This is a genomic window from Chitinophaga chungangae (genome assembly GCF_017742215.1).
GTDB lineage: Bacteria > Bacteroidota > Bacteroidia > Chitinophagales > Chitinophagaceae > Chitinophaga > Chitinophaga chungangae.
Window position 1 is genome coordinate 57,672 of sequence record NZ_JAGHKP010000004.1, and the last position, 859,768, is coordinate 917,439.

Consider the following 859,768-nt stretch of genomic DNA (forward strand, 5'->3'; position numbering starts at 1 on the left):
CGAGGATCACTTACCTGATCGACTTCCGCGCCAGCGCTACCATGATCAGTACGCTCACCGGTTACAACGACCCCCGCATGCCGGATTATTTTTCGCCTTCCGTAACGGGCAACCAGTTTACCGGTCTCCGCAACGGCCTGCCCGCCGCCGAGCGCGGCAGTCAACTGGCCAACGTTACTTCTTTCGTCGGCACAAAATGGTTATCGCCGGACAGGAAAGGCACGCTCACGCCCAACCGCGTGCTGTGCGCCGCGGAAATGGCGTTCCTTCGTGCGGAAGGCGCGCTGCGGGGCTGGAATATGGGCGGTACCGCGAAAGACCTGTACAACCAGGGCATCGCATTGTCGTTGTCGGAACGCGTGGCGGCAAACCCTACGCAGATCTCCGCTTACCAAAACAGCACGGCCACACCGGCGGCGCTGCCGGATAAATGGAACAGTCCCAAAGTAAGCGACCTCCCCGTGCTGTACGACGAAGCGGGCGGTTTCGAAAAACAGCTGGAGCAGATCATCACCCAGAAATGGATCGCGCTGTATCCTGACGGCTGGGAGGCATGGGCGGAACGCCGGCGCACCGGTTACCCGAGAGGCTACGCCATTATCGCCAGCGAAAGCCCGGACGTTTCCAGAACGGAACTGGTGCGGCGCGTAACCTACGCTCCCGTGGAAATATCCACCAACAGGGCGGCTTACGACGAAGCGGTGGGCATGCTCGGCGGGCCGGATGAAAATTATACGCGGCTGTGGTGGGACAAAAAACCGCTGGCCGATTACCCCGTTCCAACGGATTGACCGACGGCAGGGCAGCAATACGATTGCCGTCCTGTTTTTTTGCAATGATGCGGCGGATGCTTTATCTTGTCTGTCCATTGCAGAAAATATCTAATCATATGTATAAAAAATTTCTTGTATTGGGCATGAGCTGCCTGGTGATGATGGGCACGGCGAATGCCGCAGTAAACCCTGTTGCAGATATGACGACAAACGCCGCTCGACCCGCAGAGCCCAAGGACCTGATCGGCCGTTGGGACATTACCGTTGATGAGAACGGGAAACCCGCTCCTTCCTGGCTGGAAGTAAAATTATCCGGCTACCGCACGCTGGTAGGTTATTTTGTGGGCACTTCCGGCAGCGCGCGCCCCGTGGCCAAAGTGAATTTCGACAACGGGAAATTCAGCTTCACCATTCCCCCGCAATGGGAAAACGGCGACCAGGATTTTGTGATCGAAGGCGAAGTGACCGGCGAAGGCATCCAGGGCACCATCACTACCAGCGAGGGTAAAAAGTTCAACTATAAAGGCGTAAAAGCACCTTACCTCAAAAGAACGGCCGCGCCTGTTTGGGGCAAACCCATCAACCTGTTCAATGGCAAAGACCTTACAGGTTGGAAGATAGCGCCGAAAAACCAGTGGGAAGTGAAGAACGGCATCCTGACCAGCGCAAAATCAGGCGTGAACCTCGTGTCTGAAGAAAAATTCACCGACTTCAAACTGCACGTGGAATTCAAATACCACAAAGGCAGCAACAGCGGCGTTTACCTGAGAGGCCGTTATGAAGTGCAGATCGAAGACAGCCCGAAAGACGCGCATCCCAACAGCGTACTGTTCAGCGGCATCTATGGTTTCCTCGCGCCGAGCGAGATCAACGCGTTGGGCCCTGACCAGTGGCAAAGCTACGACATCACGCTGATCGGCCGTATGGTGACGGTGGTGGTGAACGGCAAAACCGTGATCAGCAACCAGGAGATCCCCGGCATTACCGGCGGCGCGCTGGACAGCAACGAAGCCGAGCCCGGCCCGATCTACATCCAGGGCGACCACGGGCCGATCGAGTTCAGGAAGATCGTGCTTACCCCTGCGAAATAAATTTGCAGGAAAAAATATATGCGAAACAGGACAGCCATTGCGCTGTCCTGTTTTGTTTTGATCACTTCACGGCAATCGCGGCGGAGTTGTCGCAGGAAGGCCCCATTATTGTCACTTTTGACGCCCCTGCAATACCTCGTTGCGATATACATTTGTTAAGCACACACAAACGTACCGTCATGAAACACGTCACCATCCTGGTGCCTCACGGGGCCGTGATGGGCAGCATCGAGCTGCCGCGGCAGGTATTTGCGGAAGTGAACGCTTACCTGGAAACGCTGGGTAAGCCGCCGCTTTTCAGGATACAGATGGCCGGCCTTACCGCGCAGGTGCCGGTGAACGGCGGCCGGTACCTGGTAAATACAGATGTGCTGCTGAAAGATATCCAACACACCGACCTCATCATTATTCCCGCGCTGGAAGCGGAAATGGACAAACATCTTGCGGACAACAGCGAGCTGGCGATCTGGATGGTGAAACAATACCGGAACGGCGCGGAGCTGGCCAGTCTTTGCGTGGGCGCTTTCCTGCTGGCGTCTACCGGCCTGCTTGCGGGGCGCAGGGTTACCACACACTGGCGCGCGACGAACGTGTTCAAAAAAATGTTCCCGGAGATCGAGCTGGTCGAAGACAGGATCATTACCGACGAACGCGGCATTTATTCCAGCGGCGGCGGCTTGTCTTTCGTAAACCTGCTGCTGTACCTCGTCGAAAAATTCGGCGGCCGCGACCTCATTATTTTCTGTTCGAAATTTTTCCAGATAGACATCGACCGGCGGACGCAATCGCCGTTTATGATCTTCAACGGCCAAAAAGACCATGAAGACGAGCCTGTTCGCCGCGCGCAGGAGTTTATCGAACAGAACGTTCACCAACGCATCACCGTCGACCAGCTGGCGGGCATGCTGGCTTTGGGGAAACGGAACCTGGAAAGGCGCTTCAAAAAAGCAACCTCCAATACCGTCGGCGAATACACGCAAAGAGTAAAGATCGAGGCGGCGAAGATCAGCCTCGTATCCAGCAGGCACAACGTGAACGAAGTGATGTACAGCGTGGGATATACCAGCACCAAAGCTTTCAGAACGACCTTCAAACGGATCACCGGGCTTTCGCCCGCGCAATACCGCGCCAAATACAACTGGGACCAGCTGGCGGAGCAGATCAGGGAAAAAAGTTAAGCGTTGCGGCCATGCCATGATTTATGTATCTTGACAGGCAGAACATTAACATCCCGTCATGAAAAATTTCCGGAAAAAGGCATTCCGTTTACTGGCATTGTTTTTTATCCTGCAAATGCAGGCAACGCTGGCCGCTTCGGTGGATACCGTCAATACCTACAGCCAGGCCATGAAAAAGAATATCAAAGCCGTGGTGATCAAACCCGCGGGTTACGACGGCAGCAAAGCGCTGCCGGTAGTGTACCTGCTGCATGGGTATGGCGGCAATTACGCGGACTGGGTGACCAAAGTAAAAGCCGTGCAGCAGCAGGCAGACCAGCTCAACATGCTGATCGTTTGCCCTGATGGCGGGGTGGGCAGCTGGTACTGGGACAGTCCGGCCGATGCTTCCTTTCAATATGAAACCTATGTGTCCAAAGAACTGGTGAGCTGGGTAGACGAACATTACAAAACCATCCGCGACCGGAAAGGCCGTGCCATTACGGGGCTCAGCATGGGCGGGCATGGCGCGCTGTACCTCGCCATCCGCCACCAGGACGTGTACGGCGCGGCGGGCAGCATGAGCGGCGGGGTAGACATCAGGCCGTTCCCCAACAACTGGGATATGGCGAAACGCCTCGGCGCTTACGCGAAAGAGCCTGCGCGCTGGGAATCGCATACCGTTATCAACCAGCTTCACCTGCTCACGCCCAACAGTCTTGCTTTGATGATCGACTGCGGTTACGACGATTTCTTCTACAAAGTAAATATCAACCTGCACGAGCAGCTGCAATACCGCAACATCCCGCACGATTTTGTGACGCGGCCGGGCGCACACAACTGGAATTACTGGAGCAATTCCGTGTTGTACCAGCTGCTGTTCATGCACGAATTCTTCAGCCGCTGATACTGGTAAGAATGGGAGAATCCGCGGGCAGCGGGCCTTTCGGGAAAAGGGGAGGCTGCGCCATGAACCGCGGGTTTTTCCCCTGGTGCGGCTGCGCGGCGTGCAGCAGGAAAGGATGACAGAGGTATACGTCACCGGCGTTGCCTGTTGCAAGCGCAATGGCGGCGCCTTCCGTGGCGGCTTCTGCAGCTTTCGCCAGTTCCATGAACGTTAATCCTTCTTCGCCATACGGCATCAGCAATTTCCCGACGGTTTTGTGAGAGCCCACCCTGATGCGGGTCGGCGCGTCCAGCTCCGTGACGTCGGAAAAAAGGAACAACATCAGCAAAGCCCTTCCCTTGGATGCGGCGTTGGAACGCCAGCTGAAAAAATCGCCGGGGTCTTCGCCGGGAAAACTTACGTCGATATGCCAGCCGGTATCACCGGGCTCTTCATTGGAAGGGAAACGGACGGGAAAAGTGCCCAGGCTTTGCCGTGGCGCCCAGTTGCCTTTCCCTACCAGCAGATCGTAAGCCTGCTGTAGTTTCGGGGTGTTGGCCGCTTCTTTGAACTCCGGCTCGAAACGTTCGCCGATACGCACAACGGGCTGCGACCACGAAGCTGGATCGTGTTTATCGAGCCCGGCGGCCTGCCAGAGAATATCCTGCGCGCGCAATGCCAGTTCGCGTGGAAATGCCTGTTCGATCTTGACGAAGCCGTTGCGGGTAAATTCCTGGAGCATGGTTTGAAGGTTTGGGTGAAAGAAGAAAAAATACACAAAATGCCTGACATTTGTCGTTAATACCCCCATTCCGCTGACAGGTTTATGCGGAACTTTATCTGAAAAAAATGGAGCTGAACAACAAAGTAGCCGTGGTATACGGCGGTGGCGGCGCATTGGGCGGCGCGGCGGCGGAAGCCTTTGCTGCGGCGGGCGCACGTGTATATCTCGCGGGCCGCACACCTTCAAAACTGGACGCAGTGGCCGGACGCATCCGCCAATCGGGCGGCTTTGCGGAAACCGCCGTGGTAGACGCGCTCGATGCAAAGGCGGTAGACGCGCATCTTGCGGAAATCGTCGCCCGCGAAGGCCGGCTGGATATTTCCTTCAACGCGGTGGGCGTGTACCATGTGCAGGGCGTTCCGATGGCGGAGCTGACGCCCGAAGAGTTCGAATGGCCGGTGCTGACGTATGCGCGCACGAATTTCATCACCGCTACCGCCGCCGCGAGAGTGATGGCGCCGCGCCGTTCAGGCGTGCTATTTTCCCTCACCACGCCCGGTTCGCAACTGTACACGGCGCTGGCGAGCGGCTTCGGCGTGTCTAACGCCACGGTGGAGAACCTGAGCCTGAAATTGGCCGGGGAGCTTGCCCCGCAAGGCATCCGCGTGATCTGCCTGCGGCCGGACGCCATCCCGGAAACCCTGCAAAAAGGCTCGCACGCCAGGGAAGTGTTCGGTTTGCGCGCCAGCCAGGCGGGAAAAAAGCTGGAAGAACTGTTTGAAGAAAAACCGCCCCTCGGCAGAAATTCTTCGTTGAGCGATGTAGGCAACGCCGCCGTATTTTACGCTTCGGAAAAGGCAGGCGCCATCACGGGCGTGGTGGTGAACCTTACCTGCGGCGGCGTACCGGGTTGAGCGGTTTGCGAAAACCGGCCGCGGGTGTTATATTGAGTGAAAATTCCTCCTATGAAGTTTGTATGCATTTGGATGCTGCTTTTGTTTCCCGTTTTTGTTTTTGCCCAATTACCCTCAAAGCCGGGCACCATGCTTTGGAAAATTACCGCGCCTAACGGCAACGTGTCTTTCATGATGGGTACCAATCACAGCTACGGCGGTACTTTTATCGATACGCTGCCCAAAGTGATGGCGGCCATCCACGCGGCGGAATACGTAGTGCTGGAAAGCCTGCCCGATCAACAGCAAAACGAAATGCCTTCGTTCACCGGTAAAACGCCCTTTTCAAAATTGTTCTCGCCGGCAGATTACCGGATGATGGATTCCGTACTGGCCGCTTATGGCATGGACCCGCTGCATGAGCTCGACAGCGTGCATTTCCCGCCGCACCTGCTGGCCGCGCATCTCGTGGGCAGACTGATGGGCGAAAAAGACGACCGCATGAAAGCGGAAGACGAATCCGTGGATTCCCACGTGCTGCATCTGGCGCAGCAGCACCATACTTCGCTGATCGGGCTGGACAGCGGGTTTACCGTGCGCGAAGGCATCCTGCAGTTCGGGCTTACCGAGCAGGAATGGGCGGACAATATCACGAAACTCTTCAGGGAAAAGATCTCCGGCAATGAAAGAACAGAACTGGACGAAGGAAGTTACGGCGCGCTGCAGCATGATTATCAATTCAACATACACCCACCATTCGGGCCCGGCAGCGATCACCATCACCTGTTGGTAGAAAGAAACGCGCACTGGATGAAATCGCTTCCAAAGATCCTGCGGGAAAAAAGGAGCTTCGTTGCGGTGGGTATCTCGCATCTTTCCTATAAAAACGGCCTACTGATGGAACTGAAAAAGCAGGGGTTCAAAGTAGAGCCGGTGAACGTCGTTCCCAAAGAAAAATTCAAACCCGATCTCCAGGTAACAAAACAATAATCCGGTTCTATAACGGCAATCCATACACGTTTGTAATATCTTTCAAACTCATTTGTGGTAAGGGTTTTCAGCGAACAAAAGTTGATTTGTTGCTGTTGGTTCATGCGTCATCCAAACTCATAAAATTGCCGGCCAACATGTTTTGTCCTGCCAAAATGATCGTTCGTCCTTAAATCGATTCTTTTGGTAGCAGGAACGTTCATTGAGTGCGCCAGCTTCATATTTTTGGTGTATGTACGAATCCTTACCGTTATCCGTTCACCTGCGGGGCGCCTGTTGGCCGCCGTTTGTCACAATCGAGTATGCGGGATGTTACGTGATGTTGCTGGCCACTGCTTATTACGGCTGGCGGTTCTTCAGCGTGCGGAAAGAACGGAAACGGAAGAAGGCGCAGCAGGAAATGCGGGAAGAAAAACGCAGTGCCGATGTTTCTTTCCTTCGCGCGCAGCTCAACCCGCATTTCATTTTTAATTCGCTCAATTTTATTTACTGCACGGTGGAGCCATACTCCATCAAAGCGGCGGACGCCGTGGTGAAACTGTCTGAGCTGATGCAGTACACCCTCCGCGAAAGCGGGGACGGGTGTATTTGCCTGGAGGAAGAGGTGAAATACATCCGCAACTATATCCATCTTATTTCCCTCCGGTACGAACCGGATTATTATGTGCTGTTCGAGGTGATGGGCGATGTGAAGTCCGTGCGCATACCCACCATGCTGCTGATCCCTTTCGTGGAAAACGCGGTGAAACACGGCATTGTGTACAACCGGGCGAACCCTGTGAAAATATGGCTCGACGTTACCGGTTCCGTGCTTACGTTCAATACGGTCAATCTTACCAGCAACCAGCTCAAGCCCTGGCATAGCGGCGTTGGCATAGGAAATGTGCGCAGGCGGCTGGATTTGCTATACCCCAAAAGGTATTCCCTGCGCATCGAAGAATGCGGCCAGATCTTTACTGTCGTTTTAATCATATTTCTATAAAAAGCAATTATGAGAGTACCCCCAACCATGCAACCCGCCCCGATTTCCTGTATTATCGTAGACGATGAGGCCTTTGCCGGGAATACGATCGCGCGGATGATCAACAAGATCCCGTTTCTTGATCTGAAAGGAACTTTTACCAGTCCGCTGGAAGCGCTTGCGCTGGTGAATTCCGGCGGCGTGGAGCTCGTGTTCCTCGATATTCATATGGCGGAGCTGAGCGGACTGGAATTTATGAACATTACAAGGTCCCGCTGCAGGATCATCATTATCAGCGGTTATCCCGATTATGCTTTGCAGGGTTACGAATATGAAGTGATCGATTACCTGATGAAGCCGGTTACGTTCGAAAAATTGCTGACCGCCGCAGACAAGGCGGTGCGGCTGCTGAGGGGAAAAAACGCGGAGGTGTTTTCGCCGGTGATCTACCTGCGTTCGGACAATAAGATCGTGGGGGTAATACTTTCAAAAATATTGTACGTGGAAGCGCGGCGCAATAAATTGTTCGTGCACCTGGAAGACGGGCTGGTTACGACCTATACCACGCTGCAATCAATAGAGAAACGGCTGCCGGGGGAATTTTTCGTAAAGGTGCACCGTTCGTTTATCGTGTCGCTCACGCGGATCAGCACGGCGGATTCCGATAACGTTTATATCGGCAACGCGAAGATCCCCATCGGGCAGACCTTCCGGGGCGGATTTTTTGAAAGATTGCAGGGCAAGCCGCGGGTGTGATCGTAACTCACTCATATTGATTGATTTATTTTCAGAAATTTTATTTTACTTTGTTAAAAGTTGTAAAATTTCCATTTGTAGTATTCCGTGCCCGGTTGTCCAGCCGGGCTTTTTTATGCCCGGAATGTCGTAAATTCATAAGGAATTAACCCCAGGCCTCATGCAACAAACGCAAACCCCGGCTGCCGCTCCCGCCGGCAAATCCTCTTCGTTTTTTCCGCAGCAAGGGAAAGGGAATTTTTTCACGCCTGCGCCGCCCATGATACAACGCGCTACAGCAGATTGTAACGACGATGAAAGGCTGACGGTGGATAGTGCCGTATCCGAAGCGTTCAGCATGATCACCCGGGCCATCAGTATCATGGATACCGTTCCGCTGCCGCCGGGCGTGAACGATGCGCTGTTCCTCTCTTTCAGGGATACCAGCGGGCCCACGCGCAACAATGTGCGCCGCCGGCTCGACATCGTACGCAACAATATCCGCACCGCCACCTACCAGTGCGTCAGCTCGGGAGAAGATGGCTTCGGCCGCTGCACCAGCAGAAGCGGGAAAACCCGCGCCGCATATACGCTGCACGAAGGAGAAGGCGCCAATACGGTGTATGTCGACAATATCATGATCTGTTTTCCCGCATTTACCACCAAATCGTTGGCGGAACGGGCGGGCACCATTATTCATGAAGTAGCACATTATTATCTCGGGGTAGACGATACGGGTTATTTCCACGACAACTGCGTGGAATCGGTACGCCCCGTGGCGGCGACAGACGAAGCGCATGAAGATTCGGGAACGGAAGGCGATGCGCCGGCCACGCGGCTGTTCAACGCAGACAGTTACTCCTGTTTCGTACATTTCCTCACCGCGATGCCGCCCGCCGATATGGCCAGCCGGGCGGCAGGTTACCGCGGCGAAAACCTCAGCATCGGCGCGCCGGACGGCACCACGATCTACACGCAAACCACTTTCCAGGAAGATCCTATTTTTAACATCGAAGGCATACCCGATATGGAAGGCAACCAGTATCACGCCAGCGGCATGCGTTTCAAATGGGTGCTGCATGCGGGTGGTACTAATTTCAGGATGATGTCGCGCAACGACGCGGCCGCCTCGCACCTCTTCGACCGCGATAATACACAGGCTTTCGTAAGTAATACCGTACGCGGCATCCTGGAAGACAGAGGGGTTACTTCCGGCGAAGTGGTATGCACCGTAATGCTGCCGCCGCAGAATATCGCCGGCAATACCGGCCAGGTTACGATCGAACGGCGGCTGCCGGTGACCATCGCCCGCGGCATGGACCCCTTCAATGCGCCGATCTAGCTGTGGAATTACCTCCCCGCCATACAACCGACCTCCGGCGCAAAGCCCGCTGCTGTTGCTGTTTTCGCATTCCGGCACAGATTATGATCCCTGGAGGGAAAAGGATGTTATGAAGAACGCAATGTTTTTTCTCTTCGCGATACTGGCGGTTACCCTGAGCAGCTGTGAACTGGTGGAAGGTATTTTTAAAGCCGGGGAATGGACCGGGCTGCTGCTGGTGGCAGTGGTGCTGGGCCTCATCATATGGCTGATCTCACGCGGGAGGAAAGGTTAGCCCTGCTGCGAGATCTCCTTGAACGAACGGCCGAACTCCTGGCCGTAACTTTCCTTGTATTCTTTCGCGAATTTCTGGTAAGCTTCCTGGGCTATGCCGTGCCTGCCAAGAAGGATAAGGCTGCGGCAGCGGTAAGCGAGCGCTTCTTCGTTCAGCGCGTCGAACAGGAAGATGGCGTGCGTGAGGCGCAGCACCAGTTCCGCTTCTGCATGAAGGTCTGCCGTGGAAATATATTGCAGGAACAGGTCGATCACCTGCCCTGAGATGTCTGATTTGATATCGTCCAGCCATTCGTATTGCACCGTTTTGAGGAAAGCGCCGCGGTTCACCACGGCCAGCAGCTCCTGGATAAACGGCCGCGACGCGGCATTTTTCTGCGCGCAAAGCTGCGCGAAATACGCATAATCCACTTTCACGGAATGGTTCAGCACTTCCAGTTTCCATTTCCCCGATTCTTTCCCCATATGCCACTCGCCAGCCTTTTCGAGAATCGCTTTCAGCTTCACGATGTTCACCGAATAATTGTTCCGCGCGTCTTTTTGCGGTTTGTCGTTCCACAGGATGTCGAACAGCTGTTCAGACGAAATGCCTTTGCCGTCTTTGTAAGTATGTATCAGCACGAGCAGGAATAATTCCTTCAGCAGCGGCGTAAATAATTTCGTAATGTCGTTCCCTTCCCTGTCGAATGCTTCGAACTGCCCGAACAGGAATACCGCCGAACGTTCCGGTTCTTCCTGCACTGGCTCCGGCAGGGGTACTGGCGCCTGCCCGCCGGTTGGGGGAACCTGGGCCGCTTTGCCGCGGCGTTTGCGGCGCACCAGCAGCATCGCGATGAGCAATAAGCCGGGCAAAACCGCCCACCATGCGCCGAAACCCTTTTTTAGCGCAGCTGCGGCAGGCACGAGCGCGTTGGGCGGGAAGTCCAGCGTGTAAACCCTTATCTGGCAAGTATTTTCCTTCGCATTGTACAAAGTAACCGCTACCAGTTTTTTGCTGACGGGACAATAATACAGATCTGCGAAGGAACGGATATCATAAAACGAATACGGGATGGAATCGCCCATCAGCTGGTATTCCGGCGCGGAAAGCGAGCCTTTGATCAGCTGCAGCGAAGAATTGAATTTGTCCGTCGGGTAAATGAGCGTGTAAAAATCGCGCGAGGCCGTGTCTATCACCAGGCTGTTCGCAAAACAGAACTGCCGTGCGGGCTCGGGGAACTTCCATACGGTGCGGAACGTACGGTCGCGCACGCTGTAAGCGTTCAGTTCGTAATTGTATTTCGGGTTTACGGACTGGTCGCCGGTGTTGCTGCCGTAACCACCGAGGATGAACGCCGTGTCTCCCCCCGCATTAAGGCCCAGCGCGGCGAGGTAACGGGGCATGAAATGTTCGCCTTTCACAGGCACCGTTTCCCAGGTTTGCGTCGGGAAGTGATACCGCTGGACGAGATTTTTATACCGCAGCTGGCCGTAACCGCCCAGTATATATAAAGAGGTATCGAGCTGGCTGACGAATTTGTTGGCCTGCCAGTACTCGGTAAGCTCGGTATAAGTGAACTGGTCGTTCCAGCGCCTGGCCGCGGTATCGTAGCGGCGCACTTTTTTTTCGTCGATCAGCACGTTGTAGATCTGCCGGCGCACGGGATCGTAAATGGACTGGTTGCCGTCCGGCAGCAGGGTATGGCCGGAAGAAAGCGCATCGCCGCGCACCTGCATATCCCTGAAGGTAAGCCTGAACGTGGAATCGGCGGTAATAATATATAATACTTCCTTTTGCTGGTCGAACGCGATACTAGGCGTGCCCGCCGTTTCGATGGTGTGGGTGTGCGCCCAGTTCTGGTGTTTGGGTTTGAGCCAGACGGGATTGCGCACCGCCGCCGTGTCTTTCCCTTCAGTATCGTCCGCCGAGGCGCCCTGGCTTTCGGAGAGCGGGAAAAAATGTTCCAGCCCGCCGTTCTGCACGATGCGCACGTCTTTGATGTTCATCGGCGGCAGGTCCAGCGTTTGGTGGCCTTCGAAATTGGTGGCGCCGAAATAGATATGCGCACAGGTATTTTCCCGGATGGCGAGCTTGCCCCGGCAAACGGGATTGTTTTTATTGTAAAACACGGCCTCGCCGGCTTTCGGGTCGAAACTGATGCGGATATTATTCCAGCCGCGGTACAACTGAAGGGTATCGATCCGGAACTCCCCCGTCACTTTTTCGCCGATCACGCAGTGGAATACACCGAGCCGCTGGTTATATACAAGGTCTATATTCTGATGGTCTGTGGTGATCACCCGCACGATATACCCGAAATAGGTCTCCATATTCGGTCTGAACTCCAGGTCGAAACTCAGGTCGGTTTGTTCGCGCAGGCATACGGGCCCCCCGGGGGTCAGGTGAAGGGATGTCCTTTTTTCCGGCACCACCTCATGACTGGAAAACCCAAGTCCGTGCGATTGACCAAATATAATATGACTGTAAACAAGGGTCCAGCAGATAAAAAATAGATGTTTCCCCATCGGAGGCCTAAAATGCTTTTGATAATAATAACCGGTCCTTTTGGATGATCAGTTCCGTACTTTCATTCGTGAAATGCGATTTTTAAGATAAGCATATTTTGGAAAGTTTCGGCACAAATTTCTACAATTCTTTCTTCGTGCATATTGATAATCAATCAATTTATCAATAATTAAAAATTAATTCGGCTATTAACGCTTTCATTAATCGATTTATTAATGCCTGCCGGGTTACTTGCATCCATATTCTCGAACCAATTCTCGAATACCACGTTTCAACCAGATTCTGCATTCCTTTTCTACTCCATGAAAAAAATCGTTATGAAGAAAATCTATCACTTTTTGGTGCTGTGTTGCCTGCTCCCGCTGTTCGCGGCAGCCCAGCAGAAAACCATTACGGGAAAGGTTACCGATGAGCGGGACGGCGCAGACCTCCCCGGGGTAACCGTCTTCACCGTAGACGCAGCCGGCAAAAGAACAGGCGTAACCACCAACACCAAAGGCGAATATTCGCTGAATGTGCCCGCCGGAGCAACCACCATCACATTTACCTATGTGGGCATGACCACCGCCGTTGAACAGATCAATGGCAGAAGTACAATAAACGTACGATTGACACCTGCAGATGAGCAGCTGTCTGGCGTGGTGGTGGTAGGTTACGGCACGAAGCGCAAAGAAACGCTCACCGGCGCCGTAAGCAATATCACCAACAAGGAGATCCAGACGGTGGCCAACATCAGCATCGCGCAAAAACTCCAGGGTAAAGTGGCCGGCCTGCAGATCAGGCAGCTCGGCGGCGAGCCCGGCACGTTCGACAACAGCATCAACATCAGGGGCTTCGGCACGCCGCTGTTCGTAATCGACGGTATCGTGCGGGACGGGGCCGGCGAATTCCAACGCCTCAATGCAGACGACATCGAAAGCATTTCCTTCCTGAAAGACGCCACCGCCGCGATCTACGGTCTGCGCGCAGCCAATGGCGTAGTGATCGTGACCACCAAAAAAGGCACTAAAGGAAAAACGTCTTTCAGCTACAACGGCATGGTCGGTTTCCAGAAACCGACGGACGTGCCGAGAATGGCGACCGCCAGCGAGTGGATGCAAATGCGGAACGATGCGGACGTATTGGGAGGAAAAGGCACGCCATTCCTCACCAAAGACGAGCTCCAGAAATGGATCGACGGCGCGCCGGGATATGGCAGCACCGACTGGTACAGCGAAACCATGAAAAAACAGGCCATGCAGCAACAGCATAACCTGTCTGCCACCGGCGGCAACGACAAGACCCAGTACTTCGTGAGCTTCGCTTATGCAAACGAAGAAGGTTTGCTCAAGACCAACGATATGGGCTACGACCGTTTTAACCTGCGCACCAACCTCACCACCGAGCTGCACAAGAACCTGAAGCTCGAAGTGCTGATCGGCGGACGCTGGGACAAAAGGGAAACGCCGGGCGAGAACTTCTTCAACATCTTCAAAGGCACCCGCGTAACGCTGCCTACCGAAACGGTGTATGCCAACAACAATCCTTTATATCCCTTCAACGTAAGCCCTTCCACGCAGAACCCGGTAGTGCTGTCTGACAGGGATATCACCGGTTACAACGAATCCGTTACGAAAAATATCCAATCCACCGTCGCGCTGAACTACACCGTGCCTTTCGTACAGGGTCTGAGCCTTCGCGGCGTGGCCGGTTACGATCTGAACGTGTATACCAATAAAGACGTGCAGAAACCTTACAAACTCTATAATTATGTGAACGGGGAATATGTGGCCGCTCCGCAACGCGTAGGCGCCGCAACGATCTCCAACAACTACAGCAATGGCGCCCGCCTTACCATGCAGGGGCAGGTCAATTACCAGCGCCAGTTTGCAAACGTGCACAATGTGTCTGCCACGCTCGTTATGGAAACGCAACAATGGTGGGGGCGTGATGCCTGGCTAAGGAGGACCTACGATTTTTATACCATGGACCAGATCGACAGGGCCAGCAATGCCAAAATGGAAAACTCCGGTAATGAGAACCGCACGGCTATGATCGGGTATCTTGGCCGGTTCAGTTACGATTATAAATCCAAATACCTGTTGGAGTTCGCATTCAGGGAAGACGGCAACTATGCTTATCATCCGTCTAACCGATGGGACTTCTACCCGGTGGTGTCCGCAGGCTGGAGAATATCCGAAGAACCTTTCATGAAAGAACGCGTACCGGTGATCTCCAACCTGAAATTCGACGCCTCTTACGGTATTCTCGGTCAGGATGCGGCCGCGCCCTTCCAGTACATCGTCGGTTACAACCTCTCCGGCGGCGGACAATACGAGTTTGCCAACGGCGCCCTCACCACCGGCGCGGCTTCACCCAACATCGTGAACGAACAGCTGACCTGGACCCGTTCCAAAACGCTGAACATCGGCATGGACCTGGGATTGTGGAAAAATAAACTGACGCTTGAAGCAGACGTTTACCGCCGCGATATGGAAGGTTTGCCCGCCTACCGCAACCTGACGCTGCCCAATACCTTCGGCGCTTCCCTGCCGCAGGAAAACCTGAACTCCGCGCGGATCAAAGGGATTGAGCTAACCGTCGGCCACAACAACAACATCGGCGATTTCCATTACGGCATTTCCGGCAACTTCAACTTCTTCCGCAGCATGAACCTGTACGTGGAAAGAAGCAAAGACCTGAACAGCTGGGAACGCTGGAGGAACGCGAACGATTACCGCAACAACGACTGGGTATGGTCTTTCATCGGCGACGGCCAGTTCCAGAATATGGACGAAGTATACACGCATGCGCTGCAGAACGGCGACCAGGGCAACCGCCGCGAACTGCCCGGCGACTACCGCATTCTGGATGCCAACAACGACGGTGTGATCAACGACCTGGATATGGTGGCGCAGAACTTCGGCGCCAATGGCAACAACAACGACCTGAACCCCGCCGGCAAAGCGCCACGCATCAACTACGGCCTGAGCCTGAACGCATCCTGGAAAGGATTTGACCTGAACATGCTGTTCCAGGGCGCCGCCATGTATACCGTGAGGTTCCAGGAAGTGTATGCGGAAGTGATGGCCTTCAGGGGCAATACGCCAGCTTATTTCTTCGACCGCTGGCATAAAGCCGACCCTTATGATCCAAACAGCGAATGGATCGCCGGCAAATGGCCCGCTTCCCGCTTCAACTTCGATGTGGGCAGGATGTATACCGAAACCGATACCTGGAGGAAAGACGCTTCTTATCTCAGGCTGAAGAGCGCGGAACTGGGCTACACCATTGCGCCGGGATTGTACAACCGTTCCGGCATCAGCAAGATCCGCGTGTATGCGAACGGTTTTAATCTCTTTACCATTGCAGACAGCTTTGTGAAACCCTTCGACCCGGAAAGGCTGGAAGGCTTGTTCAACGCAGGTTTCAACTATCCGCTGATGCGCGCTTTCAACTTTGGTGTTAACGTTAATTTCTAAGAAAATGAAAAAGTTATTCGTAATATTCTTAACAGGCATGCTGTTCAGCTGCCAGGGTATCCTGGACATAAAGCCTACCGACAAGATCCCGGCGGAAGTGCTGTTCGGCGATCCGGAAGGCGTGAAGATCTACATGGCGAACCTGTATTACCAGCTGCCGATCGAAGACTTCGCCTATTTCAGGGCCGGATTTAACCAGAACGGAGGAGACCCCAACAACGGCGGCTTCAGCGCGGCCATGCTGACGGAAGAAGCCATGCACACCGAGTTCGGCGACTTCTTCGGCGACGGCGATTTTCAATGGTGGGACCAGGGTTATAAACTCATCAGGGACGTGAACCTGCTGATAGACGCGATCCCCGCGCTGGACATTCTGGAAGAGGAAAAAAGTGCGCTGACCGGCGAGAGCAATTTCATCAAAGCGTTTGCATATTTTGCGCTGGCCAAACGTTACGGCGGCGTACCGCTGATCAAGGCCACGCAGAAATACGAAGGCAGCGCCGAACCTTTGAAAGTGCCGCGCAGCACGGAAAAAGAAACCTGGGACTATGTGCTCGAACTGTGCGATGTGGCCGCTACCAACCTCGGAACGGCCAAAGGCCGCAGGGCGAACAAATACACCGCGCTGGCGCTCAAATCCCGCGCCGCGCTGCACGCCGCTTCTCTCGCGAAATTCGGCTCCCGCGCCACGGTGAGCGGCGATGCCGTAACGCAGAAACTCGTAGGCCTTGAAGCATCCGCCGCGGCAGGGTATTACGCAGCCTGCATCCAGGCGAGCCAGGCGATCATTACCGATGGCGCGTATTCCCTGTTCCGGCCCAATCCCGCCACCCCGGCGGAAGCTGCGGAAAACTACCGCCTGTTGTTCCAGAACCCGAACGACGCACCGGATGAAGTAATTCTCATCAAAGGATATAATCTTCCCGGCGCCAACCTCGGTCATAACTACGACATCTGGTACCAGCCCGCGCAGGTGGCCAACGGATGGCCCCACCCCGGGAGGATGAACCCCACGCTGGAAATGGTGGACCTGTATGAAAGTTATGCCGCGCCGGGCCAGAGCGCTCCCGTTGTAACTACTGTAGACGGCAATGTAACGGATTACGGCGGCTACGATCCTTCGAAAAACTACCTCCGGTTCGATACGCCGAACGAGATCTTCAAAGACAAAGACGCCCGCCTGTGGGGTACGGCCATTCTGCCCGGCACCACCTGGAAAGGCACCAATATCGTGATCCAGGCGGGATATGTAAAGCCCGACGGTCAGGCGGTGATCCGCATCAAAGACCAGATCACCGTAGGCGCCAATACCTACTACACTTATGGCGCGCCGAGCACCACGATGTATTCAGGCTTTGACACTTACGGCGGAAACAACACCCGTACCGGTTTCTCTTTCAAAAAATTCATGAATCAAAACAGCCCGATCGTTCCCGGGTGGAACCAAAGCACGACGGACTGGGCGGAATTCAGGTACGCGGAAGTGCTGCTGAACTTTGCCGAAGCAGTTGTGGAAAGCGGCACCGGCGATGCAACCGCCGCCGCCAAAGCGCTGAACGACATCCGCCGCCGCGCGGGCCATACGGTGAACATCCCGCTCACGGCAGACAATGTGCAGCGTGAAAGAAGAGTGGAGCTGGCGTTCGAAAACAAACGGTTCTGGGACCTCATCCGCAGAAGGGAATATCATACCGTGTTCAACAACCGGGTGATGCACACCCTGCTGCCGCTGCAGGACCTCCGCGCGCTGCCCGCCACCAAATACATTTTCGTACGGGTGCAGGTGCCGAATTCCAATCCGCGCACATTCGAGCTCAAAGCCTATTACCGCTCCATTCCCGGCATCGGCGCCAATGGCCTTGTACAGAACCCGCAGTATTAAGATTCAAAAAAGAACAGTATGAAACGTTTACAATATTTATTCCTTCTTCTTGCAGCGATCCTTTTCGGCGCATGTGAAAAAGACAACTTCGACGGGCCTACCGCGGGCCTTTCCGGGAGACTGATCGACGCCGATACGAAAGAACTTCTTCAGCAGGACATCGTCCGCGGTTCCACCATCGAGATCGTGGAACATGGTTACGATCCCGTGCGCCCGCAATACCTCATCGTTAAAAACGACGGCACGTACGAAAACAGCATGCTTTTCGAAAACATGTACACCGTTCGCCCCGTGCGCGGCAACTTCGTCACGCCCGAGCCGATCGACATCAGGATCTCCGGCAAAACCGTGCAGGATTTCAACGTAACGCCTTACCTGCGCATCCAGGACCTGAATATCAGCAAACAGGGCAACCTGGTGGTGGCCACTTTCCGCCTGCAGCAGAACGTGATCGGCAACGTGCAGAAGATCGGCATTTACGTGGATAAAGACCCGCGCGTGGGCGAACCGATGCGCCTGGGCCAGAAAGAGCAAACGCTCAACGCCGCGGCGGACCCTAACACCGTGTACCGCCTGGAATATAATCCCGATGAGTTCAAAGCGCAGATGCCGCTCGGAAAATCATATTATTTCCGCGTAGGCGCGCTGATGTCGCTCACCGAAGCCAAACCCAATTACGCACCGACCGTTAAACTGGATATCTGATCATGAAAAAAGTTTGTTTGATCCTGGCGGCAGTAGTGCTGGCAGCGGGCATCAGCTGCTCCAAAAAAAGCACCGGCGGCAACCCGCCGCCCACGCCCGATCCGCCTGAAGTGCCGGAAGCCGTCTACGACGAAACCGGTTGCCTGTACACAAGCTACAAAGGCCTGGTGATGGCCGGTTACCAGGGATGGTTCGCCGCAGAAGGCGACGCTTCCGAAAGAGGCTGGTACCATTACCGCAACGGCAACTGCGGCGGGTTTATGCCCGGCTGCGCCGCGGTGGACTTCTGGCCGGACATGACGGAATACACGAAAAAATATCCTTCGCCCTTTTCTTTTGCCGATGGCGGCAACGCGCCGCTGTACAGTCCGTACGACGAAGAAACCGTCGATCTCCATTTCAAATGGATGAAAGATTACGGCATAGACGGCGTGTTCATGCAGCGTTTTGTAGTGGAGATCAAAAATGAGAACGCAAAAGGCAAACGTCATTTTAACAAAGTGCTCGAAAACGCGCTGAAAGCTGCTAAAAAATATTCCCGCGCCATCTGCGTGATGTACGACCTCAGCGGTTGTACATCCGCCGATGTGGCGTACCTGGAGCAGGACTGGGAAGAACTGCAGCGCACTTTCTCCCTCTTCGACAACAAAACCAATCCCACCTACCTGCGGCACAACAAAAAACCGCTGGTCGTGATCTGGGGCGTTGGTTTTAACGACAACCGCAAATACACGATCGCAGACGCCGATCAGCTGGTGACCAGGCTGAAAGGCCCCAGCAAAAAAGTGTCCGTAATGCTCGGCGTGCCGTATTACTGGCGCACGATGCGCAACGACACGGAAAATTCCCCCGCGCTGCATGCCCTCATCAAAAAAAGCGACATCATTATGCCATGGGCCGTGGGCCGTTATGGAAACGACAACTACGCCAACGTAGCGGGCGCCGAGCTGGCGGGCGACATCCAATGGTGCAACAACAACAAGGTGGATTATGTGCCGCTGGCTTTCCCCGGCTTCAGCTGGGGCAACCTGCGCAACGATCCTTCGTTGTACAATTCCATCCCGCGCATGAAAGGGGAATTCCTCTGGAAGCAGGTGGCCGGCGCGAAAATGTCCGGCGCCAAATCGCTTTACCTCGCCATGTTCGACGAGATAGACGAAGGCACCGCGCTGTTTAAATGCGCCCGTCAGAACGAAGTGCCGCTCAACGGCAATGGGGGAAGGCAGTTCGTCGGCATAGAAAACGATCTTCCCAGCGACCATTACCTCTGGCTCTCGGGCCAGGCCGCCAAATGGTTTCACGGCGAAAGCGGCTACAGCGCAACGCTTCCTGTCCGGTAAGTTTTAAAATCATCAGCATGAAAAAAGGAATCATCGCATTATTGTTACTGATCAGCGTACAGGTTTCCGGACAGCGCAAACACAGTAAACAAACCAGCTATCCCGCTTACAACGGCCTCATCATGGCCGGTTACCAGGGCTGGTTCAGGGCGGAAGGAGACGGCACCAACGCGCGGCGTTTCGCTTACGGCAACGAAGAACGAAGCGGCATCGACTTGTGGCCGGACGTTTCCGAATACGCCAAAACCTACGCCACGCCCTGGAAACTGGCGAACGGGGAAAATGCAAGGTTCTTCAGTTCCTACGACAAAAGCACCGTAGACCTGCATTTCAAATGGATGGAAGAATACAACGTCGACGGCGTTTTTATGCAGCGTTTTTTCAGCAATGCGCGCGGCAGGGATTCCGTTTCGTCCGTGATCCTCAAAAACGCTTTCGCCGCCGCTTCCAGGCATAACCGCGCCATCGCGGTGATGTACGACCTTTCCGGCCTGCGTGCCAGCGGGGAAGACTGTTCCGCCCTGATCGAAGACTGGAAATACCTGGTAGACCAGCTGAAAGTGACGGACCAGCCCGGCAAAAAAACGTACCTGCACCACAACGGCAAACCGGTAGTGGCTATCTGGGGCGTGGGTTTCCCGGACAGGCCGTACAATATCAGGAACATCGGGCTGGAAAGGCTGATCGATTTTCTGAAGAACGACCCCGTGTACGGCGGATGCGCCGTGATGCTGGGTGTGCCAACGGCCTGGCGTACGCTCAACGCAGACTGTCTTAACGATCCGTATCTGCATACGCTCATCCGTCAGTCGGATATTGTGCTGCCATGGGCCGTGCAGCGTTATTCGCCTTTGCTGCACAACGATATGGACCGGTTCCGGGACAATACGGTGGATGATATCAACTGGTGCAGGGAAAACAACGTGGCATACGTGCCCTGCGTATATCCCGGTTTCAGCTGGCATAACCTGAGCCGTTATGAATTCCCCGACGACGTGAAGCCCGTAGGCTCCATTCCCCGCCAGGGCGGCCGGTTCTACTGGCAGATGCTTTCCACCGCGCTCAACGCCGGCGCCAGCATGCTGTACGTAGCGATGTTCGACGAAGTGAACGAAGCCACCGCTATCTTTAAAGGCAGCGACAATCCGCCGGTGAGCAAAGTGACTTCTTTTATCGACATGGACGGCAAGCCATCCGATCATTATCTCTGGCTTACGGGCCAGGCGGCTCGGATGTTGCGGCATGAAATTCCGTTGACGTTCAAAATGCCCGAAAGAAAATAATAATTCCGGCGCGCCCCGGGCGGGGTGGCCTTGATCGTTTCATTACCCGCAAACAGGCCAGGAGCAAGAGGTTCCGGGCCTGTTTCTGTTTGTGGACGAATAGTGTAAATTAGCATGGTACAAACCTTTCGATTATGGCAGCTAACGAAACCCTGCTTCTCCGTGTACGGGAAAATTTTGCCGCTACGCCGCATATGGTGGAGGAAAAGAAAATGTTCGGCGGCATCTGTTTTATGGTGAACGACAAAATGTGCGTCGGTGTAAAGTCCGACGGGCTGATGGTGCGTTTCGACCCGGAAGAAACGGATGCACTGGTGGAAATGGAAGGAACGGAGATCATGGTGATGGGCAGCCGCGAAATGAAAGGATACATGTATGTGGCGGAAGAAGTGTTGCGCACGAAAAAGCAGCTTGATTTCTGGCTGAACAAAGCGCTGGCGTTTAACAAACACGCGAAATCATCGAAAAAGAAACAATGAAACGTTTAATTATCCCTATGATCCTGTGCCTGGCGGCGTGCCAGCAAACAAAAACCGCTTCCCCGAACGATTCCATACAAGCCCCGGTACCGGATTCGCTGATCTTTACGCCACCCGTAGCGCAGGCGGAGAATATATTTTCGGACACCGTTTTTACGACCGGTGATTTTAACGGGGATGGAACTATCGATACTGCTTATTCAACGCTGTACGAACAGGCGGCAGGTGAGGACTGGCAGGCCCGATACAGGGTCCGTTTTTTCTCCCGCGCCCTGCCCGACATGCCGGACATATTCGGGAGAACACGACTCGTAAACGAGGGCGACCTGGATGGCGACGGGCGCGATGAGCTTTCTACTTTCAATGAGCCTTTGCATGGATGCATTTATAACCTCAACGTTTGGTCGTTCATAAATGGTTCCTGGGAACCATTCGCCGGCCCCCTGCTGGTGCCCACATCCTGCGATGCCGTATCAGATAAAGACCTGGAGGCACGTATCTGGAAGGAGAATGATACGGTATTTATCTGGGAAATGGATTTGAACGACGAAAATTCTGTGCTGATCAAAAAGCCGCTCGGCTTTACCAGCGACGGAAGGCTCCCCGGCATGGCGGCGCCCACGGCGCTTCGTGAAGCCCATTCACAGAAATAAGGTACAGTTTTTGTTCTTCCCGGCCTGTAAATGATACCTTGGCTGGCAAAATCGGGCCTTTATGGCTATGCGGACGCAGGGGGGAAGCTCGTCATTCCCCCGCAGTACACCCATGCCATGCCCTTCCGCGGCGAATTTGCCGTGATGGCGCAGGAAGGGGGCTTTGGCGTTATCAACGCGGAGGGCGCGCCAGTTGTAGGCCCGGAGCATCCTTTCATCCACCTCACATTTCCCCGGCCCTTTTCCCTGGCTTTTATTAAAAAAGAATACAATGCCTGGTGGCGGTTACCGCGCTGGAAAGTGCTTCCCGGCCTCAACCTGCTGGGCACCCGCCGCGGAGGCCGGCTGCTGGAAACCAAAGTGCCGCGCGCCCGCTGGGAAGTGCTGGCGCTCCCGGGCATGGAAAAACTCCAGCAATTTTATTCTGCAGACGAGCGCAGTACCCGCAACGGCCAAATGCCGGAAGGCGTGCGCCTGCTCACTTCCGGGGAGCACCTGCTGCTGCGCCAGGAACTTTACAACGCAGGCGGCGAACGCTGCTCCGGCGGTATTTTCGGGCAGCTGACCGACGGTACTTTCCTGCAATACCGCAAAGGCTGGTACCGCCGTGTGAACCAGGCAGGCAACCCCCTCGACGCCGTCCGTTATTACAAAAAAGATCATCTCCTGTTCGGCGGAAAAACCATCCCGCAGCAGGAAGCGCCATACCAGCGCATCGCCGCGCCGGTGTTCCAGTCCACCAACGGCGAAGTGTTCCTTTTCCCGGATTTTTCCAAACCTTTCCCGCCGTCCATCGAGCCATACCCGCAGGTGGGCGAAGTGCAGTACGTAGCCCTGATCGGCGCGCTGCAGGACACGGAGCATTTCTTCGTGCTGGCCACCACCGGCAAAAGCGAAGAAAGAAGGCTGCTGGTGCTGAACAAAAACGGCCAGTGGAACAAACTGGTGGAGCCGCGCCCCGGTTTCGACCTGATGCTGCGCAACGGCGCCCTGCTTTTCTCCCAGGGAAATACGAAAGGAGTGATGGACGCGGGGCTGGAATTTCACCTCTTCCCCCTGCAATACCCCGAAGCCCTCAGCGAAACGCTGTACGCCGGGAAAGACAACAGGAGCGGCAAATACGGCGTTTTTGACATCATGGAGCAGGACTGGAAAATAACGCCGGCCTACAGTTACATCGGCCCCTGCCTGGCTCCCGGCATCGTGCCCTATTGCGCGGATAACCTGTATGGCCTGCTGGAACTGGATACCGGCCGGCACATCACCCCGCCGCTGTACGACAGCATCGGTAAAAACGGCGAAGTGGCCCAGAAAAATCAGCGTTTTTATATCGATATTTATACCGGCCTGGAATACCGGGACTAAATTTTTCTTTATCCCATGCAGCTTTCGAAAACACTCAGGCGTACCGGCCGGACGTTGCTGATCTTCTTCCTGGCTTTGAACGCGTTCGCCTGTTTTCACGCCTATAAATTCACCCATTTCACCACAGACGACGTACAACGTACCAACCCTGGCAGGCTCGGCGTGCTGGGTAAACTGAAAGTGGTAGTGGCCGGTGTGGACAATCCCCGCCCGGTGAACCGCCGCACGCCCGGCCGCAGCTACCAGACGGTCCGCCTCCAGAGCCGCGTGCCGCTGGAAGCCTGGATGATCCGCGTACCGGGCGCAAAAGGCACGGTGGCGCTGTTTCACGGCTATGGCGCCGCCAAATCGCGCATGCTGGAACGGGCGGAAGTGCTGCTCGGGCAGGGATACAACACTTTGCTGGTGGATTTTACAGGCTCCGGCGGTTCCGGCGGCAATTCCACCACCATCGGCTACAAAGAAGCGCGCGACGTAAAAGCCGCCTGGGATTACCTGGCCGGCCACGGCGAACAAAATATTTACCTGCTGGGCACTTCACTGGGCGCGGCCGCCGTTTTGAAAGCCCTGAAAGATTATTCCATCCAACCGAAAGGCATTATTCTCGAAGCGCCTTTCAGCACCCTGTACGAGGCCACCTGCGCGAGGTTCAGAGCCGTAAACGCGCCCGCGTTCCCGATGGCGGGCCTGGTCGTGTTCTGGGGAGGCGTTATCAACGGGTTCTGGGGCTTCGGCCATAAACCGGTGGAAGACGCCAAATACGCCCGGGTACCGGTTTTGCTCATTTACGGGGAAAAAGACGGAAGAGTGGCGCGGAAGGAGATAGACGACATTTACCATAACCTGCCTGGCCCCAAAAAGCTCGTCACTTTCCCGGAGGCAGGCCACGTTAATTACCTTTCTCAATACAGCCGCGAATGGACGGCCGCGGTCGCGGAATTTATAAAGGCACAATAAAAGCCAGTGCTTCCGGCGCTGGCTTTTGAACAAATGTCTCAAGTCTAATTTGGGGAACGGATTCTGTCAGATCATAGTTTGTCTTAGCTAAATTGAAGAACCAATAGCAAGTTCTTCGTTTTCAGTTAAATATGTAACATTACCAGTTAATCGGAGTCGGGGGCCTTCCGGCCGTTTTCCAAAGCGCCCGGCTTTCAGCCTTGCCTCGCACCTTGTATGCCAAATATGATTATTCTTCCGGAATCAACGTTGTATGAACCGGGGGCTAAAATTGTACGAACTGAAAAAAGTCAGTGGGGAGAGGGAATTTGAATTACCGGTGTTTTTCCCGGAATTCCTCGGGGGTGAGCCCGTGTTTCCCGCGGATCAGGCGCACCAGGTGAGAGGCGTCCGTCAGGTTGGCGTGGGCGGCGATTTCCCATATCAGCTCATTGGTATTCAATAACCTGTACTCGGCTTCCTCCAGCCGCACATGGGTAATGTACTGGCGCACGTTTTTACCGTACACTTCCTTGAACTGTTTGTTCAGCGCGTCTTTATGGGTGCCGGCCTTTCGGGCGATAAACGCGGTGTCGATGTCTTCGGTGAGATTGCATTGTATGAAATCGCAGGCGTCCAGCACCGTTTTGGGAACTTCGTGCCGGTCCATCAGCAGGTTAAAATAGTGCGCGGTGAGCAGCATCACCTGTCCGTGCAGGTACGGCTCGAACATGGCGGGGGCCTGCCGGTACGAGCCCATGGCCTGTATAATGTCGCGGGCGGTGTTGCCCAGCGGGATGAGATTTTTCTGTTCGCCTTCCTGTTCTCCCCTCAACTGCTTTTCCACCAATGGTTTGTATGCTTCGTATTTGTTCCCGAAATATTGCATGAAAGAAGGCGAGAACGAGATATAGACGGCCGTGTAATGCGCCGGGGCGAATTCGGCCCGGTTAAACGCCATTGGCGGCACGTAATAAAACGCGAATTTTTTTTCTGGCAGCATCAGTTTTTCGGCGGAGCCCTGCAGCTCGCAGGGAATGTTGCCGTTGATGCCGGTATACAGCGCCAGCAACGGGTCCCTGGTGATGGGATAAAGGAATGTATGCTCTTTGATATCGAAATTCAGCCAGCCCACGATCCAGTCGTCTGTACGCAGCTCCTGCTTGAAGAACGCGCCGAAAGGCCCTTCCGTGGTATGTACAACGGTTCCGGGTATACGATATTTGCTGTAAGGTTCGGGTAATTTGTCAGAAATGGTAACGCGCTGCTTCATGAGGTCGGGCACCTCGAAATTCATAATAGCGGGACGGTCCACTGCATGCATAGGATACTGGATTTGGCTGAAAAACTGGTAATGTAATATTACGGTATTTTCCGCAACAAAATCCTTATTTTCCTTCCCTGTTCAGCGCCACCTGATACGCCCCGGTAGTAAACTTTCTTAAAAATTACAACCCCGGTTGAATATTTTTGTTTCTATTGAAAAACAGGTCATTATGTTGTCAACTTTGGCGGCTCATATCCGGAGGTTTGTGACATTGTCTGATGAAGAGGAACAGATCCTGGCCGAATATATCGAAATCCGCGACGTGAAAAAGAAAGACTTCCTGTTGAAGGAAGGGCAGGTATGCCAGGGGAATTATTTTGTGATCAAAGGTTTATGCCGTGCTTATTTTGAAACGGAGCGCGATGGCGACCAGACCTCTCATTTCGCGATCGAAACCTGGTGGATCACCGATTATATCAGCCTCGAATCGCATAAACCATCGGGCTTCAACATCCAGGCGGTGGAAAACACCACGTACGCCGTGCTGTACCGCGATACGCAGGATAAACTGTTCGCGGCCGTTCCGCAACTGGAAAGATATTTCCGCATTATTCTCCAAAGAACGGTGGCAGCTGCGCACATGCGCGTGAAATACCTCTTTACGAAATCGGCGGAAGAACGCATCGATCATTTTACCGCGTTGTTCCCGGAATTCGTGCAGCGGGTGCCGCAATACATGATGGCGTCGTACCTGGGCTTCAGCCCGGAATTTTTCAGCAAGATACGCGCACGGAAAAAGGCCTGACATTTCTTGAACCAGTTCAAGATTTTGAGGGGCGTCTCCGCCGGACATTTGTGTTGTAAAAAAACGAAACACGATGTCTGAAAGGATCAAAATTTGGAACGCCGCCCCCGCCGGGTACAAAGCGATGGGCGCATTGGAAGCTTACCTGCCCACCACGCGCATCAGCCCCCTGCATCACGAACTGATCCGCATACGCGCGTCGCAGATCAACGGTTGCGCTTATTGCGTAGACAAACATTCGAAAGATGCCCGCAAACACGGGGAAACCGAACAGCGCCTCTATGCGATAGCCGTTTGGCGCGAAACGCCGTTCTTTACCGAAGAAGAAAGAACGATACTGGCCATCACCGAAGAAGTAACGCTCATACATCAGCGTGTATCAGATGAAACGTACGCCAAAGCCGCGGAATTGTTCGACGAGGAATACCTGGCGCAGGTGATCATGGCCGCCATCATCATCAACGCCTGGAACAGGATCGGGGTGTATACGCACATGCAGCCGGCGAAAGAATAATGTTTGATAGGATATTAACCGATTCAACGGCCGATCAACTCCGTCTCTCGTGCGTCTGCTCTGCGGCTCTCCTGGCTGTTTCCCGGTTTTTTGCAGGTTATTCCCCGGCTGTTCCGGGGCAAAATACCATCATGATGACCGGCACGGCGCGCCGGACAAAGGGCTCGGAAGTTGGCGAAAATTGCCTTATCTTTCTGTAAACCCTTTTTTATGGACCAGCGTATCATCCACCTCTTCGACGAGTATACACATAAGCCGCTCACCCGCGACGTATTCCTCAAACGCCTCGTACAGCTTACCGGTACCATGGCCGCGGCCATGACCATTCTCCCGCTTCTCGAATCCAATTATGCGTATGGCGCCATGCCGCCGCTGGAGCCGGGTTTGAAGGAAGAAGAAGTAACCTGGCCGGGGGATAACGTTACCATGAAAGGTTATCTCGTGCGGCCGGAAGAAGACCGCAAACGCGGCGGCGTTGTAGCGATCCACGAAAACCGCGGGCTTACCCCGCATATCAAAGACGTGACGCGCCGCGCGGCAAAAGCGGGATACATCGCCCTGGGCGTAGACGCATTGTCTGTTTTCGGCGGCACGCCCGCCAACGAAGACGAAGGGCGCACGCTCATCGGTAAGCTGGACAAAACACAGAACCTTCAGAATTATCTCAAAGGGCTCGTTTACCTGCGCAGCCGGCCAGACAGTAACGGCAAAACCGGATGCGTTGGTTTTTGCTGGGGCGGCTCCATGGCCAACCAGCTGGCGGTGAACGATCCGCAGTTAAATGCGGCCGTAGCCTTTTATGGCGGCCAGCCCGATGCGGCGGACGTTCCGAAGATCAAAGCGCAGGTGCAGCTGCATTACGCCGGGCTCGACGAGCGCATCAACGCGGGCATTCCGGCGTACGAAGCCGCGCTGAAAGCCGCGGGCGTGAAATACCAGCTGTTCATGTATGAAGGCCAACAGCATGCTTTTCATAACGATTCGTCTGCCGCGCGTTACAACGCGGAAGCGGCAAAACTGGCCTGGAGCAGAACGCTGGAGTTGTTTAAAGAAACCCTGGGATAAAAAATATCGTGAACACACAAAATACCGGCGGCTGGGGAAACTCAGCTGTTTTTTTATGCCCGGGAATAAAGATCAGGCAAGCGCCCACTTTTTCCGGTACCATTCCCGCGTAAGCAGCACAATAGGCAAACCCACGCAGGCCATGTGAATGAGCCAGCCAATAACAGCGCCGGAAAGGCTGAACTGCGACGGCGGTACGGACGTGAGCGGAACGATCACGAGGTTCATCATCACCCATACAAAAAGCCCGTACAGGCAGCCGGTGAGCCATTTGTTGCCCTGCAGCAGTTTCGTTCGCGGATATACGAAAAAGAACAACGCGCTCCAGCCCAGCGCAACGAGAAAATGGAGAAACACGCCGAGCCAGATGGCCGAACTTTCCCGGAAAGCCTGCATGCCCATAACAGAAGTGGAAATGTACTGGAAAACCCTTTCGGGAGAAACGCCGTTCCTGGCGTAAGCGCCGATAACCGCCGCGGCGCCATCCAGCAGCCAAACGGTACATCCAATCATCAGTACGGCACGCAGCGGATGCGCCGTACGCTCTTGTATTGATACCATAAGAAGTAATTGTTGGACAAAAAGATTTAGATTTTGGTCGATGACCGGATGACCTATACAATTTAACCCTTTCCCCCTGATTAGAAACCGCACTTTTATAAATGCTTAATAATTAATTTTCATCAATGTGTATATTTCACTATTCCAATAGACTATTTCGAAAATAAACATTTTCTTGAAAAATTAATTTTTCGGTGGTAATTTCAGGATATGAAAGCGCAAAATCTCATCCAGGATACACATACCGCTGCGGCCATGATGCATCCGCTGCGCATGCGCATACTCGAACAGCTTCGCGAGCCGAATTCTGCGGCCGGTCTTTCCCGCCTGCTGAACATGCCGCGTCAGCAGCTCAATTACCACCTCCGCGAGCTGGAGAAAAACGAACTGATAGAACTGGTGGAAGAACGGAAAAAAGGCAACTGCACCGAACGGATCGTGCGCGCTACGTCCCGCTCGTACATGGTGCTGCTTAATTCCGGCGGCGTGGAGGCGGATGAGATCGGCGATAAATTTTCTTCTTCCTACCTTCTTCACACGGCCGGCCGCATGATGCAGGATGTAGCCGCCATGCAGTCCGGCGCGCACAGGGCCAAAAAGAAACTCGCCACTTTTACCCTGGAAACCGAAGTGCGGTTTGCGGACCCTTCGCAGCTGCAGGCTTTTACCGACGAAATGGCACAAACCATCGCGAGGCTTGCGATGAAATATCATCAGCCGGGCAACGCGCACGCAAGGCCTTACCAGTTCCGCCTTTTTGCCCATCCTTCCAAAAAACAGGACCATGAAAAAAGAAACGAAAGCTGACCGGTCGGTCGACATCACCCGCAGCATCCATTCCCCTGTAAAAGCCGTATGGAAAGCCCTTACGGATGCCAAAGAGCTGGAACGCTGGTTCCCGCTGAAAGCAAACGTTACCGGCGGCGAAATACAGCTGTCGTGGGGAGACGATGTGAACTGGCACATGGAAATAGAAGAAGTGAAGGAAGAAGAATACCTGCGGCTGGGTTACGGCGAATCGCATCACCGCATCTTGTCCGCAGTGCCGCGGCGGCTGGCGGTGGAATTTTTCCTGCAGGGCGAAGAGGATGTTACCACGCTGCGCATCGTGCACAACGGCTTTGGCGGAGACGAAAGCTGGGACGAAATGTACGACGGCGTGCGCCGCGGCTGGGGAACGGAATCGCTGGCGCTGAAACATTACCTGGAAAATCACGCCGGCAAAGACAGGATCGTAGCGTTTGCAAGCATTTCGTCCGCCGGACCTTTTGAGCAACTATGGAACAAACTGTTCGGCAACCGCCTGAAAACCGCCGGCGACCATTATACGATCGATACGCCTGTGGGAGAAACGTACGAAGGCAGGCTGTTGTTTTACAACCCGCCGCAAGACCTGCTGGGCACGATGGAAAATTTTCATGATGCGCTGTTCCGCCTTTCCATCGAAAGGTTTTCGCCCGGCGGGGATATATTTATCTGGATATGGATCGCCGCCTACGGCGTAGCGGAAGAAAAGATGAAGGAGTTGGAAAAACAATGGCAGGAAAAACTCAACGCGATATACCATGTATAGCATCGACCATATCCAGTACATTCGCGGGCATATCGGCGCCGTGTACGAAGCGCTGACCACCGAAAAAGGCCTTGGCGCCGTGTGGACCGAAAAGCTCGTCGTAAAACCGGAGGCCGGTTTTGTCAACGAATTTGATTTCAACGACAACTACGATACAAAATTCAAAAACATAGCATTGGCGAAACCCACGCACATTCTCTGGGAATGTGTGCAGTCCGATCCCGAGTGGGTTGGCACCACTGTATCGTTCGACCTGGAACAGCGGAAAGATATGGTGGCTGTTACGCTGCGCCACATGGGCTGGCGGGAGTTGACGGAATTTTTCCGTTTCTGCAACTACAACTGGGGCCAATTTCTTTACAGCCTGAAATCATATCTTGAAACCGGCAAGGGGCAGCCTTACCAGCAGCGTCAGTTCTGATAGCGGCGTATCACCCGCATGATCTTATCAAACAGCTCCGTGTTTTCGTACACGCCCCTGAAATCCATGGAGTGCGGCCCGTACGCGAACACGGGCACCATAATGGCCGTATGGTCTGATGTGCTGAAAGCCCCGTCTACATACCCTTTTTTGATATCCCCGTCCAGCAGGCTGAGGCCGCCGGTTTCGTGGTCGGCGGTTACGATCACGAGCGTTTCGCCGTTGCTGTCCGCAAACCGGAGGGCTTCGCCGATCAGCCGGTCGAAGTCGAGCATTTCCATGGTGAGGTAAGGCACGGAGTTGGCGTGGCCGCCGTAGTCGATCTGCGCGCCTTCTTCCATCAGGAAAAATCCTTTTTTATTGCCCGCCAAAGCGCTGGTGGCTTTGCGGAACGAGCGCAGGAGAAAATCGCCGCGGCCTTTCTGCATGCTGAGGCCCGCGCTGTCTGCCAGCACGATAAATTTTCCGCCGCGAATGGTGTCGAGCGCGGAGAGACTGGTGGAAAAGCGGTAGCCTTTCTGCTGCAGCTGTTCGCGAAGCGGCAGAAAATGTTTGCCGCCCGCGCCGATGAGGATGCTCACGGGGCTTTGCAGGAAATCTTTCGCGATGGCGGCGTAGTTGCTTCTTTCCCTGTTATGCCCGTAAAACGCGCCGGGCGTGGCGTCTGTGATGTTTCCCGAGCTGATGAGCGCGCTTTGCATGCCGAGGGGCGCAATGAGGTCGGGAATGCTTTGTAATGGCGCATCCACCGGGTCTACGCCTACGGAACGGTTATGCGTTTTTTTACCGGAGGCCATGGCGGTGCCGCCTGCGGCGGAATCGGTAATGTAGTTGCTGAAAGACGCGGTTTTGGAAAAACCGATGTTCAGCAGCCTGAACAGGTTCAGCGCGCCGAAGTTGCCGGTGTATCCCGCGTAGATCTGCGCCAGCCCCATGCCGTCGCCGATAAGCAGGATCACGTTTTTTACCTTCGATTGTTTGTCGTTGTTTTTATAGCTGGGCATATACACCGCATGCGGCGCGGCGCCCTGGTACTGGGCCTGCACGCGGGTGCGGAGATAATCGGCCAGTGCGTCTACCTTATCGGTATTGATATAATCCACGCCGAGATTGATCATGGTTTTCCAGGCGTTCACTTCGTCCGGCGTGGCCCAGAAGCGGAACTTTTTAGACATGCCATGCACTTTGTTCAGCACGGCTTGTACTTTCTGCATGTCTTCCTGCACCAGGTAACCTTTGCCGTTCCATTGGGTGTAGCTGCGGAAGTTGTCGCTGAACAGCGGGATGCGTTCCAGCTGTTCGGCGGTATAATTTTGATGGGGCAGCCCGTCGAACAGGATCCATGCGGGATAATTTTTCCAGAGGGAAGCGTCGGGGCGGCTGCCGCTGATCACGATCTGCACTTTGGGGTTGGAAGTGATCTCCGGGTATTTTTCAAGTTGCTGGATAAGCGCCTGCATAGTGGGCACGCCGCTGGTTTTGAAATCGATCAGCAGTTGCACGCCCTGTTTCATTTCGCCGAACACGCCTTTTTTTTCGCGGATCTTTCGCAGCAGCGGCTCCAGGTAAAGGGAGCGGAGCGTTTTGCCGCTGTCTATTTCCGAAGCGGTATGCGCCACGTACAGCTCGCCGTTGCGCTCGAACACGTCGGCCTCGATGGAGCCGAAGTTGCGGGCGAACGCGGCCTCGAAAGGCGCGGCCTGGAGATAATCGTTGTGGGAATGCGCGTTGGCGCTGGTATACTGTGCCTGTGCGGGAACGGCGAAGCAGCAGAGCAGCAGGAGGTTTCGCAGTAAAGTGTTCATATGGGCTAAAATAGCGAACTCCGGCAATAATGGGTTGTATAACGCGGATATATTTTCGTTAACAAACAAGCGGTGTTGAGGAATGTGCCGTTAACAAAAAAAAGCATGCCGGGCGGTGAGGCCCGGCATGCGGAAATTATTTTGCAGAGGTTGCGGTTGGGTTACATTGCTGCAAGTTGCACTTTTTGTTGCAGCTCGATCACGCTGTCGCGGAAACTGTTGTCGGTGTCCATGAGGTCTTTCACGGTCTGGCAGGAGTGGATCACGGTAGTGTGGTCTCTTCCGCCGAAATGTTCGCCGATGGTCTTGAGCGAGTTTTTGGTGAAGCTTTTGGCCAGGTACATGGTGATCTGGCGGGCCTGCACGATCTCGCGTTTGCGAGTTTTCTGCAACAATTTGTCGTAGGCCACGTCAAAATATTCGCAGACCATTTTCTGGATGCTTTCGATGGTGATCTCTTTGGAGGAGGTTTTTACGAAAGACTTCAGTACGCGTTTCGCCAGTTCGAGGTCAATTTCTTTCCTGTTGAGGGACGATTGCGCCAGCAGGGAAATAAGCGCGCCTTCCAGTTCGCGTACGTTGCTCTGGATGTTATAGGCTACGTATTTCACGACTTCTTTGGGCATTTCGAGGCCGTCGTTGCGCATCTTCATTTCAAGGATCTCCATGCGCGTTTCGAAGTCGGGCAAACCAACATCGGCGCTGAGGCCCCAGCGGAAGCGGCTCAGGAGCCTTTCCTGCACGCCGTCCAGGTCTTTGGGCGGTTTGTCTGACGTAAGGATCAGCTGTTTGCCGCTTTGGTGCAAATGGTTGAAGATGGCGAAAAACGCGTCCTGCGATTTTTCGGCGCGGGCGAAGAACTGTATATCGTCTACGATCAGCACGTCTATCAGCTGGTAGAAGTGAATGAAATCGTTGATGATATTATTTTTCGAATGATCGATGAACTGGTTGATGAACTTTTCGGCGCTGACGTACAGCACGGCCTTGTTAGGGGCCTGCCTTTTCACTTCATTGCCGATGGCCTGCGCCAGGTGCGTTTTGCCGAGGCCTACGCCGCCGTAGATCACGAGCGGATTGAAGGAGGTGCCGCCGGGTTTGTCGGACACGGTTTTGCCCGCCCTGCGCGCCACGCGGTTGCAATCGCCTTCAATAAAGGATTCAAAGGTGTAATTGTGATTCAGCTGTGAATCGATCTGCACGCGTTTGATGCCCGGGATCACAAACGGGTTCTTCACCGGGTTTTGTATCGTTAACGGGAAATCAACTTCACTATCCTTCTGAGGTTTGGTGAACTGCGTTGGCATATTCACGGTTTTAGGGTGCTGATGTGGAGTGCCATTCTCGACTACGATCCGGTATTCCAGTCTTGCTTCTTTACCTAATTCCCGCTTGATGGTTTTCCCTAACAGGCCCACATAATGTTCTTCAAGATATTCGTAGAAAAACTGGCTCGGTACCTGGATGGTTAAAACATTGTTCTCAAGCTTGACGGGTTTTATCGGTTCAAACCATGTTTTAAATGGCTGCCATTCCACAATATCCCTGATTATATTCAGACACCTTTCCCAAACTTGTTCGCAAGTTTTATTCATTTAATAAAAAATAATTAAGTCGTGTTATTAATTTGGGTGTTCTCGAATACAAATTCTTCAATGCGGGCAGTTGAAGAACTTTTTTGACAGGACGACGAATATCTGTAGAAAATGTTGAAAAAAAAAATTTATCTGGCCTTGTTTTATTTCCAACAATTACAGAATGTTCTCACCCTGTTTATTCAAGTTTTATCGGCTAAAACACCCGTTTAGCCTGCAATTTCGTTACAACGAAAAGTGTTAAACCGTACAAGCATGATTAACAGGTAATTTGTAAAAGTGTTTACTCGTTTACATAAAATTACCGGCATAACTGGTAAAATACCATTGCCTGATTCGCCTATCATTTCGTAAACCCGGGGGATACTCAGTGGGCTCTTGTGTGATTCACTTTTTTAGGTAACTGCTTTCTCGTTATTCTCAAATTCCATGCAAATTTATGATATGGTTTGAAATAATTGCGAATAACTTGTGCAAAAGTAATTAAGCGGCACTGTACTGAAAAACTTATCTTTGGCGGAATTGAAATTTTAAATTTGTTTTTATGAGTTTTGAAATTACCGGAAAGCTGGTAGTGAAGTACAATACGGTTCAGCGCAGCGAATCATTCAAGACCCGTGAGTTCGTGATCGAGAAGTCTGATGATATCAACGGCCGTGTGATCACCAACTATATCAAATTCCAGTCTGTGCAGGACCGTACCAGCATTGTGGACCGTCACAATGAAGGGGAAATGGTTAAAGTTTATTTTAATATAAAAGGCACGCGTTGGGAAAAAGATGGTAAAGTGAACTATATCACCAACCTCGATGCATGGCGCATGGAAAGCATGATGCAGGCCCAGCCCGGCGCAGACCGCATGCCCGACTACAACACCTCGCAGGAAGCCCCCTTCTCCCAGGGCGGCGGCAATAGCAACAGCAACAGCGGGGACGATCTGCCCTTCTAGTCACTGGTCAATCTTATTATACCGCAAAGGCCCCGCGAGGGGCCTTTTGCCATTTATGCCTATCTTCGCGGCAGTTTTAGGATAAATACCTAACCGCGCATGATACAACAGATCTCTCTTAAACTGCTCCCGCAGGAAGCCGGCCACCACAAGGCCGTTGTAAAACACGCCGCCGCTTCCCTCGGCGTGAAACCCGCAGACGTTACCGGGTTTAATCTTATCAAACGTTCCATAGACGCGCGATCGCGGCAGGCATATTTTGTGCTCACGCTGGAAGTGTTTGTCAATGAGCCTTTCCGCCAACGCGTTTCGCCCGCCTTCCGCTACGACCCCGTTACACCCGGAGCGGAAAAGGTGATCGTGATAGGAGCCGGGCCCGCAGGGCTTTTCGCCGCATTGCGACTGATAGAGCTCGGCCTGAAGCCCATCGTGCTCGAAAGAGGGAAAGACGTGCGCGCACGCCGCCGCGACCTCGCCGCCCTCAATAAAACCGGCATCGTAAACCCCGAATCCAATTACTGCTTCGGCGAAGGCGGCGCCGGCACCTACTCAGACGGCAAACTTTACACCCGCTCCAACAAAAGAGGAAATATCAACCGCATCCTCCACATCTTTCAGCAATTCGGGGCAGACGAAAATATTCTCACCGACGCGCATCCCCACATCGGCACCAACAAACTCCCGCACATCATCACCGCCATGCGCGAACAGGTGATCCAAAGCGGGGGAGAGGTGATCTTCGAACAAAAGGTCACGGATTTTCTTGTGCGCGACGGCCAGGTCACCGGCGTAACCACCGCCGGGGGAGACAGGTGGGACGCCAAACATGTCATTCTCGCCACCGGTCATTCCGCCCGCGACATCTTTCAGCTCCTGCATGATAAACATATTCTGATAGAAGCAAAACCTTTCGCGCTCGGCGTGCGCATCGAACACCCGCAGTCGCTGATAGACAGCGCCCAGTACCATTGCAGCCTGCGCGGCGATTACCTGCCGCCCGCCAGCTACAGTCTCGTGGAACAGGTGGAAGGCCGCGGCGTGTTCTCCTTCTGCATGTGCCCCGGCGGCATCATCGCGCCCGCAGCCACTTCGCCCGGCGAGCTGGTGGTGAACGGCTGGAGCCCTTCCAAACGCAATAACCCTTACGCTAATTCGGGCATGGTGGTAACGGTGGACGAAAGCGACTTCGCTCCCTTCGCCGCCGAAGGCAGTCTCGCCGCGATGTATTTCCAGCAGTCGGTTGAAAAAGACGCCTACAACGCAGGCGGCGGCGGCTTTGTAGCGCCCGCGCAACGTATGACGGATTTCGTGAAAGGACGGTCTTCCTCCACGCTGCCCGACTGCTCCTACATTCCCGGCCTCAACAGCGTGAACCTCCGCGAAGTATTGCCTGCCGCCGTACATACCCGTCTCGGCGAAGCATTTAAAGTCTTCGGTAAAAAGATGCGCGGCTATTACACGGAAGACGCGGTGCTGGTAGCCACCGAATCGCGCACCTCTTCGCCCGTGCGCATCCCCCGGGAAGACGCCACGCTCATGCATCCCCAGGTGAAAGGACTGTACCCCTGCGGCGAAGGCGCCGGTTATGCCGGCGGCATCGTATCCGCCGCGATGGACGGGGAACGCGTAGCGGAAGCTATCGCGGGCGTTCGTATATAGCAACGGGCTGTTTGTGTATTATTAAGAAAATTCCATATGAATTCCTTGGCCCCGTTGGGGAGAACCTGTAATTTAACATCGTCAATCAATGTTATGAACGTACTGGACCTGCAACATCTCAAGAAGCATTATGCCACCCACAAAGCCGTGGACGATATCAGTTTCTCCATTCCCAAAGGCAGCATATTCGGTCTGCTCGGCCCGAACGGTGCGGGAAAAACCACGCTGCTGCGCATGATCACAGGCATCTTTTACCCCGATGCGGGCGAGATATTTTTTGACGGAAAAAAGTTCGACCCGAGGGAAGACGTGCAATACATCGGCTATATGCCCGAAGAGCGCGGTTTGTATAAAAAAATGAAAGTAGGCGAGCAGGTGCTTTACCTCGCACAGCTGAAAGGCCTCGGCAGGAAAGACGCGCAAAACAAGATCGATTACTGGTTCAATAAATTCGACATCACCACCTGGGCCAATAAAAAGATCGAAGAGCTGAGCAAAGGCATGCAGCAAAAAGTGCAGTTCATCTCCACCGTCATGCACCATCCTAAACTGCTGATACTGGACGAGCCCTTCTCCGGCCTCGACCCGATCAATTCCAAACTGATACAGGACGAGATCTTCGAAATGGCGAAAAACGGCACCACCATTATATTTTCCACCCACCGTATGGAGCAGGTGGAAGAGATCTGCGACCACATCGTGCTGGTGAACAAAGGCCGCAAAATACTCGACGGGCCGGTGAAACAGATCAAGCAGGACTTCAAGCAGCACCTGTTCTACATCAGCCTCGAACAGCAGCCCAATCCCGCGCAGATGGCCACCCATCATTTCTCCATCGTTCAGAACCACGACAAGGCCTATACCGTCAAGCTGAACGAGTTCAGCCAGACGAACGATATTTTATCCCACTTCATTCACCATGGCATCCAGGTGAATTATTTCAGGGAAATACTCCCCACCATCAACGAAGTTTTCATCTCGCAGGTGAGAATGACGGACATGGCGAATTAAAAAGTGCCTTGAGATATTACACGCATACAAACAGCAACTAATTCATGCAACCATGAGCAAGATCTGGATCATTATCAAAAGGGAATACCTGACCCGCGTAAAGAAAAAATCCTTTATCCTCACCACGCTGCTGCTGCCGCTGTTCTTCGTGGCCATGATGGTAGTGCCCGCCCTGGTGATGAGCAGCGGGGATAGCGGGAAAGTGGCCGTGGTAGACGAAAGCGGGCTGTTCGAAGGCAAATTGTCCGACGAAGGGGACGTACATTATAAATTCGTGCAGGCGGATATCGATACATTCAAAAACTCTTATCTCAGCCAGGGTTATACCGGTTTGCTGCACATTCCCAAAATGGACGTGACCAGGCCTCCAAGCATTATCTATTACAGCCGGGGACAAATGGGCATCTCGCTCAAATCTTCCATGGAGAAAAAAGTGGAGAATATTATTGAAGATAAACGCATGGAACTGGCCGGCATCGATAAATCGAAACTGGAAGACATCCGCGTGGATATCGACATCGTGAACCTCGCCGGCAAAGAAGGCCGCAAGGGCAGCGCCCTACAGGCTTACGCCATCGGCTGGGGCTCCGGTTTCCTGATCTACATTATCCTGCTCGTGTTCGGCATGATGGTGATGCGCGGGGTGATGGAAGAAAAAATGAACCGCATCGCGGAAGTGGTGATCTCCAGCGTAAAACCTTTCCAGCTGATGATGGGCAAAATTATCGGCATCGCCTGTGTGGGCCTTACGCAATTCCTGATATGGATCGTGCTGATCGTGGGACTGTACTGGATCACGGTATTAATGATCGGCCCCGAAATGCTGAGCAACAATGCCATGGCAAACTCACCCAGCATGGCCGCGAACAGCGATGCCACCAAACAGGCGGTGGCTGAAATGGTAAGATCGGTAGGCAGCGTCAACTGGCCGTTCATTATTTTCTGTTTCGTGTTCTATTTCCTGGGCGGGTACCTGTTTTATGCGGCGCTGTTTGCGGCAGTGGGCAGTTTGGTGAACGAAGACCCCAACGATGCGCAGTCGCTGACCTTTCCGATCACCCTGCCGGTGATCATTTCCATCATCATCATGATGTCTGCAGTCGCCAAGCCTAACAGCGCGGTGGCGGTGTGGGGAAGCATCATCCCGTTTTCCTCGCCGATCGTGATGATGGCGCGCATACCCTATGGCGTGCCGGGCACCGTGCCGTACTGGCAGCTGGGCCTGTCGATGGTCTTGCTGATCGCCGGTTTTATCGGCACCACCTGGGTGGCGGCGAAAATTTACCGCACGGGCATTTTGCTCTACGGCAAAAAAGTAACGCTGAAAGAAGTGGGGAAATGGCTGGTGAGAAAAAGTTGATGTTTTGAAAGAAGAATACCAGGAAACCTGCAATGGCTATGGCCGTTGCAGGTTTTTTCTTTGGAAGGGAAAATGTTTATAAAGTCCCGAGCCTTTTGGCGATGGCGGTAAATTCTTCCCAGATATCCCGCAGCACGTCTGCCGCGGGCTTTATGCCGCTGATAAGCGCGCTCACCTGCCCGATCTCCAGTTCGCCTTCCGCAAGGTCTCCTTCGAACATGCCGCGTTTGGAACGGCCGCGGCCCAAAAGAACATTCAGCTCTTCCCGGCTGGCGCCTTCCTGTTCGGCCTTCTGCACTGCTTCAAAAAATGCGTTGCGCAGCAGGCGCACGGGCGTAAGCTGTTTCAACGATAACATGGTATCGCCTTCGCCGGCTTTTATGACCGCTTCTTTAAACGAGGGATGAGACGATGCTTCGGGCGTCGCCACAAAACGACTGCCCACCTGCACGCCCGAGGCGCCCAGCGCAAAAGCCGCTGCCATGGCCCTTCCCGAACCGATGCCGCCGGCCGCTATCACGGGTATCTTCACCGCGTCCGCCACCGCGGGTACCAGTACCATCGTGGTGGTCTCTTCGCGGCCGTTGTGCCCGCCCGCTTCAAAACCTTCCGCCACAACCGCGTCTACGCCCGCTTCCTGGCTTTTTACCGCGAACTTCGAACTGGATACGACATGCACGACGGTAACACCTTTTTCTTTGAGCACGGGCGTCCAGGTTTTGGGATTGCCCGCGGAAGTGAACACTACTTTCACGCCTTCGGAAAGAATGATGTCGATATGTTTTTCTATATCGGGGTAAAGCAAGGGCACGTTCACGCCGAAAGTTCGGTTGGTAGCCTCTTTGCACTTGCGGATGTGCTCACGCAGCTGGTCCGGGTACATACTGCCCGAGCCGATGAGGCCCAGCCCGCCCGCATTGGCGACGGCACTGGCCAGCCGCCAGCCACTGGCCCATATCATGCCGGCCTGCACGATGGGATAGTCGGTGTTGAATAATGCCGTAATGGGATTGCTGAATGCCGCCATGTGTTGCGTGATTGGTTACAGGGAGGCAATTTAACGATAAAACGGTTAGCCCAGGTCTATCTCCGTGTTATCGCCGATGTTGAGGCTTTGGCTGAGCCCGCGGATGTTGGCGTCGCTGCCGATGAGGGATGATTTTAATACCACTTCGTAGAGGTTGCTGAACGAGCCGATGATGGAATCTTTGACGATGGAATAACTGATCACCGTGTTGTCGCCGATGGCCACATTGGGCCCGATGATGCTGTTTTTGATGTTGCAGCCTTCGCCGATGCTCACGGGCGGGATGATGATCGTGTTTTCGTAGGGCAGCACCGGGTTGGTGGCCAGTTTATATTTTTTGAGAAGGATGGCGTTGGTCTCCAGCAGGGTTTCCTTGCGGCCGCAGTCGAACCAGTTGTTCACTTTAAACGCATCGAACCGCACGCCATGACGGATCATGCATTCCAGCGCGTCGGTGAGCTGGAACTCGTCGTGCGAGCGCACCTGCTGTTTGATATTATCTTCCAGGCATTGGTACAGCTGTTCGGTTTCCCTGATCTTGTACATGCCCACCAGCGCCAGGTTCGACTTCGGTATCTGCGGTTTTTCCACCACCCGCGTGATCGTGCTCTGATCGTTGATCTCGGCCACGCCGAAATTCCGCGGATCGTCTACCTTCTTCACGCCCAGCACCGAATGTGCCGAGGCGATCACTTCCCTGAAATCCGTTTCCACGATGGTGTCGCCCAATACGATCAGGATCTCGTCGCCGGCCACTACCTCGCGCGTCAGCAAAATGGCGTGGCCCGTGCCTTCGCGCGAATTCTGCTGCACAAAGTGCATGGTAAGGTCAGGATATTTTTTTTCAACGTAATGCTGGATCTTTTCGCCAAGATAACCCACCACGAACACGAACTCGCGGATGCCGGCCTCTACCAGCTGGTCCACGATAATGCTCAGGATCGTTCTGCCCGCCAGTGGAATCAAAGCTTTAGGTTGTGTATATGTATGGGGGCGCAGTTTGGTGCCCGCGCCTGCCACTGGTATTATTGCCTTCATGTAACGGTTTTGGAGTATAAGGTTCACTGCTTGCGATAAACCGGGACTCACTGCTTAATCGCGGGCAAATTACTGAAACAATCCTTAAAAATGAATTAGGATTTAACATTACCCGATAAGTATTAGGAATAATGACCATATCACCAAAACGCACTTTTCATCAATTCCAAGTTTATAATTACCCGGAAGAAGATTAATTTTGCGTCTTAAATTTTCCTTCACCATGCAAAGAGACCAGCAGATATTCGATATCATTGGCCAGGAACTGGAAAGACAGCGTCATGGCATTGAACTGATAGCTTCGGAGAACTTTACAAGCCTCCAGGTTATGCAGGCCATGGGCAATGTAATGACCAACAAATACGCAGAGGGTTACCCCGGCCGCCGTTATTATGGCGGTTGCGAGGTGGTGGACCTGAGCGAGCAGCTGGCGATCGACCGCGCGAAACAGATCTTCGGCGCCGAATACGCCAACGTTCAGCCTCACTCCGGCGCACAGGCCAACGCAGCGGTGCTGCTGGCGATCCTGAACCCCGGCGACAAGATCCTCGGCCTGGACCTCAGCATGGGCGGCCACCTTACGCACGGCTCCCCGGTTAACTTCTCCGGGAAGCTCTACCAGCCGTTCTTTTACGGCGTAAATAAAGAAACCGGCCTGGTTGAATACGACAAAATGGAGCAGGTTGCGCTCCAGGAAAAGCCGAAAGTGATCATTTGCGGCGCTTCCGCTTACAGCCGCGACTGGGATTACAAACGTATCCGTGAAATTGCGGACAAGATCGGCGCTTTCGTAATGGCAGATATTGCCCACCCCGCCGGCCTCATCGCCAAAGGGCTGCTTAATTCCCCCTTCGCGCATTGCCATTTCGTGACCACCACCACGCACAAAACGCTCCGCGGCCCCCGCGGCGGTATGATCCTGATGGGCAAGGATTTTGAGAACCCATTCGGTCTCAAAACCCCCAAAGGCGAGATCCGCATGATGAGCAACCTGATCGATATGGCCGTGTTCCCCGGCATCCAGGGCGGCCCGCTCGAACATGTGATCGCCGCCAAAGCGGTATCTTTCTTCGAGATCCTCACCGACGACTACGATGTATACGCCCGCCAGGTGATCCGCAACGCACAGGCCATGGCCCGCGCGTACGTGGAGAAAGGTTACCAGATCATTTCCGGCGGTACAGACAATCACCTGATGCTGATCGACCTGCGCAACAAAAACATCTCCGGTAAAAAAGCCGAACAGATCCTCGTAAAAGCAGACATCACCGTGAATAAAAACATGGTGCCGTACGACGATAAATCGCCCTTCATCACTTCCGGCATCCGCGTAGGCGTTCCTGCCATCACCACCCGCGGCCTGAAAGAAGAGCATATGCCGCAGATCGTTGACTGGATGGACAAGCTGATCATGGACGCAGACAACGAAGACCTGATCGCGAAAGTGCGTGGCGAGGTGAACGAGTTTATGAAACAATTCCCGCTCTACCCTGAGCTGAAATAAAAGTGTAAGAGGTTAGTAAAGAAAGAGGCCGTCTCAGTTGAGGCGGCCTCTTATTTTTTGCGAACTGCAGACAATAAAATAATATTTTATTTGGAAAGCGTGATCGCGGTGGATTGCTGGTTCCTGAACACGGTGGCTTTCAGCCGGCCGCGCCAGGCGTTGGGCTGATAAATGCCCAGGAAATCTTTGATGTTGTTCACTTTTTCGCCGTCGAGCTGCAGCAGCACGTCTCCCGTGCGGAAGCCCATTTTTTCCGCTTCGCTGCCCGCGGGCACGGTTACGAAATACGCGCCTTTTTCGTCTGGGAGGCCCGTGGCGGAACGTTCTCCCAATCCTTCGATATTCTTTACCGTAGCGCCTTTCCAGCTGATGCTGGCCTGCGGCCCCGATTGCTGTGAAAACAAGGCGGGCGGCAACGGAACTGGCGCGGCTTTATCCCGCAGGCTTTGAATGCGTGTGCCGAACCCGTTCATCGGGAAATTGACGAAACCTGCTTTCAGCGCGCCACTGCCGGGTTTTACCCCGTAGTCGCCGTTTTTGAAATCGATGAATTGCGGGTCGCCGGAGAGCGAATGTGCATCTGTACCGTTGACCTGCGCGGCTTTTAATGCGGCCTCGTCGGGGAAGAAGTTGGAATCCACTTTCTCGCCCCATTTTTTTACCTGTATCGGTTTGTAGGAAGCGGTCACGATGTTGTGCCGGAAAATATCGCCGCTGTTGAGGAACCACACATGCGGATGGAAAGAGTTGTTGAGCAAGATGTTGTTCTCCACGGTGCGGAAAAATCCTTCGCGCAGCTTGAGGCCGCCGTTGAGGCAAACGTTGTTGTAAATATGATAGTTGCCGGAACCATCGTCCAGGTCAATATCCCAGCCGTGATCGCAGCGGAAGCGGTTGTTGCGGATCACGGTGGTTTCCACCGCGTCCAGCAATACGATGTTGATGTTGGCGGTGGTGGCGCTGTCCATCGTACGACGGTTGGGATGCCAGAAACGGTCGCGGCCCCATGAGTTGAATGCGCCATGGTCGCCGGTTTCGAGCACGGTGTTGTACACTTCGTTATGTTCCAGCAAATGCCCGCCCCAGGTGCCTTCGCTGATGTTGATGCCCGCCCGCGGCAGGTCGTGGATCGTATTGTAAGCCACCCTGATTTGCGAGGACATGGAGATCTGCACGCCGGCGGATTGTTTTTCGGTTTCGCCGGTATATTGAATGAGATTGTCTGCTGCCGCACAGTCTTTTGGGTAATCGTTGTTTTTCGGGCCTTTGGTAAAATCCATTTCCGCGTACGGCACAAAGTGGTTGTATTCAAAAGCGGGGGAACGCACGGCTTCGGGATTGCCCACGAACGCGATGCCGCTGGCGCCCGCTTTGTAAATATGACAGCCGCTGATGTCTACGCGCCGGTTGTAATTATTGACGAACACGGCGTTACCGCCTGTTTCATTAAAAAAACAATGGGAGATGTCGCAATCCTCCGCGCCTTCCACCAGCACGGCGCCGCCGCGGTAGATCGTCCAGTCGCTGCGGAGCAGCGGCTCTTTTGTGAGCATGAACGTACGCACGGTGCCCGTGAACTGCAGGTCGCGCAGCGTGACATTTTTCACGGGCTTCGTTTCGGTTCCTTTGATAACGATCAGTTCGGACAGTGAGGCGTATTCTATATGGGAAGGCGGTACCTGCCCGGCCTGCGGTTTATAATACAGCATGTGTTTTTCCGCATCGAAGAACCATTCCCGCGGCGCATCCAGTTCTTCCCGGATATTTTCCACGAAACGGTGCTGCGCGTGCAGGCCCATCTGCCGGTTGTTTTGCCAGCCGCCTTCCAGCACCGCGTTGCCGGCGGAATCCACGCCGGTGATAATATAATGATAACCGCCCCATTCCGCGCGGTGCAGCGCATGCACGATGCCGCCCCGCGGATGTTTCCAGGTTTTGATCCTTTCCGGAGAAAGCGCATCGGCGGAAGTGCCGTGATAAAAACGCGCGGTGCTGTCGTAGTTGGGATAACGCGCGAGTACCTGCGTTTCCCCGTTCATGTACAACCTGTCCATCTGCCGGACCGCAGCGGGAACCGAAGCGGCGTAAATGCCGTCAGCTCCCGCCTTCCATTTCACCTCCAACGGCCTGGCCCCGCTGATCACCGCTTTCTGGCCGGCAAGGGCGGTGATAGTAAGCGAGCCGTCTTCCGGCGTAAGCACCAGTGTTTGTTCCGGATGATAAGTGCCGTTTTGCAGGATGACCGTAACGGGCTGGTCCGCCCGTTGTGCCCTGAGCTGCCGCCAGCGTTGTTGCGCGGCCTGCAAAGTAGCCATGGGCTTTTCTTTGGTGCCGGGATAATTGTCGTTGCCCGCCGGGGAAAGATAGATCTGCCTGGTTTGCGTGCGCCCCGGCGCGTGCAGCGCCAGTAACATACAACCGGTGAGTAGCCATTTTAGCATATATGCATCCGTTAGTAATCACTAAGTTAACGCCATATTTCCGGGCGGATTAATAGCATTTGATCAAATACTTGCAGAAAAATTTGGAGAATAAAGAAATTGCCGTACATTTACAGTGTACTAGTTAAGTAGTGCACTAGTTAATTTCTAACTATCAGCATATGGTATCCCTTCAACACCTTTATTTCGCCTACAACAAAGCCGTTCCCATTCTCGAGGATGTGAACCTTTCGCTCAGGCCCGGCCGCATTTACGGCCTGCTCGGCAAAAACGGCGCGGGCAAAAGCAGCCTGATGTACAACATCTGCGGCCTCCTGTTCCCCGCTTCGGGCAGCGTCAGCGTGCTGGGGCATACGCCCGCCCTTCGCCGCCCCGCCTTCCTGCAACAGGTATGCCTGCTGCCCGAAGATTTCGAAATGCCGCCTATGCGCATCAGCGAATATCTTCGCATGTACGCGCCTTTTTATCCGCATTTCAGCCATGAAGCGTTCGAAAATTATATGAAAGTATTTGGAATGCCCGCCCAACAATCTTTACAGGCCCTCAGCCACGGCGAGCAGAAAAAGGTGCTCATCAGTTTCACGCTGGCCACCAACGCCAAACTGATCCTGATGGACGAGCCTACCAACGGGCTGGACATTCCTTCCAAACGCCAGTTCCGCAAAGTGATCGCCGGCGGCTTGCAGGAAGACCAGTGTATCGTGATCAGCACGCACCAGGTAAAAGACCTCGACAGCCTGATCGATGAGGTGCTGATATTGGAAGACCGGCGCATCATTCTGCAGGAAAGCGTTTCGGGCATCACGGAGAAACTCAGCTTCCGGCAGGTAATGAGCCTCGAGGAAACGGAAATGCCCGTTTACAGCGAAGGCTCGCTGAAAGGGTATGCCGTGGTGGCCGTGAACCGCAAGGCGGAACAAAGCCGCATGGACATGGAAATGTTCTTCAACGCGGTAATGACTGAAAAAGAAAAGATCCTTTCCCTGTTTCAACGATAAATCCTTTGCCATGCATTTCTCCTTCCACCGTTTTATCCTGTTATTAAGAATGCAGTTTGCCGTCAACCGCCGCATGTATCTGCTGGGCGCCGCGGCAATTGCCGGGCTGCTGCTCGTGTACATGCTCTTCCGCGCAGCCAACGCTACCTTCGGCTTCGAGTTCGACATACAGGAAGAAAACTTCGAGCTTTCACTTTGTTTCCTTTCCCTCGTGTTCGGCACAATGATCTTCCGGCAGTTCGGTGCTAAAACCCGCAGGGTGCAGGCGCTGATGCTCCCTGTGTCCGCTCTCGAAAGATTCGCCGTGGCTTTCCTGATGGTGTTCATTGTATTCCCTGCCACTTATTCGGGCATTTATGTTTTGTGTTGCGCGGTCACTAACCTGGCGGACGCGCATTTGTTCGGACATCCCAACCAGCTGTACGTTTTTAACGGCGATAGCGAAGTGATGACGCTGAAGATCCTTTACCTGATACTGCCGGTGGTGCTGCTCAGCGCGATCTGGTTCAGAAAGCTCACCTTTGTAAAAACCGTTGTGATGCTGTGTTTGCCGGTGCTCGTATTTTCATTTTTCAACAGCGCGCTTGGGAAATTGGTGGTAAATAGCGGCTCTCCGGCCAATTCCGGCGGCGCCAAATATGTTTTCTGGAACGCGATGCCTTTTGAATCTTTTGCCGTGGCGACCACCGGTCGGCCGGGAATGGAAACGGTGTACAACGTGTTCCTCCCTGCCGGCCAGCAATGGATATTCACGCTGTTTGCGGCTCTGATCCCCCTTTTATTTCTTTACCTGGCTTATCTCAAATTGCGCGAACAGGAGCTGTAACGCATCAATCCCTTTTTATGGAATTTAATCAAACACAAGCCATATATCTCCAGATCGCGGATTACGTGTGCGACCAGGTGCAACTCCAGCACTGGCCGCCCGAAGGCAAGGTGCCTTCCGTGCGCGAACTGGCCGTAACGCTGGAAGTAAACCCGAACACGGTGATGCGCTCGTACGAACATCTCCAGCAGCAGGGCGTGATCTACACGCGCCGTGGGCTCGGTTATTTCGTATGCGAAGACGCGGTGAAAAAGATTCTCTCCGTGCGCCGCGAACAGTTTTTGCAGGAAGAGCTGCCGCTGTTCTTCCGGAAAATGTACCTGCTGGGCATAGAGCTGGATGAGCTCAAGGCCCGTTATGAAAAGTTCAAACAGCGCCAATTGAAGGCGCAATAAACCCGACAAGCCATGAAAAAGAAAAGTAACAAGATATTTTTCGCCTTTTTGATACTGCTGCCTTTGATGATGGTAGTGTTTAACCTGTTGCTGCAGGTGCAGTACGCACAGGGAAATCTTCACAAAAGAGAAAAGAAGCCGTTGCAGAATATCGAACGGCCGCTGAAACCCTTCAGCCACCTGGTGTTCAATGGCAAGGCTGTCAACCGTTTCAGCGATAATCCTTTCGTGCACGAGATCAAACGTTTTGAACTGGAAGTAGGGCCGCAGTTCACGCCGCACCTCTCGCTCAATGCCACGATCGATCGGTTCGTGAAAGAACGGTACAGCAACGATACGCTGTACCTGACCTATGAAGTGGACAGGCTTCGCAACCGGGATGACCTGCTGTCGTACGACAAACGGCAACTGAAATTGTACGCCCCGTCGCTGACCTCGCTGACCGTTCGAAAAACCATGCTGGAAGCGCCTTCCATCGTGCAAAGCATTCCGCTGAAGGTACTGGCGGACGATGCGCGTAGCGTTACTTTCACCAAAATGGAACTGCCGGCGTTATCGGTTTCCAATTACGGGAGTTATGTAAACTTTTCGCGGTACATGAAAGTGGATTCGCTGTGGTATGAATCGGTGGGGCCTTCCGCGTTTTATTTTAACGTGCCGCACCGGTTCGGGAAGATCGTGCAGGGAAGGATGGATTCGGTGGCGAACGTGAACATCGCCGGGCGGCCGGAAGATATGCAGGCCTATTTAAACAGGCAATAAAAAAGTCTCACAAATACAAGAGAATGAAAACGGTCCCGGCTTTTTACCGGGACCGCTCTGTTATTTGAATTGCGTGGCGAGATAAGCCATCGTGCCAGCGCCAATTTCAAGGCATTGTTCGTCTACGTCGAAGCGGGGCGTATGCACGCCGGCGGTAATGCCTTTGGCTTCGTTGCGGATGCCCAGCCTGAAGAAGCAGGCGGGGATCACTTGCGAATAGAAGGAAAAATCTTCCGCGCCCATCCGCATTTCCGTATCGCCTACAAGGCCGGGGCCCATATATTCTTCGGCGAGGCGGCGCGCCGTGGCGGTTACTGTTTCGTTGTTATAAAGCGTGGGGTAACCCACGAGAATATCGATGTCGATCTCCGCGCCCATGGCGTGCACCAGTTCCGTGGCCTGTTTGCGGATGAGGTCGTGCGCTTTGAAACGCCATGTTTCGTCCATCGCCCTGAAAGTGCCCATCAGCTTCACTTCGCTGGGGATCACGTTTGTGGTGAAACCGCCGTTGAAAGCGCAGATGGAAAGCACGGAAGGGGAGAACGGGTCGTTGTTGCGGCTGATGATCTGCTGCAGGCTTACCACGAGGTTAGACGCGATCAGGATGGTATCGGCCGTAAGATGCGGCGCGGCGGCGTGGCCGCCTTTGCTTTTTACGGTGATGTAGATCTCGTCTGCGCTGGCCATGTACTTGCCCGCATGGAAACCGAGCTTACCCGCTTCCAGCCCGGGATGTACGTGCAGGCCGAGAATGGCCTGCGGTACGGGGTTTTCGAGCGCGCCGTCCTGGATCATGAGGCTGGCGCCGCCGGGATGTTTTTCTTCGCCCGGCTGGAACAATATTTTTACGGTGCCTTCAAATCCGTCGCGCACCTGCTGGAGTATTCTTGCCGCGCCGAGGGCCACGGTGGTATGCACGTCGTGGCCGCAGGCATGCATTACGCCAGGATGCTGTGATTTGTAAGGAACATCGTTGGCTTCTTCGATGGGGAGGGCATCCATATCGCCGCGGAGGGCGATCACTTTTTTGGACGGGTTTTTTCCTTCAATAACCGCCACAATGCCCGTACCCGCTACGCCTGAGCGGAAAGGTATGCCGTATTCGCCGAGCTTTTGCTGGATGAATTTAGCGGTTTCAAATTCCTTGAAAGAAAGTTCCGGGTGGGAATGGAGATGTCTTCTGCAGGAAATAAGGTCAGGTGCGTATTCACTGGCCAGGGACTTGATCCGGTTCTTCATTCTAGTTCTTTTTCCGGTGACACGTTGATGGTGGTAGGCACCACAAATACGCCGCCGCTAAACATGTTAGACAGTTTGTTGCGCAGGTCGGTGGCTTCGTCTCTTGTTTTGAAATCGCCGATGCGCACTTTAAAATAAGGGGCTTCGAAATCCACATAACTGCGGTAATCAGGATAGGCCTGCATTACCTTGGCCTTTGCGTCCAGCGCTTCGTTGCGTTTGTTGGTGGTAAGTACCTGTACGCGGAAGCCGGGCTGGTTGCGGATCGCAAGGGCGTTGATGTAGATCTGTTTCCTGATCAGGATGTCTATCCGGCCGTCTTTCAGCACTTTAATGTTCCCGTCCTGGGGAGCACTGTCCTGCGCGCGCAGCGTGGCGGCGGAGAACAAAAAAAGCAGGAGGCAGCCTGTTCTTAACATCATATAATAAATCGTTTGATTGCAGAATTTGAAGGCGGTTCCCCATTATTGCATGGCCGCCGCCTGTTTCATGATCTCTATGCTGGCGCTTGCTCCTATCCTCGTTGCCCCGGCATCGATCAATTCCTTGGCAAAAGCAAATGTACGAATCCCCCCGGAAGCCTTTATCTGAATATTGCCGGGGAGGTGTTTCCGCATCAGGGCCACCGCTTCCGCGGAAGCTCCTTTTTCGGCGTAGCCGGTGGAGGTTTTTACGAAATCCACCCCGTAGCGGCCGTACAGTTCGCAGCATTTAATGATTTCTTCCTCCAATAATATGCCACTTTCGATAATCACTTTGATAACCCGCTGTTTATTACGCACAATGGGCATAATGGTCGCAATCTCCTTTTCCAGGTAACCCCAGTCGCCGCCGCGGATGGCGATGAGATTGGCTACCATGTCCAGCTCGTCTGCCTCGTCGATAATCGCCAGCACGCTTTCGGCCACCTTGGCCTCGATGGCGGAATACCCGAAGGGGAAGCCCGTTACGGTGGCCACTTTGGTGCCGGTGCCGCCGGTGAAGGTCTTGGCCAGCTTTACAAAGGGAGGGGGCACGCAAACGGCCGCAAAATCGTATTCCACCGCCTGCATACAGAGGGTTTTGATGTCCTCTACGGTGGTAACGGGTTTTAAGATGGTATGGTCTATGTAGCGGTTGATTTTCATGGCAGACGGTTTAGCCTGAAAGGATAACGGAGTTACGCAGGCTGCCCCGGTAACTCCGTTAGAATGAATTGGTGTGAATATTTTCTTATTGGTCTTTACCGTGACAGTTCTTGAATTTTTTGCCGCTTCCGCAAGGGCAGGGATCGTTTCTGCCTACTTTCGGGCCAACGCGCACGGGCTCGGGTTTGTGTTCTTCAGCCGTAGCGGGGCCGTATTCTTCCCTGCGGGGAGCTGCCGCGCCGCCGTTCTCGTCAAATTCCTGGTGCGTGGCGCGCATGCGGCTCATATCGGTCTTTTCCTCGCGGCCTTCGGTGATCTCGGTGCTTTCGCCCTGCTGGCCGGGGATGCCGCATTTGCAGAGGAACGATACGATTTCCTTGCTGGTATCCGCGCTCATTTGTTTGAACAGTTCAAACGCTTCGAATTTGTAGATCAGCAGCGGGTCTTTCTGTTCGTACACGGCGCTTTGCACGGATTGTTTCAGGTCGTCCATCGCGCGGAGGTGCTCCTTCCAGGCTTCGTCTATCAAAGCCAGGGTGATGCTGCGCTCCAGCGCGGCCACGGTTTCTTTTCCGCCCGTTTCCACCACTTTTTTCAGCGGCGCCAGCACATTGATGCCTTTTTTGCCGTCTGTGAAAGGAATGGATATGTTTTCGATATGATGGCCCTGCTCTTCGTAGATCTTTTTGATCACGGGGAAAGTGCCGGCCGTCATCTCGCCTGTTCTGCGGTGATAATTGTGAACGGCTTCCGCATAGAGTTTTTCAGCCAGCTCCTGCACGTTGGATTTCTGCAGCTCTTCTGCGGTGATGGAAGTATCCACGGCGAAGTTCATGATCGCTTCGAGCTTGAACGCTTCGTGGTCGCCGGATTCGCGGTGAACGGCCACGAGCGATTCGGCTACTTCGTAGAATGAATTGTCTATGTCGATGGCGAGGCGTTCGCCAAACAGGGCGTGATTACGTTTGGAGTAGATCACGGTGCGCTGTTTGTTCATCACGTCGTCGTATTCCAGCAGGCGTTTACGGATGCCGAAGTTATTTTCTTCCACTTTTTTCTGCGCCCGTTCGATGGAGCGGGTGATCATGCTGTGCTGGATCACTTCGCCTTCTTTGTAACCCATGCGGTCCATGAGGGAAGCGATGCGTTCGGAGCCGAACATACGCATCAGGTCGTCTTCCAGCGACACGAAGAACTGTGAAGTACCGGGGTCGCCCTGGCGGCCGGCGCGGCCGCGCAACTGGCGGTCTACACGGCGGCTTTCGTGGCGTTCGGTGCCGATAATGGCAAGACCGCCGGCTTCTTTCACGCCGGGGCCGAGCTTGATGTCCGTACCGCGGCCGGCCATGTTGGTGGCGATGGTCACGGCGCCGGGCAGGCCGGCTTCGGCAACGATCTGCGCTTCACGGGCGTGCTGTTTCGCGTTCAGTACGTTGTGTGTTACTTTTTCGAAGGTCAGCATTTTGCCCAGCAGCTCGGATACCTCTACGGAAGTGGTACCCACCAGCACGGGGCGGCCCGCGGCTTGCAGGCTCTTGATCTCTTCGATCACCGCCTTGTATTTGTCGCGTTTGGTTTTGTATACGAGGTCTTCGGCATCTTTACGCACGATCGGCAGGTTGGTCGGGATGGTCACCACGTCCAGTTTGTAGATCTCCCAGAACTCGCCCGCTTCCGTGGTAGCGGTACCGGTCATACCGGCGAGTTTGTGGTACATCCTGAAATAGTTCTGCAAAGTAATGGTGGCGAAAGTTTGCGTGGCCGCTTCCACTTTCACGTTTTCTTTTGCTTCGATCGCCTGGTGCAGACCGTCGGAATAACGGCGGCCTTCGAGGATACGGCCCGTCTGTTCGTCCACGATCTTCACTTTGCCGTCCATTACTACGTACTCCACGTCTTTATCGAAAAGCGTGTAAGCTTTGAGCAGCTGTTGCACGGAGTGGATGCGCTCGGATTTGATGGCAAAGTCCTGCAGCAGCTGGTCTTTGCGTTGCAGCCTTTCTTCCGCGCTGAGGTCGAGCTTTTCCAGCTCGGCTATTTCGGAACCTACGTCGGGCATGAGGAAGAAGTTGGGGTCTTCGCCGGCGCCGGTGATGAGGGCGATGCCTTTTTCGGTAAGGTCTACGCTGTTGTTTTTTTCTTCGATGTGGAAATACAGGCCGTCGTCTACTTTATGCATTTCGCGCTGTTGGTCGGCGATGTAATAGTTCTCCGCTTTTTGCTGGAGCACTTTCATGCCGGGCTCGCTGAGGTATTTAATGAGGGCGCTGTTTTTGGGAAGACCGCGGTATGCGCGCATCAGGGCGAGGCCGCCGGTTTTCGGGTCGTCTTTCCCTTCCGCGATGAGTTTTTTGGCTTCCTGGAGGCTGGCGTTCACCACTTTCCGCTGCTCTTCCACCAGCCGCTGGATGCGGGGTTTCAGGGCGTGGAATTCCTGCTCGTCGCCGCGCGGGATGGGACCGGAAATAATGAGCGGGGTACGCGCATCGTCGATCAATACGCTGTCCACCTCATCCACCATGGCGAAGTGGTGTTTGCGCTGCACCATTTCTTCGGGGCTGTGCACCATATTGTCGCGCAGGTAATCGAAACCGAATTCGTTATTGGTACCGTAGGTAATGTCTGCTTTGTAGGCTTCGCGGCGTTCGAAGGAGTTGGGCTGGTGTTTGTCGATGCAATCCACCGTAATGCCGAGGAACTCGAACAGGGGGCCGTTCCATTCGCTGTCGCGGCGGGCGAGGTAATCGTTTACCGTAACGATATGCACGCCTTCGCCGGCCAGTGCGTTCAGGTAAGCGGGCAGGGTGGACACGAGGGTTTTACCTTCACCCGTCGCCATTTCGGAGATCTTCCCCTGGTGCAGGGCCGTACCGCCGATCAGCTGCACGTCGTAATGCACCATGTTCCAGGTTACTTCGGTGCCGCCCGCGATCCAGGTATTTTTCCAGGTCACTTTGTCACCTTCGATGGACACATAATCGCGTTTTACGGCCAGCTGGCGGTCAAGGTCGGTGGCTTTGGCAGTGATACTGCTGTTCTCTTTCAGTCTTCTCGATGTTTCCTTCACCACGGCGAATGCTTCGGGAAGGATCACCTGCAATATTTCTTCGATCTTTTTATCGCGGTCTTTGACCAGTTTGTCGATCTCGTGGTAAGTGAGGTCTTTGGCGTTTACGTCTTCCTGCGCTTCAGCATTTGCTTTTTTATCGGCAATTTCCTTGTCTATATCGGCCAGATGGGCTTTTATACGGGCCCGGAAGTCCTGCGTTTTGCTGCGCAGCTCGTCGATGGTAAGGGATGACAGTTTTTCGAACTCCTCGTTAATCTGCTTCACAACGGGGAGGATGAGCTTGATGTCGCGCTCTGATTTATTTCCTCCGAAAAGCTTTGTTAAAAAACCTAGCATGTTAAAATTTTCGATTTCAAAAGATAAAATACCTTGTAGCGGGTGAAATATAGTCAAATATTACGCCCGGCCGCAAGGTTGTGCCAAGGTGGCAGGAAATTCCTTCCCTGTTTTCCGAGGCTCGTAAAATTAGGGATTTTTAAGGGGATCAGCCAGTTAAATGCGGGAATTACCTAAATCCGCCCCGGTTTTGAAGGAAATAAAATGCAGGTCTGCCAGCCGGCCTCCCATGAAAAATAATTGTCTTATCAACACGAATTGTATATTGTGGTTTTTACGGGCCGGCATCTTTTGGCGGGTGCGGTGGGTAAAAAGCCGTTCATCAAAAAAATTAGGGTGAAAATGCAGGACAGAAGCGGACCGGTAAAATATTCAGTAATCCGGCGGCTGTTCATCAAGAAAAGATGAAAATATGTCAATACTTTTTATAAATTTAAAGGTTTTAAATACGCTATTGAATTTTTTATAAAATCACGTCTATGAAGCAGATACAGCCAAAAAAACTTTTTTACACCAGCTGTCTTTCATTAATTGTCACCGCCATGACCTTCGCCATCCGCGCAAGGATCATGTCGTTATGGGGAACCGATTTCACGCTCAGCAACGAGCAGGTCGGCATTATTGCCGGCACTGCCTTCTGGGGCTTTACACTTGCCCAGATCATCGGCGGCCCGCTCGTGGACGTTGTGGGCATGAAGAAGATATTGTATGTCGCCTTCTTCGGCCATATTGCCGGGGTGGTGCTTACCATCTTCTCCCTGAGCTTCTGGCCGCTGTTCCTCGGCACCCTGCTGATCGGCATCGCCAACGGCAGTGTTGAAGCGGCCTGCAACCCGCTGGTAGCCACCATTTATTCCGGTGAAAAGACCAAGATGCTGAACCGTTTTCACATGTGGTTCCCCGGTGGGAACGTGATCGGCGGCCTGGTAGCCTATTTTATGATAGACCAGCTGGCACTGAGCTGGCAATGGCTCATGGGCATCCTCCTGGTTCCCATCGCGCTGTACGGCTACTTTTTTTCCTCCGCTAAATTCCCCGAAACAGAAAGGGTAAGTTCCGGCGTTTCCTACGGCGATATGCTGAAGGCCTGCGTAGGCCCGCTGTTCATATTTATGGTGCTTTGCATGTTCCTCACCGCCGCCACCGAGCTGGGCACCAGCCAATGGATCGATACGCTGCTGAAACAGGTAGGCGTTTCCGCTATCCTGGTGTTCGTGTTCATCAACGGCATTATGGCCATCGGCCGCCTCTTTGCTGGCCCCGTGGTGCATAGGCTGAACCCCGCCGGCATGCTGCTGTTCTCCGCCATCTTCGCTGCTATCGGCCTGTACTGGCTGAGCAACGCATCCGGTTATGTTACTTTCGCGGCTGCATTTGTATTTGCTATCGGCGTATGTTATTTCTGGCCTACCATGCTGGGTTTTGTATCCGAATATATTCCCAAGACCGGCGCCATCGGCCTCAACATCATGGGCGGCGCAGGCATGCTGAGCGTGGCCGTGATCCTGCCTTTCATGGGCAACTGGTACGACAATAACAAAGCAAAGGCTCTCCAGGCCGGTGCCGATGCCGCTACTGCGGAGCTGCAGGCAGGCAGGGACACGCTCACCACCGTGATGATCATGCCCATCATCCTTATCGTGGCCTTCGCGATCCTTTTCTTCGTGTACAGGAACAAAAGCAAGGTGAACCTGCACGCAGAAACACAAACCGCATAATCAAGTAATCATATCGAAATCAAATTATAGTATGGACAGGAAACTTAGAATGGGAATGATCGGAGGCGGAAAAGACGCCTTCATTGGGGCCATCCACCGCATCGCCGCCAATATGGACGGCCTGATCGAACTGAAAGCCGGGGCGCTGAGCATCAACCCCGAAATAGCGCAGGATTCCGGCCGCTCGCTGTTCCTGGAGAGCGACCGCATTTATACCGACTTCAAAACCATGCTGGAAAATGAAGCCAAAATGCCTGCGGACAAAAGACTGGACTTCATCACCATCGTGACGCCGAACTTCGCGCATTTCGAGCCGGCTATGATGGCGCTGGACAAAGGTTTCCACGTAGTGATCGAAAAACCGATCACCTTTACGCTGGACGAAGCCAAACAACTGAAAGCAAAAGTGGAGCAGACCGGTCTTACCCTGCTGCTTACACATACATACACCGGTTACCCGATGGTGAAACAGGCCCGCCAGATGGTGAAAAACGGCGTGCTCGGCAAGATCCGCAAGGTTTGGGTGGAATACCCGCAGGGCTGGCTCAGCAAGCTCAGCGAGCGCGAAGGCAACGCCCAGGCGGCCTGGCGCACAGACCCCAAACGTTCCGGTAAAAGCGGCTGTATGGGAGACATCGGCACACACGCCGCCAATCTCGCCGAATACATCACCGGCCAGCAGATCGATAAACTTTGTGCAGACCTGAACGTAATGGTGGAAGGCCGCATGCTCGACGACGACGGCGCCGTGCTGCTGCGTTTCAACCAGGGCGCCGCAGGCGTGCTGATGGCGTCGCAGGTAGCGGCGGGTGAGGAAAACGCGCTGAAGATCCGCGTGTACGGCGAAAAAGGCGGTTTGGAATGGGCGCAGCAGGAGCCTAATACCCTGCTGGTGAAATGGCTGGACAAACCCACGGAAATTCTCCGCGCGGGCGGCGGAAACCCGCACCTGAGCAGCTATGCCACGCACAACTGCCGCACGCCGGGCGGTCACCCCGAAGGTTACCTCGAAGCGTTCGGCAACCTGTACCGCAATTTCGCGCTCACGCTTACCGCTAAAATAGACGGGGCACAGCCCGCGCCCGAAGCGCTCGACTTCCCGTCTGTAGACGACGGCATCCGCGGCATGGCATTTATCGATATGGTGGTGAAATCTTCCGCCAGTACCGAAAAATGGACGAAATTCGAAATTTAACAAGCCGTTTTCTCTGAATTAACGGATATTGGATTTTTAACCGGATAAGGAAGAGAGCAAAAATCAAAGTGTACAAATGAAATCGCAGATTCCATTTGGCCTTTTAAAAATCAAAGTGTACAAATGAAAACGATAAAGGGGCCCGGTATTTTCTTGGCGCAGTTCCTCGACGATAAAGCGCCTTTCAACAGCCTGGAGAGCATATGCAAATGGGCCAAAGACCTTGGCTTCGTGGGCGTGCAAATCCCCACCTGGGACGCGCGCGTGATAGACCTGAAAAAAGCGGCCGAAAGCAAAACCTACGCGGATGAGATCAAAGGCATCGTGAATGATGCGGGGCTGGAGATCACCGAGCTGAGCACGCACCTGCAGGGCCAGCTGGTAGCGGTGAATTCCGCCTTCGGCGAACTGTTCGACGGCTTTGCTCCCAAAGAATTGCGCGGCAATAACAAAGCCCGCACCGAATGGGCCGTGCAGCAGCTGATGTACGCCGCCAAAGCCAGTCGCAACCTGGGGCTGAACGCGCACGCCACTTTCAGCGGCGCGCTGATGTGGCATACCTTTTACGCCTGGCCGCAACGCCCGGCGGGATTGGTGGAAGCCGGTTTCAAAGAACTGGCCGCCCGCTGGCTGCCCATCCTCAATGAAATGGACGCCAACGGCGTAGACCTTTGTTACGAGATCCATCCCGGCGAAGACCTGCACGACGGCGCCAGCTACGAACGTTTCCTGGAAGCTGCCGGAAATCATGCGCGGGCCTGCCTGCTGTATGATCCCAGTCATTTTGTATTGCAGTGCCTTGATTACCTTGCGTATATCGACATCTATCACGAAAGGATCAAAATGTTCCATGTGAAAGATGCGGAATTTAATCCCACCGGCCGTTCCGGCGTATACGGCGGTTACCAGGGCTGGGTGGAAAGGCCCGGCAGGTTCCGCTCGCTGGGCGACGGACAGGTGGATTTTAAAGCCGTGTTCAGCAAACTGACGCAATACGATTATGCAGGATGGGCTGTGCTGGAATGGGAGTGTGCGCTGAAGCACCCGGAAGACGGTGCAAGGGAAGGCGCGCCTTTCATTAAAGACCACATCATCCGCGTAACCGAAAAAGCATTCGACGATTTTGCGGGAACGGGGGCAGACGATAACCTGAACAAACGTATCCTCGGAATTTAGCGCCGCGGATATCGGGCGACCAATAGGCTAAAACGATTTTTCTCAATTATAAAAACTCGGTAAACGATGAAAAAAACAATGTGGATGCCGGTATGCATGAGCGCGGTACTCCTTATGGCTGCATGCGGCGGCGGTGGTGAAAAGAAAGAAGAGGGAAGTTCATCTTCAACGGAAACAACAACGCCCGCACCGGCGGCCGATAACTCGATGGTACAAGACGTAACCGGTAAAGGTAAAGAACTGATGGCCGCACAGGATTGCGCGACCTGTCATAAAGAAACCGAAAAAGTGATCGGCCCTTCTTTCAAGGAAGTAGCGGCTAAATATCCTAACACGCCTGAGAACGTTTCCACGCTGGCAGACAAGATCATCAAAGGCGGTTCCGGCAACTGGGGCGAAGTGCCCATGGCGCCGCACGCAGCGATCTCAAAATCCGACGCGGAAGAAATGGTGAAATACATTCTCACCGTGAAATAAAAATTCATCCTTTAAACAACCTTTTTTTATGAAACGTTTACTCGCTTCCACGTTGCTGCTGGGCCTGCTTGCCGGCTCAACGGTTACATACGCGCAGGGCCCTTCCCTGACCGCGAAAGAGAAAAAAGCAGGCTGGAAACTCCTGTTCGACGGTAAAACCACCGCCGGCTGGCGCGGTTACCTCAAGCAGGACGTGCCCGGCGCATGGAAAGTGCAGGACGGCGCGCTGTACCTGGACACCGATGCCAAAAAAGGCGGTGCTTCCGGTGGCGACCTCATCACCGAAGGCGAATACGAAAACTACGAACTGGAACTGCAATGGAAGATCGGCGAAGGCGGCAACAGCGGCATCATTTTCGGTGTTCACGAAGACCCGAAATTCAAAGCCACTTACGCTACCGGTCCTGAAATGCAGGTGCTCGACGATGCCAAACACCCCGACGGCAAGATCAAAAAACACAACTCCGGCGACCTGTACGACCTGATCGCGGCTTCCGCCAACTACTCCAAACCCGTAGGAGAGTGGAACACCGCCAAGATCATCAAAAAAGACGGCAAGCTCACCCTCATCTTCAACGGCCACAAAACCGCTGAAACGACCATGGGCACCGCGGAATGGGCTTCGCTGGTAGGCAGCAGCAAATTCAAGACCTGGGAAGGCTTCGGCAAATATCCCAAAGGCCATATTGCGCTGCAGGACCACGGCGATAAAGTGTGGTACCGGAATATCAAGATCAGAGAACTGTAATTGACCTATGCGCAGCAAAAAATACCTCCTGTTCCTGCTGGTGATACTGGTGGCGGGCTCCTCCTTTAAAAAGGCAAAACCCAGGCTGCTGGTTTTCAGCAAAACCGCGGGTTTCCGCCACGATTGTATCCCGGTGGCCAAACTGGCCATGATACAACTGGGCGCAGATAACGGGTTCGACGTGGACACCACCGAAGACGCATCGGTCTTCAACACGAAGAACCTCAAACGTTACAAAGCCGTGATGTTCCTCAACACCACCGGCAACGTGCTGGACGACGCACAGCAAAGCGCCATGGAATCGTACATCAAAAAAGGCGGCGGTTACATCGGCGTGCATGCGGCAACGGATACGGAGTACGACTGGCCCTGGTACAACCAGCTGGTAGGCGCTTATTTTCTCAGTCACCCCAACCAGCAAACCGCCACGTTGCAGGTCGTGAACAGGGAACACCCTGCCACGAAACACCTGGATGCAAGCTGGGTGAGGAGAGACGAGTGGTACAATTTTAAAAGCATCGTACCCGGTCTGAACGTACTGATCAAAATAGATGAAAGTTCCTACCAGGGCGGGAAAAACGGGAACGATCACCCGATGAGCTGGTACCGGGAATTCGACGGCGGCCGCACGTTTTACACGGAACTGGGCCATACCAAAGAATCCTACAGGGAAGAAGCCTTCCTGAAACATGTGCTCGGAGGGATTGAATATGTAACCGGTTTGAAAAGATGACCGCAGGGACAAACAACATATTATCACGTAGAGACGCAGGCAACTGCGTCTCTACGCACTTTTATACCACCACGTTTACATTACAAACAAGATGTACTCAATGAGAAATTCTTTATTACTGCTGATCCTGGCTGTGACTGCCCTTGGTATTACGAGCTGCTCCAAAACCCGGCCCGGCAAGCCGAAGGTGCTGGTGTTCTCCAAAACCGAAGGATTCCGTCATGCCTCTATACCTGCCGGCATTAAAGCGATCCAGCAATTGGGCGCCGAAAACGGTTTTGAAGTGGACACGACTGAAAACGCCGCGCGTTTTACGGAAGATTCCCTGTCGCAATATTCCGCCATCATCTTCCTGAACACTACCGGCGATGTGCTCGACAATCGCCAGGAAGCCGACTTTGAACGTTACATCCAGGCGGGCGGCGGTTACGTGGGCATCCACTCCGCCACCGATACCGAATACGGCTGGCCCTGGTACGGCAAGCTCGCGGGCGCTTATTTCAACGACCATCCCGCCGGCACCGCTAAGGCAAAATTGACCGTAACGGACAAAAATCACCCGTCTACCGCCGAAATCCCCGACAACTGGGAGCATACGGACGAATGGTATAATTTCAAAAATGTGAACACCGATACCAAAGTGCTGATGAAAGTAGACGAGAAATCGTACAAAGGCGGCACGATGGGAGACGATCACAGGATCAGCTGGTACCATGAGTACGACGGCGGTCGCGCCTGGTATACCGAACTGGGTCACACCGAAGAATCTTACACAGAACCTACGTACCTCAAACATATTCTCGGCGGCATTCAATACGCCATCGGCAAAAACCGTGTGCTGGATTATGCCAACGCAAAAACGCAGCGCGTGCCCGACGAAGACCGCTTCACCAAACAAATGCTCACCAGCGGCGAGTTCTTCGAGCCTACGGAAATGGCCATCCTGCCTAATCTCGACATCCTGGTGGCGCAGCGCCGCGGCGAAATACTGCTTTACAGCGAAGCCCGCAAAAACCTTACGCAGGTGGGTTTCCTGAACGTGTATCACAAGACAGACATCAAAGGCGTGAACGCGGAAGAAGGCCTGCTGGGCCTTGCCGCCGATCCGAACTTCGCGAAGAACAATTACATCTACCTGTTTTATTCGCCCGCGGATACTTCCGTGAACAGGCTGAGCCGTTTTACGTTCAAAGACAATAAAGTGATCCCTGAAAGCGAAAAGATCATTCTCCAGTTCTATTCCCAGCGCCAGATCTGCTGCCATACCGGCGGTTCCATCGCATTCGGCGGAGACGGGCTGCTGTACCTTTCCACCGGCGACAACACCACGCCCTTCGACGAGCCTAACCAGCCCTACACCAGCAAAGGTTATGGCCCTACGGACGACCGCCCGGGGCACCTGCAGTACGACGGCCGCAGAACTTCCTCCAACACCAACGACCTGCGCGGAAAAATTATCCGCATTCGTGTGAAAGAAGACGCGACGTACGAAATTCCTGAAGGCAACCTTTTCAAACAGACCGATAAAACAAGAGCGGAGATCTATGCCATGGGCACCCGCAACCCTTACCGCATTTCGGTGGACCGTAAAACCAATTACGTGTATTGGGGCGAAGTAGGCCCGGATGCATCCAACAACGATTCGCTGCGCGGCCCGCGCGGTTACGACGAAGTGAACCAGGCGAAAAAAGCAGGTTACTTCGGTTACCCGCTGTTCATCGCCAACAACCAGCCTTACCGCGCTTTCGATTATGAAACCGGCGTGTCTGGCCCGGCTTACGATCCCGCCAAACCCGTCAATAATTCCCGCAACAATACCGGTCTTACCGAGCTTCCCCCGGCACAGTCCGCATTTATCTGGTACCCGTACGCCAAGTCTGAAGAATTCCCGCTCGTGGGCGCCGGCGGCCGCAATGCCGAAGCGGGCCCGGTGTATTACAGCGAGTTTTACCCGAAAGAGACCCGTTTCCCGGAATATTACAACGGCAAACTGTTCATCTACGACTGGATACGCGGCTGGATCATGGCCGTGACCATGGATAAGGACGGCAATTACCAGAAAATGGAACGTTTCATGCCATCCACCAAATTCAATGCCCCGATCGATATGGAAATGGGGCCGGACGGAAGGTTGTATGTGCTGGAATACGGCAACGGATGGTTCAGCAAAAACGCCGATGCCGGTCTTTCGCGCATCGATTATAACGGCGGCAACCGCGCGCCGAAAGCCACGCTGAAAGTAGACAAACTCACCGGCGGCCTTCCCTTCAAAGTGAAGCTGGAGGCTGAAGGAGCGGTAGATCCCGATGGCGACCAGATCACTTACGTATGGAACTTCGGCAACGGCAACAAGCTGGAAACCAAAGAGCCGCATGCGGAATACACCTTCTCCACCGCGGGCGAATACCCTGTATTCGTAGATGTGACCGACGATAAAGGCGCCACTTCACGCACAAAAATGATCAACGTTTACGCCGGTAACGAAACGCCGGAAGTGAAGATCGATATCCTGGGCAACCAGCAATTCTACTTCCCCGGCAAACCGGTGCGTTACGAAGTGAACGTGACGGACAAGGAAGACGGCAGCACCGGCGCCGGCACGCTGGACGCAGCCAATCTCTACATCAAGGGCGTGTATATGGAAGGAAGGGATAAAGCCGCCATGAGCCAGGGCCACCAGGTAATTTCCGGGGCGATCGCGGGCAAGAACATCATGGAAACCTCCGATTGTAAGACCTGCCATAAACCGAACGAAAAATCCATCGGCCCGAGCTTTATGCAGGTAGCCGGGAAATACAAAGCCGACCCGAAATCGCCTGAATATCTCGCGGAGAAGATCATCAAAGGCGGCGGCGGCGTTTGGGGCGAAACTGCGATGAGCGCCCATCCGAACATTTCCAATTCCGAAGCCAAACAGATCGTGGAATACATCTTCTCCCTCGCCGGCGGCGAAAAACAGGAACCGAGCCTGCCCGCCACCGGAACGGTAGACCCGACGATGGGCCAGGAGCTGAAAGACAGGGGCGTGCTGTACCTGATGGCTTCCTACACCGATAAAGGCGGAAAAGGCATCCGCCCGATCACGGGCACGGCCAGTGCCGAGCTGCGCAACCCGCGGTTCCAGGCGGGCAGTTACGCGAAGGCGGACGCTGCGGCCACGGTAGAGATCAACGGCAAAAAACTGCTGATCCCCACGGCGAATTCATGGGCTTCTTACCGTGAAATGGACCTGACGGACGTAACCGGGCTGGAACTGAGTTATTTCGTGCAGGAAGTGCCGCAGTACGGTTATACCGTTTCCGTTCACCTCGACGGTCAGGCCGGCCAGCAACTGGGAAGCGCCAGCATTGGCGCGGGCGCCGCGGCGGGCAAGCCGAATACGGCCACGATCTCTTTCCCGGCGGTGAACGACGGGAAAAAACATACGCTGTACCTGGTATTCAAAGCGGCGGACCCGGCTGAGAAACTGCCGGTAGGCCTGGATGTGGTGCGGCTTTTGGCCAAATAACACCCGTTAGTACGATATTTTCCTGGAAGGAAGGGCCGGATGGTCCTTCCTTCCTTTTTTGGGAAATATAAACGATAATAGTGATACGCTGATTGTACCCCGGGGGAGCAGACAAGGTGTGGTTATCATATCATTGGCAGAATGGAATTCTATTCAGGAAACATTACGCCTTTTAAAGTCTGATGAGAACCGGGCTCGGTTAACTGAAGCGCTTAAACGCGCTGATGACGGTATCAAGGAAGATCATGAATTAATTGACTGAAAGAAATGAATTTATCCTGGGGCCCTCGGGGTGGGAGGATGAATAAATCAAAAGGCCGCCTTTACCGGCAGCCTTTTGAATTTGAATAAGTTATGACCGAAACGATCAGCCGATCTTCATCATCTTTTTACGCATCTTTTTCGCGCGTTTCTGGCTGATATACACAAAGTTCACCAGCAGCACGACGATAATGATAAAAAGGCCGAAAAACTCCCTGGTATCTTCGATCCAGGGGGTGGAAGCTTTCATGGCGCCGGCGATATTCTCGGCATGATGCTCGGTGGCCCAGCTAAGCACCCCGTCTTTCGCGAAAAAAAGAGATACGGCATACCCCAGGCAGGCCACGATGCCAAAAAGGTACCATCCTTTGTAATAATTGCCGGCGGCAGCAAGTCCGCAGAAAACGGCCCCGTAAAGATAGATCGGCATCCAGATGTAAGGGTCCGGATCGTTCCACTGGAGCGCGGCAAATAACACAAACAGCACGGCAAAAACTACGTTGAATATTTTCATGTCATTAATATGAAATAATGTTGGCTAAATTGATTAAACTTACGGAAAATCCGGCATACATAGTGCCGGAATCGTTCCCGAAAAAAAAAGTGGCCAAGATGTTTGTGGTTGTTAAATAAATGTTATAATTTTAGAACATAAGGAACAACAAAATTGTTTTAAACCATTGCATGAATAAAAAATCTACGCTGACTCGTCAACCCGAATAAATTTTTTTGTCTTTATAAATTCCACTTTGAATCAGGCACTTTATTCCAGAAAAGTGCCGCTTGAAAAGACAGCCAGCTTGATTACCACTTCTTGCAAAATCGTTTTTCCAAAGGGAATGTTAAAATTTTGACACTTTGGGGTGAGCGCCGAACGATTTTTAATCCTTATATTGCACAAAGAAAGCTGCCTGATAAACGGCACGGCTTTTGAAATATTAACCCTGAAAACGACATTGGGGACCGCATCCCCTGAAGAATATCCTGGTTACTAATCAGGTTTTAGAATGGCGGAAGGAGAGGCACTAGTTGCCTCTCTTTTATTTTTAACCCGCCCCTGAAACCCGCGTCCCGCAGCCCCCGGAAAAAAATATCCCTTCCCCGCGATGCCTGAAATTCATTATTTTAGCCCCATGGGATACGCATTTAACAGGGAATCGGTTTCGGGAACGTTATACCAGGTGCTCCTTAGCAATATTTCAGAAAAAGGCCAACATTGGATTTCAGATAAACTCCGCACATGGCAGGCCCAGCGCGCTATGCAAGCCTTCAATCTTGCTTTTACCGCCGCCCCCCGCTTTCTCGGCAGAGATGCCGTTAACGTAACCGGCGAACAGGCCGCGGTATTACTGCCTTTCCGGCTGGAAGAGTATACCGCAGACCGGCTTTTCAGGGTATGGTGGCTCATGCAGCTGCAGGAAGACGATCAGAAAATTTACGTTCAGTCGATAGAGAACCTCTTCCATGCCGCGGAAATGAACGAACTGGTGGCGCTGTACGGCGCCCTGCCGCTGCTGGCTTTTCCCGAAGCCTGGAAAATGCGCACTGCCGAAGGCATCCGCTCCAACATCGGCGTGGTACTGGAAGCCATTATGCTCCACAATCCGTATCCGGCGCAGTATTTAGACGAACCGGCGTGGAACCAGCTCGTTATGAAAGCGTTTTTCACGGAAAAACCCGTGCAGCATATCGTAGGGATCGACGAACGTGCAAACGCTTCACTGGCAAGGATTCTCACAGACTTCGCGCACGAGCGCTGGGCCGCGGGAAGAACCGTGCACCCGCTCATCTGGCGCATGGTGGCGCCGTTCATCCATGAAGGCAATTTTGAAGACATCAAAAGGATCTGGTTCTCCGAGCAGCACGCCGAACGGGAAGCAGCCGCGCTCGCCTGCGCCGCGTCTGCCTGGCAGCCCGCCAAAGACCTGCTCGCCACCCGGCCTGACCTGCAATCGGACATTGCCGCCGGAACGCTTACCTGGAGCACCGTTGCCAGTCGTGTAAATGGCTAATTGATGTTATTGGCCGGTGCGCCCTTTATTCTTAATTTAAACCCAATTGTAATTTATATTCATATGTGTTGTAGTGCTCAGCTGACGGAAAAGGACCTTGTACCCCAATCGCATAACCCGGCTTACCTGGAGGCCATCAAAGGGATGCGTTTTTTTGACCCGCATGTACACATGACTTCGCGGACCACAGACGATTATCAGGCCATGGCAGACGCCGGGGTGGCCGCCATTATCGAACCGGCCTTCTGGCTCGGGCAGCCGCGCACCGGCGTGGATACTTTCCGGGATTATTACAGCAGCCTCGTGGGCTGGGAGCGTTTCCGCTCTTCTCAATTCGGCATTAAACATTATTGCACCATCGGCCTCAATTCCAAAGAAGCGAACAATGAAGCGCTCAGCGAACAGGTGATGGAAATCCTCCCGCTTTTCATTTACAAAGAAGGCGTGGTAGGCGTAGGCGAGATCGGCTTCGACGACCAGACCGCATTGGAAGAAAAATATTACCGCGCGCAGCTGCTGCTCGCAAAGGAAGCAGGGCTGCCCGTGCAGATCCACACGCCGCACCGCGATAAAAAACAAGGCACCCAGCGGAGTATGGACATCGCCATCGAAATGGGGCTCGACCCGCATATGGTGATCGTGGACCACAACAACGAAGAGACCGTGAAAGAAGTGCTGGACCGCGGTTTCTGGGCCGCCTTCACCATCTATCCCTTTACCAAGATGGGAAATGAAAGAATGGTCGAAGTGGTGAAACAATACGGTACGGAACGTATCATGGTGAACTCCGCGGCAGACTGGGGCATCAGTGATCCGCTCGCAGTGCCAAAAACCGCCGCGCTGATGTTGGAACGCGGCATTTCAAAGCCCGATGTGGAGCTTGTTACATATCGCAACGCCATCACCGCATTCGCGCAAAGCGGCCAGCTCAACGAAAAGGATTTCGAACAACCCGCCGAAATAGACCAGAGCCTGAAATACAACGGCAGCACGGTTTTGCGCGGCGGCCAGCAACCCAGGCCCAATAAACAATCCACGATCATACGGTAACATTTTTTTCCATTGCTTTATTGTATTGAAAACCTGACTAACACGTGAACTATATCTTCAGCAAACTGACCGGCTACCTGCGACTGATGCGCCCCGCCAATATACTGACGGCCATAACCGACATCATGGCGGGCATTGCCATTGCGGGTTTTCTCGCGCACGGGCTCGCCGACGTTCAGGCTGTATTACAGGTAATTTGTCTTGCCATCGCCACCATCGGCCTTTACGGCGGCGGCGTGGTGTTCAACGATATTTTCGACGCAGCGCTCGACCGCGTGGAGCGGCCCGAGCGCCCCATTCCTTCCGGCATCATTTCCAAAACGGAAGCGGTGGTGTTGGGCGTATATCTTTTGCTGCTGGGCGTGCTGGCGGCTTTTACCGTGGGAGAAATTTCCGGTTTTATCGCCATCGCCATCGCCATCGCGGCATTGGTGTACGACAAATGGGGGAAACATCACAAGCTGCTGGGGCCTTTCAACATGGGGCTTTGCCGTGGGCTCAACTTGCTGCTCGGCATCAGCATCCTGCCCGAATCGCTGCCCCAATACGGATGGCTGGCGCTTGTTCCCATCCTGTACATCGCTTCCATCACCATGATCTCCCGCGATGAAGTGCATGGCGGAAAAAAACAGACGCTGATGCTGGCCGCGGGCGGTTACGGCATCGTATGCGCGCTGATCTTCTGGCAGGGTTATATGAAAGGGGAAACGCTGAAAGTAAGTTTTTACCTCGCGGTGCTATTATACCTGATCCTCACCCCGCTGATCAAAGCCATGAAAGCGCCCACAGGGCCAAATATCGGCAAGGCGGTAAAAGGCGGCATCATCGGGTTGATAGCGATGAACGCCGCATGGGTGGCCGCTTTCGCGGTTACGCCCTATCCGCTCGCGGTGCTGGCTTTTCTGCCCCTGTCTATCCTTCTTTCGAAGGCCTTTTCCGTTACCTGAGCCACTTATCCCTTTGTTTTTAAGGAAGATGCGCACATGGTTGCCATACCAACTATTTATGCCCGGAATGCATCGCCCCCGCTGTAAAAAATCACAGCCGGTAATGCTCTTTTTTGTACATTTATCCTCTTAAAAATTCCCCGGGAACCGGGCAGGAGACTAGCTATGTCGTACATTCAAAATTCTTTCAGCGTACAGTTCGAATACAAGGTTTTCTTTACGGAACATTTATTTGACCCAGCCAATCCCGAATTTGCGGGTTTCCTGGATTCGCGCGCTGAAAAAGGCATCCGGAAAAAATTGCTTTTTATCGTAGACGATGGGGTGACCAAAGAGCATCAAACATTGCAGGAGCAGATCACCGCTTATTGCGGCAACCTGGAGGGCTACGAACTGGTGCAGGATATTATCGTGGTGCCCGGAGGAGAGGCTTCCAAAAACGATCTGCAATTATTTTACTGGCTTGTAAATGAGATAGACCAGCACGCCATCGACCGTCATTCTTACGTGGTCGGCATCGGCGGCGGCTCCGTGCTGGACCTCGTGGGATATGTGGCGGCGGTGAGCCACCGCGGCATCAAACACATCCGCATACCCACCACCGTACTGTCGCAGAACGATTCCGGCGTGGGCGTGAAAAACGGCATCAATTACCACGGCAAAAAGAATTTCCTCGGCACTTTCGCGCCGCCCGCGGCCGTGTTCAACGACGCGCATTTTCTCACCACGCTCGACGAGCGCGACTGGCGCTCCGGCATGATAGAAGCGGTGAAAGTGGCGCTGATCAAAGACGCCGCATTCTTCGAATGGATGGAGCAACATGCCGCCGAACTTTCCGCTGGCGAACCGAAAAGTTTGCAATACCTTATCCGCCGTTGCGCCGAACTGCATATGCAGCATATCGGCGGCGCAGGCGACCCGTTCGAAAGCGGCTCGTCGCGCCCGCTGGACTTCGGCCACTGGAGCGCGCATAAGCTGGAACAGCTCACCGATTTCGAGCTGCGCCACGGCGAGGCAGTGTCTATCGGCATCGCGCTGGACAGCGTGTATGCATGGCTCAACGGCATGCTAGACGAAGGCTCGCTGGAAAGGATCATCCAGCTGCTGAAGAACCTGCGTTTGCCGCTGTACCATCCGCTGCTCGACATCGAGGAAGACGGCTCTTCACCCATCATGGCGGGCCTCGAGGAATTCCGCGAGCACCTGGGCGGAAGGCTCACCATCGCGTTGCTGGAAGGCATCGGCAAGGGAAAAGAAGTGCATTCCATCGATCCGGCAACGCTGCGCAAAGCCGTGGTGATGCTGCGCGATAAATGGTAATACGGAAATTTTTATCGGATCAGACCAGCTAAGACTACGCATATGCATACGCCATCCGGCCACCTGACTTATTGCACCAACATTCACGCAGGCGAAAGCTGGGGGGAACATTTCGCCCAGCTTCAACAGTTCATCCCGGCAGTAAAAGCGCAGGTAAGCCCGGGCAAGCCCTTCGGTATCGGCCTGCGGCTGAGCAACCTCGCCAGCCTCGAACTTTCAAAAGAAGAGCCGCTGAACGCCTTCCGCGAATGGCTGCGGAAAAATGACTGTTACGTATACACGATGAACGGTTTCCCGTACGGCGGTTTTCACCACGAACGCGTAAAAGACCAGGTGCATACGCCGGATTGGGCCACGGCGGAACGTGTAGCCTACACCATCCGCCTGTTCCGCATCCTGGCGGCATTGCTGCCGGAAGGCATGGAAGGCGGCGTGAGCACTTCCCCGCTGTCTTACCGCCTGTGGCACCGCTGCGGCGAAGAGCACAAATCCATCATGGAAAGCGCCACGCTCAACATGCTGCTGGTAGTGGAACAATTAATAAAAATACGCCGCAGCGGAGGCCCGCTGCTTCACCTCGACGTGGAGCCGGAACCGGACGGCATGCTTGAAAATTCCAAAGAGTATATCGACTGGTATTTCCAGCACCTGCTTCCCGCGGGCGTGATCATGTTCACCGACAAATTCGGCATGACGGAAGAAGAAGCCATGCTCGCGATCAAAAATCACGTGCAGCTGTGTTACGACGTATGCCACTTCGCCGTGAGTTACGAAGACCCGAAAGTAGTACTGGAACGGTTGTATTTCTTTGGCCTGAAAGTTGGGAAGATACAGATAAGCGCCGCGCTGAAAGGACTTTTCCCGAAAGAAGGAAGAGAGCCCGTGATCAACGCGTTCGCCGCTTTTAACGAAAACATCTACCTGCACCAGGTGATCGCGCGAATGAGCAACGATCAGAAAGTGCACTACCCCGATATGCCCGCGGCGCTGGACGATGCAGGGCGGGCGGACCTCGAGGAATGGCGCGCGCATTTCCACGTGCCGGTATTCGTACAGGATTTTGGCGTGCTCACATCCACCCGCGACGATATCAGCCGCGTATTGGCTTTGCAGGCCGCCAAACCCTTCACGCAGCACCTGGAAGTGGAAACCTACACCTGGGAAGTGCTTCCCCCCGGGTTAAAACAGGAAATGAGCGGATCGATCGCCAGGGAGATGAAATGGGTGTTGCAACAGTTGGAATTATCCTGACAGGGCCCTAGCTTTGGACCGGAATTGTAACGCGAAGAAGAAAGATACACTATGAAAAAAACTGTGGTAATAGATGTGGTAGGTTTGTCTGCCGCCTTGATCGGGGAACACACGCCTTTCCTGGCAGCTTACGCAAAAAAACACCATTCATCCGCCATTGCGCCGATGTTACCCGCAGTGACCACCGCTGTTCAATCCACCTATGTTACCGGCCAATGGCCCAGCGAGCACGGGATCGTGGGCAACGGGTGGTACGACCGCACAGACAGTGAGATCAAATTCTGGAAACAATCCAACAAGCTCGTATACGGCGAAAAGGTCTGGGAACGCGCGCGGCAGCTGCATCCCGGTTTTACCTGCTCGAAAATGTTCTGGTGGTACAATATGTATTCCAGTGCAGACTTCTCCGTTACTCCCCGCCCGCAGTATTTGTCAGACGGGCGCAAGATGCCCGACTGTTACTCGCACCCGGACACACTGCGGGACCGCCTGCAGCAGGAGCTGGGCACTTTCCCGCTGTTCCAGTTCTGGGGCCCGGGCGCCAATATCAAAAGCACGCAATGGATTGCCGACGCGTCTATCCTTACCGACAAATGGCACGATCCCAACCTTACGCTCATCTATCTCCCGCATCTCGATTATTGTTTGCAGAAATTTGGTCACGACTATACGAAAATTGCCCCCGAGCTGCAGGCGATCGATAAGGTCGTGCAGCAGCTGGTGGAATATTACGAACAACAGCAAAGCGAGATCATCATTCTTTCCGAATACGGCATCACCAACGTCAGCAAACCCATTCACATCAACAGGCTGCTCCGCGAAAAAGGGCTGATCAACGTGCGGGTGGAAAGAGGGCTTGAACTGCTGGACGCCGGCGCTTCGCGGGCTTTTGCAGTGGCCGATCACCAGGTGGCGCATATCTACATCAACGATCCCTGCTGCCAGAAACAGGTGCGCGGGCTCCTGGAAAATATCCCGGGCGTGCAGCTGGTGCTGGACCGTGAAGGCAAACACAAACATTACCTGCACCACGAACGCAGCGGCGATTTTGTGCTGGTGGCGGATGCGGACAGCTGGTTCACTTATTATTACTGGGAAGACGATGCAAAAGCGCCCGATTTTGCGCGCATTGTGGATATCCACCGCAAACCGGGTTACGACCCCGTGGAAATGTTCCTGGACCCGGCCGACCCTTTCGTGAAAATGAAAGTGATCGGCAAAGTGCTGAAAAAGAAATTAGGTTTCCGTTACCTGATGGACGTGATCCCGCTGGATGCCACGCTGATCAAAGGCTCGCACGGGCGCATCGCCGAAGACCCGAAAGACCACCCGGTACTGATCACCACGCAGCCTGTAAAAGCCAATGTACAGGCGGTGGACGTGCATGATATTATTTTGCGGCATGCGGGGTTGATGGAATAATCTTCCTGATAAAAGTTCCGGTTCACCTTAATCGGCTCAAAAAATGCCGGAAAATGAGCCGATTAGCTCCCGTAATCGGCTCACGGTTCTTCGTTTATGTCCCGCTCATCTATTTTACCCCGATAATTTCCCATTCATTCATTACATTTATTGCAACCGATTGCTGTTAAAAGGGACAAGGGTTTCAGGCCCGTCCGCCACGTTATACAGATACGGTTAGCAGAAGCACCATCAATTTATTATTCTTATGAAAAGGAGAGACTTTCTGAAGACCGGCGCCATGGCCGGCGTTGGGGCGGGCATTACCGTCCTCAACTTCCCCGTTTTCGGTAAAAACGCCCCGAGCAACAAACTCGTGATCGGGATGATGGGGGTAAACTCACGCGGCAACTGGCTGGCCAAAGTGGCGTCCAAACTGCCGAACGCGGAAGTGGGATTTATTTGCGATGTGGACGACAAAGCCGCTGAAAAGGGCCTCAAAGCCGTCAGCCAGCAGGCGCGCAAGCCCGAAGTGCTGAAAGACGTGCGGAAGATGCTGGAACGCAAAGACCTTGACGCCGTAATGATCGCCGCGCCGGACCACTGGCATGCGCCCGCGGCCATTATGGCCTGCGCCGCCGGCAAACACGTGTACGTTGAAAAACCCGTGGGGCACAACCCGCGCGAAGGCGAAATGGTGGTGGAAGCTGCGGCCAAATACAAACGTACCGTGCAAATGGGCAACCAGCGCCGTTCCTGGCCGAATATGCGCCAGGCGTACAAGGAAATTCATGAAGACGGCATTCTCGGCCGCGTATTCTTCGCCCGCGGCTGGTATGTAAACGACCGCAAGCCGATCGGCGTCGGCAAAAAAGTGCCCGTGCCTTCCAACCTCGACTGGAACCTCTGGCAGGGCCCCGCGCCCCGCCGCGATTATATCGACAACGTAGTGCACTACGACTGGCACTGGCGCTGGGTTTGGGGGACCGGCGAAGCCTGCAACAACGGCACCCACGAAGTGGATTGCATGCGCTGGTTCCTCGGCGTGGATTATCCCACCTCCGTAACCTCCGCCGGCGGCCGTTTCGCCTATTCCGGCGACGATTGGGAAACGCCCGATACGCAAACCATCACATTCAACTTCGAAGGCAACCGCGCCATTGTTTGGGAAGGCCGCAGCTCGCACCCCTACAGGCTGGAAGGCTCGGGCCGCGGGTTTACCATTTTTGGTGAAAAAGGCTCCCTTTACTGCGACGGCGGCGACAGCTATAAGATCCTCGACCTTAAAGGCGCCGTGGTGAAAGAAGTGAAGGAAACAAAAAACGACAACCGCGACGCCACCAACGTGGTAAGCCCGGCCGGCGAATTCCTCGACGCCGTGCATATCAGCAACTGGATGGAAGCCATCCGCGGTAACGCAAAACTGAACTACGGCATCCTGGAAGGCAGCAAAAGCGTGCTGCTGTGCCACCTGGGCAACATTTCCCAGCGCACGGGCTCAGTGATCGCCACCGATCCTAAAAACGGGCATATTCTGCATAACAAGGAAGCAGCGCAGCTTTGGAGCCGTACCTACGAAAAGGGATGGGAACCCAAAGTATAAGAAAAAGGGCCGCGAACGACGCGGCCCTTTCTTTTTGTAATTGTATTATTTAATTATTAAATTGGCTCCTGCGGTTTTTACCGGTCAACCAAAAGCTGAATATTTGCCCCGCGGAAATCACCACACCGCACTACGGCAACCATTTAAAATGTAGGATCAGCATGTCTTCCAGGGAGTATGAAGAAATATTATTAGTGGACGCATTAAGGGAGAACGACGTTACGGCGTTCGACGCCCTGTACCGCCTGTATTTTCCTTCCGTATATGCCAACATCCTCCGCCTCGTGCGGGAACCTTCCGCTGCGCAGGACATTGTGCAGGAGGTATTTCTCCGTCTCTGGGAAAAAAGGCACACCCTGAAAGCCGGCTCCACCGCGGGCAACTGGCTGTTCGTGGTAAGCTACAACCGTTCCGTGAACCATCTTCGCACCGCGCTGCGCCAGCGTTTGCAGATGGAAGGTTTCGCCGGCCAGGCCGATATATGGGCCGCGAACGAATGCGATCAGATGGAACTGCAGCTGGAAATGCTCGAAAAAGCCATCGAACAGCTGCCGCCGCAGCGAAAAAAAGCGTTCCTGCTTTGTAAAATGGAAGGGAAAACCTACGCCGAAGCAGCATCAGAACTGCAGATCTCCCACAATACCGTAAAAGAACATATCTCCAAGGCCAGCCGTTTTATTCATGAATACGTGCGCCTGCAGCCCGAATGGCAAACCCTCGCCATAGGCCTGCCGCTTACCCTCGTTTATTTTTCCTGAAAAATTTTTCTTCCCCCGACCCCCCTTTTTATTTCCACCGGTGTATTTATTTCAAAAGGTACCTGATCTTGACGCAACCTGAACAATATCTCGAAGCGCTGCTCGCCAAAAAAGAATGGACGGACGAAGAATGCCGCTGGCTGCTGCATTACCTGGAACACACGCCCGCAGCTGAGTTGAAGGCTATGTTGCTGGAAGCGTTCCTGGAAAGGAACATTCCCGTGCCGGATGCCGCAGTACAGGAAAACATTCTTGCCCGCATTCATGCGCAGATGCAGCCTTTTCAGGAAACTAAAGTGGTGCCGATGCGCCGTTCCCGTAAATGGCTGGTGGCCGCGGCCATCGCGGGCGGCGTTGTGATCGCCGGCGGTGTGCTCCGCTTCAGCCTGCAACAGCGCGGCAACAACACACAGCCTTCCCTGGCCGTTGCGCTGCAGCATGGCGATATTGCGCCGGGCGGCAACAAAGCGCGGCTTGTGCTGGGCAACGGCAAATCCGTAGTGCTCGACCAGGCGGCAGACGGCGCCATCGCCAGCGAAGAAAATATCCGCAAACAGAACGAATCGCTGATCTACAAGGAGCCCGAAGCGCAGTTGCCGCAAATGTCCTACAACACACTCATCACGCCGCGGGGCGGTCAGTACCGCGTGCAGCTTTCAGACGGCACGAAAGTATGGCTGAACGCAGCCAGCAGCCTCGAATACCCTGTCGCCTTCAACGGCAGCGAAAGAGAAGTAAAACTGTCCGGCGAAGCGTATTTCGAAGTGGCCGCCGATGCTTTCAAGCCTTTTTATGTTACCATGAACGGTATGAAAGTGCAGGTACTGGGCACTGCTTTCAACATCAAAGCTTATGCAGACGAAAAGGAATTTACCACTACGCTCACATCGGGTGCCGTGCGGGTGATATCTTCCGGCAAACAGGTGACGCTGAAACCCGGCCAGCAGTCTACGTTTACGCCATCGTCTCTCGCGCTTTCGATGTCTGACGGCGATCCGGAAGGAGCCGTTGCCTGGAAAAACGGCATCATCAATTTCCGCAACGACGAGCTGAGCGCCGTGATGCGCGAACTGAGCCGCTGGTACGACGTTGATGTGGTGTACGACAACACCATGACCGGCAACATTCATGTTACGGGCGCCATGCACAAACAGGAAAACCTGTCGCAGGCGTTGAAAATACTGGAGCTGACGGCCAATGTACATTTTACGGTGGAAAGAAGGACCATAAAAGTCAGTCAATAAACAACCATTCATGACATCATCTGAACCGGCAGGGCCCTGCCTGTAAAGCCGGCCTATTTCCTAACTGAATTAACTGAACTTAAAAAAATACACATGTCGAACTACAGAATCAAGGTGCTGAAACACCTGCTGATTGTACTGCTGGCCGGGCTGCAATTCACGGCCCAGGCCAGGGTGCAGGATGTGCCGCTGAACGTGTCGGTAAACAACGCGAAGCTGGAAACGGTGTTTAAGATCATCCGCCAGCAAAGCGATTACCTGTTCATTTTCCGTGACGAGAACATGGCACGCGTGAAAAGCAGCATTACGCTGCAGATGCGCAACGCCACCATACAGGAAGTGATGGACCGCTGCCTGCAGGGCCTTCCGCTCACCTACCGCATTGTAGACAAAACGGTGATCCTGATGAAGCCGGAAGAAAAAGAAGAACAGCCGCAGGTAAAAAACATCAGCGTTTCCGGCGTAGTGCTCGACAACGAAAACCGCGAAGGCCTGCCCGGCGTGTCCGTTTCGGTGAAAGGCGCGTCCGGCGGAACGGTTACCGACGGCAACGGCCGCTTCCAGCTGGCCAATGTGCCCGAGCACGGCACGCTGGTATTTTCCTACATCGGCTTCACCACGCAATCCGTAGAAATAAAAGACGGCAAAAGCCTCACCGTTCTCCTGCAGCGCGAAAGCCGCTCCATGCAACAAGTGGTAGTGGTAGGTTACGGCACGCAAAAGAAAACGGAGCTTACCGGTTCCATCAGCACGTTTAAACCGGACGATCTGAATGCACGCCCGGTGCTGGGTCCTGATCAAATGTTGCAGGGCCGCATGCCAGGCGTGAACATTTCTTCCTCCTCGGGCATGCCCGGCGGTGCGCTGCGCGTGAGCGTGCGTGGTACGGGCTCGCTGAGCGCCAACAACGAACCGCTGTATGTGATAGACGGCGTGCCTATCATCCCGTACAACGCGGCCATTTTCAACTTCGGCGGCGAAATGAACCCGCTGGCGCAGCTGAACCCTGCAGACATCGCGTCGATCGAAGTGTTGAAAGACGCGTCTTCCGCCGCCATCTACGGCTCCCGCGCCACCAACGGCGTGGTGATCATCACCACCAAAAGCGGCCGCAAAGGAACCGGTCAGCTGAACGTAAATGCATGGACCGGTTTCAGCGAAGTGCCCAATCTCAGCAAAGTAAAAATGGCGGATTCAAAATTGTACCTGGAAGTGGCGAACGAAGCGATCGACAACTACAACCGGCAATATAATTACGAACCGGGCAACAGCAAATTTATTCCCGGCGTGGAGAACCCGTATCCCGGCCTGCCGGAGACCGACTGGATGAAACTAGTGCTGCGTAAAGGATGGTCGCAGAACCTGGACATTTCCGCGTCCGGCGGCAACGACAAAACGACGTATTACATTTCCGGCGGCGTGCTCAACCAGCAAGGCACCGTGATCTACAACGACCTGAAAAAATATACCGGCCGCATCAACCTCGTAAGCGAACCGCTGAAATGGCTGAAAACCGGTGTGAACCTGAGTTTCAGCTATTCAGACAACAACCGCGTGCCCGGCTCCAACCTCGGCTCTTCCGTGATGAGCAGGAGCCTGCCGCACCGCCCTTTCGACCGGCCGTATAAACCGGACGGAAGTTATTATGTGGGCGGCACGCCGGACCTCGTGTATCACAATCCCATCCAGATATTAAAAGAAGAAGTGGCCTCGCTGAAAAGTTACCGCATGCTGGGCAACGCTTTCGCGGAGATCCGTTTTTCGCCTTCTTTCACCTATAAATCTTCTTTCGGCACCGACCTCGGCCTTACGCACGATTACGTGTATTACAACCAGGCGCATCCTTACGGCACCGGCAACGGCAGGCTGATAGACGACCGCAGGTGGCTGACGAATATTCTCGTGGAAAACACGCTTACTTACACACACCAGTTCGGTGATGTAAAGCTCGACCTGCTGGGCGGTCATTCCTTTCAACGTGTAATGACCTCCACCAGCGGCATTGATGGCAACGGTTTCCCCGCGCCTTCGTTCGACGTGCTGCAGGCGGCTTCCGTGATCACCAGCGCCAACACCAACCTTTACGGCAACGCGATGGAATCTTATTTCGGCCGTGCCAACGTGGCATGGAAAGAAAGATATCTGCTGGGCGCTTCCATCCGTACAGACGGCTCTTCCCGCTTTTCCCCCGAGAACCGCTACGGGTATTTCCCGTCAGTGTCCGCCGGATGGCAGGTTTCCAAAGAACCGTTCTGGACGTTTACCGGCGCAGACCTGAAAGTGCGCGCCAGCTACGGCTCTACGGGCAACCAGGAAGGCGTGAGCAATTATGCGTACCAGTCGCTCACCGGCGGCGGTTACAACTACGACGGTAAAAGCGGCATCTCCATCACCGGTTTTGGCAACAACGATCTTACCTGGGAAAAAGCGAACCAGTTCGATGCGGGCATCGACCTGTCGCTGATGAAAAACCGCGTGAACCTTACGGTGGATTACTTCCTGAAAAACACGACCAACCTGTTGTACAATATGCCGATCCACGCCACATCCGGTTTTACCAGTCTTACCAGCAACATCGGCTCTATGCGAAACAAAGGCCTGGAAGTAGCTTTGGGAACGGATTTTCAATTCGGTGAACTGCAATGGCGCTCGGATTTTAATATTTCGTTTATCCGTAACCGTATTACTTCTCTCATTGGCAACAACGACGTGCTGTCTATCGGTTCCAACCGCGCATTGCAGGTGGGGTACGACATCGGCAGCATCTGGGTGTATAAAATGGTTGGCATTTTCCAGGACGACAAAGACGTGCCCGATCCCCTGAAAGCCATTGGCGTAAGGGCGGGAGATGTGCATTACGAAGATGTGGACGGCGACGGCAACATCGATATCAACGACCGCCAGATCGTGGGCAGCTCCAACCCCGATTATTTCGGCGGCTGGAACAACACGTTCCGCTTGCGCAATTTCGACCTCACAGTTTTCTTCAACTATTCGGTAGGCCAGGATGTGTATGCGACTTCGCGGATCACCGTAGAAAGGCTGGGGCAGAACGCCGTGAACAACATCGCCAGGGTAGCGGAAGACCGCTGGACGGGCCCGGGCACGAGCAACACTACACCACGCGCGATTTACAACCTTGCTTACAACCTGTACAATTCATCCCGCTGGATGGAAGACGGTTCGTTCCTGAGACTGCGCACGGTCTCTTTGGGGTACGAGCTGCCGCGCTCGCTGCTGCAACGCGCGCACATCAAGCGTTTACGCGTATATGCACAGGCGGATAACCTCTGGCTCTGGACGAAATACTCAGGTCTCGATCCGGAAGTATCTTCCAACCTCGATCCCCGTTTTATCGGGGAAGACAACCTTGTGTTGCCGCAGCCGCGCACTATCAACGTCGGCATAAACCTTAATTTCTAAACCGATGCAAACTATTGTTATGAAACGAACAGTGATGCCCTTCATACTCGTTGCATGTTGCCTGCTGGCATCGTGCAGTAAAATGCTGGACGTGAAATCGCATTCCGCGGTGGCCACCAACACCTTGTCGGAAGCCGACGTGGAAGCTTTCCTCACCGGTATTTACAACCGCATACAAAACGCGCCCGGCGCGGAATCCTATATTTCCTTCGACATTACGGGCGGCAACCTCATCAACGCGGGAGCCACTACGGACGGAGGTTTGAATACCTTCATCACCAACGTGCTGCGCCCGGAGAACGGTTTGATGTCCGCCGCATGGAACGGTTATTATTCCGCGCTTTTCCAGGTGAACAATTTGCTGGAAACGCTGGAAGGCATGCCCGACACGGAAAGGAAAAGCGAGATCGCCGGTATTGCGCATTTTTTCCGCGGTTATCTTTATTACAACCTGGTAACCCGCTGGGGCGGCGTGCCGGTGCTGCGGAAAAACACCACGGCGAGGGTAACGCGCAACACTGAAGCAGAAACCTGGGCGCTTATCGAAGAAGACCTGGCGGATGCGATCGAACATGCGCCTGCTTATACGTCCGGTCAATATTACCAGGTATCCAACATGGCCGCAAAAGCGCTGATGGCGCGGGTGAAACTGGCACAGGGGAAAAAACAGGAAGCCGGTCAGCTGGCGGAAGAAGTCATCAACAGCGGTTTGTTTTCGCTGGATGCATTTGAAAAAATATTCCGTGCCACGCAGAACACCGAAGAAATATTTTCATTCAAAAACCTCACCATCGAATCTTCCATCCGCGTGAGCACGCTGTTTTACACGTATGCGCATACGGTGAAAGGCAGTTATGTGTACAGGCCCACGCAGGAAGTGATGGATATGTTCACGGCGGGCGACAAACGCACGGCGATGTCTGTCGAAACGTTCCAGGGCCTTCGCGTGATCAACAAATACCCGAGCGGCCAGAGCGGAACAGACCCGCTGATCGTAGTGCGCCTTGGCGAGATGTATCTCATCAGCGCGGAAGCGAGGGGGCTGGCGGACGGGCTGAACAGGCTGAACGAGCTGCGCGCGTTCCGCGGGCTGGGTGCGATACAGCCTGCTTCTGACGACGATTACCTGGACGCGGTGCTGCTGGAAAGAAGGAAAGAACTGCTCGGCGAAGGTTTCCGTTGGTACGACCTGGTGCGCCTCAACCGTGCGGAATCCGATCTCGGCCTTGCCGCGCGTGAAAAAAAATACCCGCTGCCGATGAACGAGCTCGCGCTTAACGGCCTGCTGGAACAAAATGATGAATATTAAAACCGTATAAAGAAATTTTTATGTTGGAAAGATTAAAACTCATTCCCATACTGTTATTGCTCGCTGCCGCAAGCGTAAGCTGCGAGAAAGACAGCGTGGCCCAGGCCCCGGTGGTGACTATCGAAAGCCCGCTCACCCAAAGGATTGCCGACAGCGCGGGCGTAATAGCGCAGGTGTTTAACGACACCCTGTTTGAAGTAACGCCCGGCATTATGGAAACCGACATTCATTACCTGAGCACCGAAGGATATTCCATGCACGTGTTCATCCTTGAAATAGACACGAAACATCCCGGCCTGAAATTAAAAGCCGGCACGCCTTACAACGCCAGCGCCTACGCGATGCAAACCGTGCCCGACATGGCGAAGTATCTCGAGAACGGCAATACGAAAGTGATGGCCGCGGTGAATGCGGACTTCTTCAACACATCCACGGGCGAACCGCGCGGCATTTTTGTGAAAGACGGCAAGGTGATCAAAACCACCTGGGCCAACACACGCAGCGCGACTTTCATGGGCATCATGAAAAACGGGGAGATCGTGATCGGCGACCGTGCCGAATTCGCGGAAAAACAAAACGACCTCCAGGAAGCGCTCGGTGGCGGGCCCATGCTGGTGCGGGATAACCAGATACTCACGCAAACCGATCTCACCGTGGAGCCGCGTACCGGCATCGGCATGAACGCGCAGGGGAAGATGTATTTCATCGTGGTAGACGGCCGTAGTTTTTATTATTCCAACGGGATCACCATCACCAAATTGGGGCAGATGCTGAAAGCCTGCGGTTCCACCATCGCGATCAACGTAGACGGCGGCGGCTCCAGCACGTTTATGATCAAACATCCGCTGGCAGACGTATGGCAGGTGCGCAACCGCCCCAGCGACGGCACCAACAGGGCCGTGGGTAACGCGTGGATGATACTGGCCAATTAATTTCACCGTAACAGAACAAGACCATGAAACACATCATAACGGGATGTTTGCTGCTGGCGCTGTTTTTCAGCACCGGCTGCAACAAAGACGAAGATAAACAGCAGCCTGCCGGGCCGGTGGTAACCGCCATCTGGCCAAGTTCCGGCACTGCGGGCATTATCGTAACGCTAAAAGGAAAAAATTTCAGTTATGTGCGCGCGGAAAATAAAGTGCAGTTCAACGGGGCAGACGCGGTTGTGATAGAAGCCGCTTCCAACCAGCTGCAGGTGGTTAGCCCGGCCAGCGGCGCAACCGGGCCGGTAACGGTGGAAGTGGGGAACAATAAAACCCAGGGGCCGGTGTACGCGTATGTACCCGCCATGGAAGAATATATCGTGGAAACGTTTTCCGGAAGCACGGCAGGTTCGGTGGACGGGCCCGTTGCCACCGCGCTGTTCCGCAACCCGGAAGGCGTTGCGATAGACGCAAATGGAAGGCTGATCGTGACGGACAGGGGCAACAACCGCATCAGGATGATCGCCGGCGGAAATACGTCTGCCATTGCAGGCAACACCGCGGCAGGGTATACCGATGCCACGGGAGCGGCCGCGCAGTTCAAATTACCCTGGAAAGCGGCCGCGGACGCTGCAGGGAATATTTATGTGGCGGACCGTGATAATCACGCCATCCGCAAGATCACGCCGGCAGGTGAGGTAAGCACGCTCGCGGGCGGAAACGGCGCGGGATATGCTGATGGCGCGGGCGCCGCCGCGAAATTCAACCAGCCGCTGGACGTGGCCGTAGATGCGGCGGGGAATGTGTATGTGGCAGACAATCTCAACCACCGCATCCGTAAAGTAACGCCGGATGGTACCGTTACAACCCTTGCAGGCAGCTCAGCCGGGTTCGCCAATGGCACGGGCGCTGCCGCACAGTTCAAAAATCCCAGTGGGCTGGACATTGATAAAGATGGGAATATCCTGGTGGCGGACAGGCTCAACCACCGCATCCGCAAGGTAACGCCCGCCGGTGAAGTAACTGTCATTGCCGGCGACGGCAACACCGGCTACCGCGACGGCGATGCCGCGGGCGCGCGTTTTGCCGATCCGTACGGCATTTCAGGCGACAAAAACGGCAACATTTTTATCGCGGATCTGAATAATAATAAAATCCGCAAAGTAGATGCTGAGGGAATAGTAAGCACGATAGCCGGTACTGCTAAAGGATATGCGGACGGCGCGGGAGCGGCGGCGCAGTTCAACGGCCCGACCGACGTGTGTGTGGACGCAGACGGGGTTATCTACGTGGCGGACCTGACGAACCATTGCATCAGGAAGATCAGTTTGATGAAATAAAAAAAATCTCCGTATATCTGAACGTACGCAAATGGGGGCTTCGGCCCCTTTTGCTTTTCCGGGAAGTTTATTTCCGGAGTTGTTCCTGTATTTTTTTCGGCAGTTTATTTCTCACCAGTACATAGGATTCTTCCACCAGTTTCGCCAGTTCGTCCTTTTTAAGCGCGGAAGGTTTGCGCACGGCTACCCACATGTGTTTGGCCATGTACGGCGCGGGAATGATAAAAAAAGACATCCCGAAGAATCGGGATGTCGATTGAAAAACAGTGAACAATGAAATAGTCGCTGACTACTTCAAAATCTTTATTTTGATGCTGCGGAAACTCACGAAGTTACCATGGTCCTGCAGCAGGATATGTCCTTTTGGAGCGAGGCCGAAATCGGGGATCTTCGCGTATTTGCTGCGCGCAACGAGCGCTTTGTAAATATTGTCGCCGCGTACGTAGCTCACCACTTTATGCCCGTTCATCCAGTGTTCCACGCGGTTGTCTGGATACACCACCACGCGGCCGTGGTTCCACTCGCCAACCTTTTTGTGGGAAGCGTAGAGTTTGTAGGAGGGGATGAGGTCGTAGAGCGAACCTACTTTACGGTTGCCGGCGGCGCCCAGTTTGGCGTCCGGGTGTTTTTCATCGTCCAGCACCTGGTATTCCAGCCCGATGGCGGAGCCTTTGTTGCCTTCCGATTCCGTTACGAAATATTTCACGCCGCTGTTCGCGCCTTCGGTGAGTTTAAAATCAAACTCGAGGTCGAACGCGGAAAACTCTTCATCGGTCACGATGTCGCCGCCGTTGGTGCTTTCACCGCCGTTGGAGGGCTCTACGTTGAGGGTGCCGTCGGTGATATTCCAGCCTTTTTCGGGGAAAGTTTGTTTGTAAGCGCCGCGCCAGCCTTTGGTGGTGGAGCCGTCCCACAGGAGGCGGATGCCCTGGCGTTTTTCCTGTTCAGACAGGGTATTTGGGATATTATTTACCACATACACCGTGTCGTAGGGGGAATATTGGGAGGGCGCGGGATTTTCGATGATGCGGATGTTTCTCCAGCGGATGTTTTTACCGTTATCTTCCTGCTTTTTGCCAATGCCGTGCACCTGCAGGGCGATGAAGCCTTTGGGCAGTTCCGCGTCCACCACGTGTGCGGCGGCGATACCGTTAATATAGGTACGGATCTCGGAGCCGCGGCATTCGATGCGGTATTTGTTCCAGTCGTGGGCTTTGTAAGCGTTCTGCGCGCCGGGATTGAGGTCCAGCGGGTAAAGCCAGCCGCGGCGGCCTTCCTCGTAAATGCCACCGCTCCAGCGGCGGGGAGAGGGGTCTACTTCCATCTGGTAGCCGAATACACGGCCATTCTGGTATTCGGGTTTGCTTTGGCTGCGGAACTGGATGCCGGAGTTGAAGTCTTTGTCGAGCTTATATTCCACTTCAAAAATGAAATCGCCGTATTCTTTTTCGGTGGCCAGGAAGGAATTGGGCTCGCCCAATACGGTGGTGCCAACGATCTCTCCGTTCTTTGCCGCATAAATGGCTTTGCCGTTGAGTTGTTTCCAGCCTTTAAGGTCTTTGCCGTTGAAAAGGTTCTGCCACTTGCCCTGGGCGGAGGCGGCGGTGAGCCACAACAGCCCGCATCCGAGAAGGAAATACTTTTTCATGGAAATAAATTTGTATCAGTAAAGCCGCCGTTTGCAATCCGGGTGATGCGCGCCTGCTGCTTCCGGTTTTTGTTTTTTAGTTGACATATATTTTGGTAGGCGCCTTCCCGGCAGGCGCCGCACTAAGCCGTTATGCACCAGCAAGATGGCTGTAGGGGCTTCCAAGATAGAAAAATATCGCCAATATTTGCAAACGATTGCAAAAAGAATGTTAAGCGGGGTGGAAGGAGCTGTGAAGGGGAATGGTTACGGCTGTTCAGGCCGGGAAACTGACCAGAATCAGGAGAAAATATCGGGGCGGGTATTCCGGAATATCACTCCTTTACTTACCTTTGCAGCCAAAAATAAGGGGGCTGAACTCCTCTTATGTAAACCTTTTAATATATATGTCTGGACAGCTTAAAGAAGTTCGTAACCGTATTAAATCCATCCAGTCTACCCAGCAGATCACGAAAGCCATGAAAATGGTGAGTGCCGCGAAGCTGCGCCGTGCCCAGGATGCCATTTTGCAGATGCGCCCGTATGCCGAGAAGCTGCAGGAAATGCTGCAGAACATCGTGAGCAACAGCGAAGGCGATTTCGACATGGCGCTGGCTGCCAACCGCCAGGTGGAAAAGGTGCTGATCGTAGCGATCACTTCCGATCGCGGGTTGTGCGGTGCTTATAACTCCAACATTATCAAGCTGGCAAAACAGACCATCCGCGAAAAATACGCTGAACAGTTCGCCAAAGGCCACGTGGAGATCCTCCCTATCGGTAAAAAAGCCTGGGAGCATTTCACCAAAAACGGCTATAAAGTGAACGAAAGTTACTGGAGCCTGTTCACCCACCTCACCTTCGAGAACGTGAAAGCAGCTGCTTCCGTAGCCCTGGAAGGTTTCACCAAAGGCGAGTACGACGCGGTGGAGATCATCTACAGCGAGTTCAAAAACGCTGCCACCCAGCGTTTCAAAGCGGAGCAATTCCTGCCCATCGCAAAAGTGGAAAACCAGGGCGGCAAAACCCAGAAGGCAGACTTCATCTTCGAACCGGAAAAATCCACCCTGGTGGCCGAACTGATGCCGAAGATCCTCAATACCCAGTTCTTCAAAGCCGTGCTGGACGCGCACGCTTCCGAACATGGCGCGCGCATGACCGCTATGGACAAAGCGACAGACAATGCCGGCGAACTGCTGCGCAACCTGAAGATCGAATACAACCGCGCCCGCCAGGCGGCGATCACCACGGAACTGACCGAGATCGTGAGCGGCGCCGCGGCCCTGATGGGTTGATCTTATTCACAAATAATCAACAGCACATTTTTTATATTTCTGAAAGAATGTCAAAGGTCTTATTTTCGGCCTTTGACATTTTTTTTCAGACAAACCAGCGTCCATGGAAATTTCCCAGCTCATTCCGCATGTAGAAGCACTGATCTTTGCCGCAGACCGGCCCCTGCCGGTAGCCGACATCCTCGAGCTGCTCAACAACGCCCTGGCCTTCCTGGAAGACCGGGCCACACAGGAACAGGTGGAAGCCGCCATTGAAGCCATCCAGGAGAAATATAATTCCGAATTCTACGCGTTCAGCGTGCGTGAAAGCGGCGGAGGGTACCAGTTCCTGACCAAAAAGGATTATTACCAGACCGTCGCCCAGCTGAATGGCGAAAAATTCCTGAAACGCCTGTCTACCGCCGCGCTCGAAACGCTGGCGATCATCGCTTACAAACAGCCCATTTCCAAGGGGGAAATCGAACATATCCGCGGCGTCAGCACCGATTATTCCATCACCAAACTGCTGGAAAAAGAACTGATCGTGATCTCCGGCCGCAGCGAGGATTTGCCCGGGAAACCGCTGCTGTACTCCACTTCCAAGGCTTTTATGGATTATTTCGGCATCAATTCGCCGGCAGACCTGCCGAAATTGAAGGAAGTGTTCGAGGAAGATTTTGTGCCGCCCACGCAGCTTACGCTGGACAGCAATACGGAGGAACTGCGGGTAGACGATGAGCAGGCCGGCGAAGAAGGCCACCTGGTTATTTCAGAAACCGGGGAGCTCACCGAAACTACCACGATCATGATGGACGAGGAACCGACGGAAGAACATACCGCTGAAAACGCGTACGAAGCGCAGGCCGATACAGAGAAAGAGGTGGAAGGCGAAGCCGCTGCAGGCGAACCGGAAAGCGGTGAAGATATGGATGCCCCCGAAGCTGCTGTGGGTGAGGTTTCGGAGGGGATTGAGGGGGAAGATGAAGAAGGAACAACCGAAGTAGAAGAGGAAGAAACAACTGAACCGGAAGAGGAAACTTCAGAACCCGAAGCATCTGCAGAAATCGAAAAAGAGAACGAAGAAGAAGAGGATGTGGAGAGTGAGGATGATGGCGATGATGATGAGGGCGATGAAGATGAAGAAAACGAAGACGATGATGAGGAGAGTGAAGATGAAGAAGAAGATGATGGTGAGGAGGAGGAAGAAGAGGACAGCGAAGATGATGAAGACGACGACGAGGAAGAAGATGATGAGGAGGGAGATGAAGAAAATGACGACGAGGATGAAGAGGACGACGAAAACAAAAAATAACATTTTGATAAAAAAGCCGGGAACCAAAGCCCGGCTTTTTTCTTGCGGCAACCTATGTCAATCCTTCATCAATTACGATAATTCATATTCATTTTCAAACGCTCTTTTTCCGTAAATTCCATATCATAAAATCTTGCGAAAATGATCACACAAAAAGCCGACGGTACCGCCGGGATAACGTTTGAAACCCTGCAGCACCTCCGTGAAGAAGACTATCGCAGCATGCTGCAAACACTCGCCGCCGCCGCCCAGGGAGAAGAGGAAGACGAAGCGGATGAAGACGAGGACGAAGAGGACGAATTGCTCGAATTTGAAGAAGATGCATACGACGATGACGACATCGAAAAAGAAGACGATTTAGAAGAAGAGATCGAGGGTGCGGACGACCGGCTCAACGACGACGAAGACGACGGGGGATGAATAGATCTATTCATCCAGCCGTTTAGCCGTTCCTCCCCTGTCGCCCTTGTGGATCTTCATTGAAACCCCTTTCCCCGTTGCATCTGTGATAAAACAAGTTTCAAAGTCCGTGTCTTCTTTCAAAAAGAAGCACGAGGGGCTTGTTGCGCACAGTGTTGAACGCGGGCCATTCTCGGGATAGGCCGCCAGTTCGCCGTTTTCCAGCACGATATGGATCTTGAGATCCTTTTCCTCCAGCAGGTACGTACCGGTATATTTGCGCAGGAGGGCCGTGTCCAGCTGTATCGTCGTTCTGACTACAGGCACCTGGTAAGGTTTGTTGTACAGGATGGCGAAGAGCTTATTCGTGATACCGTCTAATGAAAAAGTTTCGGAATTACTGAGCAGGATAACGCAGGCATCGTCTTCCTGCACACGCACGAAATTGCTCCTGAAGCCCCAGATACCGCCGCTGTGGCCGTTGGTGGGTTTGCCCTGCAGGCTGTCGTTCATCCAACCATAGCCGTATTTGTCTTTCTTAGGCATGCTTATTTCCTGCCATCCTGCGGGGCTTACAATAGCATATTTTGTCAGTCCTTCATGCCAGCGGAAAAGATCGCCGGCCGTTGTGTAAATAGAGCCCGCGGCAAAAGAAACGGAAGAATCCACGATGGGCGTCTTTACCGTCCAGGCGCCGGTTGAATCGGCGGCGTAACCTGTCGCTTTATGCTGATCTTCCAGGCGCGCGAAATCGAAACCGCTGTGATGCATGCCCAGCGGGCGGAATACGTAGTGCCGCATCGCTTCGTCGTATCGTTTGCCCGTCACTTTTTGAATAATGTAGCCAAGCAGCATATAACCGGAGTTGCTGTAATTCCAGCCCGTACCCGGTGCGAAATCCCGCGGCTCGTTGCGGAAAAGCGCCAGCATTTCCTGTTCCGTGGCGGGTTTGGCGGCTTTTTGCAGCATAAAGTCCCTGTTCATCGTGTAGTTGAAGATACCCGAAGTATGCGAAAGCAGCTGGGCAATGGTAATGCTGTCTCCACCGGGATAGTCGGGGTAATATTTACTGAGCTTGTCTTCCAGCGAAAGTTTTTTCAATTCCGCCAGTTTCATTACCAGTGTGCCGGTAAAGGTTTTGGTGACGGAAGCAGCCTGGTAGATGCTGTTGATGTCGTTGGGAATATGTTTTTCAATATTCCGCCAGCCGTAACCTTTCTGCAAAATGATCTTTCCATGAAGCGCTACGAGCGCGGTGCCGTTGAAATTGTTCTGCGCGGCATAGGCCTGCAGCAAAGTGTCTGCCTTCGCCTGTTTCAGGAGTAGGTCCGCCTCGGATGCGGACTGGCAGCGGCCGGTAAGGAACGGGAGGGTGACGAGAACGGCGAAAAGGGTTTGTTTAAGCATAGATGGGGGGCTTTTTCAACAAGGTCTTCAAAATTAAAATTCCCGCATCTCAAAATGTGACGAACAACGTCGAATCTGGTTTGAATTGCCCGGAATCTTGTATGCCACATGTTGGCGCAAGTCTTGTGCGCAGGCACTGTGGGTGAGTTGACTTGTGCCTGGCCGCGGCACCGCAGGCGCATAGCTGGTATCGCCGGCAAACTGAAAGTGCAGGTAAATCCACGCGCGGGGAGAAGAAGATGTGATCATAACCCGTCGGGTGAACGGCTACGTCAGGTTTTCGATCACGCTGGCGAAAATGCCGCTCAGCACTTTGTCCGCCTTGCCCGCCACTGCAATGATCTCCGCGATGGACACCGGTTCCAGGTGATCGGGATCGCATTCGTCTGTTACGACGGACACGGCGGCGCAGGGCAATCCTGCCTGGTTGGCCACGATCACTTCCGGCACGGTGCTCATGCCTACGAGATCGGCGCCGATCATGCGCAGGAAGCGGTATTCGGCGCGCGTTTCAAGATTAGGGCCCATCACCGCCGCGTACACGCCTTCGTGCAGCGGCTTGTTATGCTGTATGGCGGCGGCTTTCAGCTTTTCGCCGAGCGTGGGGCTGTAGGGCCGGCTCATATCGGGGAACCTCGGGCCGAATGCAGGATCGTGCGGGCCGCGGAGCGGGTTTTCGGGTTGCAGGTTGATGTGGTCGTTCAGCAAAACAAGATCGCCCTTTTTGTAAGCCGTATTCATGCTGCCCGCCGCGTTGCTGAGCAGCAAATGTTGTACGCCGAAGGCCTTCATGATGCGGATGGGAAAGGTGATCTGCTGCATGGTGTAGCCTTCGTAATAATGAAAGCGGCCCTGCATGGCGATCACGGGCGTTTTGCCGATGAAGCCGTATATCAGTTGGCCTTTATGCGTTTCCACGGTAGATTCCGGGAAGTGCGGGATATTGCCGTAAGGAATGCTTTTTTTGATGTCGATAAGACGGACCAGTTCGCCGAGGCCGGTGCCGAGCACGATGCCTGCGACGGAATTCTCAAAGCCCTGCTGGCGCAGGTATGCGGTGGTTTCTGAAAGCTGTGGCTGTAAAGTCATGCTGCAAATAAAAGAAATAAAAAAGGAAAGAGCGCGCTCTTTCCTTTTTCGTTTATCCTTTGATCTCTTTGATCTTTATATTTTTCCAGCGCACCTTGATGCCGCCGCCGGAGTGGATCTGCAGCGCGATCTGGCCGCCTTTTGCGCCGATCTTTTCGTCGTCGAGCGTGATCATTTCCACGCCGTTGAGATAGGTGGTCACGTTATTGCCTTTTACGACAACCCTCATGGTGTTCCATTCGCCCATTTTCAGGTTTTTATCTTTTTCGGCTGCGGGTTTGATCAGCCAGCCGCGGCCGTAAGATTCATAAATGCCGCCGGTGTTGCTGCCCGGGGGCGCTACTTCCGCCTGCCAGCCTGCAATTTTGGTGCCTTCCAGGGAAGAGTGGAAAAACACGCCGCTGTTGCCGTTGGCTTCCTGTTTAAAATCGACGGTGAGCTCGAAATCTTTGAAGGTCTTGTCTGTAGCGAGATAGCCGTATTCTTTATCGGGCCCGCTTTCACAGATCAGTTCGCCTTTTTCTACATACCATTTTTCGGTCCCGTGGACTTTCCATCCGTCGAGGTTCTTACCATTAAAGAGTTTTTGCTGCTTTTGTGCGAAGGCGGTGCTGATGGAGAGCATCCCGAACACGGCCAGCGTAAGCCATCTTTTTTTCATCTTACCGTAGTTTTGTGGAGAGGAAAGATAGGGAAAAATGCCGGCAAAAAAGAAACGCCGCAGCACGGATGTACTGAGGCGTTTAGTATGTTGGAATGAAAATTATCTTGCCACGTTCACAGCCCTGCGCTCGCGGATCACGGTTACCTTGATCTGGCCGGGGTATTGCATGTCGTTCTGGATCTTGTTGGCGATCTCGAAGCTGAGGCGGTCCGCATCGTTGTCGGTCACCTTTTCACTTTCCACGATCACGCGCAGTTCGCGGCCCGCCTGGATGGCGTAAGCTTTTTCGACGCCGTCGTAGCCCATGGCGAGGTTTTCGAGGTCTTTGATCCGCTGCAGGTAGCTCTGCATGATCTCGCGGCGGGCGCCGGGGCGGGCGCCGCTGATGGCGTCGCAGGCCTGCACGATGGGGGAGATCACGTAGGTCATTTCCATTTCGTCGTGGTGCGCGCCGATGGCGTTCACAATGGCGGCATGTTCGCCGTATTTTTCAGCCAGTTTCGCGCCGAGAAGGGCGTGGCTCAGTTCAGATTCTTCGTCGGGCACTTTACCAATATCGTGCAACAGGCCGGCGCGTTTGGCGAGTTTGGGGTTGAGGCCCAGCTCGGCGGCCATTACGGCACAAAGGTTAGCGGTTTCTTTGGAGTGCATCAGCAGGTTCTGGCCGTAGGAAGAACGGAAGCGCATTTTACCGACCATGCGCACCAGTTCTTTGTGCAGGCCGTGAATGCCCATTTCTATCACCGTGCGTTCGCCGATCTCCATTACCTGTTCTTCCAGCTGGCGTTTGGTTTTCTCCACTACTTCCTCGATACGGGCGGGGTGGATACGACCGTCCTGCACAAGGCGCTGGAGGCTGAGGCGCGCGATCTCGCGGCGCAGCGGGTCGAAGGAAGACAGTACGATGGCCTCGGGGGTATCGTCTACGATCAGGTCCACGCCGGTAGCGGCTTCGATGGCGCGGATGTTACGGCCTTCGCGGCCGATGATCTGGCCTTTGATCTCGTCGCTTTCCAGGTTGAACACGGTAATGGCGTTCTCGATGGTCTGCTCGGCGGCGGTGCGCTGGATAGACTGGATGATGATCTTTTTGGCTTCTTTATTGGCTTTGGTCTTGGCTTCTTCGATGATTTCCTGGATGTGGCCGAGGGCTTGTGTGCGGGCCTCTTCCTTCAGGCTTTCGATCAGCTGGTGGCGCGCTTCTTCCGCAGTGAGGGCGGCTACTTTTTCAAGACGGCGGATGTGCTCTTCCTGGTGTTTTTCCAGTTCGGAACGTTTGATGTTCACGAGCTCTATCTGGCGGGCGAGGTTTTCCTTGATGGCTTCATTTTCGGTAACCTGCTTCTGGATGTTGTCGTTTTTCTGGTTGAGGGATTGTTCTTTCTGTTTGATGCGGTTCTCGGATTCCGTGATCTTCTGGTTGCGCTGCATCACCTCTTTTTCGTATTCAGACTTCAGTTGCAGGTATTTTTCCTTGGCTTCCAGCAGTTTGTCCTTTTTCAGGTTTTCCGCGCTGAGCTGCCCTTCGGAAATGATCCTTTTGGCCTGTTCTTCTGCTTCCTGGATTTTTATTTTGGTGTTTTTAGCGAATATTATTTTTCCGAGTATTATTCCTACCGCGAGCGCTACCGCGCCCGCGACTATAACCATGATGGATTCAGTCATATCTCAATATTTAATAGTATTTATAATTACGTCCCTGGCCCGTTTCACGCGAAAGGGCTAGAGCCGACCCGCGAAAATAACAAAAAAATAGCAGCAAAGCACAGGGACCTTGTGATAATGAATAATTTATGGATGCTAAACGTTGCAGGGGAGGGCTATTTAAGCTGCTCATCCAGCAGATTGTCAAGGTGTTGCAGTTTTTCACGAAGGAAAGGAGCTACCCCTGCCTGGGCCTTTCCGCCGCTCGTGGCGGGATGTGTGGCGTACATGATCAGCGCCATGGCGATATAGTCCTGGATGTCTTTCCCGGCATAGGCGGCCTTAAACTCGATGATCTTTTCGTTCACTTCTTTCATCACTCTCCGTACATCCTCCTCTTCTTCAGCCCGGATCTTGATCCGGTAGGTGCGGTCGGCTACGACGATATTAACGGGTATTAGCGGTTCCATTGTATTTGCTCGGTTGTTGGTGTTGTTACAAATGTAACAAAAGCGGGCAGACCCGGAAGTGGAAAAATAATTGCGGGGTTTTTGCACAAATATGGGATTATTATGTTTATAATTGACAAAAATGTACGATTTCGTAAATCTTGATTCTGGTAATCTCATTATGAGAATAAACCAATCATGGCTGGAAAAATTTCACGAAGGCACGTGCACAAATGTCAATTAAAAACTTATCTTTGTTATGAACTCAAAGCCAGACAAGGCCAGGGCAGGCGCCGGCAAAAAGGCCACAAGCGCCCGCAGGCCTGTAACAGACGGGCACGAAATGCTGGTGTCTTATGAATCGATCGTAAAAATGCAAAGGGTGTTGTATACGAAGAAGATCGAAGTAGTAAAAGCAGGCATTTCCAAAGAACAGCTTACCCGTCTCAAAGAAATCTTTGAACTCGATTACGATACGCTGAGCTCCCTGCTCATAGTAACCAACCGCTCCCTTCACCTCAAAAAAGGGAAAGATATCCTGAGCAGGAACGTCAGCGACCGTATTATCGCCATTGCCGACGTGTTCAGCCTCGGGTACAACGTTTTCAACAGCAGGGAACTGTTCCACCGCTGGCTGCGCCAACCCTCCCGCGACCTGGGCGGCGTGCAGCCGCTTTCGCTCCTCGATACCATTACCGGTATGGAAGAAGTGAAGCAGCAATTGCTGCGGATGGAAAATCATTCATAGAAATCACTTGTATGAAATTATACAGACTGGTCAAAGAAGACCGTTGCGGCAACCTCGGCGCAAGCGGACTGGCAGACCGTTGGAATTTCGCAACGGACCCCTGCCTGCACGTCAAGGACCATCCCGCCATGTGCCTCGTGGAAAGCGACCTGGTCACGGGCCTGTTCACCGTGCCCGACGGGTACATGATAGAAGAGCTGGATGTGCCGGACAGTATTGCCTATATCGGTGAAGAACGCCTCCCCGACGGGTGGGACGCATTTCCCTTCGGGTTCGAGACCCGCGAATTCGGGTCCGCATTGCTGCAAAAAGCGGAAACGCTGGTGCTCGCCTTTCCATCACCTGAAATGGCCCACCAATGGAATTACCTGGTCAACCTGCGGCATCACAAGGTGAATGAAATTAAAATCATCAGGCATTATCCCCCCAACCGCAGGAACCAGCCCCTTTCCAAAATGTAAACGGCTTTCCCCGGCCGGGAAAAACGGCCCGTATGTGCGGGATCGGAATAAAAAACGGATTTGAAATGGACCGGGCTGTCAGGAGTTCAGCAGCGCAATACAACGGTCTATCTCCCGGATATAATCATTGATCTTGCCCCTGACCTCTTTGCGGAACGCGTCTTCCTCTTCGGAAAGACCGTTGCCCTGCTGCGTCATCGTGGCAATTTTCGCCAGTTTCAGTTTTTCATCCAAAGCTTCGATGGTCTGCTGCTGCTGCGTCAGCTCGTCCTGCTGCTGCTGCACCTGCTCACGGAGCAATACATTGTCCGCCTGCGACTGCTGTAATTTTTTAAACAGCTGCTGCAGCTTGTCTTCGATGCTTTGTATGTACTGTTCGATCTCCATTTATTTGCGGATTTCCGCCTGTAATTGTGATTCGAAGGCTTTTACCAGTTTGTTCATCAGGGCATCCGTTTCCTGGTCTGTCAGCGTTTTCTGCTTGTCCTGGAAGGTGAAGCTCACGGCGTAAGACTTTTTGCCCGCGCCCAGTTTCTCGCTTTCAAAAACGTCGAACAGGTTGATATGTTGCAGGAGGGATGTTTTAACGGAACGCGCCGCCGCTTCCACCGCAGCGAAAGTTACGGATTTGTCCAGTACCAGCGCCAGGTCCCTGCGCACCGCCGGGAAGCGGGGGATCTCTTCGTAGAAGGAATCTTTGGTCTGCAGCTGTTTCAGGATCTCTTCCCAATAAAAATCCGCATACCAAACCGGTTGTTTGATGTCGAATTCCTTCAGTTTCTGCGGCGTTACGCCGCCGGCTACCGCTACGGTTTTCCCGTTCACGGCGATCTCGAAGGCGGGCTGCAGCCCGTGGATGTTGGAGGCGGTCATCTGCGCGGCGGGCAGCGCCAGCTGCTGCAGGATGTTGCCGGTAAAACTTTTCAGGTCGTAAAAATCCACCGGCTGGCTTTTGTGCATCCAGTTTTCGGGGAGTTTCTGCCCGGTGAGGTAAAGGCTCAGATGCGCCGTTTCCGGGTATTGGCCTACTTCTTCCTTGCGGTAAGTTTTACCGAACTCGAAGAACAGGAGATCTTCGTTGCGGCGGTTCAGGTTATAGGCGATGCGCTCCAGGCCGGTTTCCAGCATGGAAGGGCGCATCACGTCCAGGTCGGAAGTGAGGCTGTTGAGCATCGTCACCATGGAGTCCTGGTCGAGATGTTTGTAATACTGGCTGTTGGTGATGGAGTTGGTGAAGATCTCGGAAAAGCCGTTGGAGGCGAGGTAATCCGCGATCTTTTCTTTCACGCGTTCTTTGTCCGGCTGCGCCTGGCGGCTGGGCACCATCCGCACGAAATCGGGGATGGGGATATTGTCCAGCCCGTCGATGCGCATGATCTCTTCCACGATATCCGCCGGGATGTTGATGTCCGGCTTATGCAGCGGCGCGGTTACACGCAGTTCCTTTTCATTGTCGGAATGAACGGTGAAACCGAGGCTGCAAAGGATGTTCTTCACTTTTTCGGGCGCATAATGGTGGCCGCTGAGGGTATCGATATAAGCGTAAGTGATGTCGATATGTTTTTGCGGCGCGGGCGTCGGGTAGTTGTCTGTTACCTCTGAAGCGGGTGCGCCGTGCGCCAGTTCGTTGATCAGCGCTACGGCTCTTTCGAGGGCGAAAGGCGCCAGGCTGATGTCGAGCCCTTTTTCGAAACGCACGGCGGCGTCTGTACGCAGGCCGTGGCGCATGGAGGTTTTACGGATGCCGGTGGCGCTGAAGAAGGCGCTTTCCAGGAAAATATTGGTGGTTTCGTTCTTCACGCCGGAATGGAGACCGCCGAACACGCCGGCGATACACATCGGGTTGTTCTCACCGTCGCAGATCATCAGGTCGCCTTCGTCCAGCTTGCGTTCCTTGCCGTCGAGGGAAAGGAACGGGGTGCCGGTGGGCAGGTTCTGGATCACGACTTTGCCGCCTTTTATCTGGTCTGCATCAAAAGCATGCAGCGGCTGGCCGGTTTCGTGAAGCACATAATTAGTGATGTCTACGATATTGTTAATGGGCCTTATGCCGATGGCCTGCAGGCGGTGCTGCATCCAGGCGGGGGACTGGCCTACTTTTACGCCGGTGATGCTCTGGCCGCAATAACGGGGGCAGGCTTCGGTGTTTTTCACTTCAACGCCTATGTTCAAAGGCTGCGAAGCTTTGGTGGCGGCATGAATGCCGGGCTTGCGCACGCTGTAAACGGCCGTGTTTTCCTGGTTGTTGAGAAAGGCGCAAACGTCGCGGGCCACGCCCATGTGGCTCATGGCGTCCATATGATTGGGAGTGAGACCGATCTCGAATACATGGTCCTGCGCGGGCTGGAACAGCTCGCGGGCCGTGGTGCCGGGTTTCAGGGACGGGTCCAGTACCAGGATGCCGTCGTGGCCGGTGCCAAGGCCTATTTCATCTTCGGCGCAGATCATGCCGAAGCTTTCTTCGCCGCGGATCTTGGCTTTTTTCATGGTGAGGGGTTCGCCGCCGGTGGGATAAATGGTGACGCCGATGGGCGCTACCACTACTTTCTGGCCGGCCGCCACGTTGGGCGCTCCGCATACGATAGACAGCGGTTCGCCGCCGCCGATGTTCACCTTCGTTAAACGGAGCTTGTCTGCATTGGGGTGCTGTTCCACGCTCAATACTTCACCGATCACCAATCCTTCCAGGCTGCCTTTCACGCTTTCAAACCGCTCGAGGCTTTCCACTTCAAGGCCGATGGCCGTTAAGATCACAGAAAGTTCCTCCGGCGTCGGTTTTACCGGTAAATAGTCACATAGCCAGTTGTACGAAATAGTCATTGTAAGCTCCTTGTATTATCCTGCCCGATACGTTAGTATCGATTTAAATTTGTGAAAATCAATTATTTGAATCACTTTTGCACGCTTCGTACAGTCGTGATTGTGCCGCGTAAAGTTAACAACTTCTGCTGTACGGCAACGGGGAATTTTCCCAAACAAAATGTGGAAAATCTTTTTGCACAAAAAATGTGAATAATCGGAACTTTGCTATGGATTTTGTGCCGATTTGGTGGATAACCCGGTGCAAAACAGTGGATAACCCGGTTTAGCATGTGCCCGGACCGGTGGATTGCCGACGAATAAATATAGTTCCGGGGGAAGAAGGTTTTATCGGAAAAATGCCGTTACCTTAGTTTCCCTGGCTTCAAAAAATTTACAATTTGTTAAAGACAGTTGAAGTGCCAAGATTCCCGAAATGTTGTAAATGTATGAGCAAAAGCCATCCAGTAACCATTTTCTTAACTTTCTTAACGCCTAGCATATAAATGGATCTCAATCTCAAGAAAGACCGCAATACCCGCCGTAAACCCGGGGTAGACATCTCCACCATGGTTTACGGGAAAATCCCTCCTCAGGCGAAAGAATTGGAAGAAGCGGTGCTGGGCGCCCTGATGCTGGAAAAAGGGGCCTTCGACGTGGTGATCGAGATCCTTAAATCCGAATGTTTTTACGTAGACGCGCACCAGAAGATCTTCGCGGCCATGCAGCGCCTGGCCGCAAAGTCGATGCCGGTGGACATCCTTACCGTGGTGGAAGAGCTGAAAAGCTCCGCTGAGCTGGAAGTAGTGGGCGGCCCCTTCGCGGTTACCCGTCTTACCAATATGGTCGTGTCTTCCGCCAACATCGAAGCGCATGCGCGCATCGTGCTGCAGAAATTCATCCAGCGCGAGCTCATCCGCATTTCCGGGGAAATTATCAGCGAAGCGTATGAAGACACCGCCGACGTGTTCGACCTGCTCGACACCGCGGAATCCAAACTCTTCGAAGTAACCAACAACCACCTCCGTAAAAACTACGATTCCATCGACCGCGTGCTGGTAAATACCATCAAACGCATCGAAGACCTCCGCAACAAAGGCGACGATATCACCGGGGTGCCCTCCGGCTTCCCGTCTCTCGATAAGATCACTTACGGCTGGCAGCCTTCCGACCTGATCATCCTGGCCGCCCGTCCCGCCGTGGGTAAAACCGCCTTCGCGCTTAACCTCGCGAGGAACGCGGCCCTTCACCCGAAATTCCCGAAAGGCGCGGCGGTGTTCAGCCTCGAGATGTCCAGCGGGCAGATCGTTCAGCGTATCCTTTCCGCCGAATCGGAAATTCACCTGGAAAAGATCACCAGGGGTAAACTCGAAGAGCATGAAATGCGCAAACTCATGACTCACGGCATCGAACGCCTGGCCAAAGCGCCCATTTTCATCGACGACACCCCCGGCCTCAATATCTTCGAACTGCGCGCCAAATGCCGCAGGCTGGTACACAACCACGGCGTGGGCATCATCATCATCGACTACCTGCAGCTGATGAGCGGCGCGGCAGACGGGCGCAATACCAACCGCGAGCAGGAGATCAGCAAGATCTCCCGCGACCTGAAAGGCCTCGCAAAAGAGCTGCACGTGCCGGTACTGGCGCTTTCGCAGCTGAGCCGCGACGTGGAGAAACGTAAAGACGGCAACAAAATGCCCCAGCTGAGCGACCTTCGAGAATCCGGCGCGATCGAGCAGGATGCGGACATGGTAATGTTCATTTACCGCCCTGAATACTACGACATCACCACCAACGAGCACGGCGAATCCAATAAAGGGGAAACGCACGTACGTATCGCCAAACACCGTAACGGTCAGCTTGATACCGTGAAACTCCGCGCGGTGCTGCAGTTCCAGCGTTTTGAAGACGATGGTTTCGTAGACGGCCCGCCCGCGCCCCCAGGTGGCGGCGGCAATTCCTTCGCCGGCATGAAAGGCCACCCCGGCAGCGGCGGTTACGATGAAGCGAAGATCTTCATCCAGAAAGGATCGAAGATGAACGATATGGATTTTGAAGACGATGCATTCGGGGATGCTCCCTTCTAAAGGAACATCTTTACAGATACTAAAAAGCCGGTGCGTTCTGAAAAGAAACCGGCTTTTTTAATGTTCATACACCATGAAACAACTATACGGCAAATACAAACAACACTACACCCATAATTTCCATCTCGCTTATCCCGTGGTGATCTCGCAGCTGGGCCACACCCTTGTGGGCCTCAGCGACAGCATCATCATCGGGCATACGGGCAAAGTGCCGCTGGCGGCGGTTTCGCTGGGCGTCAGCCTGTTCTCGATTTTTATGGTAACGGGCATCGGCATGTCTTACGGCCTCACGCCGCTTATCGCGCAGGAAAACGGCCGCGGTAACCGCGGTTATTGCGGGCATTTGCTGGCGCACAGTTTTATTATCAACATGATCACCGGCATTGTGCTCACAGGCGGCATCCTGCTGGTGGGGCATAATTTGGAACGCATGAAACAGCCGGCGGACGTGGCCGCGCAGGCGAAAATATTTTTGCAGTACCTGGCGGCGTCGTACATCCCGCTGATGGTGTTCCTTACCTTCAAACAATTCGCGGAAGGGCTGGGCTTTACGCGCCAGGCGATGAACATCAGCATTCTCGGCAACATCCTCAACATCCTGCTCGGCATCGTGCTGGTGTACGGGCTGCTGGGAATGCCGCGCATGGGCATTGCGGGCGTGGGCATCGCCACCTTCACCGACCGTTTGCTGATGGGCATCACGATGGCCTGGTACGTGCTCACGAGCCCGCGTTTCAAAGAATACCTGGCTACTTTCCATTTCCGGGAAATCACCGGCGCCACGCTGAAAAAAATTTCCGGCCTGGGCCTGCCCGTGGCGCTGCAGTACATTTTTGAAGTAAGCGCTTTCAGCGGCGCGGTGATCATGGCCGGGTGGATCGGCTCGGCACAGCAGGCGGCGCACCAGATCGCGATCAGCCTCGCGTCTATGACCTACATGATGGCCAGCGGCATTTCCGCCGCGGCGGGCATCCGGAGCGGGAACAACCTGGGGGCGGGCAATTACCGCGAACTGCGGCTTTCCGCCATCGCAAGTTATCATATGGTGCTGGTGCTGATGGGCATTGCGGCACTGGTATTCGTGCTGGGCAGCCGCGTATTGCCGGGACTGTACATCAACGATCCCGCGGTGATCCACATCGCATCGGGACTGCTGCTGATCGCCGCATTTTTCCAGTTGTTCGACGGCACCCAGGTAGTGGGCCTCGGCGTGTTGCGCGGCCTCGGCGATGTGAAAGTGCCCACGATGATCACGATGCTGGCTTACTGGGTGCTGGGGCTGCCCGTGGGTTACCTGCTGGGCTTTACGTTCGGCTTTGGCGTGTACGGCATCTGGTGGGGGCTTTCGTTGGGATTGCTCATCGCTTCGGTATTATTGTTTTTCCGTTTCCAGTCCATTACCCGCGGATTGGAACAGACGGCCGGAAAAGTATAATTTTACAGGATGGAGTTACCCGTTTTTTACGCAAAGGAACTGATACCGGGCGTTTCGTCTTACACGATGGACGAGCCCACGTCTAAATACTGCATCCAGGTGCTGCGGCGGCAGAAGGGTGATAAAGTGTTGCTGGCGGACGGTAAAGGGAACCGTTACGAAGCGGAGATCACAGACGATCACCGTAAAAAATGCGTAACAGAGATCCGCAACGTCGAAGAAATGCCGCGGCCCGAACCGCGTATTCGTATCGCCATCGCCTTTACCAAAAACGCCGCGCGGATGGAATGGTTTCTCGAAAAAGCCGTGGAGATCGGCGTGCAGCGTATCATTCCGCTGGTAACGCTGCGTACGGAAAAGGAAAAACTGAAGGCGGAAAGATTGGAAAACATTCTTGTTTCGGCCATGCTGCAGTCGCGGCAATGGCACCTGCCCGAACTGGCGGAGCCTACGCCGCTGGAATCGCTGATGAGCGCTACGGAACAACGTTTCATCGCGCATTGTCTTCCCGGGGATAAAAAACATTTATTGAACGCCATGCAGCCGGCAAAGGATTCGCTGTTGCTGATCGGACCGGAAGGCGACTTCGCGCAGCAGGAAGTGGAACTGGCGCTGCAGTACGGTTTTGTGCCCGTGAGCCTCGGCAATACGCGCCTGCGCACAGAAACCGCCGGCATGGTAGGCTGCGCGCTGATGGCGGCGGCCAATGCATCGAAATAAAAAAGGGCTGCGTTTCCGCAACCCTTTTTCGAGTTATTTTAAGTCTTTCTCTTTCGGGTCTACCGGGCCTCTGAGCTGCACCGGTTCCGATTTTTTGCGCATCCGCATATTCAGTAACTCTACCGCGAAGGAGAACGCCATGGCGAAATACACGTAGTTCTTCAGGTGCAGGCTGTGCGCGGCTTCCGCGTTCCATCCCTCGATGATCAGGATGCCGCCTACCATGATGAGGAACGACAGCGCCAGCATTTTCAGCGTGGGGTGTTTGTGAATGAAATTGCTGATGCGCGGCGCGAAGGTGAACATGATGAACATGGCGATGATCACCGCCACGATCATGATCTCCACGTGTTTGGCGAGCCCTACGGCCGTAATGATGCTGTCGAAGGAAAATACCATGTCGATGATGATGATCTGCCCCACCACGTTGAGCAATGTAGCGCCGCCTTTGCCGCCGAGCTTGGGCGTTCCTTCCTCTTCGCCTTCCAGTTTATGGTGAATTTCGAGCGTCGTTTTGATGAGCAGGAACAAACCGCCGGCCAGCATGATAAGGTCGCGCAGGGAAATGCCCTTGCCGAAAATGTAAAACAGCGGGTGCACCGCTTTTACGATGTAGCCGATGCACAGCAGCAGGATAATACGCACGGCGATGCCTGTGAACATCCAGATGCGCCGCGCTTGCAGCCTTTTTTCCTCGGGCAGGCGGTTCATAACAATGGATACGAAAATAACGTTGTCGATGCCGAGCACGACCTCCATAACGGTAAGGGTCAGCAAGCTGATAAGAGAATCTAAGGTCAGTAATTCTTCCATGATTTATGATTGTGATGATAATCCCTGGCAGATCTTTTTGACGATGGCAGGCCCTTCGTAGATGAAGCCGGTGTACACCTGCACGAGGGAAGCGCCGGCGTCGAGTTTTTCCTGCGCATCGGCCGCGGTGAAAATGCCGCCTACGGCGATGATGGGTATTTTTCCGCCGGAGCCCTGGTGAATGTAACGGATCACTTCGGTGGCGCGTTGTTTTACGGGAAGCCCGCTCAGTCCGCCCGCACCGATCTTTTCCAGCTGGCCTGCCGCAGTGGCGAGCCCGTCGCGGCTGATGGTGGTGTTGGTGGCTACAATGCCCGCCAGCTGCGTATCCTGAACGATCTCGATAATGTCGTCCAGCTGTTCGTTGGTAAGGTCGGGCGCTATTTTGAGCAGGATGGGTTTGGGATTGCTCTTTTGCGAGTTGAGGGTTTGCAGGTGATGCAGCAGCTGTTTGAGCGGCTCTTTTTCCTGCAGTGCGCGGAGGCCGGGCGTGTTGGGAGAACTTACGTTCACCACGAAATAGTCCACCCCGTCGAACAGCGCGTGGAAACATTTTTCGTAATCGCCGATCGCGTCTTCATTGGGTGTCAGTTTGTTCTTCCCGATATTGCCGCCCACGATGATATTGGAGCGGCGTTTCTGCAGTCTTTTAGCGGCCGCGCGTACGCCTTCGTTGTTGAAGCCCATGCGGTTGACGAGCGCCTGGTCTTCCGGCAGGCGAAACAGCCTCGGCTGCTCGTTGCCCGGTTGCGGCAGCGGGGTAACGGTGCCGATCTCCACGAAACCGAAGCCGAGATGCGCCAGTTCGTCAATATACCGCGCGTCTTTGTCGAAACCTGCGGCCAGGCCAACGGGATTGGCGAAAGTAAGTCCCCATAACTTGCGTTCCAGCCCGTTGTTTTTAGGCTGGCAGAAAGCGTCGAGCACATTTTTGCCGAAAGGAAGGGCGTTCACGACCTTTAACCCCCGCATTACCGTATGGTGGATGCTTTCAGGAGGGAACTGAAAGAGTATTTTCTTTATAAAACCGTACATGTACGCGCAAAGATATAAAATTGCCATTCACCATTCCCTATTTGGTTTATCAGCCGTAGCCGCCTAATTTTGCCCCGGTTATTTAATATGTTGGACCTCCAGGCATTTGAACGGCTCTTCCGGGAGCATCACGCGCATTGCCTTGCCTTCGCCATTCATTACACGGGAGACCCGTACGAAGCGGAAGAAGTAGTGCAGCTTGTTTTCTCCCAGCTTTGGGAGAAGCGGGAAAGCATTTTGATCAACGGCTCTGAAAGGTCTTATCTTTTTACCGCCATCCGCAACACGGCCATCAGCCAGTGGCGCAAGCAGAACGTGCGCTCGGAGAAGGAATATTCCTTCGGGCAGATGCAGGACGCCGCCGTGCATATGTCGGTTCAGGCGCGGGAACTGGAGCAGAAGCTGCATTTCGCCCTGGAAAAGTTGCCGGACCGCTGCCGCGAAGTGTTCCTGCTCAGCCGAAAGGAACAGCTGAAATACGCCGAGATCGCGACCGTGATGAATATTTCCGTTAAAACTGTTGAAAATCAAATGGGTAAGGCGCTCAAAATTCTCCATAAGGAGCTGAAGGAGTACCTGAACCTGTTTTTTTTATAAAGAATAGGGGGAAAACGCTTTCAGCGGCGTCTTTTCCCCGAAACGATAACTTTACAACTGTTCATGAACAATTTGCAACCAGATGAGGCTTTGTATTCCCTCCTGTGCAAATACCTGCTGAACGAGGCGGACCAAGCCTCGAGGCAATGGGTGGATGCATGGAGGAAAGAAACGCCGGCCAACGAAGAAGTGCTTGCCGCCATCCGCCGGATGCTGGAAGTGCCGCTTCCTGCCGCGGCGTACCCCGGCCTCAGTACGGACGCAAGCTGGCAAAGGCTGAAAGCCTCGATCGGCGCGCATGAACAGCCTGTGGAAGAAACCATCGTAACGCCCATGCGGCGTAATTATCTTTGGCTGAAGATCGCCGCCGTGCTGGTGCTGGCCCTCGGCCTTACCTGGGTGTTGATGCCGGGGAAACAGCCGCAGCCGCAGGTTTTCGCCAACGCACAGCACGCCGCCCTGCCCGATGGCAGCAAAGTGCGGCTGTTCGACGGCGCTAAAATGAAACTGGAAAGCGGTTTCGGTAAAAAGGAACGCCGCGTGGCATTCACCGGCAAAGGCGAGTTCGATGTAAGCCCCGATCCCGATGCGCCGTTCGTCATTTTGCTCGGCCGCACCGAAATAAAAGTGCTCGGCACCCGTTTTACCGTCAACTATTCCGCCGGTAAACTCGTGGTGCATGTCAGCAGCGGCAAGATACAGGTAAACGACCCGGACGGCAACAAAAGCGTGGTGCTCACACAAGGCATGCTGCTGCGCCGCAACGAAACGCAGGAGCCGTTTACCGTGGCCGAACATATCCCGGACCTGGAAAAGAAACAGCTCGTTTTCAGGGACGTGCCGCTGAAGAATGTGATACTGTCCATCGAAACAATGTACGATGTGCGGATAGACGTGCAGGACGCCGCGCTGCTGCGCAAAGGCATCACGTCCAATTTTGAGAATGAGACCATCGACAATGTGATGGCGTCCGTTGCGTTTATCACGAATACTACGGTAGAGAAAACCGGGGAGCGGCAGTTTACCCTGCGGCCATAATTTAACCTATATTGTAACAGTTAATTTGTTTAGAATGATGAGGAAAGTTCTGCTGGGACTGCTTTTAACCTGGCTGCCTCTCCAGGTTTTTGCATGGAACTGGCGAACGCGGATCTCCCTTTCGCTGCACGACCAACCCCTCTCCGCCATTTGCGAAAAGATCGAAAAAGATTACGGCATCCATTTTTCCTACAGCTCCGATATCGTGAAAATGAGCCGCCGCATGAGCATCGATGTGGATGAAATGCCGCTCCGCCGCGTGATGGAACTGCTTTGTTCCGAAAACGGCATCGAGTTCAGGCGTATCGGCGACCAGCTGGTGCTTACGGCCAGCAAGTCCGTCACCCGCACCATCAGCGGTTATGTGGAAGATGCGGTGACCGGCGAAAAACTCATCGGCGCCACCGTGTATTCGCCCACGCGCCGCGTAGGCACCACCACCAACCAGTTCGGGTTTTACAGTCTTACCACCGCGCGCGACACACTCAGCCTGAGCGTTTCCTACACCGGTTATGTGCCCGCGCAGATCCCGCTGAAAGATAAAGAGAACCGCCAGCTGCATATCCGGCTCGGCCCGTCGAACACGCTGCAGGAAGTGGAAGTAACGGAAACGCTGCCACGCCTGCAGGAACAGACGCAGATGAGCAAAGTGAATCTATCCGTATCGCAGGTGAAAAAAATGCCGCGTATGCTCGGCGAGGCAGACGTACTGCGCACCATCCAGACCATGCCAGGCGTCAGCGGCGGCATGGAAGGCACCAGCGGCATACACGTGCGCGGCGGGAGCCCCGATCAGAACCTTATTTTGCTGGACGGCACGCCGGTATACAACACCACGCACCTGCTCGGTATTTTTTCCGTGTTCAATCCCGATATCATCAAAAACGTAGACCTCTACAAAGGCGCATTCCCGGCGCGTTACGGCGGAAGGCTTTCTTCCGTGGTGGACATTTCGATGAAAGACGGAGACATGTATAAATACCACGGCGAAGTAGCCATCGGGCTGATCGCGTCGCGCATGATGGTGGAAGGGCCGGTCTTCAAAGGCAAAACCTCTTTTATCCTCACCGCGCGCCGCACGTATGCAGACCTCATTCTTTCCGACCTCACGAAACGCGAGTTGAAGCTCGGCGAGAACGGCGATTTTTTCGCATATTTCTACGACGCCAATATCAAGGTCAATCACATCTTTTCACCCAAAGACCGGCTGTATCTCAGCGCCTACGGCGGGGAAGACAATATGCGGCTCAACCGCGACATGCAGTTCGACAGCATCAACGGCGCCGCCAAAAAATATCACGAACAGATGCAATACCGCCTCGGATGGGGAAACCAGGCCTATTCGCTGCGATGGAACCATATTTTCAACCCAAGGCTTTTTTCCAACGTAACGGTCAATTATTCGCAATTCCATTTTATTACCGATTACACCTACAAACATCTCGCGCTGGATACGCCCGCCATCCGCGAATCAGACAACATGTCCGGCAAATATTTGTCCAGGGTGCAGAACGCCGCCGCAAAAATGGATTTTGATTACAAACCCAATCCGCGCCATGCCGTGAAATTCGGCGGGCAGGCCATCTGGCACATCTTCGAACCGGGCGTTACAAAATTCAACAGCGTGTCTGACGATCAGCAGCTCACAGACACGTCGTACAACAACATGATCTCGAAAGGGGTGGAAATGTCGCTGTACGCGGAAGACGACTGGAAGATCCGGGATTCCGTGCATTTGAATCTCGGCGTGCATACGTCGGGGTTCCTGGTGAACGGGCGTTTTTATCTTTCGGTACAACCCAGGCTGGGCTTCCGTTACATCCTGCCGAGAAGATGGGCGCTGAAACTTTCTTTTTCGAAGATGACGCAATACATCCACCTGCTCACCAACAACGCGACCTTCCTGCCAACGGACCTCTGGGTAGCCGCAACGGACAAAGTGCCGCCGATGTATTCCACGCAGGTGGCCCTCGGTCTTGCCAAAACCACCAACGACGGCAAATATGAATTTTCCGCCGAAGGATATTACAAATCCATGCAGAACGTGATCGAATATGTGGAAAACCTGGACAACTTCAATTCCGCCACCAGCAGCTGGGAAAGCCAAGTGATCCACGGCCGCGGCTGGAGTTACGGCGCGGAACTGTTCCTGCAGAAAAAACAGGGCAACTTCCGCGGATGGCTCGGGTATACGCTGGCATGGTCGCAGCGCTCGTTCCCGAACGTCAACAACGGCCGCATCTTTCCTTACAAATACGACCGCCGGCATGAAGTGGAGGTAGTGCTCACGCAACGTTTGGGCAAACGCTGGGAATTGTCCGGGCAATGGCAGTATTCCACCGGCATGCCGCTAACGTTGCCCACAGGCAGTTACGAGCAGATCACCGATCCTTCGCCGCACCTGCCGCCCACCACGGGCAATCCTTCGCAGGTAGACCTCGTGCAGGACCGCAATACGCTGCGCATGCAGGAAGTGCACCGGCTGGACATCGGGGCCACGCACACCAAAACGAGAGGCGCGCTCACGTTCATTTTGAACATCAGCCTGTACAACGTATACAACCAGAAGAACCCATTCTTTTATTATTATAAACGCAATGAGAACACACAAAAGCGGGAGCTGACGATGACGAGCATTTTACCCGTCCTGCCCAGTGTTTCTTATGCAATCCGGTTTTAATTATGAAAACGACCAGGTGGTACGGCATTATTTTTTGCCTGATCTTTTCGGCCTGTGAAAGGACCGTGGAGCTGGACATTCCTTATGAAGGAGACAAGCTGGTGGTGAATGGTTTTATTCAGCCAGACAGCGTGGTGTACCTCCGCGTTACGCGCTCGCAACCGCCCGGCGGCAGCGAGTTTCCCGAGGTGCGCAGTGCGCGGGTGGAGCTGAAGGCGGGCGCGGAAATACTTCCGTTGCAGTGGCAGGTGATCGGCGGGAAAGGATATTTTGTGTCCGCGAAACCCGCGAAACCCGGTGTGGAATACAATATCAGCGTATCCGCCGCGGGGCTGGACACGGTTACCGCGAGAGACACGCTGCCCCGGAAGCCTTTGCTCGCGGAGCCTTTCGCGCAGGCGGGCGGCAACCGCGTGAAGTTCGTGATGAAAGATATTCCGGGAGCGGACTATTATCGTTTCAGGCTGTTCAAAGGCGCAAAGAACGGGAACGGCGAAACTACGCCGGTGGAACGCAGGCTGTACCGCTTCGATCCGTCGTACAATAACAGTTTTACGGACATGCTTACGGAAAATTATCTCGAATCCACCCTCATTGCAGACGACCGTTTCGACGGGCGGGAGCTCACCATCGTGATGCAAACGAAAGACGTGAACATCAAAGACGACATCCTGCTGCTGGAAGTAACAGGGCTGACCAGCAACAGCTGGCTGTATCTTAAAACTTTGGAGGTGCAGACACTCAACGAAGGCAATATACTGATAGACCCGAGCAAGGTGTATACCAATGTGGTAAAGGGTTACGGCATATTAGGCGGGGTAAATGCGGCGCGTTTGGAGGTGACCGTCAAATAAGGACCAAATTCCGTAAATTTGATTAACACCAAAAAGGATTAGCCATGCAAGACGCATATATAGTAGCAGGATTCAGAACGGCGGTTACGAAATCCAAAAGAGGCGGTTTCCGTTTTTACCGGCCGGATGATCTGGCGGTAGACGTGATCACCGGTTTAATGAAATCCGTTCCGCAGCTGGACCCGAAAAGAGTGGACGACCTGATAGTGGGGAACGCCGTTCCCGAAGCGGAACAGGGCCTCCAGATCGGCAGGATGATCTCCGTGAGGGCTTTGGGCATTGAAGTGCCGGGCGTGACCGTGAACCGCTACTGCGCTTCCGGCCTGGAAACCATCGCCATTGCCACGGCCAAGATCAGGACCGGGCAGGCGGAATGCATTATTGCGGGCGGAACGGAAAGCATGAGCCTGGTGCCTACCGCAGGCTGGAAAACAGTGCCCGCCTACAGCGTGGCCACCACTAACCCGGATTATTACCTCAGCATGGGCCTCACCGCCGAAGCGGTAGCCAAAGAGTTCAACGTCAGCCGTGAAGAGCAGGACGAGTTCTCCCTCAAATCGCATCACAAAGCCATCAACGCCATCAAGAACGGGTATTTTAAGCCCGGCATATTGCCTATTTCCGTTGAAGACGTATATCTCAACGAAAAAGGGAAAAAACAGACGCGCACTTTCACCGTGGATACAGACGAAGGTCCCCGCGCCGACACTTCCATCGAAGCGCTGGCGAAGCTGAAGCCCGTGTTTGCCGCGGGCGGCTCCGTAACGGCAGGCAATTCTTCCCAAACCAGCGACGGGGCGGCTTTCGTGGTGGTAATGGGTGAAAAGATGGTGAACGAGCTGGGCCTCAAACCCCTTGCCCGGCTGATCGCCTGCACTTCCGCGGGCGTGCATCCGCGCATCATGGGCATCGGGCCGGTGGCCGCCATTCCCAAGGTATTGGCGCAGGCCGGTAAAACCCTGCAGGACATCGACCTGGTGGAGCTGAACGAAGCTTTTGCATCGCAGTCCATCGCCGTGATCCGCGAGCTGGGCCTCAATCCGGACATCGTGAACATCAACGGCGGGGCGATCGCTCTCGGCCACCCGCTGGGCTGCACCGGCGCGAAGCTCACCATCCAGCTGATGCACGAAATGCAGCGCCTGAAAAAGAAATACGGCATCGTTTCCGCCTGCGTAGGCGGCGGGCAGGGTATTGCGGGAATTATCGAAAACCTGGCGTAAGAACGCATATCCTCCGGAGGATCAATACGAAAGCCTGGCGCAGTATTCCTGTACCAGGCTTTTTTGCTGACAGGCCGGCGCGCGGTTCACCTGTCAAAAATATTTAAGATGTTATTTCATATAAAATAATATGATTGAATTAAAGTTTTTGCTAATTTGCTTTCCGGAAAACCGCTATTGCCTGACTATGCCTAGACATGATCGCTATGAAAATGAATGAATCTGTATAACTGACAAAGACAGGCGGCAACAGCAAAAACCATTTCTTTTTCTTTGAATCGTCTAATAACCGTATCCAAGATGGACCGTAGAGACTTCTTAACACTAGCCCCTTCCCGCAAAAAAACGGTGAAAGTCAAAGCTTCCAGGACCTTTTCAGGACTTAGTCCTTATACAGGCGAATGGGGCAGAGCGCAGGTGGTGCATTTGCTGAAACGATGCATGTTTGGCGCGGCGCCCGCTGACGTAAAACATTTCGAGGCCATGACGCTCGATCAGGCCGTGGATGCTTTATTGCAGCCGAACGCCAACACGCCCGCCCCGCCGGTGAACAACTACGGCGCCGATTCAACCGGCGTTGCGCCCGGTGCGCCTTGGGTACTGGCCCCTGAAGGAGACGAAGACCTCAACGACGAACGCCGGGGTTCCTATAAAGCATGGTGGACCGGCGTGATGCTCAACCAGGAAAGGACCATGCACGAAAAACTCGTGCTTTTCTGGCATAATCACTTCGCTACCGAAACGCAAACCATCGGCGATGCGCGTTTTATGTACAAACACAACGCGATGCTGCGCAGCCATGCCCTCGGCAATTTCAAAACGCTCGCCAAAGAAGTGACGCTCGACCCGGGCATGCTGGTGTATCTCAACGGTTATCTCAACGAAAAAACAGCGGCCGACGAAAACTACGCGCGCGAGCTGCTCGAACTGTTCACCTGCGGCAAAGGCCCCGATTCCCTTTACCAGGAAGAAGACGTAAGGGCCGCCGCGCATGTGCTCACCGGTTACAAAGTAGACAAGGTGAACATCTCTTCTTACTTCGACGCTACCAAACACGACATTACCAATAAACAATTCTCCTCCTGGTTCTCCAACAAAGTGATCACCGGGAAAACGGGGGAAATGGGCACCACCGAGCTGGACGATATGCTGGGCATCATTTTCCAGCAGCATGAAGTGGCCAAGTTCATCTGCCGCAAGTTTTACCAATTCTTCATCTACTATGAAATAGACACGAACGCCGAAGAAAACGTGATCACGCCGCTGGCGGACATTTTCCGCAACAATAACTACGAGATCAGGCCGCTGCTCAACGCGCTGCTCAAAAGCGAGCACTTTTACGACCCGCTGAACATGAGCTGCCTGATAAAAAGCCCGGTGGACTTCACGGTGGGCCTTTGCAGGGAGTTCGGCGTACAGTTCGCGCCCGCCGCGAATTATGCACAGGCATACCCGCAATGGCGCGCATTGCAGACCGCGGCGGCCTCGCAGCAGCAGAACATCGGCGATCCCCCGGGCGTATCCGGGTGGGACGCATATTATCTCGCCCCGCAGTTCCATGAGCTGTGGATCAATACCGATACTTTGCCCAAACGCACGGCGATGGCCGACAGGCTGATCACCACCGGGTATTCTTCCGGCGGCGCCACTTTGCAGATCGATCCGCTGGTGTTCACCGAACAAATGCCCGATCCTTCCGATCCCGTGGCGCTGATCAACGACGCGCTCAGCATCCTGTACCGCATGGGCATTTCAGACGCGATGAAAACCTACCTGAAAAACAACATCCTGCTGAAAGGGCAGCAACAGGATTATTACTGGACGACGGCATGGAACGCATACAAAGCCGCCCCGGCAGACGCGATGGCACGCGGGCTGGTGGTGAGCATGCTCAAAGACCTTTACCACTCCATCATGAACCTGTCTGAATACCACTTAGCCTGATCAATGTTGAAAACCTATTTATGAAACCGAGCGGAACCGTGAGGTTCCATCCGGCCCTTAAAAAATATGCACGGATGAAAAGAAGAGATTTCCTCAAATATACCGCGCCGGCCGCCATACTGCCGTCTTTCATCAACGGCTTCGCCGTGAAGGCTTTCGGCGCGTCACCTTTGCTTGCCGCTTTGGAATCCACTGCCACAGACAACGATCATGTGCTGGTAATGATCCAGCTGAACGGCGGCAACGACGGCCTCAACATGGTGATCCCGCTGGACCAGTACGACAAATACCAGGCCGCGCGCACCAACATCGCTATCCCTACCGGCAACGTGCTGAAGCTCTCCGGGCAGACGAAAACCGGTCTTCACCCGGCCATGACCGGCCTGCGCGACATGTACGACGAAGGCCACGTGAGCATCGTTCACAGCGTAGGTTATCCTTCGCCGAACTTCTCGCACTTCCGCGCCACAGACATCTGGCTGACGGGCTCAGACGCCAACACGGTGCTGGAAACGGGCTGGGGCGGCCGTTATCTCGATACCGAATATCCCGGTTACCCGGACGCTTATCCGAACCCTGAAATGCCCGACCCGCTGGCGATCCAGATCGGTTCCATCGTATCGCCCGCATTTGTGGGCAACGGCGGCAACATGGGCATGGCGGTAACCAGCGCAACCGATTTTTACGACCTCATCGAAGGGCGCGAACAGGATGTGCCGAATACCCGCGCGGGCAAAGAACTGAAATACATCCGCCTCATCCAAAAACAGACGAACCGATTTGCGGATTCGATAAAAGAAGCGGCTTCCAAAGTAACCAACCAGCGCACTTACCCTGCCAACAACTATCTCGGCGAACAGCTGAAGATCGTTGCCAGGCTGGTGGGCGGCGGCCTCAAAACCAGGCTGTACATGGTGAGCATCGGCGGTTTCGATACGCATGCCAGCCAGGTGAACAGCGGCGATACCACTACCGGCGCGCACGCCAACCTGCTGAAAAATATTTCCGAAGCCGTAAGAACGTTCACCGAAGACCTGCGCGATATGAAAAAATCGCAGCGCGTGGTAGGCATGACCTTCTCCGAGTTCGGCCGCCGCATCAAGTCCAACGGCAGCATGGGCACGGACCACGGCGCTTCCGCCCCGATGATCATCTTCGGCGATTACGTGAACCAGCAGGTGCTGGGCAATACGCCCACCATGCCCGACGCTGCTTCCGCGATCGACAACATTCCCATGCAATACGATTTCCGTTCCGTATATGCGTCGCTGTTAGAACAGTGGTTTTGCGTAAAGCCGGCCGACCTTAACAAGATCATGCTGAACAACTACCAGAGCCTGCCGCTCATCAACGGCCTGGCCTGCAGCGTGGTAACTGGCGTGCCCAATGTGAACGACGACGATGTGCTGGTGACCAACTATCCCAATCCTTTCCAGCGGAAAACCGTCATCTCCTACAAATCCCGCGGCGGGCATACCATGGTGCAGGTGTTCGACACCATGGGCCGACTGATGGCTACCCTGGCAGACAGGGTGCATGTGGCGGGCAATTACACCATCGATTATGAAACCGAATTGCCGGCCGGCGTGTATTACGTTCGCCTGCAGAACGGCGCTGTGCAGCAGGTGCGTACCATGCTGAAAGTACGTTAACGCTTCGTTACCGCTGGTGTATTCTTTCATGCAACAGCGTTGCATTCGTCCTCTTTTTCTTATCTTTGCCGGTATATCCGGTAAAGTGAAGAAGCTGATCCATTCCATAGGAGCGATTATTCTGCTGGGCGTGTTTTGTTTATACATTACGCCAAGGGATTATGTGCACCATTTTACCGGGCATGAGGATACGGTGGACCAGCCCGTTTCCGCGTCCTGCAGCGCTCCCGACGGCCCCGGTTTTTCTCAGGAGCACCGCCACTGCGAATGGCTGAACTGGGTGGTAGACGCTTATCTTCCCGCACACGAAGTGCATCTTCCCGCTACCGCGATCTCCTATGCAGACCCCGTTCAGGGCTTGCCTGCTTATATTTTTTCTTCCCCTGCCTACTTCTTTTCGCTGCGTGCGCCTCCGCATGCCTGTTAGCGGACCCTCCCTTTTTTCAGTTATTATTTTACGGCGGTAGCGGAACTACTGCCGGAGACGCTTTGATTTATACAAGATGAGAAGGATACTCGCGCTTGTGGGCGTGCTGCTGTTACTGGCAGGCACGGCCGGCGCACAATGTACCATCCGCCTGGGCGGAACGGTAACGGACAGTCAGACAAAACAAGCGCTTGCCGGCGCTACGATCATCGTAAAAGAAACCGGTCTTTCCGTAAAAAGCGCAGACAACGGAACGTACGCCATAGACGGGCTTTGCCCCGGCTTTTACACCCTGCGCATCAGCCACATCGGCTGTTTGCCGCTGGAAATAAGCTGGCAGGTAAGCGGAGACGAACGGCGGAACATTACGTTGCCGCATAGCGTAACACAGCTGCAGGAAGTGGCCGTAACCGGCCATGCCGCCAAAGAAGTGACCACCGCCCAGGTGGAATCGCTCAGCGGTCATGCCCTGGACCAAACGCGCGGTCTTACCCTCGGGGAAGCGCTGAAAAAAGTAAACGGCGTTACTTCCATGACCACGGGGCCCAACATTTCCAAACCCGTGATCAACGGGCTGCACAGCAACCGCGTGCTGATCCTCAACAACGGCATCCGGCAGGAAGGCCAGCAGTGGGGCTCGGAGCATGCGCCGGAAGTAGATCCTTTCCTCGCCAGTAAAATGGTCGTAATAAAAGGCGCCAATGCCTTGCGTTACGGCGGCGACGCTATCGGCGGCGTGGTACTGGTAGAGCCGAAGGCTTTGCCTGTGCAACCCGGCCTTGCGGGAGAGATCAACATGGCGGGATTTTCCAACAACCGCCTCGGCGCGCTTTCCGCGATCGTGGAACAACAGGTGCCCGCGGTGCCCGGTCTCAGCTGGCGATTGCAGGGAACCGTGCGAAAAGGCGGCAACACCCGCACGCCCGGTTACTGGCTGGACAATACCGGCGTGGAAGAATTTAATTTCTCCGCCGCCGCCGGCTGGAAAAAACCGAAGTACGGCGTGGAGTTGTTCTACAGCCAGTTCAATACCAATCTCGGCGTGTTCGAAGGCTCGCATATCGGCAACCGTACCGACCTGGAGCAGCTGATCGCCCAGCAGCGGCCTTTGCCCGAATACACGGAAGGATTCAGCTACGATATCGAAAGGCCATACCAGCATGTGGAGCACGAGCTGTTTAAAGTGAAAGGTTATGTGAACACCGGGAATGCCGGAAAGCTCAATCTCACTTTCGCGCGGCAGTTCAACTACCGCGATGAGCTCGACCGCAACTCCGCATTGTCCGTGAACCAGATGAACCTCAACCTCACCACCTGGACGGGCGACCTGGTTTGGGACCACAACAGCTGGAAAGGTTTGCGTGGCACGGTGGGCGTGAGTTACATGTACCAGGAGAACAGCTACAAACGGAGGCTGTTCATCCCCAACTACGAAAGCCTGCAATACGGTGCGTTCTGGACGGAGAAATGGGAAAGCAGCGATTCGAAATGGCTGCTCGAAGGCGGCGTGCGCTACGACAACAAGGAATATTTCAACCTGGGCGATAACACGGGAGACATCAATTATCCCGAACAAAGTTATTCCAGCTTTTCAGGTTCCATAGGCGGGCAATACCGCATCACCGATCATTTTCACGTATCGCTGAACGCCGCGCGCGCATGGCGCCCCGCAGCGGTGAACGAACTGTACGCTTCCGGCCTTCACCATGGCGCTGCGGTGATCGAACAGGGCGATGCGTTCCTGAAAGGGGAAACCGCTTCCAAATTCAACGCAGCTTTTCATTACGACCTGTCAGACAAGCTGGAGGCGGATGTGAACTTCTATTACAATCACATCCGGAACTTTATTTACCTGCAACCGACAGACAGCATCGTGGTAACGATCCGCGGCGCGTTTCCGTTCACCTACTACCGCCAGTCAGACGTAAACATGAAAGGCATGGACGCACAGCTTCGCTGGCAGTTCCTTCCCAAATGGCAGCTCACCACGAAAGCCTCTATCCTGCGGGCTTACAACGAATCGGAGCAGGACTGGCTCATCAGCATGCCGGCAGACCGCTTCGAACACGAACTGAGCTTTTTCCCCGGCAACACCGCCCGGATGAAGGACAATTATATTTCCATAAACCTGAGCAACGTGTTGAAACAAACACGGATACCCGCCAACCTGGAGAACAAAAACGATCCCCGCGGGCAGGACCTGATGGCGCCGCCAAACGCTTACAACCTGGTAGGGCTGGAAGCCGGAAGCACGCTGCGGCTCGGCAAACAGCCGCTGTCTGTCATTCTCGGCGCCACCAACATTTTTAACACGCGTTACCGCGATTACCTGAACTTCTTCCGCTACTTCGCGGACGAGCCGGGCACCAACGTTTACCTTAAACTTAAACTGCCGCTGCAATTCGGCAAAAAAGCATCCTAAAAGAACAAGACCATGAAGAAATATTTTGCATTAAGCGCAGCTGCCGCTACACTGTTTTTTGCCGCCTGCAAAAAAGAAAAGAACGATACGCCGACCGAGAACGAAAACGAAGAGGTCACCACCGTAAAACTCACTTTTACGAATGCGGCCGTACCGGCGGAAAAAGTAACCGCCAGCTGGAAAGATCTTGATGGTTCCGGCGGTACCGCGCCCGTGATCGACAAGATCAACCTGAAAGCCAACACCACTTACACGCTCACCACCGAAGTGCTCGACGAAACAAAAAATCCGCCCGATAATGTGACGGAAGAAATTGAAGAAGAATCGGACGAGCACCGTTTGTTCCACCTGTTTTTCGTAAATGCCAACGCGCCGGTAACGGATTCTGTGGCTACTGCCGCTACCGTTATCCCGCTGGATAAGGATGCGAACAATCTGCCGGTAGGCCTGGAAGTTTCCGTGGCTACAAAAAATGCTTTCACCGGTTTCCTCCGCATGGTGGTAAGGCATCAGCCCGGTACGAAGAACGGCACTTACGGCCCCGGCAGTACGGATGCAAGCGCGGAATTTCCGATCGAGATCAAATAACGGGAACGGTATATGCAAAGTAGAGAGAGCGCAATTGTTGCGCTCTCTTTTTTTAAACGGTCACGCCGTTTCTTTTCAGGATCAATGATTGTCTACCGCTAACCCTTGCTGATCGCCCACTACCAATAACTTGAACGGTCTGCCGCCAATGCTCACGCTGCCGTTTTCTTTCAGACTGGAAACATTGAACATTTTCACCGCACCCGTTGCAGGATCGGTTACGTACACCACCTTTTGCGACACGGCAAAGGATGGAATGGCTTCGGCCGCTGCGCCGTCGCGGATGGCGGCGGTTACTTTTCCTTCCGTTTTCAGTTGCGCCGTTACCGCGTCAAACACTTTCAGCTGACCGCTTTTCAGCAGCACGTACAAATATTTTCCCTGCGTGTCCAACACATATTGCAGGATATCCTGCTGATCGTTTTTCAGCACCGGCGTGATCTGCGAATTCGCCGGATCGATCTTGTACAGGCCCAGCGCGGCAGTGTACCCGAAAAAATGCGGCAGGCCTTTGCGGCCGAGGATAGTGCCGAACCAGTTCGCTCCGAAATCCGCCGGGTATTGCACCAGCGATTGCGCGCCATTTTGATTCACGATCAAAATACCGTCCTGGCTGCCGAAAGCCGCCAGCTTGCCGTTGCCGGCGTCGCCATGTATGCCTTTGGTAACGATCGTGGCTTCGTGCAGCGTGGCGCCGTAACGGTCGATGATCTTTACTTTTTCGGGAAGCGTGCCGCTGGCGGAACCGTCTTTCTGCGTTACGGCGATGGTATGATCGTCGTAGATCACCATCGCGCCGTGATGCGGATCGGCAACGGGCAATACCCTGCCTTCGCCGCTTTCCAGGTCGCTGTCTTTAAAAATGCTCAGGCTGCCCGCACCATCGTTGAAGATAGTGTTAAGCCCTTCGTGCGCAAAAAAGTGAGTGGGGCCGGGCTGTGTAAACTGCACAGGCGACATTTCCGGCGGATGCACATGCAAATGCCCGCCATGCGCTTCGATGCCGGTGTTGAAAAATTCCACCACGTTCGCCGCGCGGCTGATGATGGCGGCGAATTGCCCGGTGCTGGTGGCGTACAGCGTGGGCTGCGCGGACTGTACGGGATAAACCGTCGTTTTCTTCGAAACAGGCTCCAGTACGGTGATCTGCGCCTTATCCGCATCGGAGATCACCAGCCGCAGGTATTCCGCTTCGGGCTTTTCAGGCTCCGCGGGATGGTCGTTTTTCTTACATGCCGCCAGCAGTACCATCGCCAGCGTCGCAATCGTCAGGATTCTTTTCATAAAGGTGTTTTAAAAATGTGCAACAAAGTTGCAAATCTAAATAAATGCATCTAGGTTGCAAATAATAAAACCGGTTTTTTTAGCCGCTGGCAGGGAGGTTCAGGCATGGTATGCAGTCAATAAGGCTTACCAAATCAAATTCGCGGATACCGCTTGCCGTTTATATGATAAAGGGATTGGACGGAAAAGCGGGCTGCTGCCGTTCGTATAAAAAAGCAACAAAAGAGTGGGCGGGATAAGATATATTTGTTAGTTGATGAACTGTTAACCGGGGAGCCGGTTTCGAACATATTAAAACGCACTAAAGATGATCTGACATACTGCTCAGATTTTGGATGAAAAGCAAAAAGGGCCGTTTTTACGGCCCTTCCTGAAAAATATCTTTAGCGACTTTTAATGTGAATGCCCTGCCGGGTGCGGACGGGAGTGTTCACCATGCTTATGATCTGCATCCGGCAGGCCAGCCGTGTCTTCGTCGTAGTACACGAAGAAATAGAGGTATACCACGCGGGAGATCCGCATCAGCCACGGCTGCGCTACCAAAAGAATGATTCCGTTGAATCCCAGCCACCAGAGTATGCTGTCGTCCCAGAAAGACATGCCGAAGATCGCCCAGTACAAGATCAGGGTGAATACGGACAAAGCCACCCCCAGCGCATAGCTGACGTAACCGGTACCGAACCAGAAACCGGTTTCCAGTTCGTATTTCTGATCGCACACGGGGCAATGCTCGTGCATGTCCAGTATCTTTGAAAGCCGCCAGTGGAAAGGGTTTTTGCTACGGAACATATCGCCTCTCCGGCAATGCGGGCATTTCATTTTCAGGATGCTCAGGAAAAAATTCGGTCTTTTTTTCTTCATGATTTTGCAAAGGTACGATTTCCCCCGGGCCGGTCAATGACGTTATCATGGCATGCCGGAAATAAAAACGGGGCCGCCGCGGCAGCCCCGTTCCGGGTATTGAATGTGTTGTTATGCGATCGGTTGCGCGCTTTCGGTGGTTTTTCTTTCCCCGATCTGCTGGCGCCACATGGCGTAATACAGCCCTTTTTCGTCGAGCAGCGAATAATGCGAGCCCGTTTCCACGATGCGACCTTTTTCGAGCACGTAAATGCGGTCTGCGTGCATGATGGTGCTCAGCCTGTGAGCGATCATCACGGTGATGTGCTCTTTGCTGGCGGTTACCTGCCGCACGGTTTGCGTGATCTCTTCTTCGGTGATGGAATCGAGCGCGGATGTGGCTTCGTCGAACACCAGCAGGCGCGGCTGGCGCAGCAGTGCGCGGGCGATGGACAGGCGTTGTTTTTCGCCGCCGGAGATCTTGATGCCGCCTTCGCCGATCACGGTGTCGAGGCCTTTTTCCGCCCTTGCCAGCAGGCTGTAGGCAGACGCGCGGTTCAACGCAGTCATCATGTCCGCTTCCGTTGCCTTCGGGTTCACAAAAGCGAGATTTTCGCGGATGGTGCCGGAAAACAGCTGCGTGTCCTGCGTTACGAAACCGATCTGGTGGCGCAGCTCTTCGATGTCGATGGCGGAAGAGCTGAGGCCGTTGTACAGGATATCCCCTTCGCCGGGTTTGTACAATCCCACCAAAAGTTTCACCAGCGTGGTTTTGCCGCTGCCGGAAGGGCCTACGAAGGCAATAGTTTCCCCGGTTTTGATAGAGAAGTTAATATCCTCCAGCGCTTTGCCCATGGCAGTGAGATGTCTGAAACCTACGTGGCTGAAGGTCAGTTCCTGGATGGTGGACAACCGGGGAGGATTGGCCGGGGTTTCTTCCACCGGTGTTTGCAGGATGCGCTCGAAGTTGCTGAGCGATACCTGCGCTTCGCGGTAGGCGAGGATGATGTTGCCCAGTTCCTGTAACGGCCCGAACAGGAAAAAGGAATACAGCTGCAGGGCGACCAGCTGTCCTACCGAAGCAATGTTTCCATATACCAGCCACAACAGCAGGAACAGGATGCTGGAGCGCAGCAGGTTCACAAATGTGCCCTGTACGAACGCGATGCTTCGCACGCTGCGTACTTTCTTCAGTTCCAGCAGCAGTATTTTCATCGTATTGGTATTGAGGCGCCGGATCTCCTGGTTGGTAAGGCCGAGGCTCTTCACCAGTTCGATATTCCTGAGAGATTCCGTGGTAGCGCCCGCCAGTACGGTCGTTTCTTTCACAATGCTTTTCTGGATGGTTTTGATCTTTTTGCTCAGTACGTTCATGAGCCAGCCGAGAATGGCGCTGCCGCCGAAATACACGAACACGAGGCTCCAGTGAACCCGGAAAGCGAAGATCATCACGAACACCACGCCGATGAGGGACGTGAACAGGATGTTGATGAATGCGGAAATGAACTTTTCACTATCCAGGCGCACCTTTTGCAGGATCGCCAGGGTTTCGCCGGAGCGTTGATCTTCAAATTCCTGGTAAGGCAAACGCATGGAATGGCGCAGCCCGTCCGTATACATCTGTGCGCCCAATTTTTGCGTAATGGCGCTTACGAAATAATCCTGGAACGCTTTGGCGATACGGCTTACCATAGCCACGCCGATGGAAGCCAGCAGGAGCAGCACCACGCCTATGAGGTACTGGTTTTCGCTGCGGAACAGGACGGGTTCTTTTCTGGGATTGGTAAAAGAAGCGGGGTGATCGGCGAACCTGTCCACGATCATCCCGAAGATCATCGGGTCCAGCAGCGAAAACACCTGGTTGACGGTGGCCAGCAGCAATGCCAGCGCGATGAGCCATTTATAGTTCTTGAGGTATTGGATCAGCAATTTCATGGGGCAAAGTTAGTGGAAAAAGGGGCTGTAACGGTGTTGGAACATCAATTTTAAACTGGACTTATCACGGTATTTACCCTAAAAATTGCGTAATTTAATAGAACGAGCCGGAAGCTAATCCACCAGCATGTTCTGAGCCTGAAAACTGATACTATTCCCCGAACGGCATACGTTACCCGACCCGGCGCCCGTCATCACCGCAAAAACTCCTGCCGTATGAAAATGTATGATGAAAAACACATTAAAAATGTCGTGCTCATTGGCGCTGCCAAGAGCGGCAAAACAACGCTGGCCGAGGACATGCTGTTCGAGGCCGGCATTATCAGTAAGCGCGGTTCCGTGGAAGAACGGAACACGGTGTCTGACTATCACGAGGTGGAGCACGAACGGGGCAATTCCGTTTACGCCACCAGCCTGCACACGGAATGGCGGGATTACAAGATCAACATTGTAGATACCCCGGGGCTGGAAGATTTCGCCGGCGAAGTGGTTTCGTCCATCCGCGTATGCGACACCGCGGTATTGCTGCTGCACGCCTATAACGGCGTGGAGGTAGGTACGGAGCTGATCTGGGATTATGTAGACCGTTACAACAAACCCACTATTCTCGCCATCAATCATCTCGATCACGAAAACGCCAATTACAACCTGGTGCTGGACCAGGCCAGGAATTTTTTAGGCAATGCCGTAACCGTAATGCAGTACCCGGTGAACCAAGGACCGGGTTTCAACGCTATGATCGACCTGTTGAAAATGACCATGTACCGTTTCCCCGCGGGCGGCGGCAAACCCGAAAAACTCCCCATACCGGAGGAGGAGCGTGAGCAGGCTGACAACCTGCACAACATTCTCGTGGAAAAGGCCGCTGAAAACGACGACGCGCTGATGGAACTGTTCTTTGAAAAAGGCAGTCTCGACGAAGACGAGCTGCGCCAGGGCATCCAGATCGGGATGATGAAACACCAGGTGTTCCCCGTTTTTTGCCTTTGTGCCAAAAACAATATGGGCAGCGGCCGCCTGATGGGTTTTATCGACAACGTGGCGCCTTCCGCCGTGGAAATGCCGCCCGAACTGTCTGAAGACGGCAAGGAAGTGGCCTGCGACCCGGCTGGCCCTACCTGTCTTTTCGTTTTCAAAACCCTGCTGGAACCGCATATCGGCAAGCTGTCCTTTTTTAAAGTGCTGAGCGGCGAAGTAAAAGCCGGCCAGGAGCTTTACAACGAAAAAGGCAACACGACCGAACGGCTCAACCAGCTGTTCATCACAGACGGAAAAAACCGGCACCCGGTGGACCGCCTGCGCTCCGGCGACATCGGCTGTACCCTCAAACTGAAAAATACCTTCACCAATCATACGCTCAACGAAAAGAATTTCACGGCGCAGATCGAGCCGATCCATTTCCCGCCGCCCAAAGTGCGGGTAGCGATCGTTGCCAAAAACAAAGGCGACGACGAAAAGCTCGGCGAAGTGCTCGCGGAAATTCATACCGAAGACCCCACGCTGGAGATCGAATACAACCGCGAGTTGAAACAGGTGATCCTCCATGGCCAGGGCGACTTGCACCTCGCCGTCACCAAATGGCGCCTGGAAAATATCTACAATATGCAGGTGGAATACCTGTCCGCCCGCATTCCGTACCGCGAAACCATCCAGAAACCGGCGATGGCGAGTTACCGCCACAAAAAACAATCCGGCGGCGCGGGACAGTTCGGCGAGGTATACATCAAAATAGAGCCCTGGTACGAAGGCATGCCTCCCAGCAAAGAATGGCCGGTGCGCGAAACCGAAGAGATCGCGCTGAACTGGGGCGGCAAGCTGGTGTTTAACAACTGCATCGTAGGCGGCGCGATAGACGCGCGTTTCCTGCCATCTATCCTCAAAGGCGTGATGGAAAAAATGCAGGAAGGCCCGCTCACCGGGTCGTATGTGCGCGACGTGCGCGTGAGCGTGTACGACGGCAAAATGCACCCGGTAGACAGCAACGATATTTCCTTCAAAATAGCCGGCATGATGGCTTTCCGCGAAGCCTTCCACCAGGCGGCGCCGCAGCTGCTGGAGCCGGTGTTCGACCTCGAAGCCACCGCGCCGGACGTAATGATGGGCGATATCATGAGCGAGCTGCAAACGCATCGCAGCGTGATCACGGGGATGGACAGCGGCAATGTCAGCCAGGTGATCAAAGCGCGTACGCCGCAGGCCGAACTGGACAAACTCTACGCCGCGCTCCGCAACGTGACCCAGGGCAAAGCCAAAGTAAAAGCCGTATTCGCCGAATACGCGCCCGTTCCGGCCGACGTGCAGAAAAAACTCAGCGAAGATTACAAGAAGGTGGAGCAGCAGAACGGGGCGCATTAAACTAAACGCAAAACTCAATAATGCCTCCCCCAACTATCCCTGTCCAGCGTGCGGTATTGAATAGCTTCCGCGATGTGGTGCGGGGTGATGTGCTCTGAGCCTTCCAGGTCCGCGATCGTGCGGCTCACTTTGATGATCCGTTCGTATGCGCGCGCGGAAAGCTGCAGCTTTTTCATCGCCTGCGATAACAGTTCCCTTGCGTTGGGCGGCAGCCGGCAATAATGATGAAGTTGTTTGGCGGTCATCTGCGCGTTGCAATAGATATGCGCCGTAGGGCGGGCTTTGCCGTCGGGGGAGCGCGGCTGATTATCTGTGTCGAAAAACCTCGCCAGTTGCCTGCCGCGCGCCAGCATCACCCTTTCGCGGATGTTGTCGCTGGTTTCGGATCTTACCGTGCTTGCCAGCGAAGCAGGGCTCACCGGCGTTACTTCTATATGCAGATCGATCCGGTCCAGCAGCGGGCCGGAAACGCGGTTTAGATATTTCTGCACCATGCCCGGCGGACAGCTACATGGTTTGTCTGGATGATTAAAATAGCCACAGGGGCACGGGTTCATAGCAGCCACGAGCATAAACGACGCGGGAAATTCGGCAGAACTTCGTGTGCGCGAGATCGTTATTTTTCGTTCTTCCATGGGCTGGCGCAGCACTTCCAGCACGGAACGTTTGTATTCGGGCAGCTCGTCGAGGAACAGCACGCCGTTTTGCGCGAGGGAGATCTCCCCGGGCTGCGGAACAGGCCCGCCCCCAGCCATCGCCACGTCACTGATGGTATGATGCGGGGAGCGGAACGGCCTCGCGGAAATAATGCCCGCATCTTCCGCCAGCTTGCCCGCAACGGAATGTATCCGCGTCGTTTCCAGCGCTTCCTGCAGGCTCAGTGGCGGCAATATCGTCGGCACCCTTTGCGCGATCATCGTTTTCCCTGATCCCGGCGGCCCGATCAGGATAATGTTGTGCCCGCCCGCCGCGGCGATCTCCATCGCCCGTTTCACCGTTCCCTGCCCGCTTATCTCCGAAAAATCAACCTCCGCGGAAACGCTGGCTGCATATGGTTTCGCCGCCTCGCATTCTTTTTCTTCCCCTTTCAAGAACGCCAGCACCTCGTTGATATGCTGCATCGAAAATACTTCCAGCCCCTCCACGATCGCCGCCTCCCGCGCGTTTTGCGCCGGGAGGATGATGCCGCGGTAACCTTCCTTCTTCGCCTGCATCGCCATCGGCAGAATGCCGCGGATAGGCCGCAAAGCCCCGTCCAGCGAAAGCTCGCCCATGATGACGTAATGCTCCGGGTTGCGGGTGAATATTACCTGTTTCGACGCAGCCACAATGCCCAGCGCGATCGGCAGGTCGTACGCCGAGCCCGCCTTGCGGATGCCCGCAGGCGCCATGTTCACCACCGTTCGCAGGCGCGGCATTTTATATCCGATGTTCTTGATCACCGTTTCGATGCGGAATTCGCTTTCCTTGACGGCATTATCCGGCAGGCCCACCAGGCAAAAACGCGTACCCTGGCCAACGTTCACTTCAATGGTAATGGTAATGGCTTCCACGCCGTGTATGGCGCTGCCGAAGATCTTGACGAGCATGGGACAAACAATGGTTGTTACTTTCCGAAGATAAGGATTTTCTTATTTCATGTTCGCCAGCAGTTCAATAACTTTTTCTTTCTTCAAAATAAGGTACCCGATCTTTTCCTTAGCGATGCCGTCTCTCAGGTCATATGTGAAATGCAGGTTGTCGTCGATCACTTCGCTCTGGAAATATTTGAAAATGATCTGGTCTTCACCCTGCAGCTCTTCCGCGATCTCGTACAGGTGGGTGGACAAAATGTACAAACACTGGTGATTGTTCAGCAAACCGCGGATCACGGCCAGGGAACAGTTCTTCGCGTCTTCCACGTTCGTGCCTTTAAACATTTCGTCGATCAGTATCAGCCAATTTTTGCCGTCGCTGATCTTGATGATCGTGTTTTTGATGCGCTGCACTTCGTTGTAGAAATAACTTTCGCCTTTAAAGATGTTGTCTTTTACATCGATGTTGGACAAAATACCGTGGAAAAAACTCAACTTCATCTGCTGCGCCGGCACGCCCATGCCCAGGTGCGACAGGAACACCGCGATGCCCACCGCCCTGATGAACGTGGTTTTGCCCGCCATGTTGGCCCCCGTCAGGAAAATAAAATGACGGTGCGGGTCCATCGCCACATCGTACGCCACCGGCTGCGGCAATATCATGTGGTACAATTGTTTGATCTCGATGAACGGTTTGCCGGGATCGGTGAATTCGGGGAAGTTGAGCTTAAAATGACGGATGGCCATGGCCATGCTGTGATACGCGTCCAGCCGGGTATACAGCTCGGTCAGTTCCCAGAGCACTTTTTTATGTTTGCGGCGGATGAGTTTGTCGTAACGGAGGATCTGCACAAAATTCAGCGACCCGTTCTCATGCATGGCGATGATGTCGTGAAACTCGCGCTGGTTGATGAGAATGCGCGCCCTTTCGAGCAGGATGCGCAGGTTCGCCGGCGCTTCCGCGGCGGGGAAGGTATCGGTGAGGAATTTAAAACCGTTGATGAGATTAAGCAGCTGGTCGAACGAAAATTTGATGAACCCGAAATCCGGTGCGTAGATCGTTTTGGTGATCAGCGCGTTCACGTACAGCAGCGGCCCTTCGGAAGTGGAGATAGGTTCTATCTCGGCGTTCAGGTAATTTTCCACCACCACGATGGTGCCGTTGGAGATCATCGGCGGCCAGGTGTCTTCGCGTTCGAGCATGTATTGCAGCATCTGCTGGCGCTGGCGTATCGCCTCGATATCTTTCAGCGGGTTGCTGAACAAGGTGCGCAGGTAATCCCTTCCGCCCGACGTAGTGGTGAAATCCAGCTTATGGAACAGGGAATATTCGTCTTCGCGGTTAAAGATCGACAGGTCGAGGTAGGTTGTTTTGTCCAGCTCCATGCGCAGAATTTTTAGTGAATTTACAGTGAATCAGTTTAACGTGGTAGATGCAGGGCACGGATTTTTCCATAAATAACAAAGCCGGGAACAGTCGTTCCCGGCCTGTAAAAACTCATTCACAACGGTTTATGCATTGAATAACAACCGTTGTCCCAGCTGGGTTTCGTTGAACGTACCGTTTTCGTAAGCAAGATGGCCGTTCACGAAGGTATGGGTTACCGCGGCGGGGAAAGTATGCCCTTCGAAGGGGCTCCAGCCGCAGTGGTAGTGGATGTTGGATTTATCGACCGTAGTGGAGGCGTTGAGGTCCGCGATCACGCAATCCGCAAAATAACCTTCGCGCAGGTAACCTCTTTCGCGGATGCGGAAGCAGTCTGCGGGGGCATGGCTCATTTTCTGCACCATTTTTTCGATGGAGAAACGCCCGGCCTTCACCTGCTCGAGCATCATGAGCAGGCTGTGCTGCACCAGCGGAACGCCGGAGGGCGCCTGCAGGTAAGCCTGCTGTTTTTCGTCCCAGGTGTGGGGCGCGTGATCGGTGGCGATGATGTCCAGCTTGTCGTCCAGGAGGCCCTGCCATAGCGCTTCGCGGTGATGCGGCGCTTTGATGGCGGGATTGCATTTGATGAGGTTGCCGTATTTCGTATAGTCGTTGGCGGTGAACCACAGGTGATGCACGCACACTTCCGCGGTGATCCTTTTTTCGCTGAGGGGCAGCAGGTTGCCGAACAGCTGCAGTTCCTTTTCGGTGGAAATATGCAGGATGTGCAGGCGGGAATTGTGTTTCATGGCGAATTGCACCGCTACCAGCGACGATTCGAAGCAGGCTTCTTCGTTGCGGATCAGCGGGTGGTCTGCCGCGGAAAGCGCATCGCCTTTTTCCTGTTTGTATTTTTCCATATTGGCGCGGATGATCTTTTCATCCTCGCAATGCGTGGCGATCAGCAGTTCGGTTTCGGAGAAGATCTTTTCGAGGGTGAGGTAATTGTCTACCAGCATATTGCCGGTGGAAGAGCCCATGAAGATCTTCACGCCGGCCACGCGGTCTTTTTTCGCATTGGTCTTCAGCACTTCTTCCGCATTATCGTTGGCCACGCCCATAAAAAAGGAGTAGTTCGCCAGCGAGGTGCGCGCGCCGATGTCGTATTTATCTTCCAGTCTTTCCTGCGTAACGGCTTCGGGTTTGGTGTTGGGCATTTCCATGAAGCTGGTGGTGCCGCCGGCCACGGCAGCGCGCGCTTCGGAACGGATGGTGGCTTTGTGGGTAAGCCCCGGCTCGCGGAAATGCACCTGGTCGTCTATCACGCCGGGCAGCAGGTATTTGCCTTCCCCGCTGATCTCTTTCCCGGTTTCGCCGATCTGCGGCGCGATCTTTTCAATACGGCCGTTGCGCAGCAGTACGTCCTGCACGCTGGTAACGCCTTCGTTTACGACGGATATATTTTTGATGATGACATTTTGCATGCCGCAAAGGTAAAACTTTTACCCTTGCAGATGGATCGAAAACACGATCATGCGGGAATTGAGCTCGCCGAGCACGTTGGAGTAACGGAGGTTCGGATCGCGCACGTGCACGTCGTTCAGGCCGTTGCTGACCTTGAACTCGGGGGTGAAGATGAAGGAGGGGAAATAAAATTCGAAACCGGCGCCGATCTCGTAACCATAGGTGGTTTTGTTGATCTTCACGAGGTCTTCGGCCAGGCGCACGCTTTTGTTGGAAGCGAGGTCATGGTCGAGCTTCATGCCGGCGATGGTGTATACGCGCATGTTGCCGATACGGTCCGATTTGAATTTGATCTGCAGCGGGAAACTCACCACGATAGATTCCACTTTCTTTTCGGTGGAACGGTCCGGGTAATTTTCGCGGTAATAAAGGTTTTTATTCGCGAAAAACAGCTGCGGGTTAAAACGCAGGTCGAAGCGGTTGCTGATGCGGAGATTGGCAAGCAGGCCGAGGTTGAACCCGACGGTTTTGAGGGGCTCGGCCACCATGATGGAATCCTGGTGGAGGAAGAGGTCTGAATGGGTGAGCCGGAAATACGACTGGTTTGCGGCGAGGGTGATGCCGAAATAGTAGGGTTTGCGGTCGTGTTCCTCCATGTTTATTTGCGCTTGGGCAGATATGGTGCTCAACAGGAGTAATAAAGCCCCCGTTAGCGGGTAGCGCAATAAATTGAACATATTCCGAAGGTTAGCGTTTTGCATGTAACAGCCTGGAAGCCAACTTTGTGTAAAATGTCGCACATTGCCTGGCCCTGCGGGAACGCTTTAACGGAATCGGGCAGGTAGGTGTAAGCTGCCTGGTTCCGGGCGATCCATTTCCCGATCATGGGCGTAATGTAGCGAAAATAAAAGTTATACAATTGTTTAACAGGCGTTTTGGTGGGATTGGAAAACTCCAGTATCACCGCTTTGCCGCCTGGTTTGAGCACCCTGCACATTTCCGCCAGCCCTTTTTCGAGGTGCTCGAAATTCCGGACGCCGAAGGCGGCCGTTATGGCATCAAACGTTGCATCGGGGAAACTTATTGTTTCGCTGTCGCCCTGCTGGAGGGTGATCACGTCGCTGAGGCCGGCTTTGGCGACCTTTTCGCGGCCCAGGGCCAGCATTCCTTCGGAAATGTCGATGCCGGTGATCTTTTCGGGCTGCAGCATGCGATGCGCCATGATGGCCACATCGCCGGTGCCGGTGGCTACGTCGAGGAGGGTTTTGGGTTGAAGGGGGCGCAACAGCTTCAGGGCCTTTTTACGCCATTGAACGTCTATGCCCAGGCTCATGAAATGGTTCAGGAAGTCGTACCTGCCTGCAATATCATCGAACATGTGGGCGATCTGCTCCTTCTTGCTTAATTTTGACCCTTCAAAAGGAACCACTTTCTGTACATCTTTGCTCGCCATAGTGGGGCAAAGGTAACTGAAGGGCCGCAAAATGGAAAAATTATGGTGATCAAATCTGCCGAATACCTTATCAGCAACGTGGACTGGCAAAAGTGCCCCCAGCCGGATATGCCTGAATACGCCTTCATCGGGCGGTCCAACGTGGGCAAAAGCAGCCTGATCAATATGCTGGTGAACCAGCATGGCCTGGCGAAAACCTCGGGCACGCCTGGCAAAACGCAGCTGATCAATCACTTCCTGATCAATAAAAGCTGGTACATCGTGGACTTGCCGGGGTATGGGTTTGCGAAGGTGTCTCAAAGCCAGCGCCGCAGCTGGGAGCAGATGATCGAAAATTACCTGAGAAAGCGGCCCAACCTGGTGAATGTGTTTGTGCTGATAGACAGCCGGCTTACGCCCCAGAAGATAGATATCGAATTCATCAACCAGCTCGGGGAGTGGAATGTGCCCTTCCAGCTGGTGTTCACCAAGGCAGACAAAAATACGCAGCTGGAAACCAGCCGCAATGTAAAGGCATTTCTCAACAAACTCCGTGAAACCTGGCAATTCCTGCCAGCCAATTACGTAACGTCCACCGTTAAAAAGACGGGCCGCGACAAGATCCTGGAGTTCATCGATGAAATGAACGGGCGTTTTCAGCGCATCGCCTAGTTCACGATCTTGTTCGCGCAGGAGCTGCTGGCAAAGGCCTCAGGCTTCGCTTTGAACGCAAACCCCATCCCGAGGATGTAACCCATCGCTTCCCTGAGCGCCAGGTTGCTTTTGAACTGGGGATTGGTGTTGATGTCCGCATGCACTTCCATGTCCACGTCGTATTCGGTGAACAGGTCGCACAGCTCGTAAGCGATCTCGATGCTTTTGGCTACTTCCACCAGCATTCTTTCTTTGATGGAATAAACGTCGCGGGTCTTTTCGTTGTGAATGAACATAAAACCGCCGTGGCCTTCGCGCAGGAACACGATAACGGTGGCAAACTCGGTTTCAAGCCCTTTCACCTGGGAATCGGTGCCGATACAGACCTTTAAACGGTGGCCAAGGCCGGTTTCCCGGACGATGGCATGCCGCACCTCCTCCATGATGGGCAAGTGAATAGGTTCGCCGTTGAATCTTCTCCATTTCATGGGTTGTAAGTTTTGAACGGTAAAGCGTATACGAATGCCAGTCTGATGGGTCTTTGGCCGTGGGCTAACACGATGCATGAAGTATTAACCGAATATACGACTTTTTACTGCAGTGAATGTTACTGCAATATGAAAGGGGGGAGGAATGGGGAAATTGTGTGGATTAGTACTGGCCGGTGCTCAGCAGCACGAGGGTACAGGCCGGCTGCGCCTTGATGCCGTTGGCTTCCGCCAGCTGGATGAGCTCTGGGTTTTCCGTGCCCGGGTTAAAAATGATCCGTTTGGGTTTCAGGCTGAGGATGTAATCGTAGTATTGCTGCTGCCGCAAAGGGTTAAGGTATAACGTGACCGTATCAACGCCTTCCGTTTGCGGATGTTCTTCCATAATGGGCGTATCGCCGATGGCGCCCGTCCGCTGGCCGATGGCGATCACCGGGTGACCATGCGCCCGCAGCCTGGTAACGGCCAGGTAGCTGTAGCGGTCGGGATGCGGCGAAGCGCCGATAACAACGGTCAGTTTAGGTGTGTTTGCCATGATCTGAAAGAATGTTTCCATGTTAAAGGGCGCAAAAGTTGTACCACTGCCGGAATCATGACATTGTTGCATTTCCCCGGGCGCAGGTGGCATATTGGCCGCTTTATCAGAACAAATGATACGCTTTCCGGGGCAAACGCCCCACGATCTGTTGAAACGCTTCCTGCAAATGCGGGTATTTAAAAGTAAACCCCGCCTGCGTGATACGCGTGGGCAATACCCACCTGCTTTTGAGCAGCAGCTCGGTTTCCGTGCCGATCAGCGCCGCGCCTATCTTCAGCATCCATTCTTCCGCCGGCAGACCGAAATAATGCCCGCAGGTTTTGCGCAGCGTGGCCATAAATTCGTTGTTGGTAACAGGATTGGGCGCAACGCAGTTATACGTGCCTTCACATTCCGTATGCGTGTACAGCCACTCCATCATCCGCGCAACGTCTTCGATGTGCACCCAGCTGTAACGCTGCCTGCCGCTGCCCTGGCGGCCACCCAGCCCGAATTTCAGGAGGTTGAGGTAAGGCGTCATCACCCCGCCGGCGCCCAGCGTTACCGCGATGCGGAGAAATACTTTGCGCGTGCGCGGAAGATCGGTTTCGGAAAAGGTCTTTTCCCACAACTTGCATACCTGCACGGAAAAATCGTTTTCGATCTCGCCGGTGAATTCGTCCATCGGCCGGTCTTCCGCATGCCGGTAAATGGTGGCGGAGCCTGCGTTGATCCAGAGCGCGGGCGGGTTTTGCAGGCTTTTAACGGCCTCGCCGAGAATGCGGGTGCTGTCTGTGCGACTGGCGAATATTTCGGCTTTATTGGCTTTGTTATAACGACAATTCACGCTTTTGCCGGCGAGATTGATGAGCAGGTCCGCATCTTCCAGCGTGGCGACCCAGGGGCCGGTGGTGCGGCCGTCCCACTTTACATGGGTCACATTGGGATGCGTGCTGTTTTGCGGGTGGCGGCTGAGGATCACGATGCGGTTGTACTCCCCGAAATATTCCACGAGGCCGTTGCCGATAAAACCGGTGCCGCCGGCGATCACGATCTTTTTGTTTTTCATTGTCAGGGATGTTTTTGAACTTTCAATAAAAAATGAAACATTTAGGTATAGGGATAAGAAGGACGGTCCGGGAAGCGCGGGCTTAGCGGATGACCTTCAGCAGGGTGCTGTAAAACCAGTGTTCTTCCGACTTGATGAAGGCGTTGAGCGCGGCATCGGTCTGGTGGGCGAACTTCTGAATGTTTTGCATGGTTTCGCGGAAAGCCTTTACGTGTTTATCTTTCTGGTCGCCTTCCACTTTATTGAGCTGAACGAGCACTTTAAGGATGGGGTCCAGCTCGCGTTTCTTCCTTTCGCGGGCGATGGCGGTGCCTGCTTTCCAGATATCTTTTTCCGCGATAAAAAATTCCTTTCTTTCGCCAGGCACGAGTACTTTTTCGACGATGCCCCAGTTCATCAGCTCGCGTACGTTCATGTTGGCATTGCCGCGGGAGATGTCCAGCGCTTCCATGATCTCTTCGGCGCTCATAGGGTCGGGCGCGATCAGGAGCAGGGCGTGGATCTGGGCCATGGTGCGGTTAACGCCCCATTGCGCGCCCAGCAAGCCCCATGCCTGTATGAATTGTGCTTTGGCTTCTGGCAATTTCATACCTCAAAGCTATAGAATGTTTTTGAACTTTCAAAACTTATTGAAAATTATTTATAGTGACGGAAAGGAGTTGGCGGTTATCGGAGGTTCAGCCCTCCGACTGCAACCCGATGCGGTTGCCTTCGGTGTCTGTAAAAACAGCCTGGTAACCCATTTCGTTTTCGGGGGAAACGGGCGTTTTGTCGTGTACAATGCGGCCGCCCGCGCCGGGCACGCGTTCCAGCACTTCGCTGAGGTCTGCCCCGCAATAAAAATATACCGTGCAGCCACGCTGGCTGGGCACTGCGTCCGGCCCTTCCACGATAGCTCCGCTTACGCCTTCGTAGCCGTTCTCGTTAGGGAACAATCCCATGCGGTTACCACGCACGCGGGTTTCCAGCAGTTCGAAATTGAATACAGTGTTGTAAAATTTTCTGGCCCGTTCAAAATTGCTGACAGGTATTTCAAACCATTTGAGGGCATTTTTGGGAACCTGCATTGCGTATCATTTGGGGGAATGAATATGAATTTAATAAAATATGGGGATATTATTAGATTTTTTTCAAACGCAAAACAGCCGTAGCCGTTAGAATTGATATTATTTTGACAAGCCCCTTCTCCTCGTTATTCACCTTTCATGCATGGATAATATAATATTGATTTGGGGAAACGTTTTCACATAAAAAAGCCGCCCCGGGAAGGAGCGGCTTTCGGAATATCTCGGGAATGTTTTTATACGAACATCGTCACCGGGTTTTCCAGGAAACCTTTCAGGGTTACCAGGAAACGTGAGCCCACAGCGCCGTCTACCGTACGGTGGTCGCAGCTCATGGTCACTTTCATCACGTTGGTGGCTTTGAACTGGCCGTTTTCCACCATCACGGTTTCCTTGATGGCGCCTACCGCGAGGATGGCGGAATCGGGAGGGTTGATGATGGCGGTGAACTGCTCGATGCCCATCATGCCGAGGTTAGACACGGTGAAGGTGTTGCCGGAATAATCCTGCGGCTGCAGTTTTTTGTTCTTCGCTTTATCGTTCAGCACTTTGGTTTCGGCCGCGATCTGGGAGAAGCTCTTCTGGTCCGCAAAACGGATCACGGGAACGATCAGCCCTTCGTCTACCGCCACGGCAGAGCCGATGTGGATGTGATGATTGTGACGGATGGTGTCTCCCAGCCAGCTGCTGTTCACGTCAGGGTGCTGGCGCAGCGCCATGGCGCAGGCTTTGATCACCATGTCGTTGAAAGAAACTTTAACGGGGGAAACTTTATTGATGGCTTCGCGGGCTTCCATGGCCTTGTCCATGTTGATTTCCATGGTAAGGTAGAAGTGCGGCGCCTGGAATTTGCTTTCTCCGAGACGGCGTGCGATGGCTTTGCGCATCTGCGATACGGGAGTATCGGTGTGGCTTTCCTGTCCTGCGGGGGCGAACGCGGCCACCTGGGGAGCGGGTTTGCCTGCAGCGGGCGCCGCGGCAGGAGCGGCTTTGGAAGGCACGAAGCTGTCCACGTCTTTTTTCACGATACGGCCGCCGTCGCCGGAGCCGGGTACCTGGCTGATATCGATGCCTTTTTCTTCCGCCAGTTTTTTAGCGAGGGGAGAGGCTTTCACCCTTCCGTCGCCGTTGGCGGCAGGAACTGCGGCTTCCGCTGCCGGGGCGGCGGATGCTGCGGGCGCAGCTGCGGAGGTTTCAGCGGGGGCGGCAGCTTTGGGGGCCGCGCCGCCGGATTGCTCGGCTGCGAGTATGGCGTCTACGTTTGTTCCTTTTTTACCTACGATGGCGATAATGCCGTTCACCTTGGCCACTTCGCCTTCGGGAACGCCGATGTGCAGCAGCGTACCGTCTGCATAACCGATCACTTCCATGGTGGCTTTGTCGGTTTCCACTTCGGCCAGCACGTCGTCAGATTTCACGGTGTCGCCTACTTTTTTATTCCAGGCCACGATCTTGCCTTCGGTCATGGTGTCGCTCAGCAGCGGCATACGGATCACGGTCGCGTCTTTCAGCGCTGCGTCCAGCGCGCCTTTGTCTGCCTGGGGAGCTGCGGCGGGAGCGGCTTCTGCTTTTGCTTCCGCTTTGGGGGCAGGGGCGGCGGCATCTGCTTTCGGAGCGGCGGCTTTGGCGCCTCCGTTCCCTTCCAGCAATCCTTTGTAATCCTCGCCGGGCTTGCCTACAATGGCAATGATCTCATTCACCTTCGCCGCTTTTCCTTTCTCCACGCCAATATATAACAACGTACCGTCCACATAACCCATTACTTCCATGGTGGCCTTATCGGTTTCCACTTCGGCAATAATGTCGTCGGACTTTACGGTATCGCCTACCTTCTTATGCCATTCCGCAATCACCCCTTCCGTCATCGTATCGCTTAAAAGGGGCATTCTGATAACTTCTGCCATAGTATTTCTTCGAAATTTTGCCCAAACCTACATGTTTTTGCGCAAAAACGCAACGCATGCGGGGGGCCGGTGTTTAAAAAATAACCATTCCCGTGCCGGGTAACGGTTTAAAAATCAAGTTCCATGTTCAACCGGTCTTTCAATTCTTTCACGAGCGGGTACTTTTCGACCATCCGCGTGAACTGCTCCCGGCTGGAGAGCGGCGCGGGGCCGGAATCCGCCGTTTGCTGCTGGCTTTCGTCCAGCTGGAGGGTAAGAATGAGGGCGTTGTTGCGGAATTTTTGCTTGAAGAATTCGGATATTTCGAGCTTTTCTTCTTCCATAAACCGGTACTGCACGATGTTCCGGCTCACGATGCAGATCTCTTCGGGCCCCAGCATGGCGGTTTGGGCCAGCTGGAGGTTGCTTACGACGGTCATTTTGTTGGCCTGCCTGAACCGGTCGATAAATTCGTCCCAGTACACGGCGATGGCCCCGGCGGTGAGCGGTATGCTGTTGTTCACCGTGGCGGTGACCTGCTGTTGTTTGGCTGCCATGGCCTCTTTCATTGCGGCGAGGCCGGTCAGTTTGGGCCTGGCGGCGCCGTTGCCCGTTGAAGCTGCCGGTGAGGCGGGCTGTGCGGGGGCGGTATAGTTTTGTACCGGCGTGCCCTGCTGCGAAGGCGCGGGGGGCGCGGTTCTTGTTTCGGGGGAAGGAGTGACCGGCGCTTTTTGCTGCGGGGCGCCTTTTTCCACTTCGATGGTCAGCTTCGGTTCCTGCGGCGCGATGGTTTTGCTGGTGGCGGGTTTGCCATAGATCGGCTGCGGAAGCGGGGCTCTCAGGCGCTGGGGGGCTCCTTCAGGGACCAGGTTTTTTTTTACCACTTCGCCCGTCTGATCGTTGCTTACGAGGGTTACCGCCTGCTGCAGGTAACACAGCCTGATAAGGGCCATTTCCACATGCAGCCTTTTGTTGCGGGCCATCCGGTAGCCGATCTCGGTTTCGTTGAGCAGGTGCAGGGCCGTAACGAGGTAAGCGGAGCTGACGCGGCCGCTCATCTGTTTGTAACGGTCTTTCAGGTTGGCGCTTACTTCCATGAGGTGCAGCACTTTTTCGTCCTTACACACCAGCAGGTTCCGCAGGAACTCCGCCCATCCGCCGAGGAAGTTGTCTCCCTCGAAACCTTTCTGCAAAATTTCGTCGAAGATCAGCAGCGATCCCGCAATATCCTGCGTGAGCACGGATTCCATGACGCGGAAAAAATAATCGTAGTCGAGGATGTTGAGATGCTCGAGCGTATTCTGGTAAGTAAGTTTGCCGCCGGTGAAGCTCACGATCTTGTCCAGCGTGCTGAGGGAATCCCTCATGCAGCCGTCCGTTTTCTGGGCGATCAGGTGAAGGGCGTCGCCTTCGGCGGTCATATGTTCTTTGGTAACGATCTCCTGGAGATGGTCTACCGTATCCTGTATGGTAATGCGTTTGAAGTCGAAGATCTGGCACCGGCTGAGGATGGTGGGCAGGATCTTGTGTTTTTCCGTGGTGGCGAGAATGAAGATCGCGTAGGAGGGCGGTTCTTCCAGCGTTTTCAGAAAAGCGTTGAAGGCCGAGGAGCTGAGCATGTGCACCTCATCGATGATATAGATCTTGTATTTGCCAGCCTGGGGAGCGAAGCGCACCTGGTCTACCAGCGTGCGGATATCGTCTACCGAGTTGTTGGAAGCCGCGTCCAGCTCGTGGATGTTAAAGGAGCTGCCTTCGTTGAAGGTGCGGCAGGAACTGCACTCGTTGCAGGCTTCGCCATCGGGCTGGAGGTTCTCGCAGTTGATGGTTTTCGCCAGGATGCGCGCGCAGGTGGTTTTGCCCACGCCGCGCGGGCCGCAGAACAGGAAGGCATGGGCCAGCTGGTTGTTGCGGATGGCATTTTTGAGTGTGGTGGTGATATGGGCTTGCCCTACTACCGTGGAGAAATTCTGCGGACGGTATTTACGGGCGGATACTATAAAATTTTCCATGATGGGAGACGCTCCTTTCCAAAAGCCGAAAGTAACGCAAAAATCAAAAAGTAAAAAACGAAAAAGCTGCAATCGGCCACCATGGCTGATGTAGCTATTTCAGGATGGGATGGCGCTTAAATTCCTGTGTACGGTCGAACAGGTAACGGAAAGTGATCAGCTCGCGGGTGTGAAAAGTGCCGAGGCTTTCGGCCACATTCATCATTTTAGGGTTGAAGTCGCCGATCCACTGCATTTCGTATTCGTCGTACAAATGCTGCGCCTGTATCACTTTCGCCCCGCCTTCCACGATAAGGTACGCGTCTACGCCCTTGCCCTGGAACTCAGGCACCACGCCGAACACGATGCCGGTGAACTTGCGGCAGGCGCCGGTCATTTTCAGCCACAGGAACTGCAGCTTCTGCAACAGCCCGAATTTGCCGCCCATGTGTTTGAAATACTGGTTCAGCTCAGGCAGGTTCACCCACAGCGCGATGGGCTCGTCGTTATGATAAGCGAACCACACGATCCTTTCGTCCAGCACGGGTTTCATTTTTTTGAACAGCATCAGGGCCTGTTCTTTGGAGATTTCTTTTAAACCGCCATGCTGCGCCCAGGCTTTATTGTACACGGTGGTAAAGTCCTGCGCGTATTTCTCGAGCTCTTTTTTCCGGATGTGCCGGGCTGAAAAGGCGGGATCTTTGGCGATGGCGGCATGCCGTTCGTAGAATTTGTCCTGGATGCGGTTTTTCACGTCCAGCCCGAAGCAGACCTGGGTGAAAAAAGGCCGGAAGCCGTAATTCTCGAATAATCCGCGGTAATAGGGCGGATTGTAGTTCATGCCGAAAGGCGGGTTCACGAAACCTTTCACCTGCAGGCCCCACCAGCGGTCGCGGTCGCCGAAGTTGATCGGGCCATCCATCGCGCCCATGCCTCTTTCGGTGAGCCATTGTTTGGCCGTATCGAAAAGCAGGTTCGCGGCCTGCTGGTCGTTCACGCAGTCGAAAAAACCGACGCCGCCCACGGGCTGCTCGTCGCCAATGGTCTTATATTTTTTGTTGACGAACGCGGCGATGCGGCCGGCCAGGTTTCCTTTCTCATCCTTCATCACCCACCTCACGCATTCGCCGAAACGGAACGTTTTGTTTTTTTCCGGATCGAAAACCTCTTGTATATCCTTGTCCAGCGGCTGGTTCCAGCCTTCGTAACCTTTGTTGAGCGAAACGTGTACGTCCAGGAATTCCCGGGCCGTGCGGGCGTCTTTAACCACAAATAATTTCATCTGGGAAATTTGGGCAAAAATAAAAGTAATTGTGAGACCGTTATCAGGGAAATGCAATTTGTTGGCACTGAATGCCGAACAAGCCTGTCCCTTTTAAATCGTCGTTTATAATGAAAATCCGTCATTCCGTCACAATTAACGTTTCGTTTAGTATTCCCCGTATATTTTTATGGAATAAAGGAACCCGTGCGTCTTGATGATTCCATGCAGCGCTGAATCCGTGCGGCCGATAACAGTAGTAGCTATTTCACCCTTGTAAATACCACACACTATTAACCTATGTTTAAGAAAAAATGGTGGCTCATTGCCGTGTTACTCCTCGTTTGTACGATCACCGCTTACCTGGTTTTCGGTAAAAAGGCCGCTGGCCCCAGCGCCGTGGCCAAAGTGAAAAAGGAAAACTTCCGCGACGTGGTGGTCAGCCCCGGCGAACTGATGGCCGAAAATACCGTCTACATCCAGGCCCCGCCCCTCCAAACCCACCAGATCTACGAAGAGATCAAGATCCAGGACATGGTTACGGAAGGCATTACCGTGAAGGAAGGCGATTACATCGCCACCCTCGACCCTGCCGTGGTGAACAAAAAGATCGGCGACGTGCAGCTGGAACTGGACCGTTCCATCACCACCCTTTCGCAAACTTCTTTGGATACTACTTTGCAGATGCGCGAATCGCGGGACAATATGACGAACCTCAAATTCCAGATGGAACAGAAAAAGCTCGCGCTGGAACTGAGCAAATTCGAACCGCCCGCCACCATCCGCCAGGCCGAGCTCGATCTCGAAAAAGCGGAGCGCGACCTGAAGCAGCTCGGCGAAAAATACAAGATCCAGCAACGGCAGGCCACCGCCAAAATGGAACAGGCCGCCCGTGAGGTGAAACGCAGGCAGGAACAGCTTTCCGCGCTGGAAGACCTCCGCAGCAAATTCCGCATCACCGCCCCTAAAAAAGGGCTGCTGGTATACATCCCCGATTACGCCACCGGCGGCAAAAAGAAAGCCGGCTCCGCCATCCGTTCGTGGGACCCGCGCATCTGCATGCTGCCGGACCTGAGCACGATGCTCAGCAAAACCTACATCAACGAGGTAGACATCAGCAAGATCAAAAAAGAACAGAAAGTAGCCATGGGCCTCGATGCATTCCCGGAAGTGAAACTCACCGGCATCGTCACTTCCGTGGCCAACATCGGCGAAAACCGCCCCGGTTCCAACGCCAAGGTGTTTGAAGTGCTCATCAAGCTGGACAAAGTGGATTCCATTCTCAAACCGGGCATGACCACCTCCAACAACATCCTTATCAACCAGATCCCCGACAAGCTCACCATTCCGCTGGAATCCGTGTTCAGCGAGAAATCGAAGAGCTTTGTATACATGCGCAGGGGCAATTCCATCGAAAAACGCGAAGTGAAGCTGGGCAAAAGCAACGACGAAGTGGTGATCGTTGAAAAAGGGCTGGAAGCGGGCGATGAAGTGTACATGTCCGAGCCTGAATCCGCCAAGAACCATACGCTCGTCGTTTTAAAATAACCTCATAAAACCATCCTTATGCTAAAATTATGGGGTGCCCGTAACATGAACAATCTCGGCATCGCGGTGGATTCGCTCGTGGCCAACCGGCTGCGGTCGTTCCTGACCGCCCTTGGCATCATCTTCGGCGTGGGCGCGGTGATCGCCATGCTTGCCATCGGCAAGGGCGCGAAAGAAGAGATCATGAACCAGATGAAACTGGTGGGCGTCAACAATATCGTGATCAAACCCGTGGCGGAAGAGAAAAAAGACGAAGAAGAAAAGGAGCCCGCGGAGGGTGGCGCGCAGGAAAAAGACAAAAAGAAATTCTCGAAAGGTCTCAGCCTGGAAGACGCGCACAGCATCATCCGCATGGTGCCCACGGTGGAGTCCATCAGTCCTGAAATGATCCTCGACCAGGACGTGATCTACAACGGCAAAAGCAAAAAACTGAAAATGGTGGGCGTGGAGCCTTCTTTTTTCGAATTGAACAATATCGGCATCGCCGAAGGCAAGATGTTCAACCACGAACAGCTGACTATCGGTGAAGGCGTATGCATTATCGGCGCGGGCGTGAAAAGAAAATTCTTTTTGTCGGAAGACCCGATGGGCAAAACCATCAAATGTGGCCAGCAGTGGCTGAAAGTAGTGGGCGTAACGGACGAAAAGCTGATCAGCTCCGCCACGAAAGAAAACCTCGGCATCCGCGACTACAACATGGACGTGTATGTGCCGATCCAAACCACGCTCACGCGTTACCGCAATCCCGCCATCCGCATCCGTGAAACGCGGGGCTGGGACGAAGAAGGCCCGCAGAACGTACCCAACGTGCCGGTGCACCAGCTGGACCAGCTGATCGTAAAAGTGCGGCAGCCCGAGCAGCTCACCGAATCGGCGGGCATCATCAGCCGGATGCTCAAACGACGGCATTCGGACGTGATGGACTTTGAAGTGACGATCCCGGAGCAGATGCTGCAGCAGCAACAGAAAACAAAAGACGTATTTAATATCGTACTGAGCGCCATCGCGGGCATATCGCTGCTGGTGGGCGGCATCGGCATCATGAACATCATGCTGGCGAGCGTGCTGGAGCGCACCAAGGAGATCGGCATCAGGATGGCGTTGGGCGCGCAGAAAAAAGACATCGTGATGCAGTTCCTTTTTGAAGCCGTGCTGATCAGCCTCAGCGGCGGTTTTATCGGCATCGTGCTCGGCGTGGCCGGGGCGTATACGGTAGACAAGGTGGCAGACATCCGTACGATCATCTCCGCGATCTCCATTCTTTTATCCTTTGTGCTGGCTTCTTCCGTCGGCCTCATCTTCGGCATCTCTCCCGCGCGCAAGGCGGCAAACCAGAACCCAATCGAATGTTTACGACATGCTTAAATTCAGGATTACAATAGCCTGCCTGCTGGGCGGCACAGGACTTTCGCAGGCGCAGGAGCAGCAGTTGGTGCTGCAGGACGTGGTGGGGCTGGCGCAACGCAATTCTCCCAGCTACTACCGCGCGCAAAGCCGCGCGCTCAACTCGCTGTACGCGTACCGTTATTTCAGGGCGGGGCAGCTGCCGCAGCTGGTGCTGGGGCTGAACAACAGCAGCAGTCCTTTCGGCGAAACCGTGGAAGTGCTGCAGCCAGACGGCAAGGTGGAATACGTTCGCCGCTCCACCTCCAACACGGCGGTGAACCTCGGTCTGCGCCAGAACGTGCCATGGACGGGCGGTACCTTCTCCGTACAGTCTAACCTCAACCGCTTCGACGAGTTCACCGGCACTACCAAAACCAATTATCTCGCCACACCGTTCTCCATCAACTACAACCAGCCCAGTATCATGTACAATCCATTTTACTGGGAGCGCAAAATAGCGCCCATCGCGTACGACGAAAGCAAACGCCAGTACGTCGAAGACCTGGAGATCGTTGCGCTAGACGGCACGTCGCTGTTCTTCGACGCGCTTTCCGCCCAAACCCAGGAGCGCATTTACCAGCAGAACGTAGCCAACCAGGACACGCTGTTCAAAATATCCAAAGGCCGCTTCGACCTGGGCAAGATCGCGGAGAACGAGCTGCTGCAGATCGAACTGAGCCTGCTCAACGCCCGCAATACGCTTGAACAGGCCACTTTGCAGAAAGAAATGGCGTACCAGGAACTAAAACGGTTCCTGAACATGCCCAAGGATGCGGACATCCGGCTGAAAGCACCGGCTACCGTGCCGCTGTTCAACGTACCGCTGGACAAGGCCGTGGCCGAGGCGGGCAGCAACCGGCAATCCGTGCTCGAGTTCAGGCGCAGGCGGCTGGAAGCCAACGAGGCCGTGGCCGAAGCCCGCGCTTACAGCGGTTACGAATTCAACCTGCGGGCGCAGCTGGGGCAGACCAACAACGGGCAAACGCTGGGCAGGGTGTATTCCGGCGGGGAGATCCAGCAGAACTTTTCCATCGGCGTGGGCATCCCGATCATGGACTGGGGCCGCGCCCGTTACCGCGTGCGCCAGGCCAAGGCCAACCGCGACCTGATCGAAATAGACGTGCAGCAGGCCGAACGCCAGTTCGAGCAGGAAGTGTACCTGCAGACCCAGCAGTTCAACATCCAGAAAAACCTGCTGGCCAGCGCCACCAAAGCCGATACCATCGCGCGGCTGCGGTACGAGATCACCAAGCAGCGGTACCTGATCGGGAAGATCAGCATCACCGACCTCAACCTCGCGCAAAGCGAAAAAGACCAGGCCGCGCAGAACTACGTGTACGCCCTCCGCAACTTCTGGAGAGCTTACTACACCGTGCGCCGGCTGACGTTGTACGATTTCGAGAAAGACGAGAAGATCCGTTACGAATTCCAGGAAAAATAAGATCCGTATAAAGGCAAGCAGAGAACGGGCGCCGGGTTTCGAAAGAAATCCGGCATTATTTTTTCTGTAACAGCCGCATGAGTCAAAGATGGATCATTCCAATCGTCCTGCTTTCCCTTATTGCAATCCTCGCCGTGAAATCGTGCGCCGACCAGAAAAAGGCCAAAGACCTGCTGCGGGTGAACGAGCAGCTGATCAGGGAAAACCGGGAATTGAAGAACAGTCTTACCCTTAGCAACCGCACCGCCGAGCAGATCGCGGGGCGGAAAGACATGCAGGCGCAGGCACAGGCTACGTTCGTAGACCGCCGCGAATATTTCCGCAAGAACTGGAAACAATACATTTCGCTGAATACGGGGGATTACAAGACCGGCTTCCTGGGCGGCATCCGCAACCTGCAGATCACATTGCGAAACCAGACGGAATACCCGCTGGACAATGCCGTGGTGATGGTGGAATACCTGCGGGGCAACGGCAGCGTGTTCAAAAGCGAGCCGTACACCATTCACAACATACCCGCCAAAGGCGTGCAGACGGTGCAGGCGTCTAACAGCCGCAAAGGCACCAAGGTCAATATCCGCCTGATGAGCGTGACCAGCCAGGCGATGAATTTTTGCTGGAGCCACGACAAAAAAGCGCTTCCCGGCGACCCCGACCCCTGGGCCTGCGTAGCCGCGGCAAAGCCGCTTCCGCAATAAGATTCCACTTCCTCATAATTAAAATACCGGGCCTTCTTCCGAAAGCCCGGTATTTTTTATGTCGGGGCGTTTCCGCTTATCCTCTTTTCGATTTCAGGTCTACCCTGCCCAGTTCGGAGCCGTCGTCTTTGATCATCACCAGGTTCAGGTCTTTTTCAGTGGCCTTTACTTTGATGATGGTGCGGTTGCCGTCTTTCGGGCCGCCGCCGATCACGATCGGGTAGGAGTGCTGCCCGGCCACCGGTTGGTGAATGCCCGGGCGGTGGGTATGCCCGGCGATGAAAAGGTCCACCTTCGCCTGTTCGAAAACAGGCGCGAAAAGTTTGCGGCATTCCATGGTGCCGTGCCAGTCCCCGGAATAATAATGTGGGATATGCATCATCACCACGCGGAATTTCGCTTTTTTGAACGCGGGGGACTGCACGATCTGCTTCAGGTCTTCGGCCTGCTGGCGGCGGTATTCGTCGAAATCCACGATGCCGGCGTATACGGGGTGCGTGTCTTCTTTGTCTTCCCCGGTATCGAGCACGGTGAAATGCACGGGACCCCACTGTTTGGTGAAAATGTACGGCCCGTCGAAATAACTGGCCAGTTCGCGGCGGTATTTACCACGGGTTTCGTGGTTGCCGCGGGTGAACAGGAAAGGTTTTTCGGAGGCGAAGGTTTTGCCCAGCGGTGTAAGCAGGTGGTCGAGGATCTGCTGCTCGTCTTCCTGGTAGTCGAACATATCGCCGTTGAGGAACACAAAGTCGTATGGGTCTTTGTTCAATGCCATCAGATGCGGGAAGCTGAGCGCGCCGCGGTCATGTATGTCGTTGAAAACCAGCCAGCTTACTTCCTTCGGGTTTTTAGCGGGCGTGGTGAAGGTAAAGGTGCCCGAACTGATGGTTTCGCCGTAAGTGAGCTTGTAGGGCCTGAACTCGGTGATTTCTTTGGAAAAGACCTTGTAATGGTACGTGGTGCCGGGCTTCAGGTTGCCGAGGCGGATGCGGTGCAGCCTGTCGTACGAATCCACGATACCGCCCTGCACATTGTGGACGGTTTTGCCGAGGGCCGCGGTTTCGCCGTACTCCACCCAGCTGTAGGTGGGCCTGTTGCTCATCCACATCACGGTCATGCCCGTGGGCTCGGGGCTCTGAAGATAGGGCGGGCAAAGGAAGGTGTGTTCTCCTTCGGTAAAGGCCTTTTCGACGGCGAGCGCTTCTTCTTCGGTGGCGGCGGCTGCGAGGCGGGCTGCCGGCGTAAGGCCGATGGCGCCCAGGATGCCCGCTTTGGTGAGATTGCCGAGGAATCCCCGGCGATCTAATGATGGCTTATCTTGTTGCATATGATAAAGAGTATTGAACTATAAAAATAACAGGCGGCTTTTAGAAATCATATCTTATTGCTAAATCTTAATATATTTGTAACCTTGCCGGGCAAAAACTGACGAAAATCACCCCAAATCAAATTCCCGGAATTTTGGGTTTTCTGGCTTCAATTGTTACCTTTGCGCGAAATTTTGCATCAGCACATTTACTTGCATTCTATAAACTTCTAAGAAATATGCCTAACACAGGTAAGATCAAACAAATCATCGGTCCCGTTGTGGACGTGCATTTTGAAGGAAAATTGCCGGAAATTTACAACTCACTCTATCTGACCCGTGAGAACGGCCAGAAAGTGGTGCTGGAAGTACAGCAGCACCTCGGGGAAGACAGCGTTCGTACAGTAGCAATGGATTCTACCGACGGCCTGGTGCGCGGTATGGAAGTTGTGGATAACGAAGCTCCGATCAAAATGCCTACCGGTGATGCCATCAAAGGCCGTTTGTTCAACGTGGTAGGTGAAGCGATTGACGGTCTGGGCCAGCTGGACACGACCAATGGCGCTCCCATCCACCGTCAGCCCCCCCGTTTTGAAGACCTCGCCACCGATACCGAAGTGCTGTTCACCGGTATCAAGGTGATCGACCTGATCGAGCCTTATGCAAAAGGCGGTAAGATCGGTCTGTTCGGCGGTGCGGGCGTAGGTAAAACCGTACTGATCCAGGAACTGATCAACAATATCGCAAAAGGCCACGCCGGTCTGTCCGTATTCGCGGGCGTAGGCGAGCGTACCCGTGAAGGGAACGACCTGATGCGCGAAATGATCGAAGCGAACATCGTTCGTTACGGCGACAAATTCAAAGAATCTATGGAACACGGCGGCTGGGACCTCTCCTCCGTGGATAAAGAAGAGCTGAAAAACTCACAGGCCACCTTCGTGTTCGGCCAGATGAACGAGCCTCCCGGCGCGCGCGCCCGTGTGGCCCTTTCCGGTCTTACCATGGCCGAATACTTCCGTGATGGCGACGGCACCGCAGGCAGCGGCCGCGACATCCTCTTCTTCGTAGATAACATCTTCCGTTTCACCCAGGCCGGTTCCGAAGTATCCGCGCTGCTCGGCCGTATGCCTTCAGCGGTAGGTTACCAGCCCACCCTGGCTACTGAAATGGGCCTGATGCAGGAGCGTATCACCTCCACCAAAAACGGTTCCATCACCTCCGTACAGGCGGTGTACGTACCGGCGGATGACCTGACCGACCCCGCTCCTGCCACTACCTTCTCCCACCTGGACGCTACCACGGTATTGTCCCGTAAAATCGCCGACAAGGGTATCTATCCCGCGGTGGACCCCCTGGATTCCACCAGCCGCATCCTTAGCCCGGCCGTTGTGGGCGAATCTCACTACAACACCGCACAGCGCGTGAAAATGATCCTCCAGCGCTACAAAGAGCTGCAGGACATTATCGCGATCCTCGGTATGGACGAGCTGAGCGACGACGATAAACTCACCGTATCACGCGCCCGCCGCGTGGAACGTTTCCTCAGCCAGCCCTTCCATGTGGCGGAGCAGTTCACCGGTCTGAAAGGCGTACTGGTGCCCATCGAAGAAACCATCCGCGGTTTTAACATGATCATGGACGGTGAGGTAGACGAGTACCCTGAAGCGGCCTTCAACCTCGTAGGTACCATCGACGATGCGATCGAGAAAGGCAAGAAGCTCCTGGCTTCCGCTAAATAAGGCTTCTTCTAAACAAAACCGATTAACATGTTATTGGAAATATTAACACCGGAAAGAAAGCTGTACACAGGCGAAGTATACGGCATCCAGCTGCCGGGCACAGACGGTTCCTTTGAAGTACTGGACCGCCACGCCCCGCTGATCGCCGCCCTGGGTAAAGGCAAAATGAAGGTGCTGAAAGATAAGACGCATACGGAGCAGTTCACCATCGAAGGGGGCTTCGTAGAAGTGCTGAATAACAAGGCGACGGTGCTGGTAGAAGGCGCAACGGCCCTGTAATTCTCACGAAAGGCATACATCATGAAGGCCGGGCATTACGCCCGGCCTTTTGTATTACAAGTTTGCGGAAATATCAGTTCAGTGAAGGGTCTATCGGGAAATTGGCCATCATCGCGAAGTTGTTGCCCATATTCTGCAGGCTTTGTTTCCAGATCTCCTGCTCGTCTCCCGAAAACAGCAGCGGCGGGTTGATGCGGCTCAGTATCCAGCTTTTTTCCGTCAGTTCCCCTTCCAGCTGCCCGCTGCTCCAGCCGGAATAACCGATGAAGAATTTGATCTTCGCCAGGTCCAGCTCGCCCCTGTTCAACAATTCCACGACTGTGGCGAAATCGCCACCCCAAAAAATACCCGGGAACACTTCAAAGCCGCCTTCTATCAGCTCAGGCACCTGGTGAATAAAATGGATCGTGTCCATCTGAACGGGGCCGCCAAAATAAACGGGGATGTTGGGGGTAACCACTGCGGGGATCAGTTCGTCGAGCCGCTGATCGAACTGCCGGTTTACGACGAAGCCGAAGCTGCCTTCGTCCTGATGTTCGCACAGCAGCACAACGGTGCGGGCGAAATTCGGGTCTTTCAGAAAAGGGTCCGCAATCAGCAATATTCCAGGCGCAAGTGTTTCCATGACTTACCTTTTTTCCTTAAGCTCTTGATCAAATTTAACCAACAAATGCCAAACGGGGCGTTTATTTTTTCGGTAATATGCGCACAATCAGAAAGATGGGAAATAAAAAAAGGGACCTAGAAAGATCCCTTACCATTTTATCAACCAAAATCTAAATCGCTTATGGAACGAATCCACGTCGATGTATGTAGAAAGTTTATTCGCTTTTTTGTATCTGTTATCAAGTAGCAAATTTGGTACCAGATAACAATGCAAAGATAAGGGGCTTGCCTATAATAACAGCATAATTTCTGCGTTAAAATTACGTTAAAGTGATGTTTTTTAACATATATCTCTACAGATACGGCTTTTCACGGTTTAATTTTGTATCATAGTTGCTATAGCAAACAGTTCCCCGCCGTGGGAAATTCGCTATATTTAGCGTTTTATAGATCCGTAACATGCTGCCGTTAAAGAAGATATTTCCTGTCATTATCGCCCTGATCACCTTGTCCCTGCTCGGGATCATTTACATCCAGTACAGCTGGATCATCAATGCCGCCCATATCAAGAAGGAAGAAAAGGAACAAAAGATGGTGGACGCCGTTGAAGCTGTCCGCAACGAACTGATCAGCCGCTCGCTGGCGCCCATCGCGCGTATCAAGATCGACCGTTTTAAGCAGGAGGGCGCATCGAACCGGCTTACGCTGGAGCCCGTTACAGACGGCATCATCAAACCTTTTATCCCCGTCAGCGCCCAGTTTGAAGGCGCGGAAGTAATGGGGATGCTGAAAAAGGCGATGAAAGACCGCAAGCTCGACACCGTTTTCGAATTCGGCATCGTGAGCAATGCGCAGATCCAAATGTATTCACCCGCTTTCATCGAGCGGCTCAACAAACGCGAGACGGATTCCGCGCTGTACCAGGAGATCATCGTGCCGCTGGCGGAAAGCATCAATGCGAATTCTTTTGAAGTGTTGCATGTGTTTGTGCCGCAAAGCAGTCTTACCGTATTCAAATCCCTTGGCTGGATGATCTTTGGCGGCATCCTGTTCACCGCCATTATCGTAACGGCTTTTGCCCTCACGATACGAACGATGCTGGGGCAGAAAAAACTCTCGGAGATCAAAAGCGATTTCATCAACAACATGACGCACGAGCTGAAAACGCCGCTGGCCACGATCTCGCTGGCCATCGATGCCATCGGCAACGAACGCGTGATGGACAATAAAGACAAGATCCGGTACTTCTCAGGCATCATCAAGGAGGAAAATAAACGCATGAACAAACAGGTGGAATCGATCCTCAATTCCGCATTGATGGAAAAAGAGGAACTGACGCTCAACCTGCAGCCGATAGACGTGCACCAGCTCATTCACAGCACCGTGGAGAACCTGCAGCTGCAGCTGGAAGGGAAGAACGGTACGGTAGACCTGCAGCTGAACGCCATCCAGCCGATCATCAAAGCGGACGAGGTGCATTTTTCCAACCTCATTTTCAACCTGCTCGACAACGCGATCAAATATTCCAGGGAAAACCTCGAAGTGCGTATCACAACAACGAATACACGGAAATATCTCGTGATCTCCATTTCCGACAACGGCATTGGCATGAGCCGGGACACGGTGTCGCGCATCTTTGAAAAGTTCTACCGCGCGCATACCGGCAACGTGCACAACGTAAAAGGTTTCGGGCTGGGGCTGAGTTATGTGAAAGCCATCGTGGACGCGCACAAGGGCCGTATCAGGGTGGAAAGTATTTTGGGGAAGGGAAGCCGCTTCACGCTTGAGTTTCCCCAGGAGTAGGCTATCTTTGTACCAGTAATCGAAAGAAGGATGTTGACAGAAAAAGAACTGGCAAGATATCGGCACCCCATTGCGGTGCCAGGGATGGGAGTAGGGCTGCAGGAAAAACTAAAGCAAAGCCGCATACTCGTGATCGGCGCGGGCGGCCTCGGCAGCCCGGTGATACAGTATCTCAGCGCGGCGGGCGTAGGGGTGATCGGTATTGCGGATTACGGGGTAATACTCGAGGAAGACCTTCACCGCCAGCCGCTCTACAACATGCAGGACGTGCGCAAACACAAAGCCAAGATGGCCGCCAGCCGGCTGTTTTCGCTCAATCCCTGGAACAAACATTACCCTTTTCTCATACAGGTGCGGCCAGACAATGTGCAACAGGTGTTCAGCGGTTTCGACCTGGTCGTGGACTGCTCCCAGCACCGTGCCACGCACCTGGTGGTGAACGACGGCTGCATTTTGCTGGACAAACCTTTTGTGACCGGCGAAGTACATAACTGGACGGCCTGGTGGGGCGGGTTCAACATGAAATCCGACAACAGCCCGCTGCGGGCTTCCTACCGCTGCAACGAATACCTGCTGGACGAGTTCCGCAATTTCGACGCGGGGGCCATGGGCGCCACGCACGGCGCTACCGCGCTGCTGATGGTGAACGAGATCATCAAATACCTGGCGGACGTGCCGGGCCTCGCGGGCAAGCTGCATACGTTCAATTATCTTCACCAGCAATTCACCGTCGCCGATCTTGTTTCCGATGCGGAGAAGATTGCCGCGGTAAAGGCCACGGGCCTGCTTACGCCGGAGGAATACGGCCTGCAGCTGGTGCCCGACGTGGAAGACTAAGCCAACAAACGCTCCTCATATGCCAATGCCGGACCTCCGGAAAAATTTAAAAAAGATCGCGCTGTGGGCCATCGGCATTTACCTGGTCGCCGGGCTGGCGCTGTATTTCGTGCAGGACAAACTGATCTTTCACCCGGAGGTGCTGCCCGCCAATTACCAGTACAAGTTCGACGTTCCCTTCCAGGAGCTGCTGATACCCGTCAATAAAAAAGTGAAGCTGAGCGCGGTGCTGTTCAAGGCGGAGCGTCCGCGCGGCATGGTTCTGTACTTTCATGGCAATTCGCATAACATCAACCGTTACGCGCAATACATGCCGGAGTTCACCCGCAACGGCTACGATGTGCTGATCATGGATTACCGCGAGTTCGGCAAAAGCACCGGCCGGTTAACGGAAGCCGTGCTGTATGAAGACGCGATGCTGATGTATAAAGTGGCCCGCACGCGGTTTGCGCCCTGGCAGATCGTGATCTACGGCCGTTCGCTGGGCACGGGCATTGCCGCGCAACTGGCTGCGGTGCGCGATTGCAGGCGATTGATACTCGAAGCGCCGTATTACAGCCTGCAGGACGTAGCCGAATCCGCCATTCCCATTTACCCGCACAGCCTGCTGCTGCAGTATAAACTGCCCACCAACGAATACCTGCCCAAGGTAACCGCGCCGGTAGCGGCGTTTCACGGCACGAAAGACCAAACGGTGCCGTACGCTTCGGGGAAAAAGCTGTCTGAAGAATGTTTCAAACCGGGAGATACCTTATTTACCCTCAAAGGCGCGGGGCACAATAACCTGCACGAATACCCGCTGTTCCAGACGAAGCTCGATTCACTGCTGAAATTGTAGCCGCTCATGTCTGCCTGTATGTTTCCCGCGGCGCGTTATTTCAGCTCGCGCAGGCTGACGCCTTTTGCCGTCACCTTCAGTTCGTGCGGTACGCCCATTTTGAGCGCATAATTTGCTTCCTGGTGGCCGACAGGGAAGTTGTAGCACACCGGGTAACCGTACTCCTGCACCATGTTCCGGATGATCTCGTATTCCGTTTGCCCGAAAGGCGTTTCCGTTTCCCGTTCTTCCGTAAACGAGCCTACCACCAGCCCCGCCAGTTTGCCGAGCCAGCCGGCGCGTTTGAGGTTGTACATCATACGGTCGATGTTGTAGCGGTATTCGCCGACATCTTCCAGCACCAATATTTTCCCTTTGGTATCGGGCTGCGACACGGAGCCGGACAGGTTGGCCAGCAGCGTGAGATTGCCGCCCACCAGCTGGCCGGAAGCTTTGCCGGTGCGGTTCATCTCGTGCGGGTGCGTTTCGTACCTGCTGCGTTTGCCCCGCAGGGCTTCGCGGAGGCTGCCTACGTAAATATTGTCTTTCGTGGGCGCCGCAATGCCGCTGCACATCAGGGAGTGGATGGACGCAATGTTGTACCGCTGCTGCAGATGGGCGTGAAGGGTAGTGATGTCGCTGTAACCGCAGAGCCACTTCGGTTTTTTGCGGAAACGGCTGAAATTAAGCCTGTCCAGGATAGACACCATGCCGTACCCGCCGCGGCCGAACACGATGGCTTTGATCTCCGGGTCGTCCATCATATCCTGCAGCTCTTCCAGCCGCAGCTCGTCCGGCGCCGAAAAATTATGGAAACTGGTGCCTACGGTAATGCCGAGATGCACCCGGTAACCCCAGGATCTGATCACTTCAGCCGCATATTCTGCGGCGGGAAGCTCCATTTTACTGCTGGGGCAGGTGATGCCTATGAGATCGCCTTTTTTAAGATAGGGCGGAATTTTTACCATTCTGAAGTCTTTAGTTTACCTTTGCTGATTAAATGAGGAAGAAGGAATCCCGTTCCCCCATTCTACGGCCAAAGTAGTCGTTATTGGGTTAACTGCAAATCCATTTCCCTATTTTTCCGGATAATTTTACATTTTTTTCAACAGAGGAAGTATTCAATGAAACAATTTAACAGGTACCTCGTTACGGCAGCGCTGCCCTATGCCAACGGCCCGGTGCATATCGGCCACCTCGCCGGTTGTTACCTGCCGTCCGACATTTACGTCAGGTATCTCAGGGCCAGGAAAGCGGACGTAAAATTCGTTTGCGGGACGGACGAGCACGGCGTGCCCATCACCATCAAGGCCATGCAGGAAAACGTGACCCCGCAGGACATTGTGGACAAATACCACGCGATCATCAAAGATTCCTTTGCCTCCATGGGCATCTCTTTCGATATATTTTCCCGTACTTCCCGCCAGGTGCATCACGAAACGGCCGCGGAATTTTTTAAGAACATGTACGACAAGGGCCTTTTCGAAGAGAAGGAATCCGAACAATATTTCGACGAGATCAAACAGGTATTCCTGGCAGACCGTTACATTATCGGCACCTGTCCCAACTGCGGCAACGACAAGGCTTACGGCGACCAGTGCGAGCGCTGCGGCAGTTCCCTCAGCCCCGACGACCTGATCAATCCCCGTTCAGCCCTCAGCGAGGCCGTGCCGGTGAAGAAAAAGACCAAACACTGGTACATGCCGCTCCAAAATTATGAGCCATGGCTGAAACAATACGTCATCGAAGACCATAAAGAATGGAAAGCTAACGTGTACGGCCAATGCAAAAGCTGGCTGGACAACGGGCTGCAGCCCCGCGCCATGACGCGCGACAGCAACTGGGGCATTAAAGTGCCGCTGCCCGATGCAGAAGGCAAAGTGCTGTACGTTTGGTTCGACGCGCCGATCGGCTACATTTCCGCCACCAAGGAGCTGACCGGGAACTGGGCCGATTACTGGTGCAAGGAAGATACCCGCCTGATCCATTTCATCGGGAAAGACAACATCGTGTTCCACTGCATCATTTTCCCGGCCATGCTGAAGGCGCACGGCGGCTTTATTGTGCCGGACAATGTGCCCGCCAACGAGTTCCTCAACATCGAAGGCGAAAAAGTAAGCACTTCCCGCAACTGGGCGGTGTGGGTGCACGATTACGTGAAAGATTTCCCGGACCAGCAGGACGTGCTGCGGTACGTGCTTTGCGCCACCGCACCAGAAACGAAAGACAACGATTTTACCTGGAAAGATTTCCAGGACCGCAATAACAACGAACTCGTAGCGAACCTCGGCAACTTCGTGAACCGCACGATGGTGCTGATGCACAAGCTCTGCGGCGGCAAAGTGCCGCCCATGCACGCCGAAGTGAAAAATGCGGCGGACGACGCGATCTTCACCATGCTGCAGGACGCGAAGATGAAAATTTCCGAATCGCTGGAAACTTTCCGCTTCCGCGACGCGCTCAACGAAGTGATGAACGTGGCCCGCGAAGGCAACCGCTACCTCCAGGAAAAACAACCCTGGATACTCGCCAAAACGCCCGAACTGCAGGCGCAGAACCAGCAGCTGATCGACAACTGCCTGCACGTATGCCTGCAGCTCACGGCCAATCTCGCGGTGTTCATCAACCCCTTCCTGCCGTTTACCGCGCAGAAGATCTGCCATATGCTGAAAGTGGTGGACCGTATGCTGGAATGGGAGAACGCAGGCAGCATGAAACTGGTAAGCGTTGGCTACACGCTGCGCGCGCCGGAACTGCTGTTCAAAAAGATCGAGGACGAGCAGGTGAAGGCGCAGGTGGATAAACTGCACGCCGGGCTGAAGCAGTCCGCCGCAGCACAAACTGCCGCACCCGCTGCGGAGCCCGTGAAAGAAGCCGCTCCCGCGAAAGCGGAGATCCAGTACGACGATTTCGCGAAACTGGAACTCAAAGTGGGCACCATTACGCACGCGGAAAAAGTGGCGAAGGCGGACAAACTGCTGAAACTCACGATAGACCTGGGCACGGAGCAACGTACCGTTGTATCCGGCATTGCGCTGCATTACGCGCCCGAATCGATCATCGGCAAACAGGTTACGCTGGTGGCCAATCTCGCGCCGCGTAAAATGAAAGGCATTGAAAGCCAGGGCATGATACTGATGGCCGAAGACAAAGACGGCAAACTCGTGTTCGTAAATCCCGACCAGGCCGTGGCGCCCGGCAGCGGGGTGAGCTGATCATGAAAACATAAGATGAAAAGCCCCGGCATGCGCCGGGGCTTTTTTCGTTACGCTGCGCCGTTCAACCAAGAAAAATGCTAAATTCATTATTCTAAAGCGGAAATATTATGCAAAGAAGGATCAACAAAGTAGCAGTGCTGGGTTCCGGCGTAATGGGCTCAAGGATCGCCTGCCATTTCGCAGGCGTTGGCGTGAAGGTGTTATTGCTGGACATTGTGCCCAAAGAACCCAATGACGCGGAAAAGGCCAAAGGATTAACGACGGAGCATCCCGCAGTGCGGAACAGGATCGTGAACGAGGCCCTGCAGGCCGCGATCAAATCCAATCCCTCGCCGCTTTATTTCAAAGAGGCCGCCAAACATATCAAAACCGGCAATTTCACCGACGATATGAAATCCATCGCAGACTGCGATTGGGTGATAGAAGTGGTGGTGGAAAACCTCGACATCAAGAAAAAAGTTTTCGAACAGGTGGAGCAGTTCCGCAAACCCGGCACGCTCATCACTTCCAATACTTCCGGCATTCCCATTCACCTGATGGCGGAAGGCCGCAGCGAAGATTTTCAAAAACATTTCCTCGGCACGCACTTCTTCAACCCGCCGCGTTACCTGCGGCTGCTGGAGATCATTCCCACCCCGCATACCGATCCCGCGGTAACGGACTTCCTGATGCATTACGGCGATCTTTATCTCGGTAAAACCACCGTGCTCTGCAAAGACACGCCGGCCTTTATCGCCAACCGCGTGGGCGTGTTTTCCATCATGGCCATTTTCCACATCATGCAGGAAATGAAACTGGGCATCGACGAAGTGGACGCGCTCACCGGCCCTGTGATCGGCCGCCCGAAATCGGCCACCTTCCGCACCGCGGACGTGGTAGGCATCGACACGCTCGTGAAAGTGGCGAAAGGCGTGGCGGATAATTGCCCGGACGACGAAGCGCGCGATATCATGCAGATACCGCCGTTCCTGCAGAAAGTAGTGGAGAACAACTGGCTGGGCGACAAAACCGGGCAGGGTTTTTATAAAAAGACCAAAGGCGCGGGCGGAAAGGAAATCCTCACCCTCGACCTCAATACGATGGAATACGGGCCGAAGGTGAAAGCGAAATTCGCCGGCATCGAAGCGGCCAAACCCGTTGAAGACCTCAAACAACGGATCAAAATGCTGGCGGCTTCCCCCGACAAGGCGGGCCAGTTCTACCAGGCATTCCATGCCAGGCTGTTTTCGTATATCTCTCACCGTATCCCCGAGATCGCAGACGACCTGTACAAAGTGGACGATGCCATGAAAGCGGGTTTCGGCTGGGAGATCGGCGCGTTCGAGACTTGGGATCTATTGGGTGTGGAAGCCGGCATCAAAACCATCACCGATAAAGGACTTACCGTTGCCGGTTGGGTAAAAGACATGCTGGCGGCGGGCGTGAAGCAGTTTTACAAGATCGAGAACGGCAAAAAATATTATTACGATCTCGCCACTAAGGCATACAAACCTGTGCCGGGCGAAGACGCGTTCATTATCCTCGAGAACCATTCCAATAGCATTGTCTGGAAAAACAGCGCCTGCAACCTGTACGATTTGGGCGACGGCATTGTGTCGCTGGAATGGAAAACAAAAATGAACACCATCGGCGGCGAGGTGCTGGAAGGCGTGCATAAAGCGATAGACCGCGCGGAGAAAGATTTCCGCGGCCTCATTCTCGCCAACGACGCGGCGAATTTCTCCGCCGGCGCAAACGTGGGCATGATCTTTATGCTGGCGGCGGAGCAGGAGTACGACGAGCTGGACATGGCGGTGCGCCTGTTCCAGAAAACGACCATGCGCCTGCGGTATTCTTCCATTCCCGTAGTGGTGGCCCCGCATGGGCTGACGCTGGGCGGCGGCTGTGAAATGAGCCTGCATGCAGACCATGTGCAGGCGGCGGCGGAAACGTATATCGGGCTGGTGGAACTGGGCGTGGGGCTGATCCCCGGCGGCGGGGGCACCAAGGAGCTGACGCTGCGCGCATCCGATCTTTACAAAGAAGGGCAGATCGAAAACCCGGTTTTGCAGGAAAAATACCTGACCATCGCGCAGGCGAAAGTGGCCACATCAGCGCATGAAGCGTTTGAGCTGGGCCTGCTGCGTGAAGGCGTCGACGCGATCAGCCTCAACCAGAGCCGCGTGATCGCGGATGCGAAAGAAAAGGCTATCGAGCTGGCGAACGCGGGGTATGTGAAACCCATTGAACGGACAGACATTCGCGTGCTGGGGCGTTCCGCGCTCGGCGCGATCCTCACCGGCATCAACGCCACGCATTTCGGCAACTACATCTCCGAGCACGATGCGAAGATCGCGCGGAAGTTGGGATACGTGATGTGCGGCGGCGACCTTTCAGAACCAACGCTGGTAAGCGAACAATACCTGCTCGACCTCGAAAGGGAAGCCTTTTTGAGCCTGAGCGGCGAAAGAAAAACCCTGGAAAGGCTGCAAAGCGTGCTGAAAACAGGAAAACCCGTGCGTAATTAGTCATATATTGCAAAAAACCTAACATAACCGACTTTGGAACACAAACAAATCCTGTCCCTTCACAAGGTGTCCAAGCGCTACGGCCCCATACAGGCGCTTAAATCCGTATCCTTCAACGTACCCGAAGGCAGCGTGTTTGGCGTGCTGGGCCCCAACGGCAGCGGAAAGACCACTCTTCTCGGCATTATCATGGACGTGCTGAAACCCAACGCGGGAACGTATAAATGGTTCGGCCTGGAACCGCATGCGGACCTCCGCAAGCGCATCGGCACATTGCTGGAGACGCCCAACTTCTACCATTATTATTCCGCCGTCCGTAATCTCCAGATCAACGCCGCCATCAAGGGCCGCGGGCACGACGATATCGAGCGCGTATTGAAGATCACCGAGCTTTGGGAAAGGAAAGATTCCAAATTCAGCACTTTTTCACTGGGCATGAAACAACGCCTGGCCATTGCCAACGCGCTGCTGGGCCGGCCGGAAGTGCTGCTGCTGGACGAACCGACCAACGGCCTCGACCCCGCCGGCATCGCCGAGATCAGGGAATTGATCCGCAACCTCGGCCAAGAAGGTACCACGGTGATCATGGCCAGTCATTTGCTGGACGAAGTGGAGAAAGTCTGCACGCATGTCGCTATTCTCAAAAAAGGCGATCTCGTTGCGGCGGGGCATGTGGACGAAGTGCTGGCGAACGAGGATATGCTGGAAGTGAGCGCCGCCAACCTGGAACTGCTGGAAACCGTACTGAACGCCATGCCGGGGCTGAAAAGCCTGCGCAGGCACAACGGCGGCATACAGGTGATATTTGAGAACGGGCAAACGGCCGAACAGCTGAACCGTTCCTGCTTCGAAAAAGGCATCACGCTGAATTACCTGGCCGTAAAACGGAAGAGCCTCGAAGCGAGGTTCATCGAGCTCACCAATTGATCCCCTTTAACCTGCACCAACACATGATACAACTTCTTAAAATAGAATGGCTCAAAGTAAAGGCCTACCGTACTTTCTGGATATTGTCCGGTTTGTTCCTGATAACCGTGCCGCTGCTTACCTGGGCGTTTGAAAGCATCCTGAACTCCTCCAACGAAATGGTCGCGCGGTTCCTGAATGCGTTTACGTTTCCCAGGGTCTGGGATACCACCGCCTGGTTCGGGAGCCTGGCAACGCCCGTTATGGGCATTATGCTGATGATCTTCCTCACCAATGAAAATAATTTCCGCACTATCCGCCAGAACATCATCGACGGGTGGAGCAGGAACCAGTACGTAAACGCCAAATTCGGCGTGCTGATCACCGCGTCGCTTTTTATCACGCTGGTAATTTCCGTTACGGCGATCGTTTTTGGTTTGAAGAATGGCGGCGGGGATGTGACGGACGGGAGCATCTTTATCTGGTATACTTTCACGCAAAGCCTCACCTACCTGTCCATGGCCTTTTTTCTCGGCGTATACATGAAAAGGGCCGGCATCGCGATCGGTATCTACATCATGTACGTGTACGTGGGAGAGTTTGCCATTGCGGGTTTGCTTGATTTTAAAGTGAAATACCACCTCGGCGGTTTTTTACCGCTGGAATGTACAGACAGGCTGGTGCCGGGCGTATTCGACAGGCTGCGCGACCTGATCAACAAGGGCGGTTCAGGTCCCTCGAAGACCCAGTATACGTTGATCGCGTGGTTTTATATCGCGGTGTTCACCTACTTCTCCTGGTACAAAATGAAAAAATCCGATCTATAAATAACAGGGATTTGTAAATCCTGGCATGTAAATTTGTTGACAAAAGCACAATCGTGAAGAAGGAAAACCTGATACTGGTGACGAACGACGACGGCATTACCGCCCCGGGCATCCGCAATCTCATCGAAGCCGTAAGGCCGTTGGGAAAAGTAGTGGTGGTAGCGCCAGACAGCCCGCAATCCGGTAAAGGGCACGCCATTACGCTCGGCTCGCCGCTGCGGCTGAACCAGGTGGACATTTTCGACGGCATCGAAGCATGGACCTGCTCCGGCACGCCGGTAGACTGTGTGAAACTGGCGCGGGACAAAATACTCGGCGGCCGGCCTGACATCTGTGTGAGCGGCATCAATCACGGCGCCAACCATTCCATCAACATTATTTACTCCGGCACCATGTCTGCCGCCATGGAAGCGGCGATAGAAGGCATTCCCTCCGTCGGTTTTTCTTTTCTCAATTTCGATTACGACGCGGATTTCAGCATTCCGCGGCAGGTGGCCCGCGAAGTCACGCAAAAAATGCTCGAAACAACCTTGCCGCCGCATTCGTTGTTCAACGTGAACATCCCCGACCTGCCAGCGGCAGAATACAAAGGCATCAGGCTGGCACGGCAGGCCAATGCGAAATGGAAAGAAGAGTTCGACGAAAGGAGAGACCCTAACGGCAAAAAATATTACTGGCTCACCGGCGAGTTCTCGAACCAGGATTTCGGGAGCGACACCGATGTGTGGGCGCTGGAAAACGGCTATACATCCCTGGTGCCTGTTCAGTTCGACCTTACAGACTACCGTTTGAAGGAAAAACTGCAAAACGAATGGCAGTTCCAATAATCCTATGATCATGTTGAAACAAGACAAATTATCACTCGGCGTACTGGTGGGTTTTCTCACCCCGATAGCGGCCTTCCTGCTGTATTGGCTGCTGGCCGTGTACCTGAGCAAACACATCAACCTGGCGGACTTTCTCATTTACCTCAAAAACGCCCGCCAGCAGATACCCAAAGTGATCAGCATCTGCCTGCTCGCCAACGGCATCGTCTTTTACTTTTACACCCGCGCCCGCCTGGACATTACGGCCAAAGGCATTTTGCTGATCACATTGTTGTACGCAATCGTTATCTTGCTGCTTAAAATTATCTGATCAGCAACAGCGAAATCGTTTAGGGATGAAGTATTATCTAATTGCCGGGGAAGCCTCCGGCGACCTGCATGGAAGCAATCTCATCAAACAGCTTAAACTGCAGGACCCGCAGGCAGACGTCCGCTGCTGGGGCGGCGACCTGATGGAACAGGCCGGCGCCACCGTGGTGAAACACTACCGCGAGCTCGCCTTCATGGGCTTCGTGGAAGTAGTGATGAACCTGCGCACCATCTTCAAAAACCTGGATTTCTGCAAAAAAGATATCGAAGCCTGGAAACCCGATGTGCTTGTACTGATCGACTATCCCGGGTTTAACCTCCGCATCGCCGAATGGGCCAAACAGCAGGGCCTGAAAGTGATCTATTACATCAGCCCGCAGGTATGGGCCTGGAAAGAAGGCCGGGTGAAAAAGATCCGTGAGACGGTGGACAAAATGCTCGTTATCCTTCCTTTTGAAAAGGATTTTTATAAAAAATGGGACTTTGAAGTGGAATATGTCGGCCATCCGCTGATCGAAGCGGTCAAAGCCGCCAGGGAAGCACCCGCCCCACCGCCGTTCTCAGACAAGCCCATCATCGCCCTGCTGCCGGGCAGCCGCAAGCAGGAAGTGGAAAAAAAACTGCCGGTGATGCTTTCCGTAGCCAAATATTTCCCGGAATACCAGTTCGTCATGGCGCAGGCCCCAAGCCTGGAAGACAGCTTCATCAACCATTTCACGGCGGCCTACCCGAACGTGTCCGTCGTAAAGGGAAAAACCTACCCGCTGCTGCTGCAGGCCACCGCCGCGCTCGTCACTTCCGGCACCGCCACCCTCGAAACCGCGTTGTTCGGCGTGCCCGAAGTAGTGTGTTATAAAGGAAGCCCCGTGTCTTATTTCTTCGCCAAACGCCTCATCAAGGTGAAATACATTTCCCTGGTGAATCTCATCATGGATAAACCCGTCGTAAAAGAGCTGATCCAGCACGACCTCACGGAAGAAAATCTCCTCAAGGAACTGACCTTAATTTTAAAGGATACCGCCCGCCACCAGCAGATGAAAGCCGATTACGCCACGTTGTGGACGCTGCTGGGCGACGGCACCGCTTCGCGCAAAGCAGCGGAAGCGATCGTTTCGACGGTGAAATAAAAACTATTGCATCAAATGCCTGATCAGTCTGATCAGGAGAATGATAATGGCCACGAGGAACACGATGATGGAGATCCGGTTCATGCCGTGCATCAGCTTCGTATTGGTGTTCAGCGGCTCGGACTTGTCGCGTTTTTTAATGAACAGGTATTGCAGTATTTGGCGCCAGATGCTTTTCATAACCCAAATATCCGCAATTTTCGATTTTGCCAATAACTGTTATTTTTATCCCGCATAAACAGTGAACATGAGATTATTACTATTGGGGCTTTTATTGACAATTGCCTTCCTGCCCGCTTTCGCGCAACAACCGTTGCGGGCGGCCATAGACAGCGCGTGGGAATTCAGGAGAACAGATGAGAACGTCTGGCGGAAAGCCACCGTGCCGGGCACCGTGCACACAGACCTGCTGGCCCACCAGCTTATCCCCGACCCTTTTGCCGGCGCCAACGAAAAAGGCCTGCAATGGATCGATAAAAAAGACTGGGAATACCGCACTTCCATGCTGGTCCCACCCGCAACATTTGACCAGTACGACGAGCTGGCGCTGGACTTTTCAGGGCTCGATACCTACGCGGACGTATATCTGAACGATCAGCTGATCTTACAAACAGGGAATATGTTCGTGGGCAGACAGGTGCCGGTGAAATCCGCGCTCAAGCCCGGCCTCAATCACCTCCGTATTTATTTTCACAGTCCGATCGCGCACGACATGCCGAAGTTCATGAAAGACCGGCTGGTATATCCCGCGGGCAACGATGCGGACGACATCCCGCTGAGCGTATACGCGCGCAAAGCGCCCTATCATTACGGCTGGGACTGGGGCCCGCGTTACGTGACCAGCGGCATCTGGCGGCCGGTGTATTTTGTGGCCTGGAACAAAGCGCAGCTGAAAGACGTATGGATCAAACAACAAACGCTGACCGACGCTGCCGCGCAAATGGAAGCGCGGCTGAAGCTGGACGTAAAACAAGCGGGCGTTTATAAATTCGTTGTGCAGGGCGCGGATAAGTCTTTCAACACCAAAACCATTACGGCAACACTGTCTGCCGGCGCAAACGAAACCGCCATCTCCTTCACTATCCCCAAACCCAAACGCTGGTGGCCAAACGGGCTGGGCACGCAACACCTTTATCCTGTCACCGTTTCGGTAGTGTATGGGAAGGATACCGTGCAGCAGATGCGGCGCAAAATAGGATTGAGAACGGTGGAAGTGGTGAATGAAAAAGATGACATGGGCACCAGCTTTTATGTGAAAGTGAACGGTCACCCCGTATTTATGAAAGGCGCGAACTACATTCCTTCAGACAACTTCCTGCCGCGCACCAGCCGCGGCAAATACAGGAAAATGTTTGAAGACATGCAGGCATCGCACTTCAACATGATACGCGTTTGGGGCGGCGGCATTTATGAAAACGACCAGTTCTACGAACTTGCGGACGAAAAAGGCATCCTCGTCTGGCAGGATTTTATGTTCGCCTGCACGTTGTATCCTTCCGATAAAGATTTCCTTGAACAGGTGAAGGAGGAAACGGCATACAACATCACGCGCCTGCGCAATCATCCTTCGCTGGCGTTGTGGTGCGGCAATAACGAAATTGCCGTGGCGATCAAAAACTGGGGCTGGAAAGAAGGTTACGCCTACACCGATGAACAATGGCAGCAAATGCTGAAAGGATACGACACGCTGTTTCTGGATATTCTCAAAAACGAAGTACAGCGGCACGATCCGGGGAGGTTTTATTTCCCGTCGTCCCCCATCAGCAACTGGGGCAAAGCCGAAGACTTCCGCCACGGCGACAATCACTACTGGGGCGTATGGCACGGCATGGAATGGTTTGAAGCGCTGAACACGCACGTGCCGCGTTTCATGAGCGAATACGGCTTTCAGTCGTTCCCAGAGCTGAACACCGTGCGCACGTATGCAGACAGTTCGCAGTGGAACATCAATTCCTTCGTGATGCAGGCGCACCAGAAAAGTTTTACCCGCGGCAACGCAGCCATCAAAACCTACATGGACCATTATTACCGGGAACCGCGCAATTTTCCCGCATTTCTTTACCTCAGCCAGGTGCTGCAGGCCGAAGGCATGAAAGTGGGCATGGAAGCGCACCGCAGGAACATGCCGTTTTGCATGGGCACGCTGTACTGGCAGTTCAACGACTGCTGGCCCGGCGCATCCTGGAGCGGCATCGATTATTTCGGAAGGTGGAAGGCGCTGCAATATTTTGTGAAGGAAGCCTACAAGCCCATACTGGTCAGCAATACGATGGAGAACGGGGAGCTGAAGACCTTTGTGATAAACGACCTGCTGAGCGATGAAAAACTGGAGCTGGTCACGCAGCTGATAGACACGGAAGGGAAAGTACTGCACGAAAACACGCTTCCCCTCACCGCAAAAGCCAATACCAGCAAAGTGGTACTCAGCATCCGGAAAGAAACGCTGCTGAACGGCACGGCGCCGGAAAAGGTAATTTTGTACACCAAACTGGTAAAGAACAACCAGCCGGTGTCGGAGAATGTATTTTATTTTGTCGCGCCCCGGGACCTGCAGCTGCCCGAGCCGGTGATTACCACGCATGTGATGGAAACGGAGGGGAAAATTTCCGTGCGTGTGAGCACGGACAAACTTGCCAAAAACGTGTGCCTCCTGCTGGAAGACGATAACGGCGTATCGGCGTTCTCAGATAATTATTTCGACCTGCTGCCCGGCGTTTCCCGGACGCTGACGCTGGACACCAGACTGTCCGCGCAGGAAGTGAACAAACAATTACGCATCCTGCATATCGCGAATGCGTGCAAATAAAACAGTGAACCAAATGAAGAAAATTATTTTATCCGCATTCATGCTGGCCGCTTTTGGCGCACAGGCGCAGCACGAGCCCTACGTGAAAGAAACCGACCCGCTTGTATTGCAGAAGCTGGACGAATGGCAGGACTGGAAGTTCGGCCTGATGATGCACTGGGGCACCTATTCCCAGTGGGGCGTAGTGGAATCGTGGAGCATTTGCCCGGAAGATGAAGGGTGGACGCAGCGCAAACCCGCCGGCATACCCTATTACGAATACGTGCGGAAATACGAAGCTTTGGCGAACACCTTCAACCCCGTGAACTTCGACCCCGCCAAATGGGCCGCGGCTGCAAAAAAAGCCGGCATGAAATACATGGTGTTCACCACCAAACACCACGACGGCTTCAACATGTTCGACACCAAACAGTCCGACTACAAAATAACCGCGCCCAACGTGCCTTTCAGCAAAGACCCGCGGGCGGACGTGACCAAAGAGACCTTCAACGCCTTCCGCAAAGAAGGTATTCATATCGGTGCCTATTTCTCCAAACCGGATTGGCATGCGGAATCTTACTGGTGGAGCTATTTTCCGCCGAAAGACCGCAACCCCAGCTACGAGATCGCCAAATATCCCGAGCGCTGGAAATCGTTCCAGAACTTCACTTACAAACAGATCGAAGAGTTGATGACGGGTTATGGAAAGGTGGACATTCTTTGGCTGGACGGCGGCTGGGTGCGCCCGCTGAGCATGCAAACCGCGGAATCGCGCAGCTGGAGCAAAACGCCCCCGCAGGACCAGGACATCAACATGCCCGCCATCACGGCTATGGCCCGGAAAAACCAGCCCGGCCTGATCGTGGTGGACAGAAGCGTGCACGGCCCTTTCGAAAATTACCGCACGCCCGAGCAGCAGATCCCGGACAAACCGCTGGATTACCCCTGGGAAACCTGCATGACCATGGGCGGCTCCTGGAGTTACGTGGCGGACGACCGTTACAAATCGGTGAACAGGCTGGTGCATAACCTGGTAGACATCGTGGCGAAAGGCGGCAACTACCTGCTCAACATCGGCCCCGGGCCGGACGGCGCCTGGCACGACGAAGCGTATCGCAAGCTGGACAGCATTGGCGCATGGATGAACGTAAACGGCGAAGCCATCTACGGCACGCGTTACATTGCGCCGTATAAAAACGGCAACGTTTGTTTCACGCAGAAAAAAGACGGCAGCGCCGTGTATGCCATCTACCTGATGGAAACAGGAGCGCAGCTGCCGGAAGTGATCCGTTTCGCCGGCATTTCGCCTAAAAAGGGCGCTAAAATGGAATTGCTGGGCTACAAAGGGAAGCTGAAGTGGAAACAGGACGGCGACGCCATCGCGGTAACGGTGCCTGCTGCGGCCCGCAAACGCGGCTGGACAGACGCTGTTGCGATCAGGATACAGTAAATCTTACGTAGCATAAATACAAAGGCCGTCCCGGGTGTTTCGGGACGGCCTTTTAGTTTTTTTCAGATTGGCGGTTATTTCCCCGCGTCTCTCACCCATTGCCCGAAGTTGATGGACACGCCCATGGTGAGCGACACCGGCTGGAAGTATTCGTTCACTTCGTAGCCGCTGTAGGTTTCGTCGTTCATCGGTACGGAGAACATCAGCTGGCCGAACCATTTCACGTAGCGGTAACCCGCTTTGATGGTGAACGCCGGTTCGAAGAAGGGCCTTACTTTTTCGCTGATCTGCATGAAGTTGAGGCGGCGATTCTCGTCGCTTTCAAACACGTTCACGCCCATGCTCTGGTTGTAAAATTTCACGAGCGAAAAGCGGGAGGTGAAAGAAGCTTCCACCACTTTGTGCGAAAAACCGATGGCGGGCTGCACGAAGAACTTGTTGAATTGCGTGCGCAGCGTGTAATTGCCGGCCGGGGTGCCGGGCTCGGCGGAGTTAAAATTGCCGTCGAGGGTTTTGAAAGCGCCGTTGCCGTAACCCGCGTACACGTCGAAGATCATGCGTTTGCGGGCGTCCAGCGGTTTGAAGAAACCTACTGCGCCTTCGATAATGCCGCCGCGGGTGTTTTTGTCGATGAAAAGGTCGTCGTTATCGGTGTCGTTGTCGTCGTCAAAAAAGATACCGCGAGACACATACTGACCGTTCACCATTACGGCGATGTTGTCGGTAATGGCATAGGCGGCCTGCCAGTTGGAAAGGGAAAGGTTCGCTTTGAACTCGTTCTTTTCCTTTAACAGCGGGGCGTTCACCTGGTTGGGAACGTAGATGTCGCGGCTGCAGGAGGCAAGGCCCAGCACAGCCAGCACCGGTAATAAAATGCGGATGATCTGTTTCATAAAGTTGTTGTAGGTTTTTTATTAGAACTAACGCTGAGACGATTCCCGTGGAATAAGCTCTACTTCAAATACGTAATTTTTGGTGACTTTGATCTTTTCCTCTTTGTTGATCAGCTGCACCAGCGTTTCCACCGCCTTTTCGCCCATGCGGTACCCGCTTTGTTCGATGGTGGTGAGGGAAGGGCTGATAATGCGGCTGGAGAGATCGTTGGAGTATCCCACCACTTTCACCTGTTCGGGTACTTTAATGCCTTTGCGGCGCGCTTCCTGGATAAAAGCCACGGCGGAACTGTCGTTGGCGGCAAAAAGGCCGTCCGGCAGCTCGTCCAGCGCAAAGATCTGCCGGGCGGCTTCGGCGCCGGCGTCGAGGGTGAGGTTGTGTACGTAAATAAGGGATTCGTCGAAAGGGACCTTGTATTTGGCTAATGCCGCTTTGTAGCCTGCGAGGCGCTGCTGGTACAGGTTGCAGGTAAGCTGGCCGGAGAAATGCGCGATGCGTTTGCAGCCTTGTTTGATAAGGTGCTCGGTGGCGAGGAACCCGCCTTTGAAATCGTCTCCCGTAATGCTGTAGCCCGGGAAATCGATGGGCACGCGGTCGTAAAATACGAGCGGTATGTTGTTGCGGATAAAGGGCGAAAAATGGTCGAAGTTGGTGGTGAACATAGATGAAACCGCCAGCAGCCCGTCTACCCTGAGCGAAAAGAAGGTATGCACCAACTCTTTTTCCATGGCCACCGTTTCGTCTGACTGCCCGATCACGATACTGAAACCGTATTTGTGGGCTTCGTGCTGGATGCCGCTGATGGCGGTGCTTTGAAAGTACATGCTGGTTCTCGGCACGATCAGCCCGAGGATATTGGAACGTTTTTTACGCAGGCTCGACGCGATCCAGTTCGGCACATAGCCCATTTCGGCGGCAGTGTCCTGCACCTTTAAACGGGTTTCCTCGTTGATCAGGGGATTGTTCTGCAATGCGCGGCTAACGGTGGATGCGCTGAGCCCCAATGCCTGTGCTATGTCGTAGATCGTTATCTTGTTGGTGTTAGGACGTTCTTTCACGTTGAGGCATGTAGATTTAGGGCGATATTAAGAAAATTTATTGATAGGTGTATTTTTGCACCCCATGAAGCATCACATAAAACGGACTTACAGGATAGCCAGGTATGTAATATATCGTGAAACGCTGGTCGATAAAAAGGATATAGCCTGGTCTTTCCTGGGCGCTTTGCTAGGGGTAGGGCTCATCGGCGCGCTGAACCAGTTTTACCTTCCCGCCCGGGACAATCTCTTCGTGCTGGGCTCTTTCGGCGCATCGGCGGTACTCATTTACGGGCATACCCAAAGCCCGCTGGCCCAGCCCCGCAACGTGATCGGCGGGCACATCCTGAGCGCCGTTACCGGGGTTACGGCCTGTATGCTGATGCCTTCCCCCGAGTGGGAATGGCTGGCCGGCGCCCTGGCGGTGGCTTTTTCCATTGTGGTGATGCAGGTGACCAAAACGGTGCACCCGCCCGGCGGCGCCACGGCTTTGCTGGCGGTGGCGGGCAGCGAGAAGATCAGGGCGCTGGGGTACCTGTACGTGCTGAGCCCGGTGGCCTCCGGCGTTTTTATGCTGATACTGGTGGCTTTTATCGTCAATAACATTCCCGGCAACCGCAGTTATCCCGCCCATGGAAGGTGGTGGTAATACTGCGCAGATAGTATGCATAGCCAGTCCATAATATTGCCCTGTACTTTTATTTTAGTATAGGGTAAATAACAGGCCCGCCCGATACCGGGCGGGCCTTCTTTTTGCCGTAAACAAAAACCGCCCCGGAACGTGCCGGGGCGGTTTTTTGTTATGCCGTATGGTTGACGGTGTGTATTAAGATTTGGGCTCGAGCGCACTGCTGATGCGGTCTGCCAGGTCCTGCAGGTGATAGCGGGTCATCGCGTCTCCGGAACCTGCAGCAGCGCTGCGGGCTTCAGAACGGATGGAACTGAGCTGCGCGCGGGCAAGGCTGGATGCGTCGCTGCGGGTCGGGTTGGGGAACATGGCTGCAAACTGCGGGGGAACGCCGGTTGTATTGGGCTTCTCGAGCAGGTTGGCAAGCGCGTTCACGTAAGCCTTCTGCAGGTTCCTCCTGTAAATATCGATCGGCTTGCGGGCGGCCAGTTCCGAGAACACGCCTTTTTTCAGGTCGCTCAGGTACTCAGACGCTTTGTAGGCGCCGGGCTCCAGGGTTTCCGCGTTGAGCATCTTGTTGAGGGTGGAAGTGCTCAGCAGGCGGCCGAGGATGGCTTCCTGGCGGCTGAGGATCAGCGAGGGCGCATCGGCCTTCACTCTCGTCAGGATGTCTTTATTGATCAGCCAGTCAGGCGTGGTGAACAGCTGCGCCTGGAGAAAGCTCACGGCTTCTTTTTGTTTTGTTTTCGGTACGATCTCGTAGATGGCGCCGGATTGCTCAACGGTTTTAGGCGTTTCGTAAATGCCGCCCACGTTTTTGGCCACGTGGCCCATGTAGCGGGTATACTGGCCCAGCACTTCATTGTACAGTTCGCCCAGGTTGGCGTAACCTTCGTTTTCGGTGCGGGTCCAGGCCATGAGGTTAGGCATGATGCGCTGAAGGTTCTTCAGGCCATAGCCGCTCGCTTTCATGGCATCGTCTCCGAGGTCTTCGTTCTGGCTGCGCGGATCGTCCGGGTTGGTTTCGGTGCCGAACCAGTACTTTTTATCCTGCAGTTTATTTACTACCCATTTGTTGAGGGTGCTTTTTTCGGAGTTTTCGTCTGTGCCGGGAATGGCCTTGTAACCCCATTCGATCGCCCATTTATCGTAATGGTTGATGCGGGGATAAAGATCAGCGCCGGAAATGCCGTCTCCCGGCTGCGCTACGTAGTTAAAACGGGCGTAGTCCATGATGGAAGCGGCATGGCCGTTCTCTTTAACCCAGTTCTTATCGCGCAGCTTCTCCACCGGGTAAGTGGAGCTGGAGCCGAAGTTGTGGCGCAGGCCGAGGGTGTGGCCCACTTCGTGGGAAGACACGAAACGGATCAGCTCGCCCATCAGCTCGTCGTCGAAGCTCATTTTGCGCGCGCGCTCGTCGTTAGGCGAAGCCTGGATGAAATACCAGTTGCGCAGCAGGCGCATTACGTTGTGATACCAGTTGATGTGGCTTTCGAGGATCTCGCCGGAGCGGGGATCGTGCACGTGCGGGCCGGAGGCGTTGGGCACTTCGGAAGGTTTGTACACGATGGCGGAATAACGCGCGTCTTCCAGGCTCCAGGTGGAATCTTCCTGTTTGGTGGGCGCCATTTTAGCATAGATGGCGTTTTTGAAACCGGCCTGTTCGAAAGCGCCCTGCCAGTCGTTCACACCCTGGATGAGGTATTTGCGCCATTTGGCCGGGGTAGCGGGATCGATATAAAATACGATGGGTTTTTTGGGTTCCACGAGGTCGCCTTTTTTCCATTTCTCCACGTCTTCGGGTTTGGGCTCCAGGCGCCAGCGGGTGATCATGGTGAGCCTTTTAACGCCCTGGGGGTCTGCATCGAAGTCGGTAACGCTGGTGGCGAAGAAACCCACGCGCGGATCGAAGTAACGCGGCTGCATGGGCACTTCGGGCAGCAGAACGAGGGAGCTGTTCAGCTCCAGGGTGGCAAAGCCGCCGCCAACGGGAGGCATGCCGGGGGCGGGAGAGGAGCCGCTTTTGGTGTAGGTCTTAACGGTCTGGATCTCCACGTTGCCCGGGTAGGAGCGCACGTCCTGGATATAGGATTTATCCGCCTGGGGAGCGCCCAGCTTGATAGAGCCTTTCAGGCCGGAATCGAAGAACAGGATGTCGTTATCGCCGTTGATATAATCGGTAAGGTCCAGCACTACGCCGTTGTTGTCTTTCGAAAAAGCTTTGATGTCGAAGGAAGCAACGATGGGCTGGATGTTGGAATTAAGCACGGACAAATACATGGGCTGCGTGGAATCTTTGGAACGCTCCGAAAAGGAAATGTTCTTGAGGAAAACACGGTTGTTGGGCCCTTTGTCGAAGCGGATCACGTTTTCGTTGATCTGGTCGCCGCCGAAGCCGAACATGCCTACACGGAGGCCTGCGGGGGCTTTGGACATGCGGCTCACCACGAGGACGTCTCTCCCGAGCAGGTTGTCCGGGATCTCTACGAAGAACTTATCGTCCTGTTTGTAGATGTTGAACATCCCTGAATCGGCTTTGGCACTGGCGTTGATCACTTCCGCGAACTTTTTGGGAGCGGGCTTCGGGGGGCCGGGAGGCCGGCCGGCAGGTTTGGTGGTGTCTTTGGCTGGTGCGGTTGCTGCAGGCGTGGATTTGTCGTTTTTTTTCTTTCTCTGTGCCCCGGCGGTATAGGGGGAGAACATGACGGCAGCGCAGATCAGGCCTGTCACCGCCGCAGTCAGTTTGCTCTGTGAATGCATTGGTTTGTTGGTGGTTTTATTGATTTGTAAAGGAATTAATATGGACAAAGAAAGGGATAAGTGTTAAATTAACAGATAAAAATCCATAAATGTGCGAAACAAGGGTAGGAACGGAAAGAAAAAGCCGTAAATTGCCGGAAACGGATGTGAGAACATAAATTGCCATGCCAACGACTGAAACTCCACGCTAGTGAAGGTAGCCCGCGGTTAAACAATGAATTAAATTTTTGTTGGAACATTTGAAAATTTTCTTAAATTGTGCGTCCAACTTTGAAAAAAAATCAATCGATTTCCCTTAACAGTGAGGGCGGAGTTGTGAGAGGACGGTACGGTTTATATTATTTGTTTTACGTATTTAAGTGTTTGCTCAATAAATGTGAAAGGTGGAAATGCTCTATTCACGGGGCTTTGTGCGGTATGGTTAAATTTCTTGGGTGACACTTGTTTTTTTGAGTAAGGCTTATAACTTTGCGAATCACTGGTTATAAGCCGGTTATCTTTGTGGGTTTGAGAAAAATGCGATCTAAATCTTAATTACTAACAAACAAACAGTTTAATTTTTAACACTAAAATTCAATCAACATGGCTGAGACTAAAACAACTGTGACTGCAGCTGCTGCCAAAACATCCTCTCATCAGGCCAAGAAGTCTTCTAACTTATTTGCGATCCTGGCTGTGCCCATTTGTATTGCTATCGGGTACATCTTTTACATTTTCATTTTGGGCAACCCGGCGAACTTCCAGGGCGGCAATCCTGAGAACCACCCGGTTGAAGCAGGTATCGGCAAATGGTTTGGTACTGTACACAAAGGCGGCGCGATCGTGCCTATCCTGATCTCAACCCTGTTGATCTGCCTTACTTTCGTGATCGAGCGCTTCCTGTACCTGGCTAAAGCCAAAGGTAAATTCAGCGGTTCCGAACTGGTGCGCAAAGTGCAGTATCACCTGGCTAACAAAAACGTTGACGCAGCCCTGGCTGAGTGTGACAAACAGAAAGGCTCCGTAGGCAACGTGCTGAAAGCCGGCCTGAAAAAGTACAAGGAAATGATCGGCAACACCGAGCTGGACACCGAGCAGAAGATCCTGACCATCAAAAACGAGATCGAAGAAACCACCGCGCTGGAACTGCCGATGATGGAAAAGAACCTGGTGTTCCTGTCCACCATCGCTTCCGTAGCCACCCTGCTGGGCCTGTTCGGTACGGTACTCGGGATGATCAAGGCGTTCTCCGCGATGTCTTCCAGCGGCGCTCCCGATTCTGCAGCACTGGCGCTTGGTATCTCTGAGGCCTTGATTAACACGGCTTTAGGTATCGGTACTTCCGCTATCGCGATCATCATGTACAACTACTTCACTACCAATATCGACAGCATCACTTACGCTATCGACGAATCTGGCTTTACTTTGACACAGTCTTTCGCAGCCAACCACAAATAATTCGTAAATTATAGTGTGGAATCTGCGGAGAATTGAATCTAATTAAGTGAACCAAAAAAAGGAGTAAGATGCCAAAGGTAAAAATGCCCAGGAAAAGCACCCTCATCGACATGACTGCGATGTGCGACGTTGCGTTCCTGCTGCTGACCTTCTTCATGCTGGCAACCAAGTTCAAACCGGACGAACCGGTGGCTGTGGTTACTCCGTCTTCTATCAACACGCAGTTGCTGCCGGATTCCCATGTGATCCTGCTGACGGTGGATAAAGACGGAAGGGTTTTCTTCAGCATGGACGACCAGCCGAAAAGACAACAACTCATCGAGGACCTGAATACCAACTTCAAGCTGAACCTTACCCCTACCGAGATCCGGAATTTCAAGGTGGGCTCCAGCATTGGTACGGATTTCAAGAACCTCGGGAAAGTTCTTTCCATGACCGCGGACCAGCGTAAGAATTCCAAGATCGAAACCGGTATACCGATGGACTCGACCAACAACGAGCTCGCGATCTGGATCGAATACGCCCGTGCCGTACAGGGAAATAACAACAAGCTGAAATATTGCATCAAAGCAGACAATGAAACGCCTTACCCGGTGATCAAACGGGTGCTGGATACCTTCAAAGAGAAGAAGATCCAGAAGCTGAACCTGGTGACCAACCTGGAAGCCAAGCCGGCGGGCTCCGCTGCTGCGATCTATGAAGCCGAGCATCAGAACGATCCTGCGGCCGAATAAGAGTAAACAACATTAACAGACCAAAAAAAAATTGCTACCATGGCTGAAATGGATACCAGTAGTAAGGGCGGTGGCGGTAAACACGGTGGAACGAAAGGCAAAAAACTTTCTACCCGTGTAGACATGACTCCGATGGTGGATCTCGGGTTTCTGCTGATCACCTTCTTCATGTTGACCACCACCATGTCTAAGCCCAAGACCATGGATCTGATCATGCCGAAGGATACTGAGAAGCAGGAAGAGCAGAACAAGGTGAAGGAAAGCACCGCTCTCACGATCCTCCTTGGCAAGAAGAACCAGGTTTACTACTACGAGGGATTGGCGCAAGACCCCAATGCCTCCAGCAACCCGGACTTCTTTAAAGCAACTTCGTTTGCCAATACCGGCGGCATCCGCGACGTGATCATCAAGAAGCGCGATGAAGTAGCCAGGCTGCGGAACTTTAAAGGCGAGCCCGAAGACGTAGTGGTGATCATCAAAGCAGATGACGGCGCCACTTACCAGAACTTTGTAGATTTATTGGATGAAATGGCAATCAACCGTATCCAGCGTTATGCAACAGTGGATATCAGCGACCAGGACAAGCAATGGATCAAATCTACTGAAGCCACCAACGGCATCCAGTAAGATTATGGAAAAACTAATTTTTTTGCATCCATCAATAAACATGTAACAATGGATTCAGCTAAAATCCTTAAGTCCGACTTTCTTGACATCCTGTTTGAAGACAGGAACAAGAACTACGGCGCTTATGAACTTCGCAAGAAGTACGACAGGCGCGTGCGGAACTCTATTCTGGGTACAGCTGCATTGGCCTTGCTGATCGTCGGAAGCTATTTCATTTATCTCAATCTGAAAGGCAGCGACGCAGATAAGAACACCAAACCTGTAATCGAGGATATTAAACTGGAGGACGTGAAGTTACCGGACGACCCGAAAACTCCGCCGCCCCCTCCGCCTCCGCCCGCACCACCGCCGCCCGTGAAGCCTTCCGTGCAGTTCACGCCGCCGGTGATCAAAAAAGATGAAGAAGTAAAAGCCGAGGAAGAGCTGGTGAAACTCGACGAGATCAAGGATAAAGCCGTATCCACCAAAACAGTGGAAGGCGATCCTAACGGTATCGACCCGGGCCTGATCAACGATTCCAAAGGTACCGGCGTTGTAGACGCTCCGCCGCCTCCCCCGAAAGAAGAGATCTTCACGTTCGTGGAGCAACCTCCGACCTTCCCGGGTGGTGATGAAGCCCTCAACAAGTTCCTGAGCAATAACATCCGTTATCCGCATCTGGCAACTGAAAACGGTATCTCCGGTACAGTGTTCGTATCCTTCGTTGTTGATTCTGAAGGCAACATCAAAGACGTAAAAACTGTAGGCGCACCCAAAGGCGGCGGTCTTGAAGACGAAGCCATCCGCGTGGTGAAAAAAATGCCCAAATGGAAACCGGGCAGACAGAACGGACGCCAGGTATCTGTGCAGTTCAACCTGCCGATCCGCTTTACCCTTCAGGAGTAGTATTTAGTCTCAAGCTAGTATGAAATATAAGTTCCCCCGGCTTTCCTGCCGGGGGAATTTTTTTTGGTTAATTTTGGCCCATGATAGGAAAGTTAGGCGGTCATGACGATACCATTGTTGCCATTGCCACAGCACCCGGGGTGGGCGCCATTGCCGTGATACGGCTTAGCGGCGCCGCGGCCGTTTCGATCACGGATACGCTTTTCCCCTCCAAAGACCTTACCGCGCAGCCTACGCACACTTTGCATTTCGGCGGCCTGCATTTCCAGGGCCGGGTGATAGACGAAGTGGTGGTGAGCCTTTACCGCGCCCCGCGGTCTTATACGGGCGAAGAGGTGGTGGAGATCTCCTGTCATGGTTCGCCCTATATCCAGCAGCAGATCGTAGAAGCCTGCATCGCATCGGGCGCGCGCCTGGCAAAACCCGGCGAGTTCACCCAGCGCGCCTTTCTCAACGGCAAGCTCGACCTCACACAGGCCGAATCCGTTGCCGACCTGATCGCCAGCAATACAGCCGCCAGTCATCAAACTGCCCTGCAGCAAATGCGCGGCGGTTTTTCCCGTGAACTGCAGGCGCTGCGCGAGCAGCTTATCAAATTTTCCGCCCTCATCGAACTGGAGCTGGATTTCAGCCAGGAAGACGTGGAGTTCGCCGACCGTACCGCTTTGTACGCCCTGGTGAACGAGGCGCTACTGGAGGTGGAGAAACTGGTTACTTCCTTCAAAGTCGGCAACGTCATCAAAAACGGCGTAAACACCGCTATCATCGGCCGCCCCAACGCCGGGAAGTCTACCCTCCTCAACACCCTTCTGAACGAAAACAGGGCCATCGTCAGCGACATCGCCGGCACCACGCGCGACACGATCGAGGAAGTGCTCAACATCGGCGGTATTCTTTTCCGCCTGATAGACACCGCGGGCATCCGCGAAAGCACCGATACCATCGAAAGCATCGGCGTGCAGAAGTCGCTCGAAAAAATGCGCGAAGCCGGCATCGTGATCTATCTTTTCGATGTGGCCGAGCTCACGGTAGACGATCTGCTCGCACAGGTACATGCTTTTGATAACGAAGGAATTTCTTACCTGCTGGTCGGTAACAAAACCGACGTGCTAGGCGCCGAAGAAACCCGCGCAAAGTTCGCGCTTATCCCCAACATCATTTTTATTTCCGCCCGCGACCACGCGCAGATCGGAATGCTTAAAGACCAGCTGATGCACCAGGTAATGGGCGGCGCCGTCAACACCGAAAACACGATCATCACCAACGTTCGCCATTATTCCGCGCTGCAGGAAGTGCTCACTTCTTTACGCGACGTAAAAGGCGGCATGGACGCGGGTTTGCCGGGAGATTTGCTGGCGCTTGATATTCGCAGGTGTTTGCATTACCTGGCGGATATCGCCGGCGAGGTGACAAATGAGGATAGGTTGGATTATATTTTTTCGAAGTTTTGTATCGGGAAGTAGCGGCTTGTTTTTAATTGCTTTAAATTTTCTTTGTTTATCTAACGTAATGTATACCAGTAGGGCAATCCAGCGGATTGCCCTTTTTTGTTCCTGTTTTATTTTGCTCGTGTTTTGAAAAGGCTTAGTATTGTTTTGAGATGAAACAGTACAAAACATGATGGGGAGATAAGGAGAAATTGTCAGTATCAGGCAGTAATTGGCGGTTATTGACACTTCGCGTCTTTCAGGGTCAGTTTTGGGCATTTCGAACACTTAACTTTTTGTCCATGAGCAGCAACCAACGGATCAAGAAAGTCTGCGAGCATTGCAACGAGATCTTCATCGCACAGAAAGCGACGACGAAGTATTGTTCGTTGATCTGCGCGCAACGGAATTACAAGTTGCGGGAGAAGCGGGAGCGGTTGAAGAAGGCGGAGGCCCCGGCAGTTGTAGACAGTTTGCCGCCGGTTGAAAAAGTCGGCGCGGTGAAGGCCGAAGCTCCGGCGGGTATGGGCGATCTGATCACCATCCAGCAACTGGCCCAGGTCACGAACCTCAGTGAGCGGACGCTCTTCCGGCTGATCAAAGACCCGGAGTTCCCGAAGATCAGGATCGGGCGGAACCTCCTGTTTCACCGGGAAACGGTTATTCAATTCATCGTTCGTAAATACAGTACGGTATGAGAGGAAAACTGAGATCGACGGAACTGAAGAGCGGGCGGCTCAGCCTGTATATCGATTACTTTCCGGCCGTGTGGAACCCGCAGAAGAAAGCGTATACGCGACGCGAGAAGCTGGGCCTGTACCTGTACAAGAACCCGGTGACTTCCTTGCAGAAAAAGGAGAACAGTCTTTGCATGGAGATCGCGGAAAAGATCTATCTCAAACGGATGAACGCGCTGATGCTGGAGGCTAACGGGCTTTTCAACCAGGACGCGCTGGAGGCGGACTTCTACACGTATGCCCTCAATTTCATCCGTGCGAAACAGCGCGAGAAGGTAGACACCATGCATTACGAAACGGCGATCAAATACCTGAAGAAATTTGTGGGCGATCACTTCCGTTTCCGGCACCTCGACGAAGAATTTCTCAAGAAGTTCAAAGCCTTTCTCCTTTTAACGACTTCGCTGAAATCGGAGAAGGTCAAGCTCAATCAGAACTCCGCTGCGTCGTACTATGATAAATTCGCGCTGATCGTGCAGACGGCGTTTCGTGATAAGTATTTGCAGGAAGATTACACGCTACGGGTGCCACGTATCAGCAACGTCGATTCGCCGCGCGAGATCATCGACGACGAGGAATTGCAACTCCTGCTGGATAACCCCTGCGAGGACGAGCTCGTTTATCGTTCGTCGCTGTTCGCGTTGATGACAGGTTTTCGGTTCAGTGCGCTGCGGATTCTCAAATGGGGCGACCTCCATTATTCCAATGGGCAAGAAGCCTGGTACTTCCATATCATCGATCCCAAGCCGGAGCGGTCGTTCAAACATTACGTCAGCCAGCAGGCCGTCGATCTGTTGGGGCCGCGCGGGGAGAAGGAGGCGCTCGTCTTTCCCGACCTGAACTATAGCCGCACCCGCACGAAGCTGAAGGAGTGGTTCTCGAGCGTGGGGATGAAGGACAAGGCCAAGTTTCACAACTGGCGGCATAAGTACGCCACCAGCCTGATCGAGAAGGGCGAGGATATTTACGTCGTAAGCAAGATGCTCAACCATAAGCACGTCAAGACCACGCAGATCTACGCGCAGGTGCCCGACTCCAACCGGGTGAAGGCGGCGATGAAGCTCAACTATAACCTTAAACCGAAACCGAATGATGACGGAGGAATTGGAACAGCGGATTGAAAACATGGAGGCGGACATCCAGCAGATGAAGTCCATGCTGGCCGAACTGGTGGAAGTGGCGCGCGGTACGGGACAGCCTCCGCAGGAGGAACATATCATGTCGGCCCGAGAGGTTGCGGATTTCCTCCGGATCGATGTGAGCCTCGTGTATAGCAAATGTTCCCGCGGAGAGCTGCCGTACTCCAAGCTGGGGAAGCATTACAAGTTCCGTAAGTCCGACATCTTGCAATGCATGAAGCAGTACGACAAGGGGAGCGGCATTTCCGTTGATGATTACGTGACCCGCTACCTCCAGGACAACCAGCTCCGCGGTTAACCCGATGGCCGTTTGCCCCTGACGGCCGATTTTCGTATATTCATACATCATATCCCCCGAAAAACCTTACACCATGACCCACCTCGATGATGTAAAGGATGTGCCGTTCTATGTGCGTATGAAGGAAACCAATGCGTTTATCAGGGACGTGCCTTACGATGACCAGAAGAAGCAGGCTTTCACGATCGGCCGTGATTTCGATAAGTTGGCGAAGTTCGCTTTGCACAATCACTATTGTCTTTCCTTTCTCAAATGCCCTTATAAATTCCACCTCGAAACCTTCCTGTTGCATTTTCATTGGTTCAACCGGTATTTGTATTTCAATCTCCAGGATTCGATTTGGATCATCCAGATATTCCCGGCGTTGGAAAAGTTGCAGACCTATCAGCTCCATTTCCTCGAGCAGGAGTTAAAGGAGTTTCCCCACGCCTATCAATACGACCTGAAATCCGCCGACTATTATCAGCAATGGGCATTGCTGAAGAAAACCAACTTCCTGAAATGCGACGATTTCCGAAAGATCATGGAGATCGACGGGGCGCAACGGGCGAGAATGCTTGCCCATGTCCAAACCCTTTTGTCCGACCGTGGAACCATGCCGGAACCCATTATTCCAGAACCCAAGCCCGCGAAGCGGCAACGGGAAGCCAGCCAATATACCTACTTGAAGTTGTCCGACGACCTGACCGCCAGCCAGCAAAACGAAGTGATCCGGGGGCTTTATGAATTATTTACACCGCATTTCCGGGAAGCAAAGGAGTTTGAGGATTTCCGGAAAGCCTTCCGGGAAGATGGGTCGCCGGTGATAGAACTGCTACGGAACGAGCTGGCGGATCAGCAATATTATTGGGTCATTTTCCGGGAACTCAAGCAGAAAGGGTTGGCGGTTTCATGGGAAGTTATCGACCGGATGGTGCATATTTATGATAGTGCAGGAAAGAAACTTGCTGGTTTTTCCCGGATCAATACCTCCATCGAGCGGCAGAAAGAGCGGAAAGCCCGCAGAGCGGTGGAGCCTGTTATCAATCTGATAGACAGTTATTTAGCGAAAAGGAAGGGCAAGTGAATCACGTCCAGTTTCAAATCATTTGCTGGTTTTTCTGTTCGTTGCTGCTATTTGCCTTATTCCAGCGCGCCCCGGGTGCAATTTGCCCATGAAACAAAAAAATGGATTATGAGTCAATTGCATTTTGTGGGATTGAGCCTGGACGAGGCCCGGCTTTTCATCGAGTCCATCGTGATCGCATGTTTGAAGAACTGTTTCCCCGCCCCGAAAGTCTCGGAAACGCCGTTGTCCATTCGCGATGCGTGCAAGTTCCTGGGCGTGTCCAAACCGACGCTTAGGAAGTATGTGGAAGCTGCGGTCGTCCGCCGGCATGACCTCGGGCCACGGAAGAAAGTCTTCTACCGGTCGGAACTGGAGGAAGATATCAAGCGGCTGCGTTCCCACGGCAGCGAATCCCCTTTACTTGAATCAGAAAAACAACGGTTATGAGTGTGAACATTGAAGACGTGAAGAAGATCGACCTGGTGGAGTTCCTCGCTTCGCTTGGATTTACGCCAGAGCGGAAGAACGAGCGGGAAGCCTGGTATCTGTCGCCGTTGCGGTCGGAGAAGACGGCCTCCTTAAAAGTGGACCGGCAGAAGAATTTGTGGTATGATTTCGGGGAAGCCGTTGGCGGGACGATCATCGATTTCGGGATGGCATATTATAAATGCGATATCCCCACCTTTCTTTCCAAATTCGACCACGAACTTTCTTTTCATGGGCAGCTCGGCCAGCACCATGCCACCCCGGCGCAGGCTTCCCATGAAGAACCAAAGATCCACATCCGGGCCGAGAGGCCGATCACGGCCCCGGCGTTGATCGATTACCTCGACCGTCGCCGGATTCCGCTGGAACTGGCGAACAGGTATTGCCGGGAAGTTGTCTACCGGTTGGGTAAAAAGGACTATTACGCTATCGGGTTCAAGAATGACAAAGGCGGCTTCGAGTTGCGGAACGCCCTGATCAAGTTGAGCAATTCCCCGAAGGGGATCACGCTCTTCCAGGAGGGTTCGCGGGAACTGAGGGTATTTGAAGGTTGTTTCGACTTCCTTTCTTTCAAGGTATTGGAGGAACAATTCGGGCTTTCGCCTTCCAGTTGTCTTATCCTGAACTCCGTTGCATTTCTCCGGGAGAGCCTGCCGGTCATCCGGCAATACCCATCCGTGACGCTGTACCTCGATCACGATCCCGCAGGTCGACGGGCAACGGAACAGGTGATCCAGGATCATTCGGCCGCGCGGGATGGGAGTGACTTTTACAAAGGTGCGAAGGATCTGAACGAATGGTTCGTCTCGGTCTATCCCAAACTTTCGGATGCGCAACAACTGGCCCGGGAACTCCAGCGGAAGTTTCCCGGTGACGACAACTCCAACCAGCTCCGGAATCCCGGCCGGAGAATCCGCTGATCTATTCTCTTATCTTAAAAATCTATTGAAATGGCAGAACTGCGTAAGAAGCTGCTGTCGCTCGCAAGCGGCAGGCAGGTGCGATTGTATGGCAGTAGTATCGCGATTTCCAAAGGACTGGAGATCGGGGAAGGCTGCGCCCCGAATATTTTTTCCTTCTCCGGGACTGAAGGGCCCAACGATCCCGACGGGAAAGTGATAAACGTTCACAACCTTTCCGCCAACGATCTGGAGGAGATCGCGGATTATAACATCCAGTTGTGGATGAACCTGAAGGCCAATCTGCGCCGCCATGGCGTCGCGAATCCAAAGGTTTTCAACCACGATGCCATCCGGTAGGGACGGTGGGCTGTTTTGGCCTCATCGGGGCGGATATTGGAATTGCAAGCGGTGTTTTCGGATGCCGAAAACCGCTTGCCCCTTGCTCCCGTTGGTCGCAAGGGGGGATTTTTGAATCGAAAAATTGTGCAGAATGGGCGATAGTGAAAAAGGCGGACGGCCGCGATTACCGGTGAAAAAAGAAAAAAGGGTCAGCATCCGGCTCACCGATGCGGAGTTTTACATTTTGATGCGAAGATCCCGGGAAGCAGGTATGAACCTCGCGCAGTTTATCCGGGACGCTGCGATAAAAGCAAAGATAATCGCACGGCCGCAGCTAAAAGACCACACCTTTTTCCGGGAAGTGATCGGCATTTCGACGAACCTGAACCAGGTTGCCAAAGCCGTCAATCGGCAGGGAATCCTTCCGCTGTACACCAAGCTGTCGGAAATTATCACCTTCTTCGACGGGCAAATAAAACGGCTGCGGGATGATCAGTAAGGTAATCAGCAGCGCCAGTTTCCGGCGGATCTGCCAGTACGTGTTGGGGAAAGACGGGGCGTATGTCCTGGCCGCTGATGGAATCCGCGACCATTGCCCGCGATTGATGGCGGACGATTTCGAGGCACAGGCCGAGCTTCGCCGGACGATTTCCCGGCCCTGCTTTCATGCCGTCCTTAGTTTTCCCCCGGGCGAAAAGGTGACGGATGAATTGATGGAAGAGCTGGCCGGGAAGTACCTGGAAAAGATCGGGATGGTCGATACCCAATTCGCTGTCATCTGCCACACCGACACCGAACATCCGCATGTCCACATCATCGCCAACCGTGTGAACTTCCAGGGCAAGGCGATTTCCGACAGCATGATCGGCAGGCGGGCGAAAGCTGCCGCCCAGGAACTGACCCGGGATTTCGGGTTACGGCCAGCAGAAAAAAAAGATATCTCCCGTATACAGATCAAGGCCATGAGTGAGCCGGAGCAGATCCGGTACCGGATTTATTCCGCCATCACCAGCAGCCTGAAGGGGTGCCCCGACCTCGATGAATTGACGCGGCGGCTGAAGGTGAGAGGTGTTGAGACAGTGGTCAAGTTCCGCAGCGGGACGCGCGAGCCGCAGGGGATCAGTTTTAAGGTCAGGGATTTCTGTTTTAAGGGGAGTGCTGTTGACCGGAGGTTTTCCCTCGCCAACCTCCAAAGGGCTATGGCATCGAAGCAGCGTATTTCTCAGGATTCCGGAAATAGCCCCCGGCTGATTCCCCTTCAGCAATCTTCCTCCGGGTTTTCTTTTGTTAAGGAAGTGCCTATGAAGGAGGTGGCGTCGGTCATGACAGGCATACTGGAGGAGTTGTTCAAACCGGAATATGTCAATAATCAAATCCCGTATGAACTGTTGCAGGAGGCCAGGAAGAAAAAGAGACGTAGTGGTTTAAGTCGTTAAAACAATAAGTCATGGATGAGGTATTTGTAAATATTATGTCGAAGGATCTGCATGAGATCCGCGAGGATATGGGACGACAGTCGGGAGTGCTTGCGGATATCAAAGCAGCTTTGATAAAGGTGGATGCCCTGGACCGTACCGCCAATTCGTTGTTGAAAAGCCTGGAAACTTCGTCCCGTGATGTGGGGCAGTTATCGCAGGACATTAGAGGAGTGCGGGGACTTGTGGCGCAGCTCCGGCATGATTTGGCGAAGCCGTTGCAGCAAGAGCATCACCACCATTTTCCCAAAATCTTGTGGGCGACTGTTGCTTTGTTGATCGGATTTTCATTAGCGGTGGGCGGTTGGTTTCAATCTTCTCGAGCGGGGAAGGAGTATAGGGATGCAGATACGAAAATCCGGATGTTACAATTGATGACAGGGGAGTTTGACGGTAAAGCATTGAGGAAAGTCGACAGCCTGGTGCGACTGGATCCTGCCGGGTTGCGGGATAGCATCGTGCAGGTGGAGCAGGCCCGTGAAGCATATTGGCGGACGCTGGAAGAAGCCCATCGATTAAAGCGCAAGGGTTTTGGCCGGTGATCAAACGCATGGGGAAACCATCGTTACCGTGAGTTCTTTAAAATCGGGATTTCGGGGATTGATCAGGAAAATGGTTTGGTCACGCCAATAATTGGACATAAAGGATGCAACGAGGCTAATCCCTCCCTCAAGAAATTGGTGGGCAGACTCCCCTAATTCCAAATCAGAGATAGAGGCGGTAGCGGGTCGCAATCGGCATCGCTTTTCAATAATCCGGCAGTCGTCGGGGAGATTGTATTCTACCACCCGCATTGAGGCTGGCAGAACGTGACATTCCCGGTAGATATGGCTTTCGAGAATGGCTGCGGCCACAGAATCGAAAGCCGAGAAATAGGGTCCGGCCTTGGATAGCATGAATCCAGCTTCCGGCTGGTCCCGGAGACGGTAGGCGATATTGTGGTGAGCCAGGCGGTAGAGTTTCATGTTGCAGCGGTTTAGTATTGACCAAGGCGCATCCGGTGCATGAGGTCACGGACTTTGAGCAATCCCGGATGCGTCTTTATCAGGTCGAAGGGGCGGCGGTTGTTGAGGGACTCGCTGGGGCTGGAGAGCCAGCCCTTCAATTGCTTGGGGTCGTTAAAGACATCCAGCCCGTAGCAGTAAAGCTCCAGTAGCGAAGCGATTTTATCGCTGATCAACCGGCTAAAGGGTTCGTTGTCCTTTCGCAAATGAAGGACGCGGTCTGTAACGCCTAACAGATCCGCAAGCGTATCATAGTCAATGCTTAGTGCCTCTTTTATACAGACAAGGTGCTTTTTTGTCAATCGCGTCCTGACTACTTTCTCCCTTTCGATGAAGGAAAGGTTACGGTAAAAGGGTATAAAATCTGCCGGGTATTCCGGGATGTAGTTTTCATTGAGTTTTGGTCTCCCGCGGCCACGGCGGGCAGACTGATCGGGTTTGTGTTCCATGAGCGTTTATTTTGCGATTTTCCGGCGGAGTTCGTCGGCCAGTTCCCAGCCGATGCCTTTAATGGTTTCTACTTCTATCTGGCTAAAGCTGGCGGCGTTCTTCTGTTTCTTGTGGAAAGTCGCCTTCCGCCAAGCCAGTTCTTTGCAGACCCGTTTCCGGAACTTGTCCTCCAGGTCTTTGAAATGCTGCGATACCGCTTTCAGTTCGTTTGTCTTTCTGTTCATAGCGATTTGGATTAATGAACGATGGATCTAATTTCAGATGGAATTGGCCTTAAAAATGACAGTTATCGGGATCTCCCAATTATTTTTCATCTCCTGGAATAGAAGCTCGCTGCCGTTGAACTGGAGACGGGAGATCGGAAGGGCGGGCGAGAACAGATCCCGACTGCCGGTGATGTAGATGGTGATGTGGGAGATTCCCAGTGGGAGGAGCAGCCTGGCTAACTCCTCTACCTTTTCCTTGATGTAGGTGGATTTCTGCATAAGGCCGGTTTTTTTATGGGTGGGGTACCGGCATAAAAAAAGCGCGGTACTCAACCTGCCGCCCAGACCCGCGAGGATTGGAACACGGACAAGAAGAGCCCGCGCACGAACGCGGGCAAGCCTTCCTCTCGTGTTCCTTCTTTCGCGGGTCTGGAACGAGAATACGGGCTATGCGCTTAATATCTTAAAGCTGCAAAGCTAATATTTTCCCCAGGCATTTTTTGAGGATGCCATTTAGGGTAATTGTAACTCGAATATACGAATTATTTCCATTCCCTAGTCTATAGACGTGTAAATTTATTCTTTGGGTGCCGTTGATTCGCCCCAAATCCTTTTACACATGGAATTGGCACCAATTGAACAATATGTAATCGATGCGGTTAGGGAGCGGAGAAAGAAACTGGGGATATCGCAAGAGCAACTTGCGCATTTGCTAGGTTATAGCGAAGGCTTTATTGCCAATATTGAAACAACCAAAAGAAGTTCAAAATATAACCTAAGGCACATAAACGAGATTGCAAAAGTTCTAAAGTGTTCACCAAGGGACTTTTTGCCTAAGGATGCATTCTAGTTTGACATTGCGGTATTATTTTTTTGACTTTAGATAAATTCCTTATATTCATAGGAAATATTTACCCCTATCTTTATTAGTTAACCACCTAAGTTACCTCAATAGTACTTCATTTATTAAATAGATAAGATTGAATCCAATTTTGCTTGATAGATAAAGCAACATTAAAATATTAAACAAATTCTACGACAAATGAGAATCCTGCTCGACACTAATATTATTATACATAGGGAGGCGTCAAGAGTAATAAACCAAGATATCGGAATACTGTTTTATTGGATTGACAGGCTGAAGTATTCAAAAATTATTCATCCGGTAACTGTTGAAGAACTAAGAAAACATCAGAATTCAAGTGTTGTTGAAACTATGTCAATTAAACTTGATAATTATACATTGATTAAGAATGTTGCTCCTCAAAATGAGTTGGTTGCACAGATAAGCAGCAAAATTGACGTTAATGCCAATGACAGGAACGATACGATGATTTTAAATGAACTATACAGTGATAGAGTTGATTTGTTGATTTCAGAAGATAAAAAAATTCACACAAAGGCTGGTTTGTTGGGAGTGTCTGAAAGAGTGTTTAATATCGATGGATTTCTTGAAAAGGTAAACGCAGAAAATCCAAGTTTAGTAGATTATAAGGTGTTAGCGGTTAAGAAAGTCGACTTTGCGCACGTTCAGTTAAGTGATCCTTTTTTCGATAGCTTTAGAGAAGATTATGTAGGATTTGACAGATGGTTTAATAAAAAGGCTGATGAGGTGGCTTATGTATGTTATACGGAAAATTCACTTGCAGCTTTTTTATATATTAAGGTAGAAGGAACTGATGAAAACTATTCAGATATATCACCGGGATTTACAAGGAAAAAGCGACTGAAAATTGGTACATTCAAGGTAACTGGAAACGGATTTAAAATTGGAGAAAGATTTCTTAAGATCATTTTTGATAATGCGCTTTTATATAAAGTCGACGAGATATATGTTACTATTTTTGATAAGCGGCCCGAACAAGTTAGACTAATAAATTTACTTGAAGACTGGGGGTTTGTATTACATGGGAAAAAAGTAACCAGCAATGGTGAAGAGAAAGTATTAGTTAAAAACTTCGAAAAGACACAGCCGATCGATTGTAAATATCCCAAAAAGACCTTTCCCTTTATCTCTGAGAAAAGCAGAATATTCTTAGTTCCAATTTACCCGCAGTATCACACGGAACTTTTTCCCGATTCTATTCTAAGGACGGAATCCCCATTAAATTTCACGGAGAACGAACCTCATCGGAACGCACTTAGCAAAGTGTATGTTTCCAGGTCAATTGAAAGAGATTTACAAGCGGGTGACATTATAGTTTTTTACAGAACCGGAGGTATTTATAAAAGTGTAGTAAGCACCTATGGAATAGTAGAATCATTAATAGACAAAATACCTGATGAACGAACTTTTATTGAGTTGTGTAGAAAACGAAGCGTTTATACAGAGGAAGAATTGTCCGGCCAATGGAATTACAGCAAATACAATAGACCTTTTATTGTGAATTTCATATATGCCTATTCATTTCGAAAACGTCCGACTCTAGCCTGGTTAATAGAGAATGGAATTATTAGTGATGTGGGGAATGCTCCTAGAGGATTTAGGGAAATATCAAGAGATGATTTTTTGAAAATTGCAAATTATTCTATAGGTAAATGAAAAGCATAGCAATCTGGAGCACACCACTCCCTAATACCACTAAGTCAGTTGAGAACCTAGAATTGCATTTCAACCTATGGAAAATTCCAAATGGGGAATCGGGTCCAAGCAAATTTATTGATATTGGGATCAAAGTCGAGTCTGAAAGAAATATCGATTCGTTGAATCTTTATTTTCCAAAGAGGATTGAAAAAGACGATTTTGAGGATATAGTTTCTAAGTTTATTGACAAGCCAGATTTGGTTAGCGCAATATTTAACGAAGACTATGATGTTGTATCGAATGCGAGCACAAAGTTTTATGAGATACGAAAGGCTAAGGAAACCGTTTTTTACATTTATAGGACTAGCGACACTGATTTGCAATTTACAAATTGCTATGGAGGAACAATTGTGTCATTTAAAATCCCACCAAGAAGAGAAAAGATCTATTTCCGGTTTAGAATTAAAGGCGAGTTTGTTAACTCGTTATCTTCTGTCAGCCGTCCAACAAATGCCATATTTCAAAGTGCCTTTTCTATAATTGAAATGATCGACTTCAGAGTGAACGAGATTAGAGATCTGAATCTCGATCTCCTTGAAAAGATAAGAAGTGACGGTGAAGTTAGAATTTCAAAACTTCATTTTTTCTTCATATGTTCAAATAAGGAGGAAGTCGTAGGTAACCACTTGCCTTATGGAAATTGTAGGAATTTGGAAAATTACAGATGGGATAATTATGTAGATTTGAGGGAAAATAGGGGAAATGTATATTTAGCCTATCATTGGAAAGAAACTAATAAGGAGAATGTAGCAGTTTTGATAAAAACCAGGTACGAAAAGAATAATTGGTCTACAATTTTTAAGTATCTTTTAATTGGAGCTGCAATTGCTCTTTTAATTGAACTGGTTAGTAATTATGTTTATGATATAATCAAAGAAAACTTGAGATGAAAGTTGTATTATCGATAAAACCAGAGTTTGCAGAAAAAATATTCAACGGAACGAAAAAATACGAGTTCCGAAAGAGCATTTTTAAAAATCAAGAAATAAAAACAGTAATTGTCTATGCATCATCCCCGGTTCAACGTGTAATAGGTGAGTTTGAAATTGATGAGATTATAAACTGTGGTCTAGATGATTTGTGGAATACTACCCATCAGTTTTCAGGAATTAGTAAGCAATTTTTTGATAAGTATTTTGCGCAAAAAGAGCAAGGCTACGCAATTAAGATAAAAAAAGTAAAGAGATATAAACATCCAAAGTGCCTTAAGTCAGAATTTAATCTTCTGCCGCCCCAATCATTTGCGTATTGTTAAAATTTTTCTTGAATGATATGCTTGTTTTGCAACTCCAAAAAAGACTTCAATACGGTAGAGCATATTATACCCGAATCATTAGGTAACAAGGAGCTAGTACTGAAGGGTGAAGTTTGTGATAAATGTCAAAAACACCTAAGCAAAATAGAGAGATATGTATTGTCGAATACTCCTATGGGTTTTTGGCGTACAATACTTGGGATAAAAACTAAGAAGGGGAAGTTTGCATCAGTTGATTTTAATAAGAGCACGGAAGATAGAGGTATATTGCCTGATGCACATAAGCACCACGATAATATCAGTTTTATTGCAAGGGATTATGATTTAACTGAGCTAATTGTTCATAATTCCAGTCAGGATCAGTTTGAAGGCGGAATGCCAACCCAAGTTAAATATGTAATAACACCCAAGGTAGTATTTGAGATTGGAAGGTTCTTAGGTAAAATCGGACTGGAATTACTATGCCTAGAGAATAGCCAAAATGCACGGAAATCGGAATTTGATCAAATTCGCAGATATATAAGAAGCGGCCTTGCACGGGATATTTGGCCAATTTTTTACCAAGCAAATGGGGACATTTCGGATCTTGTAAAGTATAAATATCAAGCTGGATGTGTGACTGAGGAAGTCTTTTGCTATGACTATTCTATTTTTGAATCAGATGGATATGTAGTATTTAATTTTACAGTGGGTATTGATAATTGGGCTATTTGTTTAAATGAAATGTTCCCTGATCCTCGTATTATTCAGAAGTTAGAAGAGCGCGGTGTCAAAGTCCTTTGGTATTCTAGAACAAGTTGGGAGAAATCTAAAAGCAAGGCATAGCCTACTTGTCGGGTATACATCAGTGGATTAAATATAATCCCTTGGTTTTGAACTAATCCTTCATGAAATTAATAGGAAATTTTAATCATGAGCCAACATGATAGCATATTAAAGTTACTTACTGAGTTTGATGATAACCAGCTAAGACCAATAAAAGATGATTTGGAAATTGCCAGAATGATCAGAGGCGCATTGCCGGAAGATGAAGATTTTGAGCCATTAGTTTTGGCGGAGTTATATGCATTTTCGTTATTGGAGGATAATGAATATGGCAAGGCTAATTGGCAGACGTATTTCGGTCCAGCATTGAGAAATTCAGGCGGCGGTGAGGTATTCGAGGCAATTCCTTTAACTAAAATTAGCAAAGAGCTTTTGGATTATTGGGAAAGCAGAATAAATCAATGTTCTAATCCCATTCTTAAGAGTAGGTATGCGGGTTTGGTATGGGAGTTTTCCAAAAAAATAAGAAATACGAAACCGGATTTTGATAAGGTTGGATTAGTTTATGTCAATAGTTTACTTCAAGCTGGCCAAGCAGGTCGTTACGTATTTTCACAAACCGTTTTCAAGAAGCTATCACGAGCGCTTACTTTAGCGTTAAGTTTTAGGAATAAGGCGTTAACAGGCGAAGCAATCGAGAAAATTAGGAAATATGCAAAGGAACATGAGGATAGTAAGAAGCCTGGTATCTGGCGGCACAATTATGACTTAATTGTTAAAGACAAACTTAAGGAAATTGATGAGTCAATTATCGCGGAAATTGTAGATGATTTGGAAGGGAAATTTTCCTTAGGTCTTACCCCGAAACCTAATGGTCGGCCAGAGTTAAATAGTGCTCATGTCGCCTTGGATAGGCTTTTGGATTATTACAAGAAAATAAATGATAAAGAGAGTATTAAACGACTACTAGGATTGTTAGCTACAGCGTACGAAGCTGAAGTATTATCAATTCAACCAGTTCAAGCTATTCATCTTTTAGGAAGATTAAATGAATATTATAAAACACACAATTTATTCACAGAAGCCATAGAAGTATACAAACGAATACAAGCGCTAAGTCCTGCTGTACTTGAGGCTATGGTTCCGATAGCTACGGAGTTTAAAGTATCCAAAGATACTATTGACGATTTTGTCGCAAAATGCATGTTAGGCGATGCTCCTGAAGTTCTGTCGCGCCTAGCTACTGCATTTATTCCTTCAAAGGATTCAAAACTTTCGGTGTTTGGTGGGGAGGGCATTTCGGCACTATTAACTAAAAGCCTGCATGATGGCTCAGGCAGGACAGTTGCCAAAGTGGGGCCTAAGAATGTAGATATTAATGGCAATGAAGTCATGGGTATATCTACAAATATGTCATATGGGTCCGTGTTACTTCATTTTTGTATAACGGCAGGGAAAACACAATCCTTACTTACGGTAGGAAATATTATGGAATATTTAAAATGTTCCTGTTTAATAGCCCCTGACCGATATGGGTTGATTGAAGCTGGCATTTCGGCTTATCTAAAAGGTGACTTTGTGGTCTCCTTACATATATTAATACCACAATTTGAAGCTGCCTGTTTGAAATTGGTTGAATTGAATGGTGGAAGCATCTGGCGAGAAGGTAAGAATGGCGGAGACAATGTTAGAGTTTTAGATGATATTTTGCGGGATGAACTAATTGTTGATTCTTTTGGAGAAGACGAATCTTTTTATTTAAGGGTCTTATTTACGGATCAGCGGGGATGGAACCTTCGGAATAAGGTCTGCCATGGCATGATGAAAACGAATGGTTTTGATTACCGCAAAGCAGATCGTGTTTTTGTTGCGTTTTTGCTTCTAGGACTTATCAAATTCCAGGAATTTGAGCCTTCGCTGAGTGAAAATTAGACCGTATGGAAATTACGTTTATTGAATTTAATAAAATTGAAACTAATTGATAAATAGCGGGTTGCACGTTCCTTAATTGCTTGTTAATGTATATCGGAAGAGGTATCGACGGAAATAGGTAACTTAGAGAAGTGAGTAAAGCAACAAACATATCGTTAATTTTTCCAAAGCATCTCTTTTGGGATGTAAAGATAGAGCAGTTAGAACCAGAAAGAGATCAGGATCTAATTATCCCGCGCGCTTTGTACATGACGAACGAAAAGTCCTTCGAAGACGATATTTCCAGGTTGGAGATGTTTTATTCAAGCGACGAAATCGTCCGGAACCTCAAATCCACCAAAGAGAGAATCAGCAACCGCGTTTGTGAGATGGTGGCCCACCGTTACCATATTCCCCCCTTTCACCGATATTCCCATCGATAAGAATGTCCCACAATCAAATTGAAAAGGCTGTATCATTAGAACTTCTCGAGGCTATACGGGAAATCCAGGCGTTACCCTCTTTTGCTGATTTTGCGTTAGCAGGAGGTACTAACTTGGCGATCCGTTATAATCACAGGAGGTCAATTGATATCGATTTATTCTCGACCAGGATGGTAGGGCTTGCCGGTTTGGAGAGCATGAAGCAGGACTTGGAGCGGCGTTTCGGAAAAGGACTTTTATTTTGTGAGATTTTAGACCCCGAAAACGGCGAGCAATTTTGCTTTCTGCGGGCTCTTATTTCAAAAGGTGAAACGAAGATTAAGGTCGAAGCTATACAGAATATCCAGATCGTGGATCCGGTCGAGGAAAGGGATGGCGTCCGGATGCTGTCCGTGAAGGATATCGCACTATTGAAATTGATGAGCGCCAGTAACCGTAAAGCTAAAAAGGATATCTATGACCTGGACCTCCTCACGTCCGAGATGAGTCTGGAGGAATTGTTAGGATCATTGCGGGAAAAGTTGGAAAAGTATAGCGGAAGCGAGTATGAAGGACTGTTCGATCTTGATGACAGGAAGAGCCCTGTCGACGACCTTAACCTTCTATTGGAGTTCGATGATAATAACTATTCAGCACGACCCAATCGCCCGAACCACTCCAATGACAGTATTGACATATTGCCGCACAGCAAAGGCTGGATTTCCGCACGATCTTCATGGAAATCCAAAGTCAAGGAAGTGATGCGTAAGAGAGGTATAAATCCTCCACCTGCAAAACCCATAAATTAAACTAGTGGTTCCGGTCTTTCTTAAGCCCGGACAACATATCTGCATATCCATTCGCCCGTCAAGCAGAGCGCCGATTTCTCTGACGATTTCTTACTTAAAGATTTCTAAGTCAAACCTGACCTCCCAAAGCTCGAACTCCGTCACTTAGGTTAATTCACTATTTTTAGCCCTAATTTCCCTTGCCGGATAGGTGTTTTCGAGAGATGTTTTACGGTTTTGGGCGGTAAAAATCTTCCGAAAAGGTCAATTTCCGAAGATTGTATGAAGCGTCCGAAAAGCATGGGTTAAGCAACGGCTAAGCCTATACTTCCATTGTATATCAATCAATTATGCATTCTGTATTGGGAAATAAGGGAAATTTTTCAACATCAAAAAAATGGGCGATATTTCTAATCCTCTTTTCTTCTAAAGTCCGTGATGGTCTTTCCATCATAACGATACACGCCACCAGCAGAACCAAACCAAATACTCCCATCGTTAGCTTCCAAAAGTCCCAAAAAAGCTGGCGGTCCTGACATAATTTCGGTTACAGTTGGCTTTTTACCGTACAAGGACTTTGCATCATAACGGGAAAGTGACCAGACCTGCCCAATGCGAGGAGGTTCATCTGCACCGGTGGTCAAGATGTTTCCTGTTTTATCTTCGATTATAGCGTAAGCACCCTTCTGCGATACCTTGGTAAAGGTACTGCCGTCATAGCGCCAAAGGCCATCAACGTCACCGAACCAAATGTTTCCTTTTTTATCTTCGATTATCGACCAAACGTTTTTAAACGCTTTACCATCTTTGTTTCTTAATATGGTAAATGTTTTTCCGTCATAAAAACAAGCCTCGCCCCTTGTGCCAAACCATAATTTCCCGGTTTTGTCTTCCATGATAGTAGTAAGATCATTATTGGAAAGTCCTTCTTTAGTTGTAAAATTCCGAAAAGACTTCCTATCGTAACGGCTTACTCCACCCCCGGTGCCGAACCAGATATTACCGGCTTTATCTTCATAAATTTTCATAACCCGATTATTGGCAAGTCCCTCCCTGGTTGTAAAATGTTGAAAGGATTTCCTATTGTAATAATAAATGCCTGAATCAGTAGTAGCGAACCAAAGGTTTCCGTGTCGATCCTCCAGAACATCCCAGAATCTGTGCGAACCAATTTTACTAACAACGCATATACGTGTACGTATCTCATAATTTATCTGCTTAGCAACCGTCTTTGCGGGGGACACGTTGAAAAATTAATTTACCATCCCGTTCTACATATTCGCCCGTTATTATTGGGTATGAATACTTGGGCGCGTGCGATACGGTATGGCTTCTTAGGATTATTTTGTCGTTAACTTTCAGGCTATGCAATTGCTCAAGTTGAGACTTTTCCGGCTCAAATCTTACAATATAATCATCACCATTGATCCTGGCCATTACACCGAAACCTAATCTTGATCCCGGCGGAAGGGAAAGAGAGGTTACAACAGCCTCCATATTGGTATAATCATTAATGTTCTTCCTTATTTTGGCGGCACCGGCAAACACTTTTTTGCCGGCGGGAGAAGCTACCCATTTTTTGTACTTTATACCTTCAGGGGTAGCTTCCCATTTTTTCAGTTCGGCATTCCTTTCAGCAGCGGAGAGGGGTTTTGGGGTTGGCCTTTTAGAAGCTTCATTTTTAATTTCGCGATTGGCAAATACTAGTCCGCTTACCACCAGCGGTAAGATCAGCGCATAAATAATTTTTTTCATAATTTTTGTTGGTTTAAATGATATAAGATCCATAAAAGACATTCTTTGTTTGTTGCAACAAAAATACATTGATATACTTCAGCCTGAGGAACTTGATTGTAAATAGAAATGTAACCTTTGTAAATAAATCGTAAAACGGACTGTTTTGTAGCCAAAATCTACTTTCCGGGAGTGAAGGATATCAATAACCTGAGTAATGAGGAACGCCGGTTGCTTGTTAAAAACTAACCCCGGCAATTTTCGCATTCCTATTCGTCGGTTGATAACAAAGATTACAACCCCGCTTTCGCTTTGTCATATCTGCAATATCCTTACCTTTGTAGCTCATGACACGCTTATCTCCATATTATCTCCTTTCGATCATTGCCGCTTAACGCAGGCCGCAATGCATTTTTGCCTTTATACACTGCGCTTACCTGCGTCAGGAAGTCTTTAATGATACTATTGTAACCGCTTTGTCGTGCCTGCCCGCACGTATAGGCAAGAACTGTTTATATTATGACGACACTACAGTCGTACGGATGGAACGAGCATTTTATGCGTCATTTCCAAATAAACCCATTTCCCAACCTCGAAGCTGCAAGAGTGCTGTCGATTCAGGGATTCATACATCTGCTGATCACAGAAACGGGGCACATGGATGCTCAACTCGCAGGTACGCTCATCAACAGCCGGGAATCCGAAACCTGTCCCAAAGTAGGAGATTGGGTGCTGGTAAAACGTTATGAGGAAGAAGGGATGATCATTGATACTTTGCCGCGTTTGAACGAACTCAGCCGTAAAGCACCAGGCTCTCAAAGCGCCAGGCAGGTACTGGCCGCCAACATCGATGGGGTGTTTATTGTACAGGGACTTGATCGTGATTTCAACCTTATGCGCCTGCAACGCTACCTGCACCAAATTGTGCAATGCAATATTCAACCTGTCGTTCTGCTGAATAAGAAAGACCTGGTGCCCGATCCTGAGACCTACCGGCAACAAGTGCTGGACTTGGGATACAGCTGTCCCGTGGTGCTGACCAGTGCGCTGTACCCGATGCTGCAAAGCGAATGGACCAGCCAATACCTGCAGCCGCAGCAAACCTATATTTTGCTGGGCTCATCCGGGGCAGGTAAAAGTACATTGCTCAACAACCTGCTGGGGTATCAACTGCAGAAAGAAGGAACTACGAGTGCCGCCAATAACAAGGGAAAACATACTACCACAGCGAGGCATCTTGTTTTGTTGCCCAATGGAAGCATGATCATTGATGCGCCTGGTATGCGCGAGTTCGGCATTACTGTTGAGGCCGGAAAGGAAAGCGCAAATCACCCTTTGATAGAGGAATTGGCGCCACAATGCCGGTTTGGCGACTGCACCCACCAGCACGAGCCGGGGTGCGCCGTCATTGCAGCATTCAACAATGGCTCATTGCCGGAGCTCGTTTATCGCAGTTACCTGAAACTATTGCGTGAGCAATATCATTTCCAGGCAAGTGAATCTGATAAGCGACGGGATGAACGGCGGTTTACCAAAATGGCGAAGCAGATATTCAAACACCGTAAAAACAGGAAGTATTGATACCTCAGCGGTAATATCCCCCTGGGCCGGAAAACAAAAGAGGGTGTTTCCTCTTTGAGACACCCTCTTTGTTGTTTAGGTAAGGTTGCCTTCTGATGTATCTTAATCACAAGGCAGCATCGGCTTTTTCAAAAGCTGAGTTTAAGAAACGCCTATGGGTGTCCCTGCGCCACGCAGCAAACGCCATAATAGTTATTGTAAATATGCCCCTTCATGGACATTAAGATTGACGGGGTTGGGATAGATGTGGCCCTGTCTGATAAAAACAAGCAGCATTTCGAAGAAAAAAAACGGATCGGCAAGGCCGCGGCCGGGCTGGTGGAAGATGGAGATACCATTATTCCTGATTCAGGTTCCACTACCATCGAGATCGCCCGCAATCTTGGCAACGAGCATAACCTCATGGTGATCATCAATGTCCTGAATGTCGCCAGCCAGATGGCCGATCATCAGCAGGCTAACGTTAACATGCCCGGCGGTTTTCTCCGGAAAAATTTGCTGAGCCTCGTCCGGGGCGCAGCGGAAGAAAATTTTAAAAATTATTTCGGCGATAAACTGTTTCTCGCCGCCGAGGATACGCCGTATGGGCGTTCACGATGGTGCCTTGTGCAATTGTAGCGCTATGCCTCGTTCGCTGGAAAATCGAATGGAACCCTGGGGGCGGTGGTGGCCGGCAGCATCGTGGGGTTTTCCGGCGCGGGCGGTCAGCTGATGCTGTTCCAGGCCCTCCGCGACGGCCCCGCATATCTTGTTTTTCCCATCGTTTCGCTGTACCCCGTGGTAACGGTGGCATTGGCGGTGCTTTTCCTGAAAGAAATCACCAACCGCCGCCGTTGCGGGACTTTTCCTGGCGGTATTCGTCATTTACCTGCTGGCGGAGTAATGTGGAAATCTGAATGATACAAATACAAAACATGAAACGCTTCGTCCCAATCTCCCCATTCAAAACGGCGACGGACTGGTTGCCGTCCAGCCTCCGTCTATCACAAGGCTTTGGCCGGTAATATGCCTCGCCTTATCCGATACAAGGAACAGGACCGCATCGGCGATATCCCCGACTGTTGCAGGCCTGCCCATTGGCGTTATTTGCGACCATACCGATGCGTAATTCGGATCGCTTTCCGTTCTTTCGGTGAGGGTGGCGCCTGGGGCCACCGTATTGACGGTGATGCCGTATTGAGATATTTCAACTACCAGGTTTTTGGCCAGCATTTCCAATGCGGCCTTCGTCATCGAATACGCGGCAAGATCCTTGTGCGCCTGGTGACCTGTTACAGATGACGTGAAAAGTAAAGCGCCCCCGGTGCCCTGCTGCCTGATCTGCCGAGATGCCGCCTGGGCAAGAAAAAAAGTACCCGCAATATTCAGATGAAGCACGCGGTAAAGCGAATCTGCCGGATATGAAAGGAAATCGCCGAACAAAGTGATACCGGCGTTGGCAATAACGATATCAAGATGACCGGTTTCGGCCACGGATTGCTGAACGAGCTTGTTGACGAAGCTTATATCACCGCAATCTCCCGGTACGGAAATACAGTTTCCATATTCCGTCCTTATCTTATCCGCCGCCTTTTGGGAAAGGTCTTTGTCAATGTCGTTCAGCAATACGGTTGCGCCGTGTTTCGCAAGTTGCCGGCAGATCTCAAATCCAATTCCCTGGCCTGCCCCTGTTACGATCGCTGTTTTATTCCGGAAATCCATCGTGGTTGAAACGTTTGTTGATGAAAAGATATTAATGAGAATCTCTTGAAACATCGCTGCCGGAGCCGCCTTTCAGGAAATCGAAATCGGCTCCCTTGTCGGCCTGTTCAACGTGATCGACATATAACCGTGCATAACCCCTGGTGAAAGGATTCCTGAACGCAGCGCGGTTCACTTTCCGGCGGTCAAGCTCCGCCTCGCCCACCAGGAGGTTTAATACTCTTTTTTCGACATCCAGCTCGATCATGTCCCCGTTTTCAATCAGCGAAAAAGTTCCGTTCTCAGCTGCTTCGGGCGATACATGGAGCACTACCGTTCCGAACCCGGTCCCGCTCATCCTTCCGTCCGATATCCGGACCATATCTGTTATTCCCCTGGCCAGGAGTTTGGTTGGAAGCCCCATGTTCCCAACTTCAGGCATCCCGGGATAACCTTTCGGGCCAGCGTTTTTGAGCACCAGCACACTGTTTTCATCAGCTTCCAGCAGCGGATCATTGATCCTGGCCTTGTAGTCTTCGATATTCTCAAACACAACGGCCTTTCCTGTATGTTTCATCAAATGAGGGCTGGCGGCCGATGGTTTGATCACGCTTCCGTTTTCACAAAGATTTCCTTTTAATACAACGATGCCGGACCGTTTATTTACAGGTTGGTCAACAGGCGCGATAACATCGTTATTCCAGCTTTTTGTTTTTTGGATATTTTCCGAGAGCTTTTTGCCATTTGCGGTCAGGCAATCGGTATGCAGGTGGTTTTCTATTTGTTTCATCACTGCAGGCAATCCCCCGGCATAGTAGAAATCCTCCATGAAATATTTTCCCGATGGCTGAATGTTGGCTATGAGCGGGATATTCCTGGAAAATATGTCCATATCTTCCAGCGTTAACGGTACGCCTATTCTGCCGGCGATAGCGAGCAGGTGAATGACAAAATTGGTAGACCCGCCGATAGCCGCATTTACACGGATGGCATTTTCGAAAGCGTACCGGGTCAATAAGTCCGATAACTTCAGATCTTCTCTTACCATTTCCACAATCCTTTTGCCGGACAGTTGCGCAAGTACTTTCCTGTTTGCATCCACGGCGGGAATGGCGGCATTTCCCGGAAGTGATAATCCAAGCGCTTCCACCATGCAGGCCATCGACGAAGCGGTGCCCATTACGGCACAATGCCCGCGGCTTCTGCACATTCCGGCTTCGGCCATGTTCAATTCTTCTTCGCTCATGATCCCCGAGCGAACGTCTTCGGAGAAACGCCAAAGATCGCTTGTTCCAATATCCTGGTTCCTGAATTTGCCGGTCAGCATGGCGCCGCCAGATACCACGATCGTTGGAATATCCACGCTGCATGCGCCCATCACAAGAGAGGGCGTCGTTTTGTCACAGCCGCACATCAATACAACGCCATCCAGCGGATTGGCGCGGATCGATTCTTCCACATCCATGCTCGCCAGGTTGCGGTATAACATCGCCGTGGGTTTAATAAGAGTTTCGCCGAGCGACATCACCGGGAACTCAAGCGGCAGTCCTCCCGCCTCAATAACGCCCCTTTTGACGGCTTCAGCCAGCTCTTTGAAATGAGCATTGCAGGGTGTCAGTTCAGACCAGGTGTTGCATATGCCGATAACCGGTTTCCCCCTGAACTCATAATCAGGGATTCCCTGGTTTTTCATCCATGCGCGGTAGATAAAACCATCCTTGCCTTTTTTCCCAAACCAGTTTTGACTTCGCAGATCTTTTTTCATAATGCTTTTGCAGGATCGATAAATTTTTTTTCTTACTGAAGATAGTTTGCTGAAATGTAACAATGGCACTTTCAGCTTCATATAAATTTTCTTTACTCCTTCCCAAGCATGGGAAACAACCGCCGGATCTCTTCTTCCGAAGGTTGCGTACCATATTCACACAACTCAAAAGCTTCTGCATACTTCGCTGATTCGGCCTGGCGGGCCCCGTACCATTTTACGAGGCCGGCTCTTACCGTGGAATCCATAGACGGAAACCTTGTGTTTTTTATCCAGTTTTTACGCTCCTGTTTATCTTTCGGTATTTCACCCTTGTAGCCGGACACCCAGGGCAGCCACTCGTAAAACTGGGATTCATGCGCGTCCAGCGCATCGATCTTTTTATCGATGACCTGTGTAATATCCACGCATACGTCGGGCTGAAACGGAGTGGGTTTGGTAAAACGATCCTGGAAATACAAAAACACGGGGTTTTTGGTGAGGGGTGGAACGTCTGCCGCGATATTGGGTACCATCACCATAAAAGCCGCATCCTGCACTAAGATGCCTGCATAACGGTGATCCGGGTGATAATCCACCGGCCGGTGCGAGATCACCACATCCGCCTTCCAGGTGCGGATCTGCCGGATGAGCTCAAGCCGGACTTCCAGCGTGGGCATCAATTCACCGTCGTGGGTATTCAGAACTTCGTACGTGATGCCAAGCCGTTTAGCCGCCTCTGCTGCTTCCGCCTTCCGTCTTTTCGCCAATGCGCCTCCTCCCTGTTCCATATGACCTGCATCGCCGTTGGTCACTGAAATGAATTTGACCTGGTGGCCGGCCCGGGCAAACAGCGCAGCCGTTCCTCCGCTTCTGATATCGCAATCATCGGGATGAGCCCCGATCATAACAATACGCAAAGGCGGTTGCTGTGCCTTGGCAAAATAAGAACAGCAGCTTAACAGGATTGCAGAAAACAGGTGTTTCATACGATTCAGATTTTCATGTTTATGTATCAGGATAAAAAAAGCAACGCGCCGTCACGGAAAAAGATTTGTTTTATGAAGACGGTCAAATCCACGTAGCATTGGTGAATGCCGGCATACTGGCGTGTAAAAAGTAAAATACTATTTTTTTAGGGTTATTTGCATCGGCCAATAACGCTAAAACATTCAGAGAAAAAAAATTTGGATGTTATTTTTTAATATTCTACTTTCATTATCGAAGCGAAAGCTCCTTTTTTTATATCCACGTGCTTAAACGATTAAGCGTTATGAAAGAACCGGACCTGTAAAAGGGCGGGAAGGAGAACATTTGCGCAGCGCAAAGCCAACAGAACATTCCACGGGGCGATTTACCACGTATGAAAGGACAGGAAGAAAATGCCCGCTCCGCATTCACCAAATACGAACCATTGGTACTATATGTTGAAGTCAAATAAGAACCGCCGCCATTTTCTGAAGAATTTTGCATTAGGCTGCATTGGCGCCACCGCGCTTCCCGCCGTTACTGCCGCAAAAGGCACGGAAGCGGGGGATAATACAGCTGCCGGCAATGCCCCGGGCGGCCGTGATTTTAACGGGAGTTACAAAGGAAAATATATTAACCGCGTGGCTTTTCCCATCGGCGGCATTGGTGCGGGCATGTTCTGTATTGAAGGTACCGGCGCTATTTCCCACATGTCTGTCCGCCACAATCCCGAGATGTTTTTTGAACCGGCCATGTTTGCGGCCATCAGCATAAAAGGAATGCCGGACGGCGCAAGAGTGCTGGAGCAACAGGTTCCCGGATGGAAGAAGTTCGGGCAGCGCGATGCGGGCCTGGGCGGTACGGGCGGCGCTACATGGGGACTGCCGAGGTTTGAGGAAGCGGAGTTCAAAGCACGTTTCCCTTTTGCGGAGATCTCGCTCAAAGACCCGGCCGTGCCGCTGGCCGTGAGCATAAAAGGATGGAGCCCGTTTGTGCCGGCGGACGAAGATAATTCCAGCCTGCCCGTGGGCGCGTTGGAGTACGAGTTCACCAACACCGGCAAATCCGCGCAGGAATTTGTGTTCTCCTACAACGCCCGCAACTTCATGCGGCAGGGAGACGCAGGGAATCATATCGGCGAACGGCAGAACGGATTTATTTTATCGCAGGATGCCCTTGCCGACGCCCCTGAAAAACAAGGCCACTTTGCGATCTTCACTACAGACGATGCAGCGGTAACGGACCATTGCTGGTTCAGGGGCGGTTGGTTCGATCCTTTGTCCATGACGTGGAATACCATTAAAGCAGCGGAAATAAAAAACAACCCGCCTGTTGAAAAAGATGCGCCGGGCGCGTCGCTTTTTGTGCCGTTCCGGCTCGGGCCGAAGGAGAAAAAAACAATTCGCTTGATGATGGCCTGGTATGTGCCCGATTCAAAGCTGCGCATCGGTGATGATGCCAGCGGCGATCGTCCCGGGCAGCCGCGGTTTCACCGCCCCTGGTACAGCAGCCGGTTTAAAAACATCGGCGAAGTGGCGGATTATTGGAAAAACAATTACGATGATCTTCACCAAAAAACATCGCTCTTTACCGAAGCGTTCTATAAAAGCACTTTGCCCCCGGAAGTGACAGAAGCGGTCGCCGCCAATCTTACCATCCTCAAATCCGCTACCGTAATGCGCCAGTTCGACGGCCGCTTCTGGTGCTGGGAGGGCTGCGGCGACAACTGGGGCAGTTGCCACGGTTCCTGCACGCATGTATGGAATTACGCGCAGGCGGTGCCCCACCTGTTTCCCGCATTGGAAAGAAGCCTTCGCAATACAGAGTTCCGGGAAAACCAGAATGCGGACGGGCACCAGGGTTTCCGCGCGAATATTCCCATTTCCCCGCTGGTGCACAACTTTCATGCGGCGGCAGACGGGCAGCTGGGCGGTATCATGAAAGTATACCGGGAATGGCGCATCAGCGGCGACAACGACTGGCTGAAAAACATTTTCCCCGCCGTTAAAACCAGCATGGACTATTGTATCCGTACCTGGGACCCGCGCCGGACAGGCGTGGTGGAAGAACCGCATCATAACACGTACGACATCGAGTTCTGGGGGCCAACCGGAATGTGTACCAGCTTCTATCTCGGCGCGCTGAAAGCTTTCTCGCTCATGGGCAAACATCTCGGCATCGATGTAAAAGACTACGAAGCCCTGTACGATAACGGGAAAAAATTCCTCGAAACAACGCTCTTCAACGGCGAATACTTCATTCAAAAAATACAATGGACGGGATTGAACGCTCCCGATCCGGCAAAAGCGCAATCGTTCCACACCCACTATTCAGAAGAAGCCCAACGCCTGCTCAAAGCGGAAGGCCCCAAGTACCAGTATGGCGAAGGTTGTTTGTCCGACGGGATACTCGGTTCCTGGATCGCCCGCGTTTGCGGCATGGACGAACCGGTGGACGCCGCCAAAACAAAAAGCCACTTGCTCGCGGTGCACAAATACAATCTTAAAAAAGACCTGGGCGCGCATGCCAACCCGCAACGCCCCACCTTCGCGCTGGGCAATGAAGGCGGGCTCCTGCTCTGCTCATGGCCGAAAGGCGGGATGCTGTCGCTGCCGTTTGTTTACAGCAACGAAGTGTGGACGGGCATTGAATACCAGGTCGCTTCCCACCTGATGTTCATGGGCGAAGTGGAAAAAGGCCTCGAGATCGTGCGCGCCTGCCGCGGCCGCTACGACGGCTCCGTGCGCAACCCGTTCAACGAATACGAATGCGGCCACTGGTACGCCAGGGCCATGAGCAGTTACGGGATGCTGCAGGGCCTCACCGGCGTGCGTTACGACGCGGTGGACGGTACGCTTTTTATTGATTCCAAAGTAGGGGACTTCACCAGTTTTATTTCCACGGAAAAAGGTTTTGGCACCGTCAGCCTGCGCAACGGCAAACCTTCGCTGCAGGTGGCATACGGCGCCATCCCGGTAAAACGGGTTAACGTATCAGGTAAAATAACGCAACCAGGATAATCAGCCAGGATCAACACACAACAGCCAAAACAAAATTTTTTGCACATAATGCTTAAACGTTTAAGCTTTTTGCCTATGAATTCATTTATTCCTTTCACCAATTTTAAAACCAATATCATGTTCAAACGATGCTTACCAAAAACAGGAAAATTCCGGTGGGTTTTCTTCCTGTTGCTGTACTGTTTGGTAGCTGCCGGATCGATGGCGCAGGCGGACAATAACAGGAACGGCGCACAGGCACGCCAGTCGGGAATCAAGATCGTGGGAGTAATATCAAGCCAGCGGGGAGAACGCCTTCCCGGCGTTACCGTGAATGAAACCGGCACCAACAATTTCGCATTGTCCGGCGAAACCGGGGAATACGCCATCTTTGTGCTGAACCGGAATGCACGGCTTACCTTCCATTTCATGGGATATAAATCCGTTACCGTCCCCGTCGGGCAAAAAGATATACTGGACGCCATATTGCAGGATAGCGTTACGGCCATGAATGAAGTGATCGTGGTCGGTTTCGGCACACAGAAAAAAGCTTCCGTGGTGGGAGCCATCAGCACGGTAAAACCCGCCCAGCTGCAGTTAACGCCCAACAGGTCGATCAGCAACAACCTCGCGGGCATGGTGCCCGGTATTATCGCTGTACAGCGCAGCGGCGACCCATGGTCCAACAACTCCGATTTCTGGATCCGCGGCATCAGCACGTTTGGCGGCAACTCCAGGCCGCTGGTGTTGGTAGATGGTGTGGAACGCAGCCTGAACGATATAGACCCGGAAGAAATTGAATCTTTTTCCGTATTAAAAGATGCGGCCGCAAGCGCCGTGTATGGCGTGCGCGGCGCCAACGGGGTGATCATGATCAACACCAAACGCGGTAAAATGGGGCCGCCGCAGGTCAGCTTCCGTTTCGAAAGGGCCACCACCTCCCTCACGCAGGTGCCGGAATACATCGGCGCGGTGAAGTACCTGGAACTGATGAACGAGATCTACGCCGACGCAGGCAGGCCGCCTTTTAAGCCGGACGATATCCTGCAGAAATACCGCGATCAGTCGGACCCCGAACTATACCCCGATATCAACTGGTGGAAAGTGGTGGCGAAAGACCATGCCAGTAACATGCGGGCCAACCTGAACCTGAACGGGGGCAATAATTTTTTACGGTACGCGCTGGAGCTGGGCTACTTCAACGAAGACGGCCTCATTCGCAGAGATCCCGAGCAGGCATGGAATTCCGGGTTGAAGGTGGACCGCTACAACGTACGTTCCAACGTTGACCTGAACGTAACACCCACCACGGTGTTGCGCGTGAACCTGGGCGGTTACCTGCAAACCCGCAACGGGCCTCCCGGCGATGCCAACGAAACCAATTTCGGCATCTTTTACCAGGCTTCGCGTATTCCTCCCTTTGTGCATCCGCCCCAATACGAAAACGGGGCGCTGCCTCGTGTGGACTTCCGCGAAAACCCCTGGGCCTGGGCCACGCAAAGAGGGTATGAGCGCTGGAACATCTACCAGCTGCAATCCACTACCGCTATCGAACAAGACCTGAAAGGGATCACGCCCGGGTTGAAAGCCAAACTGACCTTCGCTTTCGATAAATTTTCCGGGAACTCGGTGAGAAGAAGCAAAGACCCGGATTATTACAAACCCGCCGCCGGAAGGAACGCCGATGGCAGCCTGGCGCTGGAAATACAAAGCCATGGCCAGCAGTATCTCGGTTTTGAAAGGAACAGCCAGTGGGGCGACCAGGCGGTTTACCTGGAAGGAATGGTGTCTTACGCCAAAGTGCTGAACGAAAAACATGATATCAACACCATGTTCCTGTACAACCAGCGGAATTACGACCGGGGAGATAACCTGCCGTACCGCAACCAGGGTATTGCGGGGCGGTTTTCTTATACCTATGGCAGCCGTTATATCGCCGAGTTTAATTTCGGTTACAACGGGTCCGAGAATTTTGAGCGGGGAAAACGGTTCGGGTTCTTCCCCGCTGCAGCTCTCGGCTGGATCGTGTCGCAGGAAAAATTCATGATGCCGCTCAGGGACGTGATCTCCAACCTGAAGTTCAGGGGTTCCTGGGGTAAAGCGGGCAACAGTGTTTTAGGACAGAACATCGGGGACAGGAGATTTGCCTACATTTCTACCATCGCCGATTTTAGTTATTACCGCTGGGGGGTAGATAATGATATTTACCGCCTGGGAAGGGCGGAAGGAGATGTGGGCGTACCGGGCTTGACCTGGGAAACGGTGACCAAACGCGACCTGGGGATGGAGCTCGGGCTTTTTAAAGGCGCCATCAATTTGAATGTGGACTTCTTCTGGGAGAATCGTGAAGACATCTTCATGCAACGGAACAATATTCCGGGGTCCGCGGGTTTCAACAGGCCCGTGTGGGCGAATTTTGGAAAGGTGGAGAACAAGGGTGTTGAGCTGTCGCTGAACGTGGAGAAGAATTTTTCAAAAGACTGGTCGGTAACTGCGATGGGAAACTATACCTACGCACATAACAAAAGAACGGAGATCGACGAACCGCTGGCTGTTTTAGGCACTCACCGCTCAGCAACCGGCACGCCGGTAGGTCAGCTCTTCGGCTTGATATCCCAGGGCCTGTTCACCGATGGTGATTTTGACGCCAACGGCCAGTTAAAACCGGGAATTCCAAGCCAGTCATTCAGCCAGGTGTTAAGACCGGGCGACATCCGGTACCGCGACATGAATGGGGACAACGTGATCAACGACCTGGACAGAACGGCCATCGGCGGCACCCGTATGCCGGAGGTCATTTACGGATTTGGAGCCACCATCCGCTATAAGCTCGTAGACGTTGGGTTCTTTTTCCAGGGAGCCGGTAAAACCTGGCAGGTGCTGAGCGGGGAAAACTGGATGCCCGGAACGGCGCTCGGCGCCACCGGCAATATTTACAGCAACATCGACGACCGCTGGACGCCGAAAGTGCCCAGGCAGGACGTGTTCTGGCCCCGGCTTACCTACGGCGTGAACGCCAATAACGAACAGGCTTCCACCTGGTGGCTGAAAGATATGAGCTTCCTGCGGCTGAAGAACGTGGAAGTGGGCGTTACGCTCCCGGAACAATGGAGCAGGCGCGCGTCCATCAGCAACTTCAGGATTTTCGCAAGGGCTGCCAATATCCTCACGCTGTCTGATTTCAAACTATGGGACCCGGAACTGGAAACGACCGACGGGCTGAAATACCCGCTCACGAAATCCGTTTCATTCGGCGTGAATGTAAATTTCAAATGACGCCTTCGGCACAGCGAAAGTTCTCAATTAAATCTTCAGTAATGAAAACGAACAAAATATTCATAATGATAACGGTCCTGCTGCTGGTAACAACAGCCGGCTGTAAAAAATTCCTCGATAAAATGCCGGACGACCAGCTGACGATGGACGCGATCTTTAACGACAAGATCCGTACGGAAGACTGGCTGGCAGGCGTGTATTCCGGTATACCCAGCCCCATCTGGGGTTATTTTAAGGACCAGGGATTTAATATCATGGGCGATGATATGACCATCCCTGCAGAGTGGGCGCCCTTTGGCTGGAGAAACGTGTACGCCTATACGGTGGGCGACTGGAACCCCGGCTCGGCATGGAACCCGTACTATTGGGTGGAGCTGCCCAAACGCATCCGTTCCGCGCTCATTTTTCAGCAGCAGGTGAAGCCGCTTCCGGGAGTGAGCGACGCAGACGTGGAGAACATGAAAGCCCAGTGCCGCTTCCTGATCGCTTATTATTATGCTTTGATGATCGAACTGTATGGCCCTATCCCGTTCAGGCCGGGCATTATAGAAAGCGTGGATGCGCCGGCTTCGGAACTGATGACCACCCAGTCGCCTTACGATGAGGTAGTGGATTGGATCGATAAGGAACTGAAAGAAGTAGCGGGAAAACTGCCGGCGGAATATGCGCCCGCTATTTACGGAAGCGCGCACGACTGGGGAAAAGCAACGTCGATCATGTGTCTCGCCATCAGGGCGAGGGTGCTGCTTTTTGCCGCAAGCCCGTTGTTCAACGGCAACGCAGATCTGAAAGACTGGAAAAATAAAAACGGCGACAACATGTTTAACCCCGCATACGACCCCAATAAGTGGAAACGCGCGGCGGATGCATGCAAAGAACTGGTGGACGCCGCCGAAGCCGCGGGCTACCGGTTGTATACGGAGAATAATACCGATGGGACCGTAGATCCGTTCATGTCGTATTACAACATGTCGCTGAAAAAATTTTCCGAAGGCAACAGGGAAATTATTTTCGGAAGGCCGGACAATCCTGATATCAACGGCTGGGAAGCGCATCACCTGCCTATCGGGATAGGCGGCAATGGCGGCCTCGGCGTTACCCAGGAACTGGTTGACGCATTTTATATGAAAAACGGCCTGCCTATTACAGATGCGGCTTCGGGGTATACGGAAAAAGGTTTTGCAGCGGATATGGAAAAAAGAAATACAAGATGGCCGGGCGGCGGCCCGGAAGTAGGGACCGTTACGCTGCCGGGCACTTTTAACATGTATTGCAACCGCGAGCCTCGCTTTTACGTATCGGTGATTTTTGACGGGGCATGGCTGGGCGTAGACAGGCGCAAAGCGGAGTTTGTGCAGGGCGGAAGGGATACCCGTTTTTCGTTTGACGCGCCGCAGAACGGTTATAATGTACGGAAAAGGATCAACCTCGACGTATTCCCCAGGGAAGGAAGGTTCAATTATCAGCCCGGGATCATCTACCGCTTGGCGGAGGCTTATCTCAGTTACGCCGAAGCATTGAACGAATCGGCGCCGGGCGATCCCGATATCCTGAAATACCTCAATAAGGTCCGGGAAAGAGCCGGCATTCCTCCTGTTGCGGCGGGAAAACCGCAGGACGAAATGCGCAGGATCATCAGAACGGAACGGAGGATCGAATTTAATTGTGAAGGCATCCGCTTCCACGACATCCGCCGTTGGAAAGCAGGAGAAGAGTTTTTGAACAGGGGGCTTTACGGCATGAATTTCAGCGGGAACGAAAGAAGCGACGATCCCGCTAATCCCAATGCGTTTTTTAAACGCACGTTTTACAAAAACAAAATATTCACAAAGAAAATGTATCTATGGCCGGTGCCGCAGGCGCAGATGGACATCAATCCCAACCTGGTACAGGCCCCGGGGTATTAATGCATCCCGGCAGGAAAAAATAATACAAACGGGAAACTATGGATAACAACAAAAGCGCACGGATAATTACATCCGTGCGCAGGTATTTTCTGACGGCGGCTATGCTGGCAGGCATGCAGCTGGCCGCCGCCGGGCAGGCAAACGACTGGGTCCGCCGGGACAGTACGGTGTGGGGCATCCGCAACGGCATGGTGGTAGGCTTGTGGCCCGCCGCCATCGAAAACCTGAAACAGGGCGCCAATGGCGGCCCGCGGGGGCTGTTCAGGATCGGGTACGAGTATATGGGCATCGTGTACCATATCAACTACATCGCGGTGGAACCGGTGGTGAACGGGCGGATCGAGTTCAGCGAAATTTCGCCTTCCGCTTCAGACGGGAAGTGGGGGAAACTGATGTGGGTCAGCGACACTTTCAATACAGCCGACGCGGTGGGGATGTACGTGCAGATCGAAAAGTTCGCCAACGGCGCGCATCCTTACCTGAAGCTGAGCATTTCCAGGAACAGGCCGGAGGAATTGTGCATCGAGGTGTTCCATCATCCTGACAGCGCGCCGATGGAACGGTGCGGCATTACCGCCACCATGGGCAATTATTCCCGGCTCAGGAAATTGTACCTCAAAGATTCCGTGGTTAATTCGCGGGTATTGTATGCGGGGTACAACGGCATCGGTTTTATTGAAAAAGCGCCATACTCCGCCGGTAACATAAGGGTCGATCAACACGGCGACTTCATCGTGGCCGCCACGCCCGACGAATCGTTCGCCGAACTGGCAGCATGGCCGCAGCAGCCGGCATATTGGATGCGGTGGAACTGGCGGTACCGGCCCTTTTATATGCTCACGCAATATTGGCGGAAAGAAAAGAACGGGGCGGACGTTACGCTCCAGGTGCGGGTGAATGGCCGCGCGAAGTATTGGAACGGCGGCGGGAAAGATCCAAAAAACTACATCGATATACCGGGCGGCCCTTCGTTCGAAAATTTCGAGCTGCGCGAAAAGTATGTACCCGGCCAGCGTTTTTATTTCGGCCTTACCCGTAAAACGGCGGAAGAACTGCTTTCTCTTTAATGAGAAGGCAGTTCTTTTACCTGCGCCGGCAGTGAATGCCGCCAGGCGTAATACAATACGACCGCAAAACAAACCAGCGGTACCACATAGGCCAGCTGCACATTGTAATAATAAGCGGTAGCGCCCAATCCCAGCGGCACCAGCGCGCCGCCCACGATAGACATCACGAGGAATGCCGACGCCGTTTTCGTTTCGTTGCCCAGGTCTTTGATCGCCATCGAAAAAATGGTGGGGAACATGATGGACATAAAAAACTCTACCGCCAGCAGGAAATAAACGCCCACTATGCCGCCCTGCAATACGCAGTATGCCAGCAGCAATACACTGGCGCCGCTATAGATCATCAGCAATATGCGGGGAGATATTTTCCGCATCAGCAGGGTGCCCGCGTAGCGGCCCAGCATAAAACAAAGCAGCAGCATGCCCAGGAAAGTGGTGGCTTCCGTTTCAGGCATGCCGGCGCTGAACCCCGCATACCGGATAAAAAAACTGGAAATGCATACCTGCGCTCCTACGTAAGCAAACTGCGCAATTACGCCCCAGCGGAAATGTACGTGGCGGAATACGCGCAGGTTCAGGCTGAGGTTGCTGCCATGTTCTTCCTGCACTTTTGGAAAATGGACGAGGCGGAAAATGAGCGCCACCACCAGCAACGTGCCTGCAATCACGAGGTAAGGCGCCTGCACGGACCTCGCTTCGTCCAGCAGGTAATTATTCAGCGCTTCGGGGCTCATGGCGTTTAATTGGTCTGCGCTGTATTCTTTGCCGGACAGGATCACCTTGCTCAGGAAAAACGCCGCCACAAAAGCGCCCAGCCCATTAAAAGCCTGCGCGAAGTTGAGGCGCGGCACGGAAGTTTCTTTCGGCCCGATCACGGTAATGTAAGGATTGGCGGCCGTTTCGAGAAAGGTCATGCCAGCCGCCACCAGGAACAGCGCGAACAGGAACAGGCCGAAAGACCGCAGTTCCGCTGCGGGAAAAAACAGCACGGCGCCGGCAGCCGCTATCAGCAGCCCGGTGATGATCCCGGTTTTGTAACTCCATTTCCGCATCACCCATGCCGCGGGCAGCGCAAAAAAGAAATAACTCACCCAATACGCGGAATCGATGAAAGCGGACTGAAAATCGTTCAGCTGGCAGGCTTTCCGCAGGTGGGGGATCAGCACGGGTATCAGGTTGCCGGTGAGCGCCCATAAAAAGAACAGGCTCACCACCAGCACGAAAGTCAGCTTCATAGCGCTGCTGCGTGGCGCCAGCGTGTCGTTTTTCATTTCAAGTGTGGAATTCATAACGGCGTTTTAATGCATGGTCTGTACTTCGTTGATCAGCGTGCCGATATGGTCGATGCTGATCTCTACGCGGTCGTTGTCCTGCAGCGTGAAACTGTTCTCAGGCACGAGGCAGGTGCCGGTCATCAGGTAACAGCCGTCTGGAAATGCACATCCCCTGAAAAGATAGTCCACCAATTCCTGGTGGCTGCGCTTCATCTGGCTGATGGTCACACTGTCTGCATACTGCTGCGTTTCGCCGCGGTAGATGGCCATGCGGATGAGCGTATCGGGCGGTATGGGCGTATCCGTTACCAGCAGGCAGGGCCCCAGCCCCGCGCATTTTTCATATACTTTCGCCTGCGGCAGGTAAAGCGGGTTTTCACCTTCAATGCTGCGTGAGCTCATATCGTTACCTACGGTATATCCTTCAATGGTGCCATGGCTGCTCACAAAAAGCGTCAGTTCGGGCTCGGGCACGTCCCACGATGAATCTTCGCGGATGTACACGGTTTGTTTGTGGCCGGATACCCGGCCCGGTGTGGCCTTGAAAAAAAGCTCGGGCCTTTCCGCAACGTATACTTTATCGTAAAATGTAGCGCCCCCGGCATCTTCTGATTCTTCCATCCGGGCGGTGCGGCTGCGGAAGTAGGTAACGCCCGCCGCCCATACTTCCTGCGAAGCGATCGGCGCTTCCAGGCTGCCCGCGATGATCTTTTCCGCGGCGGTTTTGTCCATAGGTGTTTTGCCGGCCAGGTCTGTTAAAATCAATTGATAGAGCCCTTTCCTGTTTACGAAACTGTTCCAGTCAGCAGGAAATGAATAGTACTGTTCCTGGTGAAAGACAAGAAGCAGGCCCGGTGTTTTATAAATGCGGATGGTATTCATGGAAGATCATTTTATTTGGAGGAATTGTTGAACGTCATTGATGGGCAATTGCCACAGTTGCGTTGCGAGCGTTTGCAGGGCTTCCCGGCTGCCTTCGAAATGCATGGTCACCTGCCGGTAGGTGAGCGAATCCCCGGGTTTTAGCGCCCGCGCGTCCGACGAAGATTCTACTTCATAAAACGGCCCCATCTGCGAACCGTCTGCCAGCGGCCCGTCGTTGTAACAGTTTACCGCATCGCCTTTATAAGGTTCTTTCTGCAATTCCCATTTGGAGTTCACATAACGGCCATCGGGCACGACGTCGTAGAAAAGTACGGTGAGGGTGTTGTTGTCCAGGTCTATGCTGCCCGCGCCGGATTTGGCCACCAGCGGCGAGAGGCCCAGTTTTCCGCGTGCCTTGCCGTCTGCGCGGAACAATAACAGGCTGTCTTTTACCAGCAGGTTTTGTGAAGGGATCTTTCCGAAATAGTCGTCGGTAATAAATTTCCGCGCTTGGGGAATGTTTTTGAACGGCGCTATCACAGCGGTTTGTGGAGAGGGTTTGAACATGCCGAGCAACCAGATGCTGAGCAGGCCGCTTTCTTCCCGCCATGCGCTGTCGCCGGTATTGGTGAGTACATTTTCCGTTTCATACGCTACGCTTTTGATTCCTTCCGGCAATGCGGCGTTGATGCGGGATGCAATAGCGTCATTGTTCAGCAGGCGGATGGTGCGCGTAATGCCGAGCCGGAATGTGGCGCCTGAATAATTTTGCACGCTGCCCGCATACTGATAAGTGACTTCTCCCGCGGATCGGGATTGTACCTTGTAATGTGCAGTGTCAATCAATCCCGGCGTTTGCCAGTTGTCGAAATCGAAAGGTTTGCCTGGAGGAAAGAAGACGGAATATTGCCCGCCTTCGGGGCCGAGCCAGAACCTTTCTTCACCGCCAAATGCATTGATATGAGGGCCGAGTTTGCCCGAAGCGACGAGCCCGTAATTGATCCAGCCAAAGCTCTTACCGGCGTGGCCGCCGGCGGTGCTCGTCATTACACGCGCCTGGTAATCGCCGGTTACGACTACGCGGCTGCTGTCCTGGCTGCTTTGCAACACCACCACATTCTGCAGGTGTTTTTGCAGGAAAACCACGTCTTCGCCGAAATTGCCCGGCGGCGTATCTTTTTTTTCCGCCGTTTCGTTACAAGCGATGGCGCCTGCCAGGAGGCAGCCTGCAAGGATGTTCAATTTCATAACTAAGGAATTAATCTGGTATAAATTGTTTGCTGTTTTAAAGGGATACGCCTCTTTTCCAGGGGATAAAATCATCCTGCTCCAGCACCTGCGCTTTGACGGTATACGCGCCGCTTGCCGTGTCGATCACCATTTCCATGATGCGGGCGGCCACTTCACCGATCGATTCTTCGCCGCTGATGATGCTGCCGGTATCCAGGTCGATGATATCGTTCATTTTATTGGCGAGTTTGGTATTGGTGGAAAGTTTGAGCACGGGTGTTACGGGATTGCCGGTAGGTGTGCCGAGCCCGGTGGTGAAAAGCACGATGTTGGCGCCCGCGCCTACTTCGGCGGTGGTGGATTCTACATCGCTGCCGGGCGTGCATAGCAGCGTGAGGCCGGGTTGTGTTACGCGGCCGGGATAATCGATCACGTCCGTTACTGGTGACGAGCCGCCTTTTTTTGCGGCGCCCGCGGATTTGATGGCGTCTGTAATGAGCCCGTCGCGGATGTTGCCCGCGGAAGGATTGGAATCGAACCCCGAGCCGACGGCTTCGGCGCGGGCCGCGTATTCACGCATCAACTGCGTATAACGGTCGGCCAGCATTGTATTCACGCAGCGGTCGCTCAGTTCCTGCTCCACCCCGCAAAGCTCGGGGAATTCGGAAAGGATAACGGACCCGCCGAGTGCGGTTATTATATCCGCTACGCGGCCCACGGCGGGATTGGCGGATATGCCGGAGAAACCGTCTGACCCGCCGCATTCCATGCCGATGATCAGTTTGCTCAGCGGTGCGGGCGACCGCTGTTGTTCGTTGGCTTTAGCGAGACCATCGAAGGTGCGGCGCAGCGCCTGTTCCATCAGGTCTTTTTCAGTACCGATCTGTTGTTGTTCAAGACAGATCACGGGCCTGTCGAAGCCGGGCACTCTTTTTTCTATTTCTTCCCGCAGCATAGCCAGTTGAGCATTCTGGCAACCGAGGCTGAGCACGGTGGCGCCCGCCACGTTGGGATGGGTGATGTACCCGGCCAGCAAGCCGCAGAGCGTGCGTGCGTCCTCTTTTGTACCGCCGCAGCCCAGGGTGTGGCTCAGGAGTTTTATGCCGTCGATGTTGGTAAAAGTGCGCGTCTTCAGCGGCGGCGCCTGTTGCCCGCCGGCGGTTTCGCGCAGCAGCCCGCGCAGCATCGCTTCGTAATCGTTGGGTTTTGCGTAGCCCAGTTCTTTTACCAGCACATTGTGCAACGTTTGTACGTTGCGGTTTTCGCAGAACACCATGGGCACGATCACCCAGTAATTACCGGTGCCCACGCGCCCGTCCTGCCGGTGATAACCCATAAACGTCCGGTTTTCCCATCGTGAAACATCGGGCCGCTCCCATCCCGTATGCCGCTCTTCCTTCACGGTAAAGCTGCCGGAAGCATGGCGTATATTTTTTGTGGTTACCAGTTCGCCCGGCGGCAAGTCTTCGTTGGCAAGCCCCACCAGCACGCCGTACATGATAACGGGACCGTTTTTGGGAATGAATTCGCTGGTCAGTTTATGTTTCGCCGGTACGTCGCGGATGGCGGTGATACCGGCCACCGTAATGCCTGCGGGCAGGTCTTGCAGGGCCGCCCGCACATTGTCTTTAGGATGTATCTGAAGGATCTGTTGGCTCATATGCATGGAGTTGGAATGGTTATTTCAATGCCCGGTCCAGGTGCACATACCCGCCATCTACATGTACCAGCTGGCCGGTGGTGTGGCTGGATTTGGACGACAGCAGGAAAGCGGCTGTCTGCGCGATCTCCCGGGGCGTCGTCATTCGTTTTTCCAGCGGTATGCCGGCGAGTATGCCGGCCAGTTTGTTTTCTTTATCTTCAAAGGTATTGATCCAGCTTTCATAATGCGGCGTCCAGGCCTCGGCCACCACGATGGCGTTCACACGGACGCTAAAAGGCAGCAGCTCCACCGCCCATTCGCGGGTAAGGGCATTGCGCCCGCCGTTCGCTGCCGCGTATGCGGAAGTATTGCCTTGCCCGGTTTCCGCGGTTTTGGAACTGATGTTGACGATGGCGCCTTTGCTCTTTTTCAGGAAGGGCACCGCGTGGTGCGCAATAAGGTAGTAGTGCACGAGGTTCCGGTGCAGCGAGCGCATGAACGCTTCGTACCCGCCGCTTTCCAATCCCACGCCATCGTTGATGCCGGCATTATTGACCAGCCCGTCTATTCTTCCAAACCGGGCCGTAATGGCCTTCACCGCATCGCTGCAGGCTTCGGGCTCCGTAAGCTCGGCGGTTACCTGCCACCCTTTGCCGCCGCTTTGTTCGATATGGGCCAGGTGCCGGAGGTTGTCGCTTTCGCTTCTGTCGATAAGAACGGGGATGGCGCCCTCTTCGGCCAATACCGCCGAAATAGCTGCCCCGATTCCTTTGGCGCCTCCGGTCACGATGATGATCTTGTCTTTTAAACCCAGGTCCATATGTTTATTGTGTTTGAAGATATAGCGATGAACAGAATGTGTTATGGCAGCGCGTCTTTCGAGAACTTTCCGTTTAGCAGCCGCATGATTTTCATCGGGTTGTTGTTTTGCAGTTCAGGAGGAAGCAGGTATGCGGGAAAATCCTGGTAACATACCGGCCTGCAGAAGCGATAAATGGCCGCGGTGCCCACCGAAGTGCCGGCCGCGGGAGTAGTGGCCGGCCATGGGCCGCCGTGTACCATGGCATGATTAACGGCTACGCCCGTGGGGAAGCCGTTGATCACGATCCTGCCGGCTTTTTCGCGGAGAATGTCCACCAATTCCGCGTGCTGCCGGAGATCTTCTTCCGTGCCGTGGATGGTGGCCGTGAGCTGCCCTTCCAGCGCCGCGGCGAGGCGGTACAGTTCTTCCGTGCTTTCCGCCCGGATGTGCATGGACGACGGGCCGAACACTTCATTGCACAACGCCGGGTCTGCGAGCGCCTGTTGCACGTTTACCTGCAAAAGCGCCGGGGCGGCCTGCTGGCTGTGCGCCTGCGCCTTGCCCAATACCCGTGCGCCGGCCTGCTGCAGTTGCGCCAGGCCTTTGTTGTAGGCCTCCAGTATGCCCTGCGTGAGCATGCAGCCCGCGGGCAGCGATACGATGTTCTTTTGCAGCGTTTCCAAAAAAACGTCGCTTCCGGCCTGCGTTACGAACAGCCCCGGATTGGTGCAGAATTGTCCGGTGCCCATCGTGAGCGATTGCAGGAATTGACCGGCCAGCGTTTCCCCTTTTTCCTTTAAAATGCCCGGCAGGAAAAACACGGGATTGACGCTGCCCATTTCCGCAAATACGGGAATCGGCGAAGGTCTTCGTGTAGCCGTGTCGTATAGTGCCTTACCGCCCCTGAAAGAACCGGTAAAAGCGATGGCGGAAAGTAACGGATGAACGGCCAGCTGCTGGCCTGTTGCGATGGTTGCGCCGTGCAGCAGGGAAAACACCCCGTCCGGCATGCCGGTCTTTTCTGCGGCCGCGCGGATGGCGCCCGCCACGATATGCGAAGTATGCGGGTGTGCGGGGTGCGCCTTGCATACAACGGGGCAACCTGCCGCCAGTGCCGCGGCGGTGTCGCCGCCGGCCACGGAGAACGCAAGGGGAAAGTTGCTGGCGCCGAAAACGCCGATAACGCCCAACGGCAGCTGTAGCTGGCGTACGTCCGGCGGACCGTTGTCTATCCGTGCATTTACCCAGGAACCTTCCGTGATAAGCTCCGCAAAAAGCCGCAGCTGCCCGGTGGTGCGGTCGCGCTCGCCCTGGAGGCGTGCGATTGGCAGCCCGCTTTCAGCGGAAGCCGTATTGATCAGCCCGTCGCCGGCCGCAATAATTTCATCTGCAATAGCGTGCAGGAAAGCGGCGCGTTGCGCGGCGGCTGCTTTTTTATAAATGCTGAACGCGGCTGCCGCCAGCGTTACCGCACGGTCGATTTCTTCGATCGTCGCTTCCCGGAATGACTGCGGGAGCCATTCCTGTGTTAGCGGATTAAACGCCTGGAAGGTTTGTTTTCCTTCGGCGCTGCTGGAATACCCTATGAGTTGAGATCCTGGCTCGTGCATGATTCGTTTTTTTGGTTGACCGGTACCATTAACCTGTTACCGTTTGGAAGTTAGTTGACCTCCAGGTCGTTTTTGGACGGGAGTTGCGGGAACGGGGCATGCGGCTCGCGCTGGTACCAGAATACCACGCTGCTGATGTCTGACTGTTGCGGCAGGTAACGCCCGCCGCTGCGCCAGCCAAGGTCCTGGATGGTGATCTTCAGTTCCTTCTCGAAACGTACAGGGTCCATGATATGCCAGCGGTAAAGACCAAAACGCTGCTGGGATTTGTATAATCCGTCCGGGCGTATCACCTGGTGAAGACCGGTGTACGGCGTGGAGAATTCCTGGTATTTGCCTTTGGTGTCGAAGTTATAGGAGCCGCAGAAGTAGTCTTCCGTACCGGTACCGCAGATAGTGGGGAATTTATTATCGCCGTCCATAAAGAACTTGATCTCGCCTTCGCCCCACCAGCCGTTGTTGTTCACGCCCCAGGCCATGTAGGTGCCCACGTATTGGCCTTTTCCTTTGATGCCGTCTACCATGGTAAATTCCGAACCTTTTACGGGATTGTTGCGGCGGAACTGGGCGTGGAAATATGCCGCGTCGTCGGGAACCTCGGTGAGGGTATAATCTACCTGGTAATAGAGGGTCATTCTTTCCGTATTGATATTTTCCATGGTAATGCGGCATTTTTTCCGGAAAGGCATCACCCAGTAGCAGTTGAAGGCGCTGCCGGGGTTTACGGTTACGGCCAGGGAATTCATTTGCGCATATTCGCCCCAGGCCATGCCGAAGAAGTCGCCGACGGGCACTTCCACGGAAGGTGTCGTTTCATCGTCCCAGTAAAAGCGCAGGATGCTGTAACGCCAGTTGCCGGTGGGCGTCATCCAGATGTGCTGGATCGCGCCGGAGCCGTCGATTTCCGCGAGGGTAAAGGTTTTTCCCGGTTCGATGTGGACGTAAGGGTTTACTTTCCAGCCCTGGCCGAGGTCTCTTGCGGCGTTTTTGGCGTTGCCCTGTTCGAGCGTGGCCATGCCGCCTTTGCCGGGTTCGCCGGTGAAATTTTCAGGGCTGATGGACCGGGTTTTGGCGTTGGACAGGAGGAACAGGTTGCCCATGTTCATGTCCAGGCCGTTGAAGTTTTTCTGGGCGAGCGCGGCCCCGCTGATACAGGCGGCCAGTGAGATCAGGAGCAGTTTTTTCATACGTTGATTATTTAAGGTATAAAGTTTGCTTTATCGTTTAAGCACTGATGTTTGCAATGTTTGCTGCTGTACGTGGTCTTTTAATTCCTTTCTGTTGTGATGATGAACGTGGCGATGCCCGCGCTTTCAGCGGCGGCGGCTGGACTGCCTGATCACCAGTTCCGAGTTGATGCAAATGTTCTCCGGTGTTTTTTCCCCGTTCCTGATATGTTCCAGCAACACACGCACGGCTGCATTTCCCATTTCCTGTATGGGCTGGCGGATGAAGGTGATGGGGGAATAAAAGAGGTCGAACGCTTCGCTTTCGTCAAAACTTACCACGGCCAGTTCTTCCGGCACCTTTATGCCCAGTTCGTTGATATATTTTAATCCTTCAATGGCGAGACTGTTGGTGGCGAAAAAAACGGCGTCCGCCGGTTTGCGGCCCCGCAGCAGTTGGTCGATCGCCTGCCTTGTTTCTTCCCTGATATGGGAGTACCGCGCCAGCTTCATCATGCTGTTCTGCCCGTTGTCCGCCAGCGCCTCGGTATAACCGCGCTTGCGTTCATTAATGTGGTACAGCGCCGTTTTATACGCGATCATGCCGATGCGCTGATGCCCCGTTTTAACCAGGTGGCTGATGGCGTTATACGAAGCCTGGAAATTATTGATGCCGATCTGGCTCACGGGAAGCTGCGGAAAATACCGGTCGATCAGCACAAACGGTACCTGTTGTTTCCTGAGTTGTTTGATCTGCTGCTCCGATCCCTCGGTAGGGATGAGGATGAGCCCGTCCACCTGGCGGTTCAGCAGCACGTTGATAAGGTCGCTGGACTTGTCCAGGTTTTCATCGGAGCTGCCGAAGATCACCGTATAATTGTTCCGTTTGGCTTCATCTTCAATAGTTCGGGCGATATTGCCGAAAAAAGGGTTGGAAATATCCGCCACGATCAGCCCGATGGTGTCAGACCGCCCGCTCTTCAGGCTGCGCGCAATATGATTGGGCTGATAATTCAGCTTCTGCGCGATTTTCCGGATCTTTTTCGCCATTTCCTGGCCGACCCTCGCTTTCTCTTCCTTGTTGGTGAGCACATAAGAAACAAGCGCAGTAGACACCCCGGCCTCCTGGGCTATATCTTTCAGCGAGGTCTTTTTCTTCATAAGAATAAAAATATGCTTAAACGTTTAAGTAAACAAGTTTTACCGGGAAAAAATTTTCGGGAGGCGGGTGGAAGGAGGGAAATGGGGCAAAAAAATGGCCGCCGGAAAACAAGCTCAGTTCCGGCAGCCAGGTCGTTTATTTAAATCATTTTTTATACTGCTACTGCGAAATCCAGGCCAGGTTAAACTTATGGAAATAAATGCTGCGATGGCTGTTGTCGCTGTCGGATGTGTTTTCATTAAATTCGATGAGCGCGCCGATCATGTTATCCGGCGTTTTTACCAGGCTGCTGTAACCTCCCAGCTTTGCATTTCCTGTACCGTTTTGCGGAATGGCTTTGCTGACCGGCCAGGTAACGCCCTCGTCCGTGGATATTCTTATCCGCATCGCCGTCCTGGTGGTTTGGCTGGCCGAATTCAGGAAAAGGATCCTGCTGGGAGAATCGGTGTACCTTAAAATGGAGCCTTCACAATGCGGGTCCGGCAAGGCGGTGACTTTTTCAAAAGTATCCCAGCTGGTGCCGATGCCGCCGACGGATTTGTAGCGGTAAAGCTCAGTAGAGCCCACGCCGCGATCGTTCCTCATCAGTACGCCGGTCAGCCGTTCTACGATAGTGCCTTCGGATGTGCCGCCCGGCATGGCGTTGTATTGCCACGTGCTTCCATTGTCGTCGCTGTAGATATTCCGGTTGATGGCCGGGATGATCAGCCGGCCGGCAGTGCTCCCAAACCTTTTCTGGATGCCGATTCCCGGGCCAACCGCATCCCATACCATATTGGCGGGCTTAACTGCGGCGGTAACATTAACCGGCTCTGACCATTCATTTCCATCCTGCTCGAAAGTGCTGTAACAAACAAAGGTTTTCCGCTGACCCGGCTGGGTGATCTTCGTCGTTCCGTTTTCGCCGGTCTGGCTCAAGCCTGCGTCGTTGTAGGACATGAACAGCCAGATCTTTCCATCGCTTTGATTAACGACCGCGGTAGGATTGCCCCAGGTGCCCGCGCTGCTCTTTACCAGTATCTCCGGTCCCCAGCCAGTGCCGTCGGTCGTCGATCTCCTGCAGATCAGGTTGATGTTCCCGTAATCCCGGTTGTTGTTTACCCGGCCTTCGCAAAACGCGATCAAAGTGCCTTTTTTTGTCCTGATGATCGATGGGATACGATATGAGTGATAAACGCCGCTGCCTCCGTCGAATAATTTTATCGGATCATTAAAGGCAAGTATTGAAAAATCGCCTTCAGCCGATAATTTGGATGCAAGCCGCTCCTTCGGCGCAGACGCAACGTTCTCCGGTGCGCTCGTTTTTTTACAGGCGGCTGCGGTTAATAAAACAAATGAGAAGATCAGTGCAAGTTTATTGCACGAAAAAGTTTTCGTTCTGGAGAAATTGTTTTTTGTCATATCGGTTAGGGTTTTGTGATTAACTACTTTTGCATTGTCCTCACCGTTTTCAAAGCCGTTTCTTTCAGAAATGCTGCAAATTCATCCGGAACCGATTCCGGTTTGAACGTTAGTTGCGTTGGGTCGCCCTCAAACAAACGGCCATACCAAACAAGCCCTGCCAGGTAACATCCCGCTTCATTTGCATGATTGGGGTCAAACTTCAATTTTTTGCCCGCTACCCAGCTGTATCCTGCATTTATGGAGTTTTTTTCCGACGGCAGGGTTGGGTAGACGGGGTTGGCATAATCAAATGCGGTATCTTTTTTAAATCCCCACTTTTTGTCGGTCGCAACCTGGTAAAATGCATCGCCCGAAGGGATGACAGGCAGATTGCCAAGGCTCTTTGCCAGGTGGTGATAAGCTGCTCTTGATTTTTTCCACATTTCTTTATTATTCTTCGCTCTCTTTTCTCCGTCTATCTTTCCCCAATTCACCGCATCTGCGCGGTATGCCCATGTTTGATGAACAAATACCCGGGCATTGGGCTGGTAACTTTTCACCAGGTCATAAAGATTTTTGGCAAAAGGCTGGTAGGTCGCTTCATCGCCAGACAACAGGGAATATTGCTGCATCGTTACGACATCCCATTTTTGCGAGGATAACAGCTGTCTTAATGATTTGCCTTTGTAAGCTTTGCCTCTGGCGGTGTCTGCGTTATTTACCAAAACCGAATCCCAATGTCTTTTTAAAGAGCAGCCTCCCATTTCGGCCCTTCCCAAAACAAGGTCCACATTTACTTCTTCGGCTATTTGCGGCAGGTAACGCGAAGCGTTCTGGGAGAAACTATTGCCGATCATCAATATTCTTAACGTCTTGCGGGCATGTTGGGCGTTCAATTGCAAACACATCGTCAATATCAGTATTACGATAAGTTTTGTTTTGATTAATATTTTCATTGCCGGTTAGTTTACAAGATCAAAAAAGCCTATTTCAGTTAATTCGGCCTTAAAAGCCTGTGTATCTTGGGCGGAAAGTGGTTCGAGCGGCAGCCTGCAATCCCCCAGCTCCATTCCTTTGATCTGCATGATCGCCCGCTGCGCTGGTATGGGCGGGTATTTCACTAAACAGCGCACCATATTCACCGAATGAAGCTGCCATTTTGCGGCTTGCTCCCGCTTGCCTTCGTTGTAGAGTTTGATCACCTGGTGATAGATGGGCGCGGCAAAAGTATAAGTGCTGCCGATTGCGCCTTTAGCGCCCACAGCCAGCGCGGAAAGCAGCATTTCATCGTAACCGAACAGAATATCGAATTTGCCGTTCTTGTAATTCAGGCAGGCCTGGTATTCGTGCAGGGTGGATGCGGTGTATTTAATCCCGGCCAGCGTCGGGATTGCTTCTTCAGCCTGGGTTAAAAAACTGACCATATCCAGCGCAACGCCGGTAAGCGTGGGGATGTTGTAATAATAAAACGGCGTATTGGGCGCCGCGGATGCGATCTTCGCCATGCACTTGACCAAACTGCTCACCGTAGTGGGCTTAAAATAAAATGCCGCAACGGATGAAATCGCATCCGCGCCTATTTGTTCGGCATGCGCGGCGAGCTTGCGGCACTCCGAAATCGAACTGTGCCCTACATGTACCAATACCAATATCCGTTTTTGCGCTGCTTTTACATAGGCCTCCGCAATGGCCATTCGTTCCTCCGTCTTTAAGTTCGGGCCCTCTCCGTTGGTGCCGCAGATAAATACGCCGGCAAGCCCGTCGGCTATCATTTTGTCAACAATAGCGGGGATGATATCGAGGTTTATTCTGCCATCTTCATGGTAAGCTGCAAATGTCGCTGCAATCAGTCCTGTAATTTTATTCATTTCGATAAAGTTGTTGTAGATGTATATTATTTTTTCACAGTGATGGGCGCTGGTTTGCGGACCGCCGGAGGTACAGGCAGGTCTTTCCCGGAAAGCAGGAAGAGTTTGCCCCTCGGTACGGCGGATTTGCCGAGATGGCCGCCATCGCCGCCGGTGAATATGTCCAGGTAACCGTCGCCGTTCCAGTCAGACAGCGCGATGCCGCCGTTGTGGAAAGAGAGCAGGTTCAGGAATTTCACGGGTTTTTCGAATTGCATGGGTTTGCCTGATGCCCTGTAATAGTAGATCCCGCCGCGTTTCCGGTCGAAGGCATAATAGATAAGCAGGTCGGGCTTGCCGTCCAGGTCCCAATCGGTCATTGTAAACGAACTGCGGCCATGACCGATATCGAGAATACGGGTTTTAACCTGGAGCGGTTTTCCATCATACCCAAGGAACGTTTGCGGCTGGCCCAGTTCATCCGTTCCATTGCCCGGCCAGAGTTTGAGGATATTTTGGTCGTCCAGCGCAATCAGGTCGGGATGCCCGTCCGCAGTAAGGTCAAGGATCGCGGGTTGTACGCGCTGACCGGCTGCCAGCGGTTGCTTTTCCACTTTAAACGCTACCGGCTTTTCAAAACGAAGCTCTCCTTTGATCATCCGTCCTTTCAGGAACAATTGCCTTAACCCCATGGAGCCCGTCAACATATCGCGGATACCGTCTCCGTCCCAATCCGCAAGCCTGGGGAGCACGCGTTCCATATACCATTCCATCGGCCCCCATACCGAGCCGCGCCCGTAGTCGATACTGTAATATTCAAGCTGGCTGCCGTCTGTGAATTTCAAAGGCGCGGGCACTTCCCAAACCGGGTTTGCATTGTCGCCTTTATTGATGACCACTTTTGGCGCGGCCGGCTCGGAACCGACCACCAGGTCCGTGTCGCCGTCTCCATCCCAATCGATCGGTTCTATCGTTCCAATACCCTGCGGCATCACCGGCGTATTTTTATCGCTGGCCATCATTAATGGTTCCTGCTCCGCCCAGCCGCCATTCTTTGGCGTAAACCGGAGTATATTATCCACACAACCGAAATACGTGCTTGCAAACAGCTCCCGGCGGCCGTCTCCGTCCAGATCCGCAAACCGCGGATGGATCGCCATGATACTAAGGATGGGTTTTTTATGTTCGTTGTTAATCAGCCCGGCATTGGTGAACCGGGGCTGTGTTTTTGTTCCGGTATTCCTGAAATACATCAGGCCGGGTTTATGCTGGCCAACCACCAGGTCCGTCAATCCGTCCTTATCCATATCAAATGCAATGGGATAAGGAAAACCAAATGGTGAAACCGGGGAGCCGTCAGCCTCGACAACAAGCGGTTTGCCAAAGATGAGACTGTCTGGCGTAGACCTGTTGTACATGATGTAAAGACGGCTGGCAAATGGGTTCCACGATTCCTGCGGATTGTTATAACCGGCGGCGAACTTCAATGAAGGCTGGGCCAGCCGCGGATGTGAACTGCCGACAATAAGATCTTCCTTACCGTCGCCGTCCAGGTCGGCGACATCTATTGTGGGGCTTATCCAGCAATCCAGGAAATCCTGTACTGGTTTGCCGTTCGTGTTAAATGCCTGCATCACCGTCCAGGTTGTTTTGCCGTGCCCGCGTACAGGGATGAACATATGAAGGGCGAGCTGTTTTTTGCCGGAATCGCTCACCTGGTTATGGCGTTCGAAAGCTATGAAGGCCGGGAGGTTTTGCTGAGCCTTTACACCGGAATGCCTGATCAGCGAAAAGAACCGGCCCATGCGTGCGTCCTTCAGCACAACCTGGTTATGTACGAACACATTATTAAACCGCGGTTTCTTTTTGCCGCCAATATTTTCTATCAGTTTGACGGCGCCGCCGCTGGTGGTCATCATGTCGTTGTCGCCATCGCCATCCCAATCCATAAAAAGAAAATCGGACGCGCCTATTACCGATGCCGCCAAAGGAACATCTTTGTCGTGCCCGAACACAAACGGCCGGGGAACTGCTTTCTGGGCCTGCAGATCAAGAACAAAAACAGTCAGTGCAATTGTGAAAAAAAGTTTCATATCGACGATCATTATTCTACGGTAACCAATACTTCCCTAACTACTTCTTTTTGCGTGTCCCGGTCGGCATTGAGCGCGATAAAGGTCGCTTTATAGGTGCCGGGAGCGGAATACAGCCAGGAGAAAGTTTCCGGCGCGCCGCCCGAAATGGATTTCACATTCACTGCGTTCTTTTTATTGCCGAAAGTTTGAAACACCTCGAATCCGCGGCTGACCACCCAGTCGTCTTCAGGCTCCGTGTTGATGGCATTTGCCGTATGGACCAGCCTGTGGGAAGTGGCGGTTCCTGTGTTGATCGTCCATTTATTGTCCGCGCCCTGGAATTCGACCACCTGGAAATATCCTTTTTCGATGCTCGAGGTGATTTCAAAATCAACATTTCCGGGAACCTTATTGGTGAGGAACATCCTGCCCATATTCCAATACCGTTGGGCAGTGCCGGCGGCGTTTTCCGAAACGTACCTGAAAGCCAGGTACATCGGTTTGCCCTTCACTTTCAGATCGTCCAGGTTAATTTCCCCGGACACTACGTCGGCGTTAGACGCGGTATTGGCGGGCATTACCGCCCTGTTGGTGATGTCGGTCCAATTGGCAGCCTTTACGCCTTGTTCCGTGTATTCCCCGTTAAAATCAGTGGAGATCAGTACGGAGATATTCCTGGGCAATGTGGCGCCGGCCCGCGTCTGGCTGTTAAATTGCAGGGTCAGCGTGCCTTCGTCTGACGAGAAAAAATCGCGTTTATCGTATTCACTTCCGGGCTCACCGGAATAGAAAGTAATGTTGTCGGGGTTTCCCGATAGGTTAAACCGAACGCTGTCGCCTGGTTTGTATTTTATGTTTGATACGGAAACCTCAAAATCATCTGGCGCCTGTATCTCTTTTTCTGAGCAGGCTGCAAAAAATAAACATGAAGCGGATAATACAATTATTGTTTTTTTCATAACGGCATCGTTAAATTTCATCAATGAAAATTCCATCAGTAACCGGGATTCTGTTTAGCCTGATCGTTATACAACAGTTCCTTTTGCGGGATGGCCAGCGTATAATCCTTGTCTGAAATATTGTTTGCGGGATTGGTGTAGTGGGTCACGGTTACGTTGGAAGGCGCAAACGGCGTTTTGGCCGCGGGTACTACCGGTGTTCCATCGGGCTTCAGGTCGCTGCTGCCGGCTATCACTTCAATGCCCATTTGTTTGATGGTCGTTTGCAGGATTCCCCAGCGTTTAAGATCCTGTTTCCGTAAAAATTCACCGTTCAGTTCCATCAGGCGCTCGTCCTGGATGGCTTTTAAGAAAGCTTCTTTTCCGGCGGTTTGTTCAGCGCTCAGCGCACCGTCGCCATTCAGGATCACCCTTGCGGATGCGCCGCCGCCGGCAATGGTTACGGTGGTATTGGCAGGGTATCCTTTGCCCGGGTTCGTCACCCTGATGCCGGTAATGCTCCCTCCTGAAACGATCGCCAACGCGGTGGCTCCCGTGCCGCCTTCGCCGGTGATGGTCACCGCGGGCGCGGTGGTGTATCCCGCTCCCGGGGAGGTTACTTCTATCCCGGTGATTATTTTTCGCCCGGTAAGGTTTCCGTAGGCCCTGCCCCTTACCTGGTTAACCAGTCCGATGGCTTCGGGCGTCGGGAAGCCGTTCAGTTCGTTTTCCGCTTCGGCCAGCATCAGCAATACGTCTGCATAACGTACGATAGGGTAGTTGGTCGGGCTTTGCGTTGCAACGCGGGGCTCGTTTTCTTCGCTGCGCCTCCATTTACCGGGATAACGCGTGTAATACAGGTTATATGCGACGGCATTCTGCGCGGGCGGCGTTGTTGCGTCCCCGCCGGAATATTTAAAAGGCGCAACGCACCAGTCCCGCCGCTGGTCCGGCGATGCGTCGGACGGTGCATTGGCGGCGGTGGTAAAAGCAAAAGATTCGTAAGTGCGATAGAGGCGCGGGTACACAAAAAGCCTGCCGTCGTTTTTGCCGGCGGCGTCGCTGGACGTTGGTATGCCAACGCGCACCTGGCCGGGAGAACTTTGCTCCGGCGTGCCGGTATTTACATTAAATCCAACTTCCCAGATACTTTCTTTATAAGCGGCGTCGTATTGATCTTTACATTGCATTTTGAATATCTGCGTGTAATCCGGGTTCAGTTTATGCAATCCGGAATTGACAACTTCCCTGGCCCATTTTGCGGCATCCGCATATCGCCTGGTATCGTTTACCGGCTCTCCGGCGGCGTACAGGCATACTCTTGCCAGCACTGCCTGAACGGCAGTTTGCGTCACTCTTTCCGTATAATCGAACGCCGTTGCTTTTTGATCGTTGAGTAAACCTTCGGCAGCGGTCATTTCGTCGATCACCCAATCGTACACTGCTTTTGAAGGGGTAAAAGCCATATTGGTTTCTCCCGGGGACAGGGTCGGCTTGAGCCTCAAAGGCACATCTCCATACCATTGCGTAAGCATGAAGTAATAATAGGCCCTTAAAAATCTGGCTTCTCCTTCAATATGTCTTTTTTCCGATTCTTCGATCTTTGCGGGCGTATTCAAATGCACTAATACTACATTCGCACGGTCGATTCCGGTATATAGCGTAGACCATACGCTCGCCACCTGTGCATCGGCGGCAGTGGCGTTGTACCAGGGTATCTTCGGAACATTGCCGGAAGTGGCATACACCAGTTCGTCGGTGGTGGCCGTTATGAGGTGCTGGTAATTGTCGCCGTACAGCGCGTTGTTTTTAAGTGAGCTGTATGCCCCTGTCAGTGCGGCTTTTAAGTTTTCCTTGCTGGAGAAAAATTCGTCCGGGCTTATGAAATCCGTTGGTTCCGTTTCCAGGAGTTTTTTGCAGGATTGGAGCGGGGAGATTGCTGCAACGGCAGCTATTGTGAGAATGAGGAATCTTTTTTTCATATCAGTATGCTTTTGTACGCCATTAAAGGGAGATGTTTATACCAAAAACAATCGTTTGAGCGATGGGATACGCGGAGAAATCAAGACCAGGCGACAAGCCGAACCCTTTTGTGGAAACCTCGGGATCGGGGCCGGAATAGCTGGTCCAGGTATATAAATTTTGCGCGGCCACATAAACCCTGGCGGATTCCATTCCTTTGATAAAGTTTTTTCTGAAGTTGTATCCCAGCGATATGGTCTTTAGCCGGAGGAAAGAAGCGTCCTCGATATAGCGGCTGGATAAAACGCCGGAGATACCGCTGGACCCGCTCCTGGGAATAGAAGTGGCCTGGTTTTCAGGCGTCCAGCGGTTTACGTAGGTGGCTTTCACGTTCCTGCCCAGGATAGCCCCGTTTAATCCTTCCATGAAAATATTATTCGCATTCAGCACTTCATTTCCATAAGACCATTGAAAAAACACGTTCAGGTCGAAATTCTTATAGGTGAAATTGTTATTGAACCCACCGGTATGTTTGGGATAGGGAGTTCCGATGAGGGTTTGATCGGCATCGTCCACAATGCCGTCGTTGTTCAGGTCTTTGTACTTGGCGTCTCCGGGCTGTCTTGCATTCGTGCCCAAAAGGCCGGCGGTTGCGGGCAGCTCGTTTTTTAATTCATACCCCCCGGGTATTTTGTTAAAATCATCGTACTGGTACACGCCATCGTACACAAAACCGTAATAATGCACCATCTGGTTGCCTACGCGGCTAATCCAGGCAGGGCTCGGAAAATTGGTGGAAAAATCGGGGATGGAAGTCATCCTCAGATCTTCACCCGCACTTAATGCGACCAATTTGTTTTGATTAAAGGAGATGTTGATGTTGGAATTCCAGTTAAAGTTTTTGGTCGTGATGTTTTTGGAGTTCAAGGTCAATTCAAATCCCCTGTTCTGTGTTTTGCCGATGTTTACGGTGGCGGAGCCATAACCCGTGCTGGAAGCGATCTGGGAATTCAGCAGCAGGTCATAGGTATGTTTATGGTAATAGTCCATTTCCAGCTCGAGCCTGTTCTTTAAAAAGCCCAGTTCTATGCCGGCGTCGAACTGTCTTGTACTTTCCCATTTCAGTTTTTCATTTCCTAAACGGCCCTGGTAATAGGCAGGCGAAGAGGAAGGCCCGAACGGATAATAAGTTCCCAGGATAATATTCGACAGGTAACCGAAGTCAGACACCCGGTTGTTGCCGGTTACGCCAAAGCTGGTCCTTAATTTGGCATTGGATATAAAGGAGATGTTTTTCATGAACGGCTCGTCGCTCAGCCTCCATGCAACGGCGCCGGAAGGGAAATAACCCCATTTGCTATCTGCAGGAAATTTTGACGAACCGTCTGCCCGGAATGTTGCGGTAAACAGATATTTCTGAAACAGGTTATAGTTGACCCTGCCGGTATAAGAAACCAGTCCCCAGGTAGTGCTGGAAGATTCTTTATCAAATATAACGCCTTCATCCAGGCCGTTTATGCCCAGCGCTTCGTTCGGCACCAGGTTGGCTTTATAACCAAACCGGTTTTCTTTCCTGCTTTGAACGGAGAAAACGCCAACCGCGGTCAGCTGGTGATTTTTGTTGAATTTTTTGGTATAGGTCAAACTGTTTTCGTTCGACAGGTTAGAGACTTCCTCCTGCCACAAACCTCCGTTAACGCCGTTCGTTCTGCCAACACCGGTTAGCGGGCTGCCGCTGCGCGTATTTGAATTGTTGAACAGCTCCGACCTGGTTGCGGAGAGGTCTGCGCTTCCTGTAAACCGCAGCTTGAGGCTTTGGGTCAGGTCATATTCCAGGTAACCGTTTATCGTGATGTTCCTGATCTTATCGACATCATATTCATTTTGCGCGGATTTCAGCGGGTTAAACAGGAAGGTTTCCGCCGCGGGGTCTACACCTTCATCTTCCAGGTCTGTTTCGCGGCCTGAGATCGGGCGGTAGGTCCAGAGGTTATAAAATAAATTCTGCACGTTGGAATTGCCCGATCCTACTGCTTTTGAGGTTTGTTCTCTCGGTTTTATCCCGCGCACTTTTGAATCCGCAAAGTTTACATTGAGGCCGACCTTAAATTTCCGGCCCACCAGCTGATCGATGTTAAACCGGCCCTGCAAACGGTCGAAGCCGCTGCGCATCACCACGCCGTCCTGGTTCAGGTAAGATAACGACAACGCGTATTTCGTTTTTGGGGTGCCGCCGCTTACTCCTGCGCTGTGGTTTTGAAAAGAGCCGGTGCCTACGATCCTGTCAAACCAATCGATGCCTTTTACATCTCTGAAATCTTCTATCGTCAGGTCGGGCGTAGCGGGATCGCTGTCTTTGAAATATAACGCCGCCGCTCTTTGGGGATCGATCTCCTGTTGCAGTTTAATAAAATCATAGGGGCCTAATACGTCGAGGTTGGCCCTGCTCACGTTGGAATAACCGGCGCTGCCGCTGTAAGTTACACGGGCGTCTCCGGTTTTACCTTTTTTAGTGGTGATCATCACCACGCCGTTGGCGCCCCTGGCGCCATATATGGCGGTGGCCGATGCGTCTTTCAGGATATCGATGGATTCGATCTCCGCGATATTCAATGAATTGCTGTTAAAATCTTCCATCGGAAAACCGTCAATAACATAAAGCGGGGCGTTGCTGCCAGTTAACGAGTTATTGCCGCGGATGACGATGTTGAGGCCTTCTCCCGGCTGCCCGTCGATCGACGACACCTGCACGCCCGCAACACGACCTGCCAGGGCTTGCTGAAAAGATGCGACCGGCGCTTTGCTCAGGTCAGACAGGTTCACCGACGCTACTGAACCTGTCAGATCCTTTTTCGCAACGGAGCCATAACCCACGATCACTACCTCGTTCATCGACGAAGATTCACGGTCCAGCGCCACATCGATCTTTGTGCGCCCGTTAACTTTGACCTCCGTGGTTTTGTACCCGATGTAGGAAATCACCAGTATTGCATCGGGAGAGGAAATAATGATCTGGAAATTGCCGCTGGTGTCGGACCTGACGGCGTTCCCTTTTCCTTTTTCGAGAATGCTGGCATAGGGGAGCTTTTCCGAATTTTCAGAGGTACTTATACTGCCGGTAACGGTGATTTTTTTTTGCTGTGCAAACAGGTTGTCTTCGAAGGGGAATAGCACAAGAAGCCCTGTAAGCAAAATAGCAATGCTTAATTTCATATACGGTGGAGTTTAAATTGGTATTGGTTGAGTTATGCTATAATTCTATTTGCCCATTATGTACTACATATAGGACAAATAGAATTATATTTTTCCTATTTTCCTAATTTTTTGGGAAAAATTTCCGGCATAGGGGGGCGGCGCGCGAGCTAACGAGGGTTCGATCATCTTCAACCGGCATTATTTTAACCGGCTAAAATGTGCTTTACTATCATTCTTATCTGTTTGATTACTATTATGTACTACAAATATTTGGAATGCTATTATATCTTTAAGCAGGGGGAGGAATAGTGCAGGCAAAACAGACAGACCGCCAATCCGCATCACATGAACAGGACCATACTGGCTTTTTTTATTTGTATACACCTTGCAGTACCGGCGGGCGCGCAGAAAACAAAGCCGCAGCCCGGGAAGGGATACAATATCGTATTGTTTATCGCAGACGATCTAGGCGTGAACGACATCACGCCTTATGGAAACAAGATCGTGCATACGCCGAACCTGGAAAAGTTTTCAAAAGAATCCCTGCTGTTTAAAAAGGCTTTTGCAGGCTCACCCACCTGCGGCCCCTCGCGCAGCACCATTTTTACAGGCCTCATGCCGATACGCCATGGCGGTCATGGTAATCACAGCGGGGTATCACCGGGAACAAGATCGCTGGTGCAATACCTGCAGCCTCTAGGTTATCGCGTGGCGATAGCCGGTAAATTGCATGTAGGGCCGGAAGAAATTTTTCCTTTCGAACATGTATCCAAAACAAATGTGCCTGAGCCGGGGCACGAGAAAAAACCTGGGCTGAATTATGATTTAAATATGGGGCCGGTTGATCAGTGGCTGCGCAGGCAGCAAAAGGATACGCCTTTTATGCTCATCGTTGCGGATCATAGTCCGCATGTGGTATGGCCTGAAAAATATACTTACGATCCGGATAAGGTGGACATTCCCGGGAAACATATCGACACAAAAGAAACGCGGGTTGCCCGTGCCCGTTATTATACCGACATCTCCAAAATGGATAATAACCTGGGCCGGCTGTTGAGCAGTTTGGAAAAGAATGGTCTTGCCGAAAACACCATCGTTATTTTTACCGCCGATCAGGGGCCGCAATGGCCTTTTGCAAAATGGAACCTTTATGACGACGGCATAGCAACGCCGTTGATGGTCCGCTGGCCGGGAACGATAAAAGGCGGCGGGCAAACTTCGGCGCTGGTGTCGCTGGCCGACCTTACGCCTACTATTGTGGAGGCTGCGGGTGGCGAAGCGCCCCGGGATATAGACGGTCAAAGTTTTTTACCGGTGCTTACTGGCGCAAAAGACACACACAGCGAATATGTATTTGCCACCCATACAGGCGATAAGATGATGAACCGCGCGCCGGCGCGCATGCTGCGTACCGAACGGTATAAATACATTCTGAACCTGGCGCCGGAAATATTATACACGACCCATATCGATCTCGCGAAAGATCATGACGGCGGCCGTGAGTACTGGGATTCGTGGCGCGCGAAATCGTTTGCCGGTCCACATGCCGCGGCTGTTTTGTGGCGTTATCATAACAGGCCGGAAGAAGAATTGTATGATCTTGAAACCGATCCGCAGGAGTTACATAATCTCGCCGCCGATCCCGGGTATGCTGAACTTATAGCGCGTTACAGGATAAAAATGGCTGAGTGGAGAACACAGCAGCATGATTCCTTTACCGGGCCGGAAGAAATAAAGGAGACGCCCCAAAAAGGGAAGAAGCCGGTCGCTCCTTATGTGTTCCTGGATTAGCGGGAGAGCAACACGGGAAAATACCTGAAACCGGGTATTGTTTACATGCATGATTTTGCAGATTTTCAACGTGTACGTACATTCGCCTGTAACCAGGCGTTATAATACACACTAAAATTACCGACTATATGCAACGCAGGAAATTTCTCCAATCTTCGCTTGCGGCCGCCGCAGGCATAACGATGCCCGTTAACGCTGCACTCGCCGGCGATAAACAGCCCCCGCAGAAAGAGGTGTACGAATGGCGTGAATATGAAATGCGCTTTGGTACGGACCATGCGCAACTGGAAAATTATTTTAAAACGGCGCTGATCCCCGCACTCAATAAATATGGCGTAAAAACGGTAGGCGCCTTTAAAGAATGGAGACCGTCGGAACCGGCTAAGTTTTATTTGCTGGTGCCTTATTCTTCCCTGGGGGACTATCTTTCCGTAAATATGAAAGTAAAGGCGGACGCGGATTATATTAAAAATAGCGCGGCATATAACGGCATACCGGCCGACAAAGCTATATATCACCGCTTTTCCTCTTCTCTCATGACCGCGTTTGACGGCTGGCCCGCAATGACCGTTCCGCAAAGCACCCCACGGGTATTTGAATTAAGAACGTATGAGGGGTATAGTGAAGATGCGGTAAGGAGAAAAATAAAAATGTTCCATGACGGGGAGTTCCCCATTTTCACCAGGGCGAAATTAAACCCCGTATTCTTCGGTGAAGTGATCGCCGGAGACAGGCAACCCCGACTCACCTACCTGCTCGCATGCGACAGCATGGAAGAACGCGATAAAGGATGGGCTGCTTTCGTAGCCGACCCCGCATGGAAAAAACTGATCGCAGACCCCCAATATGCCAACACTATCTCCACCATCAGGAACGCCTTTTTGATCCCAACAACATATTCGCAGGTGTAACAGGTGTTTTTTATTTATTGACTATTAACCACTTACATTCATTTTTTCATTTTAACAAAAGAACCTCCCTATATTTGTAGTACATAATAGCAAAGTTACCTGGCAAGATGAATGAAGAACTTATAAATGATCTGAGCAAAAATCTGGGGCGAGTAAAGGCCAATACCATGGCCGACGATGTGGAAATGAAGCTCCGGCAGTACCTGAAAAAAATGTCTCTCAAACCCGGAGACCCGCTGCCAAAAGAGACAGATCTCGCTGAAGCGCTGGGTGTTAGCCGCAACGTGGTAAGGGAAGCATTGAGCAGGCTCCGTATGCTGGGGATGATCGAGACCCGCAAACGCAAAGGCGCCGTGCTCGCCAGCCCCGACATTCTCCTGGCCTTCGAGCGCGTGCTCGACCCGCTGCTGATAGACGACCTTACTCTCCGCGATATATTCGAACTGCGCCTCGTGCTCGAAATGGGCCTCGCCGACCTGTTGTACGCCCGTATGAAAGACGAAGACATCGACGAGCTCGAAAAGATCGCCAACAACGAGATCAATAAAGACAAATCCTTCCTCGTAAAAAATGAGATCGCTTTTCACGGGAAATTGTACGAAATGACCGGCAACGGCACCCTGAAAAGATTCCAGATCATGCTGCTTCCCATATTCGCCTACGTTATCACCCGGGTAGATAAACCCTACAGCGGTAAGGTCGATCATCGCAGACTGGTAGACATTCTCCGCAACGGAACAAAAGAAGATTTTAAAATAGGCATGTACGAACACCTCAAACCTCACTTCGACCGCCTTTAATTATTTCCCTACCCATCTTTACCCGGCCGCCCGTTGACCCGACAGGCTTACTTCGCCGTATTTCCGTGCATCCCCCCAATTTTTTTCCTGCGTTTGCCGCGGGCAATATTTTTTTTCGCCCAAAAATTAGGAAAACTTAAAAATTCTCGCTTAATTTGTCAATATGTAGTACATATTGTACATATAGTTTTCCAGGATCTCATTTCAATCAATCCACGGTTATGAGTTTAAGCATGTATTTCCTGCTTACGGGATTTTTATTGCCATCCTTTTTTAACAAAGATACCTTACCGGTGCTGGATCTATCCCCGGATACCGCCCGGCAGGTGATGGTGGCGCAGGGTACGAAAGATATTTATAACGGGCAGCCCACCACCGCTTTAATGCCGGACGGGAAAACCATTTACTGCGTATGGACCTACGGTCATGGCGGCAAATGCGGCCCTCTTAAAAAAAGCAGCGACGGCGGCCGTACCTGGAATAACCAGCCGGTGCCTTCCAACTGGATCACCGCTGCGAATTGTCCTGCCATTTACCTGCTGCCCGATCCTTCAGGCAAACAACGCCTGATCGTATTCGCCGGAAGCGGCCCTGATAAAAACATGCAGCAGGCCCTATTCGACGGCGAAAACTGGAGCACCATGAAAGGCAATGGCCTCGGGCCCGTCGGCATGCCGTTCTGCACGATCGTTCCTATTGACGGCGGTAAACGGTTGCTGGGCATGACCAACAGGAGAAGGCCCGGCGAAACGGTCGAAAAAAAATCATGCATCCTCGTACAAAGTATTTCCAACGATGGCGGGCTTACCTGGGAACCGTTGCGCACCATCCTGGACACTGCCGGCCTGAAACCCTGCGAGCCGGAGATCGTGAGGTCCCCTTCCGGGAAACAACTGCTGTGCCTGATAAGGGAGAACGTAAAAAAAGTATCGCTCTGCATGGTCAGCAACGACGAAGGCGCAACATGGTCCGCGCCGAAACCGTTGCCCGAGCCGCTGTGGGGCGACCGGCACAAGGCGAAGTATACGGCAGACGGAAGGCTGGTGATCGTTTTCAGGGACACCGGCCCGAACAGCGCCACTAAAAACGCATACATGGCCTGGGTGGGCACTTACGACGATATCGTCAACGGAAAGCCAGGGCAGTACCGTATAAAATTATTGCACAGCTATAAAACCTGGGATTGCGGGTATAGCGGCATCGAGTTGCTGCCAGACCAGACGTTGGTAGCAACTACCTATATCAAATACCGGCCCGGGGAAAACAAAAATTCGGTGGTCAGCACACGGTTCAACCTCCGGGAAACAGACATGATGATGATGACCGCCAGGTCGCAACAGTAAAAACTTCACGACATGAAAAAGAGCATCTTCTCCACGTTACTCGCTTTATGCGTACTGCATGCGCTCACCATCCGCGCGCAGGTAAAAACACAGACCGTTACCGGCACCGTCTCCGCCGTAAACGGTGAAAAACTTCCGGGCGCAAGCCTCATGGAAAAAGGAACCGGCAATGCCGGCAAATCGGATTCGGCGGGAAATTTCAGGATCAACGTCAGCAGTCTCAACAGCACGCTGATTGTGTCTTTCGTCGGCTACAAAACAATGGAGGTAAACCTTGCGGGCCGGTCGAAAGTAGACGTCCTCATGGAGATCTCCTCTTCTTCCGTGCAGGAAGTAGTGGTAGTGGGATATGGCACGCAGCAGCGCAAAGACATTACCGGCTCCATCGCTTCCATTTCCTCGGCCACCATCAAAAATCAGCCCGCAGCCAGCGTCGATCAGCTGATACAGGGCAGAGCGGCTGGCGTTGATGTATCGCAAGCCTCCGGCGCGCCGGGAGGCAGGCTCAATATCAGGATCAGGGGCGCCAGCTCGCTGAACGCGGGCAACGAACCGCTTTTTGTGATCGACGATGTGCCGGTATACAACAACAGCAAAGATCCCTCGGGTACTTCTTACGGAACTTTTACGCCCACCAACGCGCTGGCTTCCCTCAACCCGAACGATATCGAATCCATACAGGTGCTGAAAGACGCTTCCGCCACGGCCATCTACGGCTCCAGGGGCTCTAACGGCGTTATTATCATCACCACCAAAAGAGGAACGGGCAATAAAATGACCGTGGATTATAACGGATATTACGGCGTGCAGACCGTTGCCAATAAACTGGACCTGATGAACGGCCAGCAGCACGCGGAATACCTGAACGACTGGGCGCAGTCGCGGAACCTGCCCGCGCCGTTTGCCGACCCCGCCGCCATCGGTAAAGGCACCGACTGGCAGGACGAGCTGTTCAGGCCTGCCGCTATCCAGAACCACCAGGTTTCATTGTCGAGCGCAAAAAACAACCTGAAATATTTTGTGTCCGCCAACTATTTCAACCAGGACGGTATCGTGATCAACTCCAACCTGAAACGTTATTCCTTCAGGGTAAACGCCGATGCCAGGCTGAGCGAAAAGATCCGGTTTTCGCAATCCCTGTCTTATTCCCGCACGGTCAACCGATCGGTGCCCACCAGCGGCGCGGGAAGCGGCAACATCCGTTCCGTCGGCGAAAAGATCTATGCCACTTCGCCCACCGTTCCCGTGTTTGACGAAAACGGCGATTATGTAGATTACTGGTACAACGCCGCAAAAGCGGAAAGCCCGGTGGCTTCGTTGCTTACCATCCAGAACAAACTGCAGGGCGATAACCTGCTCGGCAATGTGTCGCTGGAATACAAACCGCTGGAAAATCTCACCTTCAAATCCTTGCTGGGCATCAATCTCGTAAACCGCAACAACCAGGAATATTATCCCAGGGCCACCACCTACATCGGCGGATTGCTCGGCGGGCTGGGCATGATCGGCGAAAGGAAAGTGACCAATGTGCTGAATGAAAATACCGTGCGATACACGAAGATCTTCAAAGAAAAACATAACGTGGAACTGCTCGGCGGCTTCACCTGGCAGAGGGAACAAGATTTCAGCGCCACCGCAGAACCTTCCGGTTTTGCGGACGACCGGCTGGGCGTAAACTCGATCGGGAGCGCCACCGGTTCCAAGATCCTCAATTCCTCGCTCACCGAATGGAGCATGGCTTCTTTCCTGGGAAGGGCCAATTACCAGTTCGATGATAAATATTTGCTGACAGTGTCTTTCAGGGCAGACGGCTCTTCAAAATTCGGCGCGGCGAACAAATGGGGATATTTCCCCTCAATGGCCGTGGGATACCGTTTGTCTGAAGAAACATTTATGAAGGACCTGAAATTCCTTTCGGACCTGAAGATCAGGGGTAGCTACGGCCTTACGGGCAACCAGGAGATCGGCAGCTATCAATCTCTCGCCACGCTCACAACTTCCAATTCCTATATTTTCGACAACAAGCTCGTTTCCGCCGCACGCCATACGAGACTGGCCAACGGCGAATTAAAATGGGAAAAAACAGCGCAGTGGGACGTTGGCTTGGACCTCGCGTTTTTTGACAACCGCCTTCGGCTCACCGCGGATTATTATAAAAAAGATACCCGCGACCTGTTGTTCACCATCGATATTCCCGGGTATTCCGGCTACAGCAGCGCGTTGTACAATACGGGCGGAGTGGAGAACAAAGGTTTCGAGCTGAACCTTGGCGGCGACATTTTCACCGGCGATTTCACCTGGACGGCCGATGTGAATTTCGCGCGCAACAAATCGAAGATCACTTCGCTGGGCCGCGCCACGTCTACCACTTTGTTCGTGGGTTACCCTCCGGGAAATTATCTCGGGTATGTGTATGAAGGCGTATTCCACAACCAGGCCGAGATCGACGCGCAAACCGCGCAAACGAACGTTAAACCGGGAGACGCGAGATATAAGGACGTGAACCAGGACGGTTTCCTGAATGCGGACGACAGGATCGTGATGGGCAATTCCATCCCGGAATTTATTTACGGGCTCAACAGCTCTTTCGGGTATAAGAATTTCTCCCTCACCGTGTTCCTCCAGGGCGCTGCGGGCGCAGACCGCGTGGAAAATACCGGTCTTACCGATCCTTCCGATTCAGGGAATAAATCCGTGAGGCTGCTTAACCGCTGGTCCCCGAAAAACCCGGACAGCAACATTCCCAGGGCGGGCTACAGCAATGTGCTCACTTCGACGTACCAGCTGATGGACGCGTCTTACCTGAAAGTTCGCAACGTTCAGCTGAGTTATGCGATCCCTTCTTCGCTGCTGCCTGGGCTGGCGGGATCGAGCGTGTACGTGTCCGGGCAAAATCTCCTCACAAGCACGGATTATATCGGTTATGATCCCGATGGCGGCGGGGATTATCCTACCGCTACCACGATCATGTTCGGCGTAAACCTGAAGTTCTAAACAAAAACGAATTGAATCATGAAACATATTTTTCTTTTTGTGCTGGCCGGTGTGCTGTTTTCATCCTGCAGCAAATTTCTGGAAGAAGAGCCCAAGAGTTTCCTGGCGCCTGAAAATTATTACAAAACAGCGAACGATGCATTCATCGCGCTAACCGGCGCTTACGACGCGCTGGGCAGCAACAGCGAAACATTCATCGCCAGGAGGCTGCAATACATTACCTGGTTTGCGTCGGACGAAGCGCTTTCGCCCACGCTCACCGCGCAGAAACCGCTGGACGAATTCAGTTATGTGGCGGATAATGAGGATGTTTCCCGTGTCTGGAACAACATGTACGCCGCCATCAACGCGACAAATATCGTTCTCAACCGCGTGCCCGCCATCGAGATGGACGAGACGCTGAAAACGCAATATCTCGCCGAGGCGAAGTTTCTGCGGGCGCTCGATTATTTTTACGGCGTGAGGTTGTGGGGTGATCTGCCGCTGGTGACTATCGAAGTAACCGCGCTCAGCCAGGTGGATATCGCAAGATCACCCGTGGCGGATGTGTACGACCTGATCATTTCCGATCTCGAATATGCATCGGAGCACCTTGCGCCCGTTAACCAGAACGGCAGGGCCAGGAAAGGCGCTGCGAAAGCTTTGCTGGCAAAAGTTTATCTTACGAGAGCGTCGTCGGTTGCCGCACAGGCCGGCGACTATCAGAAATGCGCGGACCTTTGCAGCGAGGTGCTCGCCATGCCGCAGCATGTGCTGCTGGCCGATTACGAAAAAGCGATCGGTTCGGAGGATGAGTTCAACCAGGAATCTTTATTCGAATGGCAGGGCGACCGTGCACTGATCTCTTCGGGCGAACATAGCATATTTGGATCTTTTTCCTTGCCGAGAGGAATGCTCGTGATCCCCGGACAGACTGCTTCCGATGGAGGCGGCATTGCTGCCGAAGTACAGTTTTTCAACAAATACCCGGATGACGATTACCGTAAAGAATGTACGTTTTATACATCCGGGCCTGACAAGAACGGGAACACGGTTACCTGGCAGCAGCTCGCAGTGCCTTATCCCAGTCCCGCGAAAAAATATATCAATAAAAACGGCGCCACCCGCGATATCTCCTCTTTCTCCGGGAACTTTACCGTGCTGAGGCTGGCAGATGTGTACCTGATGCGGGCTGAAGCGCTGAATGAAGTTTCAGGCCCAACAACCGAAGCTTACGCCATGATCAACGCGATCAGGAAAAGAGCGAGGAACAGGGACGGCGTGAATCCTTCGGCTACGCCTGCAGACCTGGGAGGTTTGTCAAAAGAAACTTTCCGCGACGCCGTACTGAATGAAAGAGCTATTGAGCTTGGGTTTGAAGGCCACCGATGGTTCGACCTGGTAAGAACGAAACGCCTCGTGCAAACGATCAAGGCCGTTCATCCTGAATACCCCGTTACAGACAAGCACCTGCTTTTCCCGATACCGGCAAATGAAATTCAACTCAATTCAAAGATCAAACAGAACCCGGAATGGTAAATATCAAAAGGATCATCACGGCAGCGCTGCTATTGTGCGCGGTATTCGCAAAAGGGCAGGACGCTCCGCAGCGTACGGTGCTGTGGCAGGCGAACGAGGATACTATCCTCGCGCATTTCGTGTATGGGCTGGCCGTTACCGATAAAGGGACCATCCTGGCACTGGCGGAAGCGCGCATCTCCGCCAAAGACGATGGCGCTCATCACATCGCGTTAAGGCGCAGTACAGACGGAGGGAACACCTTTTCACCGTCGAAGCTGCTCCTCATCAGCACCAACGGCCAATGCTGGGGGAATCCGACGATCGTGCAGGACCGTAAAACGAAAGAACTGTTTCTTTTTTATGCGCTGAATCATCATAACGACAGTTCGCAGGTTTTTTTCATGACAAGTAAAGATGATGGATTAACCTGGTCCGGTGCAACGGAGATTACCCGTCTTTTCGACGGAAGCCCGCATGGATGGACGTTTCATCTTCCCGGCCCCGGCCACGGCATTCAGCTGAAAAACAACCGGCTGATGGTGCAGGTATGGCACAGGAGATCCATTTCCTTCGTTGCCGCGGAAAGAAAATACGGCGTGAATTGCATTTACAGCGACGATCACGGCAAAACCTGGAAACTTGGCGGCGATACGCCCGTAGGAGAATTTAACGAATCGCAGATCGTGGAAAAAAAGAATGGCGATGTGCTGATGGTTGCGCGAACGATCACTTCGCAGGGCGGCTCGTTCCAGGCCAGGGCAATCAGTAAGGATAAAGGCGCCAGCTGGTCGTCTCCCATCGAATACGACAAAGGGCTTACCGGCACCGTCTGCGATATCGGCCTCACGCGTTATTCGCTCAAACCCAACATCCTGCTTGTTTCGCAGCCGGCTTATCCCAATAAAAGGAGAGACCTGACCATCCGTTTAAGCCGGGATGAAGGAAAAACCTGGCCGGTGAGCAAGCTGCTCCAGGAAGGTAGCGCCACTTATTCGGACCTGGCCGTGCTGCCGGATAAAAGTATCATTTGTTTATACGGTCACGGCGGGGGGACACATATGCCCGATACCGTTTCACTCGTGCGGTTCAGCTTACAATGGCTGATGGATAATTCAAAATAATATGCGGAGACATCTGGAAAAATATATTCTATTACTGTGTGTGGCCTCAATGATGATCATTCCGACAATGGCAGCGGCGCAGGGATTATCATGGGACAAGTCCGGCGACCTGCCGGTGAAGGAAGGGCTTAGCCATGCCCTTGCAGGCGTCAGCAATGGCGCGCTGATCGTTGCCGGCGGAAATAATTTTAGCGGCCCTATTGCAGCTGGCGGGCAAAAGATCGTGTACGACCGGATCTATGTAACAAAAGATCATCACACGAAAGAATGGATAGAAGCGGGGCGTTTGCCCGTGCCCGTAACAAATGCCGGCGTAGTGAGCCTCAACGGGGGGGTGCTGGTGTTGGGCGGAACCGATGGCAAAACAAGATCGGATAAAGTTTTTTTAATAAGCTGGGACCCTGCGTCGGAGAAGATTAGTATCGATACGGCGTTTCCGCGTCTTCCCAGGCCATTGTCTTCCCCTTCCGCCGCGAAGATCGGTCATCACATTTACGTTGCAGGAGGGCAGGATGAAAATGACCGTCCGCAGCAGGTTTTCTGGAAGCTGGACCTTTCGCCTGAAGGCGGCGGGCAATGGCAGCCGCTGGACGTTTGGCCCGGCGCTGCAAGATTCGGCGCGGCGATGACGGCCCAGGGCAACGGGGAATACGACTGCCTGTATTTCTTCGGCGGCAAAGGCGCAGCTGGTTATTTGAAAGACGCATTTTCCTACGATCCGCGCCGCAACAAATGGAAACCCATCGCAGCGTTGCCGAGAGCGGCATTTTATAGTCCGGTTGTTCCGCTGGGCCAAACGCATGCGCTGCTGTTCAGCGGGTCAGACGGGCATGATGCGGAGAAAGCGGTTGAGCTGGGCGATAATTATCATATGACGAAAGAAGTGCTGGCTTATCATACCATTACCAATACCTGGACGGTATTCAGCAATATGCCCGCAGGCGTGGCCGGCGCGGCCGTGGTGAACTGGAACAACAAACTGCTGGTGGTGGGGGGGGAACTGCGTCCCGGCGTGCGCACCAGCCAGGTACAGGCGGCCACGCTGCAAACCACTCAGCAAAAAAGCAAATTCGGCTGGATAGATTACACCACCCTGGTGCTTTACCTGGCCGGGCTTGGCCTGATGAGCTTTTATTTTTCGAAGAAAAAGCAGGCTTCCGGCGACTACCTGCTGGGAAGCAAAAATATTCCTTACTGGGCTGCGGGCATCAGCATCATGGCCACACAGGTAAGCGCCATCGGGTTTATGAGCATACCTGCGAAGGCGTACGCCGTTAACTGGGCCTACTTCGCCGGCGTATTCACCTGGTTTGTCGCGGTGCCGATCGTAACGCGAGCATATATTCCTTTTATCAGAAAGCTCAATGTAGCCAGTGCTTATCAATATCTCGAAGAACGTTTTAATTCCGGCGCGCGTCTTTTCGCCGCATCGGTGTTCGTACTGTTTCAGCTGGCGCGCATGGGGCTAGTGCTGTACCTGCCGGCGCTGGCGCTTTCAGCGGTTACGCCGCTGGATACCGTTACCTGCATTCTGATCATGGGTGTGCTGAGCACCGTATATACGGTGGTTGGCGGCATAGAAGCGGTGATCTGGATCGAAGTGGCGCAGGCCGTGCTGCTGTTCGGCGGCGCGCTTGTGTGTATCGTATTGGCTGTTGCCGGTTTGAAGGGCGGGATAGGCGACTTTTTTACACAGGGCATTGCGGACCACAAATTCAGCCTGGGAGCGTTGAACTGGGATTTTACCTCTTCATCGCTGCTGGTGATCCTGGTCGGGAATATATTTATCCGTTTGGGCAACCTCACCAGCGACCAGGCGGTGGTGCAGCGGTATATGACCACGCCAAGCCTGCAGCAGGCGCGAAGAAGCGTGTGGGCGGACGTAGCGGTTTCCGTGCCATGGGCGATCGTGATATATGGCCTGGGAACGGCGCTGTATGTTTATTACAAACAGAACCCCAGCCAGCTTAATCCTGCCATCGCTTCAGACGGCATTCTCCCGATGTTCATCGCGCAGCGCGCGCCGGTTGGGCTCAGCGGGCTTATCATCGCGGCCATCTTCGCGGCGTCTATGTCTACGCTCGAAGGTTCCATTCACAGCGTCGCCACCATTTTTACGACGGATTTCTACGGGAGGTATAAAAAAGATATCACGCAAAAACATACCGGCAGGGTCGCAAAGATCGCTACCGTGGTACTGGGAGTTTTTGCTACAGGTCTTTCATTGATACTGGTGTTTATGGATGTCAATTCTATCCTGGATGTATTCCAGGAGATCACCGGTCTTTTTATCGGGGCTTCAGCGGCGTTGTTCATGCTGGGCATTTTCACGCGGAGAGCGAATGCCACCGGCGCATTGATCGGGGCGGTGAGCAGCGGGCTGATCCTTTATCTGGTGAAAACAATGACCCCGCTCAGCTTCTGGCTGTACAGCGCTATCGGTTTCCTGAGCTGCTGCATCATCGGTTATCTCGCCAGCTGCCTCTTCCCCGGGAAAAAGGGGCTGCAGGGACTAACCTGGTATTCCATCAACGATCATCTAAAAGAAAAAGAAAAATAAATATATGCAACAAGTTATTGCACTGGACACGGGTTTAAGCAAATACCAGCCATTAGGGAAGATCATATGTTATGATGATTTCGACAAAGGGCTCAACGGCTGGATGGACCTGCATCCCAATTATGTAGGGAAAGATTTTAACACGCTCCGGTACAGCCATGTGGATAAAACGCAATGGGGCCCGCTGATGCTCAGCAGCGCGAGTTTCAGGCTGGCGGGAACGCATGGTTCGATGAACGGGACCTATTCCCTGAAATTGTCCACGCGGCCTGCAGCAAACCCCTACACGGAAGCGCCCGCTCCAGGCAGTCTTTCACACGGCATCAAACGCCTCACCACGCATCTCCCCAGGGGATTGCGCCAGTACGAAATGTGGTATGCCTACACGCCCGAACAGGACCGCCAGGGACTGAGCGAACAGGCCATGCGCGCATTCGGCGTTTTCTTCGACGTGCAGGACGATGAATACCGCTACTTTATCGGGGCGCGGTACCTGAACGCGGTAAACGGTGAAATGGTGCGCCGCTGGCAGATCTTCAAAGCGAAAGAGGTGACCGATACGGAATGGGCGTATGGCGTGGAAGACGACTGGTGCAAAATGGGCATCGACGCCATGTGGTACGGCAACCGCTACCCGGACGGCTCCACCGACGGTTTTGAATTCATCCCCGACGGTTACCAGGACCTCTGCTACAACGAAAGCGACGACAAGATCAACTGGAGTTATCTCAGGCTGCTGATAGACACAAAAAAAAGAGAGTACGTAGAACTGCAGTCCGGCGACAGGATATTTGACCTCAGGGGAATGAAACCTACGCTCACCGCGCCTTATGCGAGAATAAAAGGTTTGTTTAACCCAAGCATGTGGGTGGAGAACGATACGGACAGGCGCGTGTTTTTTTATGCGGATTCCGTGGTTATTTCCGCTGAATAATTTTTAATAAGAGACCGATAGTTGATATGAGACATTTTCAAGCATCTGCGGTAGAACGCAGAAAACATTTTACAGGCACTGTCAGTTCGCATCCCATGGAAGCAGGATGGGCGGGGGAAGCGATATTTTTCCTGATAGTGGAAGAACTGACAGGCAAAAACGCTTCGGTGAACGCCTATGTGGAAATTTCACCGGATGGCATTAACTGGATTCCGGAAGGCGCCGTTTTCCCGGTGATAGACAAACCCGGTTATTATTTCTGCAAGGTTTCCCATTTCGGCAACTGGCTGCGGATAAACGGCGTGATAACAGACGGCGCTGAAATAAAAGCCTCCGTTCATTTACACCTTAAATCATAACGCATGCGGAAAGCCGGAATATTATTTTTTATAACCGCGTTAGTGCCGCTGTGGAGCTTTTCGCCCGGGCACAAATGGATCAGGTTGTTCGATGGCGCCTCCACAGCGCACTGGCGCGGATATAAGAAAAACTATCTCCCCGGAGAATGGAAGGTCGAAGACGGAACGCTGACGCTTACGAAAAAAGGAGGCGGGTACATCGTGACCAAAGAGGAGTATGAGAATTTCGATCTGCGGCTGGACTGGAAGATTTCGGAAGGCGGGAACAGCGGCGTGCTTTTTCATGTCTCCGAAGATTCTTTGTACAAATACGTTTTCGAAACCGGCCCGGAGGTACAGATACTGGACGACGAACGGCACCCTGACGCCAAAAAAGGAGCGGAAGGAACGCACAAAGCCGGGGCGAACTACGACCTGATGGCGCCGCTCGCCAATGCGGTAAAACCCGCGGGCGAATGGAACCGTTTCAGGTTAAAAGTAAAAAACGGCCACGTGCAGCACTGGCTGAACGGCAAAAAAGTGCAGGACTACCGGATCGGCAGCGACAGCTGGCAAAAACTGGTAGACAAAAGCAAATTCGCCGTTATGCGGCAATATGGAAAATTCCGGTCGGGGCACATTTCCCTGCAGGACCATGGCGATAGGGTCTGGTTCAGGAATATCAGGATACGGAGATTGTAATGATTCATAACAATGGAATTAATGATGACTGGAAGATGTTCCGGTTTCCCGGAACATTCACTTACAATGGGCTGCTTCTTAATGCAGCCCATTTTTGTTCCCGGTATATTCCTTTTTTACGGATGGAATTTCTACAATGGCAGACCGGTCAGGATTACCATCGTGTTGTCGGGGAGCGAGACGACGGCTTCTGGCACAAATTATGCGCATCAAACCCCGTTAACGACCGTAGCATATGGAAAATCGCATCCCCATCTCCATTCTCGACAACGACTTCTACAAATTCACCATGCAGCAGGGCGTGATACGCCTGTTTCCATACGCAAAGGCCCGTTACCGGTTCATCAACCGGGGCCGCCATTCCTTTCCGCCGGGTTTTGCGGAAAAGCTGCGCGGTGCGGTGGGTGAAATGCGGTTGTTGGCGCTGACGCGCGGCGAAAAACAATATTTACGCATCGCCTGTCCCTACCTGGACCCGCTCTACCTCGATTTTCTCGAAGGTTACCGTTACGATCCCAATGAGGTGGTTATTACGCAACATGGCGGCCAGCTGGAAGTACATGTGGAAGGCCCATGGTACCGCACCATTTTATGGGAAGTGCCGCTGATGTTCCTCATCTGCGAATTGTATTACCGGCAAGGCCAGCCGGCGCGGATCAGCGACGAAGAGGTGATGGCGCGCACTGCCGCGAAAGCCGGGAGCTTCAGCGAACTGGGCGTAACCGTGGCGGAATTCGGTACCCGGCGCAGGTTTTCCTACGAAGTGCACCGCCTCGTGTTGCAGGCGCTCCGTGCCAATGGCGGCGCGGCTTTCGTGGGCACCAGCAACGTACACCTGGCGATGGAATACGGTACAAAACCTATCGGCACGCATGCGCATGAATGGTTTATGTTCCATGCCGCCCGTTACGGCTTTAAAATGGCCAACGCGATGGGGCTGGAACATTGGGTGCAGGTGTATCGCGGCGATCTCGGCATCGCCCTGGCGGATACTTACACAACAGACGTTTTTCTCCGCCAGTTCGATAAAATGTTCTCCAAGCTGTTCGACGGCGTGCGCCACGACAGCGGCGATCCCGTCGTGTTTGCGCAAAAAGTGATCGAACATTACAAAAGCATGGGCATCGACCCGCTTTCCAAAACGATCATTTTTTCAGATGCGCTGAATTATGATAAAGTAGCGCGGATAACGGAGTATTGCAGGGGCAGGATCAACATGTCGTTCGGCATCGGCACCAATCTCACCAACGACGCCGGCCCGCCGGCGCTGAACATCGTCATAAAAATGACGGAAGCCTCCGCCCAGGGAGAAGCCTGGGCGCCGGTCGTAAAATTGTCCGACGAACACGGCAAATATACCGGCGACGAACAAACGATCTCATTGGCAAAATCGAGCCTGGGCATTACCGATAACCCTTAAAAGTTTGAAAGATGACAGCAGATCAATTACCATGGTGGCAAACCGGGATCATCTACCAGGTGTACCCGCGATCGTTCCAGGACAGCAACGGCGACGGCATTGGTGATCTCAAAGGCGTGCTTCAGCGGCTGGATTATCTCCGGTGGCTGGGCATCGACGCCATCTGGCTTTCCCCCATTTTCCCTTCTCCCATGGCCGATTTTGGGTACGATGTCAGCGATTACGTTAACATACACCCGCTTTTCGGCGACCTGGAAGATTTTGAGGAATTGCTGCACGAAGTGCACGCCCGCGGCATGAAACTCCTGCTCGATCTGGTGCCCAACCATACCTCCAGCCTGCATCCCTGGTTCGTGGAATCCCGTTCCTCAAAAAACAATCCCAAACGCGACTGGTACATCTGGAAAGACGCCGGGCCTGAAGGCTACCCGCCCAACAACTGGCTGAGCGTGTTCGGCGGCAGCGCCTGGGAATGGGACGAACAAACGCAGCAATATTATTATCACGCATTCCTGAAAGAACAACCCGACCTTAACTGGCGGAACCCCGAAGTGCAGGAAGCGATGTTCGATGTGATGCGCTTCTGGCTGAATAAAGGCGTGGACGGCTTCAGGGTGGACGTGCTCTGGTTCATTTTTAAAGATGAACAATTAAGGGACAATCCGCCCAACCCGGATTATACGCAGCATATGCCTGCATACGACCAGCTGTTGCCGGTGTATTCCACAGACCGGCCGGAGGTGCAAGGCATTACCCGCCGCATGCGCGGCGTACTGGAAGAATACACGGGCGACCGCGTGCTGATCGCCGAAGTGTATCTCCCTATCAGGGAGCTGATGATGTATTACGGTGTAGACAACAAAGGCGCGCACCTGCCTTTTAATTTCCTGTTGCTTTCGCTGCCCTGGGACGCCCTGCAGATCGCCGCCGCCATCGACCATTACGAAGGCGCGCTGCCTTTGCAAAGCTGGCCCAACTGGGTGCTCAGCAACCACGACCGGCCGCGTATCGCCAGCCGTGCCGGTGCGGAGCAGGCGGGCGTTGCAGCCATGCTGCTGCTTACCTTGCGCGGCACGCCCACCGTTTATTACGGCGATGAGATCGGTATGCGCGATGTGGCGATTCCTTTCGAAGAGATACAGGACCCGCAGGGGCTCAATATGCCCGATAAAAATATGAGCCGCGACCCGGCGCGCACGCCCATGCAATGGGACGACGGCCCAAACGCGGGTTTCACCGGCGGGCGGCCATGGTTAAGGGTAGACGGCGATTATCCGCGCAGGAACGTGCAGCTGCAGAAAAAATATCCATGGTCGATGCTGAACCTTTACCGGCGCCTGATCGCACTGCGCAGGCAGGAACCGGCGCTGCACCGGGGGCATTACAAAACGGTTTATGCGGATACGCAGTTGCTGGCGTATACCAGGCATTCCGAAGGCAGCGACGTTTTCCTGGTGGTGCTGAACCTTACGCACAGGCCGGCGTATTTCAAACCGCAGGATTTTACGTTCGGCGGAACGGTGGAAATAGCCGTGTCGCGGGAAAGAGAAGGCAATAAAGTGTCCGGCATTATCAGCCTGAACGGCGACGAAGGATTGCTGGTCAGGCTTGATAAATGACCGGCGTATCAGGCAACGTCCGCGCAAAGTTTATACCTGCCCGGGCTGTAACCAAACTGTTTTTTGAATTCCGTGCAAAAACTGCTCACGTTATTGTACCCGATAAAAAAAGCGGCTTCCCCTACGGTGAAAGTTTTCTCCTGTAAAAGCATCCGTGCCTTTTGCAAACGGAGCCGGTGCACGTGGCCGAAAATGGTTGTTTGAAATAATTGTTTGTAACCTTTCTTTAATTTGAATTCATTCAACCCGAACTGGTAGGTGAGGTCTTTCAGGCTGAATGTTTCGAGATAGGCGTTTTCGATGTAATGTTTTACCGCGTGAAGTTTTTCGCGGTCCGCAGGCGTCCATTCATCTCCTTTTCGCCCGGCCGCCAGCTGTGCCTGTTCCATCTGCAGCACAAATAATTCCATCATCTTGCTTTCCAGGAAAAGATACCGGGTGCTGCCTGTAAACGGGCATTGCGTGATAGTCCCGATCACTTCCGCTATGCGCCCGCCGGACTGCAGCGCGCAATGGCTTGCCAGGAAAGTTTCTCCCCGTTGCACCGCATTCGCCAACTGCCCGATGCTGCGGTTTTCGTCGCTTTCAAACAATTCATGCAGAAAAGAAAGGTCATAGGTAATGGTCAGTGCATGAAAGCGCGGCGAACTGATAGTGTGTGTGCCGCCGAATTGGGAATTGTATTGAAGATTGTGATGATGTTTGTTGAATAACAAAGGCGCGGAAATATTATGGAACTGCGATTCGGCGCCGCCGTCGAGCAGAAATACCGATTCCGCCGTTTCTTTCGGTTCGTCGGAGAGCTGAAATGGCTGGCCGGAGTGAAGAGACAGCTCCGTGAGCTGCATGCCCGGCGTGGAAACCGACCGGATGGAGCCCGAAGCCAGGCCCGGTTCTTCGAAACAAAAATGCAGATCGGTATACCGTTCCGAAGCAAACAGCACTTTTTGTTCCGTTTTCCCGAAAATATCGTTCCAGTTAGCAAGATTGATTTTATCCATTTTTCAAAATTTATAATCCGTTTGCCTGAACAACCGGCGGGGGCTTTCGATGCAACTTTGCATAAAACTGGAATTTTTATGGAATCAATTCAAAGCAATGCGGTATGGACTGCGGAAAAAGCCGTACCAACCGTTAAAAAAAGAAAATGGTCTTTCCGGCTTTCGCTCGCCTTTTACCCGGTAGGTATTTTCAGGATCTGGCGCAGTAAAACCCGGGTATGGCTGAAGCTGGCGTACACCTTACTGGGCTTCCCGGTGTTCGTATTAACGGCCGGTTACCTGGCTATTGTATTTTTTGCCGCCTTTCTTCCCCCGCTGGACCGTACGGTCGGGCCTCGTACGGACAGGCGGATCGTGAACAGCGAAGGGAATTACGCGGCTACCTTCGTAAAGACCGGCGTGGAAACCGGCGGCGCTTATGAGCTGGTGGAAGTGGAGCTGGAGCCGTATGGGGGAAACGACTGGCATTATCACGCCAACTTCGAGGAATCGTTTACGGTGGTGGAAGGAGCGGTGCGTATCGGGCAGGATGGAAAGGAAATATTATTGAAAAAAGGCGCCTCGGCCTCGGCCGCCAAAAAGGAGCTTCATTATTTCAAAAACGCGAACGGTGAAAAATCCGTGCTTTTGGTGAAAATCACCCCTGCCGCCGGTCTTGAAAAAACGCTGCGGGTCGGTTATGGCCTGATCAACGACGGCAAGCTGCACAACGATATGACAGAGAATCCCTGGCACATGGTATTATTGCTGGCCTATTCCGAATCGTACCTGCCCGCCATGCCGCGTTGGTTCCAGGAGCCGCTGATTGGGGCGCTGGCAAAGATCGCGCAGTGGAGAGGGGAAGACAAAGCGCTTTACCAATATTTTAAATGACAGCCGGGGTGTTTAATCCCACAACGTTCCGTCCAGCCCCAGGATAGTTCCCATCCACAACCCGACGATATACACGATCACGCTCAGGATCACGACCAGTGCTTTTCTCCGGCCGCCCGCGCCAAACAGGTTCTGAATGAAATAAGAACATACGCCGCCCGCTGCGCCGGCCAGCGGCACTACGATCATAGGCCGTACTTTCCAGAAAGCGCCCCATTCCGGTCTGCCTTCAACGGGGAACAGGAAAATCGTGATCAGCACCAGCGCAATACCCGCGCCGATCAGCACGCGTTTGAGCAGGGATGGCCTGGGAAGGGAGGGACTGTTTTGATTTGACATCTTGGATCAGTTTAAAAGTGAAATGACTGCTTTGTAATACAAAGTTAATGAAAAGTACTTTGTAATTCAAAGTAAAAGAAAGGAAAAATTTTACGAGGCGGCAGTGCGTCTTTTGGGTGTGGAAGAGGGGTGTCCAAAAAAAATGAAACCAGGCGTTATTTCACCCACAGTTGAATATAATGCGCTATTGCCAGCGGCGCTGCGGTCAGTAGTTCCACCACAACCGCCACCAGCGGCAACAGTAAATAACTCCAGACCGGGAACCGCGATGCCCGCGGTTCTTTTGCCAGGAGCGTTTTAATGGCGGAAATAACTTCTTCCTTTTGCCCCCACAGCACCAGGAAGGTAAGGAACAGGTAAACAGGGATTCTGATGGTGAACGGCGTATTTAGCCCCATGAAAGTGATATCCCACATCAATATATTGATCCAGATCGGGATAGAGGCGAATGCGCCGATCAGCCGGGTGCGCGTCCAGAGCAGCAATACCGCGACGATGATCTGCGAAATGCCGATGAAAAGATTAAACGGCTCGTGTCCCGCCATATACCACGAAAGTCTGAACAGATCTATGTTTTTTAAAGGAAGCTCCATCGTTTCCGGCGTTACGTGGAACTGATCGCCTCTTAGTTTCGCATATCCGTAGCGCAGTAAAGTCCAGGCCAGCAGGCATCTTACGCCTAACAACACATATGAAAACAGGCGCTCGCGGGAGATTTTAACATCTTTCATCCTGTAAAGGGAAATAAAATTCAGGGGAAGATTTGTGTTTGCAGTTTAATTCTATTTTAAATGAAGGGCATACTTTTCATGATCATTTTGCCGCGACAGCCTTTTTTTTAATGTGTTCCTAGCTCTTTCATCGCCGGGGTTGAGCCCCAACGTATTCCTGTACAGGGCCATCGCTTCTTCTTTCAAACCCGGTACATCAATGTTTCCGCATAATTTCTGCCGGCATTGGGGCTTTTGGGGAAAAGCAGCGTGGTAAGCCCTACCAGGCTGCCGCCGTGGCATGCCACGAACTGGCCCGCGAAGTTTATCTCATTCACTTCCCAGCTAAGCGTGTAGGTCTTTTTCCCTTCGGTGAAAAAACGTTCGCCATTCGGAGCCTTACGGGCTGGTACATCGTTTTTACAAGCGCTGGCGGCAGCAGTTCCCGCTGCTGAGCGCTTTGCCGAACAGGAACATGTCCTGCAGTAGTGATAACGTTAGTGTCGCCATAATACCGCCCAGCGGGTAATCCATGCAGGAAAGAATTTCCGACGGATGCGCCGCGATGTAGCCTTTTTCGTACTGGTCCGCTTCGGTAATGTTTTCAATCCAGAATGAGGTTAATAAAACAAGGATACGACGATAGCGGAAAGGGGGCGTATAAATGTTGTGGATCAAGGATGGGGTGTGACGGATGGTCCGTTTAACAATTTAATCATGTATTATGTGAAAATACCATAACGATATAATAAAATAATATCAGAATGTGCTAAAATAATTGAAGATCTTTAGCGTATATTTCAATCGTTTGCATTTTTTAAGGGACTGAATAACCAAGATCATTAGATGAGATTACCCTTCCACGAGGGAGTTCATGTGGATTGAAAGGAACCACCATGGCCACGTTTAACAAGCTCTGTGTATGATGTAGAATCCTGGCAAATTTTCCCCTATCGTTTCATCATTAATTTTTGATGTAAAAAATGCACCTTGGATGCAAACGTTTGCAATTTTTGGGTCTGGCGGCGTGTTCCGGCCGGAGATGAGCTTATTTGTGAATACTATTTAACCTTAGTTATGAAAACATCTGCCAAAATCCCGCCTGTCCGTAGCGGAAGCACAGTCATCACAAAAACGATCCCTGACAACCTGCTGAAAGCAATGCGACGGCTATAGCTCCGTCTGCCGGCTGTTTCCGGCTGCTTCTGCAATGTTGTCAACCTTTTATGCTGAGAAAATTCAGATTCCATGTTATACTCAACTCGCCTTGCGGGCACAGCCCTGCTATTCCTATTCATGCAATCGCCCGCTGCCGGAGCCGTGCCGGTTCGTGCAGGGGCGCCGTCCAGCCCCGACGGGTGGACCTTTTCGCCGCCTTATTCAGCGGCCCTTCCCATCGCGCCATTCCAGGCCGAACGGAAAGTTACCGGCGTCGTTACCGACGATACCGGAACGCCCATCCCCGGGGTGAACATACAGATCAAGGGCACGACCAAAGGCGTGCAAACCACCCCTGACGGAAGGTTCACCATCGCCGTGCCGGACGACAACACGATTCTTGTCTTTTCATTCATCGGCATGGTTACACGGGAGATCGCCGTTGGTAAACAGGTGGCGCTCAAAATCGCGCTCACCCCGAGCAGTACCACGCTCAACGAAGTAGTAGCGGTCGGCTACGGCTCGCAGAAAAAAGAAAGCGTGGTGGGCGCCATTTCCCAGGTCTCCAATAAAGAGCTCAAAAGAACCGGTAACGTACCCGACTTACGGGAAGCATTGGTCGGGCAAGTGCCCGGCCTGGTAGGCCTTACCTCCTCCGGCGAACCGGGCGGTATATTGACCGGCGAAAGCGCCACCAACCTGTTCATTCGCGGACAAACCACCTGGAACGGTGCACAGCCGCTGGTGCTGGTAGATGGCATCAAACGTAACATGAACGACATCGACGTGAACGACGTGGCCAGCATCTCCGTACTGAAAGACGCCTCCGCCACCGCCGTATTCGGTGTGGAAGGCGCCAACGGCGTGATCCTGATCACCACCAAACGCGGCAAGGCCGGCAAAACCTCGCTGAACTTCAACTACGTCGGCACCGCGAAAATGTTGTCCAAACAACCCGCCACGCTCGATTCCTACGCAGCCCTCGTGGCCCGCAACGAGATCATCGAACGCGAAGGCGTATTGAACGAATCTTCCTGGAACGATTACATGCCTTACAACATCGTTCAGCGTTACCAGAAACCGCAGACCGCGGAATATCAGCAGATCTACGCGAATGTTGACTGGCAGGACGCGCTGTACGACGACGTGGGTTTTTCCCACAAAGCCACCCTCAGCGCCAGCGGCGGCAGCAAAACGATCCAGTACTTCGGTTCCCTTACCTATCTGCACGAAGGGGACATGTTCAAATTCTACGACAACGGCAAAGGGTATGAGCCCAATTACAACTTCGACCGTTTTAATTTCAGAAGCAACATAGACATTAACCTTACTAAAACGACGGTATTCCGTCTCGGCCTTTCCGGCTTCTACAGCCTCAAAAACACCAACTTCAACAACGAAGGCAGCACCGGCCGCGGCGACGCATGGATGTGGCGCGCCACTTACGGCCTCGCACCGGACCTTTTCCTGCCCATGTATCCCAACGGCCGCTGGGGCGCCAACCAGGAAGGAGGCAACAATACGCTCAACCCGGCCGCGGTAGTATACAATCTCGGTATCCGCGAAACGCGCGCCACACAGCTGCTGTCTGATTTCGTGATAGAGCAGAACCTGGACTTCATCACCAAAGGCCTGTCCGCAAGGGCGTTGCTGTCGTCAGACAACAACATCCGCTCGGAAGGCGGTATTTACGATATACAAAACTCCGTGCGCCCGGCAGAAGCCAGAACGAACGTGGCTTTCCAGCAGATTTATCCTTTATTGTACGAAGGCCCGGACCAGGACCCTTCCGAATATACCGTGATGCTGCCGGTGAACGACGAGGAATACGACTGGGTATTGCAGCCCTGGACGATCAGGCAGGAAGACATCATTGCCGCCAACTGGGCCAGTTACATTCCCATCGACCGCCGCCTTACTTACCAGGGGCAATTGAACTACACACGCAAGTTCGGCGCGCACGACGTAACGGCCATGGGCCTTTTCAAACGTGAAGAGTACGCGCGGGGAAGCATGTTCAAAAACTATCGTGAAGACTGGGCTTTCCGCGCCACTTATAATTACAAACTCCGGTATTTCGTGGAAGGCAACGGCGCATACAATGGTTCCGAACAATTCGGCCCCGGCTACCGTTTTCACTTCTTCCCCTCCGTGGCGGTCGGCTGGTACATTTCCAACGAAAAATTCTTCAAGGTTAAATGGATCGATAAACTGAAACTGCGCGCCAACACAGGTACGATCGGTAACGACGATGTGGGCGGCGGCCGCTGGCTGTACGCTTCCGCTTATGCAACCGGCGGCAGGGCGCGCCTTACGGAAAAAACAGACGGGCAAAGCCCGTATAATTTCTACAGGACATCCGTGGTGGGCAACCCGGACATTCACTGGGAAACCGCGCAAAAAACCAACTATGGCCTCGAGCTGGATATGTTCCGTCAACTCATTTCCATCAACTTCGATTATTATACGCAGGACAGAACGGACATTCTCCTGGGAGGAACTTCACGCAGCGTGCCGCCTTTCTTTGGCATGACGCCGCCCAGCGCCAATCTCGGCAGGGTGAAGTCCAACGGTTTCGAAGTGGAAGTGCGCATCAACAAAGAACTGAACAAAGACCTGTTGTTATGGTCCAACGTATCGGTGACGCATAACAGGAACACCGTTATTTTCAGAGACGACCCGCCGCTGCAATACGATTACCTGAAAGCCGCGGGTTACCCGATCGGTCAGCAGCGCAGCCTCGTGAAATCCAAGATCTACCAGAACTGGGACGACGTGTATGCCAGCGTGCCAACGGAAAATAACGACATGCAGAAACTTCCGGGTTATTACGACCTCATGGACATGAATGCGGACGGCATCATCAAAAACAGCGACGACGTGGTGCCCGTGGGATATTCCGAAGTGCCGCAAAACACCGCCGTGGTAACGCTCGGCACCAACTGGAAAGACTTCAGCTTCCTGGTGTCTTTCTACGGCGTGAACAATGCCAGCAGGGTGATCAACTTCCCGAACTTCCAGAACTACACGAATATTCTGTACGGCGACGGCAATTACTGGTCGAAAGACAATCCCAACTCCGGCGTATTCCTGCCGCGTTGGAGAACGCAGGCGGAGAACATCGGCGATTATTATCTCTACGATGCCTCTTACATCCGCCTCAGAACCGTGGAATTCGCATACGATTTCAACAGCCGGTACTCCTGGATCAAACAGGTAGGTATCAATTCCATGCGGCTTTACCTCAACGGCAACAACCTGTTCTTCTGGTCTAAGCTCCCGGACGACAGGCAGGGCAGCTACTCCGGCGGCAATGCTACGGAAGGCGCTTATCCCACCGTGAAAAGGATCAACCTGGGTATTGAACTTTCCTTCTAAAAAAATGAACCATGAAGCATATTAAATTCTATATCGTTTTTTTCATCGCGGTGCTGTGCTCCAGCTCCTGCGAGAAGTACCTGGACAGGGCGCCGGAAGCTGATATCAGCGAAAGGGAAGTGTTCGGCAACTTCATCAGCTTCCAGGGGTTTGTGGAAGAGATGTACAACTGCATTATGGACCCCAACAAAGGCGGAGCCTGGAACGTGTACCTGTTTGCGGACGAAACGCTCAACAACTCTCCCTATAATTTCGACAACGGCAACTACTGGGGCGCCGAAGGGCTCTTTTACGGCCAGAATGTGAATACCACGGACAATAATCCCCGTTCCAAAAGAATATGGGAATATGCCTGGTACGCCATTGCAAAAGCCAATACCGCTATCGCCAGGATAGACCAGGATGGCCTGTTCCAGGGCACTGAAGAGGAAAAGAAGATCCTCAAGGGCCAGGCGCTTTTTTTCAGGGGATGGTTTTATTTCCAGATCGCGCAATACTGGGGCGGCATGCCTTATATCACGAGAGAGCTGAGCCCTACGGAAAGCCTGATCACCGAAGAATTCAACCGGCTTAATTTCCAGGAAACGGCGAAGAAGATGGCGGAAGATTTTCGTGCCGCCGCGGACCTGCTTCCCGCCAACTGGGACAACATTCCCGCCGGTGAAGCCACTTCCGGCCAGAACGCCACCAGGATCAATAAATACCATGCTTTGGGCTACCTGGGCAAGGCGCTGCTGTTTGCCGGCAGCCCGATGATCAACGAAGAAGCCACCGGCAGCAATTCCTTCGATCCCGCACTGTGCCAGCAGGCCGCGGAAGCGTTCGGCGAACTGCTTACGCTGGCGGACCAGACGGGCGATTACAAAATGCAGACCTGGAGCACCTGGACGGATAATTTCTGGCGCTGGAACAACGAACGCCCCGGCGGCACGGAAGTGATCATGGCGCCCACGATCTACGACAGGTCGCGCGTAAGATGGTCTACCCTCGGCGCCACCATGCCTTCGTCTTTCGGTCTGAATGCGGGCTCTTCCGCGGATGTGCCCACGCATAATTTCATAAAGAACTATGCCATGGCGAACGGTCTTCCCATTACGGACCCCGCTTCCGGGTACGATCCCAACGATCCCTGGACGGGCCGCGAGCCGCGGTTTTATAAAGACATCGTGGTGGACGGCGACAAAATATTCAGCTGCTCCTGCTCGGACGCAACGGCCCAGCTGTTCAACGGCGGCCGTCACCGTTCGCAGATACAGCCGCCCAGCGTAACGGGTTATTACGCCAAAAGATATTCCCCGATGGACGCGAGCTTCACCGTATCCAAAGCCAACGGCCTCCAGGCTTATGTGCCTTACCTGCGCCTGGCAGACATTTACCTGATGTATGCGGAAGCGGTGCTGTACGCGCAGAACGGGGGCACGCCGCAGGCCACTTCCGGCAATTACAGCCTCACGGCCGAAGGTGCAATGAATATTGTGCGCAACAGGGCGCAACTGCCCAATCTCGACGCGAAATTTACCGCCAACAAACAAGCGTTTTTCGAAGAGATCGTGCGGGAACGCGCCGTGGAACTGGCTTTTGAAGGCGCGCGTTTCCAGGACCTCCGCCGCTGGAACCGCAACGGCGACCCGCGTTACCTGGATAAAACCGCCATCGACTTCGATCGCGGCCCCGACGGCAAGCCTGTCAACCTCCACGAGAGACTGATCATCAGAAGAGTAGCGCTGAAGAAACACAACTGGCTGCCCTTACAGGTCAAATTCATCAACCTTTATCAAGGTTTCCCGCAAAACCCGGGATGGTAAATTTTCAGCATCAGATCAAAAAAATTGACAAATGAAATTCAGACATTCCATCATATTCACCTGCCTGAGCCTAATACTGCTCTGCATCCGCCCCGGCGCATCGGCGCAGGAAAAGGCGGTCAAGTCCCGGTTCACGCTTTTGGACGAAGCGGGGAAACCTGTAAAAAATGCGGACGTGTACAGCGGCAGCGCTTATGCGAAAAGCAATACGGAAGGGGTTTTCTCCATCGCCATAGACCCGGGCTCCAACCTGGTGGTGATCGCAAAGGGATTCCGCACGGCTTCCATCCCGTCTGCCGACATTTCGGAACAGCCCCGCATCACGCTTCATAAAGCGGATGTGATGTATGAAGAAGAAGGCAGAACGAACGTTGCTTTTATGAAAGCATACCAGGGAGACATCGTGGGCTCCGTTACCAAACTCGATGTGGGTGAGATCCAGAAATACGATCATACCATCCGCCTGATAGACGTGATCGCCGGCCGCTCGCTCGGCATGATCGGCAACGACCGCATCAGGGGCCTCGGCCGCGGCATCACCGTGGAGGATATTACGGGCTCCGGTACCGGCAGGACCGTATTTGTAGTAGACGGCCTTCCCCGCGACATCGACAATATGCGGCTGACCGAAGTGGAAAGCATCACCATCCTCAAAGATGTGAACAGCGCCATCCTGTACGGTTCAGACGCTGTGAACGGCGTTGTGCTCATCACCACCAAACGAGGCGAAGCCTTCAAAAAAAGATCCGATTTCAGCGTCAACTACGGCATTTCCGTGCCGAGGGCGCTGCCGAAATACCTGAACTCCGCGGACTACATGACCTATTTCAACCAGGCCCGCGCCAACGACGGTTTAAGCCCGCAGTTCACCGAAGAGACCATCGAAAATTTCAGGACCGGTAACAAATACCGTTACCCGGACGTGGATTATTATTCCGACGCTTACCTGCGTTCTTTCAAAAACTATTACGACCTGAACGGTGAATTTTCAGGCGGCAACAATGTGGCGCAATATTATGCGAACCTTGGGTGGAACACCGGCGGCAGCCTGCTGAACTTCGGCGAAGGCGCATCCGGCAGGAACAACCGGTTCAACGTGCGCGGCAACGTAGACCTGAAAGTGAACGACTGGATCAAAACCGCGGTAGACGTGGCCGGCGTATTCATTAACGACAAAGGCCCGCGCGGCAACTATTGGTCAGACGCCGCTTCCATCAGGCCGCATGAATATTCGCCGCTGCTGCCCATCGACCTGATCGATCCGAACAACGCATTGCTGGCGGGCCGCAAAAACGATGTGGACGACAAATACCTGCTCGGCGGCGCATCCAACCGGCTTACCACGCCCTTCGGCAACGGTTTTTCCGGCGGCTCCAACGAACGCGTATCCCGCAACTTCTCCTTCAACAACCGCGTAAATGTGAAGCTGGACAAAGTTACGCCGGGCCTGTCTTTCCACACCAACGTAAGCTTCGATTATTTCGTGACCTACGACCAGACGGTTGCCAACGAATATTCCGTGTACGAACCGGTGTGGAGCCCGACGGCAGACAGCATCGTGGACATTAAACAATACGGGAAAGATTCCAGGCCCGGCACGCAGGCTGTGGGCAACTCTTCTTTCCGCAGGAGGTTCGGCGCATACGGCATGCTCGGTTACGACAGGACCTTCAACGAACGTCATCACTTCACCGGATCGCTGCTCGGTTTCCTGGGCAATTACAAGGTGGAAGGCGACTTCCAGGGCGTAAAACTCGCACATGCCGGCTTCCGGCTCGGATATGCCTACGATAAACGTTTCCTGGTGGATTTCAGCAGCGCTTACGTGAGCTCCGTGAAACTGGCGGAAGGTAACCGCGGGCAGTTCTCTCCCTCCCTGGGCGTAGCCTGGGTGCTCAGCGAAGAAGATTTTCTTTCTTCCGCCAAAAACATCGACTATCTGAAACTGCGCGCATCTGCGGGTATCCTTAATTCAGATTTCCTGATCGACAACTTCTACCTGTACGACAACAGGTACGCGAACTCCGGCAGCTACAACTGGTACGAAGGAGGCAGAAGCCGCAACGGCATCGCTTCCAGCTGGGGCAGCAATCCCAATCTCGGTTATGCCCGTCGTAAAGAAGTGACGCTCGGCGTGGAAGGTCTTTTCTTCAACAAAGTGCTGGGCGTGACCGCGAACGTTTTCTACGACGTTTACGACAACCTTATCACCAAACCTACCACGCGTTACCCCAGTTTTTACACGGATTTCGTGCCGTATGAAAACTTCGGGGCGAACATGTACAAAGGCGTGGAGCTGGGCGTGGACGTTACGAAGAACTTCGGTAACTGGACCGTATTCGCAGGCGTGAATGTGTTGTATAACGTTTCCGAAGTGCGGAAGATGGACGAGGTATACAACAACGATTACCAATACAGGAAAGGCCATCCCACCGATGCGCGTTTCGGGCTGGAAGCGCTCGGGTTGTTCCAGGACGAAGCGGACATTGCCGCCAGCCCCGCACAAGCTTTCGGCGCGGTGCGGCCGGGAGATATCAAATACAAAGACCAGAACGGCGACAACATCGTGGACGAAAACGACGAAGTATATCTCAGCCGTTACCAGCAGCCCATTTCCGGCGGCCTGCAGATAAAGGTTTCTTACAAGAACCTTACGCTGTTCGCGCTGGGCGAGGCCAGTTACGGCGCGGAGGAATTTGTCAACAACAACTACTATTGGGTAGACGGGAATGACAAATATTCCGAATTGGTGCGCGGCGCGTGGACGCCTGAAACCAAAGCTACCGCCACGTTTCCCAGGCTCAGTTCACAAACCAACAGCAACAACCACCGCCAGTCTACCTTCTGGAAATACAAAAACGAATACTTCCAGATCCGCAGGGTGCAGCTGAGCTACGATATGCCTTCTTCCGTGAGCAAACTGCTGCTGATGAGGGCCCTTAACGTTTTCGTGGACGCCAGCAACCTTTATCAGTTCAGCCCCAGCAGGCAGATCCGCGAGCTGAACATCGGCGGTGAGCCCAGCTACCGCGTGTATTCCATTGGCCTGAACGCCAGCTTTTAATGACCGAAAAAAGAATGTTATGAAAATATTCAAAATACCGCTGTTCGTACTTGCCGCAAGCCTGTTGTGCTCCTGCGAAAAGCTCTTCAACCCGAACAACGATAACCACAGCACGCTGGACAGGGTGTATGTCGATCCCGCTTATGCGGAAGGGCTGCTCATCAAAGCGTATACCTACATCCCCACGAACGATTACCCGTACAACGAAATTGCGACCGACGACGCCGCCACCAACGATAAGTTCAGCGCGCATCTCCGGATGGCCACCGGCGGCTGGAGCGCTCTTTCAAACCCGGAAAGCCTTTGGGATAACGCCAACCGGGCGATCATGTACGCCAACCAGTTCCTGGACGTGGTGGAGATCGTTCCCTGGAAATACACCGATCCCCAGCTGAACGCCCTGTACATCCGCCGTCTGAAAGGCGAGGCGCTGGCATTGCGCGGCATGTTCAAATATTATCTCCTTCGAAACCACGGCGGTTATGGTTCAAACGGCGAACTGCTGGGTTTCCCGATCTATAACGAGTTCCTTGCTACCCCGGAACAATTCGCAACCCCGCGAAGCAGTTTTGCGGAAAGCCTGAAAAGCACGTACGACGACCTGGACAGCGCGCTGGCGCTGCTGTCTCCCGATTACGGGAACATCGGCAGCCCGATAGACCTGCCGCCCGGGTTCACCGATATCACAGACATCGACAAATACAACACCGTATTCGGCGAAGTTACCCAGCAGCGCATCAGCGGGCGCATCACCCTCGCAATAAAAGCGCGCACGGCGTTGCTGGCCGCCAGCCCCGCGTTCAATTCCGGCAACGACCCGCTGCTGTGGGAAAATGCCGCGAAACTGACCGCCGATGTGCTGGCCCAGATCGGCGGGATAGATGGTCTCGATCCTAAAGGAAATATATTTTATCTCAAGGCACAGGTAGACAATGCAAACCTTACCGCTGGCGATAAAATGGATATTCCCGAAATGCTCTGGCGCCGGCCGGTCTACACGAACCGCGTAAGAGAGCAGGATAATTTCCCGCCCACTTTGTTTGGAAGAGGAGAGATCAATCCCTCGCAGAACCTGGTAGACGCTTTCCCGATGAAAAACGGCTATCCCATTACCGAGGCGGCATCAGGTTTTGATGCGGCTAATCCTTACACCGGCAGGGACCCGCGGCTGGCTTTATACATCGTGTATAACGGCAGCAAAATGCGGAATACCACCATCAATACCGGCGTTGGCGCCGGAAACGACGGGCTGGACGCCTTGCCGAGCTCTACCCGTACGGGTTATTATCTTAAAAAGCTGTTGCGTGAAGACGTGAATGTCAATCCTGTTTCTACGTCTGACCAAAAACATTTTAACACGCATATCCGTTACACGGAACTTTTCCTGAATTACGCCGAAGCCGCCAACGAAGCCTGGGGCCCGGATGGTACGGGATCGCAGACGTATTCCGCAAGAAACGTAATAGCCGCCATCCGGAAACGCGCCGGCATTACGCAGCCGGACGATTACCTGCAGTCCGTATCCGGGAAAGACGCCATGCGCCAGCTGATACACAACGAAAGAAGGCTGGAGCTTTGTTTTGAAGGTTTCCGTTTCTGGGACCTTCGCCGCTGGAACGTAAGCCTCAACGAGCCGCTGAAAGGCGTGAAGATCGTCAATGGGACTTATGAGTATTTCACTGTTGAAGAGCGTGCGTATAACAACAGCTACATGCACTACGGGCCCCTTCCCGACCGTGAGATTTCCAAATTTAATCTCATCCAGAACAAGGGCTGGTAGTAACCATTCTAATATCTCTAAAGCTAGAAGCATGAAAAAGATTCTGATGATATTTGCGATTCTTGCATTGGGGCTGCACGCCTGCAAGAACTTTGAGATCACCCACCCGGACTTCAAGTATACTTCCGGTTTCTTTCCCTACCAGTTTCCCGTAAGAACCCTTGTTCTGGGAGATTATATCTTCGATAATACGAACGATAACAATCACCGGTTCGTGATATCCGCGCATCTCGGCGGCCTGTATGAGAACGATAAGGACAGGACGTTCGACATCGAGGTGGACAACCGGCTGGCGGACCGCCTGCTTTTCACCGCCAACGGCGATACCGTGCGCGCGTTGCCCGTGAAGTATTATACGCTCGGCTCCAGCAAGATCGTAATTCCTAAAGGCGAAATGCACGCAGGCGTTGTGGTGCAGCTGACGGACGAATTTTTTGAAGACCCGCAGGCCATTGCGCTGAACTATGTGGTGCCGATCAAACTGAAAGGCTCCAATGATGTGGATTCGATCCTGACGGGACAGTCCGACAATCCTGCCGCGGACCCGCGCCAGCCTGCCCAGTGGGCGGTTGCGCCGAAAGATTTCGCGATGTTCGGCATAAAGTTCATCAACGAATTTCACGCGTCTTACTTCCATTACGGGCACAGCGAAGTGAAGGATGCGTCGAACACCGTGCTGGAAGACACCGTTTATGAAAACAGATTTCTAACCAGCAACCCTATTACAAGGCTTGCCACTACAGGCCGGCAGCAGGTATCCACCACCATTTTTCTCCGGTCTTCGGTAATGACCGGCGATGTGACCATGCTGCTGAGCTTTAATGGCAACAATTGCACGATATCTGCGCCCACTGGCGCGGGGTATACCATTACCGGCACCGGGGAGTTTAAAAAAGAAGCCTATGAATGGGGCGGTAAACCGCGGAACGGCATTGTGCTGAACTATACCGTATCACGCGGCGGACAAACATATACGGCCAGCGATGTACTGGTAGTGCGCGACAGGGAAGTGGTGATGGAAACCTACCAGCCGGTGGCCTATTGATTTTTTTTTTTGAATGTAACGCTTAGAACTAAGAGGGACTGCCTGTCAAGGTAGTTCCTTTTTTATGCGGTATGCAAACTCCGGCTGGCGGGCCGTGCGGTTCAAATTCCTTATCTTGTTATTGCTTTCAACAAGACGGCGTTTATGCAAAGACGGGATTTCCTTAAAAATTCACTGGTAACGGCAACGGGCATGTTGATCTGGCCGGCGTTGAGCCGTGGGAACAATACGGAAGAAGAGCCGGACGCGTCAATTTTTTTGCGCCCGCCGGCGCGTTACCGCCCACAGGTGCTTTGGATGTGGCTGAATGGTCATGTAACGGAAGAAGGCATCCGCAAAGACCTGGAAACGATGCTGCAGATGGGGCTTGGCGGCGCATTGTTGTTTAATGTCGAAGCCGCGGTGCCGCGAGGGCCGGTGGATATGGGCAGTGACGCATGGCGCGGCATGTTAATATACACCCTGCGGGAAGCGCAACGATTACAGCTCGGCATCACTTTGCATAATTCAGCCGGGTTTTCCGGTACGGGCGGCGCATTTGTGAAGCCTGAACAAAACATGCAGCAATTGGTGTGGCGTACGCTGCCCGCAGTGCAGGGCAAAGACCGTTATCTCATCCCGCAGCCTTTCACCAAACTCGGTTTTTACCGCGACATTGCCGTACTGGCTTTTCCCGAGGCGCCTGTTCCGCCGCTGCTGAAATTATGGCTGAACGGGAAAGAAGAAAACGCGGAACATTTTATCGATCAAAATCCCGAAACCGCCCTGCGCTTGGAAAAAACTGGCAACATCGTTTTTGAATTTGCAGCGGAAGGAATATTCCAGTCCGTGACCATCTGGCGCAAGCCCGAGCTGCGGCCCGATGTGTACGACGGCCCGCCTGACAGCCCGCCCATTCTACAGCTGGAAAGCTCCAACGACGGGCGGCAATATTCCGTGGTTTGTGATATCGTGATGCCGCAATTGCGGAAAATGAACGCGCCCGGGGCGGCGGTTTTCCCGGCGGTGAAAGCAAAATTTTTCCGGCTGCGCACCAACATCGGCACCTGGCTGGCCGGCGTGCGATGGCACGCGCATGCGGGTGTGCACAACTGGCCGGGTAAAGCCAATTTTTACCAACATGTGCCGGAAGGCACGCCGGTGGTGAATGCGGACGAAGGGATCGATAAAGACCAGGTACTGGATCTCACTAACTTACTGCAACCCGACGGTTCGCTGCAATGGAATCCGCCGGCCGGTCACTGGACGATACTGCGCATCGGGCACACACCCACCGGTCAGCTGGGCGCATCGCAACCCGATGCCGCGGCGGGGCCCGAACTGGACAAATTGAGCCGTCAGGCGGTAGACGATTGGTTCCGGCATATGGACGAATACCTGTTCAACGATCTGCGACCGTATACATCGCTGCGCGGCCTGGAGATCGACAGCTGGGAAGTAGGCGTGCAAAACTGGACACAGCACATGCCCGGTGATTTTTTTGAACAAAACCGCTACGACATCACGCAATGGTTGCCCGCCCTGACGGGTCGTATCATAAACAACGCGGCGGATACCAACGCGTTCCTGTTCGATTTCAGGCGCACGCAGGCCACATTGGTGGCGACGGAATATTATGGCGGCTTTAAAGCGCATTGCGCGGCCAAAGGCTGGCATTTGTGGGGAGAGCCCTATGGAGACGGGATGTTCGACAGCCTGCAGGTCTCCCAGGCGCTGGACCTTCCCATGGGCGAGTTCTGGGCGAGGTATGTTCCCGGCACCATGAACACGATCAGCGTGGCGCTTTCGGCAGGCCATGCCGCGGGCAAACGCGTGATCGGCGCGGAAGCGTTTACGGGCTGGCCGGAAACTTCCCGCTGGACTGAATATCCTTACGCGCTTAAAGTGCAGGGCGATCATATGTATTCGCTCGGCATCAACCAGCTGATGTTTCATGTAATGGTGCATCAGCCTTACCTGCACGGCGTTCCGGGCTTCTGTATGGGGCCTTACGGCTCGCATTTCGACCGTACGAACACCTGGGCCGCTCTTGCCGGTGGATGGACGGAGTATCTCACCCGTGCGCAATACCTTTTACAACAGGGACATTATATCGCCGATTTTGTTTTTTTTAAAGGAGAAGAGCCATCCGCTTCCATTCCCGACATCGATCACGTATCGCCGACAAATCCCACCGGGTATGGCGCCGACGTGATCGGGCCGGACGCGCTGTTCCGCGATATCCGCATCGACGGGCGCAAAATCGTTTTTCCCGGTGGCATGACGTACAGGGTGATGGTGGTGATCCAATTGAAGGAAATTTCATTGCCGGTGTTGCAAAAACTGAAAACGCTCGTGGAAGAAGGCATGCTGCTGGCGTTGAACGGCAAGCCGGAAGCCGCGCCGGGCCTGGGTGGAGACGCTTCCGCACTGCAGGCGCTAACGGATGAAATGTGGGGAGACCTGGACGGTATTACGGTCAAAGAACGCCGGTTGGGCAAAGGGACTATCTTCAGGGGGAAATTATTGGCCGATATTATACAACTGCCGCCGGACTTCAGCTACACCGCTACCCGCCGCGATGCCGCGATCCGTTTTACGCATCGCCGTACTTCCAACACAGATATTTATTTCGTCAGCAACCGCCTGCGCCGCCACGAACATGTGACCGCCGAATTTCGGGTGAAAGGAATGTTACCCGAGCTGTGGAATGCGGAAGATGGCAGCGTTACGGAAGCGGCCATGTATGAGCCCACGGAAAACGGCATCCGTATGCCGCTGGCGTTTACACCGGCCGGCTCCTGGATGGTGGTATTCCGCAAACCCTTGCCAGGTAAAGGAATTGAAACATTGACGAAAAACGGTGAGTTACTTGTTTCCACGCAACCTGCCATTATGCCGCCCGCCACGCAATGGGCGCAGCTGCGGCAAACATTTTCGATGGAAGTATGGATCAAACCGGATACTTACGCCATGCCCGGTAAAGGGTATGTGGTGTATCCCGCGGAAGGCGAAGACATTGCCGGGAAAGGTTTTGCCACCGCCGGTATTGCCGCAGGGCAAAATGTGGTCCGCCTCTGCGAACGCACAAAAGGCGCCGCTTATTTTTCGAAAGACGTAGTGGCTTTGCATCAACCCGTCTCCGGCTGGACGCATGTAGTGGCCGTGTACAACGAAGGCGCGCCATCGTTATACATCAACGGCAAACTCGCCGGCGGCGCTGCGGCCGGTGAGCATACCGTGATCCCCGGTATTGGCACCAAACCCACCGGCGAACTGCATTCCAGCGCATTCGAAGGAAATGCCACCGAACCGAAACTCTACCGCGAAGCGCTCAGTCCGCAGGAAGTAGCGGCATTGTACGCCGCAAAATTGCCTGCGCCCGAATTACCCGAAGGCCTTTCATTGCAACGGCAGGGCAATACGATCAAAGCGCTGGCGTGGCAGAATGGAATTTATCAATTAGACGAGCATCAAATAAAAGTGGATCAATGCGCCGTGCAAACCGTGAAAGGCGCATGGCAGCTTCATTTCGAGCCGGATCGCGGCGCGCCGCCTGTGATCAGTCTTCCCCAGCTCCTTTCTCTCCGTTTGCACAACGATTTCAACGTGCGGCATTTTTCCGGCGTAGTGACGTATAGAAAACGCATCACCGTTACGCCCGCATCGCTGCAAAAAAACAAACGTATCTTCCTCGACCTCGGCAGGGTGGAAGTAATAGCCCGGGTGAATGTAAACGGCAAAGATGCGGGCCTGCTCTGGAAAGAACCTTACCGCCTCGATATTACACAATTCGCCCGGCCCGGGGAAAACAACATCAGCATACAAGTCGCTACGCTCTGGCCGAACCGCCAAATCGGAGATGAACAACTGCCGCCGGAAAATTCATTTACGACCACGAATTACGTCGCCGCATTGCCGGAATGGTTTGTTCGGAACGAACGCAAACCGGGCCGGCGCATCACTTTCGCCACCTGGAATAATTATAAACCGGAAGACCCGTTACTGGAAGCGGGATTGCTGGGGCCGGTAAGATTGATCACGGCCTGGGAGCAGCATTTCGTTCAACATTGACCCCGAACCCCAAACCATAACATTGTCCATTTTTATAGTGGTTTTATCCATTTCATAAAACAACTTCCCACAATACATTTATGTTCATTAAACGCAGACTGAGAGTGCCTGCGAGGACTGCCGTAGTGTATAGATAAGCTTTTCACGTTCGCATTATTTACCCGTTTTATAATTCCACTATCTCCCCCGGGGAATCGGTACAAATGTTCCACAGCTTCATAATTCATTAATACCTCACTGTTAAATTTCAACCAATGATCCTTTTTTTGCATGGCAGCAACTCTGCGACCGGTTTTTGTAAACGCATCACCGGGCTGTTCCTGTCATTCCTCCTCGCTGTGTCCGCCAGCGCTGCCGCGGCGGACCCTGTTACCGTCAAGGGTAAAGTTACCGACGAAGAAGGTTTGCCGCTGCCAGGCGTTACCGTGGTGGCAAAAGGCACCTCCGCCGGCACGGTTACCAATGTGGATGGCATATACCAGCTGAAAGTGCCCGAGGGCGCAACGATGCTGGTCTTCAAATTTCTCGGCATGCAGGAACAGGAGATCAGCATCGGCAAAAGAACAGTGATCGACGTGGTGATGTCGTCCGCCGCGCAGAACCTGGAAACCGCTATCGTAGTCGGTTACGGCACCCAGAAAAAAGCAAACTTAACGGGCGCCGTCTCTACCATCAGTTCCAAAGCGCTCGAAGCAAGGCCCGTTTCGAACGTGGCGCAGGCCTTGCAGGGCGTGTCTCCCGGGCTGAACATCTCGCAGAGCGGGGCGTTGGCGGGCAGCATGGAAAACCGGCCCTCGATCAATATCCGCGGCGTGGGCACCATCGGCCAGGGCTCCAGCGCGGCGCCACTCATCCTCATCGACGGGATGGAAGGGGACATTAACGCCGTGAGCCCGCAGGACATCGATAACATTTCGGTGCTGAAAGACGCGGCTGCTTCTTCCATCTACGGTTCCCGCGCGCCTTTCGGCGTGATCCTCATCACCACCAAACAGGGAAAAGCGGGCAAAACGATCGTCAACGCCAGCTACAACTACCGCTCCAGCCGTCCCGTGCTGCTTCCTAAAATGCTCGATTCGTACACCTTCGCCACATATTTCAACGACGCGAACGTGAACTCCGGGCGGGGCGTGTATTTCACGCCGGAACGCATGCAGCGCATCCGCGATTTTATGGACGGGAAGATCACCACCACTATCATCCCAAGGCCCGGCCAGCCGAACCTTTGGGCAGACGGCTATTATGAAGGCAACGATAACATAGACTGGTACAAAGCCATCTACAAGCCGCATTCGCCCGCAAACGAATACTCACTGAGCGCAAGCGGCGGAAAAGAAAACATCACTTATTTTCTTTCGGGCAATTACCTCGACCAGACCGGGTTTATGCGTTTCGGCGGAGACGAGTTCAAACGGTACAACCTCACGGCGAGGATCAACGCGAAATTGTCTGAATGGGCGTCCCTCACGTTTATCCAGCGTTTCAGCCGCGAAGAATTCGAGCGGCCCAGCACCATGACCAACGCGCTGAACCAGCTGATCGGCACGCAGGGCTGGCCGATGCTGCCGTTGTACGACAACAACGGCTTCCTCTACGATTCACCTTCACCCGCACTTGGCCTGCAGGAAGGCGGGCGCGGCGCCAAACAATATGACGCAAATTCGCAGCAATTGAAACTGACCATCGAGCCGCTGGCCGGCTGGAAGATTTTTGCTGATCTGAACTATAGCGTCAATAACGATTTTTATCACTGGGACATCCAGCAGCTGTTCAATCACGATGTGGCCGGCAAACCTTACGTGTACAAAAATGCAGCGCATGTACACGAAGAAGCGGGACGCACCAATTACCTGAACACGAACATTTACACGGAATACACGCGGCAATTCGGCGCGCATAATTTTAAGGTGCTGGCCGGCATGCAAACGGAAGTGACCAAAACAAGATGGTTCACCGCGCAGCGCGAAGGCCTTATTGTACCGTCGCTGCCCGTGCTGGACCTGACTTCCGGCAACGATGCGTCGGGCAAGCCCGTGCCGCCGATTGCGGGCGGCAACAACCAGAAATGGGCCACGCAGGGTTATTTCGCGCGTTTGAATTATGATTACAAAGGGAAATATCTGCTCGAAGCGAACCTGCGCTATGACGGCTCTTCCCGCTTCCGGTCAGACATGCGCTGGTTCTATTCTCCCTCTGTGTCCGCCGGCTGGAACCTCGACAAAGAACCGTTCTGGCAACCGCTGGAAAAGTATGTGCCGTTCTTCAAAATAAGAGGCTCAGTGGGTGAGCTGGGCAATCAGAATACAACAGACTGGTACCCGACCTACGTAACAATGCCCACGGGCAATTCCAACGGCATCTGGCTGGTGAACGGCGCCAAACCGAACACCGCTTCCGCACCGGGGCTCATCAGCTCCAATCTTTCCTGGGAAAGGATACGGACGTGGAACGTGGGCGTAGACGCGGGTTTCTTCAACAACAGGCTGGGCGTTACGGTGGAATATTACACCCGCCGCACGCTGAACATGATCGGCCCCGCGCCCGAATTGCCTGTGATCCTCGGCACGGACGTTCCGCGCGCGAACAATACGGACCTTACCACCAAAGGCTGGGAGCTGGAAGTGAACTGGAAAGACCAGTTCAGCAACGGCCTGGGTTATAACGTGCGTGTTTCGCTCTACGATTCCCGTACGGAGATCACCCGTTACCCCAATCCCACCGGCAGCCTGAGCACTTACATCGCCAGTCATATGATGGGCGAGATATGGGGATACCAAACGGTTGGCATCGCGAAAACGCAGCAGGAAATGGATGATCACCTGAAAAGCCTGCCCAACGGCGGACAGGATGCGCTCGGCAACAACTGGAAAGCCGGCGATCTGATGTTTGCCGATCTGAACGGCGATGGCAGGATTTCCAACGGCGCCAATACCATCACCGATCATGGAGACCTGGTGCTGATCGGCAACAACTCGCCACGTTACCTGTTTGGCGCGGAAGTAGGCGCGAACTGGAAGAACGTTGATTTCAGGGCGTTTTTCCAGGGCGTGCTGAAACGCGATTTTTTCCAGAACAGTTATTATTTCTGGGGCGTGTCTTCCAGCATTTACGGCTCCGTTGGGTTGAAAGAACACGCGGACTATTTCCGCGACGATCCTGATCATCCGCTGGGACAGAACCTCGACGCGTATTATCCCCGCCCGCTGATCAGCAACAAAAACCAGGTAGCGCAAACGCGGTACATGCAGAATGCGGCTTACCTGCGGTTGAAAAACCTCCAGGTGGGTTATACGCTGCCTTCCGCGATCACGCGAAGGATCGGCATTCAGAAAATACGGGCATATGTTTCCGGCGAAAATTTATTCACCATCACAAAAATGTCCACCATGTTCGATCCCGAAACGGTGGACGGCGGTTATGGTGGGAACGTGTACCCCTTGTTTAAAGTGTACGCCGCCGGACTGAATGTAACTTTTTGAACCTTGTCTCAAACCTGAAAAAGATGAAAACACGCAATATACTGATGGCAGCCGGACTGGTGACGCTGCTGAACGCCTGTAACAAAGACCTTCTCGAAATTCCGCCGCTGTCGAAAGTGACACCGGAGAACTATCTCACCGAAGAATCGCAGCTGGCGGCTTACGCCATCAAACAATACGAAGGCCTGCCGATATTCGGTTATTTCGATGGCGACGCGCATACAGACGTAGCCGCAAGAAGGGTGTACGACGCCAAATACACGCCGGGGCAATGGCGGGTGGCGCAAACCGGCGGCGCCTGGTCTTTTACCAGCATTTTCCAGTGCAACTATTTCCTCGAAACGGTATTGCCACGCCTTGCTGCCGGGAAAATCACGGGCAGCGAAGCCGGCATCAAACACTATATCGGCGAAATATATTACCTGAGAGCCTGGGCTTATTTTGATAAACTGCAGGGCCTGGGTGATTTTCCCATTATCAAAACCACGCTCACGGACGATAAAAAACTGTTGACCGAAGCCAGCAAACGTATGCCGCAGAACGAAGTAGCCCGTTTTATTTTATCCGACCTGGATTCCGCGATCCTGCTGATGGGCAACACCGCGCCCAGCGGCGGGAAAAACCGTTTGTCGAAGTTGTGCGCGCAGCTGCTGAAATCGAGAGTGGCATTGTATGAAGGCACCTTCCTGAAATATTTCAAAGGTACCGCCTATGTGCCGAACGGCCCGGAATGGCCCGGCAAAACAAAGGATTACAACGCTTCTTACCAGTTCCCTTCCGGCAGTATCGACGGAGAGATCGATTTTTTCCTGACCGAAGCGATGAACGCCGCGAAAGCAGTGGCGGACGCGGTGCCGCTCGTGAACAACACAATGGCCGCGCGGGCGGAAACTTCCAACGAAGATTTTGCCGTGGCCAGCGAAGCCAATCCGTATTGCAGGATGTTCAGCTCCACCGATCTTTCCGGCTTCAGCGAAGTGCTGCTGTGGCGCGACTACGATCTCGGGCTGGGCGTGAGCAACGGCATTCCCAATACCATACAGGCCGCGCACGGATGGGGCCTTACGCGCGGGTATGTGGATCGTTTCCTGATGGCGAACGGTTTGCCCATCTACGCGCCCGGTTCCGGTTACGCGGGCGACGATTCCATTCAATTGGTACGCGAAAACCGCGACGGCCGGCTTTGGCTGTTCCTCGCGCAGCCCGGCCAGATCAATATCCTGAAACCTTCGCCGCTGGGCACGCACGCTACGCCGGTAGTAACTTACCCGGACATTCTCAATCTCATCGGCAACCACGATAACGTGACCGGCTATATGAGCCGTAAAGGAAATGTGTACGACGGCGCACAGCTGGGCAACGGTCGTGGTGATGTAGGAAGCATTTCGCTTCGCGGAACGGAAGCGTATTTTAATTACATGGAAGCCAGTTACGAAAAAACAGGAACGGTAGACGGAACCGCAAAAACATATTGGGAAGCTATCCGGAAACGCGCGGGCGTGGATATCGATTTCCTGAAAACCATTGCGGCAACGGACCTTTCCAAAGAAGCGGCCAACGACTGGGGCGTATATTCCGCCGGCGTGATGGTAGATAAAACATTGTACAACATCCGCCGCGAACGCAGCTGCGAGCTGATGGGCGAAGGGCTCCGTTACATGGACCTCCGCCGCTGGCGCGCGCTGGACCGGATGAGCGCCGAGCCTTATCATGTGGAAGGTTTCAAATTATGGGGGCCGATCAAGAACTGGTATAAAGCGTCGACGCTCACGTATAGCATCGGCGACCGGAGCACAGTGTCCGATCCGGCATTGAGCCCGTACCTGCGCATCTACCAGAAAACGCCGACAGTGCTGGCATTTACTGGCTACAGGTGGACGATGGCGCATTACTTCAGCCCCATCGCGATGCAACATTTCCTGATCACTTCAGACAACAACGACGTAACCACTTCTCCCATCTATCAAAACCCCGGATGGCCGGTGGAAGCCAACAAACCGGCGCTGGGTTTCTAAAAGTTTCACGATTGATTATATAAACAGGGGCGCATACATCGTATGCGGCCCTGTTTTGTTTTGGATGGAGAATGTCATAAGAGCGAAGACATATTGTCATGCCGCATATATAAAAATATTATTAAAATTTTTCAGCCTGTTGCGGATTGCCTGTTTTATTACGATCTTTGCGGCGCCTGTGGCCTCTTTTCGGGTAGCGGGCAAAGCTGTGAAAGAGGAAACCTTTGTTTTTTGTTCCTATTTTAATAAACTTCGTATTACTTTTGAAGTGAGATGATCAGGTCGATATTTACAATTTTCCTTTCTATATTTTTTCTGCTGCTGGGGAGATATGCTTTTACCTTTCATAACCGCGCCTGCCATATGCCGGCGAGCACGTACGGGAGAACCGCTTCAACCGTCTGCCTTACCCAGGACAAACCCGGCCGGATCAGCAAACCTTTAACGCATAACCAAAAAGGGGATCACAAAGCAAAGGCCGTTGAAATAGAGGAGGAGGAAAACGAGCTGTCACTTTTCAGCAAACACCTGGAATCATATCATTTCTGGCGTTCTTTTTTCGACGATCAATCCGACGCTTCCGGCGACCCGGACGACCCCCTTCCTTTCTGCGAACATTTTTCTTTTTATTCTTCCTACAAATTTATCATTCACCTGGTAATCAGGATTTGATATGTTAGCCCGTACCAGGCGATTTTCGTTCGCCTGAAACTCCCTTCCACCCGACATTTGCGCAACCTGCCCAGCCTTAGGGGCCGGGGCATTTCATGCCCGGGAAGGAATATAGCGCTCAAAGAACCGCATTAAGAACACATCAAATACTATGAAAAGGATTTTCATGCTCATGGGCTTGTGGGCCGTACTATGCCATACAAGCTGCAAACCAAAAGAAGAAAACAAGGAAGAAGCCGCCAAACTGGTGGTGACCAGCCCGCTGAAAATGGATACGACCATCACCCGGGAATACGTTTGCCAGATCCGCTCCATCCGCAACATCGAATTGCGGGCACAGGAAAAAGGGTACCTGCAGGACATTTTCGTGGACGAAGGCCAGGAAGTGAAAGCCGGGCAGCTGCTGTTCCGCATCATGCCGAAACTGTACGAGGCCGAAGCGCTCAGAGCTGAAGCCGAAGCGGAAGCCGCTGAGATCGAAGTGCAGAACACGCAGGCGCTGGCAGACCGCAACGTGGTTTCCAAAAACGAACTGGCCCTCGCAAAGGCCAAATTGAAAAAAGCAAAGGCCGAACTGGCGCTGGCACAGGCCCATCTTGCGTTTACGGAGATCAGGGCGCCGTTCGACGGCATCATGGACCAGCTGCACCTGAAAAAAGGAAGCCTCGTGGAAGAAGGCGACCTGCTCACCAGCCTGTCAGACAACAGCCGCATGTGGGTATACTTCAACGTATCTGAACCGGAATACCTCACCTATGCCTCCAACGCAAAACCGAAAGAAAAGCTGAAAGTGGACCTGTTGCTGGCCAACAAGGAAATTTTCAAACACGCGGGCGTGGTGGAAACCATCGAAGGGGAATTTAACAACGAAACCGGCAATATCGCCTTCAGGGCCACTTTCCCGAACGGGGAAGGATTGCTGCGCCATGGCGAAACCGGTAACGTGCTCATCAAACAGCCGCTGAAAAACGCGCTGATCATCCCGCAGAAAGCTACGCTCGAGATACTCGACAAAAAATATGTGTACGTGGTGAACAAAGACAACGTGGTGCAGTTGCGCCCCATCACCATCGAGGCCGAAATGCCCGACCTGTACGTGCTGAAGGAAGGCGTGAACGAAAATGAGAAGATCCTGCTGGAAGGCCTGCGCAAGGTAAAAAACAACGACAAGATCGCATTCGATTATGAAGAACCGAAGGCGTTGATCGATCATTTGATGTTGCCGTCAGAATAATGTAAGAATCAAAAAAATAACAGGATGTTTAATATATTCATGAAAAGGCCGGTGTTTGCGATAGTGATATCTTTCTTCATTATCTTCATGGGCATACTGGCCATTAACACCCTTCCCACCTCACAATTCCCGTCTATTGCGCCGCCAAGGGTGATCGTGAGCGTGGCGTACCCGGGAGCCAGCGCCGATGTGCTGGTGCAGTCCGTTCTTATCCCGATGGAAAAAGCGGTGAACGGCGTGCCGGGTATGAAGTACATGACCTCCGACGCCACCAGCGCCGGTGAGGCCAATATACAGGTCGTGTTCGACCTGGGCACAGACCCGAACCAGGCGGTGGTAAACGTAAAGAACCGTATTGAGCAGGTGACCAGCAGGCTGCCGCCGCTCGTTCAGCGCGAAGGGCTCGTGGTGAACATTTTGCAGCCGAACATGCTGATGTACGTGAACGTATACAGCAAAGATCCAAAGGCCAACGAAAATTTCCTGTACAACTATGCTAACATCAACATATTGCAGGAACTGAGAAGGGTGAAAGGGATCGGCAGCGCGCAGATCCTCGGCAGCCGCCAGTACGCGATGCGCATCTGGCTGAAGCCGGACAGGATGCGCGCATACAACGTTTCAACCGAAGAAGTAATGGAAGCGCTGGGCTCCCAGAGCATCATCGGCTCGCCGGGCAGGCTCGGCCGGAGCGACGGCAAACGCTCCGAAGCGCTCGAATATGTATTGACCTACCCGGGCCGATACAACAAACCCGAACAGTATAAAGACGTGATCATCCGCGCCAGCTCCGAGGGTGAGATCCTTTACCTGAAAGACGTGGCGGATGTGGAATTCGGCAGCGAGTTCTACGACATCTATTCCAACCTGAACGGCCACCCTTCCGCCGCTATCGTGCTGAAACAAACATACGGCAGTAACGCCAGCGACGTGATCAAGGCCATCAAAGCCAAACTGGACGAGATCAAAAAAAGCTCTTTCCCGCCGGGAATGGACTATGAGATCAGCTACGACGTTTCCAACTTCCTGAACGCTTCCATCGAAAAGGTAATTCACACCCTGGCGGAAGCTTTTGTGCTGGTAGCCATCGTGGTGTTCCTGTTCCTCGGCGACTGGCGGTCTACGCTTATTCCCACGCTGGCGGTGCCCGTATCGCTCGTGGGCGCGTTTTTCTTCATGCAGCTTTTCGGGCTTACGATCAACCTCATCACACTGTTCGCGCTCGTATTGGCGATCGGTATCGTGGTGGATAACGCGATCGTGGTGATCGAGGCGGTGCACGCAAAAATGGAAGAGGAGGACCTTTCGCCGTACCAGGCCACCATCAAGGTAATTCATGAGATCAGCGGGGCGATCATCGCGATCACGTTCGTCATGACGGCCGTGTTTATCCCGGTGGCGTTCATGTCCGGCCCTGTCGGGATCTTTTACCGGCAGTTCTCCATCACCATGGCCACGGCGATCGTGCTTTCCGGCGTGGTGGCGCTTACGCTTACGCCGGTGCTTTGCGCCATGATCCTGAAAAACAATCATGGCAAACCGCGCAAAAAATCACCCATCGATAAATTCATCGACGCCTTCAACCGTGGTTTCGAAAAAGTGACCGGCAGATACACCGGCCTGCTGAGACTGATCGTGAACAGGCGGCTGGTTACCTTCGCGATATTGCTGGCGTTCGGTTTCGGCATATTGGGCATTTCCCGCAACCTGCCTTCCGGTTTTATCCCGAACGAAGACCAGGGCATGATCTACGCCATCATTCAAACGCCGCCCGGCTCCACCCTGGAAAGAACGAACGATCTCGCGCGCAAGCTGCAGGATATCGCCGAACATGTGGAAGGCATCCGTTCCGTTTCCGCACTGGCGGGGTATGAAGTGCTCACTGAAGGCCGCGGGTCCAACGCCGGCACCTGCCTGATCAACCTCGAAGACTGGTCGGACCGTAAACATTCGGTGACGGAGATCATCGAAGAGCTGGAAGAAAAATCGAAGGAAATTCCCGGTGCAACGATCGAATTCTTTGGCCCACCTGCCGTACCGGGCTACGGCGCGGCGGGCGGTTTCGCATTGCGCCTGCTGGATAAAACGAACAGCGACGATTACCGCGACCTCGAAAAAGTGAACGACGAATTTATGGCGGCGCTCGAAAAACGCAAAGAACTGAAAGGTTTGTTCACCTTCTTCAGCGCCAACTACCCGCAGTACGAACTGCAGATCGACAATAAAGCCGCGATGCAGAAAGGCGTTTCCATCGGCAAGGCCATGGACAACCTGTCTATCCTCATCGGCAGTACCTACGAGCTGGGCTTCATCCGCTTCGGTACTTCCCTTAAGGTGTACGTGCAGGCTTCCCCCGAATACAGGGCGCTGCCGGACGATCTCATGAAACTTTACGTGAAAAACGACCGCGATGAAATGGTGCCTTATTCCGCATTCATGTCGATCAAAAAATCGCACGGCCTCAATGAGATCACGCGCTATAACATGTACACGTCTTCCGCCATCAGGGGCGAGCCCGCCGCGGGTTACAGCTCCGGCGAAGCGGTGGACGTGATCCGGGAAGTAGCGGCCAAAACCTTGCCGCGCGGCTACGATATAGACTGGGAAGGGCTTTCGAAAGACGAATCCGAACGCGGGAATGAAGCCTTGTACATTTTCCTCATCGTGTTGGGTTTTGTGTACCTGATCCTTGCCGCGCAGTATGAAAGTTTCATTTTGCCGCTGGCCGTGCTGTTTTCGTTGCCCGCAGGGGTTTTCGGAGCGTTTTTACTGGTGAAGGTGATGGGCCTGGCCAACGATATTTACGCACAGGTGGGCCTGGTGATGCTCGTGGGGCTGCTGGGTAAAAATGCCGTGCTGATCGTGGAGTTTGCCGTGCAGAAACACCGCGCGGGCGCTACGGTGCTGGAAGCGGCCATCGAAAGCGCGAAGGTGCGTTTCCGCCCGATCCTGATGACTTCCCTCGCATTCATCGCCGGCCTGATACCGCTGGTATTCGCCACAGGTCCGGGCGCCATCGGCAACCGTACCATCGGCGCGGCTTCCGCGGGCGGCATGCTGATCGGTACAGTGTTCGGGGTGATCATCATCCCCGGCCTGTATTACATCTTCGCCAAAATAGCGGAGAAACGCAAGCTGATCCGGCACGAAGAGGAGAATCCATTAACTGAAGAAATCGAACACAATGTTTAAACGAAGCATATACAAATACGCAGCGCTTGGCTGTGTTTGCCTGACGTACGCCGCCTGCAAAATTCCCGAACTGACGGGGAAAACGACCGAGAACAGAAACGTTCCGGCAGCGTACGCCGCATCGCAGGACACGGCCAACATCGCGAAGATCAAATGGAAGGAATATTTCACCGATCCCTACCTTGCCGCGCTGATCGATACGGCGCTGAAAAATAACCAGGAGCTGAACATCACGCTGCAGGAAATAGAGATCACTCGCAACGAGATCCGCGTCCGGAAAGGGGAATACCTGCCGTTTGTGGGCGTAAAAGCCGGCGCCGGCGTGGATAAACCGGGGAGGTACACCAGCCAGGGCGCGGGCGACGCCACCACCGAGATCAAACCCGGTAAAGAAATGCCCGATCCGCTGCCGGACTTCCTGGTGGCGGCTTACGCAACCTGGGAGGTGGATATCTGGCACAAATTGCGCAACGCCAAAAAGGTGGCCATTGCCAAATATTTGTCTACCGTGGAAGGGAAAAATTTCGTGATCACCAACCTGGTGGCCGAGATCGCCAATTCTTATTACGAATTGCTGGCGCTGGACAGTCAGCTCGATATCGTCAAAAAGAACATCGCCATCCAGAACAACGCGCTGGAGATCGTAAAACTGCAGAAAGAAGCCACGCGCGTAACCGAGCTGGCCGTGCGGAAATTCGAAGCGGAAGTGCTGAAAACAAAAAGCCTGCAGTTCGACATCCAACAGCAGATCACCGAAACGGAAAACAGGATCAATTTCCTGCTGGGACGCTACCCTGCGCCCATTGCGCGGAACGACCAGGCTTTCAACACAGAGGTGTCTGATCTCGTGAGCGCCGGCATTCCTTCGCAGCTGCTGGAAAACCGCCCGGACATTAAAAAAGCCGAGCAGGAGCTGGCCGCGGCCAAACTGGACGTGAAGGTCGCTAAAGCGCGGTTCTATCCGTCGCTGGGCATTTCCGCGTCGGTAGGTTACCAGGCGTTTAACCCTTCGTACCTGCTGAAAACGCCGGAATCGCTGCTGTATTCGCTTTCCGGCGACCTGGTCGCCCCGTTGGTGAACAGGAACGCGATCAAAGCGGATTATTACAATGCCAACGCCCGGCAGATACAGGCGGTATACAACTACGAACGCAGCATATTAAACGCGTATTTCGAAGTGGCCAACCAGCTGTCCAAACTCGGTAACCTGAAAAAGAGCTACGACCTGAAAGCGAAACAGGTGGAAACGCTCACACAATCCATCACGATCTCGAACGATCTTTTCACTTCGGCGCGCGCCGATTATATGGAAGTGCTGCTCACGCAGCGCGACGCGCTGGAATCGAAGTTCGAGCTGATCGAAACGCAGAAGCGGCAAATGAATGCCAGGGTGAATATTTACCAGGCGTTGGGCGGCGGATGGAATTAAGAATTGTTTGCTGATACGTCGCAGAATAGAGGGATACAAAGTCATCAACGGCCGTTACAGGCTGTTGGTGACTTTCCCGTTTATGGCGTTTATTCCTGTCCACGGTAATTTTTCGGGGCCTGTCCGTACATGTCTTTAAAATATTTATTGAAAAGATTGTAATTGGAAATGCCCACTTCGGCCATCACTTCGGAAATTCTCATCGAGCCTTTTGCCAGCAGCTGCGCCGCCCGTTTCATCCTGATCTGCCTGATCAGTTCTGACGCGGTTTTGCCGATGATATCGTGCAGCCTCCGGTGAAGATGCATCCTGCTCATGGTTACCTGCTGACTGAGCGCTTCCACGCTGAAGCCGGGATCGGAAATATTTTTTTCTATGATGCCGATCACCTGTTTTAATAATTCCGCATCGGCGTCGGGTATTTCCATTTCCGCGGGCGTGGCGATGTTTTGTTTGTAAAGATTGGCCATCAGCCGCTGGTCGGATTGGAGGATGTTGTGGATCTTGAGCAGCAGCAGGCGATAATCGCAGGGTTTGCCGATAAAATCGTCTGCGCCCGCTTCCAGGGCCTGTTGCAATGCTTCGTTGCCGTTGCGAACGCTATGCACGATCACGGGAATGTGACTGGTGCCGGCATGGCTTTTCAGCTGCCTGCAAAGTGAGATGCCGTCCATCCGGGGCATCATCAGGTCTGTCAGGATCACGTCCGGCTGGTATTTGATAGCGTATTCCAGCCCGGTTTGCCCGTCCCGCGCTTCATACACCTGGAATTGTTCGCTCACATGCTCGCGGATGTAAGCCAGCTGTTCTTCATTGTCTTCAATGATCAGGAAACTGCGCCGGTTCTTTTCTTTTTTGACGGGAACGGTTTGCTGTTGCACCTTTTCAGGTTTGTAGATCTCGCCCGGCGGAAAACTATGCAGTCCTACCGGGAAAGAAATTTTAAATGTGGCGCCCGCATTTTCGATAGACGATACCTCGATGTTTCCGTGGTGCAGCTCGATCAGCTTTTTCGACAACGCCAGCCCGATGCCGCTGCCGAAACTGCTCTGTTTTTTTCCCTGGTAGAACATGTCGAATATCTGCCCGATCTCTTCCGGGTCGATGCCGGTGCCTGTATCGCGGAAAGTGATGTGCGCTTCGGGAGACAGGCCTTCCGCGCCCGTCACCGTCAGGGTCACTTCCACTTCACCATTTTCCGGCGTGTATTTGAAGGCGTTCGCCAGCAGGTTGAAGATCACTTTTTCGATCTTGTCTTTATCGTACCACGCGGCATAGCTCATCCGGTCGAATTGAAAGCTGTAACGGATCTTTTTCTGTTCGGCCGTCCAGTTGAAAGCGTTTTTCACATTCGCCACGGTTTGCACGATATCTCCCTGCGTGATGAACATGCTGTTGCTTTCAGACGAGATCTTCCGCAGGTCCAGCACCTGGTTGATGAGCGTGCAAAGCCGCTGGGTATTGCTGCTGACCAGTTCCAGCCTGAACCGGCAGAAATGATCGTAATCGCCGGCCCTGTCCAGCAATTCGCGCACCGGGCCGGAGATCAGGTTTAGCGGCGTTCTCAGCTCGTGGGTAATGTTGGTGAAAAAATTCAGCTTCAGTTCGTTCAGTTCCGTCACTTTTTCCTTTTCAAGTTTTTCCTGGTACACCCGCTCTTTGAGCATGTGTTTGGTTTTATAATGCCGCAGGATAAAGAGCACCAGCGCCGCAAGCAGCAGCAGGTAAATGCTTTTCGCCCACCAGGTGGCCCAGGGCGCGGGCTCTATCACGAATGTGATCCGTTTGTATTGCCCGTTCCAGCGCCCGTCGTTGTTAGATGCAGTGATGAGGAACTGGTAGGTTCCGGCGGGCATGTTGGAATACGCCGCAAAACGCTGTCCTGCGTTGGCAACGATCCAGTTTTCATCGTAACCCTGCAGCCGGTATTTGAACCGGTTGTTTTCCGGTAACGCGTAGTGCAGGGAGGCGAATGTGAGCAGGAAATTGTTTTCCCGGTACGACAGTACGATCCGGTCGGTGTTGTTGATGTCTTTTTCGAGAATAACGCGGTCGTTGATCTTTTCGCCGGCCTGTACGTTTTGGTTAAATATTTTGAGGCCGGTAAGCGCCAGTTGGGTAGGGAAAGGATTGTCCTGTATATCTTCCGGTTTAAAATAATTCAGCCCATTGATGCCGCCCACGTACATCAGCCCGTCCGCATTTCGGTAAACGGCTTCGGTGAGGGTATTGCTTTGCAGGCCGTCTTTGTGGGAATATCTTTTTACTTCGTTGCGCTGCGGGTTGAACCTGAGCAATCCCTGGCTGTTGCTCAGCCAGAGGTTCTGCCGGTCGTCTTTCAGGATGCCGAGTATCTTGCGGTCCTGGAGCGTCGGGTGCCGGATGTGGCTGATGTCGCCGATATTCCCGTCTGTACTGAGACGTACCTTATCAAGCCCTGCATCGGTACCCAGCCACATAATGTCGGAGCTGTCGCGAAAAATGCTCCAGATATAATTGCTGGTGAGGCCGTTGCCGGCTTTCTGCTGGATGGCGCTCACTTCGTAATGGCCTTCGCTGTCGTAACTGACCCTGTTTAGGCCGCTGCCGATGGTGCTTACCCACATCAGGGGAAATACGGGGTCGGCATATACCAGGAAAGTGTATTTGGAGCTGAGCCCTTCGGCCGTGTTTACATTGGAAATGCGGCCGGTGGTGATATTGTAAATGTAAATGCCTTCCCAGGTGGTGAGCCAGAGACGGCCGAACCGATCTTGCGCAATGCCGTGTATGTTGAGTTTCGGGAGTTGCAGCTTGGGTGGGCCGTTTTTGCCGATGCGGAACAGCCCGGCAGAAGTGCCTGCCCATTTGTCGCCGCTACGATCTGTAAAAATGGACGACACCCATTCCCGCCCCACTACGGATTCGTAGTTGTGCAGCGTTTTGGTGGGAAGATGGTAGCTGAACAGGCCTTCGTTGGACGTGCCCACCCAAATGTTCTGCCCGTCGTCGCAAACCGCGGTTACAAATTTTCCCTTGTAGCCCAGCTCGCCGATATGATCGCTCATAAGCGGGTAAAAAGGGAAGAATTTTTTGATGGTGAGATTGGCGTAATTCACGCCCTTCTGGAAAGTGCCCGCCCAAAGCACATTTGAGCGGTCTATTAAAATGGTGCTGATGGTATTTTCCGCGATGTTGCAGAAAGGCTGCGGCGTAACGTATTTTTTCTTCAGTTCGGGCGCGCCTGAGCTATTTATCTTCAACTGGTACAAACCACGGGTGCGGTGCGCCACCCAAAGGTCTCCGTACAGGTCTTCCTGGATAGCCGTGACCTCGCCGGGCGCTTTCTGCGGAAAAAGCGTATACAATTCCCGCCTGATTTGAACGTACGGGTACCCCGAACCTTCCAGCGTGATCCGGGAAAGCTGGTCGTTTTCCCCCAGCCAGATATTTCCCTGCCGGTCTTCGTACAGGGTGCTCACCGCCGCAGTATCCACTTCCCGGATCGGCACAAGCGAAGCCGTTTTGCCCTGCTGGCTGAAATAGAGCCCTTTGCCCGTGGCGATCCACATATTGCCGGCTTTGTCGCACAAAATAGTATTGATGGTTTGTTTGGGTAGCTGTTTCACCAGCGTCCGGAAGTCAGGGCTTAAAATGGTGATCCCGTCCGGTGTGCCGATCCAGAGAATACCCTGCCGGTCGTTGCACACGGTTTTGATATCATGTTCCCACGGATGCTGGCCGCTGAGGGAAAAATGGGAGAACCGGTCGTGCACCGGGTCGTAAATGTTCAGTTCCCCGCTTTGCGTACCTATAATAATATGTCCGTTCACATCTTCGTAGAGGCTGCGCACCCGGTTATCGCTCAGGCTGTTCTTATTGGCCGATTCATGCCGCCGGGTGGTCACCGAAAATCCGTCGTACCGGTTCAGCCCATCCCAGGTCCCGATCCAGATGAACCCCTTTTTATCCTGCAAAATGCAGGTCACGGAGTTTTGCGACAGACCGTTGTTGACGGAGAGATAATTAAAGAATATGTTCTGCCCTGTATCCGGAACGGCCCATCCCCGAGCGACGGTTTGGCAGAACACCAGCAACGCGAAAATCAAGCCCTGTTTTTTCATGCGAGTGGAATAAAAATGATGCCCCTTGCCGCTAATATACTCCAAAACCATTGCTCCCGGCGGGTTTTGTTACAAAATAGCAGGTTTTATGTTACATCCCTGCCAACCCCGGAATGGATACTTTGATAATATTGTCTGGCTTTATTTACCCGTCAAGATGTCGCGGGTTTTTATCAACCACGAAAAACAGTGAACAAAAAGATGAACTTCAAAACCACGTTATTATTACTGGGTTGTTGGTTCGCCGGCAGCCGGGTTGCCGCTGCTCCTTCGCAGGGCGGTCCGGCTAATGCCAGCCGGTTTTCCACCGCAGGTTTTTACAGCATCCCCGGAAGCCCCCGTAAAGTGTTCAATTTTAATCCCGGATGGCGGTTTTTAAAAGGAAACCCCAAAGGAGCGGAAGCCCCGGGCTTCAACGACGATGCCTGGCAAGTGGTGAACCTGCCGCACGGGCTGGAAACTTTGGGGGAAAATGCCAGCGGCATGCGCAATTACCAGGGGCCGGCGTGGTACCGGAAGTCTTTCGTAACGCCCGCTGGCGCGGCAAAACAGCGCACGGTGCTGTATTTCGAGGCCGTGATGGGCAAATCGGCGTTGTGGGTCAACGGGCAAAAGGTCGCCGAACATTTCGGCGGGTACCTCCCTTTTTCCGCGGATATCAGTTCATATTTAAACCCTGAGGGCCAGCCTAACCTGGCAGCCCTTTTCGCCGATAATTCAGACGATCCCTCGTACCCTCCCGGCAAACCGCAGGACGCGCTCGACTTTACTTATCTCGGCGGCGTTTACCGCGACGTATTCCTTATCCAGGCTTCTCCCGTGCACATTACGTTCACTACCGAAAGCAAAACCATCGCCGGCGGCGGGGTATACGTGGCGGTGAAGGACGTGAACGGCAACAACGCCCGCCTCGACGTAAAAACCGAAGTGATCAATGAAAGCAATGCGGCCGTAACCCTCACGCTGCGCAGCACGCTGGAAGATGCGGGCGGGAAGGCCCTGCTCCGGGAAGAAAAAAAGATCAGCCTGCCCGCCGGCGCCAGCCGGCAACTGCTGCAGGAAATGAATCCCCGCGGCATCCGCCCCTGGCATCCGGACGATCCGTACCTGCATTTTATAAGGACGGAAGTGATCGTGAACGGAAAGGTGACAGACAGCTACCGCACGCGGTTCGGGATCAGGTTGTTTGAAATGCGCGGCGACGAAGGATTTTTTGTCAATAAAAAGTATATCGGTTATAAATTATCCGGTGTAAACCGGCACCAGGATTATGTTTTTGTAGGCAACGCGCTGGTCAACTCCGGCCAGTGGCGCGACGCGAAGCTGCTGCGCGAAGGCGGCGTCAATATCGTGCGTGGAGCGCATTACCCGATGGACCCCGCGTTCATGGACGCCTGCGATGAGTTGGGCCTGCTGGTGGCCGTTGCTACGCCCGGCTGGCAGTTCTTCAACACAAAAGATCCCTTGTTTGAAAAACGGATCGGCGAAGACGTGCGGAACATGGCGCGCCGCGACCGCAACTATGCTTCCGTGCTGCTCTGGGAAACGGCGCTGAACGAAACAGACGATCAGACCATTTCCATGATGAAGGAACAGCACCGCATCACGCACGAGGAAATGCCTTATCCTGGCATATTTACCGTTTCTGATGTAGACAAGGCCAAGCTGGCCGGTTTCGATTTTTATTACCACGGCGCGATGCATGAAGAAAAATGTTCCTTCACACGCGAATACGGCGATGGCGGCGAAGTGGAGAATTTTTATTCGCAGAACGCGATGACGCGGGTAAAACGCGAATGGGGAGAGCATGCTATGCTGAACCAGGCCACGATCAGGGCAAACGGACTTGACGATATTTACAGCACGCCGCCCAAGCGAATCGGTGCGGCCATCTGGTGCGGCATCGACCATCAGCGGGGATATCACCCCGACCCTTTCTGGGGCGGCCTGCTGGACGTATACCGCATGCCGCGATATTCATATTATCTCTTCAAAAGTCAATACAGTCCAGGTTTTCAGCTGAAAGGGATTTCCACCGGGCCGATGGTGTACATCACCCACGAGCTCACGCAGGTGTCTGACAAAGACGTGATCATTTACAGCAACTGCGAGGAAGTGCGACTAACATGGCTCGGGAAATTGATCGGTACGCTGAAGCCGGACAGCAGCCTGCGCCGCATGCCGCATGCCCCTTTCGTTTTCAGGAACGTGTTCGATTATCATGATATTTCCTCGCGCTGGCGCAACAAAAGCGATAAGGTGGAAATGATCGCAGAAGGCATTATCGGCGGGAAAGTAGTTTGCCGCGAAGTAAAAAAATATGCGGAACGGACCACGGGCATCAAATTGACGGTGGATTCGCTGGATATGGGACTGGTGGCGGACGGCGCTGATTTTGTACCGGTGCGCGCCACGATCGTGGACAATAAAGGCATTCCGAAAGTGCTGGCGGCGGAAGAAGTGCATTTTGAAATTTCCGGCAACGGAAGCCTGATCGGCGGGATAATGAAAACACAATTCGGCACGGCTACGGTGCTCGTAAAAACAGGCGTTCGCCCCGGGCAGATTAAAATAAAAGCTTCCGCGGCCGGTTTGAAAAGCGACGAGATCACGCTTGTCAGCACCGCTTCGCCACTGCCGCTGCTGTATTCGGAAAATACGTCCTTGCAGCCGGTACTGCCGGTTCCATCGATGAAAGAAGATCAACTGACCAACGCTGATGTAGAAAAACTCAAAGAAGAAAACGCGCGGCTCCGCCAGCAGGTGACCAGCAAAGAACAGGAAATCATGGAAATGCGCAGCAGGATCAGGTAATAAGCAGTTTTATCACTAACAATTCCACTATGAAAAAATTACTGGTCATTTTTCTTTTGCTACCCCTGGCAACGAACGCACAGTTTACCATCCGGCAGCTGGACAGCCTGATCAGGGGCGCGCTGGCGGCGCATCAGGCTACGGTGTTGATACCGCCGGGGGAATACCGCGGCACAACGCCCGGTGCGAGTTTTATCTGGATACAAAATGCGTCCGGCCTGCATATCGTGGCGAACGGCGTGAAAATGGTATGTGAAAAAAGAGTTCGGGCGCTGGAGTTTTCCAATTGTTCGAATATCACGTTGGAAGGGCTTACCATCGACTACGATCCGCTGACCTATACGCAGGGCGACATCGTTGCGATGGGCAGTAATTATGTAGACGTGAAAATTCATCAGGGTTACCCGGTAGAAGCCTGGTCGCGGCTTGACGTGATCGATCCCGCCACGCGTTACCGCAAGCGCGGTAGTATTTTTGCGTGGAGCACAACGGCGCAGCTGCTGGGCGGCGATACGGTGCGCGTAACCAATACAGATAACCCGAATTTCACAACAGTTGCGCAAGTTGGGGACATGGCCACCATGTCTGCCGGTGCGGCTTCGGGCGGCGCTGCACATACGCTCGTGCTCTCCAATTGCCAGGGCGGTATGGTGCTGAGGAATGTGACCGTTAATGCCGGGCCGGGTTTCGGGATATTCGAAGCCGGCGGCGAGGGCGGTACAGTGCTCGACGGTTGCAGCGTTTCGCCCGGGCCAAAACCGGCCGGGGCCATGCAGGAACGGCTGCTTTGCGTTTCGTGGGACGCCATCCAGCACAAGCTGACCCGAAGGGGGCCGGTGGTGGAAAACTGCACGGTGGAATCCGCGGGCGACGACAGCTGGAGCGTTACCTGGGACGGCGATTATGTGATCAGCTCCGGCGGCGGTACTAATATTACTGTTGCGCCTGATAACTTGCAGGTAGGCGATTCGCTGCGCAGCTCGCTTTCTTCGGACGTGGTGTACATCACCGCGAAATCGGGCGGCATGCTGACGCTGAATAAAAATTGTCCCTGGGCAACGGGCGCGCATCTTTATTCGCCAAGCCGTCGCTGTGAAAATTTTATTCTCCGCGACAATTATTTCCACAGCACGGGAAGAGTATTAGTAAAAGCAGGTCACGGGCTGATCGAGAACAATGTTTTCGACAATACGCATAGCGGCGTTACCGTGCATTCCGAGCAGGGCGGCAATCACGTGAGCGGAATGGGCGCGCTGGTGATCCGCAACAACGACATCATCGGCACGGGCCATTTTATGAACGCCTGGTGGAGCGTGCAGGCCGGCGCAGTCTGCATCGTGAACGCAGCAGACACGATCTCGCCTTCCGGCACTTACGACAGCATCCGTATCGAGAACAACCGCTTCACCGATATTTCCGGCGTCAATATTGTGGTCACTTCCGCGAGCAATGTGCTGATCAAAGAAAATGATTTTTACAGTACGGGCATTACTACGCCTCAGCCTACCGGCGGGCAGTTCGGCATACCGCAGCAAACCGTCGTGTATCTCAAACATTCAGACAACGTAACGCTGGACAGCAACCGCGTTCACCGTTCCGGCCTCGATTCGCTGCTGGTTGTTTCCCGCGTTACCCATCTGCAAAAACTCCGTAAAGGCATTTTTGACGTCACCGGCCAACAATTCGATAACATTACGCCTTACTGCTGCGGTAACGATGGCGGCAAAGCGTTCGATGGCAACCTGTCTTCCTTTGTAGACGCTGCTTCCGCGAACGGCGCTTACACCGGCATGTATTACCCGCAGCCAATCACGCTGGACAGCATCCGCTTTTTCCCGCGCGGCGGTTTCGAATACCGCATGAACGGGGGTCAGTTTCAAGGCTCGAACGACGATATCAATTACACCGCCATTTACACCCTTCCCGCCGCGCCTCCCGCGGGCTGGTCGGCGGTGGCAGCGAACGGAAGTTACCAATACCTGCGGTATCTCAGTCCTAACGGCGGTTATTGCAATGTTGCGGAGATCGTATTTGTGAAAACGGATAACAACGGCCGGAAACCGGCGCCGGCCGGGCGTAAGCAGCTTCGCCGGGAAACGGAAGCCATCCGGGCGTTTCCCAACCCCGCGGGTAAAACCATATACCTCACCGGGCTGAACAGCAAAAACGGCCGGTGCATGGTTACGCTGGCGGGCCTCAACGGGAGAGTGATCTTCAACCGGCAGCTGAGCACCACCACCGAAACCGCCATTCATCCGCTCGACCTTTCCAGCGTGCCGGGCGGCGTGTACGTGTTGAAGGTCAATATGCCGGGCACAACCAAAAGCATCAAGTTAGTCAGGTTATAATATTCCACAGCCAAAATCCATTAGTTATGAGAAAAGCAGGAACTGGCCTTTTATGGGCCAAGACAATCATGTTCATCTTGCTGTCCCTTGCCACGGAGTTTGCAACGGCAGCCCCTGCCCCGATACAGCAGGCCAGAGACACCCTGATCTCAGGGACGGTCACAGACAAAAGCGACGATACGCCGGTACCGGGCGTGTCCGTAAAAGTACCTAACAGCAACACAGGCGTTACTACCAACGAAAAGGGCCGTTACGAGCTAAGGGTTCCGCGTAGTACCAGCGCGCTTATTTTTTCCAGCATCGGCTATAAAACGCAGGAAGTGGCCGTGCTCAACGGGCAAACACACATCAATATTTCCCTCGAGCGCGATGTGGCGTCCATTAACGAAGTTCAGGTAGTGGCGTTCGGCGTGCAGAAAAAAGAAAGTGTTGTGGGCGCCATCTCCACCGTGAAAGTAAAAGACCTTAAAACCGCCGCACCGCGTTCGCTTGCGAATGCATTGGCGGGAAAGGTCGCGGGTATCATTGCCGTGCAGCGCAGCGGCGAGCCGGGAAGGGACGACGCACAGTTCTGGATCAGGGGCATCAGCACATTTGGCGCGGGATCGCAGCCGCTTGTGCTGGTAGACGGCGTGGAAAGACCCTTGAACAACGTTGAGCCGGAGGATATCGAAAGCTTTTCCGTGCTCAAAGACGCTTCCGCCACATCCGTATACGGCATCCGCGGCGCAAATGGCGTGATCCTCGTTACCACCCGCAGGGGCAGCGTAGCGAAAGCGGCCATCAATTTCAAATATGAAAAGGGCGTTCAAAGCGCTACTTCCAGGCCGAAATATGTAGATGCGCCAACGTACCTCGAATTGCTCAACGAAGCCAACGTGGCCACCAACCCAAATTACGTGACGCCCTACACGCCGGAGGTGATCGAAAAATACCGTTCGGGAGAAGACCCGGTGCTGTACCCCAACGTGGACTGGATGAAATTGATGATGAAGGATTTTTCCAACAGCCAGCGCGCCACGCTGAATGTAAGCGGCGGCACAGAAAAAGCGAAATATTATGTAGCGGGAAGTTATTATGAGGAATCCGGCGCATGGGCGACGGACGCGCTTAAAAAATACGATTCGCAAACCAAGCTGAAACGATTCAACTTCCGCTCCAATACCGATCTCGACCTGCGGAAAGACCTCCAGCTGAGCCTTGGACTGGGTGGGTTTCTCACGCTCAGCAATTATCCCGGCGACGGCAATACCGATGCGGTATGGTATCACATGGGCCTGGCTACGCCGGCCAAATACCAGCCCACGATCCCCGACCCCGTTTATCCCGGCAAAAAAATCTATCTCAACAGCGGCGGCGGCGGTAATATCAATCCCTTGCAATACCTGGAAGACAGGGGTTTTACGAATGCCTGGAATAACACGCTGCAAACAGACCTTTCACTCAAATACGACGCTTCGGCGATCACCAAAGGATTAAAAGGCGGGATCAAATTTGCGTACGACGCATATTCCCACAACCAGATACAACGTACCAGGGGCGGCGATCAATGGGTGATCGTGCCGCCGGGCCGCGATGCGGACGGTAACCTGGTGTTGCAGAAAACTTACAGCGGAACTACCAATCTCGGTTATACGAAATCAGCCGGCGGTAACCGCCGCATTTATTTCCAGGGCGATATCAACTACGACCGCCAATTCGGCGATCACCGCGTGGGCGCGCTGCTGCTGTACAACCAGCAAGACTATCAGAATGCCGATGCCGGCAACGCCATCGATGCGATCCCGTTCCGGTTTATGGGATTGGTAAGCAGGCTGACATACAACTACCGTTCACGGTATTATGCCGAGCTGAACGCGGGTTACAATGGCTCTGAAAACTTCGCCGAAGGCCACCGTTTTGGTTTGTTTCCTTCCGTTGCGCTGGGGTGGATGGCTTCGGAAGAGCAGTTTTTCAAAGACATCGTCGATCAGCGGCTGATCAGTTACCTGAAATTCCGCGCTTCATACGGCATTAAAGGCAACGACCAGATCGGCGGCCGCAGGTTTGCCTATCTCACCACCGTGGGCACCGGTTATGGCGCATACGTGATGGGGTATGACGTGAACACCAACTGGGGCAGTGTGGGCGAAGACCAATGGGGCTCCAATCTCACGTGGGAGAAAGAAAAAGAGAAGAACATCGGGTTGGAAGTTCGTTTCCTGAACGGGTTTTATCTTCAGCTCGATTATTTTACGCGGCATCGTACCGGGATTTTCCAGCAGCGCAATTCCCTGCCGTCCATCATTGGCCTGAAGAACAATCCATGGGGCAATATCGGCGAGTTTAAGAACGCCGGCATGGAAGCCACACTGGAATACAGCCGCCGCATAGGCGAGGTAAACATTTCACTCCGCGGCAACTACACGTTCGCCCGCAACAACCTGCTCAACAACGACGCGCCCGATGAATTATTTACTTACCAGAATGCCAAAGGGAAAAGGTTGAACCAGCCTTTTGGCCTGATCGCGGAAGGTTTGTTCACTTCTGAAGACGATATCAAAAGCTCCCCGGAACAAACGTTCGGAAGGGTACGCGCCGGCGATATCAAATATAAAGACGTGAACGGCGACGGCGTGGTGAACACTTACGACCGCGTAGCCATCGGCAATCCCGCCACGCCCGAGATCGTGTATGGTTTCGGTACGTCCGTCAACTGGAGAGGGTTCGACATTTCCGTGTTTTTCCAGGGCGCGGGCAATATGGACTTTATGCTCGGGGGCGACGGGTTTTTCCCGTACCGGAGGGGAGAGGAGCAAGGCAACGTGACCTGGTATGCTACCGACCGCTGGACGCAGGAGAACAAAAACCAGGACGCATTGTTCCCGCGCCTGAGCGCCGGCGACAATCCCAATAATTACCAGGCTTCCACTTGGTGGCAGCGCAAGGCGGATTACCTGCGCCTGAAAACGGCCGAAATGGGTTACACCCTGCCAAAGGCGCTGCTGCAGCGGCTGAAGATCTCCACTTGCAGGTTTTACGTATCGGGCCTTAACCTTTACACCTTCAGCAGCTTCCGTTTCTGGGACCCCGAGCTAGGCAGTGGCAATGGCGGCGCTTACCCGATACAGCGGATCATCAACGGCGGTGTGAACATCAATTTCTAACTAAAAAAAGCAAGTCATGCGAATCAGAAATATATGCATTGCTGTAGGGATGTTCTCTTTAACTTCTTGCAGCAAATACCTCGACAAACAGCCTGACGATATGCTCACGATGAACGATGTATGGGCATCGCGGCCGCAGTCGCAGGCATACCTCAGCAGTATCTATTCATTCATTCCCGATGAAGCGAAAATGCAGAATAATTACAACCTGATGGGCATTTGCGACGAAGGCGATTTTATCTGGGACGCTGCCTGGGCAGGCCAGATGAACATCGGCAACTGGAACGTGAGCAGCGGGTATTACGACAAATGGAAGCCCTTTTACCAGGGCATCCGTTCCGCTTCCGTTTTTATCAACAACATCGATAAAAACGACGATCCCACATTGAGCGCGGACATACGGGACAGCTGGAAACAGGAGGCGCGGGCGCTGCGCGCGATCTATTATTTTTATCTCATCCGTCAATACGGGCCGGTAGTGATCCTGCCGGAACAATCCATCGACGTGAACGCCACCAACGAAGAACTGCAGATCCCGCGCAATTCTTTCGATGAATGTATCAGCTATGTGGTAAACGAGCTGGACGCGGTACTGCAAAGCGGCAAACTTCCGGAAACATTCGTGAACGACAAAGACAAAGGCCGCATCGATCAGCGGACGGTGATGGGCTTTAAGTCGAGAGCGTTGCTGTTGGCCGCCAGCCCGCTCTGGAACGGCAATTCCGAATACTCCGGTTTTAGAAATGCGGATGGGAAGGCGCTGGTAAACACTACATACGACGCCAACAAATGGAAACTCGCGGCGGATGCCGCCAAAGCACTCATCGACCGGATGCCGCTGGGGCTTTACAAAAAGGTGCCTGCAGGTTCCAACGCCTTCGACCCGTTCGTGTCTGTGCGCGACGTGCTGCTCGACCGCTGGAACCAGGAAGTGATCTATTGCCGCCCGCAAATGGCGTCCAGCAACGCTGCTGACGGATGGGAAAGGCATTGCGCGCCCCGGTTCGTGAACGGCTGGAACGGCGTGGGCATTTCCCAGCAGATGATTGACGCATATTTTATGGCCAATGGCAAAAAGATCAATGAAGCGGGATCTGGGTACAGCGAAAATGGTTTTTCCACCACCGCCGGCAAATACACGAAAGCCGGCACTTTCAACATGTATGCAGACCGGGAGCCGCGTTTTTACGCATCCGTTATTTACAACGGCGCCGATTGGATCTACAAGGAAGACGGCAAGCCCGTGCAAACCGTGCAGCTTTATTTTACAGGCAATTGTGGCAAACAGGGCTCGCACGATCATTCCGCCACCGGTTACCTCGTTTGTAAAAACATCAGCCCCAATTCCAACCTCATAGAATGGACGGGCACGCTGCGCTCGCTCGTGATGATGCGCCTCGCGGAAATTTACCTCAACTACGCCGAAGCGCTGAACGAATATGGCAGCGACCAGGCAAGCCGTGACGAAGCCGCGCATTACATCGATCTGATCAGGGAACGCGCCGGTCTTCCCGCTCTCGATGCCGATAAAAAAGTCAGCAGGGAAACGCTGCGCACGGCAATCCGGGACGAGCGCCGCGTGGAACTGGCATTTGAGAACTTCCGGGCCTGGGATACCCGCCGCTGGAAGATCGCGGAGCAAACAGACGGCGCACCGCTGATGGGCATGAATACAGACGCAGGCAAAAGCCTGACGGACCTGGCTTTTTATCAGCGCACCATCAAAGAAAGACGGGTGTTCAAAAAAAGTTATTACCTGTGGCCCATCCCGCAAAGCGAGATCGTGCGCAACAGGGCCTGTATGCAGAACCCAGGCTGGTGATTTTACCGGAATCCTAAAAAAATAAGATCATGAAAAACGTATTCCTTTTAATACTAGCTACCGGTTTGCAGGCGCTGGTTTCCTGCAGCGTAGACACGCTCAAAGACATCAGGGCGCTGGAACCGAAGGTAAGCCTTGTGCAAACCGGCGCGGGCACAGTAAGCCTCAAGCCGGAAGACATGGTGGTAGACAAAACGAACCTGCTCGTAAGAAGAACGCTTGGTGTCAGCTATGCGGGATTTGATCCAAACGAAACGTTCACTGTCACCGTACAACTTGAATTTAACGACCTGCCCGAAGGTTACGAGCCTTTTGCCGCGGGAGAATGTTTTATCAGCGGGGCGGCAGACGGGAAACCGTTGAATGGTGAAATTGCTGTTCCCGCCGGCGCCGGCAATGCGCCGTTTTATGTCAATATTACCAAAGCGGCGATAGATGCACATTCCGGCAAAAAACTCGCCGCGAAGCTGAAACTTACCGGTGTAAGTAAATACCGGCAGAACGATATGGCGGATTCGGTTTTCCTGCTGATGGATGTCAACGATTTCGGATCGGTTAAAACGGACATTACCGCCGTATATTTCAAAAATTCCAATTTCGCACCGGTAGCGGGCGCCACTGCGCGGTTCGTGAACCTGGCGGACTGGACGGCCAATGTCGCTGTAACAAGCTCCCGGCCTACCGGCGCGGGTTTCGACGCCAATGTCGGCAAATTCGGCATCGAACGCTGGAGCCTGGGAGACAAATCCATCATCAACGGGAAGATCTTTCAGTCGTTCAGCCTGCCCAAAGGCAATTACCAGATAGACGTAGCCATGGCGACCGTAATCCCGGACCGCGACACTTACCTGGTGGTGGCCGCGGGCGCCGACCTGCCCGACGATACGCAGATTGGCAGCGCGATCGCCAGCAAACTGATCACGGCAGAGTTCAATAAAGCTGTATTGTCCATGACTTTCGCCAATCCGGCAGACCAGCAGGTATCCGCAGGTTTCCTGCTCAATTTCGATCAGGGAGTGCAGAAGGTGTTGCAGGCTTCGAATATCCGGATGTATAAAATCGAAACTTTGTTTGATTGATAATGTTCAAGGAACCCTGTTCCTGAAAACACAAAGCGCCGGCAAAAGCCGGCGCTTTTTTTGATATAAGGCGAAAAATACTCCCTTTCCAATAGCGGTACCTTCCCCCTGAAGTGTCTATTCCCAAACGACACTTTTCAAACATGCAATTACCACGTTTATTTTTAGCGGCCATGTTATGCGGCATTCCCTTCGTGGCGGCGGCGCAATCCAAAGATCTCGTAGCTTATGCCAATACCCTGCAGGGCACTAATTCGGAATTCGCGCTCAGCCATGGTAACACGCATCCCTCCACCGCATTGCCTTTCGGTATGCACGCCTGGTCTGCCCAAACCGGCAAAAACGGAGACGGCTGGAAATATCAATACAAAGCCAGCACTATCCGCGGTTTCCAGCAGGTGCATCAATGCAGCCCCTGGGTGGGCGATTACGCGGTTTTCAGCCTGATGCCGGTTACCGGCGAGCTGAAAGTGAACGAGGACCAGCGGGCGGCGGAATTTAGTCATGCAGACGAAATAGCGCGGCCGGATTATTACAAAGTGACCTTCAAAAACAAGATCACCACCGAAATAACGCCTACCGAAAGAGGGGCGCACCTGCGTTTTTCTTTTCCCGCCAAAAGCCCCGCATGGCTTGTGCTCGACGGGTACAACGCGCTGAGCGGCGTGAAAATTTTCCCGGCTGAAAGGAAGATCACCGGGTTCGTGACCAACGGGCGTTTTATACCGAAGGGTTTCAGGAATTATTTTGTAATGATGTTCGACCAGCCGTTTGAAGTAAGCGGTACCTGGGAAAATGTCAATAACGAAATGTCGGAAGGCAAGCTGGAAGCCGAAGGCAAAGGCGCGGGCGCGTTTATCCGGTTCCGCGGCGGGGCGAAAGTGCAGGTGAAAGTGGCCTCGTCTTACATCAGCGCGGAACAGGCTGAAGTTACGCTGCAACGCGAGCTGGGCGGGTTTTCAAAGTTTGAGCAGACCAAAATGGCCGCGAACAAAACCTGGAACACGCTTTTTAACCGCGTACTGGTAGAAGGCGGTTCCGAAAAAGACAAAGCGACCTTTTATTCCTGCCTGTTCAGGGCCAATCTTTTTTCCCACCAGTTTTTTGAATACAACAGCAAAGGCGAGCCGTATTATTATAGTCCGTACGACGGCAAGGTACACGACGGTTATATGTATACGGACAATGGTTTCTGGGATACTTTCCGCGCGCAGTTCCCGCTCAATACCATCGTGCATCCCACAATGCAGGGCCGTTACATGCAGGCGCTGCTCGACGCGCAGCGGCAGTGCGGCTGGTTCCCGGCCTGGTCGTTTCCCGGCGAAACCGGGGGCATGCTCGGCAATCATGCTATTTCCCTTTTAACGGACGCATGGGTGAAAGGCATCCGCACGTTCGACCCCAAACAGGCGCTGGACGCATATTTCCACGAAGCCATGAACAAAGGCCCCTGGGGCGGCGCCAACGGCCGCGCGGGCTGGAAAGAATATTACCAGCTCGGTTACGTGAGTTTCCCCGAATCGCACGGCAGCACTTCGCAAACGCTCGAATATGCGTACGACGATTTCTGCGGTTACCAGCTGGCGAAAATGACCGGCAATGATTTTTACCAGTACGTTTTCGGCCGCAGTATGTACAACTATAAAAACCAGTACGACAGCGTTACCGGTTTTATGCGCGGCCGCAAACTGAGCGGCGAATGGCTGGAGAATTTCGATCCTTACGAGTGGGGCGGGCCTTACACGGAAGGCAATGCATGGCATTGGCAATGGTCCGTGTTCCACGACACGCAGGGGTTGATCAACCTGATGGGCGGCGACGCACGGTTCATCGAAAAGCTCGATTCCGTGTTCAGCGCGCCCAATAAAGTGAACGTCGGGTATTACAAACAGATGATCCACGAAATGACAGAAATGGTGAATGCGGAAATGGGCCAGTACGCGCACGGCAATCAGCCCGTTCAGCACATGATCTACCTCTACAACTACGCCGGCCAGCCCTGGAAAACACAGGCGCACGCGAGAAATGTGATGGCGAAATTGTACGATGCAACGGAAAACGGTTACCCGGGAGATGAAGACCAGGGGCAGATGTCGTCGTGGTACGTGATGAGCGCTTTGGGTTTTTACAGCGTTTGCCCGGGCACAGACCAGTACGTGATCGGCAGCCCGGTATTCCCGAAAGCGACGCTGACGATGGAAAACGGCAAAAAATTCGTGGTGGAAGCGCGCAACAACAGCGCGGAAAACGTATACATCCAGTCGGCCACGCTCAATGGCCGCCCCTGGCCGCATAACTGGCTGCGCCACGCCGATATCGTGAATGGCGGCACGCTGCTGCTGGAAATGGGCAATAAACCCGCTACCGGCAGGGGGATCGCGGAGGAAAACAAACCTTTTTCGCTCAGCAGGCCATGACCCTGGCGGAAGGCGATTATTTCGGGCTGACACTAAGAAATTAATACTGAAACGTTTAAATTAGCTGTCAGTTCGAAGTTCCGCCATGCGAAAAGACTTTTCCACGTATACCGATGAAGAGGTGTTCCTGCTGGTAAAGCAGGGGCAGAAAGAGGCGTTTGAGGAGATCTACAAACGCTTCTGGCAGGAATTGCTGGACGCCGCATACCGGCGCGTGAAAGTGCAGGAAACGGCGATGGAACTGGTGCAAAGCCTGCTGGTGAACCTTTACCTGAAAAGGGAAACCATTCATCTCAACAATTCGCTTCGCAGCTACCTGCATATTTCTTTAAAAAATAAAGTGCTGAACACGGTGCGTTCCGACCTGGTGCGCAACAATTACCAGCAGCATGTGCTGAAAAACGGCGAGCCTTATCAGCCGGATGCCGTGAACAGCCTGCAGCTGAAGGAATTGCAGCAGCAGATAGACGAATCCTGCGCCAGCATGCCGGAAAAATGCAGGGAAGTATTTTACCTGAGCAGGCGGGAGCATTTGTCGTACCAGCATATCGCCGAACAGCTGGGCATTTCCGTGAGCACCGTCGAAAAACATATGGTGAAGGCGCTGAAGATCCTGCGTGCGCGCCTGAAGGAATACAACTTCACCGTATTATGGTTCCTCGCCACGCTCGCGTTTTCAAACTTATTTTAAAACGCAGTGGCGGTACGGCGCTTTTCAGGTGTCTAATTGTTAGAGAGACTATTACGATGAACAAAACGCGGTTACAAGAACTTTTGAATAAATACCTGGAAGGCGCCGCCTCGGCGGCCGAGATCCGGGAGGTAGACGATTGGTACCGGTCTTTCGACGATCACGCGGGCCTTACGCAGCAGCTGAGCGCCGAACAGCTGGCAGGGCTGGAACAATTGCTTTTCCTGCGCATCAGCCGGGAAATAGAAAAAGCGGAACCGCCGGCCAGGGTGATCGGAACGTCTTTCCGTTACTGGTGGGCAGCCGCCAGCGTGGCGGTATTGCTGGCCGCGGGCGGCGTTTATTTCGCCCGCACCCGCGCGGTACCGCCGGATGTGGCGATGGTTACGCTCACCGAACAAACTAGCCGCAGCAGCATCAAAAAGATCGCGCTGCCAGACGGTACTACGGTATGGCTGAACTTCGGCAGTAAAATAAAGTACGCCGCGAAAGAAGGCCGCGAAGTATGGCTGGAAGGCGAAGGATATTTCGAAGTGGCGCCGCGCCAGGGCAAAACGTTCCTGGTGCATGCCGGAACGCTCGACGTGAACGTGCTCGGCACCAGTTTTAATATCGATGCCTACACGCCCGGCGAAACGGTAACGGTGACCGTGGCCAGCGGCAAAGTGGCCGTAGGAAGCGGGGAATCCGCCCGCGCCACGCTCGCCGCCAACCAGCAGGCCGTTTACCTGGCAGCCGCCGGCAAAATAGAAACAAACAATATCAGCGCCGCCGATTTCAGCGCCTGGAGGCAGGGGCAGCTCGTATTCAAAAAAGCGATGTTCAGCACCATCGCGCAAAAGCTGGAACGCCGCTACAACGTGCGCATCCGCTTTTCCGGCGAGCATATCGCCCATGCGCTGCTCACCGCCCGGTTCGACGGGAACGTGCCGCTGAAAGACGTACTGGAGATGTTGTGCGATATTTACGGATTTAATTACAGGCAGGAACCGGGGAAAAACGAATACCTGGTATACGACGGACAACCAAAATGATAAAAACCGGATCGATTATCCGTGTAGAGTGATAATTTCAAGTTATGAACGAGATAAGATCGGAGCGCCTGCACATCAGGCCCGGGTGGATCGTCTGCCTGGCGCTGGCTTTGTGCTGCCTGTGCATCCGGCGGGTCTCAGCGCAGCAGCCCGGCGAAGAACTCCGGCGCACGATGGTCAGCATCCAGGTGGTGAACCAGACGTTCGACAAAGTGTTCGAGCAGATAGAGGCAAACACCCGCTTCAAATTCGTTTACAATCCTTCGGAAATAACAGGCAGCGGTAAAGTAACGATCTCCCGGAAGAACATTTCCGTGGAACAAGTGCTGAAATTGCTGCCGCCCGCGCTGGAATACGAACTGAGGGGACGGAACATCCTCATCACCCGGCGCGAAACGCCACCGCCCGACCCGGCCGCCGCACAAATGCTGAGAGGCCGCGTGACGGACACCAAAGCCAATCCCCTGGCGGGCGTGAGCGTTACGGTGAAAGGCTCGCAAATCCGCGTGGCATCGAACCAGGCCGGTGCGTTCAGCATCCGCGCAGGCCCGGGAGACACGCTGCACCTGAGCCTGATCGGCTATTGCGAGCAGGACGTGCCGGTGGAACAGGCCACCCTGCTGTACATCACGCTGCTGCCGAAACATTCCGCGCTCAAAGAGGTAGTAGTGATCGGCTACGGCACTTCCAGCAAGGAAAATCTCACCACCGCCGTCGGTACCGTAAAAGGGGAAGAGCTGAACGAACGCGCCTCCGCCATGAACATGATGCAGGGGCTTGCAGGGAAAGTGGCCGGCGTAAGCGTGATGATGAACTCAGGTAAACCAGGGGGCAACCCCATCGTAAAGATCAGGGGCACCGGCTCCATCAATGCATACAACGGGCCGCTCTACGTGATAGACGGAATTGTGGGGGCCGACCCGATGATCATCGATCCAAATATAGTTGCCGCGGTAGACGTGCTGAAAGATGCCGCTGCCTCGGCAATTTACGGTTCAAGGGGTTCCAACGGCGTGATCGTGATCACCACCAAAAAGGGCACCAAAAACACTTCCGGCATCTCGTTCCGTAATACGCTCAGCTTCGGCACCCTTGCGCGCAAAGTGGAGCTGATGGATGCAAGCCAGGCGCTGGAAATGTTCAAACGCGAATACGAATACCTGCCCGGCCGCACTGCGCCGCACCTCGATCCGGCAAGGCAGTTTCTCCGGAAAGACGAACTGTTCAACACAGACGGTACGCCGAAGTATAACACCGACTGGCAGGAAGAAGCCAGCCGCGTGGCCGTTTCGCACGAACATTCGCTGGCGCTCTCCGCCGGGAAAGAAGGCATTTCAGCGCTGGTGAACCTTTCGTACAACGATCAGCAGGGCATCCTGATCAACAGCTACTCGCGGCAGGTGAACGGTTTTATCAATATCGGCTGGGACGTGAAAAAATGGCTGCATGTGCAGGCAGTGATCAACAGCGGCGCGTTCAAACAAAATAATGTAGACATCAATACTTTCGGGCTGAACGCCGTGCGCCAGATCTACGAGTTCCTCCCGTTTTTTCCGGTGCGTTATGCAGACGGCTCTTATTCCCGCAAAGGCGATTATCCCGGCGCGGAGGATTCAGAAAACCCGGTGAGGCTGATGCGGGAAGTGAAGTCGGTTGCCGGCCGCACCTACACCATGGGCAACCTGCTCACCACCATCCGCTTCAGCGACAAACTGCATCTTACAGCGGGGCTCAGCGGGCAGACCGGCGCCAATTACAACCTGTATTATTCCGGGCGCGACATCCGCGGTTATTCAGACACGCAGCAAGGCGTGGCAACGCGCGGGCACGGCAATTCCGGCTCCTGGACCTCTGAAGATTACCTGACCTGGAACGACCAGTTCGGCAAACATAAGCTCACCGCGGTGGCCGGCGCCAGCTGGTATTATTTCGCGAACATGAATACCGAAGCGGGCAGCGAAGGTTTTTTCGATGATTTTTTTTCATACAACAGCCTGCAAACCGGCCTGGTGCCGCAACGGCCGCAGTCCGGCACGAGCAACACCGCCATGAACTCGTACTACATGCGGTTCAATTATGATTTCGACAGCCGCTACCTGTTCGGTTTTTCATTCCGGGCAGACGGTTCTTCGAGGTTCGGCGCAAACAACATGTACGGCTATTTTCCGAGCTTCTCCGCCGCATGGCGCCTGTCTTCGGAGCCTTTTATGCAGGACGTTCACAGCATTACCGACCTGAAACTGCGCGCCAGTTACGGAATCGTGGGCAATGCGAATATCGGCGATTATGTAACGCAGGACAGGATACGCAGCGGGCAGGTGGTGTTCGACGGTCAGCTCGAGCCTTCCGCCACGCTGGAAGCGCTGGGCAACAGGGACCTGAAATGGGAAAAGGCGCACCAGCTGAATTTCGGGATCGACGCGTCGCTGTTCGACGGCAGGGTGCAATTCACCGGCGACGTGTATAACCGCGTCACAAAAGACCTGCTGTATTACAAGCTGCTGCCGGCCACCACCGGTTACGAAGGAGTGTACGACAACATCGGTTCTATCCGTAACCGGGGAATTGAATTGTCGCTGGTAACCAGCAACATCCGCCGCGGGCACTTTTCATGGAATACTTCACTGATCTATTCCATGAACCGCTCCCGTGTGCTGGAGCTGAACGGCGACATCATGTATCCCTGGGGAGGCCGCATCATGGAAGGCCGCCCGCTGAACGAATTTTACGGTTACCTGCGGCTCGGCACCTGGGGAACGGAAGAAGCGGCAGAAGCCGCGGCCTTCGGCAAAAAGCCGGGAGACCTGAAATACGCGGACCTGAACAATAACAAAGTGAAAGATGCAGACGACCGGACGGTGCTGGGAAACGGGATGCCCGATTTTGAAACGAACATGGCGAATACGGTAACGTACCGTGATTTTTCCGTAGCCATAGACCTGCAGGCCATTTACGGGCACAGCCTTGCCAACTTCACCCGGCTCATCATGGAAAACGCCGCACCGGCCACGAACAGTTATGCAAGAACGCTGAACGCCTGGACGCCGCAGCGGCAAAATGTAATGAACGCCGCGCTGCGCTTGCCCGGAGACGGGTTCGACAGCGAGATGGACAGCTACAATATCGAAAAAGGAACGTTCCTGCGCGTGCGCAACATTTCCTTTGGTTACCGCGTTCGTGAAAGCTGGCTGAAACGATATCATGTGAAATCGGCCATGTTCAGCGTCAACCTGGAAAACTATTTCCTGTTCACGAAATACAAAGGCTACGATCCTGAAGCATCTTCGTTCGACGGCGACTTTAACCAGGGCGTGGACCTTTACCAGTATCCCAAGGCAAAAACGCTGGCATTCAGTTTAAACGTTACATTCTAATGGATTGTTTATGAAACCGGACAAGATAAAAGTGATGATGTTATTGCTGCTGGCGGCTTTCAGCTCCTGCAACAAATTCCTGGAAGAGGAGCCTTCCGGTTCGCTCAACCTGTCTCACTACTACAAAACGCCCGAACAGGTGGCCGCCGCCGTGAACGGCACTTACGAGGGGCTGGGCACGCCTTTCGTGGTGAACATCGGTGTGTCGGTGAGCCCGGTATACTCGCTCGAATACATCACCGGCTATAGCCGCAGGCCAAGGCCTTCGGGGTTTGAAGACGACCAGTTCCTTCGCCTGGACCGGCTGGACGATGCGAACTCGCGGTTGCAGGGCTGGTGGAATTCCACTTATTATCCCGTGGAAAACTGCAATAGCGTGATCGAACATGTGAGCGTGACGACGTTGGTAGATGAAGTGACGAAACAGCGATACCTCGGCCAGGCGTACTTTCTGCGCGCATGGTATTATTTCCAGGCGGTGCGGCTTTTTGGCGACGTGCCCCTGAAACTGACCACCACCAAGGACTTGAATGATGTGAAGATCCGCCGGTCGCCAAAAGAAGCGGTGTACGAACAGATCGTGAAAGACCTTACCGCCGCGGAAAACTGCGGCCTGCCCTGGACCGATCCCAGCGGGCGCGTGAGCCTCGGCGCGGTGAAATCGCTGCTCGCGAAAGTGTACATCACGATGGCCGGGTATCCTTTGCAGAAGGGCGTTCCGTATTATCAGAAGGCGTACGGCAAAGCACTGGAAGTGATCGGCAGTCACCAGTTCTCTTTGTTCGAACAATACAGCGACCTGCGCAACGCCGCAGTGCAAAATACCAGGGAGCACATTTTTATGCTGCAGCGCCATCCTACCGTGGCGGTGAGCAACATTCACGGCGCGTACCAACCGTACCCGGACCAGCCGATTTCCATACAACCCGCGTACGGCGGGGCGATGGCGCCAACGCAGGCATTTTACGATTCATATGCCAACAACGACGGGCGTAAACAGGAACAGGCTTTTTTTTACACGAAATACCCGCGGTACGGCAACCCGGCTGAAACGATCTTTTTTCCTTCGCCCTGCATTTTTAAGTTCTGGGACGCGGAAGCCGAAAGATCCGGCCGCTCAGGGGCCAACTTTCCGCTTATACGCTACGCCGATGTGCTGCTGCTGTGCGCCGAAGCAAAAAGTTATATCGACGGCGGCCAGACTTCAGACGCAACGGCCATCGACGCCTATTACGCGGTACGCCACCGCGCGTTCCCGTCGGAAGCGAAACCGGTTGTTTTGTCGACTGACGATATTTTGAAAGAACGATACTGGGAACTTTGTTTTGAATTTCAAACCTGGTACGACATGCTGCGAACGCGTAAAGCTTTTGATGTGGAGCACGGTGTTATGACCGGCCTGACAGGCTACAAAGCGCCCAATCACCTGAGAGCGTTCCAGGATAGCGACCTTCAATTTCCATTACCACTAGCTGAAGTTCAGAAGAACCCGGACTTGGCGCTTTAACAATAACATGAAACTAAAACGTTTTTGCCTGGCGGTGCTGCTCACCGCTGCGGCACAGGAATCTTTTGCCCAGGAGCATTACTTTATCGACGGCTATCACGGCGGCGTGTACGGGCATTACCCCGTATGGTACACGCAGTTTATGACCAGCCAGCTGCAGGCCCATCCGAACTGGAAGATCAATCTGGAAATAGAGCCGGAAACCTGGGATGCGGTGAAAATAAGAGAACCGGAAGCGTATGCCGCTTTCAAAAAACTGTTCGCCGACCAGTCGGACGCTGGCCGCATCGAATACGTGAGCCCGGCATACGGCCAGAGTTATTTGTACACCGGCTCCGGCGAAAGCATGATCCGGCAGTTCAGCTACGGGATGCAAAAAGTGAAGGAACATTTCCCCGAAGCAGTATTCACCACTTATTCCAGCGAAGAGCCGTGTTTTACGAGCGCGCTGCCGCAGGTGTTGCTTTCTTTCGGGTACAAATACGCCTCGCTGAAAAATCCCAACACCTGCTGGGGCGGCTACACCCGCGCGTTCGGCGGGGAGATCGTGCAGTGGCAGGGGCCGGATGGAAGCAGGTTGCCCACTGTTCCGCGTTACGCTTCGGAAGCGTTGTTAGCCAATTCAACCTGGCAAACCACCGCCTGGAACAACGGCCGCGAATACATTCAGTCCGCAATGGCGATGGGTATCAAAAATCCCGTCGGTATGTGCCTGCAGGACGCGGGCTGGCGCAACGGCCCCTGGCTGAAACAAAAAGCGAAGTATGAAACCTGGCGAAATTATATCGGGCATATTGCGGACAAACAAAACGCGCAGGTCTGGAAACTGAGCCAGGAAGATATTAACGTAAGCCTTGTGTGGGGCGCGCAGGTATTGCAGCGCATTGCGCAGCAGGTGAGAAGCGCGGAAAACAAACTGGCCATTGCTGAAAAATACGCGGCCATCAGCGCGCTGCACGACCATGCAGCCTGGCCGCAACGTATGCTCGATACGGCCTGGAAATCTTTACTGCTGGCCCAGCACCACGATTGCTGGATCGTTCCCTACAACGGCCGGAAAGGCGATACCTGGATAGATAAAGTGCAACGCTGGACGGATAGGTCGTTGGCGGTAAGCGACAGCATCCTGCAAGGAAATAATGCTGAAGAAAAATATTTCCGCATCGTCAATACCGCCGCGTTTCCCCGTGAAGAATGGGTGACCGTTAAAAGCGACGGCGGCACGGGGAAATGGGAAGATAGCAAAGGCAATCCAGTAGCGGCTTTCCGGCTTACGGACAGCACCATGATGTTGCACGCCCGCGTGCCCGCGATGGGCTTCAGCGTGTACCGCCGTACGGAAGGCATTACAAAAGATCTTGAGAAGAAACCCTTATGGCGTATGCAAAACGGGAAGTACCTGCTCGAAACAGACCTGTATAAAATAGAAATAGACCCTTCCCGAGGCGGCGCGATCACCAGCCTGGTAGCGAAAAAGCTGAAGCAGCGGCAAATGGTAGACGTGAAGAAGGGCGTCTTCAACGAACTGAAAGGTTTTTTTTATGATGAAGCGGCATGGCGTTCCAGCACGGATACGGCGGCTACCGTACGCATCACGGAAGACAACAAGGCCCGTGTTACCGCGGAGATCAAAGGTTTTATCGCGGGGCATCCTTTTACCCAACTGGTCACGCTAACGAACGGCGAACGCAGGATAGACATGCAGGTGAAGATCGACTGGAAAAATAATCCCGGCATCGGGGCGTATTCGCAGGCGGAAGGTTACCGCGCGGAAACTTACCGTAAAGCATTTTACAACGACAGTTTTAAGCTGAAAGTAATGTTCCCCGTCAACCTTCCACAACAACGCATCAGCAAAGACGCACCGTACGACGTAACGGAAAGCCGGCTGGAAAATACTTTCTTCAACAGCTGGGACAGCATCAAAAATAATGTCGTGCTGCATTGGGTGGATGTTACGGATGGAAACGCCGGTTTTGCCGTATTCACCGACCACACCACCAGTTATGTACACGGAAAAGGCCACCCGCTGGGCTTTACGCTGCAATACGTTGGAAGAGCGCTGTGGGGGCGGAATTACAGCGTTGAAGGCCCCACGGAAGTAAGATACGCTATCGTTCCGCATGGCGGCGAATGGGACAAGGGAAAGATCAGTCTCGAAGAAACGCGTTGGTGCGAACCGCTGACAGTTGCGCCCTCTTCGAACAGCGGTGATTTTTCCCTGCTGACGGTAAAAGATGACCGGTGGCAGGTGCCTGCCATCATGGTAGATGGAAACGACCTGCTCATCAGGCTGTACAACGCCGCAGGCGATGCGAAGGAACAGGAGATCGTCTTCAGCGGCAAAGCCGGCAGCGCCCTTCTCGAGCGGCTCGACGGCCAGGTGATAAAACCGCTGGCAACCCGGCAGGCATCGGGAAAAACGGCCATCCGTTTGTCCATGCCGCGTTTTGGCATCCGCACCATCCGTTTGAAAAATGTAATACAGCAACCATAAAAAACAATTAACAACACGATATGAAAAGATTATTGTATTCCATCGGGCTGGGCCTCGGCACGCTTTGCGCACAGGCCCAGGTAAAGCCTTTCCAGCAGAACGACCGCGTTATTTTCGTCGGCAACAGCATTACGGAAGCCGGCGCCTATGTGTCTTACGTTTACCTTTATTACATGACGCATTTCCCCGGCAAAAGGCTGGTGATCATGAACGGCGGCATCGGCGGCGATAAAGCGTCTGACATTTACCGCCGGCTGGATTATGACATTCTCGCCAAAAAACCGAATGTGCTGATCCTGACCTTTGGCATGAACGATACGGGTTATTTCGAATTTAACAACAGCGATTCGGATAAAACCGCCGCCGAGCGCATCGAAGCTTCGCGGAAAAACTATGTGATGATCGAAGACCGGTTGAAAAAACTGCCGGATATACAGAAGGTCCTGATGTCTTCCCCGCCCTACGACGAAACCGCGAAGATCGGCGGCGCCGTGTTCCGCGGTAAACACAAAGCCATGCTGGAAGTCGTGAAATTCCAGGAAGCGGCCGCGAAACAAAACGGCTGGCCTTTTGCCGATCTTTTCCGCCCCATGACGGCACTGAACGCACAACTGCAGCAGAAAGATTCCGCGTTCACCTTGATCGGCCCGGACAGGGTGCATCCCGGCAACGCCGGCCATCTTGTAATGGCTTCGCTGTTCCTGAAAAACCAGGGGCTGAGCGGCGTGCCGGTTGCGGACGTACGCATCGACGCGGCGGGAGGAAAAGTAAAACAGGAGGTGAATTGCAGCATCAGCAATTTTTCCGCTTCCACCGGGAAAGTAAGCTACAATTACCTCGCGGCCTCACTGCCTTTCCCGATCGACACGGTGGCGCGCACCTGGGGCAACGACCAAAAACAGGCCGATGCGCTGAAATGGATACCGTTTACGGATGAATTTAACCGCGAGATGCTGGAAGTAGACGGTCTGCAGCCGGGCGATTACAATTTGCTGATCGACGGTCATGCCGTGGGCGAATGGTCTGCCGGTGCGTTCAGCAAAGGCATCAATCTCGCCACGGTGCCCGAAACGCCGCAGTACAAACAAGCTACGTCCATCATGCAGCTCAACATCCGCCGCGCCGAAGTGGAAGCGCGCCTGCGCAGGTATTTCTGGGTGCAGGGCAACTTTTTCGATAAAAGGAACCTGCGCCAGCAAGACAATGCCGCCGCGCTGGACAGCATCCGCAAATACGCGAAAAACGACGGCATGCTGCGGTACCACGAAGAAAACTACGAAACGGCCATGTACAAGGAACTGCGCGCCGCCTGGCAGCAGGAGATCGACACGATCATCGACCTGATCTACAAACTGAACAAACCCGTTTCGCACAAAATCGAGATCGTTAAAATCTAACAAACGTGAAAACCACTGCAACGATATTTTTTCTTGCCGCTTTTTCCCTGTCTGCCACGGCGCAAAGCCCGGCGGATTATGTGAACCCGTTTATCGGCGCCAGCACCAGCGAAGGCGCGGCCGGGATCTACCACGGTCTTGGTAAAACCTTTCCCGGCGCCGCCACGCCATTCGGCATGGTGCAGCTCAGCCCCAACACGATCACCGGCGGCGACAACGGCTCCGGTTACAGCTACGAGCACACCACCATCGAAGGTTTTGCATTTACGCAAATGAGCGGCATCGGCTGGTATGGCGACCTCGGGAATTTTCTTGTAATGCCTGTTACAGGCCCATTGCAGACTTCTGCGGGCCGCCGGCAGCATCCCGGAGAAGGTTACCGTTCCGCTTATTCGAAAGAAGAGGAAAAAGCCTCTGCGGGTTATTACACCGTGAAACTGACGGAACACAACATCAAAGCGGAAATGACCGCCGCGCCGCACAGCGGTATCATGCGGTTTACATTTCCGGCGCACGCGCAGTCGCGCATACAGATCGACCTGGCGCGCAGGGTGGGCGGCACGTCTACCTGGCAGGAAGTGAAAGTGATAGATGACCGTACCATCGCGGGTTTCATGCGATGCACGCCCGATGGCGGCGGCTGGGGCAACGGCGACGGGAAGGCAAATTACACGGTATATTTTTACGCGCAGTTCAGCAAGCCGCTGAAGGATTACGGCGTTTGGAGCGCGGACATTCCCGATGGCTGGACGCGCAAACGCGAAGACATCGAAAGCGAACGCTACCGGCAGCAGATCGCTAAAGCAGCTGTGCTGCCAGGTGTGAAAGAGAAGTCCGGCAAACACCTGGGCTTTTACACGGAGTTCGCTACCACCGAAGGGGAAGCAGTTTTGATGAAAGCGGGTATTTCCTTCGTCAACATCGAAGGCGCCAAAGCCAACCTGGAAGCGGAGATCAACGACTGGAACTTCGACCGGGTGCGGCAACAGGCCACGGCGTTGTGGAACCAGGCATTGGGAAAGATGGCCGTTTCAGGTGGTACCGATGAAGAGAACCGCGTGTTTTACACGGCGTTGTACCACACCATGCTCGATCCGCGCACTTTCTCCGACGTGGATGGCAAATACATCGGCGGCGACGGAAAGACGCATGCAACGGGCAGTTTCAGCAAACGAACGATTTTCAGCGGTTGGGACGTGTTCCGCAGCCAGATGCCGTTGCAAACGATCATCAATCCCCGTGTGGTGAATGATATGATCAATTCGCTGGTAACGCTGGCGGATGAAAGCGGCAAACAATACCTCGAGCGCTGGGAATTTCTGAACGCCTACAGCGGCTGTATGATCGGCAACCCCGCCGTTTCCGTGATAACTGACGCGTGGATGAAAGGCATCCGGAAATTTGATGAGCAGAAAGCTTACGCCTACGCCAAAAATTCCGTGGAGAAATTCGGTAACGGCACCAAAGGTTACTCCACCGGCGGCCTGAGCGTGTCGCTGACGCTGGAGTACGCTTATTTCGACTGGTGCCTGGGCAAGCTGGCCGGGGCTTTGGGGAAAAAGGAGGATGAAAGGACTTACCTGGCGCGCGGCGGCAATTACCGCAACGTGTTCGATAAAAACAAAGCCTGGTTCCGCCCCCGCAACGACGACGGCAGCTGGCAGCCCTGGCCGGAAGAAGGCCGCATGAAACAGGGCTACGGCACCATCGAAAGCAGTCCTTACCAGCAAGGCTGGTTCGTTCCGCAGGATGTTCCCGGCATGGTGGCGCTGATGGGCGGGAAGAAAAAAGTGCTTGCCGACCTGACCGCCTTCTTTGACGAAGTGCCCGAAAACATGATGTGGAACGATTATTACAATCATGCCAACGAGCCCGTGCATCATGTGCCTTTCCTGTTCAACCGCCTGGGCGCGCCCTGGCTCACCCAATATTGGACGCGCGAAATATGCAGGCGTGCTTACCGCAATTCCGTGGAAGGGCTGGTGGGAAATGAAGACGTGGGACAGATGTCTGCCTGGTACGTGCTCGCTGCCAGCGGCCTGCACCCCGTTTGCCCCGGCAGTACGCGTTACGAGATCACCAGCCCGGTGTTCGACAGCGTCACTATAGCGCTGGACGCGAAATATGCCACCGGCAAGCAGTTCACGATCGGCACCCGCAACAATTCCCCCTCCAACCGCTACATCCGGAAAGCCTGGCTGAACGGCAAACCCTACCCGCATTGTTATCTTGACCATGCCGACATTATGGCCGGGGGAACGCTGCTGCTGGAAATGGGGGATACGCCGAACAGGGAATGGGGCGCCCGGTAAAAAATTTGTCCCGGGAATGGCGGTACCGCTTTCCATGGGTGTCATTATGGGTAGGGACAAATAGTAACTGATCGAATAAATACCGCGTTATGGGCTGAGCCGCCGTAAAAATCTTTATGGCGGCACGGCCCGATAGCAATTTTATCACCAAAAGCTGAACGCTTCCACGTATTAACGTTATGACAATGAAATTCACGTTCGCTGCTCCTGCATGCCTGTGCCTGGGAATGTTCATCCTGACTTCCTGCGGGAAAAAGAATTTCCTGGACCAGACGGAAACCACCAACCTGAACGAGCAGACGGTATTCTCGGATAGCGCCCGTACGGTGGCTTTCCTGACCAACATTTACCTGGATATCGGTTTTGCCGAAAGCGCCACCCGCTTCGGCAACGGCGGTCTCGACGCGGCCTGCGACGAGGCGGAGCCGCAGAAATCCGCTACGGTCACCACTTCTATCCAGTTCGCGACCGGAACGGTCAATCCTTCCATTATCAGCGGCGACGCCTGGAACACGCCTTACACGAACATCCGCAAGGTGAACCAGCTGCTCAAACATCTGCCCGGCGCGCCCATTCCCACGCACATCCGCAACGCTATGGCGGGGGAAGCGCGTTTCCTGCGTGCCTGGTATTACGCCATTTTGCTGAAACACTACGGCGGAGTGCCGCTGATCGGCGATTCGGTATACGATGTGCAGGACAAAATTCCGGCAACACGTAATACTTATAAGGAATGCGTGGACTACATCGTGTCTGAATGCGACGCGGTAGCCGGATCGCTGCCGCTCGTGCGCATCCGTGAAGATTATGGCCGCGCCAGCGGCGGGGCCGCACTGGCGTTAAAGGCCAGGGTATTGCTGTTTGCCGCCAGCCCGCTTTTCAACGGCGGCGGCATCGAACAGGGAAATGAAACGGCAGCCTACCCGACGGCAGACCCCGAGCGCTGGAAACTGGCGGCGGATGCGGCTCTGGCCGTGATGAACACCGCCGCGTATTCGCTCAACGAAGACAATGCCACTTCCCCCGGCTATGGTTTTTATAAATTGTTCACCCTCCGCGTGAACCCGGAATACATCCTGGCGAAAATGCAGGGCGGCAACCGCGAGCTGGAAAGCGCCTGGCAGCCGCCGTCGCGCAACGGCGCGAAGGGCGGTTTCCCTTACCAGGATTTTGTGGACGCTTTCGGCATGGCCAACGGTAAAGCCATCACCGACCCGGCCTCTGGTTATGATGCGAACAATCCCTACAACGGCCGCGATCCCCGGCTGGCGTATTCCGTGATCCGCGACCAGATGCCGCTGATCCAGAACACCGGCCTGAAAGAACCGGTGAACATCTACCTCGGGCCGGACGGTAAAGGCGTAAGCCAGGACGCGGTACATTCCGGCACGCCCACCGGTTATTACACCAATAAAATGCTAGACGAAAACATCGCCGCGAATTTTATTCACGGCAGCAACCGCTGTTTCCCGCTGATGCGTTTTGCGGAAGTGCTCCTCAATTTCGCCGAAGCATCCAACGAATACGCCGGTGTTTCCCAGGAAGTATACGATGCCGTGGAACTGGTGCGCAAACGCGCAGGCCTGGTCCCCTTCGAGCTTCCCGACGGTCTTACCAAAGAGCAGATGCGTGAGGCCATTCGCGCGGAACGCAGGGTGGAGCTGGCTTTCGAAGGTCACCGCTTCTGGGATGTGAGAAGGTGGAAGATCGCGGAGCAAACCGAGAACAAACAAATGAACGGCATGGAGATCACCCGCAACGGCAGCGCCGTAACGTACAGGATCTTCCCCGTGCGCAAGCATAATTTCCGGAAAGCGATGTACCTGTGGGCCATCCCGCAGGGAGAAACCGCGAAATCGCCTGAGTTAAAACAAAATCCTTCCTGGTAAAATCAACAGCATGAAATCCGCACTCACCATATGTTTGCTGATAGCGCTCGCCGTAGCCGTCAATTCCTGCAAACGCAAAGACATACTCGTGCCCGAACAGCCGAAAGACATTTCCGGCGAATGGCGCGTGACCAAAGCCATGCGTAACGGCATAGACATCACTTCCCTGGCCGATTTTACGAAGTTCAGGATACGTTTCAACGCCGATAAACAATACACCATCGAAAATCCGCTGCCCTTTATCGTCAGCAAAAACGGCAGCTATTCGATGGACGATCCGAAATATCCTTTCCGCATCACCTTCAACCAAACGGGCGGAACGGCCGTCAGCTCCGGCTTCACATACCCGGTCGTAAACGGCAAACGCAACATGAACTTCGCGTTCAGCCCGGGCTGTGCCTCCAATACTTATTTGTACACGCTTGAAAGAGTGAATCCCTAATCCAACACAAAAGCAAGACATGAAAAGATATTTATACGGCATATGCCTGTTGCTGCTTCTGCTGGCGGGCTGCGTGTTCCTCGAAGGCGTAGACGAACCTACGAACGCCAAAGCTGGCCAGGAAATGACCATCGTGATGCGCAACCGCATCGACGTGGCGGACGGCGGGCGCAGCAATGTGCGGCTGATCATCGGTTTCCTGGCGCCAAAAAGCTGGGCCGCCGCCGCCAATTCCAACATCACTTTCACCACCGGCAGTTATGGAAATGGCAAAATGGTGCCGGTGCCTTCTTCCGTAATTGCCAGTAACAATAAAAACTGGCCCGAAGCTTTGAAGGAACGTTTCGGCATGGGCGGCAATTTCAGGACGGACGAGCTGGAATGGGTCGTGTTCTGGACGGAACAGGATTACGACGTGCCGCAGGGCGTAAAAGAAAATATCACCGTAACCATCAAAACGATGACGGGGCCGGAAAACGTGCAGTTCAAAACCGGTTATTTCCTCGGCACCAGCAGCGAAGGCCTCAGCGACGTATTCGGTTCCAACAACGTGTACAAAAGCCTGTTCAAAAGCTGCTTCAGCGTTACGGAAGGGCAGGGCGACCTGATCGATTTCTGCAACCCCGCGATTGCCGCGGTAACGCCGGGAATGGCTACAGACAACGATTTTCTCACCATTAGCTTCGACCCGGACGTGGTGCCGACACCGCTGGACGGCGTGGGCCGCATTTATTTCTGCGCCAAGGGTTACACCACAGACGGGCAGGTGCTGGATGTATGCGCGCAAACAGACGCTACGCAGCTGAAAAAATATACGGGCAACAAATCCGCGATCACATTCTGGCCGCGCGCATATTTTAACATGCAGGAAGGGCAGACGCTGGAGAAGATCGAATACTTGTTTACAGATGCCAGCGGCGCCGTGAAGGTGGGGTTCAACAATACGGCGAATCCCTTCGTGTATACATTCAAATGCCAATAATCACCATCGTTCCCATAAAACTGATACAATGGCTCACAGCTACTTCAAACAATATATTTCAGCCCTTGCCTGTTTTATGCTCGCGTTTTGCGGGAGCGTGCAGGCGCAGCAGGCCGGTACGGTTTCCGGTCAGCTGGCAGACAATTACGGCCAGCCGGTGGCAGGGGCGGCTATTTTCGTGAAAGGCGCTGCGGACAGCACCAGCAGCGACGCTGCGGGAAGGTTCACCGTGCGCGCGGCCGTCAACAATACGCTCATCATTCAATCCCCCGGGTATTACACGCTCGAGCATAAAATACGCGATACAAAAACGGTGAACCTGCGACTGGAGGAACTTTTTATTCCGTCCCCCCAACGCATTCCCGTACTCTACGGCGAAGCTTCACCCAAAAGCATGGTAGGCTCCGTGGCCACGGTGTACACCAACCAGATCTCCACCACGCCCGCCACGCTGTACGCTTACGCATTGCCCGGCCGCCTGGCGGGGCTTTACACGCAGCAAACGAGCGGTTTCCGCAATCCCGCTACCGGCGATAATTTTGATATCGACATTTTCATCGGAAATATCCCGCGGCCGGGCGCCATGGAACCGAGCGACAATACCGAGATCGGAATGTCGCTGCGCGGGCAAACGCCGGTAACGATCGTAGACGGCGTGCAGCGCGACGTATTTTCCATCGATCCTGAAAATATCGAATCCATTTCCGTGCTGAAAGACGGTTTGTCCACGCTCCTGCTTGGCCAGCGCAGCTCCCGCGGCATTTTGCTGGTAACCACCAAACGCGCGCGCGCCGGGAAACCCCGCGTGTCGTTCACCGCGCAAACCGGCGTGCAGCAATCGCTCAGCCTGCCGAAACCTTTACCGGCCTGGCAATACGCTTACCTGCTGAACGAAGCCTTGCAGAACGACGGAAAAGAGCCGCTTTTCAAAGAAGCCGACTTCCTCGCATTCCGCGATAAAACCAGTCCGTATACGCACCCTGACGTAAACTGGTACGACGCTATTCTCCGCGACAACGCGCCGCTGTCCCGCTACAACCTCAACGTAAACGGCGGCGGCAATGTGGCCCGTTATTCCGTATCGCTGAACTATACTGACCAACAGGGCATTTTCAGGACCGACCCCGGCGCGAGTTACAATACCAATGCGGGTTTGAAAAGATACCTTATCAATACGGACGTGAGCATCGACGTAACGGAAGACCTGAACATCGGCATGCAGATCTTTGGCCGCCTGCAGGAAGGCACACAGCCTGGCGGCGGCACCGGCAACATCCTCAGCACGCTGCTGGCAACGCCGAACAGCGCTTATCCGATCCATAACCTCAACGGCAGCTGGGGCGGCACCAACAACCTGACCTCCAACCTGCTGTCTCAAACGATCAACAGCGGCTATATTCAGGACAACAGCAAAGACGTAATGGCGAACATAGACCTCCGTTACGATCTCGGCGACTGGATCAAAGGCTTGTCCGTAAAAGGGAAGGGCAATCTTTCCATCCAGTCCGCCAACGCGATAGACCGCAGCAAACAGGAACTGGTATATCGCATGGGCGTAACGCAGGGCGATACGGTGTACAGCAAATACGGCAATGCCATCGCGCAGCGCAACAATTTTATGTCTGTATTCAACGCGCAATATTTCTTCGGGCAGGTGTCTGTGAATTACGAAAGGCAATTCGGCCGCCATGGCCTGAGCGCCGCGGTACTGGCAGACAGCCGACAGACCACTTTTAACTACGACCTTCCCGGCAAAGCGACCAATCTTTCCGGCAAAGCATCTTACAACTACGCCAATAAATATTTCGTGGAAGGCGCGATCAACCGGAGCGGCTACAACCGTTACATGCCGGGCCGCCAGTACGGCACATTCTTCGGCGCCGGGCTGGGTTGGGACCTTGCACAGGAAGGATTCCTGTCAGGCAGCGCCGGCTGGCTGGACCAGTTGAAGCTGCGCGGAACGTACGCGCACACTGGCAACGGCATCGATAATTCCGGGTATTACATCTGGAGGCAGGGATTCAGCGAAAACAACGGCGTTGGCGGCGGGATTTATTCGCAGGGCACCGTTCGTTCCCCGGCCTCGGGTTTCCGGGAGGATGGCCTTGCCAACGTGAACATTTCCTGGGAAACCGCGAAGAAACTGGATGTGGGGATCGACATTTCGCTTTTCAACAACCAGTTGCAGATCACCGGTGATTATTACCGCGACCGTTACGAAAACCTGTTGCAGATCAGGGGGAAAAGCATCGCATTGTCCGGCGCGGCTTACCCGCCCGAAAACATCGGCATCAACCAGTACCAGGGGGGCGAACTGACCATTACTTACCAGGGGCGCGTGAACAGTTTTAATTATTTCATCACCGCCAACGGCAATATCGAGCAGAGCAAAGCCATTTATATGGACGAGCAGCGCCGCGAATATGAATGGAACAAAAGAACGGGGCAACCGGTGAACATACGTTTCGGTTATATCGCCGACGGGTTTTTCCAGTCTGCCGAAGAAGCCGCTGGAAGCGCTACCATTGCGGGTTACAAGCCGCTTCCGGGAGACATTCGCTACAAAGATCTCAATGGCGACGGCGACATCAACCAGTTCGACGAAGCGCCCATCGGCACATTTAAGCCGCGTATTTATTACGGCGTTTCGTTCGGTTTTTCGTGGAAAGGCGTAGAAGTCAGCGCATTGTTGCAGGGCGTAGCCAACCGTTTGAATTACGTGGATAATTTCCAGACGGAAGGAGGATTCCAGTTCCTGAACTTTACCTATGGCCAGGCGTACGAACAGATCACCGGCCGCTGGACGCCTGAAACCGCTGCCACGGCTACATATCCGCGCCTTACCGCAGATGCGAACAACAACTACAACAAAGTGTCTTCCTCTTTCTGGATGCGCGACGGCAGTTATTTCAGGCTGAAAAACCTGAGCGTTGGCTACAACCTGCCCTACAACTGGACGCGCCGCGTGAAAGTAGGCAGCATCAAGATATTCGCCAACGCGCAGAACCTGTTCACGCACGCCGCGTACGATTTTGTAGACCCGGAAGTGGGGGTGGGCGCGTATCCCATACAGCGCGTGCTGAACACCGGCATCAATGTTAAATTCTAGTCAGCCATCTAAATAAAGCAACATGAAGCAATTCCGCATAATGATATTCCTGGCCGGCTGCCTCGCCGCCCTGGCTGCCTGCAGAAAAGATTACGAAAAGATACCGCTTGAAAAAGTGACGATCGAATATGTGTTCGATAAAGACGATTCGCTCGGTACTTATGCGAACAAATTCCTGAACAGCATTTACTCCAAACTGCCCGGCGGTTACAACCGCGTGGGCGGCGACCTGCTCGACGCGGCGTCTGACGATGCGGTTTCCGGCCTGGCGGGCACTTCCAGCGTATTGCAGCTGGCTACCGGCGCATACACGCCTTACACGGCCATTGCAGACGAATCGCCCTGGAACAATGCTTACGCCGCGATCCGTTCCGCCAGCATTTTTGTTTCGAACATCGACGTGTCTCCGGTGAAGGAAAAGCTGCCCAACGGCAAGTCTATCCGTTTTGCATGGAAGGCTGAAGCGAGATTCATCAGGGCGCTGTTTTATTTTGAATTGTTGAAACGTTATGGCGGCATACCGCTGATGGGCGACCAGGTACGCGAGCTGGGAGACGATGTGCAGGTGCCGCGCAGCTCATTCGCGGAATGCGTGAATTATATCGTAAACGAATGCGAAGCCATTAAAGACAGCCTGCGGCCCAATCCCATCGCGGCGCCGGAGCTGAACAGCCACCGCGCCACACGCGGCGCGGCGCAGGCATTGAAGGCGCGTGTTTTATTATATGCGGCCAGTCCGTTGTTTAACGGGCAGAACATTGCGGCCGACAATCCGCTGACGGGTTATGCGGGTTATGACCGCGAACGCTGGAAATTAGCGTCCGACGCGGCGCGCGAGCTGATCGAAGAAGGGAAGTTTGCCTTGATGCCGAATGCCAAAGACGTATTTATTACCCAGAATAACAGTGAAGTACTCTTTTTCCGCCAGGAAGGGAACACGACCGCCATCGAAAGCACCAATGGCCCCGTTGGTTTCGCCATCGTGGCGCGCGGGCGCACCAATCCCACGCAGGAGCTGGTAGACGCATTCCCCATGAACAACGGTTTGCCCATCACCGATCCCGCTTCCGGCTACAACTCCAACGAACCTTACGCCAACCGCGACCCGCGCCTGGCCATGAACATTCTCTACAACGGCGCGCGCTGGCTGGGCACCGAGCTGCAAACCTTCGAAGGCGGCCAGAACAGGCCCGGCGGCGCAGAGCCAGGCACCAAAACTTCGTATTACATGCGCAAGTTCATGGGCAATTTCGAAAATGCATCGCAGTACGCTAATACCAGCCACGATTGGATCATTTTGCGTTACACGGAAGTGCTGCTCAATTTCGCGGAAGCCGAGAACGAATACAACGGCGCAACCGATGAAGTATACCAGGTGCTGAAAGACCTGCGCGCACGCGCGGGCATCGCGGCGGGGGCAGACGGCATGTACGGTCTCCGCGACGGCATGACGCCCGAACAGATGCGCGAAACGATACGCAATGAAAGAAGGATAGAACTGGCGTTTGAAGAACACCGTTTCTGGGACATCCGCCGCTGGAAGATCGCGCAGCAGGTGTACGGAAAGGCGTTGCACGGCATGAGCATCATCAAGGAAGGGCCGGCGTTCAACTACAGCGTGGTGGAAGTGTTCAAACCCGCGTTCACCGCGCCGAAAATGTATCTCTATCCTATTCCATACGACGAAGTGGTGAAGAACGATAATATGCGCCAGAACCCGGGCTGGTGAACCTTATTCCTTTCATGAAATTTAACTGAAGAAGATGAAAAATATTATACTGTTCTTCCTGCTGATCGGCGCTGTTCCCTTCACCGCAGCGGCTCAGCAGAAAACCATCAGCGGTACCGTAAAAGACCAGAACGGCGTTTTGCCGGGGGCGGCGGTAGCGGAAAAAGGCGTGCCCACCAACGGTTCCATCGCCGACCCGGACGGCCGGTTCAAACTCACGCTGAAAGGCACTTCCCACACCGTGATCGTAAAACTGATCGGGTTTGCTACGCAGGAAATAGACGTGTCAGGCATTACCACGCTCGACGTGGTGCTGCAGCCTTCTTCCCAGGGCCTGGACGAAGTGGTGATCGTGGGTTTCAACAAAGCCCAGCGTATCACCAACACCGGCGCGGTGAGCGCCATTTCCGGCGCCGAGATCCGGAACGTGCCCACCGCCAACGTGCAGAATGCGCTGATGGGTAAACTCCCCGGCTTCGTGTCGCAGCAGCGCTCCGGCCAGCCCGGCAGAGATGCTTCGGACTTTTTCATCCGCGGCGTCAGCTCGCTGAATACGGACGGCAATAAACCGCTCATTATCGTAGACGACATCGAATATTCCTACGACCAGCTGCAGCAGATCAACGTGAACGAGATCGAAAGCATTTCCATCCTGAAAGACGCCTCCACCACCGCGATCTACGGCATCAAAGGCGCCAACGGCGTATTGGTGGTGGCTACCCGCCGCGGCAAAAGCGGCCGCCCGCAGGTGAACCTGCGCGTGGAATCCGGTCAGCAGTCGCCCGTGCGCACGCCCAAATTCCTGGATTCGTACAACACCGCGCTGCTCGTGAACGAAGCGTACAAAAACGACGGCCTGCCGCTGAAATTCACCGATCAGGACCTCGAGCTGTTCCGCAATGGCAACGATCCTTACGGTCATCCCAACATCAACTGGTACGACGCCGTTTTCAAAAAACATGCTTACCAGGCCAACACCAACGTAGACATTTCCGGCGGCACCGAAGCGGTGAAATATTTTGTTTCCGGCGGTTTCCTTACGCAGAACGGCCTGGTGAAGGACTTCTCAGACCCGAGGAACGAAGTGAACACGAACTATTTTTTCCGCAGGTACAACTTCCGTTCGAACCTGGACATGCGCGCCACCAAAACGCTCACCCTCCGCCTCGACCTCACCACGCGTTTCGGCGACATCAACCAGCCGCGTTCGGCCAACGTGGTGTCTGAAGTGTACAACTTCGAAAAGATCCATCCTTATTCCGCGCCGATGATGAACCCTAACGGTTCTTACGCTTTCGCCGCGGATACGAAAGACGCATTGCCTACGCTCAACGCGCGCCTGGCGAACGGCGGTTACAGCCGCAGCAAAAGAACGGACTTCAACGTGCTGTTCGGCGCCACCCAGCAACTGGATTTCCTCACCAAAGGCCTGTCTCTCACCGGCCGCGTGGCTTACGCCGGCATAGAACAATATTCAAGGAACCTTTTCCGCGAAGCGGAACCGCCTTCTTTTTATTACAACCCGGCAGACGGCTCGTATACGCTCGACCCGCGCGGCAATTACCGGCTGCTGAAATACCGTGTAACCGGCAACACCGATCTTTACAGCCGCAACGTGAACGTACAGGCTTTCCTCAACTACGACCGCGCTTTCGGCGATCATACCTTTAACGCGCTGGCCTTGTACAACCGCCAGAGCTCTTCTTTCAAATCCGATATCCCGGCCAACTTCAGGGGTTTTTCCTTTAAAGTGGGCTACAATTACAAACAGAAATACCTGATCGATTTTAACGGCGCGTACAACGGTTCAGACCGCTTCCAGGCGAAAAAACGAAACGGCTTTTTCCCCGCGGTGGGCATTGGCTGGAGTATTTCGCAGGAACCGTTCTTCAAGGACAACGTTTCTTTCGTGAGCCTGCTGAAACTCCGCGGCTCGTACGGCGTGGTAGGTTCAGACGTTACTTCCGGCAACCGTTACCTGTTCCGCCAGGAATATATCAACGGCGGGGATTATTCTTTCGGGGAAAACCATGGCAACGCCGGCTCGATCTACGAAGGCGAACTGGGCAACCTGGACGTGACCTGGGAAAAAGCCAAAAAAGCCGACGTGGGCATCGACGTGAACCTGTTCAAGGATAAACTGTCCTTTACCATCGATTATTTTCATGATATACGGTACGACCAGCTGGTGCGGAAAGGTTCCGTGCCGAATATAATCGGCGTGGGTTTCAGTCCTACCAACGTAGCGAAAACCAGCAACACCGGATTCGACGGGCAGGTGAATTACCGCGGCAGCGTGCGCAACGTGAACTTCAATACCAGCCTGGTGTTCCAATACTTCAAAAACAAGGTGTTGTTTAAAGACGAAGCGTCGCCTGCGTATCCGTGGCTGGCGCAGACCGGCCTGCCGATCGATCAGCCTTTCGGATATACCCATATCGGTTTTTACACGCCCGAAGACATCGAGAAGATACAGGCCAACGCGCACGACAAACCGGCTACGCCGCTCACGGAATATCCTATCCAGGCGGGCGACCTCAAATACAAAGACATCAACGGCGACGGCGTGATCGACAACAACGACCAGGGCCCCATCGGCAAGCCCAATCTTGCCAGCACGGTGCTGGGCCTTACGCTTGGCGCGAATTACAAAGGTTTCAGCGTCAACCTGCTGTTCCAGGGCTCTTTCGGGTACAGCTTCAGCGTGGTGGGCACCGGGATCGAAACGTTCCAGAGCCAGTTCCAGCCCATCCACCAGGAAAGGTGGACGCCTGAGAACGCCGCCCATGCACAGTTCCCGCGCCTGACGAGCAACCCTACCACAGTGAACAGCGCGCGTACCTACATGTCCGATTTCTGGCTGATCGATGCGCGGTATGTGCGGTTAAAAACCATCGACCTCGGGTACCAGATGCCGAGCCGCTGGCTGCCGAAACGCATTAACAACGCCAGGCTTTACCTGAGCGCATATAACCTTTTCACCTGGACCAACTACGACAAATACCAGCAGGACCCCGAAGTGGCGAGCAACACCGCGGGCGACGCCTATATCAACCAGAAAGTCGTGAACGTGGGTATCCAGATCGGTTTTAAATAATAACAACATGAACAAAATGATATTCCTGCTGATAGCCGGAGGTATATTGACCTCCTGCATGAAAAGCCCGCTGGACGGATACCTCAGCCAGGAGCGCGCCGTTATTTCCTTCCGGCTGCCGGAGCACCAGGTAGGCGAAGCGGAGATCGTGAACGGCCCGGATTCCGCCACCATCACCGTATGGGTGGAAAATGAGCCCGACCTCAGCGCGGTAAGCCCGTTGGTGACCGTTTCCAAAGGGGCGGAAGTGTTGCCGGCGAAAGGGGTGAAAGTGAATTTCGCGGCCAACGGGAACCGTTATGCATACAGGGTTACCTCCGAATCCGGCGCGGTAAAATACTGGTACGTGCGCATCCTCAGCAAAAACGACCAGCCTGCCGGTCCGCGCCTCGAACTGCTGCAAAGCAACGGCCGGTGGGATTCCCGCGTGAACGTTTACAGCGATCTCGATTATAACGAATACCTCACGCGTTACCAGAACTGGAACGGCGGCGACGGCTGTTATTCCGTGCTGTTGCCGGACGGGCGCATTATCTGGTCGTTCCAGGACAGCTTTTTCGGTTCCGTGAGCGCAGACCGCAACCGCACCAACAACGTGATGCGCCGCAACGCCGCGCATCTTCAGCTGGATACGTCGCTGCAAAGTTTTGTACAGCTTAATCCCGGCCGCGGCGTGGAAAGCCAGACCTGGATCAAATATGGCGATGCGGCTGAAGACCAGGACTGGTACTGGCCCGGCGCCGGGCAGGTGCACGATGGTAAATTCCAGATGTTGCTGAGCCATGTGAAAAAAACGGGGAACGGGATGTGGGACTTTCTGCATGTGAGCACAGACCTCGCGATCTTCGACCTGCCGTCTATGCAGCTCAACCGGATCGTGAAAGACAAGGACCTGACTGCCAACTACAGCGCCGGCAGCATGAAAGCGCCGGATGGTTATACTTACATGTACGCCACTGAAGGCGGTTTTCTAACATCCTTCATGTACGTGGCGCGTGTGGCGGGCGATATGAGCGGAAAATGGGAATATTACGACGGGAACGGCTGGAGCGAAACGCCGGTGAAATACAACGTGTGCAGCGACATTTCGCAGCCAAACGTGTTTTACGACAACGGCAAATATTACCTCGTATCGCAGCAGATCATTTTCGGGCTGGATATTTACATCTTCGAATCGACGACGCCCGTTGGGCCATGGACGAACAAACGGACCTTGTACCGCGTTCCTGAAAAATACACCGGAGATATGTTCACCTACAACGCTTTTGTGCATCATGCGCTGAGCAGGGAAGGGGAACTGGTGATCTCCTACAACATCAACACCCACGATTTCTCCACCAACTTTAACAAACCCGGCAGTGCGGACCGTTACAGGCCGTATTTCGTTCGCGTATTTAATTGGAAATAATCAAAAGCATGTTTAAAAAAGGAAAGGGATTGTTGTGCCTGCTGATGGCGGCTGGCCTGGTGGCGGGCGCCCAGGAAAAGAGGGTCAGTTTAAATAGTGATAAAATAAAATGGAAAATCAAGGCGGTGTCCGAAGTGTCCATGGAGGCCAATCTACATACTGTGGCTTACAACGACGAAGGCTGGGTGAAGGCAGTTGTGCCGGGAACGGTATTCGGTTCTTTCGTGGAAGCGGGGCTCGAAAAAGATCCCAACTTCGCTGATAATATTTACAAAACAGACAAAACAAAATACGACCGCGATTTCTGGTACCGTGCGGTGTTTACGCCCGCGGCAGGAAAAAGCGGGGAAAAACGCTGGCTGAATTTTGAAGGCGTGAACCGCAAAGCAGAAGTATTCCTGAACGGCCGGCGCCTCGGTTCGCTCGATGGTTTTATGGACCGCGGCAAGTTCGATGTGACCGGTATTTTGCAGGCCGGCAAACCGAATGTGCTGGCGCTGCTTGTAGGCTGGCCGGGCACGCCCATCGTGAATTATTCCAGCCCGACGTATATTTCCAGCGCCAGCTGGGACTGGATGCCGTATGTGCCGGGGCTGAACATGGGCATTACAGACGATGTATCCCTCAGCGCATCCGGGTCTGTGAACATCACCGATCCCTGGGTGCGCACGGCATTGCCGGACAATTCCCGCGCCAAACTCGACATCAGCATGGAACTGGATAACCATTCCGCTGAAGTGCAGGAGGGCATTGTGTCTGGCATGGTACAGCCGGGCGATATCCGTTTTTCGAAAAAGGTGAAAATACAGGCGGGGCAGACCGAGCATGTTTCGTTTCACCCCGAAATTGAAAACCCGGAATTATGGTGGCCCAATGGCTACGGCGATCAGCCGCTTTACACCTGCGAGCTGAAATTTACGATGGGCGAAAATGTATCCGACAGTAAAAAGATCGATTTCGGCGTAAGGCAATACAGTTATGATACGCTGGGCGGCGTGCTGCACATTCACATCAACGGCAAACGAATTTTTATCAAGGGCGGAAACTGGGGAATGTCTGAATACATGCTGCGCTGCCGCGGAAACGAATACGACACGAAACTGAAGCTGCACAAGGAAATGAACTTCAATATGGTCCGTAACTGGATCGGCAGCACTACCGACGAAGAATTTTACGCCGCCTGCGATAAATACGGCATCCTGGTGTGGGACGATTTCTGGCTTAATTCGCATCCCAACCTGCCGCGCGATGTATTTGCATTCAACAAAAACGCGGTGGAAAAGATCAAACGGCTCCGCAATCACCCCAGTATTGCCGTGTGGTGCGGCGATAATGAAGGATATCCTTTGCCACCGCTGAACGGCTGGCTGAAAGAGAATGTGGCCGTTTTCGACGGGGGCGACCGCCTGTACCAGGCCAACTCGCATTCCGACGGTCTCACCGGCAGCGGTCCATGGACGAATTTTATGCCCGCCTGGTATTTCACGAAATATCCCGGAGGTTTTGGCGGAACGCCCGGCTGGGGCCTGCGCACAGAGATCGGAACGGCCGTGTTCACGTCCTTCGAAAGTTTCAAAAAATTTATGCCCGATACCAGCTGGTGGCCGCGCAATAAAATGTGGGACCTGCATTTCTTCGGTCCTTCCGCCGCCAACGCCGGCCCGGACCGGTACGACGATGCGGTCAATAAAAGTTACGGCAAAGCCACCGGCATCGAAGATTACTGCCGGAAAGCGCAGCTGCTGAACATCGAGACGAACAAGGCCATGTACGAGGGCTGGCTGCATCATATGTGGAGCGATGCGTCCGGCATTATGACCTGGATGAGCCAGAGCGCTTACCCGAGCCTCGTTTGGCAGACCTACGATTATTATTACGATCTCACCGGCGCATACTGGGGCGTAAAAAAGGCCTGCGAGCCGCTGCACATCCAATGGAGCGCCGCCGATAATTCCGTAAAGGTGATCAACACTACTTTGCAGAACCGGCAAGGGCTGCAGGCCGAAGCGATCGTATACGGCCTGGATGGCTCGCCGGCGAAACCGTTCGGCAGAACAGCTTCGGTAAACGCGCCGTCCAATGCGGCCACGCATTGTTTCGACCTGAATTTTAATATCGGCAATCTTGCATTCAAAAAACAGGCGACGGTTTCTTCGTCTTCCCCGGAAAGCGGCGCCGCTTCGGCGGTGGCGGACGGCAGCACGGGCTCGCGCTGGAGCAGCGGTTATTCAGATAACGAATGGGTGTACGTAGACCTGGGCGCGAGCCAGGAGATCAGCAGCGTGACCCTGCAATGGGAATCCGCTTATGCGAGCGCGTACAACCTGCAGGTGTCAGACGATGCGCGGAAATGGAAAGACGTATACGTTACCGACACGGCGAAAGGCGGACTGGAAACCATTTCCTTCAAACCCGTAAAAGCCCGCTACGTGCGCATGCTGGGCCGCAAGCGCGGTACGGAATGGGGTTATTCGCTGTACGAATTCGAAGTGTTTGGGAAAAGGAAAAAAGGTTTGCCGGACGTGCAGTTCATCCGCTTGTTGCTGAAGGACGCACAGGGTAAGCTGCAGTCGGAGAACTTTTATTGGAGAAGCGCCCGCACGGCGGATTACACGGCGCTCGAAAAAATGCCCGCTGCACGATTGAAAGTAACTTCGCACCTGGAAAACAAAGGTGACAGCAGTTATCTCACCGCTACGGTCACCAACCCGTCGAAAAACCCGGCATTCGCCGTACATGTGCAGCTGGTGAGGGCCGATAACGGGGAGCGCGTGCTGCCCGCCGTGATGAACGACAACTATTTCACCTTGTTCAAAGGGGAAAGCAGGAATGTGGAGATCGTTTTCGAACAAAAACTACTCAAAGACGGGAAATATAAATTATTGGTAACGCCTTTTAACCGGTGAAAACCCTGTATCTTTACCGAAAGGCCCGCGATAGCGGGCTTTTTTTGTACGTTCACGCGCCCGGAAATACGAGGCCATTCCCATTGTTTTTCCACCTCCCGCGGATATTATTTCTTCGCAAAATGAATGCGTGCGAAACGGATGAAATGTCGCCAGTCGAATTCTGTCATGTCGTGCACGCCTTCCCGGTTATGATAACCGAGGATGGAATTTTCCACTGCCTGGTTCACCGGCGGCGGTGCGGCGGGAAGCGCCGAGCGCAGCCCGTATAAAGCAAAAACTTTTTCAGCGTTCTTTAATGACAGGAAGGTGCCGGTGGGATCGGCCCAAAGGTCTTTCGTGGCGTTGGTAGCGTACACAGGCCGCGGCGCGATCAGCGCGATCAGCATATGTTGATCTACCGGCAGATCATTTTCCCGGTCGTTGTATTTTTTGTAGTTGTCGCTGAACCAATGCGGGAAACTGGTGTTGATCCTTTTGATGCGCTCGCCGAATTGCCGGCGTGCCAGCGCGGCGCCGGTGTTGCCGGAGCAGTTGGTTACGCAGATGGCGAAACGCTGGTCCTGCGCCGCCGCCCAAAGCGATGTTTTTCCCCCGCGGGAATGCCCCACCAGCACGACTTTTTTGGTATCCACGAGTTTTTCCTTCATAAAATAATCCATCACCCGCGAAGCGCCCCATGCCCATGCCCCGATGGCCTTCATGCCGTTAGGCGCGCGTAGTTGTTCGGGATAGAGGCGCAGCAAGCCGCTTGCATAAGCGGAAGCATCGTCCGGCGCAAGATCGCTGACGTGGAACGCCGCAATGGCGTAACCGCTGTCCGTCACCATTTCGGCGGGCCAGAACGGGCTTTTGGTTTTCCTATCCGCGTCCGTATTGTTTTTGCCGCGGTTATTGATCAGCAGGAAAACCGGTACCGGTCGTGAAGCCTTGCCAGGCACAAAAAGCGTGAGATGGATGGAAACGGATTGCCCGCCGCGGTACACGTCGATGCGTGTTTCTTTCAACAAGGCTTTCCCGCCCATGGCCCGCGCGTCTTCCCGCGTTGTGATAAAACGGATGCTGTCGAAATCACGCGGCATCTGCCCGTAAATATTGTCTTCGAATAACCGGAGCACTTCCGGCCTGCGCGCGTTTTCCCAGGTGCGTGCGTCTTTCACCGCCTGTCCCGAAAGGGTCAGCAAAGGGTCGGGGAGCGTGTAGGCGGGCACTTTCGATTCATCGTATTGTTGTGCGAAAACAAATGTTGCGTTGCAGAATAACAGGGCAACGAAGAAAAGTCGTTTCATACGGGAATTATTTACGCTAAAATACTCATTGAGCGTTTACGCCGCCACAAAATTCTGCCAGCCCGTCGGTCACCGACTGTTGATCGTCGCCCAGGAAATATGCCTGTTTCAGATCGCCGCATATCAGGGTGAGTTCCTGCTCCGGGATTTTTGTGTCCTTTTTGGTGGCCAGCACACGCACGCCATGTGTGCTTCCCAGCTGGCGACTGCCGGAAAACTGGCATTTCCTGATCTTCGCGTATGCGCGGTTCGTCATCGCTTTATAAAAATATGGCTCGATGGAAAGTGCTTTGTCGAAATCGGCAATGGCCTCGTCAAATTGCAAATTGTTCAGTTTTATCGTGCCCCTGTTAAAGTATGCTTCGGCATAGGTGCTGTCTGTCTCGATCGCTTTTGTGCAGTATTTGAGCGCAGTTTTGGTGTCGCCTTCGCGGTATTTCGCCTGCGATTTTTTCAATGCATCGTGGATTTTGTCCAGCCTTTTGTCCGGCGAAGTTTTTCCTTTTTTGGTGACTTCCACCGCGAGCACTTTGCCGCTGGAATAATAGATGGTCGTTTCGCCGTCGATCTGCCCGTTTTTAAATGTGCTTCTTTGTTTGATCTGCCCGTTCGGAAAGTATATTTCCCATACGCCTTCTTCTTTGCCGTTAACGAATTCACCTTTTTGTTTCAGCGCGCCGTTCCGGTAATATTCCTGTTCCAGCCCGTGTTCCCGGCCATTGCTGTAGGAGCGTTCCATTAAAACCTTACCATTCTGGAAATACATTTTGCGCGTGCCCTCGGCCTTGCCGTCTTTAAATGTGCCTTCTTGGAACTTTTTGCCGCTGTAATAATAATTGATGACGGGGCCGGTGTACGGGGCGTCGCGGAAGTACCAGAGGCTGTCCGTTTTTTTCATCTGGTAGGTGGAAGGGATTTTCCGGATCTCTTCAGGGCGGCTGCGGTATGCTTTGGTGAAGAGGTAAGCCGCAGCGTCGAAGTTTTCAAAGCCCAGGAGTTTCAGCGTATCCTTGTTTTTGATGATGGTAACGTCCGCAATATCGTCCTGGAGAATTTCATTGCCCGGCTCCGGGTCGTGCACAACAGTGACCGAATCGACGATATATGCTACTTTCTGCTCCTGTTGCGCGTACGAAAATCGTACGGTCAGCAGCAACGTGAGGGTCAAAATCACGGTATATTTCATAAATGCAGGGATTTGGCAGGACTAATATAGTATTTCCGTCCGTTATGGGGTTAAAATAAAGCCTAATCCTGCCGAACCTGCGGACAGGCGAATTTTTTTGCTGAAATAACCCGTTACATGTAAATTACCGACTATTATGTGCGAGCACGAACGGAAATATTGCCCCCGCTGCAACGGCGGTTTCGAATGCAAGGTCGGTTCTATCCTGCTCTGCCAGTGTTCTGCAGTGGAGCTGAGCCAGGAAGACCATGATTATATTTCAGCGCGTTATGCGGACTGCCTTTGCGCCAACTGCCTCCGGGAAATGAAGGCGGAACGGCATCAACGCTTGTTCGAAGACAAACTCCACAAAATATCCTCCCTTTATTTCCAAAAACCGGGCGCGGCGAAGAAACCTTAAAAACGGGTGCTTATTTTTTGAATACCGGCAAAGGATTCAGCGGGTGTTTCAAAAAATTGCGGAATGTTTGCCGGAGGAGAAACCAGTGAAATCCGCGGTTGGGGAATTTTTCCCGGATGGCTTTCAGCTGCGACCGTTGGATACCGAATGACGTTAACCCCAGCGAAACGTCCGTCCAGTCCGCCTCCCGGAAGGTTTCCACCGTTTTTTCGAAAGGCCCTGTATACCGGCTGGTTTTGTGATGCCAGGAAATCATCAGCGAAATTTCCTCCAAAAGCGCTTCCTGTCCGGTTTCGGTGAAATAGGCCCGTAATTGTGCGATGGAAGGCGCGAGATAATCGAAGGTATGGTCCGTCCAGATGCCGATATCGTGAAATACCGCGGCGATGGCGTAGGTCGGGACGTTTGCATTGTCGTCCAGCAGCAGGCAGTTCGCTAAAACGCGGTAGACGTGGTTCCTGTATTTTTCGTAATCGCCGCCAAGGGCCGGTTGAAATCTTTGCAGCAATGTTTCTACGTTGGGGTCGGGGAACTGCATGGGGTAAAATTTTGGTCGTGTAAATGTAGCAAGAACCGGGTTTCCCGGGAAAACGGAAGCCGGTAATTTTGTATAAAAATACGACCATGGAATATTATCACAAAACAATGGCCTCGCCCGTAGGGAAACTGACGCTGATCGCGGGCGGAAAAGGCCTGGCGGCCGTACTCTGGGAGCACGACGATCCCCGGCGCGTGAAAGTGCCCGCTGGCGCGGAAATGTCGGAACACCCGGTATTGCTGGCGGCCGAGCGCGAGCTGAATGAATATTTTTCCGGCAGGCGCAGTTCGTTTTCCATCGGCCTCGATCTTACCGGAACCGGTTTTCAGAAGCAGATCTGGGAAGCCCTGCTCACCATTCCTTTCGGCGAAACGAGAACGTACGGCCAGATCGCCCGGCAGATCGGCAAACCGGCCGCCGTGCGCGCAGTGGGCGGCGCGGTGAATAAAAACCCTGTGTCCATCATCGCGCCCTGCCACCGTGTGATCGGCGCTTCGGGCCAACTGACAGGCTTTGCCGGCGGATTGGAAAACAAGGCTGCACTGCTGCGGCTCGAAAGCGCGGAAACGACGGGAACGTTTTTTTGAAAACACGCAACCGGCATTACCCGGAAAGGATCGTTATCTTTGAGAAAACCCGGTGATCAGTGTTGCAAACCTTTTCAGCAGAGAATTTTCACGCCATTTGCGACGAGCTGGCGGTGAAAGACGCCGAACTGGCGTTTATCGTCAAAACCTACGGTTACCCGCCGATGTGGACAAGACCGAACACTTTCGAATCGATGATACACATCATCCTGGAGCAGCAGGTGTCGCTGGCTTCCGCGCTGGCGGCGCTTAACAAGCTGCGGGAAAGGATCGTTGAAGTAACGCCGGAAAAATTGCTGGAACTGACGGACGAAGAAATGAAAGCGTGTTATTTCAGCCGCCAGAAAACATCGTACGCACGGGCGCTGGCCGCCGCCATTCAAACGGGGCAGTTCAGCCCCGCTGCCATGGCGACGCTTCCCGACCACGAAGCGCGCGAAAAACTCATGGCATTAAAAGGTTTCGGCAACTGGACGGTAGACATTTACCTGATGTTCGTTTTCCAGCGCGCGGACATTTTCCCCGCCGGAGACCTGGCCGCAGTCAACGCGCTGAAACAGGTCAAACAACTTCCCAAAGACATTTCAAAAGAAAAGCTGCTCGGCATCACCGCCGCCTGGCAGCCCTTTCGCACGGTCGCCACCATGCTGTTGTGGCACTATTATCTTTCCCTGAGAGCAAAACCCGTGAAGAAGAAAACGGCGGTGGTGTAAGTTGCCGTTTTTCAAAAAATCCCTATCTTTGCAACTCACATAAAACGTCCTCCAGTGAAAATTACTAAGTAATTATTCAGTCTCCTTTTTGAATAACGGGCCTTCAAAGGCTCACCAGGCAAGCCTTTGCCGGGATAAACTTAGTGAATATGTGATTTTTTCCTTTTGATCCATTCGGATGCTGATCTTTTCGGGCGATGCGCCCCGGTTATATTTTTTTATTGACTGTTTAAACTACCCGCTTGTATGAGTATTATCCTGCACGATATTACCTACTATCATAACGACCGTACACTCCTGTTCGAACATCTCAACTGCTCCATCGAGAGCGGGCGTCATGTAAACCTCATCGGCAACAACGGTGCGGGAAAATCCACGCTGCTGCAGATCATGGCCGGCAGGCTGGCGCCTTCCGAAGGCTCGGTGACGGCATCTTCCCGGCCATACTACGTGCCGCAGCAACTGGGCTGGCTGCAGCAGCAAACCGTCGCGGAAGCATTGTATGCCGATGCAAAAATGAAGGCGCTGCAGGCCATTCTTCGCGGTGAAACGAACGAAATATTTTTTGAAACGCTGGCGGATGAATGGGATATTGAAGAAAAAGTATTGAAGGCGCTGGCAGACTGGCAACTGGAGCACGTATTGCCTACGCAACCGATGCGGCTGCTCAGCGGCGGCGAACAAACGCGTGTAATGCTTGCCGGTATGGAGCTGAACGCACCGCCCATCGTGTTGCTGGACGAGCCCACCAATCACCTCGACATGCGGGGCAGGCAGCAGTTGTACCGCTTTATCGAAAAATACAAAGGCACGCTGGTGGTGGTAAGCCACGACCGGGCCCTGTTGCAGCTGAACGATACAACGCTGGCGCTGGCGAACGGAAAGCTGGAACTGTACGGGGGCAATTATGAATTTTATAAAGCGCGCCGCGAAGAACAATTGAATGCTTTGCAGCAAGACGTTCATCACCGCGAAAAAGAATTAAAACTCGCCAAAAAACAGGCGCAGTTGTCCAAAGAACGCAAGCAGCGCCAGGAAGGCCGCGACCGCGATAAAGGGCAGGGCGGCATCCCGAAGATCTTTGCCAACACCATGCGCAACAGCGCCGAATTAAGCGGCGCGAAATCGCAGGCCGTGCACGCGGAAAAAGTGGGCGGCATTTCGAAGGAATTGCAGCAGCAGCGCGAAATATTGGGAAAAGAACAACTGTTGCAGCTGCGGTTCCCGGATTCTTTGCTGCACCGCGGGAAAAAACTGGTGCACGCCGTGGGCGTGAATTTCGCCTATGGCAAAAAAGATCTTTGGCCGGAACCGCTCGATTTCCAGATCAACAGTGGCGACCGCGTGACCATACGTGGCGCGAACGGGGTGGGGAAAACCACACTGCTGAAACTCATCATGGGTATTTTACTCCCCACAAAGGGAATCCTGGAACGGGCGCCCTGCCAGATCATTTACCTCGATCAGCAGTACAGTTTTATCGATCCGGAAAAAACGGTGGTGGAACAGCTGGAACGATTTAACCGCCAGCACCTGGAACCTTCCGCGTTAAAAACGCTGCTGATCCAATACCAGCTGGGAGTTGAGTTATGGGACAAGAAATGCGCGCAGCTTAGCGGCGGGGAAAAGATGAAACTGACCATCTGCTGCCTGTATGTATCCAACACGCATCCGGATGTGATCGTGCTGGACGAGCCCGGCAATAACCTGGACATCAGCAGCCTGGAAGTGTTCACTCATGCGCTGAAAACCTACAAGGGCGCATTGCTGCTGGTTTCGCACGACGCAACCCTGGCGGAAGAACTGGAAATGAAAACCTTTATCGAGCTTTAATAAACGAGGGAATTTGCTGCTGTATGTCGTGATGATCGATGTACGGATTATAGGTAAGTCTCTGCTGTTGAACGCCGGTAGCGATGAGATACAGGAACTGCGGATCGAAATCGTCCTGGTGGTTAAGCGGCCTTAACCCGTTGTCGTGATCACGGCCGAAACATACCCGCGTGCCCTCGATGTCTACTGTAATGCGGTAAAAAATACCTTCCTGGTCGATCGTTACCGGGAGGCGCCATACTTTGCCATTATAGGAAATGCTGATAGGGTACTGTTCGGTTATCATAGACGTATTAGTTTGAAAGTTAAAAGATACACCAGTGTAGTTATCATCAACATCCGGGCCAATGCCGGGAAGGTTTTTCTAATGAGCCAGGACAACAAAGGTACGGTAATCGGCGCTCTTCGCACGCAGTTTTAACAGCCGTAGTACGGCTGTTAAACGGATGTGGTCTTTTTGTTTTTTTTTGAATATTTAATGGCTTGGCGGGTGTGTTTTTGGGGCGGCATTACAAACAACCATGGATAATCCGGGCCGGATAGGTATTATGAAACGGGGATGGCGCCGGCAAATTTCGTTAAGGTAACGAGGTTTTCCGGCGCATTTTTTTTGTTCCATGTAGAATGGATGGCCATTGCCGCGCCGATAGCGGAAGCCTGTGCAACGTCTGCCCCATACACTTTTTTATCCGGGAATGCGGCGGCGAGCAGGTGCATGTAAAGCTCGTTTTTGCTGAAACCGCCATCTACAAATATATTTTCCACTTCTCCGCCCTGCAATACCAACTCCGCCGAATGACGCTGCTGCGCCATAATGTCGATCATCAGCTGGTGATAAGCTTCTTCCGCGCTGGCGAATGCAGACAATTCACGTTTTGCAAAAACACCGGCATCGGGGTATTTCAAATGCAGCTGCCTGACGAGCGCGGCGTCGAAACGCATATGATGGAAATCGTTTTCGTTCTTTGAAAAATGCGCGGCAATACGCGTTACCTGCAATTCATGCTCACGGCCGGCAAACAGCCGCGAAGCTTTTACAGGTTTGCCGTGAAAAGAAAGATAACAAAGACAGTCCTGCTGCAGCTCATCGTCTGTAAGCGGCGAATGATTGAACGGGTTGAGGCTGATGCACCAGGTGCCGGTGGAGATCAGCAGGAATGGCTCTTTGAATTGAACGAGATAGGGGATGAGGGCGGCCGAGCTGTCGTGCAGGCCCGTGCCGGTTGGATAGTTCCCCCCGAACACTTTATCAGACGGCTGCAACGGCGCCAGTTTGCCGCGTACGCCTTCTTTTTCCGTCCATTCGTGGTATTGCTGCCGCCTGAAATCCCAGAGGTTCGTGTGGCAGCCGATACTGGTGAGCTCCGAGCAGGCGGTGTTGGTAAGCAAAAAGCTCATGTATTGTGGCAGGTGCAGCGCGTATTGCAGTTTTTTGTACAGCACGGGCTGTTCGTATTTCAGGCGGTACAATTGCATGCCAGAATTGAGACTGCCCAGTATGGGAGAGGCGGATACGCGGGGGAACACGGTTTCGCCGCCGTATTGTTCATAAAATTGTTGCCGCAGCGACGGGGGATAAGGTTTCAGGTAATTGTACAACGGCGTGAGCGGGCGGCCGGTTTCGTCGATAAACACCATGCTGGCGCCATAGGTGGAAAAGTTCACCGCGCGCACGTCGAATTGTTCCCGCCCGGGCAGCGCGGCCACCGCGTCCAGCACGAAGCGGCGCAGCTGCTGAAGGTCTTCGCAGGCGTCGCCGTCTTCGTCGGTCGTTTCTTCCAGCCGCACGCTCTCTTCGAACACAATACGGTATTGTTCGTCGAAAAGGAACAGTTTTTTGTTCGTTTTCCCGATGTCGAAGATGGCTATGACGGGTATTTTTTCCATTCGGTCGTTTTAGCGCACAAAGGCCATGGCCACGCCGCCGTCTACGTTCAAAACGTTACCCGTGGCCTTGTTGAGCAATCCGCCTACGAATACGAAGCAGGCGTTGGCGATGTCTTCCGGCACAATGATCTCATTGAGCAAAGTACGGCTGGCATAATACGCCGGCAATTCCTCCACCTTTACGCCATACGCTTTCGCGCGGCCTTCGGCCCATGCGCCGGCCCATATTTTACTGTCGGAGATCACTGCGTCCGGGTTGACGGTATTTACGCGGATATGGTCTTTTCCCAGTTCTGCCGCATTGAGGCGGCTGAGATGCAGCTGCGCGGCCTTTGCGGAGCCGTAAGCCGCGTTGTTCGGCCCTGAAACAAGGGCGTTTTTGCTGACGATATTCAATACGTCGCCGCCAAAACCCTGTTTGCGCATAATGCCCGCGCCTTCGCGGGTAACGAGGAACTGGCCTTTCACCAGCACGTCGTACAACAGGTTCCAGTCGGCTTCGGTATGTTCTTCGAGCGGTTTGGAGATGGAAAGACCGGCGCAGTTCACCACGATGTCTACCCCGCCAAATTCAAGAATGGCGGCATTAAATACTCTTCTCACGGAACTTTCCGAGGTTACGTCCAGCACTTTTGCCGCGAACACGTCTTTACCGAAATCTTTTTTGAATGCTTCTTTCGCGGTGGCCAGGCGTTCTTCATCGTTATCGTTGATCACCACTACAGCGCCTTCCGCGGCGAACTTCATGGCAATGGCTTTCCCGATGCCGCCCGCGCTGCCCGTTACCAGGGCCACGCGGCCGCTGAGGGCTTTGGGTTTTGGCATGCGCTGCAATTTCGCTTCTTCCAGCAGCCAGTATTCGATGTTGAACGCTTCCTGCCGCGGCAGCGAGGTGTACGACGACACTGCTTCCGCTCCTTTCATCACGTTGATCGCATTGATATAAAATTCGCTCGCCACCCGCGCGGTCTGTTTGTCTTTCGCAAAAGTGAACATCCCGATGCCTGGGTACAGCACCACCACGGGATTTGCGTCGCGCATGGCCGGGCTGTTCGGGTGACGGCAGCTTTTGTAATATTCCGAATACATTTTCCGGTAATCCTCGAACTGCGGGGCCAACGACGCTTTTATTTTTGCCGTATCGCTAAGGTCTGCGTCCGGCGCCAGTTCCAGCACCAGCGGGCTTATTTTTGTGCGCAAAAAGTGATCGGGGCAGCTGGTGCCCATCGGGGCCAGCCGGTCGATATCTTTTGAATTGATGAACTCGAGCACGCGCGGATCGTCTGTGAAATGGCCCACCATACGCACCTGCGAAGAACAATACCCGCGCAGCAGTGGCGCCAGCGCAACGGCTTGCTCATGGCGTTTTTCCTGCGGAAGCGATTTTATTTTTTCACCGCCGAACACCGGTCTTTTTTTACCGGTGTTCTCCGCAAGGTATTGCGCGCAGCGCTCCACCACTTCGAGCGTGTTGATATAACTTTCATATGCGGTATCGCCCCAGGTGAAAAGTCCGTGCGAGCCGAGCATGATGCCGCGGATGCCCGGGTTTTCGTCGAGGCATTGTCTGAGCTTTAATCCCAGGTCGAAGCCGGGGCGCTGCCAGTCTACCCAGCCGATCGTTCCTTCGAACAATTCCTGTGTGATCTTTTTCCCGTCTTTCGCCGCCGCAATGGCGATGGCAGCGTCCGGATGCAGGTGATCGATGTGCGCGAAGGGAAGAAAACCGTGCAGCGGCGTATCGATGCTGGGCGCTTTGGAGCTGAGGTCGAATATGCAATGATTGAACAGTTCTACCATTTCATCTTCATGTTCCACGCCGCGGTATACTTTCTGAAGACTGCGCAGGCGGTCTACATACAACGCCGCCAGCCCGCTTTTTTTCAGCGTGCCCAGGTCTCCGCCGGAGCCCTTCACCCACATCACTTCGGTGGGCTCGCCGGTGAGCGGGTCTTTGGCCTGAACCTTGCAGGAGGTGTTGCCGCCGCCGTAGTTGGTAAGCCGGAGGTCCGCCCCCAGCAAATTACTACGGTAAATGAGCAACGCCACTTCGTCGCCGGCCATGGCTGCGGCCTTTTTTTCATCCCATAAGTAACTGACATGCCTGAATTGGATAGTTCTATCTATAGACATAAGATCGCATTTTAGGTTTGTTGTGGCAGATCCGTGGATTGCCGGGGAACATGATTCATGACGTGGAATGTCATGTTGCTAAAGTAAAACTTGTGAATTTTTGAACTGTCATGCACTGTCATGCCCTTCCGCAACTTTACAATTATTTTCTTACTTTGAGGCCGTCGAAAACGCAAGCGTATGAAGCAACACCCGGTTTTTAAATATCTTTTCATCGACGATTTTTCCGCCACGCCCAAATATTACCAGCTGGCCAACGCGATCATCCAGACGATCGCAGACGGTAAGCTGCAGCAGGATGATATTCTCCCTTCCATCAACGAAGTGAGCTATGTTTTCGAGATCTCGAGAGATACGGCGGAGAAAGCCTACAAACATCTCAAAAGCATCGGCGTGCTCGGCTCCGTGCCCGGTAAAGGGTATTACGTGCAGAACGCTCACCCGCGCCAGCCCTATAAGATACTGCTATTATTTAATAAACTGAGCGAACATAAAAAGATCATTTACGATTCTTTTGCGGACAGGCTGGGGGAACATGCCAATATCGACTTCTATATATACAACAGCGATTTCAGCCTGTTCAAAAAACTGCTTTCCCAGAAAGTGAACGACTACACCCACGTGGTGATCCTCCCGCATTTCCGCGAGCGCTGGGAGCATGTGGACGAGGTGATCAATACCATTCCGAAAGAGAAGCTCATTTTGCTGGACAAAAAGCTGAAAGGCGTTACCGGCGAATATGGGGCGGTGTACGAGAATTTCCGGGAAGACATTTACGGCGCGCTGGAGCAGGCGAAAGACCGGCTGCAGCAATACCAGCAGCTGAAACTCATTTATCCTGAAAACACCTATTACCCCGAAGAGATACAGGAAGGTTTCGTGCAATTCTGCCAGAATTACGCGTTCCCGTTCCACCTGGTGCCCGATATTCTCGACGACGAAATGCAAAAAGGCGACGTATATATCAATATCCGGGAAAACGACCTGGTGACGCTGATGGAAAAGATCATGGCCGGCGGATGGCAGGTGGGCAGCGACATTGGCGTGATCTCCTACAACGAAACGCCGCTTAAAAAACTCATACTCAACGGCATCACCACTATCTCCACCGATTTCAGGGCGATGGGCGAGGTGGCGGCTGAACTGATCCTCGATCATTCGCGCGCGCAGGTGGAAGTGCCGTTTAATATCAACCTGAGGCCTTCCCTGTAGCGGAAAGCCGCATTATTTACGTATACCCCGTTACGTTAGACAAACACAATGCCCGGGCAGGACAGTACAGGACGGTACAGGACACAACAGGACAGGAATGTATAACCATTCGTCTAAATTGTGTCTGATACCAGATTTCGCTTTTTGCCACACTAATTCCACATTGTTATGTCTAAATCCACGATCCGTCACCGGTGTAAAAACCCGCGTTTTGCACTTGCAGGAATTTTCCTGTCAATGCTGCTATGCGCTTCATTTCCCGCCTCTTCTCAAAATAAGGCCGGCATCAGCGGCCACTTAACAGACGCCGCCACAGGTTCACCATTGCCCAGTGTAACAGTCGGCATCAAAGGGACCAATTCAGGCACTTTTACAGACGCAAGCGGCAAGTATACCATACAGGCCGCACCCACAGATTCCCTCGTTTTCAGCATGATAGGGTTCGTTTCGCAGACCGTGCTGGTAGGAGACAGAAAAGTAGTGAACATTCAGCTCGAAAGCAGCAACAAAGTATTGACGCAGGTGGTAGTAGTGGGGTATGGTACCCAGCAGAAAAAAGACGTGACCGGTTCGGTGGGGATCGTTTCCATGAAAAATATCAAAGATATGCCGGTAGCCGGTGTAGACCAGGCCCTTGCGGGCCAGGTAGCCGGTATACAGGTGAATACGTCTAACGGCATACCGGGCGGCGGCCCGCAGGTGCAGGTAAGAGGCATCGGCGCGGTGGGCGCCGGCAGCCAGCCGCTGTATGTGGTAGACGGATTTCCGCTGGCCTCTTCATCCAGTGAAGTAACTAACCCAATGAACGCCATCAACCCCGCCGACATCGAATCGATGGCCATTCTCAAAGACGCCTCCGCCACCGCCATTTACGGCTCCCGCGGCGCGAACGGCGTTGTGCTCATCACCACCAAACGGGGCGCCAGTGGCGCACCCGTCGTATCTGTTTCCGCCAACACCGGCTGGCAAAAGATACCGCAAAAAGGCCGCCCGGACCTGATGAACGGGCAGGAATTCGCACAGTTCTGGAAAGAGCTTACCGAAGACAAGATCCGTTTTGAACAGGGCCGTGAGCCCGTGGAATCAGACATCCCGGAGAAATACCGCAATCCTTCGCTGATCGGCGAAGGCACCAACTGGTTCGACGAAGTGACCCGCACCGCGCCCATGACGGAGATCAACGCCAGCGTAAGCGGCGGCAGCGAAAAAACGCGGGCCTACGCGTCCGTTGGGTATTTCAACCAGGACGGCGTTATGATCAACACCGGTTACCGCCGTTATTCCGTGCGCGCCAACGTGGAAACGAACATCAGCAAAAAATTCAAGATCGGGGTGAACGTAGCGCCCACCTTCTCGCAGAAAAAAGGCTCCATCCGCGGTGAAGGCCGCGACGAAGTGTTCGGCATCGCCAGCCCGATAGAGCCGGTGTACAACGCAGACGGTTCTTACAACGCCTTTATTCAAAGCCCCGGCACTTTCGGTCTGCCCAACCCGGTGATGCTGATGAACGAAACGGTGAACAATTTGCGTGAAATGCGGCTGCTGATGAACGGTTACGCGGAATACGAGATCATTCCCAACCTGAAATTCAAAAGCACGATCAACATCGATTACCAAAACCTCGCGGCGGAATATTTCCGCCCGTCTACCCTCGGCGGCGTGAACACCGCACCGCCCAGCATTCCCAGCGCCAACTCGGTGAAAGCGGACAATCTCAACTGGCTGAACGAAAACACGCTCACTTACACGCTGAACCGCAACAATCACAGTTTCACCGGCCTGCTCGGTTACACCGTACAGCAGCAGAAAGAAAATTTTTCATTGTTCAACGGCACCAATTTCCCGGACGACGACATCAAAACCCTCAACGCCGCCGCCACCCTTACCGGCGGAACGGATAAAACGGAATGGGTGCTGCTGTCCTACCTCGCGCGCGTGAACTACGCATACAAAGACAAATACCTCCTTACCGCCACGATCCGTACAGACGGTTCTTCCCGCTTCGGCGCGAACAACCGCTGGGGCACCTTTCCCTCACTGGCTTTGGGCTGGAGGATTTCGCAGGAAAACTTCATGCAGGCCGTTCCCGCCATCAGCGACCTGAAGATCAGGGCTTCGTACGGCTTCACCGGCAACTTCAACATCGGGAACTATTCTTACATGAGCAATATTGGCACGGCAGACTACGTGCTGGGCGGCGCTCTTGCAGGCGGCCGCGTGATGAACTCCTTCGGCAACCCCAACCTCGGCTGGGAAAAAATGAGGGAGCTTAATATCGGTATCGATTTCGGTTTGTGGAAAGACAGGCTGTACGTTACCGCAGACTTTTATAAACGCAATACGGAAGACCTGTTGCTGCAGGTGGAAATACCGCAGTCTTCCGGCTTCGGCACCGTTACCGAAAACAGCGGCGACCTGGAGAACAGGGGGCTTGAGCTCGGCATCAACTCGCTCAACATCAAAACCCAGCGTTTCGCCTGGAGCACCAATTTCAACATCGCCTTCAACCGCAACAAGGTGCTGAAGCTTGGCCGCAACAACGACCCGATCTATTCCGGCAACAGCAGCGAGGGCAATCCCACCAACTTCACGATGGTAGGCAAACCGCTGGCGATGCTGTTCGGGTATGTGTTCGACGGCATTTACCAGAACCAGGGCGAAGTAGACAAAGGCCCTGCGTTTCCCGGCGCGATACCCGGCAATATCCGTTTCAAGGACATTAATGGCGACGGGCAGATCACGCCGCGGCAGGATTTCGACATCATCGGCAATCCGTATCCCGATTTCACCTGGGGCCTCACCAATATGTTCACCTACGGCAAGTTCGACCTGCGGGTGCTGGTGGTGGGGTCTATGGGGGCAGACAGGCTGCATGCCACCAACGACTACAACGGCAACATCGACGGGGTGTTTAACGTGAGAAGGGAAGTAAAAGACCGCTGGCGCTCCGAATCGCAGCCCGGCAACGGGCGCATCCCCACCACCAACGGTTCCGGCCGCGGCAGGGTGATGTTCCGCGACGTAAGCTCGCTGACGGTGGAAAAAAATGATTACGCGTGGGTGAAAAACATCACGCTGGGTTATTCCATCCCGAAAAAAGGGTTCATTTCCAGCGCGCGCATTTACGCGAGCGTGCAGAACGCCATTTTGTTCACCAAATACAGCGGCAACCCGGAAGTAAGCAATTATATCGGTAAAGGCGGCAGCGGCGCGCTGGTGCCCGGCATCGATTATTCCAACTACCCGGTGCCGAGGGTATTTATCATCGGAACGAATTTGTCATTTTAACCATGTTTAAAATCCTGCACAAAATGAAAACTAAGCTATATCTTATATGCCTGATGGCCTTGTCTGCCAATGGCTGCAATTACATGCTGGACGTAAAGCCCAATTCTTTCTCCAGCGGCGAAAATTATTACCAGACGGAGCAACAGGTGCTGCGGGCGGTGAACGGGGCGTATGGGGTGCTGCAAAACCTTTATACGAGCGACTTCTGGGCGATGACGGAAATGGTGGCGGACAATACCAATTACCAGTACGACGCCAGCGACCGCGGTGCGCAGCAGCGGGAAGAGATCGACGAGTTCCTGATCACTTCCAGCAATAACTATGTAAACACGATCTGGGCGCAGATCTACCGGAATATTCACCAGTGCAACGTGATCACTTCCCGGATAGACGGCGTCCAGTTCTCCAGTGAAGAAACTAAAAAACGTTATGCGGGAGAAGCTAAATTCCTGCGCGCTTTGTATTATTTTCACCTTGTGCGCCTTTTCGGGCCGGTGCCGCTGATCGTGAAAGAGCCAGACAGCCCGGAGAACGCGTTCGCCCGCAAAAGGGCCTCAGTGGACGAGGTGTACGCCCAGATCATCGCCGATGCGAAAGACGCGGCGGAAAGCCTGCCTCCCTCGTACACCGGGGCAGACGTTGGCCGGGCCACCAAAGGCGCCGCGCTCACGCTGCTGGGCGAAGTGTACCTTACGCGGAAAGATTATACCGCGGCTGCTGGTGCGCTGGAACAGGTGACCAAACTGGGTTACGGGCTGCTGGACAATTACGGGGACAATTTTAACCCCGCCCGGAAAAACAATGAAGAATCGGTTTTTTCCGTTCAGTACAATTCAGGGCTTGAAACTGAGAGCAGTAATTATATTTTTGTATTCGGGCCACGTAATGGAAAAAAGGACCTCACAGGGTTCAACGGGTTGCTTGGAGGGAACAATATCCCGACGCCCGGAATTTACAACGCTTACGAAACGGGCGACAAGCGGAGGGATGAATCTGTGTATCTGTATGATAGTCCGACCAATGCGCCTTTTGAGGAAGCCGGGGCGTTTGGCGGGAAACTTCCGTTGATCAAAAAATTCTATCATCCACCATATGCGCTGGACGGGCGCGCGAACGAAAACTGGCCGGTATACCGCTATTCGCATGTATTGCTCATGCTGGCCGAAGCATTGAACGAAGCCGGCGGCGGTGATCCGTACCAATATATCAACCCGGTACGCGAACGCGCAGGGCTCGACCCGCTCGGCGGGCTTGGACAAGCCGCCCTCAGAGACGCCATTCAGCACGAACAGCGGGTGGAACTGGCCTTCGAGGACCATCGCTGGTACCAGCTGCTGCGCACCGGGAAAGCAGTGGAAGTGATGACGCAGCACGGAAAGGAAGAAAAACAACGGTTGACGCGACTGAGCGCCGCATCGTACAACATAGCCGCTTATAAATTGCTCTTTCCCATTCCCGACAGGGAGAAACGCCTGAACGGGCTGGAGCAGAACCAGGGATGGGACTGATCGTCTACTATACTTAAAAGAAACATTTTTTATGCATGTAAAGACCAAACTCTTTATTCTTTTCGCAGCCGTGATGTCGGCCGCCGCCTGTAACAACAACCAGACGGCCGAAAGGAAACTGACGGGCAACCCGAAGATCGACAAGCTGAAGCTGCCCGACAATTTCAACGTAGATCATCTCTACAGTCCCGGCGACAACAAAGAAGGCTCCTGGGTGGCCATGACCTTCGATCCTAAAGGCCGCATGATCGTGTCTGACCAGTTCGGTTTTCTCTACCGGCTGCAATTGCCCGCGATCGGAGACACCACCACGAAGATCCAGATCGAAAAACTGAAGATCGGCGCGGACACTTCATCGAAAGTAACGATGGGTTACGCACAGGGCCTGCTCTATGCGTTTAACAGTCTTTACGTGATGGTAAACCACAACAAAGACGACAAATTCGATAAAGGCAGCGGGCTTTACCGCCTGCAGGACAAAGACGGCGACGACAATTTCGAGACCATCACCCTGCTGCGCGAACTGGAAGGCGAAGGCGAGCACGGGCCGCACAGCATCGTGTTTGCGCCGGACAAGCAATCGTTGTACGTGATCGCGGGCAACTTCACCCGCCAGCCCGAAACGAGCACCTTCCGCATCCGCACGATGGACAGCACAGACAACCTGCTGCCCATGATCAAAGACCCGAACGGTCACGACCAGATTTCGCATGCGCGCGGCGGATGGATCGCGCACATCGATTCCACCGGCAGCAGCTGGGACATTGTGGCTTCCGGTTTCCGCAATCCTTTCGACATGGCGTTCAACGACGCCGGCGAGCTGTTCACCTACGATTCCGATATGGAGTGGGACTTCGGCATGCCCTGGTACCGCCCCACGCGTATCTGTCATGTTACGAGCGGCGCGGAATTCGGCTGGAGGCACGGTACGGGAAAATGGAACCCGTCTTTCCCCGACAACCTGCCCGCGATCCTCAACATCGGCCAGGGATCGCCTACCAACGTGGTATACGGCGGCACTGCGCACTTCCCCGACAAATACAAAAAAGCGGTGTTTGCGTTCGACTGGAGCTTCGGCATCATTTACGCCGTGCACCTCGAGCCTAAAGGCGCTTCGTATTCCGCCAAAGCGGAAGAATTCCTTTCCGGCGCGCCGCTTCCGCTTACAGACGGCGTGATCGGTCCCGATGGCGCGATGTACTTCCTCACCGGCGGCCGCAGGCTTGAATCGGACCTTTACAGGATCTATTACAAAGACAATACGGAAAATGCCGCTCCGCTCGCGGCCGTTGAGCCTACCGAGCTGCAGCAGCAGCGCCGCAAGCTGGAAGCGTTTCACGGCGGCCCGAAAGCCGGCGCTGTGGAAGCCGCATGGCCTTTCCTGAAACATGAAGACCGGTTTCTCCGTTTCGCGGCGCGCATCGCCATCGAAAATCAACCGGTAGCGGAATGGCAGGCAAAAGCGTTGCAGGAAAAAGATCCTGAAACCGCTATCCTGCTGGGCGTTGCGCTCGCGCGGCAGGGAAAAGCGGACGTGAAGAACGCGCTCATCACCCACCTCACCAGCCTCAATTACGATAAGCTCAGCGAAAGCCAGCAATCAGACCTGCTGCGCGCCATCGAGCTTACCATCACCCGCCTCGGCGAGCCGGATGCGGCGCAGAGGACCGCGCTGATCGCTTATCTCGATCCGCATTATCCCGCTAAAACCAATAACCTCAACCGCGGCCTGAGCAAACTGCTCGTACACCTCGACGCGCCGAAAAGCGTTGAAAAAACAATGGCCCTGCTGGAAAGCGCAAAAGACGATCCGGAAGAACAAAAAACCGCTACCGCTTCGCAAGACCTCATCATGCGCAACCCGCAGTACGGCATGGACATTGCGAACATGCTCGCAAAAATGCCGCCCATCCAGCAAACCTATTACGCCACCGTGCTGAGCCAGGCCAAAGACGGCTGGACGCCCGCGCTGCAGGAACAATATTTTAAGTGGTATTACACCGCGTTCGGTTTCAAAGGCGGCCACAGCTTCCTCGGTTTCATCGATGCGGCGCGCCGCAATGCGCTGGCGCTGGTGCCCAAAGACCAGTTTGAAAAATTCAACATCATGTCCGGCGATTCGCTGGCCCGCAGCGGCGGCGCAGACGTGGCGAAAGTGCAGCCCAAAGGCCCCGGCAGAAGATGGAAAGTGAATGATGCCACGCTCGTGATAGACAGCGGCCTTCACAACCGCAACTTCGAACAGGGTAAAGCCATGTTTACTGCCACGCTTTGCAGCTCCTGCCACACCGTGAAAGGAGAAGGCGGCGTTGCCGGGCCGGATCTCACGCAGCTGGGCACGCGTTTCTCCAACAGGGACATTCTCGAAGCCATCATCGAGCCGAGCAAAACCATCTCCGACCAGTACGCCGCTACCGTGTTTACTTTGAAAGACGGCAGCACGATCACCGGCAGGCTGGTGAACCAGGACGATAACAAATATTACGTTTCGCAAAACCCGTTCTCACCGAAAGACCTGAGAGAGGTTGAAAAGAAAAATGTGAGCGCCACGAATAATTCCACTGTGTCCGTAATGCTGCCCGGCCTCATCAACAGGCTGAGCCCCGAGGAGCTGCGCGACCTGATGGCATATATCAAGTCCGGCGGCAACGAAAAAGATTCGATGTTCGTCAGCGACGGAAAGCTGGGTAAAAAATAAACATGCAACACAACTGGCAACATAAAATATCACATCACGCGCAGCTTGGCGGCATCGAAACGGCCGTGCTGGACAATGGCCCCGGCAGGGGCAGCCGTGTGGCCTGGGTGAACACCGGCGCCGGGCTGCGCTTTAAAGTGCTGATAGATCGCGCCATGGACATTGCAGAGGCATTTCACGACCGGCACAGCCTGGCCTGGCTAAGCTGTACCGGTCACCCCCTGCCCGCGCCCGCCCCCACCGGCGGGCTTTCGTGGCTTCATACCTTTGGCGGCGGGCTGCTCACTACCTGCGGCCTTTCGCACATAGGCGGGCCGGAAACCGACGGGTTCGGCGACAGGGGATTGCACGGCGCGATCAGCAATACGGCCGCCGAACTCGTTTCAGTGATCCAGCCCGACCTTGCCGCGGGGCGCGCCGATATGCAGCTCACCGGCATCGTGCGGGAAACGCGCGTGCTGGGCGTGCATCTTGAAATGAAAAGAACGATCAACGCGCGTATAGGCGTGCCAGTTATAAAAATTTCGGACGAGATCACCAACCGCGGCAACACGCCCGCGCCGCACATGCTGATGTACCACATGAATTTCGGCTGGCCGCTGGCCGACGAAGGCTCGCGGCTGCTGTGGGAAGGCGAATGGACGGCGAGAGACGAAGCCAGCAAATCGATCTTCCGGGAGGGCGGGGATTTTAAGACTTGTCCCGCGCCGATGGCCGAACATGCGGGCGCCGGCGAAGCGGCGGCCGTTATCGACATCAAAGCGGCGGAAGACGGCTGGTGTATCGCCGGCTTGCACAACCCGCAGCTGGAACTGGCTACGGTGGTGCGTTTCAAAAAATCGCAGCTGCCCTGGTTCACCAACTGGCAGCACTGGGGCCACGGCGAATATGTGACCGGCCTGGAGCCTTGCACGCATCCGCCCATCGGGCAGGCGGCGGCAAGGGAAAACGGCACGCTGATCTTTTTACAGCCGGGGGAAAGCCGCCGGTACGACCTGGAAATTGAAGTGCTGGAAGGCCGCGATGAAATCAAAAAAATATTCCACGATGAATAAACAAACTAACACGATCGAAATGGCAACAACTAGCTTAGCCGCCCGCGCCCTGGAGCAGGGCAAAGGCATCCTGCGCCTCGCGCCCACCTGGGTGCCGCGCTCGTTCTGCGTGCCCGGCCGCAGGATCAAACTGCACCCGGACGATTATTACGTGCTCGGCGGGCAGCGCGGCGGTATCGACGAACGCTGGCTGTCTTCCACCACGCCCGCCAAAAACGGCCCGCTCACCGGCGAACATGAAGGCTTAAGCAAAATCGTTTTTGACGAGGGCGGCAAAGAAGTGCAATTCCTGCTTAAAGACGCGGTGGACGAACTGAAGGGCGAGCTGATCGGCAAACGTTTGTGGGACCAGTACGGTTCCTGGCCGATGTATTCCAAGTTCTTCGACAATCTCGGCCCCCTGCCGCACCATATTCATCACAACGACGAAAAAGCCGCGCTCATCGGGCAGCTGGGCAAACCGGAAGCTTATTATTTCCCGCCGCAGCTTAATAACCACGGCGGCGATTTTCCATACACTTTCATGGGCATCGCGCCGGGCACTACCCGCGAGCAGATCGGCGAGTGCCTGCGCAACTTCACCAAAGGCGACAACAAGATCACCGATCTTTCGCAGGCATTCCTGCTGAGGCCCGGCACCGGTTGGGACGTGCCTCCCGGCCTGCTGCACGCGCCCGGCAGCCTTTGCACCTACGAGCCGCAAAAAGCCTCCGACGTGTTCGCCATGTACCAGTCGCTGGTGAATAATGCCGTAATACCGGAAGAGCTCCTCTGGAACGGCACGCCCAAAGAAAACATCGGCGACTACGAAGCGCTGCTCGATGTGATCGACTGGGACCTGAACGTAGACCCGAACCTTTATCACAACCGTTTTATGGCGCCCATTCCGGCAGCTAATGGAGACGGTTATACGGAAAACTGGATCTGTTACAAATCCGCCGCGTTCAGCGCCAAAGAACTGACCATCGAACCTGGCGCCACCGTGGTGATCAAAGACAGCGCAGCCTACGGCCTGATAATGATGCAGGGGCACGGAAAAATGGGCGTGTGGGACATCGAAACGCCCGCGCTCATCCGTTACGGGCAGCTTACCCACGACGAATATTTCGTGAGCGAAAAAGCCGCGAAGGAAGGGGTGACCATCGTGAACCGTTCTTCTACCGATCCCATCGTGATGCTGAAACATTTCGGGCCTGAAAATCCCGATCTGAAGCTGTAACCGTATCAATCTCACGTTTTAAACATCATTGTTATGCAACAAAATAATTTTCCGAAACTGCACAATGCCACCTGGCCGGGCATTGTGGGCAAGGGAGAAGGGTCCGAACCAGTGATTGCTTTTGATGAAATGCTGAAAATGACCGCCGCCGCGGAAGTGGACGGCGTGAAATTCGACGGGGTGGATATTGGCCTGTTCAACCCTCACTTCGACGTAAACAGCAACGACGACGGCATCAAAAAACTGGCAGATAAAGTGGCCGCCCACGGTCTTGAAATAGGCAGTCTTGTTGCGCCGATATGGCCGCCGGACGGCGGTTCCGCCATGGGCAGCGCAGACGACCGGAAACGTTTCGTGGAGCAGGTGCGCAAGTCGTGCCACATTGCGAAAAAATTGCGTGAGATCGGCGTCCGCCCGCACGGCGTGGTGCGCATCGATTCCGCCACATCGCCCGAGGAATGGGCGAAAGACCCGGCGGGCAATACGAAGCTCATTGCGCAGACATTCCGCGAAGCCTGCGACGTAGCGGCCGATTACGGAGAAAAGCTGGCGGCGGAAGGAGAGATCTGCTGGGGCGGCATGCACAGCTGGAAAACTATGATCGACACGCTGGAAGCGACCGGACGGCCGAACATCGGTTTCCAGGCGGACATGGCGCATACGCTGCTGTACCTGATGGGCTACAACGCGCCCGAGCACCGCATTCTGCCGGCTGATTTCGATTGGAGCGACCGGGCAGCGCTGCAGGAAGGATTAAAAAAACTCACCGCCGCCCTCCGCCCCTGGACGATCGATTTCCATGTGGCGCAGAACGACGGTACGGTGCACGGCACTGGCTCGCACGACAAAACCGGCCGCCACTGTCTTGCCAATGATCCCAACGGCAAACTGGATATCGCGTCCGATGCGGGTTTCTGGCTGCGCGACGAAAAAGGCGAACTGACCAAAGCGTTCCGGCACATCTGCTGGGATGGCTGCATGTTCCCCAACGAAAAAATGACGCAGCAGGCCACCTGGAACAACATCCTGGCCGCGATGATCAAGGTGCGCAACCAGCACGGATGGCACGAAGCATGAACATCATAAATCATTACACAACATGACGCAGGAAAAAAAACTGAACATAGGACTGATCGGCTGCGGCTTTATGGGCCGCACGCATTCCAACGGCTACCAGCGCATCCGCAACTTTTTCCCTGAGCTGCAATACAAGCCCGTGCTGCATACCGTATGCGCGCGCAACGGTGAAAAGGCCAAAGCCTTCGCGGAGCAATGGGGCTACGCCAATTATGTGACAGACTGGAAAAAGATCATCGAAGACGATAACATCGACGCGGTGGACATCTGCACGCCAAACGACAGCCATGCAGAGATCGCCATCGCCGCCGCGGCAAAAGGAAAAATGGTGCTTTGTGAAAAACCGCTGGCGCGCACGCTGGAAGAATCTTACAAAATGGTGGAAGCCGTTGAAAAAGCGGGCGTCGCCAATACGGTGTGGTACAACTACCGCCGTCTTCCCGCGGTAACGCTGGCCAAACAGATCATCGATTCCGGCAAGCTGGGCCACATTTTCCATTTCAGGGCCAACTTTTTGCAGGACTGGACCATCAACGCGCAATTGCCACAGGGCGGCGCGGGCCTCTGGCGCATGGATGCGGCGGTGGCAGGGTCGGGCGTTACCGGCGACCTGCTTTCGCACTGCATAGACACGGCGATCTGGCTCAACGGCAGCATCAACAACGTAACGGCCATGACCGAAACTTTCGTGAAAGAAAGAATGCACCAGCTTACCGGCAAAGTGGAGGAAGTGAAGATCGACGACGCCTGTGCGTTCCTTTGCCGTTTCGCCAACGGTTCGCTGGGCCTGTTCGAATCCACCCGCTACGCGCGCGGCCACAAAGCGCTGTACACATTCGAGATCAACGGCGAAAATGCGTCTATCCGCTGGGACCTGCACGATCTCAACCGCCTGGAATATTTCGACAACAGGGACGAATCCAACCTGCGCGGCTGGCGCTCCATTCATGTTACCGACGGGGAGCAGCCGTACATGGACAAATGGTGGGTGCCCGGTTTGGGCATCGGTTACGAACATTCGTTCGTGCACCAGGTGGCAGACTTTTTGCGCAGCCTCGAAACGGGCGGGCCCTGTTCTCCCACTTTCAGAGAGGCATATGAAACACAGGCGGTATGCGAAGCGGTGCTTGATTCCGCTGCAACCGGCGCCTGGAAAGACGTACCCAAAGCATAAACAATTTTAAATTCCGCATATGCTGAAACAATCAGTGCTCGGCCTTTGTATTGCCTCGGTGGTTCTGCTGAACGCAGGATGCGCCAACGGTCAGTCAAAAGGCGCCAAAAGTATCTTCGACGGCAAAACCCTCAACGGATGGGAAGGCGATACCAATTACTGGCGCGTGGAGAACGGGAATCTTGTGGGCGAGATCACGCCGGATAAAACCTTGAAATCAAACAGCTTCATCGTGTGGCAGGGCGGCCAGCCCGGAGACTTTGAGCTGACGCTGGAGTTTAAGATCACCAAAAGCGGCAACAGCGGCATCAATTACCGCAGCGCGAAATTCGACGGCGTGCCTAATGCACTTACCGGCTACCAGGCAGACATCGACGGCGCCAACCGCTACACCGGCCAGAACTACGAAGAACGCGGCCGCACCACGCTCGCTTACCGCGGGCAGAAAGTGACCATTCCCGCAACGGACAAAACCCTGCAGGAAGGCGGCAAAGGCAATGCCTGGACGCTGGCCGAAGTAACCGGCTCGCTCGGCAGCAGCGATTCGCTGAAAACGGTGATCAAACAGGAAGACTGGAACACCTGCCGCATCGTTGCCAAAGGCAACCGCCTGCAACATTACATCAACGGCGTGCTGATGAGCGACGTGACCGACAACGACAAAGTGTACGGCCGCGCGAAAGGCCTGCTGGGCATGCAGGTGCATGTAGGCCCGCCGATGAAGGTGGAATACCGGAAAATAATGATGAGAGAATTGTAGCCGCTATCTTTATGTTGTTCCATCTTTTTAATTTCAAAGCATGAAAGCACTCGTTCTACAGGAGCCCGGGCAATTCAGCTGGGCCGAAAAGCCGCATCCGGGGCAGCCGCCGGAAGATTATGCTTTGTTGCGCATCAAACACGTATCCGTTTGCGGCACGGACCTGCACGCTTACAAAGGCCGTCAGCCTTTTTTTACTTACCCGCGCATTCTCGGGCATGAAGTGGCCGCTGAAGTAGTGGCTGCCGGTGCAAACGTAACGCACCTGCAGCCGGGCGACCTCGTGTCTATCGAGCCGTACCGCAACCCGGTGGCCGATCAGGCGGTAAGAAGGGGCAAGACCAACTGCGGTAGCCAGGTGACGGTATTAGGTGTGCATGAAGATGGCGCGATGCAGGAATTTATCCTGTACCCTGCGGCCAACCTGCATGTGGTGAACGGCATGCATCCGGACCAGGTGGCGTTGATAGAGCCCTTCGCGATCGGTTGCCACGCGGTGGAACGCGCAGAGATACAAGACGACGATACGGTGCTGGTGATCGGCGCCGGGCCGATAGGAATGGCTGTGATAGCGCTTGCGCGGCTGAAAGGCGTAAAGATCGCCGCGCTGGATATCAATGAGAACAGGTTGCAATTTGCGAAAAAGCTGTTTCCCGAGATAACGACCGTGTTGCTGAAAGATACGGTGGTGGAGGATTTGCGGGCCGCATTCGACGGCGAGCTGCCCATCGTTGTGTTCGACGCAACGGGCAGCAAAACTTCCATGGAGCGGAGTTTCGAGTTCACGGCCGCGGGCGGCACGATCGTTTTTGTGGGGCTGTTTGTGGGTGATGTCGTTTTCCCCGATCCTGTTTTTCACCGGAAAGAAATTACGCTGAAAGCCAGCCGTTCCGCCAGGGCCGTGGATTTCAGGAAAGTGATACAACTTTTCAAAGCTGGGCTGATCAACACGGAAGGATATATTTCCCACCGGATAAAATTTGAAAACCTTGCCGAGGAATTTACGGCCCTTTATGTGCCGGAAGCCAATGTGATCAAGGCGATCATTGATTTTTGACCAGAACGGAAAAAAATTACACAGCCGCAACGACATTTCGTTGCGGCTGTGTTTTTATAAAGCTTCGCACACTTCGTCTTCCGCGATCATCGCAGGGTAGTCGATATAACCTTCGTTGCCTCCCTGGTAGAAAGTAGCCGGATCGCCTTCGGAGAGCGGGGCGTTGCGGCGGAAACGTTCCACCAGGTCGGGGTTGGCAATGAAAGGCCTGCCGAATGCCACGAGGTCAGCCAGACCTGTCTGTATAGCAGATTCCGCTGTTTGAGGCGTGTATCCGCCTGCGAGGATGAGCAGGTTGCTGAAACGTTTGCGCACGTCCCGGATATGATTATTGGGAATGGGCGCATTGCCGTTGGCAGACTGGTCGGAAAGGTGAATGTACAGGATGCCGAGCCGTTCCAGTTCATCGGTAATATATTGATGCGTGGCGGTTTCTTCGGGATAAGCGTGCAGGTCGCTGAGCGTGGCGAAAGGGGAGAGGCGGATGCCCGTGCGCCCAGCGCCGATGGCAGCGGTTACGCCTTCCATGATCTCCAGCAGGAAGCAGCAGCGTTTGGCGATACTGCCGCCGTACGCGTCGTTACGGCGGTTGGTGTGCGGGTTCAGGAACTGGTCTGGCAGGAAGCCGTGCGCGCCATGGATCTCCACACCGTCGAAGCCCGCTTCCATCGCATTTACCGCGCCCCGGATATGTTGATCGATCGCTGCTTGTATACCGGATAGGCTCAGTGTTTCCGGTTCGGGCATAGGCAGGTAGATGTCTCCGGGTGTGCGCATGGTTCCATCGGCTCTCACCGCGGAGGGCGCCACCAGCGGGATGCCGCCTTCATGATTCAGCGGATGCCCGATACGCCCGGCATGTAGCAGCTGGACAAAAATTTTCCCGTTCCGCGCATGCACTTCATCGGTTACTTTTTTCCACGCTTCGATTTGCGCTGTATTATAAATTCCGGGCGTGTGCAAATACCCGATACCGTTGGCCGTTACGGCCGTATTTTCCGAAACGATCAGTCCCGCCCCGGCCCGCTGACCATAATAAACGGCCACGGACGGCCCGGGGATATTGTTTACCGACCTGCGCCTGCTCATGGGAGCCATCACCACCCTGTTGCGGAGCGCCAGCCCGGATTTACCGAAAGGAGAAAGCAATTTTTCTGTCAAACGCATAATTGGTTGTTTTATGAGGTAAAATTACCGGGAAGGGCGTTGGCGGAACAGTGACAAAGCGGGGTTTGTTTTGTAAATTTGGAGGTTATGGAGCAGAAAGCCTTACACCGGCCGTTTGAATTGTACGTGTCGGACATGGCGTGCTGGAACGAGCGCCCACTGACCTATCATTTTTTCGAGATCGTGCAGATACTGGAAGGGGAAGGCATGCGCATCGTCAACAGCAACCGCTTCCCTTATAAAAAGAATTGCATTTTCCTGTTCACCCCGCTCGATTGCCGTGGCTTCGATATCAGCAAGCCCACCCGTTTCTGCTCTATCCGTTTTTCGGAGATGTTCCTGGGGCAATGCAAAACCCCGCAAGACCGCGAACGCATCCGGCAATGGCTGAAACAGCTGGAACATATTTTTTATCATCATAACCGTTTCCAGGAACTGCTGGTGAAACACGATGGCGACTGCCGGATGATTTCCACGCTGATGCACAACATGGTGGACGAATACAGCCGGAAAGGCGCGTATCACGAGGAGAACCTGCAGCATTTTGTCACGCTCATCCTGAATATTCTCTCGCGTAATGTAACCAGTGCGGGGCCCCTTACAGCAGGCCCGGAGAGCGAGCCGCTCATCAACCGTATGTTGTTGCACATCCGGCAGCACATCGGCGATCCGGAAAAGTTGCGGATCGATTTCCTGGCATCGGAATTCAACCTTTCCGCCAATTACGTCGGTGAATATTTCAGGAAGTTCACCGGCGAAAGCCCCCAACAATACATCACACAATACAGGTTACAGCTCGTGCAGCAGCGGCTGGCCTTCAGTTCGCTCACTATAGGCCAGATCGCGGGCGAATTGGGGTTTGCGGATGAAAGTCACCTGAGCAGGCAGTTCAGGAAACACAACGGTGTAAGCCCCGCAGAGTACCGGAAAAATGCACGGGCGGAATAAAGTTGGCAAAAAAACCGCCGGCCAGAATTTTTCAGATTTTAATATTAGTTTAGCCCCCCAAAGATGGTTTGGATTGCCGACTGAAGCAACATATGACGAAACAGCGCTCGTTATGCAACTGCGCGACGGGTCACAGGATGCATTCCGGCAGTTGTTTTTACTTTTTATCAAACCCCTGGCTTATTTCGCCGCGGAACTTACCGGGAATGCCCACGAAGGGGAAGACATTGCCAGCAATGCCTTCCAGAAGCTGTGGGAGCGCCGCGGGGGTTTTTCCTCCATTGCCGGCGTTAAAGGTTTCCTGTATACGGCGGCCCGCAACGAAGCGCTGAACGTGATCCGCCACCGCAAAGTGATGGACAGGGCGCAGCAGGAGATGCTCCACCGCCTCGAACACGAGCCGCAATGGGCTGAAGCCAGGATGGTAAACGCTGAACTGTTACGGCTTATTTACGCCGAGATCGATAACCTGCCGGACAACCACCGGCAGATGGTCCTGATGAGCTTCGTCGAGGAGCTGTCTACGGAAGAGATCGCTTCCCGCCTGAATATTTCCACGGCACATGTAAGAACTTACAAAGCACGGGCAATGACCCGTCTGCGCAGCGCGCTGCTGAAAAAGGGCCTGCTGGAGGCGGTTTTTTTGCTTTGGTTGATGGACCGTTAAATTTTTTTTCTTTTTGCTGTTACGTTTTTGTTCACTCCGTGTTCTATTGCTGCATGGATTTTAAGGATTTCAACAACGGGGATATTGTTTCCATTCTTTTCCGGCTGGCGGCCGAAGAAGAATTGACCGCGGAGGAGCGCGCAAAGCTGGACGCATGGCTGAACGCATCTGCTTACAACAGGCTGGTGCTGGAAGAAGCGCAATCGCCGGCCCTTCTCAGGGAACGGCTGCGCTCGCTGGAAAACACCGACGGTCAGGCGCTTTTTGAAAAAACTTTCCCGGAAATGGCCGCTCCCGTTGTTCGCCGTATGCCGCTTTACCGCCGCTGGTGGGCCGCGGCTTCCGTGCTGCTACTCCTTTTTGCCGGCGGATATTTCCTGCTCAAGCCCGGCCATTCATCCACCCCCGACATCGCCGTTGCCCCGCCACCCGTGGATATCATGCCCGGTAAAAAAGGCGCCGTGCTTACGCTGGCCGATGGCCGCGAAGTGGTGCTGGACAGCCTGGGCAACGGCATAATAGCTAACCAGAACGGCACGCAGGCCGTGCTGGACAATGGAAAGCTGGCATACAACGACGCGGGCGAAAGCTCCGGCGAAATACAATATAATAAAACCACCACGCCGCGCGGCCGCCAGTTCCGGCTGCAATTGCCCGACGGCACGCTGGTTTGGCTCAATGCAGAAAGCTCTATCCGCTACCCGACCGCGTTTGAAGGCAGCGACCGGAAAGTGGAGATCACCGGCGAAGCGTATTTCGAAGTGGCGAAAAATGTACAAAAACCTTTTCTCGTTAGCATAAACAATCAAACAGAAGTAGAGGTACTAGGCACACATTTTAATGTGAACGCCTATCCTAACGAAAACAGCCGCAATACCACGCTGTTCGAAGGCGCCGTGCGCGTGTACGGGAAAAACGGCCCGGCAGTGCTGAAACCCGGCCAGCAGGCACAGGTAACCGCTACCGGGGATCTGGCCGTGGTGAACGGTACGGACCTCGACAAGGCGATCGCATGGAAGAACGGCGTCTTTAATTTCCGCGGCAGCACTCTCGAAGAGGTAATGCGGCAGCTGGCAAGATGGTACGATATAGAAATAATATATGAGGGGAAAGTTCCTTCACGCAGGTTCAATGGCGAAATAGGCATGGACCTTTCGCTGGCCCAGGTGTTGAAAGGACTTTCGGTTATGCAGGTGAACTTTAGGATTGAAGAGGGCAAACGGCTTGTTGTGATGCCCTGAAGACATGAGTAACGACGTAATAATAATTCAACCAAAATGAAGATGAGCATTCAGCCAAAAAACAAATTCAGTCTAAACCTGGAGTAAACAATCATCAAAAAACGGCGATCGGCATAAAAAAACCACCACGGTTCGGACCCGTGGCGGCCTTGCGTTCCCGGTTGCCGCGTAAAAATTCAAAGAGAACAGTCAATTCTTAATTGTCAACCAGAAGTAACAAAGCTATGCAAAAAAATGCTTTTTGTTACAGGGAGGCTATTGCCCCGTATTCACGGAAAAATAGCCGCACCTGTGCCTTTTTCAAACCGTTGGTAACGGGGGGAAGCCCGGGGAACGAAGCCCGCAGGGCAGCGTATAAAAAATTATTGTCGGCGATGAAACTAACTACGATGCTTTTATTCGTGGCCGCACTGCAGGTAACGGCCAAAACGGCGGCACAAACCGTGTCTTACAAAGCCCGCGCTGTTTCGCTGGAAAAGATCTTTTCGGCGGTAAAGGAGCAGACCGGTTACTTGTTTTTCTACGATCCGGCTATGCTGCGCGATTGCAAAGCGGTGGACGTATCGGCGGAAAACCAGCCGTTGGAAAGTTTTATCAAAAAGGTGCTGACGGATCAGCCTTTAACATACACCATCGAAAATAAAACCATCTTTATTTCCAGGAAACCCGTTCCGGCTGTGCCAGCGACGGAACGGCCTTTTTACGTTCCGATCCTGGTTACGGGCCGGGTGATGAATCTTGGCGGCGAACCGCTCGGCGGCGCCACCATCACCGTGAAAAGCACGCGCAAAGGCTCCAATGCAGACGCAAACGGCATTTTTACCATCCTGGGCGTTGAAGCGGCGGATACGCTTATTTTTTCCTACGTCGGTTATAAAACACAATCTATACCGGTCCAGAACCGCACTTTCATCGACGCGAAAATGCAGGAAGCCACCAGCAGCCTCGACGAAGTGGTGATACAGGCTTACGGCCGCACTACCCAGCGTTTCACCACCGGCAACATCGCCCGCATCTCTTCCAAAGAGATCAGCAAACAACCCGTGCTGGACCCGATACTGGCCCTGCAGGGGCGCGTGGCCGGATTGCTGATTGCCCCGCAATCGGGCTACCAGGGCGGCCCGGTGAAGGTGGAGATCAGGGGAAGGAACGCCATCAACCGGGATTTCGCTTCGGACCCGCTGTACATTCTCGATGGCGTGCCCATGACCGTGCTGGACATCAACGGTACCGCCAAAAACGCATACACCACCGGCGCATTTTCGCGCGGGCTCGATAATCTCGACATGTCGAGAACCGGCGGCCAGAATCCGCTGTTCGGCCTCAACCCTTCAGACATCGAATCGTTCGAGGTGCTGAAAGACGCCGATGCGACGGCGATCTACGGCAGCCGAGGCGCCAACGGCGTGATCCTGATCACCACCAAAAGAGGACAGGCCGGCAAAAGCAGGCTGACCGCCGATATCTCCACCGGCGTGAACGTCGTGACCCGCTTCTGGGAACTGATGGATACCAAAGAATATCTCGCCATGCGCCGCGAAGCGTTCAAAAACGACGGCATTACGCCTACGCCCTCCAACGCGCCCGATCTGCTGGTGTGGGACACCACGCGGTATACCGACTGGCAGCGGGAAGCCTACGGCCATACCGGCAAATGGATCAACACACAGGTGGCATTATCCGGCGGCAACACGCAAACCACCTACCGCATCAGCGCGGGATACAACCGCAGCAGCGACATCACGGCGATCAGCGGCGGCAACTCGCGCGTATCGGCCTCCGCGGCGCTCACCACGCGCAGCCTCAACCAACGCTTCAATCTTACTTTCTCCAATAACTTTTCTTATACGGAACAAACGCAGATCTCCATCGTATCGATGTCTACCCTCGCGCCCAATGCGCCCGCGCTGTACGACGAGGCGGGGAACATCAATTTTAAGGAATACAGGGGCTCCGGCACCAAGAACCCGGTGGAGGGCCAGTATAATCCCTATAACTCAAAAATGCGTTCCCTCAACAGCAGCCTTGCGCTGAGCTATGCTTTCAAAGGCGGGCTGTCTGCAAAGCTCAACCTCGGGTATAACCAGGGCATCAACGATCAGAGCTCGTTCCAGTTTATCGCTTCACAAGACCCGAACCCGCCGGCGCCTGCAAAGAAACCGACCGGCTCCGCCTCGTTCGGCATCAGCCAAAGTAACAATCTCAACGTGGAACCGATGCTGGAATATAACAGGTCTATTGGCAAAGGCTCGCTGGACCTGCTGCTGGGCGGCACTTACCAGGCAAACGTTTCGAAAGGCAATACCGTAAGGGGCACCAACTACACAAGCGATCTGTTTATCCGGACCATCTCCGCCGCTCCCAATCTCACTTCCTTCGACCTGTACGGAGAATACAAATACGCCGGCGCATTCGCCCGCATCGGTTATAACTACGACAGCCGCTACATTATCAACCTCAACGGCAGGAGAGACGGCAGCAGCCGTTTCGGTGAAGATAACCGCTTTGGCAATTTCGGTTCCATTGGCGTAGCCTGGATCGCCAGCGAGGAAAAATGGATCGCCCGCGCGCTGCCGTCTTTTGTGTCGTTCCTGAAACTGCGCGGCAGCTTCGGTGTTACAGGCAGCGACGGGGTGGGCGATTACAGTTATCTTTCGCAGTTCGGCAACAACAGCCCGCAACTGCTTCCCTACAATGGCGTCACGCCGCTGATGCCGCAGATCCTCGAAAACCCGGACTTCCACTGGCAGCAGAACAAAAAACTGGAAGGCGCGGTGGACTTCGCACTGTTCGACGACCGGTATAATTTTGAAGTGGCCTACTATCGCAACCGCTGCAACAACCAGCTGGTGGCTTTTCCCATCCCGGGTTTCGCAGGTTTTAACAGTGTGGTGCTCAACTCGCCCGCAAACGTGCAGAACAGCGGCTGGGAATTTCTGATGAATGCCAACATCCTGAAAGGAAAAAAATGGCAATGGTCCGCCAACTTCAACCTCGGGGCCAACCGCAATACGCTGCTGAGTTACCCGCTGTTTGAAGAATCGCCCTACTACAGCACGCTCAAGATCGGCCACTCCCTCGACGACCGCTACATTTACCACCTCGAAGGCGTGGACCCGGTTACAGGGCTGTACATATTTACCGATATCAATAAAGACGGCATCGTGAAATCCAACGGCAGCGTGCCGAGGGGAACGGCGGACGACGATATGTATTACCGCATCAATACCACGCCGAAGTTTTCCGGCGGCATGGGACATAATATTTCTTACGGCAATTTTCAACTTTCCCTATTCTTCGCATTCGCGAAGCAGCTGGGCAGAAGCGCAGTGAACGCAACCCAGGCGGGCACCATGCAGAATATTTCCAAATACCAGTTCGATAACACCTGGCATACGGCAGGGCAGGAAGCGCTGTTCGCCAAATTCAGCACCAACCCGCTGTCTGACGCCCTGAAGTATACCGATGCCAGCGGCCAGTTCGTAGACGCGAGTTTTTTCCGCCTGCGCACGCTTGCATTGTCTTACGCGGTGCCCGTGATGCGCCTGCGTAAACTGAAAGTGAGCAGTCTTGCGATCAATGCCAATGCGCAGAACATTTTCGTGCTCACGAAATATAAAGGCCTCGACCCGGAAGTGCAGAGTTATATGGGCATGCCGCCGGCCAGGACCATTACGATGGGCGTATCCGTTTCATTTTAATCTTTAAGATGCATCATTATGAACCGCAATAAAAAAATATTCAAATACCCGTCTTACTGTGTGGCTTTTTTGCTGTTGGTGAGCACGGGCGTGGCGACCGGCTGCAAGAAGCTGATCGAGATCAGCGACCCCCGCAGTACCATTCAGCGTGAAGAAGCGTTCAGCTCCAACGAACTGGCCAATTCGGTGTTGGCGGGTATTTACTCGAGCATGATGACCAACAGCGGGCAAATGATCTTCAGCAACGGGGCGATGTCGATATACCCGGGCATGTCTGCCGACGAGTTTATAAACTATGGCGGCGTGCAGTCGGTGGAAGAATACCAGTTCGTTACCAGCAAGCTGCTGAAGGAAAACCTGGTGCCGGACCAGTATTTCTGGTCGCCGATGTATAAGATCATTTTCAGCGCCAACTCGGCCATCGAAGGCATGGCGGCTTCCACTTCGCCGAAGCTGGACGGCGCCACCAAAGCGGTGCTTACGGGAGAAGCGAAATTTATCCGCGCGTTCTGTTATTTTTATCTCGTGAACCTGTACGGCGATGTGCCCCTGGCACTCACGACCAATTTCAACGATAACATCAAAAAAGCGCGTTCGCCGGAAGCGGATGTATACAAACAAATAATAGCCGATCTGAAAGATGCGCAGGCCCTGCTGGCAGACGATTATTCGATGGGCGGCGGGGAACGCATCAGGCCGAATAAATGGGCCGCCACCGCTTTGCTGGCGCGTGTTTACCTGTACATGAAAGATTGGGCGAATGCAGAGGCCGCCGCTTCGGAAGTGATCGGCAACACGCAGTTCCGGTTAACCGGCGCCCTGGGCGACGTGTTCCTGAAAAACAGCACGGAAGCCATCTGGCAATTGCAGCAAAATCCCGCCAAACAGCCCTACAACGGCACCTGGGACGGGTCGCATCTTACGGCATATTTTTACTGGACAGACCTTACGCCCGATCTGCAGGCCGCTTACCGCGACTCCGCTTTGTTTACCACCCTCGCGCCTTATTTTATCTCGCATTATTATTTCACCAAAAACCAGGCGAACGCCTTCGAAGCGAACGACCAGCGGAAAAACATATGGGCCGGTTATTCGCAAACGCCCGTGAAGAGCGAATGGAACGGCGATACGGTGTTTTATTCGAAAAAATATACCATTGCCATCGGCAGCGCTTCTCAACCCATTACCCAATACTACATGGTGCTGCGGCTGGGGGAACAATACCTCATCAGGGCGGAAGCCAGGGCGCAAACCGGCACCAATCTTAGCGGCGCGGCCGCCGACCTCGACGCGCTGCGGCTCAGGGCGGGCCTGGAAAAAACGGCCGCCGCCTCGCAGGACGCATTGCTGAAAGCCGTTGCGCACGAACGGCAGGTGGAATTGTTCGCCGAATGGGGCCACCGGTGGTTCGATCTGAAACGGACAGGCAAAGCCACGGAAACGCTGGGCGCAATGCCCGCAAAACAACCCTGGAGCGCCAGCCAGCTGCTATACCCGATCGCTCCGCAGGAAATTCTGAAAGATCCTCACCTGGTGCAAAACCCGGGCTACTTCTAACAATACGAAGCGGGGCTGCCTGTCCGGATCACCGGGCAGGCGGTTTCCCGTTTTCCGGATTATGTATATCGCAAACAATGCATCATGAAAAACAAATGGACCATGCTGCTCTGCGCGGTTGCTTTATGCAGCTGCTCGGAGACCGCCAAGCTGCCGCCCAGGAAAAAAATGCCTGAGCTGAACAGTCTTTCCGTTCCCGAAGGGGAGTGGAACCTGAGATCAAAAAAAGATAACGCCTTTCCTTTCGCCACTTCAGACGTTGACCTCATGCAGAACGGAACCGTCCGCACTTATCTGCGCGTATCGCTGCCGGCCGCGGGAGACGATTCCGCCGCCATTCAGCTCGTAAACCTTTACCGCCCGCTGGCCGCTTCGCTGCTTTCGCAATGGGGCAGCGTGGGGAGAGACGGTTTGCTGATCGACCTGCGCAGCGGCCCGGGGGCTTACAGCCAACGTGCGGATTACCTGGTTGAAAAACAATACAGCTATTCCATCCCCGTGGTGTTCCTCTGGGACCAGGCCGCATCCGGCCGCGCCGCCACGCTGATGGACCTGCTCGGCAACCTGCCCGTGAACAGCCGGCGTATTGCCGGCCCGGACGCCGCTGGCTTCAATGCCAGCCGGCAGAACTGCTTTCAGGCTGTTTCACCCGTTATCGGTTTAAATTAATTACTGACCAACTACCACACATTTTATGTATCATACCAGGCTTCTAAAAAAACTTCTCTTTTTTATATTCCTCTTTGCCGCATCTTCTTCCGCCTTCGGCCAGACGAAGCTGCCCGTGAAGCTGCCGATCAGGCTGCCGGTGGCAGACACGACAAAGAAGGATTCCGTGAAACTGCCGGTTCCGTTTACACCGCCCGGCGCAATTAAAAAATATGAGGATGTGGTGAATAAAAACTTCACCACCCAAACGGGTCTTTTCACCGTACATCAGTACCGGGACACCGTATATTTTGAGATCCCGGGATCGTTGCTCGGCCGCGATATTATGGTGATCAACCGTTTGTCTAAAGGTCCCGGCGGGTATGGCATGCACGCGGGGGAAGAGCTGGATCAAAAAACGATCCGGTTCGAAAAAGGCCCCGATTCCAGCGTCCGCGTGCGGTATACGCTGGTGATCAACGAGGCGGATTCGACCAGCAGCATTTACAAAGCGGTGATCTCTTCTTCGCTCGACCCGCTCGTGACCTCGTTCCCGATCAAGGCCTATTCGAAAGATTCTTCCGGTTTCGTGATCGACGCGTCGAAATTCCTCAAGGAAAAAAATTTCGTGAACAACATCAGCGCCTCCACCGAACTGGGCAGGGGTGTTACCGTACAGTCGATGAAAGACGTGTACATCGAATCCATCCACGCCTACCCGATCAACGTGGAGATCACCATCAGCAAAAACTTCGATTCCCGCAAGGAGCCGGGCACGCCCGTAACCGTCGAATCGCACACCTCGTTCATCGCGCTGCCCGAAGTGCCCATGCAGCGCCGTTATTTCGATCCGCGCGTGGGATATTTCGCGGATTACCTGTATGCTTACGGCGACGAACAGCAGAAGTCCGAAAAACGCGATTTTATTCTCCGCTGGAGGCTGGAGCCGAAAAAAGAGGATATCGGCAAATGGAAAAGAGGCGTACTGGTGGAGCCCGCCAAACCTATCGTGATCTATATCGACCCGGCTACGCCGAAACAATGGCGCCCTTACCTGATCCAGGGCATCAACGACTGGCAGAAAGCGTTCGAACAGGCGGGTTTCAAAAATGCGATCTTCGGGAAAGAATGGCCGGAGAACGACAGCACCATGCAGATCGACGATGCGCGTTATTCCATGCTCAACTATTTCCCTTCGGAGGTGATGAACGCCTATGGCCCGAACGTGCACGACCCGCGCAGCGGGGAGATCATCCAGACGCACATCGGCTGGTATCACAACGTGATGTCGCTGCTGCACAACTGGTACATGGTGCAGGCCGCCGCTACCGACCCCGCGGCACGCAAACCGAAATTCGACGATGGGCTGATGGGCGAACTGATCCGTTTTGTATCCAGCCACGAAGTAGGCCACACGCTGGGCCTGCGCCACAACTTCGGCAGCAGCAGCCGTACGCCGGTAGACAGCCTGCGCAGCCGCAAATACCTCGACGCGCACGGGCATACCGCGAGCATCATGGACTATGCGCGTTTTAACTACGTTGCGCAACCGGAAGACAACATCCCGCAGAAAAATCTTTTCCCGCATATCGGCGAATACGACCGCTGGGCCATTGAATGGGGCTATAAATATTCCGGTGCGGCGAACGCCGGCGAAGATCACAGGATCATGAGCAAACGCGTGTCTGAACGCCTGGCGCAAAACCCGCGCCTGTGGTTCGGCGACGGCGAAACGGTTAAAACGGACCCGCGCAACCAGACCGAAGATCTCGGCGATGACGCGGTGAAAGCAAGTACATATGGCATCAAAAACCTGCGGCGCATCGTGCCTAATTTGTATAAATGGACGCTGGAAGACGGCGGCGTGCAGCAGAACCTGCCCGATATGTACAAAGCGGTGAGAGATCAATATGTACGGTATCTCAACCATGTGTTGAAAAACATCGGCGGCGCTTACCGCACCGTGAAGGCAGACGATGAGCCCGGCGACCGGTTCAGCCCCGTGCCGAAAGACCTGCAGGAACGCGCCATCGCGTTCTTCGACCAGGAAGTGTTTACCACGCCCACCTGGCTGCTGGACCCTTCCGTAACGAACAAAACCACCGAACCGGCAGATCCCAATTTCGTGCAGGACATCCAGGTAAGGCTGCTGAATTCCCTGCTGGATATTACGCTGCTGAATAAACTGATGGCTAACACCGAGCAGTACGGGGACAATACGCTGAAGGTGGAAGATTACGTGAACAACATCCACGCGCGCATCTGGAAACCGCTGTCCGCCGATTCCATCCGGCTGGACCGTTACCAGCGCAACCTGCAGAAAGCATACGTTGGCGCGCTGCTGGAAATACTGCTGAACAAAGACCCGGGCATTACCGAAAACGACGCTTATTCCATTCTCTGGGCCGATCTTGCCCGCCTGAAAAAGGAATTGCAGCAGTCTTCTTCCAAAGCCGGCAACACGCTTACAAAATACCACTTCGACGATCTGCAGTTCAGGATACAGAATACCACTACGGTAAAACAGGGTAATTGATAAGGTTATAAAGTTGATAAATTATGGAGAAAGTAATTGAGCAAACCGCGAGACTGTTCCTTATTTCAGCTTTGCGTTATTTTGTGATCGCGGGCGTGTTTTTCGCGCTGTTCTACCGGCTTTTCAAAGGCCGTTTCGGAAAAAACAAGATACAGCCGCGCGAGGCAACCGGGAAGGATTTTGCGCGGGAGATACTGCACTCCATGTCGTCGATGCTGGTGATGACCGTTATTGCCGTGCTGATCCTCTTCACGCCTTTCAGGCAATACACGCTGGTGTATGGCTCTCTTACGGCGACGGATGCATGGTACCTTCCGTTGAGCGTGGCGCTCAGCCTCGTGATACACGATACCTATTTTTACTGGATGCACCGTACGCTGCATCATCCCGTGCTTTTCAGGGCCGCGCACCTGCTGCATCACAAATCGACGAACCCTTCTCCATGGGCGTCTTATTCCTTTCATTTCTTTGAAGCCATCACGGAAGGCGCGGTACTGGTGCTGCTGGTGATGGTCATGCCCATGCATCCCATCGCTATCGGGCTGTTCGTAGTACTGGGGCTGGTGATCAACGTGTATGGGCATCTCGGGTACGAGATCACGCCGCGTTGGCTGCGGGATACTTTTTTATTTGAGATCGTGAACACTTCCGTATACCACAATCTCCATCACCGAAAGTTCAAGGGCAATTACGGCCTGTATTTCCGCGTGTGGGACCGGCTGATGGGCACGGAGCATCCCGATTATGTGGCGGAGTACGACCGCCTGCAGGAACGCCGTTTCGGGGCGGCCAAAACGCCGGCACGGTCCGCCAACACGGCCGTGAAAACCGTTGCCGTGCTGCTGCCGGTGATGTGGTGTTTGCTCACTTAGCAGGGACGGATTGAGGAGATGTGGCGCACGAACAATGGGAAATAAAAAAACAGGGCAGTCAACGCGAAGCCCTGTTTTTTTTTCAACCTTTACGGCAGCTTTTTGGGAGCGTTCAGCTCGATATTTTTGGCATTTTTCCCGCGCAGCCGGATGTTCAGCATTTCCACGATCAGTGAGAAACCGAGGCAGGAGTATATGATGCTCTTGCTGATTTCCTGGTGGAAGCCGCTGGCGATCAGCACCACGCCGATCACGATCAGGAAGGTGAGGGCGAGCATCTGCAGCGTGGGCTGTTTGTTGATGATCTTCGTTACCGGGCCGGCGAACAGCATCATGATGATGATGGACACGATCACGGCGATGATCATCACCAGCACATTGTCTACCAGACCTACGGCGGTAAGGATGGAATCAAAGGAGAACACGGCGTCTACCAGCACGATCTGGAACAGCACCGCGCCAAGGCTGTGCGCGGCGCTTGTTTTTTTGTGCTCTTCCGGCCCGCCGGACTGCAGCTTGTGATGTATCTCCAGCGTGCTTTTCACGATGAGGAACAAGCCGCCCGCCAGCAGGATGATGTCTTTCCAGCTCAGCGGGATCACCACGCCGTTCAGCCATTTAAAATTCACGACGGGGTCTTTCAGCCCGATGATCCAGTTGATGCACAGCAACAGCCCTACCCTGAACACCATGGCCAGGGTAAGACCGATGTTGCGGGCTTTGCGCTGCTGGTTTTCGGGCAGTTTGCCCGCAACGATGGAAATAAAAATGATATTGTCTATCCCCAGCACCACTTCGAGGAAACAGAGCGTGAGCAGGCTGATCCAGACGGATGCGTCGGTAAAATCAGGAATAATGAATTCCATTATCTGAGAGTTTTGTTTTAATCGAAATCAAAAAAGTCGCCTAAAAATCCTTTCTTTTTCCGGGGATGTTTGTGGCGGTCGTCATAATAATCGCGGCGGTCGTCGTCGTGCCGGCGGGGCTCGTCGCCGCCGCGCCTTTCGTCGTATTCCAGCAGTTTGTCCAGCTCTCCTTTGTCCAGCCAGATGCCGCGGCAGTTCGGGCAATAATCGATCTCAACGTTGTTACGCTGCGTCATCAGCAGCGTTTCATTGCAATTCGGGCATTTCATCGGTCAAATCCGTTTTAAAATTTACGAAAAATAAAAATGCGCCGCCCTGTTCAGATAAAGAACATGCAGCGAATGGATTAGGTTGAAAAAGAAGGGAAAATTAAAACAGGTTGAACCGGTGGAGGAACTCGTAATAAGCCGGCCGCGCCCAGCAGGTGAGCTGTGGGTAATCCGCGCCGGTGTTATGAACCGCGGCTGTCTGGCCGTCAACTGAAGAAACCTGGTGAAAAACGCGTTTGTTCCGCGCCGGCGTTTCGATGCCGGGGGGAACTTTACACGCTTCGGGGCTTTCATTCTCATGTTGCAGCGATTCGTGCGGGTATTGCAGGCAAATATCGCCCGGCACGATGTACGACACGCTGGAAACCAGGCTCAGCAAGGCCAGGAGAAGAACCGGCAGCCTGTTTTTGAAAATGATATCTGAAGCGTGTTTAAGCAATTGAGAAATTTTGTTGTGGCTAATGTAGAAAAAATTATGCCGGCCTGGTATTATTCCATGAACAATTTATTCATCTCCCCATACGGCTTCGAATCCGCCGCGTAGGTAAAAGTGCCGCTCCGCGCGATCTCTTCGGCTGCCCTGAAAAATGCGCCGTAAGCGGCTCTCACCAGCGAAGAGCCCACGCTCACGCGTTTTACGCCCATTTCGCCGAGCATTTCCAGCGAAAACCCCACGCCGCCTGCCATGGAAAGCCCCATGATCACGTTCACGGGCCGCGGCGCCACGGCTTTTACGACGGCTTCTATCTCTTCGCGGGTTTTGAGGCCGGGCGCGAACAGTACATCGGCGCCCGCATCCGCAAAGGCTTCCAGCCGTTTGATGGTGTCTTTCAGGTCCTGCCGGCCGTAGATCAGATTTTCCGCCCGCGCGGTAAGCGTAAACGGGTAAGGAAGACTGCGAGCAGCCTGTGCGGCGGCTTTTACGCGCTCCACGGCATGTTCGAAGGAATAGATCGGGTCAGCCGGCCGGCCGGTCGCATCTTCGATGGAACCGCCCGCGAGCCCCGCTTTTGCCGCCAGCAGGATGGTTTCAGCGCAAACCTCCGGATCGTCGCCATAGCCGTTTTCGAGGTCGGCAGACACGGGGAGGTTTGTGGCGGCGATGATGTTTTGCACGTTCAGCAGCGTTTCTTCCCGCGTAATGGACGCATGCCCGTCCGGCTTGCCCAGCGAATACGCCAGGCCCGCACTGGTGGTGGCCAGCGCTTTAAAACCGAGTGTTTCCAGCATTTTGGCCGAACCGGCGTCCCAGGGATTGGGAACGACAAAAATACCGGCTTCGCGGTGAAATGATTGAAAGGCTTCAGCCCTTGCCTGGTAATGGTTTCCGTGTTGATGGCTCATAATAAGGAATTGATGGGCGGTATTCAAATGTAACCGTTTCTTATTAATTTAAGCGAATGCCACGTTATATTCTCATGCTCTTATTGCTGGTTGCCTGCAACCGAGCGCCCGAAAACGCCTATGACCAATGGCCGGTTTACAACGGTTCCAAAGCCGGGCTGAAATATTCGGCCCTTCAACAAATAGATACTTCCAATGTAAGCCGGTTACGCGTTGCGTGGGAATACCATGCCGGAGACGCCGATTCCGCCGGGCATTCGCAGATCCAATGCAACCCTGTAATGGTCAATGGCGTGCTGTACGTCGTATCGCCGCAATTAAAGCTGATCGCGCTCGACGCCGCTACCGGGCAAAAAAAGTGGCTGTTCGATCCCTGGGAAGGCGTGAAGAAAAAAAATATCAACAGCCTGCGCGGGGTTACGTATTGGGAAGATGAAAAAGAACAACGCATTTTTTATACCGCCGGCCCGCACCTTTATGCGGTGAATGCGTTGGATGGCAGCCTGGTAAAAGGTTTTGGAGACAGCGGCCGCATCAGCCTTCACAACGGCCTCGGCGAAAATGCAAAAGATCTTTACGTAGTCACCACTTCACCGGGCATCATTTACAAAAACCAGCTGATCATCGGCTCCCGCGTGTCTGAAGGCGCAGACGCCGCGCCGGGACATATCCGCAGCTACGACGTGCGCAGCGGCAAACTCCGCTGGACCTTCCACACCATCCCGCAGCCGGGCGAACCGGGTTACGAAGACTGGAACAACCGGGAAGCCTACAAACATCTCGGCGGGGCCAATGCCTGGTCGGGTTTTAGTCTCGACGAAGAAAAAGGGATTTTGTATGCGCCGCTCGGCTCCGTGTCGTTCGATTTTTACGGCGGCATGCGCAAAGGCGCCAACCTGTACGGCAATTCACTGCTGGCGCTGGACGCCGCCACGGGCAAACGCATCTGGCATTTCCAAAGCGTGCACCACGACGTATGGGACCGCGACCTGCCCGCGCCGCCGGTGCTGGTAACGGTAACGCACGAGGGCAAAAAGAAAGAAGCCGTAGCGCAGGTCACCAAAACGGGTTTTGTATTCCTGCTGGACAGAACAACCGGTCAACCGCTTTTCCCTGTAGAAGAGCGCCCTGTGCCCGCGCAGAGCACGCTGAAGGGCGAACAGCTATGGCCCACGCAGCCTTACCCGGCCCTGCCCGCGCCGTTCGTACGGCAGTCGCTCACCGAAGCAGATCTTAATTACCTGCTGCCCGATTCGTCGCTGGCGGAAGTGAAACGGCGCTGGTTATCGTTCAAACATTCGCATATGTTCGAGCCGCCATCGAAAGAAGGCACCGTCATCTTCCCCGGTTTCGACGGAGGCGCGGAATGGGGCGGCCCCGCGGTAGACCCTGAAACGGGAATATTATACGTCAACGCCAGCGAAATGCCCTGGGTGCTGCAGGTGATAGACGCTCCCGCGGCAACGTCGCGAAAAGAAACGAACCTGCAGGCGGGCAAACGGATCTACCGCGCGCATTGCATGAGCTGCCACGGCGCGGAACGGGAAGGCGGCGGCGCTTATCCCGCGTTGCGCAATGTGCATGAGCGTTTCGATACGGAGCAGTTTTTACAGCTGCTCAGTACCGGCAGGCGCATGATGCCTGCCTTCAACGGCCTGCAGCCCGAAGAGAAAAACGCGCTGGCGACGTTTGTGCTCGATCTCGAAAAACAACAACCGCTTTCATACAAAGGCCCGCAACAACAGCCGGATAGCTTCCGCAGCCTGCCGTATACCATGACCGGCTACAACAAATTCCTGAGCAAAGAAGGCCTTCCGGCCAACAGTCCGCCCTGGGGCACATTGACCGCCATCGATCTGAACACCGGGAAATTCGTTTGGAAAGATACGCTGGGAGAAGATCCCGCATTCAAAGGCAGGGGCGTTAAAACGGGTACGGAAAACTATGGCGCGCCGGTGGTAACGGCGGGCGGACTGCTCTTCATCGCCGCCACGAAAGACGCGAAGATCCGCGCGTTCAACAAACGCAACGGCCAGCTGTTGTGGGAAGCGGCTTTGCCGGCATCGGGATTCGCTACGCCAGCGGTGTACCGCGCAAACGGGAAACAATATGTCGTGATCGCCTGCGGCGGCGGCAAACTCAATACGCCATCGGGAGACAGTTATGTGGCGTTTGCATTGCCCTGAGATATTTCCGTTCAAAAAGTACCAGGGTTACTTAAAGGTTTATAATAGAATATTGCCGGAAAGCCCGGTCGAACGATCGTTGAAGGATAGATATAGGATCGTCGAAAGAGAGAAGAAGGAGAGAAAATGGGCAAATAGCATCAGGGTGGGGAATGATTACACATTTTTTGCTTCGGCGGCTTCATCACAAGTAAGTTTGAGGTTCGAATAGTAGCAGCATTGACCAGGATATCAGGTTAGGTAAATGACAAATATTTACATTTTATTTGTTATTTTTGGGAAATGGCGACGAATTCTGCAGATAAAAAGCGGGTTGTAATTGTTCACTGGAAAAATAGTGAAAAGCAACCTTTTGAAGTCTTTTCAAACCTGAAAAACTTTTGCCTGAGTTACCCGGAATACAATTACAATACGTTGAATAATTATTTGAGCAAGGAAAAGGTGCCTTTCGATAACAAAGAAGTACGTGTGGAAAGAAAGAACGTTATTACCCGACCGAAAGAGATTATTTCTTCCGGGGAGACTGACCGTATGATTGCTCCCGTTGTCCGCAGAGTTGCTATGAAAGAAGCGGATGACGCTGTCAACGATTTAGAATACTGGCTTAAGCAGCCGCCGGCCAAACGGCTCCAGGCTGTGACCTTTATCATGAGCCAATTCCTCAGAAAAGGCGCCCGAATGGATAAAACGATTGTAAACAGAAAAAAATCGGCTCATGATCCTGGCGAAAGATTTTGAAGATTTTTTAAGGCTGCTCAATAAACACCAGGTTGATTTTATGGTGGTAGGCGGCTATGCGCTTGCTTTTCACGGGAAACCCCGTAATACCGGCGACCTGGATATATGGATCAACGTTTCGCAGGAAAATGCGGAGCGAATACTGCACGTAGTTAATGAATTCGGGCTTGCAACGCTTGGGTTTAAGAAAAAGGATTTTTTACAGCAGGGTTTTATCCATCAAATTGGATATCCTCCATTGCGAATTGATATTCTGAACAGCATAGATGGCGTGGACTTCCCGGAAGCTGCAGGGAACCGGCAGCTGATTAAGATGGATGACGGACTTGTGATACCTTTTATTGGATTGCAGGACCTCGTTAAAAACAAACAGGCTTCTGGCCGGGCCCAGGACCTTGCCGATATCAAAGAGATAAAGAAGATTTTGCCGAAAAAGCAGCCCGGCAAAGGGAAACGGTCAGGGCGATAACAATACGCCATGTTTCAGCATGTTATCCAACCTCCCATTTATAACCCATGCCATGCACGGTTTTGAGATAGTTGCCCGCGCCCGCGTCATGCAGTTTTTTCTTGACGTTTTTAATATGCGTGTATACAAAACCATGGCTCTCCAGCATACCGGCAATATCGCCGGAAAGATACTCCGCCAGCGCGCCTTTAGACACCACACGGTTGCTGTTGCCGATCAGGTACGATAACAATTCGAATTCCTTTTTGGTAAAGTCCAGCGGGAAAGAATGCACCGCTACCGTTTTACGCATCAGGTCTAACTCCACTTCGTTCTGCCGGATCACATTATGATTTTTGAACTGCCGCCTGCGGATCACGGAAAATATCCGCGCTTCGAGCTCCGGAAGATGAAAAGGTTTGCCAAGATAATCGTCTGCCCCGGCATGCAGCGCGCTTATCTTTTTTTCGTGCTCTTCTTCCGCGGCGATCACGATCAGCCCGTCCTGCCGGTTCTTTTCCTTCAGCAGTTCCATCAGCAGCAAACCTTTGCCGCCGTCGATGGAGGGGTTGAGTAAAATGCAATCGTATTCATGCCCAAGCACTTTATTCTCCGCCTGCTGATAACTGATGGCATGCTCGCAGCTGTAATGCGCTTTGACCAGGTAGGTTGATATGCTCTCTACGAGCGTCAGCTCGTCTTCCACGATCAGGATCTTCATCTTCTGAAAAACATTTGTAATCCCAATACGCACGTCTTCTTTAAAAGGATGCTTCATCTTCAAAAAAAAAACAAAATTGACGCGCGACCGGCGGGGTTTATTGATTAATTATTTGAAAATGAATTATTTATAAAAACGTTAGGGTGCCTGACGATTTGGTTGTACGTTTGTAACTTATTGATATTCATATTATTATGTTGAATAGGTTTTATATTCCGGTTATCGTAAACGTGCCGGTGCCTTGCTGCGCTAAGTTTGCAATATAAAATCAGAACAATGAAGCACAATTTACTTACTTATGTGATGATTGCGGCAGGCGTTGCCACTTTTGTTGCCTGCAGCGACAACGACGACGCCCCGGACTTTTCCGTGAAACCCTACACTGTTCCCACCACTTACAGCTTCGGCAACGCATCTTATACTGCTTCCACGCAAAGAGTGAAAATGACCGTTGAGCTGGACGGCTATCTTAAACTGGCAAACGCCGGCGCCGCCGTAGTAGCGCTGGACCAGGCGAAAGTGAACAACATGTGGCTGAACACCGGCAACCCCTTTGCCGACGCAAGCCTCAACACTTCCGGCAAAACCCTCAAAGAAGCGACTTCCGACGCAGACCTGATCAAAGCTTATGCAGACAGCGTGCTGAAATACAACACCGGTGCGGCTGCGGCTCCCGGTACCGGCGGTTTTATCCCGCGCGGCGCGAACAAGATCATCGTAGGGCCACGTGGCATGGAATACGGGCAGTCTTTTGTGAAAGGTATCATGGGCAGCCTTTATTTTAAGGAAGCGGTGCGCATTCTCTCGAGCGTAAAATCCATGACCGCGAAAGATACGACGGCCGCGCAAAAACTCTGGGACGAAGCATTCGGTTATCTCGGCGTGCCCGCTGACTACGACAGCTCAAAAACATACCCGAACACCGATCCCAACCGGCCTTTGCTGTGGGGCGGTTATCTCGCCGAGCGCGGCAAAGCCATCCAGGCCGGCGGTACCATCTTCAGTGCATTCCTGAAAGGCCGCGCAGCCATCGGAGGTTACGATATCAAAGTGCGCGACGAACAGGCGGATATCATTCTCGCCAAATGGGAACAACTGGCCGCAGCCGCAGCGCTTAACTACGTGACCGCGCCTACCGCATCTTCCGCGATCGGCAATTTCGGCACGCAGCTGCACGCGCTCTCCGAAGGGCAAGGCTTCATCTCCGCGCTGAAATACAGGGCGGCGAACAGCAAACTCTCCGCCGCCAATTACGCCGCGCTGAGCGCCATTATCTCGAAAGATTTTTATGTACTGCTGAACCAGCCCGGGTTTACGGACCTGGTTGCCGCACAGAACATACTCAAAACAACTTACGGGCTTTAATAAAATTGTCCATATCATTCATTGCGTAAACCTGGCGTACCCGCACCAGGTTTTGCGCATTCCGGACACTGATAAAACGAACTTATGAAGAAGATCTCCCTGGTTGCCATTGCGGCATTTTTATCCGCCACCGTGTTTTTCGCCTGCAGCAAATCCGGCGGGAGCGACGGGCCGGAAACCGCGCAGGGCTTTGATAAAACCGCGATGCTGACGGCTTATGCGGACAACCTGATCATTCCCGGTTATACCGCGATGCAGCAGCAGCTGGTCGGCCTGAAAGCCGCGTCCGACGCGTTTCTTGCGGCGCCTTCGGGGGCAACACAGGCCACGCTCAAACAGGCCTACACCGCCGCGCACCTGCAATACGAACGCGTGGCCGCATTCCAGTTCGGCCCCGCGGAAACCGCGCTGCTGGATATTTTTGTCAATTTCTCCGGCGGGCTGGATTATAACTTTAATACCTCAGGCGAGCTGACCGGTTTTTCCGTGGACAGTGTTACGATTGAAAAGAACATTACAAACGGCGGTTATAATTTCCAGGACATGACGCGCGTATCGTTTTATTCGCAGGGTTTCCCCGCGCTGGATTACCTCTATTTCGGCCCGAACGCCATCGACAAGCTTAATGCCAGCCCGGTGAAACGCAAACAATACATCAACGATGTGCTGGCGCGTCTCAAATCGCTGGCAGACAAAGTAGCGGGCGACTGGCAGGCTTACCGCGCGGGTTTTATAAACAATACGAAAACAGACGTGGGCAGCCCGATCGGCAGTATGGTGAACCAGTTCGCCTATCAGCTCGACCTGCTGAAAGGCCCGCGCATCGGCTGGCCGTTTGGCAAACAGTCGAACGGCATGGTGTTCGCCAGCAAAACGGAAGCTTATTTTGCGGGCATTTCCGGCGTATTGGCCGTGGAAAATGTCAGCAGCCTGAAAAAAGTTTACACCAATAACGGCAGCGGCAAAGGTTTGTCTGACTACCTGGTTGCGCTCGGCAAAACCCAGCTGAACACAGATGTGATCGCGCAGTTCGATCTGGTGACCGCCAAACTGGGCGCTGTGCAAGACCCGCTGTCTGCCGCGCTGACCAGTAACCCGGCGGCTGTGGAAGCGGCTTACAAGGAAATCCAGAAGCTGCTGACGCTGCTGAAAACGGACGTGGCATCCGCCGCCGGCGTGCAGATAACTTACATGGACAATGACGGGGATTAACGCGAACCGTTTTACCCGGCCAGCGTCCATCGCGCCGCTGATCACTTTCAGGATCGCTTTCGGCCTGCTGATGTTCGCCAGCCTGCTGCGTTTTTGGTGGCGTGGCTGGGTGACGGATATATACGTGCTGCCGCAATTCCATTTTACCTACCAGGGTTTCGAATGGGTGCGGCCTTTAGGGAATACGGGCATGCATGCGCTGTTCGCCGTTGTACTGCTGGCTGCACTGTTTATAACCATCGGTTTTTTGTACAGGATCTCGGCAATCGTGTTTTTTCTCGGCTTCACTTACATCGAACTGATAGACGTTACCACTTATCTTAATCATTATTATTTTATCAGTCTTGTCGCTTTCCTGATGATCTGGCTGCCCGCTAACCGCCGTTATGCGGTGGATACGCTGCTGCGGCCCGGAAACCGGCGGACGGAAGTTCCGGCCTGGTGCATACAAGTGTTGATCTTCCAGATATCGGCGGTGTATGTGTTCGCCGGGCTGGCGAAGCTGAATGCGGACTGGTTGCTGGACGCGCAACCGATGCGCACCTGGCTGCCCGCCAAAACGCATCTGCCGCTGGCAGGGCCCTTTATGTACAAGCCCTGGGTGGCGTATCTTTTTTCCTGGTTTGGCGCGGTGTACGATCTGTTCATCGTTTTTTTCCTGTTGAACAAACGTACACGGGTATACGCTTATGGCGTAGTGTTGATATTTCATATCGCTACTGCGGTATTTTTCCCCGGTATCGGCATGTTCCCGTACGTGATGATGACCGCCAGCCTGATATTTTTCTCCGGCGAATTTCACGAACGGCTGCTGGGATTTCTTCGCGGTTTTTCAATGAAACCCGAACAAAACAGCGTATATCGATATTCAAAACAAAAAATCTTCCTCGCCGTGCTCGGTGTGTACGTAGCGATACAAATATTGCTGCCGCTGCGTTTCCTGCTGTACCCGGGGCATTTGTTCTGGACGGAAGAAGGTTACCGTTTTTCCTGGCGCGTGATGCTCATGGAAAAAGCCGGCAATGCTTATTTCACGGTGAAAGACCAAACAAGCCGTGCGTTTTTCGTGGTGAACAACGCGGAATTCCTTACGCCTCTGCAGGAGAAAATGATGAGCACACAACCGGACCTGATCCTGAAATACGCGCATCATCTTGCCGAAATATACCGCCAGCGCGGTATGCAGCATCCCGAAGTATACGGCGAAATATACGTGACGCTGAACGGCCGCCGTTCCCGGCTGTTCGTCGATTCTACGGTGAACCTGGCGGCGCAGCCGCTGGGATGGGAACATTATCAATGGGTTCTACCTTATCAAAAATAGCACAGACTTACATGAAACAATTAAGCGGTTGGATGATCCTGATGTTTTTGCAGATAACGGCGTACGCGCAGTACAGCATCAGTGGTACGGTGCGGCACGGCAATGAAGGTATTCAGCATGCATCCGTTACGCTGGAGCCTTCCACGCAACGGAAGCTCAGCAACGACAACGGTTTTTTCCGCTTCGGCAATCTCGCCGCAGGCACATACATCATTACGGTCACCTCTGAAGGGTTTAAAACATACCGGCAGGAAGTGACCGTTTCCAATAAGAACATTGCCCTGGATATCAGCCTGCTGAAACAGGATATTCAATTGGACACGCTGCGCGTTACCGGCGGCGCCAATTACGCCGTAGCAGGGAAATTGAAAGACGTGGAAGGCACTTCCATTTACGCCGGCAAAAAAACGGAAGTGATATTATTGCGCAACGTAAACGCCAACCTGGCCACCAACAACACCCGCCAGATCTACGCGCGCGTGCCCGGCCTCAACATCTGGGAGTATGACCGCGGCGGTTTGCAGCTTGGCATCGGCGGCCGTGGCCTCAGTCCCAGCCGTTCGTCGAATTTTAACATCCGGCAAAACGGGTACGACATCAGCGCCGATGCGCTCGGTTACCCCGAAAGTTATTACACGCCTTCAGCCGAAGCGCTGGACAGGATCGAGATCATCCGTGGCGCGGCCAGCCTGCAATACGGGCCGCAGTTTGGCGGGCTGGTGAATTTTGTGATGAAGGAAGGGCCGAAAGATAAACCTTTCGAATTTACCACGCGGCAAACGCTCGGCAGTTTCGGGCTGTTCAATTCCTTCAACAGCATCGGCGGCACCACGGCGAAAAATAAACTGAACTACTACGCCTTTTATCAATTCAAACGGGGCGACAACTGGCGGCCGAACAGTCATTACGACCAGCACAACGCCTACGTTCACCTTGCCGGTAACCTTACGCCAAAACTGAAGATCACCGGGGAATACACTTTTATGTCGTACCTAGCGCAGCAGCCAGGCGGGCTTACCGACGAACAGTTCAAAGAAGATCCTTCCGTATCGGTACGGGCGCGCAACTGGTTCAGGGTGAACTGGAACCTGGCGAGCGTTGTCCTCGATTATTCTTTCAGCGAACAAACCAAACTCAACTGGAGAACATACACGCTGCAGGGCGGCCGCGATGCACTGGGCATCCTGTCTTACATCAACCGGCCGGACGTGGGCGGCCCGCGCGATTTTATGACGGACGATTATTCCAACTACGCCTCCGAGCTCAGGCTGATACATCGTTACCGGCTGCTGAAAGAAAATAAAAGCACTTTCCTTGCGGGGGTGCGGGCATACAAAGGTCTTACCGACCGCAGGCAGGGCAATGCCAGCGATAAAAGCGACGCGGATTTTACCTTCCCCGGCCCTGAGCCGGACAAATCCTTTTATAAATTCCCCGGCTATAACTTTGCCGCCTTCGCGGAAAACATCTTTCAAATCAATCGGCATTGGACGGTCACGCCGGGCATCCGTTTCGAGCACATCAATACAAAGGCGGAAGGATATTATTACAAACAGAACATTTTTATCCCGAACGAAAAGATCAACGAAACCAAAGAAAACCCGCGTTCCTTTACCTTGCTGGGCATCGGCACCGCCTGGAAATTCCCGAACGGCATCGAGCTGTATGCCAATATTTCGCAGAATTACCGGTCCATCAATTTTAACGATATCAGGATCTTGAACGCGAACGCGAGGGTAGACCCCAACCTGAAAGATGAGACAGGATACAATATCGACGCGGGTTTTCGCGGAAATTACCGCGGCTGGCTGTATGTGGACGCAAGCGTTTTTTATCTCAAATACAACGACCGCATCGGCTCCATCTTCACGCGGGACACGAGTTTTATGACCTTCCGTTACCGCACCAATGTGTCAGACAGCCGCAACCTCGGCATGGAACTGCTGCTGGAAGGCGATCTGATCAAGGCGCTGGCAGGTCATTATTCAAGATACCGCCTCGATCTTTATACCAATCTTTCGCTGATCGATGCGCGGTACGTCAATACGCAGAACACCGCGATTGCGGACAAACTGGTGGAAAACGTTCCGCCCGTGCTGTTCCGGACCGGCCTTTCATTCGGCACCCCAAAGTTTAACCTCACTTACCAGTTCGCGTACCAGGCCAAACAATATTCCGACGCGACCAACGCCGAAACCACGCCCACGGCGGTAGACGGCGCCATTCCCGCTTTCAGCGTAATGGACCTGAGCCTCAGCTACAACTGGCGGCAATTCACGGTGTACACCGGCGTGAACAACCTGGCCGATAAGCGGTACTTTACGCGGCGGGCGGATGGTTATCCCGGCCCGGGCATCCTGCCGTCTGACGCGCGCAACTGGTACGTGACCCTGCAATTCAAGCTGTAAAAGCGTTACAGCATAGCGCGGTTCTCTTCTTCGCTCCGGTCGCTTTGCCTGGTTTTATGGGTAGAGCGGCCGAAGCTGTAAGTGATATTCACTGCGAGTTTCCGGTTGCCGAACCAGTGATTCAGTTCGTTGTTGAGAATTTGTTTTTCGCGGAAGATGTAATAGGAACGGTATGTATCGAAAATGTCGAAGACATTTATTTTCGTGTTCAGTTTCCCGTTCAGCCAGCTTCGTTGCAAACCCAGGTCTACCTTTCCATACGGCCTGATCCGGTACAGCCCGTTGCCGCTGCGCGACTTGTAAACATAAGAAATGTCGAAGGTAAACGCACGCGGGAGCGAAAACACCTGGCTGCCCCACAAGGAATAGTCCGTGATCGGGATCGTGTAGGTTACGCCATGATAGGGCGTTGGCTCCTTTTTATAACTGCCCCTGACATTGTAATTCATTCTCCACCATTTGGCGACCTGCACGGGAAAATTGATTTCCGCCGCTGCGAAATCGTTATAGGAAAGATTCCTGCCGAGATACTGCAAGATGTTCGTCGTGCTGTCGTATTCCGGGTAACGCGTTAACGGATCGTTTTCACGACCGGCCTGCACAGTGATATTGAAGGTATTGATGGCGAAGGAGAGGCTGAGCATCGTGGTCGTGGAAGCTTTCAGGAACGGGTTGCCGATAAAGTAGTTGAGCGGGCTGAAATATACGCGGAACGGGTTGAGCTGCGCGAAATTCGGCCGCGTGATCCTGCGGCTGAAAGAAAGATTGAGCTGCCGTGAAGGTTGGAAGACGTACGTAAGGCTCAGGGAAGGCAGCCAGGTGAGATAATTGCGTTCGGTGACCGATTTTTCCGTATAGGCGTTCGCAATGCTTCTTGTGTTTTCCGCGCGAAGGCTCAGATTGTATTGCAGCTTTTTGAAACTGCCTTCATACCCCGCGTATGCGGCGGCGATGTATTCATCGTACCGGAAATGATTGCTGCGCGCGCTGTCCGGCACAAAATCTCCCGCAACGGCCAGCGTATCGTAACGGATGTCGTTTTGGGTGGTGGTGAACGCGAATTTTACGCCGGCAGTAAGTTTCCCTTTGCCGGTGTTCCGCATGAAATCGAGCTGCGCGGTGCGGATGAGGATGTCGTTTTTCAACACGGTTTTCCAGTATTCTTCCAGCCGGCCCGTAACCAGGTCTTTGTTTTGAATGTCCTCGCTTTGACGGTTCACGATCTTCACCACTGAACTGACCAGTTCCAGCTGCGTTTTACCGAAACGGCCGGAATAGTTGAGATTGCCTGCGTAATTATGTTGTTTGGGCGCGGAGAGGTTTACGCTGGAAGTATTGAAGACCAGTTTTTCCGCGGCTGCATCTGTCGTGTACAGCGTGTTCAGCAGCAATACGTCCCGGTTGAGGTGATAGGTTCTGAAAAGGGCTTCCACGCGGTGGTTTTCATGAATCTTGTAATCGGCGCCCAGCTGAAGGTTTACGTTGTTGTTGCCCATTTTCCAGCCGGTGCGGGTGGTCATTATGTTCGTATTGGCCAGGTGCTGCAGCGCGCCGTAGCGGCGGATGGTATTGCCCCCGGTGTAACCCGCGCGGGCGGTGTAGGCCACTTTTTTTGTTTTGTACGCAAGAGAAAACTGGTTTTCGCTCAGGGCATACCTGTTCTGCTGCAAACCGGCGGTGGCCGTTCCCTGCCAGCCGAGTGCCTGGTCGCGTTTCAGCCGGATATCGATAATGCCTTTATGTTCGCCGTCGTAACGCGCGGAAGGGTTGCTGATCACTTCAATGGAGGAGATCACGGCGGGCGTGAGGCTGGCAAGATAATTTTGCAGTTCTTCCGGGCTCATGGGCGAAGGTTTGCCGTCGATGAACACTGCGGGGGCCACACGCCCGGCCATCAGGATGGCGCCGTCCGCGCCCACTTCCAGGCCGGGGAGTTTTTTGAAGATGTCGAGCGCATTAGCGCTGGCATTAAAAAGCCGGTTCCCGGAAATGTTGACGGTGAGTTTGTCGCCCTGCCGCTGCAAAGCCGCCCTTTCCCCCGTTACCGTCACCTCGTTGAGCAATGCGGGGTCTGCCATGAGCGCAATTTCACCGGGAGGGGCGAGATCGCCCGGGTTTTTGTACAGCTTTTGATAACCCATTGCCATCAGCAGCAATACATACCGGCCGGCGGGTACGTTTTCAAATGAAAACCGGCCGGCGGAATCGCTGATCTGTCCTTTTACCAGTCCCGAATCGGGGAGGGACAGCAAACTGACGGAAACAAAGCCGATGCCCTGCCCGGTTTTTCCATCAGTAATTTTTCCTTTGATCTGTGCCGTGGCCGGAAGGCAAAGCAGCGCCGCTAGGCAAAAAAATATACTCCGTATCATCATGCTGCAAACCTACACAGGGGGCCAATGCATGGCGTCCGGCTTTGGCGATCCAGGCGTACGGAATTATAAAACCGGACTTAACCGGCTTGATTTTCAAGGGTTTCTTTGTAGAGCGCGGGCGTGGTGTCTTTGATCTTCCTGAACGCGGCATAAAAGGTGGATTTGGAATTGTAGCCCACTTCGTAGCCGATGGCCTCGAAAGTAAGCGCGCCGTTGGAAGAGATCAGCTTGCAGGCTTCGTTGATCCTGTATTCGTTGATGTAGGTGGAGAAACTTTTGCCAAGGTTGTCGTTCAGCAACTGGGAAAGCTGGTGCTGGGAAATATTGATCTTCTGCGCAAGGTCGTTCAGTTTCAGGTTCGGGTCTTTGTAAAGGGTTTTGTCCTGCAGGGCCTCATCCAGTTTCTCCAGCCAGCGTTTCGCATCGTTCTCCGCGATCTTTTTCTTTTCGGCTTTTGCGGCCGTTTCGAATTTCACGCTGCCGAGGGTGAGGATGATGCCCGCAAACAGCAGGATGGTGAAGGATAACGGCCCGCTGATATAAATGGCGCAATAGATCTGCAGGAACGACAGCAGGTACATCAGGAAAATAAACAAGTTGCCCGCGAACAGGATATTGAGGAAACGGTTCCGGGAAGAAGCGCTCCACAGCATAATACCCGTTGCGATGAGATATCCCAGCCATACGGCGTAGATGACATGTACGAACCCGTGGTTCCATATCCCGGGGTAAACATGATAAGGCCATATGATCCCGGAGATCGCAAAAGGTACGAGAAGCAAAACCCAGCTTCGTTTCCAGGCGATGGGAAGTTTCGTTACCTTATTCAATACGGCCTTTGTATAATAATATAACGCCGGGCCTATCAGGAAACAGCCGGTGAGGCCCAGCTGAAGAATGACCCGGGGCAGGGCGGGATTGAAATGAAGGAATACGGACTTGGACACACGAATGCTCAGCGCCAGCAAAAGCACGCCCAGCAGCATTAGCGGCAGCGTCCGTTTTTTGCGGTTGAGCAAAAGGTACAGCCCCAGTACGATGCCGTTCAACGCACCGATGGCGCCAAGCAGAAACAATATTTGCTGGCCGAAATTCATACTTCCTCAAATTAAAGAATTTAACGGTACGCCGGACTTCCATCACGCATTGGCCATTCAAAAATAACGTTTGCGGTATCGCTGTGCCGTACCGTTCCGTATTAAAATGGAGTTCCCGGGCGGAGAAATACCACCCGGATGTCCGCTTTTGAGAAAAAGTGTCCGGTTTTAAAAATTGTTTCCGGCGCGAAACCAGTCAGCCCTGTTGCGGTTTTCGCCGCTTTTTGCCGGCTTCCCCGCCCGGAATTGCTGAAAAATCCGCTGAAATCCTTTGCAGCATTACTTTCGGGGTGAAAATGCCCCCGTGTCCGATCTGTACAAAACCGGACACTTTTTTTATTTCATCTTGCCGCTCATCCGCTGATAACTATTCGTTTTACCGTTTTTACGACCGCTTATACCTTTGAATTGTCAAACGAAACAAACCAAAAAAACACTTAAAACTTACTAATATGAAAACGATCACCTTCATCCTCGCCATCGCCATGATCTCCGTAAGCGCAATGGCCAACAACAAAAAATACAATGTAGCCACCGCGCTCACCGGGAAAAAAGCCGCCGTTTCCATTGCAGAAAATAAAGTGACCAGCCATTACGACCGCCAGGGCAACCTGCTGGCTACTTCCCGCTATATTTCCGACGCGGAGCTGCCGCTATACGCCATCACCAAACTGATGAAACATTGCCCGGACGAGCAGATCAAACTGGTACGCGAATTTGAAGCCATCGGTGAAAAAACATACATCGTTACGCTCGAAAACGCTACCGGCTATAAAGTAGTGAAAGTAACCGCCGCCGACCTGGAGATACTGGAACAGCTGACAAAAAATTAGACCTAACATAAGCATAACGAAAGAAAACGGCGTATCAGTCCTGATACGCCGTTCTTATTTTCGTTTTCCCGTAACCGTTATTTCTTCGAAACCAGCGGGAAAATAGGCGATTCCACATGGGCTTCCCGCATGCGTTGCGCCATTTGTTTCACCACCGCCGGGTTTTCCGCGGCCACGTTATGCGTTTCTTTTGGGTCTTTGCTGAGGTCGTACAGTTCAATTGGACCGTTGGGGTCCGCTTTTAGCTTCTGCCGCACTGCTTTCCATTTTCCGGCGCGAACGGCCTGGCGGCCGCCGTCTTCATGAAATTCCCAGTAGAGATAATCGTGTTGTTTTTGTTTTCCTTTTCCCAGCAGCGTGGGCAGGAATGAAATACCGTCCGTATACCTCGCCTCCGGCGCCTGCGCTACCTGCGTGAGCGTAGGCATCACATCCCAGAAAGCGCCGACGAAAGCAGACGTGGAGCCGGGTTTCACCGTTCCTTTCCATTGAACGATAAAAGAAGTTCTTACGCCGCCTTCGTACAGGTCGCGCTTGATGCCGCGCAGCCCGGCGGAGCTGTTGAAGAACGCGGGATCGGCGCCGCCTTCGCGGTGTGGGCCGTTGTCGCTGGAAAAAATAACGATCGTGTTTTCGAGCAGGCCGTATTTTTCAAGCCGTTGCATTACTTCACCCACATGCGCATCCATCCGGGAAACCATGCCGGCGAAAGTGGCGCGCGGTTTTTCAACCGACTGGTAGCCGCCTACGCTGGCGTTGGGGCCGTAATCCTGGCCTTTATGCGGTTTTTCTTCGAACGCGCTTTCGTACATTTTATAGAACCGGTCGTTGGGCCCGGCCAGTTCGGCGTGCGGCAGCACGGTGGGGATGAAGAGGAAGAAAGGTTTGTTTTTGTTTTCGTCGATGAAGGCCAGTGCCTGTTGCTGGATAAGCTCGGGGGCGTAGGTGACTTTATGGGCGAGATCGTTGCCGTCCAGCTTTACTTCCTGGTCGTTGTTCCAGAGATGCGTGGGATAATAACGATGGCTTTGGCGCTGGCAGTTGTAGCCGAAGAATTTATCGAACCCTTTGCGGTCCGGCGCGCCGGAAGTGCCTACCATTCCAAGGCCCCATTTGCCGAACGCGCCGGTAGTGTAACCGGCTTCTTTCAGCAGCTGGGCGAGGGTTTGCACGGAATCAGCCAGGGGCTCCTGGCCTTCGGGCTGTATTTCCTTATTGCCGCGGATGTAAGTATGGCCGGTGTGCTGCCCCGTCATCAGCGAAGAACGCGAAGGCGCGCACACCGAAGTGCCGCAGTAAAAAGATGTGAACCGCATGCCCCTTGCAGCAAGCCGGTCGATATTGGGCGTTTTGATCTTTTCCTGTCCGTAGCAGCCAAGGTCGCCAAGACCGAGATCGTCTGCCAGGATAAATACGATGTTCGGCTTCTTTTGCGCCATGCAGAAGGATGAGAGCAGCAGCATCCCCGCGAGTAACCAATGCTTTTTCATAGTTTAAAAATATAAAAAAGGCCGGCTTATCCGAAGGAAAGCCAGCCTTGTTAGAAATCCGTTTATTTCCAGTCCGGGTTCTGTTGGAGATTTGTGTTCAGCACCGTTTGGTTGGAAGGGATCGGGTAGAGGTAATAGTACTCGGGGAAGGGCCCCGGGGGCACGCCTTCATACGCGATGTAACCTTCCGATGCGTTGTTTTCGATGGGTATGGGGCTGTTGGCGGGAACGTCCGTACCTTTTTTGATCCATCGGCCCAGTTTTCGTTTTACGGCATATTCCATCTTTTTCCAGCGGCGAAGGTCGTCGAACCGGAAACCTTCGCCCATCAGTTCCACGGCACGCTCGCGGCGTATCTCCCAGAGCACGGGCGTTACGCCTGCATCGCGGGTGGGGTCCGCAGGAATGCTGCCGAGGTTCAGCGGGGTTACGCCGCCTCTTTCGCGCAGTTGATTGATGGTCTGGTCGGCCACCGCCTGGTTAAATTCGCCCAGTTCGTATTTCGCTTCGGCGTAATTCACCATCACTTCCGCCATCCTGAACACCGGCGCATCGTTTACATCCACGTTCTGGATCATCTGGATCTTGTTGCTGAACTTGTAAAAGCGGTAACCGGTGTAGGTTACGTTGAAAGGCTGGCCCTGGTTGTAATCCACGAAATGCGGTTCTTCGCGCACTACCAGTCCCTGCCAGTTGAGCGTGGGCAAGGTTTTTTGTTTGGCGGTGGAAATGTTCGCCATGATGTCGATATACTCCTGGTCTGCCGCATTGCCGGTAAGCGTATATGCCGGGCTCGGATGGTTCACCACCACTTTGAAAGGCGGCGGCACGGTGAAGTACAGGCGTTTGTCGCGGTGGCGAAATTCAGCGTAGGGATTTTTATCGCCGGCGAACAGCGGACTGGTGAAGCGGGTTTGACCGTCGGTGAGGAGATACAGGTCTGCCGCCGCTTTTGTAAGGTCCCAGCGGCCGGAGGAGTTGCGGCCGCGGCTTGCCAGAATATGCGTTACCTGGTTCATGTCGTATTGTTTGTACAACAAAATGCCCGGAATGCCGGCCAGCGATTCGCTGTTGAACTCATCGTCGTAATCCGGGTGCAGCTTGGGAAAAGCGGTGATCAGCCTGGATGCCGCATCGGCGCTGGCGCGCAGGAACGGCTGCGGGTCGCCGAGATTGTGATATTTGCGCCAGGTGCCTTCCATCAGGCCGAAGCGGGCTATAAACGCGCGGATCACGTTGGCGTTGATGGTGTTGGCGCCGTCTCCCGCCGGTTTTATGTGCGTTTCGGCCCATTGCAGCTGGTCGAGCAACGTTTGCGTTACTTCGGCGCGCGGCGTGCGGGAACCGTAAAGGATGTCCTGGTCTGCGTCTGTAAGCGGACGGTCCACCCAGATCACATCGCCATATTTATTCACCAGGTTCCAGTAGTTATACGCCCTGAAAAAATATCCCACGCTTTTCCAATGGTCTTTTTCCACGTCGGTAATGGGCGATTTGTCGATATTGGCGAGCATGATATTGACCGCGCGGATGTTCGCGTAAGGTTGCTGATAATCCGTGCTGGCCGCGGGAATGGTGATGCGTTGCCATATCCAGTCGGACACTGCGTTGGGGTTGGCGTTCAGGAAAAGGTCGCCGTTGAATTCCGAATTGGGAACGGCTTCGTTGTAGCCCGGGAACGCTTCATAAAACTGCCAGCAGTAGGTTTTGATGTTGTCGTAGCTGGTAAAAGTAGTGGCTTCCGTAAGCTGGTCTTTCGGCTGAAGATCGAGAAATTCTTTCTGGCTGCAGCTTTGCAACAGCATCATACCTGCAAAGCACGCGGCGATATATTTTGTAAGTTTCATTTTGCTGCGGTTTTGAATTAAAAGGATACGTTCAGGCCAAAACTGTATTTCTTCAGGAACGGATAGATGCCGCCTTCGCCGTAGTTCGTGGCGTCGGATTCCATGCCCTTCGGCAGGTCCGTGAAGGTGAAGATGTTCTCGCCGCTTGCGAAGATCCTTGCATTGGTGATCAGTACGCGGTTCAGCCATTTTTTCGGAACGGAATACCCGATGGTCACGTTTTTCACGCGCAGGTACGCCCCGTTGGAAAGGTATTTGCTTTGCACCAGCCTGCTGTATTCGGTATTCCCGCCGCCGTCTGCATACACGCGCGGGTAAAACGCATTGGAATTATCCGCGGTCCAGTAATCGAGGTTGTGTTTGTACATCGTGCCGAAGCGGTTCTGGTAAGGCCAGTACAGCTGGTTGCTGAGCCAGAGGTCTCTTTTGCCGACGCCCTGCAGGAAAAACGACAGGTCGAAATTTTTCCAGGATGCATTGCCGAACACGCCGAACTGGTAACGGCGCCGGTCGTTGCCGATGATCGTGCGGTCGCCGGGATCGGAGAGCGTGTTATTGCCGGAAAAGATCACGCCGTCCCCGTTAAGGTCTTTGTATTTCACGTCGCCGGGGTTGGGCGGAATGCCTTTGTAAAAAGGAATGCCGCTTTTCAGCGTACCGCCCAACAGGTTCTGGTTGAGCGAGCCGTCCGCAAAATCGTTCACGTTGAAATATCCATCCGTTACATAACCCCAGATATCGCCGATTTCCTGGCCCACGTAATATTGGTTCAAAAGCCCGCCGGGATTGGAATAACGGGTGATGTAGGTACGGTTGTCCGATAAATTGAAGCCGATGCCGTAATCGAAATCGCCCGCCTTGTTTTTATAGCTCACTTCCAGCTCCCAACCTTTTGTTTCGAGGTCGGCAGCGTTCTGCAAAGGCGCGCTGGCACCCAGTACCTGCGGCAGTTCGGAGCCCGGGGCGAGCATATTGAGCGTTTTGCGGTTGAAGATATCGAAGTTGACCTGCAGTTTGTTTTTGAAAAGACCCACATCAATACCGGCGTTCATCGTGCGAACAGTTTCCCAGGTAAAGCTGGTGCTTACCAGCGCGGGCGGGCTCAGCGTAACGTAACGGATATTGGTGCCGGGGTTGATCCACGAAGCATTGTACGGGTTCATGCCCGGGATGTAAGGATAAAAACCGTTGATGCTGATGTTGCCGATCGTGCGGTTGTTGATCACCTGGTTGCCGATCTCGCCGTACGAGCCCCTGAGCTTGAGCAGCGGCACCAGGTCTTTCAGGCCCTGCATGAACGGTTCTTCACTGATATTCCAGCCAGCGGACACGGACGGGAAAAAACCGAAACGGTTGCCCGGCGGAAAACGCGAAGAGCCGTCGAAACGCCCGTTCAGTTCCAGCAAGTATTTGCCTTTGTAGTCGTAGTTGATCCTGCCGAAATAACCGGAGATCGCATACTCTTCGAATCCGTCCGTTGCGCCGAGCGTGCCGGTGCTGGTGGAAATGGAAGGCACGTCTTCGCTGAGGATGTCCAGCCGGGTAACGGCGAACGAATCGCGTTTGCTGATCTCCTGGTTGGTGCCTGCGAGGAATTTCAGGTGATGGTCGCCGAAATCTTTCAGGTAGCTGGCGTATACGTTCAGCGCGTGGTACTGCAGCTGGCCGTTGCCGCGGGCATATTGTGAATTGTTGTTCTGGAATTGCCGGTCGTAGGTCATGGCGTTGAAATACTCGTTTTTCCCCAACACGGCCATTACGTTGCCGTTGTTGCGGTTGAATGTGTATTCGCCGGTAATCCTGAGATTTTTTACCGGTTCGTATTCCAGTTTGCCGAAAACGCGGATGTTGTCGCGGTATTCCTTGTTGGCCGGTTCCTGTTCCACTACATTGTTAGGCGTGTTGTAGGGCAGCGTTACGCCGTTAATAGTGGTGGAGCCGGGATCTACGTATGAAGGATAAGTGATGGCGTTGTAGAACAGCCCGCCGAGCACAGAAGGGGTATAACGCATTTCGTTTTTGTAGAACAGGTTCACGGAAGCGTTCAGGTTTTTCGCCAGTTCGGTGCCGAGGTATGCGTTGAAGTTGTAGCGGTTGTAACGATCTTTGTTGGTCACCATAATGCCGTCTTCCCCGGTGTAGCCGCCGGAAACGCGGTAAGTGGTTTTATCGGAGCCGCCGGCGAAGGAAAAGTTGTGCATCTGTTCGAAGCCGCCGCTGAAAAGCCGGTCGTACATGTCGTGCTCCGCCAGCGGGTAACGCAGGCCGTTTACGGTGGTAAGACCATCGGGATATTTACCGGGGTTTTGTTTGTATTCGTCGAGCAGGCCGAGCCAGGTGTCTACGTTCTGGCCGGACCAGTAGGTAACGGAACCGAAGTCTTTCAGCGCCGTGATAAATTCCTGCATGCCGGCTTTTTCGGGCAATGAAATAGGGTTGCTCCAGGTGAAGTTGTTGGAATAATTGAAGCGGATAGGCTGGTTCTTTTTACCCTTTTTGGTGGTGATGAGGATCACGCCGAAAGCGGCGCGCGCGCCGTAGATCGATGCGGCGGCGGCGTCTTTCAGCACGGAAATGTTTTCGATGTCGCGCGGGTTCACATCATCGATGTTCATCGGCACGTTGTCTACCAGTATCAGCGGAGAACCGCCGTTAATGCTGGTAAAGCCGCGGATGTTCACTTCCGTGGCGGCGCCGGGCTGACCGGTGCCGTAAGTGATCTGCAGGCCGGGAACGGCGCCCTGCAAAGCCTGCGCGGTGCCGCTGATGGGGCGGTTGCCCAATACTTCATCCATGTTCACGGAGCTGACCGCGCCGGTGAGGTTCGCTTTTTTCTGCTGGCCATAACCCACCACCACTATTTCGTTCAGCGCCGCATTGTCTTCTTTCAGCACTACGTTCAGCACATTGCCGCTTACTTTCACTTCCTGCGAAATAAAGCCGAGGGAACGGAAGATGAGCGTGGCGGTATCGCTTTTCAGGCGGATGGTGTACCGGCCGTCCGCACCGGCGGCAGTGCCGTTGCCGGTGCCTTTTTCGATGACGGCGGCTCCGGGCACAGGTTCGCCCGCTTCATTGGTAACGGAGCCCTGCACGGTGATCTCTTTTATGACAGGCTTGGGCAGACCGAAGATGGGTTTGGGTTTCAGGCTTACGAGTATAACGCCTTCCTCTATTTTGTAATTAAGCGGCTGATTGTAAAACACCTGCGCCAGCGCCTGCTCCGGCGTCGCGTTTTTCAGCGCGATGGTAACGGGCAGCGCTTTTTCGAGTATTTCGGTGCTGTACAGCATTTTGAACCCGGTCTGTTTTTTGATGGCCGCCAGCACGGATCTCAGCGGAGCGTTCTCCACCTGGATGGTGACCTGCTGCGAATGCGCGGCGTGAGCCGCCTGCAGAAAAACGGCCGTCAGCAAAACGATAGTCAGTTTCATAACAAGGAGCAGTTTCTTTAGACTGTGGTTGCGGGAATGCCCCGTTTTTCCGGGGCAAAAGAATCCCCGCCGATGAATCTTCAAATTCATACATTTGTCGTGTTAGGTGATTAAATAAATGTGTTCAGAACGTGTAATAATTACCTGGCTCAGCCGGCTGCGTTGGCGCGTAGCCGGTTACCTTTTTTTGATTTTGGCCGCCTGTTTTTATCTTTACATAGGCAATGCTTTTTTTTATCTCACACTGATCGTCTGTCCTTCCAGTTTTAGTGGTACGCCCCCGGTTTCGCTCAGCATCCTGATGGCTTGCGACAGTTTCACGTTGCGCGGGATGGAGCCGTTGTAGCTGATGTCCGGCACACGGCTGAAATCCGCTTCCACATTGTACCAGCGGCATAATTGCCGGAGCACTTCTTTCATAGACGTTTCGTTGAAAATGAAATAACCGTTTTTCCAGGCCACCGCTTCTTCCGTGTCCACGTTCACGGTCCGCATCCGGCCGGACTGTACGTTCAGCCTGCATTGCTCGCCGGGCGCCAGTAATTGTTTCGCCACGGCGGTAGCCACTTCCACTTTCCCTTCCAGCAGCGTGGTGCGCACGCCGGCTTCACCGGGATACGCCTGTACGTTGAAATGCGTGCCCAGCACGGTCACTTTTTGCGCGGCGCTGGATACGATGAAAGGCTGACGTGCGTTTTTCGCCACTTCGAAATACCCTTCCCCGCTCAGTTCCACCAGGCGTTCTTTTCCGGTAAATGCGGTAGGAAAGCGGAGAGACGATTCCGCATTGAGCCATACTTTACTGCCGTCCGGCAACAGCAGGCGGAATTGGCCGCCGCGCGGAACGGAGAGCATGTTATAGGAAACCGCCGTTCCCGGGGCGGTTGCCGCCGCGGTGTCTGATTCGTAAATGATCTCGCCGCCGGCCGTTTTGGTGATGCGCATGCCGCCCTGGAGGGCGAGCTGACCGGCTTTTGCGTCTTCCAGCGCTATTTTGCTGCCGTCTGCAAGAGTGAGATATGCTTTGTTGCCCGCGGGCGCCGCATCCTGAACGATGGCGTGCTGCACAACAGGCTGTTTTGATGGTTTTTTGGAAATGAATAACCAGGTACCGGTGCCGGCCAGGATGGCGGCCACAGCAGCGGCGCGCAGCCAGAAGCCCAACGGGCGCACTTTGGTTTTCCGGTCGATGGCGGAATGGATCTTTCCCAGCAGGGCGGCTTCGTCCGGGTAGGGGGGCTCGGCGGCGTCCAGCCGCTGTAGCCCGTTATACCAGGCGTTATAGCGGATAATATCCGCTTCGGAAGCAGTGCCATCGTGGATCCTGGCTGCCAGGTCTATTAAATCCTTTTTTTGCATAACGGGCCTTGTACCTGTATAGGCACCTGGAAAAGGATCATCCCCCAAAGGCGCAGAAAAAAAATTTGTCAGAGGAAGATATTGAAGGCGGAGAGGCTGCCGAGTTTCACGCGCAGCTTGCGCAGGGCGATAGTGAGCTGGTTTTCCACCGTTTTTTCGGAAACGCCCAGTTTTTCGGCGATCTCTTTATTGGAAAGGTATTCGAAGCGGCTCAGGTAAAACACCTGCCGGCAGCGTTCCGGCAAGTCGAGGGTGAATTGGCCGATAATGGCCTGCAGTTCCTTAAGCTCCACCGGCGAAACGGTTTCTTCTGCCACCTGCGTTCTTTCCACCTGTTCGAAAAAAGCGGCGTGTACCCGGCTGCGGCGGATGTAATTGGCGGCTTTATACCGGACGGCCATGAGGAGATAAGCCTTCAGCACGCTCACCTGCAGCCTGCCCCGGTGCTCCCAGAGCCATACGAACACGTCCTGCAGCAGGTCCATGCAGGCGGCTTCGTCCTTCAGCACCACGAAGGCGCTGCAGTACATCGCCCGCCAGTGCCGGTGGTAAATTTCGTCGAACGCGCCACGGCTGCCTGTGTTCAGGTGATGTAAAAGTTCACTGTCCGTATAAATGGATAAATCGCTCATCTGCAAACCCCATGTCTGCTGTAAAGTATTCAATTCGGGCTGAAAAATGAAATTCCGGGGCGGGGATAACACTATTTTCACCGGCAAGGCGCCATATCGGGTAAAAAAACGGCCTGCAAAAAAGAAAAAGGGCCGGTTGAAAAATCAACCCGCCCCTCGTTCACTAAAAAAGCACAGCTCACAATCACTGAGGATACCCCGTATTCTGGGGCTTCAGATTCTGATTCAGGTCTATCTCAAATTGAGGTACAGGGAACAAGACGTGGAAATCTTTTATGTTAACCGTTCCTTTTGCAGACAAAGTGGTCACCAGCGTGCCGGTTCTCACCAGGTCGAACCAGCGCTGCCCTTCAAACGCAAGCTCGAAGCGGCGTTCCTGCCAGATGGCCTTGCGCAGCTGGTCTTGCGAAAGACCGCTCAGCGCGGGAAGATTGGCGCGGCCGCGGATACTGTTCACCGCCAGGTAAGCCGGGTTGCCGTCTGTGGGCGCATTCACTTCGTTGTACGCTTCCGCGAAAATGAGCACTACTTCGGCATAACGCATCAACGGCCAGTTGTTGTCTGACTGGTTCTCCGTTTTTGCGTCCGCATCGATCCATTTGTTGCAATAATATTTGTTGTCGGTGCCTTTGGAAAACCATACGGTTTTGCGGAGGTCCGCATCGTCGAAGGCATCGTACAGCTCTTGCGTGGGCTGGAAAGAACCGAAACCGCGGCCGCCCACGGAGTTGTTTTCCTGCGCGAAGAACGCGATCAGGTTGCCGCCCTGGCCGCCGGGGCCGCTCACGAACTGCACGTCGAAAATGTTCTCTTTGCCGAACTCGTTTTTGATGTCGAAAATGTCCGTAAGATTGGTCCAGAGACCGTAACCAGCGCCGGGGGCCATTACTTCGGCGGCTTTGTCCGCAGCCAGCTGGTATTGTTTGGTGGTGAGGTAAACGCTGGCCAGGAAAGCCTTTGCGGCGCCTTTGGTAGCCCTGCCCTGGTCTGCGCCGGTGTAGGAAGGAGGCAATACCGCTTCGGCGTCTTTCAGATCGGCGACGATCTGCGCGTAGATCCCCGTTGCGGGAGAACGTTTGGGATAGGTGAGTTTGTCCAGGGAAGCCAGCGCAGTGTTCACCAGCGGCAGGTCGCCGAAAAGGCGCACGAGATGATAATAATAAAATGCGCGGAGGAACTTCCCTTCAGCCACCAGCCTGTCTCTCAACGCAGCGTCCATATCGATGTCGGGCACTTTGTCTATCACGAAGTTCGCATAGGAAATGCCCTGGTAAAACGTCGTCCAGGTTTCGCGGAGAATGCCGTTCTGCGGTGTATGCACGTAGTTGTCCAGCTGCACGCGGTCGTTGTTGTTGGGCAGCGGGAACATGTTGTCTGTCGTGATCTCGCCGAGGATGGCGAAGTTGCGCGTTACGAAACCGTTGTTGCGCAGCGGCGCGTAAGCCGCGGTTACGGCTGCGATGGCGTCGCTTCTTGTCTGGTAAAAATTTTCAGGGGAAATAAAAGCCTGCGGGCTTTCTTCCAGTTTGCCGCAGGAAGTGATGCCGATCGCCGCTAGTCCGAGTATATAGAAGATTCGTTTCATTGTTTCTTTTTTAAAGGATTCATTCAATTATAAACTGATATTAAGGCCCACCAGGAAAATTTTGGTAGCGGGATAGCTGCCGTAATCGGTGCCCTGGCTCAGGTTGTCCTGCCCGAAGCGGCTTACTTCAGGGTCGAAGCCGGAGTAGTCGGTGAAAGTGAGCAGGTTCTGGGCGCTTACATACAGTTTCGCGTTCTGGATGCCGGCGCGTTTCAGCCAGCTGGCGGGGAAATTGTAAGCCAGCTGTATGTTGCGCAGGCGGATGTAGGAACCGTCTTCTACCTGGCGGCTGGTAACCTGGTAAGGCTGGCCGTTCGCACTGGCGCGGGGAATGTTCTGGCTGGGGTGCGTGAGCGTCCAGCGGTCGAGCACGGCGGTGCTTTGATTGCTTACGCCGGTCATGGATTCCTGTTCGAAGCGGTTCAGGTTGAAGATGCTGTTGCCTTGCACGCCCTGGAAAAATACGGCCATGTCGAATCCTTTGTAGGAGAAGTTGTTGGTGAAACCGAAAGTATAATCAGGCTGCGCATGACCAAGGATCACGCGGTCGGCGGGCGTAATGGCGCCGTCGCCGGTCTGGTCCACATACCTGCGCTCGCCCACTTTGGCGTTTTTCTGCGCGCTTTTCGCGATCTCTTCGGTGCTTTGGAAAATGCCGTCGGTAACAAGACCGAAGAACACGCCGATGGGCTGGCCCACGCGGAGAATGCCGGAGTTGCCGAGCTGCAGGTGACCGCTGGCCTGGCCCGAAGGCACGTCGCCGGTCACTGCGCCGAGGTCGAGTATTTCGTTGCGGTTGTAGGCAACGTTGAAGTTGGTGGTCCACTGGAACTCGCCGTCGACGTTCACCGTGTTGAGGGAAAACTCCAGCCCTTCGTTCATCACCTTGCCGATGTTCTGCAACGACGTGGAATAACCGGAAGTGATCGGCAGCGCTACGTTGTAGAGCAGGTCTTTGGTCTTTTTCTTATACCAGTCCGCCGTTACCTGGATGCGGTTGTTGAACAGGCCGAGGTCTACGCCGAAATCCAGCTGCGCGGTGGTTTCCCATTTCAGTTTCGGGTTGCCGATGCGGTTTGGCGCATAACCAACGGACAAAACGTTGCCGAAGCTGTAGCTCTGCGTGCCGAGCGCGCCGAGAGACTGGTACTGGCCGATCTCCTGGTTGCCGGTGAGGCCGTAGCTGGCGCGTACTTTCAGGTCGCTGATGTTTTTAACGGAACGGAGGAAATTTTCGTTGGACAAACGCCAGGCCACGGAACCGCTCGGGAAAAACGCGCTTTTGTTGCCGGCGCCGAAGCGGGACGATCCGTCGATACGGCCGGTGAGGGTGAGCAAGTATTTTTCACGGAGGTCGTAATTGATCCTCCCGATGTAGGAACGCAAGGTCCAGTCGGTTTTGTTGGAAGCGCCGGTGTTGGTCTGCTGCGCGGTACCGAGATTGTTGTATGCGAGAATGTCGTTCGCGAAATTCTGCGCGTTGGCGCGCACGTCTTCAAAATTAGCGGCCTGGTAAGTGTAACCCGCCAGCACGTTCAGTTTGTGGATACTGTTGATCGTGGTGCGGTAGTTGAGCGTGTTTTCGTTCAGCCATTCGCCGTACTGTGAGGAGTAAATGGAAGCCCTGCCGTTGGCGGCAAGACCGGCGTACACCGTTCTGGGGATATAAAAATTGTTTTTGTTATAGTTGAGGTTGGCGCCGAAAAGCGTTTTGAAATACAACCCTTCCATGATCTTGTATTCGCCGGAAACGTTGCCGAGCATGCGGGTGAGGGTGGTATTGTCTTTTGTTTCCATGGCCATGGAAACCGGGTTGCTGATAATGATGCCGCCGGGGCGGTTGTTCAGCGTATAGGAGCCGTCTGCCGCGTAAATGGGCACGGTGGGGGAGAAGTTCAATGCGCCGTAAACCACGCCTGCGCCGCCTCCGCCGTCGCCGTCGGTATTCACGGAGCGGGCTTTGCTGCGGGTAACGGTGAAGCTGCTGCTGAGTTTCAACCTGCTGCTCACTTCCTGGTCGAGGTTCATGCGTACGGAACCGCGGCCGTAGCCGGAATTGATGATCACGCCTTCCTGCCCGAAATAGTTGCCGGAGATGGCGTACTGGGTTTTTTCGGAACCGCCGGAGAACGTAAGCTGGTAATTCTGCATGGGCGCGTCGCGGAAAATGGCGTCCTGCCAGTCGGTGCCTTTGCCCAGGGCCGAGATCTGCGCGTCGGTGAAGGCGGGCGCTTTGGGAATGTATCCCGGAACGTTCTGGTTGTCCCGGTTCACGGTAGCGATGCCTTCGTTGACGAGGGTGGCCAGCTGGGTAGCGTCGAGCATGTCGATCTTTTTACGCACCCTTTGAACGCCGTAATAACTTTCGAACTGTATGTTGTTGCGGCCTGCGCGGCCTCTTTTCGTGGTAATAATGATAACGCCGTTGGCGCCGCGTGAACCGTAGATGGCGGTGGCAGACGCATCTTTGAGGATTTCCATGCTTTCAATGTCGTTCGGGTTGATGGCGGGCCCTGCTTCGTTGTAAAGCGGATAGCCGTCTACCACGTACAGCGGTTCGTTGCCGCCCTGGATGGAGTTGCCGCCGCGGATGCGGATGCTCACCCCGCCGCCGGGCGCATTGCTGCTCTGGCTTACCTTTACGCCGGCTGCGCGGCCTGCGAGCGCCTGGGAAAGCGAAGCGACCGGCGTGGCCTTGATCTCTCCGGAGGACACGGACGAAATGGAACCGGTAATATCGCTTTTACGAACGGAACCATAACCCACCACCACTACCTGGTCGAGCGAACGCTCCGAAACACCGAGCGTTACGTCTACGGCGCTTCTTCCTTCCACCGCCACTTCGCGGGTAGTAAAACCGATAAAGGAAAAAATAAGGGTGGCGCTGCCGCTCCCCGCGTTAATAGTGTATTTTCCACCCTCTTGCGTGGTGGTGCCGGTATTGGCGCCTTTCACCCGGATCACCACCCCGGGCAGGGCCTCTCCTTTTTCATCTTTGACGGTACCTGAAACGGGAAAACTCTGGGCATAAGCATGCCGCGGGACCAAATGGGCTGCTAATAGGAGAAATGCAATCATCAACAGCCTGACCCGCTGCTTTGTAATGTTTTTACTCATGGATTTAGTGTTAGCTTTTTTAGCGTTTGAAATTTTTCGTGGACCAATTTTCTGATTGATAGTCTGTGGAATTGTAATGAATAGACGAGGCAGGTTACTGTGGCTTTAACCGGCGGAATAAAAATAGGGGCTGGTTTTGGCAAACGTTTGCATTCGCCCCTCTACACGAACCCTACAAACAGAAAATAATTGGGGCGCTGCGGATCTAAGGCACTACAATGCCCCTACAACAGCAGGTTAACTAATTGTAAATGAATTGATTAGTTGTTTATGGCCTGTTTGCCGAGTTGGGTCAGGAAGTCTGTCAGGTTGGTGTCTGGCGACAGCTGGAGTTTCTTGCGGAGGCGGTAACGGGCAATCTCCACCGCCTTTAAAGTGATGTTCAGCAGCTGCGCGATCTCCTTCGATGAGAGGTTCATCCGGAGGTAAGCGCATAATTTCAGGTCGTTAGGCGTAAGGTCGGGGTATGCCTGTTTGAGGTGATCAAAGAAATCGAAATTGACGTTGTTGAAATGAATGGCGAACTGGTCCCAGTCTTCGTTGCTTTTTTCCACCTCGCGGATCAGCTTCAGCAAATTCCGGAAAGCGGGGGTGCTTTCGCCCTCGGTGTCTTTTTTGATCAGCGAGGAAATGATCTCCCGGATCTTGGTGAGCACTTCGCCCCGCTGTACCAGGTTGATGGTCATGGTGAGCAGCTCCCGGTCCTTAAAACCGATGTCTGTCTCCAGTTTTTCATTCCTGAGCTTGATAATTTCCTTCTCGTTCCTGTCCAGCTCCAGCTGATGCAGGTAATTCAGGTGCGTCTGTTCTTTCCGGTGTTTCTGCCGCTGCCACCGCATGGCGAGCCACACCAGTGCGCCCAGCAGGCAAACATACAGGCCGTAGGTCCAGTAACTGTTGTACCAGGCGCGCATCACCGCGAACCGGTACTGCACCGCGGGCGATTCGTTACCCAGGTTGTTGCGGGCCTTTACGGCAAAGGTGTATTCGCCCGGGGGCAGGTTGGTATAATCTTTTTCGCTTTTTGCGCTCCAGCCGCTCCATGCCCGGTCGAAACCTTCCAGCTGGTAGCTGAACTCGATGTTGCGCTGCTGGTCGAACCGGGTGGAGGAATATTCGAAATGGAGAGAATTGAGGCTGCTGCTGAGCCGGAGATGATCGTCATTCGCCGCATAACCGCCAAACAGCACGCTGTCTTCCTCCGTAGCCTTCACCTGGCCCAGGTACACTTCGGGCGGGTTATGCTGCTGACCGTATTTTTTATAGTTCACATGAATGATCCCCTTGTTGCCGGCGATAAAAATATTTTCGCCGTTCCACGAATAAATGGATTCGTACCCGCCCAGCGCCATGCCGTTCAGCTCGGGGAAATACACGATGCCGTGGTTTTTCCCTTCGGAAGGTTTGTGAAAGTCCACCACGCCCACTTTTTTGTTGGTGATGAACCAGATGTTGCCCTCGCGGTCTTCGTGGAGGTACTGTATGCTCAGGTTTTTAAATATGGGCGACAAGGTTTTCGATGGTTCGAAGCGGTTCGAAGCGGGATTAAATTCGAAGACGCCGGCCTGCGTGGTGGCCACCATCCTGTTTTTGACGCGGTAGATATAATTGCCGTTGTTGGAAGGAAGGCCGTCTTTTTCCGTGAACAGCCGGCTGCCGGTAATGCGGGTATAATCCGCCGAAACGCCGATGCGGTAAATGCCGCGGTTTGGATGCGCCGCCCATACGAGGCCGGGGGTATTGTCCAGCGCCAGGAAACGCAGCGATTCGTTGATGCCGTCCAGCTGGCCAAGATCGGCGATGGCGCCGCCTTCCGCTTTGAAATGCCGCAGCCCGGTGTACGTGCCCACGAGAATATGCGCCGCCGGGAATACCTGCGTGGTGGGCCTGAACAGCCAGGAGCCAGCGCCGCCGTAAAGCCGCACGGCCGCATTGCCGTTCACCACCAGGCAGCCGTCCTCATGCCCGATCAGCAGGCGGTCGTTCACTTCCTCCAGGTTCCACACCTGCCCGGATGTGTTGCTTACTTCGGTGAACGAGCTGCGGGAATGACTGAGGTCCTGCTCCGAGAGGTCCACCGGTGATACATACAAACCGTTGGAGGTGCCCACGTATAATTTATTATCGAAGATGCGCGTGGCATAACCCGTTACCTGTTTGGTTTTGTCCGGGTAAATATATTTGATCGGGCTGTTGATCGCCAGTTGGTCGATGCCATCGTCCAGCCCCGCCCAGAGATTTTTATTGCGGTCCAGCAGCAGGCTGCGCACGTTGTTTTTCTGCAGCCCTTCGCGGTAGGAATAATTCTGCACCAGTTTCCCGTTTTTATCGACGATAAAAATGCCCGCGGAATTGGTGCCCAGTGCGTACCAGTTTTCGTTCACTTTGGCGGAACAATAGAGGCGGTCTTTGGTGAGAATATTGTCGATACCGGTTTGTTTGGGTATCAGGGTGTTTCCGTAGAGGAGGAAAAGCCCCTTTTTGAGCGTGGTCACCAGCAGGGTGTCTTTATTATATTCCATCATGCCGGTAACGGAAGTTTCCGCGAAAACGGGATGTTCGCAGGCGGGTTTCCAGGCGCCGTTATCGTATACTACCAGTCCTTTTCCATGTTCCTGCGCGTACAGGAGGTTGCCGCCGCGGCCCATGTAGGCCCATTTTTTTTCGGGCAGATAGGTTTTGATGGCGCCGTCTTTATATTGGAAGATCTTGTTTTTGGATTGAAAAAATACCTCGTCGTTGTACAGCGCGATGTTCCAGATGTCGGAGAAATTTTTGTCCGCCGCGGCCAGCAGTTGCGTGAGGGAATGATATTGCAGCCTGCCCTGGCCGTCTGCCGCGAAATACCCCATCTGGTCCTGCCCGCCGATATAAATTTTCCCAGCCGCGCCCACTTTCACGGAGCGTACGATGGATTGCTGCGGCAGGAGGTAACGCCGCCAGAATTTGCCGTCGAACGTGAGCAGGCCTTCGCTGTTGCCGAAGTACAACAATCCTTTGTTATCCTGGTCTATGGCGGAGTTCTGAACGCCGGCCCCGTATTCGTAGCTATGGTAATTGGTGATCTGCGGCAAAGCGGTTTGCCCCTGCCCCTGCGTGCAAAAATATTGGAGAAGTAATGAAACAATGATGGTGGCTGTCTTCTTCACGTTGGATCAAATTTAATAACCCCCACATCAATTTCCAGCAATTATTTTTGCCGCAAATGCGCGTACAATATACGCTTATCGCTATTCTTCCTCGTATTTCATCCGCAGCTTTTCTTCTTCCAGGTCCAGCAGCGTGAGGTATTTGCGCACCATTTCTTCGTTTACGCCCTGCTGTTTGTTGATGAAATGCAATGAATCGCGCTGATGGGAAAGCAATTGTTTGTACACGTCCCGGTAATGCGCCTGGTCTTCGTCCGTATCGCCCGGTTCCAGCTGGTCGTTCTCGAAACGGTTCCGCAGGTTCTGCAAAGATTTGCTGGCGCCGAGCGCTTCCGCATGATGTTCGTCCAGGTAACGGATGCTGATGCCGGACAGTTGCAGGCGGAGGTCTTTTTCCTGTTCTTCCGGCGTTTTTTCATAATCGGGGTCTTCCATTTTCACCCACCTGATCAGCGGCGGCAATGTAAGGCCCTGCACCACGAGGGTGAGCAGTATCACGGTGAAGGTGATAAAAAGTATGAGGTTGCGCTGCGGGAAAGGCAGTCCGCTGCTTTTGAGCGTAAGGGGAATAGAAAGCGCCGCCGCAAGCGACACCACGCCGCGCATGCCCGCCCAGCCGAACAGCAGCGGGCCTTTCCAGCCGGGCCGGCTGTCTGCCGTGGTAATAAAACGGCTGATAAAAACCGTGAAAACCGAAGCGCCCATGGTGCTGAGCAGTCTTGCAAAAATCAGCACCACGGTGATCAGCACGCCGTACCAGATGGCGTTGCCAAGACTTACATCGCCAAGGCCGTTCACGATCACCGGCAGCTCGAGGCCGATAAGCATAAATACGATTCCGTTCAGCACAAACCCGATGGTGGACCATACATTGCTGCCCCTGACCCTGCTGGCGGTGCTGAGAATGAGATGACTGCGCGCCGAAAGGTACAGTCCGCCGCTCACCACGGCCAGCACGCCGGAGAAGTGGAACGATTCCGCCGCGATGTACATCACATAAGGCGCGGTGAAAGTGAGCACGATGTCCATATTCGGCGTGGTGGGCAGCCAACGGTGAATGGCGTAGTAGACCATGCCGATCGCGATGCCGGTGACAATGCCCATTACGATCACGATCATGAAACTGATGGCTGCGTCGTGGAATACGAACTTCCCGGTGTCTACCGCCGCCAGCGCAAAGCGGAACACGATCAGGCTCGCCGCGTCGTTCAGCAGGCTTTCGCCTTCCACGATGGCGGAAAGGCGTTTGGGCGCTTTTACGGATTTCAGTACGGAAGTGGCGGACACTGCGTCCGGCGGGCTTACAATGCCGCCGAGCAAAAAGCCCAGCGCCAGCGTAAAGCCGGGTATCAGCGAGTTAGACACGAGGGCTACCACGAACGAGGTGACGATCACGATCAGGAAAGCAAAACTGGAGATCACCCTCCGCCAGCGCCACAGGTCTTTCCACGAGGTGTACCACGCTGCCTCGTAAAGCAATGGCGGCAAAAAGATCACGAAGATCAGTTCAGGGTTGATATTCACCGCCGGTATGCCGGGAACGGCGCAAAGCGCCAGCCCGCCCAGCACCAGCACGATGGGGTAGGCTACTTTCAGTTTTTGCGCCAGCATTACCAGGAACAGGATGATAATGATAAGGGCGAGGTATTGCGAAAAATTCTCTAGCATATGTTTCGTACAGGCTTACAGGTTTTGCGGTTTGAATAACTCCGGGAAAGATAAGTGTTTGCCCGAAACCATAAAAATGCCTTCTCCCCGGTAATGCAGGGTTTTGGGGTATTTCGGGTAAGTGGCTGTTTGCGCGGCCGTTACCTCTAGGATAAAAAAATTGTATTTGTCCAGCATCCGGCGGTCTGCCACGCGGCATTCGATATTGGCGTAACATTCCTTTATCAGCGGGGCTTTCACGGTTTTAGCGGCTTCCGCGGTGAGCCCGAACTTTTTGAACTTGTCGGTTTTTGCGCCGGTGGTATTGCCGATTCCGATCACGGTTTCCACCATATCGGCGGTGGGAATGTTGATCACGCATTCGCCGCTTTGCCGGATCATTTCAAAACTGTGATTGGCCGCGGTGATCATGCAGCCGATAAGGGAGGGGGAAAACTCCATCACCGTATGCCAGCCCATGGTCATGATATTGTTCCTGCCTTTGTGAAAGGAGCTGACCAGCACGATGGGGCCGGGCTCGAGGTATTTGCGGATTTTCTCCACCGGCAGCATGGATTTTTTGTAGGTTCTTTTCATGTGCTTGCGGGTTTTTAAACGACGGGTTATCACGAAAATACGGCATTTCAAAAACCGGATGGCAAAATGCCCGTTTCCGGCCCGGATATGTTTCCAATTCATACGCCCTTTCCCTCAATTCATACACTCCGCCCATCGCAAACCCGCGGTTTTTAATACATTTATAGTATGCGCCTCAAGAGATACAGCCGGAAAGAACCGCTCGTGTTCGTCTGGGTCATGGCCCCTTACGTCGTGATCATGAACATGGTGATCTACGGCGCCTGCATCTGGCGCTCCCTGGCCGCTTTTGCCAGTACCTTCTTCAGCAGCGTCCTGTATTTCCTCGTCATTTACCTCGTGTTCGGCATGGTGGCCGTGCTGATCCGCACCCGCATCCCCGCCGGCAGCGACCTGTTCAGGCGTATTTCGGTAATGCTGCCCGTTTTTTATATCATGAACATCGGCAGCGTTGCCGGGCTGTTTGAACTTTCATCCCGCCTCTCTTTCGTGGTGTGCGACATCAAACCGCACATGTACTGGTGGGCCGTTCTTTTCGGCTGCATCCTCAGCACCGCCATCACTTTCATTAACGAAGGGATGGCTAACTGGGAACAATGGAAAGATTCGCTGGCGGAAACGGAAAAGCTCAGGAACGCCTACCAGCGCAGTAAATTGCTGGGACTGAAAGGACAGATCAACCCGCATTTCCTCTTCAATTGTTTCAACACGCTCTCCGGCCTCATCGGCGAAAACGAAGCCGAAGCCGAACGTTTCCTCGATGAAATGAGCCGCGTGCACCGTTACCTTCTCCGCAACGACGACGAACTGCTGGTGCCGCTGGCCGAAGAACTGAAGTTCGCCCGCTCTTACCTTCATCTCACCGAACAGCGCTTCGGCTCTGCCATCGCGGCTTCCGTTAATATCGACCCGGAGCTGCACGGCTGCGGCATACCGCCGCTCAGCATGCAGGTGATCCTGGAAAATATCATCTATACCAACGCCATCAGCAAAAAAAATCCGCTGATGATCCTCATAGAAGCCGTTTCGGCGCAGGAGATCGCGATCACGCACTCCGTGTTCGAAAAAACGGTGGTGCAGCATATGCAGGTGGAAGAAGGGCTGGATAACCTGCTGAACAAATACAAGCTGCTCAACGCGCCGCCCGTAATGATCCGCGAAGACGGGGAGCACCGCACCATCGTTCTTCCATTGTTTGACGGAACAAATCTCCCCGCATGAAACTGCCAGTGGTAAATAAGATCCACCTGTGGAGCTTTATTCTCTCCATGCCGTTTATCAGCCTGGCGCTGAATTACGTCATGTATGGCAACAGGGTGTATACAGACTGGCGGATCTGGGCGGAATCCGTTCCGCTGATCTATCTCATCGGGTTGTTTTCCTGGTTCGGGCACGAACTGTATCACAATTTCACCGTGCGCACTTTCCCCGGCATCGACCAGACCAAACGGCGCGTGCTGATGAAATGCGCGGTGAACCTGCTGGTTATGACGCCTTCCGTGCTCCTGATCCTTTTCACCTATCATTATTTCCACATCCTTGGTTACAGCCTTAAGCCAGACGATCTTACCTACGGTTATCTCGTGGGCCTGGCCGTGAACATCGTGTTCGAAACGCTTTGGGAAGTAGTGTACATCATCGAAAAATACAAGGAAACGGCGCGCGAAATGGAACTGCTCGAAGAAATGCACCTGCAGCAGGAATTCGAGAACCTGAAAATGAAAGTGAACCCGCATTTCCTGTTCAATTGTTTTAATACGTTGTCGTCGCTTATTTCGGAAGATAAAGAGCAGGCCGAGACCTTTCTCGACGAACTGAGCAAAGTGTACCGTTACCTGCTGCGCAACAACGAAAATGGTATGAGCACGGTGGAAAAGGAGGTGAATTTTATCCAGAGTTATTACCAGTTGCTGAAAACCCGCCATGGCGAAGGGTTTAGCATGGACGTGCAGATCGATCCCGTGTACATGCAGTACGAGCTGCCCGCGCTGAGCCTGCAGCTGCTGGTGGAAAACGCGGTGAAACATAACGTGGTGAGCCGGCAGAAACCGATCGCGGTAAGCATCGTTTCCACCGGCAGCGCTTACCTGGAAATACAGAACAACCTGGCGAAAAAGAAGCAGGCCGCGGAATCCACCGGCATCGGCCTGCAAAATATACGTGATAAATACAGGCTGTTGCGGCGGCACGACATGGAAGTGCGCGAAGAAGAAGGCCGGTTCGTGGTAAAACTGCCCCTGATCGCCGGCCACAGCGGATCTTAAAAGTTTTGAGTATGAATATTTTTATCGTGGAAGACGAAGAGCTGGCAGTGAAAAAACTGCAGAAAACATTGCTGGCGGTAGATGCCTCCTGTAAAGTGGTAGGCACGGCGGACAGTATCGCCGGCGCGGTGGAATGGCTGCAATCCAACCCGCAGCCGGACCTGATTTTGATGGACATAGAACTGGCAGACGGCCAGAGCTTCGAGATCTTCCAGCTCACGGACGTGAAAAGCCCGGTCGTGTTCACCACCAGCTACGACGAATATGCGTTGAAAGCCTTCAAGGTGAACAGTATCGATTACCTGCTGAAACCCGTGCAGAAAGACGAGCTGCAGGCCGCGCTGCACAAATACCGCGAGATCAGGAACCGGTACAGCACCAGTCCCGCTTTTGGCGATCACCGGAATGTAGACAGCCTGCTGAAGGAATTGCAGGACAAACTGCAGCCGCCCGCCTACCGGAAACGTTTTCTGGTGAAACACGGGCGCAAGCTGATCTCGGTGGAAGTGGGCGATATCGCGTATTATTTCTGCGACGGCCGTCTCAACTTCTTCAAAACCTTCGACAACCAGAAATACGTGATCGACTATACGATGGATGAGCTGGATGCTATGCTCGACCCCGAGCAGTTCTTCCGCATCAGCCGGTCTTTTTTCGTGTCTATCCGCAGCATCGACAAGATCGACGATTATTTCGGCAACCGCCTGATACTGGGACTCAAGCCCACGGAGAGCAAGGAAGCGCTCGTAAGCCGCGAGCGCGTTACGGAGTTCAAAAAGTGGATGGGGAAATGACCGGGCGATCAGAAGTGATCGTGGATGTTTTCGTCCGTCAGGATCTTTCTTTCCACCAACGACTTATGGTATACCGAATGTTTTTCGTATTTGCGGGTGATGAAATACGAAATGGCCGATACGATCATGAGCGGGATGAAAAGTTTATACCCGCCTGAAATTTCCGCCAGCAAAAAGATCGCCGTCAGCGGCGCATGCATCACGCCCGCCACCACTCCGGCCATCGCCGCGATGATGAAATTCGGCGTATTCAGCTGGTAAAAGCCCGAAAGATTGACGAGATAGGCGAACAGGAAACCGGTAAGGCCACCCGTGATCATAGACGGCGCAAAGATACCGCCGTTGCCGCCCGCGCTGATGGTGAGGCAGGAACAAATGACCTTGAACACCAGCATCAGCACCGTCATCAGGACAATAGCCCAAGCCTGCGCGCTGTAGCCCTGCAGGAAAGAATGCGCGGTAACGGAAGTATAACGGCCTTCGAGCAGGCTCGTGATCACGGAATATCCTTCGCCATACAGCCCCGGCAGCAGGAAAATCAACAGGCACAACGGGATGCCCGCCACCAGCCAGGTTTTCCAGTTCATGCGTTTTTTTTCGAAATACCCTTCTATAAAATCCACGGAACGCGTGATGTAAACGGAGATCATTCCGCAGCAGATGCCCAGCAGGATGTAAAAGGGAATGGCCTCGATGCTCCAGCTTTCGCTGGCGGTGAAAATAAATTTACCGGGATAAAGTACCTGCGATACTACGGTGGCCGTAGCGGTGGAGATCAGTAAAGGAATAAAGAAAGGAATGCTGAAATCGAGCAGGAAAATTTCCAGTACAAAAATGATCCCGGCGAAAGGGCTGTTGAATACCGCGGCCAGTCCGCTGGCGGTGCCGCAGGCCAGCAAAAGCACCGTGTCTTTGGGCGAAAGCCGCAGGTCGTGCCCGGTATTGGAGCCAATAGCCGCGCCCGTAGCCACGATGGGCGCTTCCAGCCCAACGCTGCCGCCAAACGCTACGGTGATGGCGCTGGTAATAATATGGCCGTAGGTGTGCCGCTTTTCGATGCGGCCTTTATTGGATACGATGTTGTGAATGATGAAACCCACGCCGCGGTTGAGCCGGTTGCGGAAAAAACGGGTGAGCAGCAGGAGGGAAAGACCGGTGCCGATCAGGGGCAGCACGGCGGAAAGCCAGTTGCTGCTCATGAAGTTGTTCATCGCTTCCACGCGATGTTCGAAAAATTGTACGGTCAGTTTCAGCAAAACCGCTGCCAGCGCCGCTACAACACCTACAACAAAACTGAGGATAATGAGAAAATTCCTGTGAGAGGTAAACCTGGTCCTGTAATTCCCGAATCTTATCAGCAACCTGTAGTACTTGTTTCCGGCTCCTTCCATGGGCCGAAAATAAGCAAAACGGAATAAATGGTGTTTTGCAGGACGTTGTTAAAAGATCACTGGTAAGTCCGGAACGTTATTTTTTCGACGATCACACCGAGTTTTTTAAGCGAAGCGTCGTTAGAGCTGAATTTCTTTTCGCCGGTGAATTTGTCGTACAGTTTGGGATCGCCGCTGTTTACCGCGCGGAACAGGATAACAACGCCTTTTTTGTCCATGGCGCCGCCTTCCCAGCTGTCTACCGTTCCGCCGTGGGTCCATTCAAAGCCGTTTACCCTGAAACCTCTGCCGTTCACTTTGTTTACTTTGTCGATCGGGTCGCCGGGTTTGATGCCGAAGGGAGAGCGCCATTTGCTTTCTTCTTTGCTGAAAGTGACGGCTTTGGTGGAATCTTTATAAAAGATCACTTCCATTTCGTTTTCCGTATCGGGGTACACCACCCAGGCTTTTCCCGCGTCGTTGCCTTCAAAGTCAACGGCATCGCGGAGCGCTACGTTTTCTTTGCCGTAAAATTCCAGCAGCTGGTCGGGCTTCATCATGGCGAACACGTTGCGGACGTCCCAGTTACGGGTATCCACGGGCATGCCGGCAGCGGTGTTGATGGTTTCTTTGGCGGGGCTGGCGGCAGAAGTGGAGCCTTCGGGCGTTACGCCGGTGGCGTTTGCGGGCGGCGCGCCCTGGAGCACGGCGCCTGCGGCCGCGGCCTGGTTCTGGTTATCGGGCGGGGCCACCATCACGGAAATTTGTTTCGGGATGGCACCGATGCGGTACAGCTCGGCCTTTTCTTCCACGAGGGCCTTGCTTTCGTCTTTGTTGTTATTGACAATATAGGTAGCCAGCGGGAATACGTTGCCGGAATTGACGTTCATCGCGCGGAGGTTGGCAATGAGTGTCTGGCGGTTGCAGTCGCTGTACTGGTATAAAAATTTGAGCGCGGCGTCGAGCGCGGCGGGGTCCTTTTTCAGGTCCTGCATGGTTTTGTCCACTTCCAGCCCGCCGGAGCCCGATCTGCTCATCTGTTCGGTCACGAATACCAGCGCGGGATCGTTGAGTTTCAGGAACTGGGCGGCCATTTTGGTGGAAATGTCCTCAACGGCTGATTCCGAAAGTTTCTGGGCGCTGGCGGCTACCGGCAGGAGCAAAACGAGCAAATAAAGGATCCGTTTCATGGAGGGCGAATTTATACGATGTACGGGTATAACGAACATCATTATCACTAAATTATGCAATATTCACAATTTGCCGCGCAAATAGCCTGCCAATGAATTTTTCCGCATTGCGTAAATATTATTACCGATCTGATTAGGCGGAGCCGGCCGCGGGGAATAATTTCGGCCCACAAAACTATTGTTATGCTTTACAGATCATTATGGATGATAACCTTTTTTACCCTGATATGCGCCCAGGTGTTCGCCCACGCTCTCTGGATCGAAACGAACCCGACCGGTAAAAAAGGCCAGCCGCAGGAAGTGCGCGTTTTCTGGGGAGAATTTGCCGATAAAGATATTTCCCCGCTGGACAAATGGTTCTCAGACACCAAATCATACACCCTCACCCTCATTACCCCCGACAAAAAGGAGATCCCGCTGACCTCCGCGCCGGGCAAAGACCATTACAAAGCGTTTTTTACCCCTGAAACCGAAGGCGTATACACCGTGGTGATGAAACATATCGTAAAAGACGTTTACCATGGCAGCCGCCTGGACTACCATTCCAGCGCAGCCGTGCTGGTGGGCAAAGGCGAAGCCACGCCCGCAACGAATAAAAACGACGTGAGCGTGTTCGTAGCGCCCAAAGCCCTGCATAAAGTGAACGAAGCCATCAGCCTTCGGGCCCTGATGGACCTGAAACCCGCCGCAGACCAGGAAGTGAAAGTATTTGCGCCCAATGGCTGGGGTAAAGAGCTGTGGACGGACAGCACCGGCAGCGTGAGCTTTACGCCCCTCTGGCCCGGAAGGTACATGGTGGAAGTAGCCGGCGACCAGGAAAAGAAAGGCGAGCACAACGGCACGGCTTTCGAAAAAGTGTGGAGATGCGCCACTTACTGCATTGAAGTAAAATAAGATCGCATATCATTTTAAATAAAAAGAAGGATGTACCAGGCGTACATCCTTCTTTTTTATGGAAGAAAGAAAATGAGCGGTTATTATTTCCGCAGCAGCGCGGTAGCGCACCAAAGCAGCGGCGCCTGGCCGTGCAGGTCGCCGGTGAGGCGCTTGCGGTCCAGGTAATACTGATGGTCGTTTTTCATATTGGTGCCTTCGCAAACGTCGCGGATGTCGGAATTTTCGTCCAGGTAAGTGATGAGCGTCAGCCAGGCTTTGCGTGCGGCGGGACCGTAAGTTTTGGCGTCGAGCCAGCCGTTTTTGACGCCGGTGATCATGGCGAAGGCGAACATGCCGGTGCAGGAAGTTTCTTTCCAGGAACGCGGATCGTCGATCAGCTGATGCCACATGCCGTCTTCCGCCTGGTATTTCAGCAAGGAGGCCATCATGGTCTGGTAAGCTTTCAGGATGCGCGGTCGGTTGGGATTGTCTTTCGGCACGGAACGCAGCAGCTCGCTCATTCCGGCGGCCATCCAGCCGTTGCCGCGGCCCCAGAAAAAGGGGGCGTCGGGGGCGTGGTAGAAAAGGCCGTTCGGTTTCTGGAGACTGTCCAGGTAAAGGATCATTTCATTGGCCGCTTTGTCGATATACGAGCGGTCGCCCGTGGCGCGGTAGGCCTGGCTTTGCACGGCGGTGATCATGAACATATCGTCTATCCAGAGACGGGTTTGCCAGGTATAACCTTTGCCGTAAAAAACGTGCGATTCGGGTTTCACGCGTTTGCCTTCCGGCGGCCCCCATTGTTTATCGGCGATTTGTTTGCCGAGGGTGAGGTAACGCACGTCTTTGGTCTGCAGGTAAAGTTCCAGCGGCACGGAGCCGAAAACGGCGTAATCCACGTGGTCCGGCACGGGTATCAGGGTGTCCCTGGCGCCGAAAAGCGGTTCGAAGCGCTGGATGAGCTGCTGTTTGAGCGCGTCGTTCTTCGTTTCTTTGGCAAAAGTGAGGGCGCCGTACCAGGTGCAGGTTTCAGGGTAAGTGATCACCTTCGGGGGCACGGGCCTGCCGAAATTGGTATGTGGCGTGGCCACGAAATGTTCGGCCACTTTTTTGCCGATCTCTTCGGGCGTGGCGCCTTTCGGGAAATTTTTCAGGTCGGACTGAGCCTGGGCGGCGGCGGAAAACATCACGAGGGATGCGGCCAGCCATGAGGTGAGGTGCTTTGTTTTCATAACGTGAATTGAACTGCCCTCAATTTATGCAAACGTTTGCATTTATACAAATTGCCTTGCGTAAAACTACGTGTTTTAAGAAATCAGCGGTTTCACTGATGTTTTTCACCCAAGCGGGTGCTAATTTTACTCCTGCTAGTCTGATTACTACTGTTTGTTTTTCCCCAACCCCTTTCAGAAGTACATCCTCCCCGGATGTACTTTTTTCTTTCTGCAGGCGGTCGATTTTATAAATTATGCCTATTTTGTCTTTATACTATAACTATTCCTATGAAAATAATCCTGCTCATTATCATCATTCCTATCGTTGCTATTATTTGTTTTTATATCGGCGCGATGTTACATTCTTTTTTGATTAAAGCATCCGGGAAAAACGAAGAAGAAATTTTTCCCTGGTTGAAGTACCGCATATTGTTTTATGTCTATTGTACCATACTTGGATTTTTGGCGCTTAAACTTATTTTCTTTTTTATAGGCAAATTTCCCCAGTCCGACTATTTAGAACCTTTCTGACAGATATGTGCTCATTAAGCCGGGTGGCAGTAATTAGCGCAGAATTAAATGTAATTTTTCTAAATTGTATGCTCAAATAATTACAGCATGCGAAGTGTCAAAAATTGGTTGCTGATCGTCTTCTGCCTCGTTGCCGGCTTTTCCGCTTCCGCCCAGGTTTTTAAAAAGGGCGACAGGGTTGCTTTCGTGGGCAACAGCATTACGCACAACGGCGATTTCTGGCACAATGTTTCCCTCTGGTACGCCACGCGTTACCCGCAACTGGGCGTTACGTTCTTCAACTGCGGCATTTCCGGGGACGTTACCAAAGGCATCCTGGACCGTATGGACGAAGACATTCTCGTGCATCAGCCCACCTGGGCCGTGATCATGATCGGCATGAACGACGTGAACCGCCCGCTGTACGACAAAAAACGCGTGAACGAGCCCGGCATCAAAGAACAGCAGCAACAGGCGCTGGCGACCTATAAAAAGAAACTGGACAGCATTATCCGCGTGTTCCAATCCAAAAACATCAAGGTGATCCTGCAGACGCCTTCCATTTACGACCAGACCTCGAAAATGGCGACCAATAATCTTTACGGCGTGAATGATGCGCTGAAGACCTGCGCGGGCTACGTCCGCGAGTTCGCCGCAAAATATAAAGTGCCCGTAGTCGATTACTGGACCTCGCTGAGCGCCTTCAACGCCGAAGTGCAGCGCACCGATTCCAACGCCACCGTGATCGGTAAAGACCGCGTGCATCCCGGCGCGGTAGGGCATTTGCTGATGGGGTGGGAGTTCCTCAAAACCTTCAAATCTTCGCCCATCGTGGCTACCGTCGTGGCAGACAGGGACGTGAAAAGCAGCCAGGCCAAATGCCAGCAGGCCAAAATCGCCGGTCTTGTGCGCGACGGCAATACCGTCACTTTCACCGCCACGGAACAGGCATTGCCTTTCCCGCTCCGCGACGAGCAGGCGTTTGCGTTGGAGCTGGCGCCGTTCACGGAAAATTTCAACCGCGAGCTGCTGCGTTTTAATTTCCTGAAACCCGGCAACTACGTGCTTTCAATAGACGATGTGGAGATCGGGCAATATTTTTCCGGGGAACTGGAAAGAGGCGTCAATCTCGCGCTGATCACGAAAACGCCGCAATACGAGCAGGCGAAAAAAGTGCAGGCCCTGCTGCAGAACAGCTGGAAGCTCGAAGCCCAGCTGCGGCAGATCCGCCGGGTGGAATACCGTTACATGAATACGCTGCCGGGCCGGGAAAACCTGGCGGTGGTGAAACATTATTACGATACCGCCATGGCGAAACGGCCCGATACGGATTATATGAAAAAAACGTTTGCCGAATACCTGGAACAGAAGCCGAAAGAAGCCGAAATACGCCGGCAGTGGGCGTCTTCGCTGGATTCCCTGCCTGTGTTGCTGAAGCCGGCGGCGCATAAGTATGTGCTGAAAAAAATATAACGATGGACTTTCATGCCGTTTTTGAAGTATTATCCGGTATCAACAACATTGCCTGGGAAATTTATTCCTTGTTTCTGCTGGTGTGTGCTTTCGCCGCGGTTGTTATGCTGGTGTTTTCTTTAATCAACAAAAACGCCCGGAGCAGGAAAATGGAATTCCTGTATATCAGTAACCGGGTCTTATTATCGGGTTATATAGCGTATGGGCTCATCTTTATTTTACATATAGGGTTCCTGATCGTTTATATCAGGAGCCTGCGCGCGGGGGAATTTGTAGGTGGGGAGTACAGCCTGAGCGGCGATTGGCGTCGGGTACTTCCATTACTGGTCTGCCTGCAATTGCCGTTTCTTTTTTTATGGCGAAGCCTGAGAACTAAAACCTGGCTAACCATTTTTGTGGCCGCCTCGGCATTGATAGCGCTGTATTATGAACGTATCGTGGTTTTCCTGACGGGTTTCCTCCGGGATTATGTGCCTTCCAGCTGGTCGTATTACCACGACCGGTCCAATACCTGGTGGTTTATATTGGCGGGGCTGCCTGCATATTTCGCCATCATCTATGTATTGGCGGGTGAACGGGCCCGGAAGCGCGGGGATACTTTCTGATTATTTTCTTGCATCGTTCACCTCGATCCAATACCCGTCAGGGTCTTGCAGATAGATCTGTTTCACCCCGTCTACGCGCAGCGTGATCTTCTCTTTTTCTCCCGCCCAGTTGATGAAGGTCATGCCCGCTTTTTTAAGCCGCACGATAAAATCTTCCACGGAATCCACGCTGAAACAGATATGCGAGTTGCGGTCGCCGGCATGCGGCCCTTTCGCGCCTTCGATGAGGTGCAGGTGGCTGAGCGGCCCAACGGAGAACCAGGTGTGTTTGCCGTCGTGGAAAGGCTCGGGGATCGTGTCCAGCCCGAGAAAGTCGCGGTAAAATTCGGTGGCTTTTTCGAGGTTCTGCACGTACAATGCCAGGTGGTTGAGGTACGGGCGCGCTTTCTGCTGCGCCGATGCGGCGGATACGGCTGTAATAAAAAGACAGAGGAACAGTAATTTTTTCATAACCCGTACAAGATACTCATTTCCTGTTTCGGGAGGTAAAAATAAGCGGAAAGGCTACCGGCGCTGGTATGCGGGGGCTTTCCGGGGCATGTCCAGCGGGAGGATCAGCAATACGGACATTACGGAAGAAAGCCCGATCAGCGAGCCGCCCCAGCCGAGCAGCATGGACGCGTTTCCGCCTTCGCGGCGCAGGTCGCCGGCTTCGTCTGCCAGGGCGAGCAGGAAATAAAAGCTGGCGGCGAGCATCAGTCCGCCCACGGTCATCCGCGCGGCGGGATGCCGGAAAAACAGGAGGCCGGAGAAAAGCAGCAGAAGGGTGAGGCCCAGGAAATTGATCATATCAGTATTCCATACCATACAAATGGAACAGATAATGAAGTAAGAACAGGGGAGGTAATGTTTGAGGATAACGCCTTTTTTCATGGGTTTGGGGATTAATACTGTAATTTATGCAGTTGTTTCAACTTTTCCTATCACATTTTTGTGCCTATTTTTGCGGGGTTGAAGGCTCAATCGACTAATTATGAGTACACCCGTTCATATTGCAGGCATTTCCGGCAGTCTTAGAAAAGGATCTTATAACACGGCGCTGCTGCACGCGGCGCTGGAAAACCTCCCTCCCGGCCTTACGGCCGAAGTCGCAAATTTCGATGATATTCCTATATACAACGCGGACCTGGATACGGGCGACCGCCCGCCGGCGGTACATCGTTTCCGCGAACAGCTGGCCGGGGCGAAGGCCATCCTGATCGTTTCCCCCGAGTACAACTATTCCATTCCCGGCGGTCTTAAAAACGCGATCGACTGGGCGAGCCGCGGGCCGGACGCGCCTTTGCTGCACAAGCCGGTGGCCCTGATGGGCGCTACCCCGGGCATGTGGGGCACGGTGAGGATGCAGCTGGCATTTAAACAGGTGTTCCAGTTCCTGGACATGAAACAGGTAGCCAAACCCGAAGTGCTGGTGGCCCAGGCCGCCACGAAATTCGACGGGCAGCTGCGCCTGACGGACGAAAAAACAAAAGAGCTGGTGTATCGCGCGCTGGAAGCCCTGCGCGACCTTACCCTGCAATTGCACAAATAAATGGCTAATTTCGCCGCTTATACTCTACACAGACAATAATCAATATGGCAAACAGCTTATACGAATTCGGAATGATCGGCCTGGGCGTAATGGGGCGTAACCTCCTGCTCAACATGGCGGATCATGGATTTGCCGTGATCGGCTTCGATAAGGACACTGAAAAGGCTAAAGCGCTGGAGTCGTCCGCCACCGCCGCTACCCGCGTAAAAGGGGTAGTGGCGCTGGAAGAAATGATCAGCCAGCTTCAGCGCCCCCGCAGGGTGATGATGCTGGTGCCCGCCGGTAAACCGGTAGACGATGTGTTGGAATCCCTTAAACCCTTGCTGGAACCGGGAGATATCGTGATAGACGGGGGCAACTCCCACTTTACGGACACGCTCCGCCGCGTGGAATATATGAAAGCCGCGGGTTTTCATTTCATGGGCGTAGGCGTTTCGGGCGGGGAACAGGGCGCCCGCACCGGCCCGAGCATTATGCCCGGCGGCGACCAGGAAGCCTATCCGCATGTGAAACCCATGCTGGAAGCCATTTCCGCCAAGGTAGACGGGGAGCCCTGCGTGGCTTACCTCGGCAAAGGCGCGGCAGGCCATTATGTGAAAATGGTGCATAACGGCATAGAATACGCCATCATGCAGCTCATCAGCGAAAGCTACCGCCTGCTGCAAAGCGCGGGGCTCAACAACGATCAGCTGCACGAAGTTTATAAAGAATGGAACGCCGGCGACATGCAGTCGTTCCTGCTCGAGATCACCGCGGATATTTTCCTGCAGGTGGACGACAAATCCGGCCAGCGCCTGATAGATGTTATCCTCGACAAAGCAGGTTCCAAAGGCACCGGTAAATGGACTTCCCAGGAAGCCATGGACCTGGCCGTGCCCGCCACGATCATCGACACAGCCGTGTCTATGCGTACCGTTTCGGCTTACAAAGACGAACGCGTGCAGGCGGCCAAAGTATACGCGGAACCGAAGATCCCCGTATCGGCAGATACCCGGCTTTTTATCTCCCAGGTGAAAGACGCGCTGCAGTTCGCCACCATCATGTGTTACGCACAGGGCATGGCCATGCTGCACACCGCTTCCGAAGCGCACGATATGCAGATTCCCCTGCCCGACGCCGTAAAAGTATGGCGCGGCGGCTGCATCATCCGCTCCGCGCTGCTGGGCACCTTCTATAAAGCGCTCAAAAACGCGCCGGAACTGCCCAACCTGCTGCTGAACAAAGCGGTGGCCGATATTGTAAAAGAAAAAGAACAAAACATGCGCGCCGTGATCGTTCAGGCCGCACAGGCCGGTCTGCCCGCGGCAGGCTTTATGGCGGCGCTTTCGTACTTCGACGCATACCGCAACGAAAAGCTCCCCACCAACCTGGTGCAGGCGCAACGCGATTATTTCGGGGCACATACATACCAGCGGATAGACATGCCGGGCAGTTTTCATACCACCTGGCTCCACCATTAATCAATTTTATTTTTTTTATGCAACATCATAAACGCCCGCCTGCTTCCATCCTCTTCATTTTCGGCGGCAGCGGCGACCTGAACTACCGGAAGCTCACACCCGCCCTCTACAATCTTTTCCTGGACGAGTGGATGCCCGACCGTTTCGCCATCGTAGGCATCGGCCGCACCGAATATTCTTCCGAAAAATACCGCGCGCACCTGCAGGAAGGCATCGAGAAGTTCTCCCGCCGCAAAGCGGATGAAAACGGCCACTACCAGGCCTTCTTCGAACATGTGAACTATCTCCAGCTGGACGCGGGCGACATCGCCTCCTACCAGCGCATCGCCGAATACGTGCAGCAGAAAGAAACCGAATGGGGCGTTCATCCCAACGTGATCTTTTACCTCGCCGTAGCGCCGCAACTGGTGCCGTCCATCGCGCAGGAACTGGGCACGCTCAACCTTTGCAAAGACAAACATGCCACGCGCATCGTGATCGAAAAACCTTTCGGGCACGACCTCGAAAGCGCGCATGAGCTGAACGCGCTGCTCACCGGCCTGTTCGCGGAAGAACAGATCTTCCGTATCGACCATTACCTCGGGAAAGAAACCGTGCAGAACATCCTGGCGCTGCGTTTCGCCAACGCCCTGTTCGAACCGGTGTGGAACCGCCATTATATCGATCATATCCAGATCACCGCCGCCGAAAGCGTTGGCCTGGAAGGGCGCGGCGGGTATTACGAACATTCCGGCGCGCTGAGGGACATGGTGCAGAACCACATCCTGCAATTGCTTTGCATGGTGGCCATGGAAGCGCCCGTATCCTTCGACGCCAACGAGATCCGCAATAAAAAAGTGGATGTGCTCAACGCCATCCGCCCCATCCGCCGCGAAGACGTGCACGAATACGCCGTGCGCGGCCAGTATGGTTCAGGCTGGATGAAAGGCAAACAGGTGACCGGCTACCGCGAAGAAAAAGGCGTGAGCACGCAATCCAATACCGATACATACGCGGCGGTGAAATTTTTTATCGACAACTGGCGCTGGCAGGGCGTGCCGTTTTACGTGCGCACCGGCAAACTGATGCACCAGAAAAGCACGCATGTAACCATCCAGTTCAAGGAAGCGCCTACTTACGCTTTCCCGTCTGAAGCCGCTGAATCCTGGCGCAGCAACCGCCTTACCATCAGCATTCAGCCGGAAATGGACATCCGCATCCGTTTCCAGGCGAAACGCCCGGGGCAAACGATGACGCTGGACCCGGTGAACATGACCTTTAATTACGAAGGTTCCGACGATCATACGCCCGAAGCATACGAAACCCTGCTGCTCGACGTGATGGAGGGAGACGCCACGCTGTTTATGCGCGCGGACCAGGTGGAATCCGCCTGGAAAGTGATCATGCCCATCCTCGAAACATGGGAAGCCCGCATCCCGCAAGACTTTCCGAACTACGTTCCGGATTCCTGGGGCCCCGAAGACGCCGATGCGCTCATCGCCCGCGACGGTCACAGCTGGATCAATCTTCCACCGGAAAAAAAATAGCGCTTTATGGAATTACATGTCGCAAAAGATATACAACAGCTGAGCGAGAACCTGGCTGCTTTTATCAGCCAGTACATCCAGGAAGTGCTGCAGAAACAGGAACGTTTCACTTTCGCCCTTTCCGGCGGCAACACGCCCAAGGCGCTGTACGCCCTGCTGGCAAAAGAGCCGTATGTGAACATGATCGAATGGAACAGGGTACATTTTTTCTGGGGCGACGAAAGGGCCGTTCCTTTCGAAGACGCACGTAACAACGCCCGCATGGCCTACGACGTGCTGCTCGACCAGGTGGGCGCGCTGCCAGAGAACATCCACGTGATGCGCACGGACATTGAGCCGGAAGCATCCGCGGCCGAATACGAAAAAACGCTGCACCGGTATTTTAAAGGGAAAGAAAATACCTTCGACCTCGTGCTGCTGGGCATGGGCGACGACGGCCACACCCTCAGTCTTTTTCCCGGCCTGCCCATCGTGCATGAGAAAAAAGCGTGGGTGAAAGCGTTTTGGCTCGAAGCGCAGGATATGTACCGCATCACCCTCACCGCGCCCGTTACCAATCTTGCGGCCCGCGTGGTGTTCATGGCCACCGGCTCCGGAAAGGCGCTCACGCTGAAAGCCGTGATAGACGGCGCGCCCGATCCCGACCGTTATCCTTCGCAGCTCATCCGCCCGGAAAATGGCGAGCTGCATTGGTTCATAGACGAAGCGGCGGCGGAAGCATTACAGGTATAAACACATTCCGGATATTGCAAATGATGACCGGGGGAAGGACATTAGGCTGGTTCGCCTAATCTCTTTAACTTCAGTCATCATTTGTAATTTATTGGAGATTGAAAGTACTGATCCTCTTCGCCCACCCGGCATTTGAGCGCTCCCGCGTTCATAGCAGGCTGATAAACGCCGCGAAACAGCAGCCCGGCGTTACCCTGCGCGACCTCTACGAAGTGTACCCCGACTTTGACGTACATCCGGACACGGAACAGCAGATCCTGCAAAAACACGACGTTATCATTTTTCAGCACCCGCTTTACTGGTACAGCGGCCCGGCATTGCTCAAACAATGGATGGACCTTGTGCTGGAGCACGGCTGGGCGTACGGAAAGGAAGGCGTTGCGCTGAAAGGGAAATACATGCTGCAGGTGATCTCCACCGGCGGCAACGAGCATGCGTACAGTCCTGAAGGGCATCACGGCCACCCCGTGAAACAGTTCATGCTGCCTTTCGAACAGTCCGCCAAACTCTGCAACATGGAATACCTTTCGCCGTTCGTGGTGCATGGCACCAACCAGCTCACCGAGCTGCAGCTGGACGAATACGCCGAACGGTATGCTACGCTGCTGCAAACGTTACAGGCAGACCGGCTGGACCTTCAGAAGGCACGGCAAATATCTGAGCTGAACAATCTCATTGCTTTACCACCCATCATTTCCAAATAAACCGGCTATGACGAACGAATCCTTTTTTTACCAGGCGCTGGTGTATCTCGCCACCATGGTGGTGTTTGTGCCGCTCGCCAAAAAACTGAACCTCGGTTCCGTGCTGGGCTACCTCCTCGGCGGCATCATCATCGGGCCGGCGCTGCTGGGGCTGATCGGTCATGGCGGGGAAGACCTGATGCATTTCGCCGAGTTCGGCGTGGTGATGATGTTGTTCCTGATCGGGTTGGAACTGGAGCCGTCGCTGTTATGGAAGCTGCGCGCGCCGATACTCGGGCTGGGCGGGCTGCAAGTGGCCGTTACTTCGGCGGCGGTCACGGGTATCGCGATGCTTGCGGGTTTGCCGTGGAACGAAGCTTTGGTGATCGGGATGATCCTTTCATTATCGTCTACCGCCATCGTGCTGCAAATGCTGGGCGAAAAAGGGCTGATGGGCTCCGCGGCGGGGCAAAGCTCGTTTTCCGTGCTGTTGTTCCAAGACATCGCGGTGATACCGATGCTGGCCATTTTCCCGCTGCTGGCGCCGGCCGGCGCGGTAATATCGGGGCAGGAGGAAAGTGCTTCGCTCATCGCCGGCCAGCCCGCATGGGTCAGAACGCTGATCGTGCTGGGCGCGGTAACGAGCCTGGTGATCGGCGGTCGGTACGTGGTGAAACCGATCCTGCATATTGTGGCGCGTACGGGGCTGAGAGAGCTTTTCACCGCTTCAGCCCTGCTGCTGGTAGTGGCCATCGCCGTGCTGATGACGCTGGTGGGTTTAAGTCCCGCTTTGGGCGCGTTTCTCGGCGGCGTGGTGTTGGCAAACAGCGAGTACCGTCATGAGCTGGAAAGCGACATAGAACCGTTTAAAGGGCTGTTGCTGGGGTTGTTCTTCATAGGCGTGGGCGCAACGATCGATTTTCAGCTGATCGTGGAGCATCCGCTGCTGGTAACGGGGCTGGTGTTGGGAATTATGGTTTTGAAATTCGGGGTATTGCTCGGGCTTGGAAAAATATTCAAACTAAGCCGGGAACAGAACCTGCTTTTTGCCTTCGCTTTGCCGCAGGTAGGCGAGTTCGCTTTTGTACTGTTTTCGTTCGCCGGCGGCGCCGCGCTGCTGGAAAAAGAGACTGTGAACGCTATGATGGCCGTGGTGGCCATTACCATGGCATTGACGCCGCTGCTGATGCTGCTGTTCGAGAAAGTAATACAGCCGCGTTTCGGCTGCGCCGCCGGACAGGGCGGGCGGGAGCCCGACCAGATCGACGAACACGAGCGCAACCCCGTGATCATCGCAGGTTTCGATCATTTCGGCACCATCGTGGGCCGTTTCCTGCGCGCCAGCGGCGTAAAAGCCACGGTGCTCGACCTGGATTCGGACAGGGTAGACCTGCTGCGCAAAATGGGCCTGAAAGTATATTACGGCGACGCTTCGCGCGCAGACCTCCTGAAATCCGCCGGGGCAGCGCAGGCCCGCATCATCGTGATCGCCATGGCCACGCCGGAGAAAAACCGCGAAGTGGTGGCCGCCGTCAAAAAACATTACCCGCACCTGCAAATGCTCGTAAGGGCCACGGATAACAACGATGCGTTCGAACTGATGAACGACGGCGTGCTGCGCATTTACCGCGAAACCGTGGACACCTCGCTGCGCCTGGCTTCCGACGTGCTGGAGCTGCTCGGCCGCAGGGCCTATCAAAGCCAGCGCGCCGCGCGCATGTTCCGCCGCTTCGACGAACGTTCGCTCAAAGGCCTTTCCGCTTACCGCGACGATAAACAATACGTAAATGTGGTACGGGAGCGGATCGAGGAACTGCAAAAAATGATACAGGCGGATGCCTATACGAATATGATGCTGCGCGATGCAGGCTGGGACCGCGACAACGCTGAAGAAAGGAACTAAAAAAATATTGCCGGGAGCGGCCCGGCAATATCAAAAAAATCACATCAGCGCAATGCTTAATGCTGGGAAAATTCTTCCGGCGGCCGGTTCTTCCCTTCTTCTTCCAGCTGCGCCAGCTTCTTTTTGCCGTATGCCAGTCTCGTGATCAGCACATACAGCACCGGAACGGAGAAAATGGCGAGCAACGTGGCGGCCAGCATCCCGCCTACTACGGTAAACCCGATATTCACCCGCGAAGCCGCACCGGCCCCGTGCGCAAATACCAGCGGCAGCACGCCCAGGATGAACGCGAACGACGTCATCAGGATAGGCCTGAAACGCAGTGCTACCGCTTCCAGCGTGGCTTGTATCAAAGGCATGCCCTTGTCCACCCGTTCTTTGCAGAACTCCACGATCAGGATCGCGTTTTTGGCGGAGAGGCCGATCAGTGTAATAAGACCGATCTGGGAATACACGCTGTTTGCCTGACCGGTAAGCCACAACGCCAGGATAGACCCGAAGAGGGCGACCGGAACGGCCAGCAGTACGGAAAATGGGACAGACCAACTTTCGTACAGGGCGGTAAGTAAAAGGAATACGAATAATATGGAGAGCATAAAGATCAGCATGCTCTTATTGCCCGCCTCGATTTCCTGCCGGGAAATATTGCTCCAATCGTAACTGAAGTTAGCCGGCAGCACTTTGGCAGACACTTCTTCCATGGCCTTGATGGCGTCGCCGCTGCTGTAGCCGGGTTTGCTGGTGCCGCTGATCTCCACCGAACGGTAAAGGTTGAAGTGATTGATCACCGGCGCGCCTGCGCCCAGCTTGTATTTGATCAGGCTGCTGAGCGGCACCATATCGCCGTTCAGGTTGCGCACGTAATAAGATTGCAGTTGGTTGATGTTTGTCCGGTAAGCAGTATCGGCCTGCAGCACCACGCGGAAGCTGCGCCCGAAGCGCGTGAAATCGTTCACGTACAAACCGCCGAGGAAGGTCTGCAATGCGCTGAACACATCGTTTACCGCCACGCCGAGCTGCTTGCAGCGGTCGCGGTCTACTTCCACGTTGTATTCGGGGGTGGTGGAACTGAAGAACGCATATGCCTGGGCTATTTCAGGCCGCTGGTTGGCCGCCATCAATACTTCCCGCAGCACGCGGTTGAATTCCGCGATGTCGTTGCCGGAACGTTGTTCCAGCACGTAAGAAAAACCGGAAGAGGTGCCCATCCCGCGAAGGGTGGGAGAGGGCAGCGCCAGTACCGTGGCTTCGGTGATCTGCGAAAGTTTGCCCTGTATGCGGCCGATTACGGTGCTCATATTTTGCCCGGTCTCGTACCTTTCGTCCCAGGGCTTGAGGTTCACAAACCAGGTGGCGGAGTTGGGTTTGTTGGCCCCCGCCACGAAGTTGATGCCCGCAACGCCCATGTAGTGGGCTACGGCCGGGTCTTCGGACAATATTTTGTTCACTCTTTCGGCTACTTCGCGCGTTCGCACGGAAGCCGCCGCATCGGGCAGTTCGAGGGCGAGGAACATCGCGCCCATGTCTTCCTGCGGCACAAAGGTGGTAGGCACTTTTTTGAAAAGGAAGAAGGCCGCGCCGAAAAGGATGCCAAGCAATACCAGGACGAAAGCAGTCTGTTTGATCGCCCTGCGCACGCCATGGGTGTATCTTTCGGTGAAACGGCCGAACCATTTGTTGAACCGGTAATGCAGCGCGTTGAGCCCCCTTGATTTTTCATTCAGCTGCGAAGGCCGCAGCATGATGGCGCAGAGTGCAGGCGTGAGCGTTAGTGCGAGGAAGGCGGATAATATCACGGAAAACGCGATGGTGAGCGCGAATTGCTGGTACAGCTTTCCGCTCACGCCCGGGATGAAGGCCACGGGCACGAACACCGCGGCGAGTATCAGGCCGATGGCGATCACCGGCGCCTGCACTTCGTGCATCGCGCGGTAGGTGGCTTCCAGCGGCGTCATGCCGTTCACGTCGATGTGATGCTGCACCGCTTCCACGACGACGATGGCATCGTCTACCACGATCCCGATCGCCAGCACGAAACCGAACAGCGTAAGGGTATTGATGGAAAAACCGAGCAGCGTGAAAAAGATAAAAGTGCCGATGAGCGAAACGGGAATTACCAATACCGGCACCAGCGTAGCCCTCCAGCTTTGCAGGAAGATGTACACCACCAGCACCACGAGCGCCAGCGCTTCCAGGAAAGTCTGCACCACTTCGTTGATGGATATCTTCACGAATGAAACCGTTTCAAAGGGGATCAGCCAGTTCACGTCCGGCGGGAAGGTTTTGGCGAGCTCGGTCATTCTTTTTTCCACGCGTTCCGCCACGTCCAGTGCGTTGGCGCCGGGGGAAAGGTAGATGGCCATCCCGGTGCCCGGCTTGCCGTCTGCCCGCACGTCTATGGCGTAGCTGAACGAGCCGAGCTGTTGGCGGGAAACGTCTTTCAACCGCACGAGCGAACCGGTTTGCGGGTTGGTGGCCACGATGATGTCGCCGAACTCGTCCGCGGTAAGCAGGCGGCCTTTTACTTTTACGGTGTATTCGAACGCCTGGTTCCTGTTGGCGGGCGGCGCGCCGATAATACCGGCCGGCGCCTGCGTATTTTGTTCCTGGATGGCCCTCGCCACGTCTGTAGTGGAAATGTTGAGGTTAGCCATCTTATCGGGATCGAGCCAGATGCGCATGCTGTAATCGTTGGCAAAGGCGGTTACGTCGCCGATGCCGTTGATGCGCGCGATCTCGGGTTTGAGATAGATGTTGAGATAGTTTTCCAGGAAAGATTTATCGTGCGTGCCGTTCGGGCTGTTCAGCGCCAGCACCATCAGCATGTCGTTGGAGCGTTTTTTGGTGGTTACGCCCACCCTGCGCACATCGTCCGGAACGGAAGGCAGCGCGAGGCTCACGCGGTTCTGCACGTCCAGCGTGGAGATGTCCGGGTTCGTGCCGATCTCGAACGTTACCGTGATGCTCATGGAGCCGTCGTTAGCGCTTACAGACTGGAGATACATGGCGCCGGGCGTACCGTTCACCTGGTTTTCGATGGGCGTGGTCACGGTTTCTTCCACAGTGGTGGAGTTGGCCCCGATATAATTCGCCGTTACCGATACCGTGGGCGGCGCAATGTCCGGCAGCTGCGCCACCGGCAGGTTCACCATGCAAATGAGCCCTACGATCACCAGGATGATGGCGATCACGATCGTGGTATTTTTCCTTTCTATGAACGTTTTCGAGATCATGTGCCTTTATTTTACAGTCACGGTGTCGCCCGGTTTTATTTTCTGAATGCCGTCCACCACTATCCGCTGGCCCGCCTGCAGGCCTTTGTTGATGATCATCAGGCTGTCTACGATCGGTCCTTTTTCGATGGGCACGGACTGCACCACGTTGTGATTATCCACGGTATACGCTTTCACTTCGCCCAGCAGCTCTACAATGGCTTTGGACGGAATGGCGATCTGGTTATCCGTATGATAGCGTATCTGTACAATCGCCGTCATGCCCGATTTGAGCGTTTCTTCCTTGTTGGGGAAAGAAAGGCGCACGCGCAGCGTGCCTGTTTTGGGATCGACGATATTGTTGATGAGCAGCACCTTGCCTTCCTGCGGGTATACGCCGCCGTTGGGGAATGCAATAAAATATTTGACGCCGCCCGGGTCTTTTTTCATATTGCCCACAAATTCCGCGTAGCGGCTTTGCGGGATGTCGATGTCCGCATAGATCGGGTCTTCGTTCACCAGCGTATTGATGGTAGTGGAGCCGGCGGTGACCAGGTCGCCGATGCGGAGCATCGCGATGCCGATCTTGCCATTCATCGGGGCGCGGAGCACGGCATGACTGATATCGGTGCCGGTTCTTGCGCGCGAGGCTTTTGCCGCTGCGAGAATGGCTTCGGCTGTTTTAACGGCGGTGAGCGACTGGTCTACGGTCTGGCGGCTGATCGCGTCCTGTTTCAGCAGGTTGGCGTACCGTTCGTAGTCTTGTTTTTTTTGCGCCAGGTCTGCCTCGGCCTGCAGCACGGAAGCGTTGGCCTGGTCGTAGCTGGCCTGGCTGCGGCTTTTGTCCACTTCGTACAACACCTGTCCTTTTTTGACGGTACTGCCGTCTTTGGCGTGTATGGCCTCGAGGTAGCCGGTAACGTCTGACCGTATGTCTACGATCATGTTGCCGATGAGGGTGGCCGGGAAACTTTCGGTAACGACGTGCGAAGCAGATTTTACTTCATATACGGTTACCGCCGGGCGAGGCATAGGGCCGCCGGCGGGTTGCTGTTTTCCTTTGCAGGCGGCTGCCAGCAAGGGTATCAGCATTAAATACGTAATGCGGGTGCGTTGCATAACCATTGGTTTATTCCGTTTTGATCTTGCCCATCGCCTGGTCCAGCTTCACTTTGCTTACCAGGGCATTGATCAGTGCGGTGATATATTCGTTCTGCGCCTGTTTGAGGTTATTGTCTGCGGAGATAACGTCGAGGCTGGTGGAAACGCCCTGTTCGTATTTCAGCACTACACGGTCGTACACGCCCTGCGTCAGCTCGATATTTTTCTGCTGGGTGATATAAGACGCGTAATTGTTCCGGTATTGCGTCCATGCGTCGCGCACTTGCAGTTGGATCTGCTGGTTGAGATAATCCAGGTCGTTTTGCGACTGCTGCAGGGTGATGGCGTATTGTTTCGCCTGGTAAATGCGTTCCGTGCCCGCGAAAATGGGCCAGGAGAGCCGCAGCCCGAGGGCGGATGCGCCGAAACCGGTTTTGTAAAGCTCCGAAAATTCCCCGCCGAACCAGTTGTAGCCATAGTTCACAAAAGCGTTCAGCGTGGGCAGGAACTCGAGTTTTTTGCTTTTGAGGTTGAGCCGGTTCAGCTCTACCTGCACGCGCTGCATGGCGTATTCGGGGCGGTCTGCCACGGAATAGTTCAGGCTGTCCGGCAAAGGCCCGCCGGTAAAGTTCTGCACGTTTTCCTCGATTTCGAGCTGCGCGCTGAGCGGCATGCCCATGCTGTATTTCAGCACGTCGTAGGCGTAGTTCCGGGTGCGCTCGAGGTTGGCGCGCTCGTTTTCCACGCTGTTGAAGCTGGCCTGGATGCGGTCTACGTCTATCCTTTCGGCGACGCCTTCGGTATAACGGGCTTTGGTGTCTTTGAGCGTTTTGCCGAACTGCGCCAGGTTGGCGTCTACGATGCGGATGCTTTCGATAGCGACGAGCACGTCGAAATAAGCGACGCTCACCTGTACGCGGGTGTCGATGGCGGTGCGCTGGAGGTCGCGCACGGAAAGCTCGTCATATACTTTGGCGGCGCGCAGGCCGAGGAAATAATCGCTGTTGAAAAGCGTTTGCGTGGCTTCGCCGGTGAGGGACGAAGAGAACTTGGTGCCGAACTGCACGGGTATCTTTTGCGTGGGATCGTTCACAAAATCCGGTATCAGCGAGGTTTGCAGCTTGAGGTTATCGGTAAAGTTGCCGGTAACGCTTACATGGGGCAGCAGGCGGCCTCTCATTTCGCGGATCCGCTCCCGGCTGGACTGCCGGCTGAGGCGTGCGTTCACCACGTCGTTCTGGTGGGCGGAGGCATATTGGATGCATTCATCGAGGGTGAAAACATACGGCCCGGTACTGTCCTGTTGGGCGAACAGGGCCTTTACGGCCAGCAGGAGCACGACAGTCAGCAAGGTTTTGCGCATGGTTATGGAGGGTAGCCAGCATCTCATACGGATAGAAAATTCAGATTTAAAAGCCGGTAACACTAGTAAAGAACAACCCTAAGTTAAAAAGGTTCAACGAGTTATTCTGCTGTTTATGGAAAATATTTTCCGGGGCATCTTCCTTTTAAACTGACTGCTATGGAAACAACCAAATTCTTCAAACCAGATTTTCTCGACATTCTTTTTAACGACCGGAACAAAGATTACGGCGCTTACGACCTTCGCCGCCGGTACGATAAACGTGTACGCAATGCCGTTATAGGCATGGGCTGCATCGTGTTGCTGATCATTGGCGGGTATAGTTTGAGCACGCGGCTGAAAGCGGGTGAAGTAACCGATAGGCCCCGTATTGAAGTAAAACCGATCGCGCCGATCGACGTGGAGCTGGAAAAACCACCGGTAACCCCGCCTCCTCCCGCGCGTGTAGAGCCGCCCGCCGCCAGTTTGCCGATGGTTAAACATCCTACGTTCGTGGTCACGGAAGACGACAATGTGCGGCCGGAAGACGAAGTGCCGAAGAACGACCAGCTGCAGGACGTTTCGATCGGGCTGAAAAATGCGGAGGGCGTGGCAGACGGTGTGGACAATGGCGCGCCTGTTGGCCCTACCGGCTCCGGGGTGGTGGAAGCGCCAAAGGCGGAGCCCAAGAACGAGGGGCCGCAGGTTTTCGTGGAGATCATGCCTGAATTTCCCGGTGGTGAAAAGGCTTTGGCCGCTTTCCTGAACAGGAACATCCGTTACCCGGCCGCAGCTTCTGAAATCGGCGTGGAAGGCACGGTGTTCGTGAAGTTCGTGGTGGGGGCAGACGGGGAGATCAGCAATGTAGAGCTGGTGGGGGCGAAAAAAGGAGCCGGGCTGGATGAAGAAGCGTTAAGGGTGGTCAGGAAAATGCCGGACTGGAAGCCCGGGAGGCAGAACGGGAGGAATGTGGCGGTGTATTTTAATTTGCCGATAAGGTTTGTGTTGGAGGGGGAGTAGGGTACAATTTTGTGAAGGAGAGTAAATAAAATATTGTTGCATTTTTCAGTTAAGTCAGATTAATGTGGATCTCTGTGTCGATAGTTCACATTAATTTTTATTTTTCTGATTTTTCTTTTTTTGATATACAATTGATTTTCAATTAATTTTTAAGAAAATATTGTTTGAGTCTTCTCATGCTTCACCCTTTTTTGCCCATTTAGTGTCTTAATAAGACTGATGGGGAAATTTTTGTAAACAGTAGAACTATTATTTGCAGAGGCTATTTCGAGAATGTCTTTCTGCATCTGTCAATCTCAGGCTTACAAATTTCAGCTTTGCTGCAGTTATCTTTTGGGTTTCTACGAGGCAAACAAAATGATAAACTTGAAAATCATGTGTAATGTCAAAAAAAGTCAATAGTTCATTTTTTTTGTGCTTAATAATAGCTTTTGGAGGTGTAGGGCCCGTTTTGGGCCAGAGTGATGGCAACAGTCAGATTTCTGACAGTCAAAATAAAAATTCCAGTGTTACTAGTGTGCGCACTTCATCTGCGGTCGGCGGCAGTACTGGAGAGAACGCGAATATAAAAACGGTGTCTGCAGCGGACAGCATATGGAATCGTTTGTTGGAGATAGAACGTAATCTAGAGAACGATATCATTACGGTTGAGACCGAAAAGAACCTTGAAGTTGAAGCTCGTGAATATTTGAAGATTGGCCTGTTATTCTGGAAAAACTATCCCGATGATCAGCGAAAATACCAATGGGCCACTTCGCGTCTTTTAAATACTTTGAAATTTTGGCAAGATGCTGAAAAAGGAGCGGAGGCGTCATTAAAATCCGAATATTATTCTTCCCCGGTTGACCGGGATCTGTTAAACCGGTGGGGCAAAAATCAGCTAATCTTACAAGCGGAAATAAAGAAAACCCCTACTTTGTCCGCAAAACGAAAGATCGATTATTTTACCAAAGACCTCAGGCAGGAACTAACTGCTTCGAAGAATGATGAGTACCGTGGCAATACGGAAGATTTCCTGGAGAGGGTCGTATGGAAGTTGGATAATTGCCTTTCCGTTATCGGAAGTGGAAACCCTAAAAACGCGTTACTCATTCTGGGTATGTTGTTTCTCGGAACAGACAATTACAATTTGTCGTTCCAGGACTTAAGATATCTTCTGAACCGGTATGAGAATCATCCGAATCCGCAAATGAGGGCCTGGGTTGAGCAAAAGTTGAGGCTGTTGGACCTTGATAACATACCATTGCGATTCTCCGGAACATCTATGGACGGTCAGGAAATTAACCTTGAGAGATTGAAGGGAAAAGTAGTGTTACTTGACTTCTGGAATATCTATTGTTCAGTTTGCATCGAACGGATGCCTGCGGTAAAAGCCGCTTATGATAAGCTCAGAAAAAGTGGGTTTGAAGTAATTTCGATGTACGCGGGGCCGGATTCCGACACAGCGAAGATCAAGGAGATTGAGGAGCGTGTGGGGACTGACTGGCCGGTGGTAATTCTTGGAAACGCGAGCGAGGGAGGCCAGGGTATTCCTGTATGGAACGACATGCGCAACCGATATGGCTTTCAATTTGTACCGCAATTGCTTCTGCTGGACAAGAACGGGAAACTTGCGAGGCTGAACGGTTCACTGATGGATCGGGATATTACGACGGAGATTGAGCGGGTACTGAAAAAATGAAGATTAAATAATTATTAGAACGATAATGGATTGGACGTTTTTTGTACGCCTCGTGGCAGCATGCCTGTTTTTGTCGGTATCGAATAATGCGACATCACAGGTTTTAAACCGGTACAGTATTAGTTTTCAACTGGAAGATATAAAGGATGGCACCTCGGTATACCTTCTGGATAAAAACGGTCAACGTAAGACGGAAGGTAAATTTGTAAATAACAAATGCATCTTGCAGAGCACTGATTCGCTCCCTGGAACCCCTGTATTGATTAAACTTGAAACGCTTCCGGATACAAAATACTTCGTCTTAGGAAAAGATGAGCATGTTCAGGTAACCGGCCGTTTGGCAGACTGGCCCTGGGTTTCTGTTTCAGGAGGGCCACTGCAGAATGAATATAACGATTACCAGGCCACGATCCAGGCGCCATTTACGGCTGAATTGAAGCGTTATGAAGCTGTGATGATAAAGGTAACAGGTACTAAAAAAAGGCAGGAATGGGTAAGAAAGGCAAATCAGCTTAACGGGAAGGACTCTCTGGACGCGGTTTTTGCCAAACATGCCTATGAGATGGCCGACCTCCTTTATCGAAAAAATACCCTTGGCTGGATTTTGTTAAACCCTCAATCTTATTACACTCCCCTTTTAATCCTGAAATGGTGCCCAAAGGAGGCCTGGAAAAACGCATATCAAATATTATCGCCGGAAGTCAAAGTAGGTTTTTACGGGGAAAGATTGAGAATGGGGGTTGAAAACAAACTGGATCCTTCTCTCCATTTTGCATTATAACAAAAAGGGATGTTTTCCCTGGAATTTTTCACTATAACTGGTATTTAAATCAAACTTATGACGTTGAAACGTTTTTTACTGCTTATAGCAGCTTTTTTTATACATCACTCCACATTCTCACAGAACGGATTAAAAGTAAAGATATTCGGGGATTTCGAGAACCTGCCGGACGGTAGAAGGTTTTATCTGACAAATGTTACCAGGGACAATACTGAAGACACGTTGCAAATAGTAAAGTCTTCCTCCGGGAAAATCGAGTTCAATATTAACAGCTTAACATTCGGAGAATATGTCTTTGTTCGCGCTGAGATTGATTCGGCAGATACGAAGCGAACCTGGATATTATTGATCATAGACACCTCCGAAATCAAGCTTTCAGGTGACTTTGGAAAGTGGCCGGAGGCGATCAGAAACACCTCGGTAGCGACTGCCGTTTACCAGGGTTTTTTCGATCAGTATGAGGCTTATACTAACGCATTGCCTAAATCGATCGTGGACAATTCCTTTGATACGGCAGTGGATAGAAGAAACAAAGACAGCCAGAAAATATTTACGAAAAATTACATAAATGAACATATTAATTCTTCTGCTGCGGCATTTTTGATATACGGTAGAAAAAATTTAAACGCCGAAGAAAAAGCTGAAATGTATAAAAAATTACAACCTAATGTTCGGGATAGCAAAGGAGGACTTATGCTCAAACAGCAGATTGCGTATCAAAAAATAAGAGAAACTTACAAAGCAGGTGTAAAAATACCTGATTATGTTGTGGAATTGCCCGATGGAAAAAAACGCGCAGTTTGGGATATGGTCGGTGAAGCAAAATATACCCTGATTGATTTTTGGGCATATTGGTGCGGACCCTGCAGGAAGGAAATGCCAGGACTTAAAGAGGTATACTCCGATTTTACCAATAAAGGATTCAATATTATCGGTATTTCTATCGATCCAAACCGTTCGCAATGGAAAAAAGCTTTATCAGAAATCGATACCCCATGGGATCATGCTATCGATACCGAGAATACCTCTAAGGAACTGTTTTCGCTGGAATTCATACCGGGTTATGTTTTGCTTAACCAAAAAGCTGAGATCGTCGCAATGGATATTATTGGTCAAAAGATAGTGGACAGTTCCCTTCTTGGAGAAGTTTACGATGATATTAAACTAACAGGTGAGGGTTTACACAAAGTACTCGGCAAATTATTGAATGACAAAAAATAGTTTGATTTTTACCAATATCAATGAAAAAGGTCGGGCATTGCCCGACCTTTTTCATTGATATTGGTGGTTCACGACGTAAAAGTTCATAAAATCTAATTTAGAGTTGTCAGGAGAGGGGAAGCTTCATTATAAAATGCGTTTTGATCACCGTTCTTGTGAAAGAAATGCATCTAGCTAAAAGATTTGATCTCAGAAATCGGGTTTGCAGATAACCTCCGTAACCACGTATCGTTTTGGACCGCCATCACCAAGTTCCAGTAAAGTAGATAGGGTGTAGTTTGGATCTTGCGGATCGCCTTCCCGCACCATAACACAGCAGAATTTTCGATCTGAAGGAGGGCACAACATAGTGCCAGGACTGGAACTAGCGATCGATGCATTAGTCAAATATATTTTACCTTGGCTAATGATTGCGGTTTCCGCAACTGAGCAGTAGGTAAAATCCTCAGTTAAAATAGATGAACTGACGCCGTTTGTTACTATAATTGCGGTGAAACAACGGTCTGTTGACTCTTTGCTGGCTTCGAATGCATAGGTAACGCTAACAGCCAGAAGGGCAACGATCAGAGCAAAGCTCAGTTTTAAAGATTTCATTTTATCTCGTTTTAATGTTAACTAATAGAGTTTTTACCCGTTCCCAGCAACGGTTGTTCCTTTGCCGCATTAGAGTAAAACCAGAAAACGGCAAAAACAAGATGCTGGCCGGATGTACAGATGTATAAACGGCCAATAACTATGGGAAGAAGAGTGTTTTAAGTGTTCAGCTATCCTACACTGCCGGCCGGCAGAAAACATCGGTAACTGTGTACCGCTTAGAACCATCTCTCAAGTTCAATAAGGCAGACAACAGGAAATTCGGATCCTGGGGGGTAGCTTCGACAAGGTTGACACAGCAGAAGGACACGTTAGAAGGAACGTAATATACTTCGTTTTCGAGGGAATTCGGAAGAGAAGCGTTAATCAAATATATTTTGCCCTGATCATGAACCACGCTTTCTGCAGTCTGGCAATTTGCAACACCAATGCTCAGAGTAGTGGGAGCAATTCCGTTTGTAACGGTGACAATAGTAAAGCAACGGGTAGTGGTCATGCTGCCGGCTTTTGAAACATAGGTGAGGCCGGTGGTTAGTACAGCAATGATCAAGGCGAGGCTCAATTTTAAAGTTTTCATTTATTTAATTTGAAGGTAACTAAAAAATGAGGTGCTGCCCGGCTGAAAAAGGCTGGTACGGTATAGGAGGAAAAGTAGCAAGAGTTAACCCGCTGCGGGGTTAACTCTTGCCATATTTGACTTACTTTTTCATTGTGTCAATAATTTGACTTACGGCTGCGGTTTGCAGAAAACGTCGCTAACTACATAGCGTTTTGCGGAACCATCGCCCAGGTCCAGTAAAGCGGACAGTTGGAAGTTCGGATCCTGAGGATCGCCTTCAACCAGGTCAACGCAGCAGAACCTCTGATCAGAAGGAGGACACAGATTCTCGCCGTCGATAGAATTAGCTACAGAAGCGGCAGTCAGATATATTTTACCTTGGGTGATGATTGCAGTTTCTGCGGCTGCGCAAGTGTTGATGTCCACAGTCAAGGAGGAGGGAGAAACACCGTTAGTTACGGTGATAGCAGTGAAGCAACGGGTAGTAAGTCTGCTACCAGCTTTGGAAGCATAGGTAACGCCAACAGCCAGAACGGCAATGATCAGAGCGAAGCTCAATTTCAAAGTTTTCATTTTGTCTTTTTTAAATGTTAACTAATAATGGTTTTACCTGTTTTTTCAAGACCGGTTAACTTGTTATTGCGCAATATTTTGATAAGTGGGTAATTAAGGCTTTCCCATTTTCAGGTACTTTCGCTGCAGGAAAAACCCAATAAGGGAAATAATCGTTAGGAAAATGTTCAGTGCCAGGTGTTGCGACCAGTTTAGCCAGCCAACTATGCCACCGCAGCTGCAAGGGAGATGTGGCATGGTCACCATGAGATAAGCGACATACCAGGTGAAGAATACCATCAAGAGAAAGGAGCCGAACAGACCCACCACGCGAGTTCTTTTAATAATTAAAAGAATGGATAGCAGGATTTCCAGGCTTGGACCAACGATGGCAGCAAGGTTGGCATTTTTGTAGAATACGGGTGATTGCCGCATCTGAATCTGCAAACCGCCGAAATCCATTAGCTTACTGACGGAGGTATGAAGCCATACGATTAGAAGAATGGCAACGATGGCTTCTACTGTCCATTTCCGGAGTTTCATGGGGCGTTGCGGGAGGGTATGGATGGGAATAGCTTTTTCTCTCATGATTACCTGTGGGTTTATGGTGAAAATATTTGCCTTAAACAGTTGATTGATGTAATTATATATATACCATAAATTGCTTGATACGAACTTTGTTGGGATACGGGTTTTTCTGACTCTGATTCTCAACGTGTCTTTTAAAGATTTATCCAAAACTAGGAGTTGTCACTGCAGAAAGATTTCAGGGTCAAAAAAAAGTTAAAAAAAAAAGACAACCAATGAGGCGGTTGTCTTTTTGTTAGAGATGTTAATGAGTTTATTTTTCCCAGCCGCTATTCTGCGAAATTCCGCCCTGTTCAATAACGTCGTCCGGTATAGGAAAAGAATATTTATAGCTGTTGGGCTCAAGCGTGTATGTTTGACCAAGGACCTGTCTTGTAATGGTTTGTGCAAAACGGGGATCTTTATTCAGGCGTTTCAAATCCATCCAACGCACCCCCCTGAAGTTTAATTCCTTTTTCCGCTCTGTAAGAACAAGTTGAAGTGCTTCCAATTCTGTGTCGGCTTGCAGATCGATATAGGGGACGGATTTGCTCCACCGAGACTTAAGCAGAGTGTTGAGTACTTGCATGGCTTCCGGTATTTTGTTTAACCGTGCATAACACTCTGCCTGGATCAGGTATGCTTCATCTGTTGCGAACCCGTTAAATAAGTTGGTCGTAATGGCTTCATAATTCCCTTTAAATGAAATAGCTCCAGTCGTAAGGGTCGATCTGTAAAAGACCGTTTTTCTGAGATCACCCGGTTGGTATTGGTCGAGATATGTTCTTTCAACAAGCGCGGAGGTTACTGCTCCATCAACAAAGTTACTATGAAGTAAGACCTCTGTATTATACCTGCCGATAGTGGTCCTGATTGAAGGTATTTTGCTGAAGTCGAGCAGAGTTGAGTTTTGTGCAAGAACGAGGTTGATGTTTCTGAGAGTTTCCTCATAGCTATCCATATAGAGATGGACCCGGGCTAAAAGAAATGCCGTTGATGCCTTGGATGGTCTTGTTAAGATGCTTACTTGTTGGGGAAGCAGCTTGTACGCTTCGTTTAGATCAAGCAATATTCTTTCGAAGGTTTTTTCGAGTGTGCTTCTTTCATTGGGTGTGGTTAGATCTGAAGTTTGCCTGAGCACTACTCCTGGAGAAGTAGCTGCGGTCGTTTTGTCGTAGGCCGCCGCATACGTTGTAGCCAATTCAAAAAATACCCGTGCCCTATTAAAAAGCGCCTGTCCTTTGATGTTTTTCCATTCTATTGCTACCGAAGGATTGCTTGTGTCGATTTTTTCCAGGCCTTCGAGAATAACATTGTCTGTGAGGACTTTTGCATAGGAGCGATTCCAGGTTGAAACTTTATCATGCCGCACAGTTTTAGACCAGATATATGCATCTGTACTGGCTCCTTTGGGGAAAATCTCGTATCGTGCATCTTGCAGGTAATGCAGGTCGCTAGCAATTTCTCCCAACACGGGATATTGTTGGAACGTAAGCAAATTGTCCAAGAGGTTTTGGAAATCCGCCAATTTATCCGGCACAGTTGTCTGCTTGTCTGCTTTTTCATCGAACCATTCTTTGGAGCAGCCGGAGAGAAAGGCAGAAAGTAGCACCAAAATGAGGGATGTGGAAAGCTTGGAATATGACCTGAAATATGTCATGATGAATTATTTTTAAAGTATTCGCGAATGGAATTGTCAGAAACTAACGGTTAACCCTGCTGCTACGCTCTTGGGAGGCGGAAGAAGATATCCTGTCAACTCGGGGTCGAGGTTGTATTTATTGGCACGCCATATAATGCCGAGATTGTTCGCGACAGCATATATGGAAATGCTCTTTAATACTGATAGTTTTTTGGTGATATTCTGCCCCAAATCGTAGCTAAGACGGATATCTTGCAACCTGATGTGATCTCCTTTTTCAACCAGTACATCAGAAAGACTGTAGAAATTATCTCTTGCCTGGTCTGGTGTTGCCGGTAGAGATGGAACGGTGGTCGAATTCTCGTCACCCGGTTTCTGCCAGCGGAGAGCATAGTCACCATGTCCCGAAAAATTGGCGTATATGTTATAGTAATTGACAGAAGTGCGGGTAAAGACGTAATTGAACTTAAAGGTAATGTTACACGACAGCGAAACGTTCTTGTAACTGAATGTATTGATCAGCGAACCGAATACGCGGGGAGTTGTGCTGCCCAGGTAAGAAAGTTCCTCTGTTTTGAATTCCTCAATAAAGCTAGTATAGCTTCTCTTTTCGCCATTTACATTTGCGGTAGGATCGCCGGTTTCGGGGTCAAGACCCCCAAATGGGAATGCAAATATTTTTGCGATGGGTTTGCCGATTATTGGGGCATCGTATCCTGTTAAATAGGAAGCGGGCGTAATACCGCTTTGATCATAATGTGTAATTTTGTCAGTATTATAGCTCAGATTAAAGTTGGAAGTCCATTGGAGATCCTTCTTAACATTAACAGTATTTAATATAAGGTCAATGCCGCTACCTTTCATATTTGCGTAATTACCGGTATAGAAGGTCACTCCCGTTGTTGCGTCGATAGGAATCGCCCCGATCAGATTAATGCCCTTTTTCTTATAATATTCGAGAGAGCCTTGTACCCTGTTCGAGAGTAGCCGGAAGTCTATCCCGACGTTAAAAGTGCCGATTTTTTCCCAGGTTAAGCCAGGGTTCGGCGGGGTAGATATTACCGCAGACGGCAGGTTGTGATAGGCATTGTCGGGAGCGTGTATCCTGGCCGTTGGCAACGATGTCGCTTTATTATTGAGATTCCCGTTATACCCGTATGTAATTCGCAGGTTAAGATACGATGCCCAGGATACCCTGTAGAAATTTTCGTCGGAGATCATCCATGAGATCCCGGTAGACCAGAGTGGTATCATTCTTTGATTGCTTTTGGCTCCAAGGAAGTTACTTTTGTCTATCCTGCCGCTTGCGGTAATTGTATACCTGTCGTTAAAAGTATATGCCGCATTTCCAAGGAAGCTTTCAAACCGATTGAGGAAGCCTCTTTCGACGTCGCTAAGTGGGATTTTGCTTGAACCACGATAGCCGGAAGGCCTGAGTGTGAAAATGGTATTGTAATCCATGTTGGTCGTTGAAATGCCTGTGGCAGGATCATACCCGTACTGGGTTCGCGAAGAACTGGAAGTCGCGGATTCACTGGATTCGTAAGCAAGAATAGCATTTACCCTGCTCCTTTCCCAACCTTTGTTGATATTTAACTGCGTCCGGATATTCCAGAATCTACCTTCTGTGTTGTTTGTATTGTAGATTGCGCCAAGCGGCACCGGGTATATGGTTGCCCCTGTGGCGTCCTGGTATACGAAGTTGTTGATGAGGTTGCGGGTTCCATACATATCGAGGTTGGCAAGATCGCTTGTAATGCCTATTCTCTTCTCGTATTGACCTCTTACTTCTGCACTCATCCAGTCAATAAATGAAAACCTGAGATGCCCGCCCAGGCGCGTGCTGTATTGCTTGCTGGAGGCATTTTTGTTTCTTAGTTCCTCCAACGGCCTGTAATACCAGTCGAGTAATCCCGGAGCGCTCACTGTGTCGAGATATGCATCGCGCAAAGTTCCGATTGTCGGCACAGGCAAAGGTTTTCCACTCTCGTCCGCAAACCGTACATAAGGCGGGGTGAGGGATGTATTCCCAGTAGGCATGAAGCCGGAATAATCCAGGCCATTAGATTTACCGTTTGCCTGGGTATACACGATATAAGCTCCAATCTCTGTTTTATCAATAGGTTTGAAGGTGTTGTCGAACCGGAGGGTATAACGGCCGGCGTCGTTACGCTTGATATTTCCCCGGTTTTTGTCGTATCCGAAGGATAAATAGTAGTTATTCTTAAGAGAGCCCCCGCTGACATTGACATTGTATTGCTGATTTATTTCTGTTTGGAGCAGGTATTTGTTAAGATCATCGCGTACATCATGCGCCGAAAGCGCGTTGAGTTGGGCGTCGAGTTCCACCTGGGATATCTCCCCTCTTCGGTGTGCAAGCAATAGTTCCACAACAGCGGTGGTGGGTGCAAAATAGCCGATGGATGGATAGATATCGTCAAACGCATTAAATTCTCCTGCTTCGAACCTTTTTTTTTCAAGCTCAATCTCATCTTTTGAAGACATAAGATTTAGGTAAGAAAGATCCGGTTTTTCGATAAAGTTTACGTTAGTGTTAAACCGGACTGTTGGCTTTTGATTATATGATCCTTTTTTGGTTTTAATAACGATAACACCGTTACCAGCGCGGGCTCCCCAGATGGAAGCAGATGCTGCGTCGCGAAGGACCGTTATGGACTCAATGTCGTTGGGATTAAGATTATTAAGCACTATTGCGCCTTCAAATGTTGTTTCGTCGTAGGGAAAGCCGTCCACTACAACAAGCGGTTTCATATTTGCATTAATTGTACTGAACCCGCGTATACTGATATTGGTCTTAATGCCTTTCTCTGGTTTTAGGCTGCTGGTAACATTTATTAGCCTATCTAGGATATTTGTTGAAACGGTTCGGTTTAATATTTGATTATCAAGCTGAACGAACGAACCCGTGGCTCTTTCTTTCGGGATGTCCTGATAACCCGTGGAAAATACTTCAACTGACGCGATCTCAGTAATCGCGGAATCCAGCGGAACTCTTATTTCTGTTCTTCCGTTAATCTTAACCTGTTTAGTTTCAAATCCGACAGACGATATCACAAGTGTTGCGTTTGCGGGAACTCCCAAAAATGTAAATCTTCCTCTTGCATCGGCGCCCTGACCGCGTGGTAAACCTTTTAAGGTCACAGTTGCTCCTGAAAGAGGATTTCCTTTTACATCCATCACAACACCCGAAACATTGATTTTAGGGACGCTGTCTGCTGCTATCTCAATCACTCCTTTCTCCGGCACCGCCCCCCCCTTACTCAACACTACTCCCCTATCCTTCACCCGCCAGCTCACATTCTTCCCTTTCAGCAACACGCCCATCACTTCCGTGAGCGAAGCTTTGGTAACGTTCACGCTGGCGGGAACGGAACCGTCTATAATGGAGCGGCCGTAGTAGAAAGTAAGCCCGGTCTGCTTTTCAATAAGTTTAAAGATGTTTTCAATTGGTTGGTTGACTACATGCAGCGTGATACTGGAAGTATCGTCGAGAATAGAAGAAGAGGCTGCCTGTGTTTTCAGGGTGAGCACAAGCAGGAATAGAAATGCCCGCTTCGCCCACGTCTGGCAAAGGTAGTGTTGTTTCATGATCAAATTTTAACTGGTAATGCTAGTCCTTATTCTTAATGTCTATTGTATGCCTGGAGCGTATACACATGACTGTTAGAAACGAATGAATCGGTTGACAGATTTTTTTAGATTTTTTATGACTGATAAAATCAATTTGCTTTCATACCGCTGCAGCCGGAGATGGGATCAACGGCTGCGCTACATATGTCAGAAGAGGAAAAACGAGAGGCCGATCAAAAGGCGTAACAGGTGCCGCATTTCTCGGAACGCATTCCGGGCCAGCGACAGCTGCGTTTTTATCGTATCCTTCGTAAGCCCCAGCTTTGATGCCGCTTCCTTGTACGATAAATTTTCATAGTAGTACATCTGTACCACTCTGCGCCGCTTAAATGGTAACTTGGACAGCAGGTACTGGATCTTGAAATCAAGGTCCTTCTGTTCGTCGATCGATACCGCATCCGGTGATGCGCCAATGTTCAGCAGGTCCGTTCCGCTGTTGTATTCGGTTTTAACGATATCGCTCCTGTCCGACCGGATGTACACCAGGCACCTGTTCCGGACAGACTGGTAAAGATACCCGCGGATATCTTCGATATTCCCCCATAGGTTAGGCGATGCGCACAGTTTCGTAAATACGTCCTGAACAGCGTCCTTCGCGTTTTCCTCGTTGTGCAGAAAACTGTGCGCATAATTGCACAGCGGCTTATGATAAGCCTTGAACACCGAGGTGAATACTTCCATGTCTCCTGCCTGCAGGCAGGACAGTACATACGAATTGTCCATTCCGTAGCAAAGTTGAGGTAAAGGTGAACAAATAAGGGAAGATGGGAATTTCGGCTTAAGTATAACTTGAAGAAGTATTCTCAAAACATACAAAAGTTGCGATTGAATTTGTTTCCGGTTCGCAATTCAAAAATGCAAAATAAAATAATAACAAAGGTTAACCGAATGTTAACTCAACAAGAAAGCATCTGAGAAGGATTTTTGCTTGTAGTATTGTAACTGTATTAGGTTTGACTGTTGTTTTCTTTGGTTAATTATCAGGAATTTTACCCATTCGTTTCACCCTTTTTTAACAAATTTGTGTCCACCGTTTTTTTACAAATTTCCCCCCGAAATCACCGTTTGTTAACAAGAAATAATGACTAACATGTTTGTATCTTTGTACTGCGATCATACCGCAGTTGCAACATTTCACATAACCTGTTACTTTTATGGACATGTTAAGCAAAGATGATCACAGGCTGGTAGCAGCCTGGAAAAACGGGAATCAACAGGCTTTCAACGAGTTGTTCGGGAAATATTACCGGCCGCTCTGCAATTACGCTTACAGCTTTTTGCACGATCAGGATGCCGCTAAAGATATCGTACAGCAGATCTTTACCGGTATGCTCGCCGGTAAACTCCACCTCCGCCTCGACGCTACCATCAAATCGTACCTCTACGCCGCCGTGCACAACCGCTGCCTCCGTGAGCTCGAAAATCAGAAAAGACGGAAATTCCATCTCGAACGTTACGCGCAAACCAGCCAGCATACTGATAACCAGCCAGATAACGAAGACAATTTCCACAATCTCCGTAAACACATCTCCGAACTGCCCAGGCAACGCCGCGTAGCCCTCGAACTTTTTTACCTCGAAGGACATAAACAAATGGAAGTGGCCCGGAAAATGGGCATCGCCTTGTCCAGCGTAAAAACACACCTGCATCTCGCCCTTGCCACCCTCAGGGAAAAAATGCACAATTCACGTATTTACTGATTTTTCACCCTTTAAGGGATAGTTTTGCATCTTATAGTATGATGAAAGATAACTTGCGTTTATACGAGCTCCTGCTCAAACAGCATTATTACGGCGATCTCACACCGGAAGAAAGAGAGGAATTAAAGGCCTTCGAAGCCCTTAACCCACGCTTCTATGAATACCAGGCGCAAATTCAGCAGGTGCCCATCGAAGAAGCCCGTTCGTTTTCCGGGAATATCGACAGCGATGCCGCTCTTGAAGACGTGATCGCCCGGGCCAACCGCCTCCGCCGGAAAACCCGCGTCCGCAAAATGCTCGCCGGCACCGCCGCCGTGGCCGCCGCCGTTATGCTCGTTATTTTTCTCCGCCCGCAACAGGAAGTATCCGTTTACCAGGCCGCTCATACACCCAATCATTCCGGCGCTACCCTTACCCTCGCCAGCGGTGAGCTGATCGCCATGAACGACACCGGGCGCCAGGCCATCGTTGCAGGAGTTACCACTCTCAATAATAATAACCGCTCGCTCACATTCGCCGAAGGCGCCCCCGAAGCCGGCAACGGCCTCAATACGCTCACCGTGCCGGCCAAACTCGATTTCCAGATCGAACTGCCGGACGGTACGAAAGTATGGCTCAACAGCACCACCCGATTCCGCTTCCCCTTTCGCTTCAACGGCGATACCCGCGAAGTGTTCATCGACCAGGGCGAAGCCTATTTCCAGGTAGCGCAGAACGCCAACAAACCTTTTACCGTACACACGCCTTCCGGCCCCGTTAAAGTGCTTGGCACCGAGTTTAATGTAAACGCTTATACGGAAGGAAAAGTAATTACCTCCCTCGTGTCAGGCAAAGTCGCCGTTTCCAGCGGCGCCCGCACTATCGAGCTCGCGCCCGGCAACGAAGCCGTGGCAAAAGAAGGAGAGCTGATGAAGAACAAAGACTTCGACATGACCAATACCCTCAGCTGGCGCGAAGGCATTCATTATTTCAACAATGCCACCATCTCCGAAGTGGGCATAATGCTCAAACGCTGGTTCGACGTGGAGCTTGTGATCGACAACCCGCACGCTGCTGCCGTGGAGATTCGCGGTAAATTGTTCCGCGGTCAGCCCCTCAATAATTTCATCACCCAGATCAACGACACAAAACTCGTTACCTTCTACTGGCAGAACAACGAGCTTCACTGCCGGTAACCAGCGTATAGCGCTTATCGGATTTCCTTGCAATACACCGCCTCAACCTTATATTTTTTAAAACCTTCCCCAAGATCAAGGAAAGGAGAGCAGTTATACTCCGGATCAGCCGGTGATGTTTCACTTACCGTCAGGCAGCAAAAAAAATCACCCCCGCCACAGACATCTCCACCCGGAATAGAGTTCGCAAGCGATGCCGACGCAACGGTCGGATGGCTGGCGGCCAGTTCCGTCGCTTCGCTGCAAAGCGCAGGCGGATTGGCGTTCCCGTCCAGGATCACATAACTGCCCATGCAGTTAAATAAACCCACTTCCGTGAAACACCTGGTGATCACTCTTTTGCCAAAAATGCCGGCATGTGTGGTGAGCGCGGCGCTCATCGCGAGAATGGCAACGAAAAAAGCAAAGTTGAATTTGAACGTTTTCATGTGGAATGTTTTAAAAATGAATGAAAATAGGCGCTGAAATTAACCGCCCCCGCCGCAGCCGCACAGCAGCAAAGATTTGCCTCCGAAGCCGCCCGCCACGACTTGATTTCACCCGTAAATCCCCTATATTTAACCCATGCGTTACCCAGCCAAAACCATTATCGCCGCTTCCGCCGCCCTGCTGCTTACAGCGGCCATGGCGTTCAAAAGACCCGGCCCGCCGGCCCCCAAACCCGTCGTAATTGCCTACGTTGGCGGATTTCGCGGCCTCATCGCCGATCCCGACGCGATAGAGGTGGAAAAACTCACGCACATCAACTACGCTTTTGTAGACGTGAAAAACGGCCAGGCATGGCTGACCAACGAAAAGACCGATACCGTCAACTTCCGCAGGCTCAACGCGCTCAAAACGCGCAACCCGGCGCTGAAAATCCTCATCTCCATCGGCGGCTGGGCCTGGAGCGAAAATTTCTCAGACGCCGTGCTCACCCCCGAAAACCGCGCCCTTTTCGCCCATACCTCCGTGGACATTATCCGGAAATACAGGCTGGACGGGGTGGACATCGATTGGGAATACCCCGGCGTGCCCGGCGAAGAAGGCAATGTGTACCGCCCGGAAGACAAACAGCACTACACGCTCATGTTCCAGGCCATCCGCGCTTCGCTGGATTCCCTCGAAAAAGAGACCGGCGGCAAATACCTGCTCACCACGGCCGTGGGCGGCGGTAAATATTTCATCGAGCACACGGAGATGGACAAAGCCCAGCAATACCTGGACTTTGTGAACATTATGAGCTACGATTACAAAACCAACGGCACCGGCATCGCCGGTCACCATACTAACCTGTACGGCTCTACGAAGGACAGTACGGAAGCCTCTGCGGACCGCTCCGTGCAATATTTCCTGCGGGCCGGCGTGCCTGCCCATAAGATCGTTATGGGCTGCGCGTTCTACGGCCGCGGCTGGCAATTGCCTGACGGTCATAAGCGCGGCCTGAACCAGCAGGCCGTGAAAGGCGCGCGTGGCGGGGGATACACCCGGCTCAAAGACAGCCTGATGACGCAGGGTTACAAACGCCACTGGGACAAACGCGCCAAAGCGCCTTATCTCTGGAATCGCGATCAGCACATTTTCATCACTTACGACGACGAACGCTCCGTGCGCGAAAAATGCCGCTACGTCAAAAAACACGGCCTCGCCGGCGTGATGTTCTGGGAATATTCCAGCGACCCGAAAGGGTACCTGCTCGGCAGCATTCATAAAACTTTCAACAAATAATTACGCTTGTCCGGTCCGGAAGCCGGCCTGCTCAATGCCGGCCTTCCACATTGACTTGCCGTAATTAAATCCTGATTATATGCATCAACGATTCACGTTTATTTTTTTGTTGTTATCTTTTTCCGCGTTCGCGCAAACAGCACCCTTCCCGCAAAAAGGGCTGAAACTGAAGTGGGAGGTAAAGGAAAACGGTTTTATGGGAGAAGCCAAAACGCATTCCGTCTTCACCCTTACCAACACTGCCAAAAAGGCTTTCCCGGCCTCGGGGTGGACGATCTATTTCAATTTTATCCGCGTCGTAAGCCCGCTGCGTACCGAAACTTCGCCGGCGATCGTGCCCGGCCATATCAACGGGCATTTGTACACGTTGAAGCCCACGGCGGATTTTAAAGGGCTTGCACCGGGAGATTCCATCCTGATCAACGTGGAATCGGGCGCATGGGTGACCAACTTCACCGACGCGCCTGACGGGCCGTACATCGTGTGGAACGACGCTCCCGCCAAAGGTTACAGCATCGATTTCACGGTGGTGCCTTCCACGGAAGACAAACAGCTGCGCCGCCAGGCGAACGAAAGCCGGGTGCGCACTTCCCTGGAAGACATCTACAAACGCAACAGCATTACCCGCGACATCCCGGAAGACCAGCTGCCGCGCGTGTTTCCTACGCCTGAGAACATCCGCAGCACCGCCGGCGTTTTTTCGCTGGACGCAAAGGACGTGATCGCTTACCAGCCGGAACTGAAACAGGAAGCGTTATTCCTGGCAGACATCCTCAAAAACGCACTGGGTAAAACCGTGCAAATCGCGGAAGGGGAAAACGGGTCCATCGTGCTGAATAAAAACGATAAAAATCCTACAGGAGAACATACGCTGACCGTAACGGCGGATAAAGTGACGCTGTCCGGAAACAAGGCGGAAGACGTGTTCTACGCGATCCAGAGTTTCCGCCAGCTGCTCGGTACGCCCAAAAACGGCGCGATCGAAATCACGGGCATCGAAGTGAAAGACAGGCCCCGCTTCAGTTACCGCTCATTCCTGGTAGACGTGTCGCGCAATTTCCAGGCGAAAGCGGAAATTCTCCGCATCCTGGACGTGATCGCGTTGTATAAACTGAACGTGCTGCATCTGCATATGAGCGACGACGAAGGCTGGCGCATCGAAATACCCGGCCTGCCCGAGCTTACCGAAGTAGGCGGCCGGCGCGGCCATACCGTAGACGAGCTGGACATGCTGCAGCCATCCTACGGTTCCGGGCCGGACGTGAACAATACCACCGGCACCGGCTGGTACACCAAAGCCGATTACCTCGAAATATTGCGTTACGCCAAAGCGCGGCACATCAAGGTGATCCCCGAGGTAGAGATCCCCGGTCATGCACGTGCCGCCATCAAAGCCATGGACGCGCGTTACGCGAAATTCATGAAAGCCGGTAACACGCAGGCCGCCAACGAGTTCCGCCTCAGCGACCCGGACGATAAAAGCCAGTACCGCTCCGTGCAGGAATGGAAAGACAACGTGGTGAACGTGGCACTGCCATCCACTTACCGCTTCATCGAAAAAGTGACCGACGAACTGGTGGCGATGCACAGGGAAGCCGGCGCCCCGCTGGACGTGATCCACATGGGCGGCGACGAAACGCCTGCCGGCGTATGGGAAGGTTCGCCCGCATGCCAGCGGCTGATCGCATCGGACGAAAAACTGCGCACGGCAGACGACCTGTGGCCATACTTTTACGACCGGGTGGCGCAGATCGTGAACAAACGCGGCCTTCAGCTGTACGGCTGGGAAGAAGCGGGCATGCGCAGGACCAAACGCGACGGCCGCAACGTGATGATCGTGAACCCGGATTTCGGGGCGCGCAATTTTATGGTCGACGTGTGGAACAACGTGATGGGCGGCGGTATGGAAGACCTGTCTTACCGGCTGGCCAACGGCGGTTACAAAGTGGTGCTTTCCGGCGTGGCGAACTATTATTTCGATATGGCCTATCTCCGCGATTACAACGAGCCCGGTTTTTACTGGGGCGGGTATGTAGACATCGATAAACCCTTCTATTTCATTCCTTTCGACCTGTATAAAAATTCCAAAGAAGATGGCGCGGGCAACCCGCTGCCTGCTTCCACCTTTGTGGGGAAAGACCGGCTAACCGAATACGGCGCGGGGAATATTGTGGGTATCCAGTCCGCTTTATGGGGGGAAACGCTGAAAAGCGCCGCCGCGCTGGAGTACCTGATGCTGCCCAAATTGCTGGGTATGGCGGAGCGCGCCTGGGCGAAAGACCCGGAATGGACGAAAAATGAAGCCGCTTACAACGAAGCGTGGAGCATTTTCGCCAATGTGGCCGGGAAAAAGGAGCTGCCGCGGCTGGCGAAGCTGAACGGCGGCTACAATTACCGCATCCCGACTGCCGGCGTGAGCCTGGCGGACGGAAAAGTTTTGGCGAACGTACAACTTCCGGGGCTGGTGATCCGTTATACAGTCAATGGAAAGGAGCCGGACGCTAAAAGCGCCGTATATTCGGCCCCGGTAGCGGAAAAAGGAACGCTCCGCTTCAGGGTTTTCGATCAGCAGGGCCGGGGTGGGAGAACCGTGACAGTACAGCACTGATACCCGTTTTAATCATCCATAGAAAAAGGGAAGGGTACTAAACGGCGACGTTTGGCCTTCCCTTTCTTTTTGGGACCCGCTTTAATTGGTTAAAAATTTGTATTGTTGCTGAGATCAAAAGAAATGTTGAAGGGGCTAGTACAAATACTATTCATCACCCTAAGCTGTTACCTGACACTGTGTTGCCTGCCACAGACGGCCCGTGCGCAAAAAAAGACCGATACGATACCCGCGCAGGGCAAAAAGTGGTTTTCGAAGCTGAATACCTATGTAGACTCGCTGAAGAGCCGTCGTTACCGGGACTCCGTTCTGTTCAAGATCTCCCGTCACAACGATCCTCCGCCGTCGACGGACGACAGTAGTATGACCAGGAGCGAACAGGGCTTTTTGCCGTATAGCGGCAAAGCGATCCGCCGTATCCATTACCGCAAAGTAGCCACTTTCGGCCCCCGCAATATCAACGATACCACCTTTTCCACCAGCATGCGGCTCATCCACATCGCCAACCGCCTGCATTTCGATTCACAGGAATGGGTGATACGGCAGAACCTCTTTTTCCGCGAAAAAGACACCATCAACGCCTACGAGCTCGCCGACAACGAACGTTACCTGCGTAACCGCCCCTTCATCCAGGACGCCCGCATTCATGCCATACAAACCGCCTGGCCCGATTCGGTGGACATTCTCGTGGTGACCAAAGACGTATTCGAATACGGCGTAGACCTCCGCAAGCTCACCACCAGTTCCGTGGCCGCCAAGGTAAGCAACAACAACCTTTTCGGCGCAGGGCAGGGCGCGCAGGTCGGTTTTCGCTGGGATAAGGATTATTCCCGGCCATGGGGCACCGAGGCGCAATACACGAAATACAACCTGCTGGGCAGTTTTACAGACGTAACCGTGGGATATTCGGAGCTAAACCCCGGCATGCCGCTGGATACCGGCGTGTACGAAGGCTCCTATTACCTCCGGATAGACCGGCCGCTGTACCGCACTTCCGCCAAAGTGGCCGGGGGCCTCACGCTCGCTAAAAATTATTCCGTCAATATCTGGAAATACCCCGACAGCCTTTACCGCGATTACATGTACAAGATCTTCGACGGATGGATGGGGTACAACTTCCGCAACCGTTTCGGCGCCGACGGGCATTTCGACAACAAATTCAACATGGCGCTGCTTTTCCGCTATTCCAACATCGCGTTCGACAAACGGCCCGACCAGGAAAAATATATCGACGACCCCATTTACAACAACCGCCACTATTACCTCGGGCAGTTCAAGCTGTTCAAGCAGGACTTCTTCAAAGCGCATCATTTCTTCGGTTTCGGCCGTACGGAAGATATTCCGTATGGTTACAATGCCAGCCTTTCCATGGGCTGGGAAAACTGGTTGGGCCGCAAACGGTTTTATACGGGGCTGGAAGGGCAGAAATTCTGGCATACGCGCCTGAACGGCCTGCTGAGCCTCAGCGCGGGTATCGGCAGTTTCTGGCAGGCCGGTGTGTCTGAGGATATGGTGATCCACGCCAACGCCAGCTATTACAGCAAACTTGTAAAAGTAGGAGAAAAAGGAGGGCTGCGCCAGTTCCTCGTGCTGGACTATCTCGGTAACCCGAACAACTATTTCTACCGCCCGCTGAACATTAACATGGAACAGGGCATATGGGGCTTCAAACGCTCTACCATCAATGGTTTTCACCGGCTGGTAGCGCGTTCTGAAACAGTGTATTACAGTCCCTGGAAACTCTACGGCTTCAAGTTCAATTTCTTCGGCTCCATCGAAGCGGCACAGCTGTCTCACGAAAAAAGCTACATGCTGCAAAACCCCGTGTACAGCGGTTTTGGCCTGGGCGTTCGTATCAGGAACGAAAACCTTTCGCTGAATACCCTCAAAGCCGCGGCGTATTATTATCCACGCACGCCAGACCGTGTGCCGGGCCTTTATTTCGAGCTCACCACGGTTACAGACCTCCGTTTCGACATTTACGGCCTCAAGGCGCCGTCTTTCCTCAGTTTTTGGTAAAACATCCCGTGCCGTGTATATGCCTCAGCTAGCGGTAAAAGCCGTCAGGTTTTGTTACGGGTATGATTTCTGGGCATCGTTTATTATTTTGATGCGCCTAAATCTCATTAATTCCATGCTACGATATTTATTCACATCGCTTTTATTGTGCTGCGGCTTTGTTGCCGGCGCGCAGCTTCGTCTTCCCGCCATACTATCCAGCAATATGGTGCTGCAGCAAAACGATTCCGTAACGCTCTGGGGCTGGGCTTCGCCCGGTGAAAGGGTGAGGGTGACCACTTCGTGGAACGGCCGTACCGATTCAACGGTAACCACGCGGGACGCGCGGTGGCAGCTGAAAATAAAAACGCCCGTCGCAGGAGGCCCCTACGACATTACGCTGCGGGGCAATACCACGCTGAAACTGCAGAACGTGCTGATCGGCGAAGTGTGGGTGTGCAGCGGGCAAAGCAACATGGAATGGTCCGGCAATCACGGGCTGAAAGACATCAAAGCGGAGCTGCCCGTTTGCGCCGATGCCAACATCCGTTTTTTTCATGTGCCGAAAACCACTTCCGAATACCCGCAGGACGATGCCAAAGCCGTGTGGGCCGCCTGCGATTCGAATAACCTGAAGAGTTTCAGCGCCGTGGCCTATTTCTTCGGCAAAAACCTGAAAAAAGACCTCAACGTGCCCATCGGCCTCATCAATACCAGCTGGGGCGGCACGCCGGCCGAAGTGTGGACGCCCGCGCAGGAAGTGCGCGAACAGCCCGCGCTGGCGGAAGCCTCCGCCAAACTCACGCCCGCCAACGGCTGGCCTTTTATGCCTGGCTTCACTTACAACGCCATGATCGCGCCGTTCACGAAATACAGCATTGCCGGGGCCATCTGGTACCAGGGCGAAAGCAACGCCGGCACCGCGTCTACCTACGACCAGCTGATGAGAACGATGATCGGTTCCTGGAGAAAAGCCTGGGGCCGGGAGTTTCCGTTCTATTTTGTGCAGATAGCGCCGTACAATTACGGAAAGGAAACCGTGAAAGGCGCACTGCTGCGTGAAGCGCAAACCGCCACCATGGGCCTGCCGCATACCGGTATGGCCGTGATCACAGACCTGGTGGACGATACCAGCAACATTCACCCGCAAAACAAACACGATGTAGGCCTTCGCCTGGCAAACTGGGCGTTGGGAGACCATTACGGCAAAACCGGCATTACTTACAGGAACCCCGTGTATGAGAAAATGGAGCACCGGAAAAACAAGATCGTGGTGTACTTCAAAAATGCGGACAACGGCCTGACCGTAAAAGGCGGCAAAGCCACGCAGTTCTTCATCGCCGGGGCCGATAAAAAATTCTGGCCGGCAGACGTGAAGATCGAGGGCAATACGGCCATTGTATCCGCCAAAGCGGTAAAACAACCGGAAGCGGTACGTTTTTCTTTCACCAATACGGGAATCGGCAATGTATTCAGCAAAGAAGGCTTGCCAGTGGCGCCTTTCCGAACAGACAGCTGGGAAGAAAAATAACATACTGCCGTTCATACTGAACAAAGCACTTTTAACCGGCGTTGATAAGAAAGTCAACGCCGGTTTTTTATGAGAACGATCCTCGCCATCGGCCTGCTGATGTCTGTCCACGCCCGCGCTCAGCAGCCCCAACAACAATTCCTCCGCAGCCTGCTGCAAAAAATGACGCTGGAAGAAAAGATCGGGCAGCTGAACCTGCTTACCAGCGATATGGATGTTACAGGCCCGTTCATGAAAGAAAATTACAAACAAGACATCCTCAGCGGCGCATGCGGCGCCATCTTCAACGCATATACCCCGCAGTACACCCGCATGCTGCAGGACATGGCGCTGAAAACCCGCCTGAAGATCCCGCTGCTGTTCGGGTACGACGTGATACATGGCCACAAGACGATTTTCCCCATCCCGCTCGGTGAAGCCTGCACCTGGGACCTCGGGCAGATGGAACGCAGCGCGCGGATCGCGGCGGAAGAAGCCAGCGCGGACGGTTTGCACTGGACCTATTCGCCGATGGTAGACATTGCCCGCGACCCGCGCTGGGGAAGGGTTGCGGAGGGAACCGGGGAAGACACCTGGCTGGGCGTGCAGATCGCAAAAGCGAAAGTGCGCGGCTACCAGGGCAACGACCTCGCCGCGCGCAACACCGTGCTCGCCTGCGTGAAACATTTTGCGTTGTACGGCGCCATCGAAGCGGGAAGGGATTACAATACCGTGGATATGAGCCGCCGGCAGATGTACCAGTTTTATCTTCCTCCCTACAAAGCCGCCGTGGATGCAGGCGTTGCAACGGTCATGACTTCCTTTAACGAAATAGACGGCATTCCCGCCACGGGCAATAAATGGCTGCTGACGGAACTGCTGAGAAAAGAATGGGGCTTCAAAGGTTTTGTGGTAACGGATTATACGTCCATCAACGAAATGATCAACCACGGCATCGTAAAGAACGAGTACGAAGCTGGGGAGCTGGCGCTGAAAGCCGGGGTGGACATGGATATGCAGGGCAGTGTGTACGCTACGCAATTAAAAAAGCTGGTGGCGGATAAAAAGATCAGCATCCAAACGATCGACCAGGCCGTGTACCGCATACTGGAAGCGAAATACAAGCTCGGGCTGTTCAAAGACCCGTACCGTTTTGCCGATTCGGCGCATGCGCGGGAAGTGATCATGAGCCCGGAAAAATTAAAAGCCGCACGGGAGATCGCGCAGCGCTCGATCGTGTTATTAAAAAACGAAGGCGGGCTGCTGCCGCTCAAGCCGCAGGGAAACATCGCGCTGATAGGCCCGCTGGGCGATTCGCAGAAAGACATGATCGGCAACTGGTCTGCCGCGGGGGATTTCAAAAAAGCGGTTACGTTGCTGCAGGGCCTGAAAGCAAGGAATCTCAACGTTACATATGCGCAGGGCGCGAACGTTACGGATGACAGCGTATTGCTGGTCAAACTGGGCATTCCCGGCGGCAACGCGGCTGCCCTGCAGCAGGAAGCGGTGGCGCTGGCACAGCGTTCCGACCTCGTGATACTGGCCCTCGGCGAAAGCCAGGGCATGAGCGGTGAGGCGGCCAGCCGGTCGGATATCGGTATTCCCGCCAGCCAGAAACGCCTGATGGAAGCGGTGCTGGCCACGGGCAAACCCCTTGTGCTGGTGCTTATGAACGGCCGGCCGCTGACGCTGGAATGGGAAGATCAACACGTGCCCGCTATTCTCGAAACATGGTTCCTCGGTACGGAAGCAGGCAATGCCATTGCAGACGTGCTTTTCGGCGATTACAACCCTTCCGGCAAGCTCACCATGACTTTCCCCCGCAACACGGGCCAGATACCGATCTACTACAACCACAAAAATACCGGCCGCCCGCTGGACCCGAAGAACAAATACACTTCCAAATACCTCGACGTAAGCAACGAGCCGCTCTATCCTTTCGGCTACGGTCTCAGCTATACGAAATTTGTGTACGGAGATGTGCGCATCAGTAAAAATACGATCCGTGCGAACGACAAACTGCAGGTGACCGTAACCGTTACGAACCAAGGGAATTACGACGGCGAAGAAGTAGTGCAGCTTTATATCAGGGACGTAACGGCCAGTGTGAACCGGCCGCTGAAAGAACTGAAAGGTTTTCAGAAAATATTCCTCAAAAAAGGCGCTAAACAGGACGTGACCTTCACCATCACCACCGACGATCTCAAATTCTACGACCGCGACATGCAATACACCTGGGAACCGGGGGAATTCAGGGTGATGGTGGGCCCCAACAGCCGCGATGTAAAAGAAGTCGCATTTGAGGCCGCCAAATAAACATTCATCAATACAACAACTTCCGCAACAGGTCCGGCTGCACGATCCTGATGCGCGTGCCCTGCATTTCGATCAGTTTTTCGGATTTAAAATCGCTCAGCGTACGGATCAGCGATTCCGTGGCAGTGCCCACAAACCGCGCAATATCATCCCGTGAAAGCTCGATCAATGCATCGGGCTGCTGTTCCAGGTGCAGTTTGTCGTGGATGGCGAGCAGGCCGTTGGCCACGCGTTTGCGCAGCGAATCGTACGCCAGCTGCAGCAGCCGGTCTTCTTTTTCTTTCACTTCCATCGCAATGCGTTTGATGAAAGTGCGCGCCACGCTGATGTCGTTGAGCAATTGCTCCAGGAACACTTCCTTGGGGATCTGCACCAGCTCGGTATTGTCGAGCGCTTCCGCGTTTTCGTCGTAAGGATGGTCTTCCAGCAGCGACACATACCCGAAATAATCGCCCGCCCCGAAAAGGTTGGTGATATATTCTTTCCCGTCGTCGTTCATACGGTAAGCTTTCACTTTTCCGCTCTTTACGTAATACAGGAACTGCGGATGTTTGCCTTCGCGGTAAACCGGTTGTTTTTTGGAGAACTGCAGCACATCGTAAGCATCCAGGTTGAGGTTGAGAAGGCCGGAGGCCTGCCAGTCCTGCAACAAGCTGCCGATGGACTGTGTGCGCGCCGCCGCGAATTTTTCCGCGAGGAACTGTTGTTTTTTCAGCCGCGTTTCAACGGCGGTAAGCAGCTCCACGTCTTCGAACGGTTTGGTGATGTAGTCGTCCGCGCCCATTTCCATGCCTTTCCTGAAATCGCTGCGGTCCGTTTTGGCGGTCACGAAAATAAAAGGGATATGCTCGGTTTCGGGATACTTGCGAAGCATGTGCAATACGCCGTAACCGTCCAGCTCGGGCATCATGATGTCGCACACGATCAGGTCGGGCCGCTGTTCGCGCGCCATTTCAACCGCCTGTTTGCCGTTTTCCGCTTCCAGTGCGTTGTATCCGGCCAGCGTGAGTATTTCCGCAACGTTCTCGCGGATGCCGGGATGGTCGTCTACTACCAGGATAGTGGCTGTCATATGGTCTGTTGATTTGGAAAGTTGATAATGATCTTCGTGCCTTTGTTTAATTCGCTTTCAACGCTGATGTGCCCGTGAAGCATGTCCACATACCGTTTCACGATGTGCAGCCCGAGCCCCGTGCCCTGTATGTTGGTCACGTTGCGGCCGCGGAAAAAACTGCTGAAAAGGTACGCTTTGTCTTCTTCCGGGATGCCCATGCCGTGGTCCTGCACAATGGCGTGTATCTGCCCGTTTTCTTCCCACAGCTTCCAGTGAATGGCCGTTCCCGCGGGGGAAAACTTGGACGCGTTGGTGAGCAGGTTCACAAAAATATGTTTCAGCAATCTTTTATCGGATACCACATTGAGGTCTGCCTGTACGTCTGCATCCAGTACCTGCCCGGGTTTGAGCAGGCCCTGCACTTCTTCGGCGGTTTCGTGGGAAAAGTTGTACATCGAAATATTTTCCGGGTGCACATGTATCTTTCCTTCTTCGATGCGGCCGAGCGAAAGGAAGTCTTCCAGCAATTCGTTCAGGTGTATCACGGAATCGCGGATCTTTTGCACGTGTTTTTCGCGGCGCGGCTGATCGTCTGACGAAGGGTATTTGCCGATCAGCGCGGCGCTGGAAAGAATAGCGCTCAGCGGTGTTCTGAACTCGTGGGAGGCCATGGATACGAAGCGGGATTTGATCTCGCTCAGTTCCTTTTCTTTTTCGAGGGCTTCTTTCAGTTCGGCCTGCGAGGAAGCAAGATGCGAAAGGGCCAGCTCGAGATTGGCGGTCCTTTTCTCCACTTCCTTTTCCAGCGCCTGGTTCAGCTCCTGCATGGTGCGGTACAGCCGTTTGAGGAACAATACCAGCAGGGTGGAGCTGATCACGAGGATGAGCGAAAAGAAGTGCTCGATGAATACTTCCGAAAGGTTGGGGTTTTTATGCGGCAGGCACGCGATCACCACCACCAGTATGGTGCAGGCGATGCCCATAAAACGGGTAGGCGCGTCTTTTTTGATGAAAATGGTCAGCAGGATGGCCGTGATGAGGCCGCCGTCGAAAAAGTTGTAATCGGGCCGCCACACCAGCAGGCATGCTGTAACCAGCATGATGAAGATGGAAATTACGAGCGTTTGCCGCTGGCCGAAGTGAAACATGTCGTGTTTTTGCGTTAAAGGCAAAGATAACACATGAGGCCTTACTTGTAGGCAGACATGACGAAAGTCACTATTACGGCCGGGTCTTTCAGGCTATGGGGATGGTGTTTTACGCCCGGTTTGCGGATCACCTGTATTTTCCCGCCCGCCGCCAGCACCTTTTTCTCGAACAGGTCGGTGTTTTCACCGATGGGCACAGCTTCGTCCGCATCGCCGCAGATGTGCAGCATCGGGTAGCCGCCTTTCACGATCTCGGTCACCAGGTCCAGCGGATTGCCTTTAAAAGCGCGGGCTTCTTCCTCGGACGTATAACCGAAATCCTTTTTAAATGTTTCCCAAACCTCCGCGCTTCCCGGGCCTTTGCCTTCGCCCAGCGGCCAGCTCCGGATGTCCAGCACGGGCGCGTCCGCATATACGCAGGCTACGCGCTCGGGGTAACGCACGGCCCAGCGGTAGGCGTAAAAACCGCCGCGGCTCATGCCGAACATGGCTGCTTTCCGGTGAAAACCCGCCTTTTGCAATTGTTGGTAAAACCGGTCCCAGATGCCGAGCGCCGTGTCGTTGGCGAACATTTCCGCCACATCGCAATACGCCACATGGTAACCGCGGGCAAGCAGCGCGCTGTCCGACTGCGGTTCATGCCCCCAGAACCTTGTGCGCCACACCCATGGCTTTCCTTCCGCGGTTGGGCCGTTAGGCACTACCACACAGGCTTTGCGGCCTTCAAAACGGCCTTCGTAACACCTGAAACCATGAAAATCGGTCACCGAATCGAGGAAAGGCAGCGGGCTTTTTGTGTCCTGCGCGTGCAGGGTGCCGGCGGCAAAAAGGAAAAGGAACAGCAGCGTGTGTTTCATTACAGTAAAGTACAATAATTCCTTTCTTTTTGAAAACACGGTCAAAGGCCCCGCGCGGCGCTGGTTTGGTCTGCGTAGACCATCCAGTCGAAAAGACCGTTCAGCTTCAGCCGTTTGGTGATGAACTGCTGCGTGGCGGCAATGGAGCCGATCATGCGCAATTTTCCTTTCAGCGGCAGGTGATGGGTGGAGAAACACAGCAGCGGCAATCCTGTCTGATGCAGCCGTAATTCAATGCTGCCGGGTACGGGTGCAACAAGTGGATGGTCTGACCGCATCACGTTGTCTTTTTCCGACCTCGCGCGATACAGGCCGCTGCCGGTGGTAAAACCAAGATTTTGATAACGGTCTCCGTAATATTTTTTCAGATGCCCGCCGAGCGTTTGATATTTTTTCATGGCGCCGTGCCATTTGCCGACGTGCCCGTTATGCGCCCACAGCATGATCTTTTCCCCCGGGTGCATCGTTGCGATCCGCTCCACATTTACCGCCATCATGGAATCGCGGATATTGATGGCCCGCAGCCAGTTTTCGGTAGCAGTGAACTGGCGCAGCCCCGCGTGCACGTTATGCAGGTACCAAACGGCCTGTTCCCATTCCTTTTCAGGGATATTGGCCGGTTTTGCGGGCATATTGGCTACGATGCTGTCGGCGATTGTTCGTGTTTCGAAGTAAGCCTGCCAGGCGGTATCATTTTCCGGCGCGGTATATCCCGTCAGCGGAAGAAAACCGTCAAAGCCGTACCGGTCGGTGGTTTCGCGGATGCCTCTCACGAATGCGTCCAGCTGCTGGCAGTCGAAGCCCGCGAAGGTAAGCCGGTTGCCGTGTGCTGCGTTGTAGCCGCGCATCCACTCGATGAGGCCGAGCAGTTCCTGTACCTGGAATACGTCGTGAAATTCTTTTTGCAGGATGGCTTTAGGATCGCCTTCGCCGGTGGTGATGTATTGTTGTATGAGCGCCGCGCCGTAACCGCCGTCTTCGATCGCAAACACGGTATAACCCATTTCCTCCACGAGAAAACGGAAAAGGCGGTGTTTGAAATCAAAGAATTCGTGCGTGCCGTGCGTGCCTTCGCCCGCACCGAGAATGTGTACGTTGGCAAGACCGGCTTTCAAAGGCGCCAGGTCTTCGAAAGTATCGCCAGGCGTGGTGGTGGTTAAAGGGATGAAGTGACGTGAAACACGGGCTGGTTTTGCGTTTGAAGCGGAAGCCGCCGGTGCGCCGGAAAGGCCGGTAACAGCATGAACAGGCGCAGTTTGTTGCGCGATGGATGTGGAAAATAACAGGCAAAGCAATGCCGTCAACGGCAGGAAGTGTCGTTTCATGAGTAGTGGTTTAAATAAGAAAAAATGGTCAGATGCCGCGCAGCTCGCGGAAAAGGATCGATTGGCGGCGGGACAGGGGGATGTGCGTGCCGTCGGCCAGTTGCAGTTCCAGCAGGGAATTGTCCAGTACGCTGACCTGCTCCACGTGATCGAGATTGACGATGTGTTTACGGCTGGCGCGGAAAAAGTGTTTCGGATCGAGGCGCGGCTCGAGCGACTGAAGGCTGCGTGCCAGCAGGGGCGCATGTTTGCCGAAGTACAGCCGGATATAATTGCCTGCCGCTTCCAGCAGGCGCACGTCCGATAAAGGAACGAACCAGCAGCGCTCGCCGTCTTTTACGAATATTTTTTCACTGGTGTTCAGGTAGGCGGATGGAGAAGCGGTAACTGTGGCGGTTTCCAGCCGGTCAAGACTTTCAGCCAACCGTTTTTCCGTAACCGGTTTCAACAAATAATCCAGCGCGTTCACTTCGAAAGCCCTGATGGCGTAAGCATCGTACGCCGTGGTGAAGATCACGTGGGGAACGGTTTCCAGCTGTTCCAGCAACGCAAACCCATTGGCTTCCGGCATTTCCACGTCTAGGAAGATCACCTGCGGGCGCAGCTTTTCGAGCAGCTCCAGCGCTTCGGCCACGTTCGCCGCTTCGCCGGTCACTTTTACCTGCGGGAATTTTTCCAGCACGGCGCGAAGATCTTTCCGCGCCAGTCTTTCATCGTCTACGATCATTGCTTCAATCATGCGGCGGGAAATTTTACGGTCGCGCAAACGGTTTGCCGCGCGGTATTGTGAATGGTGAAATTTGCTTTGTTGCCGTATAGCAGCGTCAGCCTTTTGATGGTGCCTTGTATACCAAATCCTGTTTGGGTAACGGTTTCCGCCACCTGCCCGGTGTTTTCCACGCGCAGCACCAGCATCCTGTCTTCCAGCGCCGCGCTGATGCTGATGTCGCCGCCCGCGGAGAGTTTTGAAATGCCGTGTTTGATGGCGTTTTCCACCAGCGTTTGCAGCAGCATCGGCGGCATGGTCTGCTGGTGGATCTGCGGGTCGATCGTATAATGCACGCGCAGCCGTTCTTCGAACCGGATCTTTTCGATGGCGAGATAATGCTGCACTACCTCCAGTTCCTTCCCGAAAGGGATGAGCTGCTGATGTTCCGAAAGCATGGCGCTGCGCAGCACTTCGGCCAGCTCGCCCACGGCCTGCTGCGCCCGTTCCGGGTTTTCAGCGATCAGGCTGCGGATGCTGCTGAGCGCGTTGAACAAAAAATGCGGGTTGAGCTTCGTTTTGAGATTGTCCAGCTCCGCCTGTTTAAGCCGGTTCGCATTTTCCAGCTCGATGCGCCGGAAACGGCCCTGCAGCAAACTGAAATACACGATCACCCAGCCCCACACCACCAGGTGCCAGATGCACCACATGGCGAGAAAAATGCCGCCCAGGACAATGTTCGCCGCTACGCCGTGAAACTGATTTTCGTCCATCGACTTGTAAATGGATGAAAAAAAACTGCTCCATCCGCCTTCCTCGATGATCGTAAGGCCGGTAATGAGCAGCTGTATCAATAATGCCGTAAGGCTTACCGCTCCCCATACTTTCAGGAACACCGCGCCCAGCCGGTACCGTTCAACCTGTTGTTTGCGCAGGTACAGGTACAGCAGGTGGGTGGAAAAAATGCCGATGAGAAAGGCGCTGTAAAAATCCTTGTCGCCAAACACGTCCAGCCGCCAGGCGAAACCTTCGCCCGCCCGGATGTTGTGCCAGAGGTAGGTGAAAAAGCTCCAGCCTCCTAATTGGCATGCCCAGTATCTGTACCTGATCTTCATGGCAACAAATCTATAAGTTCGGCCCGAACAAAAGCGCGGAAATTGAATGAACGGAAGAAAGAGGCGGCGGGTGGAAGATTCGGGGGGAAGAAAAAAGGGCTGCCCTTTAGAAGACAGCCCTTTGCTTGTATCGTTCTCAGCTTATTGTATGGTGTATTTCGCGCCTTTCACCGTCTCAAACTCCACGATGCGTGTTTCGTTCGCCGGTTTGGCCACCACTGCGCCCTTCCCGCCGGCAACGGATTTCCCCGCAGGTAGCAGCACGCGGCAAACGCCGCCTTTCTGCGAAAGAATAGCCGCTTGCGTGATCTTGCCTTTGTCCCAGTTCATATCCACCACGAAAGCGCCGCGCGCATGCAATCCTTTCACCGTTCCTTTCTGCCATCCCGCGTCGCCCGGCAACGCGGGCAACAGCCTGATCACGGAGGTGTCGCCATGGCTTTGCAGCAGCATTTCGGCGATACCAGCCGTGCCGCCAAAGTTGCCGTCTATCTGGAATGGCGGGTGGGCGCAGAACAGGTTGGGGTAAGAACCGCCGCCACGGGGATTTTGAGGCGGTACGGGGCGCAGCAGTTTATGGATCAGCGTAAGGGCATGATCGCCGTCGCCGAGGCGCGCCCAAAAGTTTATTTTCCATGCCAATGACCAGCCGGTACCGTCGTCGCCGCGCTGGCGCAGGGTTTCGCGGATGGCGGCGCTCAGTTCGGGCGTGCTCCAGGGCGTGATCTCGTCGTAAGGGTGAAGGCCGTAGGCGTGGGAAACGTGACGGTGTTTCGGTTCGCCGTCTTTCCAGTCGTGCAGCCACTCGTTCAGGTCGCCGTTTTCGCCGATGCGGTTAGGCGCCAGCCTGCCGCGAACGGCCGCCAGTTCCCGGCTCCATTCCGCGTCCGCATCCAGGATGCGCGCCGCTTCGATGCAGGCGCCGAACAGCTCGCGGCAGATCTGCATGTCGATGGTTGGCCCCAGCGCAGTGCTGGCGCGCGTGCCGTCCGGCATAATAAAGCTGTGCTCGGGCGAATTGGAAGGCGCCGTCACCAGCCAGCCATGCTCCGGCTCTTCGATCAGGATCGCTTTCAGGAACTCGGCGGAGCCTTTCAGAACGGGGTAATACTCGCGCAGGAACGCCGTGTCGCGCGTAAAACGGAAATGTTCCCACAAATGCTCGCAGAGCCATGCGCCGCCGGTGAGCGTGGAGCCCCAGTCCGCCCCTTCGCCGGGAGACGTGAAACCCCATGGGTTGGTGATAACATGGGCTACCCAGCCGGGCGCGTTGTAGTACGCCTTTGCGGTGCGGGAGCCGGGTGTTACGAGGTTGCGGATGTAATGGTGCAATGGCTCTGAAAGGTCCTGCAGGCCGGTAATGGGCGCCAGCCAGTAGTTCATTTGCAGGTTGATGTTGATGTGGTAGTCGCCGTTCCAGGGCGTTTGATATTCCGGCGCCCAAAGCCCCTGCAGGTTGGCCGGCAGGTTGCCTGGTCTGGAAGAGCCGATGAGCAGGTAACGGCCGAAATTGTAATACAGCACGGGCAGCTGCGGGTCCGGCTCGCCGGCATAATAACGTGCCAGGCGCCCCGGCGTGGAAGCCGTATCTGTGCCCGGAGCGGTGGCGCTGAGGCGGAAACGCGAACGGTTGAACAGCGGCTGGTAACCGTTCTGCTGCGATGCGTACAGCTGCGCGTAAGTGCGGCCGGATAAACGTTTCACCGTTTGCAGCACGCGGGGCAGCGGGTCTTCCAGACGCTGCGTATAGTCGTTCATGTTATAATCGGTGGCGGCGCTGAAAAGCAGCAGGCATTCGTCCGCATTGTCAACAGTGATCACGCCGTCGCCGGTGGTTTGTTTGCCGCCGGTGGTCTTTATTTGCAGCACGCCCGCGAATTTTAACCCGGGCTGATCGCCGTTTGGAAGCTGACCGGTCATTTCCAGCAGGCCGTTATTTGCCCGAACGGTGGCATGTTCTTTCCGGCTGAGCGCGGCGGTGAAGGAAATGCCGCCTTTGCGGCTGCTCCTGATCCTGATTGCCAGGATATTATCGGGAATGCTGATGATTGTTTCCTGGGTGTAGGTGGAGCCATTTCTTTGCCAAACGGCGCGCGCCACGGCGTTTTCGAGGTTGAGGGTGCGGAGGTAGCCGGTCCAGGGACTGGTAGTGTCTTTCCATTGCAGCGTAAGATCGCCGAGCGTCTGGAATGCGCCGAAAGGCACGTTGGCCCCGCTGCCATGACCGGAGCCCTGGCCTTTGCAGATAAAATATTGTTGCAGCAGCTGCTGGGCTTCCTTGTTTTTTCCCGCCAGAAGGCTTTCACGGATGCGTGGCAAGATGCGGTAAGCAGTATCGTTGTCTGCATCCTGCACGCCGCCAGACCAAACGCTGATCTCATTGAGCATGATCCTGTCCCTTACGGGGTGGCCGGTAACCAGGGCGCCGATTTTCCCGTTGCCGAGCGGCAGGGCTTCCTGGTAATGGGCGGCGGGCTCGTTAAAACGCAAAGTGGCGTCTGGCCGCTGGGCGGACGCGGTGAGGCCGGCGGCCAATATTGCCGCCGTTAGTAGCACGTGGTTCATGTTTCTCAATTTAACGGCAATTCATCAGAATCGAAAGAGCAAGTGAAAGCAGGCCCTGAAAAAGCGAAAATCGCATTAGCGAGGCGGTTGGTTTACTATCAGGCCGCTTGTGAATGAAATGTTACGCATTAACCCTTATATTCGGGGATGCGCCAGTTGATCCCTTTCGTTCAATGCTTCCTTTTCTCTTTTATCAAACCCGCCATGCACCGGTTTATCCCGGTCGCGTGTATTGTATATTTTTCCGCCTGCGCACCCAAAATGGAAATGCGCGATGTGGCGGCTTATGAAATCGTGACAGGTTACCGATTGAACACGCCCTGCGGCCAGGCTGCGCTTAATGGCAGGCTGCCGGGGCCATTACCCGGGGATTTTTATCTGTACGTGTTGCAGGACAGTCTGCAGATCGCCGAATGTATCGATCCCACGGGCAATTCCGCGGAGAGTACTTTTCCCATACGGTCCGGGAACGATTTTGTGCTGGCGGCGGTGATAGAAGACGGAAGGAAGGAATGGTATTTTTCGCTGGAAGATTTTTCCGTGGAAGACAGTTTGCTGCATATCCGGGTTACCCCGCATCATGCGTCGGACACGGTGCAGGGCAGGCCCTGGTTCCAGATGGCGGACAATTACATCTGGCAGGTGAACGGCCGGGGAGTGAAACTGATGAAGCTGTACATCAACGAGCATGAATACGCGTTCGTGCGCGGCCCGAAGTGGAGCGCGGCGCCGGTAAAATGGCGCCTGCGGCGGGAGGGAAAAGAAACAGGAAAATTGTACAGGTAACTGGAAAGGAACCTGTCTTGTTTTATACTCAGCAGTATAAAATGGTGAAAGCAGTGATGCTTTTGGGGCCAGCAACGACGGATGTGCGGGAATAAAAATATTTTCCGGTTGGGATAAAATAAAAAAGCTATTCTGCTGCCTGTATACTGCGTAACGGGCAACAAAATAGCTTACTGCTGAAGATAGCGGAGTTAATTGTTTGTTAAACGGCGGACGCGAGTGCCCGGCGCCCGGTCAGGCGAAGCTTTCCAGGAGGCGTGACGTTGCGTTTCAGGTAGCGGCAGCGGTGGTTAAACCGGCGAGCAACCTGGTGAATTTGATATTAAATCCGCCTTTTTCTCCGTAATAATAGCTTTCCTTATACCTGTCGTATTCGATAGGCGCTCCAAGATCTTTCATGAGCTTCAGGAACTCATAAAGCGTGCGTTCGGAGATCCGCAGGCGTTTCGCTAATTGCGCGGGCTTGCCGGTGCCTTTGATGCGGATAAGGTAGTCGATTGTCTGTAGTCTTTCAAAATAACGCTTTGGCATTGGATCAACTGGGGGTTTAGCTAAATTGGAAAATAGATGTGTCAGTCTGTGTCCGGAAAATTAACTGCTGTGTCTTGCTGATAATGTAACGGTAATTGACATACGCTGTATTTATATTTGGTTAACGCTGACGTTGTGAATGTAATTCCCTGAACTTCTAAGTTAACATTCCATACTGCATTATTTTTTCAGTCCGGAACTTTGTTAAAAAGGCAACCATTTCGGTATATGGTTGCCTTTTTGATGGTTAACTTGGAGCAAAAATCTAGGTTCAATATTACAGTGTGATCACGCTTATTGATGTTAATGGCATGTTAAAGAAGTGTCATATTTTGATCGGTCATTAACAAACCGAATGGGTAGCCAAAGGGTAGCCCAAACGGGGGATTGACAAGTTTTGCGCCGCCCACGCGCTTTGCTTCCGGCGAAAGGTCAACGTTCATCCGCACACGTGGGCGGAAATGTCATAAACCATTGCAGCACAACATTTCATCATCATAAAAAACCGCCGCCCCGGGATCGGGCAGGCGGTCGGATTACTCAGGCTAAACTGGATTATTAGATTTGCAGGTGCACTGCTATCGGGATTTCCGGGGTTAGAATATCGGTGCAATGATACCTGCAAAGAAATATCTTTTATGTTAATCAGTTGTTAATAATAATGACTTTAACAAATCGCTGGGCAGCCACCCAACAGCCTCCGGAGGCGAATTAACAAACGCGTTTTTTACGCTTTATCATTTCCGCGGCCATTAAATCCAATGCATGGAACGCGTTAAAATCAGATCACCAATCGCGCAAATAATATTCACGCCAGCAGCATGCTTTCCTTATTTTGGCATACACAACCACGTTGCAAGAGCCTTTTATGTATACCGGCGAAGAATTAGACATGTGCCTGCGCCAGATCGCGGGAGCCGGCTGCCAGCCGTCGTACCGCCGCCTGTTCCACTGGTTCTGCAAACCGCTGAAACAATTCGCACTTATGATCGTCAGATCATCCAAACAGGCCGAAGAAATCGCCGCGGACCTGCCGGTCAATATCTGGAAAAACCGCCACCCGCTTTTTTTCATCGACAACATCCGCGTTTATCGAATAACCCGGAACTCCTGCAAACACAGGGCTGGGAAGACGGAACCTTCGATCCGTTACCATAACGATCCATTTTGAGAAGGCGCCGCCAGCCGGCGCCCTTATCCTTTTTTCGAATGCATCTATCGCCGTCTTTCTTTCATTGCCTGTTATACCTGAACGTCTACATAAAAACAGTAATTTAGAAACATGATGATCCAAAAAAAGCTGGCAATCCTCGCAGGATGCATGCTGACAGCCGCTTCGGGCTTCGCCCAGCAGGACTGGCTGGTGAACAACACGGGCTACAAGGCGGCCATACAGGAAAACGGTAAAACCGTGACGATCTCCAACGGCCTGCTGAGCCGCAGCTTCGTGCTGGAGCCGAACCTGGCCTGTACAGACTTCCGGAACCTGAGCAGCGGCGAGCAGATGTTACGCGCGGTAAAACCTGAAGCACGCATCACACTCAACGGCAAAACCTACAACGTGGGCGGGCTGCATGGTCAAATCCAGCAGGCGTACCTGCTGCCGGCCTGGCTGCCGCAGATGAAAACCGACGCGGCGGATTTCCAGTACGCCGGTCATTCCGAAGCGCCCATTTCGGCTTATGTGCATTGGAAACCGAAACGCTGGGCGCTCAATAAACAGCAGCCTTCCGGCAGGATGATCACCTTTAAATACACCTCCGGCCTGCCTGAGTTAAAAGGCGTGCAGGTGGACATACATTACGAACTGTACGACGGCATCCCGCTGGTGTGCAAGTGGCTGAGCATCAAAAACGGCGCCGGCGCGGCTTTGCAGGTGAACCAGGTGGTGAACGAAATGCTGGCTACGCCGGAAGAAGAATCCGCCGTGGTGGGCGAAGTAAATCAAATGGCAACGCCGCACAGCATTTACATCGAAAGCAATTACGCTTTCAACAACGCCATGAAAGCCAATCTCAGCGATCAGACGACGCACTGGAAGGCAGACAGCACTTACCGTTCGCAGGTGAATTACAACTACACGACGCCCTGCCTGCTGGAAGTATATCCTGCCCGGGGTGTGAATATCAGCCTGGCCGCGGGAGAAAATTATAATTCCATCCGCACCTACGAGTTGCTGCTGGACAGCTACGACCGCGACAGGAACGGCCTCGCCCAGCGCGCCATGTACCGCACCATTGCGCCCTGGACCACGGAGAACCCCATCTTCATGCACCTGATCAGCACCGAACCCGCACGTGTTCGTGAAGTGATAGACCAATGCGCCGCTACCGGTTACGAAGGCGTGATCCTCAGTTTTGGCAGCAGGCTGAACATGGAAGACACGAGCGCGGCGAACATCCGGAAATTTAAGGAACTGACGGATTATGCGCATTCGAAAAACGTGATGCTGGGCGGTTATTCGCTGTTCAGCAGCCGGCGCATCAGCGATGAGGACGATGTGATAGACCCGAAGACCGGCAAGCCCGGCGGAGCGATGTTCGGCGGCCATGCGCCTTGTCTTGGCAGCAAATGGGGCATCGCGTATGTACAGAAGATCAAATATTTTATCAGCCGGACGGGCTTTGACATATTCGAGAACGACGGGCCTTATCCCGGCGATCTTTGCGCATCCACCACGCATCCCGGCCACAAAGGCCTCGACGATTCGCAATGGACGCAGATGGAGCAGCAGAAAAAATTCTACCGCGAGCTGAATGAAATGGGCGTGTACATCAATGCGCCGGACTGGTACTTCCTCGACGGCACGCACAAGATCGGGCTGGGTTACCGCGAAGTGAACTTCTCGCTGCCGCGCGAACAGCAGATGATCCTGAACCGCCAGAACATCTACGACGGCACCTGGGAAAAAACGCCCGCCATGGGCTGGGGTTTTGTGCCGCTCACGCAATACCACGGCGGCGGCGCGGAAGCCACGCTGGAACCGCTGAAAGATCACCTGCATGCATACGAGAACCTGATGATGCAATATTACGGCGCGGGCGTACAGGCGTGTTACCGCGGCCCGAGGCTGTACGATACAGACATCACCAAAGCCCTCGTGCACCGCGTGATCAGCTGGTATAAAAAATACCGGAACATCCTCAATGCAGACATCATTCACCTCCGCCGCGCAGACGGCCGCGACTGGGACGGCATCCTTCACACCGATGCGAAAGGAAAACAAAAAGGACTTGCGATGCTCTACAACCCGCTCACGGCACCGGTTACACGGGAAATAACCCTGCCGCTGTATTACACGGGCCTTACCAAAACCGCCGCCATCCGCGAAAAAGAAGGCGCGCCGAAATCGTACACGCTCAACCGTCAATACGAAGCGCGCGTGAAAGTAACGATCCCGGCGCAGGGTTATACCTGGCTGGTGGTGGAATAACGGGCACGGTGCGCCCGGAGGGCGATTCAAAAAACAACAGCTACGGTCAAAATCCTACCAGCGCCAACCGCGTGCGGTACTTAACTTGTACGTGGTTAAAACTTATATGATGAAACGAAACACCCTTTTGCTGCTACTCTGTATGCTGCTGGCCCTCGATACCTTTTCGCAGGGGAAAAAACTGTTCCCCGAAACCCCGGAGCAGAAAGAAAAACGCCTCGCATGGTGGACGCACGACCGCTTCGGCATGTTCATCCACTGGGGCCTGTACGCTTTGCCCGCCCGTCACGAATGGGTGAAGAACAGGGAACAGCTCAACGATTCCGCGTACCAGAAATATTTCGAGTATTTCAACCCGGACCTGTACGACCCGAAAGTATGGGCCAAACAGGCTAAAGCCGCGGGCATGAAATACGCGGTGATCACCACCAAACATCACGAAGGTTTTTGCCTCTTCGATTCCAAATTCACCGATTATAAAGCCACCAATACGCCGATCAAAAAAGACCTGATCAAAGAATGGGTGGAAGCGTTCCGCGCCGAAGGCATCAAGATCGGGTTTTATTATTCGCTGATAGACTGGCATCATCCCGATTTTACGGTGGACCGCAGTCATCCCCAGCGCGCAAAGACCGACGGGGAATACGCAGCGCTGAACAAAGGAAGGGACATGTCCAAATACCGCACTTACCTGCACAACCAGGTGCGCGAGCTGCTGACCAATTACGGCAAGATCGACATCCTGTGGCTGGACTTTTCGTATCCCGGCAAAAACGGCAAGGGCCATGAAGACTGGGATTCGGAGAAACTCATCAAAATGGTGCGCCAGCTGCAGCCCGGCATTATCGTAAACGACCGGCTCGACCTGAAAGAATATGAAGACGGCGGCGATTTCGTTACGCCCGAACAATACAAAGTGGCGGCATGGCCGACCGAGAACGGCAAACGCGTGCCCTGGGAAACCTGCCAGACCTTCTCCGGCTCCTGGGGGTATTACCGCGACGAAACCTCCTGGAAAGACGTGAAACAATTGCTGGTGCTGCTGATCGAATCCGTGAGCAAAGGCGGCAACGTGCTGCTGAACGTAGGCCCTACCGCCCGCGGCAAATTCGACGCACGTGCGCAAAGCGCGCTGAAAGGCATGGGAGAGTGGATGGAATTCAACAGCCGCGCGATCTACGGCTGCACGCAGGCGCCCGATAAATACGCCCGACCGGAGAACTCGCTGCTCACTTACAATCCCGAAACGAAAAGATTGTACGTTCACCTGCTCGACTACCCGCTGCAAAACTTCACCCTGCCCGGCTACAAAGGCAAGATCAAGTATGCGCAGTTCCTGCACGACGGTTCCGAGATCCGCTTCAGCGCACCGTCCGGCTACGGTTACCGTACCAACGGTCTTGGGGAAAACGACCTGAACCTCAGCCTGCCCGTGATAAAACCCGGCGTGGAAATACCGGTAATAGAACTTATACTGGCAGATTAATAAATTTGTATTTTGTGAGACGGGCCGTCTCGGAAGTAAACGACGCCTTTACTTTCCGGAGACGGCCTTCCTCATTAAATGATGCATATGATCAAAAAAATCATGGCCTTCAGCCTGCTGGCAATCGCCGCTGCGGCCATCTGCAGCTTTATTCCGCCCAAAGCGCCCAAACCCAATGTGGTTATCATTTTTATGGACGATATGGGATATGGCGATCCCGTTTGTTTCGGCGGCGGTCCTTACAAGACGCCCAACCTCGACCGGATGGCCGCGAACGGGATGCGGTTCACCAGCTTTTACGCGGCGCAGGCCGTGTGCTCGGCTTCCCGCGCGGGATTGCTCACCGGCTGTTATCCCAACCGCATCGGCATTGCCGGCGCATTGAGCCCTACGTCCAAGATCGCGCTGAACAACGAAGAAGAGACCATCGCGGAAATATTAAAAGCGCAGGGTTATGTTACCGGCATGGCCGGCAAATGGCATCTTGGCGCCAAACGCCCGTTCCTGCCGCAGCAGAACGGCTTCGATTCTTATCTCGGTTTGCCTTATTCCAACGATATGTGGCCCGTGCATTACGATGGCGTGCCTTATGCGGATACGGCCAAAAACAATAGGAAAAACTACCCGCCGCTGCCTTTGATCGACGGCAGCGATACCAAACGCATCATCCGCACGCTGGAAGACCAGGCTGAACTGACCGGTTTGTATACCGAGCGCGCGTGCAGCTTTATCCGTGAGAACAAAAACAAGCCGTTTTTCCTGTATCTCGCGCACAGCATGCCGCACGTGCCCATCGCAGTGGCGAAGAAATTCAGGGGAACGAGCGGCGCCGGGCTTTTCGGCGACCTGATGCAGGAGTTGGACGCGAGCATCGGCCAGGTGCTGAAAACGCTGGAAGAAAACGGCCTGAGCAAAAACACGCTTGTGATCTTCACCAGCGACAACGGCCCATGGCTCAACTTCGGCAATCATGCCGGCAACACCGCGGGCCTGCGCGAAGGCAAAGGCACCAGTTATGAGGGCGGCCAGCGTGTGCCCTGCATCATGCAGTGGCCGGGGCATATTCCCGCCGGAACGGTGACCAGCAAAGTTGCTTCCACTATCGACGTGCTGCCTACCGTGGCGGCTATTTGCGGGGCAAACCTGCCGAAGAAGAAGATCGACGGGATCAGTATTTTGTCGTTGCTGAAAGGGGAAAAAGATGCCAATCCGCGCGACCACTTCGTATATTATTACGGTCATAACCAGCTGGAAGCGATACGCAAAGGGAATTACAAACTGGTGTTCCCCCACAAGGCCCGCACTTACAAACAGAACCTGCCCGGCTACGATGGTTTCCCCGGCGCCCAGCCCAATATCGAGGCGCCGATGGCCTTGTTCGACCTGCGCCTCGACCCGGGGGAAACGCTGGACGTGCAGGCAAAATTCCCGGAGGTAGTGAAAGACCTGCAGGCACTTGCAGACACCTACCGCAAAACACTCGGCGATGCGCTGACCGATACAAAAGGAACGGAAAACCGGGAACCGGGAAGCGTGAATTAAATTGTGCCGTTGGAGAAGCCGCATCCATTGCGGCCTAACAATTCCGTAATATTAGAGCATTTCCTTTGCAGGATGAAGCCTATCGCCCGCATCTTGCTCCTGTTGCCCGTGCTGCGCGGCAATGCGCAGCACGAAGGCCCGGTGATTTTATCGGCCGGCACGCGGAGAGAATGAAGAAATAAAGGTTATCTGAGAAAATGCCGCTTCTTTGAGGAGCGGCATTTTCATTTTGTCGATTGTAAAAGACAAGAACATTCATTTTTTGTCGTTTTGAAACGACATTTTGTTCAATTGTGGGCATCCATTTTAACATTGTTTTAACACTTCTTGCAATGGCATGACATTTACCGGACTGTTAATTGCGGTAAAACATCCAATTACGAATCAAAATCTGAACGCCTGCCCGTTTTCTTCCGACAGATTGAACATTAGTTTCCCCGTGCTTGTAATTCTTGAGTAACCCGGGCCTGTCTTGTTTTTCCCTAAACCCCATCAATCCATATTGAAGCGCTTAAACAAATTACTATGAAACCAGGCTTACTATTGTATTCCATTTTCTTATGGTTATTCCTGCAACCGCTTGCCACACTTGCCCATGGCTCCGGCGGGTTTGTGCAGGCCATTGCCGTGAAAGGCACCGTCAGGGGTACGGACGGCGCGCCGATTCCGGGCGTTACCATCCAGGTAAAAGGCACCAGCACCGGCACTGTTTCGCAGCCGGACGGCACTTATACCATCAACGTGCCGGACGCCAACGCCACGCTGCAGTTTTCGTACATCGGTTATACGCCGCAGGAAATACCGCTTGCGGGGCGCACTACCCTGGATGTGGTGATGTCGTCTTCCACCTCCGAACTTGAACAGGTTGTGGTTGTTGGTTATGGCACCCGCCGCAAAAGAGACGTAACCGGCGCCGTGGGAAGCGTGCGCGGTGAAGAGATCGCCAAACAACCGGTGAACACGGCCACGCAAGGCGTGCAAGGCAAACTGGCCGGGGTGCAGATCATCAGTTCCGGCCAGCCGGGATCGCAGCCGCAGGTGCGTGTGCGCGGTACCGGCAGTATGCTCGCCGGCGCTGAACCGTTGTATGTAGTTGACGGTATTCTTACCAACGACATCCGCAACATCAATACCGCCGATATTGTCAGCATGGACGTGCTGAAAGACGCATCGGCGGCAGCCATTTACGGCGTGCGCGCGGCCAACGGCGTGATCATCATCACCACCAAACGCGGGCAGGCGGGCAAGATGGAAGTGAGCTACAACATGAACATCGGCTGGCGGCAGGCTGCGAACGTCGTGAAAATGGCGAACACACAGCAATATACCGGTTACCTCGCCGACGCGGGGCCGCAGGTGACGATCCCCGATTTTGGCGCGGATTCCGACTGGTACGACGCGGTGCTGCGCAAAGGATTGCAGCAGGTGCACAACATTTCCCTTTCCGGCGGCAGCGAAAAATTTCTTTATTATTTTAATGCCGGTTACCTGACGGACGAAGGCATTGTGAAAGATAACCGCTACGACCGTTTCACCATCCGTTCCAACAACGAATGGAACATCGTGGAAGACAAACTGAAATTCGTCGCGCAGCTGTCGTACATGCACAATAAAACCGACTATGTACAGCTGGACGACATCTACAACAACACTTACCGCGCGGCGCCCGTAGTGCCGATCAAGCGGGACGGGAAATATGGCAACACGTCCGCATTCCAGAACGTAGGCAACCCCATTCTCTCGCTCGATAAATCGTTCGACCGCATGAACGAAAACCGTTTGCAGGGAACCACCTATCTCGAATATTCGCCCTGGAAATGGCTCAAACTGCGCTCAAGCATCGGCGTGAACCAGGGATTCCAGAACAGGCGGCAGTATTACGACAAATACTTCAACGACGAAACTACTTTCCTTGTAGCAGGCGGCAATCAACAAAGACCGGAAAGCCAGCTGACCGTTGTGAAAGAAGAAGGCACCGAATGGCTCTGGGAAAATACCGCCACTTACCAGCAGCGTTTCGACAAACACGACCTCACCGTACTGGCCGGCTACACCGCGCAGAAATACGAAGGCGATTACCTGCAGGGCGTTCGCCGCAACGTGCCGAACAGCCCGGATCTGTGGTATCTCATCTCCGGCGACCCAAACACGGCTACCAACACTTCCGACGGCGACAAATACGCGCGCACGTCGATACTCGCGAGAGTGAACTACAGTTACGACGATAAATACCTGCTTTCCGCGTCTTTCCGTAACGACGCATCCTCTCGTTTCCCTTCGGATAACCGTAACGGTTATTTCCCCGCGGTGGGCCTGGGCTGGGTGATCTCACAGGAAGATTTCATGCAAGACCAAAAACTGTTCACCTTCCTGAAACTCCGCGCCAGCTGGGGGCGCATCGGTAACGACAATATCGCGTCCAATCTTTACATACTTACGGCCAATTCGGGCCTGCTGTATTTCTTCAACGGCACCGCCACGCTCGGCACCAACCTGGCGGATATCAAAGACCGCAATCTGAAATGGGAAACTACGCAGGAATACGACTTTGGGCTGGAGTTCAGCATGATGGACAGCAGGCTGACCGGTGAAGTGAACTATTACAACAAAGAAACCATCGACGCGCTGGTGACGGTGCGCATCCCCGGCCTGCTCGGCGACCCGGACAATGAATACACCACCAACGCGGGCTCTTTCGTGAACAGGGGCTGGGAATTTACGCTGGGATGGAAAGACAGGATCTCCGACGATCTCGATTACACCATCGGCGGCAATCTCACCCTCAATCGCAATGAAGTGACGGGCCTCAACCAGGGCCAGCCGCTGTTCCGGGGCGGCGTAGGCCAGCAGGGCAACATCACGAAAACGGACAACGGCCAGCCCATCGGCAGTTTCTTCGTGCTGGATGCGGACGGCGTATTCCAAAGCCAGGCCGAGATCGATGCATATGTAGACAAAGACGGCGACAAGATCCAGCCAGGTGCAGTGCCCGGCGACCTCAAATACAAAGACATCAACGGAGACGGCGTGATCAATCTCGACGACCGCGTGTATGCGGGAAGTTATCAACCTAAGCTCTATTACGGCATCAACGCAGGACTGAATTACAAAGGCATGGACTTCAGCGTGGACTTTTACGGCAACGCGGGGAATAAAATCTACAACGGTAAAAAAGCCTTCCGCTATGAAGTGACGGATAATATTGAAGCAAGTTATGCGGACAAACGCTGGAGGGCTGACCGTCCGTCTGCCACAGACCCGAGAACGTTGCCCGGCGGCATTCCCGCGTCGGATTATTTTATCGAATCGGGCAGTTTTTTCAGGATGAACAACATCACGGTCGGTTATACATTGCCGAAGGCTTTACTGGAGAGCATTAAAATAGAGCGGCTGCGTGTGTACCTTACCTCGCAGAACCTTTTCACGGCCAAAAAATTCACGGGTTTTTCACCGGAACTGGTGGCGGGGCAGGCGAGAAGAGACGGGTTCCTTTCCACTCAAAACAGCACCAGCCCGCTGGAAGCCGGGATAGAGCTTAATCCATACCCGACCACAAAAACCTTCGCGATAGGATTGAACGTAACATTTTAAATGCAGCATCATGAAAAAACTGATCTATATATCCTCGACAATGTTGGCCATGCTGCTGAATGCCGGCTGTGGCAAAAATTTCCTCGACATTCCGCCGCAGGGCAGGGTGACCGAAGAAGAGATACGCACCAATCCCAACGCCGCGGTCGATCTTGCCAACGGCGTGTACAACGTAATGTGGCTGGGCGGTTTCGGGCCTGACGTGCACGGCCTTCAGTTCATCAACATCACCAGCATCGTGAGCGACGATGCAGACAAAGGCAGCACGCCGCAGGATTACGGCCCTTCGCTGGAGATCGATAATTTTACTTACGGCCCTTCCAATCCCATCGTGGCGAATTTCTGGACAGGATATTACCAGGCCATCGCGCGGGCCAACCAGGCGCTGGACAAACTTCCCCTGAGCCCGCTGCCGGAAGCGGATAAAAACAGGCTGATCGGCGAAGTGCGTTTTCTCCGCGGGTATTTTTATTTCAACCTCGTGCGCACTTACGGCGGCGTGCCGAAGCTGGACCGGGTGCCCACGCCCGACGAAGCCAATTCCGACGCTTTCCAGACGCGCGCTTCAGCGGCGGATATTTATGCGCTCATCATCAGCGATCTGCAGTTCGCGGCAGACAACCTGCCGCTGAAAGGCGCCACGCCCGTGGGCCGCATCACCAAAGGCGCTGCGCAGACGATGCTGGGGAAAGTGTACATGTACCAGAAGAACTGGCAGAAAACATTTGAATTAAGCCAGGCCGTGATCAATTCGGGGCTGTATGATACGCTCTCCGCTTACGCCGATATCTGGCGCGCAAAAGGAGCCAATTCCATCGAATCCATTTTTGAAGTGCAAACGGGCACCAATGCCGCCTGCAACGCCGCGATCGAATTGTATGCGAACAGCCAGGGCATCCGCGCGAGAAAAGGCTGGTCAGACTTCGGTTTCGGTTTCAATAACCCCACCGCCGACCTGGTAGCCGCTTACGAGCCGGGCGACAAACGGCGGGAAGCGACCATCATCACCATCCGGCCGAACGGCACCATGTTGTGGGACGGCTTCCGTGTGCCCAGCCGCGATTCCGTGGAAAACGACCGTTACAATTACAAAGCCTATCACAGCCGTACGCAGGAGCCGTATTGCGGCAGCGCCGACCGTACGCCGAAAAACCTGCGGGTGCTGCGTTACGGGGAATTATTATTGCAATACGCCGAAGCTGCTAACGAGCTGGGCAATACGGGCGAGGCCCTGGCGAAACTGAACATCGTGCGGAGGCGCGCCGGGCTGCCGCCGGCCGTTTCAGGCGGGCAGGCCGATCTGCGGCAAAAAATATGGAAAGAAAGAAGAGTGGAACTGGCCATGGAGCACGACCGCTTCTGGGACCTGGTGCGCACAGGCCGCGCGGGCATAGTAATGCGCGCGCACGGGAAAAATTTCGTCGATAATAAAAATGAACTGTTCCCGATCCCGCAGGACCAGATATTGCTGAGCAACAACCGGCTTACACAGAACCCGGGATATAATTAAGGTTGAAATGAAAATCGTAATTTGAAACAAGAACCTGTTATATGATACGAGGCCTGATCTGCATTATTTGCTGCATGATATGGATACTGCCGGCAACGGCGCAGAAAAAAAAGATCCCCCGGCCACAGCTGGGGGACTCTGCTTTGCTGACGCTGGTACAGCAGCGCACTTTCGGTTATTTCTGGAAGTTCGCGCATCCCGTGTCTGGCCTCGCGCCGGAGCGTACTGCCACGCCGGAAGTGGTGACCGTAGGCGGTTCGGGGTTTGGGGTGATGGCGATACTCGTGGGCATCGAGCGCAAGTTTATCACGCGCGAGCAGGGGCTGGACCGTTTGCTGAAGATCGTCAACTTTCTCTACAAAGCCGATCACTATCACGGCATCTGGCCGCACTGGATGAACGGCGCCACGGGCAAAACCATTCCTTTCAGCCGGAGAGACGACGGGGGCGATGTGGTGGAATCCGCTTTTATGTGGCAGGGCCTGTTGTGCGTGCGGCAATATTTCACCGGCGATACGCCGAAAGAACAGGAACTCCGTAACAAGATCGGTTGGATGTGGGGTGAAACGGAATGGAACTGGTATACGCAGGGCGGTCAGGATGTGCTGTACTGGCACTGGAGCCCGAACAGCGGCTGGGCCATGAACCACCAGATACGCGGCTGGAACGAATGCCTGATCGCGTATGTGCTCGCTGCTTCATCATCCAACTATCCCATTTCCGCGAAAGCATATCATAACGGCTGGGCCGTGAGCAATTATTTCGCGACAGACCGCGAATATTATGGCATCAAACTGCCGCTGGGCTTCCCTTACGGCGGGCCGCTGTTTTTTGCGCATTATTCTTTCCTCGGTCTCGACCCGCGCGGGCTGAAAGATCAATACGCCGATTATTGGGAACAAAATAAAAACCACACGCTTATCAACCGCCAGTACTGCATCGAGAACCCGAAAAAATTCAAAGGCTACGGGGCGGACTGCTGGGGCCTTACCGCCAGCGACAACCACGAATTCTACAACGCGCATTCTCCCACTAACGACCTCGGTGTGATCACGCCAACGGCTGCACTGTCTTCGTTTCCCTACACCCCGGAATATTCCATGCAGGCGCTGAAGTATTTTTATAATCAGGTGGGAGACCGGCTCTGGGGCGAATACGGATTTTACGATGCCTTCAACGAAACCGTCAATTGGTTTGACTATCAGTATCTCGCCATCGACCAGGGGCCCATTGTGGTGATGATCGAAAACTACCGGAGCGGCCTGCTGTGGCGGCTTTTCATGAGCAATCCCGAGATAAAGGCTGGCCTGCGAAAGCTGGGTTTCACCAGTCCGGCCATTTAGCCGTTTTCCCAAAATGCGAAATCAATACTAACAAAAGTGAAAATAATGTTTCGTAATTTGCAACCGATTGCATAATTTCGGTATTATATTCAGGGCGTATTCAGGCCGTAACCGGCTGGATTAATGCAAACGTTTGCTGAATACGGGGAAAAAGCACCATCAGGACTTAATACTTTAATTATATATGCCGCAAGGTCGGCACCGCGTTATGAAGATCAGTCACCACTTTCATTACACCAATCATGCTTAGCTGTTTTCACAGGTGGTACGGCGTTTTGTTGCCGTGCCCCTGTGAGCGGCGGCTGTATGAGATTTGATCAGATCGCGCTACAGTTATCATCAATGCCAATTGTTTAAACTACAGACAGGATGAAAGGATTGATCGCAGGGATCATATTATTTACGGTACCGTTCCACACACAGGCGCAGCAGGGCGATCCCCTGCTGAAGCTCTGGTACCGCCAGCCGGCCGCTAACTGGAACGAGGCGCTGCCGGTAGGCAACGGCCGCATCGGCGCCATGGTTTTCGGTTCCGTACAGGAAGAAAAGTTGCAGCTCAACGAAGCGTTTCTCTGGAGCGGCAGCCCTGGCGACGGCAACAATCCCGGCGCGCGCACCACGTTGCCGCTCGTAAGGGAAGCTTTGTGGAAAGGAGAATATATGAAGGCGGATTCGCTGAGCAGGCTCATGCTGGGCCCGTATAGCGCGCGTTATCTCACGCTGGGCAACCTGCTGATAAAAAACGAAACGCCCGCGGCGGATGTAAAAAATTACGAACGCTTGCTGGACCTGAATAAAGCCGTTGTTACCGTGAAATACACCGCCGGCGGTGTGGAATATACCCGCGAAACCTTCGTGAGTTATCCCGCCCAGCTGATGGTGGTGCGCTGGCGGAGCAGCAAACCGGGCGCGCTGAATTTCCGCGCATCGTTCGACAACCCGATGCCGGTGAAAGTCGGCGGCAAAACCGACACGCATCTCGTGCTCACCGGTCAATGCCCGAGCTACGTGCCGCACCGCCCGTATGAAAAAAGAACGTTTGAATACGATCCGCAGAACGGCATCAAATACGAAGTGCATTTACAGGCGCGCCTGAAAGGCGGCTCCAGCAAAACGGACGATAAAGGGCTGACGGTAAAAGGCGCTACGGAAGCGGTGTTGCTCCTTTCCATCGGCACCAGTTACAACGGCCCGTTCAATAACCCCGTTTCGGAGGGGAAAGACCAGTCTGCCGAAGCCCTGAAACCCTTAACGCAAGCGGCTTCAGCAAGCTATGATCAATTGCTGGCGAAACACCTCGGCGATTACACGGCACTGTTCAGCCGCGTAAAGCTCGACCTGGGAAAAGATACTTCCGCCGTAAAACCGACGGACGTAAGATTAAAAGAATACACGCTGGCGGGCGGCAACCGCGATCCGCAGCTCACCACGCTGTTATACCAGTACGGCCGTTACCTCATGATCGCCGGCTCTCGCAAAGGCGGCCCGGCCATGAACCTGCAGGGCATCTGGAACGACAAGATGCAGCCGCCATGGGGCTCGAACTATACGGTGAACATCAACACCCAGATGAATTACTGGCCGGTTGAAAACGCCAATCTCAGCGAATGCGCCACGCCTTTGTTCGATTTTATCGCGCAGCTGGCGAAGAACGGTGAAAAGACCGCGCAGGTGAATTACGGGCTGAAAGGCTGGACGGTGCACCACAATACCGACATCTGGGCGATCACTTCTCCCAGCGGCGGTTTTGACTGGAAAGACCCGAAAGGCGACCCGCGTTGGGGCATTTGGCCCATGGCCGGCGCCTGGTTCTGCCGTCATCTCTGGGAACATTACACTTACACGGGGAATGAAAAATTCCTCGCCGATACGGCTTATCCGCTCATGAAAGGTGCGGCGGAATTTATGATGGGATGGCTGATCAAAAATCCTGAAGGCAAATGGGTGACCAACCCCTCCACCTCGCCTGAAAACAACTTTTTGATCAACGGTGAAAGAAAAGGCTCGGTAAGCATCGCTTCAACGATGGACCTGTCCATCATCCACGACCTGCTGAACCGCACGGTAGTGGCCGCGCAGATATTGCATAAAGACACGGCGATGGTGCGCCAGATGCGTTTCCTGCTGAAGAACATGTATCCTTTCCACAGCGGCCGTTTAGGCCAGTTGCAGGAGTGGTACCTGGATTGGGATGATCCGAAGGACAAACACCGCCACCTGAGCCATTTGTACGGCGTCTTCCCCGGCAATGCGATCACGCCGCGCCGGCAGCCTGAACTGGCAGCCGCGGCCAAACAAAGCCTGCTGCTGAGAGGCGACGGCGGAACGGGATGGTCGAAAGCATGGAAGATCAACTGGTGGGCGAGGCTCGAAGACGGCGATCACGCTTATACGATGCTCAACAAACAGCTCTTCCTGGCAACGCTCGATTCCATCAGCGTGGGCGACAACAGCGGAGGCTCTTACGCGAACCTCTTCGATGCGCACCCGCCTTTCCAGATAGATGGCAACTTCGGCGTAGTGTCCGGCATCACGGAAATGTTCGTGCAAAACCACGACGGCGTGATCCACCTGCTGCCTGCATTGCCTTCCGCATGGCCCGACGGTAGCGTGAAAGGGCTGAAGATCAAAGGCGGCATGGAAGTGGACATCAGCTGGAAAAATGGCAAACTGCAGCAGGCAGTGATCCGTTCATCCGTCAACCAGGGACAACAAACCATCCGCACCGCGCAAAAGGTGAACATCAAACCGGCAGGCGGCGCGGCAGCAGATAAAAAAACAATTAAAGACTACGGTTTCGCCGTGAATAAAGTGATCGGCGACGCAGGCAAATTGCCCGCGTTGAACCTGAAACCGGTAACGGACCAGGAGATCGCGATCAAACCGGGCGTTACAACCATTACCGCGCAATGAAAGCAACAACGTTTATAACAGCTGCGCTGCTGGGCGCATCGGCGACAGGTTTTGCACAGTTCAAAGGAGACGACGACGGCATCCTGATGCAAAAGGCCGCAAGCCGCGACAGCATTGCGATCGCGGAAGCGGTAGACGGCTGGTGGACGGCTTCCATGAAAAACCACGATGCGCGGATCGCATGGTGGCGCGAAGCGAAATTCGGGTGTTTTATTCATTGGGGCGTTTATTCCGTTCCCGGCGGAGAGTGGAAAGGAAAAAAAGTGGGTGGGTACGCGGAGCACCTGATGCGGAAGGAAAAAATACCGAGAGAAGAATATGCGCGGCAGCTCATCCAAACGTTCAATCCCGTTGATTTTAACGCGGATGAATGGGTGAGGTTGATAAAGGACGCTGGCATGAAGTATCTCATCATCACCGCCAAACATCACGATGGCGTGGCGATGTACCCTTCCGCTATCGGCAATTACACGATCGGGCAATCGGCGTTCAAAAGGGACCCGATGCAGGAACTTTCCGCCGCCTGCAAAAAATACGGCATCCGTTTCGGTTTTTATTATTCCCATGCGTTCGACTGGGAACACCCGGACGCACCGGGCAACGACTGGGATTATCAGAATCCCGGCGGCGATAAAAACCTTTATGGCGGCACGAACTGGTACGATCATCACCCGGAATTGCTGCCAAAAGCGGTGAAATACGTGGATGAAAAATCGATCCCGCAGATCAAAGAGCTGCTGCTGAAGTATCACCCGGACATCATCTGGTTCGACACGCCGCACAAGCTGCCTTTATCTGAAAACATCCGCATCCTCAAAGCCATCCGCGAAACCGATCAGAACGTGGTCGTGAACGGCAGGCTGGCAAGGAGCTCCGCGGTTTCTTTCGGCGATTATAAAAACACGGCGGATAGACCGGCGGAATTTTATCCCGTGGAAGGCGACTGGGAAGCGATTCCCACAACCAACGAATCTTACGGGTACTCCCGTTACGATAACAGCCACAAACCGGCGCCGTTCTTCATCCGGCTGATCGCCAAAGCCACTGCGCGCGGCGGCAACCTGCTGATGAACATCGGCCCGATGGGCAACGGCGTGATAGACCCGAGAGACACGGTGATACTGCACAGCGTCGGCCAATGGCTGAAAACCAACGGCCCGAGCGTATACGGCGCCACCGCATCGCCTTTGCCGCTGCAGTATTGGGGAGAAGTGACGAAAAAAGGGAACAAACTTTACCTGCACGTGTTCAACTGGCCCGCCAACGGCAAACTGGTGCTGGGCGGAATGCAGGGAAAAATAAAAGGCGCGTCGCTGCTGGCTTCTGGTCAAACGTTGCGCTTCAAAAACAACAACAGCGACTGGACCTTCAACGTCCCCGCCAAAGCGCCTGATACCGTAAACACGGTGATTGTGCTGGAAACGAAAGGGGAAATAAAAGGTGACGAAGCGCGTCTGCTGGGTTCCAAAGAAAAAAATATCCTTCGCGCCTTCGATGCGAAGCTGCACGGCAAAGGCCTGGGATATGGCGACGGCAAAGCGGGAAAAGATTATGTGCAGAACTGGAAAAACCAGGACCAGTGGCTGAGCTGGAAGATCAGGCTGAACGAGCCCGCGGTATTGCAGGTAAGCCTGAAGTACGTAAATGAAAACACAGTAAAAGGCAACACGTTCGTACTGACCGCCGGCAACCGGAAGATCGAAGGGAATATCGGCGAAAACGAAACCTACGGCACGTTTGAGCTGCCCGCCGGTACGTACGACCTGGAACTGAAGCCGGGCAACATCAAAGGCGAACTGATGAAATTGCAGGAAGTGATCCTGAAGGGAAAATAAACGTACGCAACAACACGAAACGAACCAGATGAAAAAATATTTGATCATAACGCTCTGCACACTTTTTGCGAACATCGCGTTCGCAAACGGCGGCGACGAATGGCTGAAACAAGCCGTGATCGCCAGGCGGGCGGACATTGTAGCCAAAGCGCAATGGGCCATGCGGCAGCCGCCGGTAACGGTTACCGCGTCCAGCAGCCCGCGCAGCGCAGGAGGCATCCACGATTTTTATTCCGAAGGTGATTACTGGTGGCCTAATCCGGCCAGTCCTGACAGTCCATACATCCAGAAAGACGGTCAGACCAACCCGGACAATTTTGTTGCGCACCGCCAGGCGATGATCCGCTTCAGCAGGATCGTAGGCGCACTGGCGGCGGCTTATGTTGCGGAAGGAAAAAAAGAATACCTCGAGCACGCGCGTAAACACATCCTTGCCTGGTTCGTAAATGCGGACACACGGATGAACCCGAACCTGCAATATGCACAGGCCATCAAAGGCAGGGCCACGGGCCGTGGCATCGGCATCATCGACACGGTGCATTTCATCGAGATCGCGCAGGCCTTGCGCATCATGGAAAAAGCAGGCGTGCTGAAAGATGCGGACCTCGCCGCCGTGAAAAACTGGTTCGCGGAATATCTCCGTTTTATGACGGAACATCCTTACGGCAAAGATGAAATGAACGCGAAGAACAACCACGGCACCTGCTGGGTAATGCAGGTAGCGGCATTCGCTTCGTTCCTCCGGGACAAAAAATGGACGGACTTCTGCATCAGCCGTTACAAGGAAGTGCTGCTGCCCAACCAGATGGCCGATGACGGCAGCTTTCCGCTCGAACTGCGCAGAACGAAACCCTACGGTTATGCATTGTTCAACCTCGATGCCATGGCCACGGTTTGCCAGATACTCAGCACCCCGGAGAACGATCTCTGGAAATACACCGCCAGCGAAGGAAAAACCATCGGCAAAGGCATCGCTTACATGTATCCTTACGTGGCGGACAAAGGCAAATGGCCCTTCGCGAAAGACGTGATGTACTGGGAACAGTGGCCGGTAGCCCATCCGTTCCTGCTGTTTGGCGCCGCGGCTTTTAACAACGAAAATTATTTCAGGTTGTGGCAGAAACTGGAGCACGACCCGCAGGTCGAAGAAGTGTTGCGCAACCTCCCGGTGAGAAACCCGGAAATATGGATGGTTAAACTCTGAGTTCAACCAAAAAAGATATCATAAACGTACTAAAGAGTACTGTAGACGTGGAATATGATAACGCCGGTCTCGTCTGAGCCGGCATCTTTTTTTCGTAAACCGCCCACCACCAGTAATCTTCATCCATCCATTCTGCCCTGAGCAGCAGTCCTGCCCAGCGCGCGCTGCAATCGTCAGACAGATCGCCTTCCCATACGATCGGTTCTTTTGTTTGTTTTATTCTTTCGTCTGACATCATCTGCCGTTATAATTTCTTCAGCAACTCCTGCGCTTTCGCATAATTCTCCGCGTCTCCGGGAATTTTCTCCAACCACTCCCTGCATTTTTCTTCATTTTTTTCTTTGAGGTAACTGAGCGCCACGTAAAACGCGCCTTCGTATTTGAACACGGATTCGCCGTTGTAGATCGCTTCGAGATCGGGCCGGGCGAGGGCGGGCTGTTTGTTTTCGAGATAGGAAAGACCGCGGTAATATTTTGCGTAGGCATTGTCCGGCTGCTGCGCCAGCACTTTGTCCAGCGTAACGACGGCCTGTGCGTAATGATGGTGGTTGAACTGACGCGCCGCCTCGGCCAGCAGCGTATCTGCGCCGGTGCTGCGTTCGGCGGGGGAGATCATTTCCTGTGCGCCGTATTGCTGGTAAAGGTCTTTTTCCCAGGGGCTGAGGTACAATATGAGCGCCACCGCTGCCGCGAGCGAAGCAATGGCCACCAGCGAACGGTTGAAACGCACCACTTTGGCGGGTTGTTTCGTGATCACGGGACGTAATGAATGCAGCGTTTTTTTCAGCTCGTCGCGCTGCGCGTCCGGCTGAAGGGAATGCCGCAGCGTTTCCTGCACGTCGCGCCAGGTCTGCAGCGTTTGCAGCAGTTCCGGCTCTTTTTCGAGGCGGCTTTCAAAAGCGGTTTTGGTATCGGCGTCCATTTCGCCGGACAAATACCGCTCTATTAATTCATGATCCTGTTCGTTCATGTCAGTCCCCATTTTGAAACGTTTTCTTTAATCGCGCTGATGAGCGAGGCCATACATTCCGACTTCTTTTTGCGAAGATAGCCGTACGTAACGCCCAGTTTGGAAGCGATCTCTTCCTGCGGTTTGTCAGTCAGCGACCAGCGGATGATCTCCTGGCAGCGTTCGCCCATTTTTTCGAGCATGGCTTTAAAGAGACGCGCTTTTTCGTTGTCCGCCCAGGTTTTTTCCGCATCGTGGAAGCTGTCTTCTCCCAGGTTAAATTGTTCGTCGAGCTCTTTTGTTACCCCCTGGCGACCTTTTTTCTTTAATTCGTTGAGCCATTTGCGCTTGCAGACCAGCAACAGGAATGGTTCGAAAGGGCAGGTGAGCACCAGGTTCTTGTAACGGGCCTGGTTGTAAATATCCACGAGCGATTCCTGGAAGATGTCCGCGGCATCGTCTGCCGTGCCGCTGTTTTGCGTCACATACTGCTTTACCCGGGGGCCGAACCTCCGGTAGATCTCCTCCACCGCCTGCACGTCGTTGTGCAGCAGGGCGTGGATAAAGTGTTGGTCTGCATGAGGGGTTTGGGTGGACATATACTTTTAAAGATATTAAAAATCCCGGGGTAACAAATCACCGTTCCCGTTGATCTCATCCTATAAAGCTCCTGACCTGTTAACGCCAGATACACTACAAAGGCCTCCCGTACCGCACGGGAGCGCCTTTTGTTGTTGACGGAAAAACGGTATATTGACGGAATTGAATCTGTCGGGCCCGGGAGCGGCATACCCTAAATACCTCTATATGAACAAATATACCGGCGCAGCCACCGTATTCCTCGTTATGGCCCTTTCGGCCGCCGCACAGCAGAAACCTGTGCCAGACACCATTCCCGCCGGGATCGACATAACGCTGGAAAACAATAAAGCTTCCCTCAGCGCAGTGCTGCGGCCCTTGCGGCAGATCGCCGGCGCACCCGAAGCGTTCTATACGTATTTCTGGGAATTCGGCGACGGCACGTTTTCCTTTGCCCCGCAGCCCGTGCACCAGTTTAAAGACACGGGCGATTACGAGATCCGTTTGTACGCCACCAATAATTACGACGACGGCAAAGCGCCCAAAGGCAAGCCGCGTAAAATAAAAGTGAAAAAAACGATGTACGCCGCAACCGGCAATCCCACCGGGTTTTTCCAGGGCTCAGACATGCTGGCCATGAAAGCCAACCGCATGCCCAAACCCGGCGAAGAAATGGTGACGGTGATCGGGTACCGGCATCCCGGGGGCGCGGGCAGCGTGAGCGGGTCGTTGCTGATGTTTTACAATGAAAAACAATTTTCGCAGAAGAACTTCGTGGTGGCCGATGCGCGCGCCTATCACGGAGAACGGCGATCCGTGATGGATTCGGTGCTGGCTTTTGCGCCTACGGAAGAACTGTACCTGCCGCTGGCCGGGCCTTCCGCGGGCATTGCGGGGAATGCCGAAAGAACGGCTACCGTAGCGGCTTTGCTGGATGAAAAAAAATCGATGTTCCGCGAGCAGCATGTTTGGAGAGTGGAAAACCTGCGGGCGGGGGAAGAAAAATATTTATTCCTTTCCCTGGAAACCACGCCGCAAATGATCAAAGACACGAACGCGGTGGTGACCATCAGCACGCTTTTTGTGCCGGACGATCCGCTCATGCCGGTGAGCCAGTACAATCTCGAAATGCAGATCGTGGCTTCCCACGACCCCAACCGCATGCAGCTGAAAAACCGGCGGATGAATTACCGTTTTGTGCGTAAATCGAAAGAGCTGAGCTACAAAGTACAATTCCAGAACACCGGGAGAGGCCCTGCCAGCAAGGTATCTATCGGGGTAGCCGTGCCCGGCATGCTCAACGGGCAAACGCTCGAGATTACCGGTTTTTCCCCGAAATGCATCCTGTGCGATTCCGCATACGAACGGCAAAGCTGCCTGGATACGGTGGTGCGGAAAGACAGCATTTTTTTCATCTTCAACAATATTTACCTCAAAGGCCTGCGGCAGGAAGGCGTGGAAGACGAAGATTCCACTAAAGGTTTCGTCAAATACCGCATCCGTTTCAGCAAGGAACTAAAAAAACTGCCCTTCAGCAGCCAGGCCTCCATCGTGTTCGACCGCAACGCGCCGGTGATCACGAACCGTTCCAAAGGCCGCTGGATGCCGGGTATTTCCCCGGGCATCATCATGGGCTACGGCATCGGTTCGGGGAAAAATAAAATGCCTTTCGGCCTGCCCGCCGGCTCGCTTGGGTTCAGCATTTCCACGTATGCGCCTTACCGCGTGTATTTGCAGGCGGAAGCCTATCTCGGCCTGCAGGAAAAAAACGAAACGCTCGTATCCTTCTCGCGCGACCAGCGGGACACGTCCATCGGCGACCGCAAGTTTATCGTGCAGGGCCGCGAGAATTTCGAGATCGTCAGCAGAACCACCATGGACGTGGTGCCGCTGCATGTTCGGTATAATGTTACGTCGTGGCTGGGCGCGGGCGCAGGCGCGATGTTAAGCGTGGTGGTGGGAGAGAAGCGGCAGGACAAGAAAGTGGTGACGGCGATGGAGTTGTCTGCCACCGGCACCGCCACAGTGGAAAAATTCGAAAGGCTGGCAGGTGCGGTAAAGGAAAGTTTCGCGGCGGCAGACGGCGCGCTGTTCGCCGATCTGAACCTGGGCATGGTGCGCGCCGGGCCGTCGTTGGGCGTGCGGGTGCTGCAATACCTGAAAGATCCGCAGCAGCGGGTGTTTTTTTATGGTATCTGGCGGTTTTAGGCGCTGATCTAAAAATTATGCAAGGGCCTCCCTCGTTTGGGGGAGGCCCTTGCTGCATTATAATATATTAATTATATTATTTATATTTGAAAGTGAATTTTTTTAACCCAAAACCCTATCCATGAAAACGAAAATCATGCTGGCGGCCGCTGTCCTGGCCGCGTTTGTTTCCTGTCAGAAAAATGCGGAACAGCTTCCTGGCGAAAAACAACCCGTTAAAATGAAAGAGATCACACTCAGCCTCAAGGGGCTCGACGTTTCCGAAACGCCGCTGGGCCGGAAGGCGCCGGGTGATGAAACCTACCAGCGTTTACTGCGCGACAGTACGGTCTATATGGTAAGGGTCGGTTTCTGGAGCAGCGGTACTTCCACTTCTTACGGAGGCGCTTTTACCAATCCCAATAACATCAGGATTGCAATTCCGGAAACCGGCAACGTGACGCTCATCGCTTATGCTTTGAAAAGAGGCTCGGGCGGAGGATTGCATTACAGCTGGGTTGCCGGCATGCCTTATTTCGACACGCCTCCCATTTTCGATACGCTGCAAAACAGGATGGAGATTGCACCGATTTGGTGGCAGCATTACAGCGATTCGCTGAGCAATTACAAGATTACCAAACTGCAGGATACGCTGAGTTATACGCAGTATGAATACCCGGAGATAGACGCCTATGTTGCGGATACCTTTTTCTCCGTATCGCCGGTTGTTTCGCAGCTGGTACTGGAACTAAAACGGGCGTCTTTTGGCGTTGAATTTTCTTCCCCGAATTTTACCGCGGGACAGCTGAAAGTTTCTTTTGCCGGCATTATGGAGCCCAAAGTGCTGACGCCCGCAAGCATCGGAGGCAGGCGCTTTCTTCACACCAGCCAGTATTATAGGGAGGAAGGTTGGTGGCATCCCCTTGTTCCCGTAAAAGTTGTCTGGGAACCCGGCGATGGCAGCCAGGTAATTATTGGGGAGAAACATATCGATTTCAAAAGGAATACGCTGACGAAAATAAATGTAACCTTACCCGATCCCGTTCTCGGTATCGTGCCGGTATTAACGGACACGGCATGGGGAGGTAATGAAGCGGTTGATTTCTGATAAACAGTCCGGCCGGAACATGCCCCGGCCGGACTAAATATAACGCAGGTACGTTATCTTTAATACCGAATGTTCCGCCTGCGATATATCGTCCTTTTCCTGTGCTGCATCCGCGCCGCGGAATGTTTCGGCCATCCGCCGGACACGATGCGCCTTCCTTCTGCGATTGCCGGCGAAGCCGCCGCCCTGCAACAAAAAAACAATCTCGCCGACTGGCTGTATCTGCAAATGGATTACGCGGCGGAGCTTCCCGCTGAACGGCTTCCACTTCTCACCGGTCTCGGCAAACGCGCGTGGCGCCTTCCGCAGAACGAAACCGAGCACGCCGCCTGGCTGGACATGCTTACCTACCAGGGATATTACCAGATGTTCACCGGCAATATCCTTCCATCCATCGCCGCATACGAAAACGCTTACCGTTATTATAATGAACATCATATAACGGAAGCGGATATACTGGAATATATCCTCAAACCGCTGGGCAATAATTACACGCGCCTCGGCGATTACGAGCGCGCCGGTTTTATTCAGGAACAGGGCCTTGCGATCGCGCGTAAACAAAAAGACCCGAGGCAGATCGCCGCGGCGTACAGCAACCTGGCCGTTACCTGCCTGATGCAGGAACATCTCGACCTCGCGCGCGACCATGCGCGGAGCGGTTTGCAGTCTGCGCCGGAAGGCAGCAGCATAGCGGGTTTGCTGCATTCTACGCTCGCGGAGATCTATATCAGAAAAGAAATGCCCGACAGCGCGGAGATACATGCCACGGCAGGTCTGCAAATTTTACAACGGCCAGAAGCTCTGCGCACCGAAAACGGGGGATACTGGCTGGCGTCTGTATTACAGGCGAACGGCGATGTGGCGTCGTTGAAAAAACAATACCGCGAAGCGGAAAAATGGAACGGCCGTTCCCTGGTTGTGCTAAACAAATATTACCCCCACGCGCGCAACCGCGAAAAAGCGAGAGTGCTGGTGAAACTCGGGAAAGCAGCGCTGCTGCAAAATACACATCCCAACGCAGCGCTGTTACAGCCTTTCGACCATGCGCTGGCATACATGCTGCCCGGGCACGTTTCCGGCTGGCCTGCTAAAAACCTTCTCTATGGCGACTTTACGATCGCCGATGCCATCGAAGGCCGCGCGGATGCGCTGGCGCAGGCGGGCCGCCTGCGGGAAGCGCTGGAAGGTTACCTGCTTATTTTCGACATTGAAGCCACGCTGAGAAGGGAGTTTTTCAGCCGCGCCACCCGGCTGCTGCATCAGCGCCAAAGCCATACACTGGCCGAAAAGGCGATGAACGCCGCTTATCTTTTGTGGGAACGAAGTCAGCAAAAAGAATTTGCGCAGGCCATGCTGCTCATCATGGAACGGAGCAAGGCACAGGTGCTGTTGCAAGAACAGGTTTTTAACATGCAGCAGGGGCGCCTGGGCATGAAAGATCCTTTGCTCGACGAACAGCAGCGTTTGCAGCAGGCGCTGGCGTATTACGATCGCGAAGCAGCGGTGTCCGGCAAAAAAAATCCGGCGCGCGATGCGCTGGCGTATAATCTTTCGCAGTTGCAGGTGCAGACCCGGAAAAAATACCCGGGATATTTCGAGCCGGTACAGCAGGCTTCGCTGCATCCCGAAAAAGATATCCCCGAAGGGCTTACGGTGAAAAGCCTTTTTTCCGGTGAAGAGCACCTGTACGTGATGGACATCACGAATGCGGGCATTCAGTCCGTACGGCGGCTGGAAGATGGTAAAGGGAAACAGCGTTTCCTGCAAAAGTTCGTCACTACTTATTTTCACAATGGCCCGGCCGCAATGCAGAACGCGCCCGCGGCATATTACGATGACGCCTATACGATATTTCAATGGATGTGGGACGGGAAAATAGCATCGCGTTACCTGTTGATCCCCGACGGCTGGTTCGGTTTTTTGCCGTTCGATGCGCTGGTGACGGACAGCGTTTACAAACGCAACACCGCGCAGTGGCCCTTCCTGCTGAAACAGTCGGTTACCAGCCTGGCGTATTCGCTGCAAACCTACCGCAGGCAATCGGCCGTTGCGGACGGGAAACATGCGCAGCTGACCGGATTTTTTATTTCCGCCGCCGGTTTGCCCGCGGTGGAAGAAGAGTACAAAGCCGTGCATAAAAACGCGGCTGGTATTTATTTTAAGGACGGGGAAGCCACGCTCGCCGCTTTCCGCGGGCAGCTAGGCAACGGGGGGATTTTGCATCTCAGCACCCACGCGTCGCTCGAAGGCGACCAGCAATTGCCCGCCATTCAATTGGCGGACGGGCCTTTTTATTTGTTTGAATTGTATGCCCGGAAGTTCCGTCCCGGCCTGATCGTGCTAAGCGCGTGCAGAACGGGGCAGGGCATGATGGCGGAAGGGGAAGGCATCATCAGTCTCGCCCGTGAATTTACATCGTCCGGCGCCACCGGCATCGTGGCCGGCCTCTGGAACCTGCACGACGCCACCGCCGCCAATCTCACCGGCGATTTTTACGACCAGCTGCACAACGCGGCAGACCCGGCGATGGCGCTTCATCATGCCAAACAGCAATGGCTGAACGACAAGAAAGCCGGGCAGCAACTGAAACTGCCATACTACTGGGCGGCCATGACCTATATCGGTCATCCGCAAACCACAGTGCCCGAAAAACCTGCAGGGAGTAAAATGTGGTATTGGATTGCTGCTGCAGCGGCGCTATTGGTCGCCGCTGTTGTGCTCTTGCGGCGCGGAAGAAGATGATTTCGCGTCCGTTGCGCTGGGGAAAATACCTTCCACCAGCCTGAAAAGGATCTCACGGAGCTGTTCCGCATCCTGTTCGCCGATAATATTCGTATAAAATGCGGTGATCTCCTGTACCGCGCCCGATACGTCGATCACGAGCTGCTTGCCTTTGTCGCTGAGGAAAATGACGGTGGCGCGGTTGTCTGTCTCGTGTTTACGGGTATAAATAAACCCCATGGCCTCCAGGTTTTTTACCACCTTGCTCATGGCCTGTTTCGTAATGCGGGCCTTTTTAGCCAGCTCGTTATTAATGGTGCCCTGGGGTGAAATATTCACCAGCAACACCATATCTCCTATTTTAAAGTCTTTATAACCAGTTTGTTGTAAATATTCGGTAATGCGCGCGTCAAAGTCCTTTTTGACGATGCTGATCAGTTTCACGAGCAGCCGGGGCCTGCGGGCCACGATCTCTTCCAGCTTTTTGTCTAATTCAGTTGTAGTCATATCTATACGCTGTTTTGGTACAGTGTATCCTAAAATACCCCTTTTTGTCACTTTAAAGTTAATATTTTTTTCTGAATAGTCAACCTATTTGTCTATTTGGTAAACTTGGTTTACTTTTGCGTCGGTATTTTGAAAAATACCCCTTTTATAAAACACACATTACAATGGAAACAGCAAATGCGAACCCCCGTAGGGGTAAATTAGTCGTGCGCCTTATCTTCATCGGCATTCTCGTAGCCGGGGCCATTTTCGGGGTGAAACAATGGTTGTATGCCCGCCACCACGAAACGACAGACAACGCACAGGTAGAAGGCCATGCCGCTCCCGTTATAGCCAGGGTAGCCGGTTATGTAAAAAGCCTCAATGTTCAGGATTATGGTAACGTAAAAAAAGGCGATTCGCTGCTGGTGATCGACGATGAGGAATACCGCATCGCGTTGCAGCAGGCTGAAGCCGATTATCAGCAGGCAGTGGCCGACCTGGCAACCGCGCGGGCCAGCCAGGCGAACGCTTCCGCTTCCATCAGGGTCGCAGATGCGAATGCGCAGGTAGCTTTGGTAAGGAAACAAAAATCCGAAGCAGACCTTCGCCGCGACCAGGCGCTGTTTAACGACCAGGCCATCACCAACCGCCAGCTGGACGATACCAAAGCCGCCAACCTCACCAACGACAAACAATACCAGGCCGCCCAGGACAACATCGCCCTCGCCCGTTCTTCCGTACAGGTAGCCGCCGCGAAGATCGCGCAGGCGGAAGCGGTGGTAGCCAGCCGCAAGGCAGCCGTGGAACAAATGAAGCTCAAGCTCGGCTATACCAACATCACCGCGAACATCACCGGCCGTATCGGTAAAAAGAACATCGAGCCGGGACAGTTTGTGCAAGCGGGTCAAAGCCTCTTCACCATCGTGGACGAAAACGGTTTTTACATCATCGCGAACTTTAAAGAAACCCAGCTGGCTCATATAAAAGTAGGCCAGGAAGCGGAAATTGAAGTGGACGGTTACGACGGCCTGAAACTGACAGGCCATGTTGCCGCCATCTCCCGCGCCACCGGCGCTAAATTCTCCCTGCTGCCCCCGGATAATGCGACGGGCAACTTCGTGAAGATCGTTCAGCGCGTGCCGGTAAAGATCCTGATTAATAATGCAGACCAATATCTCGACAAGCTGCGTGCTGGCCTGAGCGTAGAAGTGGCCTTAAAATACTAACGTATGTCCCTTCCGTCACTTTCACCCAAACCGAAAGGATTTGCCAAGTGGATCATTGTAGCCACGGTGATTTCGGCTACCATGCTGGAACTGATAGACACCACGATCGTAAACGTGGCGCTGTCGGACATCAGCGGGAACCTCGGGGCTACCATCGAAGACGCATCCTGGGTCGTTACGGCTTATGCGATCGCCAACGTGATCGTGATCCCGATGACCGGATTCCTCGCATCTTATTTCGGCAGGAAAAATTACTACCTGGCATCCATTCTCATATTTACATTTTCCTCTTACATGTGCGGCAATGCCGGAGGGCTCTGGGAGCTGGTCATGTGGAGGTTCATCCAGGGCGTTGGCGGTGGTGCGTTATTGTCCACCTCCCAGTCCATACTTTTCGATACGTTCGAGATTTCGGAAAGACCGACCGCATCCGCCATCTTTGGCCTGGGCGTCATCATCGGCCCCACTATCGGCCCTACGCTCGGTGGTGTGATCGTCGATAACGCGCACTGGAGCCTGATCTTCGACATCAACATCCCGGTCGGCATTATCGCCGCTTTCCTGGTATATAATTATATCGAAAAACAACCGCACGAATACAACATCAACCGAAAGGCCATCAAGATCGATTACATCGGCATCCTGTTGCTGATCGTGTGGGTGGGCAGCCTGCAGTACATTCTCGAAAGAGGGCAAACGGAAGACTGGTTTGCCGCGAAACACATCGTGGTGTTGACGATTGCTGCGGTGGCAGCTTTTGTATTGTTCATCTGGTGGGAATTAAAAACGGATTCGCCGGCGGTGAACCTGGGCGTGCTCAGGAACCGGACGCTGGCCATCACTACTTTGCTCACATTTATCATGGGGATGGGCATGTATTGTTCGATGTTCGTATACCCCGTGTGGATGCAGCGCGTAATGGGCTTTACGCCTACGCTGACGGGCGAATCGCTTTTCCCCGGCGCCATTGTGGCGGCCATCATGATGCCTATCGTGGGCAAGCAGATCCAGCGGGGCGTGCCGCCGAAATACCTGATCACGGCCGGTTTCTTTTTCTTCGCCATCTTCTGTTTCTGGATGTCCGGCGCGAGCGCGGAAGCGGGCGTGATGTTCTTTTTCTTCCCGCTGCTGTTGCGCGGTTTCGGCGCGGCCATGCTGAGCGTGCCGCTGACCAACCAGGCCGTTTCGGGCCTCACGCCGCAGCAGATGCCGCAGGGTATCGCCATCAATAACATGCTTCGCCAGTTGGGCGGTTCGTTCGGCATTGCGTTCATGAACACGTACGTAGCCAGGCAATACAGCATGCACCGCCTCCAGATGGTGAATTACGTGACCCCGGAAAATCCCGTGGCCATGGAACGGATCGAGCAGCTGAGCGGGGGACTGGTCGCCAAAGGCGTGAACGCCCTGCAGGCGCACGGCGTGGCGATGAATATCATGGACGGCATCGTGACCAAACAGGCATATGTGCTCACTTACCTGGACGCATTCCGCATCGTGGGCATCTTTTTCATATGCGTGCTGCCGTTGATGCTGTTCGTAAAGAAACGTAACGTAGGCGCCGCCGCCATGAAAGAAGCGGTTGACCATGCGCACTAATTCATAAAATAATGACCAAAGATGAAAAAGTTATTCTTCATAATACTGACCATTGCCACCGTAAAAGCTTCCGCGCAACAGGCGCCGGACGATCTGAAGGCGCTGGTCAAACATTCATTCGATCACTTCTCCGAACTGAAGGCGATGGAAACGCAGGCAAAGATCGCCGCGGATAAAACCACGCTGGCCAAAGCCAACCGCCTGCCCGAAGTGAATGGCGTAGCCAGTTACATGCATGCCTATCCCGTTCCGAAGATCGCATTGCCCGGCAGCGACTTCCTGTTTCAGCCCGTACCGTCGGAAAACGTGAACGCGGGCGTGGAAGCGCGCCAGTTGCTGCTGGACTTCGGTAAATCAGGCAGCCAGATCAAACAAAGCCAGGCGGAAGCCAGCCTGCTGAACATGCAGACCGCCGAAACCCGCGAAAAACTGGCCTACCAGGTAGCGGGCGTGTATCTCGCTATTTCTTTCCTGCAAGACAATATCGCCGTGCAAGACGCGAACATCAAGTTGCTGGAAGACACCGAAACGATGGTGGAAAACAAACTCAAACACGGCGACGCGATCGACCTCGACCTGCTGAACACCCGCGTGAAACTGGAAACGTACCGCAACCGGAAAGTGGATTACCAGAACTCGCTGCAAAAACAGCTGGCGACGCTGGAATACCTTACCGGCGAGCCTTTGAAAGATTCCATCCACAGCGCTTTCACCTGGCCCACGCCTTCGCTCGAGGCAAGTTTTGAAGGCAACTCCGCCGTAAAAACCGCTCTCGAAAAAGAAAAAGTAGCGGAAACCGGTGTGGAACTGGCGAAAAGTCAATACAAACCTTCTTTGTTCGCACAGGCCGGCACCGGTTATAAAAACGGTTTCCTGCCGGATGTGACCACGCCGAAATTCAATTACAACGCCGGCGTAAGCCTTTCCGTTCCCATATTCCACGGCAAAAAACTGCGCACGCAGGAACATATGGCCGCTACCGAAGTGGAAGTGGCCAAATGGAACACGCAGGGCATCAAAGACAATATCCGGAAAGAAGTCGCGCAGCAACAGGCAGACATTGCGGCCAGCCGCGAAAGGCTGGAAACAGCCGAAACGCTGCTGCAGCAGGCCAACAGGGCGCTTACGCTCGCGCAGAGCCGTTACAGGAACGGCGTGATCACTTACCTCGACCTGCAAAACGCGCAAACTTCCCTGCTCGAAGCGGAGATCTCCAAGATCCAATACCAGTACCAGCTTTCCGTAAGCAGCCTGGCATTGTTACAATTGAACGGAAATGAATTCTGGAAATAATGATAAAGACAATTACGGACGGAATGTCCGTAGTTTTGTTTTCGTAGTGTGTGTTTAAAAAAAGCCCGGTCCTTCGTGGACCGGGCTTACTTTTTTATGCGAAGCGCGTTGTTATCATGATTTTCCCGCGATGCCCATTTCGAGGCCTCTCAGCTCCGCAAGGCCTCTCAGCCTGCCGATGGCGCTGTAGCCGGGATTGGTCTTTTTGCTAAGGTCGTCCAGCATCTGGTGGCCGTGATCGGGGCGCATCGGGATAGATACGTTCCTTCTTTTCATTACCGCCAGGATATTTTTCACCACGCCGTACATGTCTACATCGCCTTCGAGATGATTGGCTTCGTAGAAGTTGCCGAGCGCGTCGCGTTTGGTGGCGCGCAGGTGAATGAAATGGATATGATCGCCGAGGCGGTCTACCATGCCGGGCAGGTCGTTGTCTTCACGCACGCCGTAAGAGCCGGTGCAGAAACAAAGGCCGTTGGCGGCGGAAGGCGCGGTGGCGAGCAGTTCTTTCGCGTCCTGCTCGGTGCTTACCACGCGGGGAAGGCCGAGGATGGGGAACGGGGGATCGTCTGGGTGAATGGCAAGTTTGATGCCCACTTCTTCAGCCACGGGCACGATCTGCTGGAGGAAATAGAACAGGTGCAGTTTGAGTTTGATCGCGTCTACGTCTTTGTATTTGTCGAGTGCGCCCTGGAACTGCTCCAGCGTAAAACTTTCTTCGGAACCGGGAAGGCCCGCGATGATGTTGCGTTGCAGCAATGCTTTTTCGTCGTCGGACATGCTGTCGAACTGTTCTTTCGCGCGGGAGATCTCTTCCTGCGAATAATCGTTTTCAGCGCCGGGGCGTTGCAGCATAAACAAGTCGAAGGCCATGAACTGCGCCTTGTCGAAACGAAGGGCTTTGGAGCCGTCTTCCACGGTATAGGCGAGGTCTGTACGCGTCCAGTCCAGCACGGGCATGAAGTTGTACGTCACTATATTAATGCCGCAGGCCGCGAGGTTGCGGAGGCTTTGCTGGTAATTTTTGATGTATTCCTTGAACCGGCCGGTTTGTGTTTTGATATCTTCATGCACCGGCACGCTTTCTACCACGGACCATTTCAGCCCTGCGGCCTCGATTTCCTGTTTGCGCTGGAGGATCTCTTCTTTGCTCCATACAACGCCGTTCGGAACGTGGTGCAATGCAGTAACGATCCCTGTGGCGCCGGCCTGCCGGATGTCTGAAAGGCTTACGGGGTCTTTGGGCCCGAACCACCGCCAGGTCTGTTCCATTCTCAACATACGCTGATTGTTTTTTTAAAGTTTCCCAAAAATAGAATCAAAAAGGAGATATGCAAATAATCGGCAAGAAAATCAGGGTTTTTGCAGCAATAGCACCATCACGTCCATCACATTGGTGCCGGTATGCCCGGTTTTGACATGCGTACCCGTTTTATCGAAAAAATGCCAGCTGTCGTTCTGCTCCAGGAATGGCCGCGGGTCGGGCGCGCCGGCCAGCGCGGCTGCATTGATCACGGCGCCGGCCGCGTCTGTAGGGCCGTCTATGCCGTCTGTGCCGGCTGAGAGGAAAGTGATGTGCGGCGCGTTTTGCAGCAGCAGGCCGGTTGCCAGCGCAAGTTCCTGGTTGCGGCCGCCGAGGCCGTTGCCGGTCACTTTTACGGTGGTTTCGCCGCCGGCCAGCAGGCAGGCGGGATAAGGGCCTTCGTATTGCAGGGCCAGTTCCGCCAGCGATACGGCCAGTTCCCTGGCTTCGCCGGTGGCGGCGCCGGTGAGCACGCGGGTGTGGTAACCCATCGCCTCTGCCTTTTCCGCCGCGGCTTCCAGCGCGATCCGGTTGCTGGCTGCGATTACATGGCGGGCGTGTAGCAGTTCGCCCGGCTTGGCCGTTTCGGGCGTAATGCCGGCGATGCCGTTCTGGATATGTTGAAGTATGCCTTCGGGAAGACTGGCTGCAAGGCCATATTTTTCCAGTACGATCCATGCTTCCGTGAAAGTGGAAGGATCGGGCACCGTAGGGCCGGAGCCGATCACGGCGGGGTCGTCGCCGGGCACGTCTGACAGGATGATGGTGAACACATCGGCAGGTTGCAGCGCCCGGGCCAGCTGGCCGCCTTTGATCGTGGAAAGGTGTTTTCGCACCGTGTTCATCTCTTTGATATCCGCGCCGCATTTCAGCAACGCATTGAATAATTCCTGCAGTTCCTCCATGGTGGCGCCTTCCGGCACATCGGCCAGCAGGGAGGAAGCGCCTCCCGACAAAAGGAATATCACCAGGTCGCCGGGCTGCATGGCAGACGAGAGGTTCAGCATGGCCGTGCCCGCGATCACGCTGTTGAGATCGGGAACGGGGTGCGCCGCGGTAATGACTGTGGTTTTTTCCAGCGTGTAGCCGGGAAGGTGATTGGTGACCACCAGCCCCTGTGCGATGCTGCCGCCCAGCACCTGTTCGGCCTCATACGCCATGGAAGCGGCGGCTTTGCCCGCTCCCAGCAGGAATACCCGCGAAGCGCCGGCAGTGTCTATGCCCGCCAGCGCCTTGCGCATGAATTGCTGCGGCTGTACCGCGGCCACGGCATGTTCGAAGATAACAACGGCCTGTTGCAGAACGTTTTCCATCAATGGTCCGCTTTTCTGGCCTGCCTTTTATCCTGCTTGCGGTCCATCTTCGCTTCCAGCGACGCCTTTTTCGTCATTTCCCAATCGTTCCATTTTTTGTACTGGGCCGAAGTAAGCACGGATTTGAAACGGTTGTTGCGCTCGGCGTCCAGTTGCTGGTACACCTGCATGCGCTGGCGCGAAGTAAGCGTGGTATTCTGGCGGGCGGCGTCGCGCCGTTTGGTGATGTCTTCGTTGATATCGTAGATCTTTTTATGCTGGTCTTTGCTCAGGTTCAGTTCCCGGTACAGCTTGTCGCTCAGCTTGTCCGCCTTGCCGGCCGCATTCCAGCGTTCTTTTTTGGTCTTCATGCTGTCTTGCGCGTAAGCCGTGCCGATGGCGAAAATGAACAGCAAAAGAAGGCTCCATGTCTTATTTTTCATAGCTATGAATTCTCAGTTTTTTCTGCAAGTATTATACCGCTCGTAAAATTTATACTAAAATAGTACGATATGCGGTCAATCATTTGTTAAATTTAGCACTTGTAGCTGTATTGTCACCGTATGCCGGAAAACCAAAGTCTAAACCTGTACCGGCGGGCGTATTATCAGCCTTCATCTAAATTCTAAAAGCAAACCAATGAAATCAAATCCGTTACCTGCCGGCACTCCGTTACCGGTACAAGGGAAGAAGCATCGCCGCTTCCTGGCAGCGCGTTTACGGTACTTTTCCGTGACCGCCTTCGCAGGATGCCTGCTGGCAGGCTTTACGGCCAGCGCCCAGCAAACCTGGCCGGTAAACGGCGTTGCGGGCCCCCGTGAATCCTGCTATGCATTCACCCATGCCACCATTGTTAAAGACGCACAAAACACATTAAAAGACGCCACCCTCGTGATCCGCGACGGAAAGATCACCGCGGTGGGCGCCGGCGCCGCCATTCCCAAAGATGCGGTGGTGATCGATTGTAAAGGGAAATTCATCTATCCCTCTTTTGTTGACATTTACAGCGATTACGGCATGCCGGCCATCGCGCCCCGCACCTTCTCCGGCCGCGGCGGCGGCGCAGCCCCGCAGATGTTGTCCAACACCAAAGGCCCCTACGGCTGGAACCAGTCCATCAAAAGCGAAGTGAACGCCGTGCAGGTGTTCTCCGCGGAAGAATCGAAAGCCAAAACCCTGCGCGAGCAAGGCTTTGGCATAGTGCTCAGTCATCAGCACGACGGTATCGCGCGCGGTACGGGTGTGCTCGTGAGCCTGGCCTCCGAACGCGAGAACATGACCATTCTCCGCGAAAAGGCCTCCGCGCATTATTCTTTTGATAAAGGCACTTCCACCCAGGATTATCCCAGCTCGCTGATGGGCGCCATCGCGCTGCTGCGCCAGCAATACCTCGACGCGCAGTGGTATAAAGGCAACCCCGCCAAAGAAGGCGTGAACCTCAGCCTGCAGTCGTGGAACGACAACCAGGGCCTGCTACAGGTCTTTGATGCGGCCGATAAATGGAACGCGCTGCGCGCAGACAAGATCGGCGATGAATTTGGTGTACAGTACGTGATCAAGGCGGGCGGCAACGAATACCAGCGTATCCCCGAAATGGCCGCCACCAAAGCCACCTTTATTCTCCCGCTGAACTACCCGCAGGCGATGGACGTGGAAGATCCCAACGACGCCCGTTTTGTTGCGCTCGCGGATATGAAACATTGGGAACTGGCGCCCACCGAAGCCGGCGCTTTCGAAAAGGCGAATATTCCTTTCTGTTTGACCACGGCGGACCTGAAAGACGCTAAAACTTTCCTCGCCAACCTGCGTAAAGCCATAGAATACGGTCTTTCCGAACAAAAAGCCCTCGAAGCGCTCACCAAAACGCCCGCCACGCTGCTGAAAGCCTACGACCGCATCGGGAGCCTGGAAGCAGGCAAACTCGCCAACTTCCTCATCACTTCCGGCCCCGTATTTCAGGACAACACCGTGTTTTTCCAGAACTGGGTGCAGGGAAATCAATATGTGCTGAAGAGCGAAGGCTGGCAGGACCTGCGCGGCACCTACAACATCACGCTCACTTATCCCTCCGGAAGCGCCACCTACCCGGTAACCATCAAAGGCACGCCCTCGTCGCTGAGCCTGGTGAATAAAGACACCATTCCCGGTAAGATCGAAGTGGATGGCCAGCTGGTGAAGATCGTGATCAATAACAAAAAAGATAATTCCCAGCAGGTGCGCCTTAGCGGCGTTATCGGCCAGCAGCCCGGGGTGGTGAACACCTGGAGCGGGTCGGGCACCGACGATAAAGGCCAGGCAGTTTCATGGGAAGCCAAATTCGTTTCGGCCCTGCCTTCCAAAGAAGACACGGTGAAGAAAAAAAGCGCGCCGCAGCTCGGGAAAGTTTATTTCCCCTTCTCCGGCTACGGTTACGAAACCCTCCCCGCGCAGCAGGACGTGCTGATCCGCAACGCCACCGTGTGGACGAACGAAAAAGAAGGCAAACTTGAAAATACCGACGTGCTCGTGCGCAACGGCAAGATCGCGCAGGTAGGCAAAAATCTCTCCGCAGGCAGCGCCCGCGTGATAGACGGTACCGGCAAACATCTCACCGCGGGCATCCTCGACGAGCACTCGCATATCGCCATCAGCCGCGGCGTAAACGAAGGAACGCAATCCGTGACCTCCGAAGTGCGCATCGCTGATGTGGTGAACCCGGACGATGTGAACATCTACCGCCAGCTGAGCGGTGGCGTTACTTCCTCCCATTTGCTGCACGGCTCCGCTAATACCATTGGCGGACAAAGCCAGCTGATAAAATTGCGCTGGGGCGCCAATGCTGAAGACCTGAAGTTCAAAAACTGGGACGGTTTCATCAAATTCGCGCTCGGCGAGAACGTAAAACAGTCCAACTGGGGCGACCGCCAGCGCGTACGTTTCCCGCAGACCCGCATGGGCGTTGAACAGGTACTGGCAGACGCTTTTACCCGCGCCAAAGACTATCAGAAAGCCGGCCCTAACAAACGCCGCGACCTCGAGCTGGACGCGCTGGTGGAGATCCTCAACAATAAACGTTTTATCACCTGTCACTCCTACGTACAGAGCGAAATCAACATGCTGCTGAAAACCGGCGACAAATACGGGTTTAAAGTGAACACCTTCACCCACATCCTTGAAGGATATAAAGTGGCCGATAAAATGAAAGCGCATGGCGCAGGCGCATCCACCTTTGCAGACTGGTGGGCGTACAAGATGGAAGTGATAGACGCGATCCCGCAGAACGCCACCATCATGCAGCGTGTAGGCCTTACCGTAGCGATCAATTCAGACGATGCCGAAATGGCCCGCCGCCTGAACCAGGAAGCGGCCAAAAGCGTGAAATATGGCGGCATGGGAGAAGAGGACGCCCTGAAAATGGTGACGCTCAATCCCGCTATATTGCTGCATGTGGCAGACCGCATCGGCAGCATCAAAGCCGGTAAAGACGCGGACCTCGTGCTGTGGAGCGATCACCCGCTGAGCATCTACGCCAAAGCGGAAAAAACGATGGTAGACGGTATCGTGTATTTCGACCGGGAAAAAGACCTCGAACTGCGCAAACGCATATCCGAAGAGCGCAACCGCCTGATCGGCAAAATGCTCGGCGAGAAAAAGAAAGGCGCGCCGGTGGGCAGGCCCGTGCCGAGCCGTGAGGAGATCTATCATTGCGAAGACCTCCAGGCAGGCCACCAGCATCATATCCTGGACGATGCTTACCAGCAATAATCATCCGAAAATCGAAACAACATGAAAAAGACATTCATTTATATACTGGGCCTTTCCCTTAGCTGCACCGTCCTTCGCGCGCAGGAAACGGTGTACCCCGCCAAACCGCAGCAGGGGCTGGTGTTCCTGAAAAACGCCACCATTCACGTGGGCAACGGCCAGGTGATCCAGAACGGCACGATCGGCTTCAATAACGGGAAGATCACCGCGGTGGGCGCCAATGTGGCCATTCCCGCAGACGATGTAAAAGTGTTCGACGTGAACGGCCAACACATTTACCCGGGCCTGATCGCACCGGAAAGCAACCTCGGCCTCACAGAAGTAGAGGCGGTGCGCGCCACCAACGATTACGAAGAAGTAGGGGAGATCAATCCTTCGGTGCGATCCATCGTTTCTTACAATACCGATTCCAAGGTCATCGCCACGCTGCGCACCAACGGCATTCTGCTGGCGCAGGTAACCCCGCAGGGCGGCTTGCTGAGCGGCAGTTCTTCCGTTGTGCAGCTCGACGCCTGGAACTGGGAAGACGCGGCATATAAAACCGACAACGGCATTCATTTCTTCATGCCGCGCCTGATGCCCCGCGCCAATCCTTTCGGCAGCAGCGGAACCGGCCCCGCAACCGACGCTGTGAAGGCAGCTATGGAAAAGGTAGCCAGCGTAAAATCCTTCCTCCGCGAAGCGCAGGCTTACAACGCCGGCGAAAAACACGACGAAACGAATTTGAAATACGAAGCCGTGAAAGGCCTTTTTAACAGGTCGCAGAAATTATACATCCATGCTAATCTTGTGAAAGAGCTGATCGTAGCCGCGGATTTTGCGAAGGAATTTGATATCGATGTGGTGATCGTTGGCGGAACGGATGCCTGGATGATCACCGATGTGCTGAAACAATACGGCATCCCCGTGATTCTCGAGCAGCCGCACAATCTGCCCGTAATGCAGGACGATGACGTGGACCAGCCCTATAAAACGCCCGCCCAGCTTCAGAAAGCCGGCATACTGTTCTGCATCAGCAACGAAGGTTTCTGGCAGCAGCGTAATCTTCCTTTCAACGCGGGCACCGCCGCCGCTTACGGCATGACGAAAGAAGAAGCGCTCAGCGCCGTCACGCTCAACGCTGCAAAGATCCTCGGCATCGGCGATAAAACCGGTTCGCTCGAAGTAGGTAAAGACGCCAACATCGTAGTCAGCACCGGCGATATCCTCGACATGAAATCCAGCGTGATCACCCGCGCCTATATCCAGGGCCGCGAAATAAGCCTGGAAGACAAACACAAACAATTGTACGAAAGGTATAAGTATAAGTACGATCTGAAATAGGATTTTTTATTTTGATAGGAGGCGCGTCACGATTTATTGTGACGCGTTTTTTTTGTGTGTAAAAAACGTTGTTGCTTTTGTTGAATCGTTAAATTGCGCGACAGAAAAACCAGAACGTACGTTGAAACCGTGCCGCCTGCGTTCCAGGGAAAAGTATATAAGCTGAATAAGATACTTGAGAATATGGTTTTTCTAGAAAGATGATATGGCTTAAACTAAATGATATGCCGTTAAGGAATGAAAAGCAAACGCATGGGAATATACTGCTTGTTGAACCGTATCCTTTTACTGTCACGCAGATTAAAGATGTACCGCCCGCGTTTCAGAAAAAAGTTGACGAAATAAACAAGATATTTGAGAAGGCGGTTTTTCTTGAGAAGCCGACAAAAAGACCATAAATCATAGAGATTACCTTTAAATAGCTAATGCTGAGAAATTGACATTTCCGGCATTGTTTTTTAATGACTGAAAATAAATCACAATGATCCCATTTCCCTCCTGACATACCCTTGTCACCTCCCCATCTCAAATTTGTATCAAAACAAACGATATGCAAATGAGGATCACCACCACCCGGCTTTTCGGGCTCGCCGAGATCACCCCGGAAGAAGTGCGCCGGAGGCTGGGAGAACCGGGGTTTATCGCCATAGACAATAATACATGCGCCTCCTTCCGCCGCCATCACCTTCCCGGAGCCCGCCATCTCGATCCAGGGGATTATTCCGCACAGGACCTCAGCCCCAACAAAAACGATACGCTGGTTTTTTACTGTTACGACCCCCTCTGCGGCGCCGGGCCTTTTGCGGCCAAACGGGCCAGGAACATGGGTTTTGAGAATGTGTTCGTAATGAGCGCCGGTTTAACCGCCTGGCTGAAAAGAGGTTATCCCGTGGAAACTGACATAAAAAACGGCGCGGCAGCAGGCTGAACCGCCCGCGCCGCGCCGTTTATAGGAATATCCGTTTACACGAACTTGATGAGGTAGTAATTTTTCTTCCCTTTCTGGAAAAGGATGTTTTTGCCGTTAAGCAGCGATGCTTCCGTGATCTTCAGGTCTGCCGCGGCGATCTTCTGCCCGTTCATGCTCATGCCCCCGCCCTGGATCAGCTTGCGCGCCTCTCCTTTGCTGGGGAATATCCCCGCTTCGGCCAGGAAAGAAACCACGTCTTTTTCCCCGGAAAGCGATGCGGCGGGCATTTCCTTCAGGTCTACCCCGGTGAGCGTTTGCAGCAGCTGTTCTTCGGTCATGTCTTTTAATGCGTCCATGGCGCCGCCTTTGCTGAAGAGGCTTTCGGTGGTTTTGAGCGCCGCTTCGTATTCCACTTCGCCATGAATGAAGGTGGTCACTTCTTTCGCCAGGCGCCGCTGCAGCACACGTTTGGAAGCGTCCTGCCGGTGTTCGGCAATGAGGGCGTTGATCGCCGGTTCGTCGATGAAGGTGAAAATGCGGATGTAGTTTTCCGCATCGTCGTCATCCGCGTTCAGCCAGAACTGGTAGAACTGGTAAGGCGTGGTTTTGGCGGGATCGAGCCATACGTTGCCGCTTTCGGATTTCCCGAACTTGGTACCGTCTTTTTTCTTGATCAGCGGACAGGTGAAAGCATACGCTTCGCCACCGCCCATGCGGCGCACCAGCTCGATGCCGGTCACGATGTTGCCCCACTGGTCCGAGCCGCCCATCTGCAATTTGCAGTTCTTGTTATTGTAAAGATGATAAAAATCGTACCCCTGGATCATCTGGTAGGAAAATTCGGTGAAAGACATGCCGCTTTCGCCTTCCAGCCGCTTTTTCACGGAATCTTTGGCCATCATGTAATTCACGGTGATGTGTTTTCCTACGTCGCGGATGAAGTTGAGGAAAGAAATGCCTTTGAACCAATCGTAATTATTCACCATTTCGGCGTAGTTGGGCTTTGCGGGATCGAAGTCCAGGAAACGCTCCAGCTGCGCTTTGATGCATTGCTGGTTGTGCAGCAGGGTAGTCTCATCCAGCATTTTTCTTTCTTCCGCTTTGAACGACGGGTCGCCCACCATGCCGGTAGCGCCGCCCACGAGCGCGAGGGGTTTGTGCCCGGCCCGCTGCAGGTGCACCAGCAGCATGATCGGCACGAGGCTGCCCACGTGCAGGGAATCCGCCGTGGGGTCGAAGCCGATGTAGGCGGTGGTCATTTCCTTTTGCAGCTGCTCTTCCGTGCCAGGCTTGATGTCCTGTATCATACCGCGCCAGCGCAATTCAGATATAAGATTCATGGAACGATGAAAAATTTTTGCAAACCTACGGATTCAATCACGAAATATGGCATTGTTGAAGATGAATATTGATTTGATCTAATGTGTGAATTTGACCGGAATGCCGTAAATTACGATGTCAATAACCCCTCAAATCATCTGCCATGTTACGTTTCTGGATCACCTCGCTGTTTTTATGCGCCGCCTTCGGGGCTTCCGCGCAGGATTGCAAAAGTTATTATTACATGCTCAGCCACTCCGAAGTGGAAATGTCGATCCTGGACGGGAACGGCGAACCCGTGGGCAAACAGCTGATTAAGGTCGGCGATGTGAAAAATGAAGGCGGGGAAATGGTATCTTCCTTCACCTCCACGCTCACGATGAAAAACGGGAAAACGATGGGGCAGGGCCAGGGCACGTTCAAATGCGGCGGCTCCGGCATATCGGTAGACCTCAAAATGATGATGCCTTCCGGGCCGATGGCCGGCCAGCAGGCCAGCCTGAAAGGCTCCGACGGATTTCTCGTATACCCGTCCAGGTTAAGCGTGGGCCAAACCCTGCAGGATGCTTCCTTTACGATGGACACGGAAACCAACGGCATGAAAATGACCATGAAGTACAAGGTAACGGGCCGCACCGTTGCCGGGAAAGAAAAGGTGACCACGGATGCCGGCAGCTGGGAATGTTACCGTATCACTTACACGGGAAATTTTACGATGATCATGATGGGGAACGAAATTCCCATGAATTTCACCGGCACGGAGTGGTTTGCGCCTGGTTTCGGCGTGGTGAAATCCGAAAATACCGGTAAAAACGGCGAAAAAATAGGCGGAATGCTTATTACCAAACTCACAAAATAACCTATACCCGCGGTTTCCAGGGAATTTCGGGCACTTGCAGCAAATGGCCGGCATACCGGGCCAGTACGAAAAGGTAGTCGCTCAGGCGGTTGAGGTATTGCAGCACCAGCGGCTCCACCTGCATATCCTGCTCCTGCATTTCCACGCAAAGCCTTTCGGCCCGGCGGCATACGCAGCGGGCGACATGACAGTTGCTCACGGCCGGGTGCCCGCCGGGGATGATGAAATGTTTCATTTCGGGCAGCACCTCGTTCATGGCGTCTATTTTGTCTTCCAGCAGCTTTACGTCTTCCGCGTGCAGGTCGGGAATGCTCATTTTTACATTTTTTTCGGGGTCGGTGGCCAGGGAGGCGCCTACGGTGAACAGCCTGTCCTGGATCTCGCCGATGAGAGCTTTCACGCCATCGTCCGTCATATGGTCGTTTACGAGGCCCAGCCAGGAATTCAGCTCGTCTACCGTGCCGTAGGTCTCGATCCGGAGGTGGCTTTTGGATACCTTGGTACCGCCGATGAGTGAGGTTTTGCCTTTGTCCCCGGTTTTGGTGTATATCTTGAAGGCCATGATCTGCTTTTTTACGAAGGTAATCAAAAGAAAAAAGGCAGCCGTTGTTGCGGGCTGCCTTCCGGGAATATCGTTGTATCGCTTAGTGGGCGAGGGATTTGACGGGATTCATCTTGTCTGATTCCACTACGCCGTCTCGCAGGCGGATAATGCGGCGGGCGTGATCGGCGATGTCTTCCTCGTGCGTTACCAGCACTACGGTGTTGCCGGATGCATGGATGCGGCCGAAGATCTCCATGATCTCTACGGACGTTTTGGTGTCCAGGTTACCGGTGGGCTCGTCCGCCAGGATCAGCGAGGGGTCGTTGACCAGGGCGCGGGCGATGGCCACGCGCTGGCACTGGCCACCGGAAAGCTCGTTAGGTTTGTGTTTGTAACGGTCGCCCAGGCCTACTTTTTCAAGCATCAGCCGGGCTTTTTCTTCCCGTTCCTTTTTACTGATACCGGCGTAGATCAGCGGTACGGCCACATTTTCGAGGGCGGAAAGCCTGGGCATGAGGTTGAACTGCTGGAAGACGAAGCCGATCTCCTGGTTGCGGATGCGGGCCAGTTCATTGTCTTCCATCACGCTTACATCGTGGCCGCTGAGGATATATTTGCCGCTGGTAGGCGTGTCGAGCGCCCCGAGAATGTTCATGAGGGTGCTTTTCCCGGAACCGGAGGGGCCCATCAGGGCTACGTACTCGTTTTTCAGGATGTCGAGCGTAACGCCTTTCAGCACCGGCAGTTCGTTTTTGCCGATAAAATAGCTTTTACGGATGTCTTCGAGGTGGATAACAGACTGGGCCATATTATTTCTTGATTACTTTAGGGACGCTGAAGTATTCTTCCGTATGCGCCGGCGCGTTTTGCAGCCCTTCTTCCCTGCTGATGGGGTGTTTCACCTCGTCTTTGCGGAACACGTTGGCATCGCGGGTCATGTGCAGCATCGGTTTCACGTTCGTGGTATCCAGCTCGCCGAGCTTTTCTACAAAGGTGATCATCCTTTGAAGGTCGTGCCGGATCTCTTCCTGCTCTGCGGCATTGATGTCCAGCCGCGACAAGGTGGCCAGCTGGCGGATCAGTGCGTCGTTCACTTCCATGGGTTTAAATTAACGGTTTAAAGCTAATAAATTGTATTCATATAATCGATAAATGTGATCGATAGGCAAAAATAGGGATAAAAGGCGGGCATTCTGCTACCGGAAAACATAGCACGATGTTAAAATTTATTAAATTGCGCCCCGATATGGTAAAGGAAAAAGAAATCGTTGTCAGCGGCATCCGCTCCACGGGCATTTTGCATTTAGGGAACTATTTTGGCGCCATCCGGAACTACATCCGGATGCAGGAAGAGTTTAACTGCTATTTTTTCGTGGCGGACTGGCATGCCCTTACCACTCACCCGGACCCTAAAGAGCTGCGCGGCAACGTGTACCGCGTGCTGGCGGAAAATATCGCTTCCGGCCTCGATCCCGAAAAAGTGACCCTGTACGTGCAGAGCGACATCCCCGAGATCGCCGAACTGTACCTGCTGCTCAATATGATGGCGTATAAGGGCGAACTGGAAAGAGTTCCCACTTTCAAGGACAAGGTGCGTCAGAATCCGAACAACGTGAACGCAGGACTATTAACTTATCCTGTGCTGATGACGGCGGATATCTTAGTACAGCGCGCCGTGAAAGTGCCTGTAGGCAAGGACCAGGAGCAGCATCTCGAAATGAGCCGGAATTTTGCGCAGCGTTTTAACGAACGTTACGGGTATCTTTTCCCCGAACCTTTCCCCTTCAACTACGGCGACGATCTCGTACGGATCATGAGCCTGGACGGGAATGGGAAAATGAGCAAAAGCGAGAACGAAAATTCGACGCTGTACCTCAACGATACAGACGATGCGATCCGCAACAAGATCAAAAGAGCATTAACAGACAGCGGCCCGCAGCAGGAAAATTCGGAAAAACCCGATTATATCAATAACCTGTTCACCCTCATGAAACTGGTATCCACCCCCGATACCGTACAATTCTTCGAAGAAGCTTTTAACAAATGCAATATCCGTTACGGGGATATGAAGAAACAACTGGGAGAAGACATGGTGGCGTTTATCGCCCCCATCCGTGAAAAGGCGGCAGCCATCCAGCAGGACCATGCGTACCTTCACCGCATTATGCGCGAAGGGGCGGATAAAGCCCGCGAATCTGCTTCCAAAACGCTCTCGGAAGCCCGCAAATTAATGGGCATAAATTTCTATTGATTTTTTAACTTGTTGTATTCATATCCCCCATGCATGGCAAAAAATAAGATCAAGCACATAGCCATAGCCGGCAATATCGGCGCCGGAAAAACCACGCTTACTGAAATGCTCGCCAAACATTACCGTTGGGTGCCGCAGTTCGAAGACGTAGAACATAACCCGTACCTGAGCGATTTCTATGACGATATGCCGCGCTGGTCGTTTAACCTGCAGATCTATTTCCTGCACAGCCGCCTCAAACAGCTGGTGGATATCCAGAACGGGAAAGACACGGTGATACAGGACCGCACCATTTACGAAGACGCGCATATTTTCGCGCCGAACCTGTATGAAATGGGGCTGATGACGAAGCGCGATTTCGATAATTATTTTAATTTCTTCGAAACGCTGAAAAGCATGGTGAAGCCGCCAGACCTGCTGATCTACCTGCAGGCGTCCGTACCCACGCTGGTGGCGCAGATCCAGAAGCGGGGAAGGGAATACGAGGAAAATATCCGGCTGGACTACCTGAAACGGCTCAACGAATTTTATAACGCCTGGATCGAAAAATATAAAGACGGCCCTTTGCTGATCATCGACGTGGACAAAAATAAATTCCCGGACAGGGAAGAAGATCTCGGGGAAATTATCTCCCGTGTAGATTCAGAACTGTACGGCTTATTCTAGGATTTTAAACGAATTGTATCTCCGGGAATCTCTGGTTTCCGGAGATATTTTTTTTGTCGCTGTTTCTCCCGCCCCCTACATTTGCCCTATTGTTTGTTTAACCAGTTTTTATGATAGTCATTGTTTGTCAGCTCTGCCTGCAATTGTTATTGATGCAGGTTCCCCGCATCCCGGCGAACGGGAGTTTTTCGGAAGTATTCAATGTTTTTCAGAACCCGGCGCGGCTGGCGTCGGTAAAACATGTTGCGGCAGGCGTGTATGCCGAACGGCGTTTTATGCTGCGGGAGATCGGCGTGCATGCGCTGGCGTTGGGCATGCCGGTGGCCGGCGGCGTGGCGGGTTTGAAATTATGGCAGATGGGGTACCGGTTATACCGCGAGCACCTCGCGGGGCTGAGTTATGCGCTGCCGTTGGAGAAACGGCTGAAAGTCGCAGTGGGATTGAATTACAGGGATGGCGGTTTGGGCGGCGAAGCGGGTGTGGACTGGCAGCTTACGCCGCAGTTTAACATGGGGCTGCATCTGTATCACCCGGGGGCGAACGATGCGGCGGGCATGGTGACGCTGGGTTACCAGGCGTCTGACCAGGTGCGGATGGAAGCGGCCTTGCGGAAGGAAGTGCTGATGCCATTGTCGGTGCGCGTAACATGTGCGTACCGGCCCGTGAAATACCTGGTGCTGCTGGGCGGCTGGGCGACGCAGCCTGTGTTCCAGTTCGCGGGCGTGGGGTATGGCGGCAGGAACTGGCGGATCGGCATGACGGGAAGTTTTCATTCCACACTGGGCATTACGCCCGGCATTTCGTTGGTATGGGAAAAAGAATGATGTTCGTTGTCGCGCTGTTTTTTTGTACCGTAAAGGCGTTGGCGCAGGAAGAGGAACTTCCGATGGAAATGCGGCAGGAGCAGGGGGCGGGAAGGGAAATGGAAAGAACGGGCGAAGAGCAGATGCCCGCGCAGGAAAATGACGAGCAGTACCAGGAACTGGCGGGTTATGCGCGCAGGAAACTCAACCTGAATACGGCGGACGCCGCGGCGCTGCATGGGCTGGGATTGATGGACGCATTGCAGGTGAACGCGCTGCTGCAATACCGCGAAACGCTGGGCGCGCTGGTGTCGATCTACGAATTGCAGGCGGTGCCGGGCTTTGAATTGCCGCTGATCCGTTTATTGTTGCCGTATGTGCAGGCGGGCAGCGGGCTGGAGCCGTATTATACGCTGAAGGATTATGTCCGTCGCGGGAAACACCAGCTGGAACTGCGTTACGGCCGTACGCTCGAAGCGGCGGAAGGTTACCGTCGCGGGAAGGACGAAGCGGTACGGTACCTTGGCAGCGCGGATAAAATATTATTGCGATACCGTTACCGGTTTGGGAAATATGCCAGTTGGGGATTGGTGATGGAAAAGGATGCGGGGGAAACCTGGATGCGGAAGGGAGCGCCATGGCTGGGCGATCACCTGGGATTCCATTTGTTTTTGCAGCGGATGGGAAAAGTGAAGGCGCTGGCGTTGGGAGATTTTACGGTAAACATAGGGCAGGGACTGATCCAGTGGCAGGGATTTTCATTCGGAAAAAGCGCCGCGGTGATGCAGGTAAAGCGGGAGAGCGAGGTGTTGCGGCCGTATGCCGCTGCGGGGGAATTTTATTTTTATCGCGGTGCGGGCGTTACCGTTGAAAAAAGAAATATCGGGGTGACGGGCTTTATGTCCATACGCCGCCTCGACGGGCGGTTGCATCTTCGGGAAGACACGCCAGGCGCGGAAATACCTGGAGATATGGGCGGGGAGGTGTATGAAGAAGGCACACTTTCAAGTGCGGGGTATCACAGAACCCCATCGGAGATGACATTGCGGGCGAATATGCTGCAATACACGGCAGGCGCCGTAGCGAAATGGAAAGCCAGGCGCGGGCATCTCGCGTTTAATGCGATCGCGCAGCAATATGCGCATCCTTTAAAGAAGGGGGAGGAACTGTACCGGTTATACGCTTTGGAAGGAAAGCGGGTGTTGAATGCCAGTGCGGATCATTCCTTCAGCTGGCGGAATGTACATTGGTTTGGTGAAACCGCGGTAGACGGAAGCGGCCATCCTGCGCTGCTGCAGGGTTTCCTGGCGGCTTTGGGCACACGGGCGGATGTTGTGTTGCTGTACCGGTACGAGCACAAAGCATACCGCAGCATGTACGGTAATTCGTTCGGTGAGAGCAGTGCAGTGGGGAATGAAAACGGGATGTATGCGGGATTGCAGCTGAAGTGGGGCTCGAAGTGGCTGCTGGCGGCGTATGCCGACGTATTTCAAGCGCCCTGGCTGAAATACAGGGTGAGCGCGCCTTCCGGAGGAACGGACGCCCTGCTGTTCCTGCAATGGTTGCCGGATAAAAAGTCTTCGCTCAATATTACATACCGTTACGCCAGTTCGCCGGTAGATGTGAAAGTGCCGCCGCTGAAGCAACGCATCGTAATGAACGAGCAGAAACATCTTGTCAGTATGAGGGCCACGTTGCCGGTGAACGACCGTATAACCTGGCAGGGACGGATGCAGGCTGCATTCGGCAATGGCGCGGAAAGTTTTATGTTATACCAGCAGGTGCAGGCAAGACTGGGCAAATGGAGACTGGGCGGCGGTTATAGCTGGTTCGACACGGCGGAAACGGAAGGATTGTATCTCGCTTCGATGGGGTTCCCAGGGGATCAGTCGCTGGCGCGGTTTTCCGGGCGGGGGTATAACGGGCACGCGCAAGTGCAATACCGGGTATCTGAAGGGTTGTCGTTGTGGTGCCGCTGGCAGCAGGCGGTATATCCCGGCAGCGGGAGCATTGGCAGCGGGCTGGAAGAGATCGAGGGGGAGCGGAAAACGGGAGTGTTGTTGCAGGTTCAATTTAGTTGGTGAAGCGTTAGCGGCATTGGCGTGTCCGGGAGCGGGAGTGTTGGCAGCTTAAAGCATCTTATTCCGAGGGTGAAATTTTTTTTGTCTTTTTTTGAGCACATATATCGTTGTTTTTCAATGGTTTACAAACTTATCAAGCAGGCGTTTTAACAAAAGTTTAACCCGGTTTGATGCTGAAGTGAAATAAATTACTAACTTACGGCTATCATCCAAAATGATTATATAACATCCAAGATCGAGTAGTGAAACTTACCATCAATCCTAACAATGCTAAATTAGAGTAGTAGTAACTGAGTAGCTGAGAAAAAAGGTCAATTTCTAAATCGAACTAAAACTAATCTAAATCTAAATCGACGTTTGAACTGGTCAGCCATTTCATATCCATAGTATCATTTCAATCAACAAAATACAAACGGTAAAAGACTGCCATTCTTTACCTGCTCATCATTCCAATCCGGGAACCTGCATTTATATTTAAAAGATGAAAATTTTTTAGAGCGGGAAAACTATTGCATTAACAGGCCTTTTCTATAAAACCTGTGTAAGAAAAAACAAGTAAACCGTTAAAACAATATTCTAACACCAGCAAAATCAAAACTGCAACTATGACGTAAATCGAACAGATCATTTATCCGCCTATTTAATTAACAAGTTTCTCATCCAAAATCTGAATCTTTTTTATGAAACAAGCTTTACTGTTCATCACCATGATGATGGTGAGCGTCAGCCTGGCATTTGCCCAGCAGCGCCAGGTGACGGGCAAGGTAGTGGGAGACGACGGTGCTCCCATTGCCTTCGCCACCGTCCAGATCAAAGGCACTACATCCGGAACCACTGCCGACCAGGAAGGTAACTTCTCTATCTCCGTATCCGGTACCAACGTTATCCTCATCGTTCGCAGCGTTGGTTACCTCGCAAAAGAAATCCCGTTAGGAAGCCTTACTTCCGTTTCCGTGTCTCTCGCACAGGATGCAAAAAGCCTCGAAGAAGTAGTGGTGACCGCGCTCGGCATGAACCGCCAGAAAAAATCACTCGGGTACGCCGTACAGGAAATCAAATCCGATAAGATCACACAGACCAAACAAGCCGACCTCAATACCGCGATCGCCGGTAAAGTAGCTGGGGTGCAGCTTCGCGGCGGGTCCGGCGCCAAATTCGGTACCATGCAGATACGCCTCCGCGGGGTAAATAACCTCACCGGCGGCAACCCCATTTACGTGGTAGACGGTGTGATCACTCCTAATACCGCCATCAATCCGGACGATGTTGCTTCGCTCACCGTGCTGAAAGGCCCTGCCGCTACAGCACTTTACGGCCAGCGAGCATCCGAAGGCGCAGTGGTGATCACCACCAAAAAAACAAGCGGCAGCGGTATCGGTCTTACCGTAAACCACACCACCACTTTCGAGAACGTATATGTATTGCCCGATTATCAAAACGAATACGGCGGCGGCAGCTCGCAAAACTGGAGCACCTTTAACTATGTGGCCGGCACGCACGATCCCGCGCTCGCCAAACTGGACGGTGCCAAATATTACAACTACGCCGTGGACGAAAGCTGGGGCCCCCGTATGGACGGTACCATGCACGCTCCCTGGTACGCCTGGGACGAAACCGTGAGTGCTTCCGACTTCGGTGTTCAGAAACCATTTGTTGCGCAGCCGAATAACGTGCGCGACTTTTTTAATACCGGCATCGCCAACAATACCACCGTGGCTTTCGCAAAAAGCAACGACGTAATGAGCAACCGCATCTCCTTTACCAACCTCTCCCGCACGGGCGTTATCCCTAATTCCAAACAACAAAAGAACTGGCTCGCCTATTATGGCAGCCTGAACATGACGGAAAGGCTTACCCTCACCACGAATATCAACTATGTGTACGAACACCTGTTCAACGTTCCGCGTGAAGGTTACAGCACTCAAACGACCGGCTCTTTCAACCAATGGTTTCACCGTAACCTCGAAATAGACAAACTCAAACAATATTACAAAAGGGAAGATGGCAGTTTCCGCAGCTGGAATATCACCAGTCCTACCAACACAACTCCCAAATACTGGGACAACCCATACACCGAAGCCAACGAAAACATACGCCAGGACAACATCCAGACAGTATACGGCCAGGCAACGCTCGGTTATAATTTTATGAACGGGCTCAAAGCCAGCGTGATCGGCCGCGGTACTTTCCGCAACTATAACGGAGACAACCGCGTGGCTTCCTATACGCTGAACCCGCCGTCTTTCTCCACCTACGAAGACAAACTGACGGAAGTTTCATACCTCGGTAATCTAGAATATGAAAAAACGTTCGGCGATTTTTCTACGCGCGCAGGCGTATGGGGCGAGCTGAACACGCGCAGCCGTTACTACGTAACATCTGCTACTGCAGGCGGTTTCATTTTGCCCGACGTGTATAACGTGAGCAACTCCCTCAACGAAAAATCAACCTCTAACTACATCGAGAAAAGAAAGGTGAACTCAGTGTTCGGTTACGCCGGCGTGGGTTATAAAGACATGTTGTTCGTGGATGCAACGATCCGTAACGACATTTCGTCCACCCTTCCTTCTTTCAACAACTCATACGTGTACGGCAGCCTGAGTACCTCTTTCGTGTTCACCGAGGTGCTCAATACCCGCGACTGGCTGAGCTTTGGTAAAGTGCGTGCGTCCGTTGCCCGCCTGGGTACGGATACCGATCCCTATACCATCCAGGAAACGTTCGCCCTGGGCACCAACTTCCCCAAGGGCGGGGAATCATATTCCCGCATGAGCGTGCCGAACACAAGGCCCAACGACAGCCTCCGCCCCGCGCTTTCTACCAGCTACGAGATCGGTACAGAGCTGCAGTTTGCGAACAACCGCGCAAGACTTGACGTGAACTACTTCTACCGGAGAAATGTGGACCAGATCGTAGACGTGACGGTGCCCAGCTCTTCCGGTTATAGCGCACGCAAGATCAACGCCGGTGAAATGATCAACAAAGGCTGGGAATTTACCATCGGCGCCACCCCGCTGAAAATGAAAGATTTCAGCTGGGATATCGACGTGAACTTTGCATTCATGAAAAACACCGTAGTGTCTATCGCGCCGGATGTGGAAAATCTCCAGGTTGCGCTTGACGGTTCCTCGCTTTCGTTCGGTTTCGTGGGGTCGCCCCGCGTTTCGCTCAACGCCAAAAAAGGTTCTTCCTACGGCCTTATTATGGGTGGCGGCTTCCAGCGCGACGAAGCTACCGGTAAAATGCTGGTAGACGACGACGGGTATCCTTTGCTGAACAACAGCGTTGAGCTCGGGTATGTAACGCCGGACTGGACGGGCGGCGTGGCTTCCGGCGTTTATTACAAAAACTTCTCGCTCAACTTCTCCCTGGACTTCCAGAAAGGCGGCAAGTTCACCTCCATTTCCAAAATGTTTATGTCCGGCTCCGGCCTTGCCGCCGAAACAGTCGGTCTCAACGATAAAGGTAATCCCAAACGCGACCCTGTTGACGATGGCGGCGGTATAAAGCTGGACGCGATCACCGCCAGCACCGGCAAACCCAACGAAAAATACGCGGACACCAAAGACCTCTACGAATCTTACCTGTTCTCGCTTTGGGAAAACTGGACCTACGATGCCTCTTACGTAAAGCTGCGTGAGCTGGCCATCGGTTATTCGCTGCCCGCGAACATGCTGACCAATACGCCGTTCAAAGGCGTGAACGTAGCGGTGATCGGTCAGAATCTCTGGCTGATACACAGCGCCACCAAAGGCATTGATCCTTCCGAGCTGGAATCTTCCTGGCTTGAAGGCGGCCAGTTGCCTGGTACACGTTCCATCGGCTTTAATGTAAAAGTTACTTTCTAAACACAAAACCGTAGAAGATATGAAACTCATCAGGTTAAAACATATAACGGCTGCGGTGATGCTGGGAATAATGCTGGCAGGCACCGTATCCTGTAAAAAGGATTTCGGGGATCTCAACGAGAACCCTAACCAGGCTGCCCAGCCAGATACCAAATTCCTGTTCGGCAGCGCCGTGATCGGCATCGGCGGCATCAACAATGCGGCAGGCGGCGTTCTTTACGTACAGCATTTGTCCGAATTCATCTACAACAACGAATCCCGCTATTTCAACCGGGAATACAGCTATAATGCGATCTATTCAGGCCCGCTGATGGACCTTACGCGCATCATCGAAATGAATACCGACCCGGCGACCAAAGGCACCAAAGCCGTGCTGGACAATAGCCCGAACGATAACCAGATCGGGCACGCCCGCGTGCTGAAAGGTTTCCTCATGCTCACCATGACAGACCGCTGGGGCGACATTCCTTATTTCGATGCGCTCAAAGGCTCCGCCAACACCAAACCTACCTTCACCCCGCAAAAGGACATTTACCTGGACCTGCTGAAGGAATTTAAGGAAGCGTCTGCGCAGATCACTGAATCCATGCCCAACGATCCGCTGTTCGACGGAGACTTCGAAAAATGGCAACGCTGGTCCAATACCCTCCGCGCCATTGCGGCATTGCGTCTTTCCGGCACATCGGAAGCCGCAGCGGGCAAAACCGCATTTGCGGAAGCAGTGGCCGCCGGCCTGATGGAAACGAATGCGGATGATGCGGCATTCCCGTATCAGGCCATACAGGCTTTCGAGAGCCCCTGGTATACCAACTACCGCAGCCGCTACGATTACGGCATGAGTAAAACGCTGATCGACAAACTGAAGCTGATGGCCGATCCGCGTATTTCCATCTTCGCCCGTTCCCCGGCAAATGCCGCCGGTACGTACGAAGGCGTGCCTTACGGCGTCAATCACCAATATACCGCCGGCGATTACAGCCTGATCGGTACCAGGCCGGCTGCGCAGGACTTCCCCGCGTTGCTCACCACCTACGGACAAACCTGTTTCATGATGGCGGAAGCCGCGCTCATCGGCTGGATTCCCGGCGGCGACGCAACGATGATAGCATGGTACAACGATGGTATTGAGGCCTCCATGCAGAAATGGCACCAGCTTGCGAATAAAACCATTTCGGAGGTAGACATCGCTGCTTACCAGACTGGCCTGAACGTCATACTCACCCCCGTACAGACCGCTGCCGTGAAACTGGAGCGCATTCAGACGCAGAAATGGGTGAACTTCTTCCTGGGCAACGGTTACGAAGCCTGGGCGGAATGGCGAAGGACCGGTTATCCCGTGCTGGTGCCCGCCCCCGACGCGGTGAACGTTGGCGGTCAGATTCCCCGCAGACAGTGCTACATCGGCACCGAGCGCGACCTGAACAAAGCCAATTACGAAGCCGCGCTGGCCAAACAAGGGCCGGATGAGCTGTCTACCCCTGTTTGGTGGGATAAGTAATTATCTATGAACACCCCCGTGTTATAATTCCGGGCACAAAGCCTGCTGAAAAGCAGGTGGGAGGCCCGGAATTATAGGAAAACTGGCGATTATAAAAAAAGAGGTGCTTGAAATGGCACCTCTTTTTTTATTTTTGTATCTCGTTAAACCACATATAATGGAAAATCAAAATGAGCAACAGCAGCTGAATATAGAGCTGAGTGAAGAAATTGCAGACGGAACGTATGCTAATCTGGCCATTATCACGCATTCCCCTTCGGAGTTTGTGGTTGATTTTATTAATGTGATGCCCGGTTTGCCGAAAGCAAAGGTCAAATCCCGCATCATTCTCACTCCCCAGCATGCCAAACGCCTGATGAAGGCCCTGGTGGACAATGTGAAGAAATACGAATCCGCACACGGCACTATCCAGGACCAGGAGCCGGTTTCCATTCCCATGAACTTCGGAGGGCCTACCGCACAGGCATAACTATAAATGGAGCAAATTTTTCCTTACGAGCATCTCCACGCTTTTACACGGGATGTATTCCTGAAGATCGGCTGTACGCCTGAACATGCACAACTGGCCGCTACCGTATTGCTTTCCGCGGACCTTCGCGGCATCGATTCCCATGGGGTCGCCCGTTTGTCGGGTTATATCCGTTTGTGGGAAGCCGGCCGCATCAATCCGCTGCCCGATATCAGGATCGTTCACGAAACGCCCAGCACCGCCGTGGTAGACGGAGACGGTGGTCTGGGCCTGGTGGTGGCGCCTTTCGCCATGCAGGTGGCTATCGGTAAAGCCAAAGTGGCTGGTACAGGCTGGGTGAGCGTCCGTCATTCCAATCACTTCGGTATTGCGGGGTATCATGCCATGATGGCCCTTGAGCAGGACATGATCGGCATGGCTATGACCAACGCCAGCCCGCTGGTGGCGCCTACTTTCGCCACGGAACGCATGCTTGGCACCAATCCCATCGCGGTAGCCATCCCGGCGGCCACGCAACCCGCGTTTGTGGCGGATTTCGCTACCACCACCGCCGCCAACGGAAAGCTGGAAATATTGCAGCGCAAAGAACAGGAAGCCCCGCTGGGCTGGATCCAGGATAAGAACGGTGTGCCCAGCACGAACCCGAACGAGCTCAAAAGCGGCGGCGCTTTGCTGCCCCTGGGCGGGGATCGTGAGCATGGCAGTCATAAAGGTTATTGCCTGGGCGCTATAGTTGATATATTTTCGGCCGTGCTTTCAGGCGCCAATTACGGCCCCTGGGCGCCGCCTTTCGTGAGTTTCCTGCCGCTGCCGGCCGATCCCGTAGGGAAAGGGCTGGGACATTTTTTCGGCGCGATGAGGGTGGACGCATTCCGCCCCGCGGAAGAATTTAAAGCGCATATGGACACCTGGATCAATCGTTTCAGAAATGCGGCTACCGCTGAAGGGCATGAAAAAGTGCTGATCCCCGGCGATCCGGAAAGAGAAATGCAGGCAGAGCGCCTGGAAGCCGGTGTTCCGCTGTTAGGCCCTGTAGTAAAGGACCTTGGCGAAATAGCAATGAAATTTAAAATCGATTTTTAAGTAACATATACCGTAATAAATGAAAGTCTTAAAATTTGGCGGAACCTCCGTTGGCAAACCGGAACGTATGCATGCCGTAGCGAAGTTGATTACCGAAGACACGGATGCCAAGATCGTGGTACTGTCGGCCCTTTCCGGCACCACCAACGCCCTGGTCGAGATCGGCCAGTCTTGTTCCGAAGGGAAAAAAGCGCAGGCCAAACAGCAGATAGACAAGCTGGAAAGCCACTACCGCACATTTGTGCAGGAACTGGTGAAAACCGAGGCCGGCCGGAAGAATGCCGGGGCGATTGTAGACGAACATTTTGAATTTCTCAACATCATCCTGAAGATATCTTTCAACGAAGCGCTGAATAAAGACATCCTGGCGCAGGGCGAACTGCTCTCCACCAAACTGTTCTGCGCTTACCTCGAAGAGGCAGGTGTTAACGCAGTGCTGGTTTCAGCGCTGGACTTCATGAGCATCGACGAATTTGAGGAGCCCGAGATTCCCCGCATGAAAGTACGGCTGAGCGCGCTGATCGACCAGAACAAAGGGAAGACGCTTTTTATCACCCAGGGCTACATCTGCCGCAACGCACGCGGTGAGATCGACAACCTGAAACGCGGCGGGAGCGACTATTCCGCGTCTCTCATCGGCGCGGCCATACAGGCTTCCGAAGTGCAGATCTGGACGGATATCGACGGCATGCACAACAACGATCCGCGCGTCGTGAAAAAAACGTTCCCGATCGACCAGCTGAGTTTCGACGAAGCGGCGGAGCTGGCTTACTTCGGTGCGAAGATCCTGCACCCGGCGTCTATCTGGCCCGCGCAGCATTTTAACATCCCGGTGAAGCTGCTGAATACGATGCAGCCTGAAGCAAAAGGCACTATCATCACCGAAATGCCCAACGGCAACGGTGCGAAGGCAATTGCCGCGAAAGACGGCATCATCGCGATCAAGATCAAATCTAGCCGTATGCTGCTGGCTTACGGCTTCCTGCGTAAAATATTCGAGGTGTTCGAAAAATACCGCACCCCGATCGATATGATCACAACGTCTGAAGTGGCCGTGTCTCTCACGATCGACGACCAGCGCAACCTGGACCAGATCCTGAAAGAGCTGCAGCCGTTCGGTACCGTTGAGCTGGACCATCACCAGGCCATCGTTTCCATCGTAGGCAACGAAGTGGCGGCAACGCCTTCGATCCTGAAAAAATTGTTCGAATCACTAAATGAAGTGCCTCTGCGCATGATCTCTTACGGCGGCAGCAGGCATAACATTTCCATCCTGGTGGGCGGGCAGTTCAAGGAAAAAACGCTGCAACTCCTGAACAAAGGGTTGTTTAACCTGGATTAACAGGAATAAATTTTTGAAGCAAAAGGCTGAAGCATTTGCTTCAGCCTTTTTTGTAACCGTTCAGGCCGGGAGCAGGAGCATTCTCTCCGGTTTTAATACGGCGCCGGGGACATACAAACGATGGATGATATCTTCCGAAATTCAACTTGATGCATACGCAAATCGATCCTGATCCCACTGGTCTGTTACACTTTCAATTTCGAATCAGGAGAGAATGTGCATACAACAGCAATTCCAACTGCAACCATGCAGTGAATAAGCTGAATCTTATATTCTCAAGCCGGTGCTTCAAGGAAACAAGCGGCATAATTCCATCTCAAAAACATCAAGCCGGCGCAGGCCGGATCAGGAGCCCGCACCGACCTGATGTGAGCGCTTACCTCACGGCGGCCAGGCTCAGGGAACCCTTTATGGTACCGGTTTCCTTCACCTTGTCTTCAAAGAACCCGATCTTTCGCATCCGGAACACATCCAGGGAATATACCCCGAATTCTTCGATCACTTTTCCTTCCAGGATGTAAAAACCGCTTTTCATAAACGGATATTTACGAAGACTGTCAGGGAAATGAACGGTGTCCATCCAGTTGCCCTCTTTGTCGAGGAAGGTGCCGAAGCACATGGGCTCTTTTTTGGACGTGTACACATGTTTGAGGGTTACAAGATACCCGAGCGCCGTCACCGTTTCCCCGAGATGCTGTTCAAAACTGTCTCCCAAAATATAATGCTGCTGGTCGTGTTGCAGCACGTCAAAAGGAGAGCACAGCGGGAAACCGAGCAGTTCGATCTCGTCGAACGCGTCTTCGTGCCGGTGATAGGCGAGGTGAGGCAATTCCCAGTGCTTCGAAGGCTCGCGGAAAAGGCTGGGCTTCAGTTCTTCAGGAGGATCATTTTTCAGCAGCACAGAACTTTTCCAGAGCAGTTCTTTTTTGGTATGCCCGCTAAAGTTGAACGCGCCGGTACGGATCAATATTTCCAGCTGTTCAGGCTTGGGCGATGTTCGTTCCATGAAATTTTCGATGCTGGCAAACGGGCCATGGCCGGCCCTTTCCGCCAATACTTTTTCTATCCATGCCTGCTCCAGTTTTTCAACATGAATAAAACCCGTGTACACATTATTGCCGCTGATGGACGTGTAATATTGGCTGTTGTTGACGCAGGGCGGGGAAATATGCGCGCCGGTTTTCGCCAGTTCACGGAAATACAGCTCGCGGTTGTAGAACCCGCCAAAGTTATTGATCACGGCTACCATAAATTCCCGCGGGAAATATGTCTTCAGGTAAAGGCTCTGGTAACTCTCCACGGCAAAGCTCGCCGAATGCGCTTTCGAAAAGGAAAAGTTGGCGAAACTGGCGATCTGCCGCCATACTTCTTCGCTGACCGCCCGCGGCCTGCCGAGTTTTTCACTGTTCTCGAAGAACAACCGTTGTATTTTTTCGAAATCCTGCTGCCCGCGGTATTTTCCTGCCATGGCCCTTCTCAGGGTATCGGCGTCCGCCAGGTCGAGGTCGGCGTAGTGATGCGCGACTTTGATCACATCTTCCTGGTACACCATTACGCCGTAGGTTTCCCCCAGCAATTGTTTCATTACCGGGTGCAGGTATTCCACTTTCTCCGGCGCGTGAAAATTAAGCACGTATTGCCGCATCATGCCGGCCTGCGCCACGCCCGGCCGGATAATGGAACTGGCCGCCACCAGCGTGATGTAATCGTCGCAGCGCAATTTTTTGAGCAGCTGCCGCATGGCAGGCGATTCGATATAAAAACAACCGATCGTATTCACGGTGCGCAGCGCTTCGCGCACCTTTTCATCTTCCATAAAGGATTTTGCGTCGTGTATGTCTACATCGATCCCCTGGTTGGCCCTGATCAGGTCGATGCAATCACGGATATGCCCGAGGCCGCGCTGGCTGAGGATGTCGAACTTATGCAGGCCGATGGCTTCGGCCAGGTGCATGTCCAGCTGCGCCGTATGAAAACCTTTCGGCGGCAGATGCGTGGCGCAATATTGATGAATGGGCGCTTCGCTGATAAGAATGCCGCCCGCGTGAATGCTGAGGTGATTGGGAAAGCGGTCCAGCATGCGCCCGTAGCGGATAATGCGCTGGTGCACGCTGTCTTCCCCGAGCTTCACCTCGTAAGGGTTCTCCAATATCTTGTCCATTTCCTGTTTGGGCAAACCATACACCTTGCCCAATTCGCGCACGATGGCGTTCACCTGGAAAGTGGCTACGGTGCCCAGCAGGGCGGTATGTTCGGGCGTGTATTGCGAAAAAATATACCGTGTGATCTCATCCCGGTCCTTCCACGAAAAATCGATGTCGAAATCGGGCGGGGAACTGCGGTGCGGGTTCAGGAAACGTTCGAAATAGAGATCCAACGCAATGGGATCGACATTCGTGATCTGCAGGCAATACGCAACGATGGAATTGGCGCCGCTTCCCCGGCCCACGTGGAAAAAACCTCGGTGCCGCGCATAACGGACGATATCCCAGGTAATGAGAAAATACGCGTTGAAGTCGTGCAGGTCGATGATCGCGAGCTCTTTTTCGATCCGTGTTTTCGCCGCGTCGTTGTGTAGTCCGTAACGATGTTCCATACCTTCGTAGGCCAGCTCGCGCAGCTTTTGTTTATCGCCTTCGCGGCTGTGCGTGAAACGCCTTTTGTTCAGATGCTGCCCCGGCGTAAAAACGATCTCGCATTGCTCCATTACCCGCAGCGTGTTCTGCACGATATGCGGCAGTTCTTTGAACATTTCCAGCAGCTGGTGAGGGCTCACAAAACACTCGTCGGTACCGGCCACCTGTTCCGGCGGCAACTGGCTGATGAGCAGGTTGTTGTCTACCGCTCGCAATACGCGGTGCAGCCGTTGCGATTCTTCGTTCTGAAAGGTAAGCGGCTGCAGGATCACGAATTTTCCCGCATGTTTTCTCGTGTCCGTCCTGAACAGTTTGTTCATTTCCTTCGGCCGTATGCCGATCAGTTCGTGCGGCGCGAGGGCTTCATGTGGACGGGCGCCCCAGGCATAGATTACGAAGGTATGAGGGAGCCGGGGCGCCACGTCCGGGAAGGGGGTTTCTGTCTGTAAATGTTGTGAAAGGAACCGGTTGATGGACAACCAGCCTTCCATGTCCCTGGCCAGCAAAACGTACTTAAAACCGGCGCCGTTGCGGCATTCCAGCCCCAGTATCGGTTTAATGCCCTGCTGCTGGCATTCCTGCACGAACATCCACGCGTCGGTAGTTGCGTTGATATTCGTGAGCGCCAGCGAAGTGATGCCGAAATCCTTCGCCAGCTGCACCAGCTCGCCGGTACGGATCGTGCCGTACCGCAGGCTGAACCATGTTTTGCAGTTCAGGTACATGAGTTAATATTTTGGATAACGTTTTTTCATGATCAGCGTTTCTTTCTGATAAGGCTGCACCTGTGCTTCGAACCGGCCCCCGTTGCTGCTGCCGCGCATCAGGTATTGCCAGCCGAACTGGCTTTTGATGCTGTCGATAGCCTGGTAAAGCGAGATCATATCTTCCGTATCATCGAACAGGCTAATCTGGTAATTGCCTGATACGAGATGACTGAAACGCACGCCTATCAGACGTATCAGCAGGCGGCGGTCGTACAGCCGGTGAAACAGCTCCTTCACTTTTTCCAGCAGGATATGATCGCTGGACGTGTAAGGAATGCTGAGCTGTTTGGTGACCGTTTCAAAATCCGAATACCGGATCTTCACCGTTACGCAGCCCGTAAGCCGGTTTTGAGAGCGCAGTTCGAAACCGATCTTCTCCGTCATGCGCACCAGTTCGCTGTGGATAAATCCCAGGTCGATCGTGTCCGTCGGGAAAGTGCTTTCCGTGGAGATCGACTTCTGTTCGTGATAAGGCACCACCGGCGATTCGTCGATACCGTTGGCCTTGTTCCACAAAACAATCCCGTTTTTCCCAAGCCAGGCTTCCAGCAGTCCCACCGGGATCTCGCTCAGCGTGCGCACCGTTTCCACGCCGCGCCGCCGCAGCTGCGCAGCCGTCTCTTTCCCCACCATCGGTATCTTTTCCACCGGCATCGGCGCAAGAAAACCTTTTTCCTGCCCGAAAGGAATGGACAGCTGACCGTTGGGCTTTGCTTCGTTCGTAGCCACTTTCGACACCATTTTGTTCGACGCCAGGCCCAGCGAGATCGGCAGGTCCGTTTTTTTCATGATCAGCTGCCGCAATTCGCTCGTCCATTTCAGCGACCCGAAGTATTTGTCCATGCCTGTCAGGTCCAGGTAAAATTCGTCGATCGACGATTTTTCATATAAAGGCGCCGACCCGGCGATAATGTCCGTCACTTCCCGCGAAAAATGACTGTACTCCTCGAAATCCCCGCCGCGAACGATGGCATGCGGACAAAGACGGAGCGCCATTTTCATCGGCATGGCCGAATGAATGCCGAAAACACGCGCTTCATAACTGCAGGCGGCTACCACCGCACGGTCGCTTTTTCCACCCACGAGCAACGGTTTGCCTTTCAGGCTGCGGTCCTTCAGGCATTCCACGGAAACAAAAAAACAATCCAGGTCGAAATGCGCAATCGTGCGCTGTCCATCGAGCAGCATGATCAGTGTCTTTATTCAAATTTACTAAAAAAATTAGCAAAACTAAGGTTGTTAGTAAAAAGATTTTAAACTTATTTGGCATGATGGCTGTAGTTATATATGGAACCAATCACCCAAACTGCCATGAAACATCCGGATTATTTTAAGGAGGCGCTGTTGCTGGCGTTATTGTTCGGGCCGATGATCTACCTGGGCATTATCTGGCCTAACCTGCCAGCCACTATCCCCACTAATTTCAACCTCAACGGCATGCCGGACGGGGTGGTGGAAAAGCGGGAATTCCTCCTGCTGATGATCTTCCTTTTTTTCACCAACGCACTGCTTTACGCGCTTTTCCGGTACATACCGAAGGTAGACGACGGGCAGGAGCCTCCACAGGATGTGGCGGAACATATCCGGGGGTATTATGGCATCCGTTTCAGGATACATATCTATCTCGCCGTGTTCACCGCTATCGTGATCTACCTGGTGAGCGCCGGCCGCGAAATATTCCTTGAAAAGTGGGTTTTTGCCGGGGTAGGACTGCTGGTTGCAGCCGTAGGTCTTTACCTGCGCAATCTCAAGCCGAATAATTACGTGGGCGTGCGCACGCCATGGACGCTGAAAAGCGACGATATCTGGGTGGAAGTGCATCACATGGCCAGCCGTTTATGGCTGTTCGGCGGGCTCGGCATTATTGTGGCGGGGATTTTCCTGCCCATTATCAGCGGGGTTTTCCTCTTTATTTTCGCCGCGGGGGCATTGGCGGCGCTGCCTTACATTTATTCTTACCGGTTATTTTATAAGACCCATGGCTGATGCAGGTTAACGGCAAGCATGCCTGCAGATAAAAAAAGTAAGAACGGGACAAAAAACGTTCTTACTTTTTTTTACAGGCTGCCATACCCGGATAGCGCGATCAGTTGCCGCACATCGCGGATGATGATCTTTCTCCCCGCCGTATCCAGTATGCCCGCCGTTTTAAATTCTTTCAAAAACCGCACGACGTTTTCCGTGCCGCTCCCGACCATATTGGCAAGATCGCTGCGGGACACGTTGATCTCCACCAGGCCCTCGCCCCCGGACTTAAATTTTTCCCGCAGCACGATCAGTGCGATGGCCAGGCGCTCCCTGACGGATTTTTGCGCGAATACCGAAATGCTGTTCACCAGCACCGTAAATTCATGGCTCAGCGACCGGAGTAGCATCCGGGAAAGTTTGGCCGAACCGTCCAGCACCTGCAAAAAATCTTCCTTCGGTATCAGCCCCGCAATGCTTTCTTCCAGCGCCGCGGCGGAATCGGGGTAACGCTCGCTGGAAAGTATGGCATGATAGCCCAGCAATTCTCCAGGGTTGGCCACATAAATGATCTGCTCTTTTCCTTTACCGTTCATATGATATTTCTTCACTTTGCCCTGCATCACCACGTAAAGCCCCTGCGGAACGGTGCCCTGGCGGAACAGCACTTCCCCCTTTTTCAACGGCAGCTCGGTCATGTTGGCGTATAGAAAGGCGCGCTCTTCCTGGGGAAGATTGTTTAAGATCGATTGGGTGGAAAAATTCCATTTGTCGATGGGGAACAGGCCGTTGATACTCATATCAGGTTGTGTTTCGTAGCAGAAAATTGATAATTATCAATTTTGAGGTTGATAATTGACTGGACGAATGACCAGTATGTAAAGGTAGCTTTGCGGCATGAAAATATCAACCATATCCCGCCCGCGGATACATTTCACCACGGAACACGCGTGGATCGATTTTAACGGTACGGTCGGGTTCGTGGGTGTTTCCGCATTCGGGCTTTGCGGGGTGGAAAAGATCGACGGCATCCGCTGGCGGCGGCCTGCGGGCATGGTGGAGGCCGGCGCGCTGGTGGCCGAAGTGCTGGCCGGCGAACGGGTGATACCTGTGCACGCGCCGGTAAAAGGCCGGTTCCTGGGAAAGAACCCGAAACTGGGAGAATGCTGCAGCGTTGTGACCGAAAGCCCGGAAGACAGGGGATGGCTTTTCCTGCTGGCGCCTTCCGTATTCGGAAGGAAAGAAGAAATGTTGCTCAAACCTGAAGATTACCGCAAATTCATCCGCGGCAAAAATTCATGAACCCTTAATCGGAACGTTCCGTAATGCATACAGCCTGTTTTAGAAACGACGCCAGCTTCGACTGGTTATATCCCGAAAACATACAAAAGCTTTCCCGCCGGCACTGGACGCCATTGAGCGTCGCCAAAAAAGCCGCGCATTTCCTCGCCGATGCGCCCGGGAAAAAAATACTCGATGTGGGCAGCGGCGTGGGGAAGTTTTGCATCATCGGCGCCAATTTTTTCCCGGACTGCCATTTCTGCGGCGTTGAGCAGCGGCGTGAACTGTACGATCACGCCCATGCGGCGAAAACGATGGCGGGCGTGAACAACGCGGACTTTATCCACGGAAATTTCACGCAGATAGAAATGGGGGAGTACGATAATTTTTATTTCTATAATTCCTTCTTCGAAAACATCGACCAGGATGGAAGGATAGACGACCGGCTGGAATATTCCGTTAGTCTGTATATCTACTATTCGCGATACCTGTTCAAAGGGCTGAACGCCCGCCCGCCTGGTACCCGCCTGGTCACGTTTCATAGCCTGGAAGAGGAAGTGCCGCCGGATTACAAGCTGGTAGACGCTTCGCCGGACATGTTGCTGAAGATGTGGATCAAATGGTGAAAACAAGCTGAATGGTATGTTCGTTCCCGCGCTTTTCCGTTCGTTAAAACATTACTCCCGCGCGCAGTTCGGCAAAGATCTGCTGGCCGGCGTGATCGTGGGGATCGTGGCCTTTCCCCTGGCGATCGCATTTGCCATCGCCTGCGGCGTATCTCCCGAGAAAGGCATTTACACCGCCGTGGTAGCGGGTTTCATTATCTCCGCTTTTGGAGGCAGCAATGTGCAGATCGGCGGGCCCACCGGCGCGTTCATCATCCTCGTATACGGCATTGTGCAGTCGCAGGGGTTGCCGGGGCTGATGGCGGCCACTTTCATCGCCGGCATCCTGCTGATGGCGCTGGGTTTTTCGCGGCTGGGCGGCATGATCAAATACATTCCCCATTCCCTTATAACAGGTTTTACGAGCGGCATCGCCGTGATCATTTTTTCCTCGCAGGTGAAGGATCTGCTCGGGCTGCGCATGGGTGCGGTACCGGTGGATTTTGTTGAAAAGTGGCGGGAATATTTTCTGCATATTTCCGGTGTTAACGGGTATGCATTGGCGGTTGCGCTGTTTACCGTCCTGGTGGTGGTCTTTCTCCCGCGTTTTACGCGGCGCGTTCCGGGGCCGCTGGCGGCCATACTGGTGGCCACGCTGGCCGTGCGGTACTTTCAGCTGCCGGTGGAAACGATCGGCAGCCGGTACGGCGGCATCGCGGTGGCGCTGCCTGCGCTTTCGTGGCCCGCGGCGGACTGGAATACCATCAAAAGCGCCATGCAGCCGGGTATCGCGATCGCTTTGCTGGGCGGTATAGAATCGTTGTTATCCGCTGTTGTGGCGGATGGAATGACGGGTGGAAAACACAACAGCAATATGGAGCTGGTGGCGCAGGGCGGCGCCAATATCGCGTCTGCGCTTACCGGCGGCATACCGGCCACCGGCGCGATCGCGCGTACGGCCGTGAACGTGAGGAGCGGGGGGCGTACGCCCGTGGCTGGCGTCACGCATGCGGCCGTGCTGCTCGTAATGTTGCTGGTGGTGGGCGAATGGGCCACGCTGATACCGATGAGCTGTCTCGCAGGCATATTGGCCGTAGTAGCTTATAACATGGCTGAAATGAAAGCCTTCAGGAATATCGTGCGCAGCGGCGGCGGAGACCTTGCGGTGCTGCTGGTCACGTTTTTTCTCACGGTCATTTTTGATATCACCGTCGCCATTGAAGGAGGCATGGTGCTGGCGGCTTTTATGTTCATCCGTAAAATGGCGCGGAGCAGTTATGTGAAAAATATGCAGCCGGAAGGGGATGGCGATGCGGGCGGACCGTTGCCTGTAGCGCCGCAACTGCCGCAGGGCGTGGAGGTGTTCGAGCTGAACGGGCCGTTATTTTTCGGGGCTGCTTACAAGTTCAGGGATGCGATTGCTTTGGCGGGCCGCACGCCGAAGGTGTTGATCCTGAAAATGCGGAATGTGCCGGTGATAGATGCTACCGGGCTGCAGGTGGTAAACGATCTGCTGCGGACCTGCGGCCGCAATCATACCCGTTTGATTGTGGCGGGGCTTCAGCCGGGCGTGCGGGAGGAGTTCAGGAAAAGCAGGCTGTTGTTCCGGATCGGAAAAAGATATGTGGCGGCAGATCTGCAGGCGGCTATCCGTATTGCATCGGAAATAAATAAAGAAAAGGAGCATAACGGCTGAACCAGCCGGTTATGCTCCTTCGGAATATCGTTATGCCTCAAAAGGCGTTGTGGCCGATCAGAAAGAAGGGAACAGCGCCCTGCCTACTGCTTCGCGGCCCGGCCAGGGAATGGCGGCGAGGATAAGCACAAGAGCAAGCAGGAAAAAGATCAATGCAGTTTTATGTTTTTTGCCGTCGTCAGACAATTTTTTGATCTTGCTGCGGCCGATATGCACCAGCGCGATGGCGATAAGGGCAGTAACGGCGTGATCTACGGGGAAGTACCGGAGGCCGGTATTGCCCATGGCGGCGCCGGGATCGGCCATAAAGGCTTTGATCAGCGGGCTGACGAAGAAAAGGATAAGCCCCAGCAGGAACTGGATATCGAGGAAGATCATAAAAAAGAGGCCGGCTTTGGTATCGGCGGAAGTATAGGGTTTTCTGCCGCTAACGCCCATGAGGGCACGAAGTACGGCCCATATCCCGAACAGGAGTATCAGCCATCTGACGATGGAGTGGATACCTAAGATAGTTTCATGCATAGTTAATTGAGTTTGTCCGCACAAAAATAAGCGGATATGCGAAGAATAATTTGGTAAATATAAAAAATAATTGCTAATTTTGTTAGCATTGTTGTACTAAATTATTTAGGGATGTCTACTGTTTGCCGTAACCTGAAATATCTGCGCAAGCAAAAGGGCTGGACGCAGCAGGAATTTGCCGACCGTTTGAATATCAAGCGGTCCTTGCTGGGCGCATACGAAGAAGAACGCGCCGAGCCGCGCACCGAGGTATTGGAGCAGGTCAGCGACATGTTCCGTGTATCGATCGACGATCTGCTTCGCCGCGATCTTAGTTCCCAGAAGGAGAGTTTCCTGGAGCGCCGCCGTCAGCAGAAGCTGGGCAGCAACGCCCGTCAGAACGTGGTGTTTGTTCCGGTGAAAGCCGCGGCCGGTTATCTTGCCGGTTTTAACGACGAGGAATTTATCGAAGAGCTGAACACATTCACGCTTCCGATGCTGGGAGCGGGCAGTTACCGCGCTTTCGAGATCGCGGGGGATTCGATGTTGCCGACGCCTTCAGGTTCCGTTGTGGTTTGTCATAAGGTAGACGGTTGGGAAGATATCCGGAATAACGAAGCGTATATCGTGGTAACCAACCGCGAAGGCATCGTATATAAACGCGTGGTGAAAAGCAACCGCTCCAAAACCAAAGTAACGCTGGTGTCCGACAATCCGCAATACGATCCGTATGCCGTAAATATGGACGAAGTGCTGGAGATCTGGCAGGCCGACGCCGTGATCCAGAAAATGGGCCAGCAGCACCGCATGAGCGTAAACCACCTGGCCGGCATGGTGAATCAGTTGCAGGAGCAGGTGAGCATGTTGAAGAAGCAGATGAAGAATTAGGAGATTGTGATTGCAGTGAATTGATGTTGAAGAAGCGGTGAAGAATTGGAAGGTTGTGGTTTTTGTAGCGACAGGAAGACTGACGAGATCGTGTTCCGGTTGCTACTGCGTTTCAGATTTTTAAAAATGCCGTACGCCTAAAAGGCTGATGAATATCCCGTAAAGATTTTGGCATGGAAGAATGCATCTCATGTCATATGCAAGGGAACTTCATCCTTGTTCGTACCCCATGTTAACCATTAGGAACCGTCTCAAGATGCTTGTTGAGGCGGTTTCTTTTTTGGAAAGGGGGATGGATGGACCTTTATCCTCATGACGAATGATTTGGAATCATTATTCGCATGCTGATTTATTGAATGTTTTTAACCTATTGTTGAAGTGGTTCTTTTTTTTTGATTAAAGTGAACACGTTGATGAAATGTCCTGGCATCATATTCAATCTGCTGCATTGAATCATTAAATTTGTTAAGCTTGATTGAATCGATTTCTTTTTAAAGGCCGGAGCATCAAACCCTGAAGATCTTCCGCTCCGCAATCACAAACACCGTCGATGAAGCCTCCGGCTCTACCGAATACATCCCCGTAAATGCGCTGAACGCCGGTAATACCGCCCCTTCGCCGCCGAAATAAAAACACGGCAGCCGCAGTTTCTGACGGCCGAATCCCACCATCCAGACGCCTGGGTGAATATGACCCGAAAAAACATACTGCCCGTTCAACGGTTGCGGCTGATCTTTCAGATCATGCACGAAATAAATATCGCCAAGCTGCAAAAAAGGCTGGGAAACGATCTCCAGCTGCTCATATATCTCCGGCGCCATGATGTCGTGGTTGCCGGTGATCAACTCGAAACGGATATGCGGGAACTGGCGCCGCCAAATTTTGAAATATTGTACCTCGTTGTTAGCCTCGCTGTGAAACATATCTCCCACCACAATCACCCGCAAAGGATCGTATTTTGTGATCAGCTGCTGCAAACGGTACAGATCGTCCTGCACAATATTCGCCGGCACCGCAATGCCCGCCTTGCGGAAATGCGCGCTTTTCCCCACATGCAGGTCCGCTATCACCAGCGCCCGCTCTTCCTCCCAATATGCCGCCCTCCCGGCAGACAGGCGCCAATGCTGACCCCTGAATAAATGTAAAACGTCTTCCAATTATGTTATGCGATTAAAAATTAAAACTCACTGCCACAGGATCATTTTTTTGATACGGTCCTCCAGCTTTTCACTGGTCATTTCTTCCCGCAAACTATCCACCTTGATCGGGAAACAAAACGGCGTCAGCCGCTGCGGGAAAGTGATCACGATCCTGTCTTTGCTGATGCGCGCCAGCGTTTCGCGGAGGCGCGCCTCTTCCATCTGGTAAAAGAACGCCTCATTAAACGATTGCCGCACCAATATATTTTGCGCGTCGTAATCTTCGAATACTTTGAACAAAAGACTGGCGGACGACTGCAAATGCCGGTTGGCCTTATGTTGCCCCGGAAATCCCTGGAACACCAGCCCCGCGATCACCGCGATGTCGCGGAACTTGCGGCGCGCCATCTCGGTGGCGTTCACGCTGCTTTGCAGGTCGATGTTCAGGTTGTCCAGCGAAAACAATTCCTGCGCGTTCGTGTCGTCTACCGGTATCGGCTGGTCAGACAGCAACTCGAAACCATAATCGTTCATCGCGATGGAAAAGGTAATGGGGTGCTGCTGACTGATGCGCCAGGCAAGGAGCATCGCCATCACTTCATGCACCAGCCTGCCTTCGAAAGGATATACAAAAAGATGGTAACCGTCTTTTGTTTCGATCTGTTCCATCAGCAGCTCGTCTTCCCGCGGGATGTGCGACAGAAGCTGCTGCAGGTCGAAAAGCGGTTGCAATATCGTCACTTCTTCCTCTTTCGCCGTGCCCGCCATCGCTTCGTGGAACTTTCGCCGCAGCATCATGCCGAGATTCGCGGAAAGCGGCATCCTGCCGCCGTTCCAGCTGGGTACGATGCTTTTTTTCGATTTGCTTTTGCGCACCAGCACGGTCATATCTTTGATCATGACGAACTCAAGGTTCTGCCCGCTGAGCCTGAAACTGTCGCCGGGCGAGAGGCGCGAGATAAAATATTCTTCGATCAGGCCGATGAAGCCGCCGGTCATGTACCGCACCTTGAGCATGGCGTCGCTCACGATGGTGCCGATGTGCAGGCGGTGCCGCATGGCCTGCTGGCGGCTGACGCAGTGATAGGTGTCGCCTACCAGGTGCAGTTTGCGGAACTCGTCGTAACTCTGCAGCGCATCGCCGCCGGTGGTAAGAAAGGCAAGCACCCATTGCCATTCTTCAGTCGTCATGTCGCGGTAACAGAAAGTGCCCTGTACTTCGGCCCAGATCTCTTTGGCATTAAACCCGTCGGACACCCCGAGCGTCATCAGGTATTGCAGCAGCACGTCGTACGCCAATACCACCGGCATGCGGCTTTCGATAAGGTTTTGTTTCATCGCGTCTTTCAGGGCGGCGGCTTCCACCAGTTCCAGCGAATGCGTGGGCAGGAACCAGATGTTGCTCACCGCGTCCGGCCGGTGGCCGCTGCGGCCGGCGCGCTGCAGGAAACGGGCCACGCCTTTGGGACTGCCCACCTGAATCACCGTGTCCACCGGCCTGAAATCCACGCCCAGGTCGAGGCTGGACGTGCATACCACGAGTTTCAGCGTGCCGGTGTGCAGCGCTTCTTCCACCCAGATGCGCAATTCCGCGTCGATGGAGCCGTGATGCAGCGCCATGGCGCCCGCCAGCTCGGGGCATTCTTTCAGGATCTGGTGGTACCAGATCTCGGATTGGCCGCGGGTGTTGGTGAACAGGAGCGTGGTATTGCTTTGTTGGATCACGGGCAGCACCTTGTGCCGGAGTTTCAGTCCCATATGTCCCGCCCATGGGTATTTTTCGATCTCGTCCGGTAAAATGCAATGTACCTCGATGGCTTTTTTTACTTCCGCCTTTACGATCACGTGCGCGGGAGAAGGTTTGCCCATCAGCACTTCCAGCGCTTCGTGAAGGTTGCCGATGGTGGCGGAAATGCCCCATACCTGCAACCCGGGCCTGAGCCCGCGCAGGCGGCTGAGGCCAAGCTCCACCATCACGCCGCGTTTGCTGCCCAGCAGTTCGTGCCACTCGTCTACCACCACCGTGTTGAGCGTGGCGAAACGTTTGGCGTATTCTTTCTGCGCCATGAGGATGTGGATGGATTCGGGGGTGATGATGAGCACTTCCGGCATCTGTTTTTTCTGCTGCTCGCGTACGCTGGTAGCGGTATCGCCGCTGCGGATGCCTACTTTCCAGGGCACTTTCAGCTCGTGCAGGGCTTCTTCCATGGCGCGGCCGATGTCTTTGGCGAGCGCGCGCAGCGGGGTGACCCACAGCAATTGCAGGCCATTGACGCTTTTAGAGCGGTAATCCGGGTTTTCGTTGATCCAGCGGATCACTGTGCCCAGGAATAAGGAGAAGGTCTTGCCGAAGCCCGTAGGGGCATTTACCAGGCCGGAGCGGCCATGGAGATAATGTTCCCATGCTTCTTCCTGGAAAACGAACGGCTTCAGTTCCTTTGCCGCCAGCCACTGTTCTATCGCCTGCCAGCCGGGTGTGTTTTTCATCTTGCATGAAATTAGGAAAAATTCGGGCAAGGACTACCTTTGCCGTATGCGCGATTTCTTTCGTTTACACGCAAACGGTACGACCGTTAAAAAGGAACTGCTGGCGGGACTGACCACTTTTTCCACTATGGCTTACATCCTGGCGGTGAACCCCATGATCCTCTCCAAAACGGGCATGGATTTTAACGCCCTGATCACGGCCACGGCGCTTTCCGCGGCCATCGGCACGCTGGTGATGGGGCTGTACGCCCGTCTCCCGATCGGGCTGGCGCCGGGAATGGGGCTGAACGCGTTTTTCGCCTACACCATCGTGCTGGGCATGGGGTATAGCTGGCAGTTCGCGCTCACGGCCGTTTTCCTGGAGGGTATCATTTTTATTTTCCTTTCGTTGTTCCACATCCGCGAAGCGATCATCAACAGCATCCCCGAAAATCTGAAACACGCCATTTCGGTGGGCATCGGGCTATTGATCGCGCTGATCGGCATGGCTAACGCGGGCATTATCGAAACGGGCATGCGGCATGTGGGCGAAGGGCGGCTGGACGGGGTGATCCTCAGGATCGGGAACATCGCCAGCGCAGGGCCGCTCATTGCGCTGATCGGGCTGATCGTGAGCGCAGTGCTGATGTACCGGAAAGTGAACGCCGCTTTGTTGCTGGGCATTCTTATCGCCACCGTGGCCGGCATTCCGCTGGGCATCACGCACTGGCCGGCCGGCGGCTTGCCGGTGAGCCTTCCGCCGGATATTTCGCCGATCGCGTTTCAGCTGGAATTTGAAAAAGTTTTTTCGCTGGATATGGTCGTGATCCTTTTTACGTTGCTGATGGTCAATCTTTTTGACACGGTGGGCACGCTGATCGGGCTTTGCAATAAAGCCGGCCTGCTCGATGCCCAAGGCCGCATCCCGCGCGCCAAACAGGCATTATTCGCCGATGCGGTAGGCACTACGGCCGGGGCCTTGCTGGGCACCAGCGTGGTAACGGCTTACGTGGAAAGCGCCAGCGGCATTGCTTCCGGTGGCAGAACGGGGCTTACGGCCGTAACCGTTGCGGCGATGTTTTTGCTGGCATTGTTCTTCGCGCCATTGTTCGCCATGATCCCCGCCGCCGCTACAGCCCCGGCGCTGATCATCGTAGGCATGCTGATGATGGGCGCGGTGGTGAAAATAAATTTCGAAGACGTAACGGAAGCGATCCCCGCATTCCTCGCCATCGTAATGATGCCGTACACTTACAGCATCGCGGAAGGGATCGTGTTCGGCATGCTGAGCTACGTATTACTGAAAGTATTCACGGGCAGGCATAAGGAGATCAGCCCGGTGATGTACGTGCTCGCGGTGTTGTTCGTGATGAGTTTTTTATTGCAGTAGATCAGGTGAAGAGCAGCCTTACGCCTACCAGCAGCAAAGCCCCCGCCAGCGCGAGTATGATGCCTTTGGGTTTTACTTTGCTGGAAAGGCCCGCCCCCAGCTGTGCGCCCAGGATCACGCCGGTGCCGATGGCCAGCGCCGTTTGCCAACCCTCCCAGAAACTGCCCTGTACCATATGCACGATAGTGCCGGCCAGCGACATGATCGCGAGGATTAAATGCGACGTGGCCGTGGCGATATGAATGGGAAAATTAAGCAGGCTGATCAACGCCGGCACATGAATGATGCCGCCGCCGATGCCCAGCAGGCTGCTGATAAAGCCCACCAGGAAACTGATGGCGATGCCGTACCAGATGTTGAATTTGTAATGATGTTCCTCCCCGCTTTTTTCGATCAGGTCCCTTTCCACGCATTTGCCTTTGTTGCTGCGGGTGGCGTAACCGCCCTGTTTGGGTTTCAGGATGAGGAACACGGCGATAACGATCAGCAGCACACCGAGAATGATATTAAAAGTATGACGGGATATCCAGGAAGTGGCCATGGCGCCGAATACTGCGCCCGGCAGCGTGGCTACGGCAAATACGAAGGCCGATTTGTAGTCGATGCGTTTTTTGCGCGCGTAGGCAATGGAACCGGAGCTGGCGTTGAGGCATACCACCGCCAGCGAAATGCTGGTGAGCACGTCGGGCGACATGTCCGGGTAAATGAGCAGCAGCAGCGGCATGAGAATAAATCCCCCGCCGGCGCCGATCAGCGTGCCGAAAGTACCGATGAGAAATCCAAGACCGACTAACAACAATAAAGCATGTAATTCCATGTTTCCTTGCAACAATTTTCACGTGTAATAGTATGCATCCGGCATGCGGCACGGCGGAAAGCCTCATCATAGCAATGGCTGGTACAATTGCGTTTTTTTAATGTTGGTTGCGTATGATTGGTTCTTTCATTCCCCGTGTTTTTTAATGGCACAAAGGATGTTTTGGCGGCCGGTTTTTGACGCCGGCAAAGTAAAGGTAGGAGAGTTTCCCGACACTAATTCTGTAGACTAATGGGGTAATACAGGCCCCTGTATTAGCTATGCTGCCGCAGCAATTCCTTCAGGTCGTCGAGGGTGTTGATCTCCGCCACCGGCTTGTCTTTCCGCCAGCGGTGTATTCTCGGGAACCGCAGCGCGATGCCGGATTTGTGCCGGTTGGACGCGGCGATGCCTTCAAACGCGATCTCGAACACCAGTTCGGGCTTCACCGTGCGTACCGGGCCGAACTTTTCCACGGCGTTTCGTTTCACCCAGTTGTCTACCTCGGCGATCTCTTTGTCCGTAAGTCCGGAATAAGCTTTGGCGAAAGGCACCAGCTGATCGCCGTTGCGCACGGCGAAGGTGTAATCGGTGTATAAGTTAGAGCGGCGGCCATGGCCTTTCTGGGCGTATACCATCACCGCGTCTACCGTGAAGGGGTCTATTTTCCATTTCCACCAGTCGCCACGGCGGCGGCCTACCTGGTAAGCGGAGCTTAATTTTTTGAGCATCACGCCTTCGCTGCCATTGTCCCGCGAACGTTCGCGGATGGCGGCCAGCTCTTCCCAGCTGGCGTAGGCAATGGGCGGGGATATTCTCAGCGCGGGCTGATCTACATTTTCGACCAGCTGTTCCAGTATGGCGCGGCGCTCGCTGAGCGGCCGCAAGCGGAGGTCTTCGCCGTTCCATTCCATGAGGTCGTAGCTGAGGAAGGCCACCGGCGCTTCCTGCAATTGTTTTTTCGTGAGGTTTTTACGGCCGATGCGCGTTTGCAGCGACTGAAAAGGTAAAGGCCGCTGCTGTTGCTGGTCGTATGCAAGTATCTCGCCGTCGATGGCCGTGCCGTCTGGCAGGAAAGGCAGCAGGGCGGTGAGCTCGGGGAATTTGTCGGTGATCAGTTCCTCGCCTCTCGACCAGATAAACAGCTGGCCGTTGCGGCGGATGATCTGCCCGCGAATGCCGTCCCATTTCCATTCCGCCTGCCATTCGCGCGGCTCGCCCAGTTCTCCGGTTTTATTTTCCAGCGCATATGCAAGAAAAAACGGGTAAGGTTTGGAATCGTCCGGGTTGCTGGCCGCGTCGCTGAGCAGCTGCGGCAGCGTGATCTGCTGCGGGTCCCAATTGCCGCTGATCATGTGAGACACCACGGCGGGCTCCAGCTGGTAGGTTCTGGATAAAGCGTTCACGATCGTGCTTTGCGATACGCCAATGCGGAAGCCGCCGGTGATCAGCTTGTTAAAAACAAATCTTTCGTTGGGCTGCATCTGGTCCCACGCATTGCGGATGAATGCCGCTTTCTCGGCCTCGGGCGCCTTTTCCAGCCGGAGCAGCACGTCCAGCCAGTAATGCAGCGGCTGCGGCAGCGCTTTTGTTTCGGGCGGCGGCAACAGCAGCGCGATAGTTTCGGCAAGGTCGCCTACGGTGTGGTAACATTCTGAAAAAAGCCATTCCGGCAGCGCGGTCACTTCCATGCACCATTGCCGCAGCTGCGTGGAATTGACCACCCGCTTGGGCCTCCGGCCGGAGAACAGGGCCAGCACCCAGGGTTTGTCCCGCTCGTCTGCCGAAGCGAAATAACTGCTCAGCGCCTCCAGCTTTTCGTTGGTTTTGGTGCTGCCTGCCAGGGTGGATATGAGCTGTGAGAAATGATGCATGTTAAACCGTTGTTTCTTCTTCCGTGCCGTACGCGGTTTTTATTTCCTCAGCCGGTATGCCGTTTTCCTGCAGGTAACGCGCCAGCACGCTGCTGAAACCATGGGTAACGAATACTTTTTCCGCGCCCGTTTCTTTGACGGTGCCCAGCAATCCTTTCCAGTCGGCATGGTCTGATATGGCAAAACCCGCGTCTGCATTAAGGCGGCGGGCGTTGCCGCGCACCTGCATCCAGCCGCTGCAAACGCCGAGCGAATATGGCGCAAAACGGCGCATCCAGGTGCTGTCTGCCGTGGAAGGCGGGGCTATCACGATGCTGTTCTTAAAATGTTCTTTCGGTGTTTCCTGCGTGATCAGCTCCACGGGCGGCAGGTTCCAGCCGGCTTTTAACAATGTTTCGTGCGCGTTGTAAATAGCGCCGTGCACTAAAAAACGTTTGCCGGTATGCTGCAGGTTGTACATCAGGCGTTGCGCCTTGCCCAGGCTGTATCCCAGCAGGATGCTGTTTTTCCCGGCCGCTTCATTTTCCTTCACCCAGTTTTCCATGTCCCCGAACAAAGCCGCCTGCGGCCGCCAGTGATAGATCGGGAGGCCGAAGGTGCTTTCGGTGATGAACACATGGCAGCGCACCGGCTCGAACTCTCCGGAAAGACCGTCATTTTCTGTTTTATAATCGCCGCTGGCCACCCACGATTGCCCGCCTACGGTCACTTTCACCTGCGCGGAACCGATCATGTGCCCGGCTGGATGGAAGGATATGGTAACGCCGTTGATCTGCACCGTTTCTCCCCAGCCCGCGCCTTGTACCGCAATATCCTGCCCCAGCCGCAGCTGCAGCAGCGGAACGGAATCTTTCGAACAGAGATATTTTTGGTTACCCAAACGCGCATGATCGGCGTGGGCGTGGGTGATCACGGCGCGTTCCACCGGTTTCCAGGGGTCGATGTAAAAATCGCCTGCGGGGCAATAAATGCCGCTGTCTGTAAAGGTGAGTACGGGCTGCATGGATCACCGAATTTAACGAAAAAAGGGGATGGCCGTAACCGGCTATCCCCCTTCTTTCCAGCTGTTTGTTCTTACAATGCCGAATTCATCCTGAAATCGGCGCTGTCGCCTTTCTGGATGATATAAATATTCTTGTTCTCGAAATAATCGGGTGTTTCTTCGCCGTCTTTCAAATAAACCGGCTGGAAGTTGAACGTGGTGAACACGCGGTTGCCCGGCTTGTTCATGTCTTTGTTGAAATACAGGCCGTCCTGGCTGAGCAGGTTCACGAAATACCAGGTAAGCTCAAAACCTTTGAACGCCATGTCCGACGGGCGGGCTTTGTAAATTTTCCGGAACTGGTCGGTCACGTATTTGCTGTACACGTCCGTTTTGTCGTTGTAATACGGCGAGGAATAATACATGGTGATGCCGGCGAACTCGGGCTCTTTGAATTTCATGATGTCCCAGGTGGGCATGCCGAACACGTGCATCGGGTAAGTCGCTTTTTGCGGGGCGAGCTTTCGCAGGATGGATTTGGCGCCCACTTCGTCCAGCGCGGTGATGATGAGGATGTTCGGCCGGTCCGTGAGCAGCAGCTGGCTCAGCTGGCCTTCGGTGGTGGCGTCGCTCCATACCAGTTCGCGCACGCGCGCTTTTTTGTCGTAGTTCAGCCTGTCGTAAGCCGCTTTGATATTGGCGGCGATGCCTGCTTCGAAATTGGTGTTCCTGCGGAGGATAACGATGTTTTTATTTGCGAAACCTTTCTGCGCGTAATCGTGCATGGCTTCCACGTGACTGCGGAGCGTGCTGTTGGATATGAGCAGAAAAGGGTTTTCGGTTACGCCGCCATCGTTGGGATAGGTGGCGGACACGAAGTTGATCTCTTTTTGTTTCGCGAAATCGCTGAGCAGCCTGAATTCGGGCGTGCCGACGGCGCCGATGATGAGGTCCGCATTGTCGATCTGGCGGTTGCGCAGTACGGCGGCCACGTCGTTGTTTTTGGCTTTGTTGTCAAACACCTGCACGGTGAGCTTCACGCCATGGCTTTTCAGCGAATCCAGCGCCAGCTGCACGCCTTCATAAAATTCCAGGCCGGGCATCACATAACGCGGCATGGTGCGGCCGGGAATATCGGTGGAAGTGGCAAACACGGAATCCAGGAAAAACGGCGCAAAAACGGCTACGGTGTAATTGTCGCGTTTCACTTCCTTCGCAAAGGCCGGTACGTTGAAGGGCGCGGCTTTAGGCTCGGGCTTTTTTACTTCCGGTTCTTTTTCGGCCGGTTTCGGTTTGCTCAGCTCTGGTGGAGGGCCGTCTGTTTTGGTGACCGTAGGCCTGAAAATGCTACAGGCCTGCATCATTAATATGACCGCAACGGTCATGGCAAGACTGCCGGATGTTCTCGATAGGTTCATATGGTGCCAAAATTGCAAAAATCATTCCACAGGAAAAAGAAATTACGAACTACAAATGAAAAATTTAACTCATTCGTAGTTCGTAATCACCGTTTTATACGAATATTATATTATTATTCCCACTCGATGGTAGCCGGCGGTTTGGAACTGATGTCGTACACCACGCGGTTGATGCCTTTTACTTTATTGATGATGTCGTTGGAAACTTTTGCAAGGAATTCGTAGGGAAGGTGCGCCCAATCTGCCGTCATACCGTCCGTGGATGTTACGGCGCGGAGGGCGACGGTGAACTCGTAGGTCCTTTCGTCTCCCATCACGCCCACGCTCTGCACGGGCAGCAGGATGGTGCCGGCCTGCCAGACCTGGTTGTAAAGGCCTGATTCCTTCAGGTTGTCTATCCACACGGCGTCTGCTTCCTGCAGCATGGTCACTTTTTCGGGGGTGATGTCGCCGAGGATGCGGATGGCCAGGCCGGGGCCGGGGAAGGGATGACGGGCGAGGAAAATGTCGCTGATGCCGATTTCTTTGCCCACGCGGCGCACTTCGTCTTTAAAAAGGAAGCGCAGCGGCTCTACCAGGCCCATCTTCATCTTTTCCGGAAGGCCGCCCACGTTGTGGTGGCTTTTGATGGTGGCCGACGGGCCGTTTACGGACACGGATTCGATCACGTCCGGGTAAATGGTGCCCTGGCCGAGGAAGGCGATATCTTTCAGTTCGGCGGATTCCTGCTGGAATACCTCGATAAAGAGGCGGCCGATGATCTTGCGTTTTTCTTCTGGGTCTTTCACGCCGCTCAGCTGACCGTAAAAAAGGTCTTTGGCATTCACGCCTTTTACGTTGAGGCCCATATGTTTATAAGAATCCAGCACGGTTTCGAACTCGTTCTTGCGCAGCAGGCCGTTGTCTACGAACACGCAATAGAGGTTGCCGCCGATGGCTTTGTGGATCAGCTCCGCCGCTACGGTGGAATCCACGCCGCCGCTGAGGGCCATCACCACTTTTTTGTCGCCTACCTGGGCTTTGATGCGGGAGACGGTTTCCTGCACGAATGCCGCGGGCGTCCATTCCTGGTGGATGCCGCAGATATGTACGAGGAAGTTGCGGAGGATCTGTTTGCCTTCGAGGGAGTGCGTCACTTCCGCGTGGAACTGGATACCGAGCAGCGGGTGTTTCGAGAGGGTATGGCTTTTGAAAGCCGCCACGGGTATGTTTTCCGTATGTGCGATGGGCAGGAAGGCTTCCGGCAGGCGGGTAATCGTGTCCGCATGGCTCATCCATACCTGGCTGGTGAGGGAAATGTCGTAAAAGAGCGGCTCTTCCTTGTCGTTATGCTCGAGGGAAGCGCGGCCATACTCGCGGTGGGCGCTTTTCGCCACGTCGCCGCCGAACACTTTGGCCATCAGCTGCGCGCCGTAACAAACGCCGAGAACGGGAACGCGGTCGCCCATGGCTTTTATGTCCACCACGGGGGCCTGGGGATCGTTCACTGAAAAAGGAGAACCGGAGAGGATGATACCTTTAATACTGTCTTCCCATTGGATGGGCTTGGTACATGGCTGTATTTCACAATAAACGTTCAGTTCCCGTATGCAGCGTGCGATCAGCTGGGTGTATTGGGAGCCGAAATCGAGGATCAATATCTTTTCTGTCATGGTGGTGCAAAGATAAAGGAATTTCGGACTTTGGTTTTTGCTTTCGGCAGATATCCCGCAAATTGGCGGCAGCGTATGGTTTGCGGATTTCTTTGTATTTTCCGGGCCGAAACCTTACCCAAATTGACCTAATTATGAAAACGCAATTAAAATATTTGTTACCTCTCATCGCGTTCGTATCCTTCCTGGCCGCCTGCGACGGCGTTAGCGGAAGCGGCAATCTCACAAAAGAAACCCGTGAAGTGGGCCCGTTCACCCAGCTGGAAGTATCCGGCTCCATAGACGTGTTCGTTTCCCAGGGCAACAGCAGCACCGTAACGCTGGAAGGCGAAGACAATATATTGCCCGAAGTGGAGCTGATAGAGGAAGGCGACAAACTGGAGATCCGTTTTAAAAGACATATGAACATCCGCGCCCACCGCGACGTGAAGGTGTACCTTTCCGCTAAAACATTGGGCGGAGTGGAAGTGTCCGGTTCGGGAGACATCGAACTGACCGGCATTTATAACTTCCCCACGCCGGTGCATATCGGTCTTTCCGGCAGCGGCGACCTGAAAGGCGGCGTGTTCAACGCGCCCGAAGTATCGATAGACCTTGCGGGCAGCGGAGACATCGAGCTGAAAGGCGAAACCCGGGACGTGAGCATCAGCCTGGCCGGCAGCGGCGATTGCGATGCATCCGCTTTGCTGGCCGAAAACGCCGATGTGAACATCGCGGGCAGCGGGAATGTGAACGTGCATGCCAGCGTTGCGCTGAAAACCAATATTATCGGAAGCGGTAATGTATATTATAAGGGAGATCCGAATGTTACAAGCAGCAAGATCGGTTCTGGCGTAGTGAAGAAGAAGGATTAACAAATTCCGGAACTTTCGTATGTTTACAGTTTTTATTGGAATATCCGATACCTGAATATGAGTCAACTACCGAAGATATTAGTGGTATATTTTACCCAGACGGGCCAGCTTAGGAGGATTATAGATCATGTAACGGCCCCGTTGAAGGGCAAAGCAGAGATAGTATTCGAGGAACTGGTGCCGGTTCAGCCCTTTCCTTTTCCCTGGTCGAAGCAGGAATTTTTCGACGCCATGCCCGAAACCGTTCTGGCAAGGCCGCGGCATATTATGCCGCTGAAAGTAGACACTAATGCGGAGTTCGACCTGGTGCTGCTGGCGTACCAGCCATGGTTCCTGAGCCCTTCGCAGCCGGTGGCCGCATTTTTGCAGAGCGAAGAAGGGAGAAGACTGCTGAAAGGCAAACCGGTAGTTACTTTGCTGGGCTGCCGCAATATGTGGATCAACGCCCAGGAAAAGGTGAAACGTTACCTGCAGCAGGCCGGGGCCAACCTGGTGGGGCATATCGCTTTGGCAGACAAAAATCCCAACCTGGTATCGCTCATTACGATCCTGCGCTGGGCCACCAAAGGGAAAAAAGACGCTTTTTTCATCTTCCCGCCGGCAGGTGTGCAGGAAAAAGAGATAACCGGGTCCGTGAAATTCGGCGAGCCGATCCGGGAAGCGCTGGAGCGGAAGGAATATGACACGCTGCATACACAATTACTGGCTTTGGACAGCGTTGAAATAAACCCGGGGCTGATCGTGCTGGAAATGAGAGGGGTAAAGCCTTTCCGCTTCTGGGCCAACTATATCGCCAAAAAAGGCGGCCCCGGCGAAAGCGTCCGGCAGGGCCGCGTAAGCATGTACCGGATGATATTGCTGCTGGCCATCCCGGTACTGACGCCGTTCACCCTGGTGGCTTCGTGGCTGAAACTGCTGCTGGGGCGCAAACAATTGAACAGAGACGTTACCTATTATAAAGGAATACAACTTCGCGAAGGATGATGAGCGCGAAAACTGCGTAGATTTGTATTTGTTACGGGAATGAATATCGACAGCACAGACGTTATTTTACTGCTATCTGCCCGTCCATATCATTTGATTATCCATGCAAAATTCTATATTTACGGCCGCTTAAACTTTTTGAAAAACGCAAGTGTTGCACCCAATAGATAAACTATAACTGACTAATGAAAGAAGTATATATTACGAGGCTCTCCAAGTTTTTGCCGAACGAGCCGGTAGGGAATGATGAAATGGAAAGCATCCTCGGAATGGTAGACGGCAAGCCATCCAGGGCCAGAACCATGATCCTGGGTAATAACAAGATCACGACCCGTTACTATGCACTGGACAAAGAAGGTAAAAGCACGCATACCAACGCTGAAATGACGGCCATCGCCGTAGATCAGCTGTTCGACGAAAAATTTCCCATCAAACGTATGGAGCTGCTGGCCTGCGGCACCACTTCGCCCGACCAGTTATTGCCCAACCATGCCGCCATGGTGCACGGCATCCTGAAATGCCAGCCCGTGGAGCTGATAGCCGCCACTGGCGCCTGTGCGGCCGGCATGCAGGCGTTCAAATACGCTTACATGTCTGTTAAATGCGGCAACACCAGCAACGCGGTAAGCACCGGCTCCGAAAAATTCTCCGCCTGGATGCTCTCCCGGAAATTCGAGCCGGAAACCGAAAACCTGAAATCCCTCGCGGAAAATCCCATCATCGCATTCGAAAAAGACTTCCTCCGCTGGATGCTGTCCGACGGGGCAAGCGCCGCCCTGTTCGAAGACAAACCGAACCCGGACGGCCTCAGCCTGCGCGTGGACTGGGTGGAAATAGCCTCTTACGCCAATAATCTCGAAACCTGCATGTATGCCGGCGCGGTAAAAAACGCGGACGGCTCTACGAAAGGCTGGACCGACATGACGCCCGACGAATGGGGCGCCAACAGCGTGTTCTCCTTCAAGCAGGATACCCGCCTGCTGGGCAAAAACATCGTGCCTTCCGGCGCGCAGATGTGGAAAGACATGGTGGAGAAATACAATATCGACATCGACAAACTCACTTACTTCCTGCCGCACCTTTCATCCGAGTACTTCCGTTTCAGGATAGACGAGGAGATAGCCAGGCTGGGCGTGCACATACCGCAGGAGAAATGGTTCACCAACCTTACCCGCGTGGGCAACGTTGGCACCGCTTCCCCTTACTTCATGCTCGAAGAGCTGCTGAACCAGGGCAAACTGAAAAAAGGGGACACGATCGTGATGATGGTGCCCGAAAGCGCCCGTTTCACCTACGCTTACGCGCATATCACCGTCGTGTAACCAACACGCGCACACGTAATTTTCCATGCAGCAGAGGCCGTTCAAACCGGTTCCTGCTGCATTTCAATAATAAGTCCTTTCTAAAACTGCAAAACATGAAAAAAGAGGAAGTTCCGCAGGATGGAGACAACCTGCATCATGGTACGTTCAAACAGTTGTTCTATGCAGTGGATAACTCCGGCGACTATACGACCGCGCCCAGCGTAGGCTGGGAGCCCGAAAACGTAGCGCTGGACCAGGCCTGGGAAGAAGTGGAGCGCAGAGTGGCTGAAACCCGCGTGAAAGTCGAAGCCGGCGAAGCCAGCCCCATCGCTTATTATATGGAAAGAACGCTGCTCGACCTGCCGCTGCTGGCCGTGAAAGCCGGCAAATTCCAATGGCAGGTGAAAAGACATATGAAACCCGAAGTTTTTAAAAAACTCGGCGGGAGCACGATAGCACGGTATGCGGAGATCTTCGGCATCGCCGCGGAAGTGCTGCAAAAGGGAGAATTGCTGCCATTCCAGCGGCCCCAATAAACAAAGACAATGACACAATTCAGTCACACACAAACCGCCCATTGCGAAAGCGGCGTTATTTCCAACATGTTCCGCCATTACGGTTTGCAGATCAGCGAGCCTATGGCCTTCGGCATCGGCGCGGGCATCTTTTTCGGCCACCTTCCCTTCGTAAAAGTGAACGGCGTGCCGGGCACCACTTACCGCATCTGGCCGGGCGCCATCTTTTCACGCGTGTGCAAACGCCTGGGCGTGAAAATGGAATCGCATCAGTTCGGCAGTCCTGACAAAGCCATGCAGGCGCTCGACGATGTGATCGCAAAGGGTATTCCCGTGGGCATGCAGAGCAGTGTGTATTATCTTCCTTATTTTCCCGCTTCCTACCGTTTCCATTTCAACGCGCACAACCTTGTGGTGTACGGCAAACAGAACGGCGATTATCTCGTTAGCGACCCGATCATGGACACGGTGACCGTCATCGACCATGAAAACCTCGTACAGGCGCGCTTCGCCAAAGGTTTCCCCGCGCCGAAAGGCAAAATGTATTACCCGGTAAGCGTGCCCAAACAGGTCGATTTCCGCGAACCAATCAAAGAAGGCATCAAACAGGCCTGTTATTATATGCTGAAGATCCCCATGCCGATGTTCGGCGTGAAGGGCATCCGTTTTCTCGCCAAAAGAGTAAAGAACTATCCCGCGAAAGTAGGCGACCGCCGCGCGGGGCTTTACCTGGGCAACATCATCCGCATGCAGGAAGAGATCGGCACCGGCGGGGCGGGCTTCCGCTTCATGTACGCCGCCTTTTTGCAGGAAGCGGGCACCCTGCTGAATAATGAGGAATTGAAATCGGTGGGAAAGGAACTGACCGCCGTAGGCGACCTCTGGCGCAACTTCGCGTTTTCCGCGGGCAGGGTATGCAAGGCGCGCTCGGCAGACAATACCTCGTATGGCGACCTTGGCGACATGCTGCTGAAGATCGCCGATGCGGAAGAAAAAGTGTTCCGCCGTTTATCCAAAGTAAAAATCTGACGCAGGATATGAACAGCATAGCCGTGAATGATCTGCACAAAACCTACGCAGGCGCGCTGACGCCCAGCCTGCAGGGATTGTCGTTCTCATTTGCGGAAGGAAAGATCGCGGGGCTGCTGGGGCCGAACGGCGCGGGCAAAACCACGACCATCTCCATCATCTGCGGGTTGGTGAAAGCCAGCGCCGGCACCGTAAAAGTGTTCGGCCTCAACCAGGAAAGCGGCAGCAGGGAACAGATCAAACGCGTGCTGGGCATCGTTCCGCAGCAGATCGCATTGTTCCCGCAGCTGACGGCGCTGGAAAACCTCGTGTATTTCGGCAATCTGTACGGTTTTAAGGGCAAGGCCCTGAAAGATAAAGTGATGGCGCACCTGGAAGCCTTCGGGCTGGAAAATGCCGCCAGTAAAGAAATAGGCAAGTTCTCCGGCGGCATGAAACGGCGCACCAACATCATCGCCGCCATTTTGCACGAACCGAAACTGCTGGTGCTCGACGAGCCTACCGCGGGCGTAGATGTGCAAAGCCGCAGCATGATACTGCAATTCCTGCGCGATTACAACGCCAAAGGCAACAGCGTGCTGTACACTTCGCACCTGCTGGAAGAAGCCCAGCAGATCTGTGAAGACGTGGCCATTATGGACGAAGGCAAACTGGTGGTGCAGGGTAGTCCCGCCGCGCTGGTAAACGCTTTGCCGGACTGCCGCAATCTCGAAGACGTGTTCCTCCATTATACCGGTCATGCCCTGCGGGATTAAAAACAAAAGATGTTAAGGCTCATTGCAACGATACGAAAGGAATGGTTACTGCTGAGGCGCGATAAAGCCGGGCTGGCGCTGCTGTTTGCCATGCCGCTCGTGCTCATCACCGTGATGGCCCTGATACAGGACGCGCCTTTTAAGGATTACCAGGAAGTGAAGTTCGACATCCTGACCGTAGACAACGACCAGGGCCGCCTGGGGCGTTACATCCGCGAAGGGCTGGGCGCCAGCGGGCAGTTCAACGTCATCGATTCCATCGGCAACGAACCGCTTACCGAAACAAGAGCGCAACAACTGATCGCGGAAGGCGAATACAAGATCAGCATCACCATTCCCAAAGGCGCAACCGCGGAGATCGTGAGCAACGCCAACAAGATCGTGAACGATATTTCCAAACGCATGGGCCTGGCTTCGCAGCTGCCGGTAAAGGCCGTGGTGGCGGATTCGCTCGCCGTGCAGCTGTATTTCGACCCCGCCTCCAAAAAAGCGTTCAAAAGCGCGATACAACAGGCATTGGATAATTTCCTGACGCAGGTGCAAACGGACCTGCTGCTGGAAAGGATCCAAATGCAGCTGCGAAGCAGGGACAGCGCCGCCGCGCAGGACACTTTCCCCGCCATCAGGCTGAAAGCCGTGGGGCTGAAGGAAACCGGCGTGGGAGAAGGAAAACAGATAGATGTGATCTCCAATTCCGTACAGCACAACGTGCCGGCCTGGAGCATTTTCGCAATGTTCTTCATCGTAATACCCATCGCGGGCAATATGATCCGCGAGCGGGAAGACGGCAGCCTCGTGCGCATGAAACTGATCCCCGGCAATTACGGCTCCATCCTTTCGGGGAAGCTGCTGTTTTTTGTGGGCATCTGCGTGGTACAGTTTTATTTGATGATGCTGGTGGGCATTTACGTGCTGCCGCTGCTGGGCCTGCCGAGGCTGCAGCTGGGGGTGAACCATGCCGCGGGATTGCTCACCGCCGCCAGCATCGGCGTAACGGCCACGGCGTACGGCATCCTGATCGGTACGCTTTTCAAAACGCCGAACCAGGCGCTAAATTTCGGGGCCATTTCCATCGTGATATTGAGCGCCATCGGCGGCATCTGGATACCGCTGGAAGTAATGCCGGACACGATGCAGCGCATCGGCCGGATGAGCCCGCTCAGCTGGGGGCTGGACGCCATCAACGACATTTACCTGCGCAACGGCAACATCCGTTACGTGCTGCCGGACGTATTGCGGCTGCTGGGATGCGGCGCCGCGATGCTGACGATTGCCGCAGTGGTGGAGCAGCGCAGGGCCGGGTAGAACAAAACATTTTCTAAACAACCTTAAAACAGTTATTTTTACTCTCTTGGATGCGTCCCCGGGCGTAAAACCTACAACAACTATGGAAGCGTTAAAATTGAAACTGAAACAGCAGATCATCGAAGCCCTTAACCTGCAGGACACAAAGCCCGAGGATATCGACGACAATGCGCCGCTGTTTGGCGAAGGGCTGGGCCTCGACAGCATCGATTCACTGGAACTGATGGTGCTGCTGGAAAGGAATTACCAGATCAAAGTGGAAGACCCGCGCGAAGGCCGCAAGATCCTTCAGAGCGTGCAGACCATGGCCGAATTTATTAAAAGCAAACAAGTGGCGTAAGCTGTAAAGAAGAATGTGATGGCTGAACGAGTGTTTATAACCGGTATAGGTATGATCTCCGCTATTGGCAACAACGTGGAGGAAAATTTCCGCAGCCTGCGCGCGCAACAAAGCGGGTTGGGCTTTACCCGGTATATCGACACCATTCACAAAAACATACTGCCCGTCGGGGAAGTGAAACTCAGCACAGACGAGTTGGGCGCGCTCGCCGGTAAGCCCGGTTCCCCCGAATTTACCCGTACCACCCTGCTGGGCCTGCTGGCTATACAGGAAGCCCTGCAATCCGCCGGCATCGCCGATCCCCGTGAAATGCCCGCAGCATTTATCAATGCCTCCACCGTCGGCGGCATGTGCGATACGGAAAAAGTGTATTTCGATATTCTCGACCCGCAGCAGGAAGGCACTTTCCTGCAATACATCGATACGCTCGATTGTGCGGACTGCACCCAGCGCATAGCGGACGAAACGGGCCTCCGCGAATACGTGACCACCATCAGCACGGCCTGTTCCTCTTCCGCCAACGCCCTCATGTACGGCGCCCGGCTGATCCAACAGGGGTTGGTGCAGCGCGCCGTATGCGGCGGCACGGAAGCGCTTACGCGGTTTACCATCAACGGTTTTAATTCCCTCAAGAATACGGACAAACAATTCTGCCGCCCTTTCGACCAGCAGCGCAACGGCCTGAACCTCGGCGAAGGCGCAGCGTACCTCGTGCTGGAAAGCGAATCGCTCGTGAATTCCCGCAAAGCAAGAGTGATGGCGGAGCTTACAGGCTGGTGCAATACCAACGAAGCGTTTCATCCCACGGCGCCTTCCCCCGAAGGAGACGGCGCTTTCGAAGCGATGCGCAAAGCGCTGGCCATGAGCGGCAAAACTACGGCCGATGTACAATACGTGAACGTGCATGGCACCGCCACGCTTAACAACGACGCGTCTGAAGGCAAAGCATTGGAACGGCTGTTTGGTGCCAAAGTGCCGAAATTCAGTTCCACCAAACCTTTCACCGGTCATACCCTGGCGGCGGCAGGCGCCATAGAAGCGATCTATTCCGTGCTGGCGATCAACCGGCAGATGATATTCCCGAATCTTAATTTTTCAGAAAAAATGGAAGAGCTGGGCATTACGCCTGAAACCAAACTGCTGGAAGAGTATCCCGTGCGCAACGTGATCTCCAATTCCTTCGGTTTTGGCGGCAATAATGCTTCGCTGGTGTTCAGCAGATATGAAGGCTAAATGTTACATAAAAGGTTATGCCGCCATCTCCCCGCAGGAGAGCTTTTCTGGCGGATTTGCACCGCACCTGCTTACGCTGGAGGGCAAAAACATGATGCATGTAAAAGAGCCGGACTACAGCGGTTTTATCCCGCCCAACAGCCTGCGGCGTATGAGCCGTGTGCTGAAAATGGGACTGACGGCCGCATTGCAATGCCTGCGTAACAGTAACGCTAAAATCCCCGGCGCCATTATTACCGGTACCGGCCGCGGCAGTTTGCAGGACACGGAGAAATTCCTGCACAACATCCGCGAATATTCCGAAACCGCGCTGAACCCCACGCCCTTTATTCAATCGACCTACAACTCCGTGAACGGCCTGATCGCCCTGCAGCAGCAATGCACCGAATACAACAACACTTTTGTGCACCGCGGTTTTTCGTTCGAGCACGCTGTGCTGGACAGTATGATGCAGCTGGCGGAAGGCAATGCCACGGAAGTGCTCGCCGGCGCTTTCGATGAAATAACCGATGAACATTTTTATATCAAAAGCCGCATCGGTTACTGGAAAAAGGAGCTGACACAACCGGCTGAGCTGCTGGAATCCGCTACCGGCGGATCTATCGCCGGGGAAGGCGCCGCGTTTTTCCTGTTTACTTCGCAGCCCTCGGATATTTGCCTGGAAGGTATTAAAATGTTGTATAAACCTTCGGAAGAAGAAGTGCAGCAGGCTTTGCAGAATTTCCTTTCCTCCCACGACCTCGCCGGCGAAGAGATCGACCTGCTGGTTTCAGGCCGCAATGGCGACGCGCGTTACGCACAGTTTTACGACAACGTGGAACGGCAGATCCCCGACGCCAAAGTTTTCTACTTCAAGCCTTATTGCGGCGAATACGACACGGCCGGCGCTTTCGGTCTGTGGGCGGCCATTAAGGAGATGGAACAATGGCCCGCGAACAACGCGGTGATCTATAATAACTTTTATGGGGAGCAGCATACGTTTATGTTGCTGCGGAAGGTTGTGTAAGAAATTTCGTAATTTTATATAAAATCAGGTATATGGATATTCTTATTGATTTTGATGGAATTAACGATTCTTCAAAGAAAGAGTGGTTGCTGCGTACGCTGAAATTAATGGGAATCGGTTTTCAAACGATCGACCGGCCTCAAACGGTGGAAGAATACAACCAGGAATTAGAAGAAGGTGAAGCAGAAATTCTGCGGGGAAATTACATAACCAATGAGCAATTAAGGAAAGAAGTAGCTAAATGGTAACTGTTTGGACCCCAAAAGCATCCGTTGAATTAAACAAAGCCTTCAAATATATAAACCAGGATTCTCCTGCAAACGCCCGGAAGGTTATTTCAACCATTTTGGATATTGCGGATAAAATAGCTTTACAGCCGGAAATGTTCCCTGTTGATAAATACAAAAAGAATAACGACGGCACCTGGCGGGCATTTGAAAAATATCGTTATAGGATTTCATATCACATAACGAAAGACGTGATTCATATTATCCGGATGCGTCATACCAGCCAATCACCTCTTCATTACTAACCAGATTGGAATTGTGCAAAATTAAGCCCAGGAGTAACCGATAATGCGCCCAACTCAATTCGGTACGCACTGCGTTCCAAATGCCTCTCATATATTTCTCGTGTCGAATCTGGTGTCGAACTCAAGAGTAAGTTGCCTTGCAACAGTTAGTGCAATTTCTCCATTTGTTCCCCATTCCTCCGCATCATCCAATCCCCCAGGAAACCCACGGCTATGGCGGGAAAAAGCAACAATGAACCGCATGAAACAAAAAGTATCAGCAGGCAGAAACCGATCACCTGCTTTTTTGTCGGCTCGTACAGCCGGTTTGGTGTCGATCCGTTTTTTGAGAGTAGCCGCATGATCATGATCGCGTGCAGCAATATCACAATGAAAGTAATTGTTATCATCATAGGTATAGGATATCATTTTCATTTTATCACCCTAAACACCGGGTACCGCATAAACCCCGGTTCGTTCCAGGGAGAATTGCGGTAGACGAAATTCAGCTGGGCAGATGCGCTTTTAACCATAGTGGTGTCTTTCGCGCGTTGTTCTTCCAATAATCTGCGCTGTTCGGGATGTTCTTCCAGGTATTCCGCCGCTGTGTCTTCGAACACGTAAGTGGAATATCCTTCTTTCTGGCCGAGAATGGCGTCAAAAAAGTTCCAGGCGAAAAAGGAATCGCCGCCCGTTGGTTCCAGCGTTTCCACGAGGTAACGGTTGGCGGTTTGGTTCATCGGGATGTAATAATCGCCTTTCAGGAATTTGAGGGTTTGTTTGCTGCTGCTCACTTTCACGCCGTTGTGCAGGTAATGTTTTTCGTACGGGCGCTGCGGCGTTTTGTAATCTTCTATGCGGTACGCTTCCACGGTAACGGTCGTGTCTTGCGTGAAGCGGCGCATTTGCACCTTATTGTTCTGCAGCAGCCCGATCACGGCCCACCATCCCTGCGGGATGATGTAGGCCTCCGGTTTGCTCACGAAATCGCCGGGCAGGAAAGTGTTGAATATTTTGATCTGTTTTTCATAAGGCTTTGAGCGGTCGTAATACAGTCTTGGCAGGCCGGAAACCTCGCTGGTCTTGTATCCCGCGGTGAAACCCCTAAAGGTGTACAGTTCGTGCCGGTTCATGTCGGGCGACCAGCTGAGCGGGAATTTGTCCTGCGTTTTTACGGCGGTTTTTGTTTGTTCTCTCAGCTGGCGGATCTTCGCGCTGTTGTCGCCGGTGAAGCGGATGAAACATTCCATCAGGGCGTAAGTGGCTTCTACGCGCTGTTTGTAAGGTTTCAGCATATGCGTTTCGGGCACGAAGCCGAAGGTATGGAACAGCGTGGTGTAGCCGCTGGAATAACGGGGACCGTCGGAGTACGCCACCCAGCCGCTGTCTGGCGTAGGACCGAAATGATTGACGTAGGGGAGGAGGTCGTAGCCTTTTTCTTTCATGAGCCGGTACAGTTCCGGTTCGAAAGTATCGTGCAGGAAAGCGCCCATCGGGCCGCCCATTTTGCCGTGCTGGGTGGTGAGCAGCGTCATCACATGCTGGTAGTCGGCCCCGTTGCTCACATGGTTGTCGATGAACACGTCCGGGTCGGTAAGGTGATAGATCTGCTGGAAAGCGCGGGCATTGCGCGAATCGGCTTTGATAAAATCGCGGTTGAGGTCCAGGTTCTGGCCGTTGCCGCGGGAGCCGAACTCAGCAGGGCCGTTCTGGTCTACCCGGTAAAACGCGCTCCGGTTCAGCGAGCCGCCGATATTGTACAGCGGGATGGCAGCGAGCACCACGTTGGGGGGAAGTTTCTTTTTACCCTGGAGAATGTCGCGGTACAGCATCATGGTGGCGTCTACGCCGTCCGGTTCGCCGGGATGGATGCCGTTATTGATGAGGATCACGCGTTTATCTTTCTTTTTGAGGCTGGCGAAATTAAAATCCCTGTCCTGGGAAAGGATGACGAGATGAAGGGGATATCCTGCGTCCGTTTGCCCGATTTCGAGCATTTTCAGCTGCGGGAACCGTTTGGCGAGCAATTCCCAGTAAGCGATGCATTCCTGGTAAGTAACGGTCTCTTTTGCGCCGGTACGTTCGTATTTGGTGGTAAGGTCCTGGGCGGAAAGGGAAAAAGTGGCACAAAGCAGGAGCAGGATCACGGGAAGGGCTCTCGTCATTTTGGTTTAAATTGTTGTAAATCAATAAGTTTTATATGCTGGTCAGCGGTTCAGGGTATAAATGTAAGGATTTGGGGCGGGCGTTGCAAGGGAGTGGTCTGTCCGCATATTGTTCTCATTTTGCCGGCCTTTACGGGCCTTTTACCGGCCTAGCCCGGCATCTGGCTGGGCTGTGCCCCGGCTTGTATAGGCCTAGTATCCGTATCTTGCTGGCCGTTAGACGGCCTGTGTTGGCCTCTTACCGGCCTTGTTCCGGCCTGTATTCCCTATCTTGACGGCCTGTATCGGCCTTGAATCGGCCTTGCGCCTCTCTTATCTTACCGGTATTGCTTTAGTAGGGCTTTAGTATGGTAAAAGCGTTCATACCGTAATGGAACGGTAGCGGAACAGTACCGGAAAGCGAAAAGTGACGGGAAATAAAAAAAGCCCTTCCTTTTGCAAGGAAGAGCCGAAAGATATTAAGAACCAGCTGATTAAGCGAGGGTGTTCACCTTTTTGGCGAGCTTGCTCTTCAGGTTGGCTGCTTTGTTTTTGTGGATAACGTTACGTTTAGCCAGTTTGTCGATCATGGAGATCACTTCAGGTAAATTCTCGGAAGCTGCCGCTTTATCGGTCAGTTTCTTCAGGTCCCGTATGGCATTACGGGTGGTTTTACCGTAGTAGCGGTTACGCTCATTACGCTTTCTGCTCTGACGTACGTCTTTTTTCGTTGCTTTATGGTTTGCCATTGTATAAATTTCAAGTTTCGGACGGCAAAGGTAAGTTTTATCTTTTTATAAACAAAAATAAAAAGCAGGTATTTCGGCGCCGGGTGAAATTTCAGGAGGCTCAAAGATAACAATTTATACGCATATCTGCCATGGGGAAACCGGCGGTTAAATCATAAAACAGCTATGCTAAATGCCTGAAAATCCCAAATCTTTATCGATATTTGCAATCCCGATTAACTCAAAATGAGTTATAAAAGCGCAGATTGAGTTATAAGGACAAGAGAATCAAAGATTTTAGCGATCCCTGGGCATTATTTTATTGTTATAGGGAGAGAGAATCAAAGACCAAGCTTAAATTCGTTGTAAATGAAGGACTTTTCGTTTGTCACCAACTCGCACCCGGCGTATATTGAATCGTTGTACCAGCAATACCGCGCAGATGCCTCCTCCGTGGATCCTGAATGGATCAAATTTTTTGAAGGTTTCGATTTTGCGGTAAGCAATGTAAACGGTAAAACGGGAGCTGCGGCTTCCGGCGCCACTTCCGCATTACCGGTGAGCAGCGATCAGCTGGTGAAGGAACTGGGCGTGTTCCGCCTTATCCAGGCGTACCGCAAAAAAGGGCACCTTATCGCCAAAACCAACCCGATCCGCGAACGTAAAGACCGTCAGCCCAATCTCGACCTGAAATTCTTCGGCCTGGCAGACGCGGACCTCAAAACGGAATTTCACGCCGGCCAGGTGATCGGCCTCGGCAAAGCACCCCTCGAAAAGATCGTAAAGCACCTGCAGGACGTATACGCGTCTAAAGTAGGGCTTGAATTTACCTATATCAACGACGCGGCGAAGATCGAATGGCTCCAGAAAGAAATGGAGACCAGCATCCGCCAGCCGCTCAATGTGGAGCAGAAAAAACGCATCCTGACCAAACTGAACCAGGGCGTGATGTTCGAAAAATTCCTCCACACCAAATACATCGGCCAGAAACGTTTCTCCCTCGAAGGCGGCGAAACCACCATTCCCGCGCTGGACGCCATGATCAACACCGCCGCCGAATACGGCGTGCAGGAAGCCGTGATCGGCATGGCGCACCGCGGCCGCCTCAACATACTGGCAAATATTCTCGGTAAAACATACGAACAGATATTCTCCGAGTTCGAAGGCACCGCCATCCCCGATACTACCATGGGCAGCGGCGACGTGAAATATCACCTCGGTTTCCGCGCCAGCATTCAAACGCCGGCCGGTAAAGAAGTGAATGTGCAGCTCACGCCCAACCCTTCGCACCTGGAAGTGGTAGACCCCGTGGTAGTGGGCTTCTCCCGCTCCAAGGCAGACGTAATTTATAACAGCGACTACGACAAGATCCTCCCCATCCTCATCCATGGCGACGCCGCCATTGCAGGCCAGGGCGTGGTGTACGAAGTGGCGCAAATGAGCAAGCTCCGGGGTTATTACACCGGCGGCACCATGCACTTCGTGATCAATAACCAGATCGGGTTTACCACCGACTTTGAAGACGCGCGCTCCGCAGACTACTGCACCAGCGTGGCTTCCATCGTTCAGGCGCCGGTATTCCACGTGAATGGAGACGATGTGGAAGCGACCGTAAAAGTGGCCGAGATCGCCACCCGTTACCGCCAGGAATTCAATTCGGATATTTATATCGACATGGTGTGTTACCGCAAGCACGGGCACAACGAAGGAGACGATCCGAAGTTTACCCAGCCCAAGCTCTACTCCGCCATCGATAAACATCCCAACCCGCGCGAGATCTACTCGCAGCAGCTGATCGCCAACGGCGATGTGGACGCCGCGCTGGCCACCGAAATGGAAAAGGTCTTCTGGGCCGACCTCCAGGCACGGCTCGACGATGTGAAACAGCACCCGCTGCCATACAAATACCAGCAGCCCGACCTTTGGTGGAAAGAACTGCGTAAAAGCACGCCGGAAGATTTCGGCACTTCACCCGCCACGGCTATTTCAAAAGAAAGCCTCGACCAGCTGTTCGCCGCCATCATGGCGATTCCCGAAGGCTTCAAACCGCTGCGTAAAGTGGAGAAGCTGCTGCAGGACAAACAAAAACTGTTCGCCGAACAGGGCCTGCTGGACTGGTCTTCGGGCGAACTGCTCGCTTACGCCAGCATCCTCAAAGAAGGCCGCGACGTGCGCCTCAGCGGGCAGGACGTAAAGAGGGGAACCTTCTCTCACCGCCACGCCGCATTGCGCAACGAAGAGACCGACGAGGAATACAGCCGTCTGAGCAATCTCGGCGGCGACCAGGGTAAATTCAGGATCTACAATTCCCTGCTCAGCGAATTTGCCGTGCTGGGTTTTGAATACGGTTATTCCATCGCCAACCCTTACGCGCTCACCATTTGGGAAGCGCAGTTCGGCGATTTCATGAACGGCGGGCAAACGCTCATCGACCAGTTCATCACTTCCGCCGAAACCAAATGGCAGAAGCAGAGCGGCCTGGTGATGCTGCTGCCGCACGGTTACGAAGGCCAGGGCCCCGAGCACTCCAGTGCCCGCCTGGAAAGGTTCCTGCAGCAGTGTGCGGAGCACAATATTTTTGTGACCAACTGCACCACCGCCGCAAGTTTCTTCCATGCGCTGCGCCGCCAGCTGGCATTGCCTTTCCGCAAACCGATGATCAACTTCTCGCCCAAAGCCAACCTGCGCCATGTACGCAGCTACAGCCCCGCGGCCGATTTCACCGAAGGCGGTTTCCGGGAAGTGCTGGACGATCCGTTCATCACCGATGCGTCGCGCGTGAAAAAAATATTGCTGTGCAGCGGTAAAATGTATTTCGACCTGAGCGAAAAACAGATCAAGGAAGACCGCAAAGACGTGGCCATCATAAGGCTCGAGCAGCTGTACCCGCTGCCGGTAGCGCAGCTGGAAGCCATCCAGCAGAAATACAAAGGCGCCACCTGGTTCTGGGTGCAGGAAGAGCCGCTCAACATGGGCGCCGCCGGTTTCCTGCAGATGAACCTCAAACAGTTCAACTACGGCGTGATCAGCCGCAACCCCAGCGCATCCACCGCTACCGGTTACGCCAAAGTGCACGCGCAGGAACAACAGGAAATCATAGACACGGCTTTTAATATCTAATTTTTAACTATTTACTTTTCAACGGGAGGGTAATACTCATGATAATCGAAATTAAAGTTCCTACGGTAGGAGAATCAGTCACCGAAGTCACCATTTCAAAATGGCTGAAAAAAGACGGGGATTTTGTGCAGCAGGATGAAGTGATCGGTGAAATAGAATCGGAAAAAGCGACATTGGACCTGCCTGCGGAAAAGGCCGGGGTGCTGAAGCTGACAGTTAAGGAAGGCGATACGGTTAAGATCGGCGATGTGGTAGGTACCATCGATACGGACGCCGCCGCCCCGGCAGGCGCCGCGCCCGCAGCTCCCGCACCCGCGAAACCGGAAGCAGCCCCCGCTCCCCAGCCGGAAGCCGCTCCGGCAGCGCCCGCTGTGAACAAAGGCACCATCGATATCAAAGTTCCGACCGTTGGTGAATCCATCACGGAAGTAACCCTCGTTAAATGGCTCAAAAAAGACGGCGAATATGTAGAGCGCGATGAAGTGCTGGCCGAAATGGAATCCGAAAAAGCTTCTTTTGAGCTGCCCGCTGAAGAAGCCGGCGTGCTTAAAACCATCGCAAAAGACGGCGACACGATCCAGATCGGGGAGGTAGCCGGCAAAATAGATACCGCCGCGCCCCGCCCCGCAGGCAAGGCCGCCCCGGCCCAGCAGGCCGCGGCTCCCGCCCCTAAAGCTGCTCCGCAGGCGCAGCAGGCCCCCGTTACTTCCATTCCGAACGATGTGAAAGCAACGCCCGTTGCCGCAGCCGTGATCGCCGATAAAAAAGTAGATCCGGCTTCCATTAAAGGCTCCGGCGCACATGGCAAGATCATGAAAGACGATGTGCTGGCCGCGCTCGAAAATCCCGGCGTTGCCATCGGCCACGACCTGTTCAGCCGCAACGAGCGCCGCGAGAAAATGAGCAATCTCCGCAAAACCGTCAGCCGCAGGCTGGTGGAAGCCAAAAATACAACGGCCATGCTCACCACGTTCAACGAGGTGGACATGACCAACATCATGGCGATCCGCGCCAAATACAAAGAGACCTTCAAAACCGCGCACGGCGTGAATCTCGGCTTCATGAGCTTCTTCACCAAAGCCGTATGTTTCGCATTGCAGGAATTCCCCGCAGTAAACGCTTACATCGACGGGGAAGAACTGGTGTACCACGACTTCTGCGACATTTCCATCGCCGTATCCGCTCCCAAAGGGCTGGTAGTGCCGGTGATCCGCAACGCGGAAAGCCTGGGCATGGCGGACATCGAGAAAAAAGTTGTGGAACTGGCCACCAAAGCGAGAGACAGCAAACTGACGATGGAAGAAATGACCGGCGGTACCTTCACCATCACCAACGGCGGTGTGTTCGGCTCGCTGATGAGCACGCCGATCATCAACATCCCGCAGTCTGCGATCCTCGGCATGCACAAGATACAGGACAGGCCAATGGCCGTCAACGGCCAGGTGGTGATCCGCCCCATGATGTACGTAGCCCTCAGCTACGATCACCGCATCATCGACGGCCGCGAATCCGTAAGTTTCCTGGTGCGCGTGAAAGACATGCTGGAAAACCCCGAGCAGCTGCTGTTCGGCAAAGACCCGGTGAAAGCGCTCCTCAAAGTATAAGCTACCCGTAACGTATATCACAAAAGGCCGTTCCGCTTACACCGGGAACGGCCTTTTGTATTTACATGAGTTTTCCGTCAGGGCTGGCGTGTGAAAACGATCGATTCCCCGCCGTCGCTGGCGACCAGGTCGCCGTTCACCAGTTTGAGGCGGCCACGTTCCTCCAACAGCACAAAATCCCCTTTCGTGGTGTAATGCATCCGCATGGTGCCATTGTTCGTAATCGCATATAACCGGCCGTCTTTCGCTTCGATAGTCACCATCACGTTACGGAACTTGAACTTACCGACGTATTGCTGCAATGCATCTGCCGGCAGGGCTGCGGAAGTAACCGTATCCGGCCTGTAAAAATCTTTTTCCCAGCCGTAAGTAATGGCTATGCTGCGTGTTACTTCATCGATGATGTTGAAGTTATCTGAATTGACCATTACGACAAAACCGTTGCCGTTTTCAAGACTGCCGTAATATACACATCTGAAGCCTTCATTGCCGCCGTTGTGGTTGAAGTACCGTTGCCCGTTGACGATAAACACGCCCAGCGCGGCATTTTTATTGAGATAAGGCGTCAGCCTTGTTTTGGTCATGGCCTGGTTGAGCACTTTGGACGATTTTCCCTGCAAGGCCAGCTGGGTTTCGACGATGTATTTCGACAGGTCGGTAGGGTTCGTCCAGAGGCCGGCGGCGGCCATTTCGGGATAGATGTGGTATTTTCCTTTGATGGGCGTGCCATCGACCCGGTAACCCGTAGCGAGCAGCGGAATTTTATTCGCTGGCGCGGGCTGCGTGTAGAAGCTGCCCGTCATGCCCAGCGGGCCCAGCACTTCTTTTTGCATGTATTGGTCGTAAGGTATCCCCGTTACCGTCGTTTCGATCAGCTGCGTAACGGTGGTGCCGCCGCCGGAGTATTGCATCTTCACGCCGGGCGCGAACAGCGGTTTTACCTCGCGTGTATTGGCCGGCCTTTCGCCACGTAATATCTGTTCCACCGTGGGGAGGGTATCGCCCGGCTCATATCCGGGAAACCCGTGCACGCTCAGCCCCGCGGTATGGCTCAGCAGGTTGGCGATGGTGATCTTCCCCGAATCGGCGGAAGGATGCCAGGTTTTGAGATAAGTATTAATGTCCTCGTTGAGGCTCAGTTTGCCGTCCTGCACCAGTTTCAGAATGCCCACGGCATTCAGCGATTTGCTGATAGACGCGGCCTGGAAAAGGGTTTGCGGGGTAACGGGCACTTTCGATTCTTTGTCTGCATAACCATACCCCTTCGCCCATTCCAATTTATAATCTTTGATAACGCCGATAGTAATGCCGGGCACTTTATGGGCTTTCAGCCGTTCTTCGATGTTCCACCGCACGGGCGGCTCGTTTTCGATGCTCACCCAGCCGGTGAGATTGTTTTCCACCTTGGTGATATTTTCGGCGGGGGATTGGGCGCCCGCGGCAAAAGGCAGGAGCAGCAGAAGGATCAGGGAACGCATAAGGTTTTGGGTTTTAGGTATCATAATTTACGAAATAAGTATGGAAATAGCGGATAATACGGCGGTTGTGACCAATCTCCGTTTTCCCGGGATAAAACGCGCATATCCAGTTAAAAGACGACCGGAAGAAGAAAAGGATGCTTAGCAGATGGGAAATTTTTATACCGGGTGGACAGGCGGGAAAATATCCGTGACCGCCGCGAGAACCCTTGGGACCGGCGCGAGAACCGCCGGGACAGAAACATTAACATTAAAGCCGCTGCCTTTTACATAGTGTTCTTGTTATATGCCCGGTCAGCGGCCCTATAGGAAACGCTTCACAAAAGCGTTTCCTATCTTTGCCCCCATGACGCGCTGGGAAAATTACATGAACGCCGCTGAAGAGATCGTTGCAGCATACGACGGCAGCCTGCCTTTACATCATTTCCTGAAGAATTTCTTCAAAGCCCGCCCGCACATGGGCAGCCGCGACCGCAGGCGGGTGCAGCAGCTGGTGTACCAGTATTACCGGCTGGGTAAATGGCAGCCGCAGCTGGACGTGCGGGAACGCATGCTGCTGGGTACCTTCCTTTGTGAAACGTCTCCCGATGCGCTGTTAGGTTTTTTCAAACCGGAATGGAACGAACGTATAACCGGTACCGTTATCGACAAGCTTGTTTTTCTCAATCTGCGCTGGGATGCGGCTTCGGCGTTTCCTTTTGTATCACATCTTTCTGAGGGCATCGACCCGGAAGCTTTCACTTTATCGTACCTGCAACAGCCGCGGCTGTTCATCCGCGCGAGGCCCGGCAAAAAGGCCGCCATCCTGCGTTTGCTGGAAGATGCGGGCGTGGCGCACGAAACGACAGGCGATGCGATCGCGCTGGCCAACGGCATCAAAATAGAGGAGCTGCTGCCGGATAAAAGGGCTTACGAGGTGCAGGATTTATCGTCGCAGGAAACCGGCCATCGTTTCCGTCCGCAGCCGAAAGAGCGCTGGTGGGACTGTTGTGCGGCCAGCGGCGGGAAATCCATCCTCCTGCACGATCAACAGCCTTCCATCGGGCTTACCGTAAGCGATGTACGGGCCAGCATTCTTGAAAATCTCCACAAACGTTTCGCCGAAGCCGGCATCAAACAATACGATGCCCGCGTGCTGGATCTGACCAAACCCGTAACGGGTTTCCGGCCATTCAAAGGCATCATTCTCGATGCGCCCTGCAGCGGTTCCGGCACCTGGGGGCGTTCGCCGGAGCATCTTTTTTATTTTACGGAAGACAGGATTACGGAATACGCGGCATTGCAAAAAAAGATCGCGAAACACGTAACGCCGCTGCTGGAGCCGGGCGGCAGGCTCGTATACATCACCTGTTCCGTTTTTAAGGAAGAAAACGAAGATGCCGTAACGTTTTTACAGAACGAATGCGGGCTGGAGATTGAAGAAAGCGGAGTGATAAAGGGATATGATAGGGAGGCGGATACGATGTTTGTGGCAGTGGGAAGAAATCTCACCTAAACCTCTTGCCCAACGTGCACCAACGATTCTGAGTTAATGCAATACCGCAATCCACTCGGCGCAGGCCCGTCCGGGAAAACGTGGCCCAGGTGGGCGTCGCAGGTGTTGCACATTACTTCGATGCGTACCATGCCGAAGGATTCGTCTTTTTCGTATTGAATGGCATTTTCTTTGACGGGCTGCGTAAAGCTTGGCCAGCCTGTATTTGAATCGAATTTGATAGAGGAATCGAAGAGCTCGGTGCCGCAGCACACGCAATTGTATTTCCCCGGTTCGTAGCGGCTGCACAGTTCTCCGCTGAAACGCGCTTCAGTGCCTTTCCTGCGCGTGATCCGGTATTGTTCAGGCGTGAGCAGGGCTTTCCATTCCCCGTCGGTTTTCTCCACTCTTTTGTCCGGCACGGGGTTGCCTTTGGTGGCGAAATTCAAAACGTCGTTCCAGTTCAGCATCTTCAATAGTTTTATAATGGAAAATTAGTTATTTTTTGGGGAATGAAATATGAATATAACACTGAACGACTGGTTGTTTCAGCTTTGCGATACTGAATCCCCCGATACCTCAATTGCCGCCTATCATTTCGGTCTGTTCGAAACTGCGCATGGCTATGAAATTTACCTGATCGGTTCCAAAGAATTCGATGAGGAAGATAGCGACTGGGCTTGCAATGTGGACTTTGAGCCAGTAAACAAATATTTTCCTCTTACACAGGAAGAATATAGAAATGTAGGCTGGGAAAAGATTTTGGAAAGGATCATTTCAGAACTTTCCGCATTTGTGAGAACGGAAAAATTCGCCACTTCATTTTTTTCAAAAGCAGAGGCGGTATCAACAGGTTTTGATGATGGAGATTTAGTAAGGATAGTGTAAAATAAAAGAAGGAAGCCATTGCTTCCCTCTTACCTTTTATTTAAAAACAAATTCATCTCCTGATAATCCCCCCTGCCAGCACATCGTCTCCTTCATAAAACACGGCGGACTGGCCCGGCGCAATGCCTTTCACCTGGTCGTAAAAATGCACTTTCACGATGCCGTCTTCCTGGTTGTAAACGTTGGCCAGCGTACCTTTGTCTTTATACCGGATCTTCACCACCGATTCCATGCCTTCGGGCAGGTGATCGTATTTCACAAAGTTAAGGCCGCCTACTTTCATTTCGCTGCGGTTCAGCTCGTTTTCGGCACCCAGCACAACCGTATTGGTTTCCGGGATGATTTCGGTCACGAATACGGGCCTTCCAAGGGCAATATCAAGCCCTTTGCGCTGGCCGATGGTATAAAACGGGTAACCTTTGTGTTTGCCTACGATGGTTCCGTCTGCCAGTACGAAATTCCCGCCGTTCACTCTTTCTTCCAGCCCGTCTACTTTCCGTTTCAGGAAACCGCGGTAGTCGTTGTCCGGCACGAAACAGATCTCGTAGCTCTCGGCTTTTTTCGCCAGTTCCGGGTAACCGAAATCGAAGGCCATCTGCCGGATCTCCGTTTTGCGGTAGCCGCCGAGGGGCAGCAGGGTGCGTTTCACCACGTCCTGGTCGAGGCCCCAGAGCACGTAACTCTGGTCTTTGGTTTCATCCACCCCTTTGCTGATCACGCCGCGGCCGTTTTCCACACGAAGGCGGGCATAGTGGCCGGTGGCGATAAATTCACAGTCCATCGCGTCTGCCCGTTTCATCAGTGCGCGCCATTTGATATGGGTGTTGCACAACACGCACGGGTTGGGCGTGCGGCCCGCGATATATTCGTCCACGAAATTATTGATGACAAAATCACCGAATTCGTCCCTTATGTCGAGTATAAAGTGAGGAAAACCATGGTGTACGGCCGCTGCGCGGGCGTCGTTGAAAGAATCCAGGTTACAGCAGCCGGTCTCCTTTTTGGAGGTGCCGGCGGAGGCGTAATCCCAGGTCTTCATGGTGATGCCCACCACTTCGTATCCCTGCTCGTGCAGCATCAGGGCCGTGACCGTACTGTCAATGCCCCCGCTCATGGCTACCAGCACTTTTCCATGCTTGCTCATCAGATTATCAATTAAGACCGCAAAATTACTGAAATCCGGGCAAAAAGGGGGGAAGTTGCCGATAGATACTGCCAATGGGCCTATAGCCCGGAGAGGAACGGCTATAGAAAATTCAAAACAGACAGGATTTACAACGATTGATTTACGCCTTTTGCGTAAAATCTTTAGCATTTTATCAAAAAATTGGAATGCTAATTATATATTTATTGCAAATTAGCTAAGTTATTTAATAAAATATCCATGCATGCTTCCGAGATTGAATAAGCAACACGTTATGAACAACCCCCAATGGGGCATTACACCTGACTATCTGCAATTTCCTGAAAAAGTACTGCAATTCGGTACCGGCGTGCTGCTGCGCGGACTGGTAGATTTCCTGGTAGACAAGGCGAACAAACAGAACATTTTCGAAGGCCGCATCGTGGTGGTGAAGTCCACCGGCGGCGACGCCGGCGCTTTCGATACGCAGGACGGACTTTTTACCACGCACATCAAAGGGATCGCCCAGGGGCAGCCTGTTGATCAGCACCTGGTGAACGCTTCTATTAGCCGTGTTTTGCAATCGAATGCAGAATGGGAAGCGATCCTTGAAGCAGCATCGCAGCCCAGTCTTGAAATTATCGTGTCCAACACCACCGAAGTTGGCATCCAGTACGTGGAAGAAGATGTGATGGCCGGAGTGCCCGCATCTTTCCCCGGAAAACTCCTCGCCGTGCTGCACGAACGTTACCGCAGGAAACTGCCGGGCTTCGTCATCATTCCCACCGAACTGATCGTAGACAACGGCCGGGTGCTGAAAGAGATCGTGATCAAACTCGCGGAATACAATAAAATGCCGGAAGGTTTTATCCAGTGGATCGGGCAGGGCAACCGCTTCTGCAGCTCGCTGGTAGACCGCATCGTGCCCGGCAGGCCGAAAAATATCGCCGACAGCTGGCAGAAAGCGGGGTATGAAGACGAACTGTGGATCGAATCCGAGCCTTTCCTGCTCTGGGCCATCGAGGGAGACGCTGGCGTTGCCCAGAAGCTGTCTTTCCACCAGGCAGACGAACGCATGCTGATCGCGCCCAGCATTACGCCTTACCGCGAACAAAAACTCCGGCTGCTCAACGGCAGCCATACCGCCGCCGTAACCCTCGGTTACCTCTCCGGCCTTAATACCGTGTACGAATGTATGCAAGACGCTTATATGCGCCGTTTCTTCGAAACCGTGGTGCTGGAAGAGATCCTTCCCACCCTCGAAAACCTGGGCCCCCAGGCGGCGGTTTTTGCAAAAGACGTGCTCGACCGTTTCGCCAACCCTTACATCGAACATAAACTCATCAGCATTACCTTCCAGCAAAGCTCCAAGATGAACGCGCGCAATGTGCAGACCCTGCTGCGTTACCGCGAAGCGAAAGGGCTGCTGCCGGAAAAAATGCTGCTCGGCTTCGCCAGCACTTTGCTGTTCCTCAAACCGGCAAAAGAAACGAACGGCAAATACCAGGGTCAGCGCGGGGATGCATTCTACGACATCACCGACGATAACGCGGCCGTTTTCGCGGCCCACTGGAAACCGGTCGAAAAAGCGGGCTACCCCGAAGTGTCGGCCATGGTGAAAGAGATCTGTGCAGACACGCGGCTGTGGCAAACCGACCTCAACACCCTGCCCGGCTTTGCCGACACCGTTACCGATCACCTCATGGGGATGATGCAGAACGGCGTGAAAGAGTACATCACCCACCATTCCAAGGTCCTTTAAGCCACACGTTCATGAAAACATTTCTGTCAGAAGACTTTATACTGCAAACCGACACAGCGAGAAAATTATATTTCGACTACGCGAAAGACATGCCGGTGATCGATTACCACAACCATCTTCCGCCGGACGAAATTGCGTCTAACCGCAGCTTCTCCACCATCACGGAAGCCTGGCTCAAGGGCGACCACTACAAATGGCGGGCGATGCGCGCCAATGGCGTGAATGAAGATCTCATCACCGGCAATGCGGACGATTTCACCAAGTTCAAAGTATGGGCGGAAACCGTGCCTTACACCATGCGCAACCCGCTGTACCACTGGACGCACATGGAACTGCTCAATCCTTTCGGCGTGAAGGACGTGCTGAACGCCAACAGTGCGGCGAAGATCTACGAAACCTGCAATGCGCAGCTGCCGAAGCTCACCACGCAAACGCTGCTGAAACATTTTAATGTGGACGCATTGTGCACTACAGACGATCCGGCCGAGCCGCTCGACCATCACATCGCTATCCGCAAGCAGGGCTTTTCCATCAAAGTATTGCCCACTTTCCGGCCAGACAAGGCCATGGCGGTGGAAGACGCCGCCTCGTTCAAAGCCTACATGCACAAGCTCGGCGCGGCGGCAGACATCGAGATAAAAAATTACCGGTCGCTGCTGGAAGCGCTGAAAAAACGCCACGATTATTTCCATGAAAACGGCGGCCGTTTGTCCGACCACGGGCTGAACTATTTCGTATACGCCGAATTTACCGACGCCGCGCTGGAACAGGCTTTCCAGGACGTAATGGCCGGCAAGAAACTTTCAGACGATACCGTGGTGATGTTCAAAGCCGCCACGCTGCATCATATCTGCACCTGGAACCACGAAAAAGGCTGGGCGCAGCAGTTTCACGCAGGCGCCATCCGCAACAACAATTCCCGCCTGCTGAAACGCCTTGGTGCAGACGCGGGGGTGGATTCCATTGGCGACTGGCCCATGGCCGAAGCCATGAGCCGTTTCTTCGACCGGCTGGACCGGGACGGGCAGCTCGCCAAAACCATCGTATATAACCTGAACCCTGCATATAACGAAGTGTACGCCACCATGGCGGGCAACTTCCAGGACGGCAGCGTGGCCGGCAAAATGCAGTTCGGCTCCGGCTGGTGGTTCCTCGATCAGAAAGACGGGATGGAAAAACAAATGAACGCATTGAGCAACATGGGCCTGCTCAGCCGCTTCGTGGGCATGCTCACCGATTCGCGCAGCTTCCTCTCTTTCCCGAGGCATGAGTATTTCAGGAGAATATTGTGTAATTTGATCGGTAATGATGTGGAGAACGGCGAATTGCCGAACGATGTGCCATGGTTAGGCAAAATGGTACAGGATATTTGTTTTAACAACGCCAAAGCGTATTTTAATTTCTGATGCAACCGGTATCTGTAATCACTTTTGGAGAAATATTATTAAGGCTTAGTCCCGACTGGCCGAAACAACGCGCGGCGCTGTTCGTGGGAGGGGCGGAAGCCAATGTGGCCGCGGCTTTGGCCACATGGGGCAATAAAGTAGCATATATCAGCAAAACGCCGGAGAACGGTCTCAGCAAACAAGTGCTCGCACAGCTGCAGGCCATTGGCGTGCAAACGGACAGGATGCTTTGGGGCGGCGACCGCATCGGCGCGTATTACCTCGCGCAGGGCTCGGACCTGAAACATGCGGAAGTAGTGTACGACCGCAAATATTCCAGCTTCTCGGAGATCAAACCGGGAACGGTGGACTGGGATTCGCTGCTGGGCGACGCGCAATGGTTCCACTGGAGCGCCATTTCGCCGGCGCTGAATCCCGATGCGGCGGTTATTTGCAGGGAAGTGCTGGAAGCGGCCACCCGCAAAGGCATGACCATTTCGACGGACCTCAACTACCGCAGCAAACTGTGGCAGTACGGCCGCACTCCGCTGGAAGTGATGCCGGAGCTCACGAAGTATTGCCATGTGATCATGGGCAACATCTGGGCGGCGAACATGATGCTGGGCACGCCGCTCAACCAGGAATTGATCAAAGCCGAAACAAAAGAAGCATACCTGGAAGCGGCGAAAGCATCCGCCGCGGCCATTATCGCAGAATATCCGAAATGCGACAGGGTGGCTTTCACCTTCCGTTTTTCGGCCGCGCCCACGCATAATTTGTATTACGCCGTGTATTATACCGGCGGCGAATTGTACGTGAGCAGGCAATACGAGACCAACGAAGTGGTAGACCGGGTAGGCAGCGGAGACAGCTTTATGGCAGGCCTCATTCACGCCAACCTCAACGGGCTCGACCATCAGGACACGATTTCCTACGCCGCCGCGGCGGCATATTCCAAGCTGTTCCGCACCGGCGATTTTAATCTGACGGAGAAAGAATCGATCACACAATTGATGTAAGCATAATGAGACCAAACGCAGATACGATCATACAGGCATTTGAAGCCACGAAGGTAGTGCCGGTTTTTTATCATGAAGACCCCGCGGTATGCGTGGAAGTGATGAAAGCCTGCTACGAAGGCGGCATCCGTGTATTTGAATTTACCAACCGGGGAGAGCATGCCCGTCATAACTTCGCCGTGCTGCGCGATATAAAAACCGCTTCCATGCCCGATATGTACCTGGGCATCGGCACCATTAAAAACGCGGCGGACGCGAAAGCGTATACCGACATGGGCGCGGACTTTATCGTATGCCCGGTGGTAGATCCCGAAACTGCGGCGTATTGCAAAGAGCAGGGCATTCTCTGGGTGCCGGGCTGCATGACGCCCACGGAAATTTCCGTGGCGGAAAAAAACGAAGCGCAACTGGTAAAATTATTCCCCGGCAGCTCACTGGGCCCGGGTTTTGTAAAAGCGATCAAACCTTTGTTCCCCTCGCTCCGCTTTATGCCAACCGGGGGAGTGGAACCCGAGAAAGACAACCTGGACCAGTGGTTCGGCGCCGGCGTGGTATGCGTGGGCATGGGGTCTAACCTCATTTCAAAAAGCGCTATTGATCAGCAGGACTGGAAAGGATTAAGCGCTAAAATCAAGCAAACGTTTGCATTACTCGGAAATGCGAAGTAAATTGAGATTTCATTTTTTATTCCTAAATACCCGTTATGAGCCAAATAGAAATTAAGGACCCTGCCGCGTCGGGCATGCAGCAGGTTACAGAGAAAGTGAGCAAGTACCGGTGGCGCATCCTGGCTATGTTATTCGTGGCAACCACCATTAACTATGTAGACAGAAGCATCATCGGCGTGCTGGGGCCCACCTTGCAGAATCACGTGTTTCACTGGACCAATACAGAGTACAGCAATATCAACTTTTCTTTTATGATCGCTTACGCCCTGGGCATGCTGCTGATGGGCGGGCTGGTAGACCGCCTGGGCACCAAGTTCGGGTATGCCATATCCATCGGTATCTGGAGCGTTTTCAGCCTGGCGCACGCGCTTGTTACCAAAAGCATGGGCTGGATCGGCTTTGCCGTGGCTCGTTTTGGCCTGGGCATCGGCGAATCGGGCAACTTCCCGTCCTGTATCAAAACGGTGGCGGAATGGTTTCCCAAAAAAGAACGCGCTTTTGCGACCGGCATATTTAACGCCGGTACGAACATCGGGGCCATTCTCGCACCGTTGATCGTGCCGCTGGTGGTAATGAACGATGGTACGAACTGGCAGTTCGCCTTCTGTGTCACCTTCGTGTTCAGTGCAGTATGGCTGGTGATCTGGCTCACCACTTACAAAAAACCGGAAGTTCATCCCAAAGTAAGCAAAGCGGAACTGGATTATATCCTCAGCGATACCGTGGTGGAAAACAACCAGCGTTTGCCCTGGAAAAGAGTGTTCGGCCTGAAAGAAACATGGGCGTTCGCCATCGCAAAAACCACAGACGCCGTTTGGTGGTTCTACCTCTTCTGGGGCGGCTTTTTCCTGCACGCGCAATTCGGGCTGGAACTGAAAGGCCTTGCATTGCCGATGATGACCATCTACCTGATCTCCGATATCGGCAGCATCGTAGGCGGCTGGCTCTCTTCCAAATTCATCAAAATGGGCTGGACCATCAATAAATCACGTAAAACCACGTTGCTGCTTTGCGCGATCCTGATCATGCCGGTTGCTTTCGCTACGCAGACAGACAACCAGTGGGTAGCGGTATTGCTGATCGGTTTGGCGGCCGGCGGCCACCAGGCATGGTCTGCCAATATTTTCACCATCGTGTCTGACGTATTCCCGAAAAAAGCGACCGCTTCCGTGGTAGGCATCGGTGGCATGGTAGGCGCGCTGGCCAGTGCGGGAGCCAACCTCAGCCTCGGCAGGGTGTTGGACAGCAGCGGAAAATCCGGTTACTTCTTCGCATTCCTCATCGCGGGATGTTTGTACCTGGTGGCCCTGCTGGCGATCCACCTGATCATGCCGAAAATGAGAGCGAGAGACGAGAACCTGCGTTACGTGGAAACGAACTAGAAAATCTTTCACAGGACATAAAAAAGGGCCGGTCTTATGATCCGGCCCTTTTTGTTTTCGGATGGGCACAAAAAAACGGCGTGCTGTTGATGCACGCCGCTGTTGTATTCTGCTAAACCGTTTGAAAACTTTAAAGGCTCACGCCGCGTTTCCAGGGAATAAAATCGTCCTGGTGCAGATCTTCCGCCTTGGTGCGCACTTCGCCGCTCGCAACTTTCACCACGTAATCGAGCACGTCTTCACCCATTTGTTCGATGGATTTCTGACCGCTGATGATGCTGCCGGTATCGATGTCGATAATATCGGGCATACGCTGGGCGAGGCGTGTGTTGGTAGAGAGTTTTATCACCGGCGCGATGGGGTTGCCTGTGGGCGTGCCCAGGCCGGTAGTGAACAGCACCACGGAAGCGCCGGAGCCCACCTCAGCGGAAGTGGATTCCACGTCGTTGCCCGGCGTGCAAAGCAGGTTCAGCCCGGGTTTGGTCGCATATTCGGTATAATCCAGCACGTCCGTTACCGGTGAGGTGCCGCCTTTTTTGGCAGCGCCCGCCGATTTGATCGCGTCTGTGATCAGCCCGTCTTTGATGTTGCCGGGGGACGGGTTCATATGAAAACCGGAGCCCACCATCTGCGCCTGGCTTTCGTATGCACGCATGATGGAAATGAACTTGTCTGCCGTCGTATCGTTCTCGCAACGGTTGATCAGTTCCTGTTCCACGCCGCACAACTCGGGAAACTCGGAAAGAATGGTAGTGCCGCCGAGCGCTACCAGCAGATCGGAAGTATGACCGATGGCGGGATTGGCGGAGATGCCGGAGAACCCGTCTGACCCGCCGCATTCCAGCCCGATCACGATCTTGGAAAGAGGAGCGGGCCTGCGTTCCGTTTTATTGGCTTCCACCAATGCGAGGAATGTGTCTTTAATCGCCGTGGAAAGCATGTTGAACTCCGATCCGCTGGTTTGCTGTTCGTATACGAGTACGGGTTTGGTGAAGTTCGGGTTGAGTTTTTTCAGCGCGCTCTGCAGGATAGACACCTGCGCGTGCTGGCAGCCGAGGCTCAGCACGGTAGCGCCCGCCACGTTGGGATGATGGATGTATCCGGCGAGCAATGCGCAGAGCGCATCGGAATCCTGCCGGGTGCCCCCGCATCCGCCTTCGTGGATCAGGAATTTCACGCCGTCGATGTTCGGGAACACCGGGTTGCGTTTGGCGGCTTTGGCCGCTTCTTCCGGCCGGTAGTTTTTAATGCCTTCCAGGTTGCCGCTTTTATACAGGTTCACCAGGTCGCTCACCTGTTCGTTGTATACTTCGGTAGGCGCGAAACCCAGCCCCTTCTCAAAAGCTGTCTTGATCACGTTCACATTCCTGTTCTCGCAAAATACCATCGGTATCACGAGCCAGTAATTGCGGGTGCCCACCTGCCCGTCTTCCCGGTGAAAACCGTTGAACGTGGTGTTCTGCCAGCGGCTTACGTCTGGCTTATGCCAGTTGATGCTGTCGTCTTTGGCATGGAAGGTGTCCGCATCGTGCTGGAGGTTCTTGACCGTAATGGCCTCACCCTCCCGGATATCTGTAACGGCCTTGCCCACCAGTACGCCGTACATGAGTACGGGATCGCCCGCTGTAAGCGGTTTGAGCGGAAATTTATGTTTAGCGGGAATGTTCTGTTTTAACTGAATTGTTGAGCCATTAAACTGAATATTCTGCCCTGCCGGTAAATCCTGTAAAGCCACCAGCACATTGTCTTTCGGATGAATCTGAAGATACGTGTTCATGATTTGCAAAATAGCGCATTTGCCGAAGCCGCGTTAATACTAAAATCTGTTTTTGTGATTGGATATTAACCCGCACAAAGGTACAAAAGTGCCGGGGTAAAACAGCCTGTCAGTGCGACCGGAGACATAGAACAGACTGTTTTATGGCAATTGAATGCAAACGTTTGCATTTCTCGTCATTTCGTGCTATCTTTCCGGGGTTATCAACCAGAATTTGATAATATTTGCAACCTTACGGAACATTTTAAAATCCACTTTTTGATGAACACGTCTGTTGAAACTAGATACGCCAGCAGTCCCCGGGAAGCGAAAGCCTGGGACACTGCGCAAACAAGGGAAGCACTACTTATCACCCCGCTTTTTATCGAAGACCAGGTAAAACTGGTATACAGCCACTACGACCGCTTTATTACCGGCGGCGTAATGCCCGTAAAACAATCCGTGAAACTGGAAACCGTAGACCCTCTCAAGGCAAACTATTTCCTTGAGCGTCGCGAGCTCGGCATCATCAATACCGGCGGGGCCGGGAAGGTGAGCGTGGACGGCGAGGTGTTCGACCTCGGCTTCAAAGAAGCGCTGTACATCGGCAAAGGCAAACAGGAAGTGATCTTTTCCAGCAACAACGGCGCCGAACCGGCCCGTTTTTACCTGAACTCCACGCCCGCGCACATGACCTATCCCACACGCCGCATCACCCGCGCGGAAGCGGATATCGTAACGCTGGGCGCGCAGGAAACTTCCAACCACCGCACCATTAATAAACTGCTGGTGAATTCGGTGCTGCCTACCTGCCAGCTGCAGATGGGCATGACGGAACTGAAACCCGGCAATACCTGGAACACCATGCCCGCGCATACGCACGACCGCCGCATGGAAGTGTATTTTTATTTCGAAGTGCCGCAGGGGCAGTCTGTATGCCACTTCTGGGGCGAGCCGCAGGAAACGCGCCACATCTGGATGCAGAACAACGAAGCGGTGATCTCCCCGCCATGGTCTATCCACTCCGGCGCAGGCACCAGCAACTACACGTTTATCTGGGGCATGGCCGGCGAAAACCTGGACTATGGAGATATGGACCATTGCGCCATTCCCGACCTGAAATAGACCGCATTTTTGCCGTACTACCGGCAATGCATATACGTTATAACTGATACTCAAGATCCATGAAGAAATTCACTCAATGGTGCGTATGCTCCTGCGTCGCACTGGGACTGGCTTTTCCCGCCGCAGCCCAGCAACGCCTTCTTCCTGATTCGATCATGGCGTCCATGAAAAAGGTCGCCGGCTGGCAATTCCGCTACCTCGAAAAAGAAGGCTGGCAGCACGCCAAAACCGACTGGACCAATGGTGCGCTGTATGCCGGCGTGTATGCGTTCGCAGAATATGCGAACGACCAACAGTACTTTCAACGGCTGATCGATATTTCCGCTGAAAACAACTGGGATGCGGGCCGCCGCCGGTTTTTCGCAGACGATTATTGTGTGGGGCAAACCTATTCGCAGCTTTACGGCGTTTATGGCGAAGATTACATGATCAGCCGCTGGCGCAGGCTGGCGGACAGCATCGTGGCGCAACCGCATACCGAAAGCTTGGAATGGGTGAACAATATCCACAGCCGCGAATGGGCCTGGTGCGATGCGCTGTTCATGGGCCCGCCCGCACTGGCGTACCTTTCCACCGTTACCGGCGAGCCGAAATATTTGCAGACCGCCATCAAACTCTGGTGGAAAACTTCAGACTTTCTTTACAGCAAAGAAAATTCACTCTACTTCCGGGACGGCCGTTATTTCAATCAAAAAGAAAAGAACGGTCAGCCCGTATTCTGGAGCCGCGGCAATGGCTGGGTGATGGGCGGCCTCGTGCGCATGCTCAACAACATTCAGCCGGGAGACCCTGCCCGCGCGGCTTTCGAGCGGCAGTTCAAAGAAATGGCCGCCAAAGTAGCTTCATTGCAGAATGCGGACGGCACCTGGCACGCGGCTTTGCTGGACCAGGAGAGTTATCCCGCCAAAGAAACCAGCGGCACAGGCTTTTTCCTGTACGCCATCGCCTGGGGCGTGAACAATGGTTTGCTGCCGAAAGAAACCTATCGCCCCGTGCTGGTGAAAGGCTGGGCGGCTTTACAATCTTCCGTGCAGCCCAATGGCAAGCTCGGTTTTGTGCAGATGATCGCCGCCGCGCCGGGAAAAGCCACGGCAGACGATACCGAAGTATACGGCGTGGGCGCTTACCTGCTGGCCGGTACCGAGCTGCTGAAAATGAGCGTCAAAGAGCAGGTATGGCCCGTGACCATCGAACTGTATAACCCCGCCGGCGCGCCTTCCGGGCTGACCGAGATGGATTACAAAACGCTGGCCGACAGTTGGAAACCTTTGCGCAGGGGGCCTTTCAAAATCACCAATGCCATCACCGGCGAAGAATACGCTTACCAGCTTATTTACGAAGGGCAGAAAGAGCCCGTGAAAATACTGGTAGACGCGCCGCTGGCGCCAGGGGCCAAAGTGATGGCCACCCTCGAAGAAGGACTGCCCGCGCCGGTCGTGAAAAAAACGTACGGCCGCTATGTGCCTGAAAGAAAAGACGACTTTGCCTGGGAAAACGACCGCGTAGCCTTCAGAATGTATGGCCGCGCGTTGGAAGCCACTCCCAAGGAAATGGCATATGGCGTTGACTTCTGGAACAAACGCACGGGCAATCTCGTGATCGACAAATGGTACAAACGCACCAATTATCATAAAGACGACGGCGACGGCCTCGATTATTATCATGTGGGCCTGATGCTCGGCGCCGGCGGCATTGCGCCGTACGTGGGCGACAGCATCTGGCATTCCCGCAACTACACCGCCCAGCGCATTATCGACAGCGGCGCGCTGCGCACTACTTTCGAGTTGGGATACGAGCCCTGGAACGTGAACGGGAAACAGGTGAACGTTACCAAGACCGTTTCCATCGACGCGCATGCGCAGCTCAGCAAAATGGTGATCCGGTATACAGACGAGCTGCCCGTGGCCATCGGCATCAGCAAACGCAAGGAAGCGGGCACCATCCTGCTGGAAGAAGGGAAAGGCGTGATGGGTTACTGGGAGCCGCAGCATGGGGAAGACGGCATAACCGGCATCGGTTGCGTGGTATTGAGCCCGGTAAAGGAGATGAAAGTGGAGAAAGGCCACATCCTGACCGTGTCCGCAACGGATAAGAACAAAACCGTAACTTACTACACAGGGGGAGCCTGGAACAAAGCCGGCATCATCACCGGCGCGGACCAGTGGTTCACCTACCTGCGCCAGCAGGCCGAACGGCTCCGGAAACCTGTAAGGGTTAAAATTTCCAAGTAAAAAAATAATCCGCATCATGAGCGTACTCGATCTATTCAGCCTGAAAGGCAAAACCGCCCTGGTAACGGGGTGTAAAAGAGGCATCGGCAAAGCCATGGCAGTGGCGCTGGCAGAGGCGGGGGCAGACGTTATCGGCGTTTCGGCGTCGCTGGAGCTGACCGGCAGCGAGGTGGAAAAAGCGGTGCTGGCCACCGGCCGCAGGTTCAAAGCCTACCAATGCGATTTTGGGAAGCGCGAAGCATTGCATACTTTTATTGGAACGGTCCGAAAGGATTTTCCGGTGATAGACATTCTCGTGAACAATGCGGGCACCATTATGCGCAAGCCTGCCGCGGAACACCCCGACGAATACTGGGACGAAGTGATCGCCATTAACCAGACCGCCCAGTTCATACTTACCCGCGAGATCGGGAAAGGCATGCTGGAGCGCGGAAGCGGCAAGGTGATCTTTACGGCTTCGCTGCTCACTTTCCAGGGCGGCATCAACGTGCCGGGTTACGCAGCCAGCAAAGGCGCGGTAGGCCAGCTTACCAAAGCATTCGCCAACGAATGGGCATCCAAAGGCGTAAACGTGAATGCCATCGCGCCGGGTTATATTTCCACGGATAACACAGCAGCCCTCCGTGCCGACGAGAAGCGCAGCCAGAGCATACTGGAACGCATCCCCGCCGCGCGCTGGGGCGAGCCGGAAGACTTTACAGGACCGGTCGTATTTCTGGCCTCTGACGCATCCAGCTACATGCACGGCACCGTAATGACGGTAGACGGCGGCTGGATGGGCAGGTAAATAATTAACCAATATGTCCGTACGTTCCGAGAAAACGATCGTAGATATCGCCGAAGAGCTGAACCTCTCCGTGTCTACGGTATCCCGTGCCCTGAATGACCACCCTAACATCAGCGCCAAAACAAAAGACAGGGTGAAAAAGATGGCGCGGAAGCTGGGCTACCGCCCCAACGCCATGGCCGCCGGTCTTCGCAACAACAAAAGCAAGACCATCGGCCTCATCGTGCCGCGCATCTCCATGTTCTACCCCGCCACCATCAGCACTATCATCCAGAACAAACTGATGGAATACGGGTACAACCTCATCATCTGCCAGAGCAACGATTCCCTCGAGCAGGAGATCGCCCTGGCCAACACCCTGTACTCGGCGCGCGTAGACGGGCTGGCGGTTTCAGCCACGCTGTACACCACCGATTTTTCCCACTTCGACATATTCAAACAGCAAAACATCCCGCTCGTCTTTTTCGACCGCGTGCCCACCAAGGATTACAACGTGAAAGTGATCAAAGGCGACGATTTCCTGGGAGGTTTCCTGGCCACCGAGCACCTGATCGAACAGGGCTGCAAAGACATCGTTCACATCTCCGGCCCGCTTACCTGCAACCTGTACAAGGAAAGGCTGGCAGGGTACAAGGAAGCATTGCAGAAATACAAGCAGCCTTTCAAAAAGCCGCGCGTGTTTTTCCATGAGCTCACCCGCGAGAACGCATGGGCCACGGCCGAGAAGATCTTTTCCCAGAAACCCGCGCCCGACGGGATTTTCGCCACCAACGACACCACCGCCATCACCCTGCTGGAATACTGCCGCAAAAACGGCATCAGCGTGCCGGAAGATTGCAAGATCGTGGGTTATTCCAACGACCCCCGCACGGAGATCGTAACGCCCTCCATCACGTCTGTAGACCAGTACCCCGCCACCATGGGCGAAAGGGTGGTAGCCGCACTGATGGACCTTATACAGGCCAAACACCCGCCCGCCTACCGGCATTCGCAGGAAATTGTGCCGATACAGTTAGTAGCAAGGGAAAGTTCCGCGGGAACTTCCAAAAAGAAAAAATGATCCACATTATGAAGAAGATTGTCTTTTTATTACTCGCCTTCGGGGCTTTCCACGCCCAGGCGCAAACGAAATTATCGGTAAAAAAAATGAAGGCGCTGGCAGACGAAAGCCTTCAGTTCTCTGCAAAACAGTACAAACACATGATGCAGAACCTGCCGGATTCCCTTTTTCCCCGCTCCACCAATAAAGACGGCAGCCTCATGACCGCGAAGTTCAACTGGTGGACGGCGGGGTTCTACCCCGGCAGCTGCTGGTACCTGTACGAAGCCACCAAAGACCCGGCCTTTAAACAGGAAGCGCTCAAACGCCAGCAATACCTGCTGCCCGACCAGTACCGCACCAATACGCACGACCTCGGCTTTTTGATGTACTGCAGCTTTGGTAACGAGCTCCGGCTGGAAGGCACGCCCGCGGCCAAAGACATACTGATGACCAGCTCGCGCTCCCTCATCAAACGTTACAAGCCCACCATCGGCGCCATCCGCAGCTGGGACCACTCCGGCTGGAAGTGCCCCGTGATCATCGACAACATGATGAACCTCGAAATGCTTTGCTGGGCCACTAAAAACAGCGGCGACAGCACCTTCTGGAACATCGCGGTGAACCACGCGAACACGACCATGAAAAATCACTTCCGCGACGATTACAGCTCTTACCACGTGATCGATTACGATACCATCACCGGGCAGGTGATCGCCAAAAAGACCCACCAGGGCCATTCTGACGCTTCCGCATGGAGCCGCGGCCAGGCTTGGGGACTGTATGGCTACACCATGATGTACCGCGAGACCAAAGACAAAAAATACCTGGACCAGGCGCGCCACATCGCCGATTATATGCTCAACCACCCGCATATGCCCAAAGACCTCGTGCCATATTACGATTACGATGCGCCCGAGATCCCCAACGCCATCCGCGACGCGTCCGCTGCGGCCGTAATGGCCAGCGCGCTGCTGGAGCTGAGCAGGTACACCAATAAAACCGAAAGCAAACGTTACTGGAATGCCGGCGCGGACGCATTAGCGAGCCTCGCAAGCCCGGCATACCGCGCGAAAGAAGGGGAGAACAACAACTTCATCCTCATGCACAGCACCGGTTCCATGCCCGGCAATTCCGAAATAGACGTGCCGCTGTCTTACGCCGATTATTATTTCCTCGAAGGAATGCTGCGTTACAAACAATGGGCCGGCAAATAATTTTAATAAGATTTTAATATTACCGATTTGACCTTAATTGACAAGGAATGCAGCCACCGCGCTGCATTCCTTGTTCTGTATTCACCCGCTCTCCCGGTTTTTTTTGTTATTTTAGCCACAATCGATAACTAAACGAAGGGAGTATGATTCATTTACCAAATCTTATTATGGACCTTGCCCTCATCCTGGGGGCGGCGGCAGTTACAACGTTGATCTTTAAAAAACTGAAGCAGCCATTGGTGCTGGGCTATCTCATAGCCGGCATCCTGGTAGGCCCATACTTCGATTTGTTCCCTACCGTACAGGAAAAAGACAACATCCAGATCTGGTCGGAAATAGGGGTGATCTTCCTTTTATTCAGCCTCGGCCTCGAGTTCAGCTTCAAAAAGCTGATGAAAGTTGGCGGATCGGCCTCCGTCACGGCTTTTGTGGAAGTGGTGGTGATGCTGGGCTTCGGTTTTGTAACGGGTAAGCTGCTGGGATGGAGCACGATGGACAGTATTTTCCTCGGCGGCGTTCTCTCCATTTCCTCCACGACCATCATTATCAGGGCTTTCGAAGAGCTGGGCGTGAAGGGCCAGAAATTCGCCGGGCTTGTGTTCGGCATCCTGGTGGTGGAAGACCTGATCGCGATCGTGCTGCTGGTGCTGCTGTCCACGCTAGCCGTCAGCCAGCAGTTCGCCGGCACGGAAATGCTGATCTCTGTGGTGAAACTCGTGTTTTTCCTGATCCTCTGGTTTATAGGCGGCATATTTTTTATACCCACATTGCTGAAGAAAACAAAAAAGCTGATGAGCGAAGAGACGCTGCTGGTCACGGCCATCGCGCTGTGCCTGCTGATGGTGGTGCTGGCGACGCAGGTGGGTTTTTCCGCGGCATTGGGCGCTTTTATCATGGGCTCCATCCTGGCTGAAACCACGCAGGCGGAGAAGATCGAGCACCTCGTTAAATCCGTGAAAGACCTGTTCGGCGCTATATTTTTCGTGTCCGTCGGTATGCTGATAGACCCGAAAATGCTGCAGCTGTACCTTGGGCCGGTGATCCTCATCACGGTGATCACACTGTTGGGCAAAACGCTGAGCACCACGCTGGGCGCGGTTTTATCCGGCCAGCCGCTAAAATCTTCCGTGCAGGCCGGTATGAGCCTTGCGCAGATCGGTGAGTTCTCGTTTATCATCGCCACGCTCGGGCTTACGCTGAAAGTAACCAGCGATTTCCTGTATCCCATTGCAGTGGCCGTTTCGGCAGTCACCACCTTTACCACCCCGTACATGATCAAAGTGGCGGAACCGTTTTACAACTGGCTGGACAAGCGCCTCCCCGAAAAATGGAAAGCCTCGCTGGCCCGCTACAGCAGCGGCGCACAGACCATCTCCCAGGCCTCGGACTGGCAGGTGGTGCTCAAAGGGTACCTGACCAACACCGTGGTTTGTGCCGTGATCCTGCTCGCCATCGGGCTGCTGTCTTCCATTTACATCCTTCCCAAAGCCAACGAGCTGGTGGGCGTAAGATCGGGCAAGATCGTGACCGCGGTGGTCACTTTCCTGGCCATGGCCCCGTTCCTCTGGGCGCTGGCGGTGCGGCAGGTGCAAGGCAAAGCCTATTCGAACCTGCGGTCGCAGAACAAATACAAAGGCCCGCTGGCGCTGCTGCGTATCGCGCGCATCACGCTGTCCGTATTCCTGATCGGTTTCATGGTAGGCCGGTTCTTCTCCTTCGGCGTGGCTTTTACCGTTACCCTGCTCATCGTAGCCATACTGATCATATTCTCTAAACGCATACAGGTGTTTTACGACCGCCTCGAAGCGCGTTTTTTCTCCAACTTCAACGCCCGCGAAGCGGCCGCCGAAGCGCAAAAGAAAAAAGAGCCCGTGCTCGCTCCCTGGGATGCGCACCTGGCCTCGTTTAACGTACATGCCGATTGGGAAGGCGTGGGCCGCACCCTCGAAGAGCTGGGCCTGCGCGAGAAATACGGCGTCAATATCGCCCTGATCGAAAGAGGCGAACGGCTGATCCCCATTCCGCCCAAATCCGAACGGCTATACCCCGGGGACCGCTTGCAGGTGATCGGTACAGACGAACAGATCACCGCTTTCCGCAACTATATCGAATACCACGTGCCCTCGCTGACCCAGGCCCGCTCCGAAGTGGAGCTGCGCCGCTACGACGTACAGCCCGGCAGCCAGGTGTTTGGCAAAACCATCCGCCAGAGCGGCATCCGCGAGCTTGCGCACAGCATGGTGGTGGGCATCGAGCGCGGAGACCAGCGTATTCTCAACCCCGTGTCTGACATGCTGCTCGAAGATGGCGACGTGGTATGGGTAGTGGGCAATCCCCGCAGAACGGCCGCCCTGTTCAGGACCAAAGGCGAAACGCCGAAAAAGCCCGCGTAAGAAAATCATGTAAATCTTTCCCCTAATTGTATAACGGCCGTGGGGCCGCTACGGGCGACCTTTGTATCATCAAAAAAGAACCAGAAGATGCTTACAAAGGAACAACCGGTCAAACAGAATTTCCCCGTCACAGGCATGAGCTGCGCTGCCTGCGCGGGCTCAGTGGAGAGCATGCTCAAAGCGCAGCCGGGTATTTTGTCTGTAGCCGTGAACTTCGCCAACAGCTCCGCGCTCGTGGAATACCTGCCGGCTGCCGCCGATTTCGGCGGATGGAAAAAAGCGATTCAGTCCGTCGGGTACGACCTGCTGACCGATAACGCCGCGGCCGGTCTTGAAGACCATCAGCGCGCGCATTACCGCTCGCTGAAACAAAGAACGGTATGGGCCGTGCTTTTTTCCATCCCGCTGGTGATCATCGGCATGTTCTGGATGGACCTGCCGTACGCCAACTACATCATGTGGGCGCTGGCTACGCCGGTAGTGCTCGTGCTGGGCCGCCAGTTTTTCATCAACGCATGGAAACAGGCGCGTTTCGGCAAGGCGAACATGGACACGCTGGTGGCTCTCAGCACCGGCATTGCGTACAGCTTCAGCATATTCAATACTTTAAATCCCGGTTTCTGGCACCAGCGCGGCCTGCACGCACACGTGTACTTCGAGGCCGCGGCCGTGGTGATCGCCTTTATCCTGCTCGGCAAGCTGCTCGAAGAAAGGGCCAAAGCCTCCACTTCCTCGGCCATCAAAAAACTCATGGGCCTGCAGCCGAATACGGTCACGCGCATCCGCGAAAATGGGACCGAAGAACCGGTGCCCCTGGCAGACGTGCAGGTGAACGACGTGCTGCTGGTAAAACCAGGCGAACAGGTGCCGGTAGACGGCGTGGTGGTGCAGGGAAAATCGTATGTGGACGAAAGCATGATCACAGGTGAGCCCGTGGCCGTAGCCAAAGAAACCGGCACGGAGGTGTTTGCGGGAACGCTTAACCAGAAAGGCAGTTTCCGGTTCAGGGCGAAACAGGTAGGCGGCGATACGTTGCTGGCGCAGATCATCCGCAAAGTGCAGGAAGCGCAGGGCTCCAAAGCGCCGGTGCAGAAGCTGGTAGACAAAGTGGCCGGCATTTTCGTGCCCGTGGTGATCGGCATCGCGTTGCTCGCTTTTGCCGCGTGGATAACCTGGGGCGGACAGAACGGTCTTACCCAGGGCCTGCTCGCGCTGGTGACTGTACTGGTGATCGCCTGTCCCTGCGCATTGGGTCTTGCCACGCCTACCGCCATCATGGTGGGGATGGGCAAGGGCGCGGAAAACGGCATCCTCATCAAAGACGCGGAAAGTCTCGAAAAAGCCTATCGCATCCAGGCGCTCATTCTCGATAAGACCGGCACCATCACCGAAGGCAAACCAGCCGTAACCGGCGAATCGTGGGTTTCCGAGCAGGACCGCCTGCAATATACCGGCGTGCTGTACGCCCTCGAAAAAGAATCCGAGCACCCGCTGGCCGACGCGGTGGTGAAACATTTCCAGGGAATTTCCCCGGCTGCGCTGCAGCATTTCGAAAGCATTACCGGCCGCGGCGTACAGGGCCGTTCTGGCGATAAGATTTTTTACGCCGGCAACCGGCAGCTGCTGGACGAGCACAACATTACCATACCGGCCACATTGCTCAAACAGGCAGACGCCTGGCTGAACAATGCGCACACCGTGATCTGGTTCGCCAACGAAAAACAGGCGCTGGCCGCGATCGCAGTAGCGGATAAGGTAAAAGCCGGCTCCGCCGCCGCAGTAAAACGTTTACAGGAAATGGGCATCGAAGTGTACATGCTCACCGGAGACAATCCGCAAACCGCAACGGCCGTGGCGAAAGAAACAGGCATCCGGCAGGTGAAGGCCGGGCTGCTGCCTGCTGATAAAGCGGACTTCATCAAAGAATTGCAGGAGCGGGGCAAAACCGTCGCGATGGTGGGAGACGGTATCAACGACAGTCATGCGCTGGCGCAGGCAGACGTGAGCATTGCCATGGGCAAAGGTACAGACATCGCGATGGACGTGGCGATGATGACGCTCATTTCTTCCGACCTGCAGCAGATACCCAAAGCCATCCGGCTGTCCCGCAAAACGGTACGCCTCATTCGCCAGAACCTTTTCTGGGCCTTTATTTACAACGTGATCGGCATACCCGTGGCGGCCGGCCTGCTGATACCCCTCACCGGCTTCGCGCTGGACCCGATGCTGGCGGGAGCGGCCATGGCGCTGAGCTCCGTGTCGGTAGTGAGCAACAGTCTTCGTTTAAAACTTTCAAAAATTTAATTGACATAAAACAGGAAACATGAAAACGTTAAAATTCAAGACCAACATCAATTGCAGCGGATGCGTCAGATCGGTAAGCCCTCACCTGGACAATGAAAAGGAGATCGCGCACTGGGAAGTGAACATCGCCGATCCCGATAAGATACTGACCGTTTCCACCAGCACGCTTTCGGCGGAAGAAGTGGAGAAAGCCGTGAAAAAAGCGGGCTTTAAAGCAGAGGCATTATAAACGGGAATATATGTGAATACAACGGTTGCGGCTGAAAGGCCGTGACCGTTTTTTTTGTGACCGGGTTGTGCAAAGTTGAAAAAACAGCATCATTTATATTGCATAACTTTAAAGCATGAGCCGGATCGTTGCCGCGTTTATCCTTATCCTTTGCGGTTCCTGTAAGCAGGTGCACGACTGGAAAACCAGGCGGCAGGTTGCGTTATGGGAAAAAAGGATCGCCGGGGAAAATTCCCGATACATTATACTGAACGGGCTGGTCGGGTTTATTTACCGGCCGGAAGAAGTTGAATGGAAGGTCGCCGACGATGAACGCTGCAAAACGGCGCTTTCGCTGGCGGATGTGTTGCTGGCGGAAAAATACCTGCGTGAGCAAATCCCGGCGGTCGATACATTCCGTACGTACCCCTTGCCCCCGGTACATCAAAAATTGGCCGGGTACCGCCGCCAGTATGTGGGGTATGTAAATATCGGGGGAGAAAGGATCGTTTGGGTGAATGCGCTTTGGGGAGCGGGCCCGCTGGACAAAGGCGTGCTGATGACGCACGACGGGGGCAATCATTTCTGGCAGGTGAAAGTGAACCTGACCACGAAAAAAATATATGATCTCAGTATAAATGGCGAAGCATAAATGAACCGTTTTCGTGCGTTTCAGGTTCATGCAGACCAGCAAAGATGAAATAACGTGTACGCGTGACATAACAGTCCGGCGCCGATAACCTTTCTTCGTACCTTTGACGCAAATACAGGCGTATGAAAGTCATCTATAAAAAACTCGGAAGGGAAAAAGCCTACGGGATGTCTGACTACGGCATCAATACCATTGTGATAGACAGCAGGCTGCATGGCCGCAAGCACCTCGAAGTGAGCCTGCATGAATCGCTGCATGTGTATTTTCCTGAAAAAAGCGAAACGTTTGTAAAGAACACCGCCCGGAAACTGGCCAACATTCTTTGGCGGATGAATTACCGGCGGGTAGACAATTCGCTGGGCATTTAGTGTATGCGGCAGCGTGGGGGCTCCGCCGGCAAAGCCGGTGCGGGTATGCTTTGACGTACAAGAATCTCGGCCCCGCGCCTGAATTACCGGTTTTTTGCTGTAAATTCCGTTTTTGAAGAAAAAATCAACCTCGATCGAGCCGCACCCGGCCAACCTAAAATTGTAGCGAATATCATGAAAGATATGAAAGGCCAGGAAATGAAGCGATTATCCCTTAAAGACGTAGCAAAAATGGCGGGAGTAGCCCCTTCCACCGTATCATTCGTGTTGAATGGAAAAGCGCGCCAGATGCGTATCAGCGACGAACTGGCGGAAAAAGTGATGGCGGTGGTCAATAAAACGGGTTATCAGCCGCATTCCGTGGCCGTCAACCTGAGAACGGGGCAGTCTAAAACCCTCGGGCTTATCGTGGAGAGCATCTCCGGCAGTTTTTTTGCGGCATTGGCAAGAGTGATCGAAACCGAAGCGGACCGTTTCGGGTATAATATCGTGTATTGCAGTACGGAAAACAATGCCCAGAAGGGCAGCGACCTGATCCGGATGCTCAGCCGGCAGCAGGTAGACGGTTACCTGATCACCCCGGCGGCGGGCATGGAAAAGGACATACAGCAGCTGCTGGCGCACAAGCGGCCGGTAGTGCTGATGGACAGCTATTTTCCCGAGCTGGCGGTGCCGTATGTGCTGATCGACAACATGGGCGGGGTGAAACAGGGGATGGAGCATTTGCTGGACAAAGGGTATAAAAAGATCGGTTTTGTGACCGTGGATATGGAACTGGTGCAAGTGCAGGACAGGCTGGAGGGGTACAAAGAAACGCTCCGCAACAACCGTATTGCCGTAAAAAACAAGCAGATATTAAAAATAGCGTATAACAGCCCGCGCGAGGAATCGATCCGGAGCATGCAACAGTTCATACGGGAGAACAAGGGGATGGACGCGATCTTTTTTTCGACCAACTACCTGGGGATACTGGGCCTTGAAAGCATTGCGGGCCTGGGCATGAAGATCCCGGACGATATCGCGATGATCTGTTTTGACGATCATGATATTTTCCGTTTGTACCCTCCGGGCATCACGGTGGTGCAGCAGCCGATAGAGGAGATCGCGAAAACGGCGATGGGGCTGCTGATGAGCCAGCTGGACAAAGGGCAGCGCGCGACGAAGAAAACGCAGGTGCAGGTGCCGGGAAAATTTGTGAAACGCGGGTCGGTGTAAGGTAAACGTATATGGTCCCCGCTGAAGTCCTGTCGAACAACATTATGGGTTTATAATGATTCAAAACGGTCAACAAAACCTGAGCACACCTTTCCGCTATACAACTTTAACAGAAAGAAGATCTGTCCGCGATAAAAGCAGTGGATATCCGAATAAAAATGTGCTTTGAGCATTGACGGCAGTTTTTTACAATCGACTGAAGTGCTTACTGCTGCTATGTTTCAGCATTCGCTCAAATATTTTTTCCTTAAAAAAGTGTTAATTTCGGTGAAATAATTATACATTTATGCTGTGCCGTCATTCCCGGGAGTGTAAGCAAAAGCCCTTCGGGCCTTTTTTTAAACATCAATGCTAAATCGATTTTGCATTTAGCATGCGGGAAATGAAGCCACGGCTGGGTTTTCGTACGATCAAGTATAACTAACCTGACTTGTTGAAACAGCAACAACGCTCTGCAGGCAGTGGCTGCAACCACGGCCCCGGAGCATCGTCATTATGCGGAGAAGGCCGGCATGCCCAATAATGCCGGGGAAGAAGAGGAAGGAAACGTTATCGGAATATATTTAGCCAACTCGGATGTCAATTGAAAAACTACAGGAACATGCCGGCGAAAGCCGGGATGTTGCCGTTAAACAGTGAAACGAACAATGAAAAGGTCGCTGAAAACGCTTCCAGGTACGCAAACTGAAAAACCGCCAGGGGCGCGGTAAACGCTCCTAAACAGACACACATTGTGAGAAAAACCGGAAGCCGCAATACGCTTTCAACGTGAAACAAAACTAACATCGAAACCAAACTGGATCGAGTGACGGATTCCACAACTATGATCCGCTTTTTGAAATCTCAATAACTAACAATGAAAAGGTAGCAATCCGGCAGCCAAAAACTGCCTAACCCAATCCGCCATTATTTAAACCCTTTGCTAAATCGATTTTGCCCGGTGCGGTCAGCGCCGGGGCGAGACTTTTTTGCATCGACGTAACAGCTCTTTATAAGGGCGACAGGGGTTTCTATGTCATTACTTTTTAAACCAAACCAATTTCAACTGCAATGAAAATGAGATCCACGTTTTCCATGCGCACGAGTTGGCTGAGCTTCCTGATGCTGCTCACCACCTCCCTCACCTATGCACAATCCATCACCATCAAAGGAAAGGTGACGGACGCAAAGGACAATACACCGCTGCCCGGCGTAACCGTTAGAGTAGTAGGCACCACCACCGGTACTTCCACCGTAACGGACGGTTCTTACACCATCAGCGTGCCCAACGCCGGCGCTCAACTCGAATTTTCCTACATCGGTTACGAAACGCTTACCCTGGCCACCGGCGGCAACACTACGCTGAACGTTCAGCTGAAAATATCTTCCAAAACACTGGAAGACGTGGTAGTGGTAGGTTACGGCACGCTCAAAAGAAAAGAGATCACCAACGCCGTGAGCTCCATCAAAGCCGAAGATTTTAATGCCGGCGGCGCGCGTTCGCCCATGGACCTCGTACAGGGCAAAGTGCCCGGCCTCAGCATCACCCGCGTGAACGGCAACAACCCCAACGCTTCCGCCAGCGTACAGATGCGCGGCATCGCCACCCTCAGCGGCGCGGTAGCCCCGCTCATCGTGATAGACGGCGTGCCCGGCGGTAACCTGGACCTGTTGCAGCAGGAAGACATCGCCTCCATCGACGTGCTCCGCGACGGCTCCGCCGCAGCCATCTACGGCACCCGCGGTACCGGCGGCGTAATTCTCATCACCACCCAAAAAGGCAGAAGCGGCGACCCGCAATACAACTTCGCTTCTTACGTGCAGACGGACGCGGTGGCAAAAAGGCCCGAAGTGCTCAGCGCGGACGAATACCGCAAACTTTCTCCCGCCAACGATCTGGGCGGCAACACCGATATTTACGACGAACTGATCAATAAGCAGAACGTCAGCCAGTATTACACGCTCAACGCTTCCGGCGGTACAGACAAATCCAATTACCGCGGCGCCGTGTTCTTCAACCGCGCCGAAGGCATCGCCAAACGCAACAACCGCACGCAATACGGCGGCCGCCTGAATTTCAACCAAACCGGTTTGCAGGGCAAACTCACCATGCAGGCCAATCTCGTTGCCAATTTCAATAAAGCCGACCTGCTGGGCGGCAGCTCCGGCGACTTCGAACAGGCCGTACAACGCAATCCCACTGCGCCCATCAGGAATACAGACGGCAGCTTTATCGAAACCTCCGCGTTCAACAACTACAACCCGGTTGCGCGCCTCGAACAGGAAATCAGCGAAAGGGACCAGCAGACCATCCAGGGAGACGGCAAGCTGAGCCTCGAAGTGCTCAAAGGCCTTCGCGTGTCCGCTTTCGGCGCCATTGTAAAAAATACCTGGAACGACCGCCAGTACCGCCTGCGCGAATCCAATTCCTCCAAACAGAGCTACGAAGGCGGCGGTTATGCTTACAAAGCCAACCGCATGGAGCTGGACCAGACCTTCGAAACCACCGTCGATTATAACACCACCATCAACGACGATCATACGATCTCAGCAGTGGGCGGTTACAGCTATTTCTACAACACGGTGGAGCAGTTCAGCGCCAACAACTCCGGCTTCCTGACCGACGCGTTCCAGGACTGGAACCTCGGCAACGGCCTTTGGCGCACGCTGGGCCGCGCGGGCATGAGCAGCAACAAAGTAGATTATAAACTGGTGGCGTTTTTTGCGAGGGCGAACTACGCGTTCAGGCAGAAATATTTCGCGCAGCTGATCATCCGCCGCGAAGGCTCTTCCAAATTCGGCGAGAACAACAAATGGGCGAACTTTCCCGCCGCCTCTCTCGGCTGGGCCATCAGTGAAGAAGATTTCATGAAAGGCAACCGCAGCGTCAACCAGCTGAAACTGCGCGTGGGTTACGGCGTAACCGGCAACTCCGGTTTCACCAGCTATAACTCGCTCGTATTGCTCGGCACCGGCGGCGCTTACCTGCAGAACGGCAACTGGTACGAAACCTTCGGCCCCTCCCGCAACCCGAACCCGGACCTGCGCTGGGAAAAGAAAGGCGAATGGAACGTAGGCCTCGACTTCGGCCTGTTCAGCAACCGCATCTCCGGTTCGTTCGACGTATACCAACGCGATACCAAAGACCTGCTGGGCACCTTCGACACGCAGCTGCCGCCCTTCGTGACCAGCAGCATCTACACCAATGTGGGCAGCATCCGCAACAGGGGCTTCGAGATCGTGCTGAGCGGCGTGGTAGTGCAGAAAAAAGATTTCAACTATACGACGGACATTACGTTTAACCGCCAGCAGAACACCGTGCTGAGCCTATCCAACGAACTGTACCGTATCGACAAGCTCACCTACGGAGACCTGCCTTCGCCCGGCAATCTCGGCCCCGCCATCCGCGTGGTGGAAGGCGGCCCGATGGGCAACTTCTACGGCAAACGTTTTGCAGGTTTCGATAACGACGGCAACTGGCTGTTCTACAAAAAAGACGGTTCCAAAGTGCGCGCGGGAGACATCAACGAAAACGATCTCGGCGTGATCGGCAACGGCGTGCCCAAGATGATGTTCAGCTGGAACAACAACCTGCGTTACAAACGCTGGGACCTGACCCTTTTCTGGAGAGGCAAGCTCGGGTACGACATCCTCAACCTGAAGGAAATGTATTTCGGCAACCAGACCTGGATACCCAACAACGTGCTGAAATCCGCCATCACCAAACATGCCGCGCTGAAAGAGCCTGCGCAGTATTCCGATTATTACCTGGAGCCGGGCGGTTTCGTGAAACTGGATAACCTGTCGCTGGGCTACAACTTTAAATTCCGCGGCAACTACGTGCGCAACCTCCGCGTGTATGCGGCCGGCCGCAACCTGGTGACCATCACCGATTACAGCGGCCTGGACCCCGAGCTGGAAGACAACGGCGCCACCACCGGCATCGACGGCCGCGGTTTTTATCCCAGAACACGTTCTTATACCCTCGGCCTTACGCTCGGGTTCTAAAAATTCCTAAAAATGAAGATCATGCAAAAGAAACATATCATATGGGGTTTGGCGGGTTTGCTCACGGGAGCGGCCTCCTGCACCAACCTGGAAGAAAAAGTGTACAGCGAAATACCGGCGGAAAACTTTTACAATAACCGCACGGAAGTAATGGCCGCCGTGCTCAGGCCTTTCACCCACGCCAACGCATGGGCCGCGCCCACGGGGCAGGTAGGCTACTGGCGCGTAAGCGAGCTGAGCGCGGACCAGCTGGCATGGCCCACGAAAGGCCGCCACGGTTTCGATAACGGCGACTGGATACGCCTGCACCGCCATACCTGGATCGCCAACGACAACAACACCTGGAACCCCTGGAGGCTCATGTACTGGGGCCTCGGGTTCTGCAACAATACCATTAAAGACCTTTCAGCCATTGATTTTACGACCATCGGCATGACCAACGAGGAGAAAACCGCCATCATCGCTGAAACCAAAGTGCTGCGCGCATGGCACTACCTGAAGCTGATGGACCTTTACGGCAACATTCCCATCGTTACCGAAGTAGGCATCCCTACGAGCCCCCCGAACGCACCCCGCGCAGAAGTGTGGGCATTCATCGAAAAGGAGCTGAAGGAGAACGTGGACCTGCTGCCCAAGCTGGAGCCCAGCCTGGTAGGCCGTGTAACCCGTGCCGGCGGTTATGCGATGCTGGCGGAACTTTATCTCAACGCGCAGGTATGGACCGGCACGCCCAAATGGGACGAATGCGTGGCAGCCTGCAACAAGATCCTCGACGGCTCCTGCGGCAGCCTGAACGGCGCCGCTCCGAGGCTGGAAACGGACATCATGAAACCATTCGCCACCAACAACAACCTGAGCCCCGAAAACCTGTTCCAGATCACATACGACTATACGGTGGGCAAATTCCGCTTCGGCTGGGAAGGCGATCTCTGGCATTATGTACAGGGACAGGCTTATAATTCCGGCTTCAGGGGCAACAACGGCATCGTGGTAATACCGACTGCTTACGACGGCTTTGAACAGAAAGATCTGCGGCGCACGAACTGGATGCTGCTGGGCGAACTGAAAAAAGATCCGGCGGTAAGAACCAGCGTTGCGGATTCTTTAGTGCTGGGTACTGAAGAATATAACGGGAAACCTCTTATCTTCGTGAAAGAGATCCGTAAAAATTCCCAGGGCCAAACCGGCCCGGGTACCATGATGGACGGTGAAGAGAACAGCGGGGCGCGATTCGCCAAATACCTGCCCGGTCCGCAAACAAACACCGAGCAGTACTGGAATAACGACTTTGTGCTGTACCGGCTGGCGGAGATCTACTATAACAAGGCGGAAGCCCTGATGCGGAAGAACGGGGGAACGGCTACCCAGGAAGCGGTAGACCTGGTGAACGCGGTAAGAAAAAGAGCGTTTTCTGCAACTGATTGGGTTACAGCGGTTTACACAATTCCTGAATTAACTTTGGACGAATTTTTGGCAGAACGGGGCCGCGAATTTATTTTTGAGGGGAAAAGACGTACAGATTTAATTAGGTTTGGTAAATTTACGTCCGCAACCTGGTGGGACCATACCCCCTCCGGAACCAAATACAACGTGTTCCCGATTCCTTACCAGCAAATGGTGCTGAACAAGAATCTGAAACAGAACGAGGGTTACGACCAATAACCCTATATGAACAAGTGCTTATCATACAAACAATAAAGAGTAGCATCTAACGGCTGGCCCATTCCTGGGCCGGCCCCTCTTTTTTAACAAAATCGATTTTGCAACATGAAAAGAATAGGATGGTGCATACTTGCCCTTTATGCCGGCTTACAGTCCAATGCGCAAACAGTTTCCAAAGTATCCGATCCCGTGGAATGGGTGAACCCCCTTATGGGCACCGATTCCAAAGTAAGCCTGTCTAACGGTAACACCTATCCCGCCGTAGCAGTGCCCTGGGCTATGAACTTCTGGATGCCGCAAACCAATACCATCGGTAACGGCTGGGCATATCAATACAGCGCGGATAAGATCCGCGGTTTCAAACAAACGCATCAGCCTTCGCCCTGGATCAACGACTATGGCCAGTTCGCCATCATGCCCGTTACCGGCAAGCTGAAATTCACACAGGATGCCCGCGCCAGCTGGTTTTCCCACAAAGCCGAAACCGCCAAGCCTTATTATTACAGTGTATACCTCGCCGATGCGGACGTGACCACCGAGATCACCCCCACCGAAAGGGCGGCCCAGTTCCGTTTTACCTTTCCGGCTACAGACAGCGCTTTTGTAGTGGTAGATGCTTTCGATAAAGGCTCCTATATCAGGATCATCCCGAAAGAAAATAAGATCATCGGCTACACCACCCGCAACAGCGGCGGCGTTCCCGAGAACTTTAAAAATTATTTCATCATCCAGTTCGACAAACCGTTCACCCTGGCGCACGCCTGGAGCGGCAACCAGCTCGCGAAAGACACGCTCGAATACAAAGCGGACCACGTAGGCGCCATAGTCGGGTTTAAAACGTTCAAAGGCGAAAAGGTGAACCTGAAAGTGGCTTCTTCTTTCATCAGCCCCGAACAGGCCGCGCTCAACCTGCAGCGCGAAGTGGGCGGCGACAGTTTCGACGCTACCAAACAAAAAGCCAAACAAAGCTGGAACAAAGAGCTGGGAAGGATCCTGGTGGAAGGCGGCACCTCAGACCAGGTGCGCACCTTCTACTCCTGCCTTTACCGCGTGCTGCTGTTCCCCCGCAAGTTTTACGAATACGACGCCGGCAACAGGATCGTGCATTACAGTCCCTACAACGGCCAGGTGCTGCCCGGCTACATGTTTACGGACAACGGTTTCTGGGATACTTTCCGCGCCGTGTTCCCCTTCTTCACCCTCATGTACCCCGAGCTGAACAGCCACATCATGGAAGGGCTCGCGAATACTTACAAAGAAAGCGGCTGGCTGCCCGAATGGGCCAGTCCCGGCCACCGCGATTGTATGATCGGCTCCAACTCCGCTTCGCTGATAGCGGATTCTTATCTCAAAGGCATTCGCGGGTACGATATCGAAGCGCTGTACGAAGGCATTTTGAAAAACAGCGAGAACGAAGGCCCGCTCAGCTCCGTGGGCCGCAAAGGCGTGAAGTACTACAACGAGCTGGGTTATGTGCCCTACGACGTGAAGGTGAACGAAAACGCCGCGCGCACGCTGGAATATGCTTACGACGATTTTACGATCTATAAACTGGCCATCGCGCTGAAACGCCCGCAGGCCGAGATAGACCGCTTCGCCAAACGCAGCCAGAACTACCGCAACATTTTCGACCCGGAAACAAAACTGATGCGCGGCAAAAAACAGGACGGCAAATTCATGGCGCCGTTCAACCCCTTCAAATGGGGCGACGCCTTTACCGAAGGCAACAGCTGGCACTACACCTGGTCTGTTTTCCACGACATACAGGGCCTCGCCGGCCTGATGGGCGGCCGCGAACAGTTCGCCAAAATGCTGGATTCCGTGTTCAACATGGCGCCTGTGTACGACGAAAGCTACTATGGCGGCGTGATCCACGAGATCCGTGAAATGCAGATCGCCAACATGGGCCAGTACGCGCACGGCAACCAGCCTATCCAGCACATGATCTATCTTTACAACTATGCCGGCCAGCCCTGGAAAGCCCAGTACTGGGTGCGCCAGGTAATGGACAGGCTTTACCATTCCGGCGCCGACGGTTATTGCGGCGACGAAGATAATGGACAGACCTCCGCGTGGTACGTATTTTCAGCGATGGGATTTTATCCCGTATGCCCCGGTACCGACCAGTACGTGCTGGGCGCCCCGCTGTTCCCGAAAACAACGGTGACGCTCGAAAACGGGAAACGTTTTGTGATAGAAGCGCCGGGCAACAGCAAAACCAATGTGTACACCCAAAGCGTCACACTTAACGGGAAGGCGCATACGAAAAATTGGATCGGTCATGCTGAGATCCAGAACGGGGGAGTGATGAAAGTTGTGATGGGAGCAACGCCGGAGAAAACGAGGGGTACAAGGGAAGATGCTTTTCCGTATTCGTATTCAACATCTAAAAAATAATCAAAGATCCTGGAATAGTAGCTCTAATTGCTATTTCATTGTTCACTGTAGACATTACATCCCGACTCTTCGGGATGTTTTTGTTTTATATCACTTCGCTGGTTTGCGGCTCATGTAGAAGGTGATCTTGCCGCCGTTCATGATGTCTTCGTGCTGAATGAAGGGCCTGTTCAATGTTTTCCCGTTCAGCACCACTTTTTTTACATACACGTTCTGCTCGCTTTGGTCAATGGTTTCCAGGGAAAAGGTTTTCCCGTTCTCCAGCCGGATGCTGGCCGACCGTACAGCCGGGCTGCCGAGCGCATATTCGGTGGAGCCGGGGCAAACAGGGTAGAAGCCGAGCGTGCTGAAAAGATACCAGGCGCTCATCTGCCCGCAGTCGTCATTGCCGCCGAGCCCGTCTGCCGTGGGTTTGTACATTTTCGGAAGGATCATGCGGATGCGTTCCTGCGTTTTCCACGGCGCGTCCGTCCAGTTGTAAAGGTATGCGGCATGATGCGCGGGCTCGTTGCCGTGTACGTAGTTGCCGATGATGCCTTCGCGGGTGATGTCTTCCGTTTCTGCGAAAAACGCATCGGGCAGGTGCATGGTGAAGAGGGAATCGAGATGGCCGGTGAACTGTTTTTTCCCGCCCATCATGGCGATCATGTCCGCGGGGTATTGCGGCACGTAGAGGCTGTAGTTCCACGCGTTCCCTTCGATGTAACCCTGGCCGTGCGTGCTGAGCACGTCGAATTCTTTGCGGAACTGCCCGTCGCTGAGGCGCGGGCGCATGAAACCGGTTGTTGGGTCGAACACGTTGCGGTAATTGAGCGAACGTTTGATGAACTCGTTGTAAAGGTCTTCGCGGCCGAGCTTTTTCGCCACCTGCGCGATGCACCAGTCGTCGTACGCGTACTCCAGAGTTTTTGAAACGGAAGAACCGTTTTTGTCTTCCGGTACATAACCCAGCTGCATGTACCATTCCAGGCCGTCGTACGGTTTGTAGCGCGCGGTGTTGGCGCAGGCTTCCAGCGCCTGCATGGCGTCGTACCCTTTGACGTTGCCTTTCATGATGGCGTCTGCGATCACGGACACGCTGTGATAACCGATCATGCACCAGTTCTCGTTGCCCTGGTGGCTCCACACGGGCAGCATTTTATGCACGCTCTGGTTGTAATGTTCGAGCATGGACCGTACCATGTCTGCATTGCGCTGCGGCTGCAGGATGTTGAACAGCGGGTGCAGGGCGCGGTAGGTGTCCCACAGTGAAAAAGTGCTGTAATTGGTAAACCCTTCGGCGCGGCGGTTCAGCTGGTCGAGGCCGCGGTAAGCGCCGTCTGCGTCCATGTAAGTGGTGGGGCTGAGATAGGTGTGATACAACGCGGTGTAAAAATTGATCAGATCGTCTGGCCGGATGGTTTGTACCGCCACCTTCGACAATTCTTTGTTCCACGCGTCCTGGCTCTGTCGTTTCACGGCGTCGAAATCCCAGCCGGGAATTTCAGCGGCAAGGTTGTTCTGCGCGCCTTCGGTGCTCACGGGCGACAGCGCGAACTTCACCTTCACCTGTTCGCCCGCTTTTGTATCAAAATCAAACCACGCCCTGATCTGCCGGCCGGCCATTTCGGGGAAGTTCTCGGACTGGTTGAACTTGCGCCAGAAACCTTTGTACACGTCGTTGGCGTAATTGCGGTGACCGTATTTTTTGATAGGCTTCGAAAAGGTCATGGCGAAATAAAGCGTGCGGGTGCGCGCCCAACCGTTGGTTTGGCGGTAACCGGTAACGAGCGTATCGTTTTCGACGCGCACGAAGGTCCACACGTTTTTATTGCCGTAATTGTAAATGCCGGCTACCAGGTCGAGAATGATGTGCGCATCGCCCGCGGCGGGAAAAGTGTACTGGTGAAAACCCACGCGGTTGGTAGCGGTAAGCTCCGCGGTAATGTTGTGATCGTCCAGCTTTACTTTGTAATACCCTGCTTCGGCGGTTTCGTTGGCATGCGAAAAGCGGGAGCGGTAGCCGTTTTCGGGATGGTCTGCCGTACCGGGATTGAGCTGCAGCGGCCCGGTGGTAGGCATGATGAGAAAATCGCCGAGGTCGGAATGGCCGGTGCCGCTGAAATGCGTGTGGCTGAAACCGGTGATGGTATTGTCTGTATACTGGTATCCCGCGCAATATTTGTATACGTCAGGATTGTATTTGCCGTCCAGTTCATAAGGAATGGTATCGGTGTCCGGGCTAAGCTGCACCATGCCGAAAGGCACGGTGGCGCCGGGATAGGTGTGCCCCATTTTTTCGGTGCCGATAATGGGCCTGACGTACTGCACGGGTTGTTGCGCATACAGCAGGGCGGGGCACCACAATAACAGGGTGAAGGAGATTTTTCTCATGCGTGGGAATAGGTTTTGATCTTTTCAAAGATAAATCGTTTTAGCTTAGGAAGGTAGCGGATTTGAGCGGTGCGTAAATAAAAAAATAACAAGAGGCCGGAAGGGTTTTGGACAGGATTCATGAGGGAGATTGAACCGGCCCCTTGTTTTTGCGTTATGAGTAAATGCGCATGCCGATAGTTGCAAAAATCGCCGATGCGTTGTGCTGCCAAAAAAGCAAAAAATGATGGTGATCTGCAATGGACCTTCCGTAAAAAAATCGTTTATTGTATGCCGGGAGAAGCGGAGGAAGATCACTGCTTTCCCTGGAGGATCTTGCTGACGATGGCAGCCACCGGGCGCTCCCTGGAAAGATCGGGCACGATAATGCGGGTGACCGCGTTCCTCACCAATGGGTTGCCTCTTTCGTACAGGCGCCCCGTTACCTGGAGGCATTTTTCGAGCAGCGCGTAATTTTTGTTGCGCAGCTGGCGGATAAGGTAAGTGTCCAGGCACTGCACCGTTTCGTAAATATGGAATATCGCGGGGAACTGGTGCAGGTTTTTTTAGTTCCGGGAGCGCGTCTTCGATCAAAGCAGGCACTTCGTATTGGTTTATCATCTTTTTTAATATATTTTTAAAAAATCCAGGCAAGGATGAGCGCGGTCAGTGTAACGGTTACCATGCCGATAACGAGGTTTGTGAAGTAAGGCGGGCGTTTCATATGTTTGCGTTTTAAAAGGGACATGCCAAAGGGCATTTCATGTGGGGAAAGTCTTGTTAAAACCATAAAACCCTTAACAGGCGGGCTTAAGGCTGAAAACAGGCAAAGGGCGGGCAGGAGCGGCACCGTGCAGTTTTGGAAATGCGCCTGCGGAAACTGAAATTATTCAGATTTAACGGGAAATATTTATTTTCAGATACACCCTACCGGGTTTGAAAATCCATCTTTAATATAACACCCTTGTAAGTTTATGGAAGCAGATCTCGAAAATATCAGGCAGTTATACCTGCAAAAGTTGGCGGGAGGGCTCTCTGAAAAGGAGGAAGCCGAGCTGGAAGCCGCTATGGCGGAACCGGCCGTGCGCAAAATGTGCAAGGAGCTGGAAGAATTGTACCAGAGCCCTGAGATGCTGAACCTCCTGAAGGAGCGGCCTACGAGCAGGCGCTGGGACGAGCTGGCGGAACTGGCGATGAACAGCCAGTATTCGCGGCGCAAAACCAGGACCATGGTATGGTGGGCGGCGGCCGCGGGTGTTGCCATGCTGATAGGGCTGGCCGGGTACCTCCGGTTCGACGCCGTTCAGCAACAATCCATTAACTATTCGGCGGGGCGCGGCATCAAAGACCGTCCGCAGGACGTGCGGCTCCGGCTTGCAGGGGGCAAAACGATCAGCCTGGCAGACAATGGCAGCCGCCGGATGGGCGATGTAGAACTGAATTACGAGAAAAAGACCCTTCAGTTCGAAGATAAATACCATAGCAGCGGGCAAATGAACACGCTGGAAGTGCCTTCGAAGCTCGATTACCGGGTACGGCTCAGCGACGGCACGGAAGTATGGCTTAACTCATTGTCTTCCATCCGTTTCCCGTTCTCCTTTACGGGCAGTACGCGCGAAGTGGAAGTAGAAGGCGAGGCTTATTTCAACGTGGCCGCCGATGCGGAAAAGCCGTTTATAGTGCATACGCCGGAAGGCAAGGTGCAGGTGCTCGGCACCACGTTCAACGTGAACACATATGAGCGCGGGCATATGATCACTTCGCTGGTAGAAGGCGCGGTAAAAACCACCAACGGCGGGCAGGACCTAGTGCTGCGCCCGGGCCAGGAAGCGGTTTGGGACGAAGGGCGCAGCCCGCGGGTGCAGGCGTTCGACGCTTCCGAGAAGCTGGCCTGGATGGAAGGGAAGATCTATTTCAAAGGGGCGGACTTCGGCACGATCGCTACGGCGCTCGACCGCTGGTACGACCTGGAATTGCGGGTGGAACGGCCGGAGCTGAACAGTTTGCGTTTTCACGTTCAGCTCGACAAAAACAAACCTGTGCAGGATTTTATAGAGATACTGAAGGTATCAAAAGATTTCCAATACAGGGTAGAGGGTCATATTTTACACATATTCTAAAAATATATTCATTCCTTGTAACAATCATTTTGTTCTATGGACAACACTAATCTCACCAACCGGCTGCAATATATTTTTCTGTCGGATAACCTGAGCTGGGAGGATTTTGCTTTCAGGGCGGGTGAAAATGGGTCGAACCTGCGGGAGGAACTGATGGACCTCCTGGAGGAATCCAGTGAATTATTGTCCCGGATTGGTTATCATATTGAAATCGTAAAGAACACAGATCGAATCCGTTGAGTAGTAAAATGTAAACCCTTTTTCCCAAGTTAACCGTTAAAAGCCGCAGGCCCGGGAATTTTTTACCAGCCCCCTGGCTATTAACCGAAGATTAACATCTTCACTTTTTTCTTACTGTACAATTTTCACTATCTTCAGTGAACGCATTCTTTGTCTTATTTTTACGTTTAAATTACCAGTTCCAAACAACGCTCCTTTCCCTTAGGGTAAGGAGTTTTGTCAATGTCCAATTTTAAAATTTCGCGTTTTACCCAAGATATAATGCGCTATGCATGAAGATAGTACAACACCAAACGGTAACGGACGGAGCCTGGAAACGCTGCATCAGCTGTTCGACCAGTATCGCCGTGCGTTGATCGTTGAAGCCCAGTTAATCCTGCACGACATTTACGAAGCGGAAGATGTTGTTCAGGATACGTTTATTGTCTTATGGGAAAAGGATCACCTTATGAATGTGCCGCCGGAGAAGCACAAATCGTATATTTTTTGTGCGGTAAGGAATAATTGCCTGAGCCTCCAGCGTAAATTGCAGACTATTGAGAAGAAAAAAGCCCACTATCTTGAAACTGCGCCGCAGTACGACATGAGTGACCAGGGTGAAGCCTGGGAGGTACGCGCCCGGATCAACGAAGCGGTGCAGGAATTGCCCGAGCAACGCAGGCTGGCTTTTATCAAAGCGCATTTTCACCAGAAAACCTACCGCGAAGTAGGGGCCGAAATGGGCCTGAAGATGGAAACCGTTCGCAGCCATGTCAAAATAGCCCTGAAAAACCTCCGTGGAATGCTCAAACATCTGAAGTGATCATCATCTAATTGAAAATAATGTAGCTTAAGCCAAAAAGATCAGAATCCTCCCAGCAGGATTTTGTTTTATTTTATGTAGTTTAATCCCTTAATGTATACGTTTAGATCAGAGAATAACATGAGCCGGTACTTATGTCCCGGAGAACGGCTGCCCGAGGGGGGCGTAACGGATCAACCAATTATTTGTGCCTTTAAATACGATGTGTAAATTCGCTGCTTTCCTGGGGAAACTGGTGATGGGTATCATGCTGATATGCATCAGTGCCGCCGTGCAGGCACAGGTAAAAGGCGACGGCACCTGCAACATCTCCGGAACCTACCGCATCGAGGATCTTTTTGACGAAGTACGCAAACAAACCGGCGTAAATATCAATTTTGAAGTATCTGTGCTCGACCCGGACATTAAAGTCACCGTCAATTTTAAAAAAGCCACGCCCGAAGAGATCGTTGAAAAGATCACCAAAGACTATGGCCTCGACTGGATCTATCTCAAAGGCCAGATCGTGATCAAAAAAGGCCCTGGCACCGGCGCCGTTCCCAAAAAAGAAGAAGAGACCATTTCCGTTTCGGGGTTCGTGACAGACACCCTCGGCAATCCGCTGCCCGGCAGCACCGTGATCGTAAAAGGCACCACAAGAGGCGCTACCACCGGCGAAAACGGCCGTTACGTGCTCGACAATATCCCGCCGCGCTCCACGCTGGTGGTGCTTTCAATCGGTTACCTCAGCCGGCAGTACCGGCTGGACAACGAGACGAAGATCAACTTCCAGATGGAGCCGAACGTGTCGCAGATCGCGGCCGTGGAAGTAACTTCCGTGGCCACGGGCTACCAGATGCTGCCGAAATCCCGCACCACCGGTTCCTTTGTGCTGATAGACAGCGCGTTGCTGAACAGGAACCCGAGCTCGAATATTCTTGATAGGTTGGAAGGGGTGACGAGTGGGTTGTTGACGTTGCGGGCGCAGACGATGAATATGTACTTCATTCAAAAAATGCCGACGATCAATTATATGGGCATGGCACTCAGGGGCATCAGTACTTTATCGCCGAACCAGGTTAACTCGAATCCCTTGCTGATCCTGGACAATTTCCCCTATGAAGGAGATATCAGGAATATAAATCCCAACGATATTGAATCGATCACCGTTTTGAAAGATGCCGCCGCGGCCAGCATATGGGGTGCGCGAAGCGGTAACGGCGTGATCGTGCTGACAAGCAAAAGAGGGAAGTACAACCAGAAAATGAAGATCGATTACAACATGAACTTCACCATTGGTTCGAAGCCCAACCTCTACTATGATCCGAATTACATGAATGCCTCGGATTATATCGAGGTGGAACAATTCCTGTTTAACAAAGGATATTTCAACTCCGATTTGACGAACCGGAGCAGCCGGCCTGCCGTATCGCCCGCTGTGGAAATACTCGCAAAACTGAGAGCAGGCGACATAGATACGGCCCAGGCCGAAGCCGCATTAGACGAACTGAGAGGTAACGACCTGCGCGACCAGATCTATAAATACTCCTACCAGCGGATGGTGAACCAGCAATATTCCATCGGCGTAAGAGGCGGGAACAAAGATTTTGCATACTATCTTTCGTTGGGGCACGACCGCAATAAAGACAACCTTGTAAATAACGGCCGCAACCGCACGACGTTGATATCCACCAATTCGTTCAAACCGGTTAAGAAGATGGAGGTGCGGACGTATTTGAATTTTAGCCAGAGTAATACGGCTATGGGGAATGATGTGAGGTATGGGGAGTTGATTGTTGGAACGCCAAGATATAGCGGCGTGTTTCCGTATTCCAGGCTGACGGATGGTAACGGGAAAGCACTTCCATTAGTGAAGGATTACAGGGTTTCTTACTTGGACAGTGTAGAAAATCTTGGATTTCTGGATTGGAGATATAGGCCTCTTGATGAAGTCGGAAATAAAATTGAGAATGTTGCTGTTCAGAATTTAGTTTTAAAAGTGTCTGCTAAATACGACTTTTCTAAATCATTTTTTGCTCAGATGCACTATCAAAATGAAAAGCAGATCATTTATTCAAAGCGATATTGGAGTGAATCGACGTATTATACAAGAAATCTTATTAATAAACTTTCGAGCTATAACCGAACAACGCAGGAATTTATCTACAATCTGCCTCGAGGAGGAGTAATGGAAGTTGGCGACTATGACTGGAGAACGAACAGCCTTAGAGGGGATATAAACTTTTTACATACTTATGGAGATCATCGTTTGGGAGCGATATTAGGAGCTGAGGCGCGAGAACTAAAAGCCCAGGGGGCGGTCAGAAAATCGGTAGGATATACTAATGAGAATGGCCCGCCGGCTTCTGGAATAAATGCAAATACGCCATATTCTTTAAATCCTTCAGGATTATCAACAATTGAGTCCCTGGTAGGACTTAGCGGAAGCAACCCAGGCATTTTGAACAGGGTTATTTCATACTATACGAATATTGAATATAGTTTTAAAGGAAAATATGATTTGAACCTCAGTGCAAGGCGTGATGGGACGAATTTATTCGGAGTTAGGGTGAATGATAAGATATCACCCTTTTGGTCAGCGGGTCTTGGCTGGGACATTCATGAAGAGGATTTTTTTAAAGCGAATTGGATTAATAACCTCAGGCTAAGAGCTTCTTTTGGAGAAAATGGTAATATTTATAATGGAACTGCTTATTTGATCGGAAGGCAATTTGCTGATCCACTTACCGGAGCTGATGCATATGCAATTAACGATCCAGCGAATGAACGGCTTCAATGGGAACGCGTGCGGATATTAAACCTTGGGTTGGATGTTTCTTATAAAAGTAGAATAAATGGTACTGTCGAATATTTTGTAAAAAAGGGAGTTGACCTTATACAGAGTGTGCCATTGGCGCCTCAACTAGGCTTTGGCTTTGCGAATATTAATTCTGCTGGTACTCTTACAAAGGGATTTGATGTAATTGTTTCCGCTCGAATAATCGAAAAGCCTTTTACTTGGAATTCTACGTTGTTATATAGCACGTTAAGGGATAAAGTCACTAGTATTGAACTACCTTCGAATACAAGTACTTCATTAATGTTAAAGGACCCATATCAAGTCTTGCTAAACGTGAAAGGGAAGCCTTTAAAAGGAATATTAAGTTACCGATGGGCAGGCTTGAATCCGGAAAATGGGAATCCTATGGGGTTTGTGAATGGTGAAAAAAGTAGTGATTATAGCGCAATATTGGCAAATACTAATCCTGATAGCCTTGTATTTCACGGTTCTGGAATGCCTACAGTGTTCGGTTCCTTTAGAAATGATCTATCATTCAAAGGAATTTCTCTTTCGTGGAACCTGATTTTTAAGCTAGGCTATTATTTTAGAAGAACTTCGACAAACCTTAATTATGCGGGAATACTAAATCAAGGTATGCACGAAGACTATGCAGATCGCTGGAAGCAGCCTGGTGATGAAGTGCATACTTCCATTCCATCTATGGTATATCCTTACGATGATCTAAGAAATACATTTTATCAGTTATCGGAGGTATTGGTGGAGCGGGGAGATCATATAAGGCTGCAGGATATTCGGGTTGCATATAGCATTTCCAAATCAACGAAACGTAATTTTCCAGTAGATTTTGCTGAATTTTATACAAGCCTTAATAATGTGGGTATCATTTGGCGGGCGAATAAACACAAGCTGGATCCGGATTTGTCTAATCAAAGGAGTTCTCTTAGTATTCCCATTCCTTTTTCGGTTAATTTTGGATTAATAGTAAAATTGTGACAGTGAGTAAGCTAAAACTATTCTTCTTCACGGGAGTTATTTGTTGTCTGGCTATTATCGGCTGTAAGAAGCAGAATGAATGGTTGGACATTCAAAAAGATCCTAATGATAAAACATTAAAAGTTTTAAAGGATTTTCAAGCTGTGCTTGACAATAGTACGATCTTGAATTTTAATTATCCAACTATCGGTCAATTAGGTGCTGATCATTATTTTCTTAGTGATCAGTATTTTAATCTTTCGCTTCCAACGGATCGGAATGCGTATGTTTGGAACTCGGATGTGTTTGAAGGACGAATATCGGCTGATTATAACGATAGCTACACTAAGATCGCATATGCAAATATTGTATTGGATGGGCTGAGGAAAATACAAGTTGGAATTAATGAGCAATCAGAATTTAACGATATAAGAGGGCAAGCCTTGTTTTTTAGATCATTTATATATTTTGAGCTTGCTAGTATTTTTTGTAAGCAATATGTGAATCAAACAGCAAATAGTGATCTAGGGCTATGTTTAAAATTGACCTCTAATATTTACGAAATAGAGCAAAGATCAAGTATAGAATCCACATTTAATCTGATAGTTAACGATTTAGAAGAAGCTGCTTTAGCGTTGCCGATAGTCGCCAAATATAAAACACGACCTTCAAAATTGGCGGCTTACGCCTTACTAGCAAGGGTTTACCTAAATATGGGTAATTATGTAAAGGCAAGAGAAGCATGTGATTCGGTTCTCAGGAATAATGTAGAGCTATTGAATTTCAACGAGGTGCCTTCTTTAACGCTGGAGTATAGGTTTCCAAATTTCAAGGCGGGAAATAAAGAGGTATTATTTCATAGTGAGGGCATAGGATATACAGCTGTCGTGCCGGATTATAATTTCAACTATGGTTATGTTGATACTATGTTATATGAATCTTACGATGAATATGATTTGAGACGAAAATATTTTTTTGAATCACAAACATCGTCAACTCAGGTTAAATATAGAGGCACCTATACCGGCACAGGGTTTAATTTTTGTGGTCTAGCTATAAATGAAGTATATATTACGAGAGCTGAATGTAATGCGAGGTTGAATAATATTCAGGCTTCTCTTAATGATTTAAATCTTCTCTTAGTGAATAGGTATGAGCGAGGCCGATTTGTAAACTATCAGGCAGACAACAAAGATACTCTTTTGAGTAAAATTTTGCTGGAGCGGAAAAAGGAACTTTCTTTTACGGGTCAAATAAGATGGCAAGATCTAAGACGACTTAATATCGATCCTAGATTTGCCACTTATATAACTCGAATTATTGCTGGACAAACGATCACATTGCCACCCAACGACCGCAAATACGTTTATCCTATTCCTCAGGACGAGATTGATAGGACTGGCATAGTTCAAAATGAGCGATAGTAGCTGTTATGAAAGACGAATTGTTTATTGGTTATATGTGCTGATAATTGTGACCTCTGTAATCCACACTTCATCTTCTGGGAAATATGTTTCTCCACTTGATATCCTGCACAAATATGGATAGTTTGACCCGCCGGAGCAATTGAGGGTAGGAGGAGTTGCGCTTATTGTAGCAGTTAAAGAGCCTTTGGGTACACCTGGTACTATCCAATAAAGATTAGTTGCCCGTTTCGAAGTCCCATAAGCCCCTACAACACCGGTGAGCAAACATACGGCCAGTACAGCCAGTTTAATCTTTTTCATGATTAATCGATTTAATTAAAAATTAGAGCGTGATGAATTGTTGAATTTTTAAGGAGAGTATTGTTCTGGATCTATCCTTTCAAAAAAGGAGCAAAGATAAGCTCATATGTCGATAATGGAAAACGTAAAAGGAAGCCGTTCTGTGTTCCGGCTTCCAATCTGTGTGTAGATTATGACAGTTGAATTCGTTCGTATGAAGAAGTTATATGTCTCCGTTGCCTGTGCAGCACTATCCCCACTACACTGATCGCCACAAAAAACAAATTGAAATATAAATGCTGCATCCAGCTAAAGTTTGCGATTACGCCGCCGCAGGAACATGGCACATGATCGAAAAAGTTCAGCTTGATCAGCGCGATATAACCCGTGAACACCAGCATCAATACCAGCGAGCTGTACAGGCCAATCAGCATCGTCCTTTTAAAGATCAGCATCGCGGCGATAATAAACTGAAGCGCCGGAAGGCCCCATACCAGGTAAATCGAAAAACGATCATCAAAAGGCTGGTCGTTCATCTGGACAAGGAACATCTTGTAATCCATCAGTTTAATGGTAGCCGCATACACGAAAAGAGAAAATAAAAGGAGGACGATAATCTCCGAAGTCCATTTGCGGAGCATAGAATACGATATTTAAAGTTGGACAAATAAAAATTGGAGCGATGTATACGAATGAATGAAAGGAGCGTGTAGATAATGTGTTTTCTCAGGAACATGCAAATGATAAAAATCCTCTCGACCTCTTTGCGTAAATCTAATAAATCAATAAGTTTTTCCAGTTGCCGATTTGACCGTTTCCTTTGCAATAAATTCACTACACACTTACCTCTTCCCGTCGGAAGTCGCTCGGAGACAATTTATAATGATTCGAAAATACTCTTGAAAACCCTGCGGCGCTTTCGTAGCCTACTTCCCAGGCTATCTCATGCACCGGCAGTTCCGTTTTCGCCAGCAGTTTCCTCGCCCTTTCCAACCGCAGTTCGCGGATGTGATCGGCCAGGTGATGATGAAAGATCTTTTTATAACCGCGCCGCAACTGCGTGGGCTGTATCCCGAAACGGCTGGCCAGTATCTGTATAGACAATTTTTTATCGATGTTTTGCGTGATATAGTCCTTTACCTTTTTATACGTCGGGTAATCGCGGTGATAAATGCTTGTTTCCTCTTTGCGGTAAGCCGCTCCCATATCGTCGAGCGTTTTAAACAACAGGTTCAGTAGCAATACCTGGCGTTTCAGTTGCCAGATCTCGCCGCAAAGCTGCGTTTGCTCCAGCTCGGCCAGCTGCCCGAGATTGTCTTTTTTTATCGTCGCGGGGCGCGGCGCTTCGTAAGGATTGCTGATGCAGTTTTCGTCGAGCTGGCTGAAAATGCTGGGGCCCAACTGCATCAGCAATAAACGGTTGCGGCCGGCCTCAAGGCGGAAGCTATGCTGATCGGGCTGAAGGCTCAACAGCGCGTATTGATTTCCAAGCAACTGCAACGGGCTGTGTTTCCCGGTTTGCAACACCGCATCGCCTTCCAGGTTATAGATCATCACCACCGTGGCCTGCTGCAGATGGACCGGGATAACGAAAGGCTTGTCCGTATCAAAATCATACAACCAGCAACGCGTGTACTGGTCGGAAAAGTACTGGGCAAATATCTGCCCCGCAGCATGCCGGCAATGCAAAACACACGCGTCCTGTACAAGGCCTGGTGGCTGGCTGGCTGGAAGTGATCTACTGAACTGGAACGCCGGGCCCAGAAGTATCCCTTCGGTTTGATTCAAAGGCATGGAAGCAGGATTAAATGAAAGAATCCGTCTTAGCTAGTCGGAAAAAAAAGATGGGCAGGCAATGGTGAAGCGATGTAAAAACACCGGTTTTTATATTCTACTGAAACAATACCGCAGAGGGAATTGTTTGGTAGCTGTTTGAAAAGAACATGACCTGTATACCGCTCTCCGGTAGTGCTGGCGTTTCAACAACCGCTGAAACGCCGCCTCCTTCGATGCTTGACAGAGAAGATCACCCAAATACCCTGCCGGTCTTTAACCCAACGGCTTCCACAAACTGATGGCTTCCGTCAACCCGGTCCATCCCCATGGAATTAAAAACAGCTGTACGGAATACGTACGGTGTACCTGGACTATACATGCCCCTTTTACCCCGGATACCGGAAAAAGTACCCGGGATATTTTCAGCGGACAAGCTATTTCATTTTCTCCGCAAATGCAAATTCATAGGTGTTTCAACCGCCGCCAGGCCCGGAATTTTTTCCACATCCCGCCGCCTTCCGGGAACAGGATGGGGATGCCCGGTATAGCCGTGCGCGTTACCCCGGCAGGGAAAGAAAAGATATGTCATAATATTGTCATACAGGAGGTTGGTTTTACAGCCATGACCGGGATGTTTTAACATGATTCGTCAAAAAGACCGGGCGATTTACGGCGGTCTTTGCGCGGAATATTCAAAGGCGGGGGAGAAGAGGAAAAGAATGTGTTTTTGTCTGTCACGTTTACATCACTTTTCCACGGAGGGCAATAAGGCCGGCGGCATGGGGCAGTATCTTGCCCGGCAGGCAGGAAGTTTTTTATTTGTACAAGCTGCTACTCTTTATTGTTTGAACGCACTACCAGTAACGCGTAAACGAAAATCAACCTTTTTACATCGCAGAAAGCAGCCAATCGGGGTGTATCCGTTCAGGATACGCCCCTTTTAATTTTTGCCGCCCCGGAATACAGAATGTATTACATTTATTGTCTTATAAAACCCTTGAACTATGAAGATCAGGACCATTTGCCTGGCATTGCTCGCGGCGTTTTCCTGCACGGCCGCAAAGGCGCAGAAAGTGACGGTGTTTGGCGGAAAGATCGCGGCCATCAAAGACATAGATACGTTTAACTGCGTGTTCGACTACAGCCGGCTGAACGTGGGCGATATGGGCCGCGAAGCCAATTATGTGAAAAAGAAACGTGCAGACGCGGAAAAAAGGTCCCTGGGTTCCGCAAACGCCTGGGAAGAAAGCTGGTACAAAGACCGCCACGATTATTACGAGCCGAAATTCCTCGCTGAATTCACCAAACAGTCCGAAAAAGCGGCCGGTGCATACCCTGGCGCGCATTACCAGCTGGTGTTTAAATCAAAACTGATCGAACCGGGCGGCACCGTTACCAAAAGAACGCCCCGGCTCGACGCGGAAGTATGGATCGTGGAAGCCTCCGCGCCCACCAAAGCGCTCGTGAAGTTCCGCATAGACGATGCTCCCGGCAACGGCGCGATCGGCGACATCCCATCCGGTGCGAGAATAGGCGAGGCCTACGCCAAAGCGGGCAAGGAACTGGGCGCATTGATCCTGAAAGAAACGAAATGATACATCCGGAAATATTTGTCTGAAGGCCGCGTCCCCTGTCGGAGCGGCCTTTTTCTTTATATTTATTGTATGAAAAGCATAACGGTTTTTTGCGCGTCGAGCCCGGGGAATAGCCCGGTGTATATGGAACAGGCTTACCTGGTAGGGAAAACGCTGGCGCAGAAAGGCATCAGGCTGGTGTACGGCGGCGCCAGAATAGGATTGATGGGAGCGGTGGCGGATGGCGCGCTGGAAGCGGGCGGGGAAGTGATCGGCGTGCTGCCCGGTTTCCTGCGCTCCAAAGAGATCGCCCATCTCGGCCTCAGCAAACTGATACTGGTGGAAACGATGCACGAACGCAAAACAAAAATGAACGACCTCTGCGACGGCGTGATCGCGCTGCCGGGAGGGTATGGCACGCTGGAGGAACTGTTCGAGATGGTTACCTGGGCGCAGCTCGGCCTTCACCGCAAACCGATCGCCGTGCTGAATGTGAACGGGTATTACGACGAGCTGATCAAACTGTTGCAGGGCATGACCGGCGAAGGATTGCTGAAAGCGGAAAACCAGCGTATGCTGCTGGCCGGCACTGAAATTAACGGGGTGCTGGAGCAGATGGAGGCTTATATTCCGCCGCTGGTGGGCAAATGGATCACGGAAGACGAAGTATGACCTATTCCGCCACGGCCGGCGCGGGTGCATGCTGCCCCGCATTCTGGCGTAGCTGGCTGCGGATCTTCTCGCGGTGCATCGTGCCCCATTCCGCCAGGGAATTGATCACGCTGCCCAGCGTATTGCTGTAGTCCGTCAGTTCGTATTCTATGGTAACCGGGGTGGAAGTGTAGACCTTGCGCAGCACGAACCCGTTCAGTTCCAGTTCTTTCAGCTCATGACTAAGCACTTTGGCCGCAATGCCTTTCACCGTTTTCTGCAGCTCGTTGAACCGTTTATTGCCCTGGCTGAGCGCCACGATGATCGGCAGCTTCCATTTGCCGTTAAGCACGTACAACGCGTCCTGCACGGCGCTTAAAGCGGTGCAGGTTTCCCATTCTGCAGAAATTGTTTGTAACTTTAACATATATATTGTTGTTAGCTAACCTGTAAGTTAGTGCTTACCTTTAGGTAACTACTAACCAGGCGTAAGCAAATGTACATAAGTTTGCATTCCTTTTTAAAACCAAACACAAATCATGAAAAAGATCACTTGCTTCGTATTGCTCCTGGCGGCTTCGCTGAGCACTTTCGCTCAAACCTGGAAGTCGGACAAAGCGCATTCCCAGCTGAAATTCGATATCACGCACATGGGCATTTCCACCATTTCAGGGGAGTTTAAAGACTTCGCCGCTACGATCACCGCTTCCAAAGCCGATTTCAGCGACGCTGTTTTTACGCTCACCGCCCAGACCGGTTCCATCAGCACCGGCGTTGAAATGCGCGACAACCACCTGAAAAGCCCCGACTTTTTCGACGCGGCCACCAACACCACGCTTTCTTTCAAAAGCACTTCGCTTACAAAGACCGGGGAAGGCAAATACAAGCTCACCGGCGACCTCACCCTGCACGGCGTTACCAAACCGGTAACCCTCGAACTGTGGTACCGCGGCACCATCGAAAACCCGATGAACAAAAAACCTGTTGCAGGTTTCCGCGCCACCGGCACCATCAAACGTTCCGACTTCGGCATCGGCGGTAAATTCGCTCCTCCCATGCTGAGCGAGGAAGTTGCCATCACTGCAGACGGTGAATTTGGCCAATAAGGCTGTTTTTATATCGATATAATTTTTGAAGCCCGCCACCATGGCGGGCTTCTTATTTTACCGCACTTATTTAGATAAAGTCTATAGAATTAGTAGGATAATAGAAAGTTCTTCCTATATTTGCATCAGAATAGTCGTGTACAAGTCAAAACCAACCTTAAAAAAGAACTTTATGCGTACGATTAACCGATATGCAGATTTTCCGCCCCTGAGCTACGACATCCGCCGCACCAAGCCGCAGGACAATACCCCCATCAAACCCATTACCGCCGGTCATACCCTGCCGCTGTTCAATCTCCACAAAGAAGATTTTGTGATCCCGTTCCCTTTCCTGGACCGGGAAAACAGCTATATCGTAGGCAGCGAACTGTTGAACCAGCCGCTGGTACTGGCGTTTTTTTCCATTCACTGGAACGGGTATGGTGAAAAATATATCCAGCAGTTGCAGGACCTGTATGCGGACGTGCAGGTAATGGGAGGGCAGCTGCTCGTGGTGTCTGCAGACAACCGTAAGGAGCTGGAAGCGGTGGCCGTGAAACATCAGCTCACTTTCCCGCTCGCGCTCGACCGCAATCACCAGATCGCGCGCAGCGCGGGAATTTATGCGGAGACAGACCCGCTCTGGGACCGTCTTTCCGGCTTCGAAGAAAATGCGCCCCTGCCTACGATCTACGTGATCGGCCAAAGCCAGCGCATCACTTTTGATTTTATCGATCATTATTTCGACCGCAGCATCGATCGCCGCGAGTTATTGTCGGAGGTGTACACCGCCGGCCAGGCGCAGGCGCTGAGCCGCGCGATCGCGTAACCGAGACCCTCTACAAATAAGGCTTCATCTCATCTTCGATCGTTTTGCGAAGGTCCATCAGGCGATGGGCGTACGCTTCCATGTTTTTATCGTGCCCGGTTTTTGGTATCCATTTGGGAATGGGCACGGTTTTGCCGTGTTCGTCGATCGCCGCGAACACCATGATGCAATGCGTGGTTTTTTCTTTTGCCTGCTGTTTGGGGCTGCCGGCGTGCACGTGAATGGAAATATGCATGCTGGTGGTGCCCGTGTAAATAATGGAAGCGGAGATCTCCACCAGGTCGCCGATGGAAATAGGTTTGTAAAAACGGATGCCGCCCACGTACACGGTAACGCAGTATTGCCCGCTCCAGTTGGCCGCGCAGGTAAAGCCCGCCTGGTCGATCCATTTCATTACGGCGCCGCCGTGCACTTTCCCGCCGAAATTTACGTCAGACGGCTCTGCCAGGAATCGCAGGGTGATGGTGTGTCGTGAGTTTTCTTCCATCGTTTCTTTTTTAGGTTTTCAATGAAGTAAAATAAAGATCTTACCGGCTTGCCGCTTTCCGGTGCTGTTTGCGCCATTCCCACGGCGCTACGGGGTGCGCGTCGAGCCAGAGGCCTTTGCGGGCGGCTTTTGCGGCAGCCTGCGCGGCCGTCATTTCCTCGCTTTTGCTGTAGAACGTATACTGCCAGGCATAACCCGCCTGCACCAGCTGCATGTTCAGGCTCGAACCGTCCGGCAGGAACACTTCCGCCACCGTTCTGCCATACTGGTCGTGGCTTTCTTTCCTGGCTTTCACCACTTTTCCGAAACAAAGCCGCGACGTGTACTGCCGCGCCTTTTCACCGAAGGGCTGCCCCTTTTCCGGGCTGTCTACCCCATAAAGCCTTATCCTGAGCGGCTTCCCGTTCACCAGCATTTCAATCGTATCCCCGTCTTTTACCGCGGTCACTTTCCCGGTATAGGTCTGCGCCCGGGCCATTACGCCGGCCAGGGCGAATATGATGATCAACAACGTTCGCATGGCTGCAAGATTAAAAATTTCCTTGGATATTCCCCCTCGTTTATTATTTTTATGCAAACGTTTGCATCGGCGGACGGACTATTCACGTTTTACAGCTAAATACCGGAAAAAATGAGATCCACTTTTGAAAAATTGACTTCGGCGGTCGTGATGATATTGTTGCTGCCGCTGCTTTCCACGGCGCAATCCGCCTCCACGAAAAAACAAATGGCCTCCCTGATCGACGAAAACATGCAGTTTGCGGTTAAACAATACCAGGTATTGAAAGCCAACACGCCGGCAGACCGTATGCCCCGTTCCTTCGCCCAGGGCCGCTCCATTACTTCCGGCACCGAATGGTGGTGCTCCGGTTTCTACCCCGGCACGCTCTGGTACCTGTACGAATACACCAAAGACGCGAACGTAAAGGCTGAAGCGGAAAAAAGGCTGGCCCTCCTCGAAAAGGAAAAAAGATACACCGGCAACCACGACATCGGTTTTATGATCTTCTGCAGCTTTGGCAACGCTTACCGCATCACCGGCGATAAAAAATACAAAGACGTGGTAGACACTGCGGCCGCTTACCAGATCACCCGCTACCGCCCGTCTATCCACTCCATCCAGTCGTGGAACAAAAGCAAAAACCTCAACTGTCCCGTGATCATCGACAACATGATGAACCTTGAGCAGCTGCTTTGGGTGACCCAGCACGGTGGCAGCGGCAAATACAAGGAGATTGCGCTGACCCATGCCAATACCACGCTCAAGAACCATTACCGTCCCGATCACAGCACTTTCCACATCGTGGATTACAACCTGGACAATGGCGAGATCATCAAAAAAGTAAACGGCCAGGGCGCGCACGATACTTCCGCATGGAGCCGCGGGCAGGCATGGGGGCTGTACGGCTTTACCATGATGTACCGTTTCACGAAAAACAAAACTTACCTGGAACAGGCTAAAAATATCGCGAACTTCATTCTCTCCCACCCGAACCTGCCCGCGGACAAGATCCCTTACTGGGACTACAACGCGCCGCAGATCCCCACTTCACGCGACGCTTCCGCCGGCGCCATCGCCGCTTCCGCACTGCTGGAACTGGGCCAGTACGTAGGCAAAACAGATCGCGCCACGTATGTGGACGCAGCCACCATCATGTTGCAATCGCTTTCCTCCGATGCCTACCGCGCCAAGCCGGGCGAGAACGGCGGTTTTATCCTGAAAAACAGCGTGGGCAGCTTCCTGGCCAATTCGGAAGTGGACGTGCCGCTTACTTACGCGGATTATTATTTCCTCGAAGGTTTGCTTCGCTATAAAAAATGGTACCTGTAAATATTTAGAAAAGTGATGAAGAGAAGGAATTTTCTGAAATGGACCTCGCTGTTCGGCGCGGTGGCGGCTTTGCCCGCAACGCCGGTATTGGCGGCCGTTTCAGCGGTTGAAAAAGAAAAAACGCCGGGTCCTGAAAGCGACCGCGCATATTGGGTGGAACTGATGCGCAAAATGGCGGCGCCCATTCTCGGGAACCTGAGCAAAGGCACGCTGAAAAAGAACTGGAACATGGAATACGCGCCCACCTGGGGCAAACGCGATAAAACCACCGCGCATCTCGAAGGTTTCGGACGGCTGGCGGCCGGCATCGCGCCGTGGCTGGCCCTGTCGGACGACGATACCCGGGAAGGAAAACTCCGCAAAACGCTGCGCGCGCAAATGATGCAAAGTCTCGCCAACTGCGTGGACCCGTCCAATCCCGACTACATGAACTGGGACCATGGCGGGCAACCCATTGTGGACGCGGCTTTCCTCGTGCACGGTTTCCTGCGCGCGCCGCAAACCCTCTGGCAGCCGCTGGATGCAACCACCAAGTCGCGCTTCGTAAAAGAACTGCAGAGCTTCCGCCGCCTCGGCAATTTCGGAAACAACTGGACGCTGTTCGCCGGCATCATCGAAACATTCCTCTTTTCCATCAACGAAGAATATAAGATCGAAAGGATAGACGAAGCCCTCACCAAAACCGCCTCCTGGTACAAAGGCGATGGCATGTACGGCGACGGGCCTGCCTTTCATTACGATTATTACAACGGCTTCGTGATACAACCGATGTACGTGGACATCCTGAAAGTGATGGCCGCGCGCAACGGCGACTATAAAAAACAATACGACACGGCGCTTCGCCGGATGCAGCGGTACGCCGCTATTCTCGAACGGCAGATCTCCCCCGAAGGCACTTATCCCATCGTGGGGCGCTCCAGTACCTACCGTGTGGGCGCGTTTCAGCCGCTGGCTCAACTGGCGCTCAACGGCGAGCTGCCGGGGGAAATAACGCCCGCGCAGGTGCGCTGCGCGCTTACCGCCGTCATGAAAAGACAATTCGATTTCAAAGGAACGTTCGACAAAGACGGCTGGCTGACGCTTGGCGTGATCGGCCACCAGCCTGGTGTGGCGGACAATTATTCCAATTCCGGCAGCATGTACCTCGCATCGCTGGGACTGCTGCCGCTTGGCCTTCCGGCTTCACATCCTTTCTGGTCGGCGCCTTTCGCCAGCTGGACGATGAAAAAAGCCTGGAACGGCGAGCCTTTCGGCATCGATCACGCTATCCGGAACTGACACTGTAGTATTTGATGAGAAATAAAAAGGGATGGAATTTTTATTCCATCCCTTCGTTTTTTATGCGGTTTGGCGTTTAAAGTTTTGGTTGGGAATGATGGAAATCGCGGAGGTAGCTGCACTCGCGCATCCGTTCCCGGTAAAATTCCGTTTGCTGGTAATTTTTGTAAAGCTCGGGGAAATACGGGTTCAGCACCGCATGGCCGTACCATTCCAGGTCGCCTTCGCGGGGCATGTGTTTTTGCGCGCAGCGGGCCGCCATGAAGAGGCATTCGGCTTTGAACTCCTTGTCTGTAGCAGCGTCCGCGGCTTTTTTATAATATTCTTCCGCGCGGTAACAACCGAAATATTGTTTAAGAAAAGGCGTTTTTTCGTCTTCTGGCGAGTACCAGTCTGTGCTTGGGCGGTAGCTGGCGGAAAACTGGTATGCGTGGCCATAGTACGAAATGCTGAACAGGCCGGTAGCGTATTCGAAATACGTTTTGGCGTCGGGTTTTTTCTTCATTTGTTTTTCCAGTTCCAGCATACGTTCGGCAAACTGCTGCTGGCTGATACGGTCCGTTTTTGTCGAATCCGCTTCATCGTAACCGTAATCCGTCAGCTGCGGGGTAAAGGCAAGTGTGGCATAACGGCTGCTGGTAGAGCGTTTGAACCATTCCACCGCTTCCCGGAACTGGTGGGTGCGCACGTAATTCACCGCGACCATTTCACCGATCTCCTTATCGCTCATCTGCAGCTGTTCGTAGAGATATTTCTCGAAAGGCGTTTTCTTTTTGGAAAGACCGCCATTGTAAAGCGCCAGCAGGTGCTGGGTTTGCAGCGTGTCTTCCATATACCCGAGCGCGCTTACGCTGTAATAATTGTACGCATAAGGCAGCACTTTGTCTCTTTTTGCAAGGATGAGCGCTTTGCGCGCAAGATCGTTTTGCCTGGCGTAGCGTGTTGACACCACGAGGTCGAGCAGGTTGCGGTACATGCGTTTAAAATAATAGGCGTCCACTTCCTTCGCGCTGAGGTTGTAGGGATCGTTGATCGTGCCGTTGACTTTTGTGTCCAGCCATTGCAGCGATTCCAGCAATTTGTTTTCGAACGCGGCGTCGATAACGGGTTGTTCGTTGATGGTCACGAGCAGTTTCACTACTTCCGCCTGGTCTTTCAGCGCAGGCCGCAAACCGGCCACGGAAGCGGCTGCCAGCCTGCTTCTTGCGCCGGCGTAGTCTTTCAGTGCATTGGAGAGATAAGCGGAAGAAATTTGCCACAGCGCAGGTTCTTTCACCTTGCCGCCGTTCGCCAGCTCGTCGAGCAACTGCTGCACGGAAAGCGCCATCGCACGGTCGCCCGGGTTTTCGGCCGGGTAGCGCGATTCCTGCCGGTTTGCGTCCTTTTCGATCATCGCGGTCAGGTAATTTTCTTCGAGTTTGTTCATTTCACGGCTCAGCAGCACGTCCAGCATGGGCGACTGCGGGTCGAGGGAATACACCTTGCGGAGGCCGTCCAGGTTGATCTCGGTGGTGTGAAGCGCATAGATCGCGGCCACTGTGGCTTTTTCATGATTGTTTTTGCAGAGCTGCATCACGGCTTCTTCGGGAGCGTCTGTATAATGTACGTTCCGGTAAGCCATTTCGCGCTGGGAAGGCGCGTTTTCGAAGATGCGGGAAAACAGGTAGGCGCTTTGCGCGGGTTTCCCGGTGCGGCGGAGCGCGCCCGCCCGCAGGCCTTCGATCTTGTAGTGAATGAGAGATGTGGAACCGGCGGGCGTTTTCAGCGAATCGTAATATTGCAGCGCCTGCGTGTAGGCATTGCAATAATGCGCCAGCCTGATGGACTGGAAAGCAAAACGTTCGCGGATGTGTTCGTTTTTGCAGGCTTTGTAGAGTTGTATGCCGTTGCGGGAAAGCCTGATCATGGTGAGCGAATCCCTGTTCACGTTTTCCCATCCTTCAGGGCCGCGGACGTGCGGCTCGCATTGTTTGGCGAACATAAGGTAGCCCAGTGTTTCCTTGTCGGCCGACCGGATGAAATATTTCGTGAGCGCATTGTTTTTTAAGCTGTCCGGCAGTTGCAGCGGCGTGCCTTTTTCGATGTGCGTGTACAAGGCGCTCATTTCGGGACGGGTAAAGGTGTAAACGAACTGCAGAATGTCTTTCTCCGGCACTTTCCCTCCGAAAAAGTTATTCCACTCCCCGATGTTGAGGGTTTCTTCGGGTATTTCGCTGCCGAAAAAAGGAGAGAGCGCCGTATAATAAAACGGTTCAAACCCGGACTGGGAGGGGATGTTTGGGTTGTAGAAGCTGGCGTAATAATCGTACGGGTCCGGCTGCGGGCCGCAGGAAAATACGTAGGCGGTGCCGCCGGCAACGAGGGCAAGGAGGCTACTCAAAAAGATGGTAAATCGTTTCCAGTTCATGCACGGTATACTTTTGAAAAATGATGGGATCGAGGTGATAAAAAATGATAGCCGGCGTATGGGGCTGCCGTTGCCGGTTGAGGTAACGCGCCGCCTTTCGCAGCGTTTCGGGGGAGCAGCTTTCGTACCGCACCACATCGCCCCGCCGGACGAGCGTATTTTGAAGCGCCGTATCGCGCAGGACGGTGTAGGTGAATTCGCCTTCTTTCCTGAACAGCTGCCTGTTTTCGAGGGGCAATTGCCGCAGCAGGCCCTTGTACCGGTTATTCCGGAACAGCACGGTCCACTCAAAAAGCGGCAGCGCCAGGTCCAAAGGTAACGGATAATTGCTGATCCTGTCGTTGCCGGTGTAGGCCTTCAGTTCTTCCATGTTCAATATAGAATTATGATCGCCGGGCTTACGCAGGTCGCCCATGTTGTAACACATCAGCAGTCCTTTGTCTGCCGGTGGCACGCCGCTGGCGGAAAGGAATTTGACCTGGTGCAAGCGTATGGTGGCGGACATTTCCCTGCCGCTGAAAAACGGTTGCCGGCGCAGGTGTTGCAGGAAACTGAAATACACGTCGCGGCTGCTGCGGGTCCAGTCGCAGTCCAGCTGGATCTCCCGGATCTTGTGTGCCGGTGTTTGTGCGAACTGGCTGGCGAGCAGCGAAGCCGTCCGTTCGGCCATCAATCGCGCCTGGCCGGTGTCTTTTTGTCGCCAGATCTCATTCATGAGGAATACGACCGGCACAATTTCCAGGCTGTCCGGGAAAGGTTCTTTAAAATCGGTGATGGCAACGGGCACGGCAGAACGATCTGTTTCGTTCCAGCTTACGTCGAAACATTTTACGTACAGTTTTTTGACATGCAGTTGGCGCAGCGCGGTTTTTTCGGCGGAACCGGGCTCGTAGCGCTGCTTCCAGTAATAAAAGGCGCGGTGCGTTTCCCGGGGGCGGGAGCAGGACAAACACAGGGGAAGCAGGCCCCAGCACAATAATTTGCGAAAGTTCATGCGTGTGCAAATATCGTTAAATCAGCGGATCAGCGCGGCGTACATCTTCGAGCGGTGATAGATGGAAGGATGTTCGCGCAGGAGGTCCGTTTTTTTATATCCCGCGTCCCGGAAAAGTTTTTGCAGGTTCGGGAAAGAAAGCGGGTAGGGCACCCATGGGTTGGGCGTGTCGGTATTGTATTCCACGACCAGGAACTGGTGGTTTTTGTGGAGATGGGCGGCGGTTTTGGCGAGAAAGGCCGCTTTGTTTTTCACGAAGTGGAGCGAATTGGCCATCAGGATGCCGTTAAGTGGCGGTATTTGTTTCCATTCGTCTTTTTCGAAATCCATTTGTTTGAATTGAATGCCTGGCTGCGTGAATTTCACGGGCTCCCGGTCCACGGCGATGACGGTGCTTCCCGCGGGCAGGTGCGAGGCCAGCGCCCGGGTGAACAGTCCTTTGCCGCAGCCGAGGTCTGCCCAAACGACGGGCCCCGGCGTGTGCAGGGCCGGTGTGCTGATGAGGGAGATCGCGGTATGTAATTCCATTTTTATGGATTGATGGCAATAATGCGGTAACCTTCGGGCAGGGGAGCGAACCAGATACGGCCGTTGCCGATCGTAGCGCCCTGTGCGTTGCGGAAGATGCGGTCGAGGCGCTGTGTATCCACCGCGGCTTTCAGGGAAGCATCGAAGATATGGACGTAATGTTCGCGGAAAGCGGATTCGGTTTTATATTGCCGCAGGGGAAATTTGATATGTTGCGCGATGCTGTCCTGCCGGTCGTTTTTTACCCAATCCTTAAACCGCCACACAAATTGTTTGAACCCTTCGGGATCGTCGAATCCGGCGTTGGCCCAGGAGGAGGGAATAGTACCGTCTTCGAAGAGGGTGTCCTGCGCTTGTACCTGCGCATTTTCCGGGTCTATGGCAGGGGGTGGGGCAACGGGCACGAGTTCTTTTACGCCGTCTACGATGGAGCTGTCTGCGGTTGTTTTCTGGCTGACGCGGTTGCAGGCAAAAATGAGGGGAAGTACTAATATGATATAATGGAATTTCATGTGGTAGGCTTTGATGCTCAATGAAATTAAGTATTTCCGGGGGCTTAAAAATTTTGTTAAAAAGATTTGCTTATATGCTTTAATTGTCCTTATCTTTGCAATCCCAAAACGGAAGAGCGTCATGCTTTTACGAAGGGATGGATCGGTAGTTCAGTCGGTTAGAATGCCGCCCTGTCACGGCGGAGGTCGCGGGTTCGAGTCCCGTCCGGTCCGCAAAAGCCTTAGAGAAATCTAAGGCTTTTCTGTTTTTATGGCATTTACGTGTGCATCATCCAGGGCGCCGATCCCAAGATTGGAGCGCCGCAACCGTAGCGACATTATTTCCCTGCTGCTATTCATCTTCTCTCTTCAAAACATCGTTGAGATTGAGGTCATCGCGGTCCAATTGTTGCTCCAGCTTTCTGATGGACTCGTAATTATAGCGGCTGTTTTTATGAAGCCTGAGCAATAGTCCCCGCCGGAATTTGCTGATCTCCAACTGGGCTAACAATATGGGGGCTACGGGCACTGTTAGCCAGGGTTCTTCTTCCAGGTTCGTAAGTTGTAGATTTTTGCCATCCTTTATTTTTTGTTGCAGTTGCCTGAGGGTTTCTTCATATACAGCTTTGATCTGGCGCTTTATACTTTCTTCCAGTGGTATTGGAAATTCATGCTCGATAAAATATAGCGTGCTTTGCAGAACAAACTTTTGTAATTCCTCTTCTTCTTTATCGGACCGTAAATTAGGCTTTACGCCTAAAATCCTTATCATAAGGGGAAGAGACATTCCCTGAATCACCAACGTTACGAAAATAACGACGAATGTCAGGAACAGGATTAAAGAACGGTGCGGAAAGGAGGCGCCTGCGGTCAACGTTAACGGCAGCGCCAGTGCGGTAGCCATGGACACGATGCCCCTGGTTCCCGTCCAGGCGACTATCAATACGTTTTTCCAGGTGGTCTTTCCTTCATCCTGTATTTCTTTTGAACCGACAGTTTTAATATCGCCCCATACTAATTTGTGTGAAAATGCCGTGGCAAAAACCCACACGATGCGCACAACGATTACCACCACGCTGATCAAGAGGCCATAAGCCAGTAACACCGGCAACGAATATTCACCCAGCTCTTTTAGAGCGTCGGGTAACTGTTGGCCGATCAGTAAAAAGATGAAGCCGTTCAGTATATAAATCAATGTGTCCCAAACGGATTTCGACCGTATCCTTGTTTGATAGGAAAATATCTTTGGCGAACGCCAGGCGATAAACAGGCCGGTGCAAACTACTGCCAATACGCCAGACACGTGTAACCGTTCCGCGAGGATGTAGGAAATGAAAGGAGTTAGTAAAGTAAGGCTGGTACTGGTAATGGAATTGCGGGTGATCTTTTTGTGCATCCACACAAAAATGTACCCTGTCGCAACCCCGCATAAAATCCCTCCGGCAACAAGCAGGCTAAATTGCAGGCCGGCTTGCCAGAATACAAATGTGCCGGTGTTCACGGCTATCAAAGCGAACCGGTAGCCGATAAGGGCGCTGGCGTCATTGACGAGACTCTCTCCTTCAATGATGGTCACAACCCTTTTGTTAAGTCCCAGCCCTTTGGTTATTCCGGTTGCCGCCACGGCATCAGGCGGGGATACGATCGCTCCCAGCACGAACGCCAATGGCCAGCTGAACCCCGGTATGAAATAATAGGCAGCCAGGGCTACGGTAACCGTCGTGAAAAAGACCAGTGCAATGGCTAATGTGGAGATGGGCAGTATGTCTTTCCTGAAGTCGTGCCAGGAGGTCCGCGATGCCGCATCGAAAAGTAATGGGGGGAGAAAAATCAGGAAAACCACGTCTGGGTCCAGCATGAGGATGGGGAATTGGGGGATAAGGCCCAACACCGCACCGGTAATCACCAATAGAATGGGGAATGGAAATTTTAACCTCCCCTCAAAAGTGGATAAAGCAATCAGCACAACGAGTGAGAGAATGACCGCGTCAAATTGTTGCATCTATGGAGAAGTTAAACTATTTGTACGGGCTGTAACGTATGTAATAACACTTTACATAAGCCGATATGGAATACTAATGACTATGCATCTAGTTATTTAGTCTATTTTAAAATAGATGCTGAATTTGCTGCCCTTTCCGGGTATGCTTTCGACTCTGAGGTCCCCACCTGCGGCGTGTATGATTTTATTGGCCAGGTATAACCCTACGCCATGTCCTTCCACGTCCAGATTCAATCGTCCGTAAATGGTAAATAGTTTCCTGATCCCCTCCTGGGAAATGCCGATCCCGTTATCTTCCACACTCAGAATAACGTGCTTTCCCTCCTGCCTGGTGCGTATATGCACCTTCGGGTGCTCCACGCTGGCGAATTTCATGGCATTGGAAACCAGGTTGTACAATATGCTCCGGAGGTTTTTGGGGGAGAAGTAAACTTCTTTTACTTCCAGCTGTGTAGTAATGACGGCATGAGAAGCCTTTATTTTTCTATCCAGGCTCCATTCAATGTTGCTGATAACTTCCCCGATGTCCACCGCTTCCATATCTGTCATATTATTTTCCAGCCTGGCGATCGTAGCGATGTTATTGATCAGCATCCGGAATTTTTTAATGGACGAATTGATGATACCCAAAAACTGCGACAATTCCGCGTTGCTGTTATCTACCAAGTTCATTAAGGTAATACTTGATTCGATACTGCTCAGCGGGTCCAGTAAATCATGGGACGCCATATGGATGAAATGGTCCAGGTCCGCATTGATCCGCAGCAGGCTTTCATTTTTTTCGTCCAGTTCAATCTTTGCTTTCTTCAGTGCGGTAATATCATTGAAAGAGATGACCACACCTTTTTGCCTGTTTTCTACCTGCTGAATGTATGGCATGACCACCATTTGGTACCAATGCCCTTCATTGGTCTCGATTTCCCGGGTAACTTCCGAACCTTTGTCCTGTACGGTTTTTAAGTCTTTTAAAAGCGCGTCCGTTTTAATATTGGTGGAAATATGGCTAATCGGCCGGCCGGTATCCGCGTCTTGCAGATTGATCAGTTTAACGGCCGCGGGAGAGAACTTCATGACACGAAACTGTTCGTCGAGAAAGATCTGCCCGTTGATATTGCTTCTGAAATAATTGTTCAAGTCGTCGTTTATTTCAAGCAACTGTTTATTTTTTAACTGGTAGTCGGCATTTATGGTATGCAGTTCTTCGTTAACGGATTGCATTTCTTCATTGGTGCTTTGCATTTCTTCGTTCGACGAGATCAGTTCTTCGTTGAAGGACTGCATATTCTCATTATACGCATCGATTCTTTCATATGCGGCGGAAAGCTCATCTTTCACCGCTTTCAATTCATGCTCCAGGCTGGAAACGTATTTGATATTGTATGTCCGTTCGTTGAAAGATTCGTACGTCGCATGGAAGGCACCCGACGGTGGGTCTTCTTTCAGTATTATCAAAAAAGAGGCGGGAATTCCCAGTTTGCTTTCAATCGGGCTGATGGAGAGGCTGACCGATATGCCGGTTCCGTTGGCATTGAGGGGAATGCCTTTAACGCCGGCTTTCTGTTGCGTCGCCGCCACCTGGCTAATGAGGGTATTGAATGCAAGCCCCAGGTGTTCCGGCAACAAATCCATCAGATTCGTATTGAAGTTTTGTTGCAGCAGGAACCTGGAGGTATCGCCATATGATCTGATCACCTGGTGGTTTTCGTCGATACAGATGGCGATGCAATCCAGTTCGCCGGCCAGGACATCGTTCACGTTTTCTGCGATATCATTACCCTTATACCTGCTGGCAATATCCCGGTGAGGGGCCGGTGTGCCGGCGGCGAACGAAGCAGGTATCGAAAATGTATCAAAGTTGATGATCCGTTTTCTGCTGATATTCTTGTATAATTTCCATTTTTTACTGATCACGTCCAGGTGGTCGATAATGGAGGCTGGGTTTTCACTTGCGCCCAGGAACAGGTATCCATTGAATTTAAGACCGAAAAGCAACATGGAGAATATTTTCTTCTGCAGGAAAGGCGTCATGTAGATCAGCAGATTCCGGCAACTGATGAAATGCATGTTGCAGTAAGGAGGGTTGCTTGCCAGGTCGTGCTGGGCGAATATCACCATATGGCGTATAACAGGGGATATCCTGTAGCTTTCATTTTCTTTTATAAAATACTGCTGCAGCCTTTCAGCCGGGATATCCTTCACACTGCTCCAATGATACAGCCCCTTGCCGGCATATAATAAGGCCGCGCTGTCCAGGTCTGTAGCGAAGATTTTTACCGGCACGTCTTTATATGGGCCGATCAGTTGTTCTTTGATCAGGATCGCAATGGAATAAACTTCTTCGCCCGTAGCACATCCCGCGATCCACAATTTAAGTTCTTCGCCGGGTTCCAGTTTTGAAAGCAGGTCTGGCACGATATCCTTCCCGATTATATCAAAGGCTTCCCTGTCCCTGAAAAAGGCGGTTACGCTGATCAGGAAGTCTTTGGCCAGCGTAGCCACTTCTGCCGGGTTGGTGCGGAGGAAATTGTAATAGTTTTCCAGCGTATCGAAGTTGGCGGATGCCGCCCTGCGTTTGGTCCGCCGGAGCAGCGTCGTGAGTTTGTAATTGGAAAAATCAAGGGGCAATTGTTCCTTGATATAATCGACAATGGGAATGATCATATTTTCATTGTCCTGGATGCCCGCTTCCTCTTCCCGTTGGTGCTGTACATAATTTTCGATCGCTTCCGGCATGGCGGAAGGCTCCAGTATGTAATCCACCGTTCCCGTCACAATGGCATTCGAAGGCATGCCCGGGAATTTTGAGGTAGCCGGGTCCCGGGCAATCACCAGGCCGCCCGCTTTTTTTACAGCCATAACCCCCTCCGCACCGTCAGCACCCATGCCCGACAATACAACGGCTATAGCTTTTTTGCCATGGCTGGCGGCCAATGAATTGAAAAATGTATTGATCGTAAGATGGGGTGCTTTTTTATGTTCTTTTGCTGTTAAGAACAACCGGGTATGCCGAATGGTCATGAACTTGTCATTAGGTATCAGGTAAACATGGTTGGGTTTGATCTCAATCCCGTTTTCCGCCTCCTGTACCCGCAGCCTGCTGTGCCTGGCCAGTAATTCCACCATCCTGCTTTTGAAATCCGGTGACAGGTGCTGGACGATAACATACGCCACGCCATCCAAAGGCGTATTATCAAAAAATGTATTGATCTCATCCATGCCTCCTGCGGAAGCGCCGATGGCTATAACGTGATGGGGCCCTACGGTAATCATTGCGAAGTGCGTTTTACTTGTAAACTCGGAAAAATTTCAGGCGACAGACAGCCTAAGATAGGGTAATATTCCAAATGCCATTCCAGAATGTAGGTTCGGCGGGAAGTTATGGTTGTTCCCCGTTGAATAAATTAATGCCATTGCCGCGGAAATAGCCGATCTTTTCAAATTTGATATTGGAACTGGTAACCTGCTGTTGTTTTGGCAATGCTGGTTTATGATGGGATGCGGTATTGTCGGGTCGGGCCTTGCGTTTACGCACGATGCCAATCATGGGGCTTATTCGCCCGATAGGAAAGTTAGCGTATTTCCGGGATATCTTCTGGAGTTAATTGGCGGTTATACCGTTAATCGGAAGATCCGGCACAACCTGCTCATCATATTTTATACCAATATAGACGGCCCGGATGAAGGCATCGGCAACATCATGCTTTTGCGCCTTTATCGGAGCGGCGCAATTCTTTTTTATTTATGAAAACGACCGGAAATTTCACCACGGCCCTCCACCCGCGCTTTGTTTTCGGGGAATAGATAAAAAAGGGCCGGCATAAAAGCCGGCCCCAGATTAAGGATAAAGAGTACAATACACTACCAATTCAGTTTAATATTAGCCACCACCGGCCGGTGATCGGACGCATACACTTTATTTTCAGGAATGTAACCCGTCAATGCATTGTAATACGACACCGTGAACTTCCCGGAGGGTGCGGACAATATATAGTCAATGGTGCGGTCCGGCTTGTCTGATGGAAAGGTCATCGGGCATTGCTGCAGGCAGCCTACGTTGAGGTATTCGCGCACGATCGTCATCGCCTGCGATTCGGGGCGTGCATTGAGGTCGCCCGCGATGATCAGCGGCAGGTCGAGCTTTGCGACGATCTTCTTCAGTTCCTGCGCCTGCAGGATGCGGTTATCTTCCTGCGCAAGATGATCGAAGTGCGTGGATGCGAAATAAAAATCCTTTCCGTCTTTATTTACTTTGATCATCGCTACGGACCGGAACTCTCCGCTCAGTTGCGGGGTAACCGGCAGGGTGAACCTTTGCGAGGATTTGACCGGCAACCTTGAAAGTACCGCATCGCCGTATTCGCCGCCTGTCTGGTCGATCGCCTTGGCGAAGAACCATTCCATCCCGGTAAGGGCTGCCAGTTCGCGCGCCTGGTGAACGGTAACGCCCGTGCGCTGGGTGAAAACGTCCACTTCCTGCAGCGCTACCAGGTCCGGCTTTTCGTCGTTGATCACTTTGGCGATCGCCGAAAGGTCTGCCGGTGCGCCGGAAGAGGCGCGCGCGCCATAGATGTTATACGTCATCACTTTCACCGCCGGCTTCGGTGCGCCGGCGCCGGGATCGGGCGGCAGCTGATTGGGCTTGTTGCAGGCGAGCGTTAGCAGGGCGCCGAATAACCAGTATTTTCTCATGTTAAAATGCATTCAGTTCTCCGATGTGCGTCAGGTAAATATCGCCCTGCGAAGTATTGACCGTGATGCGGAAATAACGGGCGTTTTGTGCGTAAGCGAGGTAGAACACGTTTTCCTTGATGTTCGTCAGCGTGAAGGATTCGCTGTATGTCCAATTGACCCCGTCGGCGCTGGTTTGCACGATGATATCCTTCGGATTGCCGGTGCTTTTCGGTGCGCCGGCGGCATCCAGGCGGCCGGTGATGGAAAAGCCGTGCAGTTTTTGCGTGGCGTTCATGTCGATGGTCAGCACATGCGGGGGACCGGGTTTGGCGGCTTTCCATTGGGTGCTCCACCAGGTGGTTTCCACGCCGTCGAGCGCATAGATGGCCTTGCCGTTATTCGCGCCGTCGCCGGTAGGCTCCTCCGAGGAAACTCCGGTAATGGCCCATTGGCTGCGGTCGAGCATGGGGAACGGGTTGGATGGATAAAGCGCTTTCACGAGGAAAAAAGTGGTGCGCAGTTGTTCGTTGAGTTTGGCGTTGGCGCTGATGGTCACTGGCAGGAGATATCCGCCCACGCCTTCGAGCTTGTCCAGGTGCAGCTTAATGGTAAGCGGTACGGTGCTCACCTTGCCGGATGCAATGGTGGCGCTGGTTTGTTCCAGCTCATAACTGCCGGCCGGCATAACCGGGTATTCGGTAAAATTTTCATCGTTAAAGTGCGCCGCCAGCCCCGGGTCGGTGGAAAACTGCACGTCGATGTCGCTGGTATTGGCATGCGGGCCGCCGTAACAGGCGCCGTAAACGATCCCGGCATCTGCCTGGCCGCGCTCGAAAGTAAATACGGCGGGCGATTGCGTGGCTTGAGGCATGTACACGACGGCGGTGCTGTCGGAAACGTGGTCCATCAGGTCTTTATCGGTCGTGCAGCTGCCAAGGAAAGCAGCGGCGCAGAACGGTATGATCAGTAGTCTTTTGATATGTTTCATGTTCGTTTGCATTGAGAGATTGAATAGACCGGTTTACCAGCCCGTGTTTTGTACCAGTTGCGGATCGCGGTCCATTTCCGATTGCGGGATCGGGAACAGGTAATATTGTTTCAGGAATACGCGGCGCTCAAATACGGTGCGCTGATAGAATACCAGGTCGGTCAGTTTGGTGCCCGCATCTACATTCATGCCGTAGAAGGGGCCGCCATCGGTTTGTTCGGCGATCTTCCAGCGGCGGGTGTCGAAGTAGCGCATGTTTTCCAGCGCCAGCTCCACCCTGCGCTCGTGCCAGATCTTCGCACGCATCTCAGCCTGGCCCAATCCCGGCGCCACGTCCGGGAGGCCGGCGCGGTTGCGTATCTTGTTCAGGTAAAGCGCAATGTCGGGATTACCGGGCTCCGCTTCGTTCAGCGCTTCGATGTAGTTCAGCAGGATCTCCGCATAGCGGAAGATCACCAGCGGCCTGGCCACGTATTTGCTCAGGCGTGGATTGCTGTCCGGGTGCACGTTTTTGCGGGCGATATAACCCGTGCGGGGGAAGTCCCAGCTGCCTTTTTTGCCGGTGTTGCCGGTGAAGTAGGTCTGGATCAGTTTTACGCCCTCGGAAGGATTGATCCACGGGCTGCCGTTGAAGCTCACGTTCACATAAAACCGCGGCTCGCGGTTAACGTACATGTTATAAGTGCCTTTGGGGGCGAAGGGATGTTCTTCTGTCGAGAAACCGGTTTCCACGTATCCCGATCCTGCCTCTTTGATGCCTTTGCCGTTTGCCATCTCGAATTCGTCCACCAACTGTTGCGTTACCGCCACCGCCGCATAACCGTTGCACAGGCGCGGGGAAGCGGAACGTTCCCAGGCGGAAAGGCTGTTGGTCGGGCGGGCATAGATCACTTCTATGTTCCAGGGGTCGATAAATACGTCGCGGGTGGAAAGATAAGGATCGAACGTTCCGCCGGCGCCGTTCTTGCGGTAAAGATCGAAGCTGAAACCGGTGATCATTTCTTTGGCGGCGTCGGCCGCTCTTTTCCATTTGTTGACATCATATGACTGGTTGATCAGCTGCGTACCGTTTTTATTTTTCAGCATGGCATAATCCGCGTTGCCGTTGAAAAGAGGACTGGCGGCATGCAGCAGGGCGCGGCTTTTTACCGCCTTGCAGAATGCCTGCGTGAGGCGGCCGTATTCGGTATCCGGTTGATCCGTAAAATGTTTGGGCAGCAGCGGTGCGGCGGCATCCAGTTCTGCAACGATATAGTCGATACATTCGTCCATGGAATTGCGCGGCAGGTTCATTTCTTCGGCGGAAGGGGAAAGGTCGCCGGGAATGGGGGTATCGCCCAGCAGGATGCAGGGACCGTACTGCCGCACGATGCAGTAGTAATAGAAGGCGCGGAGCGCACGGGCTTCGGCCTTGTATTGCGCGATCAGGTCGTTGCCGTTGGGGAGCGCCTTGATCTCCTCGTTCTCGTCTACCCGGTTGATAAAATAAGTAGCGGAGCGGATGGCTTTGTAGAAGCTGGTCCAGTAGTTGAAATAGTTGCTTGCCGCATTCCAGTTGCCGAGATTGGTAGCGTAGGTATCGTACCCTGAGCCCGGGCGGTCGTAGGTGATGTCCGCATCGTCAGACATGCCTTCCCAGGGAGAAGTATTGCGGTACGCGTCGTTGGGCATGTAAGAGTAGATATTGGCCAGGTAAGCTTCCGTGTATTTGCGGCGGGCGAACACCTGGTCGATGGAGATGCGGTCGTCCGGGACCTGGTTCAGGAAATCCTTGTTGCAGGCCGGCAAAATGGTGGCGGCGGCGAGGAACAGGAGCGGAATATATTTGAATTTCATTGGTGTTTTTCTTTTTGATCAGGTTATAAATTCACAGCGATGCCGGCGGCGAAGGAGCGGGTGCTGGAATAAGCAGCGCCGCGGCCGTTACCGATTTCGACATCCCATAGTTTAAAGGAAGAGAACGTGAGCAGGTTTACGCCCTGCAGAAACACGTTGGCGGATTTGAAATGGATGCGTTTCATCCAGGCAGACGGCATGTTGTAAGCCAGCTGAAGCGTTTTGAGGCGCATATAGTCCGCGTTTTTTACCCACCAGGTGCTGGATGCGTAGTTGTCGTTGAGCGAGCCGGGCATGAGGCGGGGATAAAACGCATTGGGATTCGGATTTTCCTCCGTCCAGCGGTCGGTGATATTGGAGAAGAGGTTGCCACGCGCAAGGCCCTGCTGGAACGGCATGGTGCCTTCGCCATTCAGTATCACGTCTACGTGTGCGGCGCCCTGGAACAGGGCAGACAGGGAAAATGCCTTGTAACCCACGGTAAAACCGAAGCCATACATGATTTCCGGTACGTCGCCGTAACCGATGGGCGCCTGGTCGTAGCTGTCGATCACCCCATCGCCGTTGAGGTCTTTGAATTTGATATCGCCGGCGCGAACATCGCCTGTCTGGCGGGGAGAGTTCTTCACGTCCTTATCGCTTTCGAACAGTCCCAATGCAATGTAACCGTAACGCTGGCTTACTTTCTGGCCTTTACGGTCGAGCCAGGGGTATTTCCAGGCCGGGTCGTCGTTTTCCACCACTTTGTTGCGGTTATAGCTGAAATTACCGAGAAGGTTGACGTTTACAGCACCAAACCGGGCATTATAGGTGAAAGTAGCATCTATGCCCTTGTTGTCGATGATGCCGACGTTGGCGAAAGGCGCATTGATCATTCCCACATAGGCGGGCAGCGATTTACGGCGGAGGAAGATGCCGCTGCGGTATTCGCGGAACAGGTCTACCTGGATGGAAAGATCTTCGTTCAGCAGGCGGATATCAAAGCCGAGATTGGTCTTTTTTGCTTCTTCCCAGGTCACGTCCACTGCATATTCCCCGATCTCCATACCGGTAGTATTGGCGGGCGTCGTTTTGCCGAACCCGTAAGAGCCCAAATTGGCCACGGTAGCGAGATAAGCGAAGCGGCGGCCGTCGATGTTGGAGTTGCCCACGAGGCCATGGGAGAAACGCGCCTTGAAGAAAGGCACATATTTCCGGATGGGCTTAAAGAAACTTTCGTCCGAGATCACCCAGCCCAGGCCCGCAGAGGGGAAGAAACCGTAACGTTTGTTTGGGTGGAAGTTTTCGGAGCCGTTGTAACCAAAGTTAGCTTCGAGGAAGTAACGGTTTTTGTACCCGTACGTTGCCCGGCCGGCCAGGCCCTGCATGCGGTACGGCATGGAAGTTTCGAGATCGGCCGCATACGTGTTGATCTTGTCGCTTTTGTTATACAGCAACATGCCGGTAACGTTATGATCTTTGCCAAAAGCGCGGTCGTAGTTGAGCGCCAGTTCGGAATAGACCGTCCGTTCACCCTGGTTGGATTTGGTATAAGCCAGGAATTCGGTGCCGATGGCTGTTTGCTCGAACTGAAGCTGCCCGTCCGCGTCCCGGCCGATGGCCAGCCAGGTGTCGGGCGTTTTCGTATAACGGTTGCTGGTATAGTTGTAAGCGTCGAATGCGAACATGCCGGTTACAGACAATCCTTTGGTCAGGAAATTCAACTGTTGCGTAAGACGGAGGTTGGAGTTGATCTGGCTTCTCCATTGATTGGCGTACCCTACCTGCGTAAGGCTGGCCCAGGGATTGGACAGGCTGCCGGAGCGCACGTCCGCGATCTTTCCATCCGGGTATTTCAGCGGGATCTGCGTGGGCGTCATGAAATAAGCGTCTGTAAAGAGATCGCCCACGCCGGTGGTCGGCAGGTTCACGTTCTTCAGGTAGCCGTTGATGCCCAGTTTCACCGTGGTAGTGGGGGATGGCTGCAAGGTAAGGTTGGAGGTAACGTTGTAACGTTTTTCGAAGATGGATGAATTGTATTTGCTCAGCTCGTCTGTTTTGTACATGCCGAGCTCATCGGTAAACGAGAGGCCAACATAATAAACCGCCTTTTCGGAGCCGCCGCTGATATTGGCGTTGGCGTTGCGGTAACGGCCGGTTTTGTTGAACATGGCGTCGAACCAGTTCACATTCGGGTAGAGGTAAGGATCTGATCCGTCGCGCGTGGCCTGGATGGCCTCATCCGAATAAATGGGCGTGTTGCCGCGGGTTTTTAACGCCTCGTTCGACATTTCCATGTATAACGCGCCGTCTGCGAATGAAGGCAACGTGGTGAACTCCGTCACGCCTTCCGTATAACGGAAATTGTACGACGGCTTGCTGGCTTTGCCCGCTTTGGTCGTCACGATGATCACGCCGTTGGCCCCACGGACGCCATAAACGGCGGTAGCGGCGGCGTCTTTGAGAACGGTAAAACTTTCAATGTCTTCGGGGTCGAGGTTGGCGATGGAGCGGGGAACGCCGTCTACCAGCGTCAGCGGCGCGCTCAGGCCGGCGGAGAAGGTAGAGATCCCGCGGATGTAAATGTTGGCGTCGTTGTAACCCAACTCGCCGCTGCGTTGCACGCTTACCATACCGGCAACGCGGCCGCCGAGCGAATTGGTCAGGTTAGACACGGGTTGTTTCAGGTCTTTGGCCGAAATGGTGTTTTGCGCGCCTACCAGGCCGATCTTCTTTTGGGCGCCGAAACCCACGATTACGACTTCTTCGAGGGCAGACGAGGCTTCATGCATCACTACATCGTATTTCGATGCTTTACCCACCAAAATTTCCTGCGTCCGGTAGCTGATCATGGAGAAGGATAAGACGGCTCCTTCAGGCACCTGCAGTACGTAGCGGCCGTTGACGTCGCTGCCGGTACCGGTCTTGGTATCTTTCACCTGGATGGTAACGCCTACCATGGGCTGGCCGGTGGAATCCCGGACGATACCCGTGATCTCCCTGAGGTTCCCATTGCCGGGGGCGCCGGTGCGCTGTGTAACGGAAACGGTGTGGCCGCTGATCTTAAACTGGAGACCGGCCAGCCGGTCGATTTCGGCGAGCAAGCCGGAAACCGTTGCGTTCCGGAGGTTGAGTGTGATGCGCTTTGGATGGTTGGTCAGGGACTGGTCGTATACAAAGCGGAAAGGAGTTTGGTTTTCTATCAATGTGAAAACCTGGGTGACCGGAACTTCCCGGACTGAGATGTTGACAGTCGCGGAGCCCGCATCCTGCGCGACAGCGGGCAGCGCCATCAGCACAGGCAGGAACGGCAGCAGCATCCGCAGGCATCCGTGCCTGCCGGTGCTGCGCAGCATTAAGAGTAGATTACGGATCATGTGTTCAGTTTTGAATCGTGGTAAGGTGATTGTTTATTGTTGCCGGATGTAAATGGTTTTTCCTTTCTGTTCGAACCTGAGATTAAAGATGAAACAAATGGATTCTAATGTGGACTGTAAAGACGTGTTGGCCTGGTGGCCGGATAATTCGAAATTTTCTATGCCGGGCTGAAGATCGATCGTAACACCATATCCCGTTTCGAGGATCGAGCAAACCTCGCGCAGGCTCAGCCCCTGCATGTCGATGAGTTTTTGCTGCCAGGCGCTCATGCTGGCGGGGTTTTCGGCAAACTTGCTGAAACGGTCGGCGTGCTCGTCGTAAGTGGCGCGGAGCCCTTTGGACAGCAGGATCGATTGACCCGTATTGTCAGAGACCTTTACTTTTCCGCTCACCACCGCTACCATGGGCGTTACGCCGGGATAAGCGCGCACATCGAAACTGGTACCGAGCACCTGCGTTTTTAACAGCCCGCTTTGTACGACGAATGGCCGTACCGCATCGTCGCGCACGATAAAGAAACCCTGGCCTTCCAGTTGCACGATCCGCTCGCCGGTGGCGGCGTTTTCGGAGTAACGCAGGCTGGAGCGTGCATTCAGCTTGACGGTCGTGCTGTCCGGCAGGATAACGGTACGGATTTCCCCGTCGCCGGTAACCGCGGTAAGAAGATAGGGTCCTTCCGCGCGGGGCAGGAACAATCTTACCAGCAGAACAAGGGCCGCAGCGGCGGCGTATGGCAGGATTTTCCGGTACAGCGGTTTACGGGGCGCGGCGGAAGGTTCATTTGCGGCGGGCGGAAGCACTAACCGGTCGCGCAAGCCGTCGGGCAGAGCCTGTTCGGGCGCCTGCTCCCACTCCTGGAACCGCGTCCATCGCTCCTGTACTTCCGGATCTTCCAGCAGCCGGAGAAATAAGACCAGCTCCGATGCACTGGCGGTATGGGTGTTGACTTTGTGAAAAAGATCGTCTAAAGACGCGGGATCGTTAGGCATAATGTAAGGAAACGCTTTCCCTTATATACACGGAATCCGGGCAGACTACTGAGTGATTTTTAAAAAAAAATGTCAGGGGAGGAGAAGGAGCAGCAGCAGCGGATAGGCGTCTTTCAGTTCCGCGCGAAGCGTTTTGAGGCTGCTGTGTATGTGCGATTCCACTGTGCGGACGGAAATGCCCAGTTTTTCGGCGATCTCTTTGTTAGACAATCCTTCTTCACGGCTTAGCTGGAACACATTACGTTGTTTATCGCCCAGTTTGGAGAGAACGTGGCGGTACTGGGTGAGCAGGGCCTGGTGGTCGAGGCGGCGTAGAATGGAATCTTCGGCAAAATGGCCGGCTTCCTCCGGATGGGTGAGCGCGAGCTGGCGGATGGCCTTATTGCGGATGAAATTAAGGAGATGGTTGCGTGCGATGGTAAAGAGCAGTACTTCCAGGTTGGCGTTGGTATCGATGCGGGACCGGAAATGCCAGAGCTTCAGGAAAATATCCAGTACAAGCTCTTCCGCGTCTTCATCGTTCCCCGTTTTCTTTTTGCAGTAGCCCAGGACCTTTGGTCCAATCAGGTCCATGAGCTCCTTGAGCGCATCTTCCTCATTTGCTTTCAGTCTGGCTGCAAAACTGTTCATGCTGTATTAGGTTGCAAAAAAGTACCCGGGGCGTGCCGGACATTACGATGGTTTGGTTGAAAGTGAATTGTCTCAACGGTAATATTACTGAATTCCTTATAAAATTTTGACAGTTAATTCATGGGATGTATGCGCCTGCACCGGGATCAGGTTAAAATTGTATTGAGAAAAATTTCTCGCCGCACGATAAGTTTGTGAAAAATCAAGTACATTTGTCTTAATACAAGTATAAGTATTTCATTTTTTGTATTCGTAATTGCTTATGACGACCAAAATCTAGGTTACCATGCGCTCATCAACCAGCGAAAAGATGGTACGCCACAGGAAGGTTCGTTTGACCTGGTAAATATTCCCCGTTAGAATTGTTTGAAATTTTTTTTTGATTATCAGTAATAATAAAATCTAAGTCGATTTGCCTATGTATCAAGAAACTTAACTTATGTAAAGGCCTTTCGGGCCGCCCCGATCCTGCACCGGTTTGATTGCAGGCATACCAATTTCCAAACAATATCAGCACATCGTATCCGCATTGGCGTGTATTGCCATACACCAGCGATACAACCGTTCCCGGCATCTTGCAGATCAGCCTGGCGGGGAGAGGTATGTTATCAAACGAATGAAACTTCTTCCAAATCTAAATTGTCAAAAACATGCACAGAATTTTATGCCTGTTTACCTGCCTCTTATTGATGACGGTGGGCGCTAACGCCCAGAGTAGGGTAATTTCAGGGAAAATTACAGATGCGACGGGAGCCTCCCTGCCGTTTGTAACGGTCAGCATCAAGGGTACCAGTTCCGGTACCATTTCCAAACAAGACGGCACATACAGCCTCCAGGTGCCCGCCACAGCCAAGGTGCTCGTTTTCTCCACGATCGGCATGAAAGTGAAGGAAGTGGAGATCGGCGACAAAACGACGGTCGATGTATCGCTCGAAACCGGCGTGAACGAACTGGAAGAGTTCGTGGCCGTGGCTTACGGTTCACAGCGCAAGTCCGCCTTTACGGGCAGTGCATCCGTGATCGGCTCGGAGCCGCTGCAGGCGCGCCCTGTAGCTTCTTTTGATAAAGCCCTGCAGGGCCTTGCTACCGGTATCACCGTGCAAAGCAATTCCGGCCAGCCCGGCGGCAACAGCACCATCCGCATCCGCGGCGCGAGCAACTTCAGCACCGCGCAGAACGCGCAGCCGCTGTTCGTGATAGACGGCATTGCCATTGCGGAAGGCGATTATACGCAGGTGCAAACCACCGCCAACATCCTTTCCACGCTGGACCCGAAAGATATCGAGAACATCACCGTGCTGAAAGATGCGACAGCTTCAGGCCTGTATGGTTCCCGCGCCGCGAACGGCGTAGTGGTGATCACGACCAAAAAAGGCCGCGCCGGCAAATCCAATATCAATTTCTCCGCCAATAACGGGTGGTCTTCCATCGCGGTAGACCGTCATAAAATGATGGGCGCCGCCGAATATTACAAATACTGGTGGGATCATTTCAACGCTGAAAACCTCGCTGCCGGCGATAATGCCGCAACCGCTGCAACCAAAGCGAATACCAGCACCATCGATGCCCTGCAGGTAAACCCTTACAACAATAATCAGCCGCTGGGCGCGGGCGGTGCGCTGAGCAGCGGCGCAAGGCTGCTGTACGATACAGACTGGCGCGATGCGGTGATCAACCAGGGTCGCACCGAAGATTACGGCCTGAACGTTTCCGGCGGTACGGACAAGACCAAATTTTATTTTGGCGGTTCTTATTTCAACCAGAAAGGCATCGTACTGGCGTCTAACTTCAAACGTTATTCCGCCAGGATCAACGTGGAACATGCCGTTACCAGCTTTATCAAAGCCGGTGTGAACACCACGCTTTCCTACACCGATCAGAACACGCCCGCGGGCGCAGGTGGCGCCGCTAACCCGATCCGTTTCTCCGAGATTGTGGCTTCGGTTTACCCGCTGTACCAGTTAGACGCAGACGGCAATCCGATACCCGACCCCACCGGCGACGGCTTCCTGTACGACTACAACGCGCCGCTGGTAAAAGATTACAACCCTCTTGGCCTGGCCAAATACAATATCTACCGGGCCAAAACCGTAAGAGGCATTTTCAGTCCTTATGTGGAAGTGAGCTTCCTGAAAAATTTTAAGTTCAAGACGCTCGGCGGAGTTGATTATTTCGATATCTCCGAAACGCAGTACTATAACTCCGATCATGGTGACGGTACCAGCGTGCAGGGCCGTACTGTCCGCTACCGCCCGCGTAACCTCGATCTCACGCTCACCAATACACTGTCTTACGACCGGCAGTTCGGCGATCACGGCGTTAGTGTAATGGTTGGCCAGGAAGCGCTGAACCAGACTTACGAGAACAACTCCCTCAACGGCACTACTTTCCCTTTCAACGGCATTTATGAACTGAATGCCGCCGCAACGCCGGTGGATGTGGGAACGTCTACCACCGAGAAAAGAATGCTCTCCTGGCTTTCAAGGATCAATTATAGCTATGCAGACCGTTACTACCTGACTGGTGGCGTTCGCCGCGACGGTTCATCCATCTTCGGCTCCGATTACCGTTACGGTACTTTCTGGAACGTGGGCGGTGGCTGGCGTATCGGCCGCGAAAGTTTTATGGCCGCTCAATCCTGGGTCGACGAACTGAAACTGAAAGCGAGCTACGGTACTACCGGCAACGACATCATCGGCAGCCGTTATGCGCGTCTTGGCCTGTACGGCACGGGCTTTAATTACAACGGCCTGCCGGGCATTACGTACAAACAGCTTGAAAATACCAAGCTCCAATGGGAAACCAGCAAGGTCCTCGACATCGGTCTCGAATTTGCTTTCCTGCGCCGTTTCAGGGGAGAGATCGGGTATTTCAACCGCCATTCCACCGGTGTTCTGATTGCTCAGCCCCTGTCTATGCTGACCGGTTTCACGACCATCAACACCAACTTTGCCGCTATCAGGAACAAAGGCTGGGAATTTATGGTGGAAGCCACGGTGTTCAGCACCAAAGACTTTAACTGGACCGCTTCAGCGAACCTCACGACCACCAAGAACATCATCCTGAAAATGACGAAAGACACGCTGATCGACCCCAACGCATCTTCAAAGAGATGGGTCGTAGGTAAAGACCGTTATATGTGGTTCCTTCCCGAATGGGCCGGTGTAGACGCCGCAGATGGCCGTCCGCAATGGTACCAGGACGAGATCGTAAATGGTCAGCGCACCGGTAAAAAGATCACTACAAAAAGCTATAATGCCGCTACGCGTTACGAACTGGGCTCCGCGCTCCCGAAATTCTTCGGCGGTTTCAACAACACCTTCCGTTACAAAGATTTCGATCTGAGTATCTATACTTACTTCAGCGTAGGTGGTAAGATCTACGACAACTCCTATTCCCAGCTGATGACCAACGGTAATACGCCCGGTCAGCAACTTTCTCCGGACATGCAGCGGGCATGGAAAAAAGAAGGCGACGTGACCGATATTCCGCGTTTCGTACTGGGCAATACCGACCAGGGTAACAATACTTCTTCCCGTTTCCTGTACGATGGCAGCTATGCAAGGGTAAAAAATATCAACCTCGGTTACCAGGTGCCTAAATCTTTGCTGGGCAGGATCAACGTTTCCAACCTGCGTGTGTATGTTTCCGGCGAAAACCTGTTCACCTGGGCCAAACATAAAGGCGTAGATCCGGAAATGAGCATCGGCGGCAGTGCCGACAACGATGTTCCGAACGTAAAAACATTTACCGTAGGCTTAAATCTTGGCTTCTAATCTCAAAACAGACAACTATGAAACGTTTAGTATATATTTTTCTTTCAGGCACGCTTTTAGTGGCCGGCGGCTGCGGGAAAGACTTCCTGGAGCCGTTGCCTACAGCTGACATCGCAGCTGAAACCGCATTCTCCACGCCGGAAAAAGTAACTGCCGCGATGAATGGTTTGTACGATCTCATCACTACCAGTTCTTTCAATACGCAGATCTCGCTGACGCAGGATGTTAAAGGCGGGGACATGCTGGTAGTAAAGACTGGCAACTACAACCGTTTTGTGACGGAATACCAGTTCCAGCAATCGCCTACCGCGGGTTACGGCGGTGTGTTCTTCAGGGATGGGTATAAGATGATCCTCAACACGAACGTGGCGATCACGGAATTGCCTAAATCGCCGCTGACGGACGAGCTGAAAACGGATTATATCGCTGAAGCCAGGGCGCTGAGGGCCTGGGCCCACCTGCAGCTCGTGCGACTGTTCGCCCAGCCGTATGCAGTTGATCAGAATGCTCCCGGCATTCCGGTTGTAGATAAAGTGATTGGCGCAAGCGACCCGATCCCGGGACGAGGCACCGTGAAAGCGGACTATGATTTTATCGTAGAAGACCTGCTGTTTGCGAAAGAAAACCTGGATCCGCAGCGCAACGGCGGCGACGGACGTCTTACCGTTAACGCCGTAAACGGCCTGCTTGCAAGGGTATACCTCGATATGCAGCAATGGCAGCTGGCCAGCGATCATGCGAAACTGGCCCGCGCAGGGCATCCTCTGGCGCCGGCTGCCTCCCTGCTGGAAGGTTTTATCGATCCGAACGATGAATGGATATGGACGCTCGTTTACCGTTCAGACGACAATACCGGTTACGTTCAGATCGCTTCCTTCCAGGAACCGTACAATATCGGCTACAGCACTTTCCGCGCCACCACTTCATTTCTGAACATGTTTGCGGATAACGATATCCGTCAGAAACAGTTCTACCTGAACCTGGATAAATTGCCTCCTCCTTATGAAGGCGATGCGCTCCGCCGTGACGATATCGCTTTTTCCCGCGATGGTTACCTGATGAATAAATTCTGGTTCCGAGATGCATGGGACCTGAGCGTTCCGATGATCCGTTCCGCTGAAATGTACCTCATCGAAGCGGAAGCCGAATCCGAACTGGGTCACGACGGCCCCGCACAGGACGCGCTGTTCGCCGTTCAGGCAAGGGCTATTACCGGCGCAGTGAAATCTACCAACACCGGTACCGCGCTGAAAACCGAGATCCGCGACGAAAGAAGGAAGGAACTTTACGGCGAAGGTTTCCGTTTCTACGATATTACGCGCCGCAAAGAAACGCTCGTCAGAACGGCGCCCGAGCACGTAACTCCCATCACGTTGGCTCCCGGCGACTACCGCAATATTCTGCCGATACCCAGGGCTGAAACCGACGTAAGCGGTATGGAACAGAACACCGGTTATACCAACTAACCTTCAATACTATTCTTCAAAAGAGGCCTGTGCATTGCACGGGCCTCCTTTTTTTGTGGAGGATTTTCCTTTTTCAGTTTAAAAAAGTAATAACCGCTTCGTTATTTTTTGCGGCAGTTGCATACACTGTTTGAATTACTTCAAAATAATCCAGCAGATAACCCAGCGCATTTTCCTCCGCCCATATTTCAGGATAAATGGCAAGTTCCGTCATTCGCGGAGAATCCAACCTTTGCGTAAGTTCTTCTTTGGTGATGCCGGCAAGCGCCCCGCTCATTTCCCCGACCTCTTTGGGTGTTAAATAATGTCCCGGGCCATATCCCAGGTCCTGGTTTTCGTCTATTACCCGGCCGCTGAAAAGTACCCTTCCCAGAGGATGGTCAAGCTTTTCAAGGTTCTGCCCGGTCAGCAAAAAAAGTATGCCTTCCCAGGATTTATCGATATCGGTCAGCATGAGATCTTCTTCTTCGTTCTCATAAATTCTTTCTTCCAGCAAAGCGCTGTTGCTGATGTAGGTTTCCGGTTCAGCATTGGTCACCCTGAGTAAGTTTGCTATCATGCCCATAACAGGTATAGTTTTGTCTGAAATAAAGCAAAAATAGGTCAACCCTGCAAGTATGGTTCAGCAATCTCATGCATAAATAAGAAAGGGCGCAGGAAGTCCCGCGCCCTTTCTTATTTTTATCTGGGAAGTTATTTTTTGATCACTTTCACGATTTCCCGTTTATTTCCCTGCGTCACTTCCACGATATACAGACCGGGTTTTAATTCCTGTCCGAAATACACCAGCTGACCGGGATTGCCGGTTATCGCCGAAATTACTTTCCCCGAAATATCCATCACCCGCACACGTACCTGCAATGTGGTGGCGCTTCCCACCAGCAAGCCAAATTCGTAGCTGCTCGGGTTGGGGAATATTTTTACTTCCAGCCCTTGCTGTTTGCGGGGCTGCTCAGCCTGCGCCATGCTGATGTGGGAGATAGTGTTAGGTTCCAGTGTAGCGGCAGACCATGTGCCGATCTCCTGGTAGCCGGCGTTCACGTTCAGCGACGTTTTTACGGCCTCGCCGCCTGCGGAAGGCTGCAGTGCAAACTGTTCGCGCAGGTAAAAGAAACCGTCGCCGCCGGGAATCACCGGCGTGTATTTCTCCATTTTAGCCGTGCCTTTCGATATGCCGCCGGATGGTTCGGCATTGTACCAGAACTTCATCCTGAAATTCCCGCTGTTGCCGGCGCGGCGCGCGTAAATTTTTAATTGCAGCACGTCGGAAGGCGTGTAGGTAACGCTGTCGCTATCAATCGGGATGATGAAGCGGTTGCAATTGCCAAGGCCGTTGCCGGAAATGTTTTGCTGCAGCAATTCGCCGGTGCCGGCTAGTGTTCCATTCACATATAACTGCGCTTTCAGATCGATGAGGTTGTTGCCGTCGCTGCCGGCGTATAGCGTCACCGCACCGAATTTGCTCTTGAGATAGTTAACGGTGACGAGCTGTGTGGCGGTGGATATATTGCCGCTGAGATCGGTGGCCGTCCAGGTAACGGTGGTTTCGCCGACCGGGAAAACCGCCGGCGCGTTGTGCGTGAGGCTGGCGATGCCTGCATTGTCCGTTGCCGTGGCGTTGCCAATGTTTACCGCCACGTCTGACGCGCCGGGGAGCGGGTTCGCGGTAATGGCCGCGGGCGCAATGAGCGCGGGAGGAATGGTGTCTTTTACGACGGATACCGTCAGCGAATCAGACCAGGTTTGAAGGCCCGCGTTGTCTGTCGCTTTTGCGCGGATACCGTAAGTGCCGGGCTGCAGGTCGGCCCAGTTCCATTCGTATGGCGTTTGTGTGAACTGCGTTTTTTCTTCGCCGTTGATGTACAAGGTCAGGCTGTCTAAATGCCGGTCGTCGCTCGCGGAAGCGGTGATCAGCATGGCGCCGTGCTCGGGCAAAGTATCGTTGGCGGCGGGCTGCAGCAATGTTACCGCGGGAAAGGCGTCTACCATCAGCACCGGCCGCAGTGCCGCTTCTGTGGCTTCTTTCGAAGCGAAAGTAGCGTCGTTGGTCTGGCCGGATACCGAAGAAACGATCGCGATGGACAGCACTTTGTCGCCGGCAGATTCCTGCGCTACCTGGCTGCTGATGTCCCATTCCACGTAACCGCTCCGGCGGCCTTGCTGACTGGCGAGCTGGGTGCTGTTAACAGGTTTGTTGTTCCAGGTGATGCCGGTTTCGGTCCAGGTATCGTTATCGTTTTTCCAAACCTGCCATTGCGTGCCGGAAGCGGCGGTGCCTGCGCCGGTGATGTAAAGGCGAAGCGTAGCGATGCCCGGGTTGTTGTAGCCGTTGAGATCGAACTTCAGATAAGAAACCCTGCTGTAACCGCTGTTGCCGTCTTTTTTCACGACGAGCGTATGGGCCGTGCCAAAGTTCGTATTGGCGCTGCCGCCGTCCCGCACATATGCGTCCGCAGCCGGGAACAGGCCGCCTGTTACAATGCCTGTGCTGGTCGATGTTGCCGTATCGCCGTTAAGATCAATGGCTTTGGCCGTGAGCGTGTGGATGCCGGCCGGCGCATTTTGCCAGGAGAAGCTGTAAGGTGCGGCGGTGGCTTCACCGATCTTTATGCTGTCTGCATAAAACTCCACGCGGCCGACCGCCCCGCTTACGCTGGCATCGATCTGCACCGGCTCGCCTGCGGGGAATGAAGCATTGTTGGCGGGCGAAGTAATAGACACGGATTCCATCACGATATTCACCGGCGATGAAGTGGCTGTTTGACCGGAAGCCGCGGTGGCTTTGGCGGTAAGCGTGTAGCTGCCCGGGCTGGTGTTGTTCCACGCGTATTCGTACGGCGCGGTGCTGTCTTCCCCGAGCTTTACGGTGCCCTGGAAAAATTCCACGTTAGCGATCTTTCCTTGCCCGAAAGCGGTAGCCGTCAATGTTACGCCGGAGCCTGCCGGGAATACCGCGTTATTGGCCGGGGAAGTGATGGTGGCTACAAGGTCTTCGCGCAGGGCGGATGGATCCACTGCCGGCGCGGGATAACCCAGCGCGTCCAGCTCGTCGTAAATGGACTGGTTTACGTTAAGCCCCCAGTTCCTGAAAAACTGGCCGAGGTTTTCGCCGCTGATCTGGCAGGCATACAGCATAAAGAGCCGCATCTCCGCCTCATCGCCGCTGGGGGAGGGCGCTTCGGCCCTTGTGCGTTTATGAAGGGTGTGATAAAAAGAATCCCCGTAAGCGAGCCACAACTGGTGGAACATGCCGAGGCGGGTGAACAGTGAAACGCTGCCGGCATTGAAATTTTTGGACGCCTGCGGCTGCGCCAGATAACTCATGACGGTATTCCAATCCGCCGTGCTCATACCCTGCTGACCGAAATGGATGGCCCGTTTCGCGGCGAGGGAATAAATATTTACGCACACTTCGATGCAGGTAGACCAGGTCCATGCCCAATGCTGGTGATGATGGCCTATTTCGTGGAATACGCCCCAGCCGCCGTCTTCCAGTATGTAAGAAGGCGACAATATCCAGTGAATGCTGCCGGTAGGAATGCGCACCCGGCCCAGCGACGTGGCGTCCGGGTTGCCGCTGGCTTTTTCCAGCAGCATGAGTTTGTTGCGCAGGATGGGCGCATGAACGGGAAGGCTGTTATCCAGCCCGCTGATGTCGCCTTCAGCCTGCATCACCCTGTCCATGAGGGTCAGCAGCGTGTCCTGGTTTTCGTCTTTGTATTGTTCGGCTTTCACCTGCGATACGACGATAAACGTTCTGTCAGACACCAGGGTGGCGTTGGGCGACGAGGTGTCCGCCACGAGCATGTCCAGCCACTGCTGGTGCGTGGAACTGCCCAGGATGTACAACGGCATAGTGTGGTAACCGCTTTGAAAAGTGACCCTTACCTTGTTGCCGTCTGAAGGACTGGCGGAGGAATATTGCAGGTAAAGGTCGCCACCGTTGGCGTTCGTAATGGTGTTGACGCCCGCCACGAGGTCGTACGTGGCGACGGTCTGCCGGTCGTACGTGCCCATGATGAGCCTGGGCAGTCCCGTACCGCTGGTCTGCTCCACGTTGATCACGAGCTGGGTATTGGCCGTGGCCCGTAAACCGACGGGCTCAAAGTCCGCCACTTGCAGGGAAGTTTTGATGCGCCCGGTTTCGGTGGCGATATTGGGCACCTGTGTCAGTTCCCACACATTCCGCGAGATCATGTTAAAATACCCGGAAGGGGGCGCCGCCGATCTGGCGGCATGGGCGGACAGGATGGTCATAAACAGCATGACCAGGAGATGGAGGGTAATGATTTTTTTCATGTGGATGGATTTTAAGGCGGGCACTTGTGAGTGCGCCTGGGATTTGGGTTTTTGGTTGAAGGTTGATGAATTAAAATTACCCTTCCGGTCGTTACCGGGTACCGGTCAAAACCTGCTAAATTGCCGGTCAAATTCATCATGCTGATAATTGCTGCAGGGATTGGTTTGCTGATAGTCAAAAGGTTATGAAAATTTCTATAGATTTGGGCGATAGGGTCGCCCGGGATGGGTTTTGTGGTTGAAAAGCGGGAAAAGGGGAGGGATGAAGGCAATAAAATTTGGTGATTTGAAATAAATATTTCTATATTTGCACCCCCGAAAGGGAGTAAATTACGGGCTGAAAAGCGCGTCAATACTGGATCGGTAGTTCAGTCGGTTAGAATGCCGCCCTGTCACGGCGGAGGTCGCGGGTTCGAGTCCCGTCCGGTCCGCTAAAGGAGACAATCAATATTGATTGTCTCCTTTTTTTATGCAGGTAAGAGATTGGTTAATAACATATTACCATCCTCTGGAGGCGTCCTTAGTGCGGTTCGAACTTTGCAGTGGAGCAATTGATCACTGATCTGTTAGTGACTACGCTTTAGTACAAAGGCCGTTGTTCGTTGTTCGATTCATTCTTGAGGTCAAATTCCACGCAGCTTGCATGTTCTTTTTGCGTTCGATAGGTCTTCGCGATTAAATAAAGGAAATCCAATATTATCTCGGCCTTTTCTCTTGTTACACTTATACCATTCCGCCCTAATAACCTCATAGCTTGATCCACCGACACTTTTCTGGGCGAAAAACCGCCACCGTTTTGGGAAAGAAACTGGTTCATTTTTTGTCGCTTTTAATTTGATAATAACTGAGAGGAGTTTCTGTTAAATCCTATTTACGATATTCCACAACCATAGCCACAGCCACATTAATTCTTAAGGAATCAATATTTACTCCCACCGGGTTTATCGCGGTGGGTGTAAACAGTTCAAGAAAATCGCGCTTCCCTTTACTGTCCTGTTCTTTGTAAGATTGAAGAACAGTAAAATCTATATTGGGCCACGTATTATTGTTAAGGTCGCAGTCTGTTATTTTTTGAGTAATCCTGTTTAACTGATAATTCAATTGGCTCAATATTTCATTATGCTCCTTTTTCAATTTGCTGAAATCATCGAAGTCAATCTTTTCGTCCAAGAAATACTTTCTCGCTTTTGAAATATGAAGCTCTTGTTTTGAGATCGAATCCAGTATTCTCTTGCGCTCATCAATATATCTCCTTCGATATGTTAAAACGTTTTCGTCTTCCAGAATGAGACCAAGAAGCTCATATGCTTCAGGGCGCAGATGTATTTCTTTTAATTTTTCTTCGTAGCTCCCATTTAACAGTTCTGCCCTGAATCTGCCTTTGCATTTATGTCCTACACAATGATAATACGGATATTTTAACCGCCTCCCTTGTGACACACTTCCTGTAATTCTACATCCGCATAAGGGGCAGGACATGAATCCTCTAAGGGGGAACAAAGATTTCAATGCATCTCTATTCACTCTTTTATTTCGGTCTTTAGTTATTATAAGTTGAACTTGTTGGAATAAACTTTCGGAGATTAGTGGTTCATGGATTGCCTTTACAAATTGCTGTTCCTCATTTCGGTTTGCAGGAATTCTAATGATTCCACAGTATACAGGGTTATGAACTAGTCTCCAAAAGTGGCTCTTTGCACAACGTAAGCCGTTTATACAAGCCATCTTTCTAACCTGGCTGATCGTGAAGGATCCCGTTGCCAGTTGCTGAAACGACCATTTCATAAAATCGGCCTCCGGTTGCTTGGGCACAATGATACTTTTACCATCAGGCGTTGTGCGGTTGGCATAACCTATCGGAGCTCTTCCTGACCAGCGCCCCATTTTTTTCGCTCTTCGCATTCCGTCTGAAGTGGTCAGACCCCGCCTGCTGTTCTCTGCTTCCGGTATGGATAAATAAACAGCAAGCATGACTATACTTTCTGGTATTTCAAGATCGATAGGTTGATCCACCGCCATAGGCTGAACATTCAGCTCTCTTAGCATTCTTATCATTTGATAAGCATATTCGATGTTCCTGCTGAATCGATCCCATTTTATGAATAGGATATTTTCAGGTGGTCTATGGGTGTTTTTCCGGAGCTTCTTAATGAGTCTTTTCCACTCAGGACGGTTAAAGTCCTTTGCCGAATAGTCTTCTCGATATATTCCTTTAACCTGAATCCCGTTGATCTCACAATGTCTAATGAGGCGATCTTCTTGCTCTGCAAGAGAATGGCCTTTTCTTTTTTGTTCGTCGGTGCTTACCCGAACGTATAAATAGGCTGATTTCATGATTGTATTTTTATTCAATTATTAACGTGTTGTGCCATTAAAAACATAAAGTGTTTAATCTTTCTACAATACAATTTGCCTTTTAATAACGTTAATTCTTAGAAGAGCTGGGTTACACCGCCGCATATGTCTGTGGTTGTACTTTTTCGCTATTTACTGTCATGCTTAAGTGCCGTCATACATATTATGATATTTTGATAAGTAAAAAATCGCCTTTTTTATTTATATTAAGGAGTTATTTTTGTACTATAATGCCCGACGTTCACTCTGTGCAGACAAGAAGTTTTAATATGAGCCGCATTAAGGGAAAGAATACTAAGCCCGAAATGATGGTTCGCAAGTTTTTGTTTTCCCAAGGGTTACGTTATAAGCTGCATGACAAAACGCTACCTGGAAAGCCAGATATGGTTTTCCCAAAATTTAAAACCGCGTTGTTTATAAATGGTTGTTTCTGGCACGGCCATGAGAATTGCAAATACTATGTAGTCCCCAAAACAAGGACCGATTGGTGGCAGGCTAAAATTAATGGCAATAGGATTAAGGATTACGATAGTATTAAAAAGCTTGAACAACAAGGCTGGAAAGTAATTGTAATATGGGAATGCGAACTTAAGCATGGGAAGGCAGATGAAAAATTAAAAAACATAGCGAACGAACTAATTAATAAATGAGCTTTACCTATATAGACTTGTTTGCCGGTGCCGGGGGGCTATCTGAGGGCTTTATCAGAGCAGGATTCGAACCAATAGCCCACGTGGAGCTGGAACAAGCGGCATGTTTTACATTAAGAACCCGGACTGCATATCATTATCTTAAGGTTGAAAATAAATATCAGGATTATATATCTTACCTAAAAGGTGAAATATCAAGGAAAGAGCTTTATGAGAAGATCCCATCAAACTTGCTATTGTCTGTAATTAATCAACCCATTGGCCACGAGCATAACCCCGCTATCCATAAAGCGATAGAGAAGCAATTAAATGGGAGGACTGTAGACCTAATCATTGGTGGCCCTCCTTGCCAGGCATATTCCGTAGTCGGCAGGGCCAGATCAGAAAATGGAATGAAAGGTGACCAGCGCAATTACTTGTATGTTCAGTATGCAAAATATCTTGAAAGGTACAAGCCCAAGATGTTTGTGTTTGAAAATGTTCTTGGTTTATTGTCGGCCGGAAATGGTATTTACCTAAGGAACATGAAAAAACTCTTCCTGAAAAAGGGGTACAACATGCGGGTGTTCAAGGTTGAGGCAAATAATTTTGGTGTTCTGCAGAATAGGAAGCGGATTATCATAATTGGCTGGCAGCAAGAAATTGCCGTCAATATCCCTGATTTGGAAGCTGTAAAAAAGGTTTCTGGTCATAGCGTCAAGTCGGTACTGAACGACTTGCCAGCAATACAAGCTGGAGAGCCAACTGGCAGATATCTAAAATACCGCGGTAAAACTAATAGTTATCTTTCTGATGCTTCAATCAGAAATGGTATCGACATTTTAACGCAACATGTTGCCCGTCCCCATACAGAGCAAGACAAAGAGATTTATAAAATAGCGGTTGAAAAGTGGGATAAAGAAAAGGAGCGGCTTCAATATAATCATTTACCCGAAAGGCTTAAAACCCACAAGAATCGTGATTCCTTTTGTGATAGATTTAAGGTAGTCGCAGGCGATGAGGCTGCTTCGCAAACTATTGTAGCCCACATTGCAAAAGATGGCCATTATTATATCCATCCTGATATTAGGCAGAATCGTTCACTGACAATACGAGAAGCAGCAAGGTTACAGTCCTTTCCGGATGACTATTTTTTTGAGGGCGTAAAAGAGGGTATTAATCGTACTCCGGCCTTCAAACAAATAGGTAATGCGGTACCGCCGCTTATGGCGGAGTTAATCGCCAAATTGGTTCTGCAGGCCCTTAATGAAAACAAATGACATACATACCACCAAGCAATTGATCTCTGCCTTCGTCAATGCTCCCAATGACGAAAACATGGGAGCAATAGTTACTCATTTTCGCCAGAATGAAGTAACTGATGATGACATTTTGCACCTCGCAGTTAGGCTTGCAGATTCAGGCGAAAAGATACTGTTTGATAAGAGTATCGAATTGTGCGACATTCCTTCGACTGGGGGCCCCGGCTCATTAAGCACTATTTTATGCCCGCTGTTTTTGCTTAATCTTGGAAAGTCTGTTTTGAAACTCGGTGTACCCGGCAGGCCGGCAGGCGGAATTGATGTATTGGCCCAAATAGAAGACTACAATATCGAGCCGGATTCTTCAAAAATTCATATGTGGCTCGAGGAGAATAACTATGTTCACTTTCTGGCAAACAATAACTTTACACCACTAGATGCTCTCCTTTTTAATTTTCGCAAAAAGAATAATGGAGTATCTATTCCGTCGTTAGCAATAGCATCATTACTTTCTAAAAAAATAGCGGTGGGGTTATCCCATATTGGTCTTGATGTAAGAGTGTCGGAGCATGGAAATTTTGGTCATACGTTGGAACTTGCCAAGAGCAATGCCAAGAGGTTTAATAGAATAGCAAATCTCGCAGGGATAAAAGCAAAGTCATTTATTACTGACGGGAGAGTTGCTCAGCAACCATATATAGGACGTGGCGAAGCTCTGCTTGCTGTAAGTCATCTATTAGATGATACAGCAGATGATTTATTACAGAGTCATGCAGAAGTATGCAATCAAATGGCTTGCAGCGTTAATGGTACTATAACTGTTCCATTTTCGGTTAAGTTATTGAGTCATGCTTTCTTCGCAAATGTTGAAACGCAAGGGGGAAAGAAAGATTCCTTTGAAGATATTGTATTCAATATAAAGAAAGGGCATCAATATTACATAAGCGCCAAGAAAAATGGTTATTTTAATATAGACCTGCTTGCAATCAGAGATGCTATAGTAGGAATTCAGCAGAAAGCAGATGGCAGATTCCCTGACCCATGCGGGCTTGTTTTAAAAGCCAAGAATGATAGTTACGTTCAGAAGGGAGATATAATATGCTCGTTTCGTTGTATAGAATCTCATCTTCATGAGTTTAGAGCTAATCTAGAGCGTGCTGTCAGTTATTTAGCTGAGCCAATTGATAATATTAAATTCGAAGAAATAGTATAATGGAAAAATATAGCTGCTTTAATTGTCCAGCCGCCAACGATTATAGTCTAAAAAACTTGACCGACCTATGCCCTACCTGCGGACTGCCCTATGGTTTTCCTTTAGAGTATTTCCCACCTACAATTGGTGCTATTAAAATCCTCGAGCCATTGGCTCGAGGATTTTATGGAGCTACATATATAGGTGAACTATCTGCATTTGGCAATGCAGTAAAAAAAGTAGTAAAAATAATTCCTGTTGACTTATACAGGATTCAGAACAAAAATTTCGAGGAAGAATGCAAAAATCATTTTCTGCTTTCACAAAATTCAACCCATGTCGTTCAAATAGACCCCAACATCTATTTTGACAATATCCCTGTAACATTTTCGAACGGTGTAACTATTAATTGTCATGTAGTTGGTCTCGAGTATTTGGATGGATTGACGCTGAAGCAGTACTTTGAAGACACAGCTAATATTCCTGCTAAAACTATTGCTCAAATATCAATTGATCTTGTAACACTCTTGCACGAGCTTAGGTCAAATAAGACGTATCATAACGATCTTCATCCAGGTAATCTTATTATTGAAAACCTTTCTCCCGCTAGAAAGCGATTTAATGAGATAGATGAGAACATTAAAGTCGTAGCAATTGATCTGGGATCATTAAATCAGAAAACAAAAAGTCATGATGATTCTGATAGAATCGGCGATTTGCATTGGATAGGCCAATGTCTTAATCAATTAAGCAGAAGAATAACCGATAACCCTGATAAATATAGTGATAAAGACTGGAGACTTGCTTTTCTACTTGAGGAGAAAGCAGATTTTTTAAAACCTGAAATACTGTCTCAGAAGCAGATAACTTATAAAGACTTAATAAATCAGATCAAGGATACTTTTCACTCACACACCAATCCTTGGGAGCAGGAGCTTGTTTTGAAGAGTTTTGATGATGCAGTAAATGCACAATCCCTTAGTCCATGGCATGTAGCATCTTTATTTGTAGATAAGGATAATGCCTGGGCAAAAAGAATAAGTGTAAAAGGCCCGCAAGTAATTACAGGGATGCGAGGTTGTGGTAAAACTATGCTGTTAAGGGCATTAGAATTTCATGCAAGACTGATGCCGCAAAATACAGAAGAGAAAACCAATACGACTAAAATTATTGACCGTCTTGTCAGTCCGTCGGAGCGTTACGTAGGTTTATACATTTCTTGCGTAAAATTACTGGATTTTAATGCCTTAAAGGATGGTGGATATAAGGAAATATTTGAGCCATATTCAAAATTACTTATTGGTTTTGCAATACAGGCAATTCACTCAATCCGTCACTTAAGAGATTTAAAGCCAGATGCTGTCAGAAAAGATTTTTATGCTCCTATTGCGACTACTTTATCATCAATAATCAGTGAAGGTGCCGAACTCTCAGAAATTACCAGTGACTATAGTCTGGAAAATATTCTAAAAAAGTATCTCAATACCCTCAGTGACGGACAGTCTGCGCATAAAATAAATATTCATCCAAAAATTGCCTTTCCGCAGCTTGCGGAAGCTATTAAAAAATCTTCCGAAATTTTTACTCAATCAAATATATACTTCCTTTTAGATGATGTTTCTACAAGATATTTGAGCGATAAAAATATTATCAAACTTATTTCCGAATTACTGTTTCAGGATGAAACCTGTGCATTTAAATTCACAACGGAGGCGCAAACCCTTGAAATGGTGATTATGGCCCCGGGAAGTACTTCGCAAGCAAAAATAGGAAGGGATTACTCAATATTTGATTTGGGAAGAGAAGTTAATCAGATAATACATGAGGGACATCATGAAGGACAAAGATTTATTGAAGATATTTTGTTGAGACGAGCTAAATATTTTCCACTGCATCCAAAAGATACACGTCCTTCTGAAATATTGGGAGATGAGACACTAATATCAATAGCTGAGAATATTGTTAGGGAAGAAAAGGCCTCAAAGAAAAAGGATCTTTACCATGGTATATCCGCTCTTACTGCTGTCTGTGTTGGGGATTTAGGTGACGTGATAACCTTATACGAGTTAATATTAAAAAGGTCGGTAGGTGTTACAAATTATCCTGTTGATGCAAAGGTTCAGAATGAATGTTACCTTCAATTATGCAATTCTAGATTGTATGATCTAAATAGAAGAGATACTCGATATCTTGATTTTGTCGAATCTTTTGCCGATGCATCTCACCACCTTCTCGTACAATCCGCAATAAGAAAAGCAAAAAGAGAAACGGATCGATTGAGGCAGTATACTTCAATTTTCATAAATATCACACACGGAGACAAGGAAGAACAAAATAATGAGGTCCGAAAGTTAATTGATGCTGGCATTTTTAATCTTCAGGGGGGACCGGAGGCTTCTAGGACTAATCGACAAGGGCTTAAGCCCCAGCAACAATTTAAACTTGTGTTTAGAAAGTTGTATGGGGTTAGTAAGCATATTGGACTCTCCAGCGCGGATAGATTTGAATTATCCGGTAAGCCTTTAGAGGACTGGTTAAATAATCCTAAAAATGGGAAGAACATCTTAATAAAAAACCTAAATCCAATTTCGGAAGGAGAGATAAAAAGAATATTGGAAAATACAGATATCGAACCTTCTTTATCTTCTGATAGCAGGCCACTTCAAAGGGTTCAACAATTAATCCCATTTGAAGAATCCTATCAGATAGAAGATAGACAGAAAAAGAATGATTTTAGCTTTATTAAGGAAAAATTGCCTTCTATTTCTGACATTTCAAAAGAAGGCCATATGGGATTGCATATCGATATTGCTATTGTCGGCCTTGGATTTGAAGAAGCGACACTAAATTCCGCTAAACAAATTGCATTATTAAATCCTAAGAAGGTTATTTTTATAAAATTTGATGAAGATGGTCAAACTGAGCAAATTTTAAACGCATTTTCAACATTAAACAATAGCGAAAAAGTAACAGTAACTCCGGAAGATTTTGACAAGGTTATCTCTGAATTAGAAAATAAGGCTGTTCTCTGCGACGCCACCGGTTTGCCCAAAGGGGTGATATTCAAATCAATAAAGGCAGCCTATTCTAAAAACAGCCTCCTATACTTATCAATAACTACACCGGGGCTAGAATACCCCCTCGACGATGACGTTGAGAGATTTTTAAATTTGTATTCAGATAATGATTCCTCCGTACTTCTCCAAGAGATTGCTTCAGTACACAAAGGAGAAACTGGACCTTATTCACTTCTGAATCTTTTGCCACATTATACAAATATCTCTGACCCCAGAGTGTTATTGGCGTTTGCATCAGCCAAACATGAAAGACTTTATACGCTTCTTGACGATCGAGACTATGAGCAGATTAGTGTTTTAGTTCCAGATGGTGATACACCAAGGGAAAAATTGGCCAGGGTGTCAGCAGAATTCTCTTTACGCAAGTTGAATTCCGCTATAATTCATCAAGTTAACCAAAATAATCTTTCTGACATTTTGGAGCAGATTTCAAAAGATTACTTTGTTTATTTTGTTCAGAATAATTTTCCATTTGAAATCGGGCTTACAGGTAGCAAGATGGAAACTATAGCCGCTGCGATCTTCTCTTCGATATTTAAAGTATCACAATGTTGGTATGTTAAGCCTGAGAAATGGGATGTAGAGCATTTTTCAAAGGGCTCGAAGAGCTTTAAAATTATAAAAGTGGAAAAAAATAAATCTTCGAAATCATGAGTGAAAACCTCACATTAAAATTTGACCCCAATACAATTGAGCATTTAGGTATTTCTTTATACTCAAAGTTGCCGAGTGTATTATCGGAATTAGTATCTAATTCATGGGATGCAGATGCTGATAAGGTATATATAACCTTTTATGATCGAGAGGGAAGTAAGGAAATTGTTTATGAAGATGACGGAACAGGTATGTCTTTTGATGAGTTAAATGAAAAATTTCTGTTGATCGGCCGAAATCGTAGGAAGGAGAACAGTGACAGCAAAACTGCTAAAGACAGATTCGTTATTGGCAAAAAAGGGCTGGGAAAACTGTCAGTCTTCGGTATTTGTGACATAATTGAAGTTAAGTCAGTGAAAGGCGGAATTCTAAATCATTTTAAAATGAACTTGGAAGACATTAAAAACTCTAATACTGGAACTTATAACCCGGAGCTATTAGTGAGCAAAAATACTTCCACAACTCAAAAGAACGGAACAACACTTTATTTAAAATCGATTAGAAGGAAGTCAGGATTTAATTTGTCGGATATAGCGGTTAGCCTGTCGAAAAAATTCATGATTTTTGATGTTCTTAAGCTTACGATGTTTTTAAATGAAGCAAATGAGACCATCGTGACAAATGAAATGAAGTTTAATTCCTTTGAAGAACAGTTTAGGTGGAATTTCCCGAATAGTTTGGACGAAGTATATAGATATAAAGACCAAGTAAAAGGATTTATATTGACTACATTAACGCCAATAAAGGACACTGATATGTCGGGTATCTATTTGGTATCGAGGGGTAAAATAGTTAATACTGCAAGTTTTTATGGATTGAGAGATAATGACCAGTTTCATTCATATGTTACAGGCTATTTGGATGTTGATTTTATAGATGAATTTGATGAGGACGTAATATCAACAGATAGGCATTCTTTAAACTGGGAAAATGATCAGACTAAGGAATTACAGGCTTTTTTACAAAATGTGATAAAGAAAATTGGCAATGAATGGAAACGAAAGCGATCTGAGGCAAAAAGGGAAGACATAAAGAAGGAGACTAGTCTCGATATAGCTGAGTGGCAACAAACATTACCGACTTTCGAAAGGGAACTAAGTGACAAAATTTTTAATCCAATTCTTTCAAATCCTAGGATAGAGGCAGATAAGTCAAGCGAAATAATTAAAAATGTCATGGATAAGTTTGATAACAGGACATTTAAGGAATACGCTGAAAAGATCGCGGAAATTTCGAGCGAGGAACAATTGCCTGAGTTTCTGAAGTTGATAGAAGATTGGAAAGCAATTGAAGCTAGACAATTCAGAGATATTTCAATTTCCAGGGTTGAGGTAATTAAGCAATTTGAGGAATACTTAAGAACAGATACTCGGGAAGTGCCAACACTTCATAATTTTTTAAAGAAATTTTCTTGGCTTTTGGATCCTAGAATTTTGGAATTTAAAGATGAGGTATATTATTCCTTACTCTTGAAAGAGCATTTTCCGGATGAAAAATTAAGTGAAACTAACAGGAGAATTGACTTTCTGTGCAGCAATGCACTTGGCGAGATACTTTATGTGATCGAGATAAAGCGAAGTTCGTTTGAGGTTGATGAAAATGCATTGGAACAGGCATATGATTACCAATCATTTTTAAAGGAAAAGTACTCTACGCAGTCGGGATTTTCCAAAGTGGTTTGTTTTGTTGTGGGAGGTAGTAAAGCGAATAGCAGGAAATTTAGAGATAAAGAACAGACCTATATGAAATCGGGCGAGGTTTTTGTAAAAACGTACATTGAGCTTTTGGAGCAATCAAAGGAATACCATAAAGAATTTATTGAAACTTATAATCAATATAGTAAATAACGTACTTCGATATTAAAAAAATAATAAAGTGTATTTGATCTTTGAAGTTTTGAGTCCATTTTTGAAATTGATTAACTGGACCAAGGAGGTTGCAGATAGTTTGGAAGTTCGAAGGGCATGGTTGGCAAAATGGTTCAAACCCAATCCCCTCTTCCCCGCACGATTTTTCAGAAACCCGCGCCAAGCGCGGGTTTCTGTTTTTTGGCCGGGTTCCCTCTTGTTTTCAATGATCTTCATGGAGGTTGACGAACCATATGAAAAGAAAATAGTAGAAGATGCCTATTGGGAAGACATTACCTGGCATCAGACCTGCGAATTTTTTTTGCCTTATCATAAGCTGCTAAACAGCTATCCAGCGGTTTGCCTTCGCTATAGATGCAATCACAAAACTCGCAAGCCGCAGGACGGGCAGCGCATCCATTCCTGCACTCTTCTTCAGAATTGCCCGGCGTGATCTCAAATAAATAGGAAGTACCGATAATGATAATCGCTAACACTGCGATGCAACTTCCAAAAAATATAATTCGCAGGCGTTTGCCTAAAGGTTTTTTTATGGCAGGAGGATCTGTTTTGGGTGGTTGTTTAAACGGCAAAATGTATTTGATACGGTCATAATCCCAAATTAACAGATACAGGCAAGCCAAAACCATCATCGTCACAATCCTTGTACCGTCAAAGCGGGTAGCATAAGTGAGCACACAAATATTAATGATGACAGGAAAATACATCAGTGCACCAAGAAACGAAGTTCTCGGGATCAGCAGTAATATGGCTATTATAACCTGAGTAATTCCAATAAATGTGTAGTAATATCCTGTCTGGTATAAGGCATCGAAGTAATGCCCTAAAGGATTGTTGGATGGCAAACCTTCCGCAAACCGCTCACCCATTATTTTGACCATGCCCGCAGGAAGAAAACTTGCTGCCATTGCAATGCGACAAAAAACAGCAAACCCTTTAAACCATCTATCAGACTTTGCCTCGTAGTATATTTCTTCAAGCCTGTTCATCCTGATAAAACTTATGCTTTTTTATGGGAGAATATTTTACTTAGAATAAAATGAAGCGCTAATGCAATAACGGTCCAATATACAGCACAGGCAAGCGCCCGGATCGGGGGGGCTGGGTCCGGATCGTTGAATATTGTTGACAGGGGGCCAACCAAAACCAGTTTAACCGGATATATAATGGCGGCTAAGTTTCTTTTCCAGGCTATTGGTGAATCACTTCCCGGGAACCACTCGCCGTTTACAGGTTCCAAAATTAAATTGGAGATAAAACTGAAAGCAAACGCAGAAATGAGAAAGATAACGACGAATTTTTTTACGGAAATTTTCATACCGTTGAATTTATGATACTTGGAAAGCACTTTGTATTTCAAAGTTAATTAAATTCGCTTTACATTTCAAAATTTCTTTAGAAAAGAGAAGTGGGGGATGATGGGGATTTGTTTATCCCACAAGTTTCATTATTACTGTTTTATTTACCCTGCCCGGTCCTGGGCAGGGTTTCATGATCTGCATTTCAAAAAGCACACCGCTGTTGCGACAAACAATGTTTTGGTCGTGCCGGATAGAACGTAAAGAAGTCTCATGTTGATTAAGATAGGGAAAATCCCGTGAAAAGAAACGCCGGCTATATCTTCCTCACCACCGTCCCAGACCTCAGATCAACCACCACGATCTGGCCTTTATCGCCACGATCATATTTCCCGCTGTTATTGCTGTCGTAATGCCCGGTGATCACGATCGAGCCGGTCTGTTTATTGATCGTCCAGGTGCGGGCGTAGAAATTATCTTCGGTCAGTTGTTTTTTCTCCTGCCCGTCAACGGAAATGGAAAAGATCTGCATCGGGTCGTTCCAGTCGATGCTTTTATCCCTGTCCAGGTTCACCGTTTTGGCTGATACCAGTATGATATTGAGCTTTATGCTGTCGAGCTTGATCTGTTCAACATCGCTGATGTAGGAATCATTCGGGAAATCCACCTGTTTCGACTGGCCGTTCGCCGAATTGATAAATAACAAATACCTGCTTCTGCTCGCCGCCGCCTTCCCGTAATTTTCAACGGTCGCGATCACGTATTCCGTGCCGGGCACTTCAGTGAGATGGTTAAAATGCACGGAAGCGGCTTTGTCCTGCCCATAACCGGCAAAGGTACAAACTGATAAAAACAGGATAAGGATGTGTTTCATGTGAATGATTTTGATGAATAATTTAAAAGGCATGGACGGCCCCGGTATGGAAGGCATAGGGAGCGGCCAATCTGTAAGACGACCGGGCGCGCCAAAGGTTGCGGGTATTTTAGACTGGATAAGTTTTTATTATCTTTAAGTACAAACCGCCGCGGTCGATATGCACAAACTATTCCTCCTCATATTTTTCACTATTCCACTCCGGCCCTCCGCCCAAACGGTTACCGTTCCCTTCGCGACGGACGCCTCCGGCAGGATCTTTTTTTACGCCACCGTGGGGCCGGACACGGTTTCGATGCTTTTCAACACCTACGCCACCCACAACCGCCTGTCGCCCGACTTTGCAGCGTCGCCGCTGCTGAAAAAAAGCAGGAGCATCAAAACCACCGACAATACCGGCACCACCACCTCAAAAAATTTATACGCCGGCCCGCTCGCCATCGGCGGCCTTTCATTCGACGATGCACTGTTTTCCCTCTTGCCGCCCGAATGGAAGATCGTTCGCGCGGGCTCGCTGGGCATCGCCTCGCTGAGCAAATATTGCTGGAAGATCGATATGTCCGTCGCAGAGTTATGGCTGTCGCCGAACCCTTTCCCGGAAAACGGCACGCCCGCATTCAAAATGGCATTTAAGGAAGGTGATTACCCGCACGCGCGCTGCGCCCTGATGGGGGATACGTACAGCTTTGCGCTGGACTGGGGCAGCACGGACGGCTTTTTAGTGCGGGAAGACACCGAACTGGGGCAGAAGATCCTGGCGGCGTATAAGCCCGTTCCGAAAACGGTTACCATACAGGGCGTTAACCGTTTCGCCTCGGAAGATACGATGTATGAAGTGAAAGTGCCGGAGATCAGGATAGGAGAGTTTGTAATGAAAAACCAGCTGGTCGTTGTCAGGAAAAAAGCGCCGTCCAATCTCATCGGCATGCAGGTGCTGCGGCAATTCAACGCCATTTTTAATTTTCACGATCACATGCTCGATCTCGTGTTGTTCCGCGCCAAATAACCTTAATCGCTGCGCCCGCGACGGTATTTCAGCGGGCTTACGCCGTAATGCTGCAAAAACTGGCGGTTGAAATTGGAAATATTGTTGTACCCGCATTCATAACACACTTCCGTAACCGCTAACTCGTTTTCTTCCAGCAGGCGCGCGGCTTTTTGCAATCTTAACTCCTGCACGAAACCCGAAAATGTTTTGCGGGTGCGCAGCGAAAAGAAACGCGAAAACGCGTTTTCCTGCATACCTGCTATGGCCGCGGCTTCGCCCAGCCTGATGTCGTTGTCGAAATGGGCATGTATCCAGTCGAACACATCGCTCAGGCGGCTGGATTCTTTCGGGTTGTGGCCTACAAAAGGCGAACGCGTAATTGACATGAGGCTTTTGGATTCCGCAATGTCCTGCAGTATATCCACCAGGCAAAGCCAGCGCCGCATGCCGCTGAGCTGCACGATCTCCTGCAGTTTGCGGCTCACTTTGCGTTGTGTGGCGCCGCCCACGTCCAGCCCGCAAACGGCGCGGGCGAAGAGCTTCCGGATGCGCCTGCTTTCCGGCAAAGCCAGGAAATCTTCTCCCAGCGAGGCTTCCGTAAAATGTATCACGATGGAACGCGCGCGCAGCCGCGAACCTTCTTCGAGATATTTATCGTCGTTGCGGTAATGATGCGGGAGATTGGCGCCGATCAGCGCCAGGTTGCCCGGCTGGAAATCGGACAAATGATCGCCGATAAAACGTTTGCCCGTGCTCTCGGTTACCAACACGATCTCGTACTCCGGGTGATAATGCCAGGGCGTCGGGTAATAACTGTAATCAAAATCCTTTACGACGAAAGAATGGTTCTGCTCCCTGGGCAGATGTTCCAGCGCAGGTTTCATAACGATTGTATTATGCTTATAAATTACGCATTAATCATCATATTTTGCTATAAAAGTATAGAAATGTGCCTGTAAAATGGTGGTTTCCCAATGCCATAGCCTGTAGCTTTGAAATAAGATCAATGCTTACGTTATGGAAAACTTTCAATTAAACGCCAATCAAATCGGCGAATATCATCAAAACGGCTACGTCATCGTGCGAAATTTCCTCCGCGAAGCGGAAGTGAAAAAACTGCAGGACATTGCGTTTGCAGACGGCCTCATGCGCCGGCACGCTTTCGATCTGAACGATCAGACCGGTAAAAAAACAAAACTCACGCTCTGGTATTCGCCCGGAAACGACGCATACGGACTGCTCACCAAAAGCAAGCGTATGGTGCAGTCCGCCGCCGCGCTGATGGACGGCGATTCGGCCGTTTGCCATTTTCACAGCAAGCTGATGCAGAAGGAACCACGTGTGGGCGGCGCCTGGGAATGGCACCAGGACTACGGTTACTGGTACAAAAATGAATTTCTTTTCCCCGACCAGATGACCTCCATCATGATCGCCATTACGGACGCCAATATAGAAAACGGCTGCCTGCAGGTGATCAAAGGCTCCCACAAAATGGGCCGCATCGAACATGGTTTTGCAGGCGAACAGGTGGGCGCTTCCGGCCACTACGTGGAGCTGGCGCTGAAAACGATGGAGCTGTTGTACGTGGAACTGAAAGCGGGAGACTGCCTCATTTTTCACCCCAACCTGCTGCACCGCTCCGAAGCGAACCTGTCTGAAAATCCACGCTGGTCGCTGATTTCCGTGTACAACCGCGCCGCGAACGTACCGTATAACGAACCTTCGCAGTCCAGTACGGTGCCCGTGCAAATGGTGCCGGACGAGGCTTTGCTGGACTGGGCGGCGGAAGAGATTAGCGAAAGCGCGGCTTTCCTGGAAAAGGATAAAGACGAAGCATTAAAATGACGTTCCGCTACTTTAACCGCTGGTCACAAAAAGCCCGGAAAGTGTGAACTATATCGATTTAGTTGTTATTTTTAGCGGATCAGATACAGCTCACGAAATTCCATCAGAATAATGAAATACCCGTTTACAGTCCTGCCGGCTATAGCCCTGCTGCTGGTTTCCACGTTGGCAAAAGGCCAGTCTGCCACCACCTATACCCGGTACGTCAATACTTTTATCGGCACGGAACCGCTTACCGATCCGAAAATACTGGGTTACAAGCTGCCCGAGGGTTGGCGTTCCTGGGCGGGGCTTACCTTTCCCGGCAGCTCGTTGCCCAATGCCATGGTGCAGCTCAGTCCCATGACGGAATACGGTTCCGGCGCGGGTTATGAATATGAAGATTCCGTGATCTACGGTTTTACGCATACCAACAAAGGGCATTGGAACCTCTGCAACATCCCCGTGCTGCCGCTTTCCAGCCCGGGCGAAAAATTCGGTTCCCGGTTCTCGCACAAAAAAGAAAGCTCCGCGCCAGGGTTTTACCAGGTGTACCTGGACGATTACCAGGTGAACGTAAACCTCACGTCCACGCTGCGTTGCGGTTATCATCAATACGAATATAAAAACGGGAAAGACCGCCGGATACTGTTCGACCTGGCCAGGGCGAACAACCGCGTTTCCAGCTGGGCGATAGAGCAGGCGGGAGATGCGGCGTTGCAGGGTTATCAGCAAACGGGCGAGCGCATTTATTTTTACGCAACGCTGAATACGAAGATCGAAAAACTGGAGAAGAAGGAAGAAGGCCAGCGCAGCGGTTTTGCCGTGGCGCATCTTGCGGATGGCGGCAACGGGCCGGTGGAAATGAAGATCGGCCTGTCGTTCGTAAGCATTGAAAACGCCAAAGAAAACCTGCAGCACGAGATCGGCGGCAGATCCTTCACACAGGTGCGCAACGACGCGACCAATACCTGGGAAAAATTATTGTCTACGATACAGGTAAAAGGAGGAACGGAGAAACAACGCCGGATGTTCTATTCAAGCCTGTACCGTTCTTTCCTGTGGCCGGCGCTTCGCAGCGACGTGAACGGGGAATTTACGGACGCGAAGCGGAATAAGGCGAAAGCGGATTTTAATTATTATACGGAACCTTCGCTGTGGGATACTTACCGCAACAAAGACGTGCTGCTGGGGCTGGTTTCACCCCGCGTGGCGCTCGATGTGATCAAGTCTATGAAAGACGTGGGCGATAAAAGAGGTTTTATCCCGACGTTCTTCCACGGCGACCATGGCGCTTCTTCCATTGCCGGCGCCTACCTGCGCGGCATCGACGATTTTGACGTGAAAGGCACTTACGGAATACTGCTCAAAAACGCCAATGTGCCCGGCGCCCGCCCGCATATTAGAGAGTACATCGAAAAAGGTTTTATTTCCGATCCGGATATTCCCAATCCGCATGTGGAAACGAAGGCCAAAGCAGGCGTTTCCAAAACGCTGGAATATTCGTACGACGATTATTCGCTGGCGCTGATGGCGAAAAAACTCGGCGACACCGCGAATTACCGCATCTTGATGGCGCGCTCGAAGAACTATAAAAATATGTTCGACCCATCGGTGCGTTTTATGAGAGGCAGGCTGGATAACGGTGAATGGATCAAAAATTTCGACCCGCAATATCCCTATTACGAATACATGTACCGCGAAGCGAACGCCTGGCAGGTGTCGTTTTTCGCGCCGCACGATATGAACGGCCTGATTGAATTGTACGGCGGCCCGGCGGGTTTTGAATCGAAGCTGGATTCGTTATTCACCGTTCCCTGGAATCCCCGCCATATCGCGAGGAACGTGGAATCCATGATCGGGCAGTATTGCCACGGCAACCAGCCCGACCATGAAGCGCCGTTCGCGTATTATTTTATCGGCAAGCCCGAAAAATCGCAGCAGATCATCGACACGATCCTCAACAGCCTGTACGGCATCGGCGATGCCGGGCTTGCGCTTTGCGGGATGGACGATGCGGGCGAAATGTCCGCCTGGTACGTGCTCAGCTCGCTGGGCCTTTACACTTTTTCCGCCACCGACCCGGAATATCTCGTAACCGTGCCGCTGTTCGACGAAGTGAAATGGAAAACTTCCACCGGCAAAACGCTCACCATCACCAAAAGCGGCAAAAGCAGGAACATGGCTGCCATTAAAGTGAACGGGAAACCGGTCAAAGGATATTTTGTTCCGCACGACCTGTTTAAAAACGGCGGGAAGGTTGAGGTGGTCACAAAATAAACGATCGCATCAGAAACTCCTTAACGCCATATCCGAGCCGGGTTCCAGCCCGTTTTGGACCATTTCGTTTACCAGCGCATGAAGTTTTTCTTTTTCCGCAGCTTCATTAAAAGGCTGGCCTTCGGCATTCAGCAGATCACCGCCCAAACGTTTCTGGCAATACTTTACGGCATTTAGCATCGCGTCGAAGACAAGTTTCGGATCGGCGCTCCTGGGGATGGAAAAACCAAAAACAAGGTTCGCGGGATTCATCTGGCCATTCTTTACGTTTTCGGGTAAAAAATATCCAGGTTCCGTGATGGTCCACACGCTGAAGTGTTGGTCGTGCCCGTAATTGGAATCGTGATTGTTCCAGTGGAACAGGTCGCCGTCGCCCCATTTTAAACCGGTGCAGAGCAGCGCATCCCAGGCTTTCAGCCCGTTGAACATGCCGTTGCTTTGTAAAACGATAATGGCATCGTGGTTGAAACGCGCGTGGAACTCCACGAGTTTTTTGGCTTTTTGTACGGCTTCGCTGACGGGCCCTGCTTTAAGCGACCGGATTGCGGGGTGTTTCCGGGTCTTTTTTTCCAGCTCCGGCAGGTATCTTTCCAGTTTTCCGGGATCGTAATCCGGGTTTTCTTCGTCAAAAATTTCCTGTACGCTTACCGCTACCTGTATGGAATCGAACGTTTCCGGGCTGTCTCCCGCATTGGCATAATGCCATTGATCGTCAACGGGGGAATGGCCGTAAATGGCGGAAGAAAAGTTGGACCGCCAGTCGCGGTCGAAGATATCCTGCACATCACGCTTTGTCAGATGTTTGCCGGGGGCAAGTTCCAGGCCGATGATCCAGTCTGTTCCGGGATCGGCTTTGTATTCGCGCTCATGCGCGGTTTCCCCATGAGAAGGGAACTTTACGGAGCTCAGCAAGTGGGAAACATCCTCCGACGGCCGCCCGAGGCCCAAAGCTTCGACCCTTTCCTGGCTTTGCCCGTACGATGAAATAAAATAGCCGTTTGCGGAAGGTTTCCTTGACCGGAAATAGTAATAGACAAGGGCGGCGAGGCCAAAAATGCAAATTGCGATGATCAGGTATTTCATATGCGGTATTTGAGGGATCGTTTGAGTTGAAGCGTCACATCACCAGCTCGTCCGCATCCGCCGCGATAGACTGCGCAATGTATGCGGCGGTTTGCTGCGCGGCTTCCATGAGCGCCGTTTCTTTTGTTTTTTTGTCGAAGAAATAATGAAGGAGGAACAAAGCGAGGAACGTATCGCCCGTGCCGCCGAAATTCCTTGAAAGATAAGGATGATAAAACGAAAAACGATGTTCTCCGTACAGTTCGATGCCAATTTCTTTCCCGCTCAGCAACATGCTGGTTACGATCAGCTCTGCGTCCGGGTACAGGCGGATGAACTGCGCGATATAATCCGCGGCGTCGCCCTGCGCGGCGGGGTCGTGCCCGGTGAGGATCTTTATTTCTGAAAGGTTTGGAAACACCATATCCGACAGGCGGATGAGCGCCGGCCATTTTTCGGCGATCGCCACCGGTACGTACATCCTGCCATGGTCCCCGCAAACGGGATCGGTTACGATATATTCGATATGCGGCCGGTACTTCCCGATCAGTTGCGTGAGAATGTCAGCCTGCTCCGGTTTTCCGAGGTAACCGATGTACAGGATCAGCCGGTGGCCGCGATGTACGGAAAGCTCGAACACTTCCGTGAGCAGTTTTTCGAAGGGTACGTCCAGTTTTGTTACGCTTTTCATATTCGTTAACCCGCTGAGCACCACGCTCGGAACAGGCAATACCCGCGAGCCGAGCACTTTGATCATCGCTTTCAGGCTGGCCGTGCCATGCACCGCGAAACTGCCTACTGCGAGTACTTTCAGACTTTCCATAAGGTCTTTTCTTGCGTTCAAATGTATACAATATGACGGAAAGCGTTCCGGCAGGAGTTTAAAATTTCTTAACACAAAGCTAAAATGCGCCTTTCTTTTTGTTTTCTACTTTTGTGAATCCTTTCAGGTTTTAGTGATATATGGTCCCGTAAAAAAATCTTTCTGATGAGAAAAGACAGGCTTGTTATTGTCCAGGATTAATCAACAAATCTTTCAAATGACATACGCGTAAACGCCCGGCTGTAGCAGGTTCGTGGCTTAAACAGACATGAGTTGTGAGATGCCGCCAGGCGGCATGAGGGGATCGTTTTGCCGGTACCGTTCACCCGAAATCAAACCCAATACATAAACCAACTCAGTACATCCGCTGCAAAAGAAACCCGCGTTAAAAAAATGAAAAATAACGCAGGGCCACGGTTAAAAAATCTTGAATGTTTTTAGACAAAAAAATGAACAGTATGAAAAAAATCAGGCAGTCAGGCGGGCAAAAGATACTGAGCCCCATGCTGATGTTGTTTATTCTCTTATTCGCAGGTGGTTTTCAGCCATTGATGGCGCAGCAGGCCAGCGTATCCGGCAAAGTGACCACCACTGCCGGCGAAGCGCTGCCGGGCGCAACCGTTCGCCTGAAAGGCACTAACACGGGCGCTGCCGCCGATGCGGACGGGCGGTACAAGATCTCCGTTTCCGAGGCTTCCGCCGTGCTGGTATTTACTTTCAGCGGGTATGCCACCCAGGAAGTGCAGGTAGCCGGCCGTTCAGTGGTGGACATTATCATGCAGGAAAGCCAGACCGGTTTAAATGAAGTAGTGGTGGTAGGTTATGGTACGCAGAAAAAAGTGAACCTCACCGGGGCTTTGTCTGTACTCGATATGAAAACAAAAGAAAACACGCCCATCACCAACGCCAGCCAGGCGCTGCACGGCGTGTCGGGCCTGTGGGTGAACCAGGCGGGATCGAGGCCGGGGGCAGACAATGCCACCATCCGCATCCGCGGCGTGGGCACCACCAACAATGCCAACCCGCTGGTGCTGGTGAACGGTATCGAATATGATTTCAACGAGATCAACCCGAACGACATTGAAAGCATTACGGTGCTGAAAGACGCGTCCGCGGCCATTTATGGCTCCCGTGCGGCCAACGGCGTAGTGCTGGTGACCACCAAAACGGGCAAGGAAGGCAAAACCAAAGTCACCTATAATTTTTCTTACGGTATTCAAAGTCCTACCATGATGCCCGATGTAGTATGGGACCCCATCGAATACATGCAGCTGAAAAACCAGGCTTTGCGCAACGAAGGAAAAACCGTGGTGGACTATACCGATCAGCAGATCCAGCAGTATAAAGACGGCATGGCCAATAACCCTTACGCCTATCCGAACATCGACTGGTTCGACCTGGTGATGGACAAAGGCAAACTGATGCAGCATCACGTGCAGGTTTCCGGCGGCAACGAAAAAGTGCTGTATAGCCTTGCGCTCGGCTACATGGACCAGAACGGCATCCTGATCAACAACGACCAGGCGCAGCGGTATTCCATCGACCTGAACCTTTCCGCCAAAGTGACCGACCGCCTGCGCGTGGGCGGGAACATCATCGGCAACTACCGGAAATCGGTAGAACCGGCAGACGGCACGGCCTCTTACTTCGGCTCGCTGATGCGCGTGCTGCCGATCTTTACGCCGTATGTGGAAGACGGCCGTTACGGCAACGTGGTGTTCCGCACGCCGGGCCGCAACGCCATCGAAAACCCGATGAAACTCGTCAAAGAAGGCTACCGTAAACCGGAAGCGCAACGCCTCTTCGCCAAAGTGTTCGCCGATTACCAACTGCCTTTCAACATCAAATACAATGTAAACCTCGGCGTAGACAAGCTGGACAACTACGACAGGCGTTTCAACAACCGCGTGAACACCTACGAGCCGCTGACGCTTACGGCAATGACCTACGGGCAGACGGTTGCCTACAACAACAGTGCCAGCAACCGGAACCTGAGCTTTTTCCAGACCCTTTCCTGGGACAAAACCATCGCCGGCAAACATAACTTCTCCGTAATGGGCGGCACGAGCTACAACAGCTTCGATGTGTCCAACTTCAGCGCCAGCATAGAAAACGTTGCCGGCAACAGTCTCAGCGCGATCAACGCGGGTTCGCTGAACCCTGCGGTAACAGGCGCCATCACCACCGACCGGCTGGCCTCTTATTTCGGAAGGGCGAATTACAGCTTTAATGAAAAATATTTGCTGGAAGCGGTGTTCCGCTACGACGGCTCTTCCCGTTTCGCGCGCGGCAACCGCTGGGGCTTTTTCCCGGGCATTTCCGCCGGATGGCGTATCGACCAGGAGAACTTTTTCAACATGAAAAACATCGACCTGCTGAAACTGCGCGCTTCCTACGGCAAGCTGGGCAACCAGGCCGTGCCATTGTACAGCTATCAGAACGTAGTGGAACTGGGCGGCGATTATTCTTTTGTTAACACCATTCAACCCGGCGCCGCCGTTGAATCTTACAACGATCCAACCATTCATTGGGAAACCACTGCCACTTACAACCTGGGTCTCGACGTATCCGCCTTCAACGGCAAACTTACCGCAGAAGCCGATGTGTTCAAACGCCGCACGTCCGACATCCTGCGCCAGGTAAATATTTCCGCGCAGGTGGGCAACCTCAACGGGCCGCAGCGCAACATCGGCGTGGTGGACAATACCGGTTTCGAGCTGAACCTCGGCCATCGCAACCGCATCAGCGATTTCACCTACGAGCTGCTGGGCTCCGTGAGCTACGTTAAAAACGAAGTGGTGGACCTCAATGGCGAAACGGTGATCAGCGGGAGGAGGATATTAAAAGAAGGTTACCCGATCGACGCATATTACGTATTGCAGGCAGACGGCATTTATCAATCGCAGGATGAGATCGACAAAAGCGCGACCGTAAGCTCCGCCGTGAAACCCGGTTACCTGAAATATAAAAATATGAACGGCGACGATGTGATCAATGGAGACGACCGTATCGTGACCGGTTCTTCTATCCCGAAATGGACGTACAGCTTCGGTATTAATCTTGGTTACAAACGTTTCAGCCTGAACACTTATTTCCAGGGCGTACAAGGCCTCACGATCTACCCTACCGCCAACCTGGCTTACCCGGTGAACAACGGCGCGGGCCTTACCAAAGAATGGGCCACCGATTCGTGGAAGCCCGGTAACCGCGGCGCGCGACTGCCGATACTGACCACGCCGCAGGGCGCTTCTGAAAACTACCAGAACTCCACTTTCTGGTTCCGCAGCGGCAATTACCTGCGCGTGCAGAACGTTCAGCTGAACTATTCCGTTCCTGAAAGCGTGCTGTCTAAAGCGAACATCAGCAAGCTGACATTATTCGCCAACCTGCAGAACTTCTTTACGTTCTCCGAATACAAAGATTCCGACCCTGAAAGGAACATTACGCTGGATACCCTGTACGATTATCCGCTTCTGAAAACCATCAGCTTCGGCCTCAATGTAATTTTCTAAACCTAATTCTGACGACTGTATGAAAAAGATATTTTGTGTTATGATGGCCGGCGTGCTGTTTGCCAGCTGCGGGAACGACATCCTTGATTCCGCGCCGAGCGACCGCTACACGGAAGCCACCTTCTGGACAACGGAAGCCAATGCCAATATGGGCTTGACGGGCTGTTACAACATGCTTCGCGCGGAAGGCGTCTTTGGCGGCACCGCTACGCCGTTGTGGGAAGAAACCGCCACGCCCAACGCTTACAATTACGACAACTCCGGCGGCTGGAACGTGATTGCGGCCGGTACGCAGACCGGTTCCAACTCCGGCATCGTTACTTCCCGCTGGGCGCATGCCTACGAAGGCATTGGCCGCTGTAATACGCTGCTGGCGAAGATCGGCGGGGTGCCTATGGACGAAAAGCTGAAAGACCGCATGAAAGCTGAAGCCACATTCCTGCGCGCGCTGTATTATGCCCTGCTTGAAATGTACTATGGCGGCGTGCCGCTGATCCTGGACCAGCCGGACCCCGTTACGCAGGCCAGCCTGCCGAGGAACACACGCGAGGAAATAGTGGCCCAGGTATTGAAAGACCTGGACGCCGCCGCCGCGGTGCTGCCTCTGAAATACACCGGCGCCAATATCGGCCGCGCTACGAAAGGCGCCGCGCTGGCGCTGAAAGCACGTGTGCTGCTGTTTGAGGCAAGCCCGCTGATCAACACCACCGGCGACAAAAACAAATGGAAACTCGCCGCCGACGCCGCCAAAGCCGTGATGGACCTGCCCGGCACCGGTTATGACCTGTTCGGCGACTACCGCAGCCTGTTTCTCCCCGCGAACGACAACAGCATCGAATCCGTATTCGACGTGCAGTTCACCGCTCCCACGCAAGGCAGCTCTTACGATCTCATCGGCCGCCAATACAATACCAACGCGCCTGTGCAGGATATTGTATACGCGTACCAGATGAAAGACGGCCTGCCGCAGGCGCAGTCTCCGTACTACGATCCCGCCAAACCGTACGACAACCGCGACCCGCGCATGTACGCCACCATCGTATATCCCGGCGACCAGTTCCAGGGTGAGCTGGTAACGCCTTCCAGGTTCGTGGTAACCGGTTACGGCACAAAAAAATATACCATCTACGACAAGGAGGCCAATCCGAATAACCTCACGGGCGGCCGTTCGGAGATCAACTACATGGTGATCCGTTTTGCGGACGTGCTGCTGATGTACGCCGAAGCACAGAACGAAGTGCTGGCCGTGCCGGACGATAATGTGCGCGAAGCCGTGAACAGGGTGAGAAGAAGGGCGAAAATGCCGGAGATCGAAGCTGGCAAAACGCAGGACCAGATGCGCGCGGTTATCCGCCAGGAGAGAAGGATAGAACTGGCTTTCGAAGGATTTTATTATACCGACATCCGCCGCTGGAAGATCGCGGAAACCGTGAACAAAGGGCCGATCCTCACCTGGGACAACAAACCCATCATGACCCGCACCTTCGATCCGAAAAGAGATTACTGGTGGCCGATCCCTGACGTTCAGCGCGACAGGAACCCCAACCTCGGGAAAAATCCGGGTTATTAGCCGCGAAGAATGGCCGGGCATGAACGATCGTGCCCGGCCATTCGTGTAAAAGAGCCGGGAAAACGAAGGAGGGGATATTATATTTAAGCGGCCAAAGGCCGATAAAATAAGCACTATGAGATTCAAAAACATGTACTGCCTTTGCGGGATGCTACTCTTTATGACCGCCGTAAACGCGCAATCCGCCAAAAAATTCCTCGTATGCGGAGACAGCAAAGTATTGCTGGTGGACTATAATCAGTCCAAAGACAGCACTCCCGCCGTGATCTGGAGCTGGGACGCGCACGAAGCCGCCGACCTGCCGGAAAACTACCGCACAAAGATGTTCAACACCATGGACGACTGCAAAGCCATCAACGGCGGCAAACAGGTCCTCGTTTCATCGTCTTCCGGCGCCATCGCCATCGTGAACCTGGACGACAAAAAAGTGAAGTTCGTGGCCAGCGTTCCCAATTCGCATTCCATCGCCCTGCTGCCAGACAACAGGGTAGTGGCGGCCGCTTCCACCAACAAAGCCGGCAACAAACTCATGTTGTTCGACATTGCCCGGCCGGAAAAGGTGTTGTATACAGACAGCCTGTATTCCGCACACGGCGTGGTGTGGGACGCAAAACGCAAGAGCCTTTTCGCGCTGGGTTATTCCGTGCTCCGCGAATACAAGATCGCATCGAAGGATGCGCTGAAACTGGCGAACGAATGGAAGATCCCCGGCATCGGCGGCCATGAGCTGCAGCCCGCGCCGGACGGCGAGCACCTGTTCGTTACCGAGCACGGCGGCTCGTGGGTGTTTAATATTAAAGACCGGAAGTTCAGCAAACGCGAAGGAATGCCGGATGCGGAGAATGTGAAAAGCCTGGGGCAGATCAAAGCCGGGCAATACATCTACACCATTCCCGAAGAAAGCTGGTGGACGTTCCATGTTAAATTTTCGGCCCCGGAACGCATTTTTTCGTTCCCGGATATGCATGTGTATAAAGCACGTTGGTTTACCAACTAACGGGCATGACCAATAACTGTTATTTTGTTTGCCTGTCCCCATCCTTAGCGGATGGGGAATTTTTTTGAAAAAAATCTCCCCGAACCCTTGACCCTTACCCTACGTCATACCCTACCTTTGTGCTGTTGAATCCAAAAATACCCGGCATGGCGAATTATGCGGTTAAAAAACTGGCTGGAATGGCTGGTGTAAGCGTGCGCACCTTGCATCACTACGACAGGATCGGTTTGTTGCGGCCTTCCGTGCGCACGGAGGCGGGTTACCGGCTTTACGGCGAAAAAGAGCTGCTGCGGCTCCAGCAGATACTTTTTTATAAGGAAATGGACTTTGAGCTGAAGACCATCGCCGAACTGCTGGACGACCCGGAATTTGATATGGTACAGGCGCTTCAGCACCATAAAAAAAGTCTGCTGCAAAAGAAAAAGCGCATCGAAACATTGCTGGGAACGTTGGAAAAGACCATCGATCACCTCAAAAACAAACAGACCATGAAACATGAAGATCTTTATAAAGGGCTTTCCAAAGAACAGGCGCAGGCCTGGCGCAAAGAGGCCATGGAACGCTGGCCCGGACAGGTGAAACATTCCGAGCAGCAGCTCCTCAAAATGAGCCCGGAAGCATTTGAAGAATTAAAGACCGGCTTCGGCGCCAACTGGCAGCAGCTGATGGCCATGACGGACAATGACCCGCACAGCGCTGAAGTACAACAGCTGATCGCAGATCATTACCGTTACATCCTGCAGTTCTGGGGAAAACCGGAAGTGGCGCCGGAAGCATACAAAGGCCTCGCCGACCTGTACGTCAGCGATGAAAGGTACACGGCCGTGGAAGGCAAGCCCAACCGGGGTTTTGCGGCATTTATGCAAAAGGCGATGTATTATTTCGCCGATCATATGGAATAACAAAAAGTCCCGGTGCCCGCCGGGATTTTTTTATGCATTGTCAGTCAACATCAAAATCGTCGTACAAATAATGGATACTATTGGCAGCAGTGCCAACCAGGCCATTTTCCGGGTTTTGGCGTCGAGGTTTTTATTGCGTTGCACGGCGATCAGGCTCCAGATCATTACGCCCGCGAGTGCCGGGCCGCAAATGGCGGTAACCATCTTATTTCGGAAAGCGTAAAAGCAGATCATTGCGGCGGCGAACACCAGCGAAAACAACAGGTAAGTAAAAACGGTATACGCAGGTGGCGCCGTGAAGGGATAAATTTGTTGCAACCGTTGTTCCAGCGCGTCATACGATTCGATTTGCCGGTAAACGATGATCATGTCATTCCGATGTTTCCCGGTTATGACGATATTGCCGTTCCTGATCTTTGAGATACGGGAAATATCTGCGAAGGGAATATTGAGGTCGGGCAATGGGGATTGTGTGCGAACGATGAAAGTATCGCCGACCGTAAGCGAATAGGTTTCCATGTTCCTGCGATTTTTTTTAAGCCCTGCGTACATGCTGTAACCGCTCACCAATGCCAGCAACGGCAATACATACGGCAGTGTGTCCGGTTCGCCGGTTTTTGTACTAAGGTGAACGATCACACCTGCGGCTATAATGGAAGGAATGAAAATATAAAGCAGCCTGATGGCCGATCTCTGCTGGATTTCACGGAATCCGTCTTGTCTGATCCTGAATTGTTCCATGAGGTATAGGTGATGTTTACCCCAAATTTGCAACATTATTCCGACAATTGCAGCACATTCGCGCCGGGCGGGTCTTCCATTTTCCTTTCCAGTTTTTTATCGTGCACGGTGATGAGGATTTCCACGGAACCGGTGCCAACGGTGGCGTTCAGCATATGCCCGCCCCAGGCTTTAAATTCCCTGTCCGTCACCACGCCATGCGCATGGATGGATACTTTTCCTTCCTTCCACGCGATCGATCCGCGCATGCTGGCAAGCTCGACATTATCGAACTGTTTCGGCTCGTATTCTTTCGTTTCGAAATTAAAAAAGCCGAAACGCGCGTTCACAAAGCCCATCCCGGCAAAATTTGCCGAAGGGATATTTTCCTTTACGGCCAGCGATTCAATTTGCGCCAGCACATCGTCTCCCTGCCGCAATACCATCAGGTAGCCGGCAGGCACTTTTATGTAACGAACAGCTGTATCCATGGCATTTTTTTGCGCAGCCGCCCGCGTTGCGAACAGCAGGCAGCAGCTGATGAGAAGAATGTTGACCGTTTTCATGCCGTACGGTTTTGTTCTTTTTAGCAGCGCACTTGCCGTGCCAGAAATTTTATTGCCTGTCGATCAACGGCAGTAGTTTGTGCTGCAGGTATTCAGACCATGCGGGCGCACAGGAATCGTAACATTCAACTTCCGGTGTCAGGCCTTCGTGGGTAAATACCAGTTGCGTTTTGCCGCTTTTTGTGGAAATGTCGAAGATCACTTTGGTGCCGATCCATTCGTCTTTTTTTTCAAGAAAGCTCAGTTCGCTGTGCGTGATCAGCCAAACCACCTTTTTGCCGGGAATGGTTTCCACTATTTTTTGTTTCGTGTAATGAGCGCCGCCCGCCGCGCGAAAGCTGAACTCGTCGTTGAGTTTTTCCGTGCCGCCGCTGATCTCTTCGGAATAATAACCCGTCCACCAGTCGCGCACCTGGTTGATGGCCCGGAATACCTGCGCCGGCGTTTTTTCCGTTTGCAGCTTGAATGTAAAATGTGATGTTGCCATTTCGTTAGGTTTTAATCTTTTATAAAGGTATTTGGCCGGGGAAAAACCGCGGGGGCGTGAAATGGACTTTTAAGCGGGCGGATTCAGACAAAGCGGCCGTCAGCTTCAAACCAACAAAGAGTAGCAACGATTTACAGGGAAGATCCGCGCAGGATCAGCTCGGAAGGGATCACCATATTCAGCCCCGCCGGGTCGGTATTTTTTTTCTCGAGCAGTTTCAGCAACGCGGCCGCGGCGGCTTTGCCCATTTCGAAGGCGGGCTGGGTAACGGTGGTGAGCGACGGGTAGAGCATGGCGGCGATGCCAAGGTTGGAAAAACACACCAGTTTTACGTCCGCCGGCATATTGAGCTGCAGATCGGAGCACACCTGGTACACGAGCGTGGCGAGTTTTTCCACGGAGGCCAGCACGCCGCAGGGCCTGTCTGGCTGCTGCAGCATTTCTTTGATAAGGGTGTAATTTTCTTCGGGGGAAGAAGAACAATAAATTTCCCGGAAAGGAAGCCCTTTTTCTTCCATCGCTTTCCGGTAACCGGCCATGCGGTCGTTGCTGATGGACAGTTTGCTGGACACGCCGAGGAAAGCGATGTTGCGGCAGCCCTGTCCGATCAGGTGCATGGTGGCTTTGTACCCGCTCTGGAAATCGTCCGTCACAATGCGGGTGGCGGGCACTTCACCGAGCGCCCTGTCAAAAAAAACGACCGGCACCTCCTTGGCGATCAGTTCCTGGATATGGCCGCCGCTGGCGGTTTCGCTGGAGACGGACATCAGCACCCCGTCTACCCGCCCGCTCTGGAACTCTTTCAGGATGGCCTGCTCGTTCTCGAAATTCTCGTGCGTAAGGCAGATCAGCACATGATAACCCTTTCCTTTCGCCACGCTTTCGATGCCGTTGATGGCCTGCGAAAAAAAGCTGTCTGCTACCTCCGGGATCACGATGGCGATGTTTTTGCTTTTTTTGCCCCGCAGGCTGCTCGCATAAGGATTGGGCGTATAATTCAGTTTCGCCGCCATCTCCAGTACGCGATGTTTGGTCTCTTCGCTGATCTCGTAGCTGTCGCGCAGCGCTTTCGAGATCGTCGAAACGGAAAGGTTCAGTTCCTGTGCCAGCGCCTTGATATTGATCTGTTTCATTGGTTGGTAAGTCCTTACGATACTAAATTAGCCCTAAATACCGGCATTTTCACGAAACCGTATTCGTAAATAAAGCCGCGGCACAATATGAAAATCCTCAAAAATGACCGAAATTATACTGTTCAACTAATCAATTAATTTACAAAATACTTGCCATGGCTACACAAAATTCATCATTTACCGCTAAGGAGATTAACCCGCTCAACAGCCTGGATGAATGGGAAGACGCCGTACTGGAACGCTATCCCGACCCGGAAAGCATCGCCACCGATAAATCCACGGAAGAATACAGGAATTATGATTCCCCCCAGCGAGACACCGTCAAAGAATTTTACCGCCTCAATCACACGCATCAAACCTACGAGTTTGTTCAGCAGAAAAGGGCCGATTATTTAAAATTTGACAAAAAGGAAATGCCCGTCTGGCAGGCATTCGACTTCCTGAACCAGCTGGTGGACGATTCAGACCCGGATACCGACCTCGACCAGTTCCAGCACCTGCTGCAAACTTCCGAAGCTATCCGCCGCGACGGTCACCCCGACTGGATGGTGCTGGTAGGGCTGATGCACGATATGGGCAAGGTGCTTTGCCTGTTCGGAGAGCCGCAATGGGCCGTTGTAGGCGATACGTTCCCCGTCGGCGTGCAATATTCCGATAAGGTGGTGTACCCCGAGTTCTTCAAAAACAATCCGGACTACAACAACCCCGAGTACCAGACGCCCACCGGCGTGTACAGCGAAGGCTGCGGGCTGCGCAACGTGAATATGTCCTGGGGCCACGACGAATACGTTTACCAGATGATGAAAGACCACCTGCCGGAGCAGGGGCTTTACATGCTGCGGTACCATTCGTTCTACGCCTGGCACCGCGAAGGTGCGTACAGCCAGCTGCTAGACGATCATGACCGTGAAATGCTGCGCTGGGTGAAACTTTTTAATCCTTACGATCTCTATTCCAAAAATCCCACGCCGCCGGATTGGAAACAGTTGCGGCCTTATTATGAGGACCTGGTGGCGAAATACCTTCCTTCCACTTTAAAATTCTGATACTTCCATAAAGTATGCTCCAACTTCAGTAATTTCCCGCAGAGTGCTGTGTGCTGAAAGGCCCCTCTGCGGGAAATCACTTTACTAACCTAACCTTTCCATTTCCACACATGAATAAACTGCAACTCGCGGATTACATTGTTTTTTTCATTTACTTCATTTCCGTTGCCGCATACGGGTATTACGTCTATCATAAAAAGAAGTCCGCTTCGCCCGATTCCAAAGATTTTTTCCTGGCTGAAGGATCGCTTACCTGGTGGGCGATCGGGGCTTCGCTGATCGCTTCCAATATTTCCGCGGAACATTTTATCGGCATGTCCGGCTCCGGTTTTGCACTGGGCCTCGCCATTTCCACCTATGAATGGATGGCTGCCGCCACGCTTATTATCGTGGCCGTGGTGTTCATCCCCCTTTACCTCAAAAACAAGATCTACACCATGCCGCAGTTCCTGGCGAAGCGGTACGACAACCGGGTGAGCACCCTGATGGCGGTGTTCTGGCTGCTGGTGTATGTGTTCGTGAACCTCACTTCCATTATTTATCTCGGAGCGCTGGCCATCGCGTCCATTTCGCCGATTTCTTTTGAATGGTGCATCGCGGGGCTCAGCGTGTTTTCGATAATCGTTACGCTGGGCGGCATGAAAGTGATCGGGTATACCGATGTGGTGCAGGTGCTGGTACTGATCCTGGGCGGGCTGGTCACGACTTACCTGGCGCTCGACCTGCTGGCGGACCGCTTCGGGTACAACGGCGATATCCTGAAAGGATTGGGCGTGCTGAGAAAAGAAGCGCCGCAGCATTTTCACATGATATTCGACAAAAACAATCCTTATTATAAAGACCTTCCCGGCCTGTCTGTGCTGATCGGCGGCATGTGGATCAACAACCTGGCGTATTGGGGATGCAACCAGTACATCACGCAGCGCGCGCTGGGGGCCGATCTGAAAACCGCGCGCAACGGCATCCTGTTCGCCGCCTTCCTGAAGCTGCTGGTACCTGTGATAGCTGTGCTTCCGGGCATTGTGATGTTCGTGCTGCATAAAAACGGGATGTTCCAGGAAGAAATGAAAGGCGTGGTGGAAGGCGTGGAAAAAGTGAAGCCGGACCATGCTTATCCCACGCTGATGAACCTGTTGCCGCCGGGACTGAAAGGCGTGGCGTTTGCCGCGCTGACGGCGGCTATCGTGGCATCGCTGGCAGGAAAGGCGAACAGTATTTCGACGATCTTTTCGCTGGATATTTACCAGAAATTTTTCAATAAAAACGCTTCCGAAAGACAGCTGGTAAAAGTGGGCAGATACGCCGTGATCGTGGCCATGCTGATAGCGGCGCTGGTAACGCCGGCGTTGAAAACGCTGGACCAGGCGTACCAGTTCATACAGGAATACGTAGGTTTTATTTCGCCCGGGGTACTGGCGATCTTCCTGATGGGTTTTTTCTGGAAACGCACCACCGCAAACGCGGCATTCATCGGGGCCTGCCTCACCATCCCGATCTCCACGGTATTAAAATTCCTGCCCGCCTGGACGGGCGGGGCATTCCCCGATTATCCTTTCCTTGACCGTATGTCCATTACTTTCGGGCTGATCCTGCTGGTGATGATCGTGGTCAGCCTGATGAAGCCAAAAACGGAGGAAGTGTCGCCGATCGTGATAGATCGCTCGCTGTTCCGTGTAACGCCGGCTTTTGTGGTTATGTCAGTCATCATCTGCGGGGTATTGACGGCGTTGTACACGGTGTTCTGGTAACCAGTTATTCCTCCTTTTTCCGGTCTGCGTGCCCCAGGCTTTTGCCGGGGTTCACCAGGTCGCGTACGCGTTGTTTCAGTTCCTTTATTTCAGGAAAATGACCGTCGCGTTTGCGGTCGAAAATGATCTGGTCGTTCAGCGAAACCTGATAACTTCCGGCGATTTCCGAAGGGCGGAGCGTGACGCCGCTGAGGTCTTCCTCAAAAGTGGTCAGTAATTCCTGCGCCATGTAGGCCGCACGCAGCAGCCAGCCGCATTTAGGGCAATAGGCAATTGTAATTCCCGGTTTCATATCCGTAAATGTACGCCGCTTCCCGCGTGTTTTTGCCCTTCCATAAAAAAGCGTTATAAAAATGTTAAAACCCGCATTTATTTATGTACCTTAAATACGGATAAGATTCCCAAACCGAATTGAAATTCTGCTGATTGTCTGTTTAACTCAAGACAGGAGAGCATGCTGCGTTAGGAAAGCATTGAGAGCTGCCGGCATATCAACCAAAGTGTACTAAAATCAAACACCGCTCATGCAATTAAAGGTTTACGCCTGTGATGCCGGGAAACGGCGCCCGAAGCCCCCGGTCTTGTTTATCCTGTTACTGTTTGCCGCCTTTACGCCTGCTGACGCATTTGCAAAGGGAACCATCGCTTACCAGGATTCCGTGCCTGCCTCCCGTATTACGGGCCGCATTATCGATGCGGAGGAAAATATCCCGCTGCCCGGTGTTACCGTAGAAAATCTCGTCAGCCGCAAGGGCATCCTTTCCGACGCCAACGGCTTTTTTACACTGGCCGGCAAAGTGGGGGACAGCGTTCGTTTTTCCTACATCGGCAAAAGGGTGCAGGTAGTCACTTACCGAGGCCAGCCGCTCAATATCCGCCTCGGCTCGCTGGGCGGCGTATTGTCTGAAGTAGTGGTGACCGGTTTCCAGGACCTGGACAAACGCAAGTTTTCCGGCGCCGCCACCACCCTGAAAGGCGACGAAGTGAAGATCGACGGTCTTACCGATGTGAGCCGCATGCTGGAAGGCAGGGTGGCCGGCGTGTCCGTCCAGAACGTGTCCAGCGCGTTCGGCGCCGCGCCCAAGCTGCGCATCAGGGGCGCCACTTCCATTCATGGCGACAATAAACCGCTGTGGGTGGTAGACGGCGTAGTGCTGGAAGATATCGTGAACATTTCAAACGACCAGCTTTCCAGCGGCGACCCCACCACGCTGCTTGGCTCCGCCGTGGCCGGGCTGAACGCCAACGACATCGAATCTTACGCCATCTTAAAAGACGCCGCCGCCACCGCGCTGTATGGCGCCCGGGCCATGAACGGCGTAGTGGTGATCACGACCAAAAAAGGCCGGGTAGGCAAAACCCTGGTGAACTATACCGGCAACTTCAGCACCCAGCTGGTGCCTTCGTATGCGGAATACAGCATCATGAACTCCTCGCAGCAGATGTCCGTGCTCGCCGAACTGGAAAGAAAAGGCCTGCTGAGCGCGGATATTCTCGACCGGGCAGACAACGGCGTGTACGGCAAAATGTACGAAGGCCTGCTGGCGGACAATAGCGGCAATTTCCCCATTCCCAACACGCCGGAAGGCCGCGCCGCTTTCCTGAAAAGATATGCGGCGGCCAATACCGACTGGTACGACCTGCTGTTCAAAAACAATTTTATCCAGGAACATTCGTTGAGCGTTTCCTTCGGGAACGACAAATCGCAGTCGTATTTCTCGACCAGTTATTACGGGGACAATGGCTGGACGGTTGCAGACCGCGTGAACCGTTATACGCTCAACTTCCGCAACAACTATAATTTCTCCGACCGGCTTACCGTAAGTTTTTCCACGCTCGCATCCGTGCGGCAGCAACGCGCCCCCGGCTCGCTCACCCGGCAGGAAAACCCGGTGGAAGGGCAATACGACAGGGATTTCGATATCAATCCCTTCAACTACGCGCTCACCGCCAGCCGTACGCTTACGGCTTACGACGAAAACGGCGACCGTGAATATTTCCGCCGCAACTTCGCGCCTTTCAACATTCTTACGGAGCTGGAAAATAATTACATGAACATCAACGTGTCTGACCTGCGCCTGCAGGGCGACCTGAAATACAAGTTCACCCCCGCGCTCACCTTCGAGTTCGTGGGAGCGGTACGGTACGTGAAATCGAGCATGGAGCACCAGATCACCGAAAATGCGAACATGGCCAACGCTTACCGCGCGGCAGGCAATTCCACCATCCGGCAGAATAACCGCTTCCTTTACCGCGACCCGGACGATCCGGAGGCGGAGCCGGTAGTAGTGCTGCCTTACGGCGGTTTTTACAACCGTACCGAAGACCAGCTGGTGAGCTACGATTTCCGGAACAGCCTGAGCTTTATCAAAACCTTCAACAATATTCACTCCGTGAACCTCCTGGCCGGCATGCAGGTAAAATCCGCCGACCGCCAGCAGGCCAGCAACACCGGGTTCGGCTACCAGTACGACAATGGGGGCGTTCCTTTCGTGGATTACCGCATCGTGAAGCAAACCATCGAGAGCAATTTCCCGTATTATGGTATGAGCAAGGACTACGACCGGTTTGTGGCATTTTACGGTTCGGCGGGTTATACTTTCAAACAACGGTACAACTTCACCGGCACGGTCCGTTACGACGGTTCGAACAGGCTGGGCAAAAGCACCACCGCCCGCTGGCTGCCCACGTGGAGCCTCGCCGGTTCGTGGAACGCGGACAGGGAGCCTTTCATGCAAAACCTGTCGTGGCTGGATTACCTCACGGTGAGAGCGTCTTACGGTCTTACCGCGAGCATGGGGCCCGCAACCAATTCAAGCATCGTGCTGCGCAATATCAATACCACCCGTCCTTATTTTACGGAAGTGGAATCGGTGATCAGGCTGGCCAACCTCGAAAATTCGGAGCTGACCTGGGAAAAGGCGTATACCGCGAACGCAGGGCTGGACGTGGGGCTGTTTAAAAACAAGCTGAACATCACGCTGGACGGTTATATCCGCAACAGTTTCGACCTGATCAGCATCATCCGCACGTCGGGCGTTGGCGGAGAGCCGGAGAAAGCGGCCAACTATGCGGACATGGATTCCTGGGGGGCTGAACTGATGATCGGCGGGCCGGTGATCACGCGGAAAGACTGGGGCTGGAGAACCAATGTCACTTTTGGTTACAACGAAAACCAGATCACCAGCGACAGGAGCCGCCCGCAGATCTTCGACATGGTGCAGGCTGAAGGCGGCAACCGCCAGGGTTACCCGGCGCGCGGACTGTTTTCCCTGGAGTTCAGGGGGCTAAACCCGCTCACCGGCGACCCGCGGTTCACCGACGAAAAAGGAGAGGCCAACGGCGGGGTTTACCTGCAGGACAGGAACATCGGCTACCTGGTGTACGAAGGCCCGGTAGACCCGATCCTGAACGGCGGCTGGTCCAACACATTCAACTACAAAAACCTTTCGCTGAATATTTTCGTAACGGCGCAGGGCGGCAACAAGATCAGGCTGTATCCCGCGTTCAAAACCTCTTACTCCGACCTGGACGCCACGCCCAAGGAATTCCTGGACCGCTGGCTGATGCCAGGAGACGAAAAAGTGACGAACGTGCCGTCTATTCTCGGCGGGTTGGAACAATCCAGGCTCAACGGCGAATATCCTTACAACAACTACAACTATTCCACCGAAAGGGTCGCCAGCGGCGCTTTCCTGCGGCTTAAAACCGTTTCGCTCACGTACAATCTACAGCCTGCGCTGCTGAACCGGCTGGGGCTGAACAGCGCGAGCGTTTCAGGGGCCGCGATCAATCCGTGGCTGATCTATTCCGATAAAAAACTGAGAGGACAGGACCCGGAGTTCTTCAATTCCGGCGGTGTGGCGTTGCCCGTGCAGAAACAATTCACCCTCACCCTCAAAGTTGGCATTTAAAGGTATGAACATGAAAAGACTGCTGATATTCACTGGCGTTTGCCTCGCGTTTACCGCCGGAGGCTGTAAAAAATACCTGGAGCAGCCGCCGGACATGCGGGCAGAACTGAACACGCCCGAACAGGTGAGCCGCCTGCTCGGCACCGCCTATCCGCAGGCGAATTATATGGCCTTCGCCGAGGCATCGTCAGACAATGTGGGGGATAAAAGAAGCGGCACCATCGAAAATATCAACACCGATCCCTTCCAGTTCCGCGATGTGAGAGACGACCAGGAAGATTCACCGGAATATTACTGGAATGCTTGCTACACGGCCATTGCGGCCGCCAACCTGGCCATCCAGACCTGCGATAACGCGCCCGACCCGGAAAATTACCGCTCGCAGAAAGGCGAAGCGCTCGTGGCGCGGGCGTACGCGCATTTTATGCTCGTCACTTTTTTCTCGGAAACCTACGATCCCGCCACGGCGGCCACTGCGCCGGGCATTCCTTATGTGACCGAGCCGGAGAACGTCGTGATCAAACAATACGAGCGCAAAACGGTGGCGTATGTGTATGAAATGATCGAAAAGGACCTGCTGACAGGCATGCCGATGCTGGACAACAACCGGTATTCCGTGCCGGCATATCACTTTACCACCACCGCCGCCTACGCTTTCGCCGCACGCTTCTATCTTTTTAAACAGCAATGGGCCACCGCCGTGACCTATGCCACGATGGTGTTCCCCGACAACAACGTGACCCCGATGCTGCGGCCCTGGAACACGACGTATAAAACCATGACCTACCTGGAGCTGTTCGGCGTATACGCCAAAGCCACCGAGCCGGCCAACCTGCTGCTGGTGGAAACGCCTTCGGTGTACGGCCGTTATTATTACACGTTCCGTTACGCGCTTACCGACGCCCTGCAGCAGCAGATATTCGCGGATAACGTGACCGGCGGGGACTGGGTGTTCTGGAACCAGTCGTATACCGCTGGTGGCGAAGAGAACCAGCTGATCCCGAAGATCAACGAGTTTTTCGTGCGCTCCACCGTGAACGCCGGTATCGGTACGGCGTATGTGATGGTGCCGTTGTTCACCGCTGAAGAAGTGCTGTTCAACCGCGCGGAAGCGAATGCGCACCTGAACAATACTTCCGCAGCTATCGACGACCTCAACAAATACGCCGCCACGCGCATCAACAACTATAACGCCGGCGCACATACGATCACTGCGCAGCGGATCAGGAATTTTTATGGCACGAACAACCTGCAGATCGCGCTGCTGGCCACCATACTCGATTTTAAACGCGCCGAGTTCGTGCAGGAAGGCATGCGCTGGTTCGACATCCTGCGTTTCCGCATTCCCGTTACGCATACGGTGGCGGGCGGCGGCTCTTCGACGCTGACGAGCACAGACCCGCGCAGGTTGTTCCAGATACCTTCATCCGCCGCTATTTCAGGCATACCGGCCAATCCGCGTTAACCACTAAATTTAAAAGCACAAACATGCATATGAAGCATCCGATAATATTGATCCTCCTTTCTTTCTGCATGCTGGCCGCCTGCAGAAGAGACGATTCGCTCGACGATGTGAACGACATTCCCGGGCTGGGTGGAGACACCTGGGCGCCCGGCCCCATCGACGTGTGGATAAAGGATAGTCTTACCACGCCGCTGAACGTATCGGTAAAATATAAATGGGACCAGGGCGAGCTGGATTACACGCACGTACTGGTGCCGCCAAAAGAAGAAAAGATCATTCCCGTGCTCAGCACCATCCGCAGGGCCTGGCTAAAACCTTACGAAGCCGAAGCCGGCGAGCTGTTCGTGAAAAAATACGTGCCGAAATTCTTCGTGCTCGTAGGCAGCGCCAGTTACAATACAGACGGCACTATCACGCTGGGCACCGCCGAGGGCGGCAGGAAGATCGTGCTGTACGTGCTGAATAATTTCCGGACGAAATCGATGGCGGGATATGAGCCTTCCGATTCTTTTAATGTGAAAATGATGTTCCATACCATCGAGCACGAGTTCGGCCACATTCTTCACCAGAATATTTTATACCCGCAGGATTTTAAACGCATTTCGGTAGGCATGTATACGTCTAACTGGAACAACGTTTCCGACGGCGCCGCGCTTGCAGACGGATTTGTGACCGCCTATGCGATGAGCGCGCCCGACGAGGATTTCGTGGAAATGATCGCCATGATGCTGGTGGAAGGCAAACAGGGCTTCGACAACCTGCTGAACAGCATCACCGATCCCGGCCCCGGCGGCACTACGCCGGAACAAGCGAGGGCACGGCTCCGGCAGAAAGAAGCGATCGTGGTGAAATATTTCGCGGAGGCCTGGAAGATCGATTTCTACAGCCTGCAAAGCCGCACGCGCGCCGCTATCGACGAACTGACGAAGTAATTATCCCATTACGGAACAATATTTATCAGATGAAACGAGCTCTATCATATTTCTTACTGGCATTACTGGCGTTCACCTCCTGCCGGAAGGACAACAACGATTCCGTATTTCCCGGCACTACGGACGAGCGGATCAACGCAACGCTCGCCGACTACCAGTCCGCGCTGGCCGGCTCGCAATACGGCTGGAATGCCCGGCTCGTAACGGCAAACGGCAGCATTTATAATTTCCACTTCAGTTTCAACGACGCCAACCGCGTGCTGATGTTCGGCGATATAGACACGCTCACCGCTTCGGAAAGAAAAGAAAGCAGCTTCCGCCTCAAAGCGCTGCAGCAGCCTTCGCTGATCTTTGATACTTATTCTTATCTCCATATTCTCGCAGACCCCGATGGATCGGTGAACGGCGGTGCAGACGGCGAAGGCCTGCGCTCCGATTTCGAGTTTTCGCTGGATTCGCTTGCGGCGGACAGTATCAAACTCACCGGGCGTTTCCAGGGCAGCAGGATGGTACTGAAAAAAGCGACGCAACAAGACCTGGAAACCTGGCAGAACGGGCATTGGAAAAATGTGCTGTTGTTTGAAGACCTTGGCGCGCGCATCCTCAACTATTTCAAACGCCTTAGCTACGGCGGCGTTCAATACGAGATCCATGTAAACAATACGGACAGAACGGTGACGCTGATATGGAGAGACGGCGCCGGCAACGCACAACAGCATACTTCCGGTTACATCGTGAACAGTACCGGCATACAGCTCACCACCCCGCTTACCAACGGGGCGAACACCATTACCTCTTTTTCTAACTTCAGCTGGAATACCGGCACTTCCACCTTCACCATGAACGTGAACGGTACCACGCCGTCTTCTATCGCGGGGGCCATCGAGCCTGTCGTGAAAGACCTGGAAGCTCCGCAGCGCTGGTGGCTGTTCATGGCGCAGCAGGACGGTTACTGGGCCACGCTGAACGGTTTTCATGTAAATGGGGTAGACGATGCCTTTAAGCTGCACAATATCCCCAACTTCCAGTTCCTGGTTTTCTGGCCGCGTTTTGGCGACGCGGGCGGCGGCCTGCTTTATGACCTTGCCGGATGGGTGCACAATGAGAACGGCCAGCCCACCATCGTGTTCGGCGCGGCATTCGAACCGCCTGTTTTCACGGCCAACGGCCGCGTGATCTTCACCTGGCTTGGAAGGCTGGGCGACCTGCCTCCCGGCGCGCAGGCGCCTTATGAAAACACGGCCGCCCAATTCGAAGACCCGCTGGGTTATTACCTGGTGCAAACCAGCGCGCGCAGCTACGACATGGTGAGCGCAAGGGACGCCAAAGCCTGGATCACCTGGGAATACTGATCAGTCACAGTTTATGCGAAATACCAATTATTAATAACTAAAATCAACTTGTTATGAAAAGGATGACGCCCCGCTTAGTATACGTCCTCATGCTGTTTGTCGCTGTTATTGCAGTGTCCTGTTCCAAAGACGGTGATGCCGGTCCCGCTGGTCCCGCCGGCCCTGCAGGCCCCGCCGGTCCCGCAGGCCCCGCTGGTGGAAAAGGCGACCCCGGTACCGCGAACGTGATCTATTCCGCCTGGACAGATGTGGCATTTGTTCCTGAAAAAGACCCGGACACCGGCGATACGCTGGCGTTTACCGCATCCATCATGGCGCCGAAGCTGACGAAAGAAATACTTAATTCAGGTGAAGTAAAAGTATATTTTAACTGGGGCACTACCGCTGAGCCCGAAGTAGACCCGCTGCCGCTGTTCGATATCTATATCGGCGGAGGGCTCAGCTGCACCACTACTTTTTATGAAGGCGAGATATTCATGATCTCCAACTTCGATCTCAGTTCACGTATGAACGACGCTAACGCCAAAGTATTCCAGTTCCGTTACATCCTGATACCCGGCGGTACTACCGCAAGGCAGTCTGTCAACTGGAAAGACTATAATTCCGTGAAAGCGTACCTTGGCCTGAAAGACTAGAACGACTACTTATCAATCCGGATACCGGCCCGGCGGGAGATACATGTTTGTAACTCCCCCGGGTTCTTTTTTGTACAGAACTTGCCGGAATAGTATCTTTCCGTTATGAACACTGCTTTTGAGAACACAGCGTCCTTTGCGCAAAGCCAGGACGCTGCCGACGTATTGAACGGCTTCAGGTCCCGTTTCCATTTCCCGCAACATGAAGGAAAAGACACTGTTTATTTCTGCGGCAACTCCCTGGGCCTGCAGGCGCGTACCGTTGCCGGGGCTATTCAGCAGGAGCTGGAAGACTGGCGGAACATGGCCGTGGAAGGTTATTTCCACGCCAGGAACCCCTGGCTGTATTACCAGTACAATTTCAGTGAAACGCTTTCCGGTATGATGGGCTGCAGCGAAGACGAAGTGACCGTGATGAACACCCTCACCGTGAACCTGCACCTGGTGCTGCAAAGTTTTTACCAGCCCACACCACAGCGTTACCGCATCCTGATGGAAGCAGGGGCATTCCCGTCTGACCAGTACGCGCTGGAAACGCTGGTGCGGTTGCATGGTTTCGACCCGAACGATGCGATCGTGGAAGTACACCCGAGGGAAGGAGAGAAGTTGCTGCATACGGAAGATATTCTCGCGGCCATTCATCAGCACCGCGATTCGCTGGCGGTAACGCTGATGGGCGGCATCAACTATTATACCGGGCAATTCTATGATATGCCAGCCATCACCGCGGCCACGCACGAAGCGGGCGCCTACGCCGGCTGGGACCTTGCGCATGTGGCCGGCAATATCCCGCTGGAACTGCATCAATGGGATGTGGACTTTGCGGTATGGTGCTCCTACAAATACCTGAACGCAGGCCCGGGCGCGGCTGGCGGTCTTTACGTGCACGAACGTTTCGGCAACGATCCGAAGTTCCCGCGCCTTGGCGGCTGGTGGGGCAACGACGAAAAAACGCGTTTCAAAATGGAAAAAGGTTTTATTCCCCGCAACGGAGCCGCCGGCTGGCAGATCAGCACGGCGCAGGTGTTTAACATGGCGGCGCTCAAAGCCTCTCTGGAACTGTTCCGCGAAGCGGGCATAAAAAAACTGCGCGAAAAAAGCATCCATCTTACCGCTTACCTTGAATTTTTGTTAGGGCAAACTTCGCTTCCCTGCGAGGTGATCACCCCGAAAGACCCGCAGCAGCGCGGTGCGCAGCTGTCGTTGTATTTCCCGCAGAACGGCAAAGCGATACAAACGCGCATGATGGAAAACGGTATCATCTGCGATTACCGCGAGCCCGGCGTGATCCGTCTTGCTCCCGCGCCGCTGTATTGTTCTTATGCAGACGTTCACCGTTTTTACGAAGTACTGAAAACCTTCTGATATGCCCGTTCAACCAAAAACATGGCTCGCCCTCGGCGATTCTTATACCATCGGCGAAGGCGTGCCGCTGCACGACAGTTATCCATACCAGGCGCTGCAATTAATGCGCGCCGGAGGCCATGCGTTTCATGCGCCGGAGATCGTCGCCAAAACAGGATGGACCAGCGACGAGCTGATCCATCACCTGCAGCACAACACACGGCTGTTGCCCGCTTATGATTTCGTAACGCTGCTGATCGGCGTGAATAATCAATACCGCGGCACGAGCGAAACGGATTACGCCGTTTCGTTCGAATGGCTGGCGAAAAAAGCGTTGGAGTTAACACCGGCAGAAAACATTACAGTGATCAGCATTCCTGACTGGGGCGTAACGCCTTTCGCGAAAGACCGCGATGCCAAAGCCATTCACGATGCGATCGATCGTTTTAATGCTATCAATAAAGAGATCAGTGCGAGCCTTGGGTTTAATTATACGGACATAACGCCGGTGTACCGCGAAACAGGCGGAAGGCCGGAAAGCGTGGTGGAAGATCAGTTGCATCCATCGGGGAGAGTGTATGCTTATTGGGCGGAACAAGTGAGTATTTTTTTGAGGGGGTAAGTATTTTCTGTAAATTGGTTTTGTAAAACCAACCGCCAAAACAGTGAACATAAATGCCAGGGTTTATCCGCTAAAGGAAGCCATTAAAGTTGAGAGTATCAGGTACCTGTTTGTAAGCCAGGGATATAAAGAGAAGATTAAAGTAGTAGAATTTGAATACTCGGGAATTTTCGGAGACAGGAACGTTTTTAACCTTGCATCCGGGGATTATAATGCCGAAACGAATTCAATCGAAGACGACACCAATACAAATAATGGTGACGTGTGCCAGGTTTTTAATACGGTGTTAAGCGTAATCCCGCGTTTTTTTCAAATATACGAAGACGCTGCTCTGATGGTGAAGGGAAGCGACAGCCGGATTGATTTTGTTGACATGCAGATTGAATTGCAGGAAAAACTGTGAGGAAAATTGCAGGGATTATGAAAGGAGGATTAATGTTTACAGGAGTTATGTAAATAAAAATTTTAAGGCGCTTTGCGAGACATACACTTTCTGGGGCGGGATTCAAAGTGAGAATGGGAAAATCATAGAGGAATTATATCAACCAGGAAAGAAATACGACATCGATTTTGCATCCAGAAAACGTAAATTTGAATTATGAAAACTAAAGAAAACAAAAACGATAGGTTGGTAACCATACCCGAATCCACTCTTTTGGCTTTAGTTGCGGCAAGACTCGAGGGGCGTGTGTTATTTCCGAAAAGAAGCGCAGAAGCAAAAAGAATCCTGGAGGCCATGAAGCGTGTTCCCAAATATCTGTAGCGCAGTAAGACGTTATAGATCAGCTATTTAGCGCCTCTTCTTTGATATCCTCCAAAATATCCTACATTTGCACTCCTTATCCCGGCGGAGCCGGGTTTGTAATTTAATGCAGATCCCTGTGCCGGAAAGCAGCCTTTTGGGTTGATTTACAGGGTTTACTATCTTTATGAAACGTCAGTTCCATCAGGCAAGTGAAAAAATCAACAATACCTGGTGAAATGCTTTAACCTTTTTAAAACTGTATAATGCAATTTCTGGATTTTGAAAAACCAATTGCTGATCTGTACGAACAACTGGAAAAACTGAGAGAGAACGGGGAAAAGTCTGGTGTGGACGTTTCTGCTACAGTTAAAGAGTACGAACAAAAAATCCTCGACACCCAACAACAGATCTATAAGAATTTGTCCAGCTGGCAGAAAGTGCAGCTGAGCCGTCACCCTGACCGTCCGTATACGCTGGAGTACATCGAGCGCATGACCACCAATTTCGTGGAAATGCACGGCGACCGCAACGTGAAAGATGACAAAGCCATGGTAGGCGGTTTTGCCGACCTGGACGGTGAAACCGTAATGTTTATCGGGCAGCAGAAAGGCGTTAATACCAAAATGCGCCAGATACGCAATTTCGGCATGGCCAATCCCGAAGGTTACCGTAAAGCCCTCCGCCTGATGAAGCTGGCGGAAAGGTTCAACAAACCGATCATCACCCTGATCGACACGCCGGGGGCCTATCCTGGCCTGGAAGCGGAAGAGCGCGGCCAGGGCGAGGCCATTGCCCGCAACCTGTTCGAAATGGTGAAGCTGCGCGTGCCCGTGATCTGCGTGATCATCGGCGAAGGCGCTTCCGGCGGCGCGCTCGGCATCGGCATCGGCGACAGGATATTTATGCTGGAAAACAGCTGGTATACCGTGATTTCCCCGGAAAACTGCTCCACCATCCTGTGGAGAAGCTGGAACTTCAAGGAAAAAGCGGCGGAAGAACTGAAACTGACCTCCGGCTACATGAGCCAGTTCGGCCTGGTAGACGGCGTGATCCAGGAACCGGTGGGCGGCGCGCATTCCAACCACGAAGAAATGGCGGCGATATTGAAGGCGAAACTGAAGCAGACGCTGGCAGAACTGAAGCCGATCGACCCGGATGCCCGTATCGAGCAACGGATTGAGAAATTTTCCAATATGGGCTTCTACGAGGAACGCTAGATAAAATATACGCTTCTTTTATTGCGGGAACCGGATCAAAATTCAATCTTTGCAGAAAATATACCGGCCGCAGAGGCTGTCGAAAACACAGATATGTTACAGGAACAATTGAGGGGTACCGGCGTTGCGCTGGTGACGCCCTTTACTACACAGGAAACGATCGACTGGCGCAGTCTTGAAAAACTGATCGACCATGTGATCAACGGTGGTGTGGAATATGTAGTTACATTAGGCACCACAGGCGAAACACCTACGCTTTCAGCGGAAGAAAAGCTGGACCTGATAAAGTTTACTTTCGAAAAGGTGAATAAACGCGTGCCTGTAGTAGTAGGAATTGGCGACTATAACACAAAAGACGTGGTGAAACGCCTCGAAACCTGCCCGTTGGACGAGGCCGCCGCTGTGCTCAGCGTTGCGCCTTATTACAGCAAACCCACGCAGGAAGGCATCTACCAGCATTATAAGGCCATTGCCGCCGCTTCTCCCAAACCCATCATTCTTTACAACGTTCCGGGCCGCACCGGCCGCAATATGACGGCCGAAACCACGCTGCGCATCGCGAAGGAAGTGGAGAACGTGATCGCGATGAAAGAAGCGTCCGGCGATATGATACAATGCATGGAGATCGTCGCGCGCAAGCCCGAAGGTTTCCTGGTGATCAGCGGCGACGATGCCGTGGCGTTCCCGCAGCTGGCTTGCGGTATGGACGGGGTGATCTCCGTCGCCGCGAACTATTTCGCGAAAGATTTCTCCGACATGGTAAGGGCCGCGCTGGAAGAGAACTACACCGAAGCCCGCCGCCTGCACTACCGCATGCTGGAAGGTTTCGACCTGATGTTCGCCGAAAACAACCCCGCAGGCATCAAAGCGTTCCTGCATTTCGACAAACTGGTGGAAAACGTGTTCCGCCTGCCGGTAGTGCCCGCTTCCGAAAGCCTGCAAAGCAGGATCGGCGCGTATCTCAAAGCATACCGCAAAGCGGCGTCCCTGGTTTAATTCATTCGATCTTCACGGGTTTTTCCTGTACCCATAATTGCAAACCGGATGCGGATCTTTCCTCATCCGGTTTTGTTTTTCGAACCGGCCGGGGCACTCACCCCGGGAATGCCCGTTGGATTTGCCTGTAAGGGCGCAGCCGGTTGCATTATTTTCCGCGGCATTTCACCATATTCCATAAAACGGCCGCCCCGGTAAAGGGCGGCCGCTGTTGTAGGTATGGGGATTGAATAAAAGGCCGGATCAGAACGCAAAACCCACGGTAAGCCCAAGGCCGCGGAGGCCGAGGAACGGCAGCTTGATGTCTGCGCGAACGCCGTCGTCGCGTACGTCCGCTTTGATGCCATTATCCCCGCCAAGGTCTATCAGCCCCTCGATCTCGTCTTTCAGCTCGGCGCGGTCCGCCTCGTCGAAGTCGCTCATATCCGTAAGCCCTTCCAGCTTGCCCGTCATGCTGCCATAGTGGCCGCCGATGATGAACAGGTCTACCACCACTCTTTTCGCCACCATAAACTGCCCGCCGAGGATCACGCCGCCGCCGATGCCTTTGGAATTGCCTTTCAGCGGTACCAGCGTATTGCCGGAAGGTTTTTCGAAGTCGTAGGGATAATCGTACTTAAAGGTCGAATAACGCCCGTAGAGGCCGGCATAAAATCCTTTGGCACCAGGCCTTTTGCCGGTGTACACGCGGAACTCCAGCGTCACGGCGTTACCGCTCATTTTCAGCTTGTCCAGCTGCTGACTGATATCGTCTCCCTCTTCCGCCACAATATCCATCACCTTTTCGCCCAGCGGGCTTTGGGTAATGTAGGTGGAAGGCATGAACCGGTACCCCACGGATGCGGAGATCTTGCGGGTGAGCATGCGCTCGTAGGTAAGACCGTAATTGGCCAGCGCAATGGTGGAAAGGTTGGTCTTGACGATGTTCTTGTAATAAGGCCCGTTGCGTTTCGAGGTTTTTTCAGGCGCCGGGGCAGCAGCAGAAACATCTACGGCGGACGGATAGGCCGTTGCAACGGAATCAACGACGTCCTGCGCGCGCAGGGAAAGGTTCAGGCACAGTGCTGCCGTGACCAACAGTAAAGTTCGCTTCATAGTTATAGAAATAATTTAATGTGTAAAGTTAAATGGTTGAATTATATTAGACAATACTAAATTATAAGTATTTTTTTTATGCATAAATTAGTTAAGGACAGCTGGAGATGGGGATGGTTATGGAAAATGGGAAGTACGTACATCATACAGAAAAGGTGAAAGGCCTTTGCCGTCCCGGATGGGCGGTTTCTTTGAAAGACGGGTTAAGATACAGGAGGGGCAACCTCGTGGAAAAACCGGCCGTATTGACAAAAAGGAATGAGGGAACAGAAGATCAGATTCCTTACAAGATGTAAGTAGCGCCTTCCAAAGCCAGGTCGGTATTAGCGAAAACGGGCCTGCTTTCGTCGAGGAAAGGCTGAAGCTCGGTGTATTTCGAGCTGAAATGCCCGATCAGCAAACGTTTCGCATTGGCGCGCAACGCCAGCGTAGCGGCCTGTACGGAAGTGCTGTGATACCGTTCGGCGGCGCGCTCGTGCAGGTCGGCCAGGTAAGTGGTTTCGTGGTAAACGAGGTCCGCGTCCTGCAGGTAAGGGATCAGTTCTTCGTCGTAAATGCTGTCCGCACAATACACGTACCGTTTGCCACGGGCCGGGGGCAGCGTTACCCAGTCGTTTTTTACGACGCTGCCGGTTTTGGTGAGATAATCCTCCCCGTCCTGCAGTTTTGAAAAATAAGCGGCCGGTATTTCGTAGGCGCGGGCCTGCTCGGGTATCACCCGGCGCTTGCGGCGCTGGAGGCTGAACGAAAAGCCGTAGCAGGGAATGCGGTGTTTAACGGGAAAGCAGCTTACTTCAAGGTCTTTGTCGCGCAGCAGCAACCCGGTGCGCTCCGGCAGCAGCGCCTGGAATTGCAGCTCGAAACGCAGAACGGTGGCCGCAACGCGTAATTGCAGCTGCAATATTTCCTCCAGTTCGGGCGGGCCGAAAATGGTAAGCGGCTCTATGCGGCCGAGCAGGCTCATGCTGTTGAGCAGCCCGATGAGGCCGAAGTAATGGTCGCCGTGAAGATGGCTGATAAAAATATACCGGATCTTCCCGCGGCGAACCTTGTACCTGGTAAGCTGCATCTGGGTGCCTTCCCCGCAGTCCACCAGCATCAGCTGTTCGTTGCAGGTTATTACCTGCGCCGTAGGATGCCGGTCTGGCGTGGGAATGGCCGAATTGTTACCTAAGATCGTTACCGCGAACATATGGCGAAAATAGACATTTATTCATCATCGAGGTTCAGCTCGCGTTCCAGGTCTTCCATCATCACCATGTCGATGGCTTCGGATTCGGTGGGCACGATATTGAGTATTTCGGGGTACGCGGCGGAGAGTTTTTGCGTTAAAGTACTGTTAAGGCCGGTTACCGCGGCGCTCAGTCCGCGATCGTACTGGCGCGCGTACACTGTAAAAATGGCTTTGAGACCGGCATCGTCCGCGGATTGGAGGGAATGCAGGTCCAGTATAAGGTTTTTCTGCTCCAGCTCGTCCAGCGAAGCGAGGGAGCTAACAAACGTATCTGACATTTTAGCATCCAGCGTTTCTTCTTCCAGCCGTAATAACACTATTTTTTCTTTGGTATCAATTTTGAATTGCATATTGCCGGATGTTAATTTTTAACATTATAAAAAAAGGACACGCACAAAAAGGAAACCGGTCCGATAAAAATCCTTGCAGAAGTACCGACACCGATCAAAAACATCCCTCTTCTCGTAAGTATATTTACCTCACAAGGCCCTTCACCGCAAAAGTAAATCTTAACCAAGAATGTACAAGTATAAAAACTAAATCCAAAGTAAATCCGAAATTTATTTGGTAATATTGTATAAGCGAGCCCCCGTAAGGGTTTAACAAAATCATCTACAATGGATCAGAATTTTTCACCGCAAGTAAAGGAGATCATTTCGTTTAGCAGGGAAGAAGCATTACGCCTGGGAAATGATTTCATCGGTACGGAACACCTGCTATTGGGTATTATTCGTGAAGGTGAGGGAACAGCTGTAAAAATTTTACAGGCTCTGAACGTTGATCTTTATGAATTGAGAAAAGAAGTGGAGTTGGCCATTAAAGATAAGACCGGTAAAAATATCGCGAATATCAACAGCCTCCCGCTAACCCGACAGGCAGAGAAAGTGATCCGTGTAACCGTGCTGGAAGCAAAGGCGCTGAAGTCTCCCACCGTGGAAACAGAGCACCTCATGTTATCCATCCTGAAGAATAAAGAAAACGTATGTACTCAAATCCTTCAACAGTTTGACGTGGACTACGATACTTTTAAAAACGAACTGGGCTTCGTAAAATCCGCAGATCCCAAAGCGGAATTCGATGACCCCGGAGAAGAGGAGTTTGAAGACGAACGGAAAAGTTATGCTTCCAAAGCAAAACAGACCAACACCAAGTCTAAAACACCTGTACTCGACAATTTTGGCAGGGACATCACCAAGCTGGCCGAATCAGGCAGCCTTGATCCCATTGTTGGCCGCGAACAGGAGATCGAACGCGTTTCGCAGATCCTTTCCCGCCGCAAGAAAAACAATCCTATCCTGATCGGCGAGCCCGGTGTAGGTAAAACCGCCATCGTGGAAGGCCTCGCCCTCCGCATCGTGCAGCGCAAGGTTTCCCGCGTGCTGTTCGACAAACGCGTGGTTTCCCTCGACCTCGCCGCCCTCGTGGCCGGTACCAAATACCGCGGCCAGTTCGAGGAAAGGATGAAAGCCATCATGAATGAGCTCGAAAAGAACAGGGACGTGATCCTGTTCATCGACGAGATCCATACCATCGTTGGCGCAGGCGGCGCTTCCGGTTCGCTGGACGCTTCCAACATCTTCAAACCCGCCCTCGCAAGAGGCGAGCTCCAGTGCATCGGCGCTTCCACGCTCGACGAGTACCGCATGTACATCGAAAAAGACGGCGCGCTCGACAGGAGGTTCCAGAAAGTAATGGTAGATCCCCCCACCGTGGACGAAACCATCCAGATCCTCAACAACATCAAGCCGCGTTACGAAGAATATCACAACGTGTCTTATACAGACGATGCGATCGACGCCTGCGTGAAGCTCAGCGACCGTTACATGACGGACCGCCTGCTGCCGGACAAAGCGATCGACGTGCTCGATGAAGTAGGCGCACGCGTGCATCTGAAGAACATCAACGTTCCTCAGAACATCCTCGACCTGGAAAAACAGATCGAAGACATCAAGCAGGAAAAAAATAAGGTCGTGAAAAGCCAGCGCTTCGAAGAAGCCGCCGCGCTCCGCGATACCGAAAAGAAACTCGGCGAAGACCTCGAAAAAGCCAAAGCCGTTTGGGAAGAAGAAGTGAAACACAAACGTTATCCCATCGACGAAGAAGCGATAGCGGAAGTTGTGAGCATGATGACCGGCATCCCCGTTAAACGGATGGTGCAGGCCGAAAACGAAAAACTGCGCCGCATGGGCGAAGACCTGAAAGGCGCGGTAGTAGGGCAGGACGAGGCGATCTCCAAAGTCACCAAAGCTATCCAGCGTAACCGCGTGGGCCTGAAAGACCCGAAAAAACCGATCGGTACTTTCATCTTCCTCGGTCCCACCGGCGTCGGTAAAACCGAGCTGGCCAAAGCGCTCGCCAAATACATGTTCGATTCCGAAGATGCATTGATCCGCATCGACATGAGCGAATACATGGAAAAATTCTCCGTAAGCCGCCTCATCGGCGCGCCTCCGGGATATGTAGGGTACGAAGAAGGCGGTCAGCTCACCGAAAAGGTGCGCCGCAAACCTTACTCCGTGATCCTGCTCGACGAGATCGAAAAAGCGCACCCGGATATTTACAATATCCTGCTGCAGGTGCTGGACGACGGTATCCTCACGGATGGCCTGGGCCGCAAGGTAGACTTTAAGAATACCCTGATCATCATGACCTCCAACATCGGTGTTCGCCAGCTGAAAGACTTCGGCGCGGGCGTCGGCTTCACCACCTCCTCCAGGGCGGTAAGTGAAGAAGACAACACCAAGGCCGTGATCGAAAAGGCGCTGAAACGCACCTTCTCCCCCGAGTTCCTGAACCGTATCGACGACGTGATCATTTTCAACTCCCTTTCCAAAGAGCATATCTATACCATTATCGATATCACCATGAAGGGAGTGCTGGCAAGACTGCAAACACTTGGCTTCAGCCTGGAACTGACAGACGAGGCGAAAGGCTTCCTGGCGGAGAAAGGGTACGACCAGCAGTTCGGCGCCCGCCCGCTGCACAGGGCCATCCAGAAATATCTGGAAGACCCGCTGGCGGAAGAGATCCTCAATATGAACATTCATAACGGGGACATCCTGATCGCGGACCTCGACAAGGAAAACCAGAAACTGGTGTTCTCCCTGAAGAATCCTTCGAGGAGCAAGTCAGAAAAATCAGAAGCATAATTTTAAGTGTCAATAAAACTCAAAGCCGCTCCGGGTAAAACCGGGGCGGCTTTTTTATTTGCGAACAAACGAATTCCAACGTCATCGCCTGCGGGTCAACGACAGCGGTTTGCCGAAACAGGCGCTGGTGCCATTGAGCCCGTATTGTAACGCCCTTTTTTATGTAAAATGTACATCATTGCGGCCGAAAGAAAATTCTTTTGTATTTAAATGACCGTCATCCTATTATAGATATTATACGACTGTTTAATGTATTAGACTAAACAAAAACATTATAAAAATAACGTATTAGTCAAAATATATATTTAATATTGCGAAAGCATTGTTACCCGGTACTCGGAAGAGAGAAAATATCGTCGGAAAAACTGTACGGACTTGGATAGTCTTCTGTGTATAATGGTCAGAACAGGCATTTAACATGAGCATTCAACATTCATATATTCTCTAAAACAAGTCAATATTTTTTAACCTATTACCTATGAGAAAGTCGTTACGCATTGCCACTTTTGTAATGGCATCCCTGTTGTTCTTCTCTTACAACAAACTGAAAGCGCAGGTCAAGATCGGGGGCGATCCCGCATTCGTTGACCCGAACGCTATCCTCGAACTGGAAAGCAACCGCAAAGGTTTCCTGCTTCCCCGCCTCGACGCTACCGGTTATACCTTCCTGAAATCGCGGCCTAACGTGAGCCAGGGTATGGTGATCTACCTGAAAGCAGGCGCAGGCCACCCGAACGGCGCGGGCTTTTACTTTAAGACCGGTACCGGCAATACGGACGCGGACTGGACCAAGATGCAGGAAGATGACGGCACAAGCGGCGGGCCCTGGAAACTGGGCGGTAACGCCAACGCCGACGCCAACAGCTTTATCGGTACCACTATTCTGCAGCCGTTGAAATTTAAGGCGAACAATCTCGATGTGATGTCGTTCGCCACAGACGGTAAACTGACCATCCCTTACGCGAATGTAGGCGTGGCGGCTTCCGGTGTGAACGATGTGTTGATGATCGGATCGGACGGCCTGATCCAGAAACAGAACCTTTCCCTTACTTCCGTTACTTCGCTGAACACCGTGAAAGGCGACGCGGTACTGGGCGGCGCAGTGTCTGCCTCCGCAACCGGTATCACGGCAGCCGCAACCGGCCAGAACGTAAACCTGACCTTCCCGACCATGACCGGCGCTGCCGGCCAGACGTACGGTTTCATCACGAAAGCCGACTGGGATAAACTGGCCAATATCACTTCCGCTTCCGGTATTACCGTGGCAGACGTGGCCGCCGCCGCAGCTGCGGGCAACGCTCCCGGCAAGATCGAAAAAGGCACCGGCCCGAACGACGGTAAATGGACGCTGACCCTTTATCCTGCCAGCGAAGACGTGCCCGGTGTGGTAACTACCGGCGCCCAGACCTTCAAAGGCCTCAAAACGTTCGACGGCGACATCGCCATCACTAACGTAAACGGCGGTACTGCAGGCCTGACCATGGACGGTTCCCTGAAACTCGGCCTTACGCCTAACGCCAGCGCCACTGCCACCACTTTCGACGTACTCGTGAAAGACGGCAGCGCGGGCGGTGAAGTGAAAAAGATCACGATGGACAAAAGCAGGCTCACCGGCGGCATCAGCGCCATCACCGACCCTACCAACACAGACGCTACGGCGGCTCCCGCCACCGGTAAGCTCGGGTTCGTGGTAGGCAATACGGGCACAGACTTCAGCATCGTTTCCAACACCAATACCGTAACCTTCAATATCCCTGACGCGAACGCGACCAACCGCGGTTTGATCACGAATGCAGCACAGAACATTGCAGGCGTTAAAACCTTCAACGACCAGGTGATTGCTGCCAAAAACCTGACTGTCGGCGGTACAGACGCTACTTCAGGCATCAACATCAACGGTTCCGTAATGGTGAAAGTGACCACGCTGCCCGGCGGCGGCGGCACAGTAGCCGACAACGACTACATCGTGCTTGTGTCCGGCAACGGCTCCGCCACCGTGCCGGTAACCATCCCCGCTGCGGATGCGGCCAACAAAGGAAGGATCTACATCATTAAAAGAACTGCCGCTGCGTCGCCGGCCTCCGAGATCAGCATCGTTCAGATCTCCGCAAACGGTCAGAACATCAGCGGCCGCGCCACTATCGATATTGACGAACCTTACTTCTCCGTAACCCTGATCTCCATGGGCACTACCTGGGAAGTACTCAGCAGGTCTGCTACCAACTTCTAACAATTTTGATTGAAAGGAACGGCTGCGTATAGCCGTGGCCGTTCCTTTATAATCCAAATACTATCCCGATGACCTATTGTTACACCAAAATATGGAAAACGGCCACCCTTTCCTTTTCTTTTGGACTGGCCGTTATATCCGCCTCCGCACAGATGAAATTAGGCGGCAACAATGAATCAAGAGCCGATGCCATCCTGGAACTGAGCCATACCAAAAAAGGCCTCCTGCTTCCGCGCATCGCCGCCTCGGCGCTCACCGCCAGCCCGCTGGACACAGCAGCCCCGGGCATGATCGTTTACAATTCGACAGACAACAATCTTTACATCCGGAAAAAAACCGGTCCTGCCACGAATGCATGGGTAGCCATGCAGGAAGTTTCCGGTACCGGCAACTATTGGGCGTTCAACGGCAACACCAATATCAACCCCGCCATAAACTTTTTGGGCAGCACCAACGCGCAGCCTTTATTATTCAAAACGAACAATACCGAAGCCGCCCGTATTTCCGCCAACGGAAGGGTAGGCATTGGTACCGACGCGCCCAACGCCCGCCTGCATGTAAACGGTTCCCTGAGCACCAACCTGGCCAATGCCACCGGCGATTACACCATGGCCGATTCCACCAACGTGGTGGTGATGAACAATACGGCCGACGCGACCTTCACGCTGCAATCCGCCGCGGGGCAAACGGGCCGCGCCATCGAGATCGTAGCTTACAATACGGGCAACGTAAATTTCACGGGCGCCAACATCAAATCGCAGGGCGCGGCCAACCCCACCATTGCGCTGTCGCCGGGTTATTCCCTGCGGCTGGTGAGCAATGGCACGGACTGGGTGGTGTCTGGCAAGCAGCGCAGCGGCATGCCGATGTACCTTGCTACTACGGCGGGTGCGGGAGAAGGAGAGGTGCTGCGTGATTATAACAATTATCTCAACAAGGGCAGCTCGATCGTACAAACTGATGTGCTCGGCGCGCCCATCAACCCGATACCGAATGAAAGCGCATGGTTCAGCATGATGATGCAAGCGGTGGGAAGCACTTATTTCGGGCAGTTCAACCTGAACGATCACAATGCTTATTTCCGCGGCGGGGAAAAAACGAACGTTGGCACCAGCACCTGGTACAAATTTCTGAGCCACCCGGCGAAGATCAAATTCTCGGTGCAGGAAAGAGGAACGGACAGCGTGAATTTCGTGCAGGAAGACGCCCGCGCGATCGTGTTCAGCACGGCGAATACACCCCGTGTATCCGTTACCGGCGAAGGGGCTACGCGTTTCCAGACGCAAATGATCTATAATGTGACCAATCTCACCGCGGGAGGAGACTATGACGTAAGCCCGACTGACTATACCATCGTTACGAACATCAACGCCAATACTTACGTCCGCCTTCCGGACCCCGCGACATGCATCGGCCGCGTACTGGTTATCAAAAAAATGCCGACTAATAACAGCAGGAATATTCGTGTTTATCCTGCCAACAACAACGACAGGATCGATGATGAAAACGCTGGCGATTACATTACCTATACCGGTTTCGGGATGCGCTGCTGGACCTTGCAAGCCACCGGCAACAATCAATGGATCGTTATTTCTCAATTCTGATAAAAGGCCGAGTTTGTTATGAAACACCTCTTCTACCTGTCATTCCTTCTCTTCCTGCCGCTGCTCATGCGCGCGCAGCAGGGAGTGTACATTGCGCCCGGCGCCCGTATACAGGTCGCTTCCGGCGAGATAGTGTCCATCTACGGCAATGTAGTGAACGACGGCGGTTTCGGTTCGAATCAGACTTCGATCATCAATTTCTATGGCAAAAGCTGGAGCAACGGCTCCGGCGCCACCCTGCCAGACGAAAGCGCCAACGGTTTCAGCGGCAAAGGCGGGTTGTTCCGTTTCTCCGGCAACAATCCTTTGTACGGCAATCTCGGCGCGCAGCAACTGTTCGGCGGGTATAACGCAAGCAGCCGCCTCGGCGCCACTTTTCCCAACTTCGATGTCAATAACCGCCTCGGCATTTTGCTTAGCGACCTGAGCGATATGAAAGTGCGCAACAATCTTAATTTTTCCAGCGGCCATCTTTTCCTCAACGGGTGGAACCTTGTGGTAGGAAACGGCAATCCCGGCACCATCACCGGTTACAGCGAACAATCGTTCATCATCACCGGCAGCAGCATCGCCGGGGGATTTGTATACCGCGAAGGCGTAAGCACGGCCGCGGGCAAAGTGGTGTTTCCCATCGGCACATCGCCCGCCACCTATGCGCCCGCCGCGATAGAATACACCGGCGCTTCGGACGAGTTCAGGGCGCGCGTGTTCGACAGCGTGTACCAGTTCGCGATCTCGGGCCTGGTCAACAAACTCGACTTCACCAACAAAACCTGGAACCTCGCGCGCGGCAGAACGGACGCTTCGGAAGCGAACCTTACGCTGCAGCACATGGATGCGGACGAAGGCCGCGATTACGCCTTGCACCGCGCTTCCAGCTATGTAACGCGTTTTGTCAACAACGCATGGGATTACATGGAACCGGAAACCTTTCCCACCACCGGTAATCTCACCACCACGAACACATTGAGAAACGCCACGATGCACGTCCGCCGTTTCAGGGACGGCATCCGCAGCAACGAATATTTTACAAAGGCATCTATCCTGTACGGGCCGTATGCACCTGCTGTTTTTATTTATTTCAACGCCTGGCGCCTCAACGAAAATTTCGCGCAGCTGGAATGGTCCGTTTCGCGCGAGCTGAACAACGCACGCTTCGAGATCGAGCGCCGGCTGGACAACGACACGGGTTTCGTGAAAGTAGGCGAGATCGGCACGCTGGCGCCCAACGGCAACATCAACACCCGGCTCGATTACCGGTATGTGGACCCGAATAATTACGACGGCTGGAGTTATTACCGCATCAAAGCGGTGGGCCGCAGCAACGGCCGGGTGAGTTATTCGGAGATCAGGGCCGTGCCGCCGTTCCTGCGCATAGAAGTGTTCCCCAACCCCAACCGCGGGCAATTCACCGTGCGGATCAGGGGCGAACAAACGGAAGTGAGCATGCACCTCATGAACAGCCTCGGCCAGCTCATCGAACAGTTCACCATCGAAGGCGGGCGCGACCTGCGTATAGACGCGCTGGCGAAGGGCACTTACCTCCTCGTATTCTACGAAAAAGGCACCAACCGCCTGATACGCACCCATAAAGTAGTGGTGATCGACAGATAGGCGGAACGACCGATTTTCCCTTGGATTTTTCCTGGATTTAAGGCAACTTTGCAATGGCGCCTCAGCCATGAATGCAGACACTTAAAAACCGGGGCTTGAAGAAAATAATCATCACGATAGACGGGTATTCTTCCTGCGGGAAGAGCACATTGGCGAAACAACTCGCCAAAAAGCTGAACTATTTGTATATAGACAGCGGCGCCATGTACCGGGCTATCACGCTTTATTTTATTCAGCATACGGTGAACTGGCAGGAGGCCGCCGACGTAAAACTAGCGCTGCAGAACATTCACCTCGAATTTGTGCACAACCAGATCTCCGGCCAAAGCGATATGTACCTCAACGACGAGAACGTGGAACAGCTGATCCGGGAAATGCTGGTGGCGGAAAAGGTGAGCGAAGTGGCCGCCATCCGCGAAGTGCGCGAATTTGCCGTGGCACAGCAGCAAAAGATGGGAAAAGAAAAAGGGATCGTGATGGATGGAAGGGACATCGGCACCGTCGTGTTCCCGCATGCGGAACTGAAGATCTTTATGACGGCGGACCCCGCCATCCGCGTGGAACGCAGGTTTAAGGAACTGTACGAAAAAAATAAGAATATCACGCTGCACGAAGTGAAAGAGAACCTGGAACTGCGCGATTATATCGATTCAAACCGTGAAATAAGCCCGCTCCGGAAAGCGGAAGACGCGATCATTCTCGACAACAGCCAGCTGACCATGCCGGAACAGCTGGACCTGGTGCTGCAATGGGTGGAAGACGCGATTATGGCACATTCGTCTTGAAATATTTTTTGTATATCAAAAAACCTTATTATCTTTGGTTTGTTAAGGGAGCACCCCTCCCTTTATCGTCAGCTATAGTAGTAATGTAATAATAACCTCATCCTCAGAAATTCCTGCTATTTAATGGTCTTGCCCTGCTTTCCGTCTATGATGGGCCGCAGATGATACATGCCGCTGATACTATTTGGACCAGACCTTGACTTATTCCTGGAAAAGAACCGAAACTTTGTTGCCGTCAGGCGTCGATGCCTGACAAAAGCTGCCGGATAGCGCATTGCGGACCCGGTAACTTTCCCGACGCAACATGTTGGTTCCTGTGTGTCGTCCAAAAAGGCTTTTTAAGCCATATCCGGATTGTATCCAGTAACAAAGACCATGCTATTAACCGTCTATAAACGAACTGTGATATAAATCAGAACATCCTGCGCCTTGTAGTTCAGGCTGTTGCAAACGTAATGTGAAATGCGGGCCAATGGCCCTGTTTCATATTTTCAGTAGGTGTATTCGGTTAATAGGAAAGGGGCGAATTCTTTCGCCCCTTCGCTTTTACACCTTATAAAGGGTTCGTGCAGATGTCGCAATTAAATTTTACCTTGTGAAGGCTGTTTGCCTGCTAACGATGCCCTTTAAAGGGTCGCAGGTGGAACAGCAGCTGTTTTCACCTGATACCATGTCGAAAAGAGGGCTCTTTTTCCTGATATGCCTGTTGCTCCTGCTGCCCGCGGCCAGAACCGCCGCGCAGGATTCCGTATGGGTTTTCCGCAGCCTCGATTCCGTTCGCAAACTGGCGGATGATACCGCCAAGGTGAATGCCATCATGGCCCAATCCAAAAAATATTTCCGTTATTTCGACCGCAAAAACCAGGAAAATCCTTTCCTCCAGGAAGCCATTTCCGTCAGCTCCCGCATTAAATACCACAAAGGCACCGCGGAGGCTTATAACGAAATGGGCACTTCCAAACGCAACAAAAGCCAGTACATCCTCGCCACCGAATACCACGAAAAAGCCCTGGCCGCCGCGGAAGACAGCCGCGACGACCGCCTTATCGCCGTGTCGCTCAACAACATCGGCGTGGATTACCGCCGGCGCGACATGCTGGAGAAAGCCTTCGATTTCCATTTCCGCGCCCTCCGGCTGGCGGAAAAGATCAACGACGTGCGCAACATCACCATCGCCACCAACTCCATCGGCAACATCAATCTCAGCGATGGGAAATACGAAGACGCCATTCGCGAATTCACCCGCAGCCTGCGCCTCGAGCAGGAAAGCGACAACGATCTCGGCGTGGCGATCAATCTCGGCAACCTCGGTTACGCGTATGAATACCTTGGCAAGCTGGACCTGGCGATCGATTATTATGAACGTTCGCTTGCCGTGAACCAGCGGCTGGGCAATTCCACCGGCATGTCTATCTGCTACACCTGCCTGGGCACCGCTTACCAGAAAAAGAAAAATTATACCCTGGCGATGGATTACCTCCAGAAAGCCCTCGAAGTGAACGACCGGGTGGACGATAAGGTGCATGTGGCCGAAAGTCATCTCAGCATCGGCCGGCTGCTCAACGAAGAAGGCAAACACGAAGACGCGCGCGTGCATATACAGCGGGCGCTCGACCTCGGGCATCAGTGGGGCTTCAAAAGCGTGCTGATGGAAGGGTATAAGGCCATGGCGGACAATTACAAAGGCGAAGGCGATTACGCCCGGTCGCTCGACAATACGAACCTCTCCCTTCAGTATAAGGACAGCATCCTCGAAGAGCGCTCCAGCATCGAGTTTGCCCAGATGAAAGCCATGCACGAAGTGTATCAGAAAGACAACCAGATCAAGGAACTGCAGCGCGAGCAGGACCTCAGCCAGCTGCGCATCCGCCGCAACCTGGCCCTCGCCATTGCGCTGGCGGGTTTCCTGTTCATGCTGATCGTGGGCGGCTTCTTTTACATCCGCCACCGCAACCTCCAGGCCAACCGGCAAACCCTGCAGCTGGAGCTGCGTTCGCTGCGCTCGCAGATGAACCCGCATTTCATTTTTAATTCCCTCAGCTCCATTCACCGCTACATCTGGAGCAACAACCAGGAAGAGGCCAGCGACTACCTCACGAAGTTCTCCAAGCTGATGCGCATGATACTCGACAACAGCCAGCATACCTTCATCCCGCTCAACAAAGAGCTGGATTCGCTGCGGCTGTATCTGGACCTGGAAACGCTGCGCTGCAACAACATTTTCGATTACCACATCGCCGTGGGTGAAAATATCAACGACGAAGAAGTGCTGATCCCGCCGATGATCATCCAACCTTATGTTGAAAACGCCATCTGGCACGGATTGGTGCACCGGCAGGAAAAAGGGCGGCTGGAAATATCCGTGTCGCTCACGGGAAGGGTGCTGGCGGTAACGGTGACAGACAACGGCATCGGCCGGAAAATGGCGATGGAGATCAAGGCGAAGAAAGACCGCACCCACAATTCCATGGGCATGAAAGTGACGGAGGGCCGTATTGCGCTGATCCGCAAGATCAACAACACCAAAGACGCCAACGTAGAGATACTCGACCTGCAGGACAATGGGGGGCAGGCTTCGGGCACGCAGGTGAAGATCGTATTGCCGGCGGAATTCCTGTTTTAGATTCAACCATTGCAGAGAAATATAAAAAACATTACATGAGTGACATCAAAGCCATTATCGTTGACGACGAGCAGCATTGTATCGACGCCCTACGCGCGATGCTGCAAAAAAAATGTCCTGAAGTGAGCATTCTTGCCGGGGTAAACAGCGTTAAGGAAGCGAGGCAACTGATCGACGAGCTGCAGCCCGACCTCGTTTTCCTCGACGTGGAAATGCCACATCAGAACGGGTTCGAATTGCTCAAACAATACGACAGGATCTCGTTCGATGTGATATTCACCACCGCTTACGAACAGTACGCGCTGAAAGCGATCAAATTCAACGCGCTCGACTACCTGCTCAAACCTTTCAGCGTGCAGGAGCTCCAGGAAGCGCTGCGCAAATTCCAGGAAAGGCGTTCGCAGAAGCAGGACACGGCCATCGCGCCGCTGGAGGTTTTTTTGCAGAACATGAAAACTTTACAGCAGACGAACAAAAAGATCGCGCTGCCGACCATCAACGGCCTGGTGTTCATGCCCGTGCAGAACATCGTGCGCTGCGAATCCACCGGCAATTACACCAAGATATTTTTCACGGACAAAAAGCAGCTGCTGGTATCCAAGCCGCTGAAGGAATTTGAGGAGCTGCTCACGGATGTGGATTTTTTCCGGGTGCATAACTCGCACCTGATCAATCTCCAGCAGATGGAATCGTACCTCCAGGGCGAGGGCGGCTTTGCCCTGATGAGCGACGGCACGCAGGTAGAAGTGTCACGCCGGCGTAAAGCGGAATTCCTGAAAAAGGCGATGCATTTCTGAATGCCGTAATTCCGTATCCGATTTTATGCTCATTCTTGCCAGTTATCGCCGATACGATACCGGATATTAAATACCGGTTGCACACTGCTGATGTGCGTATTACTTTTGTATCACACAAAAAGAAAGTCGATTGTTTGTTATAAGAATTAAGAATTTTCTCTGCATTACTAGCGTTTGATTAGCCCCAAAGGAAAAAGGCACCTTCTGGTGTCTTTTTTGTTTTGCCTAAGCCTGAAGCGGGTTTTAGGGTATGTGGCATATCCGCGAAACCATCCGCTGTCATTTTTTGAAAAAACAAATCATCAGCCGGCGAAATAGTTTCCTCCTTCCGCCAATATGTTGGGGAAAAGAATTGGCGATTAAAAAGACGAATAATCAGTTGGTAAACCTGGCTGCCGTTTCTTCCACCTTTTCTTCCAACCCATAAAAAGACAGGAGTTTGCGGATCACGCCTTCCACGATCGCGTCGGGGCAGCTGGCGCCGCTGGTGAGCAGCAGGGTGACAGGCTCTTTTTCGGGCAGGAATTGAAAGCTGTGCAGTTCCTGGTGGTGATGGAAATCATAATGCAGCAGCTCGTTGCGGGACAGCAGTTTTTCTTCGCCGGATATAAAGTAAGTGGGGAGTTTTTCTTCGCAAAGCTCCACGAGATGCGAGGTGTTGGAGCTGTTGTACCCGCCCACCACGATGGCAAGGTCTGCCTCGGCCTCCAGCATGCCGGTTACGGCCGTCTGGTTGTCGTTGGTGGCATAGCAGAGCGTATCGCGGGTGTCTGCAAAACGTTCGGAGATGCGGTCTTCCGCCAGCCCGTATTTCTGCTGGATGGACTGTTTCACATAATCCGCGATGGCCTGGGTTTCAGACGCCAGCATGGTGGTTTGGTTCACCACGCCTACCCTTTGCAGGTGTTTGTTCACATCGAACCCTTCGGAATATTGGCCTTTAAATTCTTCGTAAAAGTTTTCCGCCGGGGCTTCGCCGAGAATGTAAGCGGCCAGGCGGTGCGTTTGCTCCATGTCTTTCACCACCACGGTGGGCGTATGCGAGCGGCTGTGCGAGAAGGTGGCCCGGGTTTCTTCGTGTTTGGGCTTGCCGTGCACGATCACGGTGTATTCTTTCGCGCCGATCTGTTCCGCCTTGTTCCACACCCTTTCCACGAATGGGCAGGTGGTGTTGTATTGCAGCGGGACAATGCCCAGCGATTGCAGCCTGGATTCTATTTCAAGGGTGGTGCCGAACGCGGGGATGATCACGATATCGTCCGGCCGGAGGTCTTCCCAGGGAATGAGTTGTCTGCCCGAGGTATCCATCAGGAAACGTACCCCGCGGGAAAGCAGGTCGTTGTTCACCTGCGGGTTATGGATCATTTCGCTGAGCAGGAAAATGCGTTTGCCTTCGTTTTCCTCCACGGTCCTGAACGCGATCTCGATAGCGTTCTCGACGCCGTAACAAAACCCGAAATGCCGGGCCAGTAAAATGCGGAGCGGGCCGAAATCGAGCAGGGTGGGACTGAAGTCTTTCTTCATGCGGTCCTGCTGTTTGCGCTGTTGTTTGATGGCGGAGATCAGCGGGCTGCGGTATATGACGGGTACGTTGAATGTTTTCATGTTTCAGGCCGGACTGTGTCCGGTAGGGCAAAATTACAAAATGTGGGGGTGAGGGAGTGAAATTTCTGATTCCCGCATTTTTAACTTATCTTGTAATGGCGTAAAAACCTATACGTTGAAAGCATCCAAAATCCTGACGACGGGCATCGTGTGCCTGTTCCTTGCAGTATCCGTCACCCGGGCGCAAAGCCCCCGGCATTTCCGGGATTCCCTCATCGCCAGGGCCGTAAAACAATTGATAGACAGCAGGCAGTTCATATTTTTCGTGCAGTCGGTAATGGCTCCCGGCGGGCAAAGCGTGCCTATGGCGGGGGAAAATTATACTTTCCGTATCCGGACGGACACGGTGCTGCTCAACCTGCCCTATGTGGGGCGCAGCCACCAGGCGGTAACGGATTACAACCAGGTGGGCTTCAACTTCAAAGCCGGCAACATCGATTACAAGATAAAAGAACGGAAAAGAGGGGGCTGGGACGTGACCATTCCCGTTCATAATTCTACCCAAGTAAGCCTGATCGTGCTGAATGTGCTGAAAAACGGTTCGGCCACGCTGCACCTTACACCGAGAAATAAACAGCCGATCTCCTACCAGGGGAATATCGCGGAAAAAGAATAGGAGAATGCATGACCTTGTACAGACAAATCAGGTTTCATGCCGGAATAGTTTATCTTCATGCCGTCTTTTATTACGGGTATGGAGTACGCTTTATGTGGTTGCCGCAGTATCTTCCGGGATAAAATATTCCGAAGGCGGGGAATATCTCTCATTCTGTATTCTTCGCAGAGGATTTCGGCTCCAATGGCGACGATCTTTTCATAGCCCGCTAACGCTACCCAGGAGCGTTTTTCCACTGCGGCCCGCGCCGGAAATATCCGCGTTTGGAATGTAGTGTGACAAAGTAAAAAAAGGAATGTTCTACAGGCCCTCTGGTGGTCCGGAAAAGTGGGAACTACGAAAAAAAGGAACATTATCACCAGGCCGGCCCTGAAATGCCGCCCTGTCGCAGATCTTGAGGATCTGCCCCGACAATAGGATTTTACGTTTACTGATAAACAATCTGATCAGGCCCCGGTTCTCCGGGGCTTAGCTTTTTCGAGAAATAAATGCAAATGCAAATATTGAGAAGCATGATTGTCATGAGCATCATGCAAAACAAGGATATTATTCTTCGTTGTTAATAAAGGCCGATAACCCGCAAAAGCGATTTTACATTGATGCTTTTTAGCGGCATTTAAACGAGCTTCTTCCCGAGAAGATGATTACCATAAAATTTTCTTTCCTTGTAAATCGTTATCAACTTTACTTTTCGTCGCTGTATTTGCGCAGCCAGGTTTTTTCTTCGGTGGTGAGGCTGTTGTACCCTTTTTCGTTGATCTTGTCCAGCAGCTGGTCGAGGCGGGAAGCGTGGCTGGGCTCGCCGTTTCGCACGACGCGCAGCGGGGATTTTTTGGGTTTGAACTTTTTCGCGGCGGGTTCGGTATTGCGGGAGAAACGGTTGCCGGCCCAGTCGAAGAAATCGGAGATCGGGGCTACGAGGTCTCTGCCTGCCCTCAGCTGGCGAACGTAGAGATAACCGAAAGCGGCGCCTGCAAGATGGGCCACATGGCCGCCAAAGTTATTGTGCGGTAAAGACACGAGGTCGATGAACACCAGCGCGGCGGCCACCCATTTGATGCGCACGTTCATGATGAAAAACAGCTGTATCTCCAGGTTGGGCAGGATGGTTGCGCCGGCTACCACAAAACACATAACGGCCCCGGATGCGCCGATACCGGTGGAATCGATGCCTCTCAGGCTGGGGATCACGTTGTAGACCAGGAGAATGACAAGCGAGCATAAAAAGCCGCTCAGCAGGTAGAGGGGCACTACGCGTTTGTTGCCCAGTTCTGAACGGAACAGGTTGCCGAAGAAAAAGAAGATCAGCATGTTGCCCAGCAGGTGCCATACTCCCGCATGCGTAAATGCGGAAGTGATCACGCCCCAGGGTTTCCGCAGGAAAACGGAGGGCAGGCTGTGCATGGCGAGGTTATCGTAGAGGAAGGCCGCGGGTGCGGTGGAGCCGGTAGCCTGGACGATAAATTGGGAGATAACGAACAGCAGAAAAACAGCAATATTGATGATAATGAGGATAGTGACCGAGTTGCCTTGTTTCACCCAGTGTTTGAAGTCCGATTTGAGGGAAGTTCCGTTCATACCGGAAAATTAAAGAAAAAATACTTGCCCGCCCGCATTCCTCGCAGAATTGCGCGGGAAGGCCGGCTTAGCGATTATCGTGAAAAAAATATGTAACTGCTTCGTTTACAGTATAGGATGGGCTCAAATAAACTTGCCGGGAAGGGATAATCTCCGTATCTTTGCACTCCTTAAATCATTTTACATTGGAAGAAAACAACATTACTAACGAACAAAACGCTGAACAACAGGCTCCCGTAGCGGAAACCGCTACCGTAGAAACAGCGACAACAAATGCTCCTGTTGCCACCGCTCACGACGATTTCGACTGGAGCGTGGACAAACGTAACGTATCTTCTTACTCCAAAGCCGAGAAAGAAAAGTACGACGCGACTTACGAAAGCACCTTTAAAGTGATCGAAGAGAACGGTCTGCTGACGGGTACTGTGGTAGGTCTTACCAAAACCGACGTGGTGCTGAACATCGGCTTCAAATCCGACGGTCTGATCTCCCTCAACGAATTCCGCGACCTGCCCCAGCTGAAAGTTGGCGACGAAGTGGAAGTGCTGGTGGTAGAAAAAGAAGACCGCGACGGCAACCTGCACCTGAGCCGCAAACAGGCTCGTATGCAGCGTGCATGGGAGCGCATCGTGGAAGTTTACAAAACCGGCGAAGTGGTTACTGGTACCGTTACCAGCAAAACCAAAGGCGGCCTGATCGTGGACGTGTACGGTATGGAAACGTTCCTGCCCGGCTCACAGATCGATGTTAAACCGGTTACCGATTACGACCAGTTCGTGGGCAAAACCATGGAGTTCAAAGTAGTGAAAGTGAACGAGGCTATCCGCAACGCCGTGGTATCTCACAAAGCGCTGATCGAAAGCGACATCGAACAACAACGCGTGGATATCATTTCCAAACTGGAGAAAGGCCAGGTATTGGAAGGTACCATCAAAAACATCACCGACTTCGGTGCGTTCATCGACCTGGGCGGTCTGGACGGCCTGCTGTATATCACCGATATCAGCTGGGGCCGCATCTCTCACCCGAGCGAAGTACTCCAGATGGACCAGAAGATCAACGTGGTGGTGCTGGACTTCGACGACGAGAAGAAACGCATCAGCCTCGGTTACAAGCAACTGACCCCGCACCCGTGGGATACTTTGCCTGCAACCATCACCGAAGGCGCCAAAGTAAAAGGCAAAGTGGTGAATATCGAAGATTACGGCGCATTCCTGGAAATTCTGCCTGGTGTAGAAGGCCTGGTGCACGTATCCGAGATCTCATGGGCTTCCACCCCGATCAACGCCAAAGAGTTCTTCAAACTGGGCGAAGAGTACGAAGCAGTGGTGGTTACCCTGAGCAAAGACGAGCGTAAAATGAGCCTGTCTATCAAACAACTCACCGAAGATCCCTGGTCTACCATCGAAACCAAATTCCCGCTGGACAGCCGTCACAAAGGCATCGTGAAAAACATCACTCCTTATGGCGTATTCGTTGAGCTGGAAACCGGCATCGGCGGCATGATCCACATCTCCGACCTGAGCTGGATCAAACGTTTCAATCACCCGAGCGAGTACACGAAAGTGGGCAACGAGATCGAAGTAGTGATCCTGGGCATTGATAAAGACAACCGCAAACTGAGCCTCGGCCACAAACAGATCGAAGAAGATCCCTGGAACACTTTCGAAACTATCTTCCCGATTGGTTCTATCCATGAAGGCACCGTAGTGAAGAAAGACGACAAAGGCGCTACCGTTCAGCTGCAATACGGCCTGGAAGCATACGCTCCCGCCCGTCACCTGCGCACTGAAGACGAGAAACCGATCGCTGTTGAAGATGTGAAAGAATTCATGATCATTGAATTTGACCGCAACGAAAAACGCATCCTGGTATCCCACACCAAAGTTTGGGAACAAGTGAAAGCCGACGAGAAAGACGCTGTGAAGAAAGAACAACGCGCTGAAGCTGAAAAGACCCGCAAAACGGTGAAAAACATCCAGTCTAAGGTAGAAAAAGCAACCCTGGGCGACCTGGGCGCGCTGGCCGAACTGAGAGAAAAGCTGAAACAGTCCGAAGGCGGTGAAGAAAAGAAAGGTGAATAATTGACGACGGATTCGTTTTAAAAATAAAAGTCCCCCGGTGAAAGCCGGGGGATTTTTTTTTATGGGAAATAATGGGCATGAGTTAACCCTTTTTTAGTAATCAGGTATCTAATATCATATGTAACAGCATAAAAGAAGCATTATTGGCCTTTTACCAACAAGATTTGAAGTGTTGAAGAATTGTTATCAGGGATAGATAAATTGAGATTATATATCATCCCGCTTTCAAAATACTCAATCATAGTAGGAAACGGGTGTCATAAGAAAACCAGGAGATTGCAGGACACTCCGGAGTGCAGTAAAGCCTGGAATCTGCTTGTTGAAATTGACAAACGATTAAAAGAACGAATCGCCAATGGTGAAATTATTTGGAAACAATTCTGGTTTGATGAAAAATGCACCACATATGATAAACTGACAGGTAATTTGCATTTTGAAATAGGTGACTGCTAACTTTTACCATGAAAACAAAATTTGATAAGATCGCTGAACGTATACCTGCCCATACACGGCTTATGGTATCGAAATGGTTTGACATCACGGAACGAATTTTAGAGATTCTGACCGAAAAAGGTATGACGCAGAAAGATCTGGCTGATCTTTTAGGCAAGAATGAATCGGAAATCAGCAAATGGATGAAAGGCGCCCATAATTTCACCCTTGATACAATTGCAAAAATTGAAATTGCACTTGGTGAAACGATTCTGTCATCACCTAACGCACGGAAAAAGGAATTTATCGTAGGTGAGGCCCGCGTTTTAAAAGAGGTTTTTATTGATCCGACAAGCGGAGGGACTGCCGCTCAAACTTTAGACAACCAGGTAACGATATCTATTAAGCAAGAATTGTCATTTTAGGAAATATGCAGTTTGGAGTTCAATATAAAAGTTTAAAATTAGTAGACTTCAAAGAAGAAATGCTGGAAGCGGTTGGTAATTCGGGCCGGGAAGGCAGATTGACCATTGATGCGTCAGTAGGGGTGCAAAAGGAAACAAAAATACTTACCGCTAAAATTCTTGTAGAAATATTTACAGGATCAGAGGATGCTGAAGAGGCGTCGGTTTTTGTCGGCTTAATATCCACCCAATCCGATTTTACACTTACCAACTGGGACGAAATAGTTAAAAACCTGGAAGGTGGTAAATATGATGTGCCGGATGAGTTACAGGCGAATTTAATCCGCATTGCTTATGATACTACCCGAGGTATGTTGAGAGTAAAAGCCCAGGGCAATATTTTACAGAATATATTATTGCCGGTTTTTAATCCTTTGGGCTATGTTAAAGCGAAACGAGATGAAATAAATCGTGGAAAATAATGAACGGGGTGCACAACAACCTTGTATACTGATTTACTTGGGAAATTTTTTACGCTACACTACAAATCCCTCAGCGAAAACGTTTTCGCTTTTACTTGCAGCAGCAACTATCATTCCGCTGAAATCCTTTATTCATCAGCCTTTCAGGATACCTATATACTCATAGCCAAAATTTATTAGGATAGTTTTAACACTTCTCCTACCTTCGCAACCTATTTAGTCTATAAAATTAATAGGGTTATAACCATGCGACACTTTTTCAAGTTAACCCTGCTTTTGCTATTGACCAACCTAGCTATTTATGCGCAAAGCAGGAAAATCACCGGTAAAGTTTCTACCGCAGACGGACAGCCGTTACCCGGCGTAACCGTTTTCATCAAAGGCACCTCCACCGGCACCATCACCGCGGCAGACGGCAGTTACAGCCTCGACGTGCCAGGCAATGCAGCCGATCTTACGTTCTCCCTCATCGGGATGGAAACGTTCACTCAACCGCTCTCCGGCCTCGCTTCCTACAACGTAACGCTCAAAACCAGCGACAAACAACTGCAGGAAGTAGTGGTCACCGCACTCGGCATTTCCCGCGCCACCAAAGCCCTCGGCTACGCCGTGCAGGAAGTGAAAAGCGCGGAACTGCAAACCCGCCCCACCAACGCATTGGGCGCGCTTTCCGGCAAAGTGGCCGGTTTGCAGGTGATCTCCTCCGGCGGTAACATGGGCGGTTCCACAAGAGTGCTGCTGCGCGGCATCAATTCCATTTCCGGCAACAACCAGCCGCTGTTCGTGATCGACGGCATCACTATCGACAATGCGGACATGAACACCAAAAGTACCGTCAATTCCTCCGCGGGTAAAGATGTGGGCAATATGATCCAGGACCTGAACCCGGATGATATCGAAAGCATCAACGTGCTGAAAGGCCCTGCCGCCGCCGCATTGTACGGCACTCGCGCAGCCAACGGCGTGTTTGTGATCACTACCAAAAAAGGCCGTGCCGGCAAAGGTTTCGACGTAACGCTCAACTCCGGCCTCGAATTCGAACGGCTCACGCGCCTGCCCGAACGCCAGCATTTGTACGGCGGCGGTAAAAGCAACACGTTCCAGACCGCTACCATCAACGGTACCGTTTACAACATCGTGGATTACGGCATGGACGAAAGCTGGGGACCTAAACTGGACGGCACGCCAGTGTTGCACTGGTACAACCTCGACCCCGAATACGCAGACGATTACCTGAAACCGCAACCCTGGTCGTATCCCAAATCAGACGTGGAAGATTTCTTCCGCACCGGCCTTGCGTCCAGCAACAATATCGCCATCAGCGGCGGCAACGAAAACCAGGCTTTCCGTCTTTCCTACACCAACCGCACCGTGCGCGGCACCGTGCCGAACTCGGACCTGCACAGGAATACGCTGAACCTTTCCGGTTCTTCCCGCTTCGGTAAGTTCCTCGCCACCGCCAACGTGAACTATGTAAAAAATCAAAGTACCGGCAGGCCATGGACCGGCGCCAGCAACCGCAACATCATGCTGGAAGCTTACCAGTGGGGACAAGTGCAGGTTGATTACGACAAACTGCGCGAATACAAACGCCCGGACGGCACGCCCCGAGCGTGGAACCGCAACAGCTACGAAAACACCGCCGCGGGCCGCGCCACCAAATACATCGACAATCCCTTCTGGAGCGCATACGAAAGTTATCTCGAAGAAAACCGCGACCGTTTTTATGGCAACATCGGCCTGTCTTACGACGTAAACAACTGGCTGCAGCTCAGCTCCAAAGTGAACGCCGATATTTATGATTACCAGAACCAGGACAGGATCGCGGTATTTTCCCGCAGCCAAAGCTCCTACAACGAATATTCCAACAACTTCAGCGAGTTCAACTACGAATTCATCGCCAATGCGAAAAAACGCTGGAACGACATTTCGTTGTCTGCCTTCGCCGGCGGCAACATCATGAACCAGAAACGCCGTATCAGCAATGCCGCCACGCAGGGCGGCCTCATCATACCGGATTATTACAACCTGAAAAACGCAAGCAGCGTGCTTAACGAATCCAACTTCTTCCACAAAAGCATTTATTCGCTTTTCGGAAGCGTATCGCTGGGTTACAAAAGTTTCCTGTTCCTCGACGGAACTTTGCGCAACGACTGGAGCAGCACATTGCCGCTGGATAAAAACTCCTTCGCTTATCCTTCTGTGTCTACCTCTTTCGTGATCAGCGAACTCGGCGAATTGAAAAATTCCAGCTGGGTAGACCTGCTCAAGCTCCGCCTCAGCTGGGCGCAGGTGGGCAACGACACCGATCCTTACCAATTGCTGAAAGCATACGAAGCCACACAGGCGTTCAACGGCAACGCCGGTTACAAACTTCCCAATATTTTCCCCAACGAAAACCTGAAACCGGAGATCACTTCTTCGTTCGAAGCAGGCGTGAGCTTTAAGGCATTCCGCAACAGGCTCGGGCTGGACCTGACAGTGTACACCAACGACAGCCGCAACCAGATCATCAATATCCCCGTTTCTACCGCTTTTGGTTATGAATCACAATTCATCAACGCGGGCGAGATCAACAACAAAGGCGTGGAAGTGAATCTGAACGTGGTGCCTATCACCAACAAAAATTTCAACTGGGACGTGAACCTCAACTGGAGCGCCAACCGCAACGAAGTGGTGAAACTGACGGACGACGCCAGTAGCTATCCCATCAACGATCCCACCGGCACGCTGGTGACCCTCGTGGCGCGTGAAGGCGAGCCTTACGGCCAGTTCCTGGGATATGATTTTGTGTACGACAACGAAGGCAATAAAGTGATCGGCCCGAACGGCGCTTACCTGCGCACGGAACAAATGGTGCCGCTGGGAAGCATCCTTCCCAAATGGCAATTCGGCATCGGTCAACGTTTTACTTACAAACGCTGGGATGCAGGCATTCTCATCGACGGGCGAGTGGGCGGCAAAGTATTTTCACAGACCTACAAAGTGGGTATGCAGACCGGCGTGCTGAAACCCACGGCTGAAAACGGCATCCGCGAAAACGGTCTCGTGCTGGACGGTGTGAACGGCACCGTAACGTTTAATCCCGACGGCACCTACAACGTAAGCGACACCAAAACGAACACCACGCGCATCTCCGCGATGGACTGGGCTTTGGGTTTCTCCAACGGTCCCACCACGCAGAGCATTTTCGACGGCACGTACGTAAAACTGCGCGAACTGACGGCGGGTTACACCATCCCGTTCTCCAAAAACAGCGTGGTGAGCCAGGTGCGCGTATCCGCCTACGGCAGGAACCTCTGGAACATTTACACGGTGAACGATTACATCGATCCGGAGCTGACCAACAGCGGCGGCAACATCCAGGGCATCGAAGGCGGCAACCTGCCGATACCGGCCACTTTCGGGTTTAACGTACAGGTGAAATTCTAGTAAACTGAAGCATCATGAAACAACATCTTTCTAAAATATATACGCTGGCGTTAAGCGCGGTATTGCTCCTCAGCGCATGCAGCGACGACAAGTTCGAAGACATCAACAAGGACCCCAACAGGCCTTCCGATGTGCCTACCACCACCATTCTTTCCCAGGCGCAGAAGCAGCTCCTGGATAACCTTCGCGGCTCCGCCGGCAACTTCCGGGGAAGCATGCTGTTCGCGCAGTATTTTTCGCAGAACCAGTACACCAACGAAAGCCGGTACGATCTGCCGAGAGCGAATTCAGACCTGTACTGGGACAACACTTACAAAGCGCTGAACAATCTCGAAGAGATCATCCGCCTCAACACCGACCCGCTCACAAAAGTAAAAGTGACGGCAAACGTAGGCCCGAACGAAAACCAGATCGCCATTGCGCGCATCCTGAAATCGTATGCCTTCATTTCCCTCACCGATGCGTTCGGCGATGTGCCTTACAGCTCCTACGGCAGCGACGATCCTGATTTCCAGGCGCTGAAGCAAAGCCCGGCCATTGTGAAACCGAAATACGCGCCGCAGGAAAAGATCTATACAGACATCCTGAAGGAACTGAAAGAAGCGGCCGCGCAACTGGACGTAAACGCGAACACTTTCGGCAACTACGACGGTATTTACAAGGGCCGTCCTGACCTCTGGAAACGTTTTGCCAACTCGCTGAGGCTGCGCGCCGCCATCCGTGTACGCGCCAAATTGCCGCAATTAGCTGAAACCCACATCCAGGAAGCGATCGCGGGCGGGTTGATACAGAACAACGCGCAAAACGCGACGCTGAAATACGAAACCAAAGCGCCGAACGAAGCGCCGCTGTACCGCATCACGGTTACCGAAAACCGCCGCGACTTCTCTGTTTCGCACCTGCTGATCGATGTGCTGAAAGGAGAGACGGGCCCCTTCCTTGCGCCAGACCCGCGTTTGAAAGTGTATGCGCGTGTGAACAAAAACAACGAATACATTGGCCAGCCGTATGGTCTGAACGCTTCCGTTGCTTCCATCCTGAAAGCCGAAGACATCAGTTTGCCCGGCACGCTGGTGAATGCGGCGGATTATGCGGAAGTGCTGCTGGAATATGCGGAAGTGAATTTCCTGCTGTCTGAATACCGCAGCTGGAGCCAGGCTGATTATGTGAAAGGAGTGCAGGCTTCGTTGGAAAAATGGGGCGTGGACCCTGTAGCTGCCGCGGCCTATGTAACGCTGCTGCCGCCTGCTTCGCAGGAAACGGTGCTGTCGCAGAAATATCTCGCGCTGTACATGCAGGGCAACGAAGCCTGGGCGGAGATCCGCAGAACAGGTTACCCGCGCTTCCTCGTAAAACCCGGCGATGTGGTATGGCCCGATGCGCCTGGCGCGGCGGAGAACAAAAAATTCATTCCCCTTTTCGGCACTGCCATCCCGGCGAGGGTATATTATCCGCAGAAGGAGCAGACCGTGAACCGGGAAAATTACCAGGCCGCGCTGACCGCACAGGGCAACGACCGGCTGGACACCAAGGTGTGGTGGAACAGATAACGATCGTTTATATTGACAAGAAAACGGCAGGAGCGGAAGTTTCTGCCGTTTTTTTCGCTGGTTACCATCGGCGATATTGGCGTATTCGGGTGTTGCAAGGGGGGCGGGCGTCCGCATATTGTTCACATCCAGGGCGGCCGTTTACTGGCCTTGTACCGACCTGTACCGCTATCTGCCGGTTTGTATCAGCCTTGTATCCGCATCTTGCTGGCCGTTAGACGGCCTCTGGTCGGCCTTGTTCCGGCCTGTATTCCCTATCTTACTGGCCTGTATCGGCCTTGCACCTCCTTGCTTTGCCGGTAGTTTTAGTAGGGATCTGTGGTATAGTAAAAGCGTTCCCTCCTAATGATACCGTAGCAGAACCGTAGCAAATTCCCGGTCTACCTGCGCAGCAATTCCAGCTGTTCGTCGCCGAACTGCAGGAGGGAATCCAGCTTCATATCGGCCAGTACGAACTTCGGTTCCGTTCTTTTATGGGCTTCCGGCACTACTACCACTTTCATGCGGGCGGCTTTGGCGGCGATCATGCCGGTTACGGAATCTTCAAAAGCAAGGCAATCCAGGGGGCTGGCGTTGAGCTCGCCGGCGCAGGCGAGGTAAACGGCGGGATGTGGCTTGCCGTAGGGCTCGTATTCGGCGGAGACAACTGCCTGGAAAGCGGAACGGATGTCCAGGTGTTTGAGGACGGCCTGGATGAGGCTCATGGGGGAGGAAGAGGCGAGGCCGATGTTAAAACCGCGGCTGTGGAAGAAATCCAGGATATAATGAAGCCCTTCCATGCCCTGGCCTTCGTGCAGGATCTTGTGAGTAACGCTGCTGACGATCTCGGTGGTGACCTGTTCGGCGCTTTTGCTGTTCCATTTGAAATGATTGTGCCAATAGCTCACTACTTCCTTGGTTCTCAGGCCGGTAGTAAGGTGGGTCAGTTCGGGGGAGAGGGAAACGCCTACCGTGGAGAATACTTCCCGCATGGCGATGCCCCAGAGGGGCTCGGAATCCACCAGGAGGCCGTCCATGTCAAAAATCACCGTATTGATCATTATCGTACTTTTTGCGCCGCAAAGGTACGAAGCGCCGGGCGAAAAAAGCGCTTTGCGGGGCTGAACGCACTGCCGCGCGGGCGGCTTTGTTGTCGCAAGCCGTTTTCGGGCCAAAGCGCCCGGGCGGGCGGAACGGATTGCAATAACCGGAACTTTGTGCCGGAATAATCTTTCAGAATCGATGCACTTTACGGCGCAAATGCCTTTTGAAGCACGGATGCCGCCCCGAAAAAGAGCCGCGTTCCGTGCCACCGGTCGTTCGGGCCCCCCAACGCACCCCTTCCGCAGTGAAACCGATCACAGGCCCCTCAAACCCAGTTCGTTAGAAATTTTCTAAAATCCACCCCTGTTTTTTATCAAAAAAAGTTTTGTGTTTACGGCCCGGACGTATACCTTTGTATTACTCTACAAATTCTATAGGAAAATGGGCAATAAAGTTTCGACGACAATGAAAGTAAATATGCGCATGTGCTGTTGGTCAGTCTCAACCGACTGAAGGAGGACGCTATATATGGATCATCTGTATTCAGAATCATACCACGACGGCCTCCGATATGCAAACGGGGGCTTTGTTTATATAGGAAGTAGTTATGAATACCATTAAATAACGAGCAATTCAATTTATCATGCAAAGTTTCAGAACCGAACTGGAAAATCCGATCGTAGAAAGGGACATCATTGAACTGGAACAAAAGATCAGGCTGTTTCGCGAAGGCAAAATGACCGATGAAAAGTTCCGCAGCCTCCGGCTCGCCCGCGGCATCTACGGCCAGCGCCAGCAAGGCGTGCAGATGGTCCGCATCAAGCTGCCTTACGGTAAAATGACCCTGGAGCAATGGAAACGTATTGCCGATATTTCAGACGAGTATTCCACCGGTAACCTCCATTTGACCACCCGGCAAGACATCCAGCTGCATTTCGTATCGCTGGACAGAACGCCCCAGCTCTGGACACAGCTGGACCTCGACGAGCTGACCATCCGCGAAGCCTGCGGCAACACCGTGCGCAACATCACCGCGTCCGACCAGGCCGGCATCGACCCGGAAGAGCCGTTCGACATCACGCCCTACGCGGATGCCGCCTTCCGCTATTTTCTCCGCAATCCGATCTGCCAGGACATGGGCCGCAAATTCAAAATGGCCTTTTCCTCTAGCGAAAAAGATACCGCCCTCACTTTTATGCACGACATCGGCGTGATCCCCAAGATCCGCATCGTAGACGGCAAGGAAGTGCGCGGCTTTAAAGTAATGGTGGGCGGCGGCCTCGGCGCGCAGCCTTACCTCGCCAAAACCGGCTTCGAGTTCCTCGAGGCAGACCAGCTGATCCCCTACATCGAAACCGTATTGCGCGTTTTCGACCGTTACGGCGAAAGGTCCAGCCGCCACAAGGCCCGCATGAAATTCCTGATCCAGAAGATCGGTATGGAAGAATTCGTGCGCCTCGTAAAAGAAGAGCACAAAGCCATCAAATCCAAAACCTTCGTGGTGGACCACGAAGCATGGCCGGCGCCGGTGCTGCCGGAAGACGGATTTGTCGCCCCTGCGTTCACCATCAAAGACCAGAAAGGTTTCGAAGCCTGGAAAAAGACCAACACCTTCGAACAGAAACAAAAAGGATATTTCGGCGCTTATATCCGCGTGCCGCTGGGCGACATCAAATCGCACACCAGCCGCTGGCTGATCGAAAAACTGCGCCCCGTGATCGCAAACGATACGCGCGTGACCGTTAACCAGGGCCTGTTGCTGAAATTCATCCGCGAAGAGAACCTGCCGTACATTTTCTCCCTGCTGGAAGAAGCGGGCTTCAGCGCGCCGGGTTTCGACAGCGTGGCAGACATCACTTCCTGCCCCGGCACCGATACCTGCAACCTGGCCATTTCCAGCAGCACCGGTATTTCCGCCGCGCTGGAAAACGTGATCCATGAAGAATTCCCCGACCTGATCTACAACAACGATATCAAGATCAAGATCAGCGGCTGTATGAACTCCTGCGGCCAGCACGGTCTTGCCCACATCGGCTTCCACGGCTCTTCCATGAAGGCCGGAGGCAAAGTGCTGCCTGCTTTGCAGGTGCTGCTCGGTGGCGGCGTATTGCGCGACGGCGAAGGCCGCGTGTCTGACAAAGTGCTGAAAGTGCCCAGCCGCCGCGGCCCGGACGTATTGCGTACCCTGCTGCACGACTACGAGACGAACGCGCAGGAAAAAGAACTGTTCAACGATTATTACGACCGTAACGGCGAAAAATATTTCTACGAACTGCTGAAGCCGTTGGCGGACCTTACAAAAGTGACAGACAGCGACTTTATCGACTGGGGACAGGCGGAAGGTTTCAGTACGGCCATCGGCGTGGGCGAATGCGCCGGCGTCATGATCGACCTGATCGCCACGCTGCTGTTTGAAGCGGAAGAAAAACTGGACTGGTCCATGCAAAGCCTGGCGAACAACGCCTGGGCGGACAGCATCTACCAATCTTACGCCAGCCTCATCCAGACCGCGAAATGCATCTTGCTCGACGAGAACGTGAACTGCAACACGCAGCACGGCATCATGAACGATTTCGACAAACATTTCGTGGAAACCGGCAAATTCAAAATACCCGCGGAAACCTTCCGGAGCCTGGTGCTGCAGATCAACCAGCACGAGCCTACCGAGAGCTTCGCCAAACAATATTACCAACAGGCCAAGAACTTTTTTGACCAGGCGCAGCAATACCGTACCGAGCGGCAGACCGCGAGCGCCAACGCCTGATAACACCAACCATAAAACGTACGATCATGCAAACATTACAACCGAAAGTGACGCTGGTAGGGGCTGGCCCCGGAGACCCGGAACTGATCACCGTAAAAGGACTGAAAGCCATCCAGCAGGCCCGGGTGATCCTGTACGACGCACTGTCTAACAACGAGCTCCTCGACCATGCACCGCAGAATTGCCTGAAACGCTTCGTAGGAAAGCGCGCCGGCATGCACGTGTATACCCAGGCGGAGATCAACCGCATGATCGTGAAATATGCCCTGACCTACGGTAACGTGGTACGCCTGAAAGGCGGGGATTCTTTTGTATTCGGCCGTGGCCAGGAAGAACTGGCGGCTGCGCAGCAGTACGGCATCGAAACGGAAGTGATCCCCGGTATCAGCAGCGCGATCTCCGTTCCCGGGGTCAATAAAATACCCGTTACCGCAAGGAACGTAAGCGAAGGGTTTTGGGTGATCACCGGCACCACGCAGGACGGCCGGCTGGGCCGCGACCTCGAATATGCCATCCAGGCGGATACCACCGTGGTTATTCTCATGGGGATGAGTAAATTGCAGGAAATCGCGGAGATTTACGCCCGGCTCGGCAAAGGCCAGGTGCCCGCCGCCATCATCCAGAACGGTACGCTGCCCACGCAGAAGATCGGTGTGGGCGTAGCGCAGGACCTTCCGGCCTTCGCACAGCAGCAGGGACTGAGAAACCCCGCGATCATCGTGATCGGCGAGGTGGTGCGGTTCCACGAAGCTTTCCAGGAACTGCAGACCAAACTGGCCGATAATTATAAATTAGCCGTTTGATCCATGGAGCAAAATCATCTCTTTCCCGTTTTTTTTAAGCTCGACCAGCTGCAGGTGCTGGTAGTAGGCGGAGGCAACGTTGGCTGCGAAAAAGTATCGGCCATCCTGCAAAACTGTCCTGCCGCCCGCGTAACCGTGGTAGCCACCTGGTTTGCGCCCGAAATGGCGCAGATCACGGAAGGGTACAGCAATGTAACGCTGGTGCAAAAGGAGTTTTCCTGCGGCGACCTTTTCGGGAAAGACCTGGTGATTGCCGCTACGGCAGACAAAGCGCTGAACGGCTGCATCTGGGAAAAGGCCAAAGCCTCCAGGGTGCTCATCAATGTGGCGGACACGCCGTCTCTCTGCGACTTTTACCTCGGCTCCGTGGTGCAGAAAGGCAACCTGAAGATCGCCATCAGCACCAACGGCAAATCGCCCACTATCGCTAAAAGGCTGCGCGAAGTACTGACGGACGCGATCCCGGAACAGCTGGAAAACGTGCTGCATAACCTGCAGTCTATCCGCGACCGGCTGAAAGGCGATTTTGCGGACAAGGTGAAAAAGCTGAACGAGATCACCAGCGTGCTGGTAAGTAAAGAATAAACAAGATAGATCGATTCATACAGGCGGCCGCCCCGAAGGCTTTCGGGACGGCCGCTTTTCTTTTGCACCCGGTGGAAAAAAAGCCGTCTCTGCGGGAGACGGCTTTCCGGTAATTTCTTCGCTGGTTATTGTTGCTCGTAGAACAATGCTTTGAGCTCGCCTGCATCGGCGGGCTTCATTTTTCCCCCGAGTATCAGCCTCAGCTGGCGGCGGCGCAATGCGCCTTCGAACAGTTTCTTTTCTTCTTCCGATTCCGCTACAACGGGCGGCACGGGGCGCGATTTGCCGTTGGGGTCCAGCGCCACGAAGGTCATAAACGCTTCGTTGGATTTGTAACGGTATTGCAGCACCGGGTCTTCCCCCCAAACCTTCATATGCACTTCGATGGAAGTATTGAAAGCGCGGGTAACGATGGCTTCTATATGCACCACATTGCCCAGTTTGATGGGATTTTCGAAGGAGATGTTATCTACCGAAGCGGTAACCACCGGCGCGGCGCAGTGTTTCATACAGGCCAGCGCGGCGGCAATGTCCATCCAGTACATCAGGCGGCCGCCCATCAGGTTGCCGAAAGTGTTGGTGTCGTTGGGAAGCACCAGCTCCGTCATTTGTACCAGGGAATCGTGTGCCTTTTTTGGCGTTAAGGTCATATTACTATAATTCATCCGGTTAATAATCGACCTTTTCATGGCCGGGTGAAGCTTCGCCGCGATTTTCCGCATAACGAAAATTTCTTATGCTTAGCTTCAGGACGCAAAATTACGGGAATGCCGGGATAATTCCCGGAAGGAGGGAAGCGCCGGTAAAAGTACAACGGGGGATTTTTTCGTTAATTTTTTGAAAGTCGCTGTGGTGTTGGGTTTGCGGCGATTCTGAAGAACGTGTGGGGAAATTGAACTTGGGTGCGAGGCAAATTTGTGTATCTTTGCATGACCTTACGGAAGTAAATTACTTGACAGGATACACCAAATAGTCCCGGCAGCACTTCCTCTTTGGTCAAGTAAAAATTTCAGGAACTTAGTTTTTTATGGCAAAATATATCTTCGTTACGGGAGGTGTTACTTCCTCATTGGGTAAAGGAATTATCGCAGCGTCCCTCGCTAAACTATTGCAGGCGCGCGGCTTTAAAGTGACAATTCAAAAATTTGATCCATATATCAATGTGGACCCGGGTACATTGAACCCTTATGAGCATGGGGAATGTTATGTAACCGAAGATGGCGCCGAAACCGACCTGGACCTTGGCCACTACGAGCGTTTCCTGAATACGCCCACTTCACAGGCCAACAACGTGACCACCGGCCGCATTTACCAGACCGTTATCAATAAAGAGCGCGAAGGCGCTTACCTCGGTAAAACGGTGCAGGTGATCCCTCATATTACCGATGAGATCAAAAGACGCATCCTGCTGCTGGGTAAAGACAGCAAATACGACATCGTGATCACCGAGCTGGGCGGCACCGTGGGTGACATCGAATCGCTGCCCTACATCGAGGCCGTACGCCAGCTGCAATGGGAGCTGGGCGAAGAAGATTGCCTGGTGGTGCATCTCACCCTCATTCCTTACCTGCGCGCCGCGAAGGAGCTGAAAACCAAGCCCACGCAGCACTCCGTAAGGTTGCTCAGCGAAAACGGCGTACATCCTGACATCATCGTCTGCCGTACCGAAGAGCCCATGTACCGCGAACTGAAAAAGAAGATCGCGCTGTTTTGCAACGTACAGGTAGACGCGGTGATCGAAGCGAACGACGTAGGCACCATCTACGAAGTGCCGCTGGAAATGATGCGCGAGAAACTGGACGTGATCTGTCTCAAAAAAATGAACCTGCCGGTGGAAAAAGAACCGGAACTGGTGAAATGGCGCGAATTCCTCGACAAACTGAAATATCCCAAGTCTAAAGTGACCATCGGCCTCATCGGTAAATACGTAGAGCTGCAGGACGCTTATAAATCCATCCTGGAATCGTTCATCCACGCGGGTGCGGTGAACGAATGCAAGGTGATCGTTCAAAATATTCACTCTGAACATATTACGCCCGAAAACGTTTGCGAGAAACTGAAAAACCTCGACGGTCTTTTAGTTGCTCCCGGCTTCGGCCACCGCGGCATCGAAGGCAAGATCACGGCCATCCAGTATGCGCGGGAGAACAGCCTGCCTTTCTTCGGCATTTGTCTCGGAATGCAGATGGCGGTGGTGGAATATGCCCGCAACGTGCTGGGCCTGCGCGAAGCGCATTCCACCGAAATGAATCCGGAAACCCCTTACCCGGTGATCAACCTCATGGAAGAGCAGAAAAAGATCACCAAAATGGGCGGCACCATGCGCCTCGGCTCCTATGCCTGCGACCTGAAGCCCGGTTCCCAGGCGTCTGCCATCTACGGCGGCACAACGGCCATCACCGAACGCCACAGGCACCGCTACGAGTTCAACAACGACTTCCTGGAACAGCTGGAGCAATCCGGTATGGTGGCTTCCGGTAAAAACCCGGAAACCGGCCTCGTGGAAATGATCGAACTGCCCGGCCATCCCTTCTTTGTAGGCGGCCAGTTCCACCCCGAGCTGAAAAGCACGGTGGAAAGCCCGGCCCCTCTCTTCGTGAGCTTCATTGAAGCCGCCAAGAACTTTGCCGAGACCAAAAACGGCAAGGCTAAACAGGCCGAAGAGAAAGTAATACATGAATAAAATAATTATCATTTGATGCGCGGTTGCCGCCGGGGGAGATTTAACAGTTTCCTTTGGCAGAAATCGCGCATCATTATGCCGTAAATATTACCTTTGCTCCTTAAATTTTAATTTTCGACATGGATAGAAATTCGGTCATCGGTTTTGTGTTATTAGGCGCTTTACTGATCGGGTATATTTTCTGGAATCAGCAAAGCACTGAAAAAGCAAGACTGGAGAAAGCCCGTCAGGATTCCATAGCCAACCTGAACAAACCTAAGGACCAGCAGGCCAAACCCGTTGCCACCCTGCCAGACAGCACTGGCGCAACGCCCGGCGATTCCGCACGTTTCAGCGCTGAATACGGCCCCTTCGCCGCCGGAGCCACCGGCACCGAAGCTACCGCCATCCTGGAAAACAAACTCGTAAAGATCACTTTCAGCAACAAAGGCGGCGAGCCTTCGCTGATCCAGCTCAACGAGTTCAAATCTTCCGACGGTAAACCGCTCTTCCTGCAGCAGGGCTCCTTCAACCGCACCGGCCTGAAGATCCCCCTGCCCAATAACCAGACGCTCAATACTTCCGACGTATATTTCACGCCCGGCCAGGTGGAAAAACACCCTGACGGCAGCCAGAGCATCAGCTACCGCCTCAACGCAGGCGCCAACCAGTACATCGAGTACCGGTATATGCTGAAAAATGACAGCTACCTCGTGGATTATACCATCAACCTGGTGAACATGCAGAACGTGCTGCCCAAAGGCAACCTCTCCCTGCAATGGAACAGCCAGGCCAACCTGCAGGAGCACGACATGAAACAGGAGCGCCTCAACAACCAGGTGCATTACCGTTTCGAAGACAAAGAGCATGATTATTTCACCCTGCAGAACAAAAGCGAACAGAAACTGAGCCAGCCCATCGAATGGATCAGCTTCAAGCAGCAGTTCTTCAACATCACGCTGATCGCCAAAAAAGATAAGTTCGTTTCCGCCGAGGTTCATTCCAAAGTGCCGGAAAGCGCTAATATCGTAGGCCAGCAGATGACCACCCTCGCCATTCCCTACAACGGTGCGGCCACTTACAGCTTCCCCGTGGAAGTATATTACGGGCCCAACAAGTACAAGACGCTGAAAGCTATGGACCTTGATCTGCAAAAGATCATCCCCCTCGGCTCCGGCATCTTCGCTTTCGTGAAATACGTGAACATCTGGATCATCATCCCCGTGTTCGACTTCCTTAGCGGCATGACCACCAACTACGGCCTGATCATCCTGCTGCTTACCATTTTCATCCGCCTCATTATCGCTCCGTTCACTTACCAGAGTTATGTATCGTCTGCCAAGATGAAAGTGCTGAAACCCGAGCTGGACGAGCTGCGCGCGAAGTATAAAGACGATCAGCAGGCATTCGGCATGGAACAGATGAAACTTTTCCGCAGCGCAGGCGTGAACCCGCTCGGCGGCTGTTTGCCCGCACTGCTGCAATTGCCCATCCTCGTGGCGATGTATTCTTTCTTCCCGTCTTCCATCGAGTTGCGGCAGGAAAGTTTCCTGTGGGCGAATGACCTTTCCACCTACGATTCCATCTACAACTTCGGTTTCACCATCCCGCTCTACGGCGATCACATCAGTTTGTTCACCATCCTGATGACCATCACCAGTCTCATTCTTGCGTTCTACAACCGCGGCATGACGGACCAGAGCAACCCGGTCATGAAATACATGCCCTACGTGTTCCCCGTAATGCTGCTTGGCATCTTCAACAGCATGGCTGCGGCGCTCACGTATTATTATTTCCTGAGCAACGTGATCAGTATCGCGCTGCAATGGGTGATCCAGACGTTCATCATCAACCACGACAAGATCCACGCGAAGATCCAGGCGAACAAAGCCAAGCCGGTCACGAAAAGCAAATGGGCCGAGAAGCTGGAAGAGATGCAAAAACGCCAGCAGGACGCACAAAAACAACAATCCAAAAAGAAATAAGAATATCCTACGGAAGGCTCCACACCAGGAGCCTTCTTATTTTTAACAAACTATGAGAGTTATATTACTGGCAGGGCTTTTACTGGCGGGCGTCGCAGCCTCCGCGCAGGAATACAGGCCTTCTCCCGAAAGGATCACGAAGGTGATCGGTTATTTGTCTGCCGACAAACTGAAAGGCCGCGGAACGGAAGAAAAAGGCGGAAAAAAGGCCAGCGAATATGTGATGAAGCAATTCCGCAAACTCGGCCTCGAACCGGGCAACCACGAAAACTGGTACCAGGATTTTACGTTCACCCGCGGCAAACACGCCAACCTGCGCAGCCGCAACGTGATCGGTTATCTTGATAACGGCGCCGCATATACGATCATTATAGGCGCGCATTACGATCATCTCGGCACTGCCCGCCTGTTCGACGGCCGTTATCCTGTTGGCCAGGTACACAACGGCGCGGACGATAATGCTTCCGGCATCGCCGGCCTGCTGGAGCTGGCGCGTTATTATACCGCCAACGGCGAAAAAGAGCCTTTTAATTTTATGTTCATCGCTTTCGGCGGTGAAGAGCTGGGCCTGCAAGGCTCGAAATACTACACGAAAAACCCGGTAGATTCGCTCAGCAACGTACATTTTATGCTGAACATGGATATGATCGGCCGTTACAATCCCGAACGCGGCGTTGGCATCGGCGGTTACGGTTCAGCGGAGGAATGGCCGGAGATCTTCAAAGGCGTGCAATACGAAGGCGTGAAATTCTTTACGGATGCGGCAGGCAAAGGCGGCTCCGACCATCACAGTTTTTACGTGGCGGGCGTGCCCGTGCTGTTCCTGCACACCGGCGGCCACGACGATTATCACAAACCCACGGACGATGCGCCGAAAGTAAAGGCGAAGGAAGAAATGGGCATTCTCGAGATCGCAATACAATTGATCAATAACGCGATGAAGGTGGACAAGTTGGAGTATAAGGAGGTGAAATGATAAATTGCTGTTTTGAAACGGCAGAATTTCGGTTTTTTGCTTTAATGAATGAGCAAATACCGCTCTGGTTATTTGGTTTTTAAAAATCTCCCTCGGGCTAAAATTTAAACGGGCTGGTAATTGTTACCAGCCCGTTTAATATATTTCCCTGTTAATTATTCTTCGGTTTCGGCGGCATCAAAGCCTTCGGTGTTGCCCCGGGACCGGGCTCGTCTTTCTTTTTCTCTTTTTCTTTATTGTCTTTCGGCTGCTGCTCTTTCGGCGTTTCTTTGGCCGGTTCGGCGGGTTCGCCGTAATCGCGCAGGTCTATCGTTTCGTAGTCGCTGGCGGCGCCGTTGCCGTAGTCTTCCGCTTCCGCGCCGGGCTGTACGTTGCTGTCGTAGTTAAAATAAAGATCGTTGCGCATGTTGGCAGGCACCGGGAATTTTGAGTTTGGATCGATGCCCAGCGTTTTATCCGCGTATACTTTCTGCATGAACAGTGCGAAGATGGGCAGGCCGGTGTTGGCGCCCTGGCCCAGCGCGGTGCTGTTGAAACGCAGGTAGTTGTTGTCGCAGCCTACCCATGCGCCCGCCAGCAGCTGCGGCGTGTAACCGATGAACCAGCCGTCGGTGTTGCTGTTGGTGGTGCCGGTTTTGCCCGCCACTTCGCCGGGAATGTTGTAACGGAAACGCAGCCTGGCGCCGGTACCGCCGGTGGTGGTTACGCCTTCCATCATTTTCACCATCGTGTAGGCGTCGATCTCGCTGATCACTTCTTTTTTCTCGGGCACGTTGGTTTCGAGAATATTGCCGTTGCGGTCCTCGATGCGGGTGATGTAGATCGGTGTGGTAATCACGCCGCGGGCAGGGAACATCGTGTACGCGCGCAGCATGTCGAACAGGGAGAGCGTGGAGGTACCCAGCGCGATGGAGGGGTACGGCTCGATCTTGTTGGACTGGAAGCCGATCTTCGTATTGGCGAAGTTGGCGAATGATTTTGCGCCGAACTGTTTGATGAGGTATGCGCTCACGAGGTTCAGCGATTTGGCCAGTGCGCCCGCCATGGAAATGGAACCGCCCACGCTGCCTTCCGAGTTGGTGGTGAGCGTCCAGTCGCCGATGGTGATCGGTTCGTTGGGCAGCATCGTGTTCGGGTTGAAACCGTTCATCAATGCAAAACAATAGAGGAACGGTTTAAAGGTAGAACCTACCTGGCGGAGGGTTTTAGATACGTGATCGTTCTTGAAATAACGGAAGTCCGGCCCGCCTACCCAGGCTTTCACTTCACCGCTTTCCGGGTCCATGGCCATAAAACCGGTTTGCAGGATGGCCCTGGAATATTTAATGGAATCCAGCGGCGTCATAATCGTATCGGTAATGTTGAGCTCGCGGTCGGAATAACTTTTCCAGGCGAACACCTGCATTTTGGTAGGCGTTTTGAACGCTTTCTGGATCTCTTCGTCCGTCGCTTCGTCTTCTTTCATCTGGCGGTAACGGTCGCTTTCTCTTACGAACATAACGAGGTCTTTCGCCGCCAGTTTGTCGTTCCAGATCTTGCCGCTTTTGATGTTGGACTGCTGCTGGAAAGACTTCTGCAGGTCTTTCAGGTGCCTTGCCACGGCTTCCTCGGCATACAGCTGCATGCGCGGGTTGATGGTGGTGTATATTTTCAGGCCGTCGCGGTAGAGGTTGTATTCCGTACCGTCGGCTTTTTTATGCTCTTTGCACCATGTTTTCAGTTCGCCTCTCAGCACTTCGCGGAAGTAGGGAGCCAGGCCGCTGTTGTGGTCCATTTTGTTGTAACGCAGCACGATGGGCCTGCCTTTGGCGGCGTCGCCCTCGGCTTTGGTGATGTACCCTTCGTCTACCATGTTGTTGATCACGGTATTGCGCCTGTCGCGCGCCATTTGCGGGTTCCTGCGGGGATTGAACTGGGTGGAGCCTTTCAGCATGCCCACCAGCGTGGCGGCTTCTTCGATGGAAAGACGGGAAGGGTCTTTGCTGAAGAAAGTCCTCGCGCCGTTCTCGATGCCATACACGTTATCGCCGAAAGGCACGGTGTTGAGGTATAAAGTGATAATCTCTTTTTTGGTAAGGTTCCTTTCCAGTTTGATGGCGATCACCCACTCGGACAATTTCTGGAACGAGCGCACTACCAGGTTGCGGGAACGGGTTTTCCCTTCGGTGTCTTGCTGAAGGTTGAGCGCCAGCTGCTGGGTGATGGTGCTGGAACCGCGTTTTTTCCCGATCAGCAGGTAAAAGGGAATGGCGGCGGTGCCTTTGGCGTCGATGCCGGAATGGCTGTAAAAGTTACGGTCTTCCGTGGCCAGCAGGGCGTTGAGCACGTTCGGGGAAATGTCTTTGTAATCCACGTTCGAACGGTCTACCTGGATGTATTTTCCCATAATGGTACCGTCTTCGGCGATCACTTCAGAGGCGAGGGATGTCTTCGGGTTCTCCAGTTCCTCCATGCTTGGCATATGCCCGATCAGGCGGAGGTTGATGAGCAGCAGGAGCAGCAGGAACACCGCCACGCCGGCGCCAAAGGCATACCACAATATTTTTACGGATTTTTTCATCATATTTTTCGTCTGCTTTGAGGATCAGATGAAACCTCGCGGAATCCCATGATCTGGTATCTTATTATGCTCGGTTTCATATGTTAAAATGTGTGAAACAGTCTGTTTATGCAAAATTATGCAGTTTTCCCCGGGTTTCATAGGCCGGGAGCAATCGTGCTCCCGGTAACGGTGCAAATATTATTCCGTAATGTAGTTCAGTCCGAAGAATTTCTTATACCCTTCTATGTCTTTGGTATTGTTCAGCAGGATGAAATTTTCCCTTGATATGATAAAGAATTTATACTCAGTGGGTTTGATGCGCGGGATGATGGTGGTGGCCGCCTGCCTGCCCACTTCGTCGAAATACGACAGCGCTTTGCCTTCGTCGGGGAACAGGCGTACGATCACCATAATGTCATTGGGAGTGAGCACAAAACTGCTGGTTTCGAGTTTTTCCGCCGCATGCTGCTCCGCGTTGTATTTGGAGAACTGGGCCACGGCCTCGTCTATCAGCACTTTCGACACCCGGTCGAAATACAGCACCACAAAATGGGGGATGGCTGCCTTTTCGTCGCCCAGTGCATAAGGCGTTACCGGCGGCGGGGGAGGAGGTGCGGGCGTTACGGCCACGGAATCTGCTCCGGGCGGCGCTACGGCGCTTGAATCCGGCGCCTTGGCTATGGCGGTGGCGGAATCAGGCAGGTTGGGCTTGGGTGTCTGCCAGGGATAACGGATGGTGATATTTTCGTCTACCCGCGAAGCCACGCTGCTGTCCCGCGTGATTTCCAGCTTGCCGAGGTAATCGGTGATCTGCTGGCGGCGGTTGAGCACGTCCTGGATGGCTTTTGCCTGCGCCAGCACGGGCGCGTCTCCGGGATATTTTGTGATAATGCCCGCGATGGCGGCTTTACCGGAATCTTCCGAGGAGGTTTTAACGATGGTCATCGCTTCCAGCAGGTCGAATTTGGCCTGCAGGGAGCTGTACCCATATGCGGAATCGGCGTATTTGCGGAGGGTGAACACAGTGTCGTAATTCCCGGAACGGTAAGCGTTGTAAGCCGCTTCGTAAATGGCCGTCACGGCGCTGGTCTTGCCTTTATCTTCGTCTTTCGGCAGGCCGAACTGCAGGATGTTGGCGAAATCGGTGCCGGGGTATTGCGTCAATACTATCTGTTTGTACCGGTTGGCTTCCTGCGTATGGTTGAGGCGGTTGTGCCAGATGTGAAGCGAATAAAGTTCCTCGAGCTTGCGCGGGTTATCGGGGTGTTTTTCCAGCAGCGAATCGTAGGTGCTGATGGCTTCGCGCGGGTCGTCGAGTTTGTCGTTGTAAATTTTGCCAAGGTCGTACCAGGCTTCGAGCTGCCGTGCGCGCGATTCTTCCATCTTTTCGGGTGTAACGGGCAGGGCTTCGGCCAGCAGCGAGGTATTGATGCTGTCTGCCGGAAGAGCGGCGATAGCGGCGGCCTGGTCGGTTTCCGGCGCGGCTTCCGGCTGCGGCTGGTTGTTGTTGGCGTTCAGCAGGGTGCCGGCCTGTGCGCGGCGCCAGTTGTCTGCCAGCGCGCGGTTGCCCCAGCGGCGCCTGAACTCGGAATAACCGGTGCTTTTGGTACTGGCGTTATAGAAATACCAGTCGCCGCCCGCTTCCGGCGCGGGACCGAAGGAAGGGTTTTTATAATTGTTGTTGGCGGTGAATTTGGGCTGGCCGTCTTCCACGGAACTGCCGCCTTTTCCTTTTTCGGGCGCGGTTTTCGCGGCCTTAATGGCGGCTACCTGCCTGGCAAGCACGGAATCGCGGAGGGCGGGGGCCATGGCGGCCAGCGTTTGCAGGCTGTCTTCCAGGTGCATGATGCGCAGCTTGTCCGTCACTTCGCCCAGCGCTTCTTTGCGGGCGGTCACGAGTTTGGCTTCTTCAAAGTCCGGGCCCATGATGAGCGAGGTGCTGTCGTAATATTTTTGGGCGGCGGCGTAATCTTTCTGAAAATAATGAATATCCGCGATGCCTTTGTAGGTAAGGGTTTTCTGGAGCATGTTGGCGCTTTCCACCTTCAGCGACCTATGCAGGTATTCCAATGCCCTTTCGGGCTGTTCGTTGGCGCAGAGGGCGGCCATCTGGTACCAGATGGCGTCGCGGAAGGGGATGAACCTTTCTTTGCGCAGCATTTTCTGCAGGGCGGCGATGCTTTCTTCGAGGCTGCCGCCATTGGCGCGCACGTTGGCTTTGGCGATCTGCACGCGGGCGTTGAAGTCCATGGTGGCGTCGGGTTTCAAAGCGATCACGTGACGGAAGGCGTCCATCGCGGAATCCTGCCGGCCCTGGGCGGCGTACAGCTGGCCGAGAATGAAGCTCATGCGGGCTTTCTGGGCGCGGCCGCTGTTGGTTTTTTTAATGGCTTCTTCGAGCGGGCCGATGGTTTGGGCGTAAAGGCCCTGTTTGTAAAAACGCCATGCCTGCAGTTCCGCCAGCTGGCCGTTGAGCCGTTTGGGGAAATACGGGTCTGCCACGAGAATGTTCAGCAAAGACTGGGCTTCGTCGTGTTTGCCTTGTTCGAGGAAAGCGCGGGCCTGCCATACGAAAGCGTCGTTGCGGGCGGATTTATGCCTGAACTGGCGGGAGGTCCAGGTTTTTTGTTTTTCGCGGGTGGAGATAGACAGGCGGTCGTCTTCACTGCGGCCCACCACGGTATTATATTCCGATTTCTTTTTGGGAGCGAAGGTGGTGTTGATGTACTGGAAAGTGTTGTTGGCGTTTTCCCAATCGCCTTTATAATAATAGGCCTTCCCGATCAGGAGGAAACAATCGTCTATCCAGCGCCCGCGCGGGTCGTGGATCTGCACGGCTACGGAAGCCTTCTGGATCACGGAATCGAGCTCGCCGGAGTTGAGGTTGAGTTTTTCAACGGTGAAAGGGTAGAAGGGAAGGAATACGTTGTAATTGTCCTGGCGCTGGGAATTGATGCCCGCCAATACTTTTTCGAGCCGCAATTTCGCGTGATAGTAGTAGTTGTAGCGGGTAACGGTGTTCTGGACCACCCTTCTGGTGACGGTAAAGGGCTTTTCGGCCATTTTTTCGGAGGGGGGGCGGCGGTCTTCCTTCTTCAAAGGTTTATTGGCCGCCTGGTTTTGACCAAATACCGCCAGGGCACCCGAACACAACACCAAACTCAACATACAGGCGCGTATATATAAGGATCTAGAACAATTCATGTAAAGCCAGGGTCAGTAAAAACTACTAATCTATATAACTCTGTTAGAGAAAAAAATATTTTAAAGATAGGATAATTTTTTTCTTTGATGAGCGTATAAGCCCTAACTTGAAGGGCATTTATGAAAACCGGGTTAACGAATTATGATTTTTTAGTGGATATTTCATTATTTTCTTCAATCTTTACATTTTTACCAAGCGTATGGCATCGGAAGACAAAAACAAAGGGAGAAGCCTGGACAGGTTGAACCACAAGTACCGGCTCGTGATCATGAACGACGATACCTATGAGGAAGTAACTGCCTTCCGCCTTTCACGCATGAGTGTTTATGTAGCTTTGAGCACCCTTTTCGTGCTGCTGGTGGCCATTACGGTGGCTACGGTGGTATTTACGCCGCTGCGGTATTATATTCCCGGTTACGGGGACCTGAAGCAGCGCAAAGAGTTCCTCCAGCTGAAAATGCGGACGGATTCGCTGGAAAGGGCCATTACCGTGCGCGACCAGTATCTTGACAATATGTTGAACAACGTTATGGGCGACCGGAAGCCGCTGGATACGAACATGCTGAAACTGCCCAAAGTTGACAACAGTACTTATTAAATATTTTTTCACTATCTTACACCTTCTTTATTAAAACGAAAAACCTGAGAACCTATGTTTAACCAAAGTAAGAAAGGCGAGGGCAAAAGCATCATGCCCACCTCCAACATCAATCTTATAGGAAATGGCACCAGTATCCAGGGCGATATTGTGTGTGAAGGCGACATCAGGATAGACGGGCAGGTAACCGGCCTCGTGTCTACCAAAGCCAAGATCGTAGTGGGCCCTGAAGGGGAAATTACCGGGGATCTGGTTTGCCAGAGCGCGGACATCCTCGGGAAAGTGACCGGCATCATCAAATGCGAGGAATTGCTTTTCCTGAAAGGCAATGCACTGATCAAAGGGGATATTTACACGGCGCATTTTGAAATGGAACCTTCGGTGAAGTTCAATGGCCGTTGCTATATGGACCCGGCAGACCTGCCGCCGTCTACTTCGAACCATAACGCGGAATCTAAAAATGGAAGAACCGTCCTCCAGGAAGAAGAATCCATATAAAATGCTTTGGCGGTACGCCGGCCTGGCGTTCCAGATGCTTGCTGCCATCGGCCTGGCCCTTTGGCTGGGCTATTTGCTGGATCAATGGCTGGGAATACGTTTCCCTGCCTTTATGATCATTTTTTCTTTACTTTCTTTAGCCCTACTTTTGTGGCGAATTGTAAAAGATACCAGCAAGCATGACCGATAAATTTATTCTTTGGCTGGCAGGGGTGTTCGTATTGATCACCGCTGCTTTGTTCCTGTTACAGCAATGGCTCCTCCAATCGCTGGGGGCGCATTTTGAAGTGCTGGTGGCGGGCAACATCGTAATGGCCCTCATCACGCTGATCAGCTACTCCATGAACCGCAAGGGCATGGCCGCCGCCAACCCGAACGTGTTCGTACGTTCGGTATATGCGTCTACCCTCAGCAAACTGATGCTTTGCGCGGTAGGCATTATCGCGTACGTGCTGCTCAACCGCCAGCGCGTCAGCAAATCGACCATCTTCCTGCTGCTGTTCTTTTATCTCGTGTACACCGTATTCGAAACTATCCACCTGTACCGGGTCATGATCAAGCAAAAGAAATCCTGAGCGTTTGAAGCAAGAAGCACCTTTACATGCGTTAGCCAGCTACCTGCCCGAAGGCACGTTCGACCAGGTGATCGCCTATATCACGGAATATAAGGTGCACCTTACCATTACCCGCGAACGCCAGAGCGTGCTGGGCGACTACCGCCACCCTTACGAAAACAAAGGCCACCGCATCAGCGTCAACGGCGGCCTCAACAAATATTCTTTTTTACTCACCCTGCTCCACGAAATCGCGCACCTCGTTACCTTCATCGTTTACGGCAACCGCGTGCCCGCCCACGGCAAAGAATGGAAGCAGGAATACAGCAAGATCCTCCGCGAGTTCGTCGGCAAACAATACCTGCCGCCCGACGTGGAAGCCGCCGTGAAACAAAGCCTGCACAATCCCGCTGCGAGTTCCTGCGCAGACGAAGACCTGATGCGCGTGCTCAAGAACTACGACCGCCGGAAAGAAAATCATTACCTGGTGGAGCAGCTTCCCGCAGGCCAGCTCTTCAAAACCAAAGACGGCCGCATGTTCCGCAAAGGCGAACGCATCCGCAAACGTTTCCGCTGCGAAGAAGTGCCGTCTAAACGCGTGTATCTTTTCAGTCCTGTTTACGAAGTGGAAGTGGTGGAGGAATGATCATTCTTTTTTCAGGGATTTATACGCCGCTTTGTATTCCTCAGACCGATAAATATTCTCGGTGGGCACCATAGCTGTTTCCAAGTCTTTTAACATCAATGCTTTTTCTTCAGCGGGCACCGGCAGTGGTGGATTCTCATTCAGGTACCATACCAGTTTATATTCATCAGCGCCGAACTTTTCCTTATCGCGCAGGTAGGCGTATTTTTTTACACGAAGCAATGCCCTGTAGCCTGTATACACCGGCTCGAGCGGTTCAAGCGTTATTGCCGTGTCCATATCGGCAACGGCCGAATCGAACTGAAGTCGGTTGGCCTTATCAATGGCCCGCCAGTAATATATCCCGGGATTCCCGGGATCAAGACGGAACGCTTCGTCGAATTGTCCCTTCATCAAAAGGTCCTGCAGTTCCCGGAATCTCCCGGCCTTTTTTGTCCACCTGGCCCATTTCGAGCGGGCGTAGGCAGAATCTTTCAACTTCCCGTTGGAATGATAATCCAGCGATACTTTTCCCTTTTTATCCGCTGCTATATAACTACTTTTCAATGCACCGTTTGCATAGTAGGAATACACTTCCAGATTGCCGCCTTTCTGATATCTCTTTTCATAAATATGCCCGGCTCCATCCGCGGATATTTGTTCCTCCCCACCGTCTCTTTTTGTAAAAGCGAGGGTGCGGATAAGTTGGCCGTCTTCATTATAATAGCTGGAAGTTCCCGTCCAACGGCCGTTTTCAAGAGTGCCCTCCATTTCCTTTTTCCCGTTGAAAAAATAATTGGTCACTTTGCCGGTATAGGTCCGGCCATTCTGAAAATAAATCGTCTCGCCACGTTTCCAGCGCGCATCGAGCGTCATGGTCGATGGGATCTTTTTATCATCCGTGCTCCGTTCAACATAGGCTTTGGTGAAAACGTACATCACGCTGTCGTAACCCATTTCGGGAACATTGCGGAAAACATTGCCGGATGCTTTTACTTTATTTACATAAGCCACGTCAGATTCTTCAAGCACGCCCCGCGCATAACGGTGGTATTGCAACGGGTCGTAAGAAACATATACGGAATCCAGGTAGTACAATATTTTCGCGGGTTTCGGCTGCGCTGAAAGTACAACCGGCGTAAACATCAGTGCGATGAAGATGTTGTTTTTCATACCTCAGAAATTAATATTCTTCAGATACTTATACACCTCTTTAAAAACTTTGTCGTTGCTGAAAGGCACCGCCGCCCTTTCCAGGTCTTTCATGATCTGCACCTTTTCTGCCTGCGGAATGTTGATGTAAGGATGCGCGCGGAGATAAGCCAGCACGTCTTTTTTCTGCAGCCTGTGGTCCGTGTCGAAATACGCAGCCTTGAAAAACGGCACCAGCGCGCGTTCGCCGTAATAATCGGGCTCCTGCGGCTCCAGTTTGATGCAGGTGTTCACGTCTTCCAGCGCAGCGGCGTATTCAAGATTTTTGATGTGGTACCGCGAACGGCCCATGTAAATTTTCGGGTTGTTCGGCTCGCGTTTCAGCGCAACGTCGTATTCGTCGATCTTCATCAGTCTTTCCCTGCGCTCGGTGGTTTTGGTTTTTATGACCTCCGCAATGCCCCGCCCTTTGATAAAAACGGTGGAATCGGTCATTTCGCCGGAGGAAAGATATTCGGACGTGATCGTGCGGTTATTGTCTATTTCCGTGCGTTTTTTTAATGCGCCGTTGGGATAATAATATTCATGGATGGAGACACCCTGCGGCAGCAGCAATTTCCAGCGGTAATACACGTTCCCCGCGCTGTCTGTAGCCGTTTTCCCGAGGTCCAGCGAATCTTCAACGATCAGGTTGTGCAGCGTGAGAATGCCGTTCACATCGTATTGTTTGAGCGGGCCTTTCTGCAGGCCTTCTTCATAATATCCTTCGGATTTGATCTCACCCGAATAATAATAATCGATCACTTTGCCCGTGTACATTTCGCCCCTGAAATAATAGCGGTTGTTCTTTTTTCTTTCAAGCCGCGCCTGCGAAGGAATATTTTTCTGTTCGGGCGAAAGCGTGAGGTAATGTTTGGTGAAGATGAAGGTGATGCTGTCGTATTTTCCGTAACCGAGCCTGAATAGCGTGAACGGGTCGCGCACGGTGTTGATAAAACCCACCTGGCTTTCCAGGAGTTTTTCTTCGGTGGAGGTTTTTATTTCCACGGAATCGAGCAGGAAAAGCTGTTGTTTTTTACTGACGGAACTGGTTTTGGGCGTATCGGAAGTGGTACGTTTTTTAGCGTCGTTTTTCCTGCTTTTCTGGGCATTGGCGCACAGGCCGGCGAATAGCAGGAATGTAAGGAGCGCAAAGGTTTTAGGGACGGTCATAGCCTGTAAAATAAATAAATAACGGCAGCCCGCAAACGAACGGGCGGCGCGATGGCAATTGGTAACTTTTTGTTAAACGTCCTGCTTCACGATATCGACGGCGTTCAGTTTCACCTGCGTGCCGCTGCGGAGCGAATACGGGATTTCCGCCACTTGGTCCGTATGCCGGATAAGGTCTTCCACATCCTGGCGGGGCGCGGAAGATTCCAGCCGGATGTCGTACCGGATGTTTTTCGCCAGCGCGGGCTCGCCGCTCCAGTCCCCGTTCACGATAATTTCAACATGCGCGATATCGATGCCCCGGATGGCGGCTTCCCGGTACAGGTCGTTACAAAGGCTTGCCCCGATCGCCATCATGAACAGCTCTTCGCCGCTGAACCCGATACCAAGGCCGCCGGCCCTGGGCGTGCGGTCTATCACAACGCTGCGCGGCCCGGCCCAACCGGCCGCGGCGCTGGTTCCGTGGATTGTTTTGATATGTACCTGCATAGTATGTTTAATGTACGCAAAGTTGGGCGGATAACAAAAAAATGCCTCCCGGGAACGGGAGGCGCTGTTGAAGCATGAGCTACATCGAATGGATGTGTTGAATGTATCGTTTAGTCGAGATTGACGAGTTTGTCTTTCGGGTATTTCACCGTGTATTGCAGCTGCATTTTCTTTTCCTCCTTCACCGGCACGTCCAGGCTCCAGGTAACCAACTGCGTAACGGGATTGAGGCTGGCGCCGGCGTACGATACCCTGCTTACTTCCACTTCGCCCTGCGCGGCCATGGGCACCTGGTCTTCCACGAGTATGCGGATGGGCTGCTGTTTATTATTGCGCACGCTGATCTCCCAGTTGCGGACGGACGTTTGGTTGCCGCCGAGGAATTGGTTTTTGGAATATTGTTTTTGCAGCTTGCGGTTGATCACGATATTTTTGTCGCGGCCAAGCGATACGTACAGGGTATCGGCGGCGCTTTGCAGGTTGAGCAGCGATTTGCCGAGATAGGTGCCTTCGAAGTAAATGCTGGCTTCGCCTTCGAGCAGGTTCAGCTCTTCCCAGCCGGTAACGCCCGCGATGAGATAAGCGGCGGCGTCGAGCTTGGGCGCGGCATGGTATTCGTAACTGGTGGGCATGGTATTCTGGCTCACGGCTACGGCGTACGGTTTGCCGTCGGATAAAATGGTGTAAGGCAAAACGATGTCGAAATTGACGCTGGTGGTGTGGAAACTGGCGGATACGTCCAGCGGGATGTCTTCCCGCTGCAGGGCGGTGCTGGTGCCGCGTATCATTATACCCGATGTTTTTCCTTCCAACGAAGCGCCGATCACTGCTCTTTTCTGTTGTTTGTCATAACCTACCACCACTACTTCGTTTAAAGCCTTCGTGTCCTCGAACATCACCACGGGGATGCGTGCGGCGCTTACCGGCACAGACTGTTTCATGTAGCCGATGTACGACACGTCCAGCGTTTTGGTACCGGGCGGCACTTGCAGCGCGAATTCTCCTTTTTCGTTGGTAGACGTGCCGATCGTACGGTCGGGCACGCGGATGGTGGCGCCGGTGATCGGTCTGCCGGCAGGGTCGGTCACGGTGCCGCTTACCTGGCCGATATCATCGGTTTTGGCGGCGCTGCGGGCGCGCAGCAGTTCCTGCATATTGGAGAAAGTGCGCAGGTACCACGCATTCAGTTCGGGTTTCTGGCCGTTTTCGGAAGGGTTGCCGCTGGAAAGGCTGAGCTTCACGTTTTTCCAGTCTTCGCCGCATTGCTGGAACACGTTGGCTTTGTAAGCAAGCTCCATCGGGCGGCTGATGTTTTCCACGCGCAGTTCGTAAGAAGGGTACCAGCCCGCGTTTTTAACGAGATAACGCAACGTGAGCTTGCCGGTGATGTTTTCTTTGGAAGAAACGGTAACGAGCAAGTCGTTGACGGAACTGTCCTTTTGCTGCATCAGCGCGTTGCGCTGCAGGTCGTTGAGCCTGACCTGGTCGTTGATCTGGCGGATGTTGCCCTGTATGGCCAGCAGCTGGTCCAGCACTTCGGTGAGGCGGTTGCGCTGGAAATCGAGCGCTTCCTTCAGGTCCGCGGTTTTGAGGCCGGTAGCGGTTCCGCGGAGGTCCTGGTTTTTTTTCAGCATTTCTTCTTCCTGTTTGAATACGGATTCGCGGTTCCTTTCACGCTGGAGTTTTTCTTCGAGAATTTCCGCCTGGGCCTGCAGCCGGACCAGCTCTTCCCGCGGTTTCTGCTGGTTGGACATATAATTTTTCTCGCGCGATACGGAGAGAATAGTGAAAGCGCCTTTCCCCTGCACCTGTATGCTTTTTTCTTCCAGTTCCGGCGAAATGCCGGGGAAAACGAGCGTGGTGGTGCCGGACGGGATGGTGGTGCTCGCTGTGCGGGTGATCTGCGCGCCTTGCAGGAATACTGTCACGTTTTCGATGGAAGACGGTACATTGAGTTTTTTCGTTTGGGCGTACGCGTTATTATGTAACGATAGGAGGACAAAAAAGTAAAAAGCTTTTTTCATACCGTGCATTTATGGTCAGGATGTAATTTTTTTCCTGATTCCATAAATGCCGGTAAAATTTTTTTCGAAAGGTCAGGAAAAGGCCGTTCTGCTTTCTTCCGTGGTTTTGCGTGCGGGGCGTGCGGCTTCTTTTTCCGCGATCCGGTCTTCAGTTTCCATCTGCAGGATGGCTTTCTTTTCCTTCCGGTGCATGGTGAAGGTGAATTCGTGCTGGTCCTGCAGGTCGTCGTACGGCCCGCGGGGCGAAATGAGCTTAACGAATACGGGAGCGGTTTCTATGGCGATGAACAGCAGCATGATGAACCAGTTGGCCCAGCGGATGGGCTGGCTGGCGGCGGTGATCCGCCCCAAAGCTTCCAGCCGCGACGCCATGCCGTTGAGCCGGCCGCGTTGCAGCCCTTTGATATCGGCGGCAATAGTACTGTCTACCTGCGCCAGTTCCGCGCTGAGCGCCCGTTGCCGGCCGCCGAGCGCTGCCAGTGCAACGGAAGCGCTGTCTGCGTCCGCTTTTTTGGCTTTATAGATCGGGCCGAGATTTTTTACGCGCGAGCCGCCGGTACCATCGGCTTCCTGCTGGGCGAGCAGCTGCAGCGTGTCCCGCCGGGCGGCCTGTACGGCCATTTCCTGCCGCAGCGCGGCGATGCGGGCTTTCAGTTCGTTGCTTCGGCTGGTGTAACGTTCGGATACTTTGGTTTCCTGTTCGCGGAACTTCTGCTGTTCCATGATGATCAGTTCGGCCTGAATTTCGGTATCGAAAATTTTCAGTTCCAGCGGTTTGGAGATCACGATGGCGATGAGCACGGCCAGGATGATGCGCGGCGTGGCCATCCAAAGCTCCTGCCCGAAACGCTCCCGTTTTTTCATGCTGGACACGATGTAGCGGTCGAGGTTAAAGATCATCAGTCCCCAAACAACGGCAAACAGCAGTGCTATCCAGGGTTGGCCGAAAACGGTCCAAAGCGCGTAGCCGGCCGAAATAGCGGCGAAAAGGCCGGTGAAAAAAACGGTGGCGCCGATGCCTGCGTATTTATTGAGCTCTGAAGGCGCGCGGCGAAGCATGGGCAGATGTGCCCCGGAACAGATCAGGAAAAACTGGCGGATGCGTAACATGAATTTTCTGTGTTAGTGGTGTACCATTAACCCGATGCATGTTGATGTATAAAAGGATGGAGCTCAAAGATAGGCAAAAAAATGGCCGGCGTTGCGGCCGGCCATTCATATATAAGCACAATTTTCTGCAAAATTAAGCGTTCACTGCCTTATTCACGAGGTCTGCCGCTTCGCTCAGGAGGATGGCGCTCTGTACTTTCAGGCCGCTGTGCTCGATGAGCTCTTTTGCTTCCGCGGCGTTGGTGCCCTGGAGGCGTACGATGATGGGAACGTTGATGGTGCCGATGGATTTGTAGGCGTCGATCACACCCTGGGCTACCCTGTCGCAGCGAACGATACCGCCGAAGATATTGATCAGGATCGCTTTTACTTTAGGATCTTTCAGGATGATGCGGAAACCTGCTTCCACAGTCTGTGCGTTGGCGGTGCCGCCTACGTCCAGGAAGTTGGCGGGCTCGCCGCCGGAGAGTTTGATCATGTCCATGGTGGCCATGGCCAGGCCGGCGCCGTTTACCATGCAGCCTACGTTGCCGTCGAGTTTCACGAAGTTCAGGTTGTATTGGCCTGCTTCCACTTCGGTGGGGTCTTCTTCGGTGATGTCGCGCAGGGCAACGAGGTCCGGGTGGCGGAGCAGGGCGTTGTCGTCCAGGCTCAGCTTGCAGTCTACCGCGATCACTTTATCGTCCGCGGCTTTAAACAGCGGGTTGATCTCGATCATGGCTGCGTCGAGGCCAACGTACGCATTGTACAGGTTGGTCACGAATTTCACCATGTTTTTGAAGGCCTCGCCGGTTACGCCGAGGTTAAAAGCGATCTTGCGCGCCTGGAAGCCCTGGAGGGGCATGCCGGGGTGTACGCGTTCGCGGTATATTTTTTCAGGCGTGTCGTGCGCCACATCTTCGATGCTCATGCCGCCTTCGGTGGAATATACGATCATATTCTGGCCGCTCGCCCTGTCCAGCAGGATGGAGAGGTAGAACTCCTGGCGTTTGCTGGGGCCGTCATAATATACGTCCTGCGCAACCAGTACTTTATTTACCACTTTACCGGCCTCGCCCGTCTGAACGGTTACGAGGGTGCCGCCAAGGATATTGCCGGCGATGGTTTTGATATCTTCTGAGTTTTTGCCTACCGCTACGCCATGTTGCTGCGTACCCCTGATCAGGCCTTTACCGCGGCCACCGGCGTGGATCTGAGCCTTTACAACCGCGAAGTTGTTGCCGAATTGCACTTTCAGTTGCTTATACGCTTCCGCAGCGGCTTCGGGGGTATCAACGGGGATACCTTCCTGTACCGGTACGTTATATTTTTTCAGCAGTTCTTTAGCCTGGTACTCGTGTAAATTCATCGGTATTTAAATTTGGCCGCTAATTTAGGCAATTTATGTTTTAGAATAGGGATTTCTTTGGGGGGAGATGATGATATGTTATATAGAATTAACTTTGCCGGGCACAAAACATGGCTATGCTGGTACAGATCAACGAAGCGGCGGCTTATATCAAAGGTTTCGCGAAGGAAACGCCCGTTGCGGGCATCATCCTTGGCAGCGGGCTGGGGAACCTGGCCGGGGAGATCTCCGGTGGCACGGAGATCCCTTATTCGGATATCCCGCATTTCCCTCCCGCCACGGTGGAAGGGCATTCCGGGAAGCTCATCCTGGGCCGGCTGGGCGGAAAGCCCGTGGTGGCCATGGCGGGCCGTTTCCATTATTACGAAGGCCTCAGCATGCAGCAGGTCACCTTTCCCATACGGGTCATGAAAGCCCTGGGCATCCACACCCTGCTTATTTCCAACGCGGCGGGAGGCATGAACAAAACCTTCCGGGTAGGCGACCTCATGATCATCACCGATCATATCAACCTGCAGCCGGAGCACCCGCTGCGCGGCCGTAACGACGACCGCCTGGGCCCCCGTTTTCCCGATATGAGCGAGCCCTACGCCAAAACGCTCGTTGCCGCGGCGAAGGAAATTGCTTCCGCCAAAGACATATCTTTACATACCGGCGTTTATGTAGGCGTACAGGGCCCCACTTTCGAAACCCGGGCGGAATACAAATTCATGCACGCCATCGGCGGCGACGCCGTGGGCATGAGCACCGTGCCGGAAGTGATCGTGGCCGTTCACAGCGGCCTGAAAGTGTTTGCCCTGAGCGTGATCACAGACCTGGGCATACGCGACGAAGACAATGTGATCACCCACGAAGAGGTACTGGCCGCGGCCAAAGGAGCGGAACCACATTTAACATATATTTTCAGCGAACTGGTCCGACAATTGTAGCAAATTGCGGGCTCACACGAATCATCAGGATGAGGCATTTCACTATCGTTTTTTTACTGCTGGTTTGCTCCGGCTCCGCCCTCCGGGCGCAATTTAACACCAATCGCCTGCCAACGGGCGGGGGAGGGGGCAACGCTTCCATGCAGCGCGATACCACCAAACACGATCATGAGCCGGATACGCTCACGCTCCGCTTCCGTTATCTCGACGAGCCGACGGACTTTATGATCGATTCCACCATCTCCGATTTCCAGCTTAATTACCTGCGTGTGCCCGCCACGTATATGACCCTCGGCAACAACGGCAACGCCGCCCGAAACCTGCTGCTCAGCCCCCGCATGACGCCCGGGTTCGACGCGGGTTTCCATGCCTTCGACGTATACGGCTACAATCACGATAACGCCCGTTTTTATAATACAAACCGCCCCTATTCCGAACTTGGTTACCTCATCGGCGCCAAACAGGAACAAATGATCAACCTCATGCACACGCAGAACAGGGGCGAAAAATTCAATTTCTCCTTCGCTTACCGGAAGGTCAATTCCCCCGGATTTTACCGCAACCAGGCCACCAACCACGACAATTACAACGTGACGGCCAATTACAACAGCCAGAACAAACGGTATCATATTTTCGGGAGCTATTACCTGAACAAGCTCAACGGCGGCGAGAACGGGGGCATCCAGAACCCGGCAGACCTCTACGATCCCGAACTGACCCAGCTGCGGCTCATCCCCACCAATCTCGGCGGCGGCGGCGCGCAAAACACCAGCTCGCTTTTTAATACTTCCATCGCCACCAAAAACGATTACCAGGAAGCCAGCATTCTTCTCCGTCAGCAGTACGACTGGGGCAAGGGAGACACTATTCACGTAAACGACACCACCGATATTTATAAATTCGACCCGCTGTTCAGGGTGGAACATACTTTCAGCTACACGCAAAACACCTACGACTACGTCGATTCAGCGCCGGATTCCACCTGGTATGCCGACCATTACGGCTTTGGCATACCCGAAGGCGGTACGGATACCGTGTATACCCGCCACCAGTGGCGCACCATCAGCAACGATGTGTCCGTCATGCAATTCCCCGTGCGCGGCAATACGGCCCACTTCATCAAGCTGGGCGGCGGGCTGGACAATATCGCCGGGCGTTTCCAGGCGGATACGATCTCGTTCATGAACTTCAGGATACACGGCGAGTACCGCAACAAAACCCGCAACCAGCGCTGGGACCTCCAGGCCAAAGGCGAGTTTTACGTGCTGGGCGAAAACGCGGGCGATTATTTCGTAATGGGCCGCCTCAGCCGCTACCTCAACGAAACCCTCGGCAATGTAAGCCTGATGGCGATGAACGTGAACAAGGAACCTTCCTATGTTTACCGTTATTTCGGCTCCAACCAGCACGTTCCCTGGCAAAATCTCAACCTCGACAAGGAAAACGTCACGCAGATCCAGTTCAGGGCGGATAATAAGAAGCTGAAATACAACGTCACGGCCAATTATTATCTCTTCAACAAATACACCTATTTCAGAAGTTTTACCCAGAGCGAGCAATTCGCCGGCCTCTTCAACCTGCTGCAGCTGGTGGCCTACAAACGCCTCGACCTCGGGAACTTTACTTTTGACGGGGACGCGGCTTTCCAGCAGATCGCCGGCGACGCGCCCGTGAATGTACCGGCCTTTTGGGCCAGGCTGCGCATGGCGTACACCGCCCGCCTGTTCAAAAACCTGAACCTGTACACCGGGCTGGAAGGGAAATATAACACACCGTATTATGCGGACGATTATTCGCCCGTGATCGGCCAGTTTGTGTACCAGAACCAGCAGCAGTTCGACAACATGCCTGAAGTAGCCGCTTTCGTGCATTTCAGGATCAAATCGTTTACGGCGTACGTGCGCGCGGAAAACCTCAATTCTTTCCTCTGGGATTATAATTTTTACGCGCCGCTGTACCCCAGCAACGATTTCGGGGTAAGGGTGGGGCTGCGCTGGTGGTTCGTGAACTAACGGCTGTTCTATTTCAGCCGAATACCTTAAATTTGTACCGTGAAGAAAATGCTCACCATATGTTTTGCGATACTTTACACGCTGATTACCAGCGGGTTTAGTGTCAATGCGCATTATTGTATGGGCGAGCTTGCTTCCGTGGACCTGCATGATACGTCCAAAGAGCCCTGCCCGAAATGCGGCATGCCTTTAAAAGGCGATTGTTGTAAAGACGAGGCGAAGTTCTTCAAAATGGACGATTCGCACCATGCGGCCAAAATTTTCGCAGGCCTTTCCGAAAGCTGGACGGCCGTGCCAGTGGCGATACAGCCTCAATGGCTGCAGCCCGTTTTTAACGCCCCGGCGCTCAAAGCCTGGGCCCCCGTTCACGCGCCGCCACTGATACCGGCGCTCCCGCTTTACAAGCAGCATTGCATTTTCCTGATCTGATACCGTTCCTTTTACCCGGGAACCAGTAATTCCGTGCGCAAGTCCGCACGATCTTCCATTACATAAACATCAGATCATGAAAACGATTCTCATTGCAATAGCCCTTATCGGCGCACAATTCACCGCATCCGCCCAATACAAAAAAGCCGCTTTGCAGGCTGCCGGCCTCACCTGCGCCATGTGCTCCAACGCCACGCAGAAGGCGCTGAAAACGCTTCCTTTCGTCGAAAGCATCGATACCGACCTGAATACCACCACCTTCATCCTCATCTTCAAGCCGAACGCCAAAGTAGACCTCGACCAGATCCGCAAAAAAGTGGAAGGCGCCGGTTTTTCTGTGGCCACTTTGAAAGTGACCGCCAATTTCGACCAGGTGAAAGTGGAAAATGACACGCATATCCCGTTTGCCGGGCAAACGCTGCATTTCATGAACGTGAAACCGCAAGTGCTGACGGGCGAAAGGGAAGTAACCGTGATAGACAAGGATTTTGTGTCCGCAAAGACCTATAAAAAATTCAGCGCCCAGACTAAAATGTCCTGCTACGCGACCGGTACCATGGCGGATTGCTGCCAGCCCGGCGCCAAACCGGCCGGTAAAAGAGTGTATCACGTAACCATTTAAGCCCCGGACCATGCTGAAGCAACTATTTTTATTCGTCGCCCTGGCGGGAACGGCCGCCGCCGCCCGCGCGCAGGAGCTGTACGTGTACACCGAGCCGGCGAGCAACATGGCCACCAATTCTCTTGGCGTGCGGCTTACCAATAAGTTTTTCCCGATGGACCATGTGGATTACACCGGTTACCGCGTGCAGCCCGAAGTGATGTTCGGCGCTTCCAAAAGGCTGATGCTGCACGCCAGCGGTTATTTTTCGAACATGATGCAGAAACAGTTCGAGTTCGAAGGCGCAAGCGTGTACGCCAAATACCGTTTTATTTCGGTAGACGATGTGCAGTCGCATTTCAGGGTAGCGGCGTTCGTGAAAGGATCGCTGATCAACAACCCGTACATGCCGCCCCTGCGCGATCACGACCATACGGCCAAACCTTACAGCAACGAAGATCTCGACCTCGACGGGAGCAGTTCCGGCGTGAGCGGCGGCATCGTGGCCACACAGCTGCTGCACAAGCTCGCGCTTTCCGGCACTGTGGCGTACGACAGATACATGCGCAACACAAAAGATGAAATGCCGCTCTTCTTTTCGAAGAACGCGCTGAACTACAGCGTGTCTGCCGGTTACCTGCTTTTGCCGCGCAAATACAAAAACTACAAACAAACGAATGTGAACCTGTACGTGGAGTTCCTCGGCAAAAGCAACCTCGACCAATACCGCAGGAGTTATTACATAGACATGGCGCCGGCCCTGCAGTTCATCATCAACAGCAACTCGCGCGTAGACCTCGGTTATCGCTGGCAGTTGTACGGCGATATGGACCGCGTGATGGACCGGAGTTTTCTCGTGCGGTACGAGTTCAATTTTTACAACATCAGAAAGCAGCAGTAATATGAGCAAGGCAGAATTACATATCAAAAACATGGTGTGCCCGCGTTGTATCAAAATGGTGCGGTATGTGCTGGAACATCATGGGCAGGAAGTGCTGGACGTGAGCCTGGGGAAGGCTTTGCTGGCGAAATTTCCCGATGCGGAACAACTCGCGGCCATTGCCGAAGCACTGAAGGAAGAGGGGTTCACTTTGCTGGACGACCGCCGTCACCAGACCGTTGAAGCCATCAAAAATTTCGTGGTGGAAACGGTGCATTACGGAGAGCTGGACGAGCTGAACGAAAACTTCTCCACGCTGCTTGCGCAAAAACTGCAAAAGGATTATCACCAGCTCAGCAAGGTGTTTTCCGAAACAGAGAATACCACTATCGAGCAGTACATCATTCAGCAGAAAATAGAACGGGTGAAAGAACTGCTGGTATACGGTGAGCTGACGCTCAGCGAAATCGCCTACAAGCTGGGATACAGCAGCGTGGCGCATCTTTCGGGACAGTTCAAAAAAGTGACGGGGCTTACGCCCAGCCATTTCAAACAGCTGAAGGAAGATAAACGCAAACCGCTCGATCATATCTGATCAAGCCGTTAAAAATAGAAGGCCGTACGCATTGTACGGCCTTTTTTGTTGGCTGTCAGCTGCCTTGTATGGAATGAATGTAGGCGATCGTTTCCGCCACCTGTTTGCCGCTGAGCGCGCCTTTCCAGGCCCGCATGCCTTTTTCGGGAACGCCGTTCCAGATGGTGTGAAAAATTTCTTTGGTGGTGCCGCCATGCAGCCAGGTGGCATCGGTTAGGTCCGGGCCTACGGCGCCTTTGCCCTGCGGGCCGTGGCACATGGCGCATTTGCTCACAAACGTAAGCCTGCCCGCTTTTACTGACGCTTCATCGCTTAGCACGGGCACATTGTTCTCGTCGATCGTTTCTTTTACAGCCGCTACGGGAGCGGCCTGTGCGGTGGTGGAATGTGTGAACTGGAATGCCCATAGATAACCTGCAAGCCCCATCACGATAAAAGAAAGCGCCCAGGCTTTGTTGTTCACGCGAAGACCGGTGAGCGTGCGTAAAACATGCAGCAGCACGAGAATGACGATGATCTCCGTTACGATCACGGACATCATGACGAACAGGGCGCTGTCTGGCATACCGGGGATAAAGGGCGTCGCCAGCAGCATGTTTTTCAGGTACCGGTCGCGGTAAACGTCTGTAGCGCTGAAGATCGTATAGGCCAGCATGATGATGACGATCAGGAGGCCGAATGCGATGCCGAGCAGCAGCATCGCCACGGGGTGGGAGAGCTCGAGGTAGTCGTTTGTGTTCATAGTGCGGGAATTTGTTCCATGAATCTACTTTTTCAACTATAAGATCCTTATGAGCGGTCTCACCGGCGGGCATGACTTTCCTCAGTCCCTTTCCTGAATCATATAACGAATCGCCGTAATTGTGTAACAATCAGCCCGCTTTGCGGCCCTACCTTTGTAGCATTAAAACCCGGTACCATGGTGAAGATCATCAAAAGCATATTCCGGTTCGCCCGGTCATTATTTGTAAAGAAGAATTGCTGTAAATAAACGGGTACGCATGAGATCTGCACGGAGTGCAGATCTCATGCGGCCGATAAAAAAGACAAATAAGAACACAATGAGTTCTGCACGGAGTGCAGATCCCATGTGACCGATGAAAAAGACAAATAAGAACACATGAAACATTTAACAGGACTATTACTGCTGATCGGAACAGCCTTCAGTGCGCAGGCGCAACACGAGCATCATACCATGCCGGCCAAGAAAGACACGGTGCCGGCCGTGCAAAAAAAAGACACCTCGGCGCACGCCGGTCACGATATGCACCAGGGGCACGATATGCACGAAGGGCACGACATGAGCAACATGACCAGCGCTTATTCCCTCCACCTGCCCATGAACAGGAACGGCTCGGGCACCAGCTGGCTGCCGGACAACAGCCCGATGTACATGTACATGGCGGAGAAAGGGAAAACCTCTTTTATGTTCCACGGCAACGTATTCCTCCGTTATACTTCCACCGACTTCACCGCCAAAGGCTCCCGCGGTGCCGCCAGGTTCGATGCGCCCAACTGGTTCATGGGCATGATGAACCACCGCGTCGGGAAAAAAGGATTGCTGAACGCTACCTTGATGCTGAGTTTGGACAAACTGGTAATGGGCGGGGCGGGCTACCCGCTGCTGTTCCAGAGCGGGGAAACCTGGAAAGGCCAGGCGCTGGTAGACCGTCAGCATCCGCATGATCTTTTTGCCGCGGTGAGCGTGGGTTACACCCACGCCATCAATAAAGACATGGACGTGTACGCATACCTCGGTTATCCCGGCGAGCCCACTATCAGCGCCCCCGCATTCATGCACCGCGTATCGGCGATGAACAATCCGGATGCGCCGCTGGGCCACCACTGGCAGGACGCCACGCACATCACCTTCGGCGTGGGCACCCTCGGGTTCAGGTACAAACAGGTAAAAGCGGAATTTTCCAGCTTCACGGGCCGCGAACCGGACGAGAACCGCTACGATTTCGATAAACCGCTGTTCGACAGCTACGCATACCGCCTCAGCTACAATCCTTCCAAACAATGGGCGTTGCAGTTCTCCCAGGCTTTCGTGCACAGTCCTGAAACACTGGAGCCTGAAGAAAATATCACGCGCACCACCGCATCGGCCATTCATACGGCGCTGCTGCGCAAGCCCGGCAGCTTCGTGGCTTCCACGGCAGTATGGGGCCTCAACAATAAAAGTGACGGGCATAAGGAACATTCCTTCCTTGCTGAAAGTAACCTGCAGTTACAGAAAAACGCCATTTACGGCCGTTACGAGTTCGTCGAAAAAAGCACGCACGAGCTGCAGCTGGAAGACGAACTGGGCGACGCGAAATTCGGCGTACATGCGTTTACGTTAGGATATGCCAGAACGCTTGCTACCGTTTGGAAAACAAACCTGGCAGCAGGCGCCCAGGGAACGGTGAACGTGCAGGACAAAGCGCTCTACGGCATCTACGGGAAAAATCCGCTCAGCGCGCAGGTGTACCTGCGCATCAGCCCGGCCCTCCACCGTTGATAACATGCATCTTCACAAAGGAACAGGCCGCCCGGCATTCGGGCGGCCTGTTCTATCCGGCGATTTTAATCCCACCAGAGATACAACCAGTTGCCTGTTTTCATTTCTTCGGCAAGGGCTTCCACGGTGCCTGTTCCCTGGTCTACCACGTCCGGGCAAAACGCGTACACTTCCTTTGCAAATGCATGGAAATCAGCCGGCGCTTCGATGAATTTCGCCGACACCCAGTCACGGTCCGCGCCCGTTATTTCAAACGGGTACCGCTCGTTCCACTCCCGCAGCTTTTTGATCACGCTGTCTGTTTCTATATCGTAGTTGATGCCGTCTGTCGCCTGGCATTTCAGTATATCGAACTGATCGGTCGATTTTAATACCCCGATTTTATTCTTAACATCCCCGAAATTTTCTTCAGAAGTAAAAACAAGATAGCCGCGTTTTTTGAGATCGTCTCTTACACCGGAAAGCAGTTTCATTGTTTTATCGTCCGCTGCAAATTCGAGCGCATCAGGTTTCAGGGTGGTTACCTCATGGCGACTATTAATAATATCGATGACCTCAATGGTCGTTACCAGCCTCTCAAACTTTGCGGAAGTCACTTTACGAAGATCGTCAACAACAGCATGATCGAAATGAATGGAATCCGCCAGGAGATAATCGGAAGGCGCCTGCTGTTGCGGGCCTGAAGAAATACACCCGGCCAGCAGCAACGGGAAAATAAACAGTGTTTTTTTCATTGTTACATGGTATATGGATATTGCAAAAGTAAAGATCGCCGGGATTGATCCGGTTGTAGTAAATATACTACCCGGCAAAGGATATTTTATAGTATTATAATTACTCTTCATGCATATCCAATTCCCCTTCATTATTATCTTTGTGAATAACACGTTAATTGCAGCACGGAGTTTGCTTTTTATTCTACATTAGCTTCACATAAAACAGGGAATGAATTATCTCAAGACAGGCTGGGTATTATTGTTAATCATGACGGCGGCGGCCTGCGGCCGGAAAAAGGGGCAACCCCGGCAGCAGGAGATCGTGCAGAATATCCGTCAGCTGGACGAAGTGGTGCCCGAACAGGTCCGTGAACGGCTGGAATATGTGGCCGGCAACGAGGGCGTTATGGAAGACAGTGTGCCCGCTTTCAGGCTTGCCGCTTTGCAATATGCCTATTCTGAAGGGAAGGGTGCGGCTTTGTGGTCTAAGAACGGGCAGGCGGCGCAGGTGACCGACAGCATGATGCAATGGATCAACGCAGCGGGCAATTACGGGCTGAACCCGGCGCATTACCACGCCCGGGCGCTCAATGACGTGCAAAATCATTTCCGGGCCGGAAAAGACGCGCAAAAAGACGCGGCGCTTTGGGCCAAAATGGACGTGCTGCTCACCGACGCATTTTTCAAAATGTCGTATCACCTGCATTACGGCGTAGCCCCGCGCGACAGTGTAACCCTCCGCAAAGATTCCCTGCTTTCCGATACCGTACTCGCCAACTTATTGCAGACCGCGCTGCAAAACGGCAATATCTCCGCTGTGCTTCAACAGCAGGAACCTTTTCATCCCGGCTATGTCGCGCTGAAAGAAGGCGTGCAGCAATTCAGCCTTCAGTTCGGCGGAATGCATTGGGATACGCTGCCGCAGCAGTATTACGATACCCTCTTATTCAAACAGCAGTTGGCCGCACGCCTCATCCAGACCGGGCAGCTCGATTCCACCGGTTTTACGGTCACCGATTCGGTGAAATTGAAAAACGCTGTGAGGAAATTTCAAAAGGAATTTAATATTTACCCGGACGGCGTGGCCGGCAAACGCACCATCCAGCTGCTCAACAAACAACCGCAGGACTGGCTGCTGCAGGCCGCGCTGAACCTGGACCGCTGGCGCAAGCTGCCGGACACTTTGCCCGGCCGTTACCTGCTCGTCAATATCCCCGCTTTCCGCCTCAACGTAATGGAAGATACGGCCAGCGTGGTGGAAAGCCGCGTGATCGTGGGCACGCCGCGCACGCGCACGCCCATTCTCAATTCGGTAATGACCAACTTCGTGCTTTACCCGTACTGGCGCGTGCCCTACAGCATCGTGTTCAAAGAAATGCTGCCGCAGATCAAAAAAAACGTAGGATACCTCGCGGAAAAGAACCTGGAAGTGGTAGACCGTCATGGCAACGTAGTAAGCCCCGATTCCGTGAACTGGAGCAAACTCGGGCGCAATCATTTTCCATATGTGCTGCGGCAGATGGACGGGCTGGACAATTCGCTCGGCATCCTCAAATTCAACTTCGCCAATAAATTCAGCGTATATCTTCACGATACGAACAACCGCAGTCTTTTCAGCAACAGCAACCGTGCGCTGAGCCACGGCTGCGTGCGCGTGCAGGCCTGGGACAGCCTGGCCATGTACATGATCCGCAACGATCCCCGCCCCGAAATGCGCGACAGCGTGAGAGCCTGGCTGGATAACGAAGAACAGCGCGTTTATTCCATGACCAACCGGCTGCCCATTTATATCCGTTATTTTACCGCGGAAATGCGCGAGGGGCGCTTGCAATTTTATGAAGACGTGTATGGCGAAGACAAAACGCTGGAGAAATATTTCAAATAAAACATACGATCCCTAAAAATTATAAAAGCGATTTTTCGATCCACTGCATTTCTTCACGCCGGATATGCCGGGTGTTGCCGGGGTTGAAATTGTACTTTTTCAGGCGATGGTATTTTAAGACGACATAACATAAAAAGGGCCGGCATTACTGACCGGCCCTTTTTATTGCTGGAAACACGCTAGTGCAGCAGTTCCGCGAGTTTTTTGTCGAGCTCTTCGCCGCGCAGGTTTTTCGCAACGATCTTGCCTTGCGGGTCGATCAGGAAATTCTGCGGGATGGAGCGCACTGCGTATTGTTTGGCCACCGCGTTATTCCAGTATTCCAGGTCTGAAACATGCGTCCAGGTGAGGTTGTCGTCTGCGATCGCTTTCAGCCATTTGTCTTTGGCGCCTGATTGGTCGAGTGAAACGCCGAGGATGGTGAAGTTTTTGTCTTTGTAAGCGTTATACGCTTTCACCACGTTCGGGTTTTCCTGGCGGCAGGGACCGCACCAGCTCGCCCAGAAGTCGATCAGCACGTATTTGCCGCGGAACGAAGCCAGTGAAACTGGTTTTCCCTCTGTGTCGTTCTGCGTGAAATCGGGTGCTACCGCGCCGAGGGAGACTGCCTTTATTTTGTTCAGGTACTCTTCGTAGGTTTTGCCCGATTCGCTTTCGCGTACTTCCTTGCTGAGTCTGGCGAACTGGGGATATATTTCAGCATAATCGGGCGTGCCGCCTGCCATCTGTTTCACCACGTCCAGCGCTACCACGCTGCTGGTGTGGGTTTCCAGGAATTTTTTCTGTATTTCTTCGCGGTCTGCGTCAATTTTCCGGGCTTCCGCCATTACACCTTCCCTGAAAGCTTCGTCTTTCTGCTGTTCGGGCGTAGCGCCATAGTATTTCACCATCAGCGCGCCGTTGCGTTCGTTGACGGATTTCAACAGGGTGTTCAGCTCGGTGTTGTCCGCATTGTTTGCGCCGCCTTTAACGGTGGCGTTGTGCATGCTGTCCTGGCTCTGCACCAGGATGTCGCCTTTTTCCAAATAAATGCTCACGCTGGATTTCTGCGCGATCTCGCGGGGCGTGCCGGGGCCGTAGCTGAACGCCAGCAAAGCGGAGGAGGGGCTGGGCACGGTGCCGCTGAAAGTGAATGCGCCGTTTTCCACCGCGGCGGAATCCAGGGCTCTTTTTCCTTCTTTCACATACTGCAGGTACGCCTTCGCAGGCGCATTGTAGGCGCCCACTTTGCCTTTAATGGTGTAAGATTCCTGGGCGTGTACCAGGGCCGGCAGCAACAATGCCGGCAATAAAAAATACTTTTTCATGATTGGCTTGGTTTGAGGATAAATGTAGCAAGAACTTACGATAATCTCGTAAAAACATGTTTGAGCGGCCGGGAATACGGATGTGCAGCGGTTTTGGGGGAATAAAAAAAGCGGCCTCTGTGGGAGGCCGCCGTTATGCTGAAAAAAGCATTGTTTTATTTGCCGAGTTTCGCTTTCAGCGCTGTGTCCAGCTCGGAGAGGAACTCTTCGGTGTAGAGGTAATGTTTGCCATGCTCTACTTTGTTGCCATGGATACAAACGGCCAGGTCTTTGGTCATTTTACCGCTTTCAACGGTTTCTACGCACACTTGTTCCAGTGCGTGGCAGAAGTTGATCAGTTCCTGGTTGCCATCCAGCTTGCCACGGAATTCCAGGCCGCGCGTCCATGCGAAGATGGAGGCGATGGGGTTGGTGGAAGTGGGTTTACCGGCTTGGTGGTCGCGGTAGTGACGGGTAACGGTGCCGTGGGCGGCTTCCGCTTCCATCGTTTTACCGTCGGGCGTAACCAGGGTGGAGGTCATGAGGCCGAGAGAGCCGAAACCCTGCGCAACGGTGTCTGACTGTACGTCGCCGTCGTAGTTTTTACAGGCCCATACGAAATTGCCGTTCCATTTCAGCGCGGAGGCCACCATGTCGTCGATCAGGCGGTGCTCGTAAGTGAGGCCCGCTTTGTCGAACTCGGCTTTGAATTCGTTCTGGAAGATCTCTTCGAAAATATCTTTGAAACGGCCATCGTATTTTTTCAGGATGGTGTTTTTGGTGCTGAGATACAGCGGCCATTTTTTCATCAGCGCCTGGTTGAAGCAGGAGCGTGCGAAGCCGCGGATAGATTCGTCGGTATTGTACATCGCCAGCGCAACGCCGTCGCCTTTGAAATTGTATACTTCATGCTCGATCACTTCGCCGTTCTCGCCTTCGAATTTGATAGTGAGCTTGCCTTTGCCTTTGGTCACGAAGTCAGTGGCGCGGTACTGGTCGCCGAACGCGTGACGGCCGATGCAGATGGGAGCGGTCCAGTTGGGAACGAGGCGGGGCACGTTTTTGGTAACGATGGGCTCGCGGAACACGGTGCCATCGAGGATATTACGGATGGTGCCGTTGGGCGACTTCCACATTTGTTTCAGCTTGAACTCTTTCACGCGCTCTTCGTCGGGCGTAATGGTCGCGCATTTGATACCCACGCTGTATTGTTTGATCGCGTTGGCGGCGTCTACGGTCACCTGGTCGTTGGTGGCGTCGCGGTGCTCCATTCCGAGGTCGAAATATTTAATATCCAGTTCCAGATAAGGAGTGATCAGTTTGTCTTTAATGAACTTCCAGATGATCCGCGTCATTTCGTCGCCATCCAGTTCAACCACAGGGTTTGCAACTTTGATTTTTTGTGACATCAGTTTTTAATTTTTATTACAGCCAATTTCAAAATACGTAACCGGTTGATTAGATTACGTTTTTTTATCAAATGATTTGATTACAGTTTCGAAAGATAACACATACCCGCCGAATTTTGCAATCCGTTGCATTAAATTCCTGCTGTTTACAGCTGCTTGATGATCTCGTCTGCAAACTCGCTGCATTTCACGAGGGTGGCATCGTCCATCAGCTTGTAGAAATCGATCGTTACGCGTTTGCGCATAATGGCCGTGCTGAGGCCGTGCACGATAATATCCGCCGCTTCTTTCCAGCCCATGTATTCCAGCATCATTACGCCGGAAAGGATCACGGAAGAGGGGTTCATTGTGTCGGTATTCGCAAAGCGGGGCGCGGTGCCGTGCGTGGCTTCGAATACGGCGTGGCCGGTAGTGTAGTTGATGTTCCCGCCCGGCGCAATGCCGATGCCGCCCACCGCCGCCGCCAGCGCGTCGGAGATATAGTCGCCGTTGAGGTTCAGCGTGGCGATCACGGAATATTCCTGCGGCGCCAGGAGGATCTGCTGCAGGAAGTTGTCGGCGATCACGTCGTTAATGATGATCTTATTGTGCGCCTGCGCTACTTTCAGCTCGCGGTTGGCTTCTTCCTCGGATTTCTCTTTTTTGGTCTTTTCCCATTGCTCCCAGGTATACACGTAGTCGCCAAATTCGCGCACCGCCAACTCGTAGCCCCAGTTTTTGAAGCCCCCTTCGGTGAATTTCATGATGTTGCCCTTGTGTACGATGGAAACGGTCGGCCGTTTGTGCTCGATGGCGTATTTGATGGCCGCGCGCACCAGCCTTTCGGTGCCTTCTTTGGACACGGGCTTGATGCCGAGGGACGAGGTGTCGGGGAAACGGATCTGTTTCACGCCCAGTTCTTCCGTGAGGAATTTGAGCAGTTTTTCAGCGCCTTCCGTGCCGTACATGTATTCGATGCCGGCGTAAATGTCTTCGGTATTCTCGCGGAAGATCACCATGTCTACCTTCTCGGGATGTTTCACCGGCGAAGGTACTTTGTTGAACCAGCGCACGGGGCGCACGCAGGCGTACAGGTCAAGCTCCTGGCGCATGGCTACGTTCAGCGAGCGGATGCCGCCGCCCACCGGGGTGGTCAGGGGGCCTTTGATAGACACGAGGTATTCCTTCAGCGCGTCGAGGGTGGTTTTAGGCAGCCATTCGCCTGTTTCCTGGTAAGCCTTTTCGCCAGCCAGTACTTCTTTCCACTCGATTTTCCGTTCGCCGCCATAGGCTTTTTCCACCGCCGCGTCGAATACTCTCACGCTGGCGCGCCAGATATCGGGACCAATACCGTCGCCGATTATGAACGGAATAATAGGATGGGCAGGGACCTTGATCTGCCCGTTGATCATCTGAATTTTTTCTGCCGGCATATATTGCTGTGTTATTATTTCATAAATGCTTCGCAAAGGTATGACATTTGACCGTGGCCTGTACCCCGGAATTGTGATAATTACCTTAAATTCGGAGGAGAATTGTTGCACCCGAAAATCAAGGAGCTATGGCTGAACATATTGTTTCAATATTAGATATAACCCCCGTTACTCACAACGTAAAGCGTTTTACCCTTCAAAAACCCGCCGGTTACACGTTTATACCCGGCCAGGCCACCGATGTGGCCGTGAACCTTCCCGGCTGGGAAAAAGAGCTCCGGCCCTTCACTTTTACCGCCCTGAACGAGTGGGACACCCTGGAGTTCACCATCAAGATCTACGACGACCATCCCGGCATGACCCATCAGCTGGGTCAGCTCAAGACCGGCAACAGCCTTATCCTGCACGATCCCTGGGGCGCCATCCAGTACAAGGGCGAAGGCGTTTTTATCGCCGGGGGCGCGGGCGTTACCCCTTTTATCGCCATTTTCCGCCAGCTGCATAAAGAAGGGAAAACGGGCGGCAATAAACTGATATTTTCCAACAAGACCCGTGAGGACATTATCCTGGAAAACGAATTCAGGGCCATGCTCGGCAAAAATTTCATCAACACCCTTACAGACGAGGCTTTCCCGGGCTACGACCATCATTATGTAGACGAAGTGTACCTGCGCGACAAGGTGAAAAACTTCCGCCAGCACTTTTATATCTGCGGGCCAGATGCCATGGTGGCCGATCTGCAGCCGCTGATCCGCAAATTGGGCGGCGAATCCATCATCGTGGAGCTGTAAACATTTTCACCGGCGATTTCCCCCCTTTTACCGGTAATTGACCCCTCCCTGCCTAAGCGGTATTGTGATGCAAACCGGCCGGAAGTAGATTTGTATCATAAAAAAAATCAAAAACACTACAATTTATGAGCAGGCTTAATCGTCAACAAAATAACAGCGCAGGCGGCGGCGGTCTTTGGGCCGGTGTGATCGTGCTCTGTATAGGTCTTTTTATATTCCTGAGAAAGGCGGGCCTCGAAATACCCGACTGGCTCTTTTCCTGGCCGATGATCCTCGTGGCCGTCGGTTTCCTGATGGGCGTGAAGAATAAGTTCCAGGGCATTGCCTGGTTCATCGTTACGTTCGTTGGCTGCGTTTTCCTGGTAGGGGAAATTTTGCCGGTAGACTGGAACCTCCGCCGCTTTATTTTCCCGAGCGCCCTCATCGTGGTGGGCGTGTATATGATCGGGAAAGCAGCCAGCCGCAGGCAGCGGTATGAAGAAGTGATGGCGGAAGGTATGGTGCGCAACAGCGACGACTATATCCAAAGCACCACCATCTTCAGCGGCACGAACAAGATGATCCTGTCCAAAAACTTCCAGGGAGGCGCCATCACCACCGTATTCGGCGGTACCGAGCTGAATTTCACCCAGGCAGACATCCAGGGCGAAGCGGTGCTCGACATCACAACGCTGTTCGGCAGTGTGGAGATCGTAGTGCCCAGCAACTGGGACGTGAAGATGGACGTGTCCACCGTGTTCGGCGGTATTGAAGATAAACGCGCCATCCCCCCCGCAATGCCCTCCAACAAAGTGCTGGTGCTGAAAGGTTCCTGCACGTTCGGGGGAGTAGATCTGAAAAGTTATTAGTCTCTTTTTCCGCCATTCGTTTTTGTTCATTGATATTGTTAACTCCCATCCATCCTTATTCATACCAGTAAACCGTTAAAACATGTATTGGTTCGTAGCGAAGATCGTGTACCAGATTATCTGCGGAAAGGGCGAGCACCTCCCGCAGTTCGACGAGCAATTGCGCCTGATCAGTGCGGTCAATAAAAAAGAAGCCTGGAAAAAAGCCGTGGAGATCGGCGAGCAGGAGCAATACGCTTTCCGCAACCAGAAACAGGAATTGGTGGAATGGCGTTTTATCAACGTGCCGGAGCTGAGCGCGCTGGACGAGCTGAAAGACGGCATGGAGCTGTATTCCCGCGTGGAAGAGCCCGAAAATGCCAACAGCTACGTGGCCCTGCTGCAGATGAAAGCGGCGCAGCTGCAATCGCAGAAGTTCTTTGAGCTGAATGTATAACCTGTAAAAACTGCATCCGTTTGGCTACACATTTGCTGAAAGAAACGCAATTCCGCTGGACGTTCATCACCGGTGTATGCGTATTTGTCCAGATGCACGCCATCATCCTGCATCTCTGGCTCGATATACCGATGCCGCTCGCCTGGGCAGACAGTGGGTTTCACAACAGCCTGCTGGCCGTATTCGCCGCCTGCATCACGCAAATGCTCGCCTATTACCGGCCCGTGAAAGGCAAGTATGTGTTCGTCGCCCTGCTCACCGCCACCGTCAGCGTGATCTGGCTGGTGAGCGTATACTGGTCGCTACGCAGCATTTTCGGTTCCATAACGGATTATATGGATTGGCTGAACGACACGCTGCCAGTGCGTTTCGCGCTCGGCTGGCTCATCATCACCGGCACCGGTTTCATCAGCTTTTTCCTGTACGAAATGGACGAGCACCGCGCCGCCCTGGCCAGAAAGGAAGCCGCGGAAAAAATGGCGAAGGAAGCAGAACTGTACAAGCTCCGCCAGCAACTGCAGCCGCACTTCCTGTTCAACAGCCTTAATTCTATCAACGCGCTTGTTACGCTCAGGCCCGAAGAAGCCCGGCAGATGATCCAGAAGCTCAGCGATTTTTTACGCGGCACGCTGAAAAAGGAAGACCAGCTGTGGATATCGTTAAGGGAAGAATTACAATACCTTCAGTTATACCTCGATATCGAAAAGGTGCGTTTCCGTCACCGGCTCAGCACCGACATACAGCAAAGCGAAGACGCTTCGCCGCTGCAGATACCGCCCATGCTTCTCCAGCCCGTAGTGGAGAACGCGATCAAGTTCGGGCTGTACGATACTACGGAAGCGATCACGATCGTGATCAAAGCATGGCAGGAACAGGGCGTACTGATGGTGTCCGTCTCCAACCCGTTCGACCCTTCGCTGCAACAGCAGTCCTGGCAGGGCACGGGTTTCGGGCTCAGCTCCATCAGCCGGAGGCTGTACCTGCTTTTTGCCCGGCAAGACCTCCTGGAAACGCGCGTGGACGGGCATATTTTTACCACCCTGATCAAAGTACCGCAATTGCATGATAAAGACAATACTGATAGATGACGAACCGCTGGCCCGCGAACTGGTGAAAGAATACCTGCAGGCTTATCCGCAGATAGAAGTGGCAGCCGAGTGCAACGACGGGTTTGAAGGGCTGAAGGCGATCCAGCAGCATCAGCCCGACCTGATCTTTCTCGACATCCAGATGCCGAAGATCAATGGTTTTGAAATGCTGGAGCTGGTCGATAAAATTCCCTGCGTGATATTCACCACTGCTTTTGAAGAATACGCGCTGCGCGCTTTCGAAGTGAACGCGGTGGATTACCTGCTGAAACCGTTCTCCAAAGACCGCTTCGACAAGGCATTGCAAAAGATGCTGGAACGCAAGACGGAGATCACGGCCGATTTCCTGGAGAACGCCGCCCGCGAAGTGCCCATGCAGCACAACCGCGTGGTGGTGAAGATCAACGGCAAGATCAAGATCATTCCCGTACAGGACATTCATTACCTCGAAGCGGCGGACGATTATGTGAAGATCGTGACCGGCGAAGGCAGCTTCCTGAAAAACAAAACGATGGCATTTTTTGAAAAGATGCTCGACCCGCAGCAGTTCATCCGCGTACACCGCTCTTACATCCTCAACCTGAGCCAGATCACGCGGATAGACCCTTACGAAAAAGAAACTTACCTGGCTATATTGCGCGACGGCAGCAAGGTGCTGGTCAGCAAAACCGGTTACCCGAAACTGAAGGAGGTATTGGGTTTATAAAGCGCGGAAGAGATTTTCCAGCTTTGTTTTCTTCAATATCTTCTGCCCCTGTTCCCCCGAAGCGATCAGCCGCTCCCCGCAGCGGGCTTCGAACGAACAGATGATCTCATTGCCCCGGAGGGACTTTACCGTGGCGGTAAACAATACCACCGCCCCCTCCGGGGCAGGGCTTACATGCTGAACGCTCAGCATCGTGCCGATGCCTTCTTCGTCTTCCTCTTTCATTTCCAGCACAAACAAACGGCAGCACCATTCCGCATCGCGGGCCAGCGCAAAGGTGGCGTATACGGGATGAACGGGCCCGCTGTCGAACAGGGCGCAGTCGGCTTTCGTTACCTGCCGCTCGAACGTTTTAACGTCTCCGGGTTTGAATGTTTGCAGCATATGTTTGATTGACGGTCTTTTTTATTGCACCACCAGCACGGGAATGTGCACGTAATGCCGCACATAGTTCACCGTTTCGCCGTAGATCCAGTCTTTGATGCCGGTATGGCCGTGCCCGCCGAGCACGAGCAGGTCCGCCTCTTCCGCCTTCACGATGCGCACGATCTCTTTCGCGCGGTGACGGTAGCCCAGCACGCCTTTCGCGCGGATGTTGCGGCCCGCCAGCAGGGTAAGATAAGTATCCAGCTGTTCCTGGTCTTTACGCGTTTCGAAATCATCCGCTTCCTTGCCGAAATACCGCGCGGAAGCGCTTTCCACGATGTGAATAAGCACGTATTCCGTATCGGGCCTGCCTTGCGCGAGCGCGTTGGCAATGATCTTTTCATCGTTCTTCGAAAAGTCAAGCGCCATGGCGATACGTTTGTACGCCGGCGCTTCCAGGTTGCCGAGCGTTACCTTCGTGGGGTGCATGCGCGCGGAACGTTCCATGCGGTAGCGGCTCAGCCAGGGATAGATCACCGTGATCAAAAGCAATAAAAGAAACCCGAAACTGATCAGCACGATCAGCGCGTTCGCCCACAAGGCGCCGCTGCCGCTCATAAAATCGCTCGCCTGCGACCAAACCATTTTTACGTTCAGGTACACCAGCACGGAAGAGATCAGCCAGGCCAGCACTTTCACCAGCGGTTTGATGGCGAAGGCCCCCATGGTGTGTTTGTCGCTCACGAAATGGATCAGCGGTATCACCGCAAACCCAAGCTGCAGGCTCAGCAGCACCTGGCTGAACACCAGCAGCTGCCCGATCTTTTCTTCGCCCGAAACCCATATCACGATCAGCGCGGGAATAATGGCTACCAGCCGCGTAAGCAGCCTGCGCAGCCAGGGATTGATGCGCAGCCGCAAATATCCTTCCATCACGATCTGCCCCGCCAGCGTGCCCGTTACGGTAGAGCTCTGCCCCGCCGCGATCAGCGCCACTGCAAAAAGTATCGGCGCCAAACGTGTGCCCAGCAATGGTTCCAGCATGCGGTGCGCTTCGTGGAGGTCGGCTATTTCGGTATGACCGGCTTTATAAAAAACGGTGGCCGCCAGAATAAGAATGGCCGCGTTCACAAAAAAAGCAAGGTTCAGCGCGATGGTGGTATCGAGAAAATTGATCTTTAACGCATGACGGATGCCTTCGTCCGTTTTTTTGATCTTGCGCGTTTGCACCAGTGCCGAATGCAGGTAGAGATTATGCGGCATCACGGTGGCGCCGATAATGCCGATGGCGATGTACAGCGCCGTATCGTCCGGCAGGGAAGGCACGAAGCCGGTCACCACTTCGCCCATGGGAGGTTTGGCCAGCAGCAGTTCCACCAGGAACGAAGTGCCGACGATAGCCACCAGCGCGATAATAAACGCTTCCATTTTCCGGATTCCGTAACGTTGCAACAGCAGCAGCAGGAAGGTGTCCAGCACGGTGAGGCCCACGCCCCACATCAGCGGCAGCCCCGTAAGCAATTGTATGCCGATGGCCATGCCCAGCACTTCCGCAAGGTCCGTAGCCGCAATGGCGATCTCCGCAAGAATGTACAATATAAAGTTAACGGGAGCGGGATAGGTTTCGCGGTTGGCCTGCGCAAGGTCGCGCCCGCGCACAATGCCCAGCCTGGCGCTGAGGCTTTGCAGCAGCAACGCCATCATGTTGCTCATCAGCAGCACCCACAGCAGCGTGTAGCCGTATTTGCTCCCGCCTGCGAGGTCGGTGGCCCAGTTGCCCGGGTCCATATACCCCACGCTTACAAGGTACGCGGGGCCGAAAAAGGCCAGCGCCTTCCGCCAGCCGGATTTATGAGGAACGGTGGTATCTACGCTTTGATTTACTTCGCTGAGTGATGCTGCGTGGTCCTGGAGTTTCATTTCTCTACTTACAATGTTTTCACCATGATGTTTTTGGAAACCTGCTCGCTGATGGTGAAAGCGGGCTGGTTGCGTATCTTGATCTCTACCGAATTATCGAACTCGTACCGTTCTATCACATCTATCTGCGTGCCCAGCCTGATGCCTTTTGCGTTGAGGAATTCCAGCAGGGCCGAGCTCTGATCGGCCACTCCGGCCACTTCCAGTCGTCGGGCGGTGGCTTTGTCGAGCGATATGAGCTGTTTGGTTTTGCTGAATTTTCCCTGCGCGTCGGGGATGGGGTCGCCATGCGGGTCGGTAGTGGGGTTGCCGAGAAATTCGCTGAGGCGGTTGATGAGTTTTTCACTGCGCACATGCTCCAGCTCCTCCGCGATCTCATGTACCTCGTTCCAGCTGAACGATAATTTCTCTACCAGGAAACATTCCCAAAGCCGGTGCCTGCGCACGATCTGCAGGGCAATGCGTTTGCCTTCGGCGGTAAGACTGATGCCCTGGTATTTTTCATAATCGATCAGTTTTTTTTCCTTCAGCTTCTTCGCCATGTCCGTCACCGAAGCCGGCTTCGTGTCCAGCTCGTAAGCGATGGCGTTGGTGCTCACCACCGCCTGCCCGTCCTGCAGCTTGTAAATGCTCTTGATATAATTCTCTTCCGCTACCGTCAAATTCATAGTCTCTAAAATATAATTTAGACAAATCTAAATAATATTTTCCGGAAATTGAAATAACTGTGAGATATATGAAATAATAATTACCTTTTCGCTCAATTACAACAAGATATGAGCAGAATCCTACTCCTGGCACTGATCGTTTTTATGACGGCTTGTAAATCAAAGCCTAAACCGGCAACTGGCGATGAAGAGCAGGCATTGACCTATCCCGATTTCCGCCGGCTTTTCCCCGAAGCGGCTTTGACCTTCCGCTGGGACGCGGATTCCCTCGGCATCCGGCAGCCGGACAGCATCGCGCTGAAAGCCAGGGTGGTAAAACAATTTCTCCCCGATACGCTCGCCAAAGGCGTGTTCGCCGCTGCGGAAAAACCGAAGTTTTTCGCACTGGGCCTCATTCAGCCTCCCAACCGGCAGTTCGACATCCTGGTGGTGGAAGGCAGCGCAAGATCGGGCGCGGCCGCGTGGCTGGTGATGTTCAATAAAAACGGCGAATTTCTCGGCCGCCATCTCGTAGCGCGGAACACAAAGGGCAAACGCATGGGTTTCAGCGTCGATAAAAGGCTTGCCATCAAAGTAACTACGGAAACCGCTTCCAAAAGCATCCGGGAAGACGTGTACGCCGCGGAGGAAGACGGCAACCTGGCGCTCATTCTCACCAATTCCACCGAACCGGTGGGCGGGCTGTACAACCCGATCGATACGCTGCCGCGCAAACACAAATTTTCCGGTAATTATATGTCCGGCGAAAACATCGTGTCTGTCCGCGACGGCGAAACGGCTAAAGAATTTCTTTTCTTCATACATTTCTCCCGCGACAAAGGCGAATGCATCGGGGAGCTGGACGGTACCGGCCGTTTCACTTCCGCTACCACCGGCCAGTTCCGTGATAAACAATCCTCCTGCATTCTCGATTTCAAATTCAGCAGCGGCCGCGTGACCATCCGCGAAACGGGCTGCGGCGCGTACCGCGGCATCAGATGTATGTTCGAGGGAACGTTCGTCAGGAAAAAAAGTAAATAACGCCGATGCGGCCGATAGTTCCATCGGCCCCTTAAAAAGAAAAAATAAACCGATGACACCGTAAGGTTCCATCGGGCCCCTTAAAAGGAAAAAAATGAACCGATGACACGTGTTACAGGCATCGGCGGGATCTTTTTCCAATGCGAAGATCCCGCTGCGATGAACGAATGGTACGGCAAACATCTCGGGCTGCCGGTGACCCAATGGGGCGCTTCCTTCGGGTGGCGCGACGAGCACGATCCTGAAAAAAAGGGAATGACGCAATGGAGCGCGATGAAAAAAGACACGGATTATTTCAGTCCGAGCAAAAAGCCGTTCATGATCAATTACCGCGTGGAAAATCTCGCGGAGCTGATCGAAACGCTGAAAGCGGAAGGCGTGCAGGTGGTGGGGGAGATACAGGAGTTCGAATACGGCAAGTTCGGCTGGATATTGGACCCCGAAGGCAACAAGATCGAATTGTGGGAGCCGCCCGCGGAAGAAAAATTATAAAGCGTAACGCTGCACGATGTCCACAAAACTCACGCGGCTGATGAACCTCGCCCCCAACGAGGCCAGGTGATGCGTATGCACCTGGCAGTCTATCACCTCCAGCCCGCTGGCATGTTCCTGCACAAAAGTGATGAACGCCGCTTTGGAAGCGTTGCTGGTTTTGGAGAACATGCTCTCCCCGAAAAAACATTTCCCGATCTTCACGCCGTACAACCCGCCTGCCAGCTGACCGTTTTCCCAGCATTCTACAGACAGGGCGTAGCCGGCGTCGTGTAGCCGTGTGTAAGCTTCTATCATATCGCGGGTGATCCAGGTACCGTTCTGCCCGTCGCGTTCGATGCTGCGGCAATTGCTGATCACTTCAGGGAAAGCCTGGTTGTACGTGATATGGAATTGCCCTTTTTTCAGCACCTGTTTCATGCTGTGGGATACTTTCAGTTCCGAAGGAAAAAGCACGAACCGCGGGTCGGGCGCCCACCAGAGAATGGGTTTGCGGTTGTACCAGGGGAAAATGCCGGAGCGGTATGCCAGCAGCAGCCGTTCCATGCTAAGGTCGCCCCCCGCGGCCAGCAGCCCGTCCGGCTCGGCCAGCGACAGCGGTGGAAATACCAGTTCGTTGTCGGGAAGGTAAAAAAGGGGCATTTTATGGTACGACGGTTTCTTCGAGGGTGGCGCTGATGCCCCTGTCCAGCAGGGCTTCGCACATCGGTTTCAGGTCGTCGAAAGCGCCTTTTTTAACGGCGTATTTGCCGTTGTGATGGATGATGAGGGCGCATTGTTCCGCTTGTTCGGCCGTATGGCCGCATACTTCGATCAACGACTGGATCACCCAGTCGAAAGTGTTGAAATCATCATTCCAGACTATGATGGAAAAGGGGAATTGTTCTGCTGTTTCCACCAGCGTTTCCACCTCTTCCTGGACGGATACGCCTGTTCCCGTATAAATCATGATTACACTGACTATTTCCGCAAAGTTACATTTTTTTAAGGATGCCGCCCGTTTTGCGGGAATGGTCGTAAATTAACGGTTATGAACCCGGTTGTTCATGAGACAAAAGATAAATATAAGTAGATGAAAGGTTTGGATTTATTTATGCATTTCAGCCTGCCGCTGAAGGACCCGATCCCCATTTTTTCGCTGGTGCTGTTCATCATCCTGCTTGCGCCGATCGTGCTGCGGAAGTTCAGGATACCCAGCATTATCGGGCTGATATTGGCGGGCATGGCCATCGGCGACCATGGGTTCAAGATCATTGAAAAAGGCAGCATCAATCTCTTTGGCAACGCGGGATTGCTGTACATCATGTTCCTGGCCGGCCTCGAGCTGGACATGACGGAATTCCGCAAGAACCGCCACCGCAGCCTGGTTTTCGGCGCGTTCACATTTTGTATCCCGCTGGTGCTCGGGTATTTGCTCTGCACCTACCTTTTGCATTTCAACCTGATGGCCTCGCTGCTGGTGTCGAGCATGTTCGCCACGCATACGCTGGTGGCTTATCCGCTTGCCAGCAGGCTTGGCATATCCAAAGTGGAGGCCGTTACCGTGGCCGTGGGCGGCACCATCATCACCGATACGGCCGTGCTGCTTATCCTTGCGGTGATCACCGGGGCTGAAGCAGGCAATCTCAATGCGGCTTTCTGGCTGCAGCTCGGCATTTCCCTCGCCGTGTTCGCGTTCGTGGTGTTGTGGGGATTTCCGTTCGTGGGCCGCTGGTTCTTCAAAAAGATCAAAGACGATAAAACCACGCATTTCATTTTTGTGATGGCGCTGGTGTTCCTCGCTGCATTCCTGGCCGAACTGGCCGGGGTGGAAGGCATTATCGGCGCGTTCCTCGCGGGACTGGCGCTCAACCAGCTGATACCGCACACCTCGCCGCTGATGAGCCGCGTGGAATTTGTCGGCAACGCCATCTTTATCCCGTTCTTCCTGATCTCCGTGGGCATGATCGTAGACCTGAAAGTGTTGCTGAAAGGGCCGGAAGCGCTCATCATCGCCGGGTCGCTCACCGCCATGGCGCTGGCCAGCAAATGGCTCGCGGCGTTTTTTACGCAGCTTTCCTTCGGTTACACCGCCACGGAGCGTAACGTGATATTCGGCCTCAGCAGCTCGCATGCCGCCGCTACCATCGCGGTGATACTGATCGGTTATAAAATGGGCATCATCGACGAACATGTGCTGAACGGCACGGTGGTACTGATATTGATCACCTGCATGGTAGGTTCTTTTGTTACCGAAAGCGCCGGCCGAAAACTGGCGATACGCGAAGCGGAGAAAAAACCGGAAATGGCGGGCGGGCCTGAACGATTCCTCATTCCCGTTGCGCACCCGGAAAAAATGGAACCGCTGATCGACTTTGCATTGATGGTGAAAGCCCCGGGCAACGGCCCGCCTGTTTACCCCATGGTAGTGGTGCAGGACGATGAGGAAGCGCGCGAAAAGATCTACGCCGCCAATAAAATGATGGAAAAAGCAGTGATGCACGCCGCCGCGTCGGAAAACAAAGTGCAGATCGTGACGCGTGTAGACCTCAACGTTACCGACGGCATTTCCCGCGCGGTGAAAGAATTGCTGATATCAGACGTGATCCTGGGCTGGAGCGACAAAACCAGCGCCACCGAACGCCTGATCGGCTCGTTTTTCGGAAGCACTACAGACAATGTGCTGCAAAGCGTTTGGGAAACGGTGTACGTCTGCGATTTCGGTCACCCGTTAAGCACCACCAAAAAACTCGTGCTCATTCTGCCGCGCAACACGGAATACGAATTGGGTTTCGAACATTATATGCAGAAAATCGTGCTGCTTGCAAAACAGGCAGGGGCGCGGATCGTGGCGTACGGCGGCAAGCAGACGCAGCAAGGCGTGCAGCGTTTTATCGCGGAAAATAAGATCAGCGTGGAGCTTACGTACAAAAATCTCGAAAACCCGGAAGACTTCCTCGTACTGGCGCGCGACATTTCGAGAGACGACCTGGTGGTGGCGGTTTCAGCGCGTAAAGGCACGCTTTCTTACCAGGCTTACCTCGAAGGAGTGCCGCAGCGGCTGCGGCGTCATTTTAAAGACAACAACCTCATCCTCGTATATCCCGAACAACGCACCGCCGAAAACAGCGAACCGGGCATCCAGGACGGCGACATCACGCTGATGCCCATCCAGGAACAATTGCGGAACATCAACAAGATCCGGAAAGCGGTGACGAAGATTTTTAAAGGGCCGCAAAAGGAAAACGGGGAAGAATAATTACTCTTTTATCCTGAAATAAAAACGGTTGCGCCAGTGATGATGCAACCGTTTTTTTTATGCTTCAGGCAAATAAAAAAGAGGTATCTGTAAGGACACCTCTTTTTATACTGTGGGAGCTGGCGGATTCGAACCGTCGACCCTCTGCTTGTAAGGCAGATGCTCTGAACCAGCTGAGCTAAGCTCCCGTTAACGCTGTAAGAGGGTGCAAATATATAGACAAAAATTTCAAAATCAACCAACCGGGAAAAATTTTTTCAGGGAGCGACGGCGGCGCGTTTCCGGAACTGCCATTCAACGCCCGTCATCAGTACACGGCCGGGCTGCGAGGGCATGAGGTAATTGGTGATGTTGGCGAGATTGTCGATCGAAAAACGGAGGGTCATTCTTTTTTGCAGCAGCGATTTTTGAACGGAAACATACAGCCGGAAGATGTGCCGAGGCCCAGGGTTTGTGCTCGTAACCGATCTGCGCGTTGGCGGAATGGCGGCTGCGGCCGGGCGGGCCGGAATAGTCGCTGAACCGGCTTTTATCCCAAGGGTGAACACCTTGTTGATAGTGATACGATATAAAGACTATTATAAAAAATTATAACGTATTGGGCAAAGAAATGAAGAAGGCAGGAAGGAGGAAGAAACAAAAAGGCCGTTCCGGCAAACCTGCTGAAACGGCCTTTTATTCGTGGGAGCTGGCGGATTCGAACCGTCGACCCTCTGCTTGTAAGGCAGATGCTCTGAACCAGCTGAGCTAAGCTCCCATTGTGTTTGAACGCTTTTCGTTCGATGGGATTGCAAAGGTAAAAACTATTTTTATTCTGCCAAATTTTTTTTGAAAAACTTTCAGCCCCGTATCTTTTTCTTCAGCTGAAATCCGCCACTACCGCAGGTTCCATTCCACGATGCGGTTACCCCATTCTTCGCGGTAAGGCGTCATCACTTTGATGTAGTTATCAGTATAACCTTCCATCATTCCTTCCTTGCTGTGTTTTTCAAACAGCACCCTCCGGGTTTGCCCCGTATGCTGTTCGGTGAAATACTGCAGCTTTTTATGGCTCAGGTTCCGCAACGCCTTGTTCCTTTCGTGCCGCACCTGTACCGGCACCACCGGCTTGATGCCAAGGGCGTGGGTATTATCTCTTTCCGAATAAGTGAACACGTGCAGGTAAGACACGTCCAGCCCGTGCAGGAAGTCGTAGGTTTCGCGGAAATGCGCATCGCTTTCGGAAGGGAAACCGACGATCACGTCTACCCCGATGCTGCAATGCGGCATGAACTGTTTGATAAGCCCTACTTTTTCGGCGTACAGTTCGCGGCGGTAACGGCGGCGCATCAGGGCGAGCACCTCGTTGCTGCCGCTTTGGAGCGGGATGTGGAAATGCGGCATGAACCGTTTGCTGCCCGCCACAAATTCGATGATCTCGTTGCTGAGCAGGTTGGGCTCGATGCTGGAAATACGGTAACGTTCAATGCCTTCCACTTCGTCCAGCTGCTGCACCAGCTCAAAAAAGGTTTCTTCGCGTTTTTTGCCGCCTTCAAAACCTTTTCCGAAATCGCCCAGGTTCACCCCGGTCAGCACGATCTCTTTCACGCCGCCGGCCGCCAGTTCGCGGGCGCTCGCCACTACGTTGGCCACGCTGTCGCTGCGGGAAATGCCCCGGGCCATGGGAATGGTGCAGAAGGAACAATTGTAGTCGCAGCCGTCCTGCACTTTCAGGAAAGTACGGGTACGGTCGTTTACCGACCAGGAAGTATGGAAAGTGTGAACGTCTTCTATGTCGCAGGAGCAGATCTTCGCGCTGTCGCCTTTGGCCAGCTCGCGGATATGATCGGCGATATTGAATTTTTCGGCGGCTCCCAGCACCAGGTCTACCCCCGGTATTTCGGCGATCTCCTTCGGTTTCAGCTGGGCGTAACACCCGGTGATCACCACCAGGCTTTCGGGCGCGCGGCGCTGGATGCGGCGCACCAGCTGCCGGCATTCCTTGTCCGCATTGTCCGTCACGGAGCAGGTATTGATCACGTACACGTCGGCCGTTTCGTCAAAATCTTTTTTGACGAACCCGTCTTTCTCGAGCATCCTGCTGATGGTGGAGGTCTCGGAAAAGTTCAGCTTACAGCCGAGCGTATGAAAAGCTACTGATTTTGCCGCTGTCATAAGGATGGCAAAGGTACGACATTCAGGCGATTTCCGCCGCAGGTATGATATTTGTTCGTTATGTATGCCGGATTGTTGCGGCTGAGGCCATAATTCTGTATCTTTCCGGTTTTTATGCGCGTGCTATCGAAATGTTTCCAGGCTTTGTACAGCCTTTATGCCCTGATCGTATGGCTGGGTATCATGTTCCTGATACTTCCCCCCATCGTGCTGGTGGCTTTCTTCGGGAAAGTGAAGGGAGGAAATGTCGTTTTTTATTTCCTTCGTTTCTGGGCGCACGTCTGGTTCCCCGCTACGGGTATCAGGGTGACGAAAAAATGGGTCACCCCGCATGAAGACCGGCCGCTCATTTACCTCGCCAATCACTCTTCTTACCTCGACGCCGCGCTTGCCGTAAAAGTGATGCCGCTGCCTTTCAGGCCGCTGGGCAAAAGCGAGCTGAGCCGCATCCCGCTGTTCGGGCTGATCTACAGCCGCTCCGTGGTGCCGGTGAACCGCTCCACCGCCAAAGGTCGCGCCCAGAGCATGCGCGACATGCTCTACATGATCCGCCAGGGCGTTTCACTGCTCATTTTCCCGGAAGGCACCACCAACGAAACCGATCAGCCCCTGCTGCCCTTTCACAGCGGCGCTTTCAGGATCGCCATTGAAACACAGACCGATATCAGGCCGGTGATTTATGTGGACAACCACGACCGCCTGGCGAAAATAAAATTCATGTCTCTCAACCCCGGCCCCTGCCGCGTGGTATTCCTTCCCGTCGTGCCCGTGCAGGGCCTTACGATGGAAGACGTTCCGCAGCTCAAAAAGCAGATACGCCACATGATGGACGAAGAACTCAGAAAATATCATAACTATCCTGCCTTACAGGCAATATGAAATATGCAGACGTAATATTACCCCTTGCACTTCCCAGGAATTACACCTACGCCGTACCGCCCGAAATGGAGGCCGCTATTCAGCCCGGCAGCCGCGTGGCCGTACAGCTCGGCAAACAGAAGAAGTACGCGGGGATCGTAAAATCCGTTCACGAACAGGCGCCTTCGGCTTACAAAACCAAGCCCATTATGGACCTGCTGGACAAAGAGCCGGTGGTATACCCCACCCAGCTTGCGTTCTGGGAATGGATCGCGCAATATTACATGTGCAACGAAGGCGATGTGCTCAACGCCGCCCTTCCCGCTCACCTCAAACTTTCCAGCGAAACCATCCTGATGTACAACGATGCGTTCGGCGATGATTTTTCTTCCCTCGACGATTATGAATACCTCGTGGCGGAAGCTTTGCTGATGCGGAAAGAACTGCGCATCGGCGAAGTGCAGCTCGTCCTCGACCGCTCCGACGTGTACAGTGTGATCAAAAACCTGATCGAAAAAAAGGTATGCCTCGTGTACGAGGAGCTGAAAGAAGTCTACAAAGAGAAAAAAGAAAATTACATACTGCTCAACCCCGCATACGAAGGGGATGAGGCCCTGGCCCCGCTGTTCGACGAGCTGGCGCGCGCGCCCAAACAAATGGAGCTGCTTTTGGCTTACCTGCATTTGCTCAAAACGCAGGGCAACGTGCTGCAATCCGAGCTGCTGAAAAAATCCGGCGCTTCCGCCGCGCAGTTGAAAGGCCTGGTGGACAAACAGGTATTGCGCGTGGAGAAACGTACCGTCGACCGCATTCCAATGGGGAAGGTGGAAACCATGCTCAACTTCGATCTTAGTCCCGCCCAGGAAAAAGCTTTGGCGGAAGTGAGAGCCAGCATCGCGGAAAAACAGGTGACGCTGCTGCACGGCGTAACGTCGAGCGGTAAAACGCAGATCTATGTGAAGCTGATGGAAGAAGCGCTGCAAAAAGGCAAACAGGTGTTGTACCTGCTCCCGGAAATCGCGCTTACGGCGCAGATCATCCGGCGGTTGCAGAAACATTTCGGCGGGCAGATCGGCATTTATCATTCCCGTTTTTCCAACAACGAAAGGGTGGAGATATGGAACAAAGTGAAGAACGGCGACATCCGCATTGTGCTCGGTGCAAGAAGCAGCCTGCTGCTGCCTTTCCGTGACCTCGGCCTCATCATCCTCGATGAGGAACACGATGCTTCTTTCAAACAGCAGGAGCCTGCGCCCCGTTACCATGCCCGCGATGCGGCGATCTATTACGCCGGCCTGTTCAATGCGAAAGTATTGATGGGCTCCGCCACGCCCGCGCTGGAAAGTTATTACAATGCGAAGCAGGGTAAATACGGGCTGGTGGAACTGAACGAACGTTTCGGGGGCATCGCCATGCCGCAGATCGAGATCGTGGACCTGAAAAAGGAACTGGCGCTGAAAGAAGTGGTGAACAATTTTACATCGGTGCTGCGCCAGCAGATACACCGCACGCTGGAAGCGCAGAAACAGGTGATCCTGTTCCAGAACCGCCGCGGTTACGCGCCTTTCCTGCTCTGCACCACCTGCGGCTGGATACCGAACTGCAAACAATGCGACGTTTCGCTCACCTATCATAAACACCAGGATAAACTGAGTTGTCATTATTGCGGCACACGTTATCCCTACATCTACACCTGCGCCGCCTGCGGCAGCCAGACGCTGCTGCCGAAAAATTTCGGTACGGAAAAGATCGAGGAAGACCTGCAGGAAATGTTTCCCACCGCCCGTATCGCGCGGATGGACATGGACGCGATCCGCAACAAAGACAGTCATAACAAAATGATCCAGCTACTGGAGCAGCGCGAGATAGACATACTCGTGGGCACGCAGATGGTGGTGAAAGGACTGGATTTCGAGAACGTGAACCTCGTGGGCATCTTAAGCGCAGACAGCCTGCTGAGTTACCCGGACTTCCGTGTGAACGAACGCGCCTTCCAGCTGATGGAGCAGGTGAGCGGCCGCGCGGGCAGGAAAGACGGGCAGGGGAAAGTGGTGATACAGGCCAGCAGGACCCAGCATCATATTCTTCAGCAGGTGGTGGAGCACAATTACAAAGCCATGTATGAAACAGAGATCGCCGAGCGCGAGCAATTCGGGTACCCCCCGTTTTTCAGGCTGGTGAAAGTAACGCTCAAACATAAAAAACAACAAACGGTAGAGCAAGCCGCGATGGTACTGGCCAATTGGCTCAGGCCTCAGCTGGGCGCGCAGCTGGTAGGCCCCGCGGCGCCGCTGGTGGGCAAAGTGCGCGATTTTTATTTGCAGGAAATGCTGATCAAACTGCCGCGCGATTCCAAACGCATCGCGCAGGTGAAAAACCTTATGAAAGAATATTTCTCCCAGCTACAGATAGAAAAACAGTTCCGTTCCGTGATCATTGTACCGGATGTGGATTGCGTGCAATAACGTTAGAGATGGAAATAAACCGTATGCATCCCCGCCTCGTCCTCCTTTGATTTTTTTACCATCGTTTCCGCTACGGCAGCCGCTTTTACCGGCCTGTACTTTTTCAGTTTCCCCCGCAGCAAAAAGTTGAACACAGGCGTCAGCCATTGGCTCAACTGTTCCCCGAAACGAAATTCCCCGCGGTTGCCCGTTAAAAAGGACGGCCGGTAGATATACAACGCGGGAAAGTTCATTCCTGCCAAAGCCTCTTCCGTAGCGCCTTTGGTGCGAAGATAAAAGTTTCGCGCACCCTGCCTGGCGCCGATCGAAGACATGAGATGATATTGCGGAACGCCATTTTTCCTGGCCATACGCCCGCAGCGAACGGGAATGTCGTGATCGACGGCGGTGAAAGCTGCCTGGCTGCCCGCTTTTTTGATGGTGGTGCCAATGCAGCAGAAAAGTGCGTCTCCTTTGAGCGCGGTTTCCAGTGCTGCATCGTCTTCCATTTGAAGAACGGTTTGTTCCAGTTTGGGGTGCTGGAAAGGAAGGGGCCTGCGGGTAACGGTGCGAACCGTGCCGTAATCGCTGTTTTCAAGCAGCAGCTTTACCAGGTGTTGCCCGGTGAGCCCTGTCGCTCCAATAACAATTGCTGTTCCCGGCATTTTATTGTTAGTTATATTTGTTCTAATATTAAAGATAGGACATTTGAACACGTCAATATGAAGATACAGGAAAACGTTTCGCTTCGTCAATACAACACCTTCAACCTGGACGCTACGGCCCGGTATTTCGCCGCTTTTCATTCCCGCGAGGCGCTGGAAGAAATTCTCGCCGGACCGCAATTCAAATACACGCCGAAGCTCATTCTCGGCGGCGGCAGCAACATCCTGCTCACAAAGGATTTCGACGGGCTGGTGCTGAAAAACGAGATCAAAGGCATTCATACCGTCAGTGAAGATGAAGAGCATGTATACGTAAAAGCAGGCGCGGGTGAAAACTGGCACCAGTTCGTGATGCATTGTATCGAAAAAGGGTATGCGGGGCTTGAAAACCTTTCCCTGATCCCCGGCAACGTGGGCGCCAGCCCGATGCAGAACATCGGCGCATATGGCGTGGAGATCAAAGACGTGTTCGAAGAGCTGGAAGCGCTGCATTTGCAGGAACATACGCTGGTATCCTTCAACCGCGAAGCCTGCGCCTTCGGTTACCGCGAAAGCGTGTTCAAACGGCAGTACAAAGACCAGTTCGCCATCCTCCAGGTGATCTATAAACTCAGCAAAAAACCAACGCTCAATACCAGCTACGGCGCCATCGAGCAGGAGCTGGAACGCATGGGCAAAACGCCTTCCGTGCGCTCCGTCAGCGAAGCGGTGATCAATATCCGTTCTTCCAAACTCCCCAACCCCGCAGAGATCGGCAATGCAGGCAGTTTCTTTAAAAACCCGGAGGTGACGAAAGAAAAATACGAAGAACTGAAGCTGGCGTTCCCCAACGTCGTGGCTTATCCTTTACCCGGCGATCATTACAAGCTGGCGGCTGGCTGGCTGATCGAACAGAGCGGCTGGAAAGGTTACCGCAACGGCGATGCGGGCGTTCACGCGCGGCAGGCGCTGGTGCTGGTGAATTACGGCAATGCCAGGGGCGAAGAGCTGGTGGAGCTGTCGTGGCAGATCGTAGACAGCGTGAAGGAAAAATTCGGTGTTGTGCTGGAGCGCGAAGTGAATATTATTTAACGATGTGGCGGATGATCCTGTCCGCATGTTCCCTTGAATTTTCGATGAACCAGATGTGCGTGTTCATGCCGCCGCACACTACGCCCGCCAGGTACACGCCGGGAAGGTTCGTTTCCATCGTCTCCGGGTTGTAGGCGGGTGCGCGCACCGCGTCTTCGGAAAGCGTGATGCCTGTGCTTTCAAGAAAATTAAAATCTGGCTGGTAGCCGGTTGCCGCGATCACAAAATCGTTCTTTACCGTTACAACGCCGTCCGGTGTGAGTATGTCCGCTTCCGTTTCGCGGATGTTCGTGAGCACGGAATGGAAGTACGCCTTGATGCTGCATTCTTTTATCCGGTTCTCGATATCGGGTTTCACCCAATATTTCACGCGTTTCCCGATCTCGTTTTCACGGATCACCATGGTCACCTCCGCGCCTTTGCGGTAGGTTTCCAGGGCCGCGTCCACCGCGGAATTGTTCGCGCCGACCACGATCACTTTCTGCGTGGCGTAAAAATGCGGGTCTTTGTAATAGTGCGTGACCTTCGGCAATGTTTCGCCGGGAATGTTCAGCAAATTCGGTATGTCGTAAAAGCCGGTGGCGATGATGATGTTTTTGGCGGAATAATGATCTTTATTGGTAATTATCGTATATCCTTCACCGTTTGATCTTATGCTTTCCGCTTTTTCGAACAGGTTGATATTGATCTCTTTTGAAAGCGCCACCCGCCGGTAATATTCCAGGGCTTCGGGCCTGGTGGGTTTCGCATTGTTGGATACGAAGGGAATGCCGCCTATTTCCAGCCGTTCGCTGGTGGAGAAAAAGGTCATGTTGAGCGGGTAGCGGTACAGCGAGTTTACAAGACAGCCTTTTTCGAGAATAAGATAGTCCAGTCCTTCCTTTTGCGCCGCCAGCGCGCATGCCAGCCCAATCGGCCCTCCGCCGATGATGATTAACGGTACCTGCTTTGTCATGGCGCTAATTTACACGAATTTTTCCAACCGGTCCAGCAGCCGGAACAGCACGGTGCGCGTGGCCTCCGCATAAGGAAGACCGTTGCGCATTTCTTCCGCGGTCTGCACCCATTCCGCTTTTGCCAGTTCGTGCCCGCAGGCGGCGATCATGCCTTCCATGGAACCGGGCGTCGTTTCCAGGTGGAACTGCAGGCCGTACACCCGGTCGCCGTAGCGGTACGCCTGGTTTTTACAGGCGGCGGATTCCGCCAGCCGCACGGCGCCTTCCGGCAGGTCGAACGTATCGCCATGCCAGTGGCATACCACCAGCTCCCCGTTGTTCAGCTCAGGGTGAAACTGCACGGGGAACCAGCCGATCTCTTTGTGCCGGTTCGGGTAAACTTTCGCGCCCAGCACATCAGCAAGCAGCTGTGAGCCAAGACAAACGCCCAGCACAGGTTTCCCAGAATCAATACTTTGCCGGATAAACTTTTTTTCGTCGCGCAGCCATGGATAGTCGGCTTCGTCGTAAATGCCCATCGGGCCGCCCATTACCACCAGCATGTCGAAGTCTTCCAGGCGGGGGAGCACATCCGTTTCATACCATCGTGTAGCCGTTAGCGTATGCGATCGTTGTTTCGCCCAGTCTTCAATAGCGGCAAGGCCTTCAAAGGGAACGTGTTGCAGGTGGTGTATGCGCATGTTAGTTGTATTAAATCCTTTGCTGGCAAGGTCCTCAGCTGCGTTCATGTTATAATGTTAGATGATAGAATTTTTTGTCGACCACCGCAAGGAATTTTTCATTCGGCAGGTCTTTTCGTTCCACTTCAACAAAACCGTTCTTTTCATAAAAGCGGTGAGCGGTGGTCATCACTTCGGTGGTGCCGAGATAGATATCTTTGAATCCTTTTTCTCTCGCCCATTCCAGCAATGTCTCCAGCAAACGCCGGGCGATGTGGTGTTCGGGCCCGCGGTAGTTTTTGCGGACGAACATTTTTTTCAGCCCGCCTATATTATTGCCTGTGTCCAGCAATGCGATGGTGCCGACTACTTTATCGCCGTCGAGCGCGGTCCAGAAATTGCCTCTGCCGTCCTGGTACACTTCAGGGATCTTCAGCAGGTCCGGCTGGTGTTCGATCGTAACGGGCAGGCTGAATTCCACCTGCTGGATGGGAAGGATCATGGCGATCACATCGTTGGTATGCGCCGGGTTAAATGGTCGTATCTCTATCATGGTTCCTTATGCTTTGCCTGGAAGCGCTTGCGGGAAGCGGATTTCCATGTCTGTTTCTATTTCCTTCGGCAGCTGTTTGCCGGTTTTGGCGTCCAGTTCGCGGATGATCTCGAATTTCCCGATGATGGTGTCGCCTTTCCTTTTCCCGTCCTTCAACCGTTCCATCGCCTGGTCGTATGCGCTGCCGGCCTGTTTGAGGTTGCGGCCGATACTTTGCATCTCTTCGAGGAAAAGGATGAATTTGTCGTACAGCAGGCCGCACTGCCGGAAGATCTCTTCCACGTTGCGAACCCTGTTTTCGTTTTGCCACAGCAGTCGCACGATCTTGAAAGTGGCCACCAGCGTGGATGGCGTGATCAGCACGATCTTTTTCTTCATCGCGCGGTTGAAGATGTCCGGGTTTTCGTTCAACGCCAGCGTGAGCGCGGATTCAAAGTGCATGAACATAAACACGAAGTCCGGCGTGTTGAGCGTGCCCAGGCTTTGGTAATTGCGCGCCGCCAGCCCGTCGATATGATCTGTGATGTTGCGCACCAGCTGCCGCAGGTGCGTTTTTTTCTCTTCCGGCTCGGTGGCGTTGAAATAAGCCACGTAAGCGTTGAGCGATACCTTGCTGTCTATGATGAGGTGTTTGCCGTCAGGCAGACGCAGGATAAAGTCCGGGCGGCGGTTGCGTTCTTCTTCCTGGTCGCGGTGCACTTCTTCGCTGGTATAGTCGATGTATTTTTGCAAACCTTCGGCTTCGAGAATGAGTTTCAGCCGGTCTTCGCCCCAGTTGCCCTGCACTTTTACGTCCGATTTCAAAGCGCCGGCCAGCCGCTGCGCGTCTTCGCTCAGCTGGAAGTTCAGCTTTTGCAGGGTTTCTATTTCTTTTTTGAGGGAAGTGAGGTCCTGGATATCTTCTTTCCGCGTGTCTTCGATGGTTTTGCGGAACTGCCCGATATCGTTTTTCAGCGGGGAAAGCATGTGCTCCATGGCGGTGCGGTTGGTGTCCGCAAAATCCCTGCTTTTCTGATGCAGGATGTCGCTGGCGAGGTTCATGAATTCCTGGCGGTTGGATTCGTGGATCTTTTTCAGTTCCTGCCCGAAGCCGGAGAGTTGTTCGATTTCCTTGCGAAGCCCGGCCAGCTGTGCTTCCAGCGCACGCAGCTCGGATTCCTTGTCTTTCAGCTCCTGTTCGCGCTGGTTGAGGGTGAACAGCATGTTGTCGTACATTTCCCGCGCCACGAAACTTTCGTCTACCTGCTGCCTGCTCAGCCTTTCGGCCAGTTCGTGGCGGGGAACGAAAAATTTCCGGAGGAAAAGATAACCGCCCAGGCTGCCTGCAAGCAGCCCGATGATCAGTCCGGATAGTAGGGTTACGCTCATATCTTTCAAAATTAAACAATTACGGAAAAGCGCCGTCGTCCCCGTTTTGCACAGGTGTGCATAACCGGGATGATGGGATTTTAACCATTTCAGCGGCGGATCAGGTCCGCCTCAATTCCGTCTATCCTGGATCTTTCCTATAGATTGCTGGCGGGTTTCAGGGCAGTTAGCCCTATTCTCCGGATGGGAAAGCAAAATACCATCATGTGCGAACGCCTGTTAAACGTAAAAAAGCCCCGGCATGTTGCCGGGGCTTGCTCAAACATATCTCTAAAGTGGACTGATTATCTGAAATGATAACGCACGAACGCTTCCATGGCCGCGTATTTCTGCAGGCCGAGGCGGTCGTACAGGTCGGCGGTGTTGGCGTTCCTTTCTTCGGCGCGTTGCCAGAACTCGCGCGCGTCCGTGCCCTGGAAGGGAACCACGTCTTTCTGGCTCTGGTGGATAAAAATGCCGAGGCGTTTTTGCATCACCTGGTCCGGGCTCATGGGCACGGCCATTTCGATCTCGTGGATGTCCCATTCCTGCCATGCGCCTTTGTATAGCCATACCCAGCAATCTTTCGCCCATTCTTCGTCTTTCACGATCTCGAGCGCCGCGAAAATTACGTCGAGGCATACTTTGTGTGTGCCGTGCGGGTCTGCGAGGTCGCCCGCGCAATAGATCTGTTGCGGCTTCAGTTTGCGCAGCAGGTCTACGGTGAGCTGTATGTCTTCAGGACCGGCCGGTTTCTTTTCCACCAGCCCGGTTTCGTAGAAAGGCAGGTTCTGGAAGTGCGCGTTTTCGTCGCCGATACCTACGTAACGGCAGGTAGCTTTCGCTTCGCAACGGCGGATCAGGCCTTTAATGGCGCGGATCTCGGGTGTATCTTTCTGGCTCGGTTTTTTGATCTGGATAAAGGCTTTCGCATCTTCCAGGATCTGCGAGCTTTTGCTTCTGTCGATGTCGAACATTCCTTCAAAACCCACGGCAAAATCGATAAAGCGCAGCAGGAACTCGTCGGTCACGGCGATGTTGCCGGAGGTCTGGTACGCTACATGCACGTCGTGGCCCTGCTCGTGCAGGCGGATGAAGGTGCCGCCCATGGAGATGATATCATCGTCAGGGTGAGGGGAGAAGATCAGCGCTCTTTTACGCTCGGGCTGCGAACGTTCGGGATGATTGGGCAGCTGTGCGCCGGGTTTGCCGCCGGGCCAGCCGGTAATGGTATCGCGGATGGCGTTGAACTCTTCGATATTCAGCTCGTAAGCGGAGCCGTATTGTACGATCAGGTCGTTCAGGCCGTTGTTGTTATAATCTTTGTCGGTCAGCATGAGAATGGGCTTGCCGAGCTTCAGCGCGAGGTTGGTCACCGCTTTGCGGATCAGCTTGGGCGTCCATTCGCAGTCGCCGGTGAGCCAGGGCTCTTTGTTGCGCGTAAGCTCTGCCGCGGCCTGCTCGTCGATCACGAACTTGCAGCTGGAATGCTGCTGCAGCAGGGAAGCGGGCACCTGGTCGGTGCTGTGGCCTTCCACGGAACGGCAAACGATCTTCGCTTTGTGGGAGCCCCAGGCGAGAAGGATCACCTTTTTGGCTTTCATGATGGTACCGATGCCCATGGTAACGGCGAGGCGGGGCACCTGGCTCATGTTGGAGAACTCGTAAGCGTTCGCCAGGCGGGTGCTGTTGTCGAGCGTAACAAGGCGGGTGTGCGAGTTCACGTTGGAGCCGGGCTCGTTGAAGCCGATGTGGCCGTTGTTGCCGATGCCGAGGATCTGGATGTCTATGCCGCCGGCTTCTTCGATCTTGCGTTCGTAAGCGGCCGCATATGCCTTGATCTGCTCTTTTGGAATGGTGCCGTCCGGAATGTGATAGTTGCCTTCGGGAATGTCGATGTGGTTAAAAAGATGCTCTTTCATGAAGCGGTTGTAGCTCTGTAAAGCATCCGGCTCGATGGGATAATACTCGTCGAGGTTAAATGTAACTACGTTTTTAAAACTTAATCCCTCTTCCTTGTGCAGGCGAACCAGTTCGGCGTAGAGGTACTTTGGAGTGGAGCCGGTAGCGAGGCCCAGTACGGCAGGCTCTTTCGCGGCCTGCCTTTCGCGGATCAGAGTAGCAATTTCCTGCGCCACGGCTTTAGAGCCGTCTTTGGCTGTAGGGTGGATGTCCACGGAAATCTGTTCGAAACTGTCTATCAGTTCAATTTCCTGGTGATTGATGGTCATTGTTCAAGTTTTTTAAATGCGATCTTAAAAACGAGCCCGAAAATTAAATAAAATACAGCGATTGTTGATATAAATTTATCATTTACGATTTGAAGGGCCTTCTGAGGCTAATATGCTATTAAAATGTAATAACTTGTATTATTTTCCCCTAAATCCAAATATCTTCACCAGCCGTATTTATATGTATCCATTACGCAAAACCATCCGGATGAAAAAACCACTGCTGATCATTTCGGCCGCCATCCTTTTGCTGGCAGCCGGAATAATGGCCGCTACCGCGCATTCCCCACATCCCAGCCTCACCCAGGAAATGAACTGGTCCAAATCGAGATCGGGCATATGGCTGGGAATGGCCAACAACAAACTGCACTGGTACAAACTCGATAAAAGCGCGCGGCTGTGGGCAAGCCAGGATGGAAAGGAATGGCAGGAAATAACGGACGGGCTCTGGCAGGATAAAGAGGGCAGGCAGCTGAAGATCGGGGAAGGCCGCCTGTGGTGGACGAGCGACGAGGGCAAAAATTTCATGGAAGTGCCCGAATGGAAATGGAAAGGCCCGAAAGGCGAATGGTACAAGTTCGACGCAAAGTGGACGCTTTGGGTCGTAAAATAGTTTAACAGGCACCGGTGCTTTCGCGCACCGGTTTTTCTATAAAGAAAGCCGTCCCGGAAGTTTCGGGACGGCTTTCTTTTTACAGGTTGAAAAAGTTTACTGCACGATCAGCTCATCCACGAAAAGCCAGGCCGGGCTTCCCTCTCCGGGCGCCCCTTCCGGGATCTTGCTCACCGCCCGCGCCACCACTTTCACGTAACGCACGTTCACAGGTTTTTTCAGCCGCTCGCGTATTTTAATGATGCCCCTGCCGTCTATCTCTTTCCGCTCGCCCGCTTCGGTGAAATGTTTCCCGTCTTTCGATACGTAAAAGTTCACCTGTTTGGGCGGATAGATCCACTGGTCTTTATTGCCGAGCGTATTCAGCCCCAGCACGCCGATCTCCGTCGAATCGCCGAGGTCTATCACCGCTTCCATCGTGCCGCCGCTGTAGCCGGCCCACTGGTTGTCGTTAAATTCTTTCACGCCTTCGATGCCGTTCACCAAAACGAACGGACTGCCCGGGTTGTAGTTCTCATGCGGCGGTTTGGCGAGGGTAACGGTTTTGCCCACTGCTTTGTGCAGCACAAACGCCTGACGGAATTCGTTGCCGTATTGATTTTCTCCCTGGAACACGGCCGCCCTCACCACGCCGCTCTGCGTAACGGGAATAGGCGAAACATAGGCGGAAGATTGCGCGGTAGGCGCGCTGCTGTCTGTGGTGTAGGTGATCTTTCCGCCATCCAGCTTGCTGTCCAGCTTTACCTGCACGCCGCCTTTGCCGTCGCTTTCCACGATGCCGCGCACTTCAAAAACGTGTTTGGCGTAGTTCACGCCTTTTCTTTCCAGGCGTGGGAGATCGGTTTTGAGCCTTTCGAGGAAGTTGTCGTAATTCCTTTTGTCTTTCGGCGACCATAACACTTCCGCCAGCGCAATAGCGCGCGGGTAGACCATGTATTCCACATGCTCGGAATTTTTTATGTACTCGGTCCACACATTGCCCTGCGCGCCTTTGATGTAGCGGGCTTCTTCAGGGCTCAGCGTTTCGGGAACAGGCTCATAGACATATACTTTGCTCACCGGCAGGAACCCGCCGATGGCGATGGGCTCGGTTTTGCCGAGGCTCTGGTATTTGTCGAGGTACACGTAATCGCCGGGCGTCATGATCACGTCGTGATGCTGTTTGGCGGCGGCAATGCCGCCTTCGGTGCCGCGCCAGCTCATCACGGTGGCGTTGGGGGCAAGACCGCCTTCCAGGATCTCGTCCCAGCCGATGATCTGGCGGCCTTTGTCGTTTAAATATTTTTCGATGCGCCGGATGAACCAGCTTTGCAGGGCATGTTCGTCTTTAAGCCCTTCCGCTTTGATGCGGGCCTGGCATTTGGGGCATTTTTCCCAGCGTGTTTTCGGGCTTTCGTCGCCGCCGATGTGGATGTATTTGCCGGGGAAAAGGATCATCACTTCGTCGAGCACGTCCTGCAGGAAAGTGAACACCGTATCGTTGCCCGCGCAATACACATCGTCGTAAACGCCCCAACGTGTGCCTACTTCGTACGGGCCGCCGGTGCAGCCCAGGTGGGGATAAGCCGTGAGGGCGGCCAGCGAATGGCCGGGCATTTCTATTTCGGGTATCACGGTCACGTGGCGGGCAGTTGCATAAGCCACTACGTCTTTGATCTGTTCCTGCGTATAAAATCCGCCGTAGGCTTTGCCGTCGTATTGCTGATCTTCATAATGCCCTTCCATGGTTTCTTTGCGGCGCGAAGCCACTTCCTGCAGGCGCGGGTATTTTTTGATCTCGATGCGCCATCCCTGGTCTTCGGTGAGGTGCCAGTGAAAGGTGTTCATCTTGTGCATCGCCATCAGGTCGATGTATTTTTTTATGAAGTCTACCGGGAAAAAGTGACGGCCTACGTCGAGATGCAGGCCACGGTACGAAAACCGCGGCTGGTCGAACACTTCTACGCCGGCGATCCAGTAGCTGGGAGCCTGCTGCAGCGGCAGCAGCTGGATGAGCGTTTGCATACCGTAAAAAGTGCCGGCCGCATCTTCGCCCTCGACGGTCACCTGGTCTTTACCGATCTTGAGACGGTAAGTTTCAGGCATACCTTTTTCCGCCGCGGGCATGCTGCTGAACACGATCATATTGCGCGCCGCGCTGTCCTGCACTTTGAGCGCGAACCCGCTGATGTTTTTGAAATATTCGTTGAACAGGCCGGCCGTTTGTTTGTCTGCCTCCGAAGCGGCCACAAGCACGGTTTGTTTGTCGATCAAAAAAGAATCCGGCGTTTCGGTCAGCCGCGCGGGCAGGGGAATGATGCTCACTTTTACCTTTGGCGCGGTAGAAGCGGAGCCGCCGCCCGAACAGGCCGCGAGGCCCGCGATGGCAAAGCCTGCCGCCAGTTGGAATAGTTTTTTGATGGTCATGTCTGTTATGTTAACTACCGGAAAATACTATTCTATTATGATTTCATCCGCAAAAATATGACAGGGCTCGCCTTTGCCCGGGTGCCAGTCCGGGATAACGCCATGATTGGCCGCCACCACTTTCACATAACGCGTTTTCAGGTCTACCGGCAGGCTGAGTACCTGTGTGAAACTGCCGTATTCGCGGTCGGAGAAGGTATTTTTTACTACGCCGGCGGAAGTGAAATGCTGGCCGTCGTCTGAAGTGAAGAATTCTACCTGCGTAGGATACCAGATCCACACGCCAAGGTCCTGCAGCACGCTGAGGCCCAGCTTGTGCAATGCGCGCGGGGCTTTCAGGTCTACGATCGCCTCCAGGTTGCCGGGGTAATGGCTTTGCCATGCGCCCAGCCTGAAATCTTCCTGCCCGCGGATGCCGTCTATCAACGCATCGGGCCCTCCCGCTTCGAACTGCGGGTGTATTTTCGATAACACTTTGATGGTTTTGTCTGTCGGGATCAGGAAAAACGGCGTCGATACCACATGACTGTAACCGCCGTTCTTAAACGCCACCGCTTTTAACGTGCAGGTTTTGCTGATGTTGAAAGGAGTGGTGTAACGGGTGGATCTTGCAGTAGGCTCGGAACCGTCGAGCGTGTAATAGATCGCCGCGCCGGGCTCTACCGCTTTGAGCGATACCTGCGTGGAATGTTTGAAACGGTCTGATGGCGCCACCACGTAAGGCACGGCCACGATCAGGTCGTCTTTGATCTCGCTTATGGGAGAACCGGCTGCGCCGGTCCAGGTTTTGGCGGGTGCGCCGGTCATTTCAAACACCAGTTTGCCGCCGTTCGCGATGATGCCGTGCGGGATGGAAGAAGTGGGCAGCGGCAGGGAAACCGTTGTGGTGGCGCCGGTATGTTTAATGAAAGAAGCGGTTGCGTTTTTTACATAGAAGTTTTTGCTGCTGAGATTTTTCGCAACGATGGAGAATGTTTTTCCGTTCTCAAGATGGATCGTCACTTCGTCGAACGTGGGCGTGCCCAGCGCATAGGTGCCGTCTCCCGGCCTTACGGGATAAATGCCCATCGCGCTCATCACGTACCAGGCGCTCATCTGCCCGCAGTCTTCGTTGCCGCTCAAGCCGTCGGGCGCGTTGTGGTACATCGTGTTCATGATCTGGTGCACCAGCTGCTGCGTTTTCCAGGGCTGGCCCACGTAGTTGAACAGGTAGGCGATATGATGGCTGGGCTCGTTGCCGTGCGCATACTGGCCGATAAGACCGGTAATATCCGACTGATGGCGGCCGCTCAGTTTATCTTCGGTCGTAAATAAGCTGCTCAGTTTCTGCGTGAACTTTTCTTTCCCGCCGTTCAGTTTGATCAGGCCGCTTACGTCTTGCGGCGCGTAAAAACTGTACTGCCAGCTGTTGGCTTCGGTGAAAAAGTTGTTCACTTCCGTAGGGTCGAAGGGGCTCATCCACCTGCCGCCGATCTTGCCGCGCATGAAGCCGGTGGATGCGTCGTAGAGGTTTTTGTAAGACTGTGCCCGTTTCATGTATTGATTGTACGTAACGCTGTCGCCAAGCATTTTGGCCATCTGCGCGATGCACCAGTCGTCGTAGGAATATTCCAGCGTGCGGGAAACGGATTCAGGCTGCGTGTCCATGCTGAGATAACCTTGTTTGATGTAATGCTGCATGCCGAAACGTTCGCCTTCAGCATAGCTGCGCATGGCTTCCAGCGCGTATTTCGCATCGTACCCGCGGATGCCTTTCTGGTAAGCGTCTACGATCACGGGCACGGAATGGTAACCGATCATGCAGAACGTTTCGTTGCCGCTTAGTTCCCAAACGGGCAACATGCCGCCGTATTTGTATTGCGCGAGGAAGGTGTTGATCCAGTCGTTCGTTTTTTCGCGGTTGATGATGGTCATGAGCGGGTGAAGGGCGCGGTGAGTATCCCAGAGGGAAAATACGCTATGGTTCTCGAAACCTTCCGCCTGGTGTACTTTCAGGTCGGTGCCGCGGTACCGGCCGTCTACGTCCATGTAGAGGTTGGGGTTGAGGCAGGCGTGGTACAGCGCGCTGTAGAACATTACCTGCTGATCATGCGTGCCGCCTTTTATGTCGATCTTCCCCAGCTCCTTGTTCCACGCGGCTTTGGCGTTGGCCAGCGTGCCGTCGAAATCGAAGCCGGGCATTTCCGCGTCCAGGTTTTTCAGGGCACCTTCTTCGCTTACGCCGGAAATGGCCACTTTTACATACAGCGGCTGCTGTACGTCGAAAGTGAAATACGCTTTGATGTTTCGGCCTTCGGCTTCGTTCAGCGCGCCTTTAGCCGTGTCTCCCAGCGCCACGGTGTGCGACCTTGCGGGACGCGAAAACTTCATCGCGAAAAAAAGGATCTGTTCCTTGGCCCATGAAGTGGAACGGCGCATACCTACCACGGTGCTGTCGTTCACGACTTTCAGGCTTGAATTGATCACGATGTCGCGGTGATAGAGATCGAGCAATACATGGCCTTCTTTGGCATTCTGCGGAAATTCGTATTTGTGCAGGCCCGCTCTTTTGGTGGCGGTGAGGGAAGCCCGGATATCGTATTTGTCGAGTTTTACGCTGTAAAAACCGGCGTATGCCTTTTCGTTTTTGTGTGAAAAAGGAGAGGCGTATTCGTTGTTTTTCCAGGAGGGTTTTCCGGTAAGGGGCATGAGCAGCACGTCGCAATAGTCTTCGATGCCGGTGCCGCTGAGATGCGTGTGGGAAAAACCGTACAGGAGGGAATCGGAGTAATGGTAACCGGAGCAGCCGTCCCAGCCTTTGAGGCGTGTATCAGGACTGAGCTGTACCATTCCGAAAGGCATGCTTGGGCCGGGATACGTGTGCCCGTGGCCGCCTGTGCCGATAAAGGGATTTACTTTCGACGCATAATCCGTTTGCTGCGCATGGGCAGCGGAGGCCAGCCCGAGGACCAGCGCAACCAACCAATTTTTCATTCACTGTTTTTTTAAAGTCTGCCGGCCGGCAATGGAATAGCAGCGATGCGGCCGGGAGGGCTAAAATAAGGAAAATGATTCGCTAAAACGGTTTAGCGTTTGAAAAAATGACAGGCAGAAAATATAACGTTTGTTCCTTGTAAATCGAACATTTAATGATCGATTTACAAGGATGGTTTAATGAAAGTCATTTCTCTGAGACGACCTCATGAAATAAAGGCTGCCTGTATTAAAGTGGCAGCCTTTTATCGTGAACGATCTTTTATTTCAGCAACACCTCCGCGATCACCGGCCGGTGATCGGAAGCTACGGTTTCTTCCAGCACCTGCGAGCTCATCACGTGCCAGTGGGTTTTATTGTAAAGGAACACATAATCGATTTTTTGTTCGGGTTTGTCTGCGGGCCAGGTGGGGCCCAGTTTTTCGGTGGCGTCTGTGAAATGTTGTTTTAAAATGCCGATCTCCTTCGATGCGGGCAGCGCGTTCATATCGCCGGCTACGATCAGCGGCACCGCCGGTTGCGCGAGCGTATGTTGCAGGATGATGTTCACCTGGGCGAGACGGTCCGCCGGGTCGTCGAGATGATCGAGATGGGCGCTGACGAAACGGAGCAGGCTGTCGCCGGGGAGTTTTACCGTTACCATTGCGGCGTTGCGCGGCTCGCTGCCTTCGCCTTTCGCGGGCAGGGCGATGCTTTGTGTTTTTTCGATCGGGTAGCGGCTGAGAATGCCGTTTCCGAAACCGCCGCCATCGTATTCCATGGCCTTGCCGAAATAAACATACATGCCTGTAATGGCGGCCAGTTCTTTCAGCTGGTCCGCTTTATTGACGCGGGAAGTGGAGCTGTCCACTTCCTGGAGGGCTACCAGGTCGGGATTGACGGCGAGTATCACCGTGGCAATCCCCTGGATGTCCAGCTTGCCCTGCATGTTTTCGCCGTGATGGATATTGTAACTGAGCACTTTGATCACCTGCCCCTGCACCTGTGCGAAGGCAGGAGTAGAAGCGGCAAGGGTTAGCACGAAAAGAAAAACGATTCGGTACATAATTATTCAGATTAAGAATTTCCGGATGATATCGAGCCATATTTTGTTTTCATTCTTCCCGGCGAGTACAACTATCATGCCCGCATATCCTTCCGGAAACCCGGCTATTTGCCGAAAATGTCCTTCACCGGCCTGCCGGTCCACTCCTGCGGCGTTTTCAGCCCGAATATCCAGGCTATCGTGGCAGCCGTATCATAAGTCATCACACTTTCCTTCACTTCGTGCCCTTTTTGATCCCTTTGCCTGTAAATATCCAGGGTATCTGCATTTCCACCATCGTTTTACCGCCATGCCCCTTGTTGATGCCGCCATGATCGGAACTGAGCACGGGCACGCTGTTGTCCCATATGCCGGCGTCTTTCACCGCCTGCACGATCCTGCCTAATAAAACGTCGTTCTTATGCACTTGTTCATAATACCCGGGAATGTCGTGCCCGATACCATGCCCCGCGCCGTCCGGCTGATCGGAATGTATGAACAGGAACGTTGGTTTTTCTCCGCGCCCATGATCATGCTGGCCCAGTTTACCGCGCTGGAAGAAGGAAGCACGCTGCGCGCCTTCAACGTCCAGCAGCCGTCTTTCATCTGTTTCATCACCGGGTTGCCCGCCTTTTCCATCGCATACGCGCCAAGCCCGTCCATGCCGACGAGTATCACGTGTTTTACGCCTTTTACCTGGGCCTGATCGGCCATTCCGCAACACAATACTAAAGCCAGGAATCCAGTTTTTTTCACGTCTTGACTAATTTAAAATTTATTTAATATAACAGCAATAAAGAAGTATGCACATTGTATGGATGTGGATAAAAGCAGTAAATGCAACTACACGTTGTTTAGTATTTGTAACTTTTGTGTTGGAAATAAAGCCGCGGAGCAGTGTACATCGCGGCTTCATGTTCTGAATTATATTTTCCCGTTCAGCGCCTTTTCCGTTTCCTCCCGGATCTTCCGCACCGTGGCTGCCCTGGTAACGGCGATGCCATATTCCGGCACGCCGGGAATGCCGCCCATGCTTACGTTGGGGTTGCGGTAGGTCATTTTGCTGTCTTCATATTCTTTCGCGGTAGTGTGAAATTCCCGCGCATGCGTAGCGGCGGCCAGTGCGGCGGCGTTGTGGTCGCGCAGGCCGGAACCGGCCATGATGCGAATGCGGCCCGCGGCCTTTTCCACCAGTGTGGCGATCAGTTCCGCGCCTTCCGGGGCGGTGTTGCGCTGACCGGAAGTAAGAATACGCTCGCAGCCGGTGGCGATCACGTCTTCCAGCGCCCGGAGCGGATCGGCCGTCATGTCGAACGCGCGGTGAAACGTAACGCCCATGGGCTTTGCCAGTTCCACCAGTTCGCGGGTGCGCGCGGTGTCCACTTTCCCATCAGGCGTCAGCAGGCCAATCACCACGCCGTCGCAGCCCAGTTCTTTACACACGAGGATATCTTCTTTCATGATGGCGAGCTCTTCTTCACTGTACAAAAAGTCGCCGCCGCGCGGGCGGATGATAGGATAGAGGGCGATATTCACTGTTTCGCGCGCCAGTTTGATGGTGGCGTAACTGGGCGTGGTACCGCCTTCCAGCAGGTTATCGCACAGTTCTATTCTGTCTGCCCCCCCTTCCTGCGCCGCTTTGCACGACGCCAGCGAGGTAGCGCATATTTCGAGGGTGATCTTTTCCATGTCTGCAAAAATAAGGATCGGCTGCCAGTGTGCCCGGCAGCCGATCAAAAAAGATAATAACGTTATAAGATCAAAAGTGGTGTTTCCCTTTGATCAGTTCCTCCTTGTCGTCGCCCGTGGTAACAGCGTAGCTGAAACCCTCGTGCAGGCAGTACGCGCCGTGCTCGCCTTTTTTGTTGAGCGCAAGAAAACCGATCTGGATGCCTTTGGCGCGTTCGGGATTTTTTTTCACGATGCGCGTTACGGCTTCCTTGCAGGCAGCTTCGGGAGAAAGGCCCTGGCGCATCAGTTCCACTACCAGGAAACTGCCCACCACGCGGATCACTTCTTCGCCCACGCCGGTAGCGGTGGCGGCGCCTACTTCATTGTCTACATAAAGCCCCGCGCCGATGATCGGCGAATCGCCCACGCGGCCGCGCAGCTTGAATGCCATGCCGCTGGTGGTGCAGGCGCCGGAAAGATTGCCCTGCGCGTCCAGCGCCACCATGCCGATCGTGTCGTGATTGTATACGTTGCCCGGCAGTTTCAGCGGACTGAAAGCCGTGGTGTTTTCCTGTTGCGGCGTTTCGTTAAAAGCACCGGGACCTTTGCCTTCGTAACTTTGGTTTTCGATGTTCATCACCGGTTTGTATTCCGATTTTTTGAGCCATTCTTTCCAGGCTTTTTCGGATTCCGGCGTGAGCAGGTTCTCTTTTTTGAAACCGTTTTCCAGCGCGAACTGCAAAGCGCCTTCGCCAACGAGCATTACGTGCGGCGTTTTTTCCATCACTTTGCGCGCCACTGAAATAGGATGCACGATATGTTCCAATGCCGCTACGGAACCGCAGTTGCCGAATTCGTCCATAATGCAGGCGTCCAGCGTAACGTGGCCGTCGCGGTCGGGAAAACCGCTGAAACCCACGGTATGGTTCTTCGGGTCTGCTTCAGGCACATGCACGCCTGCTTCAACAGCATCCAGCGCGCGTCCGCCGGATTTGAGCACCTGCCATGCGGCTTTGTTGGCCGCAATGCCAAAGTCCCAGGTAGACACCACGATGGGCTTTTGCCCTTTGCCTTTACCCTTGCGGGATTGCGCCGCGGCTGGCAAACCGTCCATCGAAATGGCGGCGGCGCCGAGGGCGGCCGTTCTGAAAAAATTCCTTCTGCTATTCATACCCCACAATGTTTAGGATTAATCTTTCATTTCCCATGCCATCGCGCTGGCGCCAAGGATGGCGGCATCGCTTTCTTTCAGTTCGGAGAAGAGAAGTTTAACTTTATTCTGGAAGATCGGTAACAGGTTTTTTTCCATATGCTCGCGCACGGGGCGCATAATGAGGTCGCCGGCCTGCGTGAGGCCGCCGAACAGCACGATGGCTTCGGGGCTGGAGAACATCACGAAATTCGCGAGCGCTTCGCCCAGCACTTTGCCGGTGTATTCATAGATCTCGATCGCAAGTTTGTCGCCTTTGATGGCCGCTTCGTAGATCATTTTGGAATCTATTTCTTCGGCGGTGTGATTGCGCAGCAGGCTTTCCTCATTTGGCCTTGCTTCGAGCAGTTCCAGCGCGGTGCTGGTAACGCCGGTGGCGGATGCGTAAGATTCGAGGGAGCCGTGCGCGCCGGTGCCCGGGTGCAGGCGGCCGCCGGGGATCACGATCACGTGGCCGAGTTCTCCCGCAAAACCGTCATGACCGTAAATAAGCTGGCCGTTGGCCACGATACCGCTGCCCACGCCGGTGCCCAGCGTGATGGTGATAAAGTCCTTCATGCCGCGGGCGGTGCCGTATGTCATTTCACCGAGCGCCGCCGCATTGGCGTCGTTGGTGAGCACGGTTGGCAGTCCGAACAGTTCTTCGAGCATCTGCGCAAGCGGCACGATGCCTTTCCAGCGCAGGTTAGGAGCATATTCAATGTTTCCTGTGTAATAGTTGCCATTAGGGGCGCCTACGCCGATACCTTTGATGTTCTCGATGCCTCCTACCTGGTCGATCAGCTTTGATAAACGCTGATGCAGTTCTTCCAGGAACATGGTAACTTCTTCGTGAGCTTTGGTTGACATGCGATCCTGGCACAAAATGTTGCCACGACGGTCTACTATTCCAAACTTTGTATTAGTACCTCCAATATCAATGCCCACCGCTAGTTGCTGACTCATAGTCTATACCTTGGGATTTTAAAATTGTTTTAACACGGAATGCGAAAAATGCGAGATAAGCGAAGCAGATCACCGGCACAATATACGACATATGGATGCCGATTTCCTGCCGGTCTGCAAAACCGCCCTGTAATGGCGGAACCAGCGCGCCGCCCAGGATCATCATGATCAGGAAAGCGGAGGCCTGGCCGGTATATTTACCGAGCCCTGCGATAGACAGGGAGAAAATGCAAGGCCACATTACGGAGCAGAACAGGCCGCCGCTGATGAAAGCGAACACGGCGATCGGGCCGGAAGTGAACAGGCCGATCAGCATGGCGGCTACGCCCATGATGCCAAAAGTGAGCAAAGTTTTAACGGGTTTGTCCTGGCCGTAGAAGAAACCGAGGATCTGTATCACGATGCAGATCGCGAAGGGATACAGTTCTGCGATATCGTTCCCTTTAAGATGGTTGGCACCGAGTATCACGCCGTAAGCGATGAAGGGCACGATCACGGACAATACCTGCCGGCTGGTTTTGGAAACGTTGAATACGCTGATGGCGCCGGTCCAGCGGCCTACCATCAAACCGCCCCAGAACAGGGAGATGTAAGGGTTCAGCTGAGATTCGTCCAGCCCTTCGGCCGTGAGGAAACCGGGCGTTCTGAGCAGTTCGCCGAGGTTGGAGGAAGTGCTTACTTCCACGCCCACATATACAAAAATGGCGATCATGCCCATGATCAGCTGCGGGTATTTCATTGCGCCCCAGCCTTCGCCGTTGCTGCGGGAAGTGAATTGCGCGTAGAACAGGATCAGCAGGATGCCCACGATGCCGGCGATAAAGAAAGGCAGGGGCTTCTTGATCAGGATGCCGACGAGAATAAGTACGAACAGCGCAGTGATGCCCAGCAGGGTGCGGGTGGCTTTGGAAGAGGTTTCGAAATGATCGTCTTCCGTGCCTTTAGGCATTTTGGTGATGGCGAAAATACCGGCCGCTACGAGGAACAGCACGATAAGGATAATATAAAGGGTGTTGATCTTGCTGATGTCTGTGGCGCCGGCGTCTACCGTGGCGCTGGCGCTGCCGAACAGCAGGATGCTCACGATAATGGGGCCGATGGTGGTGCCGAAGGAGTTGATGCCGCCGGCGAGGTTCAGGCGATGCGATCCTTTGGCGGGGTCTCCGAGCAGGATGGCGAAGGGGTTCGCAGCGGTCTGCTGAAGGGAGAAACCGAGCGCTATAATAAAGTAAGCGCCCAGGATGAGGTAAAAGGCGGCGGTTTTGTCTTCCATGCCTTCCCCGAGGTTCACCGCGCCGATAGTGAGCAGTGCGCCTACTGTTGAAATAAGCAGACCGTATATGATACCTTTTTTAAATCCGATGCGGTTCAGGATATCCACTCCTTTGAGCGCGGACAATAAATAAAGTATCAGCGAGCCGATGAAATAAGCGCCGTAAAACGCGAAATCTACAAGCTGCGACTGGATCTGGTTGAGGCCGAAGTGGGCTTTGCAGAAGGGGATGAAGATGCTGTTGGATGCAGCCAGGAACCCCCAGAAGAAGAATACAAGAATGAGTACGAAAAACGAGGGATGCGTACCTTGTTTACTTTGCGTGGACATAATACCTGTTTATATTTGGTAAAATATGGCTCTAAATGTATAATTATTTTTTTGAGAAAAGGTCAAAAACCATGGTAAAACCCCATATTTTTTTAATTGCTCAATCGTTTTAGCTAATATATTTATGAAATATGAGAATTGTTAGGTATGTTCGTAAATTCTTGAACAATCAATTTTAGCTACTCATGAGTGATAAAACCGCCACTGTGGCCGCTCCGCGCGGTAATTACAAACAGGCGATGTTCATCATCGCAACCCTGTTCTTCATTTTCGGCTTCGTTACCTGGCTGAACTCCCTATTGATTCCATTCCTGCAACAGGTATGTGAACTTTCGGACGTAGTAGCCTATCTCGTAACGTTCGCCTTCTATATTTCCTATTTTGTTATGGCCATTCCCTCTTCCTTCATCCTTAACAAGATCGGGTTTCCCAAGGGAATGTCGCTGGGGCTGCTTACTATGGCCGTCGGCTCGCTTATTTTTATCCCCGCCGCGCAAATGAGGAATTACCCGCTGTTCCTCGTAGGGCTTTTCACCCAGGGAACAGGCCTCGCCCTGTTGCAAACAGCATCCAATCCATATGTAACTATTCTCGGCCCCATCGAAAGCGCTGCAAAACGCATCAGCATCATGGGCATCTGTAATAAAGTCGCGGGCATTACCGGCATCCTGCTGCTGGCAAACCTCCTTTTCAGCGATACCAAGGAAATTTCCGATAAGATCAACACGCTCACCGGCGCTGCCCGGGAAGCGGAGCTCGACCTGCTGGCAGGCCGCCTCGTAACGCCCTACGCCATCATGGCCGTTGTGCTTTTTATCCTGGCCTTCTTTGTGTTAAAGGCGCATCTGCCTGAAATCTCGCAGGACGATGAAACCCCGGCCGCAACCGGCGACGGTCCCGACCAATACGGCAGAACCTCCGCGTTCCAGATCCCTTACCTGATGCTCGGCGTGCTTTGCATCTTTGTATATGTGGGTGTGGAAGTGCTCGCTATCGACTCCATCAAAAAATACGGTGAATTCGCCGGTCTGTCCGGCGACGTAGCCGCCAGGGTGCCCATCTGGTGCCTCGTTGCGCTCGGTGTGGGTTACCTCATCGGTGTGGTGGCCGTACCCAAGATGATCAGCCAGAAAACGGCCCTGGTGATCTGCGCCATCCTTGGAGCAGTGTTCACCGTAGGCGTGCTGCTTACTTCAGGCATCGTTTCCATCGTATTTCTCGTGCTCTGCAGCTTCGCCCACTCCCTCATGTGGCCCGGCATCTGGCCGCTGGCGATCAATAAACTGGGCAGATTCACCAAACTGGGTTCCGCCCTGCTGGTAATGGGCATCGCCGGCGGCGCCATCCTGCCCCTGGTGTACAGCGCTCTCAGCACCAGCCTCGACGGGAACCTCCAGCTGGCTTATGTGATCATGATCCCCTGCTACCTCTACATCCTCTATTTTGCCGCCACTGGCCACAAAAAAGGCCTCCCGGCATAAGGAACTCACCATATTCACCCCTAAAAAATGCTTCCGCATACGCCGCAAACCGGCCCCGTGGAAGCATTTTTTCTTTTATACTGGGAAAAACACCGCTTTTTTATATTTTTAGGTGTCAAAAGTACCCTTCTAAATGATAGCGCAAGCAAAAGAGCAGTTTAAAAAGTTATTCCATAAAGAACCACTGATCGTTTCTTCTCCCGGCCGCATCAACCTGATCGGCGAGCATACGGATTACAACGAAGGTTTTGTGCTGCCCGCAGCCATCGATAAAAAGATCATCTACGCCATCGCCCTCAACGGCACAGACACCTGCAACGCCTACGCTCTCTTCAACAACGAAACGGCCTCCTTTTCGCTGAAAGACATACGCCCCGGCGGCGGCTGGGCCAATTACCTCAAAGGCGTGGTATACCAGCTGCAGCAGCGCGGACTGGAAGTGAAAGGTTTCGACTGCGTGATCACCGGAGATATTCCCATCGGAGCGGGCATGAGCAGTTCCGCTGCCGTGGAAGGCGGGCTCAACGTTGCCCTGGACCACCTGCTGGGATTTGATCTCAGCCGGATGGACATGGCGAAAGTGGGCCAGCTGGCCGAACATACCTTTCCCGGCGTGAAATGCGGCATCATGGACCAGTTTGCCAACCTGCACGGCCAGAAAGACCGTGTGATGCTGCTGGACTGCCGCAGCCTCGAGTTCACTTATTTCCCCTTCGAGTTTTCCAAAGATTACAAGATCGTGCTGGTGAATTCCATGGTGCATCATTCCCTCGCTTCTTCCGAATACAATGTGCGCCGCGCGCAATGCGAAGAAGGCGTGAAGATCCTGCAGGAATTTTTCCCGGACATCAACAGCCTGCGCAATCTCACTTCCGCACAGGTGGAACAATACAAACACCAACTGCCCGCAAAGGTCTACGACCGCTGCCTGTACGTTACACAGGAAAACGAACGCGTGGAAAAAGCCTGCGCGCACCTTCAGCGTAACGAGCTGAAGGAAGCGGGCGAACTGATGTTCGCATCCCATGAAGGCCTCAGCAAAATGTATGAAGTGTCCTGCGCCGAACTGGACTTCCTCGCGGGCCTGGCGCGCAACCGCGCGGAAGTGGCCGGCGCGCGCATGATGGGCGGCGGTTTCGGCGGATGCACCATCAACCTCGTGAAAACGGGCGGAGTGGAGGGTTTCGTGGCTTACGTGCAGCAGGAATACCAGCACAAATACGGCAAAGTGCCGGAAGTATATGTCACGTCTATCGAAGACGGAGCGAAAGTCGTCAATTGATTTTTTGCGATCTTAAAACAAGAAGGGCACTCGTTCGGGCGCCCTTCTTTTATTTTTTCTCATCTACTTAACACGGATTAATATTCCCCGTCCAGCGCGAAGTTCGGCTTGCGGTTGATCCAGCGGCCGCGCGTGAAGTCGGGGATGTATTGTACGGCGCCGCCTTCGAGGATCGATTGTTCGCTGAGCGGCGTGATGGCGTACCAGGTGGCGAGGTCGTACACGTCCATCTGGTAGTCGGTGCCGCGTTTGATGCTTTCGATGAACGAATTGATCACGAACCAGTCCATGCCGCCATGGCCCGCGCCCGACGCGTCGTTGGCGTATTTTTTCCAGAGCGGGTGATCGTATTTGCCCATATAGCTGTCCGTCTCTTTCGGATCGCCGGTTTTTTCCCAGGTATGCGGTTTGGTTTTGCCTTCGATGTGAATGCTGTCGAAATCGTCCATCCACAGCCCGTTGGTGCCCTGTACGCGGAAGTTGAGCGAATAGGGGCGGGGAAGATTGGTGTCGTGGCTGAGCATGATGGTTTCGCCGTTGTTGGTTTTGATCAGCGTGCTCACGATGTCGCCCAGTTTAAATTCCACTTTGGCGTTCGGGTGGTTCGGGCCGCCTTTCGGATGGTCCATGATATATTTATGCAGGCCGCGCGATTTAGTGGCTACGGAAGTGAGCGACAGCAAACGGTTGCCGCGGTTGATGTTGATCATATTGCTCACCGGGCCGAGGCCGTGGGTGGGGTAGAGGTCTGCGTTGCGGTGAACGGAGTGGTTGGTGCGCCATTTGGCTTCGGAAATGCCTTTGTCGCCAAACTCAACGCCGCCGCCGTAAAGCTGCTTGCCGTCGTTGAACTTCACTTCGCGGAGGTCGTGCTGGTAACCGCCCTGGAGGTGAACGATCTCACCGAAGAGGCCCTGGCGCACCATGTTGAGCACGGCCAGCACGTCGCGGCGATAGTTCACGTTTTCCATGCCGAACAGTGGGATGCCGGTGGATTCTGAAGTGTTCACCAGTTCCCAGCATTCCTGGATATCGGCCGCGCCGCAAACTTCTACGGCGGGCGTTACGCCCGCGCGCATCGCGTCTACCGCCATAATGGTATGCCATTCCCAGGGAGTGGCGATCACCACCGCGTCTATATCGCCGCGTTTGAGCAGGTTCTTGTAATCGTGCGGGCCTTTGGTGTATTCGGCTACTTTGCGTTTCGCGCCGTAATGCGTTGCTATCATCTTGCGGGCCTGTGGCAGGGTGAACTCGGTATCAGGGTCCGCGATGGCCACCACGTCCACATCGCTGCGGCGGAGGCAGAGGTCCAGGTGGTTCAGGCCGCGCGCGCCCACGCCGATCAACCCCACTCTTACTTTTTCTTTCTTTTCGGCGGCAAAGAGCCGTGCTGGCGAATTCAGAAGGGACATTCCCACGCCGGCAGCCACGCTGTTCCTGATGAACTTTCTGCGATGCAAGTGCTTATTCATAAACTGAAATGTGTTGGATTAAAGAGTAACAGTTCCATTTAACGGCTTTAAATGTATAGCTTTAACACTATCACCCGCAATGCCTGTTTATGAATTGTGACATTCCTGTGATAGATGGCAAATGATAGGGTGCGGCGGCAAACGGTTGTTAGCGTAGTATTTTCTCTTTCTTTGTCATGATATTACCAAACTACGGGAAATGACCGCCGGCGCATTATTTTTATGAGCAACACGTCAGCAATTACAGTACTATGAGAAAAGCGGTCCTCTTTATTTTGTTGTTCGCCGCGGGCAAAGCCTGGGCGCAACCCGAGATCAAACCCTACGGGGCATTGCCTTCCAACGCGCAGCTGAAATGGCAGCAGCTGGAATATTACATGTTCATTCACTTCGGCCCGAATACTTTTACGGACAAGGAGTGGGGGCATGGGGACGAAGACCCGAAAGTGTTCAACCCCACCGCGCTCGACGCCCGCCAATGGGCGCGCACCGCGAAGCTCGCCGGCATGAAGGGCATCATCATCACCGCCAAACACCACGACGGCTTCTGCCTCTGGCCCAGCGAATACAGCAAACACACCGTACGTGAAAGCGCCTGGAAAAACGGCAAAGGCGATGTGCTCGCCGAGCTTTCCGCCGCCTGCAGGGAATATGGCCTGCTGTTCGGCGTGTACCTTTCTCCCTGGGACCGCAACCATCCCGCCTACGGCACACCTGAATACAACCAGGTGTTCGCCAACCAGCTGCGGGAAGTGCATACCAAATACGGCGACGTGTTCGAGCAATGGTTCGACGGCGCCAACGGCGAAGGCCCGAACGGCAAAAAACAGGTGTACGACTGGAACCTCTTTGAAGGGACCGTTAAAAAATATCATCCCGAAGTGATCTTCTTCAGCGACGCCGGCCCCGGCTGCCGCTGGATCGGCAACGAGAACGGGTTTGCGGGCACCACCAACTGGAGCACCATCAACCGCGACGAGTTCGCGCCGGGCATGCACGGCATTCAGGACAAACTGAACAAAGGCCAGGAAGGCGCGAAGGATTGGGTGCCCGGTGAGGCGGACGTGTCTATCCGCCCGGGATGGTTCTACAGCCCGAGCACGGACGATAAAGTGAAAACTTTGCCCTGGCTGCTGGACATCTACTACGGCTCCGTTGGCCGCAACGCCAACCTGCTGCTGAACGTGCCGGTAGACCGCCGCGGGCGCATCCATGCAAATGATTCCATCCGCCTGATGGAGTTGAAACGCACGCTGGACGCGGATTTTAAATCCAACCTGGCGGCACGCGCCAGAACAACCGTGACCAACAACCGGCCGGACAATGTGATGAGCAGCGCCGTTCACCTCACCGATAACAGCTACAACACCTACTGGGCCGTAGCGGAAGGCGAACTTTCGGCGGAAATCAACCTGAGCTTCGAAAAGGCGGTCACTTTTAACCGGCTTGCCATCCAGGAGTTCATCCCGCTGGGGCAGCGCGTGAAAGCCTTCACCGTAAGCGTGCTCGACGGCAAAGAATACCGTGAGATCGCGCGGGAAACCACGATCGGCTACAAACGTATCCTGCGGCTGCCGAATACCACCACCAAAAGCGTGAAGATCACCCTGCTCGACGCGCTGGCAAGCCCCGTGATCAGCGAAGTGAAGCTGTTCAAAGCGCCCGAGCTGCTGGCCGATCCCGTGATCAAACGCAGCAAATCCGGTGAAGTGACCATTACCGTTCAGTCCGCCGACCCTGTGGTGTACTACACCACCAACGGCAGCGAACCAACGACGGCCTCCGCGAAATACACCGGGCAGGGCTTCGCCTTCAAAGGCGCCGGCACCGTTAAAGCCAAAGCCTTCATCAACAACGGCAAACAATCCGGCGCCACCGTTGCCGAAACCTTCGACCTAGCGCCTGAAAACTGGACCGCCATTACCGAAGGCGCCAAATCGGCCGTAGACGGCAATTCCGCCACAACCTTCCGCAACGCGAACCTGAAATATCCCGCCGAGCTGGTGGTAGACATGGGCGCTTCCACCACGGTGAACGGCTTTACCTACACGCCGAACCCGCGCGGCGGCATCGTGTACCAATACGCGTTTTACGTGAGCGACGACGGTAAAAGCTGGGGCGAGCCCGTGGCCAAAGGCAGTTTTGCCAACATCCTGAACAACCCGGTGAAACAAAGCATAAAACTCACGAAACCAGTGAAATGCCGCTATTTTAAACTGGCGGCGCTGGCGCCGGCCGATGAAAAAGACCAGACGCCCGCATTCGCGGAAACAGGGGTATTCTAGCAGCTGAAGCAAGCCGGCTGCGGCATACCGGGGGCGGGCCGGGAAACCCGGTCTCCGCCGCCCCGAAAACCAGGGATCAGCCCCCCGCCGGAGATACCGGCAAAAAGAACGGAAACGCAGGCAGGGCCACGTTTCCGTTCTTTTTTATTTTAACAAAAAAAATCGGTTGCATATGTAAATATGTTATACCTTTGCGGGTACTTTAATAAACTAAAGACGATTTTTATAACAATTTAACGTTGAACTGAAGTTGGAATATCTCTCAACCCATACCAACATCTCCGCTTACCACCCTTCCATCGAAGGTGGTGTATACGCTATTGGGTTTCCTGTCTTTAGATATCTCTCCCGACGACCTCGTATTTGATAGCGCCGTTAACCATACCCGCTATCGCACCATGATCCCCCTCATGGGTTTTTTCCGGAAACGGAACGATTTCATCAATTTATTGCATCACAATTTTCAATTTTAACAAGTTGGAAAATAAAGATATCATCGTTCGGGCAGCTACTGCCGACGATAAGCATTATGCCAAAACCATCACTGATGAGATGGAGGCTTCTGCTAAAGCCCGCGGGACCGGCATCGCCAAACGTTCCCCGGAATACGTGCAGCTGAAAATGGACGAAGGCAAGGCGGTGATCGCACTTACCAAAGGCGGCGAGTGGGTTGGGTTTTGTTACATCGAGGCATGGGGCCATGAAAAGTTCGTGGCCAACTCCGGCCTTATTGTAAACCCCGCCTTCAGGGGCCATGGCGTTGCCAAAGCCATTAAAGAGAAGATTTTCGAGCTGAGCCGCAAAAAGTACCCGGATGCCAAGATATTCGGCCTCACCACCGGCCTGGCCGTGATGAAAATTAACTCAGACCTTGGTTATGAACCCGTAACTTACAGCGAGCTGACGGACGACGAGGAATTCTGGAAAGGCTGCCGCAGCTGCGTGAACTTCGATGTGCTGACGGCCAAGAACAGGAAGAACTGTCTTTGCACCGCCATGCTCTACGACCCCGTTGAAAAAGCGAAGGAAGCGGAAGAAAAAGCCGCCGCCGAACGGAACAAACTCGTGGTGACCACCGCGGGCGATATGCAGCAGGAAAAAAAGAAACGCAAGTTCAAAGGCAATTTTTCGCTATTTGAAAGATGGGTGCGGTATAAAAAATACGTGCTGCTGAAAGCGGCCCGAAAAAGCGGCGGCAGCGGCGCGGCAGGCTCGGGGAAAAAGAGATTTTTCTTCGGCTGGTTATAACCGGAAAATGAATTTTTAAAATAAAGACACAAAAACAGATGGCTAAAAAAGTTGTACTGGGTTTCAGCGGAGGACTTGATACATCGTACTGCGTTAAATACCTGTCCGAAGAAAAAGGTTATGAAGTGCATTCCGTGATCGTGAATACGGGCGGTTTTACTGCGGAAGAATTGCAGGAGATCGAGAAACGCGCCTACAGTCTGGGTGTAAAAAGTCACAAGACAGTAGATGCGGTTCGCTCTTATTACGATAAAGTGATCCGGTACCTCGTGTTCGGCAATGTGCTGAAGAACAACACCTATCCCCTGAGCGTAAGCGCCGAGCGCATGAGCCAGGCCCTCGCCATCGCGGAGTATGTGAAGGAAGTGGGAGCGGACGCCGTGGCGCACGGTTCTACCGGCGCAGGCAACGACCAGGTGCGCTTCGACATGATCTTTCATATCATGATCCCCGGCGTGGAGATCATCACTCCCATCCGCGACCTCAAGCTGAGCCGCGAAGAAGAGATCGCATACCTTCAATCCAAAGGCGTGCAGGTGAATTTCGAAAAAGCCATGTACTCTATCAACAAAGGCATCTGGGGCACTTCCGTGGGCGGTAAAGAAACGCTTACTTCCAACGGCATGCTGCCCGAGCACGCATGGCCCACACAGCTGACCAAAAACGAGCCCGAGCAGGTAGCGCTTACTTTCGAGAAAGGCGAACTGCTGGGCGTCAACGATAAAAAATTCACGCATCCCACCGAGGCGATCATTTACCTGCAGGGCATCGCAGGCGCGTTCGCCATCGGCAGAGACATTCACGTGGGCGACACCATCATCGGCATCAAAGGCCGCGTGGGCTTCGAAGCGGCTGCTCCCATGGTGATCCTCAAAGCGCACCACGCGCTGGAAAAACATGTGCTCACCAAATGGCAGCTGAGCTGGAAAGACCAGCTGGCGCAGTTCTACGGCAACTGGATGCACGAAGGCCAGATACTCGACCCCGTGATGCGCGACATCGAGGCTTTCCTGCAGCACAGCCAGGAAAACGTGAGCGGCAAGGTATCCGTTACCCTGATGCCTTACCGCTTCCAGGTTACCGGCATTACTTCCGCATACGATCTCATGAGCAGCAAATTCGGCAAATACGGGGAAATGAACTCCGGCTGGAGCGGCGAAGACGTGAGAGGTTTCAGCAAGATCTTCGGCAACCAGACCATGATCTGGCACCAGGTGAATGAAGAAAATAAAAAATAAAGATCATGAAGAGATTTAGGGCAGGCATTATTGGCGGGGCAGGTTACGGAGGCGGAGAAGCCATCCGGTTGCTGCTGAACCACCCCGACGTGGAACTGGCTTTCGTACACAGCCGCAGCAACGCGGGCAACCCGCTGCATGCCGTGCATGCAGACCTGCTGGGCGATACGGACATGCTGTTCACCAGCGGGATCGACAACAGCGTGAATGTGATATTCCTCTGCCTCGGTCATGGTGAAGCAAAAAAATTCCTCGAAACCAACGATATCGCAGACAGCGTGCACATCATCGACCTCAGCCAGGATTTCAGGCTGGGCGAAACGGTGAAAGGCCGCGAGTTTGTATACGGCCTGCCTGAAGTGAACAGGAGCGCGATCAAAAAAGCGAGCAACGTCGCCAATCCCGGCTGTTTCGCCACGGCTATCCAGCTGGGGCTGCTGCCGCTCGCGAAAGCGGGACTGCTCACCGAAGTGCATACCACCGGCATCACCGGCTCCACCGGCGCGGGGCAAAGCCTTTCCGCCACTTCGCATTTCACGTGGAGGGCCAACAATATATCCACTTACAAGGTGCTCACGCACCAGCATCTGAAGGAGATCCGACGAACCTTGCAGGGCCTCCAGCCTGCTTTCTCAGGAGCGCTCAACTTCGTGCCCGTACGCGGCGATTATCCGCGCGGCATCTGGATCACTTCGTATCTTAACTGTGATTTATCACTCGAAGAAGCATACGACCTGTACACATCGTATTACGAAGGAGATCCCTTCACGCATGTGAGCAGGAAACAGATCGATCTCAAACAGGTGGTGAACACCAACAAAGTGCTGATCCAGCTTGAAAAAGCGGAAGGCAAACTGGTGATCCATTCTATCGAAGACAATCTGGTAAAAGGTGCGTCCGGGCAAGCCGTGCAGAATATGAACCTGCTGCTGGGGCTGGAGGAAACAGCGGGGTTGAAGCTCAAGTCCATCGTGTTCTAATCATTCTTCCACCTTCAGAAACAACGTTACAATGCAATTATTCGACGTATACCCGGTAAACGACATCACCATTACCAAAGCCGAAGGCTCTTCCGTTTGGGACGATAAAGGCCAGCAATACCTGGACCTTTATGGCGGCCACGCCGTGATCTCCATCGGTCATACCCACCCGCATTATGTACAGCGGCTTACCGACCAGCTCGGTAAAGTGGGCTTTTATTCCAACTCCATCCACATCCCGCTGCAGAAGCAGCTGGCGGAAAAGCTCGGCAAAATTTCCGGCAAGGAAGATTACCAGCTGTTCCTTTGCAACTCCGGCGCGGAAGCGAACGAAAACGCGCTCAAGCTCGCCTCTTTCCATAACGGCAAAAAGAAGATCATCGCTTTCAGAAAAGCGTTCCACGGCCGTACTTCACTGGCGGTAGCTGCAACAGACAACCCGAAGATCGTGGCGCCGGTGAACGAGACGGACAACGTAGTGTTCCTGCCCTGGGAAGACCAGGCAGCGCTGGAAGACGCTTTCAAAAAATACGAAGTATCCTCCGTGATCATCGAAGGCATACAGGGCGTGGGCGGCATCAACGTGGCCACTCCCGCTTTCCTGCAAAAGATCAGGTCGCTTTGCGACGAGCACAACGCCGCGTTCATCGCGGATTCCGTGCAATGCGGTTACGGCAGGAGCGGTAAATTTTTCAGTCACGACCATGCCGGCGTGAACGCGGACATCTACTCCATGGCCAAAGGCATGGGCAACGGTTTCCCCATCGGCGGCATCATCATTTCGCCTAAGTTCAAACCCGCGTACGGCATGCTGGGCACCACTTTCGGCGGCAATCACCTCGCCTGTGCGGCCGCATTGGCCGTGCTGGAAGTGATCGAAAAAGAATCGCTGATAGAGAACGCCGGCGTAGTGGGCAATTACCTGATGGAAGAGCTGAAAAAATTCCCGCAGGTAAAAGAAGTGAGAGGCCGCGGCCTGATGATCGGCATCGAGCTGCCGGAAGAGCTGGGCCATGTAAGAAAAGAATTGTTATTCAAGCATAAGATTTTCACCGGTGAAGCAAAACCGAACGTGATCCGTTTGCTGCCGTCGCTGGCACTCACGAAAGCGCAGGCAGACCAGTTTTTAACCGCATTTAAAACAGCATTAAACTAATGGTGCTCCCTCCGGGGAACCAAATGTAACAACGATGAAACAATTTATTTCCGTGGACGACGTGCCCGGTGTGCCGCAAATAGCGGCTACAGCACTGGATTACAAAAAGAACCCTTTTAAGGACAAAGGGCTGGGAGAAAACAAAACTTTGGGAATGATTTTCCTGAACCCCAGTTTGCGCACGCGGTTGAGCACACAGGTGGCGGCCCGCAACCTGGGCATGGAAGTAGTGGTGTTTAATATCGATAAGGAAGGATGGGCCCTCGAAATGAACGACGGCGTTGTGATGAACGGGAACACCACCGAACACGTGAAAGAAGCCGCCGCTGTAATGGGCCAGTACTTCGACATACTGTCCATCCGCACGTTCCCCGGCCTTAAGAACAAAGAGGAAGACTACACGGAAAAATATATCAACCAGTTCATCAAATACGCCGGCAAGCCCGTGGTAAGCCTCGAAAGCGCCACCCTTCACCCGTTGCAGAGCCTGACGGACGTGATCACCATCAAAGAGCGCTGGAACCAGCCGCGCAAACCGAAGGTGGTAATGACCTGGGCGCCGCACGTAAAAGCGCTGCCGCAGGCCGTTCCCAACTCCTTCGCGCAGTGGATGAACGCCTGGGACGAAGTGGACTTCACCATCACGCATCCCGAAGGGTATGAGTTGGACCCGAAGTTCGCCGGCAAAGCGCCGGTAATCCACAACCAGCGCGAAGCATTGGAAGGAGCGGATTTTGTGTACGTAAAAAACTGGTCGAGCTACAAAGATTACGGCAAGATCACCTGTACGGACGAAAGCTGGATGGTGACCAACGAAACGCTGAAAAACACCAACGACGCGAAAGTGATGCATTGCCTGCCCGTGAGAAGGAATGTGGTGATCGCAGACGAAGTGCTCGACGGGCCCGGTTCCATCGTGATCCCCGAAGCGGGCAACCGCGTATGGGCGGCGCAGGCGGTATTGAGTGAAATTTTAAAGAACAGATAAACATGTCATCTCCCGGAACGGTATACATCATCAAGGTAGGCGGAAACGTGATCGATAACCCGGCTTTTTTGGACAGTTTCCTGAAAGACTTTGCAGCCGTGCCCGCGCTGAAGGTGCTGATCCACGGCGGCGGGAAGATCGCCACGCGCATCGGCGACAAGCTGGGCATCGCGGCCAATTATGTAAACGGCCGGCGCATTACCGATGCGGAAACGATCGACGTGGTAACGATGGTGTACGGCGGGCTGGTGAACAAACAGGTGGTGGCCAAATTGCAGGCCAATGGCTGCAACGCCATCGGCCTTACCGGAGCGGACGCGAACATTATTCCCGCCGTGAAACGCCCCGTGAAGGAGATCGACTACGGTTTTGTGGGAGACATTCCCGAAGGATCGGTGCAGACCGCTCCCGTAAAACTCCTGCTGGACGCGGGCATCACGCCGGTGCTGGCCCCGCTCACGCACGACGGCAAAGGACAGATACTCAACACCAATGCAGACACCATCGCGTCTTCGCTGGCGGTGGCGCTTTCGGCGCATTACACCGTGAGGCTGATCTATTGTTTCGAGAAAAAAGGCGTGCTGCGGAATGCGGAAGACGACGAATCGGTGATCAACCTGATCAACCGCGATATTTACCGGCAATTGCTTGCCGACGGCGCATTGTCTGACGGCATCCTGCCGAAGCTGGACAACGCATTTGCCGCTATCGAAAGCGGGGTGAAAGAAGTGCTCATCGGTCATGCCGGTGACCTGCAAAGGAACACCACCGGTTCGGTAGCGGGTACCTTAATTTGCTAACTATGTGGAACCAACAACGCTACCAAGATGCAGTGCGGCTTTTAAAAGACCTGATCGCCACACCGAGCTTCAGCAGGGAAGAAGATGGCACGGCGGTATTGCTGATGCGTTTTCTCGAAGAGCACGGCGTGAAACCTGACCGCCATCTCAACAACGTCTGGGCGGTGAACAGGCATTTCGATCCCGCCAAACCCAGCATCCTGCTCAATTCTCATCACGACACCGTAAAACCCAACCCGCAATACACCCGCGATCCGTTTGCGCCAATTGTTGAAGACGGCAAATTGTTCGGCCTCGGCAGCAACGATGCCGGCGGCTGCCTGGTAAGCCTGATCGCGGCATTCCTGCATTTTTACGACAGGGAAGGATTGCCTTACAACATTGTGCTGGCGGCCTCTGCGGAGGAAGAGATCAGCGGGGTGAACGGCATCGAAAGTATCTTGGAGCAGCTGCCCGCTATCGATTTCGCAATCGTGGGCGAACCTACCAAAACCGACCTGGCCGTAGCTGAAAAAGGCCTGATGGTGCTGGATTGCGTGGCGCATGGCAAGGCCGGCCATGCCGCGCGGGACGAAGGCGAGAACGCATTGTACAAAGCGATGGACGACATCAGCTGGTTCCGCAATTTCCGTTTCCCGAAAGTGTCTGATACGCTGGGGCCGGTAAAAATGAGCGTGACCGTTATTCAAACTTCAAACAAAGCCCACAATGTAGTTCCCGCGGAATGTTCTTTCGTGGTAGACGTGCGGGCTACCGATCAATATACGCTGGAAGAAATGCTGGAGATCATCCGCGCCAACGTGCGGTGCGACGTAACGCCGCGCAGCATGCGGATGCGCCCGTCTTTCATTCCCGTGGAACATCCGCTGGTGCAGGCCGGCATCGGGCTGGGCAAACAGCTGTACGGCTCGCCCACCACGTCAGACCAGGCGTTGATCCCCGCCACTTCCGTAAAGGTTGGGCCGGGCGATTCCGCCAGGAGCCACACTGCAGACGAGTTTATTTACCTCGACGAAATCAGCCAGGGCATCGATACATATATCCGCCTGCTGTCCGTCGTGAATGGCGTAAATTAGCTGCATGGAACAGCCGGTACTTGGAAACAAACGCGTATTGCTCCGCCCCATGCAACCTTCCGACCTGGAAGTATTGCTGGAAGTAGCGCTGGAGCCGTCTCTCTGGGAAGTAGGCCTCGGCCGCATCGGCAGCCGCGAAGATCTTGAACGGTACATGCAGGCGGCTTTCAGGGAACGGGAACAGGGTTTGTGCCTGCCATACGTGGTAATAGACAAGGAAACGGGGGAAGTGGCAGGCAGCACGCGTTTTTGCAGCATCGTGGAGATGCATAAAAGAACGGAGATCGGGTATACCTGGATACATCCGCGTTTTCAGCGCACCGGCCTCAACCGCGCCATGAAATTCGCCATGCTGCAATACGCATTCGAAACATGGGGAATGAACCGCGTGGAACTGAAAACGGACGAACGGAATGAAAAATCGCGCAATGCCATGCTGGGCATCGGCTGCAAACAGGAAGGCGTTTTCCGGCATCATATGATCACCTGGAACGGCCACCTCCTCAACAGCGTGTATTTCTCGATACTCAGGGAAGAATGGCCGGAGATCAAAGAAAGGATCTTCGGCAAATATGATTTTTAAAAGAAGCAGTATGAAAATCTGGCAAAAGGATAAAACAGCGCTCGCCGAAGTAGAGCAGTTCACCGTTGGCCGCGACCGCGAAATGGACGAATACCTCGCACCGTTCGACGTGCAGGGCTCCCTCGCGCACATCGCCATGCTCGAATCTATCGGGCTGCTTTCCAAAGAAGACCTTGCCGTGCTGCAAAAAGAACTGAAGCAGATCTACGCGGAAATAGCGGCGGGGAATTTTGTGCTGGAAGACGGCGTGGAAGATATTCATTCGCAGGTAGAGCTGCTGCTGACGAGAAGGGTGGGCGAATCTGGCAAAAAGATACACAGCGGCCGTTCCCGCAACGACCAGGTGCTGGTAGACCTCAAACTGTTCCTCCGCCACGAGCTGGAAACCATCGTGCACGAAACGAAATCGCTGTTCGACCTGCTGCAAACGCAAAGCGAAAAGTATAAACAACATCTCATGCCTGGCTATACGCATCTGCAGATAGCCATGCCTTCGTCTTTCGGCCTCTGGTTCGGCGCTTATGCCGAAAGCCTGACAGACGACCTCACCATGCTGCAGGGCGCTTACAAAGTGGTGAATAAAAATCCCCTGGGCTCCGCCGCAGGCTATGGTTCCAGCTTTCCCCTCAACCGTACCATGACCACGAAACTACTTGGTTTCGACACGCTCAACTTCAACGTGGTGTACGCACAGATGGGCCGCGGTAAAACGGAAAAACTGGTAGCCTTCGCGCTGGCGGGCATCGCGGCCACGCTGTCTAAAATGGCGATGGACGCCTGTTTGTTCATGAACCAGAATTTCGGTTTCATCGGTTTCCCGGACGAGCTTACCACCGGTTCCAGCATCATGCCGCACAAAAAGAACCCGGACGTTTGGGAACTGATCCGCTCGCATTGCAACAAACTGCAGGCGCTGCCGAACGAGATCGCCATGATGACGGTGAACCTGCCCTCCGGCTACCACCGCGACCTGCAGCTGCTGAAGGAAAATCTTTTCCCGGCGTTCACCACGCTGAGAAACTGTTTGCAGATGAGCAGGCTCATGCTCGAAAACATCCGCATCAAAGAAGATATCCTGAAAGACGAAAAATACCAGTACCTGTTCAGCGTGGAAGTAGTGAACCGCCTGGTGCTGGAAGGAACGCCATTCCGGGAAGCGTATAAACAAGTAGGATTGGATATCGAGAAAGGCAATTTTAAGCCGGATACAGACATTCATCACACTCACGAAGGCAGCATCGGCAACTTAAACAACGAGGCCGTAAAAGCGCTGATGGACGATGTTCTGAAAGGGTTCCCTTTCGAACAGGTACACCAGGCCATCGCGGCTTTGGTGAAATAATATTTTTTCCAAAAAAATAGGCTGGCTGAAAATCTTCAGCCAGCCTTACTTTTCCTAAAATCAAGCGGATCACTCTCCCAGTATTTCCCTGAGTTTTGCATCCAGCTCCTTATCGCCTTCCTCTCCGGCGCCTATCAGTTTAAAAAGGATCTTCCCTTCTTTGTCCAACAGGAATTTCGTGGGAAAACCGGTTACGCCGTAAGCCTGCACCAGGTCGTTCGTTTCTTTCCCGTAATTGTTCATCACGTGCACCCAGGGTATACCGTCTGACTGGATGGCTTTTTTCCAGTTGTTTTCGTTAGCGGTCATGTCAGACGATTTTTCCTCCGCTACGCCTACAATTTCCAATCCTTTCGGTTTGTATTTTTCGTACAAACTTTTCATATGCGGATGGCTGCTCCTGCAGGGGCCGCACCAGCTTCCCCAGAAGTCTACCAGCACATATTTTCCTTTCAGGCTGGAAAGCGTGAACAGCTGACCGTTCATGTCTTTTTTGGTGAAATCGGGCGAAACCCGGCCGAGAGCGGTGGCTTTTGCGCTTTCGATCTTCCCGGCTGCGTATTTCCCGTAGAAGCTGTTTTTGTAAGCAGGGGAAAGTTTGCCGAACGCCTGTTCGAACTGTTCCGGCGTATAACTTTCATACAGCCCGCTTAGCAGATACATGCTCACGAAAGACGCGGGATGTTTGGCGATGTACGATTTCCGCAGCTCGTCTTTTTTCGCCTGCAGCGCGTTGCCTTTTGCACGCAGCTTCGACGCGAGGGCGGTATCGCCTTCACGGTATACCTGCGCGCTTTTTTTGGTAAGCTCCCATTTTTCTTTTACCAGCGGGTTTTCGTTTGTTTTCAGCGAAGACAGTTCTTTATTCAGCGGCCCGCCTTTCACCGCGGCGAGGTACGAAACGTCTGAAGCGCCCGTTACGCGGATATTTCCAGGCTCCAGCACCAGTTCGAGCAAGGGCCCGGGAATGAACATGCCGCCGCTGCTCATCTGGAAACGCGCAGCGGGATTGCTGTTGAACAGCACGGCCACCACCGGCTCGGCGATGGTGCCGGTGAAACGGTAAGTGCCGTCCGGAAGTATTTGCGCGGTATCGCTTTTGCGCTGACCGTGCTGGATGTAGCTGAGATTGAGCTTGTACCCCGCCTGGCCTTTAAGCTGCACGTCGAGCGTGAAGTTTTGCTGGGCGTAACTGTTTACGCCCAGCGCCAGGGTGAGGATAGTGAGGATGGTTTGTTTCATGCGGTGTATGGTGTTTACATGGTTGCGGCCTGCATTACTCTTCTTTCGCCGGCGGGTTTCGCCGCTACGCCCTTATCTATCGCGGCTTTGATACCTGCTTCGGCTTCAGGGCTGTAGCCGGTGTATTTCGTTATGATCTTCCCTTCCCGGTCCAGCAGGTACAGCGTGGGGATGCCGCTGAACTGGAAGTCTGCCATCGTTTTATCTTTATTGCTGCTCAGCAGTTGTTCCCAGGGCATTTTTTCGTCGGCCATGGCTTTTGCCCAGGCTTTTTTATCGGTGTCGATGCTGATGCTTACCACTTCAAGGCCTTTTTCTTTATACCCGGCATACAATTCCTTCACTTTCGGGATTGCCTGGCGGCAAGGCCCGCACCAGCTGGCCCAGAAATCGACGAGCACATATTTGCCCTTGTATTTTTCCAGGTTCTGCAATTGCCCCATCGCATCCGGGTAGCTGATGGACGGCGCCTGCTGGCCGGGTTTCAGTTTCATGGCTTGCGCGCGGTTGTTGATGATGGTGGTTTTGAGATTCTTTGCTTCGCTGAGCCAGGGATACAATTTCAGCAAATGGTCCAGCTGCGCTAGGGTGTTGTTGTAAGCGGTGGTATCTTCCGGGCTGCCGGCGTAGCGCAGGGCGTAGATCAGCACGGGACGGTCTTTATAAATTTTCAGCAGCAGGTCGCGGCGCATTTCAGCGTCGTCGCCGGCTTTGTTGTACCGCGGCCTTGTGTTCAGGTAAGTGATCCAGGCGCTGTCGCCGGTTTTTTCCTTATGCTGTTTGGCATAATATTCCAGGTTGTAATCTTCCACGCTGCGGAGGTAACCATTCGTGCTGTTGAGTTCCATCTGGTTGATGAAATCGTTGTCGCGGGAGCCCTGTACGTAATAAAAATGCGGGATCTTCATTTTAATTCTCGCGGTGTCGTACCCGCGGCTGCTCACGCTCACGTCTGCATCGCTCCAGAAGGTGATATGGTCCCAGTACATCACGTTGAGTTTGTAAATACCGGGGTGGTTTTGTTTGATGCGGAAACTGTAGGTCAGGTCTTTCCCCATTTCCACAGAATCCACTACTTCGGGTTTGCCGGTTCCGTTGTCGCGGCTCAGCCATACTTTTCTCGGCTGACCTTCGGGCACGTCGAACTTAACTTTTCCTTTCACAGTGATCTGCTTCGGCATCGGCGCCTGCTGGGCGTTTGCCGTTGCACATGCGGCCACCAGGGCTGCTGTCAACATTGCGTTCTTCATCGGGTTATTGCGTTTTTGATTTTGTTGTTTAATAATCTGCATTCTGTTTCACATTGGGGTTCAAGGTCAGGATGCGTTCGGGCACGGGCATCAGCACATGGCCTTCGGGCTGGCGAAGCCCCGCGAGCCAGGGTTTTGTTTTGGCGAAGCGGCGCATGTCGTTCCAGCGCTGGCGTTCGCCCACAAACTCCCTTCTTCTTTCCATTTCGATCTCGTCCAGGAATGCCTGCGCGTCCGCGAAATCCGCGTTGGTTTTCAGGCTTGCGCCGCGTTTGCCGCGCAGTTCGTTAAAACGCGCCACATCCACCACGCCGGTGCGGGCTTTGGCTTCCGCAGCTATAAGATACGCTTCGCTGAAGCGGCAGATGGGATAGGCAGGCGTAACTTCCATCGGGAATTTGGTGAGGAAATACACTTCGATCGTGATGGACGAGCCGGTTTTCTTTACGTAATAGGCCTTGCGTGTATCGGTATCTTCGTAGGTTTTCACCATCGTGCTGTCTATCCAGGTGCTGCCGCCGCCGGCGATGGAAGTGCCGTCCGGGTTCTTTCCGCCCGGGCCGTACACGTTGGGCAGGCCGTAGTTCAGGCTGTTGCCGCTGGAGGTTTCCGCGATGGCGTAGATCATCTCTTTGGAAGCCGTATTGTATTTGAAAATGTCGCCGTACTTATCCGGCTGCAGCGCGAATTTCCCGGAAGCGATCACGGTTTCCGCGAGGTTCAGCGCTTCGGTGTTTTTTCCTTCGTTGAGATAAAAACGCGCCAGCAGCAGCTGTGCGGCCTGTTTGCTGGCTTTCAGCGTTTGCCCCGTGTGATCGGGGAGAAGGTCTGCCGCTTTTTTCAGGTCTGCTGTTATAAAAGCTTTTACGTCCGCCTCGCTGTTGCGCTCAGGCAATGTAAGCGGGTCTTCGCCGCCTTTCATGATCGCCACTTTGCCGAATTGTTCGTGCAGGATGGTGTAGGCAAAAGCGCGCAGCAGCCGGGCTTCGCCAACGGTGGCGTTGAGCGCGGTTTCTGAAGCGTGCGCTTCGCCGTAACTGATCACCGCGTTGGCATTGGCAATGCACTGGTAAGGATAACGGTAGGCGAAAGTGAGCGTGTTGTCGTTGATGGGAATGTTGCAGCTTTCGTATCCGGCAAGACTGAGGCCCTGCACATCGTCGCTCATATAATCGGAGAGGCAGAAATACCCGTAGAATGAATTATTGGTAAGCCCCAGTTTGGCGCCGTTCAGCACCAGCGGAAGGTTCTGGCTGTTCACCTGCGAAGGGGCCACGAGATTGTCCGGCCTTACGTCCAGCTTGTTGCTGCAGGCGGAAAATGCGATCATGGCGGAAAAGGAGAGTAGTATGTTGCGTGTCGTCATGGCTGGCTTGTTTTAGAATGATACGTCTATGCCCAATACCATGGCCCTGGCATTCGGCAGGTTGCTGGATACGATGCCGCTGTTGGAGGCCGCTTCCGGGTCGAACCCGATATATTTGGTAACGGTGAAAAGGTTCTGCGCAGAGCAGTACACTTTGCAACGGCCGATGGAAGCTTTGTCCAGCAATCGTTCCGGCAGATCGTAGGATACCATGAGATTGCGCAGGCGCAGGTAGCTGGCGTCGTATACGAATTGCGTGGAGGGGCGGTAATTCCAGTCGGTGGTTTTGCCCGTGCCATGCTGGCCTACGATCGCGCGGGGCACCTCGGTAACGTCTCCCGGTTTGCGCCAGCGGCTGTTCACGATGTCGAATTTGTTGGGCATTACGCCGAACCAGTCCATATCGTAATTGCGCAGCGATTGTTCGTAATAGTCATAGATTTTTGTGCCAACCACGTAGCTGAACAACGCCTCCACTGTTACCCTTTTGTAACCGGCCGTGAGCGTGGTGCCCCCGGTGAATTTCGGCAGCGCGATGGGCACGTAGATCATGTCTTTTACGTTGAACAGCCCGTCTTTATTCCTGTCTTCATAGATCATATCGCCGGTTTGCGGATCTACGCCCAGCGAATTGTATACCTGCACGCTGCCCACGGCCTGGCCCACTTTTACGTTGCTTTGCGGCCCGCCGAAAATGAAGGTGCCGTAGCTGATCACCGAATCGGCGAGGGAAAGCACTTTGTTGCGGTTGAAGTTCATATTGGTTTCCACGCGCCACATCACTTTTGCGTTTTGCCGGCTGCCTACGCTTAGTTCCACATCCATGCCGTAGTTGCGGATGCTGCCTACGTTGTAGGGAATGCTCTGCGCGCCGAATTCCCAGGGAATGAAGCGGTTGCTCAGCAGCCCGTCCGTGGTTTTGTTGTAATAATCTACGGTGAGGTTTACTCTTTGATTAAATAACCCCAGATCGATACCCGCATCGGCCTGTTTGGTCTGTTCCCAGCGCACGGAAGGATTGCCGATGAGGTCGCGCAGTTTTAATGCCGCTTCCCCGAGATAAGAAGTGCCGCTCATCAGGTCTTCCGCCGCAAAGTTCGCCAGCGGACGGATGTTGCCGCTGATGCCGTAGCTGGCGCGGAGTTTCAGGAAGCTGATCATTTTCTGTTTCAGCATAAAGTTTTCCTTCGCAACGTCCCAGCCCGCGGAAACGGAAGGGAACCAGCTGTAACGGTTCTCAGGATGCAGTTTGCTGGAACCGTCCGTACGAAGGCTTGCGCCCAGGAGATATTTCTGGTCCCAGTCGAGGTTCACGCGGCCAAACCAGGCTTCGCTGGTTTCGAGAGACGTGCCGTTGAGCGAAGAAATGGAGCCTGCGCTGCCATAACTTGCCGCCGCGCTGCCGCCGCTGATGCCGGCCACGGCGGGAAAACCGTTGAGATCGTAACCGAAGCTGCTTTGCTGCACGCTGTAATACGTGTAGCCCGCCACCGCATTTACGCCGAGCTGTTTGAAGCGGTTGTTGTAGGTGAGATAGTTATCGAAGTTGTAATTTAAATTGTCTGCACCGCTCACTTTCAGATAACCTTTGTTAAACTTGCCCAGGTAGCCCAGCGGCGATTGGTAATCGTTGCCGTTGACGTTGTATTTGTTGGCGGAGAACACGGAACGGAATTGCAGCGTGCGGTGCAATGTTACATCGGCGCTGAGGTTACCGAACCAGGTTTGTGTTCTGCGTTTGTTGTTGTTTTCCAGCATCTCGCCGAGCGGGTGGTTTTGCTGGCCGATGTAATAATCCAGTTGACCGTTTGGCAGGCGGATGGGCTCTTCCGGCGTGTCTGGCCGGGCGTTGAACGCGCTTACCAGCGGGTAGGCGTTGTTTTTGTTCACGCCTTGGGAAAGATTGATGTTGCCGTTCAGCTTCAGCCAGGTGCCTACCTGCTGCGTGAGGTCGATCTTGCCGGTGTACCGTTCGAACTGTCCCGTGCCGATGGACGCTGTTTCGGAATACCGGCCGATGGACATATAATAACTGTTCTTTTCGCCACCGCCGGTCATGCTGGCCTGTATGTTGTTAACCGGCGCGCGTTTGTTTTTCACGCGGTCTATCCAGTCGATGCTGCGGTTTTCCATTTTCAGCGCGCTCGCCTGGCTAGTAAGCCGTGTGCGCTCGGCTTGCAGCTGCGAGATCTGCACGGGCGTCAGCGAGGGATCGGTGAGTTGGATGCCGATGTCTGCCAGCCGGTTGTTCCGCGCGTCTTTAAACACCGATTCATATTCCTGCGAGTTGAGCATGCGGCGGGTGGAAGGCACGTTGTTGAAGCCGGTGTAGGCGTTTACGGAAAAAGAAGGTTTCGTGCCCTGGCGGCCTTTTTTGGTAGTGATGATGATCACGCCGGTGCTGCCGCGGGCGCCGTAGATGGCGGCGGAAGCAGCGTCTTTTAATACGTCGATGGTCTCGATGTCCTGCGGGTTGATACTGTTCAGCGAAATGCCGTTGCCTTCCATTACCAGCCCGTCGATAACGATCAGCGGGTTGGCGTCTGCAGCCCGCGCGCTTTGCACCCCGCGTATCTGGATGTTGGGCGTATTACCCGGCGAGCCGGAGGTGTTGGCCACAAACACACCGGCTACGCGGCCCTGCAAGGCTTTGCCCACATCGCTCACGATGTTGTTTTCGGGGGCGAGTTTTTTGGACGAGATGGATGAAATGCTGGTGGTGAGATTTTTGCGCTGCTGTGTGCCGTAACCCACTACCACCGGGGTGTTGAGTAACAGCGCCGTGGTGGTGAGCATGATCGGTTTGATGACCGCCGTGGCGGGGATCAGCACGGTTTCGAAACCGATAGAAGAAATACGCAGCTGGGCATTGGCCGGCACGCGCAGTTCAAATTCCCCTTTTTCGTTGGCGGTAACCCCGCCGCTGCCGTTCACCACCCTGATAGTGGCGCCGGGAATGGGCGCTTTGGTGAGCGAATCGCGCACCGTGCCCCTGATTACCTGCTGGGCCATGGCGCCCATACTCATCATACAGGCAAGAGATAAGAGATAAAATCGCTTCATAGCTGTTGATTTGGTTGATGGGTGGTTGATTTCGGCTGATACCGGTTGGTTTTTGATTAACGGAGGGTGGATGATCCCGCGAGGCACAATGTAAGCCGGATAGGGAATACGCCTTCAAAAAACTGTACGTACGCCCCTTCCGCGGGTACGATCGCCCCTTTCGCAGGTACGAAAAAAAACGCCTCAAATGCACTGTTATGGCGTATCTTAGCTGTCTTATGAACAATATTAACCGATACCGTTACGCTGTGCATCTCGCCATCTGGATGGCCCTGGTAGGACTGTACGTTTTCCCGGCGCTGCGCGTGAACTGGAACAGTACGTTCGGCCTGCGCTATACGCTGGTGCGGTATTTCGTTTATGGGTTTATCAATTTCAACCTTTTTTACCTGCTCGTATTTCATGTGCTGACCCCCTATGCCATGCGGAAAAAAGGCCTCGCCGCCGCACTGGTGGCTGCAACGGTGATCGGTTTCTGCGGCATTAAATACGCCGTGGGCCTTATTTGGCCAGACGAAGTGCTGCAGCGCGCCATTGCGCTGATAGGATTTAAAAAGACCTATTTTTCTTTCTGGCAATATTTTCGCATCAGCCTCGGAACCGGTATCGGCGTGGCTTTCGCGGCCTGCGCATATTATATTTTCCTGCTCTGGCGCTCGGGCGATAAATCGGGCCGCCGCCTGGAAATAGCCGCCGCGGCAGCGCATCGCCAATACACGCGCATGCAGTTTTCTTCGCAGCTGCTGCTGCGTAAGCTCAAAGCGCTGGAAACGGTGCTGGCAGACGAGCAGCGGCGAGACGGTGAAGGCGCCGAAGCCATTCTTCAACTCTCCGAATTATTGCGGTACATGTTGTACGACAAAGCCGTGCGGCTCGATAAAGCGCCGCTGGAAAAAGAACTTCATTACTTCGATATTTACCTGAAACTGCACAACCGCCTCTGCCCGGGGCAACCCGTGAGCCTGCATCTCACCGGGCCCGCCGAAGGCCGTTATGTAACGCCGCTGCAGCTGCAGTCTGCTGCGGAACAATTGCTCGCGCGCCAGTCTGCCCACGCGCCCGTTGTGCTCCGGCTGGACATCGGGGCCGATACGCTCGCGCTTTCTTCCGCGGCGCACACCGGTTGGCGCCAGCAGTTCATCGCCTGGCTGCACCGTTACCAGGCCGATCATTTTAAAATGCCCGTTTATGCCGCTCCCGCCTGAGAACATCCGCCGGTGGAAAGAGCTGGCCGTGCTGCTGCCCGCCTGGCTGCTGCTGATGTACGGCCTCGCCGTTCTCGGCACGGGGTTTCCGGTACGCTGGCGTTACCTGCATATTCACCAAGGCGTTTTTGGCCTGCTTAATTTCACGTTATTCTACACCGCGATCCGCTGGCCTTTCCCGCAGTTCCTGGAAGGCCGAAAAGTATTGCCCATGCTGGCCCGGCTGTTATTGCTGGTGGCGGGCGTTACACTGCTGAAATATTTTATCGCGGATAATTTTTTCCGCGAAGAAGTGCTCTACCAGGGCTACCGCGACAATCACGTCAAACTTTACAGAACTTTCTGGCCATACGCCCGCTCCGCTTTCTGGACGCATGGCTGGGTGCTTTGCGCGGCCATGGCCTACGTGCTGTTCCGCGCATGGCTGGAGGCGGACAAACGCCGTCAGCAGCTCAGCCGCCAGCAGCAGGAAGCCGAAATGGGTATCCTAAAAACACAGCTGAACGTGCATTTCCTGATGAACAGTCTCAACAGCATCTATTCCCTGGCGCTCGTGCGCAGCCCGCAGGTGATAGACGCCACGCGCACGCTGTCTCACATCCTCGAATATATGACCGAGCAGCCGCCCGCCGCCGAATACCGCAGCCCGCTCAGCGACGAGATCAAATACCTGGAAGACTTTATCGCCGTTCACCGCCTGCGCACGGGTTGCGATAATTGCGTGCAGTTATTCATCGATGGCGACCCGCAGGCCTGCCGCATTGCGCCGATGCTGCTGGTGCCTTTTGTGGAAAACGCTTTCAAACATGGCGTGGCCAACCAGCCCGCAAAACCCGTTACGATCCGGCTGGAATGCAGCCCGCAGCGGTTCGCGTTCACGGTTCATAATTTCAAAATGACCCGCAGGAAAGATAAAACGGGCGGCATCGGGCTGGATAACGTGCGCCGGAGGCTGGAGCTGGTGTATCCCCGGCAGTACGAGCTTCAGATAGAAAATTCCGAAGAAGAATATAACAGCACTTTACACATAAGCTGGTAGATATGGCCTTACAATGTATTGTAGTAGACGACGAGCCGCTGGCGGTACAGGTGATCACGGAGTTCGTCCGTAAAATGCCGGAGCTTTCGCTGGCGGGCACGTTCAACAACCCGCTGGAAGCGCTGGCTTTCCTGCAGCAGCGCCCGGAAGTGAAGCTCGTATTCCTCGATATTCAAATGTCCGAGCTTACCGGCGTGGAATTTATGCAGATGCGGCAAAGCGGCACGGATGTGATCATCGTGTCTGCCTACGACGAATATGCGCTGGAAGGTTTTCGTTATGACGCGGTCGATTACCTGCTTAAACCCGTCCCTTTCCCGAATTTTGTGAAGGCGGTGCAGAAAGTCGTACAGCGGCAGGCCGCCCACGCCGCGCCGCTTCCCGCGCAGCCGGGTTTTATTTTTATCCGGACGGACAAACGCATCATCCGCGTAGACCTCAACGAAATATTGTTCGTAGAAGCATTGCGGAACTACGTAGCGATACAAACCGTCACGCAAAAGATCCTTACGTTGCAGAACCTTCGCAGCTTTGAAGAAGCGCTTCCTCCCCAACAGTTTATCCGAGTGCATAAATCTTTCATCATCGCGATCAACAAAGTGGACAGTGTGGAGAAACAGCGGGTTTTTATGGGGCCGCATCTTGTGCCGGTTGGGGATACTTATGTGCGGCAGTTTTATGAAACGATGAAACTTGGGTGATAAAAAAACAGCCCCGGCATATCGCCGGGGCAGTTTTTTTAACTGATGTGGATGCCTAGAAAACAATCTTCACACCGGTCATGAAATTAAATCCCGCCATCGGCAGGTACGCGTTTTGCGCTTTCTGCACGCCTTCTTCGATATAGGCATACGTAAAGCCGTTGGGCGCATATTTCACGTCGAAAATATTGTTGAGCGTCAGCTGCAGGCTCAGTTCTTTGAAGAAGGTTTGCGGAAGCGTATAGTTGAAGCGCAGGTCGTTCACCAGGTACGATTTCAGGCTGCGCGCAATGTCAGACGTATTGTCCAGGTACTGGCGGCCGACGTATTTGCCCACCCAGTCTACGCTCAACCCTTTCACCGGTCTTGCGGTAACGGTGTAACCGAAGATCAGTTCGGGTGAAAACGAAATATCGCGGTCTGTATAGTTCACGGTTTTTTGTCCGCCGTTATCCCAGTCGTCCACAAATTCCGAGAACTCGGGAATGCGGTTCCTGCTTAGCGCGGCGTTGCCCGCGAGGGTAAGCCGGGGGCAAAGGTTGTAGTACCCTTCCACCTCAAGTCCAAGGCGGTAGCTTTCCCGGATATTGGTCCTGGCGTACGCGCCTACATCGTTGACCCTGCCGGTAAGCACCAGCTGGTTTTTGTAGTTCATGTAATATACGTTGGCTTGCAGCCCTGCGCGCTGTGCGTGCAGCACGTAGCCGGCTTCGAGGTTGCGCAGCGTTTCGTATTCTGGCGTTTCGGTGGCGCTGGCTTCAAAGTCGTCGCGGTTAGGCTCTTTGTTGCCGATGGCGTACGATGCGTACACGTGTTGCTGGTCGTTCAGCTGGTAAGTGAGGCCGGCTTTGGGGTTGAAGAAATTGTAATCTTCATTCCGTACGATTCCCGGGTTTTTGCGGAAGCCGTTCAGCTCGTATTTCACATGACGGTACTGTACGTCCACGAAAGCGCGGAGTTTTTCCGTGATGGACATTTCCCCTTTCCAATAGATATTAAAATCCGTTTTCTGCGCATCGAGATCGTACCAGCGATGGTCCTTATCAAAACCGCCGTTCTGCGCCCAGATCACTTTGCCGTAATGGTTGCCGTCGTACCGGTTCCAGCCGCCGCCGGCGCTCCAGTTAAAGCGTTTCAACTCCTGGCGGAAAGAAAAGATGCCGCCGTAGAAATGATTGTCCAGCCACAGCTGGCGGATCAGATCGGTGGAGGTCACCGGCGCGCCGTTCATTACGGGCGGTTCCACGCCGTAGGTGGAATAACTTTCGCCGTTGAGGTAGTTCTCGTAATAACCGCGGCCGCGGGTGTAATGCAGTGCCACGTTGAAGTTCAGGTCGGGGCGGAGAGACTGGTTGAGGAACAGCTGGTAATGGTCCTGCTGGTAATTGTCCGTTTCGTTATCGTAAAACTGCCCGGGTTTGGAGGCGATGGCGCCGCTGGGATTGTAGGTGCGGTTGGTGTCCAGGTCGCCCTGTGAGATGCCGTTCCAGGCCTGGTAGGTTTTTTCCTTGCCGGAGAAAACGTTGAAGCGTACCGCTGTTTTTTTGGAGATATAAGCGGCGGAAGTGTAGAAAGATTTGAGGTCTGAAGAAGCCCTGTCCACATACCCGTTCGAAGAGATCTTAGACAGCCTCGCGTCGATGGTGAAATGGTTGTTGATCAGGCCGGAACCTGCTTTCACGGTGGTTTTCCAGCTGTCGAACGAACCGTAGCCTGCGTTTATTTCGCCGTATGCTTTTTCGTTGTATTCGTTGGTGGAAAGGTTGAGCGTGGCTCCGAAAGCGCCGGCGCCGTTGGTGGAGGTGCCCACGCCGCGTTGCAGCTGGATGCTGTTGACGGAAGAAGCGAAGTCGGGCATATTCACGAAGAAAGTGCCTTGCGATTCGGCGTCGTTTACGGGGATGCCGTTCACGGTCACGTTGATGCGGGTGATATCGCTGCCGCGCACGCGGAGGCCGGTATAGCCGATGCCAGCGCCCGCGTCGGAGCTGGTGACTACGGAGGGCAGCTGGTTCAGCAGCAGCGGCAGGTCCTGTCCGAGGTTTTGTTTGGCGATATCTTCTTTGTTAAGCTCGCTTTTGGTAAAGGGAGCGTTTCTTCCGGCGCGGAGGCTGGCGATTTCAACGGCTTTTACGAAGAGGCCGGTTTCCAGCAATGCAAAGTCGGCCGAGGAAACGCCGGGCTGCAGGGTATCGCGTTGGGCGGTGAAGCCGAGAAAGCTGGCCTGCAATATGGGCGCAGTTTGCGCGGGAACGGTGATGCGGTATTGACCTTTGGCGTTGGTAAAGGTGCTGGGACCATTGAGAATGGCTACGGTGGCGCCTTCGAGCGGTTTGCCGGTGTTGCGGTCCGTTACCGTGCCCGACACCCTGGTTTGGGCCTGCGCGAAGCCGGAAAGGCTTATCAGCGCAAGCAGGATCATTGTTTTCATTTTCATCCTGTTTATCACATAATAATGTTCATGACTGGTCACAGCACATGCCGGGCATCTGCTGTCAACTATCGTAAAAACAGGTAAGGAGAAACGTTCGCTTACCTTTCCTAACCAGCATTACCTGGCCAGGTTCAACGGGTTTGATCTCAGCCTGATAGTAAGGCACCCCGAGGTGAAAAGGGATCTGAAAGAAGGAGATCCGGTTTCTGCCGCAAAGGTAGCCAGCATTGTGGAATTTGTGGGAAATATTTTTCCGTTCGGTTTTTTTTCATAACTTCAGAATGTTAACCACCATACATCCTGCTTACAATCCCCTGCACGAGTTTTTTGTAATTATTGTTAACCTTTAACCATCATTGAGATGATCAAACTCTCGTTAATCGGGCATTTGGGACAAGATGCCATTATGAACACCGTCAACGACAAAAAGGTGCTGAACTTCAGCGTGGCGCACAACGAAAGATTTAAGAACGCTGCGGGGGAGGTGCAGGAGCGGACGATCTGGGCCAACTGCGCGTTATGGGCGCCGAATGCGATCGGGCCTTACCTGGTGCAGGGAACTTATGTGTACGTGGAGGGCACGCCTTACATTGAAATGTATACGGACAAAAAAGGCCAGCAGGCGGTATCGCTGAAGCTGCGGGTAACAAACGTACAGTTGCTGGCGAGCGCGCAGCGCCCGGACGATAAATCGGACGGCGGAAAAGCGATGGGGGAACCGGAGCAACCTATGGATGATCTGCCGTTTTAGGTGATTTGTTGCTGCGAATGGAGGATGGGAATATCGTTTTCTTTTCGAAGGAAGATTGTGAACTTTTCGTTGAATAGGATTGAGGGTTGCTTGCTTTCCTTTTCGAAGAAATGTAAAATCTGTTTTCAGTGAATGGAAGAAAAAATGGGAGCGCCTTTTTCTCTTTTCAAATGAAATGTTATGATCCGCTGCCAGCGAATTGGGAAGAAACAGGACGTTGCTTTCCTCTTTTTCCAAAGAAATGTTAAAACAGGCGTAAGCTGGGGAACGACAATATTGATCTGCGGGTTTTTTTGCACTTAAAATTTTATTCAGCTGTAACCCGCCGTGGTGCCTGATTTTCAATGTGTCATCAAAAAAATTTTTTGCTGAAGAGCGAAAAATATTTGGTGGCGTAGAAAATTCGCTTACCTTTGCACCCACATTGCGAGGTAGAGCAGAGGTAGCTCGTCGGGCTCATAACCCGAAGGTCAGAGGTTCGAATCCTCTCCTCGCTACAAAAGAAACAAAAGGTCCCGCTCAAGGAGCGGGATTTTTTTATTTAAGGAAAGGACGAAATAGGGATTGTGTGAATGCGAGGTAGGTGGTTACCTGAAACAGATAGCCGCCGCTCCGCTGAGACGGCAAAATTTGCCGAAGCTGCGAGAGGTAATGATAGGGGAGTTAAAACCTGTCTGCGGAAGATGATTGGCGAAGCCGTCACCCGCTTCGCGCAGGCGCGGAATTTGCCGGATCGGGCAGTTGCAGATGACAGCCCCGCGCAAATGGCCATGATTACGGGAACGGGGCGGCGGTTGAAACATTCTCGCCGAAGCATGCCAAAGGCTTGCCGATCCACCCAAACCGGTCTCTAATTTGTAGTACCTTTGCACCCAACGCCCCACCGGGCCTAAACTGATCTCATATGCACCGTGCAGGATTTGTAAACATCTTTGGTAAGCCGAACGCCGGTAAAAGCACCTTGCTCAACGCCCTGCTGGGCGAGAAGCTGGCTATCGTATCCCCCAAAGTACAAACTACCCGCCACCGCATCACCGGCATCGTAACCGAGCCCGGTTACCAGGTCGTGTTTTCAGACACCCCCGGCATCATCGATCCGAAGTACAAAATGCATGAGAAAATGATGGCCGCCGTAAAATCGGCCCTCGAAGACGCAGACGTAGCCCTGCTGCTCATGGACGCCAAAGACGATACCGGGGAAGCGCTCGCGCTCTTCGATTCGCTGAAGCTCAAAGCACAATGTATCCTCGTGGTCAACAAAATGGACACGCTCGAGAAACCCGCGCTGGATGCCCTCCGCGAACGCCTCGAAGCATGGGGCAAAGCCAAAGCCGTGGTGTTCATCTCCGCCCTCCAGAAAAAAGGGCTCAAAGACCTGATGAACGCCATCCTCCAGCTGCTGCCCGAAAGCGAGCCGTTTTACCCGGAAGACACGCTCACAGACCGTTCTACACGATTCTTCGTGGCCGAAATGATCCGTGAAAAGATCTTCCACCTGTTCGACGAAGAAATACCTTATCATACAGCCGTACTGGTTACCCAGTTCCAGGAAAAAAACACCCTCACCAAGATCTCCGCTGAAATCATCGTGACCCGCGAAACGCAGAAAGGCATCATTCTCGGTGAAAAAGGGAAAAGCATCCGCGAAATCGGCTCATTGGCAAGAACAGACATAGAAAAGTTCCTTGACCGCAAAGTGTTCCTGGAACTGCACGTGAAAGTGCGCGACAAATGGCGCGACAACGATACGTACCTGCGGGAGTACGGACTTATTTAAGACATTTTAAAAAACAAGATCGATATGCCTGGTTTTACAGTAGCAATTGTGGGACGCCCTAACGTAGGGAAATCTACGCTGTTCAACCGCTTGCTGGAGCAGCGGAAGGCCATTGTGGACGACGTAAGCGGTGTAACCCGCGACCGGCAATACGGCTTAGCCGACTGGAACGGCAAAACCTTCAACGTGATCGATACCGGCGGGTTCGTTTCCCGCAGCGAAGACGTGTTTGAACGCGAGATCCGCAAACAGGTGAAAATAGCTATGGAAGAAGCCAATGCGCTCATCTTCATGGTAGACGTGACCACCGGCATCACCGACCTGGACGCCGACGTGGCCGACCTGCTGCGCCGTTCCTCCAAACCCGTATACCTCGCCGTGAACAAGGTAGATAACCACGAACGCCAGCTGGAAGCCGCCGAGTTTTACAGCATGGGCTTCGAGAACATATATTTCCTGTCTTCCATGAGCGGCAGCGGCACCGGCGAACTGCTCGACGATCTGACCGCGCTGATTCCCGAAGACGACCAGGCTAACCCCGGCGAAGAGGAAAATATCCCGAAGATCGCCATCATCGGCCAGCCGAATGTGGGCAAATCGAGCCTGCTCAACGCGCTGATCGGGGAGGAACGTAATATCGTGTCCGACATCGCCGGCACCACCCGCGACACTATCCATACCCGTTACAAGCTGTTCCAGAAAGACTTTATATTGATAGACACCGCGGGCATCCGCCGGAAAGCGAAAGTGCACGAAGACCTCGAGTTCTATTCCGTGATCCGCGCCATCAAAGCGCTGGACGAAGCGGACATATGCCTGCTGCTGCTCGACGCCGAAAAAGGCATCGCCGGGCAGGACCTCAGTATTTTCAGCCTGGCCGCCCGTAAAGGCAAAGGCGTGGTGATACTGGTGAATAAATGGGACCTGGTGGATAAGGAAACCAATACCGCCCGCGACTACGAAAAAGTGCTGAAACAACGCCTGGCGCCGTTTACAGACGTGCCCATCATTTTCGGCTCCGTGATCGAGAAACAAAGGATCTTCAAAGCGATAGAAACCGCATTGGAAGTGTACGATAACCGCCAGCGCAAAATACAAACCTCTAAGCTGAACGAGGTGATGCTCAAGGCGATCGATGCGTATCGCCCGCCGGTGGTGAGAGGCACGGCCATCAAGATCAAATATGTAACGCAGCTGCCTACGCATACGCCGGCTTTTGCGTTCTTCGCCAACCTGCCGGACGATATCAAAACGCCCTACAGGAATTACCTGGAAAACAAACTCCGCGAAAACTTTAATTTCCAGGGCGTTCCGGTAAGGATCTATTTCCGCAAGAAGTAAAATTCTGTTATTAAATAAAAATTTATTTTGTATAACGGGAATTTTGAATACCTTTGCGCCGATTTAAAAACAAAATCAACATGAAAAAATTATTCGTATTAGCTATCGCTACCGGCCTGTTCGTTGCTTGCAACAGCGGCTCTTCTACCACCAACGCCGATTCTACCGCTACCGCTGATTCCGCTGCACTGGAATCCGCTCCTGCTGTAGACACTGCCGCAGTATCCCTGGATTCTGCTGCTGCTGCCGTTGCTGCTGATTCTGCTGCAACTCCCGCTGCTGACAGCGCTCACAAACACTAATCAGCGTTTGCGATAACGATATGGTCCCTCCGGCATGCCGGGGGGATTCTTTTTACTGCATTTCTCTTTTAACAATTTTATTGCCCCAAACCCCAGGCAATTTTGCCCCAAAACACCGCGTTTATGTTCCCGGCCCCGCCTTTGGCACAGCAATTGTTTTACGGGCCACTGCATAACTGAAACCGGACCGTCTGACATGAAAAAGTTCCTCATTACCTTGCTGCTCATTGTTGCAGCGTACACAGGCTTCCCCCAGGATACCGGCGAATACGTTTTCCGCTTTCCCGGCACCGACCTCCAGGGCCTCGCAAAACTTTCCGCACCCGCGCGCGACAGCATCCTGCAGGCATTTTCCCGATTCGACCCCGCCCAGATCTCTTTTGAAGGCACCACTATTTCGGAAGAAAACCGCACCGGGCTCACCACCGTGATCCTCGACATGATGGAAACCGTGAAAACCGTGATCAAAGACCCGGCTACCCTCGGCCCGATGGAAAAGAAAATGAATACGCTCATGAAAAAACTGGACGACGTACAGGCAGACATCCAGGTAGATGAAGCGCTTTCCGACCTCAAAACCGACTACGAAAAAAGCCGCATACAGCGAACGAAGGAGTTCGAAGACAGGAATTACTCCACCGAAAAAGATAAACGCGTGGCCCGCAGGGAGTTAGAACAGGAATTGCGCGACCTGCGCCGCGACTATGAAGACGACCGCGCCCGCATCCGCCGGCGCTGATCCCCCGTTGATGTCATATTGAGGAATATGAGAATATGTATATTTGGGGTACCGAATACACCCTTAACCGTATACCTATGTTCTCCTCCAAATTGACCCTTTACGTCATTCTGGTATGGCTTACCAGTTTAAGCCTGCCCCCTTTGATCATTCTCGGCATTTTCCAACTGAACGAACACTCCGTGTACGCTTCCTGGAATTTCATTTTCGTATATGTGCTGGCGTTGCTGGTTTCTGTGCTGTATGGCCTGCCCGGGCTGCTGCTTTTCGCCTGGATGGCCCGCCGCGCTTTCCGGAAAAACACGCTGAAAGCCCGCAGGATTGCGATGGTGAAAAGCGTAGGATTGAGTGTGGTAGCCACTTTCCTGCTGCTGCCGCTGATAGATCCGGCGAATATTTTCGATGAAGGGTTTGGATGGGGAAGAGCGTTCATCGTGATCGTATATCTCACTACCGCACTGTCTGCCGCCTGGTTTTTCCCGCTGGAAGACGATCCTGAAATAAAAAACCTCCCGCAATAGCGGGAGGCTCTCTCAATTTTATAGCGTACTTACTTTATTTTCTCCAGTTCCGACACGGCACGGTCTATCACCTTATCGCCGTGGTTGATCACCATATAATATCCTTCGCTTCTCCACAATTGTCTTGCCAGCAAGGCTTTCAGCCGTAGCGTTATTTCGTTGATGTCGTTCTGGCTCATCTTCTCCGTTTTTACCTGTTCTTTGGCCGCGAAGTTGCGGAACGATGAGAGCAGTGAATTGTCTACGGTGAACCGTTTATTAAAATCCTCCGCGTTTTTATATTCTTTGAACGAAGTCGCGTTAGCAGTATAATATTCATAAATGAAGCTGCCGAAAACGTTGCGTGTATACAGTTCCGTGAGCAGCGGCGAATAACGGGTGGTGTCGAAGGGAATGAACACGTCGGGCATGATGCCGCCGCCGCCGTACACGATCTTTCCGCCGGGCGTTTTGTATTTCACGGAGCTGTCTACCGGGCGGATGCTGTCCTGGTTGAGGAATTCGCCGTGGTTGTAGCGGTTGGTGATATCTTCTTCGTACGCTTCGCGGCCGTTCTGATAACTTTTCTGGATACTGCGCCCGCTGGGCAGGTAATACCGGGCGATGGTAAGCCTGAGCGTGCCGCCGTTGTTGAGGTCGAACGGTTCCTGCACGAGCCCTTTGCCGAAGCTGCGGCGACCGATGATCTCGCCGCGGTCCCAGTCTTGCACGGAGCCGGCCAGCACTTCGCTGGCGGAAGCGGAGCCTTCGTCTACCAAAATGGCCAGCCCGCCTTTTTCGAATACGCCGGGGCGGGTGCAGGTATAATCCTGGCGGGGGGAATTTTTCCCCTGCGTGTATACGATGAGTTTATTGCCTTCCAGCAGCTCGTCTGCCAGGCGGGTAGCCGCATCCAGCAGGCCGCCGCCGTTCTGCCGCAGGTCGATGATGAGTTTTTGCATGCCCAGCTTTTGCAGCTTGCGGGTGGCTTCCATAAATTCGGTGTAAGTGGTGGCGGCGAATTTATTGATCTTGATATATCCCACGCCGGGCGCCGCCATGTAGCTGGCGTCCACGCTGTTCAGGGGTATCACGCCGCGTTTGATGGTGGCCGTCACTTCCTTGCTGCCGCGCAATACCGTGGTTTTTACGGTGGAGTTGCGGGGGCCGCGCAGCAGCTTGCGGATCTTGTCTGAAGAAATCTCCTTGCCGGTGACCACCACGGAATCGTTCACCCGCAGGATCTTGTCGCCGGTAAGCAGCCCAGCCGCGTCAGACGGGCCGCCGGCGATCACGTTGAGGATGTTGACGGTATCGCGGATGATGTTGAATTCCACGCCGATGCCTTCGAAATTGCCGTCCAGGTCTTCATTCACCTCCTGCACGTCTGCCGGGGGAATATAAATGGAGTGCGGGTCGAGGCGGGAAAGAAGGCCTTCGATGGCTTCTTCCTGTGCGGCGGCTACGTCGAGCGTGTCCACATAATTATACTTCAGCAGGTCCATCACTTCCTGGATGGTGCCTTTGTTGTTCCTGAAAAAAGTGCGCGAATCGCTGTTGCGGGTTTGGGGCATCTTATGGCCCAGGTACATGCCCAATGCGAGTACGAAGGCAAATAACAACGGCAGAAACACTTTTAACTTCCTGTTATCCGACATATGAATATTTAAAACGTTGACGGGAATAACCCTTTTGCTTAACTTGTGAACAAAAATAACATATTCACAAGCAAAACATCTACATCTCAACCTTAATTTCATAAACGAACGGATATGGCTTCGAAAGTTACGCTGGTGGCGGATAGCGGGTCTACAAAAGCGGAATGGTGCCTGATGGACGGTAAGCAGCGCAGCACTTACTTCACACAGGGCATCAGCCCCTATTTCCAGACCAGCGTGCAGATGGAAGAGCTCATCAGGGCGGAATTGCTGCCGCAGATGGCGGCGGACAGGCTGCCGGACGAGATATTTTATTACGGCACCGGCTGCGCGGCCGAAGACAGCGTAAAACTGGTGCGTAAAGCCCTTCACGCCGTATGGCCGAAGGCCAGGGCCGACGTGCAGACGGACCTGATGGGCGCCGCCCGCGCCCTTTGCGGCCGCGAGCCGGGCATCGCCAGTATCCTGGGCACCGGTTCCAATTCCTGTTATTACGACGGTAATACGATCGTAAAAAACAATCCCGGCCTCGGTTTTATACTGGGCGACGAAGGCAGCGGCGCCTTCCTCGGCAGGAAAGTGCTGCAATATTACCTCTACCAGACCTTCGACGACGAGATGCGTTTCCGCTTCGACCAGAAGTTCAACGTCAACCGCGACCAGATACTCGACAACGTATACCGCCAGCCGCTCCCCAACCGGTACCTCGCGTCTTTTGCCCCCTTCCTGGCCGAGAACCGCGGTCATTATATGATAGAGAACATCCTGGAAGACGGCATCAACGATTTTTTCTTTAACCACCTCTACAAATACAGCGAAAGCTGGACGGTGCCGCTTCACTTTGCGGGCAGCGTGGCCTGGCATTTCAGAGACATCCTGGAAGAGCTGTGCCAGCTTTACGAGCTGCAGCTGGGCCGGGTACTCCGCAACCCGATGGACGGCCTCACCCTTTTTCACGAAGAAGCATAATTTTTCCCCGATATGGCATTTATCAAAGTAACCGAACAGGCAAGCCACTACCATCACCTCGAAAAAATGACGGTGCAGGAAGTGCTTAATAATATTAATAAAGAAGACAAGACCGTTCCCGATGCCGTAGAAAAAGTGATCCCGCAGATCACAAAACTGACGGCCGCGATTGCGGACAAAATGCTGGCGGGCGGCCGGCTTTTTTACATGGGAGCGGGCACCAGCGGCCGTTTGGGCATACTCGACGCATCGGAATGCCCGCCCACTTACGGCGTGCCGCAGGGGCTGGTGGTAGGGCTCATCGCCGGCGGCGATTCCGCCATCCGCCGCGCCGTTGAAAACGCGGAAGACGACCGCGAGCAGGGCTGGCGCGACCTCCAGCAATGGAACATCAGCGATAAAGACGTAGTGGTGGGCATCGCCGCGAGCGGCACCACGCCATATGTAATAGGCGCATTACAGGCCTGCCGGGCCAACGGCATCACCACCGGCAGCATCGCCTGCAACCCCGGCGCGCCGGTTTCCGAACATGCGGACTTCCCCGTGGAAGTAGTGGTAGGCCCCGAGTTCGTAACGGGCAGCACGCGCATGAAAAGCGGCACCGCGCAAAAACTCGTACTCAACATGATCTCCACCACCGTTATGATACAGCTGGGAAGGGTGGAAGACAACAAGATGGTGAACATGCAGCTGAGCAATGAAAAACTGGTGGACAGGGGCGTGAAAATGGTCATGGAACAGCTGCAGCTGAACGATTACGAAGCCGCCAAAGAACTGCTGCTGGAGTTTGGCAGCGTGAAGAAAGCGGTGGAAAGCAGAAAGTAAAAAATTATTAAATTGCCGTCATGCATGAGATAGAACCCTTCTATAACTGGCGGCACCTGTACACAGCTGAAGAAGATGAGCTGTCGCCGTTCTATGGGCGTGAATATAGCGAGTTTGAATATACCAACACCGTTTATAACTACTACATTCATCCCCAGTGGGATGACTTTGGCGCACCCAACCTGTACATGAAGATCCTTTTCGCGGATTACCAGTTCAACTACGCGATCATCGAGCTGATCGGAGAGTGGAACGACGCGGTGGAAAACAACATCATGACCGTCAAGCGCGACATTGTCGATCATCTTATCGCGCAGGGCATTTACAAGTACGTTCTCGTCGGGGAAAATGTGCTGAACTTCTATTCTTCAGACGATTGTTATTATGAAGAATGGTGGGAAGACATCCGCGACGAAGGCGGCTGGATCGTGCTGCTGAACCTGCCCGAACAGACCCGGCAGGAATTCGAGCGCGCCCGGCTGGAGCACTACGTACACCTTTTCGACGAGCCGAAATGGCGAACCTTTCTCCCTCAGCACTTGTTTAATCTCGTAGATAACTGGGTGATGCGCCGCCTGGAATAGGGCCGTTTCGTGATAAATATCATTTGGTTTTAATTTTTCATGTTATAAATTTGCCCGACATTTCACTTATTTAATCATACTAAAGGAAGCTTAGAACGTATCTTATGAAATGGTCGCAATTCTTTAATACCTCTATTGGTAAAAAATTGCTGGTAGGCGCTACCGGTCTGTTCCTGTGCTCATTCGTGATTGTGCACCTGGCCGGTAACCTTGCATTACTGAAAGAAGACGGGGGAGAGGCTTTTAACACCTATGCCGCATTCATGGGGCATAACGGCCTGATCCAGTTCATCGCCTGGGGGTTAAAAATTGTGATCCTCATCCACGCAGTAATCGCTATCCAGCTTACTTTCCGCAACAGAACGGCCCGTCCTGTTAAATACGCGGTACGTCCCGGCAACAAAACATCCTCCTGGTTCAGCCGGCAGATGGCCATCATGGGCAGCGTTCTCTTCATTTTCCTCGTTGTTCACCTCGCACAGTTCTGGTGGGTAATGCATTACGGCGAGATCGGCAAAGTAAGCTACGGCGCCGTTACCGAAGTAGGCAACCTGTACGAAGTAGTGTGGTTCGCATTCAAAGAGCCGTGGATCGTGATCCTTTACGTGCTCGGCATGGTGGCGCTCGCGTTCCACCTGATCCACGGCTTCAAAAGCGCCTGCCAGACCTTCGGCCTGAACCATCCCAAGTACAACGGGCTGATCAGCTTTATCGGCGTAGGATTCTTCGGGATCATCATCCCGCTTGGTTTTGCCGTGATCCCGGTTGTTATTTTCTTTAAACAAATCAGTTAAAGCAAGGATATATGTTGAACGCAAAAATTCCTGCCGGCCCCCTCGAAACAAAGTGGAGCAAATATAAAAGCACCGTGAAGCTGGTGAACCCGGCCAACAAACGGAAGCTGGAAGTGATCGTGATCGGCACCGGTCTGGCCGGCGCTTCAGCCGCGGCCTCCCTCGCCGAACTGGGTTATAAAGTGAAAGCGTTCTGCTTTCAGGACAGCGCCCGCCGCGCTCACTCCATTGCCGCACAGGGCGGCATCAACGCTGCAAAGAACTACCAGAACGACGGCGATTCCGTATTCCGTCTTTTCTACGATACCGTTAAAGGCGGCGATTACCGCGCACGCGAAGGCAACGTTTACCGTTTGGCCGAAGTGAGCGGTGCCATCATCGACCAGTGCGTGGCACAGGGCGTTCCTTTCGCACGTGAATACGGCGGCCTGCTGAGCAACCGTTCTTTCGGCGGCACCCAGGTACAGCGTACTTTCTACGCCGCCGGCCAAACCGGCCAGCAGCTGCTGCTGGGCGCCTATTCCGCATTGCAGCGCCAGGTGTCTCTCGGCAACGTGAAAATGTACAGCCGCCACGAAATGCTCGACATCGTAAAAGTGGACGGCAAAGCGCGCGGCATTATCGCCCGCGACCTAGTGAGCGGCAAACTGGAACGCCACTTCGGCCATGCCGTGCTCATTTGCAGCGGCGGTTACGGCAACGTGTTTTTCCTGTCTACCAACGCCATGGGCTCCAACGTAACGGCAGCCTGGAAAGCCCACAAACAAGGCGCTTTCTTTGGCAACCCCTGCTTCACGCAGATCCACCCCACCTGCATCCCCGTTTCCGGCGACCACCAGAGCAAACTCACGCTCATGTCTGAATCGCTCCGCAACGACGGCCGCATCTGGGTGCCCAAAAAACAGAACGATACCCGCAAGGCTATCGATATACCCGAAGAAGAAAGGGATTATTACCTCGAAAGAAGGTACCCCGCCTTTGGTAACCTCGTTCCCCGCGACGTGGCTTCCCGCGCGGCCAAAGAAAGATGCGACGCCGGCTATGGCGTAGGCGCTTCCAAAATGGCCGTATACCTCGATTATGCAGACGCGATCGTGCGTTACGGCAAGATCGAGGCCAGCAAAAAAGGGCAGGACCACGCCAGCCAGGAAGAGATCATCGCCATGGGTAAAGAGGTGGTGAAAGAAAAATACGGCAACCTGTTCGATATGTACGCCAAGATCACCGGCGAAAACCCGTATGAAACCCCGATGCGCATTTACCCCGCGGTGCACTACACCATGGGCGGCCTGTGGGTGGACTACGAGCTGATGACCACCGTGCCCGGCCTGTACGCCCTCGGCGAAGCCAACTTCTCCGACCACGGCGCCAACCGCCTCGGCGCTTCCGCGCTCATGCAGGGCCTGGCAGACGGCTACTTCGTGATTCCTTACACCATCGGCAATTACCTGGCAGACGAGATCCATACCAAGCCCATTCCTACAGACGATCCCGCTTTTGTGGCGGCTGAAAAGGCCGTGCAGGACCAGCTGGACAAACTGATGAACATCAAAGGCAAACATTCCGTAGACCATTTCCACAAAGCCCTCGGCAAGATCATGTGGGACAAATGCGGCATGGCCCGGAATGAAAAGGGCCTCCAGGAAGCGATCACCGAAATTCAGGCGTTGCGGGAAGAGTTCTGGAAAGACGTGCGCATCCCCGGTAAACAGAACGAGTTCAACCCCGAGCTGGAAAAAGCCGGCCGCGTGGCAGACTTCCTCGAGCTGGGCGAACTGATGTGCAAAGACGCGCTGAACAGGAGAGAATCCTGCGGCGGCCACTTCCGTGAAGAATCGCAGGATAAGGACGGCGAAGCGCAACGTATCGACGAAGAGTTCCAGTACGTTTCTGCATGGGAATACAAAGGCCCCAGCAGCTCCGAATTACACAAGGAACCGCTTACGTTCGACATCGTTCATCCTACGCAGCGTAGCTACAAATAAGTTGATAAGGGACATATAAATCTAAAATTATGAAGCTCACATTAAAAGTTTGGCGCCAACAAAACTCGCAGGACAAAGGAGGTTTCGAGACCTACCAGGTTTCCGATGTCTCTACCGACATGTCTTTCCTCGAGGTGTTCGACGTACTGAATGAGCGTTTGATCAACGAAGGCAAAGACCCGATCGCATTCGACCACGATTGCCGCGAAGGCATCTGCGGCGCTTGCTCCATGTATATAAACGGCCGCGCTCACGGCCCCTGGCACGAAACTACTACCTGCCAGCTGCACATGCGCGCTTACAACGACGGAGATACCATCGTGGTGGAACCCTGGAGGGCCAAGGCTTTCCCGGTGATCAAAGACCTTGCGGTAGACCGCAGCGCCTTCGACCGCATCATCCAGGCCGGCGGTTTTATTTCGGTGAACACGGGTAATGCTGTAGACGCAAACGCTATTCCCATCGATAAGGTAGATGCGGACGCGGCATTCGCGGCGGCAGCCTGCATCGGTTGCGGGGCCTGCGTGGCAGCCTGCAAAAACTCTTCGGCCATGCTCTTCACTTCCGCAAAAGTTTCCCAGCTCGCACTGCTGCCCCAGGGCCGCCCCGAGCACCAGCAACGCGCGGAAGACATGGTGGCGCAGATGGACAAAGAAGGTTTCGGCAGCTGCACCAACACCGGCGCCTGCGAAGCAGAATGCCCCAAAGGCATCTCCATCTCCAACATCGCCCGCCTCAACCGCGAGTTCATCGGCGCCGGGTTCTCTTCCAAAGCATAATCTGTACTATAAGGACAATAAGTAAAGCAAAAGCCGGCCGTTTGGCCGGCTTTTGCTGTTATAAACGCCTGGTAAGTGTTCATCCTGCAATTTGCCTTTCATACAGCAAACCCGCTGCTAAAACAACCGCAGCAAGCCTTTGAAGGCACTTATTTCCCGCTCGTACAAACACCATTGTATTTTCCCGCCCGCTTTCTTATCTTGGGCATATGTCTACAAATTCCCGTCGCAAGTTCATCAAACAACTTGGCAGCACCGCAGCATTGCTGGGAGCAGGATCTCTCAGCGGCCTGGCAGCAGACCCGGCCATCATTCTCCAGCCCGAAAAACGCGTTAGCCCGAACGATAAGATCCGCATCGCCGGCATCGGCATGGGCATTATGGGTTTCGGGGACGTGAACACCGCCCTGAAAGTACCCGGCGTTGAGCTCGTAGCCGTGGCCGACCTTTACGATGGTCATCTCGAAAAAGCCAGATCCGTTTACGGCAATCAAATATTCACCACCCGCGACTACCGCGAACTGCTCGAAAGAAAAGATATCGACGCCGTGGTGATCGCCACGCCGGACCATTGGCACGACACCATTTCCATCGCCTCCATGGAAAAAGGCAAACACGTGTATTGCGAAAAACCGATGGTGCAGCAGGTGGAAGAAGGCCATAACGTGATCGCCACGCAGGCGAAAACGAAAAAAGTATTCCAGGTGGGCAGCCAGCGCGTGAGCAGCGTAGCCCTCGCCGAAGCCAGGAGGCGTTACCTCGCGGGCGACATCGGCCGGCTGAACCTCGTGGAAGCGAAAATAGACCGTCACAGCGCGCTCGGCGCATGGCAATATTCCATTCCCACCGACGCTTCGCCGAAAACGGTGGATTGGGACACCTTTCTGAAAGACACGGCCAAAATGCCCTTCGACCCCGTGCGTTTCTTCCGCTGGAGAAACTACCAGGCTTACGGCACCGGCGTGCCCGGCGACCTGTTCGTGCACCTCATCACCGGCCTGCATTTCATGATCGGCTCCAAAGGCCCCAGCCGAATTTACAGCACCGGCAACCTCGTGCAGTGGAAAGACGGCCGCGACGTGCCCGATGTAATGGTGGCCATTTTCGACTATCCCGAAACAAACGAGCACCCTTCGTTCCAGATGCAGCTGCGCGTAAACTTCGCAGACGGCGGCGGCGGATCGGAATTTACCCGCCTGATAGGCACCGAAGGCGTGATGGAACTCGGCTGGAACGATTTCACGATCAAACAGCACAAACTGCCCAAAGCCCCGGGATACGGCGGTTGGGACACGTTTAACACCTTCACCAAAGCGGAACAGGAAGCCTACATCAAAGCATACAACGCGAAATATTCGGAGGCAGACCGCGCCCAGGTGAAAGCCGTGGAATCGGCCTACAAAGCCCCGGCCGGTTACGACGATCGCCTGGACCACTTTGCGAACTTCTTCGAATCCATCCGCAGCGGCAAACCCGTGGTGGAAGACGCCAGCTTCGGCCTTCGTGCCGCAGGCCCCGCCCTGGCGGCGAATGAAAGTTATTTCAGGAAAAAGCTGATAGACTGGGACGCGGAAAAAATGATCATGCGCTAAATCGATACGGACGGGGCCGCTTATGGCCCCGTTTTTTTTAACCCTATATTCCTTATATTTAGTAATCCTAAACCTGTATTCATGAAATCCAACATCCTCCCCCTGCTGGCTTTAGCGGCGCTAACGGCCTGCAACAATAAAACAGATCAAAAGACAGATAAAATGAACGCGATACCACCGGTGGCAGAAAAGATCAAAAAGGAATTGCCGATGCACGGCGATGTAAGGATCGATAATTATTATTGGCTGAACGAGAGGGAAAATCCAAAGGTGATCGCCTACCTCGAAGCGGAGAACCGGTATACGGACACGATGCTCAGCCCCGTGAAACAACTGCGCGAAAACCTCTTCACCGAGCTGAAAGGAAGGATCAAGGAAAAAGATGAAAGCGTGCCCGTGCTCACCAACGGTTACGTGTATTACACGCGGTACGAGGAAGGAAAGGAATACCCGGTCTATTGCCGCAAAAAAGGCTCCGAATCGGCGCCGGAAGAAGTATACCTGAACGTGAACGACCTGGCGCAGGGCCACGAATATTTCCAGGTGGCGGGCACGGCCGTGAGCTACGACAACAAGTTGCTGGCCTATGGTGTGGATACCGTCAGCCGGCGCAAATACACGCTGTACGTTAAAAACCTGGAAACAGGCGAAGTATACCCCGACGTGATCAAAAACACGACCGGCGGCGCGGTGTGGGCGAAAGACAACAAGACTTTTTTCTACACGCGGAAAAACGATTCCACCCTCCGTTCGGAAAAGATCTACCGGCATACCCTGGGAACGCCCGCGGAGCAGGACAAGCTGATCTTCTTTGAAGAAGATGAAACATACAACGTAGGCCTCGGCCGCACCAAATCCAAAGATTATATCGTGATCGGCAGCGGCAGTACATTGTCTTCCGAATACCGTTACCTGAAAGCGGACGACCCGAACGGCACGTTCAAAATATTCCATCCGCGTGAAAAAGACATGTTGTACGACATCGATCATCGCGGCGACAAATGGTACATCGTTACCAACTACGACGCGAAAAACTTCCGCCTGATGACCGCCCCGGAAGGCAAAACCGGCAAAAGCCACTGGACGGAGCTGATCCCGCACCGGGCAGACGTGCTGCTCGAAGGCATCGACCTGTTCAAGGATTACCTCGTGGTGTCTGAAAGAAAAGGCGGCCTTACCCAGCTGCGCATCATTAACGACGCCACCAAACAGGAACATTACCTCGATTTCGGCGAGCAGGCTTACGTGGCCCGCAGCGCCGCCAATCCTGAAATGGACACCAAGATCCTGCGTTATTCATACACTTCGCTCACCACGCCCAACTCCACGTACGATTACGACATGGAGGCGAAAACAAAAGAGCTGAAAAAACAACAGGAAGTGATCGGCGGCTACGATCCGAAAAACTACGTGACCGAGCGCGTTTTCGCCAAAGCGAAAGACGGAACGCAGGTACCCGTTTCGCTGGTATACAAAAAAGGTTTCGAGAAAAACGGCAAAGCGCCGCTGCTGCTGTACGGCTACGGCTCTTACGGCGCCAGCATGGACCCGAATTTCAGCTCCAACCGCGTGAGCCTGCTGGACCGTGGTTTTTGCTACGCCATCGCGCACATCCGCGGCGGGCAGGAGATGGGCAGAAGCTGGTATGAAGACGGCAAGATGTTCAAAAAGAAAAACACCTTCACCGACTTCATCGATTGCGCGGAGTTCCTGATCGCGAACCAATACACTTCGAAAGAACACCTGTACGCGCAGGGCGGCAGCGCCGGCGGCCTGCTGATGGGCGCGGTGGTGAATATGCGGCCCGACCTGTTCAAAGGCGTGATCGCGGCCGTGCCTTTCGTAGATGTGGTAACCACCATGCTCGACGAAAGCATTCCGCTCACCACCGGCGAGTTCGACGAATGGGGCAACCCGAAAAACAAGGATTCGTACGATTACATGAAATCCTATTCCCCGTACGACAACGTGGAAGCCAAAGAATACCCGAACATGCTCGTAACCACCGGCCTGCACGATTCGCAGGTGCAGTATTTCGAGCCGGCGAAATGGGTGGCAAAGCTGCGCGAAATGAAAAAAGGGGATGAGATACTGTTGATGGAAACGAACATGGAAGCCGGTCATGGCGGTGCCAGCGGCCGTTTTAAAGCGCTGAAAGACGTAGCGCTGCAATACGCTTTCATCTTCTACCTCGAAGGGATCACCAAATAAGCCGAAAATATTGCAAACAGTAAGGGCTGCCTCAAACGGGCAGCCCTTCTTTTTCATAAGCATAATTCAGAAATTCGCTGAACTTCCGGGCCGTTAGACGGTGGGCCGTTCAAGAGGTTTAATGATGTTTGACCGGGTTAGATACCTTTTTGAGCCTGAAACCTACGGAAAGCAGGAAAATTCCCAAAAATAACGCATATACCCCGAGCCACCAGGAAATAACCACCACCCCGGCAAGCGGCTGCATAAACAGCAATATCCCGAAAATAACGGAGAAAATGCCGGCGACGATCAGCATCCATTCGCCGGTCAGCTCTTTGCGCAGCCGGATGGCGATCACTATCTCCAGAATGCCCGTTACGAGCGACCAAAGGGCCACCAGGGTAACCAGGAAAAGGGCGGTAATGCCCGGCATGAACAGGCAGACGAGCCCCGCGGCAATGCCCGCCAGCCCCAGCAATACAAATCCCCACCAGCTGCTGTCCGTTTTCATGACCCTGAAGCCGTGGATCAGGGCGAAAAGGCCGTCTACCAGCAGGTAAGCGCCCAGGAAAATCACCAGGATGGCCAGCGTAATGGCCGGCCAGAGGAAGGCGACAACGGCGAAAAGCACCGCCAGTACGCCCCGCAGCACGATCAGCCACCAGTATTTTGCAAGCTCATGGATCATCCGTGTAAATTTGGTTGTAATTGATAACGCTACATATCCCGGAAATGTTCAATAATGCGTGCGAAAAGCCGGAAACCGGACCATGGAGTTATGCCCGGGATTTCGTAACTTTGCGGCTTCAAATTCACAGCCAGGTATGATCAGTGTTAAAAATGTCACGCTTTCTTTCGGCAAACGGGTGTTGTTCGATGAAGTAAACATCAACTTTACAAAAGGCAACTGCTACGGCGTTATCGGCGCCAACGGGGCGGGTAAGTCCACTTTCCTGAAGATCCTTTCCGGCGAAATAGAGCCGAACAAGGGCACGGTGGAGATCACCCCGGGCGAACGTATGTCCGTGCTCAAACAGAACCACTACGAGTTCGACGAGGTAACCGTGCTGAACACGGTGCTCATGGGCAACAAAAAGCTCTGGGAGATCGCGCATGAAAGGGATTCCATTTATGCGAAAGAAGACTTCACTGAAGAAGACGGCATGCGCGCGGGCGAACTGGAAGCGGAATACGGCGAGATGGGCGGTTATACCGCCGAAAGCGACGCAGGTACGCTGCTGGGCGACCTGGGCGTGAAAGAAGACCTGCACCAGACGCTGATGAAAGACCTGAGCGGCGCGCTCAAAGTAAGGGTGCTGCTGGCACAGGCCCTGTTCGGCAACCCCGACATCCTGCTGCTGGACGAACCCACGAACCACCTGGACGTGGAAACCATCGGGTGGCTCGAAAACTTCCTGGCCGATTATGAGAACATCGTGATCGTAGTGAGCCACGACCGTCACTTCCTCGACGCCGTGTGCACCCACGTGGCGGACGTAGACCGCGCCAAGATCAAAGTATTTACCGGTAACTATACTTTCTGGTACGAATCCAGCCAATTGATCGCTCGCCAGATCAGCGATAAGAACAAAAAAATGGAAGACAAGCGGAAAGACCTCATGGACTTTATCGCCCGATTCTCCGCCAACGCCTCCAAATCCAAACAGGCTACTTCCCGTAAAAAGGCTTTGGAAAAACTGGTAATAGAAGACATCGAGCCTTCCAGCCGCAAATACCCCGGCATCATCTTCAAACAGCTCCGCGAAGTAGGCAACCAGATCCTGAACGTGGAGAAACTGGAAAAATCGATAGACGGCCGCAAACTCTTCAGCGACGTGACCTTCTCCGTAAACAAGGGAGACAAGATCGCGTTCCTGTCCAAAGACCACCTGGCCCTCAGCACCTTTTTCGATATCATCAACGGCGATCAGCAGCAGGACGGCGGCAAGCTGGAATGGGGCACCACCGTTACCAAGGCGTACCTGCCGGACGATAACGCCCAGTTCTTCACCGGCAACTACAACCTCATGGACTGGCTGCGCCAGTACGTGCCGGCGCATGTGACCGACGTAGACGAGCCTTTCCTCCGCGGTTTCCTCGGCAGGATGCTGTTCAGCGGAGACGAGATCATGAAAAAAACCTCCGTATTGAGCGGCGGTGAAAAAGTACGTTGCATGGTCAGCCGCATGATGCTGCAGGACCCGAACGTGGTGATCCTCGACGAGCCTACCAACCACCTGGACCTGGAATCTATCCAGAGCTTCAACGAAAGCATGAAAGACTTCAAAGGCATCGTGCTGTTCACCACGCATGACCATACCTTCATGCAGTCCGTGGCGAACCGCATTATCGAGATCACGCCGAACGGCATTATCGACCGCCTGAGCACATTCGACGAGTACCTGGAAGACGAGCGCGTGAAGAACATCCGCGCGGAAATGTACGGGGAAACAGTTTCAGCTTAGAAAATGAAGAATAATAAAATGAAAGAGCGGACCATGTGTCCGCTCTTTTTTATCGGGTTACTTTTTTGGGAATCAGCTCTCTTTTCCAGAGATATTACGAAAGGTATTTTTCGATTTCTTTCATTTTCGAACGGTCGAGCGGTTTGGTGATGTAAGCCATCAGCTCGGGCGTTCTGCTCACTTTTTCCATGTCCTGTATGTTCATGGAAGAAGAGCACATGATGATGGGCACGTCTTGCGGCAGCTTGTTTTTGAAGCCGCGGAAAGCCTCTATAAAGTCCCATCCGTTCATCCGCTGCATGTTCATGTCGAGAATGATAAGGCAGGGGAGATTACTGGCTGCGAACGAGGTCAGGTCTTCAATGGCGTCTTCAGCGGATAGGAAGGAGTTCACGCTCACGTCCCATCCCTGCAAACCAAACATTTTCTTTACAATAAAGTGGAAAATCTCATCGTCGTCGATCACATAAACTACTTTATTCGTATGTTCCATGTCGTATTTATTATCGAATAGCTTCATAATATTTGGCTTTTTTCCAAATTCGTCGGCCCGCAAGGCTTCGTTTCCGGTTCAGATTCTCATTTTTTGCGTCTACTGTAAGCTTGTTCGTAATTTCCTCGCAAAGAAAGTTAATTTTATTTTATTTTCATATATATTTTAATTCCAATAACTATCGGTTAACAAACATGGCAAAAATGAAAAAGGGCGCGGCTCGACGCCACGCCCTTTGCTATGAATGTTGGATTGTCTGTCCTTAATTAAAAAGACCGCCTTTTTTCAGGTTCACTTTGCCTGCGCCGATCTTGAAACCGCCCTGGTAGATCTCCACGGAGTAATCGCCGGGTTTGAAGTCGGAGTTCTGTTTCCAGTCCATGCTCACAGGGGTGGTGCCGCCAGCTTCGTAAGAAACCACTTTTTTCACCGTGTAGAGTTTCTCCGTACCGTCTTCCAGTGTGAAGCGGCCGCTGCCGAGGGCTTCAACCGCCAGGGGCGAACCGTCGGGCGCGGTGATGGCAACGAAGATCTCTTTGTCGCCAGACTGTGCGATGCGGTTATCCAGGTCGAAAGAAACTCTCATCATGTCTGCGCGTTTTGCTTTGGAAGTCACTTCTTCCTTGCCGTTGCGCCTGACGTTGATGGGAGACAGCTTGATGTTGGAAGCGTGCAGCACGGAACCGAGGTCTACGCGTTTGCCGAGGCTGTCTTTCACCGTGGTCACGGAATCGCGTTCTTTACGGGCTACGTCGCGCTCGCCGGTGATCACGATCTTTTCGCCTTCCAGCCTTTCGATGGTAGACACATAGTTTTCGGTATTGCTCTTCAGCTGCTCGATGAGCCTGCGCGCTTCGGCCAGTTCGGCCGCGGTCGCGTTTTTGTTGCTGAGGATGCTCTGGATACGGCCTTTCATATCCGCTATTTCTTTATCCTTGCTTTTTACGAGACTGTCCATGCGGGAGTTCTGGGAGATCAGGTCATCCAGTCGCGCCTGGGCGGCATCATATTCAGATTGCAGTTCGTCCCTGGAGGTGGTCAGAGTGTCCAGCTGGTTTTCTTTGGTAGCGATTTCCTTGCTGGATTGGCTTTTGTCGTAAAACATGTAACCCCATGTTCCCACCAGGGCGGCAATGAGAACGCCGTAAATAATACCGTTTTTGTTGCTTTTTGGTCTTTCAGGTCCGGAAGTACTGGGCGTACCAGTATTAAAGGTGTTTTCCGCCATAGTGTTCTTTTTTATTTATTGATTGTTATATGGGTAAAATTTTTCTAAAATCCCAAAACGTTAATTTTTACTTAAATTACACGTTTTAAATCCTTTGGCTGTGCTCAACAATGTCGCTCTCGATCAATTACTGCTCTTCGATATAGAAACAACGCCGCTTTATTCGTCGTTCCATCACCTGCCAGACGAGCTTCAGCGCCTCTGGGAAGAAAAAATTACAAAAACTGCGCCAGATTCTGAAAACCCTGCCGGCCTGTTTGACGAAAGGGCGGGTCTATACGCCGAGTTCGGAAAGATCGTTTGTATCTCCGCCGGCTTGTTTTTTACGGAAAATGGTCAGTATCAACTACGTATAAAATCTTTTTCCGGTCACAACGAAAAAGAGCTGCTCGCCGGGTTTACAGACCTCGTGGAAAAATTTTCCGCAAAAAATCCGCGCTTCCAGTTTGCCGGGCATAACATTAAGGAATTCGATATTCCCTATATTTGCCGCCGCGCCGTCATTAACAATCTTCCGCTGCCCGGCCCCCTGCAGGTGCACCAGTACAAACCCTGGGAGCAGCCCCTGCTGGACACGCTGCAGCTCTGGCGTTTCGGCGATTTTAAAAATTACACCTCGCTCAAGCTGCTGGCCGCCGTGCTAGGCATACCCACGCCGAAAGACGATATAGACGGCAGCATGGTTGGCCGCGTGTACTGGGAAGAGCAGGACCTCGCCAGGGTCGTGGAGTACTGCCAGAAAGACGTGCTGACCGTGGGCCAGCTGCTGCTGCGTTTCAAAGGATTGCCGCTGATGGAGAAAGAAAGCGTGTCGGTGGTTTAAAAGGAAAGGAAACATGGATTACCAGGATATAATCAGGGATTGGAAAAACAACAAGTTCCGCTCGCTCTACTGGCTCGAGGGGGAAGAGGATTTTTTTATCGACCAGGTGGTGAATTACGCGGAGCATCACCTGCTCAGCGAAGCCGATAAAGGGTTCAACCTCACCGTGCTGTACGGCAAGGAAACCGACTGGGCCACCGTGATCAACGCCTGCCGCCGCTACCCCATGTTCGCCGAGCGCCAGGTGGTGATACTCAAAGAAGCGCAATCCATGCGCGACCTGCTGAAGCTGGAGCCTTACATCGACAAACCGCTGGATTCCACCGTATTTGTAGTAGCGCATAAACAGGGCAAGATAGACGGGCGCAGCAAAATGGCGAAGCTGATCAAAGACCGCGGCGTAATGCTTTCCACCAAAAAGCTCTACGACAACCAGCTGCCTTCCTGGGCGGAAACGTACGTGCGCTCGCAGGGGCTCGCCATTTCCGAAAAGGCGTGCATATTGCTGGCAGACCATATCGGCAACGATCTTTCCCGCATCGCCAATGAAATAGACAAGCTGCTGGTAAACCTTCCCGAAGGGAAAAAGATCGACGAAAGCGATATTGAAAAATATGTGGGCATCAGCAAGGAATACAACGTGTTCGAATTGCAGAACGCCATCGGGCAGATGGACATGGTGAAGGTGATGCGCATCGTGCGGTATTTCACCGCCAACCCCAAAGCCGCGCCCATCCAGATGCTGATACCGGCTTTATATAATTATTTCTCCAAAATGAACCTGCTGTTCGGCATCAAGGGAGGGGAGAAGGAAATGGCCGCCGCATTGGGCGTGCATCCTTTTTTTCTGAAAGATTACACCGCCGCCGCGCGCAAGTTCGGGCCGGAAGGCACGGAGCGCGCCATTCTTTTGCTGCACCGGTACAACCTGCGCAGCATCGGCATCGGCGATAGCGGGAACGAAGACGGGGAGTTGCTGAAGGAACTGGTTTACCGGATCTTACGGCCTTGACGTGATGGTCCTGGCCTGGTGCACATCGTCTTTCATCTGCTGCACCAGCGCTTCCACGGAATCGAATTTTTTATCAGAACGGATGTACTCGAGGAAATCCACCCGGATGGCCTCGCCGTAAATTTCTGTGTCGAAATCGAGGATGAACACTTCTATGCGCAGTTCGCTGCCATTGAAAGTGGGGCGGGTGCCGATGTTGAGCGCGCCTTTATGCCACTGGCCGCCTACGGATACCGTTACGGCATACACGCCCTGCGCGGGGATGAGTTTGCGGCGGTCGTGCAGTTGGATATTGGCCGTGGGGAAGCCCAGCTTGCGGCCCATTTTATCGCCGTGCACCACGGTGCCGTTGATGAAATACGGGTAGCCCAGCAGTTCGTCCGCCAGCGCGGTGGCGCCTTCCTGCAGGCTTTTGCGGATCTTGGTGGAGCTTACGGTAAGGTCGTGCACCACCTGCTGCGGGATCTCGAGCAGCCGGAAGCCGTAACGCTGCTGCTCCGCCTCGAGCAGTTCCAGCCCGCCTTCGCGGTTGTGGCCGAAACGGTGGTCGTACCCGATGATGATGGTATGCGGGCGGAAAGTGCTGATGAGGAAATCTTCCAGGTAAGCGGTGGCGGAAAGCTCGGAGAACGTTTTGGTGAAAGGCACTACCACGAGATGATGAATGCCGAATTTTTCCAGCAGGTGGATCTTTTCGTCGAGCGTGGTAAGCAGGTGAACGGATTTGTCGTGCGGGGCCAGCACTTCGCGCGGGTGCGGATCGAACGTGATAATGACCGTTTCCCCGTTGCAGGCCGCCGCGGCTTCCTGCAGCTGGCGCAGAATGTACTGGTGGCCGGTATGCACGCCGTCGAAAGTGCCGATGGTGATCACGGCATTCCTGAAAACGGGCAAATGTTGTAAATCTCTGTGAACCTGCATGGCTGTGCGATCATATTTTCAAAAACGCCGTGCAAATCTAAATGTTTTGAACGGATTACAATACTTTTGCACTTTAAATACAGCTAATTCAGGACAATCGTGGACCAAAACCTTTACGCAAAAAGAGGCGTTTCAGCCGGCAAAGAGGATGTGCATAACGCTATCCGCAATATCGACAAGGGCCTGTTCCCCCGCGCATTCTGCAAGATCATCCCCGATATTCTCGGCGGCGACGCGGAATGGTGCAACATCATGCATGCGGACGGGGCCGGCACCAAATCGAGCCTGGCCTACGCTTACTGGAAAGAAACCGGCGACATCGGCGTTTGGCGCGGCATCGCGCAGGACGCGATCATCATGAACACCGACGATCTTCTCTGCGTGGGCGCTACGGATAATATCCTGCTTTCTTCCACCATCGGCCGCAATAAAAACCTGGTGCCCGGCGAAGTGATCGCCGCCATCATCAACGGCACCGAAGAAATACTCGAAGAGCTGCGCAGCTACGGTATGGGCATTTACAGCACCGGCGGAGAAACGGCGGATGTGGGCGACCTCGTGCGCACCATCATCGTAGATTCCACGGTAACCTGCCGCATGAAACGCGCCGATGTGATTTCCAACGACCGCATCAAAGCCGGCGACGTGATCGTGGGGCTGTCGTCTTACGGCCAGGCCAGCTACGAAAGGGAGTACAACGGCGGCATGGGCAGCAACGGGCTTACTTCCGCGCGGCACGACGTGTTCAATAAAACGGTGGCGGAGAAATTCCCGGAAAGTTATGATCCGGGTATCCCTAAAGAACTGGTGTTCAGCGGCAAAAAAGCCCTCACCGATATGATAGACATTCCCGGTTTTGCGCCGGTGACCGCAGGCAAGCTGGTGCTGAGCCCAACGCGCACTTACGCGCCGGTGATCAGCCAGGTGCTGGAGCATTTCCGGGCGGAAGTGCATGGCATGGTGCATTGCAGCGGCGGCGCGCAAACCAAGGTGCTGCATTTTATCGACAAGCTGCATGTGATCAAAGACAACCTGTTGCCTGTTCCGCCGCTTTTCAGCCTCATACAGGAGCAATCCGGCACCAGCTGGCGGGAAATGTACCAGGTGTTCAACATGGGCCACAGGATGGAATTGTACGTGCCAGAGCACATCGCGGACGACATTATCCGCATCAGCCAGACCTACAGCATCGACGCGCAGGTGGTGGGCAGGGTAACAGACAGTCCTGAAAAGAAAGTGACCGTAAAAAGCGTTCACGGCGAATTTGAATACGCGTAAAAAATGCTCATATACTGAAAAGGCCGGCTGAATATACCGTTCAGCCGGCTTTTTTTGTTCCGGCCCCGCGAGGTCTAAACCAGGTCCAGGCTACATCGAGGCTGCCTCTAACCTGGATGTAACCGGCTTGCATCAGCCTTGTATCCGCATCTTACTGGCCGTTAGACGGCCTCTAGGCGGCCGCTTACTGGCCTCTTAGCAGGGTGTTTTCTCTTACAGGGATTTTACAGGTTTTTTGCCCGGCGGTTTCCCCGGAACAAAAAAGCTCCGGGCGGAAGCCCGGAGCCATCAGTTTCTACTACGTTTGTATTTGCTCTTATTCTTATCATTATTTTTGAAGCGTGAACCGTATCGGCAGGTTGAACTGTACCGCTACGTTTTTCCCGTCCTGTTTGCCGGGCGTCCAGTCCGGCATGTTTTTCACCACGCGGATGGCTTCTTCTTCCAGTCCGCCGCCTTTTTTGGCGCCTACCGTTTTTACGTTTTTGATCACGCCGGTCTTATCTACCTGGAAACTAACGAACACGATGCCTTGCACGTCCTTTTTGGCGGCTTCAGAGGGGTACCTGATGTTGGTGGCGAGGTATTGGTTCAGCGCGTTGTCGCCGCCTTTGAAACTGGGCGGCTGTTCAACGAAGGTGAAAACGCCGTCTTTATCGGGCCCTTTTCCCTTACCGGGCGCGGGAGGAGGAGGGGGCGCGAGCGTAAAGCGGATCGGAAGGTTGAACTGCACGTTCACGTTGCGGCCATTCTGTTTGCCGGGTTTCCATTTCGGCATGGCCTTTACCACGCGGATGGCTTCTTCTTCCAGTCCGCCGCCTTTTTTTGCGCCGGCGGTTTTAACGAACAGCACGCGGCCGTCGTTCATCACGATGAACGAAACGAACACCGTGCCGCCGATCTTTTTTGCAATGGCTTCTTTCGGGTAGCGGATATTGCCGCTCAGGTATTTGTTGAGCGCTTCCTCGCCGCCGGGGAATGTAGGCGGCTGCTCCACGAACGTAAAAATTTCTTCTTTGGTAATATCGGGCTCGGGGATCGTGTCTGTGATGGCGGAAGGAGGCGTTGTTTCAGGCTGCGTTACGGGAATGTTCAGGTTTTCGCTGAGGCGGTCTATTTTTTCATCCGTCACAAAAGCGAGCGAGCTGAAGATCAGCAGGGCCACGGGCACGATCAGCGCCCGGCGGAGGAAGCTGAAACGGAATCTGCGGGATTGGGTAAGCATAAGTATTCTTCTTTTAATCGGTTGATGCGAAAAATTGTTGATCAGATGGAATGAAGGGCCGGCCTGTAATGCGGTATGGAGAATGGTTTGCGCGTAAGCGGCCACATCGCCGTTTTCCACGGAACGTTTGTCTGCAATGAACTCGTGCACCAGCGAAAGCTCGCGTTTGATCAGGTGGAAGAACGGGTTGATCCAGCAAACGGCGGTAACGATCTCCATAAAAAGTTTATCGGTGCTATGGTTCTCCTGCAAATGCACGATCTCGTGCCGCAGCATCTGCCTGCCTTCCGGTGTGGCGGCGCTTACGCCGCTGTTCCAGAAAATGAAGCGGAAAAAGGAGAACGGCGCCGTGATCTGTTGGGATAGCACGAGGCGGTAAGGCCGCAAAGGCTCTATCCGGCCGGTGCGTATAAGCTGTAATATCTTAAAGTATCCCCAGCCGATGCGCGCCGCCATCAGCGCGATCACGATGCCGTAAAGAACGGCGCTGAGACTGAACTGCGGCGTTTCCGGCGCGGCAGCGACGGTAAATACCTGTTCGCGCAGGGTGGCTACCTGTGCCGTATACACGTAGAAGTCCGGCGCTCCGGCGCCCGTGAACGATAAAGGAATGCGCAGCAGCGGCACCGCCAGGCTCAGCACGGTAATGGCCAGCAGGTAAAAACGGTTCCACTGGTGAAAGCGGTTATTGCGCAGGGCGAGATGGTAATACGCGTACAGGATGCCCGAGCACACGATCACTTTGACGAGGTAGGCGAGAAAGGGCGTCATTTTTCCGTGTTTTTGGATTGTTTGATCTGTTGCAGGAGCTTTTCAAGATCGCTCACGCTCATGTCTTTTTCTTTGACGAAGAAGGAAACCATATTGCTGAAAGAGCCTTCAAAATAACCTTTCACAAGGTTTTTCACCGTTTTGTGGCTGTACTCGTCTTTGCTGATGAGCGCGTAATACTGGTGACTTTTTCCATAGGCTTTGAAATTAACGAAACCTTTTTCTACCAGTATTTTCACGAGCGTGGAAACGGTGTTGTAATGCGGCCTCGGCTCAGGCATTTCTTCCACCAGGTCTTTCACGAACGAAGGCCCGAGTTTCCATAATACCTGCATGATCTGTTCTTCTGCTTTGGTCAGCGTTTTCATTTTTTTTAGTTTGTAGTGTGGGAGTACCGGTCTCGGTCCAAATGTAAAACTATTTATTTAGTTTACAAACTAATTTTATAGTTTTTATCAGATGGCCGTCACTTACAAGTAATTGGTTATTTTTGGATTTCAAAACGGAATATTAGATGGTGGACCAACCCATAGTTCAACTGACGAATGTAAATGTATACCAGGGTAATTCTTTGATCTTATCGGATGTGAACATCTCGGTGAACAGGGGAGAGTTCGTGTACCTGATCGGGAAGACGGGTACGGGGAAATCCAGTTTGCTGAAGACTTTGTACGGCGATCTTGCTTTGCGTGAGGGCAGCGGCCAGGTGGCGGGTTTCGATCTTACGAAGATGGACTGGAAGAAGGTGCCTTACCTTCGCCGGAACCTGGGGGTGGTGTTCCAGGACTTTCAGCTGTTGACGGACCGTACGGTGCACGACAACCTGAAGTTTGCGCTGAGGGCTACCGGCTGGGCGGACCAGTCGCAGATCGAGGAGAAGATCAAGGACGTGCTGGAAAAGGTGGGGCTTGGCACGAAGGGTTTCAAAATGCCTTACGAGCTGAGTGGCGGGGAGCAGCAAAGGGTGGACATTGCCCGGGCGCTGCTGAACAGCCCGAAGCTGATATTGGCGGACGAGCCTACGGGCAACCTGGACCCCGAAACGTCAGACGGCATCATGCAGCTGTTGTTCCGCATCTGCCGGGAAGACGGCACGGCGTTGATCATGGCGACCCACGACTATATTGTGTTACAGAAGTTCCCGAGCCGGGTGCTGCGCACGGAGAACGGGCAGGTGACAGACAATGCAGCAGTAAATTTTGCATAGATAAAGTGCTGGTTTTCAGTAAACATGCTTTCCAAATTCAATTTGGAACTTGCCATATTACTTCTTACCTTTGCACCGGAAAAATAGCGAGTTAAAAAATTATTATTATCAAAGATGTCTTACTTAACTGTAGAAAAGAAAGCTAATATTTTCAAAGAATTCGGTGGCAGCGAAAAGAATACCGGTTCTGTGGAAGCACAAATTGCCCTGGTAACGGAGCGCATCAACAGCATCTCCGCTCACCTGAAGCAGAATAAAAAGGATTTCTCCACTCACCGCGGCCTGATGAAAATGGTAGGGCAAAGAAAGCGTTTGCTGTCTTACCTGGCTAAAACCAACCTCTCCGGCTACCGTGCCCTCATTGAGAAGTTAGGTATCAGAAAGTAATCTGAAACTTTTTATAGCGCTATTCCCAACTTATTATAGTTGGGAATAGTTTTTTTGTATGTGTACCTTATTAATCCTCACACAAGTATGAATCTCACACCTACTTCGGTTAAATTTGATATAGGCGGAGGCCGCATTGTGACGATAGAAACCGGCAAAATGGCCCGTCAGGCCGATGGTGCGGTTACTGTGCGTCTCGGCGATTGCATCCTTCTCGCCACCGTGGTGGCCAACCAGAAACCCAAAGAAGGCCAGTCCTTTTTCCCGTTAACCGTTGATTACCAGGAGAAATTTGCTTCAGCGGGCCGTATCCCCGGTTCATTCTTCAAACGCGAAGGCAAACTGAGCGACTATGAAGTGCTGATCTCCCGCCTGATAGACCGCGCCCTGCGCCCCCTGTTCCCCGACGATTATCTTTGCGACGTTCAGGTACTTGTAACCCTCGTGTCTTCCGATCCCGAAGTGATGCCCGACGCACTGGCGGCCCTTGCGGCTTCCGCTGCCCTGGCCGTTTCCGACGTGCCCATCCAGGAGATCATCTCCGAAGTGCGCATTGCACGCGTGGCCGGCGAATTCGTGGTGAACCCCACCCGCACCCAGCTGGCTACCGCCGATATGGACTTTATCGTGGCGGCTACCGCGAAAAACATCATGATGGTGGAAGGCGAGAGCAAGGAATGCCAGGAAGAAGACCTCGTAAAAGCCATTGAGCTCGGCCACGAAGCCATTAAAGTTCAGGTAAAAGCCCAGGAAGAATTACGCGCGCTGGTAGGCAACCCCGCCAAACGCGAATACGATAAACCGCACCAGAACGATGAGCTGAAAGCCAAAATCGCCGCTTTCGCACAAGCCCGCATCCTGGAAGTATCCAAATCCGCCCTCGGCAAACACCAGCGTTCCGAAGCGTTCAAAAAGATCGAAGAAGAACTGGTGGAATCGCTCGGCGAACTGCCTGAAGAAGACGCGGCACTGGTAGGCGACTATTTCCACGACCTGGAAAAAGAAACCGTACGCAACATGATCCTGGACGAAAGCATCCGCCTCGACGGCCGCGTGCTCGACCAGGTGCGCCCCCTGGCTATGGAGGTAGATCTGCTGCCTTCCCCCCACGGCTCGGCCCTGTTCACCCGCGGCGAAACACAGTCCCTCACCACCGTTACCCTCGGTACGCCTGATGACGAACTGCTGATCGAAAGCGCCGCCACTTCCAACTACGTTAAGTTTATCCTCCACTATAATTTCCCTCCCTTCTCCACCGGTGAAGTGAAAATGATGCGCGGCCCCGGCCGTCGCGAAGTGGGCCATGGTAACCTTGCCCTCCGCTCTCTCAGGCAGATGATGCCCGGTAACGACTACGCCTATACGGTGCGCGTCGTGTCAGACATCCTCGAATCAAACGGTTCCTCTTCCATGGCTACCGTTTGCGCCGGCTCGCTGGCACTGATGGACGCAGGCGTTCCCCTTCCAAAACACGTTTCCGGTATCGCCATGGGCCTCATTTCCCGCGCAAGCGACGGTAAATGGGCCGTATTGAGCGACATCCTCGGCGATGAGGACCACCTCGGCGATATGGACTTCAAAGTAACCGGCACCCGCGATGGTATCTGCGGCGTTCAGATGGACATTAAAGTAGACGGCCTCAGCATGGACGTAATGCGCAAAGCGCTCGCCCAGGCACGCCAGGGCCGCCTGCACATCCTCGACGCGATGTACAGCACCATTGAAAATGCCCGTCCTGAACCGAAACCGCATGCCCCGCGCATGGAAAAACTGATCATAGACCGCGAATACATCGGCGCGGTGATCGGGCCCGGCGGTAAAGTGATCCAGGAGATCCAGCGCGAAACCGGCACCACCATCAACATCGAAGAAGTGGGCCAGACCGGCGAAGTGAGCATCTTTGCAGTGAAGAAAGAAAATCTCGATAAAGCCCTCAGCTGGATCAAAGGCATCGTTGCCGTTCCTGAAGTGGGCGAAGTATACGATTCAACCGTGAAAAGCGTAATGCCTTACGGCGCATTCGTTGAGTTCCTCCCCGGCAAACAAGGCCTGCTCCACATTTCCGAAGTTTCCTGGAAACGTCTCGAAAATATGGACGGCGTGCTGAGCGAAGGCGAGAAAGTAAAAGTGAAACTGGTAGGCACCGATCCGAAAACCGGCAAGTTCAAGCTCAGCCGTAAAGTGCTGATGCCGAAACCCGAAGGTTACGTGGAAAGACCCGAGCGCGAAGATCGCGGCGAGCGCGGCGAACGCGGCGAACGCCGTGGAGATCGCGGTGACCGTGGCGATCGTGGAGACCGCAGAGGCGGCGACCGTGGTGGCGACCGCCGTGGCGGTAGCGACCGTTTCGATCGTGGCGGAGACCGCGGGCCCCGTCCTTCACAGCCTGAGCAGTCCGAAGGACCTGAATTAGGCCCTGTGTTCGACGAACAATAATCTTGCACCGTTTTCAACGGTCAACATATTCAGCAGAAACGCTCCGGTTGTAACCGGGGCGTTTTTTTTACGCGGGATTATTTACAAACCCGGACTGGCGAAAATCTCATGAAGGTATGTGCGGGAGCGGACTGACTTGTACCTGTCTCCAGCCGGAGCTGGTCCAGCCACCGGGCAAACACGCGATATACCGGAAAACGCCCGGCCAATGCGGCCAGGCGTTTTTTTTGTTCTTACCAGGTATACTTGCGTAAAATCGTATGTCCGTTGAGGTGATAGTTTACCGCTGTACGTTGTGCATCTGCTCCAGGAAGATCTCGCTTTCGCGCAGCATCATTTTGCCGATGTCGCGGTTGTTGATCTTGTCGAAACGGAAGATGCGGAAGGTTTTCAGGTCGATGTCCTCATAATCTATCCGGAACTGTTTTACCCTTTTTTTGGTGGCGCGATCTTCCACCTGCACCCATCCCTGCTCCAGCAGTTCGGGCAGTATCTCGTCCAGGTAAGGCATGAGGATGGTTTCGGAATCGTTCCAGAACAGCGAGATGCGGTCGGTGGAATAATGCATGGGATTGGCTTTGGAAGCCGCCCAGAATTTGGTGACCATGCCGTAATGACGCTGCACTTCTTCTTCGGTAAGGTGCGCGAACTGGATATTGCGGAACACTTTTTTATCGTATTTGCGCTGCACCAGGATAGTGTCCAGCCCCTTGAAATAATCTTCCACATGCTGTTTGTCGAAAATGAACACGGCATTTTCCACCTGGTACACAATGGAATCTTTCATCGGGATATTGAACGGTTTGACGATCGTTTGCGCGGATACACAAACATGGCAGGCCAGAATGGCCGCCAGCAGAATGAGCTTTTTCATAGGATAAGGTTAATATTATTTATAAATCAAATATAATGCAGTGGCGGTTTCCTGCAAAGGAATTTTTAAATTCACCAATTCCGCATTGGCACTGAGGAATTTGTAATTATATTGCGCTCATGTCACATATCGCGATCACCATATCCGCGCCACCGGAAATAAAAGATATCCTCATCGCTCAGCTGGCAGACGCAGGGTACGAAGGGTTTGAAGAAAACGGCGACCAGCTGATCGCTTATATTCCCGAAGAACAGTTTGATGAAAATACCTTGACCGGCATGCTGGGTTCTCACGGTTTGGACTATACGAAAGAAACCATTGCGCAGGCGAACTGGAACGCCGTATGGGAAAGTAATTTCCAGCCGGTGCTGGTAGATGCGTTTTGCGGCATCCGCGCGGGTTTCCACGAGCCGCTGGCCGGCAAGGTGAAACATGAGATCGTGATCACGCCGAAAATGTCTTTCGGCACGGGTCACCACGCCACTACCTATTCGGTGATCAAACTGATGGAAGGGATCGATTTCAGGGGCAAACGCGTATTCGATTTCGGCACGGGCACCGGCATCCTGGCGATACTGGCGGAGAAGCTGGGCGCGGCGGAAGCAGACGCGATCGACAACGATACCTGGGCCGTGGAAAATGCGCTGGAAAACGCGGAAACCAACGGCGCGGGCGCCGTAAAGATCTGGCGGGAAGAGCAGCTGGACGGGCTCGAAGAGGGGAAATACGACATCGTGCTGGCCAATATCAACCGGAACATCCTGCTGGCGAATATGGCTCACATGAAAAGAATACTCAAAAAGCATGGAATATTGATTTTGAGTGGTATATTGCAGGAAGACGAACCTGCAATTGTTAAGGCCGCCGGGGAAAATGGACTAGCCCCCGGGAAGAAGGCAGAAAGAGAGCACTGGCTGGCGATCTCGTTCACTGCCGGTTAATGTGGAAAAAATTACATATTTTAATTGCTGATTTACGAGTAATTGTCTTAACATTGCTATTAAATTTGTATCCTTATTAACACATTATTTACTATCTTAGCAACTCTAACTTATTGTGATGACTGAATTATTGCTTTTAATAGGTGCCTATCTCATAGGCTCTTTTGCCACTGCCGTATGGGTAAGCAAGGGGGTTTTTGGCATCGATATCCGCGAGCATGGTTCCGGTAACGCCGGCGCTACCAACACTTTCAGGGTGCTGGGCCCGAAGGCCGGTACGTTCGTGATGCTGGTGGATATGCTGAAAGGCGTTCTTGCAGTGAGGCTTTCTTATCTTCTTGCCGCTTCCTTTTACGATTCACCCGAGCAGCTGATCAACCTCCAGGTGGGGCTTGGCCTTGCAGCTGTAGTGGGCCACATTTTCCCGATCTGGGCCAATTTCCGCGGCGGTAAGGGCATTGCTACCCTTTTCGGAATGGTGCTCGCCATTCAGCCGTTGGTAGCGCTTTGCTGCGTAGGCGTGTTCCTCATGATCCTTTTCCTGACCCGTTACGTATCGCTCAGCTCTATTATTGCGAGCATCGCGTTCCCGGTCCTTATTCTCTTCATTTTCAGGGAACAGGAAGTATTTTACCGCATTTTTGCCATCGCCGTAGCCCTGATGGTAGTGCTTACCCACCAGAAAAATATCGTGCGCCTGCTGCGCGGCAGCGAATCCAAAGTGCCCATCTTTAAAAACCGTAAAGGCGGCAAAGACGGCGAAGACACTCCTACTTACTAAACAGATTCTTTTATATTTTCAGATCAGAGGGGGCGTTAAGCCCCTTTGTTGTTCAATTCCGGCACAACGATTGCACTATTTAAGGAAAGTGGTAAATTCGCCGCAGCTTGCTGCGTTGTACGCAGCTATGCGAGACCATCTATTCCTCCTAAATATTAACCGATGAAAAAAATCGCATTGTTATTCGTCGCCGGGTCGGGGCTGCTGTTCGCCTGTTCACGCGTGCCCATTACCGGCAGAAGCCAGTTAAACCTCATTCCTGAAGCCCAGATGCAGAGCATGGCGGTACAGGAATACCAGTCTTTCCTATCACAGAACAAAGCGATATCACCGAACTCGAGCAAAGACGCTGAAATGGTGCAGCGCGTGGGCGGCCGTATTGCGCGCGCCGTTACCACGTATATGAACTCACAAGGCCTCGGCAACGACATTGCCAGCTACAAATGGGAGTTTAACCTGGTAAACGACAAACAGGTGAACGCCTGGTGTATGCCCGGCGGTAAAGTGGTGGTATATACCGGCCTGCTGCCCGTTACGCAGAACGAAACCGCGCTGGCAGTGGTAATGGGCCACGAGGTGGCGCATGCCATTGCGCGCCACGGCAATGAAAGGATGAGCCAAGGCCTGGTTGCCCAGGGCATCCAGATCGCCGGCGCCGTTGCGCTCAATAAAAACCCGCAGGCGCAGAACATTTTCATGCAGGCGGTAGGCGTGGGCGGCCCGCTGGGCCTGATGGCATACGGCCGTCAGAACGAACTGGAGGCAGACCATCTCGGCCTGATATTTATGGCGATGGCCGGTTACAACCCCCAGGAAGCCGTTCCTTTCTGGACGCGCATGGCCAATGCAGGCGGCAGCCAGAAACCGCCAGAGCTGCTCAGCACGCACCCCAGCGACGAGCGCCGCATCCAGCAGCTGCAGAAGCTGATGCCTGAAGCGATGAAGTATTATTCTACCCGGAAATAGGGGAGACTGTAACAGTAACAGTATACACACAAGAAAAAGGGGCCGCTTTCAATGAAAACGGCCCCTTTTCTTTATCGCGCGGTGTGTTATTCCAGTATCTGTGAAAGGTTCATCAGTTCGTCGTATTTGTACTGCTCCTTGTCGTTGCGGAAACATTTCGCCATTTCCTCCATCAGGAACTGAACGATGCGCTGGTTGCTCTGCGGTTTGTAATACGCGGGCAGCGCGGGCACGTTCACGCGTTTGAAATAGGTTTCCACGTCTTGCTGCGTATAGATCTGCCCCTGGATCGGGTCGATGAAGAACAGGATGCGGTAGTCGCCCGGGTCTGCGGGTTCGGTGAAGTCGTAGAACGTATCGAAATAAGCGAGAATGAACTGGCGGGGGATGTTCACCGCGTACACCGGCAGGTCGAGCATGGCGCAGAGCGCCTGGTAAACGATGCCGTTGGTAACGGGATTTCCTTTTTTACCTTCTATCACCTGGTTGATGAAGAACTGGTTTTTGCGCTGGTAAGACACTTCCTCGCCCTTCAGCCCGAAATAATTATAGATCATGCTGTTGAGCACATTGATCTGTTCGAGCGGCGTGAGATAGTTATTCAGCTCCAGCCATATGTTACGTTTTATGCGGTCTATTTCCGTGTTGATCTGCGTGGCCGAAAGGTCCGGGTATTGGTACCGTGCGGCCAGTATAGCGCCCTGCATCAGTTCCTGCGCGCCGTTTTTCGTCCATATGCGAACGGCTTCCTGCAGGTCCTGGTAATGCACGCGATGGATGAGCAGCTCGATCCTTTCCTGGATGGATTCATCGTAAGTCGTTTCCCAGAGATGCTCCAGGTTGGGAATGATGTCTTTCCCGAAAAGGAGGATTTTGCTGGCCACGGTATCGAATACTTCCTGGTCAGGATCGTCCAGCAAATGGAACAATGCGTTTATTTCCCTCGTTTCGTGCAATGGATTCAGTTAGGTTTATGTCAATTTACGAATAGTAAATCGATAATGAACGTTTGCTAATCTTCAAATAATTTGGTATATTCTCTTACTACGCTTTCTTTTTGCGGGGCGGCGCTTTTTTCTTCGGCGGGTTGGCTTTCAGCTCTTCGATGATGGCTTTTGCTTCTTCCACCGTCAGGTCTGCCGCGGTTTCCTGTTTTTCTTTCGGCAGTTTGTAATTGCGCAGGCCCACTTTTAAATACGGCCCGTACGGCCCTCTCAGCACCTGGATCTTTTCCTTTTCGAACACCTTGATGGTGCGCTCGTCTTTCGCCGTGCGTTTTTCCACGATCAGCGGCGCCACTTCTTCCAATTCTACGGTATACGGGTCCATTTCCTTTTTGAGGGAATAGAATTTTTTATCGTGTTGCGCATATGGCCCGAACCTGCCGATGTTCACCGTTACGTCGGTGCCTTCGAACAGGCCGAGGTTGCGCGGCAGGCGGAACAGGTCCATGGCTTCGTCCATGGAAATGGTCTCGATGCTTTGCGTTTGTTTCAGTTTCGCGAAGCGGGGTTTTTCCTCGTCTTCCACGGTACCGATCTGCACCATCGGGCCGAAACGCCCCATGCGCGCGGTAACCGGCTTGCCCGTGGCAGGGTCCTGCCCCAGCAGGCGCTCGCCTTTTACGCGCTCGGCTTTTTCGAGCGTTTCTTCAACGTTCTGATGGAAAGGATCATAGAAGTCGTGGAGCATGTTGTTCCATTTCTTCTTGCCGTTGGCGATTTCGTCGAACTCCTCTTCGATCTTGGCGGTGAAGCCGTAATCCATCACACGTTCGAAATATTGTTTCAGGAAGTCCGTTACCAGCATGCCCAGGTCTGTCGGGAACAGCTTGGATTTTTCGGCGCCGGTGTTTTCCTGTTCGGTTACTTTGGTGATCTGGTCGTTTTTCAGGCTGAGGATGCGGAAGTCCCTTTTGATGCCTTCCTTGTCGCGTTTTTCCACGTACCCGCGTTTCTGAACGGTGGTGATGGTGGGCGCGTAGGTAGAAGGGCGGCCGATGCCGAGCTCTTCGAGTTTTTTCACCAGGCTCGCTTCCGTGTAACGCGGCGCGGGGCGGGTGAAACGCTCGGTGGCTTTCATTTCTTTGAGGTCCAGCGCCTGTTTCACGGCGAGGGGCGGCAATACGCCTTCCTGTTCTTCGTCGCTTTCATCTTCCTCGTCGCGGCCTTCCATGTATACTTTCAGGAAACCGTCGAACTTCAGTACTTCACCGCTGGCGGTCAGTTCTTCGTTGTTGGTGGAAATGCCGATCTTGGCGATGGTCTTTTCCAGTTCCGCATCCGCCATCTGACTGGCGATGGTGCGTTTCCAGATCAGTTCGTACAGCCGTTTGAGGTCCGAATCGTCTACCGTGGAGTTTTCCATGTAAGTAGGTCGGATGGCTTCGTGCGCTTCCTGGGCGTTTTCGTTTTTATTCTTGTATTTCCGGCTCTGGAAATATTTTTCGCCGTAACTGGTGTTGATGGCTTTGCTGATGTCCGCCATGGCAGTGTCTGACAGGCTCACGGAATCCGTACGCATGTAGGTGATCTGCCCGCTTTCATACAGTTTTTGCGCCAGCAGCATGGTTTTAGACACGCTGTAGCCCAGCTTGCGGCTGGCTTCCTGCTGAAGGGTGGAGGTGGTGAACGGCGCGGCGGGGGATTTTTTGCCCGGCTTCACCGTAATGTCTTTAACGGTATAAGCTGCGCCTACGCATTGTTCGAGGAATTTTTCGGCGTCTTCCGCGGTTTTGAAGCGGCCGGGGCCTTCGGCTTTGAAGGTGATGGTGCGGCCCTGGATGTCTTTGGCGAGGAAAAACGCTTCCACCTTAAAGTTGCTGGTAGCGGCAAACGAGTTGATCTCGCGTTCGCGCTCCACAATGAGCCTAACGGCTACGGACTGTACGCGGCCGGCGGACAAAGAATTGCGCATGCTCATTTTGCGCCACAGCACCGGGCTCAGCTCGAAACCTACGATGCGGTCGAGAATGCGGCGGGCCTGTTGGGCGTTTACGAGGTTCATGTCCAGCAGGCGGGGCTCCCGTACGGCCCTTTCGATGGCAGGCTTTGTAATTTCGTGAAATACAATGCGTTTGGTGGTTTTCGGGTCGAGGCCCAAAACCTCGGCGAGGTGCCAGGATATGGCTTCCCCTTCCCGGTCCTCATCCGTTGCCAGCCAAACCTCGTCGGAATCTTTCGCTACTTTTTTGAGCTCCTTTACAACTTTTTCCTTCTCTTCCGGTATTATATACTTGGGTTTAAAGTTGTTCTGAATGTCGATACCCATGTCGTCCTTTTCCAGGTCGCGGATATGACCAAAACAAGATTTAACCTCAAAGTCTTTACCCAATATTTTTTCGATAGTCTTAGCCTTTGCCGGGGACTCAACAATCACGAGATTTTTAGCCATGAACGCCTGCTTTTATTTCTATATAGATACGCTAAAATTTGTACAAAAGTGTTTTTTGAAAGCACAAAAGATACAAATCCGATTTGTGCAAGTATATAAAAGTAGGTTGATATAAAAAACATAAACCGTTAAATACTTGATATCCAGCGGGGAACAACGGCGCATTAATTATAATTATCTGCTATTGGCGGAAAGACACTAATATTACATGTTAAATTTAAACCATGTTTTGTGCCGTTGGCATGGAATTGGGGCCTTTTAGGTTCCTTGCAATCAAACAATATATATGGACATAGTTATAATAGGAGCGGGCAACGTGGCGCATTGTTTCGGTCATCTGATGAAACTGCACGGCCATCATGTAAAGCAGGTGATCAGCCGTAACAAGGCGCATGCGAAAGCGCTGGCGGAGGAGCTTCATGCGGAGCCGTCTGACGACCTGATGGACATCGATATGGAAGCGGACGTGTACCTGCTGGCGGTGGGCGACGATGTGATCCATGAGCTGAACGACCAGCTGCGGCTGGGCCGGCGCATTGTGGTGCATACCGCCGGCGCCGTGCCGATGAGCGCGATCGCCCGCATTTCGGTGAACACCGGCGTGATGTACCCGCTCCAGAGCATCCGGAAAGAAAGCAAAAACTATCCCGAAATCCCCTTGCTGCTGGAAGCGGCCAACGACGAAGTGCTGAAGCGGCTTACGGCCCTCGGGCAAAGCATCAGCGCGTCCATTTCCGTGATGAGCTCCGAACAGCGGCTGCAGATGCACCTGGGTGCCGTTTTCTGCAACAACTTCACCAATCACCTTATAGCCCTCGCCAAATTTTACTGCGAGCAGGAAGGAAGGGATTTTTCCCGGCTGATGCCCCTGATCAGGGAAACATTCCAGCGGCTGGACAAATACCCGCCTGAAAACCTTCAGACCGGCCCGGCCATGCGCAACGACCAGCACACCATGGCCCTGCACGAATCGCTGCTGAAAAATTACCCGTCCATGGCGCAGATCTACCCGCTGCTGAGCGAAAGTATCCACCAGTTCCACAAATGATTGGCGGTGTCGTTAATTACAGATATTTTTGCGCACACCGGCTCACGAGCGGCCGGTGAGAAACAATGGCCATGAACGTTCTGGAACTATTCACCCGCATCCGCACTTTTGTATTCGATGTAGACGGCGTACTGACCGATGGTACGGTACAGTTGCTGCCCAACGGCGAACAAAGCCGTAAAATGAACATCCGCGACGGGTATGCGCTGCAGCTGGCCGTAAAAACGGGGTACCGCGTGGCCGTTATTTCCGGCGGGCGTTCCGAAAGCGTGATCGCCCGGCTGAACGGTCTTGGTATTAAAGACGTGTACACCGGCATTACGGATAAAGTGGACAAACTGCAGGACTATGCGCTGATACACGAGCTGAAGTGGGATGAAGTGCTGTACATGGGAGACGACATACCCGACTACCGCGTGATGCAGCTCACCGGCCTGCCCGCCTGCCCGGCAGACGCGGCGCCGGAGATCAAAAGCATCAGCCGCTATATTTCCCCGCAAAAAGGGGGAGACGGCTGCGTGAGAGACGTGATAGAAAAAGTATTGAAGCTCAACGGCCACTGGCTGCTCGACGAAGGGGTAGCGTCCAGGTAATTAATTATCTATTCGAACTTTATGAGTTTATTCGCGGCATTTTTCAGAATGGTCAGGTATCCGAACCTGATCTATATCGCGCTCACGCAATTCCTGCTGCAATACTGCGTGGTGGAGCCCATTTTGCACAACAACGGGGCCGAGCCTTCGCTGCATTTCGCGCATTTTCTCATGCTGAGCATTTCTACCGTGCTGGTGGCCGCGGGAGGATATATCATCAACGATTATTTCGACATCAATATCGACCTGGTGAACAAGCCGGACAAAATGGTGGTGGATAAGATCATCAACCGGCGCTGGGCCATGGCCTGGCATACCATATTAAATATGGCCGGCGTATCGCTCGGTTTTCTCGTCGCTTTCCAGATCGGGCAGTTTTACCTGGGTTTCATACAGGTGTTCTGCACCCTGCTGCTATGGTTCTATTCCACTTCGTTCAAACGGCAGGTGCTGATCGGCAACGTGGTGATCTCGCTGCTGACGGCGCTGAGCGTGGTGGTGGTGGGTTTTTATGAAAAACAGATCTATGAAAGTTTCGCCGCCATCCTGTCTTACGCGGGCCGCAGGCTGATCCAGATCATCGGCGTGTATGCGCTGTTCGCCTTTTTGCTGTCTATGATCCGCGAGATCGTGAAAGACATGGAAGACATGATCGGCGACAGCAAAGACGGCTGCCGTACCCTTCCCATCGTATGGGGCGTAAAAAAGGCGAAACGTTTTACCATGGCATTGATCGCCGGTTTGCAGCTGGTGCTGGCGGTGATCATGGTCGCCACGGCGCTGAAAGGCTGGTACGCCGCCGTGATGTACATCGCGGTATTCGTGCTGCTGCCGCTCACCGTGAAAGTGCAAAGGCCGCTGGCCGCAGCTTTCCAGCCGGAACAATACCACCAGATCAGCACCTGGATCAAGATCGTGATGCTTACCGGCATCCTGTCGATGATCTTCTTCAAAATCATGTTATAAGTATGTATACAGGCAAACCCGTGATACTGGCTTCCCAAAGCCCGCGCAGGCGGCAATTGCTGGAGCAGGCCGGCATCCCGTTCGAAGTAAAGGTGAGCGAGGCTGAAGAAACTTTTCCCGATGGCATGCCCATTGCCGAAGTGCCCGTGTTTATCGCGCGGCAGAAAGCATTGGCTGTAAAGGCTTTATACGATGAAAACGAAGTGATCGTGGCGGCGGACACCATCGTGGTGCTGGACGGGCGCATCATCGGCAAACCGCGGGACCGGGAAGACGCCATCCAGATCCTTTCCGCCCTCAGCGGCCGTATACACGAAGTGATCACCGGCGTGGTGATACTTCACAACGGCGCCGAAGAAGCTTTCGGGCAAACCACCGAAGTACACTTCAAGCCGCTGACAGCCAGCCAGATCGAATATTACGTAGACCATTATCAGCCTTACGACAAAGCCGGCGCCTACGCCATCCAGGAATGGATCGGCGCAGTAGGCATCGACCGCATCAACGGCTGCTTTTATAACGTGATGGGCCTGCCCGTCAGCCAGGTGGCGGAACGGTTATCAAGGTTATAATTTATTATACATTATAGATTTATTGTTTATATTTGCTGATGTAATGCAATATTGTTGACCGCTTACACGGAACATTGTCATTTCACGAATCAAGATTAACCGGAAACATTCACTCAATCCCATCACTATGAAAAAAGCGCTGCTGGGCTTAGCGTTCCTGGCTACCCTTTACGGATGCTCCAAAAAAAACGACGATAATACCACTCCCGAATTGCATCCGGATAAATATGTGGTTACCCGCGTAACAGGCGAAAACGATTCGCTGGTGCTTGTTTATAACGAAGCCGGGCTGGTGAGCAAATTCTCTCAATGGGAGGGTGCCATGGCCGATTCTTTTGAAGTGAGCTATAGCGACAAAGGTCTTTCCGAATTCAAATACTTCGCGCTCACCGGCAAACGTACGGACCGCAGGTTTGTGTACGACGACAAAGGCCTTATCGCGGTCAATTATTACAACATGGACAACAACGGCCAGCTCATTATCACCGATAAAGATTCCCTCGTGTATAAAGACGGCAAGCTGTCTGAATACCACGAAATATCCGGCGGCATGCGCAACGTGGTGTACAAGCTTACCTGGCTGGGCGTGAATGTGGACAAGGTGGAGTATTTCCTGGTGAACAGCGGCACGGAGATCCCGGTGTCTGTGACCACTTATGCATATGGGGATAAAGCCGGCTACCAGCATGCATTCCCGGCGGATTTTATGCTGCGTTACGAAAAACATAACTTCTCACATCTCAGCGGAAAAACATTGGTGAAAGAAGAGCAGAAAGCCGCCGGCTCCGGCGTATTGATCTTCACCGCGAACTATACTACAACCTATAACGATAACGGCTATCCGAAGGAGATCAAAGTGGATATCGACGATAAGCAGAATAACGAGACCAGTACGTCTGTATTGAAGCTGGAGTATGCTTTGCTGCAATGATGCCATAGTTAAGCCTATGTTAACAACAGGTATTTTCTCTTCTTTGCGCGAATATGGAATATTTTTGCACTTCCTAATACCAATTTTTGAGTAACATGAAGAAATTCCTTGTTTGTGGCCTGATTGTTTTATTAGCTTTCCAGGCTTGTAAAAAAAATAAAAGAACCGAGCCGGAAAAAGAACAACCTCCTAAAGAAATTGTAGACGACTCGCCTCCGGATTATGACAATCCCGATGGTGAATGGACGCTTACTCAATGGGTTTCAGGCGATTTTCGGAGACATTATTCCTATGCCCCGGGAAGGAAATTGATAAGAGTATCCGACAATTACCAACGGCCATATTACCTCACTTATGATGTAAACAACCGTCTTCGAAAAATAGCCAGATTCTTTAACATGGATTCGTTGTTGGTTGGGCATATGGACGGGAAAATAACCCTGATCAGTATATATGACGGCCCAACTGAATTCAGTCGTGATTCCATCCTGTACAATGAAGACGGGAAAATCGGCGGCATAGTCTGGTACGTTAATAGGATCAAGCGAAACATGTTTAAATATGAATGGGAGGGTGATAATGTAGTTTCAACGGCACGGTATGACGTATGGATATGGAGCGACAACGACCGTGATACAACTTACTTCAGTAAGGAAACATATACCTACGACAATGCAAAGTCTCCCTGGAAAACAAACGGAAATATCTGCTTCGAATGGTTTTTAAACAGCGAAATGGGAGAGTTATTAAGTGCTAATAATCTTGTGAGAATTGAGCATTATCAGCAAGACGGTAAAATATACAGGACCGACAGCCTTTCTTATACATATGAGAACGGTTTGCCCAAAACCGCTCTCTCTACTTCCTCGCGCATAACTGTGACCGGGGTAAACGGGACAAATAATTTTTTCTACAAAAAGAAATAAATATCAATAACAAACCTACGGATACCTATGAAAAAACCAATTGCAGGCCTCCTGGCCCTGACCCTTTTTGCTGCATCCTGCTCCGACAACGACAACCCTGAACCGCAAAAGCTCGCGGACGAATACGCGATTATCGGCTGGGACATGAAATTTTCCGACGAAAACGATTCTTCCTATTTCCGTTTCACCTACAATGCAGACAGCACGCTGAAAGAATCCAAAGAATGGGACCAGAACGATAACCAGGAAGATACCGCCTATTCTTATGCCAGCTACCTGGACGGCAAGCTGGTGAAGCTGGAATATAAAGACGGTTTTTCCGGCACAAAAAGAACTGAAATGTCGTATTTCTACAAAGACGGCAAACTGGCAAGGATCAGTTATTATTCCAACGGCGGCGAAGTGTATTATTACGATACGCTCTATTACAATGCAGGCGGGAAACTATCTGAGATGCACACCAAATACGAAAGCTCCCCGGAATACAACAACAAAAAACGTATCCTAACCTGGACGGGCAACAATATCACCAAAGTGGAAATGCACCGGGTAGACCCGGATAATACCGCGAATTACAAACTGGAATCGGTAGAGACGTACACCTACGACAATAAGCCGAACCTGGTAAGCAAAGTGGTGAAAGACGATTATCTCTGGAAAGTGGAATCCATCAGTTTCGAACATCTCAGCGCGAACAACGCGACGAAAGTGGAAGAAGCGTTCACCGGCACGACGAACAAAAAGGTGCGCACGGCAACGTTCACTTACGACGAAAACAACAAACTGGTAAAGTTGACCAACCTGCTGGAATCTTTTTCAGGCACAACGCTCAACAGTTCTTACACTGCCACGCAGGTACTGAAGTATGTGAAGAAGTAAAAATGAAAAATAAGCACGCAAAAAAAAGGTGGTCAGTTATGTACTGCCCCCAAAAGTTTGGACGGATTAAATAATGAAGTTTAAGCGGCTTGAGTTCGGTATTGTACCGGGCTCAAGCCTTTTAATTTGAGTTTTATTCGGTCGTTGTTATAGTAACGGATGTATT

Annotated in this window: 667 protein-coding genes, 5 tRNA genes, 2 pseudogenes and 1 riboswitch (1 of these 675 running past the window's edge); of the genes and pseudogenes, 424 read left to right on the forward strand and 250 right to left on the reverse strand. The window is 53.0% G+C overall.

The window, feature by feature from the left end:
* From J7I43_RS19965 to J7I43_RS19980, 4 genes are all read left to right on the forward strand, one after another.
* A protein-coding gene (locus J7I43_RS19965; RefSeq protein ID WP_209147628.1) for a SusD/RagB family nutrient-binding outer membrane lipoprotein crosses the window boundary here: on the forward strand, positions 1-791 show its 3' portion. It extends 748 nt beyond the left edge of the window; only the last 791 of its 1,539 coding nucleotides appear in the window; its start codon lies beyond the left edge, outside the window; its stop codon occupies positions 789-791.
* Positions 792-889: 98 nt separating this feature from the next.
* Positions 890-1,864 (forward strand): 3-keto-disaccharide hydrolase, encoded by a 975-nt coding sequence (locus J7I43_RS19970; protein ID WP_209147629.1) that lies wholly within the window; start codon positions 890-892, stop codon positions 1,862-1,864.
* A gap of 179 nt (positions 1,865-2,043) precedes the next feature.
* Positions 2,044-3,042 carry a GlxA family transcriptional regulator gene (locus J7I43_RS19975; RefSeq protein ID WP_209147630.1) on the forward strand — a complete coding sequence of 333 codons (999 nt, stop codon included), beginning with the start codon at positions 2,044-2,046 and terminating at the stop codon, positions 3,040-3,042.
* A gap of 58 nt (positions 3,043-3,100) precedes the next feature.
* Positions 3,101-3,928 (forward strand): alpha/beta hydrolase, encoded by an 828-nt coding sequence (locus J7I43_RS19980; RefSeq protein ID WP_209147631.1) that lies wholly within the window; start codon positions 3,101-3,103, stop codon positions 3,926-3,928.
* Here the strand turns inward: J7I43_RS19980 and J7I43_RS19985 are convergent.
* On the reverse strand, positions 3,918-4,649 hold the full coding sequence (locus tag J7I43_RS19985; RefSeq protein ID WP_209147632.1) for a phytanoyl-CoA dioxygenase family protein: 732 nt from the start codon (positions 4,647-4,649) through the stop codon (positions 3,918-3,920). The genes J7I43_RS19980 and J7I43_RS19985 overlap by 11 nt on opposite strands.
* Positions 4,650-4,756: 107 nt before the next feature.
* On the opposite strand from J7I43_RS19985, the gene J7I43_RS19990 reads away from it, so the two are divergent.
* From J7I43_RS19990 to J7I43_RS20015, 6 genes are all read left to right on the forward strand, one after another.
* Positions 4,757-5,545, forward strand: a complete 789-nt coding sequence (locus J7I43_RS19990; RefSeq protein WP_209147633.1) for an SDR family NAD(P)-dependent oxidoreductase — start codon at positions 4,757-4,759, stop codon at positions 5,543-5,545.
* 129 nt (positions 5,546-5,674) lie between these two features.
* The gene (locus J7I43_RS19995) at positions 5,675-6,514 is read left to right on the forward strand and encodes a TraB/GumN family protein (protein ID WP_209147634.1); all 840 of its coding nucleotides are present in this window, start codon (positions 5,675-5,677) and stop codon (positions 6,512-6,514) included.
* A gap of 232 nt (positions 6,515-6,746) precedes the next feature.
* Positions 6,747-7,496 carry a sensor histidine kinase gene (locus J7I43_RS20000; RefSeq protein WP_209147635.1) on the forward strand — a complete coding sequence of 250 codons (750 nt, stop codon included), beginning with the start codon at positions 6,747-6,749 and terminating at the stop codon, positions 7,494-7,496.
* Positions 7,497-7,505: 9 nt separating this feature from the next.
* Entirely contained in the window at positions 7,506-8,231 is a 726-nt protein-coding gene (locus J7I43_RS20005) for a LytR/AlgR family response regulator transcription factor (protein ID WP_209147636.1), read from the forward strand.
* Between the two features lie 160 nt (positions 8,232-8,391).
* The gene (locus J7I43_RS20010) at positions 8,392-9,552 is read left to right on the forward strand and encodes a M35 family metallo-endopeptidase (protein ID WP_209147637.1); all 1,161 of its coding nucleotides are present in this window, start codon (positions 8,392-8,394) and stop codon (positions 9,550-9,552) included.
* Positions 9,553-9,661: 109 nt separating this feature from the next.
* Positions 9,662-9,826, forward strand: coding sequence for a hypothetical protein (locus J7I43_RS20015; RefSeq protein WP_209147638.1), 165 nt, complete (start codon positions 9,662-9,664; stop codon positions 9,824-9,826).
* Here the strand turns inward: J7I43_RS20015 and J7I43_RS20020 are convergent.
* A complete protein-coding gene (locus J7I43_RS20020) occupies positions 9,823-12,330 on the reverse strand; it encodes a hypothetical protein (protein ID WP_209147639.1) in 2,508 nt (835 codons plus the stop codon). The two genes, J7I43_RS20015 and J7I43_RS20020, sit on opposite strands and share 4 nt — an antisense overlap.
* A gap of 318 nt (positions 12,331-12,648) precedes the next feature.
* Here J7I43_RS20020 and J7I43_RS20025 point away from each other — a divergent pair, with 318 nt between their 5' ends.
* The 9 genes from J7I43_RS20025 (at position 12,649) to J7I43_RS20065 (ending at position 24,456) form a co-directional block, all read left to right on the forward strand.
* Complete coding sequence (locus J7I43_RS20025; protein ID WP_209147640.1) at positions 12,649-15,792, forward strand: SusC/RagA family TonB-linked outer membrane protein; 3,144 nt, start codon at positions 12,649-12,651, stop codon at positions 15,790-15,792.
* Between the two features lie 4 nt (positions 15,793-15,796).
* Positions 15,797-17,674 (forward strand): RagB/SusD family nutrient uptake outer membrane protein, encoded by a 1,878-nt coding sequence (locus tag J7I43_RS20030; RefSeq protein ID WP_209147641.1) that lies wholly within the window; start codon positions 15,797-15,799, stop codon positions 17,672-17,674.
* 18 nt (positions 17,675-17,692) lie between these two features.
* Complete coding sequence (locus J7I43_RS20035) at positions 17,693-18,379, forward strand: DUF3823 domain-containing protein (RefSeq protein WP_209147642.1); 687 nt, start codon at positions 17,693-17,695, stop codon at positions 18,377-18,379.
* A 2-nt stretch (positions 18,380-18,381) separates the two neighbouring features.
* On the forward strand, positions 18,382-19,719 hold the full coding sequence (locus J7I43_RS20040) for a glycoside hydrolase family 71/99-like protein (RefSeq protein ID WP_209147643.1): 1,338 nt from the start codon (positions 18,382-18,384) through the stop codon (positions 19,717-19,719).
* Between the two features lie 17 nt (positions 19,720-19,736).
* Positions 19,737-21,002 (forward strand): glycoside hydrolase family 71/99-like protein, encoded by a 1,266-nt coding sequence (locus tag J7I43_RS20045; protein WP_209147644.1) that lies wholly within the window; start codon positions 19,737-19,739, stop codon positions 21,000-21,002.
* Positions 21,003-21,136: 134 nt separating this feature from the next.
* Positions 21,137-21,481, forward strand: a complete 345-nt coding sequence (locus J7I43_RS20050) for a TfoX/Sxy family protein (RefSeq protein WP_209147645.1) — start codon at positions 21,137-21,139, stop codon at positions 21,479-21,481.
* Entirely contained in the window at positions 21,478-22,134 is a 657-nt protein-coding gene (locus tag J7I43_RS20055) for a hypothetical protein (RefSeq protein WP_209147646.1), read from the forward strand. The genes J7I43_RS20050 and J7I43_RS20055 overlap by 4 nt, the downstream gene beginning before the upstream one ends.
* A 30-nt stretch (positions 22,135-22,164) precedes the next feature.
* Complete coding sequence (locus J7I43_RS20060; protein ID WP_209147647.1) at positions 22,165-23,499, forward strand: WG repeat-containing protein; 1,335 nt, start codon at positions 22,165-22,167, stop codon at positions 23,497-23,499.
* Positions 23,500-23,514: 15 nt separating this feature from the next.
* Positions 23,515-24,456: an alpha/beta hydrolase gene (locus J7I43_RS20065; protein ID WP_209147648.1), complete on the forward strand. Its 942-nt coding sequence runs from the start codon at positions 23,515-23,517 to the stop codon at positions 24,454-24,456.
* Between the two features lie 313 nt (positions 24,457-24,769).
* Here J7I43_RS20065 and J7I43_RS20070 read toward each other — a convergent pair whose 3' ends face one another.
* A complete protein-coding gene (locus tag J7I43_RS20070) occupies positions 24,770-25,759 on the reverse strand; it encodes a helix-turn-helix domain-containing protein (protein ID WP_209147649.1) in 990 nt (329 codons plus the stop codon).
* A 172-nt stretch (positions 25,760-25,931) separates the two neighbouring features.
* On the opposite strand from J7I43_RS20070, the gene J7I43_RS20075 reads away from it, so the two are divergent.
* The 3 genes from J7I43_RS20075 (at position 25,932) to J7I43_RS20085 (ending at position 28,086) form a co-directional block, all read left to right on the forward strand.
* Positions 25,932-26,507, forward strand: a complete 576-nt coding sequence (locus J7I43_RS20075; protein ID WP_209147650.1) for a Crp/Fnr family transcriptional regulator — start codon at positions 25,932-25,934, stop codon at positions 26,505-26,507.
* Between the two features lie 73 nt (positions 26,508-26,580).
* Positions 26,581-27,021 (forward strand): carboxymuconolactone decarboxylase family protein, encoded by a 441-nt coding sequence (locus tag J7I43_RS20080; RefSeq protein WP_209147651.1) that lies wholly within the window; start codon positions 26,581-26,583, stop codon positions 27,019-27,021.
* Positions 27,022-27,231: 210 nt separating this feature from the next.
* Entirely contained in the window at positions 27,232-28,086 is an 855-nt protein-coding gene (locus tag J7I43_RS20085; RefSeq protein WP_209147652.1) for a dienelactone hydrolase family protein, read from the forward strand.
* 72 nt (positions 28,087-28,158) lie between these two features.
* Here the strand turns inward: J7I43_RS20085 and J7I43_RS20090 are convergent, their stop codons facing one another.
* Positions 28,159-28,647, reverse strand: coding sequence for a hypothetical protein (locus tag J7I43_RS20090; protein WP_209147653.1), 489 nt, complete (start codon positions 28,645-28,647; stop codon positions 28,159-28,161).
* Between the two features lie 210 nt (positions 28,648-28,857).
* On the opposite strand from J7I43_RS20090, the gene J7I43_RS20095 reads away from it, so the two are divergent.
* From J7I43_RS20095 to J7I43_RS20105, 3 genes are read left to right on the forward strand one after another with little or no spacing between them, the layout of a single operon-like run.
* Positions 28,858-29,454: a winged helix-turn-helix domain-containing protein gene (locus J7I43_RS20095; RefSeq protein WP_209147654.1), complete on the forward strand. Its 597-nt coding sequence runs from the start codon at positions 28,858-28,860 to the stop codon at positions 29,452-29,454.
* Positions 29,432-30,220: an SRPBCC family protein gene (locus tag J7I43_RS20100; protein WP_209147655.1), complete on the forward strand. Its 789-nt coding sequence runs from the start codon at positions 29,432-29,434 to the stop codon at positions 30,218-30,220. Before J7I43_RS20095 ends, J7I43_RS20100 begins: the two co-directional genes overlap by 23 nt.
* Positions 30,213-30,641, forward strand: a complete 429-nt coding sequence (locus J7I43_RS20105; RefSeq protein WP_209147656.1) for an SRPBCC domain-containing protein — start codon at positions 30,213-30,215, stop codon at positions 30,639-30,641. The genes J7I43_RS20100 and J7I43_RS20105 overlap by 8 nt, the downstream gene beginning before the upstream one ends.
* On the opposite strand, the gene J7I43_RS20110 is transcribed toward J7I43_RS20105, so the two are convergent.
* Both J7I43_RS20110 and dnaA read right to left on the reverse strand, forming a co-directional pair.
* Positions 30,632-32,446, reverse strand: coding sequence for an alkaline phosphatase (locus J7I43_RS20110; protein WP_209147657.1), 1,815 nt, complete (start codon positions 32,444-32,446; stop codon positions 30,632-30,634). The genes J7I43_RS20105 and J7I43_RS20110 overlap by 10 nt on opposite strands.
* Before the next feature lie 161 nt (positions 32,447-32,607).
* A complete protein-coding gene (gene dnaA, locus J7I43_RS20115; RefSeq protein WP_120518328.1) occupies positions 32,608-34,041 on the reverse strand; it encodes a chromosomal replication initiator protein DnaA in 1,434 nt (477 codons plus the stop codon).
* A gap of 544 nt (positions 34,042-34,585) precedes the next feature.
* Here dnaA and J7I43_RS20120 point away from each other — a divergent pair.
* The 4 genes from J7I43_RS20120 to J7I43_RS20135 all read left to right on the forward strand — a co-directional run bounded on the left by J7I43_RS20120 (position 34,586) and on the right by J7I43_RS20135 (position 39,020).
* Positions 34,586-34,990 carry a DUF3127 domain-containing protein gene (locus tag J7I43_RS20120; protein WP_209147658.1) on the forward strand — a complete coding sequence of 135 codons (405 nt, stop codon included), beginning with the start codon at positions 34,586-34,588 and terminating at the stop codon, positions 34,988-34,990.
* 99 nt (positions 34,991-35,089) lie between these two features.
* Positions 35,090-36,649, forward strand: coding sequence for an NAD(P)/FAD-dependent oxidoreductase (locus J7I43_RS20125; RefSeq protein WP_209147659.1), 1,560 nt, complete (start codon positions 35,090-35,092; stop codon positions 36,647-36,649).
* Positions 36,650-36,742: 93 nt separating this feature from the next.
* Positions 36,743-37,660: an ABC transporter ATP-binding protein gene (locus tag J7I43_RS20130; RefSeq protein ID WP_209147660.1), complete on the forward strand. Its 918-nt coding sequence runs from the start codon at positions 36,743-36,745 to the stop codon at positions 37,658-37,660.
* A 52-nt stretch (positions 37,661-37,712) separates the two neighbouring features.
* Entirely contained in the window at positions 37,713-39,020 is a 1,308-nt protein-coding gene (locus tag J7I43_RS20135) for an ABC transporter permease (RefSeq protein ID WP_209147661.1), read from the forward strand.
* 76 nt (positions 39,021-39,096) lie between these two features.
* On the opposite strand, the gene J7I43_RS20140 is transcribed toward J7I43_RS20135, so the two are convergent.
* Complete coding sequence (locus J7I43_RS20140; protein WP_209147662.1) at positions 39,097-40,047, reverse strand: NAD(P)H-dependent flavin oxidoreductase; 951 nt, start codon at positions 40,045-40,047, stop codon at positions 39,097-39,099.
* A 45-nt stretch (positions 40,048-40,092) separates the two neighbouring features.
* Complete coding sequence (locus J7I43_RS20145) at positions 40,093-41,085, reverse strand: sugar phosphate nucleotidyltransferase (RefSeq protein ID WP_209147663.1); 993 nt, start codon at positions 41,083-41,085, stop codon at positions 40,093-40,095.
* A 223-nt stretch (positions 41,086-41,308) separates the two neighbouring features.
* Between J7I43_RS20145 and J7I43_RS20150 the strand changes: the two genes are divergently transcribed.
* Positions 41,309-42,589, forward strand: coding sequence for a serine hydroxymethyltransferase (locus tag J7I43_RS20150; protein WP_209147664.1), 1,281 nt, complete (start codon positions 41,309-41,311; stop codon positions 42,587-42,589).
* A gap of 86 nt (positions 42,590-42,675) precedes the next feature.
* On the opposite strand, the gene J7I43_RS20155 is transcribed toward J7I43_RS20150, so the two are convergent.
* A complete protein-coding gene (locus J7I43_RS20155) occupies positions 42,676-45,030 on the reverse strand; it encodes a PDZ domain-containing protein (RefSeq protein ID WP_209147665.1) in 2,355 nt (784 codons plus the stop codon).
* Positions 45,031-45,191: 161 nt separating this feature from the next.
* Between J7I43_RS20155 and J7I43_RS20160 the strand changes: the two genes are divergently transcribed.
* Genes J7I43_RS20160 through J7I43_RS20175 form a run of 4 tightly spaced genes read left to right on the forward strand, consistent with a single transcriptional unit; the run spans position 45,192 to position 48,011 of the window.
* Positions 45,192-46,028, forward strand: a complete 837-nt coding sequence (locus J7I43_RS20160) for an ABC transporter ATP-binding protein (RefSeq protein WP_209147666.1) — start codon at positions 45,192-45,194, stop codon at positions 46,026-46,028.
* A gap of 10 nt (positions 46,029-46,038) precedes the next feature.
* Positions 46,039-46,854, forward strand: coding sequence for a hypothetical protein (locus J7I43_RS20165; RefSeq protein ID WP_209147667.1), 816 nt, complete (start codon positions 46,039-46,041; stop codon positions 46,852-46,854).
* A 17-nt stretch (positions 46,855-46,871) separates the two neighbouring features.
* Positions 46,872-47,249 (forward strand): GntR family transcriptional regulator, encoded by a 378-nt coding sequence (locus J7I43_RS20170; protein ID WP_209147668.1) that lies wholly within the window; start codon positions 46,872-46,874, stop codon positions 47,247-47,249.
* A 12-nt stretch (positions 47,250-47,261) separates the two neighbouring features.
* Positions 47,262-48,011, forward strand: coding sequence for a hypothetical protein (locus J7I43_RS20175; protein WP_209147669.1), 750 nt, complete (start codon positions 47,262-47,264; stop codon positions 48,009-48,011).
* 60 nt (positions 48,012-48,071) lie between these two features.
* On the opposite strand, the gene J7I43_RS20180 is transcribed toward J7I43_RS20175, so the two are convergent.
* The 4 genes from J7I43_RS20180 to secA form a co-directional block, all read right to left on the reverse strand.
* Positions 48,072-49,250, reverse strand: coding sequence for a M20 metallopeptidase family protein (locus J7I43_RS20180; protein ID WP_209147670.1), 1,179 nt, complete (start codon positions 49,248-49,250; stop codon positions 48,072-48,074).
* Positions 49,247-49,672, reverse strand: a complete 426-nt coding sequence (locus tag J7I43_RS20185; RefSeq protein ID WP_209147671.1) for an SPOR domain-containing protein — start codon at positions 49,670-49,672, stop codon at positions 49,247-49,249. The genes J7I43_RS20180 and J7I43_RS20185 overlap by 4 nt, the downstream gene beginning before the upstream one ends.
* A gap of 42 nt (positions 49,673-49,714) precedes the next feature.
* A complete protein-coding gene (gene deoC, locus J7I43_RS20190) occupies positions 49,715-50,377 on the reverse strand; it encodes a deoxyribose-phosphate aldolase (protein WP_209147672.1) in 663 nt (220 codons plus the stop codon).
* An 85-nt stretch (positions 50,378-50,462) separates the two neighbouring features.
* Positions 50,463-53,783: a preprotein translocase subunit SecA gene (gene secA / locus J7I43_RS20195; RefSeq protein ID WP_209147673.1), complete on the reverse strand. Its 3,321-nt coding sequence runs from the start codon at positions 53,781-53,783 to the stop codon at positions 50,463-50,465.
* A 479-nt stretch (positions 53,784-54,262) separates the two neighbouring features.
* On the opposite strand from secA, the gene J7I43_RS20200 reads away from it, so the two are divergent.
* The 8 genes from J7I43_RS20200 to J7I43_RS25070 all read left to right on the forward strand — a co-directional run bounded on the left by J7I43_RS20200 (position 54,263) and on the right by J7I43_RS25070 (position 63,600).
* Entirely contained in the window at positions 54,263-55,501 is a 1,239-nt protein-coding gene (locus tag J7I43_RS20200; RefSeq protein ID WP_209147674.1) for an MFS transporter, read from the forward strand.
* Positions 55,502-55,532: 31 nt separating this feature from the next.
* On the forward strand, positions 55,533-56,696 hold the full coding sequence (locus J7I43_RS20205) for a Gfo/Idh/MocA family protein (RefSeq protein WP_209147675.1): 1,164 nt from the start codon (positions 55,533-55,535) through the stop codon (positions 56,694-56,696).
* A gap of 123 nt (positions 56,697-56,819) precedes the next feature.
* Complete coding sequence (locus J7I43_RS20210; protein ID WP_209147676.1) at positions 56,820-57,872, forward strand: sugar phosphate isomerase/epimerase family protein; 1,053 nt, start codon at positions 56,820-56,822, stop codon at positions 57,870-57,872.
* A 66-nt stretch (positions 57,873-57,938) separates the two neighbouring features.
* Positions 57,939-58,349, forward strand: a complete 411-nt coding sequence (locus tag J7I43_RS20215; protein ID WP_209147677.1) for a c-type cytochrome — start codon at positions 57,939-57,941, stop codon at positions 58,347-58,349.
* A 28-nt stretch (positions 58,350-58,377) separates the two neighbouring features.
* Complete coding sequence (locus J7I43_RS20220) at positions 58,378-59,097, forward strand: 3-keto-disaccharide hydrolase (protein WP_209147678.1); 720 nt, start codon at positions 58,378-58,380, stop codon at positions 59,095-59,097.
* A 7-nt stretch (positions 59,098-59,104) separates the two neighbouring features.
* Complete coding sequence (locus J7I43_RS20225; protein ID WP_209147679.1) at positions 59,105-59,830, forward strand: ThuA domain-containing protein; 726 nt, start codon at positions 59,105-59,107, stop codon at positions 59,828-59,830.
* 100 nt (positions 59,831-59,930) lie between these two features.
* Positions 59,931-63,338 carry a ThuA domain-containing protein gene (locus J7I43_RS20230; protein WP_209147680.1) on the forward strand — a complete coding sequence of 1,136 codons (3,408 nt, stop codon included), beginning with the start codon at positions 59,931-59,933 and terminating at the stop codon, positions 63,336-63,338.
* Positions 63,339-63,396: 58 nt separating this feature from the next.
* Positions 63,397-63,600 carry a type II toxin-antitoxin system Phd/YefM family antitoxin gene (locus J7I43_RS25070; RefSeq protein WP_209147681.1) on the forward strand — a complete coding sequence of 68 codons (204 nt, stop codon included), beginning with the start codon at positions 63,397-63,399 and terminating at the stop codon, positions 63,598-63,600.
* A gap of 105 nt (positions 63,601-63,705) precedes the next feature.
* On the opposite strand, the gene J7I43_RS20240 is transcribed toward J7I43_RS25070, so the two are convergent.
* Positions 63,706-64,113: a transmembrane 220 family protein gene (locus tag J7I43_RS20240; protein ID WP_209147682.1), complete on the reverse strand. Its 408-nt coding sequence runs from the start codon at positions 64,111-64,113 to the stop codon at positions 63,706-63,708.
* Positions 64,114-64,732: 619 nt separating this feature from the next.
* On the opposite strand from J7I43_RS20240, the gene J7I43_RS20245 reads away from it, so the two are divergent.
* From J7I43_RS20245 to J7I43_RS20305, 13 genes are all read left to right on the forward strand, one after another.
* Positions 64,733-65,611, forward strand: coding sequence for an EboA domain-containing protein (locus J7I43_RS20245; protein ID WP_209147683.1), 879 nt, complete (start codon positions 64,733-64,735; stop codon positions 65,609-65,611).
* 63 nt (positions 65,612-65,674) lie between these two features.
* On the forward strand, positions 65,675-66,661 hold the full coding sequence (locus tag J7I43_RS20250; RefSeq protein ID WP_209147684.1) for a TatD family hydrolase: 987 nt from the start codon (positions 65,675-65,677) through the stop codon (positions 66,659-66,661).
* Between the two features lie 44 nt (positions 66,662-66,705).
* Positions 66,706-67,608: a UbiA-like protein EboC gene (gene eboC, locus J7I43_RS20255; RefSeq protein WP_209147685.1), complete on the forward strand. Its 903-nt coding sequence runs from the start codon at positions 66,706-66,708 to the stop codon at positions 67,606-67,608.
* A gap of 165 nt (positions 67,609-67,773) precedes the next feature.
* Complete coding sequence (locus J7I43_RS20260; protein ID WP_209147686.1) at positions 67,774-68,928, forward strand: 3-dehydroquinate synthase; 1,155 nt, start codon at positions 67,774-67,776, stop codon at positions 68,926-68,928.
* A 42-nt stretch (positions 68,929-68,970) separates the two neighbouring features.
* Complete coding sequence (eboE, locus tag J7I43_RS20265; RefSeq protein WP_209147687.1) at positions 68,971-70,179, forward strand: metabolite traffic protein EboE; 1,209 nt, start codon at positions 68,971-68,973, stop codon at positions 70,177-70,179.
* 51 nt (positions 70,180-70,230) lie between these two features.
* The gene (locus J7I43_RS20270) at positions 70,231-71,601 is read left to right on the forward strand and encodes an alkaline phosphatase family protein (RefSeq protein ID WP_209147688.1); all 1,371 of its coding nucleotides are present in this window, start codon (positions 70,231-70,233) and stop codon (positions 71,599-71,601) included.
* Positions 71,602-71,848: 247 nt separating this feature from the next.
* On the forward strand, positions 71,849-73,183 hold the full coding sequence (locus J7I43_RS20275) for a Gfo/Idh/MocA family oxidoreductase (protein ID WP_209147689.1): 1,335 nt from the start codon (positions 71,849-71,851) through the stop codon (positions 73,181-73,183).
* A 161-nt stretch (positions 73,184-73,344) separates the two neighbouring features.
* Positions 73,345-73,941, forward strand: coding sequence for an RNA polymerase sigma-70 factor (locus J7I43_RS20280; RefSeq protein ID WP_209147690.1), 597 nt, complete (start codon positions 73,345-73,347; stop codon positions 73,939-73,941).
* 68 nt (positions 73,942-74,009) lie between these two features.
* Positions 74,010-75,185 carry a FecR domain-containing protein gene (locus J7I43_RS20285; protein ID WP_209147691.1) on the forward strand — a complete coding sequence of 392 codons (1,176 nt, stop codon included), beginning with the start codon at positions 74,010-74,012 and terminating at the stop codon, positions 75,183-75,185.
* A gap of 93 nt (positions 75,186-75,278) precedes the next feature.
* On the forward strand, positions 75,279-78,608 hold the full coding sequence (locus tag J7I43_RS20290; protein WP_209147692.1) for a TonB-dependent receptor: 3,330 nt from the start codon (positions 75,279-75,281) through the stop codon (positions 78,606-78,608).
* Positions 78,609-78,627: 19 nt separating this feature from the next.
* On the forward strand, positions 78,628-79,917 hold the full coding sequence (locus J7I43_RS20295; protein WP_209147693.1) for a RagB/SusD family nutrient uptake outer membrane protein: 1,290 nt from the start codon (positions 78,628-78,630) through the stop codon (positions 79,915-79,917).
* Between the two features lie 20 nt (positions 79,918-79,937).
* The gene (locus J7I43_RS20300; protein WP_209147694.1) at positions 79,938-80,849 is read left to right on the forward strand and encodes a phosphodiester glycosidase family protein; all 912 of its coding nucleotides are present in this window, start codon (positions 79,938-79,940) and stop codon (positions 80,847-80,849) included.
* Between the two features lie 23 nt (positions 80,850-80,872).
* Positions 80,873-82,183: an IPT/TIG domain-containing protein gene (locus J7I43_RS20305; protein ID WP_209147695.1), complete on the forward strand. Its 1,311-nt coding sequence runs from the start codon at positions 80,873-80,875 to the stop codon at positions 82,181-82,183.
* Between the two features lie 67 nt (positions 82,184-82,250).
* Here J7I43_RS20305 and J7I43_RS20310 read toward each other — a convergent pair whose 3' ends face one another.
* Both J7I43_RS20310 and J7I43_RS20315 read right to left on the reverse strand, forming a co-directional pair.
* Positions 82,251-82,418, reverse strand: coding sequence for an MmcQ/YjbR family DNA-binding protein (locus J7I43_RS20310; RefSeq protein WP_209147696.1), 168 nt, complete (start codon positions 82,416-82,418; stop codon positions 82,251-82,253).
* A 54-nt stretch (positions 82,419-82,472) separates the two neighbouring features.
* On the reverse strand, positions 82,473-83,831 hold the full coding sequence (locus J7I43_RS20315) for a 3-keto-disaccharide hydrolase (protein WP_209147697.1): 1,359 nt from the start codon (positions 83,829-83,831) through the stop codon (positions 82,473-82,475).
* Positions 83,832-84,217: 386 nt separating this feature from the next.
* On the opposite strand from J7I43_RS20315, the gene atpG reads away from it, so the two are divergent.
* From atpG to J7I43_RS20330, 3 genes are all read left to right on the forward strand, one after another.
* On the forward strand, positions 84,218-85,102 hold the full coding sequence (gene atpG, locus J7I43_RS20320) for an ATP synthase F1 subunit gamma (RefSeq protein WP_209147698.1): 885 nt from the start codon (positions 84,218-84,220) through the stop codon (positions 85,100-85,102).
* Positions 85,103-85,205: 103 nt separating this feature from the next.
* Positions 85,206-86,393 carry an SMC-Scp complex subunit ScpB gene (scpB, locus tag J7I43_RS20325; protein ID WP_209147699.1) on the forward strand — a complete coding sequence of 396 codons (1,188 nt, stop codon included), beginning with the start codon at positions 85,206-85,208 and terminating at the stop codon, positions 86,391-86,393.
* Between the two features lie 141 nt (positions 86,394-86,534).
* Positions 86,535-86,813 (forward strand): hypothetical protein, encoded by a 279-nt coding sequence (locus J7I43_RS20330; protein WP_209147700.1) that lies wholly within the window; start codon positions 86,535-86,537, stop codon positions 86,811-86,813.
* Between the two features lie 6 nt (positions 86,814-86,819).
* On the opposite strand, the gene J7I43_RS20335 is transcribed toward J7I43_RS20330, so the two are convergent.
* The 5 genes from J7I43_RS20335 to J7I43_RS20355 all read right to left on the reverse strand — a co-directional run bounded on the left by J7I43_RS20335 (position 86,820) and on the right by J7I43_RS20355 (position 92,066).
* Positions 86,820-88,199: a serine hydrolase domain-containing protein gene (locus J7I43_RS20335; protein WP_209147701.1), complete on the reverse strand. Its 1,380-nt coding sequence runs from the start codon at positions 88,197-88,199 to the stop codon at positions 86,820-86,822.
* 267 nt (positions 88,200-88,466) lie between these two features.
* Positions 88,467-89,288 (reverse strand): purine-nucleoside phosphorylase, encoded by an 822-nt coding sequence (locus J7I43_RS20340; protein ID WP_209147702.1) that lies wholly within the window; start codon positions 89,286-89,288, stop codon positions 88,467-88,469.
* Between the two features lie 52 nt (positions 89,289-89,340).
* Positions 89,341-89,949 (reverse strand): 3-keto-disaccharide hydrolase, encoded by a 609-nt coding sequence (locus J7I43_RS20345; protein WP_209147703.1) that lies wholly within the window; start codon positions 89,947-89,949, stop codon positions 89,341-89,343.
* 102 nt (positions 89,950-90,051) lie between these two features.
* Entirely contained in the window at positions 90,052-91,617 is a 1,566-nt protein-coding gene (rny, locus tag J7I43_RS20350) for a ribonuclease Y (RefSeq protein ID WP_209147704.1), read from the reverse strand.
* Between the two features lie 155 nt (positions 91,618-91,772).
* On the reverse strand, positions 91,773-92,066 hold the full coding sequence (locus J7I43_RS20355; protein ID WP_209147705.1) for a cell division protein ZapA: 294 nt from the start codon (positions 92,064-92,066) through the stop codon (positions 91,773-91,775).
* A 238-nt stretch (positions 92,067-92,304) separates the two neighbouring features.
* On the opposite strand from J7I43_RS20355, the gene J7I43_RS20360 reads away from it, so the two are divergent.
* Both J7I43_RS20360 and J7I43_RS20365 read left to right on the forward strand, forming a co-directional pair.
* On the forward strand, positions 92,305-92,793 hold the full coding sequence (locus J7I43_RS20360; protein ID WP_209147706.1) for an antitoxin Xre/MbcA/ParS toxin-binding domain-containing protein: 489 nt from the start codon (positions 92,305-92,307) through the stop codon (positions 92,791-92,793).
* 11 nt (positions 92,794-92,804) lie between these two features.
* A complete protein-coding gene (locus J7I43_RS20365) occupies positions 92,805-93,254 on the forward strand; it encodes an RES family NAD+ phosphorylase (RefSeq protein ID WP_209147707.1) in 450 nt (149 codons plus the stop codon).
* A 78-nt stretch (positions 93,255-93,332) separates the two neighbouring features.
* Here J7I43_RS20365 and J7I43_RS20370 read toward each other — a convergent pair whose 3' ends face one another.
* Entirely contained in the window at positions 93,333-93,641 is a 309-nt protein-coding gene (locus J7I43_RS20370; RefSeq protein ID WP_209147708.1) for a hypothetical protein, read from the reverse strand.
* On the reverse strand, positions 93,642-96,074 hold the full coding sequence (gene pheT, locus J7I43_RS20375; RefSeq protein WP_209147709.1) for a phenylalanine--tRNA ligase subunit beta: 2,433 nt from the start codon (positions 96,072-96,074) through the stop codon (positions 93,642-93,644).
* A 485-nt stretch (positions 96,075-96,559) separates the two neighbouring features.
* Here pheT and dnaB point away from each other — a divergent pair, with 485 nt between their 5' ends.
* From dnaB to J7I43_RS20390, 3 genes are all read left to right on the forward strand, one after another.
* A complete protein-coding gene (gene dnaB, locus J7I43_RS20380; RefSeq protein WP_236023443.1) occupies positions 96,560-98,143 on the forward strand; it encodes a replicative DNA helicase in 1,584 nt (527 codons plus the stop codon).
* A 73-nt stretch (positions 98,144-98,216) separates the two neighbouring features.
* Positions 98,217-99,578 (forward strand): MATE family efflux transporter, encoded by a 1,362-nt coding sequence (locus tag J7I43_RS20385; RefSeq protein ID WP_209147710.1) that lies wholly within the window; start codon positions 98,217-98,219, stop codon positions 99,576-99,578.
* Positions 99,579-99,587: 9 nt separating this feature from the next.
* Positions 99,588-100,298: an RsmE family RNA methyltransferase gene (locus J7I43_RS20390; RefSeq protein WP_209147711.1), complete on the forward strand. Its 711-nt coding sequence runs from the start codon at positions 99,588-99,590 to the stop codon at positions 100,296-100,298.
* A 33-nt stretch (positions 100,299-100,331) separates the two neighbouring features.
* On the opposite strand, the gene J7I43_RS20395 is transcribed toward J7I43_RS20390, so the two are convergent.
* A complete protein-coding gene (locus J7I43_RS20395) occupies positions 100,332-101,111 on the reverse strand; it encodes a TerC family protein (RefSeq protein WP_209147712.1) in 780 nt (259 codons plus the stop codon).
* 3 nt (positions 101,112-101,114) lie between these two features.
* Positions 101,115-102,173, reverse strand: a complete 1,059-nt coding sequence (locus tag J7I43_RS20400; RefSeq protein WP_236023444.1) for a quinone-dependent dihydroorotate dehydrogenase — start codon at positions 102,171-102,173, stop codon at positions 101,115-101,117.
* Positions 102,174-102,233: 60 nt separating this feature from the next.
* Between J7I43_RS20400 and J7I43_RS20405 the strand changes: the two genes are divergently transcribed.
* From J7I43_RS20405 to J7I43_RS20450, 10 genes are all read left to right on the forward strand, one after another.
* Complete coding sequence (locus J7I43_RS20405) at positions 102,234-102,743, forward strand: RNA polymerase sigma-70 factor (RefSeq protein WP_209147713.1); 510 nt, start codon at positions 102,234-102,236, stop codon at positions 102,741-102,743.
* A gap of 63 nt (positions 102,744-102,806) precedes the next feature.
* The gene (locus J7I43_RS20410; RefSeq protein ID WP_209147714.1) at positions 102,807-103,781 is read left to right on the forward strand and encodes a FecR domain-containing protein; all 975 of its coding nucleotides are present in this window, start codon (positions 102,807-102,809) and stop codon (positions 103,779-103,781) included.
* Between the two features lie 34 nt (positions 103,782-103,815).
* Positions 103,816-106,461 carry a TonB-dependent receptor gene (locus J7I43_RS20415; protein ID WP_209147715.1) on the forward strand — a complete coding sequence of 882 codons (2,646 nt, stop codon included), beginning with the start codon at positions 103,816-103,818 and terminating at the stop codon, positions 106,459-106,461.
* Between the two features lie 2 nt (positions 106,462-106,463).
* On the forward strand, positions 106,464-107,315 hold the full coding sequence (locus tag J7I43_RS20420; protein WP_209147716.1) for a DUF4249 domain-containing protein: 852 nt from the start codon (positions 106,464-106,466) through the stop codon (positions 107,313-107,315).
* Between the two features lie 44 nt (positions 107,316-107,359).
* Entirely contained in the window at positions 107,360-108,538 is a 1,179-nt protein-coding gene (locus J7I43_RS20425; RefSeq protein ID WP_209147717.1) for a thiolase family protein, read from the forward strand.
* A 300-nt stretch (positions 108,539-108,838) separates the two neighbouring features.
* Positions 108,839-110,482, forward strand: coding sequence for a DUF1800 domain-containing protein (locus tag J7I43_RS20430; RefSeq protein WP_209147718.1), 1,644 nt, complete (start codon positions 108,839-108,841; stop codon positions 110,480-110,482).
* A gap of 74 nt (positions 110,483-110,556) precedes the next feature.
* Positions 110,557-112,134 carry a DUF1501 domain-containing protein gene (locus tag J7I43_RS20435; RefSeq protein WP_209147719.1) on the forward strand — a complete coding sequence of 526 codons (1,578 nt, stop codon included), beginning with the start codon at positions 110,557-110,559 and terminating at the stop codon, positions 112,132-112,134.
* Between the two features lie 85 nt (positions 112,135-112,219).
* Complete coding sequence (locus tag J7I43_RS20440; RefSeq protein ID WP_209147720.1) at positions 112,220-112,561, forward strand: hypothetical protein; 342 nt, start codon at positions 112,220-112,222, stop codon at positions 112,559-112,561.
* Between the two features lie 76 nt (positions 112,562-112,637).
* Positions 112,638-114,983, forward strand: coding sequence for a TonB-dependent receptor (locus tag J7I43_RS20445; protein ID WP_209147721.1), 2,346 nt, complete (start codon positions 112,638-112,640; stop codon positions 114,981-114,983).
* Positions 114,984-114,995: 12 nt separating this feature from the next.
* Entirely contained in the window at positions 114,996-115,571 is a 576-nt protein-coding gene (locus tag J7I43_RS20450) for a hypothetical protein (protein WP_209147722.1), read from the forward strand.
* Positions 115,572-115,652: 81 nt separating this feature from the next.
* Here J7I43_RS20450 and J7I43_RS20455 read toward each other — a convergent pair whose 3' ends face one another.
* From J7I43_RS20455 to J7I43_RS20465, 3 genes are all read right to left on the reverse strand, one after another.
* Complete coding sequence (locus J7I43_RS20455) at positions 115,653-116,855, reverse strand: hypothetical protein (protein WP_209147723.1); 1,203 nt, start codon at positions 116,853-116,855, stop codon at positions 115,653-115,655.
* Positions 116,856-117,248: 393 nt separating this feature from the next.
* Complete coding sequence (locus tag J7I43_RS20460; protein ID WP_209147724.1) at positions 117,249-117,716, reverse strand: DUF983 domain-containing protein; 468 nt, start codon at positions 117,714-117,716, stop codon at positions 117,249-117,251.
* A 111-nt stretch (positions 117,717-117,827) separates the two neighbouring features.
* Positions 117,828-119,630: an ABC transporter ATP-binding protein gene (locus J7I43_RS20465; RefSeq protein WP_209147725.1), complete on the reverse strand. Its 1,803-nt coding sequence runs from the start codon at positions 119,628-119,630 to the stop codon at positions 117,828-117,830.
* A 216-nt stretch (positions 119,631-119,846) separates the two neighbouring features.
* Here J7I43_RS20465 and J7I43_RS20470 point away from each other — a divergent pair, with 216 nt between their 5' ends.
* On the forward strand, positions 119,847-121,985 hold the full coding sequence (locus J7I43_RS20470) for an elongation factor G (protein WP_209147726.1): 2,139 nt from the start codon (positions 119,847-119,849) through the stop codon (positions 121,983-121,985).
* A 14-nt stretch (positions 121,986-121,999) separates the two neighbouring features.
* On the opposite strand, the gene J7I43_RS20475 is transcribed toward J7I43_RS20470, so the two are convergent.
* From J7I43_RS20475 to ubiE, 5 genes are all read right to left on the reverse strand, one after another.
* A complete protein-coding gene (locus J7I43_RS20475; protein ID WP_209147727.1) occupies positions 122,000-123,574 on the reverse strand; it encodes a YifB family Mg chelatase-like AAA ATPase in 1,575 nt (524 codons plus the stop codon).
* A 42-nt stretch (positions 123,575-123,616) separates the two neighbouring features.
* The gene (locus J7I43_RS20480; protein WP_209147728.1) at positions 123,617-124,945 is read right to left on the reverse strand and encodes a MutS-related protein; all 1,329 of its coding nucleotides are present in this window, start codon (positions 124,943-124,945) and stop codon (positions 123,617-123,619) included.
* 126 nt (positions 124,946-125,071) lie between these two features.
* A complete protein-coding gene (locus J7I43_RS20485) occupies positions 125,072-126,409 on the reverse strand; it encodes a dihydroorotase (protein ID WP_209147729.1) in 1,338 nt (445 codons plus the stop codon).
* Positions 126,410-126,427: 18 nt separating this feature from the next.
* Entirely contained in the window at positions 126,428-127,150 is a 723-nt protein-coding gene (gene porT, locus J7I43_RS20490; RefSeq protein WP_317197087.1) for a type IX secretion/gliding motility protein PorT/SprT, read from the reverse strand.
* On the reverse strand, positions 127,099-127,842 hold the full coding sequence (ubiE, locus tag J7I43_RS20495) for a bifunctional demethylmenaquinone methyltransferase/2-methoxy-6-polyprenyl-1,4-benzoquinol methylase UbiE (protein ID WP_209147731.1): 744 nt from the start codon (positions 127,840-127,842) through the stop codon (positions 127,099-127,101). Before ubiE ends, porT begins: the two co-directional genes overlap by 52 nt.
* A gap of 42 nt (positions 127,843-127,884) precedes the next feature.
* On the opposite strand from ubiE, the gene yihA reads away from it, so the two are divergent.
* On the forward strand, positions 127,885-128,493 hold the full coding sequence (gene yihA, locus J7I43_RS20500; RefSeq protein WP_209147732.1) for a ribosome biogenesis GTP-binding protein YihA/YsxC: 609 nt from the start codon (positions 127,885-127,887) through the stop codon (positions 128,491-128,493).
* Here the strand turns inward: yihA and J7I43_RS20505 are convergent.
* The 8 genes from J7I43_RS20505 to J7I43_RS20540 form a co-directional block, all read right to left on the reverse strand.
* Positions 128,490-128,963, reverse strand: a complete 474-nt coding sequence (locus J7I43_RS20505) for a ribonuclease H-like YkuK family protein (protein ID WP_209147733.1) — start codon at positions 128,961-128,963, stop codon at positions 128,490-128,492. The genes yihA and J7I43_RS20505 overlap by 4 nt on opposite strands.
* Positions 128,964-129,126: 163 nt before the next feature.
* A complete protein-coding gene (locus tag J7I43_RS20510; protein ID WP_209147734.1) occupies positions 129,127-129,498 on the reverse strand; it encodes a CoA-binding protein in 372 nt (123 codons plus the stop codon).
* Positions 129,499-129,604: 106 nt separating this feature from the next.
* Positions 129,605-130,549, reverse strand: coding sequence for a TIGR01777 family oxidoreductase (locus tag J7I43_RS20515; RefSeq protein WP_209147735.1), 945 nt, complete (start codon positions 130,547-130,549; stop codon positions 129,605-129,607).
* Between the two features lie 82 nt (positions 130,550-130,631).
* Positions 130,632-131,138: a GbsR/MarR family transcriptional regulator gene (locus tag J7I43_RS20520; protein ID WP_209147736.1), complete on the reverse strand. Its 507-nt coding sequence runs from the start codon at positions 131,136-131,138 to the stop codon at positions 130,632-130,634.
* An 88-nt stretch (positions 131,139-131,226) separates the two neighbouring features.
* A complete protein-coding gene (locus tag J7I43_RS20525; protein ID WP_209147737.1) occupies positions 131,227-131,616 on the reverse strand; it encodes a VOC family protein in 390 nt (129 codons plus the stop codon).
* Positions 131,617-131,849: 233 nt separating this feature from the next.
* Positions 131,850-133,517, reverse strand: a complete 1,668-nt coding sequence (locus J7I43_RS20530) for a pyruvate dehydrogenase complex dihydrolipoamide acetyltransferase (RefSeq protein ID WP_209147738.1) — start codon at positions 133,515-133,517, stop codon at positions 131,850-131,852.
* A gap of 107 nt (positions 133,518-133,624) precedes the next feature.
* Positions 133,625-135,508 carry a DNA polymerase III subunit gamma/tau gene (locus J7I43_RS20535; protein WP_209147739.1) on the reverse strand — a complete coding sequence of 628 codons (1,884 nt, stop codon included), beginning with the start codon at positions 135,506-135,508 and terminating at the stop codon, positions 133,625-133,627.
* 94 nt (positions 135,509-135,602) lie between these two features.
* Positions 135,603-136,769: a hypothetical protein gene (locus J7I43_RS20540; protein WP_209147740.1), complete on the reverse strand. Its 1,167-nt coding sequence runs from the start codon at positions 136,767-136,769 to the stop codon at positions 135,603-135,605.
* A gap of 279 nt (positions 136,770-137,048) precedes the next feature.
* On the opposite strand from J7I43_RS20540, the gene J7I43_RS20545 reads away from it, so the two are divergent.
* From J7I43_RS20545 to J7I43_RS20560, 4 genes are all read left to right on the forward strand, one after another.
* A complete protein-coding gene (locus J7I43_RS20545) occupies positions 137,049-138,296 on the forward strand; it encodes an efflux RND transporter periplasmic adaptor subunit (RefSeq protein ID WP_209147741.1) in 1,248 nt (415 codons plus the stop codon).
* A gap of 18 nt (positions 138,297-138,314) precedes the next feature.
* Entirely contained in the window at positions 138,315-139,661 is a 1,347-nt protein-coding gene (locus tag J7I43_RS20550) for an ABC transporter permease (protein ID WP_209147742.1), read from the forward strand.
* Positions 139,654-141,123 (forward strand): TolC family protein, encoded by a 1,470-nt coding sequence (locus J7I43_RS20555; RefSeq protein WP_209147743.1) that lies wholly within the window; start codon positions 139,654-139,656, stop codon positions 141,121-141,123. The genes J7I43_RS20550 and J7I43_RS20555 overlap by 8 nt, the downstream gene beginning before the upstream one ends.
* Positions 141,124-141,200: 77 nt before the next feature.
* A complete protein-coding gene (locus J7I43_RS20560; RefSeq protein ID WP_209147744.1) occupies positions 141,201-141,821 on the forward strand; it encodes a hypothetical protein in 621 nt (206 codons plus the stop codon).
* A 76-nt stretch (positions 141,822-141,897) separates the two neighbouring features.
* Here J7I43_RS20560 and J7I43_RS20565 read toward each other — a convergent pair whose 3' ends face one another.
* Positions 141,898-143,148 (reverse strand): FN3 domain-containing metallophosphoesterase family protein, encoded by a 1,251-nt coding sequence (locus J7I43_RS20565; protein ID WP_209147745.1) that lies wholly within the window; start codon positions 143,146-143,148, stop codon positions 141,898-141,900.
* Between the two features lie 218 nt (positions 143,149-143,366).
* Here J7I43_RS20565 and atpD point away from each other — a divergent pair, with 218 nt between their 5' ends.
* Positions 143,367-144,866, forward strand: a complete 1,500-nt coding sequence (atpD, locus tag J7I43_RS20570) for a F0F1 ATP synthase subunit beta (RefSeq protein ID WP_209147746.1) — start codon at positions 143,367-143,369, stop codon at positions 144,864-144,866.
* A gap of 27 nt (positions 144,867-144,893) precedes the next feature.
* Complete coding sequence (gene atpC, locus J7I43_RS20575) at positions 144,894-145,145, forward strand: ATP synthase F1 subunit epsilon (RefSeq protein WP_209147747.1); 252 nt, start codon at positions 144,894-144,896, stop codon at positions 145,143-145,145.
* 73 nt (positions 145,146-145,218) lie between these two features.
* Here atpC and J7I43_RS20580 read toward each other — a convergent pair whose 3' ends face one another.
* Complete coding sequence (locus J7I43_RS20580; protein WP_209147748.1) at positions 145,219-145,770, reverse strand: YqgE/AlgH family protein; 552 nt, start codon at positions 145,768-145,770, stop codon at positions 145,219-145,221.
* A gap of 440 nt (positions 145,771-146,210) precedes the next feature.
* Here J7I43_RS20580 and J7I43_RS20585 point away from each other — a divergent pair, with 440 nt between their 5' ends.
* Genes J7I43_RS20585 through J7I43_RS20595 form a run of 3 tightly spaced genes read left to right on the forward strand, consistent with a single transcriptional unit; the run spans position 146,211 to position 149,229 of the window.
* Positions 146,211-147,554, forward strand: coding sequence for a sensor histidine kinase (locus tag J7I43_RS20585; RefSeq protein ID WP_209147749.1), 1,344 nt, complete (start codon positions 146,211-146,213; stop codon positions 147,552-147,554).
* Between the two features lie 30 nt (positions 147,555-147,584).
* On the forward strand, positions 147,585-148,391 hold the full coding sequence (locus J7I43_RS20590; protein ID WP_209147750.1) for a HesA/MoeB/ThiF family protein: 807 nt from the start codon (positions 147,585-147,587) through the stop codon (positions 148,389-148,391).
* A 19-nt stretch (positions 148,392-148,410) separates the two neighbouring features.
* A complete protein-coding gene (locus J7I43_RS20595; RefSeq protein WP_209147751.1) occupies positions 148,411-149,229 on the forward strand; it encodes an alpha/beta hydrolase in 819 nt (272 codons plus the stop codon).
* A gap of 35 nt (positions 149,230-149,264) precedes the next feature.
* On the opposite strand, the gene J7I43_RS20600 is transcribed toward J7I43_RS20595, so the two are convergent.
* The gene (locus tag J7I43_RS20600; protein WP_209147752.1) at positions 149,265-150,176 is read right to left on the reverse strand and encodes a S66 peptidase family protein; all 912 of its coding nucleotides are present in this window, start codon (positions 150,174-150,176) and stop codon (positions 149,265-149,267) included.
* Between the two features lie 156 nt (positions 150,177-150,332).
* Here J7I43_RS20600 and metG point away from each other — a divergent pair, with 156 nt between their 5' ends.
* The 7 genes from metG (at position 150,333) to lpxB (ending at position 158,929) form a co-directional block, all read left to right on the forward strand.
* Entirely contained in the window at positions 150,333-152,423 is a 2,091-nt protein-coding gene (metG, locus tag J7I43_RS20605; protein ID WP_209147753.1) for a methionine--tRNA ligase, read from the forward strand.
* A 110-nt stretch (positions 152,424-152,533) separates the two neighbouring features.
* Positions 152,534-154,933, forward strand: a complete 2,400-nt coding sequence (locus J7I43_RS20610; protein WP_209147754.1) for a 3-hydroxyacyl-CoA dehydrogenase/enoyl-CoA hydratase family protein — start codon at positions 152,534-152,536, stop codon at positions 154,931-154,933.
* Between the two features lie 33 nt (positions 154,934-154,966).
* On the forward strand, positions 154,967-155,860 hold the full coding sequence (locus J7I43_RS20615; protein ID WP_209147755.1) for an ABC transporter ATP-binding protein: 894 nt from the start codon (positions 154,967-154,969) through the stop codon (positions 155,858-155,860).
* Positions 155,861-155,883: 23 nt separating this feature from the next.
* Positions 155,884-156,666, forward strand: a complete 783-nt coding sequence (locus J7I43_RS20620) for an ABC transporter permease (protein ID WP_209147756.1) — start codon at positions 155,884-155,886, stop codon at positions 156,664-156,666.
* Positions 156,667-156,719: 53 nt separating this feature from the next.
* The gene (gene surE, locus J7I43_RS20625) at positions 156,720-157,493 is read left to right on the forward strand and encodes a 5'/3'-nucleotidase SurE (RefSeq protein ID WP_209147757.1); all 774 of its coding nucleotides are present in this window, start codon (positions 156,720-156,722) and stop codon (positions 157,491-157,493) included.
* 10 nt (positions 157,494-157,503) lie between these two features.
* Positions 157,504-157,803 (forward strand): hypothetical protein, encoded by a 300-nt coding sequence (locus tag J7I43_RS20630; RefSeq protein ID WP_209147758.1) that lies wholly within the window; start codon positions 157,504-157,506, stop codon positions 157,801-157,803.
* Positions 157,804-157,828: 25 nt separating this feature from the next.
* The gene (gene lpxB / locus J7I43_RS20635) at positions 157,829-158,929 is read left to right on the forward strand and encodes a lipid-A-disaccharide synthase (RefSeq protein WP_209147759.1); all 1,101 of its coding nucleotides are present in this window, start codon (positions 157,829-157,831) and stop codon (positions 158,927-158,929) included.
* Positions 158,930-158,932: 3 nt separating this feature from the next.
* Here lpxB and J7I43_RS20640 read toward each other — a convergent pair whose 3' ends face one another.
* The gene (locus J7I43_RS20640; protein ID WP_209147760.1) at positions 158,933-159,109 is read right to left on the reverse strand and encodes a DUF6728 family protein; all 177 of its coding nucleotides are present in this window, start codon (positions 159,107-159,109) and stop codon (positions 158,933-158,935) included.
* Positions 159,110-159,176: 67 nt separating this feature from the next.
* On the opposite strand from J7I43_RS20640, the gene J7I43_RS20645 reads away from it, so the two are divergent.
* Both J7I43_RS20645 and J7I43_RS20650 read left to right on the forward strand, forming a co-directional pair.
* Positions 159,177-161,735 carry a beta-mannosidase gene (locus tag J7I43_RS20645; protein WP_209147761.1) on the forward strand — a complete coding sequence of 853 codons (2,559 nt, stop codon included), beginning with the start codon at positions 159,177-159,179 and terminating at the stop codon, positions 161,733-161,735.
* A gap of 13 nt (positions 161,736-161,748) precedes the next feature.
* Positions 161,749-163,164 carry an alpha-L-fucosidase gene (locus tag J7I43_RS20650; protein ID WP_209147762.1) on the forward strand — a complete coding sequence of 472 codons (1,416 nt, stop codon included), beginning with the start codon at positions 161,749-161,751 and terminating at the stop codon, positions 163,162-163,164.
* 74 nt (positions 163,165-163,238) lie between these two features.
* Here J7I43_RS20650 and J7I43_RS20655 read toward each other — a convergent pair whose 3' ends face one another.
* Positions 163,239-164,057, reverse strand: a complete 819-nt coding sequence (locus J7I43_RS20655) for a hypothetical protein (RefSeq protein ID WP_209147763.1) — start codon at positions 164,055-164,057, stop codon at positions 163,239-163,241.
* 27 nt (positions 164,058-164,084) lie between these two features.
* Positions 164,085-165,116, reverse strand: coding sequence for a LacI family DNA-binding transcriptional regulator (locus J7I43_RS20660; protein WP_209147764.1), 1,032 nt, complete (start codon positions 165,114-165,116; stop codon positions 164,085-164,087).
* A gap of 64 nt (positions 165,117-165,180) precedes the next feature.
* On the opposite strand from J7I43_RS20660, the gene J7I43_RS20665 reads away from it, so the two are divergent.
* Complete coding sequence (locus tag J7I43_RS20665) at positions 165,181-165,744, forward strand: HPP family protein (protein WP_209147765.1); 564 nt, start codon at positions 165,181-165,183, stop codon at positions 165,742-165,744.
* A gap of 177 nt (positions 165,745-165,921) precedes the next feature.
* On the opposite strand, the gene J7I43_RS20670 is transcribed toward J7I43_RS20665, so the two are convergent.
* Complete coding sequence (locus J7I43_RS20670) at positions 165,922-168,483, reverse strand: zinc-dependent metalloprotease (RefSeq protein WP_209147766.1); 2,562 nt, start codon at positions 168,481-168,483, stop codon at positions 165,922-165,924.
* Positions 168,484-169,065: 582 nt separating this feature from the next.
* On the opposite strand from J7I43_RS20670, the gene J7I43_RS20675 reads away from it, so the two are divergent.
* The 15 genes from J7I43_RS20675 (at position 169,066) to J7I43_RS20745 (ending at position 180,559) form a co-directional block, all read left to right on the forward strand.
* Positions 169,066-169,920 carry a MotA/TolQ/ExbB proton channel family protein gene (locus tag J7I43_RS20675; RefSeq protein ID WP_209147767.1) on the forward strand — a complete coding sequence of 285 codons (855 nt, stop codon included), beginning with the start codon at positions 169,066-169,068 and terminating at the stop codon, positions 169,918-169,920.
* Between the two features lie 68 nt (positions 169,921-169,988).
* Positions 169,989-170,654 (forward strand): ExbD/TolR family protein, encoded by a 666-nt coding sequence (locus J7I43_RS20680; protein ID WP_209147768.1) that lies wholly within the window; start codon positions 169,989-169,991, stop codon positions 170,652-170,654.
* Positions 170,655-170,693: 39 nt separating this feature from the next.
* Complete coding sequence (locus J7I43_RS20685) at positions 170,694-171,281, forward strand: ExbD/TolR family protein (RefSeq protein WP_209147769.1); 588 nt, start codon at positions 170,694-170,696, stop codon at positions 171,279-171,281.
* Positions 171,282-171,329: 48 nt separating this feature from the next.
* Positions 171,330-172,166 (forward strand): energy transducer TonB, encoded by an 837-nt coding sequence (locus tag J7I43_RS20690; RefSeq protein WP_209147770.1) that lies wholly within the window; start codon positions 171,330-171,332, stop codon positions 172,164-172,166.
* Positions 172,167-172,246: 80 nt separating this feature from the next.
* A complete protein-coding gene (mnmE, locus tag J7I43_RS20695) occupies positions 172,247-173,629 on the forward strand; it encodes a tRNA uridine-5-carboxymethylaminomethyl(34) synthesis GTPase MnmE (RefSeq protein WP_209147771.1) in 1,383 nt (460 codons plus the stop codon).
* Between the two features lie 266 nt (positions 173,630-173,895).
* On the forward strand, positions 173,896-174,291 hold the full coding sequence (locus tag J7I43_RS20700) for a helix-turn-helix transcriptional regulator (protein WP_209147772.1): 396 nt from the start codon (positions 173,896-173,898) through the stop codon (positions 174,289-174,291).
* A complete protein-coding gene (locus J7I43_RS20705; protein WP_209147773.1) occupies positions 174,288-175,451 on the forward strand; it encodes a tyrosine-type recombinase/integrase in 1,164 nt (387 codons plus the stop codon). The genes J7I43_RS20700 and J7I43_RS20705 overlap by 4 nt, the downstream gene beginning before the upstream one ends.
* Entirely contained in the window at positions 175,423-175,767 is a 345-nt protein-coding gene (locus J7I43_RS20710) for a helix-turn-helix domain-containing protein (RefSeq protein WP_209147774.1), read from the forward strand. Before J7I43_RS20705 ends, J7I43_RS20710 begins: the two co-directional genes overlap by 29 nt.
* Positions 175,768-175,840: 73 nt before the next feature.
* Complete coding sequence (locus J7I43_RS20715; RefSeq protein WP_209147775.1) at positions 175,841-176,833, forward strand: hypothetical protein; 993 nt, start codon at positions 175,841-175,843, stop codon at positions 176,831-176,833.
* 108 nt (positions 176,834-176,941) lie between these two features.
* Entirely contained in the window at positions 176,942-177,262 is a 321-nt protein-coding gene (locus J7I43_RS20720; protein ID WP_209147776.1) for a helix-turn-helix transcriptional regulator, read from the forward strand.
* Complete coding sequence (locus J7I43_RS20725) at positions 177,259-178,221, forward strand: toprim domain-containing protein (protein WP_209147777.1); 963 nt, start codon at positions 177,259-177,261, stop codon at positions 178,219-178,221. The genes J7I43_RS20720 and J7I43_RS20725 overlap by 4 nt, the downstream gene beginning before the upstream one ends.
* Before the next feature lie 30 nt (positions 178,222-178,251).
* Positions 178,252-178,560, forward strand: coding sequence for a hypothetical protein (locus tag J7I43_RS20730; protein WP_209147778.1), 309 nt, complete (start codon positions 178,252-178,254; stop codon positions 178,558-178,560).
* Positions 178,561-178,693: 133 nt separating this feature from the next.
* Entirely contained in the window at positions 178,694-179,041 is a 348-nt protein-coding gene (locus J7I43_RS20735) for a plasmid mobilization protein (protein ID WP_209147779.1), read from the forward strand.
* A complete protein-coding gene (locus J7I43_RS20740; protein ID WP_209147780.1) occupies positions 179,031-179,978 on the forward strand; it encodes a relaxase/mobilization nuclease domain-containing protein in 948 nt (315 codons plus the stop codon). Before J7I43_RS20735 ends, J7I43_RS20740 begins: the two co-directional genes overlap by 11 nt.
* 11 nt (positions 179,979-179,989) lie before the next feature.
* Positions 179,990-180,559, forward strand: a complete 570-nt coding sequence (locus J7I43_RS20745; protein WP_209147781.1) for a hypothetical protein — start codon at positions 179,990-179,992, stop codon at positions 180,557-180,559.
* On the opposite strand, the gene J7I43_RS20750 is transcribed toward J7I43_RS20745, so the two are convergent.
* From J7I43_RS20750 to J7I43_RS20765, 4 genes are read right to left on the reverse strand one after another with little or no spacing between them, the layout of a single operon-like run.
* Entirely contained in the window at positions 180,560-180,982 is a 423-nt protein-coding gene (locus tag J7I43_RS20750) for a hypothetical protein (RefSeq protein ID WP_209147782.1), read from the reverse strand.
* A gap of 11 nt (positions 180,983-180,993) precedes the next feature.
* A complete protein-coding gene (locus J7I43_RS20755) occupies positions 180,994-181,470 on the reverse strand; it encodes an antitoxin Xre/MbcA/ParS toxin-binding domain-containing protein (RefSeq protein WP_209147783.1) in 477 nt (158 codons plus the stop codon).
* 6 nt (positions 181,471-181,476) lie between these two features.
* Positions 181,477-181,695, reverse strand: coding sequence for a hypothetical protein (locus J7I43_RS20760; RefSeq protein ID WP_209147784.1), 219 nt, complete (start codon positions 181,693-181,695; stop codon positions 181,477-181,479).
* A gap of 33 nt (positions 181,696-181,728) precedes the next feature.
* A complete protein-coding gene (locus J7I43_RS20765; protein WP_209147785.1) occupies positions 181,729-181,956 on the reverse strand; it encodes a hypothetical protein in 228 nt (75 codons plus the stop codon).
* Between the two features lie 340 nt (positions 181,957-182,296).
* On the opposite strand from J7I43_RS20765, the gene J7I43_RS20770 reads away from it, so the two are divergent.
* The 8 genes from J7I43_RS20770 (at position 182,297) to J7I43_RS20800 (ending at position 189,423) form a co-directional block, all read left to right on the forward strand.
* The gene (locus J7I43_RS20770) at positions 182,297-182,527 is read left to right on the forward strand and encodes a helix-turn-helix domain-containing protein (RefSeq protein WP_236023445.1); all 231 of its coding nucleotides are present in this window, start codon (positions 182,297-182,299) and stop codon (positions 182,525-182,527) included.
* Positions 182,528-182,719: 192 nt separating this feature from the next.
* On the forward strand, positions 182,720-184,219 hold the full coding sequence (locus J7I43_RS20775) for a PIN domain-containing protein (protein ID WP_209147786.1): 1,500 nt from the start codon (positions 182,720-182,722) through the stop codon (positions 184,217-184,219).
* On the forward strand, positions 184,216-185,151 hold the full coding sequence (locus tag J7I43_RS20780) for a hypothetical protein (RefSeq protein ID WP_209147787.1): 936 nt from the start codon (positions 184,216-184,218) through the stop codon (positions 185,149-185,151). The genes J7I43_RS20775 and J7I43_RS20780 overlap by 4 nt, the downstream gene beginning before the upstream one ends.
* Positions 185,148-185,516: an ASCH domain-containing protein gene (locus J7I43_RS20785; RefSeq protein WP_209147788.1), complete on the forward strand. Its 369-nt coding sequence runs from the start codon at positions 185,148-185,150 to the stop codon at positions 185,514-185,516. Before J7I43_RS20780 ends, J7I43_RS20785 begins: the two co-directional genes overlap by 4 nt.
* Before the next feature lie 12 nt (positions 185,517-185,528).
* Positions 185,529-186,341 (forward strand): HNH endonuclease, encoded by an 813-nt coding sequence (locus tag J7I43_RS20790; RefSeq protein ID WP_209147789.1) that lies wholly within the window; start codon positions 185,529-185,531, stop codon positions 186,339-186,341.
* An 87-nt stretch (positions 186,342-186,428) separates the two neighbouring features.
* On the forward strand, positions 186,429-188,213 hold the full coding sequence (locus tag J7I43_RS20795; protein ID WP_209147790.1) for a DUF4209 domain-containing protein: 1,785 nt from the start codon (positions 186,429-186,431) through the stop codon (positions 188,211-188,213).
* A 131-nt stretch (positions 188,214-188,344) separates the two neighbouring features.
* Positions 188,345-188,635, forward strand: a complete 291-nt coding sequence (locus J7I43_RS25075; RefSeq protein ID WP_378108812.1) for a DUF6922 domain-containing protein — start codon at positions 188,345-188,347, stop codon at positions 188,633-188,635.
* Positions 188,636-188,637: 2 nt separating this feature from the next.
* Positions 188,638-189,423: a nucleotidyl transferase AbiEii/AbiGii toxin family protein gene (locus tag J7I43_RS20800; RefSeq protein WP_209147791.1), complete on the forward strand. Its 786-nt coding sequence runs from the start codon at positions 188,638-188,640 to the stop codon at positions 189,421-189,423.
* Positions 189,424-189,812: 389 nt separating this feature from the next.
* Here J7I43_RS20800 and J7I43_RS20805 read toward each other — a convergent pair whose 3' ends face one another.
* From J7I43_RS20805 to J7I43_RS20810, 3 genes and pseudogenes are all read right to left on the reverse strand, one after another.
* Entirely contained in the window at positions 189,813-190,430 is a 618-nt protein-coding gene (locus J7I43_RS20805) for a two-component regulator propeller domain-containing protein (RefSeq protein WP_236023446.1), read from the reverse strand.
* A gap of 105 nt (positions 190,431-190,535) precedes the next feature.
* A pseudogene (locus J7I43_RS25095) lies at positions 190,536-190,646 on the reverse strand (hypothetical protein); the annotation flags it as partial.
* The gene (locus tag J7I43_RS20810) at positions 190,621-191,157 is read right to left on the reverse strand and encodes a hypothetical protein (RefSeq protein ID WP_209147793.1); all 537 of its coding nucleotides are present in this window, start codon (positions 191,155-191,157) and stop codon (positions 190,621-190,623) included. The gene J7I43_RS20810 and the pseudogene J7I43_RS25095, both read right to left, overlap by 26 nt.
* A 498-nt stretch (positions 191,158-191,655) precedes the next feature.
* On the opposite strand from J7I43_RS20810, the gene rsgA reads away from it, so the two are divergent.
* The 3 genes and pseudogenes from rsgA to J7I43_RS20825 all read left to right on the forward strand — a co-directional run.
* Entirely contained in the window at positions 191,656-192,717 is a 1,062-nt protein-coding gene (rsgA, locus tag J7I43_RS20815) for a ribosome small subunit-dependent GTPase A (RefSeq protein ID WP_209147794.1), read from the forward strand.
* 213 nt (positions 192,718-192,930) lie between these two features.
* A complete protein-coding gene (locus J7I43_RS20820) occupies positions 192,931-193,335 on the forward strand; it encodes a DeoR/GlpR family DNA-binding transcription regulator (protein ID WP_209147795.1) in 405 nt (134 codons plus the stop codon).
* 30 nt (positions 193,336-193,365) lie between these two features.
* Positions 193,366-193,617, forward strand: a pseudogene (locus tag J7I43_RS20825) (EamA family transporter); the annotation flags it as partial.
* A 42-nt stretch (positions 193,618-193,659) separates the two neighbouring features.
* Here J7I43_RS20825 and J7I43_RS20830 read toward each other — a convergent pair.
* From J7I43_RS20830 to J7I43_RS20840, 3 genes are all read right to left on the reverse strand, one after another.
* Positions 193,660-194,418, reverse strand: coding sequence for an SDR family NAD(P)-dependent oxidoreductase (locus tag J7I43_RS20830; protein WP_209147797.1), 759 nt, complete (start codon positions 194,416-194,418; stop codon positions 193,660-193,662).
* A 31-nt stretch (positions 194,419-194,449) separates the two neighbouring features.
* Complete coding sequence (locus tag J7I43_RS20835) at positions 194,450-196,162, reverse strand: IlvD/Edd family dehydratase (protein ID WP_209147798.1); 1,713 nt, start codon at positions 196,160-196,162, stop codon at positions 194,450-194,452.
* Positions 196,163-196,254: 92 nt separating this feature from the next.
* Entirely contained in the window at positions 196,255-197,130 is an 876-nt protein-coding gene (locus J7I43_RS20840; protein WP_209147799.1) for a PIG-L deacetylase family protein, read from the reverse strand.
* 435 nt (positions 197,131-197,565) lie between these two features.
* Between J7I43_RS20840 and J7I43_RS20845 the strand changes: the two genes are divergently transcribed.
* From J7I43_RS20845 to J7I43_RS20860, 4 genes are all read left to right on the forward strand, one after another.
* On the forward strand, positions 197,566-200,130 hold the full coding sequence (locus J7I43_RS20845; RefSeq protein ID WP_209147800.1) for a GH116 family glycosyl hydrolase: 2,565 nt from the start codon (positions 197,566-197,568) through the stop codon (positions 200,128-200,130).
* A gap of 117 nt (positions 200,131-200,247) precedes the next feature.
* Positions 200,248-203,385, forward strand: coding sequence for a SusC/RagA family TonB-linked outer membrane protein (locus J7I43_RS20850; protein ID WP_209147801.1), 3,138 nt, complete (start codon positions 200,248-200,250; stop codon positions 203,383-203,385).
* A gap of 65 nt (positions 203,386-203,450) precedes the next feature.
* Positions 203,451-205,292, forward strand: coding sequence for a RagB/SusD family nutrient uptake outer membrane protein (locus tag J7I43_RS20855; RefSeq protein ID WP_209147802.1), 1,842 nt, complete (start codon positions 203,451-203,453; stop codon positions 205,290-205,292).
* 38 nt (positions 205,293-205,330) lie between these two features.
* Positions 205,331-206,359 (forward strand): hypothetical protein, encoded by a 1,029-nt coding sequence (locus J7I43_RS20860; protein WP_209147803.1) that lies wholly within the window; start codon positions 205,331-205,333, stop codon positions 206,357-206,359.
* Here J7I43_RS20860 and fucP read toward each other — a convergent pair.
* The 15 genes from fucP to J7I43_RS20935 all read right to left on the reverse strand — a co-directional run bounded on the left by fucP (position 206,356) and on the right by J7I43_RS20935 (position 227,527).
* Positions 206,356-207,648, reverse strand: coding sequence for an L-fucose:H+ symporter permease (gene fucP, locus J7I43_RS20865; protein ID WP_209147804.1), 1,293 nt, complete (start codon positions 207,646-207,648; stop codon positions 206,356-206,358). The two genes, J7I43_RS20860 and fucP, sit on opposite strands and share 4 nt — an antisense overlap.
* Before the next feature lie 9 nt (positions 207,649-207,657).
* Positions 207,658-208,515 (reverse strand): fumarylacetoacetate hydrolase family protein, encoded by an 858-nt coding sequence (locus tag J7I43_RS20870; protein WP_209147805.1) that lies wholly within the window; start codon positions 208,513-208,515, stop codon positions 207,658-207,660.
* 6 nt (positions 208,516-208,521) lie between these two features.
* A complete protein-coding gene (locus J7I43_RS20875; RefSeq protein ID WP_209147806.1) occupies positions 208,522-209,745 on the reverse strand; it encodes a DUF6786 family protein in 1,224 nt (407 codons plus the stop codon).
* 37 nt (positions 209,746-209,782) lie between these two features.
* Positions 209,783-211,387: a UxaA family hydrolase gene (locus J7I43_RS20880; RefSeq protein ID WP_209147807.1), complete on the reverse strand. Its 1,605-nt coding sequence runs from the start codon at positions 211,385-211,387 to the stop codon at positions 209,783-209,785.
* Between the two features lie 19 nt (positions 211,388-211,406).
* Entirely contained in the window at positions 211,407-212,189 is a 783-nt protein-coding gene (locus J7I43_RS20885) for an L-fucose dehydrogenase (protein ID WP_209147808.1), read from the reverse strand.
* Positions 212,190-212,230: 41 nt separating this feature from the next.
* A complete protein-coding gene (locus J7I43_RS20890; protein ID WP_209147809.1) occupies positions 212,231-213,781 on the reverse strand; it encodes an aldehyde dehydrogenase (NADP(+)) in 1,551 nt (516 codons plus the stop codon).
* Between the two features lie 50 nt (positions 213,782-213,831).
* Positions 213,832-214,968 carry a glycoside hydrolase family 172 protein gene (locus J7I43_RS20895; RefSeq protein WP_209147810.1) on the reverse strand — a complete coding sequence of 379 codons (1,137 nt, stop codon included), beginning with the start codon at positions 214,966-214,968 and terminating at the stop codon, positions 213,832-213,834.
* A 126-nt stretch (positions 214,969-215,094) separates the two neighbouring features.
* Positions 215,095-216,108, reverse strand: a complete 1,014-nt coding sequence (locus J7I43_RS20900; protein WP_209147811.1) for a LacI family DNA-binding transcriptional regulator — start codon at positions 216,106-216,108, stop codon at positions 215,095-215,097.
* Between the two features lie 160 nt (positions 216,109-216,268).
* Positions 216,269-217,234, reverse strand: coding sequence for a sialidase family protein (locus tag J7I43_RS20905; RefSeq protein ID WP_209147812.1), 966 nt, complete (start codon positions 217,232-217,234; stop codon positions 216,269-216,271).
* Between the two features lie 299 nt (positions 217,235-217,533).
* Complete coding sequence (locus J7I43_RS20910) at positions 217,534-218,448, reverse strand: DUF4886 domain-containing protein (protein ID WP_209147813.1); 915 nt, start codon at positions 218,446-218,448, stop codon at positions 217,534-217,536.
* A 6-nt stretch (positions 218,449-218,454) separates the two neighbouring features.
* The gene (locus tag J7I43_RS20915) at positions 218,455-219,360 is read right to left on the reverse strand and encodes a dihydrodipicolinate synthase family protein (RefSeq protein WP_209147814.1); all 906 of its coding nucleotides are present in this window, start codon (positions 219,358-219,360) and stop codon (positions 218,455-218,457) included.
* Between the two features lie 26 nt (positions 219,361-219,386).
* Positions 219,387-221,432 carry an FG-GAP repeat domain-containing protein gene (locus J7I43_RS20920; RefSeq protein ID WP_209147815.1) on the reverse strand — a complete coding sequence of 682 codons (2,046 nt, stop codon included), beginning with the start codon at positions 221,430-221,432 and terminating at the stop codon, positions 219,387-219,389.
* A gap of 11 nt (positions 221,433-221,443) precedes the next feature.
* Positions 221,444-222,373, reverse strand: a complete 930-nt coding sequence (locus J7I43_RS20925; protein WP_209147816.1) for a DUF5017 domain-containing protein — start codon at positions 222,371-222,373, stop codon at positions 221,444-221,446.
* 35 nt (positions 222,374-222,408) lie between these two features.
* Complete coding sequence (locus J7I43_RS20930) at positions 222,409-224,334, reverse strand: RagB/SusD family nutrient uptake outer membrane protein (protein WP_209147817.1); 1,926 nt, start codon at positions 224,332-224,334, stop codon at positions 222,409-222,411.
* 22 nt (positions 224,335-224,356) lie between these two features.
* On the reverse strand, positions 224,357-227,527 hold the full coding sequence (locus tag J7I43_RS20935; protein WP_209147818.1) for a SusC/RagA family TonB-linked outer membrane protein: 3,171 nt from the start codon (positions 227,525-227,527) through the stop codon (positions 224,357-224,359).
* A 327-nt stretch (positions 227,528-227,854) separates the two neighbouring features.
* On the opposite strand from J7I43_RS20935, the gene J7I43_RS20940 reads away from it, so the two are divergent.
* The 13 genes from J7I43_RS20940 to J7I43_RS21000 all read left to right on the forward strand — a co-directional run bounded on the left by J7I43_RS20940 (position 227,855) and on the right by J7I43_RS21000 (position 245,542).
* Complete coding sequence (locus J7I43_RS20940; protein WP_209147819.1) at positions 227,855-229,300, forward strand: sulfatase family protein; 1,446 nt, start codon at positions 227,855-227,857, stop codon at positions 229,298-229,300.
* Positions 229,301-229,428: 128 nt separating this feature from the next.
* A complete protein-coding gene (locus J7I43_RS20945; RefSeq protein ID WP_209147820.1) occupies positions 229,429-230,211 on the forward strand; it encodes an NIPSNAP family protein in 783 nt (260 codons plus the stop codon).
* A gap of 107 nt (positions 230,212-230,318) precedes the next feature.
* Positions 230,319-231,011, forward strand: coding sequence for a FadR/GntR family transcriptional regulator (locus tag J7I43_RS20950; protein ID WP_209147821.1), 693 nt, complete (start codon positions 230,319-230,321; stop codon positions 231,009-231,011).
* A gap of 221 nt (positions 231,012-231,232) precedes the next feature.
* Positions 231,233-232,354 (forward strand): sialidase family protein, encoded by a 1,122-nt coding sequence (locus tag J7I43_RS20955; protein ID WP_209147822.1) that lies wholly within the window; start codon positions 231,233-231,235, stop codon positions 232,352-232,354.
* Positions 232,355-232,366: 12 nt separating this feature from the next.
* A complete protein-coding gene (locus J7I43_RS20960; RefSeq protein ID WP_209147823.1) occupies positions 232,367-235,348 on the forward strand; it encodes a SusC/RagA family TonB-linked outer membrane protein in 2,982 nt (993 codons plus the stop codon).
* Positions 235,349-235,366: 18 nt separating this feature from the next.
* Positions 235,367-236,866, forward strand: a complete 1,500-nt coding sequence (locus J7I43_RS20965; RefSeq protein WP_209147824.1) for a RagB/SusD family nutrient uptake outer membrane protein — start codon at positions 235,367-235,369, stop codon at positions 236,864-236,866.
* A complete protein-coding gene (locus tag J7I43_RS20970) occupies positions 236,860-237,969 on the forward strand; it encodes a sialidase family protein (protein WP_209147825.1) in 1,110 nt (369 codons plus the stop codon). The genes J7I43_RS20965 and J7I43_RS20970 overlap by 7 nt, the downstream gene beginning before the upstream one ends.
* A gap of 49 nt (positions 237,970-238,018) precedes the next feature.
* A complete protein-coding gene (locus J7I43_RS20975) occupies positions 238,019-240,529 on the forward strand; it encodes a sodium:solute symporter family transporter (protein ID WP_209147826.1) in 2,511 nt (836 codons plus the stop codon).
* 4 nt (positions 240,530-240,533) lie between these two features.
* Positions 240,534-241,463: a DUF6772 family protein gene (locus J7I43_RS20980; RefSeq protein WP_209147827.1), complete on the forward strand. Its 930-nt coding sequence runs from the start codon at positions 240,534-240,536 to the stop codon at positions 241,461-241,463.
* 26 nt (positions 241,464-241,489) lie between these two features.
* Positions 241,490-241,822, forward strand: a complete 333-nt coding sequence (locus J7I43_RS20985; RefSeq protein ID WP_209147828.1) for a hypothetical protein — start codon at positions 241,490-241,492, stop codon at positions 241,820-241,822.
* Between the two features lie 3 nt (positions 241,823-241,825).
* Positions 241,826-242,503 (forward strand): 3-keto-disaccharide hydrolase, encoded by a 678-nt coding sequence (locus J7I43_RS20990; protein ID WP_209147829.1) that lies wholly within the window; start codon positions 241,826-241,828, stop codon positions 242,501-242,503.
* A gap of 235 nt (positions 242,504-242,738) precedes the next feature.
* Positions 242,739-243,923: a nicotinate phosphoribosyltransferase gene (gene pncB / locus J7I43_RS20995; RefSeq protein WP_209147830.1), complete on the forward strand. Its 1,185-nt coding sequence runs from the start codon at positions 242,739-242,741 to the stop codon at positions 243,921-243,923.
* Positions 243,924-243,934: 11 nt separating this feature from the next.
* Positions 243,935-245,542 (forward strand): alpha-amylase family glycosyl hydrolase, encoded by a 1,608-nt coding sequence (locus J7I43_RS21000; RefSeq protein WP_209147831.1) that lies wholly within the window; start codon positions 243,935-243,937, stop codon positions 245,540-245,542.
* An 8-nt stretch (positions 245,543-245,550) separates the two neighbouring features.
* Here the strand turns inward: J7I43_RS21000 and J7I43_RS21005 are convergent, their stop codons facing one another.
* On the reverse strand, positions 245,551-246,543 hold the full coding sequence (locus tag J7I43_RS21005) for a helix-turn-helix transcriptional regulator (protein WP_209147832.1): 993 nt from the start codon (positions 246,541-246,543) through the stop codon (positions 245,551-245,553).
* A 78-nt stretch (positions 246,544-246,621) separates the two neighbouring features.
* Between J7I43_RS21005 and J7I43_RS21010 the strand changes: the two genes are divergently transcribed.
* Complete coding sequence (locus tag J7I43_RS21010; RefSeq protein WP_209147833.1) at positions 246,622-247,416, forward strand: cupin domain-containing protein; 795 nt, start codon at positions 246,622-246,624, stop codon at positions 247,414-247,416.
* 12 nt (positions 247,417-247,428) lie between these two features.
* Here the strand turns inward: J7I43_RS21010 and J7I43_RS21015 are convergent, their stop codons facing one another.
* The 4 genes from J7I43_RS21015 to J7I43_RS21025 form a co-directional block, all read right to left on the reverse strand.
* Positions 247,429-247,755 carry a hypothetical protein gene (locus J7I43_RS21015; protein WP_209147834.1) on the reverse strand — a complete coding sequence of 109 codons (327 nt, stop codon included), beginning with the start codon at positions 247,753-247,755 and terminating at the stop codon, positions 247,429-247,431.
* A gap of 155 nt (positions 247,756-247,910) precedes the next feature.
* Positions 247,911-248,486, reverse strand: coding sequence for a hypothetical protein (locus J7I43_RS21020; protein ID WP_209147835.1), 576 nt, complete (start codon positions 248,484-248,486; stop codon positions 247,911-247,913).
* A gap of 182 nt (positions 248,487-248,668) precedes the next feature.
* Positions 248,669-248,803 carry a hypothetical protein gene (locus J7I43_RS24890; protein WP_262898815.1) on the reverse strand — a complete coding sequence of 45 codons (135 nt, stop codon included), beginning with the start codon at positions 248,801-248,803 and terminating at the stop codon, positions 248,669-248,671.
* Positions 248,804-248,885: 82 nt separating this feature from the next.
* Complete coding sequence (locus J7I43_RS21025) at positions 248,886-249,143, reverse strand: hypothetical protein (RefSeq protein ID WP_209147836.1); 258 nt, start codon at positions 249,141-249,143, stop codon at positions 248,886-248,888.
* Positions 249,144-249,713: 570 nt separating this feature from the next.
* Here J7I43_RS21025 and J7I43_RS21030 point away from each other — a divergent pair.
* From J7I43_RS21030 to J7I43_RS21085, 12 genes are all read left to right on the forward strand, one after another.
* Positions 249,714-253,001 carry a SusC/RagA family TonB-linked outer membrane protein gene (locus tag J7I43_RS21030; protein WP_209147837.1) on the forward strand — a complete coding sequence of 1,096 codons (3,288 nt, stop codon included), beginning with the start codon at positions 249,714-249,716 and terminating at the stop codon, positions 252,999-253,001.
* 11 nt (positions 253,002-253,012) lie between these two features.
* Complete coding sequence (locus tag J7I43_RS21035; RefSeq protein WP_209147838.1) at positions 253,013-254,806, forward strand: RagB/SusD family nutrient uptake outer membrane protein; 1,794 nt, start codon at positions 253,013-253,015, stop codon at positions 254,804-254,806.
* Positions 254,807-254,837: 31 nt separating this feature from the next.
* On the forward strand, positions 254,838-257,870 hold the full coding sequence (locus tag J7I43_RS21040) for a SusC/RagA family TonB-linked outer membrane protein (RefSeq protein ID WP_209147839.1): 3,033 nt from the start codon (positions 254,838-254,840) through the stop codon (positions 257,868-257,870).
* A gap of 19 nt (positions 257,871-257,889) precedes the next feature.
* Positions 257,890-259,650: a RagB/SusD family nutrient uptake outer membrane protein gene (locus J7I43_RS21045; protein ID WP_209147840.1), complete on the forward strand. Its 1,761-nt coding sequence runs from the start codon at positions 257,890-257,892 to the stop codon at positions 259,648-259,650.
* A gap of 31 nt (positions 259,651-259,681) precedes the next feature.
* Positions 259,682-260,695 (forward strand): DUF5627 domain-containing protein, encoded by a 1,014-nt coding sequence (locus J7I43_RS21050; protein ID WP_209147841.1) that lies wholly within the window; start codon positions 259,682-259,684, stop codon positions 260,693-260,695.
* Between the two features lie 144 nt (positions 260,696-260,839).
* Entirely contained in the window at positions 260,840-264,748 is a 3,909-nt protein-coding gene (locus tag J7I43_RS21055; RefSeq protein ID WP_209147842.1) for a glycosyl hydrolase, read from the forward strand.
* A 254-nt stretch (positions 264,749-265,002) separates the two neighbouring features.
* Positions 265,003-268,227 carry a SusC/RagA family TonB-linked outer membrane protein gene (locus J7I43_RS21060; RefSeq protein ID WP_209147843.1) on the forward strand — a complete coding sequence of 1,075 codons (3,225 nt, stop codon included), beginning with the start codon at positions 265,003-265,005 and terminating at the stop codon, positions 268,225-268,227.
* A 23-nt stretch (positions 268,228-268,250) separates the two neighbouring features.
* Positions 268,251-270,242, forward strand: coding sequence for a RagB/SusD family nutrient uptake outer membrane protein (locus tag J7I43_RS21065; protein ID WP_209147844.1), 1,992 nt, complete (start codon positions 268,251-268,253; stop codon positions 270,240-270,242).
* 363 nt (positions 270,243-270,605) lie between these two features.
* Positions 270,606-270,914: a hypothetical protein gene (locus J7I43_RS21070; RefSeq protein WP_209147845.1), complete on the forward strand. Its 309-nt coding sequence runs from the start codon at positions 270,606-270,608 to the stop codon at positions 270,912-270,914.
* A gap of 151 nt (positions 270,915-271,065) precedes the next feature.
* The gene (locus J7I43_RS21075; protein WP_209147846.1) at positions 271,066-272,148 is read left to right on the forward strand and encodes an efflux RND transporter periplasmic adaptor subunit; all 1,083 of its coding nucleotides are present in this window, start codon (positions 271,066-271,068) and stop codon (positions 272,146-272,148) included.
* Between the two features lie 24 nt (positions 272,149-272,172).
* Complete coding sequence (locus J7I43_RS21080; RefSeq protein ID WP_209147847.1) at positions 272,173-275,340, forward strand: efflux RND transporter permease subunit; 3,168 nt, start codon at positions 272,173-272,175, stop codon at positions 275,338-275,340.
* Entirely contained in the window at positions 275,333-276,769 is a 1,437-nt protein-coding gene (locus J7I43_RS21085) for a TolC family protein (protein WP_209147848.1), read from the forward strand. Before J7I43_RS21080 ends, J7I43_RS21085 begins: the two co-directional genes overlap by 8 nt.
* Positions 276,770-276,858: 89 nt before the next feature.
* On the opposite strand, the gene J7I43_RS21090 is transcribed toward J7I43_RS21085, so the two are convergent.
* Positions 276,859-280,872, reverse strand: coding sequence for a hybrid sensor histidine kinase/response regulator transcription factor (locus J7I43_RS21090; protein WP_209147849.1), 4,014 nt, complete (start codon positions 280,870-280,872; stop codon positions 276,859-276,861).
* Between the two features lie 201 nt (positions 280,873-281,073).
* On the opposite strand from J7I43_RS21090, the gene J7I43_RS21095 reads away from it, so the two are divergent.
* The 21 genes from J7I43_RS21095 (at position 281,074) to J7I43_RS21195 (ending at position 322,872) form a co-directional block, all read left to right on the forward strand.
* Positions 281,074-283,686, forward strand: a complete 2,613-nt coding sequence (locus J7I43_RS21095) for a glycoside hydrolase family 2 protein (RefSeq protein WP_209147850.1) — start codon at positions 281,074-281,076, stop codon at positions 283,684-283,686.
* A 29-nt stretch (positions 283,687-283,715) separates the two neighbouring features.
* The gene (locus tag J7I43_RS21100; RefSeq protein ID WP_209147851.1) at positions 283,716-286,034 is read left to right on the forward strand and encodes a T9SS type A sorting domain-containing protein; all 2,319 of its coding nucleotides are present in this window, start codon (positions 283,716-283,718) and stop codon (positions 286,032-286,034) included.
* 26 nt (positions 286,035-286,060) lie between these two features.
* The gene (locus tag J7I43_RS21105) at positions 286,061-289,180 is read left to right on the forward strand and encodes a SusC/RagA family TonB-linked outer membrane protein (protein ID WP_209147852.1); all 3,120 of its coding nucleotides are present in this window, start codon (positions 286,061-286,063) and stop codon (positions 289,178-289,180) included.
* A 16-nt stretch (positions 289,181-289,196) separates the two neighbouring features.
* Positions 289,197-291,002 (forward strand): RagB/SusD family nutrient uptake outer membrane protein, encoded by a 1,806-nt coding sequence (locus J7I43_RS21110; RefSeq protein WP_209147853.1) that lies wholly within the window; start codon positions 289,197-289,199, stop codon positions 291,000-291,002.
* A gap of 29 nt (positions 291,003-291,031) precedes the next feature.
* Positions 291,032-292,081 carry a DUF5013 domain-containing protein gene (locus J7I43_RS21115; RefSeq protein ID WP_209147854.1) on the forward strand — a complete coding sequence of 350 codons (1,050 nt, stop codon included), beginning with the start codon at positions 291,032-291,034 and terminating at the stop codon, positions 292,079-292,081.
* A gap of 143 nt (positions 292,082-292,224) precedes the next feature.
* Positions 292,225-294,498, forward strand: a complete 2,274-nt coding sequence (locus J7I43_RS21120; protein ID WP_209147855.1) for a GH92 family glycosyl hydrolase — start codon at positions 292,225-292,227, stop codon at positions 294,496-294,498.
* 85 nt (positions 294,499-294,583) lie between these two features.
* Positions 294,584-295,189 carry an RNA polymerase sigma-70 factor gene (locus J7I43_RS21125; RefSeq protein ID WP_209147856.1) on the forward strand — a complete coding sequence of 202 codons (606 nt, stop codon included), beginning with the start codon at positions 294,584-294,586 and terminating at the stop codon, positions 295,187-295,189.
* A gap of 83 nt (positions 295,190-295,272) precedes the next feature.
* A complete protein-coding gene (locus tag J7I43_RS21130) occupies positions 295,273-296,223 on the forward strand; it encodes a FecR family protein (RefSeq protein ID WP_209147857.1) in 951 nt (316 codons plus the stop codon).
* Between the two features lie 44 nt (positions 296,224-296,267).
* Positions 296,268-299,597: a SusC/RagA family TonB-linked outer membrane protein gene (locus tag J7I43_RS21135; RefSeq protein WP_209147858.1), complete on the forward strand. Its 3,330-nt coding sequence runs from the start codon at positions 296,268-296,270 to the stop codon at positions 299,595-299,597.
* A gap of 10 nt (positions 299,598-299,607) precedes the next feature.
* On the forward strand, positions 299,608-301,104 hold the full coding sequence (locus J7I43_RS21140) for a RagB/SusD family nutrient uptake outer membrane protein (RefSeq protein ID WP_209147859.1): 1,497 nt from the start codon (positions 299,608-299,610) through the stop codon (positions 301,102-301,104).
* 7 nt (positions 301,105-301,111) lie between these two features.
* Positions 301,112-303,601: a glycoside hydrolase family 38 C-terminal domain-containing protein gene (locus J7I43_RS21145; RefSeq protein ID WP_209147860.1), complete on the forward strand. Its 2,490-nt coding sequence runs from the start codon at positions 301,112-301,114 to the stop codon at positions 303,599-303,601.
* 20 nt (positions 303,602-303,621) lie between these two features.
* Positions 303,622-304,998 (forward strand): SGNH/GDSL hydrolase family protein, encoded by a 1,377-nt coding sequence (locus J7I43_RS21150; RefSeq protein WP_209147861.1) that lies wholly within the window; start codon positions 303,622-303,624, stop codon positions 304,996-304,998.
* 5 nt (positions 304,999-305,003) lie between these two features.
* Entirely contained in the window at positions 305,004-307,310 is a 2,307-nt protein-coding gene (locus J7I43_RS21155; RefSeq protein WP_209147862.1) for a GH92 family glycosyl hydrolase, read from the forward strand.
* Positions 307,311-307,495: 185 nt separating this feature from the next.
* Positions 307,496-309,199, forward strand: a complete 1,704-nt coding sequence (locus tag J7I43_RS21160) for a RagB/SusD family nutrient uptake outer membrane protein (protein WP_209147863.1) — start codon at positions 307,496-307,498, stop codon at positions 309,197-309,199.
* 10 nt (positions 309,200-309,209) lie between these two features.
* On the forward strand, positions 309,210-309,641 hold the full coding sequence (locus tag J7I43_RS21165) for a DUF5004 domain-containing protein (RefSeq protein ID WP_209147864.1): 432 nt from the start codon (positions 309,210-309,212) through the stop codon (positions 309,639-309,641).
* A gap of 19 nt (positions 309,642-309,660) precedes the next feature.
* Positions 309,661-310,623, forward strand: a complete 963-nt coding sequence (locus J7I43_RS21170; protein ID WP_209147865.1) for a DUF4961 domain-containing protein — start codon at positions 309,661-309,663, stop codon at positions 310,621-310,623.
* Positions 310,624-310,651: 28 nt separating this feature from the next.
* Positions 310,652-313,732, forward strand: coding sequence for a SusC/RagA family TonB-linked outer membrane protein (locus J7I43_RS21175; RefSeq protein WP_209147866.1), 3,081 nt, complete (start codon positions 310,652-310,654; stop codon positions 313,730-313,732).
* A gap of 22 nt (positions 313,733-313,754) precedes the next feature.
* Entirely contained in the window at positions 313,755-315,461 is a 1,707-nt protein-coding gene (locus tag J7I43_RS21180; protein ID WP_209147867.1) for a RagB/SusD family nutrient uptake outer membrane protein, read from the forward strand.
* 34 nt (positions 315,462-315,495) lie between these two features.
* Complete coding sequence (locus J7I43_RS21185; RefSeq protein ID WP_209147868.1) at positions 315,496-318,558, forward strand: SusC/RagA family TonB-linked outer membrane protein; 3,063 nt, start codon at positions 315,496-315,498, stop codon at positions 318,556-318,558.
* Positions 318,559-318,565: 7 nt separating this feature from the next.
* Entirely contained in the window at positions 318,566-319,966 is a 1,401-nt protein-coding gene (locus J7I43_RS21190) for a DUF5005 domain-containing protein (protein ID WP_209147869.1), read from the forward strand.
* Between the two features lie 8 nt (positions 319,967-319,974).
* Entirely contained in the window at positions 319,975-322,872 is a 2,898-nt protein-coding gene (locus J7I43_RS21195; RefSeq protein ID WP_209147870.1) for a discoidin domain-containing protein, read from the forward strand.
* Positions 322,873-322,979: 107 nt separating this feature from the next.
* On the opposite strand, the gene J7I43_RS21200 is transcribed toward J7I43_RS21195, so the two are convergent.
* Together J7I43_RS21200 and J7I43_RS21205 are read right to left on the reverse strand one after the other, a co-directional pair.
* Positions 322,980-324,161, reverse strand: coding sequence for a glucuronyl esterase domain-containing protein (locus J7I43_RS21200; RefSeq protein ID WP_209147871.1), 1,182 nt, complete (start codon positions 324,159-324,161; stop codon positions 322,980-322,982).
* Positions 324,162-324,186: 25 nt separating this feature from the next.
* Positions 324,187-325,347 carry a toxin-antitoxin system YwqK family antitoxin gene (locus tag J7I43_RS21205; RefSeq protein ID WP_209147872.1) on the reverse strand — a complete coding sequence of 387 codons (1,161 nt, stop codon included), beginning with the start codon at positions 325,345-325,347 and terminating at the stop codon, positions 324,187-324,189.
* 136 nt (positions 325,348-325,483) lie between these two features.
* Between J7I43_RS21205 and J7I43_RS21210 the strand changes: the two genes are divergently transcribed.
* Complete coding sequence (locus J7I43_RS21210) at positions 325,484-325,747, forward strand: cysteine-rich CWC family protein (RefSeq protein ID WP_209147873.1); 264 nt, start codon at positions 325,484-325,486, stop codon at positions 325,745-325,747.
* 10 nt (positions 325,748-325,757) lie between these two features.
* On the opposite strand, the gene J7I43_RS21215 is transcribed toward J7I43_RS21210, so the two are convergent.
* Complete coding sequence (locus tag J7I43_RS21215) at positions 325,758-326,285, reverse strand: hypothetical protein (RefSeq protein ID WP_209147874.1); 528 nt, start codon at positions 326,283-326,285, stop codon at positions 325,758-325,760.
* An 86-nt stretch (positions 326,286-326,371) separates the two neighbouring features.
* On the opposite strand from J7I43_RS21215, the gene J7I43_RS21220 reads away from it, so the two are divergent.
* The 3 genes from J7I43_RS21220 to J7I43_RS21230 all read left to right on the forward strand — a co-directional run bounded on the left by J7I43_RS21220 (position 326,372) and on the right by J7I43_RS21230 (position 329,418).
* Positions 326,372-326,872 carry a methylated-DNA--[protein]-cysteine S-methyltransferase gene (locus J7I43_RS21220; protein WP_209147875.1) on the forward strand — a complete coding sequence of 167 codons (501 nt, stop codon included), beginning with the start codon at positions 326,372-326,374 and terminating at the stop codon, positions 326,870-326,872.
* Positions 326,873-326,931: 59 nt separating this feature from the next.
* The gene (locus tag J7I43_RS21225) at positions 326,932-327,585 is read left to right on the forward strand and encodes a DNA-3-methyladenine glycosylase family protein (RefSeq protein WP_209147876.1); all 654 of its coding nucleotides are present in this window, start codon (positions 326,932-326,934) and stop codon (positions 327,583-327,585) included.
* Positions 327,586-327,831: 246 nt separating this feature from the next.
* Complete coding sequence (locus tag J7I43_RS21230; protein WP_209147877.1) at positions 327,832-329,418, forward strand: ABC-F family ATP-binding cassette domain-containing protein; 1,587 nt, start codon at positions 327,832-327,834, stop codon at positions 329,416-329,418.
* Here J7I43_RS21230 and J7I43_RS21235 read toward each other — a convergent pair.
* The 3 genes from J7I43_RS21235 to J7I43_RS21245 all read right to left on the reverse strand — a co-directional run bounded on the left by J7I43_RS21235 (position 329,405) and on the right by J7I43_RS21245 (position 333,438).
* A complete protein-coding gene (locus J7I43_RS21235; protein WP_209147878.1) occupies positions 329,405-329,704 on the reverse strand; it encodes a hypothetical protein in 300 nt (99 codons plus the stop codon). The genes J7I43_RS21230 and J7I43_RS21235 overlap by 14 nt on opposite strands.
* Before the next feature lie 260 nt (positions 329,705-329,964).
* Complete coding sequence (locus J7I43_RS21240) at positions 329,965-331,305, reverse strand: FGGY-family carbohydrate kinase (protein ID WP_209147879.1); 1,341 nt, start codon at positions 331,303-331,305, stop codon at positions 329,965-329,967.
* Between the two features lie 9 nt (positions 331,306-331,314).
* Positions 331,315-333,438: a bifunctional aldolase/short-chain dehydrogenase gene (locus tag J7I43_RS21245; RefSeq protein ID WP_209147880.1), complete on the reverse strand. Its 2,124-nt coding sequence runs from the start codon at positions 333,436-333,438 to the stop codon at positions 331,315-331,317.
* A 180-nt stretch (positions 333,439-333,618) separates the two neighbouring features.
* On the opposite strand from J7I43_RS21245, the gene J7I43_RS21250 reads away from it, so the two are divergent.
* The 10 genes from J7I43_RS21250 to J7I43_RS21295 all read left to right on the forward strand — a co-directional run bounded on the left by J7I43_RS21250 (position 333,619) and on the right by J7I43_RS21295 (position 348,486).
* The gene (locus tag J7I43_RS21250) at positions 333,619-334,650 is read left to right on the forward strand and encodes a GntR family transcriptional regulator (RefSeq protein ID WP_209147881.1); all 1,032 of its coding nucleotides are present in this window, start codon (positions 333,619-333,621) and stop codon (positions 334,648-334,650) included.
* Between the two features lie 168 nt (positions 334,651-334,818).
* Positions 334,819-337,938, forward strand: a complete 3,120-nt coding sequence (locus J7I43_RS21255; protein ID WP_209147882.1) for a SusC/RagA family TonB-linked outer membrane protein — start codon at positions 334,819-334,821, stop codon at positions 337,936-337,938.
* Between the two features lie 23 nt (positions 337,939-337,961).
* A complete protein-coding gene (locus J7I43_RS21260; protein WP_209147883.1) occupies positions 337,962-339,446 on the forward strand; it encodes a RagB/SusD family nutrient uptake outer membrane protein in 1,485 nt (494 codons plus the stop codon).
* Between the two features lie 31 nt (positions 339,447-339,477).
* The gene (locus J7I43_RS21265; RefSeq protein ID WP_209147884.1) at positions 339,478-342,144 is read left to right on the forward strand and encodes a c-type cytochrome; all 2,667 of its coding nucleotides are present in this window, start codon (positions 339,478-339,480) and stop codon (positions 342,142-342,144) included.
* 2 nt (positions 342,145-342,146) lie between these two features.
* The gene (locus J7I43_RS21270; protein WP_209147885.1) at positions 342,147-343,199 is read left to right on the forward strand and encodes an aldose 1-epimerase family protein; all 1,053 of its coding nucleotides are present in this window, start codon (positions 342,147-342,149) and stop codon (positions 343,197-343,199) included.
* A complete protein-coding gene (locus J7I43_RS21275) occupies positions 343,192-344,418 on the forward strand; it encodes a cupin domain-containing protein (RefSeq protein ID WP_209147886.1) in 1,227 nt (408 codons plus the stop codon). The genes J7I43_RS21270 and J7I43_RS21275 overlap by 8 nt, the downstream gene beginning before the upstream one ends.
* Before the next feature lie 33 nt (positions 344,419-344,451).
* Positions 344,452-345,495, forward strand: a complete 1,044-nt coding sequence (locus tag J7I43_RS21280; RefSeq protein WP_209147887.1) for a sugar phosphate isomerase/epimerase family protein — start codon at positions 344,452-344,454, stop codon at positions 345,493-345,495.
* Positions 345,496-345,517: 22 nt separating this feature from the next.
* Positions 345,518-346,669, forward strand: a complete 1,152-nt coding sequence (locus J7I43_RS21285; RefSeq protein ID WP_209147888.1) for a Gfo/Idh/MocA family protein — start codon at positions 345,518-345,520, stop codon at positions 346,667-346,669.
* A gap of 19 nt (positions 346,670-346,688) precedes the next feature.
* Positions 346,689-347,429: a 3-keto-disaccharide hydrolase gene (locus J7I43_RS21290; protein WP_209147889.1), complete on the forward strand. Its 741-nt coding sequence runs from the start codon at positions 346,689-346,691 to the stop codon at positions 347,427-347,429.
* Positions 347,430-347,469: 40 nt separating this feature from the next.
* The gene (locus J7I43_RS21295) at positions 347,470-348,486 is read left to right on the forward strand and encodes a zinc-binding alcohol dehydrogenase family protein (protein ID WP_209147890.1); all 1,017 of its coding nucleotides are present in this window, start codon (positions 347,470-347,472) and stop codon (positions 348,484-348,486) included.
* 54 nt (positions 348,487-348,540) lie between these two features.
* Here the strand turns inward: J7I43_RS21295 and J7I43_RS21300 are convergent, their stop codons facing one another.
* The gene (locus tag J7I43_RS21300) at positions 348,541-349,653 is read right to left on the reverse strand and encodes an alkene reductase (RefSeq protein ID WP_209147891.1); all 1,113 of its coding nucleotides are present in this window, start codon (positions 349,651-349,653) and stop codon (positions 348,541-348,543) included.
* Between the two features lie 87 nt (positions 349,654-349,740).
* On the opposite strand from J7I43_RS21300, the gene J7I43_RS21305 reads away from it, so the two are divergent.
* The 8 genes from J7I43_RS21305 (at position 349,741) to J7I43_RS21340 (ending at position 361,823) form a co-directional block, all read left to right on the forward strand.
* Positions 349,741-350,601: a helix-turn-helix domain-containing protein gene (locus J7I43_RS21305; RefSeq protein ID WP_209147892.1), complete on the forward strand. Its 861-nt coding sequence runs from the start codon at positions 349,741-349,743 to the stop codon at positions 350,599-350,601.
* A gap of 112 nt (positions 350,602-350,713) precedes the next feature.
* Positions 350,714-351,268 carry an RNA polymerase sigma factor gene (locus tag J7I43_RS21310; protein WP_209147893.1) on the forward strand — a complete coding sequence of 185 codons (555 nt, stop codon included), beginning with the start codon at positions 350,714-350,716 and terminating at the stop codon, positions 351,266-351,268.
* Between the two features lie 53 nt (positions 351,269-351,321).
* Positions 351,322-352,509 (forward strand): FecR family protein, encoded by a 1,188-nt coding sequence (locus J7I43_RS21315; protein ID WP_209147894.1) that lies wholly within the window; start codon positions 351,322-351,324, stop codon positions 352,507-352,509.
* 374 nt (positions 352,510-352,883) lie between these two features.
* On the forward strand, positions 352,884-356,210 hold the full coding sequence (locus tag J7I43_RS21320) for a SusC/RagA family TonB-linked outer membrane protein (protein ID WP_209147895.1): 3,327 nt from the start codon (positions 352,884-352,886) through the stop codon (positions 356,208-356,210).
* 18 nt (positions 356,211-356,228) lie between these two features.
* The gene (locus J7I43_RS21325) at positions 356,229-357,767 is read left to right on the forward strand and encodes a RagB/SusD family nutrient uptake outer membrane protein (RefSeq protein WP_209147896.1); all 1,539 of its coding nucleotides are present in this window, start codon (positions 356,229-356,231) and stop codon (positions 357,765-357,767) included.
* A gap of 84 nt (positions 357,768-357,851) precedes the next feature.
* On the forward strand, positions 357,852-358,436 hold the full coding sequence (locus J7I43_RS21330) for a hypothetical protein (protein ID WP_209147897.1): 585 nt from the start codon (positions 357,852-357,854) through the stop codon (positions 358,434-358,436).
* 25 nt (positions 358,437-358,461) lie between these two features.
* On the forward strand, positions 358,462-360,951 hold the full coding sequence (locus tag J7I43_RS21335; RefSeq protein ID WP_209147898.1) for a zinc-dependent metalloprotease: 2,490 nt from the start codon (positions 358,462-358,464) through the stop codon (positions 360,949-360,951).
* A 23-nt stretch (positions 360,952-360,974) separates the two neighbouring features.
* Positions 360,975-361,823 (forward strand): sterol desaturase family protein, encoded by an 849-nt coding sequence (locus J7I43_RS21340; RefSeq protein WP_209147899.1) that lies wholly within the window; start codon positions 360,975-360,977, stop codon positions 361,821-361,823.
* A gap of 89 nt (positions 361,824-361,912) precedes the next feature.
* On the opposite strand, the gene J7I43_RS21345 is transcribed toward J7I43_RS21340, so the two are convergent.
* The 4 genes from J7I43_RS21345 to J7I43_RS21360 all read right to left on the reverse strand — a co-directional run bounded on the left by J7I43_RS21345 (position 361,913) and on the right by J7I43_RS21360 (position 364,302).
* Complete coding sequence (locus J7I43_RS21345; RefSeq protein WP_209147900.1) at positions 361,913-362,689, reverse strand: TerC family protein; 777 nt, start codon at positions 362,687-362,689, stop codon at positions 361,913-361,915.
* 17 nt (positions 362,690-362,706) lie between these two features.
* Entirely contained in the window at positions 362,707-362,958 is a 252-nt protein-coding gene (locus tag J7I43_RS21350) for a TFIIB-type zinc ribbon-containing protein (protein ID WP_209147901.1), read from the reverse strand.
* 100 nt (positions 362,959-363,058) lie between these two features.
* Positions 363,059-363,397, reverse strand: coding sequence for a hypothetical protein (locus tag J7I43_RS21355; protein WP_209147902.1), 339 nt, complete (start codon positions 363,395-363,397; stop codon positions 363,059-363,061).
* A 50-nt stretch (positions 363,398-363,447) separates the two neighbouring features.
* Positions 363,448-364,302, reverse strand: a complete 855-nt coding sequence (locus tag J7I43_RS21360) for an isocitrate lyase/PEP mutase family protein (RefSeq protein WP_209147903.1) — start codon at positions 364,300-364,302, stop codon at positions 363,448-363,450.
* A 56-nt stretch (positions 364,303-364,358) separates the two neighbouring features.
* Here J7I43_RS21360 and J7I43_RS21365 point away from each other — a divergent pair, with 56 nt between their 5' ends.
* From J7I43_RS21365 to J7I43_RS21375, 3 genes are all read left to right on the forward strand, one after another.
* Positions 364,359-366,488 (forward strand): outer membrane protein assembly factor BamB family protein, encoded by a 2,130-nt coding sequence (locus J7I43_RS21365; protein ID WP_209147904.1) that lies wholly within the window; start codon positions 364,359-364,361, stop codon positions 366,486-366,488.
* Between the two features lie 282 nt (positions 366,489-366,770).
* Positions 366,771-367,226, forward strand: a complete 456-nt coding sequence (locus J7I43_RS21370) for a hypothetical protein (protein WP_209147905.1) — start codon at positions 366,771-366,773, stop codon at positions 367,224-367,226.
* On the forward strand, positions 367,204-367,695 hold the full coding sequence (locus tag J7I43_RS21375; protein WP_209147906.1) for a nucleotidyltransferase: 492 nt from the start codon (positions 367,204-367,206) through the stop codon (positions 367,693-367,695). The genes J7I43_RS21370 and J7I43_RS21375 overlap by 23 nt, the downstream gene beginning before the upstream one ends.
* Positions 367,696-367,717: 22 nt before the next feature.
* Here J7I43_RS21375 and J7I43_RS21380 read toward each other — a convergent pair whose 3' ends face one another.
* Positions 367,718-368,395: a response regulator transcription factor gene (locus J7I43_RS21380; protein ID WP_209147907.1), complete on the reverse strand. Its 678-nt coding sequence runs from the start codon at positions 368,393-368,395 to the stop codon at positions 367,718-367,720.
* A gap of 276 nt (positions 368,396-368,671) precedes the next feature.
* Between J7I43_RS21380 and J7I43_RS21385 the strand changes: the two genes are divergently transcribed.
* The 4 genes from J7I43_RS21385 (at position 368,672) to J7I43_RS21400 (ending at position 374,704) form a co-directional block, all read left to right on the forward strand.
* Positions 368,672-369,760, forward strand: a complete 1,089-nt coding sequence (locus J7I43_RS21385; protein WP_209147908.1) for a DUF4856 domain-containing protein — start codon at positions 368,672-368,674, stop codon at positions 369,758-369,760.
* 84 nt (positions 369,761-369,844) lie between these two features.
* Positions 369,845-370,972: an imelysin family protein gene (locus tag J7I43_RS21390; protein WP_209147909.1), complete on the forward strand. Its 1,128-nt coding sequence runs from the start codon at positions 369,845-369,847 to the stop codon at positions 370,970-370,972.
* A complete protein-coding gene (locus tag J7I43_RS21395) occupies positions 370,959-372,296 on the forward strand; it encodes an HTTM domain-containing protein (RefSeq protein WP_209147910.1) in 1,338 nt (445 codons plus the stop codon). Before J7I43_RS21390 ends, J7I43_RS21395 begins: the two co-directional genes overlap by 14 nt.
* A gap of 11 nt (positions 372,297-372,307) precedes the next feature.
* Positions 372,308-374,704 (forward strand): TonB-dependent receptor domain-containing protein, encoded by a 2,397-nt coding sequence (locus tag J7I43_RS21400; RefSeq protein WP_209147911.1) that lies wholly within the window; start codon positions 372,308-372,310, stop codon positions 374,702-374,704.
* A gap of 5 nt (positions 374,705-374,709) precedes the next feature.
* On the opposite strand, the gene J7I43_RS21405 is transcribed toward J7I43_RS21400, so the two are convergent.
* A complete protein-coding gene (locus tag J7I43_RS21405) occupies positions 374,710-377,079 on the reverse strand; it encodes a TonB-dependent receptor domain-containing protein (protein WP_209147912.1) in 2,370 nt (789 codons plus the stop codon).
* Between the two features lie 77 nt (positions 377,080-377,156).
* Entirely contained in the window at positions 377,157-378,176 is a 1,020-nt protein-coding gene (locus J7I43_RS21410) for a helix-turn-helix domain-containing protein (protein WP_209147913.1), read from the reverse strand.
* A 452-nt stretch (positions 378,177-378,628) separates the two neighbouring features.
* Between J7I43_RS21410 and J7I43_RS21415 the strand changes: the two genes are divergently transcribed.
* Positions 378,629-379,009 carry a hypothetical protein gene (locus tag J7I43_RS21415; protein ID WP_209147914.1) on the forward strand — a complete coding sequence of 127 codons (381 nt, stop codon included), beginning with the start codon at positions 378,629-378,631 and terminating at the stop codon, positions 379,007-379,009.
* 77 nt (positions 379,010-379,086) lie between these two features.
* On the opposite strand, the gene J7I43_RS21420 is transcribed toward J7I43_RS21415, so the two are convergent.
* From J7I43_RS21420 to J7I43_RS21465, 10 genes are all read right to left on the reverse strand, one after another.
* On the reverse strand, positions 379,087-380,499 hold the full coding sequence (locus J7I43_RS21420; protein WP_209147915.1) for an arylsulfatase: 1,413 nt from the start codon (positions 380,497-380,499) through the stop codon (positions 379,087-379,089).
* 62 nt (positions 380,500-380,561) lie between these two features.
* Positions 380,562-382,346 carry a RagB/SusD family nutrient uptake outer membrane protein gene (locus J7I43_RS21425; protein WP_209147916.1) on the reverse strand — a complete coding sequence of 595 codons (1,785 nt, stop codon included), beginning with the start codon at positions 382,344-382,346 and terminating at the stop codon, positions 380,562-380,564.
* A gap of 17 nt (positions 382,347-382,363) precedes the next feature.
* Positions 382,364-385,780, reverse strand: coding sequence for a TonB-dependent receptor (locus J7I43_RS21430; protein ID WP_209147917.1), 3,417 nt, complete (start codon positions 385,778-385,780; stop codon positions 382,364-382,366).
* A 234-nt stretch (positions 385,781-386,014) separates the two neighbouring features.
* Complete coding sequence (locus J7I43_RS21435; protein ID WP_209147918.1) at positions 386,015-387,139, reverse strand: FecR family protein; 1,125 nt, start codon at positions 387,137-387,139, stop codon at positions 386,015-386,017.
* 68 nt (positions 387,140-387,207) lie between these two features.
* Positions 387,208-387,771, reverse strand: a complete 564-nt coding sequence (locus J7I43_RS21440) for an RNA polymerase sigma-70 factor (RefSeq protein WP_209147919.1) — start codon at positions 387,769-387,771, stop codon at positions 387,208-387,210.
* A gap of 184 nt (positions 387,772-387,955) precedes the next feature.
* Positions 387,956-389,356 (reverse strand): RagB/SusD family nutrient uptake outer membrane protein, encoded by a 1,401-nt coding sequence (locus J7I43_RS21445; protein WP_209147920.1) that lies wholly within the window; start codon positions 389,354-389,356, stop codon positions 387,956-387,958.
* 27 nt (positions 389,357-389,383) lie between these two features.
* Entirely contained in the window at positions 389,384-392,473 is a 3,090-nt protein-coding gene (locus tag J7I43_RS21450; protein ID WP_209147921.1) for a SusC/RagA family TonB-linked outer membrane protein, read from the reverse strand.
* Positions 392,474-392,733: 260 nt separating this feature from the next.
* A complete protein-coding gene (locus tag J7I43_RS24960) occupies positions 392,734-395,622 on the reverse strand; it encodes a triple tyrosine motif-containing protein (protein ID WP_209147922.1) in 2,889 nt (962 codons plus the stop codon).
* Between the two features lie 81 nt (positions 395,623-395,703).
* The gene (locus J7I43_RS21460) at positions 395,704-397,290 is read right to left on the reverse strand and encodes a Na+/H+ antiporter (protein ID WP_209147923.1); all 1,587 of its coding nucleotides are present in this window, start codon (positions 397,288-397,290) and stop codon (positions 395,704-395,706) included.
* A 15-nt stretch (positions 397,291-397,305) separates the two neighbouring features.
* Positions 397,306-397,866: a flavin reductase family protein gene (locus tag J7I43_RS21465; protein ID WP_209147924.1), complete on the reverse strand. Its 561-nt coding sequence runs from the start codon at positions 397,864-397,866 to the stop codon at positions 397,306-397,308.
* A gap of 168 nt (positions 397,867-398,034) precedes the next feature.
* On the opposite strand from J7I43_RS21465, the gene J7I43_RS21470 reads away from it, so the two are divergent.
* From J7I43_RS21470 to J7I43_RS21480, 3 genes are read left to right on the forward strand one after another with little or no spacing between them, the layout of a single operon-like run.
* Positions 398,035-399,087, forward strand: a complete 1,053-nt coding sequence (locus J7I43_RS21470) for a sensor histidine kinase (protein WP_209147925.1) — start codon at positions 398,035-398,037, stop codon at positions 399,085-399,087.
* Complete coding sequence (locus J7I43_RS21475) at positions 399,084-400,130, forward strand: sensor histidine kinase (RefSeq protein ID WP_209147926.1); 1,047 nt, start codon at positions 399,084-399,086, stop codon at positions 400,128-400,130. The genes J7I43_RS21470 and J7I43_RS21475 overlap by 4 nt, the downstream gene beginning before the upstream one ends.
* Positions 400,131-400,141: 11 nt before the next feature.
* Positions 400,142-400,924, forward strand: coding sequence for a LytR/AlgR family response regulator transcription factor (locus J7I43_RS21480; RefSeq protein WP_209147927.1), 783 nt, complete (start codon positions 400,142-400,144; stop codon positions 400,922-400,924).
* Positions 400,925-400,932: 8 nt separating this feature from the next.
* Here J7I43_RS21480 and J7I43_RS21485 read toward each other — a convergent pair whose 3' ends face one another.
* Both J7I43_RS21485 and J7I43_RS21490 read right to left on the reverse strand, forming a co-directional pair.
* On the reverse strand, positions 400,933-402,315 hold the full coding sequence (locus J7I43_RS21485; RefSeq protein WP_209147928.1) for a chloride channel protein: 1,383 nt from the start codon (positions 402,313-402,315) through the stop codon (positions 400,933-400,935).
* Positions 402,316-402,371: 56 nt separating this feature from the next.
* Entirely contained in the window at positions 402,372-403,484 is a 1,113-nt protein-coding gene (locus J7I43_RS21490) for a hypothetical protein (protein ID WP_209147929.1), read from the reverse strand.
* Between the two features lie 183 nt (positions 403,485-403,667).
* Here J7I43_RS21490 and J7I43_RS21495 point away from each other — a divergent pair, with 183 nt between their 5' ends.
* Complete coding sequence (locus J7I43_RS21495; RefSeq protein WP_209147930.1) at positions 403,668-404,378, forward strand: DUF4198 domain-containing protein; 711 nt, start codon at positions 403,668-403,670, stop codon at positions 404,376-404,378.
* 83 nt (positions 404,379-404,461) lie between these two features.
* On the opposite strand, the gene J7I43_RS21500 is transcribed toward J7I43_RS21495, so the two are convergent.
* Positions 404,462-405,592, reverse strand: a complete 1,131-nt coding sequence (locus tag J7I43_RS21500; RefSeq protein WP_209147931.1) for a glycoside hydrolase family 88/105 protein — start codon at positions 405,590-405,592, stop codon at positions 404,462-404,464.
* A gap of 600 nt (positions 405,593-406,192) precedes the next feature.
* On the opposite strand from J7I43_RS21500, the gene J7I43_RS21505 reads away from it, so the two are divergent.
* Both J7I43_RS21505 and J7I43_RS21510 read left to right on the forward strand, forming a co-directional pair.
* Positions 406,193-407,557, forward strand: a complete 1,365-nt coding sequence (locus J7I43_RS21505) for an SGNH/GDSL hydrolase family protein (RefSeq protein ID WP_209147932.1) — start codon at positions 406,193-406,195, stop codon at positions 407,555-407,557.
* A gap of 149 nt (positions 407,558-407,706) precedes the next feature.
* The gene (locus J7I43_RS21510) at positions 407,707-408,162 is read left to right on the forward strand and encodes a hypothetical protein (RefSeq protein ID WP_209147933.1); all 456 of its coding nucleotides are present in this window, start codon (positions 407,707-407,709) and stop codon (positions 408,160-408,162) included.
* On the opposite strand, the gene J7I43_RS21515 is transcribed toward J7I43_RS21510, so the two are convergent.
* Together J7I43_RS21515 and J7I43_RS21520 are read right to left on the reverse strand one after the other, a co-directional pair.
* Positions 408,163-408,612: a VOC family protein gene (locus J7I43_RS21515; protein WP_209147934.1), complete on the reverse strand. Its 450-nt coding sequence runs from the start codon at positions 408,610-408,612 to the stop codon at positions 408,163-408,165. It lies immediately after the preceding gene.
* A 54-nt stretch (positions 408,613-408,666) separates the two neighbouring features.
* Positions 408,667-409,035 (reverse strand): hypothetical protein, encoded by a 369-nt coding sequence (locus tag J7I43_RS21520; RefSeq protein ID WP_209147935.1) that lies wholly within the window; start codon positions 409,033-409,035, stop codon positions 408,667-408,669.
* Positions 409,036-409,135: 100 nt separating this feature from the next.
* Here J7I43_RS21520 and J7I43_RS21525 point away from each other — a divergent pair, with 100 nt between their 5' ends.
* The 6 genes from J7I43_RS21525 to J7I43_RS21550 all read left to right on the forward strand — a co-directional run bounded on the left by J7I43_RS21525 (position 409,136) and on the right by J7I43_RS21550 (position 415,997).
* Positions 409,136-409,693: an NADPH-dependent FMN reductase gene (locus tag J7I43_RS21525; RefSeq protein WP_209147936.1), complete on the forward strand. Its 558-nt coding sequence runs from the start codon at positions 409,136-409,138 to the stop codon at positions 409,691-409,693.
* A gap of 44 nt (positions 409,694-409,737) precedes the next feature.
* Positions 409,738-411,153 (forward strand): NADP-dependent phosphogluconate dehydrogenase, encoded by a 1,416-nt coding sequence (gene gndA / locus J7I43_RS21530; protein WP_209147937.1) that lies wholly within the window; start codon positions 409,738-409,740, stop codon positions 411,151-411,153.
* A 17-nt stretch (positions 411,154-411,170) separates the two neighbouring features.
* The gene (gene zwf, locus J7I43_RS21535; protein ID WP_209147938.1) at positions 411,171-412,679 is read left to right on the forward strand and encodes a glucose-6-phosphate dehydrogenase; all 1,509 of its coding nucleotides are present in this window, start codon (positions 411,171-411,173) and stop codon (positions 412,677-412,679) included.
* Between the two features lie 6 nt (positions 412,680-412,685).
* Positions 412,686-413,411, forward strand: coding sequence for a 6-phosphogluconolactonase (pgl, locus tag J7I43_RS21540; protein WP_209147939.1), 726 nt, complete (start codon positions 412,686-412,688; stop codon positions 413,409-413,411).
* Positions 413,412-413,509: 98 nt separating this feature from the next.
* Complete coding sequence (gene kefF, locus J7I43_RS21545) at positions 413,510-414,115, forward strand: glutathione-regulated potassium-efflux system oxidoreductase KefF (RefSeq protein ID WP_209147940.1); 606 nt, start codon at positions 413,510-413,512, stop codon at positions 414,113-414,115.
* 7 nt (positions 414,116-414,122) lie between these two features.
* The gene (locus tag J7I43_RS21550) at positions 414,123-415,997 is read left to right on the forward strand and encodes a monovalent cation:proton antiporter-2 (CPA2) family protein (protein ID WP_209147941.1); all 1,875 of its coding nucleotides are present in this window, start codon (positions 414,123-414,125) and stop codon (positions 415,995-415,997) included.
* A gap of 56 nt (positions 415,998-416,053) precedes the next feature.
* Here the strand turns inward: J7I43_RS21550 and J7I43_RS21555 are convergent, their stop codons facing one another.
* Genes J7I43_RS21555 through J7I43_RS21565 form a run of 3 tightly spaced genes read right to left on the reverse strand, consistent with a single transcriptional unit; the run spans position 416,054 to position 421,700 of the window.
* A complete protein-coding gene (locus tag J7I43_RS21555) occupies positions 416,054-419,230 on the reverse strand; it encodes an efflux RND transporter permease subunit (RefSeq protein ID WP_209147942.1) in 3,177 nt (1,058 codons plus the stop codon).
* A gap of 6 nt (positions 419,231-419,236) precedes the next feature.
* A complete protein-coding gene (locus J7I43_RS21560) occupies positions 419,237-420,328 on the reverse strand; it encodes an efflux RND transporter periplasmic adaptor subunit (protein ID WP_209147943.1) in 1,092 nt (363 codons plus the stop codon).
* Between the two features lie 10 nt (positions 420,329-420,338).
* Complete coding sequence (locus tag J7I43_RS21565) at positions 420,339-421,700, reverse strand: TolC family protein (protein WP_209147944.1); 1,362 nt, start codon at positions 421,698-421,700, stop codon at positions 420,339-420,341.
* A gap of 132 nt (positions 421,701-421,832) precedes the next feature.
* Here J7I43_RS21565 and J7I43_RS21570 point away from each other — a divergent pair, with 132 nt between their 5' ends.
* The 4 genes from J7I43_RS21570 to J7I43_RS21585 all read left to right on the forward strand — a co-directional run bounded on the left by J7I43_RS21570 (position 421,833) and on the right by J7I43_RS21585 (position 426,355).
* Positions 421,833-422,672 (forward strand): energy transducer TonB, encoded by an 840-nt coding sequence (locus tag J7I43_RS21570; RefSeq protein WP_209147945.1) that lies wholly within the window; start codon positions 421,833-421,835, stop codon positions 422,670-422,672.
* A 382-nt stretch (positions 422,673-423,054) separates the two neighbouring features.
* Entirely contained in the window at positions 423,055-424,353 is a 1,299-nt protein-coding gene (locus J7I43_RS21575) for a TlpA family protein disulfide reductase (protein WP_209147946.1), read from the forward strand.
* 25 nt (positions 424,354-424,378) lie between these two features.
* The gene (locus J7I43_RS21580) at positions 424,379-425,134 is read left to right on the forward strand and encodes a hypothetical protein (protein ID WP_209147947.1); all 756 of its coding nucleotides are present in this window, start codon (positions 424,379-424,381) and stop codon (positions 425,132-425,134) included.
* A gap of 57 nt (positions 425,135-425,191) precedes the next feature.
* On the forward strand, positions 425,192-426,355 hold the full coding sequence (locus J7I43_RS21585; RefSeq protein ID WP_209147948.1) for a TlpA family protein disulfide reductase: 1,164 nt from the start codon (positions 425,192-425,194) through the stop codon (positions 426,353-426,355).
* A 189-nt stretch (positions 426,356-426,544) separates the two neighbouring features.
* Here J7I43_RS21585 and J7I43_RS21590 read toward each other — a convergent pair whose 3' ends face one another.
* From J7I43_RS21590 to J7I43_RS21620, 7 genes are all read right to left on the reverse strand, one after another.
* On the reverse strand, positions 426,545-426,949 hold the full coding sequence (locus J7I43_RS21590) for a hypothetical protein (protein ID WP_209147949.1): 405 nt from the start codon (positions 426,947-426,949) through the stop codon (positions 426,545-426,547).
* A 175-nt stretch (positions 426,950-427,124) separates the two neighbouring features.
* A complete protein-coding gene (locus J7I43_RS21595; protein WP_209147950.1) occupies positions 427,125-427,526 on the reverse strand; it encodes a hypothetical protein in 402 nt (133 codons plus the stop codon).
* 150 nt (positions 427,527-427,676) lie between these two features.
* Positions 427,677-428,081, reverse strand: coding sequence for a hypothetical protein (locus J7I43_RS21600; RefSeq protein WP_209147951.1), 405 nt, complete (start codon positions 428,079-428,081; stop codon positions 427,677-427,679).
* A gap of 93 nt (positions 428,082-428,174) precedes the next feature.
* Complete coding sequence (locus J7I43_RS21605) at positions 428,175-428,648, reverse strand: MauE/DoxX family redox-associated membrane protein (RefSeq protein WP_209147952.1); 474 nt, start codon at positions 428,646-428,648, stop codon at positions 428,175-428,177.
* A gap of 253 nt (positions 428,649-428,901) precedes the next feature.
* The gene (locus J7I43_RS21610) at positions 428,902-430,287 is read right to left on the reverse strand and encodes a RagB/SusD family nutrient uptake outer membrane protein (protein WP_209147953.1); all 1,386 of its coding nucleotides are present in this window, start codon (positions 430,285-430,287) and stop codon (positions 428,902-428,904) included.
* A 36-nt stretch (positions 430,288-430,323) separates the two neighbouring features.
* On the reverse strand, positions 430,324-433,878 hold the full coding sequence (locus J7I43_RS21615) for a SusC/RagA family TonB-linked outer membrane protein (protein WP_209147954.1): 3,555 nt from the start codon (positions 433,876-433,878) through the stop codon (positions 430,324-430,326).
* Between the two features lie 189 nt (positions 433,879-434,067).
* Positions 434,068-434,643, reverse strand: a complete 576-nt coding sequence (locus J7I43_RS21620) for an RNA polymerase sigma factor (RefSeq protein WP_209147955.1) — start codon at positions 434,641-434,643, stop codon at positions 434,068-434,070.
* Between the two features lie 431 nt (positions 434,644-435,074).
* Between J7I43_RS21620 and J7I43_RS21625 the strand changes: the two genes are divergently transcribed.
* Together J7I43_RS21625 and J7I43_RS21630 are read left to right on the forward strand one after the other, a co-directional pair.
* A complete protein-coding gene (locus tag J7I43_RS21625) occupies positions 435,075-435,620 on the forward strand; it encodes an RNA polymerase sigma factor (protein ID WP_209147956.1) in 546 nt (181 codons plus the stop codon).
* Between the two features lie 38 nt (positions 435,621-435,658).
* Positions 435,659-436,795, forward strand: coding sequence for a FecR family protein (locus J7I43_RS21630; protein ID WP_209147957.1), 1,137 nt, complete (start codon positions 435,659-435,661; stop codon positions 436,793-436,795).
* Positions 436,796-436,809: 14 nt separating this feature from the next.
* On the opposite strand, the gene J7I43_RS21635 is transcribed toward J7I43_RS21630, so the two are convergent.
* The gene (locus J7I43_RS21635) at positions 436,810-437,223 is read right to left on the reverse strand and encodes a hypothetical protein (protein WP_209147958.1); all 414 of its coding nucleotides are present in this window, start codon (positions 437,221-437,223) and stop codon (positions 436,810-436,812) included.
* 136 nt (positions 437,224-437,359) lie between these two features.
* On the opposite strand from J7I43_RS21635, the gene J7I43_RS21640 reads away from it, so the two are divergent.
* The 5 genes from J7I43_RS21640 to bglX all read left to right on the forward strand — a co-directional run bounded on the left by J7I43_RS21640 (position 437,360) and on the right by bglX (position 446,934).
* The gene (locus tag J7I43_RS21640) at positions 437,360-438,502 is read left to right on the forward strand and encodes a glycoside hydrolase family 18 protein (RefSeq protein ID WP_209147959.1); all 1,143 of its coding nucleotides are present in this window, start codon (positions 437,360-437,362) and stop codon (positions 438,500-438,502) included.
* 79 nt (positions 438,503-438,581) lie between these two features.
* Positions 438,582-441,110 (forward strand): family 20 glycosylhydrolase, encoded by a 2,529-nt coding sequence (locus tag J7I43_RS21645; RefSeq protein WP_209147960.1) that lies wholly within the window; start codon positions 438,582-438,584, stop codon positions 441,108-441,110.
* Between the two features lie 105 nt (positions 441,111-441,215).
* Positions 441,216-443,129, forward strand: a complete 1,914-nt coding sequence (locus tag J7I43_RS21650) for a BamA/TamA family outer membrane protein (protein WP_209147961.1) — start codon at positions 441,216-441,218, stop codon at positions 443,127-443,129.
* A gap of 115 nt (positions 443,130-443,244) precedes the next feature.
* Positions 443,245-444,639 (forward strand): sialate O-acetylesterase, encoded by a 1,395-nt coding sequence (locus tag J7I43_RS21655; protein ID WP_209147962.1) that lies wholly within the window; start codon positions 443,245-443,247, stop codon positions 444,637-444,639.
* 69 nt (positions 444,640-444,708) lie between these two features.
* The gene (gene bglX / locus J7I43_RS21660) at positions 444,709-446,934 is read left to right on the forward strand and encodes a beta-glucosidase BglX (RefSeq protein WP_236023447.1); all 2,226 of its coding nucleotides are present in this window, start codon (positions 444,709-444,711) and stop codon (positions 446,932-446,934) included.
* Between the two features lie 7 nt (positions 446,935-446,941).
* Here bglX and J7I43_RS21665 read toward each other — a convergent pair whose 3' ends face one another.
* The 7 genes from J7I43_RS21665 to J7I43_RS21695 form a co-directional block, all read right to left on the reverse strand.
* Positions 446,942-448,006, reverse strand: a complete 1,065-nt coding sequence (locus J7I43_RS21665) for a response regulator (protein WP_209147963.1) — start codon at positions 448,004-448,006, stop codon at positions 446,942-446,944.
* Complete coding sequence (locus J7I43_RS21670) at positions 448,003-449,136, reverse strand: sensor histidine kinase (RefSeq protein ID WP_209147964.1); 1,134 nt, start codon at positions 449,134-449,136, stop codon at positions 448,003-448,005. Before J7I43_RS21670 ends, J7I43_RS21665 begins: the two co-directional genes overlap by 4 nt.
* A gap of 41 nt (positions 449,137-449,177) precedes the next feature.
* On the reverse strand, positions 449,178-449,993 hold the full coding sequence (locus J7I43_RS21675) for an alpha/beta hydrolase family protein (RefSeq protein ID WP_209147965.1): 816 nt from the start codon (positions 449,991-449,993) through the stop codon (positions 449,178-449,180).
* 41 nt (positions 449,994-450,034) lie between these two features.
* Positions 450,035-451,318 (reverse strand): erythromycin esterase family protein, encoded by a 1,284-nt coding sequence (locus J7I43_RS21680; protein ID WP_209147966.1) that lies wholly within the window; start codon positions 451,316-451,318, stop codon positions 450,035-450,037.
* A 28-nt stretch (positions 451,319-451,346) separates the two neighbouring features.
* Entirely contained in the window at positions 451,347-452,057 is a 711-nt protein-coding gene (locus J7I43_RS21685; RefSeq protein WP_209147967.1) for a LytR/AlgR family response regulator transcription factor, read from the reverse strand.
* Positions 452,054-453,139, reverse strand: coding sequence for a sensor histidine kinase (locus J7I43_RS21690; protein WP_209147968.1), 1,086 nt, complete (start codon positions 453,137-453,139; stop codon positions 452,054-452,056). Before J7I43_RS21690 ends, J7I43_RS21685 begins: the two co-directional genes overlap by 4 nt.
* A gap of 141 nt (positions 453,140-453,280) precedes the next feature.
* Positions 453,281-455,704 (reverse strand): glycoside hydrolase family 95 protein, encoded by a 2,424-nt coding sequence (locus tag J7I43_RS21695; RefSeq protein ID WP_209147969.1) that lies wholly within the window; start codon positions 455,702-455,704, stop codon positions 453,281-453,283.
* Between the two features lie 147 nt (positions 455,705-455,851).
* Between J7I43_RS21695 and J7I43_RS21700 the strand changes: the two genes are divergently transcribed.
* Positions 455,852-456,490: a hypothetical protein gene (locus tag J7I43_RS21700; RefSeq protein ID WP_209147970.1), complete on the forward strand. Its 639-nt coding sequence runs from the start codon at positions 455,852-455,854 to the stop codon at positions 456,488-456,490.
* Between the two features lie 270 nt (positions 456,491-456,760).
* Here the strand turns inward: J7I43_RS21700 and J7I43_RS21705 are convergent, their stop codons facing one another.
* On the reverse strand, positions 456,761-457,021 hold the full coding sequence (locus J7I43_RS21705) for an HTH domain-containing protein (protein WP_209147971.1): 261 nt from the start codon (positions 457,019-457,021) through the stop codon (positions 456,761-456,763).
* Between the two features lie 853 nt (positions 457,022-457,874).
* Here J7I43_RS21705 and J7I43_RS21710 point away from each other — a divergent pair.
* From J7I43_RS21710 to J7I43_RS21755, 10 genes are all read left to right on the forward strand, one after another.
* Positions 457,875-458,192 carry a sigma-70 family RNA polymerase sigma factor gene (locus J7I43_RS21710; RefSeq protein ID WP_209147972.1) on the forward strand — a complete coding sequence of 106 codons (318 nt, stop codon included), beginning with the start codon at positions 457,875-457,877 and terminating at the stop codon, positions 458,190-458,192.
* Positions 458,193-458,303: 111 nt separating this feature from the next.
* Complete coding sequence (locus tag J7I43_RS21715) at positions 458,304-460,454, forward strand: hypothetical protein (protein ID WP_209147973.1); 2,151 nt, start codon at positions 458,304-458,306, stop codon at positions 460,452-460,454.
* A 109-nt stretch (positions 460,455-460,563) separates the two neighbouring features.
* Positions 460,564-461,940: an alpha-L-fucosidase gene (locus J7I43_RS21720; protein ID WP_236023448.1), complete on the forward strand. Its 1,377-nt coding sequence runs from the start codon at positions 460,564-460,566 to the stop codon at positions 461,938-461,940.
* Positions 461,941-462,027: 87 nt separating this feature from the next.
* Positions 462,028-463,482 (forward strand): sulfatase family protein, encoded by a 1,455-nt coding sequence (locus J7I43_RS21725; RefSeq protein WP_209147974.1) that lies wholly within the window; start codon positions 462,028-462,030, stop codon positions 463,480-463,482.
* A 525-nt stretch (positions 463,483-464,007) separates the two neighbouring features.
* Entirely contained in the window at positions 464,008-467,073 is a 3,066-nt protein-coding gene (locus J7I43_RS21730) for a SusC/RagA family TonB-linked outer membrane protein (RefSeq protein ID WP_209147975.1), read from the forward strand.
* A gap of 10 nt (positions 467,074-467,083) precedes the next feature.
* A complete protein-coding gene (locus J7I43_RS21735; protein WP_209147976.1) occupies positions 467,084-468,583 on the forward strand; it encodes a RagB/SusD family nutrient uptake outer membrane protein in 1,500 nt (499 codons plus the stop codon).
* 74 nt (positions 468,584-468,657) lie between these two features.
* Entirely contained in the window at positions 468,658-469,926 is a 1,269-nt protein-coding gene (locus J7I43_RS21740; protein ID WP_209147977.1) for a glucoamylase family protein, read from the forward strand.
* A 369-nt stretch (positions 469,927-470,295) separates the two neighbouring features.
* Positions 470,296-472,839, forward strand: a complete 2,544-nt coding sequence (locus tag J7I43_RS21745; RefSeq protein ID WP_209147978.1) for a glycoside hydrolase family 95 protein — start codon at positions 470,296-470,298, stop codon at positions 472,837-472,839.
* Positions 472,836-474,674: an alpha-L-fucosidase gene (locus J7I43_RS21750; RefSeq protein WP_209147979.1), complete on the forward strand. Its 1,839-nt coding sequence runs from the start codon at positions 472,836-472,838 to the stop codon at positions 474,672-474,674. The genes J7I43_RS21745 and J7I43_RS21750 overlap by 4 nt, the downstream gene beginning before the upstream one ends.
* A gap of 28 nt (positions 474,675-474,702) precedes the next feature.
* Entirely contained in the window at positions 474,703-475,878 is a 1,176-nt protein-coding gene (locus J7I43_RS21755) for an alginate lyase family protein (protein WP_209147980.1), read from the forward strand.
* Between the two features lie 244 nt (positions 475,879-476,122).
* Here the strand turns inward: J7I43_RS21755 and J7I43_RS21760 are convergent, their stop codons facing one another.
* Positions 476,123-476,848, reverse strand: a complete 726-nt coding sequence (locus tag J7I43_RS21760) for a hypothetical protein (RefSeq protein WP_209147981.1) — start codon at positions 476,846-476,848, stop codon at positions 476,123-476,125.
* Positions 476,845-477,426 carry an RNA polymerase sigma factor gene (locus J7I43_RS21765; RefSeq protein WP_209147982.1) on the reverse strand — a complete coding sequence of 194 codons (582 nt, stop codon included), beginning with the start codon at positions 477,424-477,426 and terminating at the stop codon, positions 476,845-476,847. Before J7I43_RS21765 ends, J7I43_RS21760 begins: the two co-directional genes overlap by 4 nt.
* A 208-nt stretch (positions 477,427-477,634) precedes the next feature.
* On the opposite strand from J7I43_RS21765, the gene J7I43_RS21770 reads away from it, so the two are divergent.
* From J7I43_RS21770 to J7I43_RS21780, 3 genes are all read left to right on the forward strand, one after another.
* Positions 477,635-479,614: a PKD domain-containing protein gene (locus tag J7I43_RS21770; RefSeq protein ID WP_209147983.1), complete on the forward strand. Its 1,980-nt coding sequence runs from the start codon at positions 477,635-477,637 to the stop codon at positions 479,612-479,614.
* A gap of 121 nt (positions 479,615-479,735) precedes the next feature.
* Positions 479,736-480,701 carry a hypothetical protein gene (locus J7I43_RS21775; protein ID WP_209147984.1) on the forward strand — a complete coding sequence of 322 codons (966 nt, stop codon included), beginning with the start codon at positions 479,736-479,738 and terminating at the stop codon, positions 480,699-480,701.
* A 69-nt stretch (positions 480,702-480,770) separates the two neighbouring features.
* Entirely contained in the window at positions 480,771-483,443 is a 2,673-nt protein-coding gene (locus J7I43_RS21780) for a CHAT domain-containing protein (protein ID WP_209147985.1), read from the forward strand.
* Here the strand turns inward: J7I43_RS21780 and J7I43_RS21785 are convergent.
* Complete coding sequence (locus tag J7I43_RS21785; RefSeq protein ID WP_209147986.1) at positions 483,399-483,929, reverse strand: MarR family winged helix-turn-helix transcriptional regulator; 531 nt, start codon at positions 483,927-483,929, stop codon at positions 483,399-483,401. The two genes, J7I43_RS21780 and J7I43_RS21785, sit on opposite strands and share 45 nt — an antisense overlap.
* A gap of 164 nt (positions 483,930-484,093) precedes the next feature.
* On the opposite strand from J7I43_RS21785, the gene J7I43_RS21790 reads away from it, so the two are divergent.
* The 3 genes from J7I43_RS21790 to J7I43_RS21800 are packed head-to-tail and all read left to right on the forward strand — an operon-like array spanning position 484,094 to position 488,029.
* Entirely contained in the window at positions 484,094-485,137 is a 1,044-nt protein-coding gene (locus tag J7I43_RS21790) for an HlyD family secretion protein (RefSeq protein WP_209147987.1), read from the forward strand.
* Positions 485,138-485,140: 3 nt separating this feature from the next.
* Positions 485,141-486,736, forward strand: a complete 1,596-nt coding sequence (locus tag J7I43_RS21795) for a DHA2 family efflux MFS transporter permease subunit (protein WP_209147988.1) — start codon at positions 485,141-485,143, stop codon at positions 486,734-486,736.
* Between the two features lie 21 nt (positions 486,737-486,757).
* Positions 486,758-488,029, forward strand: coding sequence for a TolC family protein (locus J7I43_RS21800; protein WP_209147989.1), 1,272 nt, complete (start codon positions 486,758-486,760; stop codon positions 488,027-488,029).
* Between the two features lie 114 nt (positions 488,030-488,143).
* Here the strand turns inward: J7I43_RS21800 and uxuA are convergent, their stop codons facing one another.
* From uxuA to J7I43_RS21815, 3 genes are all read right to left on the reverse strand, one after another.
* On the reverse strand, positions 488,144-489,310 hold the full coding sequence (gene uxuA, locus J7I43_RS21805) for a mannonate dehydratase (protein WP_209147990.1): 1,167 nt from the start codon (positions 489,308-489,310) through the stop codon (positions 488,144-488,146).
* Positions 489,311-489,382: 72 nt separating this feature from the next.
* Positions 489,383-490,645 (reverse strand): glycerate kinase type-2 family protein, encoded by a 1,263-nt coding sequence (locus tag J7I43_RS21810; RefSeq protein ID WP_209147991.1) that lies wholly within the window; start codon positions 490,643-490,645, stop codon positions 489,383-489,385.
* Complete coding sequence (locus J7I43_RS21815; protein WP_209147992.1) at positions 490,645-491,067, reverse strand: hypothetical protein; 423 nt, start codon at positions 491,065-491,067, stop codon at positions 490,645-490,647. The genes J7I43_RS21810 and J7I43_RS21815 overlap by 1 nt, the downstream gene beginning before the upstream one ends.
* 196 nt (positions 491,068-491,263) lie before the next feature.
* On the opposite strand from J7I43_RS21815, the gene J7I43_RS21820 reads away from it, so the two are divergent.
* From J7I43_RS21820 to J7I43_RS21830, 3 genes are all read left to right on the forward strand, one after another.
* On the forward strand, positions 491,264-494,368 hold the full coding sequence (locus tag J7I43_RS21820) for an amidohydrolase family protein (RefSeq protein WP_209147993.1): 3,105 nt from the start codon (positions 491,264-491,266) through the stop codon (positions 494,366-494,368).
* 21 nt (positions 494,369-494,389) lie between these two features.
* Complete coding sequence (locus J7I43_RS21825) at positions 494,390-495,691, forward strand: amidohydrolase family protein (RefSeq protein ID WP_209147994.1); 1,302 nt, start codon at positions 494,390-494,392, stop codon at positions 495,689-495,691.
* A gap of 550 nt (positions 495,692-496,241) precedes the next feature.
* Positions 496,242-496,619, forward strand: coding sequence for a rhodanese-like domain-containing protein (locus J7I43_RS21830; protein ID WP_209147995.1), 378 nt, complete (start codon positions 496,242-496,244; stop codon positions 496,617-496,619).
* A gap of 35 nt (positions 496,620-496,654) precedes the next feature.
* Here the strand turns inward: J7I43_RS21830 and tyrS are convergent, their stop codons facing one another.
* The gene (tyrS, locus tag J7I43_RS21835; RefSeq protein WP_209147996.1) at positions 496,655-497,941 is read right to left on the reverse strand and encodes a tyrosine--tRNA ligase; all 1,287 of its coding nucleotides are present in this window, start codon (positions 497,939-497,941) and stop codon (positions 496,655-496,657) included.
* A 143-nt stretch (positions 497,942-498,084) separates the two neighbouring features.
* On the opposite strand from tyrS, the gene J7I43_RS21840 reads away from it, so the two are divergent.
* A complete protein-coding gene (locus J7I43_RS21840) occupies positions 498,085-498,780 on the forward strand; it encodes a TapB family protein (RefSeq protein ID WP_209147997.1) in 696 nt (231 codons plus the stop codon).
* A 1-nt stretch (position 498,781) separates the two neighbouring features.
* Here the strand turns inward: J7I43_RS21840 and J7I43_RS21845 are convergent, their stop codons facing one another.
* The 3 genes from J7I43_RS21845 to gatC form a co-directional block, all read right to left on the reverse strand.
* On the reverse strand, positions 498,782-499,342 hold the full coding sequence (locus tag J7I43_RS21845; RefSeq protein ID WP_209147998.1) for a cob(I)yrinic acid a,c-diamide adenosyltransferase: 561 nt from the start codon (positions 499,340-499,342) through the stop codon (positions 498,782-498,784).
* A gap of 82 nt (positions 499,343-499,424) precedes the next feature.
* Positions 499,425-500,132 (reverse strand): ABC transporter ATP-binding protein, encoded by a 708-nt coding sequence (locus J7I43_RS21850; RefSeq protein ID WP_209147999.1) that lies wholly within the window; start codon positions 500,130-500,132, stop codon positions 499,425-499,427.
* A gap of 1 nt (position 500,133) precedes the next feature.
* On the reverse strand, positions 500,134-500,424 hold the full coding sequence (gene gatC, locus J7I43_RS21855; protein WP_209148000.1) for an Asp-tRNA(Asn)/Glu-tRNA(Gln) amidotransferase subunit GatC: 291 nt from the start codon (positions 500,422-500,424) through the stop codon (positions 500,134-500,136).
* 116 nt (positions 500,425-500,540) lie between these two features.
* Here gatC and trpS point away from each other — a divergent pair, with 116 nt between their 5' ends.
* The 9 genes from trpS to J7I43_RS21900 all read left to right on the forward strand — a co-directional run bounded on the left by trpS (position 500,541) and on the right by J7I43_RS21900 (position 513,365).
* Positions 500,541-501,575 carry a tryptophan--tRNA ligase gene (gene trpS / locus J7I43_RS21860; protein ID WP_209148001.1) on the forward strand — a complete coding sequence of 345 codons (1,035 nt, stop codon included), beginning with the start codon at positions 500,541-500,543 and terminating at the stop codon, positions 501,573-501,575.
* Between the two features lie 33 nt (positions 501,576-501,608).
* Entirely contained in the window at positions 501,609-502,241 is a 633-nt protein-coding gene (locus J7I43_RS21865; protein ID WP_209148002.1) for a deoxynucleoside kinase, read from the forward strand.
* A gap of 110 nt (positions 502,242-502,351) precedes the next feature.
* Positions 502,352-503,065, forward strand: a complete 714-nt coding sequence (locus J7I43_RS21870) for a hypothetical protein (protein WP_209148003.1) — start codon at positions 502,352-502,354, stop codon at positions 503,063-503,065.
* Positions 503,050-505,128, forward strand: a complete 2,079-nt coding sequence (locus J7I43_RS21875; RefSeq protein ID WP_209148004.1) for a ComEA family DNA-binding protein — start codon at positions 503,050-503,052, stop codon at positions 505,126-505,128. The genes J7I43_RS21870 and J7I43_RS21875 overlap by 16 nt, the downstream gene beginning before the upstream one ends.
* A gap of 677 nt (positions 505,129-505,805) precedes the next feature.
* On the forward strand, positions 505,806-508,973 hold the full coding sequence (locus J7I43_RS21880; RefSeq protein ID WP_209148005.1) for a SusC/RagA family TonB-linked outer membrane protein: 3,168 nt from the start codon (positions 505,806-505,808) through the stop codon (positions 508,971-508,973).
* A 19-nt stretch (positions 508,974-508,992) separates the two neighbouring features.
* Complete coding sequence (locus J7I43_RS21885; RefSeq protein ID WP_209148006.1) at positions 508,993-510,471, forward strand: SusD/RagB family nutrient-binding outer membrane lipoprotein; 1,479 nt, start codon at positions 508,993-508,995, stop codon at positions 510,469-510,471.
* Between the two features lie 157 nt (positions 510,472-510,628).
* On the forward strand, positions 510,629-510,940 hold the full coding sequence (locus J7I43_RS21890) for a DUF3467 domain-containing protein (RefSeq protein WP_174235425.1): 312 nt from the start codon (positions 510,629-510,631) through the stop codon (positions 510,938-510,940).
* A gap of 6 nt (positions 510,941-510,946) precedes the next feature.
* Complete coding sequence (locus tag J7I43_RS21895; protein WP_209148007.1) at positions 510,947-512,023, forward strand: Ldh family oxidoreductase; 1,077 nt, start codon at positions 510,947-510,949, stop codon at positions 512,021-512,023.
* 19 nt (positions 512,024-512,042) lie between these two features.
* Entirely contained in the window at positions 512,043-513,365 is a 1,323-nt protein-coding gene (locus J7I43_RS21900; RefSeq protein ID WP_209148008.1) for an aspartate kinase, read from the forward strand.
* A gap of 376 nt (positions 513,366-513,741) precedes the next feature.
* Here the strand turns inward: J7I43_RS21900 and J7I43_RS21905 are convergent, their stop codons facing one another.
* Together J7I43_RS21905 and dinB are read right to left on the reverse strand one after the other, a co-directional pair.
* Positions 513,742-516,726, reverse strand: a complete 2,985-nt coding sequence (locus tag J7I43_RS21905; protein WP_209148009.1) for a DNA polymerase III subunit alpha — start codon at positions 516,724-516,726, stop codon at positions 513,742-513,744.
* A gap of 3 nt (positions 516,727-516,729) precedes the next feature.
* Positions 516,730-517,956, reverse strand: coding sequence for a DNA polymerase IV (gene dinB / locus J7I43_RS21910; protein ID WP_209148010.1), 1,227 nt, complete (start codon positions 517,954-517,956; stop codon positions 516,730-516,732).
* Positions 517,957-518,055: 99 nt separating this feature from the next.
* Here dinB and J7I43_RS21915 point away from each other — a divergent pair, with 99 nt between their 5' ends.
* Positions 518,056-518,754, forward strand: coding sequence for an SdpI family protein (locus J7I43_RS21915; RefSeq protein WP_209148011.1), 699 nt, complete (start codon positions 518,056-518,058; stop codon positions 518,752-518,754).
* 71 nt (positions 518,755-518,825) lie between these two features.
* Here J7I43_RS21915 and J7I43_RS21920 read toward each other — a convergent pair whose 3' ends face one another.
* A complete protein-coding gene (locus J7I43_RS21920; protein WP_209148012.1) occupies positions 518,826-519,533 on the reverse strand; it encodes a Crp/Fnr family transcriptional regulator in 708 nt (235 codons plus the stop codon).
* A gap of 97 nt (positions 519,534-519,630) precedes the next feature.
* On the opposite strand from J7I43_RS21920, the gene J7I43_RS21925 reads away from it, so the two are divergent.
* The 3 genes from J7I43_RS21925 to J7I43_RS21935 are packed head-to-tail and all read left to right on the forward strand — an operon-like array spanning position 519,631 to position 522,315.
* On the forward strand, positions 519,631-520,035 hold the full coding sequence (locus J7I43_RS21925; RefSeq protein ID WP_209148013.1) for a glycine cleavage system protein H: 405 nt from the start codon (positions 519,631-519,633) through the stop codon (positions 520,033-520,035).
* 23 nt (positions 520,036-520,058) lie between these two features.
* Positions 520,059-520,640, forward strand: a complete 582-nt coding sequence (locus tag J7I43_RS21930) for a class I SAM-dependent methyltransferase (RefSeq protein ID WP_209148014.1) — start codon at positions 520,059-520,061, stop codon at positions 520,638-520,640.
* A gap of 16 nt (positions 520,641-520,656) precedes the next feature.
* On the forward strand, positions 520,657-522,315 hold the full coding sequence (locus J7I43_RS21935) for a SulP family inorganic anion transporter (RefSeq protein ID WP_209148015.1): 1,659 nt from the start codon (positions 520,657-520,659) through the stop codon (positions 522,313-522,315).
* A gap of 57 nt (positions 522,316-522,372) precedes the next feature.
* Here the strand turns inward: J7I43_RS21935 and J7I43_RS21940 are convergent, their stop codons facing one another.
* Positions 522,373-522,837, reverse strand: coding sequence for a hypothetical protein (locus J7I43_RS21940; RefSeq protein ID WP_209148016.1), 465 nt, complete (start codon positions 522,835-522,837; stop codon positions 522,373-522,375).
* 111 nt (positions 522,838-522,948) lie between these two features.
* Between J7I43_RS21940 and J7I43_RS21945 the strand changes: the two genes are divergently transcribed.
* The gene (locus tag J7I43_RS21945) at positions 522,949-523,704 is read left to right on the forward strand and encodes an XRE family transcriptional regulator (protein ID WP_209148017.1); all 756 of its coding nucleotides are present in this window, start codon (positions 522,949-522,951) and stop codon (positions 523,702-523,704) included.
* Positions 523,705-524,210: 506 nt separating this feature from the next.
* Here the strand turns inward: J7I43_RS21945 and pdeM are convergent.
* Both pdeM and J7I43_RS21955 read right to left on the reverse strand, forming a co-directional pair.
* On the reverse strand, positions 524,211-524,861 hold the full coding sequence (gene pdeM / locus J7I43_RS21950) for a ligase-associated DNA damage response endonuclease PdeM (protein WP_209148018.1): 651 nt from the start codon (positions 524,859-524,861) through the stop codon (positions 524,211-524,213).
* 27 nt (positions 524,862-524,888) lie between these two features.
* On the reverse strand, positions 524,889-527,330 hold the full coding sequence (locus J7I43_RS21955) for a ligase-associated DNA damage response DEXH box helicase (protein WP_209148019.1): 2,442 nt from the start codon (positions 527,328-527,330) through the stop codon (positions 524,889-524,891).
* Positions 527,331-527,376: 46 nt separating this feature from the next.
* On the opposite strand from J7I43_RS21955, the gene J7I43_RS21960 reads away from it, so the two are divergent.
* Positions 527,377-528,699, forward strand: a complete 1,323-nt coding sequence (locus J7I43_RS21960; RefSeq protein ID WP_209148020.1) for an NCS2 family permease — start codon at positions 527,377-527,379, stop codon at positions 528,697-528,699.
* A gap of 1 nt (position 528,700) precedes the next feature.
* Here J7I43_RS21960 and J7I43_RS21965 read toward each other — a convergent pair whose 3' ends face one another.
* From J7I43_RS21965 to guaA, 5 genes are all read right to left on the reverse strand, one after another.
* Entirely contained in the window at positions 528,701-529,516 is an 816-nt protein-coding gene (locus J7I43_RS21965) for a sulfite exporter TauE/SafE family protein (protein ID WP_209148021.1), read from the reverse strand.
* 254 nt (positions 529,517-529,770) lie between these two features.
* Positions 529,771-531,369, reverse strand: coding sequence for an ATP-dependent DNA ligase (locus J7I43_RS21970; RefSeq protein WP_209148022.1), 1,599 nt, complete (start codon positions 531,367-531,369; stop codon positions 529,771-529,773).
* Between the two features lies 1 nt (position 531,370).
* On the reverse strand, positions 531,371-532,372 hold the full coding sequence (locus J7I43_RS21975) for a ligase-associated DNA damage response exonuclease (protein ID WP_209148023.1): 1,002 nt from the start codon (positions 532,370-532,372) through the stop codon (positions 531,371-531,373).
* A 71-nt stretch (positions 532,373-532,443) separates the two neighbouring features.
* Entirely contained in the window at positions 532,444-533,769 is a 1,326-nt protein-coding gene (locus J7I43_RS21980; RefSeq protein ID WP_209148024.1) for an ABC transporter substrate-binding protein, read from the reverse strand.
* Between the two features lie 113 nt (positions 533,770-533,882).
* The gene (guaA, locus tag J7I43_RS21985; RefSeq protein ID WP_209148025.1) at positions 533,883-535,421 is read right to left on the reverse strand and encodes a glutamine-hydrolyzing GMP synthase; all 1,539 of its coding nucleotides are present in this window, start codon (positions 535,419-535,421) and stop codon (positions 533,883-533,885) included.
* A gap of 134 nt (positions 535,422-535,555) precedes the next feature.
* Between guaA and J7I43_RS21990 the strand changes: the two genes are divergently transcribed.
* The 12 genes from J7I43_RS21990 to J7I43_RS22045 all read left to right on the forward strand — a co-directional run bounded on the left by J7I43_RS21990 (position 535,556) and on the right by J7I43_RS22045 (position 545,278).
* Positions 535,556-536,275, forward strand: a complete 720-nt coding sequence (locus J7I43_RS21990; RefSeq protein ID WP_209148026.1) for a head GIN domain-containing protein — start codon at positions 535,556-535,558, stop codon at positions 536,273-536,275.
* Between the two features lie 141 nt (positions 536,276-536,416).
* Positions 536,417-537,259, forward strand: a complete 843-nt coding sequence (locus J7I43_RS21995; RefSeq protein ID WP_209148027.1) for a hypothetical protein — start codon at positions 536,417-536,419, stop codon at positions 537,257-537,259.
* 185 nt (positions 537,260-537,444) lie between these two features.
* Positions 537,445-538,581 carry a beta-ketoacyl-ACP synthase III gene (locus tag J7I43_RS22000; RefSeq protein ID WP_209148028.1) on the forward strand — a complete coding sequence of 379 codons (1,137 nt, stop codon included), beginning with the start codon at positions 537,445-537,447 and terminating at the stop codon, positions 538,579-538,581.
* 95 nt (positions 538,582-538,676) lie between these two features.
* Positions 538,677-539,099 (forward strand): hypothetical protein, encoded by a 423-nt coding sequence (locus J7I43_RS22005; protein ID WP_209148029.1) that lies wholly within the window; start codon positions 538,677-538,679, stop codon positions 539,097-539,099.
* A 9-nt stretch (positions 539,100-539,108) separates the two neighbouring features.
* Positions 539,109-540,107 carry a BtrH N-terminal domain-containing protein gene (locus J7I43_RS22010; protein WP_209148030.1) on the forward strand — a complete coding sequence of 333 codons (999 nt, stop codon included), beginning with the start codon at positions 539,109-539,111 and terminating at the stop codon, positions 540,105-540,107.
* Between the two features lie 8 nt (positions 540,108-540,115).
* Positions 540,116-540,862, forward strand: a complete 747-nt coding sequence (locus tag J7I43_RS22015; protein WP_209148031.1) for an ABC transporter ATP-binding protein — start codon at positions 540,116-540,118, stop codon at positions 540,860-540,862.
* 9 nt (positions 540,863-540,871) lie between these two features.
* Entirely contained in the window at positions 540,872-542,167 is a 1,296-nt protein-coding gene (locus tag J7I43_RS22020) for an ABC transporter permease (RefSeq protein WP_209148032.1), read from the forward strand.
* 82 nt (positions 542,168-542,249) lie between these two features.
* Positions 542,250-542,507 carry a phosphopantetheine-binding protein gene (locus J7I43_RS22025; protein WP_209148033.1) on the forward strand — a complete coding sequence of 86 codons (258 nt, stop codon included), beginning with the start codon at positions 542,250-542,252 and terminating at the stop codon, positions 542,505-542,507.
* Between the two features lie 18 nt (positions 542,508-542,525).
* Positions 542,526-543,740, forward strand: a complete 1,215-nt coding sequence (locus J7I43_RS22030; RefSeq protein WP_262898819.1) for a beta-ketoacyl-[acyl-carrier-protein] synthase family protein — start codon at positions 542,526-542,528, stop codon at positions 543,738-543,740.
* Entirely contained in the window at positions 543,730-544,746 is a 1,017-nt protein-coding gene (locus J7I43_RS22035) for a beta-ketoacyl synthase chain length factor (RefSeq protein WP_209148035.1), read from the forward strand. The genes J7I43_RS22030 and J7I43_RS22035 overlap by 11 nt, the downstream gene beginning before the upstream one ends.
* A 32-nt stretch (positions 544,747-544,778) precedes the next feature.
* Positions 544,779-544,994 (forward strand): hypothetical protein, encoded by a 216-nt coding sequence (locus tag J7I43_RS22040; RefSeq protein ID WP_209148036.1) that lies wholly within the window; start codon positions 544,779-544,781, stop codon positions 544,992-544,994.
* Positions 544,988-545,278 (forward strand): type II toxin-antitoxin system RelE/ParE family toxin, encoded by a 291-nt coding sequence (locus J7I43_RS22045; protein WP_209148037.1) that lies wholly within the window; start codon positions 544,988-544,990, stop codon positions 545,276-545,278. Before J7I43_RS22040 ends, J7I43_RS22045 begins: the two co-directional genes overlap by 7 nt.
* 87 nt (positions 545,279-545,365) lie before the next feature.
* Here the strand turns inward: J7I43_RS22045 and J7I43_RS22050 are convergent, their stop codons facing one another.
* The 3 genes from J7I43_RS22050 to rpsT form a co-directional block, all read right to left on the reverse strand.
* Positions 545,366-545,692: a hypothetical protein gene (locus J7I43_RS22050; RefSeq protein ID WP_209148038.1), complete on the reverse strand. Its 327-nt coding sequence runs from the start codon at positions 545,690-545,692 to the stop codon at positions 545,366-545,368.
* Positions 545,689-547,422, reverse strand: a complete 1,734-nt coding sequence (locus tag J7I43_RS22055; RefSeq protein WP_209148039.1) for a M14 family metallopeptidase — start codon at positions 547,420-547,422, stop codon at positions 545,689-545,691. The genes J7I43_RS22050 and J7I43_RS22055 overlap by 4 nt, the downstream gene beginning before the upstream one ends.
* 473 nt (positions 547,423-547,895) lie before the next feature.
* Positions 547,896-548,150: a 30S ribosomal protein S20 gene (gene rpsT / locus J7I43_RS22060; RefSeq protein WP_209148040.1), complete on the reverse strand. Its 255-nt coding sequence runs from the start codon at positions 548,148-548,150 to the stop codon at positions 547,896-547,898.
* 348 nt (positions 548,151-548,498) lie between these two features.
* Here rpsT and J7I43_RS22065 point away from each other — a divergent pair, with 348 nt between their 5' ends.
* Both J7I43_RS22065 and odhB read left to right on the forward strand, forming a co-directional pair.
* Positions 548,499-551,249 carry a 2-oxoglutarate dehydrogenase E1 component gene (locus tag J7I43_RS22065; RefSeq protein WP_209148041.1) on the forward strand — a complete coding sequence of 917 codons (2,751 nt, stop codon included), beginning with the start codon at positions 548,499-548,501 and terminating at the stop codon, positions 551,247-551,249.
* Between the two features lie 38 nt (positions 551,250-551,287).
* Entirely contained in the window at positions 551,288-552,853 is a 1,566-nt protein-coding gene (gene odhB, locus J7I43_RS22070; RefSeq protein ID WP_209148042.1) for a 2-oxoglutarate dehydrogenase complex dihydrolipoyllysine-residue succinyltransferase, read from the forward strand.
* A gap of 77 nt (positions 552,854-552,930) precedes the next feature.
* Here odhB and J7I43_RS22075 read toward each other — a convergent pair whose 3' ends face one another.
* Complete coding sequence (locus tag J7I43_RS22075; protein ID WP_209148043.1) at positions 552,931-554,331, reverse strand: serine hydrolase domain-containing protein; 1,401 nt, start codon at positions 554,329-554,331, stop codon at positions 552,931-552,933.
* 346 nt (positions 554,332-554,677) lie between these two features.
* Here J7I43_RS22075 and J7I43_RS22080 point away from each other — a divergent pair, with 346 nt between their 5' ends.
* On the forward strand, positions 554,678-555,826 hold the full coding sequence (locus J7I43_RS22080) for an RsmB/NOP family class I SAM-dependent RNA methyltransferase (protein ID WP_209148044.1): 1,149 nt from the start codon (positions 554,678-554,680) through the stop codon (positions 555,824-555,826).
* Here the strand turns inward: J7I43_RS22080 and msrB are convergent.
* Positions 555,823-556,275 carry a peptide-methionine (R)-S-oxide reductase MsrB gene (gene msrB, locus J7I43_RS22085; RefSeq protein ID WP_209148045.1) on the reverse strand — a complete coding sequence of 151 codons (453 nt, stop codon included), beginning with the start codon at positions 556,273-556,275 and terminating at the stop codon, positions 555,823-555,825. The two genes, J7I43_RS22080 and msrB, sit on opposite strands and share 4 nt — an antisense overlap.
* A 49-nt stretch (positions 556,276-556,324) precedes the next feature.
* Between msrB and J7I43_RS22090 the strand changes: the two genes are divergently transcribed.
* The gene (locus J7I43_RS22090; protein WP_209148046.1) at positions 556,325-556,693 is read left to right on the forward strand and encodes a hypothetical protein; all 369 of its coding nucleotides are present in this window, start codon (positions 556,325-556,327) and stop codon (positions 556,691-556,693) included.
* A gap of 52 nt (positions 556,694-556,745) precedes the next feature.
* Here J7I43_RS22090 and mnmA read toward each other — a convergent pair whose 3' ends face one another.
* Positions 556,746-557,837, reverse strand: coding sequence for a tRNA 2-thiouridine(34) synthase MnmA (mnmA, locus tag J7I43_RS22095; protein WP_209148047.1), 1,092 nt, complete (start codon positions 557,835-557,837; stop codon positions 556,746-556,748).
* Positions 557,838-558,111: 274 nt separating this feature from the next.
* Here mnmA and J7I43_RS22100 point away from each other — a divergent pair, with 274 nt between their 5' ends.
* The 5 genes from J7I43_RS22100 to J7I43_RS22120 are packed head-to-tail and all read left to right on the forward strand — an operon-like array spanning position 558,112 to position 564,032.
* Positions 558,112-559,578, forward strand: coding sequence for a tagaturonate reductase (locus J7I43_RS22100; protein WP_209148048.1), 1,467 nt, complete (start codon positions 558,112-558,114; stop codon positions 559,576-559,578).
* Positions 559,579-559,589: 11 nt separating this feature from the next.
* Positions 559,590-560,984, forward strand: coding sequence for a glucuronate isomerase (uxaC, locus tag J7I43_RS22105; RefSeq protein WP_209148049.1), 1,395 nt, complete (start codon positions 559,590-559,592; stop codon positions 560,982-560,984).
* Complete coding sequence (locus J7I43_RS22110; protein ID WP_209148050.1) at positions 560,984-561,982, forward strand: sugar kinase; 999 nt, start codon at positions 560,984-560,986, stop codon at positions 561,980-561,982. Before uxaC ends, J7I43_RS22110 begins: the two co-directional genes overlap by 1 nt.
* 5 nt (positions 561,983-561,987) lie before the next feature.
* The gene (locus J7I43_RS22115) at positions 561,988-562,650 is read left to right on the forward strand and encodes a beta/alpha barrel domain-containing protein (RefSeq protein ID WP_209148051.1); all 663 of its coding nucleotides are present in this window, start codon (positions 561,988-561,990) and stop codon (positions 562,648-562,650) included.
* Between the two features lie 35 nt (positions 562,651-562,685).
* A complete protein-coding gene (locus tag J7I43_RS22120) occupies positions 562,686-564,032 on the forward strand; it encodes an MFS transporter (protein ID WP_209148052.1) in 1,347 nt (448 codons plus the stop codon).
* A 130-nt stretch (positions 564,033-564,162) separates the two neighbouring features.
* On the opposite strand, the gene J7I43_RS22125 is transcribed toward J7I43_RS22120, so the two are convergent.
* Complete coding sequence (locus J7I43_RS22125) at positions 564,163-565,809, reverse strand: UxaA family hydrolase (RefSeq protein WP_209148053.1); 1,647 nt, start codon at positions 565,807-565,809, stop codon at positions 564,163-564,165.
* Positions 565,810-566,070: 261 nt separating this feature from the next.
* Between J7I43_RS22125 and kduI the strand changes: the two genes are divergently transcribed.
* The 14 genes from kduI (at position 566,071) to J7I43_RS22195 (ending at position 587,373) form a co-directional block, all read left to right on the forward strand.
* On the forward strand, positions 566,071-566,913 hold the full coding sequence (kduI, locus tag J7I43_RS22130) for a 5-dehydro-4-deoxy-D-glucuronate isomerase (protein WP_209148054.1): 843 nt from the start codon (positions 566,071-566,073) through the stop codon (positions 566,911-566,913).
* 59 nt (positions 566,914-566,972) lie between these two features.
* Positions 566,973-569,144 (forward strand): glycoside hydrolase family 88 protein, encoded by a 2,172-nt coding sequence (locus J7I43_RS22135; protein WP_209148055.1) that lies wholly within the window; start codon positions 566,973-566,975, stop codon positions 569,142-569,144.
* Positions 569,145-569,160: 16 nt separating this feature from the next.
* Complete coding sequence (locus tag J7I43_RS22140; RefSeq protein WP_209148056.1) at positions 569,161-569,931, forward strand: SDR family oxidoreductase; 771 nt, start codon at positions 569,161-569,163, stop codon at positions 569,929-569,931.
* Between the two features lie 13 nt (positions 569,932-569,944).
* On the forward strand, positions 569,945-570,991 hold the full coding sequence (locus tag J7I43_RS22145) for a LacI family DNA-binding transcriptional regulator (protein WP_209148057.1): 1,047 nt from the start codon (positions 569,945-569,947) through the stop codon (positions 570,989-570,991).
* 8 nt (positions 570,992-570,999) lie between these two features.
* Positions 571,000-572,187: a glycoside hydrolase family 88 protein gene (locus tag J7I43_RS22150; RefSeq protein ID WP_209148058.1), complete on the forward strand. Its 1,188-nt coding sequence runs from the start codon at positions 571,000-571,002 to the stop codon at positions 572,185-572,187.
* 143 nt (positions 572,188-572,330) lie between these two features.
* Positions 572,331-574,580, forward strand: a complete 2,250-nt coding sequence (locus J7I43_RS22155) for a cation:proton antiporter (protein ID WP_209148059.1) — start codon at positions 572,331-572,333, stop codon at positions 574,578-574,580.
* 87 nt (positions 574,581-574,667) lie between these two features.
* Positions 574,668-576,884 carry a heavy metal translocating P-type ATPase gene (locus tag J7I43_RS22160; RefSeq protein ID WP_209148060.1) on the forward strand — a complete coding sequence of 739 codons (2,217 nt, stop codon included), beginning with the start codon at positions 574,668-574,670 and terminating at the stop codon, positions 576,882-576,884.
* A 19-nt stretch (positions 576,885-576,903) separates the two neighbouring features.
* Positions 576,904-577,113, forward strand: coding sequence for a heavy-metal-associated domain-containing protein (locus J7I43_RS22165; RefSeq protein ID WP_209148061.1), 210 nt, complete (start codon positions 576,904-576,906; stop codon positions 577,111-577,113).
* Between the two features lie 115 nt (positions 577,114-577,228).
* Positions 577,229-577,744: a hypothetical protein gene (locus tag J7I43_RS22170; protein WP_209148062.1), complete on the forward strand. Its 516-nt coding sequence runs from the start codon at positions 577,229-577,231 to the stop codon at positions 577,742-577,744.
* A gap of 122 nt (positions 577,745-577,866) precedes the next feature.
* Complete coding sequence (locus J7I43_RS22175; RefSeq protein WP_209148063.1) at positions 577,867-578,112, forward strand: hypothetical protein; 246 nt, start codon at positions 577,867-577,869, stop codon at positions 578,110-578,112.
* Positions 578,113-578,286: 174 nt separating this feature from the next.
* On the forward strand, positions 578,287-579,327 hold the full coding sequence (locus tag J7I43_RS22180) for a LacI family DNA-binding transcriptional regulator (protein ID WP_209148064.1): 1,041 nt from the start codon (positions 578,287-578,289) through the stop codon (positions 579,325-579,327).
* A 1,056-nt stretch (positions 579,328-580,383) separates the two neighbouring features.
* Positions 580,384-583,314, forward strand: coding sequence for a SusC/RagA family TonB-linked outer membrane protein (locus tag J7I43_RS22185; protein WP_209148065.1), 2,931 nt, complete (start codon positions 580,384-580,386; stop codon positions 583,312-583,314).
* A gap of 21 nt (positions 583,315-583,335) precedes the next feature.
* Positions 583,336-584,976 carry a RagB/SusD family nutrient uptake outer membrane protein gene (locus J7I43_RS22190; RefSeq protein WP_209148066.1) on the forward strand — a complete coding sequence of 547 codons (1,641 nt, stop codon included), beginning with the start codon at positions 583,336-583,338 and terminating at the stop codon, positions 584,974-584,976.
* Positions 584,977-585,081: 105 nt separating this feature from the next.
* Positions 585,082-587,373 (forward strand): GH92 family glycosyl hydrolase, encoded by a 2,292-nt coding sequence (locus tag J7I43_RS22195; protein ID WP_209148067.1) that lies wholly within the window; start codon positions 585,082-585,084, stop codon positions 587,371-587,373.
* A 90-nt stretch (positions 587,374-587,463) separates the two neighbouring features.
* On the opposite strand, the gene J7I43_RS22200 is transcribed toward J7I43_RS22195, so the two are convergent.
* Positions 587,464-589,746, reverse strand: coding sequence for a GH92 family glycosyl hydrolase (locus tag J7I43_RS22200; RefSeq protein WP_209148068.1), 2,283 nt, complete (start codon positions 589,744-589,746; stop codon positions 587,464-587,466).
* A 293-nt stretch (positions 589,747-590,039) separates the two neighbouring features.
* Positions 590,040-590,285 carry a DUF7674 family protein gene (locus tag J7I43_RS22205; RefSeq protein WP_449508512.1) on the reverse strand — a complete coding sequence of 82 codons (246 nt, stop codon included), beginning with the start codon at positions 590,283-590,285 and terminating at the stop codon, positions 590,040-590,042.
* A 414-nt stretch (positions 590,286-590,699) separates the two neighbouring features.
* On the opposite strand from J7I43_RS22205, the gene J7I43_RS22210 reads away from it, so the two are divergent.
* From J7I43_RS22210 to J7I43_RS22225, 4 genes are all read left to right on the forward strand, one after another.
* The gene (locus J7I43_RS22210) at positions 590,700-591,845 is read left to right on the forward strand and encodes a FecR family protein (protein WP_209148070.1); all 1,146 of its coding nucleotides are present in this window, start codon (positions 590,700-590,702) and stop codon (positions 591,843-591,845) included.
* Positions 591,846-592,353: 508 nt separating this feature from the next.
* Positions 592,354-592,887, forward strand: coding sequence for a sigma-70 family RNA polymerase sigma factor (locus J7I43_RS22215; protein ID WP_209148071.1), 534 nt, complete (start codon positions 592,354-592,356; stop codon positions 592,885-592,887).
* A 187-nt stretch (positions 592,888-593,074) separates the two neighbouring features.
* The gene (locus J7I43_RS22220; protein WP_209148072.1) at positions 593,075-596,662 is read left to right on the forward strand and encodes a SusC/RagA family TonB-linked outer membrane protein; all 3,588 of its coding nucleotides are present in this window, start codon (positions 593,075-593,077) and stop codon (positions 596,660-596,662) included.
* A gap of 2 nt (positions 596,663-596,664) precedes the next feature.
* Entirely contained in the window at positions 596,665-598,065 is a 1,401-nt protein-coding gene (locus tag J7I43_RS22225; protein WP_209148073.1) for a RagB/SusD family nutrient uptake outer membrane protein, read from the forward strand.
* Positions 598,066-598,089: 24 nt separating this feature from the next.
* Here J7I43_RS22225 and J7I43_RS22230 read toward each other — a convergent pair whose 3' ends face one another.
* The 3 genes from J7I43_RS22230 to J7I43_RS22240 form a co-directional block, all read right to left on the reverse strand.
* Positions 598,090-598,368 (reverse strand): hypothetical protein, encoded by a 279-nt coding sequence (locus J7I43_RS22230; protein WP_209148074.1) that lies wholly within the window; start codon positions 598,366-598,368, stop codon positions 598,090-598,092.
* 170 nt (positions 598,369-598,538) lie between these two features.
* Positions 598,539-598,988 (reverse strand): MauE/DoxX family redox-associated membrane protein, encoded by a 450-nt coding sequence (locus tag J7I43_RS22235; protein WP_209148075.1) that lies wholly within the window; start codon positions 598,986-598,988, stop codon positions 598,539-598,541.
* Between the two features lie 193 nt (positions 598,989-599,181).
* Positions 599,182-600,141: a helix-turn-helix domain-containing protein gene (locus J7I43_RS22240; protein ID WP_209148076.1), complete on the reverse strand. Its 960-nt coding sequence runs from the start codon at positions 600,139-600,141 to the stop codon at positions 599,182-599,184.
* 986 nt (positions 600,142-601,127) lie between these two features.
* Here J7I43_RS22240 and J7I43_RS22245 point away from each other — a divergent pair.
* Together J7I43_RS22245 and J7I43_RS22250 are read left to right on the forward strand one after the other, a co-directional pair.
* Positions 601,128-601,718: a hypothetical protein gene (locus J7I43_RS22245; RefSeq protein WP_209148077.1), complete on the forward strand. Its 591-nt coding sequence runs from the start codon at positions 601,128-601,130 to the stop codon at positions 601,716-601,718.
* A 69-nt stretch (positions 601,719-601,787) separates the two neighbouring features.
* Entirely contained in the window at positions 601,788-602,369 is a 582-nt protein-coding gene (locus J7I43_RS22250; RefSeq protein ID WP_209148078.1) for an LOG family protein, read from the forward strand.
* Position 602,370: 1 nt separating this feature from the next.
* Here J7I43_RS22250 and J7I43_RS22255 read toward each other — a convergent pair whose 3' ends face one another.
* A complete protein-coding gene (locus J7I43_RS22255; protein ID WP_209148079.1) occupies positions 602,371-602,775 on the reverse strand; it encodes a winged helix-turn-helix transcriptional regulator in 405 nt (134 codons plus the stop codon).
* A gap of 112 nt (positions 602,776-602,887) precedes the next feature.
* On the opposite strand from J7I43_RS22255, the gene J7I43_RS22260 reads away from it, so the two are divergent.
* Both J7I43_RS22260 and J7I43_RS22265 read left to right on the forward strand, forming a co-directional pair.
* Positions 602,888-603,454 (forward strand): YceI family protein, encoded by a 567-nt coding sequence (locus J7I43_RS22260; protein ID WP_209148080.1) that lies wholly within the window; start codon positions 602,888-602,890, stop codon positions 603,452-603,454.
* Positions 603,455-603,626: 172 nt separating this feature from the next.
* Positions 603,627-604,262, forward strand: coding sequence for a redoxin domain-containing protein (locus tag J7I43_RS22265; RefSeq protein ID WP_209148081.1), 636 nt, complete (start codon positions 603,627-603,629; stop codon positions 604,260-604,262).
* A 10-nt stretch (positions 604,263-604,272) separates the two neighbouring features.
* Here the strand turns inward: J7I43_RS22265 and J7I43_RS22270 are convergent, their stop codons facing one another.
* Positions 604,273-604,749 (reverse strand): acyl-CoA thioesterase, encoded by a 477-nt coding sequence (locus J7I43_RS22270; RefSeq protein ID WP_209148082.1) that lies wholly within the window; start codon positions 604,747-604,749, stop codon positions 604,273-604,275.
* Between the two features lie 40 nt (positions 604,750-604,789).
* Entirely contained in the window at positions 604,790-605,269 is a 480-nt protein-coding gene (locus J7I43_RS22275) for a thermonuclease family protein (RefSeq protein WP_209148083.1), read from the reverse strand.
* A gap of 111 nt (positions 605,270-605,380) precedes the next feature.
* Here J7I43_RS22275 and J7I43_RS22280 point away from each other — a divergent pair, with 111 nt between their 5' ends.
* Positions 605,381-606,580, forward strand: a complete 1,200-nt coding sequence (locus J7I43_RS22280; RefSeq protein ID WP_209148084.1) for a glycoside hydrolase family 88 protein — start codon at positions 605,381-605,383, stop codon at positions 606,578-606,580.
* Positions 606,581-606,595: 15 nt separating this feature from the next.
* The gene (locus tag J7I43_RS22285) at positions 606,596-607,858 is read left to right on the forward strand and encodes a DUF2264 domain-containing protein (RefSeq protein WP_209148085.1); all 1,263 of its coding nucleotides are present in this window, start codon (positions 606,596-606,598) and stop codon (positions 607,856-607,858) included.
* 76 nt (positions 607,859-607,934) lie between these two features.
* Here J7I43_RS22285 and J7I43_RS22290 read toward each other — a convergent pair whose 3' ends face one another.
* From J7I43_RS22290 to J7I43_RS24810, 4 genes are read right to left on the reverse strand one after another with little or no spacing between them, the layout of a single operon-like run.
* Positions 607,935-610,265 carry a hypothetical protein gene (locus J7I43_RS22290; protein WP_209148086.1) on the reverse strand — a complete coding sequence of 777 codons (2,331 nt, stop codon included), beginning with the start codon at positions 610,263-610,265 and terminating at the stop codon, positions 607,935-607,937.
* Positions 610,231-611,259, reverse strand: a complete 1,029-nt coding sequence (locus tag J7I43_RS22295; protein ID WP_209148087.1) for a hypothetical protein — start codon at positions 611,257-611,259, stop codon at positions 610,231-610,233. The genes J7I43_RS22290 and J7I43_RS22295 overlap by 35 nt, the downstream gene beginning before the upstream one ends.
* A gap of 21 nt (positions 611,260-611,280) precedes the next feature.
* The gene (locus J7I43_RS22300) at positions 611,281-611,787 is read right to left on the reverse strand and encodes a class I SAM-dependent methyltransferase (protein WP_378108823.1); all 507 of its coding nucleotides are present in this window, start codon (positions 611,785-611,787) and stop codon (positions 611,281-611,283) included.
* A gap of 2 nt (positions 611,788-611,789) precedes the next feature.
* Positions 611,790-612,299 carry a hypothetical protein gene (locus tag J7I43_RS24810; protein WP_236023449.1) on the reverse strand — a complete coding sequence of 170 codons (510 nt, stop codon included), beginning with the start codon at positions 612,297-612,299 and terminating at the stop codon, positions 611,790-611,792.
* 139 nt (positions 612,300-612,438) lie between these two features.
* Here J7I43_RS24810 and J7I43_RS22305 point away from each other — a divergent pair.
* Positions 612,439-612,512: transfer RNA gene (locus J7I43_RS22305), tRNA-Asp, on the forward strand.
* 118 nt (positions 612,513-612,630) lie between these two features.
* Here the strand turns inward: J7I43_RS22305 and J7I43_RS22310 are convergent.
* The 8 genes from J7I43_RS22310 to J7I43_RS22345 form a co-directional block, all read right to left on the reverse strand.
* Entirely contained in the window at positions 612,631-614,280 is a 1,650-nt protein-coding gene (locus tag J7I43_RS22310; protein WP_209148088.1) for a Na+/H+ antiporter, read from the reverse strand.
* A gap of 96 nt (positions 614,281-614,376) precedes the next feature.
* Entirely contained in the window at positions 614,377-617,550 is a 3,174-nt protein-coding gene (locus tag J7I43_RS22315; protein ID WP_209148089.1) for a chemotaxis protein CheB, read from the reverse strand.
* Between the two features lie 588 nt (positions 617,551-618,138).
* Positions 618,139-618,969 (reverse strand): endonuclease/exonuclease/phosphatase family protein, encoded by an 831-nt coding sequence (locus tag J7I43_RS22320; protein WP_209148090.1) that lies wholly within the window; start codon positions 618,967-618,969, stop codon positions 618,139-618,141.
* A gap of 1 nt (position 618,970) precedes the next feature.
* Positions 618,971-619,939, reverse strand: a complete 969-nt coding sequence (locus J7I43_RS22325; RefSeq protein ID WP_209148091.1) for a BT_3987 domain-containing protein — start codon at positions 619,937-619,939, stop codon at positions 618,971-618,973.
* A 33-nt stretch (positions 619,940-619,972) separates the two neighbouring features.
* Entirely contained in the window at positions 619,973-621,775 is a 1,803-nt protein-coding gene (locus J7I43_RS22330) for a RagB/SusD family nutrient uptake outer membrane protein (RefSeq protein ID WP_209148092.1), read from the reverse strand.
* Between the two features lie 23 nt (positions 621,776-621,798).
* Positions 621,799-625,131: a TonB-dependent receptor gene (locus tag J7I43_RS22335; RefSeq protein ID WP_209148093.1), complete on the reverse strand. Its 3,333-nt coding sequence runs from the start codon at positions 625,129-625,131 to the stop codon at positions 621,799-621,801.
* A 33-nt stretch (positions 625,132-625,164) separates the two neighbouring features.
* Positions 625,165-626,121, reverse strand: a complete 957-nt coding sequence (locus J7I43_RS22340) for a FecR family protein (RefSeq protein ID WP_209148094.1) — start codon at positions 626,119-626,121, stop codon at positions 625,165-625,167.
* A 72-nt stretch (positions 626,122-626,193) separates the two neighbouring features.
* Positions 626,194-626,751: an RNA polymerase sigma factor gene (locus J7I43_RS22345; protein WP_209148095.1), complete on the reverse strand. Its 558-nt coding sequence runs from the start codon at positions 626,749-626,751 to the stop codon at positions 626,194-626,196.
* Positions 626,752-627,401: 650 nt separating this feature from the next.
* Between J7I43_RS22345 and J7I43_RS22350 the strand changes: the two genes are divergently transcribed.
* Positions 627,402-630,527 (forward strand): SusC/RagA family TonB-linked outer membrane protein, encoded by a 3,126-nt coding sequence (locus J7I43_RS22350; RefSeq protein WP_209148096.1) that lies wholly within the window; start codon positions 627,402-627,404, stop codon positions 630,525-630,527.
* A 17-nt stretch (positions 630,528-630,544) separates the two neighbouring features.
* Positions 630,545-631,993, forward strand: a complete 1,449-nt coding sequence (locus tag J7I43_RS22355; protein WP_209148097.1) for a RagB/SusD family nutrient uptake outer membrane protein — start codon at positions 630,545-630,547, stop codon at positions 631,991-631,993.
* 73 nt (positions 631,994-632,066) lie between these two features.
* Here J7I43_RS22355 and J7I43_RS22360 read toward each other — a convergent pair whose 3' ends face one another.
* Both J7I43_RS22360 and J7I43_RS22365 read right to left on the reverse strand, forming a co-directional pair.
* Positions 632,067-632,600, reverse strand: a complete 534-nt coding sequence (locus J7I43_RS22360) for a YfbM family protein (RefSeq protein ID WP_209148098.1) — start codon at positions 632,598-632,600, stop codon at positions 632,067-632,069.
* A gap of 86 nt (positions 632,601-632,686) precedes the next feature.
* Positions 632,687-636,292, reverse strand: coding sequence for an Ig-like domain-containing protein (locus tag J7I43_RS22365; protein ID WP_209148099.1), 3,606 nt, complete (start codon positions 636,290-636,292; stop codon positions 632,687-632,689).
* Between the two features lie 357 nt (positions 636,293-636,649).
* Here J7I43_RS22365 and J7I43_RS22370 point away from each other — a divergent pair.
* Positions 636,650-636,723 (forward strand) — tRNA-Asp (locus J7I43_RS22370).
* A 436-nt stretch (positions 636,724-637,159) separates the two neighbouring features.
* Here J7I43_RS22370 and J7I43_RS22375 read toward each other — a convergent pair.
* A complete protein-coding gene (locus J7I43_RS22375) occupies positions 637,160-638,626 on the reverse strand; it encodes a recombinase family protein (RefSeq protein ID WP_209148100.1) in 1,467 nt (488 codons plus the stop codon).
* A 251-nt stretch (positions 638,627-638,877) separates the two neighbouring features.
* Here J7I43_RS22375 and J7I43_RS22380 point away from each other — a divergent pair, with 251 nt between their 5' ends.
* Genes J7I43_RS22380 through J7I43_RS22400 form a run of 5 tightly spaced genes read left to right on the forward strand, consistent with a single transcriptional unit; the run spans position 638,878 to position 647,308 of the window.
* Positions 638,878-639,297 carry a very short patch repair endonuclease gene (locus J7I43_RS22380; RefSeq protein ID WP_262898821.1) on the forward strand — a complete coding sequence of 140 codons (420 nt, stop codon included), beginning with the start codon at positions 638,878-638,880 and terminating at the stop codon, positions 639,295-639,297.
* Positions 639,294-640,556, forward strand: coding sequence for a DNA cytosine methyltransferase (locus J7I43_RS22385; protein ID WP_209148102.1), 1,263 nt, complete (start codon positions 639,294-639,296; stop codon positions 640,554-640,556). The genes J7I43_RS22380 and J7I43_RS22385 overlap by 4 nt, the downstream gene beginning before the upstream one ends.
* Positions 640,543-641,751 carry a hypothetical protein gene (locus J7I43_RS22390; RefSeq protein ID WP_209148103.1) on the forward strand — a complete coding sequence of 403 codons (1,209 nt, stop codon included), beginning with the start codon at positions 640,543-640,545 and terminating at the stop codon, positions 641,749-641,751. Before J7I43_RS22385 ends, J7I43_RS22390 begins: the two co-directional genes overlap by 14 nt.
* The gene (locus tag J7I43_RS22395) at positions 641,751-645,461 is read left to right on the forward strand and encodes a protein kinase family protein (RefSeq protein WP_209148104.1); all 3,711 of its coding nucleotides are present in this window, start codon (positions 641,751-641,753) and stop codon (positions 645,459-645,461) included. The genes J7I43_RS22390 and J7I43_RS22395 overlap by 1 nt, the downstream gene beginning before the upstream one ends.
* On the forward strand, positions 645,458-647,308 hold the full coding sequence (locus tag J7I43_RS22400; RefSeq protein ID WP_209148105.1) for an ATP-binding protein: 1,851 nt from the start codon (positions 645,458-645,460) through the stop codon (positions 647,306-647,308). The genes J7I43_RS22395 and J7I43_RS22400 overlap by 4 nt, the downstream gene beginning before the upstream one ends.
* A 293-nt stretch (positions 647,309-647,601) precedes the next feature.
* Here J7I43_RS22400 and J7I43_RS22405 read toward each other — a convergent pair whose 3' ends face one another.
* The 3 genes from J7I43_RS22405 to J7I43_RS22415 form a co-directional block, all read right to left on the reverse strand.
* A complete protein-coding gene (locus tag J7I43_RS22405; protein ID WP_209148106.1) occupies positions 647,602-648,318 on the reverse strand; it encodes a hypothetical protein in 717 nt (238 codons plus the stop codon).
* A gap of 11 nt (positions 648,319-648,329) precedes the next feature.
* Entirely contained in the window at positions 648,330-648,647 is a 318-nt protein-coding gene (locus J7I43_RS22410; protein ID WP_209148107.1) for a hypothetical protein, read from the reverse strand.
* 296 nt (positions 648,648-648,943) lie between these two features.
* Complete coding sequence (locus tag J7I43_RS22415) at positions 648,944-649,501, reverse strand: TolB-like translocation protein (protein WP_209148108.1); 558 nt, start codon at positions 649,499-649,501, stop codon at positions 648,944-648,946.
* A gap of 160 nt (positions 649,502-649,661) precedes the next feature.
* Between J7I43_RS22415 and J7I43_RS22420 the strand changes: the two genes are divergently transcribed.
* Positions 649,662-650,507, forward strand: a complete 846-nt coding sequence (locus J7I43_RS22420; RefSeq protein WP_209148109.1) for a pepsin/retropepsin-like aspartic protease family protein — start codon at positions 649,662-649,664, stop codon at positions 650,505-650,507.
* Between the two features lie 2 nt (positions 650,508-650,509).
* Here the strand turns inward: J7I43_RS22420 and J7I43_RS22425 are convergent, their stop codons facing one another.
* Positions 650,510-651,373 carry a helix-turn-helix domain-containing protein gene (locus J7I43_RS22425; RefSeq protein ID WP_209148110.1) on the reverse strand — a complete coding sequence of 288 codons (864 nt, stop codon included), beginning with the start codon at positions 651,371-651,373 and terminating at the stop codon, positions 650,510-650,512.
* Between the two features lie 133 nt (positions 651,374-651,506).
* Between J7I43_RS22425 and J7I43_RS22430 the strand changes: the two genes are divergently transcribed.
* Together J7I43_RS22430 and J7I43_RS22435 are read left to right on the forward strand one after the other, a co-directional pair.
* The gene (locus tag J7I43_RS22430) at positions 651,507-652,334 is read left to right on the forward strand and encodes a phytanoyl-CoA dioxygenase family protein (RefSeq protein ID WP_209148111.1); all 828 of its coding nucleotides are present in this window, start codon (positions 651,507-651,509) and stop codon (positions 652,332-652,334) included.
* 111 nt (positions 652,335-652,445) lie between these two features.
* A complete protein-coding gene (locus J7I43_RS22435) occupies positions 652,446-654,593 on the forward strand; it encodes a GH92 family glycosyl hydrolase (protein ID WP_209148112.1) in 2,148 nt (715 codons plus the stop codon).
* A gap of 9 nt (positions 654,594-654,602) precedes the next feature.
* On the opposite strand, the gene J7I43_RS22440 is transcribed toward J7I43_RS22435, so the two are convergent.
* Positions 654,603-655,676 carry a cell division protein ZipA C-terminal FtsZ-binding domain-containing protein gene (locus J7I43_RS22440; protein WP_209148113.1) on the reverse strand — a complete coding sequence of 358 codons (1,074 nt, stop codon included), beginning with the start codon at positions 655,674-655,676 and terminating at the stop codon, positions 654,603-654,605.
* Between the two features lie 34 nt (positions 655,677-655,710).
* Positions 655,711-656,499: a bifunctional hydroxymethylpyrimidine kinase/phosphomethylpyrimidine kinase gene (locus J7I43_RS22445; RefSeq protein WP_209148114.1), complete on the reverse strand. Its 789-nt coding sequence runs from the start codon at positions 656,497-656,499 to the stop codon at positions 655,711-655,713.
* Between the two features lie 437 nt (positions 656,500-656,936).
* Between J7I43_RS22445 and J7I43_RS22450 the strand changes: the two genes are divergently transcribed.
* From J7I43_RS22450 to J7I43_RS22465, 4 genes are all read left to right on the forward strand, one after another.
* Complete coding sequence (locus tag J7I43_RS22450; RefSeq protein WP_209148115.1) at positions 656,937-659,990, forward strand: SusC/RagA family TonB-linked outer membrane protein; 3,054 nt, start codon at positions 656,937-656,939, stop codon at positions 659,988-659,990.
* Positions 659,991-660,009: 19 nt separating this feature from the next.
* A complete protein-coding gene (locus tag J7I43_RS22455; RefSeq protein WP_209148116.1) occupies positions 660,010-661,560 on the forward strand; it encodes a RagB/SusD family nutrient uptake outer membrane protein in 1,551 nt (516 codons plus the stop codon).
* A gap of 115 nt (positions 661,561-661,675) precedes the next feature.
* Positions 661,676-662,557: a DUF6528 family protein gene (locus J7I43_RS22460; protein ID WP_209148117.1), complete on the forward strand. Its 882-nt coding sequence runs from the start codon at positions 661,676-661,678 to the stop codon at positions 662,555-662,557.
* A 146-nt stretch (positions 662,558-662,703) separates the two neighbouring features.
* The gene (locus tag J7I43_RS22465; RefSeq protein WP_209148118.1) at positions 662,704-663,459 is read left to right on the forward strand and encodes a MerR family transcriptional regulator; all 756 of its coding nucleotides are present in this window, start codon (positions 662,704-662,706) and stop codon (positions 663,457-663,459) included.
* Positions 663,460-663,489: 30 nt separating this feature from the next.
* On the opposite strand, the gene J7I43_RS22470 is transcribed toward J7I43_RS22465, so the two are convergent.
* The 4 genes from J7I43_RS22470 to J7I43_RS22485 all read right to left on the reverse strand — a co-directional run bounded on the left by J7I43_RS22470 (position 663,490) and on the right by J7I43_RS22485 (position 666,365).
* Positions 663,490-664,200, reverse strand: coding sequence for a hypothetical protein (locus J7I43_RS22470; RefSeq protein WP_209148119.1), 711 nt, complete (start codon positions 664,198-664,200; stop codon positions 663,490-663,492).
* Between the two features lie 35 nt (positions 664,201-664,235).
* On the reverse strand, positions 664,236-664,745 hold the full coding sequence (locus tag J7I43_RS22475; protein ID WP_209148120.1) for a PPC domain-containing DNA-binding protein: 510 nt from the start codon (positions 664,743-664,745) through the stop codon (positions 664,236-664,238).
* A 49-nt stretch (positions 664,746-664,794) separates the two neighbouring features.
* The gene (locus tag J7I43_RS22480) at positions 664,795-665,232 is read right to left on the reverse strand and encodes an SRPBCC family protein (protein WP_209148121.1); all 438 of its coding nucleotides are present in this window, start codon (positions 665,230-665,232) and stop codon (positions 664,795-664,797) included.
* A 131-nt stretch (positions 665,233-665,363) separates the two neighbouring features.
* Positions 665,364-666,365 (reverse strand): LacI family DNA-binding transcriptional regulator, encoded by a 1,002-nt coding sequence (locus J7I43_RS22485; RefSeq protein ID WP_209148122.1) that lies wholly within the window; start codon positions 666,363-666,365, stop codon positions 665,364-665,366.
* Positions 666,366-666,520: 155 nt separating this feature from the next.
* On the opposite strand from J7I43_RS22485, the gene J7I43_RS22490 reads away from it, so the two are divergent.
* Both J7I43_RS22490 and J7I43_RS22495 read left to right on the forward strand, forming a co-directional pair.
* Positions 666,521-667,411, forward strand: coding sequence for an inositol oxygenase family protein (locus J7I43_RS22490; protein WP_209148123.1), 891 nt, complete (start codon positions 666,521-666,523; stop codon positions 667,409-667,411).
* Positions 667,412-667,521: 110 nt separating this feature from the next.
* Positions 667,522-669,159: a sodium/sugar symporter gene (locus J7I43_RS22495; protein WP_209148124.1), complete on the forward strand. Its 1,638-nt coding sequence runs from the start codon at positions 667,522-667,524 to the stop codon at positions 669,157-669,159.
* Positions 669,160-669,163: 4 nt separating this feature from the next.
* On the opposite strand, the gene J7I43_RS22500 is transcribed toward J7I43_RS22495, so the two are convergent.
* Entirely contained in the window at positions 669,164-669,451 is a 288-nt protein-coding gene (locus J7I43_RS22500) for a SelT/SelW/SelH family protein (RefSeq protein WP_209148125.1), read from the reverse strand.
* Positions 669,452-669,683: 232 nt separating this feature from the next.
* On the opposite strand from J7I43_RS22500, the gene J7I43_RS22505 reads away from it, so the two are divergent.
* From J7I43_RS22505 to dapA, 10 genes are all read left to right on the forward strand, one after another.
* Positions 669,684-673,073: a SusC/RagA family TonB-linked outer membrane protein gene (locus J7I43_RS22505; RefSeq protein ID WP_209148126.1), complete on the forward strand. Its 3,390-nt coding sequence runs from the start codon at positions 669,684-669,686 to the stop codon at positions 673,071-673,073.
* Between the two features lie 10 nt (positions 673,074-673,083).
* Positions 673,084-674,538: a RagB/SusD family nutrient uptake outer membrane protein gene (locus J7I43_RS22510; RefSeq protein WP_209148133.1), complete on the forward strand. Its 1,455-nt coding sequence runs from the start codon at positions 673,084-673,086 to the stop codon at positions 674,536-674,538.
* A gap of 29 nt (positions 674,539-674,567) precedes the next feature.
* Positions 674,568-675,470 (forward strand): zinc-binding metallopeptidase, encoded by a 903-nt coding sequence (locus J7I43_RS22515; protein WP_209148134.1) that lies wholly within the window; start codon positions 674,568-674,570, stop codon positions 675,468-675,470.
* 29 nt (positions 675,471-675,499) lie between these two features.
* On the forward strand, positions 675,500-676,822 hold the full coding sequence (locus tag J7I43_RS22520) for a DUF4302 domain-containing protein (RefSeq protein ID WP_209148136.1): 1,323 nt from the start codon (positions 675,500-675,502) through the stop codon (positions 676,820-676,822).
* A 53-nt stretch (positions 676,823-676,875) separates the two neighbouring features.
* The gene (locus tag J7I43_RS22525; protein WP_209148138.1) at positions 676,876-677,457 is read left to right on the forward strand and encodes a hypothetical protein; all 582 of its coding nucleotides are present in this window, start codon (positions 676,876-676,878) and stop codon (positions 677,455-677,457) included.
* 105 nt (positions 677,458-677,562) lie between these two features.
* Positions 677,563-678,822 carry a kynureninase gene (gene kynU / locus J7I43_RS22530; protein ID WP_209148140.1) on the forward strand — a complete coding sequence of 420 codons (1,260 nt, stop codon included), beginning with the start codon at positions 677,563-677,565 and terminating at the stop codon, positions 678,820-678,822.
* Between the two features lies 1 nt (position 678,823).
* Complete coding sequence (locus J7I43_RS22535; protein ID WP_209148142.1) at positions 678,824-679,423, forward strand: SGNH/GDSL hydrolase family protein; 600 nt, start codon at positions 678,824-678,826, stop codon at positions 679,421-679,423.
* 43 nt (positions 679,424-679,466) lie between these two features.
* Entirely contained in the window at positions 679,467-679,826 is a 360-nt protein-coding gene (locus tag J7I43_RS22540) for a DUF6934 family protein (protein WP_209148144.1), read from the forward strand.
* 605 nt (positions 679,827-680,431) lie between these two features.
* The gene (locus tag J7I43_RS22545; protein ID WP_236023450.1) at positions 680,432-681,385 is read left to right on the forward strand and encodes an acetyl-CoA carboxylase carboxyltransferase subunit alpha; all 954 of its coding nucleotides are present in this window, start codon (positions 680,432-680,434) and stop codon (positions 681,383-681,385) included.
* A gap of 93 nt (positions 681,386-681,478) precedes the next feature.
* The gene (gene dapA, locus J7I43_RS22550) at positions 681,479-682,381 is read left to right on the forward strand and encodes a 4-hydroxy-tetrahydrodipicolinate synthase (RefSeq protein WP_209148146.1); all 903 of its coding nucleotides are present in this window, start codon (positions 681,479-681,481) and stop codon (positions 682,379-682,381) included.
* A gap of 243 nt (positions 682,382-682,624) precedes the next feature.
* Here the strand turns inward: dapA and J7I43_RS22555 are convergent, their stop codons facing one another.
* The 3 genes from J7I43_RS22555 to J7I43_RS22565 all read right to left on the reverse strand — a co-directional run bounded on the left by J7I43_RS22555 (position 682,625) and on the right by J7I43_RS22565 (position 685,060).
* On the reverse strand, positions 682,625-683,476 hold the full coding sequence (locus J7I43_RS22555) for a DUF3575 domain-containing protein (protein ID WP_209148148.1): 852 nt from the start codon (positions 683,474-683,476) through the stop codon (positions 682,625-682,627).
* A 283-nt stretch (positions 683,477-683,759) separates the two neighbouring features.
* On the reverse strand, positions 683,760-684,668 hold the full coding sequence (locus J7I43_RS22560) for a ribonuclease Z (RefSeq protein WP_209148150.1): 909 nt from the start codon (positions 684,666-684,668) through the stop codon (positions 683,760-683,762).
* 17 nt (positions 684,669-684,685) lie between these two features.
* Complete coding sequence (locus J7I43_RS22565) at positions 684,686-685,060, reverse strand: STAS domain-containing protein (RefSeq protein WP_209148152.1); 375 nt, start codon at positions 685,058-685,060, stop codon at positions 684,686-684,688.
* A 267-nt stretch (positions 685,061-685,327) separates the two neighbouring features.
* On the opposite strand from J7I43_RS22565, the gene J7I43_RS22570 reads away from it, so the two are divergent.
* The 7 genes from J7I43_RS22570 (at position 685,328) to J7I43_RS22600 (ending at position 697,512) form a co-directional block, all read left to right on the forward strand.
* Entirely contained in the window at positions 685,328-687,859 is a 2,532-nt protein-coding gene (locus J7I43_RS22570; RefSeq protein WP_209148154.1) for an ATP-dependent Clp protease ATP-binding subunit, read from the forward strand.
* Between the two features lie 478 nt (positions 687,860-688,337).
* Positions 688,338-690,089, forward strand: a complete 1,752-nt coding sequence (locus J7I43_RS22575) for an autotransporter outer membrane beta-barrel domain-containing protein (RefSeq protein ID WP_209148155.1) — start codon at positions 688,338-688,340, stop codon at positions 690,087-690,089.
* Positions 690,090-690,157: 68 nt separating this feature from the next.
* Entirely contained in the window at positions 690,158-691,693 is a 1,536-nt protein-coding gene (locus J7I43_RS22580; protein WP_209148156.1) for a hypothetical protein, read from the forward strand.
* An 18-nt stretch (positions 691,694-691,711) separates the two neighbouring features.
* Positions 691,712-693,307, forward strand: a complete 1,596-nt coding sequence (locus tag J7I43_RS22585) for a T9SS type A sorting domain-containing protein (RefSeq protein ID WP_209148157.1) — start codon at positions 691,712-691,714, stop codon at positions 693,305-693,307.
* Between the two features lie 95 nt (positions 693,308-693,402).
* Complete coding sequence (gene cmk / locus J7I43_RS22590; RefSeq protein ID WP_209148161.1) at positions 693,403-694,092, forward strand: (d)CMP kinase; 690 nt, start codon at positions 693,403-693,405, stop codon at positions 694,090-694,092.
* A gap of 595 nt (positions 694,093-694,687) precedes the next feature.
* Positions 694,688-696,715, forward strand: a complete 2,028-nt coding sequence (locus J7I43_RS22595) for a tetratricopeptide repeat-containing sensor histidine kinase (RefSeq protein WP_209148163.1) — start codon at positions 694,688-694,690, stop codon at positions 696,713-696,715.
* Between the two features lie 35 nt (positions 696,716-696,750).
* Positions 696,751-697,512 carry a LytR/AlgR family response regulator transcription factor gene (locus J7I43_RS22600; protein ID WP_209148165.1) on the forward strand — a complete coding sequence of 254 codons (762 nt, stop codon included), beginning with the start codon at positions 696,751-696,753 and terminating at the stop codon, positions 697,510-697,512.
* 375 nt (positions 697,513-697,887) lie between these two features.
* Here J7I43_RS22600 and J7I43_RS22605 read toward each other — a convergent pair whose 3' ends face one another.
* Positions 697,888-699,117, reverse strand: coding sequence for a 4-hydroxy-3-methylbut-2-enyl diphosphate reductase (locus J7I43_RS22605; protein ID WP_209148167.1), 1,230 nt, complete (start codon positions 699,115-699,117; stop codon positions 697,888-697,890).
* Between the two features lie 115 nt (positions 699,118-699,232).
* On the opposite strand from J7I43_RS22605, the gene J7I43_RS22610 reads away from it, so the two are divergent.
* Positions 699,233-699,733 (forward strand): DUF4251 domain-containing protein, encoded by a 501-nt coding sequence (locus J7I43_RS22610; RefSeq protein WP_209148168.1) that lies wholly within the window; start codon positions 699,233-699,235, stop codon positions 699,731-699,733.
* 684 nt (positions 699,734-700,417) lie between these two features.
* On the opposite strand, the gene J7I43_RS22615 is transcribed toward J7I43_RS22610, so the two are convergent.
* Positions 700,418-701,311, reverse strand: a complete 894-nt coding sequence (locus tag J7I43_RS22615) for a rhomboid family intramembrane serine protease (RefSeq protein ID WP_209148169.1) — start codon at positions 701,309-701,311, stop codon at positions 700,418-700,420.
* A gap of 185 nt (positions 701,312-701,496) precedes the next feature.
* Between J7I43_RS22615 and rpsA the strand changes: the two genes are divergently transcribed.
* From rpsA to J7I43_RS22640, 5 genes are all read left to right on the forward strand, one after another.
* Positions 701,497-703,395, forward strand: coding sequence for a 30S ribosomal protein S1 (rpsA, locus tag J7I43_RS22620; protein ID WP_209148170.1), 1,899 nt, complete (start codon positions 701,497-701,499; stop codon positions 703,393-703,395).
* 461 nt (positions 703,396-703,856) lie between these two features.
* Positions 703,857-704,252, forward strand: a complete 396-nt coding sequence (locus tag J7I43_RS22625) for a helix-turn-helix domain-containing protein (RefSeq protein WP_209148171.1) — start codon at positions 703,857-703,859, stop codon at positions 704,250-704,252.
* A 5-nt stretch (positions 704,253-704,257) separates the two neighbouring features.
* Positions 704,258-704,713, forward strand: a complete 456-nt coding sequence (locus tag J7I43_RS22630) for a hypothetical protein (RefSeq protein WP_209148172.1) — start codon at positions 704,258-704,260, stop codon at positions 704,711-704,713.
* Positions 704,714-704,995: 282 nt separating this feature from the next.
* Positions 704,996-708,145 (forward strand): SusC/RagA family TonB-linked outer membrane protein, encoded by a 3,150-nt coding sequence (locus tag J7I43_RS22635; RefSeq protein WP_209148173.1) that lies wholly within the window; start codon positions 704,996-704,998, stop codon positions 708,143-708,145.
* Between the two features lie 14 nt (positions 708,146-708,159).
* The gene (locus J7I43_RS22640) at positions 708,160-709,695 is read left to right on the forward strand and encodes a SusD/RagB family nutrient-binding outer membrane lipoprotein (RefSeq protein WP_209148174.1); all 1,536 of its coding nucleotides are present in this window, start codon (positions 708,160-708,162) and stop codon (positions 709,693-709,695) included.
* A gap of 380 nt (positions 709,696-710,075) precedes the next feature.
* Here the strand turns inward: J7I43_RS22640 and hxpB are convergent, their stop codons facing one another.
* The gene (gene hxpB, locus J7I43_RS22645) at positions 710,076-710,735 is read right to left on the reverse strand and encodes a hexitol phosphatase HxpB (protein WP_209148181.1); all 660 of its coding nucleotides are present in this window, start codon (positions 710,733-710,735) and stop codon (positions 710,076-710,078) included.
* Between the two features lie 626 nt (positions 710,736-711,361).
* Between hxpB and J7I43_RS22650 the strand changes: the two genes are divergently transcribed.
* The 3 genes from J7I43_RS22650 to J7I43_RS22660 are packed head-to-tail and all read left to right on the forward strand — an operon-like array spanning position 711,362 to position 714,870.
* On the forward strand, positions 711,362-713,482 hold the full coding sequence (locus tag J7I43_RS22650; protein ID WP_209148183.1) for a hypothetical protein: 2,121 nt from the start codon (positions 711,362-711,364) through the stop codon (positions 713,480-713,482).
* Between the two features lie 26 nt (positions 713,483-713,508).
* Positions 713,509-714,285, forward strand: coding sequence for a uroporphyrinogen-III C-methyltransferase (gene cobA, locus J7I43_RS22655; protein ID WP_209148185.1), 777 nt, complete (start codon positions 713,509-713,511; stop codon positions 714,283-714,285).
* A 3-nt stretch (positions 714,286-714,288) separates the two neighbouring features.
* Positions 714,289-714,870, forward strand: coding sequence for a precorrin-2 dehydrogenase/sirohydrochlorin ferrochelatase family protein (locus tag J7I43_RS22660; protein WP_209148187.1), 582 nt, complete (start codon positions 714,289-714,291; stop codon positions 714,868-714,870).
* 125 nt (positions 714,871-714,995) lie between these two features.
* Here the strand turns inward: J7I43_RS22660 and J7I43_RS22665 are convergent, their stop codons facing one another.
* The gene (locus J7I43_RS22665; RefSeq protein ID WP_209148189.1) at positions 714,996-715,520 is read right to left on the reverse strand and encodes an acyl-CoA thioesterase; all 525 of its coding nucleotides are present in this window, start codon (positions 715,518-715,520) and stop codon (positions 714,996-714,998) included.
* A 377-nt stretch (positions 715,521-715,897) separates the two neighbouring features.
* Here J7I43_RS22665 and J7I43_RS22670 point away from each other — a divergent pair, with 377 nt between their 5' ends.
* The 3 genes from J7I43_RS22670 (at position 715,898) to J7I43_RS22680 (ending at position 720,493) form a co-directional block, all read left to right on the forward strand.
* Positions 715,898-717,553 (forward strand): CTP synthase, encoded by a 1,656-nt coding sequence (locus tag J7I43_RS22670; protein WP_209148191.1) that lies wholly within the window; start codon positions 715,898-715,900, stop codon positions 717,551-717,553.
* 119 nt (positions 717,554-717,672) lie between these two features.
* The gene (gene yidC / locus J7I43_RS22675) at positions 717,673-719,517 is read left to right on the forward strand and encodes a membrane protein insertase YidC (protein WP_209148193.1); all 1,845 of its coding nucleotides are present in this window, start codon (positions 717,673-717,675) and stop codon (positions 719,515-719,517) included.
* Positions 719,518-719,569: 52 nt separating this feature from the next.
* Positions 719,570-720,493 carry a M20/M25/M40 family metallo-hydrolase gene (locus J7I43_RS22680; RefSeq protein ID WP_209148195.1) on the forward strand — a complete coding sequence of 308 codons (924 nt, stop codon included), beginning with the start codon at positions 719,570-719,572 and terminating at the stop codon, positions 720,491-720,493.
* 151 nt (positions 720,494-720,644) lie between these two features.
* Here J7I43_RS22680 and J7I43_RS22685 read toward each other — a convergent pair whose 3' ends face one another.
* Both J7I43_RS22685 and porW read right to left on the reverse strand, forming a co-directional pair.
* Positions 720,645-723,056, reverse strand: coding sequence for a transglycosylase domain-containing protein (locus J7I43_RS22685; RefSeq protein ID WP_209148197.1), 2,412 nt, complete (start codon positions 723,054-723,056; stop codon positions 720,645-720,647).
* A gap of 177 nt (positions 723,057-723,233) precedes the next feature.
* A complete protein-coding gene (gene porW, locus J7I43_RS22690; RefSeq protein ID WP_209148198.1) occupies positions 723,234-726,134 on the reverse strand; it encodes a type IX secretion system periplasmic lipoprotein PorW/SprE in 2,901 nt (966 codons plus the stop codon).
* Between the two features lie 305 nt (positions 726,135-726,439).
* Between porW and J7I43_RS22695 the strand changes: the two genes are divergently transcribed.
* From J7I43_RS22695 to J7I43_RS22715, 5 genes are read left to right on the forward strand one after another with little or no spacing between them, the layout of a single operon-like run.
* A complete protein-coding gene (locus J7I43_RS22695; protein WP_209148199.1) occupies positions 726,440-726,838 on the forward strand; it encodes a hypothetical protein in 399 nt (132 codons plus the stop codon).
* A 54-nt stretch (positions 726,839-726,892) separates the two neighbouring features.
* Complete coding sequence (locus J7I43_RS22700) at positions 726,893-727,336, forward strand: bactofilin family protein (RefSeq protein ID WP_209148200.1); 444 nt, start codon at positions 726,893-726,895, stop codon at positions 727,334-727,336.
* Between the two features lies 1 nt (position 727,337).
* The gene (locus J7I43_RS25080; RefSeq protein WP_378108827.1) at positions 727,338-727,526 is read left to right on the forward strand and encodes an AtpZ/AtpI family protein; all 189 of its coding nucleotides are present in this window, start codon (positions 727,338-727,340) and stop codon (positions 727,524-727,526) included.
* Positions 727,516-727,911, forward strand: a complete 396-nt coding sequence (locus J7I43_RS22710) for a hypothetical protein (protein ID WP_209148202.1) — start codon at positions 727,516-727,518, stop codon at positions 727,909-727,911. Before J7I43_RS25080 ends, J7I43_RS22710 begins: the two co-directional genes overlap by 11 nt.
* A 4-nt stretch (positions 727,912-727,915) precedes the next feature.
* Complete coding sequence (locus J7I43_RS22715) at positions 727,916-728,536, forward strand: SprT-like domain-containing protein (protein WP_209148203.1); 621 nt, start codon at positions 727,916-727,918, stop codon at positions 728,534-728,536.
* On the opposite strand, the gene J7I43_RS22720 is transcribed toward J7I43_RS22715, so the two are convergent.
* The 6 genes from J7I43_RS22720 to sucC form a co-directional block, all read right to left on the reverse strand.
* On the reverse strand, positions 728,537-729,688 hold the full coding sequence (locus J7I43_RS22720; protein WP_209148205.1) for a toxin-antitoxin system YwqK family antitoxin: 1,152 nt from the start codon (positions 729,686-729,688) through the stop codon (positions 728,537-728,539).
* 3 nt (positions 729,689-729,691) lie between these two features.
* Positions 729,692-730,879: a hypothetical protein gene (locus J7I43_RS22725; RefSeq protein ID WP_209148207.1), complete on the reverse strand. Its 1,188-nt coding sequence runs from the start codon at positions 730,877-730,879 to the stop codon at positions 729,692-729,694.
* Positions 730,880-730,951: 72 nt separating this feature from the next.
* Complete coding sequence (locus J7I43_RS22730; RefSeq protein ID WP_209148209.1) at positions 730,952-731,368, reverse strand: OsmC family protein; 417 nt, start codon at positions 731,366-731,368, stop codon at positions 730,952-730,954.
* 110 nt (positions 731,369-731,478) lie between these two features.
* Complete coding sequence (locus J7I43_RS22735; protein ID WP_209148210.1) at positions 731,479-733,392, reverse strand: DUF4139 domain-containing protein; 1,914 nt, start codon at positions 733,390-733,392, stop codon at positions 731,479-731,481.
* A 72-nt stretch (positions 733,393-733,464) separates the two neighbouring features.
* Complete coding sequence (locus tag J7I43_RS22740) at positions 733,465-734,502, reverse strand: DUF4407 domain-containing protein (RefSeq protein ID WP_209148211.1); 1,038 nt, start codon at positions 734,500-734,502, stop codon at positions 733,465-733,467.
* A 133-nt stretch (positions 734,503-734,635) separates the two neighbouring features.
* Positions 734,636-735,850 carry an ADP-forming succinate--CoA ligase subunit beta gene (gene sucC, locus J7I43_RS22745; protein WP_209148212.1) on the reverse strand — a complete coding sequence of 405 codons (1,215 nt, stop codon included), beginning with the start codon at positions 735,848-735,850 and terminating at the stop codon, positions 734,636-734,638.
* Between the two features lie 110 nt (positions 735,851-735,960).
* Here sucC and J7I43_RS22750 point away from each other — a divergent pair, with 110 nt between their 5' ends.
* From J7I43_RS22750 to J7I43_RS22775, 6 genes are all read left to right on the forward strand, one after another.
* The gene (locus J7I43_RS22750) at positions 735,961-736,779 is read left to right on the forward strand and encodes a purine-nucleoside phosphorylase (RefSeq protein WP_209148214.1); all 819 of its coding nucleotides are present in this window, start codon (positions 735,961-735,963) and stop codon (positions 736,777-736,779) included.
* Between the two features lie 29 nt (positions 736,780-736,808).
* The gene (locus J7I43_RS22755; protein WP_209148216.1) at positions 736,809-738,791 is read left to right on the forward strand and encodes a putative porin; all 1,983 of its coding nucleotides are present in this window, start codon (positions 736,809-736,811) and stop codon (positions 738,789-738,791) included.
* A gap of 48 nt (positions 738,792-738,839) precedes the next feature.
* Positions 738,840-739,220: an HYC_CC_PP family protein gene (locus tag J7I43_RS22760; protein ID WP_449508513.1), complete on the forward strand. Its 381-nt coding sequence runs from the start codon at positions 738,840-738,842 to the stop codon at positions 739,218-739,220.
* 76 nt (positions 739,221-739,296) lie between these two features.
* Complete coding sequence (locus J7I43_RS22765) at positions 739,297-739,842, forward strand: heavy-metal-associated domain-containing protein (protein WP_209148220.1); 546 nt, start codon at positions 739,297-739,299, stop codon at positions 739,840-739,842.
* A 10-nt stretch (positions 739,843-739,852) separates the two neighbouring features.
* Positions 739,853-740,722, forward strand: a complete 870-nt coding sequence (locus J7I43_RS22770; protein ID WP_209148222.1) for a hypothetical protein — start codon at positions 739,853-739,855, stop codon at positions 740,720-740,722.
* 1 nt (position 740,723) lies between these two features.
* Positions 740,724-741,296 (forward strand): helix-turn-helix domain-containing protein, encoded by a 573-nt coding sequence (locus J7I43_RS22775; RefSeq protein ID WP_209148224.1) that lies wholly within the window; start codon positions 740,724-740,726, stop codon positions 741,294-741,296.
* A 55-nt stretch (positions 741,297-741,351) separates the two neighbouring features.
* Here the strand turns inward: J7I43_RS22775 and J7I43_RS22780 are convergent, their stop codons facing one another.
* On the reverse strand, positions 741,352-742,038 hold the full coding sequence (locus J7I43_RS22780; RefSeq protein WP_209148226.1) for a c-type cytochrome: 687 nt from the start codon (positions 742,036-742,038) through the stop codon (positions 741,352-741,354).
* Positions 742,039-742,416: 378 nt separating this feature from the next.
* Here J7I43_RS22780 and J7I43_RS22785 point away from each other — a divergent pair, with 378 nt between their 5' ends.
* The gene (locus tag J7I43_RS22785) at positions 742,417-743,799 is read left to right on the forward strand and encodes a hypothetical protein (RefSeq protein ID WP_209148228.1); all 1,383 of its coding nucleotides are present in this window, start codon (positions 742,417-742,419) and stop codon (positions 743,797-743,799) included.
* A 65-nt stretch (positions 743,800-743,864) separates the two neighbouring features.
* Here J7I43_RS22785 and J7I43_RS22790 read toward each other — a convergent pair whose 3' ends face one another.
* Entirely contained in the window at positions 743,865-744,533 is a 669-nt protein-coding gene (locus tag J7I43_RS22790) for a DUF4253 domain-containing protein (protein WP_209148230.1), read from the reverse strand.
* Positions 744,534-744,744: 211 nt separating this feature from the next.
* Between J7I43_RS22790 and J7I43_RS22795 the strand changes: the two genes are divergently transcribed.
* Positions 744,745-746,400 carry a L,D-transpeptidase family protein gene (locus tag J7I43_RS22795; protein WP_209148232.1) on the forward strand — a complete coding sequence of 552 codons (1,656 nt, stop codon included), beginning with the start codon at positions 744,745-744,747 and terminating at the stop codon, positions 746,398-746,400.
* 179 nt (positions 746,401-746,579) lie between these two features.
* Here the strand turns inward: J7I43_RS22795 and J7I43_RS22800 are convergent, their stop codons facing one another.
* The 3 genes from J7I43_RS22800 to icd form a co-directional block, all read right to left on the reverse strand.
* On the reverse strand, positions 746,580-747,707 hold the full coding sequence (locus tag J7I43_RS22800) for a TlpA disulfide reductase family protein (protein WP_209148234.1): 1,128 nt from the start codon (positions 747,705-747,707) through the stop codon (positions 746,580-746,582).
* A gap of 155 nt (positions 747,708-747,862) precedes the next feature.
* Complete coding sequence (locus J7I43_RS22805) at positions 747,863-749,095, reverse strand: NADP-dependent isocitrate dehydrogenase (protein ID WP_209148241.1); 1,233 nt, start codon at positions 749,093-749,095, stop codon at positions 747,863-747,865.
* 146 nt (positions 749,096-749,241) lie between these two features.
* Positions 749,242-750,507 (reverse strand): NADP-dependent isocitrate dehydrogenase, encoded by a 1,266-nt coding sequence (gene icd, locus J7I43_RS22810; RefSeq protein WP_209148243.1) that lies wholly within the window; start codon positions 750,505-750,507, stop codon positions 749,242-749,244.
* 128 nt (positions 750,508-750,635) lie between these two features.
* On the opposite strand from icd, the gene J7I43_RS22815 reads away from it, so the two are divergent.
* From J7I43_RS22815 to J7I43_RS22835, 5 genes are all read left to right on the forward strand, one after another.
* Positions 750,636-751,298, forward strand: a complete 663-nt coding sequence (locus J7I43_RS22815; protein ID WP_209148245.1) for an FAD-binding oxidoreductase — start codon at positions 750,636-750,638, stop codon at positions 751,296-751,298.
* A gap of 125 nt (positions 751,299-751,423) precedes the next feature.
* The gene (locus J7I43_RS22820; protein WP_209148247.1) at positions 751,424-752,146 is read left to right on the forward strand and encodes a LiaF transmembrane domain-containing protein; all 723 of its coding nucleotides are present in this window, start codon (positions 751,424-751,426) and stop codon (positions 752,144-752,146) included.
* Positions 752,147-752,228: 82 nt separating this feature from the next.
* Positions 752,229-752,582, forward strand: a complete 354-nt coding sequence (locus tag J7I43_RS22825) for a DUF4288 domain-containing protein (RefSeq protein ID WP_209148249.1) — start codon at positions 752,229-752,231, stop codon at positions 752,580-752,582.
* A 20-nt stretch (positions 752,583-752,602) separates the two neighbouring features.
* Positions 752,603-753,670 carry a sensor histidine kinase gene (locus tag J7I43_RS22830; protein ID WP_209148251.1) on the forward strand — a complete coding sequence of 356 codons (1,068 nt, stop codon included), beginning with the start codon at positions 752,603-752,605 and terminating at the stop codon, positions 753,668-753,670.
* Positions 753,645-754,376, forward strand: coding sequence for a LytR/AlgR family response regulator transcription factor (locus J7I43_RS22835; protein WP_209148253.1), 732 nt, complete (start codon positions 753,645-753,647; stop codon positions 754,374-754,376). Before J7I43_RS22830 ends, J7I43_RS22835 begins: the two co-directional genes overlap by 26 nt.
* Here the strand turns inward: J7I43_RS22835 and J7I43_RS22840 are convergent.
* From J7I43_RS22840 to J7I43_RS22850, 3 genes are read right to left on the reverse strand one after another with little or no spacing between them, the layout of a single operon-like run.
* On the reverse strand, positions 754,371-754,760 hold the full coding sequence (locus J7I43_RS22840; protein ID WP_209148255.1) for a thioesterase family protein: 390 nt from the start codon (positions 754,758-754,760) through the stop codon (positions 754,371-754,373). The two genes, J7I43_RS22835 and J7I43_RS22840, sit on opposite strands and share 6 nt — an antisense overlap.
* A 21-nt stretch (positions 754,761-754,781) precedes the next feature.
* Positions 754,782-756,662, reverse strand: coding sequence for an Nramp family divalent metal transporter (locus tag J7I43_RS22845; RefSeq protein WP_209148257.1), 1,881 nt, complete (start codon positions 756,660-756,662; stop codon positions 754,782-754,784).
* Positions 756,663-756,670: 8 nt separating this feature from the next.
* Positions 756,671-757,330, reverse strand: a complete 660-nt coding sequence (locus tag J7I43_RS22850) for a metal-dependent transcriptional regulator (RefSeq protein ID WP_209148259.1) — start codon at positions 757,328-757,330, stop codon at positions 756,671-756,673.
* Between the two features lie 108 nt (positions 757,331-757,438).
* Between J7I43_RS22850 and J7I43_RS22855 the strand changes: the two genes are divergently transcribed.
* Positions 757,439-758,350: a hypothetical protein gene (locus J7I43_RS22855; RefSeq protein WP_209148261.1), complete on the forward strand. Its 912-nt coding sequence runs from the start codon at positions 757,439-757,441 to the stop codon at positions 758,348-758,350.
* 102 nt (positions 758,351-758,452) lie between these two features.
* The gene (locus J7I43_RS22860) at positions 758,453-758,842 is read left to right on the forward strand and encodes a VOC family protein (RefSeq protein WP_209148263.1); all 390 of its coding nucleotides are present in this window, start codon (positions 758,453-758,455) and stop codon (positions 758,840-758,842) included.
* Here the strand turns inward: J7I43_RS22860 and aat are convergent.
* Positions 758,837-759,484, reverse strand: coding sequence for a leucyl/phenylalanyl-tRNA--protein transferase (gene aat / locus J7I43_RS22865; protein WP_209148265.1), 648 nt, complete (start codon positions 759,482-759,484; stop codon positions 758,837-758,839). The genes J7I43_RS22860 and aat overlap by 6 nt on opposite strands.
* A 1-nt stretch (position 759,485) precedes the next feature.
* Positions 759,486-759,791 (reverse strand): ATP-dependent Clp protease adaptor ClpS, encoded by a 306-nt coding sequence (locus J7I43_RS22870; protein ID WP_209148267.1) that lies wholly within the window; start codon positions 759,789-759,791, stop codon positions 759,486-759,488.
* 123 nt (positions 759,792-759,914) lie between these two features.
* Here J7I43_RS22870 and J7I43_RS22875 point away from each other — a divergent pair, with 123 nt between their 5' ends.
* A complete protein-coding gene (locus J7I43_RS22875) occupies positions 759,915-762,080 on the forward strand; it encodes a cation:proton antiporter (protein ID WP_209148269.1) in 2,166 nt (721 codons plus the stop codon).
* A 113-nt stretch (positions 762,081-762,193) separates the two neighbouring features.
* Here J7I43_RS22875 and J7I43_RS22880 read toward each other — a convergent pair.
* The 4 genes from J7I43_RS22880 to mtaB form a co-directional block, all read right to left on the reverse strand.
* Positions 762,194-762,268, reverse strand: a tRNA-Val gene (locus J7I43_RS22880).
* 69 nt (positions 762,269-762,337) lie between these two features.
* Positions 762,338-762,466 (reverse strand): hypothetical protein, encoded by a 129-nt coding sequence (locus tag J7I43_RS24895; protein ID WP_262898824.1) that lies wholly within the window; start codon positions 762,464-762,466, stop codon positions 762,338-762,340.
* A gap of 296 nt (positions 762,467-762,762) precedes the next feature.
* A tRNA-Val gene (locus J7I43_RS22885) sits at positions 762,763-762,837 on the reverse strand.
* A 119-nt stretch (positions 762,838-762,956) separates the two neighbouring features.
* Positions 762,957-764,234, reverse strand: a complete 1,278-nt coding sequence (mtaB, locus tag J7I43_RS22890; protein ID WP_209148277.1) for a tRNA (N(6)-L-threonylcarbamoyladenosine(37)-C(2))-methylthiotransferase MtaB — start codon at positions 764,232-764,234, stop codon at positions 762,957-762,959.
* 114 nt (positions 764,235-764,348) lie between these two features.
* Between mtaB and J7I43_RS22895 the strand changes: the two genes are divergently transcribed.
* Both J7I43_RS22895 and priA read left to right on the forward strand, forming a co-directional pair.
* A complete protein-coding gene (locus J7I43_RS22895; RefSeq protein ID WP_209148278.1) occupies positions 764,349-765,113 on the forward strand; it encodes a lysophospholipid acyltransferase family protein in 765 nt (254 codons plus the stop codon).
* On the forward strand, positions 765,110-767,557 hold the full coding sequence (gene priA, locus J7I43_RS22900) for a replication restart helicase PriA (RefSeq protein ID WP_209148279.1): 2,448 nt from the start codon (positions 765,110-765,112) through the stop codon (positions 767,555-767,557). Before J7I43_RS22895 ends, priA begins: the two co-directional genes overlap by 4 nt.
* A 2-nt stretch (positions 767,558-767,559) precedes the next feature.
* Here priA and J7I43_RS22905 read toward each other — a convergent pair whose 3' ends face one another.
* Positions 767,560-768,201 carry an NAD(P)H-binding protein gene (locus J7I43_RS22905; protein ID WP_209148280.1) on the reverse strand — a complete coding sequence of 214 codons (642 nt, stop codon included), beginning with the start codon at positions 768,199-768,201 and terminating at the stop codon, positions 767,560-767,562.
* A 57-nt stretch (positions 768,202-768,258) separates the two neighbouring features.
* On the opposite strand from J7I43_RS22905, the gene murB reads away from it, so the two are divergent.
* The gene (gene murB / locus J7I43_RS22910; RefSeq protein ID WP_209148281.1) at positions 768,259-769,272 is read left to right on the forward strand and encodes a UDP-N-acetylmuramate dehydrogenase; all 1,014 of its coding nucleotides are present in this window, start codon (positions 768,259-768,261) and stop codon (positions 769,270-769,272) included.
* Here murB and J7I43_RS22915 read toward each other — a convergent pair.
* From J7I43_RS22915 to nagB, 5 genes are all read right to left on the reverse strand, one after another.
* Complete coding sequence (locus J7I43_RS22915) at positions 769,265-770,227, reverse strand: YpdA family putative bacillithiol disulfide reductase (protein WP_209148283.1); 963 nt, start codon at positions 770,225-770,227, stop codon at positions 769,265-769,267. The two genes, murB and J7I43_RS22915, sit on opposite strands and share 8 nt — an antisense overlap.
* A 9-nt stretch (positions 770,228-770,236) precedes the next feature.
* Positions 770,237-770,956 carry a type 1 glutamine amidotransferase gene (locus J7I43_RS22920; protein ID WP_209148285.1) on the reverse strand — a complete coding sequence of 240 codons (720 nt, stop codon included), beginning with the start codon at positions 770,954-770,956 and terminating at the stop codon, positions 770,237-770,239.
* Between the two features lies 1 nt (position 770,957).
* Positions 770,958-771,440 (reverse strand): GNAT family N-acetyltransferase, encoded by a 483-nt coding sequence (locus J7I43_RS22925; protein ID WP_209148287.1) that lies wholly within the window; start codon positions 771,438-771,440, stop codon positions 770,958-770,960.
* 6 nt (positions 771,441-771,446) lie between these two features.
* Complete coding sequence (locus J7I43_RS22930; RefSeq protein ID WP_209148289.1) at positions 771,447-772,808, reverse strand: DNA recombination protein RmuC; 1,362 nt, start codon at positions 772,806-772,808, stop codon at positions 771,447-771,449.
* 284 nt (positions 772,809-773,092) lie between these two features.
* Positions 773,093-775,018: a glucosamine-6-phosphate deaminase gene (gene nagB / locus J7I43_RS22935; RefSeq protein WP_209148291.1), complete on the reverse strand. Its 1,926-nt coding sequence runs from the start codon at positions 775,016-775,018 to the stop codon at positions 773,093-773,095.
* 208 nt (positions 775,019-775,226) lie between these two features.
* Here nagB and J7I43_RS22940 point away from each other — a divergent pair, with 208 nt between their 5' ends.
* Positions 775,227-775,631 carry a hypothetical protein gene (locus tag J7I43_RS22940; RefSeq protein ID WP_209148293.1) on the forward strand — a complete coding sequence of 135 codons (405 nt, stop codon included), beginning with the start codon at positions 775,227-775,229 and terminating at the stop codon, positions 775,629-775,631.
* Positions 775,632-775,727: 96 nt separating this feature from the next.
* Here J7I43_RS22940 and J7I43_RS22945 read toward each other — a convergent pair whose 3' ends face one another.
* From J7I43_RS22945 to J7I43_RS22980, 9 genes are all read right to left on the reverse strand, one after another.
* A complete protein-coding gene (locus tag J7I43_RS22945; RefSeq protein WP_209148294.1) occupies positions 775,728-778,037 on the reverse strand; it encodes a glycoside hydrolase family 20 protein in 2,310 nt (769 codons plus the stop codon).
* A 27-nt stretch (positions 778,038-778,064) separates the two neighbouring features.
* Positions 778,065-781,010 carry a GH92 family glycosyl hydrolase gene (locus J7I43_RS22950; RefSeq protein WP_209148295.1) on the reverse strand — a complete coding sequence of 982 codons (2,946 nt, stop codon included), beginning with the start codon at positions 781,008-781,010 and terminating at the stop codon, positions 778,065-778,067.
* A gap of 262 nt (positions 781,011-781,272) precedes the next feature.
* Positions 781,273-782,055, reverse strand: a complete 783-nt coding sequence (locus tag J7I43_RS22955; RefSeq protein ID WP_209148296.1) for an endonuclease/exonuclease/phosphatase family protein — start codon at positions 782,053-782,055, stop codon at positions 781,273-781,275.
* Between the two features lie 214 nt (positions 782,056-782,269).
* Positions 782,270-782,536, reverse strand: coding sequence for an alkaline phosphatase (locus J7I43_RS24815; protein WP_236023463.1), 267 nt, complete (start codon positions 782,534-782,536; stop codon positions 782,270-782,272).
* On the reverse strand, positions 782,437-782,790 hold the full coding sequence (locus J7I43_RS24820; protein ID WP_317197089.1) for an alkaline phosphatase family protein: 354 nt from the start codon (positions 782,788-782,790) through the stop codon (positions 782,437-782,439). Before J7I43_RS24820 ends, J7I43_RS24815 begins: the two co-directional genes overlap by 100 nt.
* A gap of 168 nt (positions 782,791-782,958) precedes the next feature.
* Positions 782,959-783,723 carry a copper homeostasis protein CutC gene (locus tag J7I43_RS22965; RefSeq protein ID WP_209148298.1) on the reverse strand — a complete coding sequence of 255 codons (765 nt, stop codon included), beginning with the start codon at positions 783,721-783,723 and terminating at the stop codon, positions 782,959-782,961.
* Between the two features lie 70 nt (positions 783,724-783,793).
* Entirely contained in the window at positions 783,794-784,876 is a 1,083-nt protein-coding gene (locus J7I43_RS22970; RefSeq protein ID WP_209148299.1) for a N(4)-(beta-N-acetylglucosaminyl)-L-asparaginase, read from the reverse strand.
* 18 nt (positions 784,877-784,894) lie between these two features.
* On the reverse strand, positions 784,895-785,860 hold the full coding sequence (locus J7I43_RS22975) for an ROK family protein (RefSeq protein WP_209148300.1): 966 nt from the start codon (positions 785,858-785,860) through the stop codon (positions 784,895-784,897).
* Positions 785,832-787,463 carry an MFS transporter gene (locus tag J7I43_RS22980; protein ID WP_209148302.1) on the reverse strand — a complete coding sequence of 544 codons (1,632 nt, stop codon included), beginning with the start codon at positions 787,461-787,463 and terminating at the stop codon, positions 785,832-785,834. Before J7I43_RS22980 ends, J7I43_RS22975 begins: the two co-directional genes overlap by 29 nt.
* Before the next feature lie 185 nt (positions 787,464-787,648).
* On the opposite strand from J7I43_RS22980, the gene J7I43_RS22985 reads away from it, so the two are divergent.
* Both J7I43_RS22985 and galK read left to right on the forward strand, forming a co-directional pair.
* Positions 787,649-788,944, forward strand: coding sequence for a sugar MFS transporter (locus J7I43_RS22985; RefSeq protein WP_209148303.1), 1,296 nt, complete (start codon positions 787,649-787,651; stop codon positions 788,942-788,944).
* 133 nt (positions 788,945-789,077) lie between these two features.
* Positions 789,078-790,226, forward strand: coding sequence for a galactokinase (gene galK, locus J7I43_RS22990; RefSeq protein WP_209148305.1), 1,149 nt, complete (start codon positions 789,078-789,080; stop codon positions 790,224-790,226).
* A 77-nt stretch (positions 790,227-790,303) separates the two neighbouring features.
* Here galK and J7I43_RS22995 read toward each other — a convergent pair whose 3' ends face one another.
* Positions 790,304-791,701: a Gfo/Idh/MocA family protein gene (locus J7I43_RS22995; protein ID WP_209148307.1), complete on the reverse strand. Its 1,398-nt coding sequence runs from the start codon at positions 791,699-791,701 to the stop codon at positions 790,304-790,306.
* A 251-nt stretch (positions 791,702-791,952) separates the two neighbouring features.
* On the opposite strand from J7I43_RS22995, the gene J7I43_RS23000 reads away from it, so the two are divergent.
* The 10 genes from J7I43_RS23000 (at position 791,953) to argH (ending at position 803,397) form a co-directional block, all read left to right on the forward strand.
* The gene (locus J7I43_RS23000; protein WP_209148309.1) at positions 791,953-793,986 is read left to right on the forward strand and encodes an alpha-L-fucosidase; all 2,034 of its coding nucleotides are present in this window, start codon (positions 791,953-791,955) and stop codon (positions 793,984-793,986) included.
* Between the two features lie 477 nt (positions 793,987-794,463).
* A complete protein-coding gene (locus J7I43_RS23005; RefSeq protein ID WP_209148311.1) occupies positions 794,464-795,234 on the forward strand; it encodes a GNAT family N-acetyltransferase in 771 nt (256 codons plus the stop codon).
* 38 nt (positions 795,235-795,272) lie between these two features.
* The gene (argG, locus tag J7I43_RS23010) at positions 795,273-796,472 is read left to right on the forward strand and encodes an argininosuccinate synthase (RefSeq protein WP_209148313.1); all 1,200 of its coding nucleotides are present in this window, start codon (positions 795,273-795,275) and stop codon (positions 796,470-796,472) included.
* Positions 796,473-796,477: 5 nt separating this feature from the next.
* Positions 796,478-797,452: an N-acetyl-gamma-glutamyl-phosphate reductase gene (gene argC, locus J7I43_RS23015; protein WP_209148315.1), complete on the forward strand. Its 975-nt coding sequence runs from the start codon at positions 796,478-796,480 to the stop codon at positions 797,450-797,452.
* A 31-nt stretch (positions 797,453-797,483) separates the two neighbouring features.
* Entirely contained in the window at positions 797,484-798,608 is a 1,125-nt protein-coding gene (locus J7I43_RS23020) for an aspartate aminotransferase family protein (RefSeq protein WP_209148321.1), read from the forward strand.
* Between the two features lie 34 nt (positions 798,609-798,642).
* The gene (locus J7I43_RS23025; protein ID WP_209148322.1) at positions 798,643-799,596 is read left to right on the forward strand and encodes a Rossmann-fold NAD(P)-binding domain-containing protein; all 954 of its coding nucleotides are present in this window, start codon (positions 798,643-798,645) and stop codon (positions 799,594-799,596) included.
* A gap of 2 nt (positions 799,597-799,598) precedes the next feature.
* Positions 799,599-800,396 (forward strand): acetylglutamate kinase, encoded by a 798-nt coding sequence (gene argB, locus J7I43_RS23030; RefSeq protein ID WP_209148324.1) that lies wholly within the window; start codon positions 799,599-799,601, stop codon positions 800,394-800,396.
* Positions 800,397-800,398: 2 nt separating this feature from the next.
* Positions 800,399-801,472: a M20 family metallo-hydrolase gene (locus J7I43_RS23035; protein WP_209148326.1), complete on the forward strand. Its 1,074-nt coding sequence runs from the start codon at positions 800,399-800,401 to the stop codon at positions 801,470-801,472.
* 4 nt (positions 801,473-801,476) lie between these two features.
* Entirely contained in the window at positions 801,477-802,055 is a 579-nt protein-coding gene (locus J7I43_RS23040) for a GNAT family N-acetyltransferase (RefSeq protein WP_209148328.1), read from the forward strand.
* Between the two features lie 10 nt (positions 802,056-802,065).
* Complete coding sequence (gene argH, locus J7I43_RS23045; protein WP_209148330.1) at positions 802,066-803,397, forward strand: argininosuccinate lyase; 1,332 nt, start codon at positions 802,066-802,068, stop codon at positions 803,395-803,397.
* A 69-nt stretch (positions 803,398-803,466) separates the two neighbouring features.
* Here argH and J7I43_RS23050 read toward each other — a convergent pair whose 3' ends face one another.
* Genes J7I43_RS23050 through J7I43_RS23065 form a run of 4 tightly spaced genes read right to left on the reverse strand, consistent with a single transcriptional unit; the run spans position 803,467 to position 810,318 of the window.
* Positions 803,467-804,639: a TlpA disulfide reductase family protein gene (locus J7I43_RS23050; protein ID WP_209148332.1), complete on the reverse strand. Its 1,173-nt coding sequence runs from the start codon at positions 804,637-804,639 to the stop codon at positions 803,467-803,469.
* Between the two features lie 14 nt (positions 804,640-804,653).
* Positions 804,654-805,889: a TlpA family protein disulfide reductase gene (locus J7I43_RS23055; RefSeq protein WP_209148335.1), complete on the reverse strand. Its 1,236-nt coding sequence runs from the start codon at positions 805,887-805,889 to the stop codon at positions 804,654-804,656.
* 28 nt (positions 805,890-805,917) lie between these two features.
* On the reverse strand, positions 805,918-807,255 hold the full coding sequence (locus J7I43_RS23060) for a RagB/SusD family nutrient uptake outer membrane protein (RefSeq protein ID WP_209148336.1): 1,338 nt from the start codon (positions 807,253-807,255) through the stop codon (positions 805,918-805,920).
* Between the two features lie 12 nt (positions 807,256-807,267).
* A complete protein-coding gene (locus tag J7I43_RS23065; protein WP_209148338.1) occupies positions 807,268-810,318 on the reverse strand; it encodes a SusC/RagA family TonB-linked outer membrane protein in 3,051 nt (1,016 codons plus the stop codon).
* 218 nt (positions 810,319-810,536) lie between these two features.
* Between J7I43_RS23065 and J7I43_RS23070 the strand changes: the two genes are divergently transcribed.
* From J7I43_RS23070 to J7I43_RS23080, 3 genes are read left to right on the forward strand one after another with little or no spacing between them, the layout of a single operon-like run.
* On the forward strand, positions 810,537-811,523 hold the full coding sequence (locus J7I43_RS23070; RefSeq protein ID WP_209148340.1) for a histidine kinase: 987 nt from the start codon (positions 810,537-810,539) through the stop codon (positions 811,521-811,523).
* Positions 811,507-812,562 (forward strand): sensor histidine kinase, encoded by a 1,056-nt coding sequence (locus J7I43_RS23075; protein ID WP_209148342.1) that lies wholly within the window; start codon positions 811,507-811,509, stop codon positions 812,560-812,562. The genes J7I43_RS23070 and J7I43_RS23075 overlap by 17 nt, the downstream gene beginning before the upstream one ends.
* A gap of 2 nt (positions 812,563-812,564) precedes the next feature.
* Positions 812,565-813,263 (forward strand): LytR/AlgR family response regulator transcription factor, encoded by a 699-nt coding sequence (locus J7I43_RS23080; RefSeq protein ID WP_209148344.1) that lies wholly within the window; start codon positions 812,565-812,567, stop codon positions 813,261-813,263.
* 55 nt (positions 813,264-813,318) lie between these two features.
* Here J7I43_RS23080 and J7I43_RS23085 read toward each other — a convergent pair whose 3' ends face one another.
* Entirely contained in the window at positions 813,319-815,694 is a 2,376-nt protein-coding gene (locus J7I43_RS23085) for a TonB-dependent receptor (RefSeq protein WP_209148345.1), read from the reverse strand.
* 90 nt (positions 815,695-815,784) lie between these two features.
* Positions 815,785-815,877, reverse strand: a riboswitch (TPP riboswitch).
* Between the two features lie 181 nt (positions 815,878-816,058).
* Here J7I43_RS23085 and J7I43_RS23090 point away from each other — a divergent pair.
* The 7 genes from J7I43_RS23090 to J7I43_RS23120 all read left to right on the forward strand — a co-directional run bounded on the left by J7I43_RS23090 (position 816,059) and on the right by J7I43_RS23120 (position 821,128).
* A complete protein-coding gene (locus J7I43_RS23090; RefSeq protein ID WP_209148346.1) occupies positions 816,059-816,448 on the forward strand; it encodes a single-stranded DNA-binding protein in 390 nt (129 codons plus the stop codon).
* 425 nt (positions 816,449-816,873) lie between these two features.
* Positions 816,874-816,945: transfer RNA gene (locus tag J7I43_RS23095), tRNA-Met, on the forward strand.
* A 407-nt stretch (positions 816,946-817,352) separates the two neighbouring features.
* Entirely contained in the window at positions 817,353-818,225 is an 873-nt protein-coding gene (era, locus tag J7I43_RS23100) for a GTPase Era (RefSeq protein WP_209148347.1), read from the forward strand.
* Positions 818,226-818,249: 24 nt separating this feature from the next.
* A complete protein-coding gene (der, locus tag J7I43_RS23105; RefSeq protein ID WP_209148348.1) occupies positions 818,250-819,566 on the forward strand; it encodes a ribosome biogenesis GTPase Der in 1,317 nt (438 codons plus the stop codon).
* A gap of 80 nt (positions 819,567-819,646) precedes the next feature.
* Positions 819,647-819,868 (forward strand): hypothetical protein, encoded by a 222-nt coding sequence (locus J7I43_RS23110; RefSeq protein WP_209148349.1) that lies wholly within the window; start codon positions 819,647-819,649, stop codon positions 819,866-819,868.
* A 196-nt stretch (positions 819,869-820,064) separates the two neighbouring features.
* The gene (locus J7I43_RS23115; RefSeq protein ID WP_209148350.1) at positions 820,065-820,607 is read left to right on the forward strand and encodes a hypothetical protein; all 543 of its coding nucleotides are present in this window, start codon (positions 820,065-820,067) and stop codon (positions 820,605-820,607) included.
* A gap of 77 nt (positions 820,608-820,684) precedes the next feature.
* Positions 820,685-821,128, forward strand: a complete 444-nt coding sequence (locus tag J7I43_RS23120) for a hypothetical protein (protein ID WP_209148351.1) — start codon at positions 820,685-820,687, stop codon at positions 821,126-821,128.
* Between the two features lie 29 nt (positions 821,129-821,157).
* Here J7I43_RS23120 and J7I43_RS23125 read toward each other — a convergent pair whose 3' ends face one another.
* On the reverse strand, positions 821,158-822,765 hold the full coding sequence (locus tag J7I43_RS23125) for a S41 family peptidase (RefSeq protein ID WP_209148352.1): 1,608 nt from the start codon (positions 822,763-822,765) through the stop codon (positions 821,158-821,160).
* 114 nt (positions 822,766-822,879) lie between these two features.
* Between J7I43_RS23125 and J7I43_RS23130 the strand changes: the two genes are divergently transcribed.
* The 8 genes from J7I43_RS23130 (at position 822,880) to J7I43_RS23165 (ending at position 832,504) form a co-directional block, all read left to right on the forward strand.
* Positions 822,880-823,734 (forward strand): hypothetical protein, encoded by an 855-nt coding sequence (locus J7I43_RS23130; protein WP_209148353.1) that lies wholly within the window; start codon positions 822,880-822,882, stop codon positions 823,732-823,734.
* A 12-nt stretch (positions 823,735-823,746) separates the two neighbouring features.
* Positions 823,747-824,559, forward strand: coding sequence for an N-acetylmuramic acid 6-phosphate etherase (gene murQ / locus J7I43_RS23135; protein ID WP_209148354.1), 813 nt, complete (start codon positions 823,747-823,749; stop codon positions 824,557-824,559).
* Positions 824,560-824,579: 20 nt separating this feature from the next.
* Positions 824,580-825,143, forward strand: coding sequence for a hypothetical protein (locus J7I43_RS23140; protein ID WP_209148355.1), 564 nt, complete (start codon positions 824,580-824,582; stop codon positions 825,141-825,143).
* Positions 825,144-825,247: 104 nt separating this feature from the next.
* Entirely contained in the window at positions 825,248-825,937 is a 690-nt protein-coding gene (locus J7I43_RS23145; RefSeq protein WP_209148356.1) for a succinate dehydrogenase cytochrome b subunit, read from the forward strand.
* An 11-nt stretch (positions 825,938-825,948) separates the two neighbouring features.
* Positions 825,949-827,922, forward strand: a complete 1,974-nt coding sequence (locus J7I43_RS23150) for a fumarate reductase/succinate dehydrogenase flavoprotein subunit (RefSeq protein ID WP_209148357.1) — start codon at positions 825,949-825,951, stop codon at positions 827,920-827,922.
* Between the two features lie 29 nt (positions 827,923-827,951).
* Positions 827,952-828,701, forward strand: a complete 750-nt coding sequence (locus J7I43_RS23155) for a succinate dehydrogenase/fumarate reductase iron-sulfur subunit (protein WP_209148358.1) — start codon at positions 827,952-827,954, stop codon at positions 828,699-828,701.
* 209 nt (positions 828,702-828,910) lie between these two features.
* A complete protein-coding gene (locus tag J7I43_RS23160; RefSeq protein WP_209148359.1) occupies positions 828,911-830,293 on the forward strand; it encodes a Gfo/Idh/MocA family protein in 1,383 nt (460 codons plus the stop codon).
* 81 nt (positions 830,294-830,374) lie between these two features.
* Positions 830,375-832,504 (forward strand): S9 family peptidase, encoded by a 2,130-nt coding sequence (locus J7I43_RS23165; RefSeq protein ID WP_209148360.1) that lies wholly within the window; start codon positions 830,375-830,377, stop codon positions 832,502-832,504.
* 118 nt (positions 832,505-832,622) lie between these two features.
* On the opposite strand, the gene J7I43_RS23170 is transcribed toward J7I43_RS23165, so the two are convergent.
* On the reverse strand, positions 832,623-833,174 hold the full coding sequence (locus J7I43_RS23170; RefSeq protein WP_209148362.1) for an HdeD family acid-resistance protein: 552 nt from the start codon (positions 833,172-833,174) through the stop codon (positions 832,623-832,625).
* A 136-nt stretch (positions 833,175-833,310) separates the two neighbouring features.
* Here J7I43_RS23170 and J7I43_RS23175 point away from each other — a divergent pair, with 136 nt between their 5' ends.
* Entirely contained in the window at positions 833,311-834,951 is a 1,641-nt protein-coding gene (locus J7I43_RS23175; RefSeq protein ID WP_209148364.1) for an ABC-F family ATP-binding cassette domain-containing protein, read from the forward strand.
* Positions 834,952-835,045: 94 nt separating this feature from the next.
* Here the strand turns inward: J7I43_RS23175 and J7I43_RS23180 are convergent, their stop codons facing one another.
* Positions 835,046-835,471 carry a response regulator gene (locus tag J7I43_RS23180; RefSeq protein ID WP_209148366.1) on the reverse strand — a complete coding sequence of 142 codons (426 nt, stop codon included), beginning with the start codon at positions 835,469-835,471 and terminating at the stop codon, positions 835,046-835,048.
* A gap of 235 nt (positions 835,472-835,706) precedes the next feature.
* Positions 835,707-836,672 carry a hypothetical protein gene (locus J7I43_RS23185; RefSeq protein ID WP_209148368.1) on the reverse strand — a complete coding sequence of 322 codons (966 nt, stop codon included), beginning with the start codon at positions 836,670-836,672 and terminating at the stop codon, positions 835,707-835,709.
* A 100-nt stretch (positions 836,673-836,772) separates the two neighbouring features.
* On the opposite strand from J7I43_RS23185, the gene J7I43_RS23190 reads away from it, so the two are divergent.
* Both J7I43_RS23190 and holA read left to right on the forward strand, forming a co-directional pair.
* Positions 836,773-837,495: a 3'-5' exonuclease gene (locus J7I43_RS23190; RefSeq protein WP_209148370.1), complete on the forward strand. Its 723-nt coding sequence runs from the start codon at positions 836,773-836,775 to the stop codon at positions 837,493-837,495.
* Between the two features lie 13 nt (positions 837,496-837,508).
* Positions 837,509-838,507 (forward strand): DNA polymerase III subunit delta, encoded by a 999-nt coding sequence (gene holA, locus J7I43_RS23195; protein ID WP_209148371.1) that lies wholly within the window; start codon positions 837,509-837,511, stop codon positions 838,505-838,507.
* Here holA and J7I43_RS23200 read toward each other — a convergent pair.
* Positions 838,496-839,428 (reverse strand): bifunctional riboflavin kinase/FAD synthetase, encoded by a 933-nt coding sequence (locus J7I43_RS23200; protein ID WP_209148373.1) that lies wholly within the window; start codon positions 839,426-839,428, stop codon positions 838,496-838,498. The two genes, holA and J7I43_RS23200, sit on opposite strands and share 12 nt — an antisense overlap.
* Positions 839,429-839,527: 99 nt before the next feature.
* Here J7I43_RS23200 and J7I43_RS24965 point away from each other — a divergent pair, with 99 nt between their 5' ends.
* On the forward strand, positions 839,528-840,706 hold the full coding sequence (locus J7I43_RS24965; protein WP_209148375.1) for an AIR synthase related protein: 1,179 nt from the start codon (positions 839,528-839,530) through the stop codon (positions 840,704-840,706).
* Between the two features lie 328 nt (positions 840,707-841,034).
* Here J7I43_RS24965 and J7I43_RS23210 read toward each other — a convergent pair whose 3' ends face one another.
* Both J7I43_RS23210 and J7I43_RS23215 read right to left on the reverse strand, forming a co-directional pair.
* Complete coding sequence (locus J7I43_RS23210; RefSeq protein ID WP_209148377.1) at positions 841,035-842,702, reverse strand: M56 family metallopeptidase; 1,668 nt, start codon at positions 842,700-842,702, stop codon at positions 841,035-841,037.
* Positions 842,699-843,070, reverse strand: a complete 372-nt coding sequence (locus J7I43_RS23215) for a BlaI/MecI/CopY family transcriptional regulator (protein WP_209148378.1) — start codon at positions 843,068-843,070, stop codon at positions 842,699-842,701. The genes J7I43_RS23210 and J7I43_RS23215 overlap by 4 nt, the downstream gene beginning before the upstream one ends.
* A gap of 203 nt (positions 843,071-843,273) precedes the next feature.
* Here J7I43_RS23215 and J7I43_RS23220 point away from each other — a divergent pair, with 203 nt between their 5' ends.
* The 3 genes from J7I43_RS23220 to J7I43_RS23230 all read left to right on the forward strand — a co-directional run bounded on the left by J7I43_RS23220 (position 843,274) and on the right by J7I43_RS23230 (position 846,732).
* Positions 843,274-843,909 (forward strand): cell division ATP-binding protein FtsE, encoded by a 636-nt coding sequence (locus J7I43_RS23220; RefSeq protein ID WP_209148379.1) that lies wholly within the window; start codon positions 843,274-843,276, stop codon positions 843,907-843,909.
* Between the two features lie 114 nt (positions 843,910-844,023).
* Positions 844,024-844,296 carry a 30S ribosomal protein S15 gene (rpsO, locus tag J7I43_RS23225; protein WP_209148380.1) on the forward strand — a complete coding sequence of 91 codons (273 nt, stop codon included), beginning with the start codon at positions 844,024-844,026 and terminating at the stop codon, positions 844,294-844,296.
* An 87-nt stretch (positions 844,297-844,383) separates the two neighbouring features.
* Positions 844,384-846,732 carry a polyribonucleotide nucleotidyltransferase gene (locus J7I43_RS23230; protein WP_209148381.1) on the forward strand — a complete coding sequence of 783 codons (2,349 nt, stop codon included), beginning with the start codon at positions 844,384-844,386 and terminating at the stop codon, positions 846,730-846,732.
* Between the two features lie 280 nt (positions 846,733-847,012).
* Here the strand turns inward: J7I43_RS23230 and J7I43_RS23235 are convergent, their stop codons facing one another.
* A complete protein-coding gene (locus tag J7I43_RS23235) occupies positions 847,013-847,606 on the reverse strand; it encodes a hypothetical protein (RefSeq protein WP_209148382.1) in 594 nt (197 codons plus the stop codon).
* 119 nt (positions 847,607-847,725) lie between these two features.
* Here J7I43_RS23235 and prmA point away from each other — a divergent pair, with 119 nt between their 5' ends.
* The 3 genes from prmA to J7I43_RS23250 all read left to right on the forward strand — a co-directional run bounded on the left by prmA (position 847,726) and on the right by J7I43_RS23250 (position 850,294).
* Positions 847,726-848,547 (forward strand): 50S ribosomal protein L11 methyltransferase, encoded by an 822-nt coding sequence (prmA, locus tag J7I43_RS23240; RefSeq protein WP_209148383.1) that lies wholly within the window; start codon positions 847,726-847,728, stop codon positions 848,545-848,547.
* Positions 848,548-848,665: 118 nt separating this feature from the next.
* Positions 848,666-849,328 carry a glycerol-3-phosphate 1-O-acyltransferase PlsY gene (gene plsY / locus J7I43_RS23245; protein ID WP_209148384.1) on the forward strand — a complete coding sequence of 221 codons (663 nt, stop codon included), beginning with the start codon at positions 848,666-848,668 and terminating at the stop codon, positions 849,326-849,328.
* A 162-nt stretch (positions 849,329-849,490) separates the two neighbouring features.
* The gene (locus tag J7I43_RS23250) at positions 849,491-850,294 is read left to right on the forward strand and encodes a M48 family metallopeptidase (protein ID WP_209148385.1); all 804 of its coding nucleotides are present in this window, start codon (positions 849,491-849,493) and stop codon (positions 850,292-850,294) included.
* Between the two features lie 86 nt (positions 850,295-850,380).
* Here the strand turns inward: J7I43_RS23250 and J7I43_RS23255 are convergent, their stop codons facing one another.
* Entirely contained in the window at positions 850,381-851,250 is an 870-nt protein-coding gene (locus J7I43_RS23255; protein WP_209148386.1) for a transglutaminase-like domain-containing protein, read from the reverse strand.
* A gap of 88 nt (positions 851,251-851,338) precedes the next feature.
* Positions 851,339-853,687: a type I DNA topoisomerase gene (topA, locus tag J7I43_RS23260; protein WP_209148387.1), complete on the reverse strand. Its 2,349-nt coding sequence runs from the start codon at positions 853,685-853,687 to the stop codon at positions 851,339-851,341.
* 286 nt (positions 853,688-853,973) lie between these two features.
* On the opposite strand from topA, the gene J7I43_RS23265 reads away from it, so the two are divergent.
* The 7 genes from J7I43_RS23265 to J7I43_RS23295 all read left to right on the forward strand — a co-directional run bounded on the left by J7I43_RS23265 (position 853,974) and on the right by J7I43_RS23295 (position 859,602).
* Positions 853,974-854,735 carry a Rossmann-like and DUF2520 domain-containing protein gene (locus J7I43_RS23265; RefSeq protein WP_209148388.1) on the forward strand — a complete coding sequence of 254 codons (762 nt, stop codon included), beginning with the start codon at positions 853,974-853,976 and terminating at the stop codon, positions 854,733-854,735.
* A 71-nt stretch (positions 854,736-854,806) separates the two neighbouring features.
* Entirely contained in the window at positions 854,807-855,328 is a 522-nt protein-coding gene (locus J7I43_RS23270; RefSeq protein WP_209148389.1) for a KdsC family phosphatase, read from the forward strand.
* Between the two features lie 21 nt (positions 855,329-855,349).
* Complete coding sequence (locus J7I43_RS23275; RefSeq protein ID WP_209148390.1) at positions 855,350-856,294, forward strand: geranylgeranylglycerol-phosphate geranylgeranyltransferase; 945 nt, start codon at positions 855,350-855,352, stop codon at positions 856,292-856,294.
* 2 nt (positions 856,295-856,296) lie between these two features.
* Entirely contained in the window at positions 856,297-856,866 is a 570-nt protein-coding gene (locus tag J7I43_RS23280) for a Maf family protein (RefSeq protein WP_209148391.1), read from the forward strand.
* Between the two features lie 127 nt (positions 856,867-856,993).
* A complete protein-coding gene (locus J7I43_RS23285; RefSeq protein ID WP_209148392.1) occupies positions 856,994-857,797 on the forward strand; it encodes a hypothetical protein in 804 nt (267 codons plus the stop codon).
* Between the two features lie 95 nt (positions 857,798-857,892).
* Positions 857,893-858,723, forward strand: coding sequence for a hypothetical protein (locus J7I43_RS23290; protein ID WP_209148393.1), 831 nt, complete (start codon positions 857,893-857,895; stop codon positions 858,721-858,723).
* A gap of 27 nt (positions 858,724-858,750) precedes the next feature.
* Complete coding sequence (locus J7I43_RS23295; RefSeq protein ID WP_209148394.1) at positions 858,751-859,602, forward strand: hypothetical protein; 852 nt, start codon at positions 858,751-858,753, stop codon at positions 859,600-859,602.
* 80 nt (positions 859,603-859,682) lie between these two features.
* Here the strand turns inward: J7I43_RS23295 and J7I43_RS23300 are convergent.
* Positions 859,683-859,768: IS3 family transposase (locus tag J7I43_RS23300; protein ID WP_209148395.1), on the reverse strand; the 86-nt coding region annotated here is incomplete at its 5' end.

Coding starts and splice junctions, on each gene's coding strand:
- J7I43_RS19970 (WP_209147629.1), top strand. CDS start 890: ATGTATAAAAAATTTCTTGTATTGGGCATGAGCTGCCTGGTGATGATG.
- J7I43_RS19975 (WP_209147630.1), top strand. CDS start 2,044: ATGAAACACGTCACCATCCTGGTGCCTCACGGGGCCGTGATGGGCAGC.
- J7I43_RS19980 (WP_209147631.1), top strand. CDS start 3,101: ATGAAAAATTTCCGGAAAAAGGCATTCCGTTTACTGGCATTGTTTTTT.
- J7I43_RS19985 (WP_209147632.1), bottom strand. CDS start 4,649: ATGCTCCAGGAATTTACCCGCAACGGCTTCGTCAAGATCGAACAGGCA.
- J7I43_RS19990 (WP_209147633.1), top strand. CDS start 4,757: ATGGAGCTGAACAACAAAGTAGCCGTGGTATACGGCGGTGGCGGCGCA.
- J7I43_RS19995 (WP_209147634.1), top strand. CDS start 5,675: ATGCTTTGGAAAATTACCGCGCCTAACGGCAACGTGTCTTTCATGATG.
- J7I43_RS20000 (WP_209147635.1), top strand. CDS start 6,747: ATGTACGAATCCTTACCGTTATCCGTTCACCTGCGGGGCGCCTGTTGG.
- J7I43_RS20005 (WP_209147636.1), top strand. CDS start 7,506: ATGAGAGTACCCCCAACCATGCAACCCGCCCCGATTTCCTGTATTATC.
- J7I43_RS20010 (WP_209147637.1), top strand. CDS start 8,392: ATGCAACAAACGCAAACCCCGGCTGCCGCTCCCGCCGGCAAATCCTCT.
- J7I43_RS20015 (WP_209147638.1), top strand. CDS start 9,662: ATGAAGAACGCAATGTTTTTTCTCTTCGCGATACTGGCGGTTACCCTG.
- J7I43_RS20020 (WP_209147639.1), bottom strand. CDS start 12,330: ATGGGGAAACATCTATTTTTTATCTGCTGGACCCTTGTTTACAGTCAT.
- J7I43_RS20025 (WP_209147640.1), top strand. CDS start 12,649: ATGAAGAAAATCTATCACTTTTTGGTGCTGTGTTGCCTGCTCCCGCTG.
- J7I43_RS20030 (WP_209147641.1), top strand. CDS start 15,797: ATGAAAAAGTTATTCGTAATATTCTTAACAGGCATGCTGTTCAGCTGC.
- J7I43_RS20035 (WP_209147642.1), top strand. CDS start 17,693: ATGAAACGTTTACAATATTTATTCCTTCTTCTTGCAGCGATCCTTTTC.
- J7I43_RS20040 (WP_209147643.1), top strand. CDS start 18,382: ATGAAAAAAGTTTGTTTGATCCTGGCGGCAGTAGTGCTGGCAGCGGGC.
- J7I43_RS20045 (WP_209147644.1), top strand. CDS start 19,737: ATGAAAAAAGGAATCATCGCATTATTGTTACTGATCAGCGTACAGGTT.
- J7I43_RS20050 (WP_209147645.1), top strand. CDS start 21,137: ATGGCAGCTAACGAAACCCTGCTTCTCCGTGTACGGGAAAATTTTGCC.
- J7I43_RS20055 (WP_209147646.1), top strand. CDS start 21,478: ATGAAACGTTTAATTATCCCTATGATCCTGTGCCTGGCGGCGTGCCAG.
- J7I43_RS20060 (WP_209147647.1), top strand. CDS start 22,165: ATGATACCTTGGCTGGCAAAATCGGGCCTTTATGGCTATGCGGACGCA.
- J7I43_RS20065 (WP_209147648.1), top strand. CDS start 23,515: ATGCAGCTTTCGAAAACACTCAGGCGTACCGGCCGGACGTTGCTGATC.
- J7I43_RS20070 (WP_209147649.1), bottom strand. CDS start 25,759: ATGCATGCAGTGGACCGTCCCGCTATTATGAATTTCGAGGTGCCCGAC.
- J7I43_RS20075 (WP_209147650.1), top strand. CDS start 25,932: ATGTTGTCAACTTTGGCGGCTCATATCCGGAGGTTTGTGACATTGTCT.
- J7I43_RS20080 (WP_209147651.1), top strand. CDS start 26,581: ATGTCTGAAAGGATCAAAATTTGGAACGCCGCCCCCGCCGGGTACAAA.
- J7I43_RS20085 (WP_209147652.1), top strand. CDS start 27,232: ATGGACCAGCGTATCATCCACCTCTTCGACGAGTATACACATAAGCCG.
- J7I43_RS20090 (WP_209147653.1), bottom strand. CDS start 28,647: ATGGTATCAATACAAGAGCGTACGGCGCATCCGCTGCGTGCCGTACTG.
- J7I43_RS20095 (WP_209147654.1), top strand. CDS start 28,858: ATGAAAGCGCAAAATCTCATCCAGGATACACATACCGCTGCGGCCATG.
- J7I43_RS20100 (WP_209147655.1), top strand. CDS start 29,432: ATGAAAAAAGAAACGAAAGCTGACCGGTCGGTCGACATCACCCGCAGC.
- J7I43_RS20105 (WP_209147656.1), top strand. CDS start 30,213: ATGTATAGCATCGACCATATCCAGTACATTCGCGGGCATATCGGCGCC.
- J7I43_RS20110 (WP_209147657.1), bottom strand. CDS start 32,446: ATGAACACTTTACTGCGAAACCTCCTGCTGCTCTGCTGCTTCGCCGTT.
- dnaA (WP_120518328.1), bottom strand. CDS start 34,041: ATGAATAAAACTTGCGAACAAGTTTGGGAAAGGTGTCTGAATATAATC.
- J7I43_RS20120 (WP_209147658.1), top strand. CDS start 34,586: ATGAGTTTTGAAATTACCGGAAAGCTGGTAGTGAAGTACAATACGGTT.
- J7I43_RS20125 (WP_209147659.1), top strand. CDS start 35,090: ATGATACAACAGATCTCTCTTAAACTGCTCCCGCAGGAAGCCGGCCAC.
- J7I43_RS20130 (WP_209147660.1), top strand. CDS start 36,743: ATGAACGTACTGGACCTGCAACATCTCAAGAAGCATTATGCCACCCAC.
- J7I43_RS20135 (WP_209147661.1), top strand. CDS start 37,713: ATGAGCAAGATCTGGATCATTATCAAAAGGGAATACCTGACCCGCGTA.
- J7I43_RS20140 (WP_209147662.1), bottom strand. CDS start 40,047: ATGGCGGCATTCAGCAATCCCATTACGGCATTATTCAACACCGACTAT.
- J7I43_RS20145 (WP_209147663.1), bottom strand. CDS start 41,085: ATGAAGGCAATAATACCAGTGGCAGGCGCGGGCACCAAACTGCGCCCC.
- J7I43_RS20150 (WP_209147664.1), top strand. CDS start 41,309: ATGCAAAGAGACCAGCAGATATTCGATATCATTGGCCAGGAACTGGAA.
- J7I43_RS20155 (WP_209147665.1), bottom strand. CDS start 45,030: ATGCTAAAATGGCTACTCACCGGTTGTATGTTACTGGCGCTGCACGCG.
- J7I43_RS20160 (WP_209147666.1), top strand. CDS start 45,192: ATGGTATCCCTTCAACACCTTTATTTCGCCTACAACAAAGCCGTTCCC.
- J7I43_RS20165 (WP_209147667.1), top strand. CDS start 46,039: ATGCATTTCTCCTTCCACCGTTTTATCCTGTTATTAAGAATGCAGTTT.
- J7I43_RS20170 (WP_209147668.1), top strand. CDS start 46,872: ATGGAATTTAATCAAACACAAGCCATATATCTCCAGATCGCGGATTAC.
- J7I43_RS20175 (WP_209147669.1), top strand. CDS start 47,262: ATGAAAAAGAAAAGTAACAAGATATTTTTCGCCTTTTTGATACTGCTG.
- J7I43_RS20180 (WP_209147670.1), bottom strand. CDS start 49,250: ATGAAGAACCGGATCAAGTCCCTGGCCAGTGAATACGCACCTGACCTT.
- J7I43_RS20185 (WP_209147671.1), bottom strand. CDS start 49,672: ATGATGTTAAGAACAGGCTGCCTCCTGCTTTTTTTGTTCTCCGCCGCC.
- deoC (WP_209147672.1), bottom strand. CDS start 50,377: ATGAAAATCAACCGCTACATAGACCATACCATCTTAAAACCCGTTACC.
- secA (WP_209147673.1), bottom strand. CDS start 53,783: ATGCTAGGTTTTTTAACAAAGCTTTTCGGAGGAAATAAATCAGAGCGC.
- J7I43_RS20200 (WP_209147674.1), top strand. CDS start 54,263: ATGAAGCAGATACAGCCAAAAAAACTTTTTTACACCAGCTGTCTTTCA.
- J7I43_RS20205 (WP_209147675.1), top strand. CDS start 55,533: ATGGACAGGAAACTTAGAATGGGAATGATCGGAGGCGGAAAAGACGCC.
- J7I43_RS20210 (WP_209147676.1), top strand. CDS start 56,820: ATGAAAACGATAAAGGGGCCCGGTATTTTCTTGGCGCAGTTCCTCGAC.
- J7I43_RS20215 (WP_209147677.1), top strand. CDS start 57,939: ATGAAAAAAACAATGTGGATGCCGGTATGCATGAGCGCGGTACTCCTT.
- J7I43_RS20220 (WP_209147678.1), top strand. CDS start 58,378: ATGAAACGTTTACTCGCTTCCACGTTGCTGCTGGGCCTGCTTGCCGGC.
- J7I43_RS20225 (WP_209147679.1), top strand. CDS start 59,105: ATGCGCAGCAAAAAATACCTCCTGTTCCTGCTGGTGATACTGGTGGCG.
- J7I43_RS20230 (WP_209147680.1), top strand. CDS start 59,931: ATGAGAAATTCTTTATTACTGCTGATCCTGGCTGTGACTGCCCTTGGT.
- J7I43_RS20240 (WP_209147682.1), bottom strand. CDS start 64,113: ATGAAAATATTCAACGTAGTTTTTGCCGTGCTGTTTGTGTTATTTGCC.
- J7I43_RS20245 (WP_209147683.1), top strand. CDS start 64,733: ATGGGATACGCATTTAACAGGGAATCGGTTTCGGGAACGTTATACCAG.
- J7I43_RS20250 (WP_209147684.1), top strand. CDS start 65,675: ATGTGTTGTAGTGCTCAGCTGACGGAAAAGGACCTTGTACCCCAATCG.
- J7I43_RS20260 (WP_209147686.1), top strand. CDS start 67,774: ATGTCGTACATTCAAAATTCTTTCAGCGTACAGTTCGAATACAAGGTT.
- eboE (WP_209147687.1), top strand. CDS start 68,971: ATGCATACGCCATCCGGCCACCTGACTTATTGCACCAACATTCACGCA.
- J7I43_RS20270 (WP_209147688.1), top strand. CDS start 70,231: ATGAAAAAAACTGTGGTAATAGATGTGGTAGGTTTGTCTGCCGCCTTG.
- J7I43_RS20275 (WP_209147689.1), top strand. CDS start 71,849: ATGAAAAGGAGAGACTTTCTGAAGACCGGCGCCATGGCCGGCGTTGGG.
- J7I43_RS20280 (WP_209147690.1), top strand. CDS start 73,345: ATGTCTTCCAGGGAGTATGAAGAAATATTATTAGTGGACGCATTAAGG.
- J7I43_RS20290 (WP_209147692.1), top strand. CDS start 75,279: ATGTCGAACTACAGAATCAAGGTGCTGAAACACCTGCTGATTGTACTG.
- J7I43_RS20295 (WP_209147693.1), top strand. CDS start 78,628: ATGAAACGAACAGTGATGCCCTTCATACTCGTTGCATGTTGCCTGCTG.
- J7I43_RS20300 (WP_209147694.1), top strand. CDS start 79,938: ATGTTGGAAAGATTAAAACTCATTCCCATACTGTTATTGCTCGCTGCC.
- J7I43_RS20305 (WP_209147695.1), top strand. CDS start 80,873: ATGAAACACATCATAACGGGATGTTTGCTGCTGGCGCTGTTTTTCAGC.
- J7I43_RS20310 (WP_209147696.1), bottom strand. CDS start 82,418: ATGTCTTTTTTTATCATTCCCGCGCCGTACATGGCCAAACACATGTGG.
- J7I43_RS20315 (WP_209147697.1), bottom strand. CDS start 83,831: ATGAAAAAGTATTTCCTTCTCGGATGCGGGCTGTTGTGGCTCACCGCC.
- atpG (WP_209147698.1), top strand. CDS start 84,218: ATGTCTGGACAGCTTAAAGAAGTTCGTAACCGTATTAAATCCATCCAG.
- scpB (WP_209147699.1), top strand. CDS start 85,206: ATGGAAATTTCCCAGCTCATTCCGCATGTAGAAGCACTGATCTTTGCC.
- J7I43_RS20330 (WP_209147700.1), top strand. CDS start 86,535: ATGATCACACAAAAAGCCGACGGTACCGCCGGGATAACGTTTGAAACC.
- J7I43_RS20335 (WP_209147701.1), bottom strand. CDS start 88,199: ATGCTTAAACAAACCCTTTTCGCCGTTCTCGTCACCCTCCCGTTCCTT.
- J7I43_RS20340 (WP_209147702.1), bottom strand. CDS start 89,288: ATGACTTTACAGCCACAGCTTTCAGAAACCACCGCATACCTGCGCCAG.
- J7I43_RS20345 (WP_209147703.1), bottom strand. CDS start 89,949: ATGAAAAAAAGATGGCTTACGCTGGCCGTGTTCGGGATGCTCTCCATC.
- rny (WP_209147704.1), bottom strand. CDS start 91,617: ATGACTGAATCCATCATGGTTATAGTCGCGGGCGCGGTAGCGCTCGCG.
- J7I43_RS20355 (WP_209147705.1), bottom strand. CDS start 92,066: ATGGAACCGCTAATACCCGTTAATATCGTCGTAGCCGACCGCACCTAC.
- J7I43_RS20360 (WP_209147706.1), top strand. CDS start 92,305: ATGAACTCAAAGCCAGACAAGGCCAGGGCAGGCGCCGGCAAAAAGGCC.
- J7I43_RS20365 (WP_209147707.1), top strand. CDS start 92,805: ATGAAATTATACAGACTGGTCAAAGAAGACCGTTGCGGCAACCTCGGC.
- J7I43_RS20370 (WP_209147708.1), bottom strand. CDS start 93,641: ATGGAGATCGAACAGTACATACAAAGCATCGAAGACAAGCTGCAGCAG.
- pheT (WP_209147709.1), bottom strand. CDS start 96,074: ATGACTATTTCGTACAACTGGCTATGTGACTATTTACCGGTAAAACCG.
- dnaB (WP_236023443.1), top strand. CDS start 96,560: ATGGATCTCAATCTCAAGAAAGACCGCAATACCCGCCGTAAACCCGGG.
- J7I43_RS20385 (WP_209147710.1), top strand. CDS start 98,217: ATGAAACAACTATACGGCAAATACAAACAACACTACACCCATAATTTC.
- J7I43_RS20390 (WP_209147711.1), top strand. CDS start 99,588: ATGGAGTTACCCGTTTTTTACGCAAAGGAACTGATACCGGGCGTTTCG.
- J7I43_RS20395 (WP_209147712.1), bottom strand. CDS start 101,111: ATGGAAGAATTACTGACCTTAGATTCTCTTATCAGCTTGCTGACCCTT.
- J7I43_RS20400 (WP_236023444.1), bottom strand. CDS start 102,173: ATGGCAATTTTATATCTTTGCGCGTACATGTACGGTTTTATAAAGAAA.
- J7I43_RS20405 (WP_209147713.1), top strand. CDS start 102,234: ATGTTGGACCTCCAGGCATTTGAACGGCTCTTCCGGGAGCATCACGCG.
- J7I43_RS20410 (WP_209147714.1), top strand. CDS start 102,807: ATGAACAATTTGCAACCAGATGAGGCTTTGTATTCCCTCCTGTGCAAA.
- J7I43_RS20415 (WP_209147715.1), top strand. CDS start 103,816: ATGATGAGGAAAGTTCTGCTGGGACTGCTTTTAACCTGGCTGCCTCTC.
- J7I43_RS20420 (WP_209147716.1), top strand. CDS start 106,464: ATGAAAACGACCAGGTGGTACGGCATTATTTTTTGCCTGATCTTTTCG.
- J7I43_RS20425 (WP_209147717.1), top strand. CDS start 107,360: ATGCAAGACGCATATATAGTAGCAGGATTCAGAACGGCGGTTACGAAA.
- J7I43_RS20430 (WP_209147718.1), top strand. CDS start 108,839: ATGGACCGTAGAGACTTCTTAACACTAGCCCCTTCCCGCAAAAAAACG.
- J7I43_RS20435 (WP_209147719.1), top strand. CDS start 110,557: ATGAAAAGAAGAGATTTCCTCAAATATACCGCGCCGGCCGCCATACTG.
- J7I43_RS20445 (WP_209147721.1), top strand. CDS start 112,638: ATGAGAAGGATACTCGCGCTTGTGGGCGTGCTGCTGTTACTGGCAGGC.
- J7I43_RS20450 (WP_209147722.1), top strand. CDS start 114,996: ATGAAGAAATATTTTGCATTAAGCGCAGCTGCCGCTACACTGTTTTTT.
- J7I43_RS20455 (WP_209147723.1), bottom strand. CDS start 116,855: ATGAAAAGAATCCTGACGATTGCGACGCTGGCGATGGTACTGCTGGCG.
- J7I43_RS20460 (WP_209147724.1), bottom strand. CDS start 117,716: ATGAAGAAAAAAAGACCGAATTTTTTCCTGAGCATCCTGAAAATGAAA.
- J7I43_RS20465 (WP_209147725.1), bottom strand. CDS start 119,630: ATGAAATTGCTGATCCAATACCTCAAGAACTATAAATGGCTCATCGCG.
- J7I43_RS20470 (WP_209147726.1), top strand. CDS start 119,847: ATGAAAATGTATGATGAAAAACACATTAAAAATGTCGTGCTCATTGGC.
- J7I43_RS20475 (WP_209147727.1), bottom strand. CDS start 123,574: ATGCTCGTCAAGATCTTCGGCAGCGCCATACACGGCGTGGAAGCCATT.
- J7I43_RS20480 (WP_209147728.1), bottom strand. CDS start 124,945: ATGGAGCTGGACAAAACAACCTACCTCGACCTGTCGATCTTTAACCGC.
- J7I43_RS20485 (WP_209147729.1), bottom strand. CDS start 126,409: ATGCAAAATGTCATCATCAAAAATATATCCGTCGTAAACGAAGGCGTT.
- porT (WP_317197087.1), bottom strand. CDS start 127,150: ATGCAAAACGCTAACCTTCGGAATATGTTCAATTTATTGCGCTACCCG.
- ubiE (WP_209147731.1), bottom strand. CDS start 127,842: ATGGCGAGCAAAGATGTACAGAAAGTGGTTCCTTTTGAAGGGTCAAAA.
- yihA (WP_209147732.1), top strand. CDS start 127,885: ATGGTGATCAAATCTGCCGAATACCTTATCAGCAACGTGGACTGGCAA.
- J7I43_RS20505 (WP_209147733.1), bottom strand. CDS start 128,963: ATGAAATGGAGAAGATTCAACGGCGAACCTATTCACTTGCCCATCATG.
- J7I43_RS20510 (WP_209147734.1), bottom strand. CDS start 129,498: ATGGCAAACACACCTAAACTGACCGTTGTTATCGGCGCTTCGCCGCAT.
- J7I43_RS20515 (WP_209147735.1), bottom strand. CDS start 130,549: ATGAAAAACAAAAAGATCGTGATCGCCGGCGGCACCGGTTTTATCGGC.
- J7I43_RS20520 (WP_209147736.1), bottom strand. CDS start 131,138: ATGAAATTGCCAGAAGCCAAAGCACAATTCATACAGGCATGGGGCTTG.
- J7I43_RS20525 (WP_209147737.1), bottom strand. CDS start 131,616: ATGCAGGTTCCCAAAAATGCCCTCAAATGGTTTGAAATACCTGTCAGC.
- J7I43_RS20530 (WP_209147738.1), bottom strand. CDS start 133,517: ATGGCAGAAGTTATCAGAATGCCCCTTTTAAGCGATACGATGACGGAA.
- J7I43_RS20535 (WP_209147739.1), bottom strand. CDS start 135,508: ATGGAAAATTTTATAGTATCCGCCCGTAAATACCGTCCGCAGAATTTC.
- J7I43_RS20540 (WP_209147740.1), bottom strand. CDS start 136,769: ATGAAATTATTTGTGGTTAAAGACGCCCGCACGGCCCGGGAATTCCTG.
- J7I43_RS20545 (WP_209147741.1), top strand. CDS start 137,049: ATGTTTAAGAAAAAATGGTGGCTCATTGCCGTGTTACTCCTCGTTTGT.
- J7I43_RS20550 (WP_209147742.1), top strand. CDS start 138,315: ATGCTAAAATTATGGGGTGCCCGTAACATGAACAATCTCGGCATCGCG.
- J7I43_RS20555 (WP_209147743.1), top strand. CDS start 139,654: ATGCTTAAATTCAGGATTACAATAGCCTGCCTGCTGGGCGGCACAGGA.
- J7I43_RS20560 (WP_209147744.1), top strand. CDS start 141,201: ATGAGTCAAAGATGGATCATTCCAATCGTCCTGCTTTCCCTTATTGCA.
- J7I43_RS20565 (WP_209147745.1), bottom strand. CDS start 143,148: ATGCAACAAGATAAGCCATCATTAGATCGCCGGGGATTCCTCGGCAAT.
- atpD (WP_209147746.1), top strand. CDS start 143,367: ATGCCTAACACAGGTAAGATCAAACAAATCATCGGTCCCGTTGTGGAC.
- atpC (WP_209147747.1), top strand. CDS start 144,894: ATGTTATTGGAAATATTAACACCGGAAAGAAAGCTGTACACAGGCGAA.
- J7I43_RS20580 (WP_209147748.1), bottom strand. CDS start 145,770: ATGGAAACACTTGCGCCTGGAATATTGCTGATTGCGGACCCTTTTCTG.
- J7I43_RS20585 (WP_209147749.1), top strand. CDS start 146,211: ATGCTGCCGTTAAAGAAGATATTTCCTGTCATTATCGCCCTGATCACC.
- J7I43_RS20590 (WP_209147750.1), top strand. CDS start 147,585: ATGTTGACAGAAAAAGAACTGGCAAGATATCGGCACCCCATTGCGGTG.
- J7I43_RS20595 (WP_209147751.1), top strand. CDS start 148,411: ATGCCAATGCCGGACCTCCGGAAAAATTTAAAAAAGATCGCGCTGTGG.
- J7I43_RS20600 (WP_209147752.1), bottom strand. CDS start 150,176: ATGGTAAAAATTCCGCCCTATCTTAAAAAAGGCGATCTCATAGGCATC.
- metG (WP_209147753.1), top strand. CDS start 150,333: ATGAAACAATTTAACAGGTACCTCGTTACGGCAGCGCTGCCCTATGCC.
- J7I43_RS20610 (WP_209147754.1), top strand. CDS start 152,534: ATGCAAAGAAGGATCAACAAAGTAGCAGTGCTGGGTTCCGGCGTAATG.
- J7I43_RS20620 (WP_209147756.1), top strand. CDS start 155,884: ATGATACAACTTCTTAAAATAGAATGGCTCAAAGTAAAGGCCTACCGT.
- J7I43_RS20630 (WP_209147758.1), top strand. CDS start 157,504: ATGTTGAAACAAGACAAATTATCACTCGGCGTACTGGTGGGTTTTCTC.
- lpxB (WP_209147759.1), top strand. CDS start 157,829: ATGAAGTATTATCTAATTGCCGGGGAAGCCTCCGGCGACCTGCATGGA.
- J7I43_RS20640 (WP_209147760.1), bottom strand. CDS start 159,109: ATGAAAAGCATCTGGCGCCAAATACTGCAATACCTGTTCATTAAAAAA.
- J7I43_RS20645 (WP_209147761.1), top strand. CDS start 159,177: ATGAGATTATTACTATTGGGGCTTTTATTGACAATTGCCTTCCTGCCC.
- J7I43_RS20650 (WP_209147762.1), top strand. CDS start 161,749: ATGAAGAAAATTATTTTATCCGCATTCATGCTGGCCGCTTTTGGCGCA.
- J7I43_RS20655 (WP_209147763.1), bottom strand. CDS start 164,057: ATGAAACAGATCATCCGCATTTTATTACCGGTGCTGGCTGTGCTGGGC.
- J7I43_RS20665 (WP_209147765.1), top strand. CDS start 165,181: ATGAAGCATCACATAAAACGGACTTACAGGATAGCCAGGTATGTAATA.
- J7I43_RS20670 (WP_209147766.1), bottom strand. CDS start 168,483: ATGCATTCACAGAGCAAACTGACTGCGGCGGTGACAGGCCTGATCTGC.
- J7I43_RS20675 (WP_209147767.1), top strand. CDS start 169,066: ATGGCTGAGACTAAAACAACTGTGACTGCAGCTGCTGCCAAAACATCC.
- J7I43_RS20680 (WP_209147768.1), top strand. CDS start 169,989: ATGCCAAAGGTAAAAATGCCCAGGAAAAGCACCCTCATCGACATGACT.
- J7I43_RS20685 (WP_209147769.1), top strand. CDS start 170,694: ATGGCTGAAATGGATACCAGTAGTAAGGGCGGTGGCGGTAAACACGGT.
- J7I43_RS20690 (WP_209147770.1), top strand. CDS start 171,330: ATGGATTCAGCTAAAATCCTTAAGTCCGACTTTCTTGACATCCTGTTT.
- mnmE (WP_209147771.1), top strand. CDS start 172,247: ATGATAGGAAAGTTAGGCGGTCATGACGATACCATTGTTGCCATTGCC.
- J7I43_RS20700 (WP_209147772.1), top strand. CDS start 173,896: ATGAGCAGCAACCAACGGATCAAGAAAGTCTGCGAGCATTGCAACGAG.
- J7I43_RS20705 (WP_209147773.1), top strand. CDS start 174,288: ATGAGAGGAAAACTGAGATCGACGGAACTGAAGAGCGGGCGGCTCAGC.
- J7I43_RS20710 (WP_209147774.1), top strand. CDS start 175,423: ATGACGGAGGAATTGGAACAGCGGATTGAAAACATGGAGGCGGACATC.
- J7I43_RS20715 (WP_209147775.1), top strand. CDS start 175,841: ATGACCCACCTCGATGATGTAAAGGATGTGCCGTTCTATGTGCGTATG.
- J7I43_RS20720 (WP_209147776.1), top strand. CDS start 176,942: ATGAGTCAATTGCATTTTGTGGGATTGAGCCTGGACGAGGCCCGGCTT.
- J7I43_RS20725 (WP_209147777.1), top strand. CDS start 177,259: ATGAGTGTGAACATTGAAGACGTGAAGAAGATCGACCTGGTGGAGTTC.
- J7I43_RS20730 (WP_209147778.1), top strand. CDS start 178,252: ATGGCAGAACTGCGTAAGAAGCTGCTGTCGCTCGCAAGCGGCAGGCAG.
- J7I43_RS20735 (WP_209147779.1), top strand. CDS start 178,694: ATGGGCGATAGTGAAAAAGGCGGACGGCCGCGATTACCGGTGAAAAAA.
- J7I43_RS20740 (WP_209147780.1), top strand. CDS start 179,031: ATGATCAGTAAGGTAATCAGCAGCGCCAGTTTCCGGCGGATCTGCCAG.
- J7I43_RS20745 (WP_209147781.1), top strand. CDS start 179,990: ATGGATGAGGTATTTGTAAATATTATGTCGAAGGATCTGCATGAGATC.
- J7I43_RS20750 (WP_209147782.1), bottom strand. CDS start 180,982: ATGAAACTCTACCGCCTGGCTCACCACAATATCGCCTACCGTCTCCGG.
- J7I43_RS20755 (WP_209147783.1), bottom strand. CDS start 181,470: ATGGAACACAAACCCGATCAGTCTGCCCGCCGTGGCCGCGGGAGACCA.
- J7I43_RS20760 (WP_209147784.1), bottom strand. CDS start 181,695: ATGAACAGAAAGACAAACGAACTGAAAGCGGTATCGCAGCATTTCAAA.
- J7I43_RS20765 (WP_209147785.1), bottom strand. CDS start 181,956: ATGCAGAAATCCACCTACATCAAGGAAAAGGTAGAGGAGTTAGCCAGG.
- J7I43_RS20770 (WP_236023445.1), top strand. CDS start 182,297: ATGGAATTGGCACCAATTGAACAATATGTAATCGATGCGGTTAGGGAG.
- J7I43_RS20775 (WP_209147786.1), top strand. CDS start 182,720: ATGAGAATCCTGCTCGACACTAATATTATTATACATAGGGAGGCGTCA.
- J7I43_RS20780 (WP_209147787.1), top strand. CDS start 184,216: ATGAAAAGCATAGCAATCTGGAGCACACCACTCCCTAATACCACTAAG.
- J7I43_RS20785 (WP_209147788.1), top strand. CDS start 185,148: ATGAAAGTTGTATTATCGATAAAACCAGAGTTTGCAGAAAAAATATTC.
- J7I43_RS20790 (WP_209147789.1), top strand. CDS start 185,529: ATGATATGCTTGTTTTGCAACTCCAAAAAAGACTTCAATACGGTAGAG.
- J7I43_RS20795 (WP_209147790.1), top strand. CDS start 186,429: ATGAGCCAACATGATAGCATATTAAAGTTACTTACTGAGTTTGATGAT.
- J7I43_RS20800 (WP_209147791.1), top strand. CDS start 188,638: ATGTCCCACAATCAAATTGAAAAGGCTGTATCATTAGAACTTCTCGAG.
- J7I43_RS20805 (WP_236023446.1), bottom strand. CDS start 190,430: ATGAAAATTTATGAAGATAAAGCCGGTAATATCTGGTTCGGCACCGGG.
- J7I43_RS20810 (WP_209147793.1), bottom strand. CDS start 191,157: ATGAAAAAAATTATTTATGCGCTGATCTTACCGCTGGTGGTAAGCGGA.
- rsgA (WP_209147794.1), top strand. CDS start 191,656: ATGACGACACTACAGTCGTACGGATGGAACGAGCATTTTATGCGTCAT.
- J7I43_RS20820 (WP_209147795.1), top strand. CDS start 192,931: ATGGACATTAAGATTGACGGGGTTGGGATAGATGTGGCCCTGTCTGAT.
- J7I43_RS20830 (WP_209147797.1), bottom strand. CDS start 194,418: ATGGATTTCCGGAATAAAACAGCGATCGTAACAGGGGCAGGCCAGGGA.
- J7I43_RS20835 (WP_209147798.1), bottom strand. CDS start 196,162: ATGAAAAAAGATCTGCGAAGTCAAAACTGGTTTGGGAAAAAAGGCAAG.
- J7I43_RS20840 (WP_209147799.1), bottom strand. CDS start 197,130: ATGAAACACCTGTTTTCTGCAATCCTGTTAAGCTGCTGTTCTTATTTT.
- J7I43_RS20845 (WP_209147800.1), top strand. CDS start 197,566: ATGTTGAAGTCAAATAAGAACCGCCGCCATTTTCTGAAGAATTTTGCA.
- J7I43_RS20850 (WP_209147801.1), top strand. CDS start 200,248: ATGTTCAAACGATGCTTACCAAAAACAGGAAAATTCCGGTGGGTTTTC.
- J7I43_RS20855 (WP_209147802.1), top strand. CDS start 203,451: ATGATAACGGTCCTGCTGCTGGTAACAACAGCCGGCTGTAAAAAATTC.
- J7I43_RS20860 (WP_209147803.1), top strand. CDS start 205,331: ATGGATAACAACAAAAGCGCACGGATAATTACATCCGTGCGCAGGTAT.
- fucP (WP_209147804.1), bottom strand. CDS start 207,648: ATGAATTCCACACTTGAAATGAAAAACGACACGCTGGCGCCACGCAGC.
- J7I43_RS20870 (WP_209147805.1), bottom strand. CDS start 208,515: ATGAATACCATCCGCATTTATAAAACACCGGGCCTGCTTCTTGTCTTT.
- J7I43_RS20875 (WP_209147806.1), bottom strand. CDS start 209,745: ATGAAATTGAACATCCTTGCAGGCTGCCTCCTGGCAGGCGCCATCGCT.
- J7I43_RS20880 (WP_209147807.1), bottom strand. CDS start 211,387: ATGAGCCAACAGATCCTTCAGATACATCCTAAAGACAATGTGCGGGCG.
- J7I43_RS20885 (WP_209147808.1), bottom strand. CDS start 212,189: ATGGACCTGGGTTTAAAAGACAAGATCATCATCGTGACCGGAGGCGCC.
- J7I43_RS20890 (WP_209147809.1), bottom strand. CDS start 213,781: ATGCACGAGCCAGGATCTCAACTCATAGGGTATTCCAGCAGCGCCGAA.
- J7I43_RS20895 (WP_209147810.1), bottom strand. CDS start 214,968: ATGAAAAAACTGCTCCTGATCTCACTGGCCGCCTGTATCAGCGGGGCC.
- J7I43_RS20900 (WP_209147811.1), bottom strand. CDS start 216,108: ATGAAGAAAAAGACCTCGCTGAAAGATATAGCCCAGGAGGCCGGGGTG.
- J7I43_RS20910 (WP_209147813.1), bottom strand. CDS start 218,448: ATGAAAATATTAATCAAAACAAAACTTATCGTAATACTGATATTGACG.
- J7I43_RS20915 (WP_209147814.1), bottom strand. CDS start 219,360: ATGAATAAAATTACAGGACTGATTGCAGCGACATTTGCAGCTTACCAT.
- J7I43_RS20920 (WP_209147815.1), bottom strand. CDS start 221,432: ATGAAACTTTTTTTCACAATTGCACTGACTGTTTTTGTTCTTGATCTG.
- J7I43_RS20925 (WP_209147816.1), bottom strand. CDS start 222,373: ATGAAAAAAACAATAATTGTATTATCCGCTTCATGTTTATTTTTTGCA.
- J7I43_RS20930 (WP_209147817.1), bottom strand. CDS start 224,334: ATGAAAAAAAGATTCCTCATTCTCACAATAGCTGCCGTTGCAGCAATC.
- J7I43_RS20935 (WP_209147818.1), bottom strand. CDS start 227,527: ATGAAATTAAGCATTGCTATTTTGCTTACAGGGCTTCTTGTGCTATTC.
- J7I43_RS20940 (WP_209147819.1), top strand. CDS start 227,855: ATGAACAGGACCATACTGGCTTTTTTTATTTGTATACACCTTGCAGTA.
- J7I43_RS20945 (WP_209147820.1), top strand. CDS start 229,429: ATGCAACGCAGGAAATTTCTCCAATCTTCGCTTGCGGCCGCCGCAGGC.
- J7I43_RS20950 (WP_209147821.1), top strand. CDS start 230,319: ATGAATGAAGAACTTATAAATGATCTGAGCAAAAATCTGGGGCGAGTA.
- J7I43_RS20955 (WP_209147822.1), top strand. CDS start 231,233: ATGAGTTTAAGCATGTATTTCCTGCTTACGGGATTTTTATTGCCATCC.
- J7I43_RS20960 (WP_209147823.1), top strand. CDS start 232,367: ATGAAAAAGAGCATCTTCTCCACGTTACTCGCTTTATGCGTACTGCAT.
- J7I43_RS20965 (WP_209147824.1), top strand. CDS start 235,367: ATGAAACATATTTTTCTTTTTGTGCTGGCCGGTGTGCTGTTTTCATCC.
- J7I43_RS20970 (WP_209147825.1), top strand. CDS start 236,860: ATGGTAAATATCAAAAGGATCATCACGGCAGCGCTGCTATTGTGCGCG.
- J7I43_RS20975 (WP_209147826.1), top strand. CDS start 238,019: ATGATGATCATTCCGACAATGGCAGCGGCGCAGGGATTATCATGGGAC.
- J7I43_RS20980 (WP_209147827.1), top strand. CDS start 240,534: ATGCAACAAGTTATTGCACTGGACACGGGTTTAAGCAAATACCAGCCA.
- J7I43_RS20985 (WP_209147828.1), top strand. CDS start 241,490: ATGAGACATTTTCAAGCATCTGCGGTAGAACGCAGAAAACATTTTACA.
- J7I43_RS20990 (WP_209147829.1), top strand. CDS start 241,826: ATGCGGAAAGCCGGAATATTATTTTTTATAACCGCGTTAGTGCCGCTG.
- pncB (WP_209147830.1), top strand. CDS start 242,739: ATGGAAAATCGCATCCCCATCTCCATTCTCGACAACGACTTCTACAAA.
- J7I43_RS21000 (WP_209147831.1), top strand. CDS start 243,935: ATGACAGCAGATCAATTACCATGGTGGCAAACCGGGATCATCTACCAG.
- J7I43_RS21005 (WP_209147832.1), bottom strand. CDS start 246,543: ATGGATAAAATCAATCTTGCTAACTGGAACGATATTTTCGGGAAAACG.
- J7I43_RS21010 (WP_209147833.1), top strand. CDS start 246,622: ATGGAATCAATTCAAAGCAATGCGGTATGGACTGCGGAAAAAGCCGTA.
- J7I43_RS21015 (WP_209147834.1), bottom strand. CDS start 247,755: ATGTCAAATCAAAACAGTCCCTCCCTTCCCAGGCCATCCCTGCTCAAA.
- J7I43_RS21020 (WP_209147835.1), bottom strand. CDS start 248,486: ATGAAAGATGTTAAAATCTCCCGCGAGCGCCTGTTTTCATATGTGTTG.
- J7I43_RS21030 (WP_209147837.1), top strand. CDS start 249,714: ATGTTATACTCAACTCGCCTTGCGGGCACAGCCCTGCTATTCCTATTC.
- J7I43_RS21035 (WP_209147838.1), top strand. CDS start 253,013: ATGAAGCATATTAAATTCTATATCGTTTTTTTCATCGCGGTGCTGTGC.
- J7I43_RS21040 (WP_209147839.1), top strand. CDS start 254,838: ATGAAATTCAGACATTCCATCATATTCACCTGCCTGAGCCTAATACTG.
- J7I43_RS21045 (WP_209147840.1), top strand. CDS start 257,890: ATGAAAATATTCAAAATACCGCTGTTCGTACTTGCCGCAAGCCTGTTG.
- J7I43_RS21050 (WP_209147841.1), top strand. CDS start 259,682: ATGAAAAAGATTCTGATGATATTTGCGATTCTTGCATTGGGGCTGCAC.
- J7I43_RS21055 (WP_209147842.1), top strand. CDS start 260,840: ATGCAAAGACGGGATTTCCTTAAAAATTCACTGGTAACGGCAACGGGC.
- J7I43_RS21060 (WP_209147843.1), top strand. CDS start 265,003: ATGATCCTTTTTTTGCATGGCAGCAACTCTGCGACCGGTTTTTGTAAA.
- J7I43_RS21065 (WP_209147844.1), top strand. CDS start 268,251: ATGAAAACACGCAATATACTGATGGCAGCCGGACTGGTGACGCTGCTG.
- J7I43_RS21070 (WP_209147845.1), top strand. CDS start 270,606: ATGCCGGCGAGCACGTACGGGAGAACCGCTTCAACCGTCTGCCTTACC.
- J7I43_RS21075 (WP_209147846.1), top strand. CDS start 271,066: ATGAAAAGGATTTTCATGCTCATGGGCTTGTGGGCCGTACTATGCCAT.
- J7I43_RS21080 (WP_209147847.1), top strand. CDS start 272,173: ATGTTTAATATATTCATGAAAAGGCCGGTGTTTGCGATAGTGATATCT.
- J7I43_RS21085 (WP_209147848.1), top strand. CDS start 275,333: ATGTTTAAACGAAGCATATACAAATACGCAGCGCTTGGCTGTGTTTGC.
- J7I43_RS21090 (WP_209147849.1), bottom strand. CDS start 280,872: ATGAAAAAACAGGGCTTGATTTTCGCGTTGCTGGTGTTCTGCCAAACC.
- J7I43_RS21095 (WP_209147850.1), top strand. CDS start 281,074: ATGAACTTCAAAACCACGTTATTATTACTGGGTTGTTGGTTCGCCGGC.
- J7I43_RS21100 (WP_209147851.1), top strand. CDS start 283,716: ATGAAAAAATTACTGGTCATTTTTCTTTTGCTACCCCTGGCAACGAAC.
- J7I43_RS21105 (WP_209147852.1), top strand. CDS start 286,061: ATGAGAAAAGCAGGAACTGGCCTTTTATGGGCCAAGACAATCATGTTC.
- J7I43_RS21110 (WP_209147853.1), top strand. CDS start 289,197: ATGCGAATCAGAAATATATGCATTGCTGTAGGGATGTTCTCTTTAACT.
- J7I43_RS21115 (WP_209147854.1), top strand. CDS start 291,032: ATGAAAAACGTATTCCTTTTAATACTAGCTACCGGTTTGCAGGCGCTG.
- J7I43_RS21120 (WP_209147855.1), top strand. CDS start 292,225: ATGCAATTACCACGTTTATTTTTAGCGGCCATGTTATGCGGCATTCCC.
- J7I43_RS21125 (WP_209147856.1), top strand. CDS start 294,584: ATGCGAAAAGACTTTTCCACGTATACCGATGAAGAGGTGTTCCTGCTG.
- J7I43_RS21135 (WP_209147858.1), top strand. CDS start 296,268: ATGAACGAGATAAGATCGGAGCGCCTGCACATCAGGCCCGGGTGGATC.
- J7I43_RS21140 (WP_209147859.1), top strand. CDS start 299,608: ATGAAACCGGACAAGATAAAAGTGATGATGTTATTGCTGCTGGCGGCT.
- J7I43_RS21145 (WP_209147860.1), top strand. CDS start 301,112: ATGAAACTAAAACGTTTTTGCCTGGCGGTGCTGCTCACCGCTGCGGCA.
- J7I43_RS21150 (WP_209147861.1), top strand. CDS start 303,622: ATGAAAAGATTATTGTATTCCATCGGGCTGGGCCTCGGCACGCTTTGC.
- J7I43_RS21160 (WP_209147863.1), top strand. CDS start 307,496: ATGAAATTCACGTTCGCTGCTCCTGCATGCCTGTGCCTGGGAATGTTC.
- J7I43_RS21165 (WP_209147864.1), top strand. CDS start 309,210: ATGAAATCCGCACTCACCATATGTTTGCTGATAGCGCTCGCCGTAGCC.
- J7I43_RS21170 (WP_209147865.1), top strand. CDS start 309,661: ATGAAAAGATATTTATACGGCATATGCCTGTTGCTGCTTCTGCTGGCG.
- J7I43_RS21175 (WP_209147866.1), top strand. CDS start 310,652: ATGGCTCACAGCTACTTCAAACAATATATTTCAGCCCTTGCCTGTTTT.
- J7I43_RS21180 (WP_209147867.1), top strand. CDS start 313,755: ATGAAGCAATTCCGCATAATGATATTCCTGGCCGGCTGCCTCGCCGCC.
- J7I43_RS21185 (WP_209147868.1), top strand. CDS start 315,496: ATGAAAAATATTATACTGTTCTTCCTGCTGATCGGCGCTGTTCCCTTC.
- J7I43_RS21190 (WP_209147869.1), top strand. CDS start 318,566: ATGAACAAAATGATATTCCTGCTGATAGCCGGAGGTATATTGACCTCC.
- J7I43_RS21195 (WP_209147870.1), top strand. CDS start 319,975: ATGTTTAAAAAAGGAAAGGGATTGTTGTGCCTGCTGATGGCGGCTGGC.
- J7I43_RS21200 (WP_209147871.1), bottom strand. CDS start 324,161: ATGAAACGACTTTTCTTCGTTGCCCTGTTATTCTGCAACGCAACATTT.
- J7I43_RS21205 (WP_209147872.1), bottom strand. CDS start 325,347: ATGAAATATACCGTGATTTTGACCCTCACGTTGCTGCTGACCGTACGA.
- J7I43_RS21210 (WP_209147873.1), top strand. CDS start 325,484: ATGTGCGAGCACGAACGGAAATATTGCCCCCGCTGCAACGGCGGTTTC.
- J7I43_RS21215 (WP_209147874.1), bottom strand. CDS start 326,285: ATGCAGTTCCCCGACCCCAACGTAGAAACATTGCTGCAAAGATTTCAA.
- J7I43_RS21220 (WP_209147875.1), top strand. CDS start 326,372: ATGGAATATTATCACAAAACAATGGCCTCGCCCGTAGGGAAACTGACG.
- J7I43_RS21230 (WP_209147877.1), top strand. CDS start 327,832: ATGAGTATTATCCTGCACGATATTACCTACTATCATAACGACCGTACA.
- J7I43_RS21235 (WP_209147878.1), bottom strand. CDS start 329,704: ATGATAACCGAACAGTACCCTATCAGCATTTCCTATAATGGCAAAGTA.
- J7I43_RS21240 (WP_209147879.1), bottom strand. CDS start 331,305: ATGGAAAAAATACCCGTCATAGCCATCTTCGACATCGGGAAAACGAAC.
- J7I43_RS21245 (WP_209147880.1), bottom strand. CDS start 333,438: ATGTCTATAGATAGAACTATCCAATTCAGGCATGTCAGTTACTTATGG.
- J7I43_RS21250 (WP_209147881.1), top strand. CDS start 333,619: ATGAAGCAACACCCGGTTTTTAAATATCTTTTCATCGACGATTTTTCC.
- J7I43_RS21255 (WP_209147882.1), top strand. CDS start 334,819: ATGTCTAAATCCACGATCCGTCACCGGTGTAAAAACCCGCGTTTTGCA.
- J7I43_RS21260 (WP_209147883.1), top strand. CDS start 337,962: ATGAAAACTAAGCTATATCTTATATGCCTGATGGCCTTGTCTGCCAAT.
- J7I43_RS21265 (WP_209147884.1), top strand. CDS start 339,478: ATGCATGTAAAGACCAAACTCTTTATTCTTTTCGCAGCCGTGATGTCG.
- J7I43_RS21270 (WP_209147885.1), top strand. CDS start 342,147: ATGCAACACAACTGGCAACATAAAATATCACATCACGCGCAGCTTGGC.
- J7I43_RS21275 (WP_209147886.1), top strand. CDS start 343,192: ATGAATAAACAAACTAACACGATCGAAATGGCAACAACTAGCTTAGCC.
- J7I43_RS21280 (WP_209147887.1), top strand. CDS start 344,452: ATGCAACAAAATAATTTTCCGAAACTGCACAATGCCACCTGGCCGGGC.
- J7I43_RS21285 (WP_209147888.1), top strand. CDS start 345,518: ATGACGCAGGAAAAAAAACTGAACATAGGACTGATCGGCTGCGGCTTT.
- J7I43_RS21290 (WP_209147889.1), top strand. CDS start 346,689: ATGCTGAAACAATCAGTGCTCGGCCTTTGTATTGCCTCGGTGGTTCTG.
- J7I43_RS21295 (WP_209147890.1), top strand. CDS start 347,470: ATGAAAGCACTCGTTCTACAGGAGCCCGGGCAATTCAGCTGGGCCGAA.
- J7I43_RS21300 (WP_209147891.1), bottom strand. CDS start 349,653: ATGCGTTTGACAGAAAAATTGCTTTCTCCTTTCGGTAAATCCGGGCTG.
- J7I43_RS21305 (WP_209147892.1), top strand. CDS start 349,741: ATGGAGCAGAAAGCCTTACACCGGCCGTTTGAATTGTACGTGTCGGAC.
- J7I43_RS21310 (WP_209147893.1), top strand. CDS start 350,714: ATGCAACTGCGCGACGGGTCACAGGATGCATTCCGGCAGTTGTTTTTA.
- J7I43_RS21315 (WP_209147894.1), top strand. CDS start 351,322: ATGGATTTTAAGGATTTCAACAACGGGGATATTGTTTCCATTCTTTTC.
- J7I43_RS21320 (WP_209147895.1), top strand. CDS start 352,884: ATGAAACTAACTACGATGCTTTTATTCGTGGCCGCACTGCAGGTAACG.
- J7I43_RS21325 (WP_209147896.1), top strand. CDS start 356,229: ATGAACCGCAATAAAAAAATATTCAAATACCCGTCTTACTGTGTGGCT.
- J7I43_RS21330 (WP_209147897.1), top strand. CDS start 357,852: ATGAAAAACAAATGGACCATGCTGCTCTGCGCGGTTGCTTTATGCAGC.
- J7I43_RS21335 (WP_209147898.1), top strand. CDS start 358,462: ATGTATCATACCAGGCTTCTAAAAAAACTTCTCTTTTTTATATTCCTC.
- J7I43_RS21340 (WP_209147899.1), top strand. CDS start 360,975: ATGGAGAAAGTAATTGAGCAAACCGCGAGACTGTTCCTTATTTCAGCT.
- J7I43_RS21345 (WP_209147900.1), bottom strand. CDS start 362,689: ATGGAATTCATTATTCCTGATTTTACCGACGCATCCGTCTGGATCAGC.
- J7I43_RS21350 (WP_209147901.1), bottom strand. CDS start 362,958: ATGAAATGCCCGAATTGCAATGAAACGCTGCTGATGACGCAGCGTAAC.
- J7I43_RS21360 (WP_209147903.1), bottom strand. CDS start 364,302: ATGAGCCATCAACACGGAAACCATTACCAGGCAAGGGCTGAAGCCTTT.
- J7I43_RS21365 (WP_209147904.1), top strand. CDS start 364,359: ATGCCACGTTATATTCTCATGCTCTTATTGCTGGTTGCCTGCAACCGA.
- J7I43_RS21370 (WP_209147905.1), top strand. CDS start 366,771: ATGGCGACGAATTCTGCAGATAAAAAGCGGGTTGTAATTGTTCACTGG.
- J7I43_RS21375 (WP_209147906.1), top strand. CDS start 367,204: ATGATCCTGGCGAAAGATTTTGAAGATTTTTTAAGGCTGCTCAATAAA.
- J7I43_RS21380 (WP_209147907.1), bottom strand. CDS start 368,395: ATGAAGATCCTGATCGTGGAAGACGAGCTGACGCTCGTAGAGAGCATA.
- J7I43_RS21385 (WP_209147908.1), top strand. CDS start 368,672: ATGAAGCACAATTTACTTACTTATGTGATGATTGCGGCAGGCGTTGCC.
- J7I43_RS21390 (WP_209147909.1), top strand. CDS start 369,845: ATGAAGAAGATCTCCCTGGTTGCCATTGCGGCATTTTTATCCGCCACC.
- J7I43_RS21395 (WP_209147910.1), top strand. CDS start 370,959: ATGACGGGGATTAACGCGAACCGTTTTACCCGGCCAGCGTCCATCGCG.
- J7I43_RS21400 (WP_209147911.1), top strand. CDS start 372,308: ATGAAACAATTAAGCGGTTGGATGATCCTGATGTTTTTGCAGATAACG.
- J7I43_RS21405 (WP_209147912.1), bottom strand. CDS start 377,079: ATGATGATACGGAGTATATTTTTTTGCCTAGCGGCGCTGCTTTGCCTT.
- J7I43_RS21410 (WP_209147913.1), bottom strand. CDS start 378,176: ATGAATTTCGGCCAGCAAATATTGTTTCTGCTTGGCGCCATCGGTGCG.
- J7I43_RS21415 (WP_209147914.1), top strand. CDS start 378,629: ATGAAAACGATCACCTTCATCCTCGCCATCGCCATGATCTCCGTAAGC.
- J7I43_RS21420 (WP_209147915.1), bottom strand. CDS start 380,499: ATGAAAAAGCATTGGTTACTCGCGGGGATGCTGCTGCTCTCATCCTTC.
- J7I43_RS21425 (WP_209147916.1), bottom strand. CDS start 382,346: ATGAAACTTACAAAATATATCGCCGCGTGCTTTGCAGGTATGATGCTG.
- J7I43_RS21430 (WP_209147917.1), bottom strand. CDS start 385,780: ATGAAACTGACTATCGTTTTGCTGACGGCCGTTTTTCTGCAGGCGGCT.
- J7I43_RS21435 (WP_209147918.1), bottom strand. CDS start 387,139: ATGCAAAAAAAGGATTTAATAGACCTGGCAGCCAGGATCCACGATGGC.
- J7I43_RS21440 (WP_209147919.1), bottom strand. CDS start 387,771: ATGAGCGATTTATCCATTTATACGGACAGTGAACTTTTACATCACCTG.
- J7I43_RS21445 (WP_209147920.1), bottom strand. CDS start 389,356: ATGAAACGAATCTTCTATATACTCGGACTAGCGGCGATCGGCATCACT.
- J7I43_RS21450 (WP_209147921.1), bottom strand. CDS start 392,473: ATGAGTAAAAACATTACAAAGCAGCGGGTCAGGCTGTTGATGATTGCA.
- J7I43_RS21460 (WP_209147923.1), bottom strand. CDS start 397,290: ATGCTAGAGAATTTTTCGCAATACCTCGCCCTTATCATTATCATCCTG.
- J7I43_RS21465 (WP_209147924.1), bottom strand. CDS start 397,866: ATGAAAAGAACCTACAAAAAATCCATGCTGCCGGTGGAGAAAATCCGC.
- J7I43_RS21470 (WP_209147925.1), top strand. CDS start 398,035: ATGCGCCTCAAGAGATACAGCCGGAAAGAACCGCTCGTGTTCGTCTGG.
- J7I43_RS21475 (WP_209147926.1), top strand. CDS start 399,084: ATGAAACTGCCAGTGGTAAATAAGATCCACCTGTGGAGCTTTATTCTC.
- J7I43_RS21480 (WP_209147927.1), top strand. CDS start 400,142: ATGAATATTTTTATCGTGGAAGACGAAGAGCTGGCAGTGAAAAAACTG.
- J7I43_RS21485 (WP_209147928.1), bottom strand. CDS start 402,315: ATGGAAGGAGCCGGAAACAAGTACTACAGGTTGCTGATAAGATTCGGG.
- J7I43_RS21490 (WP_209147929.1), bottom strand. CDS start 403,484: ATGAAACGGATCCTTTATTTGCTCGTTTTGCTCCTGCCGGTAGCCGCC.
- J7I43_RS21495 (WP_209147930.1), top strand. CDS start 403,668: ATGCTTTACAGATCATTATGGATGATAACCTTTTTTACCCTGATATGC.
- J7I43_RS21500 (WP_209147931.1), bottom strand. CDS start 405,592: ATGAAAACAAAGCACCTCACCTCATGGCTGGCCGCATCCCTCGTGATG.
- J7I43_RS21505 (WP_209147932.1), top strand. CDS start 406,193: ATGCGAAGTGTCAAAAATTGGTTGCTGATCGTCTTCTGCCTCGTTGCC.
- J7I43_RS21510 (WP_209147933.1), top strand. CDS start 407,707: ATGGAATTCCTGTATATCAGTAACCGGGTCTTATTATCGGGTTATATA.
- J7I43_RS21515 (WP_209147934.1), bottom strand. CDS start 408,612: ATGAAAAAATTACTGTTCCTCTGTCTTTTTATTACAGCCGTATCCGCC.
- J7I43_RS21520 (WP_209147935.1), bottom strand. CDS start 409,035: ATGAAAAAAGGCGTTATCCTCAAACATTACCTCCCCTGTTCTTACTTC.
- J7I43_RS21525 (WP_209147936.1), top strand. CDS start 409,136: ATGAGTACACCCGTTCATATTGCAGGCATTTCCGGCAGTCTTAGAAAA.
- gndA (WP_209147937.1), top strand. CDS start 409,738: ATGGCAAACAGCTTATACGAATTCGGAATGATCGGCCTGGGCGTAATG.
- zwf (WP_209147938.1), top strand. CDS start 411,171: ATGCAACATCATAAACGCCCGCCTGCTTCCATCCTCTTCATTTTCGGC.
- pgl (WP_209147939.1), top strand. CDS start 412,686: ATGGAATTACATGTCGCAAAAGATATACAACAGCTGAGCGAGAACCTG.
- J7I43_RS21550 (WP_209147941.1), top strand. CDS start 414,123: ATGACGAACGAATCCTTTTTTTACCAGGCGCTGGTGTATCTCGCCACC.
- J7I43_RS21555 (WP_209147942.1), bottom strand. CDS start 419,230: ATGATCTCGAAAACGTTCATAGAAAGGAAAAATACCACGATCGTGATC.
- J7I43_RS21560 (WP_209147943.1), bottom strand. CDS start 420,328: ATGCAACGCACCCGCATTACGTATTTAATGCTGATACCCTTGCTGGCA.
- J7I43_RS21565 (WP_209147944.1), bottom strand. CDS start 421,700: ATGAGATGCTGGCTACCCTCCATAACCATGCGCAAAACCTTGCTGACT.
- J7I43_RS21570 (WP_209147945.1), top strand. CDS start 421,833: ATGGAAACAACCAAATTCTTCAAACCAGATTTTCTCGACATTCTTTTT.
- J7I43_RS21575 (WP_209147946.1), top strand. CDS start 423,055: ATGTCAAAAAAAGTCAATAGTTCATTTTTTTTGTGCTTAATAATAGCT.
- J7I43_RS21580 (WP_209147947.1), top strand. CDS start 424,379: ATGGATTGGACGTTTTTTGTACGCCTCGTGGCAGCATGCCTGTTTTTG.
- J7I43_RS21585 (WP_209147948.1), top strand. CDS start 425,192: ATGACGTTGAAACGTTTTTTACTGCTTATAGCAGCTTTTTTTATACAT.
- J7I43_RS21590 (WP_209147949.1), bottom strand. CDS start 426,949: ATGAAATCTTTAAAACTGAGCTTTGCTCTGATCGTTGCCCTTCTGGCT.
- J7I43_RS21595 (WP_209147950.1), bottom strand. CDS start 427,526: ATGAAAACTTTAAAATTGAGCCTCGCCTTGATCATTGCTGTACTAACC.
- J7I43_RS21600 (WP_209147951.1), bottom strand. CDS start 428,081: ATGAAAACTTTGAAATTGAGCTTCGCTCTGATCATTGCCGTTCTGGCT.
- J7I43_RS21605 (WP_209147952.1), bottom strand. CDS start 428,648: ATGAGAGAAAAAGCTATTCCCATCCATACCCTCCCGCAACGCCCCATG.
- J7I43_RS21610 (WP_209147953.1), bottom strand. CDS start 430,287: ATGACATATTTCAGGTCATATTCCAAGCTTTCCACATCCCTCATTTTG.
- J7I43_RS21615 (WP_209147954.1), bottom strand. CDS start 433,878: ATGAAACAACACTACCTTTGCCAGACGTGGGCGAAGCGGGCATTTCTA.
- J7I43_RS21620 (WP_209147955.1), bottom strand. CDS start 434,643: ATGGACAATTCGTATGTACTGTCCTGCCTGCAGGCAGGAGACATGGAA.
- J7I43_RS21625 (WP_209147956.1), top strand. CDS start 435,075: ATGGACATGTTAAGCAAAGATGATCACAGGCTGGTAGCAGCCTGGAAA.
- J7I43_RS21630 (WP_209147957.1), top strand. CDS start 435,659: ATGATGAAAGATAACTTGCGTTTATACGAGCTCCTGCTCAAACAGCAT.
- J7I43_RS21635 (WP_209147958.1), bottom strand. CDS start 437,223: ATGAAAACGTTCAAATTCAACTTTGCTTTTTTCGTTGCCATTCTCGCG.
- J7I43_RS21640 (WP_209147959.1), top strand. CDS start 437,360: ATGCGTTACCCAGCCAAAACCATTATCGCCGCTTCCGCCGCCCTGCTG.
- J7I43_RS21645 (WP_209147960.1), top strand. CDS start 438,582: ATGCATCAACGATTCACGTTTATTTTTTTGTTGTTATCTTTTTCCGCG.
- J7I43_RS21655 (WP_209147962.1), top strand. CDS start 443,245: ATGCTACGATATTTATTCACATCGCTTTTATTGTGCTGCGGCTTTGTT.
- bglX (WP_236023447.1), top strand. CDS start 444,709: ATGAGAACGATCCTCGCCATCGGCCTGCTGATGTCTGTCCACGCCCGC.
- J7I43_RS21665 (WP_209147963.1), bottom strand. CDS start 448,006: ATGACAGCCACTATCCTGGTAGTAGACGACCATCCCGGCATCCGCGAG.
- J7I43_RS21670 (WP_209147964.1), bottom strand. CDS start 449,136: ATGTTTCACTTCGGCCAGCGGCAAACGCTCGTAATTTCCATCTTCATC.
- J7I43_RS21675 (WP_209147965.1), bottom strand. CDS start 449,993: ATGAAACACACGCTGCTGTTCCTTTTCCTTTTTGCCGCCGGCACCCTG.
- J7I43_RS21680 (WP_209147966.1), bottom strand. CDS start 451,318: ATGAAACGACACTTCCTGCCGTTGACGGCATTGCTTTGCCTGTTATTT.
- J7I43_RS21685 (WP_209147967.1), bottom strand. CDS start 452,057: ATGATTGAAGCAATGATCGTAGACGATGAAAGACTGGCGCGGAAAGAT.
- J7I43_RS21690 (WP_209147968.1), bottom strand. CDS start 453,139: ATGAAGATCAGGTACAGATACTGGGCATGCCAATTAGGAGGCTGGAGC.
- J7I43_RS21695 (WP_209147969.1), bottom strand. CDS start 455,704: ATGAACCACGTGCTACTAACGGCGGCAATATTGGCCGCCGGCCTCACC.
- J7I43_RS21700 (WP_209147970.1), top strand. CDS start 455,852: ATGCGCCAGTTGATCCCTTTCGTTCAATGCTTCCTTTTCTCTTTTATC.
- J7I43_RS21705 (WP_209147971.1), bottom strand. CDS start 457,021: ATGCCAAAGCGTTATTTTGAAAGACTACAGACAATCGACTACCTTATC.
- J7I43_RS21715 (WP_209147973.1), top strand. CDS start 458,304: ATGATGATCCAAAAAAAGCTGGCAATCCTCGCAGGATGCATGCTGACA.
- J7I43_RS21720 (WP_236023448.1), top strand. CDS start 460,564: ATGAAACGAAACACCCTTTTGCTGCTACTCTGTATGCTGCTGGCCCTC.
- J7I43_RS21725 (WP_209147974.1), top strand. CDS start 462,028: ATGATCAAAAAAATCATGGCCTTCAGCCTGCTGGCAATCGCCGCTGCG.
- J7I43_RS21730 (WP_209147975.1), top strand. CDS start 464,008: ATGAAACCAGGCTTACTATTGTATTCCATTTTCTTATGGTTATTCCTG.
- J7I43_RS21735 (WP_209147976.1), top strand. CDS start 467,084: ATGAAAAAACTGATCTATATATCCTCGACAATGTTGGCCATGCTGCTG.
- J7I43_RS21740 (WP_209147977.1), top strand. CDS start 468,658: ATGATATGGATACTGCCGGCAACGGCGCAGAAAAAAAAGATCCCCCGG.
- J7I43_RS21745 (WP_209147978.1), top strand. CDS start 470,296: ATGAAAGGATTGATCGCAGGGATCATATTATTTACGGTACCGTTCCAC.
- J7I43_RS21750 (WP_209147979.1), top strand. CDS start 472,836: ATGAAAGCAACAACGTTTATAACAGCTGCGCTGCTGGGCGCATCGGCG.
- J7I43_RS21755 (WP_209147980.1), top strand. CDS start 474,703: ATGAAAAAATATTTGATCATAACGCTCTGCACACTTTTTGCGAACATC.
- J7I43_RS21760 (WP_209147981.1), bottom strand. CDS start 476,848: ATGAACGAACAGGATCATGAATTAATAGAGCGGTATTTGTCCGGCGAA.
- J7I43_RS21765 (WP_209147982.1), bottom strand. CDS start 477,426: ATGTCCACCCAAACCCCTCATGCAGACCAACACTTTATCCACGCCCTG.
- J7I43_RS21770 (WP_209147983.1), top strand. CDS start 477,635: ATGAACAAATATACCGGCGCAGCCACCGTATTCCTCGTTATGGCCCTT.
- J7I43_RS21775 (WP_209147984.1), top strand. CDS start 479,736: ATGAAAACGAAAATCATGCTGGCGGCCGCTGTCCTGGCCGCGTTTGTT.
- J7I43_RS21780 (WP_209147985.1), top strand. CDS start 480,771: ATGTTCCGCCTGCGATATATCGTCCTTTTCCTGTGCTGCATCCGCGCC.
- J7I43_RS21785 (WP_209147986.1), bottom strand. CDS start 483,929: ATGACTACAACTGAATTAGACAAAAAGCTGGAAGAGATCGTGGCCCGC.
- J7I43_RS21790 (WP_209147987.1), top strand. CDS start 484,094: ATGGAAACAGCAAATGCGAACCCCCGTAGGGGTAAATTAGTCGTGCGC.
- J7I43_RS21795 (WP_209147988.1), top strand. CDS start 485,141: ATGTCCCTTCCGTCACTTTCACCCAAACCGAAAGGATTTGCCAAGTGG.
- J7I43_RS21800 (WP_209147989.1), top strand. CDS start 486,758: ATGAAAAAGTTATTCTTCATAATACTGACCATTGCCACCGTAAAAGCT.
- uxuA (WP_209147990.1), bottom strand. CDS start 489,310: ATGTTGAGAATGGAACAGACCTGGCGGTGGTTCGGGCCCAAAGACCCC.
- J7I43_RS21810 (WP_209147991.1), bottom strand. CDS start 490,645: ATGGAAAACGTTCTGCAACAGGCCGTTGTTATCTTCGAACATGCCGTG.
- J7I43_RS21815 (WP_209147992.1), bottom strand. CDS start 491,067: ATGAAAAATAAGACATGGAGCCTTCTTTTGCTGTTCATTTTCGCCATC.
- J7I43_RS21820 (WP_209147993.1), top strand. CDS start 491,264: ATGAAATCAAATCCGTTACCTGCCGGCACTCCGTTACCGGTACAAGGG.
- J7I43_RS21825 (WP_209147994.1), top strand. CDS start 494,390: ATGAAAAAGACATTCATTTATATACTGGGCCTTTCCCTTAGCTGCACC.
- J7I43_RS21830 (WP_209147995.1), top strand. CDS start 496,242: ATGCAAATGAGGATCACCACCACCCGGCTTTTCGGGCTCGCCGAGATC.
- tyrS (WP_209147996.1), bottom strand. CDS start 497,941: ATGAATCTTATATCTGAATTGCGCTGGCGCGGTATGATACAGGACATC.
- J7I43_RS21840 (WP_209147997.1), top strand. CDS start 498,085: ATGTTACGTTTCTGGATCACCTCGCTGTTTTTATGCGCCGCCTTCGGG.
- J7I43_RS21845 (WP_209147998.1), bottom strand. CDS start 499,342: ATGGCCTTCAAGATATACACCAAAACCGGGGACAAAGGCAAAACCTCA.
- J7I43_RS21850 (WP_209147999.1), bottom strand. CDS start 500,132: ATGGCCCAGTCTGTTATCCACCTCGAAGACATCCGTAAAAGCTATTTT.
- gatC (WP_209148000.1), bottom strand. CDS start 500,424: ATGGAAGTGAACGACGCACTGATCCGCCAGCTGGCCACCTTGTCGCGG.
- trpS (WP_209148001.1), top strand. CDS start 500,541: ATGTTAAAATTTATTAAATTGCGCCCCGATATGGTAAAGGAAAAAGAA.
- J7I43_RS21865 (WP_209148002.1), top strand. CDS start 501,609: ATGGCAAAAAATAAGATCAAGCACATAGCCATAGCCGGCAATATCGGC.
- J7I43_RS21870 (WP_209148003.1), top strand. CDS start 502,352: ATGATAGTCATTGTTTGTCAGCTCTGCCTGCAATTGTTATTGATGCAG.
- J7I43_RS21875 (WP_209148004.1), top strand. CDS start 503,050: ATGGGAAAAAGAATGATGTTCGTTGTCGCGCTGTTTTTTTGTACCGTA.
- J7I43_RS21880 (WP_209148005.1), top strand. CDS start 505,806: ATGAAACAAGCTTTACTGTTCATCACCATGATGATGGTGAGCGTCAGC.
- J7I43_RS21885 (WP_209148006.1), top strand. CDS start 508,993: ATGAAACTCATCAGGTTAAAACATATAACGGCTGCGGTGATGCTGGGA.
- J7I43_RS21890 (WP_174235425.1), top strand. CDS start 510,629: ATGGAAAATCAAAATGAGCAACAGCAGCTGAATATAGAGCTGAGTGAA.
- J7I43_RS21895 (WP_209148007.1), top strand. CDS start 510,947: ATGGAGCAAATTTTTCCTTACGAGCATCTCCACGCTTTTACACGGGAT.
- J7I43_RS21900 (WP_209148008.1), top strand. CDS start 512,043: ATGAAAGTCTTAAAATTTGGCGGAACCTCCGTTGGCAAACCGGAACGT.
- J7I43_RS21905 (WP_209148009.1), bottom strand. CDS start 516,726: ATGTACCTGAACTGCAAAACATGGTTCAGCCTGCGGTACGGCACGATC.
- dinB (WP_209148010.1), bottom strand. CDS start 517,956: ATGCTGCTCGATGGACAGCGCACGATTGCGCATTTCGACCTGGATTGT.
- J7I43_RS21915 (WP_209148011.1), top strand. CDS start 518,056: ATGGAACCAATCACCCAAACTGCCATGAAACATCCGGATTATTTTAAG.
- J7I43_RS21920 (WP_209148012.1), bottom strand. CDS start 519,533: ATGAGTATCAACGGCCTGTTCCCCATCGACAAATGGAATTTTTCCACC.
- J7I43_RS21925 (WP_209148013.1), top strand. CDS start 519,631: ATGAAAATATCAACCATATCCCGCCCGCGGATACATTTCACCACGGAA.
- J7I43_RS21930 (WP_209148014.1), top strand. CDS start 520,059: ATGCATACAGCCTGTTTTAGAAACGACGCCAGCTTCGACTGGTTATAT.
- J7I43_RS21935 (WP_209148015.1), top strand. CDS start 520,657: ATGTTCGTTCCCGCGCTTTTCCGTTCGTTAAAACATTACTCCCGCGCG.
- J7I43_RS21940 (WP_209148016.1), bottom strand. CDS start 522,837: ATGCATGAAACTATCTTAGGTATCCACTCCATCGTCAGATGGCTGATA.
- J7I43_RS21945 (WP_209148017.1), top strand. CDS start 522,949: ATGTCTACTGTTTGCCGTAACCTGAAATATCTGCGCAAGCAAAAGGGC.
- J7I43_RS21955 (WP_209148019.1), bottom strand. CDS start 527,330: ATGAAAAACACACCCGGCTGGCAGGCGATAGAACAGTGGCTGGCGGCA.
- J7I43_RS21960 (WP_209148020.1), top strand. CDS start 527,377: ATGCGCGATTTCTTTCGTTTACACGCAAACGGTACGACCGTTAAAAAG.
- J7I43_RS21965 (WP_209148021.1), bottom strand. CDS start 529,516: ATGGAATTACATGCTTTATTGTTGTTAGTCGGTCTTGGATTTCTCATC.
- J7I43_RS21970 (WP_209148022.1), bottom strand. CDS start 531,369: ATGCATCATTTCTCACAGCTCATATCCACCCTGGCAGGCAGCACCAAA.
- J7I43_RS21975 (WP_209148023.1), bottom strand. CDS start 532,372: ATGCAGCCCGTACTCACCTTTACAGACAGCGGCATTTATTGCCCCGCA.
- J7I43_RS21980 (WP_209148024.1), bottom strand. CDS start 533,769: ATGAACCTATCGAGAACATCCGGCAGTCTTGCCATGACCGTTGCGGTC.
- guaA (WP_209148025.1), bottom strand. CDS start 535,421: ATGACAGAAAAGATATTGATCCTCGATTTCGGCTCCCAATACACCCAG.
- J7I43_RS21990 (WP_209148026.1), top strand. CDS start 535,556: ATGAAAACGCAATTAAAATATTTGTTACCTCTCATCGCGTTCGTATCC.
- J7I43_RS22000 (WP_209148028.1), top strand. CDS start 537,445: ATGAAAGAAGTATATATTACGAGGCTCTCCAAGTTTTTGCCGAACGAG.
- J7I43_RS22005 (WP_209148029.1), top strand. CDS start 538,677: ATGAAAAAAGAGGAAGTTCCGCAGGATGGAGACAACCTGCATCATGGT.
- J7I43_RS22010 (WP_209148030.1), top strand. CDS start 539,109: ATGACACAATTCAGTCACACACAAACCGCCCATTGCGAAAGCGGCGTT.
- J7I43_RS22015 (WP_209148031.1), top strand. CDS start 540,116: ATGAACAGCATAGCCGTGAATGATCTGCACAAAACCTACGCAGGCGCG.
- J7I43_RS22020 (WP_209148032.1), top strand. CDS start 540,872: ATGTTAAGGCTCATTGCAACGATACGAAAGGAATGGTTACTGCTGAGG.
- J7I43_RS22025 (WP_209148033.1), top strand. CDS start 542,250: ATGGAAGCGTTAAAATTGAAACTGAAACAGCAGATCATCGAAGCCCTT.
- J7I43_RS22030 (WP_262898819.1), top strand. CDS start 542,526: ATGGCTGAACGAGTGTTTATAACCGGTATAGGTATGATCTCCGCTATT.
- J7I43_RS22035 (WP_209148035.1), top strand. CDS start 543,730: ATGAAGGCTAAATGTTACATAAAAGGTTATGCCGCCATCTCCCCGCAG.
- J7I43_RS22040 (WP_209148036.1), top strand. CDS start 544,779: ATGGATATTCTTATTGATTTTGATGGAATTAACGATTCTTCAAAGAAA.
- J7I43_RS22045 (WP_209148037.1), top strand. CDS start 544,988: ATGGTAACTGTTTGGACCCCAAAAGCATCCGTTGAATTAAACAAAGCC.
- J7I43_RS22050 (WP_209148038.1), bottom strand. CDS start 545,692: ATGAAAATGATATCCTATACCTATGATGATAACAATTACTTTCATTGT.
- J7I43_RS22055 (WP_209148039.1), bottom strand. CDS start 547,422: ATGACGAGAGCCCTTCCCGTGATCCTGCTCCTGCTTTGTGCCACTTTT.
- rpsT (WP_209148040.1), bottom strand. CDS start 548,150: ATGGCAAACCATAAAGCAACGAAAAAAGACGTACGTCAGAGCAGAAAG.
- J7I43_RS22065 (WP_209148041.1), top strand. CDS start 548,499: ATGAAGGACTTTTCGTTTGTCACCAACTCGCACCCGGCGTATATTGAA.
- odhB (WP_209148042.1), top strand. CDS start 551,288: ATGATAATCGAAATTAAAGTTCCTACGGTAGGAGAATCAGTCACCGAA.
- J7I43_RS22075 (WP_209148043.1), bottom strand. CDS start 554,331: ATGCGTTCCCTGATCCTTCTGCTGCTCCTGCCTTTTGCCGCGGGCGCC.
- J7I43_RS22080 (WP_209148044.1), top strand. CDS start 554,678: ATGACGCGCTGGGAAAATTACATGAACGCCGCTGAAGAGATCGTTGCA.
- msrB (WP_209148045.1), bottom strand. CDS start 556,275: ATGCTGAACTGGAACGACGTTTTGAATTTCGCCACCAAAGGCAACCCC.
- J7I43_RS22090 (WP_209148046.1), top strand. CDS start 556,325: ATGAATATAACACTGAACGACTGGTTGTTTCAGCTTTGCGATACTGAA.
- mnmA (WP_209148047.1), bottom strand. CDS start 557,837: ATGAGCAAGCATGGAAAAGTGCTGGTAGCCATGAGCGGGGGCATTGAC.
- J7I43_RS22100 (WP_209148048.1), top strand. CDS start 558,112: ATGAACAACCCCCAATGGGGCATTACACCTGACTATCTGCAATTTCCT.
- uxaC (WP_209148049.1), top strand. CDS start 559,590: ATGAAAACATTTCTGTCAGAAGACTTTATACTGCAAACCGACACAGCG.
- J7I43_RS22110 (WP_209148050.1), top strand. CDS start 560,984: ATGCAACCGGTATCTGTAATCACTTTTGGAGAAATATTATTAAGGCTT.
- J7I43_RS22115 (WP_209148051.1), top strand. CDS start 561,988: ATGAGACCAAACGCAGATACGATCATACAGGCATTTGAAGCCACGAAG.
- J7I43_RS22120 (WP_209148052.1), top strand. CDS start 562,686: ATGAGCCAAATAGAAATTAAGGACCCTGCCGCGTCGGGCATGCAGCAG.
- J7I43_RS22125 (WP_209148053.1), bottom strand. CDS start 565,809: ATGAACACGTATCTTCAGATTCATCCGAAAGACAATGTGCTGGTGGCT.
- kduI (WP_209148054.1), top strand. CDS start 566,071: ATGAACACGTCTGTTGAAACTAGATACGCCAGCAGTCCCCGGGAAGCG.
- J7I43_RS22135 (WP_209148055.1), top strand. CDS start 566,973: ATGAAGAAATTCACTCAATGGTGCGTATGCTCCTGCGTCGCACTGGGA.
- J7I43_RS22140 (WP_209148056.1), top strand. CDS start 569,161: ATGAGCGTACTCGATCTATTCAGCCTGAAAGGCAAAACCGCCCTGGTA.
- J7I43_RS22145 (WP_209148057.1), top strand. CDS start 569,945: ATGTCCGTACGTTCCGAGAAAACGATCGTAGATATCGCCGAAGAGCTG.
- J7I43_RS22150 (WP_209148058.1), top strand. CDS start 571,000: ATGAAGAAGATTGTCTTTTTATTACTCGCCTTCGGGGCTTTCCACGCC.
- J7I43_RS22155 (WP_209148059.1), top strand. CDS start 572,331: ATGATTCATTTACCAAATCTTATTATGGACCTTGCCCTCATCCTGGGG.
- J7I43_RS22160 (WP_209148060.1), top strand. CDS start 574,668: ATGCTTACAAAGGAACAACCGGTCAAACAGAATTTCCCCGTCACAGGC.
- J7I43_RS22165 (WP_209148061.1), top strand. CDS start 576,904: ATGAAAACGTTAAAATTCAAGACCAACATCAATTGCAGCGGATGCGTC.
- J7I43_RS22170 (WP_209148062.1), top strand. CDS start 577,229: ATGAGCCGGATCGTTGCCGCGTTTATCCTTATCCTTTGCGGTTCCTGT.
- J7I43_RS22175 (WP_209148063.1), top strand. CDS start 577,867: ATGAAAGTCATCTATAAAAAACTCGGAAGGGAAAAAGCCTACGGGATG.
- J7I43_RS22180 (WP_209148064.1), top strand. CDS start 578,287: ATGAAAGATATGAAAGGCCAGGAAATGAAGCGATTATCCCTTAAAGAC.
- J7I43_RS22185 (WP_209148065.1), top strand. CDS start 580,384: ATGAGATCCACGTTTTCCATGCGCACGAGTTGGCTGAGCTTCCTGATG.
- J7I43_RS22190 (WP_209148066.1), top strand. CDS start 583,336: ATGCAAAAGAAACATATCATATGGGGTTTGGCGGGTTTGCTCACGGGA.
- J7I43_RS22195 (WP_209148067.1), top strand. CDS start 585,082: ATGAAAAGAATAGGATGGTGCATACTTGCCCTTTATGCCGGCTTACAG.
- J7I43_RS22200 (WP_209148068.1), bottom strand. CDS start 589,746: ATGAGAAAAATCTCCTTCACCCTGTTATTGTGGTGCCCCGCCCTGCTG.
- J7I43_RS22210 (WP_209148070.1), top strand. CDS start 590,700: ATGGAAGCAGATCTCGAAAATATCAGGCAGTTATACCTGCAAAAGTTG.
- J7I43_RS22215 (WP_209148071.1), top strand. CDS start 592,354: ATGCATGAAGATAGTACAACACCAAACGGTAACGGACGGAGCCTGGAA.
- J7I43_RS22230 (WP_209148074.1), bottom strand. CDS start 598,368: ATGAAAAAGATTAAACTGGCTGTACTGGCCGTATGTTTGCTCACCGGT.
- J7I43_RS22235 (WP_209148075.1), bottom strand. CDS start 598,988: ATGCTCCGCAAATGGACTTCGGAGATTATCGTCCTCCTTTTATTTTCT.
- J7I43_RS22240 (WP_209148076.1), bottom strand. CDS start 600,141: ATGCCTTTGAATCAAACCGAAGGGATACTTCTGGGCCCGGCGTTCCAG.
- J7I43_RS22245 (WP_209148077.1), top strand. CDS start 601,128: ATGAAGATCAGGACCATTTGCCTGGCATTGCTCGCGGCGTTTTCCTGC.
- J7I43_RS22250 (WP_209148078.1), top strand. CDS start 601,788: ATGAAAAGCATAACGGTTTTTTGCGCGTCGAGCCCGGGGAATAGCCCG.
- J7I43_RS22255 (WP_209148079.1), bottom strand. CDS start 602,775: ATGTTAAAGTTACAAACAATTTCTGCAGAATGGGAAACCTGCACCGCT.
- J7I43_RS22260 (WP_209148080.1), top strand. CDS start 602,888: ATGAAAAAGATCACTTGCTTCGTATTGCTCCTGGCGGCTTCGCTGAGC.
- J7I43_RS22265 (WP_209148081.1), top strand. CDS start 603,627: ATGCGTACGATTAACCGATATGCAGATTTTCCGCCCCTGAGCTACGAC.
- J7I43_RS22270 (WP_209148082.1), bottom strand. CDS start 604,749: ATGGAAGAAAACTCACGACACACCATCACCCTGCGATTCCTGGCAGAG.
- J7I43_RS22275 (WP_209148083.1), bottom strand. CDS start 605,269: ATGCGAACGTTGTTGATCATCATATTCGCCCTGGCCGGCGTAATGGCC.
- J7I43_RS22280 (WP_209148084.1), top strand. CDS start 605,381: ATGAGATCCACTTTTGAAAAATTGACTTCGGCGGTCGTGATGATATTG.
- J7I43_RS22285 (WP_209148085.1), top strand. CDS start 606,596: ATGAAGAGAAGGAATTTTCTGAAATGGACCTCGCTGTTCGGCGCGGTG.
- J7I43_RS22290 (WP_209148086.1), bottom strand. CDS start 610,265: ATGAACTGGAAACGATTTACCATCTTTTTGAGTAGCCTCCTTGCCCTC.
- J7I43_RS22295 (WP_209148087.1), bottom strand. CDS start 611,259: ATGAACTTTCGCAAATTATTGTGCTGGGGCCTGCTTCCCCTGTGTTTG.
- J7I43_RS22300 (WP_378108823.1), bottom strand. CDS start 611,787: ATGGAATTACATACCGCGATCTCCCTCATCAGCACACCGGCCCTGCAC.
- J7I43_RS24810 (WP_236023449.1), bottom strand. CDS start 612,299: ATGAAATTCCATTATATCATATTAGTACTTCCCCTCATTTTTGCCTGC.
- J7I43_RS22310 (WP_209148088.1), bottom strand. CDS start 614,280: ATGCAACAATTTGACGCGGTCATTCTCTCACTCGTTGTGCTGATTGCT.
- J7I43_RS22315 (WP_209148089.1), bottom strand. CDS start 617,550: ATGATTACCGTAGGGCCCCATCACGTTATAGCCATCGGCGCTTCCGCA.
- J7I43_RS22320 (WP_209148090.1), bottom strand. CDS start 618,969: ATGAGAAAATACTGGTTATTCGGCGCCCTGCTAACGCTCGCCTGCAAC.
- J7I43_RS22325 (WP_209148091.1), bottom strand. CDS start 619,939: ATGAAACATATCAAAAGACTACTGATCATACCGTTCTGCGCCGCTGCT.
- J7I43_RS22330 (WP_209148092.1), bottom strand. CDS start 621,775: ATGAAATTCAAATATATTCCGCTCCTGTTCCTCGCCGCCGCCACCATT.
- J7I43_RS22335 (WP_209148093.1), bottom strand. CDS start 625,131: ATGATCCGTAATCTACTCTTAATGCTGCGCAGCACCGGCAGGCACGGA.
- J7I43_RS22340 (WP_209148094.1), bottom strand. CDS start 626,121: ATGCCTAACGATCCCGCGTCTTTAGACGATCTTTTTCACAAAGTCAAC.
- J7I43_RS22345 (WP_209148095.1), bottom strand. CDS start 626,751: ATGAACAGTTTTGCAGCCAGACTGAAAGCAAATGAGGAAGATGCGCTC.
- J7I43_RS22350 (WP_209148096.1), top strand. CDS start 627,402: ATGCACAGAATTTTATGCCTGTTTACCTGCCTCTTATTGATGACGGTG.
- J7I43_RS22355 (WP_209148097.1), top strand. CDS start 630,545: ATGAAACGTTTAGTATATATTTTTCTTTCAGGCACGCTTTTAGTGGCC.
- J7I43_RS22365 (WP_209148099.1), bottom strand. CDS start 636,292: ATGAAAAAAATCATTACCCTCCATCTCCTGGTCATGCTGTTTATGACC.
- J7I43_RS22375 (WP_209148100.1), bottom strand. CDS start 638,626: ATGAAATCAGCCTATTTATACGTTCGGGTAAGCACCGACGAACAAAAA.
- J7I43_RS22380 (WP_262898821.1), top strand. CDS start 638,878: ATGCCCGACGTTCACTCTGTGCAGACAAGAAGTTTTAATATGAGCCGC.
- J7I43_RS22385 (WP_209148102.1), top strand. CDS start 639,294: ATGAGCTTTACCTATATAGACTTGTTTGCCGGTGCCGGGGGGCTATCT.
- J7I43_RS22390 (WP_209148103.1), top strand. CDS start 640,543: ATGAAAACAAATGACATACATACCACCAAGCAATTGATCTCTGCCTTC.
- J7I43_RS22395 (WP_209148104.1), top strand. CDS start 641,751: ATGGAAAAATATAGCTGCTTTAATTGTCCAGCCGCCAACGATTATAGT.
- J7I43_RS22400 (WP_209148105.1), top strand. CDS start 645,458: ATGAGTGAAAACCTCACATTAAAATTTGACCCCAATACAATTGAGCAT.
- J7I43_RS22405 (WP_209148106.1), bottom strand. CDS start 648,318: ATGAACAGGCTTGAAGAAATATACTACGAGGCAAAGTCTGATAGATGG.
- J7I43_RS22410 (WP_209148107.1), bottom strand. CDS start 648,647: ATGAAAATTTCCGTAAAAAAATTCGTCGTTATCTTTCTCATTTCTGCG.
- J7I43_RS22415 (WP_209148108.1), bottom strand. CDS start 649,501: ATGAAACACATCCTTATCCTGTTTTTATCAGTTTGTACCTTTGCCGGT.
- J7I43_RS22420 (WP_209148109.1), top strand. CDS start 649,662: ATGCACAAACTATTCCTCCTCATATTTTTCACTATTCCACTCCGGCCC.
- J7I43_RS22425 (WP_209148110.1), bottom strand. CDS start 651,373: ATGAAACCTGCGCTGGAACATCTGCCCAGGGAGCAGAACCATTCTTTC.
- J7I43_RS22430 (WP_209148111.1), top strand. CDS start 651,507: ATGGAAAACTTTCAATTAAACGCCAATCAAATCGGCGAATATCATCAA.
- J7I43_RS22435 (WP_209148112.1), top strand. CDS start 652,446: ATGAAATACCCGTTTACAGTCCTGCCGGCTATAGCCCTGCTGCTGGTT.
- J7I43_RS22440 (WP_209148113.1), bottom strand. CDS start 655,676: ATGAAATACCTGATCATCGCAATTTGCATTTTTGGCCTCGCCGCCCTT.
- J7I43_RS22450 (WP_209148115.1), top strand. CDS start 656,937: ATGAAAAAAATCAGGCAGTCAGGCGGGCAAAAGATACTGAGCCCCATG.
- J7I43_RS22455 (WP_209148116.1), top strand. CDS start 660,010: ATGAAAAAGATATTTTGTGTTATGATGGCCGGCGTGCTGTTTGCCAGC.
- J7I43_RS22460 (WP_209148117.1), top strand. CDS start 661,676: ATGAGATTCAAAAACATGTACTGCCTTTGCGGGATGCTACTCTTTATG.
- J7I43_RS22465 (WP_209148118.1), top strand. CDS start 662,704: ATGGCGAATTATGCGGTTAAAAAACTGGCTGGAATGGCTGGTGTAAGC.
- J7I43_RS22470 (WP_209148119.1), bottom strand. CDS start 664,200: ATGGAACAATTCAGGATCAGACAAGACGGATTCCGTGAAATCCAGCAG.
- J7I43_RS22475 (WP_209148120.1), bottom strand. CDS start 664,745: ATGAAAACGGTCAACATTCTTCTCATCAGCTGCTGCCTGCTGTTCGCA.
- J7I43_RS22480 (WP_209148121.1), bottom strand. CDS start 665,232: ATGGCAACATCACATTTTACATTCAAGCTGCAAACGGAAAAAACGCCG.
- J7I43_RS22485 (WP_209148122.1), bottom strand. CDS start 666,365: ATGAAACAGATCAATATCAAGGCGCTGGCACAGGAACTGAACCTTTCC.
- J7I43_RS22490 (WP_209148123.1), top strand. CDS start 666,521: ATGGCTACACAAAATTCATCATTTACCGCTAAGGAGATTAACCCGCTC.
- J7I43_RS22495 (WP_209148124.1), top strand. CDS start 667,522: ATGAATAAACTGCAACTCGCGGATTACATTGTTTTTTTCATTTACTTC.
- J7I43_RS22500 (WP_209148125.1), bottom strand. CDS start 669,451: ATGAAACCGGGAATTACAATTGCCTATTGCCCTAAATGCGGCTGGCTG.
- J7I43_RS22505 (WP_209148126.1), top strand. CDS start 669,684: ATGCAATTAAAGGTTTACGCCTGTGATGCCGGGAAACGGCGCCCGAAG.
- J7I43_RS22510 (WP_209148133.1), top strand. CDS start 673,084: ATGAAAAGACTGCTGATATTCACTGGCGTTTGCCTCGCGTTTACCGCC.
- J7I43_RS22515 (WP_209148134.1), top strand. CDS start 674,568: ATGAAGCATCCGATAATATTGATCCTCCTTTCTTTCTGCATGCTGGCC.
- J7I43_RS22520 (WP_209148136.1), top strand. CDS start 675,500: ATGAAACGAGCTCTATCATATTTCTTACTGGCATTACTGGCGTTCACC.
- J7I43_RS22525 (WP_209148138.1), top strand. CDS start 676,876: ATGAAAAGGATGACGCCCCGCTTAGTATACGTCCTCATGCTGTTTGTC.
- kynU (WP_209148140.1), top strand. CDS start 677,563: ATGAACACTGCTTTTGAGAACACAGCGTCCTTTGCGCAAAGCCAGGAC.
- J7I43_RS22535 (WP_209148142.1), top strand. CDS start 678,824: ATGCCCGTTCAACCAAAAACATGGCTCGCCCTCGGCGATTCTTATACC.
- J7I43_RS22545 (WP_236023450.1), top strand. CDS start 680,432: ATGCAATTTCTGGATTTTGAAAAACCAATTGCTGATCTGTACGAACAA.
- dapA (WP_209148146.1), top strand. CDS start 681,479: ATGTTACAGGAACAATTGAGGGGTACCGGCGTTGCGCTGGTGACGCCC.
- J7I43_RS22555 (WP_209148148.1), bottom strand. CDS start 683,476: ATGAAGCGAACTTTACTGTTGGTCACGGCAGCACTGTGCCTGAACCTT.
- J7I43_RS22560 (WP_209148150.1), bottom strand. CDS start 684,668: ATGTTCGCGGTAACGATCTTAGGTAACAATTCGGCCATTCCCACGCCA.
- J7I43_RS22565 (WP_209148152.1), bottom strand. CDS start 685,060: ATGCAATTCAAAATTGATACCAAAGAAAAAATAGTGTTATTACGGCTG.
- J7I43_RS22570 (WP_209148154.1), top strand. CDS start 685,328: ATGGATCAGAATTTTTCACCGCAAGTAAAGGAGATCATTTCGTTTAGC.
- J7I43_RS22575 (WP_209148155.1), top strand. CDS start 688,338: ATGAGAAAGTCGTTACGCATTGCCACTTTTGTAATGGCATCCCTGTTG.
- J7I43_RS22580 (WP_209148156.1), top strand. CDS start 690,158: ATGACCTATTGTTACACCAAAATATGGAAAACGGCCACCCTTTCCTTT.
- J7I43_RS22585 (WP_209148157.1), top strand. CDS start 691,712: ATGAAACACCTCTTCTACCTGTCATTCCTTCTCTTCCTGCCGCTGCTC.
- J7I43_RS22600 (WP_209148165.1), top strand. CDS start 696,751: ATGAGTGACATCAAAGCCATTATCGTTGACGACGAGCAGCATTGTATC.
- J7I43_RS22605 (WP_209148167.1), bottom strand. CDS start 699,117: ATGAAAACATTCAACGTACCCGTCATATACCGCAGCCCGCTGATCTCC.
- J7I43_RS22615 (WP_209148169.1), bottom strand. CDS start 701,311: ATGAACGGAACTTCCCTCAAATCGGACTTCAAACACTGGGTGAAACAA.
- J7I43_RS22625 (WP_209148171.1), top strand. CDS start 703,857: ATGAAAACAAAATTTGATAAGATCGCTGAACGTATACCTGCCCATACA.
- J7I43_RS22630 (WP_209148172.1), top strand. CDS start 704,258: ATGCAGTTTGGAGTTCAATATAAAAGTTTAAAATTAGTAGACTTCAAA.
- J7I43_RS22640 (WP_209148174.1), top strand. CDS start 708,160: ATGAAACAACATCTTTCTAAAATATATACGCTGGCGTTAAGCGCGGTA.
- hxpB (WP_209148181.1), bottom strand. CDS start 710,735: ATGATCAATACGGTGATTTTTGACATGGACGGCCTCCTGGTGGATTCC.
- J7I43_RS22650 (WP_209148183.1), top strand. CDS start 711,362: ATGCAAAGTTTCAGAACCGAACTGGAAAATCCGATCGTAGAAAGGGAC.
- cobA (WP_209148185.1), top strand. CDS start 713,509: ATGCAAACATTACAACCGAAAGTGACGCTGGTAGGGGCTGGCCCCGGA.
- J7I43_RS22660 (WP_209148187.1), top strand. CDS start 714,289: ATGGAGCAAAATCATCTCTTTCCCGTTTTTTTTAAGCTCGACCAGCTG.
- J7I43_RS22665 (WP_209148189.1), bottom strand. CDS start 715,520: ATGACCTTAACGCCAAAAAAGGCACACGATTCCCTGGTACAAATGACG.
- J7I43_RS22670 (WP_209148191.1), top strand. CDS start 715,898: ATGGCAAAATATATCTTCGTTACGGGAGGTGTTACTTCCTCATTGGGT.
- yidC (WP_209148193.1), top strand. CDS start 717,673: ATGGATAGAAATTCGGTCATCGGTTTTGTGTTATTAGGCGCTTTACTG.
- J7I43_RS22680 (WP_209148195.1), top strand. CDS start 719,570: ATGAGAGTTATATTACTGGCAGGGCTTTTACTGGCGGGCGTCGCAGCC.
- J7I43_RS22685 (WP_209148197.1), bottom strand. CDS start 723,056: ATGATGAAAAAATCCGTAAAAATATTGTGGTATGCCTTTGGCGCCGGC.
- J7I43_RS22695 (WP_209148199.1), top strand. CDS start 726,440: ATGGCATCGGAAGACAAAAACAAAGGGAGAAGCCTGGACAGGTTGAAC.
- J7I43_RS22700 (WP_209148200.1), top strand. CDS start 726,893: ATGTTTAACCAAAGTAAGAAAGGCGAGGGCAAAAGCATCATGCCCACC.
- J7I43_RS25080 (WP_378108827.1), top strand. CDS start 727,338: ATGCTTTGGCGGTACGCCGGCCTGGCGTTCCAGATGCTTGCTGCCATC.
- J7I43_RS22710 (WP_209148202.1), top strand. CDS start 727,516: ATGACCGATAAATTTATTCTTTGGCTGGCAGGGGTGTTCGTATTGATC.
- J7I43_RS22720 (WP_209148205.1), bottom strand. CDS start 729,688: ATGAAAAACAACATCTTCATCGCACTGATGTTTACGCCGGTTGTACTT.
- J7I43_RS22725 (WP_209148207.1), bottom strand. CDS start 730,879: ATGACCGTCCCTAAAACCTTTGCGCTCCTTACATTCCTGCTATTCGCC.
- J7I43_RS22730 (WP_209148209.1), bottom strand. CDS start 731,368: ATGCAGGTACATATCAAAACAATCCACGGAACCAGCGCCGCGGCCGGT.
- J7I43_RS22735 (WP_209148210.1), bottom strand. CDS start 733,392: ATGAAAAAAGCTTTTTACTTTTTTGTCCTCCTATCGTTACATAATAAC.
- J7I43_RS22740 (WP_209148211.1), bottom strand. CDS start 734,502: ATGTTACGCATCCGCCAGTTTTTCCTGATCTGTTCCGGGGCACATCTG.
- sucC (WP_209148212.1), bottom strand. CDS start 735,850: ATGAATTTACACGAGTACCAGGCTAAAGAACTGCTGAAAAAATATAAC.
- J7I43_RS22750 (WP_209148214.1), top strand. CDS start 735,961: ATGGCTATGCTGGTACAGATCAACGAAGCGGCGGCTTATATCAAAGGT.
- J7I43_RS22755 (WP_209148216.1), top strand. CDS start 736,809: ATGAGGCATTTCACTATCGTTTTTTTACTGCTGGTTTGCTCCGGCTCC.
- J7I43_RS22760 (WP_449508513.1), top strand. CDS start 738,840: ATGCTCACCATATGTTTTGCGATACTTTACACGCTGATTACCAGCGGG.
- J7I43_RS22765 (WP_209148220.1), top strand. CDS start 739,297: ATGAAAACGATTCTCATTGCAATAGCCCTTATCGGCGCACAATTCACC.
- J7I43_RS22770 (WP_209148222.1), top strand. CDS start 739,853: ATGCTGAAGCAACTATTTTTATTCGTCGCCCTGGCGGGAACGGCCGCC.
- J7I43_RS22775 (WP_209148224.1), top strand. CDS start 740,724: ATGAGCAAGGCAGAATTACATATCAAAAACATGGTGTGCCCGCGTTGT.
- J7I43_RS22780 (WP_209148226.1), bottom strand. CDS start 742,038: ATGAACACAAACGACTACCTCGAGCTCTCCCACCCCGTGGCGATGCTG.
- J7I43_RS22785 (WP_209148228.1), top strand. CDS start 742,417: ATGAAACATTTAACAGGACTATTACTGCTGATCGGAACAGCCTTCAGT.
- J7I43_RS22790 (WP_209148230.1), bottom strand. CDS start 744,533: ATGAAAAAAACACTGTTTATTTTCCCGTTGCTGCTGGCCGGGTGTATT.
- J7I43_RS22795 (WP_209148232.1), top strand. CDS start 744,745: ATGAATTATCTCAAGACAGGCTGGGTATTATTGTTAATCATGACGGCG.
- J7I43_RS22800 (WP_209148234.1), bottom strand. CDS start 747,707: ATGAAAAAGTATTTTTTATTGCCGGCATTGTTGCTGCCGGCCCTGGTA.
- J7I43_RS22805 (WP_209148241.1), bottom strand. CDS start 749,095: ATGTCACAAAAAATCAAAGTTGCAAACCCTGTGGTTGAACTGGATGGC.
- icd (WP_209148243.1), bottom strand. CDS start 750,507: ATGCCGGCAGAAAAAATTCAGATGATCAACGGGCAGATCAAGGTCCCT.
- J7I43_RS22815 (WP_209148245.1), top strand. CDS start 750,636: ATGGCTGAACATATTGTTTCAATATTAGATATAACCCCCGTTACTCAC.
- J7I43_RS22820 (WP_209148247.1), top strand. CDS start 751,424: ATGAGCAGGCTTAATCGTCAACAAAATAACAGCGCAGGCGGCGGCGGT.
- J7I43_RS22825 (WP_209148249.1), top strand. CDS start 752,229: ATGTATTGGTTCGTAGCGAAGATCGTGTACCAGATTATCTGCGGAAAG.
- J7I43_RS22835 (WP_209148253.1), top strand. CDS start 753,645: ATGATAAAGACAATACTGATAGATGACGAACCGCTGGCCCGCGAACTG.
- J7I43_RS22840 (WP_209148255.1), bottom strand. CDS start 754,760: ATGCTGCAAACATTCAAACCCGGAGACGTTAAAACGTTCGAGCGGCAG.
- J7I43_RS22845 (WP_209148257.1), bottom strand. CDS start 756,662: ATGAAACTCCAGGACCACGCAGCATCACTCAGCGAAGTAAATCAAAGC.
- J7I43_RS22850 (WP_209148259.1), bottom strand. CDS start 757,330: ATGAATTTGACGGTAGCGGAAGAGAATTATATCAAGAGCATTTACAAG.
- J7I43_RS22855 (WP_209148261.1), top strand. CDS start 757,439: ATGAGCAGAATCCTACTCCTGGCACTGATCGTTTTTATGACGGCTTGT.
- J7I43_RS22860 (WP_209148263.1), top strand. CDS start 758,453: ATGACACGTGTTACAGGCATCGGCGGGATCTTTTTCCAATGCGAAGAT.
- aat (WP_209148265.1), bottom strand. CDS start 759,484: ATGCCCCTTTTTTACCTTCCCGACAACGAACTGGTATTTCCACCGCTG.
- J7I43_RS22870 (WP_209148267.1), bottom strand. CDS start 759,791: ATGATTTATACGGGAACAGGCGTATCCGTCCAGGAAGAGGTGGAAACG.
- J7I43_RS22875 (WP_209148269.1), top strand. CDS start 759,915: ATGAAAGGTTTGGATTTATTTATGCATTTCAGCCTGCCGCTGAAGGAC.
- J7I43_RS24895 (WP_262898824.1), bottom strand. CDS start 762,466: ATGACCCTCCGTTTTTCGATCGACAATCTCGCCAACATCACCAATTAC.
- mtaB (WP_209148277.1), bottom strand. CDS start 764,234: ATGACAGCGGCAAAATCAGTAGCTTTTCATACGCTCGGCTGTAAGCTG.
- J7I43_RS22895 (WP_209148278.1), top strand. CDS start 764,349: ATGCGCGTGCTATCGAAATGTTTCCAGGCTTTGTACAGCCTTTATGCC.
- priA (WP_209148279.1), top strand. CDS start 765,110: ATGAAATATGCAGACGTAATATTACCCCTTGCACTTCCCAGGAATTAC.
- J7I43_RS22905 (WP_209148280.1), bottom strand. CDS start 768,201: ATGCCGGGAACAGCAATTGTTATTGGAGCGACAGGGCTCACCGGGCAA.
- murB (WP_209148281.1), top strand. CDS start 768,259: ATGAAGATACAGGAAAACGTTTCGCTTCGTCAATACAACACCTTCAAC.
- J7I43_RS22915 (WP_209148283.1), bottom strand. CDS start 770,227: ATGACAAAGCAGGTACCGTTAATCATCATCGGCGGAGGGCCGATTGGG.
- J7I43_RS22920 (WP_209148285.1), bottom strand. CDS start 770,956: ATGAACGCAGCTGAGGACCTTGCCAGCAAAGGATTTAATACAACTAAC.
- J7I43_RS22925 (WP_209148287.1), bottom strand. CDS start 771,440: ATGATAGAGATACGACCATTTAACCCGGCGCATACCAACGATGTGATC.
- J7I43_RS22930 (WP_209148289.1), bottom strand. CDS start 772,808: ATGAGCGTAACCCTACTATCCGGACTGATCATCGGGCTGCTTGCAGGC.
- nagB (WP_209148291.1), bottom strand. CDS start 775,018: ATGACCATCAATCACCAGGAAATTGAACTGATAGACAGTTTCGAACAG.
- J7I43_RS22940 (WP_209148293.1), top strand. CDS start 775,227: ATGAAAAAACCACTGCTGATCATTTCGGCCGCCATCCTTTTGCTGGCA.
- J7I43_RS22945 (WP_209148294.1), bottom strand. CDS start 778,037: ATGACCATCAAAAAACTATTCCAACTGGCGGCAGGCTTTGCCATCGCG.
- J7I43_RS22950 (WP_209148295.1), bottom strand. CDS start 781,010: ATGAAAAATTGGTTGGTTGCGCTGGTCCTCGGGCTGGCCTCCGCTGCC.
- J7I43_RS22955 (WP_209148296.1), bottom strand. CDS start 782,055: ATGTACCGAATCGTTTTTCTTTTCGTGCTAACCCTTGCCGCTTCTACT.
- J7I43_RS22965 (WP_209148298.1), bottom strand. CDS start 783,723: ATGGAAAAGATCACCCTCGAAATATGCGCTACCTCGCTGGCGTCGTGC.
- J7I43_RS22970 (WP_209148299.1), bottom strand. CDS start 784,876: ATGAATAGCAGAAGGAATTTTTTCAGAACGGCCGCCCTCGGCGCCGCC.
- J7I43_RS22975 (WP_209148300.1), bottom strand. CDS start 785,860: ATGAGTCAGCAACTAGCGGTGGGCATTGATATTGGAGGTACTAATACA.
- J7I43_RS22980 (WP_209148302.1), bottom strand. CDS start 787,463: ATGTCCACGCAAAGTAAACAAGGTACGCATCCCTCGTTTTTCGTACTC.
- J7I43_RS22985 (WP_209148303.1), top strand. CDS start 787,649: ATGAGTGATAAAACCGCCACTGTGGCCGCTCCGCGCGGTAATTACAAA.
- galK (WP_209148305.1), top strand. CDS start 789,078: ATGATAGCGCAAGCAAAAGAGCAGTTTAAAAAGTTATTCCATAAAGAA.
- J7I43_RS22995 (WP_209148307.1), bottom strand. CDS start 791,701: ATGAATAAGCACTTGCATCGCAGAAAGTTCATCAGGAACAGCGTGGCT.
- J7I43_RS23000 (WP_209148309.1), top strand. CDS start 791,953: ATGAGAAAAGCGGTCCTCTTTATTTTGTTGTTCGCCGCGGGCAAAGCC.
- argG (WP_209148313.1), top strand. CDS start 795,273: ATGGCTAAAAAAGTTGTACTGGGTTTCAGCGGAGGACTTGATACATCG.
- argC (WP_209148315.1), top strand. CDS start 796,478: ATGAAGAGATTTAGGGCAGGCATTATTGGCGGGGCAGGTTACGGAGGC.
- J7I43_RS23020 (WP_209148321.1), top strand. CDS start 797,484: ATGCAATTATTCGACGTATACCCGGTAAACGACATCACCATTACCAAA.
- J7I43_RS23025 (WP_209148322.1), top strand. CDS start 798,643: ATGAAACAATTTATTTCCGTGGACGACGTGCCCGGTGTGCCGCAAATA.
- argB (WP_209148324.1), top strand. CDS start 799,599: ATGTCATCTCCCGGAACGGTATACATCATCAAGGTAGGCGGAAACGTG.
- J7I43_RS23035 (WP_209148326.1), top strand. CDS start 800,399: ATGTGGAACCAACAACGCTACCAAGATGCAGTGCGGCTTTTAAAAGAC.
- J7I43_RS23040 (WP_209148328.1), top strand. CDS start 801,477: ATGGAACAGCCGGTACTTGGAAACAAACGCGTATTGCTCCGCCCCATG.
- argH (WP_209148330.1), top strand. CDS start 802,066: ATGAAAATCTGGCAAAAGGATAAAACAGCGCTCGCCGAAGTAGAGCAG.
- J7I43_RS23050 (WP_209148332.1), bottom strand. CDS start 804,639: ATGAAACAAACCATCCTCACTATCCTCACCCTGGCGCTGGGCGTAAAC.
- J7I43_RS23055 (WP_209148335.1), bottom strand. CDS start 805,889: ATGAAGAACGCAATGTTGACAGCAGCCCTGGTGGCCGCATGTGCAACG.
- J7I43_RS23060 (WP_209148336.1), bottom strand. CDS start 807,255: ATGACGACACGCAACATACTACTCTCCTTTTCCGCCATGATCGCATTT.
- J7I43_RS23065 (WP_209148338.1), bottom strand. CDS start 810,318: ATGAAGCGATTTTATCTCTTATCTCTTGCCTGTATGATGAGTATGGGC.
- J7I43_RS23070 (WP_209148340.1), top strand. CDS start 810,537: ATGAACAATATTAACCGATACCGTTACGCTGTGCATCTCGCCATCTGG.
- J7I43_RS23075 (WP_209148342.1), top strand. CDS start 811,507: ATGCCGCTCCCGCCTGAGAACATCCGCCGGTGGAAAGAGCTGGCCGTG.
- J7I43_RS23080 (WP_209148344.1), top strand. CDS start 812,565: ATGGCCTTACAATGTATTGTAGTAGACGACGAGCCGCTGGCGGTACAG.
- J7I43_RS23085 (WP_209148345.1), bottom strand. CDS start 815,694: ATGAAAACAATGATCCTGCTTGCGCTGATAAGCCTTTCCGGCTTCGCG.
- J7I43_RS23090 (WP_209148346.1), top strand. CDS start 816,059: ATGATCAAACTCTCGTTAATCGGGCATTTGGGACAAGATGCCATTATG.
- era (WP_209148347.1), top strand. CDS start 817,353: ATGCACCGTGCAGGATTTGTAAACATCTTTGGTAAGCCGAACGCCGGT.
- der (WP_209148348.1), top strand. CDS start 818,250: ATGCCTGGTTTTACAGTAGCAATTGTGGGACGCCCTAACGTAGGGAAA.
- J7I43_RS23110 (WP_209148349.1), top strand. CDS start 819,647: ATGAAAAAATTATTCGTATTAGCTATCGCTACCGGCCTGTTCGTTGCT.
- J7I43_RS23115 (WP_209148350.1), top strand. CDS start 820,065: ATGAAAAAGTTCCTCATTACCTTGCTGCTCATTGTTGCAGCGTACACA.
- J7I43_RS23120 (WP_209148351.1), top strand. CDS start 820,685: ATGTTCTCCTCCAAATTGACCCTTTACGTCATTCTGGTATGGCTTACC.
- J7I43_RS23125 (WP_209148352.1), bottom strand. CDS start 822,765: ATGTCGGATAACAGGAAGTTAAAAGTGTTTCTGCCGTTGTTATTTGCC.
- J7I43_RS23130 (WP_209148353.1), top strand. CDS start 822,880: ATGGCTTCGAAAGTTACGCTGGTGGCGGATAGCGGGTCTACAAAAGCG.
- murQ (WP_209148354.1), top strand. CDS start 823,747: ATGGCATTTATCAAAGTAACCGAACAGGCAAGCCACTACCATCACCTC.
- J7I43_RS23140 (WP_209148355.1), top strand. CDS start 824,580: ATGCATGAGATAGAACCCTTCTATAACTGGCGGCACCTGTACACAGCT.
- J7I43_RS23145 (WP_209148356.1), top strand. CDS start 825,248: ATGAAATGGTCGCAATTCTTTAATACCTCTATTGGTAAAAAATTGCTG.
- J7I43_RS23150 (WP_209148357.1), top strand. CDS start 825,949: ATGTTGAACGCAAAAATTCCTGCCGGCCCCCTCGAAACAAAGTGGAGC.
- J7I43_RS23155 (WP_209148358.1), top strand. CDS start 827,952: ATGAAGCTCACATTAAAAGTTTGGCGCCAACAAAACTCGCAGGACAAA.
- J7I43_RS23160 (WP_209148359.1), top strand. CDS start 828,911: ATGTCTACAAATTCCCGTCGCAAGTTCATCAAACAACTTGGCAGCACC.
- J7I43_RS23165 (WP_209148360.1), top strand. CDS start 830,375: ATGAAATCCAACATCCTCCCCCTGCTGGCTTTAGCGGCGCTAACGGCC.
- J7I43_RS23170 (WP_209148362.1), bottom strand. CDS start 833,174: ATGATCCATGAGCTTGCAAAATACTGGTGGCTGATCGTGCTGCGGGGC.
- J7I43_RS23175 (WP_209148364.1), top strand. CDS start 833,311: ATGATCAGTGTTAAAAATGTCACGCTTTCTTTCGGCAAACGGGTGTTG.
- J7I43_RS23180 (WP_209148366.1), bottom strand. CDS start 835,471: ATGAAGCTATTCGATAATAAATACGACATGGAACATACGAATAAAGTA.
- J7I43_RS23185 (WP_209148368.1), bottom strand. CDS start 836,672: ATGGCGGAAAACACCTTTAATACTGGTACGCCCAGTACTTCCGGACCT.
- holA (WP_209148371.1), top strand. CDS start 837,509: ATGGATTACCAGGATATAATCAGGGATTGGAAAAACAACAAGTTCCGC.
- J7I43_RS23200 (WP_209148373.1), bottom strand. CDS start 839,428: ATGCAGGTTCACAGAGATTTACAACATTTGCCCGTTTTCAGGAATGCC.
- J7I43_RS23210 (WP_209148377.1), bottom strand. CDS start 842,702: ATGACGCCCTTTCTCGCCTACCTCGTCAAAGTGATCGTGTGCTCGGGC.
- J7I43_RS23215 (WP_209148378.1), bottom strand. CDS start 843,070: ATGAAAACGCTGACCAAAGCAGAAGAACAGATCATGCAGGTATTATGG.
- rpsO (WP_209148380.1), top strand. CDS start 844,024: ATGTCTTACTTAACTGTAGAAAAGAAAGCTAATATTTTCAAAGAATTC.
- J7I43_RS23230 (WP_209148381.1), top strand. CDS start 844,384: ATGAATCTCACACCTACTTCGGTTAAATTTGATATAGGCGGAGGCCGC.
- J7I43_RS23235 (WP_209148382.1), bottom strand. CDS start 847,606: ATGAAAAAGCTCATTCTGCTGGCGGCCATTCTGGCCTGCCATGTTTGT.
- prmA (WP_209148383.1), top strand. CDS start 847,726: ATGTCACATATCGCGATCACCATATCCGCGCCACCGGAAATAAAAGAT.
- plsY (WP_209148384.1), top strand. CDS start 848,666: ATGACTGAATTATTGCTTTTAATAGGTGCCTATCTCATAGGCTCTTTT.
- J7I43_RS23250 (WP_209148385.1), top strand. CDS start 849,491: ATGAAAAAAATCGCATTGTTATTCGTCGCCGGGTCGGGGCTGCTGTTC.
- topA (WP_209148387.1), bottom strand. CDS start 853,687: ATGGCTAAAAATCTCGTGATTGTTGAGTCCCCGGCAAAGGCTAAGACT.
- J7I43_RS23265 (WP_209148388.1), top strand. CDS start 853,974: ATGGACATAGTTATAATAGGAGCGGGCAACGTGGCGCATTGTTTCGGT.
- J7I43_RS23270 (WP_209148389.1), top strand. CDS start 854,807: ATGAACGTTCTGGAACTATTCACCCGCATCCGCACTTTTGTATTCGAT.
- J7I43_RS23275 (WP_209148390.1), top strand. CDS start 855,350: ATGAGTTTATTCGCGGCATTTTTCAGAATGGTCAGGTATCCGAACCTG.
- J7I43_RS23280 (WP_209148391.1), top strand. CDS start 856,297: ATGTATACAGGCAAACCCGTGATACTGGCTTCCCAAAGCCCGCGCAGG.
- J7I43_RS23285 (WP_209148392.1), top strand. CDS start 856,994: ATGAAAAAAGCGCTGCTGGGCTTAGCGTTCCTGGCTACCCTTTACGGA.
- J7I43_RS23290 (WP_209148393.1), top strand. CDS start 857,893: ATGAAGAAATTCCTTGTTTGTGGCCTGATTGTTTTATTAGCTTTCCAG.
- J7I43_RS23295 (WP_209148394.1), top strand. CDS start 858,751: ATGAAAAAACCAATTGCAGGCCTCCTGGCCCTGACCCTTTTTGCTGCA.